Origin of the sequence: Catenuloplanes niger (genome assembly GCF_031458255.1) — a bacterium.
GTDB classification, from domain to species: domain Bacteria; phylum Actinomycetota; class Actinomycetes; order Mycobacteriales; family Micromonosporaceae; genus Catenuloplanes; species Catenuloplanes niger.
The window spans coordinates 1-922746 of sequence record NZ_JAVDYC010000001.1 but is presented as its reverse complement, the minus strand read 5'-3'; the positions used below and the strand labels follow the sequence as shown (position 1 = coordinate 922746).

Here is a 922746-nt window from a genome sequence, read left to right as displayed (position 1 = left end):
CGGGATCGCGCAGACGGCCGCCCCACGTACCGCGGTGGCGGTGACGCCGTTGAGGGACCCGGCCCCCCACGCGGAGGCGAACATCGCGGTCTCCAGCTCCACCTGCAGCAGCAGCCAGGTGTTGACGGAGGACAGCAGCGCGGAGACGCCGATCCCGACGATGATCAGGCGGAAGCCGGTGATGCCCTGCCGGTGGGCGAGCAGCCAGATCAGCGCCGCCGCCGTGGTGCCGCCGAGGACGGCGCCGAGGGTCAGCAGCGTCCAGTCACCGGTGCCGGTCGCCACGACCAGCAGCATCCCGGTGAACGCGCCGTTGCCGAGGCCGAGCACGTCCGGGCTGGCCAGCGGGTTGCGGGTGACGGTCTGGAACAGCGCGCCGGCGACGCCGAGCACCGCGCCGAGCAGGACCGCGGCGAGTGTGCGCGGCAGCCGCCACTGGATCACCACGGTACGGTCGAGCGCGCCACCGTGGCCGGTCAGCGCCAGGACCACCTGACGCGGGGACAGCGTGTACGTGCCGAGGCCGAGCGACACCACGGCGAGGACGGCGATGACGGCGGCCAGCAGCGCCCCGACGATCAGGCTCCGCCGCCGGACCGGCACCGAGACCGCGCCGATCCGCAGCAGCAGACGGTGGTATCCGACGTCCATCATGGTCCACCCGACCGGCGGCGGCGGGCGAGCACGATCAGCAGCGGCGCGCCGACGAACGCGGTCACGATCCCGACCGGCATCTCGGCGGGCGCGATGAGGACCCGTCCGAGGACGTCGGCGAGCAGGATCAGGGTGGGCGCGAGCAGCACCGACACGGCGAGGATCGCGCGGTGGTCGACGCCGAACAGCCACCGGGCGACGTGCGGCACCATCAGGCCGACGAACGAGATCGGGCCGGCCAGCGCGGTGGCCGTGCCGGCCAGCAGGGTGACGGCGACGATCACTCCGGCGCGGATCAGGCGGACGTTCGCGCCCTGGGCGCGGGCGACGTCGTCACCGAGGGCGAGGGCGTTGAGCCCCGGTGCGAGCAGAAAGGCGATCACGGTGCCGGCCGCCAGGAACGGGGTGACCGGCAGGAGCACGTCGAGGTCGCGGCCCAGCAGGGAGCCGGCGTTCCAACTGCGCATGGTGTCGAACGCGTCCGGGTCGCTGAGCGCCATGCCGGTGGTGATGCCGGAGAACACCGCGCCGAGTGCCACACCGGCGAGCGTGAGCCGGATCGGGTCGGCGGCCCCGCGGCCGGACGAGCCGATCACGTACACGGCGAGCGTGACCGTCAGGGCGCCGAGGAAGGCCAGCCACACCAGGGCGGAGATGTCGCGCAGGCCGAGGAACGTGACGCCGGCCGCGACGGCGAAGGCCGCGCCCGCGTTGACACCGAGGATGCCGGGGTCGGCCAGCGGGTTGCGGGTGAACGCCTGGATGAGCGTGCCGGCGAGGCCGAGCGCGGCACCGGCGGCGATGCCGGTGACGGTACGGGGGATGCGCAGGTCGGCGACGACGTACCGGGACTGGGCGTCGCCGCCGCCGCGCAGCACGTCGAGCACGGCCGTGGGGGAGAGCGGGTTCGCGCCCACGGCGAGGGACAGCACGAGGGCGCCGGCCAGCGCGGCGAGGACGACGGCGGCGCCGGCGGTGAAGCGCCGGCGCGCCACCAGGTCACTCATCGGGTGGTGGTGAGGAACTGTTCGATGTCGTCGAGGACCTTCTGCGCACCCTTCGGGCCGACGCCGGACACCCAGTAGGACGTGTCGACCAGCGTGACCGACGGGAACTCGCGCTGGTTGTCGCGGATCGCGGCCGGGATCGTGGTGGTGTCGGTGACGTCCTTGGTGGTGACGAAGACGTGGTCGGCCTTGGCCTTGAGGATGTTCTCCGGGGAGATGTCGGCCTGCAGCCCGTCGGCCCAGTCCTGCGGGGGGATGGAGAAGCCGACGCATTCCAGCGTGCTGCCGGCGAACGACACCGGCCCGTACAGGCTCAGCGTCGTCTCGTCGCGCGGCCGGATCAGCTGTGCGGTCTTCCCGCCCACGGCGTAGGTGTCCTTGATGGAGGCGCACCGCCGCTGGTAGTCGTCGAGGAGGGTGCGGACCTGGTCGGCCCGGTTGAGCGCGTCGCCGATCAGCAGCGCGTTGTCCTGCCACGGGTCGGCCTGCGTCTTGATGAAGACGGTCGGGGCGACCGAGGCGAGCTGGTCGTAGAGCTTCGCGTGCCGCGCGTCGGTACCGAGGATCAGGTCGGGCTTGAGCGAGGCGATCGCCTCCAGGTCCGGTTCCGGCACCGTGCCGACCGGCGTGATGCCGTCGACGCCGAGGTACGACGGGATGCCGGCGACGTTGCTGGCGACGGCGGCGCCGACCGGGGTGATGCCGAGCGCGACGGCGGTGTCGAGCTCCAGCGGCTCGAGGACGACAACCCGCTGCGGGGCGTCGGGGACCTGCGTGGTGCCGCGGACGTGCGTGATGGCACGCGTGCCGGACCCCCCTGCCGCGTTCGCGTCCGGTTCGGTCGCGCAGCCGGCGAGGGTGACGGCGGCGGCCAGCGCCGCTGCCGCGATTGTCGTGAGACGCATGGGAGGGGACCTTTCGGCACGAGGATCACAAGATCATATTAGGTTAGCCTAAGCTACGCCACCGCCGCTCTTCCCGGCCGCCGGGTCCCGTGGGCGCTCCGTCTGCCGCACCGGCTGCGCCTACGCTGGGTCGATGACCGGGTACGGCCGGGCGGTGGAACATCTGGGGCCGGACGTGGCACGCGAGGTCGGCAACCGCGCGTTGCGGGTCCTCGCCGACCTGCTGGAGGACACCGATCACATCTGTACCTTCACGCCGGCGGACGCCCCGATCGGCGACGGCGGCGTGCAGGCGGCGGTGAACACGCTGATCGCGGACCCGTTCCACGCCGAGACGCTGACCCCGGCCGTCGACTGGCCGCACATCGTCCGTGAGGCGTTGCCGGCCCGGTTCATCGCCTCCTGGCGCCGGCCGCAGACCTGGGCCGACGGCACCGGGCCCCGCCGGCTGGCGGATGGCCTCACCGACTGGATCGTGGCCCACCTGGCGCACCTGTGGCCTGCCGACGCCGACTGCTGGACCGTCCGGGTCAACGAGTCGAAGGTCTACGAGAACATCTACCTCGACCTGGCGGTACGGGTGGGAGATCGCCTCTGGCTGCTGCACCTCGGTGTCTGCGACTGACGGGGCGGCATGTCAACCGGCCCGCATCGCCAGCCGAAGCGGCCCCCACGAACAGCGCGGACGGTCCGGTCCCGTACCGCCGCCATGGGCCTGCTGGGCCGGGCCGTTCGGCTCCACCGGACCGATGATCGGAGGTGGTCCGCAGCGCATGATCGGTGCGCGTGCCCGCCGGGTCGGTGCGAGGGACGGGCATGGGTGGCGGTGAGGTGTGCCCGCGGAGGCGAGGCGGTGGGAAGGCCACTCGGGACATTCTTCCTGCGAACCCATCCACCCTGGAGGAACCCATGAAGAGGCAGCTCACCGCCGCCTGTGCCGCGGCCGTGCTGAGCGGGGCGCTCCTGGGCGCGGTGCCCGCCGCGGCCGATGTACCGCAGCCGCTCCAACTCGCTCCGCGGTTCTCTCAGCGCACTGCTGCGGACCTCGACCAGGAGCTGCACGACTGCGACAGCATTCCGGAAGGGGCGATCGCGGACTTCAACGGCTGGACGTTCAGCCAGCCGGTGGACGGTGAGGCCGCGCTGGCCTACGTCATCGGTTTCGCCCACGGCCGGCCGGCCACACCGGCGATCATCGCGGTGACCGCGGGCGGTGTCATGCAGCTCTCCGCGGAGGCCGACCCCACCAAGCCGCCGGTGCAGGTGCCGCTGCACGAGGGTGTGGCCGGCGGACTGCTCGCCACCGGCGCGGACGCCGCCTGGATTCGGGTGCCGGACGACTGGTGGCTGGCATCCGGTGCACTCTCCGTCGCCACGGTGCCGGCCGGCGCGCCGACCACGTTCGAGGTATCCGGGGTGTGTCCGTCGCCGGTGACCGCGACACCCACGCCGACTACCACCGCCTCTCCGTCCGCCTCCCCGTCCGTGTCGCCCACGGCATCGCCCACGGCGTCGCCGACTGCAACGGCCGCCGTGACGGAGTCGCCCGGAGCCGTACCGACCGGTTCAGGCGGTGGCGGCGCCGGTCTGCCGATCACCGGCCCGCGCACAGGTTGGATCGTCTCGGCCGGTGTCGTGCTGACGCTGGCCGGCCTGATCCTGGCCGTGCTGGCGCGCCGGCGCACCCGCGCGACCTTCATCCCCTGATCCGCGACAGGAGCCGATGATGACAGCCATCCGTCGTGGCACGGCCGTGATCGCCGCCGCGATCCTGCTCGGTGCCTGTGTCGCCGAACCGCCACCGCCGTCCGGATCCGAGAACCCGCCGGCCGTCGGCCCGGCCTCGGCTCCGGGACCGTCACCCACCGGCGCGGCCGCCTCCTTCGGCGCCGGCACCGGCCCGGCCCCGACCGCCGCCGGTACGCCCACGGGCGGCGGCAACGTCCCCACACCGGGCGTCGAGGACGAACCACCGTCCGGCGGCGACACGACGAAACCGGCTGCGCCAGGTGCGCGGACGAAACCGGCCGCGCCCGCGCCCTCGTCGGAGACACTGCGCGGCGCCCTGCTCACCGGCGGCGACCTGGACGGCTTCACGGTCACCGGAGAGCCCGGCCAGTCCAGTGACATGGCCGGGTGCACGGCACTGGACAGCGACTTCTCCGCCGGTGCCCAGTCGGCCGCGGAAGTGCTGCTCAGCAACGGTCCGACGGGTCCGTTCGTACGGGAGCGGCTGCGTCGGCTCACGACGCCCGCCGCTCAGGCAGCGGTCCGGCGGGTCCGCAGCGCCGCGTCCGGGTGCGCGACCTACACCGCGACCGACGCACAGCTCGGTGCCGTCACGTTCACCGTGCGGACACTGGGCGGCGTGCCCGGCCTCGGCGCGGAGACCGCGGCGGTACGGATCACCATGGCGCCGGCCCGGGTAGCGGTGAAGGTCTACCAGGATTTGGTGATCACCCGTCGAGGCGACGTCATTCTGATGGTCTCCGCCACGATGGTCGGCACGCCCGACGACGCGCTGATCCGCACCGCGGCCCGGGTGGCGTACGACAAGATGCTTCGCCGATGGTGAGGTTCCTGCCGTCGGATCTGGTGATCCGGTTCCTGGTGCTGACCGCGCTGCTCACCGCGACCACCGCGTCCGTCTACGGCCACCTGTGGATCGTCACCCATCCGGCGGCCGAGCGCGCGGTCGCGGACTGTGTGTCCCTCGACGACCTGGAGCGGATGGCGGACGTGTCACCGGCGACCGCGGCCCAGGTCGAGGGCATGACCGTGGTGACCCTCGCCTGCGTCACGCCGAACGCGACCGGCATGCTCGGCTGGGCGGTCGCCGGGACCGTTCTGTTGCTGGTCACGGCGTATCTGCTGTACCGCTTGCTGCCCGTGTGGATCATCCGGTTCCGCGGTGGCGGGCTGAGGGAACTGGAGACCGGGCATCCGGCGATCGCGGCGGCGGTGCGCGGGCACGCGGTCGAGATCGGACTGCCCCGGATGCCTCGGCTGTGGTACTCGACGGCCTGGGGCGACTCGGCCGCGTTCGGCACCGGGCGGCGACCGCACGTGCGGCTGGGGGAGCGCACCATCCGGGAGTGCACGGTCGCGCGCGACGCCTTCACCGCCACGGTGCTGCACGAGCTGGCGCACGTGAAGAACCGGGACATCCGGCAGACGTACCTGACGATCGGGTTCCGCAGGGCGTTCTACGCACTCACCGTCGTGCCGTTCCTGCTCACCCTCGGGTACGAGACGCTCGTGCCGCGCGCATCGACCGTCGAGGCACAGCAGCCGGTCGCGATCGTCCTGCTCGGTGCGCTGACACTGCTGACCGCGCGCTCCGTGCTGCGCGCCCGCGAGCTGGCGGCGGACACGACCGCAGCGAGCGCGTCCGGCGGCGCGGTCGTGGCCGGTTGGCTCGGCGGCGGCACCCCCACCGGTGACGGACGGCGGCCCGAGTTCCTGCGAGATCATCCGCGCCGGGCCGGCCGGTGCCGCAACCTCGCGGAACCGTGGCGCAGACTCCGCTCTTCCCCCGCGCAGTTCTTCGCCAGCGGTGTGGCGATCTCCGTGCTGAGCGCGACCGTAACGCCGCTCGCCTGGCAACTCCTGCTCGCCTCCCGGATCGGGGGCGCGTTGCCGCCGATCCCGTTGGTGGTGTTGCTGGTGGCGCTGAGCACGGTGCTGTCCACGATCGCGCTCGCCTGGCTCGTCTCGGTGATCGCGTGGCGAGGCGTCACGGCCGCCCGTGACGGCTCGCGGGTTCCGGGCGTGGCCCGGGACGCCGCGGCGGTCGCCGGACTCGGGCTCGGCGTGGTCGTCGGCGAGCCGGCCTCGGCCGTCTACGCCAACGCGGGTGTGCTCGGCGTGCTGGACGGCGTCGGTTTCGCCGGGATCGCGGGCGCGGCGGTCTCGGTCGCCGCCCTGACGGTGTCGCTCGCCGCACTCCACCGGTGGGCTCGGGAGAACGCGCAGGCCTGGCCGTCCGCGCGCGGTGGCCTGTTCGCCACGGGTGTCACCGCCGGTACGGTCGCGTTCCTGCCGGTCTACACGACCTGGTGGATGATGCACGACCAGGCGGCGATGGCCGCGATCTATCCGTGGGCGCCCGGCACCGCGGAGATGATGAACAGCGCCTACTGGCCCGGCCCCGGCTCGGCGTGGTTGCAGGCCGTCTACCTGCCGCTCGACTTCCTCTCCGTGTTCCCCGGCACGGCCCTGATCCTGATGGTCCCGCTGCTGCTCACCGGCGTGGGACTCGCCCGGTCCCGCACCCGTGCGCCTCACCGGTGGCGCCCGTTCGGCGTGGCAGCGCTCTTGCTGATCACTCTGCCCGTGCTCGCGCTGATGGTCCGCGCCGCGGTCGGTGCCGACCCGATCGCCGACGCCGATCCGGCCGGTTCGCTGCTCTACCTCATGGACCTCACCGTCGCGGTGTCCGCCGCGTTCGCGGCCGTGACCGGGCTGGTCATCGCGCTACGCGGGGACCGCTTCGCCGCGGTGACCGCGCTCGCCACCGGCAGCGCGCTCAGCTGCCTCGCCGCACTGCTCTGCCCGCTCGCCGCACTCACCGCGATCTGCGGCCCCCGTCGCGCACTCACCTGTACCGGCGCCAGTTTCGGTGAGTTCTATCAAGTCCTCTTCGGATACGCCGGTACCGAGGGCGCGGTCAAGGCGATCGCAGCCGGCTGGGCCGGCCTCGCCGTCGGCGCGCTGCTGCGCCGGTTCGCCCGCGCGGCCCCCGCGCCGGATCGGCCGCACGGCAGCCGGCGGCTGCTCGCCGGGCTGGTGCTCACCTGCGGGGTCACGACCACCGCCACGGCATGTGTCCTGCTGGGCCTGGTATCCGCCTGAGCGCCGCGCTATCGCGGTGGGTCGCCGCCGGTGCGGCGGCTCAGCTCGGTGAGGAACGCGTCCGCGATGGCGGCGGACCGTTCGGGGTCCACACCTTTCGACGCGGCGGACGCGATCGCGATGTCGCGCAGTTCGCTGCGCCGGGCCTCGTCGAGCGGACCGACACCGGCCAGTGACGACACCTCCCGGCGGCGGCCCCACACGCGGCCCACCCAGCCGCCGGTCGCGGCGAAGGCCTGACCGAGCAGATACTCCAGCAACTGATTACCGACGAAGAGGACGATCAGGCCGAACACGGCCTCAACCGACTCGATGCCACTGCTGAGCGGGTCGCGCCGGGCGCGCCGCGCGGAGGTGAACTCGCCCGCGTCGGCCGGGAAGTACGGCAGGTTCTTCGGCGCGACCCGGGCCACGACCTCTGCGCTGACGTCCACGACGAGCTGCGGAGCCGGCCTGACAATCATGGACCCTCCCTGTCGGATGCGCAGCCACGATACCGCCGGGTGCCGGCCGCCCGATTCGGCCGCGTGGCCCGGCGATTCCCCTGTCCGGATCCTCTTCGGCGGATGATCGGCGACGGCCGCGTCGACCCGCTATGGCTGGCCGGCATCGCTCCACTACTACGCGCCGCACGTACGCACCGGATCGCCCGCGGCGCGGCGATCACCGATGATGAAGGCGCGGACGAGGGCGCCGGCAAGCGGGATGAAGCTGTCGAGGACTGACGCCGAACCCGACGCGGACGCGCTGCCGGCGTCACGCCGCTCGGCCGCATGATGAACGCTGAGCCCGCAACCACCGGCCGGCCGGTCGGCCCGCGCCGGGCGAGCCGCACCCGTCACGTGTCTGACAGAGGACTGTATGCAGCGACATGAACAACCGCCGGGGACGCCACCACCCGCACCGGTCACCGACTGGAGTGCCGCGGAGCGGAACGCCGTCGGTTGGTTGAGGTGGTTGGGTCATCGTGACGCCACACTCACCCGAGGGGGCGCGGACGGCGGCATCGACGTGATCGGCGCTCGGGTCGCTGCTCAGGTCAAATGGTACGGGAAGCCGGTTGGTGTAGGACCTGTCCGCGAGCTGGTCGGTGCGGCGGTCGGTACCCACGTGACGACCTACTTCTTCTGCAACGCGGGCTTCAGTCGTAGCGCCGTCGCCTATGCGGACCGGGCTGGTGTCGCACTGTTTCAATACTCTCCCGCGGATGGCTCCCTCCGCGCCGTCAACGTCCACGCCGAGCGGGCATACGCGACCGCGGTCCGGCATCGCACTCGGTCCGAGGCCGACATGGGGTTGAAAGCGCCGCTGCGGACCGCCTACCGATCAGTGGTCGAGGACGCTCCACCGCCGGACACGGCCGGACCTGTCAGCCGCATCGCCGTGGCGGTGGCGCTCGCACCGATCGGTATGTGTGTCGCCGGAGTGCTCGCCGTCATCGTGGTGAGAGGAATGGACTCCCCTCCGCCCCGGTGGATCGGTCAGGCCTGGGCGATCTGGATGAGCGTCGCGTGCCTTGGCGTCCTTCCGTTCGTTCTCGTCGCCAAACTCCTGCAGGACTCGAGGACCCGAACGTGGCGCCGCCACTCACGAGGCGAAGGTGAACCAACGGGCTCGGGGTAGCGGCTCCCCCGGTGCGAGCTATCTGGCACTACCGCATAGCGGTATCCGGTGCTACGTTGTAGCGGTACCCGGTAATACCGAATACCGGGACGGGAGGCGGCGATGGAAGATCTGACGGAGATGCTGAAGGGCACGCTCGAAGGGTGTGTGCTGGAGATCATCGGCCGCGAGGAGACCTACGGGTACGCGATCACCCGCCGGCTGAACGAGCTTGGCTTCGCCGACGTCATCGACGGCACGGTGTACACGATTCTGTTGCGGCTGGAACGCAACGGGCTGGTCCAGGTGACGAAACGGCCGTCGGATGTCGGGCCGCCGCGCAAGTTCTACGCGCTCAACGACGCGGGGCGCGCGGAGCTGGCGACGTTCTGGGCGAAGTGGGAGTACGTCTCGGCACGCATCGACACGCTCAGGGAGGGCGGCAGATGAGCTTCTGGGAGACCGTCACCGGCAGTGATCTCACCCGTGAATGGAACGACTTCGACGCCCGCGCGGCGGCGCTGCCGGCCGGCCACCGGGCGGCGTGGGAGCAGATCAAGACGCACCTGTTCCCGTACGGGAACTTCACCGGCCGCAACCTGTCGCCGATCGCCGATGCCGCCCTCGGGCTGCTCGAGGAGGCCGCGGCGGACGGGCGCGGCGCCGACGAGGTGCTCGGCGACGACATCCCCGGGTTCTGCGCGGCGCTGGCCGGTGGCGAGGGTGCCCGCACCTACCGCGATCGGTGGCGCGCGCAGTTGAACCGCAACGTGGCACGCCGACTGGGCCGGCTGGGAGGCTGAGATGGGCATCCAGGACATCATCGAGGGCAAGAGGCAGTGGCGGGCGCACGTGGCGCGGGTGAGGGCGCTGCCGCCGGACTACCGGATCGTCTACGCGGAGATGCAGCGGTACCTGTTCAAGGTCGGGCCGGTGGGTCTGGCCGACGGCCCGCTGCTGCCCGGGATCGTCGACTTCTTCGAGGAGGGCGTCGCGGCCGGCCGGGGAGTCCTCGAACTCACCGGCACCGACGTCGCCGCCTTCACCGACGGCCTGATCGCGGACTTGCCCACCTACGCCGACGCGGTCCAGGACTCCCTCGGTGGAAAGGCCGGGTGACACCCGCCGGCCGGTCAGTGCCCGGTGAGCCGGTCGGCGCGCCGGTGCAGGTAGTGCTGTTCCGGCAGGCTGACGGTCAGGCGGGCGGCCCGGCGGTACGCCTCCAGGGCTCCCGCCGGGTCGCCGGCCATCTCCAGCAGGTGCGCGCGGACCGCGTACAGCCGATGGTGGTTGGCGAGGCGGTCGTCGTCGTGCAGCGGTGCGAGCAGGCGCAGGCCCGCGTCCGGGCCGTGCGTCATGGCGACGGCGACGGCGTGGCCGAGGGTGACCATCGGGTTCGGGCCGAAGCGCTCCAGCAGCCGGTAGAGGTGGACGATCTGCGGCCAGTCGGTGTCCGCCGCGCTCGCCGCCTCGCTGTGCACGGCCGCGATCGCCGCCTGCAGCTGGTACGGGCCGAGCGGCGCGCGGGACAGCGTACGGGTGATCAGCGCGCGTCCCTCGTCCAGTGACGGCCGGTGCCACCTGGTGCGGTCCTGCTCGGCCAGCGGGACCAGGCCCTCGCCGGGGCGGGCCCGGGCCGGCCGGCGGGCGTCGGTGAGCAGCATCAGGGCCAGCAGGCCGGCGAGCTCACCCTCGTCCGGCCGGGCGGCGTGCGCGATGCGGGTGAGCCGGATCGCCTCCGCGGTCAGCTCCACGCGGTGCAGATCCGGGCCCGAGCTGGCGGCGTACCCCTCGTTGAAGATCAGGTAGAGCACCTGCAGCACCGTACGGATGCGCTCCGGCAGCTGGTCCTCGGACGGCATGCGGAAGACCGCGCCGGCGGCCCGGACGCGCTGCCGGGCGCGGCTGATCCGCTGGGCCATCGTGGACTCGGGCACCAGGAACGCGCGGGCGATCTCCGCGGTGGTCAGCCCGCCGACCGCGCGCAGCGTGAGCGCGACCTGCGACGGCGGGGTCAGGCTGGGGTGGCAGCAGAGCAGCAGCAGGATCAGCGTGTCGTCGGCGTCCGGCGGGGTGTCGGCCGCGGGGGAGAAGCCCGGGCGTTGCGCCGCGTCCCGCTCCTCCCGTTGCCGTGCGGCGTTCGCACTGCGCAGCTGGTCGGTCAGCCGCCGCGACGCCACGGTGATCAGCCAGCCGGCGGGGCTGGTGGGCACGCCGTCGGCCGGCCACTGCGTCGCGGCGGCCAGCAGCGCCTCCTGCAGCGCGTCCTCGGCCGTGTCGACGTGGCCGTACCGGCGGACCAGCGCGGCGAGGACCTGCGGCGCGTGCCGGCGCAGCAGGTCCTCCACACCGTCGGAGCTCACATCTCCTGACCGGACAGGGCCATGATCGGATGGACCTCCACGGCGGCGAACCGCGCGTCCGGGATCCGGGCGGCGATCTCGGCGGCCCGCTCCGGACCGTCGCAGTCGAGGAGCAGGTAACCGGCCAGGTGCTCCTTGACCTCCGGGTACGGCCCGTCCGTGACGGTCGGCGATCCGTCGCGGACCCGGACCGTGCGGGTGGTCAGCGGGTCGGCGAGCGCGGCCCCGGCCAGCAGCTCACCGGACTCGCGGATCTCCCGGTGCAAGTCCTCGGACTCGTGCGCGAGCGCCGCACGCTCGGACGCCGGCATCGCCAGGAACTCCGGGTGGCGCAGGAACACGGGGTGTTCCCAGTTCTCCGGGTTGCTGTAGATCAGGAGCAGGTACTTCATTGCAATCCCCTCGAACGGTAGCATTCCGGACACGTGGTCGGGCGGATCACGCGCTGGGGCCGGCCACCCCGATCACGTTGCCCTCCGGATCGGCGAAGTGCCCCACGGCGAAGTCACCGCTCCCCGGCTCCGGGCCCATCAGCCGCCGCCCGCCCAGCGCCTCCGCCTTGCGCAGCGCCTCCTCGACGTCCGGAACGCCCACATAGAACGTTACCCGCGGCGTGAATCCCGCACCGCCACCGATGCCGCCGTTGATGCCCCGGGTGCCGTCCCCGGTCGTACTGCCGTCCCCGGTCGTACTGCCGTCCATGAAGTGGTAGTCGCCGGGCGAGGACACCTTCTCGCTGGCCGCGTCCCCGGTGGTGAACCGCCACTGGAACAGCGAACCGTAGTAGTCCCGCAACCGGGTGGGTACGGCGCCGATGACCTCGAAGTGCACGACGGGCAAACCCATGATCGTTCCCTCCTGACCGGACGCCGACGGCCGGCGCCCAGCACAGAGGTCGGAGCGGCCGGCCCGGTTCTCGACATCCGCGGACCGGATCTTTTCGCGCGCCCTACGGCGTCTGCGGCGGTCACGGCTTGACTGTGCCGTTACGGCATGGCCTTCAATGATCGGTGTCGGCGGACAGCGATGAGAGGGGGCGGCGTTGGGGTGGAGTACCCGTGAGTTGGCCGAGCTCACCGGCACGACGCTGCGCACCATCCGGCACTACCACGACGTCGGGGTGCTCGCGGAGCCTGCGCGGGCGTCCAACGGCTACAAGAGCTACGGCGCGGTGCACCTGGTGCGGGTGCTGCGGATCAAGCGGCTGACCGACCTCGGGCTGTCGCTGAGTCAGGTCGCCGCGCTGGACGAGGCGGATGAGGACCTGACGCAGTCGCTGGCGCGGCTCGACGCGGAGCTGTCCGCGACGGTCCGCCGGTTGCAGCGGGTCCGCCGGGAGCTCAGGCTCATCCTGCGTGAGCAGGTGCCGGCCGACCTGCCTGCCGAGGTCGCGCAGGCCGTCGCGGAGGCGGACGCCGACGACGACCTGACGCCGACCGCCCGCATGATCGCGGTCGTGCTGGCGCGGGTGGTGCCGGCGGCGGACCTGAAGGCCCTGGCCGGAACGCTGCGGGAGTACTCACGGGACCCCGCGGTGATCGAGTTCGACGCTCTTCCCGCGGACGCGGACGCCCGGACCCGGCAGGACCTGGCCGACCGGCTGCGCGCCGCACCGATCATCCAGCGGCAGCAGGCCATGTTCCCGCAGCCGTGGGGCCTGTACTCCGGCGCGCCGCTGGGGCCGGACGCCGCCCTCGACGTGGTCGGCCAGGCGATCACCGAGTTCTACAACCCCGCGCAGATCGACGTCCTCGTCCGGATGACCCCCTAGCACCTTCCACCACCCCCCGACGCCGGACCGCAGGACGGGCATCCGGCGCGCTGCGGCGTGCCCACAGCAGAGAGGTAGCACATGCGAAAGGCCTTAGCCATGATCGTCACCGCGGTGGCGGCGCTCGCCGTCACCGGGGTGGCCCACGCGGAGTCCCGCGACGCCGCACCCGGCGCGGTGAGCTGGGAACAGTGCCCGGACATCCCCGGCGCGGAGTGCGGGGCGCTGCGGGTGCCGCTGGACTACCGGAATCCGGACGGCCGGACCATCGAGATCGCGATCTCACGGATCAGGAGCACGGCCCCGGAGAAGCGCCGCGGCGTGCTGTTCACCAACCCGGGCGGGCCGGGCGTGGCGGGCCGTGACTTCCCGGCGGCGCTGGTGGCCGAGGGCCTGCCGCGGAGCGTGCGGGACGCCTACGACCTGATCGGCATCGACCCGCGTGGCGTCGGCCGCAGCACGCCGGTCACCTGCGACCTGACCCCCGAGCAGATCATCAGGGGCAACATCCCGCCGTACGCGGTGACGCCGGACGACGTGACCGCGTGGGCGCGGCAGGCGCACCGCATCGCCGGGCAGTGCGCGGCGTCCACGTCGGCGTGGATGCTGCCGCACGTCTCCACCGCCAACGCGGCCCGTGACCTGGACCGGGTACGGGTCGCGCTCGGCGAGCGGACGGCGTCGTTCCTCGGCTACTCGTACGGCACCTACCTGGGCGCGGTCTACACCACGCTGTTCCCGCACACCACCGACCGAGTCGTGTTGGACAGCAGCCTGCACGAGAAGGGCTGGGACGTCGACGGCGGCCGCGCGTACGGGCGCGGCTTCGAGGAACGGTTCCCGGACTTCGCGGCGTGGGCGGCGGCCCGCCCCGAGTACCGGCTCGGCCGCACCCCGGCACAGGTCCGGGCGACCTACCTCGACCTCGCCGGCCGGCTCGACCGCGCGCCCGTGCAGGGCGTGGACGGCGCGTCCTTCCGGCTGTTCTCGTTCATCTACAGCTACGACGACCGGCGGTTCCCGCTGATGGCCGCCTCATGGAAGGCCCTGGCCGAGAACCAGCCGCTACCGGTCGTCGACGCGGCCCCGGCACCGGCACCGGATCCGGAGAACGCGATCGCCGCGCGTCTCCACACCGTCTGCGCCGACTCGCGCTGGCCGACGGCGGTCGGCGTCTACCGGGCCAACGTCGCGGCCGACCGGATCCGCTACCCGCTGTTCGGCGCGGCGGCGGCCAACATCCAGCCGTGCGCGTTCTGGCGCGACCCGGTGGAGCCGCCGGTCCGCATCGGCGACCGGGGGCCGGCCACCGTCCTGATCGCGCAGAACGACCGGGACCCGGGCACGCCGCTGTCCGGCGCACGCAGCATGCGGCGGGCGCTCGGCGACCGCGCCGTCATGGTGCACGCCGACCAGGGCGGTCACGGCGCGTTCGTCTTCACGCCGAACCGCTGCCTGAACACGGCGGTGGAGTCGTTCCTCGTCACCGGCGAGCGCCCGGCGCACGACCGGTGGTGCCGGGCCGAGGCGCGTTGATCCGTCGCCGCGCCCGGGCCTGCGGGTCCGGGCGCGGCCTCACGCGTAGTAGCGGTAGACGGCCTCGGCGGCCACGGCGGGTTTCGTGGCACCCTCGCGGTGCACGGTCATCGCCACGGTCAGCTCCACCCCGTCGCCGGCCACCTCCCGGGCGTGCAGCACGGCGGCGTGCAGCCGCACCTTCGACCCGGCGGGGACCGGGGAGGGGAACCGGACCCGGTTGAGGCCGTAGTTCACCGCCATCGCCACGTCCTCGACGACCAGCAGTGACGTCCAGAGCGGAATGACCAGCGCCAGGGTCAGGTAGCCGTGCGCGATGGTGCCGCCGAACGGGCCGGCCGCCGCCCGTACCGGGTCGACGTGGATCCACTGGTGGTCGCCGGTGGCGTCGGCGAAGGTGTCGACGCGCTGCTGGGTGACCTCGATCCAGTCGCTGTGGCCGAGGTCGAGTCCGGCGGTCCCGGCGAGCTCGCCGAGCCCGCGCACGGTGGTGGTCATGGGTTCCTCCGATCGGGGACGGGCGCCCGCAGCCGCGCCTTGACGACCTTGCCCGAGGCGGTACGCGGCAGCGTCTCGGCGAACACGACGGACTTCGGGATCTTGTAGCGGGCGATCCGGCCGTCGAGGAAGGCGAGCAGCTCGGCGGCCTCCACCGCGGCGGCGGGCACCACGAACGCGCGGCCGACCTCGCCCCAGCGCGCGTCGGGCACCCCGACCACGGCACACTCGGCGACCGCGGGGTGGGCCAGCAGCGCGGCCTCCACCTCGGCCGGGTAGACGTTCTCCCCACCCGAGATGATCATGTCTTTGACCCGGTCGCGGACGTAGACGAAGCCGTCGGTGTCGGTGACCGCCAGGTCGCCGGTGCGCAGCCAGCCGTCGTCGCCCAGCACCGCGCGCGTCTCGGCGGGCGCCCCCCAGTAACCGGCCATCACCGTCGGCCCCCGCACCAGAATCTCCCCGGTCTCGCCGGGCCCGGCGTCGCCGCCGTCCGGGGTGGTCACCCGCACGTCGCCGAAGAACACCGGCGTGCCCGCCGACCCGGCCTTGCGCACGCTCTCCGGCGCGCGCAGGAACAGCGCGCCGGGGGAGCACTCCGTCATCCCGTACCCCTGCAGGAACGTCAGCCCGCGCCGCTGGTAGGCGGCGATCAGCGGTTCCGGGACCGGCGCGCCGCCGCAGAGCAGCGACCGCACCGAGCCGAGGTCGGCGGTGCCGAACCGCGGTGACCGGGCGATCGCGGCGAACATCGCGGGCACGCCGAACAGGCAGGTGACCCGGTACGCGGCGATCAGGTCGAGCGTCGCCTCCGGGTCGAAGCCGCCGGTCAGCACGCAGGTGCCGCCCTTGAGGAAGGTGGGCAGCACGGTCTGGTTGAGCGCGGCGACGTGGAACATCGGTGCGCTGACCAGGGTGACCTCGTCGCTGGCGAGGTCGACGTCGATGAGCAGGTTCACGCAGTTCCAAGCGATGTTGGCGTGGGTGAGCATCGCGCCCTTGGGCCGCCCGGTGGTCCCCGACGTGTACATGATCATGCAGGTCTCGGCGTCGGTGACGTCCACGTCCACCGGCCCGCCGGCCGCGCCGCCGGCCGCGCCGCCGGCCGCGCCGCCGGCCGTGCCGCCGGTCGTGCCGCCGGTCGTGCCGCCGTCCGTGCCACCGGCCTCGCCGAGCGGTACGGCCCGCGCGTCCGCGCGCAGCCGCGCCACCGTCGCCTCGCAGCCGGGTGTCCACAGCAGCACCCGCGCGCCGCAGTCGCCGATGATGTAGTCCAGCTCCGGCGCGGCCAGCCGGGTGTTCAGCGGCACGAACACGGCGCCGAGCAGGCCGGTGGCGAACAGCGCGTCCAGGAACCCGGGCTGGTTCGGCCCGAGGTGGGCGACCCGGTCGCCGCGGCGCACGCCGAGCCCGGCCAGCCGGTGCGCCAGCGCGTTCGCCCGGGCGGCCACCTCGCCGTAGGTGTGTTGCCGTCCCTCGTGGATCAGCGCGACCCGGTCCGGGGCCATCCGGGCCCGGCGGGCCGCCCACGACCCGACGCCCTGGTTACGCATCGGCGCGCTCCCCGGGTGCGGTCAGCCCGAGCAGCCGGGCCGCGTTGCCGTGCAGGATCTTCGGCCGTACCTCCGGTCTGATGTCCAGCGCGGCGAAGTCGGCCAGCCAGCGGTCCGGGGTCAGCACCGGGAAGTCGGAGCCGAACAGCACCCGGTCGGCCAGCAGCGTGTTGGCGTAGCGGACCAGTTGCGGCGGGAAGTACTTCGGTGACCAGCCGGACAGGTCGATGTGGACGTTCGGCTTGTGGGTGGCCACCGCCAGCGCCTCGTCCTGCCACGGGAACGACGGGTGCGCGATGACGATCCGCAGGTCCGGGAAGTCCGCGGCCACGTCGTCGAGGTCGAGCGGATTGGCGTACCGCAGCCGGATGCCCGACCCGCCCGGCGTGCCGGCCCCGATCCCGGTCTGCCCACTGTGGAACAGCGCGATGGCACCCGACGCCTCGAGCTGTTCGTACAGCGGGTACGCCATCCGGTCGTTGACGGAGAAGGCCTGCAGACTCGGATGGAACTTGAAGCCGCGCACCCCGTGCCGCTCGACCAGCCGGCGGGCCTGCCGCACCGCCGCCCGTCCCCGCCACGGGTCGACGCTGCCGAACGGGATCAGCGTGCCCGGGTGCCCGGCGCAGGCGTCGGCGATCTCCTCGCTGGCGATCGGCGGATGCCCGGTCGCCGTCTCCGCGTCGACGGTGAAGACCACCGCGGCCATCCGGCGCTCGCGGTAGTAGGCGGCGATCTCGTCCACCCCGGGCTGCCGCGCGTCGCCGGCCACCTTGAAGTAGGCCGCCGAGGCGGCCATCAGGTGCGCCGGCAGCGACGGGTGCCCGTCCGCCGACACCTCGACGTGCACGTGCATGTCGATCGCGGCGTACCCGGTCATGGCCGTGGCTCCCGCGGGGCCGGGATCCCGACCGGTTGCACCGCCGCGCCGAACACCGGCTCCCACACGCCGGCGACACCGTCGGCGTCCCAGCCGCCGTCCCGGTGCGCGGCCACCGCCTCGGCCGGGTGCGTCCACAGCGTCAGCCGGTCACCGCCGACCCCGATCGCCTGCCCGGTGATCCCGGCCGACGCCGCGGAGGCGAGGAAGACGACCAGCCCGGCCGCGTCCTCCACGGTGCCGAACCCCTCCCCGGCGCGCAGCCAGTCCGGCAACGGCACGCCCCGCTCCCGCCAGGCCGCCACGTGCGGGGCGAAGGCCGGGATGGTCGCGGTCATCGCGGTCGCGGCGACCGGCACGACCGCGTTGACGGTGATCCGGTCACGGGCGCACTCCAGCGCCCAGGTACGCGTCATGCCGACGACCGCGGCCTTGGCCGCCGCGTAGTTGGTCTGGCCCGGGTTGCCGCGCTGCCCGGCCGGGGAGCCGACCGTGATGACCCGGCCACCTTCGCTCTGGGCCCGCATCCGCCGCACGGCGGCCCGCACACAGGTGAACGTGCCGCGCAGGTGCACGGCGACGACCTCGTCGAACTCCTCGTCGGTCATCTTCCACAGGATCCGGTCGCGCAGCACACCCGCGTTGGTCACCAGCACGTCCAGCCGGCCGAACGTGGCCACCGCCCGCTCGGTGAGCGCCTCGGCGACGTCGCTCGGCCCCACCGCGCCGGGCGCGGCCACCGCCCGCCCGCCGGCCGCCTCGATCCCGGCGGCCGCCGCGGCCGCGCCCGCCTCGTCCGCGTCGTTGACCACGACCGCGGCGCCGGCCGCGCCGAGCGCCCGCGCGTAGGCCAGGCCGAGCCCGCGCGCGGCGCCGGTCACGATGGCCACCCTGCCGGTCAGATTCACGACTTCCCCCTCGGGATCCGCAGTGCGCTGTGGACGGACGGGACGATGCCGCGCGGCAGGTAGAGCACCGCGACGACGAGGACGAGACCGTAGACGGCGTAGGAGAGCACGGCCGGCGCGTACCCGGGCATGCCGGGCTGGGTGCCGAGCAGGGTCAGCGCCTGCACCAGCACCGTGATCACGCCGGCGCCGACCAGCGGGCCGGCGACGGTGCCCAGCCCGCCGACGGCCGCCATCACCACGAACTCGATGGACAGCAGCACCGGGAACGAACCCGGTGACAGGTAACCGAGGTAGAACGCGTACACGCCACCGGCCAGCCCGGCGAACGCGGCGGAGAGCGCGAAGACCGCCAGCCGGTAACGGCCGACCGGCACCCCGCAGGCGGCCGCGGCGGCCTCCCCGGTGGCGGCGGCCCGCAGCGCCCGGCCGACCCGGGAGACGACCACGTTGCGGTAGACCAGCATCACCACGGCCAGCACCGCCAGCGCGAGATAGGCGTAGCCGAGGTCGTCGCGCAGCTGCACGCCGCCGGCCGAGAACCGCGGGATGCCCTGCAGGCCGATCGCGCCGCCGGCCCACTCGCCCCGGCTGAGCAGCCCGAGCAGGATCAGCTGCACGGCCAGCGTCGCGAACGCCAGGTGGTGCCCGCGCAGGCGCAGCAGCGGCGCGCCGACCAGCAGCGCGGCCGCGGCGGCGACCAGCGGCGCGGCCAGCAGCCCGAGCAGCGGCGGCAGCCCGTGCGTGGCCAGCAGCCCGGCGGCGTACGCGCCGATCGCGTAGAACGACGCCTGGCCGAGCGACACCTGCCCGGCGTACCCCATCAGCATCGACACGCCGACCGTGACCGTGGCGGTCAGGGCCAGCAGCACGTAGACCGCGAGATGCCGCTCGGGCAGCAGCACCGGCACGGCCAGCGCCAGCAGACCCGCGGCGATCCAGGCCGCCCTCATGCGGCCGCCTCCTGGGCCGGCGGGGTGCGCACCGCATGCGCGATCATCACGGCCAACAGCACCACCAGGGCCACCTCCAGCCGGTACGCGCCGCCGCCGTAGCCGGCCACCACGGTCTGCGCCACCCCGAGCAGCAGCCCACCGGCCAGCGCCACACCCGGCCGGGTGAGCCCGCCGAGCACCGCCGCGGCGAACCCGTTGACGATCAGCGCCACGTCGCTGTCGAACGTCACCTGCTGCACCGGCGTGGTCAGCACCCCGGCCAGCCCGCCCAGCGCGCCGCCGAGCGCGAACGACAGCAGCCCCATCCGGCGCACGTCGATGCCGACGACCCGGGCCGCGTACGGGTTCGACGCGCACGCCGACAGCGCCTTGCCGAGGTCGGTGCGGGCGAAGAACAGCGCCAGGCAGCCGAACACCGGGACCGTGACCGCGACGATCAGCAGGTAGTGCACCTGCACCCGGGCGCCGGCCAGCTCGACCGCGCCACCGAGCCCGGGGAACGACCGCGGCTGGTCGCCCCAGACCAGGATCTCCACCGCGTAGGCCAGCAGGCCCAGCCCGAGCGTGACGATCAGCGACGCACCCGGCGCGGTCCCCGGCCGGCCGATCGCCACCACCCCGACCAGCAGCCCGGCGGCCGCCCCGGCCAGCACCCCCAGCGTCTCCGCCACCCCGTGCGGCAACCCGGCGGACAGCAGCGACGCGGTCAGCATCGCGGCCAGCACGGCCAGCGCGCCCTGCGCGAAGTTGACCACCCGGGTCACCCGGTAGATCACCACCAGGCCGCTGCCGACCAGCGCGAACCCCGCGCCGATGCCGAGCCCGGTGACCAGGTAACCGACCAGGCCGGTCACGGGGTCACCGCCACGTGCCCGCCCAGATAGGCGGCGGCGACCCGGGGGTCGGCGGCCAGCCCGGCCGCGTCCCCGGCCAGCGCGACCCGGCCCGACTCCAGCACGTAGCCACGCGCGCACAGGTCCAGGGCGAGGCGGGCGTTCTGCTCGATCAGCAGCAGCGCCACGCTCAGCGCGCGCAGGTGACCGGTGATCTCCTCGACCGCGAGCGGGGCCAGGCCGAGACTGAGCTCGTCGATGACCAGCACGTCGGGGCGGGCCATCAGCGCCCGGCCGATCGCCACCATCTGCTGCTGGCCGCCGGAGAGCGTGCCGGCACGCCGCCGCCGCAGCCCGGCCAGGGCCGGGAACAGCGCGTAGACCGCCGTGGTGTCCCGGCCCCGGCGGCCGTTGCGCCAGCCGCCGAGCCGCAGGTTGTCCTCGACCGTGAGATCACCGAAGACCTCCCGGCCCTCCGGCACCTGCGCACACCGGCCGCGCACGGTCACCGTCCCGGCCGCGGGGCGCACCAGCCCGCAGACCGCGCGGACCAGCGTGGTCTTGCCGGCGCCGTTCGCCCCGATCAGCGCGACCCGCTCCCCGGCGGACACGGTCAGGGACACGCCGTCGAGCGCGATGGCACCCGCGTAGCGCACGCTGAGGTCCCGGACCTCCAGGACGGCGCTCATGCCGCGGCCCGCCGGTCCAGGGTGGAACCGAGGTAGGCGGCGATCACCGCCGGGTCGGCGCGCACCCGTGCCGGCGGGCCGTCGGCGATGACCCGGCCCAGGTCCAGCACCGTGATCCGGTCGGCCAACCGCATCACGAACGTCACGTCGTGCTCGACCAGCAGGATGGTCAGCCCCTCGGCCCGCAGCGAGGCGATCAGCTCGGCCAGCCGGTCCCGCTCGGCCGCCCGCAGCCCGGAGGCGGGCTCGTCGAGCAGCAGCAGCCGTGGCCGCCCGCACAGGGCGCGGGCCAGCTGCAGCGCGCGCTGCTGGCCCAGCGGCAGCTCACCGGCGGGCCGGTCGGCCCACTCGGTGAGGCCGGTGCGGGCCAGGCACTGCGCGGCCCGGTCCCGGATCAGCCGCTCCTGCCGGTGGTGGGCGGGCAGCCGCAGCGCCGCCGCCACGAACCCGGCGCTGGTGGTGGCGTGCGCGCCGACCATCACGTTCTCCCGCGCGGTCAGGCCGGCGAAGACCCGGGCGGCCTGGAACACCACGGCCACGCCGCGGCCGGCGCGGCGGTGCGGCGGCAGCCGGTCGATGCGCCGCCCGTCGAGGCGCACCGTACCGGCGTCCGCGGCGAGCTGGCCGCCGATCAGCGCGAACAGCGTGGTCTTGCCCGCCCCGTTCGGGCCGATGACGGCGCGCAACTCGCCCGGCGCGACGGTCAGGCCGGCCTCGCGCACGGCGTGGACACCGCCGAACGCGCGGGTCAGGCCGGTGACCTCCAGGGCGGCGCCGGCCGCCATCACCGGCCACCGATCGTGGCCAGCCGGGCCGCGGAGAACTCGGTGGGCACGAAGGCGCCCCCTCGGACCGTGCTGATCGCGATGAACTCGGTGGTCAGCCCACTGTGGTCGGTGGCGGAGTAGCGGTAGGTGCCGTTCGGGGTGGTGAGGGTCAGGCCCTCCAGCGCGTCGCGGACCCGCGTGCGGTCGGTGCCGCCGGCCTTCTCGATCGCGGCCGCGAGGAGCTTGACGCCGCTCCAGCCGTCCTGGGCGAACTGCGGCGGCGGGTAGCCGTGCGCCGCGGTGAAGGCGGTGGTCAGCTCGTCGACCGCGGTGCGCTGCGCGCCGGCCGGCAGGGCGGCGCCGGTCACGCCGATCGAGTGCGCGATCGTGACGCCCTCCGCGGCCGGGCCGGCCGGGTCGAGGAAGAGCTTGCTGGCCTGGGCGCCGGTGAGCACCAGCGGGACGTCCAGGCCGGCGGTCGCGTACTGCTTGGTCAGGGCGACGGCCGGTGGCCCGGTGGCCCAGACCATCAGCGCCTGCGCGTCGGAGGAGCGCACGTGCGTGAAGACCGCGCCGAACTCGGTGGCGCCGGTCTGGAACTCCTCCGTGGGGGCGAGGCGCACACCGTACCCCCCGGATCTGGTCTGCAGGCCCTTGAACCCGGCCGCCGCGTAGCTGCTGCGGCCGTCGTAGGCGACCGCGAGCCGGCTGACGCCGGTGGCCTGGAAGTACTCCAGCGCCGCCTGGGCGTAGGTGGCGCTGGTGGCGGGCACGACGAAGACGTACGGCCGGACCGGGTCGACCTGTTCGTCGGCGGGGGTCAGCGAGATGTAGGGGATCTCCTCGCGGTCGACGAGCGGGAGGACGGCGAGGGCGGAGTTGGAGAACGGCGAGCCGATGATCGCGTCGGACTCGCCCTTGAGCTCGTTGAACGCGAGCACCGCCTGGTCGGGGGCGCTCTTGTCGTCGCGGACGGTGAGCGTGATCCGGCGCCCGCCGATGCCGCCGGCGGCGTTGATCCGGTCGACGGCGAGCGCGACCGACTTCTGGTTCTCGCTGCCCAGCGGCGAGTAGTTGCCGGTCAGCGAGACGATCTGACCGATCCGGATGGGCCCGTCGCCGCCGCCGTCGTCGGTGGCGCCGCAGCCGGCGACGGCGACGGTGAGGGTCAGGGTGGCGAGGAGCGGCACGGTGCTGCGCACGGGTTCCTCCCAGGTGCTCGTTTCGGGAGCGTTTCATCGACGCTAGGCTCTTTGCTGACGGCCGTCAATATTCTGCCCAACATCGGAGGCGTCCGCGTTGACCGCACCGCAGCTTCGCCCGCAGAACCTGCTGCTCATGCTGCTCGGCGACTTCGTCCTGGACCGGGAGGTGTGCGTCTTCTCCGGCAGCGTGATCGACGCCCTCGACCGGCTCGGCGTCTCCGAGCACGCCGCCCGCTCCACCCTGACCCGGATGGCCGCCCGCGACCTGCTGCACCGCCGCCGGCACGGCCGCCGGATGTACTTCGGACTCACCGGCCGGTCCACCGCCGTGCTGCGCGACGGCCGGACCCGCATCTGGCGCACCGGCGCGGTCAACGACGACTGGGACGGCACCTGGACGCTGCTGTGCTTCTCGCTGCCCGAGTCGTGGCAGCGGCAACGGCACGACCTGCGCTCCCAGCTCGCCTGGGCCGGCTTCGGGCCGCTGCAAGGTGGACTGTGGATCGCGCCGGGGCACGCCGCCACGGCGGAGATCGTGGCGGGGCTGGGCCTGGCGGCGCACGTGCGGGTCTTCCGGGCCCGGGCCGACGAGCTGACCGACGTGGCCGCCATGATCGGTGACGCGTACGACCTGCCCGGGCTGGCCGCCCGCTACGAGGCGTTCCTGGCCGAATGGGACGGCGACATCCCGGCGGACCCGTTCGCCGCGCGGCTGCGGCTGATCGCCGAGTGGCACGACGCGATCCGGTACGACCCGCGGCTGCCGGTCGAGCACCTTCCCCCGGACTGGCCGGGGATCCGCGCCCAGAAGCTGTTCCGCGAGCTGGAGGCGGCCCTCGAGGCGCCGGCCCGGGCGGTCGCCGCTGGCCTGCTGGACCTGCGGCCGGACACCCCGGCCGGCCCGGACGCGGCCGTGCGCGAATCGGCGCCGTGACCCGACGGCGCGCCGCCGCCGTGGCCGGGTGCGGGCCGCCGTCCGCCGGGCCCTGAACGTGCCGCACCGGGACCGCGCGACCCGGCCGGGTCAGCGGCGCTCGGGCAGCTCGTCACCGGGCCGGACCAGGCGGTGCCGGTAGGCGAGGACCACCAGCTGGGCCCGGTCGCGGACGTCCAGCTTCGCCATCGTGCGGTTGATGTGCGTCTTGACCGTCAACCGGGACAGGTACAGCCGTTCGGCGATGGCGTCGTTGGACAGCCCGTGCGCGACCAGCAACAGGATCTCCGTCTCCCGGTCGGTGAGCAGCGCCAGCTCCGGCAGCTGCCGTACCGGCGGGAGGACGTGGTCGATCAGGCGGCTGACCAGGGCGCCGGTGGCCCGCGGCGACAGCAGCGCCTCCCCGGCCGCGACCACCCGGACGGCGTTGACCAGGTCGCCGGGGGCCACGTTCTTGCCCAGGAAACCGCTCGCCCCGGCCTGCAGCGCGTGGATGACGTTGTCGTCGTCGTCGAACGTGGTGAGCACCAGCACCCGCACGCCGGCGAGACGCTCGTCGGCACCGATCCGGCGGGTCGCCTCGATGCCGTCCACCCGCGGCATGCGGATGTCCATCAGGACCACGTCGACCCGGCCACCGCGGCACCGCTCGACGGCCTCGGCACCGTCGGCCGCCTCACCGACCACCTCCAGGTCCGGCTCCGCATCGATGATCATGCGGAAGCCGGCGCGGATGAGCGCCTGGTCGTCGGCGAGCAGAACGCGGATGCTCACGTCACCGTCCCGTGCCGGGGGTGGACGCGCGCAGGCGGTGGGCCGCCCGGTCGTCGGTGGGCAACACGGCACGCACCCGGAACAGGCCGCCGGGGACCGGCCCCGCCTCGATCGTGCCGTGCGCGGCCGCGGCCCGCTCCCGCATGCCGATCAGGCCGAACCCGGACCCGGCCCGGGCACCGCCGCTCGCGGCCACCCGGTTGGTGACGTCGAGGCGCACCGTGTCGGCGGTGTACGCGAGTTCGACGGTGGCGTCGCCGGCGCCGTGCCGGTGCGCGTTGGTCAGCGCCTCCTGCACGATGCGGTACGCCGCCAGGTCCACCACCGCCGGCAGCGGCCGGGGCTCGCCACGGTGCCGGTGCCGCACGGTGAAACCCGTGGCGTGCAGCCCGGCCAGCAGGTCCGGCAGGCGGGCCACACCGGGCGCCGGCTCGGTGCTGCCGGCGTCGTCCGGGTCGCGCAGCACACCGACCACCGACTTCATCTCGCTCAGCACGGTGTCCGCGGCGGTGCGGATGTGCCCGAGCACGGGCCACACCTTCTCCGGGTCGTCGCGCAGCACGTGGCCGGCCGCGCCGGCGTGCACGCTGATCACCGCGACGTGGTGGGCGACCACGTCGTGCAGTTCCCGGGCGATGCGCAGCCGCTCGTCCGTCACCCGGCGGCGGGCCTCCGCGTCCCGGGTCTCCTCCGCCTGCCTGGCCCGCTCGGTCACCTCCGCGAGGTACGCCCGGCGCAGCCGGACCGAGTCGCCCCACACCGCGCCGCCGGCGATCAGCGCGAACGTGGCGAACTGCTCGGTGTTCCACCAGTCCGTGGAGTACGTCAGGGAGCCGGCCAGCATGATCGAGCTCCACAGCAGCAACGCGAAGAACCAGGGCCGGCGGCGCGGGCTGTACAGCGCGGTGGAGTAGGCCAGCATGCCGGCCACGACGAACAGCCCGTCCGGCGGGCGGTGCACGGCGACGGCGGCCATGCCGAGCGCGGCGGCGGCCAGCAGCGCCGGCACCGGACACCGCCGGCCGGCCAGCAGCAGGACGGCGCACAGCACCGAGAGCAGCATGGTCACCCGAGGCACCGCGGTGTAGCCGACGAACAGCACGAACAGGACCCCGATGGTCGCCAGCACCACATCGCTGAGCGGGCCCCGGTAACGGTCGAGGCCCCGCGGCCACCACTGACTGCTCACCGCCTGCACGCTCACGACGGTAGTGCCGGACGCGCGCCGCGGCACTACCGCGTCCGCGGTAGATCGGAGCCTGCGCCCGGACGACGCGTCGCCCCGGCGGCCGGCCGTAGCGTCGACCGCGTCCCCCTTCTCGGCAGCTCGACACATGGATAGGCGGAAATGATGGCTGGTCCCACCCGTCGTGGGTTCATCGCCGGCACAGCGGCGCTGGGAGGTGCGGCCCTGATCGGAAGCCCGGCCGCGGCCAACGTGACGACGGCGGGCGGGGTGCGCGACTCGCCCCTGATCCGGCCGGGTGACGCACGCTACGAGGACCTGGTGCTGCGCCGGACGAGCGAGCGGTTCTTCCCGCGGCCCGAGTCCTTCCGCCTGCCCACCACGACCGAGCAGGTCGTGCGCGCGGTGGACGGCGCGGTCCGCGCGGGCAAGCGGATCACCGTCCGCAGTGGCGGGCACTGCTACGAGAACTTCGTCGGTGACGGCGCCGAGGTGATCATCGACATGTCCGCGATGCGGCAGGTCACGTTCGACCGGCAGCGCAACGCCTTCATGATCGAGTCGGGCGCCACGCTGTGGACCGTGTTCGAGCGGCTCTACCTCGGCTGGGGCGTCACCATTCCCGGCGGCCAGTGCGGCAGCGTGGCCGCGGGCGGACACATCCAGGGCGGCGGGTACGGCGCGCTGTCCCGCCTGTTCGGTTCCGTGGTCGACTACCTGTACGCGGTCGAGGTCGTCGTGGTCGACGCGGCCGGGCGGACCCGCGCGGTCGTGGCGACCCGCGAACCGGACGACGAGAACCGCGACCTGTGGTGGGCGCACACCGGCGGCGGGGGCGGGAACTTCGGTGTGGTCACCCGGTACTGGATGCGCACGCCCGGCGCCACCGGCAACGACCCCACCCGCCTGCTGCCCAGGCCACCCGCGGTGACGCTGGAGACGACGGTGGCCTGGAGCTGGCACGACGTCACCGAGGAGTCGTTCCACCGGCTGCTGCGCAACTACGGCGAATGGCACGAGCGCAACAGCGCGCCCGGCTCCCGCTACGCCAGTCTGTTCAGCCTGCTGCCGATCAACCGCCGCAACACCGGTGCCGACCCCGGCGCGTTCGCGATGGTGACCGCGCTGGACGGCACCCTGCCGGACGCGGACCGGCTGCTGAGCGACTACATCGCCGAGGTCACCGACGGCGTCCCGGGGACGATCACGGTGCAACCACCCCGCCGGCTGCCGTGGCTGGCCGGGGTGAGGTCCGGGTCGCTGAGCGAGGACGAGCAGGCCGGGACGTTCAAGGTGAAGGCGTCCTACCTGCGCAAACGGTTCACCGACGCGCAGATCGCCACCGCCTACACGTACCTGACCGGCACCGACCACCACGACGAGAGCGCGATACTGCTGCTGGTGTCCTACGGCGGCCAGGTCAACGCCGTGGCGCCGGACGCGACCGCGATGCCGCAGCGGGACAGCATCATGAAGGCGGTCTACTACGTCATCTGGACCGATCCGGACGGCGAGCAGGCGAACCTGGACTGGATCCGGCGCTGGTACGGCGCGATGCACCGGGACACCGGCGGCGTGCCGGTCCCGAACGGCGTCACCGACGGCTCCTACATCAACTACCCGGACACCGACACCACCGACCCGGCCTGGAACACGTCCGGGGTCCCGTGGCACACCCTCTACTACAAGGGCAACTACCCGCGGCTGCAACGCGTCAAGGCCCGCTGGGACCCGCGCGACCTGTTCCACCACGCCATGTCGATCCGGCTGCCCGCCTGACGCGCGACGGCTCCGCGGCCCGTACGAGAGCGGCGGCCACCGGTGCGGTTGCACCGGTGGCCGCCGGGACTCACGTCCGTACCGCTGGGTGGGTCAGGTCAGGGGTAGGCCACGACCTGGCGCGGGGTGGTGTTGCCGGCCGGGTTCGGCACGGCGCCGCCGGTGTCGTTGACGACGTTGGCGATGGTGCCGACGTCGCCGAGGGAGACGGTGAGGATGCTGCGCAGCCGCACGCCGGGGCGGTTCGGCACCTCGAAGGCCCGGTCGACCCGGACGCTGGGGTTGACGTTGAAGTAGGCGTAGGAGCCACCGCCCCACAGCTCGTGGTCGGTGACGGTGTCGGCGACCTTGTAGGCGGCGTAACCGTTGCCGCGCGGCCCGATCCAGGCCGCCTGGTTCGGCACGTCGTACGGCTTCTCGTTCTGGAAGAAGATCGTCTTCCCCCGGTTGCCGTTCCAGATCACCTCGTACTTCTGGTAGTGCTCGACGAACAGGCCGGTGGCGAGCACGTCGTCACCGTTGACGATCAGGCCGGTGTCGCCGGTGTTGACCGTCCAGCCGGTGGGTGCGCCGCCGTGGTCGGCACGCCAGGCCCAGATGTGGTCGATGATCGTGTCGTCGCTGTGCACGGCGAGCGTGGTGGTGGCCTTGCCCTGGACGCTGCTGCCGATGCGGAAGAAGACGTCCTGGATGCTGATCGGGTTCGCGGCGTGGTCGGTGTGCGCGCCGGCCTGGCCGACGCTCATCAGCGTCGGGCTGTTCGTCGTGCCGGCGTCGAAGGTCAGGCCGCTGACCTTGACCCCGTCGACGTCGGCGACGTTGAGGGCCTCGACCCCGTTGCTCGGGATCAGCGTCGGGTAGCCGATGCCGGTGACCACGGTGTTCGGGCGGGTGACCCGGAGGGTCTGGTCGATGGTGTAGGTGCCGGGCGTGAAGAACAGGTTCAGGCCCTGCGCCAGCGCGGAGTTGATCCGGGCGGCGCTGTCACCGGGCTTGGCGACGTAGAACTCGCGCATCGGGATCGAGGTGCCGGGCGTGTTCGGCCAGGTGGCACCGGCGGAGTTGCGCCGCAGCGCGGGCACGAAGACGCGGTAGAGACCGGCGTTGTCGACGTAGAGGTACGGCTTCTCCCGGGTGACCGGCGTGGTCGCCAGCGTGGTGTGCGGCGGGTTCGGGAACGCGTTGGCCGGGGCGCCCTGCACACCGGAGTAGACCATGTTCCACACGCCGCCGTCCCAGCGGCCGATCCGGCTGTCGCGGGTGTACCACTGCTGCTGGGAGCCGGAGGAGACGACGCCGTCGACGACCGAGTCGGCCAGGTAGCCGCCGCTGGAGTAGCCCTGCCCGACGTCCTGGTTGGAGGGTGCGAGCGTCAGGTTGCCCTTGATGTGCACCCGGCGCATCGGGGCCGCCTGGGAGACCGCCCACCGGTTGGTGCCGCCCTCGGGCACGATCGACAGGTTCTCCATGCTGCGCCAGAAGTTCTGCGTCGCGTTGGCCTCGTCGCCGTAGTTCCACCCGGAGTCGACGTTGACCGCGCCGTTGATCGTCACGTCGTCGGGGTTGAGACCGAGACCGGCGATCGTGGTGTAGAAACCGACGTTCGCCCAGACCCGGCCGTACGTGCCGGGCTTGAACAGGAAGACGTGGCGCTGGGCGCCGAACTGCGCGGTCGGGCTGCGCAGCTGCGCGTTGAACGCCTGGTCCACCGCGGTCTGGATGGTCGCGGCCGACGTGGACGGGTCGAAGATCCGCACGTTCTGGCCGAGGTCCGGGGTGTCGGAGGTGGGCAGGCTCGTCGTGGGCGGCGGCGTCGTCGGGTTCGCGCCGGTGCCGAACACCTGGAACTCCCAGAGCGAGTAGCCGTACGGCGTGGCCCGGGTGGTGCCGTTCATCCGCACGTACCGGCCGCTGCCGTTGACGTCGAGCGTCTGCACGCCGGCCGTACCGCTGGTCACCGGGGTGATGTTCGTCCAGGTGGAACCGTTCGGCGAGGTCTGGATGGTGAACGCCGAGGCGTACGCCGCCTCCCAGTTCAGCACGACCCGCCTGATCGACTGGGTGCTGCCCAGGTCGACCTGCAGCCACTGCGGGTCGGCGAACGCGCTGGACCAGCGGGTGCCGGTGTTGCCGTCGACCGCGGCGGACGCGGTGAAGCCGGCCTCGACGGACGAGGCGGTGGCCGGCTTGCCCTGCGACAGCGGGGTCTCCGCGGCGTTGGCGTTGAGGGTGACCGAGGCGACGCTGATGCCGAGGACCGCGGACAGGGCGGCGCTGAGCACGACCAGACCGCGGCGTCGGCGTGGGGGCGTCGGTGGGGGAGTCAATGTCGGGGCTGTCATGTCCCTGCCTGTTCAGACGGGTTGCCGCGTGTCCGTGGACCGACGTGCGGCGGATCGGGGGTCGGGCACCATCGATGAGAGAGCGCTCTCCGAGGATTGTTACCTCGATGACGCGGCCCGTCAATATGTCGGCAACACGACCTGGCACGGGCGGTCCCGCCGGGACCGTCCGCGGGGTGACGGCGGCGGTCTTGTCCGCGTCCCGTCCGGCCGACTAGGGTCCGGTTCCATAGAAGACCGTTGCGCCCGATAATCGAACAGGGCGGGATCGAGCAGGCAGTAGGGGGCCCGCAGGCATGATCTTCGACCGGTTCTTCGACGACGCGGCGCTGTTCCCGCCGGGGCAGGCGCCGATGTCCGCCGCGGTCCCGGCGCACCGGGCGCGCCGGTCCCGGCTCGTCGGGCCGTTCGTGGTCCGCGCGGCGGCGCTGCCCGCCGTGCTCACGGAGGCCGGGAAGCAGCACGGACCACCACTGGACCTGGCCCTGATCGCCGCGCCGGACGACCTGCCGGACAGCATCGACCACATCCGGCGGACCCCGGCAGTACGGCTGACCGCGGTGGAGACACCGGTCGCGGCCGACGCCACCGCGACCCGGGCGGCGGTCCGGGCGATGCGCGACCACCTGCCGGCGGACGTCGTCGTGGCCGTCGAACTGCCCCGCACCGGCCGGCGTGACGAGGTCCTCGACACGCTCACCGGCACCGGCTACCGCGCCAAGATCCGCACCGGCGGCGTCCGGGCCGAGCTGTTCCCGCCGGTGGACGAACTGGCCGCCACCATCCGCGCCTGCACCGAGCGCGGCATCGCGTTCAAGTGCACCGCCGGACTGCACCACGCGATCCGGCACACCGACCCGGAAACCGGGTTCGCACACCACGGATTCCTCAACGTGCTGCTCGCCGCCGCGCACCCCGGCACGGCCGCGACTCAGCTGCGGCGCACCGGCACCACCGACATCGTCGCCGACGTGCGCGCCTGCGACCCGGCGCGGCTGCCCTTCACGTCCTTCGGCACGTGCGACGTCACCGAGCCGGTGGACGACCTCATCGGACTAGGGCTGCTGCCCGCGACGGAGCGGATCACCGCATGACCTGGCTCGACCTGCCCGACGGCACCGGCTTCGGCATCACCAACCTGCCCTACGGCATCTTCTCCACGCCCGGCACCGCACGCCGTACCGCGGTGGCGATCGGCGACCGCGTGCTCGACCTCGCGGCCGCCACCGGCGACCCGGTCCACGCCACCGGCACGCTCAACGCCTTCATGGCCCGGGGCCCGGCCGCCTGGGGCGCACTGCGCCGGCAGCTCACCGCGTGGCTCACCGACCCGGCACACCGGGCGGCCATCGAGCCGCTGCTGTCACCGCGGGCGGACGTGACGATGCACCTGCCGATCGAGGTCGCCGACTACGTCGACTTCTACAGCTCCCGGCACCACGCCGAGAACCTCGGCCGGATGTTCCGGCCCGGCACGCCGCCGCTGACGCCGAACTGGACGCACCTGCCGATCGCATACCACGGCCGCGCCGGGACCGTGCGGGTCTCCGGCACCCCGGTGATCCGGCCCGCCGGGCAGCTCGGCGCCGCGCGCTTCGGACCGTCGGAACGGCTCGACATCGAGGCCGAGGTCGGCTTCGTCGTCGGCATGCCCTCCACCCCCGGCGAACCGGTGCCCGTCGACGCGTTCACCGCGCACGTCTTCGGCGTGTGCCTGGTCAACGACTGGTCCGCCCGCGACCTGCAGGCCTGGGAGTACGTGCCGCTCGGTCCGTTCCTCGGCAAGTCCTTCCTGACGTCCGTGTCGGCCTGGGTGGTGCCGCTCGCCGCGCTGGAGGCCGCCCGGGTCGCACCACCGGCCCGCGACGTCGAGCTCCTGCCCTACCTCGACGACAGCGCCGCACCCTGGGGACTCGACCTGACCCTCGAGGTCCGCCTCAACGGCGAGCTGATCAGCCGGCCACCGTTCAAGCAGCTCTACTGGACCGCACCGCAGCAGCTGGCGCACCTGACCGTCAACGGCGCGAGCCTGCGCACCGGCGACCTGTTCGCCTCCGGCACGGTCAGCGGCCCGGCCGGCGACCAGTACGGCTCACTGATCGAGCTGTCCTGGAACGGCACCGCGCCCCTGACGCTGGCCGGCGGGGCGCGCTCCTTCCTCGAGGACGGCGACGTCGTCACGATCACCGCGACCGCGCCCGGCCCCGGCGGCACCCGGATCGGCTTCGGCGAGGTCACCGGCACCGTCACCCCGGCACCACGGCGTGCACCGGCATGACGGTGACGACGGCCCCGCAGTCGCAGACGCTGGACCGGGGACTGCGGATCCTGGAGCACCTGGCCGCCGCCGGCACCCCGCAGCCGATCACCGACGTCTGCCGCGACCTGGGCGTGCACCGGTCCGTCGCGTACCGGCTGCTGCGTACCCTCGAGGACCATCGCCTGGTCGAACGTGACTCCGCCGGCCGCTACCGGCTCGGGCTCGGCATCGCCGGCCTGGCCCGCGGCGTGCGCGGTGACCTCCAGTCGGCGGCCGCGCCCCGGCTGCACGCCCTCGTCGCCGACCTGGGCATGACCGCGTTCCTGGTCGTCCGGGCCGGCGACGAGGCGGTGACCGTCGCCAGCGTCGAACCCCACGACACGGCCGCGCACGTCTCCTACCGCCCCGGCACCCGCCACGCGATCGACCACGGCGCACCCGGCCTGGCCCTGCTGATGCCGGAACCGCCCGCCCCGCACGACCGGGACGCCCTCACCCGGGCCCGGCGGACCGGCTGGGCGGTCTCGCACGGCGAGGTCGTCCGCGGTCTCCGGTCGGTCGCCGCACCCGTCATCGGCCCGGACGGCACCGCCCGGGCCGCCCTCGCGGTCGTCCACGTCGACGCGGACGCCGACACCGCCGCGATCGGCCGGGCCGTCGCCGAGGCCGCCGCCACGGTGTCGGCCGCCCTGCGCTGACCCGCCACGACGGACGGCCACGGGCCGGTGCGCCGCCACGGTGCGCCGCCCGGGCGGACCGCGGGGTGGCGGGCGTCCGGCATGATGGCCGCCATGCGACTGACGATCTTGGCCGCGACCGGCGGCGTCGGCCGGCACCTGCTGCGCCAGGCCGTCGACGCCGGACACGAGGTGACGGCCGTGGTGCGTGACCCGGGCCGGCTGGCCGTCGCGCCCGCGCACGTCGTCACCGCCGACCTCGCCACCACGGTGGACCTCCGGCCGGCGGTCGACGGCGCGGACGCGGTGATGTCCGGCCTCGGCGCCCGCACCGGCGCGCAGGCGGGCGTCGCGTCGCGCGGCACCCGCTCGGTCGTGGAGGCGATGCGCGCGATCGGGGTACGGCGGATCGTCGTGGTCAGCGCCGCGTCGGTCGGCACCGTGGCGTCGCCCGGCCGGCCGAACCCGCCACGGCACAACCCCGGCGACGGACTCCTCATGCGGCACATCGCCGCGCCGCTGGCCAAGGCCGCGTTCCGCCGCCACTACGCCGACCTGGCGCTGATGGAGGACGTGCTGCGCGACAGCGGACTCGACTGGACCGTCTCCCGGCCACCCCGGCTGATCGAGGTACGGCTGCGGCGGCGGTACCGCACGGCGGTCGGGCGCAACGTGCGCGGCGGCGCGTTCATCGCCCGCGCCGACGTGGCCCGGCACATGATCGACGTGCTGCACCGGCCGGAGACGTTCGGGCGGGACATCGGCATCGCCTACTGAACACCACGACTGGGACGTGGCGGGGGCACGCAGCTGCCCCGGCGCGTCGGCTTCCCGTTCACCCCGCCGCTGCCCGCCACGGTCGGCGCACTCGGCCCGGTCGCCGCCTCGGAAACCCTCCGGGAGGCGTTCCGGCTGATCTGAGCCGCTGGCCGGCGGAGGGCTCCGGGGAGCTGCGCGGGCCCCGTACGGTCCGGCCGTGGTGCGGTAGGTTGGCCGCGACACGGGAGGGGAAGCCGGTGGCTGACGGGCGAAGCGTCGTCGACGGCGCGTTCCGGGTGCTGCGGGCGCTGCCCGCGACCGGGCCGGAGCGGCAGCTGGCCGGGCTGGCGCGGCTGACCAGCCTGCCGCGGCCGACGGTGCACCGGCTGCTCGGCCAGCTCGCCGAGGTCGGGGCCGTCGAGTGGCGGGACGGGCGGTGGGTGCTCGCCGCCGGGCTGCTCGGCCTCGCCCAGCGGGTGGAACCGCTGGCCGGGCTGCGCGAGTCCGCCGCGGTCGTGATCCAGGCGCTGCACGACGAGACCGGGGCCGCGGTGTCGCTGGTGGTGCCCGGCGGCGACGCGTACGTCGCGCTGGAGATGGTTCCGGGCCGGGACCCGTTGCCGATCGACGCGCGGGCCGGCGCCGCCATGCCCGCCGGCACCGCGGCCGGGGTCGTGCTGAGCGGGACCCCGGGGCCGCGACGACGACGGTTCGGCGCGGCCGTCGACGACCAGCACGTGTACCCGGGGATGACCTGCTACGCGGTGCCCGTCCGGCTGCCCGGCGGGCACCGGGCCGCGCTGCAGATCGCCACCGGCGCCGGCTACCCGGCGGAGCGGGCCGCCGCACCGGTCCACCGTGCCGCCGCCGCGCTGGAGCGGCGGTTCGCCGCATGACCGTCCGCTGAACGGACACTTCGCCCCACCGGCAGGCGACCACGGCGATCGTGGCGGGCATGGCACAGCAGAAGATCGCGCTGATCACCGGCGCGGGACGCGGACTCGGCGAAGGCATGGCACGGCACCTCACGGCATCCGGCGTGACCGTGCTCGGCACCCACCGCGGCGGCGCGCACCCCGGCTTCCTCCACCTGGACGTGGCACGGTTCGACACGTACCCGGACTTCGTGGCCGCGGTGCGCGACCGGCTCGACGGCGCCGGCATCGACTATCTGATCAACAACGCCGGGATCGGCGTGTACGCACCGTACGCGGAGACGACGGCCGCGCAGTTCGACGCGCTCGTCGACGTCAACCTCAAGGCGCCGTACTTCCTGACCCAGCACCTGCTTCCACTGATCAACGACGGCGGGCGGGTGCTGAACGTGACGACCGCGGTCACCCGCGGCGTCGTACCGGGGATGTCCGCCTATGCCGCCGTGAAGGCCGCGGTCGAGGTGCTGACCCGGTATCAGGCGGCGGAGCTGGCGGCGCGGTCCATCCGGGTGAACGCGATCATGGGCGGTGCGGTCGAGACCGACTTCGCGGACGGCATCATGCGCGCCGACTTCGTCAAGGACCTCGCGGCGCACACGATCATCCAGGGCCGCATCGCCACCGTCGACGACATCACCGCCGCGGTGCCGGCGATCCTCTCCGACGCCTTCCAGTGGGCCACCGGCGGCATCATCGACGTCTCCGGCGGTCAGAGCCTGTGACCTCGGCCCGGTATGCAGTGGCGCAGGTCACGTCGGGCGGGCCAACCCGATGGGCGGTCGCGCGTCTTTCGGGGTGACGCGACTGCCGGACGGCGCGACCGTGACCCAGCCGACGATCATGGTGATCGCCGAGAACACGGACGTCCGGGTCCTGCCGGACGGCGCGTACCTGATCCCGCCGAACGTGCCGGTCGAGCCGCTGCCGGACGGCGGCGTCCGGATCGGCGCGTTCTCCTGACCGCCTCATGATCATTGCGATCCGTACCCCCTGGCCGCTGCCGCGCCTGCTGCGGTCGTCGGCGTCCGGTGCGCACGCCTCCCGCGGCGGCTCGCCGCGGGAGGCGCCACCGGCGATCAACGCGCTCTACCACGCGCGCCGGCTCGGCCTGGTCCGGCCGTCCTCATGGTCGACGACCTGCCGACCGCGGAGGACGTCGTGCAGGACGTGTTCGCCGCGCTCTACCGCCGGCACGGCGCGGACCTGCGCGGGCTCGCCGAACCGGACGCCTACCTGCGCACCGCGGTGATGAACGCGGCCCGCTCCGTGCTGCGCCGGCGCCGGCACGCCCGCGCCTACGTGCCGCCCACCGCGGCGCCCAGCCCGGCCGCGGAGGACGAGGCGCTGCTGCGCGAGCGCGACGACGAGGTGCTCACCGCGCCACCGGCCCTGACGGCGACCCGCCGCCGGGTGCCCGCGTTCGCGGTCCCCGTGCTGCTGGCCGTCGCCGCGGTGGCGCTCGTGGCGGTCGTGCTGCTACCCGGCCGGCCCGGGCCGCAGCGGCCCGCGGCGCCGACGCCGTGCCCGGCCGCCACCGCGACGTCCGGGTGGACACCCGCGCCGCCGTCGGCGACATCGTGCCCGGAGCCGGTGACGGTGCACCTCCCGTGGTACGGCCGGCCGTGGCCGTGGAACTGAGGCTCCGGGCCGGGCGATGGCGCCGGTGAGCCGCCTGCCGCCGGGACCGCTCCGGGGGTTTTCCCTACCTCCGATCCGGCGGCCTGCTCTATCGATCTTCGGCGTGCCGCCCCATAGCGTCGGTGACGCGAACGACGACGAGGGGAACACCATGCGGCAGCGGGACCGGCTCACCGACGATCCACGGGCGCCGAGGGCGGCCGCGCCCGGCCCGAACGCCGGGCGCCGCGGTCCGGCCCGCGCCGAGGGGAGCCGGCGACCGTGAACATCGAGAGCCTGTGGCAGACCGACCTGATCGCCCTGATCAGCCCGGTGATGACCTCGCCGCTGCTGTACCCGCTGCTGGTGGCGCTCGGCGGCCTGGACGGCATCGTGCCGATCATTCCGTCCGAGGCCGCGCTGATCACCGCCGGCCTGTTCTCCCGCACCGGTACGCCGGTGCTGCTGCTCGTCGTGCTGGCGTCCGCGGCCGGCGTGGTCGTCGGTGACCATCTCGTGTACGCGCTGAGCCGCAGCGCGTTCGGCCCGCGGCTGCTCGGCCGGTTCCCCCGGATCGGCGCCGCGGTCGACGCCGGCGGGCGGCAACTCGCCCGCCGGGCCGGCCGGGTGATCGTGATCTCCCGGTTCGTGCCGGGCGGCCGGGTGACGACGAACATCGCGTGCGGTACGACCAGGCTGCCGCTGTCCCGGTTCAGCCCGGCATCGGCGATCGCGGGGCTGGCCTGGGCGGCCTACCACGGCGGCCTGGGCGTACTCGGCGGTGCGGCCTTCATCCGGAACCCGCTGCTCGGCCTGGTGCTGTGCCTGGCCGTGTCCTCGCTGGCCGGTGCCGTCGTGACGCTGGCCCAGCGCCTGCACAGCCGCCGTGCCGCCCGGGCCCCGCGGGAGGGCCGCGGGACGGCTTTCGCGCCGGCGCCGTCCCGGGACAGCTGCACGCCCGTACGGCCGCGTCCCGCCGGGGCCGTACGGGTGGGGCTCGCGCCTAGGGTGCGTCCGGCCTCGTACCAGGACGGGTCGCGGATCAGGCCGTGTCCGGCGAGGCCGTCGCCCTGGCCCGGCACCGTGCGGCCGGCCGACGACAGGTGCGCTCAGGCGATGAAGGGCCGCGACGACCTGGCGCATCAGCGGCGACCACTCGCCGAACGCGCGGCGCGTCGCGTGGACGATGAGGCGGACCAGCTCGGGCCCGTCCTGGGCGGTCTCGAATGTGCGCCAGGATCCGCTTGACGCCGGCCGTGATCAGCGGCCGCGGGCGCCCGTGTCCGCCGCGCCGACCGCGGCTGCTACGTTGATCAGAGCCGACTCTACCGAGTGGGGTCTACTATGACGGAGGAGATCCCATGCGGGCGATCTGGTTGCGAGAGTTCGGGGCGGCGTCGGCGCTGCGAGCCGAGGACACCCCGGAGCCGGAGCCGGCGCCGGGTCAGGTGCTCGTCGCCGTGGAGTTCGCCGGCATCACCTGGATCGAGACGATGTTCCGGGCGTCCGGCTTCGGGCCGTTCCCGGCGCCGCCGATGATCCCCGGCAACGGGGTGGCGGGCACGATCGTGGCCGCCGGGTCCTCCGACGACCGGCACCTGGTCGGCAAGCGGGTGGTCACCGGCACGGGCGGATCCGGTGGGTACGCCGAGCGGGTCGCCGTCGACGCCGGCCAGGTGATCGAGGTGCCGGACGGGGTGGCGACGGACGACGCCGCGGCGTTGCTGGCCGACGGCCGTACCGCGCTCATGATCATGGAGGCGGCCGGTGTGCGGCCGGGCGACCGCGTTCTGGTCGAGGCGGCGGCCGGCGGCGTCGGCACACTCCTGGTGCAGCTGGCGCGCGCGGCGGACGCCCGGGTCGTGGCGGTGGCCGGCGCGGCCCGCAAGCTGGCGGTGGCGCGCGAGCTCGGCGCGCACCACGCGATCGACTACACCGACGCCGGCTGGGCCGAGGCGGTGCGCACGGCGGCCGGCGGCGTCGACGTCGTACTGGACGGGGTCGGCGGCGCCGTCGCCGAGACCGCGTTCGGCCTCCTCGGCGACGGCGGCCGGATGATCAGCTTCGGGTTCAGCTCGGCGACCGGCTGGCCCGGCATCTCCGACGAGGCCGCCGAGCGGCGCGGCGTCCGGGTGCGGCGCGGCGTGTTCGGGCCGCCGGACGAGCAGACCCGGCGCACCACCGAGGCGCTGGCGCTCGCGGCGGCGGGCCGGCTGCGGCCGGTCATCGGCCAGCGGTTCCCGCTGGAGCGGGCCGCCGACGCCCACGCCGCGATGGAGGCCCGCACGGCCGTCGGAAAGACGCTCCTGGCCGTCTGACCTGCCCCGCACCCGCCGCCACGGCGACCCGCCACCGTCGCGCCGGCCGGCGACGGCGCCGGCCGGAGACAGCGTCGGCGTGCGGTGCTGTCGGCATGCGGGTTGCTGTCGGCGTGCGCGTCGGCGTCCGCATGGCGGATCGCATGGCGGCGACGGGCGGCCGGCGGCTCGTCGCCGTACCTATCGGGATTATTCGTCCGGTCGCGGCGGGAGCGTTTCCTGGTGCGGCTCGGCCATCGACACGCGCAGCGCGCGCAGTGCGTAGTAGAGGCGGGACTTGACCGTACCGAGCGGCACACCGAGCCGGTCCGCGGTCTCCTGCATGGGCCGGTCCAGCAGGTACACCTCGATCAGCACGGCCCGCAGCCGGTCCGGCAGCTGCCGGACCGCGTCGCGGACCTGCCAACTGGTCATCATGCGCTCGATCGCGTCGTGCTGAGCCGGCTGCGCGTTGCCGACGTCACCGGCCGCCGTGTTGGCGCGCTGCCGGGCGCGGATGTGGTCGAAGGCGAGGTTGCGGGCCACGGTGTAGAGCCACTGCGGTCGCCAGGCGCCGTCCGGGCCCCGGGCCTCCGGATGCCGCCAGGCGCGCATCGCGGTCTCCTGCAACACGTCCTCCACCAGGTGTCGGTCGCCGTTGAGCAGCCGCATCAGCCGCCGGTACAGCCGAGGCCGGTGTTCCTCGTAGAGGGAGCGCAACGGCGTGTCCCCGTACGCCGGGTCATCGGGGGTGGAGGTCAGATGGTCGTCGTGCATCAGGAAGTCCGTACCTAGGGGAGCCGTGTCCGCCATCGTCCGCCGGCCCCGTGGCGGCCCGCCTCGGCAACTGGTGCCTAAACACCATGTGTGCAGATGGCGACTACCCCGAGTTGAGGTTGGCGACCAGGGAGAAGGCTGCCTCCGACCCTCGTGAGTGGACGGCCGCCCGGAGTGAACGGCCGCGCGCTTCCGTTGCCGTCGCCGCGGTGCGCGACCGGTTCGTCCAGCGAGGCGGTACGCCGCCGGACGAACCGGTCCTGCCCGCGCTGCGCGACGTGCGCCGGCCGGCCGATCGGCTGCCCGCCGCACTTCCGCTCGCGCGGGGCACGGCGCCGCTCAGGTCGCCGGGCGCAGCAGGTCGTCGAAGCCGAGGGTGCGGTAGAAGTCGCGGCGGATGCGGTCGCCGACCCGGAAGACCTCCTCGGCGCCGTCCTGCGCCGGGTCGATGTAGACCCGGAACGGGCGCTGCCCCTTGGGCAGGTCCACCAGCGCGGCCACCTGCCGCGCCACCTCACCCGGGTCCGCGTCCGCCGGTGCCAGGCCGGCCTGCCGGGCCAGCAGGTCGTCCATGTCGCCGTACAGCGCGTCGTACTCCTTGGCGGTCGTCTCGTCCGCCGGGTGGCCGGCGTGGGCGTAGTGGTTGGTGCCGGTGGTGAACGAGCCCGGCACCACGATCGTCGAGTCGATGCCGAACCGTGCGACCTCCGCGGCGATGCTGACCGCGAGCGAGTCCTCGGCCGCCTTCGCGGCGAAGTACGGGCCGAGCCACGGGGGAGTGCCGCCACGGGCGCTGGTCGAGCCGATCCAGACGAGCAGGCCGTCGCGCTGCCGGCGCATGTGCGGCAGGACGGCGCGGTTGACCCGCTGGGTCGACAGGACGTTGGTGTCGTAGACGGCGGCGATCTGCTCGACGGTGAACGCCTCGACCGGGCCGAGCGTCATGTGGCCGGCGTTGTGCACGACGACGTCGACACCGCCGCGGTCCGCGACGACCCGCGCGACCGCGGCGTCCACGGAGGCCTGGTCGGACACGTCGAGCTCGACCGCCTGCGCCGACCGGTCGTGCCGGCCGGACCAGTCGGCGAGTTCGGCGACCGCCTGGGCGTTACGGCCGGTGGTGTCGCGCATGCCGGCGTAGACGACGTGGCCCGCGCCGGCCAGCGACCGGCTGATCATCGCGCCGAAGCCGCTCGACGCGCCGGTGACGAGGACGGTGCGGCTCATCAGATCACTCCTCCGTTGACGAAGACGGTCTGGCCGTTGACCCAGCGGGCCGGTCCGGCGAGGAACGCGACGACCTCGGCCGCGTCGCCGGGCTCACCCAGCCGTTCCAGCGGCGCGGACTTGGCCATCTGGTCGATGACCTCCTGGGTCTTGCCCCGGAAGAAGAACGGGGTGGCGGTCGGCCCGGGCGCGACCGCGTTGACCGTGACGTCGCGGCCGCGCAGTTCCTTGGCCAGGATCGGGGTCAGCGCCTCGATCGCGGCCTTGCTCGCCGCGTACGCCGCGTAGGTCGGCAGTGCCAGCTTGCGTACCGTCGTCGCGATGTTGATCAGTGCGCCGCCCGGGCGCAGCCGCCGGGCCGCCTGCTGGCTGACCAGAAAGGCGCCGCGCACGTTGACGCGCTGCATCCGGTCGAGGTCGTCGACGTCCAGCTCGGCCACCGGCTTGAGGATCATGATCCCGGCGGTGTTGACCACCACGTCGATGCCGCCGAACTGCTGCTCGACCGTGTCGAACAGGTCCCGTACCGGCTGCGGTTCGGTGATGTCGGCCTGGACCGTCACGGCCGAGCCGCCCGCGTCGGCGATCTCCTTGGCGACCTCCTCGGCCGGCGCCGGGTTCCCGGCGTAGTGCACCACGACGGTCATGCCGTCCGCGGCGAGCCGGGTGGCCACCACCCGGCCGATGGCGCCGGACCCTCCGGTGACCAGGGCGATACGGGTCTTGCCGCTCATCCGGTTCCTCCTGTGCGAAGAGCGACAGCCGTGCGGCTGTCCCGGACCGGTTATGCCCGGCCCCGTACCGCGAACCGCGCCAGATCTTGCGGCGAGATCCTCACCGATTGCGCAAAGCGCGGGACCGGGCCGTGGTGTGGGCGATCCAGGGCTGAACGCCGGGTGCCGTGCGCCGCGGTACGGTCCTTGCCACGCCGTCGAGGGTCCGGAGCGGCGTGCCGTCCCGGGCTCCGAGGTCATCCGCGAGCCGGTGGAGGCGCTCGCCTGACCCGTTCGGCGATCGCCCGCGCCTCGGCCGTGAGCGCGGACCGCACCGCCGCGCCGGCCGGGGTGAGCGCGCCGATCCGGGCGAGCGACAGCGTGCGGCCGGTCCAGGACGGGTCGTCGACCTCGACGCCGACGACGTCGGCGGGGAGGATGCCGGCCGCGAGGCTGGGCACCGTCATGATGCCGAGCCCGGCCGCGACGAAGCCGAGCCGCGCGGACCAGCCGCTGAGCTCCGCGACGACCCGGGCGCCGGTCAGCGTCGGCCACGGGCCGAACTGCGGTTCCGACCGGCCGCCCCGCCCGGCGATCCAGTTCTCGCCGGCCAGGTCGTCGACGGTGACCCGCTCCGCGCGGGCGAGCCGGTGCCGGCGGCCGACCGCGACCAGGAGCCGGCCGGCCGGCAGCCGGTCGAGTTCGACGCCGGTCAGGTCGTACTCGGGCAGCCCTTCCCCGACGGCGATCAGGGCGAGGTCCAGGCGGCCGGCCCGCAGCCGCCGGATCTGCACCAGCGTCGAGGACTCCAGGAAGTCGATCTCGATCGACGGGTGTTCGGCGCGCAGCCGGGCGATCGTGCGCGGCACCAGTTCCATGGCGGTGGCGGGGAACCCGCCGAGCGCGAGCCGGCCGCCGAGCGGCGCGGAGACGTCGTCCAGCTCCCGTCGTGCCGCGCCGAGCTGATCCAGGATCGTCGCGGCCCGCGCGGCCAGCCGGGTGCCGGCCTCGGTCGGCTCCACCCCGCGTGGGCCGCGCCGGATCAGTGGCGTGCCCGCCGCGGTCTCCAGCGCGGCGATCTGCTTCGACAGCGCGGACTGGGTGAAACCGAGGCGTTCGGCGGCCGCGGTCAGCGAGCCGGTGTCGAGCACGGCCCGTAGCGCCTGCAGCAGCTGCGGATGCACGTTGAGGTATTCCACCTGGGAATATCTACCATGCCGGACATTCGCTGGTGGCATGGGCCGTCGGTCGGCAGACTCGACGTATGAGCAAAATCTGGTTCATCACCGGTTCGTCCAACGGCCTCGGCCGCATCTGGGCCGAGGCCGCCCTCGACCGCGGTGACCGCGTCGTCGCCACCGCCCGGGACACCACGCGCCTGGACGATCTCGTCGCGCGGTTCGGCGACGCGGTCCTGCCGCTGGAGCTCGACGTCACCGACCGGGAGGCCGTCTTCGCCGCCGTCGGGCACGCGGTCCAGCGCTTCGGCCGGCTCGACGTCGTCGTCAACGGCGCGGGCTACGGCCACGTCGGCATGGTCGAGGAGGTGACCGAGCGCGAGCTGCGGCAGCAGATGGAGACGAACTTCTTCGGCGCGGTCTGGGTGACCCAGGCGGTCCTGCCCGTCCTGCGCCGCCAGCGTGGCGGCCACCTGCTGCAGGTCACCAGCGAGGGCGGCGTCCGGGCGTACCCGGCCTTCGGCGCCTACCACGCCTCGAAGTGGGCGGTCGAGGGCCTCACCGAGGCGCTGGTGCAGGAGACCGCGAGCTTCGGCTTCCACGTCACGATGGTCGAGCCCGGCCCGTACGCGACCGGGTTCGCCGGCGCGCTGCGGTCCAGCGCCGCGCTGCCGGACTACGCGCAGGCACACATCGACACCGCGACCGACTTCCGCCTGGGCGACCCGGCCGCCACCGTACCGGCGATCCGGGCGCTGGTCGACGCGCCGAACCCGCCGCGCCGGCTGGTGATGGGCGACGTGCTGCCGGAGGTCGAGGCGATCTACGCGGAGCGCCTGAAGACCTGGCAGGAGTGGAGCGACGTCTCCCACGACGCGTTCGGCACCCGCGTACCGCAGTGAGCGGCAGGCCGGCCGCGCCGGGTACGGCGCGGCCGGGTCCGGGATCAGACCGCGCAGCCGAGCGCGCGCGGTGGCGCGTAGTACTCGGTCTGGTGCAGCACACCGTTCTCGTCGACGCCGAAGATCAGTGCGTAGCCGTCGTACGTCGCGCCGGCCTGGAAGCACGGGGCCTCCGAGTAGCAGAACAGCGCCGCCGAGTTGTTCTCCACGCACGTCTCGTCGGAGCCCGGCTCGACGACGTAGCCACCGTTGTTCGGCAGGTACCGGGCGATGTTCTGGTTCACGAACAGCTGCCTCGGCACACCGCCGACGCAGTCGATGCCGATGACGAAGGAGACGATGAAGCCGTTCGACACCGGTCCGCTGCCGTAGACGTAGCAGGTGATGACGGTGTCGGCGCCGAACCCGTCCCCGCCGGGCAGCACCAGGGGCTTGCTGAGACCGGGCTTCATCGTGCCGCGGGCCGGCGCGGACTCCTCGACGGCGACCGCGCCGTCCGGGGAGACCGACACCCGGTACGAGACGCCCGGTGCCGCACCGGCCGGTCCGGCGATCCCGGCGACGGATGCCGCCGAGAAGACCACCAGCGCCGCCAGGGCCCTCCACAGTGACCGTAGATTCATGATCCCACCCTCTCCGACAGGTCCGCTGAGGACGGCGGGATCGGGACGGCCCCGCCAGCGACACGGTGGCGCCGGCCACTGGACACCGGTTGGATCGGGGCTGGAGGGCCGGACGCGCGGGCCCCGGTCCGTCAACGGGCCGGATCGTCGGCCCGCGCGGCCAGCCAGGCGAACGCCTCCGGGGCGGCCGTGACGACCGGGTTGGTCAGCGTGCCCACGCTCTCCACGCCGATCTCCACCACGTCGCCCTCGCGCAGCGTGAAGTCCATCGGCGGCACCAGACCCGTACCGGTGGACAGGATCGCGCCCTCCGGGAAGTGCGTGCAGCGGAACAGGTGCTCGACCAGGTCGTCGAGCGCGCGGTGCAGCAGCGACGTCGAGGTGGCGCCCTCGAACGCGACCTCGCCGCCGCGCCGCACCACGAGCGTGATCCCGAGCGCGGTCGCGTCCGGCACCTCCCACGCGGGCCGGATGCCGGGGCCGATCGCGCACGCACCCGCGTACACCTTGGCCTGCGGCAGGTAGAGCGGGTTCTCGCCCTCGATCGACCGGGACGAGACGTCGTCGCAGACCGTGTAGCCGACGATCTCGCCGCCGGCGTTGAGCACCAGCGCCAGCTCCGGCTCCGGCACGTCCACGGCCGAGTCCGGCCGCACGCCGATCGGCTCGCCGTCCCCGGACACCCGCCACGCCGCGCTCTTGAAGAACAGCTCCGGCCGGTCCGCGTCGTAGACCAGCGAGTACACGTCCGCGGCCCGGCTCTCCTCGCGGCGCGCCTCACGCGACCGGACGTACGTCACCCCGCTGGCCCACACCTCGGTCCGGCCGTCCACCGGCGGCAGCCGTTCCGGCACACCGTCCTCGACCGGCCCGCCGCGCTCCACCAGCGACCTGATCTCATCGAGCGGAAGAGCCAGCAGCAAACCCAGCGACGGTACGCCGAGGCGCCGCACCGTACCGTCGTCCCCGGCGACACCGACGCGGGTGTCACCGCCCGTCCCGTACCGGATGATCTGCATTTCAGGCTCCTTCGAACGTGACATGCGGCCGGCTCCATTGTGGTACCGGTGGCCCGGTCGCGCCGGGTCACCGGCCGGGCCGGCGCACCGCCCAGCCGAGCAGCGGGCCGGCGTCGCCGGTGCCGGACGCGACGCGGCCGAGGCCGGTCACGACCGGCGTGATCAGGTCCCGGACCGGCGCGGGCGCGGCCGCGAGCCGGTCGTGGAACCCGGCGATCGCGTCCCGCGGGTCGCCGGCGCCGGGCACGGACAGGAAGAAGACCGCCTGCCGCCACGCGTACGCGATGTCCTTGCGGGTGCGCGGCGCGGGCGGTCGCGCGGCGAGTCGCAGCACGGTCTCGAACGCGCCGGCCGCCGCACCGTGCCAACCGTCCTCCGGTGCGGCACCGGCCGCGTACGCCAGCGTGGCCAGATTGTGCGTGGTCACGATCTGCCCCTGCTCGATGACCGCGCCGTTCCCGGTGACCGAACCGCGCGGCGACCCGGCCCGCTTCCGGCAGTACCGGGCGAAGCCGTCACCGGCCCGCGCGTAGTCGATGCCGTAGTAGCGCTGGTAGAGGCTGCCGTCGAGCAGTTCCCCGGCGAGCGTGGCGGCCCGGCCGAACTTCGGCGTGAAGCCGTCCATGAAGATGTCCGCGGCCAGCTCCTCCACCCACGGGAACTCGGGGGTGAGCGAGGACAGCTCGGTGACCAGCGGGTTCGGCGTGATCGTGCCGGGGAAGCCGGTGAGGTAGTGGTCGCCGAGCCGACGCGCGGTCTCCGCCCGCCCGGCCGGCCGGGACGTCCGCAGCGCGGCGACCCACGGCAGCTCGTCGATGCGCACCTGGTGCGCGAAGTGGAGCAGCAGCAGCGACCGGCGGGTGCGGAACGCGCGGTGCACGGCCGCCATCAGCGCCGGATGCGCGTACCCGGACGCCACCACGAGCGACGTGACCTGCGGCGTCAGCCGGGCCAGGACCTCGGCGGACGGCACCACCCCGGCGCGGATCAGCTCCGGGATCGTCCCGGCGGTGGCGCGGCGGACCACCCGGCGGACCGGCTCCGGCACCGGCACGCCGCCGACCGGCGCGCACACCGCGTCGGCGTCGGCGACACCGGACCGCGGGTCGACGTGTTCCAGCCGCGCGGCGACCGCGTGCGCCAGCTCGTGATGTCCGGGCAGTGCCGCCTGCCGGGCCTGCGCGGCCCGCAGCGCCGTGTGGCCGGCTGAGCCGGGACGGCCGCGCTTGGCCGTCATCGACGCGATCGCGACCCGAAGCAGCCCGGCGTGCCGTGGCGTGAGTTCCCGGCCGGCGACCGCGTGCTCGGCCGCGGTCCGCAGGATGTAGAGGTTCTCCTTGCGGCGCAGATGCTTGCGGCTGTGCGGGTGCTTCGCCGCCAGCTCACGGTAGCGGGCCAGCAGCTCCCGCGCCCGGCCGGCGTCGAAGTCCAGCCAGAGCGCGAGGAACGCGTCGGCCAGCGGGTTCCACACGGTCAGCGTCTCCCGCTGTGCCGCGATCCGCGGGTTCTCGGTCCGCGCGGCCAGCTGCGCGGCGACCTCGCCGGCGCCGGTGCGCCACACCACGCCCGGCGCGCGCAGCACCGGCCGGTCCGGCACCGGCGTGAAGCACAGCCGGTCCGCGAACGGGCCGATCGCGTCCAGCACGTCCAGCGCGGCCGCGCGGTCACCGGCGCGCAGCAGCACCGCGACGGCGAGCAGCGCGCCCTGCTCCGGCAGGTCGATCCGGTAGTCGCCGCTGTCCAGCAGCGCGTACAGCTCGGCCAGCCCCGCGTCCGTCAGGTAGTGGGCGAACGCGGCGGCCCGGGTGCCGAAGCGCGTCTCGTGTGGCCGCAGCGGCCCGCCCGCGGACGGTTCCCCGGTGGCGAACCCGCCGCGCACCACGTCCAGCGTGACCCAGGCGGGAAGACCTTTCACCGGGGTACGGGAACCGTGCGTGTGGCCGCCGGACAGCACCAGCGACCACCGCCGGACGCGTTCCTCCGCCCGCCGCCGGGTCGCCGCGTCCTCGTGCGTGACGGCGGTGACGAACGCCGACGCCAGCTGGCCGGTCGCGTACCCGGCCGGTGTCTGATCCATGCCGGCGTGGCGGGCCCCGCCCCCGCGCCCTCCGGGAAGCAGCCCGGTGCTCTGTCTCGCTGAGCTACACGCCGTCGCTGCCAAGACCCTAGGGCAAGCGGTACGCCCGGCGCCGCACATTTTTCTGACATCGATTGTTATCGTCGCGTATGGAGAATCTCGATGTCGCCGCGCTGCGGGCCGACACCCCGGGTTGCGCGCGGGTGGTCCACCTCAACAACGCGGGCAGCAGCCTGCCGCCGGCGCCGGTGCTGGACGCGATGACCGGGCACCTGCGGCTCGAGGCGGAGATCGGCGGCTACGAGGCGGCGGACGCGCGCGCGGAGCAGATCCAGGACTTCTACACCGAGGCGGCGGCACTGCTCGGCGCGCAGCCGGCGGAGATCGCGTTCGCGAACAACAGCACGCACGCGTACGCGACCGCACTGTCCGCGATCGACTTCGCGCCCGGCGACGTCGTGCTGACCACCCGGGACGACTACATCTCCAACCAGATCGCGTTCCTGTCCCTGGCCCGGCGGCGCGGTGTGCGGGTGGTGCACGCGCCGGACGCGCCCGGCGGCGGCGTGGACGTGGACGCGATGGCCGCGCTGATGCGCGCGCACCGGCCCCGGCTGGTCGCGGTCACCCACGTGCCGACCAGCTCCGGCCTGATCGCACCGGTCGCCGCGATCGGCCGGCACTGCCGCGAGCTGGACCTGCTCTACCTGGTCGACGCGTGCCAGTCGATCGGGCAGGTGCCGCTGGACGTGACGGAGATCGGCGCGGACCTGCTCACCGCGACCGGCCGCAAGTTCCTGCGCGGCCCGCGCGGCACCGGCCTGCTGTACGTCTCCGCACGCGTGCTCGCGGCCGGCTACGAGCCGCTGTTCATCGACATGCGCGGCGCGCACTGGACCGAGCCGGGCGCCTACCGGCCGGTGGCGACCGCGGCCCGGTTCGAGGACTGGGAGTTCCCGTACGCCGGGCTGCTCGGCCTGTCCGCCGCGATCCGCTACGCCCGCCGGATCGGCGTCCCGGCACTGTCCCGGCGCGCGGTCGGCCTGGCCGCGTCGCTGCGGGACCGGTTGCGCGAGATCGACGGCGTCACGGTCCTGGACCGCGGCCCCGCGCTCGGTGCGATCGTCACCTGCGCGGTCGACGGCGCGGCACCGGCACCGCTGAAGGCGACGCTGACCGGGCACGGGATCAACAGCTCGGTGACGCTGCGCGAGCACGCCCGCTTCGACTTCGCCGACAAGGGCATCGAATGGTGCCTGCGCCTGTCCCCGCACTACTTCAACACCGAGGGCGAGATCGACCGGGTCGTCGACGTGCTGACGGACTGTTGATCCAGACCCGTACGATCCGGGCGTGACACCGTTCGAGGACCTGTTCAGCCGCCACGTCGCCACCGCGCTCGCCCGTCAGCTCGCGCTCGCCGATCACCTCGGCGACCGCGACTGGCAGCTCGACCTGACCGAGGGGACCGCCACGTTCGGCGGCGATCTGCGCTACCGGGTGCAACTGCTCGGCACCGAGAGCCACCACGACGGCACCTGGCTGTGGGCCTGGGCGAACGAGGCCAGCAACCTCCCGCCGGCGCTGCTCGGCCTGGCCATGTGGATGCGCGAGTACGGTGCGAACAACGGGATCCCGGAGCTGACCGAGGCGTCGTTCCCGCTCGACCGGGCGCAGGGCGGGCAGCTGGCGCTGGTCGCGTCCGCGCTGAGCGGCCGCTGCTACTACCGCGGGCCGTACGACGGCGGGGCGCTCTTCTTCCACCTCGAAGGGCTTCCCGCCGAGATCGTCGCACCGGCCCGCCCGGAGCGCGTCCTCACGGTCGTCGGCCAGGTCCTGCAGGGCTTCCCGGTCGACCACCGGTTGATGGTCACCTCGTTCCTGGCCCAGCAGGGCTGGCAGGTCGAGGACACCCCGGCCGAGGTGACCGGCCGGCACCCGGGCGGCACCGACGTGCGGGTCGCCTTCGACGAGCTCGGCCGGGTCACCGGGCTGACCGGCTCGATCCAGCCCGGCTGACGTCCGGGCCGGCTACCCCGCGCTCCGCCAGTAGTCGTTCGCGGCGGCCACGGTCCGGAAGTTCGTGGCCACGACGTGCGAGATGGCGATCAGGGCGCCGAAGTCCTCGTCGTAGGACTGCCGCAACCGGGCGCGTACCTCGCCGTCGGGCTGGGTCTTCCGGACCGCGACCCGGGACAGCGTGACGGCCAGGTCGTACCCCTCCTCGGGGCTCGCGGTGATCAGTGTGGGCAGCCAGGTGGCGGTCATGGTCTCTCTCCTCTTCATCGGCGGTGTCGTTCGGTGGACTCGCGACACGGCGCGGTGGGCGCACCACGGCCGGCCGCGCCGGGCTCACTTCTCGAACCGGCCCGGCAGGGACAGGTCACCGGAGGCGACGTCGAAGACGTTCTCCACCCGCAGCAGCGGGTCGTGCAGGTCGGCGCTGACCTTCAGGGCCGCCGTGACGCCGTCGTAGGAGAACGACTCCGGCGCGCCGAGGACCTGCATCGGTACGTCGATCCGGACCACCTGCCCGGTCAGCTCGGTCGGGTAGGACGGGCTGTCGATGTAGATCGGCGCGCCCGGCCACGTCGACGGCAGCGCGGGCGCCTCGCCGGGCGCGATGTCCCGGACCTTGAGCGCGCCGTCCGGCCGGGTGGTGTCCGGCACGAGAACGACCCAGTGCGCGTGCCAGAGGCCGCCGTCGTCGTCCTTGCGGCCGTTGCCGTTCTCGTCGACCAGCGGCGTGTCGTCGAAGTCCGGGTGGCTGGTCGCGGCGAGCGCGAGCGTCCCGCTGTCCGCGGTGAAGCCGACCGTGGACGCGTTCAGCGAGACCGGCCAGACGTAGCTGAGCACCGAGCTGCCACCGAACCGTGCCGACCGGTTCGGGGGTCGTCGCACCGGCCCGGCCACGCACCTTCTCGGTGAACACGACCGTGTCGCCGTCGCGCCGCACCGACGTCTCCACCAGGTCGAACGGGGCCGGTTCGGCGTCGCCGCCCGCGGACGTGAGGTGCGGGCCGTGCTCGTGGGCGGCCGCGGGCGCGGCGGGCGGGGTCTCGTCGCCCCGCGCGCCGGCGATCACGGCCGTGGCCGTGGCGGCCAGGACGGCCGCGGCGACCGCGGGGACGGCGATCCGGCGGGGGAGTGGGGAGCGGCTCATGGTGTGCCTCCTCAGTTCTTTTGGCACTGCCAACTATCGACCCGGTGCCCGGCCGCGGCAAGGTGCGCATGACCACACGCGATCCGGGAATGCGCAGCTACTTGACGCCAGCTGTCAAGTAGTTGGTAGGCTGCCGCCACGATGAGTGGACATCTAAGCGCCGGGCGCGTGGCCGCACCGAGCGCCGGGCGCGTGGCCGCGGGATCCGGGAACGCCACGACCGCGGCGCACGTGGCGATCGTCCGCCAGCTCACGCGGGACGCGGCGGCGCGCCTGTTCGACCCGCTGGACCGGTTGCTCGGCCCGGACGGTGCCGGCCCACCCGCCTCGGCGTCGCTGCGCGGCCGACTCGAGATCGCCGCTGAGGTGTGGGCGGCGCAGGTGCTCGGGCCGGACGAGCGGCTCGCCGCCGAGACCGCGTTCCGCCTCGTCGCCGAGATCTACCGGACCGATGACGTGTTCGCGCCACCGCACGATTGGTGGCGCACACCGTTCGGCGCGCTCGTCGTGCGCCGGTTCGGCCACCCGGCCGCCGAGGCGGTCTCGCTGGCGGTGGCGAGCGCGATGCTCGGCATCACCCGGCAGGGCGTGCACGACCTCGTCAAGCGCGGCAAGCTGCGGCGTGCCGAGTCCGGCGGCGGGGTGCTGGTCAGCTCGGTCCGGGAGCGCCTGGCGCACCTGTCGCCACCGGACTGACCGGCGCGACGATGACGACCCCGGGTGTTCGGCCGGAGCCGGCGGACGCGGACTGGGCCCGGCGCGCCGCGGGGCTGCTGGCTGCCGACCGGGCGGCGGAGGCGGCGACACCGCTGGTCCGCCTTTCCCTCCCCGGCGTGCCGGCGGTGCCCGTGTACGTCAAGGACGAGTCGGCGCGTACCACCGGGAGCGTCAAGTACCGGTTCGCCCGCAGCCTCGTTCTCGCCGCCGTCGTGCGCGGCGCCGTCCGGCGCGGCACCCGGCTGGTGGAGGCGACCGGCGGGAACCTGGCGGTCGCGGAGGCGCACGTCGCCCGGATGCTCGGGTTGCCGTTCACCGCCGTGGTCCCCGCCCGGTCCGCGCCGGACCGCCTGGCCCGGATCGTCGAGCGGGGCGGCGCCGTGCACCGGGTCGACCCACCGCCGGCCGTCTACGACCACGCGGAACGGCTGGCGCGACGGGTGGGCGGGCACTACCTGGACTGCCTGTCCACGCTCGGCCCGGCCATCGACGCGGACCTGGACAACGGGGTGCCCGGACTGGCCGACGAGATCCTGCACGACCTCGCGGCGCGGGGGCGGCCGGCGCCCGCCTGGATCGTGACCGGTGTCGGCACCGGGGCCACCTCGCGGGCGATCGGCCGATACCTGCGGCGGTACGGGCACGCCACCCGCCTCGCGGTCGTCGACGCGGAGAACTCGGCGTACTTTCCCGGCTGGGTCACCGGCACCCGTGACTACGGGACCGGGATGCCGTCCCGCATCGAGGGCATCGGCCGGCCGCGGATGGAACCGGCCTTCGACCCCGACGTGGTGGACCTGGTCATCCCGGTGCCGGACGCGTCCGGTGTGGCCGCCATGCGGGTCCTCGCCCGCGTCCTCGGCGTGCCGGCCGGGCCGTCGACCGGCGCCTGCCTGTGGGGCGCCTGCCACCTGGCGCACCGGATGATCCGGGCGGGCGAGTCCGGTGCCGTGGTCCTCGTGGCGGCCGACGGCCCCGGGCCGTACCGCCGGACCTTCTACGACGACGACTGGCTGGCCGGCAAGGGGTGGGATCTCGCCGCGGCGACCCGGCGGCTGGAGCGATTCGTGACCACCGGTGACTGGGGCGTCTGACGCCGTGCGCGCCGCCCGGGCACCCGGCCCGGAAACGCGCGTCCCGGTGCTCGTCCGGGCCGGTCGGGCACGCGCGTGAAGCTGTGCTGCGGACCGGGTTAAGAAATCCTCGATAGACCGGTGGGGAGGCGATGGTGAACATTGACGTGCGAATCGCACCACTTCCGGCCGATGAGGAGCCGACGCGTTGAAGGCACTGGTCAAGGAGAGAGCCGAGCCCGGCCTGTGGCTGACGGACGTGCCCGAGCCGGCCGTCGGCGCGGACGACGTGCTGGTCCGGGTGCGGCGCACCGGCATCTGCGGCACCGACCTGCACATCCGGGCCTGGGACGGCTGGGCGCAGCAGTCGATCCGCACGCCGCTGATCGTCGGCCACGAGTTCGCCGGTGAGGTCGTCGAGATCGGCCGGAACGTCACCGACGTCACGGTCGGCGACCTGGTCAGCGGCGAAGGCCACCTGGTGTGCGGCAAGTGCCGCAACTGCCTGGCCGGGCGCCGCCACATGTGCCGGGCCACGATCGGGCTCGGCGTCGGCCGGGACGGCGCGTTCGCCGAGTACGTCGTGCTGCCCGCCACGAACATCTGGGTGCACCGGGTGCCGGTCGAGCCGGACGTGGCCGCGATCTTCGACCCGTTCGGCAACGCCGTGCACACCGCGCTGTCGTTCCCGCTGGTCGGCGAGGACGTGCTGATCACCGGCGCCGGCCCGATCGGGCTGATGGCCGCGGCCGTGGCCACGCACGCCGGCGCCCGGCACGTGATGATCACGGATGTCAGCGAGGACCGCCTCGACCTGGCCCGCAAGGTCGGTGTCAGCCTCGCGCTGAACGTCGCCGAGGCCACGATCGCGGACGGTCAGCGGCAGCTCGGCCTGCGCGAGGGCTTCGACGTCGGCCTGGAGATGTCCGGTCACCCGTCCGCGATGCGCGACATGATCGCGAACATGACGCACGGCGGGAAGATCGCGATGCTCGGCCTGCCGGCACAGGAGTTCCCGATCGACTGGGCCCGCCTGGTCACCTCGATGATCACCATCAAGGGCGTCTACGGCCGGGAGATCTTCGAGACCTGGTACTCCATGTCCGTACTGCTGGAGGGCGGTCTTGATCTGTCGCCCGTGATCACCGGACGGTACGGCTTCCGTGACTTCGAGGCCGCGTTCGCCGACGCCGCGAGCGGTCGCAGTGGCAAGATCATCCTGGACTGGAGCAACTGACCGTGTTCACTTCCGTGCGCGACGACCTGCGCGCCACCCTCGACGAGATCAAGGCCGCCGGCCTGCACAAGTCCGAGCGGGTGATCACCACCCCGCAGTCGGCGAACGTCACCGTCACCACCGGTGACGCGGTGCTGAACTTCTGCGCCAACAACTACCTGGGCCTGGCCGACGACCCGCGCGTGGTCGCGTCCGCGCACGCCGCGCTGGACCGCTGGGGCTACGGCATGGCGTCGGTGCGCTTCATCTGCGGCACCCAGGAGGTGCACAAGGAGCTGGAGGCGCGGCTGTCGGCGTTCCTCGGCCAGGAGGACACGATCCTCTACTCCTCCTGCTTCGACGCCAACGGCGGCGTGTTCGAGACGCTGCTCGGCGCGGAGGACGCGGTCATCTCCGACGCGCTCAACCACGCCTCGATCATCGACGGCATCCGGCTGTCCAAGGCGCGCCGCTTCCGGTACGCCAACCGGGACATGGCCGACCTGGAGAAGCAGCTCGTCGCCGCGGTCGAGGGCGGCGCCCGGCGCCTGCTGATCGTCACGGACGGCGTCTTCTCGATGGACGGCTACGTCGCGCCGCTCCGCGAGATCTGCGACCTGGCCGACCGGTACGGCGCGATGGTCATGGTCGACGACTCGCACGCGGTCGGCTTCGTCGGCGAGCACGGCCGCGGCACCCCGGAACTGCACGGCGTGCTGGACCGGATCGACATCGTCACCGGCACGCTCGGCAAGGCGCTCGGCGGCGCGTCCGGCGGCTACGTCGCGGCCCGCGCCGAGATCGTCGCGCTGCTGCGCCAGCGCTCCCGGCCGTACCTCTTCTCGAACACGCTCGCGCCGGTGATCGCGGCCGCGTCGCTGACCGTGCTCGACCTGATCGAGGGCGCCGGTGAGCTGCGCGCGCGGCTGACCGCGAACACCGAGCTGTTCCGCCGCCGGATGGTCGAGGAGGGCTTCGACATCCTGCCCGGCGACCACCCGATCGCGCCCGTCATGATCGGCGACGCGGCGAAGGCGGACCGGCTCGCGCAGCTGCTGCTCGAGCGCGGCGTGTACGTGATCGGCTTCTCCTACCCGGTCGTGCCGCAGGACAAGGCCCGGATCCGGGTGCAGCTGTCCGCCGCGCACTCGGCCGAGGACGTGGAGCGCGCCGTCACAGCGTTCGTGTCCGCCCGCGCGGCGCTGGAGGGCTGAGCGACAATCGTCCGGACATGATCGACGTCCGGCGACTGCACATCCTGCGGGCGGTGGCCGATCACCGTACGGTGACGGCCGCCGCCGCCGCGCTGTTTCTCACCCCGTCCGCGGTGTCGCAGCAGCTCACCGCGCTGGAACAGGAGACCGGCCACCGGCTGGTCGACCGTGGCGCCAAGGGCGTGCGCCTGACCCCGGCCGGCGAGATCCTGCTCGCCCACACCAACACCGTGCTGGCCCAGCTGGAACGCGCGGAGGCCGAACTGGCCGCGTTCGACACCGGCGCGGCCGGGACGGTCAGCATCGCGTCGTTCGCCACCGCGATCGTCCGGGTCGTCGCGCCCGCGATCGCCGGCCTCGCCGCCACCGCACCCGGCATCCGGATCCGGGTGCAGGACGCCGAGGGCGACGTGGCGCTGCCGCTGGTGCTGGACCGGCAGGTCGACGTCGCCATCGCGGTCGAGTACCGGGGCGCGCCGGCCGCCGACGACCCCCGGCTCACCCACGTGCCGCTCTACGCCGAGCCGTTCGACGCGGTGCTGCCGGCCGGCCACCCGCTCGCCGCGCCGGACGCGGTGCCGCTGGCCGGCCTGGCCAAGGAGCCGTGGATCAGCCCGTACCCCGGCAACCCCTGCCACGACGTGGTGGTCCTGGCCTGCGAGGTGGCCGGGTTCCAGCCGATGATCGCGCACTCCTCCGACGACTTCCGGGCCGTGGTCGCCCTGGCCGCCGCCGGCGCCGGCGTGGCCCTGGTCCCGCGCTCCGCGCTGCGCGGCATGGACGCCAGCGGCCTCGCGGTCCGCCCGGTCGACGGCGTCGCCCCCACCCGCCGCGTCTTCGCCGCCGTCCGCCGCGGCGCCGAGGAACACCCGCTCATCCACCCGGTCCTCACCGCCCTCACCGACGCCGCCGCCAGCTGACCCACCGCCGAACCATTCGGCGGGTACGGGGGCCGCGTGCGGACGGCCGCGGCGAACCGCCGGCGGATTCCGGCTGTAGGTTGCTCGCCGCGGTGAGCAATGCGGGCGACCAAAAGCGGCGGTCGAGGATCGACCGCGTGCGGGGAGGCAGCACGAGTCGGTGTTTGCGTGGCCCAAGCGTTCTCTGCTCCTCGGCAGGCGGAATACCCGAAACAACATTGAGAATGTCATGTTCGTATCGAGGACGCGGGCTACACCGGACTGCGGGGTTGCAGATAGCGGCCGTGCAGGAGGGAATGGTGCACGGAATATTCATTCACGCCTGCTCGTCAGGAGCGTCTTGCGGGGTCGTGGTTTGCTGTACGTGGGTGGGTGCGGCTGGTTCTGTCCCGGGGGTGGGAAGTCCGTGGCTAATTCATTGTCGATGGTGGTTTCGTATGCCGACTGGAAGACCTTGAGCGACATCGGTCAGGCGTTCGGAACGTTAAGTGCGCTGATATCAGCGCTGGCATTGCTCGGCGTGGCCCGGTCGCTCGGCCTGGAGAAGCGGCAAACGCGTGTGGCAGAACTGGACCTGGTGCGTGGCATGCGCCTGGAACTGCTGCTGTTTGCTCTCCAGAACCCACGACTGCTTCCACTGTGGGGATATCCCACGTCGCTTTCGGAGAACGCGATGATCGATCGCGCCTACGTCAGCTCGATCTTCGTTTATTACGACGTGGCCCTGGCTTCGGGATACCTGGAGGAGCTGGAACTGCGGGGGGCCTTCTCGCGCCTGTTCGAGCGGGACGACTGCCGCGATTTCTGGCGTGAGGCGCGCGTGGTCTATGTCGAGGGCCGAAGTGCGGACTCGCGCCGGTTCGCGGCTATCGCGGACGAGTACTTCTTCCTCGCGGACGAGACAGCGTGGCTCGACAGTCTTGTGGTTGACGACAGGCGGCCCGCCGCTCATGTGGAACCCGTCCGGCAACTGGACAGTACTCCTGACCGGCGGGCCGACTCCAGGCTGGCCGCGTCGCTCTTGTGTCTGCAGCTTCTAAGTCGCCTGGTGTGGTGCTCGGCGGGTTTTGCGGTTAACGTCCGTCATTCTTCAGGCGGTCGACGAAATGCGTCCATGCCTCGGCGGTGAAATTCAGTGTGGGCGATTCAGGGTACTGCTTCGTATCGCGGACGGCGGCGCCGTCGCCGCTGTTCAGGCTTACTTCGACGCAGTCGGCGGCCTTGCAGCGCGTGGATCGTTTCCATTGCGTGTGATCGTTCTTCACTTTTCCCTCGACTTCGTCCATGGTTCCCGTAAGTCAGGCAGGTGAGCGTGTTGATCTCCAGCTTGACACGAGTGATCTTCGTCAACGGGTGAATTGTCGGAGTTGGCGATCTCGAGTGCCGCGACCCGTGGTAAGCGCTGCGCATTGCGTCACGGCCGTGGTGCGGCCCGGCGCGTGCGTGCAGAGCCGGCCCGCCTCGCAGGTTCGCTCGTTCGGCGTGCCTCTCGGTGGCGTGGGTCACAGTGAGCAGCAAGCCGGTGGATCCGGGGCGTTCGGGACTCAGGCGCGGTCCACGCGTCGGCAGGCGGGCCGTCCCAGCATGTGACGCGCGCCTGCCACGGCACAGAAAGGCACCCGCATGCCCTCGACACTCCGCTGGATCGGTGGTGGGCTCGCGCTCGCGCTGACCGCCGGTCTCGGCGTCGTCCTGGCCGCGACCGCGAACGCGTCGATCACCGAGGCCTCGGCCACCAGCACCGCCACGGACGTGACCTACCGGTTCGCGTACTCCGGGACGCCGGAGTTCACCCGGGCGTACCTCGACACCGACCGGGACGCGGCCACCGGGTTCGCGCAGGGTGCGGTCGGCGCGGAGTTCCTGCTGGAGAACGCGACGCTCTACCGGCACGGCGGGGCCGGCTGGAACTGGACGCCGGTCACCCCGGTCCCGCACACGCACGCGGACGGCGTCGCGACCTGGACGCTGCCGCGCGCCGCGATCGGTGAGACGGCCACGCCGGGCGACACCGACCTGGTCTTCCAGGCCGAGGCGCCGGAGCAGACCTCCGAGAAGATCACCCAGCGGCACGGGGACGCGCCGGCCTCACCGGCTCCGTCGGACCCGCCCGCGTCGCCGGTTCCGGGCGGCACCGTCACCTACGCCGCGTCCGACGAGATCATCGCGAACCCGGAACGGGGCCTGTACCGGCACGCCGGTGAGTGCGACTCGGCCGCGTTCGGCGAGGCGGCGCTGCGCTCGTACCGTACCGACGCGAAGATCTCCCTGGTCATGTGCGTGTTCTACCTGCGCGAGTTCCGCACCGGGCCGATCGACGCGGCGACGCTGGCCCATCTGCAGAAGCAGTTCGACACCGTACGCGCGGCGGGTCTGAAGATGGTGTTGCGGTTCGCCTACACCGACTCCGCGGACGGCGCCGACGCCCCGAAGGACCGCGTCCTAGCCCACCTCGACCAGCTCGCGCCGTACCTGAGCCGCAACGCCGACGTCATCGAGGTCATGCAGTCCGGCTTCGTCGGTGCCTGGGGCGAGGGCTACTACACGCAGAACTTCGGCAACAACGGCGTCGTCACGGCGGCCGACCGGGCCGCCCGCAAGGCGGTCCACGACAAGATTCTCCAGGTGCTGCCGGCCACCCGGATGGTGCAGCTGCGCACGCCGAACTTCAAGCGCACCATGTACGGCACCGCGGCGCTCACGGACGCGCAGGCCCACGACGGCTCCGCGGCCGCCCGCACCGGTCACCACAACGATTGCTTCCTGGCCGACGCGACCGACCAGGGCACGTACACCGACACCGCGGCCGAGTACCCGTACCTGGCGGCCGAGACCCGGTACACCGCGATGGGCGGCGAGACGTGCGCCGTGCACGAGACCCGCACCCGGTGCCCGGTCGCGACCGCGGAGATGGCCCGGTTCCACTGGACGTACCTCAACCACGACTACCACCCGGGCGTGATCGACGGCTTCCGCGCCGGTGGCTGCCTGACGACCGTGGAACGGCAGCTCGGCTACCGGTTCACGCTGGTCGACGGCACGTACCCGGAGAAGGCCACGGCCGGTGGCGCGCTGCCGGTCCGGCTGACCGTGCGCAACGACGGCTGGGCCGCGCCGATCAACCCGCGCGGCGCCGAGCTGATCCTGCGCGCCACGTCCACCGGGGCGGTCACCCGGTTGCCGCTCACCGCGGACCCGCGCCGCTGGGCGGCCGGCACCACCACGACCGTCACCGAGACGCTCACGCTGCCCGGCACGCTCGCGCCCGGCAGCTACCAGCTGCTGCTCAACCTGCCGGATCCGCTGCTGCCCGACCGGCCGGAGTACGCGATCCGCACCGCGAACACCGGCACCTGGGAGGCGGTGACCGGCTTCAACCAGCTGGGCGCGACCGTGACGGTCGGCTGAGCCCGGCCGCGCCGCGACATCGATGCCCGGCAGATGTTGACGTGGCCCGCCACAATCGTTCACAGTCGATTCCTCTCCGGAGGATGAGGTGACGTTGCGCGCGGTCGGCGAGAACGAGACACGCCTGGTCGTCGCGGCGCGGGCCGGGGACGCCCGGGCCCTGGACGAGTTGATCACCGCGCACCTTCCGCTGGTCTACACGATCGTGCGCCGTGGGCTGGACGGGCGGCCGGACGTCGACGACGTGGTCCAGGACGTGATGGTCCGGGCGCTGCGCCGCCTTCCGTCGCTGCGCGAGCCGGAGAGCTTCCGGCTGTGGCTGGTGTCGATCGCAGTCCGCCGCGTCGGCACGCACCTGGAGCGCTCCGCGCGGGCCGCCGAGCGGACGACCGTGCTGGACGACGCCGCCGACCTGCCGGACGCCGCGTTCGAGGCCGGTGCGATGGCCCGCGCGGAGCTGTTCGCGCAGCGCCGGACGGTGCGGCGGGCCGGCCGGTGGCTCGACCCGGACGACCGGGTGCTGCTGACGCTGTGGTGGCTGGAGAGCGCGCGCGAGATGGACCGCGCGGAGCTGGCGGCCGCGCTCGGCGTCGGCGTCGCCCACGCGGGCGTGCGGATCCAGCGGATGCGGGAGCGCCTCGAGACCAGCCGCGCGGTCGTGCGCGCGCTGGAGGCCCGGCCCCGGTGCGCGCGACTCGCGGCCGCGATGCAGCGGTGGGACGGCGTGCCGGGACCGCTGTGGCGCAAGCGCGCGGCCCGGCACGTGCGCGGCTGCCCGGTGTGCGGCGCGGCCGCCCGCGGTCTGCTCCCGGTGGAGCGGCTGTTCCCGGCGCTGACGCTGCTGCCGGTCCCGGCCGGCCTGGCGGCCGCGGTCCTGGCCGAGACGACGGTCGGCAAGGCGGCGGCCGGCACCGCGCTGGCCGCCGGGACGACCGCCGCCGGCACCGCGGGCGGTGGCGCCGTCGCGGGCGCCGCACCGGTCGCGGCCGGTGGCGCGGGTGCGGCCGGCGTGCTGGCCCAGGCGCTCGCGGCGCATCCGATCGTGGCGGCGATGCTGGCGGGCGTGCTGGCCACCGGCGTCACCGTCGGCGCGGTCGAGGTCGCGGCGCCCGGCCCGGTGGCCGCTCCGGCACCGGGCGGCACCGCACCGGCCGCCACCGGCACGGTGCCGCCCGGTGCGGTGGCGCCCGGCGTGGTGCGGCCCGGCCCGGTGTCGCTGGAGTCCGTGAACGCGCCCGGCACCTACCTCGCGGTCGCCCGCAGCGTCGGCGTGCTGACCCCGGCCGGTCCCGCCGGTGCCGAGGCGGTCCGCACCCAGGCGACGTTCGAGGCGCTCGAGGGCTTGGCCGACCCGGCCTGTGTAACGTTCCGGTTCTCCGACGGGCGGTATCTGCGGCACGCGTCCTGGCGGCTGGTGCTGAACATCCGCGACCGCACCGAACTGTTCCGCGGTGACGCCACGTTCTGCCCGCGGCCCGGTGCCGGGCCGGGCGCGGTGACGCTGGAGTCGAAGAACTACCCCGGCTACTTCCTGCGTCACCGCGGCGGCGAACTGTGGGTGGACCGGTCCGACGGCACCGACGCGTTCCGCGCGGACAGCTCGTTCCTGGTCCGCGCGCCGCTGGCGGAGTGACGCCGGAGGGGCGGCGTGCCCCTCCGGCGCCGGATGCGCGTACGGTCAGCCGGGCTGGCAGGTCGGCGTGCCCGCCGGTGCGGTGCCGGTGCCCTGGAAGCCGAACTCGGTGGCGGCGCCGGCGGCGAGCGTGCCGTTGTAGTCGACGTTGCGGAACGCCACGGCGCCGGTGGTGGCGGAACCGGTCGCGCTCCACACGCCGGTGATCGCGCCACCGGACGGGACGGTCACGCCGACGGTCCAGCCGCTGATCGGCGACGATCCGGCGGTCACCCGGACGGTGGCGACGTATCCGCCGGTCCAGGCGTTCAGCGACACGCTCGCGGCGCAGCCGCCGGTCCCGCCGGGCGGCGGCGACGAGGGCCCGCCGGTCGGCACCGTCGAGCCGCCGCCGTTGAGCGCGTTCAGCACCGCCGTGTACGCGGCCTTCTTGCCGCCGTTGCCGTCGAACAGCAGCGGGTTCTGGCCGGTGCGCCACGAGTCGGTGTCCCGGATGCCCCACACCGTGATGCCGGTGCACCGGGCGACCGCCAGGCACGCGCGCGTCACCGCGCCGTACGCGGTGGCCTGGCCGGCGCCGGAGATGTCCAGCTCGGTGATCTGCACGTCCACGCCCAGGTCCGCGAAGCGCTGCAGGTTCGCCTGGTAGTCGGCCGGCGCCGAGTTCGTCAGGTGCGACTGGAAGCCCACGCAGTCGATGGGCACGCCCCGGGCCTTGAAGTCACGCACCATGTTGTAGATGCCGGTCGACTTCGCGTTGATCCCGTCCGTGTTGTAGTCGTTGTAGCAGAGTTTCGCGCCCGGGTCGGCGGCCCGCGCGGCCCGGAACGCGGCCTCGATCCAGTCGTTGCCGGTGCGCTGCAGGTTCGAGTCGCGGCGCCCGCCGCCACCGCCGTCGGCGAATGCCTCGTTCACCACGTCCCAGGAGTGGATCTTGCCGCGGTAGTAGGTGGCGACCTGGGTGACGTGGTTGATCGCGGCGTTGCGCAGCGCGCTGCCCGACAGGCTCTGTGCCCAGCCCGGCTGCTGCTGGTGCCAGAGCAGCGCGTGCCCGCGGACGAGCATGCCGCGCGACCGGGCGTGGTTGACGATCCGGTCGGCATTGGCGTAACTGAAACGCCCCTGGGACGGCTCGGTCGCGTCCCACTTCATCTCGTTCTCCGCCGTGACGGAATTGAACTCCCGATTCAGGATACCGGTGTAGACGGAGTCGCCGAGCTTCCCGGCCGCGATCGCGGCGCCGTAGTAACGGCCCTTCTCCGCCGCGGAGGCGCCTAGCGTGGTGCCGGCCTCGGCGACCCCGCCGATCACGACGCCGGCGGCCACCGCCGCCACGGCGAACACGGACATGACGGTACGTCTCATCACGGATTCCTTCCGGCGCAATAGATAGACAATCTCAAATGTGTCTATGTGAGCGCCAACATAACCGCCGCGAAATGCTTCGGCAAGCGTTTCGACATGGTGACCCGCGGACCGATTCCCGCATAACCGGAAACGCGCGCGCGAATTCCAGAACGTGCCGGAATTCGTATCGGGAAAAGTGTTACCGCCGACGCTGCGGTCCGGTCGGATGGCGAACGGCGGAGCGCCGGCCGGCCCGCGCACCGGCCCACCGGCCGCGTGGCCCGGTGCGGAACCACCGTCCCGGCGACCGGGCCCGGGTTACTAAGCTGCGATTATGCGAGTCTTGTCCATCCAGTCGGCGGTTGCCCACGGTCATGTCGGCAACTCCGCGGCGGTGTTCCCGTTGCAGCGCATCGGCGTCGAGGTCGTCCCGGTGCCGACGGTGAACTTCTCCAACCACACCGGTTACGGCGCCTGGCGCGGGCCGCTCATCGCACCGGCCGACGTGGCCGAGATCATCCTCGGCGTGGAGGAGCGCGGGGTGTTCCCGCGCATCGACGCGGTGCTCTCCGGCTACCAGGGTGGCGTCGGCATCGGTGACGTCATCGTCGACGCCGTGCGCCGGGTGAAGGCCGCGAACCCGGCCGCGCTCTACGCCTGCGATCCGGTCATGGGCAACGCCAAGTCCGGGTGCTTCGTCGCACCCGAGATCCCCGCCCTGCTGCGCGACCGGGTCGTGCCGGTGGCCGACATCATCACGCCGAACCAGTTCGAGCTCGGCTTCCTGACCGGCACCGAACCGGCGAGCATCGAGTCGACGCTCGCCTCCGCCGACCTGGCCCGTGCCATGGGCCCGGCCACCGTGCTGGTCACCAGCGTGGAACGCCCCGACCGGGCCGAGGGCACGATCGAGATGCTCGTCGTGGACGACACCGGCGCCTGGCTGGTGACCACCCCGCACCTGCCGTTCAAGGCCAACGGTTCCGGTGACGTCACGGCCGCGCTGTTCACCGCGCACTACGTCGCCACCCGGGACGCGGCGGTGTCGCTGGAGCGCACGGCGTCCAGCGTCTTCGACCTGATCGAGACCACCTACCGGTCCGGCGAACGCGAACTCCAGCTGATCGAGGCCCAGGACTTCTACGCCACGCCACGCATGCAGTTCACCGCCCGCCGGGTGCGCTGAGGACGGTCACGTCGAAGGGGGCGGCGGCGGTCGGCGATCGTCGACGGCGTGGAGGACGCCAGCGGCAGGAGGATCTGGCCGGCCCGGTTCATGGTCCTCGGCGTCCTCGTCCCGATCCCCGCCCGCCGCGACCGCGACGCCGCCGGCTGACCGGCTCCGCCCCGGCACGCTCCAGCGCATGCCGCACGTCACGCCCGGCGTCCATCGCCGAACCCGCGAACCCGCACACCGATTTTCCCGCTTCCGGCGTGGTGCGGCCCGCATGCTCCCGCGGGCCAACCGCGCCGAGGGCTCCGACTCCGCCGGCGCTCCGCTACGCCCGCGGCGGCGGAGCCGGTCGGTGGGCGGCCGGGTCAGATCCGCGGCTCCCGTCCAGCACCGATCCACATCGCGCGTCGCGTCCGGCCCGGTCGCTTGTCGCGCGCTCGGTCGCGCGGCTCGGTCGCGCGGCCCGGTCACCCGGCCTGTTGTCCGGCTGGTTCGTCTGGCCGGTTGCCCGGCCGGGCGCCTGGCGTGTCAGCCGGTCGGGACGGCGATGCGGTGGAAGCCGTCGGGCGTGGTGACCAGGACCGATGACGGGTCGACGGCGTGGACGGAGGTGACGTTCCGCGGCCACCAGGGGCGGGCGTGCACGACCGCGCCGGTGTCCGCGTCCAGGATCAGCAGGCCACCGGTCAGGCCGGCCACCACGCGGCGGCCGTCGGGGGTGAAGCAGACGGACAGCGGCTTGACCGTCTCGTGCCAGCTCTGCAGGTGCTGCTTGACCCGGCGGTCGACGGTGAGTTCCCACACCGGCCGGCGGGTGACGGCGTCGAAGACCACGATCATGCCGGGCTCGGCGGTCGAGGTGCGCACGTCGGACGGCGCGGCGCCGCAGACCGCGAGCCGCCGGCCGTCGGGGGCGAAGGACAGCGCCTCGACCCGGCAGGCGATGCCCTCGAAGGTGACGTCGCCGGGGTCGTCCGGGTCCGGATCGACGAGCGCGAGCTCACCGGCGCCGTCGCCCAGCCAGGAGACCACCAGTCGGCCGTCCGGCGCGAAGGCGAGGCCCTCGACGCCGTGCGCGTGCGCGTCGACGTAGGACACCCGCCGGCCGGCCGGCGTGATCACGGCGAGTCCGTGACCGCCGCCGGGTGACCACCAGCCGGCCGCGATCAGCCGGCCGTCCGGCGAGAACGACACCGACTCGCAGGACGGCAGCTCCTCGACGACGGCGACGACCTCGTCCAGCCGGTCCCAGCGGCGGATCTCCAGCGGCTGGTTCTCGCCACCGGCCAGCGCCAGCAGCGTGCCGTCCGGGGAGACGGCGAGCGCGGCGAACGGCGGCCGGTCGGTGCCGGTGACCTCGGTGGGCCGTGGCGCGGCACCCTCCAGCGACCAGCGGACCAGGATGCCGTCCGGCCCGGCCGTGACCGCCTCGGCGCCGCCGGGATGCACGACCGCGCAGCGCTGCGGCAGCCCGATCGCCCGGTCCGCCGCGACCCGGCGGACCAGCCCGGCGTGCACGGCCGGCTCGGCCACCGCCAGCTGCCGCCGCCGGATCGCGGCCCGCGCGGCGGACTCGGGCAGCGTGCTCGACCACCGCCGCAGCCGGTGGATCGGCGCGATCCCGTCGGCGTTCCGGCGGGTGACGTCCGCGCCGGCGTCGATCAGGAGCCGGATGGCGCGCACCGAGTCCGCGGAGTGGCCGCCCGCCAGGTACGCCAGCGGCGTCCAGCCCCGGCCGTCGCGCACGTCGGCCGGCACGCCCGCCTCGAGCAGGACCTCGATCACGTCCGGCGCGGTCGCGGTGTGCAGCGGCGTGCGACCCCGGGGGTCGGTCGCGTGCGGGTCGGCACCGGCGGCCAGCAGCGCCCGCGCGATCCCCGCGTCCGGCGCCCCGTGCAGCGGTGTGAGCCCGTCCCGGTCGATCGCGTGCGGTGAGGCACCGGCGGCCACCAGCATCCGCACCATGCCGGCGGTACGGGCGTGATGCAGCGCGGACCGTCCGTGCGAGTCGCGCGTGTGCGGGTCCGCGCCACCCTCGAGCAGCACCGCCACGACCTCGTCCCGGCCGGCCGTGACGTGGCCCTGCATCCCGGCCATGACGCGGCCGTGCGGCCCGGCCGTGACGCGGCCGTGCATCCCGGCCGTGACGTGGCCGTGCGGTCCGGCCGTGGCGCGGCCGTGCGGTTCGGTCGTGGCGTGGCCGTGCGGTCCGGCCGTGGCGCGGCCGTGCGGTTCGGCCGATCCGGTGGCGGCGAGCAACAGCCGGGCGACACCGGCGGTCGCCGCGTGGTCGAGCGGGACGTGGCGCTGGTTGTCCCGGGCGGCCGGGTCCGCGCCGGCCGCCAGCAGCAGCTCCAGCACGTCCGCGTGCCCGCCCCGCGCGGCGGCGGCCAACGGGGTGCGGCCCCAGGAACCGCGCTCCTCCAGCGCCGCGCCCTCGCGGATCAGGCGCCGGACCGTATCGAGGTCTCCGGCATGGGCGGCGGCGAACAGCGGCGGGTCGGTCACCGGCCGGACCGTACCAACCGGGCGCGATCGGCCGGCACCGGGCGCGGGAACCCGCCGCCGGCCGGGGCGCCCGTCGGGCCCGAACGACCCGCCGGAAGCGGGAAGGCGGTTCTGGCATCCGGCTCGCCGGCGGTGCTCCGGCCCCCGCCTACAGCAGCGTGGTCAGCACGCCGCCGTCGACGCGTACCGCGGAGCCGTTGATCGCGGACGCGAGCGGGCTGGTCACGAACGTGACCGCGTTCGCGATCTCGTCCGGTGTGATGAAGCGGCCCAGCAGCGTGGTCTGGTTCGTGCCGATGATCGCCGCCTTCATCGCCTCCTCCGGGACGGCCTGCGCCTCGGCCAGTCCCCGGACCGTGGCGGCGACGCCGTCGGAGTAGGTGGGGCCGCCGAGCACCGAGTTGACGGTCACGGCGGTGCCCTTGGTGAGCTTCGCGAGGCCGTTGCCGACCGAGAGCATCGCGGTCTTGGTCGTGCCGTAGTGGATCATGTTGGCGGGGATGTCGACGCCGGACTCGCTGCTGACGAAGACGACCCGGCCCCAGCCGCGCTCCAGCATCGCCGGCAGCAGCCGCCGGGACAGCCGGACCCCGCTGAGCACGTTGACCTCGAAGTACGTCCGCCAGTCCGCGTCCGTGACCAGCGCGAACTCCTTGATCTCGAAGAGCCCGACGTTGTTGATCAGGATGTCGACGTCCGGGATCTCGGCGCACAGCCGTTCCACCTGGCCGGGGTCGGTGAAGTCGGCCGCCAGGCCGGTGACGGACACGCCGGGCACGTCGTGCCGGAGCGCCTCGACCGCCGCGTCGAGCCGCACCGGGTCGCGGCCGTTCAGGATGACGTCGACACCCTCGCCGGCCAGCGCCCGCGCGATCGCGTATCCGATGCCTTGAGTCGAGCCGCTGACGAACGCGGACTTCCCGGTGAGCTGCAGGTCCATCTGTTCTTCCCCTCGTCCGCGGGCCGGTTGCACCCGCGCGCCGTGCCGGTCCGTCCGGCAGGCTCGTATGCAGCCTGCGGTGCGCCGATGAGCAACCGATCAGTGTTCGACAAGTGAGCCGAGCCGGGGTCCCGGGGCGAGCGGAGTGTGGCTAGGGTGGTGCCGTGTCCGGGTTCCCGATCGCCGACCTCCGCAGCGAACGGCTGGTCCTCGGGCCGGTCGAGGAGCGCGACGCCGCCGAGGTGCACGCGGTGTGGCAGGACGAGTCGCTCGTCCGGTGGTCGCCGCTGGGCTACGCGTTCGCGCGCGCCGATCTGCCGACCGCGATCGAGTGGTGCACGACCGGCGCGGTAGCCCGCCGGAGGGACCCGAGCCGGGCCGAGTTCGCGCTGCGGCCGCACGGCACGGACCGGATGGCCGGCCTGGTCGGCCTGTTCGACGCCGACTGGGACAACCGGACCGCCGAGATCCACTACTGGACCGCGGCATGGGCGCGCGGCAACGGGTACGCCGGCGAGGGCGCCCGCGCGGTGGCGGAATGGGCGCTGCGCGACGCCGGCCTGGAACGGATCGTGCTGCGGGCGGCCGCCGGTAACGCGCCGTCGCGGCGGGTCGCGGAGTCGGCCGGTTTCCGGCTCGAGGGACTGCTGCGCAGCGCCGCCGTCCTGCGCGACGGCGGCCGCACGGATCACGCCGTCCACGGCCTGATCCGCGCCGACCTCGGCCTGTAACGACCGGCACGACGGCCACGCCCGACCGGATGCGACGGGAGTCGCGCGCGGCCCGGGCCCGCGAGACGGCCCGGCGTGCCCGGCGGCACGGTGACACCGCGGTACGGCGGCGGCACCGGGCGGCCGGCCCTTCGCCGCCGCCGTACCGCGGTGCACGGCCGGCCGCGCCCCGGCGCCGGCCTCCACCGCTGACGTCGCCGCCCGCGACGGTTCCGGTCCCGCGCGGACCGGAACCGTCGTCGCGGCCGGGTCCCCTACGCTTGGCTCGTGCAGAGCGCCCCGCTGTCCGTCGACCGGCTCGGCGCGCTGCTGCCCGGCGTCGACCGCGCGGTCGTGCACGCGATCTGGCTGGTCACCGGCGGCCGCCCGGGGCCGGCGCGGGAGCTGGCGGCCACCGTCGGCGACGGCACCGGTGACCCGGTGGCGGAGCTGGCGTTGCGGGTGCCGTCGCGGACCGGGTTCCTGATCCCGGACGTCGCGCTGATCCGGCTGCTGGAGACCGCCGCCGCCCGGCCGCTGCCCGCCGCCGACCGGGCCCGGGTGCTCATCCGGCTGGCCCGCGAGCTGCTCGGCGACCCCAGCAGCACCGGCCGTCGCGAGGCGCTGGTGGACGAGGCCGTGGCGCTGGCCCGCGGTCACGGCGACGAACGCGCGCTGGCGCGGGCACTCGACGGGCGGCTGCACGCGCTGTGGGATCCGGCCGCGGCCGAGGACCGGCTGGCGTCCGCGGCGGAGATCGTCACGCTGGCTCGCGCGGCCGGGGACGCGGAGATCGAGCTGCGCGGGCTGCTGTGGCGGTTCACGGCGCTGGCCGAGCTGGGCGACCTGGACGCGGCGGAGGCGGCGCTGGTCACCTACGGCCGGACCGGTGAGCTGCTCGGCGACGCGGCGGCCGCGGCGGTCGTGCTGTCCCGGCAGGCCGTGTTCGCGCTGGCCCGGGGCGAGCTGGCGCTCGCCGCGCGGCTCACCGGCGAGGTGGAGGTGGCCGGCCGCCGGGCGGGCCTGGCCGACACCGACCGGCTGACCGCGTCGCTGCGCGGCCAGCTGGCGATGCTGCGCGGGCGGCCCGAGCCGGAGATCGCGCCGCTGCGCGAGCTGGCCCGGCAGCTGCCCGGCCACTTCTTCGGCGCCACGGTCGCGCGGGCGCTGGTCGCGGCCGGCCGCGACGACGAGGCCCTGCTGGAACTGGAGCGGCTGCTGCCCGCGGTGCTGGCCGGGACCGGGCCGCGCTGGCTCGGCGCGGTCGCGGACCTGGCGTTCACGGCGGCGCGCGGCGGGCCGGCGGAGGCGGTGCGGGCACTCTACGAGGCGCTGCTGCCCTACCGGGGGCGGCTGGTCGTCTGGGGGTGCGCGAACACGATCACCGGGCCGGTCGACGACCTGCTCGGGCGTCTCGCCCGGCGGCTCGGGCGGGTGGCCGAGGCCCTCGACCACTTCGACCGGGCGGTGGCGCAGGAGACGAGGCTGGGTGCGCTGGCCTGGCTCGCCGTCACGCTGCACGCCCGGCAGCGCCCCGGCGACCGGGACCGGGCCCGATCCGTCGCGGCCCGCCTCGGCATGACACTCGACGAGCGGCCGGAACCCGCGACGGCGACCGAACCCCGCACAGGCCCGGAGCCGCCACGGTACGCGAACCCCGCACCGGCGCCCGGTCCGGCGACGACGGAGGAACCGGCCGCGACGGAGGAACCGGCCGCGACGGAGGAACCGGCCGCGACGGAAGAACCCGCCGCGGTGGAAGCGCCCACCGCGGCGGAGGAGCTAGCAGCGGGGGAGAGACGGGTGAGGCCGCCGGAGCCCGCGCCGGACGGTGCGGAGTGGCGGCTGTACCGCGACGGCGACGACTGGATCCTCGCGGCCGGTGCGGACCCCGTCCGGCTCCGTGACGTGCGTGGCCTGCACTATCTGCGCGCGCTCCTCGCCGTACCCGGGCAGGAGATCGAGGCTCTTGACCTGGTCGCCGGTGGTGCCGGGCTGCGTGCCGCGCCGGCCGGCCCGCTGCTGGACGCGGCCGCGCGTGCCGCCTACCGGCGCCGGCTCGCGGAGCTGGACGCCCGGCTGGACGCGGCCGACCGCACCGGCGACGTGGCCGGGGGCGCGGACCTGACGCGCGAGCGGACCGCGCTGTTGGCGCACCTGCGTGCCGCGACCGGTGCCGGCGGCCGGCCCCGGCGGCACGGCGCGGAGGCCGAACGCGCCCGGATCAACGCCACCCGGGCGCTGTCCACCGTGCTCACCCGCCTGGACGCCGCCGCGCCGCTCGTCGCGCTGCACCTGCGCGCCTCGCTGCGGACCGGCGCCCGGCTGCGTTACCAGCCGGGACCGGGCGGCCCGGCGCGCTGGCGGGTGTGACCGGCGCGACGAACGATTCGTTCCACCCGGGGGAACGCGTTCCGGTACGTGACCGATCTGCTGCTGCTGCACGGCCTGACCTACGACCACCGCACCTGGGACCCGGTACGCGCCGAGCTCGCGCCGGGCCACCGCGTCCTCGCACCGGACCTGCCCGGCCACGGCACCGCGCCACGCCGGGCGTCGTACTCGCTGAGCGAGGTCGTCGAGGTGATCCACGCGCGGGCCGAGGCGGCCGGGCTGGTGCGGCCGGTGGTCGCCGGGCACTCGCTCGGCGCGGTCGTCGCGACCGCGTACGCCGCCGTCCACCCGGTGTCCCGCGTCGTCAACGTCGACCAGGTGCTGCTGGTCGGCCCGTTCGGCACGGCGGTCCGGGAGGCCGTGCCGGTGCTGCGCGGCCCGCACTGGCGGACGGTCTGGGACCGGATGCTGGCCGGCATGGGCATCGAGTCGCTGCCGGACGCGGCCCGCACGCTGGTCGAAACGGCCACCGATCCGCGCCCGGACCTGCTGCTCGGCTACTGGTCCGAGATCATCGAACGGCCGGCGGAGGAGATCGAGGCGGAGGCGGCCGCGCGGCTGCGCACGATCACGGCCCGCGGGGCCGGATACCACTGGGTGACCGGCCGTGAGCCGTCCGAGCGCTACCTGTCCTGGCTGCGCGCGCACGCACCGGGCGCGGCGGTCACGGTCGTGCCGGGCGGCCACTTCCCGCACCTCGCCGACCCGGCCCGGGTCGCTCGGATCATCGCGGGATGACCCGGCCGCGAGGGATCGCGCAATGACACGGCCGGGAGGACCGAACAGGTCCTCCCGGCCGCGTGCCGCCGCCCGGTGTGGTGGGTCAGCCGGTGCGGCAGGTAATGGTCGGCCAGTTCCAGTTGCCGTTGGCCATGATCGTCACACCGAAGTTGTTGCCGTTGCCGTTGGGCCGGGCGGTGACGGTGCCGGTGGTGCCGGTGACCGCGGCGTTCCAGCTGTTCTGGATGCTCTGCCCGCCGTTGAGGGCGAGCGTGACGGTCCAGTCGCTGGCGTTGCTGACCGCGACGTTGAGGTTGAACCGGTCACCGAACTGGTCGCCGGCCGAGAGCGTCGCGGTGCAGTTGCCGCCGCCGCCCGGGTTGCCGGTGGTCGGTCCGGCGGTGGGGTTGCCGCCACCGCTGCCCTCGCGGACCGTGATGTCGGAGCTGCCCTGGCTCTGGTAACCCTCGGTCGCCATGATCTGGTAGCTGTGGTTCGTCCCCAGGGTCAGGCCGGCGCGGGCCCAGGCGTCGAAGTGGTTCGCCGTGGTGATCGTGCCGCTGCTGCGCTTCTGCTGGCGGACGCTCCAGAACTGGTAGAACGTGCAGCGGTCGCCGTCGATGCAGGGCTGGTTGACCCGCTGGCTGCGCAGGATGTCGTACGTGCCGCCGTCGGTGGTGACGGTGCCGAACCGGGTCGCGCCGCTGCTCGGGTTGAAGCTGCCGAAGTTCTCCACCACGTAGTACTCGATGAGCGGGTTGCGCGTCCATCCGTACAGTGCGAGGTAGGTGTTGTTGTTCCCCGGGTTGTAGGTGCCCGAGTAGGTGACCGTCCGGCGGCTGCCGGTGGCCCAGCCCTTGCCGCCGACCCAGTTGTTGGTGCTGCGGTCCCAGCTGCTGGAGTACCGCCCGTCGGCGCGCAACGTCATGCTGGCGTTGCCGCTGTCCTTCCAGAACGAGAAGAAGTAGCCGTTGTGCGTGCCGGTCTGGTTCGAGCTGACCGTCCGGTCGGCCTCGGCGTGCGCGGTGCCCGCCAGGGTCAGGCCGGAGATCGCGACCACCGCGGCGCAGGCGGCGCCGAGAAACATCCGGATGCGGCCACGGCGACCCCTCGGTGCGGGGGAGCTGTCGTTCATGTCCCTTCATCCTCCTCATCGACGGACGTTTATGTCCATCGACGGCAATCGTAGGATCACACTCGTAACCTTGGCAAGAATTTTCGGTAATACTCCGGAAGCAATGTGCATGATTCCCATGGCCGGGGCGATTGTGTTGGTCTGCTCGCCGGAACCATTGATCATTGAAGACCGAAACTTTCGAAGGCTTTCGGCAGCGCGAACATCGAGGCGGGTACGCTGTTGCGCCGCGCCGGGCGGGTGGCGATACGGTGATCGGGTTGTCGTGACGTGCGAACCGCGGAAGAGGTCGATGAGTTGAGTGCCCCGGTGTCGGTCACCTCGCGTGAGGTCGTGCGGGAGGCGGCCCGGCGCAGGACGTTCGCCGTCATCTCCCATCCGGACGCCGGCAAGTCGACGCTGACCGAGGCGCTGGCGCTGCACGCGCGGGTGATCGGGCAGGCCGGCGCCGTGCACGGCAAGGGCGAGCGGCGCGGCACGGTGTCGGACTGGATGGCGATGGAGCGCGACCGCGGCATCTCGATCACCTCCGCGGCCCTGCAGTTCGCCTACCGCGACGTGGTGGTGAACCTGCTGGACACGCCCGGCCACGCCGACTTCTCCGAGGACACCTACCGGGTGCTGACCGCGGTCGACTGCGCGGTCATGCTGCTCGACGCGGCCAAGGGCCTGGAGCCGCAGACGCTCAAGCTGTTCGAGGTCTGCCGGCAGCGGCAGATCCCGGTGATCACGTTCATCAACAAGTGGGACCGGCCCGGCCACGACGCGCTCGCGCTGCTCGACGAGATCGAGAGCCGCATCCAGCTCACGCCGACGCCGCTGAACTGGCCGGTCGGTGTGGCCGGGCACTTCCACGGGCTGGTCGACCGCGACGCCGGCGGCATGATCCGGTTCGAGCGTGCCCCGGGCGGCGCCGGGATCGCCCTCGAGGAACACCTCGACGCGGACGAGGCGTCGCGACGGTACGGTGCGGACTGGGCCGGCGCGATCGAGGAGCTGGAGCTGCTCACGCTCTCCGGCGCCGAGCACGACGAGGAGAGCTTCCAGGCCGCGCGCAGCACGCCGGTGCTGTTCGGTGCCGCGGTGACCAACATCGGCGTGCGGCAGTTGCTGGACGTCCTGGTCGAGCTGGCCCCGGCGCCGGCCGCCCGGCCCACCACGGACGGCGGCAGCCGGCCGCTGGACTCCGACTTCTCCGGCTTCGTCTTCAAGATCCAGGCGAACATGGACCCGTCGCACCGCGACCAGGTGGCGTTCGTGCGGGTCTGCTCCGGCCGGTTCACCCGCGGCATGATCGTCACGCACGGCACCACCGGCCGGCCGTTCACCACGAAGTACGCGCAGCAGATCTTCGGCCGGGACCGGGACACGCTCGACGAGGCGTACCCGGGCGACGTGATCGGCCTGGTCAACGCGACCGCGCTCGGCATCGGCGACACGCTGCACACCGGTCCGAAGGTGCGCTTCCCCGCGCTGCCGGCGTTCCCGCCGGAGCACTTCGCCGTGGTGCGCGCGGTCGACTCCTCCACGTTCAAGCGCTTCCGCCGCGGCATCGAGCAGCTCGACGCCGAGGGTGTGGTCCAGGTGCTGCGCTCCGAGCTGCGCGGCGAGCAGGCCCCGGTGCTGGCCGCGGTCGGCACGATGCAGTTCGAGGTGGCCACGCACCGGCTCGCCGCCGAGTTCGGCGTCCGCACCACGCTCGACCGGCTGCCGTACGAGTTCGCCGTGCGCACCACGCTGGAGGGCCGCGACGAGCTGCAGTCCGAGGCCGGCGTCGAGGTGCTCCGCCGCACCCAGGACGACGCGCTGCTGGCGCTGTTCCCGAATCAGTACCGGCTGCGCTCGGTCGCCGCCCGCCACCCCGGCGTACCGCTGGAGCCGCTGACCGAGAGCAGGTAGCCGCCCCCGCCCTAGAACGGCGGGAACACCCGCAGCACGGTGTCGGCCAAGCGCTGCAGGTCGTCGCGGCCGGTGCCGCCGGCGGCCTGCACGGCGATGCCGTTGGCCAGCGTGACGAGGTAGCCGGCCAGCGTGTCCGGGTCGGTGCCGGCCGGCAGGTCGCCGTCGTCGGCCGCGCGCCGGAAGCGGTCGCGCAGGCGGGCGCGGTTCTCGTCCTGCCAGGCGAACAGGGCGGCGCGGGCGCCGGCGCCGAGGTGGCCGGCCGCGAGGAAGCCCTGCACGCCGAGGCATCCCGCGGGACAGTCCGGCTGGGTGGAGGCCCGCACCGCGCCGGTGAGGTACGCGTGGGCGACGTCCCGCGCGGTCGGTGCGGTCAGCGCGCGGGCCGCGTACGAGGCCGGGCCCTCGGCGTAGCGTTCCAGGGCCCGCCGGAACAGGTCCTCCTTGCCGCCGAACGCGGCGTACAGGCTGGTCTTGGTGATGCCCATGGCCCGGGCGAGCTCGCTGAGGCTCACCCCGTCGTAGCCCTCCCGCCAGAAGACCACCATCGCCCGCTCCAGCGCGGCGTCCGCGTCGAACCCGCGAGGCCGGCCGATCGGTGCCTTCCGCATGTCGTCCACCCGGTGATGGTAGCCCTTCTGTTCCACTCGGCACGGAAGTGCTACCTTCTGTTCCGTACCGAACGGAACTAAAATTTCCGCACGTGGAGGCGTTTATGACCGTACTGGTCACCGGTGCCACCGGCTTTCTGGCCGGGCACCTCATCGAGGACCTGCTCCGGCACGGGTACGCCGTGCGGGGCACGGTCCGGGACCTCGCGCAGACCGGGAAGGTCGCCCACCTGACCGCGCTGGCCACCGCGCTCGGCGGGCGCCTCGAGTTCGTGGCCGCGGAGCTCGACCGCGACGAGGGCTGGCCGGAGGCGGTCGCCGGCTGCACCGCCGTGCTGCACACCGCCTCACCGAACCCGCCCACCGTGCCGCGCGACGAGAACGACCTGATCCGCCCCGCGGTCGACGGCACCCTGCGCGTGCTGCGCGCCGCGGCCGCGAGCGGTACCGTCCGCCGGGTGGTCCTGACCGGATCGTCGCTGTCGGTCACCGGGGGGCACACCGGGCCGGTGTCCCGGCCGTACACCGAGGACGACTGGGCGATCGTCGAGCGGACCGCGCCGTACGGCCGCAGCAAGGCCCTCGCCGAGCTCGCCGCCTGGGAGTTCCACGCCGGGCTGCCCGCGCAGCGCCGGTTCGAGCTGGTCGTGCTGATCCCCGGCCTGATCGTCGGGCCGCTGCAGCGACCCGTCGTCACCACCTCGGTCGAGAGCGTGCAACGGCTGCTCACCCACGCCATGCCGGCCGTTCCCCGGCTCAGCTGGAGCCTCGTCGACGTCCGGGACGTCGCCACCGGGCACCGGCTGGCCATGGAGCGCCCGGAGGCGCCGGGCAACCGTTACATCCTGGCCGGCCCGGAGGTCTGGATGGAGGAGATGGCCGGCATGCTGGCCGCCGAGTTCGGCCCGCGCGGATTCCGGGTCCCGACCCGCCGCCTGCCGTACTGGCTGATGTGGCTCATCGCCCGCGTCGACCCGACGGTCCGCCTGGCCCTCGGTTTCGTCGGCCGCACCGAGCCGCTGTCCAGCGCGCGGGCGATCGGCGAGCTGGGCTGGACCATGCGCCCGCCCGCGGAGATGCTGCGCGACACCGCCCAGAGCCTGATCGACCTCGGCCTGGCCCGCCCGGCGTCTCGCTGAACGTCCGGCGCGGCCTGCCGGGTCCCGGATGAGCATGCGGGCGGAACGGACAGATCGGTCACACGCGCGAACCCGGGACGGCCGCGGTCCGTCTGGTCGTCATGGAAACAATCTCGGATTTCAGCGGTACGGCGCAGAGCGCGCAGCTTCGGGACTACCTCTCCGCCGCGGCCGGATCGTCCGCCATCCGGCGGGTGCGGGCGACCGGCCTGGCGATGTGGGCGGTCGGCGGCGGCCGCCTGCTCGACGTCGGCTGCGGCAACGGCGAGGTGGCCCGGGAGCTGTCCGGGCTGCTGCCGGACGCCGAGGTGACCGCGGTGGACCACTCGGCGGACGCGATCGCCGCGGCCGCCGGGCTGCACGACGGCAGCCGGGTGACGTACGAGGTGGGCGACGTGTACGACCTGCCGTACCCGGACGGGCACTTCGACGGGGTGCGCAGCGAGCGGGTGCTGCAGCATCTCACCGACCCGGACCGGGCGGTGGCCGGGATGGCCCGGGTGCTGCGGCCCGGCGGCCGGCTGTGCCTGATCGACACCGACTGGCAGTCGCTGCAGTTCGACGGCTCCCCGGAGCGCTTCCACGACAACGGCCTGGAGCTGTTCGCGGACTTGCAGGCGCGGGCCCGTTCGGTCGACAGCCCGCCGTCCGGCCGCACGCTGCGGCGCCGGCTCATCACGGCCGGCCTGACCGAGGTCCGCACCGAGGCGGTGACGCTGGTCTTCACGGACTTGGACGAGGCCCGGACGATCATGCCGTTCGGCCCGGAGATATTCGAGGTCGTGGGCATGGCCGACCGCGCCGCCGGCTGGCTGGCCGACCTGGACCGCGCGGCCGCGGACGGCACGTTCCTGGTCACGCTCACCATCTGGGTCGCGGCCGGCACCCGCTGACCCGCCGCGGCCGGGCCCGGTGCCGGATCGCACGGCCGCTCCGGCCGTGCGACACCGGTCCCCTAGGGCCGGTCCTGGTCGCGCAGCAACGCCTCCACGCCGAGCAGGAACGTCTCGCCGACCGCGGCCGGTTCGGTCAGGCAGCCGGAGGCCATCGCGCCGTCGCGGAGCAGCACGAACCGGCTGGCCGCGGGCTCGGCGAGCAGCTCCGCGACGGTGTCCGCGAACCACCGGCGGTGTGCCATGACGACCCGGTGCACCGGGTGTGCCGGGTCGGGATACTCCGTGGCGGCGTTGAGGAACGCGCAGCCGCGGAAGCCGGGCGAGCGGATGTCGTCCGCGATGCCGCGCGCGATCGCCCGCGCCGCCTCCACCGGTGGCAGCCCGGCCGCGGCCACCTTGTCCACCTGCGCCCGGATGGCCTGGTCGACCTCGGTCAGGTAGGCGACGACGAGGTCCTCCTTGCCGGGGAAGTGCCGGTAGAGCGTGGCGCGGGTGATCTGCGCCTCCGCCACGATCCGGTCGATGCCGACCGAGTGGATGCCCTCGGCGTAGAAGATCCGGGTCGCGGTCGCGAGTAGGCGGTTGCGCGCTTCGGATGTCCTCGGTTCCCTCATGCCCGCCATCGTAGCGGATAGAACGTTCGGTCTTGCATTTTCCCGGCCGCGGTGCCACAGTTCTGCGAGACCGAACGTTCTACCTCTTTGGGGATGAGTCGCGTGACGCTACGACAGCTCTACTTCGTCCGATTCGGGTTCGCACTGGCCTGGGCCGCGCTGCTGTTCGGCACCGGCGCCGACCTCAACCCGGTCAGCATCGCGCTGCTGGTGAGCTACCCGCTGTTCGACGTCGCCGCCGCGATCGTCGACCTCCGCGCGAACGGCCCGACGCCGACGCTCTGGGCGAACGTCGCGGTCAGCACGCTCACCGCCGCGGGCCTCGCCGTCGCGGTCACCTCCGGCATCCCGGCCGTGCTCGGCGTGTGGGGCGCGTGGGCCGTCGCGGCCGGCGCCATCCAGCTCGTCGTCGCCCTCGGCCGGCGCGCGCTCGGCGGTCAGTGGCCCATGATCATCAGTGGCGGCCAGTCCGTCCTGGTCGGCATCACGTTCCTGCTGCAGCTCGGCGCCGAGAACCCGACGCTCGTCACGCTCTCCGGTTACGCGCTGCTCGGCGGCGTGTACTTCCTCATCTCCGCGTTCCGCCTGCGAAAGTCCTGACATGAACACCTTTACGTACGACGTGGTCGTGATCGGCGCCGGGCCCGCCGGCGAGAACGTGGCCGACCGGGCGGTCAAGGGCGGCCTGACCGCCGCGATCATCGAACGCGAGCTGGTCGGCGGCGAATGCTCCTACTGGGCGTGCATGCCCACCAAGGCACTGCTGCGCGGCGCGGCGGTGCGCCGCGCCGCGCTGGGCGTGCCCGGGGTGCCGGTCGGTGAGCTCGACCCGGCCGCGGTGCTGCGCCGCCGGGACGAGTTCGCCGCGCACTGGAAGGACGACGGCCAGGTCTCCTGGCTGGAGCAGGCCGGGATCGCGCTGCACCGGGGCGACGGGCGGATCGTCGCCGACCGGGTCGTCGAGACCGGCACCGCCCGCCTCACCGCCCGGCACGCCGTCGTCGTCGCCACCGGCACCCGCGCGTTCGTCCCGGACATCCCCGGGCTGCGGGACGTCTCGCCGTGGACCAGCCGGGAGGCGGCCGCCGCCACCTCGGTGCCCGGCCGGCTGGCGATCATCGGCGGCGGCGTGGTGGCGACCGAGATGGCCACCGCGTTCGCGGCGCTGGGCAGTTCCGTGACGCTGCTGGCCCGCTCCGGGGTGCTCGGCACGTTCGAGCCGTTCGCCGGTGAGCGCGTCGTGGAGTCACTGCGCGAGTCCGGCGTGACCGTGCGGCTCGGTGCCGCCGTCACCGCCGCGAGCCGGGACACCGACGGCACCGTGCGGCTCACGCTCGCCGACGACACCGTGGTCGCGGCGGACGAGGTGCTGGTCGCCACCGGCCGCACGCCGAACACCGAGGACGGCGAGTTCCTGACCGTCGACGACACGATGCGGGTCAACGAGTGGCTCTACGCGGTCGGCGACGTCAACGGGCGCGCGCTGCTCACCCACCAGGGCAAGTACCAGGCGCGGCTGGCCGGCGACGCGATCGTCGCCCGCGCGCACGGCAAGCCGGTCACCCACGTCGACTCCGGCGTCGTACCGCAGGTGGTCTTCACCGACCCGGAGATCGCCTCGGTCGGCCTGACCGCGGCCGCGGCGGCCGAGGCCGGGCTGCGAACCCGGGTCGTCGACTACGACCTCGGCGCGGTCGCGGGCGCGACGCTGCACGCGGACGGCTACCGCGGGCACGCGCGCATGGTCGTCGACGAGGACCGGTCCGTCATCGTGGGCTTCACGCTCGCCGGCCCGGACGTCGCGGAACTGCTGCACGCCGCCACGATCGCGATCGTCGGCGAGGTCCCGCTGCACCGGCTCTGGCACGCCGTCCCCGCGTACCCGACGGTCAGCGAGGTCTGGCTGCGGCTGCTCGAGAACTATCCCCTCTGACCAAAGGAGATCACCGTGTCCGGGACGCTCCGCACCGCGATCGGTGACGGCCGCGCCGGCGGCCGGCCCCGTACGAACGACGGCCTGCTCGACGGCACCCTGGAGGCGACGGTCGCCTGACTCCACCCCCGGCCGGGGCGTCCCGCCCCGGCCGGTGCCTCGTGCCGGACGGCCTGGAGAAGGTGTCGTGCACCGCTCCGCACGACGCGGAAATGCTGGAGCACAACGGCTGGGAGCCCGCGCACTACCCGGACGAGTACCCCACCGCGCAGGAACTCACCGACGAGGGCTCCGGTTGCTCGTCCACGCTGTACCGACAGGTCTTCGACACGATGACGCTGCCGGTCAACGCGGAGATCCGCTGGTACGTGCCGACCGAGCGGCAGTGGGCGGACGGGCAGCGCGGCATCTACTGCTGGTTCGCGTCCGACGGTGACCTGCCGACCCGCACGGTGGACGTCGTCCCGTCTGTCGTCACCGAGGACCAGCAGCGTTTTCTGTTCGTGGTGGAGAAGGCGCGGCTCGCGGCGGCGCGGGCGTTCGACGAGCGGGTCTCGTTCAGGCCCCGGCGACAGGCCGCCCGGGAGGTTGCCGCGAGCTATCTCTCCCGGACGACGCCGATCGTCCGTAACGGATTCGACACCGTGCGACCGCAGGTCGAGGCGATGGCCGCCGAGGACGCGCGGCTGGCGGAGACGTGGACGCCGGCCACGACAGCGGCCACCGAGGCCGAGTTCGAGGCGGCGCTGGCCGCGATCGGCGGCTGGGCCCCGACCGCCGGCGAGCTCGCGCTCCGCGAGGCGATCGGCCTGCCGACCGCACAGGGCGAACTGTTCGGCCGCTGACCGACGCCGGGCCCGTGAGCCGCGGTTCCGCCCGGAACCGCGGGTCACGTGGCACCGCCCCGCCGGGAGGCGGGTTCTCGGTTCAGCCCGTCAGGAACTTGTCGGCCAGGCCGCGTTCCCGGAAGTCCGCCGGGAGATCGTCGATGACCAGCTCCGCGTCGGCGCGCGTGGCGTGCAGCCGCCAGTAGGCGTCGGCGATCGTGGCCGGGTCCGACGCCGGACCGCCCTGGCCGATGAACGCGGCGATCGCCACGTGCGCGGCGTACACGCCGGTGCCGGCCAGGTCGGCGTGCAGGTTGAGGATCCAGTTGCGCAGCCCGCCGGTGGCGATCTGGACGCTGGCCGCGTACGGCGCGATCAGCGGCCCCGAGCCCGCGCCGCTGCTGACCAGGACCGTGCCGGTGCCGCGCGCCAGCATGCCGGGCAGCACGTGCGTGACCGCGGCCACGCCGCCGAGCAGATAGAGGTCCAGCTGGGCGGCCAGCACCCCGTCCACGGCGACCTCGCGCGCCCGCACCAGCGGCGCGCGCCGCAGGTCGGCCGGGGTCGGCGCGGGGGAGTACTCGAGCACGTCGATCGGGCCCAGCCGCTGCTCGGCCGCGGTCAGCGCGTCGCGCAGCGCGTCCCGGTCGGTGACGTCGGCCGGGAAGACCTCCGCCCGGCGGCCTCCGCCGGTCAGGTCGCCGGCGATCGTCTCCAGCGTCGACCGCGTCCGCGCGATCAACGCGACGTCGAATCCCTCCGCCGCGAAGCGCCGCCCGATCGCGCGGCCCAGCTGCGGGCCCGCACCCACGATGGCTATCGTGCTCACGTCTGTCACCTCGTTCATCAGCCTGTGCTCGGGCCACGATGGCAGGAACGGTGTGCCGGGCACTCGGATCCGCGCGCCAACCCGGAACGGAGATTCGCGACAGCGATGCACGAGTCGATCGTGGTGAGAACGGCCGGCGTAACCGCGTTCCGCGACTTCGCGGACGAGTGGCAGGCCCGGATGGGACGGTCGTTCCGGCTGGCACCGTTCAGCCCGGAGACGGTCGCCGGGTTCCGGGCGCGCACACAGGGGTTCCGGCTCAAGGACGTGATGTACAACGACTTCCAGACCGATGCCGCGGTACGGACGGCCGGCGGCCACGCGGGGCGGGACGACTGCGTACGCCTGTGGATGGTCAGTCGCGGCACGTGGCGCGTCGGCGAGCCACGTGGCACCGAGCACACTGTCCCGGCCGGCCGGCTGCTCGTGCAGACCGGCCGGCTGACCCACTTCGCCGCGACGGCCGGCGCCCGCATCCGGATCCTGGTGCTGCCCGCCGGGTCGCTGCCCCGCCCGTCCCGGCGTCCGTCCGCAGGCCCGGCCGGCACCGCGGAGGTGCGGCTGCTGACCACGTACGCCGGAATGGTCGGCCGGGTGCTCGGCGACCTCGGCCCGGACGGCGCCGGCGCGGCCCGCACCGCCCTGGTCGAGCTGGCCCGCGCCGCGGTCACCGGCCGCTTCGACGACGCCGAGTCCCGCTCGGCCCCGCTGCTCGCCCAGGCGGCCCGCGAGCTGGCCGACCGGCGCCTCACCGAGCCCGACCTGGGCGCGCCCATGCTGGCCGGGGAACTCAACGTCTCAGTGCGCACGCTGCAGCGCGCGTTCGCCGCCGACGGCCAGGCGATCGGTGCCTACATCCGCGACCGCCGCCTGGACGCCGCCCGGCGGGCCCTGACCGCCCCGGACCGCCGCATGACCATCAGCGAGATCGCCGCCCGCTGGCAGTTCGCCGACAGCGGCCACTTCGCCCGGGCCTTCCGACGCCGCTACGGCCACCGCCCCAGCGACGACGGCCCGGCGCCGCGGTGACGTTCCACCGTGCGGTCAGTCGCAGGCGAGGCGGGCGGCGGCCCAGTCGGCGTGGTCCATGCCGTTGCCGTTGCCGGCGTCGGTGACGCGCAGGTCGAGCTGCCGGGCGCCGGTGACGTCGACGTCGAGGCGGACGGCGTTGCCCGCACCGGTGACGGTGCCGCTGCGGGCGCGGAGCGTGCCGTCGGCCCAGACCTCGAACTCGACCGAGCCGGACGCCTCGTCGTCGACGCCGACATCGGCGCGGAACCGGGTGCAGGTGCCGCCGACGTCGACGAGCACGCTGGAGTAGGCGTGCACGCCGAGGCCCTTCGCGTACCGGACGCCGCCGATGCTCATCGGGTTGCCGTCGGCCGGGCCCTGCTCACCGTTGCTGCGGTCCTTCTCGACCGGTCCCCAGCCGTTGGCCTGCTGCACCCACGGCCGGTCGCTGAGCCACTGGTAACCGGCGGGCAGCGGCGCCTCCGTCGCGGTGACCGCGGTGACCGCGGTGCGGTAGCCGGCCGCGTTGCCGGACGTCACCGTGGCGGTCAGCTCGTACCGGCCGAGGTCCGTGCCCGGCGGCGCGGTGACCGTGAACGCGGCCGTCTCCGGGCTGCCGGCCGCGACCGTGCCGAGGTCGGCCTGTGCCGGCGTGACCGTCCAGCCGTCGGGTGCGGCGAGCGCGGCCGTGGCCGTGCGCAGGCCGTCCGCGCACCGGGCGGCCACGGTGACCTCGACCCGTTCCGGCGTGCCGGGCTCGATCGCGCCGTCGGTGGCGGCCGTGACGTCCGGCGCGCACGGTGCCGCGACGTCGGAGTCCGGGACACCGCCGGCCCGCACCTCGGCGCGGGTCAGCGGGCGCAGCACCAGCTCGTGCGAGTACGGCCGGGACGGTGACAACCGGAACGGGTCGAGCACCGAGTTCGGCGTCTCGCCCATGCCGGTCTCGCCGGCCAGCGCGTGCAGCGTCACCCAGCCCCGGTTGCGGACCAGCGGGAGCTGGTGGTCGTACTCGGCGCGGTCCAGGTCGTCGAACGGTGTCACGCTCACGTCCCGGGCGCCGCCGACGAGCAGTCCGGCCCGGCCGTCGTGCAGCGTCGCCCAACGCGTGTCGGTGTGGTTGCCGTAGGCCTGCGGCCGGGAGTAGCGCACGTACTCCTGCTCGACGGTGCTGCGGTAGACGCCGAGCCGCGCGGCGCTGCGCCGGTCGTTGTACGACTCGTGCGGCCCGCGCCCGTAGAAGGCGAACCGCTGCATCTCGTCCGGCAGCCGCAGTGCGATCCCGACCCGGGGCAGGTACGGCAGCGTGGTCACCCCGCTGCCGGTCGCGGCCACGTCCTGGGTGAGCGTCACCGTTCCGCCGCGGTCGATCCGGTAGCGCAGCGTCTGCGCGAACGAGATGCCGGTCCCGTCGACCGTGCTGCGCACCTCGACCACCACCGCGTCCGCCTCGGTGCGGGTCTGCACGCCGGTGACCGTGGTCCGCAACCGGTCCAGGCCGAGGTCGTGCCAGATCCGCCGGTCGTCGGTGCCCCAGTCGTAGGTCTCGTTGCTGGTCGGCGGCCGGTACACGTCCAGTGTGGGCGGTCCGGCCAGCAGTTCCCGTCCGTCCGCGCGCATCGAGGTGAGCGCGCCGGCGTCGAATCGGTAGGCGAAGCCGGTCCCGGACACCGTGATCGCGTCGCCGCGGGTGGTCACGGCCGGTGCGCCGCGGACCGGCGCGGGCAGGATGCCCGGCACCGCCCGGCCGCCGGCGGAGAACTGGTCGTAGCCGATCGTCCAGCCCCGCCCGGCCCAGGCGACGTCGCGGGTGGTGACCGCGGTCAGGTTCAGCATCCGCTCCCGGTCGTCCGGGTTCGCCGGTGCCGCGCCCAGGTCCAGCGCGACGGTCTCGCCGGGCGCCAGGCGCAGCGTGCGGCTGCCGGACCGCAGCGTCCGGGCCTGCTCGGTCAGGCTCCAGTCGAGCCGCAGCTCGTACGCGCCGGCCTGCTGTTCGTTGTGGACGGTCACCCGGCCGCGGACCGGATCCGCGGCGGTGAAACGGATCGGGGCCTGCGCCCACGCCAGCTCCGCGGTCTCCGGCTGCAGGTAGCGGTCGGAGCCGACCAGGCCGTCCGTGCCGGACAGGCTGATGCCGAGGCTGAGGAAGTCACCCCGGCGCTGGTACGTGTCGAAGTTCAGCGCGAGCACGGCCTGCCCGGCCGGGTCACCGGCCAGCTCCGCCGGGGTCAGCGCGCGGCCGTAGATCCGGGCGTCGTCGACCAGGCCGCGGCCGAGCCGGATGCTCCACAGGTCGTTGTCCTGCTGGGTGTCGGCGTTACGGCCGACGTTCACCTCGAACAGGCCGGGGTCGACCGGGCCGGTGCGCGGCACGCTGCCCGCCTCGACGCCGTCGATGTAGAGCCGCAGCGCCGCGCCGTCGTAGACGCCGGTGACCCGGTGCCAGGCGCCGTACCAGTCGTCCGGCACGGCCGCGCTCACGGCCGCCCAGCCGCCCGCGTCGACGCCGAACTCGAGCGTGCCGGCGTCGCGCATCTGCAGGGCGTAGCCCTGCCCCTTGGTCAGGATCGGGAAGCTGCCGGTCCACTCGCCCGGTTTCACCCACGCGTCCAGCGTGAGCGGGCCGGTCAGATCCAGCCGCCGGTCCCGGAACACGTCCACGAAGTCGTCCAGGCCGGACAGCGACACCGCCTGGCCGCGCCGGCCGGGCGCCGGTTCCGGTTTGCCGACGCCGAACGCCTGGATCCGGTTCGGTGACGAGTCCGGCGTGAGGATCAGCGGCTGTCGCAGGTTCTGGTCGGCCCAGTCCCAGATGAAGCCGCCCTGCATCTGCGGGTAACGCCTGGCCAGCGCCCAGAACTGGTCGAAGTTGCCGAGGCCGTTGCCCATCGCGTGCGCGTACTCGCCCATCACGACCGGCTTGGTGGAGGAGTTGACCCGGTTCTCCAGCCGGGCCGGCGTGGGGTAGCGCGGGCCGTCCACGTCGGCGAACGGCGCGTCCCCGTCCGGGTTGTTCGACTGGTGGTAGAGCAGCCTGGTCGGCTCGTTCGCGTCCGCCCACGCGGCCATCGCGTGGTGCGCGGCGCCGAGCCCGGCCTCGTTGCCGGTGTCCCAGAAGATGACGCTCGGATGGTTCTTGTCCCGGGCCACCATCGCCTGGAACCGGTCGGCGAACGCGGCCTGCCACTCCGGCCGGTCGGCCAGGCAGTTGGACGGGCAGGTCTCGTGCGAGTGGGTCTCGATGTCGACCTCGTCGTCCACCCACAGTCCGTGCCGGTCGGCCAGCCGGTACAGGTACGGGTCGGACGGGTAGTGCGAGGTGCGGACCGCGTTGAGGTGCAGCCGTTTCATCAGGAACACGTCGTCGCGCTGGCGCTGCGGCGTGTTGTAGCGGCCGGTGTCCGGATCCGTCTCGGCCCGGTTCGTCCCCTTGATCAGGATGCGTTTCCCGTTGACCAGGATCTGCCGGTCGCGCACCTCGATCTCGCGGAAGCCGACCGGCTGCGCCGTGGTGTGCAGCGCGGTGCCGTCCGGGGCGAGCAGTTCGAGCACCAGCGCGTACAGGTTCGGTTCCTCCGCGCTCCACTTCGCCGGATCGGTCACCGGCATGGTCAGCGCGGTGCCGGCCGGCACGTCGGCGGTGGCCACCGTCCGGTTCCGCGGGTCCCGCAGCGTGGCTCGGACGGTGTGCCCGGCCGCCGGGCCGGCCACGTCGACGCGGGCGTGCAGCGTGGCGTCGCGGTAGTCCGCGTCCAGGTCCGTGGTGAGGTACGCGTCCTGCAGGCGGGTCTGCGCGGTCCGGTACAGCCACACGTCCCGGAAGATGCCGCTGAAGCGCCACTGGTCGACGTCCTCCAGGTAGGAGCCGGAGCTCCAGCGGTGCACCTGCACCGCGATCTGGTTGCGGCCCGGGCGCAGCCGGTCGGTGACGTCGAACTCGGCCGGCGTGTAGCCGCCCTGGTCGTACCCGACGTAGCCGCCGTTGACCCAGATCAGGTACGCGCTGGTGACGCCCTCGAACCGGAGGAACACCCGGTCGCCGTCCCAGTCCGCGGGCAGGTCGACGGTGCGCACGTACGCGCCGGTGGGGTTGACGTCGCGGGGCACGCGTGGCGGATCGTCCGGGAACTCCTCCGGGATGTTGCGGAACATCGGGTGGTCGATGAAGTCCGACTGCCAGGTGTGCGGCACCGTCGCGGCCGGCCACCCGGACGCGTCGAAGCCGTCCGTGCGGAACGCGGCGGGCACGTCCGCCGGCCGGTCGTGGATCTTCAACCGCCACTGCCCGTTGAGCGGGAGCACGTGCGGGTTCCGGGCGCGGCGGTCGGTCAGGTCCGCTACCGCGGCGCGTGCGTCCGGGTACGGCCGCAGGTCCGAGTGCTGCGGCTGCTGCCCCTCACCGACCAGCCCGGGATCCTCGAGGTAGCGGTACAGCTCCTCGGTCGTCCTCGGCCCGCCCGCCGGGTCCACCGGCGTGGTCGCCGCGGTCGCGGCCCGTGCGGCGGCGCCGGCCGCGGCCACCTCGGCCGCCGGCGCGGGCTCCGGGCGGGCGGCGGCTCCCGGGGGAGCGGCGGCCCCCGCCCCGGGAGTCAGCACGACGACGAGCGCTGCTGCGAACGCGATGGCACGGCCGGGCGTACGACGCATCGGGACGCTCCTGTGTGGTCGGCGGTGAAGCTCATCGATCACCCTGCATGTTTCTCCGCGAGCGCGCCGTCGTCAATATGCATCGATTTCCGCTGATGTTAGGCTCGGCCGGCGACACCGTGCACCGGCCGGGGCCCGCGCGAGCGTGGCGGCCACCGGTGCCGGCGCCCTCTCCGCGCGGCCGCGACGCCGGCCGCCCGTCACGAACGGGGACCATCATGAAGCGCCTCCTGCTCGCCGCCACCGCCGCGATCGCCACCGCCGTGGTCGCGCTGCCCGGCACGGCGTCGGCCGCCACCTCCGCGGCCGCCGCACCGTCCTGCGAGTTCACCCGGACCGTCTGCCTGTGGGACGCGGCCGACTACGCCGGCAACCGGTTCACCGTGTCGTCGCTCAACCCGGACGTCGCGGCCTGCGTCGACCTCGCCTGGCACGGCTGGGGCAACGGTCGCGCGAAGTCCGGCACGAACACCGGCACCCGCCCCGCCAAGCTGTACACCGGCACCGACTGCACCGGCACGTCCTACCAGCTGTCCCCGCAGGGGCAGTACCCGAGCATCTCGTTCGCGGCGAACAGCATCCTCGTCTACTGAGCGCGCCGGAGCAGCACCGGCCGCGCCGGTGCTGCTCCACGCGGCGTCAGCCCCGGTGCCACTTCTGGTTCGCGGTGCCGGCGCAGTCCCACAGCTGGAGGCGGGCACCGTCGGCGGCGTTCCACTCGCTGATGTCGACGCACCGGTTCGCGGCCACGTTGACCAGATCGCCGGTGGCGGAGAGGACGAACCGCTGCGCGCCGGTGCCGTTGCAGGCGTAGAGCTGGATCGGGGCGCCGTTGCCGGTCGCGCCGGAGGCCACGTCCATGCACCGGTCGCCGGCCCGGACCGTGTCGCCGGTGAACGTCCACCGCTGGGCGGCGGAACCGTTGCAGGTCCACATCCGCAGCGGCGCGCCGTCCACGAACGAGCCGTTCGGCACGTCGACGCACTTGCCGTTCCAGTCGCTGACCAGCGGTGCGCCGACCGGGGGCGGCGTGCCACCGCCGGCGCCGAACGGGGTCAGGACGATCGAGGCGGCGCGCGGGTCGCCGTCGTGCACCAGTGACTCGAACGCGCCGACGTCGTCGAACGCGAACGCGTACGCCCTGCCGTCGACCATGTGCTGGTGGATGATCCGCGCGTAGTGGTTCGGCGTGGCGTTCCGGTAGAACCGGGACGGGTCCGTCGACGGCTGGGTGTCGATCGTGCCCAGCGTGCCCCGGTTCAGCGCGGCGCACAGCGTCCGGGCGATCGGGCCGACCACCTGGTCGTTCGGGGCGAACAGGTCGCGGTCGCAGCCCCACACCGACGCCGAGGACGGCTTGTTGAACGAGGCCACCACCGCACCGGCGCCGTCGGTGAACCGCATGACGGTGCCGGTGGTGCGCCCGAAGTACCGGACCGCCGGCCGGTCCGCGAACGGCACGACGGTCAGCGTCCTCGCGGTGTACGCGTTCCACGCGGACGTGATGTACGAGTCCAGGTAGCCGGCGTCCAGCAGTCCCGCCTCCGCGGCCTTGCCCGGGGCGAGCGCGCGCAGCACCGTACCGTCGGAGCGGGTCTTGATCGTGTTGGCCCATCCGGGCTGGGACCGGATCGCGTCGAAGACCGCGTTGCGTCCGTTGGCCACCAGGTCGCCGGTGCGTCTCGTGGCACCGTTCGCGCCGGTGACGGTGACCGCGTGCGGCACCGAGAGCATGTCCACCTGCGTGCTGTTCAGCCACAGTCCCGCGTCGTTGTAGGTGAACTCGCTCCAGTCGAACAGGATGTTGTGGTTGGCGTCCCCGCTGTTCCACGGCGCCGGCTGGACGAACCCGTCCGGGGTGAGGAAGAGCCTGAGCTTCTCGCCGAACGAGAAGTAGGCGCGGCCGGAGAAGCCGCGCGGGAACCGGATGGTGGCCGAACCGCCGGGGCCCGGCCCGTTGATCGCGACGTCCGGCGCGGGGGAGGGTGGGATCGACCCGGCCGGCCACGGCGCGAACGTGCCGGCCGCGTTGACGTAGCCGAGCCGGCCGGTGTTCAGGTCGGTGCCGATGACGTAGAGGTGGACGGCGTCACCGCGGCCGGTGTCGTTGATGACGGTGACGGGGAGCAGGGCCGGGCCGGCCGCCTCGGCGGGGCGGGCGGCGGTGGCGGTGACCGGAATGCTCACGGCGAGCGCGGCGAGCAGATGCACGAGCCTTGTCCTGGTACGCACGGGGACTCCCTCGGGGCGGGCCGACGAACCTTGGCTCACCGCCGCCGAGCAGCGGAGAGCGCTCTCAGCTTGAAACTGTTAAGAAGGTGTGTCAATAGGCGGTCATCACTTCAACGATGAACCCCGCCGGTGGATGCAACTACTTTCGGTGATCGTGTCCCGGGCCCGGAAATGCGCCGTGAACTTTCTCGGCATGACGTAGAAGTATGTCGGCAAAAACCGTTACGAGCGCATGCCCCGCCGAGTCGTGCCATTGTCGACCGGTCGCTATGAAAGCCTGCTGGCTGCGACGATGCGTATCGGTGCCATTCCTCGCGATAGCCATCCTTGATTGTGTCGAAATGAGCTGGCAATATTGGCGATCAGAGATGTTAGCGCTCTCATGGGCGTCGCGAGCTGGACGCTCGAGTCGGCATCACCGTCACTGTCTGTTCCCGGCCGCGGATGCTCCACCCGCGGCCCGTACCCGAAAGGAACCGATTCGCATGACAAGCCCTCACCGGCGACGGATGCCGGCGGTGTTCGCCCGCACCGCCGCCTCCATGAAGCACCGGAGCAGACGGCGGCTCGCGCTGACGGTCGCGCTGGTCGCCACGCTCGTCGGCAGCGTGACCGCGGTGGTGACCGCGACCGCGGCGTCGGCCGCGACGATCGACACCGGCGCGTGGTACGTGCTGGTCAACCGCAACAGCGGCAAGGCCCTGGACGTCTACAACCTGGCCACCACGGACGGCGCCCGGATCACCCAGTGGGCCCGCAACGACGGCACCCAGCAGCAGTGGCAGTTCGTCGATTCCGGCGGCGGCTACTACCGGCTCAAGTCACGGCTGTCCGGAAAGGTGCTGGACGTCTACAACTGGTCGACCGCGGACGGTGGATCGGTCGTGCAGTGGACCGACAGCAACGCGGCCAACCAGCAGTTCAGCGTGCAGGACGTCGACGGCCACATCCAGCTGATCAACCGCAACAGCGGCAAGGCGCTGGAGGTGCAGGGCGCGTCCACCGCGGACGGCGGCAACATCGTGCAGTACGGCGACTGGAACGGCGTCAACCAGCAGTGGCAGCTGGTCCGGCTCGGCTCCGGCACGCCCACCACGCCACCGCCCGGCGGTGCGTGCGGGCTGCCGTCGACGTACCGCTGGAGCTCGTCCGGCCCGCTGGCGCAGCCGCGCTCGGGCTGGGTGTCGCTGAAGGACTTCACGGTGGCGCCGTACAACGGCCGGCAGCTGGTCTACGCCACCACGCACGACTTCGGCACCAGCTGGGGCTCGATGAACTTCAGCCTGTTCACGAACTACTCGGAGATGGCCTCGGCGAGCCAGAACGCGATGTCGTCCGGGACTGTGGCGCCGTCACTGTTCTACTTCGCGCCGCGCAACATCTGGGTGCTCGCCTACCAGTGGGGCGGTCCGGCGTTCTCCTACCGGACGTCCAGCGACCCGACGAACCCGAACGGCTGGTCGGCGCCGCAGACGCTGTTCTCCGGCAGCATCACCGGCTCCGGGACCGGGCCGATCGACCAGGCGGTGATCGGTGACGGCACGAACATGTACCTGTTCTTCGCCGGGGACAACGGCAAGATCTACCGGGCCAGCATGCCGATCGGGAACTTCCCGGGCAGCTTCGGTTCCTCCTCGACGATCGTCATGAGCGACACCACCAACAACCTGTTCGAGGCCGTGCAGGTGTACAAGGTGCAGGGCCAGAACCAGTACCTGATGATCGTCGAGGCGATCGGCGCGAACGGCCGCTACTTCCGGTCGTTCACCGCCTCCAGCCTCGGCGGCTCGTGGACACCGCAGGCCGCCACCGAGAGCAACCCGTTCGCCGGGAAGGCGAACAGCGGCGCCACCTGGACGAACGACATCAGCCACGGTGAGCTGCTGCGGGTCAGCGCGGACCAGACCATGACGATCGACCCGTGCAACCTGCGACTGCTCTACCAGGGCCGCAACCCCAGCTCCGGCGGCGACTACGGCCTGCTGCCGTACCGCCCGGGGCTGCTGACCCTGCAACGCTGACCCTGCAACGCTGAACCGGCGGACGCTGAACCGGCGGACGCCGGCGACGACGGTGACAGGCCCGGCCGTGCGCCGGGCCTGTCACCGTGTGTGGTCGTAGGCCTCCTGTGCGGCCGTCACGTCGCCGAGGTGCTCGATCGACCAGCGCTGCAACGCGCGGAGTGGCTCCAGCAGCGTCCGGCCGGCGTCGGTGAGCGCGTACTCGACGCGGACCGGCACCTCCGGGTGGACCGTGCGGCGGACCAGGCCGTCGCGCTCCAGGCCGCGCAGTGTCTGGGTGAGCATCTTCTGCGACACGCCCTCGACGCGCCGGCGCAGCTCGGAGAAGCGGGCGTCGCCGTCGCCCAGCACACCGATGATCAGCACGGTCCACCGGTCGCCGATCCGGTCGAGGATGCGCCGGGTCGGACAGTCCGCGACGTACGGGTCGCCCATGAACGTGGTTACCACGAAGTGCCTTCTTCCCCATGGAGATCTGCTCTCCTACGGTAACCGTTGTGGCCCGGTCGTGGGCTGCGCGAACCCTGCGGAGAAAGGCACCACCATGTCCCGGATCAGCGTCATCGGCGGCACCGGATACGCCGGATCGGCCATCGTCGCGGAGGCCGCCGCGCGCGGTCACCAGGTCACCGCGTTCAGCCGCTCGCTCCCGGCCGAGCCGGTGGCCGGCGTGACCTACGTCCAGGGCGACGCCGCGGACGAGGCCGCGCTGGCGAAGGCCGTCTCCGGCGCCGACGTCGTGGTGGGCGCGCTCGCGCCGCGCGGCGCGCTGGCCGGCGTGCTGCGCGACGTCTACCGCACCGTCGCCCGCCTCGCCGACGCCGGGAACGCGCCGCTCTTCGTGGTCGGCGGCTACTCGTCGCTGCGCCCGGCGGCCGGCGCGCCACGGTTCGCGACCGACCTCAGCCACGCGCCCGCCGAGATCCACAACGAGCTGCTCACCATGACCGCGGTGGTCGACGAGGACCTCCCGGCCACGCCGGAGACGCTCGACTGGGTGTTCGTCAGCCCGGCCGGGACGTTCGGCTCGTTCGCGCCCGGCGAGCGGCGCGACACCTACCGCGTCGGTGACGACGTCGCCCTCCGGCCCGGCGGCGGCGAGATCTCCGGCCCGGACTACGCGATCGGCTTCGTCGACCTCATCGAGCGGCGCGAGCACCACCGCGCACACCTCAACCTGGCGTACTGAGCGGCGGCGGCACCCGTACCCGCGCACCGACGTGGCCGCCGGTCCGGACTGGCGGGTGCGGGGTCGTACGCGGCAGACTCGGCAGATCATGAGCGACACGACGGCCGGGGCGTTCGCCTTCGACGGGGCGCGCGCACCCGTGTCCGACCTCGGCGACGACTGGCTGCGTCACGTCGGCGACCGGTTCGCGTTCCCGCACTTCAGCGCGGGTACGCTCGCCGACTTCCGGTTCCGGATGCGGGTCGCCCGGGTCCGCGACACGGTCTCGCTGCGGCTGCGCGGGGCCACCCCGGCGCGCACCGCCGGGCCGCCCTGCCGGGACGAGGAGTTCGTCCGCCTGTGGATCGTGCGCAGCGGCGCGGTCGTGCTCGGCGGCGCCCGGGAGGACAGCCTGCACACCGTGCCCGCGGGCGGGTTCCTGATCCGGCACGCGGAGCCGCTGGCGCACTTCCGGTTCCCGCCCGGCACCACGGCCGACGTCGTCATCCTGCCCGCCGACGCGCTGCTGCCGCTGCTCGGCGGCCGCGCGGTGACCGGCTCCGCCCGCACCGCCGAACTGCGCCTGCTGGCCACGCACGCCGAGATGGTCCGGCGCACGCTGCCCGAGCTGACCCCGGCCGGCGTGGACACCGCCGCCACCGTGCTGATCGAGCTGGCCCGCACCGTCGTCCGCGGCGCCGCCGACCCGGCCGACCCGCGACTGGAGCCGACGCTCGTGCGGACCGCGAAGGACCTCGCGCGCCGCCGCCTGACCGATCCGGGCCTCACCCCGGCCGCACTGGCGGGTGACCTCAACGTCTCGCTGCGCACGCTGCAGCGCGCGTTCGCCGCGACCGGTGAGTCGATCATGGGATACGTCCGTGACCAGCGACTCGCCGAGGCCCGCGCCGCCCTGACCGCCGCCACCGGCCGCCTCGGCGTCGCGGAGGCCGCCGCCCGCTACCAGTTCGCCGACGGCAGCCACTTCACCCGCGCGTTCAAACGCCGCTACGGCCGCACCCCCGGCGACGACGCCCGGCAACCGTCCGAATAGGACCGTCCATCGTGCTCCGTCCCAAGGGCCGAAGCCGTTGTGCCCGCTTCCGGCGTGGTGCGACCCGCACGCTCCCGCGGGCACCGGTCGGCCGCGGGCGGCCTCCCTGCACGTCCCGCCGCCGGTCACCACGAACCCCACCCCGCGCACCGTCCGGTAACCGTCCGCGTTCACCGGCCGGTAGCCGTCCGCGTCCACCGTCCGGCCACCGTCCGGCCACCGTCCGGCCGCCGTCCGCGTCCACCGGCCGGCCACCGTTCGGTTCCACCGGCCGGCAGCCGGCCGGCGACACGGCGCCCGCCACACCGCGTTGTGGCCCCGCGGACCGGATCGGCGGTGCGCTGCCACGGCGCGGACGACCGGCCGTCCTACTCGGCGTTCCGGCCGTAGTGGTACGGGTTGTGGACCAGTTCGACGTCCGGCCGGTCCGGCCGCAGTCCGGCGTTCCAGGCCGCCTCGTCCATGCCGTCGCGCAACCGGCCGACGCTGTCCGCGACCAGCCGGCGCGCCTCGGCCAGCCGGGCGCCGAGCAGCAGGACACCGTCCTTCTTGACCAGGCGCCCGTCGACCAGGACCGTGTGCACGTCGCCGGTGCCGGCCTGCTGTACCACGTGGCCGGCCGGATGGATGATCGGGAACATGGCCGGGTTCCGGTCGTTCTTGATCAGCACCAGGTCGGCGCGCTTGCCCACGGTGATGCTGCCGATCCGGTCGTCCAGGCCGATCGCCTCCGCGCCGCCGAGCGTGGCGTAGCGGATCACGTCGGAGGCACGCAGCTCGTTGTCGGTGACGGTCCCGCCGGCCGCGTGCGCCTCCAGGTGGCCGAGCGCGCGGTCGGCGCCGAGCGCGGCGCGCATCGCGTGGAACATGTCGCCGCTGACCAGCACGCTGCTGTCGGTGGACAGCGAGGTGCGGATGCCGTGCCGGCGCAGCCGCCGGGTCGGCGAGTAGCCCTGCCCGGCCGCGGACTCGCTCTCGGTGGCGACGGAGACGTGCCCGCCGGTCGCCGCGATCCGCTGGTACGAGTCCTCGGACAGCGACCCGGTGTGCACGTAGGTGATCCGGTCGTCGAGCACGCCGTGGTCGGCCATCCGGCGCAGCCCGGCGTCGTCGGAGCCGCCCCACACGCCGGCGTGCGTGGTGATCCGCAGGCCCAGGTCGCGTGCCACGTCGAACACGGCCCGCTCCGGGAACGCCGGGTCGGCGCTCATGTCGAACGCGAGCTGCAGCGTGCGCAGCCCGGTGGTCCCGCGGCGGTCGGCGAAGTCGCGGAACTCCCCGGTCGTGGACCACTCCCACGGCGCCTGCGCGTGGTTTCCGTAGGCGAGCACGAACCGGCCCGGCACCCGGTCCAGCGCGTCGGCGGCCGCGTCCGCGTGCGCGGTGGTACGCAGCCCGTGCGACCAGTCCACGGTGGTGGTGACGCCGGCGTTCATCGACTCCAGCGCGGCGAGCAGGTTCCCGGCGTAGACGTCCTCCGGCCGGAACGCGTGCACGTGGTTGATGTAGTAGAAGTAGAAGTAGTTGGTCAGCGTCCAGTCGGAGCCGTATCCGCGCTGCGCGGTCTGCCACATGTGCCGGTGCGTGTCGATCATGCCGGGCATCAGGATGCCGCCGGCCGCGTCGATCTCCAGGGCCGTGGCCGGCGCCTCGAGGCCGGTGCCGACGGCCGTGATCCGGCCGTCCTCGACCAGCACGTCGGTGTCGTACAGCTCCGCTCGCCCCGGCTCCATGGTGAGCACGATGCCGCGCCGGAAGATGATCGTGGTGGGGTGATTCTCGGTTGTCACGTCGATGAAGCCTAGGCAGATCCCGGGACCCGGACGTGAACCTGCGCGCCAGGCCGTCGGTACCTGCGCGCCACCCCGGACCGCTCGGCGGCCCGGCCGGGGTCACCGCGGGCGCCCGGAACCCCGCGAAGGGGCCGGTCCTCGCGACGGGGGCGTGCCGCGAGGACCGGCGGGGTGGGTCAGGAGACCTTGATCAGGCCCCAGACCCGGTCGGCGAGGCCACCGGAGGAGTCACCGCCCTGGTAGGGCTGCTGCGTGACGTTCGCCCCGGCGGCACCGGTGAGCAGCGACGCGGCCTGGCCGGTCGCCACGTTGATGAACCCGTAGCGGGTGTCGGCGTACCGGCGGATCGTCCAGTTCTGCTCGTTGCCGGTGCCGCAGGTGACCTGTTGCAGGCGCAGGCCGGCGGTCGTCGCGGTGGTCTCCGGCCGCAGGCACAGGCCGGTGGCGGCGTTGACGATCCGGAAGCGGCCGGCCGCGTTGCCGGCCTGCAGCGTCCACCGCTGGATGGTCGCGGTGCCGATCGCGGTGTGCGTGACGAACGCGCCGACCGTGGCGTTCGGCACCGACATGTGCGTGCCGTGCCGGCTGGTGAACGTGTACGTGTTGCCGGCGGCCGGTGCGGACTCGGCCACCGGGGTGAGCGTGAACTGCTGCGTGACGTCACCGGTGTACGGGTACTGGGCCAGCTTCGCCGGGTGCGCGCCCTGGCTGGTCAGCGCGTACCCGGTCAGGTAATTGATCATCGCGTACCGGCCGTTGCCGACCGGCTGCAGCGCCCAGGCCATGCCGTTGGACTGCTCGCAGTAGTACTGCAGCGACGTGGTCCCCGGCGCGGTCTGGCTGTAGTAGTCGTCCAGGCACAGCTGACTGGCCACGTTGACCAGCCGCCAGCCGGTCGCGTAGTTGAGCAGCCAGCGCTGCGTCTGCGCGCCGGAGACCGGCCGCTGACTGATCTCGGTCAGTGGCGCGGTGCTGCCGTTCAGCGGCTCCAGCGCGTGCCCGGTGGCGGCATTGGTGATCACGTAAGACCTGCCGCCGCGCAGGTGTCCGTCGTCGTTGTCCGGCGTGCTGCCCTTGATCAGGAACTCGCTGTTCGCCGAGTTCCAGTGCGTGGCCAGGTAGCTGCCGGCCGGCGGGTTGGTGTGGAAGTAGTCGTCGTTGCCGCAGTCGAGCAGCCGGTCGTGGTCCTTCTCTCCGCAGGTGTACGCGCTGACGGCGGAGCCGTAGCACATCAGGTCCCACTCCTCGACGCAGTGCCCGGCACCGTCCGCGTGCGGTGCGGAGTCGCGCACGGCGCCGAACAGGTGCCCGAGCTCGTGGGCGGCCGCGTTCGCGCCCCAGCAGCCGGGGCCGACCTCCAGGTAGCGGGGGCCGAGGTTCCACCGGCTCGACGGGCCGGGCGTCTCGTCGTTGTCCGGGTCGGCGCCGCCGCAGACCGCGCTGTTCTCGTCGAAGACCATGTACTTGCGGTCGGTGCGGTTGTAGCCCTGCGCCGCCACGGCCGCCTTGATGGTGGCCCAGTTGTTGCCGGTGAACGTGCCGTTGGGCACCGTGACGTTGCGGACCACGACCTGGCAGCCGGTGCCGGCCGCCTCGGTCACGAAGCGCACGTGCCGGCTGCCGCCGGTCTTCGCGGCGCTGTCGTTGAACGCGTCGTCGACGTTCGCCATCCAGGTGCGGATCGTCGGCGCGTAGAGCGCGTAGCGGCTGGCCTGGGCGGCCTCGCGGACGTAGAGCACCTCGACCCGCTTACCGGTGACGCCGTCGCCCTCGCAGCGGACCGCGTTCGCGGCCATCTCGGCCCGGGTCACGGCGGTGGGCAGCGGCGCGGGCGCGGTGCCGTCGAAGCCGGGTGGCAGCGGTTCCCGGACGACGTCGGCCGACGCGGCCGCGGCTGCTGGTGCGGGTGGTGCGGGTGCGGGTGGTGCGGCGTGCGCCGGACCGGTGAGAGCGGCGCCGGTGGCCGCCATCAGCACGGTGAACGCGGCGAGAACGCGTCGCGACAACGACACAGAAATCCCCCGATTTCCTGGACCGGTCCACGGTGGACCGGCCGCGATCCTACGGCTATATCGGCACGGATGTCGATACGTGGATGTGTCGGACGCGGTGATCAGGGCATGCGAGGGTGATGATCAATGGCGATATGATCGTCCAATGTCTCCTAAGCGGCCGACCCTCGCGGACGTCGCCGCCGGTGCGGGCGTGTCCAAGGCCGCCGTCTCGCGGGTGATCAACGACGCCCCCGGCGTCGCCGAGCAGACCCGGGCGCGGGTCCAAGAGGTGATCACCCGGCTCGGGTACCGACCGGACCCGGTCGCCCGCGCGCTGGCCGTCGGGCGCGGCGAGGTCGTCGAACTGGTCGTGGTCGAGGACGCGGCGGCCTTCGGCGTGAGCCCCTATTACGGCCGGGTGACCGCCGGGATGCTCCAGGAGCTGGCCGGCAGCAACCTCCAGCTGCAGGTGCACCTGGTGGACCGGTCCGGCGTGGCCGCGCTCCTCGACGCCGTCGCCGGCACGGTGAGCGTGGGCGTGGTGCTGCTCAACGTGCCGGCGGAGATCGCGGGCGAGTTCTACACCCGGTGCGACCGGGTGGTCTCGATGGGGGTGCGCGCCCCCGCGGTGCCGTTCGTCGGGGTGGACAACGCCGGTGGGGCGTACGCGGCGGTCCGGCACCTGTTCGACACCGGTCGTCGCCGCATCGCCGCGCTGCACGGCCCGGCCGGCCACACCGACGCGGACGGGCGGCGGGAGGGGTACCGGCGGGCGGTGCACGAGCTCGGGCTGCCGGACCTGGCCGCGACCGGCGAGTTCCACCGTGACTCCGGGTACGACCTGACCGGCCGGCTGCTGCACCGGGAGCCGGCGCTGGACGCGATCTTCGCCGGCAGTGACGCGGTGGCGGCCGGCGCGATGCAGGCGCTGGCCGACGCGGGCCGGCGGGTGCCGGACGACGTGGCGATCGTGGGCTTCGACGACAGCGTGATCGCGCTGTGCACCACCCCGCCGATGTCCTCGGTCCGGCAGCCCGTCGAGGAGATGGCGGCCGCCGCGGTCCGCGCGCTGGTGAAGCGGCAACTCGCGGCGCACTGGCGCGGTGAGTTCCCCGCGGTGCTGCGGGTGCGCCGGAGTTCCGGCCCCGCCTGACCCGGCGAGCGCATCCGCGCTCCCGGGGTTCCCGTGCCGCCTGACGCGGCGAGCGCATCCGCGCTCCCGGTGATCCCGTGCCGCCGGAGCGGCCGCGTCGCCGGACGTGTCGGTATCACCCGGGATCAGGCGCCGCCGGGGAATCCGGTGCCCGCGGCGCCGCGGACATCGCGGTTCCGCCGGGCGCCGGCGGAGCGGGAAACGCGTGGTTCGCTTCGGGTCCGGGTCACCGCGGAACCCGTTCGTCCGGGCCACGGCGGCACCGGCTCCGATCGGTGCTCCGAAGCGGAGCGCGGGCGCAGTCTTCGGAGCACCGGAGGTTGGCCCGCGGGAGCATGCGGGCCGCACCACGCCGGAAGCGGGAACATTGCCTCGCTCGGGTTCTAAGGCAAAGCCTCCCGACGCGGGGCGACGCCGGCGCCGGTACGCGGTGCGCCGGATGCGAGGTCCCGGCGCCCCGCCCAGAACCGCGCTGGATGCCGGGGGAATCCTGCCCGGCACCGTGGCGACACCGGCGCCGGGTGCCGGGATCGCCGGCCGTGGGGCGGTGCGGCCGCGAGTGACGGCGTGACCGGCGGCCGGCCGGCGACCCGCCCGTGGTGTGCCGTCAGGCGGTTCGCTGGGCGAGCCAGGCGCCGAGTGCGCGGGAGCAGTCGGCCACCGACTCCCGCCAGGTGCGGTCCGCGCCCGCGCCGGCCTCGTCGCTGACGTGCTTGACCAGGCGGACCGGTACGCCCGCGGCGTGCGCGGCGGCCGCGATCGCGTAACCCTCCATGTCGACCAGTGCGGCGTGTTCGGCGAGGCGGGCGCGGACCGTGTCGTCCGCGATGAACGAGTCGCCGGTGGCGAGCGTGACCGCGTCCTCGGGGCCGACGGTCAGCGGCGGGCTGCTGAGCACGCCGGTCAGCCGGAACAGCGTCTCCTCGTCGAAGTCGTGCTGGACGACGGTGCCGACCACGTGCGTGCCGGACAGTCCGCCGCGGAGCGCGCCCGCCGTGCCCAGGTTGATGATCTCGCTGGGCCGGGGTCCGGCGGACAGTGCGGCGGCGACCGCGACGGCCGCGTTGACCTTGCCCATCCCGGTGAAGAGGATCGGCAGATCGGTGCCGAGGTGCTCGGCCTCCAGATCGATCGCCATGACCAGGAGTGGGCGGTCTGCGCTGATGGGTGCACTGATCTTCACAGGCCGGAAGTGTACGCCGCGCGCCCACCCGGCGGCCGGACCCGGACCACCCGGGCGGCACGGTGTTCCGCGGTGTCGTAGCCCGGTCCGCCGGACGTCGCCGCCGGTGGGCGAGGGGCGTTCAGCCATCCTGACGGACTGCTCAGACGGTCCGGCTGCGTGCCGGTGGCTCCGGCCGGTCGCCGCGTTGCCGGCCGGTGTGGGGACCGTGCCCGCACCGGCCGGGAACGGCACCGCGACACGCAGGGGCGGCACCGGGCCGGTGCCACCCCTGCGTGCGGTCAGGCGCAGGCGGAGCCGTTCAGCGCGTACGCGGCTGGCGCGCCGCTGTCGCCGGTGTGCGTGGCCTGGAAACCGAACGTGACGGACGCGCCCGGTGCCAGCTGCGCGTTGTGCCCGACGTTGGTGGCCGTGACCCGGCCGGACGTGGGCGTGTACGTGGCGTTCCAGCCGTTGGTGACGGTCTGGCCGGCCGGCAGGGTGAAGGCGAGGTTCCAGCCGTTCAGCGCGGTGCGGCCGGTGTTGGTGACCGTGACGTTCGCGGTCAGCCCGGTGTTCCACGCGTTCACGGTCGCGCTCGCGCGGCACGCCGGGTCGCCGGCCGGCGGCGTGGTCGGCGGCGGGCCGGTCGGTGTCGTGGGCGGCGGGCCGGTCGGTGTCGTCGGCGGGGGAGTGGTCGGCGGTGTCACGCTGGCGAACTGGCTGAAGAACCGCCACACCTCGGCACCCACCCAGGACGTACCGGCGTTGCGGTCGGTCGGCAGCGGCACGTGGTCGCCGTCGTGTGCCGCCCACTGCACCGGATATCCGGGTCGGCAGCCCGCGTACGCGGTGGTGATGTGGGTGCCGCTGTTCTGCGCCGGCTCCGGCGGGTTCTGCGCGGTGCAGCCGTTCGCGCGGACGAACACGTCCCGGATCGACCGGCCCGACGAGATGTTCAGGACGCTGTCCCGGGTGCCGTGGATGCCGAAGTAGGCGACCGGCTGCGACGCCGTCGAGCATCCGCCGCTGAGGTTCGCGCCGGCGATCGGCGCCACCGCCCGGAACACGGCCGGCCGGGCGCAGGCCAGCGCGAAGCTCATCGCGCCGCCGTAGCTGAACCCGAGCGCGAACCGCTGCGACGTGTCGACGCACAGGTCGTTCTCGATCGTGCGCAGGATGTCGTCGACGAGCGTGACGTCCCGGCCGCCGGTGTTCGCCCAGCCGGCGTCGAGGCCCTGCGGTGCCACGAAGATCGCGCTGCCGCCCGCCTGCGCCTGCAGGCCGTAGAACCCGTTGCCGACCACGTCGCTCGCGCTGCCGTTGAGCCAGTGCAGCCCGACCACCAGCCGGTACGCCCGGTTGTTGTCGTAGTTGCCGGGCAGCCGCAGCTGGTACGTCCGCGCGCGTCCGCCGCTCTGGATCGTGTAGGTCCCGTCGCGCAGCGTCGGGTTCTTGCCGCACCCGGCGGTGGCGGCGAGCGTGCCGGTCTGCCCGGCCGCGGCCGTCCCGCCGGTCAGCGCGGCCGCTCCGGCCACGGCCAGCAGCGCGGCCGCGACGGCCGTGCCGAGTATGCGATGTCTCCGTGCGGGTTGTCCGGTCATCGGTGCTCACTCCTGCGGTGGGGCGCCCGGCCGGGCCGGGCGCGGTGCTGACGGGGAACCGTGGTTCAGGCGGTGGTGCAGACGGCGCCGTTCAGGCTGAACGACGACGGTGCGGACGTGTTGCCGGTGTGGGTGGCCTGGAAGCCGAGGGAGACGGAGGCGCCGGGCGCGATCGCCGCGTTGTGGCCGGCGTTGCGCGCGGTGACCTGGCCGGTGGACGGCGCGTACGACGCGTTCCACCCGGACGTGATGGTCTGGCCGGCGGGCAGCGTGAACGACAGCGTCCAGCCGTCGACGCGGGCGGTGCCGGTGTTGGTGACGGTGATGGCCGACGTCAGCCCGGTGTTCCACGCGTTGATCGCGTCGGTGACCCGGCACGTCCCGGTCACCGGCGGCGTGGGCGTGGACGGCGGTGTCGGGGTGGGCGTGGACGGCGGTGTGGGCGTGGACGGCGGCGTGGTGAGGCCGAAGAACGCGACGGCCGCCGCGGCCATGCCACCGCTCGGCAGCGTGTGCCCGGCGCCCTGGATCGCGTACGCCTCGACCCGGACGTCACCGGTGGCGTCCGCGAACCGGCGGCGGTTCCAGCCGGCCTGCGGGGTGTCGGTGGACGTCGGGGTCTGGCTGAGCCCGGCCACGTCGGTCCACTGCTCCACCGACTCCTGGAGCAGCGAGTACGGCACCAGCGTGTCGTTGGTGCCGTGCCACAGTTGCACGCGGGGCCGCGGCCCGGTGTATCCCGGGTAGGCCTGGCGGACCGCGTCACCCCACTGGCGTGGTGTGCGGTTCATCGCGCCGCCGGTGCACCGGCTGGCGCCGGGCGGGTAGTCGGCCGCGTTCGCGAAGCAGTCGAACGGCACGCCCATGAACGACGCGCCGGCCCGGAACAGGTCGGGATAGAGGGCGAGCAGGTGCTGGGTCATCATGCCACCGGAGGAGCTGCCGGTCGCGTAGACCCGGTTCTGGTCGCCGCCGTACTGCCGGCCGGCGTAGGCGACCATCGACGCGATCGAGACCGGGTCGCTGCCGCCACCGCGCCGTTTCGCCGCGGCCGACCAGGTGTCGAAGCATCTGCCGAAGCCGGCCTCCTGCATCGCGGACGGGTAGATCACGATGAACCCGTGCCGGTCGGCCAGCGCGGCGAACTCGCTGCCGGCGTAGAAGCCGGGACCGGAGCCGCCGCAGCCGTGCATGGCCACCACGATCGGTGGGTTCGTGGGGCGGGTGTCCGGGACGTAGACGTGCATGCGCATGCCGCCCGGGTTGCCGCCGAAGTCGGTGACCTCGGTCAGCGACGCGGCGAACGCGGGCCGGCTCGCCGGCACGGCCAGGCCGGCGACGATCGTCAGGGCGGCCGTGGACAGCAGCAGGGTCTGTCTGAACTTCATGGTGGCAACTCCTCGAGGGAGGCGGGGTGCCGCACGGGGCGGGCGAGAGGCGGCGGCGATCCGCCGACGTGTCGGGCACGGGAGTCGGTGAGCGCCCGGCCCTGGTCGGCTCGCGCGGCCCGGCGCGGAGCGACGTGTGACACTTAGATTGCTCCGCGACCGCCCAACTGTCAATCGACGCTCCTCGATTGATGTCGGGTGTGGCGGTCTACAGTCGAGATCGACCGTCCTCAGCAGCCCGCCGGAGCGTCGCGTGACCAGCCCGTACGACATCGAGGAGATCTTCCCGGAGGACGCGGCGGGCGCGGTGCGGCTGCCGCGGCGCCAGGCCGGCAACTCGCCGCAGGGCCTGACCGTGACGTTGCTGGCCGACTACACGCTGCGGACCCGGGCCTGGCTGCCGTCGGCCGCGGTCGTCGCGCTGCTCGGCGAGGCCGGGGTGAGCCCGGCCGGGGCCCGCACCGCGATCAGCCGGCTCGCCCGTCGCGGCGTCCTGGAGGGCAGCCGGCGCGGGCGGCAGAGCTCCTACCGGCTCACCGCCGCCGCGGCCGGCTTCCTGGCCGTGGGCGGCAGCGCGATCGTCTCGCCGGCCGGTGCCGAACCGTGGGACGAGTGCTGGACGCTGATCGCGTTCTCGCTGCCGCAGGCCGAGACCGCTCGCCGGCGCGGGCTGCGCACGCAGCTGCGGTGGATGGGGTACGCCCCGCTGTACGACGGGCTGTGGGTCTCGCCGCGTGCGCTCGGCGACCCGGCGCGCGCGGAGCTGGACCGGCTCGCGCCCGGCGCGCTGACCGTGTTCCGGGCCCGGCACGTCGACGTCGGCGCGGCGGCCGGGCGCGCCCCGATCGACGCCTGGGACCTCGCCGCGATCGGGGCGGAGTACGCCGCGTTCATCCGGCGCTGGCGCGCGACGCCGGCCCGGATGTCCGCCGGGTCGATCACCGGTGCCGGCGCGGTGCGGGTCCGGACCGAGGTGATGGACGACTACCGGCGGCTGCCGGTCCTCGATCCCGCGCTGCCGGCCCGGCTGCTCCCGGCGGACTGGCCGCGCGAGGCCGCCCGGAACCTGTTCGCCGCCGTCTACGACGGGCTCGCGCGGACCGCCGAGGCGCACGTGCGTGACGTGGCGGAGCGCGTCGCCGGATCGCCCCCGTCCGGCGTCCGCGCGCACACCGTGGCCGACCTCGCCGCCGGGCTCGGGCCCCGGCACGGGCTCTGATTCCGGCCCGGAAATCCAAAACTTTCGGTTTACGTACGGATTTGTTCGGCTGCGCGATTCGTGCACGGCGACTCCGGAGCGCTTCGCCGAATAAGTGTTATGACCGGCAAGATCCGCAGGTCGCACGCCGTTGGGCAGGACGATTCCTCCCCTTGACCCATCGATCACCGTCTCGTACCGTGCGATTGCAGCTTCGCAAATTCCGGTCGATGAGCGAAAGTTTCGGTGATCGCGAAACCGGCCGTTCCGATACACCCTTTCGGAAAGGGGTCCCTGGTGATGCGAATCAGTCGCAGGTCGTTGCTGGGCCTGGCCGGTGCCGGAGCCGCCGGGCTGGCGCTCGGCGGATGCGGTGCCGGTGACGGTGGGAGCGCGAGCGGGGGCGGGACGATCCGGTGGTGGCACATCGCCAACACCGATCCGATGCTCTCCGCGTGGGCGGACATGGCCCGCCGGTTCGAGGCCGCGAACCCCGGCGTGACCATCGAGATCACCGCGCTGGAGAACGAGGCGTTCAAGACCAAGCTGACCACGAACATCCAGGCCGGTGACCCGCCGGACATCTTCCACAGCTGGGGCGGTGGCGTCCTCGCCCAGCAGGTCGAGGCCGGCATGGTCAAGGACCTCACGGGCGACGTCGGCGGCTGGCGCGACCAGCTGATCCCGTCCGCGCTCGACGCCTACACCGTCGACGGCGCGGTGTACGCGTCCGCGGTGGACACCGGCATGGTCGGCTTCTGGTACAACAAGGAGCTCTTCGCCAGGGCCGGCGTCACGACGCCGCCGGTCACCTGGGCCGGTCTGCTGGACGCGGTCCGCAGGCTGAAGGGCACGGACGTCACGCCGATCGCGTTGGCCGGCAAGGAGAAGTGGCCGGGCCACTACTACTGGGCCTACCTGGCGCTGCGGATCGGCGGGCTGGACCTGATGCGACAGGCCGCGGCCGACAAGAGCTTCGCCGCGCCGGACTTCGTCACCGCCGGCACCCGGCTCGCGGAGCTGGTCGCGCTGCAGCCGTTCCAGACCGGCTTCCTCGCCGCGGGCTACTCCACCGCGGACGGGCAGGCCGCGACGATGGGCAACGGCAAGGCGGCGATGGAACTGATGGGTCAGTGGGCGCCGACCGTGCAGAAGGACTCCTCGGCCGGCAAGGCCGGGCTCGGCGACAAGCTCGGCTTCTTCCCGTTCCCCGCGGTCGACGGCGGCAAGGGGCGGATCACCGACGCGTTCGGCGGCGGCGGCGGGTTCGCGGTCGGCCGGAACGCGCCGGACACGGCGATCGAGTTCCTGCGGTTCATCGCCCAGCCGGACAACGCGCGCATCGAGGCGAGGACCGCCGGGGTGCTGCCGGTGGTGAAGGCCGCCCAGGACGCGGTCACCGACCCGAACCTGAAGAGCGTGGCGGACACGCTCGCCTCCTCGACCGGGTTCCAGCTCTACCTCGACCAGGCGTTCGCGCCCGCGGTCGGCCAGCAGGTCAACGACAGCGTGGCCGAGCTGCTGGCCGGCCAGGCCAGCCCGGAGGACGTGGCCGCGGCCATCACCACCGCGGCGAAGCAGGGCTGACGAACGGTGGTCATCATCGAACGGCGGCCGGCCGCACCGGCCCGGCCGCCGGTCCGTTCCCGGTCCCGGCGCCGTCGTCCCTGGCCGACCATCGTGCTGTTCCTCGCGCCCGCGCTGCTGCTGTTCGGGCTGCTCGTGCTCGCGCCGATCGTGGTCGCCGGGTACGCGAGCCTGTTCACCTGGAACGGCTTCGGCGTACCCACCCAGTTCGTGGGTCTGGAGAACTTCCGGCGGCTGCTCACCGACGAGATCTTCGCCGGCGACCTGCGGCGCACGCTGCTGCTGGTGACCCTGTCGATCGGCATCCAGCTGCCGTTCTCGCTGGTGCTGGCGATGCTGCTCAACCAGCCGCTGCGCGGGCGGCGGGCGTACCGGCTGGTGTTCTTCGCGCCGTACGTGCTGTCCGAAGTGGTCACCGCGGTGCTGTTCACCATGATCTTCTCGCCGAACCAGGGTTTGGCCAACCACATCACCCGGCTGATCGGTCTCGGCGACCTCGGCGCGACCTGGCTCGCCGACCCGGACACCGTGATGTACTCGCTGTTCCTGGTCATCTCGTGGAAGTACTTCGGCTTCCACACGCTGCTCTACCTGGCCGCCCGGCAGAGCATCCCGCCGGAACTGCACGACGCGGCCGCGACCGACGGCGCGGGCCCGTGGCGCGCGTTCCGCCACATCACGCTGCCGCTGCTCGGGCCAACCATCCGGATCAGCGTGTTCCTGTCCGTGCTCGGCACGGTCCAGCTCTTCGACATGGTCTGGGTGCTCACCGGCGGCGGGCCGATCCGCTCCTCGGAGACGCTCGCGGTGACCATGTTCCAGGAGGGGTTCAAGCGGTTCCACGTCGGCTACGCGAGCGCGATCAGCATGGCCATCTTCCTGATCAGTCTCTTCTTCGGCCTGCTCTACCAGCGTTTCGTCCTGCGCCGCGACCTCGAGGGCGCGGTCACCACGATGGGAGACCGGCGATGAGCGCACGCGCGGCCCGGCACGGCGCGCTGCACCTGGCCAGCATCCTGGTGGGCGCGGCCATCGTGGTGCCGATCGTGTTCGGCGTGCTGGGTGGCTTCAAGGACAACGGCCAGCTGTTCACGAACCCGTTCGGCCTGCCCGATCCGTGGATCCCCGGCAACTACACCGACATCCTCGGCTCCGGCGCGTTCTGGCGGCAGGCCGGCAACAGCGTCGGCATCGCGATCGCCACCACCGTGGGCGTGGTCGGGATCGGCGCGATGGCCGCGTACATCTTCGCGCGGTACGCGTTCCCCGGCCGGGAGACGCTGTTCACCGTCTTCGCGATCGGCCTGATGTTCCCGTTCGCGGTGGCGATCCTGCCGCTGTTCGTGCTGCTGCGCGAGATGGGCCTGCTCGGCAATCCGCTCGGCGTGGTGCTGCCGCAGATCGCGTTCGGCCTGCCGGTCACCATCGTGGTCCTGCGCGGCTTCTTCCGCGGCATCCCGCCCGAGGTCGAGGAGTCCGCGGTGCTCGACGGCGCCGGCCCGGTCCGGTTCTTCTGGCGCATCCTGCTGCCGATGTCCCGTCCGGCGCTCGGCACGGTCTCGGTCCTCGCGGTCGTCGGCAGCTGGAACAACTACCTGCTGCCACTGATCGTCTTCAACGACTCACGCTGGTGGACGCTGCCGCTCGGCGTCCAGCAGTTCCAGTCCCAGTACTCGGCCGACACCGCCCGCATCCTCGCCTACGTCACGCTCGCGATGATCCCGGCCCTGCTCTGCTACGCCTTCGCGGAACGTCAGCTGGTCGGCGGCCTCACCAGCGGCATCGGCAAGGGGTGACCCTTCCTTTTCGCGACAGTCTGTCGTAATCTTTTGCGACAGACTGTCGCATAAACGGAGGACCGCATGGACGATCGCGCCGCGCTCATCGAGCTGATGGGCCGATACGCCGACATCGCCGACCTGAAGGAGTTCACCGACCTGCCCGGCCGCGTCCTCACCGACCCGGTCGCGGTCGACTTCGAGTCCGTCGCCGGGATCCCGCCGATGACCGTGCCGCTCGACGACTACACCGGCGTCCTGCGGTCCTCGTTCGCCGCGTTCGCCGCGACCCACCACGTCATCACCGGCCACGTCGTCGAGATCGACGGCGACCGGGCGACCATTCACGCACACGTGCGCGCCGAGCACTGGCTGCCGGCCGGGACCGCCGGCGACGGGCCGGACCGATGGCTGGTGGCCGGGTTCTACGACAACGAGGCGATCCGCACGGCCGGTGGCTGGCGCCTGAGCCGGGTTCGCCTGACCGCCACCCACCAGGAGAACGCGCACCTCTCGCGCGCCGCCGTCCGGACCGGCTGACACCGGCGCGGCGCCGCGAGGGGCACTGCGGCCCAGGATCTTCTGTGTTCTGATCCTCGGGGGCCGCGGCCGGGCCGCGGGACGCCGGTGGGGGAGGATGGCCGGATGCCGCGGATCAGGGGAGCCAGCATCGGGGAGCACCACGAGATGGTGTGGGCCGGGCTGGCCGAGGCGACGCGGGAGCTGCTGCGCGAACGCGACTACGACTCGATCACCATGGGCCACATCGGGGCCCGGGCCGGGCTCGCCCGCAACACGCTCTACAACTACGCCCGGGACCGGAGCGCGCTGATCGTGGCGCTGACCGAGCGGATCGCCCGGCCCACGGCGGAGCGGGTGGCCGGCATCGCCGCCCGGTCGGCGGATCCGGCGGCCGAACGGCTGCGGGAGATCGTCGAGGTGGTGCTGGCGGCGTTGACGGACCCGGTGCTGCAGCTGATGTTCCGGCCGGTGGGGACGGTCGTGCCGAAGGGGCCGGACAGCCCGTTCCAGGCGATCGTGACCGAGGTGGAGCGGGTCGTGCGGGACGGGATCGCGCGGGGCGAGTTCCGCGACGTCGGCGACGTGCCGCTCACGGTGGAGCTGCTGTCCGGCGTGCTGCGGGCCGGTGCCGAGCGGGCCGGCCGGGAGCCGTCCGCCGTCCCGGACGTCAGCCGCGCCGCCTCGGACGTCATCCTCGCGTCGCTGACCTGACGGCGGGCCGCCGGGGGCACGGTGTACCCCCGGCGGCCCGCGGCCGGTTCTAGAATCCGGCGCTGACCTTGGTGAAGGCCCAGTCGGACTGCGCGATGCCGCTGCAGTCGGAGACGACGCCGCCGCCGGGGCAGCCGCGGTCGCGGTTGACGGCCCAGAACGTGAAGCGGGCGAAGTTGTTGGCGCGGGCGTAGTCGCGGATCCGGGTCCAGCTCTCGACCGTGGTCAGCTCCTGCTGGTCGGAGAGGCCGTTCATGCCGGAGATGCCCATGTGCGTGTACGCCTGCGCGTCGGTCCAGCCGAACGTGGCCGTGAGCTGCTTCTTCAGGCCCTCGGACGCGCCGACCGTGCTGGCGTACATGTCCGCGCCGCCGCCGAAGTCGAACGGCATCTGGGTGAAGACGTCGATGTTCGCGCCGAGCGCCTTGGCCTGGTTGATCAGGCGGATGCCGTGCGCGTTCGGGCCGGCCGGCGTGGTGCCGAAGGTCAGGATCGTCGTCACGCCCGGGTTGTTCCGCTTGATGATCTTCAGGGCGCCGAGGATGCGGTCCTGGACCACGTAGTTCTCGAACTCGTCGGTGTTCTCGATGTCGATGTCGATGGCCTTCAGGCCGAAGGCGTTGATGACCTTCTGGTACGCGCCGGCGAGCGCCTCCGGCGTGGCGCAGTTCGGGCCGAGCTTGTTGCCGCTCCAGCCGCCGATCGACGGGACGACGCTGCCGCCGGCCGCCTGGATCGCCGCGATCGTGCTCGCGTGCACGCCGCCGGTCAGCCCGCTCTCCCCGTCCCAGACCGGGTTGCAGCCGTTGGCCAGCACGAACGCGATGGTGAACGCCTTGATCCCGGTCGCGTTCATCACGGTCGCCGGCGCCGGCGGGTTGCCCCAGCCGGGGTAGATGTACGGCGCGGACGCCATCTTGGTGCCGGTCGCCGGCGGCGGCGTGCCCGGACCGGTCGGCGGTGGCGTGGTCGGCGGGGCGACGGTGCCGCACGCGCCGCCGTCGGCCCAGACGCCCCACTGGCCGCCGGCGCCCGGGATCTCGTTCTGGGTCCACCACCTCGCGGTGTAGTTGCGCGACGCGTGGGAGACCGTGTTGTCCTTGACGTAGACGGCGGACGCGCTCCAGGCGGGGGCGCAGGCCACCGCGGCGGAGGCGCCCGGGGCGAGCGTGACCGACGCCGCGATCGCGGTACCGGCCAGGGCGGTGGCGATCGCGGCGACGAACGAACGGCGGAGTGACATGGCGGACCATCCAGTGGAGCCGGAGGTATTGGGGTTCGCCAATTATTAGGACTGTTAACAGATCCGGTCCAGGGGGCGCCGCCCTAAACTTATTTAGGGTTCAGGCGACGGCCGGCGCGGCCGTGCATGCGAGCTCTCATCGCGGCGAGTGGTCAGGAACCTGTTAGCGGGCGACAACGATCGGCACGGCGAAATCGGCGGCGCGATCTGCCTATAGTGCGCGGCGTGTGTGCATATGTGCTGGTCGCCGAGGACGACGAGCGTCAGGCCGAGGTGCTGCGCCAATACCTGGAGGCCGACGGCCACCGGGTGGGTGTGGTGCACGACGGGCGGGCCGCGCTCGACCGGGCGCTGCGGACCGGCCCCGACCTGATCGTGCTGGACGTGATGCTGCCGCTGGTCAGCGGTTTGCAGGTGTGCCGGCGGCTGCGGCAGGAGTCGTCCGTGCCGGTGCTGATGCTGACCGCCCGCACCGAGGAGGAGGACCAGCTGGTCGGCCTGGAGCTCGGCGCGGACGACTATCTGGCGAAGCCGTACAGCCCGCGCGTGCTGATGGCCCGCGTCCGCGGCCTGCTGCGCCGCTCGGCGGCCACCCCGAACCCGGCCGGACCGCGCCGGATCGGGCCGCTGGTCGTCGATCCCGGGCGTCACGAGGTGTCCCGGGACGGCCGGCGGATCGAGTGCACGCGCGCCGAGTTCGCGATCCTCGAGGCGATGAGCGAGCAGCCGGAGCGCGTCTTCACCCGCAACCAGCTGCTGGCCGTGGCGAACGGGCTGGACCGGAACGCCACCCGGCGGGCGATCGACGTGCACGTCCTCAACCTGCGTCGCAAGATCGAGGTCGACTCACGGCGGCCGGAGCTGCTGGTCACCGTGTACGGCGTCGGCTACAAGCTCACCGGCGGCACCTGATGGGCGTGCCGCTGCACCGCAGCATCCTGGTCCGGCTGCTGGCCACGTCGACGCTGGTGGCGGTGTGCGCGGTGGTCGGCACCGCCTGGCTCGCGGTGCAGACCACCACCCGGGCCATCCAGCAGCAGCAGGGCCGGTCGCTCGCCGAGGACCAGGCCGTCTACGGCGAGGTGCTGGGCTTCGCGGCCACGCACCGCTCCTGGGACGGCGTCGACGCGCTGCTGCGCCGGCTGGCCGAGCGGACCGGGCACCGGATCGCCCTCCACACCGAGGACCGGCAGCCGATCGCCGAGTCGGCGCCGGGACCCGCGCCGGCCGCCGGCCCGCCGACCGCCACGGTGGACCCGCTCCGGGTGAACGGCGCCCGGGAGATCGACCCGCGGGCCACCGGCCCCTACCGGCTGCCGGACGACGAACGCCAGCGGCTGCGCGAGCAGGCGCAGGCGATCGCCGACTGCGTCGCCGAGCTCGGCGTGCCGGTGCGGACCTCCGAACGGCCGACCGGCCGCACCGACCTGGTGGTGCCCGCCGACGCGGTCCACCGGTTGCCCGACCGCTGTGCACCGGCGGAGCTCGAACCGCCCACCCCGACCGAGAAGGCCGCGCTCGGCGAGCTGGCCACGCGCGTGCTCGGCTGCCTCGGCGACGACCCGGCCCGGCCGGAGATCGACCTGTACATCTCGGTGGACTTCACCACCGACTACCGCACGGCCACCGGGCGGACCGTCGCCGAGCGGGACATCGCGGACTGCGTGGCGCAGGGGCGCGAGGAGCAGTTGCGCCCGCACACGGCGCCGCCCGCGCTGCTGTTCATCACCGATCCGGCCGCCGGCACCCGGCCCGAGGTCTTCAGCCTCTCCCGCGACAACCTGGTGCGGATCACGCTGGTCACCGGCGCGGTGCTGGCGGTGACCGTGGCGGTCACGGTGCTGGCCGGGCTGCGCCTGGTCCGGCCGCTGCGGGCGCTCACCGAGGCGGCCGGCGCGCCGCTGTCCGCCCGGCCGATGCCGGTCACCGGCCGCGACGAGATCGGCAGGCTGGCCACCGTGCTCAACGATCTGGCCGACCGCCGGGAGCGCGCGGAACGGCAGCGGAAAGAGATGATCAACGACATCGCGCACGAGCTGCGCAACCCGATGACGAACATCCGCAGCTGGCTGGAGGCGGCCGAGGACGGCGTCACGCCCGCGGACGCGCGCCTGCTCGCGCTGCTGCTGGACGAGACGTCACAGCTGTCCCGGATCCTCGACGACCTGCGCGACCTGGCCGCCGCGGACGCCGGCACGCTGCGCATCCACCCGGAGCCGATCCGGCTCGGCGACGTGCTCGGCCCGGCCGCGGACGCCCATCGCGGCGCGGCGGAGAACGGCGGCGTGCGGCTGCGTACCGGCTTCGACCCGGAGATGACGATCGTCGCCGACCCGGTGCGGATGCGCCAGGTGACCGGCAACCTGCTCTCCAACGCGATCCGGCACACGCCACCCGGCGGTACGGTCGCGCTCCGGGCCGGCCCGGTCGGCACCGATCTGGTCGTCATGGTCACCGACACCGGCACCGGCATCGCGCCGGCGGACCTGCCGCACGTGTTCGACCGGTTCTGGCGGGCCGACCCCTCCCGCCGGCGGGGCACCGGCGGGAGCGGCCTCGGCCTGGCCATCGTCCGCGACCTGGTCGGCGCGCATCACGGCAGTGTGGACGCGGTCAGCGCGCTCGGCAGCGGCACCACCGTGACGGTGCGGATCCCTATTCGTACAGCTTGATCCGGTCGGCGAACACCTGCCGCCGGCACTCCTCCTCGACCTCGTACGCGGCGTTCGCCGAGTCGTTGCCGCCGTAGGCGATGTACCAGGTGGTCTCCTGCTTCAGCTCCGCGTGCGGATGCCCGTTCCGCTGGACGCAGGCGACCACCTCCCGCATCAGGTCCGGATACTCCGGGTTGGTCCGCTCCTCGACGACGGTCCAGTGCTCCGGCTCCAGGTGCGCGCACGCCTCCGACGCGGCGGTCAGCACCGCGTCGTCGACCGGCGCGATCGACTGCCGGTCGCCGGCCGTCGCACCCTGCCGGTTCGGGACGCCGTGCTCGGCCATGCACGCCCACATTGCGTCGTCCTGCCGCCAGATCTCCTCGACGGTCATGTCCGGCCGGATGATCGGGCGGTTCCCGGCCGTCGGCGACGCCGCCGCACCGGGGGTCCGCAGCGTCACCACGCCGTCCCCGGCCGGGCCCGGCTCCGGCTGACCACCGCACGCGGACACGGCCAGCACCGCGGCCGCCGCCACGCACACGCTTCTCATTCGCATGCGGACAACCGTGGCGGTGGCTTGTCAGCGACCGGTTAGCGTTCCCCAACGGCTGCGGCTCGTCGACCTGACCACCGGGGAGATCCGCGCGGACGTGCCGCTGGACCCCGGGTACGCCACCCTGGCCGTCGCGCCGGTGTTCCTCACCCACCGCGGCCGGCCCGTGGTCGCGGTCGCCGGCACCGACGTCCCGGGCCCGATCGTGCTGTTCGACGCCGCCACCGGCGAACGGCAGGACACCACGTTCAGCCTCGACTCCGGCACCGCGTCCGTGCTGGCCACCGGCCGGATCGAGGGCCGCGAGGTGCTGGCCGCCGGCGGCGACTTCGACGGCGTGCGGATCTGGGACGCGGACACCGGCGCGCAACTGCTCAACCTCACCCCGGAGGGCTTCCGCGTCCGGGCGATCGCGCTCGGCGAGCGCCACGGCCGCCCGGTCGTCGCGACCGCCACCGAGCAGTACGGCCGGGTGCAGGTCTTCGACGCGATCAACGGGCAGCCGGTCGGCCGGGCCGTGGACATCGGCCGCCGCTGGCCGCCGCTGGTCGTCACGTCGCTGCGGGTCACCCGGTTCCGCGACGACACGGCGGTGCTGGCCGCGCCGCCTCGTCTATGGATCGTCTAGGGCCTTGTAAGGATCCTGCAAGTGCGGCGCGGCACGCTGGCCGCATGAACGACACTGCTCCCACCCCCGGCCGGCCGTACGTCATCCGCGGCGGCACCGTCATGTCGATGGACCCGGCCGTCGGCGACTTCGAGAGCGCCGACGTGCTGGTCGACGGCGGGCGGATCGTCGCGGTCGGGCCCGGCGTCGACGCACCGGACGCGGACGTGATCGACGCGCGCGGCCGGGTCGTCATGCCCGGCTTCGTCGACACCCACCATCACCTGTTCGAGACGGCGCTGCGCTCGTACCTGCCGAACGGCCTGCTGATCAACGACGGGTCCGGCTCGCCGAGCGCGGACCCGTCCTACATGGAGCACATCATCGGCCGGTTCGCCCCGGTGTACCGGCCGCAGGACGTCTACATCAGCATGCTGTACGGGCGGCTGTCCCAGCTCGACGCGGGCGTCACCACCGTGCTCGACACCTCGCAGATCCACCACACGCCCGAGCACAGCGACGCCGCGGTCGCGGCGCTGACCGACGCGGGTGCCCGGTCCGTGGCCGGCTACTGGGCCGGTGACGGCCGTCCCGGCTCGCGGTTCCCGGAGGACGCCCGCCGGCTGCGGGATGCGTACTTCACCGGCGACGGGCTGCTGACCATGGCGATGGGTGGCGAGATCATGGGCGGCATCGACGCGTACGCCCCGGTCTGGACGCTCGCGCGCGAGCTGGACGTGCCGATCGCCGCGCACGCGCTCGGCTTCATGATGGAGCCGATCATGCAGGGCCTGGCCCGCGGTGACCGGGGCGTCGGGCTCGGCCCGGACGTGCTGTTCATCCACATGGTCGAGGTCTCCGACGCGGTGTGGCAGTCGGTCCGCGACGCCGGTGTGCGGGTCTCGCTCGCGGTGCCGATCGAGATGTCCATGCGGCACGGCACCCCGCCGCTGCTCACCGCGCAGGCGCTCGGCATGGAACCGTCGCTGAGCTCCGACGTCGAGACCACGATGGCCGCGGACCCGTTCACGCTGATGCGCGCCACGCTGACGCTGCAGCGCATGCAGGTCCACGAGCGGGTCTTCGCGCAGCCGGGCCGTACGGCGGAGAACTTCTGGCCCACCCCGGCGCCGGGCACGCCGGAGCTGCTGCTCGACCGGGACGTGCTGCGCTTCGCCACCGTCAACGGCGCCGAGCACCTCGGGCTCGGCCACCGGACCGGCTCGCTGAGCCCGGGCAAGGAGGCGGACATCGTCATCCTGGACGCGACCGCGCTCAACGTGGCACCGATGAACAGCGCGCCCGGCGCCGTGGTGACGCTGATGGACCGGACGAACGTGGAGACCGTGATCGTCGGCGGCACGGTCCGGAAGTGGCGGGGCCGGCTGCTCGACGCGGACCTCGACCGGCTCCGCGGCGAACTGGAGGACTCCCGCGACCACCTGTTCACCGCCGCCGGCATCACGCGGAACCTGTTCGCCTGAGGTGATCGTGGGTATCCGGTCGTCATGACCTGGGGAGTGGACGGCGTCTTCGGCGGGCTCGCGCGACTGCGCGGCGGCAAACCCATACACACCACCGGCCGGGTGTACGAGGCCCGCCTGATCCGCCGCGGCGGCGGCCGGTGGGGCGTGCCGTGGCTGGACGAGCCGGGCGAGGACACCGGGGTGGTCCGCGTCTCCCGCGGCGCCGGACTGCCCCGGCCGCTGCCGGACGTGCTCGGCCTCGCGTTCGGCTTCACCACGCCGGACGGCGCCCGGCACGACCTGCTGCTGTCCACCGGCGGCACCGGCCGGGTGACCCGACACCTGCTGACCGTGCGGCGGGACCCGTTCCGTGGCGGGTACACGACCGTGTTCCCGTACCGGGCCGGGCGCCGCCGGGTGACGATCACGGCCCGGCCGCGCCCGGTCCGGCGCGGCGGGCCGCTGTTGCTGCTCTCCGCGGCCGGGCCGGGCGGCCGGGCCTGCGAGCTCGGGCTGCTGGTGCTGGGCGCGCCCGGCCCGGACGAGCCGATCACGTTCGACCCGGTGCTGCACCCGCTGCCCGGCCTGGTCCTGCCCGGCCCGATCGCGGCGCTGCGCGCGGACGCCTACCGGGGCGCCCGCGCCGGCCGCCGGTCCGGCGCCCGGCTCACGGCCGTGAGCTGACGGCTGACCGGCCGCGCGCACGGCTCACGTCCGTGGGTGCGGCCGGTCGTGGGTCACTCGGTCGGCGCGCCGCCGGTCTCGTCCGGCGTTTCCGCGTCGCGGGTGCGGGCGCGCATCTTCTCGACGAGGCTCTGCCGGCGCTGGGCCGCCTCGCTCTGGTTCGCGACGCGGCCGGCGAGCGTCGCCGAGTCCTTGCCGCGGCCGGACCGGCGCCCGAGAGAGTCACTGGGTTGTCTCACCATGTTCGTTGTCCTTTCCTCACCCCTCATTCTGCCGGTGCGCACCGGCGCGGTGTCCACGAACGTCCCCCGCGACGAAGCCGTGTCCCGCACGCAGCCACGACCGGTCCGTGCCCACCGGCGCGAGGATGAGGCGGGGCGGGGCCGCGTGATTGACTGTCGCGTATGACGTCCGCCGGGCCCGCCGCCGCCACCCGGCCGCACAACCGCAGGCAGCTCATCGTCGACGCGGCCGGCGCGGTGTTCAGCGAGCGCGGGTACCACGCGGCGTCGATGGAGGAGATCGCCGGTGGCGTCGGGATCAGCGCGGCCGCGCTCTACCGGCACTTCCCGAACAAGTACGCGCTGTTCGCCGCGTGCGCCGACGTCATGGTCGACGGCCTGGTCGCGGCGCTGGACACGGTGCCGCCGGACGCTTCCCTGCGGGACCTGCTGGCCGCGCTGGTCCGGGTCACGGTCGCGCACCGCGCGTCCGGCGGCCTATACCGGTGGGAGGCCCGCTACCTCGCCCGGGACGACCGGCGGCGCCTGCGCGCGAAGTTCGCGCACGTCGTGGACCGGGTGACCGAGGCGGTACACCGGGCCGCCCCGCTGCCGGAGCCGCGCCTGCGGGCCGTGGCCGCGCTCGGCGCGATCGGCTCGGTCACCATGCACCACACCTCGATCGCGCCGCGCCGGATCGAGGAGCTGGTGCTGGCGTCCGCGACGCGCGTGGCCACCACCGATCCGGCGTCGGCCGCCGGCAGCGCGGCCCGGGTCGAGCTGCCCGGCCGGCCGGTGCCGCGCACCCGGCGCGCCGAGATCCTGGCCGCGGCCGTGCCGCTGTTCGCCCGGGACGGGTTCGCGAACGTCACGAACGGCCAGATCGCCCAGGCGGTCGGCCTGGCCCCGTCCGCGATCTACCGGCACTACCCCGGCAAGGTCGACATCCTGGTCGCCGCCTGCCTGCAGGCGGCCGGCCTGCTCGCCCAGGCGGTCGACCGCGGCCCGCGCTCGCCGGCCGGCCCGCGCTCGCCGGCCGGCCCGCGCTCGCCGGCCGGCCCGCACACGGCGGCCGGCCCGCACACGGCGGTCGGCCCGCACACGGCGCTGGTCGCGGCCTACGTCGCCTACAGCTTCGAGCACAACGCCCTCAACAGCGTGGCCGAGGCCGAGGTCCGCGGCCTGCCGGATGCCCTGCGCCGCCCGCTGATCATCGCTCAGCGCGAGCACATCGCGGTCTGGGAACACCAGATCCGCGCCGCCCGTCCCGGCCTGGACGCCCGCGCGGCCCGCGTGCTCACCCACGCGGCGTTCGGCGTCGTCGTCGAGGCCGGCCGCGCGCTGCGCTGGCACGACACCCCCGCCAACCGCGACACCGTCACCGCGCTCGCCGCCGGCGCGCTGAGCTGACCCGCACACCACGAAACCCCACCCCGCACACCACGAAACCCCGTTTCCCGCTTCCGGCGTGGTCGCGTCCCGAGTGCTCCCGCGGGCACCGGTCGTCGCCCAGGGGCTCCTCCCTGCCGGTCGGGCGGTCGGCCAACCCCGCACCCGCACGCGACGGAACGCCGCGGGCGCCGGGCCCGATCGGCCGCTCGGCCGGCTTCGACGCCGCGGTCGGTGCGGCGGCACGGTCGATGCGGCGGCGTGGTCCACCCCGCGAGCGTCCACGCACGACGGTGTCCGGCGCCGCGCACGTCGTGGTCGGGCCCGACGTACGCCCGTTTTCGGCGGTTCGGCGTAGTTCGGTAGCCGGTTGGCAACGCCGCGCGCCGTTACTGGAAACAAACTTTTAGATAATCGTGCGGAAGTTATGGACGCGTGAGCAAAAGGGGTCTAGCGTCCCGAGGCATCGATTTATGTCGAGGTCTGGGGTGGTCCGATGAAGACACGGATAGTGCTGCTCGCCGCCGCCACGCTCGCGGGACTGCTGCCCGCCTTACCGGCCGTCGCGGCCGACGTGCCACCGCAGGAGCCGGGAGTCACGCTGCGGACGTTCGATCTGCAGACGTCCCGTGACTCGCTCTGCACGCTCAAGCCCGGTCAGACGCCGAACGTGGACAAGCTGATGCCGACGATCAACTGGTCGGCCGCGGCGGATTTCGGCGTCGACAACTTCTTCCAGTCCGAGGTCATCGGAAACATCAACATCACCGCCGCGGGTACGTACGGTTTCCGGCTGACCAGCGACGACGGCTCGCGGCTGCTGATCGACGGCACGACCGTGATCAACAACGACGGCGCGCACGGGCCGACGCCGGTGGAGGGCACGGTCGCGCTGACCGCCGGCTACCACTCGCTGCACATCGACTACTTCGAGCGGGACGGTGGCCAGCAGCTCACGCTGGACTGGCGGCCGCCGGGCGCGACCGCGTTCGCCCCGGTGCCGACCGCGGCGCTGAGCACCGACTCGGGCGTGGTGCGGGTGACCGCGCCGGGCCGCAAGGAGTGCGAGAGCGCCGGCGACTCTCCCGGTGACGGGTTGCCGCTGACCGGCGTGCACCCCGGCTACACGCTGGCGAACCTGCGCCCGGCCGGGTTCCAGCCGCAGGTGAGCGCGATGGACTGGTTCCCGGACGGGCGGCTGGCGATCGCGACCTGGGGCGGCAGCGAGACGACGGCCGGCGAGGTCTACGTGCTCAGCGGTGTGACCGGCGCGAACCCGCAGGTCACCTACCGGCGGATCGCCACCGGGCTGCGCGAGCCGATGGGGCTGAAGATCGTCGACGGAAAGATCTACGTGTCGCAGAAGCACGAGTTGACCGAGCTGAACGACACGAACGGCGACGGCACGATCGACCAGTACCGGCGCGTGGCGACCTGGCCGTTCGACGGCAACTTCCACGAGTTCGCGTTCGGGCTGCTCTACCAGGACGGGTTCTTCTACCTGAACCTGTCCGTGTCGATCAACCTGGGCGGCGCGACCACGGACCCGCAGGGCTCGCCGAACCGGGGCACCACCGTGAAGATCAACCGCTCGACGGGCGCGGTGCAGTACATCGCGGGCGGGCTGCGTACCCCCAACGGCCTGAACTTGGGCCCGGAGGGCGACATCTTCGTGCTGGACAACCAGGGCGGCTGGCTGCCGTCGTCGAAGCTGGTGCAGGTCAAGCCGGACCGGTTCTTCGGCCACTACACCAACCCGGACGGGCCGTTCGACCTGCAGCCGGTCACCCAGCCGGTGCTGTGGCTGCCGCAGAACGAGATCGCCAATTCGCCGAGCACCCCGATCGTGGTCAACGGCGGGCCGTACGCGGGACAGATGCTCTTCGGTGACGTCACCTACGGCGGCATCCAGCGCGGGTTCCTGGAGAAGGTCGGCGGCCAGTACCAGGGCGCGGTGTTCCGGATGACGCAGGGCCTGGAGATGGGCGTGCTGCGGCTGAGCCAGGGCCCGGACGGCGCGCTCTACGTCGGCGGGCTCGGCGCGGGCGGCAACTGGGGGCAGGAGGGCAAACTCACCTACGGCCTGCAGAAGCTCATCCCGAACAACACCGGCGTCTTCGACATCAAGTCGATGAAGGCGATCGCGGACGGCTTCGAGCTGGAGTACACCCAGCCGGTCTCGGACGCGACCGCGGCGCAGCTGGCCGCGCGCTACCGGGCGAAGCAGTGGCGGTACGTGCCGACGCCGGCCTACGGCGGGCCGAAGGTGGACGAGGAGACGCTGCCCGTCACGTCCGCCACGCTGTCCGCGGACCGGCTGAAGGTGACGCTCAAGCTGGCCGGGCTCAAGCCGGGCCGGGTCGTGCACCTGCGCTCGCCGCGCCCGTTCACCTCCACGTCCAACCAGTCACTGTGGAGCACCGAGGCCTGGTACACGCTGAACAGCCTGGCCGACGGCACCACGCTGAAGTCCGGCCTGGTCGAGGCGGAGTGGTCCGGCCTGACCGGCAGCACGTCGGTCGCCACCGACCATCCCGGCTACACCGGCAGCGGTTTCGCCGCCGGGCACGGCGCGGCCGGATCCGCGACCACGTTCACCGTGAACGTGCAGACGGCCGGCGCGTACCCGGTCTCGCTGCGCTACAGCAACGGGCCGAACCCGTCCCAGGCGACCAAGACCATGAGTCTGTACGTGAACGGCGCGCGGGTCAGACAGGTCAGCCTGCCCAGCACCGCGAACTGGGACACCTGGGCGACGCTGGCCGACTCCGTGACGCTGCGGGCCGGTGCCAACACGGTCTCCTACCGCGTCGACACCGCGGACACCGGGCACGTCAACCTGGACAGCCTGACCGTCGGCGGCGCCACGGCCGCGGTGGCCGGCACCGGGACGATCACCGGGCTCGGCGGCAAGTGCCTGGACGTGGACAACGCGAGCATCGCGGACGGCGCCAAGGTGCAGCTCTACACGTGCAACAACTCGTCCGCGCAGAGCTGGACGCGGGAGGGCGACTCGTTGCGGGCGCTCGGAAAGTGCCTGGACGTGTCGAACTCCGGCACCGCGGACGGGACCCGGGTGCAGCTGTGGACCTGCAACAACAGCGCCGCGCAGGCGTGGCGGGCGCGGTCCGACGGCGCGCTGGTCAACCCGCAGTCCGGCAAGGTGCTCGACGTGGCCGGCGGCGCGACCGCGGACGGCACGCCGGTGCAGCTGTGGACGTGGTCGAACGTGGCGCAACAGCGCTGGACGCACAACGGGCCGAGCCGGGTCACGCTGTTCGACGGCGGCAACCTGGGCGCGTTCCGCAACGCGGACGGCAGCGCGGTGACCTGGCCGGTGTCCGGTGGTTCGGCCGAGGTGCTCGGCGGTGACATCCGGACCAAGCAGACGTACGGCGACTTCAAGCTGCACGTCGAGTTCTGGCTGCCGAACCTGCCGGCGAACGTGACCGGGCAGGCGCGCGCGAACAGCGGCATCTACCTGCAGGACCGGTACGAGTTGCAGGTGCTCGACTCGTACGGCAAGGCGGTGCCGGCCGCGGACGACGCCGGCGCGATCTACCTCAAGCGGGCGCCGTCGTCGAACGCCGCGACCGCGCCGGAGACGTGGCAGACGTACGACGTCACGTTCCGCGCGGCCCGCTGGAACGGGACCACGAAGACCGAGAACGCGCGGGTCACCGTGGTCTGGAACGGCGTGACCGTGCACAACGACGTGGCGATCGACGGGCCGACCGGCGCGGGCGCGGCGGAGAGCCCGGCCGCGCTGCCGGTCCGCCTCCAGGACCACGGCGATCCGGGCGCGAACGTCCGCTACCGCAACATCTGGATCGAACCGGCCTGACCGTCCACCGTCCACCGTCCGCTCGTCCTCCCGCCACCGGGAGGACGAGCGGACATTCGTGCTTGCCGATGATCTTAGGCGCCGCTATGTTAATTGAAAATCACATGACGGTGTCCGTGGTGACATGCGCGTCGCACCCTCGAAGACCGTTGTTCAACGGCGACATCCGGTCACTCAGGGAAGCAGGTAAGCGAATGGAGAATCTCAACCGTCGACGAATCCTCACCCTCGGCGCCGCGCTCGGCCTGGCCGGCGTGGCCGCCCCCTCGACCGCGTGGGCCTGGTCCTCCGCCGGCTCGATCACCGGGACGGACGCGGTCGACGACCCGTGGGGCGTCTGGGACGACGCCACCGATCCGCTGGTCGCGTCGCTGCTCACCCGCGGCGAGATCCCGGCCGTCAACGCCGCGATGGAGTCGTGGGTGCGCAACGGCGACCCGCTGCCCGCCGCGTTCCCGCCCGACCTCACCGCCTACCTCCAGCAGCACAACCGGCTGCCGGCCTGGGCCGACCCGGCGATCCTGCGCCGCGCCGCGCGGTTCAACGAGCGGATGGGGCTGTACCTGTTCCTGCTGTACGGGCTGGGCAGCGGCATCATGAGCACGGTCATCCCGCGGGAGGCGCGCAACGTCTACTGGTCCGAGGGCGGCGCCGACATGCAGGCGCGCGCGGCCAAGACGTTCACGTACGGCTACGACCTGAGCGCGACCGACGCGTTCACGCCGTCCGGGCACTTCGTGGTCACGTCCAACAAGACGCGGCTCACCCACGCGGCCGTGCGGCACCTGCTGCCGCAGTCGGCGCCGTGGCGGGCGGTCACCGACGACCAGGACTTCATCCCGATCAGCAACGGCGACATCCTGATCACGTTCCACAGTCTCGGCACGTTCGTCCACGGCAAGCTCAAGAGCTGGGGCATCCGGATGTCGGCCGCGGAGGAAGCGGCGTACCTGCACCAGTGGCAGGTCGCGCTGCACCTGCTCGGCGTGCGCGACGACTTCATCCCGGCGACCTGGGCCGCCGCGCACCAGCAGTCGCAGTACGCGTTGACGCCACTGCTCGCGCCGACCCCGGAGGGCGTCGACCTGGCCGAGATCCTGCTCGGGCTGACCGCGCAGATCGACCTCGGCGTCACCCGCGGCTTCCTCAACGAGTTCGTCCGCTACGTGCTCAGCGACCGGATCGGCGACTGGCTGGGCCTGCGGCGCGACCTGGTGGCCCGCGGCCTGATCCAGGTCGGCTGGCCGGCGTACGTGGCGTTCCGTGAGGGCCTGTCGCCGATCGTGCCGGAGGGCTTCGCCACCTTCGACCGGTTCGTGCGCGCGCTGGCGATGCTGTTCCTCAACAACGGCACCTCCCCGACGTACACCCCGATCACCATCCCCACCGGCAACCGGCCCGGCACCTGAGCGCAGCCCGGGATCGACGTCGCCCGCCTCCGGCACGGTACGGCCCACCTGCGCGACGCGGGCCGTACCGTGCCGATGTCGTCAGCCCGCGCCGCCGCTCGCCCGGTCCCGGTGCCGGAAACGCCCCGGCGCGATGCCGTAGTGCCGCCGGAAAGCGGCCGAGAAGCTGAACTCCGTGGCGTACCCGACGTGCTCCGCCACGGCGGCCAGCGGCAACTCGGTGTGGCGCAACAGGTGCGCGCCCTGCTCCAGCCGCCGGCGGGTGAGGTAGGCACCGGGACTCTCGTGCACCACGGCGGTGAACCGGCGGGTGAACGCGGCGCGCGACATCCGCGCCAGGTCGCTCAGCTCCCGCACGGTCCACGTCCGGTACGGCTCGTCCCGGACCACCTCGAGCACCCGTGCGATCTGCGGGTCGGGCGTCCGCCGCCAGGTCTCCTCGTCCCGCAGTCCCCGCCAGGCGCGCAGCAGGTGCACCAGCAGCAGGTCGACCACGGCCGCCAGCCCGATGTCGTCGCCCGGGCCGGCTCCGTCCGCGTGCGCGCCCAGGAGATCCGCCAGGACCGGCAGCTGGGGGTGGCGCCGCCCGTCGACGGTCAGCGTGATCACCTCCGGCAGGCCGGCCAGCGACTCGTGCACCCGCCCGCGGTCGAGGTGATAACAGCAGGAGACGAACTCGACCTCGAACGGGTCTCCGCCCGGCACCCACGTCCCGGTCTCGGACAGCGTGGGGAACGGGGCCGGGACGTGGCTGAAACCGTGCGGCGGCCCGTGCGGCACGAACACCGCGTCGCCGGCGCGCAGGAACACCGGCTCGCTCTCCCGGGGGATCAGCCAGAGCGAGCCCTGCCGGATCACGTGCAGACCGGAGCCGTTCACGGCCGGGAAGCGGGTGGCCCAGGCGCCGGCGTACCGGCTGCGGCGGGCCACGGCCCGGCCGGCCCGGGCACTGGCCACCACCTCGTTGATCAGGTCCATCGGGACGACCCTAGCCAACGCGGGTGGCAGAAATCGTATGCGGCCCGGCGCATCACGACATGGTCCCCGGCCGCCCGCCGAGATCCAATGAACGCATGTCAGCCAACGACACCGGCTCCGGTACGGGACCGCTCGCGCCGGGCACGCACGAACTCGGCATCGAGGGAGTACGGCAGGTCTACCACGTCGCCGGCCGCGGCCCGGTGTGTGTGGCCCACCCGGGCGGGCCCGGCCTGGACTGGGCCTACCTGCGTTCGCCGGAGCTCGAGGCACACTTCACGGTGGTGTACCCGGAGCCGGTCGGCACCGGCCGTTCCGGCCGGCCGCCCCGCCTCGGCCTGGACGTCCACGTGCGTTTCCTGGCCGCGCTGATCGCGCGTCTCGGCCGGCCGGTCCACCTCCTCGGCCATTCGTACGGCGGTTTCGTGACCCAGAGCTACGCGCTGGCGCATCCGGAGGCCCTGTCCGGGCTGGTGTTGTACTCCACGTCACCGCAGGCCGGGCCGGAGTTCTGGGCGGAGGGGACGGCCGCGCTGGACGCCCATCCACGACGTCATCCGGACGTGCCGGAGGCCGCGGACGTGCCGGAGGCGTTCCGGCGGGCGGTGACCGCCCCCGACGACGACAGCATGACCCGGGAGTTCGCGGCCGCGTTGCCGGCCTACTTCGCCGACTTCTATGCGAGGCGGCCCGACTTCGCCTCCTTCCGGGCCGCGATCCGGATGTCCAGGCAGGCCGCGAGCGCGCCGGATCCGGTGCCGTTCGACGTGACCGACCGGCTGAGCGAGATCACCGTACCCACGGTGGTGATCGTCGGGGAGCGGGACTTCCTGTGCGGTCCGCGCTGGGGCTCCCTGCTGGCCGACGGCATCCCCCGGGCCCGCCTGCACCTGCTGCGCGACAGCGGCCACTTCGCACACGTCGAACAGCCCGCCCCGTTCGCCGCCGCCGCGGCGTCCGTCCTGCGGGCCGCACCCGCACCGCCCCCGGCCGGCCGCGGTCCCAGCACGCGGAACCGGGTGTGCGGCGGTGCTTAGGCCCTGTATCGAAGTGGATGGCCGGACTGCGGCGCGGTCCAGGCGCCGCCCGGCCGCACGTCACAAAAGCCCACATACAACACCGGTATGAGGGCTTCCGCGCCGCGCACCCGGACAACACCTGGACCGCGCCTCGCTCCGACCCCAGTTCGTACAGGGCCTAGGCGCGGTTCTCCCAGCGCACGCTGCGGTAGTCGTAGGCCCGGGCGAAGCCCAGCCGCTCCAGGTTGCGCAGCGAGGTGTGCCGTTCGCCCGGCTCGGGCACGCTGGTCTCCGAGACCACCCACTCGCAGCCGGCCGCCCGGGCCGCCGTGACCCGGGCCGCGATCAGCGCGGACTGCGCGCCGCACCCGCGGTGGGAGGCGCGCGTGACGCCGCTCTTCAGCACGCCGGCCGGGCCGTGCGTGAACAACTGCGCGGCCGCGACCATCTCGTCGCCGTCCCAGGCCGCGAACCGGGAGCCGCGCGGGTCCCGGCCGGGGCCGGGCATCAGCTCGGCGAGGTGCGGCACCGGGTCCAGCGCGGACATGACGAGGTCGATCCAGTCCCGCTCCTCGGCCGCGGGCAGCGGGCCGACGCGCAGCGCGGTGCGGATCGGCGGCGGGACCGCGGTCGACCGGGTCACCTTGACCGAGTCCGGCAGCGGCACCAGGCCGCGCGCGGCGCACAGCTCCGCCCAGTCGGCCGGCAGCAGTGGCGGCGGGAGTTTCAGCACGGCGGCCGGCACCCCGGCCGCGCGGTAGACGTCGAGGATCCGGTCCAGCAGCCCGGCGGTGACCGGCGCCCCGAACCCCACCGCCCGGTTGAACATCGGAATGCCCGCGCGCACGGTCAGCACGGTGACGCCGTCGACCCGGGTCACGCCCAGGCCGAGCGTCTCGCGCAGTGCGACCGGCGCGTTCTCCGCGATCGCGGCGAGGAACGCGCCCTCCACCGCCTCACCGGCCGCCATCGGATCCATGATCCGGATGATGGCCGGTGCGACTGCTCACCGTCCAGCCCACCGGATGATCACCGCGCGGGCCGGGGCGGGAGGGCGGCCACGCCGGCAGCCGGTGCGACCGCCCTCCCGGCGACGGTCACCGCAGGCCGAACGCCCGGGTGATGGTCTGCTCCACCGCGTTGCCGTGCGCGTCCCGGGCACCGGCCCGGATCGTGACGGCCTCGGCGCCGGCGGGCGCGCGCAGCTCGGTGGTCCAGCCGGCCGCGGTGCGCCGCACCCGCTGCTCGGTCCAGGTGCGGCCGTCGTCGTAGGAGACCGCGACGGTCACCGACCCGATCGACGACGTGGCCGGGCCGCCGGGCAGGTGCGACGGCGTGACGGTCAGCGTCGTGTTCCGCGCCGCGCGCCGGTCGAGCCCGGTGTCCACCGCGTAGTCGAGCTGGATCAGCGGCAGCTGGTGCCGCGTGTCCGCCGCGCCGGAGACGAAGTCCCAGGCCGTGCGCGTGGTCACGGAGTACGGGTCGGCGGCCGGGTCACGCTCGGTGGCGACCACCATCCGGTACGGCAGGCGCGCCGGGCTCAGCTCCGCGCCGGTGTCGAGGTAACCGCCCGGCGTGCCGTCGACCACCGTGCCGCCCTGGTACACCGTGGTGGACCAGTCGACGACGCCGGGCACGTACAGGCCGGAGTGGGCGGCGCCGGAATCGCCCCAGCCGATGATCTCCGCCCGGAGCCGGTTGCCGGTGCGGTGCGGCATCCGCACGAAGTCGGTGATCCGCGGCCGGACGATCGCGCCGAACCACTGCTCACCCACGGTCGTACCGGCGCGGTAGGCCGTGCTGGCACCCCACTGGCCGGACGAGCGGTTGTTCACCTCGGAGATCCATCGCACGCCGTCCTGCACCGTGACCCAGTCGGTGCGGAACCGGCCGGACCGCACCGGCGGCGCCGCGAAGCCCACGCCGGTGGTCAGGTGCGGGTTCAGGTCGTACCGGTACTCGTACGCCTGGTCGTCCGGCGCGTTGCGGAAGTCGGAGTCGACCCGGGCCAGTTCCCGCTCGGCCGGCCGGTACGTCACCGACGCCGGCACCGTGGTGTCCCAGTGCCGCACCAGGTCGTACGTGTAGTCGGTGACCGGGTCGGAGACGACCCGGAGGCTGCCGGCCGCCCGGCCGAGCGCGGCGATCAGCCGCTCACCGGCGTCCCTGGTCACCGACGCCACCGCGACCGGCGTGCGGCTGGTGCCGTCGAAGTACCGGCCGGGCTCGTCGTTGACGATCAGCAGCATGGCCGCGCCGGCCGCCTCCGCGGCCTCCACCTGGGCGTCGATGTCACCGCGGCGAACCACCGCGATCTTCCGCCGGGCGTCGACCGCCGCGAACCCGGCCGCGTCGCCGGAGCCGGCGAAGACCGCGTTCAGGTGCCGTGAGCCGGCCGGCGGCAGCGCCGAACCGGGCAGCACGTGCAGGTCGTCGAACCAGTCGCCGTCGTGCGCGATCCGCAGCACCGGCTCGGTCTTCCGCCAGCGCGCGGTCACCGACATCTCACCGTCCGGCACGGTCTCGCCCGGCGTGACCCACATGCTGTCGTAGAAGTTGTCGATCACGAACGCGTCCGTGACCGCGTTGGCGTCGCCGATCTTCCGGTGGTAGTCCAGGCGCAGCACCGCGTCCGCGCTGGTCCGCGGCGTGATCGCGTCGACCCGCTGAGTGCGGGACGCGTCCAGCGTGATCGCGGTGTTCCCGGTGACGACCACGTCCGGCGCGGTCACCAGCGCCACGCCGCGCGAGTGCGGCCCGTTCACGCCCTCGACCTCGCCCCACATCCACACCGAGTAGCGGCCCTCCGGCACCAGCACGTCCAGCGTGCCACCGGTCAGGTAGGCGAGGTAGTGGCCGGCCGGGTCGCCCTCGCGCAGCAGCGTGATCTCGCCGGCCATCGGTTCGCCGTCCCGGCCGGTCGACGTGATCACCAGGTGCCGGGGCTGCTCCTCGGTGCTGACGCCGATCACCGTGTCGGCGAGTCCGCCCGCCGCGACCCGCGCGGTCCACGACCCCTTCGCCGTGGTCCGGGAGAGGTCGGCCGTGACCGTGACCGTGGCGGTCCCGCCGGCCGGCACCGTCACCGACGGCGCGGACAGCGACAGCAGCCCCTCGGGTACGCCCGGCGCGTCCAGCGTCAGGCCCAGCGTGACGTCCGTGGTGCCGAGGTTGGTGTACGTGACCGGGCGCTCGGCCCGGCCGCCGCGCGGGTGGATGCCGAGGTACGCGGTGCCCGTGGCGAACACGGTCGCGGCCGTGGTCCGGGCGATGTCCACCCGGCCGCTGCCGCCCTCGTACGGCGGGATCCCCGGCGTCTCCGCCGCGGTGCTGACCAGCGCGTCCTTGAGCTGCCCACCGGTCCAGCCGGTGTGTTCCGCGGCGAGCAGCGCGGCCGCGCCGGCCACGTGCGGCGTCGCCATCGACGTGCCGTTCATCGCCCGGTACGCGCCCGTGCCCCCGTTGTCGAACTGCGAGCGGGCCGCCAGCACGCCGACACCGGGCGCGGTGATCTCCGGCTTGAGCGCGCGGTCGGCCAGGCGCGGCCCGCGACTGGAGAAGTCCGCGATCGCGTCGGCCGCGTCGACCGCGCCGACCGTCAGGGCCGCGTCCGCGGCGCCGGGCGTGCCGACCGTGGTCTGCCACGGGCCGTCGTTGCCGGCCGCGATCACGAACAGCGCGCCGGTCTCCGCGCTGAGCCGGTTGACCGCGGCGCTCATCGGGTCGGTGCCGTCCGTCGGTGACCCGCCCAGGCTCATGCTGATCACCTTCGCCCCGCGGTCCAGGGCGGCCCACTCCATGCCGGCCACGGCCCATGACTCCTGGCCACCGCCGCCGTTGTTGAGGACCTTGCCGACCTGCAGGTCCGCGCCGGGCGCGACGCCGCGCTCCCGGCCGTCCGAGGCGGCGCCGGTGCCGGCGATCGTGGACGCGACGTGCGTGCCGTGACCGTTGCGGTCGGTGACGTCCTCGCCGGGCACGAAGCTGACGCTGGACTCGATCTGCCCGGCCAGGTCCGGGTGGTCCGCGTCGACGCCGGTGTCCAGCACGGCCACGTCGACGCCCTCCGCGGTGTTCCCGCCGGCCCAGACGCCGGGCGCGCCGATCTGCGCGGTGGTGTCCGCCAGCGCGGCCCGGATCCGGCCGTCGAGCCAGACCTTCTCGACGCCGTGCGCGAGTTGCCGGGCACCGGGTGCGCGTTCCGGCGTCGTGGTGCGGGCCGCCGCACCGCCCTCGGTCAGCGACGCCCAGAGGTCGCCGGCGCGATCCGCGTCCGTGGTGACGGCGCTGCCGCGGACGCTGGGCAGCGCACGCACCTCCGTGCTGCCGTCCAGCGGCGACCCGGAGCGCCGGGCCGCGGGCGCGTCCCGGTAGGCGACGATCAGCGGGAGCTGGTCGCGGTAGCCGTCGCGCAGCAGCAGGGAGACGTTGAAGAGCCGCCGGTCCAGCACGCCGGCCGCGAGATACGGCGCGGCCCGGTCCGGCACGACGAACGTGTCACCGCCGGCGGTGGTGACCCGCGCGCCGACCGGCTCACCGTCCGGGCCGGCCACCGTGGTGGCGGCGGGCGTGACCGTCACCCGGTCACCGGTGATCAGCGTGATGACCTCACCGGCACCCGGGCCGGCGGGACGCGCGAACGGCGAGCCGGCGCCCGCGGGGGACGGGACGGAGCTTGCGGGCGGTGGGGCGGGACGGGCGAGTGCGGCGGCCGGCGGGGTTGCCGCCAGCAGGGTCGCGGTCGCGACGATGAGCGACACCGACCTGCCGTGGAACGAGAGCGTCACCGAATATTCCCTCGGTTCGATCCGATGTGGACCCGCGCACGCTACAACGGAATTGATCAATACCGGTTAACGGCGAATTTCGTCCGTGCCATCGACGCCGGGTGGCCGTGCCGGGCGCCGGGCGACGTACCCTAAGCGGCAATGAAAGTCATCTTCTATAGTCGGTTACCGCTCGAGATCGGGGAGGCACCGGCATGACCGACGGCGACCGGCCACGGCGGCGCACCCGCCATCGCGCCGCGATAGACGCGCTGCTGCGCGAGACCACCGAGTTCCTCAGCGCGCAGCGGATCCACGCCGGCCTGCGCGACCGGGGCATCCACATCGGACTGACGACGGTCTACCGGGCGATGCAGGCGATGGCCGAGGAGGGCGCCGTCGACGCCACCCGCACCCCGGCGGGCGAGCTGGTCTACCGGCACTGCAGCCCGCGCCACCATCACCACCTGATGTGCCGCTCCTGCGCCCGCGTCATCGAGGTCGAGGGCCCCGCCATCGAGCGCTGGACCACCGCCGTCGCGGAACGCCACGGCTTCCGCGACCTCAACCACAACGTCGAGATCTTCGGCACCTGCCCCTCCTGCGCCGCCTCCCCGCCGCCGGCTTCCCCGCCGGCCGGCTGACCGGCGCGAAGAACCGGACCAGACAACCTTTCTTCCCGCTTCCGGCGTGGTCGCCTCCCGGTGCTCCCGCGGGCACCGATCGGCCGCGGGCGGCCTCCCTGCCGGTTCCGCCGTGGACGGGCTCCCCGCCGGTTCCGCCGTGGACGGCCCGGCACCGCCACGGACGGCAGCGCCCGCGGGCCTCGGAAGGACGTCGCGGGCGCGGTTCCGGTCAGCGGTGGGCGGTGCGGACGACGGTGGGCTGACGGGCGGTGGACAGGGACCGCACGGCGTGCCGGGCGGCGACCCCGACGGCCAGCGCGGTGGCGGCGGCTCCGGCGGCGGTGGCGACGACCGGGAACGCGACGACGGCTCCGAGGATGACGAGTTGGCGATGCATGACGTGCCTCCTCTCCGTACCGACGGTAGTGACCGGGGCGATCCCGGGGTCAGGGGCGAAGGTCCCGGGAGCGGGGGACCACCGTGGCGCCGTGCGAGTCCTCCCTCTCCCGCCGGCGGAGCTCGAACGCCACGGTCCGTCACCTCCGGCGGTGCTGCTGGTGTTCGTGCCGGCGGCCGTCGTGCTGCGGCGGCACGGGGCGGACGAGCCGCCGACGGAGCGGCTCCGGCCCGGATCGCCCGGCCGACGGCACGCCGGCGCCGCAGACGCCGCTGCCGCCGCGCGAACGGGAGGTGCCGTCGCTGATCGCGAACGGCCACTCCGACGCGGAGATCGCCGCGGCGCGTGATCGGCCCGGAGCCGGTGAAGACGTTCGTCTCCCGGTTCCTCACCACGCCCGGCCTCCGGGACCGCGTGCGGGCCGTCGTGTACGCCCACCGCAACGGCTTGGTCACCTGACGTTCGCGCGATACGCCCAGAGCTGAAGTGAGACCCAGATCAACGGCTCCGGCGCACCACCCGCAGTACGGTGGCGGTGTGCCGATGAAAGCTGACTTGACCAGCGACGACCTTCTCCAGATCCGGCAGTCCGCGCTGGGCGCCCCCGACCCGCTCGGCGTGGCCGCCGAGCTGGCGGACGCGGTGGACGCCGGGCGGCTCGCGGACGCGAAAGACGCAGGGCTCGCGCTGACGCTCGCCGCGGAGATCGCCGAGAGCCGGAACAAGATCGACGCCGCGCTGCGGTACGCGGAGCGGGGCCTCGACGCGTACGGGACGCGCGACGACGAGAAGGTCGCCGCGGCCCGCGCGCTGCGGGCGCGGATCCTGTTCCGGGCCGGGCGCGCCGACGAGGCGGAGGCCGCGCTCGAGCCGCTGCGCCCGCTGCTGACCCGATACACCGACGCGCCGGCGTACGTGAGCGCCGCGCTCGCCGTGGGCGGCCGCGCCAAGATCGCCGAGCAGTGGCTGACCGAGGCCGTGAGGTCCGCGCTCGCCGAGCGCGGCGGGTCCGCGGACCCGGGCAGCGCCGAGGAGGCGGGCCAGCTGTTCTTCCTGCTGCAGCAGCGGCACCGGCTGCGGCACGCGCTCGGCCTGCCGCACGACGGGCACGACAACCTGGCCGACCGGCTGGAGACCAAGCTGGCGAACGCCGGCGCCGCCGCGACCGCCGACGCGGCCGAGGCCGAGCTGCTGTTCTGGCCGCAGGCCGAGTTCGACCGGCTGGTGACGGAGTGGCCGGCGCTCGGCGAGGCGTACGGCGCGACCTGGGACGAGCACCGCGCCCGCCTGGAGAAGGAGCTGGTCCGGCTGGCCGCGGCCGGCGGTGTCGGCCTGACGCTCGGCGTCGGCTCGGTGGACGCGCTGGTGCGCACGGCCGGTACGGACGGTGACCCGGCCGACCCGAGGACCCGCGCCGGTTACGCGCGCACCCAGGCGACCCGGTCGACCGCGATCTCCTGGCCGGTCGAGCGCAACGGCCCGTGCTGGTGCGGTTCCGGCCAGAAGTACAAGAAGTGCTGCCTGCCGCGCTCGCGCGGCTGACGGTCGGCGGACGACACGGGAACGGCCGGGCGGGTGCCCGGCCGTTTCCCGTCGGTGTCTCAGTACCAGGCCTGGTTGGCGTTGCCGTGGCAGGTCCAGGTGATCAGCCGGGCACCGCGGGCGTAACTGCCGCCCTCGATGTCCAGGCAGAGGTTGTTGAGACTGCTGCGGATCGTGTCGCCGTACCAGTACCAGCTCTGGTTCGCGTTGCCGTGACACGGCCACATGATGATCCCCGCGCCGCGGGCGTAGTCGCCGCCCGCGATGTCCAGGCACAGGTTGTTGAGCCGGCTGCGGATCGAGTCACCGTCCCAGTACCAGCGCTGGTTCGCGTTGCCGTGACAGGTCCAGGTGATGACCCGGGCACCGGCGGCGTAGCTGCCGCCCTCGATGTCCACACACAGGTTGTTCAGCTCGCTGCGGATGGTTCCGGGCGGTGCCGCGCTCGCGGCCGCGGGTGCGGTCAGCAACGCCGCGACCGTGGTCACCACCAGGAAGAACAGGCGAGCCTTGAGAGAGCCTTTCATGACCAGTCCTTGCGTCGATCGTGCTCGTGAATGTGACGTGCCAGGCCCGGCAGACCCACCATAGGCGGCCGCCGGGCCGGCCGGAGCCGATCGGCGAAAGGCCCGGGAGCGAGCGCTTTGCCCGGGAACTGCCGCTCTGCGGCGATCACCCGCCCGGCCCGGTCACCGCCCGGCTCAGCGCACCGGTCGGGGGACGCCGGAGAGCGTGCGGACGCGGTCGGTGACGGCGGCGACCGCGGGGTGGCGCAGCTCGGTGAGGATCTCCCGGGCGCGGTCCCAGGCGGCGCGGGCCGCGTGGTCGTCGCCGTCGTCGCGGTGACAGTCGCCGAGGTGGATCAGCGTGTCCGCCTCGTGGTAGCGGTCGCCGGCCTCGCGGTAGAGCGCGACCGCCCGCCGGTACGCGGTGCCGGCCGCCGCGTACCGGCCCAGCCGGTGCTGGGCGAAGCCGAGACTGTCCAGCGTGGACGGCGACTCCTGGCCGAGCGCGGCCTGCTCGTCCACGGCGCGGCGGCAGCAGGCGAGCGCGGAGCCGTACTCGCCGAGCAGCGCGTGGCACCAGCCGACCACGCCCAGCGCGGTCGCGTGCCCGGCACGGTCCCCGGCCGCGTCGAACAGTTCCGCGGCCCGGCGGCCGTGCTCCAGCGCGGCCCGGTGCTGCCCGGACAGCTCCAGCGTGAGCGAGAGATTGAGGTGACAGCGGGCCTCGTCCGCGCGCAGGCCGGAGCCGTGGCAGAGCGCGATCGCGGCGGTGAGGTGGGTGCGGGCGTCGTCGTACCGGCCGAGGCGGTTGAGCGCGCGGGCCAGCAGCCGGTGCGCGGAGATGCGGCCGGGATCGTCGTCCGCGGCCGCGAGCGCGACCCGCTGGATCTCGGCCAGCTCGTGCCAGTCACCGCGCCAGTCCAGGAACGAGGTGAGCGCGCGGGCCAGCTGCCAGGCGTGGCGCGGGAAGCCGTGCTGTGCGGCGTGGCTGACGGCACCGACCAGCACCCGGTGCTCGCGCTCCAGCCAGCGCCGGGCCTCGTCACGGCCGGCGGGCAGCTCCGGGGTGACGCCGGGCGCGGGTGCGGGCGGCACCGGCGTCCGGTCGTCCGGGTGCAGCAGTGTGGCGGCGGCGTGCGCGCTGTGCAGACAGTGGTCGAGGACGCGGCGCACGGCGGCCCGCCGCCGGGCCGGGCCGTCGGTGAGCCGGGACTGTTCCAGCGCGTACGCCCGGAGCAGGTCGTGCACCACGTACCGGCCGGGCTGGTGTTCCTGGACGAGGTGCGCGCGGAGCAGTTCGGCGAGTGCGGGACGGACCGCGTCGGCCGCGGTGCCGGTGAGCCCGGCCGCCGCCGCCACGCTCAGGTCCGGGCCCGGATGCGCGCCGATCCAGCGGAACAGCCGGGCCGCGGGCGGGCTCAGCAGCCGGTACGACCCGGCGAACGCGACGCGCGGGTCCGCGGCCGGATCGTCGCCGGTGAACCCCTCGAGCGTGCCCTGTGCGGCCCGCAGCTCGCGGGCGAGCCGGTCCAGCGTGGCGTCCGGCCGGAGCGTGCCGCGCGCCGCGACCACGGCCAGCGCGAGCGGGAGCCGGGCGCAGCGGTGGATCAGCTCGGCGACCGGGCCCGGCTCCGCGGCCACCCGCTCCGGGCCGAGTCGCGCGGCCAGCAGCGCGCGGGCCTCGCCGGGCGGCAGCACGCCGAGCGGCAGCGGATGCGCGCCCTCCACCACGGTCAGGCCGGTGAGCCGGTTCCGGCTGGTGATCACGGTCAGGCAGCCGGCGGCGCCGGGGAGCAGCGGCCGGGCCTGCTCGGCGTCGCGCGCGTCGTCCAGCACCACGAGCATGCGGCGGCCGGCCAGCAGGCTGCGATAGAGGTTGACGCGCGCGGTCACGCCGGGCGGGATCGCGGCCGGCGCCGCGCCCAGCGCCTCCAGCAGGTCGCGGACCACCTCGGCGGGCGCGGCCGGCGGGCGCCCGGGGACGAAGCCGCGCAGGCCCACGAAGAGCTGCCCGTCCGGGAACCGGCCGGCCCGGTCGTGTCCCCAGTGGACCGCGAGCGCGGTCTTGCCGACGCCGGCGCCACCGGTGATCGTGACGATCCCGCCCGGCGGTGCCGCGTCCAGCTCGGCGAGCTCGTGGGCGCGGCCGGCGAACGGCGCGCAGACCGCCGGCAGCAGCCAGGGCGGCGGAGCCTCCGGCGGGCCGTCCCCGCGGCCCTCGTGGGCACGGGCACGGCGGCCCTCGTGGGTGTCGGCACGGCGGCTCTCGTGGGTGTGGGCGCGGCGGCTCTCGTGGGCGAGGTCGCGGGCGGTGGCGAGCGGGCCGCGCTCGGCCTGGGTGGCGCCGAGCAGCGTGACGAGGATGTCGAAGCGGTCGGTCGGCGGCAGGATGCGTCCGGCGAAGTAGCCGGAGATCGCGCCGATCGACCAGCCGGTCCGCGCGGAGAGCTCGCGGTAGGTGGTCTCCGGGGCGCCGCGCCGCCGCGCCTGACGCCGGCGCAGCTGCCGGAGCAGGTGGGCGAGTCGTTCGACGGGCGTGCCGGAGTCCGGGAGCTCGAGTCCCGGGATGGATGCCGGTTCGGACGTCACGTTCGATCACTATATGCAATCTTCTCGATACTGGGAGTCCGAGTCCCACGGTTCAGTGGTGTTCAGCCCCGTTCAGGATCGGGGGTGCGCGGGCGCCCGGATCGCCATCATCTCTGGCGTCCCTCGTCATTCCCGGAAGGGGAACCTGTGCGTACCGTCAATCGCGGGGCGCTCGTCGCCCTGCTCGGCGTGGCCCTGGTGGCCGCGTTCCCGGTGCTGCCCGCACACGCGGCCACCGCCCCGCCCACCTCGGTGCCGCCCGTCCCGCTCATCGACCGAGAGCTCCACAACCGGATGCTGGGCGTGCTCAACCCGGCGATCGAGGTGGCGATCGACACCCAGATGCGGGTGCTGGTCCGCAACGCCGTCGCCCGGCAGTTCGACGGCGACACCAACGCGCTGTGGACGACCGTCATCCAGGAGGCGGAGGAGGCCGGCGTCGCCGACCCGAACGCGCCGGGCTGGTACCAGCTCAAGTCCGCGGTCGCGAGCTTCCAGAACGTGCTCGGGTACGACTACGCGCCGCAGATCTACATCCCGAACTGGGGCGAGGGCGTCTACGCCGGCTCGGCCGTGACCGTGACCGTCGCCCCGGCCGCCGAGACCGCCACCGCCGCCGTCGGTCACCGCGTCGACCAGTACGGCAACGTCTCCCAGGTCACCGTGAACGAGGCGTACGCGGAGACCAACGAGGTGTGGGTGCTGTCCGTCAACGAGCGGATCACGCTCGGCGGCGGGATCGAGCACGCGCTCCCGGACGCGCCGGCCGCCAGGTCCGGCCCGGAGGCTCCGGCCGCCGGCGCCGGGATGGGCGCGAACGCGGTCTGCAACCCGACCGGCCTGCGCAACCCGAAGGGTGCCGAGTACCTGCGGCGCTGGAAGGTCACGAACGACAACTTCGGCGAGCTCTTCGAGGGCAAGCGGGAGATGCGCCTGGTCATCATCACCAGCACCGGGTTCGTGCTGCGCAACCACTACTTCGCCAAGGTGAAGAAGAAGCACGTCAAGAACTGGCAGGACACCGAAACGTTCGTCACCACCTGGGACCAGGCCGTCTACGGCACCGTGATGGCGTACACGTGGTACGAGGTCGACGGCGGCGAGACGATCAGCGGCACGATCAGCACGCCGTTGCAGGGCGGCGGGTCGATCAGCACCACCATCTCCAAGCAGGAGCGGGACGACGAGGCCGGCACGGCCGTCGTCTACTTCGCCGAGTCGACCTACCTGACGTACGACACGTCCCGGGTGGCGTTCGAGGTGTGCAGCCAGGGCGGCGAGGGCGGCAGCGGCGATGAGCAGAACGTCGCCTGCGGCGCGCTCGCGTCCGCCTCCTCCACGTACCCGTACGAGGGCTACGCGCCGTCCCGGGTCACCGACTGCAACCGGGACACCCGGCTCGGCGGCGCCTACAGCTGGTCGAACGCGGCCACCGTCTACCCGCCGAGCAACCCGCAGTGGGTGCAGGCCGACTTCGGGGTGGAGCGGACGATCCGGCGGGTGGTCGTGCACACCAGCCAGGGATACCCGATCCGGGACTACGACGTGCAGGTGTGGAACGGCCTGAACTACCTGACCGTCGCGGAGGTACGCGGCAACACCGCGCTGCAGGTCACGTCCACGTTCTCGCTCCGCAACACGCGGCTGGTCCGGATCCTCGGCCGCAGCGGCCCGGCACACCAGCAACTCCACGTCCGCGTCAACGAGCTCGAGGCGTACGCGAACTGATCAGCACCGGTCACCCAGGCTCACCGGCGGCGGTGCGGGATCCCGCCGCCGGTGCGGACCACGTGCGGCGGCGCGCCAGGACCACCACGATCAGGACGATCGACAGCAGCGGCATCGGGTGACCGAGGACCAGGCCGAGGCCGAGATCGAGGGCCCCGCCCAGCACGGCGGCGACGAAGACCCAGGCCGGGCCGGTGCCCCCGCGCCGCCGGCGGCCGACCGGGCCCCACGGCTTCGCGATCGACAGCCAGGCCTGGAACGCGATCGCCGAGGCCATCAGCGCGGTCGCCACCACCTGCACCGGCACCGGCCCGGTGGCGGCCGACGCCTGCAGCTGCGGCGAGAGCAGGAAGATGCCGGCGTAGAGCTGGACGATCGTGACGGCGAACTTGACCAGGACCCACCAGTGCCGGAAGAAGCCCCACGGCGTCGCGGCCGCCAGCATGATCCCGGTGAACGCGGAGACGTCGGCCATCGGCCCGAGCAGCCGCCCGTCCGTGGCCAGCGACATGGTGGTGGCCGCCGTGCGCACGGCCGGATCGTCGGTCACCAGCCCGGTGGTCAGCATGACGCACAGCGCCATCGCCTGCGCCATCCACCCGGCCGAGCTCAGTACGTGCAGCCAGACGGTCAGCTGGCGCCAGCTTCTTCGATGTCCCACGCCGCCCATCGTGGCCGTGCGCCGAGCCGATGACATCCGGAATGACATGTAGTCTTCCTACGGGTTTTCCCGGGGCGGCGGGCTGTCCACGAACGGTCACCGGCTACCGGTTCCGCGGCCGCCAGGCGTCCAGTGGCTCGGGGCGCCTCGTCGTCGGGCAGCGGCCGGGCGAGGGACTCCCGCAGCACCGGCTCGATCACCCGCCCACGCCGGCCGGTCCGGCTCCGCCGGCTGCGCGACGGCGTGAGATCGCCGCGGAGCCGCTTTATCTCCCGCAGGTGGGCAGCAACCCGGAGCGGCGCCAGAACGGCAGGCCCGGGCCGGAGATCAGATCGAGATCGTCGAGATAGGACACCACCCGCTCGCCCGCCCACCGGATCGTCTCGCGGAACCGCGGATTGGCCCGGGCGGCGCGGCGGCCGACGGCCGGGTCGAGGCCGACCGCGCGGTAGACGTCCGGATGGATCAGGTGGGTGCCGCACAGGTGGGCGGCACGCCCGATCACCAGGCGGTCGAACGCGAGCCGGTGGCGGCCGGCCGCGCGGACCTGCCGGGCCAGCTCCTCCCGGGCGTAGCGGACGTGCCGGGCCTCCTCGACCACGTGGATCCGGGACACCGCGCGGACCAGTGGCTGCACCCGCTCGTCCGCCATCGCCTCGCGTTGCAGCGCGTCGAGGATCTCCTCGCAGATCAGGATGGCGGCGAACATCCGCGGCCCGGTGCCGGTCGCGCCGATCCACGCGCCGAGCGCCGCGTTCACGCCCGTGGGCCGGTAGACCGGCGTGCCCAGCTTCTCGATCATCTTGCCGAACATGATCGAGTGCCGGCACTCGTCCGCGATCTCGGTCAGCGCGTACTGCGCGTGGCCGGTGGTCGGGTCCTGGCGGTGGTACGCGCGGACCAGCAGCTGCATCAGGATCGTCTCGAACCAGATGCCGAGCCCGGCGATGCTGGCCGCCTCGTGCCGGGTGAGCGTGATCCGCTGTGCGTCGTCGAGCCGCTCCCAGAACGGCGTGCCGTAGAGGCTGGACCGGTGCGGCGGCACGTAGAACAGGCCCGGCGCGGCCGGCGCCGCCCAGTCGATCTCCACCTCCGGGTCGTACGAGTGCGCGGCCGAGGAGCGCAGCAACCGCGCGGCGGTGCGCTCGCGATCCGGCGTCATGGCGTACCCCCTCTTGACGTTACGTGAGGTAACGGTTACTTCTAGTACCATGCCCGTTGATGAGACACCGGTCAATACCGACGGCCGGCGCGGACGCTGGGCCGGCCACCGTGAGCAGCGACGATCCGAGCTGACCGAGGCCGCGATCGCGGCGATCCGGGCACTCGGGCCGGAGGTGGGGATGGACGCGATCGCGACGCACGCCGGGGTGAGCAAACCAGTGCTCTACCGGTACTTCGCGGACAAGTCCGAGCTGTGGCTCGCGGTCGGGCAGCGCGCGGCCGAACTGGTGCTGGCCGCGATCGTCCCGGCGGTCGCGGCGGTCCGCGAGGAACGGGCCGCGATCAACGCGGCGATCGACGCGTATCTGGCGCACATCGCGGCCGACCCGCACCTCTACCGGTTCGTGGTGCACCAACCGGAGATAACCCGGCGCCGTGACGTGGTCGCCGACGTGGTCGACACGGTCGCCAGCGGGCTCGCCCGCATCTTCGGCGACCGGCTGCGCGCGCTCGGCCTCGACTCCGGCGCCGCGCTGCCCTGGTCGTACGGCGTCGTCGGTTACGTCCAGGCGGCCGGCGACTGGTGGCTGCGCCAGCGACAGCCGATCAGCCGGGAGGCGCTGGCCGACTACCTGACCACGTTCCTCTGGGGCGGCGTCGCCGGGATCCGGCAGGCCGCCGACGTCCCGGGCGGACTGGCCGCGGTGCGAGGAGAGGGAGAGCGGACATGACCGACGAGGAGTACCGCGGGCCGGCCGTGGTGCAGGCGGGCGGCACCGCGTACCCGGTGGAGATCCGGTTGTCGGCCCGGTTCGAGCCGGTCGAGGGCCGGTTCCGCTGGGCCGGCCGGACCGCACCGCACACCGCACTGCGCGCGCGGCTCGGCGAGGCCCGGCTGGTCCTCCCCGGAGCGCCGGCGGTGCCGGTCCGGCTGAGCGAGCCGGACCCGTGGGGCGCCGTGCGGCTCACCGGCACCGGCCGGCCGCCCTGGCGGGTGGCGTCGTGACCGGCCACTACGACGTGCTGATCATCGGCGCCGGGCTCTCCGGCATCGGCGCGGCCTGGCGGCTGCGGGCGGCGCTGCCGCACCGGACGTACGCGATCCTCGAGGCGCGGGACGCGATCGGCGGCACCTGGGACCTGTTCCGGTACCCGGGCGTGCGGTCCGACTCCGACATGGTCACGTTCAGCTATCCGTTCCGGCCGTGGCGCGGCCCGGAGGCGCTGGTGTCCGGCGACCGGATCCGCGCCTACGTCCAGGACCTGGCGGACGAGGGCGGCATCACCCCGCACATCCGGTTCGGTGCGCGCGTGGTCGCGGCGGACTGGTCCTCCCCGGACGCGCGGTGGACCGTCCGGCTGGCCGACGGCACGGAGCTGACCTGCGGTTTCCTCTATGCCTGCGCGGGCTACTACGACTACGACGCCGGGCACCGGCCCGACTTCGGCGGCGACTTCGGCGGGCGGCTGGTGCACCCGCAGTTCTGGCCGGCGGACCTGGACCACGCCGGCAAGCGAGTGGTGGTGATCGGCAGCGGCGCGACCGCGGTGACGCTGGTGCCGGCCATGGCCCGCGACGCCGCGCACGTCACCATGGTGCAGCGGTCACCCGGGTACCTGATCCCGCTGCCCCGCCGGGACCCGATCGGCCGGCCGGTCCGGCGGCTGCTGCCCGCCCGCGCCGCCGACGCGGTCATCCGCACCACCTGGGCCGCGCTGACCCAGGGCCTCTACCGGGTCTCCCGGCGGCACCCCCACCTGGTCCGGGCCGCGCTGCGCCGGGCCGCGCTCGCCTACCTGCGCGACCCCGCCGCCGTCGACGCGCACTTCACGCCCGCCTACCAGCCGTGGGACCAGCGGCTCTGCGTGATCCCCGGCGGCGACCTCTACCGGGAGATCCGGGCCGGGCGGGTCTCCGTGCGGACCGGGCACGTCGACCGGCTGGTGCCGGACGGTGTCCGGCTGCGCGACGGCCGGGTGATCCAGGCGGACGTCGTGGTGTCCGCGACCGGGCTGCGCCTGCGGCCGCTCGGCGGCGTGCGGCTGCGCGTCGACGGCACGCCCGTGACGATCGGGGAGCGGGCCGCGTACCGCGGACTGATGCTCAGCGGCGTGCCGAACCTGGCGTACTGCATCGGCTACGTCAACGCGTCCTGGACGCTGCGCGCCGACCTGTGCCACCGGTACGTGTGCCGGCTGCTCCGCCACCTGGACCGGCACGGCCTGCGCACGGCCACGCCCGCCGAACCCGGTGTCCGCGGCCGCCCGCTGCTCGACCTCAGCTCCGGGTACGTACGGCGCTCGCTCGACCTCTTCCCCCGGCAGGGCGACCGCGACCCGTGGCTGGTCCGGCAGGACTACCTGCGCGACCGGCTCACGCTGCCGTACGCCGACGTCACCGCGGACATGCGTTTCGAAGGGAGACGACCGATGACCCGCCTTCGGCACTACCGGTTCGCCGGCCGCACCGCCGTGGTCACCGGCGCGGCCGGCGGCATCGGCGCGCACCTCGCGCACGGCCTCGCCGCGCGCGGCAGCCACCTGGTACTGGTCGACGTGGACGCCGCCCGGCTCGCCGCGCTGGCCGCCCGCCTCCGCGCCGCCCGCCCCGGCCTGACCGTGGCGGCGATCGTCGCCGACCTCGCGGACCGGGACGAGGTGCGGCGCGTCGCGGCCGAGGTGCTGGCCGCGCACCCGGCGATCGGGCTGCTGGTCAACAACGCCGGCGTCGCGCTCGGCGGCCGGTTCGACCAGGTCACCGTGGAACAGTTCGAGACCGTGATGAACGTGAACTTCCGCGCGCCGATGCTGCTCACCCACGCGCTGCTGCCCGCGCTCACCGCGGAGCCGGGCGGCCACCTGGTCAACGTGTCCAGCCTGTTCGGGCTGATCGCCCCGGCCGGGCACAGCGCGTACACGGCCAGCAAGTTCGCGCTGCGCGGGCTCAGCCAGGTGCTGCACAGCGAACTGGCGGACCGCGGCGTCGGCGTGACCACGGTGCACCCCGGCGGCGTGCGGACCGGCATCGCGGCGCGCGCGCTGACCGGCGCCGACGTGCCGGCGGCGGAGGTGGAGCCGAACCGGCGACTGTTCGCCGCGCTGCTGCGCCACCCGCCGGAACGGGCCGCCGCCCGGATCCTGGACGCGGTCGCCCGGCGCCGGGCCCGGCTGCTGATCGGCGCGGACGCGGCCGTGCCGGACCTGCTGGCCCGGCTGCTGCCGAACGGCCACGCGCGCCTCATGCACGCGATCACCTCGGCCGCCGCGGCGTACGGCCGGCGGGCGGCCGCGGGAGCACCCCGATGAGCTGGATCGACGTGCGCGGCAGCCGGATCCGCTACCACGCGACCGGTGCGCCGGACGCGCCGCCGGTCGTGCTGCTGCACGGCATCGGCCGCAGCCTGGAGGACTGGTCGCCGCAGCATCCGCTGCTCGACGACGCGTACCGGGTGATCAGCGTGGACCTGCCCGGCTTCGGGCTGTCCCGGCGACTGCGCGAGCCGGTCACGCTGGCATCGCTGGCCGGCGGCGTCTGGGCGACGCTGGACGCGCTCGGCGAGACCCGGCCGGTCCACCTGATCGGCAACTCGCTGGGCGGGGCCGTGTCGATGCGGATGCTGACCGGGGACCCCGCCCGGGTACGCACGCTGACGCTGGTCAACAGCGCCGGCTTCGGCCGGGAGGTCACGTTCGCGATGCGGCTGCTGGCGGTGCCCGGTCTGGGCCGGCCGCTGCTCGGCCGGGTCCGCCCGCGGATCGCCCGGCGCGCGGAGGCGTCGATCTTCGCGGACCGGTCGCTGGTCACCGAGGAACGCGTCGCCACCGCGATCCGGCTCGCCCGGCAGCCCGACTTCGCCGCGGTCTACCTGGAGATCGCACGGGAACTGGGCGGCTTCCGGGGTATCGCCGGGCCGTGGCGGTCGGAGCTGCTGGCGCGGGTGTCCCGTACCCCGAGACCGACCTTGATCGTCTGGGGTGAACGGGACCTGATCCTGCCGGCCGCGCACCTGGCGGCCGCCCGCGCGGCCCTGCCGCACGCCCGCTGGCACCTGTTCCCGCGCACCGGCCACATGCCCCAGCTGGAACGCCCGGCCGAGTTCGCCACGCTGGCCCGCGCACACCTCGCGCCCCCGGCCGAGGAACACCGGCAGGTCACGGGCCCGCCCGGCGAGCGGGGCGAGGCCGCGGGCCCGGCCGGCGAGCGCGCGGCCGGATAAACCGGAAGACCGGGGCGGAACGGGTACGGAAAGATGCGTGAATGGACACGCGCGGACCGTGGCGATACCTGTGGTGGCTGACCCGGCGTCTGAAACGGCGCGTCGCGCTCGGCGCGTTCTTCGGGTCGGCGTGGTTCCTGAGCCTGGCCGCCACGCCGTGGCTGATCGCGCAGGCGATCGACCGTGGCCTCGCACCACGCCGGCCGTCCGCGCTGGCCGCCTGGGCCGTGATCCTGCTGGCCGTCGGCGTGCTCAGCGCCGGGCTCGGCATCATGCGGCACCGCACCATGACCAAGATGCGGCTGGCCGCGGCGCTGGAGACCGCGGACCTGGTGCTGCGGCACGCGACCCGGCTCGGTGCCGCGCTGCCCCGCCGGATCACCGCGGGCGAGGTGGTCACGATCGGCATCTCCGACGTGTGGACGATCGGCCGCGCGCTGAACGTCGCCGGTGTCGGCGTCGCCTCCGGTGTGGCCTGTCTCGCGGTCGCGCTGCTGCTCCGGGACATCTCGCCGCTGCTCGCCGCGGTGGTGCTGGTCGGCGTGCCGGTGCTGGCACTGCTGATCGTGCCGCTGCTGGCCCGCACCCGCGACGCCGGCGGCCGCTACCGCGAACGGCAGGGCGCGCTGAACACCCGGCTCACCGACATCGTCGGCGGCCTGCGGATCCTCAACGGGCTCGGCGGCAAGGACAGCCACCAGCGACGGTACGAGCGGGAGTCCGCGCTGCTCCGCGAGCAGGGCTACCGGGTGGGCCGGCCGTCCAGCTGGATCGGCGCGCTCGGCGGTGGCCTGCCGATCGTCTTCCTCGCGGTGGTCATCTGGCTGGCCGCCCGGCTCGCCGTCGCCGGTGACCTGACGCCGGGCCAGTTGGTCGCGGTCTACGGCTACACGGCGATGCTGGTCATCCCGGTCGACGTGCTGATCCTCTGCGGCCGGGACCTGGCGCACGGCGTGGTCGCGGCCCGCCGCGTGGTGACGTTCCTCGGTGTACCGGTGGAGGACCCGGCCGGGGTGCCCGGCCCGGACCGCCCGGCCGCGCTGCACGACCCGGAGTCCGGGGTGACCGCCGCCCCCGGTCGGCTGACCGCGCTCGCCGGGTCCCGGCCCGCGGACGCGCGCGAGATCATCGACCGGCTCGGCCGGTACGCGCCGTCCGCGGCCACCTGGAACGGCACGCCGCTGTCCACGGTGGACCGCGACGAGGTCCGGCGGCGGATCCTGGTCGCGGACAACGACGCCGCGCTCTTCGCCGGGTCGCTGGGCGAGGTGGTCGCCGGGCGGCACGACGGTGACGTGCGGGCCGCGCTGGACACCGCGGTCGCGCACGACGTCGGCGACGACCTGAGCCGGCCGGTCGACTGGGGTGGCCGGAATCTCTCCGGCGGGCAGCGCCAGCGGGTCCGGCTGGCCCGTGCGGTGCACGCCGACCCGGAGATGCTGCTGGCCGTCGAGCCGACCTCCGCGGTGGACGCGCACACCGAGGCCGCGATCGCGGAGCGGCTGAGCACGGCCCGCGCCGGTCGCGGCACGGTCGTCGCGACCACCTCACCGGTCCTGCTGGACCGCGCCGACACGGTGTTCTACCTGGTCGACGGCCGGGTGGCGGCGACCGGCACGCATCGCGAGCTGCTGGCCGAGTCGGCCGGCTACCGCGCCCTCGTCACCCGGGCCTTCGGGGAGGACTCATGACCGTCCCCGGCGCCCGGGAGGATCGCATGATCGCGGATCAGCGGCAGGTGGCCCGGGCCGCCGCCCGCCTGGTCGGCGCGGACCGCCGTACCGTCGCGGTGATGCTGGCGCTGAGTTCGCTGGCCGCGCTCGCCGGACTGGGCGCGCCCTACCTGCTCGGCCGGGTGATCGACACGGTCGCGGCCGGCGGCGGCGTCCGTGACGTCGACCGGCTCGCGCTCGCGGTCGTCGGCTGCGCCGTCGCACAGACCCTGCTCAACCGGTACGCGCTGGGCGCCGCCTACCGCTTCGGCGAGCGCACGGCGGCCCGGATCCGGGAGACGTTCCTGCGCCGGGTGCTCGCGCTGCCCGCGTCCGTCGCCGAACGCGTGCCCACCGGCGACCTGGTCGCCCGCGGCACCACCGACGTCGACGTGGTCGCCACCACGCTGCGCGACGTGCTGCCCGGCGTCTTCCTGAGCCTGGTGCAGATGATCTTCCTGGTCGCCGCCGTGGTCGTCCTCGACCCGGTGCTCGGCGTCAGCGGCGTCCTCGGCCTGTCCGGCATCTGGTTCGTCACCCGCTACTACCTGCGCCGCGCCCGCGACGTCTACCTCGCCGAGGGCCGGGCCAACTCGCGGCTGGCCGAGGAGCTGTCCGCGACCACGGCCGGCGCGCGCACCGTCGAGGCACTCGGCCTGCACCGGCGCCGGCTCGACGCGGGACAGGCCGCGATCGCGGAGACCCGCCGCACCCGGCTGCGGTCACTGGCGTTGCGCAGCGTGTTCTTCCCGGCCGCGGAGAGCATCTACGCCGTACCCGCGGTGCTGGTCCTGCTGCTCGGCGGCGTGCTCTACGGGGCCGGCCAGGTCACGCTCGGCACGGTCGCCGCCGCCGTGCTCTACCTGCGACAGCTGGTCAATCCGCTGGACACCGTCCTGATCTACGTGGAGCAGGTGCAGAGCAGCGGCGCCGCGTTCGCCCGGATCGAGGGCGTGGCCACCATCCCGGCGCCGCCCGCGGTGACCGCCGCGACGCCGGACGGCGACCGGATCGAGGTGATCGGCGTCCGCTACGCCTACGGCACCGGCCCCGACGTGCTGCACGACGTCGACCTGACGGTACGGCCGGGGGAGCGCCTCGCCGTGGTCGGCCTGTCCGGCGCCGGGAAGTCCACGCTCGGCCGCCTCCTCGCCGGCGTCGACCGGCCCACCGCCGGCTCCGTGCTGGCCGGTGGCGTGCCGATCGCGGACCTGCCACCGGACCTGCTGCGCCGCCAGGTCGTGCTGGTCACCCAGGAGCACCACGTCTTCCGGGACACGCTGCGCGCCAACCTGATGAGCGCCGCGCCGGACGCGGAGCTGCACCGCGCGCTGCGTACGGTCGGCGCGGACTGGGCCGACGACCTCGACCGTGACCTCGGCGCGGCGCCGCTCGACGGCGCCCAGGCCCAGCAGCTCGCGCTGGCCCGGGTGCTGCTGGCCGACCCGCACACCGTCATCCTGGACGAGGCCACCGCGCTGCTCGACCCGACCGCGGCCCGCACGGCCGAACGCGCGCTCGCCGCCGTCCTGCACGAGCGCACGGTCATCGCGATCGCCCACCGCCTGCAGACCGCACACGACGCGGACCGGGTCGCGGTCATGCACGCCGGCCGGATCATCGAGATCGGCCCGCACGACGCCCTGCTGGCCGCCGGCGGCCCCTACGCCGACCTCTGGCGTTCGTGGCACGGCGACGAATCCAGCGTGTCCTCCTGACCACGCCGTCGCGGGCGGGGGCCACCGGCGTGGATCTTCAGCAGCCTCGCCCGGCACCGCCGCTCGCCGTGGTGCGCGGTGTGCGCCCGCCGGCGGCGTGACTACCGGCGGGCGGCGCGGCGGGTCCGGCGCACGAGGAGGCGCCAGACGGTCAGGCCGAAGATCAGTGCGGCGGCGAGCGTGAGGCCGGTGACCATGCCCCTGGGGAGGACGCGGCCGAGCTGGCTCAGGGCCGTGGCGCCGCCCAGGAGCACGGCGGCCGTGGTGAGCAGGAAGGCGGGGCCGTAGCCGTGTCTCGTCATCGAGGCGGCGGCCGTCCAGCCGCGGAACCGGCCGCCGGCCACGACGGCCAGCGCGATCAGGGCGACCGGCGTGGCCAGGACGATGCCGCAGGCCACGATCCAGGTCTGCGCCGCCGGCACGAACGGCACGCCCGCGCCGGTGACGACGTAGAAGACCATCGCGGGTACGAAGAGGAGGCCGCACAGCCAGCTCAGCGCCGCGACCATGCCGAGTCGCGGGCCGAGCCCGGGCGCCTCGGCCCCCGTCGACCGCGGGCGGCCCCGGTGAACGGCGTCCGGGTCCTTCTCCGGCGCGGGTGACACGAACGTCGCACCCGTCACGGCGAGCAGCGAGAACCCGAAGAGCACGAGCGCGAGGAACGCGGGGTACGAGGCGGCGGGGTCGTCGCCGGCGTACTCGGGATCCCAGTCCGGCCAGTAGGTGGCGACCGGGACCGCCAGCAGCGCGATGAGCAGGTGATATCCGAGCACCGCCGCCAGGCCGAGCAGGCCGGGCGCGAGCGGCGCCCGCCGCAGCACCGCGACCGGCGTCTGCAGCAGCGCGCCGGCCAGCACCCAGATTGTGCTGACCATGACGACCAGGTATCCGTCGTCGCGCAGCGCGTCCCGGATCGACGCGAACGGCTCGAACGCGTCCGCGAGCGGGCCGAGGCGGAACGCGGCCACGCCGCCGGCCACGATCCCGGCGATCGACGCGGTCAGCCGCAGCGCGCCGACGACGGGCGGCACCCGGCGGGCCGGCGGCGTCTGCGGCACGGCCGACGGCTGCGGCACGGCCGACGTCTCCGGCACGGCCGAGGGCCTCCGGCGGGACGGCGACCGCTCCCGCGGCGCGACCGGCGCGGCCGGTGCGTCCGGCGCGTACCGCCGGACGCGCGGAGCCGGGCGATCATCGGGTGCGCTCATGGTGATCAAGGGTAACGACCGGTCGCGGAGATCACTCGTGCCAACCGTGGTGCGCTGGGTAAGGACAATGCATACCGGAGCGTCGAGAGGGTGCGGATGTCTGAGATCGGGGCGGCGGAGCCGTGGGCGGTACGCGAGACCGGCGTGCCGGACGACGACCGGCTGCGCCAGCGGGAATCCGTGTTCGCGCTGGCCAACGGCCACATCGGCTTGCGTGGCAACCTGGACGAGCCGGAGATCTGCGGCATGCCGGGCACCTACCTGAACTCGCTGTTCGAGGAGCGGGACCTCAGCTACCCCGAGGAGGGGTACGCGTTCCCGAAGCGCACCGAGACGATCGTGGACGCGCCGAACGCCAAACCGATCACGCTGACCGTCGGCGGTGAGCGCTTCGACGTGCGGACCGGCACCGTCACCCGGCACGAGCGGGTGCTCGACCTGCGGCGCGGCACGCTGGTCCGGGAGGTCGAGTGGGTCTCGCCGAACGGCGTGCGCCTGAGCCTGCGCACCGAGCGGCTGGTCTCGTTCACCCGGCCGTCGATCGCGGCGATCCGGTACGTGGCGCGCGCCGACGCGCCGCTGCGGGCCGAGTCGGACCTGCGGGTCAACGAGGAGCCGCCGGAGCAGCGGGACGATCCGCGGGCCAGCGAGATCATCCCGCGGCCGTTCGAGTCGGTGTCGCACGACCGGGACGCGCTGGTGCACCACACCCGCCGCTCGAAGATCACGGTGGCGGTCGCGGCCACGCACGTCGGCGCGGACGGAACCGCCACGTCGGAGCCCGACCTGCTGCGGTGGACCGCCGAGGGCCACGGTGAGCTGCGCTTCGACAAGATAGTGGCGTACCGGTGGGGTGGCGACGAGGACGTGCGCGCGGCCGCGCTGCAGGAGCGGGACGCGGCCGCCGAGGCCGGGTTCGACGTGCTCGCCGACGAGCAGTGCCGGCACCTGGAGGCGTTCTGGGCGGACGCGGACGTGGAGATCGACGGTGACCCGGAGGTGCAGCAGGCGGTCCGGTTCGGGCTGTTCCACGTGCTGCAGGCCGGCGCGCTGTCCGTGCCCGGCCCGGTCCCGGCCAAGGGCCTGACCGGCAACGGGTACGACGGCCACACGCTCTGGGACACCGAGATCTACGTGCTCCCGGTGCTCACCTACACCCACCCGGAGTACGCCGAGCGCGCGCTCCGCTGGCGGCACCACACGCTCGGCCACGCCCGGGACCGGGCCCGTGAGCTGGGTCTGTCCGGCGCCGCGTTCGCCTGGCGGACGATCTCCGGCCCGGAGTGCTCCGGCTACTGGCCGGCCGGCACCGCGGGCCTGCACGTCAACGCGGACATCGCCGGTGCGGTGCTGCGCTACCACGCGGCCACCGGCGACGAGACGTTCATGCGCGAGGCCGGCCGGGAGCTGATCGACGAGACCGCGCGGCTGTGGGTGAGCGTGTCGCACCTGGACGCGGACGGCGTCGCGCACATCGTGGGCGTGACCGGGCCGGACGAGTACAGCGCGCTGATGGACGACAACGTCTACACGAACCTGATGGCGCAGCAGAACCTGCGCGCGGCCGCGCTCGACGAGCACTCGCTGGAGATCGCGGACCGGATCGCGATCCCGTACGACGAGCGGCACGACGTGCACGACCAGTCGGCCGGGTTCACCCGCCTGGAGGAGTGGAACTTCCCCGGCGACCGGTTCCCGCTGATGCTGCACCACCCGTACCTCAACCTCTACCGCCGTCAGGTGGTCAAGCAGGCGGACCTGGTGCTGGCGATGCTGATGCGCGGTGACGTGTTCACGCCGGAGCAGAAGCGGCGGAACTTCGACTACTACGAGGCCCGCACGGTACGGGACTCCTCGCTCTCCGCGCCGGTCCAGGCCGTGCTCGCGGCCGAGACCGGGTACCTGTCGCTGGCCCACGCGTACCTGGCCGAGGCCGCGCTCCTCGATCTGCGCGGCGACGGCGAGTCCGGCGGCGACGGCCTGCACATCGCCGCGTGCGCGGGCGCGTGGATGGCGCTGGTGATGGGCTTCGGCGGGCTGCGCGACTGCGGCGGGCGGCTGTCCTTCGCGCCCCGGCTGGCTCCGGGCCTGTCCCGGCTGCGCTTCCGGGTCCGCTGGCGGCGGGCGCGGCTGACCGTGACCGTCACGCCGGGTGAGGTCACCTACACCGCGCGCGGCGACGCCGTGACGTTCGACCACGAGGGTACGGAGGTGACGGTCGCGGACGGGGACACCGCCACGTTCCCCCTGGCGCCGGTCGAGGACCGGCCCGCGCCGCCGTCACCCCGGCCGCCGGCGCCGCGCTGACCGGCGGATTCACCCGGATTCACTCGATTCTGACCGGGCGCTCACCGGCGTACCCACGATGGTTGTCATGGATGTGGTGACGATCCGCGTCGGGGTCGCCGGCATGCGGCCGGTGGTTGCCGAGGGTGTGCGGTCCTGGCTGCGGCAGGATCCGCGGCTGGTGGTGGCCGAGGCCGACGACGCCGACGTGCTGGTGTGCGACTCCGGCGCGCGCGTTCTCGGCCTGCACCACCGCCCGGTCGTGGTGTTCACCGTGGACCGGGACCGGCGCGAGCTGATCGCCGAGATCCTGGAGGCCGTGCCACACGGGCGGGGCACGGCTCCCAGGACCGTTCCGCAGCTGTCCGCGCGCGAGCACGCGGCGCTGTGCTGGTGGCTCGGTTCGCTGACCAAGGCGTCGGTGGCCCGCCGGATGGGCATCTCCCCGCACACCGTGGAGATGTACATCAAACGGATCCGGCAGAAGTACGCGGAGCTGGGCCACCACCTGCCGACGAAGGCGGACCTGCTGGTGCGGGCGGTGGCCGACGGGCTCTACACCACGGAGGGGCTCGCCGGCCACCGGTCTCACAGCGAGTAGACCCGCGCCCAGTCCACCTCGAAGATCGCGGTCTGCAGGCCGGTGCCGTGGAAGTTGTCCAGCTGGATCGTCTGGAACATCGGGCCCGGCGCGCACTGGATGCAGTCCGCGCTGAACACGAACCACTGCTGACCGTCGATGAAGCCCTTGACGTGCTGCGGCGTCCACTCGAACCCGAAGTTGTGCCACTGGGTCAGGTCCACGGTGCACTTCTGCGCGTGCTCCTGCACCTTGGGCTGGTGGTTCGGGTAGTGCATGAACGCCTCCGCGCACTGCTCACCGGGTGCGCCGTTCTCCAGGTAGTCGTACTCCGCGCCGGCCGGCCACTGCTCGTTGTCCGGCCAGAGCAGCAGCACCGGGTGGTACTGCTTGCCGTTGTTCGCGGACGTGGCCTGCGAACGGGCCCGCACCTCCCACCGGCCGTACTTCTGGGCGAACGTGCTGCCCAGTAGCCCGGTGTCGCCGCCGGCCTCGCCGGTCATCCGCATGATGCCGCCGAGCACGCGGCTGTTCTCCTCGCAGCGGCGGCCGTTGCCGTTGTGCCCCTCCCAGCAGCCGCTCGCCTCGCTGCCGGCCAGCGTCCACTTCGTCGCGTCCGGCTTCGCGGGCGCGGCCGTGCTGCCGTAGTTGAACTCGTCGGACGCGGGTAGCGCGGTGCCCCAGTTGAACCGCTGCGCCGCGGTGTCCGCGCCGGTGGGCGGCGGCGTGGTCGGGGGCGGCGTGGTCGGGTCCGGTCCGGGCAGCGATATCGGCTGGTAGTCGCAGGCGGTCGCGGACCAGGTCATGCCGGCCGGCCCGGTCAGCCGCGCGGTCACGTTCGCCCGGGTGGCGCCGCCCGGCGCGGTGAACTCGCCGGCGACCCGCGTCCATGTCTCCGCCGCGTTCGGTTCGACGCCGACCTCGGTGCCGTTCGAGTGCCCGAGGTAGACGCTCCCCGCGCCGTACCAGTCCACCTGCATCCGCGCGGTCACGGCCGCGGTGGTGCCGCTGACCCAGGTGTCCATCGCGAACAGCCACCGCTCGGCCTCGGTGACGTCCTTCTGCGGCAGGTACATCTCCGGGTTGACGCCGTTCGTGGACGGCTGCCGGTAGGCGTGGTCGGCCGCGACGTGCGCGCCGACCGCGACCCGCGAGCCGGTCGCGCCGGTGCCGTGCCGGCCCCAGCCGGTGATGTCCCGGTCGACGACCGGATTCGCGCACGTGTTGATCAGCGACCCGGTGCGCACGCCGCCGTCGGCCGCGGGTGCCGCCTGGGCGACGGTGATCCCGGTTCCGGTGATCACCACGAGCCCGGCGGCCGCGGCCGCCAGATAAGTCCGCATGATCCCTCCCTCTGTTAGCTGTGAAGCTCGGCGCAGGTCACGCTAGGGACGCACGCGGCCGGGCGTCATGACCCGGGAACAGGGGACACCCGCGGGCCGTCCACTGTGCCCGCGCTCCGGTCAGGTCGCGGTGAGCAAATGGTGAAACCGCAGTTCAGAACGCGTACGGACGGGTGACGCAGGCGGCACCTCTTGTCCTAGGCTGTGACGGTCGATATCGATTTCCAGGAGTGTGTGTTGCCTCATCCCGTGGAGCCGTTGTTCGCCGTGCTGGGCCCGCTCGCCGTGACCGGCACGGACGGAACCGTCGTGCCGCTGCCGCCGGGCCGCCGCCGCACGCTGCTCGCCGCGCTGCTGCGCGGGCGCAACCGCTGGGTCGACAACGACACGCTGGCCGCGGCGCTCTGGGAGCGCACCGACTATCCCAGCTCGATCAGCGGCAGCATCAAGACCTACATCCACCAACTGCGCAAGATCCTTCCACCGGGTACGGACGGGGAGGCGCGCCTGGCCGGCCGTGGTGGCGCCTACCGGCTCACGGTCGCGGACGGTGAGCTGGACGCGGACGTGTTCACCGCGCTGGCCGAGGCCGGCGTGGCCGCGCTCGGCCGGGGTGACCCGGCCGAGGCCGCGCTGCTGGAGCAGCGCGCGCTGGCGCTGTGGCGCGGCGACCCGGAGGAGGACGCGCTCGACACGGTCACCGTCCGGCACCTGGACGAGCTGCGCTGGACCGCGCGGTACGCGCTGGCCGACGCGCTGATCGCAACCGGCGAGCCGGCCGAGGCGATCGCGCTGGCCCGCGCCATGCTCACCGAGGACCGGCTGCGCGAGCCGGCCTGGGAGCGGCTGGTCGTCGCGCAGCGGGCGGCCGGCTGGCAGGTGGACGCGCTGGCCAGCTACGAGGCGGCGCGCGTGCTGCTGCTCGACACGTTCGGTGCGGAACCGGGCAGCCGGCTGCGCGAGGCGTACCGTGCCCTGCTCGCCGAGACGGCCGACCGGCCGGTCCCGGCGTCCGGCCCGCGGTCCGCGGTCGCGGTGGCGGACGCCCCGGTGCGGGCCCACCCGGCGCCGGCACCGCACGCCGCCGGCCCGTCCGGGTCCCGGCCTTCCGGTCCGGGCGTGCCGGCGTCCAACGGTTCCGGTTCGGGCGCGCCGGTGTCGCGCGTGCCCGGTCCGGGTGCGCCGGCCGTGCCGTCGCCGGTCCCGGCCGCGCCCCGCCGGCGGCCGGCGGGGACGGACGGCCGGCGGGTGCCGGCCGCGCTGCTCGCGCTGGTGGTGGCCGGGGTGCTGGTGCTGGCCGGCGGCTCGGCCACGGTGGCCGGCCGCGGTCTCCCGCAGACCGGTGGCGTCGCGGGCGGCGCGGCGGCCGCGCCGAAGATCCTCTTCGGGCTCGGGCCGGACCCGGTGCGGGCCCGCAAGTCACCGCTGATGCAGTCCGGTGTCGGCATGGTCACCACGTGGTACCACAAGCAGGGCGACCTGGACCGCTTCGAGGGCTGGCGGGCGGACGTGATCCCGCAGACGTACGCGTCCGGGCTCGCGATGCACGTGATCGTCGGGACCTGGGAGGACGGCGAGTCGGTGGACACCCGGTTCGGGCACGCGTGCGGCCAGCCCTACCCGCTGTCCGACGAGTTCGTGCCGGACATGCGGCGGCTGGCGGCGGCGTTCGCGGGCCCGGCGGACGGCCCGCCGCTCTACGTGTCGATGTTCTCCGGCCTGCAGCACCTCACGTGCGCGGACAACGGCTATCTCGACGATCCGGCGACCACGAACTACTACCTGGCGCTGAAGGAGCGGTACACCGAGCTGATGCGCGTGATGCGGGCCGCCGCGCCGAACCTGCGGATCGCGCTGAACTGGGACGGCTGGAACGCCTCGCACGACGACCCGGAGAACGGCGCGGGTCGGTCGATGTTCCAGTACTTCGTGGAGGTCATGCGCGCGTCCGACTTCCAGAGCTTCGGCGCGTTCACCGAGGACGGCAACGCGGAGCACATCGCGCAGATGGTCGGCGTGCTCGGCGAGCACGGCCCGGTGATGGTCTCCCACTACGGCCCGCACGAGGACTCGCTCGCGGTCTACCGGGACGACCTGCACCGCACGTTCCCGCCGGACGTGCTGGCCCGGCTGGTCGCGGACGGGCTGTTCGCGTTCAGTTTCAAGGACCCGGACCTGCAACGCGAGTCGCCCGAGCTGATGACGCTGACGTCCGGCATCGTGCAGGACTACGGTCAGTTCCCGCCCGTCCGCTGAGGCGTCAGCGGACGGGCGGGACCCCCCTGGGGAAAGGCTCGCTACTCCGGGTCGGAGCGGGTCAGCAGCTGCACGCCGGTGCCGAGGCGGAGCAGGTCCGCGTCGGAGACGGTGAGGTCGCCGGTGACGGTGATCTCCAGCGTGGCGTCCCAGTCGCGCACGTCGACGGTGAGCCGGGCCCCTGCGTCGTCCCGGGTCAGCGCCGCGGCGTACCCGTTGACGGTCCGGTCGGCGCCGGTCAGCTGCTGCCGCTTCCGCAGGATCAGGCTGACGTCACCGGGACCCGTGAAGATCATCCGAGACTTGGTGACCGTCGTGGTGGTCAGGCCGGCCGGGGACAGGCCGAGCCGGAACGGCGGCTGCACCTCGATCGACGCCTCGACCAGCGCGCCGGCCCACTCGACCACCTCGTCCGGCGTGTACGTGTCGTCGGTGGTCAGCGTGACCCACCGGTTCGGCGACTCCTGCCAGTAGAGCGTGAGCTGCCGGGCCGGCTGCACGTCGACGGTCCGCAGCGTGCCGGCCCGGCCGCGCACCTGCCGCGTGGTCTCCGTGCCGGGCGTGCCGAACGACGGCCGCGCACCGGACACCGTGACCGTGATGTCCGCCTCCCGCTCCGGGTCGGTGGTCTCGAAGAACCCGATCAGGTCGCCGCCGCTCATCGTGGCCACCGGCGCGCGCCGGTCGTCCGCGGCCGGCAGCGCGTACGGGAACACCGGCGCGGTCCACCCCTCGGTCAGCGTCACCGCGGTGGCGGCCGGCGCCTCGCTCTCCGGCGGCGGCGCGACCGACGACGGCGGGCTGCTCGACGGCGGCGCGGCCGACGGCGACGGGGACGTGGTGGCCGCGGCGGTGGGGGAGGGCGGCACGGCCGGTGCGGTGGCGGCCGGCGGCACCACCGGCTCCGGGCGGACGGCCAGCACGGCCACGACCGGCACGCCGACCGCGACCACGGCCACCACCGCGGACACGCCGGTGGTGATCGTGCGGCGCCGGCGGATCACCCGGGAGCGCGCGTGCACGCCGCGCAGCAGGTTGTCGTCGGAGGGGGCGCGGCCGGCCGCGTCGTGCATCGTCTCCGCCAGCAACCGGTCCAGTTCATCCATCGCCGCCCACTCCTCTCTCACTCAACATGGTCCGCATCTTGGCCAGCGCGCGGGCCGCCTGGGACCGGACCGTGGACTGCCCGCAGCCCAGCAGCGCGGCGATCTCGTCGTCCGGCAGGTCCTCGTAGAAGCGCAGCACCAGCACCGCGCGCTGGGAGCGCGGCAGCCCGGCCATCAGCTGCCACATCTGGTCGCGGGCGGCCACCCGCGCCTGCGGTTCGTCGAAGCCGGCCGGCTCCGGCACGTCCGCGAGGATCGCCTCCCGGGCGGAGAAGCGCCGCCGCCAGGAGACGAACTGGCGCACGATCGCGGTACGCACGTACGCCTCCGGGCTGTCCATCGCGGTGACCTTGGGCCAGCGCCGGTGCATGCGCGCCAGCACCTCCTGGACCAGGTCCTCCGCGAGGTGCGCGTCACCGGACAACACGTACGCGAACCGCAGCAGTGCCCGCCCGCGGCCGTGCACGAAGTCGTCGAAGTCCTCCGCACGGCCGGTGACGGCCGTCGTCGACTCGTTGGTGGTCATCGTGGCCTGTTCGCCTCGACGCCGGAGATCTCCGGGCCCGCGAGGGGCACCGGAGATCTCGAGGGCGTAGCGGAATAGGGAAACCAGCTCAGCAACCCTTGAATACGTACGAACGAGACCCTGGGGCCGTCACGTCGACGTCGCGCAGGACGATGGAGAGCTTGCTGCCGAACCCGTTGCACGCCTTCGTGAAGCCGCTCTGAGTGTATTCGATCACGACGACGTTGTTACCGTACGTGGCGGTGTAGCGGTCGCACTCGTTCCAGGCCCCGCACTCCTCCGCGACCGCGAAGTCGAAACCGGCCTTCCGCGCGTTCGCGGTGGACAGCTCGGCCAGGTTCTTCTGCCCGACGGCCAGGCCCTTGCCGTGTGCGTAGGCGGACAGCGCCGCCGCGTACTCCACCGCCTGCGCCTGGGTCAGCAGGCCGTTGGACCGCGTGTACGAGTCGAGGTTGTCCGGCTCGATGGCCTGGAAGCCCTTCGCCTTGCACCGGTCGATCCACTCGGCCGCGACCTTGGTCAGCGCGGTGCGCTTGGCCGCGGTGGAGAAGTCGAGCATCGCCTCGTCCCAGTCCTCGTCGATCACGAGGTTGCCGCCCTTGTCGCGCAGCAGCAGGTCGTTGTGGTTCTTCTCCCACCACGACTGCGCGCCGGGCTGCACCTGGAACGCGTTGATGTAGCAGATGTTGTAGATGCCCGCGGCCGGGCTGGCCTCACTGTCCCGGCTGACCACGGTCACGCCGGCCGGCGGCGGGTAGACCCCGCCGATCTGGTAGTCGAAGCCCGCGTTCGCCGGCGGCGGCGTCCAGGTGCCGGTGGGTGCGCCGGTCGTCGGGGCGGCCGCCGGCGTGCCGGCCGGCTTCGACGCGGACGGCGTCGTGCCGGGCGTGCTCCGCGACGGCGACACGCTCGGCGCGGGCGCGGTCGTGGTGGCCGCGGCGGACGGCGTGGGCGTCGGCGTCGCGGGCGCGGTCGCGACCGGCTTGGGCCGCGGCTTCCAGCGGTCCCACCAGGGGCGGGTGCCCGCGTTCGCGGTGCCGATGCCGACCCCGAGGAGCACTGCCACGGTCGCGGTGACCGTCACTCCCACTGTGATCCGCCTGCGCTTGGATGCCATCGGTGTTGTTCTCCTCGGGCCTCGCCGGTTGTTCTCCACCCCCTGAACGCGGTCACCCGGCGCCGCTGCTGCCACGGATTCGAGAATTTTTTGGGTAGTTTTGTGGTGACTTTGCGTGTCGAGCCGGCCGGTGGCACCCCGCTCACCGTTTCCGGCCGCGCGGCACCGCGGTGCCGGCGCCCCCACCGCACCGCCCGGGCATGGAGCGCCCTCGGGATCGGGGCGGCCGGCAACGCGCCGCAGAACGGCGTGAGGAGCGCGGCGTCGACGGCATACCACCGGTGCGGCCGGTACGCGACCTCGCCGGCCCGCTGCACCTCGACGCGGCTGCCCGTGGCGAACTCGCCGGCGTCGGCGATCACCACCCCGCGGCTACCTCCGGCGGCTCAGCGCGACCGCCGCGGCGGCGAGGGCGGCGGTTCCGCCCAGGCAGAGCAGCAGCAGGAGCAGGTGCCAGGGGCGCACGGCAATCATGAGCTGGGACGATACGCGATCGGCGGCGCCGGGGTCGCCCGGTGAGCGGTCCACGGCCGGCCGGGCGCGGGCCACGGCGGTCCCCGCGCCGGGACGGCCGCGGTTCGCGGCGCGTCCGGGTGGAGCGTGACCTGGGCGCGAACCGCCGGACCGGGGTGGCGGGCCGTTGCGGCGATCAGGAACCATGTCCGGGTGCACTCGTATTCTGAAGCCCGGCAGCAGGCCCAGCGGATCGCGGACGGCGGGGACCCGGCCGCGGCCCGGGCCCTGCTGGAGAACGTCGTCGACCGGGGCCGGCCCGGGCTCGCCACGGGTGACCCGGAGCTGCTTACCACCATGCGCCAGCTCGCGGGGCTGTACGCGCAGGCCGGCGACCACACCGGCGCGCGCCGGCTGCTGGAGGAGGCGTACGCGGCCGGTCAGCAGCGGATCCAGCCGGTCGACCCGGTGATGGTGCTGTTGGCGTACGACCTGGCCGTGGTCGCGGACGAGCTGGCCAACCGGCTGGTGGCGAAGAAGAACTTCGCGCTGGTCGCGGAGCACGGCCCGGCCGCGCTCGGCGACGGGCACCCGGCGGTGACGCACGCCCGCGACTACGTGGCGGCGGGCACCCCGGCCGCGACCGAGGACGGTTTCCCGACCACCCGGATGTCGCCGGTTCCGGCGGAGACGCCCACGGCCCCGCCGGCGCCGTTCGCGACGCCGGTCGCCGGGCCGGGTTACGGGCAGCCGGTCTCCGGCGTGCCGGGCCGGGCCGTCTCCGGCGTCCCCGGCTACGGCCAGCCGGTGTCCGGCGTGCCGGGTCAGCCGGTATCGGGTGCGGCGGGCTATGGCCAGCCGGTGTCGGGTGCGGCGGGCTACGGCCAGCCGGTGTCGGGTGCGGCGGGCTACGGCCAGCCGGTGTCCGGTGTGCCGGGTCAGCCCGTCTCCGGTGGGCCCGGCTACGGGCCGCCGGTGTCGGGATCGCCGATGTTCGGGGTGCCGGTCTCCGGCACGCCGGTGTCGTCGTCGCCGTTCGGGGCGCCGGGCGAGGGGCGGAAGCCGCACCGTACGCCCTGGGTGATCGCCGCGGCCGCCACCGTCTTCGCCGTGCTCATGCTGGTTGTCGTGCTGGTCCGGCCCGGTGCCGATCCGGCGACGCCGGTGGCCGGCCCGACGGGCGAGCCGGCCACCACGGCGGGGACCTCCGGCACCGGTGACGCCGCGCTCGGCGCGCTGCCGTCGCCGGCGCCCTCCGCCTCGCCTGCCCCGGCCGGCACCACGGCCGCGCCACCCCCGCCGGCACCGGCGGCGACGACGGCCGCGCCGGCCAACCCGCCGGCCACCACCACCCAGATCGTCTCGCCGAGGAACGGCGCCGGCGTCTCCCGCGACTTCACGGTCTCGTTCGCGGTCTCCGGCGCGGACGCGGCCGCCACCGGCACGAAGCTCGCGCTGACCGTCTGCGTCAAGGAGTGGTGCTTCCTCGACGGCCCGATCACGATCAAGAACGGTGTCGCGGAGGACTACACGGTCACGCTCGGCCCCAAGGACGGCGAGGGCATCGGTGAGAAGTGGACCGTGCGCGTCGACCGGCTGTCCCAGGCCGACTACACGTTCCTGGCCGACCACAAGCGGAAGGCGACCGAGGAGGGCACGTGGGGCGCCGGGGTCACCACCCCGATCGACCGGCTCAACAAGACGCCGGTCAGCTCCGTCGTGGTGACCAAGACCAGCTGATCCGCTCAGCGCGCGTTCAGGCGGGCGCTGGCGGCGACGGTCTCCTCGGTCTCGGCGCGGCGCCGCAGCTCGTAGGCGGCGAACGCGGCCGGGAGGTCGTCGCCGTGCGCGGTGAGCGCGGCGGCCAGCGCGACCGCGTCCGCGAGCGCCATCGACGCGCCCTGGGCCGCCGCCGGCGAGGCCGCGTGGGCCGCGTCGCCGGTCAGCACCATCCGGCCGTCGTGCCAGCGGGGTGTGGTCGGGATGTCGTAGGAGTCGCCGCCGACCACCTCGGCGCCGGTCGCCGCGATGATCGCGGCCGCCGGCGTGGCGTCGTCACGGAACGCGGCCAGTGCCAGTTCCCGCCACCCGGCCGGGGTGGCGCCACCGCCGCCGGGCGCACCGGGGATCCGGGCGAACCACCAGGTGCGGCCGTCGCCGGGCGCGGTGCAGCCGAAGGACGCCCGACCGCCGCTGATCATGTGGTACGTGTCCGGCGGCACGTCGCCGGGGTTGCCGTCGGCATAGCCGTAGACCACGTGCCGGCCGGTGAAGCGCGGGCGCGGCGCGTCCGGGTCGATCAGGCCGCGGACGCGGGAGTGGATGCCGTCCGCGCCGACCAGGAACGTGCCCTCGGCCGCGCCGCCGTCCTCGAAACCGGCCCGGACCCCCGCGGCCGTGCCGCCGTCGGTGGCACGAGCGTCGAGGCCCGCGGTCGCGCCGGTCAGCCGCCGGCCGTGGTGGATCGGGATGCCGTGCGCCGCCACCTGTTCCTGCAGCACGCGGTAGAGCGCGGCGCGGCGCATCGTGCGGGCCGGCCCCTCGATCGGGCGTTCCCCGAGGCGGCGGCCGGCCGCGTCGAACAGGGCCACGGCCCGCGCCGGGTGGGACGCCTCGATCACGGCCTGCGCCGCGCCGATCGAGTCGAGCGCGGCCATGCCGTTCGCCATCACGGTGAGGAACGCGCCGGCGTCGTCGCCACCGGACCGGTGCGCCTCGAAGACCGCGGACGCGATGCCGGCCCGGTGCAGCGCGAGCGCGGTGGCGGCGCCGGCGACGCCGCCACCGATGATCAGTGCCTGGGTCCGCTCCATGCGGGCCAGCTTAGGGCTCAGCGAACCACTGTGTTGCTCGCCCAGATCGCCTTGCCGGTGGCGTTGCGGTAGAGCACCAGGTTGCCGTCGTCCTGCAGGCGCAGCGTGCTCGCCCCGGCCGTCCAGGTCTTCGTGTCCCAGACCGCGACCGGGCCGTCCGGGTTCTTGTAGAGGACCAGGTTGCCGTCCGGCTGGTTGAGCAGCCGCCGCCCGCCGGTGTTCGTGACGCTCCACAGTGCCCGGCCGTTCGACGAGTCGTAGAGCACCAGGTTCCCGTCGGCCTGCATCCACAGGTAGAAGCGCCCGTTCGGCGACCGCATGGCGGACAGCTTCCGGATGCTCTGCCCGGTGGTCAGGCCGGCCGGCATGTGGTTGGCCACCTTGTTCACCAGCTCGCTGTAGCGCGGTTCCTTCGGCGTGCCGTCGCGGTGGACGATGCCGTAGTGGCACTCCGGGTCCTGGTTCGCGTCCGTGCACGCGGCCCAGTCCCGGTACTGGTAGAGGAACAGCGGCCCGGCGTAGTCCAGTTCGCGCCACATGTGCACGCCCTCGACGTCGAAGTCGCGGATCAGCTCCAGCGACGGGTGGTTCGTGCCGAGGCCGGACGCGGTGGGGTAGCCCCACTCGGTGCCCCAGATCTTCTTGCCCGCGTCACCGTTGTCGACCAGCACCTTGCGCAGCGCGGCCAGCTGCCCGCACGGCGCCGCCCCGGGCTGGTAGCGCGGCCCGAACAGCACCCGGTCCGGGCGTGCGCAGTCCGACTGCGCCGGGCCCTGGCGCTGATGCCAGATGGGGTACGGGTGGTGCGCCACCGCGTCGAAGTCGTCGCCGAACCCGTTCGCGTACGCCCAGGTCAGCCACGCCGCGGGGGAGTTCGGGTTGGGCACGGTGGCCGGCACGGCGGGCTGGTTGGCGGGCCGGGTGCCGGCCGCGGAACCGCCGGCGAGCACGGTGCAGTCCGCGCACTCCGCCTTGATCCGCGCGTTGCTGAGCCGGACCACCTCCCAGTAGCGGGTCCGGCGGGCGAGGTCGGAGCCGTCGCCGTAGTTGCCGAACGCGGCGTGGTTCGGCTCGTTCCAGATCTCGTAGGCGTAGACCTTCCCCGCGTACCGCCGGGTCAGGGCCGTGACGAACGCGGCCCACTCGTCGTCCCACTCGGGCAGCGGGAACCAGTGGTCCAGACCGTCCGCCGCGCCGTGCCCGCCGCTCGCCCACGGCGGCGAGTAGGTGACCAGCAGCAGGATCTTCATGCCGGCCGCGTGCGCGCGTTCGATCGCCGGGTCGTAGCGCGCGAAATCGTAGGCCAGCTCCGGCCGGTCCTGCACGCCCCACCAGGACACCTCGATCCGGATCGGCTTGCCCGCCGGGTCCGGGATCTGGTCCGGGCCGCCCAGCCCGACGTCCTGGTTGGAGAAGACCGGTGCCGCGGCCACCGCCGGTGCCGCGGTCAGGCTCGGTGTCACCGTGACGAGCACGGCGACGGCGAGCGCGATGAGGCGTCTCACCCCGTGTTACCCCCGTGATTCAACAATGGACATATCCACATGCGGCCATTTACTGTTCGGCCGTCCGGTGGCAGCGTAGCGGCATGAGACGGAGAGCAGCGCTAGTCACGGCGCTTATCGCGGCGATGATCGGGGCGTCGGCGACACCGGCGAGCGCCGCGGCGCCGGCACCGAGGTTCACCCATCTGGTGCCCGGCGGCCAGCCGAACCTCGTGGAGAAGGTGCCGGTCAACGTGGTGTTCCTCGGGTTCGACCGGACCGAGGTGGACCAGGCGGCGTTCACGTCCGGCCTGGCCCGGACGTACGAGCCGGAGGTGACCTCCCGCCGGTGGTACGGCGAGCAGGAGAAGCTCGGCATCAGGTACATCTACGACTACAAGGTCTCCTACACCGACCGCGGGTACGAGGACCGCTTCTTCCGGAAGCTGTCCAGCCTCGCCACCCCGGCGCCGCTGACCGAGTACCAGGAGACGTACAACGCGCAGGAGCGCAACGTCCTGGACGTCACGGACAACCACTACATCGACGCGCCCACGGTGGAGAAGTACCTGGCGTTCAACCCGCCGCACGGTGTCGACACCCGGCGCAACACGGTCTTCCTGATCAACTGGTACGGGCGGGCGGACTTCAAGTTCCACGTCTACACCAAGACCGGTGAGCCGGACCCGGACACCGGCTTCGACTTCGGCGCGAACCGGGACAGCCGCAAGCTGATGGCCTGGGGCGGCACCACGGCCGACGACGAGGAGACCGGGCTGGGCGCCACCCGCCGGGTCTGGTTCGCCGACCTGTCCGCCGGCCCGGACGCGAACATGACCAACTTCATCGTCGACGAGCAGGACGTGGACGGCGACGGCGAGCCGGACTACCGGCTGCCGACCTCCTGGGAGTACGCCGACGGCGGCTTCCGGGCGCCCGGCGCGCTCGCCGGTGACCTGGCCAAGCTCACCCGGTTCGTGGCGCTGGACCTGCTGATGACCACGTCGCCGATCTACCCGGTCGAGCTGCCCGCCCGGTTGCCGAAGTCGATCAACCTGGACAGCAACACGTACGAGGGCTGGCCGGGCGTGGACGGCTCCTCGTACATCTCGGCGGACCTGCTGGTGGACGAGCTGTCCGAGCTGCGCTGGCGCAACCGGCTGGACTTCGACGACCAGGACCTGCCGTTCGACGACCGGAACCGGGCCTGCTACACCGGCCAGTACGTGACCGGTGAACCGTGCTACCCCGGTCAGACGCTGCCGCCGGCCGCGAACCTGTACCTCTACAACCTGGAGAACCTGGAGCGGACCCAGGACGACGCCGGCCGGGTCGACTACGAGCTGCCGCTGTTCAACTACGTGACCGAGGCGAACGCCAGCGGGCTGCTCGGCTACGCGGACGACAACTGGGTGGACGGCACCGCCAGCTACGTCTACTCGTTCCTCAACCCGCAGGTCGTGGCCGCCGGCTACGGGCTGACCACCACGCAGATCCACGAGGTCGGTCACCACCTCGGCATGCACCACCCGCACGACGGGTGGGACAGCGAGTCGGCGACCGAGATCAACCCGACCGGTGACCACTACTTCGCCTGGGTCGGCGACGAATCCAACTCGATGATGAGCTACATCGACGTGAACTGGGACTTCAGCCAGTTCGACCGGGACAACAGCGACCGGTTCCTCACCGCGGCGTACGTGGAGGCGGCCAACCGGCTCGCCGCGGACGTGCTGGCCGACCCGGACGCCCGGAAGGCGACCGCGGACCTGCACGCCGCGGACGTGACGATCGGGCTGGCGAAGAAGGCGTTCGCCGCGCACGACTACCGGCTCGCCTACACGCTGGCCGAGGCGGCGTACGACCGCGTGGTGCGGGCGGCCGGCCGGGCCGGCGTCGACCCGGCGAGCGCGGCCCGGGCGATGCACGCCGAGGCGGAGGCCATGCGGGTGTCCGCGAAGGCGGAGAACCCGCACGAGTTCATCGACACGCTGGAGCCGGGCAGCGGCCCGCGTTCCAGGCCGTAGCACCACCGTGGCGGCCGGGGTCGGTGTGACCCCGGCCGCTAATCTATCCGGCGTGCCACGATCGTCGTTGACTGCCGTTGTCCGACAAGCCACCGATGCCGACGTCGCCGAGATCGCCCGGATCTGCAGCACGGCGTACCGGGATACCTACCGTGAGCTGCTGCCGGCGGGGTACATCGAGCGCAGCGTCGTCGCGTTCTACGACCAGCGACGGGTGGCCAGGGAGATCGCCCCGGCCTCGTCCCAGTGGTTCGGCTATCAGGTCGTCGAGGAGCACGGCCGGGTGCTCGGCGCGGCCGGCGGCGGCATGATCAGCGCACGCGCCGGTGAGCTGTCGCTGGTCTACCTGGAGGCGACCGCGCGCGGCCGTGGCCTGGGCACCCTGCTGCTGGACCGGGTCGTCACGCAGATCCGCGAGGCCGGCGGCCGGGAGGTGTGGGTGTCGGTGTTCCTCGGCGACAGCCCGGGCATCGCCTTCTACCGGGCGCGTGGCTTCCAGCCGGTGAGCACGGTGCAGGCGGCGCTGTCCCGGGTCGACGACCACATCGTCAGCCTGCGGATGCGCCGGATGCTGGACTGACGAGCGGCCCACTACAATCGCTGCATCCCCAGGACACGGCAGCGTGAAAGTGTGAGCCCTTGATCGCCAGCATGACTGTCAGCCGGCAGTCCGACGTGCCGGTCTACCGTCAGATCGTCTCCCAGGTGACGCTCATGATCGAGATGGGTCTGCTGGGCGACGGCGAACGGCTGCCGGGCTCGCGGCTGCTGGCCAGCAACCTCGGCATCAACCGCAACACCGTCGCCCACGCCTACGGTGAGCTGCGCGAACTCGGGCTGATCGAGCCACGCGGCCGCAACGGCATGGTGGTCGTCGGCGGCGGCCGGGCCCGCACCACGTCCGAGGCCCGCAACCGGGCGCGCGAGATCCTTTCCGCCGCGGCCCGCGAGTGCCTCGAGCTCGGGCTCACCGCCGCCGAGATCCGCGACCTGATCGCCGGCCTGGCCGCGTGGGAGGTCGACCGGACGCTCGCGGTCTCGTTCGTGGAGTGCAACGACGAGCGCGCGCGATACTTCGCGACCGAGCTCGGCACGCGGCTCGGCGTCACGGTCAAGCCGCTGGTGCTCGGCGCGTTCGACGCCGCGGCGGAGCGGCCTGACCTGGTGCTGACCACGTTCTTCCACCTGTCCGAGGTCCGCACGCTGCTGCGGCGGCCGGAGACCGAGGTGGTCGCGATCGTGGCGGCACCGCACATCCAGACGCTGGTGCAGATCGCCCAGGTGCCGAAGGACCGCACGGTCGGGCTGCTCTACTCCACCGAGGACCAGGCGGTCAGCATCCGCGACTCGCTGACCCAGGCCGGCGTGACCAACATCGAGGTGCTGACCGGCACCACGGACGAGGACCTGCGCGACGTCGATCTGGTGGTGGTCCCGAGCGAGAGCCCCGACCTGGCCCGCCGCCTGGCCGGCCGGGCCCGGGTGATCGAGTTCGGCAACGTGCTGGACGCGGCCTCGGTCCGGATGGCCGGCGAGGTGATGCGCGACCTCCAGCTCACGAAGACCCAGGCCCGTTAGGCCCGGTGCTGTGTGTGGGCTTTTGTGACGTGCGGCCGGGCGGCGCCCGGACCGCGCCGCAGCCCGGCCATCCACGTCGAACACCGGGCCTGATCAGAAGGCGAAGCGGTTCTTGCCGGCGGTCTTCGCCGTGTACATCGCGGTGTCCGCGTCGCGGATGATGTCGTCGACGTCGGCTCCGGGCCGGTTGACGGCGATCCCGACGCTGGCCGACACCGTCGCGACGGTGCCGTCCTCCAGCGTGATCGGCGCCTGCACCGCCGTGACCACCCGTTCGGCCGCGACCCGGGCGTCGGCCGGGCCGGCGAGGGACTCGAGGATGATGGCGTACTCGTCGCCGCCGAACCGCGCGACCGTGTCCGCCGCCCGCAGCCCGGTCCGCAGCCGGTCCGCGACCGTGCGCAGCACCGTGTCGCCCGCCTGGTGACCGTGCCGGTCGTTGATCTCCTTGAAGCCGTCCAGGTCGATGAACAGCACCGCGAACGCCCGCCCCTCCCGCGCGTGGGTGTGCCACGCGTGGGTCAGCCGGTCGTAGAACAGCAGCCGGTTCGCCAGCCCGGTCAGCGGATCGTGGAACGCGAGGTGCTGCAGCTCCTGCTCCCGCTCGCGCAGCTGCGCCTCGACCTGCTCGCGCCGCGCGATGTCGAGGCGCAGCGCGGTGGTGGCCCGGTCGACCTGGTCCAGCGCGCGCCCCCGGCTGCCGGCCAGGATGCCGGTCATCGCGGCGAGCATCACGGTCAGCGCGGCCCCGGACGCGAGCGTGAGTTCGCTCAGGCCGCCCTCCGCGTCCGAGACCAGGCGCGTGGTCGGCGCCATCGAGACCCGCCACCGCCGCCCGCCGACCGTCAGTTCGTGCCGGCGGTCCAGCGTGGTGCCGGCCGCGCGCCGGCCGGGCGCGACCGAGGCCAGTTCGATGCCGGCGTCCGGGTCGACGACCGTGGCCTGCACCGCGTTCTCGCCGCGGTCGAGCAGCGTCTGGGCCAGGAAGTCCTGGGTGCGCAGCTTCATCACGGCCCAGCCGCGGAACGCGTCCGCGCTGTCCGCGAACGACAGGACCGGCGCCGCGAGCAGCACGAACGTGCGCCGGGACCCGGTCGCGGTCTCGTTGTCCAGGACGGGCTGGAACGCCGGGCTGATCGCCAGCGCGCGCCGGCTGCGGGCCTGCCGCAGCACCTCGGCCGCGGCCGGGTTCCCGGCCAGGTCGACGCCCTGCTGGTCCGGGTACCCGTCGAAGACCTTGTCGTAGATCACGAACGAGTGGTTGTCCGCGCCGTCCGCCGGGCGCAACGTCAGCCCGTCCGCGCCGTACCCGCGCCAGCGCCGCTGCAGGTCCGGGATCTGCGCGGTGGTGGCGGGCACGACGAAGCCGATCCGGGTGGCGCCGTGCAGCCGGACGTTGGTCAGCCCGGCCGTGATCCGGACGAAGTCGTCGCGGTACAGGTCGGTCTGCGAGGCCAGCGAGTAGGCCAGATCGGTCAGCACGCTGCCGTAGTCGGTGGCCGCGTGCGTGACCGCGGCGGTCACGTCCCCGGCGCTGGCGTCCATGGCCGCGGCGGTGTACCGGGCGTCGCCGGCCCGGACCACCGAGTGCGCGGCCACGGTCATCACCAGACCGCCGGCCAGCACGAGCGCGACGAGCAGGACGCTGGTCCAGCGCCTCCGCGACGTACCCACCCGGTGCTCATCGGCCGGTGCGGCCCGAACCTGAGGATCATTGACTTTCGTCGCTCGGTGATGGCAACGTGATCACACATCGGTGACGGGAGTGTCGATGATTCGCAATGTGCTGGTGGCCGCGCTGTTGCTCGTTCCGGAGGCGCCGGTGGCCGCACCGCCCGAGCCCGTCGATCTGGTCCGGCCGTTCGTCGGCACGCAGAACTTCGGCAACACGTTCCCCGGCGCCGCCGCGCCGTTCGGCATGGTGCAGGTCAGCCCGGACACCGGCGGTCAGGGCGGCTACGACTACCTCGCCGACTCGATCTACGGCTTCAGTCAGACGCACCTGTCCGGCGTCGGCTGCGGCGTCGCCGGTGAGCTGCCGATCATGCCGACCACCGGCGCGGTCGGCAGTACCGACCACACCGCGTACCGGTCCGCGTTCTCGCACGACGACGAGGAGGCGAGCCCGGGCTACTACCGGGTCGGGCTGAGCCGCTACGGCATCGACGCGGAACTGACCGCGACCGCGCGCACCGGCTGGCAGCGCTATTCGTTCCCGGCCACCGAGCAGGCGAACGTGCTGTTCAACACCGGCAAGGCGAACCAGAACGTGTTCGGCTCGGAGATCCACGTGGTCGGCGACCGGACGCTGACCGGCCGGGTGAACGCGGGCAACTTCTGCGCCGGCAAGGACGACCACACCGTGTGGTTCACGGCCGAGTTCGACCGGCCGTTCACCGCGTTCGGCACCTGGCGCGGCGCGGACCTGACGGCCGGCAGCCGGGACGCGGCCGGCGCGGGCGGTAACGGCGCCTACGTCACGTTCGACACCCGTACCGACCGGGACGTAGTGGTCAAGGTCGGGCTGTCCTACACCGGCGCGGACGGAGCGCGGAAGAACCTGACCGCGGAGACCGGCGACGGCTTCGACTTCGACGCGGTCCGCGACGCGCTGCGCGCCGAGTGGGCCGACGCCCTGCGCAGGATCACGATCGACGGCGGTACGGAGGAGCGCCGCGCGGTCTTCTACACCGCGCTCTACCACTCGCTGCTGCACCCGAACGTGGCCGGCGACGTGGACGGCCGCTACGTCGGCTTCGACCGGCGGGTGCACACCGCGGACGGGTACACGCCGTACCAGAACTTCTCGCTGTGGGACACGTACCGCCCGCAGAACCAGCTGCTCGAGCTGATCGCACCGGACGTGGCCCGCGACGTCGCGCTCTCCGTGCTGGCGATCGGCCGGGACGGCGGCTGGCTGCCCCGGTGGGCGCTGGCGAACAGCGAGACCAACATCATGACCGGCGACCCGGTCACCCCGTTCCTCGTCGAGAACTGGTCGAAGGGCCTGCTCGAGGGGCACGAGGAGGAGGCCTATGCGCTGCTCCGGGCGAACGCCACCAGCCAGCCGCCGGCCGACTCGCCGTACAACGGGCGCACCGGGCAGGACTTCTACGCCGACCGCGGCTACATCCCGTCCGGGCTGCGGCTCGGCACCGACTGCGTGCACAAGGGCGGCGACAACGACTGCGTCCACCCGGCGTCCGCCACGCTCGAGTACTCCGCCGCCGACGCCGCGCTCGCGCTGATGGCCCAGGGGCTCGGCAAGACCCAGGACGCGCGGATGTTCGCGGCCCGCGGCCAGTGGTACCGCAACCTGTGGGACTCCGCGACCCGGCAGTTCCGCCCGCGCACGGTCGACGGCACCTGGCTCACGCCGTACGACCCGGTCGCGGCGTCGCACCAGTTCCACGAGGGCGGCGCCCACCAGTACCAGTGGCTGGTGCCGCAGGACCCGGCCGGGCTGGTCTCGCTGATGGGCGGCCGGCGCGCCGCCGAGCAACGGCTGGACGAGTTCTTCGTGCACGACAAGCTGCTCACCGACCCGGCCGGCACCGCGCGCACCGACTGGATCGCCGCGCCGTACGACTACTACGCCAAGCCGACCTACAACCCGAACAACGAGCCGGACCTGCTCGCGCCGTACATGTACCACTGGGCCGGCGCGCCCGCGAAGGCCGCGACCGTGGTCCGGGCCGCGATGACGCTGTTCACCACCGGGCCGGACGGCATGACCGGCAACGACGACCTCGGCACGATGAGCGCCTGGTACGTCTTCTCCGCGCTGGGCCTCTACCCGACGATGAGCGGCGCGGACTTCCTCACGGTGTCCAGCCCGGTCTTCCCGGGCGCGACCGTGCGGACCGGCACCGGCACGCTGCGCATCACCGCGCCGGGCGTCTCCGACACCGCGCGCTACGTGCAGGACGTCCGGCTGGACGGCGGCCGGCTCACCCGGAACTGGGTGACGTGGGACGCGGTGGCGGACGGCGGCACGCTCGCCCACGCGGTCGGCAGCCGCCCGTCCCGCTGGGGCACCGCGCCGCAGGCGGAGCCGCCGTCGGTGAACCGGGCGCCGCAGGACGGCCGCCGCCACGTCGACGCGTCGCTGCGGCCCGCGTCGGCCGCGCTGCCGGCCGGCGGCACCACCACGTTCACCGTCGACGTGGTGGCCCAGTCGCCGACCACGCTGCGGCCCACGATCACCGCGACCGGCCCGGCCGGCTGGACCGTCGCGGTCAGCCCCACGCGGTTGCCGGCGCTGCGGTCGTCGCATCTGCCGGTCGCGACGACCGCCACCGTCACGGTCACCGCACCGGCCGGGGTCGCCGACGGGACGTACCCGGTGCAGGTCACCGTGGGCGGGGCGAACACGGTCACCCGGACCGCCTCGGTCGCGGTCCGACCCGCGCTGACCTGCGCGCCCGGCACGTCCTGCGCCGTCGACCTGACCCCGGAACTGACCCGGGACGGCACCGCCACCGTCGCGGCGACCACGGAGGGCAACTTCGACACCGTCGGCTGGAGCTACGACGCCGCGCTGCTCCCGCCGGCCGGCCCGGTCACCTGGAACGGCGTCACCTACCAGGCACCGGACCCGGCCGGCACCGCACCCAACCTCGTCACCGCGACCGGCCAGTCGCTGGTGCTGCCGCAGGGCGCGCACAACGCCCTGGAACTGGTCGCGACCAGCCACAACGGCCCGGTGACCGGCGCGTTCACCATCGGCTACGCGGACGGCGGCACCGACACCCGCGCGGTCACGGTCGCGGACTGGTGCGGCGCACCCGCGGCCGGCTCCACCACCGCGCTCGCCATGCCGCACCGGATCAAGGCCGGCCAGGGCGTCGACGGCCCACCGGTCAGCCTGTTCGCGATCAGCGTGCCGCTCACCCCGGGCAAACAGATCCGCTCGCTCACACTCCCGGACGACAACCGCATCCAGGTGTACGCGATCACCCTCCGCTGACGCCCCGGCCGCACGCTCCGACCGGCGCCGGGAAGATCGGGGACGCGGTTCCCGGTCTTCCCGCTTCGGGAGCCCACGTCCCGGCCGGTGAGGGTGCCAATCCTTGCTTTCCCGCTTCCGGCGTGGTGCGGCCCGCATGCTCCCGCGGGCCAACCTCGCCGGCCGGCAAGACTCCGCCGGCGCTCCGCTTGCCGGCCGGCTTCGGAGCCGGTGCCGCGCGGTGCCGGGAAACACCCACGCCACCACCGCCGCACCGCGGCACCCACGCCGCGGCGTGAGATCCGCGGTGGCCCGGTGGCCCGGTGCGGCCCGCGGTGCTGTTTCCGGCCGCGCGGACCGACGGTGATCGTGCTGGTGCGTGCGTCAGGCCAGCGCGGCCAGGTGGACGGCGGCGACCGTGATCATGCCGGCGCCGAACGCGGTGATGCCGCCGGCGGCCAGCATCGGGGTGAAGCGGGTGGCCAGGCGCAGCGTGGCGTGGGTGCGGGCGTTGCGGGTGACCAGCGCGCTGCCGGCGACCGCGAGTACGCCGATGCCGAAGAGGACCACGGCCATGCCGGCGCCGAACGTGAGCACCAGCAGCAGCGCGAAGCCGGCCCGGCCGAGGAACAGGCCGGTGGCCAGCACCAGGAACGCGGCGGGGGAGGGGGTCAGGCCGCCGGAGATGCCGAGCAGGAGCAGACCCGGCCGCTTCCCGTCGCCGTGCTGATGCGGATGCCCGTGGTCGTGGGCGTGATCGTGGTCGTGGGCGCCGGACGGCCCGTGATCATGGGAGTGCGAGTGGCCGTGATCGTGCGGGTGCGAGTGGCCGTGGCCGCCGCGCAGGTGGCGGCGCAGCATCCAGAGGCCGGTGCCCAGCACCAGGACGCCGGCCGCGATCTGCAGCCAGGTGGTCAGCTCCTCCATCCGGATCAGGTCGGAGAGCGCGAAGAACGTCCACGCCACGCCGATGACCAGCACCGACACGGTGTGCATGGCCGCGACCGACCCGCCCAGCCAGGCCGCGTCGCGGATCCGGCCGCGCGAGCACGCCAGGTACGCGGCGGCCAGCGTCTTGCCGTGGCCGGGCGCGAGCGCGTGCCCGGCACCGGCGAGGAACGCGAACACGAACGCGAGCGGCGCCACCCCGGGCGCGTGGATCAGGTCCTGGAGGCGGTCGGAGAGCGCGCCGAGGTTCATCGGGTCACCCGGCGCTTCACCGCGAGCCCGGCGGCGGCGACCAGCAGCAGCGCGCCGAGGACGGCCGCGATCTGCACCAGCGCGCTGCGCCCGAGCCCGGCGCCGGACCCGGTCAGCGACCACGTGTGGGTGTCGTCCGCGCCCTCGTACACCGCGCGCTGCCCGCCCGGCCCGGTGGCCATCGTCCGGTACGCCGGGTGCAGGTCGGTCAGCGTGCGCACGGCCACGGTCACCGAGGTGACCGGCCCGGGGCAGGTGAACCCGGCGGTCGCGCCCTTCAACGCGAGCGCCGCGATCGGCTCGACCGCGCCGGTGCACGGACGGCCGCCGCCGGTGACCGTGATCCGGTCGAGCAGGTAGCCGGTGAACGCGGGCGACGCGCCGACCACGCCCGGGTCGTTGTACCGGTAGTCGACGGTCCCGTCCGCGCGGACCCGGTCCGCGGGCAGCAGCCCGAGCGAGACGCCGAGCACGGTGAGGTCGTCCGGGCCGCCGACCCGCCACTTCACGTACACCACGTCGGGTCGTTGCCCGTCGGGCGTGATGACCACGGTCTGCGGGTCGCCGAACGGATGGGCCGCCGCCGGCCGTGGCGTGAACACGGCGGTCCCGGCCGCGACGCCGATGACGGCCAGCGCCACCAGCGTGCGGGTACTCATGGAGCTCACGGGGGGATCGTCTTCCTGGGTGGTGCGGTGGTACGGAACGGCGCCCAGTCTGGCGATGTCCGCGCGACCGCACAGGCCACAGAAGATGATCTTCACCGGTCGGGTGCGTGAACAAAACGGGCTGGTTACCCGGGTCACACCTGGGTACGCGGTGCGGGACAGCGAAGTTCCCACCCTGGAGGGCATTGTGAGCAGCACCGGAACCGGCCGGGACGTCGTCGACGTGCTGACGGCCGACCACCGTGACGTGACCGCGCTGATCGGCGAGATCCGTACCGTCGCCGACCCGATGATCCGCCGGGACCTCACCGACACCGCGATCAGCGAGCTGGTGCGGCACGCCGTGGCCGAGGAGATGTACGTCTACCCGGCCATGCGCAAGTACCTCGACGACGGCGACAAGGCGGTCGCCCACGACGTCGAGGAACACGAGGAACTCGAGCAGGCGATGAAGCGGCTCGAGGACCTGGACGTCTCCGACCCGCGCTTCGAGGAGGAGCTCGGCCGGCTGGAGGCGATCCTCGCCGACCACGTCACGGACGAGGAGACCGAACAGTTCCCCGAGCTGCGCCGCCGCGTCCCCCGCGAGGAGCTGGTGGAGCTCGCGGGCAAGGTGGAGACCGCGAAGAAGCTGGCACCGACCCGGCCGCACCCGGCCGCGCCGAACAGCGAGCTGTTCCACAAGACCGTCGGCCCCGGCGTCGGACTGGTCGACCGCCTCCGCGACAAACTGACCGGCCGCGCCACGAAGTGACGCCCCGGCTCAGACCGCCCGGCGCACGGCCCGCCACTCCCGCGGGCTCAGCCCGTACGCGGCCCGGAACGCCTTGCTGTAGTGCGCCGCGTCCGTGAGCCCCCAGCGCCGGGCGACCGCCGCGACCGCTGCCGGGCCGGGTGATCGCCGCCGCGCCGGTTTCGCCGCGCGCGGACATCCCACGAACGAGCAGGTGATCACGACGTCGAAGCGGGTACCCGCGGCCGCATGGAGGATTCCCGCATCGGCGTCGTGGTGGTCACCCATCAGCGGCGGCCCGAAGTGCTGGACGCGGTCGCGCGTCTGGTGAGCCTGCCGGAACGGCCCGCGGTCGTGGTGGTCGACAACGGCTCGACCGACGGTACGGCGGAGTCGCTCCGGGCGCGATTCCCGCAGGTCGCGGTGCTCGCGCTCCGGGAGAACCGGGGTGCCGCCGGCCGCAACGCCGGCGTGGCCCGGCTGCACACGCCGTACGTGGCGTTCTGCGACGACGACACCTGGTGGGAGCCGGGCAGCCTGCGCGCCGCCGCGGACGCGCTGGACGCCTGTCCGGGCGTCGCGGTGGTCAACGCGCGGATCGTCGTCGAGCCGGGCGGGCACGACGACCCGATCGTAGCCGAGCTGCGCGACTCGCCGGTGCCCGGCCCGGACTGGCTGCCCGGGCCCGCGCTCGGCAGCTTCCTGGCCGGCGCGTCCGTGGTCCGCCGGGACGCGTTCCTGGCCGCCGGTGGGTTCAGCCCGCGGCTGTGGCTCGGCGGCGAGGAGGAGCTGCTGGCCACCGACCTGATCACCGCGGGCTGGGAGATCTGCTACCTGGACCACCTGGTGGTGCACCACCACGCGTCGGTGGTGCGCGACTCGGTCCTGCGGCGCCGGGTCGGCCTGCGCAACACGCTGTGGTTCACCTGGCTGCGCCGGCCGGTGCTGCCCGCGCTGCGCCGCACCGCGTTCCTGGCCGGCACCGTGCCGCGCGACAGCGTCTCCGCGCTGGCCTGCTGGGACGCGGTGCGCGGCCTGCCCTGGGTGCTGGCCCGCCGGCGCACCCGCCCGCACCACGTGGAGGCCCGGCTGGCCCCGCTGGACGCCGCCCAGCGCGCGTCCACCGCCCGGCGCTACGTGTGAGGCGCGCCTCGGCTCCGGCGCGCATGGCCGCCGGGGGAGCGGGTACGCGGTGTCGTCCGTGAAGGAGGCGAACCGATGAAACGCATCACCGTCTGGCGGGCCGCCTCGGTGCCGGTGGTCCGATCCCGGTCCTGGTCCGGCCGCGGCGGCGTGTCACGCCCGCGGGTATTCCTGAGCCGGCGCCCGGCCGCACGTGTGACCACGGCCGGCCCGGGTAGCCGATACGCAGAGCACGAGGATTAGGAGCCGGAACATGAGCGACTTCCTGAAGAAGGCGGACGACTTCGCCGACAAGCACGACGAGCAGGTCGACCAGGGTCTGGAGAAGGCCGGTGACGCGGTCGACCAGCGCACCGGCGGCAAGCACGCCGACCAGATCGACCGCGGCGTCGACGAGGCGCAGAAGCGCACCGGCGCCGGCGACACGAACGGGTAGTCGGCGGCCGGGGGCACCGGTGCGGTGTCCCCGGCTCAGCCCACCCCGCAGACGTCGAGGACGGTCCGCGCGGCCGGCTGGACCCGCGCGACGCTGATCCGGACGCCCCGCGTCCGGGCCGCCGCGAGGACGTCCCGAAGCGCCCGGGCGCCGGCCGCGTCCAGCAGCGGCACGCCGGCCAGGTCCAGCGTCATCGCCGGCGGGTTCCCGCCGAGCGCGTCGAGCAGCCGGTGCCGCAGTTCCGGTGCGTTGTCGCGGTCGATCTCGCCGGTCACCCGCACGCGCACCTCGCCGGAGCGGAGCACCCGGGAGGTGATCCCGGGCCGGGCGGCGTCCGGCCGGGCCGGTGCGGGCGCGGCCAGCACGCCCCGGCGCAGCGAGCCGAACGTCCGGGCGAGCGCGCGGGACACGTACGCCGGGGGGACGTGCAGCCGTCCGGCGATCTCCGCCTCGGTCAGGTCCGCCCGGCAGCGCAGCGCGAGCAGCCGCCGCTCCTGCGCCGGCAGCCGCCGGACCAGCGCGGAGACCTGGGCGGCGGTGACGGGGGTACGGGTGTCCGCGGGCATGAGGCATCCTCACGAGGTCGGTCCGCGGACACAGGGCGGAAACGGTCGGTACCACGTAATGTCACCGATGGTGCAGGTTTCAAACATGTCCGGTTTCCGTCGCCCCCGATCAGGGGAATGGCATCGCCGTCCGTTTCCGTTGCGGCGAGGATGGCGGCGTGCCGAACATAGACTCCGAACGACTCACTGACAGCCTGCGCAGCCTCGGCGGGAGTGCCGGCACCGACGTCGCCACCGCGGTCGGCGAGACCGTCGACGCGGTCGTGGGCCTGTTCCGGGTGTCCGGCAGCGGTCTGATGATCGCCGACGAGGAGCACACGCTGCACTACGTCGCGGCCAGCAACGCGGCCAGCCAGGCGATGGAGGAGATCCAGAGCAAGACCGGCGAGGGGCCGTGCGTGTCCGCGTTCGTGGACAACCAGGTGATCCGGGCGGCCGACATGCGGACGGATCCGCGCTTTCCCGGCGTCCGCGAGGACTTCCTGCACCACGACGTCGTCTCGGTGCTCGGCGTCCCGGTCCGGCTGGACCGCACGCCGGTCGGCACGCTGGACGTGTTCTTCACCGGCCCGCACGAGTGGGACGACTCGGAGGTCGCGGCGCTGTCCCGCTACGCGGACGTCATCGGTGCCACGCTGGCCGCCGCGCTCGCCGCGCAGCGGGCCGGTGACCTGGCCGGGCAGCTGCAGTACGCGCTCGACTACCGGATCGTGATCGAGCGTGCGATCGGGTACCTGATGGCGCAGCGCCGCCTCGGCCCGGCTGCCGCGTTCGAACTGCTGCGCCGGACCGCCCGGGGCCGCCGCCGCAAGGTCGCCGAGGTCGCCCGCTTCCTGCTCGACACCGGCGCGCTGCCGTCGCCACGGGTGTAGTCCGCCGGATTCCGGGGAAAGCTCCGTGGAGTGCGGATCGTGGTGACGGGTGCGAGTGGCAACATCGGGTCCGCGGTGGTGGAGTGGCTCTCCGGCCGGCCGGAGATCCGTGACGTGACCGGCATCGCCCGGCGCGTCCCGGCGGACCGGCGCGGCATCGACTGGCGCGCGGTGGACGTGGGCGCGCCCGGCGCGGCCGACGCGCTGACCGAGGCGTTCGCCGGCGCGGACGCGGTCGTCCACCTCGCCTGGCACATCGTGGCCGGGCACGACCGGGCGGCCCAGGCCCGCACGAACCTGACCGGGTCGCGGGCGGTGCTCACCGCGCTGCACCGCGCCCGGGTCCCGCACCTGGTCCACCTGTCGTCCGCCGCGGTCTACTCGCGCGGCGACGACGACACCCGGGTCGCCGAGGACTGGCCTCGGCGCGGCGTGCCCGGCTCCACGTACAGCCAGGACAAGGTCGCGGTCGAGGATCTGCTGGACCGCCTCGAACGGGACCGGCCGCGCCTGCGCGTGGCCCGCATCCGGCCGCTCGCGGTCATCCAGCCCGGCGCGGCGCGCGACCTGGCCCGCCTCGCGCTGGGCCGGTCCGCCCCGCTGGCCCCGCTGATCGGCCGGCTCCCGGTCCTGCCGCTGCCGTCCGCGACGATCACCCAGGTGGTGGCCGCCCAGGACGTCGCGGACCTGGTCGGGCGGGTGCTGCTGGCGCGCGCCACCGGCGCGTTCAACGTGACCGACGAGCCGGCGATGCGCGCCGCCGTACTGGCCCGGCTGATGGGCGGCCGGCACGTCCCGATCCCGCGTTCGGCACTGCGGCGGCTGCTCGACGTGGCCTGGCGCCTGCGCCTGCAACCGCTCGACCCGTCCTGGGCCGACCTGCTGATCGACAGCCCGCTGCTGGACTGCACGCGTGCCCGCACCGAGCTCGGCTGGCGCCCCGGCCACGACGGCCGCCTCACGCTCCTCGCCACCCGTCGCGCCGTGCGGACCGCGACGCCGCGTTCCGCCGGTTACCAAAAGGTTCCTTGAGCTGGAAAAAGTGCCTTCTTCCAGTCCCGGCGGCGATCTCTTACGGTTTCCCGGTAACCGAAAGAGAGTGAGCTTTCCGATGACCGTCACCCTGATCAACCCGGCCGGCCTGCCGGAGATCCCCGTCTACCACCAGGTCTCCGTGGCGACCGGCTCCCGCTTCGTCCACGTCGCCGGCCAGGTCTCCTGGGACGCCGAGGGCACGAACATCGCGGTCGGTGACCTGGCCGGCCAGGTCGAGCAGGCCTACCTCAACGTCGCGACCGCGCTCGCCGCGGCCGGCGCCACCTTCGACGACGTCGTCAAGCTCGTCGTGCACGTCGTCGACTGGACCCCGGACAAGATGCCGCTGCTGCTCGACGGCATCGCCCGGGCCACCGCCCGCCTCGGCGTCACCGCCACCCCACCGGCGTCGCTGTTCGGCATCACCACGCTCGACGTCCCCGAACACCTGGTCGAGGTCGAGGCCACCGCCATCACCGGCTGACCCGGAGGGGCTCGGCGGAGGCGGCCAGCCGGCGGTAGTACGCGTCGCGGCGCAGCAGCTCCGCGTGGGTGCCGTCGGCGACCACCCGGCCGCCGTCGAGGACCACGACCCGGTCGGCGCCGCGGACGGTGGAGAAGCGGTGCGCGATGACGATCAGCGCGCAGACCCGGGAGACGTCGCGGATCGTGTCGGCCAGTGCGCGCTCACTGTCCGGGTCCAGGTGGGCGGTGGGTTCGTCGAGCAGGATGAGGCGCGGACGGCTCAGCAGGCAGCGGGCGATCGCGACCCGCTGCCGCTGTCCACCGGAGAGCAGCCGGCCGTGCTCGCCGACGTCGGTGTCCAGTCCCCGGGGCAGCGCGGCGACCACGCCGGTCAGGCTGGTCAGTGCCAGCATGCGGTGCAGCTCGTCGTCGCCGACCGGGCCGCTGCCGTAGAGCAGGTTGTCGCGCAGCGTGCCGTGCAGCAACGGGCAGTCCTGCTCGACCAGGCCGACCGTGGCGCGCAGCCGCCCGTACGGGACGGACGCGACGCTCTGCCCGTGCAGCAGCACCGTGCCGCGGTCCGGGTCGTAGAAGCGCTCCACCAGCGCGAAGATCGTGGACTTGCCGGCACCGGACGGGCCGACCAGCGCGAGGTGCCCGCGAGCCGGCACCACCAGGTCGACGCCGCGCAGCACCGGCCGGTCCGGGTGGTAGCCGAACCAGACGTCGCGCAACTCCAGCACCGGCCCGGCCGGGGTGTGCGGCCGGGCCGGCACCGGATCGGTCTCCCGGGGCAGCGCCAGCACCTCGTTGATCCGGTGCAGCGCACCCGAGCCCTGCTGGATCGCGGTCACCGCCAGGAAGATCTCCCCGATCGGCGCGGCCAGGTACGTCATGGCCAGCGTGAACGCCACGAGCTGGCCGAGGCTGGTCTGCCCGGCCGCGACCCGGGTGGCGCCGATCAGCAGCACCACCAGGAACGCGCCGCTGACCGCCAGGTCGTTGGCGGGCCCGCTGACCGCGGCGAGGCGGGCCATCCGCACGTTCGCGTCCCGGACCCGGCGCGCGACCCCGGCCGCCCGCGCGCTCTCGCACGCCTCGGCGCGGCCGGCGCGGACCGTGCGGATCGCGCCGAGCGCCCGCTCCAGGTCCGCGACCAGCGCTCCCTCCGCCTCCTGCGCGCCACGCGAGGCCGTCCGCAGCCGCCGCACGATCGCCAGCAGCGCCGCCACCGCGATCGCGAACATCACGCTGACCGCGATCAGCAGCCACGGATCCAGCCAGGCCAGCAGCGCCACGGTCCCGGCCAGGCCCGCGACGCCGGCGATGCCGGAGCCGAGGCTCTGCGCGATGAGCGTGCGCACCACGGCCGTGTCGCCGCCGGCGCGGGCGATCAGGTCACCGACCCGGTGCCGGTCCAGGTCCCGGATCCGGACCCGCAGCAGGTGGTCGATCAGGGCGCGGCGCAGCCGCAGCATCATGGTCTCGCCGGTGCGCGCCTGCACGTAACGGGCGAGCGCCATCGTGCCGGCCTGCGCCGTGAACAGCAGCACCAGCGCGCCGAGCACCGGCCACGGCACGGTACCGGCCGCGGCCGTGTCGACCGCGTCGCGCGCCAGGATCGGCTGCGCCAGGGCCAGCGCGGAACCGGCCAGGCTGAGTGTGGCCGCGACCGCGATCGCGCGCCGGTGTCCCACGGTCAGCCGCCGTACGTCGCGCCAGCGAGCCAGGTCGGCACGCATCCGGCGTCATCCGACCGAGTAGAACAGCCGGAAGTAGTCGGCGGGGAACTCCTCGCCGACCGGCTCGCCGTCCACCTGCACCCAGGCGTGCGCGGCGAACGGCGGCAGCCGCCGCACACCCACGCACCAGGTCGGCCAGCTGCCGCGCGCGCGGCAGAGCAGCGCGACCGCGATCGACCGGGGCAGGCAGCCCTCCCGTCCCGCGCAGTACAGGCTCGCCGCGGTCACCGCCCGGTACGCGGCCAGTGCCTGGGCGGCGCCGGCCGGGCGGGTGCCGCGGTGCAGCACGCCCATCACCCGCCGGACCCGGTCCGGGCGGCGGCGGGCCAGCAACCGGGCCGCCGTCACGGCGACGCGCGCGGCCCATCGGGTGGTGAAGGGCAACGACGCCGGGTTGTACGGGATGGTCTCCGGCATGCTCATCGGCGCAGCAGCCCCGCCGTGCGCAGCGAACCGACCAGCTCGGCCACGTCCGTGCCCGCGGTCCCCGGGTCCGCGCCGAACTGGGCGACCAGCGCCGCGGCGGCGGCCTCGTCGTCGCCGCCGGAGTCCAGCGTGCGCACCACGAGCGCGGCCGTCGGGTTGAGTGTGTAGTAGGCGCCGGTGTGCTCGTCCAGCAGCACGACGCCGTACTCGGTCTCGGTCATCAGGATGCCGTTGCGCAACATGGTGGTCATCTCGGTCCTCCTCCGGCGGGAACGGTGGTCTCCTCCAGCGCGCGCAGCCAGACCTCGCAGGCGAGGGTCTGGTGCAGCACGCCGATCTGCAGGTCACTGGCGGGTGGCCGGGCACACGCCGCCCGGAACGCGACCGCGTCGATCAGCCCGAGCCGGGCCAGCCGGGAGTAGTCGCAGAGCGTCAGCAGGTCGGCGCGGTGCCGGCGCAGGCCGTTCTCCTCCTCCACCATCGCGTTCGCCTTGGTGGCGCGTTCGCGGCTGGCCTCCGGGACCACGCCGCGCATCGCCTCGACGATCAGCGGCTTGTACCGCCAGGGCGTGATCCGGTCCGCCGGATCGGTGCGCAGCGCGGCCTCGACCACCCGGTCGTCGTAGTACGGTGCCGCGTAGTCCAGGCCCAGCGGCGCGGCCATCTGGCGCAGTTGCCGGGTGGTGCGGGACAGCGACCGGATCGCCTCCAGCTCCCGGTGCCGGCCCCGGGACGGCGCGAGCGGCTCCGCGTGCGCGGCCGTCGCGTGCAGCAGTGCCCGGACGGCCGCGACCGTATCCGGCGTGGTCCACGGCGGCAGCCGCGGCGGGCTGCCCCAGTCGAGCAGCGGCTCACGCAGCGAGGGCGGTGGCGCGGTCAGCTCGTCCCCGGCCCGGGCCAGCCACGCCCGGTACGGCCGCCGGTCCGCCAGCTGACGCAGCGTCTCGCCGCGGGACCAGCGGTACTTCGCCTCGAAGCCGCGCAGCGCGCGCCAGGCCGGCCGTGGCCGCCGGCGCAGCAGCGTGTGCAGGTGGGCGACGGAGCCGTAGAGCAGTTCGTCGCCGCCGATCCCGGTCAGGTGCAGCGTGGAGCCGCGGTCCACGGCCATCCGCATGAGCGTCTTCCAGCGGTTGCGGTCCACCGTGGTCAGGCACGGCTCGTCCCAGCTCTCGCCCGGGCCGGTGAGCCCGTCGTAGGTCATCGGCATGCGCTCGGCGGGCACCAGGTGATGTTCGATCCCGAGCGCCGCGACGGTGTGCGCGGCCCACCGCACGTCGTCGCCGAGCGGGTCGTGCACGTCCACCGTGTACGCCGCGACCGTGGTCCCGCCGCGGGTGGCGGCGACGCTGCACACCGCGGTCGAGTCGAGGCCGCCCAGGTCGGTGGTGACCAGCGGGCGCCCGGCGGTCCGTACCCGCACCGCGTCGGTCAGCGCGTCGCGCAGCCCGGCCGCGGCCTCCGCCATCGGGGTGACCGGCTCCGGCGGGCGCCACCAGGGCCGGAACGCGACGCGGCCGGTGGCGTCGATCCGCGCCCATGATCCGGCCGGGACCGCGTCGATCCCGGCCCAGACCGGCGTCCCGGCCAGCGGATGGAGTGTCTGCGGGTCGAGCAGGTGCAGGGCCAGCCGGGTGGGGTCGAGACCGGCGTCGTGGACCGCGGCGAGCACGTCGGCGCGGTCCGCGGCGAGCGGTGCCGGGCCGGTGCGGGTCACGAACGCGCGACGCACCTCGGTGGCGCCGCCGCGGACGTACGTCCCGGACGGGGTCCGCACGACCACGTGATAGCTGCCCGGGGCGTCGAGCACCGCGCCGTCGACCCGCCCGGCCGACCGGACGCGCTCGGCGGCCTCGCGCGCGGCCTCGACCGGGACGACGTGGGTGCCGGAGACCGCGACGGTGACGTCACCGGCCGTGCCGACGGTGAGCCGCTCGACGGTCCACCGTCCGAGCAGCCAGGGCCGCCCACCGGGATGTCCGACGGCCCGGCCGGCGAACGGCCGCAACCGCTCGGCGGCGGCGGTGGCGGCCGGGTCGTCCGGGAGCACGAGGAACCAGTCGGACAGTCCGGCGAGGTGTGAGGGGCGGGTCATGGCGCTGGTCCTTCCTCCGCAGGGGCCGGGCGGCGGCGTGCTGCCGCCGCCCGGTGTGCACCGTGATCAGAGGAGCTGCTTGCCGCCCAGCAGGTCCTTCGGGCCCTTGTTCCCGATGCCGGTCTCGGTGCGGAAGTCGCCCTGCGGGGTCAGCGTGGGCTTCTCGTAGGAGGTCATGAGGCCACCTTTCGGTAATCGGCTTTCGCCGTGGACATGACTAATCGCATCGGCCGATGCATTTTTAATTCGGTGCCACCGGGCGCGCCGGCGACTCCGAGCTCGTCGGATTATCAGCGGGGCCACCGTTTCCGACGGCGAGAACGTTATCGACGATTAATGAGCGCGGGCAATGGGGCCGGCTCGTGTTCATCCCATGGTGGGCGCGCATGGAATTTGCGTCACGAAGTCGACCAAAACACCCGAGAAGACAATTGACGGTTATTCGAAAGAATGCTCAGGCGTCGTAATCGGTACGCGACGCCTCGATGTGCGGCAGGAAGCGCTGCGTCCAGTCGCACATGCCGTCGACGACGGCACGGAGGGCGTCGCCGGCGTCGGTGAGCGTGTAGTCGACGCGGGGCGGGATGGTGGGGTGCACGGTCCGGGTCACCAGGCCGTTGCGTTCCAGCGTGCGCAGGTTCTGGGTGAGCATCTTGTGGCTGATGCCGCCGATCTCGTCGCGCAGCTCGCCGAACCGCATGGTGCCGCGCAGGCCGAGGAACTCGATGATCAGCAGCGCCCATTTGTTCGCGATGTCGGAGAAGATCTCGCGGGCCAGTGAGTCGGCGCGGGCCAGGTCGGACTCGGGCGGCAGGGCGGCGATCTCGTGACGGTTTCCCACCTGCTTACTCTCCATCAGCTCCCAGGTAACGGCAAGTGACCGCTGGACAGGACGTTTACCTGCGTCGATGCTGGGGCACGCGGGGCCGCGCCCCCACGCCATTAGGAGTGATCCCGTGACGACCCTCGTGCCGAAGCCCACGACGATCCAGGCCCGGCCGGCGCCGGTCCGCCCGGCCGTGCGTGGGTCGGCGCTGGCCCGGTTGCTGCGCACCACGGACGCGAAGCAGATCGGGATCATGTACCTGGTCACGTCGTTCGTGTTCTTCATGCTCGGCGGCCTGATGGCGCTGGTCATGCGCGCCGAGCTGGCCCGGCCGGAGATGCAGTTCCTCAGCCCGGAGCAGTACAACCAGCTGTTCACCATGCACGGCACGATCATGCTGCTGTTCTTCGCGACGCCGGTGGTGTTCGCGTTCGCCAACTACGTGGTGCCGATCCAGATCGGTGCGCCGGACGTGGCGTTCCCGCGGCTGAACTCGTTCGCGTACTGGCTGTACCTGTTCGGCGGCGTCATCGTGATGGGCGGCTTCATCTCACCCGGCGGCGCGGCCGACTTCGGCTGGACGGCGTACACGCCGCTGTCCGACGGCGCGCACTCGCCGGGCATCGGCGGGAACCTGTGGATCACCGGGCTGGTGCTGTCCGGCCTCGGCACGATCCTCGGCGGCGTCAACATGATCACCACGATCCTGACGTTGCGCGCGCCCGGCATGACCATGTTCCGCATGCCGATCTTCACGTGGAACATCCTGGTCACCAGCCTGCTGGTGGTGCTGGTCTTCCCGTTCCTGGCGGCGGCGCTGCTCGCGCTCGCGGCGGACCGCACGCTCGGCGCGCACGTCTACGACGCGGCGACGAACGGGCCGATGCTGTGGCAGCACCTGTTCTGGTTCTTCGGGCACCCCGAGGTCTACATCATCGCGCTGCCGTTCTTCGGCATCATCACCGAGGTCATCCCGGTGTTCAGCCGCAAGCCGGTGTTCGGCTACAAGACGCTGGTCGCGGCCACGCTGGTGATCGCGGCGCTGTCGATGAGCGTGTGGGCGCACCACATGTTCGCCACCGGACAGGTGTTGCTGCCGTTCTTCAGCTTCCTCAGCTACCTGATCGCCGTACCGACCGGGCTGAAGTTCTTCACCTGGATCGGCACGATGTGGCGCGGCCAGCTCACGTTCGAGTCGCCGATGCTGTTCGCGCTCGGCTTCATGGTGACGTTCCTGTTCGGCGGGCTGTCCGGCGTGCTGCTCGCCAGCCCGCCGGTGGACTTCCACACGCACGACACGTATTTCGTGGTCGCGCACTTCCACTATGTACTGTTCGGCACGATCGTGTTCGCGGTGTTCTCCGGCATCTATTTCTGGTTCCCGAAGATGTTCGGCCGGATGCTCGACGAGCGGCTCGGCAAGCTGCACTTCTGGCTGACGTTCCTCGGCTTCCACGCCACCTTCCTGGTGCACCACTGGCTCGGCAACGAGGGCATGCCCCGGCGGTACGCGGACTACCAGGCGCAGGACGGCTTCACGGCGCTGAACACGTTCTCCACCGTCGGGTCGTTCGTGCTCGGCCTGTCCACGCTGCCGTTCCTCTACAACTGCTGGCACTCCTACCGGGCCGGCCGGCTCGCCACCGTGGACGACCCGTGGGGGCACGGCAACAGCCTCGAGTGGGCGACCAGCAGCCCGCCGCCGCTGCGCAACTTCGACCGCATGCCGCGCATCCGCTCCGAGCGGCCGGCGTTCGACGCGAAGTTCCCGGAGCTGGCGGCCGGCTCCCAGTCGATCGCCGGGCCGCCGGAGGGCGGCGCGACGCCCGCGACACCGGAGTCGGATGACGGCGCCACCTACCGCGACCACTGAGGAGGCGGGTGGTGCCCGGTGACGATCACCGGGCACACCACGACGGGGTCAGCGCCCGAGCCGGCCCCAGAACGAGGCCAGCGTGGCCGCGCCGGCGACCAGCACGTCGACCGAGGCACGCTCGTCGCCGTCGTGCCACCGGTCCTCCGGCAGCCCGGTGCCGAAGAACAGCACCGGCGCGCCGGTGGCCGTGGACAGCAGGTCGGCCGGGCCGCCGCCGGCGTTGCCCATCCGCCCGACGGCGGACGTGCCGAACCCGTCGCGCATCGCCGCCTCCAGCACGGCCACGGCGGGGAGGTCGTCCGGCGTCCGGTACGGCTCCTGCGCCAGCTCCTCCGCGACGGTCAGCTCGTACGCCACGCCCTCGTCGATCGTGTCCCGCACCCAGCGGCGCAGCTGATCGGCGACCTCGGCGCACACCTGACCCGGTGCGGTGCGCATGGTGATGCTCGCGGTCGCCACGGCCGGGACCGCGCCCCGGGCCGGGCCGTCCGGGTCGCCGGCGACCACGGTCAGCACCTCCACGGCCGGCCGCGCCCACAGCCGCTCCAGCACCGTGAACCCCTCCTCACCGCCGATGCTGCGCGTCTCCGTGCGGGCCAGCCAGTCCTCGTCCGAGTACGGCAGCGCCGCGAACGCGGCCCGGGTGCGCTCGCCCGGCCCGGTCACCGTGTCGTAGAAGCCGGGCAGCGTCACCCGGCCCTTGTCGTCGTGCAGGCGGCCGATCAGCCGGGCCAGCGCCACCAGCGGGTTCGGCGCCGGCCCGGAGACCGCGCCGCTGTGCACGTCGCGCAGCGGCCCGTACACCTCGATCCGCGCGTTCAGTCCACCGCGCATGCTCATGCAGATCGCCGGGTGGTCGCGGTGCCACAGCAGCGTGTCCGAGTAGACGACCAGGTCGGCCTCGATGCCGTGCTCCGCCAGCAGCCCGGCCAGGTGCGCCGAGCCGGTCTCCTCCTCACCCTCGACGAGCCAGATCAGATTCACCGCCGGTACGGACCGCCCGGTCGCCGCCAGGTGGGCGCGCACGCCCCACAGGTGCGCCACGATCTGCCCCTTCGCGTCCGAGGCGCCCCGGCCGTAGACGTATCCGTCGCGCAGCACCGGCCGGTACGCCGGCGTCTCCGCCCACGTCTCCTCCTTGGCGGCCCGCACGTCGTGGTGGCTGTAGACCAGCACGGTCGGCGCTCCCGGCGCGGCGCACCAGCGGGCGATCACGGCCGGTGCGCCGCCCGGGTCGGCGACCTCCACCTCCGGGAAGCCGGTCTCCCGCAGCGCACCGGCCAGCCAGCGCGCGGAGCGTTCCAGGTCGATCGCGTTCTCCGGCACGCCGTGCACGGACGGCAGCCGGATCCAGTCCATCAGGTCCGCGACGAGCGCGTCCCGGTCCACGTGCGCGTGCATGGCGTTCCTCATCCGTTCACGGTCAGGCGGGCCAGCGCGGTCAGCGCCTCCGGCAGGCTGCCGGAGGCCCGCAGCAGACGGCGCTGCCGGGCGGCGCCGGTGCCGAAGCGCCGCAGCCCGGACAGCGCGGTCAGCACCGGCTGCAGGTCGCCGTGCCGGGTCAGCGCCGGCGTCACGGCGGTCACCAGGTCGTCGACGAGGTCCCAGGCCGGGCGGGCGCGGCCGGTGCGTACGTCGAAGAGGTCGCCGTCCAGGCCCTCCCGGGCGGCCCGCCAGTGCGCCGCGTGCAACACGCTGTCCGGGACGTCCGGCACGTCGTCGTCCGGGCGCTCCGTGATCGCGGCGACCAGCGCCCGCAGCAGCGCGGCGACCAGCACGGTGTCCCGCGCGGTCGCGCAGACGTCGCCGACCCGGATCTCCACCGTGGGGTACCGGTCGGAGAGCCGGGCGTACCAGAAGACCATCCCGCGGTCGATCATCGCGCCGGACTCGACCAGGCTCGCCACGGTCGCGTCGTACTCGGCGGCCGAGCCGAACACCGGGGACGGCCCGATCGTCGGCCAGCGCTGGATCCGCACGCCCCGCCAGCTCGCATGCCCGGTGTCCGCGCCGTCGAAGAACGGTGAGTTCGCGGTCATCGCCTGGATCAGCGGCATCCAGACGCGCAGGTGCGCGCAGACCCGCACGGCCAGCTCCCGGTCCGGCACGCCGACGTGGACGTGCAGGCCGCACAGCGCCGGTTCGCGGGCGATCGCGCCGAACCGTTCCGCCATGGTCCGGTAGCGCTCGCCGTCCGGGACCGAGAGATCCGGTTCGCGGACCGGCGTGGCACCTATCGCGACCAGGCGCGCCCCGAGCCCGCGTGCGGCCAGCGCGGCCGCGCGCCGGTGCCGGCGCAGGTGGTAGGAGAGCTCCGGGAGCTGGGTGCAGACCGGCGTGACCATCTCCACCATGCTGCGCCGGAACTCCGGCCGGCCGAACTCGCGCACCGCGTCCGGCAGCGCGTCCCGCACCCGGTCGGCGACCGGCGCGTTCTCGCCGGTGCGCGGGTCGAGCACCAGGAACTCCTCCTCGACGCCCAGCGTGGGCACGACCGGGTCCGCGGTCAGCACGCCGGGACCGGCGTCCGGCAGCGCGTCGTGCATCAGGCGCCCGCCTCGGTGCGCAGCGGCAGCGTGACCGTGTCGCCGCGCCCGATCGGCTGCACCCCGGCCAGCCCCCGGTCCCGGGCCGCCGCGAAGTAGTCGCCGACCGGCGACGTGAAGACCGCGAAGTCCTCGTGGTGGATCGGCAGCGTCAACCGGGGCCGGATCACCTCGGTCAGGTCCGCGCCCTGCCGCGCGTCCATGGTCAGCAGCATGCCGAGCAGCCGGGTGCCGCCCAGGTGGATCAGCATCGCGTCGATGTCACCGCACCGCCGCGGCACCTCGGCCAGCATCGGCCGGTGCAGCGTGTCCCCGGTGACGTAGAGGCGCAGCCGGCACACCTCGTCCTCGAACAGCTCGACCACCGAGCCCATCACGTCCGGCAGCAGCCGGTCGACCACGCCGGGACCGTGCCGGCCGGGCACCGCGGTCACCCGCAGCCGCTGCCGGCCGCGCGACATGTCACGGTTCTCCCAGGTCGGCAGCCCGTGCGCGGCGGAGAACCGCTTGCGGCGCAGCTTCCGGCCGGCCTGTGGCGTGGTGAGGATCGGCAGGTCCGGCGCGAGGCCGCGGCCGGCCGCGCTGTCGAAGTGGTCGGAGTGCAGGTGCGACAGCAGCACGGCGTCCAGCGGTGGCAGGTCGCCGAGCCCGACGGCCGGGTCCAGCACGCGCTTGGTCCAGGCGCCGTAGCCGAGGTGGTAGCGGCTGCCGGCCGGCCGGAACGCCGGGTCGGTCAGCAGCGTGAAGCCGCCGAGGCGCAGCAGCGTCGTGGCGTTGCCGATGTACGTCACGCTCGCCTGAATCGTCATGGTCAGGACCACTCCGAGCGGGAGGCGGTCAGCACGACCACGGCGAGCCGCTCCGCGTGCCGGTACGCGTCGCCGTCCAGTTCCTCGTCGTACACGTCCGGGTCGACCTCCCGGTAGGACCAGGTCAGGTCCGTGCCGGCCAGGCGGTCCGCGGCGGCGGCCCGCAGCGGGTCCTCGCCGTCGACGATGCCGGCGCCGCTGAACAGCACCAGCGAGCCGCCCGGGTCGAGGCGTTCCACGGCCGCGTCGATGATCGACAGGGAGAGGTCGTGGCCGCCGGAGCCGCCGCCGTCGCGGTACGCCCGCCCGGCTGGGTCGATCATGAACGGCGGGTTCGAGACGATCAGGTCGAACGTACCGTCGACGTCCTTGAGCAGGTTGCTGTGGCAGGCCCGCACGCTGCGTACGTCGGCGAGCGCGGTGTTGACCCGGGTGAACTCGAGCGCGGTGTCGTTGATGTCGACCGCGAACACCTCCGCGGCCGGCGCCCGCTTCGCCACCGTGATCGCGCCGGCGCCGGTGCCGCAGCCGATGTCCACGGCCCGGCGGACCGGCCGGCGCCGGTGCATGACGTGCGCGGCCGCGGCCTCCGCCATCCGGTACGTGTCCGGACCGAAGAAGACCGCGTCCGCGTCCGTGGTCGGGAACGCGGAGTGTACGAACAACTCCCCGTCGAACGTGGAGAACCGCACCAGGCTGCGCCACACGTCGCCGTCCCGGTCCAGTACCTCCGCCGCGTCCATCAGGTCCACGATCTCGTCCGGCAGCACGCCCGGACCGAACGGCCGGCTCCAGCCGAAGACGCCACGCAGGTCCGTGGCCCGCGCGTTCTCCGGGCGGCGGTTGACCCGCTCGTGCGTGGCGGGCGTGACGGTGGTGAACGCGTATCCGGCCGCCTTGAGCGCGGCACCGAGACTCAGCAGGTGTTCGGGCTTGGTCATCGGCCCGGGATGCCCCGTCGTGCCCCGTTCAATCGTGCCCGTTCCGCGCCCTCGGGCACGTGTAGAACACCCAGCGGTGGGAATCCTCGTCCGGTCATGAGGAGATCCGTTCTGCTGATCCCGGCGCTCGCGCTCGCCGGGTGCGCCACCGCGACGGACCGGGCCGGCGCGGCCTCGGACGTGGCGACGCGGTTCCTGGCCGCGGCCGCGACCGACCCGGCCGCGGCGTGCGCGCTGCTGGCCCCGGAGACCGCGGCGTCACTGGACGGCGCCTGCGCGGACGCGCTCGCGGCCGAGGACCTGCCCGCGCCCGGGGCGGTCCGGCGGTCCCGCGTCTACGTCGACCAGGCGCAGGTCGTGCTGGACACCGACACCGTGTTCCTGGCCGAGTTCGCCGGCGGCTGGCGGGTCGTCGCCGCCGGGCTCGCGCTGGTCTTCACCGTCGCGGCGCTGCACCGATGAGGGAGCGGCTGCGCCGGAACGGCCTGAGTCTGTGCTTCGCGCTGCTGTTCCTGCTGGCGCTGGCCGGCCAGGCGCAGTCCGCGGCCGGCGTCGTCGCGTTCAACGCGGAGCAGCTGCGCGCCCGCCAGGAGCCGGTGACGTGGGGCGAGTACCTGCTCACCCCCGACTTCTGGAACCGCACGTTCCAGAACTGGCAGTCCGAGCTGCTGGCCGTCTTCTCGATGGTGGTGCTCCCCATCTACCTGCGGGAACGTGGCTCGCCGGAGTCCAAGCCGGTCGGCTCCGCACACACCGCGACCGGCGTCGAGGGCTGATCGTCGCCGGGCCGGTTTGCCGCCGGCCGGCGCGGGCATCCGGTCCCGCATGGACTTCGCTGGGACGAGCGCGCGTGCCCTGGCGGCCGCCGCGACGGTGCTGACGCTGCTGAGCGGCTGTGTGGTGGTCACCTCCGGTGGGTTCGAGGACCCGCCGCGGCTGCCGGGCAACCCCGGCGACGGGTTCGGCGCGACCGGCGCACCGGTCTCCCCGGAGGAGGCGAACCGCACCGCCGAGAGCGCGCTGACCGACGTCGAGCGCTTCTGGAGCACCGCGTACCCGCGGCTCGCCGACGGTGCCGCGTTCCAGCCGGTGCGCGGCGGCCATCACCCGTACACCCGCAACGACCCGCCGCCGGCCTGCGGGGACGCGCCGGGGGAGTACCAGCCGAACGCGTTCTACTGCCCGGCCGGTGACTTCATCGCGTGGGACGCCGAGGTGTTGCTGCCCCAGCTCCACCAGGACTTCGGCGCGCTGCTGACCGGCGTGGTGCTGGCCCACGAGTACGGCCACGGCGTCCAGGCCCGGCTCGGCGTCACCGACCAGCCGACCGTGGTCCTCGAGCAGCAGGCCGACTGCTACGCCGGTGCCTGGGTGGCGGACGTGATCGCCGGGCGGTCCACCGGCTTCGCCGCACCGTCCGCGCAGCAGCTGGACGACACGGTCGCCGGGATTCTGCAGCTGCGCGACGAGCCGGGCACGTCCGCGACGAACCCGCAGGCGCACGGCAATGCGTTCGACCGGATCCGCGCGTTCCAGGACGGCGTCGAGCGGGGCGCCGGCCGGTGCGCGGAGTACGACGCGCAGAACCTGCCGATCACCGAGGTGCCGTTCACCAGCGCGCAGGAGGCGGCGACCGGCGGCGACCTGCCGTACGCGCAGACCGTCGAACTGCTCGGCACGGACGTGCAGGAGTACTGGGCGCGCGCGTACCCGCGGATCGCCGGCGGGGCGGCCTGGGCACCGCTGCGCATCGTGCCGTTCGACGGTGCGGCGCCGGACTGCGCCGGCCGGACCGCGCCGGACGGTGCCGGCAGCCTCGACGGCCAGGCGTTCTACTGCGCGTCCGGCGGGTTCGTGGCGTTCGACGACACCCGGCTCGGGCCGGCGCTGCACCAGCGGATCGGCGACAACGCGCTCGGCATGCTGCTCGGCGGCCTGTTCGCGCAGGCCGCGCAGGAGCGCCGCGGCGGCTCCAGCACCGACCGGGACGGCCGGCTGACCACCGACTGCCTCGCCGGGACCTGGACGAACGACCTGCTGCGGCGCGGCCCGGACAGCGACGTCCGGCTCTCCCCGGGCGACCTGGACGAGGCGGTCACCGCGCTGCTCACGCTCGGCCGGTCGGCGCAGAACGCGAGCGCGGGCGCGTTCGACCGGATCGCCGAGTTCCGCGACGGCACACTGGAGGGCCTGCCCGCCTGCGTTTCGTGAGATTCGGTGAAAACTGACCCGGTTGGGAGCGCTGATCGGGGGAAGCCAGGCTGTCCCCCGTTCATGATCCCACTCGGAGGACTGCCGTGAGCAGCACCGTAACCGTGGAAGACCTCGCCGTCGACGAGGACACCCGGGCCACCCAGGCCCTCGCCGCCTTCACCGCGCTGGAGGACGGCGACCGGCGGCGCCCGCAGGCCCGGCAGCGGGCGATCGAGGCGTGGCTGCCGATGGCGAACCGGCTGGCCCGGCGCTTCACCGGCCGGGGCGCGGCCGACGAGGACCTGCGCCAGGTCGCGGCCGTCGGCCTGATCAAGGCGATCGACCGGTACGACCCGGCGGCCGGCGAGTTCGTCGGCTTCGCGGTCCCGACCGTGCTCGGCGAGCTGCGCCGCTACTTCCGGGACCGCACCTGGTCGGTCCGGGTGCCGCGCCGCGTGCAGGAGATGCGGCTGGCCATCATCGACGCGGCCACCACGCTCACCCAGTCGCTCGGCCGCAGCCCGACCGTGCCGGAGCTCGCCGCCCACCTGCGGGTCACCGAGGAGCAGGTGATCGAGGGCATCGAGGGCGCGCAGGCGTACTCCGCGGTCTCGCTCTCCCGCCCGGTCGCCGACGACGGCGACAGCAAGGAGCTCGGCGACCTGCTCGGCGGCGACGACCCGGGCTTCGACCTGACCGAGTCGCTGCTCGACCTCGGGCCGGCGCTGCGCGCGCTCAGCCCGCGGGAACGCGAGATCATCTCACTGCGCTTCTACCAGGAGTGGACGCAGGCCCGGATCGGCGAGCACCTGGGCATCTCCCAGATGCACGTGTCCCGGCTGCTCCAGCGCGCACTCACCACGCTGCGGACCCGGATGCAGGCGACCTGAGCCCCGCCGGCAGCCCGCCGGGCCGGCGCGTGACCCCGGGTCACGCACCGGCCGGGCCGGTCACGGCTCGAAGACCGCGCGCACGCAGCCGTCCTCCTTGTCCTTGAACATCCGGTAGCCCTCCGGGCCGCGGTCCAGCGGCATCACGTGCGTGGCCAGGTGCTCGGTCACCAGCTCGCCGCGCGCCATCCGCTCCAGCAGCATCGGGATGTAGCGCTGGCCGTGCATCTGCGCGCCGCGGACGGTCAGGCCCTTGTTCATCATCGCGCCGAGCGGGAACTTGTCGACGAACCCGGCGTAGACGCCGAGCACGAACACGCTGCCGCCCTTGCGGGCCTGGTAGATCGCGTCGCGGACCGCGGCCGGGCGGTCGGTCTGCAACCGCAGCTGCTGCTTGACCTTGTCGTACGCCTGCTGGGGGCCGGGGGTGTGCGCCTCCATGCCGACCGCCTCGATGCACACGTCCGGGCCGCGGCCGCCGGTCGCCTCCAGCAGCGCGGACCCGGTGTCGTCCCGCAGGTAGTTCAGCGGCTCCGCGCCGGCGAACTTCGCGGCCTGGTCGAGCCGGTTGTCGTACCGGTCGATGATCAGCACGCGTTCCGCGCCGAGCAGCACGGACGCGCGCGCGGCCATCTGCCCGACCGCGCCGGCGCCCCAGATCGCCACCACGTCGCCCGGCCGCACACCTCCGAGGTCCGCGCCCATCCAGCCGGTCGCGGCGGAGTCGGAGGCGAACAGGGCGCGCAGATCGTCGACCTCGTCCGGGATGGTGAACGCGCCGACGTCGCCGTACGGCACCCGGATGTACTCGGCGTGGCTGCCGGCGAAGCCGCCCATCGCGTGCGAGTAGCCGAAGCAGCCGCCGGGGGAGAAGCCCCACAGCGCCTCCGTGATCGCCGGGTTCGTGTTGCCGTTGTCGCACAGCGAGTAGAGCTGCTGGGAGCAGTACCAGCACTTCCCGCAGGAGATGAACGAGCTGACCACCACCCGGTCGCCGACCTTGTGCTTGCGGACCTGCGCGCCGACCTCGACGACCTCGCCGACGAACTCGTGGCCGAGCACGTCACCGCGGCTCATGAATGGGATGTAGCCGCCGATCAGGTGCAGGTCCGAGCCGCACGTGACGGTCTTGCGCACCTTCACCACGATGTCCTGCTCGTTGCGCAGCCGCGGGTCGGGCACGTCCCGGACCGCGAGCTTGTTCACGCCTTCCCAGCACAGTGCCTTCACAGCCGTCCCTCCTGCCGTCCGTGCCGTGTCGCGTACGCCAGCGGCGCGCCCAGCGGGGTGCGGCGGGTGGTCGGCGGCGCGTCCGGCAGCAGCACCTCGCCGGTCTCCACCAGCGTCCGCGTCTCGCGCAGCGCGCGGCGCAGCGCGCGCACCCCGTCCGGGCCGGCGTCCACGCAGCGTGCGGCGATCTCGGTGCCGCGTCCGCCGGGCGCCGGGCGGACCCGGACCTGGATCGCCTCGCCCAGGTCGTGCAGTGGCTGCGGCTGCGGCCCGACCTCCTCCGGCTCCCGGTTGACCGTGATGCTGTGCCAGCGGTCATCGCCGGCCCGGGCCTGACGCAGCCGCCGGGTGGCCGCGACCGCGGCCATCCCGGCCGCACCACCCACCGCGATCGTGACAACCGCGCGTCTCATGTGCTGTCTCCTCTCGACGCCGAGGAGGAGCGCGTGCCCCGGGGAGTCCACTTCAAACGACGCGGTTCGACGGCATCCACGTGGGTACGCGCCGTCGCATGCAGACACGAGTGCGCGCACTGGGACACCCGGTGCACCAGATGGTCATCGTCTTCCCGCTCGGTCTATTGGTGACCGGTGCGATCTTCGACCTGGTCCGGCTGGTCACCGGCAACGAGATCTTCGGCCAGGTCGGCTTCTGGAACATCACCGCCGGACTGGTCGGCGCGATCGTCGCGGCCGTCACCGGCTGGCTGGACTGGACCAGCATCCCGGCCGGCACCCGGGCCAAGCGGATCGGGCTGCTGCACGGCACGCTCAACGGCCTGGTGCTGGTGCTCTTCGGGATCGCCTGGCTGCTGCGCCTCGACGGGACGCACCAGCCGGGCGCGCTGCCGTTCACGCTCGAGGTGCTCGCGCTGGTCGCGGGCAGCATCGCGGCCTGGTTCGGCGGCGAGCTGGTCGACCGGCTCGGCATCGGCGTGCACGAGGACGCGCACCCGGACGCCGCCAGCTCACTGTCCCGATGACCCGGCGGTGGGCGCGGCCGGGTGCCGCGCCCACCCTTCTCAGTCCGTCCGCGCGGCCGTCGACTCGGCGTCGAACTCGGGGTGCTGGGCCAGGAACGCGGCGAGCGTGCCGTCCTTCGCGGCCTGCAGCATGTCCATCGAGGTCGGGTCGAGCACCTCGAAGTACGTACCGTTGATGATCTGGGTGTTGGTCTTCCCGGCGTTGGTCCGCAGCAGCACCATGTCGTCGGCGCGTAGGCCGCGGAGCGTGAAGACGTAGTCCGCGATCGCGGCGTCGCCGGTGTCCAGCACGAACGCGTCACCGGCCGCGGCGACCAGGTCGTTGAGCCGGCTCAGGTCGGTGAGCACGCCGCGGGTGGTCGCCTTCGCCACGATCGCCTTGATCAGCTGCTGCTGGTGCTGCTGCCTGTCGTAGTCGCCGTTCGGCAGGCTCTTGCGGATGCGCGAGTAGTCGAGCGCCTCGGTCGAGCTCATCGTGCGGCAGCCGGCCCGGTGCACGTACGGCTGGATGCCGTACGGGAGCTGGATACCGTACGCCTCCGAGTACCAGCCCTGCACCAGCTTGCCCTCGGCGTCCACGCCGAGGTGCGCGGACTCGGCCGGCTCGGCGACGCACATGTCCACGCCGCCGAGCGCGTGGATCACGCTGGCGAACCCGTTGAAGTCGATGATCGCGGCACCGTTGAACCGGATGCCGGTCGCCTTGTTGAGCGTGGTCGCCAGCAGCTCCATGCCCCGGCCGAGCTTGGTCAGCCGGTCGCCCTCACCCGCGTACCCGGCCGAGAACGCGGTGTTGACCTTGTCGCTGATCCCGGCGAAGTTGTTCTTCGAGTACGCCGGGATGTCGACCAGCCAGTCCCGCGGGACGGAGATCAGGTACGCCTTGTCGTGCGTCTCCGGGATGTGCAGGATGATGATCGTGTCGGAGCGGACCGAGTCGCCGTCGCTGCCGCCACCGTCCGCCCGCGCGTCGATGCCGACCAGCAGCAGGTTGATCGCGCCGTCGATGGCCTCGCCCGGCTCGCGTTTCGGCGCCCGCGCGTCCCCCTCGATCAGCGTGGTCTGCGGAATCGACTCGGTCGCCTGATTGATCAGCATCCGTGCGCCGATCACCGTTCCGGCGCTCGCCACGACGAGTACCGCGCCGAGGATGAGAACGATTCGCGCCCAGAACGGAATTTTTCGCCCGAATGCCATCCTCGGTGCTCCCCCCGTCAGTGTGATGTTCCTGTTCCCTGTTGACATCTCGGGAAGTCGTCAGGAGCCTAATTCGATCCGCAAAGCGACGCACGTCACACCCTTGCCATCGGCGGTCATAAATGACTAGCGTTGCGGCTTCCGGCTTTTCGGGGGATGAGGTGTGCACATGGCTCGCACGGACCCGCTGTGGGCGCGGCTGCTCCTCATATTCGGCGCGGTGCTGGTCGTCCTGAGCGGTGGCACGCTGGTCGCGGCGCACACGGTGATCAACCGGGTGACCGGCTCGCTCACGCCCGGCTCGCTGCTGGAGGGCGCGGCGGACGCGCAGGACGGCGCGGCCGGCAACAACATCGATGGTGCCGTGAACCTGCTGCTCGTCGGCATCGACGCCCGGCCGGAGGGCTCCTCGGAGACCGCCGTGCTGTCCGACACGATCATCATCCTGCACATCCCGGAGACGCACGACCAGGCATACCTGATCTCCATCCCGCGCGACTGGCTGGTGGAGATCCCGCCGTACCCGAAGGCCGATTTCGCGGGTGGCTCGTACAAAGTCAATTCCGCCTTCTCGTACGGACACCAGATCGAAGGGACGGAACCGGAGAAACGCGCCAGCGGCATGACGCTGCTCTCCACGACGATCAACAAGGCCACCGGCATCCGGTTCAACGGCGCCGCGATCATCGACTTCGGCGGCTTCGCCAGCGTGATCCACGCGCTCGGCGGCGTCGACATGTGCGTCGACGAGGAGGCCGAGTCCGCGCACCTCGGCGTGGACGCGGCCGGCAAACTCGTGCAGGGCTGGTACTCCGAGGACTACGGCATCCAGCTGCCGCCCGGCGTCACGCCGCTGGTGCACCGGAAGGGCTGCCGGACGATGAACGCCACCGAGGCGCTCGACTACGCCCGCATCCGCAAGAGCCTCAGCGACGGCGACTACGGCCGCCAGCGCCACCAGCAGCAGCTCATCAAGGCCATCGTCAAGCAGGCCACCTCGCGCGGCGTCCTCACCGACCTCGGCAAGCTCGACAACCTGGTCGGCGCGGCCGGTGACGCGTTCGTGCTGGACACCGGCGGCATCCCGCCCGCGGACTTCCTCTTCACGCTCAAGGGCGTCGCCGCCAACGATCTCACGCTGATCAAGACGAATGCCGGAAACGTCAACACGGTGCTGGTCGACGGCATCGCCTACGAGGACCTCGACGCCAAATCCCTGCAGATGCTGGCCGCGGCGAAATCGGGCACGCTCGGCACGTTCCTGATCGAGAATCCCCAATTCATCGCACGCTCCTGAAGCGGCGCCTACCGGGAATGTCCGGCGGCGAGCGGAATCGTTGTTCCGCGGGCCGGATGACGGCCTTTCCGCACCGTGATCGGCGGGGCCGAATCGCTACCGATCGGCGGTGGGTGATGCCGTGCGAAGCGCCGGCCGGACGGTGATCCGGGAACGACAACGGGTGGCCGGCGATGATCGCCGGCCACCCGTGAGCGTCGGGGGGACGTCAGGACTTGAAGGCGTCCTTGACGTGCTCGACGGCCTGCTTGACGTGGGAGCTGCTCTGATCGGCCTTGCCCTCCGCCTCGAGGTCGCGGTCGTCGGTAGCGCGGCCCACGTGCTCCTTGACCTTGCCGCCGGCTTCCTCGACCTTGTTGTCGATCTTGTCATCGGTGCCCATGACGACCTCCGTGTGGTGCAGGCCCGAATCGGTTCCGAGCCGTTCGCCTATCCGGCTACCCGGCGTGGCGACCGGGGAAACCACCCGGCCGCGGTGGACCCGGTCAGTCCGGGCGGCCGTGCGGCGATTCCATGCCGGACCAGCCGGCCGGCGACTCCGGTTCGGTCGCGTCGTCCGTGCCGGCGGTGATGTCCTTGCCGACCGCGGTGTCCTCGTGCTCGCCGGCGAAGTCCGGGTCCCGGTCGGGGGAGTCGTCGCCGGCGGGCCGGCCGAGCGGTGGCAGCTTCTCGGGTGGGGTCATGGGTCCCGGCTTCCCGGGTGGCGGGGCGGCAAACAATCGCATGATGCGCGCGGCGCCGGGTACGGGGAAGGGGAACACGATGCGACGAGGAGGTACGTCATGCCCGCCCGTGAGGACATGCCGAGCACGCTGAAGCGGTCGCCGAAGAAGGCCCAGGACACGTACGCGAAGACGCACGACTCGGCGGTGGAGCAGTACGGGGAGGGCGAGCGGGCGCACCGGACCGCGTTCTCCGCGGTCAAGCACTCGTTCGAGAAGGTGGGCGACCACTGGGAGCCGAAGGAGAAGAAGGGGCCGAGCGACGCGAAGGCGGCCGGCGGGCGGAACACGCGCGCGAAGACGGCCGGCGGGGTGGACGCGAACGCCAGCAAGGAGCACCTGATGGACGTGGCGAAGCGGCTGGAGATCCGTGGGCGGTCCCGGATGACGAAGCCCGAGCTGGTCGACGCGATCCAGAAGGCGAACGACTCGAGCACCAGGAAGGCGCGCGGCGGGCGGTAGCACCGTCACCGTACCGTCATGATCCCGGGCATGGTTCGTCAATCCGGCGGCGCAGTGTGGCCGGCATGGGAGATGCGCCTCTCTCCGGCGACGAGCGCCGCCGGTTCGACGAGATCGTGGCCGGGCTGACCGAGGACCCGCGGCCGGGCCCGCAGGTGATCAGGGTGTACGCGCTGGCCGCGCTGCTGGTCGTGGTGGCCTGGGCGCTGCTGCTGACCGCGGTGCTGCGGGTCGGGCTGGGCACGGCCGCGTTCGCCGGCGGCCTGCTGCTCCTGGCGCCGCTGACCGTGCGGCACCTCACCCGCCGCCTGAACCGCCGCCGCTGACGGCGGCGACCTCCCGTCCGCCGTCGGCAGCCGCGACCGGCCGACGGTGGATGTTCGTTCGTGCCATCTCGTGCACGGTTATGTTTCGTTCTGTTGACATCTGGAATAAAGATCAGTCAATGTGGATCGGCAACGTCGTCGCCCGTGATGGGAGTACCGATGCCGCGTCCGCCTCTGAGGCCATTTCTGCTGGCAGCACTGCTGATCCTATCGATCTTCGTGGTTCCGCCCGGCGCCGCGTCCGCCGCACCGGCCACTGTGCACGGTCTGAAGGGCGAGTACTTCCGGATGTCCGCGCCCGGCGCGCGGGACTTCGCCGAGCCGGGCGGCGTGCTGCTCGACCCGAACATCGACCTGCCCGGCCTGGCCGGGACGTTCGAGTCGCTGACCGGGCGGACCGAGCACACCACGGCCCGCTGGACCGGCCGGCTCACCGCGCCGGCCACCGGTGACTACACGTTCTACCTGACCGGCGACAACGGCTTCCGGTTCTTCCTGGACGGGCAGCCGGTGATCGACCACTGGGTCGGCGACTGGGACGTGGAGCAGACCAGCGCGCCGGTGCGGCTGACCGCGGGCGAGACGCACGACGTGCGGATCGAGATGTTCCAGGACATCGGCGGCGCGAACCTGTACCTGCGCTGGTCGGGCGCCGGGCTCTCGAAGCAGATCGTTCCGGAGAGCGCTTTCACGCCGCCGGACGGGTTCCAGGTCTTCCCGGTGACGTTCGCCGTCGCGAAGGACGGCCGCACGCTGACGGCCGACTTCGAGAAGCGGGTCGAGAGCGCTCCGTCGGCGGCCAGCCTCAAGGTTGAAGTCGACACCGTACCCATGCCGGTCAGCGCGGTATCGGCACGCGGAAACCGCCTCACCGTCACGCTGGCCGAGAAGGTGCTCAAGGACCAGCGCGTCCGGGTCACCTACGACGGCAAGGGCGGCCTGGTCGTGGGCGGCGAGACCGTACCGCTGGTGATCCGTTCTTCGGCCAACGCCTCCACGCAGCGCCTGACCACGCCGTGGGGCGACAAGGTCGACCGGAACAAGCCGCTGCCGGAGTACCCGCGCCCGCAGCTGATCCGCAAGGACTGGCTGAACCTGAACGGGCCGTGGGAGTTCGCGGACGCGGAGGCCGGTGAGGCACCGGTGTTCGGCAAGCGGCTGGACGAGCGGATCATCGTGCCGTACCCGGTGGAGTCGCTGCTGTCCGGCATCGAGCGGCGCGAGGACCACATGTTCTACCGCAAGCTCGTCACCGTCCCGCGCGACTGGTCCGGCAAGCGGATCAAGCTGAACTTCGGCGCGGTCGACTACCAGGCCCGGGTCTGGGTGAACGGCACGCCGGTCGCCGAGCACACCGGCGGCTACACCGCGTTCACCGCGGACATCACGGACGCGCTGCGCGGCCGCGGCCCGCAAGAGATCATCGTCGGCGTCACCGACACCACCGGCAACGACCAGCCCAAGGGCAAGCAGTCGCTGAACCCGGGCGGCATCGTCTACACACCGTCGTCCGGCATCTGGCAGACGGTCTGGATGGAACCGGTCGCCACCACCGCGATCTCCGACCTGGTCACCACGCCGGACGTGGCGAACTCGGCGCTCACCGTCACGGTCGTCGCGAGCACCAACGCCCCGGTCACCGCGACCGCGCTGGACAAGCAGGGCCGCCGCGTCGGTACGGTCACCGGCACCGCCAACACGCCGCTCACCCTGAAGATCAGTAACCCGCGGCTGTGGAGCCCGGACGACCCGTACCTGTACGACCTCGACGTCACGCTCACCCAGGGGCGCGGCACCGACCGGGTCCGCGGCTACTTCGGCATGCGGCAGATCGAGGTCAGCACGGTCGGCGGCTTCCCGAAGCTGGTCCTCAACGGCAAGCCGGTCTTCTCACTGGCCACACTGGACCAGGGCTTCTTCCCGGACGGCCTCTACACCGCGCCGACCGACGAGGCGCTGCGCTTCGACCTGGAGGAGACCAAGCGGCTCGGCTTCAACGCGGTCCGCAAACACATCAAGGTCGAACCGGCCCGCTGGTACCGGCACGCCGACGAGCTCGGCCTGCTGGTCTGGCAGGACTTCGTCTCCGCGACCATCCGCACCACGGCCGGCCAGGAGGCGTTCCTCCACCAGGGCCGCGAGATGATGAGCCAGTTCCACAACTTCCCGTCGATCATCGGCTGGGTGGTCTTCAACGAGGGCTGGGGCGAGTGGGACCGCACCGCCACCGGGCAGATCGCCGACCAGGTCAAGGCCGCCGACCCGTCCCGGATCGTGAACGCGCACTCCGGCGTGAACTGCTGCGACTCCAAGGGCGACTCCGGCCGCGGCGACGTCATCGACCACCACGACTACAACAACACCGACCCGGCGTTCCCGGACGCGACCCGCGTCGCGATGGACGGCGAGCACGGCGGCTTCACGCTCCGCACGCCCGGTCACATGTGGCCCGGCGCGCCGACCGTGATCTACAGCGGCGTCGCGGACAAGGCCGCGCTCACCGCCAAGTACGTCGACAACACCGACCGCTTCTACCTCGAGGCCGCGGGCGCGGAACTGTCCGGATCGGTCTACACCCAGATCACCGACCTGGAGAACGAGCTCAACGGCCTCTGGACGTACGACCGGCGGGACCTCAAGGTGGACGCGGCCGCGGTGCGGGCGATCAACCAGAAGGTGATCGCGGCCGGCGCCGGCGCGGGCGAGGACGCCACGTTCCCCGGCCGCGGTGACTGGACGCTGGACGAGAACACCGGCACCACGGCCCGGGACAGCAGCGGCGGCACGGCCGACCTGACGCTGACCGGTGACACGCGGTGGGTGCCCGGCGTGTCCGGCTCCGGGCTCGCGTTCGACGGCGACGGCGACGCGGCCGAGACCGCCGGCCCGGTCCTGGACACCTCCGGGTCGTACACGGTGGCGGCCTGGGTGTCCCTGGACGAACTGCCCGGCAACTACGCCTCGGCGATCAGCCAGGACGGGCGGCGCACCGAAAGCCCGTTCTACCTGCAGTACGGCCAGGGCGCGTTCGCCTTCAGCACGCCCGGCGGCAACCGCGCCCGGCACGTCGTCACGCCCGACATCGACCGCTGGTACCACCTGGCCGGCGTGCGCGACGGCAACCAGATCCACCTGTACGTCGACGGCGTCCGGGTCGCCGGCACCACGGCCGGCCCGGTCGTGGTCAGCACCGGCTCGCTGGCGCTCGGCCGCGCCAAGTACGCCGGCAACGAGACCGACTGGTGGTCCGGCGCGATCGACGACGTCCACGCCTACGACCGCGCCCTCACCGACGCCGAGGTGGCCGCCCTGGTCACCACCGCCCGCCGCTGATCCGCAGCGTGCCCGGCCGGCTCCCCGGCCGGGCACGCCCCACCCCTCCTTGCGCTGCCCACTCCCGGCGTGATCCCGTCCCGCATGCTCCCGCGTGACCGGTTGTCGCCGGCACCCCCTCCCCGCACATCCCGCCGCTCTCGCTCGCGCCGCACCCGCGGAACCGGGCCCTTCCGCGCCCGAATCTCGACACGAGTAGGCGCGGCATGGCACCTCCCAGCCCGTCGCTGTTCGCGTGCTGTCGCACCCGCCGCTTCTGTCCGGGCTGCGGGTGGGCGCCGGTCCCGGGCCCGTGACCGAATCTCGATACGGGTCCGCCGCCGTTCGTGTCCCACTGCACCCGCCGCCCTGTGACCGCATGGCGGCGTGGCGTGCAGGCCGGTCGAAACTCAGCAGCTCATGCCCGAAATTTCGTGATAAGCCGCCGATTCGGCGTGGTGTCTCGCCGAACCAACTCGGCCGCGCAGCGGTGCATTGTCTGCCGGACGACCGTGGCCGCGCCGCTCTGCGCCGCCTGCCCGCAGGACGACCTTGGCCCGCGTTGCGTTGCCTGCGCCCTGGATGGCCTTGGCCCGCGTCGCGTTGTCTGTGCGTTGGATGGCCTTGGCTTGCGTTGCGTTGTCTGTGCGCTGGATGACCTTGGCTCGCGTTGCGTCGTCTGCCCGCAGGGCGGCCTTGGCTCGCGCTGCTGGGCGCCGGCTTCGGCGAGGCGCTCGGTGCTGGCTCGCCGACCTGTGGCGGACTCGGGCACTTCGTGCCCGAAATTTCGGTATAAAGCGTCCAGGCGTGCTCTCTCGCCGCCTCAGTCGATTTCGGGACCGCGGCTTCGGCGCCTGAGTGATCAATCAGGTGGGCAAAAGGTAGGTCAAATATCGCAGTCGATCACCTTTTTGCTCACCTGATTGATCACTCAGGGTGCGGGGCGGTGGCGTTCTGCGGTCAGGCGGCGATCGCCGTGCAGCAATATCGTGGCATGAGGCTATCTCGTGATATTTCGGGTAGAACGTATTTCGCTGTTCGCGAGGGCTGTTGTCATGTCGTTGCCGGTTGCTGCTCGAGGCGTGCTCGGATCACCGCGGGGACACGGGACTCCCGTCCTCCGATGCCCGGGCTATAACGGTATTTCGACATTCGGCCGTGCTGCGCTGCGCCTGGATCGACGTGGGTGGCGTTCAGCGACTGGGCCCTGAAAGTTCCCTCCGATAAGACCCATGCGTTGCTCGTCGCTGGCCAACTGTCCGGCGATGAACGCCGACTTCGTCCGCCATTCCGTCGCGTGTTCCCGCCGCGCCCGGCCGCGCCCTGCGGCCCCGCGCCCTGCGGCGTGCCGGACCCGCGGCGTGCCGGACCCGCGGCATGCCGGACCTCGCGTCGTGCTGAATCCCGCGTCGTGCCGGACACGTGCCGGGCCTGCCGGGCGGGGCGCGCAGAGCCGGTCTGGGAGGTGCCATGCCGCGCCGCGCCGCGCCGTGCCGTGCCGCGTGCCGCGCCGTGCCGTGCCGCGTGCCGTGCCGTGCCGCGTGCCGCGTGGGCCGGGTTGCTCGGGCTTGTGTGGACCCGCGCGGCCCGGTATGCGGTGTGGCGTGTTGCGGGTGTGGTGCGGTGTGGCGGGTGTGTGCTGCGCGGGGTGGGGGCCGGCGGGGGCCTGGGTGGGGAGTGGTGGGGTGGAGAAAGGGGGGTGCCCGCCGCTGGAAGCGGCGGGCACCCCGGGGTTTGCTCAGCCACCCTCGGATCCCGCAGGGAGGAGCGCCAGCGACGACCGGTGCCCGCGGGAGCGTGCGGAAGGTGGGCCCGCCGGAAGCGGGAATGGGAACAAGGGTCAGGGGGTGGTGGTGGCCGGCGTGGTGTGGCCGGTGTTCTCCGGGGTTTCGTGCGGGGCGGTGGGGTGGCGGCGTTCCAGGGCGGCGCCCTCGACGTCGACGTTGGGCAGGAGGCGGTCGAGCCAGCGCGGGATCCACCAGGCGGACCGGCCGAGCAGGTGCATGACGGCCGGGATGAGCAGCATGCGGACCAGGAACGCGTCGGCGAGGACGCCGAAGGCGAGGCCGAAGCCGATCGAGCGGATCATCGTGGTGTGGCTGAAGATGAAGCCGCCGAAGACGGAGATCATGATGATCGCGGCGGCGGTGACGACGACGCGGCCGGCGTGTACGCCCTGGCGGACGGCGAGCCGGGCCGGGGCGCCGTGTGCGTAGGCCTCGCGCATGCCGGAGACCAGGAACAGTTGGTAGTCCATGGCGAGGCCGAACAGGATGCCGATCAGGATCGTGGGCAGGAAGCTCAGGATCGGTCCCGGGTCGTGCACGTCGAAGATCGCGCCGAGCCAGCCCCACTGGAAGATCGCGGTGATGCCGCCGAACGTGGCGAACAGCGACAGGACGAAGCCCAGGGTGGCGGTCAGCGGGACCAGGATCGAGCGGAACACGAAGATCAGGATGATCAGCGAGAGGCCGACGACGACCGCGAGGTAGAGCGGGAGCGCGTCGGAGAGCTGCTCGGAGACGTCGATGTTGCCGCTGGCGCTGCCGGCCACGCCGAGCGTCACGTCGCCCTCGATCGGGGACATCGCGCGCAGGTCGCGGACGAGCTGGCCGGTGGAGACGCTGTTCGGGCCCTCGGCCGGGATGACCTGGAACGCGAGCAGCTGCCGGTCGTCGGAGAGGCCGATCGGTGCGACCGCGGTGACGTCCGCGTGGCCGAGCAGCAGGTTGCCGATCCGGACCTGTTCGGGGCGGGCGGCCTCCTCGTTCGCGACCGGGGCCGGCAGTTCCGCCACGACCAGCAGCGGGCCGTTGACGCCGGCGCCGAACGCGCGCTCGGTGATGGTGTACGCCTGGTATTGCGTGGAGTCCTCGGACTCGGACGAGCCGTCCGGCAGCCCGAGCCGCATGGACAGCGCCGGGATCGCGACCACGACGAGCACGGCCAGCGTGGCGATCACGGTGAGGACCGCGCGCCCGGTGCCCATCGGCGCGGTCGGGGTGGTGTCGTGGTGCGGCTGCCCGATCGTGGCGCGGGCCTTCCTGGTCAGCACGCGCAGGCCGAGCAGGCCGAGCAGCGCCGGGGTGAGCGTGACCGCGATGATCACCGCGACCGCGACGCAGATCGCGCCGACCGTGCCCATCAGGCCGAGGAAGCCGATGCCGGTGACGTTCAGCGCGAGCAGCGCGACGAGCACGGTCGAGCCGGCGAACACGACCGCGTTGCCGGACGTGCCGTTGGCCAGGCCGATCGACTCGTGCACGTCCATGCCGGCCAGCAGCTGGCGGCGGTGCCGGTTGAGGATGAACAGGCTGTAGTCGATGCCGACCGCGAGGCCGAGCATCACGCCGAGCACCGGCGTGATCGAGAGCATGTCGATGACGCCGGACATGGCCAGCGACACGGTGACGCCGACGCCCACGCCGACCAGCGCGCCGATCAGCGGCAGCGCGGCCGCGATCAGCGTGCCGAGCATGACGATCAGCGTGATCGCGGCGACCACCAGGCCGACCGCCTCGCCGACGCCGAAGACCTGCGGGACGGTCTGGGTGATCTCGTTGGAGAAGTCCGCCTCGACGCCGGCCGGGACACCGTCGGTGACGTGGTCGACCACGCGCTCCTTGGTCTCCGGCGTGACGTCCATCTGCGCCTCGGTGAACACGACCGCGCCGACCGCGGTGGTGTTGTCCTCGGAGACGGTGCGGATGCCGGACGACATCTCGAGCAGCTGGCGGCCGACGTCGAGCTTGGCGGCCTCCGCGTCGAGCTGGGTGCGGCCCGCGTCCAGCTGGGCCTGCTGCTCGGCGAGCTGCGCCTCCTGCGCGGCGAACTGGGCCGCGGCGGCCGGCGGTGCCTGCGCCTTCGCGGACTCCAGCTGCTGGCGGCCCGCGTCCAGCTGCGCCTGGCCGGCGTCGAGCTTGGCGCGCTCGGCGTCGATCTGCTGCTGGCCCGCGGTGAGCTGCTCCGTCTGCGCGGCGATCTGCTGCGCGGTGGCGAACGGGTCGCGGGTGGCGGAGACGCCGTCCAGCTCACCGGTGGAGGTCAGCAGCGCACCGAGCGCGGCCTGCTGTTCCGCGGTGAACGGCGTGCCGTCCGCGGTGTGGAAGACGATCGTGCCGGTGCCGCCGCTGGCCACCGGGAACCGCTGTGCGAGCTGGTCGGTGACCTTCGCGGTCTCCGTGCCCGGGATGGTCACCTGCGACGACAGCGCGCCGCCCGCGACGAAGTAGGCGGTGACGGACAGGCCCAGGATCACCAGCCAGGTGATCAGGACTGCCCACGCTCGCCGGGCGCTGAAGCGTCCCAGGCGATACAACATCTCTGCCATGGTCCCTTTGCTTTCCGATCGTACGGTCAGTAGCCGGTGCGGATGTTGTCGATGAGCCGGTCGAGGAGCCGGCCCCAGAGCGCGAGCGCGGCGTCGTCGGTCGCGGCGCCGGTCTCGGCGATCCAGTGGTGCGCGATCACCTCGACGCCGTGCATGAGCGAGCTGACCAGCAGTTCCGCGTCGAGCGAGTCCTCGGCCGCGTTGCGTTCGGCCAGTTCACGAGCCAGTTCGTCGGTGGTACGGGAGAACGTGGCCTGAAAGATCTGGTGTGGTCGCGGGTCGCCGGGGCCGAACCCGCCGAGCGCCTGCCAGATGAACGCGATGACGCTCGGCACGTCGGTGGCCCGCAGCGCGGCGGTGACGGCCGCGAACATCGACGCGCGGTTGCCGGGCTCGATCGGGCTGGCGCTGAAGACCGCGCGGAAGTTCTCGACCACGACGCCGAGCACGTCGGTGCACGCGGTCGTGACGATGTCGTCGATCGAGGCGAAGTGGTTGAAGACCGTGCGCCGGGAGACGTCCGCCCGCGCGGCCAGCTGGTCCACGCTGAACCGGGCCGCACCGCTCTCCGAGATGAGCGCGGTGGCCGCGTCGATGATCGCGCGGCGGTGACGCGCCTTGAGCGCGGCTCGGCGGTCGGTGGGCAACACGGTTCTTACACTAAGTGCACCGTTGCACTGGGTGCAACTTCATGTGACGTACCCCCTGTCAGGTCATTGTCGCTGCTCACGCGCGAAACAGGCGGGAAACCGATTCGTAAGCAAATGTGAATCGGTGTTGAAATCCACTTCGGAAAACGACGGCGGTCGCATTGACATATGGATCTTCAAGCCACTAGAAGATTCATGTCGAGCCCTGTACCCCAGGGCCCCGTTCACGGAGGACCTTCGTGAGTCACCTCTCCAGCAGGGGTCGGCGGAGTCTCGCCACACTCCTGGCGTCCGGCCTCGCGGTCGGCGCCGTCATGCTCCCGGGCGCGAGCCCGGCGAGCGCGGATCCGATAGAGACCGAGATACCCAAGGCCTCACCGGCCGAGGCGCTCGGCGCCGAGGACGCGAAGCTGCTCGCCGAGGCCGAGGCCAGCGGCAAGCCGACGGTGACCGTCCTGGTCGCCACCGACACCGGCCGGGCCGGCGCGGTCGCCGGTGAGCTGCGGGCGCTCGGCGCCACCGTCTCGCGCAGCGTCGACAAGCTCGGCTACGTGCTGGCCAAGGTCCCCACCGGCGCGGTCGTGCGCGCGGCGCAGCTGCCGAGCGTCGACGCGCTCGACCTGGACCGGACGCTTCGTCTTCCCGACCCGGCCGAGGGGCTCTCCGCCGGGGCGGCCGCGAAGGCGGCGGCCGGCCCGGGCGCCGGCACGCCGGCCAAGAACCCGTACATGCCGACCGACGACACCGGGTCGGTGGACTTCAAGAAGAAGAACCCGGCGTACGACGGGCGGGGCATCACCATCGGCGTGATGGACTCCGGCGTCGACCTGGACCACCCGGCGCTGCAGACCACGTCCACCGGCGAGCGCAAGATCGTCGACTGGTTCACCGCGACCGACCCGCTGGAGGACGCGACCTGGCGCCCGATGGTGCAGCCGGTCGCCGGGCCGAGCGTCGCCTACCTCGGCGTCACCTGGACGCTGCCGGCCGGGAACCACTACATCAACGTGTTCCGCGAGTCGGTCACCGCCGGTAGCGAGCCGGGCGGCGACGTCAACCGCGACGGCGACACCGCGGACGCGTTCGGCGTGCTCTACGACCCGGTGACGCACGACGTCCGGGTCGACACGGACCTCGACCGCAGCTTCACCGACGAGACCGTGATGCGGCCGTACAAGGAGAAGTTCCAGGTCGGCCACTTCGGTACGGACAACCCGGCCACCGCGATCGCCGAGCACATGCCGTTCGTCGTGGAGTACCGCGAGGACTACCAGGGCTACGACTGGGTGAACGTCGGCATCGTGGAGAGCGCGCACGGCACGCACGTCGCCGGCATCGCCGCGGGCAGCAACATGTTCGGCAACGAGGCCTTCGACGGCCAGGCGCCGGGCGCGAAGGTCGTCTCCGGCCGGGCCTGCAACTGGGGTGGTGGCTGCACCTACGCCGCGCTCACCGACGGCATGGTCGACATGGTGGTCAACCGCCGGGTCGACGTGATCAACATGTCGATCGGCGGCCTCTCCGGCCTGAACGACGGCCGCAACGCGTGGACCATGCTCTACAACCGGCTGATCAACGACTACGGCGTGCAGATGTTCATCTCCGCGGGCAACTCCGGCCCCGGCCTGAACACGCTCGGCGACCCGTCGACCGCGGCCGACGTGGTCTCGGTCGGCTCCAGCATCAGCAAGGAGACCTGGCTGGCGAACTACGGCTCGGTGGTGAACACGGCGTACGGCATGCACCCGTACTCCTCGCGCGGCCCGCGTGAGGACGGCGGCTTCAAGCCGAACATCGTGGCGCCGGGCTCCGCGATCTCCTCGGTGCCGACCTGGCAGCCGGGTCAGCCGGGTGCGCAGGCCGGATACGCGCTGCCGCCGGGCTACGCCATGTTCAACGGTACGTCGATGGCGTCCCCGCAGGCCGCCGGCGCGGCCGCGCTGCTGCTCTCCGCGGCCCGCGCGAACGACCGCGGTCTCACCCCGGCGCAGCTGCGCCGCGGCATCTACACCTCGGCCCGCTTCATCAAGGACGTCACGGCGTACGAGCAGGGCTACGGCCTGTTCGACGTGCAGGCGGCCTGGAAGCTGCTGAGGTCCGACCTGGAGACGCGGACCTACACGTCCACGGCGCCGGTCTGCACGCCGCTGTCCGGCCTGATCGGCATCGACGACGAGCCGACGCCGCACCAGGGACCGGGCATCTACAACCGGTGCGCGGCGTCCGAGGGCGGGCACAAGCCGGGCCAGGCCAAGACCTACCAGATCAAGATCACCCGTACGTCCGGCCCGGACCGCGCGATCACCCACAAGCTCAGCTGGGTCGGCAACGACGGCACGTTCAACGCGCCGACGTTCGTCTCCGTGCCGCTGAACAAGACGATCACGGTGTCGGTCACGGCGAAGCCGTCGGCCGGCGCGCACGCGGCGCTGCTGAAGGTCGACGACCCGGCCACCCCGGTCGTCGACTACGAGGTGATGACGACCGTCGTCGCGGCGGCCGAGCTGCCGAAGCCGGCGTACTCGTTCTCCGCCTCCGGCAAGGTCGACCGGAACGACACCCGGTCGTACTTCGTCAACGTGCCGGCCGGTGCCGGTGCGCTGCAGGTCAACCTGTCCGGTCTCGCGGCCGGCTCGCAGACCCGGTTCATCGCGATCGACCCGTCCGGCATCCCGCGGGACTCCACCTCGACGGTCGACTGCTACCCGAACTACGAGCCGGTCTCGCCGTGCAAGGGCATCGAGCGTGACTACCGGAACCCGGCGCCGGGCATCTGGGAGATCGAGGTCGAGTCGCGGCGCACGTCGCCGATGCTGTCGAACCCGTACACCATCACGGCCGCGGCGCAGGGCGTCACGCTGACGCCGGCGCTCACCGAGCTCGCCTCGGTCAAGGCCGGCGTCGCCACGCCGCTGACCTGGACCGCGAAGAACGCGTTCGGGCCGATCAAGGCGAGCGGTCAGGGCGGTGCGCTGGGCAGCGTCCTGCAGACCCGGCCGACCATCGCGAACGGCGAGACGCTGGAGTACACGATCGAGGTCCCGGCCGGCACCACCCGCCTGGACGTGGCGATCGGCGGCACCAGCGACCCGATCGCGGACCTCGACCTGTTCCTCTACCTGGGCAGCTCCACCTCGTACATCGCCCGCAGCGCGGACGGTGACTCGGAGGAGTCGGTGTCGCTGGCGAACCCGCCGGCCGGCACGTACCGGGTGGAGATCGACGGGTACGCGGTCCCGGCCGGGACGACCACGTTCGAGTACCGGGACGCGTACTACTCGCCCGCGCTCGGCTCGCTCGCGGCGCCGCAGGCGTTCACGACGCTGGCCAACGGCGCGACGCTGACGGTGAACGGCACCATCACGGCGGCCACCGTGCCGCCGGCGGGCCGCTCGCTGACCGGCGAGATGCAGGTGGTCACGGACCAGGGCGCGGTCGTCGGCACCGCGGTGGTGGCCGTGGCGTCGGTGCAGTAACGGGATTTCCTCCGGTGGTCGGGCCCGTCACGGATCTGTCTCCGTGACGGGCCCGACCGTCTTGTGCGGACTGCGTGGCGGCATGATCTTCGATGCGTCTGGTGTTCCACCGCCGGATCGTCGTCCGGCCGGAGCGCCCGCTAGGCTCGGCCGGGTGCGAATCCTGGTGTACAGCCGGACGACGGGCTTCCGGCACGACTCGATCCCGGCCGGGGTGGCGGCGCTGACCGCGCTCGGCCGCGACCACGGGTTCGAGGTCGTGGCGACCGAGGACCCGGCGGTGCTGACCCCGGCCGAGCTGGCCGGGTTCGCCGCCGTCACGTTCCTCAGCACCAGCGGCAGCCTCTCCGACGACCCCGCCGCGCGTGACGCCCTGGAGGGCTACGTGCGCGGCGGCGGTGGTGTCGTCGGCATCCACGCGGCCGCCACCACCGAGTACGACTGGCCGTTCTTCGGCACGCTGGTCGGCGCCCGGTTCGACACCCACCCCGAGGTGCAGCCGGCCCGTGTCCTGGTCGAGGACCGCACCCACCCGGCCACCGCGCACCTGCCGGAGACGTGGTCGCGGACCGACGAGTGGTACGACTTCCGCACCAACCCGCGTGACGCCGTGCACGTGCTGCTGCGCGCCGACGAGACGTCCTACACCGGCGGCAAGATGGGCGCGGACCACCCGCTCGCCTGGTGCCACGACTCGCTGGGCGGCCGGTCCTTCTACACCGCGCTCGGCCACACCGACGCCTCCTACACCGAGCCCGCCATGCTCGCCCACCTGCTCGGCGGCATCCGCTACGCCACCGGCCGCGCCGCCTGACACCGGCCGCGCGGCTCGCCCGTTCCGGGGCTCCGGGGCGGCGGCGGGAACCGTGCCGGCGTAGGATCGGGCGCAGCGTCGCGTGCCGGTGGCAGACCGTGCCAGGCATGGAGGCGCCGGATCGAGGGGAGCACGACGATGATGATCGTCGTCCCTTCGCCCGTCACCCGTGGGTGAGGGCGAGCACGCCAGGCTGATCGCCTGGAGCCGGGAGTTGCGCGGCGTTCACGAGCGCCTGCGCGACGCACTGGCCGTCACCCGGCAGGCCGTGGCCGCCGGCGAGCCCGCCGAGCCGGCCACCCGGGACCTGCTGCTGTTCTGCCACGGGTTCTGCGCCGCGCTGACGGCCCACCACGAGGGTGAGGACCGCCTGCTGTTCCCGGCGATCGCGGAGCGGCACCCGGGGCTGCGCGACACGCTGCGGGCCCTGAAACAGGACCACTCCATGATCGCCTACCTGCTGGGCGGGCTCCAGGCCGCCGTGGACCGGGCCGCCCCGCCCGCGGAACTGGACCGGCACCTGGAGGGCGTGGCCGCGATCATGGAGTCGCACTTCAGGTTCGAGGAACGGCAGCTGCTGACGGTCCTGGAGACGCTGGCGCTGGACGCCGCCCCGCGGTCGGTGCTGGGTCCGCTGTGAGGTGGTGGGCGTACGCGTAGGTGGTGAGGAACTCCGGCAGGTGCTCGCCGAGCGCGGCGTGCCGGAACACGTCCGCGGCCGCCCGCGCCCGGTCGGCGGACAGCGACGTCAGTTCCTCCGCGAGGATCGACTCGACCAGTCCGGGGGTGACCGTGCCGCCGTCCGCCAGTGGTGTGCGGTGGTGCAGCCACTGCCACACCTGGCAGCGGGCGATCTCCGCGGTCGCGGCGTCCTCCATCAGGTGCGACAGCGCCACCGCGCCGGTGCCGCCGAGCCACGCGTCGAGGTAGCGCAGCGCCACGGACACGTTCGCGCGCAGGCCGGCCGCGGTGACCCGGCCGGGTGTCTTGTCGACGGCGAGCAGGTCCGCCTCGGTGACGTCCACGTCGTCCCGGGCGCGGTCGAGCTGGTTCACCCGGTCGCCGAACGCGGCACGGCACACGTCGACCAGGCCGGGGTGCGCGACCCAGGAGCCGTCGAAGCCGTCGCCGGCCTCGCGCTGTTTGTCCGCGCGGACCCGGTCGAGCGCGTCGGGCACGGCCGGGCTGGGGATGAACGCGGACATGCCGCCGATCGCGTACGCGCCGCGCCGGTGGCAGGTGCGCACCAGCAGTTCCGTGTAGGCGCGCATGAACGGCACCGTCATGGTGACCGCGGACCGGTCCGGGAGCACGAACTCCTGTCGCTGCCCGAAGTTCTTGATGACGCTGAAGATGTAGTCCCACCGGCCCGCGTTCAGCCCGGCCGCGTGCTCGCGCAGCTCGTACAGGATCTCGTCCATCTCGAACGCCGCGGTGATCGTCTCGATGAGCACGGTGGCCCGGATCGTCCCGGCGGGCAGCCCGAGGCGGCGCTGGGCGAAGCGGAACACGTCGTTCCACAGCCGTGCCTCGTGGTGGTCCTCGAGTTTCGGCAGGTAGAAGTAGTGGCTGCCGTGGAACAGCGCGAGCCCGAAGTCGAACAGGCTCGCCGAGATCGGCCGCCCGTCGACCACCACGTGCTTCTCCGCGAGATGCCAGCCGCGCGGCCGCACCACGGTCGTCGCGGTGCGGTCGCCGAGCGCGTACCGCTTGCCGCGCGCGTCGGTGAAGTCGAGGCGGCGGTCCCTCGCGTCGATCAGCGTCAGCTGCCCGGAGATCAGGTTGTCCCAGGTCGGGGACGTGGCGTCCTCGAAGTCGGCCATCCACACGTTCGCGCCGGAGTTGAGCGCGTTCACCGCCATCCTCGGCTCCGGCGGGCCGGTGATCTCGACCCGCCGGTCGCGCAGCCCGGGTGCCGCCGGCGCCACCCGCCACGCGCCGGCCCGGATGTGCGCGGTCTCCGGCCGGAAGCCGGGCACCTGACCGCGGGCCCAGCGGGTGCGGCGCACCCGGCGCGCGTTCAGCAGCACGGTCCGGCGGCCGGCGAACCGGCCGTCCAGCGCGACCAGGAAGTCCAGCGCCGCGGGCGTGAGCACCTCGTCGTAGCGCCCGGTCAGGCCGCCCTTGATCCGGTATCTCATGCGAACTGCTCCGCCTCGGTCGAGCCGTGCAGCGCGGTGGTCTCCGCGGCCGGGTTGAGCACGGTGCTGATCAGGTCGAAGTAGCCGGTGCCGACCTCCCGCTGGTGCTTGACCGCGGTGTAGCCGCGCGCCTCCGCGGCGAACTCGCGCTCCTGCAGCCGCACGTACGCGGGCATGCCGTCGCTGGCGTACCCGTGCGCGAGGTCGAACATCGAGTAGTTGAGCGCGTGGAAGCCGGCCAGCGTGATGAACTGGAACCGGTAGCCCATGTGGCCGAGTTCCCGCTGGAACTTCGCGATCGTGGTCTCGTCCAGGTGCCGGCGCCAGTTGAACGACGGCGAGCAGTTGTAGGCCAGCAGCTGGTCCGGGTACCGCTCCTTGATCGCGGTGGCGAACCGCCGGGCGACCTCCAGGTCCGGCGTGCTGGTCTCCATCCACAGCAGATCCGCGTGCGGTGCGTAGGCGAGGCCCCGGGCGACGCACGCGTCGATGCCGTTGCGGAACCGGTAAAACCCTTCGGCGGTACGGTCGCCGGTGACGAACGGCGCGTCCCGCTCGTCCACGTCCGTGGTCAGCAGCGTGGCGGCCTGGGCGTCGGTCCGCGCGATGATCAGGGACGGCACACCGGCGACGTCCGCGGCGAGCCGGGCCGCCTCCAGCGTCCGCACGTGCTGACCGGTCGGGACCAGGACCTTGCCGCCCAGATGCCCGCACTTCTTCTCGGCGGCGAGCTGGTCCTCCCAGTGCACGCCGGCGGCGCCTGCCACGATCAGGGCGTTCATCAGCTCGTACGCGTTGAGCACGCCACCGAAGCCGGCCTCCGCGTCCGCCACGATAGGGGCGAGCCAGTCGACGCCGTCGCCGCCCTCCGCGGTGGCGATCTGCCCGGCCCGCAGCAGCGCGTTGTTGATCCGGCGGACCACCGCGGGCACCGAGTTGGCCGGGTAGAGGCTCTGGTCGGGGTAGGTGTGGCCGGCGAGGTTGGCGTCCGCCGCGACCTGCCAGCCGGACAGGTAGATCGCCTTCAGCCCGGCGCGGACCATCTGCACGGCCTGGTTGCCGGTCAGCGCGCCGAGCGCGGGCACGTAGTCCTCGTCGTGCAGCAGCTGCCAGAGCCGCTGCGCGCCGCGCCGGGCGAGGGTGTGTTCCTCCCGCACGACGCCGCGCAGCCGGATGACGTCCTCGGGGGTGTACGAGCGTGCGATGCCGTTCCATCGCGGGTCGGTGTCCCATTCGCGCCGCAGTTCGTCCGCCGTCATCGCCCACTCCTTCGTCCGTGGCTGGAAACCCACGGTCACACGGGGGCGGAAAGGGCGTCGAGGCACGCAAGAAGCCAATTACTGCGAAGTTTCGGCGGTGGCTTGCCAACCTGTTAACCGGCATATTTGCAGTACTGCCAACGGAGGTGGTCGATGACGAAGATCTTCGCCGGGGCGCGGCTGCGCCGGCTGCGCGAGGACCGTGGGCTGAACCAGACCGAGCTGGCCCGGCACCTCGGCATCTCGCCCAGCTACCTCAACCAGATCGAGCACGACGTGCGGCCGCTGACCGCGCCGGTGCTGATCCGCGCGACGGAGCTGTTCGGCGTCGACCCCGGCGTGTTCTCCCCGCACGCCACGCCGCAGCTGGCCGCCGCGCTGCGCGAGGCACTGGACGGCGCCGGTGGCGTCGCGGCGCTGACCGAGTTCGCCGGCCGGCTGCCGGACGTCGCCGAGGCCGTCATCGACCTGCACCGGCGGTACCGGCAGGTCGCCGACCAGCTCACCGAACTGGTCGGCGACCGGGAGCAGCTCGGCCGTACCCCGCACGACCAGGTGACCGAGTTCTTCTACCGGCGGCAGAACTACGTGCCGGACCTGGACGAGGCGGCCGAGCGGCTGGCCGGCGCGATGGGGCTGCGCCGCGGCGAGGTCCGGGCCCGGCTGCGCACGCACCTGGCGGAGCGGCACGGCATCGGCATCGCGCACGACGACGCCGCCGCGCTCGGCGGTGACCTGCACCGCTACCGGCCGCAGACGCGCACGCTGCACCTCTCCACGTCGCTGCGGGCCGGGCAGGAGGCGATGCGGATGGCGGCGCAGCTGGCGCTGCTGGAGTACGCCGACGTGATCGACGAGATCGTCGAGGAGGAACGCTTCGACGACGTGCAGACGCAGATCCTCACCCGGGTCGGGCTGGCCAACTACTTCGCGGCCGCGCTGATCCTGCCGTACGGGCGGTTCCTGGAGGCGGCCGAGCAGCGCCGGTACGACATCGAGCTGCTCACCGAGCACTTCGGGATGGGCTGGGAGAGCATCTGCCACCGGCTCAGCACGCTGCAGCGGCCGCGGGCCCGGGGCGTGCCGTTCTCGTTCGTGCGCGTCGACCGGGCCGGCAACCTGTCCAAACGGCAGTCCGCGACCGGCTTCCCGTTCTCCCGTACCGGCGGCACGTGCCCACTGTGGAACGTCTACGAGGCGTTCGGCGCGCCCGGCCGGGTGGTCACCCAGGTGGCCGCGATGCCGGACGGGCAGCGTTACCTGTGGATCGCCCGGACGATCACCCGGCACCACGGCGGGTACGGCCAGCCCGGCAAGGTCTACGCGATCGGACTGGGCTGCGAGATCCGGCACGCGGGCCGGCTGGTCTACTCGGCCGGGACGGACCTGCACGACGTGGCCGCGGCGACGCCGATCGGGCCCGGCTGCAAGACGTGCGAGCGGTCGAACTGCCCGCAGCGCGCGGCGGCCCCGATCAACGGCCTGCTCGACCTCGACGAGAACCGCAGCACGTTCATTCCGTACCCGCTGCGCTGAGGCCGGTGGCCGGCGCGGTCGCGGCGACGGAGGCGAGGAGGCGCAGCGTGTCCGCGGACGGGGTGCCCGGGTCGGCGTGGTAGACGACCAGTTCCTGGCCGGGGGCGGCGCGGACGTCGAACGTGTGCATGCGGAGCGTGGCGTCGCCGACCTCGGGGTGGTGGAACGACTTGACCTCGAGGGACTTGCCGCGGGCGCGGTGGTCGGCCCAGAGCGTGCGGAACTCCGGGCTGTGCTCGGTCAGCGTGGTCAGCACGGCGCGGATGCGCGGGTGGTGCGGGGCGGCCCCGAAGGCGAGCCGGAAGCCGGCGACGGAGTTGGCGGCGACGGTCGGCCAGTCGCGGTAGAGCGCGCGGGCGGCCGGGTCGAGGAAGACGGTCAGCATCAGGTTGCGGGAGAACGGGAAGCCGTTGAACAGCGCCTCGGCCAGCGGGTTCGCGGCGAGCACGTCGTAGGCGCGGCCGTAGAGCAGCGCCGGGTTGTCCGGCCAGGCGTCCATCAGCGCGAGCAGCGCCGGGTCGGCGCGCTCCGGGCCGGTGTCGACGCCGCCGCGCGGGGCCAGGCCGGCCAGCCGGAACAGGTGCATGCGGGCGTCCTCGTCGAGCAGCAGCGCGCCGCTGAGCGCGTCGAGCATCTGGGCGGACGGCGTGCGCTCGCGGCCCTGCTCCAGGCGTACGTAGTAGTCGACGCTGACGCCGGCCAGCATCGCGACCTCCTCGCGGCGCAGCCCGGCGACCCGGCGCGTGCCGGTGCTGGAGATGCCGACGTCGGCGGGGGAGACCTTGTCCCGGCTGCGCCGCAGGAAGTCGCCGAGCGGTGAGGAAGCCATGCGGCCCACTGTAGGCCGGATCATGCGGGCGAGCCTGGGTGCAGCGCACCCACCGTTGACGAAGTAGTGACATATCTGAAACATTGAATGTCCCGCGCCGCAAGAAGTCGGCAAAAGGCCGGAATTTCTGCTGCGTCGCCCGGAAAAGCAGGACGCTCATGAAGCTGACGCACCTTCTCCTGGCGGCGGTCACGGTCGCCGCAGCCACCCTCGTCCCCACGCCCGCCCGGGCGGCCGCCGCCGACCTCGCGCCCGGCAAGCCGGTCGAGGCGTCCTCGACGGTCTTCTCGTTCGTCGCGCCGAACGCCACCGACGGCAACGTCGGCAGCTACTGGGAGTCGAACGGCTTCCCGGCCACGCTGACCGTCAAGCTCGGCGCGGACGCCGACGTCACCGCCCTCGTGATCAAGCTGAACCCGGACCCGATCTGGGCCGCCCGTACGCAGCAGCTGCAGGTCAACGGCCGGGCCGCGGCCGCCACCGGGTTCACCCCGCTGCGGGCCCGCACCGACCACCGGTTCGACCCGGCCGCGAACCGCAACACCGTCACCATCCCGGTCACCGGCCGCGCCGCGGACGTCCAGCTGCAGTTCTTCGCGAACACCGGCGCGCCCGGCGCCCAGATCGGCGAGCTGCAGGTGATCGGCGACTGGACGCCGGCGCCGGTCGGCCCGGACCTGCAGGTCACCGGCGTCACCACGACGCCGGCGAACCCGGCCGCCGGCGCCGCGGTGTCGTTCTCGGTCACCGTGCAGAACCGCGGCAACGCCACGGCGGCCGCGTCCACCACGCGGGTCACCGTCGGCGGCACCACGCTGACCGGTGCGACACCGTCCGTCGCGGCCGGTGCGACCGCCACCGTCGCGATCGCCGGCACCTGGACCGCGGTGAACGGCGGCGCGACCGTGACCGCCACCGCGGACGCGACCGGCGCGGTCCCGGAGACGAACGAGACGAACAACGCGCTGTCCCGGCCGATCGCGGTCGGCCGCGGCGCCGCGCTGCCCTACACGGAGTACGAGGCCGAGGCCGCGCGGCACAACGGCACGCTGCTGGAGGCGGACCCGCTGCGCACGTTCGGGCACACCAACTTCGGTTCCGAGTCGTCCGGCCGGAAGTCGGTGCGGCTGACCGGCACCGGCCAGTTCGTCGAGTTCACGTCCACCGTCCCGGCGAACTCGATCGTGGTCCGCAACTCCGTGCCGGACGCGCCGAACGGCGGCGGCCAGGACCACACCATCAGCCTGTACGTCAACGACCAGTTCCACCGCAAGCTGACGCTGTCGTCGCGGAACAGCTGGCTCTACGGCACCACGGACGACACCGAGAGTTTGTCGAACACGCCGTCCGCGGACGCCCGCCGGCTCTTCGACGAGACCAGCGCGCTGCTCGGCACGTCCTACCCGGCCGGCACCCGGTTCCGGCTGCAGCGCGACGCCGGTGACACCGCGGCGTTCCACGTCATCGACCTCATCGACCTGGAGCAGGTCGCGCCGCCCGCGTCCGCGCCGGCCGGGTGCACGTCGGTCACCACCTACGGCGCGGTGCCGAACGACGGGCTGGACGACACCGCGGCGATCCAGCGCGCGGTCACCGACGACGAGAACGGCGTGATCCCCTGCGTCTGGATCCCGGCCGGCCGCTGGCGTCAGGAAGCCAAGATCCTCTCCCCGGACCCGAACCGCGGCCAGTACAACCAGCGCGGCCTGCGCAACGTGGTGATCCGCGGCGCCGGCATGTGGCACACCGTGCTCTACTCCGACACCCAGCCGCACCAGGCGGTCGGCGGCATCAACCACCCGCACGAGGGCAACGTCGGGTTCGACATCGACGACAACACGCAGATCTCCGACCTGGCGATCTTCGGCAACACGCAGAACCGGGCCAACCGCGGGCACGGCCTCAACGGACGGTTCGGCCGGGACACGCGGATCAGCAACGTGTGGATCGAGCACGTCAACGTGGGCGCCTGGGTCGGCCGCGACTACTCGGACACGCCCGCGTACTGGAACCCGGGCAACAACCTCGAGTTCTCCGGCATGCGCATCCGGAACACGTTCGCGGACGGCATCAACTTCAGCAACGGTACGAAGAACTCGCGCGTGGTCAACTCGTCGTTCCGGACCACGGGCGACGACTCGCTCGCGGTGTGGGCCAACCCGTACGTGCGCGACCAGTCCGTGGACATCGCGTCCGGTAACCGGTTCCTGAACAACACGGTGCAGTTGCCGTGGCGGGCGAACGGGATCGCGATCTACGGCGGCGCGAACAACTCGATCGAGGGCAACCTGGTGTCCGACACGGCCAACTACCCCGGGATCATGCTGGCCACCGACCACAGCCCGCTGCCGTTCGGCGGGACCACGCTGATCGCGAACAACGGCCTGTACCGTACCGGCGGCGCGTTCTGGAACGAGGACCAGGAGTTCGGCGCGATCACGCTCTTCCCGCAGGGGCGCGACATCACCGGCGTGGTCATCCGGGACACCGAGATCGTCGACTCCACCTACGACGGCATCCAGTTCAAGACCGGCGGCGGGAACATGCCGAACGTGGCGATCACGAACGTGCGCATCGACCGGTCGAACAACGGCGCGGGCATCCTCGCGATGAGCGGCGCGCGCGGCAACGCGGTGCTGACGAACGTGACCATCACGAACTCGGCGGACGGCGACATCGTCATCCAGCCCGGCTCACAGTTCACCATCACCCGCTGAACGGCACCGTCACGCGCTGAACGGCACCGTCACGCGCTGAACGCGGTGCGGCCCCCGGCCGGAGCCGGGGGCCGCACCGTCGCGTCAGTCGTCGTCATCGCCGCCGTCGTCATCGTCGCTGTCGTCCTGCTCGCCGCCGGGGCAGCCGGTCAGCCCCAGCAGCGTGACCGCGGCGCCCGCGGCCAGCAGCGTGGTCCGGCCGAAGAGCGCGCGCCGGCCGATCTTCTCCTCAGAGTCGCCCATGCCCGCATTCTCGCAGAGTCCGGCCGCGTCCGCGGGTCACTGCGCGCTCGCCGGCCCGGCGGCCGGTGCGGGGGTCACCCTCCCGCACCGGCCGGCCCGGCTACCGGTCCTCGGTCTTGGTGAGGACCTTGAAGGCCGCGTCCAGGTCCACGTCCCACTCGGCGCCGGCGCTGTCGCGCACGTCGGCCTCGTAGGCGACGCCGGCGTCGTCGCCGGTGCCGTCGCTCGCCTCGAGCGAGAGGATCGTGCTGCCGGCGCCGACCGCGGCGATCGCGGCCTGCTCGGCCGAGGTGCGCTCCGCGTCGGTCAGGGCGCGGTCGCCGGCCTCGGTGCCGCCGGTCTCGCCGTCCTCGGTCTCGCCGTCCTCGGTCTCGGCCGCTTCGGGCTCCTGGGTGACGACCGCGAAGTTCTCGTCCAGCGTGACGTCCACCTCGGTGCCGTCGTCCTTGCGGATCTCGACCTCGTAGGCCTCGCCGTCGTCGTCGCCGGCCTCGACGTCGACGACTGTGCCGCCGCCGACCGCCTGCACCGCGGCGGTGCCGGCCCGGTCGCGCTCGCCGCTGCCGACGTCGGCGCCGGCCGCGGTGGCCCACACGCCGCCACCGATGCCGAGGGCCGCGACCACCGCGACGGTGGAGACGATCACGCGCTTGCTGCGGAGCCTGGCGATGTTCATGTGATGTGCCCTTCCGGTGAGGTTACGGGCACAGCCTGCGCCGGCCTTCCTGAAATCAGCCTGAAGACGGGAGCCGGACCGTGAACCGGGCGCCGCCCAGCGGTGACTCCGCGGCGGTGACGCTCCCGCCGTACCCGTTGATGATCTCTTTGACGATCGCCAGGCCGAGACCGCTGCCGCCGTCGTCGCGGGCCCGCGCCTCGTCCAGGCGGACGAACCGGTCGAAGACGCGTTCGCGCTGGTCGGCGGCGATGCCGTGGCCGTCGTCGTCGACCGTCAGCTCGACGCCGTCCGCGGTCCGGCGCAGCGCGACCGCGACGCGCGCGGTGGCGTGCCGGGCCGCGTTGTCGGCCAGGTTCCGGACCACCTGGCCCATCGCGACCCGGTCCGCGCGCACCCGCCCCGCGGCCACCCCGGTGGTGTCGACGGTGAGCCCGGCCCGGCGCACGCGCGCGGCCTCGGCCAGGAGCAGATCATCAAGATCGACATCCGCGTGGGTACGGGTGACCGCCCCCTCCCCGGCCCGGGTCAGCACCAGCAGCTGGTCGACCAGCCGGGACATCCGGGCCGACTCCTCCAGCACGGTCTCCGCCAGGTAGCCGGCCGGCAGCGCGTCCGCCACCTCCGCGGCCTGCCGGATGCTGGTCAGCGGCGACCGCAGCTCGTGCGAGGCGTCCGCGACGAACCGCTGCTGCCGCTCGCGCGAGGCCTGCAGACGGGCCAGCATGCGGTTCATCGTGCGGGCCATCCGATGCACCTCGTCGCGGGACGCGGGCTCGGGCACGCGGCGGTCCAAGCGGTCGCCGGTGATCTCCTCGGCCTCGCGGCGGATCCGTTCGATCGGCGCGAGCGCCCGCGCGACCACGATCCAGGTGACGGCCGCGCAGACCAGCAGGAGCAGTGGAATACCGGTCAGCAGCGGCGTGACCAGCGCTTCGGTGCCGTTGTCGACGTCCTCCAGCGAGACGCCGACCGCGATCGTCCACCCGCCGGCCCGATCGGTGCGCACCAGGTACGGATGGTCGGCGCCGGGCAGCGTGAACCGGGCGGTGTCCTCGGCCGGCAGCGCCCGGGGCAGCGACCGGGACGCGCCGGCCACGGCGCCGCTCGCGTCGATCACCTGCCATACGAGGTCCTCGGGCTCCTCGTCGTCGTCCTCATCCGCCGTCCGCGGCGCGGTCCCGTCGGGTGCCGGTGCCGGATCCGGGCCCGGCGTCCCGGGTCGCGCCGCGCCGAGCTGCGTGGCCAGCGTGGCGATCTGCTGTTCCGCCTGGGCCTCCAGGCCGTCGCGCAGCGATTCCCGGACCATCACGACCAGCGCGACCGCGCCGGCGATCAGCGCGATCGCCACCACCAGCACCGCACCGGCGGTCGCCCGCACCTTCACGGACGCCGAGGCCCGCCCCGACGCCCGCCCGGCCGCCGAGGCCTGCCCTGATGCCGACGGCCCTGATGCCGACGCCGAAACCCGCTCCGACGCCGACGCCGAAGCCCGCTCCGACGCCGAAGCCCGGTCCGGCCGGTCGTCAGGCACCGTCGGTCCCGAGGCGATAGCCCGCACCACGTACCGTCTGGATCGTCTCCCGGCCGAAGGGCCGGTCGATCTTGTTCCTGAGGTGGCGGACGTAGACCTCGACGATGTTCGGGTCGCCGTCGAAGTCGAAACCCCACACCGTGTCCAGGATGTCCCGCTTGGACACCACGTCCCCCTTGTGCCGGGCCAAGTGACTGAGCAGCGCGAACTCCCGCGCGGTCAGCTCCACCTCCGCGTCGCCGCGCCACACCCGCCGCGCCGCCGGGTCGAGCCGCACGTCACCGGCCTCGATCAGCACCGGTCGTTCCCGGGGCCCGCGCCGGGTCACCGCGCGCAGCCGCGCGACCAGCACCGGGAACGAGAACGGCTTGGTCAGGTAGTCGTCCGCGCCGGTGTCCAGACCCTCGACCTGATCCCACTCGCCGTCCTTCGCGGTCAGCATCAGGATCGGCGTCCAGTTCCGCTCCGCCCGCAGCGTGGCGCACACCCGGTAGCCGTTCAGTTTCGGCAGCATCAGGTCGAGCACGATCGCGTCGTACGTGTTCTCCCGCGCCAGCCACAGCCCGTCCACGCCGTCGTGGGCCACGTCGACCGCGAAGCCCGCGGCCTCCAGCCCGGCCCGCAGCGTCCGGGTGAACCGCACCTCATCGTCGACGACCAGCACACGCACGTCCGCCATTGTCCCGCGCGGATGCTGAAACGGCGCTGAACGGCCCGCTACACGGCCGGGATCGTGTTCGTCGCGACCAGCGCGAGGACGACCACGCCGAGCACGACCCGGTAGACGATGAACACCGTGTACGTGTGCCGGGCGACGAACCTCAGCAACCAGGTCACCGACGCGTACGCCACGGCGAAGCTGACCACGGTGGCGACCAGCGTCGGCACCCAGCCGATCCCGGCCGCGATCGTGTCGTACCGGGTGACGCCCTGGAGGATGCCGGCCGCGGTCAGCGCCGGGACCGACAGGAAGAACGACAGCCGGGTCACGGTCACCCGGTCCAGGTCACGCAGCAGCCCGGCGGACATGGTGGCGCCGGACCGGGACACGCCCGGGATCAGCGCGAGGCACTGCGCGGCACCGATGATCAGGGTGTCCTTCCAGGTCACGTCCGTCTCGTGCCGGCGCTGGGTGGCGGCCCGGTCGGCGAACCACAGCACGCCGCTCCACACGATCAGCGCACCGCCGACGAACCACAGGCTGCGCAGCGTCGTCTCGATCCGGTCCTTGAACAGCGGCCCGACGATCGCGATCGGCACCGACCCGAGGATCACCGCCCACCCGAACCGGTAGTCGGCACCTCGGTGCGCGGCGTCGAACAGCCCGCGGCACCAGGCCGGTACGATCCGCGCGATGTCCGCCCGCAGATAGATCACCGTGGCCAGCACCGCGCCGAGCTGGATGATCGCGGTGAACGCGGTCACGTCCGGCGCGTCGATCCGGTAGCCGAGCAGCTTCTCCAGGATCGTCAGATGCCCGGTACTCGACACGGGCAGGAACTCGGTGAAGCCTTCGACGGCACCGAGCAGGATCGCTTCGAGGATGTTCACGGGCGTTGACGGTACGAGCCGCACCGGCCCGCCCGGATGCGACTTTGGTAAGGGATCGTCCCGCCGATCGGCAGACCCGGTCCTCCGGCGCGCCGCACGGCGCCGCCGGAGGACCGGGCCACCGCGTCAGCCGGTGGCGAGGGTGCGCACCCAGCCGTCGGTGCCCACACCGTGGAAGACGCGGACGTCGTCGAGCGCGCCGTACCACTGCCCGGTCCAGGCGCCGCCGTCCCGGCCGGCACCGAGCGTCAGCGGTCCGTTGGCCGGCCACCGGCCCTGCCACGGGCCGTCGGCGACCAGGTCGCCGTTCACGTACAGGCGTGCCGTCCCGGTCGAAGCGTCGAACGCGGCCGTGACGTGCGTCCAGGTCGAGCCCAGGCCGGCCTCGTCGACGACGCCGCCGGAGACCTCACTGACCGGTGCGGCGGCCGAGTCGGAGCCGGCGGAGACGATCGCCCACCGGCGCTGGGCGACACCGTCGACGGTGTACGTGCGGATGCCGATCTCCACGGCGGAGCGGACGTCGCCGGCGATCGAGACGGCCGGGTGCGTGCCGGCCGGCAGCGCGTCCGGTCGCAGCCACGCGGAGACGGTGAAGGACTGGTCGGTGCGGACGATCGGACTGTGGACCCAGGTCTCCTCCTGCCCCGCCGGTGCGGTGTTCCACTGGGCGTACGCGCGCTCGACGGTGGACTCGCCGTGGTGCGGGTCCGACGGGTCGTCGGTGAAGTGGGTGCCGTTCAGTTCGAGCGCGTTGCCGCCGTCGCGGTCGGTGGCGACGGACGCGCCGGTGGTCGTGGAGAGCCGCCGGTTGAACGGGGACGAGTCCGGCGCCTGGCAGACCCAGTCCCACGACTGGTAGTTGCCCTCCTCGTAGCACCATCCCGCGAGTCCGAAGCTCCAGTCGGCGACCTGCACCGGGTGCAGCAGGCCGATCCGGGTGAGGCCACCCGAGCCGGGATCCGAGGCGACCGTGCCGGTGAGGTCGGCGGCGGTGAGCACCCGGTCGAAGAACCGGGCGTCGGCGAGACCGCCGCGCAGCTGCTCCGCGGCGCCACCGGCGTTCGTGGCCCGGCCCAGCAGGAACGGCGCGCCGGTGGTCAGCGGGGTCGTGAACGGCACGGCCGTCGGCACGCCGTCCACCCAGATCCGGATGGTGCCCTCGGTGGCGTCCCACGACCCCGCCACGTGCGTCCACCGGCCCGCGACCGGCGCGGTGGGGGAGCAGGCGCTGACCGCGGTGCCGTCGTCGAGGCGGGCGTTGAGCGTCATGCACCAGCGGTCGTCGTCGCCGCGGAACTGGAGCCGGAACGGGCTCCACCCGCCGGGGCCGCCGTCGGTGGCCGCGATCGTCTGGGTGCCGTCGAGGTCGTCGAGCCGGACCCAGGCCGCGACCGAGAACGACGCGGTGGTGTCCGGCGTCAGGCCGGGCGCCTCGGCCCGTGCCGTGGGATCGCCGAACGTCAGCGTGCGTACGTTGCGCAGCCGGGCGTGCTCGGTCCAGACCGTGCCCGTCGTGGTCAGCGGCGTATCACCGCCCCACGCCGGCTGCTGGTCGGCGAGTGCGGCGCTCTCGTTCGTGCCCGGGTAGGTCTCCAGGCCGAAGTGCGCGATCGCCGCACGCGGTGCGGGGACGATGAAGTCCGCGCTCCTGCCGAGCACGCCGTCGTTGCGCGCGGCGTCGACGCCGTAGGCGTACAGGTTGATCAGGCCGTACGTCGGCGCGCTGAGCCGGACCGTGGCGGTCCGCAGCGCACCGGACGTGGTCGCGGCGACCTCGCTCAGCGGTGTCTGCGACCAGCCGTACCGGAACGTCGTGACGTCCGCGTCCGGGCTGGTGATCCGGTACTCCACCGGGGTGCCCGGACCGGTCGGCGCGGTCACCATGGTGATCGTGGGCTGCGCCGGCCGGGTCACGTCCGGGTGGAACTCGCACCACGCCGACCACGGTCCGGTGGCCGGACGCGGGGCCGCGTCGGTGGAGCGGGCCCGGAACGCGTACGCCGTCCCCTCGGTCAGCGGGACGGGCTCGGCACGCGCGACGCCGCCGCTGGACGCGGTCGTCGCGGCCGGTGCGGGCAGCGGCCGGTAGGTGCCGGTGGCGTCCACCTCGGCCCACTGCCACTCCACCGACTGGCTGCCGCCGTCGGGGTCGTGCGGGACCGCCTGGAAGGTGGCGGTCAGCGTGCCGACGGCGCCGCACGTGGAGCCGTTCCCGGCGGGCTGCAGACCGGTCGGCGCGGTGGGTGGGGTGTTGCGTCCGGCGATGCCCGCCGGCGTTCCCGGGGCCGCGACGGCGGTGCCCGGTAACAGCGGCAGCGACCCGGCCGCGACGGAGAGAACGATCAGTGACGCTGTGCCAGGACGTGACCGGAACCGATTCCGGGCAGGTCGTGGCCGAGACGGTGAGAGCACCGGTACCCCCGGATCGTGACTTGTGGACGCTGCACTGTAGAAAGCCCGCCGTCCAGGAGTAAAGGAATAATCGCCGAGTGTGATCAGGTGGGCGGAGCGGCGATCGGCGAAGCGCCGGGTTGATACCGTTATCGCCTGCTCGACCCGTGGAGGAGCGACTGTGGTGACCGACCGACCCCGGACGCTGCTGGCCGCCGTGCGGCCGGAGGTGCAGCGGGACATCTACGGGTTCTACGACCGCCTCCGCGACGCCGACCCCTGCTACTGGGACCGCGCCCTCAGCGCCTGGGTGGTGACCGGCCACGAGCTGGTCAGCGCCGCCGCGAACGACGCCCGTCTGTCCTCCGTCCGGTTTCCGGATCCGGGGGACGTCATGGGCGACCTTCGTGAGTTCGCCACCGTGATCTCCCGGACCATGCTCTACCGGGACGCGCTGGAGCACACCCGGCTGCGGAAGGCGGCCGGCCGCACCTTCACGGCCCGGTCCGTCGAGGCGCTGCGGCCGATGATCACGCAGGCGGTCCACGAGATCATCGACGATGTGCTTCCGCGCGGGCGGATGGACATGGTGGCCGACCTCGCGGTGCCGTTGCCGTTCAACGCGATCTGCGCGCTCGTCGCCGTACCCGCGGGGGATCGTGAGCAGTTGCTCGCCTGGTCGAACGACGTGGCGGTCGCGTTCGGCAACGCGCGGCTGACGCCGGCGGAGAAGGCGGCCACGGATCGGGGGATCCGTGGCATGGCCGAGTACTTCGACACGTTGATCGACCGGCCGGAGGCGCTGCTGCGCGCCGGTGACCTGGACCGGGACGAGGCGGTCGCGAACACGATCCTGCTGCTGCTCGCCGGCCACGAGACCACCACGCACTTCCTCGGCAACGCGCTCCTCGCGCTGCTGCGGAACCCGGGCCAGATCCCGGCGCTCACCGAGGACCCGGCGACCGCGCTCGAGGAGCTGCTGCGCTACGACAGCCCGCTGCCGATGATCCTTCGCCGCGCCACCGAGGACCTGGAGCTCGGCGGCAAGCGGATCGAGACGGGACAGCCGATCCTGCTCGTCTGCGGCGCCGCGAACCGGGACCCGGCCGCGTTCCCGGACCCGCACACGCTCGACCTCAAGCGCACCGGCCAGGCCCGGCACCTCGCGTTCGGGCACGGCCGGCACTTCTGCATCGGCTCCGGCCTCGCCCGGCTGGAGGGTGACATCGTGCTCCGCGCGCTGCTGGACCGCCTGCCCGGCCTGCGCCTCGCCGAGGACGACGCGGAACCGGCCTGGCGGCCGAGCCTCAACTTCCGCGGCCTGGACCGGCTGATCGTCGAGTGGGACGTCCCCCAGATCTGATTCCACATCGTTCTCCCGCTTCCGGCGTGGCCGGGTCCCGGTGCTCCCGCGGGCACCGGTCGGCCGCGGGCGGCCTCCCTGCCGGTGGGGTGGGTGGTCGCGGAAAACCCTGTTGTGCCCGGCCGTGGGTAGGCGGCATCGTGGCGGGATGGCGGAACAGCGTGCGGTGGGGTTCGGTGGGATGTTCCTGAAGCCGGAGGAGGACCCGCGCACCTCGGGAAACCCGGTCGGTGAGCTGGCCACGATCCGGGAGTACCTGACGAACTACCGGCTCACGCTGGAGCTCAAGTGCCGTGACCTGACGCCGGAGCAGCTGGCCGCCCGGTCGGTGCCGCCGTCCACGATGAGCCTGCTCGGGCTGGTGCGGCACATGGCGCGGGTCGAGCACAACTGGTTCCACCGGGTGCTGCGCGGCCGTCTCGACGTGCCGCGCATCTACTGGCGGCCGGACGACGAGGATCTCGACTTCGCCGAGGCGGCCGGCACGCCGGAGGCGGTCGCGGACGCGTTCGCGTCCTGGCGCGCGCAGGTCGCCGACGCGGATGCCTGGCTGGACTCGATCACGGAGGCGGACCTCGGCACCGTGCGGACCACCGCGCGCGGCGAGCCGACCGCGGTCCGCGACGTGCTGGTCCACATGATCGAGGAGTACGCCCGGCACTGCGGCCACGCCGACCTGCTGCGCGAGTGCATCGACGGCCGCACCGGGCAGTGAGTCACACCGCGATCGAGGGTTCCGCGGCGGCGGGCGCGGCGAGCAGCGTGTCGAGCGTGTCGAGCAGGTCGCGCATCGCGATCGGCTTGGTGAGGTAGGCGGCGACGCCGCACGCGTGCAGCGCGTCGATGTGGTGCTGGGTGGCGTCCGCGCTGAGCACCACGACCGGGATGTCGCGGGTGACCGGGTCCGCGCGCAACAGTTCCAGCAGTGCCTCGCCGGGCATGTCCGGCAGGTGCAGGTCCAGCAGGATCAGGTCGGGGTGGTGCGCGCGGGCCAGGTCCAGGCCGGTGACCGCGAGCATCGCGCCGATCAGCGTGACCGAGGGGCGGCGGGCCAGCATCTGTTCGACCAGCCGCAGGTTCTCCGCGACGTCCTCGACGTAGAGCACGGTGCGCGGTGCGGCGTACGTGCGCGGTTCCAGGCTCGCCGCGTTCACCACCTGGGCCTCGCGCGCCGATCCGGTGGTGACCGGCAGATCGATCCGGAACGTGCTGCCGCGCCCGGGGATGCTGGACACCTCGAGCGTGCCGCCCATGCCGAGGGTCAGGTGGCGGGACAGCGCGAGGCCGAGCCCGGTGCCCTCGAAGCCGGCCCGCGCCGCGTCCAGCCGCTCGAACGGGGTGAACAGCCGGCCGACCGCCTCCGGTGGGATGCCGCGGCCGGTGTCCACCACCCGGATGCGCAGGATGCCGTCGGGTCGCCGGCCCACGGAGACGCTCGCCGTACCGGTGGGATGGTTGTACTTGACGGCGTTGGACAGCAGGTTGATCAGCACCTGGCGGAGCCGGTGCCGGTCCGCGCTGACGCACAGGTCGGCGGGCAGCCGCGGTGGCGGTGTCAGGTGCACCCCGGCCGCGTCCGCGATCGGCCGGATCAGGGCGAGCGCCTCGTCGATCAGCGGCCCGACCGGCACCGCCTCGGCCTCCAGGGTGAGGTGGCCGCCCTCGATGCGGGAGATGTCGAGCACGTCGTCGAGCAGCACCAGCAGGTGCCGGCCCGCCTTCAGGATCATGGTGGACCAGTCGTGGTGTTCCGGTTCCGGCACGCTGAGGCTGAGCAGTTCGCTGAAACCCAGGATCGCGTTCAACGGGGTACGCAGTTCGTGGCTGACCCGGGACAGGAAGTCGTTCTTCGCGTCGTTCGCCGCGCGCAGCAGCCGGTTCGCCTCGTGCAGTTCCTGGGAGCGGCGCAGGATCACCGCCTGCATCTGTCCGGCCCACTCCTCCAGTTCCGCGGTGTGCCGCACGCCCTGGCGTTGCAGCAGGACGAACTCGGTGACGTCCTCGACGTGGTGGACGAGGTACGCGAGCCGGCCCTGCGCGTCGGTGATCGGCACGTTGCGCGGGCTCCAGTAGCGTTCCTCGAAGCCGCCGCCGTCCGGGCGGGCCACGTCGTACTTCTGCACGGCCATGCTGTCCGGCCGGCGGGTGCGCGCGGCCCGCTCCAGCGAGGCGCGCAGGTTCGCCACACCGGTCGCCGCGGGATCGTCGGGGTTGTCCGGGAACACGGCGAAGATGTCGCGGCCGACGATCTCCGCCCGCCGGGTCATGGTGGCGTCCAGGTAGGCGTCGTTCACCGCGACGATCCGGAACTCCGGGTCCAGGACGAGGAACAGCGCCGGCAACGCACCGAACAGCGCCTCGAAGTCGATCTCCGGCCGGATCTGTTCCGACAAATCCGACATGTAGCGAATCTAGCAGTACGCCGGAGGCCGGCGACCTAGATCGGGAAGGTGCCGCGGCGCCACTGCCAGTGCCGGCCGGAGCGCAGGTGGTCGACGATCGCGCGCTGCAGCACGCTGTCCCGGGGCAGCCGGTCGAGCGGCGTGGTCAGCGTGCGGAACACGAAGCGGCGCACCTCGAGGTCGGCGTCCAGACCCTCCGGCTCCTCGTACGGGTCGAGCGTGAACCGGTCCTGGAACCGGATGATGTTGGAGTCCGCCGGCAGGTACTCGCGCAGCTGCGGGTCGAGCAGCCAGGAACCGCAGGAGAACGCAGTGTAGGTCTCGTCCGGGAAGTGCCGCGGGAAGAACGCGCGGGCCTCGTCGAGCGACGCCGTGATCGCCGCCGGGGTGAGCGGCCCCGAGTCCGGGATGTGCAGGCCGATGGTGCCGTCGCCGCGGTGGGCCTGGAGCCGGCCCAGCTCGTAGAGGCCGCCGCGCACGTGCAGCGTCAGCCAGGCCTGCATGACCGGCCAGCCCTCGCGGTTCATCCGCCGGTCGATCGCGAGGTTGCGGCCCAGGTCGGCCAGCGTCGCCCAGGACACGGCCTCGGGGATGTCATGCTCGCGGTGGTAGCCGAGCGCGACGCCGGTCAGCGCCAGGTACGCGTACACGTAGAGGTGCCGCCAGGCCGGGCCCCGGTCACGCGGCAGCTCCGGGCCGGGTGCCAGCCAGTCGTAGCCGCCGAGGTCCGCGCGGACCAGCGCGATCGACCGGTCGAGCAGCCAGCGCAGCTCCGGCGGCCACGACTCCGAGGGCCAGCCCGCCATGATCTCCGCGGCGTCGTCCGGCCGCACCGCGAGCCGCTCCAGCAGCGCGGGCGCGTCGGCACGGTCGGGCAGCGGCGCGGACGGCCGGTCACCGGCGAGCCGGTCCACCCGGGCGATCTCCTCGACCGGCACACCGAGCCGGCCCGCGATGTCGTCGAAATCCATGCGGAGCACCGTATCGGCCGCCGACCACCGCCGCGTGCGGGCCGGCGGTCAACCGAACGTCACGCGCGGTTCGTGCCCGTGCGGTTCGTGCCCGTGCGGTTCGTGCCTGCGCGGTTCGTGCCTGCGCGGTTCGTGCCCGCGCGGTCCGTGTCCGCGGTCCGTGTCCGTGCGGTCTGCGCTTGTGGTCGTGCCCGTGCGGTCCGTGCCGGCAGTTGTGCTCGTGCGGTCTGTGCCCGCGGTGGTGCCCGCGCGGCGACGGTCGGCGCCATGCGCGGTATCCGGAGCGCGCATGCCGTGGCGGGCGGGTCCGGAGCCGCGGTGCGGACGCCCCGGCGCGGGCGGTCAGGCGTTGGCGAGCACCTCGCGCAGCCGCGCCGCGAACTCCGGCGGCTTGCCCGCGTAGCCGAATTCGCCGCCGAGGAAACCGCCGTGGTGGCTCGGGAACACGGTCGCGCCCTGGCCGAGCAGCGCCGCGGTGGCGAGCGCGGTCCGGCCGGTGTAGGTGTTGCCGGTCTCCTCGCCGACCGCGATCACCACCCGGGTCGGCGCGGCCGTCAGCGCGGCCACGTCCGGCCGGTAGTCGGAGACCGCCCACGAGGCCGCGGACAGCAGCGGGTCCTCCCGCGTGCCGTCGTCGTCGGCCGGCATCCCGAACGCGGCCGGGTCCGGTGCGGGCTGTGCGAAGTACTCGTCGGTGAACTCGCCCTGCCAGGACGTCATCACCATGAACGCGGCCATCCCGGCGCCCCAGCCGCTCTTCTGGTACGCGTCGTGGAACCCGGCCCGGGCCCGCTCGGCCGCGGCCGCGTCCGGCAGCACCGAGTTGAGCGGCGGCTCGTGCGCCACCAGCGTGCGCACGTCGCCCGGGTGGCGTGCCACCAGCTCCAGCCCGGTCACCGCGCCGCCGCTGCTGGCGAAGATCTCGACCGGCCCGGCGCCCAGCGCCTCGATCAGCAGGTGCAGATCCGCCGCCTGCCGCTGCGGCGTGTGCGTCACCTCGCCATCGGTGCGCACGCTCCGGCCCAGCCCGCGGGGGTCGTACGTGACCACGGTCCGGTCCGTGAAGTGGCCGGCGAGCGCCTCGAAGCCGTCCGCCGTCATCGGCTGGCCGATCATCAGGAGCACCGGGCGGCCGTCCGTGGTGGGCAGCGGCCCGCGCACGTCGTAGGCCAGCTCCGCGCCGGGCACGGCGAGCGTCCGCGTCTGCGTCGTCATGCCGCCGAGCCTACGTCCGCCCGGGTGCGGGCGGGGGGCCGTACACGCGGAAGGGGGTAGGCTCTTCGGGTGCCGAACCCGTCTCCGCTGCTGCTCGTGCTGGACGGGAACAGTCTGATCCACCGCACCTATCACGCGGGCGCGGCCGACCCGGGCGATCTGGAGGCGTGGGCGCTGCGGGGCTTCGCCCGGTACGCGGCACGGGCCGTCTCCCGGCTGCGGCCGGACGCGATCGTGGTCGGGTTCGACTGCCCGGTCTCGTCGGAACGCCGCGCCGACTACCCGGCCTACAAGGCGCAGCGCCCGGACAAACCCGGTGATCTGGTCGCCCAGCTGGCCGCCGCGCCGGAGCTGCTCGCGGCCGCCGGGCTGTGCACCGTGATCCCGGCCGGTTTCGAGGCCGACGACGTGCTGGCCAGCTCCGCCGCGCACGCCCGCCGGGCCGGGTGGCGGGCGATCCTGATGACCAGCGACCGGGACGCGTTCGCGCTGATCGACGAGACCACCTCGGTGCTGCGGCTGCGCAACGGCGGCTTCGACGAGGCCGTGCTGATCGACGCGGCCGGCCTGCACGAGCTGTGCGGCGTGCACCCGCACCAGTACCTCGACTACGCGGCGCTGCGCGGCGACCCGTCCGACAACCTGCCCGGCGTGCGCGGTTTCGGTGCCGCGATCTCCGCCCGGCTGCTCGCCGCGCTCGGCACGGTCGACGCGGCCTGGGCCGACCTGGACACCGCCGGTGGCCACGCGGTCCGCGCGGCCGTGGGCGACGTGGCGGCCGGCCGGCTCGCCGCGCCCGAGTCCCGCGACGTCGTCGCCCGCAACCGCCGCCTGATGCGCATGCGCGCCGACCTGCCCATCCCGCACCTGGACGGCGCGCGCCTCCCGCTGGACACCGGGCGGGTCCGCGCCGCGCTCGGCATCGGCGGCGGGCTCACGCTCGGCCCGGCGCTCTGGTCGCTGACCGCGCGCCGCACGCCGACGCCCCGCGTGGCCGAGCCGCACCCGCCGGTCTTCCGCCGCCCGGTGCGCCACCGCCGCGAGCCGACCCCGGGTCAGCTGTCGCTGTTCTGATCACCCGGTCACGGCGCTTCCCGGTCGATGAGCCGGGCGCCCGTGCCGGTCTCCAGCAGTGCCGTCACCTGCTCGGCCGGGGACGGGCGGCCGAAGTGCCAGCCCTGGCCCCGGTCGCAGCCGAGCGCGACCAGCACGGCGGCCTGCTCCGCGGTCTCCACGCCCTCGGTGACCGTCACCAGACCGAGGCTGTGCGCCAGGTCGACGACCGCGCGGATCATGGGTTCCGAGGCCGGGCCGGGACGCAGGAACGAGCGGTCGATCTTCAGGATGTCGATCGGCAGGTCACGCAGGTAGGCCAGCGACGAGTAGCCGGTGCCGAAGTCGTCGACCGCGACCCGGACGCCGTCCTGGCGCAGCTCGTTCAGGTGCGCGGTGGTGAGCGCGGAGCCGACCAGCACACCCTCGGTGATCTCCAGGATCAGCGCGGTCGCGGGCAGGCCGGAGTCGAGCAGCGCGCGCCGGACCGTGACCGCGAAGTCCGGCTCGCGCAGCTGACGCGGTGAGACGTTCACGGTGACGGACGTGCCGTGCCGGGCGTGCCACGGCGCGGCCGCGCGGCAGGCGGCCCGCAGCACCTGCTCGCCGAGCGGCACGATCAGCCCGCTGTCCTCGGCCGCCGGGATGAACGCGTCCGGCGGCAGCGCCTGCCAGCGCACCAGCGCCTCCACCGCGTCGACGCGGCCGGTCCGCAGCGTCACGATCGGCTGGTAGTGCACCGTGATCTCGTCGGTGAGCAGCGCGGTGCGCAGCCGCTCCACGATCGCGAGCCGCCGCAGCCGGGTCTCCCGCAGCGCGGCCTCGTACACCACCGCGCGGTCCTTGCCGGCCGCCTTCGCCGCGTAGAGCGCGAGGTCGGCGTCGCCGAGCGCGCCGGGGCTGTGGTCCAGCCGCCGCACCCCGATGCTGACCGTCAGGTGCAGCCGGTGCCCGGCCACGTCGACCGGCTCACGCAGCGCGGCGCGGACCCGGTCGGCCAGCGCGGTCACCGGCGCGTCGGCCCGGCCGCCTCCGGCCGCATCGACCGCGCCGTCCCCGACCGGGCCGTTCCCTGCCGCGTGGCCGCCGACCGGGCCGTTTCCGGTCGTACGGCCGCCGACCCGGCCGTTCTCGGCCGCGCGGCCGCGGACCGGGCGGCGCCGAGGTGGGTCGCTCGCCGCCGGGCCGCCCCCGGCGGGGCGGTCCGCCGGGTCGGCCAGGATCGCGAACTCGTCGCCGCCGAGTCGGGCCAGCTGGCCGTGGCCGTGCACCACCGCGCGCAGCCGGCCGGCCACGGTGACCAGCAGTGCGTCGCCGGCCGTGTGGCCGAGGCTGTCGTTGACGTGCTTGAAGTCGTCGAGGTCGAGCACCAGCAGACTGCCGCGCCGGGCACGGGCCAGCCACAGCTCCAGCTGCACACGGTTCGGCAGCCCGGTCAGCTCGTCGCGCAGCGCCAGCCGCGCCAACCGCTGCTGGGTGTGGTTCAGGCGGAGCACCAGCAGCATGCCGACGACGGACGTGATGGTCATCGGCAGCATCACGTCGATCGGCGCGAACTCGCGCTCGCTGAGGTCCAGCAGGAACGCGACCGCGGTGACGGCCGGGTTGATCACCACGAGCGTCACGTAGAGCGCGGCCACGCCGCGGCTCGGCACGATCCGGCCCTGCCCGGTGTCCGGCGGCGACGGGTAACCCGCGGCCGCGCTCAGCATCAGGTGGAACAGCGACCAGCCGGCCGCGCTGATGGCCGGCCCGTGCCACCCTTCACCGCGGAACACCGAGGTGAAGTACGAGACGTCCGCGACCGTCACGGAGGCGACCGCGAGCAGCAGGAACACGTGTTTGACGGTGAGCCGGCCGACGACCGCGACCAGCCGCACGACGGCGAACACCAGGAAGAGGTCCAGCAGCGGGTACACCATGGCCCCGGTCATGCCGTGCCAGGTGCCGGCCTCGTGGATGAGCGGGTCGTACAGCGCGAACCAGCCGAGCAGCATCGCGGTGCACACCACCACGCCCGCCTCGACCACGCCGGCCAGCCGTGGGCCACGCCCGGCGGCCAACATCAGCAGCGCCGTGCCCACCAGCAGGTACATCCCGACATAGGCGGCGTCGATCACGGAGAAGCCGGCCGGCGGTGTGCCGGCCGCGAACGCGAGCGCCCAGGCCGCGCTGCACACCGCGCCGGTCGCGGTGGCCGCGCCGAGCAGCCACCACGCGGCCGGGCGGGCCGGGTCGCGGCGGGCCCGGCGCACCGCGGTGACGGACGCGGCCGAGGCGAGCACCGCGAACGCCACCTGCTGCCCGGCCGCGGGCAGCAGGGGCGCGACGGCGACCAGGAGCAGCCCCGCGAGCAGGGCCCACCGCGCGTTGCTCACCCGGTCGATTGTCGGTCGTCCGGGTTGCCGGCACCGGGGAATCCGACTTACAACCCGAATGCCAGCAATACGTGCCCATGCGGGCTGGCGTACGTCGGGTAGTAGCCGACCTGCACGTAGACCATGCCGTTCGACACCACGGCACCGCCGTTGCCGGAGACGCCGCCGCCGAAGCCGGTCAGCCCGTTCACCCCGGCGAACTCGCGGACCGTGTCGAACTGCCACCGCACCTCGCCGGTCCGGGCCGAGTAGATCCGCATCTTGCCGTCCTGGCTGCCCTCGTACACCAGGCCCGGGCTGGTCGTCACGGCCGGCGTGTGGGCGAGCGCGCACACGTCCGGGAACGCGGCCGAGCCACCGGTGGTGCAGCCGTCCGCCGGGTTCGGCGTCTGCCACAGCAGCGCGCCGTCCGCCGGGTTCAGCGCGAACAGCGTGCCCGGATCCGCGAACCAGGTGGCCACGTACAGCCGCTGCCCGTCGTAGCTGCTGCCCCACTGGATGCCGGAGATGCCGCCGCTCGGGAACGGCTCGGACAGCTGCCGCCGCCAGGACACCGCGCCGGTCGCCGCGTCGAACACGTGGTAGACGCCGCTCTTCTGGCCGACGCCGACCATGGTGCGCCCGCCGGCCCGGAACAGGTTCGGCGTCGCGCCGATGTCGTAGTCCAGCGCGGTGCCGTCGGCCAGCCCCGGGCAGTACCCGGCAGCGTCCGGTTCGTTGCACAGCGCCCGCCAGGTGTCCGCGTCCGTCACCTGCTGCTTCCACCGCGCCGCACCGGTCCGCGCGTCCAGCGCCAACAGCGAGTCGAAGTCGCCCGCGCTGCCGGTGTAGTTCTGGCCCGTACCGACGTACAGCGTGCCGGTCCTGGGGTCGATGACCGGGGAACTCCAGACGCCGGCGCCGGACGGCTCGAACCGGGCCGCGCCGCTCGGCCAGGTGCCCACCCGCCGCGGCTCCGGCACCGTGTAGTAGCGCCAGACCACCGCGCCGGTCCGCGCGTCCAGCGCGTCGATGTGCCCGCGGAACGTGCAGCACGGATAGTCGGCGCCACCGGTGTTCTCCCCGCTGGACGCGCCGATGTAGATCTTGCCGTCGTAGTGGAGCGGCGAACTGGTGTGGATGCCGGCCGGGTGCGTCTCCGTGTCGCGCGCCCACCGGACCCGCCCGGTCCGCGCGTCGAGCGCGTAGACGTAGCCGCGGCTGTCACCGAAGAAGACCCGGCCGTCCACCACCGTGGGCCCGTCCAGCACGAACCCGACGCCGGCCGCCGGGTCGACCGAGCTCGTCGCGAACGTCCACCGGGTCGCGCCGGTCCGCGCGTCCAGCGCGTAGAACACGCCGTCCGGCCCGCCGACGTAGACGACGCCGTCCACGACCGCGGGCTGGCTCTTCGCCGGCATCTCGCTGTCCGGGTACGCGAACGCCCACTTCAGCTTCAGCGAGCCCACGGTGGCCGGGGTGATCCGCCGCTCATCCGGATTGTGCCGGGAGCCGCGCAGGTCACCCTGCCAGGTCGGCCAGTCACCGGAGCCCCGCGGCACCGCGGCGGCCGGGTCCGCGGTGACCGCGAGCAGTGGCACCAAGGCCGCGATCGCGGCGAAACGGTGCAGGTATCGCATGTCCATCACCCCCGTGCGGCGGTGTGGCGTGCGCCACAAGGGACCGCCTCGCACAGGCTAAATGACGATCATGTTCGATGTCTGCACCCTCAGAGTGCCACGTAGACCAGCTTCACCTTCTCCTTGTCCACGCCGGGCGCGCCGGACGTGCCGAAGACCTCCAGCCGGACCGTCCAGGTCGTCGACGTGACGTCGCCGTACAGCATGCCGAGCTCCGCGGTGAAGCTCGCGCAGTTGCGGTAGATGGCGATCTTGTCGTCGATCGGCCCCCGCTGCGGCACCGAACTACCGGTGCACAGCACCTTCTTCACGCCGCCGGTGCCGTACGCGGTCCACCGGTACCGCGTGCCCGACACCGTCTTCCCGGCCTGCACACCCTTGCCCGCGAACGCGATCGGCACCGGCTCGCCGTGCAGCGACGGTTTCGTCAGCGGCCCGGCCGGCTTGGTGATCGTCGCGGTCGGCACCGGCAGCGGCCCCGCCAACGCCGCCGTCGCGCTCAGCGTCCCCGCCAGCACCCCCGCCGCGATTGCCGCGATGGCCTTCATCTCGTCCCCCTGTCACCGATGATCGCCGGACCCGCCGGCCCGGCCCCCACAGCTCAGCCCCGCCACCCGGCGCGCCACCGGCGAACCCGCGGAAACTGGCCGTACGGCGGATGTCCGGCGGTCCGGACGGTTCGAAAGCGTCCCGCGTGAGCGGCCGGCCACGCGGCGGCACCCGCGTTCACCGAACCGGTCGTCACCGCCCCGGTCCCGGCGGCTCATCCGTCAAGCGCCGCGGTCGGCGTCCGCCCGCCTTTCGCTCTCCGCCCGCCTTTCGCTCTCCGCGCGCGCCTCGTCGCGCGTGCGGGCCGCTTCCCCCGCCGGGACCCGGTCCTTCGCGGCCGCCTCTCCGGCGCGGGCCGCTTCGCCGGCGTGGCCCTTCTCGTCCGCGGCCGCTTCCCCCTCGCGGGCCGCATCGCCCGCGTGGGTCGCTGTTCCCGCATCAGCTGCTGTTCCCGCGAGGGCCGGTTCACCCGCATCGGTTGCTGCTCCCTCGTGGGCCGGTTCGCCCGCGTCGGTTGCTGCTCCCGCGTGGGTCGCTGTTCCCGCGTGGGTCGCTGTTCCCGCGTGGGTCGCTGTTCCCGCGTGGGTTGCCGTTCCCGCGTGGGTTGCCGCTCCCGAGCGGGTCGCGTCGTCCCGGCCGGTCGCGTTGCCGGTGCGGGTCCGGCCACCGCTGGTGACGGCGAGCGCCAGTGTGCCGAGGGCGATCAGCGCCAGGCCGGTCACCAGCGGCACCGTCACCCGCCCGCCGGTGCCCGCCAGGCCCTCGCCGGTGCCCGCCGGGCCACCGCCGCCACCGGGGTTCCCGGGCACCGTCGCGGTCAGCGTGCGCGGCTCCCCGGCCGGATCGGCCCCGTGCGCGAGCATCGTGACCACCCCGTCCGGCGGCCTCACCACCGCGGTCAGCCGCCCGTCCGCGTCCGCCGCCGGCATCGGCGCCGCCGCCCACCTCGCCCGCCAACCGTCCGCGCGATAACCGGCCAGCGCCACCGACGAGTGCGGCAGGAATCCGTCCGCACCGACCTCGGTCCGCCCACCGTCCCGCCGCACTTCAAGATCCAAAGCCGCCGCCGGTACGCGACCCGGAGCTCGCGGCGCGCGCGGAGTCACCCGGCCCGGCGCGTAGGCGGGCGCACTCGTCCCGTTCGACCGCGCACCGACCCGATAGGACGCCCCGGCCCGCACGCCGAGCACGCACCCGAACGTCCGCCAGTCCAGCGTGCCGCACGTCCCACCACCCGGCTCCGCCCGCGCCACATAGTGCGACACCCCGGTCTCGACCGGCGGGTTCTGCCAGCTCACCCGGATCGACGCCACACCCGCCACCGCCACCACGTCCACCGGCGGATCCGGCACCCGCCCACCCGTCATCCCCGCCACCTGCGCGGCCGGCGGTCCCGCCGCGGCGGGCGTGTCGGTCGTGCTCGCCACCGGCTCCACGACGACGGCACGTGCCGTGGCGGTGGGCGGTTTCACGGCCGCGTCGGCGGATGCGCTGGGCTGTGGTGCTGTCGCGCTCGCGGTGGCGGCGGCAAAGCCCGCCACCAGCGCAAATCTCAGGATCATGCCCGACAAAATATGCCAGATCAGACGAGTTTTGAGTCGGCCGCGCCGCCCGGCACATGCGCAGTGACGGTGGCTGTCCTCGTCCGCGTCGCCACGATTCGCCGCCCCCGGCCGAGCCTGAGTCAAGAGTCGAAGGCGGATGCGCGAAGAGGTAAGGCGGAAATCCCGCAAATGGAATTTCCGTCCTCGTCTACATCATTGTGATGATGTCCGACGTCAATGGCGCTGGTTGATCTCGTTGATATCGGATACCGGACAGGGGTGATGCGGCGACGCGAGGTGGGTGGCTTCCCACGTGCCCTGGAAACCGCCAAGATGCTCCTTAACGGCGCGACGGCGTCGTGTTCCCAACCCGGAGACTGCGCCATGACAGCTGCCCTCGGTACGTCGGCCCGCCAGGCCCTGCTTGCACTGATGGTGTCGGTGACGAAGACATCCAATCCAGATCTCAGAGCGGGCTACCGCGTGGAAATCGACAGAGCTACCCGAACCGAGTTGGCGAACGAAAAGCTGATCACGTGGGAGAAGGGGGTCCGCGGCCGCATCTTCATCGAGCTCACGGACAAGGGCTGGGCCCGTGCTCGGGAGGAGTTCACGTCTCCGCCGCCGGAGAACCTGAATGGGGCGTGGCGGCTGCACTACGCGACTCTTCGTCATGTTGCACTCCTGTTGGAACGCACCGGCGCCAAGATCGCGGACCTGTACGTGGACGCCGATCCCGGGCCGGACGGCACGCAGCCGGCTCCGCCGCCGATCGAGGAGCAGGTGCGGGCCGCCTACCGGGATCTCGCCGACCCTCCCGGCAGCGTGGTCCGGCTTCCGCTGCTGCGTGACCGGTTGGCTGACGTGCCCCGCACCGAGCTCGACGAGGTGCTGGTCGAGATGGACCGACGGCGTGAGATCCAGCTCGACCCGGATCCCAACCGTGCGGGCCTCACCCAGGACGCACGCAGCGCGGCGATCTCCATCGGCGGAGAGGACAAGCATCTCATCTCGATCGGCCCGTCGTGATCGACCAGCGGCAACGTCGTGCCCTCAGCGAGTTGCGGCGGCTGGACTGGGCACCGACTCCCGAAGACGTCTGGACGGCGCTCGACATCCACCTGGACGGTCTCAACGGAGAGGCCGGGGCGGCTCTGCTGCGTGCGTTCGAGAACGCCGACGGCAGCACCGGGGGGAGCCCGGTCGGCTTGGTGATCGAGGGGCAACACGGTGCGGGAAAGACTCATCTCCTCCGCTGGGCGCGGGAACGCGTGCAGAAGCGGGGCGGCTACTTCTTTCTGATGGGAATCGCCGAAGGTCGATCGTTCTGGACCAGCACCGTGCACACCTTCCTGCGCGGACTGCGCCGTTCCGGCTCGTATCGGTACTCGCAACTCTCGATCCTGCTCGACCGGCTCGGTGACCGCGCGGGTGTGCCCATCGCGGTTCGGCATGCGGTGCGCGGAGAGGGTCTCCTGACGCCGGAGGTGCTCGACACGTTCGTCGCTGCCGTGCGTGCGAAGGACCCCGATCTCGGGCAGGAGTGTCGACGTGTCATCCGCGCGCTCGTGCTGCTGGCGTCGTCCGATGACACCATCAGCGACCTCGGAGAGGCGTGGCTGCTGTCGCTCCCCGACATCGAGAGGGAAGAGCTTCGTCCCTGGGGGCTTCCCGGCCGGGTGGACGAGCCGGCCGAGGTCGGCGCAGGCATCTCCCGGCTGCTGGCCTGGACCGGCCCGACGATGCTGGCAGTCGACCAGATCGATCCCATCTTCGCGCATGTGCGATCCGAGACCGGGGCGGCGGCCGATTCCGGTGCCTCGCCGGAGCTCGTCACGCTCGCCGAAGACATCGGCTACGGCCTGATGGACCTGCGCGAGAAACTACGTCGTACGGTCATCGTGGTCGCCTGCCTGCCCAGTTCATGGGGTCTGATCAACGAATACGCACCTCCGTCGGTGCCGGGCCGGTTCAGGCACGAGACGCGGTTGAGCCGGCTCCCGTCCAAGGAGATCGCGAAGCAGCTGATCGAGGTCCGCTTCGCGCCGCTGTTCGGCACGGCCGAGTTTTCTCCTCCGTATCCGACCTGGCCGATCCCGGATCATGCGTTCGACGTGGCCGGTAGCCTCACACCCCGTCAGCTGATGGAACGCGCCGACGATTTCGTCCGGCGCTGTCTGGCCCGTGGCGAGATCCTTTCCGATATCGACCTGACGAAGCCGCCCCAGGCCTACGCGGAGCCCCGCCAACCGGTATCGGGGGAGAGGCTGGCGCGGTTCGACGCCAGGTTCGCGGAACTGCGCGATGCCGCCCAGGTCGACGGGGCACTCGCCGCGAAGACCGAGGACCGCGAGATGTCCCGGCTCCTCGAAGCCGGGCTGCAGGCATGGAAGGTCGAGCAGGGTGATCGTCAGGCCCGCTACCGGGTGCTTCCGGGCGGTGAAGGCAACCCGTCGGTGCACTCCTGGCTCAGGGAGACGCTGAACGAGGAGACCGAGGACCAGACGATCTGGTCGTTCCGCGCTCTGTCCCATACCAACGCACGCGCGGTGCAGGCACGCGTGGCAAGGCTGGTGGGTTTCGCCGGGTTGAACCCGTCGGTCGACCGTCGGCGCGCTTACCTGATCCGGAACGAGGCCTGGCCGAGAGGACCGGTCAGCCAGCGGGTGAGGCAGCAGTTCCTGGACCTCGGCGGGGTGATCACGAAGATCAGGGAGGAAGATCTTCGTACTTTTGCGGCCCTCGCCGAGCTGTTGAGCGAGGACGATCCGGAACTACCCGACTTCCTGCTGGCCCGTCGCCCTGCCGGACGGACCGCATTGTTCCGGATGGTCTTCGGCCCGCCACCCGGCGGCGACGTCTCGCACCCGGATCCTCCGTCCCCCTCGGGTGGTCCGGCACGGGTTTCCACCGGGTCGTCCCCATCCGCGGCGCCCTCGGTTCCCCGGCAGGAGACCCCGGTAGATCACATCCCTGACCTGCTTCTCGGCACGGAGGAACAGACGGGGGCGAGCGTGCGGGTGCCATTGGAGTCGCTCCGAAAGCATGCGGTCATCTTCGCGGGCTCCGGCTCGGGGAAGACCGTGCTGATCCGCCGGCTGGTGGAGGAGTGCGCGCTGCACGGGGTCTCGGTCATCGCATTGGATCCGAACAATGACCTGGCCCGTCTCGGTGATCCGTGGCCCGATCCGCCCGACACGTGGCGGGAGGGCGATCCCGCCCGGGCCCGGGACTACCTCGCGAACACGGACGTGGTGATCTGGACCCCCCGCCGAGGTGCCGGCCGTCCGCTGAGCCTGCAACCGTTGCCCGACTTCGCGGCGGTACGCGACGAACCGGACGAGTTTGCGCTTGCACTGGACGCGGGGGTCGCCGCGCTCGCGCCCCGAGCCCGGATGGCGGCGAACACCGCGAAGGCAGACCGCGGCAGAGCCGTGCTGCGCCAGGCGCTCGACTACTTCGGGCATCGGACGGACCACGGCACTCTGAGCGACTTCGTCGACCTGATGTCCGATCTTCCGGACGACGTGACGTCGCTCGGTAAGGCGGGTGAACTGGCTGCGGACATGGCGGAGACGCTTCGCGCGGCCATGGTCAACGATCCGTTGTTCGGCGGCGACGGCACCCCGCTCGATCCGGGCGTGTTGTTGACGCCACCGCCCGGCAAGCGAGCCAGGGTGTCGGTGATCAGCCTGATCGGCCTTCCGACGGACGAGATGCGACAGAGTTTCGTCAACCAGTTGCAGATGGCGCTGTTCGCCTGGATCAAGCAGCATCCGGCGGGTGACCGGCCGCTCGGCGGCCTTTTCGTGATGGACGAGGCGCAGACGTTCGCACCGTCGGGCGTGGTGACCGCCTGTACCGAGAGCACGCTGGCGCTGGCGAGTCAGGCGCGCAAGTACGGACTGGGGCTGATGTTCGCCACCCAGGCTCCGAAGGGCATCCATAACCGGATCGTCGGCAACGCGGCCACGCAGTTCTTCGGCTTCCTGAACAGTCCGACACAGATCGCCGCTGCGCGGGAGGTGGCCTCGGCCAAGGGCAGCGCCGTTCTCGACATCTCACGCCTGCGCTCCGGCCAGTTCTACGCGGTCACCGAGGGAGCACCGTTCCGCAAGGTCTCCACCGCAATGTGCCTCTCGTACCACCCGAGAAGTGCGCTGACCGCGGAGGAAGTTCTCGTGCGCGCCAAGGCGGAAGCCGGCGCAGTCTAGGAGACAGTAGATGGACATCGTCATCGAGAGCTTGGTCAAGCGTCTCCAGGAAGATCACGGGCTGCAGTCGCTGCCACCTGACGAGGCGTTCGAGGCATTCGCCGGATACTGCGTGCTGAGTACCTTCCACGAGGACGACTTCAGCCCGGACGTCTTCCGGATGGGTGGCGGCAACGACCTCGGCATCGACGTGTTCGGCATCAAGATCAACGGCGCCCTGTACCGGGACGAGGCCGACGTCCGTACCGCGGTCGAACAGGCCGGCAGTCTGGATGTGCGAATCGTTCTGGTGCAGGCGAAGACCAGCCCGAAGTTCGAGTCGAAAGTGATTGCTGATCTGGCGGACAATCTTGTCCACATCGTTGACAAGAAACCGTTGCCGTACCCGGCCTCGTCCGACATCGACAATCTGCGCGGCTGTCTCGCCGCGGTCTACGACAACATCGCCAAGTTCGACGGCGGCCGGCCCCGTTTGCACGTCTTCTACGCGACCACCGGCACGCAGGTTGCCGAGATGCTTCGGCGCAAGGCGACCTCAGCTGAGCGGGCTCTGCTCGGGTCGGGGCTTTTCGACGCTGTCGACGTGCGGTGTGTCACCCGTGACGAGCTTCGCGAGATGTACCAGCGGGCGACCCAGGCGGTGGCCGCCACGATCGAGATGCCGAAAAAGCTTCCGCTGCTCAAGATGCCCGGGGTCGAGGAGTCGTTACTCGGCATGATCTCCGCCCGTGAACTCGTCGACAAGGTACTGACCGACCCGACCGGTAACATCCGGAAGGCGCTCTTCCATGAGAACGTGCGGGATTTCCAGGGCTACAACGGTGTCAACGCCCAGATCCGGGACACCATTCGCCATGCGGATGGCCATCGCCGGTTCGCGGTGCTCAACAACGGCATCACCATCGTCACACGCAAACTGCGTGTCGTCGGTGACGAGGTGCACATCCGTGACTTCCAGGTGGTCAACGGTTGTCAGACCTGCCACGTGCTCTTCGACGAGCGGGACCGGCTGACCGATGACGTGCAGTTGAGTATCCGGGTGGTGCACAGCGAGGACGAGGCCGTCATCGCCGGCATCATTGCGGCCACCAACCGGCAGACCGCGGTCAGCGAGGAGGATCTCTCGGCTCGTGAGGACTTCCACATGAAGCTCGAGGACTGGTTCGGTGCGCAACCGCCGGACAGAAAGCTGTACTACGAACGCCGCTCGAAGCAGTACGCCTCCCGGACGGACGTGGAGAAGACTCGTGTCATCAGCAGGAGTCAGCTGACCAAGGCGTACGCGGCCATGTTCCTCGGCGAGCCCGCTGCCGTCGGGCACTACCGGGATCTCACGGAACGACGGCGCGACGAACTCTTCCAGGAGGGCCAGCTCCCGGACCCGTACTATGTCGCGGCGTCGGCGCACTACCGCATCGAGTGGCTGTTGCGTACTCGCCGGATCCGGACGCAGCTTCGGCCCGCACGTTTTCATCTGCTCGCCGCACTGCGGTGGCACGTCCTCGGGGACGCTCGGCTGGCCAGCGCGCCCAAACAGGCCGCGGAACAGTGCAGGCGCTTGCTCGATCCACTCTGGGACGCGAGTGCCGCGGAACGTGCCTTCGCGTCGCTCGTACCCGTGATCGACAACATCATCGCAGTGGAACGGGCCGCCGGGGTCCCCTTGGGGGAGATGGTTCGTAACCGCCGCTTCGCCGACGCGGTACGCGACGCCGTACTGCGCTGAACGGCGTCGCGAGCCGGGTCGGTGCAGCGGGCGGCAGAGGCGGGCGGCCGCGGCGGTCGTGCACAGTGCGCTGGAGACGGCCACGTCCGCGTCCGCGACCGGCCGCGCGTCGCGGAGCATCTCGTTCGAGAACGGCAGCCGTATGGTGCTCAGCCCGGCTCCGCGAGGCTCGCCAGGATCTCGCCGATCGGCGCTCGTTCAGCCTCATCGGGATCCCGGGGCACGTATGGCCGGATCGTCGGCGGTCGTGCGAGCGTGGCGGTCAGCCGCCGGCACCGCCCGCGCCGGCCGCGGCGGCGGTCTGTTCGGCGTTCCACATCGAGATGACGACGCCGAGGACGAAGACCTGGACCGGTGGTGGCAGGCCGGGGAGGTCGGCGACGACGCCGGTGCGCCAGAAGCCGGTGCGGCGGATCGAGCCCCGCCGGCCGGTGTCGTCGTGCAGCTCCTGGTCGCCGCTCCAGAACGAGGCGCGGCGGAAGTGGTACGTGTGTCCGCCGGCCGTGACGGTCCAGCGCTTACGGCCGACGCGGCCGGCCTCGGCGAGCGGCTCGCCGCCGTCCTCGGTCATCGTGAACGTGCGGCCCATGATGGAGCCGCGCACCCGGTAGGACCGGCCGTCCAGGGTGAAGTCGCCGCCCTGTCGCCAGAACGAGTTGCTCCAGGTGGTCAGCACCCGGCCGTCCGCGCCGATCTCGTACTGGTCCCGCCAGAGGCTCGTCTTCCTGGCCGTCAGCATGCCCCGATGCTAACGGCGCCACGCACGGCCCACGCCGAAGGGTGCGGGCCGCCCGCCCCGCGCGGCAGGGAGCGCGCAGCCGCGCGGCAGGAAGCGCGCAGCCGCGCGGACCGGTGACCGCGGACGGGCCCCGGGTCAGAAGACCGCGATCGGGTTGACCGGCAGGCCGGTCGTGCCGGCGATCCGGGGCGCGCCGACGACCAGCATGAACGTGTAGCGGTCCAGTTCGGCGCAGACCGCGGCGAGCGCCTCCGCGTTGACGCCGTCGAGCAGCGGGATGGCCAGCCGGGTCAGGGCCAGGCGGTGCAGCGCGCCGGGGACGTCGCCGGCGATGGGCGGGCGGGCGTCGCCGATGTCGCCGCCGTACAGCGAGATCTCGTGGTCGTGCATCCAGCGCACCGCGCCGGACGTCATGCCGGGCAGGTCCCGGTCGCCGGCGGTCGCCCGCTCCCAGCCGCCGCGGACGATCAGCGCGTCGCCGGACCGCACCTCGACCCCACCGCGCCTCGCGGCCGCGTCCAGGTCGTCCGCGGTCACCGCGTGGTGCTCCGGCAGCGCGCCGCCGGGCGCGAGGTCGAGCAGCACGCCCCGGGTGAGGATGCCGTCGCCGAACGCGTCGGCCGCACCGTGCCGCACGCCGGCCGGGCCGGAGCTCGCCGACCGGGCGATCCCCGGGTACACCTGACCGTCGACGACCATGTGCGACAGCCCGTCCAGGTGGGTGATCTCCGGGTGGTGCGGCGTCATGATCATGACCTCGGCCATCGCCATCGGCGCGTCCCCGGTGAACATCATGACGGTCTGCACGCCCGTCGATCCCGCCGTCATCGACGCCGTCGGCCCGCCGGTCAGCGGCGCGATCGCCGACACCCGCGCCAGCGACACCGTGCGTCCGGTCCGCGCCTCGGCCGCGGCCCGCGCCCGCACCTCGCCGGTGATGAGATTGACGGCACCGAGCTGGTCGTCCGCGCCCCAGCGCCCCCAGTTCGTGGGAAACGTCTCCATGTCCGGTGACGCTACCCCGGCCACCCGAAAGCGCCGTTTCCCGGCAGATCGCCCCGGCCACCCCGGCGTTCCGTGCCGGCTACGGGACTCCGGTGGTCAGAGCCAGTCGTGTTCCCGCGCGTAGCGGGCCGCCTCGTGGCGCGTCTGTGTCTGGGTCTTCTGCATCGCGCTGGACAGGTAGTTGCGGACCGTGCCCGGCGCCAGGTGCAGCCGCGCCGCGATCTCCACCACCGACCAGCCACCGCCCGTCTCGCGCAGCACGTCCAGTTCGCGGTCGGTGAGCGGGCAGTCGTCGATCACCGCGATCGCGGACACGTCCGGGTCGATCCAGCGCCGGCCGGCGTGCAGGGTGGTGATCACCGAGGTGATGTGTGCCGGCTCCGCGGCCTTGCTGACGAACCCCTGCACGCCCAGCTTCAGCGCCTTGCGCAGCACGCCCGGCCGCGCGTGCCGGGTCAGCATCAGGATCACCTGGTCCGGCCGGGAACGGCGGATCTCCGCGACCGCGCCGAGCCCGTCCACCCCCGGCATCTCCAGGTCGATGACCAGCACGTCCGGCCGGTGCCGCAGCGTCTCCTCGATCGCGGACGCGCCGTCGGACGCCTCCGCGAGCACGGTGATGTCGCCCTCCATCGGCAGCAGCGCGGCCAGCGCCTTGCGCAGCAACGCCTCGTCGTCGGCCAGCACCACGGTCGTCATCGCGGGTCCTCCCAGGTGGCGGCGGTGGTGAAGACACCGTCCCGGTGCTCCGCGAGCAGCACGCCGCCGTCCGACGCCACCCGCTGCCGCAGCGCGGCGAGCCCGCGCGGTTCCGCCACCGGACCGCGGACGCCGTCGTTCACGATCGTGATGCCGGCGCCGGTGAGCGTGATCCGTACCGTGGTGGCCTGCGCGTGCCGGAGGATGTTGGTGGTGGTCTCGCGGAGCACCTGGCCGAGCAGCGGGCGGGCGTCCGCCGCGACCGCGCCGTCCACGGTCACCGCGATCCCGGCCGCCTCGAACAGGTTCGTCGCGTTCGCCAGCTCGACGGTCAGGTTCAGCCGGCGTTTCGCGTACACCAGTTCCCTGGTCTGGGTGATGGTGTCACTGACCAGCGCGTGGATCTCGCGCAGTTCCTCCTCGGCCCGCGCCGGGTCGGACCGGATCAGCTTGCGCGCCAGCGCGGTCTTCAGCTTCACCACGTGCAGCGTGTGCCCCTGGATGTCGTGCAGGTCGCCGGCGAAGCGCACCCGTTCGCGCGCCACGGCCAGCTCCGCCTCCCGCTCACGCGACTCCTCCAGTTCCTCCACCACGTCGTAGAACCGCTTGTTCGGGAACATGAACCCGGCCACCACCGAGGTCACCACGGTCGGCAGCAGCACGTAGCGCACCAGCGTGCCGGGCATCTCGCCGCCGTGGAGGAGCGGATGCAGCGCGCCGACCACGCCGATGTAGAGCGGCAGCGCGATCGCGGCCGCGCGGCGGAACCGGGGCAGCCGCGGCACCAGGTGCGAGCCCACGATGCACAGGCCGAAGTACGCGCTCGGGCTCGCCAGCCACAGCGCGCCGGCCGGCCACACCACCACGGTCACCACCAGACACGGCACCGCCACCCGGAACAGGTCGTTCGCGGTCCACCGCTCGAACGCCACCACCGCCGCGATCAGGCCGGTCGACAGGATCAGCACCTGCCACCAGGACGTGGCGTCCAGCGCCAGGGTCAGCGTCCCGGCCCCGACGATCGGCGGCAGGCCGGTGACCAGGTTGAGCGTGCGCAGCTGACCCCGGGTCGCGGTCGCGCGATCGAACGTCATGCGCATGCGGCTTCCCTCGGTCCGGTGGCGGAGTCACCGCTCAGTATCGGCGCCGCCCGCGGCCCCGGGCAGTGACACCACGTCATGTCCCGGTGGTGACGCGAGCGCACTGCCCGTGGCGCCGCCGCACCGGTGAGATGGACGGCATGGTCATCGACGTGCAGCACCTGAACCTCCGCTACGGCGACTTCCACGCCGTCCGGGACCTGTCCTTCCACGTGGAGCGGGGTGAGCTCTACGCGCTGCTCGGCACGAACGGCGCCGGCAAGACCTCGACGCTGGAGATCGTCGAGGGTCACCGGGCGCCCACGTCGGGCACGGTCACGGTCTTCGGCGCCAGCCCGCGCGACCGTGCCGCCGTCCGCCCCCGGATCGGCATCATGCTGCAGGAGAGCGGCTTCACGCCGGACCTGACCGTACGCGAGTCGGTGCGCCTGATCGGCGGGCTCACCGGGCGGGAGGACACCGTCGACCGGGTGCTCGCGATCGTCGACCTCACCGCCAAGGCCGGGACGCTGGTGTCCCAGCTGTCCGGCGGCGAGAAACGCCGGCTCGACTTCGCCACCGCGGTCTGGGGCGCCCCCGAGCTGATCTTCCTGGACGAGCCGACCACCGGCCTGGACATCCAGTCCCGCGACGCGCTGTGGGCCGCGGTCGACCGGCTCCGCGAGGACGGCTCCACCATCGTGCTCACCACCCACTACCTCCCGGCCAGCCCGCCGCTGCTCGTCGTCGCCGTCCTCTCCACCGTGGTCATGATGGTCGCGCTCAGCCTGGCCACCGCCGGCCTGACCAACTCGCCGGAGCACGCCCAGGTCACCACGCTCCCGGTCAGCCTCGGCGTGATCGCGGTCAGCAGCTGGGTCGGCATCACCGGCACCGCCGACCTGACCCTGCTCAAGCGCCTCCTCCCCGGCGGCGCCGCCACCGAACTCGTGCTCGACGCCTGGAACGGCGGCGCCCCGCTCACCGACTCGCTGATCCTGCTGGCGCCGACGCTGAGCTGGGTGGTCATCGCGATCTCGCTGGCCGCCCGGATGTTCCGCTGGGAACCCCGCCGCTGACGGCGGACAACCCCGTTCTGCCCGCTTCCGGCGTGGTCGCGCCGGGCGTGCTCCCGCGGGCACCGGTCGGCCGCGGGCGGCCTCCCTGCACGTCCCGCGTCACTCACCACGAACCCGGCCACCTCCATGAACCCGGCCACCTCCCGCGAGCCGCGGCTCGCGGGAGGTGGCCGGAGAGGTCGGACGGTGGGCGCCGGCGGGGGTGTCAGACCGTGGCGCGAATGGCGTCGGCCAGCCAGAGGTAGGGAAACCCGGGCTGGGGCTCGCTGATCGCCGAGACCAGCGTCAGGTAGCGGTCGAACGGGCCGTCGCCGTCCGGGCCGGTGTCCAGCTCGTCGGCGAGGACCATGTTGTCCGCGCACTGGCGGCGGAAGTCGGCGTCGACGGGAACCTGGATCAGCGCGGCCAGCCAGCCCACCCAGCTGTCCGCGATCGCGCGGGCGCCGGCGGAGTCCGGTGGGACGGCGTCGCGGACGGCGTCCATGGCGGCCTGGCCGATCGGCGCGGCCTCCTCGAACGCGGCCAGCATCGGGGAGGCCGTCATCATCGGGCCGGCGCCGGTGGTGCAGATCTCGTGGAGCTGCCGGCGGACGGCGACCCGGATGGCCGGGTCGCGGACCAGTTCGGCCAGTTCGATCCACGCCTCCAGCTGGGCCGTCGTGGGCTGGTCCGGCAGTTGCGGGCGGGCCGAACGCCACCAGCCCATCAGCGTCTCCGGCACCTCCAGGCCGGTGCTGACCTCGGCCCAGAAGTCGTCCAGCAGCCGGTCGCGGTCCTCGTCGGACATGCCGGCCAGCTTGTGCATCAGCGTCACCTGTTCGCCGGTGGAGCCCTGCCGCAGGATGGTGCGGAGCACGGCGCGGCGGCTGCGGAGCCGCGCCTCCTGCCGGGAGATCAGCTCCAGGTGGGTGGTGGCCAGGTCGCGCAGTGTCTTCTCGCCGGCCAGGACGTGCCGGATCTCGTCCAGCCCGGCGTCGAGTTCGCGCAGCGTCCGGACCAGCTCCAGCCGGGCGATGCCGTCGATGTCGTACATCCGGTGTCCGGCGCCGTTGCTGCCGGCCGGGAGCACGATGCCCTCGTCCGCGTAGAAGCGGATGGCGCTGACGCTCAGGCCGGTCCGCCGGGCGACGTCGCCGATCGCATACCGCTCGTTCATGTCGCCACTATGCGAGCTCAAGTCGCTTGAGGCGCAAGCCCGAGAACGGTACGGGCGGCGGGGACACCGGTCCAGACGTGCGCCTGCCAGCCGCGGTCGCGGGCCGCGGCCACGTTCGGCGGGCGGTCGTCGAAGAAGATCAGGTGGTGGGTGCCGAGCGTCCGCTCCACCTCGGCGTAGATCTCCGGCTCCGGTTTGATCACGCCGAGGTCGCAGGAGAAGAACCGGTGGTCGAAACCGGCCGACCAGCGGCTCTCCCGGGCGACCCGGGCCATCGAGGCCGGCGCGTTGGACAGCAGCGCGGTGCGGACGCCGGCCGACTGCAGCGTGTGGATCAGCTCCAGCCGGCCCGGGGCCGGCTCGGACCAGCGGCGCGCGTCGAACTCGTCGATCCGGGCGATCTCCTCGGCCGGCCAGGTGACGCCGAGGTCCGCCGCGACCTTCCGCCAGTAGTCCTCGGCCGGCTGACCGCGGTCGTACTCCGCCCGGTGCCGCCAGTACGGCTCGGCGAACCGGTCACGCGGGATGCCGAGCAGGCCGGAGAGCGGGGTCACGCCGCCCTCGGCCGTGGTGAGCACCCCGCCGATGTCGAAGACCACCGGCGGCAGATCGAGTTCCACACGGCGCACGATACCCGCCGGGAGGACCCGAACCGCAGGTCATGGCCGGGTACGGTCGGAGAGCGCGTAGCGCAGCAGGACCGCGTCGCCGATCGGCGTGACGTCCGCGAGCCGGGCGCGGTGCGCCGCGTTCCACGGGAACGCGCCGTCGCCGACGAACCGGGGCGCCCGCGAGTCGCCGACGAAGAACGGCGCGACCACCAGCTGCAGCTCGTCCACCAGCCCGGCGGTCAGGAACCAGGTGTGCATGGCCGACCCGCCCTCGACCATCAGCGTCCGGATCCCGCGCCCGGCGAGGTCCGCCAGCAGGGTCTCCAGGTCGTCCGCGGGGATCACGGTGGCGTGCGCGCCCACGGCCCGGCGGGTCCTCTCCACCACCGGCGTGGCCGCGTAGACGAGCACCTCGCCGGTGGCGAAGAACCGGGCCGCCGGGTCGAGGTCGCCGCTCCGGGTCACGGTCACCTTCACCGGCGTCGGCGGCAGGCCGCGGGCCACCCGGGCGTCGCGGCGGGCGGCCGACCGTACCAGCAGGCGGGGATCGTCGTTCCGGATCGTCGTGGGCCCGGCCAGGATCGCGTCGCAGCGGGCCCGTTCGTCGTCGACCCGGTCGAAGTCGGCGTCGTCGGACAGCAGCAGCCGCTCCGGGCTCGCGTCGTCGATGTAGCCGTCGATCGACGCGGCGCAGCTCAGCAGGACGTACGGGCGTTCGGTCACGGCACCATCCTGCCCGAGGCCGGAGCGGCGCTCGGCGACCGCGTCACCGGCGACGGTGGCCATCTCCGCGCATCGATGCGACGATCGGCGGTGATACCGGCCGGTGACGCCGGTCACCTTACTCAATGTCACTGAAACCGCAGGTTGTTGCGAGCCGGTTACGGGCGATCCGGAGGATTAAAGGCCTGGTAACCGCGCCCGGTAGCGCTCCCATACCGCTGCGTGCTCCCGTGACGTACGGTCCGGTAATCCCCGATATCCGCGATGAGCTGCGGCGATGAGGTCGTGCGCGGAGCGCGCTTTTCCATAAGGGACCTTTACTTTTGTCGATCCGGTGCCTAGGTTTGTCGGCGTCTGACAAAAGTCATGAGATTCGATGGGCCGGCTGTGCGGTGACGCTCCGCGACCGGCTTCCGAGGTCTGCCGCCGTCCCGACACGAACGGAGACGCATGGACAACGCTGACAGGGACGCTGGGAGGGGCCGGAGGTGGGCCTTCTCGCGGCGGTCGATCTTCGGGATCGGGGCGCTCGGGCTGGCCGTGCCCACGCTCACCGCCGCGGTCACGTCGAACGGGACGCCCGCGCGGGCCGCCGGCGCGGTCCGGAAGATCACGATCTACGCCGAGTCGCTGGGCAACAACCAGTACGGCTACGGCCTCGAGCGCGGTAGGGCCACCATCCCCGGGCCGATCCTGGAGATGTACGAGGGCGACACGCTGGAGATCACGCTGGTCAACACGACGGACCAGCGGCTGTCGATCCACCCGCACGGCGTCGACTACGACACGACCTCGGACGGCTCACCGTTCAACGGGTCGTTCAACGCGCCGGGGGAGACCCGGACGTACACCTGGCGGTCGCACGAGATGACCGCGGCCGCGGGGCGGCGGTTCCTGCCGGGCAGCGCGGGCTACTGGCACTACCACGACCACGCGATGGGCACCGACCACGGCACCGCGGGCGTGCTGCGCGGGCTCTACGGCGCGCTGATCGTGCGGCGCCGCGGGGACATCCTGCCGGACAAGCAGTTCGTGGCCGTGCTGCACGACACCACGATCAACAACCGGATCGCGCCGGACACGCCGATCTTCGAGGCGAACCTCGGCCAGCGCGTCGAGTGGGTCGCGATCGGCCACGGCAACCTCTACCACACGTTCCACCTGCACTCGCACCGCTGGGCGGACAACCGGACCGGCTACCTCGAGGGGCCGTCCGACCCGTCCGCCTCGATCGACAACAAGGATCTCGGGCCGGGCAGCTCGTTCGGGTTCCAGGTGCTGGCCGGTGACGGTGGCGGGCCGGGGGCCTGGATGTACCACTGCCACGTGCAGAGCCACTCCGACACCGGCATGTCCGGTGTCTTCCTGGTGCGCAACGCGGACGGCAGCATGCCGCCCGGCGCGCAGGAGGCGATCGACCGCTTCAAGGGACACAGGCACATCCAGTCCGACCACGGAGGTCACACCGGATGAAACGGAAGGTAAGAGCCACCCTGGCCCTGGCCCTGATCCTCGGACCAGTCCCACTCGCCGCGCAGCCGGCCGCGGCCGCGGCGGCACCGCAGGAGGACCGGGTCCTGGTCTTCCACGGGCCCGCGGCCCAGCAGGAGGACCCGGTCGTCAAGGCCACCCAGACGATCAAGGAGATCGCCGGGGTGGACGTCACGGAGAGCACCGACCCGGCCGTCTTCAGCAGGGCCGAGCTGGCCAAGTACCGCGCGGTCGTGTTCCTGTCCGCGGCCGGCGCCGCGCTGAACGGTGACCAGGAAGCGGCGCTGCGCACGTACGTCAAGGCCGGCAACGGTTTCCTCGGCATCGGCGACGCGGCCAAGGCGCAGGTGGACTCGTCCTGGTTCACCGGCCTGATCGGCACCCGGCCGGCGGGCGCGGGCGCGGAGGCGGTCTCGAAGGTCACCGCGAGCGGGGAGAACCCGCCGAGCGAGACCGCGGCCAAGCTCGCCGACGGCGACTCGGCGACGAAGTGGCTGGTCCGCACGCCGACGGCTACGGTCACCTACGAGCTGGCCGCGGCGCGGACCATCCAGTCGTACGCGCTGATCTCGGCCAACGACTTCGAGGGCCGTGACCCGCGGGACTGGACGCTGCAGGGCTCCGCGGACGGTCAGGCGTGGACCGACGTGGACCGCCGCACGAACGAGGACTTCGCCGGCCGCTTCCTGCCGAAGCGCTACGAGCTGGCCACGCCCGCGTCGTACCGGTTCTGGCGGCTGAACATCACGGCGAACAGCGGTGAGCCGCTCACCCAGCTGGCCGACTGGAAGCTGTTCTCCAGCGCGTCCGCGTTCCCGCCCGCGCCGGCCGTGGCCGAGTCCGTGATCAACATCCTGGACCGGGACCACCCGTCGACGAAGGGCCTGCCGCTGACCGTGAAGCGGTCGGACCGCTGGTACAACTGGGAGCCGAACCCGCTGGGCACCGTGCACACGGTCGCGCAGGTCGAGGAGCGGCACTACAACCCGGGTGCGAACCCGAACGGGCCGTTCCACCCGATCTCCTGGTGCCGCGACTACGACGGTGGGCGCTCCTTCTACACCGGCATGGGGCACACCGAGGGCAGCTACGGCGAGGACGTGTTCCGCAAGCACCTCACCGGCGCGCTGAACTGGACGTCCGGCCGGGTGCGCGGCGACTGCCAGGCGACGATCGCGTCGAACTACAGGATCGAGCGGATCACGCCGCCGAACCAGCCCGGCCAGCTCGACCAGATCGGCGAGCCGCACGGCCTGACCGTGGCGCCGGACGGCACGATCTTCTACGTCGGCAAGGCGGCGTGCCCGAGCGGCCCGATCGTGGACTGGGCGAACCCGAACGTGGGTCTCGGCTGCGGCACGATCCACACGTACACGCCGTCGACGAAGGCGGTGAAGCTGGTGACCACGCTGCCGGTGATGGGCAACCGGGGCAGCGGCGACGAGCTGGTCAAGAACGAGGAAGGCCTGCTCGGCATCGTCACCGACCCGAAGTTCAGCGAGAACGGCTGGGTCTACGTCTACTGGATGCCGCACGCGTCGATCGACCGGGAGAAGCGGACCGGTGAGCGCACGATCAGCCGGTTCACCTTCAGGAACGGCACGTGGGACATGGCCTCCCGCAAGGACCTGCTGAAGTTCACCGTGCAGATCCACAGCTGCTGCCACGCGGGCGGCGGCATGGCGTTCGACGCGCAGGGCAACCTCTACATCGGTTCCGGTGACAGCAACTCGTCCGGCGGCTCCGGCGGCTACTCCGGCAACAACTGGACGCAGGAGTACGCGGGCATCTCGTTCCAGGACGCGCGCCGCACCTCCGGTAACACCAACGACCTGGCCGGGAAGATCATCCGCATCCACCCGGAGGCGGACGGGACGTACACGATCCCGCCGGGCAACCTGTTCCCGCCCGGCACCCCGAAGACGCTGCCCGAGATCTACGTGATGGGCGTGCGCAACATCTCCCGGCTGCAGATCGACGAGGAACGGCAGTGGCTGACCGCGGGCTGGGTCGGGCCGGACGCGTCCGCGCCGAGCCCGGAACTGGGCCCGGCGAAGTACGAGACGGCCACCATCCTCACCTCCGCGGGCAACCAGGGCTGGCCGTACTGCATGGGCAACAAGCAGCCGTACCGGGATCGCAGCAACACCGACGCGACCCAGCTGGCCGGCTGGTACGACTGCGACAACCTGAAGAACACGTCGCCGCGCAACACCGGTCTGGTCGACATCCCGCCGGCCCGGAACAACATGATCTGGTACTCGCCGGACGGCGGCGGCCCGGTCTTCCCGGCGCACGACAACGGCGTACCGTCCTATGTGGCGGCTCAGGCGACGTACACCCAGCCGTACCTGAAGGGCGGCGGCCAGGCGGTCATGTCCGGGCCGACCTACCACCACGACCGGGTGAACGCGAACAGCGGCGTGGCGTGGCCGAAGTACTGGGACGACAAGTGGTTCCTCGGTGACCAGTCCAACGGGGCCAACCGGATCGCGGTGACCGTGGACCCGGCGGGCGTGCCGTCGCAGTCACCGCCGCCGTTCGCGGAGACGCTGCGCGCGATCCTGCCGACCGGTGCCGGCGACAACCAGCTCTACTCCTGGATGGACGCGAAGTTCGGCCAGGACGGCGCGCTCTACATGCTCGACTACGGCACCGGTTTCTTCAGCCTCAGCCCGGTGCAGAAGCTGATCAAGGTGTCGTACACCGGCGGTCCGGCCACCCCGGTCCCGGCGGCGTCGTCGGTCGCGATCCAGAACAAGGCGCTGGCGTACGCGTTCGACGGCTCCCGCTCCGGCGGCGTCGGACACCGCTGGGACTTCGGTGACGGCACGTCCTCCACCGAGATCAACCCGCGGCACACGTACGCGAGGGCCGGCACCTACACGGTCAGGCACACCGTCACGTACGCGGACGGTGAGGTGGTCACCGCGCAGTCGGCCGTGACCGTGGACTGCGCCGCACCGGACACCCGCGCGAACGTGGTCATCGGCGACACGGACACCGGCGTGCCGAACAAGAAGGCCACCGGCGCCTGCACGATCAACGACCTGATCGACGACGAGGGCGTCTGGCCGGACCACGACACGTTCGTCCGGGACGTCACCACGATCACGAACCGGCTGGTCAAGGACGGCACGATCACCAGCCGGCAGGCGGGCGCGCTGACCCGCGCGGCCGCGTCGTCGACGGTCGGCCTGCCCGGCCGGACCGGATACGAGCCGCTGTTCGACGGCACGCCGGAGTCGCTGGCCGGCTGGGAGATGGCGCCGTCGGGCGAGTTCACCATCCAGCCGGACGGCAACCTGCGCTCCGCCGGTGGCCTGGGCATGCTCTGGCACACCAAGGAACTGGGCGACTTCTCGCTCCGGTTGCAGTTCCGCGACCTGGGCACCGGCGAGACCCGCGCGAACAGCGGCGTCTTCGCCCGGTTCCCGGACCCGCGCACGCCGGTCGCGCAACGGCCGGAGTGCGGCCGGACCGGGTCGGCGGCCACGTCACCGGCCTGGGTGGCGATCTACTGCGGCCACGAGATCCAGATCTACGACGGTACGACCGGGGAGCCGCAGAAGACCGGGTCGATCTACAACTTCGACCCGCAGCCGCTGGCCAACGCCGGTGTCACGCCGAAGAACGTCTGGAACGACTACGAGGTCAAGGTGGTCGGCCAGCACTACACCATCATCCGCAACGGCGTGGTGATCAACGAGTTCGAGAACGCGCCGGGCATCCAGTCGTCGCGGGCCGGTGACCCACCGACCGACCTGCGGCAGTTCCTCACCGGACACATCGGCCTGCAGAACCACGGCAACGCCGACGTGATCGAGTTCCGCAACATCCGGGTGCGGTCGCTCTAACCGGACGCGGGGCCGGCCGTCCGGCCGGTCCCGCGCTCACCCAGGAAGGTGCCATGTCCGTACGGAAGATGCTCCGGCGTGCCGGGGTGGGGCTGGCGGCGCTGCTGCTGGTGCTGGCCCCCGGCCTCGCCCCGCCCGCCTACGCTGTCGCAGCCGCCCAGACGCTCACCTGGACCGCGGACGGCGACGTCACGCGGTACAAGACCGCACCGGCGACCGCGGTCGCCGGCGAGACCACGATCGTCTTCGAGAACAGCACGGCGACCGGCAACAACGTCGGGATGCCGCACACGCTGACGTTCGACACCAGCACGCCCGGCTACAACCACGACGTCAACCTCAACATCCTGGCCAACCCGTTCGACGCGACCGGCGGCCTGCACACCGCGACCGTGACGCTGACCCCCGGTAAATACCGCTACTTCTGCACGATCCCGGGGCACGGCACGATGACCGGCGAGTTCACCGTGACGGACGGGCCGGGCGACCCGGACACCACGCCGCCCACGGTCACCGGCGCGCTGTCCGGCACCCAGAACCCGGCCGGCGCCTACGTCGGCAGCGCCACCGTCACCGTCACCGCGGCCGACGACCGGGGCGTCGCCGGCATCGAGTACCAGGTCGACGACACCAGCTGGACGCCGTACACCGCGCCGGTCACCGTGACCGCGCCCGGCGACCACTCGGTGCAGTTCCGCGCCACCGACACGTCCGGCAACGTCTCCACGACCGGGTCGGTGCAGTTCACCGTCGTGGCGCCGGAGCCGGACGAGGACGTCACCCCGCCGGTCGCCACGATCGCGCTGGCCGGGGACCGGGACGACGCCGGCAACTACACCGGCCCGGTCACCGCCACGATCAGCGCGACCGACGACGACTCCGGCGTGGCGACGATCGAGTACCAGCTCGACGGCGGCACCTGGACGATCTACACCGCACCGGTCGTGGTCTCGGCCCCCGGCACGCACATGCTGCACTACCGGGCCGTCGACAACGCCGGGAACGTCGCCGCCGAGCAGATGTCGCACTTCACCGTGGTCGAGCCGGACGAGCCGGACACCACGCCGCCGGCCGTGACCGCCGCGGTCACCGGCACGCGGAACCCGGACGGCGCCTACGTCGGCGTCGCCACCGTCACGGTCACCGCGACCGACGACGGGGGCGTGGCGACGATCGAGACCCAGCTCGACGGCGGCGGCTGGACCCCGTACACCGCACCGCTGCGCATCACCGCGCCCGGCGTGCACGCGGTCGGCTTCCGGGCCACCGACACGTCCGGGAACACCGCGGCCGCGCAGAGCACCGCCTTCACCGTGGTCGCGGACGGCACCGACGACTGCGCCGACTCCGACCTGCGGGACACCGTGATCATCGACGGGGACGACACCGAGGTCCCGAACGCCGACACCGGCAACGGCTGCACGATCAACGACCGGATCGCCGAACGCGCCGGATACCCCACCCACGCCGCGTTCGTCCGCCACGTCGAGAACGTGACCCGCGGGCTCGTCGCGGCCGGCACCCTGACCGACCGACAGGCCGGGACGATCGTGCGCGCCGCCGCGCGGTCCTCCATCGGCGCATAGACAGGAGACCGACGATGAGACGAACCGTCACCCTGGCCGCCGCCACCGCAGCGGCCGTCACCGCGGCCGTGCTCGGCGCCGCGCCGAGCGCCAGCGCCGGCCTGACCACCTACTGCGTCGGCACCGGCGGCGCCGTCACCGTGCCCAACGACCTCTACGTACCGCCGGGCGAGTCCTGCGCGCTCACCGGCACGATCATCACCGGCAACGTGGCCGTCGCGGCCGGCGCGAACCTGGTCGTCGACGGCGGCCGGGTCGACGGGCTGGTCGAGGTCGCGTCCGACGGCTACCTGGACGCCCGGAACAGCACGGTCCGCGGCGACGTGGTGGTCGCGTCCGGCGGCTACGGCGTCTACCTGCAGGACTCGGACAGCGGCTCGGTCACGGTCCGCGCCAAGGGCTCCTCGACGATCAACACGTTCCTGTTCGCGGACGCCTCGACCATCACCGGCTCGGTCAACGCCGCCGCCGGCGACGTCCGCCTGGACCGGGGCACCACGGTCACCGGTTCGCTCAGCACGAACGGCAGCTACTACACCGACCTGCACGACTCGTTCGTCGACGGCGCGCTGTCCGTGCTCAACAGCGGCGCCGGCAGCGTCGTCTGCGGCAGCGCGGTCGCGGGCCGCAGCACGTTCTCCGGCAACGTCGGCGGTGTCCAGGTCGGCCCGAACGGCACGCTGGACAGCTGCGCGTCCGGCGGCTACTTCGGCGCCGACGTCAGCGTCACCAACACCACCGGCGGCGTCACGATCGAGGACAACATCATCAACGGCGCGCTGACCGTGCAGCGCAACACGCCCACGGCCCAGGTCGCGGCGAACAACCGGATCCGCGGCGGCGTGGTCGGCGACCCGGCCGCCCCGTCCGCCCAGCGCCGGGCCGCCGCGGCCGCCGCCGACCGGGACGCCAAGGCCCAGGACCGCGCGGACCGGCGGCACACCGCCGCGGTCGACGAGGCCGAGGCCGCCGGCGCCGCCCGCCTCTGACGGGCCCGTCCGTGACCGGGCGTCCGCCGTGCCGTCGGAGCGGCAGGGCGGACGCCCGCGGTCACCGGTGCCGCGGGGCGGCGGGGGTCACCGGCGCCGCGGGGCGGCCGTGCCGGGCCAGCCCGTGGCGACCTCCAGGTCGTCGTAGAAGATCTCGCTGTCGGTGCGGGGCGCGAACGTGGCGTCCCCGCCGCCGGCGAACGACGAGAAGTACGCCGAGTCCACCTGGTCGCCGTTGCTGACGAACCGCAGCCCGGTCACCCGCGCGGCCCGCACCCCGTCCACCCAGACCTCGATCTCGCCGTCCGCGTTGCCGGCCGTGTTCACCCGGAGCCGCTGGACCACGTTCATCCACCGGTCGGACGGCCAGAACACCTGTTCACCGTCGGTCACCAGGTCGGCCGCGTCACCGTACTGCCCGGCGTGGCCCATCGAGTAGTAGTAGATCGCGGCCCGGCCGTCCCGGCCCCAGATCAGCCGCGAGCTGAACCCGTTCGTCCCGTCGCAGGCCTGCCCGCCGGAGCACGCGGCGCCGCCGGCCAGCCCGAGCCCCACCTTGCCGGCGAAGTTCGTCGTCCCGAAGCTGAACCCGGCGCCGAACCGGACCCACTGCGACACGTGGTACTCCGGCCGCGGCGGCAACTCGAACGGCGCCTGCGCCCCCGACTCCTCCGGCCCGATCCGCCCGGCCGGATATCGCACCCGCAGCGACCTCCGGCCCGAGTGCGCCACCGCGTCGTCGGCCGTGGCCCGGCCGCTCATCCCCAGCTCCCACGGCGTCGCCCAGCCGTCGCCGCGCCACTGTCCCGTGCCGTAGGCGGTCCCGGCCGGGACCCGCTCGAAGTCGGTGACCCGGACGGTCTCGCCGTTCGCGGTCGCCGGGGCGGCGGCCGGCGACGACGGGGCCGGCGCCGGTGCCGTGGCTGACGCGGACGGGCCGTCGCCGAGCCCGGCCCGGAAGCCCGGCGCCGCGGAGGGGGTGTGACTCGGCGGGCCGGCCGTGGCGGCGTCGCCACCGTCCGGCGTCCGCGCGCACGCGCCCGGGCCGGCGAGCAGGGCGGCGGCCAGCGCGGCCAGCGCGGCACGGCGCATGCGACGGTCTCCGATCCTCGACGACGGGATCACGGTACTCACGACCGGGCGCCGCGCCGAACGTGCGGAACGCCGCGCCGCCGGACGTACCGGGGCAGAGGCCGCGCTCGTCGGATGGTCAGGACCCGGCCTCTGCGGAGTCCGGCGGCCCCGCCGTGTCGCGGGCCGAACTGGGAAAACGGACCCGGAGAGCCTTGACCAGCGCGGCCGAGGCGGCGAACGCCGGGTCGGCCCAGTAGTTGGAGTGGCCGCGGACGACCGGGTCGACCGTGTCGCCGGCCACCCGGGTGAACGCCGGGTCGACCAGCGCACGGTCGACGTCCGGGTCCGGTCCGAGGACCGCACCGCCGATCGGGTCGCTGCGCCGGTACAGGTTGCGCCACGGCCACTCCGCCCGCGGGCGGTGGTCGCCGCCCGGGCCGAGGAGCAGCGATCCGGTGCGGTCCAGCGCGGCCGGACTGAAGTACGCCGGGAAGAACCGGCCGTACAGACGGTGCAGCGGGCTGCCGTAGGTGAGCAGCCCGACCGCGCCGCTCACCGGGTAGGTCAGCTGCGCGATCACCGCGGCGCCGAGCACCGAGCCCTGCGAGTGGCAGGAGAGCAGCACCAGACCGCCGTCCCGCGCGTCGCCGAGGTAACTGATCCGGGTCAGCAGGTCGGGCACCGCGCGTTCGGCGTAACACGGCGGGGCCAGCGGATGCACCGCGCGCGGCCAGAACGTCCCGACGTCCCAGAGCATGCCGACCGTACGGCGGAAGTTCGGATTCTGGTATGCCCGCCGCCCCGCCCAGAGCAGCAGCACGACGAAACCACCGGCCAGCACCGTGCCGGCGTCGACCAGCCCGGGCGCGTGCCGGAGCAGCCATCGCGGGTCGCGCAGGAAGAGGGCGAAGCCGCCGGTGACCACCAGCGCGGTGATCGCCAGGAACCAGCCGAGCAGCAGTTGCAGCTGATCGCCGACGGCGGCACGGGCCCAGGTCCGGGCGATCAGCCGGCGCCGCCGGCCCGCCGGGTCCGCGGCCAGGTCGGCGTCGGCGTAGTGGCGGGGGAGTTCGGCGTCGACCCGGCCGGCCGCGCGGTGCACCCGCCACGCACCGGCGGCCGCCAGCAGCAGCGCGACCGCGGCGAGCACCGAGGTCGCCGCCCCCGCGGAGAAGTAGCCGGCCGGCACCACGACGGCGTGCGCGCCGGTCGCGCCGGCCGTCGGGTCACCCAGCATGTCCGCCACCCGGATCCCGGCGCCGGCGGCGGACGCGGCCACGAACCCCAGCGACGCGAGCATCAGCGCGGCGGCGCCCAGACCCCGCCACGCGGCACCGGGCGCCCGGCCGTACAGCAGGACCGCCACCGCGAACAGCACCAGCAGCTGCCCGGCGACCAGGCCCTGGGCCGCCTCGGCGATCATCGGCAGTGACCGGTCCGGGCGCGCGGCGTCCCGGTCCGCGGCCGCGGCCACCAGCACGGCCGCCGCGACGGCGAGCCCGGCGGCGGCCGGCAGCAGACGGTACCGGCCGTCCGCGTCCGGCGGCGGTGCCGACCCGGGCGGCGGGACCGGCCGGCTGCCGATCGACGGCAGGCAGACCAGGACCGCCGCCGCGCCCAGCAGCACCAGCAGCGCGGTCAGCACCGCCCGGGCGGGCGCCGACGTCAGCGGCGCGGTCAGGAACACGCCGGTCACCGCGAGCGCCGCGCCGACGTGCACGTCGCGCAGCCGCCGCACCGGTGCCCGGCCGTTCCACAGCCGGCGGTTCTCCAGCGGCGTCCGGAACGCCTCGACCGGCACCGCCCCGGGCACCTCGGTCGTCTCCAGCCGCGACCAGGTCGACCGGCCGAGCCACCAGAGCAGCGCGACCACCGCGAGCGGCACCAGCGCCGTCACCGCCAGCCGGCGTCCCGGCGTGTCCAGCCAGTCCCAGGTCAGGAAGCGCAGCGCGCAGTCCCGCCCGGCCCGCGCGCACTGCCAGCCCACCAGGTCCATCGCCACCTGCACCGGCACCAGCACGAACGTCACCGTGATCGACAGCGCGAACAGCCGCAGGAGCGCCTCCACGATCCTGCGCACCGCGCCGGACAGCGGCGGCAGCGCGAAGAACGCGACGTTGACCAGCATGAACGGGGTCAGCAGCAGCCACAGTGCCCGCTGGCCGGCCCCGGCGGTCAGCCCACCCCAGAAGTACGCCTCGGCCCGCTCGCCGTCCGTGTCCGCCGCGGCGTCCCGCGACTCCCACCGCCGCCGGTGGAACGCGGCGTTCTCGTCCCCGGCCACCACCGCCACCTGCGCGTGCTGCAGCATCCGGTCCGGCGGGGTGCCGGAGACCCCGTGCACCCGCAGTTCCGTCCACCCCGCACGGCCGTCGTTGACGTATCCGGTCACCGGTCACCCCCGTACCCACCGGTCGTACGCCACCCATGCTGTTCCGGCTGTCCCAGCCACGACAGATCCCACGCCGGGCAAGGACACGCGAATCACGCTTCCGGGGCGCCCCGGGGCCGCGACGGGCCCGCGCCGACGGTCCTTTTAGGACATATGTTCGTGTTGATCGAGAATGTCGTTTCGTGCTCCGGCGTGCGTCGGCCGGCCCGGTCGCCGGGCAGGTCACGTCGCGTCTCGCGGGCGTGCGGGCAGCGTACGCGGGCCTCGCCTGAAGATGATGTCTGTGGAAACATGCTTCCGCCCCGCGCACCGTGTGCGGGCGGACGGGGGAGCTGTGCGACGTTCTACAACGGTGTTCGCCGCCGCGGCCGTGCTGGCCGCCGTGTTGTCGGTGCCGGCCGGGGCGGTCGTCGCGCCGGCGGCGACGGCCGCACCGGCCGGCACCGCCGCGTGCGAGGCGCTCGCGGTGAGCGACTTCGGTGATCCGGAGGCCACGGCCGGGGCGGGTGACGCCGGGACCTGTCACGCGCTGACGCTGACGCCAGGTCGCTATGCCGTCAGCGTCGCCGACGATCAGTTCTTCACCTGGGCGATCACCGACGCGGCGGACGCCACCGTCTGCACCGGATACATCCCGAACCGGGGCTGCGTGATCCCGGCCGCCGGCGACTACACGCTGCGGCTGACGTACAACGGCTGGGGCGGATCGTCCGCGTACCGGGTCGCGGTCGTGGATCTCGGGAGCGCCGGCGGGTGTGCGCCGAGCCGCGCCATCGGCTGGGACCTGCCCGCCCGCACCGGCGTACTGACGTCGCCGTTGCAGCTCGACTGCCTGCCGTTCGACGCGCGGACCGGTGACGTGGTCTTCAGTGCCGCGCAGCCGGACACCTACCTGTTCGACTTCTACCACTGGATCGTGGACGCGACGGGCGCGGACGCGTGCGACCCCGGCTATCCGGGCGACGGCTGCCGGCTCGCCGGTGCCGCCCCGTACCGGCAGATCGTCACGCCGCGTGGGTGGCCGGCCGGCGACGTGCCGCAGGTGCCCTACCGCACGCAGGCCGCCCGCCTGTTCGACCCGGCCGGCTGCCCGGTCGTGACGCCGGGTGCCTACGGTGGCGCGCCGGGCGGTGCGGTCGCGGGCGTCCGGTGCCGGGCCATCACCGTGCCGGCCGCGGGGGACTACCGGTTCCGGATGGTGACCGAGCGCAACAGCGGCGCGTACGCCACGGTCTACGACCTGGCCGGTAACCGGGTCTGCGGCGGGGAGATCTGCACGTTCCCGGCCGCCGGCACCTATGTCGCGGTCCGGGATCCGCTGATCACCGGCGTGGTGATCGACGTGGACGTCCGGTACGCGGCCACGTTCCTGCCGAAGGCGCCCACGAGCGGCTGCGTGACCGTCGCGGACCGCGGCGCGTACCGGGACCGGCTCGACGCCGTCGGCGCGTGGGACTGCCTCCGGCTGACCGCTCCGGCCGGTGCCCGGATCGCCGCCGCGTGGCCGGACGACGCGCCCACCGCCGCGCTGGCCGAGATGCAGGTGGTCGACGCGGCCGGTGCGTGGGTCTGCGACACCGGCCAGCTGGTCAACGAGTCCTGCCTGCTCACCGGCGTCGCGCCGTTCGCGCTGTTGACCAGCGCCCGCTCCGGCACCGCCGGTGGCGACTACGGCCTGACCGTCACCCGGGTCGACCCGGCGGCCGGCTGCACCACGCTGCCGGCCGGCGGCTCCGGCGTCACGGTTGCGACCGGCCCGGACGGCTACCTCGCGTGCCTGACCGTCCCGGCCGGGCACGCCGACTCCGAACAGATCACCTGGACGCGGGTGGCCGGCTCCGGCGACGCCCGGGTCCGCACCTTCAGTCCGGAGGGCTTCCGCCGCTGCCGCACCGTCTCCTTCGCCACCTACACCGTGACCTGCACGCTGCCGGCCGGCGTCAACACGCTGCTGCTCCAGGCGGACGCGCTGCCCGCGGAGTACACGGTCAGCCGCCGGCCGGTCTCCTGACCGGCGATCGACCGGCGATCGACCGGCGATCCGGGTGGGCGTGGCCGGGGACCGGGCCCACCCGGATCTCAACCGGACCAGGAGACGCGGACCGGGAGGCGCAGGGTGTCCGGGGCGGCTGAGGTGAGCAGGTCCATGGCGGCGTGGCCGAGGGCCTCGCCGTCGACGTCGATGGCCGGGATGCCGGGCGCGCCGAGCGCGTCGACGACCGTGGTCTCCGCGCTGACCACGACGTCCTCCGGCACGTGGATGCCGCGGCCGCGCAGCGCGAGCATCAGGCCGAGCGCGAGTGCGGTCGCGTACGGTACGACCGCGGTGGCGCCGGTGCCGAGCACGTCCTCGGCACTGGCGACGCCGGCCGCGAACGTGGCCGGGAACGGGCCGTGCACGCTCAGCTCGACCCCGGCGGCCGCGGCGGCCTCGCGCGCGGACGCGGACCGGCCGGGGTCCTGCCAGGAGCCGGCCGGGCCGCCGAGGTAGGCGATGCGCCGGTGGCCGCGTTCCGCCAGGCCGGCCACCACGGTGCCGATCGCGGTGGCGGTGTCCGCGACCACGGACGGCAGCCCCGGGATCTCGCGGTCGACCAGGACGACCGGCTTGGCCGCGCCGATCGCGCGCACGTGCGTGTCGTCGCCGCGCGGCGCGGCCAGGATCAGGCCGTCGACCTGGGAGGCGAGGCGGGTGAGCGCGGCCACCTGGGCCGCGGTCTCCAGCGGCGCGACCGTCACCGTGAGGTGAAGGTCGGAGGCGGCGGCGCGGGCCTGGGCACCGCCGATGATCGGGGCGAAGAACGCGTTCTCCAGCGTCGGTACGACGAACGCGGCGAGGCCGGTGCGGCCCCGGGCGAGCTGGCTGGCGGTCCGGTTGAGCACGTATCCGAGCTGGTCGGCCGCGGTCAGGATGCGGGTCAGCGTCTCCGGGGCGACCATCTCGGGACGGGTCAGCGCGCGCGAGACCGTCGACTTGTTGTAACCGGCCAGTGCCGCTACGTCGGCCAGGGTCGCCACGATGGGGAGCCTCCAGGTTCGTTACACGCTGTTTACCGGAGCTGGTGCCGCTACATCATCCTCGGCGTCGTAGTCTGCGTGCAACCGGTTGTGCAACCGGTTGCATCAGGCGCTAGACGAAGAAATGGAAGAATGTCCAGAAAAACCGCCATGCTCGTGCTGCCGGGGCTCGCGTTCCTCGCCGCGGGGTTCCTGGTGCCCGCGGTGGCGATGCTGGTCGCGCCGCCGGGCGAGGAGCCCACGGCGGTCCTCGGCCGGTTCGGGGAGATGCTCACCGACCCGTACCAGTTGCGGATCATCGGCCGGACCGTCACGCTCGGCCTGATCGTGACCGGGCTCTGCGTCGGACTCGGCTTCCCGATCGCGTACCTGCTGGCGCGCAGCCGGAGCCGCTGGGGTGGCGTCCTGCTCGCGCTCGCTATCTTCCCGCTGCTGCTCAGCAACGTGGTCCGCACGTTCGGCTGGCTGGTGCTGCTCGGCGCGAACGGCGCGATCGGCAGGCTGCTCACCGCGACCGGGCTGACCGACGACCCGCCGCAGATGCTCTACACGCCGCTGGCGATCGTGCTCGGCCTGACCCAGCTGTTCCTGCCGCTCGCGATCATCTCCTGCTACTCCGCGGTGGCGCAGGTCGACCCGGGGCTGGACGACGCGGCGCGCGGGCTCGGCGCGAGCCGCACCCGGACGTTCTGGAGCGTGGTGGTGCCGCTGTCCGGGCCCGGCATCGTGGTCGCGGCCACGCTGGTCTTCGCCGGCTCGGTCACCGCGTACACCACGCCGTACCTGCTCGGCGGCTCCGGTCAGCGCATGCTCGCCACCCAGCTGTTCAGCTACGCGTCCGTCTCCGTCGACTGGGCCGCGGCCAGCGCCACCGCGCTGATCATGACGATCCTGGTCTTCGCGGTCTCCGGCATCTCCTCGCTGGCCGGCCGCCGGGGAGCGACGTCGTGAGGCGCCCGGTCGCCGCCTCGCTCGCGGTCCTCGGCTACCTCATCATGATCGTCCCGATCCTGTTCGTGGTCGCGACCGCGTTCAGCGCCGGCCGCACCCTCCGGTTCCCGCCCGAGGGGCTCTCGCTGCGCTGGTTCGAGGCCGCGGTCACCTACGACCCGTTCATGGAGTCGCTGGTCTCCAGCCTGTGGCTGGCGCTCGGCGCGACCACGCTGGCGCTGCTGCTCGGCGTGCCGGCCACGATCGCCGTCCACCGCGGGCGGATCCCGGGCCGGGGCCTGCTGGAAGGGCTGTTCCTGAGCCCGCTGATCGTGCCGGAGCTGGTCGTCGGGCTCGCGCTCTACCAGCAGCTGATGATCGGGCTCGGCCTGGACAACCTGACCACGCTGCTGCTCGGCCACACCGCGCTGCTGTTGCCGTACGCGGTCCGGGTCACCGGCGCGTCGCTCGCGCTCGCCGACCCGGCCGTCGAGGAGGCGGCCCGAGGGCTCGGCGCCGGCCCGGTCCGCGCGTTCGTCACGGTCACGCTGCCGCTGCTGCGGCCCGGCATCTTCTCGGCCGCGCTGCTCGGCTTCGTCACCTCGTTCAACAACGTGCCGCTGTCGTTGCTGCTGCAGGACCGCGAGTTCCGCACGCTGCCGGTGACGATGCTCGACTACGTCCAGCAGAGCTACAACCCGCGGATCGCCGCGATGGCCACGCTGATCCTGGCCGCGACCGTCGTGGTCGCCGTCGTCGCGGAGCGCACCGTCGGCTTCGCCAAGATCTTCGGAGGAATCAACCGATGAGCAACGACCTTCCGGCGGTACGGACGGCCGGCGCCACCGACGCGGCCGGCATCGCCGCCGAGTTCATCGGGGTGACCCAGCGGTTCGGCACCTTCACCGCGGTCGACGACATCGACCTGCGGATCCCCGAGGGGAAGCTGACCACGCTGCTCGGGCCGTCCGGCTGCGGCAAGACCACCTCGCTGCGCATGCTCGCCGGCTACACCCGGCCGACGTCCGGCACGATCAGGATCCACGGCGTGGACAGCACCACGCTGCCACCGGAGAAACGCGGCCTGGGCATGGTCTTCCAGTCCTACGCGCTCTTCCCGCACCTGACCGTGGCCGAGAACGTCGGTTACGGGCTCAAGCTGCGGAAGATGTCCACGAAGGACATCCAGCGGCGGGTGACCGAGACGCTGGACCTCGTCGGCCTCGCCCACCTGGGCGCGAGCAAGCCGAAGAAGCTCTCCGGCGGCCAGCAGCAGCGCGTCGCGCTGGCCCGCGCGATCGCGATCCGGCCCCGGCTGCTGCTGCTAGACGAGCCGCTGTCCAACCTGGACGCCCGGCTGCGCGTGCAGATGCGCGCCGAGCTGCGCCGCATCCAGGCCGAGACCGGCCTGACCGTCGTCCTGGTCACCCACGACCAGGACGAGGCGCTGGAGATGTCCGACCTGATGGTGCTGATGCGCGGCGGGAAGATCATGCAGACCGGGGCGCCGCGCGAGGTCTTCGCCCGTCCCGCCAACCGTTTCGTGGCCGACTTCCTCGGCTACGAGAACTTCCTGACCGATCAGTCGAAGACCTTCGTCACGGTACGGCCGGAGCACCTGGCCGTCGGCGCGGACGACACCGGCGATGCGCTCCGGCTGGACGCCACCGTGGTCTCGACCGCGTTCCGCGGCGTGGACCTGCTCGTCACGCTCGACGCGGTCGACGGCGCGGGCGAGACGGTCCGGCTGCTCGCCGACGTCCGGGCCGGCGACGGCGCCGTCCTCACCCCCGGCACGCGCACCACGGTCTCGGCCGGCGGGGCCCACCTCGTACCCCTGCATGATTCTGGAAAGGAATAACTGATGCGCTCGATTCGCCACGCCCTGATCGCGGCCGCCACCGCCGCGGCCGCCACCGCCGCGGTCGTCGCGGCCGCGGCCGGCTGTTCCGGAGGCGGCGACGACTCCACCGACGCCGGCACGCTGGTCCTCAGCACGTTCCCGTTCGGCGTGGAGGAGTTCACCGAGGCGGTCATCGACCCGTTCACGAAGGCGACCGGCATCCAGGTCGAGGTGGAGACCGGGTCCAACGCGGACCGGCTCTCGCAGCTGCAGGCCGCGGGCGGCAAGGCCGGCGCGGACGTCATGCTGATCTCCGACTACTACGCGGCGCTCGGCCAGCAGGACAAGCTGTTCCAGGCCGTGCCGGCCGACCGGGTGCCGAACCTCGAGGACGTCGCCGAGTTCGCGACGGAGGCCGCCTACCAGGGCCCGGCCTACAGCTACCAGCTCAACGGCATCGTCTACAGCACCGAGGCGATGAACGCGGACGCGGCCGCGAACTGGGACGTCTTCGCGGGCGCGCACAAGGGCAAGGTCGCGCTGCCGGACATCTCCGTCACCGCCGGCCAGCTGATGATCTCCGGCGTGGCGGCCAGCTACGGCTCCGGCCCGTACGACGTGGACACGGCCTACCGGAAGCTCGCCGAGTGGAAGCCGGGCGTGCTGCAGTTCTACAGCTCGTCGACCGAGGTGACGAACCTGCTCACGCAGGGCGAGATCGTGGCGGCGGACGCGCTCAACGGGTTCGCCACCAACCTGATCGCGGACGGCGAGCGGGTCGCCTGGGTGCCGCCGGCCAAGGGCCGCTACATGGCCACCAACCGGGCGATGATCCCGGCGACCGCGGCGAACACCGAGAACGCATACAAGTTCATCGACTACCTGCTCTCCGCCGAGGCGCAGACGTCCTCCGCCGAGCTGGTCGGTGACCTGCCGGTCAACCTGGGCGCGACCGTGCCGCAGACGCTCAGCGTGGTCGTCGGCGGCATCGCCACCGACCCGGTCGCGGCCGGCTACGCCACGCTCGACCCGGCCCAGCTCGTCCCGACCCGCAAGGACTGGGTCGACCGCTTCGCCCGCGAAGTCACCGGCGCCTGACCGACCCCCGATGGCCGGGCCCGCTCACGGACGGGCCCGGCCGTTCCATGGAGAACCATGTCTGACATCGCATACCTGCGGTCGATACCCAAGGTGGAGCTGCACTGCCACCTGATCGGCACGGTCCGCGCGAGCACGTTCGCCGAGCTGGCCCGCCGCGCGCGGCTCGACCTGCCGGACACGCCGGAACGCGTCTACGCGGCCATCAACTCGCTGCCGCCGGACCCCGCGCTCTACCGCGACACCCGCATCCCGGTGCCGCAGGGCCGGTCCGCGGACGAGCCCGAGGTCTCCTACTCGCTGTTCCGGGTGTCCGCGTGGGTGATCGAGGCGCTGCGCGACGCCGACGACCTGACCCGCATCGTGTTCGAGGCGTTCGAGGACGCCCACCACAACGGCGTACGGCACCTGGAGATGTCCTTCGACGAGGTGCCGCCGCACCTGGCCGGGCTGGGCTACCGCGGCTCGGTCGAGGCGTACGCCGAGGGCATCCGGATGGCCGAGCGCGCGTTCGGCATGACCGGCCGCCTGCTCGCCGCGATCGACCGCAGCCGTTCCGGCGACGAGGCCGTGGCCCGGGTCCGGACCGTCGTGGACAACCCGCACGAGTACGTCGCCGGCATCGGCCTGGACAACCTGGAGACCGCCGGCCCGCCGGAACGGTTCGTCGACGCCTACCGGCTGGCCGGGGACGCCGGGCTGCGCCGCACCGCGCACTCCTCCGAGCACGCGCCGCTCGCCGCGAACACCGTCACCTGCCTCGACGTCCTCGGTTGCGACCGCATCGACCACGGCTACTTCGTCCTCGAGGACGACGCCGTCGTGGCCCGCCTGCGCGAGCGGCAGACCCCGTTCCTGGTCGCCTCCACCACGTCCCGCCGCTCCTGGCGCCCGTGGCGCCGCGCCTCCATCGCCGCCATGCTCGACGCCGGGCTCAACGTCATCCCGTGCGCCGACGACCCCGGCATGTTTCCCACCAGCCTCACCGAGGAGTACCGCATCCTGCACGAGGACCTGGCCGTACCGCGCGACCGGCTGCACGCCATGGCACTGTCCGGTGTGGACGCCTGCTGGCTGCCGGACGCGGAGAAGGCCGCGCTGCGCAGCCGTTTCGAGCACGAACTCGCGGCGCTCCCCGCCTGACGGACCCCGGATCGCGGCACGGCCGCCGCGGTCGTGTGACCGGCCGCCCACGGCATCGCGGGCGGCCGGTCACACGACGCCACCCCACGCGTGGCGGACGGGTCAGCGGAGGGCTTCGAACCGCGGCACCAGTTCCGCCGGTGCCGGCTGCCGCTCGTTCTCCGCGCGGATCTCCGCCACCGCGCCGCGCAGCGACGCGTCCCGCAACAGGCGGTCGAGCATCGCAGCGTCGATCTCCGCGGTGGAGCCGGCGGTCAGGCCGATGCCGGCACGCGTGACGACGTCGGCGTTGTGGTACTGGTCGCCGTGATGCGGCACGATCAGCTGCGGCGTCCCGGTGGTGACCGCGGCCATCAGCGTGCCGGCGCCGCCGTGGTGGATGATCGCGTCGCAGTGCCGCAGCACCTCGGTGACCGGCACCCACGGCAGTGGCCGCACGTTCGCCGGCAGCGGCCCGGCGTCCCGCGCGGCCGGCATCAGGATGTCCGCGTCGGTGCGTTCCAGCAGCGGCAGCAGCGCGCCGAGCCGGCGCTCGCGTTCCTCCGCGCCCACGATCGTGCCGAACGTGACCAGGACCCGCGGCCGGTCGCCGGCCCGCAGCAGGTCGGCCGGGAGCGTCGACGCGCCGTGCATCGGCAGGTAGCGGATCTGCCAGCCCGCCGGCCCCGGTGCGCGCAGGCTCGGCGGCATGATCTCGATGCTGGGCGCCTGGACCGGCTCCAGACCGCGGTACTCGTCCGACAGTTCCGCGGCGAGGAGCGCGCTGAGGACCCGGCCGTCGATCGGGCCGAACTGGTGCTCGACCGCGGGCAGCCCGGCCTCCGCGGCCACCAGTGGCATCGCGCCCTGGAACGGGTCGTAGAGCAGCACGTCCGGCCGCCAGGCCGCGACCAGGTCACGCAGCGGCTGGAGCATGGTGCGGGCCAGGATCGCGTTCGCCGCGGCCGGGCGGCGCAGGACGCCCTCGACGGTCATCTCCGCGGGCCGCTCGAACCGGTTGCCGGACGGCAGCGAGAGGTAGGCCGCGTCGACCGTCAGATCGCCACCGACGTCGACCTGCGGGAGGCCGGCCACGGCGTAGCCGTCCGGGTTCGCCCCGTAACCGGCGAGCAGGATCTCGTGACCGGCCCCTCGCAGTGCGTTGATCATCGGCAGCGCGGGCAGCAGGTGCCCGGCCTGGGGTGGTGCGGAGTACAGGATGCGCATGGTCGGAAGACGAGCCGGACCGGGTCCGGGTTCACCCGCCGCCGGGCGGATCCACCGGGGCGCCGGTGACCACCTCGTTCTCCTTCACGCAGATCTCCACCACGGCCCCGCCGTCCTGGTTGGTGAGCACGACGCCGACCCAGCCGGTGTCCGGGTAGACGGTCCAGTTGCCGCCGATGCCGGGACCGCCGCCGCCGCGCCCGTACGTCCACTGCCCGTTGATCACATGGGTCGGCATCGTGTACGCGTGGAAGGAGCCGGGCCGCGACCCGGGCAGCTTGGCGCCGGCGAAGATCCCGGCGTGCGGTCGGTCCAGCAGCGTGCCGTCGTGCACCGCCCGGGCGAACCGGACCAGGTCCGGCGCGGTCGCGAACGCGTCACCGGACGCGTGGCCGATGAACGCGCGCCCCGGGTTCCGGTCGCGCGTCTGCTCGTTGACGCCGCCCCGGTCCAGGTGCCGCACCGCGTCGACGAGGGTGCCGTCGGCCTGCAGCATGTACGGGTGCGCGACGCGCGCGTCGGTGAGCCATTGGTCGCGGGTGTAGTACCCGGAGCCGCGCATGCCGGCGCGCGCGAAGACGTGCTCGTGCACGTAGTCCCAGAACGTCATGCCGGACGCCGCTTCGACGATCCGCGCGGCCATGGCGAGCCCGACGCCGGAGCCGGGCAGGTGCCCGTTGGACGCGGAGCCGGGCGGGTGCACCAGCGTGGCCCGCGCGATCCACCGCTCGATGTCCGCGTGCACCTCCGCCCGGCTGTGGAAGACGCGACGCCAGTCGGGCATCGGCGCGTCCATCCCGGACATGCCGGTGAGCAGGTGGTGGACGGTCACCCGGGCGCCGATCTCCGGCTGCACGCCGGTCAGGAACCGGCCCACCGGGTCGGACAGCACCACCCGGCCCTGCTGCACCAGCTGCAGGATCGCCACGGACAGGAACGGCTGGCTGGCCGAGGAGAGGTTGAACGCGATGTTCTCGTGGTGCGGTACGCCCCGTTCCCGGTCGGCCATGCCGTAGGCGCGGGACAGCACGGTCCGGCCGTGGTGCGCGAGCAGGACCACGCCGGAGAACCTGCCCTCGGCGGCCAGCCGGGCCACGAGGCGGTCGTAGGCGCCGCCGGGCCGGGCGTCGGGTGGGATCCGGCCGGGTGCGGCGTGGGCGGTGCCGGTGCCGGTCAGCGGTGCGGCCGCGGCCGCGAGCCCGCCCGCCGCGATCAGCCGCCGCCGGTCGATGCCGCGTGTCGTCTCCGATGTCATGCGTTCACTCAAGACGCCCGCCGGTTGCCAGGGTGTATCCGAAATCGCATACACCGGCGACAGCCGAATCAATCCAGCCTCCTAGGAAGCAGTACGGGACGTGGCGGGCACGCTCTACCGTGGACGGCTCATCCGTGGTGGAGGTGGGCGATGGCCGGGTTCGTGCGGTCACTCCTGTCACCCGACGTCGCGCTGCGCGTCGCGGCCGTCCTGCTGGCCGCGCTGATCGTGGTGCGGTCGCTGTTCGACGGCGTCAGCGGCATCGGCGCGATCGTTCTGGTGCTGGCCTCGGCCGGGCTGTTCTGGGCCCTGGTCCGGCTGGCCACCCGGCTGCGCGCGCTGCTGGCCGAGTCCAGCCCGGAGGCCTCCCGCCTGACGTCGAGGCTGGTCAGCCGCGCCCGGGCCCGGCTGGCCGCCGTGCTGGCGATCCTGGTGCTGGTCGTGCACACCGCGATCACCGGTTACCTGAGCGTGTGGACGATCCTGATCGCCCTGGCGCTGGCCGCGGTCGCCACGCTGCTGAGCCCGGACCTGAAGCTGGTCGCGGTGCTCGGCGGCACCGCCGTGGTGTTCGGCGCCGCGACCGTGTTCCTGGCCGACATCTTCCAGGGCAGCACGGAGGCGCGAGCGCTCGCGGTCTCGCTGGCCGCGATCGTCCTGCCGGTGCTGGTCTCGGACCGGATCGTCGCGACGGTCCGGCAACCCGCGCTGACCACCACGCACCACGCGATCCTGGCCGTGCTGACGCTGCTGATCGGCTTCCTCGGCTGGACCCGGTCGGAGTGGCTGCCGGGCGTGACGCACGGCTGCTACACGCTGCCCACCTGGACCTGGTCGCTGCCCGTCTCGACCGGCATCACGACACTCCGCGCCACCCCGGACGGCCGGCGCTGCTACGGCCTGCTGGACACGCCGGAGCCGGGCGTGTTCGCGGCCCGCGCGTTCGGCCGCGACCCGGACACGATCGCGTTGCAGCGGCGGATCCTCGAGCTGAACGAGCCGCTGAAGGACGGCGACCTGACCGTGGTCTGGCTCGGCGCGCTGTCCTGCGACCCGCTGCCGGCCGACCCGGCGCGCTGCGCGGACGGCCGTGACTACCCGTCCGAGCGCGACCAGCTGCGCGCGCTGATGTTCGCCCAGACGCACTTCGTCGCGACCGAGGCGCGCAAACGCCTGCACGTGGTGATCGCGGACGCGACGCAGGACGTGGCGCACGCGGACGACGTCGCCGAGATGATCATCGCGCGGCGGGATGTGCTGGGGGAGCGGCTGGTGGTGATCGGCGGCGGCGACTCCCGGGACGTGACGCAGCGGGCGATCAACCGGCTGCTGGACGCGCAGATCCCGTTCATCGCGCCGAACCTGCTGGCCGACCTGGGCGAGCCGGACGCGCCGTTCGTCAACCGGCCCGGCTATCTCCAGCTCGCCGACGCGAACCGGGCGTACGCGACGGACGTGGTGGACCGGCTGTCCTTCCCGGACGGCTACCGCCTCGACGTCTACGCGGTGCCGAACCCCACGGACCAGTACACGACATCCCTGGTCAACGACCTGCTGGCGGTCGTCGGCGAGCGGAACGACCCGGCGACGACCGCCCGGCACGTGACCGCGCTCGACCGGATCGACGCGTCGGTCTGCCGGGACGGCGACCGGCCGACCGTGTTGTACTTCGCGGACCGCTGGACCCGGTTCGCCGAGTTCGTCCAGCGGGTCAACGAGGTCTGCGGCCACTCCAGGCCCCGGCTGGTGATCGCGGACGTGTCGGTGAGCCGCTTCATGGCCAACAACCAGCTGCGCGCGGTCAGCAACGCGGACTGGCCGGTCGACTACCACGTGGGCGGGCCGTCCTGCGCCCAGCTGACGGAGGAGACCCTGCGGCTCATCACCGCCCAGGTGTACGCGTCCCGCGACTGGGCCGGGCTGGCGGAGAACGAGCCGTTCGCCTGCGCGGACCGGGACCCGGCGGTGCGGGAGACCGGCGAGCTGCTGGACGCGTGCCCGCTGGACGCGGCCGTGAAGCTGGACTGCCGCGCGAACGACCTCGGCACCTACCTGATCCCGGCCTGGGACGCGGTGTTCTTGGCCGACGCGATGCTGCCCGCCGCCCGGGGCCCGCTGACCGACCTGCGGGTGACCGCGCTGCCGCTCTCCACGGACGACGACGGGGACGGCCGCGCCGACGAGGCGAGCGTGGAGCGGGGCCGGTTGCTGGCGCCGACCATCGACATCCGGATGTGGCACGCGGATCCGCTCAACGACCCGCGCCGGGTCTACGAGCGGCCGAGCGACGCGCTGCTCACGAAGTGAGACGCGCGGCTCACGGGGTGAACAGCAGGATCGTGACGGCCAGCAGCACGACGCCGAACACGGCGTAGACGGCCGGCAGCAGCACGCCGGTCACCCGGCCGGTGCCGAGCGCGGACCGCCGGGACAGCGCGACGACCAGCGGCAACCCCACCAGATAGCAGGCCTCCAGGGCCCAGGCCACGCCGGTACGGACGGCGGCCCCCGCACCGAACGCGCCGGCCACCCAGCCGCCCAGCAGGTACGGCCAGCCCAGCGCGAGCACACCGAGGCAGAGCGCGGCCACCGCGGTCCCGGCCCATCGCAGATTCGTCATCGTACCCACCGTCAGCTGTAGAGGTCGCGGCCGTAGCGAGCGGCCAGGTCGCGGTAAGCGGCGGCGAACCCGGTGTCCAGGCTCGCCGGGGTGGACGGTGCGGGCGCGCCGAGGTCGTCCAGGGCCGCGCGGGTGCGGCGGGCCGCGTCACCGAGCTCCATCTCCCGGATCAGCCCGGCGCCGGTCTCGGCCGCCACGCGCAGCGCCGTGAGGTGCCGCCGGACCTGACCGTCCAGATCGGACCAGAGCGCGTCGGCGCGTTCGCCCTGGGCGCGCGCGGCGAGCACGGCCGGGCTGTCCGCCGGCAGGTTCGCGTCGCTGTGCCGGTCCAGGCCGGCCCAGATCTCGCGCAGCCGCTGCCGCTGCACGAGCAGCGCGGCCAGCTCCTCGATCGCGCGGCCGAGCGCCCGTGCGCTGTCGCCGGCCGGCAGTGCCACCCGGTGCGCCCAGACGCGCTCGGCCAGCCGGACCGCGGTGTGCAGGTCGTCGCGGTCCTCGTCCGCGGTGAGCACGTGCGCCGGGCCGGGCGCGCGCACCAGCCGGGCCAGCCGGTTGGTGCGCCGGTAGGCGACGCCGAGCCAGGCGAACGCGCCGAGCAGCGCAACGCAGCTCACCCGGGCCGCGTCCGGCAGGTCCAGCACCGTGAACACGGCGCAGAGCAGCCCCAGCCCGAGCCCGGTGATCACGCGCCCGGCCAGCGCGTCACCGTGCCGGCCGAGCCGGGCGCCGGCCGGCAGCCGCACCTCGGTGATCCAGCCGCGTCGCACGCGCTTGCCGCCCGGCACCGCCACCGGGCGTGCGCAGACGACCGTACGATCCGGGTCGGTGAGCAGGTAGGTCTGTGACGCCATCGGAACCTCCCGCCGCGGTCGTCGAACATGGGTTCCGGTCCATCGGCGTCCACGCCGTACCCGCGAGGGGTTGTGCAACCCCCCACAGAATTGCCTGGAAACCTCAGGAGGGACCGGGCCTGGTCGGCACGCGGCCGGCCGCGGAGGACCTGATCGGCGTGCCCGAGCTGCGGGACGGGCGCAGCCGGTTCGCGCCGCCGGAGACGATCGCCCGCGACGAGCCGTACTGCCTGTTCCTGGACGAGCTGCACGCGTCGTCGCCGGACGTGCGGAAGGCGTTCTACTCGCTGATCCTGGACCGGCGGATCGGGGCGTACGAGCTGCCGAAGGGTTCGATCGTGATCGGCGCCGGCAACCGGTCGACGGACGGCGCGCTGGCCCGGCCGATGGCGAGCGCGCTGGTCAACCGGCTGCCGCACGTGCACCTGCGGGCGGGCGTGGACGACTGGCCGGCCCGGGCCGCGACCGTCGGCATCCACCCGCGCCTCCCTGACCGAGGCCGGTGGGGGAGCGCGGAAGCCGTGGGCGCGCGGTCCGGGTGCGGCGGGAGCACGCGTTCCGCACGCCGGCCGCGTCCCGGCTGCCGTTCACCCCGCGGGGTCCGGTGTTCGAGGTGCGCTGACCGCGCCGGCGACCGTGGCCAGCCGCAGGCGGGTCTCGTCCTCGCTGCCCGGCATCGCGGTCAGCATGACGATCTTCAGCTCCGCGTCGCCGTCGGTGAGCACGTCGCAGTCGACCGTGATCGGGCCGGCCACCGGATGCTCGATGATCTTGTGTTCCTCGCGGTGCGCGCCGACCGCACCCTCGGCCCAGAGCGCGGCGAACCGCGCGTTGCCCGCGGTCAGCGTGCGGATCAGGTCGTGCAGCCGCCGGCTCCCCGGGAACCGCCCGGTGGCCCGCCGCAGGTCCGCCACGATCGCGGGCTGCACCGAGCCGCCGGTCAGCGAGACCACCGGCCAGTGCGCCAGGCGCGGCGCGGCGCCGTCCGGCGGGAAGACGTCGCGGGCGAAGTTGCGCAGCTCCGGCCGGACCGGTGCCGGGTCGCCGACCAGCGCGGCCCACGGCCGGTTCCACCGGATCAGCCGCCAGTCCGCGGCGAACACCGCGACCGCGCCGTGGCCCATCCGGTGCACCAGGCGGTGCAGGCCGGGCGGGATGTGGTCGGACACCTCCGCGTCCGGTGGCGGCACCAGCCGGGCGAGCCGGTGCAGGTGGTCACGCTCGTCGCGGGTGAGTTGCAGCGCGCGGGCCAGCGCCGCGACGACCTGCGCGGACGGTGTGACGAACCGGCCCTGCTCCAGCCGGACCACGTAGTCGACGGAGATCCCGGCGAGCTCGGCCAGCTCCTCCCGGCGCAGGCCGCGGGCGCGGCGCGCGTGCCCGGTGGGCAGCCCGGCGGCGGCCGGCGAGAGCCGGTCGCGCCACTGCCGCAGGGTCGTGCCGAGCCCGGATGTCATCCACCGATTGTGCCGCGCCGCCGCGTACCCGAGGTGGTAAGGATCTTCCCTGGTAGGCGCCGTGGGCCGGGCGTTCGATGAGCGCATGACGATCACCTTCATCACCGGGGCCAACAAGGGCCTCGGACGCGAGACCGCCCGCCGCCTGATCGAGGCGGGCCACACCGTGCTCCTCGGCGCGCGCGACGCCACGGCCGGCGCGGCCGCCGCCGCGGACCTCGGCGCCCGGTTCGTCCGGATCGACGTCACCGACGAGGCGTCCGTCGCGGCCGCGGCGGACGACGTGGCGCGGCACGAGGGGCACGTCGACGTGCTGATCAACAACGCGGGCGTGCACGGCCCGTTCGGCGACCCGAGCGGCCTGACCGGCGCGGCGGTGCTGGCCGTGCTGGACGTCAACGTCGCCGGCCCGGTGCGGGTGACCACCGCGTTCCTGCCGCTGCTCGGCCGGTCGGCGGACCCGGTGGTGATCAACGTGAGCAGCGCGATGGGCGACCTGGTGGCCACGCACGACCCGGCGCGGCCGGAGTCCGGCGCGCTGGTACCCACCTACGCCGCGTCCAAGGCCGCGCTGACGATGCTGACCACGCAGTACGCGCGGGCGCTGCCCGGCGTCCGGATCAACGCGGCCGACCCGGGTTACACCGCGACCGACCTCAACGGGCACACCGGCCACCAGACCGTCACCGAGGGCACGGACGCGGTCGTCGCGCTCGCGACCGAGGGACCGGGCCACGGCTCCGGGCGGCTGGTGTCCCGGCACGGGGAGATCACCTGGTGAGACAGTGCTGCTCGGAAAACCATCCGAACGGCGTCAAATCACCTTCGTCGCGGTGATTTTCTGGATCTTGTGATCCGCGCGGGGCCGCGCTGCGTACCTCCTGCCGACGGCCTCTCCGCTGGGGGCCCGGCAGGGGGTAGAGAGAACAGTGGCGCAGGGACCGCCGACGACCTCGTGGGTACGGTACGACGACGCCGGAGGCGGCGCACGTCGTGGCTCCCACGAGGCATATGACGACCAGCCCGGCTACGACCCGGCCGCCGAACGGGGCGGCTACGGGGAGCGGGCCGGCTACGAGGAGCGGGGCGGCTACGACGAGAACGGCCGCTTCGAGGCCCGCCGGTACGACCAGCCGGCCGCCGCCTGGGAGGCCGGCTCCGGCGCGTACGCGCAGACCGGCACGCAGCAGCCGTGGCGGCGCCAGCCGCAGGACCTCCACGACGAGCCCGCACCGGCGCGGTCCCGCCCCCGCGCGGTGGCCACCGGCGACGGCGACGAACCGGACAACCCCTTCACCGGTAACCGTCTCTTCACGGTCCTGCTGTTCCTCGGCGGCCTCGGCACCAGCGTCTCGCTCTGGGTCTTCGACACCCAGCCGGGCGCGGTCAACGACCTGCCCACGCTGATGCTCGCGATCGGCCGCGTCACCGGCCTGATCGGCGGCTACCTGCTCTTCATCCAGCTGCTGATGATGAGCCGGGTCTCCTGGCTGGAGGACTGGGTCGGCTCCCGCGACCTGCTGCGCTGGCACCGCGGGCTGGGCACGTCGCTGTGCGTCTTCGTGATCGCGCACATCGTCTTCATCGTGTACGGGTACGCGCTGCTCGCCGAGACCGACGTGATCACCCAGACCTTCACGATCATCACCACGCTGCCGAAGATGGTCGAGGCGCTCGCCGCCACCGTCATCATGATCTTCATCGCGCTGATCTCGATCCGCGGCCTGCGCCGGCTGCTCTCCTACGAGCTCTGGAAGGGCCTGCACCTCAGCGCGTACCTGGTGCTGCTGCTCGGCTACGGCCACCAGGTCGCGGTCGGCGCGGACCTCAGCGGCCGGTTCGCCTCGGTCTTCTGGCCCGGCCTGACCGCGCTGGTCATCTCCGCCGTGGTCTGGGGCCGGATCGTCGAGCCGCTCTGGATGAACCTGCGCCACCGCTTCGAGGTCGTCGAGGTGGTCAACGAGGGCCGGAACAGCTTCTCCGTCTACGTCGACGGGCGCGGCCTGGACCGGCTCGGCGCGCGCGGCGGGCAGTTCATGCGCTGGCGGTTCCTGACCGGCGGCGCCTGGTGGCAGTCGCACCCGTTCTCGCTGTCCGCCGCGCCGAACGCGCAGTGGCTGCGGCTCACCGTCACCGCGGTCGGCAAGTACACCGAGCGCCTCGCCGAGCTGGAACCGGGCACCCGGGTGTGGCTGCAGGGACCGTACGGCACGTTCACGGCGGAACGGCGCACCCAGCGGAACGCGCTGCTCATCGCGGGCGGCAGCGGCATCGCGCCGATCCGCGCGCTGCTGGAGGAGATGCCGTCCGGCACCACCGTCATCTACCGGGCCAGCCGCCAGGACGAGGTGGTCTTCCGCGACGAACTGGAGGAGCTGGCGGTCCGGCGCGGCGCCCAGGTCTTCTTCGTCGTCGGCGGCCGCAACGAACCCGGCCCACGCCGGCTGTTCACCACGAGCGGCATGCGGGAGCTGGTGCCGGACGTGTCCCAGCGCGACGTCTACCTGTGCGGGCCGCCCGGGCTGGTCGACGCCGCGGTCGACCTGCTCCGCGAGCTCGAGGTGCCGAACGCGCAGATCCACCTCGACCCGTTCGAGTTCTGAACCGTCCGCACGCGCTTCGCGTACCCCCTGATGACCGTGATTGTTGATGTGAAGGAGATCCTCGGTGCGACGCAGTACGGCAGCAGTCTTCGGCACTCTGGCCGGCGTTGGCATGATCTTCGGCGTCCGGATGGCGGCCCCCACACAGATCGTCCCGGTCGCCGAGGACGCGGCCGCTGAGGCCCCCGCGGACGCGCCCGCTGAGCCGGACCAGGACGATGCCGGTGGCGCCCAGCCGGACGACGAGGGCGACGCCCCGGCGGACGGCGACGCCCCCGCGGACGGCGGCGGTGCCGGCGGGCTCACCGACGGCGAGTTCCGCGGCACCGGGTCCAAGTACGCGTACGGCACGATCCAGGTCACCATCACGGTCGAGGACGGCAAGGTCTCCGCGGCCGACGCCACGTACCCGACCGGCGGCGACAGCGCCACGATCAACCCGCCGGCGATCGAGAAGCTCAACGAGTCCGCGCTGACCGCGGAGAGCGGCGACGACGTGGACGCGGTCTCCGGCGCGACGCTCACCACCGAGGCGTACCGCAAGTCGCTGCAGGCCGCGCTGGACAAGGCCGCGGGCTGAGACCGTGCGCCACGTCGAGATGGTGATGGGCACCGCGGTCAGCATCGAGCTGGCCGCGGACCGCCCCGCACCCGAGCTGCGCGCGCTGATCGGGGACGTGTGCGGGTGGCTGCACGAGGTGGACGCGCGGTTCAGCACGTACAAACAGGACAGTGAGGTCAGCCGCATGCGCCGCGGCGAGCTGACCTCCACCGGCTGCCACCCGGACCTGCGCCACGTGCTCGGCGCGTGCGCGGACCTGTGGCGCGCCACCGACGGCTACTTCGACGCGTACTACGGCGGCGTGCTCGATCCCTCCGGTTACGTGAAGGGCTGGGCGGTCGCGGAGGCGTCCCAGCGGCTGGTGGACGCCGGCTGCCCCACCCACTTCATCAGCGCGGGCGGCGACATCGCGGCCCGCGGCGACCGCGTCTGGCGGGTCGGCGTCCGGCATCCGTGGGACGAGACCAAGGTGGCGTGGAAACTCGCGGTGCGCGACGCGGCGGTGGCCACGTCCGGTACGTACGAGCGCGGCGGTCATGTGATCAACCCGCGGACCGGCAAACCGGCGCGTTTCCTGCGCTCGGTGACCGTGACCGGGCCGGATCTGACGCTCGCGGACGCGTACGCCACGGCCGCGCTGGCGATGGACCGCGACGGCCTGCGCTACCTGGAGAAGCTGGCCACCGACGGGTACGAGTCCGCGGCCGTCACCGAGGACGGCCGCGCGTTCACCACCCCCGGCCTGCCGGTCGCCACGTAGCCGCCGGCCGATCTTGCGGGTTTTCCGCGGCGCCAGGCGGGAAACCTGATCGGCATGCAGCCTTCACACACACCCGCCGACTTCCCGACCGCCCCGCCGCGCTACACGCCGCCGCACGACACGCCGCCGGCCACCACGGTGCAGGGCGGCGCGCCCCTGGACGGCGCGCCCGTGGGCGAGGCGCCGATCGGGACGGCCTCCGCCGGCTATCCGGCCGCCGAGGCCTCCGCCGCCGGCTTCGCGCCGGTCGACGACGCGCCCGTGGAGGCGCTGCCGATCGCGCGGGTCAACGTCGGGATGAGCGTCGTCGACTCGCTCGGCGACGCCGTCGGCACGGTCACCGCGGTCCAGATGCCCGGCACCGACGTGCGCCCCGACGTGGCCGCCGGCATCGCCGAGAACCTGGTCAGCACCGGCTACCTGCGCATCGACGCCGAGGGCCTGTTCACCACGGACGTCTACGCCTCCGGCGACCAGATCGCCACCTCCACCGAGGGCGAGCCCGGCGTCGTCACGCTGAACGCCTCCCACGACGACCTGCACCGCGCGGCCTGACGCTGACTCACCGGTATCCCCGACCGGCTCCCGGCGGCCGGATGCCACCGGGGCCGGCGGCCCGTGATCCGGACCGCCGGCCGGCGAGCGTCACCCTCATAACCCGACCGCATGGACCCCCGCGTAGTCACGCTTGACGATGTCAGCCGCCTCCGGCTGCACACGACAAGTCTGGGCAGCGCTCACCTCGGACGGCGTCCTGAGGACCCACGAGGTCCCGTACAACTTCTGGAGCCGTTCCGGCGACTGGATCAGACGATGTGGCACTGCGACGCGAGCAGCCAACCACCACCGTGGGCCCGGCTTCGCCGGCCAGGCTTCAGCATCCTCCCAGGGCTTGTGAACCGGCTTCGACCCTTCGCCGTTGGGTCGATAGTGCAACTCACGATGTCGAATGGATGCGGCACACAATACGGGCCGGCCACCGCCGATTCGCCCGTCGACAGTTGCCGGCATCCCGAAGGAGGTAGGTCGTGCCAGGAGATCTCGAGTCGGGTTGGACCGACGAACCAACTCGGATGGAGAGGTTTACGAACACCGCGCAGAACCTCGGCAGCTTCATCCTGAGGGCGGTGAAGGAGAACCCGGAGAGGTCTGCCCAATTGGTGTCGTCGGCAGCCACTTTCGCTTCCACGATGGCCAACCGATACGACAAGGGGAGGATTGCCGAGCCGACTGCAGATGTCGCTAACGTCGCCGCGTCCCTCGGTGTCTCCGCGAGCCACGGTGTGCAACGCCGTCGCGAAGGCGTGTTGGAACACCCGGTCTACGTTTCGGCCAGTCTGCTGAGTGCGACCCTGTCGGTCACCCGTGCATGCATAAACTTCGCCGGGGAGACAAACGCGGTGAAGGACGCCAAGTTTGCGATCGACATGGCACAGTTCGCCACTCAGATGGTCAAGTGGGCCTCTGAACCGAAAAACAGGGAGAAAGCTGATCCGCCTACCGAAGAGCAGGCTCGGCACGCTGAGCAACTCAATGAAAGAGCGGTTCGGATGACCCCGCCGACCGGGACTGTCGGCCTTCCGATTCCGGAAGCGGCCATGACGCGTAGCGTAGGGGCGAGTTCCTGGTCCGCCGCATCCGCGCTCGAGGAGGGCACCGCGTCTCGGATTCGTCACCCGTATGCGGATCCGCTTGCGAACCCCCGCGGCAACGGGCAGCGGATGTGAGGTAGAGGATCCGGCCAGACTCGATAGAGTGCTGGCGAGGTCCAGTTCAAACGGTTATCACGGTGTTGAAGGACCGCAGCTCTTCGGTGGTCTCTCGGGCGCAGAGCTCGGATGACCGAACTGAAGAGCTGCGGGCTTTTTGGCCTACGAACGCGGATGCGGGCGGTTGGCTGACCGCATCCAGTTCTCAGTCCGGCGACCGCGTCAGCACTCCAGGCGGTCGCCGGGGGTGACGCCGAGGATGCGGGTGTAGTCGCGGTAGGAATTGACGCGGTTGGCGATGGCGGCGGGCTGGCCGCCGTGGCATTCGAGGACTCCGTTGATGCTGCGGATCGTCTCGCCGAAACCGGAGCCGTTGGTCATCGCGGCATGCGGCGTCATCGTGCCCGCGCCGGATTGCGTCATCCAGAACCACAGCGCGGTCTGCCACGCCACCGACGCGTTCGTCATCACCAGGTCCGGATTGTTCAGCAGGTCGAGGTTCAGCGCCTGGCCGGCCGCGTGATAATTGGTGTTCCAGGACAGCTGGATCGGCCCGCGACCGTGATACGCGCGCTGACCGGCGGGGCAGCCGTACGGCGCGCCGGCGTTGCAGTAGTTGCCCCAGGCGGACTGGTTGATCTCCTCGACGTAGCGCAGGCCGCCACTCTCCTGGTTGACGTTGGCCAGGAACGCGGCGATCTCGCGTTTGCGGGTGGTCTCGTCGCCGGTCTGGCCGAACGCCGGGTACTTCGCCATCGCGGTCATCAGGCCGGCGTACGTGTAGAACGGGATCCGGCCCGGGAAGATCTGGTTGAACGCGGCCTCGTCCAGCTTGCCGGAACTGCCCGGCGGCGGCACGTCCTTGCCGGGTGCCTCCGGCTCGCCGGTCATGAAGTGCGGGAAGAGCATGCGCACCCGGTAGGGGTAGCTGGTGATGTCCGGGACCGGCATCCCGCCGCGGGACTCGACCTCGGCCAGCCCGATCTCGTAGGCCAGCAGCGCCAGCGTGAGCCGGTCGCCGGAAGCCTTGCCGTCGTCGATCAGCTGCTGCACCGCGTCGCCGAGCTCACACAGGTACCGGGCCTGGGCGAAGATCGAGTCGACCGGGTCGCGGGCGGAGGTCTCGCCGTTGTCGTCGTCGTCCTCGCCGAGCCGGTCGAAGACGTCCGGCGGCAGCTGGGAGATGCCGATCTCGCCGTCCGGGCCGGTCGTGGCCGGGTCGAAGCCGGACTCCTCCATGATCTGGGCAGCGAGGATCACCGCACTGATCATCGGGCACTGGCGGCCGGCCTCGCGCAGTGGTTCCACCAGCGCCGGGTCCGGGATGCTCTCCACCGCCAGTTCACTGTGCGGGTCGCCGCCGAGCAGCACGTCGGCGACGAATGGGCCGTTGCTGGCCGAGGGATCCGCGGGCGCGGCCAGGCCGCCCACGCCGATGATCAGGCCGAGCGCGAGTAGGCAGATCAGCGCGAGCACCACGACCGGGAGCAGGCCCAGCACGGCGACGGCGATGCCGATGGCCTGCGTGGCGTCGACGGGTTTGCGCTCGCCCGGACCGGCGCCCTCGGCAGCGGCCCGCGCCGCACGTCGCACGCCCTTTGTGGACATCAGCTCGCCACTTCCCCTCGCCTCGGCCGACAGGGACCCAACGCGGCGCCCGGCGAGCCGGTTCACGGCGCCCGGCGAATCGATCTCGGAACGCAGTGAACCGATGTGAACGGATCCCCGTTGGGTCTGCGTCGCAGGACCGCCGGATGCGGTCACGGCCGCATTCCCGGTCGCTGGAGTCGACAAAGGACAGTCAGGAGGGGAGGACCGGTGCGTGCTGATTCGAATCGGCTCGGCGTCGTACTGACGTCGTCTCTGGTGCTCGTGATCGCATTTCTGGCGATTCCGTCACCGAGTGGTGCGACAGCGTCCCGGGCGGCTGCGCGAGCGGAGCAGTCGGTCCGCATCAAGAACAGTGCCGCGTACTCGGTGAAGGTCTGTATCCGCAGCAAGAACGACCCGCCGGAAACCGATGCCAAGGACTGTGTGGACCACCTGACGTCGCCGCGGTCCAGCACGCTGACCATCGACGACAAGGGCGCCGGTCTGGCCCTCGACTTCTACATCAAGGCAGGTCCGTCCCACAAGGGATACGACGCGACCGGGCGGTCCTGGTGCACGCTGTCCGGGACGGTGCAGGGCGCGAAGATGCAATGCGAGTCGATCGATCGGCCGCCGCCGACCCAGCCGGTGCCGTCGATCGCGGCATTCGACCCGTCCGCGGTGCGGGACGGTGACGATCGGCGCGTCGACATCAATTTGCTCAATCTCCTGGCCTGGAGCGTGTCCGCTTCCGGCGTGGTCGGAATTCTCATCGTCGGGCTGAACATGACGCTGCAGATGCGTCGCGGCGACATGGGATTCGGGCCGGACCAATGGCGGCAGCTGACGATCGTCGGGATCTCCTGCATCATCGCGGTCGCGGTGGCGCCGATCCTCACGTTCCTCGACATAAAACTCCCCTGATCAACACCTGCGAAAAGAGGAAACCGTGTTCTCGATCCACCGCGCTCTCGCCACGTTCGGTGCTTTCCCCGAGGTCGAGGTGCCGTCGCCGGACCGGGGTGGTGCCGCGCCGGCCGACCTGGCGGCCATGGTGACCACCGCGATGAACCTGATCGCCTGGGCCGGCACCGCGGCCGGTGTCGTCGGCGTGCTGATCACCGGCACGATGATGGCCATCTCGCACCAGCGCGGCGAGAGTTCCGAGCACATGAGCCGGCTCGGCCTGGTGCTCGGCGGCTGCATCCTGGTCGCGACCGCCGGCCCGATCGTGGGCTTCTTCTTCAACGCGCCGGGGGCCTAGATGGGCAGCCGGTTCGAGACCGACCCGCCGCCGTACTGGCGGCAACGCAGCTGGCTGGTGCCGGCGGTGTTCTTCGCGGTGCTGCTGATCGCCGGTGCCGGTTTCCTGGTGCTGCGCGACGACCCCGGGCCGGCGCCGCAACCGGCCGGCACGGTGCTGGTCGACGGGCGGCCGGACGGCTGCCGGACCGACGACTCGCAGCAGGACGCGCCGGCCGGGCCGCCCGCGGACCTGACCTGGCGCGAGCTGAACGGCGCCCGGGTGCCGCTGTCCGCGTCGTCCGGCCCGGTCCGTACCGATGGATCGATCCTGTGGTGTTTCGCGCACACGCCGACCGGCGCGGTGATGGCCGCGCACGTCATACCGCGGCAGCTGAGCGGCGGCGACTGGCGCGCGGTGGTGGAACGGCAGGTGGAGCCGGGGCCGGGGCGCGAGGTCTTCATCGCGATGCGGTCGTCCGTCGACGACGCGCCGGCCGCGCGCACCGCGGTGTCGATCGCCGGTTTCGCGCTGGTCGTCTACACGGCGGAGCGCGCGACCGTACGCATGCTGGTCCGGCTCGCCGGGTTCGGCGACGCGGCCGCGGACTACCGGCTCACCTGGTCGGACGGTGACTGGAAGGTGGTGCCGTCCGGCGCCGGCGAGCTGTACACGCCGCTCACCCCGGTCCGCACGTCCGCCGGCTTCATCCTGTGGGAGGCGTGAGATGCCGGACTGCACCAATGGGGACATCGTCTACGTCGGCGCGTTCTCCGGCCTGACCGAACTGTTCGACCAGGGCATCGACGGGCTCCTGCGCAAGATCGCCAGCGCGATCATGAACGCGGCCGCGAGCCTCTTCGGCGAGCTGGCGCTCCGGATCCCGACGCTGTCCCAGGACCCGGAGATCAACCACAAGATCGGCCTGCAGACCAACTGGCTGGTGGTCACGATCGCGGTCGCGTCGCTGCTGTTCGCGGCCGCCCGGATGGCGCTGGAACGACGGGGCCAGCCCGGTGTGGTCGCGATCAAGGGCGTGCTGCGCCTGATCCTGGTCGCCGGCGCCGGGTCGTTCGTGCTCATCCAGCTCGCGCTGCTCTCCGACCGGTACACCGAGCACCTGTTCGAGGCCGGCGTGAAGGAGCAGCTGAAGACGATCGCGTCGTGCGACAACGCGGACATCTCCACGTTCCTGATCATCATCATCGGGCTGCTGCTGCTGATCGCCGGGCTGGTGCACATCGTGCTGCTCTACATCCGGCTCGGCGTGATGGTGCTGCTGGTCGGCACGCTGCCGCTGGCCGCGGTCGCGTCGATGACCGAGTGGGGCTCGTCCTGGTGGCGCAAGCACATCGCCTGGATGACCGCGTGGCTGATCTACAAGCCGGCGGTCGGGCTGATCTTCTACGTCGGCGCCACGATGATCTCCTTCGAGGGCCAGAACGCGGTACAGCAGAAGATCGCCGGCTGCGGCGTGCTGCTGATGGCCGCGGTCGCGCTGCCCGGCCTGCTCCGGCTGGTCGTGCCGGCCACGATGGCGCTCGGCAACTCCGACGGCGCGTCCTCCGCGGTCGCGTCCGGCGCCGGTGCCGCGGCCCAGGCGACCGGCGCGATCGGCTCGGCCGGCATGCGGTACGCGCGCGGCGGCGGCAAGGGCGGCGGCAAGTCCGGCGGCCGGGGAGCGACCGGCGCGGCCGGAGCAACCGGCGGCGGTGGCGGCGGAACCGGCGGCGGGGGCGGCGGCGCGGGTGGCGGCCGCAGCACCGGCCGGGCGATCGCCTCCGGTGCCGGGCGCGTCGCGGCCGGCGCGATCGGCGGTGCCGCGCTGGTGGCCGCGAAGGCATCCACCACCGCCGTCAAGCACGGCACCAATCTGGCCCAGGGCGCGGTGTCCGGCAATCCCGACTGACCGCGACCCGCGACCGACCGCAATCCCAGACTGACAGGGAAGGTGCACATGACCACGGAGGCCGTTGTCCGCCGTACGTACGGCAACTGGCGTCGCCCACGACGGTCCGGGCTCGGGCCGCTCGGCCTGATCGGCACCATCGCCGCGTTCGGCGGCATCGTCGTGGTGCTGCTCGCGTCGCTGATCTCGCTGTCCGCCGCGATGGTGGTGTTCGTGCCGCTGGCCGCCGCGATCGCGCCGCTGGCCGTGCGGACCGAGGACGGCCGCAACGTCTACCAGATGGCCGCGACCCGGATCAGCTGGCGGCAGCGCCGGTCCCGCGGCGAGCACCTCTACGTCTCCGGCCCGCTGTCCCGCCGCGCCGGCGGCCGCTACCAACCCCCGGGCCTGCTCAGCCAGGTACGGATGGGCGAGGGCCGGGACGCGTTCGACCGCCCGTTCGGCGTGCTGCACCACCGCGGCCGCAACCGGTTCACCGTCGTGCTGGAGTGCGTGCCGGACGGCGGCGGGCTGGTCGACCAGGAGCAGGTCGACGTGTGGGTGGCGCTGTGGGGCGAGTGGCTGGCCCGGCTGTCGCACGAGCCGAACCTGAAGGGCGCGTCGGTGATCGTGGAGACCGCGCCGGACTCCGGCCGGACGCTCGCGGCCGAGGTGCTGCCCCGGCTGTCCCCGGACGCGCCGGACATCGCCCGCGCGGTGATGGAGGAGATCGTCGAGCAGTACCCGGCCGCGTCGTCGGAGATGCACACGTACGTGACGCTCACCTACGCGGCGCCGGGCGGCAACAAACGCGACCTGGACGACGTGATCACCGACTTGGCGGTCCGGATCCCCGGCCTGTGCGGCGGCCTGATCGGCGCGGGCGGCGGTTCCGCGGAGCCGCTGTCCGCCGAGCGGATCGCCGAGGTGGTCCGGGTGGCGTACGACCCGGCATCGGTCACCGACGTGATGGAGGCCCGCGCCGAGCACGGCGGCACCGGCCTGGAGTGGGACGACGCCGGCCCGGCCGCGTGCGTGGAGTCCGTCGACTCCTACAGCCACGACTCCGGCGTCTCGCGCACCTGGATGCTGACCATGGCGCCGCGCGGCACGGTCGGCTCCGGCGTGCTGCGCGACATCCTGGAGGCCGCGCCCGGCACCCGCCGCAAGCGCGTCACGCTGCTCTACCGGCCGATCGACCCGGCCACCTCCGCCAAGATCGTCGAGTCGGACCGGCGCAGCGCCCAGTTCATGGCCAGCTCCGGCCGCGGCCTGGTGCAGGCGCGCGCGTCCGCGGAGATCGCCGCGGCCGAGCAGACCGCGGCGGAGGAGGCGTCCGGCGCCGGGCTGGTCGAGTTCTCGCTGCTGCTGACCGTGACCGTGGACGCGCACGAGGACCTGGTCGACGCGAACGTGACGGTCCGCAACCTGATCGCCGGGTCGCGGCTGTCGATGCGCCCGGCCGACCGCATGCAGGCGGCCGCGTTCACCTGCTCGCTGCCCGCGGGCGTCCTGCCGTGGGAGTACACGCTGATCCCGCACGAGCTCCAGGAGGCGCTGTGAGAACGTCGTACCTGGGTACCGGCTGGCGCCGGGGCGCGTCCGGCGCCCGCAACGCGCTGCCGGTCCTGGAGATGCCGGACCCCGGCGAGACGGTCGCGAGGCCGAGACGCAGCAGCGGCGCGGTGCCCACCCATGGCTGGCCCGGCTCCGGCGGCGGCCGCGTCGGCTACGTCGACCCGCCCACCATGTGGCGCGCCACCACGGTCCAGGCCTGCGGGCTGTGGCCGTTCTCCGCCGGGTCCGGCGCGCCGATGAGCGGCGTGCCGCTGGGCCAGCACCTGGCCACCGGCGCGACCGTGTGCGGCGACCCGCTGTCCTGGTTCATGCGTGCCCGGTACATCTCCAACCCGTCGCTGTTCATGCTCGGCATGCCGGGCCTGGGCAAGTCCACACTGGTCAACCGGATCCTGATCGGGCTGGCCGCGCAGGGCGTGACGCCGCTGGTGCTCGGCGACCTCAAACCCGACTACGCCGACACGGTACGGGCCCTGGGCGGCCAGGTGATCTCGATCGGCCGCGGCGTCGGCGGCCTGAACGTGCTCGACCCGGGCGCGATGGGCGCGGCGGCCCGGCGGATCGGCGGTGCGGCCGGTGAGGCGCTCGCGGCCGAGGCGGACGGCCGGATCCTCAACATGGTCGCGGCGCTGCTCACCATCGTGCGCGGCCAGGCCGTCGGCGACCACGAGCAGGCCGTGCTCGCGGCCTGCCTGCGGCACCTGCGGGAACGCGCGGCCGGGCGGGCGTACCTGCTGCCGGACCTGCTCACGGTGCTGACCGAGGGCCCGGAGCCGGTCCGCGCGGTCACGCTCGACCGCGGCCAGGAGACCAGGTATCGCGACGCCGTCGACCCGCTGCACCGGTCGCTGCTCGGCATCCTGGACGGGCCGCTCGGCGGCACGTTCTCCGCCAGCACGTCCACCCACATCGACCCGGACGCGCCCGCGGTCTGCATCGACATCTCCCGGATCGGCGAGTCGGACACCCAGCTGACCGCGGCCGCGATGCTCGCCGCCTGGTCCGACGGGCTGGGCACGGTCGCGGCCGCGCACGCGCTCGCGGACGCCGGGCTGGCACCGCGGCGCTGGTTCTTCACCGTGCTCGACGAGCTGTGGCGCCCGCTGCGCGCCGCGTCCGGCATCGTCGACCGGATCGACGCGCTGACCCGCCTGAACCGGTCGCTCGGCCTCGGCGACGCGAAGATCACCCACACGCTGAAGGACGCCGAGTCCGTCGGTACGGACGCGGACCGGGCCAAGGCGCGCGGCTTCGTCGAACGCGCCGGCATGGTGGTCTGCGCCGGGCTGCCCAAGTCCGAGATGGAGGACCTCGGCCGTACCGTCGGACTGTCCCGCCGGGAGATCGAGCTGGTCTCGTCCTGGTCGTCGCCGCCCGGCTGGGCCGCCACCGGCGTCAACGACGAGCCGCCCGGCCGCGGCCGCTTCCTGATCAAGGTGGGTGGGCGGCCGGGCATCCCGATCCGGATGACCATCACCGACGCGGAACGGCTGCTGCACGACACGAACACGCGCTGGGTGAAGAACGGTGAGGCGGACCGCCGGGCCGAGGCCGCGGCGGCGGTCCGATGAGGGGCGCACGGCCCGGCAACGAGACCGGTGTCGCGGTGATGGCGGTCGTGGCGGCCGGGCTCGGCGGCTACGGCCTGGTCGCGGCCGGTGGCACGCTCGGCGTCGCCGCGGCCGGCGGTGGCTGGCGCCCGCCGCCGTTCTCCGCGGACGCGCTGGTCACCCTGACGCAGCGGGGCCCGGCCGCGCTCTGGCCCGGCGCACCCGGCTGGGCCGTCTACGGCGGCATCCTGCTGATGCTGGCCGTGACCGCCGCGGTCGGATTCGAGGTGATCACCCGGCTGCGCCCGCGGGAGAAGAAGGGCGGCGGGCTGGCCACCGCGCGGGACCTGGCCGCGTTCCTGCCGAAGGCGGTCACCGAGCGCGCCCGCGGGCTCCGCCCGTCCCTCAGGGGCGTCAAGGACCCGCGGCCGGACCAGACCGGCAACCTGCTCGGCGACCTGCACCCGGCCGGACCGGAACTGCGCTCCTCGTTCGAGGACGTGGAGCTGGACCTGATGGCGCCGCGGGCCGGCAAGTCCACCGGCATCGCGATCCCGCGGGTGCTGCGCGCCCAGGGCCCGGTGCTGCTCACCTCGAACAAGTCCGACGTCTACGCCGTGACACGGGCACAGCGCGAGGCCGTGGGTACGGTGTGGACGTTCGACCCGCAGGGCATCGCGCACACCCGGCGCGCCATGTGGTGGAACATGCTCTCCGTCTGCGTCACGATCGAGGGCGCGCGCCGGCTCGCCGGTCACTTCGTCGCCTCGATCAACGACGACACCGCGAAGAAGGACTTCTGGATCTCCGCGGCGCAGAACACGCTCACCGCGCTGTTCCTCGCGGCCGGCCGCAGCGGCGCGTCCGTCACCGATCTGCTCGGCTGGCTGGCCGACCCCGCCGACCGTACCCCCGTGGATCTGTTGCGGGACGCCGGCCTGCCGGCCATGGCAGATCAACTGCAGGGCACGGTACGCGGCGCGGTGGAGACCCGGGACGGCATCTACGAGACCGCCCGGCAGTGCGTCTCCTGCCTGCTCGACCCGGAGATCCTGGCCTGGGTGACGCCGGACCCGTTCACGCCGGAGTTCCGGCCCGACGCGCACGTGCTCCACAAGGACACGCTCTACCTGCTGTCCAAGGACGGCGGTGGCTCGGCCGCCGGGGTCATCGCCGGGCTCGCCGACTCGACCATGCGCGCCGGGGTGCAGGCCGCGGAACGGATGGGTGGCCGGCTCGACCCGCCGATGACCGCGGTGCTGGACGAGGCCGCGAACGTCTGCCGCATCTCCGACCTGCCCGACCTCTACAGCCACCTCGGCTCGCGCGGCATCAACGTGGTCACGCTGCTGCAGAGCTACCGGCAGGGCGCGCGGGTCTGGGGCGACGCCGGGATGGACGCGCTGTGGAGCGCCGCCACCATCAAGCTGCTCGGCGCCGGCCTGGACGACGCGGACTTCGTCGACAAGGTCGCCCGGCTGGTCGGCCAGCACGACGTCAAGACGCTCAGCACGTCGCACGGCCGCGACGGGAAATCCCGGTCGACATCGTACCGGCAGGAGCAGATCCTCCCGGCCGACCGGATCCGCGCGCTGCCGAAGGGAACCGCGCTGCTGCTCGCGACCGGGGTCCGCCCCGCGCTGATCCGGCTGCGGCCCTGGTTCAAGGAACCGGACGCCGGGCCGATCTCCGCCGCCGCCAAGGCCGAGGAACGCGCGATCACCGACCGCGCGACCGGCGTCACCAGCCCGATCGAGGAAGGACCGTTCCGATGACCGCCGAGGCACCGCCGGAGTCCCCGTTCATCCTGTTCATGGCGGAGCCGATGTTCTCCGAGGAGCTCAGCCGGCTCAAGACCTGGGTGCACGGACTGCTGCTCCCGGTGTACGGCCGGGAGGTGAGCACCGCGCTGCCCTGGTGTCCACAGTGGTGGGAACACCTGGAGGCGGTGGCCCGGCTGCACGCGCTGTGGCTCGCCTGGCAGGACGCGAACGCGCCCGGCGCCGCGCTGCAGTCGCTCTCCGCCTGGCACCGCGACCACCTCAATCTCACGCTGCCGGTGCTGCGCGACCCGTCCGGCCCGTTCGCCGGCTGCAAGCGCGGCAGCCACCGGCTCAAGGACGTCCCGTACACCGACGGCGTCCAGGCCTGACCGGTCCCGTGCGGCCGTCCGTGAAAGGAGGAGGTGTGCCGTGCTGATCGACCATCCCGTCGCCGAACTGCTCGGCGTCTATTACCTGGACGCGCTCCCGGACGCGCAGGACGGCGAGATCGAGGCGCACCTCGCGGTCTGTGCCGCATGCCGCGGCACCGCGGACGAGATCGTCGAGCTGGTCGCCGCGCTGGCCCTGGTCCGCGACGAGCACCGGGCCGGGCTGCTCGACGCGTTCGGCGTGCTGCACCGCGACCGGGACGCGCCGCCGCCGTCCGCGTTCGCGCGGTTCGCGCCGATGCCGGTGGCGACGCCCGCGGACGACCTGATCGAGGACCTCGCGGCCACGCCGGACGTCGGGCCGCTCGTCCGGGCCGGCCGGCTCCGGCGCCGGCCGCGGGACCGCGGCCGGGCCCGCGCGCTCGCGGCCACCGGCACGCTGTTCTGCGCCGCGCTGCTGGTCGCCGGCCTCGCCGTGACGTCACTGGCCCGCGCCGGGGACACCCCCGGCGCGGCGGGCCCGTACGTCACCGCGGCCGCCACCGGACGGGCCGGCGGCGTGTCGCTGTCCGTCGTGGTCAGCGAGCCGGTCGCCGGCGAGTCGCTGGTCGCGGCGACGGTCAGCGGCCTCGACCCGGACGAGCCGTACCAGTTGCACGCGACGACCGCGGACGGCCGGACCGCACTCGTGTCCACCTGGGTGGACACCGGCCGGGTGCGGGACGTGACCGGCCGGCTGGACGCGGTTCTCACGGACGTCGTCGCGGTCACCGTCACCGAGCCGGACGGCGGCACCGTGGTGACGGTCGAGCTCGGCGGGACGAACCGATGAGCCTGCGAGGCACGGTCTCGACGCGGGAGACGCCGGAGGCGGCGCTCGAACACTTCCAGCACGTGCATCGGCCGGTCCTGCTGGCGTACGTCAAGCGGCTGGTCAAGGGCGACGTCCACTGGGCCGAGGACGTGGTCCAGGAGACGATGCTGCGCGCCTGGCGGAACCCGGACGCGCGGATGGCGGACGGCCGGTGGAGCCGGGGCTGGCTGTGCACGGTGGCCCGGCGGATCGTGATCGACCAGGTCCGGGCGGCCCGGTCCCGGCCGCCGGAGGCACTGGACGACTCGGTGCCGGACATGCCCGCGGCCGAGATCGACGTGGACGGACGACTGGACGACCGGGAGATCCGGGCCGCCGTCGCGGCCCTGCCGGAACGGCTCCGCACCGTGCTCGTGGAGATCTACTACCAGGAGCGCACGGTCGCGGAGACGGCCGAGGTGCTCGACGTACCGGCGGGCACGGTCAAGTCCCGCACCTTCTACGCGCTGCGCGCGTTGCGCGGCGCACTCGACGAGCGGGGCTATACCCGCCAGGCACGGTAGCGAGAGGCTGACACATGGCACCCCGAATCGACGTGTCGCCGCCGTCGCACGCGGCGCTGCGGGCCGCGACCTCGGCGCTGCGGGCCGACCTGTACCCGCTGCGCGAGACGAATCCGGATCACCGCCTGTCCACGTGGGACGAAGGGCTGAAGGGCATGCGGCCCTCATGGCTGGCGCGGGCCTGGCGCTGGGCGGCCGGCCTCTTCCGAGGCGGCCCGGGCGGTGGCGAGGGGACCGCCGGTCCCGCCGAACCCGCTGGTCCCACGCCGGCCGAGATCAGGTCCGCGATCGCCTATGTGCTGCGGGATCCGCGTCTCAAGGGGCTCAAGGAGTACATCGGGCAGCACCCGGAACGGTTCGGGGAGACCACCCTGCTGATCAACGAGAACGCCTCGCCCGTGCCCGGCCTGCTCGCGGCCGGCGACGATCACCGGCCCGGTGCCGTGCCCGGTGCGGAGAACGGCCGGGCCGTCCGTGCCGGGTCCGATGTGGAGGACGACCGCACCGCCGGTGCCGAGCCCTCCGCGGAGGACGACCGGGCCGTCCGCACCGAGCGCGGTGCGGAGGACGACCGAGCCGTCCGTGCCGAGCGTGACCGGGCGGTCCGTGCCGCGCCCGCGGTCCGGGAGCGGCGCCGGTCGGGGACCGACGCGGCCACGGCCCGGCAGCGGGTGACGGCCGCGGCCGGGCTGCGATCGGTGGCCGGCGGCGACGGCGGCACGCGGCGGCCGGAGCCGCCGCCGAGCCCATCGCACCTCTCCTCCACCGCGCCGGCCATCCCGCTCCACCGGTCCCGGTCGATCCCATGACGCGCCCGAATCGATCCCGAAGGTTGTTCCAGATGACGACGTGGACGACGGTCCGCCGGGCAAGACCGGTGCTGGCCGTGCTGATCGTGTTGGCCGTGATCGCGGCGCCGGTGCCGGCGCTGGCCGTGGGCGCGCAGAGCTACACGAAGTACTACGAGGTGCGGGCCGCGTTCGAGGGCCGGCCGGAGACGCTCTACGACATCGCCACCCGGCTGCTCGACGACACCACCCGCTACACCGAGATCCTGCACCTGAACACCGGGCGGAAGCAGCCGGACGGTGGCGTGCTGACCGACCCGGCGAAACTCGGCGCCGGCTGGCTGCTGGCCCTGCCGTGGGACGCCTACGGCGACGGCGTGCGGTACGGCCTCCTGGAGGCGGCAGCGGCGCCCGACCCGCAACCCTCGCAGCCGGGCTCCTCGAAGCCGCCCGCGAGCCCGGCACCGAAGCCGCCGGCCGGCGCACAGAATCCGCCGGCCGCGCAGAACCCGCCGGCCGGTGCGGCCCAGCCGCGGCCCGGGGCGCAGAACCCGCCGGCCGGCGCGCCGGACCCGGCCACGAAGCCCGGCGGCGGCATCCCGTCGGTCCCGTCGTCCGGGCTGAAGCCGTCACCCGGCGGCTGCACCACCGGCGTGACCCGCGCGAAGCCGGACTGGGCCGCCCTGCGGGTCGCCGCGAACAAGGCCTGGCCGCGCAGCCGTGGCGAGGGCCAGACCGTGGCCGTCGTCGACTCCGGTGTGGACGGTCTGCACCCGCAGCTGTCCAGCCGCGTCCGCGCCGGCGTGAACGTCACCGACCCGAAGAGCCCGGCGGACGTCGACTGCCTCGGCACCGGCACGGCCATCGCCGCGATCGTCGCGGCCCGCGCCACCGGGGACGGCGACTTCACCGGCGTGGCCCCGGACGCGATGGTGCTGCCGGTCCGGATCCTCAGCACGACGCCGACCGCCACGCCGTACCTCCAGACCACCGGCATCACGAAGGCCGTCGCCGCGGGCGCGACCGTCCTCGCGCTCGGCACCGCCGTGGACCCCACGCGGAAGGACGTCGCCGAGGCGATCCGGCGCGCGGTCGAGGCCGGCGCGGTCGTGGTGGTCTCCGCCCCGGCCGGAACCGGGACCGCGCCGGCGGACGGGTCCGCGAGCGGCGTGATCCGGGTCGCCGGGGTCGGCGCGGCCGGTCAGTCCGTGGCCGACTACCGGAAGGGCACGGTGGACGTGGCCGCGCCCGGCGTGAACGTCACCAGCCTCGGCGGCACCGGCGGCGCGGGCAGCAGCGGCAACTACGCGGTCGGGTACGTGGCCGGCGTGGCCGCGCTGGTCCGCGCGGCCTACCCGGACCTGTCCGCGGAGCAGGTGCGCCAGCGGATCCTCGCCACCGCGGACGGGATGAGCGACGTCCGCCGCCCCGACCCGCTCTACGGCTGGGGGATGGTCGACCCGGGCGCCGCGGTCAGCCGGGAGCTGCCGGCCGAGGCGAACGGTGCCTCGCCGGACCCGCTGACCGTCGACCCGCCGCCGGGAGCGGACCAGCCGGACGGCGCCGAGCCGGCCGGGCAGCGCCGCAACCCGGTCGCGCTGGTCCTGGTCACGCTGCTGGCGCTCGGCCTAGCGGTCTTTCTCGGCCTGCGCTTCCGGCGGATCTGGCGGTCCGGTGGAAGCGCGGACACCGGCCGCGCGCCGCGTGGCCTCGCGATGCCGACGCTCTTCCGGCGCCGGCCGCGCGCCGACCGGGACCCCGGCGTGGACCGCACGCTCGTGCGGGTGTCCCGCCCGCTCGCGCCGGCCGGTTCGCACGGTGACGACCGATGGGGCGAGTTCGACGACGTGCCCCTCGAGTACGCGGAGACGACCGACAACGAGGTGAGGGACCGATGATGATCAACGGAAGCGCCGTGGCCACCGAGCGCCCGCCCGGCCTGTCCACGGCCGGGGTCAGCTGGGTCGCGGCCCACGGTGGTGCGGGCGCGAGCACGCTGGCGGCCGCGCTCGGCGGCGTCGACGTCGGCGCCCGGTGGCCGTCCGAGTCGCGTGCGGACCCGGCGCGCGTGCTGCTCGTCGCGCGCACGCACAGCGGCGGGCTGCGCGCGACCGCCCGCGCGCTTGCGGCGATGCGCGAGGGCCGGCACCCGCCCGGCATGGAGCTGCTCGGGCTGGTCCTGGTCGCGGACGCGCCGGGCCGGCTGCCGTGGCCGCTGTTCCGCCGCACGCGCGTGCTGCGGTCGGTCGCCCCCGTCTGGCGGGTGCCCTGGATCGAGCAGTGGCGGCTCGGCGCCGAGCTGCGCAAGGCCCCGAAGGTGCTGCTCAGCCTCGCGGATCTGGTCGACGACCTGCACCGCGGCGCGTACTGACCCCCCTTTTTTTTTCCGTCGACCCGGAGGTATGCCCGAATGGATCGAATACGCATCAACGGCAGGCTCGGCCGTTCGCTGACGGCGCTCGTCGTGATCGGCGCCGGTCTCGGCGTCGGTTTCCACCTCGCCGGCGGTGAGCCCGGCGCGTCCGCGGCCAGCACGCTGGTCTGGTCCGACGAGTTCGACGGCGCGGCCGGCACCGGCCCGGACGCCGCCAAGTGGAAGCACGACACCGGCGGCCACGGCTGGGGCAACGACGAACTGCAGAACTACACGGACAGCACGCGCAACGCGGCGCTGGACGGTGACGGCAACCTGGTGATCACGGCGCGCCGGGAGAGTTCCGGCGGCCGCGAGTACTCGTCCGCGCGGCTGCTGACCGCGGGAACGTTCAGCCGTGCGTACGGCCGGTTCGAGGCGCGGATCAAGCTGCCGGCCGGCCAGGGGATCTGGCCCGCGTTCTGGATGCTGGGCGACGGCCCGAGCGGGTGGCCGGACCGAGGCGAGATCGACATCATGGAGAACGTCGGCAAGGACCCGAACCGCGTGCACGGCACGATCCACGGGCCGGGCTACTCCGGCGGCGGTGCCAGCGGCGGTTCGGTGCTGCACGACGCGCCGCTCGCCGACGCGTTCCACACGTACGCGATCGACTGGTCCCCGGACCTGATCGTCTGGTACCTGGACGGCGTGGAGTTCAGCCGGAAGACGCCGGCCGACGTCGGCGGCAACCGGTGGGTCTTCGACCGCCCGTTCTTCATGATCCTCAACGTGGCGGTCGGCGGTCGCTGGCCGGGCAGCCCGGACGGTTCCACCCGGTTCCCGCAGACCATGGTGGTCGACTACGTCCGGGTCCACGAGAGCGGCGGCGACGACGGCGACGCGGCCGACCCGCCGGCCGAGGAGTCCCCGACCGCGAGCCCGGAGAACCCGGGCACCTCGCCGAGCCCGGACCCCTCACCGAGCCCGGACACCTCGGACGCACCCGACAATCCGGACACCCCGGACACCCCCGGCAACCCGGCCCCGCCCGCCGCGCAGGGTGTCGCGCTGACCGGGATGCAGTCCGGCCGGTGCGTCGACGTGCCCGGCGGCCAGTCCCGCGACGGCCTGCCGCTGCAGATCTGGGACTGTCTCCGCACCGACGCGCAGCGCTGGACGTTCACCGCGGACGGCACCGTGACCGCGCTCGGCAAGTGCCTGGACGTGGCCGGCGGCAACCCGGCCAACGGCACCACCATCCAGCTCGCGCACTGCAACGGCACCGGCTGGCAGCAGTTCGTGCTGACCGACGCCGGTGACCTGGTCAACCGCGCCGCGAACCGGTGCGTCGACGTGCGTGATCTCCACACCACCGCGGGCACGAAACTGCAACTCTGGGACTGCGCCGGCACCCCGAACCAGAAGTGGGTCGTCCGCTGACCGCCGCCGGCCCGCTCCGCCACCGGTGGAGCGGGCCGGCCCGCCGGTTTGAGTACCACTACTCACGCCCTGAGCTGCGGTTTCGAGCAGGCTGTGGTCCAGCGACGGCACCGGGCCGGCCGCACCGCACCCACGGAGATCCCCATGACGAACCCCGCCAAGCCCACCCCGGCCTTCATCGGCGCGTCCTGGGCCGCGCTGCTGCTCGGCATCGTCTGCTTCGCGATCGGACTGTGGAACGCGGGCATGACCCGCAGTGAGAAGGGCTTCTACGCCGCGGTCCTGATCATGGGGGTGTTCGCCGCGGTCTCCGTGCAGAAGTCGGTCCGCGACCGCGCCGAGGGCGTGCCGGTCTCCGCGCTCTACCTGGGCCTGTCCTGGCTGGTGATGGGCGCCGGCGTGGTGATGCTGGTGGCCGGCCTGTGGAACAGCGGCATGGCGCTCAGCGAGAAGGGCTTCTACGGCCTGGCGTTCGGCCTGACGCTGTTCGCCGCCGTGGCCGTGCAGAAGAACGTCCGGGACGGTCTCGCCGCCAAGGCCGCGGAGGCGCCGCCGGCCTACGTCATGCCGGAGGCACCGCAGGCGTACTACCCGCCGGCTCAGTGACCCGGCGCCGGCTGCGGGTCGCCTCGACCGGGTCGACCGCGCCGGCCGACCACTCCGCGGCCAGCGCCATGCTCTCCGCCCGCCCGGACGCCACGTGCGCGAACGCGAGCGCGGCCGCGCGCTCCGCCGCACCGGCCGCGATCGCCTCGTACAGTCCCCGGTGTTCGTCGCACTGCCGCACCGGATCCCGGCGCCGGGTCAGGTTGAACAACCACTGCGTGCGCGCGTCCAACGACCGCATCATCGCCGAGAGCAGCGGGTTTGCGGCCAGCGCGACCAGCTCACGATGAAACCGCGCGTTCGCCGCCGCGATCCCGGGGTCGTCGCCGACGGCGAGCGCGGCCCGGGCCGCGGCCATCGACGCGCGCAGCCCGGCCAGGCCGGCCGCGTCCGCCCGGTCCGCCGCCAGCCGGGCCGCCAGCGACTCCAGGCTCTCCCGCACGTCGAACAGGTCGCGGACGTCCCCGGCCGTGAAGTGCGCGACCACCACCCCCTGCCGGGGGACGCACACGACGAGCCCGTCGGTGCGCAACTGCTGCAGCGCCTCCCGCAGCGGGATGCGCGACACGGACAGCTCGGTCGCGAGATCGCGCTCGAAGAGCCGCTGCCCCGGCGGATACACCAGATCGACTATCCGCCGCCGCAGCTCGGCATACGCGCAGTCACGCAACGAGGTCATGACGACACGGTAGACGGTGAGACGGCGTCAACATATCGGCAACCGCCGATTAATAATCCGGACATGAACCCCACGGACCAGCGCCGGGTACGCCGATCGGCGCGCATCGGCGAGCCCGGTGCGCGCCGATCCGGTGGTGGCGTCGGGTGTGGCGATCGTCCGGGTGACCGGAAGCCGATCGCGGACACCCGGGGAGACCGGTCATCCTTGACGGATGACCGCCGCCATCCGCATCAGTGCACTGGGACCGCTACGCGTCTGGCGGGACGGGGTGCCGCAGTCGGTCGGGTCGCCGCAGCAGCAGGCCCTGCTGGCCGCGCTGCTGATCCGGGACGGGCGGGCCGCGTCGCTGGACGACCTGGTCGCGGCCGTCTGGGGCGAGGAGCTGCCGGACACCGCGACCGCGACCGCGCGCACCTACGTCTACCGGCTGCGGCGCCTCTTCGACGGCACCGTCGTCTCGATCCAGAGCCTGGGCCGGGGGTACGCGCTGGACGTCGCGGCGGCGTCGGTGGACGTGACCGCGTTCCACGCCGGCGTGGCCGCGGCGCACGAGCGGATGCGTGCCGGCGACGCGCCCGGCGCGGCCGAGCTGCTGACCGGCGCGCTGGCGCTGTGGGAGGGCGAGGCGCTGGCGGGGGTGCCGGGGCGGGCGGCGGAGGCGGCCCGGGTGCGGCTGGAGGACACCCGGGTCGCGGCGGAGGAACTGCTGTTCACGGCGCGGCTGGAGACGTCCGGTGCGAGCGCGGAGGAGCTGACCCGGCTGACCGAGCTGGTCGAGGCGTACCCGCTGCGCGAGGGTTTCCGGGCGCTGCTGATGCTCGCGCTCTACCGTCGCGGCCGGCAGGCGGAGGCGCTGGAGCTCTACCGGCGTGGGCAGGCGCTGCTGCGCGACGAACTGGCGCTCGATCCCGGGCCGGCGCTGCGCGACATGCAGCGGCGCATCCTGCGGGGCGACCCGGATCTGCTGACCGCCGGCGCCGGCGCCGGTCCGACGTACCTTCCGGCCGATCTTCCCGATTTCACCGGCCGGGTCGCGGAGCTGGCCGTGCTCACCGGTGCGCTGGTGCCGGGCGCGACCGTCGGGATCACCGCGCTGCCCGGGTTCGGGCGGACCAGCACGGCGGTGCACGCGGCGCACCTGCTGGCGGCCGAGTTCCCGGACGGCCGCCTCTACGCGGACCTGGCCGCGCCGGACGCGCTGGCCGAGACGCTGCTGACCTGGTCCAGGCTGTTCGGCGTGACCGGCGGCGAGCTGCCCGCGACCGTGACCGGGCGCGCCACGCTGCTGCGTACCGCGGCCGGTGACCGCCGCCCGCTGATCGTGCTCGACGACGTCGAGGACCCGGCGGACGTGACCGTGCTCCGGTCCGCGCTGCCGCGGGCGGCCGTGCTGCTCACGTCGCGGCGGCGGCACCACCGGCTGCCGGCCACCACCTGGTTGACGCTCGGCGGGCTGGCCGCCGACGAGGCGATGCGGTTGTTCGAGCGGGTCGCGGGCGCGGGCCGGGCCGCGTCCGACCCCGGCTGGGTGCGGCGGGCGATCGCGGCCATCGACGGCGCGCCGCTCTCGGTCCGGCTGACCGCGGAGCGGGTCGCGCGCCGGCCGCACCGGACCGTGCGGTCGCTCGTCGAGGAGCTCACGTCCGAGCTGCACGACCCGTACGCACCGCTGCACGACGACTGCATCATCGCGGAGGCGCCGATGGTCCGCGCGTACCGGCTGCTGCGCCCGCAGGTCGCGCGCACGCTGCGGTTCCTGACCGCGACCGCGGCCTGCGCCGCGACCGTGCCGGAGGCGGCCGCGATGCTCGGCACCACCGAGAACAACGCGCTGACCGCGCTCGACTCGCTGGTCGACCTGCACCTGGTGGTGGACGGTGCGGACGGGCGGTACCGGATCGTCGACCCGATGGTGCAGTCGGTGGCGCGGCGCATGCTGCACGAGACCGACGGCCGGGCCGAGATCGAGGCCGCGGTGCGGCGGGCGTTCAACCCACCACCACTGGAGATCATTCCCGCGCCGATCCGAGTGTGAACAGTGCGGTAAACCGGCCTTTCCGCACTCTGATCATCCGTACGGCGGCATAGTCTGCCGGGGTGACCACCGTTGACTTCTACTTCGATCCGGCCTGCCCGTTCGCCTGGATCACGTCCCGCTGGATCCTCGAGGTGCAGAAGCAGCGCGAGATCGACCTCCGCTGGCACGTGATGAGCCTGTACGTGCTGAACGAGGGCCGCGACCTCGACCCCGACTACCGGGAGACCGTGAACCGGTCGCTGGGCACCGTCCGCGTCGTCACCGCCGCCTGGCAGCGGCACGGCGACGCGGTGCTCGGCCCGCTCTACACCGCGCTCGGCACCCGCATCCACAACCAGGGCCGCAAGCGCGAGCTGGACACGGTCATCCCGGAGGCGCTCGCCGAGGTGGGCCTGCCCGCCGAGCTGGCCGCGGCCGCGGCCGGCGACGAGTGGGACGCCGCGCTCCGCAAGAGCCACCACGAGGGCATGGACCCGGTCGGCGACGACGTCGGCACGCCGACCATCCACATCAACGGCGTCGCGTTCTTCGGCCCGGTCCTGAACAGCATCCCGCGCGGCGCGGACGCCCTGCGGGTCTTCGACGGCGCGGTCGCGCTCGCCGGCTTCCCGAACTTCTTCGAGCTCAAGCGCACCCGCACCGGCGAACTCGACTTCGGCTGAGCCCGGGCGCCCGACACCCGCGGCCCGCGGCGGGATCCGGTCAGTTTTCGAGAAGTCCGGTTCCCGCCGCGCTGCCTAGCATGAAGGGGCAGGAGCTGCGGAAAGGAGCTGACCATGGCAGCGAAGAAGGACGACGGGTTCTCCGCCGAGGAGCGCGCGGCGATGAAGGAGCGCGCGGCCGAGCTGAAGCGGCAGAAGAACAGCGCGACCGCGGAGGCCGACCTGCTCGCGAAGATCGCCGAGCTGGACGACGTGGACCGCGCGCTCGCCGAGCGGGTGCACGCGCTGGTCAAGGAGCACGCACCGCACCTGACCGCGAAGACCTACTACGGCATGCCGGGCTGGGCCAAGGACGGCAAGGTGCTGGTGTTCCTGCAGCCGGCCGGCAAGTTCAAGACCCGCTACGCCACGCTCGGCTTCCAGGACGACGCCGCGCTGGACGACGGCGGCATGTGGCCCACCGCGTACGCGCTCACCACGCTCACCCCCGAGCACGAGACCGTGATCGCCGGGCTGCTCAAGCGGGCGGCGGCCTGAGCATCGCGTTGATCCGCTGCAGCACGTCGATCTGCGCCGGGTTGTACAGCTCGGCGATGCTGCGCAGCATGACCGGTGAGGTGAGCGGTCCGCCGTCGTCGCCGAGCGCGGCCAGCTCCGGGTGCGTCTCCCAGCCGAGCCGGATCTCCGGGGCGAACCGCTCGGCCAGGCTCTGCCGGGTCGCCTCGTCCGCGTCCGCGGGCAGCGTGTCGAACTCCACCGTCTCCGCGGAGCGGGGCTCCACGGGCAGGTCCCGCAGCAGGTTCATCGCCTCGGGGTCGAGGACCTGCGCGCTGATCATGAACAGTGCCCGGTCCGTGTCGGGCAGGCCCTCGGGGAACTCACCGAAACCGGCCGGCAGGTCCGCGAGGTGCGGCCGGCGCAGCGCCTCGGCCAGCTCCGCCCGCATCCGCTGCTGCCGTTCGATGCTCGCGGCCAGCTCCGCGTCGAGGGCGCGGAGCACCTGCTCCGCGCCCTCGACCGACTTCTCCATCGCGTCCATGTCGGCGAGCGAGACGCCGATGTCGATCAGGCGCCGGATCCGCAGCAGCCGGGTCAGGTGCGCCACCCGGTACCGCTTGTACCCGTTGGCCGCCCGCTCCGGTTCCGGCAGCAGCCCGATCCGGTGGTAGTACCGGACGGCCTTGACCGTCGTGCCGGCGATCTCGGCCAGTTCCCGGGTGCTCCAGCCGCCGCTGTTCCGCATTCCCGTATTCGACACCCTGTCCCAGGGACACGGTCAAGGATCAGCGTCCCGGGGACACGGTCGAGGATCAGCAGACGGTGTCCCGGGCCGGGAGGCGGCCGTCGGTCAGGTACGCGGTGGTGACGTTCAGCGCGCACGCGTCGCCGCCGAGCACGTAGACGCCGTGCCCGCTGCCGTTCACGGTCAGCAGCCGGGAGCCGGCGCCGAACGCGGACCGCAGCAGCCGGCCGCCGGCCAGCGGGGTGACCGGGTCGTGCCGGTTCTGCACGATCAGCACGTCGTTCGGGACGATCTCGACCGGTGCCTCGGACGGCTCCCACGGCCAGTAGGCGCAGGGCAGCACGTTGGCCGCGGCCGCGCCGTAGAGCGGGTACCGCTTGCGGTCCTCCGCCACGCCGCGCCGGTACGTGTCCAGGTCCTCCGGCCACTCCGTGTCGTTGCAGGAGACGCTGAGGAACACGGAGAGCGCGACGTCGAGCGGGTGCGGGCCCGGCGGCGTCTCCGGCGCGGGGGGCACCGAGCCGGGGATCAGGTACGTCTGCAGGATGATCGCGGTCCGCCCGTACGCGGCCTCGGAGAAGAGCCCGGCGAACACGACCGCGCGGAGCATCGCGCCGGTGGTCCCGTCCGGTGCCGGGGTCCGGTCCAGCCGCTCGACGAGCGCCAGGTAGGTCCGGCGCACCTGCTCCGGCGTGCGGCCCATCCCGTACGCGTCGTGCCGGTCCGCCAGCCACCGCGCGAAGTCCGGGAACGTCTCCTCGAAGCCGAGCGCGTACCGGCGCAGGCCCTCGCGGTTGAGGTGGCTGTCGCCGACGTTGCTGTCCAGCACGACGCGGTCGGCGGTGTCCGGGAACAGCGACGCGTACGCGGCACCCAGCGCCGAGCCGTACGAGAAGCCGAGGAAGCTGGCCTTCTCCTCGCCGAGCGCGATCCGCACCCGGTCCAGGTCACGGGCCGTGTTCGCGGTGGTCAGGTGGCGCAGTCGCGGGTTGGCCGCGCACCGGGCCGCGACCTTCTTCGCGATCTCCGCCTGAGCGACGACGGCCGCGTCGTCCGGCGCGTACGGCGGTATGTTGCCCTGGTACCCGTCGTCGGTGGTCAGTCCGCAGCCCATCGGCGTGGAGTGGCCGACGCCGCGGGTGTCCATGCCGATCAGGTCGTACGCGTTCGACACGCTGACCGGCAGCCCCTTGCCGACCAGGTCCGACGGGAGCCCGAGCCCGGAGCCGCCCGGACCGCCCGGGTTGGTCAGCAGGATGCCGCGCCGCTTCGCCGGGTTCGGGCCGGCCACCCGGGAGATCATGATCTCGATCTGCTCGCCGTCCGGATCGCCGTAGTCCAGCGGCACCGGCAGGGTCGCGCACTGCGCCGTCACCAACGGGTTGATCACCACGTCCACCGGGCACGCGGCCCAGGTCAGCGCCGGTGCGGCCGGGTCCGCCGCCGCCGGTGGCATCGCGATCAGCGCGCCGGCCGTGCCGAGCAGTGCCGCCAGCGCGGCCACCCGCCTTCGGTTCATTCCGATCCTCCTCTTTCGATCAGTTCGTCCCATCCGACACCGTGTCCTCGGGGCCGGGTCAAGCGACGGGCGTCGACGTGACCGCGCAGGCTACGTTTGCTCGGTGATCTTGTGGAGCGCTCCCGACCCCTCGCCCGCGCCACCGCCGTGGACACCGGCGCCGCAACCGGTGGAGCGGCGCGGTCGCGTCCTGGTCACGCCGTGGCTGCGCAGCGTGCTGCATCCGCGCCGGGGCGGGATCGAGGTCCCGGTACGCCCGCTCGCCGGGGTGGACGAGGCCTGGGCCGGGCTGCGCCACCACGTCTGGTCCGTCGACCGCATGCTGACCACGGAGAAGTCCGAGACGTCCCGGGTGTGGGACTACGTCACCTCGACCGCCGGCGAGGACCGCCGGCTCGGCGAGCGGCTGCTCGACCCGGTCGCCCGGACCGGCACCGCGGACGACGACCACGCGCTGGTCCGGGCCGTCCGGAACCGGTTCACCTGGCACGGCGGGCCGGTGGACGACTGGCTCGCCGACTTCCTCACCGCGGCGCACGGCCTGCCCGAGGCGGCCCGGCGGATCATCGGCGGCTTCGACAGCGACCTGCCGTACAGCGGGGTCGGCGTGTTCGGCCGGCTGCGCCAGCTGCTGGTCCTCGCGGATCACGCCGGGTACGCCGCCGCCCGCGACGCGATCCTGGACGCCCGCGACCGCCGGGCGCGCCACCTCGACGGCAGCCGGCTCGCGGACCTGTTCTGGGCCGTCACGTTCCTGCTGCCGATCGGCCCGGAGTCCGGCCCGGACGAGCGGGCCGCGCACGACGCCGCGCTGCGCGCCGTGGGCGAGTTCGGCAACGTCGACGTGCACGCGTCCGGGCTGGCCGCCGGCGACGTGGACACGGTCGAACGGTTCCTGGCGGCGAACCCGCGGGTCCGGCACGAGTTCTTCAGCCAGTCCGGCGGACGGCTCTACCTGGCGAGCCTGCTGGAGATCGCGGGGGAGGCGGCCGGGCCGATCCTGAGCCGCATGCGCCCGGCCTGGCCGTTCCACGACCACGAGCACTACAACGCGGTGTGGACCAGCCTGCTCACGCACGTCGACCACGACAGCACGCACGAGGTGCTGGGCGCGGACCGGAGCCTCCGCTTCGCACCGGTGACCGAGGACGGGGACGAGGCCGTACCGCCGGGGGTGCCGTTCGCCTATCGGCCGCCGCCGGCGGCGCACCCGGTGCTGCGCGAGCCGTTCGTGCCGGTCGAGCCGGAACTCGACTGGCGCGAGCACGAGCGGTCCGCGGCCGAGAACCTGAGCGTGTACGCGGACGCGGCACGGTGGGACGGCGTGCCGATCGGCGACTGCGACACCGCGCAGGTCACCGCGTGGCTGGAGCATCACGAGCACTGGGCGATCCCGACGCCGTTCACCGCGCTCGCGCTCGCGCCGCGCTGGACGCACGACCGGCTGATGGCGCTCGGCTTCGCCCAGCACTCCTACTGGGTGCGCTGGGCCCTGCCGCTGGTGCTGCTCCGGCACGGCGCGAGTCACGTGCCGGCGCTGGTGGCCGCGTTCGACGACCGGTCCGCCGTCGAGGCCGCGCTGGAAGCGGCGCAGCCGATCGGGCACACCGCGCTGGCCGGCCCGGTCGCCCGCGCGTTCGCCGGGCGCAAGCATCGCCGGCCGGCCCGCGCCTGGCTGCTGCGCCACCCCCGGCACGCCGCCGCCGGCCTGGTCGCGGCGTGGACGGCCGAACCGTCCGACCCGGCGCTCGGCCGCGCGCTGCGCTGGCTCGACGCGCAGGGCCACCGGGCGTTGCTGCTCGCGCAGGCGTCCTCGGCGGCGGACGACCTGCTCGCGCTGCTGGAGCTGGACCCGCTGGCCGCGCCCCGGGCCAGGCAACCGTCCATCCCCGGCTACCTGACCAGGACGCCGCTGCCCGGCATCCCACGCCCGGAGCAGAAGCTGCTGCTGGTGCACCTGGCCGCCTGCGACGCCGACCAGGTGCACCCGGGCGTGCTCGCCGCCCGGGGGCGCTTCCCCGCCGAGGACCGCGCCGCGTTCACCGACGCGCTGCTCGACCGCTGGCTGGCGGCCGGCACGCCACCCGCCGAGGCCTGGTGCCTGCACGCGACCGGCCTGCTCGGCGACGACACCGGCGCCCGCCGGCTCGCCACGCTCGCCCGGCAGTGGGCCGGCACCAGCGCGGCCGCCCGCGCGCAGACCGCGCTGGACGCGATCCGGCACCGGGGCACCGACGCCGCGCTGATCGAGCTGAGCCTGCTGGCCGAGCGCTCCCGTTTCCCCCGCTTCGCGGCCGTGGCCCGCGGTCACATCGAGGAGATCGCGGCGCTGCGCGGGCTCACCCCGGACGAGCTGGCGGACCGGATGGTGCCGGCCCTCGGCGCGGACACCGACCTGGGTGCGTACCGGCTCGCGTTCGACCACCGGGGGCTGCCGGTCGTCCGTGACCCGTCCGGGCGGGTGCTGGCGGACCTGCCCCGGAAGGCCGAGCTCGCCGAGGCCCGCGCGCGGCTGGCCGCGATCCGCCGGATCGCCCGGGCGTCCGCGTCGCTGCACGTCGCCCGCCTGGAACGGGCCATGCGCACCGGCCGCCGCATCCCGGTCGCGATCTTCCTGGACCGGTTCGCCACCCATCCGTGGATGACGCACCTGGCCCAGCGCCTGGTCTGGGGCGTGTTCGACGGCGACACGCTGACCGCCACCGTGCGGGTCGCCGAGGACGGCACGCTCGCCACCGTCGACGACGCACCGTTCGTGCCGGCGGCCTCGTCCGAGGTCACCGTCCTGCATCCGGTGTGGTTCGACCCGCGGCGGTGGACCGAGGTCTTCGCCGACTACGCGCTGCTGCAGCCGTTCCCGCAGCTCGACCGCCCGCGCCATCTCGACGCCGCCGCACCGGACCGGTTCGTCGGCCGGACCGTGAGCTACCCGGTGCTGCGCGGCCTGGAACGGTACGGCTGGACCCGGTGGTACGACGCGTCCACGGTCCGGATGGCGAAGCCGCTGCCCGGCGGCGGATGGGCGGTGCTGGACACCGACCCGGGCTGGCACGCGTCGGACACGGCCGGCTCCGCACCCGAGCAGACCGTGCGCGGGCTCGTGTTCTCCGGTGATGTCACGTTCGCCGGCCTGCCCCCGGTGGTCCGCTCCGAGCTGATCCACGATCTGCGCGTGCTGGACTGACGGCTATCGTCGAAGCCGATGGGCACGACGGTCGTGGTGGGCGCGGGCGCGGCCGGCCTCGCCACCGCGGTCCGGCTGCGCCGCCACGACCCGGTCGTGCTCGACGCCGGTGCCCGGGTCGGTGACAGCTGGCGGCACCGCTACGCCGGGCTGCGGCTGTTCACGCCGGCCCGCTTCTGCGCGCTGCCCGGCGTGCCGCTGCCCGGCGACCCGGGCGCGCACCCGGCCAAGGACGACTACGCCGACTACCTGGAGGCGTACGCGGACCGGCAGCGGATCGGCGTGCGGCTCGGCACCACCGTGCGGGCGCACCGATTCCGGGACGGCCGGCACCACCTGACGCTCGGCGACGGCGGGAGCCTGGTCGCGGACCGGCTGGTGTGGGCGGCCGGCGCGCACGCGGTCCCGGTGGTGCCGCCGTTCGCCGCCGCGCTGGACCCGGCGATCCACCAGGTCCACTCGGCCGCGTTCCGGGACGGCGCCGGGATCGGGGACGGCCCGGTGCTGGTGGTCGGGGCCGGGCAGTCCGGCGCCGACCTCGCGTCGCTGCTCGCGGCCACGCACCGCACCTGCCTGGCCGGGCCGCGCACCGGCACCGTGCCGCTCGCGGTGGCCCGCAGCCGGGCCGTGCGCGCGCTCTACCGGCTGCCGGTGCCGGGCGAGCGGGCCCGGCGGTTCCTGCGGCGGCGGGCCGGCCCGCTGGTGTGGCACACCGCGCGGTCGCTCGCCGCGGCCGGGGTCGTCCGGGTGCCCCGGGTGACCGGGGTGCGGGACGGGCTGCCGGTGCTCGCGGACGGGCGCGTGCTGCCGGTCGCCACCGTGGTCTGGTGCACCGGCCTGCGTCCCCGCCTCGACTGGCTGGACCCGCGCGCGGACGGCGTACCCTCGCTGGGTTTCGTGGGTCTGCCCTTCCAGCACACGCTCAGCTCCGGCACGCTCGGTGGCATGGCCCCGGACGCCGCCCGCGTGGCCCGGCGCCTGGGCCCGCACTGACCGGCCGGCCGATCACCCGGCCGTCCGTCACCGGCCGCAGTCGGCCGTCGGGCCCGGATCGGCCACCGGCGCGGCGGCGAAGGTCATCGGGTATCGCAGGGGGAACTCGTACGTGCGGCTCAGGCCGAGCGTGCGCACGCGCAGCGGCAGCGTGGTGATGTCCAGGTGGGCGTTGGTCAGCACCGGCCGGCACGCCAGGTCCAGCGACCAGTTCACGATCGCCTCGCCGCCCGGCGCCACCTCGATCCGGTCCACCGGCGGCGTCTCCGGCGCCACCCCGGCCGGCCCGGGCTGGAACGTGACCCGCTGGCCCGCCGTCCACGGCAGCTGCCCGCTCGTGTCCAGGCCGGTCAGCGTGACCGGAACCCGGCCCTCGTTGCGCACCGTGAACCGCGCCGACGCCACCGGCACCGGGCGCCCCCGGAGCAGCATGCGGGTGTCCTCGACGCCGTCGTTCGCCCAGGTGAACCCGGCCCCGGGGGACAGCATCGACCCCTCGGCCAGTCGCGGGCGTGCCAGCCAGGCGAACCCGGCAGCGCCCGCGGCCAGCGCCACCACCAGTGCCACCACGACCCGTCGCCTCATCACGTGATAATCGCGGACCGGCGCAATAGACTTCGCGGAATGGCTGGGCAAGCGCTTTCCGGATCCCCGATGGTCGTCGACGGCCAGCACCCGGTGCAGTCCGTCCTCCGCCTGTTGCGCCGCCGGCCCGGTCGGCTCACGCTCGCGCTCGGCGCGTTCATGCTGAAGGAGATCCCGCTCTGGTTCCTGCCGGTGATCACCGCGAAGATCATCGACATCGTCGCGCGCGGCGGGCCGGCCGGCGCGGTGCTCGTCTGGTTCGCCGTCGCCACCGTGCTGCTGGCGCAGAACTACCCGAACCACCTGCTCTACACCCACCACTTCATGCGCGTGGTGCGCGACACCGGCGCCGGGCTGCGCAACGCGCTCGCCGCCCGCCTGCAGAGCCTGTCGATAGGGTTCCACACCCGGGCCAGCTCCTCGATCGTTCAGAACAAGGTGGTCCGCGACATCGAGAACATCGAGCTGATGCTCCAGCAGGTCACCCACCCGCTGCTCTCCGCGGTCATGGTGCTGACCGGCGCGACCGCGATGACCGCGCTCATGGTCCCCGAGTTCCTGCCGGTCTACCTGCTCACCGTGCCGCTTGCGCTGCTCGTCCGGCACACCGTGGCCCGCCGCGCCCGGGTCCGCAACGAGCGCTTCCGCCGCGAGATGGAGGGCTTCGCGGCCCGGGTCGGCGAGATGGCCTCGCTCATCCCGGTCACCCGCGCGCACGGCCTGGAGCAGACCGCGGTCACCCGGGTCGCCGACGGCGCCGAGGGCGTCCGCCGGGAAGCGCTCCGCCTCGACATGCTCAACGGCCACACCGCGTCCATGTCCTGGGTCACCATGCAGTTCCTCGGCGTCGCCTGCCTGATGCTCGCCGCGGTCTTCTCGCTCACCGGCACGCTCCCGATCACGCCCGGCGAGGTGGTGCTGCTCTCCAGCTACTTCGCGCTGCTCACCCAGGGCCTGATCCAGCTGCTCGGCCTGCTCCCGGTCGCCGCCCGCGGCGTCGAGTCGGTCCGCTCGATCGCCGAGGTGCTCCAGGAACCCGACCTCGAACAGAACGAGGGCAAGCGCGTCGTCCGCTCGGTCACCGGCCGGATCACGCTGTCCGGGGTGTCCTACCGCCACCCCGGCGCCACCACGGACTCGCTGCACGACATCGACCTGGACATCCGGCCGGGGGAGACCGTCGCGTTCGTCGGCCCGTCCGGCGCCGGCAAGTCCACCGTGCTGAACCTGGTGCTCGGCTTCCTGCGCCCGACCGGTGGCCGGATCCTGCTCGACGGCACCGACATGCAGGACCTCGACCTGCGTACCGCGCGGCGCTTCGTCTCCGTCGTACCCCAGGAGTCGGTGCTCTTCGAGGGCACCATCCGGGACAACGTCACCTACGGCCTCGACCGGGTCTCCGACGACCGCCTCCGGCAGGCCCTCCGGGACGCCCACGCGCTCGACATCGTCGACGGCCGGCCCGACGGCTGGGACACCGTCGTCGGCGAACGCGGCGCCCGCCTGTCCGGCGGCCAGCGCCAGCGCATCGCCATCGCCCGCGCGCTCGTCCGCGACCCGCGCGTGCTCCTGCTCGACGAGGCCACCAGCGCGCTCGACCCCGAATCCGAGGCCCGGGTCAAAGCCGCGCTGTCCCGCCTGATGAGCGGCCGCACCACGCTCGTGGTCGCGCACCGCCTCTCCACCATCCGCCGCGCCGACCGGATCGTGGTGCTCGACGAGGGCCGCGTCGCCGAGATCGGCACCCACGCCGAGCTGCTCTCCCGCCGCGGCCGCTACGCCGCCCTGTACGCCGCGCAGGCCGGCTGAAACCCCTACGGACAGCGACATTCCCGCTTCCGGCGTGGTCACCTACCCAGTGCTCCCGCGGGCACCGGTCGGCCGCGGGCAGCCTCCCTGCACGATCCGTCGCGGGTCACCGAAACCCCCGTGCGCGCCGCCGGCCGGGCCGTGAACCGGCCGGTGGCGCGTGCCGGGCTCAGCGGACCAGCGTCACCACGCCGGTGTCCAGGTCGTAGCGGGCGCCGACCACCGCGGTCTCACCGGACTCGACGCGCTCGCGGATGATGTCGCTCCGCTCGAGGATCGCGGCGGCCTGGGCGCGGATGTTCGCCTGCACCGCCTGCTCCACGCCGTCCGGCGCGGACGCGTACGGCGCGACGATCGGCCGCAGCGCCTCCACGATGGACGCTATGTGCCCGGGCGCGGAGCCACCGGTGTTGACGGCGTTGATGGTGGCGCTGATCGCGCCGCACCGCTCGTGGCCGAGGACCAGGATCAGCGGCGGGGCGAACTCCTCCACCGCGTACTCCATGCTGCCGAGCAGCAGGTCGTCGACGATGTTGCCGGCCACCCGGTCGTCGAACAGGTCGCCGATGCCCTCGTCGAAGAGCAGCTCCGGCGAGACCCGGGAGTCGGCGCAGCCGAGCAGGACGGCCCACGGGTGCTGGCCGGCCGCCACCTCGTGCAGCCGGGCGATCGTCTGGTGCGGGTGCCGGGCCCGCCCGGTGGTGAAGCGCCGGTTGCCGGCGAGCAGCCGGCGCACGGCCGCGGTCGGCGTGGTGGGCGCCGGATCCGCGGGCGGGGCGGCGGAGGCGGCGGCCGGAATCGCGAGCGCGCCGGCCGCGACGCCGCCCGCGGTGAGCAGGGTGCGGCGGCGCAAGGTGGTGTGCGACATCCAGGAACTCCTGTACCGACAGACTGTAGGACACAGGCATTCTTCGCTCTGATGCCGGTGGATGTCAGTCCCTGGCGCTGCGACGCGCCCCACATCCGCGCGCCGTGTGCGGGCGCTGACCGACGGCGACCGGCGGTGCGAACGTCAGGAGCGGCGCGTCATCACGAACGTCCAGACCGCCACCGCGATCACCACCCCGGCGACGAACTCGCCGATCAGGAACAGCCCGCTGACCAGCCAGTGACGATCCAGGTTCCCCACCAGCACCTCGACCACCGTGACGGTCACGAACACGCTGCCGATCAGCAGGATCAGCGGTACCGGACGTTGCGGCTGGCCATCGGCGGACATCCGCCCACGATAACGCCCACCGCGCCGCGGAACCCGTGCGCCCCGGGCCGTCGGTCGGCACCCCGACACCACGGCCGCCGAAAGGCGCATATCGTCAACGGCATGCTCGTGACCGCGCTGAACCTCCTGCTCACGGCCGCGGCGCTGGTCGGGTTCCTGGCACTGCGCCGCCGCTGGAAGGCCGCCGACCGCGCCATCGCCGAGGCCGAGGCCGGTCACGCCCGCCTCGACCGGCAGCGCTACCGCCGGCGCCTCCGCGACCCGCACGGCAACTGACCGGCCGCGGGTGGCGTCTACGACGCGCCCAGCGGCTTCGCGGGCATGGCGCCGCCGACCAGCTGGTTCGCGGGGTCGGCGAGGTCGGGTTCGCCGCACCGGCGCGCCCAGCGTTCCGCGTCGTCGTGCGGGTAGTAGCCGATGGCGAGGCCGCCGGTGGTGGACCACCAGCGGCGGGTGTTGGCGGAGACACCCCAGACGAGGCGCCAGCCGGTCGCGGTCAGCGCGGCCTCGACCAGGCGGGCGGCGTCGTCGGGGGAGAGCCAGGTGGACAGGTCCCGGGGTGCGGCCGGGCGGTCGCAGCAGGTGCCGATGCGCAGGCAGATGACGTGCAGGCCGTGGCGGTCGTGGTAGAGCCGGCCGAGGTGCTCCATCGCGGCCTTGCTCCAGCCGTAGTACGAGTCCGGGCGGGCCGGTACGTCGTCGGCCAGGCCGCCCGGCCCCGCGTCGGCGCGCGAGTAGAGGCCGGCGGCGTGATTGCTGGAGGCGAGGACGACGCGGGGGACGCCGGTGCGCACGGCGGCGGCCAGGACCCGTTCGGTGCCGCGGACGTTGACCGCGAGCACGTCCTCGAACGGGCCCTCGCCCGCGATGCCGCCCAGGTGCAGGATCGCGTCGGCGCCGGCGCAGGCCTTCTCGACCGCGGCCGCGTCCGTCACGTCGAGCTCGTCGATGCCGTCGCCGGCCCGTACGTCGGTCAGCCGCAGCTCGTGGTGGGCCAGCCGGGGCCGCAGCATGTGCCCGATCGCCCCGGCCGCGCCGGTCATCAGAATGGTCGCCATACCGACCGGATGCCCAGCCAGCCGCCGCCGAACCGTCACCCGGCCGCGGACCACCCGGCCGCGGGCCGCTTTGTCGCGGGCCGCTTGGTCGCGGCCGGCCCGGTCGGCGGGCCGGCGCCCCGGCGCGGGCTGCCCGGGGCGTGGGCCGCCGGTGTGCCGGGTCCGGTCAGCCGGCGCCGAACCAGCGGGTCAGCGAGTCGCGCAGGCCGGGCTGGTCGTCGCCGGCCCAGGCGACGTGGCCGTCCGGCCGCAGGAGCACCGCGGGCGCGGGCAGGTCGGCGGCCGCGTCGACGACGTGGTCCACCCGGTCGGTCCACCCGGTCACGGACAGCGTCCCGGTCCGGTCGACCAGCAGCCCGCGGCCGCCGCGCAACCGCTCGTACAGCCGCCCCTCGGACATCGGCGTGTCCGGCAGGTGCCGGCCGACCAGCGGCGCCGCCGAACCGAAGTCGTACCGCACCCCGATCGCGGTGATCTTCTCGAGCAGGAAGCGGTTCACCTCCTCGAAGTCCATCAGCTCGGTGACCAGCCGGCGTACCGCCAGCGGCCCGGGTTCCAGCGACATCAGCGTCATCTGCGCGCGCGTGTTGTCCAGCACGTCCGCCGCGACCGGCCGCCGCTCGGCCTGGTAGCTGTCCAGCAGCTCGTCCGGCGCCCATCCGTGGATCGTGGCCGCGAGTTTCCAGCCCAGGTTGTGCGCGTCCTGCAGGCCCAGGTTGAGGCCCTGCCCACCGGCCGGCGGGTGGACGTGCGCGGCGTCGCCGGCCAGCAGCACCCGCCCGGTGCGGTACCGTTCCGCCAGCCGGGTCGCGTCGCCGAAACGGGACAGCCAGCGCGGCGAGTGCGCGCCGAAGTCCGTACCCGCGACCGCCCGCAGTTGCTCCGTGAACTCCTCGAAGGACGGAGCGGACGCGGAGACGCCGGCGGCCGGTACGCCCACCCGGTAGCCGCCATCGGCCAGCGGCATCAGCCCGAACCGCAGCTGCGTCCGGCGCACCTCCTCGTTCGCGGCCGCGATCGTCTCCGCCGACGCGGTGACCTCCATCTCGCCGATGAGCGTGTCGATCCGGCTCGGCTCGCCCGGGAAGCCGACACCGAGCAGCTTGCGCACGGTGCTGCGGCCACCGTCGCAGCCGGCCACGAACCGTGCCCGCAACCGCTCACCGGTGGCCAGTTCCACGTCCACCCCGGAGTCGTCCTGCGCGAGCCCGCGTACCTCGCACCCGCGCCGGATCTGCGCGCCGAGCGAGGCGGCCCACTCGGTCAGCAGCCGGTCGGTGATCGGCTGCGGGATGCCGAGCACGTACGCGTGCGCGCTGTCCAGCCGTTCCGGCGCCGGCTTGCGGATGCCGGCGAAGAACCCGCCGAGCGGGTGCCGGGTGCCGTGCGCGAGGAACCGGTCCAGGATCCCGCGTTGGTCCAGGATCTCGATGCTGCGCGCGTGCAGCCCGAGCGACCGCACGATCGGCGACGGCTCCGCGTCCCGCTCCAGTACCACCACGTTCACGCCGTGCAGCCGCAGCTCCGCCGCCAGCATCATGCCGGTCGGCCCACCCCCGGCAACGATCACATCGATCATGACAAACCCCCAGTTCAGGAGCCATTCTGGGGGACGCCCCGGGGCTTGCGGCAAGACCGGGGGTGCGATATACGTTGAGAGTGGCGGGGAGGTCGTGCCGTCACACAGTCGCCGTCACACAGTCGCCGTCGCGCCGATCGCACCCGTGCCGATCGCTGTCGCGCCGATCGTTGTCGCGCCGATCGCCGCCAGCAGGTCCAGTTTGCCGCGCGCGTCCGTGCCCGGCTGTGGCGTGCAGACCACCACGTGCAGGTTCGAGCCGCCGATCGCCAGCACATGCGACCGCACCGCGATCTCGCCGACGTCCGGGTGCTCCACCACCTTCGACGCGGACTGATGCTCCGCCACCGACTGCGACTCCCACAGCACCCGGAACCGCGGCACCCGCCGCAGCCGGTCGACCAGCGCGGCCACCGCTGGATCGTGCGGATACCGGCTCGTCGTCGCGCGCAGGTCCGCGACCAGCGACCCCTCGAACGCGACCCGTTCCGCCGGGGTCTGCCGCACCCGCGTCGGCACGTCGCAGAACTGCATCACCAGCGCGTTGCGGTCCGCGGCCGGCAGCACGCTGAGGTCGCCGAACACGGCCGCGTGCAACGGATTCCAGTGCAGCAGCTGCCAGCACGCGTCGTAGATCGCGACCGGGTCGTGGGCCAGTTCGTCCAGCACCCGGTGCAGGCTCTCCGGGATCAGCCGCGGCACCCGGTCCGGGTCGGCCGCGTGCCCGGCCAGGCGCAGCAGGTGCGCCTGCTCGTCGTCGCCGAGCTGCAGCGCGCGGGCCAGTGCCGCGCAGACCTGCGCGGACGGCGTGGCGGCGCGGCCCTGTTCGAGCCGGACCACGTACTCGACCGAGATCCCGGCCAGCACGGCCAGTTCCTCGCGGCGCAGCCCGGCGACCTGACGGGGTGAGGTGCGCGGCAGGCCGGCCGCGGCCGGGTCGAGCCGGTCCCGCCAGGCGCGCAGCGCGGTACCGAGATCGTTCATGCCTACCATGCTGCCGCAGCGGCGGCGTACCGGCCTGGTATCAGCTGTACCAGGACGATCCGTAGCTCCCGTGATCCGGCCCGCGGCAGCAGCATCGACGCCGTGAACGACAGCCTTGAACTTGCGAAAGACCTTGTCCTGACCCGGATCGGCTACGGCGCGATGCAGCTGGCCGGGCCGAACGCGTTCGGCCCGCCACGGGACCGTGCGGAGGCGGTGCGGGTGCTGCGCACCGCGGTCGAGCTCGGCGTCACGCACCTGGACACCAGCGACTTCTACGGCCCGGCGGTGACCAACGAGATCATCCGCGAGGCGCTGCACCCGTACCCGGGGAGTCTGCGGATCGTCACGAAGGTCGGCTTCCGCCGCGGCCCGGACGGCAGCTGGGACCCGTGGCCGCACGACCTGCGCGCCCAGGTGCACGCCAACCTGGAGCACCTGGGCGTGGACACGCTCGACGCGGTCAACCTCCGGGTGGCCGGTCCCGGCTCGCTCGCCGAACCGTTCGGCGAGCTGGCCGCCATGCGTGACGAGGGCCTGATCCGGCACCTCGGCGTGTCCAACGTGACCGCCGGCCAGGTGGCCGAGGCCCGCGCGATCGCCCCGGTCGTGTTCGTCCAGAACCTCTACAACCTGGCGGTACGCCACGACGACGCGCTGATCGACGCGCTCGCCGCGGACGGCATCGGTTTCGTGTCCTTCTTCCCGCTCGGCGGCTTCAGCCCGTTGCAGTCCGCCGTGCTCGACGAGGTGGCCGCGTCGCTCGGCGCGACCCCGCAGCAGACCGCGCTCGCCTGGCTCCTCCAGCGCTCGCCCAACATCCTGGTCATCCCGGGTACGTCGTCGGTCGCCCACCTGCGGGAGAACATCGCCGCCGCCGGCCTGACCCTGCCCGCCGACGCCGTCGCGCGGCTCGGCGGGCAGACCCCTCCTCAGTAGTGGCGCGGCTGCGCGCCCTGCCCCCGGTGCCGTGGGCGAACAGGACGTCGATCCGGCTGCCGCCGGGCGTGGTGTGACCGCCGCGCAGGCAGGTGCACGCCGTGGTGCCGGTCAGGTCGCAGGCACGGCACATCTGCCGTACGCCGGCGATGCGGTGTTGCTCCTGGTGCGGGAGCCACCGCGTGCACGTTCGTCCGTTGTGGACGTAACTCGAAGCGCGGAGCGCCGAGTCGCGACGGAAGGTGCGGTCACCGCCGGTTCTTGACCGATCGGTCCACCATCATTATTGTGGACCCGACGGTCAATAACGGTATGCGTCTACGTCGGGGAGATCTCGTGGGTCAGCTGAATGGAAGAACCGCCCTGGTCACGGGTGGCAGCACGGGCATCGGGCTGGCCACCGCGCGGCGCTTCGTCGCGGAGGGGGCCCGGGTCTGGGTGACCGGCCGCCGCCAGGCCGAGCTCGACGCCGCGGCCACGCTGCTCGGCGACCGGGCGACGACCGTCCGCAGCGACATCTCCGACCTCGACGACCTCGACCGGTTGTTCGCCCGCATCGGCGCGGACGGCAACGGTCTGGACATCCTGTTCGCCAACGCCGGCGGGGGCAGCGCGCTCGCGACCATCGACGCGCTCACCCCGGAGAATTTCGATCGGACCTTCGGCACCAATGTGCGCGGCACCGTCTTCACGGTGCAGAAGGCGCTCCCGTTGCTGGCCGACGGCGGCAGCATCGTGATCACCGGGTCCAGCAGCGCCAGCCGGGGCAACCCCGGGTTCGGCGACTACTCGGCCTCCAAGGCCGCCGTTCGCCAGTTCGTGCGGGTCTGGGCGACGGAACTGGCGCCCCGGCGGATCCGCGTGAACGTGGTCGTCCCCGGCCCGACCAACACCCCGGGACTGCGCGGCATCGCCCAGGAGCCCGCGCACGTCCAGCCCCTGCTGGACGCGATGGCCGGCACCGTGCCGCTCGGCCGGGTCGCCGACCCCGCCGAGATCGCTGCCGCCGTCCTCTTCCTGGCGTCCGATGAGTCGAGCTACGTGACGGGGAGCGAGCTGTTCGCCGACGGCGGCGAGGTGCAGACGTTCACGGCGGCCTGACCCGGCCGCTGTGGACCGAATGGTCAAGAACTGGCTAGAGTGCTCGGATGGCACGACCACGGCAGTTCGACGAGCAGACGGTGCTGGCCGCGGTCCGCGACCAGTTCTGGGCCACCGGTTACGCGGCGACCTCGCTGGACGATCTCCTTCGCGTCACCGGTCTCGGCAAAGGCAGCCTCTATGCCGCGTTCGGCGACAAGCACCGGCTGTACATGCGGGTGCTCGGCGACTACGTCGAAGCCACGCACGGCGCGCTGCGGGCCATGCTGGCCGGCAGCCCGCGGGCGATCGACGGTCTCCGTCGCTATCTGACCGCTCCCGCGGAGGATCCCAGCGGTGCCGGCGCACGCCGGGGGTGCTTCCTGGCCAACAGCACCAGCGAGATGGCCGCCGCCGACGCCGACGTGCTGGCGGCGTCCGGTGGCGCCTTCGAGGAGCGGACCGGCATCCTCGCCGAGGCCGTGGCGCGGGCGCAACGGGAGGGCGACTTCCCTGCCGGCGCCGACCCGCGGGAGGCCGCCCGCGTCATCGTGGCCGCGCAGCAGGGCATCGTCTTCATGGGCCGGACCGGCGTCGACGTCGACACATTGCGTGCGACCGCCGAGGTCCTCGCCGACCGGATCCTGCCCGGGGTGGATCCCTCGCCCGGTGCGGGGGCGAGGCGGCGGCGGGCGTAGTGAGTTCGTGCCCGGTGCCGGCGTCGGTGGGTTGACCGGCGCGAACGACGGGCGGCCCGGCGGTCGTCGCCGGGCCGCGCGTGTGCGACGGTCAGGAAGGCATCCGGCTGGACGGGATCGACCACTCGGAGCGGTTGCGGCCGAGGAAGCTGATCACCCAGCGGAACATCGCCGTGGTCCGGTTGCGCGCGCCGGCCAGGTAGAAGACGTGCACGCCCAGCCAGAGCAGCCAGCCGACGGGGCCGCCGAGGTTCAGCGGGCCGATGCCGGCGACCGCGTTCCACCGGGACACCACGGCCATGTTGCCCTTGTCGAAGTAGGAGAACGGCTTGCCCTCGGGCTTGCCGGCGAGGCGGCGCGCGATGGCCCGGCCGGCGTACGTGCCGCCCTGCATCGCCACCTGCGCCACGCCGGGCAGCCGGTTGAGCGTGCCGGACTCGCCGACCACGAAGATCTCCGGGTGGCCGGGCACGGTCAGGTCCGGCGCGACCAGGATGCGGCCGCCGCGGTCGGTCTCCGCGCCGGTGGCCTCCGCGAGCCGGCGGCCGAGCGCGGTACCGGCCACGCCGGCGGCCCAGATCTTGACGGCCGCGTCGATGCGCTCCGCGCCGTCCGTGGTCTCGATCTTCACGCCGTCCGCGTCCACGTCGACGACCTTGGTGCCGAGCCGCACCTCGACGCCGATCTTCCGCAGCCGCTTGGCCGCCTTGGCCGACAGCGGCTCGCGGAACGTGGGCAGCACCCGGTCGACCGCGTCCAGCAGCACCACCCGGGCCGAGGCCGGGTCGATGTTGCGGTACCGGCCGCGCAGCGTGCGGGTGGCTATCTCGGAGATCGAGCCGGCCAGCTCCACGCCGGTCGGGCCGCCGCCGACGATCACGAAGGTGAGCAGCCGCGCCCGCTCCTCCGGGTCGGTGGCCACCTCCGCGGCCTCGAACGCGCCGAAGACGCGGCCGCGCAGGTCCAGCGCGTCGTCCAGCGTCTTCATGCCGGGCGCGTGCTCGGCGAAGCCGTCGTTGCCGAAGTACGACTGGGTGGCACCGGCCGCGACGATGAGCGTGTCGTAACCGACCGTGTACGCACCGCCGGGGCCGGTCGCGGTGACGGTCTTCGCGTCCGGGTCGACGTCGGTGACCCAGCCGAGCCGCACCTCGGTGTTCTTCTGCTTGCCGAGCAGTTCACGGACCGGCGTGGCGACCTCACCGGGGGAGAGGACACCGGTCGCGACCTGGTAGATCAGCGGCTCGAACACGTGGTGGTTGGTGCCGTTGATGACGGTGACCTTGACCGGGGCCTTGCGCAGCGCCCGTGCCGCGTAGATTCCACCGAAACCGGCGCCGACGATGACGACCCTGTGTTCCGCGTTCTGTGTCATTCTCCACGCTCCCGTTCCATCCTGATCAACGGACAGTCGTGGGTGTGGAGTCCCGTTTCCGGCGGTGGCGATGCTCACCGAAAGATCTTGTCCAGGGACGTCACGAACGAGACCTCTGTACCGTCACACGGGTTACGCACAGCCCGTTGTCACGGATATGCCGCGTCGGACACTAGCTGATCGAGGACTCAGCCTCGGAGGCGGGCTCATGTTTGAGCACGGTGGCCGGGGTTCGGGGCGCCGGCGTCCCCACTCCGCGGCCCGGCCGTGCCGGACGCGCGGCGGCGCCTGGCCCACCCGGCCGCGACGGCCGCGATCAGCGCGGCCGACGCCAGGCCCTGACCGGGGGAGAGGCTCCACGCGGCGCCGGTCGCGGCGGCGGGCGCGACCACGACCGCACCCTCGTCGCCGACGACCACCGGCGGTGCCGGCGTGACGTCGACGCGCGCCTGGATCCGTACCCGGGAGAAGGTGGCGACCCGGACGGTGAAGCGGTGACTCTGGCCGGGCAGCAGCTCCGGCACCGGCTCGTGCGCGCGCCCGCCCGGCACCCGGGGGAACGGCCCGGTCACCGTGACCGCGGCGGCCGCGCGCAGCCGCACGTTGCCCTCGTTGCGGACGACCGCCTCCACCGTCACGTCCGGCCGCCCGAACGGGTTCCAGCCGCCCGGATGCGCCACGCTCACCAGCGACGCGGTCAGCCGGGGCCGCAGCGCGCCGGCGACCCGCAGGTGGATCCGGCTGCCCACACGGCGTTCCACGGCCACGCCGGCCGCACCACCGGCCGGGCCCGGCGCGCGCCACGCGGCCACGATGCCGGCCGCGTGGTCGCCCGGCGTCGCGTCCGCCGGCACCGTGACCGTGAACGGCACCACCACGCGCCCGCCGCCGGGCACGGTCACGTCCGTGCGGTCCAGGCGCACCCACGTGCCGGCGCCGGTCGACGGGACGCCGGCCGGCAGCAGGTCGAAGCCGCGCGCCACGCCCACGTCCGCGTCCGCGGCGTAGACCGTGAGCCGCAACGGCTCCGGCGCCGGATTGCTGATCGCGACGTGGTCCCGCAGCACGGTGCCCGGGTCGAGCCGGTGTGCGAACGCGGCGCGCCCGTCCGGCCCGGCCGCGGACGACGGGGCGACACCCCAGGTCAGGGGCGCATCAGCGGGTACGGCGGGCAGCAGCAGCAACAGCACGAGAACGGCGTGCGTGGCCATGGTGGATCTCTTTCGGGCAGGCGGTCGCGGCGGCATCGAGGGCCGCCGCGACCGGACTTCTAGATGACGGACAGGGTCAGCAGCGACGTGTAGGTGCCGGGCGGCAGCTCGACCGGCGCCCGCAGGGTCAGGCCCGCGTCCAGCACCGCCCGTCCCCGCCCGGCCGTGTCGGCGGAACCGAGCACCCGCGGCCCGTTCAGCCCGGTGACGGCCGCGCCCGGCGACACGGTCATGCCGTCGCCCTGCTCCACCACGCGCGGCGTCCAGCCGAGCCCGGCGCTGTCGAACCGGGTGCCGTCCGGCGCCACGAAGTCACTGGCCCGCGCGGAGACGTTCCAGCCCGCCCCGCCGGTACGGGTGTCGGTGACGCTGACCGCGCCCAGTTCGCCGGCCGCGACCAGGCCGGTCGCGGTCTCGTCCAGCGTCAGGTCGCTCAGCACCACGTCCCGGTCCTCCGGCGCGACGCTGAGGAACAGCCCGCCGGCGTCCTCACCCAGCGTGGTGGTGATGGACTTGGTGCCGGCCGGCCCCTGCCCGTGGTCGTCGACGTGGATCGTGACCGGCGCCGACTCCAGCGCCGGCGTGGCCGAGCGCACCGTGACCTGCATCCCGTCGTGGTTCGGGCCGACCACGAACGCGTAGTGCGCGGTGGTCGCGCCGGCCACCGCCGTCCAGTCCGCGTCCGCTGAGTCGCGGATCAGCCACTGCACGCCGGTCAGCTCCGCCGCCGGCACCGCGGCCGCGGTCAGCTGCGCGGTGCCGCCGGTGTGGTAGTGCCCGGCCACGCCGAGCACGTGCAGGCCCTCCTGCTCCGGCAGCGCCGGCGTCACCCGGATCTCGCGCGGCTCCGACTGCGCGAGCACCCGGCCGTCCGCGTCGAGCAGGCTGACCCGCAGCTGCCCGCCGTCCCACATGTCCCAGGCCGCGAAATCGTAGGTGGGCACCGGATGGTCGCCGCCCCAGTCCAGCCACATCCACTTCAGCACGCCGTCCAGATCGACGGCCTGGATGTAGTACGACCACCGGTACGTGACCACCCGCGGGTCCGGGGTGTGGTGCGCGGTCAGCGGGTACGTCCCGTCCTCGGTGAACGTGTCCCGCCAGCCGCCGATCGTCACCTCCCCCGCGCCCGGCTCGTCCGGCAGCGTCTCGCCGACGAAGAACGTGTAGGTCGCGGGCGGCGCCGTGACCGTGGACCCGTCCGCCAGCGTGGCGGTCGCGCCCACGGTCAGCGTGTACTCCCCGGGCGCGGAGAAGCCCCAGTTCGCGTGGTCGTGCGTGTACGTGGCGGCGGTGTCGAACGCGTCCGGCAGCCCGTCACCGGAGTTCACCTTGACGGCCGGCCCGGTCAGCCCGTTCTGCCACAGCGCGAACCGGCCCGGCCCGTCCACCCGGCTGACCTCGAAGCGCACCCGGCTGCCGGGCCCCAGCACGTCCCGGGCGATCCGCTCGGTCGCCCAGCCCGCGAAGAGCTGGCCGGAGATTTGTGTCTGCGGCATCACCCAGACGTCCTGCCCCGCGGTGGCGAAGCCGGGCAGCGCCGCCTCCAGCCCGTCCGGTGCGGTCGTCCGCCCGGCGTCCCGGACGTGCAGGACCACGTCGGCGGGGGAGCGGTCGACGGCCGCGCCCGCGCCGGTGCCGTCGTGCACCACCAGGCGAAGGCCGTCGTCGAACCGGGCGTCGAAGACGTCGACGTGCCCGTCCGCGAGAACCGTCCTCCCGGGGTACGGCCCCGCGTGGGCCGGTGCGGCGAACACCGCACCGGCCGGTACGGCGAGCGCGACGGCGGCGCACAGCACCGCTCGCCGCGTTCTGGTTCTGAACATGCGTGTCTCTCCTCCGGACCGCGGATGAGCCCACAGCCTAGAGCGAAACGATTTCTGTTTTCATTAAGGGGTCGGTCGGCGCCCGGGTCAGCGTCGCGCGGCCCAGGTGGCGTAGTCGATCGCGCCGAGCCGGGCCGTGCCCGGCGCCGGGACGAGGCCGTCGTCCGGCAGCGCCGCGCCGAAGTAGCCGGCCGCCGGGTCGGCCACCACCGTGCGCGGGTCACCCTCGAGCGCGCGGGCCACGATCTCCGGGAACTCGAACACCTCCGGGCCGGCCACCTGCACGGTGCCGTTCGCGGCCGGGCCCGTCGCCACCTCCGCGACCAGCGCCGCCACGTCGTCCGCCGCGACCGGCTGGAACTTCGCCGGTGCGATGCGCACCTCGGTGCCGGTCGTGGAGCTCGCCGCGATTCCCGCGATGAACTCGAAGAACTGGGTGGCCCGCACGATCGTGTACGGCACGCCGGACTCCTTGACCAGCTGCTCCTGCGCGACCTTCGCCCGCAGGTAACCGGAGCCGGGCAGCCGGTCCGCGCCGACGATCGACACCACCACGTGCTGGCGTACGCCCGCCTTCCGCGCCGCGGCCAGCAGATTCCCGGTCGACGTGGTGAAGAAGCGCAGCACCTCCCCGTCGCCCCAGGCCGGCGCGTTCGTCACGTCCACCACCGCGTCCGCGCCGGCCAGCGCGGCGTCCAGGCCCTGGCCGGTGACGCTGTCCACGCCGTTGCCCGGCGACGCCGCGATCGCCTCGTGCCCCTCCGCCCCGAGCCGTGCCACGACCTTCGCGCCGATCAGGCCGGTACCGCCGATGACTACGATCCGCATGTGCTGTTCCCTCCGATGAGAGTCGTCATCGGCAAGGACCGGGCCCGCCCGGGTTTTGTGACGGCCCGGGTGAACCTGCGGCTCCGGAGCTCGTTGTAGACGTCAACGGAATCTGGAGGTGCGGTGAACGACGAGATCGACCGTGGCGGCGTCCTGGTGCACCTGATCGAGTACCGTGAGCGGCGCCGGCGTGCCACGCCGGCCGGGCCCACCTGCCCGGCCGCCGCCCGCTGCCGGATGAGCCCGCTCTGCCGCAGCTGGAACCAGTGCCTGCCGCGCAGCCCCGTGCTGTCGCCCCGTACCGCCTGAGTTCTAGGATCCGTGGATGCCGTCGTCGGACCCGCCACCCCCGGATTCCTCAGTGGACGGCCACGGTGGCAGTGCGGGACTCGCCGCGTTCCTCGGCACGCGCGACCGGCTGTTCGGCATCGGCTACCGCATGCTCGGCAGCGTGGCCGAGGCCGAGGACCTGGTCCAGGAGACGTGGCTGCGCTGGCAGCGCACCGATCACGCGACGGTACGGGACCCGGCCGCCTACCTGGTCACCACGATCACCCGGCTGGCCATCAACGAGGTCACCTCCGCCCGCGCGCGCCGCGAGACCTACCCCGGACCGTGGCTGCCGGAACCGATCGCGACCGGCCCGGACCCCGCGCTCGGCGCCGAACGCGCGGAGGCCCTCGACCTCGCCGTGCTGATGCTGCTGGAACGGCTCGGCGCCCGGGAACGCGCCGCCTACGTGCTCCGCGAGGCCTTCGACTACCCGTACCGCCGGATCGCCGAGATCCTCGAGGTGACCGAGCCGAACGCGCGGCAGCTCGTCACCCGCGCCCGCGCCCACCTGGCCGGGCACCGCCGCGCACCCGCCGACCCGGCCGACCACCGGCGGCTGCTGGAGGCGTTCCTGGCCGCGGCGCGCGACGGTGACGTGCGCCGGCTGGAGACCGTGCTCACCGCGGACGCGGTCTACACCGCGGACGGCGGCGGCGTGGTCAGTGCCACGCTGCGCCCGGTCAGCAAGCGGGTCCCCGAGTTCGTGGCCGGCATCGCCGCGAAGCTGACCGCGGTCCCCGGCGCGGCCTGGTCGGTCGTGACCGCGAACGGCGGCCCGGCGCTGCTGGTCACCGCGCCGTCCGGGCCACTCGTGCTGATGACCGTGGAGGTCACGGACGGACGGATTCACCGAGTTCTCGCGATGCGGAACCCGGCGAAACTTCGCGCGTTCGCCTGATCTCCAGGATCACGGCCGCCAGCCCCACGGCGACCAGCACCGTCCCGGCCACGGCCAGGTACCCGCCGTACGCCTCCGGGCGCGGCGCCACCCACTGCCCGGCGACCCACCAGCTCACGTGGAACCCGCCGTGCACCGCCACGGCCGGCCAGACCGACCCGGTCCGCAGCCGGAACGCGGTCGCCAGCAACGCGAACCCGATCGGCAGCAGCAGGAACAGCAGCTGCTCGCCGACGGTGCGGGCACCGGACCGGGAAATCAGGTGCGGTACGCCGAAGACCAGCACGGACAGCGCGGTCACGCCCCACAGGGGCAGCCGGCCCAGCGCGGACTGCACCAGATAGCCGCGGAACAGCACCTCCTCCGGGACGCCCTGCAACAGGAACGACTGGGTGAGCATGATCAGCACACCGGTCAGCAGCGTCCACCGCGGCACGTCCGGCAGCGCCGGCGCCGGCGTGGTCAGTCCGAACGCGACGGCCAGCCCGGTACCGGCCGCGGTGCACGCGGCGATCACGGCCAGCGCGGCCACGCTCGCCCGCAGCGCCGGCCGGCCCAGCCCGAGCGCGGACACCGGACGCCGGTCCACGCCGCGGACCAGCGCGACCGCCAGCCCGATCCCGGTCACGGTGGCGCACAGGTGGGACGTCACGGTCTGCCCGGTGCCGGCCGGGAGGAGCAGCGCCACGAGGCCGGAGACGATGGCCACCAGCATCGCGATCAGCGTGAGCACCGCCCGGACCGGCAGCGGAACGCGTATCTTCGTCGTCGTCATGCCCCGGAACGCTATGGATCCGCGCGGAAGCGCACATCGCGCCGCGGTCATGACCACTACCATGACCGAGGTCATGGTCGCGCCTCCTCCGCACGCCGGACGACCGCCGGTGCAACCGGTCCTACGCTGAGCGGATGAACCGGGATCGACCGCGCCTGATCGGCGTGCTCTTCTGGGGCTGCGCCGGGTCGTCCGCGGTGCTGCAGGCCCTGATGTGGCAGGTGCCCGTGCCCGCCCGCCTGGCGTCGGCCGCGACGCTGGTGCTGCTGGCGCTGCTCTGGCCCGCGCTGCGGTGGCGGCGCGGCACCGGACGCTGGCCGGTCACGACCGTGTTCCTGCTGCTCAGCGTGCTCGGCGGCAGCGTCGACGGCTCCAACGTCAGCCTGTTCCTGCTGCTGATCGCGCTCACCAACGTCACGCTCGCGTTCGGCCCGCGGGCCGGCGCGCTCACCACGGCCGCGCTCGTCGTCGCGCAGTTCGCCGGCCAGCTCTGGCTCGGGCACCGGACGCCGCTCTGGGCCGCGTACGAGACGTTCGCCATCGCGCTCTACGGCGTCTTCGTGATGACGCTGGCCACCGCCGTGAACGAGGCCCGCGCCGCGCGCGACCGCGCCGACCGACTCCACGACGAGCTGGCCGAGGCCCATCGAGATCTGCGCGGGTACGCCGAGCGCGCGCACGAGCTGGCGGTCGCGGAGGAACGCGTGCGGATGGCCCGGGAACTGCACGACTCCGTCGGCCACCACCTCACCGTGGTCAAGGTCGGCCTGGAGAACGCGGAACGCTGGCGCGACCGCGAACCGGACGCCGCCTGGCAGGACGTCCACCAGGCCAAGACGCTCACCGGCGACGCGCTCCAGGAGATCCGCCGCGTGGTCCGCGCGCTCCGCCCGTCCCAGCTGGACGGCCGCCGCGGCAGCGACGCGCTGCGCGACCTGGCCGGCTCGTTCCGCGGCACCGGCCTGGACGTGGAGATCACGGTCGACGGCGCGGAGCGCCCGCTCGGGCCGGTGCGCGAGACCGTCCTGTTCCGGGCGCTTCAGGAGTCGCTGACCAACGCGCTGCGCCACTCCGGCGGCACCCGGATCGAGGTCCGCCTCGGCTTCGCCCCGGACGCGGCGCGGCTCACCGTGACCGACGACGGCCACGGCGCCGCGGGTGCCCCGCACGGCTTCGGCCTGACCTCGCTGGCCGCCCGCGTCCACGACGCCGGCGGCACGCTGACCACCACCGACCCGGCCTCCGGCGGATTCCGCGTACGCATCGACCTGCCCGACCCGCCACCGCACCGCAGCGCCGCCCTGCCGCGACCGGTGCCCGGCGCCGCGGTGCCGCCCGGCGCGGGTGACGCCGTGCCACGGCGGGGGCTCGGCACCGCGACGAGGCTCGGCGCGGGTGACGCCGTGCCTCGACGCGGCGCCTGCGACGAGGCGACGCCGGCGTGAGCGGCGAGCCGATCCGGGTGGTGCTGGTCGACGATCAGGATCTGATGCGCCGCGGGCTGCACCGGCTGCTGGAGCTGGAGCCGGACATCGAGGTCACCGGCGAGGCCGCGTCCGGCCCGGCGGCGCTCGCGCTCCCGACCCTGGCCGACGCGCACGTGGCGCTGGTCGACGCGCGCATGCCGGGCATGACCGGCGTCGAGCTGATCGCCCGGCTCACCGCCGAGCGTCCCGAGGTGCACGCGTTGCTGCTGACCACGTTCGACGAGGACGAGTTCGTGTTCGGCAGCCTCCGCGCCGGTGCCCGCGGCTTCCTGCTCAAGGACGCCTCGCCGGAGACGCTGGTCGCCGCCATCCGCTCCGCCGCCCGCGGCGACACCGTCATCGACGGCCAGGTCGCGTCCCGGGTCATCGCCCGCCTCGACGACCCGCCACCGCAGGGGCCGCCGGTCCAGCTGTCCGCGCGCGAGGACGAGGTGGCCCGGCTCGTCGCCACCGGCGCGTCCAACCAGGAGATCGCCCGGACCCTGTTCCTGACCGAGGGCACCGTCAAGAACCACGTCTCCGCCGCCCTCCGCAAACTCGGTCTCCGCGACCGCACCCAGCTCGCCCTCGCCTACGCGCGCCGCGGATAGCCCTCGACGGCCACGTCCCGCGGACGCCCCGGTGGCCGTGTTTCGTGGCTGCCCGCGGGACCGCGTCCCGTGGGGCATCGATGGCCGCGTCCCGTGGGCCCCGAGAGCCGCGCGGCGCGGACGGCCATCGACGGCCGTGCGGCGCGTGGCGCGGGTGCCGGAGGCGGCGGGCGCGCCGTCTATCCGCCGCCTATCTCGCGTTCATGATTCGCCGATCACCACGAGGTCTCATCGGATACGGGCCCGGCACGCCGCCGGGCCGCCGTGACGAGGAGACGACGATGAACACCGACATCCTGGCCGCACAGGTCACCGGACCGGTCCTGACGCCGGGCGACGCCGGGTACGAGGAGGAGACCGCGACCTGGAACCTGGCGATGACCGGCCGCCCGGTGGCGGCGGTCGGCGCCACCTCCGCCGCGGACGTGCGGGCCGCGGTCCGCTTCGCCGCCGCGAACGACCTGCCGATCGCGGTCAGCGCGACCGGTCACGGCCAGGCCCGGCCGGCCGACGGCGCGCTGCTGATCAACCTGCGCCGGATGAACGACATCGTGATCGACGCGGCCGCCGGTACCGCCACGGTCGGCGCCGCCGTCGAGATGCAGGACCTGGTCGACGCGGCCGCGAAGGCCGGCCTGGCGCCGCTGGCCGGTTCGTCGCTGAACGTCGGCACGGTCGGCTACGTGCTCGGCGGCGGGCTCAGCTCGACGCTCGGCCGCACCTACGGCTGGGCCGCCGACCACGTGCGCGCGGCCGAGATGGTGACCGCGGACGGCGAGCTGCGCACCGTGGACGCCGCCACCGCACCGGACCTGTTCTGGGCGATCCGCGGCGGCAAGGGCAACTTCGGCGTGATCACGTCGCTCACCGTCGGCCTGGTCCCGGTCACCCGGCTCTACGGCGGCGGCATCTTCTTCGACGGCGCGGACGCCCGCCCGGTGCTGGACGCGTTCCGCCGCCTGGTCGCGGACGCGCCGGACGCGCTCACCGCGTCCGTGGCGTTCCTGCGCCTGCCGCCGCTGCCGTTCGTGCCGGAGCCGCTGCGCGGCCGGCTGACCGTGCACCTCCGGGTCGCGTACCTGGGCGACGCCGCGGAGGGCGAGCGCCTGGTCGCGGACGTGCGCGCGGCCGCCACGCCGCTCATCGACGCGGTCGGGGAGATGCCGTACACCGCGTTCGCCACGATCCACGCCGACCCGGTCGACCCGATCCCCACGTACGAGTCCTCCGCGCTGCTGCGCGACTTCCCGGCCGAGGCCGCGGACGCGCTGATCGCCGCGGCCGGCCCGGGCGTGGACACGCCGGTGCTGATGATCGAGGTGCGGCAGCTCGGCGGCGCGCTGGCCCGCGACCCGGAGGTCCCGTCCGCGACCGGCAACCGGACCGCGCCGTTCCAGCTGTTCCTGGGCGCGGCCGGCGCGCCCGGCATGGACGAGGCGCTGCGCGAGCCGCTGTTCGCGCCGATCCGTGCGCTCGAGCCGTGGGCCTCCGGACGCCGCCAGGTCAACTTCCTCGGCGGGTACGACCAGGACGCCGTGGACGTCAGCGCGGCCTACGAGCCGGAGGCGTGGGAGCGCCTGCGCGCCGTCAAGGCGGCCGTCGACCCGCGCAACCTGTTCCGGGTCAACCACAACATCCCGCCGCGGGACTGAACCGGTCCGGGAGGTTGTCGCGGCGGCGATAACCTCCCCGGGAGTCCCCTTTCAATATGCAGAATTCACGTGTTCGGTGTTCTCCCGGCCGGTGACGACGGGCTAGAAATGCGGCACCCCCTCAGTCCGCAGGCACGTTCGTCACAGGCAGGGAGCACAACCATGAACCGCACCCTCCGCCACGCCACGGCCGCCGGCGCCGCGGCCACCGTCCCGCGACGGCTGCCGGCCGTCGTGCGCCTCAGCGCCGCGTTGGTGATCGCCGCCGCCGGCCTGCTCACCGTCGTCGTCGCGTCCCCCGCACAGGCCGCGGCCGTGTCCCAGCCGCTGCGCACGATGGTGGCGAACCTGCCGGTCGCCACCGAGGTCCGCACCGGCTACGACCGCGACCTGTTCAACCACTGGATCGACGCGGACGGCGACGGCTGCAACACCCGCTACGAGGTGCTCATCGCCGAGGCCACCACCGCGCCGTCGGTCGGCTCCGGCTGCGCGCTCAGCGGCGGCCGCTGGACGTCCTACTTCGACGGTGCCGGCTGGACCGACCCGGCCGACCTCGACATCGACCACCTCGTCCCGCTCGCCGAGGCGTGGGACTCCGGCGCGCGCACCTGGTCGTCGTCGCAACGCCAGTCGTTCGCCAACGACATCGGTGACGCCCGTTCGCTCGCCGCCGTCACCGACAACGTGAACCAGTCCAAGGGCGACCAGGACCCGGCCGAGTGGCTGCCGTCCGTGACGGGTGTCCACTGCCGCTACCTCACCGAGTGGACCGCCGTGAAGACCCGCTGGGGCCTGACCGTCGACACCACCGAGAAGAGCCGGCTCACGTCCATCGCCGCCGGCTGCACCAACAGCACGGTCACGGTCGACGTGGTGATCGGCGCCGGCCCGACCACCACCGCCACCCGGACCGCCACCGCGTCCCCGACCGGCGGCGCGGCCACGTGCACCGGGACGAACGCCACCGACGTCACCGTCCCGGACGCCGGTTCGCCGGTGACCAGCACGATCACCATCTCCGGTTGCTCCCGGCCGGCGGCGTCCAGCGGCTCCACGGTCTACGTCAACGTGGTCCACCCGTTCCGCGGCGACGTCTCCGTCTACCTCTACGCGCCGGACAACTCCTACTACGTGCTCAAGGCGGCGTCCTCGTCGGACGGTGCGGCGAACGTCAACGCGACCTACACCGTCAACTTGTCCGCGGAGACCGCGAACGGCGCCTGGCGCCTCTCCGTCAAGGACAACGCCGCCGGCGACACCGGCTACCTCAACACCTGGACCCTGACGGTCTGAAACACCTGGACCCTGACGGTCCGACCGCTCCCGGTGCGGTCACGCGTCACGCGTGGCCGCATACCGGCGGCGTCGCGCCACCGGGTTGTCCGGGACCACCCGCTGACGTGCAGGGAGGCCGCCCGCGGCCGACCGGTGCCCGCGGGAGCACTGGGAAGGTGACCACGCCGGGAGCGGGAAAGCCGGCTCGGAAAGGCCTTTCCGCCTCGGCGGGCGCGTCAGCCGCGGACGGCGGCCGTGCTCATCAGGGCGTCGAGGTCGCCGGCCGGCATCGGGCGGGCGAAGAGGTAGCCCTGACCGTGGGTGCAGCCGAGCAGCTGGAGCTCGGCGGCCTGGGCCGGGGTCTCGATGCCCTCGGCGACGGTGCGGAGGCCGAGGACCTGGCTGAGGCGGATGACGGCCTCGACGACGGCGGCGCCGGCGGGGGTGCTGTCCAGCTGCGAGACGAAGCTGCGGTCGATCTTGAGCACGTCGACCGGGAGGCGGGTCAGGTACTGCAGCGAGGAGTAGCCGGTGCCGAAGTCGTCGACGGCGATGCGGACGCCGTGCGTGCGGAGCAGGGCGAGGGCCGGGACGGCGGCGTGCTCGTCGACGATGGCCGACTCGGTGATCTCCAGGACCAGGTCGGTGGCGGCGAGACCGGTGCGGGCGAGGACCGCGAGCACGTCCGCGACCAGCGTGGGTTCCTGCAACTGGCGCGGCGAGATGTTGACGCTGGCGTAGATGCCGCTGCCCGGGCTGCGCAGCTGCCACGCGCGGACCTGGCGGCAGGCCTCCTCCAGCACCCACAGGCCGAGCGCGGTGATCACGCCGGTGCGTTCCGCGACCGGGATGAACTCCACCGGTGAGACCGGGCCGAGTTGCCGGTGCCGCCAGCGGACCAGCGCCTCCGCGCCGACCGGCCGCCCGGCCGCGAGGTCGACCAGCGGCTGGTAGAGCACCTGCAGCTCGCCGGCGTGCAGCGCGTCCTCGAGCGCGTCGGCCAGTACGCCGTCCCGGGCACGCCGGTCGACCATCGACGGCTCGTAGAGCTTCCACAGGTGCTTGCCGGAGCGTTTCGCCTCGTACATCGCGAGGTCCGCGCGGTGTTGCAGCTCCTGCGGGGTCTCGTCCCCGTCCATGACCGCCACGCCGATGCTGGCCCGCACCGGGATGCTGTCCGCGCCGGCCCGCACCGGCGCGGTCGCGAACGCGGCCAGGATCCGCGCGGCCACGCCGGTCGCCTCCGCGCGGTCCACGACGCCGGTCAGCAGCACCACGAACTCGTCCCCGCCGACCCGCGCCGCGGTGTCCGCGGACCGGATGTGCGCGCGCAGCGTCCGCGCCACCTCGATCAGCACCATGTTGCCGGTGTCGTGCCCGTAGCGGTCGTTGACCGGCTTGAAGTCGTCCAGGTCCACGACCAGCATCGCGATCCGCTCGTGCCGGGCCGTCGCGCGCTCCAGTCCGGCGCGCAGGCCGGCCAGGTTCGCCAGACCGGTGAGCGTGTCGGTGACCGCGAGTTCCCGCGAGTCCCGCAGCGAGATCACCTGCCGCACCAGCAGCGCCCCGATGATCGCGCTCTGGGCCAGCACCAGCCCGCCCCAGAGCGTGAAATGCTCCTCGATGATGGTGCCGCCGAGCAGCACCGCGTTCCCGGCCGCGACGCTGGCGAACGGCAGGTACGCCGACCAGGACGGCGACTGCACGGGCGTGCTCGGCCGCCGGCCGGCCACCGCGCCCGCCGCGTCCGCCCGCATCGCCGCGACCGTCAGCACCAGCGACGCCAGGCTCAGGCTGACCACGACCACCGCGGATTCCGCGGCCTGCTCGCCGCGCGCGCCGACCGAGGCGTGCAGCGTGTCCGCTATCGCGTACAGCAGGACACCGCCGAGCAGCGTGGTGATCGGGTCGCCGAGCCGGGTGACGCCACCGCGCAGCAGCACCGCGCAGACCGCGACCACGAGCAGCAGGTTGCCCAGCGGATAGCCGATCGCCATCACCCAGGCGATGTTCGGGGCGCCGTGCAGGGTGGGGTGCAGCGCGACGAACCAGATCACCATGAAGGCGCCGTTGAAGACCGCGTAGGTCTCGGCCGCGAACGCCCAGCGCTGCCGCCCCTCCATCCGGCGCACCGAGATGCTGAGCACGGACGCGGCCAGGCAGCCGAACATGCCGAGCCCGCAGAGCACCCCGGCCCACCAGAACGCGGCGGAGCCGATGACCGCGTCGACGCCGAAGGCGAGCGTGGTCAGCAGCGAGAGCGCCCGTCCCGCGGCCGCGAGACGCCAGATGACCCGTCCCCGGTGCCGGGCGGCGCGCAGCGAATAGACGACGCCGAGGGCATCCAGGGTCAGCAGCGACAGACCGAAGATCGCACTGCGTGCGTCCGGCACCGTCAACGCGACGACCTGCGCGACGACCACGAGCCCCGACAGCACGACCGGCGCCGCACCGCTCCGTCGTCCCACCGTCATCCCCTTCGCGCGTTCGGTGTTCGACCTCTCGCATCGGCGGGATCACGCGAAAATCAAGCAATACTCGCTTTAAGGACATTCGCCACGGTACGGAACGCGCGCATTCGGTGAACTCGCCGTCACGATAAGGTAGCCGAACGTAACGTAGGTCCGGCATCATGGACGGTCGGCAGTCAATGTCGTCGAACGGATGGTGCCCTCGTGAAGCGTCGCGTCCTCGTGTTCGCCGCCGTCGTGGCCGGGTTGCTGGCCGGGTTGCCCGGCGTCGCGCCGGCGGCACCGCGGCCGTCGCGGGCCCCGGCCGGCTTCGTCAACCTGACCGACGTGGATCCGACGATCCTGCGTGACATCCGCTACCGGGGCTTCCACAACTTCGTGGGGCGGCCGGTCGACGGGTATCGCGAGCCGCTGTGCGTCCTCACCCGGCCGGCGGCGGAGGCGCTGTCCCGGGTGCAGGCGGGCCTGCGCGCGAGGGGCTACACGCTCAAGGTGTACGACTGCTACCGCCCGCAGCGCGCGGTCGACCACTTCGCGGCGTGGGCGGCGGACCTGGACGACGAGCTGACGAAGCGTGAGTTCTACCCGGAGGTCGAGAAGACCCGGCTCTTCGAGGACGGCTACCTCGCCCGCCGGTCGGGGCACAGCCGGGGCAGCACGGTGGACCTGACGATCGTGCGGCTGCCGGCGCGGCCGCAGCCGCCGTACGTCCCGGGGCAGCCGCTGGTCCCGTGTTTCGCGCCGGTGTGGCAGCGTTTCCCGGACAACACCGTCGACATGGGTACCGGTTACGACTGCTTCGACCCGCGCTCGAACACGCTGGACCCGCGGATCTCCGGCCGGGCGCTGGCCAACCGGCTGATGCTGCGCGACGCGATGGCCGCGGCCGGGTTCAACGACTACGACCTGGAGTGGTGGCACTTCACGCTGGCGGGTGAGCCGTACCCGGACACGTACTTCGACTTCCCGGTCGCCCGCCGCGCGCTGCCCTGACCGGTGCCGTGCTGTCCTGGCCCGGTGCCCGACGGTCCGGTGTGACCCACGTCACCCGCTGAACGCAATCTCCGCCGTGTCGCGGCGACGACCTACCGGGCGTGAACCACAGTGCGGGAGTGACCGGACTCGACGAGGAGGCGTTGCTGCGCCGCGTCGGGCGTGGTGATCGGGCCGCGTTCGACGAGTTCTACCGCCGCACCGCACCGTGGCTCGCGGTCCGCCTGCGCCGGCGCTGCCGGGACGACGACCTGGTGGCCGAGGTGATGCAGGACGCGTACGTCGCGGTCTGGCGGGCCGCGGCCGGTTACGTGGGTGATCCGATGGGTGGGAGCGCGGCCGGCTGGCTGTGGACGATCGCCGCCCGGCGGCTGGTGGACGCGTTCCGGCGCGCGGCCCGGCACGACGAGGTGCCGCTGGCCGGCGAACCGCCGCGGGCCACCACGCCGGCGGCCGAGGACGAGGTGCTGGACGGGATCCCGGACGCCGCGCTCGCGGCCGCGCTCGGCCGGCTGGCACCGGAACTGCGCGCGGTCCTGCGCGCGATGGTCCTGGACGGGCTGACCGCGCGCGAGACGGCCGCGCTGCTCGGCGTGCCGGAGGGGACCGTGAAGACCCGGGTGCGCCGCGCCCGCATCGAGCTGCGGAGGGCGCTGTCATGAGCGATGCCTGTGTTCCGGCGGACCTGCTCGGCCGGTACGCCACCGGAGACGACCTGCCGGAGGAGACGCTGTGGGTGCTGGAGGCGCACCTCGAGCGCTGCCCGGCCTGCCGGGCGGCGCTCGCCGGCGCGATCGAGGCCGACCCGGTGCTCCCGGCGCTGGTCGAGTCCGTGCGCGTGGCGGTCGCGCCGCGGCTCGGACCCGGCCGCGGCCGGCTGTGGGGTCTGCGGCACCGGGCGCGCCGGGCGCAGGCCCGGTGGGCGGTCCCGGCCGTGCTGCCCTGGCTGGCCATGACGGTCGCGGTGCCGCTGGCCGCGACGCTGCTCGAGGCGGCCGGGCCCGGTGACATGCCGCCGCTGCTGTTGCTGATCGCGCCGCTGGTGCCGGTGCTCGGCGTCGCCGTCTCCTGGAACCGGTGGACGGATCCGGCGCACGCGCTGGTCGCGGTCACGCCGCGGGCCGGGCTGACGCTGGTGCTGCGCCGCACGCTGGTGGCGCTGCTGGTCACGCTGCCGCCGGTGGTGCTGGCCGGTCTCGCGGTCGGCACGTCCCCGGCGCGCTGGCTGTTGCCCGGGCTCGCGTTCACCACCGTGGTGCTGGCCGCCGGTGCGCTGGTCGGTGTGGGTCGCGCCGCGGCCGGCGTGACCGCGCTGTGGTCGCTGGCCGTGGTCGTACCCACGCTGGCCGACGCCGGGGACCCGGTGGTCCTGGACGCGGCGGCGGCCCCGGGCTGGCTCGTGGTCGCGCTCGCCGCGGCCGCGGTACTGACCCACTTCCGCGACCGATACCGGCTCGACCGGTCGTGAACCGGGCCGTGAACCGGGCCGGCCGCGGCGAGGCCCGGCGGCGCTGCCGGCCGGAACGCGGATCAACGGCCCGGCCGCGCGCGGGCGGGCGCTCCATCCGGGACCGGCGTCCTGCCGGCGATCCCGGAACGACAGGAACGGACAGGAGAAGAATGCGTGCGATAGGGGACGACCGGCCGGTCGCCTGGCCGGTCCGGGCGGAGGGACTGTCGGTCCGCGCCGGCCGCCGGCTCGCGGTCGACGGAGTCGACCTGGACCTGGGGCCGGGAGTGCACGGCGTGCTCGGCCCGAACGGCGCCGGCAAGACCACGCTGCTGCGCGCGCTGGCCACCGTGACCCCGCCGGCCGCCGGCACGCTCGACCTGGCCGGCCAGCCGGTCCACGGCGGCGGTGACCTGCGCGAGGTCCGCCGCCGGCTCGGCTACCTGCCGCAGTCCTTCGGCTGCTACAAGCGTTTCACCGTACGGGAGTTCGTCGAGTACCTGGCCTGGCTCAAGGAGCTGCCGGCGCACGAGATCCCGGCCGAGGCGCAGCGCGTGATCGACCGGTGCGGACTGACCGAGCGCGCGGACGAGAAGCTGCGCACGCTCTCCGGCGGCATGATCCGCCGGGTCGGGCTGGCGCAGGCGCTGGTCGGCGACCCCGGGCTGCTGATCCTGGACGAGCCCACCGCCGGCGTCGACCCCGGCAACCGCCAGGAGTTGCGCGCACTGCTGCGCGGCCTCGGCCGGACCGCGTGCGTGGTGCTCGCCACCCACGTGATCGAGGACGTGGCCGCGGCCTGCACCGACCTGATCGTGCTGCGCGAGGGCCGGATCGTGTTCCGCGGCACCCCCGCGGAGCTGGCCGGCCGTGCCGATACCGGCGGCGATCCCGGCGACGACGTGACGAGCAGGTACGAGCGAGGGTACGCGGAGGTGCTCCGATGACGATCCGCCCGGCACTGCTGGAACTGCGCCGTACCCTGCTGCCCTGGCTGGTCGCCGCGATGCTGTTCGCGTCCTGGGCGATGACCTCGGACGGCATGGATCCGCGCTGGCCCGGCCTGGTGAACGCGACCGTGCTCGGCCACCGCGCCGCGCTGGTACTGCTCTGGCCGCTCGCGCTGACCGCCGGGGTGTGGATCGGCCGCCGGGACGGTGCGGCCGGCACCACCGAGCTGATCGGCGTCACGTCCCGCGGTCCCCGGTCCCGGCTCGCGCCGCGGGCGGCACTGCTCGGCGCCGGTCTGGCCGCCGTCTACCTGGCCGCGCTCGCCGAGACGCTCGGCCGGGCGGTGCTGGACGCGGAGACGTACTGGCCGGCCGGCTGGCCCTGGTCGCTGCTGACCGGTGCGCTCGGCGTCGCCGCGGCCGGCCTGCTCGGTCTCGCGCTCGGCCGGCTGCTGCCGTCACTGTGGACGGTCCCGGCGGCGCTGGTGCTCTCCACCGGGTCGCTGGTCACGCTGGAGGTCCTGGCCCAGGACCGGTCGAGCCGCGCGTTCGCGCTGCTGCCGTCGTATCTGCCGGACGACGGCACCGCCGGCGAGTTCGTCCGGTTCAGCGCCGCCACCGTGGCCGGCCAGACGATCTGGTTCGGGGCGCTCGGCGCGGCCGGTTTCCTGTTCTACGCGCTGCCGTCGCGGCCCCGCCCGGCCGCCCTGCTGCCGGGCACCGCGGTGCTGGCGGCCGGTCTGGCCGGCGCACTGCTCGTGCTTCCGCCGGCCGGGCGGGCGACGGCCGTCGACGCGGGTGCCACCGCCCAGGTCTGCGCGGACGGTACGCCGCGGGTGTGCGTGACCCGGGCCTACGCGCGGACGCTGCCGGAACTGACCGGCCCGGCCCGCGAGGCGCTGACCGCGCTGAGCCGCCTGCCGAACGCGCCGGTCGCGCTGGTCCAGGACGAGCATGCGTTCGGCGTGCGCACCGCGCAGGACCCGTCGACGGTACGGGTACGCCTCACCGTCGACGGCACCGGCGCGCTCGTCACCGGCGGCACCACGCTGGTCGAGGACCTGCTCGACGGCGCGGGCACGCTCCGCTGCGAGGACTACACCACGTCCGGTGCCGACGTCCGCCAGCGCGCCGCCCGCGCGGTCGCCGCGTTCTGGCTGCTCGGCCGGCCGGCACCGCCGACGTCCTACACGGACGCCGAACGCGTCGCGACCGCCCGGGCCTGGGATGCGCTGCACGGGCTGCCGCCGGCCGAGCAGGTGTCCCGCGTCGCCGCGCTGCGCGAGGCCGGTCTGCGGTGCCGCGGCGACCTCTTCGAGATCCTGACCGGCGCGGCCTGACCCGCGGCGCACCGAAGGGCCGCCGTCCTCGCCGGTGCCGAGCGCGGCCGACCCTGATGCGGCCGGGGTACGGCGTAACTCGCGTGGGGTAGCGGGGATGGCTCCGCCGCCGGACGACGGGGGCGGCGGCCCGTCCATAGCGTGACCGCGATGAACATCGACGCCCGGCGCGGTACGCGCCGCACGCTGACCCTGCTCCTGGTGCTGGCGGCCTCGGCCGTGGCACTGCTCGCCCCGGCCACCGCGGCCCGCGCGGACGGTGTGGCCGGTGCCGACGTCCAGGTCGCGCAGACGCTCGGCGAGCGCGAGCTGACCGTGATCCTGCGCCGGGTGGCGGGCATCCCGGGCCCGCTGCACGTGGACGTGCTGACGCACACCGGCTCGCCGCCGGGCGAGTTGCGGCTCGCGGTCGCACCGGCCGGCGCCGCGTCCGATGTGGACGTCGGCGCCCGGGTCGGTGTGCCGGGCGCCGCGACCACGGTGCGGCTGGGCGCGGCGGCCGGCAGCCACCCGGCCGTGCTGACCGTGGACCGGGCCGGGCCGTGGGAACTGTGGCTGGACGACGGCACGCGGCGGGCCCGGATCCCGTTCGAGGTGCCGCGGCTCGTGTCGTCGCCCGCCGAACGTACCGTCTATCTGGGTTTCGTGGCCGCGGGTGTGCTGTTGGCCGTGACGCTGGCGGTCGCGGTCCGGGCGCGCAACGGTGGCTGGGTGTTCCTGCCGGCCGGCGGGATCGTCGCGGCGTGCGCGGCCGCGGTCACGGCCGCGCTGCTGTCCGCGTCGATGCCGGAGCCGGTCGCGCACGCGGACCCGACCGTGGACGGCGCGAACGATCCGTACGCGGTCCTGCGCGCCGACTCGGCGCACGAGTCCCGCCCGCCGGTGCAGCTGACGATGTCGGGCACGCCGGCGCGGTCCGGTGAGCCGGTCACCGTCCGGTTCGGACTGACCGACGGCGGGACCGGGTTGCCGGCCGACGACGTGCTCGTGCACGACGCCGCGCTGATGCACCTGCTCGTGGTGGGCCCGGCCGGGCGGCTGTGGCACCTGCACCCGGTGATGACCGGGCCGGGCGCGTTCGAGGTGCTCTTCACCGCGCCGTACGCGGGCCACTACGCGGTCTCCGCCGAGCTGTCCCGGCGCGGCGGCGGGCTGCAGCTGATCCGGTCGCCGCGCGGCTTCACGGTCGACGGCACACCGCCGCCGGCCGGCCCCGCCGCGCCCGGTGACGCCGGCTCCCCGGTCGTGGCGTCCGGGAGCCGGGTGGCCGGGGCCGCGGGCGCGGTCCCGGTGCGGCTGAGCACGCCGGACCGGCTGGTGGCCGGCGCGCCGGCACTGCTCACGGCGCGGGTCGGCGACACCGCCACGCTGCAGCCGTGGCTGGGCATGGTCGGCCACATGATCGTCGTCGGGCCGCTGGACGCGGACCGGCCGGACACCGGCGCCGCCACCCAGGAGGCGGAGGTCTGGGCGCACAGCCACTCGATGGGCGCGATGAGCCACGACTCGCACGCGCGGACCATGAGCGGCCTGATGCCGCGCGCCGGGGACAGCCCCGCGGACGAGACCGTCGCCGCGTACGGCCCGGACGTGTCGTTCGTCTACGCGTTCCCGTCGCCCGGCACCTACCGCGTCTGGATCCAGGCCGAACGCGACTTCACCGTCCTCACCGCCGGCTACCTGCTGACCGTGACCGGGGACGGCCGATGAGCGCCTGGACGCTGCACCCCGGCCGCCGCGGCACCGCGACCCCGTGGATCGTGGCGCTCTTCGCCGCGCTGCTGGTCTGCGCCGCGGTCGCGGCCGGCACCCGCCCACGCCCGCCGGTCGCGTTCACCTCCGGCAACGACCGGTACGTGGTGACCGTGACGCTGCCGGACGACCGGGCCGGCACCGTACCGGTGGCGCTGACCGTGACCCGCCGCGACGGCGGACCGGGCGTGGTCCCGCCGGTCTCCGTGCAGGCGGTCGAGCCGGCGATGGGCCACGCGACGCCGCCGGTCCTGGCCGAGGCCGTGGACGCGTCCGCGTTCACGGTGCACGGCGTGCACCTGATGAGCCCCGGCCACTGGCGACTCCTCGTCACCGTGGCCGGTTCCGCACCGATCGTGTTCCCCCTCGCCGTCACCGGATGACGGCGGAGAACGGAGAGAGAACCCCCATGAGTTCCGCATCCGCCACGTTGGCGCGCGACCGCATCGATCCGGCGTTCGCCGGCGCGGTCGCCGTGCTGATCGGCCCGCTGCTGTCGCTGTTCGGCGGCAGCTGGGACATCCAGTGGCACCACGACGTCGGCCCGGACACGTTCTTCACGCTGCCGCACCTGTTCATCTACGCGGGTACCGCGATCGCCGGCGTCGTCAGCCTGGTCATGGTGCTGCGCGCCACCTGGGTGCAGCGCACCGGGCGCGCGGCCGAGCCGGCGACCGGCGGCCCGGCGGTCCGCGTGTTCGGCGGCGTCTTCACCGCGCCGCTGGGCTACCTGCTGTCCGGGGTGTCCGCGGCCGCGTTCCTGTTCTACGGCCTGATGGACCTGTGGTGGCACGGCGTCTACGGCTTCGACGCCTCCACCAGCTCGCCGCCGCACGTCGCGCTGTTCCTGACCATCTCGCTGACCATGGCCGGCACCGTGATCGTCTGCGCGGCCGCGCTGCCGGCTCGCTGGGCCCGGGTGGCGCTGGTCGTCGCGCTGTCGCTGCTGACGGTGTTCAGCCCGTTCATCACCACCGCGTTCGAGCCGCTGCCGACACCGTTCGACGCGGCGCTGATCGCGAAGGCGTTCTTCAGCGTGCTGCTGTTCGTGGTCGGCGCGCTGCTGCTGCGCACGCCGGCCGCGCCGGTCGCGATCGGCGGGCTGATCGCGGCGATGCAGGCGGTACTCTGGTTCGTCTCGCCGTGGGCCGCCCACGCGTACGCGGACTCAGTCGGCCTGCCACTCCGCGACGGCGTGGCCGGGGACGCACCGTCGTTCCCCGCGCGGCTGCCGGTGCTGATGGTGGTCGCGGCCGTCGTGGTCGCGGCGCTGCTGTGGCGGCTCGCCGGGCACCGCCGGCGGGCGCAGCTCGCGGGCGCGGCCGGCGGGCTGATCGTCAGCGCCAGCCAGCTGACCCAGGAGTCGCTGCTCGGCGAGCTGGGCCCGGCGCACGTCCCACCGATCGGGCTGCTCACGGTGGTGGCGCTGTGCGGCGCGGTGGCGGGCGCGCTCGCCGGTCACCTCGCGCTCCGGCTGGCCGCGCTGCTGACCGCACCGACGCCGGCGGCCGGCAACCCGGCGGCGGGTGCGCGAGCGTCCCGCACCCGGCCGGTCCTCGTCCCCCAGGAAGGTGTCTGACATGCGGATCGGGTTCGCGGCGCGACTGATCGCCGCCGTCACCGTCGTGCTGGTCGCGGCGCCCGCACCGGCGTACGCCTACGAACCGGTCGAGGTGGTGCACACCGAACGGGTGCAGGCCGGCCCGTACGCCATCACGGTCGGTTTCTCCCGCTGGCCGGTCCGGGCCATGCAGTCCCTGGACTTCAGCTTCATCCCGGACGGCGGCCTGACCGGCAAGTCAGGAACGCTGGAGCAGATCGGTCCCGGCATCGAGGACGACGACGTCGTCACGCCGCTGGCCCGGCACCCCCGCAAGCGGGACGTCTGGGGCCTGGACATCGCCGCGCTGCCCGCCGAGTCGGCCTACACGTTCCGGTTCACCGTCGACGGCCCGGCCGGCCGGGGCGTGGGCGAGCTGCGTGACATCCCGGTCGTCGCGCAGCCCGGCCCGCCGCTCGGGCTGAGCTGGGCGGTCGCGGTGCTGCCGCTGCTCGCGTTCCTCGGGTTCATGACGGTGGCCTGGCGCCGGGTGCGCCCGTCGCGGCACCTGACCCTGCTGGACTAGCGGACGGTCCCCGGGCGGCTCACCGCCGCCCGGGGACGACCAGCCCGTTCTCGTAGCCGAACACGACCGCGTGCACCCGGTCCCGCAGGCCCAGCTTGTTCAGGATCCGGCTGACGTGCGTTTTCGTGGTCTGCTCCGCGATGAACAACTCGGCCGCGATCTCCGCGTTCGACATGCCGGTCGCCATGTGCCGCAGCACCTCCCGCTCCCGGTCGGTGAGCGCATTCAGCGCCGGGGACGGCTTGCGCGGCTGCGCGCCGACGAAGTTCTCGATCAGCCGCCGGGTGACGCTGGGCGACAGCAGTGCCTCGCTGTTCGCCACCACGCGCACCGCCCGTACCAGTTCGTCCGGTTCGCTGTCCTTGAGCAGGAAGCCGCTGGCACCGGACCGCAGCGCCTCGTACACGTAGTCGTCGACGTCGAACGTGGTGAGCATCAGCACCCGCGGGGCCGGCGATCCGGAGAGCAGCTCGCGCGTGGCGGCCAGCCCGTCCAGCTCCGGCATGCGCACGTCCATCAGCACCACGTCCGGGCGCAGCGACCGGCCGAGCCGCACGCCGGCCCGGCCGTCCTCGGCCTCGCCGATCACGGTCAGGTCCGGCTGGGCGTCCAGGATCGCGCGGATGCCGGCGCGGATCATCGGCTGATCGTCCACGACCAGGACGCTGATCATGACTCGTTCTCCTCGCTGTTCAGGGGCAGGCACGCGGCCACCCGGTAACCGCCCTCGGGACGCGGGCCGGTCTCCAGCGTGCCACCGGCCTGCCGGGCCCGTTCCCGCATGCCGATCAGGCCGTGCCCGGCCCGGCCCGGGTCCTCGATCGCCCGGCGGGCCCGGCGGGCTCGGTCGTTGACCACCTCGACGGTGAGCGCCCGCTCGGTCACGCCGACCCGCACCCGGGTGTCCGCGCCGGGTGCGTGCCGCACCACGTTGCTCAGCGACTCCTGCACGATCCGGAACGCGGCCACGCCGACGGTCTCCGGGACGGCCAGGTCGCGTACCTCGTCCGGCACGGTCAGCGCGACCGCGATGCCGCCGCGCCGCGCGGAGACGGCCAGCTCGTCGAGGTCGCGCAGGCCCGGCGCCGGCCGCAGCGGCCGCTCACCCTCCTCGTCGCGCAGCAGCGACAGCAGCTGGCGCATCTCCCGCAGCGCGGTGCGGGTGCCGGCCGCGATCCGGCCGAACTCGGCGCGCGACTCCTCGTCGACGTGCTGCAGCCGGTACGCCGCCGACGTGGCCTGCATGTGGATGACCGACATGCTGTGCGCGACCACGTCGTGCAGCTCCCGGGCGATCCGGGTGCGCTCCTCCACCACGGCCCGCTGCGCCTGTTCCAGTGCCACGTCGCGGCGGGCGTCGGCGAGCTGCCGGCGGATCAGCGCGCGCTGCCGCCACAGGATCGCGCCGAACAGCACCAGCACCGAGTTCGTCGCGTAGACGACCAGCGTCTCGTCGGCCGCGTCGAAGTCGCGCCCGCGCGGGTCGAACGTGGCCAGCAGGATCAGGATCAGGCCGGAGGCCCACCAGGTCGCGACCGCCTCGCCCCACGGCCGGCACAGCCCGACCAGGCCGACGTAGAGGATCAGCACCAGCATCACGGGCACGGCCAGCGGCCACGCGCCCTCGTCGATCGGCTGCGTCCAGGCGAACACCACGACGGCGGCGAGCTGCAAAGCCGCGGCCAGCCGGGGGCGCACCGGCACCAGCGGCAGCGCGACGCAGCCCGCGGTCGCGGCGCCGAACGCGACCAGCACCGGCAGGTCGTAGAGGTCCGCGACCAGCGTGGCCGTGACGACCAGCAGCAGTCCGGTGACCGAACCCAGCACGACCCACCACAGCGTGCGTACCGGCCGGCCGTCCGTCACGTCGTTCACCCGTTCCTCGTCCCGCGCGTACGCTCGCCACGCTACCGACGAGGAACGGGCCGCGCGTCGTGCCGGCGGGGGAGCCCACCCCGTACCGGAGAGGTATGCGCCCCGGTCAGGCGGCCTCGATCCGCAGCGTGCCGAGGCCCGCGGACGCGTCGAGGTCCAACCGGTCGGTGGCGTCCTGCCAGTCGCGGGACTGGAAGACCTCGCCCTTCGCGATGCCGTTCTTCGACGCGCCGTCGATCTCCACGGTGCCGGCGCCCTGCCGGATCGCGACCCGGGCCGGGGCGCGCGCGGGGGTCCGTACCGTGAGCTGGTTGGCGCCCTTGGTCAGCGAGATCGGCAGCGTGCCGTCCGGCGCGGGCAGGCTCAGGTCGATGCTGGTGGCGCCGCCGGCCAGCGTCACCTCGGAGACCGGGGCCGCGCTCAGGTCGACCGCGCCGGAGTCGACCCCGGCCAGCAGCCGCACCGACCAGCGCACCTCGTCGCTGAGCAGCACCTCCACCTCCGCGGTGGCGTCCTCGTTCGCGCTCGGCGTGAGGAACAGCCGCACCTCGCCGTCCTCGGTGACCGTGTTCGGCCGCACCCCGCTCCGCTCCGGGGCGGTGATCCGGAACAGGTCCCCGTCCAGCGACGTGGTCCGTACCGCGAGGATCGTCACGTCGGTCAGCAGCGCGAACGTGGCCTCGTCCCGACCGTCCAGCGGCGCGGACTCGGTGCGTTCGTCGTCGGCCGGGGGCGGTTCGGCGGCGTCCGGGCCGGGAGCGGCGTCGTCCTCGTCCGGTGCCGGGCCGTCCGGTGCCGCGTTCTCCGGTGCCGCGTTCTCCGGGGCGGCCGCGTCCGGCGCGGCGGGCCCGGCGGTCGTGCCCTGGTCCGTGGCGCCGTCCGGCAGCTGCACCACGATCAGCGCGGTCAGGCCGACCAGCAGCAGCAGCGCCGTCGCGACGCCGGCCAGCACCCGGCCGCCGCGCCGCACCGCCGGCACCGCCGCGGTCTCCCCGTTCCAGTGCAGGTCGTCATCCGCCGCGGCCGGATGGACGAAGTCCTCGGCCAGCACGAGCTCCTCGAACGGGTCCCGCACGTCGGTGTCGTCCGGGGCGGTCACCGGCGCGACCGCGTTCGGCGGCACCGCCGCGGGCGGCGCCGGGTCGTCCAGGTGGTAGACGTCCGCCTCCGGGCCGATCCGGTGCGGTGCGTCCGGCCAGTAATCGGCGACCGACGGCCACCCGGCGGGCGGCTTCCCCGGCTCGTCGGCGGGATCCGCGGCCGGCGGTTGCGCCGCCGTCGTGACCTCCCCGGACGTCTGCTCCGATGCCCCGCCGCCCTGCGCCACAGTGACTCCCATCCGCCGGCATGTTGTCGCCCACCACATGGCACGCACGGAACGCCGCCATGGATCAACATCACGTGTGCGAAATCGTGTTCTCGCATGATCGACGCGGTGCCCGGCGCGCGGCCGGCGAGCCGGGTGGCGGCCGCGGGCGTACGCTGACCTGCGTGGATCATGAAGAGCGCATCGCCCTGTTCCTCGACTACGAGAACCTGGCGATCGGTGCCCGCGAGCACCTGGGCGGCCTGCCGTTCGCCCTGAAGCCGGTCGCGGACGCGCTGGCCGAGCGCGGCCGGGTGGTGGTGCGGAAGGCGTACGCGGACTGGTCGTACTTCGACGACGACCGCCGGATGCTCACCCGGTCCCACGTCGAGCTGATCGACATCCCGCAGCGGATGGGCGCGTCCCGCAAGAACGCCGCGGACATCAAGATGGTGGTGGACGCGCTGGAGCTGGCGTTCGAGCGGCCGTACATCTCCACGTTCGTGCTGTGCACCGGCGACAGCGACTTCACCCCGTTGGTGCACAAGCTGCGCGAGCTGAACAAGCGGGTGATCGGCGTCGGGGTGCAGAAGTCCACGTCCGCGCTGCTGCCGCCGGCCTGCGACGAGTTCCTCTACTACGACCGGCTGGAGGGGGTGGAGGTGCCGCCGGCCCGGCCGAGGCGGAGCCGCCCGGCCACCGCGCCGGTCGCCCCGCCGGAGCCGGAGGTGGCCGCCCCGGAGCCGGTCGAGGTGGTGGTGGCGGTGGAACCGGCCGCCGACGCCGAACCGTCCGCGCGGGACGCCGACGCGCTCGCCGCGCTGGTCGCGCAGAGCGTCACCGGTCTGCAGCAGAGCTCGAACGGCGCGGTGACCGCGTCCACGCTCAAGCGCACGCTGCTGCGCAAGGACCCGACGTTCAGCGAGGCCGACTACGGGTTCCGCGCGTTCGGCGAGCTGCTGCGCCACCTGCGCGAGCAGAACGTGATCGAGCTGAGCGACGGCTCGGCCAAGGGGGACCCGGAGGTCAGCCTGCCGGAGCACGGCGACCGGGAGGCCGCGTTCGGGGTGCTGCGCACGGTCGTCCAGGAGCTGGCCGCCGGCAACGGCGCGGTCGCGCTGTCCGGGCTGAAGAACCGGGTCCGCAAGGTCGCGCCCGGGTTCAGCGAGAAGAAGCTGGGGTACCGCTCGTTCCTGCAGTTCTGCAAGGCGGCCGCGACCAGCGGCGCGGTCGCGCTGGAGTGGAGCGCGGACGCGGACGACTACCTGCTGACGCCGCCCGGGGCGTGAGCCGGCCCCGGCGCGCCGGTCCGCCCGAATCGGGTGCGCCGGCGCGCCGGCCGGGCGCCGTGACGGCGTCAGTTCAGGTCGACCGTGACCGTCACGGTGACCCGCTTGCCGTCCACGGTGACCGCCGCGGGCTGGGCGGGGGTGAACGACCGCGGCGGCTGCGCCGGCGCGGTGCCCTGCGGCGACGCGAAGACCGGTGCGTCCGGGCGGAGCAGCACCTCGTACGCGTGGACGGTGTGCTCCTCGTTGCCGTAGCCGATGTTCGCCGCCCCGAACTCCCGGCGCACCTTGCCGAGCTGCAGGTTGTTGCCGTCGATCGACGCGCGCGCCACGTGCAGCGGGACGCCGTGGTGCTCGTGTCCGGCCTCGTACGCGTCGTCCGGCACGTGCCCGCCGACCGCGACGCCCCAGATGCCGCGGTCCATCAGCACCTCGTACTCGCCCGGCACGCCGATCTCGTCGCCACCCCAGGCGACGCCGGCCAGGCCGAGCCCGGGCCGGACCTTGCCGGGGTGCAGCCCGCCGTGCAGGCGCACCCGGCACACCCAGAGCGGCGAGCCGTCGTCGTCGTACCCGTGCGGGATCGCGCCCTCCGGGATGCGCCCGTCCGACGCCGTCTCCCACCGATAGTCCTTCATCTCACTCCTCGCGCAGACCGGACTCGTCGATGAGCCCGCGGCAGCAGGATAACGATGATGATCAGCGCGGCATCGCCGGTGTCGTCAACGACCGGAGAGGCGCAGATGGCGGTGCGCGGCCATCCGGACCGGCGCGTTCGCCTCGCCGCACGCGTCGTAGCCGCCGCGCCGCTCGACGATCTCGAAGAACACCCGGCCGCCGTGCACCGGCGTGTAGAAGTGCAGCAGTTCGCCGCCGTGCGCGTCCCGGTCGTAGAGGATGCCGTGGCGCCGCAACGGCTCGACCACGTCGCCGGGCAGGCCGAACCGGGCCGCCAGATCCGCGTAGTAGTTGTCCGGGATCGCCAGCCGCCGCGGCACCCGCGCCGCCGACGCCAGGATGTCCGGGGTGGAGAACGCGACGTGCTGCGGCTCGGGGACGCCGGGCGCCCACTCACCGCGGCGCAGCAGCGCGACGGTCAGCGCGAGGCGCACCTCGCGCCCGGCGGTGGCCAGCGCGCGCGAGCGCATCAGCCCGAACGGCGCGGCGAACTCCTCCGTCGCGAGCCGGTCCAGCCCGAGGACCGAGTGGTAGAACAGTCCGGCCTCGTCGAAGTGGTCGAACGGCTGCGTCAGTCCGATGTGGTCGGTGGCGATCAGCCCGCCGGCCGATTCGCCGGCCGCCGGTTCGCCGGTCGGCAGGAAGTCCGCGCGCCAGTCCGGGGACGGGCCGGTGAGGAACACGTCCGTGCCGTCCGGGGCGGTGATGGACGCGAGCGAGACCTCCCGTGGGCCGTGCGCGCTGACGTGCACCGGTGCCCGCAGCGCCTCCGCCCGGCGCAGCGCGGCCGCCGGGTCGTCCGTGCTGACCGCGATCGCGCTGATCGCGGCGCCCGGCCGGGTCACCGCGCTGTTCAGCACGACCCGGCAGGCTGACTGTTCCCACAGTTCGACGGGCTTGGTGCGGTGCTGGCCGGTGTGCGCGAAACCGAGGCCGCGCAACGCCTCGCGCAGCTGCGGGCCGGTGCCGCCGTCCACCGCGAACTCGGTGAACGCGTGACCGCGCAGCGCGGGCGCGGGCGGCAGCGGGCGCAGGCCGGCCCGGTCCTCCAGCGCGATCAGCGAGCGCATCGCGTCGACCGCGGTGCGCGCCGGGTCCGACTGCCGGAAGACGTCGTTGAACACCTCCAGGGACAGCGGTCCGTCGTACCCGGCGGCGTGAATGGTGGTGATCAGGCCGGGCAGGTCGAACGCGCCCTGGCCGGGGAAGAGCCGGTGGTGGCGGCTCCACTGCAGCACGTCCATCCGCAGGTGCGGCGCGTCGGCCAGCTGCACGAAGAAGATCTTGCCGGGCGTGACGGCCGCGATGCCGTCCGGGCTGACGTCGCGGGACAGGATGTGGAACGAGTCCAGGCACAGCCCGAGCGCGGGGTGGTCGGCCGCGCGCACGATCCGCCACGCGTGGTCCCAGGTGGACACGTGGCGGCCCCAGGCGAGCGCCTCGTAGGCGATCCTGATCCCGCGGTCGGCCGCCCGATCGGCCAGCCGGGAGAGCTGTTCCGCGGCCAGGCCGTCGTCGTCGCGGGCGTCCGGCGACACCGACGAGCAGACCAGCATGGTGTCCGTGCCGAGCGCCGCCATCACGTCGAACTTGTGGGCGGCCCGGCGCAGGTTGGCCTCCAGCCGCGCGGGCGGCACCGCCTCGAAGTCGCGGAACGGCTGGTAGAGGTCGATCGACAGGCCGAGGTCGGCGCACCGGGCCCGGATCTCGGCCGGCGACCACGGCGACACCACGAGGTCGTTCTCGAACAGCTCGATGCCGTCGAAGCCGGCCGCCGCCGCGGCGGTCAGCTTGTCGTCCAGCGTCCCGGAGACGCACACCGTCGCAATCGACCGCCGCATTCCGTACCCCTAAATCCGTAGATATCCGGTCAACAGGTCGCCGAGCATGGTGCGGTAGTGCTCCCGGCGCGCCGGGTCGAGCAGGTCGCGGTCGAAGAGCGCGCCGAACGTGTGCCGGTTCGCGACCCGGAAGAAGCAGAACGAGCTGATCATCAGGTGTACGTCGAGTGCGTCCACGTCCGTGCGGAACACGCCGTCCGCCTGGCCGCGCTCCAGCACGCCGTGCAGCAGATCCACGGCCGAGCTGTTCAGGTCGGCCATCCGCGCGACGTGCGCGACGTGCCGGGCCTGCTGCGCGTTCTCCACGCCGACCAGCCGGATGAACGCGGGGTGCGCCTCGTGGTGGTCGAACGTGACCTCGGCCAGCCGCCGCACCGCCGTGACCGGGTCCAGATGTTCCACGTCCACGGCCCGCTCGGCGGCCCGGATCTCGGAGTACGCCCGCTCCAGCACCGCGCGGTAGAGCTGCTCCTTGCCGCCGAAGTAGTAGTAGATCATCCGCTTCGTGGTGCGGGTGCGGGCCGCGATCTCGTCCACCCGCGCGCCGGCGTAACCGCGGGTCGCGAACTCGTCCGTTGCCACGTCGAGGATCTCGGCCCGGGTGCGCGCGGCGTCCCGGCGACGTTCCACCGGTGCGGCCACGGTCATCTTCTCCATCCCCCCAGTCTGCCCGCGGGACTTGACACCACTCGATGTGACCCGGATAACTAACGTACCAGTTCGTACATTCAAAGGAGTCTAAGGATGCGGTGTGGACTGATCGGCGCCGGGATCGACGCGTCGTTCTCGCCCGCGCTGCACGAGACCGAGGCCCGCCGGCAGGGCCTCGACCTGCGCTATGAGCTGATCGACGTGGACCGGGCGGGCACCCCGGCCACGCTCGGCCGGCTGCTCGACGACGCCGAACGCGACGGCTTCGCCGGGCTCAACATCACCCATCCGTTCAAACAGCACGTCGTCGGGCTGCTCGACCGGCTGTCGCCCGCGGCGAGGGCGATCGGCGCGGTCAACACCGTCGTGTTCCGCGACGGTGAGCGGCACGGGCACAACACCGACGCCTACGGCTTCACCGAATCCTTCCGCACCGGACTGCCCGATGTGGACACCGCCCGGGTCGTGCAGCTCGGCGCGGGCGGCGCCGGCGCCGCCTGCGCGCACGCGCTGCTCGGCCTGGGCGTCGGGCACCTCACCGTGGTCGACCCCGACCTGGACCGGCGCGGGCTGCTCGCCGAGACACTCAGCCTGCACGCGGACGCCGACCGGATCGCGGTGGCGGCTCCATCCGAGCTGCCCACCGCGATCGCGCCGGCCACCGGACTGGTCAACGCCAGCCCGGTCGGCATGCACCGGCACCCCGGCCTGCCGCTCCCGGCGGAGCTGCTGCATTCCGGCCTGTGGGTCGCCGACATCGTCTACATGCCGGTCCACACGCCGCTGCTGCGCACCGCCCGCGCGGCCGGCCTCCGCACGCTCGGCGGCACGGCGATGTGCGCCTACCAGGCCGCCGCCGCGTTCGAGCTCTTCACCGGGCGCACCGCGGACATCTCGCGGATGCTGCGCCACCTTGACGTTCTGCTCTCCTAGGAGTGCGACATGACTGACCTGCCCGCTCCCGTACCGCTGCGGCGGATGATCGGCCCCGGCGTCGTCGCGGTCGGCATCGGCATGGCCGCCGGCGAAATCATCCTCTGGCCCTACCTCACCGTCCTCGGCGGGCTCGGCCTGCTCTGGCTCGCGATCAGCACGCTCGTCGTGCAGTTCGTCATCAACATGGAGATCGAGCGCTACACGCTGGCCACCGGGCAGACCGTGGTCGCAGGCTTCTCCCGCTGGTGGACGGGCTGGGGCGTGCTGATCTGCCTCGGCGGCGCGTTCCAGTACGTCTGGCCCGGCTGGGCGACCAGCGGCTCCACCGTCTTCACGTACCTGATCGGCGGCGGCGACCCGGTCTGGATCACCGTGCTGGTTCTGGTGACCATCGGAGTGCTGCTGTCCGTGTCCCGCGTCGTCTACACCACGGTCGAGCGCGTCGAGACGGTGAAGGTGCTGCTCACGCTGTTCTTCCTGCTGGTCGTGGTCATCTTCGTCATCTCGCTGTCCACCTGGGGCGCCGGCGCCCGGGCCGCGGTCGTCGAGTTCGGCCGCATCCCGCCGGAGATCACATTCGTGATGCTGCTCAGCGCGATCGGCGCGGCCGGCGCCGGGGGAGTGCACAACCTGGTGCTCAGCAACTGGATCCGGGACAAGGGGTACGGGATGGGCGCGCACGTGCCGCGCCTGATCTCGCCGATCACCGGGCGTTCGGAACCGGCCGGCGCGGACCGTTTCGATCTCGCGGTGGACGAGGGCAACCTCGAGCGCTGGCGGGTCTGGTGGCGCCGTGCGAACGTGGAGCACCTGGTCACGTTCGTGGTCGTCTGCCTGCTCACCATCACGATCATGAGCCTGCTGGCGTACGAGACGCTGGCCGGCCGCGGCGACCTCAAGAACGATCCGTCGTTCCTGCGCGTCGAGGGTGACGTGCTGGCCGACCGCGTCGGTGTCTGGCTCAAGCTGCTCTTCTTCGCGATCGCCGCGGTCTCGCTCTGGGCCGCCGCGATGGGCCTGCTCGACGTGATCGGCCGGCTCACCGCGGACTTCGTGCACCGCGTCTACACGCCCGGGTCCACCCGGTGGACCGAGCCCCGCCTCTACCTGCTGGTCGTCTGGACCGAGATCGTGCTCGGCTCGACCATCCTGCTGGCCGGCTTCAGCCAGCCGCTCGGCCTGCTCATCGTCTCCACCTGTGCCGCCTCGGTGGTCACGCTGGTCTACTCGATCCTCCTGGTCCGCCTCAACACCAAGAATCTGCCCGCACCGGTACGGCTGAGAGGCTGGCGGCTCGGCGGCATGCTGATCGCGATCGCGTTCTACGGCTTCTTCGCCATCGCGATGATCGTGACCCAGCTCCAGCGCCTGTGACCCTTCAGTCCAGCCTCCTGGGATGACCCTGGGTGGTGTGCCGTGCGCCGCCGACGCGATCCGCGGTCCTTGTAACCTGCTGCGCATGGTGCGCGAGCCGGTCCGGACATCGTTGGTCGTCGTCGGCGGCGCCGGCGCGGTCGTGCTGGCCGGCGTGGCCGTCGGCGAGACGCTCGGCTACGCCGGGTTCGCGACCGCCTGGACCGTGCACTTCACGCTGATGGCCTGGATGTCCGCCGTGCTCACCGCCGCCGACCCGGGACTGTCCGGCGCCTGGTTCCGCGTCCGCGCCTGGGAGCGGGCCTCTACCGCCGGCTCGGCGCCTGGTCGTTCATGCGCCTGCTCCGCCGGATCGGCTGGGAACGCGCCATGCGGGCGTCCCGCGCCTTCGACGGCACCCGCGCCACGCTGCCGGCCTTCGACCGCGACACCCGCCGCTCCGAACTCGCCCACACCGTCCTGGCCGGGGCCGGCCTCCTGCTGGCCGTCGTGGCCGCGATCGCCGGGGCGTGGACCGCGGTCGCCTGGCACGCCGCCCTGACCACGGTGCTGCACGTCTACCCGACCATGCTGCAACGCGCCATGCGGGCCCGGCTGGCCCGCCTCCGGCCGGCACCTGACGACGTCGCCGCGCCACCGCCGGCCTGACCCGCCGTGGTGCGGTGCCGCGGACCGGTGCGGTGCCGCGCATCGGCGCCGTGCCGCGGACCGTTGGGGGTGCTGCGGACCGTGGGGGCGCTGCGGATCGTGCGCGGGGTTGCGGACCGTGGGGGTGCTGCGGATCGTGCGCGGGGCTTGCGGACCGTGGGGGTGCTGCGGACCGGTGCGGGTGTGGTGCGGTCCGGGCGCAGGGCTTCGGCGACGGGACGCCCGGCCGATCGGTGCGGGGACGTTCGGACTCCGGGTGAGGCGGGATCGATGGGAATGCGGCGAATCGCGGTCCGTGGGGCGGCGGTGGCGGTCGGCGCCTGCCTGCTGGTGCCGGCCGGGCAGGCGGCGCCGGCGATGGCGGACACGTCCACGGCACAGGCGCAGGCGGTCTCGCTGACGCTGCTCGGCGGGCCGGCGGCGACGCCGGTCAGCGCGGTGAACAACACCGGCGAGCAGCAGACGCAGACGTCCGGTGCGGCACCGGGACTCGGGCTGCTCGGGGAGCAGACGCTGATCTCGGCGGGGGCACTGGTGCAGCGGGCCATCGCGTACCCGGACGGCACCTCCGTCGCGTGCGCCGGCCTGGCCGGGACCGGCGGGACGATCACGGTCGGCGCCGACGGCTCGTGCGCGGTCTCCGGCGGCGACGGTATCGAGATCAACCTTCTCGGGCTCGCCACCATCAGGGCCGACGCCGTCATCGCGTCCTGCCGCGCCGTCGCCGGTGCGGCGCCGGTCGCCCAGGTCTCGCTGGCCGACGCGTCCGTGCTGCTGCTCGGACTGCCGCTGTCCGGCCTGTCGCCCTCCGCCGGGCCGAACACCGGCGTCGACGTCCCCGGCGTGGCCACGCTGCTGCTGGACGCCCGCGATGTCCCGTCCGGCACCGGCAGCGTCCGCGCCACCGCGCTCCGGATCAGCCTGCTCGGCAGCACCGTCGCGGCCGACATCGGCATCGTCACCTGCGGCCGCAACGCCGTCGTCAAGCCGGTTCCCGCGCTACCGGCCCACACGCTGCCGTTCGTCGGCGCGGCCCTCGGCGCCGCCCTCTGGCTCGGCCGCCACCGCCTCCGCGCCCTCACCGCGGCCCTCCGCACGACCCGCTGAACCGCGACGCCTCGACCACCGCGCCGGCCGTCCGGCCGCCGCCCACTCCGCGTCAGTGCGCCGAAATCTGTCCCGCGGCACCGCGTCGGCGTCCGCTCCGTGGCAGTGCGCCGGAATCTGTTCCGCGGCACCGCTCCGCGGCAGCACGCGGCGTTTGCCCCGCGTCGCGTCCGGCCTGCGGCAGCGCGCCGCGTCTACTCCGCAGCACCGCGCCGGCGTGTGCTCCGGCGCGCCGCGCCGGCGTGTGCTCCGCGGCGCCGAGCCGGCGTCCGGCCCGCGGCGCCGCGGGCGAATCTGCCGCGTGCGGATCGCCCGGTCCGGTCGGCCGTCGTGCCGCCCCGTGCGGGCGGGACGGCACGACGGACGCCTAGACCGCCGGCCGGCGGCGGCGGGACAGCCAGAACGCGACCGCGCCGCCGGCGACGACCACGGCCGCGATCGCGATCGCGATCGCGATCAGCGCCGTCGGCCCGGTCGGTGCGGATCCCGTGGTGGCCGGGGGAGCGGCGGCGGCCGCGGTGGTCGGCGCGGCCGCGGGTGCGCCGGCGCCGACCGTGAACGCGTACGAGCCCTGCACCGGATGCCCGTCCTTGGACACCACCCGGTACGCGACCGTGTAGACGTTGTCGCCGGGCGTACCGGTGACGGTGATTCGTGCCCGGGCGCCGTCGACCTCCGGTGCGGACACCGCGACCCGGGTCTTCGCCGCGTCCGTCACGATCAGCTGCGTGTACGTCGGGTTCAGCGCCTCCGCGAACTCGAGGACGATCTCCGTGGGTACGGCGTCCAGGCGCGCGCCCTCGGCCGGCACCGACGAGGTGAGCCGGTTGTGCGCGGCCGCGGGCGCGGCCGGGACCAGCACCGCGAGCGTCAGCGCCAGCACCGCGACCGCGAGCCGGCGGATCATGCCAGCACCTGCTGCCCGATCCAGCCGCCGGCCGGCACGCCGGGCGGGACGGCGAACACGGCCGAGCCGATCGGCGTGATCCACTCGTTCATCAGGTCCTTCTCCGCCAGCCGCGTCTGGATCGGGATGTACTGCCGGACGACGTCCGCCTGGTAGGCGGCGAAGATCAGTCCGCAGTCCGCGGTCCCGTCCGGCGCCGGCGCGTCGTCGTAGTTGTACGGCCGGCGCACGATCTTCAGCCGGTCGTCGGTCTGCCGGGCGCGGGTGACGTGCGCGAAGTCCGGCATGACCGGGAACCCGGTCGCGTCCAGCTTCGCGAAGTCCGGCTCGTCCAGTTCGGTCGTGCCGGTCAGCGGCGCGCCGGTGTCGAGCCGGCGGCCGACCGCGTGTTCCTTGTCGGTGCGGCCGAGCAGGTCCCACTCCTCCAGTTCGGCGCGGATCCGGCGGACCACCAGCTGGGTGGAGCCGTCCTCCCGCCAGACCGCGGTGCCGAACGACGGCGTGCCGGACGCCGGGTTCGCGGTGCCGTCCAGCTGGCCGAGCAGGTTGCGCTGGGTGCGGCCGATGGCCTCCGTGCCGGCGCTGCGACGGAACCCGCGCTGCACCCACCGTACGGTCGCGAACGGCCGGCTGTCCTTGATCAGCATGCGTTGCGCGTGGGTGACCGTGATCGGGTCGTCCGCGCAGATCTGGATCAGCAGGTCGCCGCCGCTCCAGCGGTCCTCCAGCCGGTCGATCTGCGGGAACGCGGGCAGCTGCGCGACCGGGGAGGGCAGGCCGGCGGCCGCGTACAGGCCGGGCCCGAACCCGAACGTGACGGTCAGCCGGGCCGGGACCACGGCCAGTTCCGCCTCGGTGTCGGCCAGCGGCGCCTCACCCCGGGTGAGTCGGGCCGCGTCGTCGGTGAGCAGACGCATCATCCGGCGCAGCGCGTCGCGGTCCGTGCCGGGCAGCAGCGTGAACGCGACGAACGCGCCGTGCGCCTGGGGGATCGTCTCGACGCCGGACTGGCGGGCACCGTAGAACGGCTCGATCGCCTGGCCGTGGTCGACGAGGACCGGTGCCGCCGGTGCGGGTGTCTGTTGTGGACGGGCCGCGACCACCGCACCGCCCGCGACGGCGCCGCCGAGTGCGGCGGCACCGCCGGTGAACAGCCCGCGTCGGCTGATCGGGCGTGCGGTCACGAATGGGCCCCGGCCGACATCGACGGCATGGCACCGCCGTGCGCGCCCGGCGCGTACGACTCCTGGGCGCCGGTGAACGGCTTGCCGACCGCGGTGAACCGGACGGTCGAGCCGTCGCCGAGCGTCAGCGTCAGCGTGATCTCGTCGCCGGCCTTCACCGGTGTGGTCAGGCCCATCATCATGATGTGGTCGCCGCCCGGCTGGAGGGCGTGCTCGCCACCGGCCGGGATCGTGAAGCCGCCCTGCTTCGGCTGCATCTGCATGGCGCCGTTGACCATGGTCGTCTCGTGCAGCTCCATCATCGGCGACACGTCGGTCGCCGCGGAGACGACGGTGACGTCCGTGGTGCCGCCGTTGACGAGCGTGCCGAACGCGGCGGTCATGCCCTCGTCCGCCGCCTTGATCCACGGGTCCTTCATGGTCAGCCCGGACGTTGCCGCGGGCGCGCTCGCCGCGGTGCTGGTGGCGCTCGGCGCGGGTGCGGCTGCCGTGCTGTCGTTCGCACACGCGGTGAGCCCGCCCAGCGCCAGTGCCAGCGCCAGTCCGGCACCGAAACGCGAGGTCCTACCCATCAGTTCAGTCCTCCTCGATGATCGTTCGGTGCGTTGGTCGGCGGCGGTACGCGAACAGTTCCCGCGATCTCGTGGCGTTGCCGTGGCGGGGGCGCGGACCTTCGGGCCACCGTGGTCCGCGCGACTGCGTCCGCTCGCGTGCCGGCGTACCCGCGTGGGTTGCCGATTTTGATCTTCTGGATCGCGGAAAGCGCATAAAGTGGTCAAGATCGGACTTACCAGACATGGGGGCTTGCATGGCGCTTTCGCGCACTCATAGAAGGCGATGGCTCACGGCAGCCGCGTCGGCCGCGACCGGGGTGGGGATGCTGACCGCGTTCGCGGCCGCACCGCCGACGGCCGGGGCGGCGCTGCCGATGCCGTCGGCGGAGCCGGGAATGACGGTGTCGTTCGTGGCCGGCAACCAGCACCAGGGCCCGCCGACGCCGGGCCCGGCGACCTCGTCGCACCTGTTCCAGCCGGCGGACATCGCGTTCGACCCGGCCGGCAACCTCTACGTGGCCGACCCGGAGAACTGCGTGGTGGAGAAGGTCACGCCGGCCGGGCAGCTGTCCGTCTTCGTCGGCTCCACCGCCGGTTGCACGCCCCGCAACGGCGTCGACAAGTACGGCAGCCTGACCTGGTGGGAGGGCAACCTCTACATCGGCGGCTCGCTCGGCTACATCTACCGGGCGGACGCGAACGGCAACCTGACGGTGGTGGCCGGCAGCGGGGGGCAGGGCGTGCCGGGCACCGGGCCCGCGCTGTCGCAGCAGTTCACCCTGCCGATGCAGATGACGTCGTACGCCGGTGGGATCTACTTCGGCGACAAGGGCGCCTCCAAGGTCGTCAAACTGGACCCCGTCGCCGGCCAGGTGACCGTGATCGGCGGTGACGGCGGCACCGGCACCCAGGCGCAGGTGGGCCTGCCGGCGACGCAGGTGTCGATCGTCAACCCGGCCGACGTCGCGATCGGCAAGGACGGCTCGGTGTTCGTCGCCGACAACGACACCGGCACGATCCTGCGGATCGGGACGGACGGCCTCATCAAGGACACGTTCTTCCACCCGATGCCGTTCGGCCTCGGGTTCGACCCGACCGGCAGCACGCTGTACGCGGCCTCCGGCTACGGGACGATCTCCCGGGTCGACACCACGACCGGTGCGTTCACGGTCGTGGCCGGCATGCCGTTGCCGAAGTCCGCCCGCGAGCAGGCCGGGCTGGCCCGCCAGCCGCTCACGATCGAGGTGAAGGCCGGGCCCGCGCTGGAGACCATGCTGGGCTTCCCGTTCGGCCTGGAGGTCGCGGCCAACGGCGAGATCTACTCGTCGCTCGCGATGAGCGCGCTCGTGATCAAGCTGACGAAGGCCGCGGTGCCGCCGCCGCCGTTCACCGGGCCGGACACACCGGTGGTCACCGCGGCGCCGTCCGTCTCACCGTCCGTCGCTCCGTCCGTCTCACCGTCCGCGGTGCCGACCTCCGCGGCCCCGTCCGTGGTGCCGTCGGTGGTGCCGACGACGCCGGGGCCGGTGGTCACGTCGCCGGCGCCGGACCCGGCGAATCCGCCGCAGATCAACCTGAACCTGCAGCTGGCGGTGGACGCGCCGTTGACGGGCGCGAGGGCCACGGTCAGCGGTGGCGGCCTGCAGCCGTCCTCGCCGTACACGTTGACGATGTACTCCACGCCGGTGGAGGTCGCTCGCGGCACGACGAACGCGGCCGGCGCGTTCAACGCGGTGATCACCATGCCGGCCAAGGCCTGTGTCCGGGGCGGCGCGCACCGGCTGGTGCTGACCGGCACCGCGCCGGGCGGGGCGAAGCTGGAGGACTCCAGCTACGTCGTGCTCGACGACACCTGCAAGGCGAAGAGCATCAACAATGTGACCGCGCCGGTGAACAACACCGTGACGCTGCAGTCCTTCACGTTCCCGCGCCTGTCCGCGAAGCTCCGCCCGAAGGCCCAGCGCACGCTGCGTGACCTCCGGGGCGCCCTGACCAGCGCCAAGGCCATCACGATCACCGGCTACACGGAGACCGACAGCAAGGGCAAGGCCGCCACCAGGGCCAACAAGCGGCTGGCGCTCAAGCGCGCCGACGCGGTCCGCGCCCACCTGCGGAAGATGGGCATCACCGTGCCGATCTCCACGGTCGGCGCCGGCGGCGTCAACGGCCTGGGCCAGGGCCAGAAGTTCAACCGCCGGGTGGTGATCGTCGTCCGGTACTAGGGCCGGTATCGAAGGAGACCGGGGCGGCCGTGGTCACAGCAGTCCGCGCGACATCGCGGTGGTGACTGCGGCCGTCCGGTCGGAGACGTCCAGCTTCGCGAACGCGCGCAGCAGGTGCGTCTTCACGGTCGCCTCGCTGATGTGCAGGTGGCGGCCGATCTCCGCGTTCGTGTGCCCCCGCGCGACCAGCCGCAGCACCTCCAGCTCGCGCGCGGACAGGCCCGGCGCGGCCGGCTGCCGCACCTGCCGGACCAGCCGGCCCGCGACGGCCGGGGCCAGCACGGTCTCGCCGCGCCCGGCCGCCCGGATCGCGCCGGTCAGCTCCGCGCGGCTGGCGTCCTTGAGCAGGTAACCGGACGCGCCCGCCTCGACCGCGCGCAGGATGTCCGCGTCCGTGTCGTACGTGGTGAGCACGACCACCCGGGTGGCGGGCAGCTCGGCCAGGATCAGGCCGGTCGCGGTCGCGCCGTCCACACCCGGCATGCGCAGGTCCATCAGCACCACGTCCGGGCGCAGCGCGCGGGCCGCGGTCACCGCCTCCGCGCCGGAGCCGGCCTCGCCGACCACGTCCAGATCGGGTTCCGCGCCGAGCATGCCGCGCAGTCCGTCCCGGACCACCGGGTGGTCGTCCACCAGCAAAATCTTGATCATGAGGGTACGTCCAACTCGATCGTGGTTCCGGCTCCGGGCGCGGAGGTGACGGTGAGACGGGCGCCGATCTGCGCGGCCCGGGCCCGCATGCCGCGCAGCCCGTACCCGCCGTGGTCCGGCTCCTGGTCGAAGCCGATGCCGTCGTCGCTGACGGTCAGGCGGCCGCCGACCAGGTCCACGGTGACGGTGGTCGCCCGCGCATGCCGGCGGACGTTCGCCAGCGCCTCCTGCACGGTCCGCACGATCACCACCTCGACCGCGGTCGGGAAGTCGCCGCTCTCCACGTGACACTGCGCGCCGTGCGAGGCGGCCAGCCGGTGCAGCACCTCGGCCAGCGGCCGGCCGTGCAGGTCCGCCGGCGCCAGCACGGTCACCATGGCCCGCGCCTCGGCCAGGTTCTCCCGCGCGGTCCGCAGCACCAGCGCCAGGTGCCGGTCCGCCGCGGCCCGGTCCGTGTCCAGCTCGGACTCGATCGCCTGGGCCAGCGTGACGATACTGGTGAAGCCCTGCGCGAGCGTGTCGTGGATCTCCGCGGCCAGCCGGGCCCGTTCCGCCGTCACGCCCGCGTCGTGCGACAGCGCCGCCACCCGGGCGCGGCTCGCCTCCAGTTCCTCGATCAGCCGGGCCCGTTCCCGGCTCTCCCGGGAGATCCGGTCGATGGTGGTGCCGAGCAGCGCGGAGAACGCCAGCCCGAGCAGCGCGATCCCACCGTCGATCCGCAGCTCCTCCCACCCGGCGCGGTGCAGCACGTCGACCGGCAGCGGCGTCAGGTTCAGCGCCGCGGCCGTGACCAGCGCGGCGCGGGACGGCATGCACAGGAACGGCATCGGCGCGATCCCGAACAGCGCGAACGTGCTCATCTCCGACGCCGACACCGCGATCCCGAACAGCGCGACCAGCACGACGCCGAACCAGACGCTGCCGTGCGCGGTGTCGTCGTCCTCGTGCGGCGCGATCCGCCGGCCCCAGAACAGCCAGGCGGCCGCGATCAGCGCGAGCGCGGCCACCGACACCGCGCGGGCGGCCGGGGACGTCTCCGCGTTCCGGGCGACGGACACCGCCACCACGACCAGCGCGGTGCCGCCGAAGGCGTCCCACGGCCACAGCCAGCGCTTCATCGCGTGCGGCGGTCCGTCCAGCGGAACGTCGCCAGGCACAGCGCCAGGCCCACCAGGCACCACGCGGTCAGCACCAGCGCGATCCTGCCGTGCTCCCACGAGCCCGCCACCTCCTGCGCGGCCACCGCGTCCGGCAGGAAGACCGACCGGAAGCCCTGACCCATCCACTTCACCGGGAACCACGACGCCACGGTCAGCATCCCATCCGGCAGCGTGGTGACGTGCACGAAGATGCCGGAGGTGAACTGCAGCGCCAGCACCGGCAGGTTCATCACCGCGGGTGCGCTGCGCGTGGACCGGGCCAGCGTGCTGGCGGCGATGCCCAGCAGCGTGCAGGCGACCACCGACAGCGCCATCAACCAGGTGAACGTGATCCAGCGCCCCGTGTCGCCGGGCAGTTCAAGGTCGAAGAGCAGCACCGCGACGGCCAGCATCAGTGCGACGGACGCGGCCGTGGTCACCGCCACCAGCACGATCTTCCCGATCAGGTACGCACCGGCCGTGACCGGCGTGCCGCGCAGGCGCTTCAGCGTGCCGTCCTCGCGGTCGGCGACGATGCCCATCCCGATGCTGATGAACGCGGTCGACAGGATGCCGTAGGCGACCATCCCGGCCGCGAACACCTGGCTGACCGTCACGTCCGGGACGCCGTCCAGCGGCTCGTCGAATATCATTCCGAGCAGGATCAGGATCACCGTGGGCAGCGCGAACGTGAACACCACGGCGTCCCGCTCGCGGAAGTAGGCGCGCACCTCGGCCGCGCCCCGGGCCAGGCCGGTCCGCAGCGTGGAGGGCAGCGGCAGGGTCTCGGTCGTCATCGGTTCTCCCCGATCAGCTCCAGGTAGACGTCCTCGAGGCTGCGCGGCTGCACGCGCAGCCCGGTCACCGGCGTCGCGCGGCCGGCCAGCGTGGACAGCAGCGGCAGCGGCGCGTCCGTCACCACCCGGTGCGGGCCGTCCCCGTCCTGCCAGCTGACGACCGACTCCGCGGTCCGGCCGCCGATCACGTCCGGCGTGCCCTCGGCCACGACCCGGCCGCCGGCCAGCACCGCCAGCCGGGTCGCGAGCGCCTCCACCTCGTCCAGGTAGTGGCTGGTCAGCACGATCGTGGTGCCGTCCGCGGCGAGGTCGCGGATCAGCGACCAGAACGCCCGGCGGGCCTCCGGGTCGAAGCCGGTGGTCGGCTCGTCCAGGAAGAGCAGCTCCGGGTCGCCGACGATGCCGAGCGCCACGTCCACCCGCCGGCGCTGACCGCCGGAGAGCGTGCGCAGTCTCGCGCCGGCCTTCGTGTCCAGGCCGCAGCGTTCGATCACGGTGTCCGGGTCACGTGGCCGGGGATAGAAGCCGGCCACGTGCCGGACGTACTCGCGCACGGTCAGCTCACCGCCGTCCTGCGCGCCCTGCGGCACGATCCCGAGCCGGGACCGCCAGCGGCGCCCGGCGTGGCCCGGGTCCTCGCCGAGCACCCGCACCGCGCCGCCGTCGCGCCGGCGGTAGCCCTCCAGGATCTCGACCGTGGTGGTCTTGCCGGCGCCGTTCGGGCCGAGCAGCCCGAACACCTCGCCGCGGGCGACCGTCAGCGTGACGCCGTCGACGGCCGTGTGCGGGCCGTACCGTTTTCTGAGGTCCTCGACCTCGATGACTGCCATGCACTCGATTCTTCGGGCGCACGACGGCCCGCGGGACGACCGGTGGACGGAATCCGGTTGTCCACCGGTTGGTGGACACGCGCGTCAGGCGGCCGGCTTGACCAGGCTCATCCAGCGCGCGGCCTCGGCGGACGGCAGCTGCTCCGCGGTCACCGACGGCACCATCAGCGGGTACGGCCGGCCGGTGTTCCAGCTGCGCCGGTACGGCGGCGGGTCCAGCACCACGACGCGCGCGCCCTCGTAGACCGGGATGTCCGCCGGCCGGCCCTCGTTCCAGATCCAGGTGCCCTCGCCGTCGACCAGGTTCACCCGGCCGATCATGCCGCCCTCCGGCTCCAGCTCGGGCCCGTCGGTCGCGGCCGCGATCTCCGCCTCGGACGGGCGGTCGTCGCCGTCCAGCAGCGCGGCCGCCAGCAGCGTGTGCAGCTGGAAGTTGTCACCGATCCCGCTGATCGTGACCTCGAACGCGCGCCCGGTCGCCCGGTGCAGCACGATCAGCGGCTCGTCGTCGAGGACCAGCAGCAGCCCGTGCAGCCAGCCGGCCGTGCCGATCCACTCGCGGGTCGCCTCGACCGCCGCGACCAACCGCTCGCGCTGCGGCAGCGCCACCCGCACGTCGCGGCGCTGCGCCAGGTAGAGCACCGGCTGCACCCAGACGTCGGCGGTGAACCACGCCTCGATCAGCGTCTGTCCCTCTACCTCGGACAGTCCGTGTGTCGCCGCGCCCTCGGCGAACCGCTCGATGGCGAGCCCGATCGCCTCGTGGTCGTCCGGGCTCGGGGTCTCGCCGTACGCCTTCTCGTGCAGCGCGTGGAACCGGGCCGCCGCCTCCAGCACCTCGCAGGCGCGCTCGACCAGCACCGGCAGCACCAGGTCCGGCGTGCCACCGAAGTCGACCATGCTGCCGGCCAGCTGCGCGAGGTGTCCGCCCACACCGATCGGCAGCCCCGCCAGCACCGGCGCGAGCCGGGTCAACGCGGCCGCGACCTCGTCCGGCCGGGACCGCGGCGTGGCCTGCGCCAGGTCCTGCATCGCCTCGCCGAACGCCTCCCGGTCCAGCGCCTCCAGCGCGGCGATGACGGCGTCGACGGATGTCTCGAGTACCCGATCCTGCATGGCGGAGATCGTACGCTGGGCCCCATGACCGATCTCCGCGACCGCTTCCGCGCACTGCACACCGACGGCACGTTCGTCATGCCGAACCCGTGGGACACCGGCTCCGCGCGGCTGCTGGAGAGTCTCGGCTCCGCCGCGCTCGCCACGACCTCCTCCGGCCTGGCCGCGGCGCTCGGCAGACTCGACCAGCGGGTGACGCTGGCCGAGCTGTGCGCGCACGTGGCCGCGCTCACCGCCGCGGTCGGCGTGCCGCTCAACGTGGACGCGGAACGCTGCTTCGACGACGTCGCCGCGACCGTGGACGCGCTCGCGGACGCCGGAGCGGCCGGGATCTCCATCGAGGACTACGACCCGGCCACCGGTGCGGTCACGCCGGCCGGGGACGCCGCCGCGCGGGTCGCGGCCGCCGCGGAGGCCTGCGCCCGGCACGGCATCGTGCTCACCGCCCGCGCCGAGAACCACCTCTACGGCCACGACGACCTGGACGACACGATCGCCCGGTTGCGCGCCTACCGGGCGGCCGGCGCGGACGTGCTCTACGCCCCCGGCCTGCGCACGCCGGACGACATCGCCCGGGTGGTCGCCGCGGCCGGCGCGCCGGTCAACGTGCTCGCGGTGGCCGGCGCCCCGAGCGTCCCGGAGCTGGCCGCGCTCGGCGTCCGCCGGGTCTCCACCGGCGGCGCTCTCGCCTGGGCCGCCTACGGCGCGGCCCGCACCGCCGCGCTGGAGCTGCTCGGCCCCGGCACCACCACGTTCCGCGCGAACTCGCTGACCGAGGAGGAGATCGGCCGCGCCTTCGGCAGCGAACGTGAGTGACCATCGCGTACGGTCGGGGGGTCGTGGTCTGAAAGGGGAGCGTCGATGCGAACCGCCTTCACGGAACTGACCGGGGTACGGCATCCGATCGTGGGTTTCAACCGGTCGCCGGCCGTGGTGGCGGCGGTGACCAACGCGGGCGGGTTCGGCGTGCTGGCCGCGTCCGCGTACGCGCCGGACGAGCTGGACGCGCAGCTGACCTGGATCGAGGAGCAGGTGCGCGGCCGGCCGTACGGCGTGGACCTGCTCGTGCCGGAGAGGTTCGCCGCCGGCGACCCGGACGATCTGATCGCCAGCCTGCGCGCGCAGATCCCGGCCGCGCACTTCGCGTTCGTCGACGACCTGCTCGACCGCTACGGCATCCCGCCGACCACCACCCGGGACGTCGCGGCCGAGTTCGCGGCCGGGGTCAGCCCGGCCGGCGTGACCGCGCTGCTCGACGTCGCGTTCCAGCACCGGATCTCACTGATCGCGAACGCGCTCGGCACGCCACCGCCGGACCTGGTCGCGCGCGGCAAGGCGGCCGGCGTGATCGTGGCCGCGCTGGTCGGCGCGCCGAAGCACGCGGCACGCCAGCTCGCGGCCGGCGTCGACCTGCTGATCGCGCAGGGCACCGAGGCCGGCGGGCACACCGGCACGATCGCCACCATGGTCCTCACCCCGGAGATCGTCGACCGGGCCGGGGACACGCCGGTGCTCGCCGCCGGCGGGATCGCGGACGGGCGGCAGATGGCGGCCGCGCTCGCGCTCGGCGCGGCCGGCGTGTGGTGCGGCTCGGTCTGGCTGTCCAGCCACGAGGACGTGGCGAACGCCGCGATCAAGGCGAAGTTCGTGGACGTGACCAGCGCGGACACCGTGCGTTCGCCGACCCGCACCGGCAAGCCGGCCCGGCAGCTGCGCAGCGCCTGGCACGACGAGTGGGAGCGCCCGGGCAGCCCGGCGCCGCTGCCGTTGCCGTTGCAGCCGCTGCTGACCGGCGAGGCCTGGCAGCGCATCGACGACGCGGCCGCGGCCGGGCACGAGGGCGCGCTGCGGCTCGAGTCGTTCTTCGTCGGGCAGGTGGTCGGCTCGTTCACCGGCCTGCGCCCGGCCGCGGAGATCACCCGGACGATGGCGGAGGAGTGCGCGGCCCGGATCGCCGAGCTGGGCCGGGCGCTGTGAGCGCGGACCGCACGCCGGTGATCGTCGGGGTGGGGGAGGTGTCCGAGCGGCTGACCGACCCGGACTACCGGCGGCGCTCCGCGGTGGACCTCGCGGCCGAGGCCGCAGCGCAGGCGCTGCACGGCGTCCCGGTCGACATCATCGCGGCGGTCCGCCAGTTCGAGATCTCCACGCCCTGGTCGCACGCGCCGCTGGGCCGCGCCGACAACGTGCCGCGCGCGATCGCGGCCCGGCTCGGCCGGACCCCGAAGCGGGCGATCCTCGAGGTCACCGGCGGCCAGGCACCGCAGCGCCTGGTCACCGAGCTGGCCGGGGAGATCGCGGCCGGGCGCGCGGACACCGCGCTGATCTGCGGCGCCGAGGCGATGTCCACGGTCGCGCACTGGGCCGGCGCCGACGACCGCCCCGACTTCACCGAGCACGCCGAGGGCCGGATCGAGGACCGGGGGTACGGGCTGGACGGTCTCGCGCCGCCCCGGCTCGCCGCGCACGGCCTGCTCGACCCGCCCGGCCAGTACGCGCTGTTCGAACACGCCCGGCGCGCCCGCCTCGGCCTGTCCCACGCGGACTACACGGCCGCGATGGGCGCGCTGTTCGCACCGTTCACCCGGGTCGCGGCCGCGCACCCGCACGCGGCCGTGCGCACCGTGCGTACCGCCGCGGAGCTGGTCACGGTGACGCCGTCGAACCGGCTGGTCGCCGACCCGTACCCGCGGTACCTGGTCTCCCGGGACAAGGTCAACCAGGGCGCGGCCGTGCTGCTGACCTCGGTGGACGTCGCGCGACGCCGGCGGATTCCGCGGGACCGGTGGGTGTTCCTGCACGGCCACGCCGACCTGCGCGAACGGGACGTGCTCGACCGCCCGGACCTGTCCGCCTACCCGGCCGCGACCGCCGCGGTCCGGCACGCGCTGGACGTCGCCGGCATCGGCCTGGACGACCTGACCACGATCGACCTGTACAGCTGCTTCCCGATCGCGGTGTTCGCGGTCTGCGACGGGCTCGGGCTGCCGGCCGACGATCCGCGCGGGCTGACCGTCACCGGCGGCCTGCCGTTCTTCGGTGGGCCGGGCAACAACTACGCGCTGCACGCGATCGTGGAGACGGTCCGCCGGGCCCGCCGGGCACCCGGCACGTTCGGGCTGGTCGGGGCGAACGGCGGGTTCCTCAGCAAGTACTCGGCCGGGATCTACTCCACCGCGCCGGCCCGGTGGCGCGCGAACGACAGTGCGACGATCCAGGCCGGGCTGGACGCGGTGCCGGCGGTGGACGTGACCGACGACCCGGCCGGCCCGGTGACCGTCGAGACGTACACCCGCAAGCCCGGGCAGCACGCCGTCGTGATCGGCCGCACGGCGGACGGCCGCCGCTTCGTGACCGCCACGCCCGAGGAGGGCGACCTGCTGGCACATTTCCGGGATTCGCCGCGCCCGCCCGCCGCCTAATGTCGTTGTCACACAGCAAGCACCACACGACAGGAGCACGGCGATGAGCGAGATCTACGAGTTCATGATGGACGCGGACGGCAACGGCACGGACGACCACGTGATCGCGGAGGAGTACGCGGACGGCAGCATCCTCACCGTCGCGGACCTCGACAACGACGGGCTCGCGGACGTCGCCACCTACGACGTGGACGGCGACGGCATCGCGGAGGAGACCTACGAGGTGCCGGGCGGCTACACCTCGCTGGCCGCCGAGGAGGTCAGCGTCACGTACACCGAGACGGTCACCTACACGAGCTACTGATCCTCCATTCTGGATCGATGACGGTCGAACGTGCCGGTGGAAGAGCTTCAATATCACCCATTGGTACGGCACGATGACAGCACGGACTGCGGCGATCCCGTTACTCACGTAGAGTCCCTCTGCACGCCCTAGGCTGCCGCGGCCCGCAGCACCCGTGCCCCGAGGAGGACCGTGCCCGCCGTGGTCGACGTTGAGGATCTGCTGTCCGCCGGACTCGACGCTCTCTCCAGCCACCAGCGCCGCGCGGCTCGGATCATCTCGCTGGTCCCGACCGAGAACGCCGGGTCCCGGCTGGCCAGAGCCGCGTACGGCACGGACGCGGCCGCCCGTGCGTTCTTCAACATTGATGGTGAGCCCGGCGGTTGGACGCTGCCCTCCCGCCGGCACGCCGCCCGCATCGAGACCGACGTGACGCTGCCGCTGCTGCACGACGCGACCGGTGCCTCCTACGTCTCCGCCCGGCCGCTCTCCGGCACCCAGTCGACCACGCTCGTGCTCGCCTCGCTGGACGCGCCGCCGGGCTCGACCGTGCTGATCGTGCACGCGGCGCACGAGGGCGTCTGCCGCACCGCGCGGCTGGTCCGCCGCATGCGCTACGCGGACGTGCATCTCACGCACGCGGACCCGTACCGGCCGGATCCCGCCGCGCTGGCGGCCGCGACCGCGGCGCACCGCCCGGCGCTGGTCATCTTCGAGGACGGCGGCCTGTTCCCGCTGCCGCTGCCGGAGCTGCTGGCCGCGACCGGCGCCGCCCGCACGCACGTGGACATCTCCGCCACCATGCCGCTGATCTTCGGCGGCCTGCTGGCCAACCCGCTGCACCTCGGCGCGGACAGCATCGGCGGGTCCACCCACACCGCGTTCCCCGGGCCGCAGCACGGGCTGCTCGCCATGCGCACCGCGGCGGTCGCCGAGGCGGTCTTCGCGGCCGAGCGCGACCTGATCGCCTCCCACCACCTGGCCGCGGTCTGCGCGCTCGGCCTGGCCCTGGCCGAGTTCCAGTCCCGGGCCGGGCTGCCCTACGCGCGCGCGATCGTCCGCACGGCCCGCGCGCTCGGCGACGCGCTGGCGGCCGCCGGCCTCCCGCCGCAGGCCGCGGAGCACGGCTACACCGGCGGCCACCAGCTCTGGGTCGACACCCGCGCGGCCGGGGTCGACGCCGCCCGCGCCGGTGAACGGCTCGCCGCCGGTGGCATCGACGCCGAGATCCGCCACGACCTGCCCGGCCTCGGCGGCGCGCCCGCGCTCAGCCTCGGCGTCGCCGAAGCGGTCCACACCGGCCTCACCGAGGGCCACGCGCCACGCCTCGCCGCGCTGATGTCGCTGGCCATCCGCGACCCGGACGCGCGCGACCGGGTCGCCTTCGACGTCCGCGCGCTCCGCCAGCACCTGCACAGCCCGTACGTGCTGCCCAGCCAGCCCGCCCGCTGACACCGCCGCGCCGCGTACGGTGCGCCCAGCGGCGTTAGATTTTCGAACGCTGTTAAATAAGGGGCGTGCCGGAGAAGACGTCAACGAGCGGCGCGGTGCGGCGGCGGGAGCGGGAGCGGTCGAACGTCCGCGACCGGATCGTGGCGGCGGCGCTGGAGATCCTGGAGTCGGAGGGCGCGGCCGCGCTGACCGTGCGCCGGGTCGCGGCCGAGGTGGAGTACACGCCGCCGATCGTCTACCAGCACTTCGACGGCAAGGACGGGCTGCTGCTGGCGCTGGTCGAACACGGGTACCACGAACTGCACCGGGAGATGAGCGCGGCGATGCCGGCCACCGGGGACCGGTTGCTGCACGGTGCCGAGGCCTACCTCCGCTACGCGGGCGCGCATCCGCACCTCTACCAGGCGATGAACAACACGCTGCTGGACGCCGCGGCGCGGAGACGGGCCGCCGGGCCGCTGATCGCGCTCGCCTACCGGGCACTGGCCGACTGGTCCGCCACGCACGCGGTCCCGCTGGAGACGGAGGAGGCCTGCGAGATCGTCTGGGGCACCCTGCACGGGATGGCGTCGCTCGGCCAACTCGGCACGATCGGCCCGGACCGCGCGGTGCGTCTCGGCCGGCAGGCGGTCGAGGCGGTCCTGCGCGGCTGGCGCGCGTCGGTCTAGCCGCTGATCTCCCGGGCCCAGGGCAGCAGCAGCCGCTCGATCAGCGCCACGCCGTAGAACAGCGCCACCGAGATGACCGCGAGCAACGCGATCGCGGCGAACGCGGCCGGTGTGTCGAAGTTCGAGGTGCTGCGGCTGATCACGGTGCCGAGACCGCGCTCCGGGTTCGACAGCTCGGCCACCACCGCGCCGATCACGGCCAGGTTGATCGCGGTCTTCAGGCCGAGGAAGATCTGCGGCAGCGCGTAGTGGAAGCGGATCTTCAGGAATGTCTGCCACCGGCTCGCGCACAGCGACGCGGCCAGCTCCAGCGACTCGGTCGGCGCGGACGTCAGCCCCTGCTTGACCGCGAGCAGGATCGGGAAGAAGCACATGATCGCGACCAGCGTGATCTTCGGCGGGAACCCGAAGCCGAGCCAGAAGAGCAACAGCGGTGCCAGGGCCACCTTCGGTACGGCGTTCAGCGCCACGAAGACCGGCAGCGTGATCCGGTCGGCGGTGGACGACGCGGCCAGCCCCACGCCGATCGCGAGCCCGGCCACGGTCGCGATCGCGAACCCGGCCAGCGTCTCGATCAGCGTGACGCCCGCCTCGCCGAGCAGGTACTCCGGCTTCTGCAGGAACGCGTCGAAGATCTGCGGCGGCGACGGCAGGAAGAACTCGGGCACGCCGCCGAGCACGGTGAACGACCACCAGGCCAGCACGACGCCGATGACCCCGGCGGTCGGCAGGAAGGTCGCGCGCAGAGACACCCGGAACACTCCTCACATACACGGTGTGGCTCGGTCCACTTCGGAGGTGCCGGGCGTGCGCGGGCACACCGGGAAGATGGCGGTCCCGGTGTGCGCGGGCACGCCCGGCACGTCTCTCAGGCGCGCTGGCCGACGACCGAGAACACCTCGTGGCCGTGGATCAGCGTCGCGGGATGGGCCATGATGTCCGGCACCCGGTCCAGCCGGTCCTTGGCCATGCCGGCGGCGAGCATCTTGTCGTACGTCTGCGCGTGGATCGCGGTCAGGAAGCGCGCGCCCGCGTTCCCGCCACCCCAGTACGAGCTGAACGTCTTCGTCTCCACATCGGTCAGCCCGAGGTCCGTCAGGACGCCGTGGATGCTCGGCGCCCAGCCCGGATCCGTACCGTGCGCGTCGAAGACCTTCTCGCCCACGGTCCGCTGGAACTCCTCGACGATCTCGGCGCCCGCACCGGCCACCGCGATGTTCACCCGCCGCGCCCGGAAGTCCTCCAGGCACAGCCAGCCACCGGGGGTCAGCCGCTCGGCGAGGCGCGCCGTGATCTCCCTGCGCGGTGGCAGGTGGCCGAGCGTCAGCCGCGCGTGGATCAGGTGGAACGGCCCCTCGGGCAGTGGATCGCCGGAGAGCAGGTCGAGCTGCACCACCTCGAGGTTGCCGTCCGGCGCGATCGCCGGGTGCAGGTCCAGCGCGACCACCCGGCCCGAGTCACCGACCAGGTAGCGCATCTTCTGCGCCACGCTGCCGGCTCCGGCGCCGACCTCGAGCATGCTCGCGCCGGCCCAGGTGCCGGACGCCAGCCCGGTCGCCGGGAAGCTCTCCCGGTCGATCAGGCTCGTGATCCGGTACATGGTGTCGTCGTCGAGCAGGTCGCTGAGCGCGTCGTGGTGCGCGGTGGACGCCGCGTGCAAATTGCTGAGCGGGTAGGGCCGGATGTCCGTCACGCGCGCCTCACTTCGCCGCCGCGGACGCCGCCACGGGCGTACCGCCGGGAACGAAGTTGAAGTCGATCATGTCGCCGACGTCGATCGGCGGCAGCTGCAGCACGCCCTCGAGGATGGCCGCGCCCTTCGCCGCCCGCGCCACGTCGATGAAGCCGACCGGCTTCGTGGTGTCCTGCGGGTAGACGTAGTTCTTCATGATGACCAGTTCCGCGGCCGCCACCTCCGGGTCGGTCTCCGGCACCTGCTCGGCCAGGATCTTCGCCGCCTCCTCCGGGTTGTTGACCGCGTAGTCCAGGCCCTTCATCAGCGCGTTCGTGAAGTCCCGGACCAGCTGCGGCTGCTCCTGGATGAGCTGGGTGCGCGCGGTCAGCACGTTGCCCATCAGGTCGGTCAGGCCGTCGCTGTACGGCAGCACCACCAGGTCCTGCTCCTTGGTGATCAGGCCCTTGCCGATCGCGGCCTTGCGCACGCCCGGCGTACCCGCGACGAACAGGCCGATCGCGTCCACCTTGCCCGCGATGAGCAGCCCCGCGACCTGATCCGGCGCGACCTCCTGCCACTGCACGGTCTTCAGCTCGGCCGGCTCGATGTTGAACGCCGACGCGTACGCCGGGAAGACGGACTTCGGCGCCGCGCCGGCACCCACGCCGATCTTCTTGCCGATCAGCTGTCGCGCGCTGGAGATGCCGGTGCTGGGCAGCGTCACCATGGAGATCAGCGTCTGCGAGTGGATCGCGGCCACGATCTTCACGGCCTTGCCGCCCTTGGCGTACCGCGGGACCGCGCCGGACCAGTCCACCGCGCCGAAGTCGACCTGCCCGGACTCCATCGCGGCGTAGTTCTTCTCGCCGGCCGCGCCCGCGAGGATCTCCACGTCCAGGCCGGCCTCGGTGAAGAAGCCCTTGCCCTTCGCCACCGCACCGGCCGCCTCGCGACCCGGCAGACCGAACGCGGTCATGTACGTGGTCTTGCGCAGCTCGCCACTCGGCGCCGCGGTCTCCGGGCCCTGGTCCGACGTGCAACCGGCGGCCAGCCCGGTGAGGCCGACGCCGGCCGCGGCGCTGCCTGCCAGCAGCGTCCGGCGGCTGAGCGGCCGGTTCAGCAGTGATGCCACTGCAACATCCCTTCGTGGAATTCTATGCATTCCAAGTTGCCGGGGAGCGGCCGCGGGGCGCGGCGAGGGGATCTCCGGCGGCAACACGGCGTCCGGGTGGCCGTTTCGCGGGCCGGCCCGTTCGGGGGCGAGGGCCCGCCATCGTCACCCAAAGTTGCTGACCAAGAGCAGAACGGGCGGACCCTCGGGTCGAAAACCTAGAATGCTTCTCATTCCAAGTCAACTATGGATACTGAGGATTCTTGGGATGCTTGTTATCCGAGGTCGAGCGTGATGTCATGGCAGGCGCTGACCAAGGGAGCCCCTCACCATGCCCGCCACCCCCATCTACCAGCAGATCATGGCTGACATCCGCACCAAGATCTCGAACGGTGACCTGAAGCCCGGCGACAAACTGCCCTCCATCGCCGAACTCACCGTCGCCTACAAATGCAGCGCCGAGCCGGTCAAGATGGCCATCCGCATGCTCAACACCCTCGGTGAACTCCAGGGCCACCAGGGCCGTGGCGTCTATGTCGCCGCCGACTCCACGACGCAGTCGAGGCCACAGGCCATTTAGGACTTTCCCGCTCCCCGGGGGGTTGTGTTCCGCATGCTCCCGCGGGCAAACCTCGCGGTCCGCTCAACTCCGCCGGCGCTCCGTTCGCTCCCCGCGTCGGAGCCGGCCACGTCGTGCCACGACCACAGTGGTCACTCTCCGCACATCTGTTGCGCCGACACGGTGAGCGGTCACGCTGCGTACTGCACCCGTTCGAGTGATGGTCATCGCTCCGCCGGGTGGGCGGCCTCCAGGGCGTCCCTGATCTCGGCGATTCCCCGTTCCACGCGGGGGCGGACGTGCGCCGCCGCACCGTGTGGCAGCACGTCGGTCACCCAGAGAAGCCGGCACGTGCCGGCGTCCTCCGGGACGACCTGAAAGAACGCGTGATGGTAGGTGATCGGCAACCGCTGTCCACCCACGACGGTGTAGGCCATCCGGCGCGCCTCGTGGTCGATCCCCACGATCAGCTCGCGGACCTCGTGCCCGTCCGGCATCGTCAGAATCCTGGTGTCGCCGTCGATCCGTGCGTCCCGCACCCGTCCCGGCAGCATGCGCCGATGCACCGCCCCGACATCCGCCACCGCCTCCCACGCCGGCTCCGCCGGCACCCCCACCGAGACCTCGGCACGCACCGTCGCCATCGCCCCGTCCTCCGCTCCCGTGGAACCCGCCGATCGTGATGCTGCCACGTTCCGCGGTCGCCCGGTCCCCGGCCTGCTCCGCGGCGACGCCCGTCCCGGCGGCCGCGCCACCGGGTGACACGGCCGCCGGCCGGTGGCGCGACCGCCGGCCGGTGACGCGGCCGGCCACCTCGGACGGTGCCGGGGCGGGAGTCAGTCGTCCCAGGCGAGGCGGGGACGACCGCCGGCCAGCGAGACGACGCGCGCGAGGAGCAGTTTGTCGTCGATGGCCAGCACGACGCGCTCGCCGCGGTGAACCGTGAGGCCGTCGCCGCTGATGGCGCCGCCGAGGGCGGTGGCGGCGAACGTGACCCGGGCGGAGCCGGCGGAGCCCCAGAGCCAGGCCGGGCCGCTGGGCACGGCGGCGCCGTCGGCACCGGTGGTCCAGGTGATGGCGGCGACCATGTCGCGGTCGGTCGGGCGCAGGTGGGTGAACGCGAAGCGGGCTTTGCCGAGGCGCCCGTCGACGGTGGCGGCGATGCACGTCATCGGGGACTCGCCGAGGAAGATGCGGGCGGCGACGGTGACGCCGGCCGGGACCTCGCGGTCGAGCCGGGCGGAGAAGCCGCCGACCGACATGTCGGTGGTGTTGCCGGTGGCGGGCTCGTCCGCGCCGGGCCACCAGACCGTGATGGTGGAGGCGACCGGCTGCCGGGCGTAGCGGCGGCGGTCCGCGCCGGTGGGGCGGGGGACGCCGAGGTGCAGGTCGGCGCCGTCGATCTCGCGGACCGCGGCCCACCAGCGGCCGAGCGGCGTGACGCGGACCAGCGAGACCGTGTCGAACGGCTCCAGGCCGGTCCAGGTGCCGGCGTCCCGTCGCAGGTGCAGCGACCGGTCGCCGGCGGCCATCACGACCGCCTCACCGCCGGGCTCGACCCGGACCGGCACGTTCACCCATCCCTGAAGATCCGCCATGTCACAAACGTACCGATAAAAGGGTTTAGAACGGGCTAATCGCAGTAGGGTGGGAATTGCAGAGGAGGTCCGTGCCGTGTCGCTGTCCCGTCGGCAAGTCCTGCGTGTCGCGACGGGACTGGTGGCCTCGCCGGCGATGGGCGCCTGCGGCGCGGACGGATCCGGCGCCGCGGACAAAACCGGCGAAACCGTGCTCTGGTACTGGCCCGGCGGGCTGAGCGACACGGTCCTGGCCGACGCGGTGCGCCACTTCGCGCCGCGGACCGCGCTCAAGCCGACCCTGATCGAGGGCGACTTCCGGGCGCGGCTGACCGAGGCGCTGGCCGGGCCGGCCGAGGGGGTGCCGTCGATCGCCGGGATCAAGGGCGAGGAGATCGCCTCGTTCCTGCCCCGCGCGGACCTCTTCACGGACCTGCACCGGGTCGGCGCGGACGAGGTGGCCGGCCTGTATCTGCCGTGGAAGTGGCAGCAGGCCAGCGCGCCGGACAACCGGCTGATCGGCTTCCCGATCGACATCGGCCCGACCGCCATGTTCTACCGCGCGGACGTGTTCGAGCGGGCCGGCCTGCCGGTCGAGCCGGGCGAGGTGACGGCGCAACTCGGCAGCTGGAACGACTACTTCGAGGCGGGCATCGCGATCGCGCGGGCGCTGCCCGGCGTGAAACTGCTCCGCAACGCGCCGGAACTGTTCACGATCGTCATCTGCCAGGGTACGAAGCGGTTCATCGACGAGTCGAACCACTTCGTCGGCGACGGCGCGCACGTGCGCGCGGCCTGGGACACGGCGGCGCGGCTGGTCGGGACCGGTGTGAGCGCGGGCATCCCGGTCGAGGACGACGCGGCCTGGAAGGCCGGGCTGCGGAACGGGACGCTGGCGACCGAGCTGGGCGCGGCCTGGCTCGGCTACGACATCAAGACCGCGGCGCCGGACGCGGCCGGGGACTGGCGGGTGGCGTCCGGGCCGGCGGCCGGCGCGAACTACGGCGGGTCGTTCCTGTCGCTGCCGGTCAACGGGCGGGACCCGGCGCTGGCGTACGAGATCGTGGCCTGGCTCCTGTCGCCGGCGAACCAGGCCCGCGCGTTCACGGACGCCGCGCTGTTCCCGGCCGCGCCCGCCACCTACACGATGCCGGCGCTGCGCGAACCGGACGCGTACTTCGGCGGCCAGGTCACGGTCGAGGTGTTCGGCGACTCGGCCCAGCGCGCGCACCGCGTGTACGAGGCGCCGGCCGACGCGGACGTGCAGCGGGTCTACATCCGGCAGCTCGGCGCGTTCGAGCGCGGCGACAAGACCGAGACCGAGGCCTGGCGGGACGCGGTCGCCGAGGGCCGCCGCCTCGCCGCCAGCCTCGGCGTCAACTGACCCGTGTCAACCGACCCGTCCGCTCCGGTCGGAGCGGGCGCGCCGGGGTCGTGGTGACCCACCGCGGGACGTGCAGGGAGGCCGCCCGCGGCCGATCGGTGCCCGCGGGAGCACGCCCGGAGCGGCCACGCCGGAAGCGGGAAACGCATGACGGCTCTCGGCCTCTCACACCGCGTCGGCGAGCGGGCGGAGGAACTGTTCCGGCGAGTGCACGATGGTGCCGGCCGTCTCGCGGAACCACTCGCGGCGGCGCTGCTCGGAGAACTGCCGGCCGATGACCGCGGCCGCGTTGCCGGAGTCGATGAGCAGGCCGGGCGTCTGGATCCAGCCGATCGGCAACGGCCGGCCGGTCTTCGCGGTCAGCGCCTGGAGGCGGCCGGCGACCTCGCCCTGCAGGTAGGTCTCGGCGGAGACCAGCACCATGCGGTCCTTCTTCGCCAGCGTCAGCGCCTTGTCGTCGAAGCCGATCGCGGCGGCGACCCACGGATCGCGACCGGACTCGCGCAGCGAGGCGATCGAGCTGACGTCGCGGCCGCTGATGCCGATGAACGCGAGCGCGTCCGGGTTCGCGTTGCGCAGCGTCTGCCAGGCGCGCAGGTTCGCCTCGGGCTCCTGCTTGGTGTCGAACGGGCCGACCACGACCGCGGTGGGCAGCCGCCGGTGGAGCGCCTCGCGCACGCCGGCCACCCGGCGGTCGAGCGACGGGATGCCGGGCGAGACCGAGCCGATCACGATGACGCCGCCGGTCGAGGACGGCAGCCGGGCCGCGACCGCCTCGCCGAGCATCGCGCCGAGCTGGTAGTTGTCGTTGCCGACGAACAGCCGGATGCCGGAGCCCGGCGACGGCGGCGAGTGCACCGCGATCACCGGCGTGCCGCGCGCGACCGTGCTGCCGAGCGAGTCGGCGAACAGCTCCGGGCTCAGTGTGAAGATCGACAGACCGGCCGGCGACGTCTGCTCCACCTCGGCGAACTCCCGGAGCTCCGCGGTGTTGTCCGCCACGCCCGGGCCCGACTCGAGGTGCGCCACGCCGCCGACCTCGTCGACGCCGTGCGCGAAGCCCAGCGTCATCTCCTGCACGAAGCCGAACTGGCGGCTCGCGACCAGGAACGCCACCGTCCCGGTCCGCCGGTCGCCGGAGCCGGAGCAGCCGGCGGTGACGGTGAGCGTGAGCAGCGCGGCGAGGACCCGGCGGGACACGTCCATGCCGGTCCCATCGGCACCGTTCCGGATTAGCTCAGGGAAACCCGGCCCCGGTCGATGGGCGAGGCGGAAGGAGGTGCGGCCGCATGCGCCACTGGTTGCAGCGTCGCGCGGTCGCCCGCAGCGCGATCGTGGCGCTCATGATCGGCCTGATGCTGCTCGCCGGTCTCGCGTTCGTCAGCGCCCGCAGCGCCGCACAGGCCTCCGCGTCCGTCGCCGCCCGGCAACAGGTCAGTCAGCAGTGGAACGAGATCTACCTCAAAATCAACATTGAGTACGAGCTGCTGGTGGACTTCCTGGACCAGCAGAGCGCGCAGGGACGCTCGGTGCTGACCGGCTCGATCGGCTCGGCCGAGGAGAACCTGCGCTGGCTCAACGCGCACGGCGGCCCGGACGACAGCGCGCAGGCCCGGTCGCTGCAGAACACCTACGGCGGGTACAGCTACACGCTGCGGAACCTGGTCGACGCGACCCGCGGCGACGACGCGGAGCTGGTGCGCCAGCAGGCCCGGCAGGCCGCACTGAGCGCCGCCGCGCTGCGCAAGCAGGCCTCGAACAACATCGCGCGGAACAACCTGGAGATCGGCGACCGGCTCCGGGAGGCACAGCGGGAGAGCGACCGGATCAAGCTGGCGGTGGGCGTGATCTCCGTGGCCGACCTGGCGCTGGTCGTCTTCTGCTCCGTCGTGCTGCTGGTCTACCAGCGCAGCACCGAGCGCCAGGCCGCGGAGAGCCGGTACCGGGCCAGCCACGACGCGCTCACCGGCGTCGCCAACCGCGACCTGCTCACCGAGGGCATCGAGAAGGCCATCGCGCGTACGGTACCGGGCGGGTCCGGCGTCGGCCTGCTGCTGATCGACCTGAACCGGTTCAAGGAGGTCAACGACACGCTCGGCCACCACGCCGGCGACCTGCTGCTGCAGGAGGTCGCCCGGCGGCTGACCGGCGCGTCCCGCGGCACGGACGTGGTCGCGCGGCTCGGCGGTGACGAGTTCGCGGTGCTGCTGTCCGCGGTCGACTCCGCCGACGAGGTGATGGAGATCGGCCGGCGCATGCTCGCCGGGCTGTGCGGGCCGGCCGAGCTGGAGGGCCTCACGCTGGACATCAGCGGCAGCATCGGCGTCGCGTACTACCCGGAGCCCAGCACCGGCGCGGCCGAACTGCTCCAGCACGCGGACGTCGCCATGTACGCGGCGAAACGCGGGCACAACGGCATCAGCATGTACGACCCGGAGGCTGACTCGAACAGCTTCGAGCAGCTCACCCTGCTCGGCGAGCTGCGCCGGGCGATCGAGAACGGCGAGCTGGAACTGCACTACCAGCCGAAGGTGCGGGTCGGCACCCGCGCGCTGTGCGGCGCCGAGGCGCTGGTCCGGTGGCGGCACCCGGCGCGCGGACTGCTCGGCCCGCACCTGTTCATCCCGACCGCGGAGCAGAGCGACCTGATGCGCCCGCTCACCGAGGCGGTGCTGGAGGCCGCGCTCGCCCAGCACCAGCGCTGGCGGCACGAGGGCCTGCTGACACCGGTGTCGGTGAACGTCGGTGCGTCCAACCTGCTCGACCCCGGCTTCCCGGCGCGGGTGGCCGCGCTGATGGACCGCTACGGCACCGCCGCCGGACAGCTGACCATCGAGATCACCGAGAGCGCGCTGGTCGACGACCCGGTCCGGGCCACCGCCGCGCTGCGCGACATGCGCGACCGCGGCGTGCTGCTCTCGATCGACGACTTCGGCACCGGCTACTCGTCGATGAGCTACCTCCAGGTGATGCCGCTGGACGAGTTGAAGATCGACCGCCAGTTCACCACGGAGATCCTCTCCACGCCCCGGGGCCGCCCGATCGTGACCGCGATGGTCGAGCTGGCCCACGCGCTCGGCCTGCAGGTCGTGGTGGAGGGCGTGGAGGACGAACGCACCCACCGCGCGCTCGGCGAGATGGGCTGCGAGATCGGCCAGGGCTACCTGTTCTGCCGCCCGCTGCCGCCCGACGAGTTCGCCGCGTGGGCGGCGGAGTGGTCCCACCGGGCGGCACCCGCGCTGTCATGAGGTCTCGTGGAACCGCTGCCGCAGCGGCCCGCACGCGAGCACGGTCTGATAACCGCTTCCCATGAGCGCGCACTGTAGACAGTGGGTACGACAGTCGGCGGGTCGCGGCGGTCAGCGGCGTTCCGGGGTCCGCGCGAGGATCACCGCGGACGTGGCGGCGAGCACGGCCGCGAGGACGAAGACCAGCCCCGGCCGGCCGTACGCCAGCGACCAGCCGAACACCGCGCCCGCGGTCACCGGCACGACGGTCTCCGCGGTCGCACCGACCCCGGACAGCGCGCCCTGCACGGTGCCCTGCTCGCCGTCGCCGATCTCCCGGGAGATCCAGGACATCGTGGCCGCGACCGCGAGCACGCCGAGCACGCCCACGCCCTGCGCCAGGTAGAGCATCCACGGCGCGGTCGCGAGACCCGTACCCAGGAACGACACCGCGACGACCACGCTCCCCGCCACGGCCGCCCGCCGGTCGCCGAGGCGCCGCGCGAGCGGGCCGACCGCGCGCGTCTGCACGACCGCGACGGTGACCGCGTTGACGGCCATCACGACGCCGATGTGCGCGGTGCTCCAGGCGAACTGGTACGCCACGAAGAACGTCCAGACCGACTGGTGCGTCATCCGGGCGGCGTCGGCGCAGAACCGCGCGCGGGCGAGCCGGCCGAGCACCGGGCGGCGCAGCACGGCGACGATCGCCACGACCGGGTTCGCGCCGCGCGGCGTCAGCGGGGTGCCGCGGTCCCCGGGGCGGGATTCGGGCAGCACGAACCAGCCGTACGCGACGTTCGCGAACGACAGCACGGCCGCGGCCAGGAACGGCAGGCGCACGTCGACGGTGCCGAGCAGCCCACCGACCACCGGCCCGGCCGTGAAGCCGAGCCCGAACGCGGCGCCGACCAGGCCGTACGCCCGGGCCCGGCCCGCCGGTGGGGTGACGTCCGCGAGGTAGGCGTTGACCACGGTGTTCGTGCCCGCGCAGGCGCCGGCGAGCGCGTGGAACACGAGCAGCGTCCACGGGCCGTCCGCGAGCGCGTGCGCCAGCCAGTCGAGGCCGAGCAGGACCAGTGAGGCGAGCAGCACCGGCCGCCGCCCGTACCGGTCGGCGAGCTGACCGAGCAGCGGCGACACGGCGAACTGCAGCAGGCCGTAGACCGACCCGAGCACGCCCGACCAGAGCGCGGCCGAGGCCGCGTCCATGGTCACGGCCGCCATCAGGGCCGGCATGATCGGCACGATCAGGCCGAGCCCGAGCATGTCGAGGAAAACGGTGACGAGCAGGAACGAGAGGGCTGGTGCCCGGCGCATGTGCGACTCCGAGGTCGTGGAGGGACAGGGCCCCTCCCGACGTCGCGGCCGACCGCGCACACGGAGGATCAGAATATCGGCGTCGTCAACCGATTTTTCGCATGCGCCATCCGGCCGGGCCGGTGGGCTCTCAGGGAACCGGCAGGCGAGGCACAGGATGCGGTGGAGCGTGTCGGTTACCGTGGGTGGCAGAGCTGGTGAGGAGATGGGGTGCGGTGAGCGGTTTCGTCAAGCGGTTCCTGCTGTCGATGGTGGCCTCGAAGCTGCAGCGGAAGGCGCACCGGGGCAACCCGGTCGCGGGCGGACTGCTGGGTGAGATCAATCGCCGGCTGTACGGGCACGGCCACGGGCGCGGTGGATACGGTCACGGGCACCACCCGTACGGGCCGCCGCCCGGCTATCACCACGGTGGCGGCTACCACGGGCACGCGCGCTACCACGGGCACGCGCGCTACAAGGGGCACTACCGGCACAAGGGGCACTACCGCCGCAAGTTCTGGTGAGCCGGCGAGGGCCGACGGCCGTCGATCCCGGACCGTGCGCGATCCGCCAGGTCGGCGGGGGCGCCGGGGCTCCGCGCAATCCGGGTCACGTCCGCCGCGGCGCGTCCGGCCAGTCCCGGGTCCGGGTCGTCGATCAGCGCGAGCCCGGCACGCAGCAGCGCCTCCGTGCCGCGCGCCCGGGACAGCCGGTGACCGGCCCGGCGCAGCTCCACCCGCGGGTCCGTCAGCAACTCGCCGATCAGCGACTCGGGAACCGCGCGCGGCAACGGCAGCAGCGCGGTCGCGGCCTCCCGGACGACCGCCGCGGCCGGATCGCGCAGCAACGGAAGCAGAAGCGCCACCGGGGGTACGCCCAGGCGCCGTGACCCGCTGACCGCGGCGGCCCGGATCCGCGCGTCGGCGTGCCCGAACAACCCGTGCAGCAGCGCCGCGTCCCGGTCCGTGCCCGTCTCCGCGAGCCCGGCGATCGCGCCGGTCGCCGGCCGGGCCGCGGACAGTGCCGCGCGGTAGTGCCCGGCGGCGTCGAGGCCGGCCCGCCGCGCCGAGTCCCGGGCGATCGCCCGGACCAGCACGCCGGGATCGTCGAGGTGGCCGGCCACGGTCTCGTGCCGGCCGAGCCGGGCCAGGCCGGTCAGCGCGAGCGCGCGCACCTGGGCGTAGCGCGACCCGGCCAGCGCGAGCAGCCGGTCGTCCTGCCCGGTCCAGAGCGCGTCCCGGCAGACCGCCTCGGCCGCGCCGCCGCGCACGAGCCGGTCCCGGTCGCGGCGCGCGAGCCGCAGCATGCGCTCCGGCGACCACCAGCCGAGCCCCTGACCGAGCGCGAACACGAACCGCCGCCGGTACGGCGGGCCGGACATCAGCAGCTCCGTGCGGGCTCCCTCGTGCGCGGTGACCGCGACGGCCACGGCCTGCGCGTGCGAGAACCCGCCGCGGTGCCGCACCCGCATCGACAGCGCCATGTCCAGCGCCAGGCCCAGGTGCGGCGCGTCGGCCGTGGCCAGCGTCTCGGTCACGGCGGTACGCGCGCGGTCGCGGACCTGCCGCACCCAGTCGCCGGACCGCAGCACCAGGAACGGCGTCCACATCGGACTGCGCGACGACGCCATCCGGGCCAGCGCGTCCTCCCGGACCCACCCGTCGCGGTGCATGCTCGCCAGCGCGATCGACACCGGTCCCGCGGTGCCGTTCGTGAGCCGGCGCGCGGCCGTGTCCGTGAACGGGTCCGGTCCGGCGCCGAACTCCGGGCTCGCCGGGGCGCGGACCGACCAGCCGGGCCGGCGGGCGCGGTCGTCGAGCCGGATGATCAGTCGCGTCTCCGCGCTCAGCGCCACCAGCGTCTCGGCGGTGTCCGCGTCCAGCAGCAGTCGGGCCGCCGCGTCCAGCGTCTCCCGGTCGCCGCCCGCCGCCCGCCGCGTCGCCGCGAGCGCGGCCCGGCCCTGGTCGGGCCCGCGCGCGACGTCGGTGTGCGGCTGCGGCGCCGGCCGCCTCGTCCAGAACATCGGGCCATCATGTCCCGAGGACGCCGGCTCCGCGCGGGAATTCCCCCGTACCGGCGGTTCTCCGGCAGGCCGCCGGGGGACGGCCCCGGTCACGTGCCCGCGGTACGGGCGAAGCGGCGGGCCAGGTGGGCGAACGCGTCGGTCAGCGCGGGCGGGCCGACCACCTCGATGTCCGCGTCGTACCGGGCGACGGCGGCCGCGAGCGCGGTCCAGGACCAGGAGCCGAGCGTGAGGCGGCAGCGGTCCGGGCCGAGCTCCTCGACCACGCCGTCCCGGGTGTAGAGCGCCACGGTCGCGGCCGGCAGCGCGAGGATCACCGTGCCCCGGCAGGGCGTGCCGCCCTGGAAACGACCCGCGACGAACGCGGCCACGTCGCCGCCGGGCAGCTCGCGGCGGGTGAAGCGGGGACCGTTCGGCGTCCACGGCGTGATCCGGTCCACCCGGAACGTGCGCCAGTCGTTGCGGTCCAGGTCCCACGCCACCAGGTACCAGCGCCCGTCCCAGGTCACCACCGCATGCGGCTCGGCCCGGCGGGGCGGCCGGCCGGTGGCGTCGTGCGTCCCGTAGTCGAAGCGCAGCGTCTCCCGGGCGCGTACCGCGGCGCTGAGGGTCAGCAGCACGTCGCCGTCGACCGGGGCCGGTGGCCGGGTGGTGGGCCGTTCGACCGCGGTGACGTCGAGCGCGCCGATGCGCTGCCGCAGCCGGGCCGGCAGCACCTGCCGGATCGTGTGCAGCGCGCGGGCCGCGGCCTCGCCCGTACCGTTGCCGGGTGTGGTCGCCGCGACCTGCAGCGCGACGGTGAGCGCCACCGCCTGCTCGTCGTCGAACAGCAACGGTGGCAGGTCGGTGCCGGCGCCGAGCCGGTAACCGCCGTCCGGCCCCTTCGCGGCCGCGATCGGATAGCCCAGTTCGCGCAGGCGGTCCACGTCGCGGCGCACGGTCCGCAGGCTGATGCCCAGCCGGTCGGCGAGCAGCGTCCCGGGCCAGTCGCGGCGGGCCTGCAGCAGCGACAGCAGCGCGAGCAGGCGCGCGGAGGTCTTCGGCATGACGCCCATCATGCCGGCAGAAGGTGACACACCCTGGCACCTACCGCTGTCAGAGTTCATCTCGCAACCAGGACGGACACTCGATGGGAGTCATCATGAGCATCACCACCACCACGCACCTCAACTTCCGCGGCGACGCCCGCGCGGCCCTGGAGTTCTACCGGTCCGTGTTCGGCGGCGAGATCACGATCGCCACCCACCGGCAGGGGTACGGCACCACGGACCCGGCCGAGGCCGACCTGGTCGCCTGGGGTCAGGTGCTGTCGGCGAACGGCTTCCACGTGATGGCGTTCGACGTGCCCGCGAGCCAGTCGTACGACGCCGGTGACAAGCCGGTCTACGTCTCGGTCCGCGGCACCGACCAGGACGAGCTCACCGCCTGCTGGAAGGGCCTCTCGGACGGCGCCACCGTCATCCAGGACCTCGGCCCGTCCGGCTGGACGCCGCTCTACGGGATGCTCAAGGACCGCTTCGGCGTCACCTGGGTCATCGACGTCGCGGTCGCCTACTGACCCGCCACCCGGTGCCCGGCGTCCGTGCGGGCGCCGGGCTGCCAAGTATTGACAGTAACAAATGTAACGCCTAGGTTAACGGCCTGGGTAACCGCTTTCCGCCTCCACCGGGAAGCGCATCGCACGGCCGTGGTCCGCCACGCCCGCAGCCGGTGCCGGCCACCGACCGGCATCGGCTGACCCCCCTCGCGGACCGCGACCCCGAGGGCAGGGGAATGTCCGCTCATGAAACGTATCAAGAAGCGGTCCGCCGCACTCGCCGCCACCACGCTGCTGCTCACCGGCGGCGGTGTCGCGGTGGCGCACGCGGCGGAGACGCCCACGCCGGCCGCCGCGCCGGCCGCCGGCAACACCGAGCGCCTCGACCGCGGGCTGGTCAGCATCCGCACCGACCGCGGCAACTTCCTGTCCTGGCGGCTGCTCGCGTCGGATCCGGCCGGCGTCGCGTTCGCCGTGTACCGCGACGGCGTCCGGGTCAGCACCGCGCCGGTCACCAACTTCACGGACGCGGGCGCGCCGGCGAGCGCGACCTACGCGGTCCGGCCGGTCACCGGCGGCGCCGAGACGCTCGGGACGCCCGCGGAGGAGCCGGTGCGGACGCTCGCGGCCAGCCAGGACGTGCCGATCCAGGTGCCGCCCGGTGGTACCACGCCGGACGGTGTCGCCTACACCTACTCGGCGAACGACGCGTCCGTGGGCGACCTGGACGGCGACGGCGCGTACGAGATCGTGCTGAAGTGGGACCCGTCGAACGCGAAGGACAACTCGCAGTCCGGCTACACCGGGAACGTGTTCGTCGACGCGTACCGGCTGAACGGGACCCGGTTGTGGCGCATCGACCTCGGGCGCAACATCCGGGCCGGCGCGCACTACACGCAGTTCCAGGTCTTCGACTACGACGGCGACGGCCGGGCCGAGGTCGCGATGAAGACCGCGGACGGCACCCGGGACGGCGGCGGCACGGTCATCGGCAACGCGAGCGCGGACCACCGGAACAGTTCCGGATACATCCTCACGGGGCCGGAGTACCTCACCGTCTTCAACGGGCAGACCGGGCGGGCCGCGGCCACCGTGGACTACGTGCCGCCGCGCGGGACGGTCAGCAGCTGGGGTGACAACTACGGCAACCGGGTGGACCGGTTCCTGGCCGGGACCGCGTACCTCAACGGGTCGTACCCGAGCATCATCATGGCGCGCGGCTACTACACCCGTACCGTGGTGGCGGCCTGGGACTTCCGCAACGGCGCGCTGACCCGGAAGTGGACGTTCGACAGCAACTCCTCCACGAACGGGTCGGCCTGGGCCGGGCAGGGCAACCACAACCTGTCCGTCGCGGACGTGGACGCGGACGGCCGGGACGAGATCATCTACGGCGCGATCGCGATCGACGACAACGGCGCCGGGCTGTGGCGCACCAATCAGGGGCACGGCGACGCGCTGCACGTCGGCGACCTGATCCCGAGCCGCGGCGGCCTCGAGGTGTTCAAGGTCGACGAGGACGGCAGCAAGTACGCGCACTACATGGCGGACGCGCGTACCGGCGCGATCATCTGGAACGCGCCGTCGTGCGGCTGCGACAACGGCCGTGGCGTCTCCGCCGACATCTGGGCCGGCAGCCCGGGCGCGGAGTCCTGGTCGAACGCGGTGGACGGGTTGCGCAACACGTCCGGCGCGAACGTCGGCCGCAAGCCGTCGTCCGCGAACTTCGTAATCTGGTGGGACGGCGACGGCCAGCGCGAGCTGCTGGACGGCACCACCATCAAGAAGTACGGCACGTCGTCGGACACCACGCTGCTGACCGCGAGCGGCGTGCACTCCAACAACGGCACCAAGGCGACGCCGTCGCTGCAGGCCGACATCCTCGGTGACTGGCGCGAGGAGGTGATCTGGCCGACCACGAACAACACGGCGCTGCGGATCTACCAGACCACCGATCCGACCGGCATCTCGCGCGTGTCGCTGATGCAGGACCGGATGTACCGCGAGGCGGTGGCCTGGCAGAACACGGCCTACAACCAGCCGCCGCACCCGAGCTTCCAGATCAGCTGAGGCGGGTGCCGCTCACCGGGCGAGGAGCGTCCCGACGACCTCGTCCGGTGCCGGCATCGCGGCGATCTCCGCCGCGATCGCCCGCGCGGCCGCTCGATGGTCGCCGCCCCGGTCGGCCAGCAGCAGCCGGGCCGCGGCGGCGATCGCGTCCGCGGTGACCACCGCCGGGGGCAGGCTCGTCGCGGCGCCGGCCGCGGACAGCGCCGCCGCGTTCGCGAACTGGTCCGCACCCTGCGGAAGAACCAGCTGCGGTACGCCGTGGGCGAGCGCGCCGAGCATGGTGCCGCTGCCGCCGTGGTGCACGACGAGGTCCGCGACCGGGAACAGCCCGGCCTGCGCCACCCACGGCCGCACCAGGGCGTTGTCCGGGACGTCGGCGTCGACGGTGGTTCCGCCGGTCGAGGCGACCACGGTCGCGTCCAGGCCCGCCAGCCCGCGCAGCGCGGTACGCAGGGCCTCCGGCGTGTTGAACGCGGTACCCATGGTGAGGAAGACCAGCGGCCGGGGGCCGCGCCGCGCGGTCGGCTGTGGACCCGGCGCGGCGTAGGGGACCGGCCGCAGCGGGATCGCCGGTCCGGTCGGTTCGGGGGACCGCAACGACGGCGGGCAGATGTCCAGCACCGGCAGCTCCACCGACGGCCGGGCGAGACCGATGCCCTCCGGGAAGAGCCGCCCGAACCCGTGCCACAGGCTCCGGATCCCCTTCCGCCGCGCGGCCTCCGCGACGCCGGGCAGACCCCAGCCGTGGATGACCAGATCCGGCCGGAGGCGCTCCAGCTCGGGCAGCAGGTCGTCCGCGTAGATCTCGTAGAACGCGTCGGCCGGCCGGAACGGCCGCAACCCGTGCGCGGTCAGCGCCGCGTGCACGTGGTCACCGGCCGCGAACCACACCTCGTGACCGGCCTCCCGCGCCGCGACCGCGAGCGGCACCATCGGGAAGGTGTGACCGGGCGACGCGAGCCCGGCGAAGAGCACGCGGGTCAATGGGTCTCCTCGACGGCGGGGTGATGACGTAATCGCATTCGGGTGAATACCGAAAGTGACTCATACTTTCGGCTATCTTTGTTGCCCGCCGTTCGGCTAAGGTCATGGAGCCGAACGGGCATCCGGGCTGGCGGTAACAAGCGAAGGAACGCTCATGACGATAACCACCGCCCCCGCCGCGACCGCGCAGGACGTCGCCGAGCGTGACACGCTGACCGATGCCCGCTCCGCGGACGCGGCCACCGGCCTGATCGCCGCGCTCACCGCGATGCCCGCCGACCACCCGGGCCGTCCGGCGCTGCGCGACCGGGCCATCGAAGCCTGGCTGCCGCTGGCCCGCCACCTCGCCAAGCGATACTCCGGCCGCGGTGAGCTCACCGACGACCTCGTGCAGACCGCCACGGTCGGCCTGATCAAGGCGGTCGACCGGTTCGACGCGTCGCGCGGCGTCGACTTCGCCGGATACGCCATCCCGACCATCGTCGGTGAGGTCAAGCGGCACTTCCGCGACCGCACCTGGTCGATCCGGGTGCCTCGCCGGCTCCAGGAGATGCGGCTCGCGATCAGCGAGGCCAACAACACGCTCACCCACAAGCTGGGCCGTTCGCCGCTCGTCGCGGACATCGCCGCCTACCTCGGTGTCACCGAGGAAGAGGTGCTGGAGGGTCTCGAGGGCGCCCGCGCCTACAGCGCCACGAGCCTGTCCACCCCGATCGGGCCGGACGGCGGCACCGAGCTGGGCGACACGATCAGCGACGAGAACAACGACTACGACGAGGTCGACCTCCGCGCCAGCATCGGCCCGGCGCTGGCGATGCTCGACGCGCGCGAGCAGCGGATCATCTCGCTCCGCTTCTACGGCAACCTGACCCAGTCGCAGATCGCGGACCAGCTCGGCATCTCCCAGATGCACGTCTCGCGGCTGCTCACCAAGGCCCTCACCAAGCTGCGCGGTCACATGGACGTCGCCGCGTTCAGCTGACCCGATCACGTTCGTGATGGCGGTGCTCCGGACGGAGCACCGCCATCACTGCGTCCGCACTGCGAGGCGTGACCGGAACATGTCGTACCCGTGGAGTAGAAAGAAGATCGTCACGAGGACCTGAGGAAACGAGTGCCCTATGCCCACGACCGCCGACAACGAGATCGCACCCGTCGTCGACGCGGCGCACGCCGCGCCGTTCGAGACCGCCGACGACTACCGGGAGGCGATCACGCGGATGCGGGAGGCCGCCTCGGCGTACTACGCGGGCGAGGACATCGTCATGGACGACGCCACCTACGACGCGTTGTTCGCCCGGGTGTCCGCGAGCGAGGCGGCGCACCCGGAGTGGGCGGTGGCGGACTCGCCGACCGAGGTGGTCGCGGCCGGCGGTGGCGTGGTCGGTGACGTCGTGCACAGCACGCCGATGCTCAGCCTGGCCAACGTGTTCGACGCCGACGAGCTGCGACAGTGGGCGGCCCGCCTGGAGAAGGTGATCGGCCGGCCGGTCGCCGGCTTCACGGTCGAGCCGAAGATCGACGGCATGGCGATCGCGGCGCGCTACGTCGACGGCACGCTGGTGCAGGTCGCGACGCGCGGCGACGGCACCGCGGGGGAGGACGTGACCGCGCAGGCCCGCGCGGTCGCCGGGCTGCCGGGCGAGCTGACCCGGCCGGTCACGGTGGAGGTGCGCGGCGAGGTCTTCATGACCGACGACGACTTCGCCAAGGCCAACGAGCTGCGGGTCGCGCACGGCGGCGCACCGTTCGCGAACCCGCGCAACGCCGCGGCCGGCACGCTCCGCGCGCAGGACCGGGCCTACCTGGCGCCGCTGTCCTTCCTGGCGTACGCGGTGCACGACCTGCCGGGTGGCGAAGGGCTCACGCACAGCGCCGCGATGGCCGCGATCGCGGACCTCGGCGTCACCACCACCGCGGGCTCACCGGCCGGCATGCCCCGGTGCGCCACCGCGGACGAGTTGGTCGACGCGGTCACCGCGCTCGGCGCGCTGCGCGGCAAGCTCGGCTTCGACATCGACGGCGCGGTGATCAAGGCGGACGCGCCGGCCGACCGGGACGCGGCCGGGTCGTCCAGCCGCGCACCACGCTGGGCGACCGCGTTCAAGTTCCCGGCCGACACCCGGACCAGCACGCTGACCAAGATCGAGGTGCAGGTCGGTCGCACCGGCGTGATCACCCCGGTCGCGGTGATCGCACCGGTCCAGGTCGGCGGCGTCGTGGTCACCTCGGCCACGCTGCACAACTTCGGCGACCTCGTCCGGCGGGACGTGCGGGTCGGCGACACCGTGTTCGTCCGCCGGGCCGGCGAGGTCATCCCGGAGATCACCGGGGCGAAGCTGGACGAGCGCCCGGCCGACGCGGTCGCGTTCACGCCACCGGAGTTCTGCCCGCGCTGCGGCGGCGACATCGACCGCTCGCAGAAGCGCTGGCGGTGCACGCAGGGGCGGGCCTGCGGCGCGACCGAGTCGCTGGCCTACTTCGCGGCGCGCGACTCGATGGACATCGAGGGCCTCGGCGACAAGGTGATCCGCGCGCTGGTCGCGGCCGGCATGGTGACCGACCCGGCCGACCTCTACGAGCTGGACGTGGACGCGGTCGCCGCGCTGGAGCGGATGGGCACGACGTCCGCCACGAAGCTGCTGGCGAACATCGAGGGTTCCAAGACCCAGCCGATGTCCCGGGTGCTGACCGGGCTCGGCGTGCGGATGACCGGGCGGTCGATGTCGCGCCGGCTGGCCAAGCACTTCGGCACCATGGACGAGCTGACCGGCGCCACCGTCGAGCAGTTGCAGGACGTCGAGGGCGTCGGCCCGGAGCGCGCGGCCACGATCGCGGCCGAGCTGGTCGAGCTGGCTCCGATCATCGCGAAGCTGGCGGCGCACGGCGTCAACATGGTCGAGCCGGGCGTGGTGCCGGCGTCCGAGCGGGCCGCGGCCGAGGCCGAGGCCGTCCCGGACGGCCCGCGGCTGCCGCTGCAGAACGCGGACGGTTCGCCGATGACGGTCGTGGTCACCGGCTCGGTCCCCGGCCTGACCCGCAACGAGGGCAACGAGGCGGTCGAGCGGCTGGGCGGCAAGTCGTCCGGCTCGGTCTCGAAGAAGACGCAGCTGGTCGTGGTCGGCGACGGCGCCGGCTCCAAGGCCGCCAAGGCGGAGGAGCTGGGCCTGCGGATCATGCCGTCCGACCGGTTCGCCGCGCTGCTGGCCGCGCACGACGCGGGCGAGGAGCCGGCGCTGGACGACTTCTGACGCACCGCCGGCTCAAGCCGCTCCCGCCGGGCCAAGCCGCTCCCGCCGGCTCAAGCCGCTCCCGCCGGCTCAAGCCGCTCCCGCCGGGCCAAGCCGCTCCCACCGGGCGGAACAGAGCAGGCTCCCGCCGGACCAGGAACAGGGCAGGTCATGTCCCGCTTCCGGCGCGGGCGCCTTTCGGTGCTCCCGCGGGCACCGGTCGGCCGCGGGCGGCCTCCCTGCCGGTCCCGCGCCGGGTCGGTTCCGAAGACGACCGGATCGCGCCGGTGGGACCGGATCGGGCCGGTGGGACCGGGCCTGGGCGCGGCCGAGCGGCGGTGATGCGTACCGTCGGGGCATGGGCATCGAACTGCGTCCCGCCGTGCCCGCCGACGTCGAGGCGATCGCGCGGCTCTGGCACCGCGGATGGCACGACGGGCACGTGGGAAGCGTGCCGGAGGCGCTCGTCGCGGTGCGCACGCCGGAGTCGTTCCCGCCGCGCGTGACCGACCGGCTGGCGCACATCACGGTCGCGGTCGACGGCGACGAGCCGGCCGGGTTCATCATGGTGGCCGGCGACGAGGTCGAGCAGGTCTACGTGGCGGCCGCGCACCGGGGCACCGGCGTCGCCGGCATGCTGCTGGCCGAGGCGGAACGGCAGGTCGCGGCGGCCGGCCACGACACCGCCCGGCTGGCGGTCGCGCCCGGCAACGCGCGGGCCCGGCGGTTCTACGAGCGACAGGGCTGGCGCGACGGCGGTGGGTTCGACTTCCGGGCCGAGGTCGGCGACACGATCCTGCTGGTGCCGGTCCGCCGCTACCTGAAGCACGCCCCTGCGCACCGGCCCGATCGGCACGCCGGGAGAATGTCCGGGTGACACAACCGATTGGCCGCGGCACCGCGGCGCGCGAGGGAGGCAGGGGCGCCAGTCTGGTGCGACGCGTGTCCCACCAGGAACGACGGCGGCGGCTCGAGGTGCTCCGGGTGGAGACGCTGAGCCCCACCATGCGCCGGATCGTGCTCGGCGGGCCGGAGCTGGAGGCCGAGTTCCCGTGGCTGCCGCTGGCCTCGGCCGACCACGTCCGGGTGGTCGTGCCGGACGAGGCGACCGGCGAGCTGACGCTGCCCGCCCCCGGCCGCCGGGACGCGACCGCGATCCGCGACTACACGCCGCGCCGTTTCGACCCGGTGGCTCGCGAGCTGACCATCGACTTCGTGCTGCACGCGCACGGCCCGGCCGGCCGCTGGGCCGCGACCGCCGCGCCCGGCTCCGCGCTCGGCGTGATCGGCCCGCGCGTCGGCCAGGTCTTCCCGGCCGACTGCGACGACTACCTGCTGATCGCGGACGAGACCGGCCTGCCGGCCGCCGAACGCTTCCTGGAGGAGCTGCCGGCGGAGGCGATCATCCGGGTGCTGGTGCTGGTCGACGGCCCGCGGCGCGAGCTGGGCGGCGGCCGGGCGGCGGACGTCCGCTGGCTCGGCGCGGTCCCGGAGGCCGTCGTGCTCGAGGCCGTGGCCGCGGTGCCGATCGGGCCGGGCTCGTTCGTGTGGGGCGCCGGCGAGGCCGCCGTGATGCGCACGCTCCGCACCCACCTGCGGCACGACCGTGGTCTACCCGCCGAGCGGGTGGCGGTCCGCGGTTACTGGCGCGAGGGTGCGGTCGGCGGCTCCGGCGACTGATCGAGCCCACGGCGCCGGTCCGGGCCCGTCCGCCGCTTCCGGGCCGGCCGATGCCCGGTGCCGGCCGATGCCCGGTGCCGGCCGGGGACCGGTGCCGGCCGGGGACCGGTGCCGGCCGGGGACCGGTGCCGGCCGGGGACCGGTGCCGGCCGGGGACCGGTGCCGGCCGGGGACCGGTGCCGGCCGGGGACCGGTGCCGGCCGGGGACCGGTCGCTCACCAGGGTGCCCAGGCCTCCAGGAGCGCGGCGGCCACTCCGACGCCGAGCGCGGTGACCGTGACTATCGCGGCGTAGCCGGGGCCGGAGGTGGCGCGCTCCACGAACCGCCTGCGCGTTTCCACAGCGTTTCCCCTTCCGTGGCCGGTCGTCATCCGCAGTGGACACAACCTACGGTGGTGTGGCGGGACGCTCTCATGTGGGTGGTCGGGCTGAGCGCGCTGATCCCCGTGTGGTGGCGGCGGTGGACCGGCGGTGGTTCGTCGCGGCGGCCGAGGTGTCGTGGCCGGTCGGTTGCGCCGCGCCGTGGTTCGGCTGGGTCGTGCCCGGCCGGATGCGCCCGGAGGTGCTGTGGCTCGTCCGGCCGGCCCAGATCGGGTGGTGGGTGTTCCGGGCGCTGGATCGCCGGACCCGCGCCGGCACGGCGCCCGGCTCGACGGAGCCGGACGCCGGGGAGGTCACACCGTGACGGCGGTGGAGCGCAGGACGCGGCGGCCGGGGATCTCGATGCTGAGGAACGCGATCAGACCGACCACCGCGACCACCGCGGGACCGAGCCACCACGGGCCGGCCGGCCACGGGCGGCCGAGGAAGCCCAGCGAGAGAAGCATCAGCGGGAGGACCGCGAGCCCGGCCCCGCCGGCGGTGGCGAAGACCCAGATCAGCACGGCCTCGCGACGCAGCATGGCCCGGACCTGGGCGGGGGTGGCACCGGTCAGCCGCAGCAGCGTCAGCTCGTCCCGGCGCGCGCTGGTGGCCGCGACCAGCTTGTTCGCTATGCCGAGCAGCAGGTAGCCGAGCAGCACCCCGAGCACCGCAATGTTGAGCCACAGCTCGGACGGCACGGCCACCGGGTCCGGCGCGGCCGAGTCCAGCGCGACGCCGGGCCGCGACGCGACCAGCTCCGCCACCCGGTCCCGGGCGGACGCGCTGCCGTCCGTGCGGACCAGCAGCCGCTGGTCCAGGCCGGAGCTGTGCCCGGCGGCCAGGTCGCGGGCGAGCACCACCGGGCCGAAGCCGAGGCCACGTTCGTAGACCGCGGCGACGCGGGCGGTGACCGACGTGCCGTCGCCGAGGACCAGCGTGACCTCGCTGCCCACGCCGGCGCGGCGGGCGGAGGCGGTGGTCGCGTCGATCGCCACCGTGGCGCCGGTCAGCCCGGCCAGGTCGCCGTCGCGCACGCCCAGGTCCAGCACGGCCGCGGCCTCCGGGGTGAGCACGGCGGCCTCGGACGGCTCGACGATCTCGTCACCGAACATCCGGGACGTCCACAGCACGGTCGTGCCGCCCACCATGGCCGCGCCGGTCACGCCGGGGACGGCGGCGACCGCGCCGGTCAGCTCGGACGGCACCCGGCCCAGTTCCGGCGCCGTCACCGCGAGCTGCGCGACCGTGCCGTCGGCCTGGTCGCGGGTGGCGCCGGCGAGCACGGTGGTGTGGCTGAACGCGTAGGTGAGCGTGAACACCACCGCGACCGCGAGCGTGCTGACGGCGGCGGCGGTGCGCACCGCGTACCCCCGGGTGTTGGCGATCGCGAGCCACGTCGGGGCCGAGGCCCGCGCCGGGAGCCGCCGGGCCATCACCCGGCCGGCGCGGGAGAGCAGGCCGGGACCGGCCATGGCCAGGCCGATCGCGGCGAGGATGCCGGCCATCGCGGTCGTGGCGGCGCCGATCTCGGTGCGGGAGATCAGTGGTGTCACCGCGAGCGCGTTCGCGCCGGCCAGCACGACCAGGCCCGCGGAGAAACGCCGGACCGAGGGGGTACGGGGTTCCGTGCGCGATCCGGCGACCGCCTCGGTCGCGGGCATCGTGGCGATTCCGGAGACCGCGGCCAGGGCCGCGATCCAGGCGGTCAGCACCATCAGCAGCACGCCGGCCACGCCCGGGAGCGGGCTCCACTGCAGCGGCAGCGCGGCCGGCGCCAGCCCGACTGCGACCAGCAGCTCCCGGAAGCGCGCGGCCACCAGGTAGCCGAGTGCCGCGCCCGGCACCGAGGCCGCGACCGTGACGATCAGCGCCTGGCGGGTGGCGAGCCGGCGGATCTGCCGGGGCGTCGCGCCGACCGCGCGGAGCAGGGCCAGCTCGCGGCGCTGGCCGGTGAGCGAGACCGCGAGCGCGCCGCCGACGATGATGCCGATGATCATCAGCGTCACGCCGGAGAGCGACCCGGCCATGATCGGCAGCATGCTCCGGCCGGCCGCGGTCTCCGGGTCGGCGATGTCGCCACGCGCGGTCCCGGTCGTCACGGTCAGGCCGGCGTCGAGCGCGCGGGCCGCGTCCGCGACCTCGTCCGCGCGGCCGGGCTCGGTGCGCAGCGCGACCAGGTCGACCCGGTCCTCGGTGCGGCCGGTCAGCGCGATCGCGGTGGCGTCGTCGAAGAACACGCCCGGGCCGCCGGCGTCGAGCACGGCCGTGACCCGGTAGTCACCGGTCCGGCCGTCGGCGGAGAGCCGCACAGTGCCGCCGGTGCCGACGCCGGCCGCGGCGGCGGTGGCGGCGTCCAGTGCGATCTCGGAGTCACCCGACGGTGCGGCGAGCCCGTCCGGGATCCCGGTCGGCCGCCCGCCGCCCTCGGTGCCGGGCGAGGTGCCCGGCGAGGTACCCGGCGAGGCGCTGGGCGCGGGAGAGGGGGCGGTGAGGGAGAGCGAGGTCCAGTTGTGGCCGTCGACCGGGGTCACCCGGCCGTCCGCGCCGATCAGCGCGGCCGGCACCGTCACGTCGCCGATCGCCGCGGTCACGCCGGGCAGCGAAGCCAGCCGGGCGACGAGCGCGGACGGCACCCCGGCCCGGTCCGGCAGCGTGATCGGCAGATCCTCCGGGACGGCGTAGGTCTGCGGTGCGGAGACCACCACGTCCGCCGACGCGAGCCGGCCGGGGGACGGGTGCCCGCGCAGTCCGGACTCCGCGATCACGCCGACCGCGGAGACCAGCGCGGCACCGCCGAGCGTGGCGCAGGCGACCGCGATCAGCCCGGCGACGCGATGCCGGGCCATGCGTGCGGCGAGGTAGAACATGGTGTCTTACTCCGTTTCCAGCTCGGTGAGGCGGCGGGCCAGCTGTGCCGCGGTGGGGGACGGGACGGTGTCGGCGATCCGGCCGTCCGCCATCACCAGTGCCAGGTCGGCGCGGGCGGCCGCTGCCGGGTCGTGGGTGACCATGACGACGGTCTGGCCCAGCTCGTCGACGAGCGCGCGGAGAAGATCGAGGACCTCCCGCGCGGTACGGAGATCGAGCGCACCGGTCGGCTCGTCCGCGAAGACCACGGCCGGCCGGGTGACCAGCGCCCGGGCGACCGCGACGCGCTGCTGCTGCCCGCCGGACAGCTCGGCCGGCCGGTGGTGCAGCCGGTCGGCCAGGCCGACGCGCTCGACCAGCGTGCGCACCCACTCCCGGTCCGGCGCGGTCCCGGCCAGGCGCAGCGGCAGCGTGATGTTGTCCGCGACGCTGAGCGAGGGCAGCAGGTTGTACTGCTGGAAGATGAAGCCGACCCGGGACCGGCGGAGCACCGTGCGCTTCGTCTCGTCGAGGCGGCTGATCTCCGTACCCTCGATGAAGGTGCGTCCGCTGCTCGGGGTGTCGAGCCCGGCCGCGCAGTGCATCAGCGTGCTCTTGCCGGAACCGGACGGCCCCATCACGGCCAGGAACGTGCCGGCCGCCACGGTCAGCGACACGCCGTCCAGCGCGCGGACACCGCCGGAGTACGTCTTCACGACGTCCTCCAGCGTGACCGCGGTGCGGGTCAGGACGGCCGTCATCCGCGCCGGCCCTTGCGGTAGTGGACGACCAGTGCCACCGCGGTGGCGAGCACGATCACGCCGACCGCGGAGCCGGCCCACACGTTCACGGTCGACAGCGCGGCGTTGATGCCGGCGCTGACCACCAGCACCACCCAGAGCAGCAGCCGGGTCCGGTCGGTGGGCGGGTCCTCCCGGCGGGGCGGCTCGGGTGTCTGATCGGTCAGTCGGTACGGGTCGGTGGCCATCTCGTTCACTCCCTCGAAGACGGGCGTTTCTCGATGTCTACGACGCTATGACCGGCGGCCCGCCGCAACGATCCCGTGCGCTGCCCAGCCGTGGTACAGCAGGCTGTACTTTCCGGCCGTGCCCCTTGCCGCGGCACCGGTGCCGTGCCCTACGGTCGCCGGGAAGCCTGTCTAAGGAGGCACCCACCATGTCCGTCGTCGAGGCCGTCCGCCGGCGTCTGCGGATCGGCATCACCGCCGTGGAACGCATCGCGGTCGGCTGGGGCACCGCGTTCCTGGCCGGCCTGGTGTTCTGGCCGCTGGCCGTGGCCGTGCTCGCCCGCCGCGGCGCGCCGTTCGCGCTCGGCCGGATGCGCGCGGTCGCGGACATCGAACGCCGCCGCCTCGGCCTGCCCGCCGGGCTGCCACCGCAGACCTCGCTGCGCGCGGTCGTCACCGACCGGGCGACCGGGCGGGAGCTGCGCTGGCTCGCGCTGCACGCCACGTCCGGGTTCCTGCTCGGCATGTTCGGGCTGACCATCGCGGTCGACATCCTGCGCGACGGCCTGTTCCCGCTCTACTGGCGGCTGACCCCGCCGGAGGAGGCGGTCCCGGCGATCGGCTGGCCGCTGATCCGTACCCAGGGCGGGGCGTGGCTGGTGGGTCTGTTCGGCGTCTTCTGGCTGTTCATGACGCTGTACGTGGTGCCGCTGATGGTCCGGCTGCAGGAGCTCCCCGGCCGGCGGCTGCTGCGGCCCGGCCCGGGCGAGGACATGGCGATGCGGATCGCGGAGCTGACCGCGACGCGCGCGGCCGCGCTGGACGCGCACGCGGTCGAGCTCCGCCGGATCGAACGCGCGCTGCACGACGGCACGCAGAACCGGCTGGTGGCGGTGAGCGTGCTGCTCGGCGCGGCCCGGCGCGCGGTGCAGCGCGACCCGGCCACCGCGGACGAGATCCTGGAACGGGCGCAGACCGCGTCCGAGCTGGCCCTCGCGGAGCTGCGCGCGGTGGTGCGCAGTATCCTGCCGCCGGTGCTGTCCGATCGAAGTCTCTCCGACGCGCTCGCCTCGCTGGCCGCGACCTGCCCGGTCCCGGTCACCGTCGACGCGAACGTGCCGGGCCGGTGCGCGGCGTCCGTGGAGGCGACCGCGTACTTCGTGGCGGCCGAGGCGCTGACCAACGTCGCGAAGCACAGCGGCGCGTCCCGGGCCACGGTCACGCTCACCCGGGAGGCGGACACGCTGCGGCTGGTCGTCACGGACGACGGGCGCGGCGGCGCGGACTCCGGCGGTGGGACCGGCCTGACCGGCATCCGCCGCCGGGCCGAGGCGCACGACGGCACCGTGACACTGACCAGCCCGGTGGGCGGTCCGACCACTGTGGAGGTACAGCTGCCGTGCGGATTGTGATGGCGGAGGACGACGCGCTGCTGCGCGAGGGCCTGGCGATGCTGCTGCGCGCGGAGGGCCTGGACGTGGTGGAGACCACGGACAACCCGGTCACGTTCCTGGCCGCGGTGGACAAGCACACGCCGGACGTGGCGATCGTGGACGTGCGCATGCCGCCCACGCACACGGACGAGGGCATCAAGGCCGCGGTCGAGGCCCGCGGCCGGCAGCCGGGCCTCGCCGTGCTGGTCCTCTCCGCGTACGTCGAGCAGGCCTTCGCCACCGACCTGTTCACGCTGGGCGGCGGCGGCCTCGGCTACATGCTGAAGGAGCGCGTCGGCCGGGTCGAGGAGTTCATGACCGCGCTGCACCGGGTGGCCGGCGGCGGCACCGCGATCGACCCGGAGGTGGTGGCGCAGCTGCTCACCCGCACCCGCCCGGACTCGAAGCTGGAACGCCTCAGCCCGCGCGAACGGGACGTGCTCGCGCTGATGGCCGAGGGCCTGGGCAACGCCGCCATCGCCGAGAAGCTCTTCGTCACCGACGGTGCCGTCCACAAACACATTCGCAGCATCTTCTCGAAGCTCGAGCTCTCCCCGGACGACCAGACCGACCGCCGCGTCGCCGCCGTCCTGCACTACCTCCGCGACGAGGCCAGACGCTGAGCCCTCGCGGTCCCGGCCCGGACCGCGGCGGGGTCAGCAGTTGCGGATCGACCAGGCGGGGGTCCAGTCGTACGGGTGGATGGTGGGGTAGTCGGGGTGAACGTGTGCAGCACGCCGCCGGACTGGTTGTAGACGGACGAGACCGCGCTGCCGGTCTGGTGGTTGAGGTAGAGGCCGGGGCCGTCCCAGTAGGAGAAGTGGTAGCGGTTGCAGGTGTAGAGGTCGAAGACCTTCCAGTTGCTGACCGTCGGATCCCAGACTCGGCCGTGTCGACCGCCCGCCGGCACGCCGGAACGGGGCATATCCTCTGGGTCGTGGATATTTCGCTGGCCGAAGCGCTCGTCCTGCTCGCCTACCGCGACGAGGACGGCACCACGGAGGCCGGCGTCCGCGGCCTGAACCACGGGGTCGCCGCCGCGTCGCTGCTGGAACTGATGCTCGAGGGGCGGATCGCGATCGACGGCGGCACGGTCGCCGTGTCGGACGCGACGCCGACCGGCCGGGCCGTGCCGGACGCGGTGCTGGCCCGGATCGCGGGTGCCGGGACGTCACTGACGCCGCGTGACTGGCTGTGGACGCTGGCCCGCGAGGACGGCCACCGGGTCGTGCTGGACCGGCTGGTCGACGGCGGGGTGCTGGAGCGGCGGGACGGCCGGGTGCTGCTGGTGTTCCCGGCGAGGCGCTATCCGGCGCCGGGCGGTGTGACGCCGCCGGCGGAGGCCGACGTGCGGGCGCGCATGCGGGCCGCGGTCGACGGCGCCGGGCCGGTGGACGCGCGCGTGGCCGTGCTGTGCACGCTGGTCGGCGCGCTCGGCTGGGACCGGCTCGTCTTTCCGGACGTGCCCGCGGCCCACCTCCAGCGGCGGCTGGCGGAGCTGCGGGACGCGCCGCCGGTGGCCGGCGTCGTGGCCGACGTCGAGGCGGTGGTGATGGTCGCGGCCGTGCTGCCGGCCGCGACCACCTGAGCCGCCGCCCGGCCTCAGACCAGGCTGAGCACGTGCGTCAGCCCGCGTGGGCCGGCCGGGGACGGCTTGGGCAGCAGGAACGCGAACATGCCGGCGGTGACCGCACCCGAGTCGGTGAGCGGGTTGTCGCCGACCATCAGCGTCCGCTCCGGCGCGACACCCAGTCGTTCCGCGGCCGTGGTGAAGCAGGTGACCGCGGGCTTGCAGGCGCCGTGCTCGAAGGACATGACGATCGTGTCGAGGTACGGCGTGAGGCCCAGCCGGTCGAGCGCCGGCCGCAGGTCGAAGCCGGTGTCGCTGACCACGCCGATGCGCAGGCCGCGGGCGCGCAGCCCGCGCAGCGTGGGCAGGCTGTCCTCGAACGCCTCCCACGACTCGGCGGCCACGGTCAGCGCGTAGAGGTCGTCGCTGAGCCCGGGCAGCAGCTTGTCGCAGCCGGCCTCGGCGTAGAGCGCGGTCCACACCTGCCGGTGCCGCTCCGGGTCGAGGTCGCGGCCCTTCGCCATCTCCTCGGCCGTGCTGCTGCGGTCCAGCACGCGCTGCCAGGCCGCACCGACCTCGTCCGGGTCGAGCGGCCCGGCGCCCCGGTCGGCCGCGGCCCGGTGCAGCAGCGTCTCGCCGCTGCCGGAGAGGCGGATGAGCGTGTCGCCCGCGTCGAACAGGACCGCCTCGAACCGGGTCACGGCTGCGCCTCCCTGACTCTCTCCGCGGCCAGCGCGCGGAGCTCGGTGAAGAGCATGCGGGACGTGTCGTCCCAGGTGGGGAACGTGTCGGCCTTCCGTCGCGCGGCCGCCGCCATCTTCGCGCGGTACGCGTCGTCGGTGGCCAGGCGCAGCAGCGCGCCGGTCAGCGCGACCCGGTCGCCGGGCGGCACCGCCAGGCCCTCGACGCCGTGCGCCGCGAGGTGCGGGAGGTTGCCGGCGTTCCAGCCGACGACCGGAAGGCCGGCCGCCATCGCCTCGCCGTAGACGGTGCCGTACGGCTCGCGCGTGCTGGCCAGCGCGAAGATGTCGGCCTTGCGGTAGAAGCCGGCGACCTCCGCGGGAGTGACGACGCCGTGCGTGACGACACGATCGCGCAGGTCCGGGCGCGCGATGCGGGCGCGGACCCGGGACGCGTAGTCCGGCTCGACGTTCTCGTCGCCGACCAGGTGCAGCGTGGCCGCGTTCGGCGGCAGGTTCGAGAAGGCGTCCAGCAGGTCGAGCAGGCCCTTGCGCGCCATCCAGTTGCCGACCGACAGGATCGCGACCTGCCGGTCCTGGCGCAGGTCGCCGGGCGGGTCGACGGGTTCGGCGGCCGCGTCCCGGCCGGGCGGGACCACCGCCAGCAGTTCCGGGTCGAAGCCCTGCTCGCGCAGCGTGTTCGCCAGGTCCTCGGACGCGATGATCATCCGCTGGGCGCGTTTGTAGAGCGCGCGGTCCAGCGAGGCCTGGGTGCGCTGCCGGCCGGACGCGTGGTCGATGCCGCCGGGCGGCTGGTGCAGGATCGCCGCGATCGGCGGCAGCCCGCGCGCCGCGCCCAGCCACGGCCCGGCCAGGCCGGCCACGATGCTGTCCACCAGCAGCACGTCCGGCTTCTGCGCGTGGATCTTGCGGATCATGGTCGCGCCGGCCAGCGCGGGCAGCGGGAACCGCCACTTCGGCAGCGACACGAAGTCGACCCGCGCGCCGTGCTGAGGGGCTCGGTCGGCGACCCGCCGGTGGTAGAGGTACCCACCGGTCATCGTCGCCGGGTCGCCGAGCGTGAGCAGGGTGACCGCGAGTTCAGCCACCGAGCGGGCCCTCGTATCCGCCGTACATCCGCGGGTCCTCCCAGACGCGGACGTGCAGCGAGGCGCCCGGCACCGGGCCGACCGCGTCGGTGAGCACCGCGTGCAGCCACTGGGAGAAGACCTCGACGGTGACCGCGTCCTTGGTGGTCTCCGCGCCGACGATCTCGTCCAGGTCGGCCTCGTGCAGCCGGTCGGTCACGCCGCGCAGCGCGTCGTTGAGCACGTCGAGGTCGACGACCATGTCCCGCTCGTCCAGCCGCGGGCGGGTGACGCGGATGTCCAGGCGGTAGTCGTGGGAGTGCCGCTCGCCCTCCGGTGGGGGCATTCCGGGCATCGTGTGGTAAGCACGGACTTCTCGGGAGGTGCCGACTTCGTACATGCTCTTATTCATAGCGCAGCGCCGCGTGCAGGACTCCGGCCACGCCCCGGTCCAGGGCCTCGTACGCGGCCGGGGCGTCCTCGAACGCGAACTCGGTGGTGGCGAGCCGGTCCAGCGGCAGCGTGGGCATGAGGGCCAGGGCGGTGGCCCGGCGGCGGTCGCGGGTCCAGCGGTCCTGCTGCGCGGCGGGGATCGTGGACACCTGGCTGGAGCGGATGGTGAGGCGGCGGCGGTGGAAGTCGGCGCCGAGCGGGAGCGGGACCGGCTTGGTGCCGTACCAGGAGCCGACCAGGGCGGTGCCCTCGTGGTGCAGCCGGCCGAGTCCGTCCGCGAGCGCGCGCGGGGCGCCGGAGGTCTCGACCAGGAGGGCCGCGCGCGTGTCCGACTCGGCCGGGCTGATGGCCCGGATCCCCACCGAGGCCGCCAGTTCGCGGCGCCAGGCGACCGGCTCCAGCGCGGTGACCTCCGCGCCGGCGCGCGTCAGCAGCAGCGACGTGAGCAATCCGACCGCGCCCAGGCCGGTCACCAGCACCGGCTCGCCGAGCACCGGGCCCGCGTCGAGGCTCAGCTGCAACGCGGTCTCCACCAACGGGAACATGGTCGCCAGCCGCGGGTCCAGCCCGTCCGGCAGCGTCAGCACGTCGGCGGCGGGTGCGGTGAAGACGTCCTGGTGCGGATGGAACGCGAAGACCGCGGTCCCGTCAAGGGTTCTGCCGACCGCGCTGTATCCGTACCCGAACGGGTAATTGAAGCCACCCTCGAACGCGCCGAGCGTCTCGTCCAGCGGCGTCGCCGCGTCCAGCTCACCGCGGTACGCGAGCAGCTCCGTGCCCGCACTGATTCCTGAGTAGACGGTGCGTACCAGCAGCTCGTCGCCGGTCGGGTCGTCGAGGTGCACGTTCTCGACCGCGACCGAGCGCGGTGCGAGGAACCGGACGGCGCGCGCTTTCACGGACATCCCCCAAAGATCTCTTAAATGGACATATAGCCATATAGGCCCGGTGGGGCATTTATCGGTCGAGCGGTGGGCAGCGGCTGATCCACGTGGTAGCAAAGGTGCCATGATTCTTACGCCACAGCGAACGGGCGACCCGGCGCCCGCGCCGGTCGAGGTCTGTTCCGTGGTGATCCCCACGCCGTACGGGGAGTTCACGACGCGCGTCTTCGAGACCGCCGCGGGGCACACGCTGCTCGCGCTCATCCGCGGCGACGTCACCGGCGCCGAGCCGGTCCTCACCCGCCTGCACTCCGAGTGCCTGACCGGCGACGCGCTCGGCTCGCTGCGCTGCGACTGCGGCGTGCAGCTGCGCACCGCGATGCGCACGGTCGCGGCGGCCGGCCGCGGCGTGGTGCTCTACATCACCGGGCACGAGGGTCGCGGCATCGGCCTGGTCAACAAGCTCCGGGCGTACGTCGAGCAGGACAAGGGCGCGGACACGCTGGACGCGAACCTGCGCCTCGGCCTGCCCGCGGACGCCCGCACGTACGGCGAGTCCGCGGCCGTGCTCCGGGCGATCGGCGTCGAGTCGGTCAACCTGATGTCGAACAACCCGGACAAGGTCGCGGGCCTGCGCGCCGGCGGTCTGGCCGTGCAGACCATGGTCGGCCTGCAGACCGCCGCGCACGCGCGCAACGCCGCCTACCTGACCACCAAGGCGGACCGGATGGGCCACGTCGCGCCGATCGGCGCGGAACCGATCACGGTGCCCGAGGCCGGCATCGACGTCCGCGGCCTGATCGGCGAGATACGCCCGCGCGCGGACCGGCCGTACGTGATGGTGCGCGTCACCCAGACGCTCGACGGCCGCATCCAGCGCGAGCCCGGCATCCCCACGGCCGAGGAGCACGCGCTGCGCGCCGCCACCGACGCCGTGCTGGTCGGCGCCGGCACGGTCCGCCGCACCGACCCGTCGCTCACGGTCGAGCTGGTCCCCGGCGCCCACCCGCTGCGCGTCGTGCTGGACAGCGAGCTCAACCTGCCGCTCACCGCGCGTGTCTTCGGCGGCGAGGCCGCCACCACGGTCTTCACCACCAAGGAGGCCGACGCGACCCGTGCCGACGAGATCCAGGCGGCCGGCGTCGGCCTGCGCGAGGTCTCGGCCGGCCCGGACGGCGCCGACCTGCCCGCGGTCCTCGCCGAACTGCGGCGCGGCGGCGTCCAGTCGTTGCTGGTCGAGGGCGGGACGCGGCTGATCGCCACGCTCCTCGCGGCGGGTCTGGCCGACCGGCTGATCGTGGCCATCTCCGCGACCACGGAGGCGCCCGGTGACACGCGTCTGCCCACCGGGCTCACGCTGACCAACCGCACCGCCTACACCGCGGGCGACGCGCTGCTGCTCGGCTGGGACGTCACGGCCTGACCGGTCCGCACCGTCACCGTCCGGCCGAACAGTCGGTGATGGTGCAGCTCTGCACGAGGACGTTGTCGAGCACCGGGCCGTACGCGCCGGGCGTGGTGCTGGTCAGCTCCAGCGACGTCGCCGCGCGCGTGGCCCGGAACGTGAACGACATCTCCACGTACCCCATGGCGGTCCTGCTGGTCCGGGTCGCGTCGAAGGCGAAGTCCTGCCGCGGCCGGCCGTCGACGCCGGCCACGCCGGTCTTGACCTCCGGCGGGCCGGCCGGGTTCCCGGACAGGCGGTAGCTGACCCGGTAGTCCGCGGCCAGCGTGGTGCCGAACGTCGCCCGGATCGCGCCGGCCCGCGCGCCGTTCAGGTCCAGCGACTGCGCCTCGTTCTGGGCCGCCCAGTAGCCGCCGCCGATCAGGTCCACGTCACCGCCGATCACGGCCCACGGGCCGAAGACCTGACCCGCACGGTACGTGGTGAAGCTCCCGGTCGGCGCCCACGGCTCCTCGAAGCTGTCCCAGAACGCGCCCGCGGTGGCGTGCGCGGGCGCGGCGGCCAGGACCGACAGCACGCCCGCGATGACGGCGGTGGCACGACGTGGCATCATTTCTCCCCCTCCGGGTGCACGACGCCCCACGGCGGCCGAGAGAGAGCGCCTGCCTGGATCGTACGGTCCCGGCCGGGGTCACGCGGGCGTAATCAGGAGCCCGCCGTGGCGGCGACGGCGATCGTGACCGTGGTCATCATGATCGCGGCCTGCAGGTCCTTGATCAGGCGGCCCACCGCGCTGCCGGCCCAGTGCGACTCGCCCAGCTCCTTCAGGCGCTTCTTGGTCTCCTTCCGGGGCAGGTCCGGGAAGACCCGCTTCTCCCAGTCGAGCGCGGCGATCAGCGTGCACAGCACCAGCGTCCGGGTGTCCGGCGCGGTGTCCGAACCGTCGATCGCGGCCCGCAGCAGCGCGCGGCGCTCCGTCTCCGCCACCGGCTCGACACCGTGCGGTGCCGGGTAGCGGGTGACCGGGAAGATGCGCATCACCCGGTCCGCGCGCCGCTCCAGGATGCCGGCCCCCACCAGCTCGTCCAGCACCGGCTGCCGGGCCTTCTTCGACAGCCGGTAGATCCAGTCGTCCGGCTTGCGCCGCTTCGCGTCCGCCGCGATCGTGGCCAGCGCCGCGTCCGCCCGCGGCGAGCCGGTCGGCGTCGCGTCGACCACGTCGACCCGGCCGTCGGTCAGCGCGATCCGTTCCGCCAGCGCGAGCTCCACCAGGTGCGCGCCGGCGATGCCGTAGTCCAGCCAGGTGCTGGTGCCGGACGCGGCACCCTCGTCGTCGTAGGCGAGCAGAACCAGTTCCTCAGCCAGCGAGATCGTCATGCCCCCAAGCGTATTAACGCTGTTCACGCCGCACATCCGTCACGAGCCGGATCTTCGGGGTCCACCTCGCGACGGTCAGTTCTGTCGTACCCGTCGATCACAATGGCGCGCATGGATATCACCACCGGCGACGGACGCACGCTGCACGCCTACGACCGGGGCACGGGCACGCGGGTCGTCATGTGGCATCACGGGACGCCGAACATCGGCACGCCACCCCGGCCGCTGTTCGAGGCCGCGGATCGGCTCGGTGTCCGCCTGATCGGCTACGACCGGCCCGGTTACGGCGGGTCCACGGCGCTGCCGGGCCGCGACGTCGCGTCCGCCGCGCGGGACGCGGCCGCGGTCGCGGACGCGCTGGGCGTGGCGGAGTTCGCCGTGCTCGGGCACTCCGGCGGCGGGCCGCACGCGCTCGCCTGCGCCGCGCTGCTGCCCGGCCGGGTGACCGCGGCCGCGACCGTCGCCGGGCTGGCGCCGCGCCGCGACGAGACGTGGTTCGACGGCATGGGCCCGGCCGGTGTCGCCGGACTGCGCGCCGCGATCGCCGGCCGCGCGGCCAAGGAGGCCCACGCGGCCGGCGACTCCATGCCCGACTTCACGCCCGCGGACTGGGCCGCGCTGGAGGGGGAGTGGGGCTGGTTCGGCGAGGTGGTCGAGCCCGCGGTCGCGGCCGGTCCCGGCCCGCTGATCGACGACGACCTCGCGTACGTGCAGCCGTGGGGTTTCGACCCGGCCACGATCGAGGTCCCGGTGCTGCTGGTGCACGGCGCGGACGACCGGGTGGTGCCGGCCGCGCACGCCCGCGGCCTGGTCCCCGGCGCGGAGTCGTGGATCGTCCCCGGTGCCGGCCACATCTCGGTGCTGCCGGAGACCGCGGTGCGCGCGCTCGACTGGCTCGCGGCGCGGTGAGGCGGCGGGTCAGGACAGGAACATGAGCCGGGCCATGATCGGCAGGTGATCACTGCCGGTGCGGTCCATCGCCCACACCGTCCGTACCGCGATCGACCGCGCCATGATCTGGTCGATCCGGGCCACCGGTGTGCGCGCCGGCCAGGAGAACGCGAACCGGTCGCCCGCGGTGCTCACCCGGTCGGTGATCGGACGCAGCCCGCGGTCCTCGACGGTGCCGTTCAGATCCCCGATCAGCACGACCCGCTCCAGCGGCTCGGCGGCCAGCGCGTCGCCGAGCCGCACCGCGGACTCGTCGCGCCGGTCACTGCCGAACCCACCGGGCCCGAGTCGCAGCGAGGGCAGGTGCACGACGTAGACCGCCACGTCGCCCTGGAGCGTGGCGACGACCGCGCGCAGCCCCCGGTTCCAGTTGCCGTCGTCCAGGCTCGCCGGCCGGATGTCCACCAACCGGGACTCCACGATCGGGTAGCGCGACCACAGCCCGACCGTGCCGTGCACCGCGTGATGCGGGTACGCCGTGGCCAGCACCGCGTCGTAGGCGGCCACGTTCTCCGGCAGCAGCTCCTGCACGCCGATCAGCTCCGCGTCCGCGGTGAGCAGCGTGCGCGCGGTCCCGGCCGGATCCGGGTTCTCGTCGCTGAGGTTGTGCTGCACCACCGTGATGTCGGCCGGGGTCCCCGAGGTCTGCGCCAGCTTCCCGCCGCAGACCACCAGCCAGGCGACCATCGGCAGGACCGCGGCGGCCGCCGCGAGCCGTGACCTCCGGACCAGCGCGACTCCGAACAGCACCGGGACGCCGAGCCCCAGCCACGGCAGGAACGTCTCGAGCAGGCTCCCGAGGCGCGGCCCCACGTTCGGCACCAACCCGGGAAAACCGATCAGAACCGCCAACACCACCGCCGGTACGACCACGACCGTCTTCCGCATCCGGCGATCATTACAGGCCCGCGCTCGCGAGCTGGCACCTGCCGTAGCGGCATGTGGTCTCGTTGAGGGACCCCAGCACGAAAGAGGTTCCCGCTGTCATGTTCTCCGCCGTCATGCCGCCGCGCCAGGTCAAGATCGGTGACGCCGCCGCCTTCGCCGGGACGACGCCGCGCGCCATCCGCCACTACCACGAGATCGGCCTGCTGCCGGAGCCGGAGCGGGGCGTGGACGGCCGGCGCCGCTACGGCTACGACGACATGATCCGCCTGCTGTGGATCCGCAAGATGGCGGACGCCGGTATCAGCCTCGACGACATGCGGGCCGCGTTCGACGGGACCCGGGACATCGACGACGTGCTGGCCCGGCTGGAGCGGACCCTGGCCGAGCAGGAGGCCGGCATCGCCCGCCGGCGCGCGGCCGTCCGGCGCCTGCGGGCCGTGGGCAGCCCGCTCGGACTGCTCTCGGAGGCGGTCACCGGCCGGCTCGACCACCTGCCGCCGGGCGCGCTGCGCCCCGACGACGTGGACGCGCTGCTGGTCACGGAACGCATCTTCGGCTCGCTCGGCGCCGCGATCCAGGCCAGCGTGTTCATCGTGCTGGCCACCGACCCCGGCCTGCGGGCGGAGCAGGACCGCCTGGACGCGGCCGAGGCGGCGCTGGACGACGGCGTGCGGCCCGACGACCCGCGCGTGGAGGAACTCGCCGTGCGTCGATGCGCCCAGCTCATGGCCCTGGACCGGGCCGCCGTGAAGGCCGGGCTGCACGTGGCGGAGGAGAAGCTCCTCGAGACCGTCGACGACACCGAACCGGCGGACACCCGGATGAGCGCCGGCGCGGCGGTCACCAAGATGCCGTACGACTGGTCACCCGCCCGGACACGCTGTGCGGAACGCGCGGGGCAGCTCTTCGCCGAGGCCATCTCCGCCTCGGAGCGGTACCGCGACGGTCAGGCCACGTCGGCCGATGCACCGTAGGTGCGGTGCAGGTAGGCGATGTCCCGCCCGAAGGACCACACCAGCGCCGCCAGGGCCCCCGCCACCAGGAGCCCGGCGGCCACGCCCGGCAGCACGCCCGACGCGGCCGCGACCAGCACGACGCCCTGGATCGCGGCGACCGTCTTGCGGGAGTAGCGCACCGGCAGGTCGTTCCGCAGCCAGGTGAGGTGCCAGCCGGCGGCCACGAACGCGTACCGGAACGCGCCGATCGCCAGCACCCACCAGCCCAGGTGGAACGCCACGAAGACGCTCAGCACCAGGATCAGGAACGCGTCCACCTCGCCGTCGAAGCGGGCCCCGAACGGTGAGCTGCTGCCGGTGCGGCGGGCCACGATCCCGTCCACGCCGTCCAGGACCAGCGCCACCGACGCGAGCACCACCAGGACCGCGACCGGCGTGCGCTGGACGTCCGCGACCAGTGCCGTGACGCCGCCGATCAGCGTGGCGCGAGCCAGCGTGACCGCGTTCGCCGGGCCGAAGACCCGCATCCCGGCGCGGTGCATGGCGCCGGTCAGCAGGGTGCCGAGCGCGAGCGCGTAGACCGTGCCGGCGATCCAGCCGGTGGCGCCGAGACCGACCGCGGCGGTGAGGCCACCGAGCACCGCGAACTGGGCGAGCAGCCCGGCCGCGGGGCCGCGAAGGGGACTGACGGTGCCGGTCCATACGCCTGCTGTCACTGTGCTGCCTCCATGCCGGGACCGCGGCGGGTCACCGCCGGTCGCGTTCTGTCAACACGGAAACTTCCGGCGGACGGTTCACCGGATCTTCGAACCGGATCCGCGAAACGTCCGTACCTCCAGGTGACGCGAACCGCCGGAGATCTTGACCGGCCGGTGCGCGGGACCGGGATCGTTACCGTCAGTGGAGGCCGGGATGAGTGTCGCGGAAGCGCCGAGGTACGCCTCGACGTGGCTGGACCTGCGTGAGCCGGCGGACGCCGCGGCCCGGGCGACGGAGCTGGCCGACGAGCTTCGCGGCCGGCTGGCGGACGTGCCGGACCCGGTGATCCTCGACCTCGGCTGCGGCACCGGTTCGATGGCCCGGTGGCTCGCGCCGCGGCTCGACGGCCGCCAGCACTGGATCCTGCAGGATCGCGACCCGGACCTGCTCGGCGTGGCCGCGGCCAGCATGATCGGCAGCGGCGGCGCGATCACGGTGGAGACCCGGCAGGGTGACATCACCGAGTTGTCCGCGGCCGACCTGGAGGGCGTGTCGCTGGTCACCGCGTCCGCGCTGCTGGACCTGCTGGACGCGGACGACGCCGCCCGGCTCGCGGGGGCCTGTGCCGAGTCGGGCACGCCCGCGCTGCTCACGCTCTCGGTCAGCGGGCTCGCGGAGCTGAGCCCGGCCGAGCCGCTGGACGGGCCGCTGAACAGCGCGTTCAACGAGCATCTGCGGCAGCACGTGGCCGGCCGCACGCTGCTCGGTGCGGAGGCCGTCGAGGTGATCAGCGCGGCGTTCGAGGAGCGTGGGGCGACGGTGCACGCGCGGCCCAGCCGGTGGCACCTCGGTCCGGACCGCCGGGAGCTGATCGCGGAGTGGCTGCGCGGCTGGGTCACGGCCGCGTCCACCCGGCTCGGCCGTGCGGCGAGCGTCGAGCACGAGATCGACGAGTACCTGCGGCGCCGGCTCGCGCAGGCCGCGGCCGGTGAGCTGACCGTCGTCGTGCATCACACCGACCTGCTGGCGCTGCCCGGAGAGGCCTCCTGATGCTGCAGAAGATCCTTTCCTGGGCGAAGCCGGTCGCCGGCGCCGCGATCATCGCGCTGCTGTTCTGGCGGCTCGGATCGGTCGCGTTCCTGGACAGCCTGCGCGTGCTGACCTGGCCGACGTTGCTCGCGGCCGCCGGGATCGGGCTGCTGACCACGGTCTTCAGCGCCTGGCGCTGGTGCCTGACCGCGCGGGGCCTCGGCATCCGGCTGCCGTTGCGCGGTGCGATCGCGGACTACTACCAGGCGCTGTTCCTCAACGCCACGCTTCCCGGCGGCCTGCTCGGCGACGTCGACCGGGCGGTCCGCAACGGCCGCGACACCGGCGACGTGGGCCGCGGCGTGCGCGCGGTGGTGCTGGAACGTACCGCCGGGCAGATCATGCTGTTCGCGGTCGGCGCCGCGGTGCTGATCGCGCATCCGGGTCTCGCGGTCGCGGTCGCGGACATGGTGTCGGTCTCCCCGGCCCTGCTCGCCGTGCTCGCCGTCGGTGCCGTGCCGGCCGCCGGCGTCGTGGCGGTCAGGCTGCGCCGCAACCCCGGCCGTGTGCGGCGGGCCTGGCGCACCGCGACCGGCGACGTCCGGCGGGGCCTGCTCGCCCGCCGCACCTGGCCGGGCATCCTGCTGGCGTCCGCGGTCGTGCTCGGCGGTCACCTGGCCACGTTCCTGCTGGCGGCGCGCGCGGCCGGGTCCGTCGCTCCGCTGGGCACGCTGCTCCCGCTGCTGGTCACCGCGCTGCTGGTGATGGTGCTGCCCGTCAGCATCGGCGGCTTCGGCCCGCGTGAGGGTTTCCTGGCGTGGGCGTTCGCCACGACCGGCCTCGGCGCCGCGCAGGGCCTCACGGTGGCGGTCGTCTACGGGCTGTTCGCCCTGGTGGCGAGCCTGCCGGGGGTTGCGGTCCTGGCCGTCCGCCTGGTCGCCCGCCATCGGGCCGCGGAGGCACCGGAAGTGCCGCACCCGGCTCCGGTGCCGGCGCCCGCACCGGCCCCGGTGGAGCAGCTGATCGTCACGGACGTGGTGCCGCCACGGACGCTCAAGGCCCTGGAGCCCGCGGCCGCCTAGGTTCGTTCCCGCGGCCTCCGTCGCCGCCCGCACCGCGCGCCCGTGACGCCGCCCGCCGGTGTCCCGGGCGCGGTGTCGTGTCCGGGCGTGGTGTCGCGTCACGGGCGTGGTGTCGCGTCCGGGCGTGCGCAGAGGGGGATCGGTGGGCCGTGGTTCGCGATCCGCGCCGCCGGTAGAAACGAGACGTCCCGACCGGTGAGTACGGCGGGAGCGGTGCCGGAGCGCCGCTCGCCGCTCGTCGTCACGGACCTCGATGACGCTACCGACGAGAGGACGACGATGAGCAGGACACCGGTGCCCCGGGGGGCCGCGCTGCTGGGTCTGGCGAGTTCGATGTTCCTGGTCGTCCTGGACGCCGCGATGACGAACCTGGCCGGACCGGACATCCGCGCGGGTCTGGGGCTGACGGCGGCCGAGCTGACGCTGGTGGCGAGCAGCTATCTGGTGCCGCTCGCCGGTCTGCTGCTGCTCGGCGGCCGGCTCGCGGACGTGGTCGGCGGCCGGCGGATCTACGTCGTCGGCATGGTCGTCTACCTGGTCGCGACCGCGTTCTGCGCGTTCGCCGTGAACGGCCCGATGCTGATCGCCGGCCGGGTCGGGCAGGGCATCGGCGGCGCGATCGTGATCCCGTCCGCGCTGGCGCTCGCGCTCGCCATCTCGGTGACGCCGGCGGAACGCACCCGTACCGTCGGGATCTGGGGTGCCGTCTCCGGCGCCGGTGGCCTGCTCGGCTTCCTGCTCGGCGGCGTGCTCACCCAGGCGTTCGGCTGGTCGGCGGTGTTCTGGGCACCGGTGCCGGTCGGCCTGCTCAGCATGGTGCTGGTGCTGCGCTCGGTGCCCCCGGTGCGTGGGCGCCCGGGCCGGATCGACGTGCCCGGCGCGATCACCATCACCGGCGGCATCTCCGCGATCGCGTACGGCGTGGTGTCCGCCTCGGAGTCGCGGTGGAGCGAGCCGGGCTCGTTCGTCGCGATCGCGGCCGGCCTGGTGTTCCTGGCCGCGTTCGTCGCCGTCGAGCGCCGCGCCGCGAATCCGCTGGTGCCGCTGGAGTTGTTCGGCCGCGGCCCGGTCATCCGGGCGAGCGCGGTTGTGATGGCGCTCGGCGGCGTGTTCGGCAGCATGTTCTTCCTGCTCCCGCAGTACCTGCAGCAGGTGCAGGGCCTGGACGCGCAGTCGGCCGGGCTCGGCCAGGCGCCGCTGCCCCTCATGATCATCGTCGGCAGCGCGCTGGCCCCCGTGGTGGCCCGGCCGTTCGGGCCGGCCCGCGCCTGCACGGCCGGGCTGGTCCTGCTGCTCGCCGGGTTCACCTGGCTGATCCTGAACCCGGCGGACGACGGTTATTCCGCGCACACCGTCGGCGCGTTCGTGCTGCTCGGCGCGGGGGCCGGCATCGGCCTGGTGAACGCGATCGCGATCGCGGTCCGGGATGCCACCGAGGGCGAGTCGGGCCTGCTCAGCGGCCTGGTGAGCGCGGCACAGCAGGTGGGCGCGGCGGCCGGGGTGGCGATCCTGGGCGGGATCGCGATCGGCGCGGCCGGTGCCGACGGCGAGCTGGACTTCACCACGGCGTTCGTCAGCCAGACCGTCCTGGTCCTGATCGCGTTCGGCCTGTCGCTCATCCCGCCGGGCAGCCGGGTGGGACCGGCCCCGGCCGTCGAGCGTCTCGAGCGCGTCTAAGCCCCGTACCGACGTGAATGGCCGGGCCGCCGGCGACGGTGGTGTTCGGCAGACGAGGAGGCACACATGAGGACGGGTCACCTGATCCGATGGCTGCGCGCCGGGACGGCACACAGCGTCTGGAACGCGCCCGCGTTCCAGGCGCCGGAGACGATCGGCGTGAGCAGCTCCGACTTCGCCGACGGCGGTCCGATCCCGGACGCGCACGTGAGCCGGCGGGCCGGCGGCGAGAACGTGTCGCCGGAGCTGACCTGGACCGCGCCGCCGTACGGCACCGCGCAACTGCTGCTGATCCTGGAGGACGCGGACGTGCCGTTCCCGCGCCCGCTGATCCACACGGTCGCGTTACTGCCCGCGGAGACGCGTACGCTCGCCCGCGGCGGTCTGCGGCCGGGGAACCCGTCGGTGCGGTCGCTGCGGGCGAGCCTGGGCGCGACCGGCTACGCCGGGCCGATGCCGCCGCCCGGCCACGGACCGCACCACTACGAGTTCACGCTGTACGCGCTGGAGCGGCCGGTGCCCGCCGGGGTGCGTTCGATCGGTGCGGTCCGGCGGACGGTCGACGGGCACGTGCTGGCCCGCGGCCGGCTCACCGGCACCTACGAGCGTTGAGCCGCGGGTGCGTCGCGTAGCGACAGCCGGTGCAGCTTCTCGTAGCTCTCCGTGCCGGGTTCGGCCGTGTAGACCAGCAGGCGGTGGGACTGGGCCTCGTCGACCAGCGTCTGGCAGTGCAGCACCAGCGGGCCGACCCGGGGATGGAGCAGGTTCTTCACCTCGTCCGGCCGCGCCCCGATCTGGTGCTCGGCCCACAGCTCGCGGAACTCCGCGCTCTCGGCGAGCAGGAGGTCGGCGAAGTACGCCGCCTCGGAGTCCGGTCCGCGCAGCGTGACCAGGCGGCGCAGCCCGGCCACGTACGTCCAGGACAGCGTCGCGTGATCCTGCGGCAGGTAGATCAGCCGGCTGTCCGGGTCGGCGAACCACCGGTACCCGCGGCTGCGCATCGGCCCGGTGTACGCGGTCGCGTCGCCGAAGACCGCGACGCCGAGCGCGGTCTGCCGCAGCGTCTGCCCGAGCTCGGTGACGATCTCCGCGGGCGTGTCGTCGAGCCGGTCCAGTACCCGGTGCAGACCGGGGCCGACGTGCTCGCCGGTCACGCCGCGGACCGGTGGCTGGTGCCCGGCGAGCCGGAACAGGTGGTCGCGCTCGGCCGGCGTGAGGTGCAGGCCCTGCGCCATCGACGCGACCATCTGGGGGGACGGCCGCGGCCCGCGCTCACGTTCCAGCCGCTCGTAGTAGTCGATCGACATGTGGCACAGCGCGGCCACCTCCTCGCGCCGGAGCCCGGCGGTCCGGCGGCCGGACCCGCGTGGCAGGCCGACGTCCTCGGGTTGCAGCGCCGCCCGGCGACGCCGCAGGAACTCGGCCAGTCCGGCCCGATCGATCAGCATGGCCTCCTGTGTACCGTCCCGGTGCGGACCCCATCCAGGGCTCGCCGATCCCCCCTTCGCGCACCGGCGGGCCGGCGGCCGGGCGCGGCCGGGCGTGCTCAGGCCGGACGGTCCTCCGCGACGGCCTCGAAGAGCGCGGAGCACCAGCGGGTGTACGGCTCGGCGGTGCCCTCCCGGGTGGGGTGGACGCGGTTGGCGAGGACGAGGACGCCGAGGCCGCGGGCCGGGGAGAGCCAGAGCCGGTTGCCGACATATCCGGTGTGCCCGAAGCCGGGGAGCCGGGCCGAACCCAGGCCGGGGCGCGGCGTGACCATCCAGCCCAGGCCGAACCGGGCGCCCGGGGCCGACGGCGTGCGGACCGCGTCGTCCGGATCCCGGAGCCAGGTCTGGGCCGCGGCCGTGACCAGCGACAGCGTGCCGAACGCGCCGGCCTGCCCGGCCACGCCGCCCATCGCGGCCGCGTTCTCGTCGTGCACCTCGCCGACGATCAGCCGGCCGCGCCACGGGTCCAGCTCGGTCGCGACGGACTCGTGCGGTGGCGCGCCGAAGCGCAGGCCGGTGCGGTCGCGTGCCAGCTCGGACAGGGAACGCCCGGTCAGGTCCTCGACCATCCGCCCGAGCAGCAGGAAACCGAGGTCACTGTAGACCTCCGCGGGCGGTCCGAGCGGCGTGGCGAGCACGGCTGCCAGGATCGCGTCGCGCCCGGTGACGGTGCGGAAGAACGGGACCGACGCGGGCAGGCCGGCCGTGTGCGTGAGCAGCGCGCGGATCGTCGCGCGGCCCACGCCGTACCCCCGGCTCGGTGCCCACAGCTCGGCCAGCGGCAGGTCCAGGGACGGGACCGCGGCGAGCACCTCCGGCAGTGTGACCAGCACTTTCGTGAGGCTGGCCAGGTCCCACCAGTGGTCTGCGGTGACCGGGCGGCCGGTGGACAGGTCCGCGGTGCCGTGCACCACCCGGACGTCCACCCGGTCCGGGCCGAACACGGCGACCGCGGTGGCCGGTGCGGGCGACCGCGTCACGACGTCGAGCAGAGAAGACCCCACGCGGACAGGTATAGCGGACGCACTATTTTGGTCCGGTGACGCACCTCTGCATCGACTTCGGCACGTCCAGCACGGTGGCGGTGCTGGCCGGCCGCCAGGGGGTTCGCCCCGTGCTGTTCGACGGCCGGCCGTCGCTGCCGTCCGGCGTCTGCGCGGACCCGGCCGGACGACCGGTGGCCGGCCCGGACGTGCTGTTCGCGGCCGCGACCGCGCCGGAGCGGTACGAGCCGTACCCGAAACAGCGCATCGACGAGAAGTCCGTGCTGCTCGGCGGCGTGGAGGTCGCGGTCGCGGACCTGATCGCGGCCGTGCTGCGCCGGGTGGTCGGGCAGCTGCCGGCGCCGCCGCAGCGGGTGACGCTCACCCACCCGGCGGCCTGGGGTGCGCAGCGCCGCGAGGTGCTGTGGGAGGCGGCCGCGCGCGCCGGGCTGAACTCGGTGCGCCTGGTCAGCGAGCCGGTCGCGGCCGCGGCCCACTTCGCCGCGACCGCGGGCGACGCGCTGCCGGTCGGCGGTGCCGCGCTGATCTGCGACGTGGGCGCCGGAACGGTCGACGTGTCCGTGGTCCGGCGCAGGCCGACCGGGTTCGAGGTGCTGACCACGGCCGGCCTGACGGACGGCGGTGGACTCGATCTGGACGCCGCGATCGTCGCGCACCTCGGCACGGTCTACGCGTCCCGGCACGGCGGCGCCTGGTCGCGGCTGATCGCGCCGTCCGCGCCCGGCGACCAGGCCGCGTCCCGCGCGTTCTGGACCGGCGTGCGGGTCGGCAAGGAGACGCTGTCCCGGTCGCCGGGCACGCACATCCACCTGCCGATCATCGAGCAGGAGGTGCCGCTCGGCCGCGAGCAGTTCGAGACGCTGGCCCGCCCGGTGCTGGACCGGACCGTGGACGCGACGCGCGCGGTGCTGCGGGAGGCGCGGGTGGACCCGTCCGCGCTGTTCGGCGTGTTCCTGGTCGGCGGCGGCAGCCGGGTGCCGCTGCTGGCGACGCTGCTGCACCGCGCGCTGGGCGTGGCGCCGACCGCGGTCGAGTCGCCGGAGCTGGCGGTCGCGTCCGGCGCGGTGACGGCCGAGGACGCGAGCGGCCCGGACGCGGAGCTGACCGTGAAGGCGGCCCGGCCGCTGGAACGCACCAAGATCTACGGTGCGGCGCAGATCCCGGTCGGCAAGCCGGCCAAGCGGGTCCGGCGCCGGCGTCGGCGGACCGTGTTCCTGGTCGCGGCCGCGCTGGTGATCGCGGCGGCCGGCGGGGCGGCGGCCGCGGCGTGGCCGTCCGGCGACGAGGAGCGCGTGCCGAACGGCGACGCGGTGATCACGGAGAGCGGCTGGAACGGCGAGTTCTTCATGCAGATCGACAGCGCCAGCCGGGACCAGGCCAGCGGCCGGCTGCTGCTGCGGGTGCGCGAGGCCACGCTGGGCGAGGACCGCCGGACGATCGACGGCACCGGGCGGTGGGTGAACGTGCGCGTCGACCCGGACGCCGAGGTGTGGCGTGCCGACCGGACGCCGAGCGACGTCGACGAGCTGTTCTCCGATCTGGGCGCGCGCGAGGACCGCGGGCGCGGTTTCACGCTCACGTTCAACCCGCGGGGCGAGGTCACCACGGTGCAGTGGCTGTGACCGGTGGCGGATCACCCGGTCGTGGCGGCCGCGCGCTCCAGCGTCTGACGGAACGCGCGGGCGGCCGGTGAGGCCGCGCCCGCGATCCGCTGCGCCGTGAAGATCGTGCGGCGCGGTGCCGAGGGCAGCTCGATCAGCCGGCACGACGTGGACCGTCCGGCCCAGACCAGGTCCGGGATGAGCGCGACCGCGTTGCCGGACTCGACCAGCCGGATCTGTGACTGCAGGTCCGCGGTCTCGTAGCGGACGTCCGGCTCGAAGCCGGCGACCCGGCACGTCTGCAGCGCGAAGTGCCGGGACGCGGTGCCGTGCGGTTCCATCACCCAGGGCATCTCCGCGGCCTCCCGCAGGTTCGTCACCGGCCTCAGGGACTCGGCGACCGGTGGCAGCGCGAGCCGGATCGCGTCCGTGGTCAGGTCGCGCCGGTCCAGGCCGGGGTGGTGCGGCGCCGCGTGCGCGGGGTACTGCTCCGCGACCACCATGTCGAAGTCGCGTGCCCACGTCTCCCGCAGCGCCTCCTCCGGCTCGCGTTGCACCATCTCCACCCGTACGTCCGGATGCTGCCGCGCCATGGTCTTGAGCGCGACCGGCATCAGCGCGAGCGCGGCGGACTGGAAGACCGCGACGCGCACCCGGCCGCTCACCCGGGTCAGCGAGGCCTGGAGCGCCGCCTCGGCGCGTTCCAGCGTGTCCAGCACCTCGCCGGCGGACGCGACCAGCACCTCGGCCTGCGGGGTGAGCCGCAGCCGACGCCCGGCCTTGCGCAGCAGCACCATGCCGGTCTCCTTCTCCAGCTGGCTGAGCTGCTGGGAGACGGCGGACGGGGAGAAGTTGAGCGCCTCCGCGACGGCCGCGATCGTGCCCCGGATGGCGAGCTCCCGCAGCAGCACGAGACGGCGAATCTCCAGCACAACGCCCACTCCCTGAGAGACGGTTAACCAAAACCGAAGAGTACCCGTCACAAACGATCGCTTTTCCTAATGCAAGGGCGGACCGAAACTGGGCATCTCAGATGAGCGCTTTTCAACCCGCCTGAGACGTCCTCGCCCGGCACGGCTCGACGGCCCGGGGCCGCCGGGTTGAAAAAAGCTCAGTCATGGAAGGAAACCAGTCAGATGAACGCCACCGACCCCCAGCTGAGCGCCGAGGCCGTCACCCTGGTCCGGCGCTGGTTGCGCGAGGCCGAGACGTACCCCGTCTCCGGCTCCGCCGCGCAGCTGGCCGGCGTGCTGCGCGACCCCAAGGGCCTGTCGTTCGCGGTCGGCTTCGTCGACGGCGTCGTCCGGCCGGAGGATCTCCAGGTCAGTGCCCGCGCGCTCAGCCGCCTCGCCCGCGACGTGCCGTCGTTCCTGCCCGCGCCGCTGCGCGCGGCCGTGAAGGCCGGTGGCGCGCTCGCCCCCACGATGCCCGGCGTGGTGGTGCCGATCGCCCGCCGCGTGCTGCGCGAGATGGTCGGCCACCTGATCGTCGACGCCACCGACGCCCGCCTCGGCAAGGCCATCCAGAAGATCAAGGGCCAGGGGGTACGGCTCAACGTCAACCTCCTCGGCGAGGCCGTGCTGGGCCGGGGCGAGGCGTCGCACCGGCTGACCGAGACCGAGCGGCTGCTCGCCCGCCCGGACGTCGACTACGTCTCGATCAAGGTCTCGGCCACGGTCGCGCCGCACAACCCGTGGGCGTTCGACGAGGCGGTCGCGCACATCGAGACGCAGCTGACACCGCTGTTCACCCGCGCCCGGGACGAGCACAAGTTCATCAACCTCGACATGGAGGAGTACAAGGACCTCGACCTGACCCTCGAGGTCTTCACCCGCCTGCTCGACCGGCCGGAGTTCCTGTCGCTCGAGGCCGGCATCGTGCTCCAGGCGTACCTGCCGGACGCGCTCAGCGCCATGATCCGGCTGCAGGAGTGGTCCGCGGCCCGGCGCGCCCGGGGCGGCGCCGGCATCAAGGTGCGCCTGGTCAAGGGCGCGAACCTGCCGATGGAGCAGGTCGAGGCGTCGCTGCACGGCTGGCCGCTGGCCACCTGGGGCAGCAAGCAGGAGTCGGACACGCACTACAAGCGGGTGCTGGACTACGCGCTGCACCCGGACCGGATCGGCAACGTCCGGCTCGGCGTGGCCGGTCACAACCTGTTCGACGTGGCGTACGCGTGGCTGCTCGCCGGCGAGCGCGGCGTCCGGGACGGCATCGAGTTCGAGATGCTGCTCGGCATGGCGCAGGGGCAGGCGGAGGCGGTCCGGCGCGAGGTGGGCGGCCTGCTGCTCTACACCCCGGTGGTCGAGCCGGCCCAGTTCGATGTCGCGATCGCATACCTGATCCGCCGCCTGGAGGAGGGTGCGAGCAGCGAGAACTTCATGTCCGCGGTGTTCGAGCTGAACTCCTCGGAGGAGCTGTTCGACCGGGAGCAGAAGCGGTTCGAGGCCTCGCTGGCCGCGCTGGACACCGACGTGCCGCCGCCGCACCGGGTCGCGGACCGGCACGCCGTGGTCCCGGTCTCCACGATCGGCCACTTCCACAACACGCCGGACACGGACCCGTCGGTGCGCACCAACCGCGACTGGATGCGGGCCGCCGTGATCAAAGCCGAAAAATCCGACATCGGTACGGCGGGGATCGACGCGGCCCGGATCGACAGCCCGGCCGCGCTCAACGACCTGCTGGAGAAGGCCGGCGCCACCACCTGGGGCACCGTCTCCGGCGAGGACCGGGCCAAGGTCCTGCACCGGATCGGCGACCGGATCGAGGCACACCGCGCCGCGCTGATCGAGGTGATGGCCGCGGAGGCCGGCAAGACCGCGGACCAGGCCGACCCGGAGGTCTCCGAGGCCGTCGACTTCGCCCACTACTACGCGGAGCTGGCCCGCGAGCTCGACTCGGTGGACGGCGCCGCGTTCACCCCGGCCGGCATCACGCTGGTCACGCCGCCGTGGAACTTCCCGGTCGCGATCCCGGCCGGTGGCGTGCTCGCCGCGCTGGCCGCCGGGTCCACCGCCGTGCTCAAGCCGGCCGGCCCGGCCGAACGCTGCGGCGCCGTGCTCGCGCAGGCGATTTGGGAGGCGCTGGACGACGCCGGCGTCGCCCGCGACGTGCTCACGCTGGTCCAGGTCGACGAGGGCACGCTCGGCGCGCAGCTGATCGCGCACCCACGCATCGACCGGACCATCCTGACCGGCGCGTACGAGACCGCGGAGCTGTTCCGTTCGTTCCGCCCCGACCTGCCGCTGCTCGCCGAGACCAGCGGCAAGAACGCGATCATCGTGACGCCCAGCGCGGACCTGGACCTCGCGGTGAAGGACGTGGTCCACTCCGCGTTCGGGCACGCCGGCCAGAAGTGTTCGGCCGCGTCGCTGGTCGTGCTGGTCGGCTCGGTCGCCAGGTCGAAGCGGTTCCGCACCCAGCTGATGGACGCGGTCTCCTCGCTCACCGTCGGCTACCCGTGGGACCCGTCGTCGCAGGTCGGCCCGGTCATCGAGCCGCCGTCCGGCAAGCTGCTCGACGGCCTCACCACGCTCGGCGAGGGCGAGTCCTGGCTGATCGAACCGCGTGCGCTGGACTCCTCGAGGAAGCTGTGGAGCCCGGGCGTGCGGGACGGCGTGCGGCGCGGCTCGGCGTACCACCACACGGAGTACTTCGGCCCGATCCTCGGCATCATGACCGCGGACACGCTGAGCGAGGCCATCGACATCGTCAACGAGGTCGAGTACGGCCTGACCTCCGGCATCCACTCGCTCGACGTCGCCGAGCTGCGCACCTGGCTGAACCGCATCCAGGCAGGCAACCTGTACGTCAACCGCGGCACCACCGGCGCGATCGTCCAGCGGCAGCCGTTCGGCGGCTGGAAGCGCTCGTCGGTCGGCCCCGGCACCAAGGCCGGTGGCCCGAACTACCTGGTCGGGCTCGGCTCCTGGGACTCCCGCCCGGCCACCGCGGTCGACGAGCCGTCCACCCGCGTGCGCCACCTGATCGGCCGGGCCAAGGGCGTGCTCACCGGCGACGAGGCCGCCTACCTGGAGCGCGCCGCCCGCAGCGACGCCAACGCCTGGGCCACGCACTTCGCGCCGTCCGACGTCTCCGCGCTGGCCGCGGAGCGCAACGTGCTGCGCTACCTGCCGGTTCCGGTAGACCTCCGCCTGGAGGCCGGTGGCTCGGTCGCCGAGCTGGTCCGGCTGGTCGCGGCCGGCACGCTGTCCGGCGCCGACCTGACCGTGTCGTCCGCGACGCCGCTGCCGGAGGCGCTCGGCATCGCGCACACGGTGGAACCGGCCGACGCGTGGACCGCGCGTCTCGGTCCCGGCCGGGCCCGCCTGGTCGGCGGTTCCGCCGCCGACGTGGTCACCGCCACCGGCGGCCGGCCCGACCTGGCCGTCTACGGCGGCCCGGTCACCGAGTCCGGCCGGATCGAACTGCTGCCGTTCCTGCGCGAGCAGGCGATCAGCATCACCGCCCACCGGTTCGGCAACCCGGACGGCGTCGCGGCCGCGGCGCTCTAGAAGAGCAGAATCCAGCGGGGGTACGCGTACCCCCGCTGGATCGTCCGGCTCAGACCACCTTGACCGCGCCGGCGTCCACGTTCCAGTTCTGGCCGATCGCGCTCGGCATGGCCGGGGAGGCGAGCAACAGCACCGCGCGGGCGATCTCGTCCGGCTCGGCCAGCCGCCCGGTCAGCATGCCGCCCTGCGCCGGCAGGCCGGCGAGCAGCGTGGCGTGATCCATGCCCAGATGCGCCGCGAGCGTGGCCACGTAACCGTCCGGGCCCTCCTGGGTGTAGGAGCGCACGCCGGCCGGCGACACCGTGTTGATCCGTACGCCCGAGCCGGCCAGCCGTTCCGCGAGCACCCGGGACGACAGGTTGAGCGCGGCCTTCGCGGCGGCGTACGGCAGCGGGCCCCCACCGGCCAGCCGGGCGGTGTTCGAGCTGATGTTGACCACGGCACCGCGCGCCTCGGTCAGCGCGGGCAACGCGGCCCGGATCACGCGCAGCGCCGCGAACAGGTTCAGCGCGAGGATCTCCGTCCAGACGTCGTCGTCGCCCTCGAGCAGGTCACCGAAGGCCGCGCCGGGCAGGTTGCCGCCGCCGGCGTTGTTGACGACCACGTCGAGGCCGGGGGTCGGCCTCGAGCGCGGTCTCCACCGCGCGCCGCGGGCCGTCCGGCCGGGTCAGGTCCGCCGCCACGAACGTGGCGCCGGTCGCGTCCAGCTCCGGGGTGCTGCGCCGGGCGACCGCGACCACCTTGGCGCCCTCGTCGGTGAAGGCCCGCACGAGCCCGAGCCCGAGCCCCTTGCTGGCGCCGGTGACCAGGACGCGCTTGCCGGCCAGTTGCAGATCCATGTGTTGCTCCCATCGGGTCTTCTCTCCGGGATCGATCCTGCGGCCGTACCGGGCGTGACCTCCAATACCGATCGGGCGGCGACCGATGCCGCGCGGTTATCGTTTCGTTCATGGAGACCCGGGAGCTGCGTTACTTCGTCGCCGTCGCCGAGGAGTCGCACTTCGGGCGCGCGGCGGAGCGGCTCGGCATCGCGCAGCCGGCGCTGTCCCGCGCGGTCCAGAAGATGGAGCGCCGCCTCGGTACGCCGCTGTTCGTCCGCGCCGGCCGCACGGTCAGTCTCACCGCGGCCGGCACGGTCCTGCTGGACGAGGGGCGCAACGCGCTGGAGGCGGTCGAGGCGGCCGACCGGCGCACCCGCCGCGCCGCACCGGGCGGGCGTCCCGGCATCGTGCTGGTGGCGAAGGCCGGCGTGTCCGTGGAACTGCTGGCCACGCTGCTCGACGCCTACGCCGCGGAGCCGGACGCGGCCGCGGTCGAGGTGGTCCTCGCGGACCTGACGCCGGGTGAGCCGGAGCGGATGCTGCGCGACGGCCGGGCCGACGTGGCCCTCCTCTTCGCGGACGGGCACGGCTTCGGCGGCCTCGATCACGAGGACATCGCCACCGAGGGGCAGGTGGTGGTGCTGCCGGCCGGGCACCCGCTCGCCGCCCGTGGCGCGATGACCGCTGACGAACTGCCGGACCTGCCGCAGCCGTGCTGGCCCGGCGCCGAGCTGGACGTCCGCGACGGCACGCAGTTGCTCCAGCTGATCGCGCTCGGCCGGGCGTTCTCCGTCCTGCCCGAGTCGTCCCGGCCGTCCCTGCCCGGCGGCGTCGTGGCGGTTCCGCTCGACGGCGCGCCACCGGTCACCACCCGCATCGCCTGGCCGGCGCACAGCCGGTCGCTGACCGTGGCCGCGCTCGTCCGGGTGGCCACCCGGCTCCGAAACACCGCGGCCACCGGCCGCTGACCCGCGGTGACACCGCGGAACCCGGCGTCCGAGCGTGCGGGCCGGTCGTGTGCGGGCCGGTTGGGTGCGGGGCGGTCGTGTGCGGGCCGGTTGTGTGCGGGGCGGGGTGCGGCCGGTTGTCCCTGGTCAGCCGTCGATCAGGGTCAGCCGTCGATCAGGGCGCGGAGGGCCGCGACGTGGCGGGCGTAGGCGGCCTTGCCGTCGGCCGTCAGGCTGACCCAGGTCTTGACGCGGCCCCGCCCGGTCGGCTTCGCGATGGTGACGTAACCCGCCTCCTGCAACACCTTCAGATGCTTGCTGACCACGGAGTCGGCCACGCCGAGCATCTCCCGCAGCGCGCCGAACTCCGCGCTGCTGGTCGCGTCGAGGAACGCGCAGATCCGCAGCCGGTGCGGCGCGTGGATCGTCTCGTCGAACGGCTCGGTCACGCGCCCGCCCGCAACTGGGCGCGCAGCGCGGCGTCGAACCGGCGGCCGACCACGACGATCACGGCGAACGCGAGCGCGGCGATGCACCAGATCAGCCAGTCCAGGTCGGTGTAGCTGCCGATCGACCAGGACGAGATCGCGGCGATGCCGATCAGCGCGCCCGTCGCCTTCGCCCAGCGGCTGGCCCGGCCCGCGTCCAGGCCGGAGACCCAGACGCCGGTCAGGCGCTTGTAGACCTGCGCCAGCCCGATGCAGACCAGGATGAACGCCGCGGCGGAGGCGAACCGGACAACCGTGTTGCCGAAGCCGTAGCCGACGACGAAGCCGGCGACGGCGAGACCGAAGACCGGGTGGTACCACCACGGGGTCACCAGCCGGTCGGCCAGCGTCGAGCGGGCCTCGGAGATCGCGGCGAGCTGGGCCGCCGGGTCGTTTTCCATGACGGAAAGTCAATCACATTCCGTCTTGGAAAGTCAATGGTCCTATCCTGGTCGCCGGAGGTGGAACGCGATGCGTGGAGACGTCGACGGACTGCACCACGTCGGCCTGGTCGTGCCGAATTTGGCCGCGGCGATCGAGACGTACCGGCGGCTCGGCTTCACGGTGGCGCCGCCGGCCTACCCGATGCTGCCGGACGCGCCCGGCGCGGCGGCCCGCCCGATCGGCGCCGCCAACAGCCACGTCTACCTGGACCGATCGTTCGTGGAGCTGGTGACCGCCGTCGACGATCACCAGCCGATCCCGGACGACGCGGAACCGCGGCCGATCGCGGTACCGGACGACCGCCTCCCCGCCCTGCTCGCCGCCGCCCGCGCGGCCGCGGCGCGGCTGACCGCATGGCTCGACCACGGCCCGGGGCTGCGCATCCTGATGCTCGGCGCACCGGACGTGCACGCCGCGGCGACCCGCCTGGACGAGGCCGGTCTCGGGCACGGCGGCGTCCACCCGATCCAGCGCCGCGTCCCCGGCGGCATGGCCGCCGGCCACTTCCTCGAACTCGACGACGACCGCAGCGCCGCCGATCCCGGCGCCGCTGATCGCCGCGGTTCCGGCGGAGAGCACGATGGCCGCGTTGGCCGCGTTGGCCGCGTTGACCGCGTTGACCGCGATGGCCGCGATGGCCGCGATGGCCGCGTTGACCGCGATGGCCGCGATGGCCGCGATGGCCGCGATGGCCGCGATGGCCGCGATGGCCGCGATGGCCGCGATGGCCGCGATGGCCGCGATGGCCGCGATGGCCGCGGTGACCGCGGTGACCACGATGGCCGCGGTGACCACGATGGCCGCGACGGCTGCGGCGACCGCTGCGACCGCGACGATCACGGCGCAGAGGGTAGGGAACGCGCCGGCGGTGCCGGTCGCACCGGCGATCACGGCGGCGGTGAAGGCCGGATCGGCATCGCGGAGAGCATCGCGGCCGGTGAGCACCCGGTCGGCCACCCGAACGGCGCGACGGCGTTGACCGGCTGCATGCTCCGCGTGCCACGTGCGGCGTTCCCCGGCGTGGTGTCGCGCTACGAGCGCCTCGTCGGGCGGCGGGCCGAGCGCGCCGACGGCGTCGCGTGGCTCCGCGCCGGTGATGCCGTCATCACGCTGCTGACCGGCCATTCGCTGGTCTTCTCGGCCTTCACGGTCGCCGTCGCCGACCTCCGGCAGACCGAACGGCACCTCGCCTCCGCGAACGTCCCGCACACGGCGCCCCGGCCCGGCGAGATCGTCGTGCCGGCCGCGGCCGCGCTGGGCGCCGCGATCGTCTTCCGTGCGCCCGAAGCGCTGGCGCACCCGGACCCCGCCGCGCCGGAGACCCGGCCGGCGCATGATTCACTGAGGCGTGCTGGATGATCAACCGGTGTCCACAGTGCTCGCCGCCCGCACCCGGACCACACGCCCCGCGCCGCCGCTGACCCGCACCTCCCACTCCCGCGTGGCGCCGGCCTCCCGCGTGGCGCCGGCCTCCCGCGTGGCGCCGGCCTCCCGCGTGGCGCCGGCCTCCCGCGCGGCGCCGGCCTCCCGCGTGGCGCCGGCCTCCCGCGTGGCGCCGGCCTCCCGTGCTGTCGCGGCGGCTGCCGGCCGGGGCCCGCGGTGAGCCGGGAGGACCTGGTGGTCGGGTGGGGCCGGGGCTGGGCGCGGTCGCGGCGGATCCCGGCCGTGGTCACCATCCCGGGCGGCCTGCTCTTCGACGTCGGCCGGCCCGGCCACCGCCTGCGCTACCTGCTGCACACCTGGGACCCCGCCTACCTTCGCGAACTCGGCGAGGAGGTCACCACGCCCGGTGCCTGGATCAAGCTGGACGGCAGCGCGCACGACCTGCGCGCGGCGCTGCCGGCGCACTGGGAGATGTTCGAGTCGAACCCGCTGATGACCGCGTCGCTGACCACCGGCGCGGTCCGGGCGCCACGGCCGTTCGAGGTCACGGTCCAGGCCGATCACGCGGGCGTGCTCACCGCCGAGGTCCGCCACGACCGGACCGGCGACCTGGCCGCCTCCGGCCGGCTCGCCCCCGGCGGCGGCTGGGGCGTCATCGACCAGGTCGAGACCGTCCCCGAGTACCGCCGCCGTGGCCTCGGCACCGTCGTCATCCGCGCGCTGAGCGACCACGCGGCCCGCCGCGGCATCCGGACCGGCGTGCTCGCCGCCACCGCGGACGGCCACGCCCTCTACCGCAGCCTCGGCTGGACCGTCGCCACCGAGCTCGCGGCCGCGTTCATCCCGGAGCCCTGACCGCCCGGCCGGTCAGGGCTCCCGGGTGTCCGTGCCGGTGGGGCCCGGACACCCAGGAGCGACCACATCACCGGTACGGGCAGGGCGGGATTCGCGGCGGCGGACGCGGCCACACCGGCATCCGGGTCGTCGAGCGGCGCGATGATCCGGTCCACCGGCGGGGCCGGGCCGGCCGCGGCGGCCCGGCGCACGGCGGGCTCCGGGTCGTCGAGGAGCCGCGCGAGGCGGTCACGATCGCCCGTCCGGCGCGGCACAGCAGGGACGCGACGAGAGTCCTCCGTGTCGATGGACGCGGTGACGCTACGAAGCTCACCGATGCCGTCGCAAGGCGCCTGCGCAAAATTGTCGTCATCTCGTCGAATTCTTGCGGAGCGGAACCCGCATTCCGACAACCGGCACGGTGCGCCGGCCGCGCGGATGCCGGCCGCGGCGGGACGGCCGCCGGGGCGGTGGCGGCGGGCACTTACGATGTCCGCGGCGAAACGCGGACCGGTGAGGGGAGGCGCATGGAGACCGGAGCTCTGGGCGGGGGCGGGATTCTGGATCCCGAGGGCGCCATGGATCGGATGCGTGCCTGGAAGGGCCGGATCGACAAGCTCGCGGCGGACACCAGGGTGATGAGCGAGCGGCTCGACGCGCTCCGGGTGACGGTCGCCGACGAGCACAACCTGTGCGAGGTCACGGTGGACAACACCGGTGCGCTGCTGGACCTGACGCTGCACCGCGGCATCCAGCGGGTCGCGCCGGACGTGGTCGCCCGCACGATCATGGAGACGATCCGGACCGCGAAGGGCCAGGTCGCGGACCGCTCCCAGGAGATCATCGCGGAGACGGTCGGCACCGAGTCCGCGGCCGCGCGCGCGATCGCCGAACGCGTCGACCGCAAGCTGCGCCCGGAGCCGGACCCGGACGAGTGGGGGCCGGGCGCCGGATACGACGGTCACGGCTGGCGGGGGTAACGGATGGCATCCGGTCAGGGCTGGGTGGCGGACGCGGACCAGATCCGCGCGCACGCCGGCAGCATCGACAAGGTTCGCGAGGGCTTCGGCCCGGTCAACGGCGCCAGCGCGAACATCGCACAGAACGACGCGGCGTACGGGCTGCTCTGCGGCTGGATCTCCGGCATCCTCGAGGCGCGGCACGTCCGGCAGGACGAGATCGTCGCGTACGTCGAGGAGAACCTGCGGATCGCGGCCGACCTGCTGCGCCGCACCGCGGACGCGTACGAGGCCGCGGAGGCCGACGCCGAGTCCTCGATGCGGGGGCTCGAGGGCAGGCTCACCCGATGAGCGACGACTCCCTGGTCGCCCCGGTCGAGTCCAGCCGCACCGGCTACACCGGGATCTCCCTGGCCGAGGGCTTCGCCGACCTGGACGCCGCGATCCGCAGCGAGGGCTGGGTCGACGACCTGCTGGCCGGCGCCGCGTTCGGGCTGGACGCGGTCTCCACCGTGCTTGACCCGTTCAGCGCGCTGCTGGCCAGCGGCGTCAGCTGGGCGATGGAGTACTTCGAGCCGCTGCGCGAGATGCTGGACGCGCTCACCGGCATGCCCGACGTGATCACCGCACACGCGGCGACCTGGGACAACATGGCCGCCGCGCTCACCCAGATGTCGGTCGACCTGCAGTCGCACCTGGCCGGTGACGTGCCGGACTGGGCCGGGCACGCGGCGGAGGCGTACCAGTCGCTGATGGGGCACAACGTGGCCGCGATCGCCGGGCTCGGCGGCGTGTCGGTCGCGATGGCGTCCGCCACCACGGCCGCGGGCAACCTGGTGCGGTTCGTCCGCGAGGTCGTCCGGGACCTGATCGCGGACCTGGTCGCGCGCGTGATCGTCTGGGCCGTCGAGGCGATCTTCGTGGTCACCATCCCGGTGATCGCGGTGCAGATCGTGGCCGCGGTGGCGAAGTGGGCCGGCCGCATCCTGGAGTACACGACCGCGCTGGTCACCAGCTACACGAACCTGTCCAAGCTGATCAACGGCTGAGATTGTCGGACCCCTGTGCCACGATGACGCGATGCGCCACGTGACCGACGGTGAACGCCGTGCCCGCCTGGCCGTGCGGCATGCGCTGGCCCCCGGCTCCCGGGCCGCGACCGTGGCCGACGCGACCCGTGCGGTGACCGTGCTGCACGCGACCGAGCCGCCCACGGTCTACCTGTCCTGCTGGGCGCGGGTCGACGGGTTCCGGCCCGCCGATCTCGCCGCGGCCCTGCACACCGAGCGCAGCTTGGTCAAACAGCTGGCGATGCGGCGCACGCTCTTCGTCTTCCCGCGTGACCTGCTGCCCGCGGCGTGGGCGTCCGCGTCCGCGCGGGTCGCCACGGCCGAGCGCGGCCGGCTGGTGAAGGATCTGGCCGCCGACGGGCTCACGGCCGACGGCGGCGAGTGGCTGGACCGGGCGCGGGCCGAGGTGCTGGCCGTGCTCGCCACCGCGCCGGAGGGGCGCACCGCGCAGGAGATCCGGCTCGCCGTGCCGACGATCGACGTCCGGGCCGGCGGGCTCGCCGCCTCGTCCCGGGTGCTCAACCACCTCGGCCTGACCGGCGACATCGTCCGCGGGACGAACACCGGCGGCTGGCACGTGTCCCGCCCCCGGTGGACGCTGATGCGGGACTGGCTCGGCGAGACACCGGAGTGGCCGGGCGCGGCCGAGGGTTACCGCGAGATCGTGCGCCGCTGGCTGTGGTCGTTCGGCCCGGGCACGGAGGACGATCTGGTCTGGTGGCTCGGCGCGACGAAGTCGGCGGTCCGGGCCGCGCTCGCCGCGGTCGGCGCGGTCCAGGTGTCGATGGACGGCGGCCGCACCGGTTGGCTGCTGCCGGACGATCTCGGCGAGGTGGCCGATCCGGGTCCGTGGGCCGCGCTGCTGCCGGTGCTCGACCCGACCGTGATGGGCTGGCAGGGCCGCGACTTCTACCTCGGCCCGCACAAGGAGCTGATCTTCGACACGCGCGGCAACGCCGGCACGACCGCGTGGGTGAACGGGCGGGTCGTCGGCGCCTGGGTGCAGGACCGGGCCGGTGTGGTGCGGGTGTGCCCGGTCGAGCCGGTGTCCACCGTGGAGGACGAGTTGTTGCGTGCGGAGGCCGCGCGCCTGACCGACTGGCTCGGTGGTTTCCGCGTCTCCTCGGTCTACTCGTCCCCGGTGATGAAGGCGGCCGCCTGACCGGGTGCCCGCCGCGGTGCTCCGGCGGCCCGGTCACGGCAGGGCCGGGGCGGCAGCGGCGACCCCCGCGAACCGGTCGGAGCCGAACACCTCGCAGCGGATGCGCTCGGCCGGCACCCCGCGGGCCAGCAGCGCGGCGCGGACCACGCGCATGAACAGGACCGGCCCGCACAGGTACGCCTCGGTGTCCGGCGCGACCGGCAACCGCGCCGGGTCCAGCGCGCCGTGCTCGGTGGCGTACCAGACCAGGTGATCGAAGTTCGTGAGCCGCGCGCCGTGCGCGTCCACCCGGTCGCGCAGCGCGTGCCGGTCCGGCGTGCGCTCCGCGTGCGCGAGCGTGACCGGGCGGTCCGGCTGCCCGGCCGCCACCTGCGCCACGATCGAGGCCATCGGCGTGATCCCGACGCCCGCGCTGGCCAGCAGCAGCGGGTGGTCGCCCGGCCGCAGCGTGAAACTGCCGTACGGCGGGCTGACGGTCAGCGTGTCGCCCGCCCGCACGGTCGCGTGCAGCCAGCCGGAGACCGCGCCGCCCGGCACCCGCCGGACCGTGATGCACAGCGGCTCGCCGGGCGCGCCGGACAGCGAGTACTGCCGGATCTGGCGGGTGCCGTCCGGCAGGTCCGCGACCACGCTGATGTACTGCCCGGCCCGGAACGGGACGTCGCCGGCGAGCGTGAACGACACCGTGTCCGTCGCGGCCCGCTCCCGGGCCAGCACGGTCACCGGCCGGAACGGCTCCCGGTCGGTGACACCGGCGCCCTGGTAGAGGCGGGCCTCCCGGCCGATCAGCCGGACCGCGAAGAGCCAGTAGACCTCGTCCCAGGCGGCCGCGACCGCGGGCGTGACCGCGTCGCCGAGCACCGTGCCGACGGCGCCGAGCAGGTACCTGCCGATCAGCGTGTACTGCTCCGGCCGGATGCCGAGCGCGGCGTGCCGCACCGCGATCCGCTCCACGACCGCGTCCACCGCCCCCGTCCGGCGGATCGCCGAGCCCGGCCAGGTGCGCGCCGTACGCCGCGACCGCGGCCGCCAGCGCGGACCGCTGCTCGCCGGTCGCCTGCGCGCTGCGGTTGAACGTGTTCCGCAGCTCCGGATGCTCGGCCAGCATGGTGGCGTAGAACGTGCCGGTGATCGCCTCCAGGTGCGCACCGACCACGGGCAGCGTGGCCCGGATGACGGGCAGGTTCGCCTCGGACAGCATGATTCCTCCAATGTGGCCGGTGACCCGGCCTCCGCGGGACCGGGCCGCCGGTGCGCCGGACGGCGAAACCGGGCGCGACGTCGAGGCTCACGTGGCCCCGCGACCCGCGCGATCCCGGCGCGCCGCGCGCGGACGGCACTCGCCCAGTGGGTGGACACGGCGGCAAGTACCCCCTCGGGCTCGTCCTGACCGTACGACGCCGACGATCGTGGTGTCCGCGGCTTGCCTGCGGCCGGCCGGCGAGCCGCGGTGGGGACGCCATGGGGGACGCCGTGGCGCGCCGACCGTCGGCACGGCTCGGCCCGGCCGGTGGTCCGCCGGCCATGAATGCAACGTGCCGGTAACCTTCGCTTTCCGCCGAATCTATTCCGCGAGTGACAATGCTCTCCTCCCGGCGTCGTCCGATGTGGTGAAAACAGCGGGAACACCGGCCCCAGGCGTCACTGCAAAACCGCCGTGACCAGCGGCCAAAACCGGCTCGAAACAAAGCTCCGCGCAGCTCACGACCGTACCAACGAATGGTTTGAATGGTTTTCGTCCGCCCCCGGCGGCGGTGCGCGATGATTAGGCTTGGGCCCGAATTTTCGGTTACCCGGGGGAGTCGATGAACAGTCAATCAGCGCCAGTGACATCGCAGAAACTCGACGGTGCGGTCCTGAAGGTCGCCGGCGTCGTCGTGCTCGGCGCCATCATGTCGATCCTGGACGTGACCGTGGTCAGCGTGGCGCTGCCGACGTTCCAGGAGGAGTTCGGCGCCACCTACGCGCGCGTCGCCTGGACCATGACGGGATACACGCTGGCGCTCGCCACCGTCATCCCGCTGACCGGCTGGGCCGCGGACCGGTTCGGCACCAAACGGCTCTACATGGCCGCGGTCGCGCTCTTCACGATCGGGTCCGTGCTCTGCGCGATGGCCGACTCGATCACCATGCTGATCGCGTTCCGGGTGCTGCAGGGCCTGGGCGGCGGCATGCTGATGCCGCTCGGTATGACGATCATGACGCGGGCGGCCGGCCCGGAGCGGATCGGCCGGCTGATGGCCGTGCTCGGCATCCCGATGCTGCTCGGCCCGATCATGGGCCCGATCCTCGGCGGCTGGCTGATCGACGTGGCCACCTGGCACTGGATCTTCCTGATCAACCTGCCGATCGGCATCATCGCGCTGGTCTACGCCTACCTCGTGCTGCCCAGGGACGCGCCGGAGCCGTCCGAGTCGTTCGACTTCGTCGGCATGCTGATGCTGTCGCCGGGCCTGGCCGCGCTGCTGTTCGGCCTGTCGTCGCTGCCCGAGGAGGGCAGCATCACCGCGACCCGGGTGTGGGCGCCGATGGTCGCCGGCGGGCTGCTGGTGATCGGGTTCGTGCTCTACTCGTTCCGGCCGGCGCACCCGCTGCTCGACCTGCGCCTGTTCCGCAACCGCAACCTGGCGGTCGCCTCCATCACGATCACCGTCTTCATCGTCGCGTTCATGGGCGCCGGCCTGCTCTTCCCGAGCTACTTCCTCCAGATCCGTGGTGAGTCGACGCTGCACGCGGGTCTGCTGATGGCGCCGCAGGGCCTCGGCGCGATGGTGACCATGCCGATCGCCGGCACGCTCGCGGACCGGGTGCCGGTCGGCCGTACCGTCCCGTTCGCGCTGCTGTTCATCGCACTCGGGCTGTTCACGTTCACCCAGCTGGACGCGGACACGTCGTACTGGCTGCTCTGCGGCTCGCTGTTCGTGATGGGCCTAGGCATGGGCGGCACCATGATGCCGATCATGACGTCCGCGCTGAAGACGCTGACCAGCCACGAGGTCGCACGCGGCTCCACGCTGGTCAACATCCTGCAGCAGATCGGCGGCTCGGTCGGCACCGCGATCATGTCGGTGCTGCTGACCAGTCACCTCAACGACTCCACACCGGTGCCGCTGCCGGACGGCGGCACGGTCACCGAGGCGCAGATCGCGATTGGCGCGCAGCTGAACCCCGCGTCCGCGCAGGGCACCGACCCCGCGCTGATCCAGCGTGGACTGGACTTCGCGGCGGACGCGTTCGCCAGCACGTTCTGGGTCGCGTTCGCGCTGGTCGTGTTCACGCTGGTGCCGGCACTGTTCCTGCCGCGCCGACGCGAGGTCTCGCACCTCGGCGACGACCAGCCCACGGCCGCACCGATCATGGTGCATTGACCGGTTCCCGTCGCCACATGAGATCGTCCGGCGGTCCCCGGAGAACAGTCCCGGGGACCGCCCACGTTATCCTCCGGCCCCATGGACGTCGGTCAGTTCTACGCCGCGGTCGCCGGCATCAACTTCACGCTCCTCGGCCTCTGGTGGGTGGCGGTCACCGAACGCCGCCAGCTCCGCGAGGGCGGCCCGCGCGTGCGCCGGATGGCCTACACGGTCTCGCTGCAGTTCCTCATCCCCGGCGCGCTGTCGCTGCTCGCCCAGGTCGCACCGAACGTGCCGGCCTTCTGGCGCACCGCGTTCGCGCTGGCCGGCCTCCTCGGCGCCGTCTCCGTGCTGATGCTCTCCCCGGCCGTCGCCCGCGAGAACGAGATGACCCGCCGCGGCGCCCGCCTGCTGCGCTTCCTCAGCCTCCCGGTGTATCTGCTGATCGCGGTCGTCGCGCTGCTGCCGTTCGAGGGCCTGCCGCTCACCCCGCTGCAGATCGAGGGCGTCATGCTCGCCGTCCTGGTCCTCCTCGGCGCCCAGACCGCGTGGACCGTCGGCCTGGCCGCCCCCGCCGAACCCGAACCCGCCACCACCGCGGCCGACGACCACCGCGTCACCCAGTCCGTCCACTGAGGACCGGGCGGCAGAGCGCACAGGCTTTCTCTGCCCGCTTCCGGCGCGGTCACCTTCCCGGTGCTCCCGCGGGCAACGGTCGTCGCCAGGGCTCCTCCCTGCACGTTCCGCGGTCGGCCGGGAAAGACCGCGGGCACTCACCGCCCCGGCCCGGCACCACGGTGCCGGGCCGACCGATGCGCGCCGGCGCTTGGATGCCCGGTCAGGTCCGGTTCAGCCAGGACGCGGGGTCACGCCGCACGTCCTCCACCGAGGTGAGCGCGGCACCGATCACGGCGGCGTCCGGGCCGAGCTGGGCCGGGCGGACCTCGATCGGCGCCCACCGGCTGCTCAGCGCGCGCCGGCGCAGCTCCGTCTCGATCGGCGCGGTCAGCCAGGACGCGAGCACCGCGTAGGAGCCGCCGAGCAGGACCGTGCCCACGTCGACCAGGTTGACCAGGCCGGCCAGCGCGATGCCGAGCGCGGTGCCGGCGGTCTCCAGCGCCGCGGTCATCTCCGGTGTGCCGGCGTCCGCGGCGGTCAGCAGGTCGCGGTGCCCGGCCGCGGCGCGCAGCACCTCGAGCCCGGCACAGGTCTGCAGGCAGCCGCGCGCACCGCAGGCGCACTCCCGGCCGTCCGGATCGACGGTGACGTGGCCGAGCTCGCCGCTCCACCCGCGGGCACCACGCAGCAGGCGCCCGCCGAGCACGATGCCGGCGCCGAGGTCGAGCGCGCCGGAGACGTAGACGAAGTCCGCGCTCTCCCCCGAGTACAGCTCCGCCAGCGCCGCGAGGTTCGCCTCGTTCTCCACCCCGGCCGGCACCCCGGCCGCCGCTCCCCGGTACCCGCCGACCGGATCAGCGGCCGGGTCCGCGGTCGTCGGCCGGGCGGTGGCTGCCGCGAGTTGTGCCCGCAGCAGCGTGCCCGCGTCGACGTCCCGCCAGCCCAGCGGGGGCGCGAAGCGCACCAGTGTGCCCGCCGAGACCGCGCCCGGCACCGCCAGCGTCGCCCGGACGACCTCCAGCCCGGACGTACCGGCCTGCGTCATGACCTCGGCCGCCAGGCCGCCGAGCGCGCGGAGCAGCTCCGGGGCGGGCCCGTCCACCCGCGGCACCGGCCGGAACACCAGGTGCCGCACGGTTCCGGTCAGGTCGACCAGGCAGGCGGCGAGGCGGTCCGCGCGGATGTCCAGCCCGAGGCCCGCGGGCCCGCGGGCGGAGAGCGTCAGCCCGACCCGGGGCCGTCCCGCGCTCTGCGACCGGGCCGGCCCCGACTCGGTGATCAACTGTCCGGCCAGCAGTTCCTCCACGATCCGGGTGATCGTCGGCCGGGTCAGCCCGGTCCGGTCGGCCAGTTCGACGCGGGAGATCGGCCGCTCCGCGGACATGATGTGCCGGAACGCCAGCGCCAGGTTGTGCGCCCGCAGACTGCGCTGTCGCGCCGGCGCGTCGGCGGACGGCATGGCCGCCGCGAGCCGGCCTCCGCGGGCGTCGTCCGGCATCCCGGCCGTGCCGAGGTCATCGGACGGCACGGGCCCGCGGAACGTGTTCCATCCCGCACCGGCCTCGACGCGCAACGCGGCCTGCGCCGTCAGATCACCGGCTGCCGCGGGTCCGGGCGCGGTGGGTCCGGCGTGCGCTACCGGCTCGGTTTCCGCTGTGGTTCCGGCCTGCGTTACCGGCTCGGTCTCCGTCGCGGACCCGGGCTGCGGTGCGGGCTCGGACCGTACCGTCGATTCGGTCTGTGCCGGCCCACCGGGCTGTCCCGCCGGATCGTGGGTGGGTGACCCGGTGCCACCGTCCCCGCGATCGGGTCCCGGCCCGTCGGGGTGCTCCGGCGGGCAATCGTTTCGGGCCGGCCGTGTCATGCGGCTCCGGACAGCGTGGCCGCCTCGCCGGGTGACAGTTCACCGTCCGCGACCACCACCGTGAACCGCCGGGCCGCCGTCGCAGCCGGGGCGAGCGTCAGCGGTGCCCGCCAGGCCAGCGCGGACCCGACGCCCGCGTAGTCCCGCACCCGCACGAACCACGGGTCGGCCCGGGTGACCGCGTCCGCGCCGGCGAACACGAGTGTCCACGCCGGACCGGCGAGCGCCAGCCACGGCGCCGGGGTGCCGTGCAGTTCCGTGATCCGGTCACCGGCCGGCCCGAACGCCCGGGCCGGGGCCGGCGCGCGCCAGAACAGCCCACCGTAACCGGCGCCGTCGCGCCCGAGCACCGCCGGGCTGCGCAGCGTCACGGTCCGGCCGGCCGCGTTGGTCAGTGCGAACGCCACGTCCAGCGCCCACGCCGAGGCGGTCAGCGGGCGCGCGGCGATCCGCCGCCGCTCGGTCAGCAGCGCGGTTCCGTCCGTACCGACCCAGCTGAGCGAGTGGGCGAACGCGTCCGGCTCCACCGCGAGCCAGTCCGTGTGCAGCTGGGTGCCGTGGTTGTCCAGCCACACCGGGCCGTGACCGGGGACGAACGTGCGGCCACCCCAGAAGTTCGCGCCGTCCACCTCCGGCACCGCGATCCCGGCGCCGAGGTGGTGCCGGTGCGAGGGCGGCATCAGCTCGGTGACCACGGTGCCGCCGCGCGTGCGGACCGGGTGCAGGTAGGGCCGGGGCGCCACGCCGGCCGGCAGCGACGTGCCCACGTGGTACTCCGCGACCGGCGGGGCGCCGCGCTCGATCGTGAGTGACGCGTCGACGGACGGAATCGCCTGCACCACGACCACCTCTTCACCTCGCCGAGATCTGCAGCGCGGCCGTCGAGAGCTCCGCCGCCTCGGCCACGCCGAGCGTGCCGTCGGCGACGACCGTGATGATACGACGGGACAGCGTCTCTCCGGCGGGTACGACCAGCGGCCGTTCCCAGGCCAGGCAGGAGCCGACGCCCGCGTAGTCGCCGGTGCGCACGAACCACGGGTCCGCCCGGGTGCGTTCGTCGGCCGGCACGAACAGCAGTGACCAGCGGGTACGCCCGGCGCCGTGCCCGCAGAGCGCGAGCCAGTCCGCGGTCCGGCCGTGCAGCCACCGCACACCCCGCCGGTCCGGCCCGAACGCGCTGGCCACCGTGGTGCCGGTGCCGGTGCCGGTGCCGGTGCCGGTGTTGATGGACGGCGCCCGCCAGAAGAACCCGCCGTAGCCGGCACCCGGCCGCCCGTTGACGGCCGGGCTGGCGAACGACAGCGGCTCCGCGGTCACGTTCTCCAGCGTGAACGCGACGTCCAGCGCCCAGCAGCCCCAGGCGGGCAGTGGCAGCACCGCGATCCGCCGCCGTTCCCGCACCAGCGACCCGCCGTCCGCGCCGTGCCAGACGAGCCGCGCCTCGACCGCGTCCGCCGTTCGTGCGTCCCACCGGTCGTGCCGCTGCACGCCGTGGTTGTCCAGCGGTCGCGGCCCGGCCGTGCGGACGAACGTGCGCCCGCCCCAGAAGTTGTGGCCGGCCAGGTCCGGCACCGCGATGCTGACCCCGAGGTGGTGCAGGTGATCGCCCGGCATCACGTCGGTCACCCGCACGCCGGACAGCGTGCGGACCGGGTGCAGGAACGGGCGTGGCGACACGGTGCGGGGCAGCTCCGCCGGATCCCACACGTACTCGGCCACGTCGGTGTCCCCGCTGGCCAGCCGCACCGAAGCGGTCACGGCGACTCCACCCGCACCGGTCCGAAGTCCGCGTGCCCGCCCGCACCGGCGGCGAACAGCCCGACGGTCGCACCGGTCCAGAACCCGGGCACCGGCGGGTACGGGATCTCCGCGTCGCCGAACCGGCAGACCGTGTCCGGTCCGATCCGGACGGTCAGCGTGACCCGGTCGGAATGCCACCGGACCGGCGGGGCCAGGTCGCGTTCGGGCACCGGTGGCGCGGACGCGTCGAAGCCGCCGACGCCACCGGCCGCGTCCGCCTCGGTGCCGCGGCAGACCAGCCAGGAGCCCTCCGCCGTCCGTTCCAGCCCCAGCCACGCGTACCCCCGGCCCAGGATCGTGATGCCGGCCCGGGCCGACCCGTCCTCGCTGAGCCGCAGCTCGGTGGTGACGACGGACGGGGCGATCAGCCGCTGCCCGAGGATCGCGGGCAGTCGCCGGAGATCGCCCGGGTCCTCGTGCAGGAACAGCCGCAGTCCCGGACGCAGCATCTCGTGCCAGCTCGGCTCCGGGTTGCCCTGCCAGGTCCACTGCGGCCCGAAGCGGTCGCCGTCGAACGCGTCGCTGGTCGCGGGTGCCCGGTGCGGGAGGCCCGGCACCGGTACGGCGTGCGTGCGCACCGGTTCGCCGTCCGCGCCCAGCACCGGCCAGCCGTCGTCGCCCCACCGCATCGGCTGCAGGTGCACCACCCGCCCGCGCGCGCCGCGGTCCTGGAAGTGCACGAACCAGTCGCTCGCGTCCGGTGCCGTGACCCACGCTCCCTGGTGCGGCCCGTTCACGTCCGTGCGACCCTGTGCCAGCACGGTGCGCGACTCGTACGGCCCGAAGAAGTCCTTGGCGCGGAACGCCATCTGCCAGCCGGCCGGCACGCCACCGGCCGGCGCCAGGATCCAGAACTCGCCGTCCCGCTGGTAGATCTTCGGCCCCTCCAGGCCGTAGCAGCCGTCCACCGTGTCGCCGTCGACGACGACCGTGCCGTCGTCGAGCAGCTCGCGCGCGTCCGGCCGCATGCGGTGCCCGGTGAGCCGGTTGTTGACGCCGGACCGGCTCTTCGCCCACGCGTGCACCAGGTACGCGCTGCCGTCGGCCGCCCACAGTGGACACGGGTCGATCAGGCCGCGGCCGGGCTTGAGGCAGAACGGCTCGCTCCACGGCCCGCGCGGGTCCTCCGCGGTGACCACGAAGATGCCGTGGTCCGGGTCGGGGTAGACGATCCGGAAGAGGCCGTCGTGGTGCCGGATCGCCGGTGCCCAGACGCCGCCGCCGAGCGGGACGGGGTGCGGCATCCGGTCCAGCGCGTGGCCGGCGACGGTCCAGCCGACCAGGTCGCGGGAGTGCAGGACCGGCAGCCCGGGCACGCGGTGGAAGCTGGACGCGGTCATCCAGAAGTCGTCGCCGACCCGGATCACGTCGGGATCGGACCAGTCGGCGTCGAGGATTGGGTTGCGGTAGACGGATGCGCTCACGCCTGCCACGCTAAATCGACATTTATCATTAAGTCAACCCATGCAACTAACCACTTAGGCTGGAGTATTGACAAAGTTTCCGCACGAAACCTAGGGTCCCATCGATCAATGCCGACGTTCACACGGAGGTGGGCGGGATGATGGATCGTCGTGCTGCGCTGCGGGCCGCGGCCCTGACGGCGGCCGGCCTGGGTGCGCTGTCCGCCTGCGGCCGCGGGTTCGGCGGCGGCGGGGACGACACGCCGGACGGTGCCGTGGTGCTCACCATGGTCTGGTGGGGCGACAACACGCGGGCCCGGAAGACACAGGCCGCGCTGGACGTCTTCCAGCGCAAGAACCCCGGCATCACGGTCCGCACCGAATACCAGGACAGCGCGCCCTACAAGGACAAGCTCGCCACCCGGTTCGCGGCCGGCGACCCGCCGGACCTGATGGCGATGCGGATGGACAGCCTCCGGGAGTACGCGGACCGCGGCGCGCTGCTGGAACTGGCCGGGCTGGACCTGTCCGGGCTCGGCGAGAGCGCCCGCACGCTCGCGGCCGTGGGCGACCGGACGTACGGCGTACCGTCCGGGCTGAACAGCATCGGGTTCGTCGTCAACCGCACGCTCACCGACCGGTTCGGGGTGCGGATCCCGGACGGTGACACGTGGGGCTGGGACGACCTCGGCACGTTCGCCCGCGCGGTGACCGAGGCCGGCGACGGCACGGTCTACGGCACCGGGTTCGACCTGTTCACGCTCGCGAACCTGTTCGTCTTCACCCGGCAGCGCGGCGAGGACTTCTTCACCGAGCGGGGCACGCTCGGCATCACGGCCGGGACCGTGCAGGCCTGGTTCGAGATGGCGCAGCGGATGCGGGACGAGCGCGCGCTGCCACCGGCCGGGTTCATGGACGAGGCCGGGTCGTCCGCGGCCCAGTCCTACATCGCGTCCGGCAAGCTCGCCTCGCAGATCATCCCGACCAACAACTTCCTGTCCTACAACGAGGCCGCCGGCGGCAACCTGGCGCTGCTGCGCATGCCGGGCGAGACCCAGGGGGTACGCCGCGGGCAGTCCATCGACACGCCCGCGCTGTGGTCGATCGCGGCCCGGTCGAAGCACCCGCGCGAGGCGCTGGCGCTGCTCGACTTCCTGATCAACGACCCGGAGGCGTCGCAGGCGACCGGCACCACCCGCGGCGTACCGCCGAACCAGCGGGTCGCGGCCGCGATCAGGCCGGGCCTGGCGAAGGACGACCAGGTCGCCACGGACTACCTGATCGGCCTGCAGGGCGAGACGCTGCCGCGCTCGTTCACGTACCCGCCGGGCGGCAGCAGCATCGCGGCGAGCCTGGAGACGATCGCGACCGAGGTCGAGTTCAAGCGTCAGACCCCGGCGGACGGCGCGGCCGCGTTCATCGCGGAGGCGACGAAGGCGCTGCGGACGTGAGCGTGCTGCAGCAGACCCCTGTTGCCGTGCCGGCCCCCGCGCCGCGGAAACGCTACCGGCGGCAGGACCGCTCCGGATACCTCTTCCTGCTGCCGTGGTTCGCCGGCATGCTGTTCACGATCATTCCGTTCTTCGCGTCGCTGTACCTGGCCTTCACGGACTACAACCTGCTCAACCCGCCGGAGTGGATCGGCCTGGCGAACTTCCGGGAGATGCTGGCCGACGAGCGGCTGATGCGGTCGCTGCGGGTGACGGTGATCTACACGGTGGTCTCGGTGCCGCTCTCGCTGGCCGCCGCGCTCGGCGTCGCCATGGTGCTCCAGCAGGGCATCCGCGGGCTCCCGGTCTACCGGGCGATCTTCTACCTGCCGTCGCTGCTCGGCTCCAGCGTGGCCGTGGTGATCCTCTGGCGGTACCTGTTCGGCGTGGACGGTGTGATCAACAAAGGGCTGGCGTGGTTCGGGATCACCGGACCGGCCTGGACCACGGACCCGTCGCACGCGCTCACCACGCTGATCATCCTGCACGTCTGGACGTTCGGTTCACCCATGGTGATCTTCCTGGCCGGGCTGCGGCAGATCCCGGCCGCGTACTACGAGGCCGCGGCCGTGGACGGGGCCGGACCGTGGCGGCGGTTCCGCTCGGTCACGCTGCCGCTGCTCAGCCCGATCATCTTCTTCAACCTCGTACAGTCGCTGATCGCGTCGCTGCAGACGTTCACCCAGGGATTCGTGATGAGCGGCGGCACCGGCGGGCCGGCCGACTCGACGCTGTTCTACAACCTGTACCTCTACCTGCGCGGCTTCACGCAGTTCGACATGGGCTACGCGTCCGCGATGGCGTGGGTGCTGTTCGTCCTGATCGCGCTGCTGACCGCGGTCAACTTCCTCGCGGCGCGCTGGTGGGTGTTCTATGACGACTAGGCCGTGGGCCCGGCACGTCGTGCTCTGCCTGGTCGGGGCGCTCATGATGTACCCGCTGCTGTGGCTGCTGTCCAGCTCGGTCAAGCCCGGCGCGACCGTCTTCACCCAGCCGGGACTGTGGCCGGAGTCCTGGGACCTCACGAACTATCCCGCCGGCTGGGTCGCCCTGGAACACCCGTTCTCGCTGTACCTGGCGAACTCGCTGGTGATCGTGGTGCTCAGCATCGTCGGCAACCTGATCTCCTGCTCGCTGGCCGCGTACGGCTTCGCGCGGCTGCGGTTCACCGGGCGTCGGCTGTTCTTCACGCTGATGCTGGGCACCATGATGCTCCCCGGCCACGTGCTGCTCGTCCCGCAGTACGTGGTGTTCGCGAAGCTGGGCTGGCTCAACACGTACTATCCGCTGCTGGTCCCGAACTTCCTGGCCACCAACGCGTTCTACATCTTCCTGATGGTCCAGTTCATGCGCGCGCTCCCCACCGAACTCGACGACGCCGCGCGCATCGACGGCTGCGGCCCGTTCCGCACGTTCTGGAAGATCATCATGCCGCTCAGCCTGCCCGCGTTCGCCACCACCGCGATCTTCACGTTCATCTCGGTCTGGAACGAGTTCTTCGGCCCGCTGCTCTACCTGACCGACTCCGAGCTCTACACCGTGCCGCTCGCGCTGCGCCAGTTCGTCGACTCCGAGGGCCAGAGCGCCTGGGGCCAGATGTTCGCGATGTCGTTCGTCTCCCTGGCCCCGGTGATCGGCTTCTTCATCGCCGGCCAGAAGTATCTGGTCAAGGGCATCGCCACCACCGGCCTCAAGTAGCCCTCACCGCCCGCCCGCCCGGCCGTGGGGCCGGTTCGTGGCGCGGGTGACCGCCGCGGTGCGGATCGCGGCGTGCGGGAACGGTTCCGGCGCCGGCGTGGTGCCGCGCCCGTGCGCCCGCACGATCGCCGGCCGCTGGTGACCTTCGGCGAGCGTCCGTCGGTGGTCTCGGATGAGCGCGCCGGTCGGTGGCCTTACGCGAGCGCGACCTTCGCGGCCGGATGCAGGCGGTACCCGAAGCCGCGCAGCGTCGAGACCAGCGGCGCGTTGCCGGCCTTCAGCCGGAGCCGGCGCACGTGCACGTCCACGGTCCGGCCGCCGATCTGCTCGCCCGGCCAGAGGTTCTCCAGCAACTCACGCCGGCTGAACGCCCGCTTCGGATGGCGGGCGAGGAAGTGCAGCAACTCGAATTCCAGCCGGGTCAACGGCAGCTCCCGCCCGTCCCGCATCGCCAGCCGTGCCATCGGATCAAGAACCAGAACCCCGTCACCACCGGCGGGTACGTCATGCGCCGCAATACTCTGCAACAGCCGGATCACCCGCTCCGCCTCCGGCGTCAGCCCCGCGTCGCCCAGCCGCACCCGCACCGACACCACCAGCTCCGACGCCCCGGCCGCACCCGGCTCGACCGCCACGTCCATCGTCTTCATCCCACCATAATGACAACGATTTTCAGAAAGGTCGAGCCGGGGTCGTCCGCCCCACACCGGCCACCCAGCGCACACGATGCCGCCCTTGCCACGCGCCGCGCCGATCGCGGGCGTCGCCCCGCTCCGCACTGATCATCGCCGCGCCGCCGCGCCGCACTCAGTCCTGCCGGCTCAGCGCGTCGTGTGGCGTTCGGCCGCGCCGCTCTCAGTCTTGCCGGCTCAGTGCGTCGTGTGGCGTTCGGCCGCGCCGGTCTCAGTCTTGCCGGCACAGTCCCTCGTGTTGTTGTGGCGTTCGGCCGCGCCGGTTGCTGCTTGCCGCGCTGGTTCGTGCCGCGCCGCGGTCGTGCCGCGCCGCGGTCGTGCCGGGGCCGTGTCGTGCAGGTCCGTGTCGTGTCCTGTCGGGACGGGTTGCGTGGCGGGACAGCGTGCCGGTGGCGCGGGTGACCGGCGCGTGGTGATCGGTCAGTCCAGTGGCTTGTAGGCCCGGGTGATCCGGGTGGTCGGGTCGGCGTCGTGGCGGTGCAGGACCTCGCGGATCAGGGCGACGCCGGCGTCCAGGTCGTCGAGGACGCCGATCTCGAGCGTTTCCTCGGTCGTGCCGCGGCCGGGGGTCGTGGTGGAGCCGGCGGGTTCGGCCCAGCCGCGGCCGGCGTCGCGGAGCGTGCGGTCGAGGTCCTCGCGGAGCGCGACGGACCAGGAGCGACGGCGGCCCTCGACGGGCAGCCGCACGCCGAGCAGGAACCGGCGCGAGCCGTGGAGCGGGCTGGGGCCGAAGCGGGCGGCGATCAGTGAGCCGCGCGGCGCGCCGGTGCGGGTCTCCTCGGTCCAGGCCTCCTCGACGGGCGTCCGCGGTGCGGGCGGGGTGCCGTCGCGCAGCGTGGACTCGGCGGCGGTGAGCAGCGCGCGCCACTCGGCGGACGGGAAGGCGCCACCGGGCTGCCGCGCGCTGTAGAGCGTGAAGTCGGTGCCGTCGCCGTCCTGGGTGACCATCCAGTCACCGGCGTCGTCCCGCTGCCAGGTGACGCCGTCCCGGCGGCCGTCCACGCGGTGCAGCCAGTCGCGGGCGCCCGGCCACCGCTGCGCGCCGGGCGGGGGAGGGCCGAAGGCGGCGTCGACCAGCGGCGTGATCCGGCCGAGGTCGTCGCGGTGGTCGAGCACCACGAAGCGGGACGCGAGCGCGACGACCGGGCCGGGGTGCCGCACCGTGTGGTCGTGCACGGCGGCGGCGCGGGCGATCAGGTCCAGCTCGTCCCAGCGGAGCGCGTGCGGATGCCAGTGTGCGTCGTCGTCCCAACCGAGCTGCAGCGTGTCGGCCTGCGCCGGCGACCGCATCTCCAGGGTGACCATGCGCAGCTCGACGTCGATGTCCAGCACCAGCGCGAAGCCACCGCCGACCGGGAACTCGACGCCCATCACGTCGTCGCCGTCCTCGGCCGTCAGCACGGCCTCGCCGTCGTCCCCTGGATCGTCGTCCCCTGGATCGTCGTCATCCTCAAGGGCGTCGGCGTCGAAGAAGTAGGCACGCCAGAAAACCGGATCGCTCAGGCGGGCCTGCAGATCGGCGGGCAGCGGCATATCGGGCAGCGTAGCCGCCGGACGCGCCGCCCGCCTGCCCTGCCGGTCACGTGAACCGGCCGAACCCACGCTCGCGTCAGCCCGCGCTCGCGTCAGCCCGGTGGTTCTTCGCCCTGGCCCGCCGGGACTGGCAGGGAGGCCGCCCGCGGCCGACCGGTCTCCGGCGGGAGCGGCGGACGGTGATGTGACGCTGACCGGGTCATGGGTCATGGGTCATGGGGTCAAGGAAAGCTTTCAGGTCTTCGCGGTCGCCGCCAGTCTTTCCTTGAGCTCGTCGTGCGCGAGCGGTGGGCACAGCGCGAAGCCCTGCGCCCGGTCGCAGCCCATCGCGCGCAGCGTGGCCACCTGCTCCTCGTGCTCGGCGGCCTCCGCGACCACGGTCAGGCCGATCGCGTGGCCGGCGGCGACGAGCGCGGCGGTCAGGTCGTGCGCGGCCGGATCGGTGTGTACGCCGGCGGTGAGCGAGCCGTGCAGCTTGACCGTGCTGACCGGCATGTGGCGCAGCACGTTGAGCGCGGCGTGCCCGACGCCGAAGTCGTCGACCGCGAGCGTGATGCCGAGTGCCCGCAGGCCGTCCAGCCGGGTGCGCAGGTGCTGGTCGGCGGGGAGCAGCGCGGCCTCGGCGAGTTCGAGCGTGAGGCGGGAGCCGGGCAGGCCGGTCTGGTTGAGCACCCGGGCGACGGACGCGACCAGGTCGGGCTGGGCGAGCTGGCGGGCGGAGACGTTGACCGCGACCCGGCACGGGAAGTGCAGCGCCTCCTGGCACGCGGTCCGCAGCACCCACTCGCCGAGCTGGGCGATCGCGCCGGTCTCGTCCGCGAGGTCGATGAAGTCCTCCGGCATCAGCAGCCCGTGCGTGGGGTGGTCCCAGCGGACCAGCGCCTCGATCGCGGTCATCCGCCCGTCCGTGAGCGTGAACTCCGGCTGGTAGTGCAGCACCATCCGGCCGGTCTCGATCGCGCGGCGCAGGCCGGCGTCGCGCGCGCTGCCGTCCAGTTCCGGCGCGTAGACCGCGTACCGGCCGCGCCCGGCGCGCTTCGCGCTGTACATGGCCACGTCCGCCTGGTGCAGCAGTCCGTCGCCGTCCACCTTCGTGGTGTTCCGGAACGCGAGGCCGACGCTGGCCTCCACGCTGAGCAGGTGGTCGCCGAAGACGACCGGCAGCCGGAGCGCGTCCAGGATGCGTTGCGCGGTGGCCTCGGCCGCCTCCTGGTCGGGCAGGTCCTCGAGGATGACCGCGAACTCGTCGCCGCCGAGCCGGCCGACCGTGTCCTTGCGGCGCACGCTGGACAGCAGCGCGCTGCCGACCGCGACCAGGATCGCGTCGCCGGCCTCGTGCCCGTACGCGTCGTTGACCGGCTTGAAGCGGTCGAGGTCGATGAGCAGCACGGCGGTGCGCTTGTGCGCGCGGATCGGCTGCGACGTGACCGTGGCGAGCCGCTCGTTGACCAGCGCGCGGTTGGCCAGCCCGGTGAGCGGATCGGTGACGGCCAGTTCCTCGTTCGCCTTGAGCGCGTAGACCTGCCGCAGCAGCACCAGCGCGGTCAGCGCGATCGAGCCGACCACCATGCCGCCGAACGGGTACGCGCCCTCCGCGCCCGCGACCACGCCGAGCAGCCCGTAGGCGATGACGATCGCGCCGTACGGCAGCCAGGCCGCACCGGCCACCCGGCGTTCGACGCGGACCTCCCGGTGCTCCGCCCAGCGGTACTGCCGGTCCGCGGCCAGCACCAGCAGCAGGCACCCGGCCAGCCAGAACAGGTCCGGCCACGCGCCGCCGGTGAAACCGCCGCGCAGCTGGATGTAGATGTAGCTGACGTCCGCGACGACGAACGCGCAGATCGCGGCCGCCAGCACCGAGGCCGGTCCCTGCACCGCGCGAGTGGTGCGGCGCAGCACCACCGTGCTCACCGCCAGCACCAGCACCAGGTCGCCGACCGGCAACGCCACCGTGAGCAGCTTGGTGATCAGGTCCGACCGCTGGGTCGCGAAGATCGGGCCGAGCACCAGGTACCAGAAGACCATGAACGCGCTCGCGCCGACCGTGAGCACGTCCAGCGCCAGCCGGATCCGGTCGCGGTACCGCCGGTTCGCGCCCGGCAGCAGCAGCAACCCGGCGAACATCACGGGCACGAACGCGAGGAACCAGTAGTCGGCCCAGGACGGGTAGACGTGCCGGTGCAGCACCACCTCGTCGATCAGCCACAGCGTGTGCGCGACCAGCTGGCAGCCGAACCCGGCGGAGATGACCCACCAGGCGCGCCGTACCGCGGCGTCCAGCCGCCGGTAGCACGCGGCCCGGACCGCCAGCGCCGTGAAGCTCAGCGACAGCGGCACGTAGACGACGTCGGTGACCACGGTCCGGGTCCACGCGTCCCCCCAGCCGGCCGCATACCAGACCAGGTAGGCCCCCAGCAGCACGATCGAGGCGTTCGTGACCACCGACCCCCAGTCACGTGCGCCCCGCCCCTCGACCCGGGCAGCCCCCACACATCACCCATCGGCGGCCGTATCGCCCGCTTTAGCCGTAGCGGTGCGGTCCGGGTCAGGTCAGGCCGATCGGGAAGTCCGCCGGTGCGGGTGGCCGCTGCCAGGTGACCGGCGTCAGGCCGTGTTTGAGGGCCGCGGGCGCGAGCCGCAGCACGCCGTACCGGAAGGTGGCCGGGACCTCGACGTAGAGGCCGTGCGGGGTGATGCCGCTGCCGGGCGAGACCGGGATGCGGTCGGTGTCGGCCGGGAGCGTGGTGCCGTCCGGGGTGAGGATCGAGACGGCCAGCGCGGGGTCGAGCGTGAGCTCCGCGGCGGGGGTGCCGCCGGACATCCGGAAGCGGGTGACGGCGAGCCAGGCGTGGCCGTCGCGGGCCCAGCCGAGGCCGGGCGCCCACGGTTCCAGCGCGAAGCCGTCCGCGAAGGCCTGGAAGCGGACCGGGGTGCCGTCGATCGTGCCGTTGCCGGCGTAGCGGAAGCCGTCCTCCTGCACCGGGCGGGGGTAGAGCCCGCGGGCGTCGTCGACCCGGCGGCCGGAGCGGACGTCGATGCTCTGGGTGACGCCGTCGTCGGTCAGCTGGAGCAGCACCGGTGCGCCGGCCGGCACGCTGACCAGGACCGCGTCCGCGTAGGCGGCGGGGTCGGCGGAGGCGGTCAGCGGCACGGTGATCGTGGTGCGCACGCCGCCGGCGAGCACCGCGACCCGGGCCCACTCCACGTCCCGGTCGCTGTTGCGCCAGGAGCGGCCGCCGAGCGAGAGCGACGCCCAGACCAGTTCGTCGCCGTCGTCCGCGCGGACCGGTTCGGGCAGGCCCCAGCGGCGTGCGGTGGGCTCGTCCAGGTGCGTCACGACGCCGGTCTCCTGGACGTGCAGCAGCGCGTGGCCGCCGACCAGGCCGGCCGCGCCGGCTTCCCGGCCGGCGGGGAGGTGGGCGAGCGAGGCGGAGTGGAGCACCCGCACGGTGCCGGCGGGCAGCGCGGTGGCCGGGTCCCGGTCCAGCACCCCGCAGGCGGAGGTGGTCAGGACGAGCAGCGGTATCAGGGCGGTGAGCGGCGATCGACCCATGTCGTCACTGTCCTATATGGAAGCGGCCGGGCGATACGCCGTGCCGGATGGCGCGGATCAATGTCATCGCCAGCACGCTATAGGCTGCCGGCGTGCGCCTACGGACATTCGGCGCAGACACCGCGAAGATCACCCGCGCGGGCGAGCCGGCCGGTCCCGACCAGGTGATCTTCGTGGTCGGCGGGGCGGTGAGCCGCCGGAGCGGGCGGCCGGTGGTTGCGCGATTCATGACAATCACCAAAACCCGTCAAGAGCGGATATTTCCGCGTACGGCGTGGGGGTGACCGCACGGCGCCGTGGGCCACGGGTCGCGGGGTGGCCAACCCCGCCGACTGATGATATCTATGTTCATCGCTACTCGAACGTGACAGATATCCGCCGTCCGGGGTGATTCACGTTCATTCCTCGCGCAATTATCCCGGTTATGGGAATTGCAGCGGAATGGAATTCTATTCGCGTTCGGCGCGCCGAAGGCCCCCGGCCTCGGTCCACCACTCGACGACCAGCATCGTCGCCTTCTCGTCGAGATGCGTGTGCGTGACGGACTCGATCTCCGCGCGGAACGCCTCACCCCCCGGCCCCTCGGTGGGTGGCCCCACGGCCACGGCCCGGCCGGAGATCTTGGCTTCGCCCGGCCACGTCGCCTCCGCGCCCTCGACCGGATCGACCGTGGCGCTGTGCAGCGCGAAACGCGGGTCGCGGTGCAGATCCGCTCCCTTGCGGGCGCCCGCCATCGACCCGAACGTGAGCTCCCCGTCCGCGAACACGGCCTCGATGCCGGAGATCCGCGGTGCCCCGTCGGCCCGGAGCGTGGCGATCGTCTTGTGCTTGTGCGCGTCGAACAGCGCCCGCACCCGCGCCGCGAACTCCGGTTCCGCCCGCTCCACGTCCCGCCACGCCGTCATGCGGCCCATGCTGTCACGCGGGACGACGGCGTGCGGTACCCCGGCCCGGGACCGCGCCCGACGGAACCCGACAGTATCGGCGGCGTGATCGCGCGGCTCCTCCAGGAAAGGAAGGAGCATTCATGACCACCGAGACCTACGAGGGGCCGGACGAGGCCCAGCTGCGTGAGTTCCACGACGCGCCGGCGCCGAGCACCAGCCGGCTGATCGACTTCGACGGCGCGTCCGTCATCATGCTCAAGACCGACCCGCCGCAGTTCGTCCTGCGGGTCAACGGCGTCAAGCCGTGGTCGAACATGAGGGTCGACCTGGTACCGCTGGTCTACGTGCGCCGGCCGGAGTACTGGGGTGTCGAGGTCGTCGGCACGCTCTCCGGGACCGGCCTGCCGGTCGAGGCGCCGTACGAGGTGTCGCTCAACGTGACCGGTACGCTCGGGACGAAGGGCGTCGAGGTGGTCGGCGCCACGAAACGGGAGCGGATCGACGTGGTCGCAGGCACCGGTCCGGCCGAGGGTGAGTGGACGGCGTACGTCAACCGTCAGCCGCCCGGGCCGTTCACGCTGACCGTCACCGGGCGGCTGCAGATGCCGACGCCCGGCTACAAGGTCGCGCTCACCAAAACCGACCCGCAGGGCATCAACCCGCGTGACCTGCTGCTCGACCTGACGGTCACGCCGCCGTCCGGGCCGGTCATCCAGGTGGTCACCGAGGTCGAGGTCGTCTACCGGGAGCGGACCGACGCGGGCTACGACACCGTGACGATCCAGCCGGACGGTCCCACCGTCAAGGTCGAAGAGGTCAGCTGACCCCGCGGGCCGTCCCGCGCCGAGCCCGGCGCGGGACGGCCCCTCAGCCCGCGTGCGGCACCATCGCGGGCGCCCGTCGCCACCAGCGCTGCCCGGCCACCGCGATCAGCGCGGCCAGCAGCAGCGCCACCGACCCGCCGGCGAACGCGGCCGCCGGGCCGCTGCCGTCGATCAGCGGCCCGGCGATCGCCATGCCGACAGCGTTGCCGGCCGTGATGCCGGTGGACAGCCAGCCCTGCGCCTCGCTGCGGCGGTCCTCCGGCGTGTTCGAGTCGACCAGCGCCTGCTGGATGATCAGGCTCGGCGCGATGGTCAGGCCGGTCAGCGTGAGCAGCGGCAGCAGCACCAGCAGCGGCGGCTGCCCGGTCGCCGCGATCAGCAGCGCGATCAGGCCGGTGCCGGCACCGTACGCCGCGATGGTCAGCGGCAGCCGGCGGCGCGCCTCACCGGCCCAGGTCCGCGCGCCGTAGACCAGGCCGCCGGCCGCGCTGCCACCGGCGACGAACGCGAACAGCACGCCGAGCATGCCGGTCGACTCGAAGATCCGTTCCGCGGTCGCGGTCAGGCCCACGTCGAAGTGCCCGAACCCGATCGACACCCCGGCGCCGGTCACCACGGCCAGCACCACGCCGGGGGAGCGCAGCGGCGACCGGCCGCGCGTGGCCGTGCCCACCGGCGCGGCCCGCCACGTCCGCGCCGCGTAGGTGCGCGCGTAGCCGATCGCGCCGAGCGACATCAGGCCGGCCGTGACCAGCAGCGGAAGCGCGGGCGGCCCGGTCAGCAACGCGGTCAGCGCGAGCGGGCCGGCCACGAAGATCGTCTCGACCGCCGCGGCGTCCATCGCCCAGGCCGACTCGCGCCGCGCCCGGTCCGGGACCACGGCCGACCAGGCCACCCGCATCGCCGGGTTCATCGGCGGGAACGTGAGGCCGACCAGCGCGGCCATCACGACCAGCACCGCGTCCGGCGCGCCGTTGACGGCCAGCAGCGTGAGCAGCACCAGGAACGCGGACGAGGCCAGCGCGGTCGGGGCGACCACGCGCGGCTGGCCGGCGCGGTCCAGCAGCATCGCCCACACCGGCGTGCCCGCGGCGGTGGCCAGCGCGAACGCGCCGGTGACCAGGCCGGCGCTGGCGTACTGCCCGCGGATCTCCTCGATCAGCACCACGATCCCGAGCGGCACCATCGCGAACGGGAGCCGCGCCACCGTGGCGAGGACGAACGGGGTCAGGACGCGCGGGTCGCGCAGGAGGTCTCTATAGGGTCCGAGCACCCGGACACGCTACCCACACACGCCGGAAACATGGGATGAGTTTTCGCACACCCGCCAGGGGGAAGGCGTGCCGGGGAACCGATGGTTGACCTGAACACCGACTAACGAAAGAGGTCGCATGTCCGAGACCCTGCTCTCCGCGAAGCCGTCCGGCACCTACGCGATCGGCGGCGACCTGCCGGTCGTCCGGCTCGGCTACGGAACGATGCAGCTGACCGGCCCCGGCGTCTGGGGTGACCCGGCCGACCCGGAGGAGGCGCTGCGCGTGCTGCGCCGCACCGCCGACCTGGGCATCACGCTCATCGACACCGCCGACGCCTACGGGCCGTACACCGCGGACCTGCTGCTCAAGAAGGCGCTGCACCCGTACCGGAAGGACCTGGTCATCGCGACCAAGGTCGGCCACACCCGCCAGGGGCCGAACATCTGGACGCCGCTCGGCCGCCCGGAGTACCTGCGCCAGCAGACCGAACTGAACCTGCGCCACCTCGGCCTGGAGCGCATCCCGCTGCTGCAGCTGCACCGCGTCGACCCGGCGGTGCCGCTCGAGGACCAGATCGGCGAGCTGGACGCGCTCCGCAAGGAGGGCAAGGTCCAGCACATCGGTCTGTCCGAGGTGTCCGTCGCCCAGCTCGAGGCGGCCCGCGCGATCACGTCGATCGTCGCCGTGCAGAACCGCTACAACGTGGCCGACCGCGCGTCCGAGGACGTCCTCGAGTACGCCGAGGCCAACGACATCGCGTTCATCCCGTGGCACCCGCTGGCCACCGGCCGCCTCGCCCAGCCCGGCGGCCCGCTCGACGAGCCGTCCCGGCGCCTCGGCGTCACCCCGTCCCAGCTCGCGCTGGCCTGGCTGCTGCGCCGCTCCCCGGTGATGCTGCCGATCCCGGGCACGTCCTCCGTCGGCCACCTCGAGCAGAACGTGGCCGCCGCCCAGATCACCCTCTCCGACGAGGACTTCGAGGCGCTCTCCAAGGCCTGACGGCCCGTCGCCGGAGCGGGAAGATCAAGATCCGGAGATCCCTCTTCCCGCTTCCGGCGTGGTCGCCTTCCGCATGCTCCCGCGGGCACCGGTCGTCGCTGGCGCTCCTCCCTGCACGATCCGCGGGCGGTCCCGAAAAGAACCCCGCGCTCCCGGCCGCCACGCCGGCACGGCCCGTGGTGATCGCCCGCCGGCACCCGGCCGGTGCCACGGCGGGGGAGCCCGCCACGCCGGGAGCGGTCCCGCGCCGGCGTATCTGCGCTTGGTTCTCGCGCCGGCGTTGAGCGCCTTTAATCCCGAGCGGGCGTTGAGCGCCTTTGGTTCCGCGCCGGCGTTGAGCGTTCTCGGTCTCGCGCCGGCGTTGAGCGCCTCGGTCCCGTGCCGGCGTTTTCCGTCCTTGGGCTCGCGTCGGTGTTATTCGCCCTTGGTGAGGGTGGCCAGGACCGCGCGGGCGGTGTCCGCGCTGGACTGCGGGTTCTGGCCGGTGATCAGGTTGCCGTCCGTGACGACGGTGCTGGACCACGCCGGCCCGGCGGCGATGACCGCGCCGAGGTCACGCAGGCGGGACTCGACCCACCACGGGGTGCCGTCGCCGGTGCCGCCCTGGCGCTCCTCCTCGTCGGTGAAGACGGTGAGACGGCGGCCGGCGAAGAGGAAGGTGCCGTCCGGCGCGGTGGCGGAGACCAGCCCGGCCGGGCCGTGGCAGAGCGCGGCGATCGTCAGGCTGCGCGCGTCCGCCTCGGCCAGCAGGCGGGCCAGGTCCGGGTCGGTGGCGAGGTCGGTCATCGGGCCGTGGCCGCCGGGCAGGAAGATCGCGTCGTAGTCGCCGGCCGACGCGTCGGCCAGCGGCAGCGGCGCGCTCAGCTCGTCCGCGATCGTGTCCAGGTAGGCGCGGAACTCCGCGGCCTCGGCCTCGCCGACGCCGCCGCGGGAGTCGAGGCTGACCGGGTCGACCGGGGCGGGACGGCCGCCGGGGGTGGCGATGCGCATGTCGACGCCGCCCTCGCGGAGGATGCGGTGGGACGCGGCGACCTCCTCGGCCCAGAAGCCGGTCCGGTGGGCGCTGCCGTCCGCGAGCGTGAGCGTGTCGGCGGCCGTGACGACCATGAGCACCGAGGGCATGACTGATCTCCATTCAACGGGGACGTTCAAAGCAAACCTATCGCTCGTCGCGACGGCACTTATAAGATTCCTTATACCGTGGACCTTGACCTGCTCGGCACGTTCCTGGACGTGTACCGCACCGGATCGCTCTCCGCCGCCGCGACCGCCGGCGGCGTGAGCCAGCCCGCCGTGTCCGGGCGGCTGGCCCGGCTGGAGGCGCGGGTCGGCGAGCCGCTCTTCGACCGTACGCCGCGCGGCGTGACCCCGACCGCCCGCGCGGACGACCTGGCCCGCCGCGTCGCACCACACCTGGACGCGTTGCGCGGCGCGGTGCAGGCCGGCGGCCCGGCGGCACCGGAACCACTCGGCACGGTGCGCCTGGCCGGCCCGGCCGAACTGCTGAGCCTGCGGGTGCTGCCCGCGCTCGGCCCGCTGATCGCGGCCGGGCTCACGGTGCGGGCCTCGTTCGGCCTGGCCGAGGACCTGCTCACCGCGCTGGTGCGGGACGCGTACGACCTGGTGGTCTCCGCGGTCCGCCCGACCGCCCGCTCGCTGCGCGCCACGCCGCTGATCGACGAGCAGTTCGTGCTGGTCGCGACGCCCGCGCTGGCCCGGACCGTGGAGGCGGCGCTGATCACCATCGACCCGGTGACCGCGTTCGCGCACCTGCCGCTGGTGGCGTACGCGGAGGAACTGCCGATCATCCGGCGCTACTGGCGCTCCGAGTTCGGCCGCCGGCCGCCGAACCCGGTCGCGCTCACCGTGCCGGATCTGCGCGCCGTGCTCGCGGCCGTGGTCGCGGGGGTGGGCGCGTCCGTCCTGCCCCGCTACCTGGCCGAGCCGGCGATGGCGTCCGGCTCGGTGATCCAGCTGCACCGATCCATGATCGAGCCGCTGAACACGATCTACCTGGTCACGAAACTCGGCTCCACCACCCCGTCGGCCGAACGCGTGCACGCCCACCTCCTCGAGCACGCGGCACAGTGGGGTTCGCTCTAGCGCCTCCGGCATCCCCGCAGGAAGCAGTCCCGCGCCTCGCCGCGAGCCGGCGCGATCTGCCGGCGTGCCGCACCATGGGCCGGCTGCGAAATCTGCCGGCGTGCCGCACCGCAGGCCGGCTGCGAGATCTGGCAGATGGGCCGCGCGGGCCGGTGGGACCTGCCGGCGTGCCCGGCCGCCTAGCCCTTCCGGAACGGCCACCACCAGCGGCGCCTGTGGTCGTCCGGGCGTCGTGGTGCGGTCGGCAGCGCCGACCGCGAGGCCCGCTTTGTCGCTTCCACGCTCAGTATCAGGGCAGCAAGATCCATCACGAACTCCTCCGTTAACGTTCCCGTGAGCGATCACGTTAACGTTAACGGGACGCGGCGCGATGGTCCAGTGAGCGGGCGCGACCGGGCGGATACGATGCGACGATCGTGAGCGAACAACAGCGGCCGCCCCGGCGCGTCACCCTGAAGGACGTGGCCAAACGGGCCGGCGTCTCCCACCAGACCGTGTCCCGAGCGATCAACGACAAGGGCGAGATCGACCCGGAGACCCGGCGCCGTGTGCTGGAGGCGGCCCGCCAGCTCAACTACCGGCCGTCCCGGTTCGCCCGCGGCCTGGTCAGCCCGGGCGCCACCACGCTCGGCCTGGTCGTCTCGGACGTGGAGAACCCGTTCTTCCCGGAGTTGATCGCCGGCGTGATCGAGGCCGCGGAGGAACGCGGCTGGCAGGTGCTGATCAGCAGCACGCAGAACCACTCCGGCCGCGAGCCCGACGTGATCCGCACGCTGGCCGCCCAGGCCGACGTGGTGATCGGCTACCTCAGCGCACCCGACGACACGCTCGCCGCCGCGGCCGGCGGCCTGCCGCTGGTGGTGATGGGCCGTGCGGTGGGGGAGCCCGCGTTCGGCGCGGTGGAGGTCGACACGGACGCCGGCGTGCGCGCCGCCGTCGCGTACCTGGTCGCCCGCGGCCACCGCGCGATCGGCATGATCGACTGTGGCGACGACGGCCAGCCGGACCGCCGCCCGGCGTTCGTCGCCGCGATGGCCGCCCACGACCTGACCGTCACCGACGACCTGATCGCCGAGGCCGAGCTCACCGTCGAGGGCGGCGCGGCCGCGTTCACCCACCTGCGTACGACCCGCCCGGACGTCACCGCGGTGTTCACCTTCAACGACATGCTGGCGCTCGGCGTCTACCGCGCCGCCCGCCGCCTCGACGTCCGGATCCCGGACGACTGCGCCGTGATCGGCTTCGACGGCCTCCCGCTCGGCGAACTGATCGACCCCCCGCTGAGCAGCGTCGCGCTGGACAAGCGCCGGATGGGCGCCATCGCCGTCGCCGAGGCCGCCCGGCTCCTCGCCGGCGAGCCCGCCGGCCGCGCCGTACTCCCGGTGGAACTCGTGATCCGCGGCAGCGCGTAGCGGGATCGCCGCCGCGTACCACCGCGACCGGATGTCAGCTGCCGTTAACCATTTTCGGCCGATCTGCGGACCTTGTGGGGGTTAGCCTCGCGGGGAGGAACGGTCGATCACGGGGGTGTCGAAGGTGCCGGTTCGTGGATGGATGCTGCCCGCCCTGACCGCGGTGGCGCTCGGCGCCGGCGGCGTCGGGGTGGCGGCCGGGCCGACCGATCCGGCGGTGCAGCAACTGGAGCTGGCCGTCGCGCGCGACGGCGGGACGGTGACGCTGCCGCCGCGTACCGTGCGGCCGTTCAGCCTGGTCGGGGTGACCTGGCCGGACCCGGCGCAGTCGATCGCCGGCACCGCCGAGGTGCGCACCCGCACCCGGAGCACGTGGAGCGGCTGGCGGGCGCTCGACGTGGACCAGCACTTCGGCGCGGACGCGGACCAACCCGAGGCCGAGGGGGTACGCGGCGGCACCGACCCGCTGTGGGTCGGCGAGGCGGACGGCGTCGAGCTGCGCATCCGCGCGCTGGGCCGCGCACCGCTCCCGGCGGGCCTGCGCCTGGAGCTGGTGAACCCCGGCCCGGCCACCGGATCCGGGCCGGCGAGCGACGGTGCCGGTCCGAGGATGGCCACGCCGCCCGGACCCACGCCGCCCGGACCCACGCCGCCCGCAGCCGCACCGCAGCGTCCGGCGGGTGCACCGCGGGCCGCGGCGGCGGTCGCCACGGTGCCGGTGCCACTGGTCGGGGCGCCCGCGATGGTCGACCGGGCCGCCTGGAAGGCCGACGAGAGGATCAACCGGGGCGCGATCCTCTACACCGGGCCGCCGCAGGTGATGTTCGTGCACCACACGGCCGGGACGAACGACTACACGTGCGCGCAGTCGCCCGCGCTGGTCCGGGCCATCCACGCCTATCACGTGAAGAGCCGCAAGTGGGGCGACATCGGCTACAACTTCGTGGTCGACAAGTGCGGCACCGTCTTCGAGGGACGGCGCGGCGGTGCCGAGCTGAGCGTGCTGGGCGCGCACACGTACGGCTTCAACACCGACTCGTTCGGCGTGGTGGTCCTCGGCACGTACTCCACGAGGGCCGCGTCCGCCGCCGCGCTGCGCTCACTGGCCCACCTGGCGGCCTGGAAGCTCGGCGCGGAGGCGGCCGACACCGGCGCGCAGGTGCTGCTGGAGTCCCGCGCCGACAACCGCTACCGGGTCGGCAACCAGGTCATCTTCCACCGGGTCTCGGCCCACCGCGACGGCGTGCTGACCGAGTGCCCGGGCAACGCGCTCTACCGGCAGATCCCGGAGGTCCGCCGGCAGGCCGCGGAGCTGGTCCGAAAGGCACTGAAGTAGCCGGAAAATGCCGGGTTCGAGACGAAATCCGGTGCGGCCTACGCTCCATCCATGGCTATAGCACTGTCCGCTCTGGAACTCGCGACCGCCGAAGAGGGGCGGTCCGGCGCCCACGCGCTGGAGACCGCGGCGTACGCGGTGCAGCGCGTCGAGGAACTCGGTTACCGGCGCGTCTGGTTCGCCGAGCACCACGGTTCGCCGTTCGCGGCCAGCGTGGTCCCGGCCGTCCTGATCGCCCACTTCGCGGCACGGACCAGCCGGATCCGGCTCGGCTCCGGCGGTGTCCTGGCACCGAACCACGCGCCGCTGGCGCTGGCGGAACAGTTCGCGACGCTGGCCACGCTGTACCCGGGCCGGATCGACATGGGCGTGGGCCGCGGACCGGGGACGTTCGACCGGACGATCGTGCGGGCCCTGCGGCGCGGCGCGGAGCCGACCACGGACGCGGAGTACCAGGAGGACGTGACCGCGCTGCTGCGCTACCTGGCCGGTGACGGCGGCGTGCGGCTGATCGGTGGCTGGTCGCCGGACGAGAACGGTGTCGCGCCGTTCCTGCTGTCGTCCAGCACCGCCGGTGCGGAGCTGGCCGCGCGGCTGGGCGTCCCGATCGCGCTCGCGCACCAGATCCGCCCGGAGAACACGGTGGCGGCCGCGCGGCGCTACCGGGAGCTGTTCACGCCGTCCCGCTGGGCCGACCGGCCGTACGTGATGGTGGCGGTCGAGACGATCGTGGCCGAGACCGAGGAGGAGGCCGCGTTCCTCGCGCACCCGATCGACCTGATGCGCGCCCGGATGTTCCAGGGGCTCGGCGAGACCGCGCTGCTGCCGCCGGAGGTCGCGGCCACCCGGGCGGTCCCGGCGGAGGTCCGGGACGCGGTGCGGGCCAGCGGCGCGGCACAGGCCCGCGGCACGGTCGAGTCCGTGCGGGAGCGATTCGCCGAGCTCGTCGCGCAGACCGGCGCGGACGAGCTGATGCTGGGCGTCCTGGTCTACGACGCGGAGAAGCGCGCCCGCTGCTACGAGCTGGCCGCGAAGGCCGCTCGCTGACCCGCGGGCAGCGAAGAGCCCCTGGGATCGAGGATCCCAGGGGCCCGTCGGGGGAGAGCGGACTTACTTGGTCAGCGCGGACAGCGTCGGGTCGTTGGCGTACGCCTCGGCCGCGTTGTCCTTGGTGACGATGATCGGCGGGAGCAGGTAGGCCGGGACGACCTTGGCACCGTTGTTGTACGAGGTGGTGTCGTTGACCTGCGGGGCCGCACCGGACTGGAGCGCCTTGACCATGTCGATCGAGGCCTTGACCAGGTTACGGGTGTCCTTGTTGATGGTGGAGTACTGCTCGCCCGCCATGATGGACTTGACCGACTCGACCTCGGAGTCCTGGCCGGTCACGACCGGGATCGGCTTGCCCGCGCCCTTGACGGACGTGATGATCGCCCGCGCGAGGGTGTCGTTCGGGGAGAGCACGCCGTCCAGCGTCTTGCTGCCGTAGGTCGAGGTGAGCAGCGCGTCCATGCGGCGCTGCGCGTTCTCGGCCTTCCAGCCCTCGGTCGCGGTCTGGGTGACCTGGGTCTGGCCGGAGCCGACGACCACGGTGCCCTTGTCGATCTCCGGCTGGAGCACGCTCATCGCGCCGTCGAAGAACACGCCGGCGTTGTTGTCGTCCGGGGAGCCGGAGAACAGCTCGATGGTGTACGGGCCGTTCGGCTTCTTCTTCTTCATGCCCTCCAGCAGCGCCTGGCCCTGGAGCTCACCGACCTTGAAGTTGTCGAACGCGACGTAGTAGTCGACGTTCGCGGTGCCCTTGATCAGGCGGTCGTACGCGATGACCTTGATGCCCGCGTCGTGCGCCTGGTCGACCTGCGCGGACAGCTGCGCGGCGTCGGTGGCGCCGATGATGATGACCTTCGCGCCCGTGGTGATCATGGACGAGATCTGGTTCTGCTGGTCGGCCACGGTGGTGGACGCGCCGGCGTACTGCACGTTCGCCTCGAAGCCGGCCTCCTTCAGGCCGTTGGTGAACAGGTCGCCGGCGAGAACCCAGTTCTCCGAGGTCTTCGCCGGCAGCGCCACGCCGATCAGCGAGTTGGCCGCGAAGCCGCCGGTGCCGCCGCTGGCGCCGCCGGCCGGCGTCTCGCCGCCCTCACGCTCGGAGGCACAGGCGGACAGGGCCAGCACAGCGGCCGCGCTGATCGCGACGCTTCTGGCGAGGTACTTACGCATGGTGGAAGGTGCCCTTCTGCAATGGTTGGTACGGGGCGGACGGAGCTGCCCGCCCCGCGTACGGGCGGTCGGCGTCAGCCGGCCACCGAGGTCTTGACCTTCTGCGCCGGCGTGGTGTCCGACGGCGTCGAGGAACCGCCTCCGCGGAACCCCTTGGTGATCGAGCCGATGATGGAGAACCGGCCCTGTCGCTTGTTGTAGACGTCCAGCGCGACCGCGAGCAGCAGCACCAGACCCTTGATCATCTGAACGCTGTCCGCGCCGATGCCCTTGAGGATCAGGCCGTTGTTGAGGACGGCCATCACCAGACCACCGACGATCGAGCCGGAGACCGTGCCGAGACCACCGGAGACCGCGGCACCACCGATGAACACGGCGGCGATCGCGTCGAGCTCCCAGCTGAGGCCGTCCTGCGGGCCGGAGGCGCGGGAACGGGCCACGAAGATCATGCCGGCCAGCGCGGCCAGCACGCCCATGTTCATCATGACGAAGAAGTTGACGCGCTGGAGCTTCACGCCGGACAGCTCCGCGGCGCGGGAGTTGCCGCCGACCGCGTAGATGTGCCGGCCGGCCGCGGTGTTCCGGGTGTAGAACGAGTACACCAGGATCAGCACGCCGAGGATGATGCCGGAGACCGGGAAGCTGGTGCCGACCCGGCCGCCCGCGAACCGCAGCGTGGCGAAGATGATGACGGCCACCAGCACCGCGACGCGCACGAAGGAGACCCAGATCGGGCCGACGTCGGCCTGCATCTCGTGGCGGGTGCGGCGCAGCTGCCACTCGCGGTAGATCACGGCGGCGCAGAGCGCGGCGCCGAGCAGCAGCGTCAGGTTGTTGTAGTTGGTGGCCGGCCCGACCTCGGGCAGGTAGCCGCCGCCGATGGTCTGGAAGCCCTCCGGCACCGAGACGGTCTGCGACTCTCCGACGTACTGGTTGGCGCCGCGGAAGATCAGCATGCCGGCCAGCGTGACGATGAACGCGGGCACGCCGACGTAGGCGACCCAGAAGCCCTGCCAGGCACCGATCAGCGCACCGACGCCGAGACCGATCAGCAGGGCCAGGAACCAGTGGATCTCCTGGTCCGCCATCAGCTTCGCGACCACGATGCCGACGAACGCGGCGACCGAGCCGACCGAGAGGTCGATGTGGCCGGCCACGATCACCATCAGCATGCCGATGGCCAGGATCAGGATGTACGAGTACTGGCTGACGAGCGCGATCATGTTGCCGGAGCTGAGCGTCAGGCCGTTCGTCCAGATCTGGAAGAACAGCACGATCGCGACCAGGGCGAAGATCATGCCGAACTGGCGCGAGTTGCTGGTCGTACCCCCGAAGAGGTTCTTTTGAAGGTCCTTGATTCGGCTCATCGCGTCTGCATCTTCTTGTTGGAGGTCATTTGCTTCATGAGGTTTTCCTGGGTCGCGTCGGCCTTGTCGATGACGCCGGTGATCGCGCCCTCGAAGACGGTGTAGATGCGGTCGCAGAGACCGAGCAGCTCGGGCAGTTCCGAGGAGATGACGATGACGCCCTTACCCTGGTCCGCGAGCTGCTGGATGATGCCGTAGATCTCGTACTTCGCGCCCACGTCGATGCCGCGCGTGGGCTCGTCCAGGATCAGCAGGTCCGGGTCGGTGAACATCCACTTCGCCAGGACGACCTTCTGCTGGTTGCCGCCGGAGAGCTTGTTGACGCCCTCGTCCACGGTCGGTGTCTTGATCCGCAGGCTCTTCCGGTAGCCCTCGGCCGCCTTGTACTCCGCGACCTCGTCCAGCTTCAGGAACTTGCGAATCTTGGACAGCTTCGCCGCGACCGTCGAGGTCTTGATGTCGTCGAGCAGGTTGAGCCCGACGGCCTTGCGGTCCTCGCTGACGTAGGCCAGACCGTGGTGGATCGCGTCCGAGACCGTCTTGATCTCGATCCGCTTCCCGTCCTTCCAGATCTCGCCGCCCTCGTACACCCCGTACGACCGGCCGAAGATGCTCATCGCCAGCTCGGTGCGCCCGGCGCCCATCAGCCCGGCGAACCCGACGATCTCGCCGCGCCGCACCGTGAAGCTGGAGCCCTTGGCGACCAGCCGGTCCGAGGAGATCGGGTGCCGCACGGTCCAGTCGCGGACCTCGAAGAAGACCTCGCCGATCTTCGGCGTGTGGTCCGGGTAGCGGTTGGTCAGCTCGCGGCCGACCATGCCGCGCACGATCCGGTCCTCGTCGACGCCGTCCGCCTTCACGTCCAGCGTCTCGACGGTCTGACCGTCCCGGATGATCGTGATGGAGTCCGCGATCGCCTCGATCTCGTTCAGCTTGTGCGAGATGATGATCGAGGTGATGCCGCGCTCCCGGAAGCCGCGCAGCAGGTCCAGCAGGTGCTGCGAGTCGTTCTCGTTCAGCGCCGCGGTCGGTTCGTCCAGGATCAGCAGCTTCACGTTCTTGGCGAACGCCTTGGCGATCTCGATGAGCTGCTGCTTGCCCACGCCGATGTCCTTGACCAGCGTGTCCGGGTCCTCGTTCAGCCCGACCCGGGCCAGCAGCTCCTTGGCCTTGAGCTGCGCCGCGGTCCAGTCGATGGCGCCGTTCTTGCGCGGCTCGTTGCCGAGGAACAGGTTCTCCGTGATCGACATGAGCGGGATCAGCGCCAGCTCCTGGTGGATGATCACGATGCCGGCGTTCTCGCTGGCCCGGATGTCACCGAACCGGACCTCGGAGCCCTGGTAGATGATCTGCCCGTCGTACGTACCGTACGGGTAGACGCCGCTGAGCACCTTCATCAGCGTCGACTTGCCGGCGCCGTTCTCACCGCAGATGGCATGGATCTCGCCCGCCCGCACGCGCAGCGAGACGTCGGAGAGCGCTTTCACACCAGGGAACTCCTTGGTGATGCCGCGCATCTCAAGCAGGACCGGGGCACTGCTCATGGCCTCACGACCGTCATGGTTGCCTCCGGGAGGTCTTCATCAGCTGATGTGCATTTGTTGCGGGGAGGAACTTATTTCACGGCGAACACGTTTCGCAAGATCCCGCACGATCGCCGCTTGTAACAATTCGGTAGTCGGCGTGTGCTATAGCCCTTCGCTCCACCCGCTAAAACCCCAAAAATCAAGATATAACGGTACGAAACCGCGCAGGTGAACTCACGCAAAGTGATCAAGTCGAGCTCATAACGTGATCAACATCCTCTGCGCGCCCCACGATCCGGGAGTCCGAGCCCGGAATCACGCCCCCTTTCCCCGCCCGGATCCGCCGCAAACCACCCCACGTTTGTTGCCTCGGCCACCCAAACCCCACCACCCTCGCTCCCGCAGGCGGGGGATGCGGACGCCCGCCCAGCTCGCTCCCGTAAGCGGGGATGCGGACGCCCGCCCAGCTCGCTCCCGTAAGCGGGGATGCGGACGCCCGCCCAGCTCGCTCTCGTAGGTGGCGGATACGGACCTCGCCCAGATCCCTCCCGCGGGTGGATGCGGTCCACCTGCCGCCGCTACTGCGCCACCGGGCCGGCATCGACAGCTCGCCGCGGGCCGGTACCGCGGGTTCCCGGTTCGATTTGCAGCGTCTCCCCCTGCGGCAAAGTCAGCAGCACCACCGCGACACGGGCAGCCCATAGGCGCTTGATCCGCAAGTCGGTCGGTGTGGCGCGGGCGCGGGTGGGCGTGCCGCTACCTCGTTGCCACCAGTTTCTGAGGACTGGCCGCCTCGGCCGGTTGTTGTGTTCCCGGGCGGTTGCTGGGCCCCGGCCGGTTGTTGCGCTCCCGGGCGGTTGCTAGGCCGCGGCCGGTTGTTGCGCTCCCGGGCGGTTGCTGGCCGCCTCGGCCGGTTGTTGCGCTCCCGAGTGGTTGCTGCGCCCGGCCGATTGTTGTCTCTTGGCCGATCGTTGCGCGCGCTGGTCGGTTGTCGCCTCTTGGCTTGTTGCGCCCTGGCCGGTGTTCCGTCCCGGTCGTTGTCCCGCGCAGATCGTTTTCCGGCTCGGCGAGTTCCTGCTCGGGGCGTACCGGCCCGACTGCTTTTTCGCGGTGGTTTGGGCAGATCTCGATGACCGATGGACTCGGGCTGCCGCGCCGGCCTTCGGCCGTCCGCCGAGATCAGCTGAGCGAGAGCCGCCGGCGTCGGTCGCACCGTGGGCGCCGGACAGGACACTGTCAGCTCCACGGACCGCAACGCATTGCGGCGAGGTGGCGGCCCATCTCGATGGTCGGCATCCCCACCCGGCCGCGCGTTGTGTGCGAGCGAGTGTGGTCCGATGTGGTCTTGGTGAAAGCCGCTGTACTCGACATCCAAGATCACTGAATAATGCCGCCATGACCGCGCCTGGGCCCTCACCCGCACCGTTCGAACCGTCAGCGGAGGCCGTCTCCGCACCCGGGGACCGCAATACCGAGGCGCCTGTCCCGGCCGGCGCCACCACGCCGCCGGTTGTGGCACGGGATGCCCCTCGCAGCGGCCCGGTGATGGTGCCGGCAGGTCCCGCGACCGTGCCGCCGATGTCGGCGGATGCACCGGCCTCGTCGGTCGCTGCCGAAGCTTCTGCAGCCGCTCCCGCTCCGACGGCCCCGCCTGGTATCGCCGCGACGGCTCCGGCCGATGTGGTCGGGGGCGAAAGCGATATCCCGCCGGCCGTGGTGGAGACGCCGCGGTCCGTCTGGGCTCGACCCGTCACGCCGCCGCCCCCGGCGACCGGCGACGCTGCCGTTGCGCCCTCCGGCGGTGTGCCGTCGAGTCCCGCGTCGCCCGGATCGCAGCCCGGCGCGGCGTCGGATGCCGCCTTGGCCGGTCCGGTGCCGCATACGCCGTCGTCCGGGGAGGCGCTGCGGTCCGGTGTCGCGCCGGACACGGCGCCGCCTGGCGTTGCCCCGCACCCGGCGCCGCCTGGCGTGGCCTCCCATGCGCCGTCGGCCGGTGCCGCGTCGGATACGTCGTCCGGTGTGGTGTCGGACATGCCGCCGTCTGGTGCGGCCGCGCATGCGCCGTCGTCCGGCGTGGTGCCGCACACGCCGCCGTCTGGCGTGGCCCCGCATGCGCCGTCGTCCGGGGTTGCGCCGTATGTGCCGCCGCCGGGAGCGCCCGCGTTCGGGGCGCCGGGTGGGCCGATGGCGCCGCCGGAGGTGCCGCGGGGCTATTTCGTGCCGACCAATCCCGGTCAGCCGAGGCCCAGTCCGTGGCGGAATCCGTGGGTGGTCGTCGCCGTGGCGGTGGGTCTCGTGATCAATGTCGCGGCGGGCGTGTTCGTGCTCTTCGCGGACGAGAAGGCCGCGGACGGCTGTGTGGAGGTCAAGGAGATCGCCGAGTCCGGGCGGCCGAATCTCACCCCGCTCCGTACGGTGATCATCGCGGAGGATCTGGCCGCCGCGAACAACGCCGTCCTCGCCGCCGTCGGGCGGGACTATCTGGTCGCGGTCGAGGTCGCCTACGGCGGGACGGACCCGCTCAGCATCGTGACGGGGCCGGTCGACGCCGACGCCGCGGCTCAGGTCCAGGGGCCGGCCGCGGCTCGGGCGCTCATCGAGGCGACGTACCGGGCCTGCGGCGACACCTGGGTCTGGGTTTCGTTCGACCCTCCTCGGTAGAGGGACGGGAGGACCGGCGAGCGGCCCGCGGTGATGGAGATCAAAACACGCTGTACGACCGCTCCAAGATCACTGAATAATGCGTCGACCGAGGAGAGACGCATGCCCCCGGTTGACCCGCCCACCCCCGAGCCCGCACCGCCCGCCGTCCGGCGTGCCTGGTGGCGGGCGTCGACATGACGACATCGAACTGAGGAGCGCGGTCATCACCACACCCAGCGAACCTGTCCCGACCGTCGCCGAACCGGCCGCGTCCCGGCGACGGCGGCCCGTCGTCGTCGCGGCGGTGGTGGCCGTGACCGTGGCGGTCCTGGCCGCCGCCGGCACCGCCGGGTACGTCGCCACCCGCGAGGATCCCGGCGTGCTGGCCTGTCACCGGATCGACGAGTTCATCACGGAGTTCGTGGCCGGCGGCCGGCCCGAGGTCTCCGAGGCCGAGGCGCGGGAACTGGCGGACCAGCTGGCCGCCTCCGGCCACGAGAGCCTCGCCCGGATCGGCGAGGTGTTCCAGCTCGGCTACCGGAAGGAGGATCCGGCGCGGCCGATCGACGGGATGCGCGGCGCGGTCCTGCTGACGGGTGCGGAGAACGCCTGCCGGGCGGCCGGCGTCCCGATGACGCGGATGCGGCCGCCACGCTGACCCTGCGAAGGGCCCGGCGAACCGCCGGGCCCTTCGCAGGAGAGCAGAACCGAACCGCCGGGCCTCGCAGAGAACCCGATCCGCGGGAGACCGCTACGCGGTAGAGAACCGATCCGCGGGAGCGGTAGCGAACCGATCCGCGGGAGCGGTAGAGAACCGATCCGACGGTCCCCGCGGAGGGGATCTCAGTCCATCGCCAGCGCCGCGGTCGGTGCGACGCGGGAGGCGCGGCGGGCCGGGAGGACGCCGGAGGCCGCGGTCAGCACGCCCAGGACCAGGACGACCAGCGCCAGCTGGCCCCAGGGCAGCGCGACCGGTCCGTCCAGTCCGATGCCGCCGAGCATCAGCGACGCGAACGGTACGGCCAGCGCCAGGCCGAGCAGCGAGCCGACCACGCCGTACAGCGATGCCTCGATCAGCAGGGTGGCGCGCAGCCGGCCGCGGGACATGCCCACGGCGCGGAGCAGGCCGGCCTCGCGGAGCCGTTCCACCACGGACAGCGCGGTGGTGGTGCCGACGCCGACGACCGCGACCGAGACGGTCATGCCGACCAGGCCGAGTGCCGCGGCGGTGATCACCAGCAGCTGTTCCTCGTAGTCGTCGCGCTGGTCGGCGAGCACGCCCACGCCGCCGCCGGGGACGAGCGTCTGGGCGGCCTGGTATGCCGCGGTCCGGTCGTCGGCCGCGTCGGCCAGCAGGCCGGTCGGTGCCGGTGCGAGGCCGAGCGTGGTCATGTCGGCCGGGTCGAGCACCGCCCACGCGTCCATCGGGAGTCCGGCCACGGTGGCGACGACGGTGCCGGTGACACTCTTGCCCTCGCGGGTGATCGTGGCGGTCTCGCCGATGCCGAGCGCGGTGAAGTCCCCGAGGTAGTCCAGCGCGATGATCTTGCCGGGGCCGATCGCGTCCAGCGTACCCTCGGTGACCCGGATGTCCTCGCTGGTGCGCAGCGCGGTCAGGGACAGGTCGAGCACCGGGTGGCGCGCGGTCGGGTCGTCCCGGTCCTCGCCCTCGACCGGGATGTCGGCCTCGGTGAGCCGGTACGGGACGACGTTGCGCAGTTCCGGGTGGGCGCGCGCCGCCTCCACCGCGCCGGGCGGCATCGCCTGGCCGGCCTCCGCGGAGATCTGCAGGTCGGCCGGGGCCATCAGGGCCAGTTCCTGGTCCATGGCGGCGCGGGCGGTGGAGAGCGCGACCAGCGCACCGGCGATCATCGTGACCGCGAGCGCCACGACCACGCTGACCGCGGCGGCCCGCTTGGGTGCGCCGCCGACGCCGCCGATCGCGAGCCGGCCGGTCGGGCCGAGCGCGCGCAGTGGCTGGCCGACCAGCCACAGCACCGGGCGGAGGATCGCCGGCCCGAGCACGATCAGCGCGAAGAAGCCGAGCGTGCCGCCGGCGACGGTGGCGAGCATGACGGTCTCGCCGGACTCGTTCGGCATGTTCGGCTCGGGGAGGCTGGACACGGCGAGCCCGACCAGCGCGAGCGACGCGGCGGTGAGCAGCAGTCCGAAGATCCAGCGGACGACGCCGAGCCGTGCGCTGGCGCCGGTGACGGCCGCGGAGCGCAGCGCCTCCAGCGGCGAGACGCGCGCCGCGGTGACCGCGGGGGAGAGGACCGCGATGATCGCGACGACCGTGGTGCCGGCGACGACCAGGAGCGCGGGCACGATCGGCAGGCCCGGCGCGGCGAGCGGGGTGTCCAGGAAGACGCGGGCGGCCGGGCCGGCGGCGAGGCCGAGCGCGTACGCGACGAGGACGCCGGTGACGCCCGCGACCGCGCCGGTGAGCGCGCCCTCGACGATCAGCGCCCGGGTCAGCGCCCCGCGTCCGGCACCGACCGCGCGGAGCAGTGCGAGCTGCTTCATCCGCTGCGCGAACACGATCCGGAACGTGGACGTGGCGACCAGCGCGGCCGCGGCGGCGGCGATCGCGACGAAGATGCCGACCAGGAAGAACAGCTCGTTCATCGAGGAGGCCGCGGCGAGCGCCTCCTCCTCGCGCAGCGCGGCGCCGTTCCGGACGTCGAGCGGCCTCTTGGCGACGCCGTCCCCCCGCGGGTCGACGACCTCCGGCAGCGTGCGGGTCAGGTCCTGGGTGACCGCCTCCGGGGTGGCGCCGGCCGCGAGGTGCACCTCGATGCGGCCGATGCCGGACTCCTCGTAGGTCGGCGCGTCGGCCGTGCTCATCGCGCTGACCAGAGTGTCGGTGGTGAACGCGGTGCCGGAGAAGCCCTCACCGCGCAGCGGTGACACGAGACCGGTGACGGTGAGCGTGCGCTCCGGCTCGTCCGGGCCGAGCCGGACGATCACGGTCCGGCCGACCGTGAGACCCATCCGCTCGGCGGTGCGCGTGGTGACCGCGATCTGGTTCTCCGCCGACGGGTACGTCCCGGACGTCAGCGTCACCTCGGACAGCGGCCCGGTCCCCGGGTCGCCGGTGACCACCAGGTAGCCGCCGGGCACCGACGGAACGGTGTAGTAGGCGCTGTTGCGGGCGGTCGCCGATTCGACGCCCGCGGTCCGCCGGACGATCGCCAGTGCCTCCGAGGTGGCCGAGGCGTCGTTGCCGACGACCAGGTCCGCGGCGGCGGACGTGCCGCTGAAGGTGTCCAGGATGGTGTGGTGGGTGATGCGTTGGGCTAGGACGGTGCCGAAGACGACGGTGGCGGCGACGATCAGTGCGAGGCCGGTGAGGAGGAGGCGGGCGGGGCGGCGGGTGAGGCCGGCGAGTTGGGTGCGCAGGACGGTCATCGGGCGCCGGCCAGGTGGTGGAGGGCGTCGGTGACGGATTCGCGGGTGGGGTGCAGGATCTCGCCGGAGATGCGGCCGTCGGCGAGCATGACGACGCGGTCGGCGTAGGAGGCGGCGATGGGGTCGTGGGTGACCATGACGACGGTTTGGCCGTATTCGCGGACGGCGTTGCGGAGGAAGGAGAGGACTTCGGTGCCGGTGCGGGAGTCGAGGTTGCCGGTGGGTTCGTCGGCGAAGACGGCTTCGGGGCGGGAGACGAGGGCGCGGGCGAGTGCGACGCGTTGTTGCTGGCCGCCGGAGAGTTCGCTGGGGCGGTGGCGGAGGCGGTCGCGGAGGCCGAGGACGTCGACGAGGCGGCCGAACAGTGCCGGGTCGGGTGTGGTGCCGGACAGGTCGAGGGGGAGGGTGATGTTCTGGGCGGCGGTGAGTTGGGGGAGCAGGTTGAAGGCTTGGAAGACGAATCCGATCCGTTCCCGGCGTACCTTGGTGAGGATCTTGTCGGGTTGGCGGGTGAGGTCCACGTCGCCGAGCATCACGGCGCCGCTGGTGGCCCGGTCGAGGCCGGCCAGGCAGTGCATCAGCGTCGACTTCCCGGAACCGGACGGGCCCATGATCGCGGTGAACTCGGCGCGGGGGAACCCCACCGTCACCCCGTCCAGCGCACGCACCGCGGTGTCGCCGCGGCCGTAGACCTTCACCAGGTCACGTGCCTCGCAGGCGAGCATCATCGTCGAAGTCCCTTCGGTCGGAAACGAGAGCTGACACAGACTGCCGGGACCGCCCGGCCGGTCACATCCACCCGCCGACCGGAGATCAACCGGCGTGCCTCCGCCGAAAGTCAGATGGCCGGCCCCGTCGTTCGGCAGAACCGGGCCGCACCGCACCGCGACTACGCTGGGGAGACGATGATGATCTCTGGACGGAAGCGTGGGCGCCTGGGCTACCGGCGCGGCGTACTGCTCGCGGGTTTCGGGCTGACGGTCCTGCTCGACCTGTTCATCGCCACGGCCCAGGCGGACGGCACCTATCTGGTGATACTGCTGCCGTCGCTGGTGGTGGCCGGCGCCGGCGGGCTGATCTGGGGCCGGCGCTACCGCCAGGGCGGTCAGCTGGTGCCGGTGCTCGCGATCGGCCTGTCGATTGCGTCGGTGGTGGCGACGATCGGCACGCTGGCCCTGGTCGGTGGTGGCGACACCAGCGGCACGTGGGGACTCGCCGAGTCCGTGTCGCTGCTGCTGGTGCTCTACGTGGTGGCGCGCTACGGCCGCCCGGTGGTCGCCTGGCCCGCGGGCATGGCGGTGCTGTTCGCGCTGCTGTTGGAGCCGCAGCGGATCGGCTTCGGCATCGAGATGGTCGTCTTCGGCATGCTGCTGGTGATGATCGGTGGCGGCGTGGCCGCGGTCGGCGTCTGGACCCGGTTCACCGCCGGGCAACGGGAACGGCAGATCGCGACGGTACGGGCGGAGCAGCGCGCCGAGTTCGCCCGGGACCTGCACGACTTCATCGCCCATCACGTGACCGGCATCGTGGTGCAGGCGCAGGGCGCGCGGTTCATCGCGGAGCAGGACCCGCAGCGGGTGATCACCGCGCTGGACCAGATCGAGAAGGCCGGCGCGGAGACGATGTCCGCGATGCGGCGGATGGTCGGCGTGCTGCGCGGCGCGGACGCGGCCGCCCCGCTCGCCCCGCTGGCCGGCGTCGGGGACCTGCATCCGCTGCTGGAGCAGTTCTCCGCGGCCGGCGGCGCGCAGGCCCGGCTCTACGTCGAGGGTCCGCTGGACGGGTTGCCGGTGGACGTGAGCACGTCCGCGTACCGGGTGGTGATGGAGGCGCTGACCAACGTCCGCCGGCACGCGATCGCGCCGACCCGGGCCGATGTGCGGCTGCGGCGTACCCCCGACTGGTTGTTCGTCCGGGTGACCAACGACGGCACCGCGGCGCCGCGCGCGACCGACCGCCGGGGCTACGGCCTGGACGGTCTGGGGGAGCGGGTCGCGTCCGTCGGCGGGTGGTTGCGCGCCGGGCCGGGGATCAACGGAGGATGGGTGGTCGACGCGGCACTTCCGATCGCGGCGGGTGAGGAGCGACAGTGACGATCAGGGTGCTGGTCGCGGACGATCAGGCGATGGTCCGTACCGGATTCGGCATGATCATCGGCGCGCAGCCGGACATGGAGCTGGTCGGCGAGGCCGCGGACGGTCTCCAGGCGGTCGAGCTGGCGACGCGGCTGCGGCCGGACGTGGCGCTGATGGACATCCGCATGCCGAAGATGGACGGCCTGGAGGCGCTGCGCCGGCTGGCCGGGCCGGGCGTCGCGGACCCGGTGAACGTGGTCGTGGTGACCACGTTCGACCTGGACGAGTACGTGCACGCGGCGCTGCGCAACGGCGCCTGCGGCTTCCTGCTCAAGGACTCCGGTCCGGCGCTGCTGGTCGAGGCGGTGCGCGCGGCCGCGTCCGGCGACGCGCTGATCAGCCCGTCGATCACGGTCCGGCTGCTGGAGCACCTGACGCCGCCCGCGCCGGCCCGCCAGGACCTGGGCGACCTGTCACCGCGCGAGCTGGACGTGGTGCGGCTGACCGCGCAGGGCCGCACGAACGCGGAGATCGCGGCCGAGCTGTTCATCTCGATCGGCACGGTCAAGACGCACCTGAGCAGCGTGCAGGCGAAGCTCGGCGCACGCAACCGGGTGGAGATCGCGGCGTGGGCGTGGGAACGGCGCCTGGTGCCCCCGGGACCACGATAGTACGTTTGACGGCATATGCCGGTGACGGTAGTGTCCCGGCATGGCATCCATGCAGGAACCCACGTTCCTGATCCTCACCGCGCTCGCGTCCGGGCCGTTGCACGGCTACGGCGTGATGCAGGAGGTCAGCACGCTCTCCCAGGGCAGCGTCACGCTACGGACCGGCACGCTCTACGGCGCACTCGACCGGCTCACCGAGCAGGGGCTGATCGAGGTCGACCGGGAGGAGGCGGTCGACGGCCGGCTGCGCCGCTACTACCGGCTGGCGGCCCCGGGCGCGTCCGCGCTCGCCACCGAGGCGGCCCGGCTCCGGCGGCACGCGGACGCCGCCGTCACCAGGCTCGGCACCCGGCCGGCCGTCGCATGACCGCACTCGAGACCCGCTACCGGGCACTGCTCCGGGCGTACCCGCGGGACTACCGCCGTCGCCACGGCCTGGAACTCATCACGACGTTGATGGACGCGGCCCGGCCGGGCCAGGAGCGCCCGGACCGCGCGGAGGTGCTCGACCTCGTCCGCGGCGGACTGCGGCAGCGCTTCCGGCTGCCGGCCGGCCGCGCGATGCTGGCGGTCGCGGTCGTGGCCGCGCTCCTCGCCGGCGGGATCGGTGCGGCCGGCGGTGCGTGGGCCGGCTGGCAGGCCGGCCGGCCCACGACGCCGGACGACGCGGAGGTCCTGCGGCTCGCCGGTCGCGCGTTCGGCACGGCACTCCCGGCCGGGACGAGCGTGTCGAACGGCGACTACCGCGGCGTGCGGGAGTCCTACCCGATCGTCGACGAGGCCACCCGGGCACTGATCTCGGTGGACGCGCGGGCCGCCGCCACCCGGGTCGCGGCCGAGGGCTGGGACGTCGGCCCGATCCGGACCGGACGGTACGGCCCCGGCCGCGACACGCACCGGACCGCGTTCGTCGCGGAACGCGACGGCGTGCTGCTGCACTACGCCGTGGACCGGCCGGACGAGTCCGGAATCCCGTACGCCGGGGTGTCGATCCGGCCCGCCTGGCCGTGGACCGTGCACGCCGGCGGCGCGGCCGGTGCCCTGCTCGCGGCCGTCGCGGTCTGGCTGTTCGCCGCCTGGACGGGCTACCGGTTGCGCCGCGCCGATCCCGCCTGGCGGGTGGCCGGCACGCTGTGCGCCACCACGACCCTGGTCGCGACGGCGCTCCCCGCGGCCACGGTCTGGGTCGACGGCGTCCGGTTCGCGCTCCCGGACCCGGTACTGCTGCACGAGCCGCGCCCGCTGTGGGGCACGTTCGACCCGTTCGACGGGTTCCAGCTGGTGATCGCCGCCGCTTTCCTGCTGGTCACGGCCGTGATCACGGCCGCGGCCCGGCGGGACCGGCCGCTCGCGGTCACACCACCCGCCTGATCGAGCCGGCACCCGGGCGCGGCACCGCGTCCGGGTGCAGGATCGCCGCGATCGCCTCCACGCCGTCGACCAGCCGCGGTCCGGGCCGCACCACCAGGCCGTCGCCGTCGATCGCCCACACCCGCGCGTCCGGGAAGTGCGGCGCCACCCGGGCGGCCTGCTCCGCCGCGCCGTGCAGGTGGAAACCGCACGGCGTGACCAGCACGACCTCCGGGCCGGGCGCGGCCAGCTCCGCCCACGAGGTCTGCACCGACCGTTCGCCGCCCCGGGCCGCGACCGGCTCGCCGCCGGCCGCCCGGATCAGGTCCGGCACCCAGTGCCCCGCACCGAACGGCGGATCCACCCACTCGACGACCGTCACACGCGGTCGTGGCCGCCCGGCGGTGCGCGCCGCCACCGCGGCCAGCCGCCGCTCGCACGCCGCCACCAGCGCCGCCGCCCGCTCGGGCACGCCCGCCCGCGCACCCACGGCCAGGAACGTCTCCAGCACCTCGTCCAGCGTGTACGGATCCAGCGACAGCACGTCGGCCCGGCAGCCCAGGTGATCCAGCGCGTCCTCGACGTGCCCGGAGGGCAGCGCGCACACCCGGCACAGGTCCTGCGTGAGGATCAGATCCGGGGCCAGCCCGGCCAGCGCGTCCGCATGCAGCGTGTAGAGGTCGTCGCCGGCGGCGATCCGGCCCTTGACGTACCGGTCGATCTCGGCGGGCGTCATGCCCCGGGTGTCCCGGCCGCCCACCACCACGGTCTTCTCGGCCCGTGCGGCCGGCGGCTCGTCACACTCGAACGTGACGCCCACCAGCGCGTCACCCAGCCCGAGCGCGTAGACGATCTCGGTGGCCGAGGGCAGCAGCGACACGATTCGCATCGCCCCATCATGCCCCGGCACGATCGGGGGCATGACCCGGCACGCTGGATCATCGCGGCTGCCGGGCCACCCCCTCCGCGCGCTCGCCTCTCCCGTGGCTCACGCCTGAGGTCATCATGCAGCAAATGCAAAAGGTGTGCAATAAGCCGTCCCCGGACGGTGGTCCCGCTATCGGGTGGCGGGCGCCGGGGCGGCCGGCTCCGTGGTGACGTGGCGGCGGCGGACCGGCGCCGGCAGGGTGGGGTGGGCGACGCTCCAGGCCGCGCCCGCGCAGACGAACTCCTTCACGCGTGCGGCCGGGGCGCCGAGCAGCACCGTCGGGGTGGCCCGGTCGTGCGCGTCGACGAACTGGATGATGCCGTCACGGCGGCCCAGGCTGATGCACTGCGCGTAGAACCGGATCGGGCGCTGCACCACCCGGGTGCCGGTCAGTCGCGCCGCGATCGCGTCCGCGGCCTGCCAGGCCATCGGGATGCCGGCGGCGCACGCCATCCGCAGCGGTACGCCGTCCGCGCCGCCCGCGATCGCGGCGTCACCGACCGCGTAGACGGCCGGGTGCGAGACCGACCGCATGGTGCCGTCCACGACGATCCGGCCGTCGGTGACCTCCAGTGTGGACGCGGCCGCGATCGGGTGCGCCGCGAAACCGGCCGTCCACACCGTCACCGCGGCCGGCAGGTGGCCGGCACCGGTGTGCACACCGTCCGCGCCGACCCGGGTCACCGCGGTGTGCTCGTGCACGGTCACGCCGAGCCGGGCGAGCGCGCGGTGCAGGTGGGCCCGCGCGCGGTCGCCGAGCCGGTCGCCGGCCCGGCCGCGCGCCACGAGCGCGACCCGCAGGTCCGGCCAGGACTCGGCGATCTCGGTGACCGCCTCGATGCCGGTCAGGCCGCCGCCGACGACCAGCACGGCCGCCCCCGGGCCGAGCGTGCGCAGCCGGTCCCGCAGCCGGAGCGCGGCGGGCCGGCCGGCGACCCCGAACGCGTGCTCGGCCACGCCCGGCACGCCGCCGTCGCCGCCGGTGCTGCCCAGCGCGTACACCAGCGTGTCGAAGCGCAGGTCGTGGTGCCCGGCGAGGGTCACGGTGCCGGCGTCCGGGTCGATCGCGGTGACCCGCGCGGTCACCGGCGTCACACGCGTGCCCGCGAGGACGTCCCGCAGCGGCCGGCCGCGCAGCCGCTGACCGGCCGCGAGCTGGTGCAGGCGGACCCGCTCGACGAAGTCCTCCGCGTCGTTGACCAGCGTGATGGAGAGGTCGTCCGGGTGCAGGCGGCGGGCGAGACGGCCGGCGGCGTGGACGCCGGCGTATCCGGCACCGAGGACCACGATGCGGTGTTTCATGATGCGGCTCCCGTCTGGAGGTGGTGTGCGCTCGCCTCCTGAACCGGACGGCCACCCGATCCCTGACAGGAACCGGCTGTGGCCCCGCTCACTCCCGCGCGAGCCACCACCGGGTGAACCGCTCCAGCTTGTCCGGGCTCGCCTGGACGTGGATCGCGGCGATGCCGTCCACCGTCACGTCCAGCGCGGCCACGCCGATCACCCGGTCACCGGCCACCGCGACCACCGCCGGTCCACCGTGGACGACCGCGGGGTGCAGCGCGTACTCCGTGCCGACCAGGCGTCGCCCGGCCCCCGGCCGGAACGCGGACCGCAGGAACCGGGCGATCGCGAGCGCACCCACGATCGGCGTGCTGCGGGCCGGCACGTGGCCGCCGCCGTCCGCGACGTTCACCGCGTCGTCGGTCAGCAACCGGACCAGCGGCTCGATCTCGCCGCTGACCGCGGCCCGCAGGAAGTTCTCGGCGATCCGCTCGGCGGCGGCCGCGTCGACCGTGATCCGGGCCGGGCCGGAGGCGACGTGCCGGCGGGCGCGGTGGTGGATCTGCTGGCAGTTCGCCTCGGTCAGCCCGAGCATCCCGGCGATCTCCGCGTGCGGGTAGCCGAACGCCTCCCGCAGCACGTAGACCGCGCGTTCGTTCGGCGAGAGCCGTTCCAGCAGCGTGAGCACCGCGATCGACACGGACTCCCGCTGCTCCGCGGTCTCGGCCGGGCCGAGCATCCGGTCGCCGGCCGGCACCGGCTCCGGCAGCCACTGCCCGACGTAGGTCTCGCGCCGCGCCCGCGCCGAGGTGAGCTGGTTGAGGCACACGTTCGTGAGCACCTTCGTCAGCCACGCCTCCGGCGTCGCGATGTGCTGCCGGTCCGCCGCCTGCCAGCGCAGGAACGTGTCCTGCACCGCGTCCTCGGCGTCCCCGGCCGAGCCCAGCATCCGGTACGCGATCGCCTCCAGGCGCCCCCGGAGACGCGCGAACAGCTCCACCTCGCCGGCTCCGAGCGTCATCGCGAGTCAGCGTACGGCGTCGGCTCCCGCACGGCGATCGCCGCCCTCGGCCGGCCACGCGTCCTGCGGCGTGCCCGGAGAGCGTGGCCGGGCGAACGGGTGCGTGTCGCGGCCCACAGTGCCGGGCAACGGACGGTGGGTACGCGGATAGTTGGCATCTGAAACTGATCGGCTGAGGAGTGGCGATGAAGGCAGCGGTGTACTACCAGAACGGCGGCCCGGAGGTCCTGCGGTACGAGGACGTGCCGGATCCGGTGGCCGGCGCCGGCGAGGTGCTGCTGCGGGTCGAGGCCGTCGGCGTGCAGGGCGGTGACGTCCTGTTCCGGCAGTTCGCGCCGGTGCAGGCCGCGCCGCACATCGTCGGCTACCAGGCGGCCGGCACGATCGCCACGCTCGGCGAGGGCGTCACCGGGCTGCGCGAGGGGCAGCGGGTGGTCGCGTTCATGGCCGCCGGCTCGCACGCGGAGCTGGCCGTGGTGAAGGACTACAACGTCTACCCGGTGCCGGACGACATGGACCCGCGGGTCGCGGCCGGCATCCTGGTCGAGTTCGCCACCGCGGACGAGTGCCTGTTCGAGTTCGGCCGGCTCCGGGCCGGGGAGACCGTGCTGGTGCAGGCCGCGGCGAGTGGCGTCGGCGTCGCGGCGGTGCAGCTGGCCAAGGCCGCCGGTGCCACCGTGATCGGCACCGCGTCCAGCGACGAGAAGCTGGCCCGGCTGACCGAGCTCGGCCTGGACCACGCGATCAACTACCGGGACACGGACGTGGTGGCGCGGGTCAAGGAGATCACCGACGGCCGCGGCGTCGACGTGGTGATCGACCCGGTCGGCGGGCGCACGCTGGAGGGCAGCATCGAGGCGCTCGCGTACCGGGGGCGGATCACCTGGATCGGCGAGGCCGGCCGGGACGGGCACACGCCGCAGATCCGGCCGCTGATGGGGAAGAACGCGTCCCTGCACGGCGTCTACCTGGCGGGCGGCATGCAGCGCGACCGGGCCCGGATCCGCGCGGTCATCGAGAAGCTGATCGCGCGCGTCGCCGCGGGCGAGCTGACGGTCGTGATCGACCGCGAGTTCCCGCTCGCCGACGCGGCCGAGGCGCACCGCTACATCGAGAGCCGCGCCGCCTTCGGCCGCGTCCTGCTCGTCCCCTGAGCCCCGCGCACCCGCTCGTCGCCTGAGGCCCGCGCACCCGCCGCGATCGAGGCGGTGCCGGACCGCGCCGGTGGCTCACGGCCGCGCGGGGATCTCCAGTTCGAAGTGGACGGTGCCGGGGCCGTGCGGCGTGGGCCGCTCGTCGTGGACCAGGCGGGCGTGCGCGGTCCAGAACGCCTCGGCACCCGGCGAGATCGGGTCGGTGTGCAGGTAGGCGGCGGTGTAGCCGCCGTCGGCCGCGATGAACGCGAGCATCCGGTCCACCATCGCCCGGGCCAGGCCCCGGCGGCGGTGGGCCGGGTCGACGTAGATCCGGCAGAGCTGCGCGGTGATCCCGGCCGGGTACCGCTCGGCCAGCCGGTCCGGTGCGGACGGGCCGTGCGAGCGGACGCCGCCGGTCGCCACCACCTCGCCGTCCGGCGCGGTCGCCACCAGCAGCGTGTGCCGCGGCGGTGCCAGGTAGGCGCCGGAGATGTCGATGACGTCGCCGTGCCAGCGCGGCACGTAACCGCTGCGCATGTCGCGGTAGAGCGTGTCGAGCATGACGCGGCGTGCGCCGGGCACGTCCGCGGTCTCCGCGGTGCGCAGCGTGTACGTGGCGAGCATGATCGCTATTCTTGGCTACTTGCAAAGTTGTGGCAACAAGGGTGAGGCCGTGCTCGACCGCTTCCTGATCCTCACCGAGCTCGCCCGGCTGCCGGCCGTACCGCGCCTACTGGTGTTCACCCAGCTCGCCTTCAACGTCGGCTTCTACCTGGTGCTGCCGTTCCTCGCCGACCACCTCGGCGCCGGCCTCGGCCTGGCCGCGGCGGTCGTCGGACTGGTCCTCGGCCTGCGCACGTTCAGCCAGCAGGGCCTGTTCCCGCTCGGCGGTGTGCTCGCCGACCGGTACGGCGCCCGCCCGGTGGTGCTGGCCGGCTGCACGGTCCGGATCGCGGGTTTCCTCGTCCTCGCGCTCGCCCACGACCTCGCCACCGTGCTGGCCGGCACGGTGCTGGTCGGTGTGGCTGCCGCGCTGTTCTCCCCGGCCGTGGAGTCCGCGCTCGCCCGCGAGGGCGCGCGCCTCGAGGCGGCCGGCACGCTGCGGCGCACCGAGCTGTTCGCGATGTTCTCCGCCGCCGGCGAGGTCGGCGCGGTCACCGGCCCGCTGCTCGGCGTGCTGCTGCTCCCGGCCGGCTTCCCCGCGGTCTGCCTGGCCGCCGCGGCCGTGTTCGCGCTGATCCTGGCCGTGCACGTGCGGCTGCTGCCGGCCGAACCCGGGGCGCACGCGGACGAGCCGGTCCCGGCCGGGCTGCGCGAGGTGGCCGGCAACCGCCGGTTCCTGGCGTTCGCGGCCGCGAACAGCGCCGGACTGTTCGCCTACCACCAGCTCTACCTGGCACTGCCGCTGGAACTGCGGGCCGAGGGCGCGGCCTGGGCGCTGGGCTGGCTGTTCGCGCTCGCCTCGGTACTGATGATCGCCGGGCAGCTGACCGTGGCCCGCCACGCCCGCCGCCTGCTCGGCCCCCGTGCCGCGCTCGCCTCCGGCTTCGCGCTGATGGCGGTCGCGTTCGCGGTGGTGCCGGTGCTGCCGGGCGCGTGGTCCGCGCTCGCCATGGTGGTGCTGCTCACGGCCGGTCAGATGCTGGCGTCCCCGGTCGCCCGGGACACCGCGGCCCGGCTGGCCGGCGAGCGGCGCCTCGGCGCCCACCTCGGCGTGCTCTCCGCCGCGGGCGGCCTCGCGGTGCTGGCCGGCAGCACGGTGACCGGCGCGCTGCTGGACTCGGCCGGCCCGGTCGTCCCCTGGCTGGTGCTGGCCACCGTACCGCTGGTCGGCGCCCTGCTGCTCCTGATCGTCGTTCCCGCGATTCGTCCGCCGGCGCGGGTCTCCGGGCCGCGCGCCGCGCTCGCCGCGGGATCCGAGGGTGGGCACCACGAACCCGGGCCGGGCGGCACCGCACCGAAGCCGGACCGGGCGGCACCGGGAGCACGACCGTGCTGACCGGTCTCGGCGCCGGCGTAGAGGTCCGTCATCGGCGCTGACGGCAGGCGACCGGGCCGGCGTCGGTGCGGTGGTCGTTCGTGAGGGTTTACCCGGTGACGTGCGGAAGGGCGGCGCCGGTGGCGCGCCGGTCATGTTAAAGATCATCCATGCGCCACGTCCGCGTCATCGCGCTCTGCACGATCGTCGTTCTCGCCGCGTCGTTCGCCGCGCACAGCGCGGCCGCCGAGCTGTTCCCCCGCACCGTCGCGGCCGAGCCGGCGCTGTCCGGCGTGCCGGTGCGGCCCGCGGCGCCGGCCGCCCCGGATCCGTCGCTGACCGCGCACGCGCTGACCGCGGCGCCGAGCCCGCTGGACAATCCGCTCAAGGGCTTCGCCCGGTTCTACGTGCCCGGCGAGGACCAGAACACCGGCTATCCGCGGTCGCTGTCGTGGAGCTACTTCGGACTGTCCGAGGTGATGACCGGCGCGAACGACTGTGCCGCGTACGACTGGTCGGTGGTCGACCGGGCGCTGACCGAGATGGCGTCGTACGGCAACCAGGCCGCGATCCGGTTCTACATGGAGTACCCGGGCGGCACCGGCAGCCACCCGGCGAACGCGATCCCGCGCTGCTTCGACGGGCACGTCGCCTACCGGGACAACACCCGGTGGGGCACGGTCTCGCCGGACTACGACAGCCCGTACCTGCTGGACGCGGTCACCGCCTTCGTCGCCGCGTTCGGTGCCCGGTACGACGGCGACCCGCGGATCGGCTTCATCAACCTGGGCCTGGTCGGGCTCTGGGGTGAGTGGCACACCTGGCCGTTCGACGCGGACACCGCCGACGGACACCCGGACCTGATGCCGTCGGACGCCAGCGGCGCGCGGATCGTGGCCGCGTTCGACGACGCCTTCGACGTCACCAAGCTGGAGATCCGCTACCCGGAGTCGGCCGGTGGCGCTGCGGACGGCCGGGACGTCGGCTACCACGACGACTCGTTCTGCTACCGCGAGGGTTCACCGGCCGCGGGCGTCACGCTGCCCCGGTCGATGGGCGGCAGCGACTACGCGCAGTTGCAGCGCGCGCTGGACCGCGGTGTGGAGAACAAGTGGATCAGCAGTTCGATGGGTGGTGAGGTGCGGCCGGAGATCCAGGGCAGCGCGTTCGACGCCTGGCCCGGCGGCGCCGGTCAGGTCGACGACATGCGGGCCTGCATCGAGCTGGAGCACACCACCTGGAAGATCAACCAGGGCAGCCAGGGGTACGCCGCGTCGGATCCGAAGGTGGCGGCGGCGGTCCGGCTGATGGGGTACGACCTGACGGCCACGCACGCGTACCTCCCGGACGACGCCGCCGGCACGGCCACGGTCGGTGTCACGATCTCCAACCGCGGCGTGGCACCGTTCTACTATCCGTGGACGGTCACGCTCGGCCTGAAGAACGCGGCCGGCGGTGTCGTCAAGACCTGGGACACGTCCTGGGACCTGCGCACGGTCATGCCGCTGAAGGTCCGCGCGTTCCCGGACTGGAACGCGGGCGCGGACTACCTCGACTACGGCCACCCGCAGTACTTCCAGCACGGCATCGACCTCGGCGGCGTACCGGCCGGGGACTATCAGCTGGTCATGCGGGTGCGTAACCCGCTGGAGGCGATCAGCCCGGCGGCGAAGAAGCTCCGCTTCGGCAACGCCACCCAGGGCGGCGACGGCTGGCTCGGCCTCGGCGACCTCGGCGTCGGCGCGAGCACCGGAGGCGGCGGCACCCCCACACCCCCGGCCCAGACCACGCCCCCGGCTCCGACGCCCCCGGCCCAGACCCCGCCGTCCGCGCCGCCGGCGCCCGGCATGCCGTCCGCACCGGCCGGTGCGGTGACGCTGGACGACTTCGACGGCGCACCCGCCTACCCCGCGGACGCCCGGAACGACCTCGGCGGGTGGACCGGTGGCAACTGCTTCCGCAACGGTGGCGGCGCCGGCGTGGTCACCGGCGGTGCGCTCGCGCTGAGCTACGACAACTGCGGCTGGTTCGGCAGCGACATCGACCAGGACCTGACGGGAAAGACCCACCTGGTGGTACGGATCAGGGGCGCGCAGGGCGGCGAGCAGTCGCACTTCCACCTGAGCCTCGGCGGCGCCACCCGGGTCTTCGGCGACTTCGTCCTGGACGGCGGCGGCCGTCCCGAGATCACCACGGAGTACCGGGACATCCGGATCCCGATGGCCGCGAACGGCATCGACCGAGCCCGCCCGCAGCAGCTCGCGATGGGCTTCTGGTACGGCGGCCGCGGCACCGTCACGATCGACGCCGTGCGTGCCGAGTGATCTCCACCGGGCGGTTGTGTTCCTGGCCTCGTCGGCCGCGAACCGGGCGGCCCCGCCGTAGGCTGGGCCGGTGAACAATCGCCCGCTGACCCTGATGACCGTCCACGCGCACCCGGACGACGAGGTGACGAGCACCGGTGGTGTGCTCGCCCGGTACGCGGCCGAGGGCGTGACCACGATCGTCGTGACCTGCACCGACGGCCGCTGCGGCGACGGGCCCGGCGGTGCCAAGCCGGGCGGGGCCGGGCACGACCCCGAGCAGGTCGTCGCGATCCGCCGCGGTGAGCTGGAGGCCAGCTGCGGCATCCTCAAGGTCACCCACCTGGAGACGCTCGGCTACCACGACTCCGGCATGATGGGCTGGCCGAGCAACGACGCGCCCGGCGCGTTCTGGTCCACGCCGGTGGACGAGGCGGCCGCCCGGCTGGCCGAGCTGATCCGGCGGTACCGGCCGGACGTCGTGGTCACCTACGACGAGAACGGTGGCTACGGTCACCCGGACCACATCCAGGCGCACCGGGTGACGATGGCCGCGGTCGCGCTGGCCGGTGACGTCACGAAGGTCTACTGGAGCGTCACGCCCCGGTCCGCCATGGACGACATGGCCGAGCGGATGATCGCGGCCGGTCTCTTCACGCCGGAGGACTTCCCGGCCGACGCGCCCCCGATGGGCGTGCCGGACGAGGACATCACCACCCGGGTGGACACGACGGAGGTCGCCGCGCAGAAGTTCGACGCGCTGTCCGCCCACGCCAGCCAGGGCGACGGCGCGTTCTTCATCGGCCTGGGCCGGGAGACGTTCGGCGAGATGATGGGCACCGAGTCGTTCATCCGCGTCCAGGACTCCACCGGCGCCCCGCTGCCGGAGACCGACCTCTTCGCCGGCCTGCGGTAGGCCGGTGGCCGCACGGTGCCGGCCTCACCACGGGCCGGTGGCCGTGCGGTGCCACCGGCCCGCTCCGGGCCGGTGGCATCGCGCCGCGAGGCGTTCGGCGAACGGGCGGACGAGGTCGTCACCGGTGGCCGGCACGCGGCGGATCAACGCGGCCGCCTCGGCCGTCTCACCGCGACCGAGCAGCACCGAGGCGAGCAGCGCGCGGCAGCGGTTCTCCGGGACGGCGGCGCGCGCACGTCATCCGATCCGACCGCGGCCTCCAGCACCTCGGTCAGCCCTGCCGCGTCAGCCGCGGAGGGCGCCGGACATGAAGCCGCGGACGTAGCTGCGTTGCAGGAGGACGAAGAGCAGCAGGCAGGGGAGCGCCATCAGGGTGACGCCGGCCTCCAGCGCGGCGTAGTCGATGGCGCCGAACGTGGCGGTGCGCATGTTGACGACCGCGAGCGTGAGCGTGAAACGGTCGGTGGAGTTGAGCAGGATCAGCGGGGCGAAGAACTCCGACCACGACGACAGGAACGCGAACAGCGCGACCGTGACCAGGCCGGGCCGGACCGCGGGCAGCAGCACCCGGGTCAGCACGCCGACGCTGGACGCGCCGTCGACCTGGGCGGACTCCTCCAGTTCGGGTGGGATCGCGGCGAACGAGTTGCGCATCATGAAGATCGCGAACGGCAGCTGGAACATGATCAGGACGAGGCTCAGCCCGACCAGCGAGTCCTCCAGGCCGATCCAGCCGAGCAGCACGTAGAGCGCGATCAGGACGGTGGCGTACGGGACCATCAGGATCGCCAGCGTGACCAGGAACAGCGCGTCCCGGCCGGGGAAGCTGAACCGGCCGAACGCGTACCCGCCGAGCGTGGCCACCAGCAGCGTGCCGCCGACCGTCAGCAGCGCCACGGTCAGGCTGTTCACCACGTGGTAGAGCCGGATCCCGCTGTCGTCGGTGAACAGCCGGGCATAGTTCTCCAACCCGAAACCGTCGGCGGTACGGACGGAGGCGTACCCGCTCCACAGCAGCGGGAACAGGAAGAGGATGGCGAGCGCGCCGCCGGTCACGGGATGCAGAAGCTTCACGGGGCACTCCGGGTGCGAAGGACGGCCAGCTGCGCGAGCGACACGACGACGAGCACGGCGAGCAGCGCCACCGAGACGGCCGCGGCCGAGCCCAGGTCCAGCTCGATGAACGCCTTGCGGTAGACGACCATCACCAGCGACGTGGTGGAGTTGTCCGGCCCGCCGCGGGTGAGGATCCAGAACTGGTCGAACGCGAGCAGCGAGCCGGTCACGATCAGCGTCAGGACCAGTGCGATCGTCGACCGCATCAGCGGCAGCGTGATCGAGGTGAACGTCTGCCACCGGTTCGCGCCGTCGAGCCGCGCGGCCTCGTACACCTCGGTGGGCACGGCCTGCAGCCCGGTGAGCAGGATGAGCATGTTGAACCCGGCGAACCGCCACAGCACCAGCAGGATCGCGGCGCCGAGCGCGGTGCCGCCGCTGTCGCTGACGCTGATCACGCCGCCGAACGGGCCGATCTCCGCGCTGAGCAGGCCGAGGAACAGCAGCGACGCGCTGGCGAAGCCGACCGCGGCCGGCAGGAAGAACACGGTCCGGAGGAAGCCGGTGCCGCGCCGCCGCCGCTGCACCAGCAGCGCCATGCCCAGCGAGGACGCGAACAGCAGCACCGTGATGATCACGGTGTACGTGAGCGTGAACCCGGCGGCGTCGCGCAGCAGCCGGTCGTCGGCGAGGCCGGTGTAGTTCGCCGGGGCGTTGAGCGTGGGCAGGCCGAGCAGCGGCCAGCGGTGCAGGGACATGTAGGCGACGAGCCCGAGCGGTACGACGAAGAACGCGCCGACCATGAACGCGGTGGGCGCCGCGTACAGCATGCCGGTCAGCGCGTGCCGGCGGCGGCGTGGATTGCGCCGCCCGGCCGCGGTGGGACGCACCACCGCGGCCGGGCGGGACAGCACCGACGTCACTTGGCGAGCGACGCGGTCAGGGCGGCCGCGCCGTCGGTCAGCGCGGTGCTCGCGTCGCCGAACAACGCGCCGCGGAACGTGGCGATCCACGGGCTCTGCGGGTCGTTGTAGGTCGCGTTGAAGTTCTTCGCGTACGGCGTCCGCCCGTTCGCCAGCAGCGAGTTGATGGTGACCACGCGCGGGTCGGCCGCGGCGTACCGGTTGGCGGCCAGGTCGGTGCGGACCGGCACGCCCTTGCCCTTCGCCACCACCTCGACCTGTGCCTCGTCGCCGAGCGTCCAGGACAGGAAGTCCCACGCCGCGTCCGCCTTCGCCGAGGTGGCGCCGATGCCGATCGCGTCGCCGCCGACGAACGTGGACTCACCGCCGTCCAGCCCGCTGATCGGCGCCACGCCCAGCTCGAAGTCGGTCTTCTCCTCGATGATGCCGAGCCACACGCTGGGCGCCGGCGCGATGCCGATCGTGCCGCTCTGCAGCGCGCCGAGCCAGGTCGGGCCGGCCTCGTCCTTGGACGCGGGCGCGGCCACGCCCTCCTCGTACAGTTGCCGGTAGAGCGCGAACACGCCGGCCATCGCCGGGTCGTCGATCGTGCTGGCCGTACCGTCGTCATTCATGATGTCGCCGCCGGCGGCCCAGACGGACGGCCACAGCGTGAAGACGTTGCAGCCGCCGCAGTTGCCGCCGAAGTAGGTGCCGTTGACGTCGCCGCCGAGCTTGTCGATCGTGCGCGCGTGCGCGGCGAACTCGGTCAGCGACGTCGGCGGCTTCTCCGGATCGAGGCCCGCCTGCCGGTAGAGGTTCTTGTTGTAGAGCAGCACGGACATGTCGATCGTGTGCGGGACCGCGTAGTTGCGGCCCTCCCAGGTGCCGTTCCGGACGTGCGCGGGCGCGACCTCGCCGGCCACCGGGAGGGCGGTGAACTTCTCGGTGATGTCGAGCCAGAGACCCTGGGCCGCGTACTGCGGTGCGAACACCACGTCCGCCGCGAAGAGGTCGGGCAGCGCCCGCGCGCCGGCCGCGGAGGCGAGCTTCGCCGGGTACTCCTCGTTCGGGTACGCGGTGACCTCGACCGTGTCCTCGTGCGTGGCGTTGTACGCGGCCGCGTACGCCTTGGACACGGTCTCGGTCGCGGCGCGCGTCCACAGCGTGACGGTCACCGGGCCGTCCGCGACCGCCGCGCCACCGCCGCAGCCCGCCAGGCCGGCGGTCAGCACCGCGCCCAGCCATCTCCTCATCGACATCACCGAGTTCTCCTAAGGGGTATAAGCCTGCAACTCCGTTATTCCGGTCCTGAAGCCGGGCGCGTGCGTCACCTGGATCCGGAACCGCTGCGCGGTCACCGCGCCGAACCGGACCACGTTGTAGTTCGCCCGGGGGGACGCCTGCGAGGCCACGGTCACCCACGCCGAGCCGTTCCAGTACTGGACGGTGTACGACGCCGGCGGCCGGTACCGGTTGGCGGCCCGGTCGTCGCGGAAGTAGACGCGCACCTCGTCGACGGCCCGCGCGCTGCCGAGGCCGGCCTCCAGCCAGTCCGTGGCGTTCGGTGACCCGTACGTGCCCCAGAGCGGCTCGTTGATCGGATAGCCGTCGACCGCGGCGCCGGTGCCGGTGCCGGACGCGGTGTAGGACGCGCCGGTGGTGGCGTTGCGGAGGATGTTGGCCTCGGACAGGTTCGTCCCGGACTTCGCGAAGACGTCCACCATCCGTGGGCTGTCCTGGGTGACCTGCGCCGGCGCCTGCACGCCCGGGACCGCGGCGCGGTACGTGACCGCCCCGCCGTTCGGCAGCGACACCGCGCCGGTCGCCGGGTCGTAGACCACCCGGGTCAGCCGGTCCACCGTGAACGCGCGCGTGCCGTTGAGGTAGACGGAGTAGCCCTCCGGGAAGCCGGCGTAGCGCGTCACGCCGTCGGCCGGGTCGTCCCAGACGATCGACAGGTCCGCGTTGCGGTAGCGCAGGTGGTTGGCCGCGAAGTGCGACCAGCCGATGCCGATCGGGGACAGCTCGACCTGCGCGTCGTTGCGCGGCCGCAGCCCCATCACGTCCTCGATCATCGTCCAGTTGCTGCTGCCGAGGATGTTGTGGTGGATCCAGGACCGGTAGTCGATCGTGCGGGTCGACGCGTTCCAGTTCGCCCAGAACTCGTTCGCGTCCGGCCAGGCCGTGTTGCCGCCGATGTACTGCGCCCAGGCGTTCCAGTAGAGCAGCTTCTTGTAGTCCTCGGCCGTCATCCACTGGTTCGGGTAGTTGCGCAGCACCGAGGAGTAGAGCCGGAACTGCACGGTCGAGTTGATCGTGGAGAAGTTGTTGCTGCCCGGCTGCCCGGCCGCCGCCGCTGCCGCCTTGTCCCGCTGGTTCGCGGTGAAGAACGGGAAGATCGGGTACTCGGCCGGGTCCGCGTAGAGGCGCAGGGCCTGCTTGTACGCGTCGGTGTTCGGCATCGCGCCGACCGCGAACGGGTAGTAGTTGTTGATTTCCTTCCACGGCACGTGCGCGTTCGTGGCCACGTGCCGGTGCTCGATCAGCTGCCGGGACGGGTTCCACAGCACGCTCACGATCGCGGTCCGCACCCGGTCCGCGATCGCCTGCATCTCGGCGGCCTTCGCGGTGTCGCCCGCGGTGCGATAGGCCTGCGCGGCCGCGAGCGCGTTGCTGTAGACGTACGCGGACTCCGCCCGGTCGAGCCACCCGTCCCGCCAGTGGAACGACACCGCGTCCGCGTCGTTGCCGGTCAGCGCGCCCCAGTCGTACTCGATCAGGCCGTTGCCGTCGTGGTCGTAGAACGACAGCTGCCCCTTCACGTCACCCTCGGCGTAGCGGGCCAGCTGCGCCGCGATCGCCGGCTGTCCACCGTGGATCTGGTACGCCCGCCAGGCCGCCTCGGAGATGTACTGCGTGTACGAGTTCGACCAGTTCTCCGGGTCGCCCGGGTTGTCCACGAACCGGCCGCCCTTCGACACCTGGCCCACCGACACCCACGGACCGTACGAGTGGACCGGATCGCGCAGGTACTTCAGGTCGTCGATGTGCATGGGCTGGGTGAGCACGATCGCGTTGTTGTAGCCGAGCGCGCCCTCCACCGACACCGGGAACTGGAAGTCCTGCCCCGGGATGTCCGCGTCCAGGTGGTTGAAGCGCATCAACCACCAGCGGTAGTACAGGTTCTTCTTGATCGCCGGCTCGGGCACGTCCAGGTACGGGATGTTCTGCGCCCACCAGCGGTTGTACGCGCGCACGTGCGTGCCGAAGGCCACCTCCGGGGCGTACCCGCGATAGGCCTGGTACTCGGTCGACGACTCCGGGATCTCGGTCGTGACGAAGCCCATCACCACCTTGGTCGTCACCGTCGCCCCGGCCGCGACCGTGACGCCGCGGTTCAGCCCGCCGCCGGAGACCGTGAACCCGTCCGCGGACAGCCGCGGGTAGAGCGTGGTCAGGTTGTTCCGCACGGCCCGCTGACCGGTCAGTTCGCTGCCGGAACCGGTCGTCGCGTAGGGCGACGTGACGCGCAGGCTCACCGTCGCGGGAGCGGTCCCGCCGTTCGTGATCGCCAGGTTCGCCACCGCCACGTTCTGCTGCGTGATGAACTTCGTCTGCTGGATCCGCACGGTCCCGGCGGTGTGGACGGACCTCCAGTGACTCGGCGCCTGCCAGCGCTGCGCGACCTGCTCGGTGAACGTCCCCGGGCTCGCGGTCACCGTGAACGCGGGCTGGTCGCTGATGCTCTCCCAGTACGCCACCTGCCCGCCGAAGCCGAGCGTTCCCGGCGTGTGCGTCTTCATGAACAGCGCCCGCCCGCGGCTCATCAGCCACGTGCCGGCCGGGTCGTTGCCGGACCGGGACAGCAGCCGGTCCATCCAGAAGTCGGTGCCGCCGGCCTCCGCGTCATAGATCGCCTGCATGGTGCTGCCGGTGCTCAGCGCGGCCGGCGCCGCCGGGACCGGGCCACCGGAGAACGTCGGGTAGCCGATGGTCTGTGCTGCTCGGGCCGGCGGGGCCGGCAGGGTGAGGAGTGCGAGGACGAGTACGGCGCTCAACGCTTTCCGCATCGCGTCATCTCCGGGGGGTCAGGGAGTGAGGACGGGCAGCCAGACGCGCATCGTGGCGGGACCACGACGGGCCCAGCGGTGGTACGGCACGAGCGGCACGACGGTGGGGGATCCGATCGCGGAATCGGTGCCGGTGCGGTGGTACGGCCAGCGCGCGCCGGTGGACTGCGCGAACCGGCCCTTCACGGCGGTGGCCTCCGGGGCCACCGCCGTGTCGACCATGAGGTGATCCAGGTTCTCCTGCGCGTCGAGCGACTCCACGCACATGACCAGCGGCCCGGCCTCGACCGCCACGCACCCGCGCACCGCGTCGATCCGCGGGTCCGGCCAGGTCCAGCGCGGCGTGAGCGGCAACCGCAGCACGACGGTGTCGCCGGCCGCGAAGTCACGCCGGATCCGGACCGCGGTCCCGGCCTCCACCGGCCGCCCGTCCAGCGTGGCGCCCTCGGCCCAGCCCGGCACGCGCAGGCTCAGCACGCGCTCGCCCTGGTCGGCGCGGCGCACCGTGATCACGATGTCGCCGTGGTCCGGGTATCGGGTGCGCACGTCCAGCTCCAGCCCGCCGGCCCGCACGTCCATGTCCGCGTACTGGTGCAGCTGCACGCCCTCCGCGGTGGACGTGACCAGGTAGCCGGGCAGGCTGGCGAGCAGCCGGGCCACGTTCGGCAGGCAGCAGGAGACCTCGAAGAACGGCGCGCGCGGCCCGCCACCGAAGCGCAGCTGCGCGCGGTCCGCCGGCACGAACTCGGTCGGCGTGCGCTGGTGCAGCGTGTGCGCGTAGAAGAACGCGCGCCCGTCGTCCGCGATCGCGGTGGCGACCACGTTGTAGAGCACCCGCTCGACGATGTCGCCGTAGCGCATGTCGCCGGTGGCCAGCAGCAGCCGGTGCGCCAGCATCACCGTGGCGACGCCCGCGCAGGTCTCCGAGTAGGCCCGGTCCGGCGGCAGCACGAAGTCGTCGCCGAACGACTCGTCCTGGTGCCGCGACCCCATGCCGCCGGTCAGGTAGGTGCGCCGCGCGAGCGTGTGGTCGAACTGCCGGACGACGGCCGCCAGCAGCTCCGTGTCGCCGGTCTCCACCGCCACGTCCACCGCGCCGGCCGCCAGGTAGAGCGCGCGGACCGCGTGCCCGCGCAGACTGTGCGCCTCCCGGACCGGCGTGTCGTCCAGGAAGTAGGCCCAGCCGAACTCGTGCTCCGGCAGCGTGCGGTGCCCGCGCCGGTTCACGAACGCGGCCGCGGTCTCCAGGTAACGGGCCTCGCCGGTCACCCGGTACAGCTCGACCAGCGCGGTCTCGATCTCCGGATGTCCGCAGATCGCGGGATCGGCGCCGGCCACGTGGTCGGCCGCCCGGCGGGCGACCGAGACCAGAGCGGGGGATCTTCCGGTACGGGCGGCGGCCACCCCGGCCTGGATCAGGTGACCGAGGCAGTACAGCTCGTGCCCGAAGTGCGGGTCGGACCAGCGGGCCGGCTGGCCGGGGCGGCCGTGCGCCGTACCGACGTAGCCATCCCTCTCCTGGGCCCGGGCCACCAGCGCGGTGAGCTCGTCGATCTCGGCGAGGTGGTCCGCGTCGTCCCAGCAGTAGGCCTCGAGCAGCTTGTAGATCTCCGAGTCGGTGAACTCCCGGCCGACGTGCCGCTCGGGCTCCCGGAAGTTGCGGATCCAGCCCATCCGGTCCAGCCAGGCGTGCGCGTGCGGCAGGACGCCGGACGTGTTGACCGCACGCCGGTCCGCCCAGAACCCGCCGTCGCGCAACCGCACCGCCTCCGGCGACACCGGCCGGAACGCGCCCGAGGACGGCACGACGGGCCCGCGTTCGACTGCAGTCACACCGGCTCCCTACGCTGTCGAAAACCTTTTCGGAATCCTGGCACCGTCGTTACTCCACTGTCAACGGTCTATTTCGTCGCCATTGCCGAAACCGTCCGGATCGACCCGGCGGCTATGCTGATCCGAAAGCTTTTCGACCATGGGGGTACGCGTGGCGAGGCAGCGGATGCAGGCCGTCACCCTGACCGACGTGGCGCGGCTGGCCGGCGTCTCCGTCGCCACCGCCTCCAAGGCGCTGAACGCGCGCGGTGAGGTCGCCCCGGCCACCCGGCAGCGCGTGCAGGCCGCGGCGGACGAGCTGAAGTTCTCGCCGAACATCCTGGCCCGCGGCCTCATCTCGGGCAACACGCGGACGATCGGCCTGCTCACCGACGAGCTGTCCGCGGCCCGGTTCACCATCCCGGTGCTGCTCGGCGCGGAGAACGCGCTCGGCGACGAGCAGATGAGCGTGCTGCTCTGCGACGCGCGCGGCGACGCGATCCGCCGCCGGCACTACATCCGCACGCTGCTGGCCCGGCAGGTCGACGGGTTCATCATCCTCGGCGACGCCAACGAGGTCCGGCCGTCGCTGACCCGGGACATCCCGGTGCCGGTCGTCTACGTCTACTGCGAGTCCGACGACCCGGACGACGTGTCGCTGGTCGCGGACGACGCCGGTGGCGCCCGGCTCGCGGCCCGCCACCTGGTCTCGCTCGGCCGCCGCCGGATCGCGCACATCACCGGTGACCATGCCTACCGGGCCGCTCGTGATCGCGCGTCGGCGTTCGCCGCGGAGATGGCCGCCTCCGGGCTCGAGCCGGTGGGGGACCCGCTCTTCGGCCAGTGGTCGCAGCGATGGGGCCGGCATGCCGCGTCGATGCTGCTCTCCGCGTACCCGGACGTGGACGCGATCTTCTGCGGCAGCGACCAGATCGCGTACGGCGTCACGGAGACGCTGCGCGACCTCGGCCGGGCCGTACCCGACGACGTGGCCGTCGTCGGGTACGACAACTGGGAGGTGATCGCCGCCGAGTGCCGCCCGCCGTTGACCACGGTCGACCTCAACCTGGAGCAGCTGGGTGCGGCCGCGGTCAAGGCACTGTTCGCGGCGCTCGACGGCAATCCGTCCTCCGGGGTGGTGCGCATGCCGACCCGGCTCATCGTGCGCGAGTCCACCGGGGTGGCACGCCGGTCATAGCCCGTACCGGCTCTTCAGGTGACGCCACCAGTCGCGCGCCATCCACCGGTCGAACTCGGTGATCTGCGTGGCGCTGCCCGCCTTCATCAGGAAGCCGCCGACGCCCGGGTCCCAGTCGTAGAAGTCGTCCAGGCCGAGGCCGTGCCCGATCTCGTGCAGCAGGATGTGCTGGTTCTCCTGGTTCAGTGAGTTCACGAAGTACTCGCTGCCCATCCGCTGGCCCCAGTCGCCGCCCGCGCCACCGCCCATGCCGGCGGTCAACCAGAGCGACATGTCGTAGTGGTGCGCGTACCCACCGGGGCAGTTGGGGTACTGGCCGTTCTGGTTGAAGAAGCGGCCGCACGGCTCCGCGCACTGCGGCGCGTTCTCCCGGATGTTGTTCACGTAGATGTCGACCGAGTTGTCCGTCCACTGCAGCGTGTTGCGGTCCCGGACGGCCCAGCCGACCACGTTGACCGGCACGTACGTGTACGGGAAGCCGTCGAACCCGGCCATCGCCGCGATCCACTTGTTGAACTGCTGGCCGAGCTTGACCTCGATCTGGTCGCGCAGCGCGGCGGACACGGGGGCGGACGAGTCCCAGCGCACGCAGTAGTTGATGCTGCCCTGCGCCGCGATCAGCTGGTCCCAGATGTAGTTGCGGAACCCGTACAGGTTGCCGTAGGTCTCCTCCTGATGCCGCCAGACCGCGTCCAGTGCGGAGCTGAGGTTGGCCGGCGGGTTCCAGGTGCTCGGCGCCGGCGTGCTCGGTCCCGGGGTGCTCGGCCCCGGCGTGGTCGGGCGCGGGGCCGGGGTCTGCGTCGTCGGGTTCGGGCCCGGCGTCGTCGGTGCCGCGCTGCCGGTGCAGGCAACGCCGTTCAGCGCGAACGTGGCCGGTGCCGGGTTGGCGCCGGTGACCGTGCCGTTGAAGCCGAACGACGCGGTCGCGTTCGTGGCGATCCCGCCGTTCCAGGCCGCGTTGGTGACCGTGACCGCGCTGCCCGATTGCGTGTACGACCCGTTCCACAACTGGGTGATCTGCTGGGCGCCCGGGAACGAGAACGTCAGCCGCCACCCGTCGACCGGGTCGCCCAGGTTCGTCACCGCGACCGTGCCGCTGAACCCGCCGTTCCACTGACTCGGCACCGAGTAGGCCACCCGGCACCCGGTCGCCGCGGCCTGCGCGGTCGCCACCGTCGTCCCGGTCGCCGCGGTGGCCAGCGCGATCACGGCCGCGACCAGCGCCGGCCTTCGCATCCTTCTCATGATTCGCACCCTTCGTGCGCCGAAAAGCTTTTCGCGACCCTAGGCATCGATGTGTGCCGATGTCAAATGTGCCCGCTGTCCGCCCACCACGAACGCACGCCGAAAGCACGCGGCCGGCCGCGTGCTTTCGGCGTGCGTCATCAATTTCGGCGACCCGGTGCCCGGTGTCGCGTCGGCCGGAGCCCGCGTCGCATCCGGTCCGGGAGCCGGCGGTGCGTCTCGCCGGCCGGCACGCGGGATGCGTGAACTCGCCCGGAACCATCCGCCGGCCCGATCCGACATCAACCGCGAACGCTTCGTCGCCGGATGTCCCCGGTGATCGAGGCATCTCCATGTCGTTTCGGCGGTCCGGGGACGCCTCGATCGCTCGGGTCCGGTGAAGGTTCCGGGCACCCGTCCGTGACCGCCCGTCCGTGATCGCCCGATCGCGGTTGCCCGTCCCGCGATGCGAATCGCATGACCGAAGGAGCACGTTCTGACACTCGAGACCGAGACCGAGACCGAGACCGAGACCGCGTCGCCGTCGTCCGCGTCGCCGTCGGTGCCGGAGCCGCCGCCCCGGCGGGGAGGGTGGGCGGCGCTGCGGCCGCTGATCCACCGGCTGCACTTCTACGCCGGCGTGCTGATCGGCCCGTTTCTGCTGGTGGCGGCGCTGAGCGGTGGGCTCTACGCGCTCAGCCCGCAGCTGGAGAAGGTGATGTACGCGGACCTGCTGACCGGCGGGCCGGCCACGGTTCCGCTCGCCCGGCAGGTCGCGGCCGCGCAGGCGGTGACCGAGGTCCCGGGCTTCGTGGCGGTCCGTCCGGCACCGGCCGGCGGCACCACCCGGGTGATCTTCGACGACGGCTCGTTCCCCGAGTCGTACCGTCATGCGGTCTTCGTCGATCCGGCCGACGGCAGCGTGCGCGGCCAGGCCACGGTCTACGGCACCACCGGCGCGCTGCCGGTGCGGTCCTGGATCGACGAGCTGCACCGGTCGCTGCACCTCGGCGAGGCCGGCCGGCTCTACAGCGAGCTGGCCGCGTCCTGGTTGTGGGTGGTCGCGCTCGGCGGCCTCGCGCTCTGGCTCGGCCGGGCCCGCCGCCGCGTCCTCGTGGTCGACCGCCGGGCGCGCGGCCGGGCCCGCAGCCGCTCCTGGCACGCGGTGACCGGCGTCTGGCTGTTGCTGGGCTTCCTCGCGCTGTCCGCGACCGGGCTGACCTGGTCGCAGTACGCCGGCGCGAACGTGACCACGCTGCGCGCGCAGCTCGGCTGGTCCACGCCGGCGCTGAACACCGCGGTCGACCCGGCCGCCGCGCCGTCCACCGGCGGTGACCACGCCGGGCACGGCGGTCACGCCGCCCCGGCGCCCGGCACGGTCGACGTGTCGCGGGTCGACGCGGTCCTGGCCGCCGCCCGCGCCGCCCGGGTGGACTCCGACCAGGTGGAGATCGGCGTGCCGGCCGGCGAGGGCCGGGCGTGGACCGTCACCGAGGTGCACCGGGCCTACCCGACCAGCGTGGACTCCGCCGCGGTCGACCCGGCCACGCTCGCGGTCACCGACGTGGTGCGGTTCGCGGACTACCCGTTCATGGCGAAGATGGCCCGCTGGGGCGTCGACCTCCACATGGGTACGCTGTTCGGCCTGCCCAATCAGGTCGCGCTCGCCCTGCTCGCGGCCGGTCTGGTGGCCGTGGTCGTCCTCGGTTACCGGATGTGGTGGCAGCGCCGCCCGACCGGCGCGGACCGGTGGCGCCCCGGCCCGGTCCTGCCGCCCGGCGGCCTTCGCGCGCTGCCCTGGCCGGCTCTGCCGCCGATCGCCGTCGTGACGGTCGCGGTCGGCTGGTTCCTGCCGCTGCTCGGCCTCGGCCTCGCGACCTTCCTCCTGGCCGATGTGCTGCTCGCCGCGGTCCGGCGGCACCGGGCGGCCTGACCGGGGACGCCGGCGGCACCTGCTGACGTGCCGCCGGCGTCGAGGTCAGTCCTCCAGGCCGGAGCCGGTGTACGAGGGCACGCCGGAGAGCATCGCGAGGATCTCCGGATTGTCCTCGTTGCGACGCCGGTGCAGCTCCTGGATCTTCGCGTTCAGCTCCGGGTCGTCGTCGTCACTGACGTCGAAGATCTCGAGCCGCTCGGCCAGGTGCAGCCCCAGCTGGTCGGTCCGGTACGTGGTCGGGTGCGTCAGGTAGGCGTACAGCCCGTCGAGGTCCTCGACGACGAACACCGCGCTGTACGAGTAGTCGCCGCCGAGGTCGCGGCCCACGATGAAGGACTTGATCGCGGGGTTCGACCGGCCCTGCTCGCGCCAGCTCTCCAGCGCCGCCTCGATCTGCTCCGGCGTCGCGGTCGCCTTCAGGGTGGCGCGATTGATGTGGTAGATCATCCGATCCTCGTCTCTAACGCCGTTAGAAAATCTAACTGCGTTAACTCTGCGGCGCCTCACCGCGGTCGTCAAGGTCGATGCCCGGTGTCGGAGGACACCACCGAACCGCCGCGGCACCGGGGTGTCAATGCGCGACGGTCGCGGCGACGGCGTCGATACTGGACTGTTCCGGCAGGTGCAGGACGGCCGTGGACTCCTCGGCGAGCGCGGTCAGCCGGGCGACCTCCCCGTCGGTCAGTTCCCCGGCCAGCCGGCCCGCGGCCACGTTGGCGCGCAGGTGGTCCGGGTCCGTCGTGCCGGGGATGGCGACCACGGCCGGGCTGCGGCGCAGCAACCAGGCCAGCGCGATCTGGGCCGGCGTCGCACCGAGGCGCTCCGCGGGGGCGGCCAGCTCGGCGTAGCCGGTCAGCCGCCCGGCCGCCAGCGGGAAGTAGGGCACGAAGAGGATGCCCTGGGCCTCGCAGTCGGCGAGCACCTGGACGCCGCTGCGGTCGAGCAGGTTGAAACGGTTCTGCACGGCCGCGATCGGCGTCACCCGCTGCGCGCGGGCAAGGTCCGCCGGGGATGCCCCGGACAGGCCGATCCGGCGGATCAGGCCCCGCTCGCGCAGGTCGGCGAGCACGCCGAGCCGCTCCTCCAGGTCCTCCTCCGCCGACACCGCGCCCAGGTCGCCGCCGAGCCGCAGATAGGTCAGCTCGCTCACGTCCGTACCCAGGTCGGCCAGGGCCTCGTGCACCTGCGCCCGGATCTCGGCCAGGTCCCGGATCGTGGTCCAGGTGCGGCCCGGGCCGCGGCCGGCGCCGACCTTGTTGCCCACGATCACGCCGTCCGGGAACGGGCGCAGAGCCTCGCCGATCAGCTGGTTGACGGTCCGCGGACCGTAGGCGTTCGCGGTGTCGAAGAACGTGACGCCCTCCTCGACGGCGAGACGCAGCACGCGCCGCGCCGCCGCCGGGTCGTCCGGTGGGCCCCACACGTGCGTCCCGGCGAGCCGCATGGCGCCGTACCCGATGCGATTCATTGTCTTCTCCTCGGTGTATCAGTGCCTCACCATTATGCGTAGCACTGCTCGAAACAGTGTTACGCCGAATGCCGTAGCATTGCAACCGTGGATGACGACAAGCGGCGACGGATCCTCGACGTGACGGCCGGGATCCTGGAGAGCGGTGGTGCGCAGGCGGTCTCGACCCGGTCGGTGGCCGCGGCGGCCGGGATCCGGGCGGCCTCGCTCTACCAGCTGTTCGGTGACATGGACGGCCTGCTCACGGCGCTGGCCCGGCACGTCTTCGACCTGTACCTGGCCGAGAAACGGACCCTGACCGCGACCGACGACCCGGTCGACGACCTGCGGCGCGGCTGGGACATGCATGTCAGCTTCGGCCTCCGGCACCCCGCGTTCTACCTGTTGATGTTCGGCCCGCCCCGGCCCGGCCGCCGCCCACCCGCCGTCGACCAGGCCTACGAGCTGCTGCTGCGGTACATGGAACGGGTCGCCGCGACCGGCCGACTGCGCGTGCCGACCACGGTCGCGGCCGACCTGGCCCTGGCCGGCGGCATCGGCGCCACGCTCACGCTGATCGGCGGGCGCGGGGACGGGGCGGCCCCGGGTGCCGCGCCGATTGCCGACGTCACGGGCCTGTCCGAGCGGATGCGGGACAGCCTGCTCGGCGCGGTCCTCACCGGCGCGCCCGCCACCGCGTCGCCCGGACTGGCCCCGCTCGCGGTCGCGCTGGACACCGCCCTCGCCGCCGAGCCGCCGGAGACGCTGCGGCCCACCGAGACCGCGCTGCTGCGCGACTGGCTGGGCCGCCTCGCCGGCTGACGGTCGGGCACACTGGGCCGGTGGCGTACGTACTGGACACCGTGGATCTGCCACCGGGGGAGCGGGCGGAGGCGGTGCGGACCGCGATGATGTACGCGTCCGCGCCCTGCCACGTCATTCACGAGGAGCCGGACGGGCCGGTGCACGCGCGGATGGAGGTCTGGGACCTCGGCGACGCGAACGTCTTCACGCACCGGTCGTCCGGGATCCGGCTGCTGCGCACGGACCGGCTGGCCCGGCAGGACGCGATGCCGGTGGTCGCGCTCTCCGTCCAGCTGCGGGCCGACGGCCGGATCGCGCAGGCGGGGCGGCAGGCCGTGGTGCCGGCCGGGGAGCTGCTGGCGGTGGACCTGTCGGCCGCCTACGACTATTCGTGGTCCGGGCACGGCGCGGCCGGGGCGATCCAGGTCCCGTTCGACCGGCTCGGGCTGCCGGTCGACCTGGTGCGGCGGGCCGTGCCGGAGATCCGGTCGAGCCCGTACCACCGGATGCTCATCGACCACGTCGGGCACCTGGCACGCGATCCGGCGCGGCTGACCGGGAACGCCGCGGTCGCGACCGCGAGCGTGGAGCTGGTGCGGGCGCTGCTGGCGACCGCGGTCCCGCCGGGCCGGGACACCCGGCGGGTGCTCGCGGAGACGCTGCTGACCCGGGTGCTGGCGTTCGCGCGGGCGCACCTGGCCGACCCCGACCTGAGCCCGGCGGCGATCGCGTCCGCGCACCACGTGTCGCTGCGGCACCTCTACCAGGTCTGCGCGGAGGCGAACCTGAGCCTCGAACAGTGGATCATCGGTGAGCGGCTCCGGCACGCCCGGCAGGACCTGCTGCGCCCGGAGAACCGACACCGTCCGGTGGCCGCGATCGCCCACCGCTGGGGCTTCCGCGACCCGACCCACTTCACCCGCCGCTTCAAGGCCCGCTACGGCGTCCTCCCCAGCCGGCTCCGCCGGTCGTCCGAGACCGACCGCGGCTGACGGCACCGCGTGATCCGCGGCCGGCCGGGCCGCGGATCGTGCACTGTGGGCCGACGGGCGTGCGGCGAGGGCCGATCCGGCGCGGTGCGGCGCCGATAGCGTCGTCCGGTGCGGGAGGAACTCGGGGAACGGCTTCGTGAGCTGCGGATACGGGCCGGTCTGACGATCGAGGGGCTGGCCGGGGCGTCGGGGGTGAGCGTGCGGGCGATCAGTGACACCGAGCGCGGCCGCAGCCGGATGCCGCGTCCCCGGACCGTCGTGGCGCTCGCGGCGGCGCTCGGGCTGGACGGAGCCGACGCCGACGCGCTCGCGGAGCTGGCGCGCTCCGCCCGGGGCACCGTGGTGGCGGGCCGGCCACGCGCGGGTGAGCTGCCGAGGCGTGCCGGCGTGTTCGTCGGCCGGCGCGCCGCGCTGACCGAGATCGGCGGGTGGGTCTCGGCGTCGCGTCCGGACGGGCCGGCGCTGGTCGTGGTGCTGCACGGACTGCCGGGCGTGGGCAAGACCGCGCTCGCGCTCCGCCTCGCCGAACGGCACCGGGACCGGTTCCCGGGCGGCGCGCTCTACGCCGATCTGCGCGGCGGCGCCGGTGCGGAGGCGGAAACCGTGCTGCTGCGCGCGCTGGGCGTGGGTGCCCGGCGGATCGCGGCGGCCGGCGACGAGCGGGCCGGGCAACTGCGGGAACTCCTCGGCCGGCGCCGGTGCCTGCTGGTCCTGGACGGCGCGGACCGCGAGGCGCGGGTCCGCGCGCTGCTGCCGGGCGCCGGCTGCGTGCTGGTCACCAGCCGCCGGGCGCTCGCCGGCCTGGAGGCGGTGCGCCGCTACGCACTCGCGCCGCTGTCACCCGGCGAGTCGGCGGCGCTGTGGCGTGCGATCGGCGGCGAGTCCGGCACACCGGAACAGATCGACGCGGTGGCGCGGCTCTGCGGCCACCTCCCGCAGGCCCTCCACCTCGCCGCCGCCCGCCTGACCGGCACCGGCCCGGTTCGCACCGGCCCGGTGGCCCATGCGACCGGCACCGGCCCGGCCGCTCGTGCGACCGGCACCGGTCCGGCGGCCCATACGACCGGCACCGGTCCGGCACCGCATGCGACCGGCACCACTCCGGCACCGCACGCGACCGGCGTCGATCCGGCCGCTCGGGTGACCGGCGCCGGTCACCGCCGCCGTGTGGGCGAACCATGGCCGATGGCGCGCCTGCTCGCGGAACTGTCCGACATGGACCGTGGACCGGCCGCGCTGACCGGAGCAGGCATCGGTGCCCCGGCCGCGTTCCCCGAGCTCGGCTCCGACGCCCGGGCCGTGCTCCGAGGCCTCCTCCGGGCGCCCACGCCGTTCGTCCGCACCGCGGACGCCGCGGCCGCGGCCGGATGCGACCCGGTCACGGCCGAAACGCTGCTGGAGGAGCTGCTGGACCTGGGACTGCTGCGGTCCGTGGGCGCCGACCGCTACCGGCTGCACGACGCGGCCCGGCTGTTCGCCGGCCCGGAGCCGGCCGCACCGGATTCTGCCTAATGTTCCGCATGGTTCGCCGGTCGGCCCGCTGATTGCATGTGGCAACAACCTGATCACTGATCCGGAGGAACACATGAGCGAAGTACCCCGGCGTACGGTGCTGGCCGGCTCCGCGGCCGTCGTGGCCGCGGGCGTCCTCACCGCGGCGACCGCCGGTCCGGCCACGGCGGGCGGTTCCGGCAAGGCGACGAAGCCCACCGTCGTCCTGGTCCACGGCGCGTTCGCGGACGCGTCCGGCTGGACCGAGGTGATCCGCCGGCTGACCCGCGACGGCTATCCGGTGCTGGCACCGCCGAACCCGTTGCGCGGCGTCGCGTCCGACTCCGCCTACCTCGCGAGCTTCCTGGCGAGCGTGCCCGGCCCGATCGTCCTGGCCGGACACTCGTACGGCGGCTTCGTGCTGACGAACGCGGCGGCCGGCAACGCGAACGTGCGGGCGCTGGTCTACGTGGCGGCGTTCGCGCCGGACGCGGGCGAGACCGTGCAGGGCCTGCAGGTGCTGTTTCCCGGCACCGAGCTCGGCGAGGCGCAGCTGGACTTCCGGCAGCACCCCGGCGGGTACGACGGGTACGTCAAGGCCGCGGTGTTCCGTGAGGTCTTCGCCGGCGATCTGCCGCGGTCGACCACGGACCTGATGTGGGCGACCCAGCGCCCCGGCGACACGCACACGCTCGGCGAGCCGTCCGGCGCGCCCGCCTGGCGGGACATCCCGTCGTGGTACCTGGTGGCCCGCGACGACCAGCTCATCCCGGCCGCGGCGCAACGGTTCATGGCGGCCCGGGCCGGCGCCCGCGTCGTCGAGGTCCGCGCGTCGCACGTCGCCATGATCTCCCAGCCGAAGGCGACCGCGGATCTGATCGCGCTCGCCGCACGTACCGTTGCGAAGGGTTTCTGATCATGCCGGTTGTCTCCGTCGCCGACGGCGCGCAGATCTTCTACAAGGACTGGGGGAGCGGCCGCCCGGTCGTGCTGTCGCACGGCTGGCCGCTGAACTCGGACAGCTGGGAGGCGCAGGCGCTGTTCCTGGCCTCGCACGGGTACCGGGTGATCGCGCACGACCGCCGCGGGCACGGCCGTTCCACGCAGTCGTGGGACGGCAACGAGATGGACACCTACGCGGACGACCTCGCCACGCTGCTGGACACGCTGGACCTGCGCGACGCGACGCTGGTCGGCTTCTCCACCGGCGGCGGCGAGGTGGCGCGGTACATCGGGCGGCACGGCACCGGCCGGGTCGCGCAGGCCGTGCTGGTGTCCGCGGTCCCGCCGTTCATGCTGCGCACGCCGGACAACCCGGAGGGCGTGCCGATCACGGTGTTCGACGGCATCCGGGCCGGTTCGCTGGCCGACCGGTCACAGACCTACCGGGACCTGGCGGCCGGGCCGTTCTTCGGCGGCGCGGCGTCGCAGGGCGTGCGGGACGCGTTCTGGCTGCAGTCGATGGCGTCCGGGCACCGCAACGCCTACGAGTGCATCGCCGCGTTCTCCGCCACCGACTTCCGCGACGACCTCGCACGGTTCGACGTGCCGACGCTGGTCATCCACGGTGACGCGGACCAGGTGGTGCCGTTCGACGTCGGCGGCAAGCGCTCCGCCGCCCTGATCAAGGACGCCGAACTGATCGTCTACGCCGGTGCGCCGCACGGCATCACCGACACCCACAAGGAGCAGCTCGGCGCCGACCTGCTCGCGTTCCTGAAGGAGTTCCCCGCATGAGCACCATCGTTCTGGTTCACGGGCTCTGGGTGACGCCGCGCAGCTGGGAGGGGTGGGTCCGGCACTACGAGAGCAAGGGCCACACCGTCGTCACGCCGGCCTATCCCGGGTTCGAGGTGGAGGTGGAGGCGCTGCGGGCCGACCCGACGCCGATCGCCGGGCTGACCGTGCCGGAGACCGTCGCCCACCTCGAAAAAGTGATCACCGAGCTGCCCGAGAAGCCGATCATCATGGGCCATTCCTTCGGGGGTACGCTGACGCAGCTGCTCCTGGACCGCGGTCACGGCGCCGCCGGCGTGGTGATCAACTCCGCGCCGCCGGAGGGCATCCGGGTCACGCCGCCGTCCCAGATCCGGTCGCTGTTCCCGATCCTGAGCAACCCGGCCAAGCGCCACCAGGCCGCCGGCTTCACCGCGGAGCAGTGGCGGTACGCGTTCACCAACACACTGTCCGAAGAGGACTCCCGGGCCGCCTACGACCGGTACGCGATCGCCGCGCCGGGCAGCTGGGTCTGGTCGTACGGCCTGATCGCGAACTTCAAGCCCGGCAAGCAGGAGACGTGGGTGGACTTCCGCAACCCGGACCGCGCCCCGCTGCTGTTCATCGCGGGCGGCGCCGACCACATCATGCCGCCGTCGGTGAACCGCTCCAACGCCCACCACTACCGGGCCGAGGGCACGGTCACCGACTACGTCGAGTTCCCCGGCCGCTCGCACTGGACGTGCGCGGAGCCCGGCTGGGAGCAGATCGCGGACACCGCGCTCGACTGGGCGCTGCGGCACTCCCGCTGAGCCCCGGCAGCGGGCCGCGCGGGCACCGCTCGCGCGGCCCGTCGCCTCGCCGCCAGCCGTTGTCCGCCGCGCGGTGGCGTCACCGCTGTGCCGTGCCGTCGAGGATCTCGGCCAGCTGCGCGCGGCGGGCGATGCCGAGCTTGGGATAGATGCGGTAGAGGTGCGAACCGACCGTGCGGTGCGACAGGAAGAGGCGCTCCGCGATCTCCCGGTTGGTCAGACCGCGCGCGGCCAGCGTCGCGATCTGCAGCTCCTGCGGCGAGAGCTGCTCGCGGGCCGCGGAGACGCGCCGGCGGCTCTGCTCGCCGGTGGCGCGCAGCTCCGCGCGGGCCGCCTCCGACCACGGGCCGGCGCCGAGCGCGTCGAACGTGTCACGGGCCGCGCGGAGCAGGTCCCGGGCCGGCTGGGTGCGGTGCCGGCGGCGCGCCGACCGGCCCAGGTGCAGCTGCAGCCGGGCCCGGTAGAGCGGCCACCCGCCCAGCTCACCGGTGTCCGGCATGGACTCCGCCGCGCCGGTGATGACGGCCGCGTACTCCGCGGCGACCAGCAGGATCGGTGCCCGCACCCGGCCGGCCAGCTCGTCCAGGCCGGCGATCAGCGCGCGGGCGTCGTCGAGGCGGCCCGCTGCCACGGCGGCGTCGAGCAGGTCCGGCACCAGCCACCAGCGCATGTACCGGTGGTAGCTCGGGTCGGCCGGGTCGAACGTGCCGGCCAGCGTCGCGTACGCCTGCTGCGCCTCGCCCCGGAACAGGTGCACCAGCCCGCGCGCCTGCGCCACCGCGACCTGGATGTAGCGCATCCCGGCCGCCAGCGGGCTGTCCGCGACCTCGTCCAGCAGCGCGGTTGCGTGCCCGAGATCGCCGCGCATCGCGGTGATCGCGGCGATGCTGGTCTGCGCCGCGACCGCGTAGAACGCCTCGCCGGTCTCCCGCGCCAGCGCGTGCGCCTCGGTCAGTTCCGCGTGCGCGGTGTCCCACCGGCCCAGCCACAGCCGTCCCCAGTTGCTGCCGCCGAGCAGCCGCGGCAGGACACCGAGCCGGCCCTGGGCGCGCGCGTCCGCGACCGCGACGTCGGTCCAGTCGCAGCTGCGCGCGAAGTCGCCGAGGACCAGCGCGGCACTGCCCAGGAACCGCCGCGCGTCCGGGCCGTCCGCGGTCGCGTGCCGCAACCGGTCCAGCACCTCGGCGCCCCGCTCCTCCGGGACCGTGTAGGCGAGCACGGCCAGCGCCTGCGGGTCGTCCGGACGCGGGGCGGCGACGTCGACCAGCGCGGCGATCGCGGCGCGGGCCGAGGCGGTCTCCGGCCCGGTCGCCTGGAAGAAACAACGCGACGCGGCGCGCCAGAGCAACTGCATGCTCAGCTCGGGCCGGCCCGCCCGGTGCGCCGCGACCGCGATGTCGGTCAGCTCCCGCACCCGCTGCAACGCGTCCCGGTAGCGCCCGTAGCGCACCACCTCGGTCACGTTCGTCAGCCGGGCCGCCTCGACCGGCCCGAGCCCGGTCAGGTCTCCGCCGGCCAGTAACTGCTCCACCTCGTGCCGGGCGCCGACCTCACTGGCCAGTTCGGCCGCCCGGAGCAACAGCGATCTGGCGGTACGCGGTGCGTCCGTCAACTCACCGGCCCGGCGCAGCGCGGCGACCGCGGACATGGTCGCGCCCCGGGCGCGCGCCCGCTCGGCGTAGCGGGCCAGGTCCGCGGCGAGCGCCTCGTCGGTGCCGATCGCGGCCGCGGCCAGGTGCCACAGGCGGCGGTCCGGGGCCGCGGCGAGCTGCCCGGCGAGCGCGCGATGCGCGTCCAGCCGGTCCGCGACCGGTGCGCGCTGGTAGACGGCCGAGCGCATCAGCGGATGCCGGAACCGCAGCGACGCGCCGGCCGTCTCGATCAGGCCGGCGTCGATCGCCTCCTGCGCGTCCCGCAGCCCGGTCTCCTCGCCGCACGTCTCGGACGCGGCGGCCAGCAGCCGGCGCAGGTCGACGGTGGTGTCCGCGGCCAGCACCAGCAGCAGCGCGGTGGCCCGGCGGCCGAGCCCGGCCGCGCGTGCGGCGAACGCGGCCTCGAGCCGGTGGTTCAGCGGCAGCGCACCACCGGTCAGCGGCCCGGGCGGCTCGGCCGGCGTTCCCGGCGGCTCCGTCGGCGTCGCCGGCAGCGCGGCCAGCGTGGCCGGCAGTTCGACCAGCGCGAGCGGGTTGCCGGCCGCCTCGGCGAGCAGGCGCTGACGGACCACCCGAGGGAGCCGGGGCGCCCGCGAGTCCAGCAGCGCGGCCGCGTCCGCGCCGCCGAGCCGGCTCAGCTCGGTCTCCGGCAGGCCGGCGCGCCGCTGCGGGTCGTCCAGCGCCACGGTCCGCGCCGCGCCGACCGCCAGCACCGGTTCGGACGACACCCGGCGGGCCACGAAACCGAGCACGTCCAGGCTGGCCCGGTCCAGCCAGTGCAGGTCGTCGAGGAGCAGCGCGACCGGCTGGGCCGCGGCCACGTCGGTGACCAGCTCGAGCAGCGCGCGGGCGACCGCGTACACGTCCGGTTCGCCCTCGGCCAGCCCGATCGCGGTCCGCAGCGCGTCCCGGTGCGCCGCCGGCAGGGTGCCGACCCGGGCCGACAGCGGATGGACGAGCTGGTGGATCGCCGCGTACGGCAGGCGCGACTCGCTCTCCGTCCCGGCCGCGCGCAGCACCCGCAGGCCGTGCCGCACCGCGGTCTGCTCCAGCGCGTCGAGCAGCGCCGTCTTGCCGATCCCGGGCTCACCGCGGATGACCAGCGCCCCGCCCCGGCCCGCGGCCGCCGCCGCGGTCATCCGCTCCAGCAACGCGATCTCGTCGGACCGTCCGAACAGGAGCGGGACGGCGGTGGGCACGGCATCATTCTGCCATCGTGGAAACCGGTGCAGTCGTCGTACTCAAGCGCGTACCGGTACCGCGCCGGAAGGCTGGCGGAGACCGCCGACTCCTCGAGGAACCGATGTGACCGTGCCGCCCTTCGCCACCCTGATCCGCGCCCACCGCCGCGCGGCCCGGATGACCCTGCACGAGCTCGCGGCCGCGTCCGGCGTCAGCGTCCGCGCGATCGGCGACATGGAACGCGGCCGCAGCACCGCCCAGCCCCGCACGCTCGCCGCGCTCGCCGCCGCGCTGCGCCTCGGCCCGGCCGACCGGGCCGCGCTGACCGCGGCTGCCGTCGTCGCCCGGTCCGCACCGCCCGGGGCGTTCGCGTTGCCTCGCGACGTCCCGGACCTCACCGGCCGGGCCGCCCTGACCGGCCGGCTGATCGCGGCCGTCGCGGCGCCGGCCCCGGTGATCGTGCACGGCCTGCCCGGCGCCGGGAAGACCGCACTCGCCGTCCGCGCGGCCACTCGCGCGGCCGGGCACTTCCCCGGCGGCACTCACTTCCTCGACTGCCACGGCACCACCCCGTCCCGCCCCACCGGCACCGCCCACCCGGCCCACCACGGAGACCCGACCCCACACCGGCCACCCGGCCCCGGCGGCACTGCCGGTCCTCGCGCGTCTGCCGGCCCGGCCGGTCTTGCCGGTTCCGCTGACTCTGCCGGTTCCGCTGATTTCGCTGATTTCGCTGGTTCTGGCGGTTCCGCCGGTTCCGGCGGGTCGGCTCCGTCCGGCGCGTCACGGCGATCAGCCGCCGGTTCCGGTGGTCGGGCCGGTGCGGGGGAACCGGCGGGTTCCGGCGGTGCGGACGGGCCGGCCCGGCGGCTGTGGCGGATGATCGGCGGGCCGGCGTCCGGGCGAGGCCTGGTGGTGCTCGACGACGTCGCCGACGAACGGCACCTGGCTCGGTTGCTGTCGCCGGCCCGTGCCGCCGCCGTGGTGGTCACCAGCCGGTCGCCGCTGCCCGGCGTCGACGGGGCGGTGCGGATCGAGGTGCCGCCGTTGCCCGCCGGCGAGTCGGCCGCGCTGCTGGCCGCGATCACCGGAAGCCCGGCCGGCCCGGCCGCGGCCGCCGTCGCGGAACACTGTGGACACCTGCCGCTCGCGTTGCGCATCGCCGGGAACCGCCTGACCGGCCGGCCCGGCTGGACGATGACGGATCTCGCGGCCCGGCTGGCCGACGAGGACCGCCGTCTCGCGGTGCTCTCCGCCGGTGACCTGTCCGTCGAGGCGTCGTTCGCGCCGTCGTTCGCCGGTCTCTCCGCCTGCACCCGCACGCTGCTCCACCGGGTGGCACACACGCCGGTCCGCGACGTCGGCACCGAGACCCTGATCGCGGCCACCGGTGCCGACGCCGCGTCGGCGCAGGCCGCCGTCGACGAACTGGTCGCCGCCGGTCTGCTCACCTCCACCGGCGTTCCGGGGCGCCACCATCTTCACGCCCTGGTCCGCCTCTTCGCCCGCCGGCCACCCACGCTTCCCGCGTAGCGGTCCACGCTTTCCCCGGTGATCGGCAGTGCTCCCGGCGACGTCGATGACGTCCCGGTCCCGCGGCAACCGGCGAAGGAATCCACCGGCCACCCGGGTGACCGGGCCGCTCCCTGCGACCTGCTGGCCCACGGCACCGGACCGGCCCGCGTGTCCGGCTGGCGCGCGTGTCCGGCTGGCGCGCGTGTCCGGCTGGCGCGCGTGTCCGGCTGGCGCGCGCGACCGGCTGGCGCGCGCGACCGGCTGGCGCGCGCGACCGGCCGGTGGTGGACGGCTCGCTCAGAGGCGTCCGTCGGCGCGCAGCCGGAGTGCGCCGATCACGGCGGTGCCCAACTGTTCCGCGTTGTCGCGGTCGAGGGCGTGCCGGGTCATCGCGGCCTCGACCAGCGTCTCGTGGACCGATGCCTCCTCGGACGGGTCCAGGGCGCCGGCGCCGGGGTGCCGGTTGAGCAGCGTCGCGATGCGGCGGCGGCCCGGCTCGGCCAGTGAGCCGGCCGGGCCGGACGCGCCGGACGACCCGGCGCCGACCGCGGCCGCGAGTGCCTGCAGCACGCCGATCAGGGCCGGTGATATCGAGTCGGCGGGCGCGTCCGGCTCGGCCGGCGGGCGGGTCCGCCGGGCGGACGGCACCCGTCCGCGCCGCAGCTCACATGCCACATCGTCGAAGACGACGAGTTCGGACGGGTACGCGCACGCGATCACCTCCCGCCCGAGGATCACCACCTCGTCGTGTTCACCCTTCGTTCGTTGCCCGCCACGTCGCCACAGCCCCACGTCTGCCACACTCCACCGTCGTCCCGGAGGTCCCTCGCCCGCCCAACGGACCCACCCGGACCCGGTGACGCCCGGTCGCCCGCCCAGGGTCGCCCATCCGGCCCATCCGTTCCGCCGGACCATCGAGCATCCGGCACCCCGACCGGATCACGGTGGCGCCAGGTCACGACGAGCCGGCCGCGGGGCCGCGCCCGGAACCGCGGCGGCACCCGCCGTCCTTCGCGCGGCGGCCGGCAGGCAGTCGTCGTCCGGGTGTGCGGTCGCGCGGGTGGGGCGATGGTTCGGGCGCCGACCACGTCGGTGGCCGGCGCCCGAGGGTGGTGCCGGGTCAGCGGGAGGCCTTGCGGACGCCGGGGAGTTCGCCGCGGAGCGCCATCTCGCGGAAGCGGATGCGGGACAGGCCGAAACGGGTGAGGACGCCGCGCGGGCGGCCGTCGATCTGGTCGCGGGAACGGGCCCGGACCGCAGATGCGTCCCGTGGCAGCGCAGCGAGGCGTCGGACGGCAGCCGACCGTACCGCTGGATCGGGGTCCTTGATCTGGGTCTTGAGGGTTGCGCGCAGCGGCGCGTAGTGGGCGATCAGCGCGGCGCGGCGGTGTTCGCGGGTGCGGAGGCTGCGGCGGGCCATCAGCGTTCCTCCCGGAAGTCGACGTGGCGGCGGACGAGCGGGTCGTATTTGCGCAGTACCAGGCGGTCCGGGTCGTTGCGCCGGTTCTTGCGGGTGACGTAGGTGTAGCCGGTGCCGGCGGTGCTGCGCAGCTTGATCACCGGGCGGACGTCGGTCTGGCGGGCCATCAGAGCGTCACCCCGGACGCGCGCAGGCGGGCCACGACGCGTTCGATGCCGTCGCGGTCGACGGTGCGCATCGCCTTGGTGGTGAGGGTGAGCGTGATCCAGCGGCGTTCGGACGGCAGCCAGTAGCGGTGGCGCTGGAGGTTGGGCTCCCAGCGGCGGCGGGTGCGCCGGTGGGAGTGGGAGACGGCGTTGCCGTAGCCGGGCTTCGCGCCGGTGACGTCGCATCGACGGGACAAGACGGGGTCCACCTTCCTGGAGCGGATTCGTGCCCACACTATAATGACAATCGTTTCCAACAAGGAAGGAAGGTCATGTCCTCGTCTCCGGTGGCCCCGCGTTCCGTGCCGGCCCGGGCGTCCGACGCCCGGCCGTCGCTCACCGTGCTCTCCGGCTTCTGGCCGGAAGCGGTCCGGGAGGTCGCCGGCACGTTGCTCGCCCGCGACCCGGCACTGCTGGTCGTGCGGCACGAGATCCACGACGACCACGTGCGGCGCACGGTACGGTCCGGGGCCGGCGTGCTGGAGGACGTCCGCGTCGAGCTGGTGCACACGTGCGTGACCTGCACGCTGCGCGAGGACGTGCTGCCGACGGTGGCGCGGCTCGCGGCGGCGCACCCCGACCGCGACCTGGTGGTGCACCTGCCGGAGCTGGCGGAGCCGGAGATGCTGGCGGACGCCTGGCCGGAGAGCGTGCGCGTCGACTCCTACGTGACCGTGGTCGACGGGGAACACGTGCTGGACGCGCTCGGCACGGACGAGGACCTGGCCGCGCTGGGCCTGGCCGGTGACGACGAGCGGACGCTCGCGGAGCTGGTGGTGCGGCAGATCGAGTACGCGGACACGCTGGTCGTCCACGGCGACGCGGACGGGCGGGTCCGGGCGCTGCTGCACCGGCTCGCGCCGTGGGCGGCCCGGGCCGGCGCGGGCGAGCTGCGGCGGCACACGCACCGGCACCGGCCGGAGACGCCCGCGGTGCTGGCCCGCGGCCTCGAGGGATTCGCGCTCGGCGTGCACGAGCCCGCGCCGGAGAACGACGTGGTCTCCGCGGTCTTCCGGGCCCGCCGCCCGTTCCACCCGGGGCGGTTGCACGACGCGCTCGACGAGATCAACGAGTCCGTGCTGCGCTCACGCGGCCACTTCTGGCTGGCCGGCCAGCCGGAGACGGTGATCGCCTGGGAGTTCGCCGGCGGTTCGCTCGGGCTCCGTTCGCTCGGCCGGTGGCTGACCGCGGTCCCGGACGCGGAGTGGGATCTCGCCTCGGACCAGCGCCGGCTCGCGGCCGCGATGGACTGGGACCCCTACTACGGCGACCGCCACCACCACCTGGTCTTCATCGGCCTGGAGCTGGACGCGGCCGCGCTGCACCGGCGGCTGACCGGCTGCCTGCTCACGGACGCGGAGCTGGCCGAGGGGGAGGCGGGGTGGCGGCGACTGCCGGATCCGATGGCCGGAGCGTTCGGTACGCCGTGACCAGCAGCAGCACGCTGAGCACGCCGAGCCCGGTGACGCCGAGCAGCGGCACGGTGGTGCCCAGCGCGCCCGCGCTCGCGGCCAACAGCGTGGGCGTGAGGAACCCGGTGTACGCGAGCGCGTAGAACACGCCGGTCAGCTCGGCCAGGTCGCGCGGCCCGGCGATGCGCTGCACCTCCATGATCGCGGAGACCATGCCGACGCCGATCCCGCAGCCCATCACCGCGGCCGTGACCAGGCCGGCCACCCAGGACTGGAGGTGGTCCGCGGTCGCGGCCAGCGCCACGCCCACGGTGATCAGCCCGATCGCGGTGATCAGGCCGAGCGTGCTGTCGAACCGTGTCCGGCGCTTGACCAGCGGCTGGACCAGCGCGGACACGCCGAGCGCGAGCACGGTGAGCAGCGTGGCGTAGGCGATGCCGACGTCGCCCGTGGTCTCCTCCAGCAGCACCGGCAGGTATCCGTAGGTCACGGACGGCGCGACGAACAGCCACGGTGCCGCGACCGCCACGACGCGCCGGAAGCGACGGTCGCGGACCGCCGGCACGGCCGGGGCCGGGCCGCGCCGGCCGAGAGCGGTCTCCGGCGCCCGCAGCACCAGCCAGGCGAACGGCAGCGTGAGCACCACGTGGATGACGAACGGCAGCTGCAGCGGCCACGGCCCCCACTGCGCGAACAGTCCGGCGATCATCGCGCCGGTGGCGGAGCCGAGCGCGAACGACGTGGTCGCGCGCCGGGCCCCGGCGCCGGCGTCGGCCCGCGGGTCGAAGGGGCCCTGGGACAGCTCCTTCAGCCAGGACGTGCCGACGCAGGTGGCGGTGCCGACCGCGATCCCGGCGAGGAACCGGCCCACGCAGATCATCAGTGGGCCGGTCTCGCCGAATGCGAGCGCGGTGCTGGCGGCGAGCGCGGCCAGCACGCCGCCGAACATGACCGGGCGCCGGCCGTACCGGTCGGAGAGCGCGCCGCTGAGCAGGAACGCCGGGACCAGGCCGAGCACGTAGACGCCGAGGAACCCGTTGACCGCGACCGCGGAGTAGTTCTCCCGCTGCTTGTAGAGCAGCAGCAGCGGGCTGAACTGGTTGCCGGCCCAGGTGGAGAAGAACATGACGGCGTAGACGGAGATCCACGGCCGGCTCGTCTTCACCAGGGTCGCCGGGGGAGCGGTGAGCGTCGCCGTCATGCGCTCGACGCTACGTCCTTGTATGCATCGTTGCGTACAAGAAGTGGTTCAGCTCTCGGTGCGGACCGGGTCGCCGCGGACCAGGTCGTCGTGCACCTCCCAGTGTTGCGTCTTCAGCCGCTCCCCGGCCGCCACGTCGCCGGCCCGCAGCCGCTCCCGCAGCCGGCGCAGCGCCAGCGCGCGGTTCAGCCCGAACTTCCGCTCGGTGTCCGCGACCACGACCAGGCCGGTCGGCCGGTGCGTGGCCCGCACGGACGAGCTCACCTTGTTGCGGTGCTGGCCGCCGGGCCCGCCGGTGCGGACCGGCACGATCTCCACGTCCGCCTCGTCGAAGACGGTCTCCGCGACGTCGACCGTGACCGGCGCGGCGATCACGTACCAGTTCTTGCGCCGGGTGGACCGGAACGGGGACGGCGCCTGCCAGCACAGCGTGCCGGTCCAGGTCGCCGCGAACGCCGGGTCGCCGATCGACAGCAGCACCGACCGGTACGTGCCCGGCCGGTCGCCCGCGACCTCCTCGACCCGGGTCACGGTCACGCCGCGCCGCGCGGCCTCCGACTCCAGTCGGCGGGCCAGCCGGGCCAGCGCCCACGTGCACTCCACCGGGCCGCGCCCGGCCGAGATCAGCAGGTTCATCGGCGCACCCGGTCGGCCGTCTTGTAGGTGACCACCGGGTGGGTGCTGACCACCGGCGTGGCCAGCTCGAAGTCGACCAGGTCGTCGATCACCCGCTCGATCTTCTTGTACGCGGTCGGCGCCTCCTCGAACAGCAGCTGCCGGTCGCCGCACACCACGTACGAGCCGACCGGCGTGCGCCGCAGCTCCTCCACGGTGTGCTTCGCCTTCCCGCGGCGCAGCGCGTCGGCCCGGGACATCTTGCGGCCCGCGCCGTGCGCCACCGAGTAGTTCGCGTCCGCGCCCGCGTGCGCCGCCACCAGGAACGACGGCGTGCCGCGGGTGCCGGCGACCAGCACGTCCCGGCCGTCACCGTTCGCCGCGCCCTTCCGGTGCAGGTAGGCGCCGTCCACGACGGACACGGAGTTGTGGCACTCGTCCACGATCGGGTCCTCCGCGGCCACGCCCAGCGCGTCCGCGACGCGCGCGGCCATCAGCCGCCGGTTCAGCGAACCCCAGCGCACCGCCTCGTCGTGCGCGGCCAGGTAGGCGCCGGCGTCCGCGGCCGGTCCGGCGCCGTGCACCTCGGTGTGCGCGCGCAGGATCCGCTCGCCCAGGCCGCGCGACCCGCTGTGCACGATCAGCACCAGGTCGTTGCGGTCCAGGCCGAGCCGGGCCGCGTGCGCCTCGTCGTGCACCGCGTGCACCCGGGCCAGCTCCACGAAGTGGTTGCCGCGGCCGACGGTGCCGAGCTGCTCCGCGTACCCCGCGGGGATCTCGGCCGGCACCGAATCCGGATCGACCGGCCGGTCCAGGTCCGGGAACCGCGCGGCCAGCCGTTCCGCGACCGGCCGCTTGATCCGGATCGGGAACACCGCGATCCCGCACCCGATGTCCGAGCCGACCAGGAACGGGTAGAGCACGCGCGACGACATCGCCGCGCCGATCGGGGCCCCCTTGCCGGGATGCAGGTCCGGCATGGCGGCGACATGGATCATCCCGTCGAGCGCGGCCACCTGGTGGCACTGATCGAGCGCATCCGACTCGATCCAACTCGACGGGGACGCAAAAACGGACACACTGGCGTGCTGAGACAAGGAATTCCTACTTCATGAAAGATCTGAAGACACGCGGACAGGGGGCCTCGCCCGGGCGCTGTGCCACGGGGGCCGTCACAGGGTCGGTCCGTCAGTACGTCATGCCCACGATCATCACGAACCCTCGCTCGCGGCCGCAACCGGTTTTCGCCTCAGTGCGGGAACGGCCTCCGGGGGCGGGGTTCGATGTCGTCGCGGAACCGGTCGATCTCGTGGCTGACCTGGAGCATGTCGTCGGTGCGCCGGATCCGGCCGAGGTAGAGCGACTGCGCGGCCAGGCCGGGCAGGTCGACCGTGACGTACATGGCCATCAGCGGGTTCACGAAGAGCGGGCCGGCCACCTCCGGCAGCGGGACGTCGCCGGACTCGCCGGAGAGCGCGGCCGCGATCTGCGCGTGCACGATGCTGGCCCGGCCCGGCGTCGCGGCCCGCGCGTGTGCGACCGCGGCGCGGTAGAGCGCGGCCTCCCGGGAGTGCGACGGGACGGAGAACGCGCCGAGGTAGGCGCCGGCCCGGTCCAGCGCGGCGATGTTCTCCAGCACCTGCACGTGGTTGACGCCGTGGTACGCGTCGATGCCGAAGCCGATCGACGCGACCAGCCGCGTCGGCACCGGCGTGCCCAGCACCGCGGCCAGGCTGGTCGCGTCCTCGACCGGGGTGCCGAGCGCGGCCTCGTCGCCGCGCAGCAGGATGTCGGTGCCGCCGTCGACCAGCACGATCGCGTCCAGGCGCAGCGTCCTCGCCAGGCGGCGGTAGGCGGCGCGCAGTGGGCGGACGCCGGTGCGCGGGAACGCGTACACGCTGATGGCCGCAAGGTTCTCGGATGCCAGCCAGGTGGCGAGCGTGCGCTCCGGGAAGTAGCCGGAGGGGCCCTCGGACGTGGGCGTGATGCGGGCGAAGCCGTCGCCGAGCCCGTACACGTTCACCAGGGAGAGGCTGCCGAGGTGCACCTCGCGGCCGTCCGCGTGCAGCGCGAGCGCGAGCGGCAGGCCGCCGTAGACGTCGAATCCGCCGCCGGCGCCCGCGATCAGGATCCGGCGCGCGTCCCGCAGCCGGTCGAAGAACGGGATGCGATTCATCGAGGAGAGGGTAGCCCCATAGTCAGATAATCTTTATATTGGGCGGGTGACGTGGAACCGGCTGCTGCTGCTCGCCTACCCCAGGGGCCCGCGCCGGGCCGAGGTGCTGGACACGCTGACCATGGCCGCCGAGGCCGGGCGGTCCGGAACCGGAAGCCTCAACCTGCTGCGGTACGGGCTGCGCGCCCGCCTCGGGCACCCGCGCAGCCGTACCGTGGTGGTGCTGAGCCTGCTCCTGGCGTTCGCCGGCGGTTTCCTCACCGCGTCCGCGACGCACCGGCTGGCCTGGGAGGCCGGCCCGGCGCTGCCGGGTGCGGCGGAGGCGGCCGCGATCTCCGCGCTGGTCGACCCCGGCCTGCGGCTGGCGGCCCACGGCGACGGCCCGTTCCACTACCCGCCCGGCGAGGAGATCTCCGCCCGCGAGCTGTCCGCGCAGATGCCCGGCACGCCCGCCACCCGGGACGTCGCGACCTACATGTCCGGTCTGCGGCAGCGGCTCGGCGCGGCCGGCTGGGAGATCACCGGCGAGGGCGGCCTGGGCGGCGACTCGCAGTACCTGGTCGCGCGCCACGACGGCCTGGTCCTGCACGTGGGCGACAACCATCGCGCGGACGCCGACCTGCTCATCGCGTTCGTGCGCCCGGTCGAGCCGGCCTGGATCTCCGCGGTGACCGTCGCCGGTGGCCTGCTCGGTGCCGCGCTCACCTGGCTGCTGGCCGGCTGGGCGAGCCGGCGGACCGACGGCCGGCCCGGCGCGGCCGTGCCGGCCGGCATCGCGGCCTGGGCCGGGTTGCTGGCGTTCTGGCCGGTCGTGCACGGTGCGCGGGACTACCTGCCCGAGGTGTTCGCCGGCGGATACGACCCCGGTTACCCGTTCTGGGCGGGCCTGACCCAGGCCGGCGAGTACGGCATCTTCGCGGTGCTGGCCGGTCTGCTGCTCGGCGCCGCGTTCGCGATCACGCTTCCGCCCGGCCGGCGGGCGGCGCCGGACCCGACCGCGGCCGCCGGGTAATCCTTGACCCGATGACGGCCCGGCCGATGGGAACGCTGCCGACCGTGTCGCGCCCATCCGGGAGGGAACCGCCGTGAGACGTGCCGTCGCCGTCCCGATCCTGCTCGTGGTCGTCGTCGCCGTCGGTCAGATCGCCTCGTTCGCCGACCCGGACCTCCGCGTACCGATCTTCGGCGCGTCCCTGCTGCTGCTGGACGCGCTCGGGATCGGCTACAGCCTCCGCGCGGCCCGCTACGGCGCGCCGCTCACCTGGCGCATCACCGCGGCCGGCCGCGCGCTGTCGCTGTCCATGTCCGTCTGCTTCGCGGTCGACAGCGTGCAACCCTCGCTCGCCTGGTGGTGGGCCGGCGCGCTGAGCGGCCTGACCATGTTCGCGACGCTCACCGCGGCCGCGCTCTCCGCGTCGGTCCGGCGGTTGCGCGGCCGGGAGCGGATCGCGTTCGCGGCCGAGCTGCTCACCGTGTTCAGCTGCGCGTTCATCCTGGTCTGGCAGTTGGTGCTGGCGCCGGCGTTCCTCACCCCGGCCGGCTACCGGTGGGTCTTCGAGATCGGCTTCGGGCTCGGCAACCTGCTGCTCAGCGTGGTCATCGGCACGCTGCTGCTGCGCGGCGCGGGCCGTGGGCTGGGCGAGCCGATCACGCTGCTGCTCTGGGGCATGATGTCGTGGGCCGTCGCGGACATCGTCTTCTCGTCGATCCGGATCAACGGCGGCGACCCGTCCGAGTCGCCGGGTGCGGTCCTGGCGCTCACCTCGGCCAGCCTGCTGATGACGGTCGCGGCGATGCGGACCGATTCGGCCGCGCGGGCGGACGCGGGCGTCACCTGGAGCACGCCGCCGATCTGGTCGCTGCACCTGCCGTACATCGGGGTGGCGCTCGGCAGCGTGGTGCTGGTCGCGATCACGATCGAGGATCAGGCGTTCGCGACCTGGGGCGGCCTGATCCTGGCGCAGAGCGCGATGACCATCGCGGTGATGCTGCGCCAGCTGGTGTCGCTGCGGAACAGTCGCGACGCCGGCAGCACCGACCCGCTCACCGGCCTGGCGAACCTGGCCGGGCTGCGGGCCGGGCTGCGCCGCGCGACCGGCCGGTTCGGCATCCTGCTCATCGACCTCGACGACTTCAAGCCGGTCAACGACCGGTACGGGCACGAGACCGGAAACCTGCTGCTCACGCACGTGGCGGACACGCTGCGCGGCACGGTCCGGTCCACCGACATCGCGGCCCGGGTCGGCGGTGACGAGTTCGTCATCGTGCTGTTCGACCTGGACGGCTCGTCGGCCCTGGCCGAGGCCTCGGCGGTGGCCGAGCGGGTGCTGGCCGCGTTCGCCGCCACCCCGATCGAGGTGGGCGAGCACCGGATCTTCGCGCACGCCAGCATCGGCGTGGCCGTCTCCACCGGCGACGAGGACCCGAAGGCCGTGCAGCACCGCGCGGACCTGGCCATGTACGAGGCGAAGCGCAACGACAAGCACGGCTGGCGCGCCTACGACCCGTCGATGACCGACCAGCGCACCCGGGAGAGCATCCTCGCCGACCTGCTGGAGCACGCGGTCGAGGCCGGCCAGCTGGGCGTGCACTACCAGCCGATCGTGGACCTGGCCACCGGCCGTACCGTCGGCGTCGAGGCGCTCGCCCGGTGGCAGCACCCGGACTTCGGGTTCTTGCCACCGAGCGAGTTCGTGCCGATCGCGGAACGGTCGAACCTGATCCACGCGATCGGCATGCACGTGCTGGCCGAGGCGGCCGGGCAGGTCCGCGCGTGGCAGGCCCGGCAGCACACCGACCCGCTGCAGCTGAGCGTGAACCTGTCCCCACGCCAGCTGCTCAAGCACGACATCGTCACCGACGTCGTCGCCGTGCTGGAACGGACCGGCCTGTCCCCGGCGCACCTCACACTGGAGATCACCGAGACCGCGATCGTGGACACCGAGCGCGCCGCGCCCATCCTGGCGCGGTTCCGCGCGCTCGGCGTCCGGATCGCGATCGACGACTTCGGTACCGGCTACTCCTCGTTGCAGTACCTGCTGGGCCTGCCGATCGACGGCCTGAAGATCGACCGTGCGTTCGTCACCCAGCTGGACAGCACCACGCGTGGCGCCGCGGTGGCCGAGGCCGTGGTCCGGCTCGGCCAGATCCTCGGTCTGGACACGGTCGCGGAGGGCATCGAGTCGCCCGCCCAGGTCGCGGAGCTGCAACTGCTCGGCTGCACCAGCGGTCAGGGCTACCTGTTCAGCCCGCCCCGGCCGGCCGCGGAGATCGAGGACAGCCTCAACCTCATCCCGCCGCAGACGGTTGGGTGATCGGGAAACTGGCCCAGACGTGTTTCGACATGTCCGTGGTGTACCAGCCGACGTCGAGCGACAGCCGTTGCGCGATGTGCAGGCCGCGCCCGCCCGAGGCGAAGTCGCCCACGTCGGTCGGCTCCGGCGGTGAGGCCGGATCGTGATCGATCACGTCCAGCACGAACTGGTCGTCGGTACGCAGCAGTCGTACCTCGGTCGGCGGCTGCCCGTGCCGGATCGCGTTGGTCGCGAGCTCGCTGGCGACGAGCACCATCCGTTCGGGTACGTCCGCCAACTCGTCCCCACCGGCGATGATCTCGCCCAGTCCGGCTCGTAGTCTGCGCAGCTCTTCCGGGGTGTGCAGAGTCCACACCCGTACCTCGGTCGCATCCGGCGGCGGTAGCGACGTGCTCAAGTTCCCCACCGCCGTCTTCTACCCGCAACCGGCCGGATCAACGCGCGTACGGATCGGATTCTCGATATCGCCACTCACTGGAATGTCATTCTGTTGACCAGAACGCTATTCTGACGAACATGCGAGTTCTGTTCAGCTGTGTCCCCGCGATCGGGCACACGTTCCCGCTCCTGCCCCTCGCCCGCGCGTTCGCCCGCCGCGGCGACCACGTCGCGTTCCTCACCTCGGCCGGCATGGGGCCGCTGCTCGACGGCCAGGGCTTCGACCTGGTGCCGGCCGGCCCGATGCCGGACGTGCTGTTCGCCGAGGCCGCCGCGCGCACCGGCCAGGACCCGGCGGCCGCGCCCACCCCGCAGAGCGTGTCCGCGTTCTTCGGCGAGATCCGCCTGGACACCACCGCGGACGAGGCGATCCCGGCCGCGCGGGACTGGGCACCGGACCTGATCGTCGGCGAGCTGACCGACACGGTCGGCCCGCTGGTCGCGGCCGTGCTCGGCACGCCACTGGCCACGCTGTCGTTCGGCCCCGGCATCCCGGCCGAGTTCCGCGACGCGATCGCGGCGAACGCCGCACCCCACTTCACGGCCCGCGGCCTCGACGCACCCGCCACGCTGCCGGCCGGCCGGTGGCTGCTCGACCTGTGCCCCGACGTCCTCGGCCCGGTCGCCGTCCCGGACGGCGTGACCCGCCTGCCGCTGCGCCCCGAGGCGCACCGCGGCCCGGACGGCGACGTCACGCCCGCGCTCCCGCCCGCCCCGGCCGGCCGCCCCCGGGTGCTGGTCACGTTCGGCTCGCACTTCGGCGACCCGGAGATCGTCCTCGACCTGCTGACCGCGCTGCGGGACGGCGTCGACGCGGACTTCGTCGGCACCGCACTGCCCGGCGGGCCCCCGTCCGACCTGCTGGTGCCGTTCCAGCCGATGGCGAAGCTGCTGGCCGGGGCGACCGCGGTGGTCACCCACGGCGGTGCCGGCACGGTCCTCGGCGCGCTGTCGCACGGCCTGCCGCTCGTGATCGTCCCGCAGGGCGCGGACCAGTTCGTCCAGGCCGCCGCCGTCTCCGCGGTCGGCTGCGGCGTGGTCACCACCCCGGGCCGGCCGGACGCGGAGCAGCTCCGCGCGGCCGTGCGCACCGTCCTCACCGACCCGGCGATCACCGCCGCGGCCGCCGACGTGCGCAAGCAGATCGACGACATGCCGTCCCCGGACGAGGTCGCGGCCACACTCGGCGCCGCGCTCTAGACGTGCCGGCCGGGCCTCGCCGCGGCCCGGCCGTCCACGTCAGAGCCTATGATCAGGGACTCCACCCGAGCGAAGGCGGAGCACAGATGGCCGCGAACCCGACCAGCCGGCGCGTACAGGCCGCGGAACAGACCCGGGAGCTGATCCTGCGGGCCGCGCTGGAGCGGTTCACCGCCGACGGGTACGCGAAGGCCACCGTCAACGACATCGCGAAGGCCGCCGGCGTGGTGGTGGCGACCGTCTACACCAGCGTCGGCGGCAAGCCCGTGCTGCTCGAACACCTGGTCCGGCAGGGCGTTCAGGACGCCGACGTGACCGAGACGCTGCGGAAGGTCGCGGTCGCCACCACCGGCCGCGAGGTGATCGACCTGATCGCGGCCGGCACCGGCAGTACCTACCGGCGGCACCGGGCCGTGATCGAGCTGCTGCTCGACACGGCCGCCTCCGAGCCGTCCGCCCGCCGCCTCCTGGCCGCCGCGAACAGCTCATACCGGGCCGCGATCGGCACGGTCGCGGCCCGCATCGCCACCCTCGGCGCCCTCGCCGACGGCGTCGACGAGGCCCGGGCCACGGACGTCCTCTGGTACCTCTTCGGCATCTGGTCCTGGCCCCGCCTGCTGCGCGACGCCACCTGGACCGCGGACGAGGCCGAATCCTGGCTGCGCGAGACCGCGGCCCGCACGCTGCTGCGCCCCTGACTCAGGCCGCCCGCCGCCGCAGATACGGCGCCGCGAGGAGGTACCACCCCGAGATCAGGAGCAGCAGCGCCGGTACGACCGGAAGCGCGTAAACCCACCCGGCCGGCTCCCCGGCAACGACGATCGCGCCCGTGACCACGACGACCGAGACCGTGAATGCCATCGAGAGCCAGCGGTGCACCTGGCGAATCAGCTTGTTCATGCGGCTCACGCTAGGTGCCCACGGCCGCCTCCCACTTCTCGATTCCTGACGTCCCTGGAACATCCCGTCGCTTACCCGCGGGTCCGGGAGCCTGTCGCCGTTGGTGTCCGGCACGCCGGCCACGGCACCGGCCGGCACCGCGGCCTCGGCGGATCCGGCGCCCGCCGAGACATCAGCCACAGCACGTCGATTGCCCACCCGTGCCGGGAGAAAAGGCCTCTGCGATCATCCGAGGATGACACGTCTTCTCCGGGCCCTGCTGACCCTGCTCGGCCTGGTACCTGTCGTCACCGGCCTGCTGGGCGTGATCGGTGGCGTCACCTTCGATCCGACCGATAACGCATCGAGCCACTACTTCGACAGTGAGTACCGTTTCCTCAATGGTGTGTGGATCTGCGTGGGAGTTGCGCTCTGGTGGTCACTGCGCAGGCCGGGTCCGAGAGCGGCCGTCACCCGATTCCTGTTGGTCGCCATGGTGGCGGGCGGACTGGCCCGCGCCGTCTCCGTGGTGACGCTCGGCTGGCCCAGCCCCGTGTTCACGGCCGCCCTGGGCGTCGAACTTCTCCTCATCCCGGCCCTTGTCGCCTGGCACGCCAAGGCGTATCCCATCCCTGCCTCGACGGCCTGAACGCTCCTGACACGATCTCTGCGCCGGTCGGGCGTTCCCGGCGGACGGCCAGGCGGCGGACCTGGTGGAGCAGGGCGATGCCCTGCCGTGGCCGCCCCAAGCCATTGATGTGTCGTCATCCACCAACTGTCCGGACGAAAACGCGGAAATGCGAATCTGTTGCCCGGGATCGTCGTGAGCGCCTGCGTTCTCTTCTCGCCTCATCCGGAGGAATGGCGGAGGGTGACTCCCGGAGTCTGATCTCGTGTCGAGTTGATTGTCGGAGTGGTCGCGTTGGGGATGGTCTCGAGTTGATCGCCGGGGCAAGAACATGATCGCGGCGGGTCACTCCGCGCGCAGGTGCAGGCGGGATCGGTGTTGGTGATGGCCGATTTTCTGGACTTCGATCCCCGGGATGCAAGCCCCTTCGTTCTGGGGATGGTGGTGGAGCGGCGCACGGGCGTGACGTACGGAGATCAATGTGGTGGTCTGCTCTGCCTCTGGCGGACGGTCGAGGACGGTCGTGACGCTGCGAACGAGACCTTCCGCGTGATTGATCTTGCTGCTACGTTGTTGCAAAAGTTTGGCAACAACGTAGGGAGAGCGGCCGGTGTCCTCCGACCCGCTGGGCGTGGGTGCGCGCCGGCGTAGCACCGTTCTCTGGCTGGTCGGGCTGACCGTCGCGTTGATCGTGACCGGCCTGGTCGCGGTCGGGACCGGCGCGATCGCGATCGACCCGGCCACCGTCGCGCGGATCATCGGGCACAAGACGCTGGCGATGACCGCGGGGGACTGGACGCCGCCGCAGGAGGCGATCGTCTGGCAGGTGCGGCTGCCCCGGGTGCTGCTCGGCATGACGGTCGGCGCCGGCCTCGCGATCTGCGGCGTCGCGCTGCAGGCCATGGTCCGCAACGTGCTCGCGGACCCGTACCTGCTCGGCATCAACTCCGGCGCGTCCAGCGGCGCGGCCGCGGCGCTGCTGTTCGGCGCCGGGGCCGGCTTCGGTCAGTACGCGCTGTCCGGCAGCGCGTTCGCCGGTGCGCTCGCCGCCTCGCTGCTGGTCTTCCTGATCGCCCGCAGCGGCGGCCGGGTGACCAGCATCCGGCTGCTGCTGGCCGGTGTCGCGGTCGGCTACGCGCTCTACGCCGCCACCAGCTTCCTCATCTTCGCGTCCGGCTCGGCCGAGGGGTCCCGGTCGGTGATGTTCTGGCTGCTCGGCTCGCTCGGGCTGGCCCGCTGGGACGGGCTGCTCGCGGTGACCGCGGTGATCGTCGTCGGCACCATGGCCTACCTGACGGTCGTGGGCCGGCGGCTGGACGTGCTCGCGGTCGGCGACGAGACCGCGCACACGCTGGGCGTCAGCCCGGACCGGTTCCGGATGCGGCTGCTGGTCATCGTGTCGCTCGCGATCGGCGTGCTGGTCTCCGCAAGCGGCAGCATCGGCTTCGTCGGGCTGGTCGTGCCGCACCTGGCCCGCCGCATCGTGGGTGCCGCGCACGTGCGGGTGGTGCCGGTCGCGGCGCTGCTCGGCGCGATCCTGCTGGTCTGGGCGGACGTGGTGGCCCGCGTGCTGCTCGCCCCGCAGGAGATCCCGATCGGCATCATCACGTCGCTGCTCGGCGCGCCGTTCCTGCTCGTCCTGATCCGCCGGCTGCACGCCACCAACGCCTAGGAGAAACCCCCGACATGAAGGCACGCCTGGCCACGATCCTCGCCGCGACGCTGCTGATATCCGCGTGCGGCGAAGGACCCGACAACGCGACCGCCGAGGGTACGCAGGCGGGCTTCCCGCTGACCGTGCGGAACTGCGGCGTGGACGTCACGTTCGACAAGGCGCCGGAGCGCGTCGTGCTGCTGAAGAGCGCGGCCGTGCCGTACCTCCATTCCTTGGGTGTGCTGGACCGCGTCACCGCGCGCGCCGGTCAGTACCCGAAGGAGTACTACGACGCGGCCACGCTCGCCGAGCTGGAGAAGATCCCGCTGCTCACCGACAAGACGGACACCAGCGGCCACCTGCAGATCTCCAAGGAGGTGGTGATCTCGCAGCAGCCCGACCTGGTGCTCGGCGAGGTCGACAACCTGTCCCGGGACACGCTTTCCGCGGTGGACATCCCGCTGCTCGAGGAGCCGGTGCTCTGCCCGGACAACACCGCGGCGCCCACGTTCGACAGCATCTACGCGCAGCTGGAGTCGTACGGCCGGCTGTTCGGTAGGCAGGCCGAGGCGCAGACCGCGGTCGCGGCGCTCAGGGACCGGATGGCGAAGATCGAGAAGGTGGAGAGCCGCACCGCCGCGGTGCTCTACCCGACGGTCGGCGGCGGCGTCACCTACGCCTACGGCAGCACCAGCATGGCGCACCCGCAGCTGGAGGCGGCCGGGCTCACCAACGTGTTCGGCGACTCCACCGAGCGCGTCTTCGAGGTCACGCTGGAGGAGCTGCTCGGCCGGAACCCCGACGTGATCATCATGCTGTACGGCGACGGTGACCCGAAGGCGGTCGAGACCGCGGTCACCGGGCTGCCCGGCGCGGAGAAGCTCACGGCGGTGCAGAACGGCGACCTGCTGGTCCAGTTGTTCAACTTCACCGAGCCGGCGTCCCCGCTCAGCGTCGACGGCCTGGAGAAGATCGTCGAGCGGTTCCGGGCCGGATCGTGATCGAGGCGGCCGGGGTGTCCTGGCACTACGGCACGAACCCGGTCATCGACGGCGTCAGCGTCACCGCGCGCCCGGGCCGGGTGCTGGGGCTGATCGGCCCGAACGGCAGCGGCAAGACCACGCTGCTGCGGCTGCTCTACGGCGCGTTGCGCACCGCCACCGGCACGGTCGTGGTCGACGGGGATCCGCTCGGCGGCCTGGGCAGCCGGGAGGCGGCCCGGCGGCTGGCCGTGGTGGTGCAGGAGACCGGCGGCGAGACCGCGCTGACCGTCGGCGAGATGGTGCTGCTCGGCCGCGGGCCGCACCTCGGCACGTTCCAGCGCACCGGCGCGCCCGACCACGAGATCGCGGCCCGCTGCCTGGAGCGGGTCGGCGCGGCGCACCTGGGCGCGCGGGCGTTCGCCGGGCTGTCCGGCGGCGAGCGGCAGCGGGTGCTGATCGCCCGCGCGCTCGCCCAGCAGGCCACCCACCTGCTGCTCGACGAGCCCACGAACCACCTGGACATCCGCTACCAGCACGAGATCCTCCGGCTGGTCCGCGGGCTCGGGACCTGCGCGATCGTGGTGCTGCACGACCTCAACCTGGCGGCCCGCTACTGCGACGACCTGGTGCTGCTCGGCGACGGCGGCGTGGTCGCGGCCGGCACCGTGGACGAGGTGCTGGAGCCGAAGATCCTCGAGCCGGTCTACGGCATCGGCATCCGTCGCCTGGAGCTCGAGGGCGAACTGCACCTGCTCTTCCACCCGATCGAGGAGATGGCATGACCACCGCACCGCAGGACCGGATCAACGCGTACTGGACGCGGCGGGCGCCGAGCTACGACGAGTACGTGCAGCGTCCGGAGCGGTTCGCCCGCGACCAGGAGGTCTGGGCCGGCATCTGGCGGGACGCGCTGGGCGCCGGCGCGCGCGACGTGCTCGACGTCGGCACCGGCAGCGGCCAGGTCGCGATGGTGCTGGCCGGGCTCGGCCACCGGGTGACCGGCATCGACCTGTCCGAGGGCATGCTGGAGCACGCGCGCCGGCACGCGGCCGCGATGACGGACGGCCCGGTCATCCTGGCCGATGACGCGGTCGCGCCGGACTTCCCGCCGGCCTCGTTCGACGCCGTGACCAGCCGGTACCTGATGTGGACGCTGCGCCACCCGGACGTCGCGGTGGCGAACTGGGCGCGGCTGCTGCGCCCCGGCGGCACGGTCGCGGTGGTGGACAGCACCTGGTTCCCGCACGGTCTGGACGCCGCGCCGGAGAACCTCAACGGCCACTACGACCAGGGGGTACGGGAGGTGCTGCCGCTCGCGACCGCCACCTCGATCGACGCGACCGCCGCGGTGCTGGAGCGGGCCGGCCTGCGCGACGTGACCGTCACGCCGCTGACCGCGATCTTCGAGCTGGACCGCGAGTTCGGCGTGGCCCCGGACCACGAGCACCAGCTGCAGTACCTGGTCACCGGCCGGGCCTGACGGACACCCGAACGTGCTGCTGTCCGGCATTTCGGCGGCGGACGACGGACAATGAGATCGTGCCGCCTCTCTCAACCGAGGTCGACCAGATCGGGACCAGGACCCTGGTTCGTCTGCGCGGCGACCTGACCCTGTCCAGTGCCCCGCAGGTGCGACTGGCGCTGTCGAGATGCCTGGTCGACGTGCCGGACGCGCTGATCGTGGATCTGGCCGGGCTGCGGGTGCGCGAGCCGGTGGCACTGTCCGTGTTCCGCACCGTGGCCTGGCAGGCGGCGATGTGGCCGGGCGTCCCGCTGCTGCTCTGCGCGCCCGGCCCGGAGACCGCGCAGCTGCTGGCGGCGCAGCGGCTGGACCGGCTGACGGTCTTCCCGACCGCGTCGGCCGCGCTGACCGCCCGCGCGGCCCGCCGCATGCCGACGGCCGGCGACACCGTGCTGCCCACGGCCGGTGCCAGCCGCCGCGCCCGGGAGCTGACCGAGCAGGCGTGCCACCGGTGGAACGTGCCCGTGCTCGCCGTTCCGGCCGCGATGATCGCGGGGGAGCTGGTCACGAACGCGATCGTGCACGCGCGGACCATGGCCGACCTGCGGGTGTCGCTGGGCCGCCGGTTTCTGCTGATCATGGTGCGGGACGGCTCGCTCGCCCCGCCGCACCTGGACACCGGCCCGCCGGACGCCCCGGAGACCGGCCGCGGCCTGCGGCTGGTCGAGGCGATCGCCCGGCGCTGGGGATCTCTGCCGGCGCCGGGCGGAAAGGTCGTCTGGGCGGGCCTGCCGGTCGACCGGTGACCCGCCCGCCGGGTCACCGGCGCTGCTGGAGCGCGGTCACCTGATCGGCTATGTCGGCCAGGCCGACGACGCGCAGTGCGTGCCCGGCCGTCTCGTCGTGGACGTTGACGATCCGGTACGGGCGATCGCACCGCTCGGCGGCCTCGCGTCCCTCCAGCAGGGCGCGGATGCCGGCCGCGGTCAGCGCGGACACTCGGTCCAGGTCGACCACGATCGGGCCCGCGCCGGGCTGGTCCGCTGCGTTGGCGATGATGTCGGTGAGTGCCGGGGCGACGTCGTTGTCGACGTCACCACTGATCGACAGGCGGATTGTGCCCTCGCCGTCCTCGGACTTCACCACTGAGAAGGAACCGGTCACACTTCTGCTCCGATCAGAAAGCGGTGCGCCGAGCCTACGCCAGAGTTGCGACAGTCCTGTGACAGGACGCTGACTGTCAGCTCACCGGCTTACCGCCGGTGACGCCGAGTACCTCTCCGGTGGTGTAGCTGGACTCCTGACTGGCGAAGTACACATAGGCCGGCGCCAGCTCCGCGGGCTGCCCGGCGCGCTTGAGCGGGGTGTCCGCGCCGAAGCTGTCCACCTTGCCGTCCGGCATGGTGGCCGGGATCAGCGGCGTCCAGATCGGCCCGGGCGCGACCGCGTTGACGCGAATGCCCTTCTCCGCCAGGTCCTCGGCGAGCGCCTTGGTGAACGCGACGATGCCGCCCTTGGTGGTGGCGTAGTCGAGCAGCGGCGCGGACGACTGGTACGCCTGGATCGACGCGGTGTTGATGATGACCGAACCGGCCGGCATGTGCGGGACCGCGGCGCGGGAGATCCAGAACATCGCGTACAGGTTGGTCTTCATGACCTTGTCGAACTGTTCGGTGGTGATGTCGACGATCCCGCCGGGCTGCGCCATCTGGAACGCCGCGTTGTTGACCAGGATGTCGACGCCGCCGAGCTCGCTCACCGCCCGGTCGACGATCGCGGCGCAGTGCGCCTCGTCGCGGATGTCACCGGGCACCCGGACCGCCTTGCGCCCGGCCTTCTCGATCAGCGCGGCGGTGTCCGCGGCGTCCTCCTCCTCTTCGGGGAGGTAGGAGATCAGCACGTCGGCGCCCTCGCGGGCGAAGGCGATCGCCACCGCGCGGCCGATGCCGGAGTCGCCTCCGGTGATCACCGCGCGCCGCCCGGTCAGCCGGCCGCTGCCCTGGTAGGTCTCCTCGCCGTGGTCCGGCTTGTCCGGCATCTCGCCGGTCGTGCCGGGCTCGCCCTGGTCGCCGCCGGTGAGCTGGTCCGGCGTCGGGTACTGGCTGCGTGGATCACGGATCTCGTACTGGTTCATGGGAACCGCTTTCCCCGGATTCGCCATGTCATTCCGGGGTTTCGGGGCGGCCGCCGGACGCGGCTGGGCGGGGCCCGGGGGACACGGCCGGCCGGTGCCTCGGCCGCCCGGGGCGCACCACGACGCGCCACATGCCCGAAACGGACTAAATACCACTAAAAGCCAACATCTGGGACTACGGTGGGTTATCTACCGGCGCCGGGGGGAGTGGATGGAGCGCACCGCGACGTCGCGGCGAGGATGGCTGCGACGCCTCGGACTCCTGCTCGCTGCCGTACTGGTCGTCATCTGGGCCGCCCACCACCTCGGCGAGGCCGGCGCGTCCTGGACCGCGGCCTGGGCGACGATCAGCGAGGTCGGCTGGCGGTGGCTGCTCCTGCTCGGCACGGTCTGGCTGCTCGGCCTCTGGGTGCACACGTTCGTGCTGGACGCGTCCCTGCCCGGCCTCACCCACCTGCGCGCACTCACGCTCAACCTGTCCGGCAGCGCGGTCGCGAACATGCTCCCGCTCGGCGGCGTCGCCGGCACCGTCCTCAACCTCACCATGGTCCGCGGCTGGGGCCACACCAACCGCGACTTCGCCCGCTTCGTGGTGGTGTCGAAGGTCTGGGACGTCGCCGCCCGCCTGCTGCTGCCGATCGTCGCGGTCCTGCTTCTCCTCGCCGCCGGCCGGCTGCACCCATGGCTGCCCTGGATCGGCGTCACCGGCCCGGCCGCGCTCGCCGGCGGCCTGCTGGTCGCCGCCTCCCTCGGCCGGTCCCGCCCGCTGCTGCGCCTGGTCGCCCTCGCTTCGCTCGCCGTCCGGAACATCCCGTGGGTACGCGGTGCGACCTGGACGGACGCGGCCGGCTCGCTGCTCGACGGCGTCGACCGGCTGGTCCGGCGGCGCTGGCGGCCGCTCACCGCCGGGATGGCCGGCTACTGCGTGTCCGAGGGCGTGCTGCTCTGGCTCTGCCTCACCGCGGTGGGCCTGACCGTGCCGGTCCCGGTGCTGCTCGCCGGGCTCGCCGCCGCCCGCGCGCTCACCCTCGCCGCGGTCACCCCCGGCGGCACCGGCCTGGTCGAGACCGGCGCGGTCGCGGTGCTGATCGGCCTCGGCACGGACGCCACCGGCGCGCTCGCCGGCGTGCTGCTGTTCCGCGGCTTCGTCTTCGCCGCCGAGATCCCGGTCGGCGGGATCGCGGTGCTGCTGTGGCTCGCCACCCGCCGCCGCAGCATCCGCCCCACACCGGCGTGACCTGGAGAAACATGCGCATCGCCCACGTGACCGACGTCTACCTGCCCCGCCTCGGCGGCGTGGAGCTGCAGGTCCGCGACCTCGCCACCCGGCAGGCGTCGGCCGGCCACACCACCTTTGTGGTCACCGCGACGCCGGGACCGGACCCCGACGACCCGCCGGTCCCGGTCGTACGGCTCGGCGCGCCCGGCGTCGGCCCCTACCGCGCGGTCCGCGACCACGAACTGTGCCGGGTGCTGCGCGAACACCGCGCCGAGGCGATGCACGTGCACGTCTCCGCGTTCTCGCCGCTCGCCTGGAGCGCGGCCCGGCTGGCCGGCCTGCACGGCGTACCCACGGTGGTCTCGGTCCATTCGATGTGGCACGACGTCATCCCGGTCATGCGCTGGTACGCGCGCCGCCGCGGCGCCGCCCGCTGGCCGGTCGACTGGGCCGCGGTCAGCACGGCCGCGGCCGCCGCGGTCCGGGACGCGCTCGACGGGACGCCGGTCGCGGTGCTGCCCAACGGCATCGACCCGGCCGCCTGGCTGGCCCCGCCGGTCCCGCGCGACGGCCCGCCGACCGTGGTCAGCGTGATGCGCATGGTCCGGCGCAAACGCCCCCGGCCGCTGCTGCACGCGCTGTTCGCGCTGCACCACGCGCATCCGGGGCGGGTCCGCGCGGTCCTGGTCGGCGACGGCCCGCTGCTGCCCCGGCTGCGCGCCGACATCGCCGCGGCCGGGCTCACCGCCGGGGTACGGCTGACCGGTGCGCTTCCCCGCCACGAGATCCGCGCGCTGCTGGCCGCCGCGGACCTCTACGTCGCGCCCGCGCACCGCGAGTCGTTCGGCATCGCGGCGCTCGAGGCCCGCTGCGCCGGCCTGCCCGTGGTCGCCCGCCGGGGCAGCGGCGTCGCCGACTTCATCGAGCACGGCGTCGACGGCTGGCTGGTCGGCTCCGACGCCGAGCTGGTCTCCACGGTCTCCGGGCTGCTCGCCTCGCCCGGTCTGCTGGCGGACGTGGCCGGGCACAACCGCGCGGTCGTGCCGCACCTGCACTGGGACGCGGTCCTGGCCGCCGCCGAGACGCGCTACGCGGCCGCCGCCCGCCTCCAGGACGCGCTGGTGCGGGCATGACGGCGCCACGCACCGCCGGGGTCCCGGCCGCCGGGGTCGCGGCGGCTGAGGTCGCGGCCGCCGGCGGTGTCGGGCCGGCACGTCGCGGCGGGTTCACGATCGTGGCGTTCCACGCGCACCCGGACGACGAGACGCTGCTGACCGGCGGCACGCTGGCCCGCGCCGCCGCCGAGGGACACCGGGTGGTCCTGGTGACGGCGACCCTCGGCGAAGCCGGCCTGGCCGGCGATCCCGCACCGGCCACGGACGCCGTCCCGGGTGGACGGTCCGCGCCGGACAGCGCCGCCGCCCGTCGTGCTTCCGCGCCGGCCGGCGGCGCCGCCCCGCGCGGGTCCGGGCCCGACGACGGTGAGGCCCTGCGCGGTTCCGCGTCGGACGGCGGCGCCGCCCCGCGCGGGTCCGGGCCCGACGACGGTGAGGCCCTGCGCGGTTCCGCGTCGGACGGCGGCGCCGCCCAGCGGGGTTCCGGGACCGACGGCGGTAACGCCCAGCGCGGTTCCGCGCCGGACGGCGGTGACGCCCGCCGTGGGTCCGGGCCGGGCAGCGGCTACGCACCCGACGGCTCCGGGCCGGGCCGTGGTTCCGGCGGCGGCCCGGGCGGCGGCCGGCTCGGTGGCCGGCGGCATGCGGAACTGCTCGCGGCCGCGGCCGCGCTGGGGTGCGCGCGGGTGGAGGTGCTCGGCTACCGGGACTCCGGCCTGCACGCCGGTGCCGGCGGCTGCTTCGCGGACGCGCCGGTCGAGGAGGTCGCGGAGCGGCTGGCCGCGATCCTGCGCGCGGAGCGCGCCGACGTCCTGATCGGCTACGACGCGCGCGGTGGCTACGGCCACCCGGACCATCTCCAGGTGCACCGCGTCGCCCCGGTCGCGGCGCGGCTCGCCGGCACGGCGCTGCTCCTGGAGGCGACCGTGGACCGGCGCGCGCTGCGGCCGCTGCTGGCGGTGCTCACGCTCGCCGGCCGCCTACTGCCCCGGCTGCCGCTCGGCGGCGCGGCCACCGCGTTCACGCCGCACGACCGGCTGACCCACGCGGTCGACGTGCGCGGCTACCTGCGGCAGAAGCGGGCCGCGCTGCGCGCCCACGCGAGCCAGGCCACCGGCGGACCCGGCCTGCGCACGGTCGCCGCCCTGGCCGCGCTGCCCGGCCCGGTCTTCGCGGCCGTCGCCGGCCGCGAGTGGTTCGTCGAGCCGGGCCGTCCCGCGGGTGCCCCGCTGCTCGGCGACATCCTCGCCTCGCTCCGCGACCGGCCCGCGCCGCCGGGGAGATGACCCGGGCGTCGCCGGCATCGCCCACGTGGTGGCCGTGTCTGCGGACGGGCTGCCGCTCCGGGCCGGCGGGCCACCGGCGGCCGCGCCGCTCGCGGCCGATGACGTCCCGGCCACCGGCCGGCACCGGACCCGGGCGGTGGGAGATCCGCTTCCGGGCGGCGCCGGGGAGCTGGCCGGGCCGCCGGCATGGTCCGGACCGGCACGGCGTGGAGGCGTGCCGGTCAGCGGACGTCGACGATCGCGGTCAGGATCAGCCCGCCGGAGGCGAGCCAGCGGCCGCTGAACGCGCTGACCGGCCCGTCGATCAGGATCTCGGCGTGGAACGTACCGTCCGGGGTGGCGGTGAGGCGGGCCTCCTCGAAGCCGAGCCAGCGGCGGGCGAGCGGGAACCACGCCTTGTAGACCGACTCCTTCGCGCTGAACAGCAGCCGGTCCCAGTGCGGGCCGCGGCCGGCCGACTCCGTCCAGAGGCGTTCCTCGGGCAGGCTGACCAGCTCCAGTACGCCGGCCGGGAGCGGCTCGTCGGGTTCCGCGTCGATGCCCAGCGACCGGATCTCACCGGTGCGGGCGGCGACCGCGGCCCGGTAGCCGGCGCAGTGGGTGATCGCGCCGACGACGCCCGGGGGCCAGCCGGGCGCGCCGCGCTCGCCGGGGACGATCGGGGACTCGGGCAGCCCCAGCGTGGCCAGCGCGCGGCGGGCGCACCAGCGGCCGGTGACGAACTCGCGGCGGCGCTTCTCCACCGCGCGCGCCACCACGGCCTCCTCGGCCGGGAACAGCGGGCAGTCCTCGTCACCGAACGTCTCGGCCCAGGCCACGCCGGGCGGCAGCAGCTGCTCGATCATGCGGTGAGGACCCGGCGGATCGGGGACGGCAGTCCGGGGCCGCGGCCGCGCCACTCGCGGGGGTAGCCGAGCGAGACCTCCTCGAAGCGGACGCCGTCGTACCAGGTGGTGCGGGGGATGTGCAGGTGGCCGTAGACCATGACGGTGGCGCGGAACCGGATGTGCCAGTCGGCGGTACGGTCGGTGCCGCACCACTGGGCGAACTCGGGCTTCCACAGGATGTCGGTCGGCTCGCGGACCAGCGGGTAGTGGTTGACCAGCACGGTGGGCACGTCCGGCGGGATCGCGGACAGCCGGGCCTCGGTGATCGTGGCCCGCTCCGCGCACCAGGCGTCGCGGGACGGGTGCGGGTCGGGGTGCAGCAGGAACTCGTCGGTGCAGACGACGCCGGCCGCCTCCGCGTGACGCAGCGACTCCTCCTTCGTGGACATCCCGGCCACCCGCCAGGAGTAGTCGTATCCGACGAACAGCGGCGCGATCGCGGTGCCGTGCCACCTCGGGTACGGGTCCTCGGGCGTGTGGACGCCCAGGTCGCGGGCGACCTCGACCAGGTGGCGGTAGCGTTTCTCGCCGCGCAGCTGGACGGCGTCGTCGCGGACCGTCCACAGCTCGTGGTTGCCGGGCGCCCAGATCACGGTCGCCCACCGGCCGGCCAGCAGCGCCAGCGTCCGTTCGATGTCGGTGACCTGCTCGGCGACGTCACCGGCCACGATCAGCCAGTCGTCCGGCGTGACCGGGTGCAGCGACTCGGCGATCGCGCGGTTCTCGGGGTAGGTGACGTGGAGGTCGCTGACCGCGTACAACCCTGGCGTACTCATCGTCATCCATCGTAATCATGGGGTGGCGGCGGGTGCGCGGAGCTGGGACCGTAGTGGGATGTCACGGACCGAGCACGAGTGGCGGGCGGAACCGTACCGCGCGGCGAACGGGGTTCAGGTCCGCGCCGCGCTGAAGGCGCTGGCCGGGGCCGGGCTGCCGCGCGACGGCCGGTTCGCGGACGTCGGCTGCGGATCCGGCGAGGTCGCGGAGGCGATGGCGCGGCGCGGGCTCACGGTCGACGCCTGCGACATCAGCGAGTCGATGGTGGACGCGGCCCGGGCCCGGTGCGCGGCGCTGCCGGTCACGGTGGAGCGGCAGGACGCGCGGCGGCTGTCGCTGCGGCCCGGGGCGTACGACGTGGTCCACTCGTCGTGGATGCTGCACTGGCTGGCGGAGGCCGATCACGCGGTACGGACGATGGCGCGCGCGGTCGCGCCGGGCGGCACGCTGGTCCTGCAGTACAGCGCGGGCCAGCCGCGCGCGGACGGGTTCGCGCTGCGGGACACGCTGCGCGCGGTCGCGGACCGGCCGGCCTGGCGGGACCGGCTGACGGACGCGCCGATCGTGTTCTATCAGCACCCGGCGGACGAGGTGTCGCTGCTGCTGGCCGCGGAGGGCCTGGCCGTGTCACCGGTCGAGCCGGTCGCGCAGGACCTGGGCGCCGGTGACCTGGACCGGTTGCGGGCGGCGCTGCGGGCGGCCACGTTCGCGGCCCAGGCCGAGGTGCTGGGCGACGACACGGACGCGTTCATCGACGAGTGCCTGGCCGCGCTGGCCGCCGCCGGCGCGCTCGACCCGCACAACGTGTGCATCGTCGCCCGGCGGCCGCCGCTGACCCGGGTGTGATCGAGGCGGCCGCACCGGCCGCCTCGACCGTCGAGGGTCAGCAGCCGCGGAGGAAGGCCTCGAGACCGGCCAGGTCGTCGGTGTTGATGTGGTCGACGCCGGCGCGGCGCAGCTCGGTCCAGATCGCGTCGCGGGCCGGGCCGGGCGTGTCCGGGGTGGCCCAGAACCGCACCCGGCGGCCGTCCGCGTGCGCGGTCGTCACGATCTCGCGGAGCCGGGCGCGCTGGTCGGCGGGCATCGGGCCGACGCCCAGCCAGGTGAACACGGTCGTCCAGTTGTCGCTGATCAGCGGGATCAGCGACGCGGGCGCACCGGCGGTGAGGTCGGCCATTCGGCCGTCGTAGAACGCGTACCGCACGGTCTGCGACTCCATCAGCGCGCGCGGCCGGTCGCCGCTGACCACCGCGGTGACCGCGCCGGCGGTGACCCGGCCGTGCGCGTACCGGGTCAGCACGGTGCGGTACTCGCGCAGCGCGGCGTCGAGCGCGGTGTACGTCTCAGCGCCGGTGTTCTTGATGTCGATCAGCAGCTGCAGCGAGATCGGGCTGCCGCGGTGGACCCGGCCCCGGTTCGCGCGCACGCGCTCGGCCAGCGGTGCCAGATACAGCGCTTCGAGGGTACGGCCGGGCCGCAGGTCCTCCGGGTCGTGCGCGACCAGCAGCTCGCCGTCGACCAGGTAGATGTCCGCCTCGACGCTGGTGAAGCCGTGGTCCAGCGCGTCCAGCAGCGGACGCTCGTGCTCGTAGTCGTTGTGCGCGTGGGCCTGGGGGAGCGGCCGGGTCTTCGCCGGGGCGGCCTGGGCCGCCGGTGCGAGGGTGGTGATCAGCGCGGCCGTGACGGCCAGCACGATCGACGTGCGACGCAGCAAGGGGGCACTCCTTTGCTCGGGCGATTCGCACCGAACGATACGAGTGTCCGGGAACGGCGGCCGGAAACCCCCGATGAACACTTCCCGGCCGCCGTCCCCGTGCCCGCGGGGTCAGCGCGCCAGGTAGCCGCCGTCCACGTACGGCTCGGAGCCGGTGACGAAGGACGCGTCGCCGCCGGCCGGGAACGCGACCGCGGCCGCGATCTCGTCCGGGCGGCCCGGGCGGCTCCGTTCTCCGCCGCCGGGTTCGGCCGGGCCGTGGGCCGGCTCCGGCATGGGGGTGGGGCCGGGTGGGAAAGCTGCGGTGATGAGAATCCTGGTGACGGGTGCGAGCGTGGCGGGGCCGGCGGCGGCGTACTGGCTGGCCCGGACCGGGCACGACGTGACGGTCGTCGAGGCCGCGCCGGAACTGCGCGAGGGCGGGCAGAACGTCGACGTGCGCGGGACCGGGCGCGAGGTCATCCGGCTGATGGGGCTCGAGGACGCGGTGCGCGGCCGCAACACCGGCGAGGTCGGCACCCGGTTCGTCGACGGGCGCGGCGCGGCCGTCGCGGAGTTCCCGGTCGACGGCCGCGAGGGCACCGACGGCCCGACCGCGGAGCTGGAGATCCTGCGCGGCGCCCTGGCCCGCCTGCTCGTCGACGCCTGCCCGGCCGCGGTCACCTGGCGGTTCGGCGACCGGATCGCCGGGCTGACGCAGGACGGCGACGGCGTCGACGTGGAGTTCGCCGGCGGCACCCGGGAGCGCTTCGCGCTGGTCGTGGTCGCGGAGGGCGTCGGATCCCGGACCCGCGACCTGGTCTTCGGTTCCGCCCCGCGCGAGCGGGCGCTCGGCATGTACTCCGCCTACGGAACGATCCCGCGGACCGCGGCCGACGACGACTGGTGGCGCGTCCTCGTCGCCCCCGGCGCACGCCAGGTGATGCTGCGCCCGGACGACGTCGGCAGCACCCGGGCCACGCTCAACTTCCGCACCCCCACCCCGGAACTGGACGGCCTCGACGACGCCGGGGTGCGCGCCGCGCTGCGGGACCGGTTCGCCGGCGTCGGCTGGGTGGCGCCGCGCGTCCTGGACGGCTTCGACACCGCCGACGACCTCTACGTCGACTGGCTCCGCCAGATCGACTGCCCCACCTGGCACCACGGCCGGGTCTGCCTCCTCGGCGACGCCGCCTGGTGCGTCACCCCGATCGGCGGCGGTGGCACCTCCCTCGCCATCACCGGCGCGTACGTGCTGGCCGCCTACCTGTCCCGGGCGGCGTCCCCGGCGGAGGCCCTCACCCGCTACGAGCGGTGGATGCGCCCGCTGACCACCGCGGCCCAGAAACTCCCGCCCGGCGTACCCCGGATCGCGGCGCCGCGGTCCCGCGCCGGCGTCCGCCTGCTCCGCCTCGGCGCCCGGGCGGCCGCGCTGCCGCTGTTGCGGTCCCTGGCCGCCCGGCTGACCAGCGGCCCCGAGGCGACCCGCGAACTGCCCGCGCTGATGGCCTGAGACGCGCTGATGGCCGGAACCGTTGTTTCGACCACGGGTCCGCCGTGCGTGGTGGCGCCCGGCACGTGTCCCGGGCGCCCACCCGTCGGTGGGGCGATCGGCGCGACGACCGGCCTGAGCCGTAGCTCACCCTAGAAACTGCACCGACTGGTCGGTAAAGTTTCGGGCGTGAACATCTCTGTGACCTCGGCGCCGGTGCTGTCGGCGCGGCGGCGGTGGGCGGCGCTGGCCGTGCTGGCCGCGGCGGTGCTGCTGCTCGCGATCGACGGCACCGTGCTGGCGCTGGCGGTGCCGGCGCTGTCGGCGAGCCTGGCACCGAGCGCGGAGCAGATCCTGTGGATCGGTGACGTCTACTCGCTGGCGCTGGCCGGGCTGCTGGTGCTGGCCGGCAACCTGGCCGACCGGTTCGGGCGCAAGCGGGTGCTGCTGCTCGGGTCCGTGGCGTTCGGCGCGGCGTCGCTGCTGGCCGCGTTCTCACCGAGCGCGGAGGCGCTGATCGGCGCGCGGCTGCTGCTCGGTGTGGCCGGTGCGACGCTGATGCCGTCCACGCTGTCGCTGATCCGGAACATCTTCCCGGACGACGCCGAGCGCACCCGGGCGATCGCGATCTGGTCCACCGCGTTCGGTGCGGGGTCCGCGATCGGGCCGCTCGCCGGCGGGTTCCTGCTCGAGCACTTCTGGTGGGGCTCGGTGTTCCTGATCAACGTACCGGTGATGGTCCTGGTGTTGATCTCGGGTTGGCTGCTGCTGCCGGAGTCGCGCGACCCGGATCCGGGCCGCTTCGACGTGCTCTCCGCGGCGCTGTCGATGGCCGCGATCGTGCCGTTCGTCTACGCGGTCAAGCATCTGGCCGGGTCCGGCCTCGACGCCGTGACCGTGGGCTGCCTGACCGCCGGCCTGCTCGGCGGCGTGCTGTTCGTCCGGCGGCAGCGGCGGCTGGCGGCGCCGATGCTGGACGTGGAGCTGTTCCGCAGTCCCGCGTTCTCCGGCGCGGTCGCGGCGAACATGATCTCGATCTTCGCGCTGACCGGGCTGCTGTTCTTCTTCTCGCAGTACCTGCAGTTCGCGCGCGGCCACGGACCGCTCCAGGCCGGCCTGGCGGAGCTGCCCGCGACGCTCGCGTCGATCGCCGTGGTGGCCGTGGTCGGCGTGGCCGCGACCCGGCTCGGCCGCGGCCGGGCGATCGCGCTCGGGCTGGTGCTGGCCGCCGCCGGGCTGGCCGGGGTCGCGGCCGCGGCGCACGGGCCGTACGCGTGGCTGGGCCTCGCGCTCGTCCCGATCGGCCTGGGCATCGGCCTGGCGATGACGCTGACCGGCGACGCGATCGTGTCCGCCGCGCCGCCGCGCAAGGCCGGCTCGGTCTCCGCGATCACCGAGACCGCGAACGAGCTGGGCGTGGTCCTCGGCATCGCGGTGCTCGGCTCGCTGGTCACGGCCGTCTACCGGTCCGGCGTCGGCCCGGGCGCGCCCGCGGAGGTGCGTGACTCGCTCGGCTCGGCGCTGCGGGTGCTCGCGCCCGGCTCGGACGCGGCGGCCGCGGCCCGGGACGCGTTCATCACGGCGATGCAGACGACGTCGCTGGTCGCGGCCGGCCTGACGCTCGGGGCCGCGGTGCTGGCGTGGGCGCTGATCCCGTCCCGGCGGGCGTAGCGGCCACAGGCCGAACGCGCGGGACCGCATCGAGGACCGAGGACCCGCGCTGGGTACGGTGACGGGCGTGGGACGCACGGCGGGCCGGTCACCGGAGGACACGCGACGCGCGCTGCTGGCCGCCGCGGGGTCGGCGATCCGGGCGCGTGGCATCCACGCGTCGCTGGACGAGATCGCGCGGTTCGCCGGCGTCTCCAAGGGCGGGCTGATCTACCACTTCGCCAGCAAGGAACGGCTGATCCTGGAGGTGGCCCGGGACCAGCTCGCCGCGTTCCAGGCCAGCATGGACGCGGCGCTCGACCCGCACGACACCGCGCCGGGCCGGCTCACCCGCGCCTACCTGCGGTCGGTGCTGGCCGACGACGAGGTCGCGGTGCGTGACTCGCTGGCACTGATCGCCCAGCTGATGATCGTGCCGGCCGTGGCCGAACTGGCCGTCGCGGACGCCCGCCGGATCGAGGCCGACCTGGCCGCGGACGGTCTGCCGGAGGACGTGGTCGCGCTGGTCGTGGCCGCGGCCGACGGTCTGAGCGCCACCCCGATGTGGGGCGGCACCGCGCACACCGCCGCCCACCGCCGCCTGATCGAGCGCCTGGTCCACCTCACCCGCCACCCGGAGCTGTGGAACGACCTCGGCTGGCCCGGCGAGACCCGGTGAGCGGGCCGGCCCGGGTCACCGCCCGGGCGTGCGCGCGAGCGTGAGGATGTCGCGGAGGACGGCGGCGGCGGACGGCACCGCGTCGGGTTCCCGGGTGGTGGCGGACAGCCGGCCGGCGACGTCGGTGTGGACGACGACGCCCATCTCCTCCGCGTCCATCCGGGCCAGCGGGTGGTCGCCGGGCAGCTCGACGGGCGCGACCGTCAGGCGCCAGCCGTCGGCGCCGGGGACCGCGGTGCCGAGCGGGACGACGCGCCGGCCGGCGGCCCGGGCCCGCAGCAGGTCGTCGCGGGTGACGCCGGTGATGCCGGTGCGGTCCACGTCGGACAGCCGGGCCCGGGTGCCGAGCGTGGCGTTCGCGAGGATGACCAGCTTGCAGGCGGCGTCCCAGCCGTCCAGGTCGAACGACGGGTCCGGCTCGGCGATGCCGGTGGCCTGGGCACGGGCGACCGCGTCGGCGGGGGAGAGGCCGTCCTCGATCAGGCTGAGCACGTAGACGCTGGTGCCGTTCAGCGCGGCCTCGACCCGGGTCGCGCGCGCGGAGGTGAGCGTGGCCCGGACCAGCGTCACGGTCGGCAGCGCGCCACCGACGCACGCGCTGTATCCGACCGCCGGCCCGGGACCGGTCAGCTCGTCCCAGGCGAGCACCAGCGGGGCCTTCGCGGCCAGCGCGACCGGGATGCCGGCCGCGCGGGCGGCACGGACCGCGGCCAGGCCGGCGCCGCCGGTCTCCAGGTCGCCGGGGCCGGCCTCGACCAGCATGTCGATCCCGGTGCCGGTGGCGAGCACGTCCGCCACCGTGGTTCCGGCCACGGTCGCGCCGGGCAGGTCGACGGCGCGCCCACCCGCGGCCTTGTGCGCGGCGAGCGCGACCGGGTCGATGCCGCCGGCGTCGACGATCGCGCCGGAGGAGTCGACCGCGGCCACCACGCGCAGGTCGAGACCGTGGGTGCGGCGCCGGTCCGCGTCGTCGGCGGCGATCAGGCGGAGCAGCGAACCGCCGATCGCGCCGAGGCCGCTCACCGCGATCCGTACCGGGCGCGGGGTCATCGGTTCGTCTCCGTCAGGACCAGCGGGACCCCGTCGTGCAGCCGGCGGTCCGGCCCCGCGAGGATCCACGCCCGCGCGGCCGGGCCGATCCGGTATCCGCGGCCGGCGCGGCCGTCGGTGGTCGCCACGTCCGGGGACGTGACCGCCTGCAGCGCGGTCCAGGCCGCGTCGGCCAGCGTGGTGAAGTCCCGCCGGACCGGGTCGGCGTGCTCGTCCGGGAACCATGTCCAGGCCAGCCGCCCGGGCCGCATCGCCGTCGCCCCGCCCGCGGTCGTCGACCGCTGGTACTGGATCAGCGGCCCGCCGTCCCCGCCGCGCAGCCGCAGGAACGCCTGCGATCCGTGGTGGCGCATCGCGTCCGGCAGTGAGGGGTGCGGTGTGCTGGCCCGCGCCCGCCGGTCGTGCGTCTCCCACCCGCCCAGCTCCGCGACCACCGGTGCGAGCCGTTCCCCGAACGCGGCCTCGTCCTCGGCCAGCATGAACGTACCGACCCGGCGCGACCGCGCCCCCACCTGGAACATCGGGCAATCATGACAGCCCCGCGCCGAACGACTCGCCCCGGAGTACGGTGTCCGGATCATGAGCGATTTCGCGGAGCGCATCCGGGCCACGTTCCGGCGTGGCGACAGCGACGGCGTGGTACGGCTCGCGGAGGCCGAGGTGGCGCGGGCCCGGGCGGCCGGCGACCCGGCCGGCGAGGTGGAGGCGCTGTACGCGCTGGCCCGCGTCGCGGCGCGCGGCGGTGACCTGGTGGAGTCCCGGCGGCTGGCCTCGGCCGCGCTGGACGTGGCGGTCCGCAGCGGCGACCGGCGGCTGGAGGAGCGCCCCCGGCACGTGCTGGCCGCGGTGACGCGGATGTCCGGCGACCTGGTCACGGCGCGCGGACTCTACGAGGCCAGCATCGCGCTGAACGAGGAACTGGGCCGGCCGGAGACCGTCGTCTCGGAGCTGCACAACCTGGCGTTCACGGAGCTGCACCTCGGCGACGTGGCCCGGGCACGGGAGCTGTTCGCCCGCAGCCGGGAGGCGGTCTTCGCGCGCGGCTACGACGCGTTCGTGCCCTACGTCTGCGTGGCCGCGGCGGCGCTGGCGGACGCCGAGGGCGACCACGCGCGGGCCGCGCGCATGCTCGGGCTGACGGACCGCGCGTTCGCCGCGCTCGGGCAGGTGCCGGACCCGGACGACGCCGCGGAACTGCGCCGGGTGACGGACGCGTCGGTGGCCGCGCTCGGCGCCGGCGGTTACCGGGTCGAGTACGACGCCGGCACCGCGCTCGACCCGCTCAGTCTGCGAGGTCCCGCAGCGCCGTGAGCGCCTCGGAGAGCGAGACCGGGTCCACGTCGCCGGGCGGGACCGGGCCGGTGGCCCGCCACGGGTCGCGGTCGCGGCCGCCCGTGCGAAGCGGCTGCGGCTCGGCCACGACCGGACCAGCGGGGCCAGCCGGCCGACGGTCTCGTCGTCCGCGAGGCGGGCCTGCGCGAGCAGCGCCCAGGCGTGCGCGGCCGGCATCCAGTCGCCCAGCCACGCCTCCATCAGCGCCCAGCCGAACTCCGCCGTGCTCCGCGGGTCGCCGTCGCGGACCCGCGCGGGTACGTCCGACGTGACCAGCGGCTGGGCGGTCGCGGACGACTCGACGGCGTCGATCGGGTGGTAGGAGCCGGGCGGCGGCTCCGGCGGGTCGGCGAGCCGGGCTGTGGCCAGCGCCGTGATCAGCTCGGCTACCTCGTCGGCGGGCAGCGTGCCGCCGTCGCGCAACCGGATCTCCGGCAGCGCCGCGGGCCGCGCCCAGCCGGGCAGCCGCACCGGCCGTACCGTGGCGGGCCTTTTCAGCAGGGCCTCGAGCGCGGCGGCGGCCGGTGCTCCGTACCCGCGCGCGATGTCGGTCAGCACGGCGGTGTGCCCGGAACCGGCCAGGAAGCGGAGCGCGTCCTCGGCGTTCTGCCGGGCGCGTCCCGCCCGGCCGGCCGCGGCCGGGATCAGCGCACGCGCGGCCGCGGTGGCGTGCCGGTGCAGCCACCGCCGGGACCACAGCCGGCCCGACCCGAGGTGGCGTAGCCAGCCGGCGGCGAGCGCGGCCGGTTCGGGTCCGGCGAACGGCATCAGCAGCAGGCCCGTCCGGTCCGGCTCGGCCCCGGCCGCCGCGAGCCCCAGCGGCAGCGCGTCCGCGCCGAACCGCGCGATCGTCGCCATCGCCAGGTCCCGGCGGCCCACGTGCCGGGTGGGCACCCAGTGCGCGAGCTGCGGGATCGCGAGCTCTTCCGGGCCGCGCAGGAACAGCCAGACCGTCTGCCACGGGGTCAGCGAGGTGCCGGTGGTGGCGCCGGCGGCCGGCTCCGGCCAGTCCGGCGCGAAGCGGCCGTGGTCGGCGACGGCCGCGCGGGCGGCCCAGCGCTCGCGCTCGCCCGCCGCCCAGCGCGGCTCGGTCGGTCGGTGCAGGCGAGGTCGAGGGCGGCGGGCACGGCCGCAGAGGCCGTCTCAGGCGTGCCGGACCGCGTCCAGGGCCTCGTCGAAGAGCGCCACGACGTCGCCGCTGCCGCCGCGGCGCGCCCAGATCTCGGTGGCGCTGTCCAGGCAGGCCAGCGCGGCGGAGACGATCGCGTGCGCGGCCGGGTCGGGCAGGTCGCCGGGTGCCCGGCCGAGCCGGCGGGTGACCTCCGGGACCAGCAGGTCCAGCCAGGCGAGCCGCTTCTCCAGGCGGCGGGCGCGCAGCGACGGTGTCCTCAGGAACATCTCGGCGAGCGCGAGCGCGCGGTCCGGCGGGTTGTCCTCGAGCACGTGCAGCGCGGCGCGCAGCGCCTCCCACGCGGTCTCGCCGGCCGGCCGGGCGCGCAGCGCGGCCAGCACGGATTCGCCGGCGGCGAGCATGTCGCGGAGGACGATGTCCTCCTTGGACCCGACGTAGCGGAACAGCGAGCGTGGCGAGACGCCGGCCTCGCGCGCGATCTGGTCGGTGGTGGTGGCGTCGAAGCCCTGCGCCACGAAGAGCCGCATGGCGGCGTCGTCGATCTCCCGCTCCACCGCGCGCCGATTGCGTTCCCGGATGCCCATCCGCCGATCGTATCAGCAGATGCCATATTGGCAGAGGCTGTCAAAATGGCGTACGGTGCCATTCATGCGAGAACTGGAACACCACCTGCAGACCGTCCTGATCACCGGCGCCAGTTCCGGGATCGGCGCGGAGTTCGCCCGCCGGCTCGCCGCGCGGGGATCGGGCCTGGTCCTGGTCGCCCGCCGGGCGGACCGGCTGGAGTCGCTCGCGGCCGAGCTGAGGGCGGCGCACGGCGTACCCGTGACGGCACTGCCCTTCGACCTGAGCGGCATCGCGCCGGGCGCCGCGCTCGCGGCGGAGCTGGACCGGCGCGGCATCGCGGTCACCGCGGTGATCAACAACGCCGGGCACGGCAGCTGGGGACGGTTCCACGACGACGATCCGGCCTGGCTGCGGCACATGATCGCGGTGAACGTGACCGCGGTGGCGGACATCAGCCGCGCGTTCATCAACCGCCTGCGCGCACACGGCCGCGGCTACCTGCTGAACGTGACCAGCGTGGCCGCGTACGCGCCGGTGCCGAACCAGGCCGCGTACTCCGCGTCCAAGGCGTTCGTGCTCAGCCTGACCGAGTCGCTGTGGGCGGAGTCGCGCGGCACCGGGTTGCGGGTGCTCGCGTTCGCGCCGGGCGTCACCAGCAGCGAGTACTTCGACGTGGTCGGGACGGCGGACGCGGCCGGCGGCTCCCGCTACCGGACGCCCGCGCAGGTGGTCGGCGCCGCGCTGCGCGTGCTCGACCGGCGGGACCCGCCGCCGAGCGCGGTGGCCGGGCGGCTCAACCACGCGCTGACGCTGGCCGCCCGCCTGGTCACGCGCCGGCGCGGCGTCGCGCTGGCGGCGGCCAACACGCTGCGATGACGGATATTGCCTAAATCAACCCTAATTAATGTCCTTTCGTGGGGAACCGGAGGGATGATGTGCGTCAGTCGCGCGTGGGAGGCGGACACATGAGACGCATGATCATCGGGTCGGTCGCGCTGGTGGTGGCGGCCGCGGGCGGGCTGATCGCCCAGACCTCGGTCAGCTCGGCGGAGGTCGTCGCGGCCGCGGCGATCTGCAACATCCACTGCGACGGGCGGGACGCCGGGCAGGCCGGTGGCGACCGGGCGCCGGTCAGCGCCGCGGTCCACGGCCGCACCGTGCGCGTGCACGTCAGCGACCCGGACACGATGATCTGGGGAACCGTGGAGAACGGCTCGCCCGGCGACGAGGTGTGGCTGGACCGGTCGTTCGACGGCGGCCGCGGCTGGGCGTCCGGCGGCCGGCTCGGTCTCACCACGGTGGCGGGCGGGCAGCGCGCCGCCCGTAGCCCGATGTTCAACGTGGACGACTGGGCCACCCGCGGCGTCGGCGTGCTCCGCGCCTGCGCGAAGGCGGCCGACCGGCCGGAGATCGCCTGCACGCCGTGGGCGCGCAGCACCTGGAACGCCGGTGACCGTGGGCGCGCGGCCGCGACCGCGTTGATGATGCGCTACGACCGGGCCACCGGCCTGTTCGACGGCAACGCGTGGTGGACCAGCGCGAACGCGATGTCCGCGCTGATCGAGAACATCCGGGTCTCCGGCATGGGCAGCTACACCTACGCGATCGCGAACACCTACGACCGGCAGATCAACGCGGCGCAGGGGCAGTTCCGCAACGAGTACATCGACGACACCGGCTGGTGGGGCCTGGCCTGGCTGGCCGCGTACGACCTGACCGGCGACGTCCGCTACCTGAACACCGCGCGCGCCGACGCGGAGCACATGCACGGCTTCTGGGACGGCGTGTGCGGCGGCGGCGTGTGGTGGCGCAACGACCGGCAGTACAAGAACGCGATCTCGAACAGCCTCTACATCCAGCTCAACGCGGAGATCGCGCAGCGCACCGGCAGCGCGGTCCACCGGCAACGCGCGGAGGCCGGCTGGGCGTGGTTCCGCGGCACCGGCATGATCAACGGGGACAACCTGGTCATCGACGGCATCAGCCTGCAGACCTGCCGGGGCGTCAGCGGCCCGCTCACGTACAACCAGGGTGTGCTGATCAACGCGCTGACCGGCCTGTACCGGCTGACCGGCAACGCGGAGCAGCTCGCCACCGCGCGCCGCCTCGCGGACGCGGTCACGGTCTCCGGCCGCCTCACCCAGAACGGCATCCTGCGCGAGCCCGGCGAGCAGGACAACTGCGCCGGCGACCAGCCGTCCTGGAAGGGCGCGTTCGCCCGCGGCCTCGGCGTCCTGAACCGCGCGACCGGCGGCGCCTACACACCCTGGCTGCGCCGTAACGCAGACACGATCTACGCCGGCAACCGCAACACCTTCGACGCGTACGGTTCGCACTGGTCCGGCCCGTACATCGACACCAACCACGGCTGCCAGCACAGCGCGCTGGACCTGCTCAACACGGTCTGACCGGGTCCCCCGCCCGGCGCCGGCTCAGCCGCCGAGGTCCTCGCGGCAATCGGCCCGGGTGACGCACTGGAAGAGCACCTCGTCCACGCCGGCCCTCTCGGACAGCGTGGTCGCGGTGCCGGCGTCGCGCAGCGCCTGGTACGCGTCCAGGTCGGTGGTCCGGACGGTGAACTTCTCCGACAGGTTGTTCCGGTCGATCGGCACCGCGCTCGGCTGGTTCTTCAGGAACTCGGTGAGGTCCTGGTAGGCCTGTTCCTTCGTGATCAGTGCGACCTCGGTGACGCCGGGCAGTGCGCGCAACGCCTGTTCGACGTCGGCCCGCTGCTCGGGCGTGATGTCCGGCTCCAGGAAGACGATCATCTCCGGGTTCTCGCGGATGACCTCGCCGGCGTTGTCCAGGGAGACGCAGGCGGAGAGCAGCAGGACGGCGAGCGCCGCGGTGATGATCGAAAGGATACGCACCCGCCGAGGGTAGCCGTCACGGATCGGTGGTGGTCGCGCAGTGCGGGCGCGGCCCGCCGTGGAGCGGTACCGTGATCGTCGGGCCACCGCCGGAATTGCGGTATATAAGGGCTTGTGTCGGTTTGCCGGCCATATCGGGGGATGCCGTCGGCAGTCGGTGAGCAGTGGCGGGCTGGTGAGTGAGCAGTTCCCGCCGCGACCGTTGGGGCATGGACGATATGCGCGACCTTGCGGTGATGCGGCGGGCCGTGGCGTCCGATCTCGACGCTGTGAACGACATGCACGCGCGCTGCTCGGCCGAGACGCGGCGGGCCCGCTACCACGGGCAGCGGGATCGGATCAGGGCGGCGGAGTGGGCGGCGCTGTGCGAGCCGAGCTACGGGTTCAGCGCGCTGGTCACCGTGGAGGGCCGCACGGTGGGGCTGGTGAACGTGATCGGCACCGGCGCGGAGACGATGTGGGAGGCCGGGCTGCTGATCGAGGACGCCTGGCAGGGCCGTGGGCTCGGCACCCGGGCCGCGGCCTACCTGGTGTGGGAGGCCCGGGCGTCCGGCGCCTGCGGGATCGAGGCGCTGGTCGAGTCGGACAACGCGCGCGGCAAGCGGCTCTTCGCCCGGCTCGGTGCGGAGTGGTTCCGCGAGGAGCCGGGCGTGCTCACCGCGCGCATCCGGTTCAGCGTTCCGGTGGCGGCGGGTTCAGGTCGATCGCCGTCCCGTCCGCCCATGGGCGCCTGTCGGTGAGGAACACGCTCTCCCCGTCCGGCCGCCGCATCTCCAGCCAGCGGCGCAGCGCCGACCGGGTGGCCGGGCTGGGTACGCCGGCGATCTGCGACACGCCCTCACCGGTCAGCGTGGCCCGCGCGGTCGCCTGGTAGGCCCGGTTGATCAGCCGTTTCTGCCGCCCGACCTGGACCCGGGGGCGGCGCGCGTAGCGTTCGGCGAGCCGCTGCGCCTCCGCCGTCGCGTCGCCCGGGCAGACCCGGTCGATCAGTCCCAGGTCGAGCGCCTCGGCCGCGGTGTACGGCTCGCCGTCCAGCAGCATGCGCAGCGCGCGAGCCGGCCCGACCAGGTGCGTCAGCCGCTGGGCGCCGAGCGTGGTGGTCAGCCCGATGGTCAGTTCCGGCACCACGAACGACGCGCGCGCGGACGCGATCCGCTGGTCGAAGAAGACCGACATCTCCAGCCCGCCCCCGCCGCACGGGCCGTCGATCGCCGCGATCCAGACGGCCGGCGACCGCATGATCCGCAGCACCAGGTCGTGCCAGCGGGCGATGCCGTGGACGCCGGCCAGCTTCGACCTCGCCAGGAGCGGGCCCGCACCGGCCGCGGTCAGCGCGCGGACCGCGCCGAGCAGCAGGCGGGCGCCGGCCGGGGGCAGCCGGGGCGCGGACTCCGCGGTCGCGGACAGGTCCGCGATGTCCCAGTGCGTGATGTACCGCCCCGGCACCGCGCTGCCGATCACCACCGCGCCGATCCCCGGGTCCCGTTCCACCTGGCGTGCCACCGCCTGCAGTGCCTCGATCAGCGGCCGGGTCAGGTAGTTGTGCGGTGGCGCGTCGATCAGCACGGTGAGCACGCGGCCGTCCCGCGCGGTTCTGATGGTCACCGGCCGGATGATGCACGCCCGGCGTCGACGGCCGATTGACGTGGCGCGGACACACCCGCTTCCGGCGGACCGCCGTCCGCATGCGCGCCGGCGTTGCCCTCGCACGATCCGTGGGCACTCACCGTCGCCGCCCGGGGTTGCTCGCGGCATTCACAATGCTGATCATGACTCCGCGTGTGGCGTTGACCGCAATGGGTGGCGCGTTGTTCGTGCTGGCGCCGTTGCTGTTGATCCTGACCGGTAACACCGAGATCGTGACCTCGTCGGACGAGGGCGCGGGCGGGCGGCCACTGTGGACCGCGATCGTGCCGGTGCTGGCCGGGCTGGCGCTGATCCGGCTGATGCCGCCGTCGCTCCCGCGGGTGCCGGAGGCGGACGGTGCGGCACGGCGGCCGATCGTGCGGCAGGTCCGGTGGCTGGTCGGGATCGCGATCGCGTTTCCCGTGCTGGTCGCGGTCATCGGTGCGCAGACGCTGGCGTACCCGCTGGTCAAGGTGTCGCTGTTGCTCGGCGGCGCGCTGCTGGCCGTCCGGCTGATCCGGGCCGAGGTGCCCCGGGCCGTACCGGCGCGCTGGTTCTGGGTCGTTCCGGCGGTCGCCGGCTGGGGGCTGCTGGCGTTCTGGGTGCCGACCGATCTCACGCCTTATGCGGAGATGGACCGGGTCTACCTGGTGGCGGCGATGACGGTGACGTTCCTGACCGCGAGCGTGCTGGAGGAGTACTTCTACCGCGTGACGCTGCAGACCCGCCTCGAGGCGGTCGCCGGGCGCCGGCCGGCGATCGTGGCGACGTCGCTGCTGTTCGCGGCGATGCACGTGCCGAGTCACCTGGACGGTGATCACGTCTGGGTGTCGCTGGCCGCGCTGGTCGCGTTCCAGGGGTTCTTCGGTCTCTTCACCGGCTACCTGTGGTCGCGCTACCGGCGTTTCGGCGCGCTGGTGGTGGTGCACGGCGCCGTCAACGCGCTGCCGATGCTGCCGCTGTTCGTGGGCTGAGGGTTGAGAAGATGTCTTTGCAAAGATATCTTCTCAATCATGGCCGACACCCGCACGCTCTCCGACATCGATACGCTCAAGGCGCTCGCTCACCCGCTCCGACAGCGCATGCTGACCCGGTTGCAACGGCACGGCGCCGCCACCTCGGCGGACCTGGCCGCGGAGTTCGCGGTGGACCGGGGCGCGGCCAGTTATCACCTGCGGCAGCTGGAACGCTTCGGCTTCATCGAGGAGGACACCGACCGGTCGGCCGGGCGCCGGCGATTCTGGCGGGCCGTGCGGCAGGACGTGCGGCTGCCCAGGGGCGCGGCCGATCCCGAGGTCGCGGCCGCCGCGTCCGCGGTCCGGCAGCAGTGGCACGAGCGCGCGACCGCCGAGCTGGCGGCCTATCTGGCGGACCGGGAGTCGTACGGCGAGTTCGCGGACGCGGCTCACCACTCGTTCGGCGGCACCTCGCTGACCGCGGCGGAGCTGGCCGAGTTCGGCGAGGAGTACATCGCGTTCCTCACGCGCTGGTATCGCGAGCCCGGCCCCGGCCGCCGGCACGTCTCCGTGCTGTTCCACGCGTTCCCGACGCCGTGACCGCGCCGATGGCCCCGGCGAGCCGGGCCGAGACGCCGCTGTGGCGCAACCGGGACTTCGCGCTGCTCTGGAGCGGTCAGGTGGTCTCCACGCTCGGCGCCCGGATCAGCGCGACCGCGATGCCGCTGCTGGTGCTCGCGCTGACCGGGTCGCCGGCGGACGCCGGGCTGGTCGGCGCCGCGGCCACGCTGCCGTACCTGATCGGTCACCTGCCGGCCGGGCCGCTCGTCGACCGGTGGGACCGCCGCCGGATCCTGCTGGTCAGCGAGGCGGCCGCCGCGCTCACGCTGGCCACCGTGCCGATCGCGCTGTGGCTGGGCGTGCTCACGGTCGCGCACCTCGCGGTGGCCGCGTTCGTGCACGGGCTGTGCTTCGTGTTCTTCGGCCTGGCCGAGGCGGCCGCGCTGCCGGTGATCGTGCCGGCCGGGCAGCTGCACACCGCGATCGCCCGCAACGAGGTGCGTACCCGCGGCGCGGCCCTGGCCGGTGGCCCGCTCGGCGGCCTGCTCTTCGGGCTCGACCGGGCGCTGCCGTTCGTGGTCGAGGTGCTGTCCTACGCGGCCGCGTCCGTCGCCCTGCTCTTCCTGCGCCGCGACCTGCGGGCCGGCACGCCGGAGCCGCCCGAGCCGCTGTGGCGGGCCGCGCTGACCGGGTTGCGGTGGATCTGGCGGCACCCGCTGATCCGGGCCGCGGTCCTGCTGATCGCGGTGAGCAACCTGGTCTTCCAGGCGATCATCCTGGTCCTGGTGGTCCGCGCCCGGGACGGCGGCGCGAGCGCGGCGGAGACCGGCCTGATGCTCGGGCTCTACTCCGGCGGCGGGATGCTCGGCGCGTTCGCGGCGGAGTGGCTGCACCGGTACGTCACGCCCCGGGCCACGATCATCGGGGTCAACTGGGTGTGGGCCGCGCTGCTGCCGCTCTACCTGGTCACGGACGCGCCGCTGTGGCTGGGCGCGATCGGGGCGGCGACCGCTTTCGCCGGTCCGCTGTGGAACGTGGTGATCGTCGGCTACTTCGCGCTGCTGGTGCCGAACCATCTGCAGGGCCGGGTCACCAGCGCGTCGAAGACGCTCTCCTGGGGCGCGATGCCGCTCGGGTCGCTGGCCGGGGGAGTCCTGCTGAGCGCGGTCGGCGCCGGCGGCGCGATCGTGGCGCTCGCCGGGGTCATGCTGGTCACCGCGGTCGCGGCGACGGCCAGCCCGGCCGTGCGCGGCGGTGCCGGCGCCACGACCGGGTAGCGCCGGACCGGAGGGTCAGCAGCGGCGCAGCTCGCAGATGGTGCGGGAGAAGTCGTCGCCGGTGCTCGGCGGATTGGCGTGGATCCAGAGCAGCGTGAGCACCACCAGCGGCACGATCACGACCAGGGCCGTCAGACGCTTGATCATGGGAGGCTCCTTCCGCCGGAGGCCCGGTGCTTTACCGCACGATCGGCGGCCGGCCCGGCCTGCTGAGGGTTTCCCGCCGGCATCGTGCCCCGCGGGTCCCGGCCGGTCGTGAGAGGCTGTGCCGTCCCCGATGAACCGAAGTTCGTCGTTCCCGTTGTGTTCGTAGACGACGGCCGCCGACCGGCCGTCGCTGCCGTAAACCGTGGGGAGTGATCGTGAACGTCCAGGCACTCGTCGAGGCGGCCCAGCGCCCGGTGATCCGCCGCGTCCTCGGCCTGACGGCCGTGCTGGCTCTGATCGGCGCCGGTGCGGTGACCGGCTCGATCGCCGGCACCGCGACGGCCGGGCCGGCCCGGGTGGGCGTGCCGGTCCCGTCCGACCAGGTGCCGATGATCGCGCAGGCCGCGCTCTCCTGTCCGTCGCTGACCCCGGCGCGGCTCGCCGGGCAGCTGATGGCGGAGTCCGGGTTCGTGCCGGACGCGACGAACGAGCGTGGCGGCTCCGGCCTGGCCGGACTCACCGACGAGGTCTGGGAGCAGTGGAAGCCGTGGGTCGACGCCCAGCGGCTGGACCCGGAGGCGAACGTGTTCGCGCTCGCCCACCACATGTGCGACACGGTCGGCCGGATCCGGCACGAGAAGGTCGGCGGCGCGCTGTGGGAGCTGGCGCTCGGCGCGCACCGTTCCGGGGTGGACACGGTGCTGGCGCGCGCGGCCGTGCCGGACGACTCCGCCGCCTACGTCAACGAGGTCGCGTCGTACGCGGCCTGGTACGCGGCCCGTCCCGACTTCGCCACCGGCGGCCCCGCCGACCCGCCCGCGCAGGACCCGGACGTGGCGCCGATCCCGGTCCCGGACGAGTACGTGCAGCTGGTCCGGACCGCGGGCGAGGAGTGCGCCGTGGTCTCCGGCCCGAAGATCGCGGCGCAGCTGATGGCCGCGTCCGCGTTCAACCGCAACCGGGTCGGCCCGGGCGGCGCGCAGGGCATCGCCCAGTTCCTGCCGGCGGTGTGGAACCGCTACGGGCAGGCCGGGGAGTCGCCGTGGGACCCGGCGGTCGCCGTCCTCACGCTCGGCCGCACCATGTGCGCGCTCTCCGCGGAGCTGTCCGGGCTGGCCGACGACCCGTACCCGGTGGCGCTGGCCGCGTTCCAGTGGGGACCGACCGCGGTCCGGCAGGCCGAGGGCGTGCCGGACGCGCCGGCCGTACGGGACTTCGCGCAGCGGGTGCTGGGCTACACCGCCTACTACGCCCGGGACACCCGCCTCGGCACGCCCGCGGCACCGCAGCCGCCGGCCGCCGGCCCGACCGCCAGTGCCGCCGCGACCACCTCGCCGAGCCCGGTGACCACCCGGTCGCCGGCGGGGAACGTCGCCGCACCGTCGCCGGAGCAGCCGGACGACGCGCCGGCCGCACCGCCGCCGGCGAACCCGCCGGCCGACCCGCCCGCGAACACCGGACCGACCCAGTACCAGATCAAGGGGTACGCGAACAAGTGCATCGACGCGCCGAAGGGTGCGGACGGCGTGGCGTTGCAGCTGTGGACGTGCACCGGCGGCGCGTCGCAGAAGTTCACGTTCGAGAACGGCACGATCCGGCACAAGGGTTTCTGCATGGACCTGGCCTGGGGCGAGTCCGCCGACGGCACCCGCATCCAGTTGGCGAAGTGCAACGGCGGCTGGGCGCAGCGCTTCAAGGTGAACGGCTCGCAGGACCTGGTGAACACGGAGCTGGGCAAGTGCGTCGACGTGGTCGACTGGAACGACGCGAACGGCGCCGCGCTGCAGCTGTGGACCTGCAAGGGCGAGACCAATCAGAAGTGGTGGGCCAGCTGAGTCCGGGGCCGGAATGGGCGCGCTCCCACGTACCGTCCAATGGGGTAGAGTCCGTTTTTGGAAAGGGCCTGACCGCCTATTCCAAAGACTTTTCTAAGCGCAATTTAATGCGCCCCTGAAGACATTTTAATGCTAGGACGGAAACGTACATGACTGACGTCCCGCCGCCGGCCCACCGGCATCGCGCGAGGCTGACGAGGGGACGCCGGATCGCGGTCGTCGCCGCCGCCGCGCTCGCGGTCGTGACCACGGTCGCGACCGCGGCCGCGCTGACGCTGACCGGCCCGCCGGAGGCCGATCCGGCCGCCGCGACCGCGCCGGTCGCGCCGGTCGCCGACGTGGCCGCCACGTCCTCCGCCGCGCCGTCGCCCAGCGAGTCCGCGTCGCCGTCCCCGGCACCGTCCGCCTCGCCCTCGCCGTCGAGGACCGCGCCGGCCACGTCCGGTGACTGCGCGCGGCCGGTCGGCGCCGGCCCGGTCGTCACGCTCACCCAGGTGACGCTGCCCGCCGCGGTCGCCGGTTACGGCAACGAGGGCGACACCGACCCGCTGCCGATGGCGATCGCGGCCACCCCGTCCGGCGAGTCCTGGCTGGCCTGGCTCGGCACCGGCGGCCGGGTGCACCTGGGCCGGCTCGGCTGCGACGACCGGCTGATCGGCACGCCCACCAGCTTCACCGGCGTCGACCTGCAGGATGTGCAGGCGGACGCGAACGGCGGCGTGCTGCTGGTGACCCGGGCCGGCGAGTGCGGTGACACGCCGCTGTGCGGCGGTGAGTCCAGCCCGTGCCGCACCATGGTCATGATCCGCTTCGACAACGCCGGCCAGCAGGTGTGGGAGCGCCAGGTCACCAACCTCACCGACAGCCGCGCCGGTTACGACGACGGCGCGCGCTTCATCTGGTGGTACCAGCACCACGGCCGGCTCGCGTCCGACGGCGTGCACACCGCGGCCTATTTCGGCGTCGCGATCACCGTGCGGAACGGCACCTGCGTCGACGTCCACGAGGGCGACCGGATGCAGGTGGTGGACTCGTCCGGCGCGCTGGTCACCGGGCACCGGGACGCGTTCGAGGTGGGCTGCAGCCACGCGTGGACCTCGCGGATCGTGTACGACCCGCGGGCGAAGAGGTTCGTCACGGTGTGCGCCACCGACAACGGTTGCCGGATAGCGCAGCCGAACCCGTACCGGACCGTCGCCGCCGGCACGTGCGACGGCACACTCTTCGGCGGCGACCTGGTGCTGGCGAAGTCCACCGGGTACTGGACCGCGTGGAGCCAGGGCAACCGGGTCCGGCTGGAGCACTTCACCACCGGCGCGTCCGACACCACGATCACCACGGCCGCGGCGTCGCAGCACCCGCACCTGGTCGGCTACGGGCCCGGCCGCATGCTGCTCACCTGGGCGGCCGGTTCCGGCATGGCCGCGCAGGTCCACGACTCCGGCACCGGCGCCGCGGTCGGCGAGCAGTTCACCATCGGCGCGAAGGACCACAACTACCAGGCCTTCAAGGCGTACGCGGACGGCAGCGCCGCCTATCCGGCCGCGGGCAACGGCGCCACCGGCGTCACGATCGCCCGCGTGCAGCCGATGGGCTGAGTCCGCCGTCACGGACCGGCCGGGAACCGGGGCCCCGGCCGGGACGACTACCACCGGTGACCTCGATCAGATTCGCGGCGGCCGGCGTCGCGGTGACGGTGCTCGTGCTGGCGTTGTGGCTGGGCGGCGGCGCGGACCCGACGGAGATCGCCGGGCTGGCCCAGCCCGGCACGGTCACGGTGTGGGGCCTGCCGGTGCTGCGGCTGCTGTCCGACGTGCTCGCCACCGTGACCGTGGGCCTGACCGTGACCGCCGCGTTCCTGCTGCCCGGCGACGGGCGCACGATGTCCGCGACCGCGTTCCGGATGCTGCGCCGCGCCCGCTGGGCCGCCGCACTGTGGAGCCTGACCGCGCTCGCGCTGATCGTGTTCACGCTCTCCGACGTGCTCGGCGCGCCGGTCGCGCGGTTGCCGCTGCCGGCCGTGGCCAGCTTCGCCTGGTCGATCTCGCAGGGCCAGGCGCTGCTGGCGCAGGCGGTGCTGGCCGCGGCCGTCGCGCTGCTGGGCCAGGTCGCGCTGTCCCGCTACACGGCCGGCTGGGCCGCGGTGATCGCCGCGGTCGCGGCGCTGCCCCCCGCGTTCACCGGCCACGCGGCCGGGGCCGGCAACCACCGGATCGCCACCACCAGTCTGGCGATGCACGTGCTCGGCGCGGTGCTGTGGGCCGGCGGGCTGCTCGCGCTGCTGACGATCCGCCGGGCCACGGCGCTGCCGGCGGCGCTGGCCCGGTACAGCGTGCTCGCGCTGGCCTGCTTCGTCGCGGTCGCGGTCAGCGGCGTGATCAACGGGGCGGTGCGGCTGGGCGGCGACTACCTGACGGTCTACGGCGGACTGCTCGCGCTGAAGGTCGCGGCGTTGCTCGGCCTCGGCGCACTCGGCGCGCTGCACCGCCGGAACGCGCTGGAACGGCACGCGTTCGCCCGGCTGGCCGCGGGCGAGTTCGTGCTGTTCGGCGCCGCGTTCGGGCTGGCCGCCGCGCTGTCGCGCAGCCCGGCACCGATCCCGGACGACACGATCAGCGACGACCCGATCGTGGAGACGATCGGCTTCCCGATGCCGGCGCCGCTCAGCGCCGCGAACCTGCTCGGTGACCCGCTGCCGGACCTGCTGTTCCTCACGGTCGCGGCGGCCGGGATCGGCTGCTACCTCGCCGGGGCGCGACGGCTGGGCGGCCGCTGGCCGGTCATCCGCACGATCAGCTGGACCGCGGGCATGCTGCTGCTCGCGGCCGTGACCAGCCTCGGGATCAGCCGCTACGCGTACGTGCTGTTCAGCGTGCACATGGTCCAGCACATGCTGCTGTCGATGGCCGTACCGATCCTGCTGGTCCTCGGCGCGCCGGTCACGCTGGCACTCCGCACGCTCGGCCCGGCCACCCGGGAATGGCTGCTGATCCTGCTGCACAGCCGGGTCAGCCGCGCGCTCACCCACCCGCTGGCCGCGCTCGCCGTCTACGGCGTCAGCCTGTACGGCCTGTACTTCGGCGGGCTGCTCGGCTGGCTGATGCGGCACCACGTCGGGCACCTGGCGATGCTGGCCCACTTCGTACTCGCTGGGTATCTGCTCTTCTGGGTGCTGATCGGCGTCGATCCCGGCCGCCGCCGGGTCGCGCCGCCGATCCTGGTGCTGGTGCACTTCGCGTCGATGGTGCTGCACGCGTTCTTCGGCCTGACGGTGCTGCAGAGCACCACGCTGATCGCGCCGGAGTGGTACCTGGCCGTGCACCCGCCGTGGGCCGCGCCGCTGCTGGACGACCAGCGGCTCGGCGCGGCGATCGCCTGGGCGTTCGGTGAGATCCCGGCCGCGCTGGTGATGATCGTGCTGGTCCGCCAGTGGATCCGCGCCGACGAACGCGACCAGCGCCGCGCCGACCGCAACGGCGACGCCGCCCACCGGGCCTACAACGAGTTCCTCGCGAGCGCGGCTACAGAGCGTCGATGAGGGCGCGCACCGCCGCCGCCTCGCCCCAGGACAGCGTGAACCCGGAGCCGCCGTGGCCGTAGGCGGCGATCACCGGCGCCGGGTACCCACCGAGGGTCTCCAGGCGCACGGAGGTGCGGGCCGGGCGCAGACCGACCGCGCGGGACACGATCGGGGCGCCGGCCAGCGCCGGGACCAGTGCGACCGCCCGCGCGAGGATGGCCCGCTCGACGTCCGGGTCGACGGTCTCGTCCCAGGAGCCGGCGTCGCCGGTGCCGCCGCAGACCACGTCGTCGTCGCGCGGCACCACATAGGTGAGCCCGGCCGGGTTGTCGTCGTCGAGCAGCCAGCGGGTCAGACCCGGGTTGGCGAGCCGGACCACCTGGCCGCGGATCGGGAAGACCTGGTCGTCACCGCCGAGCAGCGCGCCGGACCGCAGGCCGGCCGCGACCACCACCGCGTCGAAGCCGGGCCCGACGTCGTCGACGGATCGCAGGACGGCGTGCCGGACGTCGACGCCCCGCGCGATCACGTCGGCCCGCAGCCATGCCAGGTAGCGGCCGGTGACCGCGACCGGCAGCTCGCAGGTCACGCCGGCGGCACCCGGGGGCAGCTCGTCCGGGGTCGCGGGCCGGTGGGCCGGCACGGCTGCGGTCCAGGACAGATCCGGGTCCGGGTGCCGGGTGACGACCGTGCCGGTGCGCACCCGCACGCCGGTCTCCGGGCGGGCGGCCAGCGACGTCAGCCGGTCCCGGGTCAGGTGGGCCGACTCCAGCACGCGCGGCACCGCGTCGACCGCGTGCGGGAACCAGATCGCGGCCGCGACCGACGAGACCGCGCCGGTGTGGTCCCGGTCGGCCAGCACGGTCACGTCGTGCCCGGCCCCGGCCAGTTCGTGCGCGGCCGACAGCCCGATCACGCCGGCGCCGATCACCGCTATGCGTCCCACGAATCGATCATAGTGCCGGGTGCGAGCCCGCTCGGCGGACTCGCACCCGGGATCGCTCACCGGGCGAGCCGGTGCCCGGCCGGGCGGCTGGTGAACGTCGCCCGGCCGCTGGTGCGGCTGCGCAGCGCGGTCGCGTAGCCGAACAGCGCCGCGAGCGGCACCACGGCCGTGACCGTGTGCGCGGTCGTGCCGGTCACCTGGCCGCGCCGGGCCGCCAGGTCGCCGAGCACGCCGCCGATCGTGTCGCCGGGCGCGGTCACCGTGACCTCGGCGACCGGTTCCAGCAGCGCGGTCTCGCACGCGGTCAGCGCGGCGCGCAGCCCGAGCCGGCCGGCGGTGCGGAACGCGGTCTCGGACGAGTCCTTGACGTGCGTGGCACCGTCGGTCAGCGTGACCGCGAGCCCGGTGAGCGGGTGTTCGCCGGCCACGAGCGCGTCCCGGACGCCGGCCTCGACCGCCCGGACGAACTCCGCCGGCACCCGTCCGCCGGTCACCGTGGACGCGAAGCTGAACCCCTCGGCGAGCGGCGCGACCGACAGCACGACGTGGGCGAACTGGCCCGCGCCACCGTCCTGTTTGACGTGCCGGAACACGAAGTCCGTCACGCCGCGCAGCACGGTCTCGCGGTAGGCGACCCGCGGCCGGCCGGTCCGCACGGACAGGCCGCTGCCCTGGCGCAGCTTCTCCACGGCCACCTCCAGGTGCAGTTCGCCGAGGCCGGACAGCAGCGTCTGCCCGGTCTGCGGGTCGGTGCGCAGACGCAGCGACGGGTCCTCGCCGACCAGCGTCGCGAGCGCGGCCGGCAGCCGTTGCGCCTCGGCCCGGGTGCCGGCCTCGACCGCGACCGAGACCAGCGGTTCCGCGGTCCGCGGCGCCTCCAGCACGACCGGGTGCGCGCGGGTGGACAGCGTGGCGCCGGTGCGGGCCGCCTTGATCCCGGCCAGGCCGACGATGTCACCGGCCGTCGCGACGTCCAGGTCGGTGTGCCGGTCCGCCCGCAGGCGCAGGATCCGGGCAACCCGTTCGGGCTGCCGCGCGGTGGCGTCCCAGACCACGTCCCCCTTCCGGAGTGTGCCCTGATATATCCGGGCACAGGTGATCCGGCCGGTCCGTTTGAAGACCAGCGCGGCGAGGTGCCCGTCCGGGTCGCCGCCGGGCGCGGGCAGGTAGTCGACCACGGCGTCCAGCAGCGGCTCGATCCCCCGGTCACGGTAGGCGGCGCCGCACAGCACCGGCACCGCCTCGCCCGCGATCGTCAGGTCCCGCACCGCGGCCCGCAACGTCGTGTCGGACATGTCGCCCAGCTCCTCGAGGGCGCCGGCGTGCCGCTCCGCGACCGCCTCCTCCAGTGCCCGCCGCGCGGCCCGCACCTCCGGACCGTCCGCGGGCACGCTGTGCGGCACACCCGACGGCCAGGTCAGGCGCCGCATGCCGACCAGGTCGACCACGCCCTCGAAGCCGTCCTCCCGGCCGATCGGCAGCTGCACCACCAGCGGCACCGCGCCGAGCCGGTCCCGGACGGCCGCCACCACGTGGCCGAGCGACGCGCCCGCCCGGTCCAGCTTGTTGACGAACGCGAGGCGCGGCACGCGATAGCGGTCCGCCGTCCGCCACACGGCCTCGGTCTGCGGCTCCACCCCGGCCACGCCGTCGAACACGACCACCGCGCCGTCCAGCACCCGCAGCGACCGCTCGACCTCGTCGGAGAAGTCGACGTGGCCGGGAGTGTCGATCAGGTTGAGGCGGTGGCCGTTCCAGTCGGCGCTGACCGCGGCCGCGAAGATGGTGATGCCACGGCTGCGCTCCTGCGGATCGCTGTCGGTCACGGTCGTACCGTCGTGCACCTCGCCCTGTTTCCAGGTGGCGCCGGTGGTGAACAGCACGCGTTCGGTGAGCGTGGTCTTGCCCGCGTCGACGTGGGCGAGGATGCCGATGTTCCGTACCCGCATGATGATGTCGTCTTTCGAAGTGATCTCGGTCGGTGGACGGCGCCCAGCCGGCCGCGCCGCGGAATCCGCGGGCGGTCAGGCACGTCCAGCCCCGGTGGCGCAGCCGGAGCTGGGCACACGGGACACGAGGATCAACTCGAAGCGGCAGACGGGGACGACGACCGCGGTCCGATAGCGCACGGCGTCCTCCCCTCCGAACCCACAGATCAAATCCGACGACCACGAGGGTACGGTCGGCCGGCGCGCCGGTCGACCGGTTATCCGCCGCGCCCGTGGCCGTGGCCCGCGGTCACCGCGGCGGCTGCCGTCCCGCCGTCGTCACGGGTCAGTGCGGGCTGACCCGCACCTGTCGCTCGTCCCACCAGCCGGCCGCGCGGAGCGTGGCGACCAGGCGGGCCTGGCGGGCGCTGTCCTGCCGGTCGAGGAACAGGATGCCGTCGAGGTGGTCGGTCTCGTGCTGGATGCAGCGCGCCAGCAGGCCGGAGCCGACCACCTGCACCGGGTCGCCGAGTTTCGTGTAGCCCTTCGCGGCCACGTTCATCCGGCGCTTCGTGTCCAGGTAGACGCCCGGGATGGACAGGCAGCCCTCCGGACCGTCCTGCTCCTCCTCGTCCGGGAACTCCAGCACCGGGTTGACCAGGTGGTCGAGCCGCAGGTCGTTGCCGGGCAGGTCCGGGTTGATCGCGAAGACCCGCAGGCTCACGCCCAGCTGCGGCGCGGCCAGCCCGGCGCCCCGGGCGCTCTGCAGCGTCTCGCCCAGGTCGCGGACCAGCCGGTCCAGCTCGGCGTCGAAGTCGGTCACCGGATCCGCGACCCGGCGCAGCACCGGGTCGTCGACGGTGCGGATGGAAAGCACGGTCATGCGGGACGTCTCCTGCCGGTTCGTACCGTGGAACGGTTCTCGCTCCACGGTTCTCGCTCCACGGTACTCAGTGGAGCGCGCCGCCGGTCAGCGGTTGGTGACGGCGACGTCGTCGAAGGAGGCGCTGGTGTCGAAGACGCGGACGCCGGACCGGCCGGCGGCGAACGTGGTGTCGGTGACGGTGATCCGCGGCGTGGTCAGGTCGTCGACGAAGACCCGGAGCGTGGCGCCGACGGCCTCGACCCGGAGGTGGTGCCGCCGGCCCGGGGTGATCGTCAGCGGGGCGGCGCCGAGCCGGGTCCAGCTGTTGTCGGCCCGGCCGAGCAGCACCTCGCCGCGCGGCGTGATGCCGGCGTAGTAGCCGCGGTAGGCGTCGGTGCCGACGGCCGCGGCGGTGGCGCGGAAGACCAGGCCGGCGTCCCCGGGACCGGAGCCGATCGTGACGTCCACGTCGTAGACCGCGTTCGTGTGGTTGTCGGCCAGCAGCGCCTTGCCGCCGTACGAGTGCGCGGCCCGGTACTGCCCGCCGGTCGTGGTCCAGGTGCCGCCGTAGGTCTTCCAGCCGTACGCGTTGCCGTCCGCGAAGTTGTCCTTGACCAGCATGGTGACGCGCTGGATCGTGCCGTCCGGGTTGAAGTGCATGCGGTCGTACGCCAGCTCGCGGGAGTTGCCGTCGGTCTCGCTGAGCGGCCGCCGGTGGTAGACGATGTACCAGGTGTCGGTGCCGGGGACGTTGATCACCGAGTTGTGTCCGGCACCGCGCGCCACGGCCGGGTCCTGCGCGAGCACCCGGTCCAGGCGGGTGAACGGCCCGGTGGGGGAGCCGGACATGGCGTAGGCGACGGAGTAGTTCGGGCCGGTCCAGCCGCCCTCGGACCACATCAGGTAGTAGACGCCGTTGCGCGTGAACATCTGCGGGCCCTCGACGTACCCGCTGGGGGTGATCTCCTTGAACGTGCTGCCGTCCGGCAGGGTGCCGAGGCTGATCATGTCGCTGTTGAGCCGCGCGACGTTGGCGTGCCCCCAGCCGCCGTAGTAGATGTAGGCCTGGCCGTCGGCGTCGATGAACACGTCCTGGTCGATCGGCTGCGCGCCGTTGACGAACTGCGCGATGAGCGGTTTGCCGATCGCGTCCCGGTACGGTCCCTCCGGCCGGTCCGCGACGGCCACGCCGATGCCGCCCAGCTCCGCGTTGTTCTGGATGTCGTTCGCCGCGAAGTAGAGGTAGTACTTCCCGTTCCGGGCGATCGGCGCGGGCGCCCACACCGCCCGGCGCGCCCAGGAGACGTCCGCGGTGGTCAGCACGTTCGGGTGCTTCGTCCAGGTGACCAGGTCGGGCGATGAGAAGGCATCGAGGAAGGTCTGCTGGTCGTACGGCCGGGAGGCGGTCGGGAACACGTAGTACCGGTCGCCGTAGATCGCCACGTCCGGGTCGGCGTACCACCCGGAGACGAACGGATTGCCGGCCTCGGCGGTGGTCTGGTCCGGCGGCGGGGCGGCCGACGCGGGCGCACCGGCCACGGTGGTGGCGATGATCCCGGCGACGGCGGCGAACTTTCGCGCAGCAGAAATCGACATCTCACGATGCTTCCCGCTGAGCCGCCACTCCGTCAAGGGGGCTTCAGCCGAGCAGGCCGTGCTGGAGCGCGCGGAGGACCGCGCTGGTGCGGTCCCGGACGCCGAGCTTGCACAGGACGCTGGAGACGTGGTTCTTCACCGTGCCCTCGGCCAGGAACAGCGCGGCGGCGATCTCCCGGTTCGCGTACCCGCCGGCCAGCAGGCGCAGCACGTCGCGCTCCCGGTCGGTCAGCTCGGGCATTCCCGGCGCCGGCTCGGGCGGGGCGCCGGCCCGGACCGCGCGCAGCAGACGCTCGGTGATCGCGGGCTGGACGAGCGTGCCACCGGCGGCGAGCGTGCGGACCGCGCCCACCAGCTGGTCCAGCGTCACGTCCTTGAGCAGGTATCCGGCGGCGCCGGCGCGGACGGCCTGCAGCACCAGCTCGTCGTCGTCGAACGTGGTCAGCACCAGGACCGGCACCTCGATGCCGCGTTCCCGGAGCGTGCGCAGCACCCAGATGCCGTCCCGGCCGGGCATGCGCAGGTCGAGCAGGACCACGTCGGGGCGGTCCGCCTCGATCGCGGCGACCGCGGCGGCACCGTCGGCGGCCTCGGCGATCACCTCGACCGCACCGGTGACGCCGAGCAGCCCGCTGATGCCCTGCCGCACCAGCGTCTGATCGTCGACGAGGCAGACCCGCAACACGTCTCCCGGCACGTCGGCGGCGGCACCCCGGTCGGCGGCGGTCACGGCGCCGGCACCTCCGCGGTGACCCGGAACCCGGTGCGGCCGTCGAACCGGGCGTGGCCGCCCAGCTCGCGTACCCGTTCCGCGATGCCGGTCAGGCCGTTGCCCATCACCACGCGCGGGGTGCCCGGCCCGTCGTCGTACGCCTCGAACCGGATCCCGCCGTCGTCGTCGCGGATGTCGATCCACAGTTCGGTCGCGTGCGCGTGCCGGATCGCGTTCGTCACCACCTCCTGCACGCAGCGGATCAGCGTGGCCGTGCGCGTCTCGTCGGCCCGCACGTCCGCGCCGATGCTCAGGTGCACGACCGGGGACGGCAGGTCGGCGACGATCCTCTCCAGCGTGGCGCGCAGCTCCGGCGCGCGCTGCCGCAGCTCGCCCACGGTCGACCGGACGTCCGCGAGCAGCGCGCGGGCCACCCGGTTCGCGCGGGCCACGTGCTCGGTCGGGTCGGCCTTGTGCGTGGCCGTCTCCAGTTCCAGCGTCAGCACGGTCAGCTGGTGGCCGAGCAGGTCGTGCAGCTCGCGGGCGATCCGCAGCCGCTCGTCCGCGCGGGACGACTCGGCCAGCAGCACCCCGGCCGCGCGCAGCTCGGTGTGCGCGACGGACAGCCGCCGGTTGCTCTCCTCGGCGCGCAGCTGACCCAGCACGCCGAACGTGGAGGCGACCTGGAGCAGCAGGTAGAGCACGCCGGTCACGGCCACGGCCGGGCCGGGCTGGCCGGCCAGCCCGGCCGCGGTCATCGACACCACGGTGTTCAGCCCGATCACGGCGAGCGTGAGCGACCAGGGCACCAGGTAGGCGCCGAGCGCGGCCGTGTAGATCAGCAGGATGGACGTCCAGCCGGCCCGCGGCGCGGTCAGCGCGAGCGCGGCGCCGAGCACCACCTGGGCGGCGAAGAACCCGCGGACCGCCGGCCGGGTGAACCGGTGATCGAGCCAGGTGCAGAGCGTCTGGGTCAGCACGTACCCGGCGAACATCAGCCACCACGCCGCCTCCGGGATCGTGACCACCTCGCCACCGCGCACGCCGACCACCAGCACCGGCAGGCCGACCGCCACGCAGATCATCGTGCCGTAGACCGCGCTCCACAACTCCGGGTCGAGACGCCTCATCGGCCCAGCATAGGAACCGCGCGGCGGCCCGCGCCCGTGCCGATCGTCATGGGTACCGGAGGTGACCGCCCGCACGCGCGCCGGGCCGGCCACCGTCCCTAGCGTCGGGGTCATGACGGCGATCGAGGTCAAGGACCTGCATCAACGGTACGGCCGGAAGCCGGCGCTGGACGGCGTGGACCTCACGGTCGAGGACGGCGAGATCGTCGGTCTCCTCGGCCGCAACGGCGCCGGCAAGTCCACCACGGTCGGCGTGATCGCCGGCCTGCTCCGCCCGGACCGGGGCACCGTACGCGTGTGCGGCCTCGACCCGGTCGCGGACCGGCGCCGCGTCCGCCGGCTGCTCGGCGTGCAACCGCAGGACGCGGCGCTGCATCCGTCGCTGACCGTCCGCGAGCTGGTCCGCCTGCACCGCGGCTTCCACACCGGTGGCGGCGCCGACCCGGACGAGCTGATCGAGCTGCTCGGCCTGACGGCGGTCCGCGACACCCGCTTCGAGAGCCTCTCCGGCGGCGAGGCGCAGCGCACCTCGATCGCGGTCGCGCTGGTCGGCCGCCCGCGCGTGGCGCTGCTCGACGAGCTGACCACCGGCCTGGACCCGCAGGCCCGCCGGCACCTCCGGCAGGTGATCACCGACCGGCGCGCCGACGGCATGACCGTGCTGCTGGTCAGCCACGCGATGGAGGAGGTGGAGCGGCTCTGCGACCGGGTGGTGCTGCTCGACACCGGCCGGGTGCTGGCCACCGGCACGCCGGCCGCGCTGGTCGCCCGGACCGGGCGGGCCACGCTCGACGAGGCGTTCCTGGCACTGACCGGCGGTGCCCGGTGAGGGCATGGCGCCTGCTGATCGTCGCGGAGCTGACGTCGGTCGCCCGGGACACGGCCGGCCTGATGATCCCGATCGCGCTGCCGATGCTGATCCTGGTCGGCAACGCGCTGCACGTGCCCGCGGACGCGCTGGCGCGATACGTGCTGCCGATCGTGTTCGCGACCGTGATCGGCACGGTCGGCATCGTGAACATGCCCAGCTTCCTGGCCGTCTACCGGACGACCGGCGTGCTGCGGCGGCTCGCCGTGACGCCGGTGCACCCGTCCGCGGTGCTCGGCGCGCAGCTGGCCGCCGGCGCGCTCCAGGTGCTGGCAGGTGTGCTGCTCGCCGCGCTGGTCGCGGTGGCCGGGTTCGGCGCCGCCGCCCCGGCCGCCCCGCTGCTGACCGTGGCCGTGCTGCTGCTGGTCACGGCCGCCATGTTCGCCACCGGGCTGGTGGTCGCCGCGGTCGCGCCGAGCGCGAACTCCGCGGTCGCGATCGGCCTCGCCCTGTTCTTCGGCATCGGCACGGTCGGCGGCATGTTCGGCCCGGTGACCCGCCTGCCGGAGCCGGTCGCCCGGGCCGGTGAGGCGCTGCCGTTCGGCGCCGCGGTGCGCGTGCTCGGCGACGCCTGGGCCGGCGCGGGCCCGCACCCGGCCGGTCTGCTCAGCCTCGCGGTCTGCACGGTGGTCTGCGGGCTGCTCGCGGTGCGCCTGTTCCGGTGGAGCTGACCCGTCCGGCCGCGACGCAACGGGGGCGGCCGGGCGGGTCAGGCCGGAAAGGTGACGTGGGTGAGCTTCTCGGAGACCTCCCAGACGCGAACGGCCTCGTCCACGCTGCGCAGCGGCGGCCACGGCTGCTGCTCGCCGGGGCCGCCGCCCACGTTGCCCGGGCCCTGCGGGCCGTAGAACCGACCCGGCTTCGCGTCCGGGGACACGGCCGCGTACAGCGCGGGCAGCATCGCGGTCTCCGGCGTGCCGGTCAGGCCGACGCGGCTGAGCGCGCCGATGATCCGCCGACCCATGTGGTGCTGCGTGCGGCCGACCTCGGGACGCGCCGCCAGCAGGTTGGTCGGTGCGAGGCCGGGGTGCGAGATGTTGCTGGTGATGCCCCAGTTGCCGGCCGCGCTGCGCCGCTGCAGCTCCTGCGCCCAGAGGCCGAACGCGATCTTCGACTGGGCGTACGCGCGCATGGTGTCGTACTCCCGATCCCAGTTCAGGTCGTCCCAGTTGATGCCGCCCTGCCGGGCCGCGACGCTCAGCTGCGACGTCACCCGGGCCCGGCCCGCGCGCAGCAGCGGCATCAGGTGGCCGGTCAGCGCGACGTGCGCCAGGTGGTTCGTGCCCCACTGCAGCTCGAACCCGTCCGCCGTGGTCAGGTGCGTCGGCGGCCGCATCACCCCGGCGTTGTTGATCAGGAAGTGGATCGGGCGGCCCTCGTCGTGCAGCGCGGCACCGAACGCGGCGACCGAGTCCAGCGACGCCAGATCCAGGTCGCGCAGCGACACGACGGCGCGGGGGTGCCGTTCCCGGATCGTGGCGAGCGCGGCCTCGCCCTTGCCGCGGTTGCGGACCGGCAGGATGAGCTCCGCACCGGCGCCGGCGAGCCGGGTCGCCAGGTGCAGGCCCATGCCGTCGCTCGCGCCGGTGACGACGGCGACCTTCCCGGTCAGGTCGGGAACGGTGACGTCCAGTGTCGTACGTGCCATGGTGACGCTCCAGGTGATCGAATCGGTTGGTGTGCTGTCACCAGGCTGGGCCCGGACCGTGCCGGCTTCCAGGGCCCGCCGATCCACCCCTGTCAAGGGGGGATCGGCGATCCGTGGTTGCCGGCCGGCGCGGACTGGTACAACGGTTCGGACACGTCGACGCCCGAGGAGGCACTTGTGATCGACCGGGCCGGACTAGCCGACTTCCTTCGCCGCCGGCGGGAGTCCCTGCAGCCGGAGGACGTCGGTCTGCCCCGCGGGCAGCGCCGCCGCACGGCCGGGCTGCGCCGCGAGGAGGTGGCCTCGATCTGCCACATCTCCGCCGACTACTACAGCCGCCTGGAGCGCGAACGCGGCCCGCACCCGTCCGAACAGATGATCGCGTCCATCGCCCAGGGCCTGCACCTGTCCCTGGACGAACGCGACCACCTGTTCCGGCTGGCCGGCCACAACCCGCCACCGAGGGGTACGGCCAGCGAACACATCAGCCCGGGCCTGCTGCGCATCTTCGACCGGCTCACCGACACCCCGGCCGAGATCGTCACCGAGATGGGCGAGACGCTCCGGCAGACCCCGCTCGGCGTCGCGCTCACCGGCGACCTGACGCGCCTCACCGGGCCGTCCCGCAGCATCGGCTACCGCTGGTTCACCGACCCGGCCACCCGCGCGCGCTACCACCCGGACGACCACGACCACCACTCCCGGGTCTTCGCGTCCGGGCTGCGCGCGCTGGTCACCATGCGCGGGCCCGGCTCGCGACCGGCCCGGCTCGCGGAACTGCTCCTCGCCCGCAACGACGAGTTCCGCAGGTACTGGGAGGCGCACGAGATCAGCATCGGCTTCGACGAGGGCAAGCGGTTCATCCACCCGGAGGTCGGCCAGATCGACCTCAACTGCCAGTCGCTGGTCGACCCGGCCCAGTCGCACCGCATCCTCGTCTACACGGCCGTGCCCGGCACCGTCAGCTACGAACGCCTCCAGCTGCTCTCCGTCGTCGGGGTGGGCGCCGCGGTCTGACTATGGTGGATCCCATGTTCACCGAACGAGACCGCACGCTGCTCGCCCGGCCGCTCTACGCCTTCCTCACCATCGCGCCCCGCGACGGCCGCTGGCCGTCGCCGCGCCCGGTGTGGTTCGAGGCGAGCGACGACGGCACGCTGCAGATGTTCTCCGAACCCGACGGCAAGATCGCCCGCATCCGTACGCAGCCCCGCGCCTCCGTCGTGGTCGCCGCCCCGGTCGGCGAGCCCGAACACTGGGTCGCCGCCGAGGGCACCATCACGCTGCACGACGACGGCGCCTACGACCTGGCCGCCCGCCTCGGCGACCGCTACTGGCCGGCCATCGGGCCCGAGCAGCGCAAACTCCTCGACGACTGGCGCAACTCCGGCATCGTCCGCCTCGTCCTCACCCCGGAGAAGGTCCACCGCTTCGCGGTCTGACCACGCGCGCGGTGTCCGGCCGCGCAGCCACCGGAAACTCGCGCGACAGCGCGCGGCCCGTGCCGCCAGAATGATCGACCGTGGCGTACGGCATCGCGGATCCCGACCGGCTCGGCAGCACCCCGATCCCCGGCGGACGACGGCTCGGCTGGGCCGAATGGGGACCGCCGGACGGCGTACCGGTGCTGTTCTGCCCGGGCGCGGCGACCGGCCGGACGCTCGGCTTCGGCGCCGGGCTGCTCGGCCCGGCCCGGCTGATCTCGGTGGACCGGCCCGGCCTCGGCGCCTCCGACCCGGCACCCGGCCGCACCCTCGCCGACGCCGCCACCGACCTGGCCGCGCTCTGCGACGCGCGCGGGCTCACCGGCGTGCGGGTGGCCGGCTTCTCGCAGGGCGGTCCGTTCGCGCTGGCGTGCGCGGCCGCGGGCTGGCCGGTCGCGGTCGCGCTGGTCGCGGCCACGGATGAGCTGGCCACGGCCGCCGGTCTGGCGCCCGGCGTCGCGGCGATGGTCGAGGCGGTCCGCGCCGACCCGGACGCGGCCGAACGTCACTTCGCGGGCTGGGGCGACCCGGACGGGATGTGGCAGCGGATCGTCGCCATGTCCGGCGCCCGGGACCGGGCCGTCTACACCGATCCGGCCTTCGCCCGCGCGTACCGGGCCGCGATGGCGCACGCGTTCACCCAGGGACCGGCCGGGTACGCGCGGGACACCGTGCTCGCCTCGGCGCGCTGGCCGTTCGATCCGGCCACGATCCGGATGCCGGTCGACGTCTGGTACGGCGCGGACGACACCAGCCCGGTGCACTCCCCGGACCTCGGCGCGACGCTGGCGGCCCGCATCCCGGGCGCCCGCCGGCACGTGGTCCCGGACGCGGGCGGCGCACTGCTGTGGACGCACGCCGGCCCGATCCTGGACACGCTGCTGGCCCGGTGACCGTCCGGTGGAGGACCGATCAGCCCGTGCCGCTACCCGCTCCACCCGGCGGCGCGGAAGAGCCGGGCGGCGGCTGGTACCCCGGCACCGGCGGATATCCGGGCGGCGGCGGAGAACCGGGCACCGGCTGGTAGCCGGGTGGCGGCTGGTAGCCGGACGGCGGCGGGTACCCCGCGACCGGCGGATGTCCGAACGGCCGGCCCGGGCCCGGCGGGGTCGCCGGCCACGGCTCCGCCGCCGGGGTGGTGCGGATCGACAGCCGGTCCAGGTAGAGCACCTGCAGCGCGGCCAGCACCAGCGCGAACAGCACCACCGCCGCGACCGGCAGCGCCAGCGACGCCGCACCGCCGAACGCGCCCGCGTTCCCGGCCGCGATCGCCGCGGCCGGCAACGGCATCCGCTCCGGTTCGAACACCGTGATGGTCTGCCAGTACGCGTCCTGTGTCTGCGTCACATAGGTGATCCCGCCGACCACCGCCACCATCGGCAGCGCGGGCAGCAGCGTCCGGGCCGGGTTGCCCGGCCGCGCCTCGGCCAGGCCGCGGAACAGCAGCGTGAACACCACCAGCGCCGGGATGCTCAGGTGGGCGGGCGGCAGCAGCGCCGGCATCGTACCGATCAGGTCCAGGTCGTTCAGGGTCTGGAAGTGCACCATGCTGAACGGTCCGGTGCCGACGAACAGCCAGGGCGCGAACACGAACAGCAGCAGCTCGCTGCGGTCACCGAACGGGCGCAGCGCACCGATCCCGAACCCGGCGAACGCGGCCAGCACGACGCCGTCCACGGTGGTGACCAGCGGCGGCACCCAGGTGTTGAACGCGCTGCCCACGCCCTCGAGCGGCGCCGGGCCGGCCCCGTCCCACTCCGGGAACAGCCACGGCCACAGCGCGTAGCCGGCGACCGCGAGCACGACCGCGAGCAGCACGAGCGCGCCGGCCAGCGGCAGCGGCGCGGTCGGCCGCACCCCGGTCCGCGGGCCGACCACGTCGACCCGGGCCCGGCCGGCCACCAGCACCGCGACCGCGGCCAGCCCGAGCAGGCCGAGCAGCAGCGCGAGCACGGTGCCGCCGGCCGCGCCGACGCCGAGGTCCAGGCGCCGGAAGCCGGCGTCGTAGACGGTCTGCATCGGCGTGATCGTCGCCTCGTCCGGCCCGCCGCCGGTGAGCACGGCCGGGTAGGTCCAGGCCTGCATCGTGTACGCGACCACCGCGAGCCCGGTGACCAGCCCGGTCACGGCGACCGCGCGAACCGGCCGGCCGGTGCCGCCGCGGCGCAGCGCGGCCAGGAACAGGGTCACGCCCACGCCGACCAGCAGGCCGAACAGCGTCAGCCAGACCACCAGGCCGACGAAGAGCTGCGCGGACAGCGGTTCGGTGAGCGCGCCGCCGCGGGTCGACGCCCGCCAGGCCAGCGCGAGACCGGCCGGCGTGACGATCACCATCGGCAGCACCAGGCCGAGCCGGACCGCGAGCCGGCCCGGCGTTCCAGCGCGGTGCGCCAGCCAGGCGAGGGCCGGCGCGAGCACGCACGCGGCCAGCACCGGCAGCACCGCGATGGCCAGCGCGAACCCGAGGCCGCGGAAGAAACCCAGCTCGGCGACGCGGGAGTAGTTGTCGAAGCCGGTGAACTCGTCGCCGTCCCGGAGCACGGAGACGCGCTGGAAACTGGTCCACAGCGTCCGCGCACCGGGCACGACGTACCCGGCGAGCAGCGCCAGCAGCGCGGGCACGACGAGCACCAGGCCGATCGGCCGGGCGGTGCGGACGGGTGGAGTGGTCACTCCGGTCACCTCGATCTTCCGGGTCTCGGACGCCGCGATGGTAGCCGTACCGGACAACCCCATTGGGGGGAGTGGTACGGCCTGATCAGGGGTAGTCACCGGCGACCCACCCGCGACGCCACTGGAGGAACACGGATGCTGAACACCGGGCGGACCGCCCTCGCGCGAGTCGCCGTTCAGTACGCCCCGCACGAGCACCGACCGCTGCAGGGCTACGCGACCGCGCTGGCCGCGTTCGGCGGTCTCGCGGCCACACTCACCGCCGCGGCCCGGCTCTCCGGCCGGCCGGTGCCGGAACGGCCGGCGCTCGCCGACGTCGCGCTGATCTCGATCGCCACGCACAAGCTCAGCCGGCTGCTGGCGAAGGGCGCGGTGACGAGCCCGCTGCGTGCGCCGCTCACCCGCTACACCGGGCCGGCCGGTGCCGCGGAGCTCAACGAGGAGGTACGCGACGAGGGCAGCACCGTCCGGCACAGCCTCGGCGAGCTGATCACCTGCCCGTTCTGCCTGGGCGTCTGGGTGGCCACCGGCCTGACCGGCGGCCTGGTGCTGGCGCCCCGGCTGACCCGGTTCGCCGCGACCGCGCTCACCGCGACCGCGGTCTCCGACTTCCTGCAGCTCGCCTACGACGCGGTCAAGAAGGCACCGGACGCGGCCGGGTGAGCACCGGATCAGGGCCGGCCGAGGTACGTGTCGAGTGCGCGGACCGCTTCCCGGCCGGCCCGGTTCGCCCCCACGGTGGACTGTGACGGGCCGAACCCGATCAGGTGTACGCGCGGTTCGCCGGCCACCTGGGTGCCGGCCAGCCTGATACCGCCCGCCGCGGTGCGCAACCCGAGCGGTTCCAGGTGGGCGAGCGCGGCCTTGAACCCGGTCGCCCACAGGATCACGTCGACCGGGGTGACCGTGCCGTCCGCCTCGCGGACGCCGTCCGGCTCGATCGCGGTGAACATCGGCCGCCGTTCCAGCGCGCCGCGCGCCTTCGCGGCCAGCGCGTACGGCGTCCAGATCAGGTCCGTGTAGGAGACGACGCTGCCGGTCGGCCGCCCGGCAGCCACGTCCGCGACCACCTTCGCGATCACCTCGCGCCCGGCCACCTCCGGCGTGAAGTCGCCGTCCCGGAAGACCGGTTCCCGGCGGGTGTACCAGAACGTGACCGACGCCCGGGAGATCTCCTCGAGCAGCTGCACCGCCGAGATCCCGCCACCGACGACCGCGACCCGCCGCCCGGCGAATCGCGCCGCGTCCACGTACTCGTGCGTGTGCAGTTGAACGCCCGTGAACGTCTCCTGCCCCGGGTAGCGCGGCCGGACCGGGTTCGTCCACGTACCGGTGGCGTTGATGATCGCCCGGGCCCGCCAGTGCCCCCGGTCCGTCTCCACCGTGAACTCGTCGCCCGGCAGCACCCGCGACACCGTGACCGGCCGCAGGATCGGCAGCCCCGCCCGCTCCTCGAACGCCGCGAAGTACCGCGGGACCGCGGTGCGGCTCGGCTCGTCCGGATCGATCGGTGGCTTCGCGAACCCCGGCAGATCGAAGATCCCGTTCACCGTCGCCATCCGCAGCGACTCCCACCGGTGCCGCCACGCCCCACCCGCCGCCGGCTCCGCGTCCAGCACCACGAACGTCCGCGCCGCCCCCGGTTCCTCCACCGCGCTGACGAACCCACGCCGTTTCAGGTGATACCCGGCCGACAGCCCCGCCTGCCCACCCCCGATGACGACGACGGTCGCATACTCAGGCATGGCTTCCTCACCGGCTCAAACGATCAACAACCCCTCGATGGTACGTACGTGAGCACTCCCCACCGAGTCGTGTGATCAACAGCGTCGCACGCCGGTTCGTACGTCACTCTTAGTAGCTATGTGTGCCACTATATCCGTTCTGTGAATACAGTTCGTGTTTCCTGTTTACTTCCTGAGTGTTGAGGCTCTACAGTCCGTCCGGCTCATCGTGATCACCGGGGGAGACTGTCGTGTCACGTGGCGTCATGCCGCACCGTTTTCGTTCGTCGTCGCGACGCAGACTCGCCCTTCTTCTGTCCGGTGTGACCGGTCTGTCGCTGATCCCGTTGTTCGCACAGCCCTCGGCGGCGGCACGACCGCAGTCCGAAGTGGAGCAGGCGGTGGAGTCCGGCCGCCGGGTCGAGGTGCTGTCCGAGCGCACCGAGTACTCACAGGTGTTCGCGGAACCATCCGGCCGCCTGGTGCTGGAGTCGACCGTCGTCCCGAAACGCGTCCGTCAGGCCGACGGCTCCTGGTCCGAGACCGACCTGAACCTCGCCGTGCACACCGACGGCACGGTGCGCCCGGGCGCGTCGATCGCGGACGTCAGCTTCTCCGGTGGCGGTGACGGGCCGATGGTGACGCTGACCGAGGCCGGAAAGACGCTGGAGCTCACCTGGCCGGGCGACCTGCCCGAGCCGTCGGTGAGCGGGGACTCCGCGACCTATCCCGGCGTGCTGCCCGATGTGGACCTGGTGCTGCGCGCGACGTGGACCGGTTTCACGCACGTGCTGGTGGTCAGGACGCCGGAGGCGGCGGAGTCGCTGCGCACGGTCACGATCGGGATCGGCGGCGACGCGTCCGTGCAGGAGCTGCCCGGCGGCGGTCTCCAGGCGGTCGCCGGCCGGACCGTGCTCGCGACCGCGGCCGCGCCGACGATGTGGGACTCGTCCGCCCCGGCCGCCGGCGCACGGGCGCGCACGGCGGCGCAGACCACGGACCAGTCGACGCCGGCCGGCCCGGGCGCCGCGGCGAACACCGCGACCGTGCAGACCGAGCTGACCGGCGAGGGCGACCTGCGCCTGATCCCGGACACCGGCCTCCTGGAGTCGCCCGAACCACGCTTCCCGCTTTACATCGACCCCGCCTGGGACAGGAAGCCGGCGAAGTGGGCGTACGCGACCAGCAACAACGGTGACAACCACCACGACCGGGCGCGGGTCGGCTACAACCCCGGATCCGGTTTCCTGCACCGGTCGTTCTTCAAGTTCCCGATGACCGGCCTGGGCGGGAAGTACATCCACACGGCCCGGGTGCAGATGAACCTGGACCACTCCTGGTCGTGTGACTTCACGCCGACGTCGATGTGGTTCGCGGACGCGATCGGCACCGGGAACAGCGGCGGCCGGGTCGCCTGGAACACGAGACTGCGCACCCACCTGGTGTCGGCGTCGTCGCACGCGAACAACGCGAACGGATGCGGCCAGAACCGTCCCGACATGATCGTGCAGTTCGACAACGGCGCGGTGCGCAACCAGGTGCAGTCCGGCGCGAACAGCGGCTGGCAGGACGTCACGTTCGGGTTCTGCGCCTGCGAGCCGAGTGGCGCGATGGAGGGCTACGCGATCCGCTGGAAGACGTTCTTCGCCGCGGACGCCACGCTGGTGGTGGAGTACGACAGCATCCCGGGCACGCCGGAGCGGCTGATGGTCGAGCCGAACACCGACTGCGGCGCGCCGATCTCGACCGGCACGCTGACGCCGCGCCTGTACGCCCGCCTGCTGGACGCGGACGGCACGCAGAAGCTCACCGGAACGTTCCAGTGGAAGGAGATCCCGGGTCCCGGCCGCGTCGACGACACCACGTTCCCGGTCTCCACCGCGACCGTGTCGGACCAATCCGCGGGCGCGCTGTCGACCCCGGTCACGATCACGATCCAGAACGCCAAGCGGTACGCGTTCCGGGTACAGACCCGTGACCCCGCACCGTACAACCAGTCCAGCCCGTGGTCGCGATGGTGCGAGTTCTACGCGGACACCGCGGTCCCGCAGGAACCGACGGTCACCCGGACGTCAGCCGTGCCCGAACCGGGCGGCGAGGCCGCGTTCACGATCAGCACGCCCGAACTCGACGTGACGAAGTTCCGGTACGGGTGGAAGAACCCGCCGGAGAAGGAGATAACCCCGACGCTGACGACCGCGGCGGACGGCACGAAGTCGATGACCGCGCAGGTGAAGCTGACCACGGTCCAGTACGGCGAGAACATCTTCACCGCGCACGCGATCGACGGCACCGGCAACCTCGGCCGGTCCACCAGCATCAGCCTGATCGTGAACCGCCCGTCCGGGCCGATCGCCCGCTACGGACTCCAGGCGTACCCCGGCGTGGGCCGGGACCTCGCGGTGCAGGACGACCTTCACCCCGGCACCGCGAACACGCTCAGCACCACGGACCTCACCTGGACCGACGACGTACGGGTGATCGGCGGGCAGACCGCGACGTTCACCGGCACCGCCGGGCAGGGCGCGGTGACGATCGGCACGATGCTGGACACGACGAAGTCGTACTCCGTCGCCGCCTGGGTTCGGCTGACCGACCTGAGCACGCCGCAGACGCTCATCGCCAAGGGCGCCGCGGCCGGGCAGTCGAACCCGTTCCGGGTCCGGGCCCGTCCGCTGAGCACCGGCGGCAACGCCTGGTGCCTGCTGATGCAGTCCGGCGCCGAGGTGTGTTCCGGCACGCTGAACACCGCCGGGCAGTGGACCCACGTGGCCGCCGGGTTCGACAGCGTCGACCGGCGCATCACGATCTGGGTCGGTGGCGCCGCCACCTCGGCCGCGTTCGACGCACCCACCACCAACTCGAACCTGAACGTGATCGGCCGCGGGCAGGACGCCGCCGGTGCCGTCTCGGTCGAGCGGCTCCGCGGCAACGTCGCCGACGTGCAGATCTTCAACCGTCCGCTGGTCACCGAGGACTTCACCGGCGTGATCGCGGTCCGCACCGAGGACGGCGAGGTCGACGAGGCCGGCATCCTCGACCCGATCCGGGTCGGTCAGTGGACGTTCAACTCCGGCATCCCGTGCTTCGACGAATCGATCGCGGACACCTGTGAGGTCCCCGCGGACGACATGTTCCAGCGGCGGCTGGCCACCACGCTCGGCTCCGTGGTCGACGCGGGACGCGACGGCGCCAGCCTCTTCCTGGACACCGCGCTCGCGGACGGCACCGACGGGCCCACGCCGACCCGGGAGTACGGGCGGTCCCAGCGCCGGGGCGGCGACGGGGCCTGGCAGGACGCGCCGGTGCTGCGGACCGACCAGTCCTTCACCGTGTCCGCATGGGCCGATCCGCTGGACATCGACACCGGCGCGCACACCGTCGTGTCGCAGGACGGCCCGGACCGCACGCCGTTCGCGCTGTCCCTGCGGCCGTGGACGGTCAAGGGCGTCACGTCGAACCACTGGACGTTCTCGATGATGCCGCCGTCCGGCGAGGGTGGCGACGTGGTGGCGTCGAAGACGCCGGTCAGCTACGACGACACCGCGGGCTGGACGCACGTCGTCGCGGTCTACGACGCCCCGCGCAAGCAGCTCCGGCTGTACGTCAACGGCGTGCTTCAGGGCACGACGACCAACCACATGGCGGTGTGGCAGGCCGCCGGTCCGCTGATCGTCGGCGGCGCGCTGTTCAACGGACAGCGGACCGACCGCTGGTACGGCGGCATCGACGACGTGCAGACCTACCAGGGCGCGCTCACCGACGCCCGGGTCAAGGACCTGTTCGACACCCAGCGCACCGGAGTGGCATGAGCGCGATGATGCTCCGGCGGCCCGGCCGGGCGCCGGCGTCGGTACTCGGCGTCGTCCTGGTGGGCACGCTGCTCGCGGTGCCCCCGGCGCCGGCCGTGGCGGCCGCACCGGAGCCGTTGAGAGGTCAGGTGGAGCACGTCGACGCGGACGGCGGCGAGGTACGCGGTACCGCGCCGGCCGGCGCCGAGGCCCGTGCGGCCGACCTGCCCGACCCGGTGTGGCCGGGCGCGTCGTCCGCCCGTGTGGTGCTGCGCGACTCGGGCGTGGCCAGGGCCGGCGGTGCGCCGGTGACGGTCGCCCGGGCGAGCGCGAGCCTGCCGTCCGACCTCACGGTCGAGGTGCTGGACCGGTCCCGGGTGCCGGCGGCCTGGCGGGACGGCGTGGTGCTGCGGGTCGGTGGCGCACGCGGCGCGACGGCCTCCGGGGCCGCCACGGTCTCCGTCGACTACCGCGGCTTCCGGCACGCGTACGGTGGTGGCTGGTCCGATCGCCTGCGTCTGTGGCAGCTGCCGCAGTGTGCGCTGACCACGCCGGGCGAGCCCCGGTGCGCGCCGCGCGAGCTGCCGAGCGTGAACGACCCGGCCGTCGGTACGGTCACCGCCGACGCCACGATCGTGCCGATCGGCGGGACCGGCGCCGCGACCACGCGGGCCGAGCTGGCCGGTGACGTGGCCGTGACCACCACGGCGGGTACGCTGTTCGCGGTGGCTGCCGTCGCGTCCGGCCCGTCCGGTGACTTCGGGGCCACGTCGCTGGCACCGTCGTCGATCTGGAGCGCCGGCGGCAACTCCGGCGCGTTCACCTGGGCGTACGACATCGCCACGCCGCCGGTGCACGCGGGTGGCTCGCCGGCCCTGTCGGTCACCTACAACTCCTCGTCGGTGGACGGCCGGTCCAGCGCCACGAACAACCAGCCGTCCTGGCTCGGAGAGGGTTTCGAGCTCGGCATCGGCTACGTCGAGCGCCGCTACGTCGGCTGCGCGGACGACACGGACGGTGGCGCGAACAACGGCGAGTCCACCCGGACGGGCGATCTGTGCTGGCGCAACGACAACGCGGTGCTCAACCTCAACGGCGCCACCACCGAGCTGATCTACGAGGCCGGCCGGGGCTGGCACGGTCGCGCCGAGAACGGCTCGACGATCGAGAAGACCGGCGAGTACTGGAAGGTGACCGGCACCGACGGCACCGAGTACTACTTCGGCCGCAACACGCTGCCCGGGCACGCCGGCACCACGGAGTCGGCCTGGACCGTGCCGGTCTACGGCAACCATGCCGGCGAGCCGTGCCATCGGGCCGCGTTCGCCGACTCGATGTGCGACCAGGTCTACCGCTGGAACCTCGACTACGTGGTGGACGTACGCGGCAACACCCGCTCCTACTGGTACGCCAAGGAGCTCAACCAGTACGCCACCCGGGCGACCGCGACCACGCCGGTCGACTACGTGCGCGGCGGCACGCTCACCCGCATCGACTACGGCACCTGGGACCGGGGCGCGGCCGACCGGTCGGTGACGCCGGTGGCCCGGGTCGTCCTGGACAGCGCCGACCGGTGTGTGACCGCGTCGTGCGGCACGCACGACGCGCAGAACTGGCCGGACGTACCGTGGGATCAGGAATGCGCCGTCTCCGCCGCGACCTGCCCGGACGTGAACCAGCCGACGTTCTGGTCCACCAAGCGCCTGTCGAAGATCACCACCCGGCTCTGGGACACCACGAAGGCGACGCCGGGCTGGCAGGACGTCGCGTCGTGGACGTTCACGCACAGTTTCCCGTCGCCGGGCGACGGCGGCAGCGCGGGCCTGTGGCTGTCCTCGATCGTCAGGACCGGGCTGGTCGGTACCGCGATCGAGATGCCGCCGGTGACGTTCCTGCATGAGCCACTGCCGAACCGGGTGTTGACCGCGCACAACACCACGAACAGCTGGCAACGTCTGTCCAAGGTGGTCAGTGAGACGGGCGCCACCACGCATGTGCGCTACTCGCTGCCGCAGTGCACCGCGTCGAACCTGCCGGCGTCCGCGGCGGGTAACGGCATGCGCTGCTACCCGGTGATCGGCCCGGACCCGTCCGCCCCGACCCGGGACATCACCGAGTGGTGGCACAAGTACGTGGTCGAGTCCGTCACCGAGACCGACGTGCAGCTGACCGGTGGCGTGCAGTCACCGCAGAAGGTCACCACCTATACCTACGAGGGCGCACCGGCCTGGCACTACGCCGACGACGACGGCCTGATCCAGGCGAAACGCAAGACCTGGAGCCAGTACCGGGGGTACGCGGCCGTCACCACCCGGGTCGGTGCGGGCGACGCAAGGACGCTCAGCCGCACCACGTACCTGCGCGGCATGCACGGCGACCGGGCGTCGGCCTCCGGTGGCACGCGTACGGTCACGGTGGGCGCGTCGCTCGGCGACGAGACCGTCCACGACGAGGACGCGTTCGCCGGCATGACGCGCGAGAGCGTCGTGTACAACGGCACGCTGGACCGGCCGGTGTCCAAGACCGTCTCCGTGCCCTGGCAGTCCCCGCCGACCGCGTCCCGGACCATCAACGGCGACACGGTCAGCGCACGCCACGTGAAGACGCAGACCACGTACACCGGAGTGGCACTGGGCGTCGCCGGGGAGCGCGGCTGGCGCACCGGCCGCGACCACACCACGTTCGACGACGTCTACGGGCTGGTGACGTCCGCGCAGTCCGACGGCGACCTCGGGGTCACCGGCGACGAGGACTGCACGACCTACACCTACAGCCGCAACACCGCCAAGAACCTGGTCGGACTGTACAAGCGGGTGACCCGGACCGCGCTGAGTTGCGGCACCGCGCCGGCCACGATCGACGACGTCATCTCCGACACCCGTACCTACTACGACGGCGCCGCCGGCGTCGACGCCGTGCCCGCCTACGGCTCCGCGACGAGGACCGAGGTCCTGAAGAACTGGACCAAGGCCGGCGGTACGGAGTGGGAGGACGCCGGGCAGACCGGCTACGACGCGTTCGGCCGCACGGTCCGCACCACCGACGTGCGGGGCGGCGTCACCACGACCGCGTACACCCCGGCGTCCGGCGGACCGGTCACGAAGGTCACCACCACGAACCCGCTCGGCTGGACCACCACGATCGACACCGCGCCGTACTGGGGCGTGCCCGCCGTCACCACCGACCCGAACAACCGGGTCGAGACGCGTGAGTACGACGCGCTCGGCCGGGTCGCGCGCACCTGGGACGCCGGGTGGACGAAGGCGGCACAGCCGAACAGCCCGCAGGTGCGCTACACCTACGTGTACGCCCCGAACCGCGACGCCTACCCCTACGTCAAGACCGAGCGGCTGCACGCGGGCCGGGCCTACACCGCCACGTTCGAGATCCTCGACGGCTTTCTCCGCACCCGGCAGACGCAGACCGCCGCGCGGGACGGCAGCGGCAACCGGGTGCTCACCGACACCCACTACGACGAGTACGGCCGGGTGAGCACGACCTACCAGCAGCACGTCGAACCCGGCACCGCGTCCGGCGTCTACTGGTACGAGCCGCAGTGGTCGGTGCCGGCGGTCAACCGGACCGTCTACGACCTCGCGGGCCGCACCACCGACACGATCCTGCTGGCCGGTGACGGCGTGACCAACCTGGTCGAGAAGTGGCGCACGCACGTCACGGACGAGGGCGACCGCACGCTGACCACGCCACCGGCCGGTGGCACCCCGACCACGGCGCTGCGCGACCTGCGGGACCGGACGACGGAGTTGCGGCAGCACACCACGGCCGCCGGGGTCGCCGGCGACTACCGGGCCACGTCGTACGCGTACGACCGCCGGGACCTGCTGGTCAGGGTCACCGATGCGGGCGGCAACGAGTGGACCTACACGTACGACGCCAAGGGACGCGAACTGTCCCGCCGGGACCCGGACTCGGGCACGTCGCTGACCACGTACAACGCGTTCGGCGACGTCGAGACGACCACGAACGGCGCCGGCGAGACGCTCTGGCGCGGGTACGACTCGCTGGGCCGGCAGACGCAGCTGCGCGACGACTCGGCCACCGGTGCTCTCCGGGCCGGGTGGACGTTCGACACGCTCTACAGCGGCCAGGTCGTGCGGGGCCAGCTGACCCAGACGGTCCGCTACGACAACAGCAGGGACCCCGCCACGACCGCCGAGTACAGGTGGCAGGTCCGCGTGTTCGACCTGCGCTACAACGTGACCAGCGCGAACTACGTCATCCCGGCGGTGGAGACCGGTCTGGCCGGCACCTGGGTCGTCGGCGTCGGCTACTCGCCGTACGACGGCAGCCGGGTCAGCACGTCCTATCCGCCCGCGGGCGGCATGACCACGGAGCTGGTGGAGACCGAGTTCCACGCGGGCAACGGCCTGCCGAACGCGCTCAGGACGAACCTGATCGACGTCGACTCCTACGTGGTCAACCAGCAGTACACCGCGTACGGCGAGCCGACCTTCCACCGCCGCAAGACGAAGTACGGCGCCTACGTCGAGGACAACACGCTCTACGACACCGCCACCCGCCGGGTCACCGGCACCACCGTGCGGCCGGAGAGCGCGGCCGGCACCGTCGCGAACACCTCCTACGGATACGACCCGGCCGGCAACATCGTGTCCGTCGCGGACGCCCCCGCCGTCGGCACGGCCGACACCCAGTGCTTCGGCTATGACACGATGCGGCAGCTCACCTCCGCCTGGACGCCGGGGAGCGGGACCGGGTGCGAGACCGCGCCGAGCGTCGCGAACCTCGGGGGTGCCGCGCCGTACTGGACGGACTGGACGATCGACGCGATCGGCAACCGCACGAAGGAGGTCGGTCACACCGCGGCCGGGGACGTGAGCACGACCTACGCGGTTCCCGCCGCCGGTGCCACGGCGGTACGCCCGCACGCGGTGACCGGTACGACCAGGACCGCGCCCGGTGCGTCCCCGGTCACCCAGGCGTACGCGTACGACGGCGCCGGCAACACCGTGACCCGGCCGGGGCAGACGCTCACCTGGGACGCGGAGGGCCGGCTGGTCAAGACGGTGGAGGGCACGGCCACGCACACCGACGTGTACGACGCCGGAGGCGTCCGGTTGATCCGCCGCGATCCCACCGGGGCCACGCTCTACCTGCCCGGCATGGAGGTCCGCCGGGCGACCGGCGCGACCAGCAGCACCGCGACCCGGTACTACGAATTCGCCGGAAAGATCGTCGCCTCGCGTACCGGGTCGAACACGAACGGCAGCCTCACCTGGCTGTACAGCGACCACCAGGGCACCCAGAACCTGACGGTCGCCGCGGCCGGGCAGGCGGTCACCAGCCGGCGGCAGACGCCGTACGGCACGGCCCGGGGCGCAGCGGTCGCCTGGCCGAACCAGAAGGGCTTCGTCGGCGGCGACGGTGACCCGACCGGGCTCGTGCACATCGGCGCGCGCGACTACGACGCGGTCCTCGGCCGGTTCCTCTCCGCGGACCCGGTGATGGACCTACGGGATCCGCAGCAGTGGAACGCGTACGCGTACGCGCACAACAGCCCGGTGACGTTCAGCGACCCGAGCGGCCTGCGCGACTGCGACTACGCCGACTGCGACGGCCACGGCAACAGCAAGAACCTCGACGACAACCACGACGGTACGCCGGACCCACCGAAGCCCGGCGGCGGCAAGCCCGGCGGCGGGCGGAAGACCAACGACGGCCGCGGCGGCGGCGACCGTCAGCGTCCGCCCGCGCCCGACTACTCGCTCACCTGCACCAAGGACGCCTGCACCCAGTCCCAGGACGAGGAGGAGCTGTACTCCTGGCTGGTCGCGGAGTCGTACCGGTATCAGGAGGGCATGCCGCCGAACGTGCGGGCGCAGCTCGCCGACGTCTGCCTGCAGATCAACTGCTCCACGCTCGGCAAGGCGCAGCTGGCCTGGTGCTACCGCAACCACGAGGTGTGCGCGAACGCGATGCTCGCCGCGGTCGCCACCCAGGGAGCCGCACAACAGCTGACCGCGGGCGCGAGCGATCACGGCACGATGTCCCTCGGCCAGACCAACGCGATCCGGCACGCCTCCTGGATGGCGCTGGTGGTGACCGACTACGGGTTGACCGAGGAACAGGCGCTGACCCTCGGCGTCGCCCACGAGATGGACGGTACCGGCGAGAACGCGTGGGGCTCCGGCGAGAGCAAGATCGACCTGCACAACAACCTGGTCGGGGTGAAGCTCGGCCAGAACATCAGGAACTCCGAGTACTACCAGGAACGCGCGAACCAGGCCCTGGTCATCGACCAGCTGATCATCGCGGCTCGGAGCGACGGGTGCGGCCAGTGCCTCTACGTCTACAAGTAGGCTGACTGTTCCCGCGGGCCGGCGGTGTGCCGTCGGCCCGCCTCCCGTCGCTCGGAGGTTCTGGTGAGGCGAAGCCGCGCGCTGGCGGCCACGGTGGCCGTCGTGGTCGCGTTGAGCGGGTGCGGTGCGCTCGGCGGCGACACCGGCGACGAGGCACCGGCCGTGCTGCAGGTGGCGTGGGCGCCGGACGGCACCGTCTACGCGATCACCTACGAGGGGTCCGCGTCGGCCGGCTTGGCCCGGATCACCGACGACGGCCGCCTGAGCCCGATCACCGTGCCCACGGTGCCGGACTGCCCGTTCCCGCCCACGCCCGCCGGTTTCGCCGGCGCCGTCGCCGACGTCGGCCTCACCGCCACCTGCGACGTCACCAAGACGCTGCTGCTCGCGATCTCGGGCGCCGGCATCACGCCGGTCACCGCGGTCGCCGGCCGCGCCACCTCGATGGCCTGGCTCCCCGGGCGGAATTACGCGGTCGTCCCGCAGAGCGAGGGCACCTGCGACTACCTGACCACCACCGGCCCCGGGGACCCGCTCGCCGCGATCACCGAGGCCGGCCTTCGCAACTTCCGGCCCGGCCAGGGGGAGTGCGGCCCCGACCACGACCGCCTGGACACCCCGGTCTCCGCCGGCCCGGACGCGTTCGTCTTCTTCGCCGCACCGCCCGACGGCGACCGGTCCCGCGACGACCAGGAGGGCGCGCTCCACCTCGCCACGGCGTCCGGCGTGCGTCCGGTCGTCCGCCAGGTCAGCGACGTCGACGCGCTGACCGCCGCACCGACCACCACGGCCGTGCTGCTCCGCGCCCGCGTCGCCGGCACCCACGCCACCCACCTGATCACGCTCCCCGACGGCGCCGCCTGCCTCACCACCGTCGACACCCCCGCCGCGTTCTCCCCCGACGGCACCCGGATCGCCGCCCTCGACCCCGGCGCCTACGGCACCCCGGACTACGTCCGCCGCATCCCGCTGGCCGACCTCTGCGCCTGAGGCGGGGATCCGGCTCGCACTCGACGGTGCCGGATAGTCCGGGCATCCGTGCGTCACGGGCGCCCGGACATCGACATATGTTGTCATGATGGGGTCATGTGGCGGCGGCTGTCCTATGTGTACGTGCTGGTCGGTGCGGGGCTGGTGCTCGGTGCCGTGGTGACGTTGTGGCCGATCCGGGACACGCCGGGGCTGGGGACGCAGCTGCGCATCAACATCGGGTCGAACCTGATCGACCTGGTGCTGGCCGTGCTGGTGCTGCAGCCGGCGGTGCTGGCGCTGAACCGGAACGCGGTCCGGCGGCGCAACAGCCTCGACTACCGGGACGTGATCCGGCGGATCGAGCGGGCGCAGTACCGGGTGGACATCTGGAAGTTCTGGACCGGGCTGCTGGAGCCGCGGTACGAGCGGGCGTTCACGGCTGCGGTGCACGGCGCGCTGGACCGGGACGTGCGGTTCCGGATCATGCTGACGGACCCGGCGTCGGCGGACGCGGCCGCGCGTGGCCGGCAGACCGCGCCGACGGACGCGGTCGCGCTGATCCGGCAGAACATCGAACGGCTGGACGCGCTGATCGCCGCGCTGCCGGAGAAGCGCCGGGAGCTGTTCGCGGTCGGGATCAGCCCGGTCGGGCCGGCACACGCGATCTACCGCGTCGACGACTGGCTGTCCTACGGCCGGTTCGGCGCCCGACGGGTCAGCGAGAACCAGCAGCGCGAGGTGCAGGTGCACGGCGACGTGGGCGCGCTGGCCCTGGAGGCGTTCGACGGCCGGTGGAACGCGGCGCGGCCGATCGCGGAGCACTACCGGCTGCGCGTCCGGTTCGTGGCCGGTGCCGAGACCGTCGAGCGCGACGTGCCGTACGTGGTCTGCGATGACGAGCCGTGGGTGGACCTGGGCGGCGACCGCCCACGCGGTGACGTCACCGCCGGTGGGGTGCGCTACCGGGCGGTGGAGCCGGGACCGGAGGGCGGTGCGCGGGCGGGCGTGCTGTTCCGGGCCAAGTACGGCCGGGACGACGTGCTGCTGCTGCGGTTGACCGCCCGGTCGCGCGGCGCACGCCGTACCGTCGAAGGCCGTTGATCCCGGGTCGTAGGGCCCTCCGGCACCTGTGGTGCGGCAGGTGACCGGCGCATTCTGGTGTCGCGGCGGGCCGCCGTGCGAACGGGCGGGCCGGCCGGGAAGTGGCAGAGCGACGCTGAGGAGCGGGTCATGGCTGAGAAGAACGAGGGCGTCGTGGCGACGGAGCGTTCCGCGGCCGGCGGGGGAGCGGTGCGGCTGCTCGGGCTGCTGACCATGCTGGGCGGTGCGGTGCTGCTGATCGCGGGCGCGGCGGTGTGGTTCACGGTGCAGAGCCAGCTCGCCGACGAGCGGATCACCGTCTCGGCCGACGCGGAATGGTTCGCCGGCGAGAAGATCGACGGCCCGCTGACCGCGTACGCGGAGGCGCAGGTGATCGAGAAGCACGCGCTCGAGGCCAGCGGCGGCAAGACGTACGCTGAACTCGACCGCACGGACCCGACCCGCGAGACCGTGATGACCGGGTCGTTCCTGCGCTCGTCGCTGTTCACGTCCGTGGTGTCGTTCGGCATCGCGGCCATGGCGATGGGGCTGGGGCTGCTGTTCGCGATGATCGGCTGGAGCCTCACCACGATCGGCCGCCGCCTCACCCCGGCCCCCTGACCCGACGATCGAACTCACGCGGACCGGCGCGAACCGCGCCGGTCCGCGTGTGTGGAGAGTGCCCCCGCCCGGTTGCGGTAGATGGGTGACGTCGACGGTCGCACAGCGTCATGATCAACTGGATTTGCCCGTTCTGTGAACACCCTTTGTAATTGCTGTTTACTTCCTGAGTATCGATGCTCTAGAGTCCCTCGGGCCAATCTTGATCACCGGGGGAGACCACTGTGTCACGTGGTGTCATGCCGCGCGCGTTCCGTTCGTCGTCGCGGCGTAGGCTCGCGCTCATTCTGTCCGGTGTGGTGGGTCTGACACTGCATCCCGTGCTGCCGCAGGCCGCCGAGGCGGCGCGACCGCTGTCCGAAGCAGAGCGGGCGGCGGACACCGGCGAACGGGTCGAGGTGCTGTCCGAGCGGACCGAGTATTCGCAGGTGTTCGCGGAGCCGTCGGGTCGGTTCGTGATGGAGTCGACGGTGGTGCCGAAGCATGTGCGGCACGCGGACGGGTCGTGGTCGGAGACGGATCTGGATCTGTCGGTGCGGCCGGACGGGACGGTGCGTCCGGGTGCGTCCATCGCGGACGTGCGGTTCTCCGGTGGTGGTGACGCGCCGATGGTGACGCTGGTCGACGCGGGGAAGACGTTGACGTTGTCGTGGCCGGGGGATCTGCCGGTGCCGGAGGTGAGTGGGGATTCCGCGACGTACCGTGGCGTGCTCGATGGTGTTGATCTGGTGTTGCGGGCGACGTGGACGGGGTTCACGCATGTGCTGGTGGTGAACACGCCGGAGGCGGTGGAGTCGGTTCGGTCGGTGACGATCGATGTCGGTGGTGACGCGTCGGTGTCGGCGTTGCCGGATGGTGGGTTGCGGGCGGTGGCGGGTCGTACGGTGCTGGCGACCGCGGACGCGCCGACGATGTGGGATTCGGCGGCGCCGCCGTTGGGGTTGATGGCGCGGATGGCGACCTCGGGTGTGCCGTCGTCGCCGGCCGGGCCGGGAGATGCGTCGAACACGGCGGCGGTGCGGACCGAGGTGACCGGGCAGGGGGATCTGCGGCTGATCCCGGACGCGGGCATGCTCGGTGCGCCGGAGCAGCATTTCCCGCTGTTCATCGACCCGGCGTGGGACAAGAAGGCAGCGCGGTGGGCGTACGCGACGAACAATCAGGCCGACAACTACAGTGACCGGGCTCGGGTCGGCTGGAACCCGGGATCGGAGAAGCTGCACCGGTCGTTCTTCAAGTTCATGACGACGGACCTGGCCGGGAAGTACGTGCACTCGGCACGGGTGCAGATGAATCTGGACCACTCGTGGTCGTGTGATTTCACGCCGACGTCGATGTGGGTGTCGGATGCGATCAACGGCGCGCAGAAGAACGGCGACCGGGTGACGTGGTGGACGATTCTGCGGACCGGGCTGGTCGCGGCGTCTTCGCACGCGAACGACGCCGGTGGCTGTGGGCAGAACCGGCACGACATGATCGTGCAGTTCGACAACGCCGCGGTGAAGAACCAGGTGCAGTCGTTCGCGTCGGCGCGGAAGACGGACATCACGTTCGGATTCTGTGCGTGTGACCTCAGCGGCGCGATGGAGGGTTACGCGGTTCGCTGGAAGACGTTCATCGCCGATGACGCGAGGTTGATCGTCGAGTACGACAGCATTCCGGGTACGCCGGAGCGGCTGATGGTCGAGCCGAACACCGACTGCAGTGTGCCGATCTCGACCGGGACGCTGACCCCGCGGTTGTACGCGCGGCTGCCGGACGCGGACACGACGCAGAAACTGACGGCGACGTTCCAGTGGAAGCAGATCCCGGCCGCGGGCCAGGTCAACGACGGCACATTCCCGGTGTCGACGTCGACGGTGTCGAACCAGTCCGCGAACGCGCAGTCCTCACCGGTGCAGGTGACGATCCAGAACGGCAAGCGGTACGCGTTCCGGGTGCAGACGAAGGATCCGGCGCCGTACAACCAGTCGAGTCCGTGGTCGGGGTGGTGTGAGTTCTATCCGGACACGAGCGTGCCGGCCGAGCCGTCGGTGACGCGGACGTCGGGGGTGCCGGGGCCGGGTGGTGAGGCGGCGTTCACGATCAGCACGCCGTCTCTGGACGTGACGAAGTTCCGGTACGGGTGGAAGAACCCGCCGGACAAGGAGATCACGGCGACGCTGACGACGGCCGCGGACGGCAGCAAGTCGATGACGGCGTCGGTGAAGCTGTCGACGGTTAAGTACGGCGAGAACATCTTCACCGCGTACGGCATCGACAACACGCTGAACAACGGGCGGGCTACCAGCGTCAGCCTGATCGTCAACGCCCCGCGGGGCCCGATCGCCGACTTCGGCCTCCAGGCCTACCCGGGCGTCGACCAAGCCACGGCGCTGCAGAACAGCGCGGCAGCGGGCGGAGGTGCGCTCGCCACGACGGATCTGACCTGGACCGACGATGTGCGGATCCTGGGCGGGAAGACCGCCACGTTCACCGGCACCGCCACCCAGGGCGCGGTCGCTACCGGAGTGGCACTGGACACGACGAAGTCATACTCGGTGGCGGCGTGGGTGCGGCTGACCGACCTGACCGTGACGTCGACGGCCATCGCGAAGGAGGCCCCGGCCGGGGTGTCCAGCCCGTTCCGGCTGCGGGCCCGCCCGCTGACCGCCGGCAACTCCTGGTGCCTGCTGATCCCGTCCACTACGACCACCGTCGGCACCGAAGTGTGCTCGAACAGGCTCAACACGGTCAACCAGTGGACGCACGTCGCGGCCGGCTACGACAGCGCGGACAAGCGGATCAAGGTCTGGGTGGACGGCGTGGAGACGTCGGCCGGGTTCAGCGCGCCGACGACCAACACCAACCCGATCGTCATCGGCCGCGGCCAGGATGCAGCCAGCACCGGCTTCGTCGAGCGATTCCGCGGCAACATCGCCGACGTCCAGATCTTCGACCGTCTCCTCGTGCCGGACGACTTCACCGGCGCGACCGCGGTCCGCACCGACGACGGCGAGGTGGACGAGCCCGGCATCCTCGACCCGGTCGAGGTTGGCCTATGGAGATTCGACCGCGGTGTGCCGTGCGGCGACGAGTCGAACGCGCGGCTGTGCAACGTTCCGGCGGATGACGACTTCCAGCGCGAGCTGCGGACCACCCTCGGCACGATGATCGACTACGGGCGGGACGGCAGCAGCATGTTCCTCGACGCCACGCTGGTCGACGGCAGCACCCCGAACCCGAAGCGCGAGTACGGTCAAAGCCGGCAGAGCACCGGCACCGCGGCCGAATACACGCCGGTGCTGCGTACCGATCAGTCTTTCACGGTGTCGGCCTGGGCCGACCCGGACGCGCTCGGCACCGGCGTACGTACCGTCGTCTCCCAGGACGGCCCGGACCGTACCCCGTTCGTCCTCTCGCTCCGGACCGAGACGGTCAACGGCGTCGCCGTCGATCGCTGGGCGTTCTCGAGATTGCCGTCATCCGGTGACGGCGCGGACGCGGTGCGATCGACCGCGGCGGTCACCGCCGAGGACACGGCCGGATGGACGCACTTGGTCGGTGTCTACGACGCGGAGCGCAAGCAGGTCCGGCTGTACGTCAACGGTGTGCTCCAGGGGAGCACCACCGCGAACATGCCCGCCTGGCAGGCATCCGGGCCGCTGACCGTCGGCGGCGCCCTGTTCAACGGCCAGCGCACCGACGCCTGGCACGGCGGCATCGACGATGTGCATACCTACCAGGGCGCGCTCAACGACGCCCACGTCCGCGCGCTGTTCCTGCGCGAGCAGACGACCCCGGTGGACTGACCAAATGACTTCTGGACGCAACGCCGACGTGAAACGGATGGGGAACAGCGTGGGCAGGTCGACGATGGGCACGGCCGGACGGCTGCTGGCAGCGACGCTCGGCGCCGTCATGGCGGGCACCCTGCTCGCCGTACCGCCGGCACTGGCGGTGCAGACGCCCCCGGAACCGCTGCGTGGACAGGTGGACGCGGTCGACGCGCACGGCGGCGAGGTGACCGGCACCGCTCCCGTACCGCAGGATGATCCCCTGCCCGACCTGCCGGACCCGGTGTGGCCGACCGCGGGCTCGGCGCGCGCGGTGCTGAAGTCGTCCGAGTCGGCGAAAGCCGCTGGGACACCGGTGTCCGTGGCGCGCGCGGGCGGTGAGGCCGGCAAGCGGCTGCCGTCCGAACTGACCGTCGAAGTGATCGACCGCGGGCAGGTGCCCGGTCAGTGGCGCGACGGCGTGGTCCTGCGCGTCGGCGGCGCGCGCGGTGCGACGACGTCGGGCACCGCGTCGGTGTCCGTCGACTACAGCGGCTTCCGGCACGCCTACGGAGCCGGATGGTCCTCGCGGCTGCAGCTGTGGCAGCTGCCGCAGTGCGCGCTGACCGCCACCGACCAGTCGCGGTGCTCGCCCCGGCGGCTGCCGAGCGTGAACGACACCGCGACCAGCACGGTCACGGCGGACGCGACGATCGAGCCGATCGGCGGCACCGGTGCTGCGACCAGCCGTGCGCAGCTCGCCGGCGACGCTGCGGTGGCGTCTCCGGCCGGCACGCTGATCGCGCTGGCCGCGGCCCCGTCCGGCCCTTCGGGCGACTTCACCGCCACGTCCCTGTCGCCGACCTCGAACTGGAGCGTCGGCGGGAACTCGGGATCGTTCAACTGGTCGTACGGCATCACCTCCCCGCCCGCGCATGCCGGCAAGGCGCCCGGTGTGGCGGTGTCGTACTCGTCGTCATCGGTCGACGGACGGTCGAACGCCAGCAACAGCCAGCCGTCCTGGATCGGTGAAGGCTTCGACCTGGGTGTCGGCTCAATCGAGCGCCGCTACGTCTCCTGCGCTGAGGACACGAAGGACGGTGCGAACAACACCGACACGACGCTGACCGGTGACCTGTGCTGGCGGACCGACAACGCGGTGATGAGCCTCAACGGCAACTCCACCGAGCTGGTCTGGGACAAGGACAAGGCGACCTGGCGCAGCCGAAACGAGGACGGCTCGAAGATCGAGCAGGTCAACAAGTGGACCGGCAGCGAGTACTGGAAGGTCACCGGCACCGACGGGACCGAGTACTACTTCGGCCGTGAGTCGCTGCCCGGCCACACGAGCACGACCGACTCGGCGTGGAAGGTGCCGGTATACGGCAACCACAAGAACGAGCCGTGCAACAAGCCCGCGTTCGCGGAATCGGAATGCTCCCTGATCTACCGGTGGAACCTCGACTACGTCGTCGACGTGTACGGCAACACGCAGTCGTACTGGTACGCCAAGGAGAACAACTTCTACGGCACCCGCGTCACGGCGACCGCGAAGCGCGAGTACACGCGCGGCGGCACGCTCAAGCGCATCGACTACGGCACCTGGGACCGTGCCGACGGCCGCTCGACCACCGCGGTCGCGCAGGTCGTCTTCGACACCGGCGACCGCTGCCTGGCCGATTGCGGTGTCGAGGCCAACTGGTACGACACTCCCTTGGACCAGGAATGTCTCCAGGCCGCGACCGAGTGCAAGGACAACTTCTCACCGACGTTCTGGTCCAAGAAGCGCCTGACCAGGATCACAACGAAGGTCTGGGACACCACGCGCACCACGCCCGGCTGGCAGGACGTCACCCGCTGGGACTTCTCCCACAGCTTCCCCTCGCCCGGCGACGGTGGCGATCCGGGTCTGTGGCTGAAGTCGATCGTCAAAACCGGTCTGGTCGGCGGCGAGATCACGATGCCGCCGGTGACGTTCGAGCACGAGCCGCTGCCGAACCGGGTACTGACCAAGAACAACACCACGAACAGCTGGCAGCGCCTGTCGAAGATCGTCTCCGAGACCGGCGCGTCCACCCACATCCGCTACACGCTGCCGGAATGCACCGCCACGAACGTGCCCGAGCGGGCGCCGGCCAACAACATGCGCTGCTACCCGGTGCTCGGCCCCGACCCGGCCAACCCCCAGGTGGACATGGTCGAGTGGTGGCACAAGTACATGGTCGAATCGATCACGGAAAACGACGTGCCGCTCAGCAACGGCGCCCAGTCTCCGCCGATGGTCACCCGGTACACGTACGACCCGAAGGGCCCGGCCTGGCACTTCGCCGACGACGACGGCATGAGCAAGAGCAACCGCAAGACCTGGAGCCAGTTCCGCGGGTACGAGTGGGTGACCACCGAGGTGGGCGCGGGAGCGGCCAAGACGCTCACCAAGACCCGGTACCTGCGCGGCATGCACGGCGACCGCGCGTCCTACACCGGCGGCACCCGTACCGTCATCGTGGACGCGTCCCTCGGCAACGAGACCGTCTACGACGAGGACCAGTTCGCCGGCATGGTTCGCGAGACGATCGTCTACAACGGCACGGTGAACCTGCCGGTGTCGAAGACCGTCCACGTGCCCTGGCGATCTCCCGCGACTGCGTCCCGCACCATCAACGGTGACCTCGTTGAGGCGCGCTACCTGCGCAACCAGACCACCTACACCGCCGTCGCCATCGGCAGGGACGGCGCCCGTGGCTGGCGCAGCGGGCGCACGCACACCACCTATGACGACACGTACGGCACGGTCAAGTCCGAGCACTCCGACGGTGACCTCGCGGTGACCGGCGACGAGAGCTGCACGACGTTCGAATACAACCGCAACATCGCCAAGAACCTGCTGCACGTGGTGAAGCGGACCACGTCCGTCGCGCTGCCCTGCGGCACCGCACCCACCAGCAGCGACCACATCGTCGCGGACGCCCGGTCGTACTACGACGGCGCCACCAGCGTCGACACCGCACCGACGCGTGGCATGGTCACCAAGGCCGAGAACCTCAAGAACTGGACCCCGGCCGGCGGTACGGAGTGGGAGAACGGCGGCCAGACCACCTACGACAAGTTCGGCCGAGTCTCCGTGGTGACCGACATCAAGGGCGGGCAGACCACGACCGCGTACACCCCGGCGGAGGGTGGCCCGACCACCAAGATCACCTCCACCAACCCGCTCAAGTGGGTCTCCACGATCGAGTTCGCCCCGTACTGGGGCAGCCCGACGGTCAGCACCAACCCGAACAAACGAGTCACCAGGCGCGAGTACGACGCGCTGGGCCGGTTCGTCCGCGGCTGGGACGCGGGCTGGGTGAAGAACGCCACGACAGCCGAATTCCCCACCGTCCGCAACACGTACGTCTTCGCGCCCGACCGCAACGCCTACCCGTACATCAAGACCGAGACCCTGCACGCGGGTGTCGACTACCGGGTGGGATACACGATCCTCGACGGTCTGCTGCGCGCACGCCAGACGCAGAGCGCGGCGCTCGACGGCACGAACCGGCGTGTCATCACCGACTCCAACTACGACGAGTACGGGCGCGTCGCCACCACCTACCAGGCGCACGTCGAACCCGACGCGCCCTCCGGGACCTACTGGTACGAGCCCGAGTGGTCCGTTCCGGCGGTAACGAAGATCACCTATGACTTGGCCGGCCGTACGCGGGAGACCGCGCTCTGGGCCAGTGAGAACGACACCAACCTGGTCAAGCAGTGGGGCACGGTCACCGTCCCCGAGGGCGACCGCACGCTGACGATTCCGCCGGAGGGTGGGACCGCCGCCACTGTCTACACCGACTACCAGGGACGCACCACCGAGGTGCGGGCGCACAACACCGCCGCGGGCGTCGACGGGCCGTACCTCACGACCAGCTACACGTACAACCGGAAGGGCCAGCTCACCAAGGTCACCGACCCGGGCAAGAACGAGTGGCTGTTCACCTACGACATCAAGGGCCGTGAAACGTCGCGGAAGGACCCGGACGCCGGGACCTCCAGCACCGTGTACAACGCCTTCGGCGAGGTCGAGACGAGTACCAACGGCGCCGGGAAGATGCTGCACAACACCTACGACCTTCTCGGCCGCCGGACCGCCCTGCGTGACGACTCAGCCACCGGCAAGCTGCGCGCGCAGTGGAAGTACGACACCCTGTGGACCGGTGTGTCCGCGAAAGGCCTCCTCGTCGAAGCGACCCGCTACGACGACAACAATCCCGGCCGGGTGAACGCCCCCTACACGTGGCAGGCGACCAACTACACCCTCCGCGACCAGGTCTCGACCTCCGAATACATCATTCCGGATGTGGAAGGCCCCGGATTGGCCGGCATCTGGGAGTCCCATGTCGGATATGCCCAGCAGGACGGCACGCCGGACTCCGTCTTCTACCCGGAAGTCGCCGGTCTGGTACAGGAGACCGTCACCACCGAATTTCACAAGAGCAACGGTCTGCCCAACGCGCTGAAGACCACCATGAGTACCGTCGGTTCGTACGTCGTCAACCAGATGTATACCGCATACGGCGAACCAACGATGGCTCGCCGGAAGAGCGCACAGCGCGACCACTACGTCGAGAACAGCATCCTGTACGACGCCGCCACCCGCCGTGTCACCGACGTCGGCATCCGGCCGGAGACCGGCCCGACCGTCACGAACATCCACTACGACTACGACGACGCCGGCAACATCCTCTCCATCAACGACCGGCCCGGCACCGGCGACGCGGAGAACCAGTGCTTCGGCTACGACGCGCTACGGCGGCTCACCTCCGCCTGGACGCCGGCGAACGATCCCGAGTGCAAGGCAGCGCCCAGCGTCGCGGGTCTCGGTGGCCCGGCCCCGTACTGGACCGACTGGACCATCGACGACATCGGCAACCGCACCAAGGAGACGCACCACACCGCGTCCGGTGACACCACCACGACCTACCAGATCCCGGCGTCCGGCCCGAACTCCGTCCGGCCGCACTCTGTCACCAGCGCCACCACCACGGCACCGGTCGCCGCACCGGCCACCCGTAGCTTCACCTACGACAATGCGGGCAACACCGTCACCCGGCCTGGTGGCGCCGCCGGCCAGGCCCTGACCTGGAACGCCGAGGGCAAGCTGACCAGTACCGTCGAGGGCGACAAGACCTTCACCAACGTCTACGACGCCAACGGCAGCCGCCTGATCCGTCGCGACGCGACCGGCACCACGCTCTACCTGCCCGGCATGGAGGTCCGCAAGGCCGCCTCGGACGGCGCCATCACCGCCACCCGGTACTACAGCTTCGCCGGCAGCGCGGTCGCCTCCCGTAACGGTCCCAACCTCGACGGCCTCTCCTGGATCTACGGCGACCACCAGGGCACCCAGAACCTCAGCATCAACGCCGGCAGCTACGCCGTCTCGATCCGGCGGCAGACGCCGTACGGCGAGCAGCGCGGTGCCGCGGTCGCGTGGCCGAACCAGAAGAGCTTCGTCGGCGGCGATAACGACCCGAACGGCCTGATCCACATCGGCGCCCGCGAGTACGACGCCGACCTCGGCCGGTTCATCTCCGTCGACCCGGTCATGGACCTGGCCGACCCACAACAGTGGAACGCCTACTCCTACGCCTACAACAGCCCCATCACCAACTCCGACCCCACCGGCCTGCGCCCCTGCGACTTCCTCGACTGCGGCATCGGCGGCAAGAACAAATTCGACTACTCCCACACGCACGCGGGCACCAAGGGCGGCGGCACCCCCGGCGGCACCACCTCCGGAGGCGGCAGCACCCCGTCCGGCTCCGGCGGCGGGGGCAACTCAGGCGGCGGCAGCTCTGGTGGTGGCGGAGGCGTCTGGAACCAGATAGGTAGTGGGATCTGGAACGCCGGAAAGAATTTTGTCAAGGACAGCATCGCCCCAGTCGTAACCGTCTACAACGACTTCAAAAACAAAGGTGCGGGTGCTGGCCTAGCGTCGCTGGGTAAATTTGCTGTTGACAATTTGCAGAGTGTTACCTGCCAGCTCTGCACAATGTACAACCAGGGAATGGCGGACCTTGGTCGGGCAGCAGACTTCATCGACGCTGCGCGGGCCGGTGATGTCGCAGGAATGACCGAGGTGGTTGCCGGTAAGGGCATCGAAATCGGTGTCGCTGTCCTCTCGGTTGTCGGCCTGCGCCTCCCAGTCAAGGCGCCGAGGGCTACACCAAGGCCTGCCAGAGACCCGTCACCGGCCGCCGCGACCGAGGATGCTCCTTCGTCACGCCCGACGACGTGTGAGGACAGCTTCTCCGGCGCGACCCTCGTCCTCATGGCCGATGGCTCCGCCAAGCCCATTCAAGACGTCGTAGTCGGGGACGAGGTTCTTGCCGAAGACCCGACAACCGGAGAAAAGGGTCCGCAGCTCGTAACTCACATCTGGCCACATCGCGACGACTTGGTCACCTTAGAAGTTGACGGTGGCCTGATCGAGACGACGGAAGACCACCTGTTCTGGAACCACACCGACCGGCAGTGGCAGCGAGTGGACGCCTTGGATGCGGGTGACACTCTCTTGACCGCAGAGGGCGAACGCGCGACGATCGGCTCGCTTACGTCGTGGCATGCGTTCGATGCGGCGGCGTACAACCTCACCGTGGATCGCCTCCACACGTACTATGTGCTCGCCGGCAACGAGCCGGTGCTGGTGCACAACTGCGGTGGCTCGCCCGCGTTCAAGAACGATCCGTATCATCCGGATGAGGTGCAAAAGCGGATCGACGCTGGACGTCAGGCATGGGCAACAATTCCTAGGGAGGTTCACAGCACTGTTAACGGTATCGAATCGGGTGCAGTAACTCAGCGGGTTACTAGTGCAGGGCCTGACTGGTATAGGGCTAACGGAAATACTGGAAGTCCGTGGCGTGGCGCGACCATCTTCACCGGAGTGGGCTCCGCTACGACTCAAACTCGCGTGCTTGTGCGTAGTGATGGAGTTGTTGGATTTGTGACTGGCCACAACTACAACAAGATAACGGAATATGGCTACGCCAAACTTCCCCAACGTTATGTCGCGCCGCCGCAGGGCTGGAGTTAGCAAAATGGACTTTGATGAATCGCTTAACGCGGCGGGTATCTCTTTCCTGGGTGACTGTAGCGGCTGGGACAGATTGATCCCCCCAGTTGTTGCTGGTCAGGCCCCTAGTTGTCCTATTGAAGAACGTTGGACCGAGATGAACTCGGACACCAACGATCCAGAGATACTGCACACAATGAACCAGGGATGGTATCGACAGTCGATCGATTCTGGGCTTTTCGCTGATGGTGACAGACGGTTTCTTTTGGCCCAATCCCTAGGTGATGACGGGCCCTCACGGTGGATTCGCGTAAGGCTGCAAGGCCAGTGGGATATCCTCGGCGATGGAGCGTCGGGGGCGCTCGGAAGCGGGTGGTGTAGACCGGAATTCCGCATGCTTTCGTTGGATGGTTCCGTGCTCTGCTGCGGGACAACAGGTGAGTCTGCAGTCAGCATCTTTGTGATTAAGGAGCCGAGCCGATCGATTACTCTCCGAAGGTTTGCGGAATGGATTGTGACGACTGATATATATCACCCAGCGGATGCTGCGGCGGTTAACCGCTGGCTTGCGCTCTCAGGTCGCGGCTCGTCGTAGTTGGTGACGCAGCGTAGCGGATGGTTGCACTCGTTCGCGGTGGGTGCTCCGCGTTGCCGTCATCGTTGCCGTCAGCCGATTCGACGAATTCCTCCCTGTCGATCAATTTCGTCGCGTCTTTGCAGCCTGCGCGGCGCATCCGCCTTCGGGGGATATCAGGAGGGCTCGTTGGTGGGGGGCGTGCGCGCGGGGCCGTAGGCTTTGAGTGCGTGCGCGCGGCCCGGCTTCGGCCGGGCCGCTTCTCTTGATTACGTGAAGCAGTTTTGGACCAGCGTCACCCGTGGTCAGGTTGTCGGCTTGCGGGGGCGACGGGTTTTCTTGGCGGCCGGCGGCTCCGCGGTCGGCTCCTCCGTCGCGTTGCTAGTACTCCAGCAGGAGATCCGTTCCGAGCTGCGGTGATGGTGCGGTTTTGTCCGTGGACAGCGAGCAGCCACCGCTGAGTCTCGAAGGTTGTGTGGACCCAAGATTCGGCGGTGGCTGCCGCCTACAGAGTAGACGCCCGACGATGGTCTGAGTTGTTCGAGACGTTGATGGACACGATCGGGGCACGCTTCGGCCGGCCAGAACCACGGCGTCGGGTGCGCGACTTCATCGCCGGGTTGCTGGCGCCGTTACCGGTCAAGAACTGTTGGACGATCGCCGAACACGCCGGTGACGACGGGCCGGGCGGGATGCAGGACCTGATCGGCCGAGCCAGTTGGGACGACGCCGGAGTCCGCGCTGACGTGCGTGACTTCGTGGCCGCCCGACTCGGACACCCGGACGGGGTGTTGCTGGTCGACGAAGCCGGCGATCTGAAAAAGGGAACCCGCACCGTCGGAGTCCAACGGCAGTACTCCGGCACCGCCGGAAAGATCGAAAACTGCCAGCTCGCCGTGCACCTTTCCTATGCCTCCCCACTCGGCCACACCCTGCTCGACGTCGCTCTCTACCTGCCGAAATCCTGGACGGAAGACCCCGAGCGACGCGCCGAGGCAGGAGTGCCCAACACCATCGGCTTTGCCACCAAACCGCAGCTGGCCCGCCGGCTGATCGAGACCGCTCTGGCCGGTGGTCTGCCGTGTCGGTGGGTCGCCGGCGACGAAGCCTACGGCGGCGATCCACGCCTGGCCGCGGCACTTCGCGGCCACCGGCTCGGCTACGTCCTCGCGGTCGCGTGCTCGCACCACGTCCCGACCGGCCTCGGCATCTTCCGGGCTGACCGGCTCGCAGCCGGCCTGCCGAAACGGGCCTGGCAACGACTCTCCGCCGGAGTCGGCGCGAAAGGATTGCGTTACTACGACTGGGCATTCATCGCCCTGCCGCATGCCGTCGATCAGCATCAAGGCCATCACTGGCTGCTGATCCGCCGCAACCGCGGCACTGGCGAGCTTGCCTTTTACCGCTGCTGGTCACCCGAACTTGTCGCCCTGCGCCAACTCGTCGCGGTCGCCGGACGGCGGTGGAGCATCGAGGAATCGTTCCAGGCCACCAAAACCGGCCTCGGCCTGGATCAGCACCAGCACCGCCGCTGGAAAGCCTGGCACCGCTGGACCACCCTGGTCATCGCCGCTCACGCCTTCCTCGCCGCCGCCACGGCAATCAGCACCAGCAGCCCAGACGGCCTGATCGACATCACCGTCAACGAACTACGCCGGCTCTTCCACGCCCTGATACTCGAGCCGGCACGACCCGCCGCCGACGTCATCGCCTGGTCCATCTTCCGCCGCCGCCACCAAGACGCCGCCAAGATCAGCCACTACGCCCGGCAAGCACTCACCGAGCCATAGAACGGATCTCCTGCTGGAGTACTAGGGGCGTCGACGCGGATCAGGTGCGCGGGCTGCTTGGCGTAGTTGCCGTGGTCGGCGTGGTATTTGATCGCGTCGTCGATGGGGTCTGTCAAGAAAACGGCTCTGGCGCAGAAACGGTGGTCGGCCTATGCGAGCAGGACGCGGTGCCGGAGCAGGTCGAAACCGGCGCGGCCGTACATCTGCCGTTTTAGGTATTTGACCTTGGTGTTGGCGCCCTCGATTGGGCCGTTGCTGTAGGGCAGGGTCAGGCCTGCCACGACGGCGGGCAAGTCTCTGCGCAGGCCATGGACGAATCCGTGCAGGGCGGGCAGGTCGTCGGCGTCGGCGCAGGTCATCCAGGCGTCGAGGTCTTCGCCGCGGCGGCCGGTAAGCAGGTCTGCGAACTGCTGCACGCGCTCGGCAAGGACGCACAGATGTGCGCAGGACGCGAGGAGGTCGGCCAGCTGTTGCTGGTGCGCAGCGGGTAGGTCGGCGGGCCTGCTCATGAGCCACGAGACCAGTCTGCGTGGCGAAGGCGGTGTGCGAAGCGCGTCCGCACGGCCCTGGTTCAGGTAGCGGACCAGCAGGTTGGCGCTGCCGGTGTAGCCGAGCTCGCGGATCTCGGCCAGTAGCTTGGTCACTGCCACGCCGGGTTCCTCGGCGCGGCGCCGCCGCAGATGTTCCCGGAACGGGTCGACCAAGGTCTCCCGGTAGCGCGGTGGGCGTTTCAGTTCCTCCGCTGAGGTCGCGCGGGCGTAACGCTTCACGGTGTTCAGCGCCCAGCCGAGACGGCGGGCGCATTCCAGCAGGCCGTGGCCTTGATCGAGGAGCGTGTGCACGGCCCGGTGACGGTCGCGGGTGCGTTCGTCACCGGCCCGGTCCGGGCGGACCGGGCCGTCACGCCAGCAGCCGGAGTGGGCGATCACGGTCTTCTCGACGGCCTTGGCCAGGTTCGCCCACAGATGCCAGCGGTCGCTGACCTGCACTGCCTGGGGAGCCCCGGTGCGGATCGCCTCGGCATAGGCTGCCGAGCCGTCACGGCACACGACCTGCACGCCAGGATGGTCGCGCAGCCACCCGGCGAGCGTGTCCGCTTTGCGGTCGGGCAGCACATCGACACGGCGATGGGTGACCGCGTCGATCAGCAACGTCGCATAGCGGCGGCCCCGGCGCAGCGCGAAGTCATCCACGCTCAGCACGGCCGGCACCGCACGGTCAGGGATCGGCTGGGCCATCAGCACCCGCAGCACCGTGCTACGCGAGACCCGGGCGCCGACCCGGGCCAGCACCGCCGCGCCGGCCCGGCCCGCGGTGACAACGGCCAGGTCAGCGACCAGAGCGGTCAACTGCCGAGTCCGCCGCGCCCACCGCTGGGTCACCGCAGGCACCTGCTCCCGAAAGGTCCGCCGCGAGCAGGACCGCGCCGCACAGACCAGGCGCCGGACACGCAGGTGCACCACAACGGCACGACCACCGACCGGTAGATCAGCCAGGCGTCGCTGGTGATAGGCGTGCACCCGGTCGCTGAGCTGCCCGCAGTCCGGGCAGGCCGAAACCGCAGCCGGTGTTCGAGCAACGACACCCACGGTCACCCCCAGATCGATGACCTGCTCAATAACCAGCGAAGACAACTGCGGGAAGACGGTCTCGAACACATCGCGCGGGCATCATGATCGCTTACCTCGGCGACCACAGAGGACGACGGTCGACCGACCACCGTTTCTGCGCCAGAGCCGTTGTTCTTACAGTCCCTCGCCGGCAACGAGCCGGTGCTGGTGCACAACTGCAACCTCGACAATGCCACTGCTGATGAGCTGTTGAGCGTTGCTACTGCGGGTGGCTCTCACCGGAAAGCGCATCGAGCGGGCGAGTCTGTGCAGAAGCACTCTGCCGACACGCGGAGTGCGGCTCAGCGGGGGGAGTGTCAAGTTAACGGCTGATCTTGGTTGTTGAGGTGGTCAGTTGTCGGCCGGGGTGAGCCGGCCTTCGAAGGCGATCTGGAAGGCGTTCAGGGGTGCCTTCCAGCGCATGGTCCAGCGCCTTCGGCCCGCGCCGGTGGGGTCGAGGCTCATCAAGGCCATGTAGACGCACTTGAGCGCGGCCTGCTCATTCGGGAAGTGGCCGCGAGCTCGCACGGCCTTGCGGATACGGGCGTTGACCGACTCGATCGCGTTCGTGGAGCAGATGACCTTGCGGATCTCGGCGTCGAAGGCGAGGAACGGCACGAACTCGGCCCAGGCGTTTTCCCACAGCTTCACGATCGCCGGATACTTACGGCCCCACGCCTCGGCGAACTCGAGGAACCGCTCGGCCGCGGCGTCCTCGGTCGGTGCGGTGTAGACCGGCCGCAGCGCCTTGGCGATCTTGTCCCAGTCCTGGCGCGCGGCGTAGCGGAACGAGTTGCGCAGCAGGTGCACCACACACGTCTGCACGATCGTGCGAGGCCAGACGGTCTCGACCGCCTCCGGCAGGCCCTTGAGCCCGTCGCAGACGAGCATCAGCACGTCGGCGACGCCGCGGTTCTTCAGCTCGGTCAGCACGTGCAGCCAGTGCTTGGCGCCCTCACCGCCGTCACCGGCCCAGATGCCAAGGATGTCGCGGTGCCCGTCGACGGTGACCGCCATGGCGAGGTAGATCGGCCGGTTCGCGACCTGCCCATCGCGGATCTTGACGTTGATGGCATCGATGAACACGACCGGGTAGACCCGGTCCAGAGGCCGGTTCTGCCACTCCGCCATGCCGTCCATGACCTTGTCGGTGATGGTGGAGATGGTCTGCTTGGACACCTCAGCGCCGTAGACCTCGGCCAGGTGCGCGGCGATCTCGCCGTGGGTCAACCCCTTGGCCGACAACGACAACACCATGTCGTCGACGCCGGTCAGCCGCCGCTGCCGCTTACGCACGATCTGCGGCTCGAACGTGCCCGCGGCATCGCGTGGGACTCGCACCTCGACCGGCCCGACGTCGGTGAGCACGGTCTTGGTTCGGCTGCCGTTACGGGTGTTCCCGCTGCCACGACCTGCCGGGTCGTGCTTGTCGTAGCCGACGTGGTCGGTGATCTCACCGTCCAGCGCTGACTCCAGCACCCGCTTGGTCAGCTGCTGCAGCAGCCCACCCTCACCGGTCAGCTTCAGCCCGTCACCACGAGCCCGATCGACCAGCATCGCGATCAACTGCTCATCCGTGACCGCATCCGCCGGCCTGGCGGCCGGCTCCTGCCCCGAGGTGATCTCGGTCGTCATCTGGCGTCTCTCCCTTGATCGGTCGATCAGCCGTTATTTGTACAGTCCCCGATCTCGTTGTCCAGCCGGACCCTGAACCACCTCGCCGACCCCATCCGCGATCACCGCCAGCAGCGCAAGTCCCGGTGGAGACGATTGACCCCGGGCCGCCAGGCCCTGCTCGCGCTGGCTCACCTTCGCAACGGTGACACCTACTCCCGCCTCGCCGCCGGGTTCGAGATCGTGATCGCGACCGTTTGGCGCTACGTCCAGGAAGCAATTCTCCTGCTCAGCACGGCCGCCGACGGCCTAGAGGCCGCGATGCGGCGCATCCGGTTGCTGACCTACGTCATCCTGGACGGCACCCTGGTCCTGATCGACCGGGTCGCGGACCAGAAGCCCTACTACTGGCGGAAAACACTAACGTCATGGGATGAACGTGCAGGTCGTCGCCGACGCGGCCGAGCGTCTGGTGTGGGCGTCGGCTGTGCTGCCCGGCGCCGTTCTTGACCTGACCGCCGCCCGCACCACGGCATCATCAAGGCGCTGAACAGCGCGAACGTGATGACCTTCGCCGACCAGGGCGCCGGTGGCGCCATCCGGACGCCGTTCAAACGCCACCACCGCCGGCCGAAGCTGTCACGCCGGCAGAAGGTTGTCAACCGCGCCCACGCGAAGATCCGCGCCGGCGGCGAACGCGCAATCGCCACCCTCAAACCTGGAAGATCCTGGCCAAACTGCGCTGCTGCCCACCCCCGCGCGACCGCGATAGTGCAGGCCATCCTCGCCCTGCACCACGTCGAGGCAAACCGCTACGCAGGATGAAAAAGCCTCGTTGGTCCCAGTCGCTATCAGGACCTGCCCGCTTCGGTTACGAGCCGCAGCGGGCAGCCGTATACGGCGCTGTGGCACCGTCAGAAGACGGTGCCACAGCGCCGTGTTACTTACGTCAGTAGTGGAATCCCGCCACCAGAGCGTTCAGCTCGCTGGACATGCGGGCCAGTTCGCCGGTCGCCTGGCGGGTTTCGGCCACGCCGCGGCTCGTGGTCTCCGCTGCCTGGGCGACCATGGTGATGTTCGCGGCGATCTCGTTCGTGCCGCCGGACGCCTCGCTGACGCTGCGGTTCATCTCCGCCGTCGTCGCCGTCTGCTCCTCCACCGCCGACGCGATCGTCGTCTGGAAGTCGCTGATCCGGGCGATCACCGCGGAGATCTGCGCGATCGCCTCCACCGCCCCGGTCGTGTCCGCCTGGATCGCCTCGACCCGCTTGCCGATGTCCTCGGTCGCCCGCGCCGTTTCCTGCGCCAGGTCCTTGACCTCGGACGCCACCACCGCGAATCCCTTGCCGGCGTCCCCGGCCCGCGCCGCCTCGATGGTCGCGTTCAGCGCGAGCAGGTTCGTCTGCGCCGCGATCGACGTGATCACCTTGATGACGTTGCCGATCTCCGCCGACGACTCGCCCAGCTTGTTCATCGTCTCCGACGTGACCGCGGTGATGCTGACCGCCTCCGCCGCCACCCGCGCGGCTTCGGCCGCGTTCTGCGAGATCTCCCGGATGGACGCGCCCATCTCCTCGCCGCCGGCCGACACCGTCTCGACGCTGCGGGACACCTCCTCGGCCGCGGCCGACACGGCCTTGGCCTGCACCGACGCCTCGGTGGCGGAGTCCTCGATCTGCGCGGCCGTGCTGGTCATCTGTTCGGCTGCGCCGGCCAGCGACGTCGCGGAACCGTCGATGGTCTCGACCGTGCGGCGCAGGTTGCCGACGGCGGTGTCCAGGGCGGCGGCCATCGCGCCGGTCTCGTCGCGGGAGGTGACGCCGGTGGAGCGGGTCAGGTCGCCGATGGCGAGGCCCTCGGCGACGGATTTCACGCTGACCAGCGCGCGCACGATCCGGCGGGAGACGAGCACGCCGAGGCCGAGCGCGATCACGGCGCCGACGATCATCACGATGATCGAGGTCAGGCGGCCGGATTCGTAGCCGGCGGTGGCGGCCTCGGCCTTGGCGGCGGCGTCGGCGGTCTCGGCGGCGTCCAGTTCGGCCAGGTTCGAGTCGACCTCCTTCATCAGCGGGCTGACGTTGGCGTCGCGGACGGCGGCCCAGGTGGCCACGTCGCCGCGGGTGGCGGCGGGCAGCAGATCCTTCTCGGCCACGGTCAGGTACTGGGTCCAGGCGGCGTCGAGGTCGTCGATCGTGTCGGGGCTGCCGGCCGGGTCGCCGTCGCGGTAGCCGGCCATCGCGGCGGCGTACGCGTCCACGTGCTCCTGGAACTCGGCGGCGTACTTCTCGCGGTCGGCGGGGGTCTGCGAGATCGCCTCGTTCGCGGCGGCCAGCCGGGCCTTGTAGATCTCCGACTTGATCTCGCTGACCGACTTGATGTTGGCGACGCTGCTCTGGTAGATCAGCTCGGCGGACTGCGCGGCCTCGTGCAGCTTCAGCAGGCCGACGCCGCCGACCACGCCGGCGGCCACGACGCCGGCGACGGCCGCGGTCAGGATCTTCTTGTTCAGGCTCATATCGTCGAACCGGTTGCGCCGGGACGAATCCATGTCAATGCCTCCAGGGCATGTAAGGCCGACGTGCAGGGGGATGCTGACGGCCTATCGCCCCGGACACCGCGGATCCGAGCAGAAGCCACGGAGACCCCCAACACACCCGAACTGCCGAAAACGCCCGCGCGCCCCTTTCGATCGCCAACGGCCGAAAACGGCCGCGCGCCCTCGCCGATCGCCGAACTGCCGAAAACGGCCGCCCGCCCCTTCCCGGTCGCCGGCGTCGGGAGGGGGCGGGCGGTGCGCTACTCGCCGTGGGTGAGCGTCTCCCACGCCACGAACAGGTTGTTGCTGCCGGCCGGCCGGCCGCGCGTGACGAGAGAGGCGGTGTGCGGCATCTCGGCACCGGGGGCGGTTCGCAGCGCCGCGTACCCCACCTCCGCGACCGGCCCGAGCCCGAGCGTCAGTTCCCCGCCGCAGAGGCTGTCCGGGACGTCCGCGCCGAGTTGGTACGACGCGTGGAACTCCAGCGCCGCCCGCACCCGCCCCCCGTACCGTGGCCACAGGTTCTGGCCCTGGATGCGTGCGGTCTCGAGGACGTGGGTGATCGCGGAGATCCCGTAACCGGTGTGCGTGAGGTCGCGGCACGTCTCCTGGGACAGGCCGTCGACGTACGTCCGCTGCCCGTGCCAGTCGCGGTCCCCGCAGCGCGCGACCGCGGCCGGCGTGGGCCCGTCCGACGTGAGGTACAGGTACGCCGGTACGCGTTCCGCGAACATCGCCATCGCCCGCTCGAAGTTGAACCTGTCCTCCAGGAACACCGAGATGCCGGCCGCGGCCTCGATCATGCTCAGTTCCCAGTTGCCGTTGCTGCACGAGCCTTTGATCACGGTCGGCAGGTAGACGTCACGCAGCATGGTCGCGAACCGGTCCGCCGCCGGCCACTCCGCGCCACCGTACCGGATGATCTCCGCGGCGCGCGGCCAGACCGATCCGGCCCAGCCGGCCTGCAGCGGCGCGTTGCTGTTGCCGTGGCCGGACAGCACCGCCGACCACGCGTCCATGATCTCGATGGCCTTGGCCGCGTACCGGTCGTCGCGGGTGGCGTACCAGGCCAGCGCGAGCGTGTACGCCGCGATCGCGTCCTCCCGCTCGTCCGTGCACCCGTGGTTCGGCCGCGAGTGCGACCCGCACTCCACGGTCGCGCGCGGCTTCGGCGTCCGGTCCAGCGACGCGTACCGGCTGGACATCATCTCCTCGAAGGCCGGCGTGCCCACCCGCGCGCGCACGGCGTCCAGCCGGTCCGCGTCCACCAGCACGCCCGGGTGGACGAACGCGCCGTCGGAGGCCGCCGGGCCGAACGCGGTGATCTCGAACGGCGTCCCGTACACCTCCCACCGCAGCGGCGGCTCCAGATCCAGGTTGCCGTCCCGCAGGAACACCCGTTGCGCCGTGTCGACCCGGCTGGTGTCGTGATGCGCCGCCTCGGTCCGCATCGCCGCGGCCCGCGCGTCCAGGAACGCCTCCAGGTACGCGGTCTCGTCCCCGCCCCGCGACGGCGGTTCCGCCACCTCCAGCGCCGACGCCCGGATGTCCCCGAGCCCGGCGCCCGGCCCGTGCATCACGATCGCGTCGTAGTACGCGAACTGCCCCAGTGCCCGCAGCCCGTCCTCCTTCGCCTGCGCGACCGCGGGCCCGAAGTACGTCTCGTCCCGTGCCGCGTCCTGCGCCGCCCGGAACACCGGATCCGCGGCCGCCGCCCGCCACGCCGCGGTGAATCCCGGGTCGAGCCCGTCGTGCGAGTCGGTGCCGTTCACCGCGCGCAGCGCCGGCAGGTACGCCGCGAGCGCGTTGTCCGGCGCGGCCTCGGTGTACCGCTCGACCACGTCCAGCATGTCGCCGGTCCCCGAGCAGAACCCGATGATCCCGGCCGTGTACCCGCGCCCGTCCCCGATGTCCTCGATGTAGCCGTACTGTTCCGTCCACTCCAGCGACGAGTTCTCCGCGCTGGACACCAGCCGCATCGCGACGTCCTTCAGCGCGGGATCGTCCAGGTCCGCGACCGCCGCGACCGCACCGTCCCGGGTGATCATCACGAGTCCGGCCGGTCCCAGCACGAGCGCCACGGCCAGCGCGGCGAGCAGTGCCTTCCTCCGAAAAGTATTCACACCCGTGACCAACGGAATGATCCCGGACCCGGCTCACGACACATCGACTCACGTCCAATAAAGCGGATTTCCCGCTTCCGGCGTGGTCGCCGTCCGCACGCTCCCGCGGGCACCGGTCGGCCGCGGGCGGCCTCCCTGTCTGCCGCGTGGTGGTCACCACCACCCCCGGCCGTGCTCGGCGTCGGGCCGGCTCGCCGCCGGTTGGCCGGGTTGACCTGCGCGAACGCGGGTACTCGCGGCGCGGCGGCGTGGTCGGCACGCCGCCCGTACAACGGGGGAACACATCATGCGAATCACCGCCACGACGACCGCCGCGCTGCTGGCCGGTGCCGTGCTGACCGCCGGCGCACCCGCGGCCGCCGCGTCCGCCGAGCCCGCGGGCACGCCCGGGAAGGTCTGCGCCGAGGACGCGAAGTACCTGGTCCGCGCGCACCGCGGCAACCTGGCCGAGCAGGCCGCCGGCCGGGCCGCGCTGGCCGAGTCGGACTCCGAGGAGGTCCGGCACATCGCGGCCATGCTGATCCCGGACCACGCGCGCCTCGACCGCGCGGTCCGGCACCTGGCCCGGGACCACGGGGTGGCGCTGCCGCCGAAGCCGAACCAGAAGCAGCGCGACGAGCTGGCCGCGGTCGTGGCCCAGGACGGCGCCGCGTTCGACGCGGCCTGGCTCGCCGCGCAGGAGAAGGCGCACCTGCAGTCGCTCGACTTCATCGCGCGCGAACTGGACGGCGGCTGCGCCCCGGAGGTCCGCGAGGCCGCCGCCACCGCCGCCCCGAAGGTCGCGGCGCACCTCGCGATGGTCCGCGCCGCCCTCGACCCGCGCGCCTGACGCCGCCCGCCTCTCCGGCGATCGGGCGATCCGGGCGTCGGCCACGTCGGCCACGTCATCCATGGTCACCGGACCGACGCGCACGACGCCCGGCCGGCCACCGTGCGGGCCGCTCGGCCCGCACGGTGGCGTGACGTGGCCCCGGGCGGCCGACCCCACCGGCACCACGGTCGGCGGCGGCGTGGCGACCGCGGTGTGGCGACCGGATACCGCAGGAACGCGGTTTTCGCCCATCGAGGGTGACCGTCACCCGTGCGGGGTATGCGGGCGGTATGACGCAGCAGACGGAGCAGCGGCGCGGCTTCTTCGGGCAGCCGGGTGCGCTGGCGAACCTGTTCGGGGTGGAGCTGTGGGAACGGTTCTCGTTCTACGGTATGCAGGGCATCCTGCTGATCTACCTGTACTACTCCGCGGCCGAGGGTGGACTCGGCATCGACCAGGACACCGCGACCGGCATCGTCGGCGCGTACGGCGGCTCGGTCTATCTCTCCACGATCCTCGGCGCGTGGCTGGCCGACCGGGTGCTCGGCGCGGAACGCACGCTGTTCGCCAGCGCGGTCGTGGTGATGGCCGGCCACGTCGCGCTCGCGGTGCTGCCCGGCCTGGCCGGCGTCGCGACCGGCCTGATCCTGGTCGCGATCGGCAGCGGCGGCGTCAAGGCCACGGCCACGTCACTGGTCGGCACGCTCTACGCGGAGGGCGACGAACGCCGCGACGCCGGGTTCTCGCTGTTCTACCTCGGCATCAACGTGGGCGCGCTGATCGGCCCGCTGGCCACCGGCCTGCTGCAGCAGCGCGCCGGGTTCCACTGGGGCTTCGGCCTGGCCGCGGTCGGCATGGCGGCCGGCCTGGTCCAGTACTGGTTCGGCCGCCGCCGGCTCCCGGCCGCCTCCCGCGAGGTGCCGAACCCGCTGCCGGCCCGCGCCCGCCCGCTCGTGGTGGTCGCCGGCGTCGTGGTGGCCGCGCTGGTCGCGGCAGTGATCGTGCTGTTCACCGACCGGCTCTCCGACGTGGTGGTCGCGGCCAGCGTGCTCGCCGCGGTCGCGTACTTCGTGGTGATCCTGACCGCGCGCACGGTCACGCCGGTCGAGCGGCGCCGGGTGCTCGCGTTCATCCCGCTGTTCGTCGCGAGCGCCGCGTTCTGGTCGCTCTACCAGCAGCAGTTCACGGTCGTCACGATCTACGCGGACCAGCGCCTGGACCGGAACCTGTTCGGCTGGGAGATGCCGGTCTCCTGGGTCCAGTCGATCAACCCGGTGTTCATCATCCTGCTCTCCGGCGTGTTCGCCGCGCTGTGGAGCCGGCTCGGCGACCGCCAGCCGGGCACGCCGGTCAAGTTCGCGGCCGGCACCGCGATCATGGGTGTGGCGTTCCTGCTGTTCCTGCCGCTGGCCGGTGGCGGGCCGGCGAGCGCGCCGCTGCTCGCGTTGACCGGCATCCTGTTCGTCTTCACGATCGCGGAGCTGCTGCTGTCCCCGGTCGGCCTGTCCGTGGCCACGAAGCTCGCGCCGCACGCGTTCCACACCCAGATGGTCGCGTTGTTCTTCCTGTCCGTGGCGCTCGGCACCGCGCTGTCCGGCACGCTCGCCGGCTACTACGACCCGGACCGCGAGACCGCGTACTTCGGCATCCTGGGCGCGGTCGCGATCGTGCTCGGCCTGGCGCTGGCCGCGCTCGCCCCGATGCTCCGGCGCCTGATGAGCGGCGTCCGCTGACCGGCACGGACGACGTCCGCGAGAGGGCCGGTCCCGACCGACCGCATGGCACGGCGACCGCCCGGCTCAGGCGACGCGGCACGGACCCGGCCCCGGACCCGGGCGCTGGGCCGCCCGGCTCGCGCCCGCCGTCGGCACGGGCCGGGCGGTGAAGATCGGGTGTGAAGCCGGATCGGTGGGGAAGCTCGTGGGGTGACGAACGGGCACGCCGGGAGGGCGACGATGACGACGCTGGTACGCGAGACATACGGATTCAACGCCCCGGCGGAGGTGGTGTTCGGGGTGCTCACCGACCCGGATCGGTTGACGCGGTGGCTGCCGGTGGGCGTGACGGCCGAGTCCGTGCCCGGCGGCCGGGTGCGGGTGCGCACCGGGCACGCCGAGACCGAGTACGACGTGGAGATCGACCCCGAGCGGATGGAGCTGCGCTGCCGCGCCGCGGGCGACACCGGGCCACAGGCCTCCGCGCGGGTCGGTGACGCGCCGGCCGGTGGCAGCGAGCTGCGTGCCGAGGTGACCGCGCCGGTGAGCGAGAAACGGCTGCGCACGCTGCTCGAGGAGACCATCACGCACCTGCGCCGCGACGTCAGCGACAATTTCACCGCCGGCTGACCGGCCCACGCCCACCGGACCGGCGTGCACCGGTCTCACCGGTGGGGACCGGTGGGACCGGCGTGTGCCGGCCGGTGCGGGCATCAGAGCTGGTTCAGGCGTGCACGGGTGGCCGGGGCAGGCGTGCGGTCAGGAGGCCGGCGACCGTCACCGCGATGTCGTCGCGGCCGTGCGCGGCCACCACCTGCAGGCCCACCGGCAGGCCCGCGGCCAGGCCGGCCGGGACGCTGACCGCCGGGTTGCCGGTCACGTTGAGATGCCAGCACGGATCGCCCACGAAGTCACCCGCGGGCGGGCCCGCGAAGCCGTGCGCGACCGTGAGCGTGGCCGGCGTGACCAGCGCGTCCACGGTCTCGAAGAGGTCGGCGAGCGCGGTCGCGTTGTGGTTGCGCACCTCGATGGCGGCCCGCAGGGCCGGGCCGGTCGCCGCGCCCCGGCCGTGGTCGGCCGCGTACAACGCCTCCCACGCCCGCGCGACCGGCAGCAGATCCGGCGACACGTCGGCCACGTCGATCCCCGGCACCACCAGACGCGACCGCACCACCGCGTCGACCTCCGGCGTCGCGTGCACACCACCGAGGCCGGGCAGGTAGGCGACCCGCCGGCCGGGCGCACCGCCGTCCGCGGGTGGCGCGGTCCACCGGGGAAGCGCGGTCGGGTCGAGGCGGTGCGGGCCGGAGGCGATCACGGTCGCGGTGACCACGTCGGCGAGGTCCGCGCCGATGATGCCGGGCGTGAGCAGGCCGCTCAGGCCGGGCCGGGAGCGGGGGATGCGGCCCGCGGTGCCCTTGAGGCCGGTCACGCCGCAGAACGCGGCCGGGATCCGCAGCGATCCGCCGCTGTCGCCGCCGGTGGCGATCGGGACCACGCCCGCGGCGACGGCCGCGGCGGCACCGGCGGACGAGCCGCCGGAGGAGCGGGTCACGTCCCAGGGGTTGCGGGTGTGGTCGGTGCCGTTCCAGCCGTGCGTCTGCGCCGCGGAGCCCGGGCGGGAGCGGGTGGACTCGCCGATCGGGATCGCACCGGCCGCGACCAGCCGCGCCACGATCGGCGCGTCCCGTGGCGTACCCGATTTGATCAGGAAGGGCACGCCGGCCAGCGGTCCGGTGGGGACCAGCCGGGCCGCGGCGGCGCGGGCACCGGCCGCGTCGAGCGACGCGAGGAAGTGCAGCACCGGATCCAGCCGCGCCGCGGCGTCCAGCGCCTCCTCGACGACCTCCGCGGCGGTACGGATGCCCGCGCGGACCTGCGCGCCGAGTGCGACGGCCGGGCCGGTCACCCCGCCGCGCCCGGACACCGGACGGCCTCTGTTCCATCTGTCACCATGTGCGCGTCCACCACCCTACGACGTCTCCGCCACGGCCGGCGGACGCACTGACTTCTGCCGATGTGGTGGGTACCCCGGGGCGGCGGCTATTGTCGGATTTCCATACAGTGGCCGGATGGAGAGCGACGCGGTGCGGGTACGGCTCCGGGTGCAGGGCGACGACCCCGACGAGGTACGGAATCTTCGATCGTGGCTGCAGCAGGAGCGTGACGTGCGCGCGCACGGCGACCTGCGGTACGCGGAGACGGTCGGCGGCAACGAGATGGGCGTGGGCGTCGAGATGCTCAGCCTGATCGTCGGCAGTGGACTGACGCTGGTCCAGCTCGGCCTGGCCGTCGCCCAGTGGCGGGACACCCGGCGCCCGGCCCCGGTCGTCACGATCACGCGCGAGACCGAGGACGGCCGCACGGTCACCCTGGAGACGTCCGACCCGGACGCGATCGCCACGGCGATGCGCGAGCTCGGCAGTTCATGAGCGGGTCATCAACTCGGCGCCGGCCGCGGCGTGACCGCAGGCGAGCCGGACGTCCGGCATGACCCGGTCGGACCTGGCCGATCCGGGGGCCTCGCAGGTGGTGTTGATCGGGGCCACTACGTACGCGCGGCTGCCACCGCTGCCGGCCGTCGCCGGGAACGTGGCCGCGCTGGCCGAGGTGCTGCGGGACGAGGCACTGTGGGGTGTCCCCGCGGAGAACTGCCACGTGGTGCTGGACGAGGCGAGTCCGCGCGAGGTCGGCCGGGTGATCCGGACCGCCGCGGCCTCGGTCGCGGAGGGCGGGCTGCTGCTGGTCTACTACGCCGGGCACGGGCTGATCGACCCGCTCAACGGCCAGCTGGTCCTGGCGCTGGCCGAGTGCGAGCCGGAGGTGCCGGACGAGGCCGGCCTGCCGTACGACTGGATCGGCCGGGCCCTGGCCGGCAGCCCGGCCGGCCGGCGCGCGGTCATCCTGGACTGCTGCTACGCCGGCCGTGCCGGGAACCTGATGTCGGCCGAGGCCCCGGCCGGCACCGACGAGGTCGCGGACGTCGCCGAGCTGGACCGGACCTGCCTGTTCGTGTCCGCGCCGTCGAACCGGCGGGCCGCCGCACCGGAGGGCGAGCCGTACACCGCGTTCACCGGTGAGCTGCTGCACGTGCTGCGCGACGGCATCCCGGGCGGCGAGCCGGTGCTGACCATGGCCGCGATCTGGCGCAAGGTCCGCACCGCGCTCACCGCGCGCGGCTTCGAACGCCCGGAGCTGCGGGAACGCAATGCCGGTGGCAGCCTCGGCCTGGTCCGCAACGCGGCGCTGAGCAAGGAGAACCTGGCCGGCCGGGTGCTGCGCGGCGGTCCCGGCGTCGCGGACCGCGACCTGGCCGGCGGCCGGATCCTGGTGCTGGCGCATGACGAGTCCGGTGCGATCGGCGTCGACCTCTACGGGCGGCGTGCGCCGCTGCCGGACGAGTTCGGGCCGGCGTGGCGGGACCTGATGGCCGACCAGTCCGTGCGGTACGGCGGCCCGGTCGCCCGGGACGGCTACATCGCGCTGGCCCAGGTGCGCCCGCAGGCGACGCCGCCGCCGCGGTTCACGCCGATCCGGGACCGGCTCGGCGTGCTGTCGCTGGCCGCGCCGCCGGACGACCTGCGGCACACGTTCGCCTGGATCCGCGTGTTCAGCGGCTACCTCGGCTGGGCGCCCGGTGAGCTGGAGTCCTACCTCGACAGCGGGGCCCTCGTCCGTACCCAGGAAAGACCACCGGCGTGAGCGGAGAGCTGTGATGTCCGAGCAGATCCTCGCGGACCGGCTGTACGAATCGTTCCGCCGGGAGGAGCAGATCACGCTGATCCTCGGCTCCGGTATCGGCGCGGACGCCACCCCCGGTGTCGCGGACGTGCTGCGGCTGGCCGAGCAGTACGCGGTGGGCCGCAGCGACGGTGGCGACCTGACCCGCATGCTGGCGCTGGCCCGGGCCCGGCGCGGCGACGGCGCCCCGACGGAGCTGTACACGGAGTACCGGCGGATCTTCGCGAACTGGGTCGGCGGTGACGGCTTCGACGTGATCGCGCAGCAGGCCGTGCTGGAGAAGTACCGGCCGCCGGACCGGCTGGCCGGCCCGCTGGCCACGCACGGGCTGTGGCAGCGCGTCACCGCGGAGCTCGGCGAGGACCTGGAGAACGACCTGGGTTCGTGGACGCTGTCGCCCGCGGTCGAGGCGCTCGGCGCGGTGCTGGCCGGGCTGCCCGGCGCGTTCGACAACCGGGTGCTGACCACGAACTTCGACCCGCAGCTGGAGGTCGCGATCCGCACCGCCAGCGGCCGGGCGATCACCACGCCGCTGGACGTGGACGGCCGCTGGGACCGCAACAACGCCTACGACGGCGCGGTGCGCGTGTTCCACCTGCACGGCTTCTGGCGCCCGGTGGTGACCGGCGACCGCACGCCGCTGGTGCACGACCCGGCCCGGTTCGCCCGCAAGCCCACGATCGGCCCGGTCGCGGACCTGATCACCGGCGACACCGTGTGCGTGATCGGCAGCAGCGACTGGGCCGGCACGATCACGTCCGCGCTGGCCGAGGTGGCCCGGCACCGGCCGGTCACGGTGCTGTGGGCGCTGCACCCGGACGACCCGGAGGGCGCGGTGCGCCGTGCCGAGCAGCTGCGCGGCGAGGGCATCACCCAGGTCGAGTGCTTCGCCGGCGTGGACGCGGAACGGCTGCTGTCCGGGCTGGCCGCGCGCGTCGGCGTGACCGTGGTGCCGCGCACGTCCGGTCCGCGGCACCGGCACCGGCACCCGATCTGGGAGCGGGAGTTCGTCTCGCATCCGGCCGCGACGCCGCCGGACGACTTCCTCGGCCTGATCCGGCAGCTGGAACGCCGGTTCGGCTGGCAGTTCGCCCCGGCGGACACCGGCACCCCGTCACTGATCTTCTGGCCGGTACGGCTTCGCGCCCGTACCTCCGTGATCCACATGGCACAGGCGCTGGTCGCGGGCGCGCTCGCCACCCGGGGCGCGAGCCTGCTGGTCTGCCTGGACGACTTCGGCATCCGCGACCCGCGGGTGACCGGCGCCGGGTTCGAGGCCGACCTGCGCCGCTGGATCGGCGCGACCGCCCCGGACCTGGACGTGGAGTTCGTGTCGCTGTCCGAGTTCATCCTGCAGCAGCGCGAGTCACCCGGCGTGGAGCAGCTGCTCCGGCCGGTCGACCCGTGGACCGTGGCGCGCGACTTCTACGGCGAGCACAACCCGTCGCTGTACAGCGTGCTGTCCGCGATCAAGGCGGTGCCGAACGTGGCCGCGCACGAGCTGGAGCCGCGCGCCTGGGAGATCGTCCAGGCGTTGCTGCGCCGCAACACGAACCGGCTGCTCACGCCGATGACGATGTGGGCGTACCTGCATCATCTGCTCCTGGATCGCCCCGCTCACTCGATCATGACGCTGGGCACCCGGGACGACGCGCTGTTCTGGCAGCAGTGGCGGGAGATGTACCGGTTCGGGATCGCGCAGCTGTACAACCCGCACATCTCCAGCCTCACCCACAAGTCGGAGATGCTCCGCTGGGACGACGCCGAGTCGCTGCGCGAGCACCTGGCCGAGACGTGCGCGGTCCCCGGCTGGGACGCCGACGGCCGGTACGTGTCCTGGCTGCTGCAGAACGCGGTGCTGCTGCCGAACTACCTGACCGGGACCGCGCCCCCGGAGACCGGCGGCTACGTGCTGGACTCGTGGGCGGACTTCATGGCCGCGCTGGACGGCGGCGCACCCGCGCTCGCGGTCCTCGCCGACCAGGCCACTCTCTGGTACCGCGGCGATCCGGGACCTTCGGCCGTTTCGTGAGCGGGTATCGATGGGTACCCTCGGTGGCATGGTCCTTCACGCCACGATCGAGCTGCCCGTCCTCGCCGGCCGGTGTGCGGCCGCGCTGGGGGAGGAGCTGACCGCCTACCTCGCCGGTGCCGACACGGTCGCCGAGCTGGACGCCTGGCGGGCCGGTGCCCCCGCGCCCGACCCCGCCCGCACGGTCGTCCGGCTCGCCGCCGGCACCGAGCTGATCCGCATCTTCGCGGCGGAGAACCTGCTGTCCCACCTGCGGCACTGGCTGCGCGAGATGACCGACACCGAGGCCGGCCCGCTGGTCCCGGCCCGCGCCATCCGCACGGCCGGCACCGACATCCAGCCGATCAAGACCGTCCTCCAGGCCGCCCACTTCTGGGTGACCGAGCGCAGCCTCGCCCGCCCGCTCGCGGCCTGACCACCCGGCCCGGCCCGACCACCCGGCCCGGTTGCCGGCGGGCGTCACTCGCCGGCGGCCTCGATCAGGCGGATGAGCTGGCCGCGGAAGTGGTCGTAGTCGTCGACGGCGCCGAAGAAGCGGTCGGAGCGGCGTTCCTCGTCGCGGGCGGCGGCGAGCGCGTCCGCGCCGAGCGGGGTGATCGCGACCAGGGTCCGGCGGCGGTCCGACGCGTCCGTGGTGCGCGCGATGTGACCGGTCCGGGCCAGACGGTCGACGGTGCGGCTGATGGTCTGGTCCGTGACCCGGGACCGTCGGGCCAGGTCGCGCTGGGTGAGCGGCCCGCCGGCCAGGTGGTGCAGCGTGATCAGGCCGGCGTGGGTGAGGTCGAGCCCGGTCAGGAAGTCGTCGAAACGCGCCTCGACCATGCGGGCGGCCACGGACAGCAGCCGGCCGGTCGGCCAGGAGTCGACGTCCGCACGCATTCGATCATTCTCCCACGGGGTACGCGGCCGGAGTGCGCCGCTTTACCCGGCGGCCCGGCGGGGCAACCATGGAGGGATGTGGATGTCGTCCGCGCCGCCGGCCGACTACGTGGCGTTCGTCGACCGGCGACTGCCGGCGTTGCGCGCCCACGTCGCGCGGGAGGTCCCGGCGCCGGGAGCCCCGCGGGCGGAGGTGCTCACCGAGGTGCTGTCCGGCCTGGCCGGCCGCTGGGCGGTGCTGCGCGCCGCGGCGGTCCTGCGCGGACGCGCGACCCTCACCGACCGCTACCTCGACCGTGCCGTGCACCGCGCGGCCCGCGGCTGGCGGGAGCGGCAGATCTACCCGGTGGACCTGGTCGTCTGGGACACCTCCGAGCCGGCCACCCGGACGACCTGGTCCGCCGAGCCCGCCGGAACCGCCGAGCCCGCCGGGATCACCGAAACCGCGCGGGCCGTCGAGCCGATCGGGGTCGTGCCGCCCGCCCGTGACCGGCGGGTCAGCGTCGCGCTGCGCCGGGCGGCGGTTCTGGACTCGACGGTACGCCCGGGGTCCGCCGCCCTCGCCGAGGCGTCGATCGCGTGGTGGCACGCCTACGAGTCCCGCCGCCGCATCAGCCGCATCATCCGCCTCACCCTCGCCGTCCTGCCGTTCCTGCTGTACCTGACCGCCCGGGGCTGAGCCGCGTCAGCCCACCGGCACCCCGTACGGCATGCCGGTGACCGGCGCGCCGTCCACGGCCAGCGCGGACGCGATCGCGGCCGCGGCCGGCGGGTAGGCCAGCTCACCGAGACCGCCGATCGGCGCCTCGGACGGCACCAGCACCACGTCGATCTCCGGGCAGTCGCCGATCCGCGCCCACGTGTAGTCCCGGAACGACGACTGCACCACCGCGCCGTCGCGCACCGTGATCTGGGCGCCGAGCACGGTGGAGAGCGCGTCCAGGATGCCGCCCTCGACCTGCGCGCGCACGCCGGACGGGTGGATCGGGATGCCGACGTCGACGGCCGCGGTGACCCGCCGTACGCGCCGGGTGGCCGGGTCCGCGGTGACCAGGACCGCGATCGCGGACCCGTAGTCGAGGTGGCAGGCGACGCCGCGGCCGGGCCCGTCGGTCCAGCCGTCGCGGGCGGCGGCCGCGTCCAGCACCCGGTGCAGCCGCGAGTCCGCCGGGAGCAGCCGGCGGCGCAGCGCGACCTGGTCGTGGCCGCCGCGCCGGGCGATCTCGCTGAGGAAGCACTCCTCCGCGTAGCCGAACTGTCCCGCGTAGACCGCGCGCCAGAACCCGGTCCGCAGCGGCGCGGGCCGCAGCGTCACCGTCACCTCACCGGGCACCGCGTAGGGGAAGTGGTCGCCGCTGGCCTTCACGAACGCGGGGGTGCCGAACACCGGCAACACGGTCAACGGCCAGGTCACGACCGCGTGGGTACGGGAGACGGGCAGCCCGTCCGGGTCCAGCTCGGCGGTGAGCCGGTGCACGGACATCGGGCGGTACGAGTCGTGCCGGGTGTCGTCGTCGCGCGTCCAGCGCACGGTCACCGGCGCGCCGGCCGCGCGCGAGCAGGCGATCGCCTCCAGGACGGGGTCCGGTTCGATGCGCCGCCCGAACGCGCCCCCGGTCAGCGTCGGGGTCACCTCGACGGCCGCGTCGGCCAGCCCGAACTGGCGGGCCAGCTGGGTGCGCAGCGAGCCGGGATCCTGGACCGGCGCCCACACCCGCAGCCGGTCGGCCGTGACGTGCGCGGTCGCGTTCGCCGGCTCCATCGGCGCGTGCGCCAGCAACGGCAGCCGGTACACCCGCTCCAGCGACACTCCCGCCCCCACCCCCGCCCCGGCCCGCGGCGCGGCGGAGGCCGCCGGGGGCGTGGGTGGGAGGGCCGCCTCCAGGTCGGACAGCCACGCGCGGCTGTCCGCGTCCGGGGTGCCGCCGGTCCAGGTGACCCGCAGCGCCTCACGTCCGCGCAGTGCCGCGGCGGTGGACCGGGCCACGACCGCGACCCCGCCCTGCCCGTCGCCCGGCGCGGTCAGCCGGACCACGGTGACCACGCCGTCGACCGCCCGGGCGGCCGCGTCGTCCACCGTGGACACGGTCGCGCCGATCCACGGCGGCCGGGCGACCACCGCGACCAGGCGGCCGGCCGGTGCGGACTCCGTGCCGTAGCGGGCCCGGCCGGTGACGATGTCGCGCGCGTCGGCGCGGCCGGCGCCGGTGCGGCCGATCAGCCGCCACGCCGCCGGTGGGGTCAGCGTGACCGGGACCGTGGCCGGGTCGAGCGCGGCCGCGTCCGGGACCAGCGCGCGGTAGGGCAGCGCGCCGCGGCGGGGGTGCTCGACGCGGCCACGGCGGGCCGTGCACTCCGTGGCGGGGACCCGCCAGCGCGCGGCGGCGGCCGCGACGAGCAGGCAGCGGGCGGTCGCGGCCGCGGTGCGCAGCGGCTCGGCGAGCTGGCGGCTGGAGGCCGAGTTCGCCACGCCCTGCGGGCCGTAGGCGGCGGTGTCGCCGGGCGCCTGTTCCAGCGTGACGTCCGCGACCTCGACCGCGAGCTCCTCGGCGACCAGGATCGCGGCCATGGTGCGTACCCCCTGGCCGCTGTCCGGTTTGGGAACGGTGGCCACGACGCGCCCGTCCGGCTCGACGCGCACGAACACCGTGGGTTTCAGCGTCGACCCGGTGGACGGCAGCGGCGCGGCGACCACCAGCGCGGCGCCGAGCAGGGTGCGGCGGGTGACCATCATGCCTCCCGGGCGAGTTCGGCGGCGCGGCGCACGGCCGCCCGGATGCGCGGGTACGTACCGCAGCGGCAGACGTTGTCCCGCAGCGCGGCGTCCACCTGGGCGTCGGTCGGGTCGGGCACGCTCGCGAGCAGTGCGACCACGGTCATGATCTGGCCGGGCTGGCAGTAGCCGCACTGCGCGACGTCCAGCTCCAGCCAGGCCCGCTGCACCGGGTGGTCGCCGCGCTCGGACAACCCCTCGATCGTGGTGATCGCCGCGTGCTGCGACTCGGCGACCGTGCGCACGCAGGGCCGGGCGGCGGCGCCGTCGATCAGCGACGTGCAGGCGCCGCACGCGCCGACGCCGCAGCCGTAGCGAGGGCCGGTGACGCCCAGCTCGTCACGCAGCGCCCAGAGCAGCGGCGTGTCGCCGGGGACGTCCACGGTCCTGCGTCTGCCGTTGACCCGCAACCGGTACCGGCCCATGATGGCTCCCATCGAACGGCGTCCATTGTTCAGCTTACTGAATATCCGGCATACTCCCTCCCGTGGTCAACGACTCGGCGCTACGAAGTGAGCGCGCGCTGCTGATCGGTGTCCCGGCCGTGGCACTGCTGACCGGGCTGGTCTGGCTGGCCGGGCAGGGGCTGCGCCCGATCGCGTTCCTGCCGGACACCGGCGCGAGCTGGTACTACTGGCAGCTGCCCGAGCCGACCGCGTGGACCCGGCTGTCCGCCTGGCTCGGCTACGCCGCGCACCAGATCGTGTCCTGGGGGCTGATCCGGTGGGCGCAGACCCGGGTGCGGCGGTACAGCCGGGGCCTCACCCGGTTCAACGTGCTCGCGCTCGCGGCCAACCTCGGTTTCGTCGCGCTGCACCTGGTGCAGACACACCTGTTCTACGACGGGCTCGCGCAGGACGTGTCGATCTTCAGCTCGCAGGGCTCGGTCGTACTGCTGCTGGTCGTGGTGCTGCTGATGGAGAACCGTCGTCGCGGGCTGGTCGCCGGCCGGCGCGCCCCGATCCCGGCCACCGTGGTCGACTTCGCCCGCCGCTACCACGGTTACCTGTTCAGCTGGGCGGTCGTCTACACGTTCTGGTACCACCCGATGGAGGTCACCAGCGGCCACCTGATCGGCTTCTTCTACGTGTTCCTGCTGCTGCTCCAGAGCAGCCTGATCTTCACCACCGCGCACGCGAACCGCTGGTGGACGGTCAGCCTGGAGCTGCTGGTCGCGGTGCACGGCACGCTGGTCGCGGTGATGAACTCCGGCCCCGGCGGCGCGTGGCCGATGTTCCTGTTCGGCTTCCTCGCCGTCTTCGTCATCACCCAGATGCACGGGCTGGGGCTGGGCTCCGGCACCCGCTGGGGGATCCTCGGGGTCTACGCGGCCGCCGCGATCGCGGTCTACTCGTGGCGCGGCCTCGGCGAGATCCACGAGATCACCCGGATCCCGATGGTCGAGTACCTGCTGATCATCCCGCTCGTCCTGATCATTTGGCCGGTCGCGCTGCTCATCGGCAACCGCGTCCGTGCGGAAGGCGGTTACCGTCGGAGCGGATCATGACCGGCCGGCCGGGGAGCGGCGATGCGACTGCTGACGTTCAACACGCTGATCAGGGGTGACGTGACCGCGCGGCTGACCGCGCTCGGCTCGCTGCTGGAACGCTCCACGTACGACGTGGTGTGTCTGCAGGAGGTCATGTTCCGCCGGCACGCGACGCTGCTGCGCCGCGGTTTCCGCCACGTGTTCCACACCGGACCGGTGCTGCTCCGCGGCGGGCTGGTGCTGCTGTCCCGCCGGCCGGTCACGGCGCCCCGGTTCGTGCCCTACCCGACGACCGGCCCGGCGCGGGCGGAGTGGCTGATGCGGAAGGGTTTCCAGGCCGCCACGGTCGACGGCGTGCTCGTGGTCAACACACACCTGTCCGCGAACCGGGACGGCGACTGGTCCGCCGGCAACCGATACACCGCCGTGCACCGAGCCGAACTGGACCGGCTGGCGTCCTGGCTGGCCGCCGAGGCAGGCCCGGACCGCCCGGTGATCGTGACCGGTGACCTGAACGTGCCACGCGGCAAGCCCGCGTTGCGCGACTTCCTGTCCGCCACCGGCCTGCACGACGTCCTGGCCGGCGACCCGCGCCCCACCTACCGGCCCACCCCACGGTGGCCGACACCGCCCGCATTCGACCACGTGCTGGTCCGCGGCCTGCACGGCCACGCCGACCTGGTCCTCCAGGAGGCGGTCCCGCTGTCCCACGGCCGCTCCGGATTCCTGTCCGACCACTACGGCGTGACCGCGGAACTCGCCTAGCTTCCGCCCGGGTCCGTACCGCGATCGGAGGGTCGCGTGGTTGTTCTCCGGCGCCGGGCGGAACCGGCTCCGATATCGTCGCGGGGCTGAGCAGGTGTCAGGAAGAGGCGGCCCGGCGGCGGCGGTAGGCGGCGACCTTGGTGCGGTTGCCGCAGATGCCCATGGCGCACCAGGTGGCGGTGCGGCTGCGGGAGTGGTCGTAGAAGACCCAGCGGCAGTCGTCGTGGTGGCAGACCTTGAGCCGGGACCAGGTGCCGTCGCGCTGTGCCTGGTAGGCGATGGCGAGCAGCGTGGCGAGGATGCCGCGGTGGCCGTCCTCGGCCGGGGCCAGGCGGATCGTGCCGTCCGGTGCCGGGGCGAAGCGCAGTGGGGCGTGGTCGGCGAGGCGGGCCAGCAGGTCGTCGTCGGGGGTGCCGTCGCCGCAGCGGGCCCGCAGTTCCCGGCGCAGCGCGCGCAGCCGGTCCAGCGCCCGCGGGCCGGGGACCGGCAGGTCGTCGCCGGGCAGCCAGTCGTACGCGGTGGCGGACGCGTCGAGCAGGTCGGTGCCCCGCTCGACGTGCAGCGTGTTCAGGAAGTCCTGGACCGTCCCGAGCCGGCCGGGTGCGGCGGCGGGGGCGGTGCGGCCGGTACTCACCCCGCCAGTTAACCACCATCGTTCGTAGGATGGTTACGTAACTGTCATCGGGGCAATGAGGGTTACATGACGATCTGGCGGAATCGGGACTTCCGGTGGTTCTGGGCCGGGCAGTCGGTCTCCATGGTCGGCAGTCAGGTGACCACGTTCGCGGTGCCGGTGCTGGCCATCACCGCGCTCGGCGCGGACCCGGCGCGGCTCGGCCTGCTGCGGGCCGTGGAGTTCCTGCCGTTCCTGGTCCTCACGCTGCCGGCCGGGCTGTGGGTCGACCGGCACCCGCCCCGGCCCGCCATGATCGCCGCGAACCTGCTGCGCGCCGCGCTCGTCGCGGCCGTCGCGCTCGCCGGGATCGCCGGCGTGCTGCACCTGACCGGGCTGGCCGTCGCCCTGCTGCTGATCGGCGCGGCCACGGTGGTGTTCGACGTCGCCTACCTGTCCTACCTGCCGGTGATCGCCGGCCGGGACCAGCTCGTCGACGGCAACAGCCGGCTCTCGGTCAGCGCCTCGGTCGCGGACGTCGCCGGCCCGGGCCTGGCCGGCGGGCTGGTCCAGGTGCTGACCGCGCCGGTCACGCTGCTGCTCGACGCGGCCTCCTACCTGATCTCCGCCGGCACACTGCTGGCGATCCGCACGCCGGACACCCCGCCGCCCGGCACGACACCGCGGGCCGGCACGGCGGCGCCGCACGGCACGGCGGTGCCGCGGCGGGCGGTGGTCTCGCCGGCCCGGCAGGTGCGCGACGGTGTCGCGGTGGTGGCGCGGGACCCGTACCTGCGGACGATCTGTTTGGAGTCGTTCACCTACAACTTCTTCGTCCAGTTCGGTGAGACGCTGGTCGCGCTCTACGCGCTCACCGTGCTCGGCCTGACCGCCGGCACGCTCGGCCTCTGCATCGGCGCGGGTAGCCTCGGCGGCCTGGCCGGGGCCGTGCTCGCGCCGCGCGCGGTGCGCCGGTTCGGGTTCGGGCCCACGTTCACCGGCGGCACCGCGCTCGGCTGCGCCGCGCCCGTCCTGGTCCCGCTCGCCGGCGCCGGCGCCGGCGCCTCGCCGCTCGCGGCCGGTGCGCTGATCGCGGCGGCATACCTGATCACCGGCTTCGGCGTGACGATCTCCGTGATCGGATCGGTCACGCTGCGGCAGGGCGTGGCGCCGCCGCACCTGCTCGGCCGGGTCAACGCGGTGATGCGGCTGGCGAGCTACGCCGCGATCCCGCTCGGCGCGGCCGTGACCGGCGTCGTCGCGACCGCGTTCGGCGTGCGCACCGGCCTGTTCGTCGGCGCGGCCGGGCTGCTGCTGCCCACGGTGATCCTGCTGCTCTCGCCCGTACCGCGGCTGAAAGGTCTTTTGGGTGTTGTCCCGTCTCCTGCGAGCGGGGTCGAAGACGATCATAAACGTCGATACGATTCGGGGTCGTGACTACGGACAGTGTGGTGCGGACCCCGATCGTGCGCGGCCTACCCGTGGTGGGCAATCTGCTGCCGATGAGCAAGGATCCGGCGCGGTTCTTCGTGGAGCGCTACCGCGAGCACGGGCCGGTCTTCCGGGTGCGGATCCTCGGCCGGGAGCACGCGGTGCTCGCCGGGCCGGAGGCGGCCGAGTTCATGGGCACCAAGGAGGGGCGGGAGTGCCTGCGCTCGCGGGAGTTCTGGCACGGGCTCGTCGAGGAGTACGGTGCGACCCGCACGCTGTCCGGTGAGGACGGTGACGCGCACAAGGAGTTGCGCGACATCATGCGCCGCGGCTACTCCCGCGAGGCGATCGCGAGCCGGCTGGACGAGGTCGTCGCGATCACCGACCGCAACATCGACCGCACCTGGCGCCCGGGTGCGACCGTGCCGGTGCTGCGCTCGATGCAGGCGCTCGTCACGGACCAGCTCGGCGAGCTGATGACCGGCGCGTCCCGCCCGGAGTTCGTCGACGACGTCCGGCGCGTCACCATGTACATCCTGAACGTGCTGGTCACCCGGCAGCGCCCGCGCCTGCTGCTGCGCGACCCGCGCTACCGGCGGGCGAAGGCCCGCGTCGCCGAGCTGAGCCGCGTCATGATCGAGGATCGGTCGCGGCCCGGCGCGGACGCGAAACCGGCGATCCTGCTCGACGACCTGCTCCGCGCGAACCGGGAGAACCCGCGCGCGATGCCGGACTCCGACCTCATGATCAGCGTCACCGGCCCCTACGTCGCCGGCCTGGACACGGTGGCGAACACCATCGGCGCGTTCGTCTACGCCGTGCTCAAGCACCCCGACGTGCATCAGCGGGTACGGGCGGAGGCCGACGAGCTGTTCGCGAAGCCGACGCTGACCGAGCGTGACCTGCGGGGCATCCCGGCGATCCGCGGCGCGCTGATGGAGACGATGCGGCTCTACCCGACCGCGGTCGTGCAGATGCGCACGGCCACCCGCGACTTCACGTTCCAGGGGCACCGGATCGCGGCGGGCGAGACGCTCTACATCGGCACCACCGTGCCGCACTTCCTCGAGGAGTTCTACCCCGACCCGTACCGGTTCGACATCGACCGGTACGAGAAGCCCCGCGCCGAGCACCTGCAGGCCGGGGCGTACTCGCCGTACGGTCGTGGTCAGCACGTCTGCCTCGGCAAGACGCTGGCCGACGTGCAGATGCTGGTCACCATGGCCCGGATGTTCCACCGCCTGGACATGCGCCTGGAGTCGCCGGACTACGAACTGGCCACCAAGGTCACCCCGACCCCTGGTCCCGCGCTGTCGTTCCGGGTCAGGGTCGACGGCCACCGCGCGCCCGCGTGACGGTCGCGGCCCCCGGCCGGGCCGGGTCCGCCGGGTGGGCGTGATCCAACGTCGCGCGTCGCCGGACCGCCGGCCGGCGGTACGATCGTGCCGGCCGGGTCCGTCGGCTCGACCGGGTGCCGGGAGCGGTGCACGGTGCACCCGGCCTCGACGGCCGTGCCGAGGAGGTGCCGGGCGTGACCGCACAGTGGTCCGCGGACGATCTGCGGCGCATCGACGCGGCGGTGGAGCTGGAGATCGCGGTCCGGCGCCGGTCCGACGACGATCCGCGGCGGTGGGTGCCGATCTGGGTCGTGTGCGCGGGCGGCCAGGTGTTCGTGCGGACCTGGTATCGGCGGGACACCGGCTGGTACGGCCAGGTCCTGCGCTCGCGGCGGGCCCGGGTCCGCGTGCCCGGCCTGGAGGCGGACGTCACCGTCGACGACGTCGGAGGCGGGCCGGGCGCGGACGTCGACGCGGCGTACGTGGCCAAGTACGGCCGGGGCGCCGATTCCATGGTGACCGGCACGGCGGCGGCGACCACGCTGCGGATCGATCCCGCGTAGGGCACGGCCGTGGCGTTGACACTTCGGTAAATAACCCTTAATGATTACTGGACGTCGATCCGTTGGAGGACGTCCATGCGCCGCTCAGGCCTTCTGGCGACACTCGTCGCCGCCGCAGTCGTTGCTGCCGGCATGACCCTCGCCGACGGCACCGCATCCGCGGCCACCGCGCCGACCGCCACCTTCGCCAAGGTCTCCGACTGGGGGACCGGGTTCGAGGGCAGGTACACGATCACCAACGGTGGGACGGCCGCGCTCACGTCCTGGCGCGTCGAGTTCGACCTGCCGGCCGGGACCGGCGTCGGATCGTACTGGGACGGGCTGCTGACCACCGCAGGGCAGCACGTCGTGGTCACGAACCGCGGCCACAACGGCACGATCGCCCCCGGTGCGTCCGCCACGTTCGGCTTCATCGGCACCGGCCCGGGCACGCCGGCCGGCTGCACGCTCAACGGCGCCCCCTGCGCCGGCGGCACCCCCACCGTCCCGCCGCCGACAACTGTGCCGCCGACGACCGTGCCGCCGGCCGCCACCCCGGTCGCGCGCAACGGCCGGCTCTCCGTCTGCGGCCGGCAGCTGTGCAACGGCCGGGGCAAGCCGATCCAGCTGCGCGGCATGAGCACGCACGGCATCCAGTGGTACGCCCAGTGCGTCACCGACGCGTCGCTCGACGTGCTCGCGACCGAGTGGAACGCCGACGTCCTGCGCATCTCCATGTACATCCAGGAGGACGGCTACGAGACCGACCCGGCCGGCTTCACCGCCAGGGTCGACGACTTCATCGAGAAGGCGACCGCGCGCGGCCTCTACGCCGTCGTCGACTGGCACATGCTCACGCCCGGCGACCCGATGTACAACCTGGACCGTGCCAGGACGTTCTTCCGGCATGTCGCGGCGCGCCACGGGACCAAGAACAACATCATCTACGAGATCGCGAACGAGCCGAACGGCGTCCACTGGGACACCATCAAGTCCTACGCCGACCAGGTCATCCCGGTCATCCGCGCGCAGGACCCGGACGGCGTCGTGCTGGTCGGCACGGAGGACTGGTCCTCGCTCGGCGCGTCCGGCGACGGCCGGGGCGTCGACCGCATCCTCGCCAACCCGGTCACCGCCCCGAACGTCATGTACACGTTCCACTTCTACGCGGCCTCGCATGACGACTACTACCTGACCACGTTCCGCGACGCGGCCGCGCGCCTGCCGCTGTTCGTCACCGAGTTCGGCACCCAGGAATCCTCAGGCGACGGCCCGAACGACTTCGGCCGTGCCCAGCGGTACCTCGACCTGATGGCCCAGCAGAAGATCAGCTGGGTGAACTGGAACTACTCCGACGACATGCGTTCCGGTGCCGTGTTCACCCCGGGCACCTGCGCGTCCGGCGCCTTCTCCGGCACGTCCCGCCTCAAGCCGGCCGGCGCCTGGATCCGCGACCGCATCCGTACCCCGGACGACTTCTGAGCACCGCGACCGGTGATCGACGCACATGGAATCCGTGAGTGTCGATATGCTCCCGGTCGGGAGGTCTGTCGTGGCAGCGGACGGAGCGAAGAGGACGGCCGCCGGCGCCGGCGTGATGCGGGCGCTGGAGCAGCACGCCGAACGGCCGCTGTTCGACGATCCGCTCGCCGGGCGGCTGCTCACCGGATGGACCGCGGTCATGGTGGCGAACCGGGTGCTGCGCGGGGCGTTCCTGCGCGCGCTGGACCGGGCCGGTCCCGGCTTCTACGGCGCGGTCGTGTGCCGGACCCGGGCGATCGACGACGCCTGCCGGGACGCGCTGGCCGGTGGCGTCCGGCAGGTGGTGATCGTCGGTGCGGGGATGGACACCCGGCCGTACCGGATGCCGGAGATGTCCGCAGCCCGCGTGTGGGAACTCGACCTGCCCGCGGTGCAGGCCGGGAAGCGGGCGGCGCTGGCGCGGGTGCTTACCGAGCCACCCGGCCACGTCCGGTACGCGCCGGTCGACCTGACCACGGACCGGCTGGACGACGTGCTGGCACGGGCCGGCGCCGGCCGTACGCTGCCGACGCTGGTGCTCTGCGAGGCGGTCCTGATGTACCTGCCGGCCGCCGCGACCGACAACCTGCTCCGGTACGCGGGTGGCCTGCCGCCCGGCAGCCGGCTCGTGCTGACCTACCTGCCGCGTGACGTCCGCGACGACCCGCGCCACGCCGGCTGGTCCCGGCGGCTGGCCTGGCGCACCGCCCTCGACCCGCCGGAGATCGCCCGGCACCTCGCCGGCCACGGCCTGCGCGTGCGCGCCGACCTCGGCGCCGACGAACACCAGCGGCTGATCCTGCGCCCGGCCGGCCGGCACCTCACGGTCTTCGCCGGCGAGCGCACCGCGATCGCCGACACCTGACGGCTCCGGCACGGCGGCTCCGGCACGGCGGGCCCGGGACCGGTGGAGCGCCCGGTGCCGGCGTCGCGTCGGCCCGGCCGCCGGTCGCCTAGGCGACAACTCCGTGCGGTCGCGCGGACTACTGTCGGTGTTTCGCCCCCTGTCGCAGCGGAGTCACCGGATGTCAGCTCACGAGCCGAATCCCGACGCGATCCAGGACCGCCGTTCCTTCGGCCGCGAGCTGACCGCACTGCGGCTGCGCAAGCCGCTCACCGTGCGCGAGGTGGCCGACCGGGCGCAGGCGTTCGGTTCGCACAGCACGGTGGGCGACTGGTTCGCCGGCCGCGGGCTGCCGTCACCGTCGTCACTGGACCTGTTCGTCAGGGTGCTGGCCGCCTGCGGTGTCGAGGGCGACGCGCAGTCGGGCCCGTGGCTGGCCGGCTGGCGGCGGGCCCGCGCGAGCGGCCGGCGGGCGACCGGGCCGGAACCGTACCGGGGACTGAGCGCCTACCAGTCCGAGGACGCCGCCTGGTACTTCGGCCGGGAAGCCCTGATCGAGACGCTGCTGGGCAGGCTGGCCGCGATGGCCGGCACCGGCGGCGTGGAACTGGTCGTCGGCGTGTCCGGCGCCGGGAAGTCGTCGTTGCTGCGCGCCGGTGTCTCGCCGCGGGTGGAGTCCGGCGGCCTCGGTGGCGAGCCGGACTGGGAGATCGTGCTGGGCACGCCGGGCGCCGACCCGATGTCGCTGCTGGCCGCGGCCCGCGCCGCGCCGCCCGGCCGCCGGCTGCTGGTCGTCGTCGACCAGTTCGAGGAGTTGTTCGCCGACAGCCTCGGCGAGGACGTCCGGCAGCGGTTCGTCGACCGGCTGCTCGCCCTGGCCGAGGGGCCGCGGCGCGCGGTGGTCGTCATCGGGTTGCGCGCCGACTTCTACGCGCAGGCGCTGCGCTTCCCGGCGTTGCTGGCGGCCGCCGGTGGCCATCAGCTGACGGTCGGTCCGATGACGCCCGCCGAGCTCCGTGAGGTGATCACGGCGCCGGCGCGCCGGGCCGGCGCCCACGTCGACGAGGGGCTCGTCGAGGTGCTGCTGCGCGACCTCAGCCCGGGCTCCAACTCGCTGCCGCTGCTGTCGCACGCGCTGCTGGCGACCTGGCAGCGCAGCGGCGGCCGGATGAGCGTCGAGGTCTACCGGCAGATCGGCGGCATCTCCGGTGCGGTGACCGAGACCGCGGAGTCGATCTACGAGTCGTTGACGGCGGCGCAGCGGGTGCTGGCGCGACGCCTGTTCCTGCGTCTGGTGCACGTCTCGCCCGGCACGGCCGACACCCGGCAGCGCATCACCTGGGCGGAACTGACGGAGCTCGGCCGCGGCACCGGCGTGGAGATCATGACGGTGCTCGACCGGTACGTCGCGCAACGACTGATCACCACCGGCGCGGACACGATCGAGCTCAGCCACGAGGCGCTGGTCACGGCGTGGTCGCGGCTGCGCGGCTGGCTCGACAGCGACCGGGCCGGGCTGCTGGTCGCCCGGCAGCTGCACCTGGCCGCGGCGGCGTGGAAGGACGACGGCCACGACCGGGCGCTGCTCTACGGAGGCACCAGGCTGGCCGCGGCCCAGGCGTGGGCGGCGTCCGCCGACGGTGATCTCACCGCGCAGGCGGCCGAGTTCCTCCAGGCGAGCGTGCGGCACTCCCGCCGTCGCGCGCGGCGCGTGACGCAGCTCGTCGCCGTGCTCACCGCCCTGGTGGTGCTGACCGTGACGCTGGCCGGCGCCGCGCTGCAACTGCGCGCCGAGGCCGACGGGCAGCGGCGGGTGGCGCTCCGCGAGCGCAACGAGGCGGTCTCCCGGCTGATCGCGGGCCGGGCCGACAAGCTCCGCGACACCGACGTGTCGCTGGCGATGCAGCTGAGCCTGGCCGCCTACCGGATCGCGCCGACCCTGGAGGCACGCTCCAGCCTGCTCGACTCGTCGAACCTGGTGCCGTCCACCCGGCTGGCCCCGCTGGACGGTGCCGTGCAGGCGGTCGCCTTCAGCGCGGACGGCGGGCTGCTGGCCGCGGCCGGGACCGGCAACACCGTCCGGCTCTGGCCGCTCGGCCGGCCCGCCCCGGTCCTGGACGGCACACCGCTGCCCGGCGTCGACCAGGACATCTTCGGACTGGCGTTCAACGCCGGCGGGCGGCTGCTGGCGGCCGCCGGCGCGAGCGGGCGGATCCTGCTGTGGGACGTGCGCGACCCGCGTCGGCCGGTCGCGCTCCCGCCGCTGACCGGGCCGGCCGGCACCGTCTACGCGCTGGCGTTCGACCGCCACGGCGTGCTCGCCGCCGCCGGCATCGACGGCCGGATCCGGCGGTGGGACACCACGGTCACCGGCCCGCCGGCCGCCCTGCCGGAGATCGCGGCCGGCTCAGCGACGCACTCGCTCGCGTTCGCGCCGGACGGCTCGCTGCTGGCCGCCGGCGGGGCGAACGGTGCGGTGCGACTGTGGGACACCCGCGATCCGCGGCGGCCGGCCGCGCTGCCCACGGCCGTCGAGGGCGTCGACGGCAAGATGTTCGCGGTCGCGTTCAGCCCGGACGGCACCACGCTGGCCGCCGGGAACGCGGACAAGACGGTCCGGCTGGCCGACGTCTCCGACCCCCGGCGGCCACGGGTGCGCGGCGCTCCGCTGACCGGGCCGGCGAGCTGGATCAACGCGGTCACGTTCAGCCGGGACGGGCGGACGGTGATCGGTGGCAGCTCGGACAACACGGTCACCACCTGGGACGCCGGCACCGGTCAGGTCACGGCCGTGCTGCCGCAGCCGGCACCGGTCACCGGCGTGGCCCTCAGCCCGGACGGCGGCAGCCTCGCCACCAGCAGCACCGACGGCACGGTACGCGTCTGGGCGGCGCACCCCGGCCCGCTGCTCGCCGGCCCGACCGACGCGGTGTTCAACGCCGTGTACAGCGCGGACGGTCGCACGCTCGCGGTGGCCAGCCGCGACGAGACGGTCCGGTTCTGGGACATGAGCCGGCCGAGCCCGGTGCCGCTGGGCGCGCCGCTGCGCTCACCGACCGGTGACCGGTTCAGCGGGACCCTGGCCTTCGCCCCGGACGGCCGGACCATCGCGATCGGCACCCGGACCGGGCGGATCCAGTTCTGGGACCTGCGGCGTCCGGACCGTCCGGCCCTCGGGCGCACCGTCACCGCCGGCTCGGCGCTGGTGCAGTCGGTGGCGTTCAGCCCGGACGGCCGCCTGTTCGCGGCGGGCGGCGACGACCACCGGCTGTCGCTGTGGGACACCACCGGCCGCCTCCTCGGCAGCCGGGACCTGGGCACCACCATCGTGCTGACGGTCGCGTTCAGCCCCGACAGCACCACCCTGGCGTCGACCGGCACCGACAACGTCGCACGGCTGTGGCGGGTCACGGCGGGCGGCGGGCCCGCACCGATCGGCACGCTGACCGGGTTCGCCGGATACACCTACGGTGTGGCGTTCCGCCCGGACGGCAGGTTCCTGGCCGTGTCCAGTGCGGACAGCACGGTCCGGTTGTTCGACGTCACCGTCCCGGCCGCTCCCGTCCCGGCCGGGCCGCCGCTGTCCGGCCCGTCCAGTTACGCCTACTTCGTGGCCTTCCACCCGGACGGCGGCCGGCTCGCCGTCGCCGCGACCGACGGCACCGTGTGGCTGTGGGACCTCGCCGACCACGCGGCACCGGCACCGGTCGCCGTGCTGTCCCGGTCCGCCAACGCCGTCTACGCGGTCGCGTTCAGCCCGGACGGCCGGGTCCTCGCCGGCGCCGGCAGCGACCGGCTGACCCGGCTGTGGGACATCGACCCGGCACGGGTCGCGGACCGGGTCTGCGCGACCGCCGGGCACCCGATCAGCGAGGACGAGTGGACCCGCTACGCACCCGGCGTCGCCTACCAGCCGCCATGCCGCTGACCTGTGGGTACGGCCGGGCGCGGCTGTACGGGATCCGTACGGATGCGGGCCGGGCCCCTTCCCGGTGACGGCCGCGTCGGTTTGGCTCGTCCCATCCGGGCAACCCGGCGTCGTACCGCGAAAGGGGTCCAGGTGAGCCTTCGGAGATCACCGGTCGAGCCGGCACGGGCCGGCGACGCGTCACGCACGACGGCGGCCGTCATCGGGGCACTGCTGACGGCCGCGTTCCGCGCACTCGGGCGCGGCCGCGCCGGCCCGCACGCCGGCCGTGCCGCGTACCCGCCCGCACCGGTCCGGCCCGTCCGCCGGACACGGCGGGCACGCACGCCGATGAGCAGCATGTTCACGTGTGCCACCGACCCGGAGACCTGACCCGGTCCCGGCACCGTGCCGGGCCGGCCCACCGGCCGGCACCCGACGTCGTCCACTCCTCGCCGCGTCGCGGTCACCGGCCGGCCGCGGCCCGCGACCGGCATCGTGGTGCCCCGGCCCGGGGGGAGCCGGGGCACCACACCATCGACCGCGGCGCGGCGGGCGCGGGTCGTAGGGTGGCGCGGTGGAGGCGGAGAGTGCGTTGCGGCGGCTGATGGCGGCGCGGGGGATCGGACCGGAGGTGTTCGCGGACCGTGCCGGCGGGCCGGTGGGCGAGACCGTGGACGCGCCGGATCCGGCGGTGCTGCGGCGGCTCGCGCCGGTGCTCGGGTTGCACCGCAGTGACCTGTTCATCATCGCCGGTCGGCCGGTGCCGGACGACCTCGCGCCGCTGGATCCGGGCGCGGCCGGGCACGTCGGCGGGCTCGCGTGGACGCTGACGTACCTGCCGGACGCCGTCCCGGAGTAGCGTGCGTTCGTCCGGGCGCTGCCGCAGCGGCCGCGGCCGCCGGATCCGCGGCCGACGCCGGTGTACCACCGGTATCCGGACGGCGCCGGCGGCCTGGTAGTGCGTCTGCTGCACAACCGGAACCTGGACTGGTCCGGCGCGACCAGGTGCCTCTACGGCCTGGGCGGCGCCGGACCGCTGTCGGCGGCCACGATCGGCGTGATCGGCCGTGGCCGGAAGGCGCTGACGCCGGACCTGGTGGCCGGGTTCGCCGCGGTCCTGGGGATGGCGGCCGCGGACCTCGGCGTGCTGACCGGCGTCGACGTGACCGGCGCCGGCCGGCGGGTCCATCCGGGTGCGGCCGAGGCGGCCGCGCTGCTGTGGGAGGCCCGCCGGCTGACCGCCGCGCAGGTGAGCCGCGTGCAGGGACGGGCGGCCCTGATCCGGCTCCGGCGCGGTGGCGGGCCCGGCCTCGGCCGGCGGTGGTGATCAGGGCTCCGCTACGTCCACCGTGACCGGGGACAGCGGGCAGCTCCGGCACGCCAGCACGTACCCCGGGCGGGTCAGGTCGTTCGGGTCGGTCGTGGTGACCTCGCCGGTGCGGAGGCGGACCAGGCAGTCGCCGCAGGTGCCGATCGTGCACGAGTAGGGCATCGGCAGGCCGGCGGCGAGCCCGGCGTCGAGCAGCGTCTGCCCGGGTTCGACCACCGCCGTACCGATCGGGTGCCCGTGCTCCCACACGGTCATCCGCTGTGGGACGGACGAGCCGGTGGCGGCGTCCGGGGCGCTGGTGTAGCGCTCCTGGTGCACGTGCGTCGCCGGGACCCCGAGTCCGGACAGGACGCTCCGGACGGTGTCCATCAGCGCGTCCGGCCCGCAGACGAAGTAGTGCGCGTCCGGGGACACGGACCGGCCGGAGACCCACCGGTGTACGCCGTGCGCGTCGAGCCGCCCGTCCCGGCCGGTCAGGACGTGCGTGACGGACACGTGGCCGGCCGCGGACAGCTCCGCCCCGAAGATGATCTCCTCCTCGGTGCGGCTGCTGTAGAGCAGCGAGACCCGGCCACGGTACGCCCGGATCATGCTCATCATCGGCGTCACCCCGCTGCCGGCCGCGATCAGCACGATCTCCTCCGGCGGCGGGTCGGGCAGGTGGAACGTGCCGGACGGGCCGAGCACCGAGATCCGGTCCCCGGCGCGCAGGCCGCGGTGCGCGTGCCCGGAGAACCGGCCGCCGTCGACGTGCTTGACCGTGACCTCCAGCCGGGACGAGCCGGGCGCGGACGAGGCCGAGTAGGCGCGTCGCACCGGCCGCCCGCCGACGTCGGCGACCAGCGTGAAGAACTGACCGGGCCGGAACTCGAACGTGCCGCCGGGATCCTCCAGCACCAGCGTGACCGCGCTCGGCGTCTCCCGGCGGATCTCGGCGATCCGCACCTCCCGCAGCGGGTCCGTGACCGGTGCGCCGGTGACCGAGGCGGTGGTGACGTCCGCGTACCCCTCGTTGCGCAGCCCGGACCGGTAGGCGCGGTTCACCAGCGGCCGCAGCAGCCGGCCGATGCCCGGGATCGCGCCGACCGCGCGCAGCAGGAATCCGCCGCGGGTGTTCGCCGCGAGGTGCCGGCCGGCCAGGACCATCAGGTCCGGCGCCGCGTCCCGACCGAGGTGGGTGCCGGCGTGCCACATCCGGGACCGGGTGACCGCGTCGTTGCCGCGCACCTCGGCGTGCTCGACGTCGATCAGCAGCGCCGCGTGCGGGGGCGTGCCGCGCAGCGCCATCGTCTCCAGCAGCGCCGGGTCGTCCGTGATCGTGCCCCGGCCGCTGACGTGCAGCACACCGGTGCGGCCCGGCACCAGCGCGGCGAACGCCAGCCGGTCGTCGCGCAGCAGGTTGTGCAGCGTGTCCGCGCGCCGGTTGCCCTTCCGGTCCGGGATCGCCAGCGTGCGCCCGTCGAGGATCCGCGCGACCGTCTCCCGGTCGCCGCGCGGGCTGGTGTCGCTGCCGCCGGCACCGTCCCAGGTGGACAGCGCGAGGAACGGTGCCGCGGCCAGGAACTCGGCGACGCCCGGCCGATGCAGCGGTCCGTCGTCCGGACCCGGAACCGGGTCGGCCGGCGGTGCGGGGGCGGGCGGCTGCCACAGCCGGGACCGCAGCACGGCCTGCGCGCAGTGGACGTAGGCCTCGTCGACCCGGACCGCACGGCCGGACATCGTGCCGTTGACGCGCAGCACCTCGCCGACGCCCGGCAGCAGGAAGAACAACGACACCGGGCCCGGGGGTACGTCCGGCGCGGCGAACGAGATGCGCGTGGGGGAGTGCACGCGGGCGAACCCGGGCGTACCCCCGACGAACGTGGTCCGGCCGACGCCGTCGGCGTCGCGGTAGCCGAACGCCGCGACCGGGCTGCGGGCCAGGACGGTCCGGCAGCCCTCGTCGAGCGCGCCGATCTGCTTCAGCATGATCACGGCCGGGGCGCGGCCGACGGCGGACTCGACCTCGTCCACGGTCGTCAGCCGGCGGAAATGAGTCTGTCGCACGAGAGTTCCTCTCAGCCGGGAGCGGACCGGCCCAGACGCCAGTAGCCGACGAACGAGATGTCCTGCTTGGGTACGCCGCGGTCGTTCACCAGATGCCGCCGCACCGACGTGGCCAGCTGGGATTCGCCGGCGACCCAGGTGTAGAACCGGCCGGCCGGCAGCTCGGCCCGCCGGAGCGCGTCCAGCACCAGCTCGCCGGGGCGCAGGCCCGGGTCGTCGCGGCTGCACCAGTGCGCGCCGACGTCCCGCACGTCGTCCCGGGACGGCACCTCGAGGAACACCTCGGTCGGCAGCCCGGGCGGTGTGCCGTCCAGGATGGACAGGATCGCCGGCAGCGCGGTCTCGTCGCCGACCAGCAACTGTGCCGCCGTGTGCGCCGGCCGGTGATACACGGTGCCGATGTCGAAGATCCCGGCCGGGCTGCCCGGCCCGGCGCGGCGCACCCAGTCCGACATCGGCGAGTCGCCGTGCACCGCGAACTCGATGTCGACCTCGTCGTCCGCCGGCCGTACCCGGCGGATCGTCAGGTTCCGCACCCAGGGCCGCACCGATTTCGGCATCAGCAGCACCTGGGCCATCCACGCCTCGCTCGACAGCGTCGGCATGCGCAGGCCGGTCTGCCCGGCCCGCGGGAAGAACAGCCGGACGGCCTGGTCGTTGCCGGCCGGCACCAGGTCCCGCACGTCCGGGCCGCCGAGCGTGACGCTCGCGAAACTCGGCGAGAGGAACTCCCGGCGGCGCACCTCCAGTGTGATCATCTTCCGGGCCCCGGGGGTGTGCACCTTGGGCATCATGTCTTGTTTTCCCAGCTCACCGCACTATTGTGAACAATAGCTCAGGTCTCTGGCTACTCGCTTTTGCCGCCTCGGAAGGACACCCGGATGCCGCCCGCCGCCCGCCGTCTTCAGCCACGTCGCGAGCCCCGGCAGGTGCGCGCGGAGCTCACCCGCGAGCGCATCCTGACCGCGGCTGCTCACGTTTTCACCGAGTACGGCTACGCCGCCGGCACCACGAACCGGATCGCCGAGCGCGCCCGTATCTCGATCGGCTCGCTGTACCAGTACTTCCCGAACAAGGACGCGATCCTGGCCCAGCTGCTGGTCCGGCACATCGACCGCGGCACCTGGACCCAGGCGGACCGGGTCGACCTGGCGCCGGGCAGCCTGCGCGCGATGGTGCACGCGATGGTCCGGGACGCGATCGACAACCACAGCGACGACCCGCAGCTGCTCCGCATCATGATCGAGCAGGCGCCGTTCTCGCCGGACCTGCTCGACGCGATCAACCGGCACGGCGAGACCCGCACCGCCCAGATCCGCGACCTGCTCGGCCGCCACCCGGACGTCGGGGTGCGCGACCTCACCACCGCCGCCGAGCTGATCCTGTTCACCGTCGAGATGAACACCCACAAGCTGATGGCCGACCCCCGCGGCATCCCGGTCGACACCGTCGAGACCGAACTCGTCGACATGATCACCCGCTACCTCCGCGGCGACCGGTAGCCGGACCGTCCCGTGGGGCCGCGCCGCGTGCCGGGTCAGCGGTGGGCGGTGAGGAGGTGTGCGGCGGCGGGCAGGCGATAGCCGCCGGCGGCCGTGCGGTACGGACGGACTTCCTCCGCCGTCGCGGCCCGGGCGTCGGCCGTGTCGACGGCGGCGAACAGGGGCGCGAGCGGGCCGAACTCGGCGACGAACGCCCACCACGCGTCGAAGTCGGGATACTCGGTGTCCCAGTGGAACCGGGTCGCCGCCACGTCCCGGAACCCGGCGGCGGTCAGGTGGCCCTCGAGCGCCCCGGGCCGGCCGGCCTCGGCGAACGGTGCGGCGAAGTTCGGCACCGGCCGGAAGCGGCGCAGGACCGCGGTGCCGAACCGGGTGTACGGGCTGTCGTCCGGCCCGGGCCAGGCCGCCGCGCTCAGGACGCCGCCGCGACGCAGGACGCGCGCGGCCTCCCGGGCCGCCGCGCCGAACGGTGCCGTGCCGGGCAGGAACAGCCCCATCCGGGAGATGATCGCGTCCGCGCTGCCGTCGTCGAGCGCGAGCGCGGCCATCGACATCTCGCGGAAGTCGACGGTCAGCCCCAGGCGCGCCGCGTCCGCCCGGCCGGTGGTGAGCGCGACCGGGTCGATGTCGATCGCGGTGATCCGCAGGTCGGGCCGGCGCTGCGCGAGGGCGAGGGCGAGCCCGCCGGTGCCGCAGGCGAGCTGCACGACGTGCGCGCCGGCCGGAAGGTCGCCGAGCGGGTCGAGCAGCGGGTCGACCAGGCCGTTCAGGAGTCGCATGAGATTGTTCCGCACACCGTCGAGTACATCCGCGCGCCGGGCACGTCACCATGGCCGGTTGAACCTCCCGCATACGCGTACGTCCCGGCCGGCGGCGCGGGCGCGGTGGCCGCCCCGGCGTTCGGCGGCGGCCGGCCCCCGACCCCCTGGCCAATAGCGGTATCCATAGCTAGAGTTGTTGTATCCAATTCGAGGGATATTGGGTCCGCGTGAAGGGGGAGCCGGTGACGCTGGTCGACCATCCGCTGGAGGACGCCGGTCCACCGGGCCGGCGCGAGCCCGCGGTGCGCGAACTCACGGTGCGCGGCCTGGTCCTCGAGGCGGAGGACGTGCTGACGGTCGAGCTCACCGGCGCCGGGCTGCCCGCCTGGACACCCGGCGCCCACGTCGACCTGATCATCAACGACGGTACGGTCCGGCAGTACTCGCTGTGCGGCACGCCGGACGCCACGTCGCTGACCGTGGCGGTGCGCCACGAACCCGGCGGCCGCGGCGGGTCCGACTGGGTGCACCGCGCGCTGCGGCCGGGCGACCGGGTCACGATCCGCGGCGTCAAGAACCACTTCGAGCTCGAGCGGGCCGACGGGTACGTGCTGATCGCCGGCGGCGTCGGCATCACCCCGCTGCTGCCGATGGCCGAACGGCTGGCGGCCGAGGGCCGGGCCTGGCGCCTCGCCTACATCGGACGGACCGCCGCCCGGATGCCGTTCCTGGAACGGATCCGGGCGCTCGGTCCGCGCGCGACCGTCCACGAGACGGCCGTCTCCGGCCGGCCGCCGATCGACGGGCTCCTGGACGGCCCGGGCCTGGTCTACGTCTGCGGCCCCGGCACGCTGATCGAGGCCGTCCGGGACGCGCTCGACGCCCGGGGCCAGGGCGAGCGGCTGCGCGCCGAGTACTTCCGGGCCCCGGACGACGCGGACGCGGCCGAGCCCGGCGCGTTCACGCTGCGGCTGGAACGCTCCGGGCTCGACCTGGCCGTGCCCGCCGGCCGCAGCGCGCTCGACGTCGTCACCGAGGCCGGCGTCGACGTGCTCCGCGACTGCGAGGAGGGCATCTGCGGCAGCTGCGAGACGACGGTCCTGGCCGGCGAGGTCGACCACCGCGACCACGTGCTGACCGCCCGGGAGAGGGCCGCGAACGCCTGCATGATGCTGTGCGTCTCGCGCGCGGCCGGCCCCCGCCTGGTGCTAGACCTCTGACCGGTAGCCGAGCGAGCCGAGGATCCGGGCCGACCGGTTGCCCGGATGCGCGGCCAGCCGGTCGAGCAGCACGCCGGTGTCCGTCGGGAAGTCCGGCCCCGGCTTGATGAGCACGCTCACCGGCACCTCGTCCGGCCGGTCGTCCGGCGCCACCGACCGTACCCGCTGATGATCTATGCCCTGGGCGAGCAGGGCGTCCCCGCCGGCGCGTTTGTCCCTGCCGAGCACGCCCAGATGCGGGTACGCCAGCACCACCTCGTGCGTGGCCAGCAGCGCCCGCAGCAGGTCGTCGGTCCGGGTCGTCCGGCCCTGCTCTCGGGCGCGCTCGTCCGCCTCCAGCCGGGCCCAGAAGACCGGCTCGTCCGCGTGGTTGACCTGCCGGGCCAGCACCGAGAGCAGCAGCCTGTCGCGCAGGCCACGACCCCGGTAGCGGACCCGGCCGAGCAGCGCGTCGCGGGCCGGCCGCAGCTCCGGCACCAGCCGGTCCGGGCGTGCCGGCGCCGCACCGGCCAGCGCGGCCGCGCGCACCTGCGCCGGGTCCTCGCCGCAGTCGCGGATCACCGCCGACGCCTCCGAGTCCGGGTTCGCCAGCATCGCGGCCAGCAGCAGCACGCGCGAGTCCGCGACCTCGCCGCGCAACGCCTCGGCCGCGGCGACGGAGACGGACATGACCAGGTCGGTCGTCTCGTCCCGGACGGCCGGCACGCCCTCGAACGGTCCCGTGCGCGGCTCCGCGTCCGGATCCCACATCGCGCCGGTGTCCGGCTCCCGCCACACCCGGCCGGGCGTGCGCATCACCGCGAAGACGACGCGCGCGGAGATGTCGAACGCGTCCAGCAGCGGCGCGACCTCCCGGTCGTCCGCGATCGACCACAGCAGCGCACCGGTGCCGACCGGACCGTTCGCCATGCCGCGCACCTTGTGCAGCGAGCTCGTCAGCCGCTTCCCGACCGTGAACTGCTCCGTCATCACCGCTCCTCGCCCCGTGTTCGCCGACATCGAAGATCACGGTACGGGCGGCGGGGCGCCGGTTTCGTCGGCCGGAATGCGGAAAAGCTCCTCTACCGAGCGGTATAGCCGGTCGGTCAGTCCTCCGTGGTCGCCGCGGACGGCACGCCACCGGCGCAGGTCACGGCCATGGTCACGTACCGGTTGCCGTGCCGGAAGACGATCTCCGCCGGTACGGCCGGACCGGCGTCGACGCTGTCCACCTTGTACGGCTTGGCCGCGGCGTAGGTGACCAGCCGGGCCTGGTCCGTGGTGGTGCAGGTCGCCTCCACGGTCCCGCCGGTCGAGCTGAACGTGCGCTGCTGCGGTACCGGTGCCGGCTCCTCCGCGGTCGGGGGCGGCGGCGCGCCGGTGGTGGTGACGGCGCCCGGCGGCGCGGCCCGGCTCGGCACGACGACCGTGCCGGAGGACTGCGAGAGCCCGGCCGGTGGCTGCGCCGAGCCGGTCCGGACCGCACCCGGCCCGGCCTGCGCGGGGCCGGGAGTGCCGCCGGTCACGGAGCCGGAGCCGGTGCCGGGCGGTGGTGCGCCGCCGGCGGTGCCGGGCGGGGCGGTCATGCCGGGCGGGATCGAGGGGCCGGGCTGCGTGACGTCGGTGCCGTCGTCGCGGGCGCCGATCGTCGCGGCGGTCAGGCCACCGGCGGCGAGCAGGGCGAGGGCGCCGGCGGCGATCGCGAGCGTGCGGCGGTGGGCCGGTGTGCGGCGACCCGGCGGGCCGCCCGGCACCGCGCCGGGACCCGCGCGGTCATCCGCCGGCGCGCCCGTCGGGCGTGACCGGACCGGCACGCCGGACGTGGTCGACTCGTCCGGCGGAACCGGCTGATCCGGCGCGGCGGACATGCCCGGCACCGGCGGTGCACCCGACACGTCGAACGCGCGGTGCTGTTCTGGCGCGCCGGGTGGACTCGACGCATCGTGCCGGCCCGGCACGGCCGACGGACCGAACGCGTCCGATCGGTCCGACGAGGCGGAGAGCCCGGACGCGCCCGCCTGTCCCGACGCGCCTGCCTGTCCCGACGCGGCCGACAGGCCCGACGCGGCCGACGAGCCCGGCTGGGCGGATGCGGCCGACGGGTCCCACGCACCGTGCCGGCCCAGCGCGCCCGACGGACCGGACGCGTCATCCGAGTCACCTTGCCGACCTGCCGCGGCCGACAGACCCGACACGGCCGACGAGGCCGACGCGGCTGACAGGCCCGACGCGGCTGACAGACCCGAGGCGGCTGACAGACCCGAGGCGGCTGACAGACCCGACGCGGCCGACGGGTCCGGCACGGACGGCAGGTCCAGCGCAGGCCGAGGCCTCAGCGACACGGACGGTTCGTCCACCAGGGCCGGTCCCGGGCCGCCGGTCACGATCCGCACGCCCGCCGCCTCCGCCAGCGCCACCGCCGCCTCGCGCGCGGTCGGCCGTACCGCCGGATCCTTTCGCAGGCAGCGCTCGCAGAGCGCGATCACCGCGGGCGGCACGTGCGGCAGCGGTGGCAGGGGGTCCGGTTCCGTGTAGACGTGCGCGTCGAGCATCTCCGTGATGCTCTCCGCCGTCCACGGCGCCCGGCCCGCGATCAGCAGGTAGAGCAGCACGCCCAGCGCGTACACGTCGGTGGCCGGGTAGACGCCGTCGCCGGTCAGGCGCTCCGGCGCGATGTAGCCCGGCGTCCCGACCGGCACCTCGACCGGCCCGCCGCCGCTGCCGGGCGTGGCCGCGGCCGCGATGCCGAAGTCGACGACCTTGGCGCCCTGCCGGGTGAGCATCACGTTCGCCGGCTTGATGTCGCGGTGGACCAGCCCTTCCTCGTGGGCCGCGGTCAGCGCGGCCGCGATCTCCGCGCAGCAGCGCAGCGCCTCGTCGAGCGACAGCGGCTCGGCGCGCAGCCGGGCGGCCAGCGTCACGCCGCTGACCAGTTCCATCACCACGAACGGGAGGACCTCGTCGCCGTCGGTGACCTCGCCGAAGTCGTGCACCTGCGCGATGTTCGGATGCGACAGCCGGGCCGCCGCACGCGCTTCCTCGCGGATGCGCACCCGCGCCTGTGGATCGCTCGCATACGGCCCGGCCAGCACCTTCACGGCCACGGGCCGGCCGAGCACCTCGTCGTAGGCCCGCCAGACCGCGGCCATGCCGCCGCGCCCGACCTCACCGTCGAGCCGGTATCGCCCACCGAGCACCTGGTACTCCCGCACCGCGACAGTCTTCCCGCATCGACATCCGCCGACAAGTCGGAGCCGGTGGACTTCGGTGCAGGTGGGGCCGTCGGGGTCACCCGGACGGTGTACATCAACGACCGAAAAGCCGCGTCGACGGTACGAACGGCTAGGACCTGTATCGACGTGGGGTCGGAGCGCGCCGCAGCCCGGCCATCCACGTCGATACAGGGCCTAGCGTTGCGGTCGCAACAGCGGCGGGTGCAGCAGCGTGGCCGGTCCGCGGCGGAACAGCTGGGCCGGGCGGCCACGGTCGCGCTCGGCGGTGCCGCCGGTCGGTTCGACGAAGCCCTCCGCGCCGGTCACCTTGCGGTGGAAGTTGCGGGCGTCGATCGTGGTGCGCCACACCGTCTCGTACACGCCGCGCAGGTCCGCGATCGTGAACTCCGGCGGGCAGAACGCGGTCGCCAGCGGCGTGTACTCCAGCTTGGACCGGGCCCGTTCGATGCCGTCGGCCAGGATCCGGTCGTGGTCGAACGCGAGCCCGCCGCCGGCCACCTCGTCGTACGGCCGCCACGCCGCGCCGGCCGCGTCACTGCCCGCGACCGGGGACGGCAGGTCGGGCAGCAGCGCCAGGTAGGCGACCGTGACCACCCGCCCGCGCGGGTCGCGGCCCGGCGTGCCGTAGGTGGCGAGCTGCTCCAGGTGCCGCGGTTCCAGCCCGGTCTCCTCGCGCAGCTCGCGCAGCGCCGCGTCGGCCAGATCCTCGTCGTCGAGCACGAAACCGCCGGGCAGGGCCCACCTCCCCCGGTACGGCGGGATGCCGCGCCGGACCAGCAGCACCTGCAGCACGCCGTCGCGGATCGTGAGCAGCACCAGGTCCACCGTAATCGTCATGTTGACGATAATAGCGCCCGGGGTTTATCGTCATGGTGACGAAAACATCGGGGAGGACCACCATGGCCGACGTGACACGCCGCTTCCACCTGCGGCACCTGCGCTCCGCACCGACCAGCTGGGTCAGCCACACCGTGGGCGGCCGTGTCCGGCGCGCCGGCACCGGGCTGTCGTTCTGGTACCGGCCGCTCACCGCCGCGCTGTCCGAGGTGCCGGTCGACGACCGCGAGCTGCCGCTGCTGTTCCACGCCCGCACCGAGGACTTCGCGGACGTGACCGTGCAGGCCACGGTCACCTACCGGGTGAGCGATCCGGCCGCGGCGGCCGCGCGCCTCGACTTCTCCATCGACCCCTACCGGGGCACCTGGCGCGGTCAGCCGCTCGACCAGGTCGCCGGCATGCTCGCCGAGCTGGCCCAGCAGCCCGCGCTCGACCTGCTCGCCCGGGTGCCGCTGGCGGACGCGCTGACCACCGGCATCGCCACGATCCGGGCCGCGGTCGCGACCGCGCTCGCGGACGACCCGCGGCTGACCGAGACCGGCGTCTCCGTGGTCAGCGCGCGCGTCGTCGCGCTGCGCCCGGAGCCGGAGATGGAACGCGCGCTGCAGACCCCGACCCGCGAGCAGGTGCAGCAGGACGCGGACCGGGCCACGTACGCCCGGCGCGCGCACGCGGTCCAGCAGGAGCAGTCGATCGCGGAGAACGAGCTGCAGAGCAGGATCGAGCTGGCCCGGCGGGAGCAGCAGCTGGTCGAGCAGCGCGGCGCGAACACCCGGCGCGAGGCGGAACTCGAGGCCGAGCGTCAGGGCGTGGCCGGCGGTGCCGAGGCGGATCGCCTGCGGCAGAAGGCAACGGCGGAGGCGGATTCGGCACGGGTACGGGACGAGGCGCGCGCGGCCGGCGCCCGGCTCGTCGGCCTGGCCGAGGCGGAGGCGGAGGCCGCGCGCCTGGCCGCGTACCGTGACCTGCCCCCGGGCGTGCTGCAGGCGCTCGCGATCAAGGAACTGGCCGGCCAGCTGCCCGCGATCAACGAGCTGACCGTCACGCCGGACCTGCTCAGCAAGGTCCTCGGGCGGCTGTCGTGAGCACGCTCAACCCCCGGGTGGTGATCGTGTCGCGGCGCAGCGAGCTCGACGAGCTGCTCGCCCGGCACGGCACCCGCGGCGCGGCCGCGTTCTTCCTCCGTGAACGCGGCCGCACGCTCGACGACGTCACCGCCCGCCACGCCGCGCTGACCGCGGCCCTCACCGCGGTCAGCGCCGGCGTCCCGGCCGACTGGCGGCGCGGCCACGTGGAGCGCGCCGACCTGCCCCGCTTCCTGTTCGCCCCGGAAGACGTGATCATCGCGGTCGGGCCGGACGGCCTGGTCGCGAACGTGGCGAAGTACCTCGACGGCCAGCCCGTCATCGGCGTCGACCCGGAACCCGGCCGCAACGCCGGCGTCCTGGTCCGGCACGCCCCCGCCGCGGTCCCCGGCCTGCTCGCCGGCCTGCACCGCGACGCCGGTGGCGGCGCGCGCCGGACCATGGTCACCGCACGCCTCGACGACGGTCAGGAACTGCACGGCCTCAACGAGATCTACCTCGGGCAGCCCGGCCACCAGTCCGCCCGCTACGTCCTCACCACGCCCGGCGGGCACCGCGAACGGCAGTCCTCGTCCGGCGTGATCGTCGGCACCGGCACCGGCGCGACCGGCTGGTGCGCCTCGATCGCCCGTGAGCGGGCCACCGCGCCGCCGATGCCCGGCCCGGCCGACCCGCACCTCTGCTGGTACGTCCGGGAGGCCTGGCCGTCCCCGTCCACCGGCGTCACCGAGTCCGCCGGCCTGCTGCACCCCGGCGAGTCCCTGGAACTGGCGAGCGAGTCCGAGCGCCTGGTCGCGTTCGCCGACGGCCTCGAGACCGACGCGCTCCAGCTGACCTGGGGCCAGCGCGTCACCGTCACCGTCGCCACCCGTCACCTGCGACTGATCTGACCGGGCCGCGGGATCACGTGCCGTCGCGGGCGGCCCGGCGCAGCTTGGCGAACAGGTCCTCGAACATGAACCGGGCGTCGATGGTGCGGTAGACCCGGATCGGGCGGTACGCGGTGCGGGTGTCGTACTCGGCGTCCCAGGTGAAGCCGTACGCGGGGCGGGATTCGTACTGCCCGGCGGTGGGGTTGATGATGACCGCCACGGCGGGGGAGTCGCCGAGGCAGCGGTACTCCATGACCGTGTCGGCGTGTGCGGCGTTCCACTCGACGAGCTGGTCGACGAGGTAGCGGCCGAGCGGACCGCAGGGGGCGACCCGATCCTCCAGTTCCGCGTATCCGACGGCGGTCTGTGTGAAGACCGACCGGGGGATCTGCCAGACCGTGAGGGCGGAACGGAACACCACGTTCGCCGCGACGACGTCGTTGGCGAGGTTGAACTCCGGCCGGCCGGGGGACGGGTCGAGCCCGTCGTAGCCGGGGCCGCCGATCCAGACCACGACGAGGTCGCGCTCGGCGATGCGCGGCTCGATGAGCAGTGCCGAGGCCATGTCGGTGAGCGGCCCGAGGAACGCGGCGTACAGCGGGCCGTCCGCGCGCATCGCCTCCGCGACGATCAGGTCGGCGCCGGCCGACGGGACCGGGGTGTGCGCGTCCGGCATCGCGAACGCGGCACCGTTCTCGGCCCGGACGGTGTCGCGCATGCCGAGGTGGCCGAGCAGCAGATCGATCTCGGCCCGGCTGTCCGGCATGCCCCGCTCGCCCCGGCCCGGCCGGATGCCGAAGTGCGCCGCGATCACGCCGCGCACGTCCACACTGGGCGAGAGCAGCGCATGCACGACGGCGAACTGATCATCCGCCTCGTTCTTGGCGTCGGTATCGATGATCACCCGTCGCCGGGGTGGAGCGTCGTGTGCCGGCACGAAATCCTCCTCGAAACATCGACGCACATCATATCCTTGAATGGCGATTCCGCTTTGGAGATCACACTTTGCGCCGTCGGTCAAGGCGGTGTTCGCATTCGACAGATGCGATCGGAACGCATTTCGCAAGCGGGTGAGATTACTGTCTCCCGGCGCTGATCAGGGCGGTTGTGTGTCGTTAGCATTCCCGGCCGGGACAGCCGGGAGGTTCGTATGCTCAGCACTGATTCGGAATCCACTCGCGACGGCGCCGCACTCGCGATCGCGGAGGAACAGCGGTTCCTGGACGCCGCGGTCGCACGGCGGGACCGGCTCGCGGCGCGCCTGACGGCGGAACTGGCGGTGCCGGCCGAGGACGCCACCGGCCGGGCCCGGCAGCGCGGCCTGCGGGCGCAACTCGAGGAACTGCGCCGGGCGTCGGGCGGGCTGATCTTCGGCCGGCTCGACGGCGTGGACGGCACGGTGCGGCACATCGGCCGGACCGGGATCCGCGACGACGACGAGACCGCCGACCCGATCGTGGTCGACTGGCGGGCACCGGCCGCGCGGCCGTTCTACACCGCGACCCCGGTCGACCCGCAGGGCCAGGCCCGGCGCCGGCACGTCCGCACGGACGGGCCGGTCGTGGCCGGGGTCGACGACGAGCCGCTGGACGGTGCCGACGGCGGTGCGCTGGTCGGCGAGGGCGCGCTGCTGGCGGCACTGAACGAGCGACGGACCGGCCGGATGTCGACCGCGATCGCCACGTTGCAGCGCGAACAGGACGCCGTCATCCGGGCCGAGGCGACCGGGCCGCTGATCGTCCAGGGCGGACCCGGCACCGGCAAGACCGTGGTCGCGCTGCACCGGGTGGCGTACCTGCTGTTCACGTACCGGCAGATGGCCGAGCGGGCGGTGCTGGTGCTCGGCCCGTCGACGCGGTTCCTGGACTACATCGCGCAGGTGCTGCCCGCGCTCGGCGAGACCGCGGTCGTCGCCGCGACCTGCGACACGCTGCTCCCCGGCGTGGCCGTGACCCGCGCCGAGTCGCGGCGGATCGCCGAGCTCAAGGGCCGGGCGCTCTGGCAGGGCGCGCTGGAGCGGTACGTACGGTCGCTGCTGCCGCGGGCGCGCGAGCTGAAACTGCGCTGGGACGGCGAGTTCCACCTGATCGGGGCGGACGCGGTCGGGCACCTGCTCGCCTCCGCGGTCCAGGGCCGCTCCCACCACCGGGCCCGGGCCGTCTTCGCCGAGCACCTGCACCACGTCCTGGCCGAGGCCGTGGCCGAGCAGCGGGCCGCGCTGCTGGACCGGATGGACGAGGGCTACGAGGACATCCTCGCCCGGTTCCGTCCCGAGCCCGGCGACGACGGCCGGTCCGGTTCCGACGTCGACGGCCTGATGTCCGACGAGGAGATCGACGAACTGCGGGACCGGATCGCCGCCGACGCCACGATCGCCCGTTTCGTCGACAGCGTGTGGCCGGCCCGGGACCCGCGGACCGTGCTGCGGAACCTGCTGACCGACGCCGCACTGCTGGCCCGGTACGCACCGGACCTGACACCGGAGGAGGCCGGGCTGGTCGCGGCGGACGCCGGCGCGGACGGGTGGGCGCCGAGCGACGTCCCGCTGCTCGACGCGGTCGCGGACCTGCTCGGTGACCTCGACGGCCCGGCACCGGCCGCCGGGTCCGTCGCCGAGCGGGCCCGGCGGCAGCGCGGCTGGGTCTACGGTCACGTCGTGATCGACGAGGCGCAGGAGCTGTCCGAGATGCAGTGGCACATGGTGCTGCGCCGCTGCCCGTCCCGGTCGATCACCGCGGTCGGCGACATCGACCAGGCCGAGGCCGCGCACCGGCACACCGGCTGGGCGGAGGCGGTGCGGTCCACGCTCGGCGACCGGTGGACCGCCGCGGAGCTGACCATCTGCTACCGCACCCCACGCGAGGTGATGGAGCTGACCACGCCGGTACTGCGCGCCGCCGGCAGCCGCAACGCGCCGCCCCGCGCCGTCCGCTCGTCCGGCATCGCCCCGCGGACCGTCGAGACCACCGCGGACCGGTTGCCGGCCGCCGCGGCCGAGGCGGTCGCCACGCTCCGGCACCGCTGGACCGGCGGCACCGTCGGCGTGATCGCCCCCACCGCCCTGATCGCCGCGCTGACCGCGGCGGTCCACGACACCCCCGTGCTGACCGCCACCCAGTCCAAGGGCCTCGAGTTCGACGCCACCGTGCTGGTCGACCCGGCCCGCATCGCGGCCGAACCCCGCGGCCACAACGCGCTCTACGTGGCCCTGACCCGCTGCACCCAGGAACTGGTGACGTTGTCGCCGATCGCCTGAGAGCGCCCGGCGCCGGTTGGCACGGACCCGCCTGCCATGGAGAGTGGCTGCATGACGTGCATCGTGGGGATCACGGACGGGCGGACCGTCACCATCGGAGGGGACTCGGCCGGAAGCGACGGATGGCACGTCGCGGTGCGGTCGGATTCCAAGGTGTTCCAGGTGGGCCCCTATCTGATGGGTTTCACGACCAGCTATCGGATGGGTCAGCTGCTGCGCTACTCCCTGACCGTCGGCGAGCCCGACACCTGGGACGTCGACCGGTTCATGGTCACCACGTTCATCGAGGCCGTCCGCGGGTGCCTCTCCGCGGGCGGCTACGCCCGGATCGAGAACGGGCAGGAACAGGGCGGGCAGTTCCTCGTCGGCATTCACGGACGCCTCTACGTCGTCGGCGAGGACTACCAGATCGGGCACACGATCTCCGGTTACGCCGCGGTCGGTTCCGGCTATCTGGTCGCGCTGGGATCGCTGCACTCCACGGCCAGGTCACCGGTCGGCAGCCGCCGGCGCGCGGAGATGGCACTCGACGCCGCGGCCGAGCTCACCGAGGGCGTACGGCCACCGTTCACCGTGGTCCAGTCGGAGTGAGAACGCGGCACCCCGAGCGGCCCCCGCCCGGCCGGTTCAGTCGGCCGGGATCACGGAGGCGTCGAGGCGCCAGTCCGGGACGTGCACGCACACCGGCCGCTCCGCCGGGTCGGTGGCCGCCTCGTAGGCGCCGGTCACCTCCCGCGCGGCGCGGCCGTGCGGCGGCAACAGCCGCATGATGATCCGGTACGCGGGCCCGTCACCACGCTCCGCCGCCCGTCGCAGCAGCGCGAACGCCTCCGCGTCGGCGCCCCGCCGGTGCAGGAGCGCCGCCAGGTTCACCGGCGCGTCGGAGTCTCCCGCCGCGACCGCCGCCCGCAGCGAGACCTCGGCCTCGTCCAGCAGGCCGTCGTCCCAGAGCGTCAGGCCGAGCATGTTCCGGGCACCCGGGACATCCGCTGCCACCGCCTCGCCGAGCAACCGCATCGCCTCCGCGTGGGACCGTGTGCCGGCCCCGGAATACTGCAGGGTCAGGAACGAGGCCAGCCGCACCCGCGCGGGCCCGTGCCCCGCGGCCGCCGCGGCGCGCAGCAGCGCCAGCGCCTCGGCCTCGGCCGGCCCGCCCGCGTCGGCAAGCTCACTGCCGTGCCGGAACCAGAGCTCCACGTCATCCACCCCGGCATGAAAGCACAGCCACGCACCGCTGCGGGCACGTCACGACAACCGGGGGCCGCGGTCATTCCGGCCGCCGCACCCGGGAACCGGAGCGGGTCAGGGCTCGAAGAGGGTCTCGCGCTGCGGTGGATCGAGAACCGTGCGCAGGCCGGAGACGGTGCGGCGCCATTCGGGCCCCCGGGAGCTCGCGTTCCAGGCCTCCGCGAGCCATGTCGGTGTGGTGATCACGCGGTCCAGGGCCTCGATCGCGAGGTCCCGGAAGGAGGCAGGGAACGGCGGCATCGTGCTGTCCGGCCCGTGGACGGGGTCGACGGGTCTGCCGCCCGGGTACTGGGCCGCGACCAGGGCAGCGGCCGCGACGGCTCGTGGGGCGTCCCAGGGCGAGAAGTCGTCGGCGCCGCGTTCGAGCGCGGCGCCGACCATGTCGATGCGGGCGCGCGGCGGCGCGTCGTCCAGCTCACCGGCGAAGTCCGCCGCGTCGTCGTTGTCGAACGGCCCGACGTCCCAGGTCCCCACGATGCCCCGGCCTCCCGTTCCTCCCGCAGTGTTCGCCGCATGACAGGTCAGTGGTCCGACGCCGTGGCGAGGCCGCCGCGTGCGGAGGCGAGGTTCCCGCGGGTGACCGGTATACCGCGCGCGGGAGGGCCGCGGTCACCGGGTGCGACGAGGCGCGGCGGTCATGGCAGCATCCTCAGTGGAACCGGGCGGGTCGCGTACCGTCAGGGATCTTTCCGGCATTTCGGGGTATCCCTGCGTCAGGAGCGGCGCGGTGCCGAGCACGGCGCGGCCGCAGCGTGAAGGGAAGCCCGGCATGAGTGACATCAACCCCGAGCAGTACTCCGAGTACACGACGCAGGACGGGCCCGGTTCCGCGGACAGCGACCCGATGGCGGCGGTGCCGGATCCGGACGGTATCGGTGAGGACGTCGACCCGCGGTTCGGTGACCACCGTAAGCCGGAGCCGGACCGCGCCCAGGGTGCGCACTGAGCGTCTGATCAGTCGGGGAGGATCGGCGCGGCCGCGTGCAGGTCGCGGCCGAGCCGGTCCGCCCGGGTGACCGAGCCGGCGCCGAACCGGTCGCGGATCGCGTCCAGCGCGGAGTCCAGGCCCTCGTCGTGCGGGTCGTCGAACGGCAGCTCCGGCTGGACCGCGCCGCCGCCGTCCAGGTTGCCGACCGCCACGCCGACCAGCGTGATCCCGCGCTCGGTGAGCAGCGGCCGGGCCGCGGACAGCAGCTCGCGCGCGGTCTCCAGGACCACCCGGGTGCTCAGCGTCGCCATGACCAGGCTGCGTGACCGCGTGGCGCGCGTGTAGTCGCCGAACCGCAGCCGCAACGTCACGGTCCGGCCCGGCCGGCCCGCCGCGCGCATCCGCCGGGCCACCCGGTCGACCAGCACGGCCAGCACCGCGTCGACCTCGGTGAACGGGTGCGGGCCGCGGCCGAGCGCGCACTGTGCGCCGATCGAGCCGCGGCGCACCCCCACCCGTACCGGCCGGGGGTCGTGGTTGTGGGCGAGCGCGTGCAGGTGGCGGCCGGCGCCCGCGCCCAGCATCGCGACCAGCGCCGCCTCGCCGACGCGGGCCACGTGGCCGACCGTGTGGATCTGCCGATCCCGTAGTTTCGCGGCGGTGACCGGGCCGACGCCCCACAGCCGCTCGACCGGCAGCGGATGCAGGAAGTCCAGTTCGCCGTCGACCGGTACGACCAGCAGGCCGTCCGGCTTGCCGACGCCGCTGGCCACCTTGGCCAGGAACTTCGTGCGCGCGACGCCGACCGTGATCGGCAGCCCGGTCCGGTCGCGGACGTCCGCCCGCAGCGTCGCCGCGATCTCCGCCGGGGTGCCACGGATCTTCCGCAGACCGCTCACGTCCAGGAACGCCTCGTCGATCGAGATGCCCTCGACCAGTGGCGTCGTGTCCCGGAAGATCTCGAACACGCGCTTGCTGGCCGCGGAGTAGGCGCTCATCCGCGGCGGCACCACGATCGCGTCCGGGCAGAGCGCCCGCGCCTGCGCCAGGCCCATCGGGGTGCGCACGCCGCGCGCCTTCGCCTCGTAGCTGGCGGCCAGCACCACCCCGCCGCCGACCAGGACCGGGCGCCCGCGCAGTCGCGGGTCGTCGCGTTGCTCCACGGACGCGTAGAACGAGTCCAGGTCGGCGTGCAGGATGGTCACCGCGCCATCATAGAACACATGTTCTAATTCAGGGGAGGAGCAGCAGCTTGCCCGTGGTCGTGCGGGACTCGATCGCGGCGTGCGCCCGCGCCGCGTCCGCCAGCGGGTACCGGCCGGTGATCCGTACGGTCAGCTCACCCCTCTCCACCAGGCCGAACAGCTCCGACGTGTGCGCCCGCAGCTTCTCCGGCGTGTCGACGTGGTCCTCCGGCGTGGGGTAGGTGATGCTGATGCTGCGCGGCAGCTCACTCAGCCGCACGGTCGGCGGCTCGCCGATCAGCGGACCGTAGAACACGAACGTGCCGTGCCGCCGCAGCAGCGACATCGACGCGTCGAACGTGGTCGCGCCCGCACCGTCGAAGACCGCGTGCACGCCCTCGCCGCCGGTCAGCTCGCGCACCCGGTCCGGGAACGCGTCCCCGGTGCTGACCAGGACATGGTCGGCGCCCGCCGCGGTGGCGACCGGGACCTTCTCCGGCCGCGACACCAGCCCGATCACGGTGCCGCCGCGCGCCTTGATCAGCTGGGTGAGCATCAGGCCCACGCCGCCGGCCGCCGCGTGCACGAGCGTGACGTCGCCGGGCCGCACCGGGTGGGACACGGTCGCGAAGTGGTGCGCGGTCAGGCCGTGCACCAGCAGCGCCGCCGCGGTCTCGTCGTCGATGGCGTCGGGCACCCGCACGACACCGTCCGCGGGCAGCGCGATCTGCTCGGCGTAGCTGCCGAAGCCCATGTGCAGCCAGGCGACGCGGTCGCCCGGGGCGAGGTCGCGCACGCCCTCGCCGATCTCGGTCACCACGCCGGCGCCCTCCACGCCCGGCACCTCGGCCTGCGCCAGCCGGCGGATCGCGGTATCGAAGAAGTTCACGCCCGCCACCCGGACGTCGATCAGGACCTCGCCCGGGCCGGGCCGCGGCGCCGGGCGCTCACACAGCTGCAACACGTCCGGGCCACCGGCCTCGGTGATCACTATTGCCTTCATGGCGGCCACGCTATTTTTCGAAAAATGTACCTGCAAGTACAGTCTGGGGGTGACCACCAGGAAGGGCGCCGCGACCCGGCGGCGCATCGTCGAGGCCGCCGCGGCCGAGATCCGCGAACGCGGCATCAACGCCGTCACGCTCGACGACGTGTGCCGGCGCAGCCGGACCGGCAAGAGCCAGATGTTCCACTACTTCCCGCAGGGCCGGGAGCAGCTGCTGCTGGCCGTGACCGAGTTCGAGGCCGCGAACGTCTTCGACGACCAGCGGCCCTACCTGGAGGAACTCACCTCCCGCGCGGCCTGGCAGGCGTGGCGCGACCTGATCATCGGCAACTACCGCGACCGCGGCATCCACTGCCCGCTCGGCGTGCTGATCGCGGACGTGGGCCGGCACAGCCCCGCCGCGCGAGCGGTCACGGCGCAGCTGATCCGGCGCTGGCAGGAATGCGTCCGGCTCGGCGTCGAGGCCACCCAGGCCAACGGCGAGGCGAACCCGGCGCTCGACCCGGAACGCACCGCCGCCGCCGTGATCGCCGCGATCCAGGGCGGCGTCAGCGTCCTCATCTCCACCGGCTCCGCCGACCACCTCGAGGCCGGCCTCGACCTCTGCCTCGACCACCTGCTGCTGCCGGCCTCCTGACCACTTCTCCTTTCCCGCTTCCGGCGTGGTGGCGTCCCCCGTGCTCCCGCGGGCACCGGTCGTCGCCGGCGCTCCTCCCTGCCGGTCCCGCCGTGGTCACGGCAAACCCCACCGGCCCGACCCGCCACGGCGTCCCCGATGGCATGGTCTCCCGGCCGGCGGTGCCGGCCGGATGTCCTGACCCCGCCACGGCGCAGCCGCCGGTGCGGTCGCCCGGCCGACGGTGCCGGCCCCCGGCGGTAATGGTCAGCCGTCCTGACCGGCACGGCGCGGTCGCCCGGGGGCGGTGACGTCAGCGATCTGACCGGTCGCGGCGGCGTCGCGCGGCCGGCGTTTTGGTGGCGCCGCGCGGCCGGCGTGGTGGCGGTGGCGTCGCGCGCCGGCGTGGTGGCGCCGGGCGGCCGGCGTGGTGGGGTCAGGCGGCCTGGTGGCGGTCGTCGCGGAGCAGCGGGCGGTGTGCCGCGCGCAGATTGTCGACCGCGGGGTCGCGGCCGGGTGGACTGCGCCGGTCCAGCTCGGACCAGGCGTCCGCCAGCGCCCGCACGAGCTCGTCGGTCTCCGCCGCGTGCCGTGCCAGCAGTTGCGCGCGCAGCTTCTCCAGGCGTGCGGACCAGCCGGCCGCGCTCTTCTCCGCGCGGCGGGCGGCCGCCGCGGCCTCCGCGGCGCTCTGCGCGGCCGGGACCGGGACGAGCGCGGCGAGCGGCCGGTCCCCGTCCGCGATCACGGTGACGATGTCGGCGGGACCGGTGCGGGCGAGGAGGTGTGCGAGACGCGTGCGCGCGTCCCGCTGGGAGATCACCTGCCGTGGGCGGGGCTCTTCGGCAGGGATCGGAGTCAGATGTGCCATGCCGCGCACGATGCCACGGGGGTACGACATTTTTCAGCGCGCCGCCCATTCCGCCCGGTCGAGCGCGTATTCCACGTCGCCGTGCTCGGCACCCGGAATGGTCTCCGGCCACTCGCCGAAGAACGTCCGCACGTACCGCAGGCCGGCCTTCTCCAGCACCCGCCGCGACCGCGCGTTGACCGTCATCGTGTCCGCCACGATCCGCTCCACGCCCAGCTCACGGAACGCCTTGTCGACCAGCGCCCGCGCGCCTTCGGTCGCGATTCCGCGCCCCCACGTCGCCTTGTGCAGCCGATAACCGAGATCCACCACGGTCCGGTCCGCGCTCGCCACCGGTGACAGCGCGAACCACCCGGCGAATGCCCCGGACTCCTTATCGAACGCGGCCCACGCACCCCGATCCGGATAGTCCCGGATGAATGCCGGGAGCGTCCGCTCCACGACGGCTGATTGCGTCTGCGGCCTCCCGCCGGTGAGGAACTCCATCACCTCGGGATCCGAGTGCAGCGCCACCACCAGGTCCACGTCGTCCGTGGTGAACTCCCGCAGCACGAGCCGCTCGGTCCGCAGAAACGTCTCCACGGCCCGATCCTTACCGGTGACGGACGTGGCGGCCAGCGATTAACCGGTCGACCCACCCTCGCGGGTCGGCGCGGTCGTCACCCCGCCGGCGGAGCGCGCGTTCGGCGATCCCACCGGCCCCGGATCTGGCCCGGTCGAGCGTCTCCGCCCCGAGGTTCCGGACGGCGTCGGCGCCGTCCGGGCCGGGTTGACAAGACCTTGGTGTCGACCGTGTCCAGGCGGGCCATCAGGCGCTCCGGGACACGCGCTCGAGCCGGTTCTGCCGCGCGGCCCGGAGCGCGAGGCGCGCACACCGGCGTGGGACGCCCGGCCCGGCGATGTGGTGCCTCGATCGCCGTGCCGGGCGGTGGACCGGTCAGGGGCGCAGGCCGGCGATGAGCAGCAGCACCAGGCGGCGGGCGTCGTAGCGGGAGTTCCGGCCGGCGCCGGCGCAGATGCCCCCGACGGCCCACATCAGTTCGGCGGCGTCCTGGCCGGGGCGGATCTCGCCGGACTCGGCCGCGGCCGTGAGCAGCCGGGCGCAGACCGGTTCGAGGCGCTCCAGGAAGTAGGAGTGCAGCGGGTCGTAGCAGGGGTCGTCGGACTGCAGCACCGCGGCCAGGCCGAGCTTGGTGATGACGAAGTCGACGAACGTCTCGAACCACTGCCGCAGCGCCGCGTACGGGCCGGGGGCCGAGGACAGCAGCTCCGGGCCGGCCGCGGCGAGCGCCTCCACCTGGTGCCGGTAGACCGCGATGATCAGGTCGGCGCGGGTGGGGAAGTGCCGGTAGATCGTGGCGGTGCCGACGCCGGCCTCGGCCGCGATGTCGCGGATCGGTGCCTCCACGCCGGACCGGACGAACACCGCGGCGGCGGCGTCGAGCAGCGCCTTCTGATTGCGCCGCGCGTCCGCCCGCCTCGGCCGCGCCACCGCCCCACCGGAACCGTCCACCGCCGCACCGGAACCGTCCACCGCCGCACCGTCCACCGCATCGGCCCCCGCCGCACCGATCCCGGCCGCCACCGGGTCACCCGTCGGCACTGTGTCGTGCATCGCCCACACCCCCGTTCCGTAAACGGGACAGTGTCCCGTATCGTCGAAACGGGACGTCGTCCCGCTTTGTTCGTCATCCTAGCCGGGAGGCAGTCACCCCATGAGCACCTACCTGCTGGTTCACGGCGCCTGGCACAGCGGCGAGGTCTGGGACCGGGTCGTGCCGCTGCTGACCGCCGCCGGGCATCGCGTTCTCGCGCCCTCGCTGACCGGCCACGGCGACACCGCGCACCTGCTCACCCCGGACGTCGGCCTGGACACCTACGTCGACGACGTCACCGGCGTGATCCTCGCGGCCGACCTCACCGACGTGATCCTGGTCGGGCACAGCTTCGCCGGCCTGGTCGTCTCGTCCGTCGCGAACCGGGTGCCGGACCGGATCGGCCACCTGGTCTACCTCGACGCGATGGTCCCGGTCGACGGCGAGACCGCGGTCGACGTCATGCCGATCACCGCGACGCTGATCGAGGCCGCGGCCGCGTCCGGCACGCCGTGGCGGATCCCGCCGCTGCCGGAGCTGCCGGCGCCGCACGGCCTGTTCGGCGTGACCGACCCGGACGACCGGGCCTGGGTGCGCGGCATGCTGGTGGACGAGCCGGTCCGCGCCTACCGGCAGCCGGTCCGGCTGGACGACCCGGCCGCCGCCGCGATCCCGCGGACCCATATCCACTGCGTGGGCCTCGAGGTCGACGGCATCACCCGCCGCCCGGTGCCGGCGACCCAGCCGAACGGCACCCCGGCGCAGGTTCGGGAGCTGCGCAGCGGCCACGACTGCATGGTGACCGTCCCGGATGAGCTGGCCGCGTTGCTGCGCACGCTCGGCTGAGCAATATTCTCGTCCGATGAGGACGATCGAGGCCACGCTCGCGGACAGTTTCACCCGGGTCGTCGGCGAGCGGCTGCTGCCGGACGGGCTGACCGGCGCGGCGGCCGCCACCTGGCTGTACGAGGCGCCGTTCGGCCTGCTCGCCCAGGACGACGCGGCCGACCCGCGGTTCGTCTACGCGAACCGCACGGCGCAGCGGCTGTTCGGCTACGACCGGGACGAGTTCGTCGGCCTGCCGTCCCGGTTGTCCGCCGCCGCGCAGGACCGGGCCGCGCGGGCCGCGTTCCTGGAGTCGGTGCGCAGCCAGGGTTTCGTGCGCGGTTACCGCGGGCTGCGGGTCGGTCGCGACGGTCGTCCATTCTGGATAGCGGACGTCACGGTGTGGAACCTCGAGGCCGGTCAGGCCGCGCTGATACCCCGCTGGGCGGACGCCTGAGACGGCGTTGACAGCGGGGCGGCGGCGATCCCAGAATCGCCTGGGAGGCCCGCATTGACGAATGTCACCGTTCACCCGGCGTGGTTGCCGGCCGGGGTGTGGCGCCCGATCGGCAGCCGCCGGGTCCGCGTCGACGTGCCCGGCACGGTCCGCGACGAGGTCGAGGCCGCCGTCGCCGCGCACGGCGGCGAGCTGGTCACCTCCGGCGACGCCGACCTGATCCTCACGCTGGCCGGGCCGGCCCACCATGGCTACGCCATCGTCCGCGAGCAGCGCGCGACCACGGTCACGGCCGCGACGCACGCCGGGCTGCTGCACGGGCTGTTCGCCACGGTACGGATGGGGGAGTCCGCGTTCACCCCCGGCCCGCGCGTCGACAGCGCTCCGGCGTTCCCGCGCCGCATGCTCGACCACTGGGACAACGTCGACGTCCACCCCGTGATGGGCCAGGTCGAGCGCGGTTACGCCGGCGGCTCGCTGTTCTGGTCGGCCGGTGCGCTGCGCACCGCCGACCTGCCGCGGATCCGCGACTACGCCCGGCTGCTGGCCGGCGTCGGGATCAACGCGGTCGCGCTCAACAACGTCAACGTGCACGCGACCGAGGCGCGGCTGCTCACCGACCGGCTCGCCGAGATCGTGCTGCTGGCGGAGCAGTTCCGGCCGTACGGCATCCGCGTGCACCTCGCCGTCACGTTCGCCGCGCCGATGCTGCTCGGCGGCCTGGACACCGCGGACCCGCTCGACCCGGCCGTGCGCTCCTGGTGGGCGCTCACCCTCGCCGGTGTCTGCGAGCGGATCCCGGACTTCGGCGGCGTACTGGTCAAGGCCGACTCCGAGGGGCAGCCGGGCCCGTTCGCCTACGGCCGCACGCACGCGGACGGCGCGAACATGCTGGCCGAGGCGCTCGCGCCGTACGGTGCGACGGTGCACTGGCGCGCGTTCGTCTACGACCACCGGCAGGACTGGCGGGACCGTTCCACCGACCGGGCCCGCGCCGCCTTCGACCACTTCACGCCGCTCGACGGCGCGTTCGCCGACTCCGTGATCGTGCAGGTCAAGCACGGCCCGATGGACTTCCAGCCGCGCGAGCCGGTGTCGCCGGTGCTGGCCGCGATGCCGCGCACCCGGCTGGCGCTCGAGTTGCAGGCCACCCAGGAGTACACCGGCCAGCAGAAGCACGTCTGCTACCTGGCGCCGATGTGGTCGGGCATCCTCGGGTTCCGGCCGCGCGGCGACGACGGGCCGCCGATCGCCGGCACGGTCGCGGAGGTGGTCGCGGTCGCGAACACCGGCGACGACCCGTTCTGGACCGGGCACCCGCTCGCGCAGGCGAATCTCTACGCGTTCGGCCGGCTGGCCTGGGACCCGACGCTGACGCCGGGCGAGATCCTGGACGAGTGGATCACGCTGACGTTCGGCGCGGACGACGGTACGCGGGCGGCGCTCCACGCGATCATGGACGACTCGTGGCGCACGTACGAGAGCTACACCGCGCCGCTCGGCGTCGGGTTCATGGTCCGGCCCGGTCATCACTACGGCCCGGACGTGGACGGGTACGAGTACACGCCCTGGGGCACCTACCACTTCGCGGACCGGGACGGCGTCGGCGTGGACCGCACGGTGGCGACCGGCACCGGGTTCGCCGGGCTCTATCCGTACCCGTGGAGCGAGGTCTTCGAGTCCCTGGCCGACTGCCCCGACGAGCTGCTGCTGTTCCTGCACCACGTGTCCTACACGCACGTGCTGCGGTCCGGCCGGACCGTGATCCAGCACATCTACGACACCCACTTCGACGGGGTGGCGCGGGTGGCGGCCGCGCGGGAGCGCTGGCGGCGGCTGAGGATCGACCCGGACGTGCACGCCCGGGTGGCCGCGCTGCTCGACGAGCAGTTGCGGTCCGCGATCGAGTGGCGCGATCAGATCAACACATATTTCTTCCGCAAGTCCGGGATCGGGGACGCGTACGGCCGGATGATCTATTAGGCTCTGTCAATGCGTAGTCGTCTGCTGACGGTCCTCGTCCTCGTGCTGGCCCTGATCGCACCGGCCGTTCCGGCGTCCGCGGCGGCTCCGGCGTCCGCGGCCGACGATCTCCTCGACCGGCTGTCCGCGATCCCCGGGCTGACCGTGGTGTCCGAGAGCGCGCCCATCGGCTACCGGTTCTTCGTGCTCACCTACCGGCAGCCGGCCGACCACCGGCACCCCGGGCGCGGCACCTACGAGCAGCGGCTGACGTTGCTGCACCGCTCGTCCGACGCGCCGGTCGTGCTCGCCACCAGCGGTTACGGGCTGCCCGCCACGCCCACCGCGTCGCGCACCGAGCCGACCCGGCTGCTCGACGCGAACCAGGTGTCCGTCGAGCACCGGTTCTTCACGCCGTCCCGGCCGTCCCCGGCCGACTGGTCCGACCTGACCATCTGGCAGGAGGCGACGGACGAGCACCGCATCGTCACCGCGCTGAAGTCGGTCTACTCCGGCAAGTGGATCCAGACCGGCGCCAGCAAGGGCGGCATGACCTCGGTCTACCACCGCCGGTTCTACCCCGGCGACGTGGACGGCGTGGTCGCCTACGTCGCGCCGAACGACGTGCTCAACAACCTTGACGGCGCCTACGACCGGTTCTTCGCCACCGTGGGCGACGTGGCCTGCCGGCGCGCGCTCGACGACATGCAGCGCGAGGCGCTGAAGCGGCGCGACCGGCTGGTGCCCCGGCTGGCGGCGGCCGCGACCGCGGCCGGCTGGACGTTCTCCCGCACGCTCGGCACCGCCGACCGCGCGTTCGAGATGACCGTGCTGGACACGGTGTGGGCGTTCTGGCAGTACCGCACGGCCGCGGACTGCGCGACCGTGCCGCCGGTGACCGCGACCGACGACGAGATCTACGCCTGGTTCGACGCGGTCGCGGGCTGGTCGTTCTACACCGACCAGACGCTGGAGTACTACTGGCCGTACTACTACCAGGCCGCGACCCAGCTCGGCTGGCCCAGCCTGCGCTTCGACCACCTGCGCGGCCTCACCCGGTACCCCGGCCTCTACAGCGCGCTGTCCGCGCTGCCCCGTGAGCTGCGCGCACCGCACAACCCGATCCCGATGCTGGACGTCGACCTGTGGGTGCGCACGGCCGCGCCGCGCATGCTGTTCGTCTACGGCGAGAACGACCCGTGGGGCGCGGAGGCGTTCACGCCCAGCCGCCGCGACTCGTACCGGTTCGTGGCGCCCGGCGCGAACCACGGTGCGAACATCTCCCGGCTGGCCGCCGACGACGCGGCCGCGGCCACGGCCACGCTGCGCCGCTGGGCGAACGTGACCGGGGCCATGGACTCCGCGCGGGTGGCACCGCTGCCGTTCGACGACATGCTGCCACCGGCGCGCGGGGTCAGCGGGGCGCGAGCCGTCGGATGATCAGGTACGTCCGGCAGCCGAGGCAGAAGCCGAACGCCGCGTTGAGGAACGCGGCGAACAGCGCGAAGCCGGTGAAGATCATGCCGATCAGCGGCGCGCCGGAGAGGTAACCGATCGTCGCGATCACCGTGAAGATCATGCCGACCAGCTGGGCGAACCGCGGCGGCTCCGGCGCCTCCAGCTCGGCGGGCGGGGCCAGTCGCGGCGCGACCAGCGTGCGGTAGATCAGGCCGTACGGGCCGTGGCGCAGGCTGACCGCGCCGATCGCGAAGACCACTGTCTGCGCGAGCGCGAGCCAGCCGGAGCCGGTGACCAGCACGATCGCCAGGACGACGGAGGTGATCGCGGCGCCGAATCGCGGGCCGCGCGGGTCTATACCGTTGTTCACTGTTCTTCTTTCTGAAGGGCCGCGATCGCCGCGAGCACCTGGGGACGGGTCGGCACGCCGCCGGCCCGGCCGACGATCCGGGAGTCCCGGTCGATGACGAGCGTGGTCGGTGTCGCCCATATGTTCAGGGCGCGCACCGCGTCCAGATGGCTCTCCGCGTCCACCTCGACGTGCCGGACCCCCGGCACGTCCCGGCCGACGCCGGCCAGCACCGCGCGGGTCGCCCGGCACGGCTGGCAGAACGCGGTGGAGAACTGCAGCAGCGTCACCTCGCCCGGCGGCACGCCGAGCGCGTCACGCAACACGGGATCGAGGCGGTGCTCGTCCACCGCGGCCTCCGCTCTGATCCGGCCGTCCCGGGCGCGCCACCACAGACCGAACACCGTCGCCGTGAGCAGCACGATACCGAGCGCAACCGCTCCCTCGTACACGCGCAAAGCCTGACACCCCAGGTAGGAAATAGCCACGTAACGGGCATCACCCGGTCGCTTGTGGACCATCCGATCGTGAGCGCTATCGTGCAGGCGTGGACGACACGAGCGCGGCCGCCGCCGCCCCAGGAATCGACCCGTCCGTGGCGCACCCGGCCCGGCGCTACAACTACTGGCTGGGCGGCAAGGACCACTTCGCCGCGGACCGCGCCTCCGGCGACGAGCTGGAGAAACACTTCCCGAAGGTGCGGGACGGCGCGATCGCCAACCGGGCGCTGCTGCAGCGCGCCACCCGGTTCCTCGCGGCCGAGGCCGGCATCCGGCAGTTCCTCGACATCGGCACCGGCCTGCCGACCGCGGACAACACGCACGAGGTCGCGCAGCGGCACGCGCCGGAGAGCCGCATCGTCTACGTCGACAACGACCCGCTGGTGATGGTGCACGCCCGCGCGCTGCTCAACAGCAGCCCCGAGGGCCGGACCGCGTACATCGAGGCGGACCTGAACGACCCGGAGTCGATCCTCACCGACCCGATCCTGGGCGAGACGCTGGACCTGACCCAGCCGGTCGGCCTGATGCTGATCGCGGTCCTGCACTTCATCCACGGCGACGGCGCCGCGAAGCCGGTGGTGGGCCGCCTGCTGGACGCGTTGCCGTCCGGCAGCTACCTGGTCGCCACGCACGCCACCTCCGACTTCGGCACGCCCGAGCAGCAGGCGCTCTACCGTCAGCTGGTCGAGGCCGGCCGGTCCGACGTGTGGACCCGACCGCGGGACGAGTTCGCCGCGCTCTTCGACGGCCTCGAGCTGATCGAGCCGGGCGTCGTCCCGGCCAGCGAGTGGCGCCCGGACCCGGGCACGGCCATCCCGGCCCGCTCCGACATCAACGTGTGGACCGCGGTCGGCCGCAAGCCCTGAGTCCACGCCGCGGCGCCCGGCTGCGGCCGGGCACCGGCGTCCAGGTGCCCGCCGCGCCGGCGCCTGCGTCACCCGCCCGCCGCCGGCGTCACCCGCCCGGCGGCGCGTCACGCGGCCGGCACGGCGCCACGCTGATCGGATCTCCGGCGGCCCCGGCGGCCTCGAAGCGCCGCCCAGGCGAGGACGGCGACAAGGTCGCGGCGGGGGGTCAGGCCGTGACCGACTCCGCGAGGGCGCGGTGGTCGCCGGCCAGGCCGCGAGTGTCGCGCAGACCGGCGTCGTCCGGGCTGACCAGGTCGCCGTGCCGCACCCACACGTCGGTCGGGCGGATCAGGTAGTTGGTGGTCAGGACGGTGGCGCGGTGGGCCAGCAGGAACTCGAGGATGCCGTGCAGGCGCCGGCTGTCCCGGGACCAGTGACCGAGCGCCGGCACGTGCAGCACCGCGTCCCCGGTGGCAGCCCGGCGCAGGCGGTCGAGCAGGCCGTCGTCGGTCAGCGGGGGAAGGCCGGGGACCGGCGCGGTCGGCAGCGTCAGCGTGCGCTGCCCGCCCGCGGCGAACCCGTCGGTGAGCGCCTCCAGGCACGTCCACGCGCGCGGATAACGCCCGGCCAGACCCATGAACGGATGTATCCCGGCCAGCCCGACCGGTTCCCGCAGCCGCGCGCCGAGCAGGTGGGACAGCGGCGCGGCCGCGTAGCGCAGCACGGCCGCCACGCCGTAGCTCGGCGCGCCGGCCCGGACCGCCTCGTCGAGCAGGCTGTTGCGGACCACCAGCGCGACCTTGGCCTTCAGGTCGAGTGGCGCGTCGGCCGGTTCCTGCGCGAACGCCTCCTCGACGAACGGCGCGATCAGCACGTCCTGCTCGCGGGTGGGCAGGCTGGCCAACGCCTCGGCGCGGCGCAGCACGTCGACGGCGATGCGGTGTGCGAGCTCCACGGGGACCTCGCACACGTCGATCAGCATGCCGGGCAGCGTCTGCTCGCAGTACGCGACCATGAACCCCGGGTCGGGAACCGTCATCGTCCCCGAGAATATGGTCGGCGACGACCGTAACGCCGGACAATCCGCAGATCAGGCGCCGGCCGGGGGCTTGACCGCGAGCACCGAGCAGTGCGCCTCCAGCAGGATGCGCTGGGCGAGGTCGCCGACCAGCATCTTGCCGATCGGTGACCGGCGGCGCATGCCGACCGCGACCAGCACCACGTCGTCCTCGTAGGAGGCGTCGATCACCCGGGAGGGCAGGTCGCGGGTCTCGCCGTCCGCGATCGTCTCCGTGCTGACCGGAACATCGCCGGCCTCGGCCGACAGCCGGGACAGCACCTGCTCCGGCACGTCGCCGAAGACGGACAGCCGCGCGCCGCGCAACCGTGCCTCCTCCGCACCGCGCAGCAGCGCGGCCCATCCCTCGGCCCCGCGCGTCCAGGCCACGACGACGACGCTCATACCGGCGTCACCAGCGTTCCGTCGGCCAGGAACCGGTCGAGGTTCGCCAGGACCAGGTCGGCCATCGCCTGCCGGGTCTCGACGGTGCCGCTGCCCAGGTGCGGGGTGAGCACCACCCGGTCAAGACCGAACAGCGCCGGGGGTACGTGTGGCTCGTCCGCGAACGTGTCCAGTCCGGCGCCGGCGAGCCGCCCGTCGACGAGCGCGGCGACCAGCGCGTCCTCGTCGACGACCGACCCGCGGGAGACGTTGACCAGGAAGCCGTCCGGGCCGAGCGCGGCCAGCACGTCCGCGGAGACCAGGTGCCGGGTGTGCGCGCCGCCGGACACGGTCACGATCAGCACGTCCACCGCGCCGGCCAGCTCGGTCACCGACCCGGCGTAGCGGTACGGGACGTCGGAGCGTTCCGTCCGGTTGTGGTACGAGATGTCGCAGCCGAAGCCGGTCAGCCGGGTGGCGACGGCCAGCCCGATCCGGCCGAGGCCGAGGATGCCGACCCGGGCGCCGCTGACCTTCCGGGCGAGCGGCGGGTTGCCGTGGGCGGGCCAGTCGCCGCGGCGCACGTGGCGGTCGGCGGCGGACAGCCCGCGCATCACGTCGATGGTCAGCCCGACCGCGGTGTCCGCCACGCAGTCGTCGAGCACGTCCGGCGTGTTCGACACGGCGATCCCGCGGCGGCCGGCCTCGGCGACGTCGGTGGTGTCGTACCCGACGCCGAAGTTGATGATCGCGCGCAGCGCCGGGAGCCGTTTCATCAGCGCGGCGTCGACGCCGGTCCGCCCGGACGTGACGGCCACGGTCACGTCGTCGAACTCGTCGTCGGTGAACGCGTCCGGCAGTTCGCGCGCGTCGTACCGGGCGGCGAGCGCGGTGGACAAGGCGGGCATCAACGGCCCGACCTGCAGCACGGTCATGAGCAAATCTCCGATCGAGGGAAGTCAGCGCACCAGCGCGGGCCGTTTCGGGTCGAACGTCCAGCCGGGGATCAGGTACTGCATGGCGACCGCGTCGTCCCGGCCGCCGAGCCCGTGCGACAGGTAGAGCTCGTGCGCGGCCGCCAGCCGGTCCTCGTCCAGCTCGACGCCGAGCCCCGGCGTGGCCGGCACCGTCACGTACCCCTGCCGGATCGTGAGGGGGTTGGTGGTGAGCCGTTGCCCGTCCTGCCAGATCCAGTGCGTGTCGATCGCGGTGATGTCGCCCGGTGCCGCGGCCGCGACGTGCGTGAACATGGCGAGCGAGATGTCGAAGTGGTTGTTGGAGTGCGATCCCCAGGTCAGCCCCCACGCGTCGCACAGCTGCGCGACGCGCACGGACGCGGCCATGCCCCAGAAGTGCGGGTCGGCCAGCGGGATGTCGACCGCGCCGGCCCGGATCGCGTGCCCGAGCTGCCGCCAGTCGGTCGCGATCATGTTGGTCGCGGTCGGCAGCCCGGTCGCGCGCCTGAACTCGGCCATCACCTCCCGCCCGGAGTAGCCGTCCTCGGCGCCGCACGGGTCCTCGGCGTAGGCGACCACGTCGCGCATGGCGTGCCCGAACCGGATCGCGTCGGCGAGCGGCCAGCCGCCGTTCGGGTCGAGCGTGATCCGCGCGTCCGGGAAGCGTTCCTTCAGCGCGGTGACGGCCGCGACCTCGTCGGCGCCGGGGAGCACGCCGCCCTTGAGCTTGAAGTCGGCGAACCCGTACCGCCGGTGGGCGGCCTCGGCCAGCGCCACGATCGCGTCCGGCGTGAGCGCCGGCTCGTCGCGCAGCCGGAGCCAGTCGTCGGAGTCGGTGTGCGCAGCGGCGCGGTAGGCCAGATCGGTGCGGGCGCGGTCGCCGACGAAGAACAGATAGCCGAGGGTACGGACCCGGTCGCGCTGCCGCCCCTCGCCGAGCAGATCGCACACGGGCACGCCGAGGTGCTTGCCGAGCAGGTCCAGCAGCGCCGCCTCGAGCGCGGTCGCGACGTGCACGGTGATCCGCAGGTCGAACGTCTGGGCGCCGCGCCCGCCGGAGTCGCGGCCGGCGAAGCGCGCCCGGACCGCGCGCGGCACGGACGACCACGCCGCCACGGACGCGCCGACCACCAGGTCCCGGGACTCCTCGAGGGTACGGACGATGGCCTCGCCGCCGGGCACCTCGCCGACGCCGACGCTGCCGTCCGAGGCGGTCAGCACGACGACGGTGCGGGTGAAGAACGGGCCGTGCGCGCCGCTGAGGTTGAGCAGCATGCTGTCCTGCCCGGCGACCGGCACCACCCGCATCCCGGTCACGGTGGGCGTGTTCACTCCGGCGTGGGGATGGGTGGCTCGGGTGTCACCGGCCATCGGTCCTCCTCGGCACTCCCAGCGTGTTCGCGTCGTCCAGCCCGGCCGGCAGCAGCTCCGCGGGCAGGTTCTGGTAGGCGACCGGGCGCAGGAACCGCTCGATCGCGGCCGTGCCGACCGACGTGGTGCGCGCATCCGACGTGGCCGGGAACGGCCCGCCGTGCACCATCGCATGCCCCACCTCGACGCCGGTCGGCCAGCCGTTGACGATTATCCGCCCGGCCTTGCGTTCCAGCAGCGGCAGCAGCGCCCGCGCCAGGTCCAGGTCCTCGGCGTCCGCGTGCACGGTGACGGTGAGCTGGCCCTCCAGGTCCCGGACGATCTCGTGCAGCTCGGCGACGGAGGCGGCGGTGACGATCAGCGAGCTGGCGCCGAACACCTCCTCGGTGAGCAGCGGGTTCGCGTCCAGCTGCGCCTTGGTGGTCCGGAACAGGACGGCGCGCCCACCGGCGGCGAGGGCCGGGTCGTCCTGCCCCTGCGCGACCAGGGTGACGCCGGGCGCGTCCCGCAGCCGGCCGACGCCGTCGGTGAACGCGCGCTGGATGCCGGGGGAGAGCATCGGCGCGGCCGGGACCGGGCGCAGTGCCGCCCCGGCCGCGTCGCCGAGCGCGTCGACGCCGGGGCCGTCGAGCGTGATGACCAGGCCGGGGCTGGTGCAGAGCTGACCCTGGCCGACCGTCATCGAGCCGACCAGCCCGCGGCCGATCTCCGCGCCGCGGTTGCGCAGCGCGCCGGGCAGCACCAGGACCGGGTTGATGCTGGACATCTCCGCGTAGACCGGGATCGGCTCGGGCCGGGCCGCCGCGGCCGCGACCAGGGCGAGCCCGCCGCTGCGGGAGCCGGTGAAGCCGACCGCGCGGATCCGCGGGTCGGTGACGAGCGCGATGCCGACCTCGCGGCCGGAGCCGAACAGCATGGAGAAGACGCCCTCGGGCAGCCCGTGCTTCGCGACCGCGGCCTGGACGACGCGGCCGACCAGCTCCGACGTGCCCGGGTGCGAGCTGTGCGCCTTGACGACCACCGGTGCGCCGGCGGCGAGCGCGGCCGCGGTGTCGCCACCGGCGACGGAGAACGCGAGCGGGAAGTTGCTGGCCGCGAAGACCGCGACCGGGCCGAGCGGTACGAGCCGGCGGCGGATGTCCGGCCGGGGGAGCGGGGCGCGGTCCGGCAGCGCCGGGTCGACGCGCACGCCGAGGAAGTCGCCGTCGCGGACCACGCTCGCGAACAGCCGCAACTGGTACGTGGTGCGGGCCAGCTCGCCGGTGGCACGGGCGGCCGGGATGCCGGTCTCCACGCCGACCCGGGCGACGATCTGCTCGCCGATCTCGTCGAGCCCGTCCGCGATGGTGTCCAGCAGCGCGGCCCGGGTCTCCAGCGGCGTCTCCCGGTAGACGTCGAACGCGGCCTCGGCCAGCTCGGCCGCGCGGGCCACGTCCTCGACGCCGCCCAGGCCGTACGCCGGCTCCAGCTTCTCGCCGGTCCGCGGGTCGATCGCGAAGAACTCGCCGTGCGTGCCGCGGTACGCGGCGGCGCCGATCAGCAGCATCAGGCCACCCGCTCGATCGACGGGGTCGCGGCGATCAGCGCGCTCAGCTCGGTCAGCTCGGACTCGGTCAGGTCGGACAGCGGCGGCCGGACCGGCCCGGCGGAGCGCCCGACCGCGGTCATCCCGGCCTTGACGATCGACACCGAATATCCCGCGCGCCGGTTCCGGATCGCCAGGTACGGCAGCACGAAGTCGCGGATCCGCGCGTACACGTCGTCGCGGTCCCGCTTGATCACCGACTGGTAGAAGTCGCTGGCCCACTGCGGCGCGAAGTTGAAGATGGCGCTGGAGTAGGTGGTGGCGCCGAGTTCGAGGTACGGCAGCGCGTACGTCTCCGCGGTCGGCAGCCCGCCCACGTAGACCAGCCGCGGGCCGAGCATCGCGTAGAGGTGCGCGACCACGTCGATGTCGCCGATGCCGTCCTTGAACCCGATCAGATTCGGCAGCTCCTCGGTCAGCTCGATGAACGTCTGCGGCGAGAACCGCGCGTTCGCCCGGTGGTAGACGATCACGCCCAGTTCGGTGGCCCGGCAGACCGCGCGCACGTGTTCCTTGAGCCCGTCCGCGTCCAGCTCGGTGAGGTAGGGCGGGAGCAGGAAGATGCCGTCCGCGCCGGCCGCCTCGCCGTCGCGGGCCATCTCGACCGCCTGCGCGGTGCCGTACCCGGCCGGGGCGATCACCGGGACGCCCGCCTTGGCCTCGGCGACGGTGGCGCGCACGATCCGGCCGACCTCGGCCGGCGTGTGGCAGAAGAACTCGCCGGTGCCGCCGGACGCGAACACGCCGCGCGCGTCGTAGCCGGACAGCCACTGCAGGTGGGCACGGAACGCGGACTCGTCGAAGGTCAGCTCCGAGGTCATGTGCGTGACCGGGAAGCAGAGCAGACCGGACCCGAGTGTGTCGCGCAGTGCGGTGGGCGAGAACGAGGTCATGGAGGCTCCCGAACCGAGGCGATGGGTACGCCGACGGTAGGCAGATCTCGCGATACCTGTCCAAGACGGAAGATGCATGATGTGATACCGGAAAGGTATAGGAGGGGCGCGCATGTTCAGTCTCGATCAGCTGCGAGGTTTCGTCGCGGTTGCGGAGGAGGGCAACTTCGGCCGGGCCGCCGAGCGCCTGCGGATGACCCAGCCGCCGCTGAGCCGGCAGGTGCAGAAGCTGGAGCGCGCGGTCGGCGTGGACCTGCTGGTCCGCACGCCCCGCCTGGTCGAGCTCACGCCGGCCGGCCGGGTCTTCCTGGACGAGGCCCGGCGCCTGCTCAGCCTGGCCGCGGCCGCGCCGCTGCTGGCCCAGCGCGCGGCGCACGGCTCGCGCGGCACGCTGCGCGTCGGGTTCACCGCCACGGCCGCGCTCAGCGTGCTCGGCGAGTGGGTGAAGTTCCTGGACGATCGGCTGCCCGAGGTGCACCGGGTGCTCCGCGAGATGATCACCGACCGGCAGATCGAGGCGCTGGCCGCCGAGGAGATCGACATCGGGTTGCTGCGCGGCGTGCCGCGCGGCGCCGAGCTGGAACAGCTGCTGGTGCATGCGGAGTCGCTGCTGCTGGCCGTGCCGCGCGGGCACCCGCTGACCCGGCTCGGGCGGGCCCCGTCGCTGGCCGACGTGGCCGAGTCGAGCGTGGTGACGTACTCGCCGGTCGAGGCCCGGTACTTCCACGACCTGGTCGTCTCCACGTTCCGGGCGGCCGGTGTGCAGCCGTCCTACGGCCAGCACGTGACCCAGGTGAACAGCGTGCTCGCGCTGGTCGACGCCGGCCTCGGGGTCGCGCTGGTGCCCGCCTCCGCCTCCGTCATCACGCTCCGCAATCTGCGGTTCCTGCAGGTCGAGGAGGTCCCGGACGACTGTGTCGAGGTCTACGCCGCCTGGCGTGGCGACAACGACAGTCCGACGCTCGCGGTGCTGCTGGAGCACGTCCGGGCGTTACGGCGAAGTTTCCCGGGGCCTTGACGGAGTGATGTGGCCGAAATTACGGTGGCGTTCACCAACGAGGATCGCGTCTTCATATGTAGACAACGCTTGTGATGAAGGCTCAGATTCCCCCTGCCGGCTCGTGGAAAGGCCAGCGGAATATGAACGTCAATCTCCCCCGTACGACCGGGGCCGTCGCGCTGATCGCTGCGCTGACGATGACCGGTTGCTCCGTCGCCAACTCCGGCAACTCGGGGGGCGGTGCGGCCGGCGGCACGCTGCGCATCGTCCTGCCCCAGGAGCCGCCCACGCTCGAGCCGTGCGAGGCCTCACTGACCGCCACCGGCGTCGTGACCCGCTCCAACATCACCGAGCCGCTGCTGGAGCGGAACCCGACCAGCGGCGAGCTCGAACCCAAGCTCGCCACCGCCTGGACCCAGACCGAGCCCACGCTGTGGACCTTCACGCTGCGCCCCGGCGTGACGTTCTCCGACGGCGCGCAGTTCACCAGCGCGGACGCGGTCGCCGCGATCGAGCGCACCGCGAACAACACCACGCTCGCCTGCAACGTGCAGGGCTACGTGTTCGGCCAGACCGGCAAGCTCACGCTGGCCGCGCCGGACGCCACCACGGTCACGGTCCGGACCGAGGCGCCGGACCCGCTGCTGCCGCTGCGCGTGTCGTTCATCGAGATGACCAAGCGGGACATCAGCACCACGGAGAAGGTCCGCGAGCCGATCGGCACCGGGCCTTACAAGATCGCCTCCTGGGCGGCCGGGCAGAAGCTCACGCTGACCGCCTGGGACGGCTACTGGGGCACCAAGCCGGCCTACCCCACCGCCGAGTACCAGTGGCGGGAGGAGGGCACGGTCCGGGCCGCGATGGTGGTCAACGGCGAGGCCGACCTGGCCACGAACCTCGGCGCGGACGACGGCGCCGGCGACACCGCGGTGCAGTACCCGAACAACGAGACCACCGCGCTGCGCTTCACCACCGACCAGGCGCCGCTCAACGACATCCGGGTCCGCCAGGCGATCGACATGCTGATCGACCGCGAGGGCATCATCACCTCGCTGTTCGGCGGGCTCGGCAAGCCGGCCAGCCAGCTGATCGGCCCCGGCGTGGTCGGCTACAACGAGTCCATGACGCCGACGACGTACGACCCGGCGGCCGCGAAGGCGCTGGTTGACGCCGCGAAGGCGGACGGCGTACCGGTGGGCACGCAGTTCCGGATCATCGGCCGCACCGCGCAGTTCCCGAAGATCGCGGAGAGCATCGAGCTGATGCAGAGCGCGTTCGCGCAGGCCGGCCTGAACGCGAAGATCGAGATGATGGACACCTCGGCCCAGCTGAAGTACCAGCTGCGCCCGTTCGTCCCGGACGCCGGACCGGTCGCGCTGATGGTCATGCACGGCAACCAGGCCGGTGACGCCGCATTCACCGTCGGGCAGTACTTCGCCACCGACGGCGCGCAGAGCACCGGCGGCAACGCCGAGCTGGACGCGAAGATCAAGGCGGCGGCGCCGCTGACCGGCGACGAGCGCCAGGCCGCCTACGCGGACGTGTTCAAGACCCAGACCGACGCGGTACGCGGCTTCGCCTACCTGGCGAACATGGAGGCGGTGCTCGCGCTCAGCAAGTCGGTCGACTACCGGCCGGACGCGGCCACCGGCGACGAGATGCGCCTCGGCGACATGAAGCCGAAGGCCTGACACATATGCTGACGTTCCTGCGCCGACGCGCACTGACCAGCCTTGTTCCCCTGCTGGCCGTGGTGCTGGGTGTCTTCGTGCTCGCCCGGCTCACCGGCAACCCGGCCTCGCTCTACCTGCCGGAGAACGCCACCGCCGAGGCGCGGGAACAGTTCAGCGCGGCCAACGGCTTCGACAAGCCGATCTGGTCGCAGCTGCTCGACTACCTCGCCGGTGTGACGCGACTCGACTTCGGGACGTCGCTGCGCACCGGCGAGGACGCCGCGACCATGGCACTGCGGGCGTTCCCCGCCACGCTCCAACTCGCGGTCGTCACCATGATCCTGGCCTGCGCGGTCGCGGTCGGGGTCGGCTGCTGGGCCGCGCTGAAGCCGAACGGCCTCGGGGACCGGATCTCCGGCATGCTCAGCATGACCGCGGCCAGCGTGCCGGATTTCTGGCTCGCCATCCTCGGCATCTGGGTGTTCGCCATCATGCTCGGCGTGCTGCCCACGTCCGGCGTCGACGCCGGCGGCGCCAGCTGGGTGCTGCCCATCGCGGTGCTGATGGTCCGCCCGGCCGGCGTGCTCACCCAGGTCGTCCGCGGCGCGATGATCTCCGCGCTCGGTTCGCCGTACGTAAAGGTCGCCCGCGCCAAGGGTGCGGGGGAGGGCCGGGTGGTCGCCCGGCACGCGCTGAAGAACGCGGCGCCGCCCGCGCTCACCGTCGCCGGCGACCTCGCGGTCGGCCTGATCAACGGCGCGGTCGTGGTCGAGACGATCTTCGGCTGGCCGGGCATCGGCAAGTTGATGATCGACGCGATCCTGCAGCGCGACTTCGCGGTGCTGCAGGCCGCGGTCGCGCTCACCGCGATCAGCATCTTCGTGCTCAACATCGCCATCGACATCGGGTACGCGCTGCTCGACGCCCGGGTCCGGAACAAGTCAGGAGCGACGGCATGAACCCGCGTCGCCACCACGGCACCGAAGGGAGCCCGGCATGAGCGCCACCACGGCTCCGCCGGCGGCCGGCCCGGACGAGGCCGCCGCGACCAAGCCCAACTACGTCCGGATGCTGCTGGCCGACCCGCTGGCGTGCGTCGCCGCGATCGTGCTGCTGGTCGTCGCGTTCATCGCGGTCTTCGGCCGGCAGTTGGCCGGGCCCAGCGCCGTCAACGGCGACCTGGCCCTGTCCCGGCTCGCGCCGTTCGGCACGGAACACGGCTGGCAGTACTTCCTCGGCGGTGACCTGCTCGGCCGCAGCCTGCTCGGCCGGCTGATGGTCGCCACCGGCACCACGATGAGCGTGTCCGTGCCCGTCGTGCTCATCTCGCTGGTGATCGGCGCGTCCGTCGGCATGTGGGCCGGCTACCACCGCGGCTGGCGGGAGACCGTCGCGATGCGGATCGCGGACGTGGTGCTCAGCTTCCCGTCCCTGCTGATGGCCGTGGTCGTGCTCTACATCTTCTCGCCCAGCATCGCCAGCATCATCGCGATCCTCGCCATCACCCGCATCCCGGTCTACCTGCGCACCGCCCGCGCCGAGTCGGCCGAACTGCAGTCGCGGATCTTCGTGGACGCGGCCCGCACGTTCGGCACCCCGAGCGGCGCGATCATCCGCCGGCACATCTTCCCGATCGTGCTGCCCACCCTGCTCACCGTCGCCACGCTCGACTTCTGCTACGTGATGCTGGCCGAGTCGTCGCTGAGCTTCCTCGGCATCGGCGTGCAGCCGCCGGACGTCAGCTGGGGACTGATGGTCGCGCAGGGCCGCGACCAGCTGCGTACCGAATGGTGGTTGTCGGTCCTCCCGGGCCTGGCCATCGTCATCACCACGGTCTCGGCGAACCTCCTGGCCTCCTGGGTACGCCTGGCGACCGACCCGGGCCAGCGCTGGCGCCTGACCACGCCCCGTCGCAAGCGCCGTCGCGCGGCGCCCGTCCCCGGTCCGGAGGGAGCATGAGCGAGCGTGCCAGCGAACCGGCCGGCCCGGTGCCGGCCACCACGATCCAGCAGCGTGAAGGGGAGTCCGGCAGGATGAGCACGCACACCGCGGACGCGCCGCCCGGAACCGGTCGCGGCGACACGGTCGGCATGCGGGTCGACGGGCTCACCGTCGACCTGCACACCCCGCGCGGCACCGTGCGCGCGGTCGACGGCGTCAGCTTCACCGCGCACCGCGGGCGGACGCTGGCGCTGCTCGGCGAGTCCGGCTGCGGCAAGAGCATGACCGCGCAGGCCGTGGTCGGGCTGCTCGAACCGATCGCGGAGGTCACCGGCGGCACGATCGACATCGACGGCGAGGACCTGCTGACGGTGAGCCGCAAACGCCGCCGCCAGCTCGCCGGCCCGGCGCTGTCCATCGTCTTCCAGGACGCGCTCACCGCGCTCAACCCGGTCGTCAAGGTCGGCGTCCAGCTCGCCGAGCCGTACCGGATCCACCGGAAGATGTCAGCCAGGGCCGCACGCGCGGAGGCGATCGAGCTGATGCGGCACGTCGGCATCCCGGAGCCGGAGTCGCGCGCCGACTCGTACCCGCACCAGTTCTCCGGCGGCATGCGGCAGCGCCTGCTGATCGCGATGGCGGTCGCGCTGTCCCCCAAGGTGCTGATCGCGGACGAGCCGACCACCGCGCTCGACGTGACCGTGCAGGCGCAGATCCTGGCGCTGCTCGCCCGGCTGCGCCGCGAGCACGACATGGCCGTCATCCTGATCACCCACGACCTGTCCGTGGTCGCGGAGGAGGCGGACACGGTCGCGGTCATGTACTCCGGCCGGATCGTCGAGACCGGGCCGGTCACCGACGTCTTCGAGGACCCGCGCCACCCGTACACCCGCGGTCTGCTCGAATCCGTGCCGGTCGACGCGGAACGCGGCGCCGACCTGCGCTCGATCCCCGGCTCGCCACCGGACCTGTTCTCCGTCCCGCCGGGCTGCCCGTACCAGGCGCGCTGCCCGCTCGTCATGGACGTCTGCCGGACCGACCGGCCGGCGCTGACCGATCACGGCGGCCGAGCCGTCGCCTGCCACGCCGCCGAGGGGGCACGATGACTCTGCTGGACGTTCAGGGGATCACCAAGACGTTCCAGGTGCCCAAGGGCCGGCTGCGGGCGCTCGACGGCATCGACCTGCGGCTGGCGAAGGGCGAGACGCTCGGACTGGTCGGTGAGTCCGGCTGCGGCAAGTCCACGCTGGCCCGCACGCTGATGCTGCTGGAACGCCCGGACTCCGGCACGGTCCGGTTCGGCGGCGTCGACCCGTTCGCGCTGCGCAAGGCCGACCTGCTGCGTCACCGGCGGCGGGTGCAGATGGTGTTCCAGGACCCGTACGCCTCGCTCAACCCCCGGCTCACCGCGGCCGACATCATCGCGGAGCCGTGGCGTACCCACAAGGATCTGTACTCCTCCGCGCGGGAGCGCGCCGCCCGCGTCGCCGAACTGCTCCATCTGGTCGGCCTGCGCCCCAGCGACGCCAACCGGTACCCGCAGGAGTTCTCCGGCGGCCAGCGGCAGCGGCTCGGCATCGCCCGCGCGCTCGCGCTCGGCCCGGACGTGGTCATCTGCGACGAGCCGGTGTCCGCCCTGGACCTGTCCGTGCAGGCGCAGGTGCTGAACCTGCTCAACCGGCTCCAGCGGCAGCTCGGCGTGTCGTACCTGTTCATCTCGCACGACCTGTCCGTGGTCCGGCACGTCGCGGACCGGGTCGCGGTCATGTACCTCGGCCGGATCGTCGAGACCGGCACCACCGCCGAGGTCTTCGGCAACCCGCGCCACCCGTACACCAAGGCGCTGCTCTCCGCCGCGCCCACGCTGCGCCGCACCGACCGGGAGAAGAAGGAGCGGATCCTGCTCACCGGCGAGCTGCCGTCGCCGATCGACCCGCCGTCCGGCTGCCGCTTCCGCACCCGCTGCTGGCAGGCCACCGACGTCTGCGCGCGCACGCCGCCGCCGGTGTCCGTCGTGGACGGTCACGCCGCCGAGTGCCACTTCCCGCTGACGCTCGCCGACGCGGCACGGTGAGCGGCTGGGCCTACGCGCTGCTGTCCGTCACCGTCGTCCTGGCCGGCTGCCTGCAGGGCTCGATCGGCTTCGGCATGGGCATGGTCGCCGCCCCGGTCGTCGCCATCGTCGATCCCACGTTGCTGCCCGGCATGCTGATCATGCTGGCCGCCGTCCTCACGCTGATCGTGACGATCCGCGAGCGCGACTCGATCAATCTCGCCGGCGCCGGCTGGGCCCTCGCCGGCCGGGTCCCCGGCACCGCCGCCGGCGTGGCGCTGGTCGCGCTGCTGCCGCGCACCTGGCTGTCGCTGCTGCTCGGCGCCGTCATCATCTTCGGCGTCGTCTCCGCCATCGGCGGCTGGTCCCCGGAACCCACCCGCCGCACCACCGCGCTGGCCGGCGCCGCCTCCGGCATGCTCGGCACCGCCACCTCCATCGGCGGCCCACCCATGGCCCTGGTGTGGCAGCGCTCCACCGGCGCCGGCCTGCGCGGCACCATGTCCACGTTCTTCCTGGCCGGCTCGCTGATGTCGCTGGCCGGCCTGCTCGCCGCCGGCCAGATCGGCCCGGCCACGCTGCGCACCACGCTGTGGTTCCTGCCCGCGACCCTGGCCGGCTATCTGCTGTCCCGATACGTCAACCGGTTCATGAGCCGCGCCCGGCTGCGCGCCACCGCGATCGTCACCTCGCTGGCCGGCGCCACCGCGCTGATCGTCAACCAGCTCGTCTAATTAGTGGGCTGTCCACGGGCGTTCGCCGGATTAGGGACACGCCAGGCGGCTTGCGCCGTTCGGCGATACTCGCTTGGCCCGCGCCGGATACGACGGACAGGCACCACGCGATCGCTGCGACTGTGCAGCCGGAACGAGCCGACCACAAAGACGTCGTGCCCGCCGGCTGCTGTCTCATGTCCGGGACTCGCTCGTTTCGCCCCTCATGGAGGACGAGCCTCGGACCACGAATCCCCCTTCGGGACGAGATATTCGTTGGCGACCCGGGCGGAGCCGAGGAACCTGAGGAGGGTGAACACCATCGTCAACCTTCCTGGGCCACCGACGTCCTGGACAGCATGATGCGTTACACGCTTGACGTGACCTCGGGCCTGGCGATGGGCCACGACCTCAATTCACTGGAGAGCACCGGTGAAGGCCTGCACCGCCGGCTCCCGATGCTCTTTCCCACGTTCGCCCGGCGGATCAACTCGCCGTTTCCCTACTGGCGCCGCTTCAAGCTGCCACAGGATCACCGGCTGGACGCGACCGTCGATGAGATCAAGGCCCTGGTCAAGGAACACTTCGCGCACGCAAGGACACGGGTGGCAGCAGGCGAGCCACCGGCCAACTTCCTCGAAGCGCTGGTGAAACCATTGGAGAACGAGTCGGGCATCACGGACGAGGAGGTTTTCGGCAACGTCCTGACGATGCTGCTGGCGGGTGAGGACACCACCTCGTCGACCGCCGCGTGGGCGCTGCACTTCCTGGCCGAGCACCCGGACATCGCTGCGAAGGTCCGGGCCGAGGCCGACGAGGTGCTCGGCGATCAGCGGGTGCCCGGCGACCCGGCGACAATCGGCCGTTTGAGGTATGCCGAGGCGGTCGTCCACGAGGTCCTGCGGCTCCAGCCGGTCGCACCCATGGCAGGTCTGCAGAACCTCCGGGACATGACCGTTGCCCTGAGCGACGGGCACGAGTTGTTCCTGCCCGCGAACACGCCGATTGTCGTGCTCATGTCCTACGGTGCTCGCCGCGACACGACCCGGTTCCCCGACGCCGACGTGTTCCGTCCCGAACGTTGGCTGGACGGCAGGCTGCCCGCCGAGGCGCTCCCGTTCGCGCCGTTCGGCAGCGGACCGCGATTCTGTCCCGGTCGTAACCTGGCCCTGATCGAGGCGGCCATGGTCACCTCGGTCCTGGGCCGCCATTTCGACCTCGCCGGAGACCGCACAGCTGGCATGGTCCGCGAACGAATGTCGTTCTCGGCCTACCCGGTCAACCTGCGTCTGCATGTCCAGGCCCGACGTGCCGCCTGGAACAGCGCGAACCCGGGCTCAGCGGTCCGGTAAGGCGGAAAACAGCCGGGCGGGCCAAGATCTGGGCTCTGTTCTCCGCTGACGAGCGTGTCCCCGGACCACCGCCGCCCGGCGTGTCTCCAACCCGGCGAACGTTCATGGACGGCCAATTAGCTGAACCGACAAATTACCATCGGTAAGTTACCCGTGGTAAGTTATTGGCATGAGCGACGCACCACCGCGCCGGCGGCTGTCGAAAGTAGACCGGCACGCGCAACTACTGGACGTGGCGCGGGAGCTGATCCGCGACGCCGGGACGGACGAGCTCACCCTCGGGCGGCTCGCCGAGCGTGCCGGCGTGACCAAACCGCTGGTGTACGACCACTTCGGTGACCGGGCGGGACTGCTCGCCGAGCTGTACCGCGCCTTCGACGCCCGGCAGCGGGAGACGCTCGAGGCGGCCATCGAGCGGGTCGAGCGCACCCTGCCCGCGGTGGCCGGCGTGGTCGCGGCCGCGTACATCGACTGCTGCGTCGCGGAGGGCCAGGAGATGGCCGACGTCGTCGCGGCACTCGCCGGCTCGTCGACCCTCAGCCGGGTCCGTCAGGAGGCCGAGGAGGCCTACGTCGCCATGTGCCGCGCGGCGCTGGAACCCCTCGCCGGCCCGCTCGACGCGGCCGGGCTGCACGCGTTCGTCGGCGCCGCCGACGCGCTGGCCCGCACCGTGCTCGCCGGCCGGATCGGCGCCGCCCGGGCGCGCGCCGTGCTCACCCGCGTCCTCATCGCCATCGCTCTCGACCCGACAGAGGTGACGTCATGACGATCACGCACCCGCCGAAGCCCGGCGCCGCCCACTGGATCTACGCGCACCCGCGCCGCGGATCCTTCAACGACCGCCTCTTCCGGGCGGGGATCGAGGAGCTGTCCACCCGGTACGACGTGGCGACGTCCGACCTGAACGCCCAGCGCTTCGACCCCGTGCTGGGCGAGCGCGACCTCGGTGACCTCGCCGCGAAGCCCGGGAACATCGCGGAACTGGCCGGCGAGGCCTACGCCGCGGGCCGGCTGCCCGACGACGTCCGCGCGGAACAGGCCAAGCTCGCCGCGGCGGAACTTGTCGTGGTGCAGTTCCCGCTGTGGTGGTACGGGCCGCCGGCCATCCTCAAAGGCTGGTTCGACCGCGTCCTGACCAGCGGCTTCGCCTACGGCGACCACGACACCGAGCGGAACGTGCCACGACGGTACGGCGACGGCGGCCTCACCGGCCGGCGGGCCCTCGTCGTGGTGACCGCGGGCGACGACGCCGGCACCCTGGGCCCCCGCGGCATCAGCGGCGACCTGGAGTCCCTGCTCTTCCCGCTCACCCACGGCATCCTCTGGTACGTCGGCATCGAGCCCCTCGACCTGCACGTCGTGCACGACGCCGACACGCTCGACGCCGACGCGGTCGACCACGAGATCGACCGCCTCCGGGAACGACTCCGCACCGTCGGCACGGAGACGCCGATCCGGTTCCGCCGCCTGCGCGACGGCGACTACCGCGAGTCCCGAGCCCTCCGCGCGGATCTCTTCCCCGGCCGCACCGACCTCGGCATCCACATCAACCCCGCGCCCGCCCGGCCGGCCCCCGCCCCGCGCGACCGCGACCCGGCAGCGGTGGCGCCACCGGCCGCGCGGTAGCGCCACCGGCCGGCGCGACCGGAGACCCGACCCGCCTTCACGGGCGCGCCCAAGATCTATAAGGTGTGCTCTCCCGGGTGCGTGACCTGGGCGAACGGGGTGGTGTGGTGATGAACGAGACCGCGGTGGTGTCGCGTGGCCGGTCGGCGATCCGGTGGTTCCTCGGCGCGTCCGCCGTGGCGATCGCCGCCGTCCCCGTGAAGGTGGCCGTGCTCGCGCTGGTCCTCGGCCCCGCCTACGTCGACCCCAGTTATGTGACCGATTCGATCGTTTTCGGGGCGATCGTCGAGGCGATGTTCTACCTGCCGCCGACCCTGGTCATTCTCGGGATCGCGGCTCCGTTCGTGTCCCGCCTCGGCGCGGCCACCTGGTTCCAGACCACGTGCGCCGTCGCGCTGGCCGCCGTCGCGGTCCTGTCGTTGGTGCTCCTGCTCCGGCCCGAGTACTGGCTGATCGTCGCGCTCGGGCAGGTCGCGGTGGCCGCCTGCGCACTCGCGTGGATGCCCGGCGCCCGTCCGCACCGATCAGGCGGGCCTGCCCGTCCGGCCGCCGCCTGACGAAGACGGTGACCGTGGCGTCTAGGCTGTGCCGCGCGGCCGATACCTGATCCGCTGGTCTGCCCACAGTCGACAGACCGGCGCATCCGGTGGCCGCGCCGGATCCGTTGCCGTACCGAGGAGAGTGCCGTGTCGGACGTCGAGCGCGCGACGGTCATCCGCGCCATCGAGGCCATGGAGAAGCACACCGCGACCGTGCCGGGATATCGGCGGGCGCACCCGCGTGGTGTCCTCTTCCACGCCACGTTCACCCCTGCGCCGGATGTCGCGACGCTGACCACGGCCGAGCATCTGGCCGGCCCGCCGGTCACCGCGCTGGTCCGGCTGTCCGCCGCACCGGGCAACCCGCACGCGCCGGAGCGCAAGCCGGACGGCCGGGGCACCACGCTCGGGCTGGGCATCCGCTTCGACCTGCCGGCCGGCGGGCACGCCACCTGGGCCGCGGCCAGCATCCCCGCGTTCCCGGCCCGGACGCCGGAGGAGTTCATCAAGGTCACGAAGCTGCAGAACCCGGCGACCGGCAAGCCGAGCCCGTGGATCCTGGCGCACGCCGCCACCCACCGGCACATCGTGCCCGGCCTCCGGGCGATCGCCGGCATGCCGGTCATGGCCAGCTTCGCGACCACCCGCTACCACGGGCTGCACGCGTACTTCCTGGTCGCGCCGGACGGTTCGCGGCGCGCGTTCCGGTACAGCTGGCTGCCGGACGCGGGCGAGGTGACGCTCACCGACGAGGAGCGCCCACCGCACTACCTGGTCGACGAGATCCTGCGGCGCGGTACGGCGTCCTGGAGCCTGACGTTCACCCTGGCGGAGCCGGGTGATCCGACCGACGACGTGACCGCCCGGTGGCCGGACTCCCGCGAGACGGTGCGGGCGGGCACCCTGCGCCTCGACGCCGCGGTCGAGGACCAGGCCGGGCTGGACGCGACCGTGTTCGACCCGACCGGCGTCGTCCCCGGCATCGAACTGTCCGACGACCCGATCCTGCACTTCCGGTCCCAGGTGTACGGCGAGTCCTTCACCCGCCGCACCCACGAGGACCGCGGCTGAGCGGCCGGCTACTGGTACAGCACCGCCTGGATCTCCGGGGTGTCGATGTTCGTCCGGTCGTACCAGAAGTAGCCGGTGTCGATGGTCTTCTCCAGCGGCTCGCCGCGGATCGCCGTGAGGGCGGCCGTGATGAGCGCGGCGCCCATGCCGACCGGGTTCTGGGTGATCGCGCCGGCCATCAGGCCGGATCGGATCGCGTCCAGCTGGGCCTTGCCGGAGTCGAAACCGACGATCGTCACGCCGGTACGGCCGGATTCCTGGACGCCGCGGACCACGCCGATGGCGGAGCCCTCGTTGGCGCCGTAGATGCCGGTGACGTCCGGGTTCGCGCTCAGGATCGACTTGGTGATGTCGGCGGAGCGGGCCTGGTCGCCGTCGCCGTACTGGACCGGCAGCAGCCGTACGCCCGGCGCGTTCTCGGCCATCCAGCGGGTGAAGCCGTCGCGTCGCTGCTGCCCGGTCAGGCTGGTCTGGTCGTGCACGACCAGCGCCACCGTGCCGGTGCCGCCGATCAGCTCGGACATGTGCGTGGCGGCCTCGGCGGCGGCCGCGAGGTTGTCGGTGGCGGCGGTGGTCAGCGGCACCTGCGAGTCGACGCCGGAGTCGAACGCGATCACCGGGATGTTCTGCGCCTTCGCCTGCTGGAGCAGGCCCTCGGCGGCCTTGGAGTCGAGCGCGGCGAAGCCGATCGCGTCCGGGCGTTTGGCGATCGCGTTGGTGAGCATGGTGATCTGGGCCTCGACCTCCTTCTCGGTGGCCGGTCCCTCGAACGTGATGGTCGCGCCGGCGCGGGCCGCCTCCCGCTCCGCGCCCGACTTGACCGCCTGCCAGAACTGGTGCTGGAAGCCCTTGGCGACGATCGCGACGTACGGTCCGTCGCCGGCGGCGCCGGAGTCGCGGTTGCAGGCCGCGAGCCCGGCCACGGCCAGACCGCCGATCAGCAGCTGACGTCTGCGCATGCGAGACACTCCTTAGTGGACGACGACCGCCCGGCGCCGTGCCATGTCGGCGTAGACGGCGATGAGGATGACGACCCCGAGGACCACGTTCTGCCACTCCTGCGGGATGGACAGCAGCTGGAGGCCGTTGTTGAGCACCGAGATGATCAGCGCGCCGATCACCGTGCCGGCGATCGAACCGCGGCCGCCGGACAGCGAGGTGCCGCCGATCACCACGGCGGCGATCGCCTGCAGTTCGTAGCCGGCGCCGGTGGCCGGCTGCGCGGAGCCGAGCCGCGCCGAGATCATCACGCCGGCCAGGCCGGTGAACAGCCCGGCCAGCGTGTAGACGGCGATCTTCCAGCGGGTCACGTCGATGCCGGACAGCGCGGTGGCCTCCTCGTTGCTGCCCATCGCGAACGCGTACCGGCCGAGCACGCCGCGGCGCAGCAGCACGGCCGCCACCGCGGTCGCGGCGATCAGCACCAGCACCGCGTTCGGGAACTCCGGGATGAGCGTGCCGGTGGACAGCAGCAGGTAGCCGGGGGAGTCGTTGAAGTAGATCGGGGTGCTCTCCGAGACGACCAGCGCCAGCCCCTGCGCGACCAGCATGGTGGCGAGCGTGGCGATGAACGGCGGCAGCCCGAACCGTGCCGTGCTGACGCCGTTGACCAGCCCGATCAGGCCGCCGAACAGCACCGCGAGCAGCACCCCGAGCGGCCACGGCAGGCCCCAGGTGACGACGAACGTGCCGGACATGACCGCGCACAGCGCCATGCCGGTGCCGATCGACAGGTCGATGCCGCCGGTCACGATCACGAACGTGGTGCCCAGTGCCAGCAGCCCGATCACCACGGTGGAGAACAGGATGTTGACCACGTTGCCGTAGGTGCCGAACGAGGGCGTGGCCACCGCGAAGAACGCCGCGATGACGATCAGGCCGGCGAACGCGAGCAGTTGCTGGAGCCGGGCGATCACTCATGCCTCCCGCTGCGTGGCCAGGTGCATGATGCGTTCCTGGGTGGCCTCGGCCGCGGACAGCTCGCCGGTGAGCCGGCCACCGCTCATCACCAGCACCCGGTGCGCCATCCGCAGGATCTCCGGCAGCTCCGAGCTGATCATGACGATCGCGCGGCCCTGCCCGGCCAGCTCGTTGAGCAGCTGGTAGATCTCCTCCTTGGCGCCCACGTCGATGCCGCGGGTCGGCTCGTCGACGATCAACACGTCGCAGTCCTTGGCCAGCCACCGGGCGATGACCACCTTCTGCTGGTTGCCGCCGGAGAGGTGGCGCACCTCCTGGCGTACCCCCGGTGTCTTGATCTTCAGGGAGTCGACGTACCGCTCGGCCGTGGCGCGCACCCGGCCGTCGTCGACCAGGCCGCCCCGGGACAGCGGACGGCCGAGCGAACCGATCGTGATGTTCGCCGCCACGGACTGGTCCAGCAGCAGGCCGAAGCGCTTGCGGTCCTCGGAGAGGTAGCCGACGCCCGCCGCGGCGGCCTGTGCCGGATTCTTGATCCGCACGGTACGGCCGCGGACGCCGATCGTGCCGGCCGAGATCGGGTCGGCGCCGACGATCGCGCGCCCGAGCTCGGTGCGGCCCGCGCCCATCAGGCCCGCGACGCCGAGGATCTCACCCTCGCGTACCTCGAACGAGATGTCCCTCAGCAACCGTTTCGTGGCGAGCCCGCGGACGGTCAGCACCGGTGCGCGGTCCTCGCGGACGCCCGCCGGAGTCGCGCCCAGGTCCAGTTCCCGGCCCACCATCATGGCGATGACCTGGGGGAGCCGGGCGTCCGCGGTGCGCACCGTGCCGATGTAGCCGCCGTCGCGGATCACCGTGATCCGGTCGGAGATCCGGGTCAGCTCGTCCATCCGGTGCGAGATGTAGACGACGCCGGTGCGCGGGCCGGTGAACCGGCGGATCAGCCCGTGCAGCACCGCCACCTCGGCGTCGTTGAGCGCGGCCGTGGGCTCATCCATGATCAGCACGCGGGCGTCGTGGGACAGCGCCTTCGCGATCTCGACCATCTGCTGGTGCGCCACGGTCAGGTCGCCGACCCGCGCCCGCGGGTCCAGCGGCAGGCCCAGCCGGTCCAGCAGCTCCCCGGTGCGCGCGTTGAGCCGGCGCTCGTCGACGAACATCCCGAGGGTACGTGGCTCGCGTCCGATCAGGACGTTCTGCGCCACGGTCAGGTCCGGCATCAGGTTGAACTCCTGATGGATGATGCTGATCCCGCGCGCCTCCGCCCGCCGTGGATCGAGCGGCTCGCCGTCCAGCCGGAACGTGCCGGCGTCCGGCCGAAGCGCGCCGGTCAGCACCTTCATCAGCGTGGACTTGCCCGCGCCGTTCTCCCCGACCAGCGCCAGCACCTCGTTGTGCCGCAACTCCAGGTGCATGTCACGCAGCGCCCGTACGCCGGGAAAGTCCTTGCGCACGCCGGTCGCCTCGAGGAGAGGCGTCATGTCGCGACCGCCGTCGGTCTCATCGACGTCCCCCAATCGCTGATCGACTCATCAGACATCGCGGGTTCGAGGTATGTCAATGGGTGCGCCGCCGCGGCGTGCGCCGGTGGCCACCTCACCGACCGGGTGGGGCGCGGCGGGAACGGGGATGCGCACGGCCTGGAGGTGGTCGTCGCCACCGCCGAGTCCGCGCTGCGTGAGCCGGCCGGCTCCACCGCGGCGGTGCGCGCCGCCCGCGGACCGTCAGTCGCCGCGCCGTCGCAGGGACCGGTACAGCTTCCACAGCCCCAGTGCGGCCGGGGAGAGAACCGCGGCGAACAGGATCCCGGCGAACACTCCGTAGCCGTGCGGGTCGAACAGCAGCCCGGTGCCGCTGAGCACGGCCTGGCCGGCGAAGACCCCGATCAGGGCGGTGACGGCGACCGCCACGGCGAACACGACGCGCCGCACCACGGTCCGCAGCGTTGCGCCGCGAGGGGTGCTGCCCGGCGTGTCGATGGTCGGCTCCGCGGATCGGACGGACTCCCCGGCGGCTGCCGGAAAGGGGTGCGGCCGGCCGGTGCGGTCCGGGGCGGCCGCGACCAGTTTGTCAGGCCCCTCGACGCGGCGGGGGCACGTGGTGCGTCCGGACCCGCGGCGGTGTGCGCCTGGCGGGGCGCTCGGCACGCTCGCCGGGCGTGACGTCGACGCCCGGGGTGACGGGCCCGGTGCGACGGGCGTTGTGTGGCGGGCCCTCAGTCGGTGCGGCCCGCACCGTACCCGTGGCGCATCCGGAATTTCATCGGCTCGGTCCCGGTGCTGCTGACGTGAGCGATCAGCGCGCCGCGCAACGGTTCCGGCATCGGCGCGCGCTGCCACTTCAGCGACGTCACCAGTTCCGCCGTGCCGTCGAGCTGCGCCGCCGTCAGCGGCTCCGACAGCAGCGCCGCGATCAGCTCGTCCCGCTCCTCGGCCAGCAACATGCGTTGCGGGGCGAGCTCGTGCCACGGCGTGCCGTCGCCGTCCTCGGCCGGCCGGCGCACCGAAAAACCAGCCCAGGCCACGAGGGTACGGATACGCGTCCGAGCCACCGGGAACACTTCCACGGCGAGCGCCGCCATCCGTTCCTCCGCGCCGTCCTCGCGCTGCGACACCGCCTCCGCGACGGTGGCGAGCGGCGCGGGCGCGGCACGCACCCACGCGGCCCGGCGCTCCGCCCACCGGATCCGGTCCCGGGCGACCGCCTCCTGGGCCTCCCGCGAGCCGGTCAGCCCGTGGTCGGCCAGCCAGTCGGTGAGCGCCTCACCGTCCCGCAGTTCGGCGTCGCAGCTGCCCGGCCCGCGCAGCCACTGCTGATGGTGCAGCGACCAGCGCGCGAGCTCGGCGCCGTCCGCGCCGCTGACGATGATCGTCGGCCAGCCCGGGCACAGGCAGACGTCACCCGTGCCGCCGTCGACGATCGCCAGCATCCGGGCCAATTCCGCGATCCGCGCGCCGCGCAGGGTGAGCCGCGCGGCGCCGTCGGCGGCCTCCAGCCCCCACGGATCGGCCTCGATGACGCACACCTCGGCCGCATCCGCCAGCACGCTCTCGATCGCCGCGTTCGTCGGCGGATCGGCCCGCATCAGCGCGTCGAACATCGCCGTCTCGTCGCTCATCGCCGTCTCGTCGGACGACGCGCCGGATTTCGCGGTCTCGTCGCTCATCGCGGAGAAGGATAGCGCCGGAGCGGCGGCCGGACCGGCCCGCCACCAGCGCCACTACCGCCCCACCGCCGGGTCCACCGCCGGTCTGCTGCCGCGCTCCACCGCCAATCCACCGCCAATCCATCGCAGGTCCGCCGCTGGTCCGTCGCCGGGTGATCGCCGGTCCGCCGCTGGTCCATCGCCGGTCCGCCGCTGGTCCATCGCCGGTCCGCCGCTGGTCCATCGCTGGTCCGCCGCTGGTCCGTTGCCGGTTTGATCGCTGGTCCGCCGCGGGTGCGCCGCTGGCCTGGCATCCCGGCCCGCCGCCGGCCCGCCGTCGCCATTCGCTGCCGGGTGCAACTGCCGGGGTGCCGGATGCCCGGCTGCGGTCCGGGCCCGTGCGCGATGCCGGTGCCGGTGAGCGTCCGGGGTGTTCAGGCGGGGAAGGAGACGCCGGCGAGCTTCGCGGAGAGGTCCCACATGCGTGCGGCGTCCTCCTCGCTGCGCAGGTTGGAGTAGAGCTTCTGTTCGCCGGGGCGGCCGGACATGTTGGCCACGCTCTGCGGGCCGTAGAAGCGGCCGGGCCGCGCGTCCGGGTGGGTGGCGGCGTAGAGCGCGGGAAGCATCGCGGTCTGCGGTGTGCCCAGGAGTCCGACGCGGGACAACACCCGGATCAGCCGTACGCTCATGGTGTCGCGGGTCCGGCCGACCTCGGGACGTGCGGCGAGCAGGTTGGTCGGTGCGATGCCGGGCTGAGTGATGTTGCTGGTGATGCCCCAGTTCCCGGCTTCGCTGCGCCGCTGCAGCTCCAGCCCGAAGAGACCGAATGCGATCTTGGAGTGGCTGTAGGCGCGCCCCGCGTTGTACGGCCCCTGCCAGGTCGGGTCGTCCCAGTTGATCTCGTTCGAGTTCGCCGCGACGCTGGTCTGGGACGTGACCCGCGCACGACCCGCGCGCAGCAGCGGCATCAGGTGCGCGACGAGGGCGACGTGCGCGAGGTGGTTCGTGCCGAACTGCAGCTCGATCCCTTCGGCCGTGTACTGGTGGGTCGGTGGCGTCATCACCCCGGCGTTGTTGATCATGAGGTGGATCGGGCGGCCCTCGTCGCGCAGCGCGGCGCCGAGGGTGGCGACCGAGCGCAGTGACGCCAGGTCGAGGTCGCGCAGCGACACCGCGGCGCCCGGATGCCACTCACGGATCGTCGCGATCGCGGTCTCGCCCTTGCGGCGGTTGCGGACCGGCATGATCACCTCGGCGCCCGCGGCGGCGAGGCGGCCGGCCAGGAACAGGCCCATGCCGTCACTGGCGCCGGTGACGACGGCGAGCTTCCCGGTCAGGTCGGGGACGGTGATGTCGGCTGTGGTGCGTGCCATGTGGTTGCTGCTCCTGCTGAGGCCCGTCGGATGGTGACCCCAGCCTGGACCCGCCGCCGAAGCCCAGCCAGGGCCCGCCGATCCCAGGCTGCCGAGCCGGCCCGGCCCGGCCCTCCGGCGGCACCGGCGCGGAACGCGCTGGCCGTGCGCGGAGGCGATGGCCGTGCGCGGAGGCGATGGCCGTGCGCGGAACGCGGTGGCCGTGCGCAACGCGATGGCCGTGCGCGGCACCCAAAAGCGTAACCGATGGGTTACGCTTCCCCGGTGGACGAGGTGGCCGGGGCGATAGCCGATCCGGTGCGGCGGGAGATCCTGCTGATGCTGCGGGCGGAGCCGCTGTCGGCGGGCCAGGTCGCGGGCCGGTTCGAGATCAGCCGGCCGGCGGTCAGCCGGCACCTGCGGGTGCTGCGCGAGGCCGGGCTGGTGCGGGACGCGGTCGACGGCCGCCGCCGGGTCTACACGCTGGTCACCGAGCCGTTCGAGGAGCTGGCCGGCTGGCTGGCGCGGTTGACGGCGCCGGGTGGCTGGGAGCGCCGGCTGGACGCGCTGGAGACCGAGGTCTACCGGACCCGCCGCGAACGGCGGCACCTACCTCGCGAGGAGAGCGCATGAGCCCGACACCGACCGGCCGGCTGTTCGGCAACGACCTGGTGCTCACCCGGACGTTCCGGGCCTGCATCGACGACGTGTGGGCCAGCCTGACGGAGTCCGACCGTACCGCGCGGTGGTTCGGCCCCTGGCGGGGTGAAGCCGGGCCGGGTCGCCGGATCGAGGTGCGGATGGTGCAGGAGGAGGGCGGTCCGTGGACGACGATGACGATCGAGGCGTGTGAGCCGCCGGCGCGGCTGGCCGTGTCCTCGGTGGACGACAGCGGCAGCTGGCATCTGGAGCTGCTGCTCAGCGAGCGTGACGGGGTGACGGAGCTGCGGTTCGTCCAGCACCTGACCGGCACCGAGGGCGTCGGTGAGGTCGGCCCGGGCTGGGAGTTCTACCTCGACGCGCTGGTCGCGTCGCGGGACGGCGGGCCGGCGCCGGTCTTCGACGACTACTACCCGTCGATGAAGGAGCATTTCGAGTCGCAGCGGTCCTGACGCCGGCCTCCCCCTCGACGTTCGGCTGCCCGTACCGTGGCAGGTTGTCGTCCCGATGATCGTCTGATCCGCACATACTGGACGATAAGGGATTCCGGACTACCATCAGGATGATGTCGGTCGATTTACGCGATTTCCTGGCTCTGTCGTCTCGATTGACGGGTTTCACACCCGCCGAACTGCTCGCCACCGGGTTCGCCGAGCACTGTCACGCCGTCGTGCTGGAGCGCGCCGGGGCGTCCCGGCTCGGCGCGCTGAGCGCGGTGACCGTGCCGCCCGATCCGGACGCGCTGGACCTCGCCCGCGCGATCGCCCGGGTCTGGTACACCGGCGTCTGGTCGGCCGGTGACGAGGCGCCGTTCGTGGTGTCCCGCCGGGCGTACGCGGAGGGCCTGGTCTGGAAGACGTTCGGCGGCGCGCCGCCGGGGACCGTCGGTCCCGGGTTCGGCAGCTGGGCGGCGGCGCCGCGCGTCCGGGCGGCGGCCGCGTGACCACACCGGCGCGGTACGACGTCGTGGTGGTGGGCGGGGGATTCGCCGGTTCGCTGGTGGCGAGGGCGCTCGGCGACGGCGGCTGGCGGGTGCTGGTCCTGGAGGCCGGCACCGACGGCGCAGAGGACGCGACGCACACGTTCCAGACCACGGTCGCGAAGACGCCGACGTCGGCGCTCCGAGCGAACGCGCTGGTGCCGTCGCCCGACGTCCTCGACCTGGCCGGCGGCCCCGGCGGCTACACCGCCACCGGCTACCTGCGGCAGACCGGCCCGTTGCCGTACTCCAGTCCCTATCTGCGGGTCAACGGCGGCAGTGGCACGGCCTGGACCGGGCTGGTGCCACGGATGCATCCCGACGACTTCGGCTACCACGGCGTCGGGCGCCGCTGGCCGCTGGGCTACGACGACCTGGAGCCGTACTACCGGGCCGCCGAACGCGAGATCGGCGTGGCGGCCGACGTCGACGAGCAGCGCGAGGGCGTGGGCCTGCCGTTCCCGGACGGCTACGTGTTCCCCATGCACGGGCTGCCGCGCACCTATCTGGACGACGTGCTGGCCGAGGCACTCGACGACCGGGAGGTCAGCGATCCCTACCTGGGCGGGCCGACGAGCCTGCGGGTGGTCGGCACGCCGCAGGCCCGCAACGCGCCGCCGAACCGGGCGTACGACGGCGGCCGTGGCTTCCGGCCGGCCGGTCACCGGTGCGCGGGGTACGCCAGCTGCATGCCGGTCTGCCCGGAGGGCGCGAAGTACACGCCCCGCCGGACCCAGGCCCGCTGGCCGTCGACCGTCACGCTCCGGACCCGGGCCGTCGTGCACCGGGTGGCCCGCGACGAGCACGGCCGGGTCACCGGCGTGGCCTTCCGGTCCTACGAGCCGGGGAGCGCCGGCCGGCACACCGTGGAGGAGGTCACGGCGGACCTGGTCGTCCTGGCCGCGCACGCCGTGGAGAACGCCCGGCTGCTGCTGATGTCCGGCCTCGCCGACGGCAGCGGCCAGGTCGGGCGCAACCTCATGGACCATCCGGCGCTGCTCACCTGGGGGCTCACGGCCGCGCCGACCGGCCCGTACCGGGGGCCCGGGTCGACCACGGGCATCGAGGGGTTCCGGTTCGGGCCGGGCCGGCGGGTCCGGGCGCCGTTCCGGATCGAGATCGGGAACTGGGGCTGGGTGTGGGCGTTGGGCCCGCCGGACCGGGACGTCGACGAGCTGCTGGCACAGAACGTCTTCGGCACGGACCTGCGCCGGCGGCTGGGCGAGCGGGTCGGGCGGCAGTTCGCGCTGCAGTTCGAGATCGAGCAGGAGGCCGACCCGGCGAACCGGGTCACCCTCGACCCGGACCGGCGCGACGCGTTCGGCGATCCGCGGCCGGTGCTGCACTACGACCTGTCCGACTACGTGAAGCGTGGCATGGCCGCGGCCAAGCGGGTGTCCGACCAGATCTTCGCGCTGCTCGGCGCGGAGGACCACACCGCGTACCGCCCGGAGCCCGGCATGCCGGGGTACTTCGAGTTCGACGGCACGCCGTACGCCTACCGGGGCGCCGGGCACGGTGCGGGCACCCACCTGATGGGCGCCTCGGCCGCCGACTCCGTCGTGGACGCGTGGCAGCGCAGCTGGGACCACCCCAACCTCTATCTCGTCGGGTGCGGGAGCATGCCGTCGCTCGGCACCTCCAACCCGTCGCTCACGATGGCCGCGCTCGCCCTGCGCAGCGCGGAGCACATGGATCGCGAGCTGCGCGCGGCGCGCCGGCTCACCGTCACCGACGTCAAGGAGAACGCACCCTCATGACCCTGCCACCCGTGGCCGAACCGTTCCTGCTGCCCTTCCACTACGGCGCGCTGCACCAGGTGGGCATCGACTACCTGGTCGACCCGGAGCCGGCCCGCGCGGTGCTGGCCAAGAGGCACCCCGGCCTGGACGTCGCCGAGTTCGACGGACGGGCCTGCGTGTCCGTCAACTTCCAGCTGTACTTCGCGCAGTACCAGAACGGCGGCGGCATCACCCAGGAGATCGAGGTCAACCTGGTGGCCGTGCCGCGCGGCGCGCAGGACCGGGTGTCCTCGCTGACGTATCCGGACTACGCGAGCGGCGTGGACACCTCGGGCCTGCTCGGCATCGGCCGGCTGCACGTGCTGTGCGACAACGACATCGCGATCCGGGCCGGTACGCTGCTGTTCGCCGAGCCGAAGTACCCGGCCCGCTTCGAGGTCTCGATGCCCTCGCTCAACGGCCCGGCGACCTCGACCTGGTCCGTCGACTGCCTCGGGCACTTCGCGTTCACGGCGCGGCTCGACGGCCTGCCGGCCACCCCGGTGCACAGCGCGCCGATCACCGGGTACGGCACGACGGAGGAGGGCCGGCTGCTGGCCGGGCCGATGAACGTGTACCAGCCCTGCCAGCTGTACCACCTGGACGACCCGGACCGGATCACCCTGACCGTCACCGACCCGTCCACCGAGGTCTGCACCGACCTCACCACCATGATCGGTACGGCGCCGGCGGTGGCGGCGTGGACCTTCCAGTCCACTCCGGTCGCGGCCCACAACCGCCCGTACTACCAGCCGTTCGCCTGACCACCGGCGATACGTGGCGGGGCCGGCGGTCAACCACCGGCCCCGCTCCGGTGTCATCGCGTACGTGGAGATCACCACCTCGGCCGGCCGCTGCCACGGCGCGGCCGGCCGGTTCCGCGGGTGCGGCGGTCTGCCACCATGATCCCGTGAGTTCGCGGGAGACGGCCCACCGGATCGCGTGGGGTCTGATCGCCCTCAACGTCATCCTGGGCCTCACGCACGCCTACGAGGGTCTGCGGGAGTGGCGGTTCCGCGCGGTGGCGGTGCACACCGAGGGGCGGGTCGGCGCGGTCTGGGCGGGACCGGAGTGGCTGGTGGAGTTCCATGTCGACGGTGAGCTCCACACCGCCCGAACCGACCGGCTGACCGGCAGGCCGAGGGTGGGCGACCGGATCGAGGTGCTGGTGGACCCGGCGGACACGGCGGTCGCGGTGTCGCCGGGCATGACCGTGCAGGACTGGTCGGAGCTGCCCGGGTTGCTCGCGATGCACGCGTTCCTCGTCCTGGTGCCGGTCCTCGTCCTCCGGTTCGTCCACCTCGACAGGGAACCACCCGCCGAACCGCCCCGGCCGCGCCGTCGAGGCCGGGCGATGCGCGGCGGAAGCAACCGCGCGACACGACGCGGGCGCTAGCCGCCATGGCCGCCCGGCGGCGCACCTCGATGTGATATCCGCCGCCTGGCGTGCGGGTCGCGGTCAGGACGCGGCGCCGATCGCGTCGACGACCGCGCCGGGGGCGTCGGACGGGATCTCGTGGCCGCTGCCCTCGGCCACCCGCAGCGTGCCGCGGGTGGAGAGCGCGGCGAGGCGCTGCTGGGCGGCGATCCAGGCGTCCGTGGCCTTCTCGCCGCGGTGCAGCACCACCAGCGGCAGGGCGGTGAACGCGCCGGGCCGCGCGACCGCGTCGCCCGCCTGCGTCTGCACCCGGTCCAGCGCCAGTCGCTCGCCGGCCGCGGGCACGTCCGCCCACGAGTCCGCGCCCAGCGCGGGGAGCAGCCCGAACCGCGGTTCGACGCCGTCGACCAGGACCAGGCCGGCCACCCGGTCGCGGTGCGCGGCCGTGTAGATCAGCGCCGGGTAGCTGCCGAACGAGTGGCCGACCAGCACCACCGGCGCGCCGGCCTCGGTGACCACCGTGTCGAGTTCGGCCGTCAGGTCGTCGCCGTCCCGGTCGCCCGCGCGCGGTTCCGGGCTGTCGCCGGCGCCCGGCCGGTCGTAGCGGCACACCCGCCGGTCGCCGGGCAGCCGGTCCAGCACGCCGTCCCAGGACGCGGAGCCGGCCCGGTCGCCGATGCCGTGCACCAGCACCAGGGCCGGGCCGGTGGTCCCGCGGCACTCCACCCGCTGCCGTTCGCCCGCGGCCTCGGTCACCGTCCCCCAGGAGGGCTCACCCGCGCAGGCGCCCAGTGCGGCGACGGCCAGCACCAGACCCGCCAGTCGACGAACCACCACGTCTCTCCTCCCGTTCGTGTCGACCCAGCGTGGCAGCGAACGGATCGACGTGCATCAGGGTTGCCCCCGGGCGTACCCCGGAAAGTTCTTTTGACCTTTGCGGTCGACCTCCCTATGGTTGACAAAAATCAACTGTTGCGCGATGAAACGATGTTGCACGATGAAACGAGTTCCCGTGTCCGACGCACCACCCGCCCCCATGACGCACCGGCAGATACTCGAGGCCCTGTCCGGCCTGCTGCTGGCCATGTTCGTCGCGATGATCTCCAGCACGGTGGTGACGAACGCGCTGCCGCGGATCGTCACCGACCTCGAGGGCAGCCAGACCGGGTACACCTGGGTGGTGGTCGCCACGCTGCTGGCGATGACCGCCACCACGCCGGTCTGGGGCAAGCTCGCCGACCTGTTCAGCAAGAAGCTGCTGGTCCAGCTGGCGCTGCTGATCTACCTGGCCGGTTCGCTGGTCGCGGCGCTCGCGCCGAACATGGAGACGCTGATCGGCGCGCGCGTGCTGCAGGGCCTCGGCGTCGGCGGGCTGACCGCGCTGGTCCAGATCGTCATCGCGAGCATGGTCAGCCCGCGCGATCTGGGTCGCTACTCCGGATACATGGGTGCGGTCTTCGCCGCCGCCACGGTCACCGGCCCGCTGATCGGCGGCGTGGTCGCGGACAGCCCGCTCGGCTGGCGCGGCTGCTTCTTCATCGGCCTGCCGTTCGGTATCGTCGCGTTCATCCTGCTGCAGAAGACGCTCCACCTGCCGGTGGTCAAGCGCGAGGTGCACATCGACTACCTCGGCGCGACCCTGATCATGGCCGGCGTGTCGCTGCTGCTGGTCTGGGTCTCGCTCGCCGGCGACTCCTACGCCTGGGGTTCGGTCACCAGCGCGCTGCTGCTCGGCGGCGGCCTGCTGCTTCTCGCCGCCGCGGTCTACGTCGAGGCCCGCGTCGCGCGCGAACCGGTCGTACCGCTGCGGCTCTTCCGCGATCGCACGATCTCGCTCGCCACGCTGGCGTCGGTCTTCGTCGGCGTCTCGATGTTCGCCTCCACCGTCTACCTCAGCCAGTACTTCCAGCTCGCCCGCGGCATGTCGCCGACCGAGGCCGGCCTGATGTCGATCGCGATGGTCGGCGGCCTGCTCGTCTCCAGCATCGTCAGCGGCCGGATGATCAGCGCCACCGGCCGGTGGAAGACCTGGCTGGTCGTCAGCATGGTGCTGGTGCTGGCCGGCTGCATCCTGCTCGGCACGATCGACGAGCGCACCGACCTGGTGCTGGTCGGCGTCTACATGGCCGTGCTCGGCACCGGCCTCGGCGCCGCCATGCAGAACCTCGTCCTCCCGGTGCAGAACGTCGCCGCCCCCGCGGATCTCGGCGCGGCCAGCTCCGTCGTCGCGTTCTTCCGCTCGCTCGGCGGCACGATCGGCGTGTCCGCGCTCGGCGCGCTGCTCACCCCGCAGGTCGCGGACAAGGTCACCGACGGGCTGGCCGCGCTCGGCATCCCGGCCGCGGGCGCGCGGAGCTCCGGCATCCCGGACCTGAGCACGCTGCCGGAGCCGGTCCGCGCGGTCTTCGAGCACGCGTTCGGCGCGTCGATCGCCGAACTGTTCCTGGTGTCCGCGCCGTTCGCCGCGCTCGGGCTGGTCTGCGTGCTGTTCATCAAGGAGATCCCGCTGCGGACGGCCGTGCACTCGATCGACGAGGTCCCGGGCGACGTGCCGGTGGCGGGCTGACGGTGGAGCGGGCCGACGCGCTGCGCCGCCTCGAGGGCGAACTCGGCGTGCTGTCGCGCCGGCTCAAGTGCGTCCACGACGCCCAGGCCCGGGTGGTCCACCCGGGCCTGCAGCCCAACGCGTACCTCGTCCTGACCTGGATCGGTGAGCACGGCCCGGCCCGGCCCAGCGCGATCGTCGACGAGTTCGCGCTGGACAAGGGCGCGGTCAGCCGCCTGCTCAGCCACCTCGACGAGCTCGGCCTGATCGTCCGCGTCCCGGACCCGTCCGACCGCCGCGCCACGCTCGTCTCCGCCACCGCCGAGGCCGTCGCGCGGATGGCCGCCGCCACCGCGTCCGTCCGCCGGCACCGGGGCGACCGCCTCACCGACTGGACCGACACCCAGCTCGCCGACTTCGTCGCCGCACTGACCCACTACAACCAGACCCTCGGCCGTACGCCGGGGGAGTGACCACGCCGGTCAGGTCGCCGTGCGGAACGGGGCCGGCGTGGCGCGGATCGTGCCGGCGGCGCCCCGGTCGGCGTCGAACTGCGCCAGCCCGCGCCAGCCGCTCGACCAGAAGTGCGTCCGGGGCATCGGCCGGGCCTCCCGCTACCGCTCGGGCTCCACGGCCGGGTCCGCGGTGCCGCGCTCGTTCATCCATACCAGCGCGACCATGGCGACGTTGACCACCGCGAGGATCAGCAGGGAGGCGTCGCCGGTGTCGGAGGACCGGTCGATCGTGTAGCCCTCGCCACCCGCCATCAGCGAGTTGACCACCGAGAACAGCACGTTGTTCGCGACGTGGAACGCGATCGGCGCCTCGAGACCGCGGCTGCGCGCGGCCATCACGCCGGTGCAGACCCCGAGAAACGTGTAGTAGCCGAACAGCCAGGGGTCGCCCGAGCCGTGGATCAGCGCGAACCCGGCGCCGGACACCACGATCCCCAGGACCAGCGCCGGGCGTACGGCCCGCAGCCAGGACGCGGCCGCGGGCAGCACCGCACCGCGGAACATCAGCTCCTCGCCCGCCGACTGCAGCGGCGTGCTGAGCAGCGTCACCGCGACCATGCCGAGCGACGTGCCGGTCACGGCGAATCCGGTCCACCCCGGGGCCTCGGGCGCGACCAGCGCCACGACCGCGATGCCGGCGCCGACCAGCACGGCCGCGCCCAGCAGGTAGCGGGCCAGCCGCCGCCGGTCGAACCCGCGGGGATGGCTGAGCAGGCGGCGCCACGGCGTCCTCGTCAGCCGGGCCAGCAGCAGCACCGCGAGCACGCCGGCGGCGACGATGCTGAGGTTTACGGCCAGCAGCTTCAGCGGGGTGAACGTGGGAGCCAGCGGGTCGTCGCCGCCCTCGACGACGCCGACGGCCAGGTAGAGCACGACCTGCAGGATCACCATCACCAGTGGCGGTACGGCGATCACGACGAGCGCCTTCCACCAGCTCATGCGCAGGTGCGCGCCGAACGGCCGGGCGGGATCGAGCGCCGGCGATCGCGGTGTCACGGCGGGGGTGGACGGGTGCACGGGAGGTCCTCCGGTCGGGTCGCGGTGGGCGCCCGCCAGCAGACACCGTGGCCCCGGGACACACTCAAGCCCGCGCCGGCCCACTCATGCGTACGATCGTACGCATGAGTGATGATCGTTCGATGCGCGAGCGCATGCTGGCCGGCGACCCGTACATCGCGGACGACCCGGAGCTGGCCCGGCTGATGCTGCGCGCCGCCGAACTGCAGCAGGCCTACAACGCCGCCCCGGCCGGGGACGCGGCCGGCCGCACGCGACTGCTGGCCGAGTTGCTCGGCGAGGTGGGGGAGGAGGTGTGGATCCGGCCGCCGCTGTACGTCGACTACGGCGCGAACATCCGGATCGGCCCACGCACGTTCGCCAACTACGGCCTGGTCGCGCTGGACGTCGCGGCGATCACGATCGGCGCGGACGTGCAGATCGGCACGAACGTGCAGCTGCTCACACCCACCCACCCGGTGGCCCCGGGGCCGCGGCGGGCCAAGTGGGAGGCGGCGAAACCGATCGTGATCGGCGACAACGTGTGGCTGGGCAGCGGCGCGATCGTGCTGCCGGGCGTCACGATCGGCGAGAACACGGTGGTCGGCGCCGGCGCGGTGGTGACCCGCGACCTGCCGCCGAACGTGGTCGCGGTCGGCAACCCCGCGCGGGTCGTGCGGGAACTCAGCGACGAGTGATCCGGGCGATCGCGTCCACCACGTCGGCCGCGTCGGCCGGCTCGGTGTCCAGCGCGCGGTGGATCGTCAGGCCCTCGATGAGCGCGTCCACCAGCCGGGCGGTGACCGGATCGAAGTGCCGCTCCAGCGCGGCCCGGCTGCGCCGCATCCACCGGTTGGTCAGCGTCCGGTACGCCGGCTCGCGCGCGGCCAGCGTGTACAGCTCGTGCGTGAGGACCAGCTCGCGCCGGCTGGTGAACAGGTCGCGGGTGACGAGGCTGGCCACCGCGGCGCGCGCGGAGTCGAGGTCGGTCGCGGTCGCCATCCGCCGCTCGAACACGTCGCTGAAGCCGCTGGTGAAGCGATCGAACGCCGCGTGCAGCAGCTCGTCCATGCCGGTGAAGTGGTAGGTCATCGAGCCCAGCGGCACCCCGGCGGCGGCCGCGACCCGGCGGTGCGACGCGCCGGCCACGCCCGACTCCGCGATGACGTCGAGGGCCGCGTCGATGATCCGGTCCCGGCGCTCCGGGTCGTACCGTCGCGTGGCTTTTCGCACATCCTCGGTCATGCGTACGATCGTACACGCGCGATGTGTACGATCGTACGCATGAACGTCGCAGACCGTCGCGCACGGATAGCCGTGGCCGCCCTGTTCTTCACGAACGGGGCGCTCTTCGCGAACCTCATCCCGCGCTACCCGGAGATCAAGGCCGAGCTCGGCCTCAGCAACGCGCTCTACGGCCTGTCCGTCGCCGCGTTCCCGACCGGCGCGATCGTCGCCGGTCTCGCCGCCGGCGTGCTCGTGCGCCGCTTCGGCTCCGCCACCGTCGCCGCCGCCGGCACGCTCCTCACCGCGGCCGGCGTCCTCGCCGCCGGCCTCGCCCCCGCGGTCGCGGTCTTCGCCGGCGTGCTCTTCCTGGCCGGCGCCATGGACGCGATCACCGACGTCGCCCAGAACGCGCACGGCCTGCGCGTCCAGCGCCGCTACGGCCGCTCGATCATCAACTCGCTGCACGCGATCTGGTCGATCGGCGCGGTCACCGGCGGCGCGATGGCCGCCGGCGCGATCGCGCTCGGCCTGTCCCGCGGCGTGCACCTCGGCATCTCCGGCGCGACGTTCACCGTGATCGCGCTGATCGCCTGGCGGTTCCGCCTGCCCGGCCCGGACACCGCACCCGACACCACGACCACCACCACGCCGCGGTACGGGACCCGGCCCGCACCACGCGTCTGGCTGATCGTCGCGGCGCTGGTGCTGATCGCGATCGGCGGCACGATCGTCGAGGACGCCGGCAACTCGTGGGCCGCGGTCTACCTCTCCGGCTCGCTGCGCGCCGCCGCCGAGATCGCCGCGTGGGGCTACATCGCGCTGGTCGGCGCCCAGTTCGTCGGCCGCATGATCGGCGACCGGCTGGTCGACCGCTTCGGCCAGCGCACGGTCGCCCGCGCCGGCGGCCTGATCGTCGCGGCCGGCATGGGCCTCGCACTCGCCGTACCGTCGGTACCCGGCACCGTCCTCGGCTTCGCGGCCGCCGGCTTCGGCGTCGCCACGCTCGTCCCGGCCGCGCTGCACGAGGCCGACGAACTGCCCGGCCTCGCCCCGGGTACCGGCCTGACCGTGGTCTCCTGGCTGATGCGCCTCGGCTTCCTGCTCTCCCCGCCGATCGTCGGCGCGGTCGCCGACGCCACCAGCCTCCGCACCGGCCTCCTGATCGTCCCGATCGCCGGCCTCCTCGTCGTCCTCCTGGCCGGTGTCCTCGCCGGCCGCCGCCGCCCGGCCCACCACGACCGGCCCGCCGAGCCGGTGACCGCGCCGGCTGGCTGACGCCCCCGCCCACCGCCGCCGACGGCACCGGCTGCCGTTCGCGGCCGAGCGGCGGCGCGGAGCGCGGGACGCGGTCGCCGCGTGCGGCCGGGCGTGGCACGGGTGCGTCGGCGGCTTCCGGTTGAGCCGCCGGCGCACGGCCCGGCGCCGAACCCGGCCAGGGGCGTTGTCCTGACGGCCATGAGACGCATAAGGTCACGACTGACATCGATTTCCGTCAGTGGAGGTCTCGTGCATTCGCTGCTGACCGCTGCCCTGGTTCTCTCCCTGCTCCCCGGTGCCCCGGCCGACCGCGCGGGTCTGGAGTGGACGGTCACCGCTCCGGACGGCGCGGTGGCCGCACGCGTCGGCCTGGACGCGGGACGGCTGTCGTTCGGCGTCGACGGGGTGCTGCCCGCCGCGCCGATCGGCATCCGCACCGCGACCGCGGACCTCGGCGCCGGCCTCACGTTCCTGTCGCGCGGCAGTCGCACGATCCGCGAGCGGTACACGATGACCAGCGGGAAGCGGCTCGCCCGGGACACCGCGCTGCGCGAGTCGACGTTCTCGTTCGCCGGTGCCGGCGGTGCCCGGCTCGACCTGGTGGTGCGGGTCTCCGCCGAGGGCGCCGCCTACCGGTACGTGCTGCCGGGCGACGGGCCGGTCACCGTCACCGGCGAGACGTCGTCCTTCGCGATCCCGGCGGACGCCCCGGCCTGGCTGCTGCCGTACTCGCCGAACTACGAGGAGACCTGGAGCGCGACCACCGCGGGTGCCGCGCCCGCGGGTCAGTACGGGTTTCCCGCGCTGTTCCGCGTCGGTGACACCTACGCAATGCTCGCCGAGTCCGACGTGGACGGGCGGTACGCGGGCGGTCGCCTGACCCACGCCGGCGGTGGCACCTACACGGTCGGCCCGGCCGGCGCCGCGGTCGGCGCCGCCGGGCCGCTGAGCACGCCGTGGCGGGTCGCGATCGTCGGTGACCTCGCCACCGTCACCGAGAGCACGCTCACCGACGACCTGGCGCCCGCCTCGAGGATCAAGGACACCTCGTGGGTACGGCCCGGCGTCGTCGCCTGGTCGTGGCTGTCCGAGCACGCGAGCCCGGCCGATCCGGTCCGCCAGCGGCAGTACGTCGACTTCGCCGCGCGCAACCGCTGGCCGTACGTGCTGATCGACGAGGGCTGGAACGCGTCCTGGGTGCCGGAGACGGTGCGTTACGCCCGGGCCCGCGGTGTGGACGTCCTGCTGTGGCTGCACTGGACCGCGCTGGACACGCCGGAGGAGCGCGACACCGTGTTGCCGCGGCTGAAGTCGTGGGGCGTCGCCGGGCTGAAGATCGACTTCATGGACTCGGACAGCCAGGACCGGTTCCGCTGGTACGACGAGATCCTGCCGGCCACCGCGGCGCTGCAACTGATGGTCAACTTCCACGGCGCCACCACGCCGCGCGGCATGCAGCGCACCTGGCCGCACGTGCTCACCCAGGAGGCGGTGCGCGGCGCCGAGCAGTTCCGCACCCGCGCCGCGACCAACACGATCTTCCCGTTCACCCGCAACGTCACCGGCGGCATGGACTACACGCCGGTCACCTGGGCCGTGACGGACCGGGACACCACCGACGCGCACGAGGTCGCGCTGTCCGTGGTCTACGAGTCCGGCTGGCAGCACCTGGCGGACCGGTTCGAGAACTACGAGACGCGCCCGGAGGCGTTGCGCACCCTGGACCAGATCCCGGTCGTCTGGGACGACACCCGGCTGCTGTCCGGCGAGCCGGGCCGGTCCGCGGTGCTCGCCCGGCGTGCCGGCGACCGCTGGTGGGCGGCCGGCATCAGCGCCGAGGCCGCCGGGGACACGTCCGTCGGCCTCGGGTTCCTGCCGTCCGGGCGGTGGCTGGCCGAGACGCTGCGCGACGGCGACCACGGCCTGGTCCGGGAGAGCCGGATCGTCCGCCGCGGTGACACGCTGACCGTGCCGACCGCGGCCAACGGCGGGTTCGTCACCGCGCTGTGCCCGTACACCGGCGCCGCGACGTGTGACCGGCCGGTCGTACCGGTGCCGCGAACGGTGCTGTCCGTGACCCCGCCGGCCGTCGAGGGCACGGCCGTCGACGTCACCGCGACGTTCACGCTGCCGGCCGGCGGCCCGATCACCGACGTGCGGCTCGCGCCCGCGGCCGGTGGTGCCGCCGTGACCGCGGCCCGGCTGCGCGGCGGCGAGTCCGTGTCCGGATCGTGGCGGCTGACCGTGCCCGGCGGTGCGGTCGGCGACATCGACCTGCCGATCGTGGCGACCTACCGCTGGCAGGGCGAGACGGTGCACGTCGAGCAGGCCGTGCGGGTCTTCGTGCCACCGCCCGCACCGACGGCCGACACGTGGGTCAGCGACCTGCCGTTCCTGAGCGAGTCCAACGGGTACGGCCCGGTCGAACGCGACCGGTCCAACGGCGAGCAGTCCGCCGCTGACGGCAATCCGCTCACGCTGCGCGGCACCGTCCACCCGAAGGGCCTGGGCGTGCACGCGCCCGCCGAGGTGACGGTGTGGCTCGGCGCCGCGTGCACGTCGTTCACCGCGCTCACCGGCATCGACGACGAGGTGACCTCGCCCGGCTCGGTCACCTTCGAGGTGCTCGGCGACGGCCGCCCGCTGGCCGCCACCGGTGTGCTGCGCGGCACCGACCCGGCGCACCCGGTTGCCGCCGACGTGACCGGCGTCCGCCGCCTCACGCTCCGGGTCACGGACGCGGCCGACGGGAAGAACTTCGACCACGCGGACTGGGCCGCCGCCCGTCTCACCTGCGGCTGACCCGAACCGGCAATCCGCTTCCGCCGGTTTCGCGGAAGATGCGCACCACCAATGTGGACGACACCCGGTTCGTGCTTTGCGGCGGTGCGCAAGGGAGAGGATGCTCACAGCGAAAGGGTCGCGCAAAGTATTGCCCCTGATGGATATCAGTGGGTGCGCGGCCCTGCCGTGATTTGCCTATTGTCAGGCGATAACCGTGCGCGCGATGATCTCCTGCGGATCGAGCCGGAACCGTCCGGAGCGGTCGGAAGGGATGCGCTCGTGAAGCGGAAGAACGATGGTCCCGCGCTGCCCGGCGAGGGCGACACCGACTACGCGCGTTACATGCGCACCGATGCGCTGCTCGGACTGCAGCGAGATCCCGCCGAGGTCGTGCACCGGGACGAACTGCTCTTCCAGGTGACCCATCAGTCCGCTGAGCTGTGGCTCAAGCTGGCGGTGGCGGAGCTGTCCGGGGCGGCCGACCGGGTCGATGCCGGTGACCCGGCCGCGGCCGAGTTGCTGCTCGTCCGCGCGACGCTCGCGGTGCGGCTCGTCACCGACCAGCTCGACATGCTGGCCCACCTGCGGCCGGCCGACTTCCAGGCGATGCAGCCGGCGCTCGGCAACGGATCCGGCGCGGAATCGCCGGGCTGGCGGCAGGCCCAGGCCGCGGCCCGCCGGCTCGGCCAGTCCTTCACCGCGTTCCTCGCCGGCCGGGGGCTCGACCCGGTGACGCTCTGCGCCGGCGATCAGTCCGACCCGGCCTACCGGCTCGCCGAGGCCATGGTGGAGTTCGACGACCGGGTCTCGGCGTGGCGGGTGCGGCACTACAAGATCGCGATTCGGGTCGGCAGCCACGGCGTCGCCGGCACGCCGGGCAGCCCGGCCGGCTGGCTCGCCAAACTGATCGACTACCGATTCTTCCCCGAACTGTGGCAGGCCCGCGCGGACTGTGCGATGAGCGGCACGGTGGGCTCCTGATGGCCGATTCGATCCGCGACCAGTTCCCATTACTGGGGACCTGCGTCTACCTCAACAACAATTCCACCGGTGCCGTACCGAAAGGCGTCGAAAGCGTCCTCAGCGACTATTGGGAAACGTTGCGCACCTGGCGGGACGGCGTCTGGGAGGGCTGGCACGACGGCCTCGACGAATACCTCGGCGCATTGGCCGCGTTCATCGGCGCCCCGCCCGGCAGCGTGGCCGTCGACGCGAATCTCAGCACGCTGCTGGCGCGGATCGCGTCCTGTTTCGACTACCGGGCGCCGCGGAACCGGGTGGTGACCACCGACCTGGAGTTCCCGACCGTACCGTTCATCTGGAAGGCTTTCCGCCGGTACGGCGCGGAGGTCGACGTGGTCGGCACCGGCGGCCCGCACCTCGACGAGGACGAACTGCTGCGCCGCGTCGACGAGCGCACGCTGATCGTGTCGGTGCCGCACGCCAGCTTCTCCTCCGGCGCCACCGTCGACCTGGAGCGGCTGGTGGAACACGCGCACAGCGTCGGCGCGCTGGTGGTCGTCGACGCGTTCCAGACCGTCGGCGTCATGCCGCTCGACGTCACCGCGCTCGGCGTCGACTTCGTGCTCGGCGGCGCGCACAAGTGGATGTGCGGCGTCGGCACCGCCTTCCTGTACGTGCGCCCCGGCCTGCTGCCCGGGCTCGAACCCGCGGCGACCGGCTGGCAGGCCGGCGACCGCGCGCTGACGTTCCAGCCGTCGGCCGGTTACGCCGCCGACGCGCGCCGGTTCACCGGCGGGACACCGTTCCCGCTCACCGCGCTCATCTCCCGGGTCGGCCTGGAACTGCTGAGCGGCGTCGGCATCGAGGCGATCCGCGCGCACTCACTCGTCTGCACCGAGCGGATCATCGCGCACGCCACCGAGGCCGGCATCCCGGTGGTCAGCCCGGTCGAGCCGCACCGCCGCGGCGGCGTGGTCTGCCTGGACGTCCCGGACGGCGAGGCGGTCAAGTACCGGCTGGCCGCACGCGACATGATCTGCAGCTGGCGCACCTACCTGCGGATCGGCCCGCACGTCTACAACACGCTCGACGAGATCGACGAGTTCATGGCCGCGCTGGTGGCGGTGACCCGGTGACGCTCTCGCCCCGTGCGCTGCTGAGCCTGCTCGTCAACGGGTCCAAGGCCGTCGACGTGGTGACGACCGCGCTCGACACCGGGCTGCTCGACGCGCTCGAGCCCGGGCCGGTCTCCCTCGGCGAGCTGGCCGGCCGGTTCGGGATGCAGCCGCCGCGGCTCTACAAGTTCCTCGACTGCCTGGAGAGCCTCGGTTTCGTCGTCCGGGACGAGTCGAGCGACGACATCACCGAGACGACGTACCGGGCCGTCCCCGGGCTCCGCGAGGCGGCCGTGGCCGCGGTCGGCCCGGACTCGATCGAGCGCGACCGGGACACGTACCCGTGGCGGCGGTTGCACGGGCGGTTGACCGAGACGCTGCGCGGTGAGCTGAGCCTCAGCGACGACGACTTCTCCTGGCCACCGAGGACGGCCGCGCAGACGGAGTCGTTCGAGCGCAGCATGACCGCCGGCCTCGGGCCGGTCCTGGACACCGTCGACCGGCACGCGGACCGGCTGTGGCCCGGACGCCGCCGTTTCCTCGACGTCGGCGGCGGCGCCGGCACGCTCGCCGCGCACGTCCTCGGCTCCGCACCCCACCTGCGCGCCGACGTCTACAACCTGCCGGCCGTCGCGCCGCTGGTCGCACGGACCCGCGCCGGCTGCGGCCACCCGGACCGGCTCGGCTTCGTCGGTGGCGACTTCTTCGCGGAACCACTGCCCACCGGGTACGACGTGCTCGGTTTCGTCCGGGTCCTGCACGACTGGCCGGCGGCGGTCGCCCGCCGGCTGGTCGAGAAGGCGTACGCGGCCCTGCCGCCGGGCGGGATGCTGCTGATCTGCGAGGAGTTCCGCACGCCGGACCGCCTGGCCGTGCAGTTCTTCTGGTCCTACTTCCTGATCGGCGCGGACAGTGCCGTCAGCCGGCTGCGCGAGGTCGAGTTCTACACCGCCCTGCTGGCCGACACCGGCTTCATCGGCATCGAGGTCCTGCCCGGAGCCTGGGAGCTGGTCGTCGCGCACAAACCCGGCTGACGCCGCACCGGGGCGGGTCGTGCCGGCCGCGACCCGCCGTCCGGCTCAGGTCCCGGCGGCGGTCCTGATCGCGCGGATCGACTCGGCGACGCCACCGGACCACGGCGCGCCGTGGCCGGGCAGGACCCAGGACGCCGCAACGCTCTCGAGGTGGTGCAGCGACGCGAGCGCCTGCTGCGGATCGTCGGTGAAGGGGGCGGGTTGCGGGCCGCGCTGCCCGGTCAGCACGTGCCGGGTGGTCAGCGCGTCACCGACGAACAGCGCGTCCGCGACGGGCACGTGGACGGCGATGCTTCCCGGCGAGTGTCCCGGCACGCCGATGATGCGTGGCGCGCCCGGCAGGTCGAGCACCTGGCCGTCGCGCACGACGACGACCTCGGCGACGTGGGTGGTGCGAAGACCACCCTTGCGTATCGCGTACCAGAAGAAGCCGGCCGTGGGGCCGAGCCTCATGTGTCCCCACGCGTTGTCGGCGCTGACCTCGCCGCGCGCGCGGGCGGCGTCCGCCTCGTGCACGTGAACCGGCACGCCGTGGTCGCGCCGGAGCCGCTCGGCGAACCCGAGGTGGTCGCCGTCGCCGTGGGTGAGGACGACGCCCCGGATGTCGTCGACGGACCGGCCCATGACGGAGAGCTCCGCCAGCAGGTCGTGCCAGTGCCCGGCCATGCCGGCGTCGATGACGGTCACTCCCTCGTCCGTGACCACGAGGTAGGCGGCCACGATGTCGTTGCCGATGCGGTGCAGGTGCGGGCCGAGTTTCATCGGGACGTCCGCGCAGGGGTTGTTACCATCATCATGATGGCTATCGTACGTAGCTATCATGGCTATGGTCAATAGCCATCACGGCCGGGGTCGCCGGCCGTGCACGTGTCCCTGTGCGCGAGCGGGAGGTGGGCTGGCATGCCGACGCCGGATCGGACCTCGCTCGAAGCGATCGTCCAGGCCGGACGCGACATCCTGGAGTCGGCGGGTGTCGCGGGGCTGACCATGCAGGCCGTGGCCGACCGGGTCGGCGTGCGCGCACCGTCGCTGTACAAGCGGGTTCGCGACCGTGCCGACCTCCTGCGCCTCATCACCGACGCCACCGTCCACGACCTCGGCGAACGGCTCGCGGCGGTCGGGGCCGGCACCGATCCGCGCCGCGACCTCGCCGATCTGGCCCGGGCGCTCCGCGCGTTCGCGCACGACCGGCCGAAGGGCTACCAACTGGTCTTCACGCCGAGCTCCGACCCCGGCGGACTCAGCGCCGAAACGCTCGGCCGCGCCGTCGCACCGGTGATGCGGGTCGCCGCGGAGCTCGCCGGCGAACACCACGCGCTCGATGCCGCGCGCACGATCACGGCCTGGGCGAACGGGTTCATCAGCATGGAACTGGCCGGCGCCTTCCAGCTCGGTGGCGACATCGACGAGGCGTACGAGTTCGGGATCGTCCGCATCACCGAGGCGCTCAGCGGCCGGCCGCGGAACTGAACGCACGGGCGGCCACGCGGGCGGCCGCCGCGGCTCCCGGGCGCGGCGGTGTGACACGCGGACGGCTCCGGACCGGGCGACCGGCGGCGGAGCGAACCGGGTCACTGCGGCCGCGGCGGCCGGCGCGCTCCCGCGGGGGATCGCATACGCTCGCCCGCATGATCGAGTCCTCGCGGGTCTGCCGCTGCGTCATCTGCCACGACTACGGCGACCGCGGAGACTACGACGACGCCGACCGTGGCGTGGTCGACAACGTGTCGGCGTACGGGTGGAGCGTCACCGGGGTGCCGGCGGACGAGCAGGGGCCGGGCTGGGCGTACACGATCGGCCGCTGGCACAGCCGCGGTGAGCCGGAGCTGGCCATGTTCGGGCTCGACCTGCGCGTCATGCAGTCCTGCCTGAACATCCTCGGGCAGCGCGACGGTCTCGCGGACGGCCAGGCCCACGACGACGTGGTCAACGGCTACCCGCTGCGCCTGCGGGCCGTCGAGCCGGACTGGTTCCGGGCCTTCTTCGGCCAGGGCATGTGGTTCTACCGGCACCCGCCGATCCCGTTCCTGGAGGTCGTCTGGCCGGACCGGGACGGCGCGTTCCCGTGGGACACCGGCAGCCTCACCCAGCCGCACCTGTGGCTGGCACCCGCGGACCACCCGCGGGGCGTCTGGACCCAGGACGTCTGACCGGCCCCCGCCGGGTGCCGGCTCAGACGTACAGCACGCTGTCGCCCGGGCGCGCGGCCCGGGCCCGCCCGGCGAATCCGGCGTAGAAGAACGGCACGTCGTCCGCCTCGTCGCCGGCCAGCCGGCCCTTCATCTTGTCCCAGGTCAGCAGCGAGACGCGGTACGCCGGTGCGCCGACCACCAGGACCGGCGCCCTCCGCTCCGGGTGCCACACGTAGTCACCGCCGAACTCCCGCCGCCCCACCTCCAGCACGTAGCACCCGAACTGCTCCGCGACGCTGTCGAACGCGCCGGGCGGCATCTCGTCCCGGAACTGCGCCGCCTCCGCCAGCATCGCGTCGACCCGGTCCAGGCTCCGCGCCGAGTAGTCCAGCTCCGGCACCGACTCCACCAGCGCCGCCGCGACCCGCCGTACCTCGTGCTCCAGCTCATCCGTCACCCGCCAGACGATGCCACGCCCGGTCCACCCGTACCGTCAGCGACAGCCCGGGTCCATGGCGTACACGTCGCCGTACCCGTACGTGGCGTCGCCGACCAGGTCACGCGACGACGAGACGAACGTGACGTACCGAGGCCGTCCGCCCCCGACTCGAACGCGACGAACCGCCCGTCGTCGCTGATCGACGGCTCCCCGCTGCCCCGATCGGTCCACGGTAGGCAATCTCACCCGTGGTGATTGTCGCCTTGCTGACGGTCGATGTCGGTCGCGGTTCGCGGTGGGTCCGCGCGCGACCGGTCAGCGGCGCACCCGGTAGCGCAGGTGCAGCACCCGGTTGCCCCGGACCACCGCGTCCGGGTCCGCCAGCAGGTGCTGCGCGTGGACAGACCCGAAGTAACGCTTGCCGGACCCGAACACGACCGGCACGACGTCCATCCGCACCTCGTCGACCAGGCCCGCGGCGAGCACCTGACCACCGACGTCGCCGGCGGCGACCTCGACGACACGGTCACCCGCGAGCTCCCGCGCCCGGGCCATGGCCGTCTCGACGTCGCCGACGAAGTGGAACGGTGCCGCGGGGTCCCAGCCCTCGGGCGCCGGCCGGTGCGTCACGACGACCACGTGGTCCACGCCGCCCGGGGGTTTCCCGTCCCAGCCGTCCGTCAGGTCGAAGACGTGCCGGCCGACGATCGTCACCCCGATCCGGTCCCAGTACGGTCGGGTGTAGTCGTAGGACGTCTGCGACACCGTCAGCGCGCCGCTGTCGTCCAGCGGGACGTCGCCGCCGGACAGCCACTCGAACAGCGGCCCGGGCTGGTCGCTCTCGTCCGCGATGAAGCCGTCCACCGACACCGAGCCGTACATGACCACCGTGCCCACGTGCTTCTCCTCTGCTTCGGGAAGCCCCAAACTAGCGGGCCGTGGGCGGTCGCTCTTGTACGAAATCAATCCACCGGCAACGGCCAGCCGTCCAGCGCGTGGCCGGGGTGTTCACGCAGGAACCGCCGGCGGACCTCGACGTACCGCGTCGGGGTGAGCCCGGTGAACGCCCGGAATTCGTGACCGAAGTGGGCCTGGTCGAAGTAGCCCGCGTCACCGGCGACGCCGGCCCAGTCGACCGGCGCGGCCGGGTCGAGCGTGAGCACGGCAGCGGCGAAGCGGTAGGTGCGGGCCAGCCGCTTCGGCGTGACGCCGACGAACTCCTTGAATTTCTTGGCCAGGTGCGTGTCACTGACCCCGGCCGCCGCGCTCAGGCCGCCGATCGTCACCGCACCGCCGGCCGCCGCGATCACACCGCTGGCCCGGCCGACCAGCCCCAGGCCCGCGGTCTCGCGCAGCCGCCGCATCAGCTCGTCCTCGAGGAGCGTCAGCATCTCGTCCGGCCCGGCGGCCGCGGCCAGCCGCTCCCGCAGCTCGGCGACGGCGGCCCGGCCCCACACCTGCTCCACCGTCACCGGCCGGTCGCACAGCTCGGCCGCGGGCATCCGCAGGAACGGCGCCAGCCCCCACGGCTTGACGTGCACGCCGACGGACCGGGTCCGGCGCGGATAGCCGAACTCCAGCGCGCGGGTCGGCGTGGTGACCACGCACCCGTCCGCGTACTCGGCCGGCCCGATGTCGGTGCCCGCCCGAATGCGGAACGGCTCGCCGAGGTTGACGATGAGCAACGCCGCCGGCATCGGCGGCAACATCAGCCGGGCGTACGGCGACGTACCCGCCAGGTAGTAAAGGTCGTCGATCAGCCCGTCCAGCGGCGGTCGCGGCACTCTGGACACGTACTCCACCCGCACAGCATCGCCGACGCCCCACCCGTACCCCGCCCCGGGATGCCTCCCGGCAGCGGCCACGATCCCATCGGCGCCCGAACGGGCTCGGGTGCGTACCCCCTCACCATCGCCCCGTGGACCTACGAACCACCCTGTCCCTCGCCGTCGGCGATCGACGCACCATGCCTGCGGGGCGTTCCGATGCGCACACTCCCGAGCCTGTCGATATTCGAGCGGATCATCGTCTCCATCGGCGGTGATGTGCCAGGTCAGTCGTACGATGCGGTTCTTTGGGCGCGGCACGAGCCGAATGCATCGTCATTCCTGTGGGGTGCACTACATTGAGGTACGGTGTTGTCCGGACAGGATGGAGAAACCCTTGCATCCGGCGCGTTCCGCAGTGCTGCGGCGATGGTTTTTTGTCGTGCTCGCGCTCGCGGCTGCGGTGATTCTTCTCGTTCGCTTCCTCGCATTTCCGACATCTACCGATTCGCCGGCCTGGGCCAACACTGTCGGCGCGGTTCTCGATAATCTGTTGGCTGCGGTGGTCACTTCCATCGCGATTGGCCTGTCATACGTTCTCTTGTTGCCCTCGCCCGAGGCGGAGCGGGTGGAGATCCTTCCGGCGAAATCGATCTCTGGCGCGCTGGAATCAGCCGCTCGCGGATGCACTCGCTGGTCCGTCAGGGCCAGAACAGCAAGCTATTTTGCGCGCAAGATTCTCCCTGTGTTGAAAGACAACGCACTTCACAGCGGCGGCAGTATTCAGATCAGGATCCAATTGCTCGATCCGGAGAACGACGCGGCAGTCAAGGCCTATGCCCAGTATCGGAGCAATAAGCCCGGTGCTTCGGCGGCGTGGAGTGAGCAGCGGGTCAGAACGGAGATCTACTCCACCATCCTGGCTGTGGCCGTGTGCCGGAACGAGGCGCCGAGGCTCGACATCGAGGTTGGTTTCAGCCCGGACTTCTGGGTTCTAAGTCTCGACCTCTCGGATGACTCGGCCTTCATTACCGGGCAGAACAAGGGGGATCCCTGTCTGGTGGTTCGTCAGGAATCGGATTTCTTCAACGGCTGGCGTGATGATTTCGACGCGGGCTTTTTGATGTGCCGAGTTGTCAAGCCATCGATGCCAAGCATGCGCATGTCAGACTTCAAGCGTCCGAGTGCGGCGACATTAAACGAGATCCGCTCATTGTTCGCGTCGGTTGGCCTGACTGCGGTCGGTGACCTCGAATTGAGGGAGATTGCGGCTTATATGCGACGGGATCACAATTATGCATGAAGCCGACGTAGCCGATTGGCTGTCGAGCTGCACAGTGCGGGATGCCCGGGCGCTTCTCGAGGGGGCGGAGCGATCATACCGGCATCCGTACGGGTTCATCGTTCACCGGTCGGCTCTTCTCGAACTGGCTCCTTGGAACCTTCGCGTTCACGTCTGGCCTTCACCTCTGGACTGCTACGAGATGCTCAGGCGGAATGGAACCGAGCCGCAACTGATTCATGCGCATGGCTGGGACCTGCTGTCGGTAGTGATGGACGGCGAGCTCGAGGAGCGTGCGTATGAGCTTCGAATCGACCATGATGGCGATTACGTGCGCTACTCGACGAGTGCCAAGCCGGGTCAAAAAGCCAGCCTGCTGCATCTCTCGGGTGAGAAGCTCGTCATGGATGCCGTCGAGAAAAGGGTGCGGCGGTACGACATGGGCGCCTACTCGATTCCGGCCGGAACCTACCACTCAACGCTGCCGGCGGCGCAAAGTATATCTTTGGTTGCCACGCGGCAGTTTCCTGGGCAGGTCTCTGAGGTTGCCGCGTTTCGGACGGTGCGTGACCATATCGAGAATCCTTCGCCGTCGCCTTCCGTCGATATTTCTTTGCTGGAGGGGGAGGGCGACCACGTCTGGTCTTCCTTTGTTTTCTTCGTCGATGCGGGGCGGGCTCTGCTTCTTCGGACCACCGCGCGGCCGCACCAGTGGCATCCCGTAGGCGGCCGGCGGGCCGCAGGTGACGCCAGCCCCGTCGACACGCTGATGCGGGAAGTGTACGAAGAAGTGGGCGCCAGGCTTGATCCGACCATGGTCAAGTGGATGGGCGCAAGGCGTGCCGATGAAGGCGATGGTGTCGTGTGTTTTTGGAAGGCCGAAGGGGACATCTTGAGTCAATCCCTGGAGTTCCCGCGCGATGAGATCGAGGAGACCCGCTGGTGGGATCTTGCCGAGGTGGCGTCTTTGCCGATGTATGGAGCCAGTGTCGATGCACTGCAAGGGTTGCTCAACAGCTCCGGCCCGTCCCGGAGTGAGCGATAGCGCCTGGATGCGATTGCCCTGCCGTGTCGCGGGAACCGAAGCGCCCTCGTACCGGTCATGCGGGCCAGTTGTGACCGCTGCTGGACCATGGCCGGATCGCTAGGTTCTGTAGTCATCATCGCATGTTCGGATCCGCCGCCGACCGGGCGTGAAGTTCGGCGCGACGTAACCCTCTGTGTCGCCAGCCGGGTGGCTTCTTGCGCGAATCTGTCGATGAGTGATCATTTTTTGCCGGAGTCGGCGTCGAGCGGTTCGCCCGATCAGGATTTCGCGCGGAACCTGGGTAGGGCATGATTCAGTCATGACCGTCGACGTGTACGACCTGCAGCGTGCTTTCGATGAGGCCGAGTTGCGTGGTGACGCGGAGTCGCTGGACGGGATGTTGGCCGATGACTTCCGGTCGATCGGGGAGCAGGGCTTCGTGCTCGACAAGGCGCAGTGGCTCGGCAAGTTCGCCGAGTTCGCGTACACGAGCCTGGAGAGCGGCGACGTGGAGGTCAGCTTCTACGGTCACGCGGCGATCGTGCGGTGCGTCCAGCGCAGTCGCTCGATCTGGCGCGGGCAGGAGATGGCGTTGACCGTCCGCGTCGGCCAGACCTGGGTGGAACTGCCCGGCGGCTGGCGGCTCGCGGGCATCCAGTTCAGTTCGCTCGGCGACGCCTGACCGTGGTCGCGGGTGCGCGGGCTCCAGCCGTCGGGCGGGTAGCGGAAGCGCACGTAGTCGTCGAGGACCGGTTCCGCCGGCGGCCGGCCGGCCCGGATCGACGCGACTCCCGGGACCCGGAGCGCGCCGTGCTCCGTCATGTCAGGCTCTCGTCCCGGACGAGTGTCTCGAAGTCCGGCGCGACCGGCCGGTGGTCATCGGGGTCCCATCCGAGGCTGCCGGCGTGCGACCACACGACCGGCTGCCGTCCGTCGTTGTGGCCGGCGCGCGCGTCCAGCAGGTAGAGGCCACCGCCGCCGTCGAACGCGAGCGGTACCGCGGCCGGCATGTAGTCGGCGATCTCGTAGCCGCGGGCGATGTCGGCCATCTCGTGGCCGCACCAGCCGAACTCGGTGTGCCGGTCAGCCGCGGTGCGCGAGCACCAGATCACTCCGGCGCTCAGCATCTCGGTGAGCAGTGGTGGCAGGACGAACGGCTCGGTGAACCCCAGCCCGCTGCCGAGTTCCGCTCGTGCCCGCGCGACGCCGGCCGCGTCGTACGCGGCCGTGTCGGTCCGGACGGACGTGAAGCGCGCCCGCCACCAGGGATCCGGGTCGACGCCCATCCGCTCACCGTATCCGTCGTGGCCGTGTGCGTCGCCGCGGCCCGCCGGCGGAGGAGCCGCCGGCCGGCCGGTTGACGAAGCGGAACCTTGTTCCGTATGGTTACGGAACAAGGTTCCACTTCTTGCGGGAGGCGTCGCGTCATGACTGTTCTGGTCACCGGAGGGCTGGGTTTCATCGGGTCGCACACCGTGCAGGCGCTGCTCGACCTGGGAGAGGAGTGCGTGCTGGTGCAGCGCCGGACCGCCGCGCCCGCGTTCAACGGCGGCACGGTCACGGTGGAGCAGGCCGACATCCGGGATCTGGCGTCGCTGCGCGCCGTCGGCGAACGGCACCGGATCACCGGCATCGTGCACCTCGCCGGCTCGATGCCGTGGCCGCCGAGCGCGGACGAGCCGGTCGAGGACGCGCGCCGGGCGCTCGGCGGCCTCTTCAACATCATGCAGGTCGCGCAGGAGTGGGGCGTGCGGCGCGTCGGCGTCGCCAGCACCATCGGCGTCTACGTGTCGAGCGGCCTGACCGAGGGTGCGCTGACCGAGGACATGCTGCTGTCGCTGGGCGCCGCGCACCCGATCCCGACGTTCAAGAAGATCGGTGAGCTGCTCGGCGGCTACCTCGGGGCCGCCACCGGCGTCGAGGTCGTCAACTACCGCATCTCCGGCACGTGGGGGCCGCGCGGGCACAGCGACCCGTTCTTCGCCGCGCCCGCGCTGGTGCACGCGGCCGCTCGGGGTGTCGCGCCGGACTTCTCCGGCCTGATGGCCGCGCCGCACGCGGAGGACGCGCTCGACCTCTGCTACGTCAAGGACACCGGGCGCGCGATCGCGCTGCTCCAACTCGCGGACGAGCTACGCCACGCCACCTACAACGTCGCCTCCGGGCGGGCCACGTCCAACGCCGAGGTCATCGCGGCCATCCGGGACGCCGTGCCGGACGCGGCGGTCGACCTGCCGAGCGCCGCGGTCGCCGCGCCCCGGGCCTGGCTCGACATCACCCGCCTGCGCGACGACACCGGCTTCACGCCGGAGTACGACACCACCCGCGCGGCCGCCGACTACATCGCCTGGCTGCGCGCCGGCAACGAAGCCTGACCCAAGGCTCAACACCCGCCGCCGGTACGGGTCCGCGCCCCGGACGGGCCCGCCCGGCTGGGTTACCGTGCCCTATGCGGCGCGCGATGATTCCCCGGCTGGCGACGGCCCCGCTGACGTACCGGGAGGCCGGTGCCACCCGGGACGAGCCGATGCCCGGCGGCTACCACCTGGTGTCCCGGGACGTCAGCGTGGGCAGCGGCCCGGCCGCCTTCGCGCGGGCGGCCACCTCGGTGCTGACCTGGCGCATGCACGAGGCCGCCGGACTGACCGTGGTCCACTCGGACGGCCCGGCCGCGCCCGGGGTCGTCGTCGTGCTGCGGGTGGGCTGGGGCCCGGCGGGCGTCCTGATCCCGTGCCGGGTCGTCTACACCGTCGACGAGGCCGGCCGTCGTGGGTTCGGCTACGGCACGCTGCCCGGTCACCCGGAGAGCGGCGAGGAGGCGTTCGTCGTCGTGCTGACCGAGACCGGCGACGTGCGGCTCCGGATCCGCGCGTTCAGCCGTCCCGGGACGCTGTTGACGAGGGCCGCCGGCCCGGTCAACCGCCTGGCCCAGCGGTACGCGACGGACCGTTACGTCGCCGCCGTCCGCCGTCTCGCCCGCGCGTAGACCCGGGGAGGTGCCGGTGTCCTGGCGCGCCAGGACACCGGCACCTCGCGGTCACCCGGCGACCAGCCGCCAGCGGTTGTCCGCGCTGCCGTTGTCGGGACGCTGGACCGCCTGCGTGCCCCAGGTCGAGGAACCGCCGAGGACGCCGAGCAGTTTGCCGCTGTGCGCGTTGCGGATGCGTACCGTGCCGTCGCCGTTGTCGATCAGGGTCCAGCGGTGATCGGCGGTGCCGGTGTCGGACCACTGGAGCACGGGGGCGTCGTCCGCGGTGGACATGTTCTCCACGCCGAGCACCTTGCCGCTGTTGACGTTGCGGAACCGGACGTGGGTGCCGTCGGCGACGCGTTCCCACCGGTGGTCGGCGGTGCCGGTGTCACCCCAGACGACCGCGAGCCCACCGTCGGCCGTGGACATGTCCCGGACGCCGAGGACCAGCCCGGAAACGGCGTTGACCAGCTTGTACGTGGTCGTGGCCGCGGTGTTCCAGTAGACGGTGTAGTTGAAGCCGTGCGCGTCGTGGAACGGCCCGAGGGTGACCGGCTGCCCGTTCGCGGTCGCGGTGAACGCGAGACCGCCGGTGCCGGTCCGGGTGATCGACGCGACGGTCAGCGCGGGCAGCGCGTTCAGCGTGGTGTTGCCGTAATTGCCGCAGAGCACGGCCGGCCCGTACGTGACGGCCTGCACCGCCGGGTTGTCGTTGGCCGCCTTCATGATCACGCGCATCGGCAGGCGTACCGTGACCGTGTCCCCGGCCGCCCACGTGCGGGTCACGGTGGCGTAGCTGCCGGGCGTGACCGCGACGTTCTGCACGGTGCCGTTGACGGCGATCGTCGCGCCGGACGTCCACGCCGGGATCCGCACGCGCAGGCTCCAGGAGCCGCTCATCGTGCCGGACAGCGTCAGTGTGCTGGTGTCGCTGACCGGGTACGTGGTGGTCTGGGTGACCGTGATGCCGCGCTGGGTCCAGGTGAGCACGGACGGCACGAACAGGTTCACGGTCAGCGTGGTGCCGTTGTAGAAGTAGATCGAGTCCATCAGCTTGGTGTTGGTCTCCAGCCCGGTGCCCTGGCAGCACCAGAAGCTGTCGTAGTCGGTGCTCCACGTCCCGCCGCCCCAGGCCGGCCCGACACCGCGCCGCCCACCGGGGCGCAACGGCGTGAAGTAGGTGACGTGCCCGTTGGCGCTGGCCGGGTTCTGCGCCCCGATCAGGTGGTTGAGCAGCGCGGACTCGTAGTAGTCGAAGTACGCGGCCCGGTTCGGGTCGAGCAGCCACAGCTCACGCGTCAGATCCAGCATGTTGTACGTGTTGCACTGCTCGCAGGTGTCGTTCGTCAGGTAACCCGCGATCGCGTTCGGCGGCCGGAAGTGCTCGGCCTGGCTGTTGCCACCGATCACGTACGTGTGCGCGCCGACCGTGATGTTCCAGGCGTTGGCGGCGATGTCGCGGTACCGGGTGGCCCCGGTGGCCTTGAACTCGCGCGCCGCGCCGATCCACTTCGGCACCTGCGTGTTCGCGTGCAACCCGTTGAGCTGGTCCTGCCCGGCCGCGAGCGGGTTGAACACGGCCTGGTGGTCGAAGCGCTGCGCGACCGTGAGCCAGCGCTGGTCGCCGGTCTGCTGGTACAGGTCGGCCAGCACCGCGTTCATCCCACCGAACTCGGTGCCGAGCATGGCCTGCATCTGACCGGCGCTCAGCCGCGCGGTGCGGGTGTCGACCCAGGCGGCGAGCGCGAGCAGCACGGTACGGGCCTGGTCGGTGCCGATGTAGCGCCACACGTCCAGCAGGCCGGCCATCGTCTTGTGGATGCAGTAGTACGGGACGTTGCCGTTGGTCAGCGTACGGTTCTCGACCGCCGTGATGTCCGACTCCGGGAACCCGGACAGGTAGCCGGCGGTGAACCCGGCCGCCGCGTTGTTCGCCTGACACTTCGCCAGCTCGGCGACCAGATGGTTCGCCTTGTCCCGGCAGGTGGTGTCGCCGAGCACCGCCCACGCCTGCGCCCAGGCCGTGAGGAAGTGACCCTGCATGTGCGACCGGAACGGGAAGGTGGGCGCGTCCCAGCCGCCGTTCGCCGCCGCGCCGCCGGTGGAGAGCCGGTGGTTGGCGCGGAAGACGTAGAGCAGCCGATCGGTGTTGACCGCGCGCAGGTAGTTCAGCGTCCGGTTCTGGTTGTCCAGGAACCGGCCGGCGGTCAGCCGGACCTGGCCGAGCGGGAACGGGTACGCGCCCACCCCGAGGTCCGGCCGGACCGGCGGAATCTCGGCGGCGGACGCGGGCGCGGCCCCGGCCAGGCCCGCGGTGGCCGAGGCGATCGTGCCGGCACCGGCCAGCTGCAGGACATGGCGGCGACGCAGTGGTGCGGATGTCATGGGACGCTCCGATGCGGGGACATTATCGCAATTGTTGGACAGCCTTATTCACCGCCGCACCCACATCCGGTGTTAGCGCTCACATGCGACGCGACGGCCCGACTCCTGCACGATTGACATTCAGAGTTGGCTATATTGCCACAGTGTTACGCGGAGTGCAAGAGCTTGCCGCCTGGCGCGAGTTAAGCCTGATCAGCGCGTGATCAACTGGATCGTGCGACGTGGTGGCGCCTTGTGGGGGACATGATCAGTGCATTTCTCCGATCTATATTATGGTGTGAAATCGAGGCGTGATGGCGTTGGATAATCGTGCTGTTACGAAATGTCTCAGGTCCTATGGAGTGTCGGTTCGCAGGCTGCTTTTTGTGGGTTGGCGACATTCGCGGGAAGCTGTATCGCCGCGTCGCCAGCTGGGTGACATCAGTCGCCTGGCCGTGGTGGCCGACTTGGACGTCGGTTCGGAACGGCTGCCGATCGGTTCGCTCCCGGTCGGTGATCAGGGTGGTGGCGCGCCGCCGCTAACCGGCAGCAAACGGGGCCGGGTAATCCTGGGACCGTCATCGGGCGGCTCGGCCGCGCCGATCGGCGCGGCCGCCGGCGTTGAGGTCCCGCTCGGTGACTGCGGTGGCAGTGGTCACCGCGGCCGGGACCAAGGTGGGTGACCCGACGCTGCGCGGGACGCCCGAGCGCTCCTGGTCGGTCGCCCATGACCGCATCCCGTCGGACCCGTGCGGCGCCCGCGGAAAATCGCACGTCGTGGCCATTGCCGAGCCGGTGCTGCTGAATCGACTACGGTTTCGACCCTCTGAAAGGGCGGCTCGATGATCATCGGCGGTGCCGGTGCGCCGTCACCATCGGTGGCGTCATGTCGGAATCCGTGGAACGGGTCGTGATCCTTATGAAAGACCTGTCCGAGTGACCCTCGTTGGGGTTAATCATCACTCGTCCGTGGGTCGTCCGTACACGATCGGTTTCGAAGTGTTGAGGGGGGCATTCGTCGAAGCTATCATGGGATGCTCCGCCGGATTAGGCGGACGACGGGGTCGCAGCGTACACGTTCCTTCCTCGTCGAAAATTCTTTATGGACGGGTCGCCTCCCCTTCCCGTCCGCCGTCGAAAGGACGGAAACAGTGGTTTCTGTGTCCGACAGGGGTGTCGGTAAGACCCTCGACATGACCGTCGAAAACACCGGATTCATGGTCGATCGACTCGGCCAGGACTGCGCACCGCTGCAGTTCCTGCGTGAATTGACCCAAAACTCCATCGAGGCCGTGAAAGCCACCCCGGAAGGCATCGGAGAGATCGTTTGGGACGTCGACTGGCTGACTCACTCCATCCAGGGCATCTATAAGCTGTGTATCACCGACAACGGCATCGGGATGACCGGGCAGGAGATGGCCCGCTACATCAATGCTCTGTCGTCCTCCGTACACCAGCAGGCCCACGACGGCAACTTCGGCGTCGGCGCGAAGATCGCCGCCGCGACCCGCAATCACGAGGGTCTGATCTACGTTTCCTGGCAAAACGGCGTCGGCGAGCGGATCCGGTTGTGGCGTGATCCGGACACGAACAACTATGGCCTCGCCTCGGCCGTCGTCAACGGTAAGAACAGGTACTGGAGCAAGGTCAGCGATCAGGTCAAGCCCTCTCTGATCAAGACCCGAGGCACACAGGTCACCCTGTTGGGTAACCATGCCGACGAGAACACGATGGCCGCGCCCGAGAACGTGAAGTCCGCGTCCCGATGGATCTCCTACTACCTCAATACTCGGTACTTTCGCTTCCCGGCCGGCATCACGGTCAAGGCCCGCGAAGGGTGGGAGCGCCCCCGCGAGGACACCAAGAGCAATGTGCTGCGGGTCATCCACGGTCAGGAGCATTATCTGAACCGACATGCCGAGTCCAGTGGCGCCGTGGATCTGACGACCGCGACCGCTCACTGGTGGATTCTGCGCGATGAGAAGGCGCTCAACTCCAACTCGGGAAGCAATGCCTCCAGCGGCCACGTTGCCGCCCTCTACCGGGACGAGCTCTACGAGATGGTCACCGGGCGCGCGGGTACCGCCCGGCTGCAGCACTTCGGCGTCATCTTCGGCACCAATCGTGTGGTGATCTATGTCGAGCCGCATCACAGTGACACCGGCCGGATCACCTCCAATACCGCCCGGACCCAGCTGCTGCTCAACAACGAGCCGCTGCCTTGGTCCGACTGGATGGCCGACTTCCGGGCCGGGCTGCCGGTGGAGATCCGGGAGTTGATGGAGGCGGTATCGGCCGGTTCAGGCAGCTCCAATCACCAGAAGAGCATCAAGGAACGGCTGAGGGAGATCCGTGACCTGTTTCGTCTCTCCCGATATCGCCCCCACCTGAACGGGGCGGCGAACGTCTCCACGGACAATGTCACGCCGGGTGGCGCCCGGGAACAGAGCGGAACCTCGAATGCCGGCAGAGGCCGCGGCGGCGGTAGCGGTGGCCGTGGCAGCCGAGGTGGCGACGTTTACGCCTTGTTCCTGGTCGACGAGGACGGTACCCCCGCCGACCAGGTCGGAGGCGACGCTGATCCGGAGGTTATCTGGATCGGTAGGCAGGAGGGCACCCGAGAATCGGGTCTGCTCGAGGACAGGGCTGCCCAGTACCTGCAGGAGCAGAACCTGCTCCAGATCAACAGTGACTTCCGCGGTTTCACTGACATGATCGAGCGGTGGTGCGCTGAGTACGCGGACACGCCAGGCGCTCGGAGCCAGATCACCGAGGTGGTACAAGAATGGTTCGAGCAAGCGCTGGTAGAGACGATTCTGGGTGTCCTGTCACTGTGTGACAGCCCGGAGTGGACGCCGGACGAGCTGGCCCGCTGCTGGTCCCCGGAGTCGTTGACCGCGGCCGTCATGCAGCGCTATCACGTCGACCTGGCCATCAAGCGATCGCTGGGTTCCAAGCTCGGCAGCACCCGGGACAAGCGGCAGGCGGCAGCCTGAGCCCGGTCCCCGTGACCGGCGGCGTTCGTACAACGGCCGGAGTGCCGGTCCGGATCGGCCGCGGGACCGGCGCCGGTCAGGTCGTGGGGCCGGTTACGTACCGGGCGAGGTTGTCGAGGGCCATCCGGGTGCCGGTCTCGTTGTCCTCCGGCGAGACGGCGTCCGGGATGCCCTCGTGCAGGATCGTCACCTCGGTGCCGCCGGCGGTCGCGGTCAGCGTGGTGGTCATCGTCATCACGCCCCGCATCGCCGGGTCCGAGGTCTCGAACTCCATGGTCTCGACGACCTGCTCGTCCGGGACGAGCCGCAGAAAACGCCCGTGGTACGTGTCGGTCCGCGCGGTGGACTTGCCGGTCCCACCGGGCACCTCGTAGGTGAGCGACACCCGGAACCGGCCGCCCTCGCGCGCCTCGAACTCGTGCACCTGCCCGCGCATGCCCACCGGCACCCGCCACGCCGCGATCGCGTCCGCGTCCGTCAGTGCCCGGTAGACCACCGCCGGTGCCGCGTCGACGTGCCCGGAAATCCGCGTCGAGTACATGCCGGTCAGCTTAGAACTCCCGACGCGACTGCCGTCGAGCACGCATCACCGAGACCCTTGAGCGGGCACTGCGGACGCATCTTCCGGCCATCGAGTGATGGAGCTCTCGGTGCCGAGCCCAGCCCGGCGCCGTCTACGAGAGACTCTCCCCATCGGCTGCACCGACATCCCGGTCATCAAGCTCACGTGCTAGGCGGGGTCTAATGGATCATCACCTTCGGTGGCGATCCATCGTTGTCGTTGTGTGGCTGGTGATCTCACGGACGAGGATTGGCGGAAGCTCGCGCCGCTGTCACCGGATACCGATCCGCAGCGTGGTGGGCGGTGGCGTGATCACCGTCAGGTGATCACCGGGATCCTGTGGCGGACGGAGAACGGCGCGGATACCGTACCGTTTCGGGCCCTGGGAAACCTGCTACAGCCGGTTCGATTCCGCACACCATTCCGGAGCGCAAGAACCGCATCGCTGACCGTGCACGGCGCGGCAGGCCCGGACAAAGGAGTCGCCGGTGAGAAGCTCACTGTGGCGTTCTTGCGCGGAACGCTTCCTCAAGCCACAGCTCGGAGATGACTGGCGCACCTCGAAGACGCTTCTGTACCACCAGCCGAATGACTGGTTCATCTGCGCGCTGTGGCCGCGGCAACCGAAGACGGCAACCTGGTTTCAAGTGGTACGCCTGGTGCAATTTCTACCCATTCCAGCCTCCAAGCCCGGAGGCATCGATTCCATGCCGCTTTCCCACCGCGGCGATTACCCGACGGCGCCGACCACCATCAGCGAGGCGGGCCCCGTCATGGAACGCGTGCTGGCGGACATCAGGGACGAGGCGCTGCCGCACTTCAGGAAGAGGGGCAACGTCAGCGGATACTTCGACATTGTCGAACCAAGAAGCAGACGCGCTCCCGACAACATGTACCGACAGGAGGAGTTGCTCTACCTCACACTCCTTCAAGGTGATCTCCAAAAAGCGCAGCGAATCGAATCATACGCATCCGTCCGCGCCCGCGAGATCGGCGAGCCATTCGCGATCGAGATCGCGGAAAGGATTGACCACGTCATGGGTTTGACGAGAATCGGCCTCCCCGACGCGCTTGACCAATTACGAACACAGGCGAGCGAAACTCTGGCCGCAATTACATAGGAGCCGGCCGCGATCAACCTTCGGAGCCCGTCCGCGTCGCCCTCAGTCAGCGCTCCAGTCAAGACGGCGGCGGCGTACCGGTTCCCGGATTGCGCGACCGGCCACAGCCCGTCGGTGTGGCCAGATTGTCCTAGGTTTTCGATCGCGTCGTCGTGGCCGAGGGCGGTGAGATGGCAGATCTGACGTTCCAGCTCATGGCCGGCTCCGGGTTCCGGACTGTTGCCGGGTGCCACCGGTAGAAGGCGGCTGTCGGTGTCGGGTTCGGTGCCCATGCGCGTTGTCGCGAGTGTTGGCTGACGCCGCCTGCCGCGGCGATCGCTTCAGCGCTGTTTGCGTGGCGGCCGGCTACGTTCGGGAGGATTCCATTCCTGCTTGGGTTGCGTCGGTTCCCCAGCTGGCCAGCAGGCGCAGACCGGCTGCCGAGGGCGATTGTGGTGCGGCGTGGTAGGTCAGCAGCGTCTGGTCGGGGTCGCCGGTGACGAAGGTGTCGATGTGCAGGTCGAGTTCCCCGACGAGGGGGTGACGTAGGCGCTGGCGGCCGTGGCACTTGCCTCTGACGTCGTGGGTGGCCCACAGTTGCCGGAACTCTTCGCTCTTGACGGACAGTTCACCGACGAGGGCGGCCAGCAGGGGGTCGTTCGGGTGGGCGCCGGCGTCCATGCGCAGTTGGCTGACGGTGTCTACGGCCTTCTTGTGCCAGTCGATGAACAGGTCACGGTAGTCGGGCTGCAGGAAGAGGATCCGCGCCCAGTTGCGTTCCTGCTCCGGCAGGTGTGACCTGTCACCGAACAGCGCCGCGGCCATCCGGTTCCAGGCCAGGATGTCCGAGCGCCGGCCCGTGACCATCGCGGGGATGCCGTCCATGGCGTCCAGCAGGGTGCGTACCGTGCCGCGTACCTGCTGTCGGCGGGCCGCCGGCCGCCGGTCTTTCGGCTTGGCGAGGTGGGTGAGGTGGGCGTGTTCGGCGTCGTCGAGGCGCAGTGCGCGGGCGATGGCGTCGAGGACCTCGGCGGAGACGTTGCGCCCGTCACCCTGTTCCAGGCGGGTGTAGTAGGCCACCGATACCCCGGCCAGCTGCGCCAGTTCCTCGCGGCGCAGCCCGGGTACCCGGCGGTGCCGCCCGAAATCCGGCAGCCCGACGTCCTGCGGCTGTAGCCGGGCCCGCCGGGAACGCAGGAACTCGCTGAGCTCGGCGCGCGGGCTCGAAGCGGCCGTGCCGGGGGCGGGCACCGGTTCGGGGCGTGCGTCCATCACCCGAGTATCCCCGGACGTGGGCAGCTCAGCCTGATCCTGCCAGTAGTAGGACCAGCAGACGTACGCAAGTCCGTGGCCTGGGTGAATGCCGTGGCGCCCGGCACGCTGGAACTCGCCGGACCGAAGGCGGCCGCGATCGAGGTCCTCTGCCGCCCGGCCCGCCCCGTCGGTGGTTCAGCCGGCAGATCGATTCCACGCATCTTGGAGTTCTCTCATGTCACGACTGGCAGGCAAGCGCGCTCTCATCACCGGTGGCACCAGCGGTATCGGGTTGGAGACCGCCAAGCAGTTCCTGGCCGAGGGTGCGCAGGTGATCGTCACCGGGGTCACCCCGGCGAACATCGACAAGGCCCGCGTCGAACTCGGCGACCAGGCCCTGGTGCTGCATGCCGACGCGGCCGACATGGCCGCGCAGCGCGACCTCGCCCGCACGGTGCGGGACCGGTTCGGGGACCTGGACATCGCGTTCCTCAACGCCGGGGTGTCTGACTGGCGGCCGATGGAAGCGCACGACGAGGCCAGCTTCGACCGGCTGTTCGACGTCAACGTCAAGAGTGTCTTCTTCCTGATGCAGGCCCTGATCCCGGTGTTGAACAACCCGGCCTCGGTGGTGCTGAACTCCAGTGCCAGCGCCCACACCGCGGCCGCCGCCGCCAACGCCTACGCCGCGACCAAGGGCGCGGTGTCCGCGCTGATGCGCTCCTGGAACGCCGACTTGCTCAAGTCGCACGGTGTCCGGGTCAACGCGATCAGCCCCGGCCCGATCGCCACTCCCTTCTACGACAACATTCCCGCCGACCACTACCGGAGCGTCATGGAGAGCATCCGTGCCGGCATCCCCCTCGGACGCCTGGGCGAGGCCGAGGAGGTCGCCAAGGCCGTCGTGTACCTGGCCTCCGACGAGTCCCGCTTCACCGTCGGCGCCGACCTGCTCGTCGACGGGGGACTGTGCCACGAGGGGTGTTTCCGGCCCGACACGCCGGGCTGAAGTCCTGGCGGGATGGGCACCGTGAGTGATGACATCGAACGTTGTGAGTCCACGGAAGAAGATCGAGGGTGACGGGCGGCAGCTGTCGCCGGAGCAGGCCGCTGCGGCGGCGATGGTGGCCGAGGCGAAGGCGCGCGGGCTGGAACTGACCGGTCCGAACGGCTTGTTGAAGCTGTTCACCAAGAATGTCCTCGAGACCGCGTTGAACGAGGAGATGACTGAACACCTCGGTCATGCGAAGAACCAGGCATCGCCGGAGCGTGAGTCGACAAATGTGCGCAACGGCAGCCGCGGCAAGACGGTGATCTCGGATGCGGCCGGTGAGGTGCGTATCGACGTGCCGCGAGATCGGGAAGGGACGTTCGAGCCGCAGATCGTGAAGAAACGGCAACGGCGCCTGACCGAGGTCGACGAGATCGTGTTGTCGTTGTATGCGAAGGGAATGACGACCGGGGAGATCTCCGCGCATTTTGCGGAGATCTACGGTGCGTCGGTGTCGAAAGAGACGATCTCGCGGATCACCGATAAAGTCGTGGCGGAGATGACGGAATGGTCGACCCGGCCACTCGATGCCGTTTACGTGGCCGTGTTCATCGACGCCATCGTCGTCAAGGTCCGTGACGGCCAGGTCGCCAACCGGCCGGTCTACGCGGCCATCGGGGTCACCGTGGACGGCCACAAAGACGTCCTGGGGTTGTGGTCCGGCTCCGGTGGCGAGGGCGCCAAGTTCTGGATGAGTGTCCTGGTGGATCTGAAGAACCGTGGCGTGCGGGATGTGTTCTTCGTCGTCTGCGACGGGCTGAAAGGGCTGCCGGACACCGTCGAGGCGGTGTGGCCGCAAGCGATCGTCCAGACCTGCATCATTCATCTGATCCGGAACACTTTTCGTCTGACCTCCCGGGCGGATGCCGACGCGATCAAACGCGACATCAAACCGATTTACACGGCGGTCAACGCCGACGCCGCGCTCGCCGCTCTGGACGACCTCGAGGAGAAATGGGGGAGTAAATACCGGGCGATGATCCGGTTGTGGCGTAACGCGTGGGATGAGTTCATCCCGTTCCTCGATTACGACGTCGAGATCAGGAAGGTGATCTGTTCGACGAACGCGATCGAATCATTGAACGCCCGCTACCGTCGTGCTGTTCGCGCACGCGGGCATTTCCCCAGCGAGCAGGCCGCGTTGAAATGCCTGTATCTTGTGACCCGCAGCCTGGACCCGACCGGGGCCGGCCGCGCACGATGGACGATCCGCTGGAAGCCCGTGCTGAACGCCTTCGCCATCACCTTCGGTGACCGCTGGCCGGCCGCCGAAACCTACTGACCGAAGAGCCGGAAACACCGATCTTGGTACGGACCCGTCGACGGCGGAGTAACCATCTTCTGACCACGCCTGGCAGATCACCGAAGAGGCGCAACCGGCGGCCTTGATGCGGCGTTCGGGGCGTCGACATCGGGTGCGGCGGCTATGGCCCGGTCGGTTTCGGCTCTGATCGTGGTGACCAGGTTGTTGTAGAGGTAACGCTCGGTCAGTTCGGCGTGCGTCGCGGGCCTTTCAGGTGGACGTCTGCCCGGTCTCGGTCAACATCGGGTCGGTGAGCAGGCCGTCGAGGACGGTGGTGGCGATGGCGGCGAACTGGTCCAGCTCCTCGGCGGTGAGCCGGTCGACGAACAGGCGGCGTACCTGCTCGGCATGACCGGGGATCGCCTGCTTCAGGGCGGACCGGCCCCGGTCGGTGATCACCGCCTCCATGCCCCGCGAACCGCAGCGCTCCCGGGTGACCAGTCCCCGGCTGTTCATCCGGGTGAGCTGGTGGTGCAGGCGGCTCTTCTCCCAGCCCGCCACCCGGCACAGCTCGTACGGACGCATCCGGCCGCCGGGCGCCTCGGACAGCAGCGCGAGAACCGTGTAGTCGGCGTTCGACAGTCCGCTGTCGGCCTGCAACTGCTGCTCGATGCGGTTACGCAACATCTCCAGCATCTGGAACGACACCCGCCACGCCGCGAGCTCGCGGTTCGTCAATCCCTGCAGAGCCATGTGATCCACCATACCTCAGTTGACACGTCACCTCGCCGGCGTAGCATCGAGGTGACACATCAACTCGCTTGGTGAGGAGCACGGTCATGGCCGGCGACAACACATTCCGTACAGGACGACGGGCAGTACTCAAGGCGGCGACGGCCGGCACCGCGATAGGGGCCGGGCTGCTCGCCGCGGCGCCCGCCCGGGCCGCGGACCGCGACGCGGCACCCGGCGGCACGGGACGCCCCGGCCGGCGCTACGTCATCCGCCGCGGCATCGTGATGTCGATGGATCCGAAGGTGGGCAACTTCGAGACCGCCGACGTACTGGTGGAGGGCAAGAAGATCGTGGCGGTCGGGCCGGCCGTCCGGGCCGACGGCGCCGACGTCATCGACGCCCGAGGCCGCATCGTCATGCCCGGCTTCGTCGACACCCACCATCATCAGTTCGAGACAGCACTACGGTCGTTCCTGTCGAATGGGCTGCTGACCGACGACGGCTCCGGTTCCCCCAGCGCGAACCCGTCGTACACCGATCACGTCCTGCAGCGCTTCGCCCGGGTCTACCGGCCCCAGGACGTCTACATCAACTCCCTGTTCGCGGGCCTGTCCCAATTGGACGCGGGAGTCACCTCCGTGCTCGACGTGTCTCAGATCCACCACTCGCCCGAGCACAGCGACGCCGCCGTCCAGGCGCTGATCGACGCCGGCCGGCGCGCGGCCTTCGGCTACTTCGAAGGGGACGGCCGGCCGTCCGCCCGCTACCCGCAGGATGCCCGCCGCCTGCGTAACCAATGGTTCTCCTCCGACAACCAGCTGGTCACCATGGTCATGGGCGGCGAGGTCTACCTCAGCGAGGAGATGTACACCCAGTCCTGGCGAATCGCCCGCGAACTGGGCCTGCCGATCGCCGCCCACGCCGTCTCCGGCGCCGGCATGCGCCCCATCCTCGACGACATCGCCCGCGGCACCGGCGGCACCGGCAATGACATCGGCTTCGGCCCGGACGTCCTGCTCATCCACATGACCGGCATGTCCGACCTGGCCTGGCGCCGGGCCCGCGACGCCGGGGTCCGGGTTTCCGTCGCCGTTCCCATCGAGATGACCATGCGCCACGGTACGCCGCCACTGCTCACGTTGCAGGAGATGGGCATGGAGCCCTCCCTGAGCTCCGACGTCGAGACCACCATGGCCGCCGACGCGTTCACCCTCATGCGTTCCGCGCTGACCATGCAACGCATGCTCGTCAACCAGAGAGTCCTCGACCAGGGCGACTACACGCCACCCACCCACTGGCCCACCCCGGCCCCCGGCACACCACCGCTGCTGAACGTCCGCGACGTCTTGCGCTTCGCCACCCTCAACGGCGCCCGCGACCTGCACCTCGAGCACCGCACCGGATCGCTCACCCCCGGCAAGGAGGCCGACATCATCTTGCTGGACACCACCGCCCTGAACGTCACCCCGCTCAACAGCGCGCCCGGCGCCGTCGTGTCACTCATGGACCGTACGAATGTCGAGACCGTCATCGTCGCCGGCAAGGTCCGCAAGTGGCGCGGCACGCTGCTCGACACCGACATCAACCGCCTGCGAACCGAGCTCGAGAAATCGCGCGACCACCTGTTCCGGGCGGCAGGCATCCGCCGGGACCTCTTCGCCTACAGCTGACAGCCCCCTCGGCGGCGCGCAGGATGCCGACGCCTGCCGCGCCACTTGCGCCTTCGAGCGCCAGTTGACCGGCCTTTCCCGAACTGCCACGTCGTAGCCGCTCGCCACCTACGGCAAGCGTAGGTCGAGTCGGGTGCGGTTTCCGGTCGCTCCGAGAGGTGAAGCATCGGCCGCGCCGCCGCGCCGCCGCGCCGCCGCGCCGCCGCGCCGCCGCGCCGCCGCGCCGCCGCGCCGCCGCGCCGCCGCGCCGCCGCGCCGCCGCGCCGCCGCGCCGCCGCGCCGCCGCACCGCCGGGCTGCCGCGCGGTCCGGGGCCGGGAAAAGTCGATTAGGCTTGGGCCGGTGAGCCTGCCCGCGGACAGTCATGTGCACAGCGAGTTCTCCTGGGACGCGGCGCGGCGTGGGGGTGCGTCGATGGAGCGCACCTGTGCGCGGGCGGTGGAGATCGGGCTGCCGGCGCTGGCGTTCACCGAGCATCTGGACTACACGGCCTGGCTGGACTACACCGCGCCGCCGCTGGACGTGGACGGCTACCTGGAGTCCGTCGAGCGGTGCCGGGACATGTTCCCGGGGCTGCGGATCCTGACCGGCCTGGAGATCGGGGAGCCGCACTGGCATCCGGAGCGGGTCGCGACGCTGCTGGCCGGTGGGCGGTTCGAGCGGGTCCTCGGCTCGCTGCACTCGCTGCGGGTGCCGGCCGGCGTCGCGGAGGCCAACTCGGTCTACCTGCTCCGGCCGGCCGCGGAGGTGGTGCGCGACTACCTGACCGAGCTGCCGAACGTGATCGCGGGCTCGGACGTGTTCGAGGCGCTGACCCACATCGACTACCCGGCCCGGCACTGGCCGGCCGACGAGGGGCCGTTCGACCCGTACGCGTTCGAGGAGGAGTTCCGGGTCGCGCTGCGCGCGCTGGCCGGGAGCGGCCGCGCCCTGGAGATCAACACCCGGCTGCCGCTGGACCCGGTCGTGGTCCGCTGGTGGCACCAGGAGGGCGGCGACTCGGTCACGTTCGGCAGCGACGCCCACCAGCCGGACGCGCTGGCCCGCGGTTTCGCGGACGCGGCCGCGATGGCGGAGGCACACGGTTTCCGGCCCGGCCCGCGCCCGTACGACCGGTGGTCCCGGGCCTGATCCTCGGGCGGCCGGCACGCGCGGCCGGGGGCCGTAGGTGAACCAGCGGCCCGGCCGGTCCCGGCACCGGCCCAACCCGTGGCGTCGGCCGCATGGACGCCGCTACGGGTGGGCCGGCGCCGCCCGCAGCGGCCGGGAGTCGACGTGTCCGCGACGTACGTCGTCATCTGACCAGGTTGCGCAGCGGCCGGCCGGCGGCGAGGTCGTCGACGGCGGCGGCGATGTCGCGGGCGCGGCCGCGGAACGTGTCGTCGGTGTGGCCGGCCGCGTGCGGGGTGAGCAGCACGTTCGGCAGGGCGGCGAAGTCGTGCGAGGCCGGCGGTGTGCCCTCGCGCGGGTGGCCCCACCACACGTCCAGCGCGGCGCCGGCGATGGTGCCGGCGGCGAGCGCGGCGTACGTGTCGGCCTCGTCGAGCACCGGGCCGCGGGCCACGTTGATCAGCAGGGCGCCGGGGCGCATGTGCCGGTAGCGGGCGGCGCCGAGCAGGCCGCGGGTGGCGTCGGACAGCGGCACGGTGACCACCACGACGTCGGACGCGGCGAGCAGTTCGTCGAGGTCGTCGATGCCGCCGATCCAGTCGAGCGGGACGCCCGGCGGTGGGGGAGCGGACGGCCGGGCCCGGACCGCGCGGACCCGGGCGCCGAGCGCGGTGAACAGCCGGGCGGTCTCGGTGCCGGTCTCGCCGAGACCGATCAGCCCGACGGTACGGCCGGGGAGCGTCAGCCCGGGCTCGACGGCCGGGTCGGTGAGCACGGACCGCCACTCGCCGGCCCGGAACGCGGACTCGGCGCGCGGCACCCGCCGGGCCAGCATGATCGTGGCGGCCAGGACGTACTCGGCGATGGACCGGCCGTGGTGGAACGTGTTCGCCACCCGCACGTCCGGGCCGAGAACGTCGAGGGGGATCCGGTCGTAGCCGGCGCCGGTCACGTGCACCAGCCGCAGCCGGGTCGCGTGCCGGGCGAGCGCGGCGGGCAGCGCGGCCGCGACGATGACGTCCGCGTCGCGTACCGCCGCGATCTGCTCGTCCGGCGTGCGGCCGGAGACGAACGTCCAGTGGTGGGTGCCGGCCGCGGTGAGCACGTCGCGGTAGCGGTCCATGATCCGGTCGGTCTGCACGATTCGCAGCGGGGTCACCATCGCGGCGACACCGCGGTGTAGGACGGGTCGATCGACCGCATGTAGCCGGTGTCGTCCCGGCTGCGCAGGCCGCAGGACAGGTACTGCTCGTGCAGCCGGCCGAGCGCATCGCGGTCCAGTTCGACGCCGAGGCCGGGTCCGGTCGGCACCGCGACCGCGCCGTCGGTGAACGCCAGCACGCCCGGCTTGATCACGTCCTCGTCCGCGCGTTTCCACGGCCAGTGCGTGTCGCAGGCGTAGTCCAGGTTCGGCGTGGCGGCCGCGAGGTGCGTCATCGCGGCCAGGCTGATGCCGAGGTGCGAGTTCGAGTGCATGGACAGGCCCAGGCCGAAGGTACGGCAGAGCCCGCCGAGCAGCTGGGAGCGGCGCAGCCCACCCCAGAAGTGATGGTCGGAGAGGATCACCGCGACCGACCCGGCGCGTACGGCCGGTGGCACGTCGTCGAACGCGACCACGCACATGTTCGTCGCCAGCGGCATCGGCACCCGGCGGGCGACCTCGGCCATGCCGTCGATGCCGGGCGTCGGGTCCTCGAGGTACTCCAGCACGCCGGCCAGCGCCTCGCCGACCATGACGGACGTCGGTACGGTCCAGGCCGCGTTCGGGTCGAGTCGCAGCGGCAGGCCGGGGAACTCCGCGCGGAGCGCCCGGATCGCGGCGATCTCCTCCGCCGGCGGGAAGACGCCGCCCTTGAGCTTGAGCGCGCCGAACCCGTACCCGTCGATGAGGCGGTGTGCCTGGCGCACGATGCCGTCCGGGTCGAGTGCGGCTCCCCAGTCGTCGTCCGGCTGCCCGGGGTGCCCGGCCCACTTGTAGAACAGGTATCCGCTGTATGCCACGCGGTCGCGGACCGCGCCGCCGAGCAGGTCGACGACGGGCCGGCCGACGGTCCGGCCCTGGATGTCGAGCAGCGCGACCTCGAACGGCGACAGCACCCGGTCGGCGGTGCTGGAGCCGGTCACCATGCCGCTCATGCCGTGCCCGCCGGTGCCGGTGTCCGTCGCGAGCGCGCGGGTGACGCGGGCGGCGGCCTCGTTCACGTCGAAGACGCCGGTGCCGATCAGGGCGTCACCGGCCGCGTGCAGCCGGGCGAGGTGGGCCTCGTCGCCGTAGGTCTCGCCGAGCCCGAGCAGGCCGTCCGCGGTCTCCACCTCGACGATCGCGCGCAGCGCGAACGGCTCGTGGACGCCGACCGTGTTGAGCAGCGGCAGGTCGTGGAAGGCCACGGGGGTGATCGTGATGCGGGTGATCTGGTCCTCAGCCATGTTCAGCATGGTGGCATACGTCTACATGCTCGAACAAGAAGCTCAACTTGTCTACATACGTAGACACTGCTATCATCCGGAGTCGTGACGGAGCCTCTCGACGATGCCGCCGGTGTGCGGGAAGTGAAATCGGCCGCTCGGACGGTCGAGCTGCTCGAACTGCTCGCCGCGCGGCGCAACCGCCCGGCCCGGCTGCGCGAGCTCTCCGAGGCGCTCGGCGTGCCGCGCAGCAGCCTGCACGCGCTGCTGCGCACGCTGGTCAAGTACGGCTGGGTGCGCGTCGACTCGTCCGGCAGCCTCTACGGCATCGGCATCCGGGCACTGCTGGCCGGCACCAGCTACCTCGACACCGACCCGTTCCTGCCGCTGGTCCTGCCGTTCCTGGAGGAGCTGCGGGAGAAGGTCGACGAGACGTTCCACTTCGGGCGGCTCGACGGCGCGGACGTGGTCTACCTGGCCACCCGCGAGTCCAGTCAGTACCTGCGGCCGTACAGCCGGATCGGCCGGCGGCTGCCCGCCTACAGCACCGCGCTGGGCAAGTCGCTGCTGGCCGAGCGGGCCGGCGCGCTGGACGAGCACCTGCCGGAGACGATGGCGCCGCTGACCGAGCACACCATCACCACCCGGCCCGCGCTGGCGGCCGAGCTGGAGCGCACCCGCAAGCGCGGCTACGCGATCGACGAGCAGGAGAACAGCATCGGGCTGCGGTGCTACGCGGTCGCGTTGCCCTACGTGGACCCGCCGGTCGACGCGATCAGCGTCTCCATCCCGCTGGCCCGGCTGTCCACCCGGCGCGAGCTCGAGGTGGTCGACCTGATGCGGCAGATGCGCGACCGGATCCTCCGCGTGGTGAACCCGATGGGCCTGGGTGCCTACTGACTGAACAGCAGTTGAACGTCCAAAGCCGACGGCGGGCCGGGGATCCAGCGCCTGCTATGAATGATCTCCGTGAGATCACTTGTACGTGCGGTTACCGCCGCACTGCTGGCCAGCGGGTTCGTCATGGTGGCGGAGGGGCGGGCCGCGGCCGCGGTCACCCCGGCCGCCCGGCTGCTGGCCAACCCCGGCTTCGAGTCGGGACTGTCGTCCTGGACCACCGACAACGCGGGCGCCACCGCGGTCGTCACCTCCCCGGTGCACGGCGGCACGAGCGCGGTCCGCATCACCGACACCTCCACCGACAGCGGCGTGAGCGTGCGCAGCGCGCACCTGGCCGTGCTCCCCGGCGAGGAGATCACCGCCTCCATCTGGGCGCAGCAGACGGCCGCGGGGGCCGCCGGCTCGCTCTACCTCGAGTTCTGGAACGCGAACGGCAGCCGCACCACGCCGGTCGTGTCCACCGCGGCGTCGGCCGCCTCCTGGCAGCGGCTGACCGCGGTCGCGACCGTGCCGGAGGACGCGGTCACCATGACCGTGCTCGCCTACACCTCCTGGGCCGAGACCGGCACCACGTACTGGGACGACGCGGCGGTCGTCGCGCTGCCGCCGCCGCTGCGCAAGGTGCCGAACGCCGGCTTCGAGGAGCGGCGCAACACCGAGGTCCCGACCCAGTGGACCTCCACCGGACAGAACTGCACCGGCCCGTCCTGCCCGGTCCAGCTGCTGCGCGGCACGGTCGCGCACGGCGGCACCGGCTACGTGCTGATCAACGACACGTCCGGCGCCGAGGCGATCTCGGTGCTCGGTGACGCGGTGCCGGTCAGCGTCGGCGAGACGATCACCGCATCCGCGTGGGCGCACCGGCTCAGCGGTGACGGCGCCCGCATCTACCTGGAGTTCCGCGACGCGACCGGCGCCCGGATCGGGGTGCACGACACGATCGTGCCGGCCGGCTCCGGCTGGCAGAAGGTCAGGGTCACCGGCACCGCACCGGCCGGGACCACCACGCTCACCGTCCGCCTCTACGGCGACCTGGAGGGCGTCGGCCAGACCCGCTGGGACGACGTCGAGCTGCGCTCCAGCGCGGACGTGGCGGACGGCACCACGCTCGCGGCCGGCGCCCCGGTGCTGTTCGTCGGGGACCAGCGCGTCGAGTCGTACGCCGGCGTCGAACGGGTGGTGCACCCGGGCACCAAGGGCGCGAACGACGGCCGGGTGCTGACCGGCACCGGCGCCGGCACCTGGGACGCGAACCCGCGGATGGGCGGCACCGTGCTGCCCGGCATCTTCCCCGGCGAGCCCGCGTTCACCATGTGGTACCAGACCAGCACCGGCACCGGCCGCGCGATCAGCAACGACGGCATCACCTGGAGCCGCGACGGCCGCACCTCGGCCGTCTACACCGGCGGCCCGCAGGGCGTCGTCCGGAATCCGGCCTGGGTGCCCGGTGCCGCCGGGCCGAAGTTCTTCATGCTGGCGAACGAGAACACCACGTACATCGGCAAGCAGTCGAACGACGGGATCGCCTGGACCACCGTTCCCGGCGCCCGCGGCATCCCGGGCTTCGACGTCGCGACGGCCACCTACGACCCGGTGACCCGGCGGTTCGTCGCCATGATCAAGAACCAGCTGACCTCGCCGTTCGGGCCGCGCACGACCTGGGTGTCGTACAGCGCCGACTTCCGGACGTGGACCACGCCGAGCCCGTCGTTCGCGGCCGACCCGGTCGACGACGCGCGCATCCCGGCCGGTGCCGGGCGCCTCGGCACCACGGCGTGGAGCGAGATCTACGGCATGCCGGCGATCCGTTACGGTGACCAGTACCTCGGCGTGCCGTGGATCTTCGACATCGTCTACAGCCCGAACCCGTTCGGCAACCCCGGCACGGACAAGGGCCGCAGCCACCTCGGCGTCGCCGCGTCCCGTGACCTGGTCAACTGGAGCCGGCCGAGCCGCGGCGACCTGGTCGCGCCGGGCCCGCTCGGCAGCTGGGACCACGGCTTCAACCTCTCCAGCAACGGCTTCGTCACGGTCACGGCGCCGGACGGCACCTCGCAGACGCGCCTCTACTACGGCGCGTTCTCCGGCGAGCACATGTGCGACGACGCGGCCAAGCGGGCGGGCCAGTGCACGGTGAACTACGGCCCGTCCAACGTCGGCATGGTGTCCTGGCCGACCGACCGGTTCGCGTCGTTCCACGCGGACGGCACCGGCGTGGTCACCACCCGGCCGCTGACCGCGGCCGGCTCCGGGCTGAGCGTCAACTACCGGCCGGCCGCGGCCGGTGACTCGCTGCGGGTCGAGGTCCTCGACGTCAACGGCAACCCCGTCCCCGGGTACGCCGCGGCCGACTCGATCCCGGTGACCACCGACGCGCTCGCCCCCGGCGTGCGCGTGGCCTGGACCGGCGGCGACACGCTGCCGTCCGGCGCGGTCCGGCTCCGCTTCCACCTCGACGGCGGCGACCTGTACTCCTTCGCCGCCGACTGAGGCACCGCGGCCCGCCCTCCCGCGGGGAGGGCGGGCCGCTGTTTTCGGCCTCACCATCGCAGACGGACAAAACGGCGGTCCGGTGGCGCGCCCGCGTTGCTAGGGTCCGGGCCTGATGAGCCAGCGACTCGACTTCGTCGGCCGGGCGGCCGAGAGCGAGACCCTGCGCCGGGCCTGGCGTGCGGCACGGGACGGCGGTGCCCGGCTGGCCGCGGTGCACGGGCCGGCCGGCATCGGCAAGACCGCACTGGTCCGCGGCGCGCTGACCACGGTGGACGGTGCGCCGCGAGTGGTCCGGGTGAGCGCGGACCGCGCCGGTTTCGTCCAGCCCTGGGCCGTGCTCGGCGCGATCCTGCGCGAGTTCGAGGCCGGCCCGCCGGCCGAGACCGCCGACCCGTACCTGGTGGCGATGACCGTCGCCGGACTGCTCGACCGCACCGGCGGCCTCATCCTGTTCGTCGACGACGCGCACCGCATCGACGCGCCGTCGCTCACCGCGCTGCGCCACGCGGCCGGCCGGGTCGCCCGGCACCCGCTGCTGGTCGTGCTGGCGTACCAGGCCGGCACCGACCCGACCTGGCGGCTGGCCGGCCCGGACGCGGACCCGGACCGGCCGCAGACCTGGGTGGACGAGGCCGACCCCGGCCGGGTCGACGAGATCACGCTCGGCGGGCTCACCGTCGAGGAGCTGATGCACCTCGCGCACGCGCGCGGGAAGCCGCTGCCCACGGCCGCGGCGGTGCGCCTGCACGAGCTCACCGGCGGTCACCCGGTGCACGCCGCCCACCTGATCGACCGGTACGACCCGGCCACGCTCACCGCCGCGATCGGCCCGCTGGACGCGCCGCCGGACGTGGCCCGCGCGGTCGCCGCCGGCCTGGCCGAGCTGCCGCCCGAGGTCCGCGACGTGATCATGACGGCGGCCGTGCTCGGCCGGCGGTTCCGCGCCGCGGACGTGCGCGAACTCCACGGCGCGGACGTCCGGGTCGCGCTCGCGGCCGGGATCGAGGCCGGCCTGCTCGACGAGGAGCCGGGCAGCGCCGGCCGCCGCCTGCGGTTCGTCACCACGCTGGTCCGCGACGCCGCGTACGCCCGGCTGGCCCCGGACCGGCGCGGTGAGCTGCACCGGGCCGCCGCGCGGCTCGACGACCGGGACACGGTGTGGCACCGGGTCGCCGCCAGTGACGGCCCGGACGAGAACCTCGCCGAGGCGGTCACCCGGGTGGCCGGGATCGCGCTGCGCGAGGGCCGCCCGCAGCGCGCCGCGCAGTACCTCACGCAGGCGCTGGAGCTCACCCCGCGGGACAGCCCGCACCGCGCGGCCCGGCTGCTGGAGGCCGTCGAGCTGCTGCTGGTCTCCGGCGAGATCGCCACCGCGGTCCGCTACCTGGACGCGCTGGACGCGCTGCCGCCCAGCCCGTGGCGGGCCTACGTGCGCAGCTACCTGCTGATGATCTCCGGTGACCTGGCCGCGGTCCGCACCGGCTTCCAGGCCGCGCTGGCCGAGATGGACGACGTCCGCGCCGGCCGGCGACCCGGCAGCGCCGCACCGGCCGACCTGGAGGCCCGCGTCTGCGGCCAGATCGCCGTCCTCGGCATCGTGGAGCTGCACCACGACGAGACCGTGTCGTACGCCGACCGGGCGCTCGCGCTGCACCCGCGCGACCCGTCCGTGCTCACGTTCGCCTGGTTCGCCCGCAGCGTCGGCCTGGCCATGACCGGCCGCGGCGCGGCGGCGCTCGCGGCGCTGGCCAGCTCGACCGCGCTGGTCCGCGCGTCCGGCCTGGACGCGCTGGTCGCCCGCGGCATGATCCACCTCTGGACGGACGACCTGGACGCGGCCCGGCGCGACCTGACCGACGCGGTGCAGCGCGCCACCCGCGGCGAGTCGCTGCGGATCGGGCAGGCGCTGGCCTACCTGGCCGAGACCGAGTTCCGGCGCGGCGACCTGGACGCGGCCGTGCACCTGGCGCGGTGGGCCGCGGACGACGCCGAGGCCAACGGCCGGTTCTGGGACTTCGCGCTGGTCCGGGCGGTGCGGGCGTACCCGCACGCGGCCCGCGGCGACTGGGACGTCGCGGAGGAGCTGGTCCGCGCGTCCGGGAACACGGCGGTGACCCGGATCGGCCGCGCCTACTTCGCCGGTGGCCTGGCCGCGCTCGCCCAGGCCCGCGACGACCCGGACGCGCTGCTGACCGCGGCCGACGAGCTCGCCGCGGTGCTCGACGTCGGCGAGCCCGGCACCCACCTGTACGGCCCGCTGCGCGCGGACGCGCTCAGCCGCCTCGGCCGGCTCGACGAGGCCACCGCCGACCTGGCCGCGTTCCGGGCCCGCTACGACCACCTGGGCCGGGTGTCGGCCCGGACGGCCGCGGACCGGGTGGCGGCGCAGATCGCGCTCGCGGCCGGTGACCCGGCACGCGCGCGGGACCTGATCTTCGACGCGCTGCGCGGCGCCGAAGGGGTCGGCCTGCCGATCGAGGCCGGCCGGGTCCGGCTGGTCGCGGCGCGCGTGCTGACCGCGCTCGGCCGCCGCCGCGCCGCGGAGCGCTTCCTCGACCGGGCACTGCGCGCGTTCCGCGCCGCCGGTGCCGGCGCCTACACGGCCCAGGCGGCCGCGCTCGCGGACGCGCTCGGCCTGCCGGTCGGGCGCCCGGCCGGGCACGGGCTCGGCGTGCCCGAGCGGCAGGCGATCCGGCTGCACCTGGACGGCGCGACGCACGCGGCGATCGGCGCCGCCATGCACTACCGGCCGAAGAGCATCGAGAACATGATGCGCGCGATCCGGCACGTCAAACTCGAGATCCAGCCGGTCGAGGACGAGGACGCGGTGCTGGCCGAGGCGATCACCGAGGGGGTGCCGGCCACGGATCGAGGGGATGCGCCCGGCCGGCGTCCCCGATAGACCTGAAGGCATGCGACGTTCCCTGCGTACCGCGGTCTTCCTGGGGAAACGCGGCGCCGGCAAGGGGTCGACGCTGAACCGGCTGTTCGCGCTCGGCATGGACACCGACCCGGTGCGCGAATGCACCACCGGCCCGTCCGCGCACCGGCTGCGGGTCGCCGGCGGCCGCCCGTGGCTGATCGTCGACCTGCCGGCCGCCGATCTCGGTGAGCACGCCTGCCACCGCCGCTGGCTGCCGTACGCCGACGTGGTCGTCTGGATCACCCGGGCGAACACCCGCGCGTACCGGCTGGACCAGCGGTTCTGGCGCGACCACGCCCGGTTCGTGGCCATGGGCACCCGGCTGGTGCTCGCGGTCGGCGCGTTCGACACCCGGCTGCCCGGCCTGCCCGGCACCGCGGACGACCCGCGCGCCGCGGACCTGGTCGGCCGGGCCCTGGCCGACGCCGGCTCCGGCATCATCCCGTTCACCTGGACCACCGTGGACCGCACCCGGGTCGTCCCGTACTCCGTCGAGGCCGGCTGGAATCTCGACCGGCTGCACCGCGAGATCTTCGAGGAGAGCTGATGGACCTGCCCGCCGACCCCGCCCTGTGCCTGGCCCGGGCCCGCCCGCGCCGCCGGCTGCCCGCGCTCCGCACACCCGCCGTCCGCGCCGGCTGCTGCCGGGAACCCGACCTGGTCCTGCTGATCAGCCGCGCCCGCCGGGCCGGGCACCGGTGAGCGACGTGGACGACCGGGACCGCCGGGAGATCGTCGACGCGCTCCACCGGGAGAGCCCCACCGCCCGGCAGCGCATCCTGGCCACGCTGGACGCGTTCCGCGACTGGCTGCGCCAGACCCTCTACCTCATCTTCCTCAAGACCCGCGACGACCTCGAACCACTCTGGGCCTGGCTCCGCCTCGCGTACGCCTAGTAGTGCTTTGTCATGATCCTCGGCGGCGAGCGTCAGGTGTTCAGGTCGTAGACGACCGTGGGCACGTCCTGTGCGCACAGGGTCTCGCGGATCAGCGGTTCGACCTCGGCCCAGGTGCCGCCGGCGAGGCCGCAGCCGATGCGTGGCATGTGCACCGACGCTCGCTCGGTGCGGGCGTGAGTCGCCAGCGTGCCCAGGCACTCCCGGATCGCCTCGTAGCGGACCGGCGGCCCGGCATCGACCGCATAGCCGGCGTCCGTGCGCAGGCCGCGACGGGTGGTGATGCCGTGCTGGCCGACCATGTTGGCCACCCAGAGGTGCGGGGCCACCGGCACCAGCTGCACGGCGCCGAGCCGGAACGTGGGCTCGCCGTGCCAGCGGCGGAACTCCCGCTCCGGCTCCGGCCAGCGTCGGGAGATGGCCCGGACGATTCCTTTGCCCCAGGCGCCGATGTCGTTGCAGACGTGCGCGATGATCCGTGGACCGTCGCCGATCGGATCGGTGGCGTCGCCCTCGACGTAGTTCGGTTCCCGCACGCGACGATCTTCGCACGGCGCGTCGACCATCGTCGCGAACGACCTCGTCCGGGCACCCGGGCCTCCGCAGGGTGACCGCGGGTCCCGCGCGACGGGCGTGGGCGTGGAGTTCGAGGCGGCCGGTGCGCTGTCGCCTGGGATGATGGCGGAGCGTCACCGGCCGGGGCGGGAAGTTCGTCTGTCCAACCACGACCGGTTGCGAGTAGATTGCTGGGCGTGCCGCCGCTTGAGCTGAACACGGATGTTGCCCACTCCGCCCGGATCTATGACTTCCTGCTGGGCGGGAAGGACAACTTCGAGGCCGACCGCCGGGCGGCCGAGGCGATCATGAAGTCGTCGCCGAGCCTGCCGATCTCGATGCGGGCGAACCGCAACTACATGGTGCGCGTCGCCCGGCACCTGGCGCGTGAGCACGGCATCCGGCAGTTCCTGGACATCGGGACCGGGCTGCCGACCTCGCCGAACCTGCACGAGGTGGTGCAGGAGATCGCACCGGAGTCGCGGATCGTCTACGTGGACAACGACCCGCTGGTGCTCGCGCACGCCCGCGCGCTGCTGACCTCGCACGACGACGGCGCCACCGCCTACATCGACGCGGACCTGCGGGACGTGCCGGCGATCCTCGGGTCGGCGCAGCTGCGCGACACGCTGGACCTGACGCGGCCGGTCGCGATCAGCCTGATCGCGGTGCTGCAGTTCGTCACGGACGAGGCGGAGGCGCACGCGATCCTCGACGAGCTGCTCGCCGCGGTCCCGGCCGGCAGCGCGCTGGCGATCTCCACGGTCACGGCGAACAGTCTGCAGGCGGTCGGCGCGGCGGCGAGCTACAAGGCGCGTGGCATCCCGGCGAAGCCGCGCACCGACGACGAGGTGCGCGCGCTGTTCCGCGGGCTGGAGCTGGCCGAGCCGGGCGTGGTGCCGGTGCACCGCTGGCGTCCGGAGCCGGGCACCGACCCGGCCGCCGACGACGTCCACGTGCAGATGACCGGCGGCCTGGCGATCAAGCGCTGACCCGGATCACCGGAGGATCAGCACGTCGCGGGCGGCCAGGCGGAGCGTCGCGCCGCAGCTGACCGGCGTCCCGGTCAGCAGGTCCGTGGCGTCCCGGTCGGCGACGATCTCCACCGGTTCGTCGCGGTGGTTGAGGACGAACAGCAGGGGTACGCCACCCGCGGTCACCCGCACGGCCGTCTCCACCTCGGGCACGTCCGCGTACGGGCCGAGCAGCCCGTGCCGGTCGAGTACGCGCCGCACCACCCGGTCGACGCCCGCCCGGTCCAGCACGGTGCCGACGTACCAGGCCGCGCCGCCGCCGTAGTCGTTGCGGGTGACCGCGGCCGTCCCGGCGTAGAAGTCCGCGCCGTAGGTGCCCTCCACCGACGCGGTCAGCGGCGTGATCAGGTCGAAGTGCAGCCGCGCGGCCGTGACCGTGCCGTCGGTCAGCGTCACCGGGTTGACCACCGCGGGCTCGCGGGCGTCCCATTCGTCCACCCGCACGCCCAGCAGCGAGGTCAACGGCGGATCGCCGAGGTACGCCCGGGCGTGCGCGTCGACCAGCCCGGACAGGAACGTGGTGAGCACGGTCCCGCCGCGCGCCGCGACCCCGGCCAGCCGCTCCGCCAGGTCGTCCTTGAGCATGTGCAGCGCGGGCGCGAGCACCACGTCGTACCCGTCCAGGTCCGCGGTGACCGGCAGCGCGTCGAGGTCCGCGCCGGCCGCCCAGACCGCCCGGTGGTACGCCAGCACGATCTCCTGGTAGCGCAGGTGCCGGTTCAGCCCGTCGGTCATCTCCAGTGCCCACCAGCTGTCCCAGTCGAACAGCAGCGCGACCCGGGCCGGCGTCCGCGCGCCGATCGTGAGGTCGCCGAGGTCGCGCAGTTCCGCGCCGAGCGCCGCGACCTCCCGGAACACGCGGGTGTCCGCGCGCCCGGAGTGCCCGATGACGGCACCGTGGTACTTCTCGCACGCGCCCCGGCCGGCCCGCATCTGGAAGAACAGCACCGCGTCCGCGCCGTGCGCGACCGCCTGCCAGCTCCACGACCGCAGCACGCCGGGCCGCTTGACCGGGTTGACCGCGCGGGACGCGGTGGTCGACGGCGTCTGCTCCATCAGCCAGAACGGATCGCCGCCCTTGAGCCCGCGCATCAGGTCGTGGGTGAACGCCATCCGCGCGTGCGCGAACTCGTCCGGCGGGTAGTTGTCCCAGGACACGAAGTCCAGGTCGGCGGCCCACCGGTGGTAGTCGACCGGCTGGTACATGCCCATCAGGTTGGTGGTCACCGGCGCGTCGGAGAAGCGGCGCAGCGCCGCCTTCTCGTCGCGGAAGTTCGCCAGCATCGCGTCGGACATGAACCGCCGGTAGTCGAGCGTGATCCCCTGGAACGCGGTGTGGTCCGGCCCGCGCCAGTGCTCGGTCAGCGCGTTCGGCGGTTCGATCTCGTCCCAGTCCCCGAACGTGTGCGACCAGAACCGGGTGTACCAGGCGTCGTTCAGCGCGGCCAGGCTGCCGTGCCGTTGCCGGAGCCAGTCCCGGAACCCGGCCGCGCACCGCGCGCAGTAGCAGGCGCCGCCGTACTCGTTGCCGACGTGCCAGGCGGTCACCACGTCCCGGTAGCGCTGGGCGATCCGCCCGGCGACGGCCGCGGAGAAGCGGCGGAACGCCGGGGCGGACGGACACGAGTTGTGCCGGGCGCCGAACGCGTGCTTGCGGCCCTCGAAGTCGACCCGGGTGACCTCCGGGTAGGCGCGGGCCATCCAGGCCGGGTGCGCGCCGGTGCCGGTGGCGAGGCAGATCGTGCGGCGCTGCGCGACCGCGCGCGAGACCACGGCGTCGAGCACGGAGAAGTCGTAGACGTCCTCGGCCGGCTGGGTCAGCCCCCAGGTGAACACGCCCAGCGTGACCGTGTTGATCGCCGCGAGGTCGAACAGCCGGTAGTCGTCGTCCCAGACCTCCGCCGGCCACTGCTCCGGGTTGTAGTCGCCGCCGAACAGGATCCGCACCGGATCACCACCTTCCGACCGTACGGACCAGCGTGTGCAGCAGCGGTGGCGCGGCGATCAGCAGCGCGGCCTCGGTGCCGGCCAGCGTGACCGCGGCGGCCACGACGAGCAGCGCGGCGACGGCCAGCGTCACGCCGGGCCGGGTCGCCAGCGTGTGCGCCGCCCGCCGCGCCGCGTCCCGGTGACCGAGGGCGAGCAGCGCGAGCGCGACCGCGATCCACAGGCACGCGGCCACGGTGATCAGCGTGAGCGGCACCGCCCACCAGCCCGGCACGCCGGCCACGTCCAGGTGGGTCAGGTTGATGGCCAGGACGGTGAGCAGCGCCAGGAACGGCGCCCACAGCCGCAGCGACGCCGCGCACGTGCGCCGGTAGCCGCGCCGGAAGTCCGCGGACGGGTGCAGGTCGGCGAGGTCGGGCCGGTGGGCGGCGAGCGCGTGCAGTGCGGCCGCGATCGCCGGGCCGGCCGGGAGCGCGGCCACGGCCAGCAGCGGGAGGTTGGTGACGTCGCCGCCGAGCGCGAGCCCGGCGGCGACGGTGGGGGAGCAGGCCACGGCCGTCCACACGCCGACCACGAGCAGCCGGTGCACGAGTGCGGCGGCGCGGGCGAGCGGGGAGTCGAGGACCGGTGCTCCCGGACGTACCCTCATGGTGGTCTATTCGTTCTTGTCCGTGTAGCGGGTCCGGGCCTTGTTCACCAGGTCGATGTAGGCCTGCCCGTTCTTGGTGTTCAGCTCCGCCACGTAGGCGTCCCATTCGGCGAGGTCCCGCTGGCCGAGGATGAACCGCAGCGTCTGCTGGGTGACGTAGTCCTTCAGCGGTGTCTCCCAGAGCGTGGCCTGCTCGCGTTCCTCGTCCGTCAGTGGCGCGGGCGGCGGCACCGGGATCGGCTGCTTCGCCGCCATCGTGGCCTGGAACGCCTTCTCCTCCTCGGAGAACATGGAGTTGAGCAGCTCGGTGGTGCCGCCGTAGGCGAAGTTGCCGCCGGAGAAGCCGAAGTCCTTCTGCAGGTGCTTGGGCGCGCCCTTGTTGAGCCCGACGAAGTCGACGTCCGGGGCGAGCACCCGCTTGCCGGACGCGTCCCGGGTGAACGTGACGCCCTCGACGCCCCACTTCGCGAACTCCTGGCCGGCGTCGGAGTAGAACAACCAGTCGATGAACTGCATCAGCGCCACGAAGTTCTTCGACTCGCGCGCCTCGGCCGAGATCATGATGCCGCTCTCCCGGCGGATCCAGTTCTTGATCTCACCGGTCGGCCCGGCCAGGAACGGGATCTTCGCCATCGTGGCGCCGTTCCTCAGCAGCGGCCGGTAGTCGTTGATCAGGTTCTGCGCGTTGGTGCTGATCACCAGCGCCTTGCCGGTGGCGACCTTCTGTTTGGCCTGGTCGTCGGTCTGGGTGAAGCTCTCCGGGTCGAGCAGTCCTTCGGCCACCAGCTTGTGCAGGTAGGTGAGCATGTCCCGGTACTGCGGCATGGCGCCGGTGAGCACGTACTTCTGCCCGTCCCAGGTGCCGGTGTTGTATCCCCAGCCGCCCTGGGTGCCGTAGGCGAGCGCCAGCATGTTGAGCAGGTTGCCGCCCGGGTCCGGGATCGCGAACCGGTCGGAGAACGGGTAGGAGTCCGGATACCGCGCCTTCATCGCCTTGAGCGTGGTGTACAGCTCGTCCCAGGTCTTCGGCGGTTGCAGGCCCAGCTCCTGGAGCACGTCGGTGCGCATCGCGAGGGTGTAGTCCTGCCAGACGTTCTCGTGCAGGCCCGGCAGCACGTAGAACTTGCCGTCCTCCAGCCGCAGGTTGTCGATCTGCGGCTCCAGCTTCCACTTCGCGACCTTGTCCTTGAAGTTCGGCATCAGGTCGAGGTAGTCGCTGACCGGCAGGACCGCGCCGGACGCCACGAACGGCTGCTCCTGCGGCGGGTAGACCTTCGGGATGATGAACGGCGCGTCGCCGGCGGAGACCACCAGGCCGCGTTTCTGGTTGTAGTCGCTGGCCGGCACCACCGACGGCGTGATGGTGATGTTGGTGCGGGCGGCCAGTTCCCGCCAGAGCAGCCAGTCGTTCTTGATCGGGTAGTTCGGGTGGTCGCTGTAGAGCATGTCGAACGTGATCGGCTCGGTGGCCTTGAACTGGGTGCCGAGCGCGTAGTCGGCCATCGCGCCGGCGCGGTTGGCGTCGAGGTTCGTGGCCTCGGGTGACGACCCGCAGGCGGCCAGCAGGGTGAGTGTTGCCAGGGACGCTATCGCACGTTTCATCGAAGATGACCTTTCAGCCCTTGACGGCGCCGAGCATGACCCCGGAGACGAAGTAGCGCTGGACGAAGGGGTAGACCGTCAGGATCGGCACGACCGTCAGCACCATGGTCACGGCCTTGATGTTCGCCGCGACCTGCGCCACGTCCGTGTCGACGCTGCCGGTGGAGGTGGCGTCCGTCGCGCCCGCGATCAGGTTCCGCAGGTAGACGGTGACCGGGAACAGCTCGGCCCGGTCCAGGTAGAGGAACGCGGTGAACCACGAGTTCCAGTAGGCGACCGCGTAGAACAGCAGCATGGTGGCGACGATCGCCTTCGACAGCGGCAGCACGATCCGCAGCAGGATGCCGTACGTGCCGAGCCCGTCGACCGCGGCCTGCTCCTCCAGCTCGACCGGCAGGCTCTCGAAGAACGCCTTCATCACCAGCAGGTTGAACACGTTGATCGCGTTCGGCAGCACCACGGCCCAGATCGTGTTCCGCAGGCCGAGCCCGGAGACGAGCACGTAGTTCGGGATCAGCCCGCCGGAGAAGAACATGGTGAAGACCGCGATCCCGACCAGCACGCCGCGCCCGCGCAGGTGCTGTTTGGACAGCACGTAGGCGTAGCAGGTGGTCAGCACGATCGAGATGGTCGTGGCGACCACGGTGTAGATGACCGTGTTGCGGTAGTTGGTCCAGAACAGCGAATCGGACATCACCAGGCGGTACGTGGTGAGGTCGAACCCGCGCGGCAGCAGCGTCACCCGCCCGGCGATGATCTCCTGCTCGCTGGACAGCGACCGCGCCACGATGTTGACGAACGGGTAGAGCGTCACCACGACGACACCGGTCAGGATGATCGCGTTGATGACGTTGAAGACCCGCCGGCCGGTCGAGGTCACCACAGGCTCGTCCCGACCGTGCGGCGCGAGACGCTGTTCGCCGTGAAGACCAGGATCAGCCCGATGACCGCCTCGAACAGGCCGATCGCGGCACCGTAGGAGAAGTTTCCGCTGACCACGCCGAGCCGGTAGAGATAGGTGGGTATCACGTCGGCGGTCGGGTAGGTCAGCGGGTTGTACAACAGCAGGATCTTCTCGAAGCCGACCGCCATGAACGCGCCGATGTTCAGGATCAGCAGCGTCATCATCGTCGGACGGATGCCGGGCAGCGTCACGTGCCAGGTCTGCCGCAGCCGGCCGGCGCCGTCGATCCTCGCGGCGTCGTAGAGCTCCTCGTCCAGCGTGGTCAGCGCCGCCAGGTAGAGGATCGTGCCCCAGCCGACGGTCTGCCACACCTCCGACGACACGTAGATCGTCCGGAACCACTCCGGGCGCTGCAGGAACGGGATCTCCGTCCCGGCCAGCGTGTTGACCGTGCCGTCCACGGAGAGCAGCTGGCCGACCATGCCGGCCACGATCACCACGGAGAGGAAGTGCGGCAGGTACGACACCGACTGCACGAACCGCTTGAGATGCTTGATCCGCACTTCGTTGAGCAGCAGCGCGAGCACGATCGGCAGCGGGAAGCAGATGATCAGCGTGAGCGTGCCGATGATCAGCGTGTTCGTGAAGACCTGCCAGAACGTCGGGTCGGCCAGGAACATCCGCACGTAGCGCAGCCCGACCCAGTCGTCGCCGAACGGGCTGCCGCCCGGCCGGAACCGGCGGAACGCGATCACGTTGCCGACCATCGGCGCGTACCGGAAGACCGCGAAGAACAGCAGCGGCAGTACGGCCAGCGAGTACAGCTGCCAGTCCCTGATCAGCGGCCTTCTCGCCCGTTTCGGCGGCGTGGCCGGGGCCGTCGGCGGCGCCTTCGTCAGCGTGACCATCCGCTCCTCCGAAACTTTCGGCGCCACCACCGGTACATCTGCCCGGAATTTAGGCGTGACATCTACACATGTCAAGGTCTCGATATCGTGGCGTTCCGGGTGTAGACAGGCTTTACCCGTACCGTCGATGGCTCTTGGGGTTGATCATGGCTTTTGACCGTCGCCGAAACTTCCGGTTCGGGTTTCGATGACTCAACCGACCATCGCGTTCATCGCGGAAGAGGTCGGCGTCTCCGTCACCACCGTGTCCAAGGTGCTCAACGGCCACGCCGACGTGGCCGCGGCCACCCGGGAACGCGTCGAGGACAGCCTGCGCCGCCACCGGTACCAGCGCCGCACCGCGCGCCGCGCCGCCGGCCACATCGACCTGGTCTTCCACGAGCTGGACTCGGTCTGGGCGATGGAGATCCTGCGCGGCGTCAGCGCGGTCGCCGGCCCGGACGGCACCCCGGTCGTCGTCTCGCACCTCGACGGCCGGCACCGCCCCGACCGCGCCGGGATCGACCGGCTGCTGTCCCGCCGGCCGCTCGGCATCATCATGGTGCTCTGCGCGGTCGCCGACGCCCAGCACCGCCAGCTCGCCCGCCGCGGCATCCCGCTGGTCATCGTGGACAACGACAGCGCGACCTCGGCCCGGGTGCCCACGGTCGGCGCGAACAACTGGAACGGCGGCCTGCTCGCCACCCGCCACCTGATCGAGCTCGGCCACCGCCGGATCGCGGTCGTCACCGGCCCGCGCGACGTGCTGTGCAGCCAGGCCCGCGTCGCCGGCTACCGCTTCGCCCACGAGACCGTCGACCTGCCGGTCGATCCCGCGCTGGTGCGCTACGGCGACTTCACCGCGGAGGCCGGGCTCGCGCACGGCCTCCGGCTGCTGGACCGCCCCGACCGGCCGTCCGCCGTCTTCGCCGGGTCGGACATGCAGGCGATGGGCGTGCTCCGCGCGGCCGAGCGCCTCGGTCTGTCCGTGCCGCGCGACCTCTCCGTGATCGGCTACGACGACCTGCCGATGGCCGCCTGGACCGGGCCCGCGCTCACCACCGTCAACCAGCCGCTGCGCGAGATGGCCGGCGCCGCCACCCGCATGCTGCTCGACCTGGCCCGCGGCGTCCCGGTCCCGGCCGACCGCATCGACTTCGTCACCGGCCTGGTGCTGCGCGAGACCACGGCCCCGCCCGCGTGAACGTGGAGAACTACACCGCGGACGTGCCGGAGCCGCCGGACTTCGACCGGTTCTGGGCGACCTCGCTGCGCCGGCCGGGCCCGGTGCTGCTCTCCGTCGAGCCGGTGCCGACCCGGCTGCGGCTGATCTCGACGTTCGACGTGTCGTTCGCCGGGTTCGGCGGGCACCCGATCCGCGCCTGGTACTCCCGCCCGTCGTTCGTCGAGGACGTGGTGCTGCCCGCGGTCGTCGAGTTCCCCGGCTACGGCCGCGGACGCGGGTTCCCGCACGAGCGGCTGACCTGGGTCTCGGCCGGGTACGCGCACCTGCTGATGGACGTGCGCGGCGCGGGCGGGCGCTACGGCAACGGCGGGGACACCCCCGACCCGGGCGCGGTGCCGGACGCGCCGTGGCCGGTGACCTGGGGGATCGGGTCGCCGGACACCTACTACTACCGGCGCCTGATCACCGACGCGGTACGGGCGGTGCTCGCGGTGCGCGCGCTGCCCGGGGTGGACGCATCCCGGGTGGCCGCGGTCGGCAACAGCCAGGGCGGGGGACTGGCGCTGGCCGTCGCCGGCCTGCTGCCGGACCTGGCCGCGCTGCTGGTCACCGCGCCGTTCCTGTGCGACATCCACCACTGTCTGTCGACGGTCGACACGTCACCCTACGCCGAAATATCGTCCTATCTCGCGGTGCGGCGGGACCTGACGCCCGCGGCCTACGACACGCTGTCCTACATGGACGGCGTCACGTTCGCCCGGCAGGCCACGGCCCCGGCCTGCTTCGGCACCGGGCTGCGCGACAACGTCTGCCCACCCACCAGCACGTACGCTGCGTTCAACGCCTACGGCGGTCCCCGCACCGACAAGGAGATCCACTCCTACCCCTTCAACGGTCACGAGGGCGGCGACGCGTTCCACGTCGCCCACCAACTGGAGTGGCTCACCACCCGCATGCCCCCGGAACCGGCCGGCTGACCACCGCCGCGCCGCCCTCAGCAGGTCGAGTGGATCAGCGCGCCGACCGGGGTGCCGCCGCCGGACAACTCGGTGTAGAGCGCCACGGCCGCGCGGGTCTCCAGCACGTGGACCACCACGCCGCGCTGCCGCAACGAGTCGGCCGTGGCGTCCGGCACCTGGAGCACCCCGTCCATGCCGGTGGACAGGATGACCGTGGTGGCGCCGTGCTCCAGCAGCTCCTCGGCGTCCGCCGGCTGCACGCCGGGACGGTGCCGGGTGCCGGTCTCCGACCAGTCCCACTCGCGCGCGCCGCCCGGCCACAGCTTGGCGTCCTTGAACTCGCCGGTGCCGGGCACCCGCACGATGCCCCACTCGACCGTGATCGCCGTCATCGGGTTGCACACTCCTCGCCGTCCGTGCCGCGGACGACATCGTCGGTCCTACTCGGTGAACTCGCAGAACAGCATCGCGCGGTCCGGGCGGCCGGCGGCGAGGTCGTCGTGGCGGACCAGGAACCGGGCGACGTGGACGTCGTCCGCGTGGAACTGCAGGAGTGGCACCCACTCGCTCATCACCCGGTGCAGTTCCTCCTCCTCGTTGCCGCGGACGTCGTCGACGCCGCGGGCCTCGAGGTTCTCGATCGCCATGGTGAGTTCGGCCGTGTCGTACAGGTGCGGGGAGTACAGCCCGCCGATGTGCCCGGTGTACCCGCCGAGATCGTAGTGGGAACCGTACTCCACGGCCGGCCACAGCTCGGCGAGCAGCGCGCGGAGCCGGTCCCGGTGCGGCACGGTGTCCGCCAGCCGCTGCTGGAAGTCGGACAGGCCGCGCGAGGTGTCCCGTGCCAGCCAGTGCGGCAGTTCCGGCCGGACGGTGGCGCGCAGCCGGTACTCGGGCGCGACGAACGGCCGCTCCGAGTCCGCGAACACCCACTCGCCGTGCTCCGGCTCGCTCGCCGGCACGGTCTCGGTGCCGGCTGGCACGTGCACGATCCGCGCGTACGCCTGCTGGCCGGTGATCGAGTAGGTCTCGTAGGCGTCCTCGTGGTGCAGGAAGACGAGCAGTGAGCCGTCCGCCGGCAGCGCCAGACCGTCGATCGTGGGCAGCGCCGCGCAGTCGAACTCCACCACGTACGGCAGCGGCCCCTCCGGCGATTCCGGCCAGGCCGTGCCGGCCGGCAGCCGGGGCAGCCCGCCGCTGCGCCCGACGGGCACACCCTTGTAGTACGGGCTCGTCCAGATCGAGAACCTGATGAACTCGGCGAACGCGGCCGCTTCCGTCGCCGGGATGCCCGACTCCACCGCCGCCCGGCGGAACTCGTCCCGATAATCCATGGCGGGCATGATCCCAGAACCCGGACCCCGCCGTGGGTACGGTGCGCGCCCGGCCGCCGCACCGATCATCCGCCGCCGTGCGGGCGCCCCCGGGTGTTCCGGCACCACCGGTGAACCGGCAGAGAGGCCGCCCGCGGCCGAACGGTGCCCGCGGGAGCATGCCCGGCGCGACCACGCCGGGAGCGGGAGACGGATCGTCAGCTTTTTCGCTCGGTCCGCGGCGGCGTGGTCAGGCGGCCCACCGCGGTCTCGATCGCGGTGCGGTGGGTGGCCGGGTCGGGGGAGTCCAGGCCGGTGCGGGTGAGTTCGAGGATCAGCGTGAGCAGCGTGGCGGGCGGCAGCGTGTCGTCGACGAGGCCGCGGCGCTGCGCGTCGGCGATCGCCTCGGTCTTGTCGGCGGTGGCCTTGCGGACGACGTCCGCGGTCATGCCGGCCCCGCCGCGTTCGAGGCGGTCCCAGTGGGCGACGCGCAGCAGTTCGGGGCGGTGGCGCTGCCAGTCCCACATGCGGATGGCGTAGCCGGGGAGGTCGTCACCGGTGATCGGCACGTCGTCCATGGTCTGCACCACGATGGCGTCGAAGACCGCGTCGAAGAGCTGGTCCTTGCTGCCGAAGTACTTGTAGATCATCGCCTTGTTCGCGCCGGAGGCGGCGGCGATGCGGTCGACGCGGGCACCGGCGATGCCGTACGCGGCGAACTCGGCCGTCGCGGCGTCGAGGATGCGGCGGCGGGTGCTGGCGGCGTCTCCGGGCATGACGACGAGTGTAGTAGGTAACTGGTTAGTTGCCACGGGCGCGGTCGCGTGACTATGGTGGCCAACTAGTTGGTTACCAAGGAGGACGCATGCCTGTCACCGTCAACGCCTTCGCGGCGCTGGAACGCGACGCACAGATCACGCCGTGGCGCTACGAGCAGCGCGACGCCCGGCCGCACGACGTGCGCGTCGACGTGTTGTACTGCGGGATCTGCCACACCGACCTGCACCACATCGGGCCGTGGGGCCGGCACTTCCCGGTCGTGCCGGGCCACGAGATGGTCGGCCGGGTGATCGAGACCGGCCCGGCGGTCACCGCCCACGCGGTGGGCGACCTGGTCGCGATCGGCCCGGTCGTCGACTCGTGCCGCACGTGCCCGCCGTGCCTGGCCGGCGACGAGACGCTGTGCCTGACCGTCGCGACCTCGACCTACGGCGCGGAGGACCGGCACGGCGACGGCATCACCCGCGGCGGGTACGCGGACCGGGTCGTCGCGGACGAGCGCTTTGTCTACCGGCTGCCGGACGGCCTCGACCCCGCGGCGGCCGCGCCGCTGCTCTGCGCCGGCAGCACCGTCTTCGCACCGCTGCGGCACTGGGCCGCCGGCCCGGGCACGACCGTCGGCATCGTCGGCATCGGCGGGCTCGGGCACCTCGGCGTGAAGTTCGCCCGCGCGCTCGGCGCGCACGTGGTCGCGTTCACCACCTCGGCCGCGAAGGCGGAGGACGCGCGGCGGCTGGGCGCGCACGAGGTGGTGCTGGCCGGCGACGCCGCCCAGCCGGTGAACCGTCTCGACCTGATCATCGACACCGTGCCCGCGGTGCACCCGATGACGCCGCTGGTGCAGGCGCTGCGAACGGACGGCACGCTGGTCACCGTGGGCCTGCCGGCCACGCTCGACGTGGCGCCGTTCGCGCTCGCGGTCGGCCGGAAGTCGATCGCCGGTGCGGGCGCGGGCGGCACCCGGGACACGCGCGAGATGCTGGAGTTCGCGGCCGCGCACGGCATCACCGCGGACATCGAGCTGCTCGGGACGGCCGACATCGACACCGGGCTGCGGCGCCTGGCGGCGAACGACGTGAAGTACCGCTTCGTGATCGACCTCAAGCGCTGACGATTCGCGCGCGGGCCCGGACCGTGGCCGCTCCCACCGATCGGCGGGAGCGGCCACGGCGCGCCGGCCCCCCTGCGCGGCGCCGGCCCCCTCAGCGGCCGCGGCGCGCCGGGATCTCAGTGGTCGCGGATGGCCGCCACGTCGCCGGCGAACAGCCCGGCCGGGTCCACGTCGTGGCGGATCCGCTCCACCCGGGCGCGGGTCCGCTCGTCGTAGGTGCGCTGCGGCTGCGTGAAGTGGTCGGCGAACGTCGGCGCGGTCAACCCGGTGGCGTACGGCGCGAGCGCGGCCCGCACCGCCGCCAGGTCCGCCTCGGTCCGCTCACCGGGCAGCCCGCAGGCCCAGTACAGCAGCGGCGCCTCGACCCGCTGGAACGCGCCGCCGTCCGGCGCGGGCTCCGCGAACGCGCCGCCGAGCTGCCGCAGCTCCACCGCGAGCAGCTCGGTCCGCCCGGCGGCGTCGAGCAGCGCCGCCCACCCGGCCTCGGGCAGCGACCGCAGCAGCAGCGTGTCGGACCGGAACGGGATCGGCTCCACCGGGTCCATGTGGGTCATCGGCAACGTCTCCGGCCCGGCCGGTGCCCACGTGCTGAACTCCGGCGCCGGCAGCGCCGCCAGCATCTCCGCCGCGACCTTCTCCGCGCGCTCCAGCTCCGCCGGGGACTCCGCGGCGACCGCGCCGTCCAGCACCAGGATGCGTCGCCCGGCCAGCGCCGGCGGCACCGTCGGCAGCGGCGGCACGTTCAGCAGCCGCAGCGACGAGGTCACCTCCCGCGGTGCGGTCTCCGCCCAGCGCTGCCACGCCGGCCCGGCCGTCGCCGCACCGGCCGCGTCCCACACGGCCATGCCGGTGACCACCCGGTGCATCGGTACGAGCGCCACCTCCACCTCGACGACCACGCCGAAGCCGCCGCCACCGCCGCGCAGCGCCCAGAACAGCTCCGGGTGCGCGGCGGCACTCGTCACCACGACCTCGCCCGCGGCCGTGACCAGCGTGATCGACCGGACCAGGTTCGCCGCGACGCCGAACCGGCGCCCGTAGAAGCTGATCCCGCCGTTGAGCAGGTAACCGACCGCGCCGACCGTGGCCGACGAGCCGTGCGCCGCGGTCAGCCCGTGCGCGACCGCCTCCGGCAGCACGTCACTCCAGCGCTTCCCGGCCGGGATGCGGGCCGTGCGGGTCGCCGGGTCGACCCGGACCGGCGCGTCGATCAGCGGGCGGAGCAGCAGCGCGCCGGTCACCGGCGCCGACCGGCCCATCGCGTGCCCGGTCGTGTGCACCCGCAGCGGCAGTCCGGCCCGGCGTGCGGTGGTGACCGCCCGGACGACGTCGCCGACCGAGCGGGCGGTGAACGCACCGGCCGGGTCGACCGGGGCAGCGAGCTGGAAGGCGGCGCACGCGGCCGCGTACTCGTCGGTTCCGGGCGGGCTGAACGGTGCCAGATCAGTCGAATCCATGCCCGGTACCGTCCCGCGGCGCCCCTACAGCCGGCTTGCAATCGGCATACCGCACCGACCTACAAATTACGTGCGATGGTTCGCGGTGCTCGGCCGTCCGGTACCCCCGACATCGAGCGGTTCCGGTGGCCGGCCGGGTGCTCGCGGCGGCGGACCGCCCGGCTCAGGCCCGGGAGGGAGGCGACCGCGGCGCCGGCGTCAGAGTGAGGCGAGCACGACCGGATCGGTGCAGCCCCTCGCGTACCCGCTGATGCGCTTCTCGATGTCCCTGGTCAGCAACCAGACGCCGATCCGGTCGGCGATCGGGCGGAGCCAGGCCGGGCGGCAGCGGAAGCTGTACCGCCACGTCGCCACGGTGTGGCCGGGCTCGCCCGGCGCCGGCGCGAACCGCCAGCCGCCCGCGAACATCTCGAAGAACCACGGCCCGCGCACCATCTTCATGCCCACGTTCGTCGGCGGCGCGAACGACACGTACTCGCTCACCATGCTCAGCCCGTGCCGGGACCGGGTGAACGTGCGCACGCCCTTGCCCGGCCGGGCCGCGCCGTCCATCAGGTACTGCCGGCGCACGAACGGATCCCAGCGGTAGCGCACCGGCGCGACCGTCTGCGACACCGCGAAGGCCACGTCCGGCGGTACGGGGACGGTGATGCTCGACTCGACCACGGGCATCCGCCCATTATCCGGTTCACCCGGCCGTTCCCGCCCGGTTCGTGACGCGGCAGGCGTCGTGCGCGCCGCGACCGTCGTCACCGTCGTGGTCTAGGGTCGCGACATGCCGGAGCTGATCCCGCCCACGACCGCGCTGCACGCGGAATGGCTGGCCGCGCACCGGGAGTGGGGACCGGGCGCGCACGAGGACGGCTTCGGGCTGCTGCCGGTCGACCGGCCGGAGACGCCCGCCGGGTTCGCTGCCTGGATCGCCCGGCTGGAGAACGCGCCGGACAGCACGTACCGGTGGATCGTCGACGGGGCCGAGATCGTGGGCGGCATCGCGCTGCGTCACGCGCTGTCCGGTTCCGCCGCGTCGATGGGCCACATCGGGTACGGGATCCGGCCGTCCGCGCGCCGGCGCGGGCTCGGCGGCTGGGCGCTGCGGCGGATGCTGGCGCACGCCCGCGAGGTCGGCCTCGACCGGGTGCTGCTGGTCTGCCTGGTGGACAACGAGGCGTCCGCGCGCCTGATCGAACGGCACGGCGGCGTGCTCGACGGCGCACCCGACGTGGTCCGGCGGTACTGGATCAGGTTGTCCGCATGATCGTTGAGGGTGAGCGGTGGGAGACGGCCGAGCAGATCGGCGCGGCGCGGCGGCGGTTCGAGGAGGCGATCCCGGGCTACCGGCCGCCGATGGCGCACGCGATCATGCTGCCCGGCGGCGACTTCGCGCGGATCAACGTCGGTGACGGTCTGCTGCCCGCGGTCATCCTGGCGACGCTGCTCGGCCACCGCGGCGGCGACGCGTCCTACCCGCTGGACGCCGCCACGCTCGACCGCGCGCTGGCCCTGCTGGCCCCGGCCGAGGCGTGCACCGCGCTGCGGCACCCGAACCTCGGCGTCTGGCGCTGGCTGCGCGGCGCCGACGGCCTGACCGCGGTCTTCGTCGCGTCGCTGGACGAGTCGGCCGACCCGGCGGTCAGCGCGCTGGTCGGCCGCCTGCTGGCCGGCCGGGTCGAGAACCCGGACGGCACCACCACGCTCTGGCGCCCGGTCGGCCCGGCCGAACTCGACCTGATCGCGCGGTCCGGCTATGCCGCGTTCCCGCCGCGGCTGCCGGACCAGCCCATCTTCTACCCGGTCCTGAACGAGGCCTACGCCGCGCGGATCGCCGCGGAGTGGAACGTGGAGGCCTCCGGCGCCGGCCACGTCACCCGGTTCCGGGTGGCCACCGACTTCGCCCGCCGCTACCCGAGCCGCCAGGCCGGCGGCCGGGAGATCGCCGAGCTGTGGATCCCGGCCGAGGACGTTCCCGAGCTGAACGCCCACCTGGTGGGCCCGATCGAGGTGGTCTCCTCGTCCGAGGACCGGGCGGTCTCACCGGGACCGTTCGGCGAGGTTCCGGAGAGTGAGTAGCTGGCGCCGGGCCATCACCAGGTCGCCGAGGCAGACGGCACAGCAGTCGCGTGCTGCCGTCTGGTTCCGGGACCAGCACGTAGGAGAGGACCGCACCCATGATCGTGCCGGTCAGCCGGCGCCCGGGGTCGATCGACACGATCCGGCCCCGGGGCCGGCCGAACGCGGTGGTGAACGGTTCACCGACCCGGGGGTCCGGCAGGTGCAGCAGCCGCCGGGGTGAGCGGCGGCCCAGGTTGTCGATCCAGTCGTAGGAGTACGGCGCGGCGCGGATCTGTGCGACCCACGGCCAGACCGCGTCGGCGGGCGCCCGTATGCGGATCCCGCGCCACGCCTCCAGCGCCGGTGCGGTGACGAAGTCGTCGCACGGGTAGCGGCGTGACACGTCCGCGCCGGTGACACCCCAGCGGTCGCCGATCACCGGCCGCGCCGGATCGTCGTGAACCGGTCGTCCATGGCGGCAGCGTGCCACCCGCACGCAAGTCAGGAGCCGCCGGCACGACTTCCGGCCGGCGCCGTGGCCGGGACCGGCGCGGATGCCCGCGGTGACCGGGCCGGTGCCGTCCCGCCGGAGATCATCGGCGGTGCACGGGCGGGACACAGGTCGCTCAAAGGGTCCGGGCGCTGAATGAACGGGTCATGAATCCGAACTTAAGGATCGACCCGTGCAACAGCTGATCGTCATCGCGGTCGACCTGGTCGCCATCGGCGTCCTGGTCTTCGCCGTCTACTTCCCCCGCCACCACCGCCGGGACCTCGTCGCCGCGTTCCTCGGGGTCAACATCGGCGTGCTGGCCGTCTCCCTGGTGCTCGCCTCGTCCACGGTCGGCGTCGGGCTCGGCCTCGGGCTCTTCGGGGTGCTGTCGATCATCCGGCTGCGGTCGGACGAGATCGCCCAGCACGAGGTCGCCTACTACTTCGCGGCGCTGGCGCTGGGCCTGCTGGCCGGGCTGAGCGGCACCGTCACGCCGCTGACCGCCGCGCTGATGGCGCTGGTCGTGGCCGCGCTGGTGGCCGGCGACCACCCGGCGCTGTTCCGCCGGCACCGCGCCCGGACACTGCGGCTGGACACCGCGCACACGGACGAGGCCGCGCTCACCGCACACCTGGAGGTGCTGCTCGGCGCGCGCGTGCTGCACGTGTCGATCAAGAGCGTGGACCTGGTCAACGACACCACGCTCGCGGAGGTCCGCTACCTGGCGCCGCCGCGCCGCGCCCGGGTCGCCGACCGCGGGCCGGCGCTGGAGCGGATCGAGGCCGGGCGGTGACGCCGATCGCGCTGGACGAGCTGGTGGCGCGCGCCGCGCTGCTGCACCGGGTGGACCGCAAGTACGTGCTCTCCGGCGCGGAGCTGAGCGCGTTCCTCGACCGGCTCGGCGACGACACCCGCGTCCTGGAGATCGACGGCCGTCGCACGTTCCGCTACCGCTCCGACTACCTGGACACGCCGGCGCTGACCAGCTACCTCGGCGCGGCCCACCGCCGGCGGCGCAGGTTCAAGATCAGATTCCGGCGGTACGAGGAGAGCGGCGCCCGGTTCATCGAGGTGAAGACGCGCGGGAACCGTGGTGGCACGGTCAAGGAGCGGATCCCGCACGACGCCGCCACGCTCACCCCGGACGGGCTCGCCTACGTCACGGCGGTGCTCGGTGCGGCCGGGATCCCCGCCGCCGGGCTGCGCCTGTCCCCGGCGCTGACCACCCGCTACCGCCGCACCACGCTCTTCCTGCCCGGCAGCGGTTCGCGGGTGACCGTCGACGAGGAGCTCGGCTGGGAGCTGCCGGACGGTACCGCGCGCCGGGTGCCGGACCGGTTCGTGGTCGAGACCAAGTCGGCGGGCGGCGCCTCCGCGGCCGACCGCGTGCTCTGGTCGCTCGGCCGCCGCCCGTGCCCGGTCTCGAAGTACGCCACCGGCCTGGCCGCGCTCCGGCCCGGCCTGCCCGCCAACCGCTGGCTGCCGGTCCTGCGCCGGCTCGCCCCCGTTCCCACCGCACACCACCTGACCGCACCGCTGAAAGGCAGCCGAGCATGAAGTCCTCCCGTAAGAAGATCGTCGCCGCCGTGACGTCGCTGGTTCTGGCCGGTGCGATGCTGACCGGCTGCTCGACGGCCGCCTCGTCCACCGCCGCGGCGGACACGGCCGCGGCCACCGCGTACGTCGACGGCGCGCAGACCGCGGAGTCCGTGCTCGCGGCGAACACGGCGGTGCACACCGCGGACGCGGCCTACGACGCGTCCACCGCGGTCGGGATCGCACTGACCGGTTCGTCCGCGACCGTGGACGGCGACGGCGTGACCGTCGACGGCGGCACGGTCACGATCACCGCGGCCGGGACGTACCGGATCAGCGGCACGCTCACCGACGGCCAGATCGTGGTCGCCGCGGACGGCGCCACGGTCACGCTGGTGCTGGCCGGCGCCACCGTCTCCAGCAGCAGCACGGCCGCGATCGCGGTCACCGCCGCCGAGCGCGTCGTGGTGATCCTGGCCGACGGCACCACCAGCACGCTCTCCGACACCTCCGGTTACGCGGCCGACGCGGACGTGAACGCGGCGCTGTTCAGCGCCGCGGACCTGACCGTCGCCGGCGACGGCGCGCTGGTCGTGCACGGCAACGGCAACGACGGCATCGCGAGCAAGGACGGCCTGCTGATCACCGCCGGCACGATCACGGTCGAGGCGGCGGACGACGGCATCCGCGGCAAGGACTACCTGTCGGTGACCGGCGGCGCGATCACGGTCACCGCCGGCGGCGACGGGCTCAAGGCGGACAACGACACCGACGCGGACGCGGGCTTCGTCGTGGTCGGCGGCGGCACGGTCACGGTCACCGCGGGCGGCGACGGTGTCGACGCGGTCACCGACGTGGTGGTCACCGGCGGCACGGTCACGGTCGCGGCCGGTGGCGGGCACGGCGCGGCGGCCGGCGACGACACCTCGATGAAGGGCGTCAAGTCCGGCGTGGTCACGGTGCTGGCGGGCGGCACGATCGCGGCCGACGCCTCCGACGACGCGGTGCACAGCGACGGCTCCGTGCACCTGTCCGGGGCCACGGTGACGCTGGCGGCCGGCGACGACGCCGTACACGCGGAGAACGCCCTGGTCGTGGACGGCGGTGCGGTCGAGGTCAGCACGTCCGGCGAAGGGCTGGAGGCGGCGGACATCACGGTCGCGGCCGGCAGCGTGCACGTGGTCTCCACCGACGACGGCCTGAACGCGTCCGGCGGTACGTCCACCGGCGGCGGCGGGGGCCCCGGCGGTGAGATGGCGGCCGGCGACTTCTCCGTCACGGTCACCGGCGGCACGCTGGTCGTCGACGCGAACGGCGACGGCCTCGACTCCAACGGCACGGCCACGATCAGCGGCGGCACCGTGGTGGTCAACGGCCCGGCCGGCCAGGGCAACGGCGCGCTGGACGTGAACGGCACGCTCACCGTCACCGGCGGCGTGCTGGTCGCGGCCGGCAGCTCCGGCATGGCCGTGGCACCGTCGGCCGACTCCGCCCAGGGCTGGGTCTCCGTCACGTTCGACTCCACGATCGCGGCCGGCACGACACTGCAGCTGGCCGACGCGGACGGCACCGTGATCGCCACGTTCACCACCTCGAAGGAACTGCAGAACCTGGTCTTCTCCGCCGCCGATATCACCAGCGGCGAGGAGTACACGGTCTACCGCGGCGGGTCCGCGTCCGGTGGCAGCACCGGCGGGCTGGCCGGCGCCGGCGAGCTCGGCTCCGCGACCCGGATCGCCACGGCCACCGCGGGTGAGGCGCCGGCCGGCGGCTTCGGCCCGGGCGGCGGCAACCGCGGAGGGCAGCGCGGATGACCCGGCGACTGTCCCGCAGGGCGGTGCTGGCCGGCGGGCTGGGCGCGTTCGTCGCGGCCGCCGGCGGCACCGGCGCCTGGGCGCTCGACCGGTACGTCGTCGACCACGTCGAGGTGGCGAACGCGTCCGCGCTCACCGACCTGGCCGACGTGTCCGGCACCGGCACCGCGACCGCGACCGGCTACACCAGCGACACCGCGGCGATCACGATCGAGACGGTGGACACCGGCTCCGTGCGGTACTTCGTCGCGGACGTCACGGTCACGGACGCGACCATCGTCCGGGCCGCGTTCGCGAACGACCAGTTCGGCGAGAACATCATCGCGAACCCGTCCGAGATCGCGGCCGGGGCCGGCGCGATCCTGGCGATCAACGGTGACTACTACGGGTTCCGGGACACCGGGATCGTGATCCGCAACGGCGTCGCGTTCCGCGACCGGGGCGCCCGGCAGGGACTGGCGATCCACACCGACGGCAGCGCGCGGCTCTACGACGAGACCGCCACCACCGCGGACGCGCTGCTCGCCGACGGGGTCTGGCACACGCTGTCGTTCGGTCCCGGTCTGGTGGAGAACGGCGCGGTGCTGGCCGGCATCGACTCCGTCGAGATCGACACCAACGTCGGCAACCACTCGGTGCAGGGCAACCAGCCGCGTACCGGCATCGGGCTGGTCGACGCGAACCACTGGCTGTTCGTGGTCGTCGACGGTCGCAGCGACGCCAGCGCGGGCCTGACCATGAGCGGTTTCGCCCGGGTCTTCGCGGACCGGGGCGCGTCCGTGGCGTACAACCTGGACGGCGGCGGCTCCACCGCGATGATCTTCGATGGTGGCCTGGTGAACGACCCGCTCGGCCGCGGTCAGGAACGCGGCACCAGCGACATCCTGTACGTGGCCGGCTGATGTCCGCGGTCATCCTGATCCCCGCGTACGAGCCGGACGGGAAGCTCACCGACCTTCTCGTCCGGCTCGCCGGGCACGACGTCGTGGTGGTCGACGACGGCAGCGGGCGCCGCTACGCCGACGTCTTCGCCCGGGCCCGCGCGCTCGGCGCCGAGGTGGTCACGCACGACCGCAACCGCGGCAAGGGCGCGGCGCTGAAGACCGGGTTCGCGCACGTCCGGGCGTACCATCCGGGCCGGGACGTGGTCTGCGCGGACAGCGACGGCCAGCACCGTCCCGGCGACATCGAGGCGGTCGCCGCCCGGCTGGCGTCCGGCGGCGCCGACCTGGTGCTCGGCGCCCGCCGGTTCACCGGCCCGGTCCCGGCACGCAGCCGGTTCGGCAACGCCTGCACCCGCGCGGTGTTCCGGCTCGCCACCGGCCGCGGCCTCGCCGACACGCAGACCGGCCTCCGCGGCTACCCGGCCCGGCACCTGCCGTGGCTGTGCGCGGTCCCCGGCGCGCGCTTCGAGTACGAGCAGCGCCTGCTGCTGCGCGCGGTCCGCGACCGGTGGACGATCGCGGAGGTGCCGATCGCCACCGTCTACCTGGCCGGGAACGCGTCCTCGCACTTCCGGCCGCTGCGGGACTCCACCCGGGTGTACGGGCCGCTGCTCGCCTACGGCGCCTCGTCGCTGCTGGCGTTCGCGCTGGACACCGGGCTGTTCCTGGCCCTGGCCGCGCTCACCGGCGGCGTCGCCGGCCCGGCCGTGCTCGCCCGGCTGGCCAGCGCCACGCTCAACTTCACGGTCAACCACCGGTGCGTCTTCCGCGGCGCCGCGCCACCGGCCCGGGCCGCGCGCGACTACGCGCTGCTCGCCGCCGTGCTCCTGGCGGCCAACGTGGTGCTGCTGACCGTGCTCACCACGGCGACCGGCTCCACCCTGGCCGCCAAGATTCTGACCGAGGGCGTGCTGCTGGCCGCGAGCTTCCTGGCGCAGCGGCACGTGGTGTTCGCCCGTCGCCGCGTCCTCGCCGACCGCCGCCCGCCCGGCCCGGTCCCGGACGGCACGCCGGCCCGTCCGACGGTCGGGGCCGGCGACCGCGGGTAGCGGGTTCCGCCGCATCCACAAGGAACTCGGCTGACACCGCCGCCGGGCGGCGCAACTTCCGATGGCGGCGGCGCAACCCGGGCCGCCGAGCGCTGCTCGCACTGAGCAGCGCCTTCGCCGACAGGGGCTACCGAGGCGCCCACGACGGCGGCTTCTCCGAATCGGCCGGAGCCGCTGCCGCGGCCCTGCAGAGGGTCCATCGGGACAGGGGTATCGCCGCCGATACTGGCCGGTTCTCCCGCCGATCGTCTCCCGGCCGCGGCCACGGCCATCAGAGGAGGTCCTGAGCGATGAAGTCGGCGCCCTGCATACCGATGACCACGCTGGGGGCCATCGTGTTCGCCACTGGCACGTGCGGCAGTACCGAGGCGTCCACCACCCGCAAGCCGCTGACTCCCCGCACCCGTAACCGGGAGTCGACCACCGCGTCCTCGCCCTGGCCCATGGCTGCCGTGCCGCTCTGGTGCCAGAAGGTCTGCGTACCGCGGCGCAGGTAGTCGATGACGGCCTCGCGATCGGCGTCCCGGGGCGGGAACACCCGCTCGGACAGGTATCCGGCCAGCTCCGGTGAGTCCGCGATCGCGCTGACCCGCTCGACCGCATCCAGCAGCGCGGGGATGTCGGCGGGATCGTTCAGCCAGCCTGTCCGGATCAGCGGCGGCTGCGAGGCGTCCCCGGCGGACAGCCGGACCTCGCCCCGGCTGTGCAGACGCACACCGGTCAGGAACGTGACCCCTTGTTCGGGTACGCCGCCGTCGGCGGCGATGACGGGCGAGACGCTGATTGAGGCCTCCACGTAGACCACCACTGCCGGCCCCTCCGGATCGGTCAGGTTCCACAGGATGCCGGTGACGGCCTGCAACGGGGAGGGCAGATCGGCGCCGTCCCGCACACCCCAGACCAGGGGCACGTTGACGTGATCGTGCAGGTTGCGTCCGACGCCGGGTAGGTGCCGGCGCACCAGGATGCCGTTCTGCTCCAAGTGCTCCCGGTCGCCCACGCCCGAACGCATGAGCACCACAGGCGTGTTGATCGCGCCGAGGGACAACACCACCTCCCGTTCGGCGTGCAGTTCCCTGCCGTCGAGGAGTGTGACCCCGGCGGCGCGGCCGCCCTCGAAGATGACCCGGTCGACCACGGCGCCGGTGAGCACGGTGAGGTTTGCGCGCCCCTGCTGCGGGACGACGAAGGAACGGTAGGGGGACTGCCGGTGTCCGTCGTGAATGTTGGCATCGCGCCGCGCCGTTCCGGCCTGCTGCTCCATCAGCGCGCCGTTCAGGCTGTCACCCCGCGGGATGCCGTTGCCTTCGGCGGCTTTCTGAACAGCGTCGAAGAAGCCGTGGTCGTCGGGGAACTGCTGGATCCGCATCGGCCCGGACCGGCCCCGGCGCGGGTCCTGTCCATCGGGGTCGCCCCGGTAGGACTCCACCCGGCGATAGATGTCCAGGACGTGCTCGTAGTCCCACACGTCGTCACCGGCGACGCGCGCGTAGGAGTCCCAGTCGGCCTGGTGCCCCCGCGCCCACACGCACGCGTTCACGCTGCCGCCGCCGCCCAGACCGCGTCCCATCGGGAAATACGCCGGCTGCCCACTCAGCTGCGGCTCGGGCTCGGTAAGAAAGTTCCACACCCCCTCCGTGCCTAAGTTCGTCGGCCACAGCGAAGGATTCCGCACGTTCTCGCGCTCGTCGTCACCGCCGGCCTCCAGCAGCAGGACGCTCAGGCCGGTCTCGGCCGCCAGCCGTCCCGCCACCGTGGAACCGGCTGACCCGGCACCGCAGACGATGACGTCGAACCGGGCGTCCAGGGCCAGCTCATCGTTGTTCACGTCCGCACTGCTCATGCTCTCTCACCTTTCGTTGCACCGGTGCACGCACCTCAACCTATGAGCTCGACCGCGCCGTAGGCAGGGCCTGCCAGGCCCCCTCTCACCGGGGAATCTCAGCATCGGCACGGCTTCGGGTGAGACGAAAAGGACGGCCGGTCAGCGACCGTCGCCCTACAAGAGGGATCGCCCGGCCTGGGATCGACCGGCCGTGGTAACGCATGTTCGTCGACGTGCACTCTGCCCTCAGGAGCTCGGAGGGATGTAGAACAATGACGGATCTGACGGGTAAGGTCGCTGTCGTAACCGGATCGTCGCGCGGCATCGGCAAGGCGATCGCTCAGCGATACGCGAGCCTGGGTGCGAGCGTGGTCGTCAACTACGCCAACGATCAGGACAATGCACTTCGTACGGTGAAGGAGATCGAAGAGGCCGGTGGCCGCGCGATCGCGGTCCGTGCTGATGTATCGCGGCTGCCGGATATCGACGTGCTGTTCCGGGCGGCGGTGGATACGTTCGGCTCCCTCGACATCGTGGTGGCCAATGCCGGCATCGAGATCATTCTTCAACCGGTGGCCGAGGTGACCGAGGAGGAGTTCGACCGGCTGTTCGCCATCAACACCAAAGGCGCTTTCTTCACTCTGCAGAAAGCGGCGGAGCTGCTGTCCGACGGTGGCCGGCTGATCAACATCGGATCGACCACGACGGTGAGCCCGTATCCGGGAATGGGTCTGTACGCGTCCAGCAAGGCCGCGGCGCTGAAACTGGTCGAGATCATGGCGCTGGAGCTGGGGCCGCGCGACATCACCGTCAACACCGTCCTGCCCAGTGCGATCACCGGGGCCGGTGTCTTCACCGATGTGACCGTGGGGGACACCTTCCACCAGATGAATGAGACGCGGCCGCTCGGCGGCCGTCCGGGCACGGTGGCCGACGTGGCCGACGCGGCCGAGTACTTCGCCGGTGACCTGGCCGCCTGGGTCAGCGGACAGACGCTGGTGGTGGCCGGCGGGGCCGTGCAGTGATCAGGGGGTACGCCGGGCAGCGGCCGCTCCCCGGCGTACCGGCCGGTGGTGGCGCGGACCCGGGGCCCGCGCCACGCCCGTCAGCGCCGCAGGGTCAGCAGTCCCGGCCGGTACGGCAGGAGGCCGTAGTCCCCGCCGGAGTTGGGGGAGCGGCCCTGGTAGAGGAGCTGGAGGTTGCAGGGGTCGATGGTCATGGTCTGGTCGGCGTTGGTGCGGAGCAGTTCGCCGTGGCTGATGTCGTTGGTCCAGGTGGCGCCGCTGTTGGCCTTGCCGGCGAACGGGTTGCTCTCGGAGGTGGCCTGGGGCGTCCAGGATCCGCCGAGGTTGTTGGTGGTGAAGGAGCGGAAGTAGCGTCCGTTCGCGCCGATCGCCTCGACGATCATGAGGTACTGGTTCTGTCCGGCGACCTTGTAGACCTGGACGGCTTCGAAGAGGTTGTTGGTGGTGTCGCTCATGACGACGGTGGAGTTCGCGCCGAAGCTGCCGGGGAAGTTCCCGATCGGCATGCCGGCGCGGTAGATCTTGCCGTTGTCGCCGGCGAAGAACAGGTACATGGTCGTGCCGTCACCGATGATCGCTTGGTCGATGGGGCCGGTGCCGGAGCCGGTGATGCTGCCGGAGAACAGTGTCTGGGGTGCGGACCAGCCGTTGGGGTTGGTCGGGTCGGTGGAGGTGCGGTAGGAGAACGCCGGTCCGCCCCACTGGTAGGCGAGGACCCACAGGTTGCGTGGGGCGAAGTAGAACAGCGACGGCGCGACCGTGGCCGAGGACATCGCGTTCTGGCTCGCGGAGGCCATCTCCGACCAGTTCGTGAACAGGCTGAAGTTCATCGAGCCCCACCGCGTACCGGTGTCGTGGGTGGTGGCGTAGACGAGCTGCCTGCCGTTGTACGGCGCGACGGTGAAGTCCTTCAGCGACACCCACCCGGACCGCGGCGTGGCCAGCACGCCGGTCGAGCTCCACCGGTACGTCGACGGCAGCGCGCAGCCGCCGGTCGGCGGCGGGGTGGTCGGCGCGGGAGTGGTCGGTGCCGGGGTGGTCGGTGCCGGAGTCGTCGGTGTGGTGCCTCCGTTGCAGGCCACGCCGTTGACCGCGAAGTCCGCCGGCGCCGGGTTGCCGCCGGTCGTCGACCCGTTGAAACCGAACGACACGGTGCCGTTCGTCGGCACCGACCCGTTGTAGCTCACGTTGCGGGCGGTAACCGCCGATCCGTTCTGGGTCAGCGTCGTGTTCCATGCTTGGACGACCGTCTGGCCCGCACCGTACGACCAGCTCAGGGTCCACCCGGTCAGCGCGTCACCGAGGTTCGTGATCGTCACGCTCGCGCCGAAGCCACCCTGCCACTCCGACGTCACCGCGTAGTTCACCGCGCAGCCCGCGGCCGCCGCCCGGGCCGGCAGGGTCACCCCGACCGCGGCGGACGCCAGCAACGCCACGCTCGCCGCGGTCACCGCTCTGGACATTCTCATGGGCGCGCACTCTCCTTCACGTCGACGCAATAGATCTAACATCGTCGATGTTAGGTCGCCCGCGATTTCCGGCAGTGGCGGGCCGAACGAGCATCGAGCCAGCTCACGGCCGCAGCTCAGTCGCCGTAACACTTTCCCGCACGGCGTTTCTGACGCATCAAGGCAAAAGCCGCCCGACGTCCCGGCTCCGGTGCCGCGTACCGCAACCCGAGGCCGGCGCCGAGATCGTGCGCCGGCCGCCGGGGCTCACTCGCCGAGGGTCACCTTCAGGACGCGTTCGGCGCTGTTGCCGGGGACGCTGTCCTTGTCGCCGCGCGTGCTGGTCGTCAGCCACAGGTTGCCGTCGATCGACGGTTCGACGGTCCGCAGCCGGCCGTAGGTGCCGACGAAGTACTGCTGCACGTCGGTCAGCGTGTCCCCGCTGATCACCGCCCGGTAGACCCGCGTGCCGCGCAGGCAGGCGATGTAGAGCACGTCGCGGACGACGGCGATGCCGCTGCACGAGGCCGCCGCGACCGGGTAGGTGCGCACCGGCGCGATCAGCCCGGGCCCGGCACAGTCACCGGCGGTGCCCTCGCAGGCCGGCCAGCCGTAGTTGCCGCCCCTCACCACCAGGTTGGTCTCGTCCATGACGTTGTTGCCGAACTCCTGCTCCCACAGCCGGCCCCGCGAGTCGAACGCCAGACCCTGCGGGTTGCGGTGCCCGTAACTCCAGACGTAGCTGCCGGCGAACGGGTTGTCGGCCGGCACGCTGCCGTCCGGGTGCAGCCGCAGCACCTTGCCACCGAGGCTGGCCAGGTCCTGCGCCTGGTCGGGATCCTGGCCGTCGCCGGCCGCGGCGTACAGCATGCCGTCCGGGCCGAACCGGAGCCGGCCACCGTTGTGGTACTTGTTGCGTGGAATCCCGGTGAGGAGCACCTCGCGCGTCTCGGTCCGGAGCGTCCCGTCGTAGCGGATCCGGACGATCCGGTTGTCCGTGGCGCTGGTGTGATAGACGTACAGCCATCCGTCGGTCGCGAAGTCCGGCGAGATCGCCAGGCCCAGCACGCCGCCCTCGCCGTTGGTGCCCGCCACGTCCGGTACGGTGCCGACGCTGCGCTTGCCGCTGCCGTCGGGGTTCATGACCATGATGTCGAAGACGTCCCGGCGGCCGTAGAGCACCGACCCGTCGGGCAACTGCACCAGCCCCCACGGCAGGTCGGACTCGGCGGTCACCTCGGCGACACCGCACACCGGGCCGGCACAGCCGGCCCCGGTCGTGACGTCGACCGGTTCGCTCCGCGCGGAGGCATTGCCCTGCGCGTCCCGGGCCAGCACCGTGTACCGGTAGCCGGTCCGCGGGCGCAGCCCGCTGTCGGTGAACGAGGTCGCGGGCGGGTTGGCGGCCGAGCCGGTGACGGTGCCGACCGGTTCGCCGTCGCGGTGGACGACGTACGCGGTGACCGCCACGTCGTCCGTGGCGGCCGCCCAGGAGAGGGCGACCGTGGTGCCGGTGGCGGTGGCGGACAGCCCACCCGGCGTGGTCGGCGCCTCCCGGTCCGCTTCACAGAACGGCGGGGTGACGGTCACGGTGGGACCCGCCTGCGAGACGTTGCCGGCCGCGTCCCGCGCGTTGACGTACCAGCCCCAGGTGGCGCCGCCGACGACCGGCAGCGTCGCCGATGTCGTGTCCCCCGGCACGGACCGCACCAGCTGCCCGTCGTGGTAGACGTCGTAGGCGGCGACCCCGACGTCATCGGTGGCCGCCGACCAGGTCAGCACCGCCGATTCGCAGGTGACCGCGTCGACGCGCAGTTCGGCCGGGGCGGTCGGCGGGGTGGTGTCGCCCGCGGCGGCACCGGGTGCGAGCAGTGCGGGGATCAACAGAATCGCCGCGAGGGTACGCATGAGGAACACCTTTCGGAGCGGCCGGGCGATCAGTACGGGTAACCGGGTACGCCGAGCGCGATGGCATGGATCCCGTAGTCGCCCGTGCTGCCGGCGGTGATGTAGAGGGTGCGCCGGTCGGGGCCGCCGAACGCCGCGTTGGTGGCCTGCCGGCCGGTCGAGATCGTGCCGAGCTGGGCTCCGGCCGGGGAGAACACGTACACCCGGCCCGCGTGGTGCGATACCCAGTAGACGTTCCCGGCGCAGTCCACGGTCACCCCGTCGGGGCTCGCGACGGTGGCGAAGACGGTCCGGCCCGCCGTGCTGCCGTCCGGGCGCACGGCGTACGCGTAGATCCGGTTCTCGCCGAAGGCGCCGACGTAGAGCGTGCTCCCGTCCGGGGACAGGGCGATGCCGTTCGGTTGCCGCACGGTGTCGTCGACCAGGCTGACCTGCCCGTCGAGCACCCGGAACACCCCGGTCCGGCCGCCCATCGCGTCTGGCCGGCGGCCCCGCTGGAAGTCCGGGTCGGTGAAGTAGACGACGCCGTCGGAGCGCACCGCCACGTCGTTCGGGGAGTTGAACGCCCGGCCCTGGTAGTCGGCGGCGATCACGGTGCGGGCCCGGTCGCTCAGCCGGAACGCGGACACACCGCGGTTGTCGTGGGTGGCGGCGATGATCTGCTGCCCGTCCGGGCTCAGCGCCAGCCCGTTGCTGCCGGAGGCGGTGACGAACGGCTCGGCCGCGGCCGGCGGGGCCAGCCGCCGGATCGCCGAGGGCTGCACCTGCTCCGGCCCGGCGGCGGCGCCGAGGTCGGAGACCAGCAGGTGGCCGGTCTCGGCGATCCACACCGGACCCTCCAGGAACGCGAAGCCACCCTGGAGCCGGGTGGCGGAGCTCGCGGGACCGGGCAGGGGCGGCTCGGTGGGGATGCCGGCCGGGCAGACTCCCGGCGGCGCCCCCGCGGGACCCTCCCGGGCGGCGGCCGGCGCGGCAGGCACCGCGACGAGCAGAAGGCACACGGCCGCGGCACGTGCCACGGCCCGCCCGGGCGCGGCAATGGAATCGACGTTCATGAATGAACTGTAACCGGTACCGGACGGCGGCGCCCGCGAGACGTCACCCGGAGCCGGATCCGGTCGCTCGCGCGATCACCGCCGGTCGCGAGTCATCGGCCCCACGAACTCGGCCACCGGCGACCAGAGGTTTCCACCGGGGCTCGTCGACCATGGTCCGATGCCCGTGAGGGCTGCTCCGGTCGGCGGTCCTGGGTCGAGCGAGCCGAGCTCGACGCCGGGCGGCGACACCGACGGCCAGCACGACCACCCGGCTGACCGTCGCCGCGACCGAGCCGGGCGCACCTCGCCGCCGGTGACGCACCGCGGCGCCGAGCGGTTCAGGCGGTGCCGACGGTACGGAGGACGGCCAGGATCAGGGCGCGGGTGACCGTCACGACGTCGGTCAGCCGCACCTGCTCCTGCGGGCTGTGGGCGTGCCGGACGTCGCCGGGGCCGTACTGCAGCGTGGGAATGCCGGCACCGGCGTACAACCGCAGGTCACTGCCGTACGGTGCGCCCCGCTCGGCGGGCCGGGGCCTGCCGGTGACGTCGGCGTGCGCGTCGCCGACCACGGCCGCGAGCGGGTGCCCGGCCGGCAGCCGACCGCTGGCGAACTGCCCGCCCGGCCAGGTCACCGTGGCCGGGTGCTCGCGCAGCCACGGGTCGCCGGCGCACGCCTCGGCGACGCACTCCTCCAGGTCGGCCCGGGCACGGGCCGGGTCCTCGTCCAGGCGTACCCCGAGCCGTCCCTCCGCGACCAGCAGGTCCGGCACGCTGCTCGCCCAGTCACCGGCCCGCACCGTGCCGACCGACAGCGGGTACGGGATGGGGTACTCCGCCATCAGCGGGCCGGGGTCGGCGTTGCGGCGCGCCTCGAGTCGGGCGAGCGCCGCGTGGATCGGCAGGTAGGCGTCGATCGCGCTGATCCCGGCGTAGCGGGTGCTGCCGTGCGTCGCCCGGCCCGGGACCGCGATGCGGAACGTCAGCGCCCCCGCGTTCGCGATCATGATGGCGCCGCTCGTCGGCTCGGTGATGATGCACGCGTCACCGGTGTGCCCGCGCCGCAGGGTGGCGAACGCGCCGAGCCCGCCGTCCTCCTCGCTGACGACGAAGTGGGTCGCCACCCGCCCGCGCAACCGGACGCCCGACCGCTGGATCGCCTCCAGCGCCGCGAGGATCGCCACCACGCCGGCCTTCATGTCACACGCGCCCCGGCCGTGCACCACGTCCCCGGCCACCCGGGCCCGGAACGGGTCACCGGCCCACTGCGCCGGATCACCCGGCGGCACGACGTCGACGTGCCCCTGAAGGACGAGCGTCGGCCCGTCGTCGCGGCCGCGTTCGCTGCCGACCAGGCCCCAGCCCTCGGTACGCGGCGCCTCACCGCCCGGGAAGTCCGGGTCGGCCTGCAGCGCGGACAGGTCCAGCGACCACAGATCGACGTCCAGGTCCATCAGCTCCAGGCGGCGCGCGAGCCGGTGCTGCAACTCGGACTCCGCCGGGCTGCCGGTCACGCTGGGAACGGCAAGCAGGTCCAGCACCGCGCGCGCAACAGCGGTCTCGTCCACGGCTGCCAGCGCGGACGCTTCCACGCTGCTGATCGTCGACGGCATCGCGACACTCCCCGCGGCAGATGACATCCCGGCAGGCCGGAAGCCTACGTCCGCCCGACCCCGCGAGCAATCACCGCGACGCCCTCCCCCCGGTCCTCCGGGCCACTATTACGCGTCCGCGGCACGCCGCCGCCCCGCCGATGCCGCTGAACCCACCGGCCGTTCACGCGCCACAATCGGCCACCTGGGCGTTTCGATCCGACGGGCCAGAGCGCCTCAGGCCGACCGCCCCCGCCGGTTCGACCGGCCGGCGTCCCGCCGCTGTCACGATCCGGACGGCACCACCACCGCAACCGCACCTGTCCGACCGGAAGCGCCGGCGAGGGCACGCTCTACCTCTGTGCGAGGAACGTCGGCTACTCGATCGATTGGCAGATGAAAGCGTCGTTGGCGGTCGCGGCGTTGCGTCACGCGGTGAGGTTGCGGGCGCCGGCCGGCACGACCGTGCATCCGGACAGGGGCAGCCAATTTCGATCCCGGAAGTTCGTCAAAGCACTGCACCGCAACGGTTCAGTCGGTTCGATGGGCCGGGTCGGTGCGTGTGGCGACAATGCCGAGATGGCGTCGTTCCTCGCTCTGCTGGAAAGAACGTCCTCGATCGGCAGCGGTGGCAGACCCACCAGGGGCTACATCTGGCGATCGTGACCTAGATCGAGCGGGCCTGCCACCGCCGGCGCCGCCAGGCCCGCCTCGGCAGGCTCACCCCGATCGAGTTCGAGACAATCAACAGGCACACAACCGCGGCCTGAACCACTCAAGCCCGCGAATCAACTGAACCCGGGGCAATCCCGGTAGATCTTTGCGGAGGCCGTGGACGAAGCTGTGCAGGGCGGGAAGGTCGTCGGCGTTGACGGTGGCCATCCACTGCGGTGATGCGCAGACGACGATACGTGACCAGGTGTCCCGTCCGGCGGAAAATGGCACCGGTGTGACCACCTGAGCTGCGGCGGTGCCACGTTCGTGCGGACGGGACCAAGGTGGTTGTCCGGAGCTGTCTGGCGCCCTCCATGTCCGGATCGCCGCCGGCCGCCAACACTGCTCAACCTCGAAGAGCCACAATGGTTGACCGTTCGCGACGACCGACGGTCTTCCGGGGGACACCGAGAAAGGACCGCGCAGGTGGACGATCCGCGACTGATGCCGTTCCTCGAGCACGTCGAGGTCCTACGTCGGCTTGACCGGGGTCGCGACGTCTTCGGAGCGAAGCGCCACCACTGGCAGGTCCAGCCGCCGCTGGGCGAGGAGCCGGTCGCAACCCTGGAACAGGACCTCGGCTACGCCCTTCCGGCGGGTTACCGCACCTACCTCACCGCGTACGGCAACGGCGGCGCCGGTCCGCTGTTCGGCATAAGGACCTTTCCGGCGCACCTGTCCGCCACCGAACGCGCCAGTCTGCGCCGCCCTTTTCCCGGCATGGCCGCGGTGCACCGTCAGGTGGCCGCAGGAGGGGTCGACGTCGATGCCGACGGCTACTTCGAGGTGGACGACGATGCACTGCTGGAGAGGCTACTGAACGGCACCTGGCGGATCGCCGACGACGGGTGCGGCCATCACGCGCGTATCGTGCTGCACGGCGCGGAACCGGGGACGATCCTCACGGTCGCCCTCGAAGGCGGCATCCGCGACACCGGACAGGACTTCCTCGACTGGTCATTGTCCTGGGTGGCGCGACACCGGGAATGCTACGAAGCCGTCTGGGAACGCATGCTCCGGGCGGAGCCGCCAGATGACCTGGTGACTGTCAACAACGCGGCGCTGGTAGCCGCGCTGTGCGGGACCAGCCTAGGGCTGAACGGATCCGGCAACGGACGGCGCGATACGGCACGCGAGTTGTATCGGCGCTTCCTGGCCGAACGCGGACAGGATCCATGCTGATCGTCCGGATCCACGCCGTCGGCCGGTGACGTTGACGGGTCACGATATAAACGAAGGGCGATCTCAGGGGAGGAGCGCTCGATGCCGCACGCCGTCATTCTCGCGGTCAGCTCGGATCAGCCGTCCGCCGACGGGCGGCGCGACCTTGCCCGCTGGCTGAAGCGGGAGCCCGAGTTCCGGGGCCGTGTCGGTGCCGGGGGAGTGCCGGATCCGGGCACCATGGGCACCGCAGCCGAGGTGCTCCTGGTCGCGCTGGGCAGCGGCGGCGCGGTCGCGGTCCTGATCCAGTCGGTGGCGGGGTGGCTGAATGCACGCCGGCCGGACGTGACGGTCCGCATCGAGGTGACCGATCGCTGGTCGATCGAGCTGGACGTGGCCCGCGCGCGCGACGAACGGCAGATCGCCGCGATCATCAACGCCGCGGTGGACCGGCTCGACGAGCCGCGCAGCCGGCCGGCCGAGCTCGGTGGATCCGATCAGCCCCGGCGGTTGGACGGGCCCGGCCGGGTGGACGAGCCGCGGTGAGCCGGCCGGATCCGGATCGGTCCGTCGCGGTTCTCATCGGCACGGTCGGGCATCGCTCACCACAGCTGCCGCCGTTGGGCTCGGTCACCAACAACCTGGTCGAGTTGGCGCGCGTGCTCTCCGGCCCACCGGTCGGGCTGGTCGCCCCGGACGGCATCACCGAGCTGCTCGACGCGGCCAGCCAGCAAGAGGTCGCGATCACGCTGCTCGACCGCGCCGAGGAGGCGGAGGACCTGCTGCTCGTCTATTTCGCCGGGCACGGGCTGCTGGACGACAACGGCGAGTTGTACCTCGCACTGCACGGCACCGACCCGCGGCCCGAGCGGCTGAGCGTCTCCGCGTTGCCGTTCGCCCTGGTCAGCCGCGCGATCCGGGAGAGCCCGGCACGGATCCGGGTGCTGATCCTGGACTGCTGCTTCTCCGGCGTGGCGATCTCCGCGATGTCGAACGCGGAGATCGAGTCGCTGGTCGCGGACAGCACCCGGGTCGAGGGCACCTACACGCTGACCGCGACCTCGGGCAACGCGCTCGCGCTCGCCCCGCCCGGCGACGACTACACCGCGTTCACCGGCGAGCTGATCAGGATGCTGCGCGAGCCGGCGACCGGCGACGATCTGACGCTCACCGGGGCGTACCGGCACCTGGCCGCGGTGCTGCCCGGCCGTGGCTGGCCGCGTCCGCAGCAGCGCACCACCAACGGCGCCGGCGATCTCGTGCTGCGCCCGGCCGATTCCACCGCGCCGCCGCACACGGTGGAGCCCCGGGCGGCGGCTACGGCGGTGCTTCCCACGCCGGTGGAGCCGCCGCGGGTGTTGCGCCGGCCGCGGAACCCGCTGCATCCCCTGCACTTCCGGCGGTATGCCCCCGACTGGTGGTCGCTGGCCGCGCCGGTCCTGGGCGCGCTGATCGTCTGGACGGTGGTCTCCGTCGCCGGGAACGCGTACGTCGGCGGCGACGCGTACGTCGCCGTGTACCTGGCCGCGGTGCCCGCGCTGTTGCTGATCTTCCTGGTGGTCGGCGCGATCGGGATGGTGAGCGACTCGGGGTTGACCTGGACCCGGCGCGCGATCCTCCTGATCGCGATCGCCGGGCTGATCGTGTCCTGCAATCCGAGGGTCAAGAACGGCTCCGTCCTCGGCCTGTGGAGCGTGCGCGAGCCGGACGACGCGTTCCTTCCCGGCTATCCGCTGCTGCTCATCCTTCTGGTGGTCGCGGCCCGCGCCGCGGGAAGGCTGGTCGTCCGGTACGCCGCGGAGGTGCTGCGCCGGTACGAGATCCGCCTGGATCGCAACGGATTCCGGGTGGTCGACGGACGGGACGAGTACTACCTGCTCTGGCAGCAACTGGAACGGGTATGGGTGTCCCAGGACCACCTTTGCGTGTCCTTCAAGCCCGGCTACTCCGAGATCCGCACGCCCGAAGAGATCAACTACTCCTCCCGGTACGGCGGCTACGTGATCGCCGACCTGCGTGTCTTCACGACGCCGCGCGACCAGACCGACCTGGCACTCGCCCACTTCGCCGGCCCGGCCTTCCGCCGCGGCCCGGACCGCGCGCCCGGCCCGACCTGACCTGACCGGCCGCCGCAGTTTCGGCTCCCTGACCGATCAGGTCGGCCGGCGGTGGCAACGTCACTGATCGCCGGCGGCCGGCGGCCGGTGCGGCCGTCGGGCATGGTGCGCCCGGCGAGCCGGCACGGTGCGCGTACATCCGCTGGAGCCTCTGGTCGGTGATGATGCCGACCGCCACCCTCGATTTCGCCCTCCTTCCCGCTCAGTTTCATCCCGGCCCGCTCCGTAGATGACCTGGGCGTCGAAGTCGATGCCCAGGCCCATATCACCTGTGCGACATTGCGCGGCGCACGAGCGGCGCGAGTCGACGGGATCGCCGATCGGGAACAGCAGGAAAGCGGTCAGATGGATGTGGCCGCACTCGTCGCTCTCGCCGCCGTCCGGCGAGCGGTTCGCAGCAGAAGGCGACGAATCCTTCCGCGGGGTCCGGCAGAAAGCGGGCACGGCGGGAAGTCACGACTCGTCCAGCCGATGAGCGGGGCTTGAACCGTTGCAGCCCTCGATGCGCTGCCAGCCACCGGCTACGTTGCCCGATCGAAGGACACGTGCACCGGATCCACTGAGCGTGGCCAAGGCCGTGTGGCCACCCGGGATCTCATCGACCGTCTGTTGGTACCGGACGATCCGGGTCAGCACCAGGTCGATCAGGTCCGCCGAGTCGGCGACTCGGCGGAATCTGGCCCCGCGAAAACCGTGCCACCTAGGTTTCGCACAGCAACCGTCGCTTCACCCCGTCGCGAGTTCAGAACCTCATGGATTTGCAGTTCTACGGAACTCCGGGCGCCGCTCACCCGTCGATAGTCGCCGACACCGTCCCCCGGAATCAATTTCAGCGGGTAGAAAAGTGTGTGAGTACGGTGCGGAAGGCGCCTGGCCGCGGACTGCAACTATCCGTCACCAATCATCGCGCTGGTCTAGGCGCCTCGGTGGCGCTGTGTGAGGCCGTTCGGAAGCTGCTAGAACTCAGCGAAAGATGATCGCCACCGGCGCGGCCGTCACCAGTAGGAGTCGTCGTTCCAGGACTCGAACGTGGCGAACTCCACCGGGTCGTCGTCGCGGTCGAGTGGGACCAGGCCGTCGGTGCCGTATCGGCCGCGCAGCCAGGCCAGGAGCGTGTCGATCAGCCCGGCGGGCAGCGGCGGGCCCTGGTCCGCGTGCCGGGGATAGACGATCAACGGCCAGGTGTCCGGGTCACCCTCGGTGAGCCAGCCGAGCTCGTCACCGTCGATCGAGCAGGCGAACGGCAGGAAGCCGCCCGGCTCGGGCCAGGCCGGCAGCGGATGCTCCTTCGGCCAGTCCGCGCGGCTCTGGCGGTAGACGTCCAGGACCTCGGTGACGTCCGCCAGGAAGCGGTCGCGCACCGGCGTCCTGAAGCGCAGCCACTCAGCCCAGATGCCGCTGCCGTAGCGGTCCATCAGCGCTACGTACTCGGCCGGGAGCCGGGTGCCGAGCAGGTCGAACAGCGAGTCCCAGTCGCCGCCGCCGAGGTACGGCCGGTCCGGCGGCGGGACCAGCGCGGTAAGCGCGGGTAGGCCGGAGCCCTCGGTCACCGCGGCCCGCCGCTCCTGCGTGATCCTCACCGGCGGTGGCGGCTGCCACGGGCGCGCGTCGGGCAGGAACGCGGTCGGGGCCGCCGTCGCCGCGAGCGGGCCGAGCCGGCCGCCACCGGGCAGCGGGAGCCCGTCGCCGACGAACGCGGCCAGCGTCTCCGGCAGCGGTGTCTCGTACCGCTGCCAGGGGTTGATCTTCTGGCGGGCCGCGTCGCGGTGGAAGACGACGACCGGCCATCGGTCCGGATCCGGCCCGGAGGTGTCCCAGAACAGCTCGTCCGAGCGGCGCGTGGTACCCCAGGCAAGCAGGCCGCCGGGCGCCGGGTGGAACGCCGGTGGCTCGTGCGGCGGCGCGTCCCGCGAGGCGATGCGCGTGCTCCGGTGTGTGTCGGTGAGCCACCGGCCCCAGTCGAAGTGTCCGAAGTCGCCGTCCTGGACGCACGGGACGTGCAACCAGACGTACTCACCGAGGTCGAGCGGGCCGTAGGCCGACGCGATCGCCTTGTACGACGCCGGGAGCGTCAGCCCGAGCCACCCCTCCACCGCCGCCCAGTCGACAGGCACGGTCCGGGACGGCGGAGGTCCGAACGTTTGAGCGAAGTCCACGCCCGGGATTGTGCCAGCGGGGTCGGACATTCTCGGGGTAGTACGGTTCGTGAGCCGGCGGCGCCGCTGCACCTCAGTGGCTCGCCGGGCGTTGACCTTTGCGGTACGCGGCAGGAAACCCGTTCACGTTCCGCGACCGTACGGGCCGGAGCCGCCCCACGGGATGTCCACCTGAGCCGATGCGAGTGACGTACGGGGAAGGGTCACCGCTCCGACGAGGAGCCGGGGAGATAGGCGGTCGAGTTGTTCCGGCGGGCGTGCAGAGCCGCTGTGGCGCGGTGGTGTTCCGTGGCGGGTAGCCGTTCGGTGGCTTCGTCCGCGGTGAAGAACGCCCACACGCTGAGTTCGCTCTGCTGTAGACGGATCGGCGCGTCCCGCGGAAGGTCGCCGCAGTCGAAGAGCAGGCTGATCAGCGCGCGCCGGCGATGTTCGGCGGGAGGTGCGAAGTCGACCAGGAGCAGCCGGCCGGGCGTGATCCTGAGTCCGAGTTCTTCCTCGAGTCCACGGGCGCATCCGTCATGCGGGTACTCGCCGGCGTGAAGGTAGCCGCCGGGCCACGCCCACACGTCCTTGTAGACGGGCTTGACGAGCAGGATCTTGCCCGTGCCGGATTCGGTGATCAGCGCCGCGGTCGTGGCGTGGAACGTGGCCAGCTGGGCGTAGAACACGTCGGGCTCGGACCAGGCGCTCATCGGCAGGACGGTAGCCGATCCGAGGCGGATCATGTAGCAGCCAGCCCGCCTATCCCGCTTCCGTCACTCTGACGTGAGCGCCCGGAGCAGCGTTGCGCCCTGCCGCGGACGTTGGTTGACGAGCAGGTCCCCGAACGCCGCCAGGTCAGCTTGCCCGTGGAGTAGGAGGTGGAGTTCTCGTGAATCGTCTGAAATGGCGTTTCTGAGGGGGTGCGGATTACCGACTCCGGAGGCGTACGATCCGCTGAAGCGCTCTTGAAATTGCCGGACCTCCGGGATGTTCGCCTTAGAGGTTCGCAGATCAGGGGCGCGAGCGCTGAAGCTCGGCAAGTACTGTCGCGTCGGGTGAGAGTGGTCGGGCCTGACGAAGAGGGCAAAGGCGGCTGCGGGGTCGGGTACTGTGCGCCGGAGTCGCGGCAGGCCAGGCAGATGGAGAACGCTCGGCGCGGGTGCTGCACGACCGGCAGCGCAGGATCCACGTCCCGGTCACGCGGCGTGTGTCCGATCTCCGTCCCCGTGCGGTGCATCCGCGCGCCTTTATCGGGCAGTGACAGCCACCCGTTCATCGACATGGTGGCGACGCTGCGCGACCGGCCGCGGTCCCGCAGGCATTCATCCATTTTTGTCATGGTATGCACGAGGTGCATCGCTCGCCGCCGCTCGTCGTCCGTCGGCTCGGCGGCGATCTCGGCACGCAGCGCTTCAGCGCCGCGGGCCGCGGGGCGAGCCCGGCGCCGCAGCAGCGCGGCGCCGAGCGGAAGAAACGCGCCGACGCCGCCGATCGGCAGCGCGGCGGTGGTCACGATCGGGTGGCTCCGGGGATGCTCGCCCAGAAGTCGCGCAGGATCTCGGCGCCCTTGGCGGGCTGCTGCAGCATCCAGTAGTGGCTCAGTCCTTCGACCTTCACGAGTTTCGCGCCGAGCCGCCGGGCCATGTCCTCGTCCTGCTCGACGCCGCTGAGCATGTCGCCGGTCGGGGCCAGCAGCAGCCCGGGGGTGGTGAGCGGACCGGTGATGGCCTGTCCCCAGTCGGCGTGGAAGTTGGGCCAGGCCGAGCGGTAGAGCGTGAGGATGGCCGCGCTCATCGTCTCGTCGTGGACGGCGTCGACCTCCTTGGCGATGTCCGGGGTCATGCCGCGGCCTTGCAGGATGTCGCCGAAGGTGCCGCCGCTGCCCGGCGTCGCTGTACGCAGCCCCGTCAGTGATTCCTCACCCGCGGGGCTGCCCTGCCACAGAGTGGCGGCGTCGTGCCAGCGGTAGTCGGGGTGCCAGCCGTGGGCGACGTCGGACACCCAGCTGCGGACCGGCACGTCGTCGAAGGCCGTCACCACGCGCATGGCCAGGTGCCCGCCCCAGTCGTGGCCGACCAGGTCGATGGGGCCGCCGATGGCCCGCAGCTCGCCGGCGAGCCAGTCGGCGTAGGCGTCCTTGCCGGTCAGGTGCTCCGGGCGGGCCGATCCGAACCCGGGCAGACGCAGCGCGATGCTGTCGCCGGGAATGTGCTGGCGCACGCCGTCCCAGATCGCCGGGGTCTCGGGCACGCCGTGCAGGAATACAACGGTCACGGTGGACCTCCACAGAAGTTGATAGGCTATCGACTTGACCGTAACGGTAAACCGATAACCTATCAACTTAGATGCAGGGGTGAGGGCCGACACATGCGAGCGGACGCGGTACGGAACCGGCAGCGCATCTTCGACGAGGCACGCGACGCGGTCGCGGCCGGCGAGATCGACCTGACCCTCAACGAACTCGCCCGCCGCGCCGGCGTTGGTGTCGGCACCGTCTACCGCTGGTTCCCCACCCAGCGGGCGATGCTCGAAGGTGTCGTGCAGGACGGCGTCCGCAGTCTCACCAGCCGCGCACACCGGGCCCTGGAACAACCCGACGGCGACGAGGCGTTCGCTGCCTTCCTGCGCGACGCGCTGACCATGGCCCAGGAGCGTCCGGGCCTGTTCACCGTCCTGATCTCCGGGACCGACGAGACCGAGCAGACCCTGCAGGCCAAGGCCGAACTCGCCGACGCGGTCGCGCGGCTGCTCGACCGGGTCGACCCCGAGCCGCGTCCGGCGCCCACGATGACCGCCGAGTACCTGCTCAAACTGCTGTGCGGACTGATGCACGCGCTCAGCGAACTACCGCCGGACAGCCGTGCTGACGCCACCGGCGTCTACGTCGGCATGGTGATGCGGGGCATTCAGCCACAACGACGGTGAACGGCGCTCACCGCACTTCATGCGCGCCTCGTCCTCGTACCGGCCCCGGTAGGTGACGTCGGCAAGCCCGGCCGCCGATCCCGTCCACGCGTCCAGTCCTACGGCGTCGTCGGGGCCGCCGGGCGTCACCGGCGGGCCGGTCAGCCGAGCGTGAGCCGTTCGATGAGGCCGACCGCGTCGTGGTCGGCGTAGACCTTGGCGAGGCGGCTGACGTTGTCCCGGATGTCGTCGTCGGCGAGCACGGTGGTCACGGCCGACGCCACGGCCGACGCCGACGGGGTCGCGGTGCCGAGCGTGGCGCCCAACCGGTGGTGCGCGATGCGGGCCGCGTTGGCCGGCTTGTCCTCGGTGGTGCCGGCCACGATGACCGGCACGCCGGCCGCGAGCGCCTGGTGCACCCCGCCCGCCCCACCGTTGGTGATGAACACGTCCGCCAGCGGCAGCAGCCGGTCGAACGGGAGGTAGCGCGAGACGTGCGCGTTCGCCGGCACCGGGACGGACAGCGCGGCCGGGTCCCGGCCGCCCAGCGCCACCACCACCGTCACGTCGAGCGCGGCCAGCCCGGTGAGGGCCGGTTCGACCAGTTGCGACAGGTCGCTGTTCATCAGCGTCCCCTGCGTCACCGCGACCACCGGGCGCCGGCCGTCCAGTTCGGGCCACCACGCGGGCGGGGTCCAGCCCTCGCTGTCGACGGCCGGCAGCGCGCCCACCAGGTGCACCGATGACGGCAGGTCCGGGCGGTCGAACTCGAACCCCGGCACGGTCAGGACCGCGGTGGCCTCCGGCCCGAGGATCGCGGCGTCGAGCAGCGGCGCGACCTCGCCGACCGCGCCGAGCCCGTGCAACAGCTCACCGAACCGGTCCCGCACCGCGCCCAGCGCCGCCGCGAACACCGCGTCCGCGGCCGCCTGGTCCTCGCCCGGCCCGGCCGGCACCATGCCCATCGGCCCGGGGTTCGGACCGTGGACGAGCGGCATCACGCTCACCCCCACCCACCGCAGCGGTCGCGGTCCGGGCGCGCCCATCGCCGCCGGGAACGCGCCCAGGAACAGCACGTTCGCGATCAGGTACTGCTCCGGGTCGTCGGCGAGCAGGCCCTGCAACGACCGGTGCTGGTCCGGCACCGACTCGACGAACAGGTGCGTCCAGTCGAACGCGATCGACGCCGGCCCGGCAGGCAGCGCCCGCCGCTCCCGCTCCGCCATGATCTCGGCGACGTCGTAGTCCGCTGTCCCGCCCAGCGCCACGAACCGCATCCCGGCCCGCTCCACCGCATCCCGGTACCCGCTGCCCGCGAGCACGGTCACCTGGTGCCCGCGCGCCGCCAGCAGCCGCGCCAGCCGCAGCATGGGCAGCGTCTCGCCCGGAATCGGCGGCGTCGCCACAATGATCTTCGACATCCTCAGCCCATCTCCCACCCGGCCAACGGGCGTCCACTGTAGACAAAAACCTTCCCGGGGGTACGGCGGAAGCCGCGCCATGCCGGGCGGAACCGCCGCCGAGGCAGCCGAACCTGGAAGGCGGAAGCAGCCAGGCCGGCCGTCAATGTGCTGTGGGGTGGCCCCGCTGCGCCTCGGCGACCCAGCTGAGGAGCATCTGCAGCGCGTCCGCCGTCACTGTGCCGGGACGCGGAAGGTACACCAGCAGGGAGCGATCGGGCCGAGCCGGCACGGTGAGCACCTGGTAGTCGAACTCCAGCGGACCGGCGACATGATGGTTCAGGTGGACGACGCCGATCCGCTTCTCCCGTACGTCACCCCTGGCCCAGAGCCGGCGGAACTCGTTGCTGCGGATGGCGAGCTCGCCGATGAGCGACGTCAACCGCGCGTCGTCCGGCCATCGACCGGCCAGAAGCTGAAGGTGTGCGACGATCTCGGCGGCCGCGGCTTGCCAGTTCCCGTAGCGCGTCCTGGCGTCCGGGGTGAGGAACAGCTGCCGGGCCGAGTTGGGTGGTTGCGTCATGCCCGAGACCTCGAACACGGCCTCGGCGGCCGCATTGGCCGCCAGGATGTCCATGCGTGTGTCGACGAGCAGCACCGGCACGTCGCCCATCGCGTCCAGGAGCCTGGCCAGCGGCTCGTCCGTGGCAGCCGCCGACCGTAGAGCGTGGGACGAGGTCGCATCCGCCGGCCGGACGAGGTTACGCAGGTGTTCGGTCTCCACGTCCGACAGCGAAAGCGCACGCGCGACCGCGCAGAGCACCTGGTCGGAGACGCCGGCTGTGCGGCCCTGCTCGAGCCGCACATAGTAGTCGGGACTCACGCCCGCCAGCAGAGCTACCTCTTCACGCCGGAGACCGGGCAGGCGGCGGCGCGTGCCACCGACGGGCAATCCGACCTGGTCAGGTGTGATCCGGTCGCGACGCGTACGCAGGAACGCCCCGATGTTGGTCTCCACGCGCCAACTCTAGGCACGACTGCGACGGTGAAGGGGTGGCCCTGCTGGAACCAGGTAACCGGAGGCCTGGCTCGCGGCTGTCACCGCGTTTCGCCAGGTGTCTTATGCGCGAGCTGTACGTGCCGCGTCCATCTCGATGACGACCTTCCCGAAGGACTCCCGGGAGGAATGCCGTGAGTAGGCAGCCGGGGCGTCGAAGAAATCCACCACCCCATCGATTACCGGCCGCACGCGCAACCGGTCAACGGTGGCCACCAGGTCGTCCTGGGCGGCGGAACTGCCCACGGCGACACCGCGGATGCTCGCGGCTTTGACCATCAGCCCGAGCAGGTCCGGAGGAGTGCCGGCGAAGTCGAACAGCCCCACGTACGCGACGTCGCCACCGAACGCGACAGCGGCGATGGACTGATCCATCGAGCGGCCACCGGCCGAGTTCACCACGATCCGCGCGCCACCCGTGGCCGCGAAGACATGCTCACCCCAGGACTCCACCTCGGTGTAATCGACAACACCGGCGATCCCCAGCGCCACCAGCCGGTCGTGTTTGCTCCGGTCGCTGGTCGTCACCCAGACCTGAGCGCCGGCGGCACGGGCGAGCTGCGCGGCGAACAAGGACACACCGCCGGTGCCGAGAACCAGCACCGTGTCGTCGACGCCGAGCGGCCGGACGCTGTAAGGCCGGTTCCCGCGCAGCGCCGTCCACGCCGTCAGACCCGAGCACGGCAGGGTCGCCGCCTCCGTCAGGCTCAGGGTGCGGGGAGCGGCGGTAACGCGGTCCGCCGCCAGGATCGCGTACTCCGCGAGCATGCCGTTCTCGGTACCGGAGCCCAGACCGAGTCCCATGTCGGGGCCCGGCGCGCCGTCCGCCCATCCCCGGAGGTAGACGCTGATGACCCGGTCACCCGTCTGCCACGACTCGACACCCGCTCCGACCGCATCGACGACACCGGCACCATCGCTGAGCGGAACGAGCTCGGGTGCGGCAGCCACGCCGTATCGCCCGTCGAGGACAAGGAGATCCCGAAAGTTGATCGCTGCCGCATGCACCTTGACCCGGACCTGTCCCGGGCCGGGCTGCGGGATCGGAACCACCTGCAGCGTCAGCTCCTGTCCGCCACCCTCCGCCGGCACCAGAGCCCATCTGTTCATCGTGTCGGACTGCATCCGGCAATCTCCCGTTCCGTGCGGTCGACGCCCGGCAAGGGCGTCGGCGGAGGCGATCCCTGCCGCTCGAGTGACGTTGCCGCACGTGACCTGTCGCCGGGAGGGCTCGCTGTTACCTGGGTGTGCCGGAACCACCTTGAAAGTCGGCGGTGAGCTTCCCCCGCTCTGATGGAACGGTGGTTACCTGCCGCCCGGCGGGGTGTCCGCGATGGGTTTCGTCAAGCCTCAGGGGCGGTTTCCGCGACAGGTACGGGTTTTTGGTGCGGAGCATGGCGCGAAGGACGTCGGTGCGGCGGCAGGCGAGGCGGATGATCGCGGCGTTGGGTTTCCTGCCTCGGCGCGCTCGCGGTCGTAGGCCCTGGATGGTGGGTGGGGCAGCGTTGCGAACGCGGCGAGGGAGAAAGAGCGTGCGCGCTGCCGGGTGCCGGGTGCCGGGCTCGCCGGTGGCGGTGTCGGCAGCCGTGTAGGTAGCGGATGCCGACGTGGGTGCGGGGGATGGGTGCCTAGTCTTTAACACAACGGCCGTTAGCTTACGGCCGTTTTGTTATCGGTCATCGAGGACAGGGGACCCACCATGAACGTCAACCGCATCGTCGCCGGAGTCGCCACGGTCGTCGCGCTGGGCGCCGTCGTCCCGGTGGCGGCAGTCTCCGCCGCCTCAGCGGCCACACCCGTCGCGCAGGGCGTGCAGGTCGCGCACGATCACGGGCACGGCCAGCACACGCCGCGCATCGTCAAGGACTGGCTGAAGGCATGGAACGCCGGCGACGGCAAGCGGCTCGGCTCGCTGTTCACCAAGGACGGCCGCTACACCGACCACGCGTTCGGCCCGGTCTTCGTCGGACCCGCGGGCGTCGAGCAGTGGGTGGCCAACACCTACGGCGGCATCGACGGTGTGCACGGCGAGCTGCGCTGGGCGGAGCGGCACGGCGACGAGATCGTCTTCGGCTGGACGTTCAGCGGGCACATCAAGGGTGCGCCGAGCGCCTTCGAGGTGCCCGCGGTCACCGTGCTGAAGGTCCGCGGCTCGAAGATCGCCAGCAACGACGACTACTACAGCTTCGCCGAGGTCGCCGAGCAGTCCGGTCTCCCGGCCGACTGGAACCCCGGCGCCTGAGCCCACACGCTCACCGGCCCGGTCACGGCCGTGGGTGAACGCCGGGACGGTGCGGTACCCGTATCGCCACCGTCACCGCGATCGAGCCCGGCTCGTTCCGAACCGACTGGGCCGGACGTTCGATGGCCCGGGCACCGCGGACCGTCGCGGACCACGACGACCTCTTCGACCCGATCCGCGCCGCCGGCGGCCGGCAGCTCGGCGACCCGGCCCGCGCCGCGGCCGCCGTCCTGCACATCCTGGACGTACCCGCGCCGCCCCGCCATTTGATCCTCGGATCGGACGCGTTGAAGGCGGTCCGGGCCGGCCGGGAAGCCGTCGACCACGACATCGCCGCCTGGGAGCGGCTGTCCCGCTCGACCGACTTCCCGGCCGACGCCGGCCGGGGCCCGTCCCGGTGATCCGTGGGACAGCCCTCGGCGCCGGACGGCCGGGGTGGTCCGCCGTTCAGCAGTTCGACAGTGCGTAGGTGATCGTGTCGATGATCTCGGCGCGGTACCGCTCCACCGGGTCCGGGTGGGCGCGCAGGCGGTCGCGCAGCGCGTCCAGCCGGCCCACCCAGGCGGTCCGGTCGACCGGGTCGAGGCAGTCCTGCGGCAGGGCGCCCCGCTCGGTGCTCGCCACCCCGCGCGCCCGGCTCTCGAACTCGCGCGCCCACGCGGACACGTCCGCCTCGGTGCGCAGATCGCCGGGGGACAGCGCGCGTACCGCCGCGACCATCTCCAGGACCGTGCGGTTCGCCCGGTCCAGCCGGTTCGCCGCGGCGGCCCCGGCCAGCGCCAGCGCCTCGTCGCCGGGCAGCTGCCCGGCGAGCATCAGCTGGAGGAGCACGCCGTCCATGGCGAACCGGTCGCCGCGGCTCCGGCCCGCGCCCGCCAGGTAGTCGTAGACGAACGTGGCGGGCACCGGGCCGCGCAGGGCCGCGTCGTAGGCCGGCTCGACGGCGAGGAAGGAGGTTGCGTACGGCGTGAGCCGGGTCTCGCCGACCCCGCCGAACCGCTCGGCCACCCGCAGCGCGGACCGCAGCCCGGACAGTCGCACGTCGTCCGGGTTCTCCGTGATCACGCGGTCCAGCTCGGCCGCGACGGCCGGCGTGTGCAGCGCGGCGGCGTGCCGGCGGTGGTACGCCTCCGCGGCGGCCCAGTCCGGCGTGTCGATCCATGCGGCGAGCTCCGGGGTCAGCGTGCCCGACGGGGCCGCGACGAGCGTGCCCGCGGTGCGGAAGAGCTCCACGGTCGGCGTCTCCGCCGCGGTCACCACCGATTCCGAGCCCGGCGCGATCAGCTGCCACTCCTGCCCGAACTGCCGTGGGGTCGGCCGCTGCTGCACGGTGACCGGCCGGCGCGCCTGGCGCACGAGCGCGAACGCGTCCTCGGACACCCGCGTGCCCATCGTCGCAGCCACGATCGGCACGGTGCCGCGCCAGGCGGCGTTGCGCAGCGTCCGGTCGAGTCGGCGGACCGCCTCGAGCGCGGTCTCCGCCGACCCCGACAGATCGATGAGTATCACCGGCGGGCCGTCGACGCCGCGCGCCGCGCCGGTGACCGTCTCCAGCGCCCGCAGCGCGTGCCGGCTGGCGAACGCGCCGAGCGTCCGGATCTCCCGGTCCGGCGCGACGAGCGGCGGTGGCGCCTGCGGTGCCGCGGCCGCGGGCCGGTCCCGCGGGCCGGTCAGGTCGGCGACCGGTCCGCGGCCGATGCCGGAGAGGTCACCGAACAGCTTCTCCTTCAGCGGCGGCGGGTCCGCGAACAAACCGTCGCCGAGACCGGTGCCGCCGGTGGACGGTGTGCGCGTCGCCGGTTGGTGGAGCCGGCCGGCGGCACGGCGGCCGACCTGCTCGCCGGGATCCGCGCCGCCCAGCGCCCGGGGTGGCAGCGCCTCGGCCAGGTCGACGGTCCGGCCGCTCTCGTCCAGCAGCAGCACGTCGGTGCCGGGCTGGCGGAACAGTCGCGCGTGCCGGCCGGTGATCTCCCCGCGCAGGCTCTGCCGCATCGTGCCGATCGTGGCCGGCGCGTCCGAGGCACCGTGCCGCTGCCCGTCCAGCCAGCGCATCTCGCCGCCGCCGACCGACATCGCCCAGAACAGGTGGGACATGCCGGCCGACTCCGCGGGGGACCGTACGGCCAGCATGCTGCCGGGGCGGTTGGCCACGTACTTCCACAGCGTGTCCGCGTCGCCCACCGGCACGAACCGGCCGCCCAGCGACCGGGCCAGGTCGTCGGCGCCGCGGACGCCGGCTCCCTCGAGGTCCGTGACGGCGTTCGCGGTACGGCGGTGGACCGCCACGAACGCGCCGAACGCGCGCACCACGCAGTCCTCCGGCAGCATGGTCGGCTCCGCGGCGCCGGCCGGCGTCGGTGCCACCTGGGTCGCGGCGGTGAACGCGCGCACGCGCTCCACCGCCGCCTCCAGCTCCTCCGGTCGCAGCAGGTTGGGCGCGGCCGTGGCGGGCCGCTCGGCGAGCTGCCCGGCCAGGAACCGGCGGCCGCCGACCGGCGTGGCGACGTCGCCGAGCGCCACGGTCAGCGCATGGTCGACGATGTCCAGGCTCTCGGTGCCCGGCCGGAAGATCTCGGCCGCCTTCGCGCTGGGGACGCGGGCGAGCAGGCCGAACGGGATGTCGCTGCGCACCCATGACCGGCCGTTCCGGGACGTGCCGATCAGTGTCAGGTCGAACCGGAAGTAGTCGTAGTCGCTGGCGTGCTTGTCCACGTCGATGGAGAGGCCGGTGTAGGCGCTCGCGCCGCCCTGCGCGGCCGCCGCGCCGAGCGCCGGGTTGGTGGACCCGACCAGTTTGGCGTCACCCTCCCGGGGGCCCATGTCGATCTCCACCGGGCGGACGCCCGCCGCGCGCCGGGTCTCCCGTTGCCGTACCCGGTCGGCCACGGTGAGCGGCACGTTCGTCTTGACGTAGCCGCCCCGGTCCAGCCAGCGCCCGTTGCGCAGCACCGCACGGACGGTGAACTCGTCGCCGGAGTGACCCTTGATGACGTACTCCCCGGTCATCAGCCGGTGCATGTTCGGCGCCACGTTCTCGCTGTGCAGCGCGGTCTGCACCGCCGTCGACGCGGTGGACAGGTGCCCGTAGCCGGGGACGTGCGGCATCGGCCGGCCGGTGTCGTACCGTTCGGCACCGGGCTGCCGGGCGGCCGGCAGCCACTCCGCGAACTTCCCGACGTTGAAGACCTCGAGCCCTTGCAGGTCGGCGGCGAGCCGCCGGGTGAGGTCCAGGTCGGGCCGCAGGGCCGCCAGTGCCGCGCCGAGCGTCTCGCCGTCGAGGACCCGGACGGTGGGCTCGGGCAGGTCGGCGATCGTCTCGGGCACGGTCTCGACGCCGGCGAGCGGCGATGTGCCGGGTGCCGCCCGGTCCTTGGTGACGTGGGTCGGCGGGAGCAGGTGCACCTGGCCGGTCAGCTCGCTCGTCCGGACCGGGGGCTTGGCGGCGGGGAACATCCCCTGGAACACCGTACGCAGCCGGCCGTCCGACACCGAGTCCATGACCTTGCCCAGCCACGCGCCACCGTCGGCGAAGGACGACAGCACCTGCGGCTGGTCGGACGCCTCGAAGAACTCGAGCCTGAACCGTGCCCGGGCGGAGAACTCCTGGCTGTCGAGGTCCGCGGGCGACACCCGCTGGACGAACAGGTCGGTGTCGTTGGCGGCGTCGACGTTCTTCCGGCCCACCTCGGCGTCCGCACCGGTGCCGACGCCCATGCGCAGCGTGCCGGCGTTGAACTTCGCGTCACCGGCCACGCCGATCTTGGCGCTGTAGCCCAGCGCCTCGGTCCGGCTCCGCTGTCCGATGGAGATGCCGCTGATGGTGCCCTTGACGTCCGGGCGGGGCCGCACGTACTCCAGGGGGCCCTCGACCGCGGTGAGCCGGACGCCGATCCGCCGGACACCGCCCAGCGCCCGGTTGATGGTGATCATCAGATGGAGACCGTCGCGGCGTACGGCCCGGTAGTGGTTGCGCACCGACGAGGTGCGGAACGTGTGCTCCAGCGCGTTCATGATGTCCGGGTCGTCCACGTTGACCTTCATGGCCCGGAGGTTGTCCCGGACCGTCGCGAGGACGTCCTTGCGCACCGTCCGGCTCTCGCCACCCACCGTCTCCTGCCGGGTGACGTAGGCGGTCACCTTCTCCACCGGCGCGGCGGCGAAGGCCAGCTCCCGGTCCACCGGGACCAGCACGGACGTCGCCGGGGGCATGTCCCGCTCATCCCTCGCCGGGATCGGCAGGCCCAGCGACTTCGCCAGCACGTGCGGCGTGGACATCTCCAGGCCGTGCGCCAGCTTGAGGTCGAACCGGGAACGCTGCATCGTGCCGCCGGAGAAGCGCTCGTAGGAGACCACGAGGATCGCGTCGGCCGAGTGGCTGTAGGAGCGGCCCTTGTACAGGGCCCGGCTGGCCTCCCGGCCACCGACCCGGGTACCCGTCACCGTGCTCCTCTGCCGGGCCCCGGTCACGTCGACCGCGACGTTGACGTGGTCGGCGCCACGGCTCGCCGCCGGCACCGGCTGCTCGGCCGCCGCACCGGTCTGCGGGGCGTAGTTGGATCCCTGTGCGGAGTCGGCGCCGGGTGCCGCGCCGGAGCCGGAGCCGAACTGGAAGATGCCACCGGGCCCGGCCGTGGCCTGGAGCGTGTACCCGCGCATCGCTGTCGCGCCGGCCTCGCCACCGACCTCGCCGTAGTCACGCTGGCTCGCGGTGTCCGTGGGCTGGGTGAAACGTGGATTCGCCGGCACCAGGTGCAGGCGCAACTGCCGGACGGCACCGTCCCGGCGCCCGAGCGGCACCACGAACCCGGTGCGGGTCATCAGCTTGTCCGCGTGCGGCTCCAGGAAGTCCGGCGTGATGCCCTCCGCGATGCCGGACTCCAGGCCGATCCGGCTCGCGCCCGGCGCCAGGTCGCGCAGCATCGTGTCCAGCTCGGTCGGGGCCGGGGTGCGCCCGCCGTCCACGCCGTCGACGAACCGCTGCATCGCCTCGGCCAGCATCCCGACCCGGTTCAGCCACACGTACATGCCGGCGGTTCCCTCGTCCACACCGGACACCAGGCTCGCCGGGCTCTCCCCGGCCAGCCACCGCTGCACCGCGTCCGCCTCCGTCGCGGTCAGCCGGGTCAGCGCCTCGTTCTTGGGGATGAGGTCCGCCTGGCGGTGCGGGCTGCCCGGCGCCGGTGCGAGGTCCTCCGCGCCCACCCGCACCGGCGCCCAGAAGTCCTTGCCGCTGTACGACCGCGAGCTCACCGGCTTGACCAGATTGCCCTTCCGGTCCGTCACGGCCACGGTGAGCTGGTAGTTCACGCCGTAGCCGAACTCGGTGGCATCACCGTTGACCTTGCGGCGGCGGCTGGCGGCCTGAGCCAGCGCGACGGCGTTCGCGTTCTCCCGCTCCCACATCACCTGGAGGTCCGCCAGCTTGACCCGGATGCCGAAGAAGTCCTTGACGCTCAACCGGCCGGCGAAGTCCACCCGGGTGCCGAATCGGCGGGCCAGCGCCTCACGGATCGCGTCGGTGGACCGGCCCACGCCGCGGGTGTCGACCAGGAAGTCCGGTACGGTCCGGGAGCTGCGGAGCTCGTCGAAGACGGCGGTCAGATTGACGTGGAAGGTGTACTTGCCGACCGTGTAGACGTCCGTGATGCCGCCGTCGAAGAGCGTCCGCTGCTTCGCGCGCATGCCGGGCACGCCGAACTTCAGCGCCAGCTCGAAGAAGCGCGCCTGCCGGGCGCCCTTCCTCAGCTTCCGGCCCACCGCCTTCATCTGCTGCGAGACCAGCAGCAGCACGTCCGGGAAGATCAGCTCCGCGCCGGGCATCTCCCGCATGGTGCCGGGGCCGAGACCACCCCTGGCGGCGAGCGCCCACGGCTCCCGCGTCGGGCCGGACAGCGGCTCGAGGTCACCGGTCACCCACCCGTCCGCGGCGACCACGTGCCGGCGCACGCCGGCCGGGATCGGCGGGATCGTGCCGTCCGCCGCGGCCACCGGAGCCGACGGCGGCAGCGTCTGACCCGGCAGCCGGTTGCCGGTCCGGTCGATGAGCTCGACCGCCGGATCGTGCTCCAGCAGCGTCCGGATCGCGGCGGGGACGCCCTCGGCGAGCTGCATCTGCGCGTAGGAGTGGTTGCTCAGCCTGTCCAGGAACGCCTGGACGGAGGCGAGCGCGCGGTCCTCGGGCACCTGCCGGGTGGGCGGCGTGGGCAGGTGCAGGGCCGGGTTGGGCACCGGCCGTCCGGTCGCGCCGTCCGCCCCGACCGGGATCGCGGCGGTCACCATGCCACGGTCGTTGATCAGATAACGGTACGTGGCCGGGCTGGCCGGACCGGTCTGGCCGTCGCCACGCAGGTGGATGTCCGCGTGCAACAGCGCGAGGAGCCGCAGCGACCGCGGCAGCTCGGCCACCGATCCCAGCGGGGCGGCGCGCCCCTCCACGGCCAGTTCGATCGGGCCCTTCTTCACCAGCATGAACAGGTCCGTGGCGTCCCGCACCCCGCGCGCGTCCCACGGCTCCGCGGCCGCCGTCCGGCCGTTCGGCGCGGTCGTGGCCGTGGGCCGGTACGCCGGGTTCCGCACGTACTCGGCCGACACCACCTCCGGCCGCCCGTTCGCGTCGCCCGCGGCGAACACCGTGCCCTTGGTGAACACCGTGGCGCCGATGACCGGTGCCGGCGCGGCCGGGTCCACGGTGTACCGGACGTCCGGTACGTCCTCGACGCCCGCGTAGTTGTCGCCCGGCGCGCTGAAGCGTACGTTCCGGTGGTTCTCCGCCCAGGCCCAGCGCCCGTCCCGGACGTAGCCCTCCGGCAGCACGAACTCCAGCACCCGGTCCTCGGCCAGGGCCCGCAGGTCGTACGGGGTGGCCGCGCCCTTGCGGGGGAACGCCCTCGCCGCCGGGGTGCCCGCCGGGCGGACGACCGAGTCCTTCGGCAGGCTGAACGCCTCCCGCAGCACCGGCGTCGCCATGATCCGTTCCTCGAACGCGGCCACGTGCGACTCGGGCACGGCCAGCTCGATGAGCGTGTTGCGCCGCACGCTCACCTGACCGAGGTTGGAGTCCAGCGTCAGGTCGGCGGCGACCGTCGCGACGTACCGGACCAGCTTGTCCTTGCGGGTGTAGGTGTTGCGGGCCAGTGACTCCACCGTGGACGTACGGTCGACCTCGCGGCTGGTGGTCAGGAACCCGACGTCCCAGCGCGGCAGCACCAGGTGGTCACCGAAGCTCAGCGGCCACTCGAAGCCGACCCGGCGACCCGCCTGCGAGCTGGCGCCCTTCCCGGACATCTGAATGGTGGTACCGACCATGTCGTTACGGATCATCGCGTCCGCGGTGGTGGTCAGCCGGCGCAGGTCGATCAGCTGCCCGCCGGCGCGCAGGTGACCGTCGATGTGCCGGCCGCGGCCCGCGCTCATCGAGACGTGCGGGGACACCCAGCTGTTCGACGACCACCACTGGTTCTGTTCCTTGGCGCGCCGCGGGTTGAGCATCTGTTCCCGGAACCGGTCGACGAGACGCGCGGCCCGGGCCGCGTCGAGCTCGAACCCGGGCTCGGTACGCAGCTTGTCCCGCAGCGCGATGAGCGGGTCCTCGAAGTCGACCGCGTTCACCGTGTGGTCGACCTCGTGCAGGGCGGCCGGGTTCCGCACCGGCGTCGGCTCGCCGACCGTGGTCGGGTCCACGGCGTCGCGTTCGCTGGAGAACAGCTCCGACACCAGGACCACCAGGTGGTCGTTCAAATCATGGGTCGCCACCGTGACGCCGTCGACCTCCACGACCACCCGGGCGTCCGCGCCGTACCGGAGCATCCCCCAGTCGCTGGCGAACCCGAAGTTGTCCGCGCCGACCCGGGTGCTCGTCGCCTGCGCCCAGCGCCGGGCACCGCCCATGAAGAACCGCGTGATCGGGCCGATCAGTGCCTGCATGGTCTCGTTGGCCACGCTCATCACGAACGTCAGACCGAGCGGCAGGTTCCAGGAGCGGGCACCGCCGACCGACCGGGTGAAACCCTGCTCGGCCAGCCGCAGCTGCAACTCGAGGAAGCCCTCGGCCGGCTTGTCGGTGCGCTGCTGGTACCGCTCGTTCCGGGTCTGGACGAAGATGCGTACGTGCCGGCCGTTGAAGTCCTCCGACACGCCGGCGTCGATCAGGCGCTCCCAGTGCGCCGCGCTACGTGGGGTCAGGTGGTCGCGCAGCCACGACTCCAGCCGCGTGCCGGTGGAACGCCAGGGCAGCGGCGACTCGCCGACATGCGGCTCGATCTTGGTGCGCAGCGCCTGGATCTCGGCCGGGGGAGTGGCCGCGACCTCCCGGACGTGACTGTCACCGAGGACGTTGCGGTCGCGCAGGGACCACGACGCGGGCGGCGCGGTGGCCAGCTCGATCCGGGCCCTGAGCGTCTCGACCTCGCCGGCCGTACGTCCCAGGTCGGCGCGCAGCGCCCGGGCCGGGGCGGAGTCGCCGTGCCACAGCAGGCCCGCCAGGCGATCGCCGACGTTCATCGCCCGCGCCGCCACGCCGGACAGGTCGGGCACCTCACCGGCCCCGGCCGCGCGGGCCACCTCGTCATCGGCCAGCCGCAGCGCGTCGGCACGGGCCTGGTCCGCCCCGGCCTGCACCTCGTCGAAGCGGGCGGCGAGCGCGTTCCACAGGTCCAGGTCGGCGCGCCGCGCGGCCAGGGCGCCGGGCTCGTCGTCCGGCACCGGAGAGGCCAGGTAACCGGAGAGGCGGCTCACGTGCCGGGCGTAGCCGTCGCGCAGCTTCGACGCCCCGGTCTCGTGCGTGTTCTCCGTGTCGCGGCGGTACCCGTCCAGGTACGCCAGGTAGGCCAGCCGGGCGACCTGGCCGGGGGTGAGGGTGGCCGCACCGTCGAAGATCTCGCCCACGGCGGTGACCGCGTCGTCGTACGCCCGTCGCACGGCGGAATCGTCCGCGTCGGTCGCGTCCATCCGGCCGATCAGGCGCCGCAGGTCGTCGATCTCCAGCGTCGCCCAGTCGGCGGCCTGTGCGCGGAACCGGGTCAGGTGGGCGTCGACCACGTCCCGGTCGGCGGCGGCCCTCGACCGGTCGGCGGCGGCGGTGTCCCGCCGCTGGACGTCCAGGTCCCGCAGACCCGGGATGCGGTGCTGCTCCGCGGTGAGCGCGGCCAGCTCGTCGCGCAGCCCGGCCGCGTGCGCGACGGCGTCCTGCTCGGCGGTGCTCAGCTCCGGCAGCCGCTCCTCCAGCGACTCGATCTCGTCGGTGATGTCGTCCACGATCCGGGCCGCCGCCGCGGCCGCCCGGGCGTGCTGGCCGTGACCCGCCGGTGCGCTGCCGGGAGCGGCCCGCTGCGCGGCCTCACGGGCGGCTCGCTGCGCGGCACCGCGGGTCGCGATCGCCTGGGGCAACCGGGTACGCAGGGTCCCCAGCCTCTGTCGGGCCTGCGCGTGCGCGTCGGTGGCGGCGGTGGCCCGCCGGCCGGCCTCCTCGACCCGGGCCTGGAGCACCGGAACACGCCGGTCGAGCTCGGCCGTACGGCTGTCGTGCGCGCCGATGGCGGCGTCGGCGGCCCGCACGGCGGCGTCGGCGGCGTCCCACGCGTCCTGGAAACGCTTCCGGATCGGCGGCAGCCGGTTGCCCAGCAGGTCGTCGATCACGTCGAAGTGCTGCTCCGGCGTGGTGGTCGCCGACCCGGTGGCGACCGCCTGGAGTTGGGCGCGGATCAGCTCCTCGGGTCCCGACGCGCCGGAGGTGACCGACCCCTCCGGTGCCGGGGCGGGGGCGGGCCGGGTCGGCAGCATGCCCGCGGCGCGCCGGCCGAGCGGCGCGTCGATGAGCGCGTCCACCAGGCTCGTCGGCCGGTCGAAGAAGGAGTCCGGGGCCGGCGGCGCGGCCGGCGGTGGCGGCGCGATCACGTGCACGGTGGTGGTGCCACCGGTGACCATCGCGGCGTGGCCGGGGTCGTCCGGGTCGAACGGGGTCAGCGCGTCCGCCGGGTCGCCGGCCAGGTCCACCGCCCACAACCGGCCGTCGTGGGACACCAGCCACCGCAGCTGCGCCGGCCGGCCCGCCGCGTCCGGCGTGTGCACCAGCGCGAGGCCGCCCGGCGTGGTCAGCAGCGTCGAGGCGAGCGCGGCCGGGTCCGTCACCCGCTCGCCGGGCGCGCGGCCGAACAGCCGCATCATGTCTGCCACCGGCATCGGCTGGGCCGCCTCGGCCAGGGCGGCGGGGTCCCTCGTGACCGGCGCACCGAGCACCAGCCCGGCGGCGAGCTGATATCCGGCCCGCCACAGTTCCGTACCGGCGGCCGAGCCCGGGACGCGCAGTTCCTCGCGCGCCTCGGCGACCCGCTCGACCAGGCGTTCCAGCCGGGTCCAGGCGGGGGTCGCGCCGTCCGCCGCCAGCTCTGCCGCGGTGCCCAGCACGGCCCGCATCGCGGCGAGCCCTTTCGGCAGCACGCGCAGCGTGTCGCCGACGGCCAGCACCCGCGCCGACGTCTCCAGCGGCGGCGCGCCCAGCACGCTGACCGGCACGCCCGTCATGTCCGCGACGCGCAACCACGTCGCCATGGCCTCCGCCGCGCGGGGCGGTGCGACCGTGGTGATCCGCGCACCGGTACCGAGCCCGTCCAGCAGGTCGCGGAGCACGCGCTGGATCGTCCCCAGCGCCGCCACGTCCTCCAGCGCCTCGTGCTCCATGAAGAACGCCGGCCCGTCCGCGTCCCGGCCCGCGTTCATGGCGTGCTGGAGCGCGATGCCGTTGACCGGCGTGCCCATCGGGTACGGATGGAAGAACACGCCGTTGTGGAGCGGGATCAGGCGCCCGTCCGGGCACAGCGACGTGAACGGGTCCAGCGTGCCGGTACCGGCCATGTTCGGCTCCCCACCATGCTGCGAGGCGTACTGACACCGCATGACGTGCGCGAGGGCCGGTTGGTTCACATAGGTTTTACACGAACTTCACGCCCGCGCGTTCTGCGCCGACTGTCCACGGCCGGGAGCCGCCCGCGCGAGGGCGGCGGCGCCGCGGTCCACACGTGCACACCGCAGCATCCGATCAGCGGCTCGGTGCGATCGACCGGGTGTCAGACGAGTCGACCCGTGGCCGCGGCACGGACCTCAGCCGTCTCCATGGGGTCGTCGCGCAGGTATCGCAGCCGTTGGCGGATCCGATCGTCCAGCGGCGTTCGCTGCACGGCCAGTAGCCGGACGTCGGCCTCGCAGTCCCCACAGCCCTTCGATGATCTTGCGCTGCGCGCCGGCCGGGTCGAGCGTGGCCGGCGCGCGTAGACAGGAGGCCCGTTCGTAGGAGTGCGGGCTGAACCACAGGCGGTGCAGGCGCTGTAGCGTCGTCGCGGCTGAGGGGCCGCCGATGCGGGCCAAGCCGCCGGCCAGTTCGTCGTAACCGCACCGGTCGTCCGGGCGGGCGTCCAGCCAATCCAAGCCGGCGACCAGAGCCGGAACGTCCGTGGCGTCGCCGTGGGCGGCCATTAGCCGCAGGCCCGTCCAGGTCAGTGGGTGACCGGCCGTGCCGGCCCAGCGGCGGGCAGCCGGAAGAGCGAGTGCACCCAGCTTTGTGATGACGCCGTGCACGTGCCCCGCGGTGCTCCTGTCGGCGAGGTCTTCGGCCAGGTCGAGGAACTCGGGCGCGGGCGGGCGTCGGCGTAGCTCACGGGCGCCGTGGCGGACGTAGCGGCGGACGCCCTCGACTGCCTCATCGACGTCGGCTCGGCCCAGTGCCTCGAGTACCCCGAGGGCGACCGTGAACGCGTTCTCGTCGTCGGAGTCGCGCGGCGGGGCTTCGTACAGTCGGGTAATGACGGGTGCGATCGGCATCCGCAGGTCGCGGACGAGTCGTGCCAGGTAGACATCGCGCTCATCGACCTGCCGGTCCCAGCGGTAGTCACGTCGTAGACAGGCCGTGACCAGGTCTGACGCGTCCGAGGTCGACGCGACCTGATGGGCGCCGCGGCCGAGTCCCCGCTGTAGCGCCCCGGGCACGGTGTTCGGGTTCGCGTAGTGCCATCCGCCGGTATCGCCACTCATCGCGGACAGTGTGGTGGCTCCGCCTGGCGACAGCGACTGCTTTCTCAACAGTCCTGCCCGCGGGTGGTCAAGGGCCGGACGGCGCGGTGGGCACGCAGCTCGCCGGTGTCGTGCGTGCACGCGGGAGCGACCGGCCTGGCTTCGTCACAGCAGGGGGCGCAGCAGGGCGGCGAACCCCTCGGGATCCCTCAGGAAGGGAAAATGCCCGGACGCGACGTGGTGCACGGTGTCCGCCCGGTGAGCCAGCATCTCCTGCGCCTGCGGAGGGAAGGAGCGGTCATCGCTGCACACGACATAACTGCTGGGCACCTCTCGCCAGGCGGCCCGGGTCACCGGCTGCTCCAGTGACGACCGCGACTGCAGCCGGAGCCCGGCCAGCGCGGTCGCGGTCCGCTCGGGAGTCAGGTCGTCGTAGAAGATCTGTTCGGCCGTCTCGACGGTGACGTATCCGTCGTGTTCCCGCCAGTACGGCGGCACCTGTCCACCGGTCAGGCCGAGCAGGGATTCCCCGGCGTCGAGCTGCAACGCGCTGACGTAGACGATGTGCTCGACGCCGCTGCCGGCTTCCACGGCTTGGGTGACGGGCGCGCCGCCGTAGGAGTGCGCCACCACGATCGAGGGTCCGTCGATGCCGGCGAGCACCCGCGTGATCTCGGCGGCGTCCTCGGCCAGCCCGCCCAGCGCCGCGGGGTCGGTACCGGAACTGGGCAGATCCACGGTCCGGACGTCAACACCGGCAAGGGCGTCCACCAGCGGTTGCCAGCAGGACGGGCCGTGCCAAGCCCCGTGCACGAGCACGACAGCCTTGCTCACGAGAGAACCTCCACGCATAGGTTGATCTACGCTGGAGATGCTATGAACCCCGCGGCCGGATGCGCTTGTAACGGCACGTCACGACGGATTGAAGATACGCGACACCATGACCGGCACGATTCACCTCGATGTGCACGGCTCGAACGCTCACCGGGACTTCGTCCGGGAGTGGAGGTCCCGACTCGGGAGCCGGTTCCCGGTGACGCCGTTCAGCCGGGCGACGGTGGCTGACTTTCGCGTCCGCTCGCGCGGGTTCAGCGTCCGCGACGTCCTGTTCAACACCCTGGAGAGCTCCACGGCCCTGCGGACGACGGGCCGTTCCGTCGCCGTCGACGACCACGTCCGGCTGTGGATCGTGCGCAGGGGCGAGTGGCGGCTCGGGCTCAGGAACGGCGCGGAGCAGGTGGTACGGGGCGGCAGGTTCACGGTGCAGGCCGGCCGGTTGTCGCACTTCGCCGCGGCGCCGGGCTCGGTCGGTCAAGTGCTCGTGGTCCCGTCCTCGGCCCTCGGGGCGATGACGCGGGGCCAGCCGGCGGACGGACCGGCCGACACGGCCGAGGTGCGGCTGCTGACGGCGCACGCCACCCTGGTCCAGCGGACCGTCGCGGGGTTGGGGCCGGCGGGGATCGACGCCGCCCGCGAGACCCTCGTCGAGTTGGCCCGTGCGGCGTGCCTCGGCGGCCTGGACGAGACGGAACCCCGGCTGGGCGCCGCGCTCGCCGACGCGGCGCGCCGGCTCGCCGACAGGCGCCTCACCGATCCCGATCTGACCCCGATGACCCTGGCCGGTGAGCTGAACGTCTCCGTCCGCACGCTTCAGCGGGCCTTCGCCGCGGAGGGCCGATCGGCGAGTGCCTACATCCGTGATCAACGACTGGAGCAGGTCCACCGGGCGCTCGCCTCGCCCGGCCGGCGCCTCGCGCTCTCGACGATCGCCGCACGGTGGCGGTTCGCCGACCACGCACATCTCACCCGCGCGTTCCGGCAGCGTTTCGGGTACACCCCCAGCGACTACGCGGCATCGTTCGGTGCCCCGTCGACACCCGCGGTTGACGATCTCGGCAAGACCGGCAGTCGACCTGACCATTGAGCCATCGTCATCGTGACGGTGCGGGTCACGGCGGGACCGGCGGCCCGAGGCCGACATGGGACGACGCTCCCGGCAGGCGGCAGGCGGCCAGGATCCGATCCGTCGCGGCGGCGTGGCCGGGTCACCGGCGCGGCCCAGGGCGAGCGGCGCAGCTTCGACAGGCATTGACAGATGTGCATGGTTGTGGGACTTGCCCATATGGCGCTATAGTCCCGAAAACGTTTGCAATCGACAAAAGTCGATGCGCCACGAACCGGCGGTGATCCAGGCCGAAGCACTGACCATGCCTTCCATCGGCTGATCCACCGCCTTCCGAAAACGGTTTTGGAAGCGACTGCTCTCGCTCGCTCATCCGGTGCGGCACGGGCGTGTTCCGTCACCCGATCCAGGTGCGGGAGAGCCCGTCCACCCACCGTGCCGATCAACCTCGGAGGTCGAAGTGCACATCAAGAAACTGCTCGTGACGATCGCGGCCGGTGTGATCACCGCGTCCGCCCTCGGAGTGCCCGGAACGGCCGCCCCGGCCGCTGCCGTCGTCGCTGACCAGGGCCGGGCCGGGCCCGCTCCGGACGCGCACGATCACTCGTCCGCGGACCTGGACCGCTGTCGACGTGGTGCCGAGTTCACCCCCGACCGCCGCCTGGGCGACCGCGTGTGCGCGATGGGCGACGGGCAGTTCAAGCTGCGCACGCCGTACGGTGACCGGATCGCGCACCTCGACGCCCCGACCGCAGCGGACAGGGGCACCCGTGACTCGCTCACGGTAGCCGCGAAGGAGCCGGCCGCGCTCGCCGCGCGGGCGCACCACTGCGCTACCGACTCGTACCGCATCCAGCTCGTCTACATGATCCCCGCGGGCGGCCGCGACGCGTCGGCGACGATGGTCCCGCTCATGCGGCAGCACTTCCTCGAGTCCAACGCCATGGTGTCCAACCGCGCCGCGGAGTACGGCGGGGACCTGTCGCTGCGGGTCGTGTGCGACAACACCGGCCAGCCCGCGGTCCGCGTGGTGCGCAGCAGCACCAACGACGGCAACATCGGTGCCATCGACCAGGAGATCGCGCGGCAGGGCCTGCGGGCCACCGGTCAGGACAACGTCGTCTACTGGGGCGACGGGGGCTGCGGTGGCGGTGTCGCCTTCGGTTCCGGGGACGCGCGCCCCGGCGTCGAGAACAGCGTGAACAACGCGCCGGGCGTCGCGGTGGTCACCGGCCGGTGCCCGTTCACGTACATGTTGCACGAGCAGGGGCACTCGATGGGCGCGGTACTCCCGGGCACACCCAACGGCTCCGGTGCCGGCCACTGCAACGACGACGCGGACGTCATGTGCTACAAGGACGGCGGTCCCCGCTCGGACGGCTACCGCAGCAACGTGTGCCCGTCTCCGAACGGCAACCTCGACTACTACTGGGACTGCAACGTCAACGACTATTTCCACCCCAACCCGCCGGCCGGCTCGTACCTCGCGACCAACTGGAACCTCGCGAGCTGTTCCAACCGGATGATCTACCGACCTGCCTGTGGCACCGCGTCACTGCCTCGCAACGCCGGCCGCTGACGGCCCGGGCGCCGCGGATCGGCCCGTGACCCCGCCCAGGGCCGGTGTCAGGAGCCAGTTCGCCATCCGGTCGAGGCTGCGGAGCGCGCCCGGGTTGTCCGGTTCGTTGAGGTGGCCGTGGCGGACGCCGGGCTCACGGATCACCAGGACGTCGACGCCGGCGTCGACGAGTTCGGCGCCGAACCGCTGCCCGGACGCGCGCAGCGGATCGATGTCGGAGTTGAGGATGAACGTCGGGGGCATGCCGGTGAGGTCGTGGCCGCCGGGGAACGCGTACGGCTGCTCCAGACCGGCGGGATCCCGTACGTAGTTGAGGTTCATCCGGCTGATCGTCTCCGGGCCCACCGCGTGCGGGTCCGGCAGCGTCATGAACTTCGCGGTCAGCTCGGCGGACATCGCCGGCAGCGTCGCGTGCAGCACCGGGTAGACCAGCAGCGTGGCCCGGGGCATCGGCCGGCCGGTGTCGCGCAGTCGCAGTGTGGCGCCGGCGGCGAGGTTCGCGCCGGCGCTGGCACCGCCGAGGGCCCAGCCCGGCACGCGCAGCGGTGCTGTCGTCGCCCAGGTGAACGCCGCGGTGACCTCCTCGGACGCGACCGGGTAATGGAAGCGTGCGGCGTCCGCGTCACCGCTGCCGGTCATCGCGGGCAGGACCGGTGCGAGGCGGTAGTCCACGCTCACGACCGTGATTCCCCGCTCGGCGAGTCTCCGGGCGACCCAGTCGCTTTCCGGCATGTCGATGTCGCCGCCGAAGAAGGCGCCGCCGTGCGCCCAGACGAGGCCGGCGCCGGCCTCGCCGCCGGGCCGGTAGACACGTACGGGGATCTCGCCGTGCGGGCCGTCGATCCGCCGGTTCTCGGTAATGATGCTCACTGCGCCGCCTCGACGGCCGCGGTGGTGCGCCGGACGACCAGCGTGGGTGACAGCGTCACCTGGGCCGTGCGGCGTTGCCGGTCGGTGATCCGGTCGACGAGCAGGCGGGCTGCGTCGACGCCCATCTGCCGGCCGTCCTGGTCGACGCTGGTCAGCGAGATCGGCCCGAACGAGGCGAGGGCACTGTTGTCGTAGCTGGCGACCGAGATGTCGCCGGGCACCGTCAGCCCGGCCTCGGCGACCGCCTCGAGGGCGCCGAGGGCGACGACGTCGGCACCCGCGAAGATCGCGGTCGGGCGGCGCGGCCGGTCGAGCAGCTGCCGGGCGCCGAGGTGTCCGCCGTCATGGGTGTAGCTGGTGGAGGCGATGTCGATCTCGTCCTCGAGGCCATGGGCGATCATCGCGTCGCGGTAGCCGCGGGCACGCTGGGCGTTGGGCATCTCGGCGAGGCGGACCCGGTCGGTCTCGTGGTGTTCGATGTGCGCGATGCGGCGGTGGCCGAGGCTGACGAGGTGGTCGACGACCAGGGCGGCGCCGGCGATGTCGTCGTCGGTGACGGTGTCGTAGGCGGGGGAGGAGCCGTGCCGGCCGACGACCACGGTCGGTACGGTGCGGGCCACCTCGTTCAGGCGGCTCCGGGCCGAGACCGGGGCGATGAGGACGAGGCCGTCCATGCTGCGGTCGATCATCGCGTCGATGACCCGGGCCTCGGCCTTCTCGCCGTTGCAGCCGGGCGCGAGCAGTACCTGGTAGTCGGTGTCGCCGAGCTGGGCGGTGATCCCGTCGAGGATGTCGGCGAAGAACAGGTTGCGCAGCTCGGGGAGCATCACGCCGATGGTGTACGTCTGCCCGCGCAGCCCGCGTGCGGCGGCGTGCGGCCGGTAGCCGAGCTCCGTCATCGCCTGCTGCACCTTGGCGCGCATGGCCGGGCTGGCGCCGTAGGCGTTGCGCAGCACCTTGGACACGGCGGTGGTGGACACCTGGGCGTGGCGCGCGACGTCGACGATGGTGACGCGTCGGGGCGCGGGCTTGACCACCTGGTCTCCTCTACGGTTCGGCGTTGGGCACAGCGTACTGATCAGCGCGGTGGGGCTGTCATGCCCGCGGGACCGCGGTGGGGGAGAGCTTCACCCGCGCGCTCGCCCGGGCCGGCTCGGCGATGCGCGAGCAGCGGCTCTGCCGCGGTGACACCGATGCGGTGCCCGTCCTGGTCCACGGTCGTCGGGGAGATCGCGCGGAACGCGGCCAGGGCGATGTTGTCGTATCCGGCGACGGAGACGTCGCCGGGCACGGACACGTCGCCGGGCACGGACACGTCGCCGGGCACGGACCGGCCGGCCTCGGTGAGGGCGTCGAGGACGCCCGGGGCGACGACGTCCGCGCCCGCGAAGACGGCGGTGGGCGGGTGTTGCCGCGCGAGCAGCGTCCGCGACACCGCGGTGGTCGACACGCCCGCCCGGCAGGCCACGTCGACGATCGTCACCCGTCGGGCGACGGCGGGTCCTTCGGGCATGCGCGCTCCCTGCTTAGTGAAACGTTATCCACCATAGAGATCATCGAATCCCGGCCCGGAGCGGGGGTGGGCACCGGGTCCGGTGGCGGCGCCCACGCCGAGATTCGAGACCGCGAACCTCTTGACGCTGTTTGGCACGCGCTCGTAAGGTCGGCGAAACATTCGGAAAACGTTACCCACGTCACCCCGGCGGCCGGACGGCACTGGCGGGCCGGCCGGGTCCCGTGGTGCTCCGACCGATCCTGAAACGATTCAGCAAGGCGGTTTCCCGTGACAACCGATGGGCACGACCGACGATCGGATCGCACTGCGGTGATGTTTCGATCCCGTCGGGGTCAGGCCGCACCACCCTGGTGGTTCGCCGTCCCGGCAATGCTGCTGTTCGCCTTCGTGGTGCTGGTCCCCAGCGCCCGGGGGGTCTACTACGCCTTCACCGACTGGGACGGCCTCGACCCGGACTTCGCGGTCATCGGGCTGGACAACTTCACCGCCATGGCCGACGACCCGGACGCGCTGCAGGCCGTCTGGCACACGCTGGTCATCGCCGTTGCGATCACCGTCATCCAGAACGGCATCGGGCTGCTGCTGGCGCTCGGCGTCAACACGATGATCAAGAGCCGTAACGTGCTGCGGGCCCTGCTGTTCGCCCCGGCCGTGATCACCCCCATCGTCACCGCCTACCTCTGGCGCAACCTGCTTGGCCCGGACGGCGCGGTCAACAGCCTGCTCGGCGCCGTCGGCCTGGGCGCCTGGCGGCAGAACTGGCTCGGCGACCCGGAACTCGCGCTCTGGATGATCGTCCTGGTCGTGGTCTGGCAGTTCGCCGGCTACTCCATGGTGATCTTCCTGGCCGGGCTGCAGTCGGTGCCGAAGGAGATCTACGAGGCGGCCGCGATCGACGGCAGCGGGCCGGTCCGCCGCTTCTGGTCGATCATCCGCCCGCTGCTGGCACCGGCCATCACGATCAACCTGATGCTGTCGATCATCGGCGGGATCAAACTCTTCGACCAGGTGTACGCGCTCACCGGCGGCGGACCCGGGCATGCCACCGACACCATCTCCACGCTGATCTACAAGGACGCGTTCACGCTCGGCGAGTTCGGTTACAGCATCGCGCTCGCCGTGGTCCTCACCGCGATCGTCGCCGTCGCCTCCGCCGGCCAGTACGCCGTCCTCAACCGCAACGAGAAGGCGGCGTCATGAACCGCTACTCACGCCGTACCCTCGTGCTCGAAATGGTCATGATCTTCGTGGCCCTGATCTTCGCCTTCCCGGTCTACGTGCTGGTCAACCTCGCGGTCCGGGACCCCTCGGACACCTCGTCGCCGGTCAGCCCGACCACCTCACCGACGCTCGACAACTTCACCCAGGCCTGGCAGGAGGGCGGCCTCGGCGGTGCCCTGATCAACAGCGTCGTGGTGACCGCGGTGAGCGTCGTGATCATCCTCGCGGTGTCGTCGCTGGCCGCCTACCCGCTCGCCCGGTCCACCGCGCGCTGGTCCCGCGGCACGTTCCTGCTGATCATGCTCGGCCTGATCCTGCCGTTCCAGCTCGCCGCCCTGCCGCTCTACCAGACGGTTCGCGACCTCGGACTGCTCGGCTCGATCTGGTCGCTGGTGCTGTTCTACGCCGGCCTGCAGGTGCCGTTCACGACGTTCCTCTACGTCGGCTTCCTGCGTGCGCTGCCGCGCGACTTCGAGGAGGCCGCCACCCTCGACGGCTGCGGGCCGCTGAGCGCCTTCCGGTACGTCGTCCTGCCGATGCTCAAGCCGATCACCGTGACCGCGCTCGTGCTCAACACCGTCAGCGTGTGGAACGACTTCTTCACCCCGCTGCTGTACCTGTCCGGCAGCACCCAGCAGACCATGCCGGTCGCGGTGGCCGGCTTCGTCGGGCAGTTCGTCTCCGACTGGAACCTCATCTTCGCCGCCCTGCTGATCAGCATCGTCCCGGTCCTCGCGGTCTACCTGGCCCTGCAGCGCAGCATCATCAACGGATTCGCCGGAGGACTCAAAGGATGATCGTTTACGGCCTGCAGACGGAACAGCGCACCGAGCCCCTCGGCCTCGGCGAGACCAGCCCCCGGCTGTCCTGGAAGCTGCGCGACGCACGGCGCGGCGCGGCACAGAGCGCCTACCGGATCACCGCGGCCGCACGCGCCGACGACCTGGACACGCCCGCGCGCCTGCTGTGGGACAGCGGTCGCCGGGCCGGCGGCGAGACGCTGCTGATCGACTGGGACGGACCGGCGCTGCGCTCGGCCACCCGCTACCACTGGCGCGTCGAGGTCTGGGACGACACCGGCGCGCCCGCCGCGACCGCGCAGACCTGGTTCGAGACCGGCCTGCTGCACCGCGAGGACTGGACCGCGGTGTGGATCGGCCGCGACCCCGTCGCGCTGCCACCGGTGGACCCGCCGACCGACGACGACCTGATCTCGCCCGGCCCGGCGGAGGCGGCACTGTACCTCCGGCACGAGTTCCGGCTGGCACGGCGACCGGTGCGGGCCCGGCTCCACGCCACCGCCCGGGGCGTCTACGAGCCGTACCTCAACGGCGAGCGCGTCGGCGACCGGGAACTCGCCCCGGGCTGGACCGAGTACCACCACCGCATCCAGTACCAGACCTACGACGTGACAGAGCAGTTGCGCACCGGCGACAACACCATCACCGCCGTCGTCGCCGACGGCTGGTGGAGCGGTTACGTCGGCTTCGACCCGCGCCGCCCGGCCCGCCACTACGGTGCCGCGCCCGGCCTGCTCGCCCAGCTGGTACTGGACTTCGCGGACGGCTCGCAGCGGGTCATCGCCACCGGCGGCGACTGGACCGAGAGCGACGGCCCGGTCCGGTCCGCCGACCTGATGATGGGCCAGTACGTCGACGCCCGCCGCGGCGTGACGGGCAACCGCCCGGTCGCGGTGCTCGACACCGCACCCGGCCCGCTGGTCGCCGAACCGGACGCGCCGATCCGGGTCGTCACACAGCTGCCGGCCGTATCGGTGGACCGGCGCGAGCCGGGCCGGTTCGTCGTCGACTTCGGGCAGAACCTCGTCGGCCGGATCCGGTTGCGCGTCCACGGCGGCACCGCCGGCCGGCGGATCGTGGTGCGGCACGCCGAGGTGCTCGCCGACGGCGAGCCGTACACGCTGAACCTGCGCCGGGCCGCCGCCACCGACACCTACGTCAGCGCCGGCGGCGACGGCGAGGTGTTCGAGCCGCAGTTCACCGTCCACGGCTTCCGGTACGCCGAGATCAGCGGGTACCCCGGCGAGCTGGCACCGGGCGACGTGACCGCGCGGGTCCTGCACAGCGACACCCCCTGGACCGGAACCTTCGACTGCGACGACCCGGCCGTCATGCGGTTGCACGCCAACATCGGCTGGGGGCAGCGCGGCAACTTCGTCGCGGTCCCCACCGACTGCCCGCAACGCGACGAGCGGCTCGGCTGGCTCGCCGACGCGCAGGTGTTCGCACCGACCGCGACCCGCAACGCCGACGTGTCCGCGTTCTTCGCCCGCTGGCTGCGCGACGTCGTCGACGGCCAGGACGACGACGGCGCGTTCCGTGACGTGGCCCCGATCATCGCCTTCGAGCGGGAGGGCGCACCCGCCTGGGGCGACGGCGGGGTGATCATCCCGTGGCTGCTGTGGCGCACCTACGGCGACCGGCGCACCCTGGAACGCTGCTTCGACGCGATGACCGCCTGGATCGACCACATCCACCGGCACAACCCCGGCCTGCTCTGGCAGCACCGCACCGGCAACTCCTACGGTGACTGGCTGCAGATCGACGCCGACACACCTCGCGACGTGCTGGCGACCGCGTACTTCGCGCGCAGCACGCAGATCGTGGCCGAGGCGGCCGACGTGCTCGGCAGACCGTCGGCACGGTGGCGGCAGCTGCACGCCGCGATCACCCGGGCGTTCCAGGACGCGTTCGTCGGTGACGACGGCAGCGTCAAGGGTGGCACCCAGACCGCGTACCTGCTGGCGATCGGGTTCGGCCTGCTCCCGCCGGCCCTGGTCGGCGACGCCGTCGCGCACCTGGCCGCCGACATCGAGAACCGCGGCAACCGGCTGACCACCGGCTTCGTCGGCGTGCCGCTGCTGTGCCCGGTGCTGACCGACCACGGCCGCGCCGACCTCGCCTACGCCCTGCTGCACCAGCGGGAGTACCCGTCGTGGGGGTACTCGATCCGGCACGGCGCCACCACGATCTGGGAGCGCTGGGACGGCTGGACCGACCACGGCGGCTTCCAGTCCGCGGCGATGAACTCGTTCAACCACTACAGCCTGGGCAGCGTCGGTGACTGGCTCTACGGCCGCGTCGCCGGCATCGACCAGACGGCCGGTTCGGTCGCCTACTCCGAGCTGCTGCTGCGTCCCACCCCGGGCGGGCACCTCACCCGCGCGCACGCCGAGCAGGAGACCGCGCGCGGCCTCGTGGCCTGCGGCTGGTCCCGCGAGGACGACCGGCTCACCGTGACCGTCACGGTACCGCCGGGATGCACCGCCGAACTGCACATCCCCACCTCCGACCCCGGCGGCGTGCACGAGGGCACGGTGCCCGCCGCCGAGGCGGACGGGGTGCTCCGGGCCGAACCGGAAGCCACGGGCCTCGCCCTGCGGCTGACGTCCGGCCGTTACACCTTCACCGCCTGAAACCATCTCCACGAGGGAGAACCATGCGCACACGTCTACTCACGGCGGCCGCCGCCGTGGCCCTGCTGGCCGGCTGTTCCGGCGGCACCAACGCCGGCGCCGGTGACGGCACCACCCTGACCATCGCGTCGGTCGACCAGGGATCGATCGAGAAGGTCGTCGACGCGTTCAAGGCCGCCAACCCCGGCGTCACCGTCAACCTCACCACCAGCGGCGCCGACCAGTACCAGCAGCAGATCCGCACCCAGCTGTCCTCCGGCACCGCACCGGACGTGATGACCGTCTGGCCCGGCAACGGCAACCCCGGCGCCACCTACGTCATCGCCGAGCCCGGCTACCTGCTCGACCTGTCCGACCAGCCGTGGGCCGGGCAGCTGCCGGAGTCGTTCCAGAAGGTCGCCCGGTACGAGGGCAAGACCTACAACGCGGTGTTCGGGCTCAACGGCATCGGCGCCGTCTACAACGACCAGGCACTCGCGCAGTCCGGACTGACGGCGCCGGGCACCTGGACCGAACTGCTCACCTTCTGCCGGGACGCCGCGGGCAAGGGCACCCCGGCGTTCGCGCTCGGCATCCAGGACAACTGGGTCACCCAGATCGCCCTCTACGCGCTGACCGCCACCACCGTCTACGGCGCCGACCGGGACTTCGACACCAAGCTCGCCGCCGGCCGGACCAGCTTCGCCGGCTCGCCGTGGACGACCGCGATGGCGAAGTACCAGGAGATGAACACCGCCGGCTGCTTCCAGAGGGACCCGCTCGGCACCAGCTACGAAGCCAGCCAGACCTTGGCCGCGACCGGGAAGACGCTCGGCATCATCCAGGGCAACTGGATCATCGGCCTGCTCAAGCAGAAGAACCCGGCCGGCACGTTCACCATGAAGGCGCTCCCGGCCACCGACAACCCGGCCGAGTTCGTCATGCCGGCCGCCGCCGGTGCCGGCTACGGCATCAACGCCAAGGCCAAGAACAGGGACCTCGCGCTGAAGTTCGTCACCTTCGTCATGTCGCCGGCGGGCATGAAGATCTTCAACGAGGCGCAGGGCAGCCTGCCGACCCTCCCCGGCGCCGGCACCGCCGTCGACCCCGGGCTCGCCGAACTCACCACCTACGTCGCGGACAACCGCACCGTGCCCTTCATGGACCAGCTGTGGCCCAACGCGAAGGTCCAGCAGACCATGCTCAGCGGCCTGCAGGAGGTCTTCAGCGGCCAGGCCACGGCCGACGAGGTGCTCAAGGACATGGACACCGACTACAAGGCGGGATCATGAGACGGCGTACCGCACTCGGACTCTCCCTGGCGATCCCCTCCGCGAGCGTGCTGACCGGCGGTCCCGCCTCCGCCGGTGACACCGGTCCCGGCCCGCGCGTCGTCGGCCTGCGCGTCGACGGCCGCGCCGGCTCACCCCTCGGTCTCGACACCGTCAACCCGGTACTGAGCTGGCGCTTCGCCGAGACCGGCTCGCCGGCGGCAGACCGGCAGACCGCCTACCAGATCCGGGTGTACGGCGACCGGCTGCTCTGGGATTCCGGCAGGGTGGACTCCGACGTCCAGTCCGGGGTCCGTTACGGCGGCCCGGCCCTCACCTCCCGGCAGCGGCTCTCCTGGCACGTCCGCGCCTGGGACGCCCACCGGCGCGCCACCGACTGGAGCGCGCGGTCCACCTGGGAGATGGGCCTGCTGCACCAGTCCGACTGGGGTCCGGCCCGCTGGATCGAGTACCCCGGCCGGGCCGAGACGCAGCCGATGCCGATCTTCGCCCGGCGGTTCAGCACGGACCCGCGCCGCACCATCGGGCGGGCGCGGCTCTACCTCTCCGGCGTCGGCATGCACCTGGCCACGCTCAACGGGCGTTCGCTGACCGATGAGGTGCTCGCCCCGGGCTACGCCAACTACCAGCTCTCCAGCGAGTACCGCGTCTACGACGTCACCCGGCACCTGCGCAGGGGCGACAACACCGTGGGGGTACGGCTGGGCAACGGTCCCGCCTACGTGCGGCGCAGCGTCGTCAACCCGGCCGTCGGGCGCACCGCGCCGTACTCCTGGTGGCAGAGCCAGCTCAAGGGCAACGGCACGCTCACCGCGGACGCCCCGGCCGGCGCCACCACCGTCACGCTGAGCAGCGTCGCCGGCTACCACGTCGGCGGCACCATCAACGTGGACACCGGCGACGGCGGCGACCGGCTCGAATCCCGGGTGATCACCGCGATCGGCACGGACACGGTCAGCTTCACCCCCGGCCTGTCCACGCCTCATCCGGCCGCCGCGGCGGTGACCGGATCCGGCAACAACATCGCCGCCGGCGACGCCAGCGCGGGCGCGGCCGTCACACCCCGGTTCATCGCACGCCTCGAGATCACCTACACGGACGGCCGGGAGACCGTGATCGTCTCGGACCGGCAGTGGCGCACCGCGCTCGGCCCGCTGACCACCGACGCCTGGTACTCCGGCAGCGACCACGATGCCCGCCGCGAGCAGCCCGGCTGGGACCGGCCCGGCGCGGACCTGTCCGCGACGGCGAAACGGCGCGACGGCACCCCGGCCGGCTGGATCGCCGCCGGGATCGCCCCACCGCCCAACCTGGCGACGAAACTGGTCGGCCGGACCGCGCCGCCGATCGTGATCGCCGACCGCCTCACCCCGGTGTCGATCACCAATCCGGCGCCCGGCACCTGGGTGTTCGACCTCGGCCAGAACATCGCCGGCCTGCCCGAGCTGCGCGTGAAGGGGGTACCGGCCGGCACGGTGATCCGCATGTCGCCGGCCGAGTCACTGGCCGCGGACGGCACCGTGGACCAGGCGTCCCTGAAGGGCGGCGGCGGCAGCCGCGGCACCGACCTGTTCAACACCTACACCACCGCGGGGGTACGCGGCGGGGAAACCTGGCGGCCGGATTTCAACTACTTCGGCATGCAGTGGGTGCAGGTCACCGGCCTGCCCGAGGGGTACGTGCCGACGAAGGAGACGATCACCGGCCTGCGGGTGCAGGCGGACACCCCGATCGCGGGCGCGGTCAGCACGTCGAACGCCCGGGTCGACCGGATCCACCGAATGGCCTGGTACTCGTTCGCCAGCAACATGATGAGCGTGTTCACCGACTGCCCCGGCCGGGAGAAACTGTCCTACCCGGCCGACTACACGATGCCGATGGGCGCGATCCACCGTGACTTCGACCTGTCCGCCTACCTGCGCACCCATCAGCGGCATCTGGTCGAGGGCCAGTCGGTGGCGGACACCCCGATGGCGGGCAACGTCGCGCTGAAGACCCCGGTCTACGACTGGGGCTACAGCGGCCGCTTCGGCGACGAGATCAACTGGGGCAACGCGATCATTCTGGTGCCCGGCTTCCTGCGGCAGCTCTACGGCGACACCGAGACGGCGGCCCGGTACTACGCGCCGATGGTGCGGTTCGCCGACTACATCGCGCGGCAGAAGGCGGTCGGGCACATCGTCGACGCGGCCCTGGCCGACTGGGTGTCCGCCGAGCCGGTCTCCGGGCGGATCACCGGCACCTGGGGCTACTACATGATGATCAAGGAGTTGGCCGTGCTGGCCCGGCTGACCGGCCACCAGGCCGACGCCGACCGGTACGCAGCCCTCGCCACCGACATCAAGGCCGCGTTCCACCAGGCCTTCTACAACACGACGACGCGCCGCTACACCGCCGACGGCAACGCCGGCACCACGGGCGCCAGCCAGACCGCGCAGGCGCTCGCGCTCGACGCGGGCCTGGTCCCCGACTCCGAGCGGCAGGCGGTCCTCGACGCGCTGGTCGAGCTGATCTACGCGTTCCACCCGGCCGGGGACGGTCCGCACTTCAGCGGCGGCACCATCGGCATGGCCCCGACCGTGCGGGCACTGTCGACCGGCGGCCGCGACGACGTGCTGTGGGACCTCATCCAGCGCGACGAGCAGCCCAGCTACGGCTACTTCATGGAGCCGACCGTCGCCAACCCCGGCGGCATGACCACCATCGGCGAACGCTGGAACCGCGGCGACTCCAAGAACCACATGATCCTCGCCCAGATCGAGGAGTGGTTCCACGCCGGCCTGGCCGGCATCCGGGCCGCGGACGGCACCACCGCGTACCGCGACCTGGTCATCGCACCGAAGGTCGTCGGTGACCTGACGTTCGTCAAGGGCCACTACACCACCCCGCAGGGCACCGCCCGCACGGAGTGGAGACGCGACGGCAACCGGCTGCGCCTGACCGTGACCGTTCCGCCGAACACCACCGCGGTCGTGCACGTGCCGACGCTGGGCGGCCGGGTCACCGGCACCCCGCCCCGCGCGACGCTCCTGCGCGATGCCGTCTACCGGGTGCCGTCCGGCACCTACACCTTCACCACCCGATGAACACGCGGGCGCGGCCCGCCACCCGCGGGCCGCGCCCCTGGAGGAGGCGGCAGTGCGATTCCCCGACGGGTTCCTCTGGGGCTCGGCCACCTCGGCCACCAGGTCGAAGGCGGCAACACCAACAACGACTGGTGGGACTTCGAACACGACCCGGCATCCCTGGCGCGGGCGTCGTCCGGCGACGGCATCGACCACTATCACCGGTACGCCGAGGACTTCGCGCTGCTGGCATCGCTGGGACACAACACTCACCGGCTGTCGCTGGAGTGGTCACGCATCGAGCCCGCGCCCGGCGAGTACAGCAGCGCCGCCATCGGCCACTACCGGCGGGTGCTGACCGCCCTGCGCGACAGCGGCATGACCGCCTTCGTCACCCTCCATCACTTCACGTTGCCACGCTGGTTCGCCGCCCGCGGCGGCTGGCTCGCCCCGGACGCCACCGGCGTCTTCGCCCGGTACTGCCGGCACGTGAGCGCCGAACTCGGCACGCTGATGCCGTTCGTCTGCACGATCAACGAACCGCAGATGGTGGCCCTGCACGGCTACCTCGAGGGCTACCACCCGCCGGGCGTCACCAACGTGATGAAGTGGAAACGCGTCGGGGGAGTCCTGCTCGAGGCACATCGGGCCGCCGTGGCCGCGGTCCGTGACCAGGCCGGCTCCCGGGTGGGGCTGGCGGTGCAGCTGCCGTTGCTGGCCCCGGTCGATGCGGAGACCCCCGCGTTCCTCGACATCCGTCACGAGATCGTCGACCGGTACCTCGAGGACCCCGGCGGTGACTGGCTCGGCGTGCAGTACTACCGCAAACAGTGGGTCGACCCGGCCGCCCCGGCCCTGTTCGCCCCGCCACCGGCCGGGACCGCGCTGACCCAGATGGGATGGGCCGTGCATCCCGACGGCCTGCGCGAGATGCTGCACCGCGCCGCGGAACCGGGTTGCCGCTCTACGTGACCGAGAACGGCATCGCCACGACCGACGACACCGAACGCCTCGACTACCTCCACACCCACCTGGCCGCGCTCGCCCGGGCCGTCGCGGAGGGCGTCGACGTCCGCGGATACCTGCACTGGTCGGCCTTCGACAACTTCGAGTGGAGCGAGGGCTACCGGCCACGCTTCGGCCTCGTCGCCGTCGGCGACGACTTCACCCGGACGCCCAAGCCCAGCGCGTACGCGTTCGCGCGCGTCGCCCGCACCGGCCGCCTCGGCGCCCTGCACGAGACCTCCGAGCAGACCTCACGATGAACCCGGCCGGCCACGCCGGATCGGCGAGTGGTGGCTCAGGGCGGCGTACGCCCGACCGCGCACCGGGTTCCGCCGTCGCCGGGGCCGACCGGCCGCGGCGACGGCGGGACCGTCACGCGGCCGGTACCAGTGGGCAGCTGCTGCGGTACTGCCGGATGCCGGACGAGTCGGCCAGCGGGCACAGGAACTGGCTGTAGCGGGTGTCGTCGTCGACGAAGATCTTCAGCCAGGGGATCATGGTGCGCGCGAGTGTGGTGCTCGGCTGGCCGATGTAGTTGTGGCCGGCACCGGTGATCTCGGCATAGGCGCGCTCGGTCGTGGCGGGGACGCTGTTGTACAGGTTGACGAGCTGCGACGGCGGGACCAGGGTGTCGTTCTGCATCGCGTAGATCAGGGTCGGCACCCGCGTGGCGGACAGGTTGTTCGAGGGCAGGTAGGGCGCGTTGCCGATGGCGGCCTTGAGCGACGGGCGGCGCAGGGCGGCGTCGAGCGCACCGCCACCGCCCATGGAGTGCCCGGCCACGGCCAATCTGCCCGGGTCGAGCCGATCGCGGACCGTGCTGCGCTGGGCGAGGTAGTCGAGGGCGGCGAGCAGCTGCGTACCGCGGCTGGTGGGGTTGTCGTTGAGGTTGTTCGTCTCGATGCCGAAGACGATGAAGCCCTGACCGGCCAGGCGCGGTCCGAGCCAGGCGATGCCGGGCCAGGTGCCGTTGAGGCCGGGGGAGATGGCGATCCCGCCGAACGTGCCCTGGCTGCGGTCGGTCGGGTAGTAGATGACGCCGCCGCCGAAGCCGTTGCCGCGCGGCACGCTCAGCGACGCGGTCGCGAACGGGCCGGTCACGGCCGCCACGCCGGCGGCGGTCGGAGCCGGCCCGCGCTCGTACGGGTTGGCCGCGGCGAACGCGGGCTGTGGCGACGCGGTGCCGACCAGGCCGGCCGTGACGGCGATCGCGGTCAGCACTCGTCGGGCGAGACGGTGCGACAGCCGTCGGGGCGGGGATGGGACACGGTCCTGCGCTGGCATCGTGATCCTCCTTGCTGTGGCGGGCGATGAGCGGTTCCGGCCTGCCGGCCGTACAACAATTGATGATGCTGAATGAATAACGTTACCCGCGTCAAGGTATGGGCCGGAGAATCTCCGGCGACGTCCGGATGGGGGTGGGTGCCGTGGAATCGATAGCTCCTGGATAGATCGCTCTTGACTGATGCCGGCGCCGACGGCTACGTTCGCCGTAACGTGTGAGAAACGTTGCCCGTATTGCCGGGCTGCGATTGGATGACGGACGACATGCGCGTCACCGGGGCGTTCCTCGTCGGCGCCCGCCGCGCGGTATGTGAAACGTTTCATGTGCCGGGACGGCGGGTTGACGGCATGCGAGGGCACGCCACCGCCGGCGCTGCGGTGGACCGCGTTCGCGCCTCCAGAAGGCGCCCGGGCGCGCCCGTACGACGGAAGAGGTCTGATCGTGGATGTGCGGATGACTCGCAGAGCACTGATCGCAGGGTCGTTGTCCGCGGCGGCCACCGTGAGCCTGCCGGCGACGGCCCGGGCGCACGGCCGCACCGGTCGCGACGAGGCGACCACCCGGTACGGCAGAGTGCGTGGCCGGCGCCGGGACGGCACCATCGCGTTCCTCGGCGTTCCGTACGCGACACCGCCGCTCGGCCGCCTCCGGTTCCGGGCGCCACAGCCACCGCGGCCGTGGTCCGGCCTGCGCGACACCGTGGACTTCCCCAACCCCGCCTACCAGGTGCCCGGCGGCGAGATGGGGCCGAACGGCAACGGCCGGATGCCGGCACCGTCCGAGGACTGCCTCTACCTGAACATCTGGACGCCGGCCGCCGACGGGAAACGCCGCCCGGTGATGTTCTACCACCACGGCGGCGGCTACATGATCGGCTCGGGTTCCGCGACCGGCCAGGACGGCACCCGCCTGGCCAAGCTCCACGACGTGGTGGTGGTGCAGTCCAACCACCGGCTCGGCCTGCTCGGCTACCTGTTCCTGGGCGACCTCGCCCACGGCGACTACGCCGCCAACCAGGGAATGCTCGACATCCTCGCCGCACTGCGCTGGACCGCCGACAACATCGACCACTTCGGCGGCGACCCGGACAACATCATGGTCTGGGGCGAGAGCGGCGGCGGCGCGAAGACCGCGGCCGTCTACACCATGCCGGCCGCCGCGCAACTCTTCCACAAGGCGTCGATCGAAAGCGCCGCGCCGCTGCGGTTCCCCACCCGCGACGGCGCCACCGCCCGCGCCGAACGCACCCTGCACCTGCTGGGCCTCACCCGCGCCGACATCGCGCGACTGCACGACATCCCCGCCGCCCGGCTGCTGGAGATCCAGCAGGCCGAAGCCGCGAACGGGGTCGCCCCGTGGGGCGACCCGGATCCGGTGCGGCCCGGCTTCGGCGCGTTCGTCGACGGCCGCATCATCCCCCGGCACCCCGTCGCCGACGGCGCCCCGCCGTGGTCGGCCGGCAAGCCGCTGATGGTCGGCACCACCCGCGACGAGACGGTGTTCTTCAGCCTCTTCGGCCCACCGGACATCTTCCGCATCGACGAAGCCGGACTGCGCCGGGAACTGAGCCGCACCTATCAGGGCGCCGAACTCGACCGGATCATCGCCACGTTCCGCGCGTCACGGCCCGCGGCCACCCCGGCACAGCTCTACTTCGCGATCACCACCTCGCCGATCTGGCGCGACGCCATCAGGATCGCCGAGGCCAAGGCGGCGCAGCACCAGGCCCCGGTGTACATGTACCAACTCGCCTACCAGGACCCGACCGTGGTGCCGGGCACCGACTTCCCGCTCGGCTCACCCCACGCCTCGGACATCCCGCTGAAGTTCGCCAACACCCCTGGCGACCGGCCCGCCGGGGAACGGGCGACCGCACGGCACATGAGCGCGTTGTGGGCGGGATTCGCCCGCGACAGCCGCCCGAACGCGCCGCACGTGCCACGCTGGCCCGCCTACACGCCCACGCGCCGTGCCACCATGTGGATCGACGCCCGATGCAGGATCGTCGACGACCCGGACCGGGCGGAACGACTCTACTGGGAGAGCCGGGAGCCGAGAGGCTCCTGATACCGCGCTCGCCGTCCCCGGCGGTCCGTCCATTTCCGGCCGTGACCGGGCCGGCGCCGGCCGGGAGGGACTCGGGCAGCATCGGCATCCCCGGAGTGGGCAACGAAGTGTCGTGTCCGGGTCGGCCGGCGCCGGTGAAGGATGCCCTGCCGGTACACCCATCATCAAGGAGTTCTCCGTTCCGCGGCGGGCACGTTGACTGGGTGCCGTGGGCCCTACGGGGCCGTCCCGATCCGAGCGAACGGATGCCATGCCCACCTCACACATCACCGCCCGCGTGACGCTGTCGGCGATCCTCGGCCTGACCCTTGCCGGCTGCGGCGGCAGCGGCCGGGCCGACGCCACCGGCGACGGAACCTCCGTGACGTCGTCCGGCAGCGCCGGCGGAGCGACGGCACCACCGAGCGACCCGGCCGAGCCACGGGAAGAACAGATGAAGATCCAGATCACCATCGGCGACCAGCGCCTGCAGGCCACGATCTTCGACAGCCCCGCTGGCCGTGACCTGCTCGACCAGCTGCCGCTGACCGTCGAGATGACCGACCACGGCGCGGTGGAAAAGACCGGCCCGCTGCCGGCACCACTGTCACTGGACGGGCAGCCGGACGGTGCTGACCCCGAGGTCGGTGATGTCGGGTACTACGCCCCCGGCAACGACCTCGTCCTCTACTACGGCGACCAGTCCTACCACCCCGGCATCGTGATCATCGGTCGCCTCGACGGCGACGCCGCCAGCCGCGTCGCCGACATGGACGGCACCGTCACCGCGACCGTCGAGACCCGCACCGCCTGAACCCACCACCAGCGGCGCCCCGACATGCCGACGGACGCCGGCTCCCGCCCGACGCCGTCAAGGACGTGACATGACCAGCCCTCTCCCCACCCGCGAACAGACGTTCACCGGCAAGGTCGCCTTCGTCACCGGCGCCGCGGGCGGTATCGGCGAGGCCACCGCACGGGCCTTCGCCGCCGCCGGCGCGACGGTGGCGCTGGCCGACCTCGACCAGGCCGGCGCGCACGCCGTCGCCGCCCAGATCCAGGCTGACGGAGGCACCGCCATGGCGTTCGGCCTCGACGTCACCGACAGCGACGCGGTCAAGGCGGCCCTCGACCAGGTCGTCGCCGTCCACGGCCGCCTCGACCTCGCCTTCAACAACGCCGGCATCGAGCAGAGCCACACCACCACCGCCGACACGGCCGAGGCCGACTTCGACAAGCTGATGACGGTCAACGTACGCAGCGTGTTCGTCTGTCTCAAACACCAGATCCCGCTCATGCTCGCCGGCGGAGGCGGCACGATCGTCAACACCTCCTCCGGCGCCGGAGTCATGGGCATCGCCCAGCAAGCCGCCTACGCCGCGACCAAGCACGCCGTCATCGGCCTCACCAAGTCCGCCGCGCTCGAGTACGCCGCCCACGGCGTGCGCATCAACGCCATCTGCCCCGGCATCATCGACACCAAGATGATCGAACGCGTCAGCGGCGGAACGGACGAGGGCTACGCCCGGATGATCGCCCAAGAGCCCATCGGCCGCCTCGGACGGCCGGAGGAGATCGCCTCCGCCGTGCTCTGGCTGTGCTCACCCACCGCCGCCTTCACCATCGGACACGCCCTGATCGTCGACGGCGGCCAAACCGTCTGAGCCGAGCGGCCGCCGTCCCACTTTCACAGCCGGCACCAACCGTGACCTGCCGCGGTTCGTCCCCGGCGTTCGGAACGGCATCACCGGATCCGCGCCCCGGCAGCACCGCCCAGGGCACCTCGGACCGCCACTGCCGGCTTCCTGCGGCGCACCGCAAGCCCTTCGGCATGACCGTGGGGCCCCGCTGCACCGGGACGGTACCGCTCCCGCCACCGCGCACCGGCAGCAAGCCGCGAATCGAACGTGGATGTCGTGACCCCGGGGCGCTCCCGCCGGCGGGGTGGGTCGCTCGTGCGTGCACCGCTTCGGCTGTGCGCACCGAGCAGATAGGCATCGGACATGTGTCCCAGTCGGCTAGCGGACTGCACGTCCGAGCCGGAACGCAGGAGCCTGGAGCGACCGAGTCGAAACGGGGGTTCACGAGATGGGCACGGAACAACATGGAATGACCAGACGGCGGCTGATGACGACGGCGGGGGCGGCCACGGTGGGCGTTGTCGCGGCCGGACTCCCGGCCGGGCCGGCAGCCGCGGCGCCCAACGACACGCATCTGCTGATCGGCACGCCGACGTCGCCGGCGAAGCTCTTGCACAAGCTGCGCCAGCCGAACGAACTGTGGATCCCGTCACCGGAGTGGGGTGACGTCTATGCGGTGGCCAAGAGCCCGTACCCGTCGGGGATCGTCGACGTGGCCGGCGCGATGGTCGGAAACCAGATGCACACGGTCTCGGCGCAGCACAGCCAGATCGCCCATGCGGTCCGCACCGAGGGCGGCGGCTGGACCGTGTTCAACAACATCAGCGGGTTCGGCGCCGGCAACCCGGCCGAGAACCGGAGGGTGTGCGCTGCGGGAGCGGCGGGAAATCTGCACCTCGCGGTTCTGGCCTGGGACGGCGGTGTCTTCCACACCATACGAAAGTCCGCCGACTGGCTGTGGACGCCGCTGACCCGGGTGCCGGGCTGGGGCTCGACGAACTTCACCGACATCGCGGCAGGGGGCGGGTCAGACGGATACTTCCACCTGTTCGCTCTGCAGGGCACCCAGGTCCTCCATCGGGTAAGGGATCCGCACACCGGCATCTGGTCGACGCCGGGCTCACCCGGGTCCGCCACGGGTTCCTCCGGGACGGCCATCGCCGCGGGTCGGGCCGGGAACGAGGTGCATGCCGCGGTGGTGACGGACGCCGGGCTCAGTCACGTGGTCCGCTATCTGAGCGGCTCGTGGAGCGACGTCAACCTGCTGCAGCGCATACCCGACATCGACGACGTGGGTGCGGCGGGAACGCCGAACGGTGAGTTCCACGTCACCATCGTCGGCACCGAGAGTGGGGTGAGCGGAATCCAGTACTGGGTGAAGCACCGCGTGCGCCGGGCCGACCAGAGTTGGACGGGATTCGCGACCCTTGACTTTCTTCGGGCCACCCGGGCGGCGATGGCGGGCTGACGGTCCACCGAACCGGATTTCCCGGCACGGCCATGCAGCGATCGTCCGGCAGGAGACAGCCGCACTCCTGCCGGACCTGGCCCGCACACGTCCGCACCTTCGGTCACTCCGCGTACCGATCAATCGCCCCAGAGCCAAGGCGACGTGACGATCTGCCGCTTCATTCCGCCGACCGACCGACCACCCACAGCACCTGTAGCCTCGGCCTGCAACGCACACCCTGATAACCGGCCGGCTGCACGTCTGCCGTCGACCCGCCGAAAAGCGGAGCAAGTCATCGGCAGGGCCGCCACCAACGCGCCGCCGGTGAACCGCAAGATACAAGCGAAACTCGTAGCAGCAGGCAAGCCGCGCCGAACCGCCCAAGCCGACCCCGGACTCCGGAGAATCGCACTATCCGGCGTCGAAATGGTGTAGCGGACTTCCCGATCGACCCGCTTACCGTCCATAGGTCCCGCATAGCGCGTGCCAGCTGACGGTGGCAGGAAAATGGCGATAAGACCGCAGTTTACTCACATGCCGCGATCCGTGCGACGCCCGATGGCAACGCGAGCCAATCAGCGCTCCATAGCCTTGTGCCCCACTGATAGGGGCGAGCCCTTCCTCCCGGTAACCGGATCTGCCGTGCTCGTGTGGCCGGCAGTGACCGGGCATCGCACTCTGTGGTCAATCTTCTCGCGTTTCACGCGTCCGCTCACTGCATTGAATCTGTCGAAGGCCGTCCCCTCCAACCTCGCTGCCGGTGCCTGCTCCGCGCAGCAGCAACATCAGCGCACCCCGTTCGCCGTCGTCGCGGAGCCGGGTCGCCTCGGTCATCAGCTCCTCGATGCGGTCGTGCTTCGCCAGGAGGTATCCGAGCCCGTTGTAGGCGGCCCGGTCCCGATTCGCGATCGCGTCGCGGACGACGGCTAGAGCCTCGCCGGTGCGGCCCAAGTGTTCCAATGCGCGCGCCAGCCGGCCGCGGAGGTGGCCGTGGCCGGCGGCGACCGCCCGCGTGTAGACCTCGATGGCCTCGTCCGTGCGCCCCAGCTTTTCCAGCAGTTCCCCGAGCGGCCACGGAGCGACACCCGCAGTGCCGACGGCGATCTGGTAGGCGGCTACGGCCTCCTCGTGGCGGCCTCGCTCGGACAGGAATCTGCCGAGCTCACTGCCCGCCGCGTTGTGGCCGGCAGCGATCGCCGCGCGGTATACGGCCTCCGCATCGTCCGTACGATCAGCGTCCTTCAGCAGATCCGCCAGTCGTGACCACGCCCGTGGTTCGTCCGCCGCAACGGCCGAAGTGCACGCGGTGATCGCGTCGTCGGTGTGCCCCGCCGCGTCGTACAGATCAGCCAGAGCGCGATGCGGTGCCGGGTGGCCGGCCGTCACCGCTGTCCGCCACGCGGCATGAGCCTCATCGGCTCGTCCCCACCGTGCCAGGCTCTCCGCCAGCGCTGCCAGGTCCTCCCAATCACCGTCGTCGGTCAGCTCTCGCCGCAACGCGACAGCCTCATCCACCCGTCCACTGCTGGCCAGCCAGTCGGCACGGTCGTAGGGATCTTGAGGGCCATCGCTCATGGCGGTCACCATAGGATCCCTACGCGCGTGACGGAACCCTAGTAGCTTCCGGCTCGGCGTTCTCCTTCGGCCGATCGGTGAAGTAAGAACCTTCCATACTGTCAGTCAATCCCGCGGATGCGTCGGCTGCCAGCGCCAGGGCATGCCGTTTTCCGTTGCGGTCAGAGCAGGTCCCGGCACAGGTCCACCAGGCGCAGCGCGAGCTCGAAACCGCGCAACACCAACACGAGATCGACACGGAAGCGGCGGCGGGTTCGGCGCGTACGCCGGCGGCTGTTCTTCATCGGCGAGTTCCCCTCTGGCTGGTGCCGCGGGTGCGACGAGGTGCCTTTCGGGGAACCGGGTGCCGCTCTGATCGCGGCACCGAACTGCAACCGGCGGGCACCGCAGGTGCGCGGCGATCCTGCCGATGGTCGGCGCTACGCGGCCGGCCTTCGTGGCCGGCCGCCCTTGCCGGTTTCGGTGGAGTGCCGGGCCGGCGGCGACCGCGCGTAGGGTCGATCCGAGTCGCTCGGAGGTCGCGGGACAGACCTTCGGCGGGCATGTCAACGGTTCCGATATCCTGCTGTGCCAGCAGACGTCGTCGCGCATCTTGAGGCGTTGTTCCCGCCCGGTACGGCCCCCGGCCGACCTGCCCCGCCCGGCCGCTCAGACGGTGTCGATGAGGCGACGGTTGTTGCGGCGACATCGAACCCGTCGGGTGCCGCATTGGCCGGCGCGACTACTCGCTGACCGGCTGAGCGGGGCGGGATGCCGATCAGCCTCGCCGAAGGGACCCGGATCTGGCGGGCCCGGCGACCGCAGCCGCATCGCGTGGAGACGTTCGAGGGGCCTGCTGGCTTGTGTCGCTGTGCGGGCGGTCGTTTGCGTGCTGCGTCGTTGCCCTGCCGGCTTGCGGTCACGTGGTTGACCCCGAGCCGGGCCGAGCCGGCTCGCGCTGCGGCCGGCGCGCCGGGGTGGACGGCGCCTGTGCCGGGCGGTGTCGCGTGGGCTTGGCGCAAGGCCGCCGCCGGAAGTCGCGTGGGAGCTTGGCGCAAGGCCTCCGCCGGAGAAGTCGCGTGGGAGCTCGGCGCAAGGCTGCCGCCGGGAGTCGCGTGATGCGCGGTCGGTGGCGTGCCCGGGTTGGTGCACGGAGGCGGGGGAGAGGGGTGCCGGTCTGCGTTCGATGCCGTTTTGCGGCCGTGGTGGCGGTGGCGCGGTGGGTGGGCGGCATGACAGGCTCGGGCGGAAGATGCGGCTGGTGATCTGGGCGTAACGAGATCTTGACGCGTTCGACCCGGGTGAGCAGACTGCGGAATACGTTTCCAGGCGGCGCGGACCGGAGGGCACCCCGGCCCGCGTCCGGCGGGCGGAGGAGGCGCGCCGATGCGCGTGGCAACTGCCGGAAAAGTCCGGAATGGGCAAGCGCTTTCCCGTAGGTCGGGCCGGCCGCGACCGGACCCGTTGAATGGTTTAAAGAAACACGTCGATCGTCGCTGAGGTGAGCGCGGTGAAGCGGCGCTGAAACGATCCATTGTCATCGCCCCGAAACACTTGACGTGCGTCACAGCATCGATGCAGACTGCGGAAAGCGCTTTCCCCCTTCGATGCTTTCCACCCGAAACATCCCCCTTGCCGGAGGCACCCCGGTTCGGGGGGATCGCGCGCCACAAGTGACTGCTCATGTGAAGGAGGGTCGTGTGAGTGCTCTCGGCGAGCTCCAACGGCTCGGCACCTCCAAGGGCGGCCCGCCTCCGCGAAAGCGGGACAACAAGGCCGCCTTCCTGTTCCTGCTGCCGTGGTTCGCGGGTCTCCTGCTGATCACGGCCGGGCCGATCGTGGCCTCGCTGGGGCTCAGCTTCACCGACTACAACCTGATCCAGCCGCCGGAGTTCAACGGCGTCGAGAACATCGCCCGCATGTTCGGCGACGAGCGCCTGCACCGGTCGCTCGGCGTCACCTTCGTCTACGTGTTCGTCTCGGTGCCGCTGCAGCTGCTCGCGGCGCTCGGGCTGGCGATCCTGCTCGACCGCGGGCTGCGCGGCCTGCCGTTCTACCGGTCCGCGTTCTACCTGCCGTCGCTGCTCGGCTCCAGCGTCGCGATCGCGGTGCTGTGGAAGCAGATCTTCGGGGCCGAGGGGCTGCTCAACCAGGTGCTCGGCATCTTCGGCATCACGGGCCGCGGCTGGATCTCCGACCCGGACACCGCGCTCGGCACGCTGATCATCCTGAACGTCTGGACGTTCGGCGCGCCGATGGTGATCTTCCTGGCCGGCCTGCGGCAGATCCCGGTGATGTACTACGAGGCCGCGTCCGTGGACGGCGCGAGCAAGTGGACGCAGTTCAAGAAGATCACCGTGCCGCTGCTGTCGCCGATCATCTTCTTCAACCTGGTGCTGCAGATCATCCACGCGTTCCAGTCGTTCACCCAGGCGTTCGTCGTCTCGGGCGGCACCGGCGGGCCGTCGGACTCGACGCTGTTCTACACGCTCTTCCTCTACGAGCGCGGCTTCGCCAGATTCGACATGGGGTACGCCTCGGCGCTCGCCTGGCTGCTCCTGATCATCATCGCCGGGTTCACCGCGATCAACTTCTGGGCCGCCAAGCGATGGGTGTTCTACGATGACTGACCTCAAGGAGCGCCCCGTCCCGGTCGCCACCCACGACGACCCGCCGCCGCCGAAATTCGTGCTGCCGGGCTGGGTCAAGTCGACGCTCAAGCACGCCGCGCTGATCGCGTTCGCGATCGTGATGCTCTACCCGGTCATCTGGATGGTGGTCAGCTCACTGCGGCCGAACAACGAGATCTTCCGCTCGCCCGGCCTGGTGCTGGACAGCTTCGAGGTCTCCAACTACAGCGACGGGTGGAACGCGCTCGCCTCGCCGTTCGGCCACTACATGCTGAACTCGGCGATCGTGGTGCTCGGCTGCATCATCGGCAACCTGGTCTCCTGCTCGATGGCGGCGTACGCGTTCGCCCGCCTGGAGTTCACCGGGAAGAAGTGGTGGTTCGCCATCATGCTGATGACGATCATGCTGCCGATCCACGTGCTGATCGTCCCGCAGTACATCATCTTCTCGAACCTCGGCTGGGTGAACACGTTCCTGCCGTTGGTCGTGCCGAAGCTGCTGGCCACGGACGCGTTCTTCGTGTTCCTGATGGTCCAGTTCATCCGCGGCCTGCCGCGCGAGCTGGACGAGGCCGCACGCATCGACGGCGCCGGCCACCCGCGCATCTTCCTGCAGGTCATCCTGCCGCTGATGCTGCCGGCGCTGGCCACCACCACGATCTTCACGTTCATCTGGACGTGGAACGACTTCTTCTCGCAGCTGATCTACCTGACCGACCCGGAGATGTACACGGTGCCGGTCGCGCTGCGCTCGTTCGTGGACGCCACGGTCGCCACGTCATGGGGCTCCATGTTCGCGATGAGCGTGGTCTCCCTGCTGCCGATCTTCCTCGCCTTCCTGATCGGCCAGCGATACCTGATCAAGGGCATCGCCACCACCGGTATCAAGTAGTCCCCTCCCGGATTGACATACATCGAAAGGGCACATTCGATGAGCAACGGCATATCCCGGCGTACGGTTCTCTCCCTCGCGGGCGCGGTCGGCGCGTCCACCGCGCTCGCGGCCTGCGGTGGCGGCGGGGGTGACGCGGGCGGTGAGCTGTCCAAGGACCCGGTCACGCTCCGCTTCACCTGGTGGGGCTCGGACGCGCGGCACAAGCGCACCCAGCAGGCGATCGACCTGTTCAAGGTCAAGTACCCGAACATCACCGTCAAGGGCGAGTTCAAGGACTGGAACGGCTACTGGGACAGCCTGGCCACCACGGTCGCGGCGAACGACGCGCCGGACATCATCCAGATGGACGAGCTCTACCTCGCCTCGTACGCCGAGCGTGGCGCGCTGCTCGACCTGGGCACCGCGTCCAACCACCTGAAGACAGCGGACATCGAGGCGGCCGCGCTGGACACCGGCAAGGTCGACGGCAAGCAGTACGCGATCCCGACCGGCCTCACCGCGTACTCGTTCATCGTCAACGACGACCTGCTCAAGCAGTACAACGTCACGCTGCCGGACACCGCGACGTGGTCCTGGGAGGACCTGCGCACGGTCGGCGACAAGATTTCCAAGGCCAGCGGCGGCAAGGTCAACGGCGTCCAGCTCTGGGGCTTCGACACCGGTTCGGTCAACATCTGGCTCCGCCAGCAGGGCGCGTCGCTGTACGACGAGGCCGGCAAGGTCTCCGCGCCGCCGGCCGTGCTCGCCCAGTACTGGCAGTACCTGCTGGACCTGTCGAAGACCGGCATCGGCCCGGCCGCGTCGGTCACCATCGAGCGGGCCGGTGCCGCGCTGGACCAGTCCGGCATGGCCACGAACGCGACCGCGATCGGCACGTCGTGGAACACCCAGCTGACGTCGTTCGCGGCGGCCAGCGGCCAGAACCTGCGGCTGGTCCAGATCCCGGGCGAGTCCCAGGTGGGTACGCCGGGCGCCTACTACAAGCCGTCCATGTACTGGGCGATCTCCGCCCGGTCGAAGCAGCCGGCCGAGGCCGCCGCGTTCGTCGACTTCCTGCTCAACACCCAGGAGGCCGCGGACGTGCTGCTCACCGACCGCGGCGTGCCCGGCAACCGGACGATCCGGGCCGCGCTCGCGCCGAAGCTCACCGCCACCGACAAGGCCGCCGCTGAGTACCTCGACACGGTCAAGGTCGGCCCGGCGCCGCGCGTCACCCCGAACGGCGCCAGCGGCATCGAGGCGATCCTCAAGCGGCACACCGAGGAGGTCCTGTTCGAGCGCAAGACGCCGCAGGCCGCCGCGGAGTCGTTCATCAAGGAGCTGCAGACCGAGATCGACGCCGCCTGACCCACCAGCGCAGCGGGCCGGTGCCGTCCGGCACCGGCCCGTGTCCCGAGGAGCGTGGCATGACCCAGACCCCCTACCGCGCGGCGATCATCGGCACCGGAGGCATCGCCACCGCCCACGCCCGGGCGTTGCGCGCACACCCGGACCGGGTCGCGCTGACCGCGGTCGTCGACGTCGACGCGGACCGGGCCCGCACGTTCGCGGCCGAGTGGGACACCCCGGTGGTCGCCCCCGGCCTGACCGAGCTGCTGGCGGCGCACCGGGTCGACCTCGTCCACCTGTGCACGCCGCCGGCCACCCACGCGCCGCTCGCGATCGAGGCGCTGCGGGCCGGTGCGCACGTGCTCGTGGAGAAGCCGCCGACGCTGTCTCTGTCCGAACTGGACGCGATCGCCACCGTGTCCAAGGAGACCGGCCGGCACGTCGCCACCGTGTTCCAGCACCGCTTCGGCACGGGCGCGGCCCGGCTGCGCCGCCTCGCCGCGGACGGCCACCTCGGCCGGTCGCTGCTGGCCACCTGCGACACGCTCTGGTTCCGCGACGACGCCTACTTCGCCGCGCCGTGGCGCGGGAGGTGGGAGACCGAGGGCGGTGGCCCGACCATGGGCCACGGCATCCACCAGTTCGACCTGCTGCTGTCCGTCCTCGGGCCGTGGGAGCGGGTCACCGCGGTGGCCGGCCGGCGGGCCCGGCACCAGGTGCACACCGAGGACGTGTCGATGGCGCTGGTCACGTTCGCCGACGGCACGCTCGCGTCCGTGGTCAACTCCGTGGTCTCGCCGCGCCAGACGTCCGCGCTGCGGTTCGACTTCGAGCGCGCCACGGTCGAGCTGACCCACCTGTACGGATACACCGACGACCACTGGACCGTCACGCCCGCGCCCGGCTCCGGTGACGTCAAACGGCGCTGGTACGCGGACTGGGACGACGTCGAGTCCGGCCACGCCGGGCAGCTGGCGGCCGTGCTGGACGCACTCGACGCCGGGACCGAGCCACCGGTCACGCTCGCCGACACCCGCCGGACCATGGAGTTCGTCGCCGCGCTCTACCGGTCCGCGTTCACCGGCGTGCCGGTGCGGGCCGGCGAGATCGGCCCGGACGACCCGTTCGCCGCCCGGATGAACGGCGTCGACGCACCCTGGACGGCGCCGGCCGCAACGGAAGGGCACCGCACCGCATGAGCCTGCAGGTCGACCACACGCTCGGCAGAGAGGTCACGGTCACGGCCGGGGACGTGCCGATCGTCACCTACGTCTACGTGCCGGACACGGTGCAGCTGGAGTCGCCGAAGCCGTACCTGCACCCGATCCGTACGCTCGCCGGGGATCTGGTCTCGCTGTTCCGCCCGCACGACCACGTCTGGCACAAGGGCATCGCCTGGTCGCTGCCGCACCTGGGGGAGCACAACTTCTGGGGCGGCCCGACCTACGTGCACGGCCGGTTCTACGTGCAGCAGGACAACAACGGCACGGCCGCGCACCGGGAGATGACGCGGCTGACCGTGGACGGCGACACGGCCGCGCTCACCCACACGCTGGACTGGACGTCGCAGCGGGGCACGCCGGTCGTCGACGAGACCCGCGCGCTGACCGTGTCGCTGCTGGACGACGTGAGCTGGGTGCTGACCTTCGAGACCGCGATGACGAACGTCTCCGGCGAGACCCTTCGGATCGGGTCGCCGACCACCAAGGGCCGGGAGAACGCCGGGTACGGCGGGCTGTTCTGGCGCGGGCCACGCAGTTTCACGAACGGCACCGCGCAGTCACCCCACGGCGTCGGCGCGGACGACCTGCGCGGCACCCGCGCGGAGTGGTTCGCCTACCGCGGCAAGCACGACGAGACCGGCCGCGCGTCCACGATCGTGATGGTCGACGACACCCGCAACCCGCAGCATCCGCCGCAGTGGTTCACCCGCAGCGAGGAGTTCGCCTGCCTCTGCCCGGCACCGTTCTTCAGCGAGGAACTGCCGTTCGAGGCGGGCGGCACGCTGACGTTCCGCTACGCGGTGGTCGTCGCCACCGGCGACCACGGCGACGAGGGTACGCACCGGCTGGCCGCCGCGGGCCGCACCGTGCTGGCGTCATGACGTTCCCCGGTGGCACCTCGGTCAGCCGGCTGACCGTTTACTCAGGGGAGTGCGCGGACGGGCTGGCCGGCGGCACGCCGCACCTGCACACCGCGTCCACCGAGGCGTACGTGGTCACCGGTGGCACCGGCGCGCTGCAGACGCTGGACGCGTCCGGCTTCCGGGAGACACCGCTGCGGGCCGGCTCGCTGATCTGGTTCACGCCCGGCGTCATCCACCGCGCGGTCAACCACGGCGATCTCCAGGTGCTGGTCGTCATGTCGAACGCCGGCTTGCCCGAGGCCGGCGACGCGGTGATGACGTTCCCGCCGGACGTCCTGGAGACGCCGGAGTCCTACGCCGCGGCCGCGGTGCTGGCGACCGCGGACGAGGCGGCGGTCGCCCACCGCCGCGACCTGGCGGTGGCGGGGTTCCGCCGGCTGCGGGACGCGGCCGCGGCCGGCGACCCGGCACCGCTGCACGCGTTCTACGACGACGCCGTGCGGCTGGTGCGGCACCGGGTCCCGCGCTGGCGGGAGATCTGGCAGGAGACGGTCGCCGCGCAGACCGCCCGGACCGCCGATATATTGAAGAATCTCGACGCCGGTGACGCCGCGCACCTCCGCGACGGCGGCGTGCGCGCCGCGCCGCCGAGCGAGACCGCGGGCTGGGGCATGTGCGGCCGGCTCCGCACCCACGACGTCCGTCATCCCGACACACCCGGAGGTTCGCAGTGACCCGCCGATACGCCATCATCGGACTCGGGCACCGCGCCCAGATGTACGTGGACGCGCTGCTCGGGGACTGGAGCGACACCGGCAGGATCGTCGCGTTCCTGGACACCAACCAGACCCGGATGGACTACCACAACGCGCGACTGCCCGCACCCGTACCCACGTATGGTCCCGAGGGTCTGCGCGACGTCCTGCGGGACGCCGACGCGGTCATCGTGACCAGTGTGGACGCCACCCACGCGGACTACGTGGTCGCCGCGCTCGACGCCGGGCTGGACGTGGTCTGCGAGAAGCCGCTGACCACGGACGAGGAGGGCTGCGCGCGCATCGCCGCGGCGGCCGAACGCTCCGGCGGTAACCTGGTCGTCACGTTCAACTACCGCTACTCGCCGCGCAACTCCGCGGTGCGTGAGCTGATCGCCTCCGGCCGGATCGGCGACATCACCGCGGTGCACTTCGAGTGGGCGCTGGACACCGCGCACGGCGCCGACTACTTCCGGCGCTGGCACCGCGACCGGGACAGCTCCGGCGGGCTGCTGGTGCACAAGTCCACGCACCACTTCGACCTGGTCAACTGGTGGCTGGCCAGCCACCCGGAGCTGGTCTTCGCGCAGACCGCGCTCCGCTTCTACGGTGCCGGCGGCGCCGGGGGCGGTGGCGACCGTCCGGCCCGGGCGAAGGGCGCGCCCGGGCTCGGCACCGACCCGTTCCTGCTGGACGCGTCCGCCGACCCGCGGCTCAAGGCGCTGTACCTGGACGCGGAGCACGAGGACGGTTACGTCCGGGACCAGGACGTCTTCGCGCCCGGCGTGACCATCGACGACACCATGTCCGTGCTCATCCGGTACGCCAGCCGCGCGCTGCTCACCTACTCGCTCACCGCGTACAGCCCGTTCGAGGGCTACCGCGTGGCGTTCACCGGTACCCGCGGCCGGGTCGAGCTGGAGGTCGGCGAGCGGGCCTGGACGCCGGTGAACGCGGCCATCGACCCGAGCGCCGGCCTGCACGCGGCCGACTCCTCGTGGGAGCGGCTCACCGTGCAGGAGCAGTGGGGCAAGCCCGAGGAGGTGCCGATCATCCGCGGTGAGGGCGGGCACGGCGGCGGCGACCGGCTGCTGCTCGACGACGTGTTCCGCGGCCCGTCCGGCGACCCGCTGGCCCGGCAGGCCGGTTACCGCGACGGCATCCGCAGCGTGCTCACCGGCGTCGCCGCGAACCGGTCCGCCGCGTCCGGCACGCCGGTGACGCTCACGCACGAGGGCACCCGTCTGGCCTGAGCGCGGGACCGCGCACCGGCCGGCTTGCCGCCGATGCCGGGTTCGAGGCCGCCACCCGGCCTCGAGCCCGGCATCGTCCGTGGTGCCGCCCCCACGCCGACCGGCGCGGCGGCGATCCGGCAAGTACCAGGTCCGACCCTATGTAGAAAATCTTGCGAGGGTCGGCTAGGGTGGCCGCATGCCACAACCGCTACGCGTCACCGCGGCCGTCTCCAAGGTGCTGGCCGCGTTCCTCGAAGACCCCGATTCCGATCGGTACGGCCTGGACCTGATGCGGACGAGCGGACACCCGAGCGGCACGCTCTACCCGATCCTGCTGCGCCTGCAGAACGCCGGCTGGGTCGAGACGCACTGGGAGGACGTCGACCCGGTCGTCGCCGGCCGCCCGGCCCGTCGCTACTACCGGCTCACCCCGGACGGCGTGACCTGGGCCCGCACCGAGCTCGCCGCGCTGCAGGCGCAGCTCGGCCGCGGTCTGGGCGGTGCGGCGAACCCGCGCACGGCCTGATCTCCCCGGGCGCCGACCGGCGCACCCGTGTACGACTCTATGTAGAAAACCGGTAATGGGGGTCTTCATCGTGAACCCGATACGGGTCACCCCGGCCGTCGCGGACGTGCTCGCCGTGTTCCTCCGGGACCCGGCGGCCGCGCGGTACGGTCTCGACCTGATCCGCGCCAGCGGCCACTCCAGCGGCACCGTCTACCCGATCCTGGTCCGGCTCCGCGCCGGCGGCTGGGCCGAGGCCGGCTGGGCGGACGCGGGCGAGCGCCCGGCCCGCCGCCGCTACCGGCTGACCCGGGACGGCATCCGGACCGCGGCGAAGGAGATGGCATGAACGTCGACGTGCTCGCGCGGAGATGCCTGCGCGCGGCGGCCCGCCGCTGGCCGGCCGAGATCCGCGACGAGATGGAACGGGAGTGGCTCGCGGAGCTGTCCGCCATGGAGGCGGAGCGGGCCGCGGCGCACCGGCGGCTCGGGTTCGCGCTGAGCCTGCTGACGTCCCCGCCGGCCAGGGACACCACCGGAGTGCCGCGCGGCTGGGCGGAGACTCTGTCCGCGTTCGGCCCGGGCGCGGCGGTGATGCTGCTCGGCCTCGCCACCTACACGGCCGGCCGGGCCGTCGACGAGATCCTCACGACCGTGCTCTCGACCACCTCGATCGAGTACGTCATCTACTTCCCGTCCTGGGCCGGGCTGCTGCCCGCGCCCTTCCTGATCGCCTGGGGCGTGGCGACCGGCCGGTGGCTGGGCCGGCGGCAGCCGATGTCGCACGACGGCCGGTTCGGCGCCGCCACCTCGGCCGTGCTCGCCCCGCTCGGGCTCGTACCGGCGCTGCTGCTCGGCGCCTGGATGCTCTCCGAGCCCTACGTCGTGTACGGCGTACTGCTCGGCGTGGCGATCTGGGTGCCCGGCACCGCGCTGACCGGCATCGCGGTCGCCCGCGCGGCCCGGCGCGGGCGTGCGGCCCTGATCGCCTGCCTGGGTGCGCCGGTCACGGCCGCGCTCGCCGCGGTCGCGGCCACGGTGCCGATGGTGCTGACCAGCCCGGCCGGCGTGCCCGTCGGGCTGAGCGCGGCCTGGGCGTCGCTGACCTTCGGCATGCCGCCGGACGCGTTCATGGCGATCCCGGAGGGTGCGGCGTCCGGCATGATGTTCTACTCGTTCGGCACGTGGGCCGTCGCGCTGCTGGGGTACGCCGCGGTCGCGCTGTCCTACGGCCGGGCCGCCGCGCGTCCGCACGCCGGCGCGGTCCCGGCGTTCGCCGTCGCGGACCGGCCGGAGCCCGGGTTCGGTCACGACCCGGCCGAGCGTGGCATGCGGCCCGCCGGCGCCGAACCGGGCGCCGACGGCGCGGGATCCGAGGCCGTCCCGGCCGGTGGCGGCCAGGCGGGTGCGGCCACGGGCGGTGGTGGAGCGGGCGCCGTCCCGGCCGGTCCGGGCCCGGGACGGGATGAGGTGCCGCCCGGAAGCCCGGCGGGGGAGCGGGGCCGGCTGCCCGGTTTCGCCGCGGGCGCGGGTGCGGCCGCGGCGGTCGCGGGCGTGCTGGCCTGGGCCTGGACGCAGGCCGTGCTGACACCGGACATGGACCGGGTCGCCGAGACCGCGCCCACGCCCGGCGGGCCGTCCGAGCTGTACATGTGGGTGGCGGAGCTGCGCTGGGCCGCGATCCTGCTGGCCACGCTCGGCATGCTGGTCGCCGTGGCCGAGCGCCGGTACGGCGTGCGCGCGGCCCTGGTGTTCGGCGCGCTGCTGCTGGCCGCGAACGCCGGTCTGCAGATCGCCGGCCTGCACCACCCGCAGCTCGCGCTGCTGGCCGGCGGCGTCGCGGTGCTCGCGGCGCGGGCGGTCGCCGGGACCGCGCCGGCCCGGCAGGCGGGGACGGTCCGCCGCCGGGTCGCGGTCGCCGCGGTCACGGCCGCGGCCTGCGGGCCGATGATCCTGTTCCAGAGCACGCCGTTCGAGAACCACCCGTTCCTGCCGCTCATGCTCCCGGTCACCACCGGTGGCGTGGCCGTGGTGTCCGCGCTGCTGGCCGTGGCCGGTGCGCTGGCGATCAGCCCGCGCCGGACGCCGCCCGTGCTCGCGGCGGCGCTGCTCCTGCTGCCCGCCGGGACGCTGGCCGTGGCCGGCCTCTACCTCGGCAACGGCGCCACGGAACCCGTCGCGGCCGCCGGGACGCTGGTGGCCGGGCCGCTTGCCGTGCTGGTCGTGGCGCTGGCCCGCCGGCACCGCCCGCGGCGCCGCGCGGTCACCGCCGTGCTGTGGGGGACGGCCGCGCTGGTCATGGCGCCGATCCCGCCGGTGCTGGCGTTCCTGTCGGTGTTCGTGCTGCACGTGGTGCCGGACGTGCTGTTCATGCTGGAGAACAGCGGCTGGGCCGCGGACGGCTTCTCCGTGCTGCCCAGCCTGCTGGTCCTGGTGCTGCCCGCGGCGGCGCTGTTCACCCGGGGGCTCGACGGCCGCCCGGCGCCGGCCGGACCGCTGATCCTGCCGCGGCCGACCGAGGCCTGACCCCGCGACACCGGTCGCGCCGGAGTGCGACTTCACGCACCCGGTGCGACCGGCACGGCGGCGGATCCGCACGGCCGTCATGGCCGGCACGGCGGCCGGACCGAAACGTCGGCGAGACCGTCGACGGCCGGCGCGGCGACGCGACCGGCGTCGCGGGGGACGAGCCGGTGGGCGTCAGGAGCGGGCGACGACCGAGCCGCCGGCGACGGCGACGAACGCGGTCGGGCGGATCGTCATGATCACCCGGACGTTCGCGTCGGGGATCGGGTAGACGTTGCCGTAGCGCTGCTGCAGCGACGCGTAGAACGACGCCTCGGCGTCGTCGTCCTCGATCGTCTCGACCGTGCCGCGCACCTCGAGGAAGCGGTACTCGTCCTGCGGGTCCGAGATCGAGAGCGCGACCCGGGGCTCCTTCTCCAGGTTGCGGAACTTCTGCCGGGTCTTCGTGTGGGTCATCCGGATCACCTCGCCGTCCCACGCGAACCACATGACGCTGGACTGCGGCGATCCGTCCGGCCGGATCGTGGCGAGGTGCGCGAACACCGGACGGTCGAGCAGATCCGCGTGACTTTCGGGAACAGTAGCCATGCGTACGATCCTGCCATGAAATACTTGCACGCGCATCATATCGGCGTGCGCGTGTTGTGGTTCGCCGTGCCCGCGCCGGAACCGGAAGGACGGCCGGCCACGGCCGGCCGTGGCCGGCCGTGGCCCGCGGGAGCATGCGGAAAGCGGCCACGCCGGAAGCGGGAACAGCGAGTTCTTGATGTGTACCGTGAAAGGTGAAGGTTCCGCGGGCGGGATCGTCACGGAACTGACACATGTTGGCCGGGGCTCCGTCAAAAGTCCCCGGCAGCCTGATCGAAGTGGAGTCGTGGCGACCGGGAGGCCGGGATGCAGGTGGGGCAGGCCGTCCTGATCGAGCTGACGATCACGCACGAGCTGGTGCGGCACCGCCTTCCCGCGGTGCAGCTGCTGCTGGACCAGGCTCTGGCGCGCCGCCCGTCCCGGCTCGTCCTGGATCTGACCGACTGCCCGACGATCGACGCCGCCGGGATCGACCTGCTGCTCAGTACGCATCGACGCCTCTGGGGCAGCGAAGGACGGCTGGCGTTGCGCCGGCCCACGGCACGGGTGCTGCGCCTGTTGGAGATCGCTCACGCGACGAAGGTGCTGCAGATCGACGCCGGCTGACGATGGGTGGTGGGTGATGACCGCGGTGCCCGGGCAGGTCGCCAACATGATCGACCTGATCTGCGATCGATGCGGGGACGTTCTGAGCTGCCGCGCCGACCACCTGCGCGACCTCGAGGTGGTCTGGCCGCTGCTCACCGACCAGGGCTGGGCCGGCTCGCCGTTCGCCACCGGCCAGCACGCCTGTCCCGGCTGCGCGGTCGGGCAGCTGCGCGAGCCGTCGACGGCCGCGGCCGCGACCTGGCCGGTGCGCAAGCACATCCCCCGTGACGTCGCGCTGCGCCAGGACCCGCACGCCGCGATCGTCGAGGTCACCGGCGACATCGACCGGCTGCTGGTGTCCACGATCCAGGCCGCGCTCGGCCGGGCGGCGGCGCTGCACCGCAACATCGCGCTGGACCTGTCCGCGGTGGAGCTGGTCGACCCGATAGGGCTCAGCGTGCTGGTGCGCGGGCACATGCGGGCCCGCAAGCGCGGCGGCCACCTGTGCCTGGCCGCGCCCAGCCGGTTCGTGCTGACCGTGCTGCACACCATGCGGCTGGACGACGCGCTGCCGGTCTTCGACGACCTGCGGTCCGCGCTGACCTGGCTGGCCGCGCACCCACCGGCGCCGCGCCAGCGATCGTCCTGAAGTCACCCGCGGTCGTCCGGGCCCGCGCTCGTCCGGAACCGCCCGCGGTCGTCATGAAACCGTCACACGTCCGGGAAGCCGTTGCCATGAACCCCCCGAAAGATGATCATCCCGCCGGTGTCGCGGCTCGACTCCTCCCCCCAGACGGGAGTCTCGTCACCGGCGGGCCGGCCGCACCCGCGAGCGGGCGTCCTGGTTCAGGGCCCGCCCGCGGGTGTCACCCGGGCGGCCGCGCCGGGGTCCGGGCATGATGGGGAGCATGTCGGGCGTACTGGTGATCGAGGACGACGACCGCATCCGGTTGTCACTGGTGATGGCGCTGGAGGACGAGGGCTACACGGCCCGGGGTGCCGCGACCGCGGAGGAGGGGCTCGCCGCGCAGCGCGCCCAGGCCGCGGACACCGTGCTCGTCGACCTGATGCTCCCCGGCATCGACGGCTTCGAGTGCATCCGGCAGCTGCGGCGCGTCGACGACGTGCCGATCGTGGTGGTCAGCGCGCGGGACGACACGCACGACATCGTGGCCGCGCTGGAGGCGGGCGCGGACGACTACGTGGTCAAGCCGGTCGCGATCAAGGAACTGTCCGCGCGGCTGCGGGCGCTGCGGCGCCGGGCCCGGCCGGTCACGATCGATCCCGTACCGGTGCTGTCGTTCGGTGATCTGCAGATCCTGCCGGAGGCGGGGGAGGTGCGGGTCGGCGGCGAGACCGTGTCCGTGACGCGCACCGAGTTCCAGCTGCTCTGCGAGCTGGCCGAGCACGCCGGCCGGGTGCTGTCCCGGCAGCAGCTGCTGCAGCGCGTCTGGGGCTACGACGGCGGCGACGAGCGGCTGGTCGACGTGCACATCGGCCGGCTGCGCGCCAAGATCGAGAAAGACTCGGGGGCGCCCCGCCACCTGGTCACCGTGCGCGGCCTCGGATACAAGCTGCTCGTGTCATGACCGGCCCGGCGGCTCCGCGCGTGCGCCGGCGACACCGGACCGGGCCGGCATGAACGTCGTGGGGCGGGCCGGGCTGCGGGCGCGGGTCACCACCGGGTTCGCGGCCGGCGCGCTCGTGCTGTCGCTGGCCATGGCGGTCGTCTCCTACCAGCTCGTGCGCCGGTCACTGATCGCGGAACGGGAGGACACGGCGGTCCGGGCCGCCTACTACGACGCCGCGATCGTGGAGGCGGGCGTCAACAACAACCCCGCACCCGACATCGGTACGGTGCTGCGCTCCCTGGACACCGGCGACAGCCGCCGCGCGGTCCTCCAGCTCGGCCCCGGCCAGTGGCACGCGCGCAGCGCCGACGTCGGGCTCACCGACGCGATCCCTCCCGAGCTGCAGGAACACGCGTCCACCGGCCGGGTCGGCGTTCAGATGGTCGACGCCGGCGACGGTCCCGCGCTGGTCGTCGCCGTGCCGCTCGGTGACGGCGTGGTGTTCTACGAGGTCGACTCGATGGACGAGCTGGACCACACGCTCCGCGTGCTCGCGCTGGTGCTGACGCTGGTCGCGCTGGGCACCGCCGGCGCGGGCGCGCTGGTCGGCTGGAACGCCACCCGCTACGTGCTGCGCCCGCTCACCCGGGTCGCCGCCGCGGCCCAGGAGATCACCGCCGGCCGGCACATGGCCCGCCTCGACCCGGCCGCCGAGCCGGACCTGGCCCGGCTGACCACCTCGTTCAACCACATGGTCGACCAGCTGTCCGCGCGCATGGAGCGCGACCGCCGGTTCGCCGCGGACGTCAGCCACGAGCTGCGCTCCCCGCTGCAGACGCTCGCGGCCGCGGCCAGCGTGCTCGACCGGCGCCGGGACACGCTCGACGAACGCACCGCGCTCGCGGCCGGCCTGGTCGTCGACGAGGTGGACCGGTTCCAGCGCCTGGTCAACGACCTGCTCGAGCTCGCCCGGACCGACCAGCCCGCGGACCGGCAGGAGGTCGACGTGGCGGAGCTGGCCCGGCAGGCCTGCCGCGACCACGGCCTCGACCCCGGCATCGTCACCGTCCTCGGCGGCCCGGTCGTCTGGTCGGTCGACCGGCGCCGGATCCGGCAGCTCTTCGACAACCTGCTCGACAACGCGGCCGGCTACGGCGGCGGGGCCACCGAGGTGCGGCTGACCGCGGACGCGGAGCGCTGCCGGATCGAGGTGGACGACGAGGGCCCCGGCGTCAGCCCGGAGGACAAGCCGCTGATCTGGAACCGGTTCGTCCGCGGCCGGTCGCAGAGCTCCTCGCGCGCGGACGGCGGCGGCACCGGGCTCGGCCTGGCGCTCGTCGCCCAGCACGCGGCCGCCCACGACGGCACCGCCGAGGTGCTCGACCGGCCCGGCGGCGGCGCCCGCTTCCGCATCGACCTGCCCGACTGCCTGTGAGAGGCGCTGCGGTGAGACGACCCGTGCCAGTGACACCCGTGCGAGCGAGCCGCCCGGCGCCGGTGGGCCGTCCGGTGCCGCGGGTGCTGCCGCTGGTGTGCGCGCTCGTGCTCGCCGGCTGCGGCATCCCGCTGGACGACGTGCCACGGGAGCCGGACAACCCGCGCCCGTACCGGTCCGGGACCGCCACCGCGCCCGGTGTCGGCTCCGCCGTCGAACGGCTCTGCCTGGTCAAGGACGACCGGATCACGCGCGTGCAGCGGCGGCTGCCGACCGCCCGGACCGCGCCCGAGCAGCTCGCCGACCTGTTCGGCGGCCCGAACGCGGCGGAGCAGGCGGACGGCTACACCAGCGCGCTGACCGGCGCGCTGCCCGCGCCCCGGCTCACGCTGGACGGTGCCGCCGCGGTCGTCGAGATCGGGGACTGGACCGCGCACGGCATCCGCAGCGACGAGGTGCTCGCGTTCGGCCAGATCGTCTGCACGCTGACCAGCCGGCCCGAGATCGGCACCGTCGAGTTCACCAGCGGCGGCCGGCCGCTCACCGTGCCGCGCGCGGACCTGTCACTGTCCGACGGGCCGCTGACGCTCGTCGACTACGACGAGCTGATCACCTGACCGCGCGCGGAGATCTGCTGCACGGCCCAGGAGTTGCCGTCCGGGTCGCTGAAGAAGACGAAGCCGACGTTGTCCAGCGGGTCCGGGACCGGGTGCGGGTTCTCGCCGACCACCTGGACGTCACCGCAGTCGACACCGCGGGCGCGCAGCTCGGCGTGGGCCGCGCGGATGTCCGGCACGACCAGCTGCAGGCCCTTCAGCGAGCCGGGCGGCATCTCCGGCACCGCACCCCGGCCGATCACGACGGAGCAGCCGGAGCCGGGCGGGGTCAACTGGATGATCCGCCCGACGCCGAAGTCGGTGTCGTGGTCGACGTGGAAGCCGAGCTTCTCGGCGTAGAACTCCTTCGCCCGGTCCAGATCGGACACGGGCACGACGACCACTTCCAGGGTCCAGTTCACGAAGGCCTCCTCGGGTACGTGCGGTCCTGGAGCACACGTGACCGGGGTGCCGGCTGTCAACGCGCCGCGCCGACACCTCAATTATCTCATGCCGTCGATGCGTGCCGTCGGGTGGTGGCCCATCTGCGCAGCTCAGGGATGGGCTAGCGTCTGCGGCCATGATTCGACTGTGGAGTGAGGAGCGCGGTGCCGGCGCGCCGACGTTGCTCGTCATGGGTACCGCCACGCAGTCCGTCGGCTGGCCGGAACCGCTGGTGGACCGGCTGGTCGAGGGCGGACGCCGGGTGATCCGGTTCGACCACCGGGACACCGGGCTGTCCGAGTGCCGGGACTTCGCCACGCACCCGTACGACCTGGACGACCTCGCGCTGGACGCGCTCGCGGTGCTGGACGCGCACGACGTACCGGCCGCGCACGTCGTGGGTGCGTCGCTCGGCGGAGCGATCGGCCAGTGGCTGGCCGTGCACCGCCCGGACCGGGTGCTGTCCCTGACCGCGATCATGACGTCGCCGATGGGCAACGACCCGGGCCCGGCCTGGGCACGCGCGCTCGCCGGCCGGCCGCCCGCCGACGGCGAACTGCCGCCGCCGAGCCCGGCGTTCCTGAGGCTCGTCACCGCGCCCGGGTCCCCGCTGGACACGCTGCGGACCCTGCACGGCGACGGCCTGCCGTTCGACGAGGAGGCCGCCCGCGACTACCTGCGCCGCGCGGCCGAGCGGGCCGCGGACCCGGCGGCGGCCGCGAACCACGACCTGGCCGGCCGACGCTGGACGGACGCCCGCCGCGCGCCGCTCACCACGATCACCGCACCCACGCTGGTGATCCACGGCAGCGCCGACCCGCTCTTCCCGCCCGGGCACGGTGCCGCGCTGGCCGCGCTGATCCCCGGCGCGCGGCTGAGCGTGGTCGACGGCATGGGCCACGGCTTCTACGCACCCGGCCTGCCGGAACGCGTCGCGGACCTGATCCTGGAGAACCCGCGCCGATGATCAGGGGCCTGCTGCTCGACTTCTACGGGACCGTGGTCGAGGACGACGACGAGGTGATGGCCGCGATCGCGGCCCGGGTCGCCGCCGGCGCCACCCGGCCGGTCACCCCGGAGCAGGTGCTGGGTGCCTGGTCGCGCGCCTATCAGGCGGCGGCGGACCGGGTGCCGTTCCGCCCGCTGCGGGACTGCGCCCGGGACGGCCTGGCCGCGGCGATGACCGAGGCCGGTTGCGCCGGGGACGCGACGGAACTGTGCGCGCCGCAGTTCGCGTTCTGGCGGGCGCCACCGCTGCGGCCGGGCACCCGCGAGTTCCTGGCCGCGCTCACCGTGCCGGTCTGCGTGGTGTCGGACGCGGACCGGTCCGATCTGGACGCCGCGATCCGCAGGCACGGCCTCGAGGTCGCGGCCGTGGTGTGCAGCGAGGAGGTCGGCGCGTACAAACCGGACCGGGCGATGTTCGCGGCCGGGCTGGCCGCGCTGGGACTGACCGCGGACCAGGTGTGGCACGTGGGTGACTCGCCGGCCACGGACGTGGCCGGCGCGGTCGCGGCCGGCATCCCGGTCGCCTGGGTCAACCGGCACGGCCGGACCGCGCCGGCCGGCACCCCGCCGGCGGCCGAGGTCACCGGCCTCGCCGGACTGATCGGCCGCCTGCCGCAGGCACCGCGTCCCCGCTGGCGCGGGCTTGCGGCCCGGCTCCAGAACTCGCACAACAGCTCGACGGTGCCGTCGGGGTCCTGGTGCATCCAGTAGTGCGACCTGCCGGGCAGCACGGCCAGCCGGGCGCAGAGCCGCTCGGCTGTCTCCCGGCTCAGCCGGACGTCGTTGTACGGGTCGGCGTCCGGCGCGACCACCAGGCCGGGGACGTCCGCGGTCCGGTCGAACCCGGGACCCCAGCCGCGGTACCGGTACAGGTTCGGCGTCGCGTCGCGGTACGGGTCGTACGCGGTGTCGGTCATGGTCTCGTCGGCCGCCTCGTCGATCACGGCCATCGTCGTGGCGTTGATGCCCCGCGGAAGGAGGAACCGGCCGAGGGATCCGTGCGGTGCGCGGAGACCGGCGAGGAACTCGGCGCCGCGCGGTGACCGGATCACCTGAGCGCCGTCGTACCACACGTACGCCGGGTGGACGGCCGATGAACATGACGTCCCGGGTGGCTCGGACCGAACTTCGATGAACCTATCATTGATTAACTAGTGGAGAAAATGAATCTTATGCCGGGATGTCGGCCGTGACCCGGCGCGCCGCGCCCATGCGAAGACGTGCCGCCCGCGAGTTCCGGCGGAGCTCGACGCCGGGTCCTCGGCCCGGTGGTGGTCGCCGAGGATCAGGTGCGCCGCGTGGACGAGTCGTCGCCACGCCACCCGAGCGGACTCCACGAACCCGTCGTCGCCGCGGGTCGGCGGGGAGGTCCTCGCGCGGCTGATACGGATGAGCGGCGCGAAAGGTCGCCGGAGATCGCCGACATTCTCGCGTCCGCCGGCCGTCACGGGCGCGCGCGGCGCCGGCAACTGGACAGCGGGTGGCAAACCGTACCGGGCGCCGTGCCTTTGCTTGGTATTCCGCTTCCCGCGGCTAAAGCGGCATTTAGCCTGAATCGGTGTACGGACTGTCGCTGATCTTCCGCGCCGGCACGGTGCTGTGCGCGCTGCCGCTCGGCGACATCGTGGAGCTCATGCGGCCCCTGCCGATCCAGCCGCTCGCCGGCAGCGCGCACTACGTGCGTGGCGTCAGCGTGGTGCGCGGCGTGGCCGTGCCGGTGCTCGACCTCGGCCGGCTGCTCGGCGACTTCGACACCGCGGCGGAACGGTTCGTCACCACGAAGGCCGGCGGCGTACTGGCGATCGGCGCGGTACTCGGCGTGCGCGACGTGCACCCGGAGACCGGGCGGGAGGCGCCGTCGATGGGCGGCGTGGTCGCGGCGGTCGGCGTGCTGGACGCGGAACCGCTGATGTTCCTCGACCCGGACGGCGTGACCCGGATGGTGGCGGCATATGCGGCCTGACCTGCACCGGCTGCGCGCGCTGCTGGCCGAGCGGCTCGGCATGACGTTCGACGAGAAGCGCGACGACCTGCTCACCGAGGTGCTGCGCACCCGCGCGGAACGGCACCGGATGAGCGAGCGCGACTACCTCGACCGGCTGACCGCGGACCCGGAACGGGCCGAGCTGCGCGCGCTCGCCGAAGCCCTCACGATCAACGAGACGTACTTCTTCCGCAACATCGAGCAGTTCCACGCGCTGGCCGAGGAGGCGATCCCGGAGCGGCTCAAGGCGCGCGCGTCGGTCCGCGCACTGCGGCTGCTGAGCGTCGGCTGCTCGTCCGGCGAGGAGCCGTACACGCTCGCGGCCGTGACCGCGGAACGGGTGCCACCGGACTGGCACGTCTCCATCGTCGGCCTGGACATCAACCGGGCGGTGCTGCGCCGCGCGGCCACCGGCCGTTACGGCAGCTGGTCGCTGCGCGAGACGCCGGCCAGCATCCGGCAGCGCTGGTTCCACCCGCGCGACGGCGGCGTCGAGGTCGACGAGCGGCTGCGCGCCCGCGTGCACTTCGTCGAGCACAACGTGGTCAACGACGACCCGGTGCTGTGGGCGCACCAGAGCTACGACGTGATCTTCTGCCGGAACATGCTGATGTACCTCACGGACGAGGTCCGGCGCGGCACGATCGCCCGCATCACCCGCGCGCTCGCGCCCGGCGGATACCTCTTCCTCGGCCACACCGACTCGCTCGGCAGCCGCCCGGAGGGGCTGGAGGTCCGGCACACGCACGGCACGTTCTACTACCGCCGGACCGCGCCCGCCGCCGCGCCGCAACCGGCCGGCACCGCGCCGGCGCCGGTCACCCGCGCACAGCCGGCACCACCACCCACGACCTCACCCATGCGGGAGTACGAGCGGGCGCTCCTGCTGCTCCGCGACGAACGGTTCCAGGAAGCGCTCACGGCCGTCGAGTCGATCACCGAGCCGGAGTCCCGCCTGCCCCGGGTGCGGGTGCTGCGCGGCGCGCTGCTCGCCCACGCCGGTGACACCGGCCGGGCCGCGGCGCTGTGCGAACGGCTGGTCGCGGAGGACGGGCTGAACGCGGACGCGCACTACGTGATCGGAGTCTGCCACGAGGGCGACGCGTCCCCGGCCACCGCGGGCCGGCACCACCAGCTCGCCGCGTACCTCGACCCGGGTTTCGCGATGCCCCGCATGCGGCTGGGCATGCTCGCCAAGCAGACCGGTGACCGGCAGACGGCGGCGCGTGAGCTGGACCGGGCCGTTACGCTGCTGCGCGGCGAGACCGACGAACGGATCCTGCTGTTCGGCGGCGGATTCGGCCGGCAGTCGCTGATCGCGCTCTGCCGCAGCGAACTCCAGGCGGTCGGGGCGGTGTCATGACCGACGCCTGGACGCCACCGGCCGACACCTGGGGCACGCCGCCACCGGCCGACACCTGGGGCACCTTGCCGGCCGGCGAGGCCTGGGCCGGCCCGCCGGCGGGGGAGGCCTGGGCCGGCCCGCCGGCTGGAGATGCCTGGGCCGGCCCGCCGGTGGAGGAGACCTGGGGTGGCTCGCCGCCGGGGGACGCATGGGGCGGCCCGCCCGCGGACGAGATGGCCGACCTCGCCGCCCGCAACCGTGCGATCGAGGAGGCCCGCGACGCCGGGGCCGGCCGCACCACCGGACCGTCCACCATGGACAACGCGGTCGCGCGGCAGATGCGGGAGCGGCTCGGGCAGTTGCGCGCCTCGTTCGACCGGTCGTTCGCGGACCCGCCCCGGGAACAGGTCGTCCAGTTCCACGACCTGCTGGCGATCACGGTCGCCGGGCGCCGCTACGCGCTGCGCCTGGCCCAGTCCGCCGGTCTCTTCCCGAACCGGCGCGTCACACCGCTGCCCGGCCCGATCGCCGCGCTGCTCGGCGTGGCCGGGTTCCGCGGCTCGATCGTGCCGGTCTACAGCCTGGCGGCCGTGCTCGGCCAGCCGCCGCAGCCCGAGTCGCGCTGGCTGGTGCTGGCCTCCGGCGAACCCGCGGTCGCGCTCGCGTTCGAGGCACTCGACGGCCACCTGCGCATCCCGGCCGCCGAGGTCATCGAGGAGCAGATCGGGCACGGCCCCCGCGGCTGCCTGCGCGGCATCGTGCAACGGCCGGAGGGCGCCCGGCCGATCGTCGATGTCGCCGCGGTCCGCGCCGCCATCCAAGCCCTGACGCACGGTTGAGGAGACTGCGATGAGACGAGAGTGGACGTTCGGCCAGAAGCTCGGTGCCGGCTTCGCGGTCACGATCGCGCTGACGTTGCTCACCGGCCTGGTCGGGATCGGCGCGCTGACGACGGTCGTGGACGAGAAGGACCGGGTCATCACGCTCGGCATCACCGGCCTGGTCGAGGCGCAGGCGCTGCGCGCGTCCGCGGAGGCGAAGGCGAGCGCGTCCCGTGGGTACCTGCTCACCGGCGACGAGCGGTTCCTCACCACGATGAACGACGCCCGCGCCGAGTTCACGGCCGGGATCGGTCAGCTGAGCGGGAACACGAGCACCGCGGAGGAGCGCACGCTGCTCGACCGGGTCAGCGCGGCCGAGCAGGAGCACCAGACCGCGCTGGACGCGGTCATCGCGGCCCGGCGGGCGAACACGCCGATGACGGACGTGGCCGCCCGGTGGGACCAGACGGTCACCCCGAAGCGCGAGGCGCTCGACCAGGACATCGCCGCGCTCACGGCGATGATGCGCCGGGACCTCACCGCCGGGCAGGAGGCCGCGACCGCGCAGGCGGGCACCGCGATCGTCGTGGTCATCGTGATCGCGCTGGTCGCCATGGTGTTCGGCGTGGTCACCGCGGTGGTCCTCAACCGCGCGCTGAAGCGGCAGGTGGCCGGCGCGGTCGGCCACATCCAGAGCTCGTCCGCGCAGCTGGAGGCCGCGGCCGCGCAGCAGGCGTCCGGCAGCCGGGACCAGGCGACCGCGATGAACGAGATCACCACCACGATCGAGGAACTGCTGATCACGTCGCGGCAGATCTCCGAGGGCGCGCAGCGGGTCGCGAAGATCGCCGAGGACACCGCGACCGCGGCCGCGTCCGGCGACTCCACGATCGAGCAGGCCCGCTCGTCGATCACCGCGATCCGGCAGCAGGTGGACCTGATCGTGCAGCACATGCTGGAACTCGGCCAGCGCTCGCAGCAGATCGGCGGCGTCGTCGACCTGGTGTCGGAACTGGCCGAGCAGACCAACATCCTGGCCATCAACGCGACCATCGAGGCGTCCGGCGCGGGCGAGTGGGGACGGCGGTTCGCGGTGGTGGCGGACGAGATCCGCAAGCTGGCGGACCGGACCGCGGCGTCGGCGAAGGAGATCCGGGCGCTGATCGACGACGTGCGTGGCGCGGTGAACACGACCGTGATGGCGACCGAGACCGGCGCGAAGGCGGTGGACGCCGGCACCCGGCAGTTCGGCGAGGTGACCGCGTCGTTCCAGCAGATCGTGTCGCTGGTCGGCAACACCACGGAGTCGGCGCGCGAGATCGAGCTGTCCACGAAGCAGCAGACGACCGCGGTGGAACAGGTCAACGCCGCGGTCGCGGACACCGCGCGGGTCACCCGGGAGACGGAGACCAGCGCGTCCCAGACCCGGCAGACCGCGGCGCACCTGAGCACGCTGTCCGGGTCGCTGCTGAAGATGGTGACCACGGGAGCCGCGAAGTGACCCGAGTCCTCCCGGGGGCGGGGCGTTGAGCTCCAAGGACCCGCTGCGGTACTTCCGGGTGGAGGCCCGGGAGCTGGTCGACGTGCTCAGCCAGGGGGTGCTCGACCTGACCCAGGCGGGCGGCGCGGAGCCGGTGGCACGACTGCTGCGGGCCGCGCACACGCTCAAGGGCGCAGCGCGGGTGGTGAAGCAGCCGGAGATCGCGGACGACGCGCACGCGCTGGAAGAGATCCTGATGCCGTACCGGGACGGCACGACGCCGGTGCCGGCCGGCGACATCTCGCGGTTGCTGGCGCTGTCCGACTCGATGACCGCGCGGGTCGACGGACTGAGCGCTCAGCCGGCACCGGCCGCGCCGGCACCGTCTCCGCCACCACCGCCACCGCCCGCGCCGGAGACGGCGGCGGCAGCGGAGGCGGCGGTGGCCGCGGAGCCGGTGGGCCCGGCCGTGGGGATCGGCGCGCCGGCGTGGCCCGCCGCGATGCCGCCGGGTGCGGCGGAGCAGCCGCCGGCCGTGACGCCCGGTCCGGCGCCCGCCCCGGCACCCTCGGTGGCCCCGGCGGAGCAGCACGTCACCGTACCGCCGGAAGGGGTTTCCGCTCCGGCGCAGCCGGTGCGCGGCGAGACGTCCGATGTGGACGAGCTGCTGGAGGCCGTGGACGAGGCGCACGCGCGGTTCGGGCCGATCCGGCGGCAGCTGGCCGTCGTGCAGCGCGCGCACCGGGCCGCGGCCGCGCTCGCCGACCAGCTGCGGGTCGGCCGGACCGGTGCGGTGACGCACATCGACCCGGTGACCGGGCTCGGGCAGGGCGGTGGCGAGCCGCGCTACACCGATCAGGCCGGCGCGATGGCGTCCCGGCTGACCGCGGAGCTGGGCACGCTCGGCCGGCAGCTCACCGAGACCGTGGAACAGGTCGAGCGCGAGCTCGACGACGTGCGCGGCCGGGCCGAACGGCTGCGCCTGGTGCCGGTCGCGTCCGTGCTCACCACGCTGCACCGGGCCGTGCACGACGCGGCCACCGTGCACGGCAGGCGGGTGGCGTTCGAGGGGCACGGCGGCGAGCTGCGCCTGGACCCGCAGGTGCTGAGCCAGACCTCGGGAGCGCTGCAACACGTGGTACGCAACGCGGTCGCGCACGGCATCGAGCCGGCGGAGGAGCGGATCGCGGCCGGCAAGCCCGCGGACGGGCACGTGACCGTCACGGTCACGCACCGTGGCAAGTTCGCGGCGTTCGAGTGCCGCGACGACGGGCGGGGCTTCGACCTGGCCGCGGTCCGGCGCACCGCGGAGTCGCGCGGGCTGTTGGTGCCGGGCGAGCCGGCCGACTCCGGCACGTTGATGGCGATGCTGATGCGGGGCGGGATCAGCACGGCCGCGTCCGTCACCGGCGTGTCCGGGCGCGGCATCGGCCTGGACGCGGTGCGGGACGTGGCCGAGCAGCTCGGCGGCGACGTCAGCATCGACACCGCACCGGGCGAGGGCACCCGGCTGGAGCTGGTGGTGCCGCTGTCGCTGGTGTCGCTGCACGGCCTGATCGTGGAGGCGGGCGGTCTGCTGGCGTCCGTGCCGCTGGACGCGGTCGAGACCTGCCTGCGGATGACCGGCGAGGAGGTCGCCGCCGCGGCCTCGGCCGAGGTGATCACGCACGACGGCCGGGTCATCCCGTTCCTGCCGTTGACCCGCGCGCTCGGCGGCCCGGCACCGGCCGCGAAGACCGCGGCCGTCGCGGTCGTCGTCAAGGCCGGCGCGGACATCGTCGCGGTCTGCGTCGACCGGCTGCTCGGCACGTCCGTGCTGATCGTGCGCCCGCTGCCCGAGCTGGCCCCGGCCGGTCCGGTGATCAGCGGGCTGTCGATGGACGCCGAGGGCAACCCGCGCCTGGTGCTGGACCCGCACGGCCTGGTCGCGGCCGGCGGGCGGGCCACCGGCACACACAGCGGCGAGCCGACCCCGCTGGCCGCCGCCGAGGACGGTGCCGCGGAAGGCCGCCCGATCCTGGTGGTCGACGACTCGCTCACCACCCGGATGCTGGAGCAGTCCATCCTGGAGTCCGCCGGATACCAGGTCGACCTGGCCGCCTCCGGGGAGGAGGGTCTGGAACGGGCGAGGTACCGGTCGTACGCGCTGTTCCTGGTCGACGTGGACATGCCGGGCATCGACGGGTTCACGTTCGTCGAGCTGACCCGCGCCGACCCGGTGCTGCGCGAGACCCCGGCGATCCTGGTCACCTCGCGGTCGTCGCCGGAGGACCGCCGGCGCGGCTTCGACGTGGGCGCCAGCGCGTACGTGGTGAAGAGCGAGTTCGACCAGGAGGAGCTGCTCGACTACATCAAGGGCCTGGTGGGTGCCGCATGATCCGGGTGCTGGTGGTGGAGGACTCGCTGACCGTGCGCGCGGCGCTGCGGGAGGCGCTGACCCTGGACCCGGGCGTGCAGATCGCCGGCGAGGCGGTGACCGGCGCGGAGGCGGTGGACATGTGCCGCCGGCTGCGCCCTGACGTCATCACCATGGACGTGATGCTGCCGGTGATGAGCGGGCTGCAGGCGACCGAGCAGATCATGCAGGACTGCCCGACCCCGATCCTGGTGGTGTCGTCCGCGGCCCGGCGGGAGGCGCTCGGCACCTACGACGTGCTCGCGGCCGGCGCGGTCGACGTGCTGGAGAAGCCGCGCGGCGACGCCTCCGACGCCACCTGGGGGGCGCGGCTGCGGACCGCGGTCCGGGTGGTGTCCCGGATCAAGGTGGTGACCCGGCGGCGCGCCACCCCGGTGCCGGAGCCCGCGCCGGTGCCGCCGGCCGGCCGGCCCAAGGGGACGCAGCTGGTGGTGATCGGTGCGTCCACCGGCGGGCCGGGTGCGATCAACCAGATTCTCAGCCGCCTGCCGCCCGCGTTCCCGCTGCCGATCCTCTACGTCCAGCACCTCTCCGCGAACGAGGTCTTCGCGACCGCGTTCACCGACTGGCTCGCCGCTCAGGTGCAGCGGCCGGTCGTGTACGCCACCGGTGGTGTCCCGGTCTCGGCCGGCGCCGGTCGGGTGACGGTCGCGCCACCCGACCGGCACCTGCTCATCCGCGGCGGCATGCTGCAGCTCAGCAACGGCCCGGAACGCCACTCCTGCCGGCCGAGCGTCGACACGCTGTTCGAGAGCGTCGCGGACGCGTACGGCCCGTCCGCGGTCGGCGTGCTGCTGACCGGCATGGGCCGGGACGGCGCCGCCGGGCTGCTCGCGATGCGCCGCGCCGGGGCCCGCACGTACGCACAGGACGAGGCGACCAGCGTGGTCTACGGGATGCCCCGCGAGGCCGTGCTGCTCGGTGCGGCCACCGAGTCGCTGCCGCTGACCGCGATCGGCGAGCGGCTGGCGGCGCTGGCATGACCCGGGTGGACACCGTGCTGATCGTCGACGACAGCCTCACCGTGCGGATGGACCTCGACGAGGTCTTCGAGGAGGCCGGCTTCCACACCGTGCTGGCCGCGACCGGTGCCGAGGCCCGCGCGGCCTTCCAGCGGGAACGCTTCGACGTGATCATCCTGGACGTGCTGCTGCCCGACGCGGACGGCGTGGACCTGCTGCGCGACGTCGGCGAGATCCCGCTGCAGGCCGGCGCGGTCCGGATCCTGCTGTCCAGCGAGGCCGAGGTCAAGGACCGGGTGCGCGGGCTCGCCACCGGCGCGGACGAGTACGTGGGCAAACCCTACGACGGCCACTTCGTGGTCGCGCGCAGCCGGGAGCTGCTGCGCGCCCGTGGATCCCCCGCCTCGCACGCGCGCACCGTGCTCGTCATCGACGACAGCCCCACGTTCCGCGCGGTCGTCACCGAGGCGCTGGAGGAGGCCGGGTACGCGGTGCTGACCGCCGGGACCGGGGAGGAGGGCCTGCGCGTCGCGGCGGACCGCCGGCCCAGCGCGGTCGTCGTCGACGGCATGCTGCCCGGCATCGACGGCGCCACCGTGATCCGCCGCATCCGCCTGGACGCCGCCCTGCGCAACCTGCCCTGCCTGCTGCTCACCGCCTCCGACGACTACGCCACCGAACTGCAGATCCTGGACGCGGGCGCGGACGCGTTCGTCCGCAAGCAGGACGACTTCGCGGTGCTGCTGGCCAAGCTCGCGGCCGTGCTCCGGCAGACCGCGGCCGCGCTGCCGATCGACGCGCCACGCGGCATGCACGGCCCGAAGAAGGTGCTCATGATCGGAGCGGACCCGGGCTACCTCACGCAGGCCCAGGCCGCGCTGCGCGAGGACGGCTACGAGGTGGTGGTCGCCCGGCACGCGGACGACGCGATGGCCATGCTCGCCGCCCAGCCGGCGGACTGCGTGGTGCTCGGCGCGATGCCCGCGTTCGGCGTGCAGGCGTCCGCGCAGGCGATCGCGGAGGCCCGGCAGACCTGCGAACGGATCAAGGACGTACCCGGGCTGCGGGACATTCCGCTGATCATGGTGGGGCTGGAGGACGGCGAGGTGATGCTCAGCTCGCTGTCCGCCGGCGCGGACGACTACGTCCGGACCGTCGACGGGCCGGGCACGCTGCGCGCCCACGTCCGCGCGCACCTGCGGCGCAAGCACCTGCAGGACGAGTCCCGCCGGATCCGGGAGGAGCTGCTCACCCGGGAGATCATGGCGGCCGAGGAGCGCGCGGCCCGGGACGCGGCCGAGACGCGGGCCCGGATGGTCGACGAGCTGGAGTGGCGCAACCGGGAGCTGGAGGCGTTCAGCGGCAGCGTGTCGCACGACCTGCGCGCGCCGCTGCAGACCATCCTCGGGTTCACCGAACAGATCCTCGACGACCCGGACACCACGGACCGCGCCCGGCAGGACCTGAACCGCATCCACGGCGCGGCCTGGCGGATGGCCGCGCTGATCGAGTCGCTGCTGCTGCTCGCCCGCGCCAGCCGCGGCGACATCCGCCGGGACACGGTGGACGTCACCGCGATCGCCACCGAGGTGGTCGACGACTTCCGGCAGCGGTTCCCGGACCGCGCGGTGACCACGGTCGTCACGCCCGGCATGACCGCGTCCGGCGACGTGGAGCTGGTGCGGGTGGTGCTGGTCAACCTGTTCGGCAACGCCTGGAAGTTCACCGGCCGCACCCCGCACGCCCGGATCGAGATCGGCTGCGCGGACGGCGTGTTCCACGTCCGCGACAACGGCGCCGGATTCCCGGCCGAGAAGGCCGACCAGCTCTTCCGCCCGTTCGGGCGGCTGCACACCAACGACGAGTTCCCGGGCACCGGGATCGGGCTCACGACGGTCTGGCGGATCATCGACCGGCACGGCGGCCGGATCTGGGCCGCCGGCAACCCGGGGGAGGGCGCGTCGTTCAACTTCACGCTGCCACCGGCGGAGCGGTAGCGCGTCCGGCGCCGCCGGTTCACGGCACCACAGCCGCTTTTCCCGCTTCCGGCGTGGCCGCGACCCGCATGCTCCCGCGGGCACCGGTCGTCGCCGGGGCTCCTCCCTGTCCGGTCCGCGGGTGGTCCCGCAGTACCGGCACCCCCACCGGGTGGCGCTCCCGGTCTATCGTGGAATGTCGATAGCGTCGGTGTGATGCCGTGGCGTGCCGCGGCGGAGGGAGCCCGCGTCGGATGCCGCCACCACGCAAGGCCCTCGCGCCGCCGACGGCGTCCGTCCGGGCGCCCGCACCGGCGACCGCGGGTCCTGCGGCGCGACGGCGACCGGGCCCGGACGGCATCGCCCGGGCGCAGGCGACGATGGGCAACGCGGCGGTCACCGCCGCACTGACCGCGGGCGTGCCGGTGCCCGGCGTGCCCCCGACCCGCGACGGCGCGCCCGGCACGCGGTCGCGGGCCGGGAACGCGCTCGTCACGGCCCGGCTGACGGCGCGGACCGCCCCGGGGCCGGTGCGGCGCTCCCCGGCGACGGATCCGGCGTTCGCGGCGCTGGTGCGGGACGTCGACGCGAAGAAGACCGCCGTCGCACGCAGCCATCCACCGGCGCCGGCCGAGGCGACCGCGGCCCAGGCGGCGGCGGTGCCGCCGGCGGACGACCGCGAGGCGCGCGGCAAGGCCGCACACGCCGAGGAGATGGCGGCGGCGGAGCCGAGGGAGTTCGACCGGGCGCGCTTCATCGCCGCGGTGGAGGCGGCGATCGCGGCCAAGGCCCCGAAGAACCTCGACGAGGCCGAATCGTTCGGCGACTCCGGCCGGGCCGAGGAGGTCAGGGCCGAGGTCCAGGGCGAGGTCGGCGCGGGCAAGGACGCGTCCGCGGAGCAGATCGCCACCAGCACGGCCCGGACCCCGGCACCGGCGCGGGACGGCAAACCGGTGACGCCGCTGACCCCGGACCGGCTCCCGGCGCGCCCCGGTGCGCCGGACCCCCGGCAGGCCGCGCCGGACCGCCTGCCGCCGTCGGCCACCGACCTGTCGGCCGGGCCGGAGCGCATCCGGCGGGACCTGGCCGCGGCGAAGGTCACCCGGCGGCAGCTGTCCTTCGAGAACTCGCGCGAGCCGTCGTTCGACCGGGCGGTCACCGAGACCGAGACGCTGGAGACGCACGCGCGATCCGCGCCCGCGCGCCTGCGCGCCACCGAGAACCGGGAGATCGGGCAGGTCACGCACGCGGCCGGCCGGGACGGCACGGCCGCGATGGCCGCGATCCACGGTGTCCGGGCGGAGACCGGCCGGACGGTCGGTGCGGGCAAGGCCGGGGCGCGCGGCCGGGACGAGCGGCGGCGGGCCGCGGTCACCGCGCGACTCCAGGACGTGTTCGACCGTACCAAGGCGGACGTCGAGCGGATCCTGTCCGACCTGGACACCGCGGTGGACCGGCAGTTCACCGCCGGTGAGAGACGCGCCCGGGACCGCTTCACCGACGACCACGAGCGCGGCATGCGGCGGTACAAGCGGGAGCGGTACTCCGGGTGGAACGGCGCGTGGCTGTGGGCCAAGGACAGGTTCCTGCCGCTGCCGGACGAGGCCAACCGGATCTACCAGGACGCGAAGACCACCTACCTGGCCTCGATGCGCGACGTGATCATCGGAATCGCCGGCACGGTCGAGTCGCACCTGCGCCGCGCCAAGGACCGGATCGCGGCCGGCCGGACCGAGCTGCGGGCGGCGGTCCGCGCGCTGCCCGGGGACCTGCGCGCGATCGGGCAGCGGGCGGCGGCCGAGTTCGCGGGCCGGTTCGACGAGCTGCGGGACACCGTGACCGACAAGGGCACCGAGCTGGTCGACACGCTCGCCACCCGCTACACGGAGGCGGTGTCGTCGGTCGACGCGGAGATCGCGGCCGAGAGGGAGAAGAACCGGGGCCTGGTCGCGAAGGCGGCCGACGCCGTCGGCGGGGCGCTCGCCACGATCCGGGACCTGACGAACCTGCTGCTCGGCGTGCTGCGCAAGGCGGCCCAGGCGATCGGCGCGATCCTGCGGGACCCGGTCGGGTTCCTCGGCAACCTGGTGTCCGCGGTCGGCGGCGGCCTGCGCCTGTTCCTGCGCAACCTCGGCGGCCACCTCCGGCAGGGCGTGCTCGGCTGGCTGCTCGGCACCGCGTCCGCGGCGGGCCTGACGATCCCACGCACGTTCGACGTACGCGGCATCGCCCTGATGATCACCGGGCTGCTCGGCCTGACCTGGGGCGGGATCCGGGCGCGGCTCGTGCGCCGGGCACCCGAGCCGGCCGTCACCGCGGCCGAGACCGCGGTCCCGCAGGTCGCCCGGGCGAAGCGGGAGGGCGCCGCAGGGCTGTGGACCGAGATGCGGGCACACCTGGGTGACCTGCGCGCGGACCTGATCGGCCGGGTCGTCGCGTACGTCACGCCGACCGTCGTGGTCGCGGGGATCACCTGGATCCTGTCGCTGCTCAACCCGGCCTCGGCGTTCGTCCGGGCGTGCAAGCTGATCATCGACGTCCTCCGGTTCGTGGTCACCCAGGCCCGGCAGATCATCGACTTCGTCAACGCGGTGCTCGACGCCGTGCTCGCGATCGCGCGGGGCGGCGCGGGCGGCGTACCCGCGCTGGTCGAACGCGCCCTGGCCCGGTCGATCCCGGTGCTGATCGGCGCGCTGGCCGCCATCCTCGGCGTGGGCGGCGTCGCGGCGCGGGTCAGGCGGATCGTGCAGTCGCTCTCCCGGCCGGTCGACCGCGCCGTCGACGCGGCCGTCGACCGGATCGCCCGCCTGGTCACCCGCTTCTGGGCCACGGTGCGCGCGGCGCCGGCCCGCCGCGGCCGGCCGGCCGGCGACGCACCGGACCGAGGCGGGCAGCGGGCCGGCGCCGCGGCGAAGCGGAGCGGGCCGCGGGACGGCGCCGCCGCGGACCGGCGTGGGCAGCGAACCGGTGGCGTCCCGGACCGCGGGCGCGGACCGGGCCGGCGGGCGGGTCGACCGCACCGGGCCGGCCGGCCCCGCCACGTGTCCCGGCCGGGCACGGCGACCCGGCCCGACCGGTCCGGCCGCAAGCAGCCGGCCCGGCCCGCGCGGGACGCCGACCGGGTGCTGAGCGCCGCGCTGCGCGAGGCCCGCGCGCTGATCCGGGCCGGCCTCACCGCGGCCGAGATCGGCGAGCGGCTGCCCGGCATCCGCCGTCGCCACGGACTGACCCGGCTCGACCTGGTCATCGGCCCGGTGCGGGGCACCCGGCAGATCGTCCACTTCGTCGCGGTGGTCAACCCGGCCATGGAGAGCCCGCGCGAGGGCACACCGCTGGACAGCCGGACGATCGAGGCGGACTACGGCATCCTGGTGACGAACCAGGACGAGTTCCAGCGGATGGCCGACCGGCGCAACCTGGTCATCGACGTCCGGCCCACCAACCCGGACTCGGTACGACACCTGCAACGCGGCGCCTTCTACAAGCCGGTGGACATCAAGGCCAAGACGATCAACAGCGCCGACCTGCTGCTCACCGTCAAACCGGAACACCAGGGAAAGGTCGGCTTCTTCGTCAACCGGCCACCGGACCCGAAGCGCCGCGGGCTGTCCGAGGCGGACCGGGCCCGGGGCCGCGACCGGTGGCGGATGCGGGTCGAGGAGCGGCGCCGGTACGGCAGGAAGATGCGCAAGCTGGCCCGCAAACCCAAGGGACCCGGCCGGTTCGAGGTGGTCGAGTACGTCGTGCACGGCTACGACGCGGCGGGCCGGCGCCGGCCCGTCGCCGGCGACCACGACCTGTACGACATCCGCCGCCCCGACGGCTCCGCGCTGCCCCTGGACGAGTACGAGCAGCTCATCGTGGACATGCAGAACCGGGAGTTCGGGGTCATGCACGGCGCGGTGGTGTACTGGAGCCCGACCGACCCGGCCGAGCGGGCGATGCGCGACAAGCTGGTCGCCCAGCACCGCCGCGGCGGCTCGGAGGGACTGGTGCGGTTCACGCCGCACGCGCCGCCCACGTTCGCCTACGGGCGGCCCCCGCTGTGAGGAGGCTCGGATGACGCCGGACGACACCGCCGGGGAACGGCGGCGGGTGATGTCCGAGAGCCACCGCCTGCGCGCGGAGGCACGGGCGCTGCGGGCCGGCGGCCGGGCCAGGGACGCGTTCCCGCTCTGGGACCGCATCGAGGAGCTCACCCACCGGTACCGGGACCTGCTGCCCGACGTGCCGGTCGCCCGCTGCCCGCACACCGGCGAGCTGGTGCGCTGGCCGATCGACACGGCCGGCCTGGACACCTGGTTCTGGGACTACCTGAACGCGGTCCGCCGCACGCCGCAGCCGCTGCCGCCGTCCTGGATCGCGATGACCGGCGCGATGCGGCTGACCGAGCCGGTGGAGACGCCGCCGTTCGCCGTCGTCCCCGGGCCCGGCGTGCCGTTCGTCGTACCGCGGATCCTCGGCGCGCCCGGCGTCCGCGCGGTCCTCGCCGAGGTACCGGTCGGCGCGCACACCGGCTGGGCCGTCACCTATTTCGGGCCGCGCCCACCGGACGTCCGCCTGGTCAACCTGTGGGGCACGAACACGTACCAGGTCTTCGACGACGGCGTCTGGCGCGGCTGGGACCGGCACCGGCCGCGGATCTCGGAGTACGACTTCGCGCTGACCGGCTGGCTCGAGTCCGGCGCCCTGCGGTGGATCGCGCCCGGCGACGACACCGCGACGCTGCGGACCGGCGCCGCCGACTGCCCGTTCGTCGACCTGCCCGGCTCCCGGCGGATCGCGGTCCTGGCCAACGGCACGGTCCAGCACCTGGCCGCGTTCGCCGGCGACGGCGCGGGCTGAGCCCCGGTGAACCCGGCCGGCGCCGTGCCGCCCACCCCGAACGGCCGGTGATCGCGGCGGACGAACCGGCGTCCCAGGGTGGTGGTCTATCTTCCAGGGCGTGGACGAGGTGACCGGTGCCGAGGCGTATCTGGAGGCGCTGGCGGCGCGGAAGCTGCCGCCGTTGCGCGGCGGGCGGCACGAGACACGTGACTTCCGCGCCGGTGTGATGAGCCGTGACCTGGGGCCGCTGCGGCTGACCGAGCTGGTCACGCCGGCCGGGGAGTGTTTCCGGGACGCGCGGACCGTCCGGGACTCCGACGTCACGATGTGGCAGGTCGACGTGATGGCGCGGGGTTCCGTGCGGGTCGAGCACGGCGGCGGCGACACGGTGCTCGGGCCGGCCGACCTGATGCTGATCGACCCGGTGCGGCCGGTCCGGTTCGCCAGCACGGAGAGCCGGCACGTGACCATGATGGTGCCGCGGAGCGCGCTGCGGCTCGGCGCCGGCGTGGCCGACCGGCTGGCCGGCGTGCGGATCCCCGGCGACAGCGGCCCGGGCGCGCTGGTGTCCGCGCTGGCCCGGGACATGACGCGCGCGCTCGGCGGCGGGCTCCGCGCCGACCAGGAGGCCCGCTCCGCGGCCGCGGTGATCGAACTGATCTCGGTGGCGCTGTCCGCGCGGCTCGGCGACGTGCGCCCGGCGCCGGACGAGACGCTGCGCGACCGGATCACCGGCTACATCGAGGCGCGGCTGGCCGACCCGCGGCTGAGCCCGGCGGTGGTGGCGGCGGCCCACCACATGTCGGTGCGGCGGCTGCACCGGCTGTTCGAGGACGAGCCGCTGACCGTGGCCGCGCTGATCCGCACGCGCCGGCTGGCACGCTGCCACGCGGAGCTGGCCGGCTCCGGCCGTACCGTCGCCGCGGTCGCGGCCCGGTGGGGTTTCCCGGACCCGGCGCACTTCAGCCGCTTGTTCAAGGCGACCTACGGCTACACGGCGGCGGCACTGATGTCCAGCGACCGGGCACGCGTGGTCAAGGCGGCCGGCGCCGGCCGCGGAGAGGATGGGGACGCACGCACAGAGAGGTGATATCCACATGGAACAGTCTGTCGAGGCGCTGCGCGCCATTCCGGCGCGGATGTGCGCGGCGTGGGACCGCGGTGACGCCACCGGGTTCTACGCCGACTTCGCGGAGGACGCCGAACTCGTCGAGTTCGAGGGTTCGATCCTCCGCGGCCGCGCGGCGCTGGTCGCCGCCAACCAGCAGGTCTTCGACACCGTGATGAAGGGCTCCCGGCTGGTACGCGGTGTGGTGCCGTTCGCCCGCGTGGTGGCACCGGGGTTCGGCGTGGTGCACCACCGCGCGGGCATCCTGCTGCCCGGCGAGACGGAGCCGCTGTCCAGCCGGTACGTGATGCAGCTGCTGGCAGCCGTGTGGCAGCACGGCCGCTGGGAGGTCGTCACGCTGCAGAACGCCCGCGTCGTGTCGTTCGAGGCGATGACGGTCCTGGACGACCTGGCCGCCGCGGCCTGACCGCTCCCGGCGCCGCCGGTCCACGCCGGGCCGGCGGCCCGCGTGTCTTCGTCACCCGGTGCCGGCCCGCGGGCGTTTCGTCACCCGGTGCCGGTCCGCGGGCGGCCGAGCTCGGCCCGGTGGAACAGGGCCCAGCAGCCCGCGAGCGCGGCGCCGAACAGCGGCAGCCAGACCAGGCGCGCCGCGAGCCAGGCCGGTGAGTCCGGCGTCGTGTGCAGGCCGGGGAGCGGGCCGGCGGCGCGCAGGGCCAGGCCGGTGACCGCCAGCATCGCGGTCTGGTGCCACAGGAAGACGGTCATCGCGGACAGGTTCGCCACCGCCACCACGGCCCAGGCGCGCGGCGCCCGCAGCAGCCGCCGCAGCGGGCCGTGCAGGAGCAGCGCGGCACCGCACTGGGCCAGGCCGAACGTGACCGCGGCGAGCGTGGGCGGGTTCAGGTTGGAGAACTCGCCCGGCACGCCGACCATCGCGGCCGGATAGCCGGCCCACCGCACCAGCGCGACCGTGGCCACCGCGCCGCCGATCAGCAGCGCCCATCCGTACCGTCGATGAAAGAAACGGGCGCCCAGCGTGAACGGGACCAGCCAGCCCGCCACGACGTTGAGCCAGCCGAGCGCCGCGGGCCCGTCGAGGCCGATCCGGGCCACGTCGACGACCGCCACGGTCAGCAGCGGCCACGCCGGGTGCAGGCGCGTCGCGAGCGGCGTCAACGCGGTCAGGCCCGCGAAGACCAGCAGGAACCACAGCGGCGACAGGACCAGCGTGAGTACGGTGTGGACGGTCCTCGGCCCGGCACCGGCTGCCAGGAGCGCCGCGATGACCACGGTCCAGACCGCGAGCAGCGCCACCACCGGCCGGAACAGCCGCCGCAGCCGCCGGGCCAGCCACGCCCGGTACGGCCGCCGGTAGCCGAGCACCGCGGCCCGGCCGCCGACCAGGAAGAACACGGCCAACGTCTGCAGCACCCAGGACGCCCAGGTCAGCCCGCCGAGGTGCGCGAGCGGGCTCGCCACCGACACGCCGTCGCCGGTCACCACCGTCGCGGTCACCAGCCAGTGCCCCAGCACCACCCCGAGGATCGCCGCCGCCCGCAGCCCGTCCACCGCCCGGTCGCGCCCACCGGCCGTCCCCGCCTCGATCCGCCGCACCAGCCCCGTGTCCACCATGCGGGCACGCTAGGCGGGCGTCTCCCACCCCGGCATCCACCCACGGTGCTCACCACGGCGTACCCCCACGGTGCCACCCGCGGGTCTCAAACGCGGGGGAGGGGCTGTACTTCGGGGCTCCCAGCTGATTGGGTATTCAGTGATCTCAATCTGATCGGGTGGTGATGGGTGTGCGCCTGCTGCGGGTCGGGCCGGTCGGTGCGGAGCGTCCGGCCGTGCTGGACGGTGCCGGTGTTCTGCGTGATCTCTCCGGCGTGGTGCCGGACATAGACCCGGCGTTCCTGGCCGGTGGCTGGCCGGCGGAGATCCCGGACGGGCTGCCGGTGCTCGACCCGGGCGGGCTGCGGATCGGGCCGCCGGTCGCCCGGATCGGGAAGATCGTGTGCATCGGGCTGAACTACCACGACCACGCGGCGGAGACCGGGGCGGCGGCGCCGGGCGAGCCGGTGGTGTTCATGAAGGCGGCGGACACCGTGGTCGGCCCGTACGACGACGTGCTCGTCCCGCGCGGCAGCGAGAAGACCGACTGGGAGGTCGAGCTGGCCGTGGTGATCGGGCGGACCGCGGCCTACCTGGAGTCGGCGGACCAGGCGGCACACCACATCGCGGGGTACGCGGTGGCGCACGACGTCTCCGAGCGGGCGTTCCAGCTGGAGCGCGGCGGGCAGTGGGACAAGGGCAAGAACTGCGCCACCTTCAACCCGCTCGGCCCGTGGCTGGTCACCGCGGACGAGGTGCCCGACCCGCAGAACCTGGGCCTGCGGCTGCGCGTCAACGGCGAGGTGCGACAGGCCGGGTCCACCAAAGACATGATCTTCGGGGTGTACGAGATCGTCCGTTATCTGTCGCAGTTCATGACGCTCCACCCGGGCGACGTGATCAACACGGGTACGCCGGCCGGCGTCGCGCTCGGGCAGCCGGAGCCGAAACCGTACCTGCGGCCCGGCGACGTCGTCGAGCTGGAGATCGACGGGCTCGGCCGGCAGCGGCAGACGTTCCGGGCGGCCTGAGATGGACGAGTTCTCCGGACTGGCTGCGCTGGTCACCGGCGGCGCGTCCGGCATCGGGCTGGCCACCGCCCGCTGGCTGTCCGCGCGCGGCGCGCACGTCGCCGTGCTCGACCGGGACACCGAGGGACTGCCGGACCCGCTGGCCGGGTTCGTCGCGGACGTCACGGACGACGCGGCCGTGCGCGCCGCGGTCGAGGCCGCGGCGGACCGGCTCGGCGGGCTGGACATCCTGGTCAACAACGCGGGCGTGGGCGCGGTCGGCACGGTCGAGGACAACGACGACGCCGAGTGGGCGCACGTCCTCGACGTGAACGTGACCGGCATCGTCCGGGTCAGCCGCGCCGCGCTGCCGCACCTGCGCGAGTCGGCGAACGCCGCGATCGTGAACACCTGCTCGATCGCCGGGCACGTGGGCCTGCCGCAGCGCGCGCTCTACAGCGCGACGAAGGGCGCGGTGCAGGCGCTGACTCTGGCCATGGCCGCGGACCACGTGCACGAGGGCGTCCGGGTCAACTGCGTCAACCCGGGTACGGCGGACACGCCCTGGGTGCGCCGGCTGCTGGCCCGCGCCGACGACCCGGACGCGACGCTCGCCGCGCTGGCGGCCCGCCAGCCGCACGGCCGCCTGGTCTCCGCGGACGAGATCGCGGCCGCCATCGCCTACCTGGCCGGCCCGCACGCCGGCTCGACCACGGGCACGGTGCTCGCGGTCGACGGCGGCATGCACGGCCTGCGGCTGCCGGCCCGCGGTTAGTGCGCCGGCCTTGAAGGACTGCCGGTGCGCGACCCGCCGCGCCGGCCCGTGAGGTTCGGGGCGTGCGTCGAGGCAGGGATGCCGGAAGCGTTCACCCGGACCGGCGAGGCGTGGCTCTTGACGTGGTTCCGACGCCGGGGCCGGCATCGCGGTTACAGATTACATATCTTGCTGATCGATACCGGGGATTTTTACGACAACGGCCACCACGAGTCGTTGATTCGCCGGGCCCTGCGTCCCGGGGACCGCGACCGCGTCGTGATCAGTGGCAAATTCGGTGTTCTTCGTGACCCGGCCGGCCGTTTTGTCGGCGTCGACGCGCGTCCTGCGTATCTCAAGAGCGCGCTCGCGTACTCTCTGCAGCGGCTCGGCACCGATTACGTCGATCTCTACCGTCCCGCTCGGCTCGATCCGGAGGTGCCGATCGAGGACACGGTCGGCGCGCTGGCGGAGATGGTCCAGGCCGGTCGGGTGCGCCACGTCGGCCTGTCCGAGGTCGGCGCCGACACGATTCGCCGGGCTCATGCCGTGCACCCGATCACTGACGTGCAGATCGAGTACTCGTTGTTCAGCCGCGGCGTGGAGCGCTCGATCCTGGCCACCTGCCGGGAACTCGGCATCGGTGTCACCGCCTACGGCGTGCTCTCGCACGGGCTGCTCACCGGCGCGTACGACGGCGGCAGCGGCGGGCATCTGCCGCGCTTCCAGGGTGGCAACCTCGCCGCCAACCTGGCGCTGGTCGAGCGCCTGCGGCCGATCGCCGACGAGCGAGGGGTGACGGTCGCGCAGCTGGCGATCGCGTGGGTGCTGGCGAGGGGAGACGACATCGTGGCGCTGGTGGGCGCCGGCCGTCCAGGGCGGATCGCCGCCGCGGTCGCCGCGGCCGACCTCGCGTTGAGCGACGCCGACCTGGCCGCCATCGACGAGGCCGTGCCGGCCGGTGCCGTGGCCGGAGACCGCTATCCGGCACCGCAGATGGCCACGCTCGACAGTGAGCGCTGAGCTCGCCGGTCAGCGTTAGGGTTACCACGATGCCTACCTTGGACGCCGATACGATCATGCTCGCCACGGAGGACGTGCTGCGGCGCCACGGCCTCGCGAAGGCAACCGTGGTGGACGTGGCCCGGGAGCTGGGAGTCAGCCACGCCGCGGTGTATCGGCACTTCCCGTCGAAGGCGGCGCTGCGTGAAGCGGTCACCCGGCGCTGGCTGAAGCACCACTTCGACGAACTCACCCGGCCGGCGGCTGACTCCCGGCGGCCGGCACCGGAACGACTGCGGGCCTGGCTGCTCGCGCTGTACCGGGCGAAACGGAACGCGGCCACCACCGACCCGGAACTCTTCGCCGTCTACAGCGTGCTCGTCAAGGAAAACAGCGCGGTCGCCGCCGAGCACGTCGCGGCGCTGCTCGATCAGTTACGAGCGATCGTCGTTGACGGTCTCGCCGTCGGCGACTTCACCGTCGACGACCCGGCCACCACAGCCCATGCCCTGTTCGAGGCGACCACGGCCTTCCACCACCCGGCCCACCTCGACGAATGGCAGCACCCCGACCGCGAACAGCTCCTCGCCGAGGTCTGCACGCTGCTCGTGAACGGACTGCGGGCCACCCGGTAGATCGAGCGCGGCGAGCGCTGTGCCGCCATCGCGATCAACGAATACCGCTGCAAACCGACTGTTCCCTGCCTCAGGGTGGCTTCTCCGCATACCCATGGACCAGCCGATGCGGACACCGATCCAGCAACTCGCGCGGACCGGGACCCAGGCCGGTTCCCGGTGGCGGTAGTCATCATCGAGACAGGCGGCCAGCTCGCGGTTGTTCCGGTGCGGGACCGGCCACCCGGTTGCGGAGCCGGAGGCTGATCAGCGCGGTGAGCACGAACGCGGCGACCTGATACAGCATGGCGTGCCGGAACGCGGCGCCCGCGTCGGCGGCGGGAGCGTAGTAGGCGAGTCCGGCCGCGGTCACGCCGATGGACCCGCCGAGCTGCTGCGCCGTGGGCAGCAGCCCGGAGACCGAACCGGCGGCGGGACCGTGCACCTCGGCCAGGACCAGCGCGAACACCGACGCGGTGAACGCACCGAACGCGGCCCCGCCGACAGCCAGCACCGGCAGCGCCGCCTGGCGACCCGCCGCCGAACCGGCGAGCGGCGCCAGCGCCAGGCACATCCCGGCCAGCACCAGCGACGCGACGGTGAGCACCGCCGTACCGTGCCGGCGGGTGAGCGCGGGCGCTGCCCTGCTGCCGGCCGCGGCGGCCGCGGCGAACGGCGCCGACGTCAGCGCGGCCGACAGCGCCGAGTACCCGACGGCGGACTGCAGGTGGAGGAAGAGCAGGTAGGTGAAGGACGGCACGCCCATGTTGAACACGAACACCAGCAGCGTGCCGGTCCGTGCCGGCCGGTCGTGCAGCACCGCGGGATGGACCAGCGGGTCGGGGCGGTGCGGGAGGCTCCAGGCGAAGGAGCCGAGCGCGGCGACGGCCACGGCGAAACCGGCCCACGTCCACCAGGGCCAGCCCGCTTCCCGCCCCAGCGCCAGCGGCAGGACCAGCGCGCCGGCTCCCACGGTGACCAGCAGCGCGCCCAGCCTGTCGACCCGGATTCCGCCCGCACCCCGCAGGCGGGGCAGCGCGGTCGCCCCGGCCAGCGAGGCGAGCGCCACCGGCACGGTGAGGAGCATCAACGGCCGCCAGCCGAGGCCCAGGAGGTCGGCACCGAGGACGAGACCGCCGATCAGCGGCCCGGCCAGTGACGCGACGGCCATGGTGGCGCCGTACAGGCCGAGCGCACGCGGCCGCCGCGTCGCCGGGATGGTGGCCCGGATGAGCGACAGCACCTGCGGCGCGACCAGTCCGCTGCCGGCGCCCTGCACCAGCCGGGCCGTGATCAGCGACGCGACGTCGGGAGCGCAGGCGGCGGCCACCGAGCCCGCGGTGAAGACCACCGTGCCGATCACGAACAGCCGCCGGTAGCCGTACCGGTCGCCCAGCCGCGCGGCCGGGATGAGCAGGCACGCGTACGTCAGCGTGTACCCGGCGAGCACCAGCTGCACGGCGCTCGGGCCGGCACCCAGGCCGGCCTGGATCGCGGGCGCGGCCACCTGGGCGACGGTGACGTTGAGCAGCTGCACGAACGTGGCGCTGAGTACCACCGGCAGCACGAGTCGTCCGCCGCTCACGACAGCAGAGCCGCGGCGAGTTCGCGGGGCCGGGCGGCGAACGGGCTGTGGCTGCCCGGCAGGTTGCGCACGGTGAACGGGTTACCGGGCACGGCCCGGTCGGCCTCCGCGATCATCAGGTCCTGCACGGCTGTCGGCAGCGCCCGATCGTCCGCGCAGCGCACGAAGGTCCGGGGAACGCGTCCCCATCGTTGCGGAGTCACGATGACCGGGGTGGTGGGGATCGCCAGTGGCAGATCGGGGCTCAGCGCGGCGCGCCAGCGGTCGAACCGGTGCGCGGGCGTGTCGTGGTAGTGGGTCTGCCGCAGCTCCTCGACGTATTCGGGGTCCGGCGACAGCGGGTTGATCCGCACGGCGCCCAGTTCCGCGGCGTCACCGAGGTTGAGGCTGCCGCCCCGCGCCGTAGCGTTCTCGGGGGCGCCGAGGTAGTCGAAGAACCGGGCCCGGCCGGCCGGCACGAAGGCGGAGAGGTAGACGATCTCGTCGACGAGCTCGGGTGCGAGTTCGGCGGCCAGCGACGCCGGGCCGCCGCCCGCGCTGTGCGCGACGAGCACGACACGACGGTATCGGCGGGCCTGGCGCAGCACGTCCAGCACCGCCGCCGCGCAGTCATCCGTCGTCACGCCGGCCAGCGCGGACCTCTCGGTCGACAGCCCCGGTTGCCCCACGTGGAGATATCCGCTGGGCAGCGGCGCGTCGAGGCCGTGCCCCGGCATGTCGACGGCCACGGACGCGGCACCGGCCGCGGCGAGCGCGCGCTGCGTCGCCGCCCACTGCCCGGAGCCGTGCCAGGCCCCGTGCACGAGGACGAACACGGTGTCCGGAGAAGAGAGTTCGGTCATGACCGAATCACACGCGACCGGGGCCCCGATCATCCACTGAAAGATCTGACAAGCTTGTCGGCGATACACCGAAGATATCGCCGGGAGGCCCACATGGAAGCGCGGCACCTGCGATACGCGCTCGCGCTCGCCGAGCACGCCCACTTCGGCCGGGCGGCCGCCGCGCTGGGCATCGCCCAGCCTCCGCTGTCCAAGCAGATCGCCGACCTCGAACGCGAGGTGGGCGCCCGCTTGTTCGACCGCACCCGCCGAGGCGTGTTCCCGACCGCCGCGGGCGCCGCCTTCCTGTCCCGGGCGCGCCGCGCGCTCGACGAGATCACCGCCGCCTCGACCGACGCCGCCCGGGCCGCGCGCGGCGAGACCGGACGGCTGCGCCTGGGCTTCATCGCCTCAGCGCTGCTCGCACCGCTGCCCGACATCCTTCACCGGTTCGGCCGCGAACGCCCCGACGTGCGACTGGAACTGCACGAGATGGCCACCCGGCGCAGCACGGCAGCGCTCGTCGCCGGCGAACTGGACGTGGCGGTCGGCCTCGGCCACCCGACGGGTATCGGCGCCGAGCGTTTGCTGTCGGTCCCGATCGCCCACGACCACCTGGTCGCCGTCGTGAGCAACACCCATCCCTACGCGGGCCAACCCTCGATGGACGTGGACCGGCTGCGACACCAGTCCCTGATCGTGGCTCCCGAGGACGACGAGCCCGCCATCGCCACCGCCCTGCGCAACCTGCTGGGCACGAACTCCCCGCCCCTGACCACCGCCACCGTCGCCAGGGACATCCACACCATCATCGGCCTGGCCGCGTGCGGACTCGGCGTGGGCCTGGGCCCGTCCCGCATGCTCGCGGCGCCACGACCCGGCACCTGGTTCTGCGAGATAACCCCCCGCACCCCGCTGCCCGACCTGGTCCTCTCCTTCGACACGCACAACCGGTCGCCCGCGCTGCACGCCTTCCTCGACATCACCCGCGGCACCCGCCCCACGGCCGCCCCCGCGCTCGAGCGCCACCTCAGCCCACCCGGTGCTACGGCGTGATCTGCCAGACCTGCAGCGGCTGCGGCTCGGGCCACTCCGGGCGCGGCCGGTCGTTGTTCGCGCCGAGGCTCTCCCAGCGCAGCACGTAACCGCCGCTGACGGCGAGGTTGGCCATCCGGCCGTCGCTCGCGCCGGTGATCGCGGCCGGTAGCCGGGGCGTCGCCACGTCCGCGACCACGTGGAGATCGGCCGAGTCGACGATCAGCGACCGGCGGGCGGTACGGCACGCGTAGTCGATGCGCAGCGTGCCGTCGCCGAGGTCGGTGGCGCCGCTCAGCAGCCGCAGCGGCATGTCGGCCAGCGACCCGGTGCCGGCGACGCTCCAGTGCCCGGTCCAGTCGGTCAGCTTGGTGCTGGTCCAGCCGCCGGCGCCGTCCGGGCGGGCCGCGTAGAGCTGGTTGACCAGGTTCGCGTCGTACTTCGAGTAGGTGATCAGGACCTGGCCGGCCGCGTCCCAGCCGGTCTTGACGTTGCCGTTCAGCACGCCGCCGAAGATCGGCACCGGGTCGATCACGTCCGCCGACGCGTACGTGGCGGGCAGCGCGATCGGCTGATCCGCGATGTCCTCCCAGGTGACCAGGTCGGCGCTGCGCATGAACGACGGCCGGCTGGAGGTGGCCGCGTCGATGGTGTCCCGCCAGACCAGGGTGAGGTACCAGTACCCGTCCGGCCCGCGCACCGGGCCCTCCTCGTACGCGCTGCGCAGCCCCTGCCCGTCCGTGAGCGCGGTGCTCAGCAGCGGCGTCCAGGTACGCGTGGCCGGGTCGTACCGGTTGTAATGGGTCACGCCCTCGCCGCTGCGGCCGTCCCGGTAGCTGAACAGCAGCGTCCCGTCCGCCGTGGTCCGGAACCGGGGATAGGTGACCTCCCGTTCCCGGCCGGTGTCGACCATCTCGTCCACCTTCACGAGCGTCCGGACATCGCCCGCGGTGGTGGTCCGGAAGTACTCCAGCGGATCCGCGTGCATGTTGCCGGAGACGTGCAGCTGCCCGGCCGGGTCCAGCGCCATGGTCACGTAGTTGTGACTGTCCCATTCCAGCGTGGATTCCAGCGGCTGGTACGTCCAGGTGCTGGAGCCGAGCGTCCGCGCGGCCACGGTCATCCGCCGGTTCGCGTCGTAGTAGGCCACGTACTGCCGGTCGCCGCTGGTGATGATCGACTGCTCGACCGAGTGCCCGGCCCAGGTCCGGTCGACCGTCACCGGCTCACCCTGGACGGTGCCGGCGGGCGGCAGCGGATAGGTCCCCTTCGGGGCGAGGCAGTTCAGCGGTGGTGGCACCCCGGCGCTCCGCCCGGTCGTCTCCACCACGAAGTCGTCCAGACCGGTCGCGCCCTCGAACGAGTAGAGACCGGCCTTGCCGCCGTAGAGCGTGGCCGCGGCCGGGAACGACGCGAAGTCGGCGACCGGTGGGACGGCCGTGCCGTCCGGATTCCGCCCGGCGATCCCGATCTCGACGGCGGCGCCGAGGTGCCGGGCGGTGACGGTCAGCCGCAGCGTGCTGCCCGGCGCGGCCTCGAACGCGCGGTCGAGCAGCGGCGTGCCGTTGACCGCGCCGTCGGTCAGCCGGAGCAGCTGATAGCGGGCCGCGGTGTCGGTGCTCTGCCGCCCGGCCCGCAGCACGTAGTGGTCGGCGTCGGTGCCGGAGTGCGTGAGGTTGAACGCGATCCCGGACCAGAAGCGCCGCTTCGCGTCCGCCGCGGGCAGGGTAACGGTGGCGCCGACGGTGAACACGCCGCTCAGCGTGACCGTGCGCGGGTAGATCACCAGGTCCCGGGTGTGCGGTGGCGTGGTCTCCGGGATCGCCGTCGCCCGGCCCGCGGTGACGGTCCAGGTGCCCCGCGCCGCCGTCCAGCCGCGCGCGTCGAGTGTCGCGGTGCCGGCGAAGTCGTCCGCGAACCGCCACGGCGCCGGCTCGGTCGTGGTCGTCGACGTGAAGTCGTCGATCGGCGTGGTGCCGTTCTGCGAGTACAGGCCCGCGAAGCCGCCGGCCAGCCGGTCGTGCTGCCGCAGCGGCACGGTCGTGCGCGCCCCGGCGACCGACACCTCCAGCGTCGTGCTGTTGCGCGCGGAGGTCAGCCCGAGCGGGACCCGGGTGCCGAAGTCCGCGGTCACCTCGCCGCGCCCGAGCACCGACTCCTCGGTCGCCTGCCCGGACTCGTGGATGCGCACCAGCTGCCAGTGGGCCGGCTCGCCCGGGCGTTTGCCGACCCGGAGCGCGTAGTAGGACTGCTTCCCGTCGGCCACCGGCGTGACGTTCGTGGCGAGCCCGGCCCAGCCGCGGTCGCCGGCGTCCGGGGTCTGGCGCGTGAGCGTCACCGCGGCCGAGACCGCGAACGTGGCGCCGAGCGGCTCGGCATGCGCCAGCACGCGCTCCGTGGCGCCGGTCGCCACGACCGCGCCGCCGCTGATCGCCCAGTCGCCGCGCAGCTCGCTCCACCCCGAGCCGAGGTCGCTGCCCGCGCCCCGGTCGAACGCGTCGGCGAACGGCCGGTCCGTCCACTCGCTCGCACCGGCCGCCGGCGCCTGGGCGCCCGCCGTGGCCAGCAGCGCGACGGTCAGCACCGCCGCGCCGGCACGCGTCGGCCACCGCATCGCACACCCCCGTGTAATGGTCTTCCGATCGTCGATCCATCAGCAGTGTACGGAAGGCACGGCGGACGGTGGGGCGAGAGATTTTCCGGTTTCCCCGCCTCGCGTACCCCCGAAATGGTCTTCTAGGTCTCATGATCCGGAGATGGGCGGCGGGCCTGGTGCTCGTGCTGGGACTGGCCGGGTGCGGTGGCGACGCGGCCGAGGTCGCGGCGCCGGACCGCGGGCTGGTCGGCATCGCGATGCCGACCAAGCAGTCGCAGCGCTGGATCGCCGACGGCGAGAACATGGTGGCGCAGTTCGCACTGCTCGGCTACGACACGACGCTGCAGTACGCGGACGACGACACGGCGCTGCAGGTGACGCAGATCCAGCAGATGATCGACGACGGCGCGGAGGCGCTGGTGGTCGGCGCGATCGACGGGACCAAGCTCAAGGACGTGCTCGCCGCGGCCGCGGGCGCGGAAATCCCGGTGATCTCCTACGACCGGCTGATCCGCGGTACGGACGACATCGACTACTACGCCACGTTCGACAACTTCAAGGTCGGCGTGCAGCAGGCCGGCTACATCGTGCAGGCGCTCGGGCTCTCGCGCGGTGGCGGGCCGTACACCCTGGAGCTGTTCGCGGGGTCGTCGGACGACAACAACGCCACGTTCTTCTTCAACGGCGCGATGAGCGTGCTGCAGCCGTACATCAACGACGGGATCCTCGAGGTCGCCAGCGGTGAGACGAGCTTCGCGGCGGTGGCCACCCAGCGCTGGGACGGGAAGGTCGCGAAGGAGCGGATGGCCCGGCTGCTCGACGGCACGTACGCGAACGAGCGGGTCGACGCGGTGCTGTCCCCGTACGACGGGATCACCCGCGGCATCATCGAGGCGCTGCTCGAGGGCGGGTACGCCGCGACCGCGCTGCCCGTGCTGACCGGCCAGGACGCGGAGCTGGAGTCGGTCAAGCTGATCGCGGCCGGCCAGCAGGGCCAGACCGTCTACAAGGACACGCGGGAGCTCGCCAAGGTCGCGGTGCAGATGGTCAACGCGCTGGTCACCGGCGGCGAGCCGATGGTCAACGACACCGAGCAGTACAACAACGGCGTCAAGGACGTGCCGACGTTCCTGCTCCAGCCGGTGACCGTGACCAGGGACAACTACCAGCGGGTCCTGGTCGAGGGCGGCTACTACACCGCCGCCGAGATCGGAGCCTGAGGTGCGCAGATTCCTGGACCTGTCCGTACGGACCAAGCTGGCGATGCTCGTCGCCGCGTCGCTGGTCGCGCTCGCCACCTGTATGACCGTGACGATCATCAGCGACCATCAGGCGGACGAGGCCAGCGACCGGCTGGCGAACGTCAACGAGGCCAGCGCGCTGGTGCTGCGCCTCGACCAGCTGGCCAGCGAGATGAAGGTCAACGGTCTGCAGTCCGTCGTCCGCGCCACCCCGGCCGAGCAGACCGACCTGCTCGCCGCGGCCGTCGCCGAGGCCGAGGACCTGCTGGCCCAGCTCGACGCCGTGGTGCTGCCGACCGGCCTGGAGTCCGCGGTCGACCGGATCGAGGCGGTCTACGCCGACTACACCCAGGTGATCACGCGGTTCGTGGCCAGCGCGGTCGCGGAGCAGGCGCAGGCCCGGCTGTCCTGGGAGCAGAACGACGTCGACAACTACCTGACCAGCGCCGTGCTGGACAACGAGCGGGCCCTGTTCGCCGAGACCATCGAACGGGAGGACGCGGCCCGCGCCGCCGCCAGCAACCGTGCGCTCGTGATCATGTGGGTGACCGTGGTCGTCGCGGCCGTGGTGCTGGCCGCGTTCGCCTACCTGGTCGTGCAGTCCGTGGTCCCGCCGCTGTCCCGGGTCCGCGCCGCGCTCGCCGCGATGGCCGCCGGCGACCTGACCGTGGCCGCGAACGTGCGCTCCCGCGACGAGGTCGGCCAGATGGCCAAGGCGCTCGAGGAGGCGCAGGAGGACATCCGGACCGTGGTCGCGGCCGTCACCGAGGCCGCGCACTCGGTCGCCTCGTCCGCCGACCGGATCTCCACCACGTCGACCACCATGTCGCAGTCCGCGTCGGACGCCTCCGACCAGGCGCACGGCGTCGCCGAGGCCGCGGCCCGGGTGTCCAGCAACGTCGACGCGGTCGCGAACGGCACCCAGGAGATGGGCACCGCGATCCGCGAGATCGCGCACAACGCGACCGAGGCCGCCCGCTTCGCCGGCCAGGCCGTGCAGGTCGCGGAGACCACCACCGCGCAGGTCGGCAAGCTCGGCGAGTCCTCCGAGCAGATCGCCAACGTGATCAAGGTGATCACCGCGATCGCCAGCCAGACGAACCTGCTGGCGCTGAACGCCACCATCGAGGCCGCCCGCGCCGGCGAGTCCGGCAAGGGCTTCGCCGTGGTCGCCGGCGAGGTCAAGGAACTGGCCCAGGAGACCGCCCGCGCCACCGAGGACATCGCCCGTCAGGTCGAGGCGATCCAGAACGACACGTCCGGCGCGGTCGCCGCGATCGAGGAGATCAGCCACGTGATCGCGCAGATCAGCTCGTTCCAGACCACGATCGCCGGCGCGGTCGAGGAACAGACCGCGACCACCACGGAGATGAACCGCAGCATCGCCGCGGCGGCCGAGGGCGCGGCCGGCATCGCCGCCAACATCTCCGGCCTGGCCACCGCGACCGAGGTCACCACGTCCGGCGTCGGCGAGTCGCAGAGCGCGGTCACCGACCTCGGCACGATGGCGCACCGCCTGGAGAACCTGGTCTCCCACTTCCGCTACTGAAAAAGCCCTTTCTCAACCTGTTTTCCCGCTTCCGGCGTGGCCGGGTCCCCAGTGCTCCCGCGGGCACCGGTCCCGCGGTGGCCGGGTCCGGCGACACCGGGCCGTCTCCGACGGCCGATCCACCCGCCCGGGCGGCGTGCGCCTCCGCGGGGTCCGTTCGGTGCCTACGGACCCGGTAGGGACCGTCGGGCCAGCAGCGCCTCCGCGATCACCAGGTCCTGCCAGGACATGCCGGAGCCCGTGAAGAGGACCGGGCGGTCGCCGGGGATCGGGGTCCGGCCCAGGATCACGTCGCGCATCGGCACCAGGCGGTCCGGGGAGAGCGTGCCCTCGGCGATCGCCGTGATCACGGCGGTCACCGCGTCACCGGGGCTGAGCAGCCGGAACACCTCGGAGGCCGGGAAGTACGGGATCATCGCAGCACGAACCCGGGCGTCATCGGGTCGTCCGGGTCGATCACGAACTCGTGCGTACCGGTCGGGTAGGCCATGCCGGTGATCACCGGGAGTACCGCGTCACCGTCCGTGGCGTACCGTGCGGTGAACCGTGACCCGACGATCGACTCGTGCAGCAGGTCCGCACCCGGTTCGAGCTGCCCGGACGCGGCCAGCGTCGCCACCCGCGCCGCGGTCCCGGAGCCGCACGGCGACCGGTCGACCTCACCGTCCGCGAAGATCGTCACGTTCCGCTGATGCCGCGGCCCCGCCACCTCCTCGTGGAAGATCACGCCGTAGATCCCGCTCAGCCGCGCGTCCGACGGGTGCCGTGCGGCCGGGTGATCCGCCAGCGCCGCCTTGATCTCCCGTCCGATCCCGATCAGCGTGGTCAGGTCCGCCGGCCGCACCGCGAGACCCACCGACGACGCCGGTAACTGCGCGTACAGCGCGCCGCCGTAGCTGACCGCGACCGGCACCGGCCCGCGCGACGTCGGCACCGTCACCGACGGCGCCACCACGAACGACGGCACGCTCACGAAGTCGACGGCCCGCACCTGGCCGGCCGACGTGTGCACGCGCGCGGTGACCCGCCCGGACGGCACGTCGATCACCACGTCCGTCACGCCGTCCGCCGGTGCCTCGACCCGCCCGGTCCGCACCGCCCAGGCACCCAGCGCGATCGTCCCGTGACCACACGCGGTGGAGAACCCGTCCTTGTGGAAGAAGAGCACGCCCAGTCGCGCGCCCGGGTCGTCCGGCGGCACGAGAAGGCCGCCGTACATGTCCGCGTGCCCGCGTGGTTCGTGGCACAGCATCCGCCGCAGCCGGTCCACGGCCGGGTCGCCGATCGCGAACACGCGCCGCTCCGCCACGGTGTCGCCGTCGATCCGTACCGGTGGATCCGCCACGATCCGGAACGGCTCACCGCCCGTGTGGTAATCCTCCGTCAGCACCCGCTCACCGATCATCGCCTCATCCGATCACGCCCGGAAGATCGATTTCAAAGCCGTCCCACGGTACGTGTCGTCACGCTGCGTGCGGTGCTGGCCACGTGCCGCGCGCGATAGGCGTAATACCTGAGAGTAGCTCCGATGCAAGATCACGATCGGGTGACGAGTTCGTGAAGGGCGGGACGGTACCAGGACGGTTCAACCCGCTCTGACCTGCGGTTTTGCCCGTCCAGTCCGGTGTGGACGAATTGCGGCGCGACCTTACGCTGCGCAGCATGTTCAACGGGGACACCCTTGTCAGCTGGCGGCGCCGCGCAACGGCCGGCGCGCTCAGCTTCGCGGCGGCCGGACTGCTGGCCGCCGGCTGCACGCCGGTCGGCGAGCCCGCGACGGCCGCCTCGGGTGCGTCCGGTGCGCCGGTCGCGGCACCGGTGTTCGACGGCGATCCGCTGCCGTTCGGCCCGGACGGCTTCGGCCGGATAACCGTCGGCATGAAGGAGGAGGAGGCGCTGCTCACCGGCGACCTCCAGGCCGCGCCGATCTCCACCGTGCTGGGGCGGAACGTGTACTCGTTCGTCGGCGGCCCGCAGCCGGACCCGAGCCGGATGGCCTCGGACGAGGAGCTGGAGGACAAGGTCTCGAAGGCGGACGACCCGTCGGCGGCCAAGGACTCCGGCAACGTCGCCCAGCTCTACGCGGACTCGACGAAGCGGACGCTGGAGCGCATGCACGCGTACCTGGAGGCCGGTGGCGCGTCGTTCCGCGGCGGATACCTCGACAACATCGCCGCTCCGAAGGACGCGGTCACGGCCGAGGGCATCAAGCGCGGGTCGTCGCGGGCCGACCTGGAGGCGGCCTACGAGAACCTCGGGCTGGCCAAGGGCGGCGACGGTCACTACAAGATGCCGGCCGGCCGCGACTGGCAGCTGATCTTCGAGATGGACCGCGACAAGGTCAAGTACATGTCGCTGGCCCGGCGCCTCTGATCCGTACCCGCCGCACCCGGTGTGGCCGACAACGATCAGGGCGTCCCGCACGCCGCCGCGGCGGTGCGCGCGGACGCCCTGATCGTCGGCCGGGCGGTCAGACCTCGGCGAGCGCGGCCTCCGGCGCCCCGGCCGGCAGGTCCGCGGCGGTGTGCTGCGGTCGCACCACCGGGACCAGCAGGGACAGCGCGACGGCGGTGGTCGCGAGCCCGGTCATCACCCAGAACGCGGTGGTGTAGCCGGACTCGTACGGCAGCCCGTTCGGCTGCATGTGGCTGGTCACGATCGAGGCGACCACGGCCGTGCCGATGGACGCGCCGATCGTGCGGATGTTGGTGTTCATGCCGCTCGCGACGCCGGTCTGGGACGCCGGCACCGCGTGCACGATCAGGTTGATCATCGCGGCGAACGAGACGCCCAGGCCCAGGCCGAAGACCGCGCCGGCCGTGGCGACCTGCCAGGGCGCGTCGTGGAACGTCGCGATCGAGGCGCACGCCAGCGCGACCAGTGCCGCGCCGATCACCAGCTGAGCCTTGCCCGGCATCCGGGTGGCGAGCGGGCCGCTCAGCGAACCGGCCGCGGCCATCGCGACCAGCATCGGCAACATCAGCAGGCCGGTGGTGGTCAGGCTGGCGCCGAAGCCGTACCCCGCCGCGACCGGTGTCTGGATCAGCTGCGGCAGGAACGCGTAGGCGCCGAACATGCCGGCGCCGAAGAGCAGCCCGACCAGGTTCGTCGTCCACACGGCCGGGCGCCGCATCATGCGCATGTCGATCAGCGGGTTGGACGACCGGAACTCGACCACGATCCACGTGGTGAACAGCACCACGGCCGCGGTCAGCAGCCCGATCACCGTCGTCGAACCCCACCCCCAAGCCGAGGCCTTGGACAGCGGCAGCAGCAGCGCGACCAGCCAGGACGACATCAGCGCGGCGGCCGGCCAGTTGATCCTTCCCGGGGTGCGGACCGGCGACTCCGGCACCACCCGCACGGCGAACGCCGCCACCACGAGCGCGGCCACCAGCGGCAGCCAGAACAGCCAGCGCCAGTCGAGCGCGGCGACCACCGGCCCGGCGAGCACGATGCCGACGCCACCGCCGGCCGCGATGACCACGGACATGCCGCCGACCGCGGACGCGACGCGCGACGGCGGGAACTCGTCCCGGATGATGCCGAACGCCAGCGGGAAGACCGCGCCGCCGAGGCCCTGCAGCACCCGGCCGGCGATGAGCACCGCGATGGTCGGCGCGAGCGCCGCGACCAGGCAGCCGGCCGCGAGCGCGACCAGTGCGGCGACCAGCACGCGGCGCTTGCCGATCATGTCACCGACCCGGCCGAGCAACGGCGTGGCGACCGCGGCCGCCAGCAGCCAGGACGTGAAGACCCAGGTGGCGGTCGCGGCGTCGGTGTGCAGGTCGCGCTGGATGGTGGGCAGCACCGGGGTGATCAGGGACTGCATGAGGGAGACGGTGCCCGCGGCGGACGCGAGGACCGCGAACACGCGGGTGGTGCTGGTGCTTGCCATGAGGCCCTTCGAAGGCTGAGTGGTGAGCCGGCGCCGGTTCGTCGTCCTGCGGGGGCGCTCGGGGCCGGCGGGTGGTGCGGGGCCGCCTGTTAAAGTGGAGGCACTCCTCCACCTTAGTGGAGGTGAGCCTCCGGTTTCAACCGGCCGGTCGAGAGGGGTGACGTGACGGAGCGGACAGCCGTGCTCCGGCGGCCGCAGCGGGCGGACGCCCGGCGCAACTACGACGCGCTGCTGGCCGCGGCGCGCGAGGTCTTCGCGGAGAAGGGGACCGAGGCGTCGCTGGAGGAGATCGCCCGCCGGGCCGGGGTCGGCATCGGCACGCTCTACCGCAACTTCCCGGCGCGTCAGGACCTGTTCGAGGCCGTCTACGTCGGCGAGGTCGAGCGGCTGTGCGAGGTCGCGGACGAGGTCGCGGACCTGCCGCCGTGGGACGCGCTGGAGGCCTTCCTGCGCCGGTTCGTGAACTTCGCCGCGACCAAGCGCGCGATCAAGGAGGCGCTGACCGCGGAGTCCGCGATGTTCGTCGGCTGCCGTGCGGACATGTACGCGGCCGGCCGCCCACTCCTCGAGCGCGCCCAGGCGGCCGGCGTGGCGCGCGCGGACGCGACCTTCGACGACGTGCTGCGTATGGTCAGCGGCATCACGGCCGGCGCCTACGTCGACGACGCCCAGCGCGAGCGCGTCCTGGCGATGGCGCTCGACGGCGTGCGCCGCACCTGAACGGCCGCGTCGTCGGTGCGGGTCGCGGCCGTCACGATCGGCGCGCGGGGTTCCCGCGCGGCCGATCCGGTTGCAGAATGCGGAGATGACGGTCGATGCGCACGTGCACTTCTGGAACCCGGAGACGCTGCACTACGCGTGGTTGACCGGGACGCCGCTGGACCGTCCGTACCGTCCGGTGGATCTCGCCGCCGAGCTCGGTGACCTGCCCGACCTCGTGATGGTGCAGGCGGACTGCGCGCCGCACCAGGCGCGGGCCGAGGTGGAGTGGGTGCGCGCGGCCGCGGACGTCTACCCGCGCATCCGCGGCATGGTCGCCTACGCGCCGCTGGAGACCGGCCCGGCCGCGACCGGCCTGATCGAGGAGTACGCGGCCGACCCGTTCGTCGTCGGCGTGCGCCGCAACATCCAGGACGAGAAGCCCGGCTTCGCCGTGACGGGCCATTTCCGGTACGGCGTCCGTGCGCTCGGCGCCGCCGGCCTGACGTTCGACGCGTGCGTCCGGCACCACCAACTGCCCGACCTGGTCGCGCTGGCCCGCGACTGCCCCGGCACCACGATCGTGCTCGACCACCTCGGCAAGCCCCCGGTCGCCACCGGTGAGGGCCGCGACGCCTGGCGCGCCGCGCTCGCCGACCTGGCCGCGCTCCCGAACGTCCGGTGCAAGCTCTCCGGGCTGGTCACCGAGGCGAGTCACGACACCTGGACGCCGGACCAGCTGTACCCCTACCTCGACGCGGCGCTGGAGCTGTTCGGGCCGGCGCGCTGCCTGTTCGGCAGCGACTGGCCGGTGGTGACGCTCGCCGCCGACTACCGACTCTGGTACGGCACGGTCCGCAATCTCCTGGCGCCCGCGGAACGGGACGCGGTGCTGTCCGGGAATGCGCTCACCGTCTACGGCCTTTCGCGCTGACCGTCCCGTTCCTCGGCGCCTGTCGCATTTGGCGCCGGACACCCGTTTCCGCGGGTCCGCGCGCTTTCCGATCTGTCTGATCAACCGCTCAGTCAGCCGGTTCGTGGTGTTAAATCAACGTTGAGCTAGGTGCTGACTATGAGTGTCGACGGAGGCCACTCTTCGTAGTCGCTACCAACTCGGGGTCCGAAGCGCAACCACCCGTTCCGCTCCGCTCCGGGCCATTCGGGCGATCTTCGCCTTACCTGGTCAGGCATAACTCCAATCGCGTTTTCGATTCAGACTGGATTCATGCAAAGCTTCACTGGTCGCTCATGATCCAACCACCATCCGTATTCGCCGTACGGCGATTCGGACCGTCGCAACTACCGGAGGAAAAGTGGCTAACATCGATACCGCGCTGAAGGATGCGATGTCGATCGACGGAGCCATCGCGGTCGCGCTCGTCGACTACACCAGTGGGCTCACGCTCGGCGTGCTGGGCGGCGGACCGGGCATGGACGTGACGATCGCGGCCGCCGGCAACACCGACGTGGTCCGCGCCAAGCTGCGCACGCTGGAGATGCTCGGCCTGCCGGACGGCATCGAGGACATCCTGATCACGCTGGACACCCAGTACCACCTGATCCGGCTGCTCCAGCCGCGCCGCCAGGGCGAGGCGCTGTTCATGTACCTGGCGCTCAGCAAGAGCCGGGCCAACCTCGGCATGGCCCGCCACCAGCTCAAGCGCATCGAGGCCGAACTCGAGGTCTGAGCCGTACCGCAAGCACGGTCCGGCCCGGTCGGCCCGGGTCCACGGCGACCCAGCGGCAGACCGCGGGGGATGACACCGCGGTGGCACACCGCGGTGCGGAGAAAAGGAACGCAGTGGCAGAACGAAGCCTGTCCCAGGTCCTCACCGACACGGTCCGGGACTTCCGGAACCAGGTGCCCGAATGCATCGCCTCGGGCTGGGTCGACATGTCGACCGGCATGCTCCTGGTGGCGGACACGCTCGACGACCACCCGACGGAGGTCCTCGACCTCCTCGCGGCCGCGACGTTCGACCTGTTCCAGGGCCGCAACGTCACGATGATCGAGGACATCTGGAAGCAGCGGCGCGGCACGCCGGGCGACGACCGTCACTACTTCCAGGAGATCGTGGTCAACAGCGACAACCTCGTCCACCTGTTCATGCGCAGCGGGTCGAACCAGGACCTGGTCGCGGTCATCGTCTGCCGCCGGCAGGTGAACATCGGCATGCTCTTCGCGCAGGCCCGCATGGTGATGAAGCAGGTCGAAACCGGCTTCGCCGCCGTCTGACCCGGTCCCGGCCGGCCCACGGGCCGGCCGGAGCGGGAATTCCTTTCACACACCCCGGGGTTCGCGACGGTACGCGGGCCCCGGCGTTCGACTGTGCGCCGGCGGGGCGCACGCGGGGGAACGACGTGCCGGTCACGGCGATGACAATGTGTTTCACGGACGCGGGACGGCGATGGCGATGATGGACCCGGCGGACGCGGGCGGAACGGGCGACCACCCGATACGTGCGCTCGCCGAGGCCCTGCGGATCCCCGGGGCGCGGCGGGTGGCGCTGGTCGCGGAGGGCGCGAGCGTGCCGGCCTGGTCGTCCACGCCCGGCGGGCCGGACGAACCGGTCGACGGTACGGCCACGGTCGCGGTCGTCATGGTGCAGGCGGCCCGCGAACTGCTCCGGCTGACCGCCGGCGGCGACGTCGACGACCTGCTGCTGACCAGCGGCGAGTACTTCCACGTGCTGCGCCTGATCGAGCGGCCCGGCCGCGGCGCCGAGGTCGTGCACCTCACGCTGCAGCGCTCCGCCGCGAACCTGGCGATGGCCCGCCGCGAGTTCCGTCGCGCCGCCGCGATCTACCGCGACGGCCCCTACGCCATCGGTGCCACGCCCGGCCTCCCCGTGCCCCCGCTCGCCCCGGCGTCCCCGCCGCTGCTCCCGGCCGCGCCGCCGGCTCCGGTCCCGCCGGACGGCGAGCCCGCGCCGGTTCCGTCGGCGGCCACGCCGATCGTGGTACTGCCCGACGCGGAGATCTTCGCGCCCGAGCCCGGCCCGGTGCCGGTCACGGCGTCGCCGGAAGCCGAGTCGTTCGCCCCGGCGCCGGAGCCGTTCCCGGCGCGGCCGGAAACAGAGCCGCTCGAGACGGCACCGGAGTCGTTCGAGGTGCTGCCGGAGACCGGGATTCCCGCCTGGCCGGGCTCGTTTTCCGCGCCTGAGGGCGAGGCCGACGTTTCGGCTGAACCGGAGTCGTTTGTGGTACCGGAGGTCGGGATTCCCGCCAGGCCGGAGTCGTTCTCCCCGCCGAAGGCCGAGGTTGTGGCTGGGCCGGAGTCGTTCGTGGCGCTGGAGGTCGGGATTCCCGCCGGGGCGGAGTCGTTCTCCGTGCCGGAGACCGAGGCTCCTGCCGAGCCGGAGTCATTCGAGGTGCTGCCGGAAGCGGGGCTTCCCACCACCGGGCCGGCGTCGTTCGAGGTGCTCCCGGAAGCGGGGCTTCTCGCCGGGTCGGCATCGTTCGAGCTGCTGCCGGAAGCGGCGATGTCCGAGGCGGACCCGGAAGCCGCCATGCTCATGGCGGACCCGGAAGCCACCGCGTTGGTGGCGGAGCCGGAGGCAATCGCGTTCGAGGCGGAGCCGGCCGGGGCGCCCTCGGACGCGGAGCCGGCCGGAGTGTTCCCGGAGTGGGAGCCCGAGCAGTCGGCGATCATCCTTGAGCCCGGTCCGGCGGAGGCCGCGCCGGACCGGCCCGTGACGGTCCCGCCGGTTATGGAGACGATGCCGGACGGCCCGGCGATCGACCTGGCCTTCGAGCCCGGCAGACCGGCCGATCCGGAAGCCGGGAGGGGCGGGCACGGGCCGGCCATCGGCATCGCGACGGTGGTCCCGACGGCGGACGCCGGTGCCGAATGGGCACCGCCGCCCGCGCACGTCTTCCCCGACTTCCAGGTGCCGCCGCCCGCCGATGTCTCGTGGTCGCCCGCCGCGGAGGCGGCGGACCCCGTCGACCCGGAGGACTTCACGGCGGAGCCGCTCGACCGGGACGCGTTCCCACCCGCGCCACCCGGCTTCGAGCCGCTGGCGCAGCCGGCGTCACCTGGCTCTGATCCGCCGCCGGAGACGGCGCACGCCGGTGTCGAGTCGCTGCCGGGGCCGGGGCCGGGGCCGGCTGGTGCCGAGCCGATGGCGCCGCCTGCGCCGCCCGGCTTTGAGCCGCTGCCGGTGCCATCTGGCCTGGAGCCGCTCCCGGAATCGGAGCCGGCTGGTGTCGAGCCGTTCGCGCAGCCTCAGCCGCCCGGTCCCGAGTCGTTGTCGGAGTCGGCTTCCGTTGGTGTCGAGTCGGTGGTGCAGCCTGCGCCGCCTGGTTTCGAGCCTTTGTCGGAGTCGGCTTCGGCTGGTGTCGAGTCGGTGGTGCAGCCTGCGCCGCCTGGTTTCGAGCCTTTGTCGGAGTCGGCTTCGGCTGGTGTCGAGCCGACGGCGCAGCCTGCACCACCTGGGTTCGAGCCGCTGCCGGAGCCCGCGCCGGCCGACGTCGAGCCGTTCACGGAGCCCTCGCCGGCCGGTGTCGAGCCGATGGCGCAGCCTGCGCCGCCCGGCCTCGAGCCGCTCCCGGAGCCGCAGCCACGCGAGCCGGAGCCGCTTCCGCGGCCGGAGCCGCAGCCACGCGAGCCGGAGCCGCTTCCGCGGCCGGAGCCGGAGTCGCCGGGGCAGGAGCTGACCCCCTACGGTCAGCGGCGCCGCCCCGGCGCGTTCCTCGAGGCGCAGGCCGCCGAGGACGCCGCCGCCCGGGCCACCCGGGAGGCCGCCGCCCACGCGGTCGAGGACGCGGCCGCGCGCGCCCTGCTGGAGGCCGATTACGCCGGTGGTCACCAGGAGTCGGACGCGGCCGCGCGGGCCGTGCTGGAGGCCGGCTACCAGGACCCGGCCGTGGCCGCGCACGCGGTGCCGGAGGCCGGTCACCCGGGTGGTCACCGGGAGTCGGACGCGGCCGCCGGGGCCGTGCCGGAGGCCGGTTACCAGAACCCGGGCGTGGCCGCGCACGCGGTGCCGGAGGCCGGTCACCCGGGTGGTCACCGGGAGCCGGACGCGACCGCGCCGGAGACCGGTTACGTGGCGGGCTACCGGGAGCCGGACGCGGCCTGGCCCGGTCATGTGCCGCCGGGCGTGGACTTCCCGGTCAGTTGTCCGCCGCCGTACCCGCAGATCGCGGATCTTCGGTCGGATGCGCCCTGGCCTGGGGAGACGATGCCCACGTCCGCCCCCACGGGCCCGCTGCCCGGGGATACGCTCGATTTTGCCGACCCGGTCGGCGTGGATGACGCGGTGGAGCTGCTGCCGCGACGCACCGCCCGGGACGGGCCGGTGCCGGAGCCCGATCCGGGTCCGGAGCTGCCGGCCGTGGCCCTGGAGGGCGCGGCGCCGTCGCTGTTCAGCCTGCTGAACCAGCCGTTCACGAACGACTCGCCGACCCTGGGTCGCATCATGTCCGCGCTGCGCGACCTGTAGCGCGCGTCATCCCCCGTCCGACACGACACCCACCCGCCGCCCGGAGAGAAACCGTGACGACCATGACCGCACCGCACGACCCGTACCACGCCGCCCGGTCCGAGCTCGCCTCGCTGCGCACGCAGGTCACCGGCGTGAAGGGCAGCATCATCTCCGGCGTGGACGGGCTGCTGGTGCTGCACGACCTGCTGACCCAGGCGGAACCGCACGACCTGGCCGCGCTCGCCGCCGCCGCGTACGGCATCGGGCGCACCTGCGGCGCCGCGCTGAACCAGGGCAACTTCAGCGAGTGCACGGTCCGCAGCCAGGGTGGTTACTTCGCGGTCTACGCGATCGGCGACCTCGCGCTGCTGGCGGTGCTCGGCGACGACGGGCTGAACGTGGCCCGGCTGCACATCGAGGCGCGTGCGGTCGCCGCCCGGTTGTCCACGCAGCTCAGCGCGCAGGCGATGCAGCAGAACCTGCTCTGAGGCGACCCGGGTTTTCATGCGCTTGTGCGCATAACGTAACGAACTCTTGACGTAGCGTGTCTGGCCCGATTGCATCGAGATGGCTCTGTGCGATGCGGCACGGAACCGTCGGGAGGTGCTTAGTGGTCAACCTGATTCTGGGGAACTGTCCCGGTTCGTGGGGAGTGCGGTGGGCGGGGCCGGAGCCGCGTCCGCCGTGGCGCCGCTTCCTGGACGAGCTGGCCGACGCCGGCTACGGCTGGCTGGAGCTGGGTCCGTACGGCTATCTGCCGACCGACCCCGGGTGTCTCAACGACGAGCTGGCCCGCCGCGGTCTGCGGGTCTGCGCCGGTACCGTGCACGGCTGCGGCGGTCTGCACCGGCCGGACGAGTTCGGTGATCTCCTGGCCCGCACCCGGCGCGCGGCCGAGCTGGCCGCCGCGACCGGTGCGCACCACCTCGTGCTGGTGCCGGTCCCCGGCTACCGGGACGAGTTCACCGGTGCGTGGGCCGAACCGGACAAGCTCGACGACGACGGCTGGCGGGTGCTGGTCCGCGCCGCGAACGAGCTGGGCAAGCACGTGCTGGGGGAGTACGGGCTGACGCTGTGCTTCCAGCCGCACGCGGACACCTACGTGGAGACCGGCGGACAGATCGGCCGGTTCCTGGCCGAGACGGATCCGGCGTACGTGTCGCTGTGCCTGGACACCGGCCATCACGCCTACGCCGGCGGCGACCCGGCCGGGCTGATCGCGGAGGTGCCGGACCGGGTCGGCTGTGTGCACGTCAAGCAGATCGATCCACGGCTGGCGATCCGCGCGCAGCGGGAGTCGCTCGCCTTCGGCCAGGCGGTCATGCTCGGCGCGGCCTGCGAACCGCCGCACGGCCTGCCGGACCTGCCCCCGGTGATGGACGCGTTGCGCCGGCGCGGCCGGGACGTGTTCGTGGTGGTGGCGCACGAGCCGCCGCCCGGCACCGAGGCCCCGGCCGACGTCGCCGCCCGCACCCGCGAGTACCTGCTCACCTGCTAGTGCCCGTCTCGGAGGGGCCGGGGGCGTCCGCACCGGGCGGGACGCCTCCGGTCACGGGTGGACGGCGGGCAGGGAGATGTACTGGCCGTCGGCCGGGACCTTGATCCGCTCACGGATCCGGGTGCCGGTCACCATCAGGGTGGCCGTCAGGCCGGGTGTGCGCACGTCGAGCCGCGCGGGCATCCCGGCCGCGGTCAGCGTCAGGTCGAACGCGGTGTGCGGTGAGTCGGTGACCAGTTCGGCCCGGCGCAGCGCGGCGGTCAGCTCCGGTCCGGGCGTCCAGCCGGCCAGCCGGAGCCGGACACCGCCGTCCATGGTCCGCGCCACGACCGCCACTCGCGCGCCGGTCACGTCCAGCCAGACGAACGGATCGATCTCCGGCACCGGTACGGCCGCACCGCCCCGCCAGTAGTAGGTGTTGCGGTCGTCGCCGTCCAGCGCCACCCACTCGTACCCGCGGAAGGTCTTGGTCATCGAGTCGAGGTAGCGGACGCCGCCCGCGTCGACCACGCTGAGCGCGTCGATGATCCGGCCCTGGTCGCTGGCGGTGCCGTCCATCGACCAGATCGCGTCGACGCCGCCGAGCGTGCGCATCGTGCCGGTCCAGCGCACGGTCCGCTCCGGCAGTGCCACGTCGAACGACGCGCGGTACGACCCGTCGCGCAGCAGCTCGGCCGTGCGGTGGAACTCCGAGATCACCTGGGCCACGGTCGGGCCGGGCACGCGCGGCCCGGCACACCCGGCGAGCACGATCGCGCTCAGCAGGATCGCCGAGAACCACCGGAGCCGCACCCGCCGAGCGTAGCTCCCGTCACCCGCGGGGGCGATTGTGTCGGTTTCCGGGGCTCCTGACCTGCCCAAACAACGCAACGTGGCGCACACTCAACACGTGGTGAACTCTCGCCGCCCGGCCGTGCGCGCGGGCGTGCTCCTCCTGATCAGTTTGGGCCTCTGGGCCTGCGCGGGCTGTACCTCGACCGGCCCGGCCGACAAGAGCGAGGCCGAGGTGCCGGCCCGCCCGCACTGCACGCCGCTCTCCGGCGACCCGCTGCCGTCCATGTGCGCGCCGCACGGCCGCACCACCGGCACCGCCTCCGGCCGCGCCGCCGTGCCCGATCGGGCGGCCGCACCCGCGGCACCGCGCGAGGGCCGGGCCACGCGCGACGCCGGCCCGCCGCCGCCCTCGGACGCCACCCGGGACACCGGCGGGACCGTGCCGGCCACGGCGGACGAGCCGGTCTCGCCGGAACTGATGCCGGAGGCGCCGTTCTCCGCCTGGGGCGTGCCGGTCCCGTGGCAGCCGGAGGCGGAGGAGCCGGCCGGCTTCCCGCCGGTGGTGCTGGAACACGCGGCGGAGACCGTCCCGCCGGCCACCGAGGAACCGGCCGGCCGGTACGAGGAGACCGCGCCGCCCGGCCCGGCACCCACGCCGGCCGGCACCGCGCCGGGGACCGCCCTGGATGCCTGATCCGGTGCTGCCGACGCAGGCGACCGGACCCGCGGACGCCGGGCCACCGCCCGTCGCGGACCGGGCGACGGCCGCGGGAACGCCGGGTGCCGGCGGGCCACCGGCTGACGCGACGACGCGAGCCGGTGCGACGACGCGAGCCGGTGGGGGAATGCCGGCCGAGGCGGGAATGCCGGCCGGCGCGCCGGCACCGGCGGGGGAGAGCGTGCGGGCCGGTCTGCTGTGGGGCAGCGCGATGTGGCGGGTGGCCGGCACGGTCGCCACCCAGACCGCGCTGATCAGCTCGGTCCTCTACTACTTCGGCACGATCCGGTTGCGCGCCACGTTCGACTACTTCGGCGTGGACGCGACCGCGCTCGGCTTCTCCGTCGCCGACTACCTGATCCACAGCGTGAACGCCGCGTTCCAGCCGCTGATCTTCGCCGGGCTGGCCGCGCTGCCCGCGCTCACGCTGCACCGGCGGATCGTGGTGCCGGTGCTGCGCGGCACCGCGACGCCCCGGCGCGTGCGCTGGATCCGGCGCGTGGCGCGCGGCTGCCGTACCGCCGGGATCGTCGGTGGTGCGCTCGTCGTCGCCGGCCTGCTGGACCGGGGCCGCGTCGGCCAGCCACTCGGCATCGCCATGCCGCTGGTCCTGGCCGCGTCCGTCGCGCTGCTGGCCTACGGCCACGTGCTGCTGGACGACCCGGACCAGCCGGCGGAGGCGGCGATCCCGGTCCGGCTGCGCAGCCTGGCCCTGGTCGTGCTGGCCGTCACCGGACTGCTCTGGGCCACCGGCCTGTACGCGCAGCGGATCGGCCACGACTACGCCCGTTACCTGGCGGCGAACCTGGACTCGCGCCCCCGGGTGGTGCTCTACGCGCGGGAGCGGCTGGCGATCGCGGGGGACGGCGTCGCCTCGCAGGACCTCGGCGAGCAGGCCGGCCGGTACCGGATCCGCTACTGGAACCTGCGGCTGCTCGCCCAGCGCAACGACCTGCTCCTGCTGCTGCCCGACTCGTGGAGCCCGGGCGGCGGGCCGGTCTACGTGGTGCCGGCCGCGGACACCCGCCTCGACCTGACGGTGCCGCCCCGATAGGCTCCCCGACTCGTGACCTCTCGTACCAGTCTGCGGCTCGCCGCCGTCCTCATCGCACTCGTCCCGGCCGTGGCCGCCTGCGCCACCGGCCCCGAAGGAGCGGCCCCGGCGCCCTCCGCGTCCTCCGCGCCACCCGCCGCCCCGGCCGGCGCGGCCGAGGCGGCCCGCGTGGGTGCCGCGGACAGCGGATGCACGCTGCCCGTCTCGTTCGGCATCGCGGCGTCGTGGACGCCGAAGGCGGTGGACACCGCCGCGCTCGGCCCGGACCTGGCCGCGGCGCTCGGCAAGGGCGGCATGGTCCCGGTGTGCGAGATCGACGCCAAGCCGGCCGGTAACATCGGTTTCATCCGCGTCTACACCGGCGAGCACGGTGACCTGCGCGCCACGTTGACGTCCTTCGCGGGCCCGGGTGCGCAGGCGCCCGCGTTCACCGACCTGCAGATCGGCGGCAAGCCGGCCGTGGAGATCACCTACACCGTGAAGAGCGAGCTCGACGGTACGGTCGAGCAGGAGACCGCGTTCGCGGTGCCGACCTCGAGGGGCGTCGTCGCGGTCGCGCTGGAGGCGTTCGACGACGAGGAGCACGCGGCCATGCTCCCCGCGTACCAGCTGGCCAAGTCGAGCCTGACCGTCACCGGCTGATCAGCAGCGCCCCGTTCCCCAGGCGACGCACGCGTCGCGCGCCTGGGAACGGCTGCGCAGCTCCGCCGTACCCCCGCGGCTGCTCATGATCTTTCCGGTCTTGTTCCAGTGCCGGGAGAGCCCGTCGGAGGTGCCGGCCGGCGGGTGCAGATCGAGCGACGCGCCGGGGGCCAGCACCGCCGCCGAGGTGATCGGGTAGACGTGCGGGCCGGTCGAGACGGTGTGGCCGAACAGGTTGACCGCGTCCGTGCCGGTGTTCGTCACCCGGATCAGTTCCGGATCGGTGGCCCGGGCGGACAGCGCGACCGTGCCGGCCAGCGTGCGGCAGCCGACCACGCACGGGTAGAGGTCCTGCGCGCGCAGGTCACCCTGCGGATCGAACAGGTAGGCGCCGTCCCCGATCGCGTCCGCGTCCCACGACGGGTTCTCGAAGATCGGCTCGGACAGGCCCCAGTACTTGTGCGTGGCGGTGGAGACGCCGTGGCCGGTGTGCACGAAGATCGCGCCGCCGGACGGCACGTAGGTGCCGGGCCGGAACGTGTAGCGGCGCAGCCCGGAGTCGCGTACCCACCAGCCGGCGAGCGGGATGGCCGAACCGGAGTTGTTGCCGATCCGGATCCATTCGCCGTTGATGTTCTCCGAGTCCGCGCCGTCCGCGTCCGGGTTAACCCACACGTCCAGCGCCGCGGTCGGGTACGGTCCGGCGCCGCACCGGTCCCGGTCGTAGAGGTTCCGCGGGTCCCCCGCCGCGAGCTGCGCCGCCTGCCGGTACGACGCGTTCCACGCCATCTCGCCGCCGCTGCTCAGCATCCACATCGCGTGTCCCTCGCGGATCAGGATCTGTCCCGCGTCCCGCCACACGCCGTCGATCCGGACGGACATCGACCGCAGCGCCCGGCCGCGGGACTGGCTGCCCGGGTGCTGCGCGGTCAGCCGGACCAGGCCGCCGCTCCACCGGATCAGTTCCTCGAGCCGGGCGGTCGCGGCCAGCGCGTGACACTCGCCGCGCCGCTTCGCCGTGACGCTGGAGTAGACGTGCTGCTCCATGGCCTGCACGCCGATCAGCCGGATCGGCAGTGGCGTGCTCGTCCCGTCGCCGAACACGTCGACCGCGACGGTGTCGCCGTCCGACACGTGGTCGACCCGGCCCGCCCAGATCCGGCAGACCGGCCCGCCGCCGTCCGGGCGGCACGCTCCGGAGGCCGCGGTCGCGAGCTCGGCGAAGGCCGAGGTCGAGGCCGCAGCCTGGGCGGGAGCGGCGGGTGGTGCCACGAGCGCGGCGAGGAGCGCGATGGCGAGGAGTCTGCGTGGCATGGCGGCACCTTCGGCGCGCGGGCCGCCACGCTGATGGCGGTGCGGGAGCGGTCCGGTTGCGAGTCGCTAAGCTCAAGATCGTTTCGGTCCGCTGACAAGGAGCTCGGCTCATGGCGCGCGCGCGACTCACCCTCGACCCGGCGTTCACGATCGGTGCCGTCCGCCGGCGGCTGTTCGGCGGCTTCGTCGAGCACCTGGGCCGGCACATCTACGACGGCATCCACGAGCCGGGTCACCCGTCCGCCGGCCCGGACGGCTTCCGCCGCGACGTGGTCGAGCTGGTCAAGGAGCTGGGGGTGACCGCCATCCGGTACCCGGGCGGCAACTTCGTCTCCGGCTACAACTGGGAGGACGGCGTCGGCCCGGTCGCGGACCGCCCCCGTCGCCTCGACCTCGCCTGGCACTCCACCGAGACGAACCAGGTCGGCCTGCACGAGTTCCAGACCTGGCTCGACCTGGTCGGCTCCGAACTGATGCTGGCCGTCAACCTCGGCACCCGTGGTGCCAAGGAGGCGATCGAGCTGCTGGAGTACGCGAACCTCGCGACCGGCACCGCCCGTACCGACGCGCGGCGGGCCAACGGCCGCGCGGAGCCGTTCGGCATCCGGATGTGGTGCCTCGGCAACGAGATGGACGGGCCCTGGCAGCTCGGCCGGCGCGACGCCGAGGACTACGGCAAGCTCGCCTCTATGACCGCGAACGCGATGCGCCAGATCGACCCGGGTCTCGAACTGGTGGTCTGCGGCTCCTCCGCCCGCACCATGCCGACGTTCGGCTCCTGGGAGCGGACCGTCCTCGAGCACACGTACGACGAGGTCGACTACATCTCCTGCCACGCCTACTACGAGCCGGTCGACGGCGACTACGCGAGTTTCCTGGCGTCCGGCGCGGACATGGACGCGTTCATCGACGCGGTGGTGGCGACCGCGGACCACGTGCGCGCGGTCAAGCGCAGCGACAAGCGGATCGACATCTCGTTCGACGAGTGGAACGTATGGTACGCCTCCCGGTGGAACGCGATCGAGGACAACCTCCCGGTCGACCACTGGCCGGTCGCGCCGCGGCTGCTGGAGGACGTCTACTCGGTGGTCGACGCGGTCACCGTCGGCGGGCTGCTCATCTCGCTGCTCAACCACGCGGACCGGGTGACCTCGGCCAGCCTCGCGCAGCTCGTCAACGTCATCGGCCCGATCATGACCGAGCCCGGCGGCCCGGCCTGGCGGCAGACCACGTTCTTCCCGTTCTCGCTGACCTCCCGGCTGGCCCGGGGGGACGCGCTGCGCGTGCTGGTCGACGCGGACACCGTCACCACGGCCCGGCACGGCGACGTCCCGGTGGTGTCCGCCGCCGCCACGGCCGCCGGCGCCGGCATCTCCCTCTTCCTGCAGAACCGTCACCTCACCGAGCCGACGACGGTCACGGTCGACCTGCGCGGCTCCTCGGTCGCCACGGTCACCGCGCAGGGGATCTGGGACGACGACATCCACGCGGTCAACTCGCCGGCCGACCCGGACCGCGTGGGCCTGCGCACCAACGACTCGGCACAGCTGTCGGACGGCACGCTCACCGTCACGCTGCCGCCGGTCTCCTGGACCGCGGTCTCGCTCGCCTGACCCCGGCCCGGCCGGCACCGGGGCATCGGCCACCGGCCCGGCCGGGACCCCGTGGCGCCGGCCGCCGGCCGGCACCACGGCCGTGGTCAGCCGGGCAGTGGCACGGCGGCGCCGGTCACCGAGATGCCGACGGACGCGTCCCGCGGGATGTGCACGGTGAGCATGCTGGGGCGGCCCATGTCGTACCCCTGGTGGATCGTGATGGTGTCCGGGGCCGGCCCGAGCGATCGCAGGTAGCCGCCGAACGCGGCCGCGGCCGCGCCGGTGGCCGGGTCCTCGACGATGCCGCCGGGCGGGAACGGGTTGCGGGCGTGGAAGACGGTGTCCGACTCGCGGTGGACCAGCGTGATCGTGGTCCAGTCGTGGGCGGCCATCAGCGCGGCCAGTGTCCCCAGGTCGTAGTCGAGCTTCGCCAGCCGCGCCCGGGTGCGGGCGGCCAGCACCGGGTGCCACGCCCCGGCGAACGCGACGCGCGGCGGCAGCGCCGGATCGAGGTCGTCGCGGGACCAGCCGAGGATGTCCAGCAGCGTGTCCGGGTCCGCCAGGTCCGCGGTGCGCGGCGGGACGCTGACCAGCGTCGCGGTCCGGCCGGTGGTGGAGACCGGGACCAGCCCGGCGCGCGTGTGCAGGCGCAGCTGCCCGGCGCCGTGCCGGTCGGCGTGCGCGACCGCGGTGGCGATCGTCGCGTGGCCGCAGAACGGCACCTCGGCGAGCGGGCTGAAGTACCGCACGTCGTGCTCGCCGTCCGGGCGGGGGATCAGGAACGCGGTCTCGGAGTAACCGACCTCCGCGGCCACGGCCAGCATCTGTGCCTCGGTGGCCCCGGTGGCGTCGAGGACCACGCCGGCCGGGTTGCCACCGTGCGGGTCGTCGCTGAACGCGGTGTAACGAAGGATCTGCATGCCGCCGACGCTATGGCCGCCGGGAATCGCGGGTCGAGGTCCAATCCGCGGGTCGCGGCCCGTGGCCTACCGCTTCGGCGGGGGAGCGGTGCTGGAGCGTTCGACCAGCCGGGTCGGCACCAGCGTGGTGCCGGGGGCGGTGCCCTCGTGGCGGATCTGGCGCAGCACCATCTGCACGCACCGCCGTCCCATCTCCGCGAAGTCCTGGTGCACCGTGGTCAGCGGCGGCAGGAAGTTGCGGGACTCCGGGATGTCGTCGAAGCCGACCACGCTGATCTCGCCGGGCACCGACCGCCCGCGCTCGTGGAAGGCGCGCAGCAGGCCCAGCGCCATCTGGTCGTTGGAGGCGAACACCGCGGTGCAGTCCGGGTCGTCCGCCAGCAGCAGCCCGGCCGCGTAACCGGAGTCCGCCGACCAGTCGCCGATCAGCGGTGCCGGGACCGGCGCGCCCGCCTCGGTCAGCACGGACCGCCAGGCCGCGGCCCGCCGCTCGCTGGAGAACGACGACGACGGCCCGGTCACGTGGTGGACCGTGGAGTGGCCGAGCGCGAGCAGGTGACGCACGGCCGCGCGGGCGCCGTCGGCCTGGTCGGTGTCGACCACGGTGTAGGTGTCGCCGGCGTCGGAGTCGACCACCACCACCTGGACGCCCGGCGGGAGCGTGATCCGGGTCGTGTCCAGCAGGTGCACCTCCATGATCACGATGGCGCCGTCGACGGCCAGCTCGCCGAGCCGGGTGAACGCGCCGAGCACGCCGTCCTGGGTCGGCGCCGCGACCGGGATGATGGTGATCGCGTAGCCCTCCCGGGCCGCGTGGTTCGCGATCGCCTCGACCGTGCGGCTGTTGCCGGTGGTGGCCAGCGTGAACAGGATGACGCCGATGGTGCGGAACTCGCCGCGCTTGAGCGCCCGGGCCGCGCTGTTCGGCCGGTAGCCGAGCTCCTTCATGGCGGCGAGCACCTGGGCGCGGGTCGAGCCGACCACGCCGGGGTGGCCCGTCGAGACGCGCGAGACGGTCTGCGCCGACACGCCCGCCAGCCGGGCGACGTCGGCCATCGAGACCCCTCGTCTGCGCCGCTTGGGCGAGGTGCTCTCAGCATTCTCCGGGGTGAACAACCCTCACGCCTTCTCTTGACGAGCCGTAGACGTGGTGAAACTATCACCGCACGATGTTTACGTAAACATTGCGCTCCAGTGACGCCCGTTATCGGATCGAAACACCCGACCCCCGGTTGCGTGAGCACGGCTGAGCTGTATGTTTGCGCAAACATAGCAGTGTTGCTAGGGGGTACATGGGATGACTACGGCGCAAGCGGCGCTTCCGAAGCCGCGCCGTCGGCGATCGTGGACCGGGTGGCAGTTCGTGGGGCCGTTCATGGCCGTCTTCGCGCTGGTCTTCCTCGCTCCGATCGCATACTCGATCTACATCAGCCTGTTCAAGACCCGGCTGATCGGCGGTACCTCGTTCGTCGGCCTGGAGAACTACCAGCAGGCGCTGGCCGACCCGAACTTCTGGGACGGCCTGTTCCGGGTCGGGCTCTTCCTGGTCGTCCAGGTGCCGATCATGCTGGGCCTGGCGCTGCTGGCCGCGCTGGCCATCGACAGCGGGCGGCTGCACGGCGCGGGCTTCTTCCGCATCACGATCTTCCTGCCCTACGCGGTGCCGGCCGTGGTCGCCGCGATCATGTGGGGCTTCATGTACGGCAACCAGTTCGGCCTGGTCGGCAACATCAACGAGGCCTTCGGGGTCAACATCCCGGCGCCGCTGGGGCCGGACTGGATCCTCGCCAGCATCGGCAACATCGTGACCTGGGAGTTCGTCGGCTACAACATGCTGATCTTCTACAGCGCGCTGCGGGTCATCCCGGCCTCGCTGTACGAGGCGGCGGAGATCGACGGTGCCGGCCAGTTCCGGATCATCCGCTCTATCAAGCTGCCGGCCATCCGGGGCGCGCTGGTCATCGCCACGATCTTCTCCATCATCGGCAGCTTCCAGCTCTTCACCGAGCCGTCGATCCTGCAGAAGCTCGCGCCGAACGCGATCACCACGTTCTTCACGCCGAACTACTACGCGTACTCGCTGTCGTTCAACGGCCAGCAGTACAACTACTCGGCGACCATCGCGATCATCATGGGCCTGGTCACCATGATCATCGCCTACGTGATCCAGCTGCGCGGCATGCGGAAGGGGAGCTGAGCGATGACGACGCTCCAGGACGCACCGGCCACCACGCCGGCCGCGCCGAAGAAGGTCAAGAGGTACAGCACCAAGCCGCGCAAGAGCATCACGCTGACGCTGGCCACCGGCGTCATCCTGCTGTACAGCGTGGTGCCGCTGCTCTGGCTGGTCATCAACGCCACCAAGAGCCGCGAGGGGCTGACCGACTCGTTCGGCCTGTGGTTCGCGGACGGTGAGTTCCTGCTCTGGGACAACATCGTCAGCACGCTCACGTACGACGACGGGATCTTCGGTCGCTGGTTCCTCAACACGCTGCTGTACGTGCTGGCCGGCGCCGGTGGCGCCACGTTCCTGGCCGTGCTCGGCGGCTACGGCCTGGCGAAGTTCAACTTCCCCGGACGGGGTGGCGTCTTCGCGGTCGTGATCGGTGCGGTCGCGGTGCCCGGCACGGCGCTCGCGGTCCCCACGTTCCTGATGTTCAGTCAGATGGGCTTGACGGACACCCCCTGGGCGATCATCATCCCGTCACTGATCTCGCCGTTCGGGCTGTACCTGATGTGGACGTTCGCGAACGACGCGATCCCCACCGAGCTGCTCGAGGCGGCGCGGGTGGACGGGTCGGGCGAGTTCCGGACGTTCTTCCAGGTCGGCATCCCCCTGCTGGCCCCCGGCATCGTCACGGTTCTGCTCTTCACCACGGTCGCGACCTGGAACAATTACTTCCTGCCGTTGATCATGCTGAAGGACCCGGACTGGTACCCGCTGACGCTCGGTCTGAACGCGTGGAACGCGCAGGCGACGACGAACGGCGGCGAGGTCATCTTCCACCTGGTGATCACCGGATCCCTCCTGATGATCATCCCGCTGATCGCGGCGTTCCTGCTCCTCCAGCGCTACTGGCAGTCGGGTCTGGCCGCCGGCAGCGTCAAGGAATGACCGGCTCTCCACCGGTCGACTGACTTATCGGGCACCCAGTAGAAATTTTCCGGAAGGAACACCCAGAATGATGTACACCTCTCGGCGCAACCTCCTGCGCCTGGCCGGCGCGGTCGGCGTGGCGTCCGTGCTCGCGGCCTGCGGCGGCGGTGGCGACGACTCCGGCACCGGTGGCGAGACCGTCTCGGCGGACGACGTCACCAAGGCGCTCCAGGACGGCGGCGAGCTGCTGATCTGGTCGTGGGACACCACGATCAAGCCGACCGCGGACGCGTTCATGGCCAAGTACCCCAAGGTCAAGATCAACGTCGTCAACGCGGGTACGAACGCGGACCAGTACGTGGCGCTGCAGAACGCGCTGCAGGCCGGTAAGGGCGTGCCGGACCTCGCGCACATCGAGTACTACGCGCTGTCCCAGTTCGCGCTGCAGAAGCAGGTCGCGGACCTGACCGGCTTCGGCGCCCCGGCGCTGAAGGACAAGTTCGCGCCCGGCCCGTGGAACGGCGTCACGCCGAACGGCGGCGTGTTCGGCCTGCCGCTCGACTCCGGCCCGATGGTCCTCTACTACAACGAAGAGGTCTTCAAGAAGCACAACGTCGCGGTGCCGGCCACCTGGGACGAGTACTACGAGGCCGCGAAGAAGCTGCACGCCGCCGACCCGAAGGTGTTCATCGCCGCGGACAGCGGTGACGCCGGCACCACCACCTCGATGATCTGGCAGGCCGGTGGCAAGCCGTACACGGTCGACGGTGAGAACGTCACGATCAACTTCGCGGACGCCGGTGCGCAGAAGTACACCGCGCTCTGGCAGAAGATGATCGACGAGAAGCTGCTCTCGAGCATCTCCGGCTGGACCGACGAGTGGTTCCAGGCGCTCGGCAACGGCACCCTGGCGACCCTGGTCGTCGGCGCCTGGATGCCGAGCAACCTGGTCTCCGGCGCGCCGAACGGCGCCGGCAAGTGGCGCGTCGCGCCGATGCCGCAGTGGGAGGCGGGCGGCACCGCCACCGCCGAGAACGGCGGCTCCGCGATGTCGGTCATGGAGGCCTCCACCCGCAAGGCGCTCGCCTACGGCTTCCTGGAGTACCTGACCAACGGCGAGGGCGTGAAGACCCGCCTGGACAACGGCGCGTTCCCGGCCACCACGGCCGACCTGAACTCGCCGGAGTTCCAGGCCAAGGAGTTCGAGTACTTCGGCGGCCAGAAGATCAACGAGCTGTTCGCCCAGTCCTCCGCGAACGTGGTGCCGGGCTGGCAGTACCTGCCGTTCCAGGTCTACGCGAACTCGATCTTCAAGGACACGGCCGGCCAGGCGTACATCACGCCCACCAAGCTGGCCGACGGCCTGAAGGCGTGGCAGGACGCGTCCATCAAGTACGGCAACGAGCAGGGCTTCACCGTCAAGTAGGTCCCCTCGTGTCACCCGCGCCGGGTCCGCCGACGGGCCCGGCGCGGCCATGAACTCCACCCACCACAAGGGAGCAACACACGTGGAACACCGGTGGCTTCGCTGGCCCTCTCCGGAGGCCGGGCCGCGGATGGCGTTCGGCGCCGACTACAACCCCGACCAGTGGCCGCGCGAGGTCTGGGATGAAGACGTCGCCGCCATGCGCGAGGCCGGCGTCAACATCGTCTCGATCGCGATCTTCTCCTGGGCGCGGATCCAGCCGAACGCGGAGACGTTCGACTGGGCGTGGCTCGACGACGCGATGGACCTGCTGCACGCCAACGGCATCGCGGTCGACCTGGCCACCGCGACCGCGTCCCCGCCGCCGTGGCTGACCACGTCGCACCCGGACATCCTCCCGGTGGACAACGCCGGCAACACGGTCTGGCCGGGTGCCCGCCAGCACTGGCGGCCCACCTCGCCGGTCTTCCGCGAGTACGCGCTGAAGCTGGTCCGCGAGCTGGCCACCCGCTACGCGCACCACCCCGCGCTGACCGCCTGGCACGTCAGCAACGAGCTGGGCTGCCACAACGTCTACGACTACTCCGACGACGCGGCGCGCGCGTTCCGGGCCTGGCTCAAGGCCCGGTACGGCACGATCGAGGCGCTGAACGACGCGTGGGCCACCGCGTTCTGGTCGCAGCGGTACAGCGCGTGGGGCCAGATCCTCCCGCCGCGGCAGGCCGCCAGCTACCCGAACCCGACGCAGCAGCTGGACTTCAAGCGGTTCAGCTCGGACGCGCTCAAGGACTACCTGATCGCCGAGCGGGAGATCCTGCGCGAGCTCACCCCGGACGTGCCGGTCACCACGAACTTCATGGTGATGGGCGAGACCAAGGGCATGAACTACGCCGACTGGGCGTCCGAGGTGGATTTTGTCTCCAACGACCACTACTTCTGGCCCGGTCCGCAGGGCCTGGACGAGCTGTCCTTCTCCGCGAACCTGACCGGTCACATCGCGGCCGGCCGCCCGTGGTTCCTGATGGAGCACTCCACCAGCGCGGTCAACTGGCAGCCGATCAACCTGGCCAAGCGGCCCGGTGACATGAGCCGCGACTCACTGATCCACGTGGCGCACGGCGCGGACGCGGTCTGCTTCTTCCAGTGGCGCCAGTCCAAGGGCGGCGCGGAGAAGTACCACTCCGCGATGCTGCCGCACGCGGGCACGGACAGCGCGGTCTTCCGCGCGGTCGCCCAGCTGGGTCAGGACCTCAGGACCATCCAGCCCGTCGCGGGTACGGACCAGGCGCCGGCGCGGGCCGCGATCCTGTTCGACTGGGACTCGTGGTGGGCCAGCGAGCTCGACTCGCACCCGACCGAGAAGCTGCGCTACCGGGCCGAGGCGCTCGACTGGTACACCGCGTTCCTCGCCAACGGCGTGCCGGTCGACGTGCTCCCCGCGTCGTCCGCGCTGGACGGCTACGACCTGGTCGTGGCGCCGATCCTGCACGTGGTCCCGGCCGAGCTCGCGCAGCGCCTCGAGGCGTACGTGACCGGCGGCGGTCACCTGGTCACCACGTACTTCTCCGGCATCGTGGACCAGAACGACCACATCTACCTGGGCGGTTACCCGGGTGCGCTGCGCGACCTGCTCGGCATCCGGATCGAGGAGTTCGGCCCGCTGTACGAGGGCGACAGCGTCACGCTCGACAACGGCTCGGACGGCACGCTCTGGACCGACCGGATCGACGTGGTCGGCTCCGACGTCGAGGTGCTGGCCTGGTACAAGACCGGCGAGCACGCGGGCCGGGCGGCGATCACCCGGCGTACCGTGTCGGCCGGCTCGTCCGACGGCGAGCCCGGTGGCGACGGCGTTCCGGCCGGCACCGCGACCTACGTCTCCACCCGGCTCGGCCCGGACGGGCTCACGCCGCTGCTGGCCGACCTGCTGCGCGCCGCGGGCATCGCCAGCCCGCTGCCGGAGGAGGCCCGCGGGCAGGTGGAACTGGCCGTGCGTACCGGCGGGACCGAGGACTTCTGGTTCCTGATCAACCGGACGGACGTGCCGGTCGAACTGCCGGGCGTCGACGGCGAGGCGCTGCTCGGCAGCATCACGCCGCTGGCCCCGCGCGCGGTCGCGGTCCTCCGCCGCGCCCGCTGACCCCCGGGTTCCGGTGATCCGGGCGGTACCGGCCGCCCGGATCCGGTCGGGGAACGGACCCCGTGCGGGCGGGACCGGTTCCAGCCCGGACTCGCTCGCGCGGACCTGCGTACGGCCCGGTCACCGCCTCTGCACGGGCGGTGACCGGGCCGTGAGTGGTTTCCCTGAGGTTGTGGCGCGCGACTTGTGAGAGCGCTCTCCGGCGTCCTAGAGTTCCGACCGGAACAACCGCGCGGGGACCCTGGGTCCGCACCGCGCGACGCCCACACCTTATACGGCCCGGAGGCCTTTCCACCATGCAGAACGACCCCTCGGCTGCGCCGGATAAAGCGGGAAAAAAGAGTAAAAAGCGGTGGTTCTTGCTGGCGATCCCGGTCGTGGCCGCGGTCGCCGGCAGCGGCGTGCTGGTCGCCACCGCCAACGCGGGCAGCGACCAGACGCCGATCCCGGGCGTGCTCGAGGCCGAGTCCTACGCGGCTCACCACGGCGCGCAGACCGAGGGCACCAGCGACGCCGGCGGCGGCCGCAACGTCGGCTGGCTCAGCAACGGCGACTGGATGCGCTACGACAACGTCGACCTCGGCGCGGCCGGCGGCCGGCTCACCGTCGAGGCCCGGGTGGCGTCCGCGAACACCGACGGCGGCAGCGTCGAGGTGCGCGCCGGCAGCCAGACCGGCGAGCTGCTCGCCGCGTTCCCGATCACCAAGACCGGCAACTGGCAGAGCTGGGTGACCGGCACCGCGAACAGCCCGACCACGCTCAGCGGCAAGCAGACCGTGTTCGTCAACCTGGTCAGCAAGAGCCGCAGCGACTTCGTCAACGTCAACTGGCTGCGCTTCACCCGGGTCGACGGCGGCACCGGCACGCCCGCGTCGACGCCGTCCGGCACCGTGTCCGCCTCGGCGCCCGCGCCCGGGCCGGCCTCGCCGAGCGCGGCGCCGTCGGTCAGCGTGTCGCCCACGCCGGCCGGCACCACGCCGCAGACCGGCACCGGCTGGGTCGTGATGGACCGGGCCAAGTGGGCGCAGGAGCTCGCCGCGTTCCGCGCGATCACGCCCAGGACGCCGAAGGAGCGGATGGTCCCGGAGTTCCACGCCTCCTGCAAGATCAGCCACACCAGGCCGGACGACCCGATCGTCTTCCCCGGCATGGCCGGCGCGTCGCACGACCACACGTTCTGGGGCAACAAGAGCACCGCCGCCGCGTCGACCGCGGAGTCGCTGTTCGCCAACAAGGCCACCACGTGCGAGCCGTCCACCCAGGACTTCTCCGCGTACTGGGTGCCGACGCTGCTGAAGGACAACAAGCCGGTCATGCCGAAGGAGGTCACGGTCTACTACGGCTCGCGCCTGAAGGACTACGCCGCGACCGTGCCGTTCCCGTCCGGCTTCCGCATGATCGCCGGTGACGCGAAGCAGCAGACCAGCACCGGGCAGAACAACCAGTTCTGGTGCGCCGGCAACGGCGGCGAGACCGGCCGGACCTCCGACGGCGAGTGGCCGGTCTGCGCGCCGACCGCGGAGCTGATCCGCCAGCTGACCTTCCCGGATTGCTGGGACGGCGTGCACCTGGACAGCCCGGACCACAAGTCGCACGTCGGCCCGGCCGACAACACCGGCAAGTGCTCCGGCAAGTACCCGGTCGCGATCCCGTCGATCTCGTTCATGCTGCCGTACCCGCTGAACACGGACACCGAGGGCGTCAAGCTCTCGTCCGGCACCGGGTACTCCATGCACGGCGACTTCTTCAACGCGTGGGAGCCGCAGGCGCTGGCCGAGCGCGTGCGCAACTGCATCAACCAGCACGCGAAGTGCAACGCCCAGGGCAACTTCTGACCCATCGGGTACGGCGAACGGGCTCCCCGCACCGGGGAGCCCGTTCCCGGCTGTCCGGCTCAGGCCGCGAGCGCGACCGGGACGCGGGCGGAGCGGTCCCCGCCGATCGCGTATAGCTGCTCGAACGCGGCCACGGTGCGCTCCTCGTCGTGCTGCTCGGCCACGGCCCGGGCCCGGCGGCCCAGCGCGGCCGCGCGGTCCGGGTCCTGCAACAGCGTGACCAGATGACCGGCAAGCGCGCGGGCGTCACCCGGCGGGAACAGGAAACCGGTCTCGTCGTCGATCACCAGGTGCGGCAGCGCGGCCGCGTCCGCGCCCAGCACCGGGCGGCCGCACGCCATCGCCTCCAGCGTCACCAGGCTCTGCAACTCCGCGGTGCCCGGGTTGACGAACACGGTCGACGCCGCGTACGCGGACGGCAGCTCCTCGTCCGGCACGAAACCGGCGAACCGCACCGAGTCCGCCACGCCCAGCTCGGCCGCGAGCGCGCGCAGCGCCCGGTCCTCCGCGCCGGTGCCGACCAGCAGCAGCTGCGACCGGACCCGGCGGCGGACCGTGGCGAACGCGCGGATCAGCACGTCCAGGTTCTTCTCCGAGTCCAGCCGGCCGACGAACGCGACCGTGGGGACGTCCTCGAGGCCGTACCGGTGGCGGAAACCGGCCGCGTCGCCGCCGGACCGGAACCGGGACAGGTCGATGCCGCACGAGATCGGCAGCACCGGGCCCGGGATGCCGGCCACCGTGGCCAGCGCGGCCGCGTACGGTGTCGGCGCGGTGACCACGTCCGCGCGGGCGAACACCCGCGCCGCGTCCCGCCACGCCCACGCGTGCACCTGATCCCGGCCGAGCGGCAGGTAGTGCGTCAGGTTCTCCGGCATGAAGTGGTTGGTGGCGACCACGAAGATGCCGCGTTCGTGAGCGGCCGCGACCAGCGCCCGGCAGACCGGGAAGTGGCTCTGCACGTGCACCACGTCCGGGCGCACCTCGTCCAGGATCCGCCCGGCCACCCGGCGCAGCGCGATCGGCAGCGAGAACCGGAAGTCCCGGCGCTGCCAGATCGGCAGCGACCGCACCCGGTGCTCGACGATCCCGCCGGCGGTGACCCGTCTCTCGCTGACGTACCCGGTCGCGGGGCTGACCACGTGCACCTCGTGGCGCTCGGTCAGCGCGGCGGCGAGACGCTGGGCGAAGTAGGAAGCGCCGTTGACGTGCGGGGCGTAGGTGTCGGCGCCGATGAGGATGCGCATGGGGTCTTCGTCTCCCTGATCGTGGTGAGGCGGCGGAAGAGCCGGTTGAGAAGCAGATGGACGAGCAGTACCGGGCCGGCCACGGCCGCGGTGAGCAGCAGGAAACCGCCGGGCAGCTCCAGCAGGCCGGTGAGCCTGGTGCCGAGCAGCGCGCCCGCGCCGAGCAGCACGGCGGCCCGCACCGCGGAACCGGCCGTCACCCAGGCCGCGAACCGGCGGTACGGGATGCGCGCGACGCCGGCCGCGACGAACGCGGGCATGGCCAGCACGTCGACGAGCTTCGCGGTCATCACCAGCCGCGGCAGCGAGCGGGTGACGCCGGCGGCGCGCCGCGACGTGAACCCGATCCGGGCCAGCAGCGACGACACCCGGGGGTGCCGGGACCACCGGCCGGCCAGGTAGAGCAGGCTGTCGCCGGCCACGTCCGCGAGCACGACGATCACCCAGACCGGCCAGAACCGGGCGAGACCGGCGCCGACCATGGAGCCGGCGGTGACGGTCGCGGCCGGCCCCTCGACCAGCACCAACGGGCCGATCCAGGTGTACGTGTCCATGGCGTCCACTCTCGGTCCCGAGGCTTCTCGGGTGCGTCCGCCCGGGGAGCCACAACGCCCGTAGGGGTTCGCATCGGACCACGGGGTGATGCTCGGGGGGATTCCGCTAGGTAGCGTTCGGAACGTGAGCGGGGGTCCGAGGCAACAGACACGGGCATTGCGGCAGCCAGCGGTGGCCGGGCAGCCAGCGGTGTCGGGGCAACCGGCGGTGGCCGGGCGGCCGGCGGTGTCCGGGCGGCCGGCGGTGTCCGGGCGGCCGGCGGTGCCGAGGCAGTGGTGGCTGGTCGTCGGGGCGCTGGCCGGCATGCTGCTGGTCGGGACCGCGACCGTGATGACCGATGTGTACGGTGTGGCGCTGCTGATCTCCTGGGCCGCCGCGACCGCGCAGTGCGGCGCGCTGGCGCTCACCCTGACCCGGCCGCGGATCGCCACGGTGCTGCAGCTCGCGGCCGTGGCGGTGTTCGCGTTCGCGCAGCAGGGCTCGGCCGGCATCTGGCCGTTCCAGCCGCCGGTGATGCTGACCATGGTGGTGCACGTCGCGCTGATCGGGCTGCGCTGGCCGTGGCGCGAGGCCGTGGTGATCTGGTGGATCAGCGCGCTCTTCGGCATCCTGCTGGCGACCGTCGACCCGCGCGGCCGCACCCTCGAGGTCGGCGACACCGCGCTGATCACCTACGCGACGAACTCGGTGATGGTGCTGTTCGGCACGATCGCGTGGCGGCAGCGCGGCGCGGTCCGCCGGGAGCTGGCCCAGGCCCGCCGCGACGTCGAGCTGGAGCAGGCGCAGCGGGCACTGGTCGAGGAGCGCAACCGGATCGCGCGGGAGCTGCACGACGTGGTCGCGCACAGCATGTCGGTGATCCACATGCAGGCCACGTCCGCGGTGTACCGGTTTCCGGACATCGACCCGGAGCCGCGCGCGGAGTTCGGCCGGATCGCGGCCGGCACCCGGGCCACGCTGCGGGAGATGCGCGCGCTGCTGGCGCTGCTGCGCGACGAGAGCGCGGACACCGAGGCCCGGCCGCAGCCGGACCTGCGCGATCTGGGCGAGCTGGCCGAGTCCGCGCGCCGCGGGGGCGTGCCGGTGACGCTGGACGTGACCGGCGATGCCGGCGACGGGACCGTGGGCCTGGCCGCGTACCGGATCGTGCAGGAGTCGCTGAGCAACGTGATCCGGCACGCGCCGGGCGCGGACACCCGGGTCCGGGTCGCGGTCGAGCGCGGCGAGCTGCTGGTCGAGGTGGTGAACGGTCCGCCGGCCGCGGTGCCCCGGCTGATCGAGGAGCCGGCCCGGGCCGGGCACGGGCTGGTCGGCATGCGCGAGCGGGCCCGGCTCGCCGGTGGCCACGTGCGGACCGGCGCCCAGCCGGACGGCGGCTACCGGGTCACCGCGCGGCTGCCGCTGTCCGGGGACCCGCTCGTCCCGTCCGCCGGGCCGGCGGCTCACCCGGCCGTCGAGGAGGGTGCCGCATGATCCGGATTCTGATCGCCGACGACCAGCCGATGATCCGGTCCGGCGTGCGGGTGATCCTCGAGTCGCAGCCGGATCTGACCGTGGTCGGCGTCGCGGAGAACGGGCGGGAGGCGATCGAGCGCAGCCGCGCCCTGCGCCCGGACGTGGTACTGATGGACGTACGCATGCCGGAGCTGGACGGGCTGGCCGCCACCCGGGAGCTGCTCGCCGCCGGTGAGCCGGCCCCGCGCGTGCTGATGCTGACCACGTTCGACATCGACGACTACGTGTACGAGGCGTTGCGCGCGGGCGCGAGCGGGTTCCTGCTCAAGGACAGCGAGCCGGAGGAGCTGATGCGCGCGGTCCGGGTGGTGGCGCGCAGCGAGTCGCTGCTGGCGCCGACGATCACCCGCCGCCTGATCGAGAACTTCATCGACTCCCGGCCGCCGGAGCCCGCGGTCAACCCGGCGCTGGACGCGCTGACCGACCGGGAACGCGAGGTGCTGCGGCACATGGCGATGGGCATGTCGAACGCGGAGATCGCCAAGGCGCTGTTCATCGCGGAGCAGACCACGAAGACGCACGTCAGCCGGATCCTGAACAAGCTCGGCCTGCGGGACCGGGTGCACGCGGTGGTCTTCGGCTACGAGCACGGCCTGGTGACGCCGGGCCGGAACACGTCGCCGCCCGCGTGAACGGTGCGCGGCGTGCCGGATGACCCGCGGATCGCGCGGGACCCGAACACCACCGTCGGTGACCACGCCGGAAGTGGGCACCTCACGCATCTGCTCCTGGATTTTGGGTTTGCCACGCGGATGCGCTAGGAAGATCGGATGGAGAAACTCCTGCTCTTCCCCGGTCGGCACCACCTGCTGACGCGCTTCCAGGCGGAATTCCTGCGGCGGGCGGCCGGGGACGCGACCGTGGTGTGGGCGGTGACGTCGGCGAACCACGAGAACACGAAGCGTAACCCGATCCCGTACCACCGGCGCGAGGCCGCGATCGAGCGGCTCAGCGCGCAGGAAGGGCTGCGGTCGCTGGTGGTGCCGGTGTTCGACACCGCGCCGACGGATCGGTTCGCCGCGGTGACGGTGAAGAACATCGAGGTGGCGACCGGGCTGGTGGTGACGCCGGAGAACACGGTGGTGGCCTGCTCCACGCCGGCGGTCACGGCGCTCTACACCGCGCTGGGCTTCACGGTGGTGCCGGTCGAGGACGATCCGGCGCTGGCCGCGGACCCGCCGGAGCGCCCGTGGGACGTGCTGATGCGGCTGGCCGGCGGCGACGAGACGTGGCGCGAGCTGGCACACCCGGCGTCGGTGGACGTGTTCGGGCGGTACCGGCTGGTGGAGGCGGTGCGCGCGGTGGTCAACGACCCGGTGGTGGGCGACGAGGGCGGGCTGACCGCGACCCGCGACTACCGGACGTACGTGGAGGCGTTCGCCGCGGGTGCGGAGCGCAAGTGGGGCCTGGTCCGCGAGCACGTGCGGCCGGGCCGGATCGTGGACATCGGGTGCGGCGCGGGCGCGGTGCTGGAGATGGCCGATCGCGAGCCCGCGCTCCGGGAGAGCGACCTGATCGGCGTCGAGGTGGCGCGGCACCTGTTCGAGGAGTGCGTGCACAAGAAGGCGCAGGGCGCGTTCACGAACCCGAATGTGTTCTTCTACCACCGCAACGTGCTCGGCGGTGCGGTGTTCGCGCCGCGGTCGATCGACACGACCATGACGTTCGCGCTGACCCACGAGATCTGGTCGTACGGCGCGCGGATGGAGTCGCTGCGGCGGTTCGTGGCGGCGATCTACGAACACACCGTGCCGGGCGGCGTGTGGATCAACAGTGACGTGTGCGGGCCGGACGGCAAGGACCAGCTCGTCCACCTGCGGCTGTCCACGTCGGACGGCGCGAACCCGGGTGCGCCGGTCGACCTCGCCGGCGACGTCGCCGCCTACGTGAGCGGGCTGTCCACCCGGGCCCGGCTCGACCAGTTCGCGAAGGACTTCCGGTTCCCGTTCGGCTTCCGCCCGGTGTCGGACGACGTGGTCGAGCTGACGCTCGGGGACGCGATGGACTTCCTCACCCGCAAGGACTACCCGGACAACTGGCTGTCCGAGACGCAGGAGCAGTTCTGCGGACTGGAGATGGCGGACTGGAAGGGGCTGCTGACCGACGTCGGCTTCGAGGTCGACGCCGCGTCGCACGCCACCCGCAACGACTGGATCGTCCGGAACCGGCTGGACCCGGTCGCGTCGCTGCACCGGCCGGACGGCAGCCCGCTGGACTGGCCGGTCACCCACACGCTGCTGATCGCCCGGCGCCCGCTCAACACCTGATCGGGGCGAAACGCCGGGATTCACGGTACGTGCGCAAAGGAACACGAGCCGTCAAGGATCCGCCCTGGCAGGATCCTCGGCGTGTCCGTGTTCGTCAGCAGAGTCGCCGCCTGGATCGCGCTGGTCGGCGGCACCGTGGCCCTCTTCTGGGGCCTGCTGTCCGTGTTCGGCACGCCCACCCCGCGCTGCGGCGGCTGGCGCATGCAGGCCGGTGACGTCTGCGGCGCGCGGGGCTACGAGGAACAGCTCGCCTACGAGGCCACCCGCATGCAGGTGGAGGCGGTCGTCGCGCTCGGCGGCGGCCTGCTCCTCACGCTCGCCGGCCTGCTGCTGCTGGCGCGCGCGACCCGGACCTTCGCCGACGACGCCGGCCCGGACACCGGCCGCCGCAAGCTCCTCGCCCAGCGGGAGGGATGGCGGTACCGGGCGGTCGACCCGGACGTCGCCGCACGCTACCCGAACGTGGGGCTGAGCCGGAACGCGGCGGACAACGACTACTCCCGCGTGCTCAGCGGCGACCTGGACGGCGTGCCGTTCGACGTGTTCAACCACGCGTACACGTTCGGCGTCGGCGTCGGCGCCATCCGGCACGAGGAGACCGTGTTCCTGCTCCGGCTGCCGCCGTGCGCGGCGTCGTTCAGCGTGGAGGACGCCGGCCGGGTGATGCCGGCCGAGCTCGGTCCGCTGGTGCTCACGGACGAGCTGCGGCGGGCGTGCGTGCGGACCCGGGTGCGTGACTGGGCCGTGGTCGGCTCCACCCTGGTGTACGCGGAGGCCGTCATCCCGGACTCGCGGGTGGCGCGCATCCCGGCCCGGCTGGCGGACCTCCGGGTGGTCGCGGACGCGATGCCGTCCATTGTGTTCAGCGCCCCTCACATCGATTGACGTCATGCTAGGTTCGGCGGCATGAGGCGTTTCTGTGCCGTCGCCGTCGCGCTCGCCGTCGTGCTGCTCCCGTCGGCCGCGATCGCGGCACCGCCGGCGTCCGGGTCGCCATCGCCGTTCCAGGGGCCGTCGCCGTTCCAGGGGCCGTCGCCGTTCCAAGGGCCGTCGCCGTTCCAAGGGCTTTCGCCGTCCTGGTCGCTGTCGCCGACCGGGAGCACGGCGCGGTTGCGCGGGCTGTCCGTGGTGTCGGCCCGGGTGGTGTGGGCCGGCGGCAGCGGCGGGACGGTGCTGCGGACCGTGGACGGTGGCCGGCACTGGGCCTCGGTCGGCCCGGCCGGCGCGGAGGCGCTGCAGTTCCGCGACATCGAGGCGTTCGACGCGCGGCGTGCCGTGGTGCTGTCGATCGGCCCCGGCGCGGACTCACGCGTCTACCGGACCGTCGACGGCGGCCGGACCTGGGCGGAGACGTTCCGCAACCCGGACGCCGCCGCGTTCTACGACTGCCTGGCCTTCACCGACGCGCGGCACGGGCTGGCGTTGTCCGACCCGGTCGACGGCGCGTTCCGTGTGCTGTCCACCTCGGACGGCGGGCAGACCTGGGCGGTGCGGTCGCGGGTGCGGATGCCGGCGGCACTGACCGGCGAATTCGCGTTCGCGGCCAGCGGCACCTGCCTGGTCGCCGGCGCCGACGGCCGATACTGGTTCGCCACCGGCGGCGGCGCGACCGCCCGGGTGTTCACCACCACGGACCACGGCCGCAGCTGGCGGGTCACGTCGACCCCGGTCCCGTCCGGCCCTTCCGCGGGCATCTACTCGCTCGCGTTCCGCTCTCCGTCCCAGGGCGTCGCGGTCGGCGGCGACTACGCGGCCCCGTCGTCCGCCCCGTCCGGCGCGGCCGTCCTCCGCGACGGCCGCTGGACCACGTCCGCGGTCCCACCCGGCGAGTACCGTTCCGGCGCCGCGTGGATCCCCGGCCGGCGCGCGTCCGTGCTGGCGGTCGGCCCGACCGGCAGCTCCCTCAGCCACGACGGCGGCCACACCTGGACCGAGTTCGACGGCGGCAGCTTCGACACGGCCGACTGCGTCACGAGCCGGAACGCACCCGTCTGCTGGGCGTCGGGCGAGACCGGCCGGCTGGCGATCCTGAACGGACGGTTCTGATTCCCCGGCCCCTGCGCGAAGACACGTACCGTCCGGACGACGCATTCCACCGGCATTTCGGGAGGCTCTTCGCATCCGGTCCGCCTCCGCGCCGTTCTCACCCGTGCCGAGGACGTTGACGCTCCGCTGACAATGACGGCAGGGGCCGAGGGCGGGAGGCGGTATGCGTGTCGCGGAGACTCCCTACGAGACGATTCGCGTCAACGGACGTGAGCTGACGGTGACTGCGGAACTGCGGTCAACCAAGCAGGACCAGCACCTGCTGCAGGTCACGTCGGGGCAGGGCGATGTGCTGCTCGCCCGCTGCCTGTGGCCGGTCAATCCCGAGGACATCGAGGCCGCACATCGGGTGGCCGCGGGCGTCCAGCACGAGATCGGGGCTCTTCGGGACAACGAGCGACCGGAGCTGCCCCGGGTGCATCCGGAGCTGTGCGGTCCCGCGGTGCTCACCTACGGTGCTCGACAGCAGAACGTCACGGTGGTCGTCCGTGACTTCATCGCCGGCAAGCCCATCGACGATCTGTTACGCGGCATCGACGCCAAGGTCGATCAGGTGCGAGTGATCATCAGATGCTTGGAGAGCGTGTTGCGTGGCCTGATCGCGCTGCACGAGCGGAGGGTCGGTCACTTCGACGTTCGCGCGTCGAACGTGATCCAGCCCGATCGGCAGGGCTCCCCGGCGGTTCTCATCGATCTGAACGCGAGCCAGGTCCTCCGGGCCAATCGCGAGGCGCGTGCCACCATTCTCTACGTCGACCCGAGGCTGGCGCCGGAGGAGTGGTTCGGTGGGCTGGCCGACGAGCACTCCCGGATCGATCTCGCGCAACTGGCGGACGGCGATGACCTGGTGTGGCTCGACTGGTATCAGTTCGGGCTGCTGATCCGCGAGTTGCTCGGTGCCGCCAGCGGCCTCAGCTCGACCAACCGGAGGTACCTGGACGAGGTCGCGAATCACCTGACCAGCTATCCGTCGTGCAAGCGGGTGACCGCCTCGGAGATCCATCACCTGCTGGAACGGGCGAAACCCGAGTTCCTGCATCCGTACGGTGTGCCGGAACTGGTACGCAACGCGCCCAACGACGACGTGGAGAGTTTTCCCGACGGTCAGGTACTCACCAAGACGGGGGTGATCGCGGACATCATCCGGCATCCCGCGTTCACCCGGCTGTTCGCGGTCAAACAGCTGACTCTGTTGCGGTACGTGTTCGTCGGAGCGGAACACACCCGCGCCATGCACATGATGCACTGCGCGAGCCTCGCCGCGGACCTCATGCAGCACATGTTCTCCGATCCGCGGTTCCGTCGCACGTTCGAGAGCCGCGACGTCCGCTTCGCCATCGTGGCGGCGTTGCTGCACGACATCAACCATTTCCCGTTCCTGCACACGTTCCAGGAGTCGGCCGGTGGTGTGTTCACCAACCGGGCGCTCTTCGACGAGGTGATGAACTCCGACTTCGCGCATTTCGCCGGGCGGGCGCACGAGCCGCTCGGCGACCTGCTCCGAGCCGACGGCATCGAGCCGGAGCGTCTGTGGCGTGTCTGTTACGAGGACCGTTCCCGTCAGCTGCCGGACTCACCGGTCGAGCAGTTCGTCAACTCGATCCTCGACTCCGGGGTCGACCTCGACAAGCTGTCCTATCTGAGGCTCGACGCGCTGTTCACCGGTGTGCCGATCGGTGGCGGCATTGACCAGGCACGCCTCATGCGTTCCGCGATCATGACGCCTGACTCGTACAACATGGAGTTTCTGGCCTTTGACATGAAGGCGCTGCCGGCCGTTGAGTCGGTTATCCACGCCCGGCTCGCCAATTTCCGTTCGATCTACTGGCATCCCCGCAATCGGGCATTGATGGCAATGTTCCTGCACGTCGCGGACAGCATCGCCATGCAGCCGTCGTTCCGGACCGAGTTTCTCGTCATGTCCGAGGAGGAAGTCGTCAAGCGAATGAACGGGCTGTACGAGGAGCGGACGGGCCGGCCCTCGCCGATGAGGTCCTTCGTGCCGCTGCGCGGGGCCGGGCTCTACCAGGAACTGTACGAGGTGCCGTTCGCGGAGGACACCAAGCACGGCGAGGTGTCACGAGCGCTCAACAATCTCCCGGTCGAACAGCGCAGCGCGAGTCAGCTGCTGGAGTTGCGGCGAGCGGTGGGTGCCGAGCTCACCCGCAGATATCCGCGGATCGGTGAGGTCGACGAGTCGGAGGTGCTCATCGACATTCCCTCCCGCCCGATGGACGGCCGGATCCGGTCACTTCTGAGCGACGGCCGGGGACGGGCTCAGACCATCAGTCAACTGTCGAGCACCGCCCGGGCCGCGGAGCAGGACTTCCAGCAGCTCGCGAAGAGCATCCGCGTCTTCGTGGCACCCCGGCTCGCCGAAGCGGTCCGGGCGGGAACCGGTGACACGGAAGCCAGCTGGCTCGGTGATCTACTGTTCGAGCAGGTCAGTACGTTGCGGCACCGGCAGCTACTGACATGACGCCGCTGATCGCGTGGCTGGCGGTGCACCTGTCCCCGACCGTGCCCCGATGGGACAGCCCGGACTGGCTCAACGTGTCGTTCATGGCGGCCGCGTTCGTCGGATTCGTGACGCAATGGGGATTCTCGTTCGTCGCGGCCCGGCAGAGCCGCCGGCTCAACGCGCGTACCGAAGCGGGATTGCGAAAGGTCCAGGACCTGCTGCATACGGTACGGGCGACGCTGGTGAGCACGAACGCCGAGTCGCTGCGGTTGCGGGACCAAATGGTGGAGTTCGCCCACGCCGGGCTCGAGCCCGACGTCGGCGCCGTCGATCGTGGTGAGCCGATCGTCCCCGACGCGCCCGACGCGCTGCGCGATCGGGTGCTCGCGGTTCTGGAGGCCAACGGGGACGTCCTGCCGGTACGCGCGATCTACAACATCGCGCGACCGCCGGCGCTGGAACAGCTTCTCTACGTTCTCTACCAGCTCCGCGATCAGGAGGCGGTCCGGTGGGACGACAGCCGGATCACCTGGGAGACGCGGGTGCGATCGAGCCGGGCCTGACCCCGTCAGTCACGGCGCGGCGGTGGGGTGGTGGTGGCGCTGCAGGAACTGGCGCCGGTCGTGGTCACCGGCGTGTGCGGGGTCAGGGCGGACGTGCCGGACCAGCGGCGGCAGCGGGCGCAGAGGCGGACCGAGCGGGCGGGCCGGCGACCGGACGGGCGGGACAGCGCCGCCACCGAACAACCGCACGTCATGCCGTAACCCCCTGCACAGTTCTGCACGCCCGGGTGTGAGTGTGCGCCGGGACGGTGCTCACGCGGGAGCCCATCGGCTGCTCACGCGTTCCTGTCGTACCCGAGGTCTAGCCTGTCGTGGAGAAGACGCATTCGGTTGCCGCGGAGGTTGTAGGACATGAGCACGCTCACTGATCGGCCGGAGACGGCGCTGGTCGTCATCGACGTCCAGCGGCAGGTGGTCGCGGCCGCGTGGGAGCGCGACGCGGTGGTGAAGAACATCGCGACGCTGGTCGAGCGGGCGCGGGAGACCGGCACCGCGGTCGTGTGGGTGCAGCACAACGACGCCGACCTGCCGCGGGGTGGCGACGGCTGGCAGATCGTCCCGGAGCTGCCGGTCCGTGACGGTGAGCCGGTCGTGCACAAGAACTGGGGTGACGCGTTCGAGGCGACCGAGCTGGAGGACGTGCTGGCCGCGCGCCGGGTCGGGCATCTCGTGGTGGCCGGCGCGCAGACCGACGCGTGCATCCGGTCCACGCTGCACGGTGCGATCGCCCGGGGCTACGACGCGACGCTCGTGTCGGACGCGCACACCACGGACGACAACGGCGAGTGGGGTGCGCCGCCGCCGGAGCAGGTCATCGCGCACACCAACCTCTACTGGCGGTTCCACCGCGCGCCGGGCCGCAGCGGGGGCACGGCCGGCACGGCGGAGGTGACGTTCACGCGACCGGCACCGTGACCACCCTGCCGGTGTGCCGGGCCTCCTCGGCGGCGAAGACGGCCAGGTGCGCGGCGAGCGACTCGGCCGGGCCGGAGCGGATGTGCGCCGGGTCGCCGGTCGCGACCGCGGTGACGAACGCGTTCATCACACCCGCGTCGCCGCCGCCGTGGCCGCCGCCCGCGGTCGGGTCACCGGTCGCGGGTGCGTCGCCGGTCGAGTCCAGCACCGTGACCGTGTCCGTGCGGAAGTCGTGCAGGCGCACCCGGACGCCGTCGCCGGTCAGCATGCCGTGCGTACCGAAGAGGCGGGTCTGCCGGTGGGTCAGCGGGGTGAACGCGGTGACCGTGAACGACGCGGTGACGCCGCCGGACAGTTCCATCGCGACCACCTGGTGGTCGGCCACGTCGTTGTCGCCGCGGTAGACGCACCGGCCGTACGGGCCGTCGCGCAGCGCCGTGAGCACCGCGGCCTCGTCCGGCCCGTCGGTGATCACGTTGACCGGCCAGCGCAGGCCGCGGTCCCGGAACCGGGGGAGGTAGATCTTCGGCGCGGAGTACGGGCAGTCCGGCTCGGCCGGGCAGTCCAGGCACCGTTCCGCGGCACCGGGCGGCGCGTTCTCCGGGCGGAAGTGCCGCAGCCCGCCGAAGCTCGACACCCGCTCGATCCGGCGGCCGGTCACGTAGGCGAGCCAGTCCAGGTCGTGGCACGACTTCGTCATCAGCATCGGCGCGGACCGGTCCGCCCGGCGCCAGTTGCCGCGCACGTAGGAGTGCGCGAAGTGCCACCAGCCGACCGGCTCCAGGTGCTCCACGCTGACCAGCTCGCCGATCGAGCCGGCGTCGAGCACGCGTTTCACCAGGTCGGTGTAGGGCGTGTAGCGCAGCACGTGGCAGACGGCCAGCAGCACCCCGGCGTCCTCGACGGTGGCGACGATGCGGCGGCACTCGTCCGCGGCCGGCGCCAGCGGCTTCTCCAGCAGCACGTGGTAGCCGGCGCGGGCGAACGCCTCGGCCGGACCGAGATGATCACGGTCCTGCGTCGCGATGATCACCGCGTCCGCGACGCGGCCCTCCACGATCAGATCCTCCCAGCGGGGGTACGGGGTGCCGCCCACCCGCTCGCGCCGGTGCGGCAGCGGATCGGCGACCGCGACCAGGCGCGCCCGGTCCGGGTGCGCGGCGACCCACTCGGCGTACTTCTGCCCGCGGCTGCCCGCACCGACCAGCGCGATCGTCACCGGACTCATGCTTTCGGCACCTCCCGATCCTCATCCTGCCTACAGTGGTGTCACCTGGGGTTACCGATCGGGGGAAGCCATGGACACCGCCACCGTGGTCGTCTCACGGACCGACCTGTCACATCTGCATCTTCCGCCCCGCTCGATCTTCGACGGGGAGTACGCGGGCGGGACCGCGGAGGTGTCGTGCCTGCCGCTGTGGCGCAGCGCGGGCCGGGCGTCCTTCGCGCTGCCGGTCACCGAGTCCGAGGCGCAGATCCTGCACCGCAGTTACGCGCTCGAACGGTTCCGCAGCCGCCTGGTCGTACCGGCGATGATCGTCGTCGGGGTCAGCGCGGCCGGCTGGATCACCTACTCGCTGCTCACCCGGCCCGCCCGGACCGACCTGGTCGGGGCCGGCGCGCTCCTCGTCGTGGTGCTGCTGCTCCTGGTCAACCTGCTGATCGGCGAGTACCTGATCCCCAAGCAGTACCCCCGCCTGGTCCGCGGCGACCGGATCCGCATCGCCTCGGTGCCGAACGAGGTGGTGCGCGAGTGGGAGCACCTGAACCCGGGCGTCACCCTCCGCGAACGTCTCTGACCACCGGACTCGCCGGCGGCCGTGGTCGTTGCCCGCCGGCCGGCGCGGTGCGATCGTGAACCGGTGCGGTTGCGTATCGTCGGCGTCGACCTGCCGGGCCGGACCGCGGACACCGATCCGGCCGGGCCGCCGTACCGGGACGTCCACGTCGGCGTGCAACGCCGGGACGAGGTGGTCGACCTGGTCCCCGGCGACGCCGCGTCCGCGGTGTGGGACCTCGAGGTGACCGCGAAGCCGGAACCGGTGGACTTCGGCGGCCCGTTCGTCCACGGCCGGCGTGGCGCCCGCTTCGTCTATCTGGCCTGGGGCAGCGTGGCGGCCGGGGGTGGCTTTCACACGTTCCGCCGGGCGAAGATCCACCCGGCGGACGCCGGCGCCGGGCTAGTCACCGAGGCCGCCGCCGGCCGGGGCGTGCTCGTCGCCCGCCTCGGTCTCACCGACGCCAGGGGCGGGCCGGTCTGTGCCACGGTCCGGCCGCCGCTCGTCCGGTGGGAGCTGGTCCCGGAGTGACCGGGCGCGCGCCACGAGATCGGGCCGCGTGCTCGCGTACCGGTCGATGATCAGCTCCACCAGCTCGCGCAGGCGCGGATGCGGCACCAGGCGGAGCTCGCCGGCGCGGAGGAACGCGTCCGCGCGTTCCGGCGTGTCGGCCCCGACTTCGATCAAGGATCCCAGCCTCAGGGCGAGCGCGGCATCCGCCTGCGGATGCCGGCCGAGGTGTGCCGCGACGCACCGGGCGTAGCCATCCGCGGAGATGCCCGACAGGTGCTCCAGCACCCAGACGACGGTCATCGGGGAGACGTGCGGGTCGGCCGCGAGCCGGGTGAGCAGCAGATCGGCCGACCGGTCACTCGCCGCCGTCCTCGCCCAGAGACGATATGCCTGGTCGCGCCGCTGCGCCGGCACGTCGACGGCGAAGAGCAGACGGAACATCGCGCCGAGCGTCGTCGCCATCTCGCCGCCCAGGAGAACCAGCACGCTGCTCTCCACGTTGAGGCCCGCCTCGATCAGCGGATCGTTCAGGTGCTGCTGCAGGTCGTCATCGTCGTGGCAGGTGAAGTGCGCCTCCCGGCGCAGGTGGGTCATGGTGTCCGCGCGGGCCGGCACGTCGTGCAGGGTCCACCGCAGGTCCACCGCCGCCGGAGCCGGCACCGGCGTACCCGTGAGGCGCAGCGCGATCTCCCGTTGCCCGTCGGCGGTCCAGGTCCGCTCCAGCGCCACCAGGTCGAGCAGCCCGCTGAAGCCGCTCGCGGCGGGCTGGGACCGCCACAGCCGGCTGTCCTGCCGCCAGGCCCGGACCACGGAGTCGCGGCCCCGGGCGGGATCGTCGCCGACCAGGCGGGAGGCCACCACCGGCCCGGCGCACAGGATCAGCAAGAGCAGATTCGACGTGTACGCCGCGACGCGCGCGGGCACAGTGAGCAGCTCCGGGGCGTACCCGTCGAAGGCCCGTGCCGGCCTGGGCAACTGGGCGGCACGGTACACCCCGATCAGGACGTCGAGCCATTCCTCGCGGGCCGCCGCGTCCAGCGTGGACGCGAGATCGCGCAGGAAGAGCACGACCTGGCGGCGGTCCGCGAGCGGGGCGAAGGAGAGCAGCGCGTGCAGCAGGTCGTCGTCGACGGCGGTGCCGGTGTGGAACGTGGTGACCCGCTCCCGGGCGACCAGTTCGGCCACGATGCCGTGGATCAGGCGCGCCGCCAGGTACTCGCCGAACGTGGCGTGCAGGAACTCGTAGGTCTCGAGTGCGCCCCGCTCCCGGGTCGCGCGGGCGCGGTGGACGAAGAAGAACGAGCTGAGCGCCAGCTCCGCCGCCCGCAGCGGCGCCCGCAGGTCGGCCGGGGTGGTAGGCGCCTGCACGGCGCCGCTGAGCGCGGGCAGCGCCAGCAGGTCGGACTGGAGCTGCTCCTCGGTCACCCACTGCGCGCCGCGGTTGAGCATGGCGAACGCGACCACGCTCAGCCGCCGCATCTCGCTCTCCACCCGGCGGCGCACGTCCCGCGGCGGCAGGCCGGTGCCGAGCTTCTCGACCTCGCGCAGCGCGAACCGGGTGAGCAGCCGTTCGTAGAGCTCGTCCGGCCGCAGCGCGCCGGCCGAGTGCAGCGCGTTCCCCTCCGCGTCGTAGAGCGCGAGCATCAGCAGCAGCAGCGGCTGGGACGCGAGCTCCGGGTAGCGCAGCACGGTCTCCAGCGAGATCGGGTGCACGCCGTCGGTGAACCGGGCCGCGTTCGCCCGGTTCCAGACGTCCAGCCAGGCCGCGACGCGTGGCACGTCGAACGGTTCCAGCCGGAGCGCGATCGTGTCCTCCGGTGGCTGCGCGCGGTCGGCGACGCTCGTCCTGCTGGTCACGACCACCGCGACCGGCCGGCCCTGGTCGGCCTCCCGCCGCTGGAACCGGGCCACTCGCCGCAGGTAGTCGGACTGGCTCACGCCGGTGGCCTGGAGCAGCTCGTCGAAGCCGTCCAGGATGATCAGTGGCAGCGCGCCGCCGGCGGACCGGGACAGCGCCGGCCACTCGACCCGGTCACCGGTCGCGTCCCGGACCGCGTACTCGATCTGGTCCTGCAGGTCGGCGTCGGCCGGGACCGCGCGCAACGCGACCAGCACCGGCAGGAAGTCGGCCGGCGGCAGTTGCGCGGCGAGCACGCGGGTGAGCACGGACTTGCCGGACCCGGGCTGGCCGAGGATCAGCAGCGGCCCGGCCGCCGCGGCCGGTGAGGTCAGGTGCCAGGTCAGGAACGCCAGCAGGTCGTCCCGCACCGGCCGCTGCTCCCACCAGTCCTCGCTGCTCAGCGCGGCCTGCCCGGTGACGGCCGACGCGCGGAACAGCTGCGGCAGAAAAGCCTCGGCCAGCGTGGGTACGCGCAGGCCCGCCGGAACCTCGCCGGACGGCGCGATCGGGAGGCGCATCGCGGCCTGGTACGCCCGGGCCAGCCCGTGGCGGCGGTCGTCGGGTGCCCGGCCGGTGCTGATCGCGTCCAGCGTGGCGTGCAGCGCGTCCAGGCCGGTGGCGAGGTCGCGCAGCCGTTCGTGGGTGGCAGCGTGCTCGCGCAGACCCGCCCAGAACGCGACCTCGGGGAAGTCGGCGGCGAGCCGGCCCAGCAGGCTCTGGTAGCGGTCGAGCGCGGGTGACGTCACCGCCGCGATGCTCTCGAGCGCGTGCCGCCGCGCGGTCTCGTCGAGCCGTTCGAACGCGGCCAGCCCGGACACGAAGCCGGCGACCGCGGCCGCGCGCTCGGTGTAGTAGGTGGTGAGGTGGCCGAGGAAGGCCTGGTGCGGCTGCGCGGGCCCCGGGATCGGTGCCGGCCAGCCGCCCACCGGTGGACGCGTCGTGGTGCCGCCGGCCAGCGACCGCTGTTCGCCGGCGGTCAGCTCGAGGTCGCGGTGCCCCAGCGGGGACGCGGACTCGGCCAGCGCCTCGAAGAACGCGGTCACCACGATCACCGCGTGCGCCGCCTCCAGCCGCCGGGTCCGCTCCTGGCGGGACAGGCCGGAGCGGTGCTCGGCCAGCCGGGTGACGAGCGTGGTGGTGACGCGGCTGAGCTCGGCCTTGGCGTCGAACCAGCCGAGGACGTCCCGGAACGGGCCGACCAGCGCCAGCATGCCGGCGCCGAGCAGCGTGTCGACCAGCTTCACGATCCCGGCGTGGTCGCCGCCGAGGATCCGGACGGCGTCGTCATAGCTGATGTCCCGGGCCACGCTCGCAGTATCCCCTATGGACACCACCCGCCGCGGTGGCCGACCGCGTCGTCCTCGTTGATCCGTCGATGTGACGTATCGGACGCGGGAATGCGCGGGATGTGAAAGAATGCGGAACCCCGCGGGGGCGGCGCATTCCCGGATCCGGCTGAAACAATGACGTCCATGAGACAGCTGCAGCTTTTCGGCCCGGCGGAATTGGCGCGGATGCGGGATCGGGCCACGTCGCGCCGGCACAGTTCCGCACACGAGGAATTCCGTCGCGCGCACCGGCGCCGCCGGGAGTGGGGCCTTCGGCAACGCCATGATCGTCGCCTTCGTGACCTGCGCGATCGCTCCGGCGGCGAGCAGGCGATGCTGCGGTGGCCGGCCGGCGCCGGGCCCGGCGCCGGCGACGCGCACGGCGGCGTCCGGTGGCTGTTCCCCGCCGACGTGGCCCGGCGGATCGTCGCGATGAAAGGCGGGGAATGATCCGCGATCGATGCGTTTCCGGCGGGGCGAAAGGCGTGCCGCCGGCCGCGTGCGGCGGCATTGTCGGCGCCGTTCCGGTGCCGGTTCTCAGGCGGTGCGGCCGAGCGCTTTCATGCCGGGCCGGCAGGCGGCCTCGAGCGCGGCCAGTTCGCCCGGAGGGAGGGCGCGGGACCGGCCGATGGCGGCCGGTGTGACGCGGGCGCGGGCGCGGGCCAGCCAGTCACCGTCCACGGAGGTGTGGAGTGTGGCCGCGAGGCGGGTCAGCGTGGTCTCGGGGGAGCGGAGCAGATCCTCGTAGCGGAGCGCGGAGGTCAGCGCCGACGGCAGCACGTCCAGCGCGGCGACCCCGTCGACGATCATCGACGACCAGAGCGCGCCGAAGACCGCGAGCGGGATCGGGTCCGGGGCGACCGCACCCGCGTCGTTCGGCGGGACGACCCGGCCGAGCGCTCCCGGCGGAATCGTCTCCCGGCGAGCGGCGGCCGGCACCGACGCGGCAGAGGCGGCATCGCCGGCCCGGACGGCCGGCATCCGCCGCGTGTGCGGGGCGTCGCCGGGCCGGCTCGGGCGCGCCGGCCGGGTAAGCGGGGCGGCCGGCGTCGCTGGGGTGAGTGGGCCGTTCTCGGGCTCGGCGGCTGGTGTCGGCGTCGTGGATGCGGCGTCGCCGACCTTGGCTGTTGGTGTTGGTGGCGTGAGTGCGGCGTCGCCGGGTCGGGCGGCCGGCGTCGCTGGCGTGAGCAGGCCGTCCTCGGCCTTGGCGGTTGGTGCCGGCGGTGTGAGCGCGGGGTCGTCGGCCGTGGCGGTTGGTGTCGGCGGCGTAACCGCCGCGTCGCCGGGTGGGACGGCCGGCGTCGGCGGGGTGTCGCCGGGACCGGCGGCGGGGGACAGCGGTGTCGGCGCCGGGAGGGCGGTGTCGCCGGGCCGGGAGGCGTGGCGGGTGAGCGCGGCCGCGCGGAACCAGGCGTGGCGGCTCATCGAGAGCGCGCAGTCGGGGCCGTCGCGGTACATGTGGACGAGGTGGGCGTCCGGGACGGCCGCGTGCAGCGTGGCGACGAGGTGCAATGAGGCGGTGGAGTGGTCGACGATCGTGGTCCGGCCGGACCGGGCGGCGAGGTGGTGCAGCAGCGCGCGGTAGTGCGCGGCGGCGGGACGCGCCGGCCAGCCGCGGACGACCGGTGCGAGATCGTCGAGGAGCCCGTCGGGGACGTGGGCGGCGGGTGCGTCGCCGGGCGCGGTGAGCAGGGACCAGACCGCCGCGCCGTCGATCTCGGCGGGCGGTGCGCCCGGCCGGCGGGCGACGAGCGCGGTGCCGACCTCGCGAACGCTGAGCACGTCGGGATGGTCGCGGAGGATTCGGGACAGCAGCGTGGAGCCGCAGCGGCCGCTGCCGACGACGAGCGTCAGGTGCATGCGTACCTTCCGCGTCGGGTGCCGGAACAGCGCGGCGAAGCCGGGCGAGAAGCGTTGATCCGTGGCGGGTCCGGCTTCGTATCACGGGGTGCGGACCGCGCCGGCCGGGTGACGATCATCATCCGGTGGCATCCGGGACCGTGCGGCCCCGGTCGCCTGTTTTCGCACCTCGCTGAAAGGATAGCCTTGCCCGCTGGACATGCTCTCGCTCGTTTGCTGGTCCTGACGCTCGCCGGAGCCGGGCTCGCGGCCTGCACCGCCACGCCCCAGGACCGCACCGGCGAGGTGATCTCGATCGATCCGAAGGTCTGCGTCAACGCGACCACGGGGGCGGACTACTGCTTCGAGCAGAACCCGGTGGAGCGGAAGGTGCCGGGGCTCGAGGTGGGCGACTGCGTCGAGTTCGCGCACACGCCACCGAAGAAGCCGGGCGGCCTGTTCCACCTGGAGCGGATGAACCGCTGCGGCGAGGAGCCGGAGGAGCCCCGGACCGCCGAGAACTCCCGCGACGACCCGGCCGGCGAGGCACCGCCCGCCGGCGGCGACGACCCGGCGGGCGAGGACCCGGCGGGCGAGGACCCGGCAGCGGCCGGCGGGGACGCTGCCGCGGAGGACGGGGCCGGGGCCGCGGGTGAGCAGGACCCGGCCGCCGGCGACGCGGACCCGGCCGCCGGTGATCAGGAGCAGGGCGGTGATCCGGACGCGGATCAGCAAGCGGATCAGGGCGGCGCGGCGCAGGGGGAGAACGGGGAGAACCAATAGCCTGGAGTCCATGAGCGACTTCGACGAGGCGCAGGTGGCGGTCGAGGCGGCGTTGGCCGCCGGAGCCCGCTACGCGGACGCGCGGGTGATGCATCGGCGGTACGAGTCGATGCACGCTCGCAACGGGGAGATCCAGGAGCTGACCCAGCGCGAGGACGCCGGCCTCGGCGTACGCGCGCTGGTCGGCGACTCCTGGGGCTTCTACGCCATATCCGACCTGACGGACATAGCCGCCCGAAAGGCGGGACGCTCCGCCGCCGAGATCGCCGAGGCCTCCGCGACCGTCGCCGGGCGCCCGGTCGAGTTCACCCCGGCCGCGGCCACGATCGACTCCTGGGCCAGCGGCTGCGAGATCGACCCGCTCGCGGTGCCGCTCTCCGACAAGGGCGACCTGCTGGCCGGCGCGACCAAGACCGCGCACGCGGCCGGCGCCGACCTGGCCGAGGGCGTCTACCAGGCCTGGGACACCCGCAAGTGGTTCGTCTCGTCCGAGGGGCACCGCATCGACCAGCACATCCGTGAGTGCGGCGGCGGCATCTGGGCCACCGCGATCGGCGACGGCGAGACCCAGCGGCGGTCCTACCCGTCGCACCGCGGCCAGTACGGCACCCGCGGCTGGGAGCTGGTCACCGAGCTGGACCTGGCCGCGCACGCGGAACGGATCGCGGACGAGTCCCGCGCGCTGCTCTCCGCGCCGCTCTGCCCGGCCGGCGAGACCACGCTGATCCTCGGCGGCGAGCAGCTCGCACTGCAGATCCACGAGTCGATCGGGCACGCGATCGAACTGGACCGGATCCTCGGCTGGGAGGCCGCGTTCGCCGGCACCAGCTGGCTCGACCTGACCGAACTCGGCGCGCTCCGCTACGGCTCGGACCTGCTCAACGTGGTGATCGACCCGACCCTCCCGGGCGCGCTCGGCTCGTTCGGCTACGACGACGAGGGCTCGCCCGCGGTGCGGCGGGACGCGGTCCGGAACGGCATCTGGACCGGCGTGCTGGCCGGCCGGGACTCCGCGGCCGTGGCCGGACTGCCGTACGGCGGCAGCGTGCGCGCGGACGGCTGGCAGTCGCTGCCGATGGTCCGGATGACGAACGTCGGCCTGGAACCCGGCCCGCACACGCTCGACGAGATCATCGAGGCGACCGACGACGGCATCCTGATGGAGACCAACCGCTCCTGGTCGATCGACGACAAGCGGCTCAACTTCCAGTTCGGCACGGAGGTCGGCTACGAGGTCAAACGCGGCCGGCTCGGCCGGCTGCTGCGCAACCCCACGTACACCGGGATCGGCCCGGTCTTCTGGGGGTCGATGGACATGCTCTCCTCCGAGATCGTCGCCTACGGCACGCCGAACTGCGGCAAGGGGCAGCCGGCGCAGATCGGGCACACCGGCCACCCGGCGGCGCCGGCCCGGTTCCAGAACGTGCGGGTGGGGGTGCGCGGATGATCGAGCAGGTGCGGAACGCGCTGCCGGGCGCCGAGGCCGAGATCTTCACCGAGCGTGTGGCGCGCGGCCTGACCCGGTTCGCGAACTCCGCGATCCACCAGAACATCACGACCGAGACCACCAGCGTACGGCTGCGCGTGCACCGCGACGGCCGTACCGTCGCGCTGACCGGCCGGGACCCGGAGACGTTGATCGCCCGGGCCCGCGCCGCGCTGGAGGCCGCGCCCGCCGACCGCGCCTGGCCGGGCCTGACAGCGCCGGCCGCGCTGCCCGGCGAGGGCAACCTCGACGAGGAGACCGCCACCGCCACACCCGCGGACCGGGCCGCCCGGGTCCGGGACTTCGTGCGCGCGGCCGGCGGGCTGGAGACCGCCGGGTACGTCTCCACCACCGTGCACCGGGCCACCTACGAGAACACGCTCGGGCAGGTCGCGGCCGGCGGCACGACCGAGGCCGCGCTCGACGGCATCGCGCGGACCGGCACGTCCGACGGGGTGTCCCGGCTCGCGTCCGTGCGTCTCGCCGACCTCGACGGTGCCCGGCTCGGCGCCCGGGCCGCCGTCAAGGCCCGCGCGTCCGCGCACCCGGAGGCGCTGCCGCCGGGCCGCTACGAGGTGGTGCTCGAACCGACCGCGGTCGCGGACGTGCTCAACTGCCTGGCGATCTTCGGCTTCAACGGCCGGATGGTCGCGGAGGGCATGTCGTTCGCCACGCCCGGCGCGGACCAGCTCGACCCGGCGATCACGCTGCTCGACGACCCGGCCGGGCCGGGTGGCATCGGACTGCCGTTCGACGCCGAGGGTACGCCGCGGGACACGCTGACGCTGGTGGACCGCGGCACGATCCGCGGGGTGCTGCACGACCGGCGGACCGCGGCGCTGGCCGGCGCCGTCTCCACCGGCCACTACAGCGACGCCGGGTTCGGCGCGCTCGGGTCGTGCCTGCACCTGCTCGGGTCCGGTGCCGGACCGGCCGACGAGGTCGACGGACCGGAGGCGGACTCGCACGTGTCCGCGCTGGTCCGCGACGTCGAGCGGGGCCTGCTGGTCACCGACAACTGGTACACCCGGGTGCTCGACCCGAAGACGCTGGTGATGACCGGGTTGACCCGCAACGGGCTGTGGCTGATCGAGGACGGGCAGGTCACCCGGCCGGTGCAGAACCTGCGCTTCACCCAGTCCTACCCGCGCGCGCTCGCGCCGGGCGCGGTGCTCGGCGTGGGCGCGACCGCGGTCGGGCAGCCCGCGACGCGCCTGGATCTCGGCTTCCGCGCCCCGGCCCTGCGCCTCGCCTCCTGGAACTACACCGGCAACGCGGCCGGCTGACCCGGCGAGCGCCGACCCCGGCGAGCCGGCCGGCTCGCCGGGGTCGGGGCCGAGAGGCGGGTCGGCCCCCGCGCTGCCGGTGGGGCCGCGCTGCCGGTCGGCCCGCGAGCGGGCGCGGCTCCGAACCAGGACGGTCGGCCGGCGCGGCCCCGGTCAGGTGCGGAACGTGAGCTCGGTCAGCGGGATGTCGCGGAACGCGGCGAGCCGCTCGGCCTGCTCCTCGACCGCCTTGCGCCGGCCGGGCGGCACCGGCGCCCACAGGTCCACGTCCAGCCGGAACTTCTTGCCCTGCTTCCGGGGCCGCCATGTGCCGAGCAGGTCGCCGTCGACCAGCACCACGCCCGGCCGGCCGAGCACCGGCCAGATCGCCTTGGCCCGGGCCGGGTCGTCGACCAGCAGCTCCCGGTCCTTCGCCTGGACGAACAGGTCGTACGGCCCGAGCAGGCGGGTGACGTCCGCGGCCGGGCCCGCGGTCAGCGCGTCCAGGTCGGCGGTCAGGATCGAGCGCTTCTGCGCGGCCACCACCACCTCGGTCACGTCCGCCGGCCAGCGCGCGGTCACGGCCTTGACCGGCGCGTCCAGGAACGCGGCGACCTGCTTCGGCGTGGCCGGCCCGAGCAGCCGCAGGTAGGTCCGGATCACGTCGAACCGGGGCGGGACCGTCCTGCTCACCCGGAACCCGGGGATGCGCCGCAGCACCGGCGGCGACGTGCCCGGCTCCAGCTCCAGACCGGCCCGGATCGCGGCCAGCCGGAACGGCATCTCCCACGCGTGCGTCACGCCGCACGGCTTGCAGAACCGCAGGTGCGGCGGGTCCAGCACCGCGGCCAGCCGGCCGGAGACGTCACCCTTCACGGTCGGCTTCGACACGATCTTCCGCATCTGCGCGGCCACCTGGTCGAGCGCCTCCAGGTTGCCGATCCCGGCCTGGCGCAACGGTTTCGACGCGTCGTAGATGCGCTTGCCCGCGTCGTCGTCGTCGAACGGCGCGACCGCGGCGGCGACCTGCGCGAGGTCCGCCCGCCGGTACAGGTGCGGGCCGCCGCGCAGCGTCCACAGCATGCTCAGCGCGTCGTCCGGCACGCTCGCGGTGTCCACGCCACGCGTCTGCAGTGCCCAGAGCGCGCCGTCCGGCCCGGTGTCCTGCGCGCCGTAGTCCAGCAGCGCGGTGTCCTCGACCGAGCCGGTGCCCGCCGCCCGGTCGAGTTGTTGCGCCCGGATCCGGAACCCCAGCACCTGCTCCCGCGTGACCTCCACAGTGTCCACTCCTGATCTATCGTCGGGCGATGAAGAAAGCGCGCCTCGCCACCGCACTCCTCTTTCTGCTCTACGGCACGCTGATCGGTGTCTGGACCGCCCGCATCCCCGCGATCAAGGAGCGGCTCGGCCTGACCGACGGCCTGCTCAGCCTCGCACTCCTCGCGCTGGCCGCGGGCGCGATCACCGGCATGCAGGCGGGCGGCCCGCTGGTCGACCGGTTCGGCACGCGCCGGGTGCTGACACCGGTCGCGGTGGCCGACGGTTTCCTGCTGATCCCGGTGGCGCTCGCGCCGAGCCTGGCCACGCTCGCGGCGGCACTCTTCGCGTTCGGCGTGGTGCACGGCACGCTGAACATCGCGATGAACGCGCGCGGAGTCGAGATCGAACGGTCCTGGGGCTCGCCGATCATGTCCTCCTTCCACGCCGCCTACAGCGTCGGCGGCTTCCTGGGCGCGGCGGCCGGTGGCGCGTTCGCCGCGGCCGGGGCGGGGGCGGCCGTCACGTTCGCCTCGGTCGCGGTGGTGCTGGCCGCGGTCGCGCTCGTCGCCGTGTCGGTGCGGGCCAGGACACACCCTGCCACAGCGGTACGACAGAATCCGGGCCGGCTGCACGGCGTACTGCTGCTGGGTGGTCTTGCCTTCTGCGCGCTGATCGGCGAGGGCGCCGCCGCGGACTGGAGCACCGTCTACGTCCGCGACAACCTCGGCGGTTCCCCGGCGCTGGCGGCCGGTGCCTATGCCGCGTTCTTCGCCGCGATGACGGCCGGCCGGCTCGCCGGGGATCCGCTCACCGCCCGGTTCGGCCCGGTCGCGGTGGTGCGCGCCGGTGGTTTGCTCGCGGCCGGCGGGCTCGGCGCCGCGCTGGTCATCGGTCACCCGGTCGCCGGTGTGATCGGTTTCGGCTGTCTGGGCGCCGGCCTGTCCACGATCGCACCGCAGGTCTTCTCCGCCGCGGGTGCGCGCAACCCGGACCGGCCGGCCCGCGCGATCGCCCGCGCGGCCAGCATCGGCTGGCTCGGCTTCTTCGCCGGTCCGGTGCTGATCGGCGGCGGTGCCACGCTGACCGGGCTGCCGGTCGCGCTGGCGATCCCGGTGGTGCTGGCCGTCGTGATCGTGCTCGCGGCCCGCGCCGTCGCCGTGACGCCGACCGGCGAGCAGGTCACCGCGGCGCGATGAGGTCGGCTGAAACTTCCGGACCGCCGAGAACCGCCGCGACCCCGGGATACGTGCGTCGATAACACATTTACAGACTTGGATGTTACGGAAAAGTTTCGTAACCTGGTGGCGTTGCCGGTGCACTCACCCCGTCCCGCCCGGCGCAGAAGGGAAGGACCACGTGACTGTCTCGACACCACGGCGCGCGGTACTGATCGCGGCCGTCGCCGCGCTCGCGGCGAGCCTCGCGGTCGGCGTCACCACCGCGGCCCAGGCCGCCACCACGCTGGGCGCGTCCGCGGCCGAGAAGGGCCGGTACTTCGGCACCGCCGTCGCGGCGAACAGGCTGGGCGACTCCGCGTACACGACGATCCTGAACCGCGAGTTCAACCAGATCACGCCCGAGAACGAGATGAAGACCGACGCCACCGAGCCGAACCAGAACCAGTTCAGCTACGGCAACGCGGACCGGATCGTCGCGCACGCCCGCGCCAACGGCATGCAGGTCCGCGGGCACACGCTGGCCTGGCACGCGCAGCAGCCCAGATGGATGGAGAGCCTGTCCGGCACCGCGCTGCGTAACGCCATGCTCAACCACGTCACCCAGGTCGCCACCCACTTCCGCGGTCAGATCGCCTGGTGGGACGTGGTGAACGAGGCGTTCGCGGACGGGTCCAGCGGCGCCCGGCGCGACTCCAACCTGCAGCGCACCGGCAACGACTGGATCGAGGCCGCGTTCCGCGCCGCGCGGGCCGCCGACCCGAACGCGCAGCTCTGCTACAACGACTACAACACCGACAACTGGACGGACGCGAAGACGCAGGGCGTCTACCGGATGGTGCAGGACTTCAAGCAGCGCGGCGTCCCGATCGACTGCGTCGGCTTCCAGTCGCACTTCACCGGCGGGTCGAACTATCCGTCGAACTACCGGACCACGCTGTCCAGCTTCGCCGCGCTCGGCGTGGACGTGCACATCACCGAGCTGGACATCCGCAACGCGCCGGCCGACGCGTACCGCAACGTGACCAACGACTGCCTCGCGGTTCCGCGCTGCAAGGGCATCACCGTGTGGGGCATCCGCGACTCCGACTCGTGGCGCTCCGGCGAGAGCCCGCTGCTGTTCAACGGCAGCGGCCAGAAGAAGGCGGCCTACGACGCGGTGCTCGCGGCGCTCAACAGCGGCACCACGCCGCCCACGTCGCCGCCGCCGGGCACCACCCCGCCGCCCGCCGGTAACTGCACCGCCTCGGCGACGCCCGGTCAGGTGTGGGGCGACCGGTACAACACGTCCGTCACGGTCAGCGGTGGCTCCAACTGGTCGGTCGTGGTCACGCTCACCTCACCGCAGCGCGTCTCCACCACCTGGAACGGCACGCCGAGCTGGGACTCCAGCGGCACCGTGATGACCATGCGCGCGAACGGCAGCGGCAACACGTTCGGCTTCACCACCATGACGAACGGCAACAGCTCCGCCCGCCCGCAGATCACCTCCTGCACGGCGAGCTGAGTTCACCGAGATCCGCCCCCGGGGGCGGCGGCGCCGCGCCGCCGCCCCGGTCCCGCGTGGAGACTTTCGCGCCGCTCACCGGCGGACATAGCGCGTAACCTTCCACCGGCCGTTCAACGGTACGGTGGAAGGGGTGGATGACCGAACCTCACCGATCACGCTCAGTACGGCCGAGCTCCGCGCGGTCGCCGCGTTCGCCGTGGCGTGCGCGGAACCGGCCCTGCCGATCGTCGAGCGCGCCCGGCCCGGCGACCGGCGTCCGCACGCCGCGATCGAGGCGGCACGCACCTTCGCCACCGGCGGCCGGCGGGTGGCGGCGATCCGCGACGCGGCCTGGGCCGCCCACCGCGCCTACCGGGAAGCCCGCGACGCCGGTGCGCTCGCGGCCGCCGAGGCCGCCCGCGCCGCGGTCGCGGCCGCGAGCGCACCGTTCCTGCACCCGCTGGCCAAGGCCACTCAGGTGCTGCACATCCTCGGTGCGGCCGGCCACGCCGCGTACGCCCACGAACTCGACGGCGGCACCGCCTCCATCGAGGCGGCCCGCGTACTGGCCGGGCCGGTCGTGATCAGCGTCCTGACCCGCTACCCGCCCGCGCCACCCGGCCGCGGCCGGGCCGGCGAGATCGTCCGCTCCCTCGACACCGCGCTCCGCCGGCCGTAGACCGGCACGCGCCGCCCGGCTCGGCCGGCGGGCGCGCGGTCGCCCCGCGGTGCGGCGCCGGCCAGGTCGGGCGCCCGATCTCATGCCGTGGGTGAGGCGTGGAGCGTCGCGCCGACGAAGGCGAACGCGGGCGCCAGGATCGTGCTCCAGTAGCCGAAATGGTGCCGTCCGGCGCCGTAACCGCCGGCCATCGGCGGGGTGGGCAGGGCGTCGTGGAGCGCGCGGACGTTCGGGTGCAGCGGATCGCCGGTGCCGCACCAGAGCCCGACCGGGGTGTCACCCAGCCGGGTGATGCCGCCGAAGACCGCGTCGCCCGGCGTGACCGCGGGGGAGAACGCGGCGACCGCGCGCAGCAGGCCCGGCCGGGCCTCGGCCAGCAGCAGCGCCCCGAAGCCGCCCATCGACCAGCCCCAGGCGGCGAGCCGGGCCGGGTCGAAGCCGCGGGCCGCGCACCAGGCCGGGATCTCCTCGGCGGCCATCCGCTGCGGATCGTCCGCTGCGGACGGCCGCCAGGCGAGCCGGTCGCCGGTGGCACCGGCCAGCACGAACGGTGGCGTGCCGCGCCGGACCGCGTCGGTGAGGAACCCGCCCAGGCCGAGCGCGGCGAAGTCCGGCGGACGCTTCGCGCCGCCGTGCAGCACCAGGCAGACCGGCAGGCCGTGACCGTCACCGTGCCCGTGCGGCACCGCGGTGTAGAAGTCCACCTCGCGCCCGCGGGCCGCCGACCACACCCGCTCCAGCCGTTCCACTCCGGCCGGTGCCGGCGGCCGCACCGGTTCCGGCCCGTCCCACGCCCGCCACAGCCCGGCCGCGGCGACCGCCGCCGATCCACCCGCGATCCCCGCCAGCAGAACCCGTCGTCGCACACCGGTCCAACGACGACCCGACCGCCCGGGGACGGGCGCGTCAGTTTTGTGGTGGGCGCAGGGTCTGCACGGTGCCGGTCCGGGGAAATGGGAGGTGAGTCAGTGCTGGGCATTGCCGCCCAACGAGGACGGGCAGGCCGTAACGTGAGCATCGGGGTCTTCGGGGGAAAGGGAGAGCCATGAGCGAGCAACATCGAGTTGTCGTCGTGGGTGCCGGGTTCGGAGGACTCTTCGCCACGAAGGCGCTGAAACGTGCGGACGTGCACGTGACAATGATCAATGGGACGACCCACCACCTGTTCCAGCCGTTGCTGTACCAGGTCGCGACCGGGATTCTGTCCGAGGGCGAGATCGCGCCGCCGGTGCGGGAGATCCTGCGGCGGCAGCAGAACGTGGAGGTGCTGCTCGGCTGGGCCACCGACGTGGACGTCGCGCAGCGGATAGTGACCGCGAACGCGCCGACCGGCATCGAGTACCAGGTGCCCTACGACACGCTGATCGTGGCCGCCGGCGCGTCCCAGTCGTACTTCGGCAACGACCAGTTCGCGGAGAACGCGCCCGGCATGAAGAGCATCGACGACGCGCTGGAGCTGCGCGGGCGGATCTTCGGCGCGTTCGAGATGGCCGAGCTGGAGACCGACCAGGAGGCGATCGACCGCTGGCTCACGTTCGTGGTCGTCGGCGCCGGACCGACCGGTGTGGAGATGGCGGGCCAGATCGCCGAGCTCGCCCACCGCACCCTTCCGGGGCAGTACCGGCGGATCGATCCGAAGCGCGCGCGGGTGATACTGGTCGACGCGGTCGACGCGGTGCTGCCCAGCTTCGGTGACCACCTGTCCACCCAGGCCCTCCGGCAGCTGCACAAGATCGGCGTCGAGGTCGAGCTGGGCACGAAGGTGGTCGGCGTCGACGAGGGCGGCATCGACGTGGAGACCGCCCGCGGCAAGCAGCGGATCGAGGCGGCCACCAAGATCTGGGCGGCCGGGGTGGCGGCGCCGCCGCTGGCCCGCAAGATCGCGGCCGCGGCCGGTGCCGAGACCGACCGCGCCGGCCGGATCATGGTCGATCCGGACTGCACGGTTCCGGGCCACCCGGAGATCTTCGCGGTCGGCGACATGATGTCGCTCAACCGGCTGCCCGGCGTCGCCCAGGTCGCGATCCAGAGCGGGCGGTACGCGGCCGAGACGATCAAGCGACGGCTGGCCGGCAAGCCTGCGCCCGAGCCGTTCAAGTACCACGACAAGGGCAGCATGGCCACGATCTCGCGGTTCTCGGCCGTGGCCAGCACCGGAAAGCTGCACTTCACCGGCTTCATCGGCTGGTTCATGTGGCTCGCCGTCCACCTGCTCTACCTGGTCGGCTTCAAGAACCGCATCTCCACCATCGGCCACTGGTTCGTCTCGTTCGTCGGCACCGGCCGTTCCGAACGTGTCACCACCACCCAGCAGGTCGTCGCCCGCGGCGCGATCCGCCGGCTCGGGCTGCTCGACACGACCGTGCCGGCCCACGACGGCGTCCCGGCACCGGTCTCCGTCTCCAAGCTCGGGTCGCCGGTGCCACGACCCTGACCGCGACGGTACGGACGGGTGGGCGGGCTCCCGGGCCCGCCCACTACCGTGGTGGCATGGCGGACGATCTTCACGTCTCCGACCGGCTGGTCATCCCGGCGTCGGAGCTGCGCTGGCGTTTCTCCCGGTCCAGCGGTCCGGGTGGGCAGGGTGTGAACACGGCGGACAGCCGCGTCGAGCTGAGCTGGTCGGTGACCGAGTCGCCGGTGCTGCCTCCGGTGCTGCGCGACCGGGTGCTGGAACGGCTGGGCAACCGCCTGGTGGACGGCGTGATCACGATCGTCGCGTCGGAGTTCCGCTCACAACTGCGCAACCGGGACGCGGCCCGGGCCCGGCTGGCCGCGCTGATCGCCCGCGCGGTGGCCGCCCCGCCACGGCAGCGCCGGGCCACGAAGCCGACCCGTGGGTCCGTGGAGCGCCGGATCTCCGCCAAGAAGCAGCGCGGCGCGATCAAACGGGGCCGGCGCGGCGAAGCGGACTGACCGTCCGCGGCGGCGCCGATATCCTGCGCACATGACCTTCTCCGTCTGCATCCCGATCGCGGACCGTCGCGTGGCGTACGACTTCTACACCGGCGGGCTCGGGTTCGCGCCGGCCGGCGAGGTCGCGGCGGACGGGATCCCCGAGCCGCTGCAGTTCGACGTGGGCGGCGGCGTGCGGATCATGATGGTGCCGCACGGCGGGTTCGAGTGGGCGATCGGCGAACGCCGGATGACCGACGGCACGACGGTCGGCTGCCTGCTGACGCTGGACGTGCCCGGCCCCGCCGACGTGACCGAGGTCTTCGAGCGCGCGGTCGCGGCGGGAGCGGCGCCGATCGTCACGCCGCAGACGCAGCCGTGGGGGACGGTGACGGCGACGTTCGCGGACCCGGACGGCAACCTCTGGGAGGTGACCTCGCCGGCGGCCGCGTCCGGCTGAACGGTCAGTGGACCGGGCGGCCGTCCACCTCGGCGTCCGGGTTGCCGCGGGCCGGTGCGGGCCGCGCGGTCGCGTAGACGACGACGTTGTCGACGAACGTCCGCGCCACCGGGTCGTAGGCGCCGCCGCAGGTGACGAGCCGCAGCGTCGGGGCGTCGGTGGGACCGTAGACGCGCGCGGTGGGGAACGCGGACTTGGCGTAGCGCTCCAGGCCGGTGACGGTGAAGACCGCGGTGCCGCCGTCCTGGCGGGTCACCCGGATCTCGGCACCGCGGGCGAGGTCGGTCAGGCGGTAGAAGACACCGCGGCCGGTCTGCATCGAGTCGACGTGTCCGAGCAGGACGGACGGTCCGGTCTCGCCGGGTGTCACGGAGTGGCGGTACCAGCCCGCGGGCGCGTTGCCGGTCAGCGGCGGGACCTCGACCGTGCCGTCCCGGTGCAGGCCGAGCGGGATCAGCGCCGAGTGGACGCCGATCGACGGGATGTCCAGCGTCCGCGGGAGGCTGCGCGGCAGCACCGTCCACCGTGGATCGTCGCCGAGCCGGCGGGTGGCGGGCGCCGCCGGGAACGACGGGCCGGCCGGGGTCGTCGGCGCCGGGATCGCGGTGTCGGCCCGCCCGGCCGCACCGGGAGAGCGGACCGCACCGGCCTCCTCGGGGAAGCCGGTCGCCTGGGCGCGGGCGGTCTCGGCCGCGTCCGCCGCCGCCTCCTCGCGGGCACCCCGCACGGTCAGGACCGTGCCGGCGAGCGCGAGCACGACCGCGACCACCGCGACGCGGGGCCGCAGCCGTGCCCGTACCTCGTCGAACACGCGGATCAGCGGGACGGGCGGCGCCGGACCGCGGCGACCGTCGCGGCGCAGGCGGCGACCAACAGTGCCAGGCCGGCCAGCAGCGTGCCGTTCATGCCGCCACCACCGGCGCCGACGCCGGTGTCCGGTCCGCCGCTCGGGTACGGCGCACCCGTGGTGCCACCACCCGGTCCCGGCGTGGTCGGCCCACCCGTCGGCCCACCCGTCGGCTCGCCGGTCGGTCCACCGGTTGGCTCGCCGGTCGGTGCGCCGGTGGTCGGTCCGCCGGTCGGTCCGCCGGTGGTCGGGTAGGCCGTGGGCGTGACCGACGGGTCCGCGGAGGTGGTCGGGTAGCCGCCCGGCACCGTCGACGACGGGCCGGGGCTGCCGGTGGTCGGCGGCGCGGACGTCGGACCGGTGGTGACGCCGGTGCCCGGCGTCGGCGAGCCGGTCGGGTAGGCGACCGGATCGTTGCCGCCGTCGCGGCAGAACGCGAGCAGGAGCAGCAGCAACAGCAGCAGCAGGAGCACGCCCACCACGGTGATCCAGGTGGCCCGGCGACGGCCGCCACCGCCACCGGCGCCACCACCGGCGCCGTAGGCCGGCGGCGGGTTACCGGGCGGTGGGTTGCCGGGTGGCGGCGGGTCGGACGGTGGCGGGTTCGACGGCGGAGGGGTCTGCGGTGGTCTGTAGTCGGACATGGCCGATGCCTCTTCGCAAAGTCGGCGGTGAGGGACAGATCTCTTGTGGAACCGCGTAATGGTGCCAGCAGTCCGTCGCGCATGGTGTCCAGGAACCGACACGAATCAGGCAGGTATCCCATCGGACACGAATTCACCGAATTCTACGTCCTCAACTCCGCCGCCGGGCTGCCGAAGGGTCCGGCGTGGACGACGAGCACGAGCGGCTGGCGACGCTGCACGAGTACGGTCTGCTCGACGCGCCCGCCGACGACGAGCTGGGGGCGGTCGTCCGGGTCGCCGCGCTGGTCGCCGGCGTACCCACGGCGACGTTGAACCTGATCGACGAGAACCGGCAGTGTCAGCTGACCACGACCGGGTTCCAGGGCGGTGAGTCCGCGCGTGAGGACTCGATGTGCGCGATCCGGCTGCTCGAGAAGCGGACGATCGTGGTGCCGGACGCGAGCCAGGACCCGGTCTACCGGGACAACCCGTGGGTGACCGGGCGGCTGGCCGCCGTGCGGTTCTACGTCTCCGTCCCGCTGGTCACGCCGTCCGGGCACGCGCTCGGCACGCTCTGCGTCTTCGACGAGGTGCCCGGCCGTGCCGACGAACGGCAGGTCGCCCGCCTGGAGGACCTCGCCCGGGTGATCCTGGCGCTGTTCGAACGCCGCCGGGAGGCACGCGCCCGCGCCGAGCTGGCCGCGGTGGCGCAGCGGGCGCTGCACGAGGCGGAGACCCGCCAGCAGCTGCTGGACGCGGTGCTGGACAGCGTGGACGTGGCGATCGTGGCCGCGGACCCGTTCGGCCGGCTGTCGCTGTTCAACCGGGCGGCCGCGGAGTGGCACGGCCTGGACGCGGACGCCACGGTCGACCCGGGCGACCTGTCCGACACGTACGCGCTGTTCGAGACGGACGGCGTGACCCCGCTGGGACCGGACCGGATCCCGCTGCTGCGCGCGCTGCGGGACGGCGCGGTCGACCACGCGGAGATCATGATCCGGCCGCCGGCCCGCGAGGCCCGCTGGGTCAGCGCGACCGGCCGCCGGCTGACGGCGACGGACGGCATCCCGCTCGGCGCGGTGGTCGCGATGACCGACGTCTCCGCGGACCGGGCGCACCGGATCGAGATGGAGGCCGCGCACGCCGCGCTGAACGCGACCGTCGCGGAGCTGGAACGGTCGAACGCGGAGCTGACCAACTTCGCCGCGGTCGCCGGGCACGACCTGGCGTCCCCGCTGGCGGTCGTCTCCGGATACCTCGAGCTGCTGGCCGACCTGCACGGCGCCCAGCTGGACGAGCAGGCCCGCGGCTGGGTGCTCACGGCCGCCCGGTCGGTGGCCCGGATGCAGGGGCTGATCCAGGCGCTGCTCACCTACGCCCGCGCCGGCAACGCGCCCACGGTCTGCCGGCCCACGGACCTCGCCGAGGTGCTCGGCCACGCCATGGTGGACCTGCGCACCGCGATCAGGGACAACCAGGCCACGGTACGGACACCGGCCCCGCTGCCGGCCGCGAGCTGCGACCCGACGCTGGTCCGTCAGCTGCTGCAGAACCTGATCGGCAACTCGATCAAGTACCGGCGCCCGGACCGGCCACCGACGATCACCGTCACCGCCGAGGTCACGGACGACCGGGTGCTGGTCCGGGTCGCGGACGACGGCATCGGCATCCCGCCCGCGCACCGGGAACGCGTGTTCGACATGTTCGCCATGGTCGATCCGGCCGCGCGGACCGGACACGGCATCGGGCTCTCCACCTGCCTGCGCATCGTGCAGCGGCACGGCGGCTGGATCCGGGCGGAGGAGACGCCGGGCGGCGGCACGACCATCGTGTTCACGCTGCCGCGTACCCTCTGATGGTTTTTGCCCTCTGATGGTTTTTGGTCAGGTGTTCCCGGGTCGTGCCGATGGGGGAGACGTGCTGACAGCTTGGCTGCGGGCCGTCGGGTCCGTGCTGCCGCAGGGGCGGCCGCTGCCCGGCGAGGCCTGGGCGCGGCGGCACCGCGCGATTCTCTGGGTGCTCGGCCTGCACGCGGCCGGGCTGTACGCGTTCGCCCTGTTCCGCGGGCACTCCCCGGCGGACGCGCTGGTCGTGGTGTTCCCGCTGGTCGTCGCGGTGGCGCTGGGCGCGTACCGGGGGCTGTCCCGCCGCTGGCGGGCGTCGATCACCACGCTCGGCCTGATGGGCTCGTCCGCGGTGATGGTCGGGCTGGCGGACGGGCAGACCGAGGCGCACTTCCACTTCTTCGTCATGCTCTTCGTGATCGTCCTCTACCAGGAGTGGATCACGTTCCTGCTCGCGACCGTGTTCGTACTGGCCGAGCACGCGGTCGTCGGCGTCTTCGCGCCGCACGACGTCTACGCGCACACCGCGGCCACGGACGAACCGATCAAGTGGGCCGCGATCCACGCGGCGTTCATCGGCGGCGCCGCGATCGCCGCGATCGCGAACTGGCGGCTGACCGAGACCGCACAGGACCGGGGCCAGGCGGCCGCGGACGAGCTCGCGCACGCGGCCACCCACGACGCGCTCACCGGGCTGCTGAACCGCACCGGTTTCGACCGGCGGATGCTGGACGCGATCGGCGCGTCCGCGTCGACGCCGCAGACGCTGTGCCTGGTCAACCTGGACCGGTTCCGGCTGATCAGCGAGGCCGGCCGGCACACCCAGGGCGACGAGATGCTGTGCCGGGTGGCCGAGCTGATCGAGGACCTGGCCGGCGACGACGTGGTCGTGGCCCGCGTCCGGGGCGACCGGTTCGCGCTGCTGCTGCCGGTCGCGGCCGAGGACGGCGTCGCGGTCGCGGAACGCGTGCGGGCCGGGGTCGCGAACCTCGCGTTCCAGGTCGAGGGCCAGGCCGTCGCGCTGACCGCCAGCATCGGCGTGGTCCCGGTGTCGCCGCTGGCCGTCGGCCCGGAAGAGCTGATCATCGCGGCCGAGGCGGCCTGCTACACCGCGAAGGAACGCGGCCGGGACCGGGTCGAGCTGTACCGGGCCGACAACGAGGCGCTGGCCAAGCACCAGCAGGAGATGGACTGGGCCGGCCGGCTCGTCACCGCGCTGCGCGACGACCGGTTCGAGTTGTTCTACCAGCCGATCGCGCGGGTGCCGGGGGCGCGCGTGCCGGACGGCGACTTCCAGTTCGGCGAGCTGCTGCTGCGCATGCGCGGCGAGGACGGCCGGGTCGTCCCGCCGGGCCTGTTCCTGCCCGCGGCGGAGCGCTACGACCTGCTGCCCGCGGTCGACCGTTGGGTGGTCGCGCACGCGTTCCAGGTGCTCGCCGCGCACTACCAGGGCTACGGCGCGACCGGCCCGGACGGCAAGATCGGCGACCACTGGGCGATCAACCTGTCCGGACCGTCGATCGGCGACGCGGAGTTCATCGACTACGTGCAGGCGCAGCTGGCGTTGTCCGGCATCCCGGCCGAGCTGATCTGCTTCGAGATCACCGAGTCGGTCGCGATCAACGACCTGAAGAAGGCCGCGGAGTTCATCTCCGAGCTGCGCAACCTCGGCTTCCGGTTCGCGCTGGACGACTTCGGCACCGGCCTGTCGTCGTTCACGTACCTCAAGCACCTGCCGGTCGACTTCCTCAAGATCGACGGTGCGTTCATCAAGAACCTGGAACGCGACGAACTCGACC

Annotated in this window: 809 protein-coding genes and 6 pseudogenes (1 of these 815 only partly in view); 471 read left to right on the top strand and 344 right to left on the bottom strand. The window is 73.1% G+C overall.

The genetic code is table 11. The features are described 5' to 3' along the window. The 3 genes in view from J2S44_RS04075 to J2S44_RS04065 are tightly spaced (each overlapping or abutting the next) and all read right to left on the bottom strand, a layout consistent with a single transcriptional unit that may run on beyond the window. On the bottom strand, positions 1-654 hold the 5' portion of the coding sequence (locus J2S44_RS04075; protein WP_310409122.1) for a FecCD family ABC transporter permease. The gene continues 387 nt to the left of window position 1, outside the view; the window shows 654 of its 1041 coding nt (coding positions 1-654); it begins with the start codon at positions 652-654; its stop codon lies beyond the left edge, outside the window. After that, the gene (locus tag J2S44_RS04070; RefSeq protein ID WP_310409121.1) at positions 651-1661 is read right to left on the bottom strand and encodes a FecCD family ABC transporter permease; all 1011 of its coding nucleotides are present in this window, start codon (positions 1659-1661) and stop codon (positions 651-653) included. The genes J2S44_RS04075 and J2S44_RS04070 overlap by 4 nt, the downstream gene beginning before the upstream one ends. Then, positions 1658-2566 carry an ABC transporter substrate-binding protein gene (locus J2S44_RS04065; RefSeq protein ID WP_310409119.1) on the bottom strand — a complete coding sequence of 303 codons (909 nt, stop codon included), beginning with the start codon at positions 2564-2566 and terminating at the stop codon, positions 1658-1660. Before J2S44_RS04065 ends, J2S44_RS04070 begins: the two co-directional genes overlap by 4 nt. A 133-nt stretch (positions 2567-2699) precedes the next feature. Here J2S44_RS04065 and J2S44_RS04060 point away from each other — a divergent pair, with 133 nt between their 5' ends. The 4 genes from J2S44_RS04060 to J2S44_RS04045 all read left to right on the top strand — a co-directional run bounded on the left by J2S44_RS04060 (position 2700) and on the right by J2S44_RS04045 (position 7420). Beyond that, complete coding sequence (locus J2S44_RS04060) at positions 2700-3191, top strand: hypothetical protein (protein ID WP_310409118.1); 492 nt, start codon at positions 2700-2702, stop codon at positions 3189-3191. 284 nt (positions 3192-3475) lie between these two features. Continuing rightward, complete coding sequence (locus tag J2S44_RS04055) at positions 3476-4273, top strand: hypothetical protein (protein ID WP_310409116.1); 798 nt, start codon at positions 3476-3478, stop codon at positions 4271-4273. A 19-nt stretch (positions 4274-4292) separates the two neighbouring features. Next, positions 4293-5141 carry a hypothetical protein gene (locus tag J2S44_RS04050; protein ID WP_310409114.1) on the top strand — a complete coding sequence of 283 codons (849 nt, stop codon included), beginning with the start codon at positions 4293-4295 and terminating at the stop codon, positions 5139-5141. After that, positions 5135-7420, top strand: coding sequence for a M48 family metalloprotease (locus J2S44_RS04045; protein WP_310409111.1), 2286 nt, complete (start codon positions 5135-5137; stop codon positions 7418-7420). The genes J2S44_RS04050 and J2S44_RS04045 overlap by 7 nt, the downstream gene beginning before the upstream one ends. A gap of 8 nt (positions 7421-7428) precedes the next feature. On the opposite strand, the gene J2S44_RS04040 is transcribed toward J2S44_RS04045, so the two are convergent. Next, positions 7429-7884 carry a hypothetical protein gene (locus J2S44_RS04040; RefSeq protein WP_310409109.1) on the bottom strand — a complete coding sequence of 152 codons (456 nt, stop codon included), beginning with the start codon at positions 7882-7884 and terminating at the stop codon, positions 7429-7431. 102 nt (positions 7885-7986) lie between these two features. On the opposite strand from J2S44_RS04040, the gene J2S44_RS04035 reads away from it, so the two are divergent. The 5 genes from J2S44_RS04035 to J2S44_RS04015 all read left to right on the top strand — a co-directional run bounded on the left by J2S44_RS04035 (position 7987) and on the right by J2S44_RS04015 (position 10141). Then, on the top strand, positions 7987-8145 hold the full coding sequence (locus J2S44_RS04035; RefSeq protein WP_310409108.1) for a hypothetical protein: 159 nt from the start codon (positions 7987-7989) through the stop codon (positions 8143-8145). Positions 8146-8281: 136 nt separating this feature from the next. Further along, positions 8282-9043 (top strand): restriction endonuclease, encoded by a 762-nt coding sequence (locus J2S44_RS04030; RefSeq protein WP_310409107.1) that lies wholly within the window; start codon positions 8282-8284, stop codon positions 9041-9043. Positions 9044-9145: 102 nt separating this feature from the next. Further along, positions 9146-9472 carry a PadR family transcriptional regulator gene (locus J2S44_RS04025; RefSeq protein ID WP_310409105.1) on the top strand — a complete coding sequence of 109 codons (327 nt, stop codon included), beginning with the start codon at positions 9146-9148 and terminating at the stop codon, positions 9470-9472. Beyond that, positions 9469-9825, top strand: coding sequence for a DUF1048 domain-containing protein (locus tag J2S44_RS04020; protein ID WP_310409103.1), 357 nt, complete (start codon positions 9469-9471; stop codon positions 9823-9825). Before J2S44_RS04025 ends, J2S44_RS04020 begins: the two co-directional genes overlap by 4 nt. Before the next feature lies 1 nt (position 9826). Further along, a complete protein-coding gene (locus J2S44_RS04015; RefSeq protein ID WP_310409101.1) occupies positions 9827-10141 on the top strand; it encodes a DUF1048 domain-containing protein in 315 nt (104 codons plus the stop codon). Positions 10142-10155: 14 nt separating this feature from the next. On the opposite strand, the gene J2S44_RS04010 is transcribed toward J2S44_RS04015, so the two are convergent. From J2S44_RS04010 to J2S44_RS04000, 3 genes are read right to left on the bottom strand one after another with little or no spacing between them, the layout of a single operon-like run. Beyond that, positions 10156-11385, bottom strand: coding sequence for an RNA polymerase sigma factor (locus J2S44_RS04010; RefSeq protein ID WP_310409100.1), 1230 nt, complete (start codon positions 11383-11385; stop codon positions 10156-10158). Next, positions 11382-11777, bottom strand: coding sequence for a YciI family protein (locus J2S44_RS04005; protein ID WP_310409099.1), 396 nt, complete (start codon positions 11775-11777; stop codon positions 11382-11384). The genes J2S44_RS04010 and J2S44_RS04005 overlap by 4 nt, the downstream gene beginning before the upstream one ends. Positions 11778-11823: 46 nt before the next feature. Next, positions 11824-12231, bottom strand: a complete 408-nt coding sequence (locus J2S44_RS04000; protein ID WP_310409098.1) for a VOC family protein — start codon at positions 12229-12231, stop codon at positions 11824-11826. Positions 12232-12448: 217 nt separating this feature from the next. Between J2S44_RS04000 and J2S44_RS03995 the strand changes: the two genes are divergently transcribed. Further along, positions 12449-13156 (top strand): helix-turn-helix domain-containing protein, encoded by a 708-nt coding sequence (locus J2S44_RS03995; RefSeq protein WP_310409097.1) that lies wholly within the window; start codon positions 12449-12451, stop codon positions 13154-13156. Between the two features lie 81 nt (positions 13157-13237). After that, entirely contained in the window at positions 13238-14692 is a 1455-nt protein-coding gene (locus tag J2S44_RS03990) for an alpha/beta hydrolase (protein ID WP_310409095.1), read from the top strand. Between the two features lie 39 nt (positions 14693-14731). Here the strand turns inward: J2S44_RS03990 and J2S44_RS03985 are convergent, their stop codons facing one another. Genes J2S44_RS03985 through J2S44_RS03945 form a run of 9 tightly spaced genes read right to left on the bottom strand, consistent with a single transcriptional unit; the run spans position 14732 to position 22978 of the window. Further along, the gene (locus tag J2S44_RS03985) at positions 14732-15190 is read right to left on the bottom strand and encodes a MaoC family dehydratase (protein ID WP_310409093.1); all 459 of its coding nucleotides are present in this window, start codon (positions 15188-15190) and stop codon (positions 14732-14734) included. Continuing rightward, positions 15187-16743, bottom strand: a complete 1557-nt coding sequence (locus J2S44_RS03980) for an acyl-CoA synthetase (RefSeq protein WP_310409092.1) — start codon at positions 16741-16743, stop codon at positions 15187-15189. The genes J2S44_RS03985 and J2S44_RS03980 overlap by 4 nt, the downstream gene beginning before the upstream one ends. Continuing rightward, positions 16736-17623, bottom strand: a complete 888-nt coding sequence (locus J2S44_RS03975; RefSeq protein ID WP_310409091.1) for an amidohydrolase family protein — start codon at positions 17621-17623, stop codon at positions 16736-16738. Before J2S44_RS03975 ends, J2S44_RS03980 begins: the two co-directional genes overlap by 8 nt. After that, positions 17620-18504 (bottom strand): SDR family oxidoreductase, encoded by an 885-nt coding sequence (locus tag J2S44_RS03970; protein WP_445343955.1) that lies wholly within the window; start codon positions 18502-18504, stop codon positions 17620-17622. The genes J2S44_RS03975 and J2S44_RS03970 overlap by 4 nt, the downstream gene beginning before the upstream one ends. Before the next feature lie 23 nt (positions 18505-18527). Continuing rightward, positions 18528-19484 (bottom strand): branched-chain amino acid ABC transporter permease, encoded by a 957-nt coding sequence (locus tag J2S44_RS03965; protein ID WP_310409089.1) that lies wholly within the window; start codon positions 19482-19484, stop codon positions 18528-18530. Then, on the bottom strand, positions 19481-20341 hold the full coding sequence (locus tag J2S44_RS03960) for a branched-chain amino acid ABC transporter permease (RefSeq protein ID WP_310409088.1): 861 nt from the start codon (positions 20339-20341) through the stop codon (positions 19481-19483). The genes J2S44_RS03965 and J2S44_RS03960 overlap by 4 nt, the downstream gene beginning before the upstream one ends. Then, on the bottom strand, positions 20338-21009 hold the full coding sequence (locus J2S44_RS03955; RefSeq protein ID WP_310409086.1) for an ABC transporter ATP-binding protein: 672 nt from the start codon (positions 21007-21009) through the stop codon (positions 20338-20340). The genes J2S44_RS03960 and J2S44_RS03955 overlap by 4 nt, the downstream gene beginning before the upstream one ends. Then, entirely contained in the window at positions 21006-21794 is a 789-nt protein-coding gene (locus J2S44_RS03950) for an ABC transporter ATP-binding protein (RefSeq protein ID WP_310409085.1), read from the bottom strand. The genes J2S44_RS03955 and J2S44_RS03950 overlap by 4 nt, the downstream gene beginning before the upstream one ends. Next, positions 21794-22978, bottom strand: coding sequence for an ABC transporter substrate-binding protein (locus J2S44_RS03945; RefSeq protein WP_310409084.1), 1185 nt, complete (start codon positions 22976-22978; stop codon positions 21794-21796). The genes J2S44_RS03950 and J2S44_RS03945 overlap by 1 nt, the downstream gene beginning before the upstream one ends. Before the next feature lie 97 nt (positions 22979-23075). Here J2S44_RS03945 and J2S44_RS03940 point away from each other — a divergent pair, with 97 nt between their 5' ends. Next, complete coding sequence (locus tag J2S44_RS03940; RefSeq protein ID WP_310409083.1) at positions 23076-23915, top strand: PaaX family transcriptional regulator; 840 nt, start codon at positions 23076-23078, stop codon at positions 23913-23915. A gap of 90 nt (positions 23916-24005) precedes the next feature. Here the strand turns inward: J2S44_RS03940 and J2S44_RS03935 are convergent, their stop codons facing one another. Both J2S44_RS03935 and J2S44_RS03930 read right to left on the bottom strand, forming a co-directional pair. Further along, entirely contained in the window at positions 24006-24689 is a 684-nt protein-coding gene (locus J2S44_RS03935; protein ID WP_310409082.1) for a response regulator, read from the bottom strand. A 1-nt stretch (position 24690) separates the two neighbouring features. Beyond that, positions 24691-25878 (bottom strand): sensor histidine kinase, encoded by a 1188-nt coding sequence (locus tag J2S44_RS03930; protein ID WP_310409081.1) that lies wholly within the window; start codon positions 25876-25878, stop codon positions 24691-24693. Between the two features lie 159 nt (positions 25879-26037). Here J2S44_RS03930 and J2S44_RS03925 point away from each other — a divergent pair, with 159 nt between their 5' ends. Further along, the gene (locus J2S44_RS03925) at positions 26038-27654 is read left to right on the top strand and encodes an FAD-binding oxidoreductase (protein WP_374727800.1); all 1617 of its coding nucleotides are present in this window, start codon (positions 26038-26040) and stop codon (positions 27652-27654) included. 98 nt (positions 27655-27752) lie between these two features. Here J2S44_RS03925 and J2S44_RS03920 read toward each other — a convergent pair whose 3' ends face one another. After that, positions 27753-29936, bottom strand: a complete 2184-nt coding sequence (locus tag J2S44_RS03920; RefSeq protein WP_445343954.1) for a pectate lyase-like domain-containing protein — start codon at positions 29934-29936, stop codon at positions 27753-27755. A 356-nt stretch (positions 29937-30292) separates the two neighbouring features. Here J2S44_RS03920 and J2S44_RS03915 point away from each other — a divergent pair, with 356 nt between their 5' ends. The 10 genes from J2S44_RS03915 to J2S44_RS03870 all read left to right on the top strand — a co-directional run bounded on the left by J2S44_RS03915 (position 30293) and on the right by J2S44_RS03870 (position 38562). Further along, positions 30293-31090 carry a hypothetical protein gene (locus J2S44_RS03915; protein ID WP_310409078.1) on the top strand — a complete coding sequence of 266 codons (798 nt, stop codon included), beginning with the start codon at positions 30293-30295 and terminating at the stop codon, positions 31088-31090. Continuing rightward, a complete protein-coding gene (fahA, locus tag J2S44_RS03910) occupies positions 31087-32274 on the top strand; it encodes a fumarylacetoacetase (protein WP_310409077.1) in 1188 nt (395 codons plus the stop codon). Before J2S44_RS03915 ends, fahA begins: the two co-directional genes overlap by 4 nt. Continuing rightward, complete coding sequence (locus J2S44_RS03905; RefSeq protein ID WP_310409076.1) at positions 32271-32954, top strand: IclR family transcriptional regulator; 684 nt, start codon at positions 32271-32273, stop codon at positions 32952-32954. The genes fahA and J2S44_RS03905 overlap by 4 nt, the downstream gene beginning before the upstream one ends. 93 nt (positions 32955-33047) lie before the next feature. Continuing rightward, positions 33048-33710, top strand: a complete 663-nt coding sequence (locus J2S44_RS03900) for an NAD(P)-dependent oxidoreductase (protein ID WP_310409075.1) — start codon at positions 33048-33050, stop codon at positions 33708-33710. A 239-nt stretch (positions 33711-33949) separates the two neighbouring features. Beyond that, on the top strand, positions 33950-34588 hold the full coding sequence (locus tag J2S44_RS03895; protein ID WP_310409074.1) for a helix-turn-helix domain-containing protein: 639 nt from the start codon (positions 33950-33952) through the stop codon (positions 34586-34588). 59 nt (positions 34589-34647) lie between these two features. Further along, positions 34648-35349, top strand: a complete 702-nt coding sequence (locus J2S44_RS03890) for an SDR family NAD(P)-dependent oxidoreductase (RefSeq protein ID WP_310409073.1) — start codon at positions 34648-34650, stop codon at positions 35347-35349. 73 nt (positions 35350-35422) lie between these two features. Further along, the gene (locus J2S44_RS03885) at positions 35423-35587 is read left to right on the top strand and encodes a hypothetical protein (RefSeq protein WP_310409072.1); all 165 of its coding nucleotides are present in this window, start codon (positions 35423-35425) and stop codon (positions 35585-35587) included. 165 nt (positions 35588-35752) lie between these two features. Beyond that, positions 35753-36265, top strand: a complete 513-nt coding sequence (locus tag J2S44_RS03880; RefSeq protein WP_310409071.1) for an RNA polymerase sigma factor — start codon at positions 35753-35755, stop codon at positions 36263-36265. 261 nt (positions 36266-36526) lie between these two features. Then, positions 36527-37492, top strand: a complete 966-nt coding sequence (locus J2S44_RS03875; protein WP_310409070.1) for a DedA family protein — start codon at positions 36527-36529, stop codon at positions 37490-37492. Positions 37493-37605: 113 nt separating this feature from the next. Beyond that, positions 37606-38562: a zinc-binding dehydrogenase gene (locus J2S44_RS03870; protein WP_310409068.1), complete on the top strand. Its 957-nt coding sequence runs from the start codon at positions 37606-37608 to the stop codon at positions 38560-38562. 189 nt (positions 38563-38751) lie between these two features. On the opposite strand, the gene J2S44_RS03865 is transcribed toward J2S44_RS03870, so the two are convergent. From J2S44_RS03865 to J2S44_RS03850, 4 genes are all read right to left on the bottom strand, one after another. After that, positions 38752-39318, bottom strand: coding sequence for a sigma-70 family RNA polymerase sigma factor (locus J2S44_RS03865; protein WP_310409067.1), 567 nt, complete (start codon positions 39316-39318; stop codon positions 38752-38754). Between the two features lie 339 nt (positions 39319-39657). Continuing rightward, on the bottom strand, positions 39658-40545 hold the full coding sequence (locus J2S44_RS03860) for an SDR family oxidoreductase (protein ID WP_310409066.1): 888 nt from the start codon (positions 40543-40545) through the stop codon (positions 39658-39660). Continuing rightward, positions 40545-41279 carry an SDR family oxidoreductase gene (locus J2S44_RS03855; protein ID WP_310409065.1) on the bottom strand — a complete coding sequence of 245 codons (735 nt, stop codon included), beginning with the start codon at positions 41277-41279 and terminating at the stop codon, positions 40545-40547. Before J2S44_RS03855 ends, J2S44_RS03860 begins: the two co-directional genes overlap by 1 nt. Positions 41280-41515: 236 nt before the next feature. After that, entirely contained in the window at positions 41516-42457 is a 942-nt protein-coding gene (locus J2S44_RS03850; RefSeq protein ID WP_310409064.1) for a LysR family transcriptional regulator, read from the bottom strand. 65 nt (positions 42458-42522) lie between these two features. Here J2S44_RS03850 and J2S44_RS03845 point away from each other — a divergent pair, with 65 nt between their 5' ends. Beyond that, positions 42523-43338 carry an SDR family NAD(P)-dependent oxidoreductase gene (locus J2S44_RS03845; protein WP_310409063.1) on the top strand — a complete coding sequence of 272 codons (816 nt, stop codon included), beginning with the start codon at positions 42523-42525 and terminating at the stop codon, positions 43336-43338. A gap of 44 nt (positions 43339-43382) precedes the next feature. Here the strand turns inward: J2S44_RS03845 and J2S44_RS03840 are convergent, their stop codons facing one another. The 3 genes from J2S44_RS03840 to J2S44_RS03830 all read right to left on the bottom strand — a co-directional run bounded on the left by J2S44_RS03840 (position 43383) and on the right by J2S44_RS03830 (position 47057). Beyond that, complete coding sequence (locus tag J2S44_RS03840; RefSeq protein ID WP_310409062.1) at positions 43383-43961, bottom strand: hypothetical protein; 579 nt, start codon at positions 43959-43961, stop codon at positions 43383-43385. A gap of 131 nt (positions 43962-44092) precedes the next feature. Continuing rightward, positions 44093-44980, bottom strand: coding sequence for a fumarylacetoacetate hydrolase family protein (locus J2S44_RS03835; RefSeq protein WP_310409060.1), 888 nt, complete (start codon positions 44978-44980; stop codon positions 44093-44095). 67 nt (positions 44981-45047) lie between these two features. After that, positions 45048-47057, bottom strand: coding sequence for a hypothetical protein (locus J2S44_RS03830; protein WP_310409059.1), 2010 nt, complete (start codon positions 47055-47057; stop codon positions 45048-45050). A gap of 149 nt (positions 47058-47206) precedes the next feature. Between J2S44_RS03830 and J2S44_RS03825 the strand changes: the two genes are divergently transcribed. Beyond that, entirely contained in the window at positions 47207-48388 is a 1182-nt protein-coding gene (locus tag J2S44_RS03825; protein WP_310409058.1) for an aminotransferase class V-fold PLP-dependent enzyme, read from the top strand. Positions 48389-48410: 22 nt separating this feature from the next. Continuing rightward, on the top strand, positions 48411-49076 hold the full coding sequence (locus J2S44_RS03820; protein WP_310409056.1) for a DUF6882 domain-containing protein: 666 nt from the start codon (positions 48411-48413) through the stop codon (positions 49074-49076). 12 nt (positions 49077-49088) lie between these two features. Here J2S44_RS03820 and J2S44_RS03815 read toward each other — a convergent pair whose 3' ends face one another. Together J2S44_RS03815 and J2S44_RS03810 are read right to left on the bottom strand one after the other, a co-directional pair. Further along, positions 49089-49325, bottom strand: coding sequence for a hexameric tyrosine-coordinated heme protein (locus J2S44_RS03815; protein ID WP_310409054.1), 237 nt, complete (start codon positions 49323-49325; stop codon positions 49089-49091). Positions 49326-49409: 84 nt separating this feature from the next. Beyond that, positions 49410-49958 (bottom strand): hypothetical protein, encoded by a 549-nt coding sequence (locus J2S44_RS03810; protein WP_310409052.1) that lies wholly within the window; start codon positions 49956-49958, stop codon positions 49410-49412. Between the two features lie 403 nt (positions 49959-50361). Here J2S44_RS03810 and J2S44_RS03805 point away from each other — a divergent pair, with 403 nt between their 5' ends. The 6 genes from J2S44_RS03805 (at position 50362) to J2S44_RS03780 (ending at position 56489) form a co-directional block, all read left to right on the top strand. Next, positions 50362-50916 carry a hypothetical protein gene (locus J2S44_RS03805; protein WP_310409051.1) on the top strand — a complete coding sequence of 185 codons (555 nt, stop codon included), beginning with the start codon at positions 50362-50364 and terminating at the stop codon, positions 50914-50916. An 11-nt stretch (positions 50917-50927) separates the two neighbouring features. Then, positions 50928-52031 carry a PLP-dependent cysteine synthase family protein gene (locus tag J2S44_RS03800; protein WP_310409049.1) on the top strand — a complete coding sequence of 368 codons (1104 nt, stop codon included), beginning with the start codon at positions 50928-50930 and terminating at the stop codon, positions 52029-52031. Between the two features lie 187 nt (positions 52032-52218). Then, positions 52219-53247 (top strand): L-threonine 3-dehydrogenase, encoded by a 1029-nt coding sequence (gene tdh, locus J2S44_RS03795; protein WP_310409047.1) that lies wholly within the window; start codon positions 52219-52221, stop codon positions 53245-53247. 2 nt (positions 53248-53249) lie between these two features. Next, positions 53250-54440 (top strand): glycine C-acetyltransferase, encoded by a 1191-nt coding sequence (locus J2S44_RS03790; protein ID WP_310409045.1) that lies wholly within the window; start codon positions 53250-53252, stop codon positions 54438-54440. A 17-nt stretch (positions 54441-54457) separates the two neighbouring features. Beyond that, positions 54458-55360: a LysR family transcriptional regulator gene (locus J2S44_RS03785; protein ID WP_310409043.1), complete on the top strand. Its 903-nt coding sequence runs from the start codon at positions 54458-54460 to the stop codon at positions 55358-55360. A gap of 424 nt (positions 55361-55784) precedes the next feature. Further along, positions 55785-56489, top strand: coding sequence for a DUF6082 family protein (locus J2S44_RS03780; protein ID WP_310409042.1), 705 nt, complete (start codon positions 55785-55787; stop codon positions 56487-56489). Here J2S44_RS03780 and J2S44_RS03775 read toward each other — a convergent pair. Then, positions 56434-56646, bottom strand: a complete 213-nt coding sequence (locus J2S44_RS03775) for a DUF397 domain-containing protein (RefSeq protein WP_310409041.1) — start codon at positions 56644-56646, stop codon at positions 56434-56436. The genes J2S44_RS03780 and J2S44_RS03775 overlap by 56 nt on opposite strands. A 337-nt stretch (positions 56647-56983) precedes the next feature. Here J2S44_RS03775 and J2S44_RS03770 point away from each other — a divergent pair, with 337 nt between their 5' ends. Both J2S44_RS03770 and J2S44_RS03765 read left to right on the top strand, forming a co-directional pair. Beyond that, positions 56984-58768 carry a DUF4832 domain-containing protein gene (locus tag J2S44_RS03770; protein WP_310409039.1) on the top strand — a complete coding sequence of 595 codons (1785 nt, stop codon included), beginning with the start codon at positions 56984-56986 and terminating at the stop codon, positions 58766-58768. Positions 58769-58856: 88 nt separating this feature from the next. Continuing rightward, positions 58857-60401: a sigma-70 family RNA polymerase sigma factor gene (locus J2S44_RS03765; RefSeq protein ID WP_310409038.1), complete on the top strand. Its 1545-nt coding sequence runs from the start codon at positions 58857-58859 to the stop codon at positions 60399-60401. Between the two features lie 45 nt (positions 60402-60446). Here J2S44_RS03765 and J2S44_RS03760 read toward each other — a convergent pair whose 3' ends face one another. Next, complete coding sequence (locus tag J2S44_RS03760; protein WP_310409037.1) at positions 60447-61766, bottom strand: glycoside hydrolase family 10 protein; 1320 nt, start codon at positions 61764-61766, stop codon at positions 60447-60449. Positions 61767-62082: 316 nt separating this feature from the next. Between J2S44_RS03760 and pdxY the strand changes: the two genes are divergently transcribed. After that, positions 62083-62934 carry a pyridoxal kinase PdxY gene (gene pdxY, locus J2S44_RS03755; protein ID WP_310409036.1) on the top strand — a complete coding sequence of 284 codons (852 nt, stop codon included), beginning with the start codon at positions 62083-62085 and terminating at the stop codon, positions 62932-62934. Between the two features lie 516 nt (positions 62935-63450). On the opposite strand, the gene J2S44_RS03750 is transcribed toward pdxY, so the two are convergent. Beyond that, on the bottom strand, positions 63451-65430 hold the full coding sequence (locus tag J2S44_RS03750) for an ankyrin repeat domain-containing protein (protein WP_310409034.1): 1980 nt from the start codon (positions 65428-65430) through the stop codon (positions 63451-63453). A gap of 148 nt (positions 65431-65578) precedes the next feature. Next, positions 65579-66370, bottom strand: coding sequence for an SDR family NAD(P)-dependent oxidoreductase (locus J2S44_RS03745; protein ID WP_310409032.1), 792 nt, complete (start codon positions 66368-66370; stop codon positions 65579-65581). A gap of 164 nt (positions 66371-66534) precedes the next feature. Between J2S44_RS03745 and J2S44_RS03740 the strand changes: the two genes are divergently transcribed. From J2S44_RS03740 to J2S44_RS03730, 3 genes are all read left to right on the top strand, one after another. Next, positions 66535-67101, top strand: a complete 567-nt coding sequence (locus J2S44_RS03740; protein ID WP_310409030.1) for a GNAT family N-acetyltransferase — start codon at positions 66535-66537, stop codon at positions 67099-67101. A gap of 267 nt (positions 67102-67368) precedes the next feature. Beyond that, complete coding sequence (locus J2S44_RS03735; protein WP_310409029.1) at positions 67369-69453, top strand: hypothetical protein; 2085 nt, start codon at positions 67369-67371, stop codon at positions 69451-69453. Between the two features lie 48 nt (positions 69454-69501). Beyond that, the gene (locus tag J2S44_RS03730; protein WP_310409027.1) at positions 69502-70212 is read left to right on the top strand and encodes an alpha/beta fold hydrolase; all 711 of its coding nucleotides are present in this window, start codon (positions 69502-69504) and stop codon (positions 70210-70212) included. 85 nt (positions 70213-70297) lie between these two features. On the opposite strand, the gene J2S44_RS03725 is transcribed toward J2S44_RS03730, so the two are convergent. Next, on the bottom strand, positions 70298-71329 hold the full coding sequence (locus J2S44_RS03725; protein WP_310409025.1) for a glycoside hydrolase family 11 protein: 1032 nt from the start codon (positions 71327-71329) through the stop codon (positions 70298-70300). Positions 71330-71638: 309 nt separating this feature from the next. Here J2S44_RS03725 and J2S44_RS03720 point away from each other — a divergent pair, with 309 nt between their 5' ends. Further along, on the top strand, positions 71639-73228 hold the full coding sequence (locus tag J2S44_RS03720; protein ID WP_310409023.1) for a peptide chain release factor 3: 1590 nt from the start codon (positions 71639-71641) through the stop codon (positions 73226-73228). Between the two features lie 11 nt (positions 73229-73239). Here the strand turns inward: J2S44_RS03720 and J2S44_RS03715 are convergent, their stop codons facing one another. After that, positions 73240-73839, bottom strand: a complete 600-nt coding sequence (locus J2S44_RS03715; protein ID WP_310429469.1) for a TetR/AcrR family transcriptional regulator — start codon at positions 73837-73839, stop codon at positions 73240-73242. A gap of 104 nt (positions 73840-73943) precedes the next feature. Between J2S44_RS03715 and J2S44_RS03710 the strand changes: the two genes are divergently transcribed. Together J2S44_RS03710 and J2S44_RS03705 are read left to right on the top strand one after the other, a co-directional pair. Further along, complete coding sequence (locus J2S44_RS03710) at positions 73944-74978, top strand: NAD-dependent epimerase/dehydratase family protein (protein ID WP_310409022.1); 1035 nt, start codon at positions 73944-73946, stop codon at positions 74976-74978. A 101-nt stretch (positions 74979-75079) separates the two neighbouring features. Further along, complete coding sequence (locus tag J2S44_RS03705) at positions 75080-75871, top strand: methyltransferase domain-containing protein (RefSeq protein WP_310409020.1); 792 nt, start codon at positions 75080-75082, stop codon at positions 75869-75871. Positions 75872-75933: 62 nt separating this feature from the next. Here the strand turns inward: J2S44_RS03705 and J2S44_RS03700 are convergent, their stop codons facing one another. Continuing rightward, entirely contained in the window at positions 75934-76488 is a 555-nt protein-coding gene (locus J2S44_RS03700; RefSeq protein ID WP_310409018.1) for a TetR/AcrR family transcriptional regulator, read from the bottom strand. Positions 76489-76581: 93 nt separating this feature from the next. On the opposite strand from J2S44_RS03700, the gene J2S44_RS03695 reads away from it, so the two are divergent. From J2S44_RS03695 to J2S44_RS03685, 3 genes are all read left to right on the top strand, one after another. Then, positions 76582-77088 (top strand): hypothetical protein, encoded by a 507-nt coding sequence (locus tag J2S44_RS03695; RefSeq protein ID WP_310409016.1) that lies wholly within the window; start codon positions 76582-76584, stop codon positions 77086-77088. Position 77089: 1 nt separating this feature from the next. After that, positions 77090-78421 carry a dihydrolipoyl dehydrogenase family protein gene (locus J2S44_RS03690; RefSeq protein ID WP_310409014.1) on the top strand — a complete coding sequence of 444 codons (1332 nt, stop codon included), beginning with the start codon at positions 77090-77092 and terminating at the stop codon, positions 78419-78421. 161 nt (positions 78422-78582) lie between these two features. Further along, positions 78583-79266, top strand: coding sequence for a hypothetical protein (locus J2S44_RS03685; RefSeq protein WP_310409013.1), 684 nt, complete (start codon positions 78583-78585; stop codon positions 79264-79266). Between the two features lie 82 nt (positions 79267-79348). On the opposite strand, the gene J2S44_RS03680 is transcribed toward J2S44_RS03685, so the two are convergent. Next, complete coding sequence (locus tag J2S44_RS03680) at positions 79349-80077, bottom strand: SDR family NAD(P)-dependent oxidoreductase (protein WP_310409012.1); 729 nt, start codon at positions 80075-80077, stop codon at positions 79349-79351. Between the two features lie 105 nt (positions 80078-80182). Between J2S44_RS03680 and J2S44_RS03675 the strand changes: the two genes are divergently transcribed. Beyond that, on the top strand, positions 80183-81106 hold the full coding sequence (locus J2S44_RS03675; RefSeq protein WP_310409010.1) for a helix-turn-helix domain-containing protein: 924 nt from the start codon (positions 80183-80185) through the stop codon (positions 81104-81106). A 15-nt stretch (positions 81107-81121) separates the two neighbouring features. Here the strand turns inward: J2S44_RS03675 and J2S44_RS03670 are convergent, their stop codons facing one another. Then, complete coding sequence (locus J2S44_RS03670; protein ID WP_310409009.1) at positions 81122-85735, bottom strand: glycoside hydrolase family 2 TIM barrel-domain containing protein; 4614 nt, start codon at positions 85733-85735, stop codon at positions 81122-81124. 218 nt (positions 85736-85953) lie between these two features. Between J2S44_RS03670 and J2S44_RS03665 the strand changes: the two genes are divergently transcribed. Further along, positions 85954-86328, top strand: a complete 375-nt coding sequence (locus J2S44_RS03665; RefSeq protein ID WP_310409008.1) for a peptidase inhibitor family I36 protein — start codon at positions 85954-85956, stop codon at positions 86326-86328. Positions 86329-86374: 46 nt separating this feature from the next. Here J2S44_RS03665 and J2S44_RS03660 read toward each other — a convergent pair whose 3' ends face one another. Next, entirely contained in the window at positions 86375-87967 is a 1593-nt protein-coding gene (locus tag J2S44_RS03660; RefSeq protein ID WP_310409006.1) for a glycoside hydrolase family 64 protein, read from the bottom strand. A 542-nt stretch (positions 87968-88509) separates the two neighbouring features. Between J2S44_RS03660 and J2S44_RS03655 the strand changes: the two genes are divergently transcribed. After that, positions 88510-89988, top strand: coding sequence for a non-reducing end alpha-L-arabinofuranosidase family hydrolase (locus tag J2S44_RS03655; protein ID WP_310429466.1), 1479 nt, complete (start codon positions 88510-88512; stop codon positions 89986-89988). Between the two features lie 81 nt (positions 89989-90069). Here the strand turns inward: J2S44_RS03655 and J2S44_RS03650 are convergent, their stop codons facing one another. Further along, positions 90070-90438, bottom strand: a complete 369-nt coding sequence (locus J2S44_RS03650) for a winged helix-turn-helix transcriptional regulator (RefSeq protein ID WP_310409004.1) — start codon at positions 90436-90438, stop codon at positions 90070-90072. Positions 90439-90532: 94 nt separating this feature from the next. Between J2S44_RS03650 and J2S44_RS03645 the strand changes: the two genes are divergently transcribed. Together J2S44_RS03645 and J2S44_RS03640 are read left to right on the top strand one after the other, a co-directional pair. After that, on the top strand, positions 90533-91177 hold the full coding sequence (locus tag J2S44_RS03645) for an NAD(P)-dependent oxidoreductase (RefSeq protein ID WP_310409003.1): 645 nt from the start codon (positions 90533-90535) through the stop codon (positions 91175-91177). An 88-nt stretch (positions 91178-91265) separates the two neighbouring features. Then, positions 91266-92210 (top strand): helix-turn-helix domain-containing protein, encoded by a 945-nt coding sequence (locus tag J2S44_RS03640; protein ID WP_310409001.1) that lies wholly within the window; start codon positions 91266-91268, stop codon positions 92208-92210. Positions 92211-92578: 368 nt separating this feature from the next. Here J2S44_RS03640 and J2S44_RS03635 read toward each other — a convergent pair whose 3' ends face one another. Both J2S44_RS03635 and J2S44_RS03630 read right to left on the bottom strand, forming a co-directional pair. Continuing rightward, positions 92579-94000 carry an amidohydrolase family protein gene (locus J2S44_RS03635; RefSeq protein ID WP_310408999.1) on the bottom strand — a complete coding sequence of 474 codons (1422 nt, stop codon included), beginning with the start codon at positions 93998-94000 and terminating at the stop codon, positions 92579-92581. 179 nt (positions 94001-94179) lie between these two features. Continuing rightward, the gene (locus J2S44_RS03630; RefSeq protein WP_310408998.1) at positions 94180-96009 is read right to left on the bottom strand and encodes an RICIN domain-containing protein; all 1830 of its coding nucleotides are present in this window, start codon (positions 96007-96009) and stop codon (positions 94180-94182) included. Between the two features lie 151 nt (positions 96010-96160). Here J2S44_RS03630 and J2S44_RS03625 point away from each other — a divergent pair, with 151 nt between their 5' ends. Further along, entirely contained in the window at positions 96161-97150 is a 990-nt protein-coding gene (locus tag J2S44_RS03625; protein ID WP_310408996.1) for a LacI family DNA-binding transcriptional regulator, read from the top strand. Between the two features lie 607 nt (positions 97151-97757). On the opposite strand, the gene J2S44_RS03620 is transcribed toward J2S44_RS03625, so the two are convergent. The 3 genes from J2S44_RS03620 to J2S44_RS03610 form a co-directional block, all read right to left on the bottom strand. Further along, positions 97758-98333: a nucleosidase gene (locus J2S44_RS03620; RefSeq protein WP_310408995.1), complete on the bottom strand. Its 576-nt coding sequence runs from the start codon at positions 98331-98333 to the stop codon at positions 97758-97760. 281 nt (positions 98334-98614) lie between these two features. Beyond that, positions 98615-99916, bottom strand: coding sequence for a CE1 family esterase (locus J2S44_RS03615; RefSeq protein ID WP_310408993.1), 1302 nt, complete (start codon positions 99914-99916; stop codon positions 98615-98617). 65 nt (positions 99917-99981) lie between these two features. After that, entirely contained in the window at positions 99982-101304 is a 1323-nt protein-coding gene (locus J2S44_RS03610) for an extracellular catalytic domain type 1 short-chain-length polyhydroxyalkanoate depolymerase (RefSeq protein WP_310408991.1), read from the bottom strand. Positions 101305-101557: 253 nt separating this feature from the next. Here J2S44_RS03610 and J2S44_RS03605 point away from each other — a divergent pair, with 253 nt between their 5' ends. The 6 genes from J2S44_RS03605 (at position 101558) to J2S44_RS03580 (ending at position 107100) form a co-directional block, all read left to right on the top strand. Then, the gene (locus J2S44_RS03605) at positions 101558-102523 is read left to right on the top strand and encodes a PaaX family transcriptional regulator (RefSeq protein ID WP_310408989.1); all 966 of its coding nucleotides are present in this window, start codon (positions 101558-101560) and stop codon (positions 102521-102523) included. Positions 102524-102802: 279 nt separating this feature from the next. Next, positions 102803-104089, top strand: coding sequence for an extracellular solute-binding protein (locus J2S44_RS03600; protein ID WP_310429464.1), 1287 nt, complete (start codon positions 102803-102805; stop codon positions 104087-104089). 6 nt (positions 104090-104095) lie between these two features. Next, positions 104096-105061: a carbohydrate ABC transporter permease gene (locus J2S44_RS03595; RefSeq protein WP_310408988.1), complete on the top strand. Its 966-nt coding sequence runs from the start codon at positions 104096-104098 to the stop codon at positions 105059-105061. Continuing rightward, on the top strand, positions 105058-105885 hold the full coding sequence (locus tag J2S44_RS03590; protein WP_310408987.1) for a carbohydrate ABC transporter permease: 828 nt from the start codon (positions 105058-105060) through the stop codon (positions 105883-105885). The genes J2S44_RS03595 and J2S44_RS03590 overlap by 4 nt, the downstream gene beginning before the upstream one ends. 66 nt (positions 105886-105951) lie before the next feature. Then, positions 105952-106407 carry a nuclear transport factor 2 family protein gene (locus J2S44_RS03585; RefSeq protein WP_310408985.1) on the top strand — a complete coding sequence of 152 codons (456 nt, stop codon included), beginning with the start codon at positions 105952-105954 and terminating at the stop codon, positions 106405-106407. Between the two features lie 105 nt (positions 106408-106512). After that, entirely contained in the window at positions 106513-107100 is a 588-nt protein-coding gene (locus J2S44_RS03580) for a TetR/AcrR family transcriptional regulator (RefSeq protein ID WP_310408984.1), read from the top strand. A gap of 49 nt (positions 107101-107149) precedes the next feature. Here J2S44_RS03580 and J2S44_RS03575 read toward each other — a convergent pair whose 3' ends face one another. Then, on the bottom strand, positions 107150-108343 hold the full coding sequence (locus tag J2S44_RS03575) for a glycosyl hydrolase family 18 protein (protein WP_310408982.1): 1194 nt from the start codon (positions 108341-108343) through the stop codon (positions 107150-107152). 225 nt (positions 108344-108568) lie between these two features. On the opposite strand from J2S44_RS03575, the gene J2S44_RS03570 reads away from it, so the two are divergent. Next, the gene (locus J2S44_RS03570; protein WP_310408981.1) at positions 108569-109255 is read left to right on the top strand and encodes a response regulator transcription factor; all 687 of its coding nucleotides are present in this window, start codon (positions 108569-108571) and stop codon (positions 109253-109255) included. Next, the gene (locus tag J2S44_RS03565) at positions 109255-111015 is read left to right on the top strand and encodes a sensor histidine kinase (RefSeq protein ID WP_310408980.1); all 1761 of its coding nucleotides are present in this window, start codon (positions 109255-109257) and stop codon (positions 111013-111015) included. Before J2S44_RS03570 ends, J2S44_RS03565 begins: the two co-directional genes overlap by 1 nt. On the opposite strand, the gene J2S44_RS03560 is transcribed toward J2S44_RS03565, so the two are convergent. Then, positions 110999-111556, bottom strand: coding sequence for a hypothetical protein (locus J2S44_RS03560; RefSeq protein ID WP_310408979.1), 558 nt, complete (start codon positions 111554-111556; stop codon positions 110999-111001). The two genes, J2S44_RS03565 and J2S44_RS03560, sit on opposite strands and share 17 nt — an antisense overlap. A 16-nt stretch (positions 111557-111572) precedes the next feature. Here J2S44_RS03560 and J2S44_RS03555 point away from each other — a divergent pair, with 16 nt between their 5' ends. From J2S44_RS03555 to J2S44_RS03545, 3 genes are read left to right on the top strand one after another with little or no spacing between them, the layout of a single operon-like run. Continuing rightward, on the top strand, positions 111573-112181 hold the full coding sequence (locus J2S44_RS03555) for a WD40 repeat domain-containing protein (RefSeq protein WP_310408977.1): 609 nt from the start codon (positions 111573-111575) through the stop codon (positions 112179-112181). A gap of 44 nt (positions 112182-112225) precedes the next feature. Then, on the top strand, positions 112226-113644 hold the full coding sequence (locus tag J2S44_RS03550; RefSeq protein WP_310408976.1) for an amidohydrolase family protein: 1419 nt from the start codon (positions 112226-112228) through the stop codon (positions 113642-113644). A gap of 24 nt (positions 113645-113668) precedes the next feature. Beyond that, entirely contained in the window at positions 113669-114310 is a 642-nt protein-coding gene (locus J2S44_RS03545; RefSeq protein ID WP_310408974.1) for a hypothetical protein, read from the top strand. A gap of 53 nt (positions 114311-114363) precedes the next feature. Here J2S44_RS03545 and J2S44_RS03540 read toward each other — a convergent pair whose 3' ends face one another. Continuing rightward, positions 114364-114552, bottom strand: a complete 189-nt coding sequence (locus tag J2S44_RS03540) for a hypothetical protein (protein WP_310408972.1) — start codon at positions 114550-114552, stop codon at positions 114364-114366. A 162-nt stretch (positions 114553-114714) separates the two neighbouring features. Between J2S44_RS03540 and J2S44_RS03535 the strand changes: the two genes are divergently transcribed. The 3 genes from J2S44_RS03535 to J2S44_RS03525 all read left to right on the top strand — a co-directional run bounded on the left by J2S44_RS03535 (position 114715) and on the right by J2S44_RS03525 (position 121173). Beyond that, positions 114715-115941, top strand: coding sequence for a TetR/AcrR family transcriptional regulator (locus J2S44_RS03535; RefSeq protein WP_310408970.1), 1227 nt, complete (start codon positions 114715-114717; stop codon positions 115939-115941). A gap of 475 nt (positions 115942-116416) precedes the next feature. Continuing rightward, positions 116417-119764 (top strand): 3-keto-alpha-glucoside-1,2-lyase-like domain-containing protein, encoded by a 3348-nt coding sequence (locus tag J2S44_RS03530; RefSeq protein WP_310408968.1) that lies wholly within the window; start codon positions 116417-116419, stop codon positions 119762-119764. Between the two features lie 194 nt (positions 119765-119958). Continuing rightward, the gene (locus J2S44_RS03525) at positions 119959-121173 is read left to right on the top strand and encodes an oxygenase MpaB family protein (RefSeq protein ID WP_310408967.1); all 1215 of its coding nucleotides are present in this window, start codon (positions 119959-119961) and stop codon (positions 121171-121173) included. A gap of 81 nt (positions 121174-121254) precedes the next feature. Here the strand turns inward: J2S44_RS03525 and J2S44_RS03520 are convergent, their stop codons facing one another. Further along, on the bottom strand, positions 121255-122151 hold the full coding sequence (locus tag J2S44_RS03520; RefSeq protein WP_310408965.1) for a helix-turn-helix transcriptional regulator: 897 nt from the start codon (positions 122149-122151) through the stop codon (positions 121255-121257). A 95-nt stretch (positions 122152-122246) separates the two neighbouring features. Here J2S44_RS03520 and J2S44_RS03515 point away from each other — a divergent pair, with 95 nt between their 5' ends. Further along, positions 122247-123188 (top strand): alpha/beta fold hydrolase, encoded by a 942-nt coding sequence (locus J2S44_RS03515; RefSeq protein ID WP_310408963.1) that lies wholly within the window; start codon positions 122247-122249, stop codon positions 123186-123188. Between the two features lie 160 nt (positions 123189-123348). On the opposite strand, the gene J2S44_RS03510 is transcribed toward J2S44_RS03515, so the two are convergent. Together J2S44_RS03510 and J2S44_RS03505 are read right to left on the bottom strand one after the other, a co-directional pair. Continuing rightward, positions 123349-124149 (bottom strand): hypothetical protein, encoded by an 801-nt coding sequence (locus J2S44_RS03510; protein ID WP_310408962.1) that lies wholly within the window; start codon positions 124147-124149, stop codon positions 123349-123351. 118 nt (positions 124150-124267) lie between these two features. Continuing rightward, a complete protein-coding gene (locus J2S44_RS03505) occupies positions 124268-127957 on the bottom strand; it encodes a S8 family serine peptidase (protein ID WP_310408961.1) in 3690 nt (1229 codons plus the stop codon). A gap of 194 nt (positions 127958-128151) precedes the next feature. Here J2S44_RS03505 and J2S44_RS03500 point away from each other — a divergent pair, with 194 nt between their 5' ends. After that, positions 128152-128580 carry a Fur family transcriptional regulator gene (locus J2S44_RS03500; protein WP_310408960.1) on the top strand — a complete coding sequence of 143 codons (429 nt, stop codon included), beginning with the start codon at positions 128152-128154 and terminating at the stop codon, positions 128578-128580. Between the two features lie 211 nt (positions 128581-128791). Here the strand turns inward: J2S44_RS03500 and J2S44_RS03495 are convergent, their stop codons facing one another. Further along, complete coding sequence (locus J2S44_RS03495) at positions 128792-128959, bottom strand: hypothetical protein (protein WP_310408959.1); 168 nt, start codon at positions 128957-128959, stop codon at positions 128792-128794. 236 nt (positions 128960-129195) lie between these two features. On the opposite strand from J2S44_RS03495, the pseudogene J2S44_RS03490 reads away from it, so the two are divergent. Together J2S44_RS03490 and J2S44_RS03485 are read left to right on the top strand one after the other, a co-directional pair. Beyond that, positions 129196-129418, top strand: a pseudogene (locus tag J2S44_RS03490) (LuxR C-terminal-related transcriptional regulator); the annotation flags it as partial. An 84-nt stretch (positions 129419-129502) separates the two neighbouring features. Then, positions 129503-130501: an SEC-C domain-containing protein gene (locus J2S44_RS03485; protein ID WP_310408958.1), complete on the top strand. Its 999-nt coding sequence runs from the start codon at positions 129503-129505 to the stop codon at positions 130499-130501. 59 nt (positions 130502-130560) lie between these two features. Here the strand turns inward: J2S44_RS03485 and J2S44_RS03480 are convergent, their stop codons facing one another. Together J2S44_RS03480 and J2S44_RS03475 are read right to left on the bottom strand one after the other, a co-directional pair. After that, the gene (locus J2S44_RS03480) at positions 130561-131028 is read right to left on the bottom strand and encodes an RICIN domain-containing protein (protein WP_310408957.1); all 468 of its coding nucleotides are present in this window, start codon (positions 131026-131028) and stop codon (positions 130561-130563) included. Positions 131029-131202: 174 nt separating this feature from the next. After that, a complete protein-coding gene (locus J2S44_RS03475) occupies positions 131203-133596 on the bottom strand; it encodes an ATP-binding protein (RefSeq protein WP_310408955.1) in 2394 nt (797 codons plus the stop codon). Between the two features lie 147 nt (positions 133597-133743). Between J2S44_RS03475 and J2S44_RS03470 the strand changes: the two genes are divergently transcribed. Continuing rightward, positions 133744-135324, top strand: coding sequence for a discoidin domain-containing protein (locus tag J2S44_RS03470; protein WP_310408953.1), 1581 nt, complete (start codon positions 133744-133746; stop codon positions 135322-135324). 10 nt (positions 135325-135334) lie between these two features. On the opposite strand, the gene J2S44_RS03465 is transcribed toward J2S44_RS03470, so the two are convergent. Both J2S44_RS03465 and J2S44_RS03460 read right to left on the bottom strand, forming a co-directional pair. Further along, entirely contained in the window at positions 135335-135985 is a 651-nt protein-coding gene (locus tag J2S44_RS03465) for a hypothetical protein (RefSeq protein WP_310408952.1), read from the bottom strand. Positions 135986-136250: 265 nt separating this feature from the next. Further along, complete coding sequence (locus J2S44_RS03460; protein WP_310408951.1) at positions 136251-137147, bottom strand: AurF N-oxygenase family protein; 897 nt, start codon at positions 137145-137147, stop codon at positions 136251-136253. Positions 137148-137196: 49 nt separating this feature from the next. Between J2S44_RS03460 and J2S44_RS03455 the strand changes: the two genes are divergently transcribed. From J2S44_RS03455 to J2S44_RS03425, 7 genes and pseudogenes are all read left to right on the top strand, one after another. Then, positions 137197-137880, top strand: coding sequence for a TetR family transcriptional regulator (locus tag J2S44_RS03455; RefSeq protein ID WP_310408950.1), 684 nt, complete (start codon positions 137197-137199; stop codon positions 137878-137880). Continuing rightward, positions 137877-138155: a DUF4873 domain-containing protein gene (locus J2S44_RS03450; RefSeq protein WP_310408949.1), complete on the top strand. Its 279-nt coding sequence runs from the start codon at positions 137877-137879 to the stop codon at positions 138153-138155. Before J2S44_RS03455 ends, J2S44_RS03450 begins: the two co-directional genes overlap by 4 nt. After that, positions 138152-139564 (top strand): annotated as a pseudogene (locus J2S44_RS03445) (flavin-containing monooxygenase); the annotation flags it as partial. The gene J2S44_RS03450 and the pseudogene J2S44_RS03445, both read left to right, overlap by 4 nt. Then, positions 139556-140455, top strand: a complete 900-nt coding sequence (locus J2S44_RS03440) for an SDR family NAD(P)-dependent oxidoreductase (RefSeq protein ID WP_310429462.1) — start codon at positions 139556-139558, stop codon at positions 140453-140455. The pseudogene J2S44_RS03445 and the gene J2S44_RS03440, both read left to right, overlap by 9 nt. Beyond that, entirely contained in the window at positions 140452-141366 is a 915-nt protein-coding gene (locus tag J2S44_RS03435; protein ID WP_310408947.1) for an alpha/beta fold hydrolase, read from the top strand. Before J2S44_RS03440 ends, J2S44_RS03435 begins: the two co-directional genes overlap by 4 nt. Before the next feature lie 41 nt (positions 141367-141407). Further along, positions 141408-143057: an ABC transporter ATP-binding protein gene (locus J2S44_RS03430; RefSeq protein WP_310408946.1), complete on the top strand. Its 1650-nt coding sequence runs from the start codon at positions 141408-141410 to the stop codon at positions 143055-143057. Further along, positions 143054-144796, top strand: a complete 1743-nt coding sequence (locus tag J2S44_RS03425; protein WP_310408945.1) for an ABC transporter ATP-binding protein — start codon at positions 143054-143056, stop codon at positions 144794-144796. Before J2S44_RS03430 ends, J2S44_RS03425 begins: the two co-directional genes overlap by 4 nt. 101 nt (positions 144797-144897) lie before the next feature. Here the strand turns inward: J2S44_RS03425 and J2S44_RS03420 are convergent, their stop codons facing one another. Next, on the bottom strand, positions 144898-146004 hold the full coding sequence (locus J2S44_RS03420; protein ID WP_310408943.1) for a hypothetical protein: 1107 nt from the start codon (positions 146002-146004) through the stop codon (positions 144898-144900). A gap of 96 nt (positions 146005-146100) precedes the next feature. Here J2S44_RS03420 and J2S44_RS03415 point away from each other — a divergent pair, with 96 nt between their 5' ends. Together J2S44_RS03415 and J2S44_RS03410 are read left to right on the top strand one after the other, a co-directional pair. Continuing rightward, a complete protein-coding gene (locus J2S44_RS03415; RefSeq protein WP_310408942.1) occupies positions 146101-148311 on the top strand; it encodes a glycoside hydrolase family 65 protein in 2211 nt (736 codons plus the stop codon). Between the two features lie 67 nt (positions 148312-148378). Then, positions 148379-148891 (top strand): response regulator transcription factor, encoded by a 513-nt coding sequence (locus J2S44_RS03410; RefSeq protein ID WP_310408941.1) that lies wholly within the window; start codon positions 148379-148381, stop codon positions 148889-148891. On the opposite strand, the gene J2S44_RS03405 is transcribed toward J2S44_RS03410, so the two are convergent. Next, the gene (locus J2S44_RS03405) at positions 148879-150213 is read right to left on the bottom strand and encodes a glycoside hydrolase family 16 protein (protein ID WP_310408939.1); all 1335 of its coding nucleotides are present in this window, start codon (positions 150211-150213) and stop codon (positions 148879-148881) included. The genes J2S44_RS03410 and J2S44_RS03405 overlap by 13 nt on opposite strands. A 249-nt stretch (positions 150214-150462) precedes the next feature. Between J2S44_RS03405 and J2S44_RS03400 the strand changes: the two genes are divergently transcribed. Next, on the top strand, positions 150463-152469 hold the full coding sequence (locus J2S44_RS03400) for a BTAD domain-containing putative transcriptional regulator (protein WP_310408938.1): 2007 nt from the start codon (positions 150463-150465) through the stop codon (positions 152467-152469). 41 nt (positions 152470-152510) lie between these two features. Here the strand turns inward: J2S44_RS03400 and J2S44_RS03395 are convergent, their stop codons facing one another. The 4 genes from J2S44_RS03395 to J2S44_RS03380 all read right to left on the bottom strand — a co-directional run bounded on the left by J2S44_RS03395 (position 152511) and on the right by J2S44_RS03380 (position 155583). Then, positions 152511-153575 (bottom strand): hypothetical protein, encoded by a 1065-nt coding sequence (locus tag J2S44_RS03395; RefSeq protein WP_310408936.1) that lies wholly within the window; start codon positions 153573-153575, stop codon positions 152511-152513. Then, complete coding sequence (locus J2S44_RS03390) at positions 153568-154101, bottom strand: SigE family RNA polymerase sigma factor (protein WP_310408935.1); 534 nt, start codon at positions 154099-154101, stop codon at positions 153568-153570. The genes J2S44_RS03395 and J2S44_RS03390 overlap by 8 nt, the downstream gene beginning before the upstream one ends. An 88-nt stretch (positions 154102-154189) precedes the next feature. After that, complete coding sequence (locus J2S44_RS03385) at positions 154190-155167, bottom strand: endo alpha-1,4 polygalactosaminidase (protein WP_310408934.1); 978 nt, start codon at positions 155165-155167, stop codon at positions 154190-154192. Positions 155168-155181: 14 nt separating this feature from the next. After that, the gene (locus J2S44_RS03380) at positions 155182-155583 is read right to left on the bottom strand and encodes a hypothetical protein (RefSeq protein ID WP_310408932.1); all 402 of its coding nucleotides are present in this window, start codon (positions 155581-155583) and stop codon (positions 155182-155184) included. Between the two features lie 301 nt (positions 155584-155884). Here J2S44_RS03380 and J2S44_RS03375 point away from each other — a divergent pair, with 301 nt between their 5' ends. Continuing rightward, positions 155885-157411 (top strand): hypothetical protein, encoded by a 1527-nt coding sequence (locus J2S44_RS03375; RefSeq protein WP_310408931.1) that lies wholly within the window; start codon positions 155885-155887, stop codon positions 157409-157411. A gap of 5 nt (positions 157412-157416) precedes the next feature. Here J2S44_RS03375 and J2S44_RS03370 read toward each other — a convergent pair whose 3' ends face one another. Next, positions 157417-158484 carry an FAD-dependent monooxygenase gene (locus J2S44_RS03370; protein WP_310408929.1) on the bottom strand — a complete coding sequence of 356 codons (1068 nt, stop codon included), beginning with the start codon at positions 158482-158484 and terminating at the stop codon, positions 157417-157419. Positions 158485-158501: 17 nt separating this feature from the next. After that, entirely contained in the window at positions 158502-159989 is a 1488-nt protein-coding gene (locus tag J2S44_RS03365) for a hypothetical protein (RefSeq protein ID WP_310408927.1), read from the bottom strand. A gap of 125 nt (positions 159990-160114) precedes the next feature. Here J2S44_RS03365 and J2S44_RS03360 point away from each other — a divergent pair, with 125 nt between their 5' ends. From J2S44_RS03360 to J2S44_RS03350, 3 genes are all read left to right on the top strand, one after another. After that, positions 160115-161995: a zinc metalloprotease gene (locus tag J2S44_RS03360; RefSeq protein WP_310408926.1), complete on the top strand. Its 1881-nt coding sequence runs from the start codon at positions 160115-160117 to the stop codon at positions 161993-161995. A gap of 67 nt (positions 161996-162062) precedes the next feature. Continuing rightward, positions 162063-162575, top strand: a complete 513-nt coding sequence (locus J2S44_RS03355) for a GNAT family N-acetyltransferase (RefSeq protein WP_310408925.1) — start codon at positions 162063-162065, stop codon at positions 162573-162575. A gap of 71 nt (positions 162576-162646) precedes the next feature. Then, the gene (locus J2S44_RS03350) at positions 162647-163573 is read left to right on the top strand and encodes a GntR family transcriptional regulator (protein WP_310408924.1); all 927 of its coding nucleotides are present in this window, start codon (positions 162647-162649) and stop codon (positions 163571-163573) included. 93 nt (positions 163574-163666) lie between these two features. Here J2S44_RS03350 and J2S44_RS03345 read toward each other — a convergent pair whose 3' ends face one another. After that, positions 163667-165247, bottom strand: coding sequence for a diguanylate cyclase domain-containing protein (locus J2S44_RS03345; RefSeq protein WP_310408923.1), 1581 nt, complete (start codon positions 165245-165247; stop codon positions 163667-163669). Between the two features lie 97 nt (positions 165248-165344). Between J2S44_RS03345 and J2S44_RS03340 the strand changes: the two genes are divergently transcribed. Beyond that, positions 165345-168542 (top strand): GH92 family glycosyl hydrolase, encoded by a 3198-nt coding sequence (locus J2S44_RS03340; RefSeq protein WP_310408922.1) that lies wholly within the window; start codon positions 165345-165347, stop codon positions 168540-168542. 363 nt (positions 168543-168905) lie between these two features. Here the strand turns inward: J2S44_RS03340 and J2S44_RS03335 are convergent, their stop codons facing one another. Together J2S44_RS03335 and J2S44_RS03330 are read right to left on the bottom strand one after the other, a co-directional pair. Next, positions 168906-169721: a cobalt transporter gene (locus J2S44_RS03335; protein WP_310408921.1), complete on the bottom strand. Its 816-nt coding sequence runs from the start codon at positions 169719-169721 to the stop codon at positions 168906-168908. After that, the gene (locus J2S44_RS03330; RefSeq protein ID WP_310408920.1) at positions 169718-170389 is read right to left on the bottom strand and encodes a hypothetical protein; all 672 of its coding nucleotides are present in this window, start codon (positions 170387-170389) and stop codon (positions 169718-169720) included. The genes J2S44_RS03335 and J2S44_RS03330 overlap by 4 nt, the downstream gene beginning before the upstream one ends. Positions 170390-170576: 187 nt before the next feature. Here J2S44_RS03330 and J2S44_RS03325 point away from each other — a divergent pair, with 187 nt between their 5' ends. Then, on the top strand, positions 170577-171143 hold the full coding sequence (locus tag J2S44_RS03325) for a hemerythrin domain-containing protein (RefSeq protein WP_310408919.1): 567 nt from the start codon (positions 170577-170579) through the stop codon (positions 171141-171143). 9 nt (positions 171144-171152) lie between these two features. Here the strand turns inward: J2S44_RS03325 and J2S44_RS03320 are convergent, their stop codons facing one another. Further along, on the bottom strand, positions 171153-171326 hold the full coding sequence (locus tag J2S44_RS03320) for an AraC family transcriptional regulator (protein ID WP_310408918.1): 174 nt from the start codon (positions 171324-171326) through the stop codon (positions 171153-171155). A 45-nt stretch (positions 171327-171371) separates the two neighbouring features. Here J2S44_RS03320 and J2S44_RS03315 point away from each other — a divergent pair, with 45 nt between their 5' ends. Further along, the gene (locus J2S44_RS03315; protein WP_310408916.1) at positions 171372-172265 is read left to right on the top strand and encodes a glycosyltransferase family 2 protein; all 894 of its coding nucleotides are present in this window, start codon (positions 171372-171374) and stop codon (positions 172263-172265) included. A gap of 253 nt (positions 172266-172518) precedes the next feature. Further along, on the top strand, positions 172519-172701 hold the full coding sequence (locus J2S44_RS03310) for an antitoxin (protein ID WP_310408914.1): 183 nt from the start codon (positions 172519-172521) through the stop codon (positions 172699-172701). A gap of 35 nt (positions 172702-172736) precedes the next feature. Here the strand turns inward: J2S44_RS03310 and J2S44_RS03305 are convergent, their stop codons facing one another. Next, positions 172737-173267 carry an STAS domain-containing protein gene (locus J2S44_RS03305; protein WP_310408913.1) on the bottom strand — a complete coding sequence of 177 codons (531 nt, stop codon included), beginning with the start codon at positions 173265-173267 and terminating at the stop codon, positions 172737-172739. Between the two features lie 158 nt (positions 173268-173425). On the opposite strand from J2S44_RS03305, the gene J2S44_RS03300 reads away from it, so the two are divergent. The 3 genes from J2S44_RS03300 (at position 173426) to J2S44_RS03290 (ending at position 175658) form a co-directional block, all read left to right on the top strand. Continuing rightward, entirely contained in the window at positions 173426-174139 is a 714-nt protein-coding gene (locus tag J2S44_RS03300; protein ID WP_310408911.1) for a GAF and ANTAR domain-containing protein, read from the top strand. Between the two features lie 42 nt (positions 174140-174181). Continuing rightward, positions 174182-175171: an NAD-dependent epimerase/dehydratase family protein gene (locus tag J2S44_RS03295; RefSeq protein ID WP_310408909.1), complete on the top strand. Its 990-nt coding sequence runs from the start codon at positions 174182-174184 to the stop codon at positions 175169-175171. A gap of 79 nt (positions 175172-175250) precedes the next feature. Further along, positions 175251-175658 (top strand): Rid family hydrolase, encoded by a 408-nt coding sequence (locus J2S44_RS03290; RefSeq protein ID WP_310408908.1) that lies wholly within the window; start codon positions 175251-175253, stop codon positions 175656-175658. Here J2S44_RS03290 and J2S44_RS03285 read toward each other — a convergent pair. The 6 genes from J2S44_RS03285 to J2S44_RS03260 form a co-directional block, all read right to left on the bottom strand. Next, positions 175648-177381, bottom strand: a complete 1734-nt coding sequence (locus J2S44_RS03285) for an ABC transporter ATP-binding protein (RefSeq protein ID WP_310408906.1) — start codon at positions 177379-177381, stop codon at positions 175648-175650. The genes J2S44_RS03290 and J2S44_RS03285 overlap by 11 nt on opposite strands. Before the next feature lie 6 nt (positions 177382-177387). After that, positions 177388-177804, bottom strand: coding sequence for a lasso peptide biosynthesis B2 protein (locus J2S44_RS03280; RefSeq protein WP_310408905.1), 417 nt, complete (start codon positions 177802-177804; stop codon positions 177388-177390). Further along, positions 177801-178058, bottom strand: a complete 258-nt coding sequence (locus J2S44_RS03275; RefSeq protein ID WP_310408904.1) for a lasso peptide biosynthesis PqqD family chaperone — start codon at positions 178056-178058, stop codon at positions 177801-177803. The genes J2S44_RS03280 and J2S44_RS03275 overlap by 4 nt, the downstream gene beginning before the upstream one ends. Then, on the bottom strand, positions 178055-179899 hold the full coding sequence (locus J2S44_RS03270; protein ID WP_310408903.1) for an asparagine synthase-related protein: 1845 nt from the start codon (positions 179897-179899) through the stop codon (positions 178055-178057). Before J2S44_RS03270 ends, J2S44_RS03275 begins: the two co-directional genes overlap by 4 nt. Before the next feature lie 66 nt (positions 179900-179965). Next, a complete protein-coding gene (locus J2S44_RS03265) occupies positions 179966-180076 on the bottom strand; it encodes a keywimysin-related RiPP (protein ID WP_310408901.1) in 111 nt (36 codons plus the stop codon). Between the two features lie 277 nt (positions 180077-180353). Further along, positions 180354-180740 (bottom strand): winged helix-turn-helix transcriptional regulator, encoded by a 387-nt coding sequence (locus J2S44_RS03260; protein WP_310408900.1) that lies wholly within the window; start codon positions 180738-180740, stop codon positions 180354-180356. 115 nt (positions 180741-180855) lie between these two features. On the opposite strand from J2S44_RS03260, the gene ctaD reads away from it, so the two are divergent. Then, the gene (ctaD, locus tag J2S44_RS03255; RefSeq protein ID WP_310408899.1) at positions 180856-182598 is read left to right on the top strand and encodes an aa3-type cytochrome oxidase subunit I; all 1743 of its coding nucleotides are present in this window, start codon (positions 180856-180858) and stop codon (positions 182596-182598) included. A gap of 48 nt (positions 182599-182646) precedes the next feature. Here ctaD and J2S44_RS03250 read toward each other — a convergent pair whose 3' ends face one another. Genes J2S44_RS03250 through J2S44_RS03235 form a run of 4 tightly spaced genes read right to left on the bottom strand, consistent with a single transcriptional unit; the run spans position 182647 to position 186897 of the window. Further along, the gene (locus J2S44_RS03250) at positions 182647-184014 is read right to left on the bottom strand and encodes a M20/M25/M40 family metallo-hydrolase (RefSeq protein ID WP_310408897.1); all 1368 of its coding nucleotides are present in this window, start codon (positions 184012-184014) and stop codon (positions 182647-182649) included. After that, on the bottom strand, positions 184011-185147 hold the full coding sequence (locus J2S44_RS03245) for a carboxylate-amine ligase (protein ID WP_310408895.1): 1137 nt from the start codon (positions 185145-185147) through the stop codon (positions 184011-184013). The genes J2S44_RS03250 and J2S44_RS03245 overlap by 4 nt, the downstream gene beginning before the upstream one ends. Next, a complete protein-coding gene (locus tag J2S44_RS03240; RefSeq protein ID WP_310408893.1) occupies positions 185147-185956 on the bottom strand; it encodes an MBL fold metallo-hydrolase in 810 nt (269 codons plus the stop codon). The genes J2S44_RS03245 and J2S44_RS03240 overlap by 1 nt, the downstream gene beginning before the upstream one ends. Positions 185957-185958: 2 nt before the next feature. Beyond that, complete coding sequence (locus tag J2S44_RS03235; protein ID WP_310408892.1) at positions 185959-186897, bottom strand: methyltransferase; 939 nt, start codon at positions 186895-186897, stop codon at positions 185959-185961. 96 nt (positions 186898-186993) lie between these two features. Here J2S44_RS03235 and J2S44_RS03230 point away from each other — a divergent pair, with 96 nt between their 5' ends. The 4 genes from J2S44_RS03230 (at position 186994) to J2S44_RS03215 (ending at position 189980) form a co-directional block, all read left to right on the top strand. Further along, positions 186994-187359: a hypothetical protein gene (locus J2S44_RS03230; RefSeq protein WP_310408890.1), complete on the top strand. Its 366-nt coding sequence runs from the start codon at positions 186994-186996 to the stop codon at positions 187357-187359. Next, a complete protein-coding gene (locus tag J2S44_RS03225; protein ID WP_310408889.1) occupies positions 187356-187673 on the top strand; it encodes a DUF6766 family protein in 318 nt (105 codons plus the stop codon). The genes J2S44_RS03230 and J2S44_RS03225 overlap by 4 nt, the downstream gene beginning before the upstream one ends. Positions 187674-187722: 49 nt before the next feature. After that, positions 187723-189108: a neutral zinc metallopeptidase gene (locus tag J2S44_RS03220; RefSeq protein WP_310408887.1), complete on the top strand. Its 1386-nt coding sequence runs from the start codon at positions 187723-187725 to the stop codon at positions 189106-189108. A gap of 86 nt (positions 189109-189194) precedes the next feature. Further along, a complete protein-coding gene (locus J2S44_RS03215; protein ID WP_310408885.1) occupies positions 189195-189980 on the top strand; it encodes a SigB/SigF/SigG family RNA polymerase sigma factor in 786 nt (261 codons plus the stop codon). A 60-nt stretch (positions 189981-190040) separates the two neighbouring features. On the opposite strand, the gene J2S44_RS03210 is transcribed toward J2S44_RS03215, so the two are convergent. Next, positions 190041-191210, bottom strand: a complete 1170-nt coding sequence (locus J2S44_RS03210) for a zinc-dependent alcohol dehydrogenase (RefSeq protein ID WP_310408883.1) — start codon at positions 191208-191210, stop codon at positions 190041-190043. Continuing rightward, on the bottom strand, positions 191207-191623 hold the full coding sequence (locus J2S44_RS03205) for a hypothetical protein (protein WP_310408882.1): 417 nt from the start codon (positions 191621-191623) through the stop codon (positions 191207-191209). Before J2S44_RS03205 ends, J2S44_RS03210 begins: the two co-directional genes overlap by 4 nt. Positions 191624-191721: 98 nt before the next feature. On the opposite strand from J2S44_RS03205, the gene J2S44_RS03200 reads away from it, so the two are divergent. After that, positions 191722-192192, top strand: coding sequence for a DUF2231 domain-containing protein (locus J2S44_RS03200; protein WP_310408880.1), 471 nt, complete (start codon positions 191722-191724; stop codon positions 192190-192192). A 39-nt stretch (positions 192193-192231) separates the two neighbouring features. On the opposite strand, the gene J2S44_RS03195 is transcribed toward J2S44_RS03200, so the two are convergent. After that, the gene (locus J2S44_RS03195) at positions 192232-193389 is read right to left on the bottom strand and encodes an LCP family protein (RefSeq protein WP_310408878.1); all 1158 of its coding nucleotides are present in this window, start codon (positions 193387-193389) and stop codon (positions 192232-192234) included. A 169-nt stretch (positions 193390-193558) separates the two neighbouring features. Here J2S44_RS03195 and J2S44_RS03190 point away from each other — a divergent pair, with 169 nt between their 5' ends. Continuing rightward, positions 193559-194686 carry an LCP family protein gene (locus tag J2S44_RS03190; protein WP_310408877.1) on the top strand — a complete coding sequence of 376 codons (1128 nt, stop codon included), beginning with the start codon at positions 193559-193561 and terminating at the stop codon, positions 194684-194686. A 208-nt stretch (positions 194687-194894) separates the two neighbouring features. Here J2S44_RS03190 and J2S44_RS03185 read toward each other — a convergent pair whose 3' ends face one another. Beyond that, a complete protein-coding gene (locus tag J2S44_RS03185; protein ID WP_307236520.1) occupies positions 194895-195068 on the bottom strand; it encodes a CsbD family protein in 174 nt (57 codons plus the stop codon). 103 nt (positions 195069-195171) lie between these two features. Continuing rightward, positions 195172-195369 (bottom strand): hypothetical protein, encoded by a 198-nt coding sequence (locus J2S44_RS03180; protein ID WP_310408875.1) that lies wholly within the window; start codon positions 195367-195369, stop codon positions 195172-195174. Between the two features lie 99 nt (positions 195370-195468). Between J2S44_RS03180 and J2S44_RS03175 the strand changes: the two genes are divergently transcribed. From J2S44_RS03175 to J2S44_RS03165, 3 genes are all read left to right on the top strand, one after another. Beyond that, the gene (locus tag J2S44_RS03175; protein WP_310408873.1) at positions 195469-195870 is read left to right on the top strand and encodes a ChaB family protein; all 402 of its coding nucleotides are present in this window, start codon (positions 195469-195471) and stop codon (positions 195868-195870) included. A 65-nt stretch (positions 195871-195935) separates the two neighbouring features. Further along, positions 195936-196196, top strand: coding sequence for a hypothetical protein (locus J2S44_RS03170; protein ID WP_310408871.1), 261 nt, complete (start codon positions 195936-195938; stop codon positions 196194-196196). Positions 196197-196355: 159 nt separating this feature from the next. Further along, positions 196356-199529: a LamG-like jellyroll fold domain-containing protein gene (locus J2S44_RS03165; RefSeq protein WP_310408870.1), complete on the top strand. Its 3174-nt coding sequence runs from the start codon at positions 196356-196358 to the stop codon at positions 199527-199529. Positions 199530-201348: 1819 nt separating this feature from the next. Here the strand turns inward: J2S44_RS03165 and J2S44_RS03160 are convergent. Both J2S44_RS03160 and J2S44_RS03155 read right to left on the bottom strand, forming a co-directional pair. Beyond that, positions 201349-203829, bottom strand: coding sequence for an MMPL family transporter (locus J2S44_RS03160; RefSeq protein WP_310408869.1), 2481 nt, complete (start codon positions 203827-203829; stop codon positions 201349-201351). Between the two features lie 35 nt (positions 203830-203864). Continuing rightward, positions 203865-204488: a TetR/AcrR family transcriptional regulator gene (locus J2S44_RS03155; RefSeq protein WP_310408868.1), complete on the bottom strand. Its 624-nt coding sequence runs from the start codon at positions 204486-204488 to the stop codon at positions 203865-203867. A gap of 239 nt (positions 204489-204727) precedes the next feature. Between J2S44_RS03155 and J2S44_RS03150 the strand changes: the two genes are divergently transcribed. From J2S44_RS03150 to J2S44_RS03140, 3 genes are all read left to right on the top strand, one after another. After that, the gene (locus tag J2S44_RS03150) at positions 204728-207964 is read left to right on the top strand and encodes a S8 family serine peptidase (RefSeq protein ID WP_310408866.1); all 3237 of its coding nucleotides are present in this window, start codon (positions 204728-204730) and stop codon (positions 207962-207964) included. A gap of 154 nt (positions 207965-208118) precedes the next feature. Then, positions 208119-208778, top strand: coding sequence for a ThuA domain-containing protein (locus tag J2S44_RS03145; RefSeq protein WP_310408865.1), 660 nt, complete (start codon positions 208119-208121; stop codon positions 208776-208778). Between the two features lie 169 nt (positions 208779-208947). Then, positions 208948-209418 carry a hemerythrin domain-containing protein gene (locus tag J2S44_RS03140; protein WP_310408864.1) on the top strand — a complete coding sequence of 157 codons (471 nt, stop codon included), beginning with the start codon at positions 208948-208950 and terminating at the stop codon, positions 209416-209418. On the opposite strand, the gene aceB is transcribed toward J2S44_RS03140, so the two are convergent. Then, positions 209333-210919: a malate synthase A gene (gene aceB / locus J2S44_RS03135; RefSeq protein ID WP_310408863.1), complete on the bottom strand. Its 1587-nt coding sequence runs from the start codon at positions 210917-210919 to the stop codon at positions 209333-209335. The two genes, J2S44_RS03140 and aceB, sit on opposite strands and share 86 nt — an antisense overlap. Continuing rightward, complete coding sequence (gene aceA / locus J2S44_RS03130; protein WP_310408861.1) at positions 210916-212178, bottom strand: isocitrate lyase; 1263 nt, start codon at positions 212176-212178, stop codon at positions 210916-210918. The genes aceB and aceA overlap by 4 nt, the downstream gene beginning before the upstream one ends. A 153-nt stretch (positions 212179-212331) precedes the next feature. Between aceA and J2S44_RS03125 the strand changes: the two genes are divergently transcribed. Beyond that, a complete protein-coding gene (locus J2S44_RS03125) occupies positions 212332-213714 on the top strand; it encodes a short-chain fatty acyl-CoA regulator family protein (protein ID WP_310408859.1) in 1383 nt (460 codons plus the stop codon). Here the strand turns inward: J2S44_RS03125 and J2S44_RS03120 are convergent. Then, complete coding sequence (locus J2S44_RS03120; protein WP_310408858.1) at positions 213692-214543, bottom strand: helix-turn-helix domain-containing protein; 852 nt, start codon at positions 214541-214543, stop codon at positions 213692-213694. The two genes, J2S44_RS03125 and J2S44_RS03120, sit on opposite strands and share 23 nt — an antisense overlap. Positions 214544-214701: 158 nt before the next feature. On the opposite strand from J2S44_RS03120, the gene J2S44_RS03115 reads away from it, so the two are divergent. Next, entirely contained in the window at positions 214702-217260 is a 2559-nt protein-coding gene (locus J2S44_RS03115) for a CARDB domain-containing protein (RefSeq protein WP_310408856.1), read from the top strand. Positions 217261-217344: 84 nt separating this feature from the next. On the opposite strand, the gene J2S44_RS03110 is transcribed toward J2S44_RS03115, so the two are convergent. From J2S44_RS03110 to J2S44_RS03085, 6 genes are all read right to left on the bottom strand, one after another. Then, on the bottom strand, positions 217345-217503 hold the full coding sequence (locus J2S44_RS03110) for a hypothetical protein (RefSeq protein WP_310408855.1): 159 nt from the start codon (positions 217501-217503) through the stop codon (positions 217345-217347). 100 nt (positions 217504-217603) lie between these two features. Next, positions 217604-218179, bottom strand: coding sequence for a PepSY domain-containing protein (locus J2S44_RS03105; protein ID WP_310408854.1), 576 nt, complete (start codon positions 218177-218179; stop codon positions 217604-217606). 55 nt (positions 218180-218234) lie between these two features. Beyond that, entirely contained in the window at positions 218235-219566 is a 1332-nt protein-coding gene (locus J2S44_RS03100) for a sensor histidine kinase (RefSeq protein WP_310408853.1), read from the bottom strand. Positions 219567-219705: 139 nt separating this feature from the next. Continuing rightward, a complete protein-coding gene (locus J2S44_RS03095; protein ID WP_310429460.1) occupies positions 219706-220383 on the bottom strand; it encodes a response regulator transcription factor in 678 nt (225 codons plus the stop codon). A gap of 47 nt (positions 220384-220430) precedes the next feature. Beyond that, positions 220431-221264: an undecaprenyl-diphosphate phosphatase gene (locus J2S44_RS03090; RefSeq protein ID WP_310408852.1), complete on the bottom strand. Its 834-nt coding sequence runs from the start codon at positions 221262-221264 to the stop codon at positions 220431-220433. A gap of 126 nt (positions 221265-221390) precedes the next feature. Beyond that, entirely contained in the window at positions 221391-223679 is a 2289-nt protein-coding gene (locus tag J2S44_RS03085; protein WP_310408850.1) for a LamG-like jellyroll fold domain-containing protein, read from the bottom strand. A 163-nt stretch (positions 223680-223842) separates the two neighbouring features. On the opposite strand from J2S44_RS03085, the gene J2S44_RS03080 reads away from it, so the two are divergent. Together J2S44_RS03080 and J2S44_RS03075 are read left to right on the top strand one after the other, a co-directional pair. Continuing rightward, positions 223843-225021, top strand: coding sequence for a cytochrome P450 (locus tag J2S44_RS03080; RefSeq protein WP_310408849.1), 1179 nt, complete (start codon positions 223843-223845; stop codon positions 225019-225021). Between the two features lie 148 nt (positions 225022-225169). Beyond that, the gene (locus tag J2S44_RS03075; protein WP_310408848.1) at positions 225170-225736 is read left to right on the top strand and encodes a DinB family protein; all 567 of its coding nucleotides are present in this window, start codon (positions 225170-225172) and stop codon (positions 225734-225736) included. A gap of 1 nt (position 225737) precedes the next feature. Here the strand turns inward: J2S44_RS03075 and J2S44_RS03070 are convergent, their stop codons facing one another. The 3 genes from J2S44_RS03070 to J2S44_RS03060 all read right to left on the bottom strand — a co-directional run bounded on the left by J2S44_RS03070 (position 225738) and on the right by J2S44_RS03060 (position 229609). Next, complete coding sequence (locus tag J2S44_RS03070) at positions 225738-227423, bottom strand: hybrid sensor histidine kinase/response regulator (RefSeq protein ID WP_310408847.1); 1686 nt, start codon at positions 227421-227423, stop codon at positions 225738-225740. Positions 227424-227458: 35 nt separating this feature from the next. After that, positions 227459-228394, bottom strand: coding sequence for an acyltransferase domain-containing protein (locus J2S44_RS03065; protein ID WP_310408846.1), 936 nt, complete (start codon positions 228392-228394; stop codon positions 227459-227461). 342 nt (positions 228395-228736) lie between these two features. After that, positions 228737-229609 carry an alpha/beta fold hydrolase gene (locus J2S44_RS03060; protein WP_310408845.1) on the bottom strand — a complete coding sequence of 291 codons (873 nt, stop codon included), beginning with the start codon at positions 229607-229609 and terminating at the stop codon, positions 228737-228739. A gap of 69 nt (positions 229610-229678) precedes the next feature. On the opposite strand from J2S44_RS03060, the gene J2S44_RS03055 reads away from it, so the two are divergent. After that, a complete protein-coding gene (locus J2S44_RS03055) occupies positions 229679-230683 on the top strand; it encodes a 5'-3' exonuclease (RefSeq protein ID WP_310408843.1) in 1005 nt (334 codons plus the stop codon). Between the two features lie 8 nt (positions 230684-230691). Here the strand turns inward: J2S44_RS03055 and J2S44_RS03050 are convergent, their stop codons facing one another. The 4 genes from J2S44_RS03050 to J2S44_RS03035 all read right to left on the bottom strand — a co-directional run bounded on the left by J2S44_RS03050 (position 230692) and on the right by J2S44_RS03035 (position 236896). After that, complete coding sequence (locus J2S44_RS03050; protein WP_310408841.1) at positions 230692-233040, bottom strand: putative bifunctional diguanylate cyclase/phosphodiesterase; 2349 nt, start codon at positions 233038-233040, stop codon at positions 230692-230694. Between the two features lie 47 nt (positions 233041-233087). Beyond that, a complete protein-coding gene (locus J2S44_RS03045; RefSeq protein WP_310408840.1) occupies positions 233088-234659 on the bottom strand; it encodes an outer membrane protein assembly factor BamB family protein in 1572 nt (523 codons plus the stop codon). 89 nt (positions 234660-234748) lie between these two features. Continuing rightward, positions 234749-235207, bottom strand: coding sequence for a hypothetical protein (locus J2S44_RS03040; protein WP_310408837.1), 459 nt, complete (start codon positions 235205-235207; stop codon positions 234749-234751). A gap of 222 nt (positions 235208-235429) precedes the next feature. After that, entirely contained in the window at positions 235430-236896 is a 1467-nt protein-coding gene (locus J2S44_RS03035) for a hypothetical protein (protein WP_310408835.1), read from the bottom strand. Positions 236897-236989: 93 nt separating this feature from the next. Here J2S44_RS03035 and J2S44_RS03030 point away from each other — a divergent pair, with 93 nt between their 5' ends. The 3 genes from J2S44_RS03030 to J2S44_RS03020 are packed head-to-tail and all read left to right on the top strand — an operon-like array spanning position 236990 to position 242692. Next, on the top strand, positions 236990-237781 hold the full coding sequence (locus J2S44_RS03030) for a hypothetical protein (RefSeq protein ID WP_310408834.1): 792 nt from the start codon (positions 236990-236992) through the stop codon (positions 237779-237781). Beyond that, positions 237778-240966 carry a helicase HerA domain-containing protein gene (locus J2S44_RS03025; protein WP_310408832.1) on the top strand — a complete coding sequence of 1063 codons (3189 nt, stop codon included), beginning with the start codon at positions 237778-237780 and terminating at the stop codon, positions 240964-240966. Before J2S44_RS03030 ends, J2S44_RS03025 begins: the two co-directional genes overlap by 4 nt. A gap of 10 nt (positions 240967-240976) precedes the next feature. Then, positions 240977-242692, top strand: a complete 1716-nt coding sequence (locus J2S44_RS03020) for an AIPR family protein (RefSeq protein ID WP_310408830.1) — start codon at positions 240977-240979, stop codon at positions 242690-242692. 262 nt (positions 242693-242954) lie between these two features. Here the strand turns inward: J2S44_RS03020 and J2S44_RS03015 are convergent, their stop codons facing one another. The 4 genes from J2S44_RS03015 to J2S44_RS03000 all read right to left on the bottom strand — a co-directional run bounded on the left by J2S44_RS03015 (position 242955) and on the right by J2S44_RS03000 (position 246229). Beyond that, the gene (locus J2S44_RS03015; RefSeq protein ID WP_310408829.1) at positions 242955-243431 is read right to left on the bottom strand and encodes an LURP-one-related/scramblase family protein; all 477 of its coding nucleotides are present in this window, start codon (positions 243429-243431) and stop codon (positions 242955-242957) included. A 135-nt stretch (positions 243432-243566) separates the two neighbouring features. Then, entirely contained in the window at positions 243567-244436 is an 870-nt protein-coding gene (locus tag J2S44_RS03010) for a cyclase family protein (RefSeq protein ID WP_310408828.1), read from the bottom strand. A gap of 96 nt (positions 244437-244532) precedes the next feature. After that, positions 244533-245135, bottom strand: a complete 603-nt coding sequence (locus J2S44_RS03005) for a response regulator (protein ID WP_310408826.1) — start codon at positions 245133-245135, stop codon at positions 244533-244535. Next, positions 245132-246229 carry a sensor histidine kinase gene (locus tag J2S44_RS03000; protein ID WP_310408825.1) on the bottom strand — a complete coding sequence of 366 codons (1098 nt, stop codon included), beginning with the start codon at positions 246227-246229 and terminating at the stop codon, positions 245132-245134. The genes J2S44_RS03005 and J2S44_RS03000 overlap by 4 nt, the downstream gene beginning before the upstream one ends. Before the next feature lie 92 nt (positions 246230-246321). On the opposite strand from J2S44_RS03000, the gene J2S44_RS02995 reads away from it, so the two are divergent. Then, positions 246322-247293 carry an ATP-binding cassette domain-containing protein gene (locus J2S44_RS02995; RefSeq protein WP_310408824.1) on the top strand — a complete coding sequence of 324 codons (972 nt, stop codon included), beginning with the start codon at positions 246322-246324 and terminating at the stop codon, positions 247291-247293. A gap of 205 nt (positions 247294-247498) precedes the next feature. Here the strand turns inward: J2S44_RS02995 and J2S44_RS02990 are convergent, their stop codons facing one another. The 3 genes from J2S44_RS02990 to J2S44_RS02980 are packed head-to-tail and all read right to left on the bottom strand — an operon-like array spanning position 247499 to position 249783. Further along, positions 247499-248449 (bottom strand): MerR family transcriptional regulator, encoded by a 951-nt coding sequence (locus J2S44_RS02990; RefSeq protein ID WP_310408822.1) that lies wholly within the window; start codon positions 248447-248449, stop codon positions 247499-247501. A 17-nt stretch (positions 248450-248466) separates the two neighbouring features. Then, a complete protein-coding gene (locus J2S44_RS02985) occupies positions 248467-249069 on the bottom strand; it encodes an HAD family hydrolase (protein WP_310408820.1) in 603 nt (200 codons plus the stop codon). Positions 249070-249108: 39 nt separating this feature from the next. Continuing rightward, on the bottom strand, positions 249109-249783 hold the full coding sequence (locus J2S44_RS02980) for a RibD family protein (RefSeq protein WP_310429458.1): 675 nt from the start codon (positions 249781-249783) through the stop codon (positions 249109-249111). Between the two features lie 450 nt (positions 249784-250233). On the opposite strand from J2S44_RS02980, the gene J2S44_RS02975 reads away from it, so the two are divergent. The 4 genes from J2S44_RS02975 to J2S44_RS02960 are packed head-to-tail and all read left to right on the top strand — an operon-like array spanning position 250234 to position 257706. After that, entirely contained in the window at positions 250234-251256 is a 1023-nt protein-coding gene (locus J2S44_RS02975) for a multicopper oxidase domain-containing protein (RefSeq protein ID WP_310408819.1), read from the top strand. Further along, on the top strand, positions 251253-255131 hold the full coding sequence (locus J2S44_RS02970; protein ID WP_310408818.1) for a ThuA domain-containing protein: 3879 nt from the start codon (positions 251253-251255) through the stop codon (positions 255129-255131). Before J2S44_RS02975 ends, J2S44_RS02970 begins: the two co-directional genes overlap by 4 nt. A 53-nt stretch (positions 255132-255184) precedes the next feature. Continuing rightward, on the top strand, positions 255185-256717 hold the full coding sequence (locus tag J2S44_RS02965) for an OmpL47-type beta-barrel domain-containing protein (RefSeq protein WP_310408817.1): 1533 nt from the start codon (positions 255185-255187) through the stop codon (positions 256715-256717). Positions 256718-256731: 14 nt separating this feature from the next. Beyond that, positions 256732-257706, top strand: a complete 975-nt coding sequence (locus J2S44_RS02960; RefSeq protein WP_310408816.1) for a hypothetical protein — start codon at positions 256732-256734, stop codon at positions 257704-257706. An 87-nt stretch (positions 257707-257793) separates the two neighbouring features. On the opposite strand, the gene J2S44_RS02955 is transcribed toward J2S44_RS02960, so the two are convergent. Then, positions 257794-258798 (bottom strand): polysaccharide lyase, encoded by a 1005-nt coding sequence (locus tag J2S44_RS02955; RefSeq protein ID WP_310408815.1) that lies wholly within the window; start codon positions 258796-258798, stop codon positions 257794-257796. A 118-nt stretch (positions 258799-258916) separates the two neighbouring features. Then, positions 258917-261172 (bottom strand): hypothetical protein, encoded by a 2256-nt coding sequence (locus J2S44_RS02950; protein WP_310408813.1) that lies wholly within the window; start codon positions 261170-261172, stop codon positions 258917-258919. A gap of 334 nt (positions 261173-261506) precedes the next feature. Between J2S44_RS02950 and J2S44_RS02945 the strand changes: the two genes are divergently transcribed. After that, positions 261507-263183 (top strand): hypothetical protein, encoded by a 1677-nt coding sequence (locus tag J2S44_RS02945; protein WP_310408811.1) that lies wholly within the window; start codon positions 261507-261509, stop codon positions 263181-263183. Between the two features lie 68 nt (positions 263184-263251). Here J2S44_RS02945 and J2S44_RS02940 read toward each other — a convergent pair whose 3' ends face one another. Further along, complete coding sequence (locus tag J2S44_RS02940; protein WP_310408809.1) at positions 263252-264190, bottom strand: LacI family DNA-binding transcriptional regulator; 939 nt, start codon at positions 264188-264190, stop codon at positions 263252-263254. Between the two features lie 132 nt (positions 264191-264322). Here J2S44_RS02940 and J2S44_RS02935 point away from each other — a divergent pair, with 132 nt between their 5' ends. From J2S44_RS02935 to J2S44_RS02915, 5 genes are read left to right on the top strand one after another with little or no spacing between them, the layout of a single operon-like run. Further along, a complete protein-coding gene (locus tag J2S44_RS02935) occupies positions 264323-265141 on the top strand; it encodes an ABC transporter permease (protein WP_310408807.1) in 819 nt (272 codons plus the stop codon). Then, the gene (locus J2S44_RS02930; RefSeq protein WP_310408806.1) at positions 265138-265929 is read left to right on the top strand and encodes an ABC transporter permease; all 792 of its coding nucleotides are present in this window, start codon (positions 265138-265140) and stop codon (positions 265927-265929) included. Before J2S44_RS02935 ends, J2S44_RS02930 begins: the two co-directional genes overlap by 4 nt. Further along, positions 265926-266981: an ABC transporter ATP-binding protein gene (locus tag J2S44_RS02925; RefSeq protein WP_310408805.1), complete on the top strand. Its 1056-nt coding sequence runs from the start codon at positions 265926-265928 to the stop codon at positions 266979-266981. The genes J2S44_RS02930 and J2S44_RS02925 overlap by 4 nt, the downstream gene beginning before the upstream one ends. Before the next feature lie 3 nt (positions 266982-266984). Then, positions 266985-268061 (top strand): extracellular solute-binding protein, encoded by a 1077-nt coding sequence (locus J2S44_RS02920; RefSeq protein ID WP_310408804.1) that lies wholly within the window; start codon positions 266985-266987, stop codon positions 268059-268061. Positions 268062-268118: 57 nt separating this feature from the next. After that, positions 268119-269204, top strand: coding sequence for an adenosine deaminase family protein (locus J2S44_RS02915; RefSeq protein ID WP_310408802.1), 1086 nt, complete (start codon positions 268119-268121; stop codon positions 269202-269204). Positions 269205-269306: 102 nt separating this feature from the next. Here the strand turns inward: J2S44_RS02915 and J2S44_RS02910 are convergent, their stop codons facing one another. Both J2S44_RS02910 and J2S44_RS02905 read right to left on the bottom strand, forming a co-directional pair. Beyond that, complete coding sequence (locus tag J2S44_RS02910; RefSeq protein WP_310408800.1) at positions 269307-270410, bottom strand: glycosyltransferase; 1104 nt, start codon at positions 270408-270410, stop codon at positions 269307-269309. Between the two features lie 31 nt (positions 270411-270441). After that, positions 270442-271665, bottom strand: coding sequence for a serine hydrolase domain-containing protein (locus J2S44_RS02905; protein ID WP_310408798.1), 1224 nt, complete (start codon positions 271663-271665; stop codon positions 270442-270444). A gap of 150 nt (positions 271666-271815) precedes the next feature. Between J2S44_RS02905 and J2S44_RS02900 the strand changes: the two genes are divergently transcribed. Beyond that, a complete protein-coding gene (locus J2S44_RS02900) occupies positions 271816-273972 on the top strand; it encodes a hypothetical protein (protein ID WP_310408796.1) in 2157 nt (718 codons plus the stop codon). 10 nt (positions 273973-273982) lie between these two features. On the opposite strand, the gene J2S44_RS02895 is transcribed toward J2S44_RS02900, so the two are convergent. After that, positions 273983-274285, bottom strand: coding sequence for a hypothetical protein (locus J2S44_RS02895; RefSeq protein WP_310408794.1), 303 nt, complete (start codon positions 274283-274285; stop codon positions 273983-273985). A gap of 11 nt (positions 274286-274296) precedes the next feature. Then, positions 274297-275136: a hypothetical protein gene (locus J2S44_RS02890; RefSeq protein ID WP_310408792.1), complete on the bottom strand. Its 840-nt coding sequence runs from the start codon at positions 275134-275136 to the stop codon at positions 274297-274299. A gap of 119 nt (positions 275137-275255) precedes the next feature. Between J2S44_RS02890 and J2S44_RS02885 the strand changes: the two are divergent. Continuing rightward, positions 275256-275615 (top strand): annotated as a pseudogene (locus tag J2S44_RS02885) (P-loop NTPase family protein); the annotation flags it as partial. A 108-nt stretch (positions 275616-275723) separates the two neighbouring features. Here J2S44_RS02885 and J2S44_RS02880 read toward each other — a convergent pair. Beyond that, entirely contained in the window at positions 275724-276593 is an 870-nt protein-coding gene (locus J2S44_RS02880) for a helix-turn-helix transcriptional regulator (protein WP_310408790.1), read from the bottom strand. A gap of 85 nt (positions 276594-276678) precedes the next feature. Here J2S44_RS02880 and J2S44_RS02875 point away from each other — a divergent pair, with 85 nt between their 5' ends. The 6 genes from J2S44_RS02875 (at position 276679) to J2S44_RS02850 (ending at position 282245) form a co-directional block, all read left to right on the top strand. Beyond that, on the top strand, positions 276679-277374 hold the full coding sequence (locus tag J2S44_RS02875; protein ID WP_310408789.1) for an SDR family NAD(P)-dependent oxidoreductase: 696 nt from the start codon (positions 276679-276681) through the stop codon (positions 277372-277374). Between the two features lie 148 nt (positions 277375-277522). Next, positions 277523-279196 (top strand): ferredoxin reductase family protein, encoded by a 1674-nt coding sequence (locus J2S44_RS02870; RefSeq protein WP_310408787.1) that lies wholly within the window; start codon positions 277523-277525, stop codon positions 279194-279196. Between the two features lie 64 nt (positions 279197-279260). Further along, on the top strand, positions 279261-279776 hold the full coding sequence (locus J2S44_RS02865) for an FMN-binding protein (RefSeq protein WP_310408786.1): 516 nt from the start codon (positions 279261-279263) through the stop codon (positions 279774-279776). Positions 279777-279801: 25 nt separating this feature from the next. After that, positions 279802-280518 carry an FAD:protein FMN transferase gene (locus J2S44_RS02860; RefSeq protein ID WP_310429456.1) on the top strand — a complete coding sequence of 239 codons (717 nt, stop codon included), beginning with the start codon at positions 279802-279804 and terminating at the stop codon, positions 280516-280518. 54 nt (positions 280519-280572) lie between these two features. Next, positions 280573-281073, top strand: a complete 501-nt coding sequence (locus J2S44_RS02855; RefSeq protein ID WP_310408784.1) for a hypothetical protein — start codon at positions 280573-280575, stop codon at positions 281071-281073. A gap of 473 nt (positions 281074-281546) precedes the next feature. Beyond that, positions 281547-282245, top strand: a complete 699-nt coding sequence (locus J2S44_RS02850; RefSeq protein WP_310408783.1) for a hypothetical protein — start codon at positions 281547-281549, stop codon at positions 282243-282245. Between the two features lie 204 nt (positions 282246-282449). Here J2S44_RS02850 and J2S44_RS02845 read toward each other — a convergent pair whose 3' ends face one another. After that, positions 282450-283835, bottom strand: a complete 1386-nt coding sequence (locus J2S44_RS02845; RefSeq protein WP_310408782.1) for a glycoside hydrolase family 19 protein — start codon at positions 283833-283835, stop codon at positions 282450-282452. Positions 283836-284045: 210 nt separating this feature from the next. On the opposite strand from J2S44_RS02845, the gene J2S44_RS02840 reads away from it, so the two are divergent. From J2S44_RS02840 to yiaA, 15 genes are all read left to right on the top strand, one after another. Beyond that, positions 284046-284741: a hypothetical protein gene (locus J2S44_RS02840; protein ID WP_310408781.1), complete on the top strand. Its 696-nt coding sequence runs from the start codon at positions 284046-284048 to the stop codon at positions 284739-284741. 25 nt (positions 284742-284766) lie between these two features. After that, positions 284767-285081 carry a hypothetical protein gene (locus J2S44_RS02835; protein WP_310408779.1) on the top strand — a complete coding sequence of 105 codons (315 nt, stop codon included), beginning with the start codon at positions 284767-284769 and terminating at the stop codon, positions 285079-285081. Then, a complete protein-coding gene (locus J2S44_RS02830) occupies positions 285082-285786 on the top strand; it encodes a DUF8175 domain-containg protein (protein ID WP_310408778.1) in 705 nt (234 codons plus the stop codon). A gap of 1 nt (position 285787) precedes the next feature. Beyond that, positions 285788-286969 (top strand): hypothetical protein, encoded by a 1182-nt coding sequence (locus J2S44_RS02825; RefSeq protein ID WP_310408776.1) that lies wholly within the window; start codon positions 285788-285790, stop codon positions 286967-286969. A 48-nt stretch (positions 286970-287017) separates the two neighbouring features. Next, a complete protein-coding gene (locus tag J2S44_RS02820; protein WP_307236358.1) occupies positions 287018-288511 on the top strand; it encodes an SCO6880 family protein in 1494 nt (497 codons plus the stop codon). Beyond that, the gene (locus J2S44_RS02815; RefSeq protein WP_307236357.1) at positions 288508-290097 is read left to right on the top strand and encodes a putative type IV secretion/conjugal transfer ATPase; all 1590 of its coding nucleotides are present in this window, start codon (positions 288508-288510) and stop codon (positions 290095-290097) included. Before J2S44_RS02820 ends, J2S44_RS02815 begins: the two co-directional genes overlap by 4 nt. Next, positions 290094-291851: a type IV secretory system conjugative DNA transfer family protein gene (locus tag J2S44_RS02810; RefSeq protein WP_310408775.1), complete on the top strand. Its 1758-nt coding sequence runs from the start codon at positions 290094-290096 to the stop codon at positions 291849-291851. Before J2S44_RS02815 ends, J2S44_RS02810 begins: the two co-directional genes overlap by 4 nt. After that, a complete protein-coding gene (locus tag J2S44_RS02805) occupies positions 291848-292228 on the top strand; it encodes a DUF4913 domain-containing protein (RefSeq protein WP_310408774.1) in 381 nt (126 codons plus the stop codon). Before J2S44_RS02810 ends, J2S44_RS02805 begins: the two co-directional genes overlap by 4 nt. Positions 292229-292268: 40 nt before the next feature. Further along, positions 292269-293060, top strand: coding sequence for a zf-HC2 domain-containing protein (locus J2S44_RS02800; protein ID WP_310408771.1), 792 nt, complete (start codon positions 292269-292271; stop codon positions 293058-293060). Beyond that, on the top strand, positions 293057-293605 hold the full coding sequence (locus J2S44_RS02795; protein WP_310408769.1) for a sigma-70 family RNA polymerase sigma factor: 549 nt from the start codon (positions 293057-293059) through the stop codon (positions 293603-293605). The genes J2S44_RS02800 and J2S44_RS02795 overlap by 4 nt, the downstream gene beginning before the upstream one ends. Before the next feature lie 14 nt (positions 293606-293619). Next, positions 293620-294414, top strand: a complete 795-nt coding sequence (locus J2S44_RS02790) for a hypothetical protein (protein WP_310408767.1) — start codon at positions 293620-293622, stop codon at positions 294412-294414. Between the two features lie 32 nt (positions 294415-294446). Next, positions 294447-296291 carry a S8 family serine peptidase gene (locus J2S44_RS02785; RefSeq protein WP_310408766.1) on the top strand — a complete coding sequence of 615 codons (1845 nt, stop codon included), beginning with the start codon at positions 294447-294449 and terminating at the stop codon, positions 296289-296291. After that, complete coding sequence (locus J2S44_RS02780) at positions 296288-296764, top strand: DUF6668 family protein (RefSeq protein WP_310408764.1); 477 nt, start codon at positions 296288-296290, stop codon at positions 296762-296764. Before J2S44_RS02785 ends, J2S44_RS02780 begins: the two co-directional genes overlap by 4 nt. A gap of 39 nt (positions 296765-296803) precedes the next feature. Then, positions 296804-298189 carry a family 16 glycosylhydrolase gene (locus J2S44_RS02775; RefSeq protein ID WP_310408762.1) on the top strand — a complete coding sequence of 462 codons (1386 nt, stop codon included), beginning with the start codon at positions 296804-296806 and terminating at the stop codon, positions 298187-298189. Between the two features lie 144 nt (positions 298190-298333). Next, on the top strand, positions 298334-298795 hold the full coding sequence (gene yiaA, locus J2S44_RS02770) for an inner membrane protein YiaA (RefSeq protein ID WP_310408760.1): 462 nt from the start codon (positions 298334-298336) through the stop codon (positions 298793-298795). Here the strand turns inward: yiaA and J2S44_RS02765 are convergent. Beyond that, a complete protein-coding gene (locus J2S44_RS02765) occupies positions 298752-299474 on the bottom strand; it encodes a GntR family transcriptional regulator (protein WP_310408758.1) in 723 nt (240 codons plus the stop codon). The genes yiaA and J2S44_RS02765 overlap by 44 nt on opposite strands. Positions 299475-299688: 214 nt before the next feature. On the opposite strand from J2S44_RS02765, the gene J2S44_RS02760 reads away from it, so the two are divergent. From J2S44_RS02760 to J2S44_RS02750, 3 genes are all read left to right on the top strand, one after another. Beyond that, on the top strand, positions 299689-301512 hold the full coding sequence (locus J2S44_RS02760; protein WP_310408756.1) for an AfsR/SARP family transcriptional regulator: 1824 nt from the start codon (positions 299689-299691) through the stop codon (positions 301510-301512). Positions 301513-301574: 62 nt separating this feature from the next. Then, entirely contained in the window at positions 301575-302177 is a 603-nt protein-coding gene (locus tag J2S44_RS02755) for a mycothiol-dependent nitroreductase Rv2466c family protein (RefSeq protein ID WP_310408754.1), read from the top strand. 114 nt (positions 302178-302291) lie between these two features. Further along, complete coding sequence (locus tag J2S44_RS02750; protein WP_310408753.1) at positions 302292-302714, top strand: iron chaperone; 423 nt, start codon at positions 302292-302294, stop codon at positions 302712-302714. Here the strand turns inward: J2S44_RS02750 and J2S44_RS02745 are convergent. Further along, positions 302695-303420 (bottom strand): helix-turn-helix domain-containing protein, encoded by a 726-nt coding sequence (locus J2S44_RS02745; protein ID WP_310408752.1) that lies wholly within the window; start codon positions 303418-303420, stop codon positions 302695-302697. The two genes, J2S44_RS02750 and J2S44_RS02745, sit on opposite strands and share 20 nt — an antisense overlap. 67 nt (positions 303421-303487) lie before the next feature. After that, entirely contained in the window at positions 303488-304939 is a 1452-nt protein-coding gene (locus J2S44_RS02740; protein ID WP_310408749.1) for an alpha/beta hydrolase, read from the bottom strand. 103 nt (positions 304940-305042) lie between these two features. Between J2S44_RS02740 and J2S44_RS02735 the strand changes: the two genes are divergently transcribed. Beyond that, a complete protein-coding gene (locus tag J2S44_RS02735; protein ID WP_310408747.1) occupies positions 305043-308123 on the top strand; it encodes a DUF4132 domain-containing protein in 3081 nt (1026 codons plus the stop codon). 18 nt (positions 308124-308141) lie between these two features. Continuing rightward, a complete protein-coding gene (locus J2S44_RS02730; RefSeq protein WP_310408745.1) occupies positions 308142-309116 on the top strand; it encodes a flavin-containing monooxygenase in 975 nt (324 codons plus the stop codon). 27 nt (positions 309117-309143) lie between these two features. On the opposite strand, the gene J2S44_RS02725 is transcribed toward J2S44_RS02730, so the two are convergent. Beyond that, on the bottom strand, positions 309144-309701 hold the full coding sequence (locus J2S44_RS02725; protein WP_310408743.1) for a hypothetical protein: 558 nt from the start codon (positions 309699-309701) through the stop codon (positions 309144-309146). Positions 309702-309740: 39 nt separating this feature from the next. Here J2S44_RS02725 and J2S44_RS02720 point away from each other — a divergent pair, with 39 nt between their 5' ends. Further along, entirely contained in the window at positions 309741-311510 is a 1770-nt protein-coding gene (locus tag J2S44_RS02720; protein ID WP_310408741.1) for an ABC transporter ATP-binding protein, read from the top strand. Positions 311511-311679: 169 nt separating this feature from the next. On the opposite strand, the gene J2S44_RS02715 is transcribed toward J2S44_RS02720, so the two are convergent. After that, positions 311680-312378 (bottom strand): carbonic anhydrase, encoded by a 699-nt coding sequence (locus tag J2S44_RS02715; protein WP_310408739.1) that lies wholly within the window; start codon positions 312376-312378, stop codon positions 311680-311682. A gap of 144 nt (positions 312379-312522) precedes the next feature. After that, positions 312523-312729 (bottom strand): hypothetical protein, encoded by a 207-nt coding sequence (locus J2S44_RS02710; RefSeq protein ID WP_310408737.1) that lies wholly within the window; start codon positions 312727-312729, stop codon positions 312523-312525. A 102-nt stretch (positions 312730-312831) separates the two neighbouring features. On the opposite strand from J2S44_RS02710, the gene J2S44_RS02705 reads away from it, so the two are divergent. After that, complete coding sequence (locus J2S44_RS02705) at positions 312832-313005, top strand: hypothetical protein (protein ID WP_310408736.1); 174 nt, start codon at positions 312832-312834, stop codon at positions 313003-313005. 17 nt (positions 313006-313022) lie between these two features. Here the strand turns inward: J2S44_RS02705 and J2S44_RS02700 are convergent, their stop codons facing one another. From J2S44_RS02700 to J2S44_RS02690, 3 genes are all read right to left on the bottom strand, one after another. Continuing rightward, on the bottom strand, positions 313023-313787 hold the full coding sequence (locus J2S44_RS02700) for an NAD-dependent epimerase/dehydratase family protein (protein ID WP_310408734.1): 765 nt from the start codon (positions 313785-313787) through the stop codon (positions 313023-313025). A 166-nt stretch (positions 313788-313953) separates the two neighbouring features. Next, positions 313954-315366, bottom strand: coding sequence for a rifampin monooxygenase (gene rox, locus J2S44_RS02695; protein WP_310408732.1), 1413 nt, complete (start codon positions 315364-315366; stop codon positions 313954-313956). A 114-nt stretch (positions 315367-315480) separates the two neighbouring features. After that, positions 315481-316350, bottom strand: coding sequence for a helix-turn-helix domain-containing protein (locus J2S44_RS02690; RefSeq protein ID WP_310408730.1), 870 nt, complete (start codon positions 316348-316350; stop codon positions 315481-315483). 102 nt (positions 316351-316452) lie between these two features. Between J2S44_RS02690 and J2S44_RS02685 the strand changes: the two genes are divergently transcribed. The 3 genes from J2S44_RS02685 (at position 316453) to J2S44_RS02675 (ending at position 319067) form a co-directional block, all read left to right on the top strand. Further along, complete coding sequence (locus J2S44_RS02685; RefSeq protein ID WP_310408728.1) at positions 316453-317289, top strand: oxidoreductase; 837 nt, start codon at positions 316453-316455, stop codon at positions 317287-317289. A 336-nt stretch (positions 317290-317625) separates the two neighbouring features. Next, positions 317626-318390, top strand: coding sequence for an SDR family NAD(P)-dependent oxidoreductase (locus tag J2S44_RS02680; RefSeq protein ID WP_310408726.1), 765 nt, complete (start codon positions 317626-317628; stop codon positions 318388-318390). Positions 318391-318437: 47 nt separating this feature from the next. Further along, a complete protein-coding gene (locus J2S44_RS02675; RefSeq protein WP_310408725.1) occupies positions 318438-319067 on the top strand; it encodes a TetR/AcrR family transcriptional regulator in 630 nt (209 codons plus the stop codon). A 91-nt stretch (positions 319068-319158) separates the two neighbouring features. Here J2S44_RS02675 and J2S44_RS02670 read toward each other — a convergent pair whose 3' ends face one another. From J2S44_RS02670 to J2S44_RS02655, 4 genes are all read right to left on the bottom strand, one after another. After that, on the bottom strand, positions 319159-320442 hold the full coding sequence (locus tag J2S44_RS02670) for an NAD(P)/FAD-dependent oxidoreductase (RefSeq protein ID WP_310408724.1): 1284 nt from the start codon (positions 320440-320442) through the stop codon (positions 319159-319161). 206 nt (positions 320443-320648) lie between these two features. Continuing rightward, positions 320649-321653 carry a DUF916 domain-containing protein gene (locus tag J2S44_RS02665; protein ID WP_310408722.1) on the bottom strand — a complete coding sequence of 335 codons (1005 nt, stop codon included), beginning with the start codon at positions 321651-321653 and terminating at the stop codon, positions 320649-320651. Between the two features lie 59 nt (positions 321654-321712). Then, complete coding sequence (locus tag J2S44_RS02660) at positions 321713-323479, bottom strand: choice-of-anchor M domain-containing protein (RefSeq protein ID WP_310408720.1); 1767 nt, start codon at positions 323477-323479, stop codon at positions 321713-321715. Between the two features lie 87 nt (positions 323480-323566). Continuing rightward, positions 323567-324307 (bottom strand): SDR family oxidoreductase, encoded by a 741-nt coding sequence (locus J2S44_RS02655; RefSeq protein ID WP_310408718.1) that lies wholly within the window; start codon positions 324305-324307, stop codon positions 323567-323569. Positions 324308-324430: 123 nt separating this feature from the next. Between J2S44_RS02655 and J2S44_RS02650 the strand changes: the two genes are divergently transcribed. Next, positions 324431-324616, top strand: coding sequence for a hypothetical protein (locus J2S44_RS02650; RefSeq protein ID WP_310408716.1), 186 nt, complete (start codon positions 324431-324433; stop codon positions 324614-324616). 16 nt (positions 324617-324632) lie between these two features. After that, complete coding sequence (gene sigJ, locus J2S44_RS02645) at positions 324633-325538, top strand: RNA polymerase sigma factor SigJ (RefSeq protein ID WP_310408714.1); 906 nt, start codon at positions 324633-324635, stop codon at positions 325536-325538. On the opposite strand, the gene J2S44_RS02640 is transcribed toward sigJ (J2S44_RS02645), so the two are convergent. Further along, positions 325471-326313, bottom strand: coding sequence for a CPBP family intramembrane glutamic endopeptidase (locus tag J2S44_RS02640; protein ID WP_310408712.1), 843 nt, complete (start codon positions 326311-326313; stop codon positions 325471-325473). The two genes, sigJ (J2S44_RS02645) and J2S44_RS02640, sit on opposite strands and share 68 nt — an antisense overlap. 134 nt (positions 326314-326447) lie before the next feature. Here J2S44_RS02640 and J2S44_RS02635 point away from each other — a divergent pair, with 134 nt between their 5' ends. From J2S44_RS02635 to J2S44_RS02620, 4 genes are all read left to right on the top strand, one after another. Next, entirely contained in the window at positions 326448-327758 is a 1311-nt protein-coding gene (locus J2S44_RS02635; RefSeq protein WP_310408710.1) for a sensor histidine kinase, read from the top strand. Continuing rightward, positions 327755-328390 (top strand): response regulator, encoded by a 636-nt coding sequence (locus J2S44_RS02630; protein ID WP_310408708.1) that lies wholly within the window; start codon positions 327755-327757, stop codon positions 328388-328390. Before J2S44_RS02635 ends, J2S44_RS02630 begins: the two co-directional genes overlap by 4 nt. Before the next feature lie 281 nt (positions 328391-328671). Beyond that, positions 328672-330042, top strand: a complete 1371-nt coding sequence (locus tag J2S44_RS02625) for an FAD-binding oxidoreductase (protein ID WP_310408706.1) — start codon at positions 328672-328674, stop codon at positions 330040-330042. A gap of 162 nt (positions 330043-330204) precedes the next feature. Beyond that, a complete protein-coding gene (locus J2S44_RS02620) occupies positions 330205-331338 on the top strand; it encodes a proprotein convertase P-domain-containing protein (protein ID WP_310408704.1) in 1134 nt (377 codons plus the stop codon). Positions 331339-331556: 218 nt separating this feature from the next. Here the strand turns inward: J2S44_RS02620 and J2S44_RS02615 are convergent, their stop codons facing one another. Continuing rightward, the gene (locus J2S44_RS02615; RefSeq protein WP_310408702.1) at positions 331557-333788 is read right to left on the bottom strand and encodes a putative bifunctional diguanylate cyclase/phosphodiesterase; all 2232 of its coding nucleotides are present in this window, start codon (positions 333786-333788) and stop codon (positions 331557-331559) included. Positions 333789-333995: 207 nt separating this feature from the next. On the opposite strand from J2S44_RS02615, the gene J2S44_RS02610 reads away from it, so the two are divergent. The 9 genes from J2S44_RS02610 to J2S44_RS02570 all read left to right on the top strand — a co-directional run bounded on the left by J2S44_RS02610 (position 333996) and on the right by J2S44_RS02570 (position 342402). Continuing rightward, entirely contained in the window at positions 333996-334784 is a 789-nt protein-coding gene (locus tag J2S44_RS02610; RefSeq protein ID WP_310408701.1) for a M15 family metallopeptidase, read from the top strand. Positions 334785-334903: 119 nt separating this feature from the next. Continuing rightward, positions 334904-335446: an RNA polymerase sigma factor gene (locus J2S44_RS02605; protein WP_310408700.1), complete on the top strand. Its 543-nt coding sequence runs from the start codon at positions 334904-334906 to the stop codon at positions 335444-335446. Then, positions 335443-336252: a zf-HC2 domain-containing protein gene (locus J2S44_RS02600; RefSeq protein ID WP_310408699.1), complete on the top strand. Its 810-nt coding sequence runs from the start codon at positions 335443-335445 to the stop codon at positions 336250-336252. The genes J2S44_RS02605 and J2S44_RS02600 overlap by 4 nt, the downstream gene beginning before the upstream one ends. A gap of 152 nt (positions 336253-336404) precedes the next feature. Further along, on the top strand, positions 336405-337181 hold the full coding sequence (locus J2S44_RS02595) for an ATP-binding cassette domain-containing protein (protein WP_310408697.1): 777 nt from the start codon (positions 336405-336407) through the stop codon (positions 337179-337181). Beyond that, positions 337178-338524 (top strand): hypothetical protein, encoded by a 1347-nt coding sequence (locus J2S44_RS02590; RefSeq protein ID WP_310408696.1) that lies wholly within the window; start codon positions 337178-337180, stop codon positions 338522-338524. Before J2S44_RS02595 ends, J2S44_RS02590 begins: the two co-directional genes overlap by 4 nt. Before the next feature lie 150 nt (positions 338525-338674). Further along, positions 338675-340234, top strand: a complete 1560-nt coding sequence (locus J2S44_RS02585; RefSeq protein ID WP_310408695.1) for a hypothetical protein — start codon at positions 338675-338677, stop codon at positions 340232-340234. Next, positions 340231-340659: a hypothetical protein gene (locus tag J2S44_RS02580; protein WP_310408693.1), complete on the top strand. Its 429-nt coding sequence runs from the start codon at positions 340231-340233 to the stop codon at positions 340657-340659. The genes J2S44_RS02585 and J2S44_RS02580 overlap by 4 nt, the downstream gene beginning before the upstream one ends. Before the next feature lie 26 nt (positions 340660-340685). Further along, complete coding sequence (locus tag J2S44_RS02575; protein WP_310408691.1) at positions 340686-341855, top strand: hypothetical protein; 1170 nt, start codon at positions 340686-340688, stop codon at positions 341853-341855. A 1-nt stretch (position 341856) separates the two neighbouring features. Then, positions 341857-342402 (top strand): hypothetical protein, encoded by a 546-nt coding sequence (locus J2S44_RS02570; RefSeq protein WP_310408689.1) that lies wholly within the window; start codon positions 341857-341859, stop codon positions 342400-342402. A gap of 19 nt (positions 342403-342421) precedes the next feature. Here the strand turns inward: J2S44_RS02570 and J2S44_RS02565 are convergent, their stop codons facing one another. The 3 genes from J2S44_RS02565 to J2S44_RS02555 all read right to left on the bottom strand — a co-directional run bounded on the left by J2S44_RS02565 (position 342422) and on the right by J2S44_RS02555 (position 345616). After that, a complete protein-coding gene (locus J2S44_RS02565; protein ID WP_310408688.1) occupies positions 342422-343075 on the bottom strand; it encodes a response regulator in 654 nt (217 codons plus the stop codon). Further along, positions 343072-344277, bottom strand: a complete 1206-nt coding sequence (locus tag J2S44_RS02560) for a sensor histidine kinase (protein ID WP_310408687.1) — start codon at positions 344275-344277, stop codon at positions 343072-343074. The genes J2S44_RS02565 and J2S44_RS02560 overlap by 4 nt, the downstream gene beginning before the upstream one ends. Before the next feature lie 106 nt (positions 344278-344383). Next, positions 344384-345616, bottom strand: a complete 1233-nt coding sequence (locus J2S44_RS02555) for a hypothetical protein (RefSeq protein WP_310408686.1) — start codon at positions 345614-345616, stop codon at positions 344384-344386. Positions 345617-345768: 152 nt separating this feature from the next. Between J2S44_RS02555 and J2S44_RS02550 the strand changes: the two genes are divergently transcribed. After that, entirely contained in the window at positions 345769-346872 is a 1104-nt protein-coding gene (locus J2S44_RS02550; RefSeq protein WP_310408685.1) for an NYN domain-containing protein, read from the top strand. A gap of 68 nt (positions 346873-346940) precedes the next feature. On the opposite strand, the gene J2S44_RS02545 is transcribed toward J2S44_RS02550, so the two are convergent. From J2S44_RS02545 to J2S44_RS02535, 3 genes are all read right to left on the bottom strand, one after another. After that, on the bottom strand, positions 346941-347510 hold the full coding sequence (locus J2S44_RS02545) for a DUF3421 domain-containing protein (protein WP_310408684.1): 570 nt from the start codon (positions 347508-347510) through the stop codon (positions 346941-346943). A gap of 84 nt (positions 347511-347594) precedes the next feature. Continuing rightward, the gene (locus tag J2S44_RS02540; RefSeq protein WP_310408682.1) at positions 347595-349391 is read right to left on the bottom strand and encodes a sugar phosphate isomerase/epimerase and 4-hydroxyphenylpyruvate domain-containing protein; all 1797 of its coding nucleotides are present in this window, start codon (positions 349389-349391) and stop codon (positions 347595-347597) included. A gap of 9 nt (positions 349392-349400) precedes the next feature. After that, positions 349401-350048 (bottom strand): TetR/AcrR family transcriptional regulator, encoded by a 648-nt coding sequence (locus J2S44_RS02535; protein WP_310408679.1) that lies wholly within the window; start codon positions 350046-350048, stop codon positions 349401-349403. Positions 350049-350135: 87 nt separating this feature from the next. Between J2S44_RS02535 and J2S44_RS02530 the strand changes: the two genes are divergently transcribed. The 4 genes from J2S44_RS02530 (at position 350136) to J2S44_RS02515 (ending at position 354107) form a co-directional block, all read left to right on the top strand. Further along, entirely contained in the window at positions 350136-350975 is an 840-nt protein-coding gene (locus tag J2S44_RS02530) for a shikimate dehydrogenase (protein WP_310408677.1), read from the top strand. A 9-nt stretch (positions 350976-350984) separates the two neighbouring features. Beyond that, the gene (locus J2S44_RS02525; RefSeq protein WP_310408675.1) at positions 350985-352352 is read left to right on the top strand and encodes an Nramp family divalent metal transporter; all 1368 of its coding nucleotides are present in this window, start codon (positions 350985-350987) and stop codon (positions 352350-352352) included. 108 nt (positions 352353-352460) lie between these two features. After that, positions 352461-353000: a glycosyl-4,4'-diaponeurosporenoate acyltransferase CrtO family protein gene (locus J2S44_RS02520; RefSeq protein WP_310429454.1), complete on the top strand. Its 540-nt coding sequence runs from the start codon at positions 352461-352463 to the stop codon at positions 352998-353000. A gap of 270 nt (positions 353001-353270) precedes the next feature. After that, positions 353271-354107, top strand: coding sequence for a hypothetical protein (locus J2S44_RS02515; protein ID WP_310408673.1), 837 nt, complete (start codon positions 353271-353273; stop codon positions 354105-354107). 367 nt (positions 354108-354474) lie between these two features. Here the strand turns inward: J2S44_RS02515 and J2S44_RS02510 are convergent, their stop codons facing one another. The 3 genes from J2S44_RS02510 to J2S44_RS02500 are packed head-to-tail and all read right to left on the bottom strand — an operon-like array spanning position 354475 to position 356770. After that, positions 354475-355014 carry a copper resistance CopC family protein gene (locus tag J2S44_RS02510; protein WP_310408672.1) on the bottom strand — a complete coding sequence of 180 codons (540 nt, stop codon included), beginning with the start codon at positions 355012-355014 and terminating at the stop codon, positions 354475-354477. Next, positions 355011-356183 carry a Dyp-type peroxidase gene (locus J2S44_RS02505; protein WP_310429451.1) on the bottom strand — a complete coding sequence of 391 codons (1173 nt, stop codon included), beginning with the start codon at positions 356181-356183 and terminating at the stop codon, positions 355011-355013. Before J2S44_RS02505 ends, J2S44_RS02510 begins: the two co-directional genes overlap by 4 nt. Positions 356184-356194: 11 nt before the next feature. Then, a complete protein-coding gene (locus tag J2S44_RS02500; RefSeq protein WP_310408670.1) occupies positions 356195-356770 on the bottom strand; it encodes a copper chaperone PCu(A)C in 576 nt (191 codons plus the stop codon). 305 nt (positions 356771-357075) lie between these two features. Between J2S44_RS02500 and J2S44_RS02495 the strand changes: the two genes are divergently transcribed. After that, complete coding sequence (locus J2S44_RS02495) at positions 357076-358974, top strand: OmpA family protein (RefSeq protein ID WP_310408669.1); 1899 nt, start codon at positions 357076-357078, stop codon at positions 358972-358974. Between the two features lie 33 nt (positions 358975-359007). Here J2S44_RS02495 and J2S44_RS02490 read toward each other — a convergent pair whose 3' ends face one another. The 5 genes from J2S44_RS02490 to J2S44_RS02470 form a co-directional block, all read right to left on the bottom strand. After that, positions 359008-359625, bottom strand: coding sequence for a response regulator (locus tag J2S44_RS02490; protein ID WP_310408668.1), 618 nt, complete (start codon positions 359623-359625; stop codon positions 359008-359010). Next, positions 359622-360782: a sensor histidine kinase gene (locus tag J2S44_RS02485; RefSeq protein WP_310408666.1), complete on the bottom strand. Its 1161-nt coding sequence runs from the start codon at positions 360780-360782 to the stop codon at positions 359622-359624. The genes J2S44_RS02490 and J2S44_RS02485 overlap by 4 nt, the downstream gene beginning before the upstream one ends. After that, positions 360740-361561: an ABC transporter permease gene (locus J2S44_RS02480; RefSeq protein WP_310408665.1), complete on the bottom strand. Its 822-nt coding sequence runs from the start codon at positions 361559-361561 to the stop codon at positions 360740-360742. The genes J2S44_RS02485 and J2S44_RS02480 overlap by 43 nt, the downstream gene beginning before the upstream one ends. Then, positions 361558-362391 (bottom strand): ABC transporter ATP-binding protein, encoded by an 834-nt coding sequence (locus J2S44_RS02475; protein WP_310408664.1) that lies wholly within the window; start codon positions 362389-362391, stop codon positions 361558-361560. Before J2S44_RS02475 ends, J2S44_RS02480 begins: the two co-directional genes overlap by 4 nt. 84 nt (positions 362392-362475) lie before the next feature. Then, positions 362476-363507, bottom strand: a complete 1032-nt coding sequence (locus tag J2S44_RS02470; RefSeq protein ID WP_310408662.1) for a hypothetical protein — start codon at positions 363505-363507, stop codon at positions 362476-362478. A 24-nt stretch (positions 363508-363531) separates the two neighbouring features. Here J2S44_RS02470 and J2S44_RS02465 point away from each other — a divergent pair, with 24 nt between their 5' ends. The 6 genes from J2S44_RS02465 to J2S44_RS02440 all read left to right on the top strand — a co-directional run bounded on the left by J2S44_RS02465 (position 363532) and on the right by J2S44_RS02440 (position 369332). Beyond that, positions 363532-364323 carry an isocitrate lyase/PEP mutase family protein gene (locus tag J2S44_RS02465; RefSeq protein WP_310408661.1) on the top strand — a complete coding sequence of 264 codons (792 nt, stop codon included), beginning with the start codon at positions 363532-363534 and terminating at the stop codon, positions 364321-364323. A 45-nt stretch (positions 364324-364368) separates the two neighbouring features. Beyond that, on the top strand, positions 364369-365484 hold the full coding sequence (locus tag J2S44_RS02460; RefSeq protein ID WP_310408659.1) for an NAD(P)H-dependent flavin oxidoreductase: 1116 nt from the start codon (positions 364369-364371) through the stop codon (positions 365482-365484). Positions 365485-365522: 38 nt separating this feature from the next. After that, positions 365523-366929 (top strand): acetyl-CoA acetyltransferase, encoded by a 1407-nt coding sequence (locus J2S44_RS02455; protein WP_310408657.1) that lies wholly within the window; start codon positions 365523-365525, stop codon positions 366927-366929. Positions 366930-366972: 43 nt separating this feature from the next. Further along, complete coding sequence (locus J2S44_RS02450) at positions 366973-367233, top strand: hypothetical protein (RefSeq protein ID WP_310408655.1); 261 nt, start codon at positions 366973-366975, stop codon at positions 367231-367233. A gap of 180 nt (positions 367234-367413) precedes the next feature. After that, a complete protein-coding gene (locus J2S44_RS02445; RefSeq protein ID WP_310408654.1) occupies positions 367414-368664 on the top strand; it encodes a PLP-dependent aminotransferase family protein in 1251 nt (416 codons plus the stop codon). Positions 368665-368729: 65 nt separating this feature from the next. Then, a complete protein-coding gene (locus J2S44_RS02440; protein ID WP_310408653.1) occupies positions 368730-369332 on the top strand; it encodes a TetR/AcrR family transcriptional regulator in 603 nt (200 codons plus the stop codon). On the opposite strand, the gene J2S44_RS02435 is transcribed toward J2S44_RS02440, so the two are convergent. The 3 genes from J2S44_RS02435 to J2S44_RS02425 form a co-directional block, all read right to left on the bottom strand. Then, entirely contained in the window at positions 369329-370084 is a 756-nt protein-coding gene (locus J2S44_RS02435; RefSeq protein WP_310408652.1) for an ABC transporter permease, read from the bottom strand. The two genes, J2S44_RS02440 and J2S44_RS02435, sit on opposite strands and share 4 nt — an antisense overlap. Before the next feature lie 116 nt (positions 370085-370200). Further along, positions 370201-371025 carry a class I SAM-dependent methyltransferase gene (locus tag J2S44_RS02430; protein ID WP_310408650.1) on the bottom strand — a complete coding sequence of 275 codons (825 nt, stop codon included), beginning with the start codon at positions 371023-371025 and terminating at the stop codon, positions 370201-370203. A gap of 7 nt (positions 371026-371032) precedes the next feature. Continuing rightward, the gene (locus tag J2S44_RS02425; protein WP_310408648.1) at positions 371033-372139 is read right to left on the bottom strand and encodes an ABC transporter substrate-binding protein; all 1107 of its coding nucleotides are present in this window, start codon (positions 372137-372139) and stop codon (positions 371033-371035) included. 310 nt (positions 372140-372449) lie between these two features. Between J2S44_RS02425 and J2S44_RS02420 the strand changes: the two genes are divergently transcribed. After that, positions 372450-372698 carry a winged helix-turn-helix domain-containing protein gene (locus J2S44_RS02420; RefSeq protein WP_310408646.1) on the top strand — a complete coding sequence of 83 codons (249 nt, stop codon included), beginning with the start codon at positions 372450-372452 and terminating at the stop codon, positions 372696-372698. A gap of 203 nt (positions 372699-372901) precedes the next feature. Here J2S44_RS02420 and J2S44_RS02415 read toward each other — a convergent pair whose 3' ends face one another. Together J2S44_RS02415 and J2S44_RS02410 are read right to left on the bottom strand one after the other, a co-directional pair. Continuing rightward, on the bottom strand, positions 372902-373321 hold the full coding sequence (locus J2S44_RS02415) for an SRPBCC family protein (protein WP_310408644.1): 420 nt from the start codon (positions 373319-373321) through the stop codon (positions 372902-372904). 192 nt (positions 373322-373513) lie between these two features. Next, a complete protein-coding gene (locus J2S44_RS02410) occupies positions 373514-374275 on the bottom strand; it encodes a PilZ domain-containing protein (protein ID WP_310408642.1) in 762 nt (253 codons plus the stop codon). A gap of 76 nt (positions 374276-374351) precedes the next feature. Between J2S44_RS02410 and J2S44_RS02405 the strand changes: the two genes are divergently transcribed. Beyond that, entirely contained in the window at positions 374352-375638 is a 1287-nt protein-coding gene (locus J2S44_RS02405) for an ABC transporter substrate-binding protein (protein ID WP_310408641.1), read from the top strand. A gap of 165 nt (positions 375639-375803) precedes the next feature. On the opposite strand, the gene J2S44_RS02400 is transcribed toward J2S44_RS02405, so the two are convergent. Continuing rightward, a complete protein-coding gene (locus J2S44_RS02400; RefSeq protein WP_310408638.1) occupies positions 375804-376844 on the bottom strand; it encodes a sugar ABC transporter substrate-binding protein in 1041 nt (346 codons plus the stop codon). A gap of 83 nt (positions 376845-376927) precedes the next feature. Here J2S44_RS02400 and J2S44_RS02395 point away from each other — a divergent pair, with 83 nt between their 5' ends. Then, on the top strand, positions 376928-378886 hold the full coding sequence (locus tag J2S44_RS02395) for a putative bifunctional diguanylate cyclase/phosphodiesterase (RefSeq protein WP_310408635.1): 1959 nt from the start codon (positions 376928-376930) through the stop codon (positions 378884-378886). Between the two features lie 111 nt (positions 378887-378997). Here J2S44_RS02395 and J2S44_RS02390 read toward each other — a convergent pair whose 3' ends face one another. Beyond that, complete coding sequence (locus tag J2S44_RS02390) at positions 378998-380245, bottom strand: MFS transporter (protein ID WP_310408632.1); 1248 nt, start codon at positions 380243-380245, stop codon at positions 378998-379000. A gap of 155 nt (positions 380246-380400) precedes the next feature. On the opposite strand from J2S44_RS02390, the gene J2S44_RS02385 reads away from it, so the two are divergent. Beyond that, complete coding sequence (locus J2S44_RS02385; protein ID WP_310408629.1) at positions 380401-380688, top strand: hypothetical protein; 288 nt, start codon at positions 380401-380403, stop codon at positions 380686-380688. Here J2S44_RS02385 and J2S44_RS02380 read toward each other — a convergent pair. Both J2S44_RS02380 and J2S44_RS02375 read right to left on the bottom strand, forming a co-directional pair. Beyond that, positions 380667-382187: a hypothetical protein gene (locus J2S44_RS02380; RefSeq protein ID WP_310408626.1), complete on the bottom strand. Its 1521-nt coding sequence runs from the start codon at positions 382185-382187 to the stop codon at positions 380667-380669. The two genes, J2S44_RS02385 and J2S44_RS02380, sit on opposite strands and share 22 nt — an antisense overlap. An 89-nt stretch (positions 382188-382276) precedes the next feature. Next, entirely contained in the window at positions 382277-383233 is a 957-nt protein-coding gene (locus J2S44_RS02375; protein ID WP_310408623.1) for a helix-turn-helix transcriptional regulator, read from the bottom strand. A gap of 95 nt (positions 383234-383328) precedes the next feature. Between J2S44_RS02375 and J2S44_RS02370 the strand changes: the two genes are divergently transcribed. Continuing rightward, entirely contained in the window at positions 383329-383745 is a 417-nt protein-coding gene (locus J2S44_RS02370; RefSeq protein WP_310408621.1) for a VOC family protein, read from the top strand. Between the two features lie 225 nt (positions 383746-383970). Then, positions 383971-385794 carry a rhamnogalacturonan lyase gene (locus J2S44_RS02365; protein WP_310408618.1) on the top strand — a complete coding sequence of 608 codons (1824 nt, stop codon included), beginning with the start codon at positions 383971-383973 and terminating at the stop codon, positions 385792-385794. A 12-nt stretch (positions 385795-385806) separates the two neighbouring features. Here the strand turns inward: J2S44_RS02365 and J2S44_RS02360 are convergent, their stop codons facing one another. Further along, entirely contained in the window at positions 385807-386769 is a 963-nt protein-coding gene (locus J2S44_RS02360) for a glycosyltransferase (RefSeq protein WP_310429449.1), read from the bottom strand. A 163-nt stretch (positions 386770-386932) separates the two neighbouring features. Here J2S44_RS02360 and J2S44_RS02355 point away from each other — a divergent pair, with 163 nt between their 5' ends. The 4 genes from J2S44_RS02355 (at position 386933) to J2S44_RS02340 (ending at position 391688) form a co-directional block, all read left to right on the top strand. After that, complete coding sequence (locus J2S44_RS02355) at positions 386933-387760, top strand: SigB/SigF/SigG family RNA polymerase sigma factor (protein ID WP_310408615.1); 828 nt, start codon at positions 386933-386935, stop codon at positions 387758-387760. Between the two features lie 139 nt (positions 387761-387899). Further along, positions 387900-390029: an NAD-dependent DNA ligase LigA gene (gene ligA, locus J2S44_RS02350; RefSeq protein ID WP_310408613.1), complete on the top strand. Its 2130-nt coding sequence runs from the start codon at positions 387900-387902 to the stop codon at positions 390027-390029. Positions 390030-390366: 337 nt separating this feature from the next. Next, positions 390367-390885, top strand: coding sequence for a GNAT family N-acetyltransferase (locus J2S44_RS02345; protein WP_310408609.1), 519 nt, complete (start codon positions 390367-390369; stop codon positions 390883-390885). Positions 390886-390950: 65 nt separating this feature from the next. Then, on the top strand, positions 390951-391688 hold the full coding sequence (locus J2S44_RS02340) for a siderophore-interacting protein (RefSeq protein WP_310408607.1): 738 nt from the start codon (positions 390951-390953) through the stop codon (positions 391686-391688). A gap of 215 nt (positions 391689-391903) precedes the next feature. Here the strand turns inward: J2S44_RS02340 and J2S44_RS02335 are convergent, their stop codons facing one another. Further along, positions 391904-392029, bottom strand: a complete 126-nt coding sequence (locus tag J2S44_RS02335; RefSeq protein ID WP_310408605.1) for a hypothetical protein — start codon at positions 392027-392029, stop codon at positions 391904-391906. Between the two features lie 119 nt (positions 392030-392148). Here J2S44_RS02335 and J2S44_RS02330 point away from each other — a divergent pair, with 119 nt between their 5' ends. Beyond that, positions 392149-392373: a hypothetical protein gene (locus J2S44_RS02330; protein WP_310408602.1), complete on the top strand. Its 225-nt coding sequence runs from the start codon at positions 392149-392151 to the stop codon at positions 392371-392373. Here J2S44_RS02330 and J2S44_RS02325 read toward each other — a convergent pair. From J2S44_RS02325 to J2S44_RS02315, 3 genes are read right to left on the bottom strand one after another with little or no spacing between them, the layout of a single operon-like run. After that, positions 392363-394918 (bottom strand): FtsX-like permease family protein, encoded by a 2556-nt coding sequence (locus J2S44_RS02325; RefSeq protein WP_310408599.1) that lies wholly within the window; start codon positions 394916-394918, stop codon positions 392363-392365. The genes J2S44_RS02330 and J2S44_RS02325 overlap by 11 nt on opposite strands. Positions 394919-394924: 6 nt before the next feature. Then, positions 394925-395659 carry an ABC transporter ATP-binding protein gene (locus J2S44_RS02320; RefSeq protein ID WP_310408597.1) on the bottom strand — a complete coding sequence of 245 codons (735 nt, stop codon included), beginning with the start codon at positions 395657-395659 and terminating at the stop codon, positions 394925-394927. After that, positions 395656-395886, bottom strand: a complete 231-nt coding sequence (locus tag J2S44_RS02315) for a hypothetical protein (RefSeq protein WP_310408594.1) — start codon at positions 395884-395886, stop codon at positions 395656-395658. Before J2S44_RS02315 ends, J2S44_RS02320 begins: the two co-directional genes overlap by 4 nt. A 188-nt stretch (positions 395887-396074) precedes the next feature. Between J2S44_RS02315 and J2S44_RS02310 the strand changes: the two genes are divergently transcribed. Both J2S44_RS02310 and J2S44_RS02305 read left to right on the top strand, forming a co-directional pair. Further along, positions 396075-397277 (top strand): sensor histidine kinase, encoded by a 1203-nt coding sequence (locus tag J2S44_RS02310; protein ID WP_310408592.1) that lies wholly within the window; start codon positions 396075-396077, stop codon positions 397275-397277. Then, on the top strand, positions 397265-397921 hold the full coding sequence (locus J2S44_RS02305) for a response regulator transcription factor (RefSeq protein ID WP_310408589.1): 657 nt from the start codon (positions 397265-397267) through the stop codon (positions 397919-397921). The genes J2S44_RS02310 and J2S44_RS02305 overlap by 13 nt, the downstream gene beginning before the upstream one ends. Here the strand turns inward: J2S44_RS02305 and J2S44_RS02300 are convergent. Beyond that, positions 397894-398223 carry a hypothetical protein gene (locus J2S44_RS02300; protein WP_310408586.1) on the bottom strand — a complete coding sequence of 110 codons (330 nt, stop codon included), beginning with the start codon at positions 398221-398223 and terminating at the stop codon, positions 397894-397896. The genes J2S44_RS02305 and J2S44_RS02300 overlap by 28 nt on opposite strands. A 12-nt stretch (positions 398224-398235) precedes the next feature. Here J2S44_RS02300 and J2S44_RS02295 point away from each other — a divergent pair, with 12 nt between their 5' ends. Beyond that, positions 398236-398886 carry a GOLPH3/VPS74 family protein gene (locus J2S44_RS02295; RefSeq protein ID WP_310408583.1) on the top strand — a complete coding sequence of 217 codons (651 nt, stop codon included), beginning with the start codon at positions 398236-398238 and terminating at the stop codon, positions 398884-398886. 14 nt (positions 398887-398900) lie between these two features. Here the strand turns inward: J2S44_RS02295 and J2S44_RS02290 are convergent, their stop codons facing one another. From J2S44_RS02290 to J2S44_RS02275, 4 genes are read right to left on the bottom strand one after another with little or no spacing between them, the layout of a single operon-like run. Continuing rightward, positions 398901-399569: an HAD family hydrolase gene (locus tag J2S44_RS02290; RefSeq protein WP_310408580.1), complete on the bottom strand. Its 669-nt coding sequence runs from the start codon at positions 399567-399569 to the stop codon at positions 398901-398903. After that, positions 399566-400657 carry a glycosyltransferase family 4 protein gene (locus J2S44_RS02285; RefSeq protein ID WP_310408578.1) on the bottom strand — a complete coding sequence of 364 codons (1092 nt, stop codon included), beginning with the start codon at positions 400655-400657 and terminating at the stop codon, positions 399566-399568. The genes J2S44_RS02290 and J2S44_RS02285 overlap by 4 nt, the downstream gene beginning before the upstream one ends. Next, positions 400650-401036, bottom strand: coding sequence for a 6-pyruvoyl trahydropterin synthase family protein (locus tag J2S44_RS02280; RefSeq protein WP_310408576.1), 387 nt, complete (start codon positions 401034-401036; stop codon positions 400650-400652). Before J2S44_RS02280 ends, J2S44_RS02285 begins: the two co-directional genes overlap by 8 nt. A 4-nt stretch (positions 401037-401040) precedes the next feature. Then, positions 401041-401994, bottom strand: a complete 954-nt coding sequence (locus tag J2S44_RS02275; RefSeq protein ID WP_310408575.1) for a zinc-dependent alcohol dehydrogenase — start codon at positions 401992-401994, stop codon at positions 401041-401043. Positions 401995-402097: 103 nt separating this feature from the next. On the opposite strand from J2S44_RS02275, the gene ribA reads away from it, so the two are divergent. Next, positions 402098-403396, top strand: coding sequence for a GTP cyclohydrolase II RibA (ribA, locus tag J2S44_RS42825; protein WP_374727799.1), 1299 nt, complete (start codon positions 402098-402100; stop codon positions 403394-403396). Between the two features lie 13 nt (positions 403397-403409). Here the strand turns inward: ribA and J2S44_RS02260 are convergent, their stop codons facing one another. Continuing rightward, the gene (locus tag J2S44_RS02260) at positions 403410-403991 is read right to left on the bottom strand and encodes a choice-of-anchor C family protein (RefSeq protein ID WP_310408573.1); all 582 of its coding nucleotides are present in this window, start codon (positions 403989-403991) and stop codon (positions 403410-403412) included. Between the two features lie 92 nt (positions 403992-404083). Continuing rightward, positions 404084-404755 carry a GOLPH3/VPS74 family protein gene (locus tag J2S44_RS02255; protein WP_310408571.1) on the bottom strand — a complete coding sequence of 224 codons (672 nt, stop codon included), beginning with the start codon at positions 404753-404755 and terminating at the stop codon, positions 404084-404086. 111 nt (positions 404756-404866) lie between these two features. Here J2S44_RS02255 and J2S44_RS02250 point away from each other — a divergent pair, with 111 nt between their 5' ends. Beyond that, complete coding sequence (locus J2S44_RS02250) at positions 404867-405664, top strand: alpha/beta fold hydrolase (RefSeq protein ID WP_310408567.1); 798 nt, start codon at positions 404867-404869, stop codon at positions 405662-405664. Between the two features lie 9 nt (positions 405665-405673). On the opposite strand, the gene J2S44_RS02245 is transcribed toward J2S44_RS02250, so the two are convergent. Beyond that, on the bottom strand, positions 405674-406594 hold the full coding sequence (locus J2S44_RS02245) for an endonuclease/exonuclease/phosphatase family protein (protein ID WP_310408566.1): 921 nt from the start codon (positions 406592-406594) through the stop codon (positions 405674-405676). Positions 406595-406692: 98 nt separating this feature from the next. On the opposite strand from J2S44_RS02245, the gene J2S44_RS02240 reads away from it, so the two are divergent. After that, on the top strand, positions 406693-407568 hold the full coding sequence (locus tag J2S44_RS02240; protein ID WP_310408562.1) for a MerR family transcriptional regulator: 876 nt from the start codon (positions 406693-406695) through the stop codon (positions 407566-407568). On the opposite strand, the gene J2S44_RS02235 is transcribed toward J2S44_RS02240, so the two are convergent. After that, positions 407541-408266 carry a CDP-alcohol phosphatidyltransferase family protein gene (locus J2S44_RS02235; RefSeq protein WP_310408560.1) on the bottom strand — a complete coding sequence of 242 codons (726 nt, stop codon included), beginning with the start codon at positions 408264-408266 and terminating at the stop codon, positions 407541-407543. The genes J2S44_RS02240 and J2S44_RS02235 overlap by 28 nt on opposite strands. 196 nt (positions 408267-408462) lie before the next feature. Between J2S44_RS02235 and J2S44_RS02230 the strand changes: the two genes are divergently transcribed. From J2S44_RS02230 to J2S44_RS02215, 4 genes are all read left to right on the top strand, one after another. Continuing rightward, positions 408463-409299 carry a class I SAM-dependent methyltransferase gene (locus tag J2S44_RS02230; RefSeq protein ID WP_310408559.1) on the top strand — a complete coding sequence of 279 codons (837 nt, stop codon included), beginning with the start codon at positions 408463-408465 and terminating at the stop codon, positions 409297-409299. Beyond that, complete coding sequence (locus J2S44_RS02225) at positions 409299-410360, top strand: lysylphosphatidylglycerol synthase transmembrane domain-containing protein (RefSeq protein ID WP_310408556.1); 1062 nt, start codon at positions 409299-409301, stop codon at positions 410358-410360. The genes J2S44_RS02230 and J2S44_RS02225 overlap by 1 nt, the downstream gene beginning before the upstream one ends. Before the next feature lie 279 nt (positions 410361-410639). After that, positions 410640-412037 carry an MFS transporter gene (locus J2S44_RS02220; protein ID WP_310408552.1) on the top strand — a complete coding sequence of 466 codons (1398 nt, stop codon included), beginning with the start codon at positions 410640-410642 and terminating at the stop codon, positions 412035-412037. 66 nt (positions 412038-412103) lie between these two features. Next, on the top strand, positions 412104-412649 hold the full coding sequence (locus J2S44_RS02215; RefSeq protein WP_310408549.1) for a YbhB/YbcL family Raf kinase inhibitor-like protein: 546 nt from the start codon (positions 412104-412106) through the stop codon (positions 412647-412649). Here the strand turns inward: J2S44_RS02215 and J2S44_RS02210 are convergent. Beyond that, positions 412637-413485: a helix-turn-helix transcriptional regulator gene (locus tag J2S44_RS02210; protein WP_310408546.1), complete on the bottom strand. Its 849-nt coding sequence runs from the start codon at positions 413483-413485 to the stop codon at positions 412637-412639. The genes J2S44_RS02215 and J2S44_RS02210 overlap by 13 nt on opposite strands. A gap of 98 nt (positions 413486-413583) precedes the next feature. Continuing rightward, positions 413584-414531 carry a serine hydrolase domain-containing protein gene (locus J2S44_RS02205; protein ID WP_310408543.1) on the bottom strand — a complete coding sequence of 316 codons (948 nt, stop codon included), beginning with the start codon at positions 414529-414531 and terminating at the stop codon, positions 413584-413586. A 35-nt stretch (positions 414532-414566) separates the two neighbouring features. On the opposite strand from J2S44_RS02205, the gene J2S44_RS02200 reads away from it, so the two are divergent. Next, entirely contained in the window at positions 414567-416153 is a 1587-nt protein-coding gene (locus tag J2S44_RS02200; protein WP_310408540.1) for an Hsp70 family protein, read from the top strand. An 11-nt stretch (positions 416154-416164) separates the two neighbouring features. Here the strand turns inward: J2S44_RS02200 and J2S44_RS02195 are convergent, their stop codons facing one another. Further along, the gene (locus J2S44_RS02195; protein ID WP_310408537.1) at positions 416165-417064 is read right to left on the bottom strand and encodes a LysR substrate-binding domain-containing protein; all 900 of its coding nucleotides are present in this window, start codon (positions 417062-417064) and stop codon (positions 416165-416167) included. A gap of 204 nt (positions 417065-417268) precedes the next feature. Between J2S44_RS02195 and J2S44_RS02190 the strand changes: the two genes are divergently transcribed. Continuing rightward, complete coding sequence (locus J2S44_RS02190; protein WP_310408534.1) at positions 417269-420646, top strand: bifunctional proline dehydrogenase/L-glutamate gamma-semialdehyde dehydrogenase; 3378 nt, start codon at positions 417269-417271, stop codon at positions 420644-420646. A gap of 49 nt (positions 420647-420695) precedes the next feature. Here the strand turns inward: J2S44_RS02190 and J2S44_RS02185 are convergent, their stop codons facing one another. Further along, the gene (locus J2S44_RS02185) at positions 420696-421250 is read right to left on the bottom strand and encodes an SDR family oxidoreductase (protein ID WP_310408531.1); all 555 of its coding nucleotides are present in this window, start codon (positions 421248-421250) and stop codon (positions 420696-420698) included. Continuing rightward, a complete protein-coding gene (locus J2S44_RS02180) occupies positions 421198-421485 on the bottom strand; it encodes an SDR family NAD(P)-dependent oxidoreductase (RefSeq protein ID WP_310408528.1) in 288 nt (95 codons plus the stop codon). The genes J2S44_RS02185 and J2S44_RS02180 overlap by 53 nt, the downstream gene beginning before the upstream one ends. A gap of 110 nt (positions 421486-421595) precedes the next feature. Here J2S44_RS02180 and J2S44_RS02175 point away from each other — a divergent pair, with 110 nt between their 5' ends. After that, on the top strand, positions 421596-422435 hold the full coding sequence (locus J2S44_RS02175; RefSeq protein WP_310408525.1) for a LysR family transcriptional regulator: 840 nt from the start codon (positions 421596-421598) through the stop codon (positions 422433-422435). A gap of 143 nt (positions 422436-422578) precedes the next feature. Here the strand turns inward: J2S44_RS02175 and J2S44_RS02170 are convergent, their stop codons facing one another. Continuing rightward, positions 422579-422863, bottom strand: coding sequence for a transcriptional regulator (locus tag J2S44_RS02170; RefSeq protein WP_310408524.1), 285 nt, complete (start codon positions 422861-422863; stop codon positions 422579-422581). Beyond that, positions 422860-423303 carry a hypothetical protein gene (locus J2S44_RS02165; RefSeq protein WP_310408522.1) on the bottom strand — a complete coding sequence of 148 codons (444 nt, stop codon included), beginning with the start codon at positions 423301-423303 and terminating at the stop codon, positions 422860-422862. The genes J2S44_RS02170 and J2S44_RS02165 overlap by 4 nt, the downstream gene beginning before the upstream one ends. Positions 423304-423373: 70 nt before the next feature. Here J2S44_RS02165 and J2S44_RS02160 point away from each other — a divergent pair, with 70 nt between their 5' ends. The 6 genes from J2S44_RS02160 (at position 423374) to J2S44_RS02135 (ending at position 428754) form a co-directional block, all read left to right on the top strand. Then, positions 423374-424705, top strand: a complete 1332-nt coding sequence (locus J2S44_RS02160; RefSeq protein ID WP_310408521.1) for a VOC family protein — start codon at positions 423374-423376, stop codon at positions 424703-424705. 240 nt (positions 424706-424945) lie between these two features. Beyond that, complete coding sequence (locus J2S44_RS02155; protein WP_310408519.1) at positions 424946-425584, top strand: GNAT family N-acetyltransferase; 639 nt, start codon at positions 424946-424948, stop codon at positions 425582-425584. A 506-nt stretch (positions 425585-426090) separates the two neighbouring features. Beyond that, entirely contained in the window at positions 426091-426543 is a 453-nt protein-coding gene (locus J2S44_RS02150) for a YbaB/EbfC family nucleoid-associated protein (RefSeq protein ID WP_310408517.1), read from the top strand. 3 nt (positions 426544-426546) lie between these two features. Continuing rightward, entirely contained in the window at positions 426547-426873 is a 327-nt protein-coding gene (locus J2S44_RS02145; protein ID WP_310408514.1) for a hypothetical protein, read from the top strand. Then, complete coding sequence (locus tag J2S44_RS02140) at positions 426870-427571, top strand: WXG100 family type VII secretion target (RefSeq protein ID WP_310408511.1); 702 nt, start codon at positions 426870-426872, stop codon at positions 427569-427571. The genes J2S44_RS02145 and J2S44_RS02140 overlap by 4 nt, the downstream gene beginning before the upstream one ends. 31 nt (positions 427572-427602) lie before the next feature. After that, complete coding sequence (locus J2S44_RS02135; RefSeq protein ID WP_310408508.1) at positions 427603-428754, top strand: winged helix DNA-binding domain-containing protein; 1152 nt, start codon at positions 427603-427605, stop codon at positions 428752-428754. Between the two features lie 33 nt (positions 428755-428787). Here the strand turns inward: J2S44_RS02135 and J2S44_RS02130 are convergent, their stop codons facing one another. After that, a complete protein-coding gene (locus tag J2S44_RS02130; protein WP_374727798.1) occupies positions 428788-429720 on the bottom strand; it encodes a globin domain-containing protein in 933 nt (310 codons plus the stop codon). Positions 429721-430559: 839 nt separating this feature from the next. On the opposite strand from J2S44_RS02130, the gene J2S44_RS02125 reads away from it, so the two are divergent. After that, entirely contained in the window at positions 430560-432122 is a 1563-nt protein-coding gene (locus J2S44_RS02125; protein ID WP_310408505.1) for a DHA2 family efflux MFS transporter permease subunit, read from the top strand. A gap of 81 nt (positions 432123-432203) precedes the next feature. Further along, on the top strand, positions 432204-432740 hold the full coding sequence (locus J2S44_RS02120; RefSeq protein ID WP_310408502.1) for a hypothetical protein: 537 nt from the start codon (positions 432204-432206) through the stop codon (positions 432738-432740). 202 nt (positions 432741-432942) lie between these two features. Here the strand turns inward: J2S44_RS02120 and J2S44_RS02115 are convergent, their stop codons facing one another. The 4 genes from J2S44_RS02115 to J2S44_RS02100 all read right to left on the bottom strand — a co-directional run bounded on the left by J2S44_RS02115 (position 432943) and on the right by J2S44_RS02100 (position 437810). Beyond that, positions 432943-434250, bottom strand: a complete 1308-nt coding sequence (locus J2S44_RS02115; RefSeq protein ID WP_310408500.1) for an ROK family protein — start codon at positions 434248-434250, stop codon at positions 432943-432945. Between the two features lie 332 nt (positions 434251-434582). Next, on the bottom strand, positions 434583-435434 hold the full coding sequence (locus tag J2S44_RS02110; protein ID WP_310408497.1) for a DUF6807 domain-containing protein: 852 nt from the start codon (positions 435432-435434) through the stop codon (positions 434583-434585). Between the two features lie 4 nt (positions 435435-435438). Further along, complete coding sequence (locus J2S44_RS02105; RefSeq protein ID WP_310408495.1) at positions 435439-436344, bottom strand: DUF6807 domain-containing protein; 906 nt, start codon at positions 436342-436344, stop codon at positions 435439-435441. Continuing rightward, the gene (locus tag J2S44_RS02100; protein ID WP_310408493.1) at positions 436341-437810 is read right to left on the bottom strand and encodes a glycoside hydrolase family 43 protein; all 1470 of its coding nucleotides are present in this window, start codon (positions 437808-437810) and stop codon (positions 436341-436343) included. The genes J2S44_RS02105 and J2S44_RS02100 overlap by 4 nt, the downstream gene beginning before the upstream one ends. A gap of 137 nt (positions 437811-437947) precedes the next feature. On the opposite strand from J2S44_RS02100, the gene J2S44_RS02095 reads away from it, so the two are divergent. Genes J2S44_RS02095 through J2S44_RS02085 form a run of 3 tightly spaced genes read left to right on the top strand, consistent with a single transcriptional unit; the run spans position 437948 to position 440977 of the window. After that, a complete protein-coding gene (locus J2S44_RS02095) occupies positions 437948-439240 on the top strand; it encodes an ABC transporter substrate-binding protein (protein WP_310408490.1) in 1293 nt (430 codons plus the stop codon). Then, positions 439237-440163 carry a carbohydrate ABC transporter permease gene (locus J2S44_RS02090; RefSeq protein ID WP_310408488.1) on the top strand — a complete coding sequence of 309 codons (927 nt, stop codon included), beginning with the start codon at positions 439237-439239 and terminating at the stop codon, positions 440161-440163. The genes J2S44_RS02095 and J2S44_RS02090 overlap by 4 nt, the downstream gene beginning before the upstream one ends. Continuing rightward, positions 440153-440977, top strand: coding sequence for a carbohydrate ABC transporter permease (locus J2S44_RS02085; protein ID WP_310408486.1), 825 nt, complete (start codon positions 440153-440155; stop codon positions 440975-440977). The genes J2S44_RS02090 and J2S44_RS02085 overlap by 11 nt, the downstream gene beginning before the upstream one ends. Before the next feature lie 194 nt (positions 440978-441171). On the opposite strand, the gene J2S44_RS02080 is transcribed toward J2S44_RS02085, so the two are convergent. From J2S44_RS02080 to J2S44_RS02055, 6 genes are all read right to left on the bottom strand, one after another. Continuing rightward, positions 441172-441627: a winged helix-turn-helix domain-containing protein gene (locus J2S44_RS02080; RefSeq protein WP_310408484.1), complete on the bottom strand. Its 456-nt coding sequence runs from the start codon at positions 441625-441627 to the stop codon at positions 441172-441174. 462 nt (positions 441628-442089) lie between these two features. Next, complete coding sequence (locus tag J2S44_RS02075) at positions 442090-443202, bottom strand: hypothetical protein (RefSeq protein WP_310408482.1); 1113 nt, start codon at positions 443200-443202, stop codon at positions 442090-442092. Positions 443203-443436: 234 nt separating this feature from the next. Further along, complete coding sequence (locus J2S44_RS02070) at positions 443437-445644, bottom strand: putative bifunctional diguanylate cyclase/phosphodiesterase (protein ID WP_310408481.1); 2208 nt, start codon at positions 445642-445644, stop codon at positions 443437-443439. A 103-nt stretch (positions 445645-445747) separates the two neighbouring features. Further along, positions 445748-446755, bottom strand: coding sequence for a hypothetical protein (locus J2S44_RS02065; RefSeq protein WP_310408479.1), 1008 nt, complete (start codon positions 446753-446755; stop codon positions 445748-445750). A 4-nt stretch (positions 446756-446759) separates the two neighbouring features. Next, positions 446760-446984 (bottom strand): hypothetical protein, encoded by a 225-nt coding sequence (locus J2S44_RS02060; RefSeq protein WP_310408477.1) that lies wholly within the window; start codon positions 446982-446984, stop codon positions 446760-446762. Between the two features lie 220 nt (positions 446985-447204). Next, on the bottom strand, positions 447205-447660 hold the full coding sequence (locus tag J2S44_RS02055) for a pyridoxamine 5'-phosphate oxidase family protein (RefSeq protein ID WP_310408474.1): 456 nt from the start codon (positions 447658-447660) through the stop codon (positions 447205-447207). A 122-nt stretch (positions 447661-447782) separates the two neighbouring features. Between J2S44_RS02055 and J2S44_RS02050 the strand changes: the two genes are divergently transcribed. After that, positions 447783-448466, top strand: coding sequence for a hypothetical protein (locus J2S44_RS02050; RefSeq protein WP_310408471.1), 684 nt, complete (start codon positions 447783-447785; stop codon positions 448464-448466). Between the two features lie 43 nt (positions 448467-448509). On the opposite strand, the gene J2S44_RS02045 is transcribed toward J2S44_RS02050, so the two are convergent. Next, the gene (locus J2S44_RS02045; RefSeq protein ID WP_310408469.1) at positions 448510-449739 is read right to left on the bottom strand and encodes an MFS transporter; all 1230 of its coding nucleotides are present in this window, start codon (positions 449737-449739) and stop codon (positions 448510-448512) included. Between the two features lie 118 nt (positions 449740-449857). Here J2S44_RS02045 and J2S44_RS02040 point away from each other — a divergent pair, with 118 nt between their 5' ends. Next, a complete protein-coding gene (locus J2S44_RS02040; protein WP_310408466.1) occupies positions 449858-450721 on the top strand; it encodes an aldo/keto reductase in 864 nt (287 codons plus the stop codon). Between the two features lie 414 nt (positions 450722-451135). On the opposite strand, the gene J2S44_RS02035 is transcribed toward J2S44_RS02040, so the two are convergent. After that, on the bottom strand, positions 451136-451843 hold the full coding sequence (locus tag J2S44_RS02035) for a type 1 glutamine amidotransferase domain-containing protein (RefSeq protein ID WP_310408464.1): 708 nt from the start codon (positions 451841-451843) through the stop codon (positions 451136-451138). 78 nt (positions 451844-451921) lie between these two features. Between J2S44_RS02035 and J2S44_RS02030 the strand changes: the two genes are divergently transcribed. The 4 genes from J2S44_RS02030 (at position 451922) to J2S44_RS02015 (ending at position 456619) form a co-directional block, all read left to right on the top strand. Next, entirely contained in the window at positions 451922-452824 is a 903-nt protein-coding gene (locus J2S44_RS02030; protein WP_310408462.1) for a LysR family transcriptional regulator, read from the top strand. 416 nt (positions 452825-453240) lie between these two features. Next, entirely contained in the window at positions 453241-454236 is a 996-nt protein-coding gene (locus tag J2S44_RS02025) for a LacI family DNA-binding transcriptional regulator (protein ID WP_310408460.1), read from the top strand. Positions 454237-454360: 124 nt separating this feature from the next. Beyond that, positions 454361-455572, top strand: a complete 1212-nt coding sequence (locus J2S44_RS02020) for an N-acetylmuramoyl-L-alanine amidase (RefSeq protein ID WP_310408457.1) — start codon at positions 454361-454363, stop codon at positions 455570-455572. A gap of 51 nt (positions 455573-455623) precedes the next feature. Continuing rightward, positions 455624-456619, top strand: coding sequence for an MsnO8 family LLM class oxidoreductase (locus J2S44_RS02015; RefSeq protein WP_310408456.1), 996 nt, complete (start codon positions 455624-455626; stop codon positions 456617-456619). A gap of 63 nt (positions 456620-456682) precedes the next feature. On the opposite strand, the gene J2S44_RS02010 is transcribed toward J2S44_RS02015, so the two are convergent. The 3 genes from J2S44_RS02010 to mmsA all read right to left on the bottom strand — a co-directional run bounded on the left by J2S44_RS02010 (position 456683) and on the right by mmsA (position 460703). Beyond that, positions 456683-457792, bottom strand: coding sequence for a substrate-binding domain-containing protein (locus tag J2S44_RS02010; protein ID WP_310408453.1), 1110 nt, complete (start codon positions 457790-457792; stop codon positions 456683-456685). Between the two features lie 74 nt (positions 457793-457866). Then, positions 457867-459159 (bottom strand): multiple monosaccharide ABC transporter permease, encoded by a 1293-nt coding sequence (gene mmsB, locus J2S44_RS02005; RefSeq protein WP_310408450.1) that lies wholly within the window; start codon positions 459157-459159, stop codon positions 457867-457869. Then, positions 459156-460703, bottom strand: coding sequence for a multiple monosaccharide ABC transporter ATP-binding protein (gene mmsA, locus J2S44_RS02000; protein ID WP_310408447.1), 1548 nt, complete (start codon positions 460701-460703; stop codon positions 459156-459158). Before mmsA ends, mmsB begins: the two co-directional genes overlap by 4 nt. A 2277-nt stretch (positions 460704-462980) precedes the next feature. Here mmsA and J2S44_RS01995 point away from each other — a divergent pair. After that, positions 462981-463346, top strand: a complete 366-nt coding sequence (locus tag J2S44_RS01995) for a hypothetical protein (protein ID WP_310408445.1) — start codon at positions 462981-462983, stop codon at positions 463344-463346. A gap of 295 nt (positions 463347-463641) precedes the next feature. Further along, positions 463642-463986, top strand: a complete 345-nt coding sequence (locus tag J2S44_RS01990; RefSeq protein WP_310408444.1) for a hypothetical protein — start codon at positions 463642-463644, stop codon at positions 463984-463986. A 185-nt stretch (positions 463987-464171) separates the two neighbouring features. On the opposite strand, the gene J2S44_RS01985 is transcribed toward J2S44_RS01990, so the two are convergent. Both J2S44_RS01985 and J2S44_RS01980 read right to left on the bottom strand, forming a co-directional pair. Beyond that, positions 464172-466739: an FtsX-like permease family protein gene (locus J2S44_RS01985; protein ID WP_310408441.1), complete on the bottom strand. Its 2568-nt coding sequence runs from the start codon at positions 466737-466739 to the stop codon at positions 464172-464174. Further along, positions 466736-467467, bottom strand: a complete 732-nt coding sequence (locus tag J2S44_RS01980; protein ID WP_310429446.1) for an ABC transporter ATP-binding protein — start codon at positions 467465-467467, stop codon at positions 466736-466738. Before J2S44_RS01980 ends, J2S44_RS01985 begins: the two co-directional genes overlap by 4 nt. Positions 467468-467647: 180 nt before the next feature. Between J2S44_RS01980 and J2S44_RS01975 the strand changes: the two genes are divergently transcribed. Genes J2S44_RS01975 through J2S44_RS01960 form a run of 4 tightly spaced genes read left to right on the top strand, consistent with a single transcriptional unit; the run spans position 467648 to position 470856 of the window. Continuing rightward, positions 467648-468832 (top strand): sensor histidine kinase, encoded by a 1185-nt coding sequence (locus J2S44_RS01975; RefSeq protein WP_310408438.1) that lies wholly within the window; start codon positions 467648-467650, stop codon positions 468830-468832. After that, positions 468829-469485 carry a response regulator gene (locus J2S44_RS01970; protein WP_310408435.1) on the top strand — a complete coding sequence of 219 codons (657 nt, stop codon included), beginning with the start codon at positions 468829-468831 and terminating at the stop codon, positions 469483-469485. The genes J2S44_RS01975 and J2S44_RS01970 overlap by 4 nt, the downstream gene beginning before the upstream one ends. 49 nt (positions 469486-469534) lie before the next feature. Beyond that, positions 469535-469852 (top strand): PadR family transcriptional regulator, encoded by a 318-nt coding sequence (locus J2S44_RS01965; protein WP_310429444.1) that lies wholly within the window; start codon positions 469535-469537, stop codon positions 469850-469852. Next, on the top strand, positions 469849-470856 hold the full coding sequence (locus J2S44_RS01960) for a hypothetical protein (protein ID WP_310408434.1): 1008 nt from the start codon (positions 469849-469851) through the stop codon (positions 470854-470856). Before J2S44_RS01965 ends, J2S44_RS01960 begins: the two co-directional genes overlap by 4 nt. Here the strand turns inward: J2S44_RS01960 and J2S44_RS01955 are convergent. The 3 genes from J2S44_RS01955 to sigJ (J2S44_RS01945) form a co-directional block, all read right to left on the bottom strand. Further along, complete coding sequence (locus J2S44_RS01955; protein ID WP_310408431.1) at positions 470840-471724, bottom strand: cobalamin-binding protein; 885 nt, start codon at positions 471722-471724, stop codon at positions 470840-470842. The two genes, J2S44_RS01960 and J2S44_RS01955, sit on opposite strands and share 17 nt — an antisense overlap. 168 nt (positions 471725-471892) lie before the next feature. Next, on the bottom strand, positions 471893-473065 hold the full coding sequence (locus tag J2S44_RS01950) for an NAD(P)/FAD-dependent oxidoreductase (protein WP_310408430.1): 1173 nt from the start codon (positions 473063-473065) through the stop codon (positions 471893-471895). 88 nt (positions 473066-473153) lie between these two features. Beyond that, the gene (sigJ, locus tag J2S44_RS01945) at positions 473154-474068 is read right to left on the bottom strand and encodes an RNA polymerase sigma factor SigJ (RefSeq protein ID WP_310408427.1); all 915 of its coding nucleotides are present in this window, start codon (positions 474066-474068) and stop codon (positions 473154-473156) included. A 185-nt stretch (positions 474069-474253) separates the two neighbouring features. Between sigJ (J2S44_RS01945) and J2S44_RS01940 the strand changes: the two genes are divergently transcribed. Beyond that, positions 474254-475222: a quinone oxidoreductase family protein gene (locus J2S44_RS01940; RefSeq protein WP_310408424.1), complete on the top strand. Its 969-nt coding sequence runs from the start codon at positions 474254-474256 to the stop codon at positions 475220-475222. 75 nt (positions 475223-475297) lie between these two features. Here the strand turns inward: J2S44_RS01940 and J2S44_RS01935 are convergent, their stop codons facing one another. Then, positions 475298-475828: a GNAT family N-acetyltransferase gene (locus J2S44_RS01935; RefSeq protein ID WP_310408423.1), complete on the bottom strand. Its 531-nt coding sequence runs from the start codon at positions 475826-475828 to the stop codon at positions 475298-475300. Between the two features lie 19 nt (positions 475829-475847). On the opposite strand from J2S44_RS01935, the gene J2S44_RS01930 reads away from it, so the two are divergent. From J2S44_RS01930 to J2S44_RS01920, 3 genes are all read left to right on the top strand, one after another. Beyond that, on the top strand, positions 475848-477203 hold the full coding sequence (locus tag J2S44_RS01930) for an MFS transporter (RefSeq protein ID WP_310408420.1): 1356 nt from the start codon (positions 475848-475850) through the stop codon (positions 477201-477203). A 149-nt stretch (positions 477204-477352) separates the two neighbouring features. Beyond that, positions 477353-479506: a carbohydrate-binding protein gene (locus J2S44_RS01925; RefSeq protein ID WP_310408418.1), complete on the top strand. Its 2154-nt coding sequence runs from the start codon at positions 477353-477355 to the stop codon at positions 479504-479506. A gap of 70 nt (positions 479507-479576) precedes the next feature. Then, a complete protein-coding gene (locus J2S44_RS01920; RefSeq protein ID WP_310408417.1) occupies positions 479577-480401 on the top strand; it encodes a PIG-L family deacetylase in 825 nt (274 codons plus the stop codon). A gap of 285 nt (positions 480402-480686) precedes the next feature. Here J2S44_RS01920 and J2S44_RS01915 read toward each other — a convergent pair whose 3' ends face one another. The 5 genes from J2S44_RS01915 to J2S44_RS01895 are packed head-to-tail and all read right to left on the bottom strand — an operon-like array spanning position 480687 to position 488265. After that, entirely contained in the window at positions 480687-481475 is a 789-nt protein-coding gene (locus J2S44_RS01915; RefSeq protein WP_310408414.1) for a carbohydrate ABC transporter permease, read from the bottom strand. Next, a complete protein-coding gene (locus J2S44_RS01910) occupies positions 481472-482380 on the bottom strand; it encodes a carbohydrate ABC transporter permease (RefSeq protein ID WP_310408412.1) in 909 nt (302 codons plus the stop codon). The genes J2S44_RS01915 and J2S44_RS01910 overlap by 4 nt, the downstream gene beginning before the upstream one ends. After that, positions 482377-483615 carry an ABC transporter substrate-binding protein gene (locus tag J2S44_RS01905; protein WP_310408409.1) on the bottom strand — a complete coding sequence of 413 codons (1239 nt, stop codon included), beginning with the start codon at positions 483613-483615 and terminating at the stop codon, positions 482377-482379. The genes J2S44_RS01910 and J2S44_RS01905 overlap by 4 nt, the downstream gene beginning before the upstream one ends. Before the next feature lie 18 nt (positions 483616-483633). Beyond that, positions 483634-486432, bottom strand: coding sequence for an MGH1-like glycoside hydrolase domain-containing protein (locus J2S44_RS01900; RefSeq protein ID WP_310408406.1), 2799 nt, complete (start codon positions 486430-486432; stop codon positions 483634-483636). Positions 486433-486450: 18 nt separating this feature from the next. Beyond that, a complete protein-coding gene (locus tag J2S44_RS01895) occupies positions 486451-488265 on the bottom strand; it encodes a glycoside hydrolase family 127 protein (protein ID WP_310408403.1) in 1815 nt (604 codons plus the stop codon). 139 nt (positions 488266-488404) lie between these two features. Between J2S44_RS01895 and J2S44_RS01890 the strand changes: the two genes are divergently transcribed. Continuing rightward, the gene (locus J2S44_RS01890) at positions 488405-489442 is read left to right on the top strand and encodes a LacI family DNA-binding transcriptional regulator (protein WP_310408400.1); all 1038 of its coding nucleotides are present in this window, start codon (positions 488405-488407) and stop codon (positions 489440-489442) included. On the opposite strand, the gene J2S44_RS01885 is transcribed toward J2S44_RS01890, so the two are convergent. Beyond that, positions 489437-490687: a cellulose-binding domain-containing protein gene (locus J2S44_RS01885; RefSeq protein ID WP_310408398.1), complete on the bottom strand. Its 1251-nt coding sequence runs from the start codon at positions 490685-490687 to the stop codon at positions 489437-489439. The genes J2S44_RS01890 and J2S44_RS01885 overlap by 6 nt on opposite strands. A 541-nt stretch (positions 490688-491228) precedes the next feature. Between J2S44_RS01885 and J2S44_RS01880 the strand changes: the two genes are divergently transcribed. Beyond that, positions 491229-492599 carry a PepSY-associated TM helix domain-containing protein gene (locus J2S44_RS01880; protein WP_310408395.1) on the top strand — a complete coding sequence of 457 codons (1371 nt, stop codon included), beginning with the start codon at positions 491229-491231 and terminating at the stop codon, positions 492597-492599. 45 nt (positions 492600-492644) lie between these two features. Here the strand turns inward: J2S44_RS01880 and J2S44_RS01875 are convergent, their stop codons facing one another. After that, positions 492645-493049 (bottom strand): Dabb family protein, encoded by a 405-nt coding sequence (locus tag J2S44_RS01875; RefSeq protein ID WP_310408393.1) that lies wholly within the window; start codon positions 493047-493049, stop codon positions 492645-492647. Between the two features lie 124 nt (positions 493050-493173). Then, positions 493174-494070: an aldo/keto reductase gene (locus J2S44_RS01870; RefSeq protein WP_310408390.1), complete on the bottom strand. Its 897-nt coding sequence runs from the start codon at positions 494068-494070 to the stop codon at positions 493174-493176. 87 nt (positions 494071-494157) lie between these two features. Between J2S44_RS01870 and J2S44_RS01865 the strand changes: the two genes are divergently transcribed. From J2S44_RS01865 to J2S44_RS01840, 6 genes are all read left to right on the top strand, one after another. Beyond that, on the top strand, positions 494158-494871 hold the full coding sequence (locus J2S44_RS01865) for a TetR/AcrR family transcriptional regulator (protein WP_310408388.1): 714 nt from the start codon (positions 494158-494160) through the stop codon (positions 494869-494871). A 20-nt stretch (positions 494872-494891) separates the two neighbouring features. After that, positions 494892-495845 carry a helix-turn-helix domain-containing protein gene (locus J2S44_RS01860; protein ID WP_310408386.1) on the top strand — a complete coding sequence of 318 codons (954 nt, stop codon included), beginning with the start codon at positions 494892-494894 and terminating at the stop codon, positions 495843-495845. Positions 495846-495953: 108 nt separating this feature from the next. Next, positions 495954-497357: a helix-turn-helix domain-containing protein gene (locus J2S44_RS01855; RefSeq protein ID WP_310408383.1), complete on the top strand. Its 1404-nt coding sequence runs from the start codon at positions 495954-495956 to the stop codon at positions 497355-497357. A gap of 73 nt (positions 497358-497430) precedes the next feature. Next, positions 497431-498252, top strand: coding sequence for an alpha/beta fold hydrolase (locus tag J2S44_RS01850; RefSeq protein WP_310408381.1), 822 nt, complete (start codon positions 497431-497433; stop codon positions 498250-498252). Between the two features lie 2 nt (positions 498253-498254). Continuing rightward, positions 498255-499073 carry an alpha/beta fold hydrolase gene (locus tag J2S44_RS01845; protein WP_310408378.1) on the top strand — a complete coding sequence of 273 codons (819 nt, stop codon included), beginning with the start codon at positions 498255-498257 and terminating at the stop codon, positions 499071-499073. Then, positions 499070-499864 (top strand): alpha/beta hydrolase, encoded by a 795-nt coding sequence (locus J2S44_RS01840; RefSeq protein WP_310408375.1) that lies wholly within the window; start codon positions 499070-499072, stop codon positions 499862-499864. The genes J2S44_RS01845 and J2S44_RS01840 overlap by 4 nt, the downstream gene beginning before the upstream one ends. Before the next feature lie 79 nt (positions 499865-499943). Here the strand turns inward: J2S44_RS01840 and J2S44_RS01835 are convergent, their stop codons facing one another. Then, positions 499944-502715: an AAA family ATPase gene (locus J2S44_RS01835; protein ID WP_310408371.1), complete on the bottom strand. Its 2772-nt coding sequence runs from the start codon at positions 502713-502715 to the stop codon at positions 499944-499946. Positions 502716-502821: 106 nt separating this feature from the next. Between J2S44_RS01835 and J2S44_RS01830 the strand changes: the two genes are divergently transcribed. Continuing rightward, a complete protein-coding gene (locus J2S44_RS01830; RefSeq protein ID WP_310408368.1) occupies positions 502822-504231 on the top strand; it encodes a helix-turn-helix domain-containing protein in 1410 nt (469 codons plus the stop codon). A 279-nt stretch (positions 504232-504510) separates the two neighbouring features. Here the strand turns inward: J2S44_RS01830 and J2S44_RS01825 are convergent, their stop codons facing one another. The 4 genes from J2S44_RS01825 to rpmB form a co-directional block, all read right to left on the bottom strand. Beyond that, positions 504511-505005, bottom strand: coding sequence for a hypothetical protein (locus J2S44_RS01825; RefSeq protein ID WP_310408365.1), 495 nt, complete (start codon positions 505003-505005; stop codon positions 504511-504513). Between the two features lie 328 nt (positions 505006-505333). Next, positions 505334-505633 (bottom strand): 30S ribosomal protein S14, encoded by a 300-nt coding sequence (rpsN, locus tag J2S44_RS01820; RefSeq protein WP_310408362.1) that lies wholly within the window; start codon positions 505631-505633, stop codon positions 505334-505336. Further along, positions 505633-505800, bottom strand: a complete 168-nt coding sequence (gene rpmG, locus J2S44_RS01815; RefSeq protein ID WP_307236038.1) for a 50S ribosomal protein L33 — start codon at positions 505798-505800, stop codon at positions 505633-505635. Before rpmG ends, rpsN begins: the two co-directional genes overlap by 1 nt. Continuing rightward, a complete protein-coding gene (gene rpmB, locus J2S44_RS01810; RefSeq protein WP_310408358.1) occupies positions 505800-506036 on the bottom strand; it encodes a 50S ribosomal protein L28 in 237 nt (78 codons plus the stop codon). Before rpmB ends, rpmG begins: the two co-directional genes overlap by 1 nt. A 75-nt stretch (positions 506037-506111) precedes the next feature. On the opposite strand from rpmB, the gene J2S44_RS01805 reads away from it, so the two are divergent. Then, on the top strand, positions 506112-507269 hold the full coding sequence (locus J2S44_RS01805; protein ID WP_310408356.1) for a CobW family GTP-binding protein: 1158 nt from the start codon (positions 506112-506114) through the stop codon (positions 507267-507269). Here the strand turns inward: J2S44_RS01805 and J2S44_RS01800 are convergent. From J2S44_RS01800 to J2S44_RS01785, 4 genes are all read right to left on the bottom strand, one after another. After that, a complete protein-coding gene (locus tag J2S44_RS01800) occupies positions 507187-508452 on the bottom strand; it encodes an MFS transporter (RefSeq protein ID WP_310408354.1) in 1266 nt (421 codons plus the stop codon). The genes J2S44_RS01805 and J2S44_RS01800 overlap by 83 nt on opposite strands. Positions 508453-508500: 48 nt before the next feature. Next, on the bottom strand, positions 508501-509088 hold the full coding sequence (locus J2S44_RS01795) for a peptide chain release factor-like protein (RefSeq protein ID WP_310408352.1): 588 nt from the start codon (positions 509086-509088) through the stop codon (positions 508501-508503). Continuing rightward, positions 509085-510164 carry an RNA ligase RtcB family protein gene (locus tag J2S44_RS01790; protein ID WP_310408349.1) on the bottom strand — a complete coding sequence of 360 codons (1080 nt, stop codon included), beginning with the start codon at positions 510162-510164 and terminating at the stop codon, positions 509085-509087. Before J2S44_RS01790 ends, J2S44_RS01795 begins: the two co-directional genes overlap by 4 nt. Positions 510165-510316: 152 nt before the next feature. Then, positions 510317-511243 carry a DUF1152 domain-containing protein gene (locus J2S44_RS01785; protein WP_310408346.1) on the bottom strand — a complete coding sequence of 309 codons (927 nt, stop codon included), beginning with the start codon at positions 511241-511243 and terminating at the stop codon, positions 510317-510319. Between the two features lie 46 nt (positions 511244-511289). Between J2S44_RS01785 and J2S44_RS01780 the strand changes: the two genes are divergently transcribed. Further along, a complete protein-coding gene (locus tag J2S44_RS01780; protein WP_310408343.1) occupies positions 511290-512255 on the top strand; it encodes a hypothetical protein in 966 nt (321 codons plus the stop codon). Positions 512256-512328: 73 nt separating this feature from the next. After that, entirely contained in the window at positions 512329-514557 is a 2229-nt protein-coding gene (locus J2S44_RS01775; protein WP_310408341.1) for a putative bifunctional diguanylate cyclase/phosphodiesterase, read from the top strand. Here J2S44_RS01775 and J2S44_RS01770 read toward each other — a convergent pair. Further along, positions 514532-514963, bottom strand: a complete 432-nt coding sequence (locus J2S44_RS01770; RefSeq protein WP_310408339.1) for an ATP-binding protein — start codon at positions 514961-514963, stop codon at positions 514532-514534. The genes J2S44_RS01775 and J2S44_RS01770 overlap by 26 nt on opposite strands. A gap of 110 nt (positions 514964-515073) precedes the next feature. Here J2S44_RS01770 and J2S44_RS01765 point away from each other — a divergent pair, with 110 nt between their 5' ends. Beyond that, positions 515074-516195, top strand: coding sequence for a glycosyltransferase (locus tag J2S44_RS01765; protein ID WP_310408336.1), 1122 nt, complete (start codon positions 515074-515076; stop codon positions 516193-516195). An 86-nt stretch (positions 516196-516281) separates the two neighbouring features. Then, complete coding sequence (locus J2S44_RS01760; RefSeq protein ID WP_310408334.1) at positions 516282-516893, top strand: TetR/AcrR family transcriptional regulator; 612 nt, start codon at positions 516282-516284, stop codon at positions 516891-516893. A gap of 1 nt (position 516894) precedes the next feature. Here J2S44_RS01760 and J2S44_RS01755 read toward each other — a convergent pair whose 3' ends face one another. Beyond that, a complete protein-coding gene (locus J2S44_RS01755; RefSeq protein ID WP_310408332.1) occupies positions 516895-517095 on the bottom strand; it encodes a hypothetical protein in 201 nt (66 codons plus the stop codon). Positions 517096-517330: 235 nt separating this feature from the next. On the opposite strand from J2S44_RS01755, the gene J2S44_RS01750 reads away from it, so the two are divergent. From J2S44_RS01750 to J2S44_RS01725, 6 genes are all read left to right on the top strand, one after another. After that, on the top strand, positions 517331-517723 hold the full coding sequence (locus tag J2S44_RS01750) for a DUF4345 domain-containing protein (protein ID WP_310408329.1): 393 nt from the start codon (positions 517331-517333) through the stop codon (positions 517721-517723). A gap of 589 nt (positions 517724-518312) precedes the next feature. Further along, positions 518313-519374, top strand: a complete 1062-nt coding sequence (locus J2S44_RS01745) for a FecCD family ABC transporter permease (protein WP_310408326.1) — start codon at positions 518313-518315, stop codon at positions 519372-519374. A 14-nt stretch (positions 519375-519388) separates the two neighbouring features. Continuing rightward, a complete protein-coding gene (locus J2S44_RS01740) occupies positions 519389-520357 on the top strand; it encodes an ABC transporter substrate-binding protein (RefSeq protein WP_310408323.1) in 969 nt (322 codons plus the stop codon). Further along, entirely contained in the window at positions 520354-521121 is a 768-nt protein-coding gene (locus tag J2S44_RS01735; RefSeq protein ID WP_310408320.1) for an ABC transporter ATP-binding protein, read from the top strand. Before J2S44_RS01740 ends, J2S44_RS01735 begins: the two co-directional genes overlap by 4 nt. Continuing rightward, a complete protein-coding gene (locus J2S44_RS01730; protein WP_310408318.1) occupies positions 521118-521819 on the top strand; it encodes a class I SAM-dependent methyltransferase in 702 nt (233 codons plus the stop codon). Before J2S44_RS01735 ends, J2S44_RS01730 begins: the two co-directional genes overlap by 4 nt. Positions 521820-521878: 59 nt before the next feature. After that, positions 521879-522607: an STAS domain-containing protein gene (locus tag J2S44_RS01725; RefSeq protein ID WP_310408315.1), complete on the top strand. Its 729-nt coding sequence runs from the start codon at positions 521879-521881 to the stop codon at positions 522605-522607. Positions 522608-522620: 13 nt separating this feature from the next. Here J2S44_RS01725 and J2S44_RS01720 read toward each other — a convergent pair whose 3' ends face one another. Together J2S44_RS01720 and J2S44_RS01715 are read right to left on the bottom strand one after the other, a co-directional pair. Next, the gene (locus tag J2S44_RS01720; RefSeq protein WP_310408312.1) at positions 522621-522944 is read right to left on the bottom strand and encodes an STAS domain-containing protein; all 324 of its coding nucleotides are present in this window, start codon (positions 522942-522944) and stop codon (positions 522621-522623) included. 97 nt (positions 522945-523041) lie between these two features. Then, positions 523042-523935 (bottom strand): glucose 1-dehydrogenase, encoded by an 894-nt coding sequence (locus J2S44_RS01715; RefSeq protein ID WP_310408310.1) that lies wholly within the window; start codon positions 523933-523935, stop codon positions 523042-523044. A 211-nt stretch (positions 523936-524146) separates the two neighbouring features. On the opposite strand from J2S44_RS01715, the gene J2S44_RS01710 reads away from it, so the two are divergent. Genes J2S44_RS01710 through J2S44_RS01700 form a run of 3 tightly spaced genes read left to right on the top strand, consistent with a single transcriptional unit; the run spans position 524147 to position 527555 of the window. Continuing rightward, a complete protein-coding gene (locus J2S44_RS01710; protein WP_310408308.1) occupies positions 524147-525172 on the top strand; it encodes a lysylphosphatidylglycerol synthase domain-containing protein in 1026 nt (341 codons plus the stop codon). 11 nt (positions 525173-525183) lie between these two features. Continuing rightward, positions 525184-526287 (top strand): glycosyltransferase, encoded by a 1104-nt coding sequence (locus J2S44_RS01705; RefSeq protein ID WP_310408304.1) that lies wholly within the window; start codon positions 525184-525186, stop codon positions 526285-526287. Further along, positions 526284-527555 carry a PIG-L family deacetylase gene (locus tag J2S44_RS01700; RefSeq protein ID WP_310408301.1) on the top strand — a complete coding sequence of 424 codons (1272 nt, stop codon included), beginning with the start codon at positions 526284-526286 and terminating at the stop codon, positions 527553-527555. The genes J2S44_RS01705 and J2S44_RS01700 overlap by 4 nt, the downstream gene beginning before the upstream one ends. Positions 527556-527776: 221 nt before the next feature. Here the strand turns inward: J2S44_RS01700 and J2S44_RS01695 are convergent, their stop codons facing one another. Together J2S44_RS01695 and J2S44_RS01690 are read right to left on the bottom strand one after the other, a co-directional pair. Then, positions 527777-528400, bottom strand: coding sequence for a 4'-phosphopantetheinyl transferase family protein (locus J2S44_RS01695; RefSeq protein WP_310408299.1), 624 nt, complete (start codon positions 528398-528400; stop codon positions 527777-527779). Then, on the bottom strand, positions 528397-529218 hold the full coding sequence (locus J2S44_RS01690) for a metallophosphoesterase family protein (RefSeq protein ID WP_374727797.1): 822 nt from the start codon (positions 529216-529218) through the stop codon (positions 528397-528399). Before J2S44_RS01690 ends, J2S44_RS01695 begins: the two co-directional genes overlap by 4 nt. A 58-nt stretch (positions 529219-529276) precedes the next feature. Here J2S44_RS01690 and J2S44_RS01685 point away from each other — a divergent pair, with 58 nt between their 5' ends. Next, positions 529277-530065, top strand: a complete 789-nt coding sequence (locus J2S44_RS01685; protein ID WP_310408294.1) for a class I SAM-dependent methyltransferase — start codon at positions 529277-529279, stop codon at positions 530063-530065. 37 nt (positions 530066-530102) lie between these two features. Here the strand turns inward: J2S44_RS01685 and J2S44_RS01680 are convergent, their stop codons facing one another. After that, positions 530103-530933: a phosphatidylinositol-specific phospholipase C/glycerophosphodiester phosphodiesterase family protein gene (locus J2S44_RS01680; protein WP_310408291.1), complete on the bottom strand. Its 831-nt coding sequence runs from the start codon at positions 530931-530933 to the stop codon at positions 530103-530105. A gap of 111 nt (positions 530934-531044) precedes the next feature. Continuing rightward, positions 531045-531209, bottom strand: coding sequence for an SDR family oxidoreductase (locus J2S44_RS01675; protein ID WP_310408288.1), 165 nt, complete (start codon positions 531207-531209; stop codon positions 531045-531047). Between the two features lie 31 nt (positions 531210-531240). Here J2S44_RS01675 and J2S44_RS01670 point away from each other — a divergent pair, with 31 nt between their 5' ends. The 3 genes from J2S44_RS01670 to J2S44_RS01660 all read left to right on the top strand — a co-directional run bounded on the left by J2S44_RS01670 (position 531241) and on the right by J2S44_RS01660 (position 534733). Beyond that, positions 531241-532425 (top strand): FAD-dependent monooxygenase, encoded by a 1185-nt coding sequence (locus tag J2S44_RS01670; RefSeq protein WP_310408285.1) that lies wholly within the window; start codon positions 531241-531243, stop codon positions 532423-532425. Positions 532426-532593: 168 nt separating this feature from the next. Further along, the gene (locus tag J2S44_RS01665) at positions 532594-534075 is read left to right on the top strand and encodes an MFS transporter (RefSeq protein ID WP_310408282.1); all 1482 of its coding nucleotides are present in this window, start codon (positions 532594-532596) and stop codon (positions 534073-534075) included. A gap of 67 nt (positions 534076-534142) precedes the next feature. After that, positions 534143-534733 (top strand): TetR/AcrR family transcriptional regulator, encoded by a 591-nt coding sequence (locus J2S44_RS01660; RefSeq protein WP_310408279.1) that lies wholly within the window; start codon positions 534143-534145, stop codon positions 534731-534733. Positions 534734-534748: 15 nt separating this feature from the next. Here J2S44_RS01660 and J2S44_RS01655 read toward each other — a convergent pair whose 3' ends face one another. Beyond that, positions 534749-535783, bottom strand: a complete 1035-nt coding sequence (locus tag J2S44_RS01655; RefSeq protein WP_310408276.1) for a homoserine dehydrogenase — start codon at positions 535781-535783, stop codon at positions 534749-534751. Beyond that, positions 535780-536304 carry a hypothetical protein gene (locus J2S44_RS01650; protein ID WP_310408273.1) on the bottom strand — a complete coding sequence of 175 codons (525 nt, stop codon included), beginning with the start codon at positions 536302-536304 and terminating at the stop codon, positions 535780-535782. The genes J2S44_RS01655 and J2S44_RS01650 overlap by 4 nt, the downstream gene beginning before the upstream one ends. 58 nt (positions 536305-536362) lie before the next feature. Here J2S44_RS01650 and J2S44_RS01645 point away from each other — a divergent pair, with 58 nt between their 5' ends. Next, on the top strand, positions 536363-537094 hold the full coding sequence (locus J2S44_RS01645) for a tetratricopeptide repeat protein (RefSeq protein ID WP_310408271.1): 732 nt from the start codon (positions 536363-536365) through the stop codon (positions 537092-537094). Here J2S44_RS01645 and J2S44_RS01640 read toward each other — a convergent pair. Then, positions 537066-537203, bottom strand: coding sequence for a hypothetical protein (locus J2S44_RS01640; protein WP_310408268.1), 138 nt, complete (start codon positions 537201-537203; stop codon positions 537066-537068). The genes J2S44_RS01645 and J2S44_RS01640 overlap by 29 nt on opposite strands. Before the next feature lie 1055 nt (positions 537204-538258). After that, positions 538259-538831: a TetR family transcriptional regulator gene (locus J2S44_RS01635; protein WP_310408265.1), complete on the bottom strand. Its 573-nt coding sequence runs from the start codon at positions 538829-538831 to the stop codon at positions 538259-538261. Between the two features lie 64 nt (positions 538832-538895). Here J2S44_RS01635 and J2S44_RS01630 point away from each other — a divergent pair, with 64 nt between their 5' ends. Beyond that, entirely contained in the window at positions 538896-539690 is a 795-nt protein-coding gene (locus J2S44_RS01630) for an SDR family NAD(P)-dependent oxidoreductase (protein ID WP_310408263.1), read from the top strand. An 89-nt stretch (positions 539691-539779) separates the two neighbouring features. After that, complete coding sequence (locus tag J2S44_RS01625) at positions 539780-541222, top strand: glycoside hydrolase family 76 protein (protein ID WP_310408260.1); 1443 nt, start codon at positions 539780-539782, stop codon at positions 541220-541222. Between the two features lie 24 nt (positions 541223-541246). Here J2S44_RS01625 and J2S44_RS01620 read toward each other — a convergent pair whose 3' ends face one another. Further along, on the bottom strand, positions 541247-541684 hold the full coding sequence (locus tag J2S44_RS01620; protein WP_310408257.1) for a permease-like cell division protein FtsX: 438 nt from the start codon (positions 541682-541684) through the stop codon (positions 541247-541249). A gap of 209 nt (positions 541685-541893) precedes the next feature. Between J2S44_RS01620 and J2S44_RS01615 the strand changes: the two genes are divergently transcribed. After that, positions 541894-542424, top strand: coding sequence for a GNAT family N-acetyltransferase (locus tag J2S44_RS01615; RefSeq protein ID WP_310408254.1), 531 nt, complete (start codon positions 541894-541896; stop codon positions 542422-542424). Here the strand turns inward: J2S44_RS01615 and J2S44_RS01610 are convergent. Continuing rightward, complete coding sequence (locus tag J2S44_RS01610; protein WP_310408251.1) at positions 542357-543289, bottom strand: enoyl-CoA hydratase/isomerase family protein; 933 nt, start codon at positions 543287-543289, stop codon at positions 542357-542359. The two genes, J2S44_RS01615 and J2S44_RS01610, sit on opposite strands and share 68 nt — an antisense overlap. Before the next feature lie 164 nt (positions 543290-543453). Here J2S44_RS01610 and J2S44_RS01605 point away from each other — a divergent pair, with 164 nt between their 5' ends. From J2S44_RS01605 to J2S44_RS01595, 3 genes are read left to right on the top strand one after another with little or no spacing between them, the layout of a single operon-like run. Beyond that, positions 543454-544284, top strand: coding sequence for a CPBP family intramembrane glutamic endopeptidase (locus J2S44_RS01605; protein WP_310408249.1), 831 nt, complete (start codon positions 543454-543456; stop codon positions 544282-544284). Positions 544285-544323: 39 nt separating this feature from the next. Beyond that, on the top strand, positions 544324-544866 hold the full coding sequence (locus J2S44_RS01600; protein WP_310408247.1) for an ArsR/SmtB family transcription factor: 543 nt from the start codon (positions 544324-544326) through the stop codon (positions 544864-544866). Beyond that, positions 544863-546104, top strand: a complete 1242-nt coding sequence (locus J2S44_RS01595; protein ID WP_310408244.1) for an MFS transporter — start codon at positions 544863-544865, stop codon at positions 546102-546104. Before J2S44_RS01600 ends, J2S44_RS01595 begins: the two co-directional genes overlap by 4 nt. A gap of 15 nt (positions 546105-546119) precedes the next feature. On the opposite strand, the gene J2S44_RS01590 is transcribed toward J2S44_RS01595, so the two are convergent. Next, positions 546120-546251 carry a hypothetical protein gene (locus tag J2S44_RS01590; protein WP_310408242.1) on the bottom strand — a complete coding sequence of 44 codons (132 nt, stop codon included), beginning with the start codon at positions 546249-546251 and terminating at the stop codon, positions 546120-546122. A 215-nt stretch (positions 546252-546466) separates the two neighbouring features. On the opposite strand from J2S44_RS01590, the gene J2S44_RS01585 reads away from it, so the two are divergent. The 3 genes from J2S44_RS01585 to J2S44_RS01575 all read left to right on the top strand — a co-directional run bounded on the left by J2S44_RS01585 (position 546467) and on the right by J2S44_RS01575 (position 551624). Next, entirely contained in the window at positions 546467-548086 is a 1620-nt protein-coding gene (locus J2S44_RS01585; protein WP_310408240.1) for a ricin-type beta-trefoil lectin domain protein, read from the top strand. A 149-nt stretch (positions 548087-548235) separates the two neighbouring features. Beyond that, positions 548236-549684 (top strand): hypothetical protein, encoded by a 1449-nt coding sequence (locus J2S44_RS01580; RefSeq protein WP_310408238.1) that lies wholly within the window; start codon positions 548236-548238, stop codon positions 549682-549684. Positions 549685-549740: 56 nt separating this feature from the next. Next, positions 549741-551624 (top strand): cytochrome c oxidase assembly protein, encoded by a 1884-nt coding sequence (locus J2S44_RS01575; RefSeq protein WP_310408236.1) that lies wholly within the window; start codon positions 549741-549743, stop codon positions 551622-551624. On the opposite strand, the gene J2S44_RS01570 is transcribed toward J2S44_RS01575, so the two are convergent. From J2S44_RS01570 to J2S44_RS01545, 6 genes are all read right to left on the bottom strand, one after another. After that, positions 551608-552612, bottom strand: a complete 1005-nt coding sequence (locus J2S44_RS01570) for an NAD(P)/FAD-dependent oxidoreductase (RefSeq protein WP_374727796.1) — start codon at positions 552610-552612, stop codon at positions 551608-551610. The genes J2S44_RS01575 and J2S44_RS01570 overlap by 17 nt on opposite strands. Further along, positions 552609-554501, bottom strand: a complete 1893-nt coding sequence (locus J2S44_RS01565; protein WP_310408231.1) for an elongation factor G — start codon at positions 554499-554501, stop codon at positions 552609-552611. Before J2S44_RS01565 ends, J2S44_RS01570 begins: the two co-directional genes overlap by 4 nt. A 325-nt stretch (positions 554502-554826) precedes the next feature. Next, the gene (def, locus tag J2S44_RS01560) at positions 554827-555363 is read right to left on the bottom strand and encodes a peptide deformylase (protein ID WP_310408228.1); all 537 of its coding nucleotides are present in this window, start codon (positions 555361-555363) and stop codon (positions 554827-554829) included. An 87-nt stretch (positions 555364-555450) separates the two neighbouring features. After that, positions 555451-556941: a glycoside hydrolase family 43 protein gene (locus tag J2S44_RS01555; RefSeq protein WP_310408226.1), complete on the bottom strand. Its 1491-nt coding sequence runs from the start codon at positions 556939-556941 to the stop codon at positions 555451-555453. A 43-nt stretch (positions 556942-556984) separates the two neighbouring features. Beyond that, positions 556985-557671, bottom strand: a complete 687-nt coding sequence (locus tag J2S44_RS01550) for a response regulator (RefSeq protein WP_310408223.1) — start codon at positions 557669-557671, stop codon at positions 556985-556987. Continuing rightward, entirely contained in the window at positions 557668-558783 is a 1116-nt protein-coding gene (locus J2S44_RS01545; RefSeq protein ID WP_310408220.1) for a sensor histidine kinase, read from the bottom strand. The genes J2S44_RS01550 and J2S44_RS01545 overlap by 4 nt, the downstream gene beginning before the upstream one ends. Positions 558784-558895: 112 nt before the next feature. Here J2S44_RS01545 and J2S44_RS01540 point away from each other — a divergent pair, with 112 nt between their 5' ends. Both J2S44_RS01540 and J2S44_RS01535 read left to right on the top strand, forming a co-directional pair. After that, on the top strand, positions 558896-559612 hold the full coding sequence (locus tag J2S44_RS01540; RefSeq protein ID WP_310408217.1) for an ABC transporter ATP-binding protein: 717 nt from the start codon (positions 558896-558898) through the stop codon (positions 559610-559612). Then, the gene (locus tag J2S44_RS01535) at positions 559609-560322 is read left to right on the top strand and encodes an ABC transporter permease (RefSeq protein WP_310408214.1); all 714 of its coding nucleotides are present in this window, start codon (positions 559609-559611) and stop codon (positions 560320-560322) included. The genes J2S44_RS01540 and J2S44_RS01535 overlap by 4 nt, the downstream gene beginning before the upstream one ends. Before the next feature lie 38 nt (positions 560323-560360). On the opposite strand, the gene J2S44_RS01530 is transcribed toward J2S44_RS01535, so the two are convergent. Continuing rightward, entirely contained in the window at positions 560361-561299 is a 939-nt protein-coding gene (locus J2S44_RS01530; protein ID WP_310408211.1) for an SDR family oxidoreductase, read from the bottom strand. Positions 561300-561476: 177 nt separating this feature from the next. On the opposite strand from J2S44_RS01530, the gene J2S44_RS01525 reads away from it, so the two are divergent. The 3 genes from J2S44_RS01525 to J2S44_RS01515 all read left to right on the top strand — a co-directional run bounded on the left by J2S44_RS01525 (position 561477) and on the right by J2S44_RS01515 (position 563676). Further along, entirely contained in the window at positions 561477-562316 is an 840-nt protein-coding gene (locus J2S44_RS01525; protein ID WP_310408209.1) for a helix-turn-helix transcriptional regulator, read from the top strand. A 14-nt stretch (positions 562317-562330) separates the two neighbouring features. Next, positions 562331-562741, top strand: coding sequence for a pyridoxamine 5'-phosphate oxidase family protein (locus J2S44_RS01520; protein ID WP_310408206.1), 411 nt, complete (start codon positions 562331-562333; stop codon positions 562739-562741). A gap of 182 nt (positions 562742-562923) precedes the next feature. Further along, positions 562924-563676, top strand: coding sequence for an alpha/beta fold hydrolase (locus tag J2S44_RS01515; protein WP_310429442.1), 753 nt, complete (start codon positions 562924-562926; stop codon positions 563674-563676). 19 nt (positions 563677-563695) lie between these two features. Here J2S44_RS01515 and J2S44_RS01510 read toward each other — a convergent pair whose 3' ends face one another. Continuing rightward, entirely contained in the window at positions 563696-565456 is a 1761-nt protein-coding gene (locus J2S44_RS01510) for a carbohydrate ABC transporter permease (protein ID WP_310408202.1), read from the bottom strand. A gap of 135 nt (positions 565457-565591) precedes the next feature. Between J2S44_RS01510 and J2S44_RS01505 the strand changes: the two genes are divergently transcribed. Continuing rightward, entirely contained in the window at positions 565592-566119 is a 528-nt protein-coding gene (locus tag J2S44_RS01505; RefSeq protein ID WP_310408199.1) for a DUF1360 domain-containing protein, read from the top strand. An 8-nt stretch (positions 566120-566127) separates the two neighbouring features. Here J2S44_RS01505 and J2S44_RS01500 read toward each other — a convergent pair whose 3' ends face one another. Further along, positions 566128-567201: an NAD(P)-binding domain-containing protein gene (locus J2S44_RS01500; RefSeq protein ID WP_310408197.1), complete on the bottom strand. Its 1074-nt coding sequence runs from the start codon at positions 567199-567201 to the stop codon at positions 566128-566130. A 302-nt stretch (positions 567202-567503) separates the two neighbouring features. Here J2S44_RS01500 and J2S44_RS01495 point away from each other — a divergent pair, with 302 nt between their 5' ends. From J2S44_RS01495 to J2S44_RS01460, 8 genes are all read left to right on the top strand, one after another. Beyond that, on the top strand, positions 567504-570992 hold the full coding sequence (locus tag J2S44_RS01495; RefSeq protein ID WP_310408193.1) for a LamG domain-containing protein: 3489 nt from the start codon (positions 567504-567506) through the stop codon (positions 570990-570992). Continuing rightward, a complete protein-coding gene (locus tag J2S44_RS01490; RefSeq protein WP_310408190.1) occupies positions 570989-577309 on the top strand; it encodes an RHS repeat domain-containing protein in 6321 nt (2106 codons plus the stop codon). The genes J2S44_RS01495 and J2S44_RS01490 overlap by 4 nt, the downstream gene beginning before the upstream one ends. Positions 577310-577372: 63 nt before the next feature. Continuing rightward, positions 577373-578299, top strand: a complete 927-nt coding sequence (locus J2S44_RS01485; protein ID WP_310408187.1) for a hypothetical protein — start codon at positions 577373-577375, stop codon at positions 578297-578299. Positions 578300-578395: 96 nt separating this feature from the next. Beyond that, positions 578396-579382 carry a hypothetical protein gene (locus J2S44_RS01480; RefSeq protein WP_310408184.1) on the top strand — a complete coding sequence of 329 codons (987 nt, stop codon included), beginning with the start codon at positions 578396-578398 and terminating at the stop codon, positions 579380-579382. A 129-nt stretch (positions 579383-579511) separates the two neighbouring features. Further along, positions 579512-579982 (top strand): aromatic ring-opening dioxygenase LigA, encoded by a 471-nt coding sequence (locus tag J2S44_RS01475; RefSeq protein ID WP_310408181.1) that lies wholly within the window; start codon positions 579512-579514, stop codon positions 579980-579982. A 296-nt stretch (positions 579983-580278) separates the two neighbouring features. Next, a complete protein-coding gene (locus J2S44_RS01470) occupies positions 580279-583773 on the top strand; it encodes a LamG-like jellyroll fold domain-containing protein (RefSeq protein ID WP_310408178.1) in 3495 nt (1164 codons plus the stop codon). Between the two features lie 4 nt (positions 583774-583777). Further along, positions 583778-590815: an RHS repeat-associated core domain-containing protein gene (locus tag J2S44_RS01465; protein WP_310408175.1), complete on the top strand. Its 7038-nt coding sequence runs from the start codon at positions 583778-583780 to the stop codon at positions 590813-590815. Between the two features lie 1104 nt (positions 590816-591919). Further along, positions 591920-593158, top strand: a complete 1239-nt coding sequence (locus J2S44_RS01460; RefSeq protein WP_310429440.1) for an IS701 family transposase — start codon at positions 591920-591922, stop codon at positions 593156-593158. A gap of 149 nt (positions 593159-593307) precedes the next feature. Here J2S44_RS01460 and J2S44_RS01455 read toward each other — a convergent pair whose 3' ends face one another. Together J2S44_RS01455 and J2S44_RS01450 are read right to left on the bottom strand one after the other, a co-directional pair. Further along, complete coding sequence (locus tag J2S44_RS01455; RefSeq protein WP_310408171.1) at positions 593308-594816, bottom strand: ISL3 family transposase; 1509 nt, start codon at positions 594814-594816, stop codon at positions 593308-593310. A gap of 303 nt (positions 594817-595119) precedes the next feature. Next, a complete protein-coding gene (locus J2S44_RS01450; RefSeq protein ID WP_374727795.1) occupies positions 595120-596403 on the bottom strand; it encodes an IS256 family transposase in 1284 nt (427 codons plus the stop codon). A 57-nt stretch (positions 596404-596460) separates the two neighbouring features. Here J2S44_RS01450 and J2S44_RS42820 point away from each other — a divergent pair, with 57 nt between their 5' ends. Further along, complete coding sequence (locus J2S44_RS42820) at positions 596461-596892, top strand: transposase family protein (protein WP_374727794.1); 432 nt, start codon at positions 596461-596463, stop codon at positions 596890-596892. 24 nt (positions 596893-596916) lie between these two features. After that, positions 596917-597207, top strand: a complete 291-nt coding sequence (locus J2S44_RS42815) for a hypothetical protein (protein WP_374727956.1) — start codon at positions 596917-596919, stop codon at positions 597205-597207. 124 nt (positions 597208-597331) lie between these two features. Here J2S44_RS42815 and J2S44_RS01440 read toward each other — a convergent pair whose 3' ends face one another. After that, a complete protein-coding gene (locus J2S44_RS01440; RefSeq protein ID WP_310408168.1) occupies positions 597332-598933 on the bottom strand; it encodes a methyl-accepting chemotaxis protein in 1602 nt (533 codons plus the stop codon). Between the two features lie 248 nt (positions 598934-599181). After that, the gene (locus J2S44_RS01435; RefSeq protein WP_310408165.1) at positions 599182-601044 is read right to left on the bottom strand and encodes a chitosanase; all 1863 of its coding nucleotides are present in this window, start codon (positions 601042-601044) and stop codon (positions 599182-599184) included. Between the two features lie 286 nt (positions 601045-601330). Here J2S44_RS01435 and J2S44_RS01430 point away from each other — a divergent pair, with 286 nt between their 5' ends. The 3 genes from J2S44_RS01430 (at position 601331) to J2S44_RS01420 (ending at position 604200) form a co-directional block, all read left to right on the top strand. Next, the gene (locus J2S44_RS01430; protein ID WP_310408162.1) at positions 601331-601873 is read left to right on the top strand and encodes a DUF4142 domain-containing protein; all 543 of its coding nucleotides are present in this window, start codon (positions 601331-601333) and stop codon (positions 601871-601873) included. Between the two features lie 272 nt (positions 601874-602145). After that, positions 602146-603588, top strand: coding sequence for a peptide MFS transporter (locus J2S44_RS01425; RefSeq protein ID WP_310408159.1), 1443 nt, complete (start codon positions 602146-602148; stop codon positions 603586-603588). A 222-nt stretch (positions 603589-603810) separates the two neighbouring features. Then, complete coding sequence (locus J2S44_RS01420) at positions 603811-604200, top strand: SRPBCC family protein (protein ID WP_310408156.1); 390 nt, start codon at positions 603811-603813, stop codon at positions 604198-604200. A gap of 94 nt (positions 604201-604294) precedes the next feature. On the opposite strand, the gene J2S44_RS01415 is transcribed toward J2S44_RS01420, so the two are convergent. Then, complete coding sequence (locus J2S44_RS01415; protein ID WP_310408153.1) at positions 604295-605497, bottom strand: amidase family protein; 1203 nt, start codon at positions 605495-605497, stop codon at positions 604295-604297. Between the two features lie 145 nt (positions 605498-605642). Here J2S44_RS01415 and J2S44_RS01410 point away from each other — a divergent pair, with 145 nt between their 5' ends. The 4 genes from J2S44_RS01410 to J2S44_RS01395 are packed head-to-tail and all read left to right on the top strand — an operon-like array spanning position 605643 to position 609758. Then, complete coding sequence (locus J2S44_RS01410) at positions 605643-606002, top strand: effector-associated constant component EACC1 (protein WP_310408151.1); 360 nt, start codon at positions 605643-605645, stop codon at positions 606000-606002. A gap of 58 nt (positions 606003-606060) precedes the next feature. Then, positions 606061-607272 (top strand): YqgE/AlgH family protein, encoded by a 1212-nt coding sequence (locus J2S44_RS01405; RefSeq protein WP_310408149.1) that lies wholly within the window; start codon positions 606061-606063, stop codon positions 607270-607272. A 13-nt stretch (positions 607273-607285) separates the two neighbouring features. Continuing rightward, positions 607286-609343, top strand: a complete 2058-nt coding sequence (locus J2S44_RS01400) for an SIR2 family protein (RefSeq protein WP_310408146.1) — start codon at positions 607286-607288, stop codon at positions 609341-609343. Between the two features lie 28 nt (positions 609344-609371). Beyond that, positions 609372-609758, top strand: a complete 387-nt coding sequence (locus J2S44_RS01395) for a hypothetical protein (RefSeq protein WP_310408143.1) — start codon at positions 609372-609374, stop codon at positions 609756-609758. 44 nt (positions 609759-609802) lie between these two features. On the opposite strand, the gene J2S44_RS01390 is transcribed toward J2S44_RS01395, so the two are convergent. Next, positions 609803-610222 (bottom strand): MarR family winged helix-turn-helix transcriptional regulator, encoded by a 420-nt coding sequence (locus tag J2S44_RS01390; protein ID WP_310408141.1) that lies wholly within the window; start codon positions 610220-610222, stop codon positions 609803-609805. Between the two features lie 82 nt (positions 610223-610304). Between J2S44_RS01390 and J2S44_RS01385 the strand changes: the two genes are divergently transcribed. Further along, complete coding sequence (locus tag J2S44_RS01385; protein WP_310408138.1) at positions 610305-610901, top strand: hypothetical protein; 597 nt, start codon at positions 610305-610307, stop codon at positions 610899-610901. Between the two features lie 6 nt (positions 610902-610907). On the opposite strand, the gene J2S44_RS01380 is transcribed toward J2S44_RS01385, so the two are convergent. Further along, positions 610908-612956, bottom strand: coding sequence for a xanthine dehydrogenase family protein molybdopterin-binding subunit (locus J2S44_RS01380; RefSeq protein ID WP_310408136.1), 2049 nt, complete (start codon positions 612954-612956; stop codon positions 610908-610910). Next, on the bottom strand, positions 612953-613432 hold the full coding sequence (locus J2S44_RS01375; protein ID WP_310408134.1) for a (2Fe-2S)-binding protein: 480 nt from the start codon (positions 613430-613432) through the stop codon (positions 612953-612955). The genes J2S44_RS01380 and J2S44_RS01375 overlap by 4 nt, the downstream gene beginning before the upstream one ends. Positions 613433-613482: 50 nt before the next feature. Between J2S44_RS01375 and J2S44_RS01370 the strand changes: the two genes are divergently transcribed. Together J2S44_RS01370 and J2S44_RS01365 are read left to right on the top strand one after the other, a co-directional pair. Beyond that, positions 613483-614502: a hypothetical protein gene (locus J2S44_RS01370; RefSeq protein WP_310408132.1), complete on the top strand. Its 1020-nt coding sequence runs from the start codon at positions 613483-613485 to the stop codon at positions 614500-614502. A 21-nt stretch (positions 614503-614523) separates the two neighbouring features. Then, positions 614524-615249, top strand: a complete 726-nt coding sequence (locus tag J2S44_RS01365; RefSeq protein ID WP_310408129.1) for an endonuclease/exonuclease/phosphatase family protein — start codon at positions 614524-614526, stop codon at positions 615247-615249. Positions 615250-615346: 97 nt separating this feature from the next. Here J2S44_RS01365 and J2S44_RS01360 read toward each other — a convergent pair whose 3' ends face one another. Then, the gene (locus tag J2S44_RS01360; protein WP_310408127.1) at positions 615347-615883 is read right to left on the bottom strand and encodes a CGNR zinc finger domain-containing protein; all 537 of its coding nucleotides are present in this window, start codon (positions 615881-615883) and stop codon (positions 615347-615349) included. 66 nt (positions 615884-615949) lie between these two features. On the opposite strand from J2S44_RS01360, the gene J2S44_RS01355 reads away from it, so the two are divergent. The 9 genes from J2S44_RS01355 to J2S44_RS01315 all read left to right on the top strand — a co-directional run bounded on the left by J2S44_RS01355 (position 615950) and on the right by J2S44_RS01315 (position 626774). Next, entirely contained in the window at positions 615950-617299 is a 1350-nt protein-coding gene (locus J2S44_RS01355) for an MFS transporter (RefSeq protein WP_310408125.1), read from the top strand. Next, a complete protein-coding gene (locus J2S44_RS01350) occupies positions 617296-618648 on the top strand; it encodes a cytochrome P450 (RefSeq protein WP_310408123.1) in 1353 nt (450 codons plus the stop codon). The genes J2S44_RS01355 and J2S44_RS01350 overlap by 4 nt, the downstream gene beginning before the upstream one ends. Positions 618649-618824: 176 nt before the next feature. Then, positions 618825-619193 carry a DUF2255 family protein gene (locus J2S44_RS01345; RefSeq protein WP_310408120.1) on the top strand — a complete coding sequence of 123 codons (369 nt, stop codon included), beginning with the start codon at positions 618825-618827 and terminating at the stop codon, positions 619191-619193. A 75-nt stretch (positions 619194-619268) separates the two neighbouring features. Continuing rightward, on the top strand, positions 619269-620654 hold the full coding sequence (locus J2S44_RS01340) for a cellulase family glycosylhydrolase (RefSeq protein WP_310408118.1): 1386 nt from the start codon (positions 619269-619271) through the stop codon (positions 620652-620654). Between the two features lie 70 nt (positions 620655-620724). Further along, positions 620725-621558 (top strand): class I SAM-dependent methyltransferase, encoded by an 834-nt coding sequence (locus tag J2S44_RS01335; protein WP_310408116.1) that lies wholly within the window; start codon positions 620725-620727, stop codon positions 621556-621558. Between the two features lie 160 nt (positions 621559-621718). Then, positions 621719-625465 (top strand): nSTAND1 domain-containing NTPase, encoded by a 3747-nt coding sequence (locus tag J2S44_RS01330; protein ID WP_310408114.1) that lies wholly within the window; start codon positions 621719-621721, stop codon positions 625463-625465. A gap of 132 nt (positions 625466-625597) precedes the next feature. Beyond that, complete coding sequence (locus J2S44_RS01325; RefSeq protein ID WP_310408111.1) at positions 625598-625837, top strand: hypothetical protein; 240 nt, start codon at positions 625598-625600, stop codon at positions 625835-625837. Positions 625838-626021: 184 nt separating this feature from the next. Beyond that, the gene (locus J2S44_RS01320; protein WP_310408110.1) at positions 626022-626306 is read left to right on the top strand and encodes a hypothetical protein; all 285 of its coding nucleotides are present in this window, start codon (positions 626022-626024) and stop codon (positions 626304-626306) included. A 99-nt stretch (positions 626307-626405) separates the two neighbouring features. Then, entirely contained in the window at positions 626406-626774 is a 369-nt protein-coding gene (locus tag J2S44_RS01315; RefSeq protein WP_310408108.1) for a hypothetical protein, read from the top strand. On the opposite strand, the gene J2S44_RS01310 is transcribed toward J2S44_RS01315, so the two are convergent. Then, positions 626775-628823, bottom strand: a complete 2049-nt coding sequence (locus J2S44_RS01310) for a 2Fe-2S iron-sulfur cluster-binding protein (protein ID WP_310408106.1) — start codon at positions 628821-628823, stop codon at positions 626775-626777. An 11-nt stretch (positions 628824-628834) separates the two neighbouring features. Then, on the bottom strand, positions 628835-629605 hold the full coding sequence (locus tag J2S44_RS01305; protein ID WP_445343953.1) for a siderophore-interacting protein: 771 nt from the start codon (positions 629603-629605) through the stop codon (positions 628835-628837). A 99-nt stretch (positions 629606-629704) separates the two neighbouring features. On the opposite strand from J2S44_RS01305, the gene J2S44_RS01300 reads away from it, so the two are divergent. Next, positions 629705-630325, top strand: coding sequence for a TetR/AcrR family transcriptional regulator (locus J2S44_RS01300; RefSeq protein ID WP_310408103.1), 621 nt, complete (start codon positions 629705-629707; stop codon positions 630323-630325). A 35-nt stretch (positions 630326-630360) separates the two neighbouring features. Here the strand turns inward: J2S44_RS01300 and J2S44_RS01295 are convergent, their stop codons facing one another. After that, a complete protein-coding gene (locus J2S44_RS01295; protein WP_310408101.1) occupies positions 630361-631104 on the bottom strand; it encodes a class I SAM-dependent methyltransferase in 744 nt (247 codons plus the stop codon). A gap of 209 nt (positions 631105-631313) precedes the next feature. Here J2S44_RS01295 and J2S44_RS01290 point away from each other — a divergent pair, with 209 nt between their 5' ends. Continuing rightward, positions 631314-632306 (top strand): PDR/VanB family oxidoreductase, encoded by a 993-nt coding sequence (locus tag J2S44_RS01290; RefSeq protein ID WP_310408099.1) that lies wholly within the window; start codon positions 631314-631316, stop codon positions 632304-632306. Here the strand turns inward: J2S44_RS01290 and J2S44_RS01285 are convergent. The 3 genes from J2S44_RS01285 to J2S44_RS01275 form a co-directional block, all read right to left on the bottom strand. Next, on the bottom strand, positions 632295-633275 hold the full coding sequence (locus J2S44_RS01285) for a Clp protease N-terminal domain-containing protein (RefSeq protein ID WP_310408097.1): 981 nt from the start codon (positions 633273-633275) through the stop codon (positions 632295-632297). The two genes, J2S44_RS01290 and J2S44_RS01285, sit on opposite strands and share 12 nt — an antisense overlap. Before the next feature lie 116 nt (positions 633276-633391). Further along, on the bottom strand, positions 633392-635497 hold the full coding sequence (locus J2S44_RS01280) for a serine/threonine-protein kinase (RefSeq protein WP_374727793.1): 2106 nt from the start codon (positions 635495-635497) through the stop codon (positions 633392-633394). 195 nt (positions 635498-635692) lie between these two features. Beyond that, a complete protein-coding gene (locus tag J2S44_RS01275; protein WP_310408095.1) occupies positions 635693-636355 on the bottom strand; it encodes an NUDIX hydrolase in 663 nt (220 codons plus the stop codon). Positions 636356-636417: 62 nt separating this feature from the next. Between J2S44_RS01275 and J2S44_RS01270 the strand changes: the two genes are divergently transcribed. Beyond that, positions 636418-637440, top strand: a complete 1023-nt coding sequence (locus J2S44_RS01270; RefSeq protein ID WP_310408093.1) for an SPFH domain-containing protein — start codon at positions 636418-636420, stop codon at positions 637438-637440. Further along, complete coding sequence (locus J2S44_RS01265; protein ID WP_310408091.1) at positions 637437-638330, top strand: NAD(+)/NADH kinase; 894 nt, start codon at positions 637437-637439, stop codon at positions 638328-638330. The genes J2S44_RS01270 and J2S44_RS01265 overlap by 4 nt, the downstream gene beginning before the upstream one ends. A 13-nt stretch (positions 638331-638343) precedes the next feature. On the opposite strand, the gene J2S44_RS01260 is transcribed toward J2S44_RS01265, so the two are convergent. Next, positions 638344-639216, bottom strand: a complete 873-nt coding sequence (locus J2S44_RS01260) for a nucleoside hydrolase (RefSeq protein WP_310408089.1) — start codon at positions 639214-639216, stop codon at positions 638344-638346. 246 nt (positions 639217-639462) lie between these two features. Here J2S44_RS01260 and J2S44_RS01255 point away from each other — a divergent pair, with 246 nt between their 5' ends. Together J2S44_RS01255 and J2S44_RS01250 are read left to right on the top strand one after the other, a co-directional pair. After that, positions 639463-641568, top strand: a complete 2106-nt coding sequence (locus tag J2S44_RS01255) for a HelD family protein (protein ID WP_310408086.1) — start codon at positions 639463-639465, stop codon at positions 641566-641568. A gap of 51 nt (positions 641569-641619) precedes the next feature. Continuing rightward, positions 641620-642159, top strand: coding sequence for a hypothetical protein (locus tag J2S44_RS01250; RefSeq protein ID WP_310408084.1), 540 nt, complete (start codon positions 641620-641622; stop codon positions 642157-642159). Positions 642160-642195: 36 nt separating this feature from the next. Here the strand turns inward: J2S44_RS01250 and J2S44_RS01245 are convergent, their stop codons facing one another. Together J2S44_RS01245 and J2S44_RS01240 are read right to left on the bottom strand one after the other, a co-directional pair. Continuing rightward, on the bottom strand, positions 642196-642774 hold the full coding sequence (locus J2S44_RS01245; RefSeq protein ID WP_310408081.1) for a hypothetical protein: 579 nt from the start codon (positions 642772-642774) through the stop codon (positions 642196-642198). 96 nt (positions 642775-642870) lie between these two features. Continuing rightward, positions 642871-643290 (bottom strand): DUF4259 domain-containing protein, encoded by a 420-nt coding sequence (locus J2S44_RS01240; RefSeq protein ID WP_310408078.1) that lies wholly within the window; start codon positions 643288-643290, stop codon positions 642871-642873. Between the two features lie 295 nt (positions 643291-643585). Here J2S44_RS01240 and J2S44_RS01235 point away from each other — a divergent pair, with 295 nt between their 5' ends. After that, positions 643586-643762, top strand: coding sequence for a hypothetical protein (locus tag J2S44_RS01235; RefSeq protein ID WP_307247634.1), 177 nt, complete (start codon positions 643586-643588; stop codon positions 643760-643762). A gap of 8 nt (positions 643763-643770) precedes the next feature. Here the strand turns inward: J2S44_RS01235 and dinB are convergent, their stop codons facing one another. Next, positions 643771-644949 carry a DNA polymerase IV gene (gene dinB, locus J2S44_RS01230; RefSeq protein WP_310408075.1) on the bottom strand — a complete coding sequence of 393 codons (1179 nt, stop codon included), beginning with the start codon at positions 644947-644949 and terminating at the stop codon, positions 643771-643773. 28 nt (positions 644950-644977) lie between these two features. Continuing rightward, positions 644978-645931, bottom strand: a complete 954-nt coding sequence (locus J2S44_RS01225) for a quinone oxidoreductase family protein (protein ID WP_310408072.1) — start codon at positions 645929-645931, stop codon at positions 644978-644980. Between the two features lie 49 nt (positions 645932-645980). Here J2S44_RS01225 and J2S44_RS01220 point away from each other — a divergent pair, with 49 nt between their 5' ends. Next, positions 645981-646571 carry a TetR/AcrR family transcriptional regulator gene (locus J2S44_RS01220; protein WP_310408070.1) on the top strand — a complete coding sequence of 197 codons (591 nt, stop codon included), beginning with the start codon at positions 645981-645983 and terminating at the stop codon, positions 646569-646571. 415 nt (positions 646572-646986) lie between these two features. Here J2S44_RS01220 and J2S44_RS01215 read toward each other — a convergent pair whose 3' ends face one another. The 3 genes from J2S44_RS01215 to J2S44_RS01205 all read right to left on the bottom strand — a co-directional run bounded on the left by J2S44_RS01215 (position 646987) and on the right by J2S44_RS01205 (position 649033). Then, positions 646987-647418 (bottom strand): type II toxin-antitoxin system Phd/YefM family antitoxin, encoded by a 432-nt coding sequence (locus J2S44_RS01215; protein WP_310408068.1) that lies wholly within the window; start codon positions 647416-647418, stop codon positions 646987-646989. 33 nt (positions 647419-647451) lie between these two features. Further along, positions 647452-648000 carry a GNAT family N-acetyltransferase gene (locus J2S44_RS01210; RefSeq protein ID WP_310408065.1) on the bottom strand — a complete coding sequence of 183 codons (549 nt, stop codon included), beginning with the start codon at positions 647998-648000 and terminating at the stop codon, positions 647452-647454. A gap of 355 nt (positions 648001-648355) precedes the next feature. After that, complete coding sequence (locus tag J2S44_RS01205) at positions 648356-649033, bottom strand: TetR/AcrR family transcriptional regulator (protein ID WP_310408063.1); 678 nt, start codon at positions 649031-649033, stop codon at positions 648356-648358. Positions 649034-649133: 100 nt separating this feature from the next. Between J2S44_RS01205 and J2S44_RS01200 the strand changes: the two genes are divergently transcribed. The 4 genes from J2S44_RS01200 to J2S44_RS01185 are packed head-to-tail and all read left to right on the top strand — an operon-like array spanning position 649134 to position 653697. Next, positions 649134-649859: an alpha/beta fold hydrolase gene (locus J2S44_RS01200; RefSeq protein WP_310408060.1), complete on the top strand. Its 726-nt coding sequence runs from the start codon at positions 649134-649136 to the stop codon at positions 649857-649859. A 16-nt stretch (positions 649860-649875) separates the two neighbouring features. Next, on the top strand, positions 649876-650295 hold the full coding sequence (locus tag J2S44_RS01195; RefSeq protein ID WP_310408057.1) for an MEKHLA domain-containing protein: 420 nt from the start codon (positions 649876-649878) through the stop codon (positions 650293-650295). A gap of 54 nt (positions 650296-650349) precedes the next feature. Then, the gene (locus J2S44_RS01190) at positions 650350-652278 is read left to right on the top strand and encodes an alpha-glucuronidase (protein WP_310408054.1); all 1929 of its coding nucleotides are present in this window, start codon (positions 650350-650352) and stop codon (positions 652276-652278) included. A 9-nt stretch (positions 652279-652287) separates the two neighbouring features. Then, positions 652288-653697: a S28 family serine protease gene (locus J2S44_RS01185; protein ID WP_310408051.1), complete on the top strand. Its 1410-nt coding sequence runs from the start codon at positions 652288-652290 to the stop codon at positions 653695-653697. Here J2S44_RS01185 and J2S44_RS01180 read toward each other — a convergent pair. Beyond that, positions 653672-654085, bottom strand: coding sequence for a DUF4395 domain-containing protein (locus tag J2S44_RS01180; protein WP_310408049.1), 414 nt, complete (start codon positions 654083-654085; stop codon positions 653672-653674). The two genes, J2S44_RS01185 and J2S44_RS01180, sit on opposite strands and share 26 nt — an antisense overlap. Further along, positions 654082-654516, bottom strand: a complete 435-nt coding sequence (locus tag J2S44_RS01175) for a TlpA family protein disulfide reductase (RefSeq protein ID WP_310408046.1) — start codon at positions 654514-654516, stop codon at positions 654082-654084. The genes J2S44_RS01180 and J2S44_RS01175 overlap by 4 nt, the downstream gene beginning before the upstream one ends. A 95-nt stretch (positions 654517-654611) precedes the next feature. Between J2S44_RS01175 and J2S44_RS01170 the strand changes: the two genes are divergently transcribed. After that, positions 654612-655433 (top strand): SAM-dependent methyltransferase, encoded by an 822-nt coding sequence (locus J2S44_RS01170; protein WP_310408044.1) that lies wholly within the window; start codon positions 654612-654614, stop codon positions 655431-655433. A 208-nt stretch (positions 655434-655641) separates the two neighbouring features. On the opposite strand, the gene J2S44_RS01165 is transcribed toward J2S44_RS01170, so the two are convergent. The 6 genes from J2S44_RS01165 to kdgD are packed head-to-tail and all read right to left on the bottom strand — an operon-like array spanning position 655642 to position 661661. Continuing rightward, entirely contained in the window at positions 655642-656454 is an 813-nt protein-coding gene (locus J2S44_RS01165; protein ID WP_310408042.1) for a hypothetical protein, read from the bottom strand. Between the two features lie 51 nt (positions 656455-656505). Then, positions 656506-656877, bottom strand: coding sequence for a universal stress protein (locus J2S44_RS01160; protein ID WP_310408039.1), 372 nt, complete (start codon positions 656875-656877; stop codon positions 656506-656508). Further along, positions 656874-657791 carry a 2-hydroxyacid dehydrogenase gene (locus tag J2S44_RS01155; protein WP_310408038.1) on the bottom strand — a complete coding sequence of 306 codons (918 nt, stop codon included), beginning with the start codon at positions 657789-657791 and terminating at the stop codon, positions 656874-656876. Before J2S44_RS01155 ends, J2S44_RS01160 begins: the two co-directional genes overlap by 4 nt. A gap of 24 nt (positions 657792-657815) precedes the next feature. Further along, positions 657816-659183: an enolase C-terminal domain-like protein gene (locus J2S44_RS01150; RefSeq protein WP_310408034.1), complete on the bottom strand. Its 1368-nt coding sequence runs from the start codon at positions 659181-659183 to the stop codon at positions 657816-657818. Continuing rightward, on the bottom strand, positions 659173-660729 hold the full coding sequence (locus J2S44_RS01145; protein ID WP_310408032.1) for an aldehyde dehydrogenase (NADP(+)): 1557 nt from the start codon (positions 660727-660729) through the stop codon (positions 659173-659175). The genes J2S44_RS01150 and J2S44_RS01145 overlap by 11 nt, the downstream gene beginning before the upstream one ends. After that, entirely contained in the window at positions 660729-661661 is a 933-nt protein-coding gene (gene kdgD / locus J2S44_RS01140) for a 5-dehydro-4-deoxyglucarate dehydratase (protein ID WP_310408029.1), read from the bottom strand. The genes J2S44_RS01145 and kdgD overlap by 1 nt, the downstream gene beginning before the upstream one ends. Positions 661662-661773: 112 nt before the next feature. Here kdgD and J2S44_RS01135 point away from each other — a divergent pair, with 112 nt between their 5' ends. The 12 genes from J2S44_RS01135 (at position 661774) to J2S44_RS01080 (ending at position 673629) form a co-directional block, all read left to right on the top strand. Then, positions 661774-662679: a LysR family transcriptional regulator gene (locus J2S44_RS01135; RefSeq protein ID WP_310408028.1), complete on the top strand. Its 906-nt coding sequence runs from the start codon at positions 661774-661776 to the stop codon at positions 662677-662679. 122 nt (positions 662680-662801) lie between these two features. Next, on the top strand, positions 662802-664352 hold the full coding sequence (locus J2S44_RS01130; RefSeq protein ID WP_310408027.1) for an ABC transporter substrate-binding protein: 1551 nt from the start codon (positions 662802-662804) through the stop codon (positions 664350-664352). Positions 664353-664357: 5 nt separating this feature from the next. Continuing rightward, positions 664358-665293: an ABC transporter permease gene (locus J2S44_RS01125; RefSeq protein ID WP_310408024.1), complete on the top strand. Its 936-nt coding sequence runs from the start codon at positions 664358-664360 to the stop codon at positions 665291-665293. Positions 665294-665330: 37 nt separating this feature from the next. Next, positions 665331-666293, top strand: coding sequence for an ABC transporter permease (locus J2S44_RS01120; protein WP_310408022.1), 963 nt, complete (start codon positions 665331-665333; stop codon positions 666291-666293). 74 nt (positions 666294-666367) lie between these two features. Continuing rightward, the gene (locus tag J2S44_RS01115) at positions 666368-667381 is read left to right on the top strand and encodes an ABC transporter ATP-binding protein (protein WP_374727955.1); all 1014 of its coding nucleotides are present in this window, start codon (positions 666368-666370) and stop codon (positions 667379-667381) included. Continuing rightward, positions 667378-668349 (top strand): ABC transporter ATP-binding protein, encoded by a 972-nt coding sequence (locus J2S44_RS01110; RefSeq protein ID WP_310408020.1) that lies wholly within the window; start codon positions 667378-667380, stop codon positions 668347-668349. The genes J2S44_RS01115 and J2S44_RS01110 overlap by 4 nt, the downstream gene beginning before the upstream one ends. Next, positions 668346-669062: a sulfite exporter TauE/SafE family protein gene (locus tag J2S44_RS01105; protein WP_310408018.1), complete on the top strand. Its 717-nt coding sequence runs from the start codon at positions 668346-668348 to the stop codon at positions 669060-669062. Before J2S44_RS01110 ends, J2S44_RS01105 begins: the two co-directional genes overlap by 4 nt. A gap of 176 nt (positions 669063-669238) precedes the next feature. After that, a complete protein-coding gene (locus J2S44_RS01100; protein WP_310408016.1) occupies positions 669239-670393 on the top strand; it encodes a cytochrome P450 in 1155 nt (384 codons plus the stop codon). Positions 670394-670562: 169 nt separating this feature from the next. Then, positions 670563-671159 carry a TetR/AcrR family transcriptional regulator gene (locus J2S44_RS01095; protein WP_310408014.1) on the top strand — a complete coding sequence of 199 codons (597 nt, stop codon included), beginning with the start codon at positions 670563-670565 and terminating at the stop codon, positions 671157-671159. Then, complete coding sequence (locus J2S44_RS01090) at positions 671156-672019, top strand: NAD(P)H-dependent oxidoreductase (protein WP_310408011.1); 864 nt, start codon at positions 671156-671158, stop codon at positions 672017-672019. Before J2S44_RS01095 ends, J2S44_RS01090 begins: the two co-directional genes overlap by 4 nt. Before the next feature lie 77 nt (positions 672020-672096). Continuing rightward, positions 672097-672576, top strand: coding sequence for a hypothetical protein (locus J2S44_RS01085; protein WP_310408009.1), 480 nt, complete (start codon positions 672097-672099; stop codon positions 672574-672576). A gap of 129 nt (positions 672577-672705) precedes the next feature. Continuing rightward, positions 672706-673629 (top strand): catalase, encoded by a 924-nt coding sequence (locus J2S44_RS01080; RefSeq protein ID WP_310408008.1) that lies wholly within the window; start codon positions 672706-672708, stop codon positions 673627-673629. 8 nt (positions 673630-673637) lie between these two features. On the opposite strand, the gene J2S44_RS01075 is transcribed toward J2S44_RS01080, so the two are convergent. The 6 genes from J2S44_RS01075 to J2S44_RS01050 form a co-directional block, all read right to left on the bottom strand. Continuing rightward, positions 673638-674588: an ABC transporter substrate-binding protein gene (locus tag J2S44_RS01075; protein ID WP_310408006.1), complete on the bottom strand. Its 951-nt coding sequence runs from the start codon at positions 674586-674588 to the stop codon at positions 673638-673640. A gap of 12 nt (positions 674589-674600) precedes the next feature. Then, entirely contained in the window at positions 674601-675545 is a 945-nt protein-coding gene (locus J2S44_RS01070; RefSeq protein WP_310408004.1) for an ABC transporter permease, read from the bottom strand. Continuing rightward, positions 675546-677033 carry a sugar ABC transporter ATP-binding protein gene (locus J2S44_RS01065; RefSeq protein ID WP_310408002.1) on the bottom strand — a complete coding sequence of 496 codons (1488 nt, stop codon included), beginning with the start codon at positions 677031-677033 and terminating at the stop codon, positions 675546-675548. Positions 677034-677276: 243 nt separating this feature from the next. Further along, on the bottom strand, positions 677277-677486 hold the full coding sequence (locus tag J2S44_RS01060) for a hypothetical protein (RefSeq protein ID WP_310407999.1): 210 nt from the start codon (positions 677484-677486) through the stop codon (positions 677277-677279). A 281-nt stretch (positions 677487-677767) separates the two neighbouring features. Further along, positions 677768-678718 carry a hypothetical protein gene (locus tag J2S44_RS01055; protein WP_310407997.1) on the bottom strand — a complete coding sequence of 317 codons (951 nt, stop codon included), beginning with the start codon at positions 678716-678718 and terminating at the stop codon, positions 677768-677770. 413 nt (positions 678719-679131) lie between these two features. Next, positions 679132-680070, bottom strand: a complete 939-nt coding sequence (locus J2S44_RS01050) for an SDR family oxidoreductase (protein ID WP_310407995.1) — start codon at positions 680068-680070, stop codon at positions 679132-679134. Positions 680071-680334: 264 nt separating this feature from the next. Between J2S44_RS01050 and J2S44_RS01045 the strand changes: the two genes are divergently transcribed. The 6 genes from J2S44_RS01045 to J2S44_RS01020 all read left to right on the top strand — a co-directional run bounded on the left by J2S44_RS01045 (position 680335) and on the right by J2S44_RS01020 (position 684865). Further along, a complete protein-coding gene (locus J2S44_RS01045) occupies positions 680335-680682 on the top strand; it encodes a metalloregulator ArsR/SmtB family transcription factor (protein WP_310407993.1) in 348 nt (115 codons plus the stop codon). Continuing rightward, the gene (locus J2S44_RS01040) at positions 680679-681161 is read left to right on the top strand and encodes an SRPBCC family protein (protein ID WP_310407991.1); all 483 of its coding nucleotides are present in this window, start codon (positions 680679-680681) and stop codon (positions 681159-681161) included. The genes J2S44_RS01045 and J2S44_RS01040 overlap by 4 nt, the downstream gene beginning before the upstream one ends. Before the next feature lie 155 nt (positions 681162-681316). Further along, positions 681317-681652, top strand: coding sequence for a hypothetical protein (locus J2S44_RS01035; protein WP_310407989.1), 336 nt, complete (start codon positions 681317-681319; stop codon positions 681650-681652). Beyond that, entirely contained in the window at positions 681649-683448 is a 1800-nt protein-coding gene (locus tag J2S44_RS01030; protein WP_310407986.1) for a GMC family oxidoreductase, read from the top strand. Before J2S44_RS01035 ends, J2S44_RS01030 begins: the two co-directional genes overlap by 4 nt. After that, positions 683445-684233 carry a hypothetical protein gene (locus J2S44_RS01025; RefSeq protein ID WP_310407983.1) on the top strand — a complete coding sequence of 263 codons (789 nt, stop codon included), beginning with the start codon at positions 683445-683447 and terminating at the stop codon, positions 684231-684233. Before J2S44_RS01030 ends, J2S44_RS01025 begins: the two co-directional genes overlap by 4 nt. Positions 684234-684379: 146 nt before the next feature. Then, positions 684380-684865, top strand: a complete 486-nt coding sequence (locus tag J2S44_RS01020; RefSeq protein ID WP_310407981.1) for a hypothetical protein — start codon at positions 684380-684382, stop codon at positions 684863-684865. 63 nt (positions 684866-684928) lie between these two features. On the opposite strand, the gene J2S44_RS01015 is transcribed toward J2S44_RS01020, so the two are convergent. Beyond that, on the bottom strand, positions 684929-685681 hold the full coding sequence (locus J2S44_RS01015) for an alpha/beta fold hydrolase (RefSeq protein ID WP_310407979.1): 753 nt from the start codon (positions 685679-685681) through the stop codon (positions 684929-684931). Between the two features lie 178 nt (positions 685682-685859). Here J2S44_RS01015 and J2S44_RS01010 point away from each other — a divergent pair, with 178 nt between their 5' ends. Both J2S44_RS01010 and J2S44_RS01005 read left to right on the top strand, forming a co-directional pair. Beyond that, a complete protein-coding gene (locus tag J2S44_RS01010; RefSeq protein WP_310407977.1) occupies positions 685860-687413 on the top strand; it encodes an MDR family MFS transporter in 1554 nt (517 codons plus the stop codon). A 2-nt stretch (positions 687414-687415) separates the two neighbouring features. Continuing rightward, positions 687416-687865, top strand: a complete 450-nt coding sequence (locus J2S44_RS01005) for a MarR family winged helix-turn-helix transcriptional regulator (RefSeq protein WP_310407975.1) — start codon at positions 687416-687418, stop codon at positions 687863-687865. Between the two features lie 141 nt (positions 687866-688006). On the opposite strand, the gene J2S44_RS01000 is transcribed toward J2S44_RS01005, so the two are convergent. Continuing rightward, positions 688007-688903 (bottom strand): CPBP family intramembrane glutamic endopeptidase, encoded by an 897-nt coding sequence (locus J2S44_RS01000; RefSeq protein ID WP_310407973.1) that lies wholly within the window; start codon positions 688901-688903, stop codon positions 688007-688009. A 125-nt stretch (positions 688904-689028) separates the two neighbouring features. On the opposite strand from J2S44_RS01000, the gene J2S44_RS00995 reads away from it, so the two are divergent. Further along, complete coding sequence (locus J2S44_RS00995; protein ID WP_310407972.1) at positions 689029-689601, top strand: sugar O-acetyltransferase; 573 nt, start codon at positions 689029-689031, stop codon at positions 689599-689601. Here the strand turns inward: J2S44_RS00995 and J2S44_RS00990 are convergent. Continuing rightward, complete coding sequence (locus tag J2S44_RS00990; protein ID WP_310407970.1) at positions 689588-690148, bottom strand: TetR/AcrR family transcriptional regulator; 561 nt, start codon at positions 690146-690148, stop codon at positions 689588-689590. The two genes, J2S44_RS00995 and J2S44_RS00990, sit on opposite strands and share 14 nt — an antisense overlap. A 39-nt stretch (positions 690149-690187) precedes the next feature. Here J2S44_RS00990 and J2S44_RS00985 point away from each other — a divergent pair, with 39 nt between their 5' ends. From J2S44_RS00985 to J2S44_RS00965, 5 genes are all read left to right on the top strand, one after another. Beyond that, positions 690188-691405, top strand: a complete 1218-nt coding sequence (locus J2S44_RS00985; RefSeq protein WP_310407968.1) for an MFS transporter — start codon at positions 690188-690190, stop codon at positions 691403-691405. A 231-nt stretch (positions 691406-691636) separates the two neighbouring features. Continuing rightward, on the top strand, positions 691637-694189 hold the full coding sequence (locus tag J2S44_RS00980) for an NPCBM/NEW2 domain-containing protein (RefSeq protein ID WP_310407965.1): 2553 nt from the start codon (positions 691637-691639) through the stop codon (positions 694187-694189). 324 nt (positions 694190-694513) lie between these two features. Continuing rightward, complete coding sequence (locus J2S44_RS00975) at positions 694514-695152, top strand: tryptophan 2,3-dioxygenase family protein (RefSeq protein WP_374727954.1); 639 nt, start codon at positions 694514-694516, stop codon at positions 695150-695152. Next, positions 695152-696270, top strand: coding sequence for an aminotransferase class V-fold PLP-dependent enzyme (locus tag J2S44_RS00970; protein WP_310407960.1), 1119 nt, complete (start codon positions 695152-695154; stop codon positions 696268-696270). The genes J2S44_RS00975 and J2S44_RS00970 overlap by 1 nt, the downstream gene beginning before the upstream one ends. Beyond that, complete coding sequence (locus J2S44_RS00965; RefSeq protein ID WP_310407958.1) at positions 696267-697283, top strand: methyltransferase; 1017 nt, start codon at positions 696267-696269, stop codon at positions 697281-697283. Before J2S44_RS00970 ends, J2S44_RS00965 begins: the two co-directional genes overlap by 4 nt. Positions 697284-697328: 45 nt before the next feature. Here the strand turns inward: J2S44_RS00965 and J2S44_RS00960 are convergent, their stop codons facing one another. Next, positions 697329-698045, bottom strand: a complete 717-nt coding sequence (locus J2S44_RS00960; RefSeq protein WP_310407957.1) for an MBL fold metallo-hydrolase — start codon at positions 698043-698045, stop codon at positions 697329-697331. Between the two features lie 138 nt (positions 698046-698183). On the opposite strand from J2S44_RS00960, the gene J2S44_RS00955 reads away from it, so the two are divergent. Both J2S44_RS00955 and J2S44_RS00950 read left to right on the top strand, forming a co-directional pair. Beyond that, the gene (locus tag J2S44_RS00955) at positions 698184-698753 is read left to right on the top strand and encodes a TetR/AcrR family transcriptional regulator (RefSeq protein WP_310407953.1); all 570 of its coding nucleotides are present in this window, start codon (positions 698184-698186) and stop codon (positions 698751-698753) included. A 158-nt stretch (positions 698754-698911) separates the two neighbouring features. Beyond that, positions 698912-699433, top strand: a complete 522-nt coding sequence (locus tag J2S44_RS00950) for a DUF4262 domain-containing protein (protein ID WP_310407950.1) — start codon at positions 698912-698914, stop codon at positions 699431-699433. Positions 699434-699455: 22 nt separating this feature from the next. Here the strand turns inward: J2S44_RS00950 and J2S44_RS00945 are convergent, their stop codons facing one another. From J2S44_RS00945 to J2S44_RS00935, 3 genes are all read right to left on the bottom strand, one after another. After that, entirely contained in the window at positions 699456-699872 is a 417-nt protein-coding gene (locus J2S44_RS00945) for a hypothetical protein (RefSeq protein WP_310407947.1), read from the bottom strand. Positions 699873-700169: 297 nt separating this feature from the next. After that, positions 700170-700751, bottom strand: coding sequence for a dihydrofolate reductase family protein (locus J2S44_RS00940; protein ID WP_310407944.1), 582 nt, complete (start codon positions 700749-700751; stop codon positions 700170-700172). A 65-nt stretch (positions 700752-700816) separates the two neighbouring features. Next, on the bottom strand, positions 700817-701647 hold the full coding sequence (locus J2S44_RS00935) for a helix-turn-helix domain-containing protein (protein WP_310407941.1): 831 nt from the start codon (positions 701645-701647) through the stop codon (positions 700817-700819). Between the two features lie 358 nt (positions 701648-702005). On the opposite strand from J2S44_RS00935, the gene J2S44_RS00930 reads away from it, so the two are divergent. The 3 genes from J2S44_RS00930 (at position 702006) to J2S44_RS00920 (ending at position 704611) form a co-directional block, all read left to right on the top strand. Next, on the top strand, positions 702006-702923 hold the full coding sequence (locus J2S44_RS00930) for a hypothetical protein (protein WP_310407939.1): 918 nt from the start codon (positions 702006-702008) through the stop codon (positions 702921-702923). Between the two features lie 181 nt (positions 702924-703104). Continuing rightward, positions 703105-703947 carry an NUDIX domain-containing protein gene (locus J2S44_RS00925; RefSeq protein WP_310407936.1) on the top strand — a complete coding sequence of 281 codons (843 nt, stop codon included), beginning with the start codon at positions 703105-703107 and terminating at the stop codon, positions 703945-703947. Positions 703948-704248: 301 nt separating this feature from the next. Further along, positions 704249-704611 (top strand): nuclear transport factor 2 family protein, encoded by a 363-nt coding sequence (locus J2S44_RS00920; RefSeq protein WP_310407934.1) that lies wholly within the window; start codon positions 704249-704251, stop codon positions 704609-704611. Positions 704612-704747: 136 nt separating this feature from the next. Here the strand turns inward: J2S44_RS00920 and J2S44_RS00915 are convergent, their stop codons facing one another. Beyond that, positions 704748-705215, bottom strand: coding sequence for an SMI1/KNR4 family protein (locus tag J2S44_RS00915; RefSeq protein WP_310407932.1), 468 nt, complete (start codon positions 705213-705215; stop codon positions 704748-704750). A gap of 141 nt (positions 705216-705356) precedes the next feature. Between J2S44_RS00915 and J2S44_RS00910 the strand changes: the two genes are divergently transcribed. Both J2S44_RS00910 and J2S44_RS00905 read left to right on the top strand, forming a co-directional pair. Continuing rightward, a complete protein-coding gene (locus tag J2S44_RS00910; protein WP_310407929.1) occupies positions 705357-706304 on the top strand; it encodes an NAD-dependent epimerase/dehydratase family protein in 948 nt (315 codons plus the stop codon). Positions 706305-706390: 86 nt separating this feature from the next. Next, the gene (locus J2S44_RS00905; protein ID WP_310407926.1) at positions 706391-706915 is read left to right on the top strand and encodes a DUF1990 domain-containing protein; all 525 of its coding nucleotides are present in this window, start codon (positions 706391-706393) and stop codon (positions 706913-706915) included. A gap of 51 nt (positions 706916-706966) precedes the next feature. Here J2S44_RS00905 and J2S44_RS00900 read toward each other — a convergent pair whose 3' ends face one another. After that, positions 706967-709285: a beta-L-arabinofuranosidase domain-containing protein gene (locus tag J2S44_RS00900; RefSeq protein WP_310407924.1), complete on the bottom strand. Its 2319-nt coding sequence runs from the start codon at positions 709283-709285 to the stop codon at positions 706967-706969. Positions 709286-710457: 1172 nt separating this feature from the next. Here J2S44_RS00900 and J2S44_RS00895 point away from each other — a divergent pair. Continuing rightward, a complete protein-coding gene (locus J2S44_RS00895; protein ID WP_310407921.1) occupies positions 710458-712260 on the top strand; it encodes an ATP-binding protein in 1803 nt (600 codons plus the stop codon). 76 nt (positions 712261-712336) lie between these two features. Here the strand turns inward: J2S44_RS00895 and J2S44_RS00890 are convergent, their stop codons facing one another. Further along, complete coding sequence (locus J2S44_RS00890; RefSeq protein ID WP_310407919.1) at positions 712337-712801, bottom strand: SRPBCC domain-containing protein; 465 nt, start codon at positions 712799-712801, stop codon at positions 712337-712339. Between the two features lie 244 nt (positions 712802-713045). On the opposite strand from J2S44_RS00890, the pseudogene J2S44_RS00885 reads away from it, so the two are divergent. Together J2S44_RS00885 and J2S44_RS00880 are read left to right on the top strand one after the other, a co-directional pair. Then, positions 713046-713226: pseudogene (locus J2S44_RS00885) on the top strand (transposase); the annotation flags it as partial. A gap of 84 nt (positions 713227-713310) precedes the next feature. Then, a complete protein-coding gene (locus tag J2S44_RS00880; RefSeq protein ID WP_310407917.1) occupies positions 713311-713943 on the top strand; it encodes a hypothetical protein in 633 nt (210 codons plus the stop codon). 345 nt (positions 713944-714288) lie between these two features. Here J2S44_RS00880 and J2S44_RS00875 read toward each other — a convergent pair whose 3' ends face one another. Further along, positions 714289-715194 (bottom strand): MmyB family transcriptional regulator, encoded by a 906-nt coding sequence (locus J2S44_RS00875; protein ID WP_310407916.1) that lies wholly within the window; start codon positions 715192-715194, stop codon positions 714289-714291. A 217-nt stretch (positions 715195-715411) separates the two neighbouring features. Here J2S44_RS00875 and J2S44_RS00870 point away from each other — a divergent pair, with 217 nt between their 5' ends. Both J2S44_RS00870 and J2S44_RS00865 read left to right on the top strand, forming a co-directional pair. Then, positions 715412-716185: an SDR family oxidoreductase gene (locus tag J2S44_RS00870; protein WP_310407913.1), complete on the top strand. Its 774-nt coding sequence runs from the start codon at positions 715412-715414 to the stop codon at positions 716183-716185. A 43-nt stretch (positions 716186-716228) separates the two neighbouring features. Further along, on the top strand, positions 716229-717509 hold the full coding sequence (locus tag J2S44_RS00865) for an IS256 family transposase (protein WP_310407910.1): 1281 nt from the start codon (positions 716229-716231) through the stop codon (positions 717507-717509). A gap of 231 nt (positions 717510-717740) precedes the next feature. On the opposite strand, the gene J2S44_RS00860 is transcribed toward J2S44_RS00865, so the two are convergent. Then, positions 717741-718223 (bottom strand): MarR family winged helix-turn-helix transcriptional regulator, encoded by a 483-nt coding sequence (locus tag J2S44_RS00860; RefSeq protein WP_310407908.1) that lies wholly within the window; start codon positions 718221-718223, stop codon positions 717741-717743. Between the two features lie 86 nt (positions 718224-718309). Here J2S44_RS00860 and J2S44_RS00855 point away from each other — a divergent pair, with 86 nt between their 5' ends. Further along, entirely contained in the window at positions 718310-719875 is a 1566-nt protein-coding gene (locus J2S44_RS00855) for an amidohydrolase family protein (RefSeq protein ID WP_310407906.1), read from the top strand. A 341-nt stretch (positions 719876-720216) separates the two neighbouring features. After that, positions 720217-721005, top strand: coding sequence for a PHP domain-containing protein (locus tag J2S44_RS00850; RefSeq protein WP_310407904.1), 789 nt, complete (start codon positions 720217-720219; stop codon positions 721003-721005). Positions 721006-721168: 163 nt separating this feature from the next. On the opposite strand, the gene J2S44_RS00845 is transcribed toward J2S44_RS00850, so the two are convergent. Both J2S44_RS00845 and J2S44_RS00840 read right to left on the bottom strand, forming a co-directional pair. Further along, entirely contained in the window at positions 721169-722146 is a 978-nt protein-coding gene (locus J2S44_RS00845; protein ID WP_310407901.1) for a 2-hydroxyacid dehydrogenase, read from the bottom strand. Beyond that, on the bottom strand, positions 722140-723411 hold the full coding sequence (locus J2S44_RS00840) for a glucarate dehydratase family protein (RefSeq protein WP_310407898.1): 1272 nt from the start codon (positions 723409-723411) through the stop codon (positions 722140-722142). The genes J2S44_RS00845 and J2S44_RS00840 overlap by 7 nt, the downstream gene beginning before the upstream one ends. 84 nt (positions 723412-723495) lie before the next feature. On the opposite strand from J2S44_RS00840, the gene J2S44_RS00835 reads away from it, so the two are divergent. From J2S44_RS00835 to J2S44_RS00810, 6 genes are all read left to right on the top strand, one after another. Continuing rightward, positions 723496-724290, top strand: coding sequence for an IclR family transcriptional regulator (locus J2S44_RS00835; RefSeq protein ID WP_310407896.1), 795 nt, complete (start codon positions 723496-723498; stop codon positions 724288-724290). A gap of 60 nt (positions 724291-724350) precedes the next feature. Beyond that, positions 724351-726780 (top strand): carbohydrate binding domain-containing protein, encoded by a 2430-nt coding sequence (locus tag J2S44_RS00830; protein WP_310407895.1) that lies wholly within the window; start codon positions 724351-724353, stop codon positions 726778-726780. Between the two features lie 115 nt (positions 726781-726895). Further along, positions 726896-729685 carry an AAA family ATPase gene (locus tag J2S44_RS00825; RefSeq protein ID WP_310407894.1) on the top strand — a complete coding sequence of 930 codons (2790 nt, stop codon included), beginning with the start codon at positions 726896-726898 and terminating at the stop codon, positions 729683-729685. Positions 729686-729695: 10 nt separating this feature from the next. Then, positions 729696-730253, top strand: a complete 558-nt coding sequence (locus tag J2S44_RS00820; protein WP_310407892.1) for a P-loop NTPase family protein — start codon at positions 729696-729698, stop codon at positions 730251-730253. Continuing rightward, on the top strand, positions 730253-730408 hold the full coding sequence (locus tag J2S44_RS00815) for a hypothetical protein (protein WP_310407890.1): 156 nt from the start codon (positions 730253-730255) through the stop codon (positions 730406-730408). Before J2S44_RS00820 ends, J2S44_RS00815 begins: the two co-directional genes overlap by 1 nt. A gap of 5 nt (positions 730409-730413) precedes the next feature. After that, positions 730414-730602: a hypothetical protein gene (locus J2S44_RS00810; RefSeq protein WP_310407887.1), complete on the top strand. Its 189-nt coding sequence runs from the start codon at positions 730414-730416 to the stop codon at positions 730600-730602. Positions 730603-730634: 32 nt separating this feature from the next. On the opposite strand, the gene J2S44_RS00805 is transcribed toward J2S44_RS00810, so the two are convergent. Then, entirely contained in the window at positions 730635-731138 is a 504-nt protein-coding gene (locus J2S44_RS00805; RefSeq protein WP_310407884.1) for a macro domain-containing protein, read from the bottom strand. Between the two features lie 216 nt (positions 731139-731354). On the opposite strand from J2S44_RS00805, the gene J2S44_RS00800 reads away from it, so the two are divergent. Then, complete coding sequence (locus J2S44_RS00800) at positions 731355-732149, top strand: SAM-dependent methyltransferase (protein ID WP_310407882.1); 795 nt, start codon at positions 731355-731357, stop codon at positions 732147-732149. Positions 732150-732155: 6 nt separating this feature from the next. On the opposite strand, the gene J2S44_RS00795 is transcribed toward J2S44_RS00800, so the two are convergent. Genes J2S44_RS00795 through J2S44_RS00775 form a run of 5 tightly spaced genes read right to left on the bottom strand, consistent with a single transcriptional unit; the run spans position 732156 to position 738201 of the window. Then, a complete protein-coding gene (locus J2S44_RS00795) occupies positions 732156-734138 on the bottom strand; it encodes a beta-galactosidase (RefSeq protein WP_310407880.1) in 1983 nt (660 codons plus the stop codon). A 4-nt stretch (positions 734139-734142) separates the two neighbouring features. Beyond that, a complete protein-coding gene (locus tag J2S44_RS00790; protein ID WP_310407878.1) occupies positions 734143-734787 on the bottom strand; it encodes a hypothetical protein in 645 nt (214 codons plus the stop codon). A 6-nt stretch (positions 734788-734793) separates the two neighbouring features. Then, on the bottom strand, positions 734794-736389 hold the full coding sequence (locus J2S44_RS00785; RefSeq protein WP_310407875.1) for an ABC transporter substrate-binding protein: 1596 nt from the start codon (positions 736387-736389) through the stop codon (positions 734794-734796). Positions 736390-736402: 13 nt separating this feature from the next. After that, on the bottom strand, positions 736403-737269 hold the full coding sequence (locus tag J2S44_RS00780) for a carbohydrate ABC transporter permease (RefSeq protein WP_310407874.1): 867 nt from the start codon (positions 737267-737269) through the stop codon (positions 736403-736405). Beyond that, complete coding sequence (locus J2S44_RS00775; RefSeq protein WP_310407871.1) at positions 737266-738201, bottom strand: ABC transporter permease; 936 nt, start codon at positions 738199-738201, stop codon at positions 737266-737268. Before J2S44_RS00775 ends, J2S44_RS00780 begins: the two co-directional genes overlap by 4 nt. A gap of 187 nt (positions 738202-738388) precedes the next feature. Between J2S44_RS00775 and J2S44_RS00770 the strand changes: the two genes are divergently transcribed. Both J2S44_RS00770 and J2S44_RS00765 read left to right on the top strand, forming a co-directional pair. Continuing rightward, a complete protein-coding gene (locus J2S44_RS00770) occupies positions 738389-739384 on the top strand; it encodes a LacI family DNA-binding transcriptional regulator (protein WP_310407870.1) in 996 nt (331 codons plus the stop codon). Further along, complete coding sequence (locus tag J2S44_RS00765) at positions 739381-740343, top strand: acetylxylan esterase (RefSeq protein WP_310407868.1); 963 nt, start codon at positions 739381-739383, stop codon at positions 740341-740343. Before J2S44_RS00770 ends, J2S44_RS00765 begins: the two co-directional genes overlap by 4 nt. A 17-nt stretch (positions 740344-740360) precedes the next feature. Here J2S44_RS00765 and J2S44_RS00760 read toward each other — a convergent pair whose 3' ends face one another. The 3 genes from J2S44_RS00760 to J2S44_RS00750 all read right to left on the bottom strand — a co-directional run bounded on the left by J2S44_RS00760 (position 740361) and on the right by J2S44_RS00750 (position 742414). Then, positions 740361-740717: an Mth938-like domain-containing protein gene (locus tag J2S44_RS00760; protein ID WP_310407865.1), complete on the bottom strand. Its 357-nt coding sequence runs from the start codon at positions 740715-740717 to the stop codon at positions 740361-740363. A 48-nt stretch (positions 740718-740765) separates the two neighbouring features. Beyond that, positions 740766-741659, bottom strand: coding sequence for a DUF1963 domain-containing protein (locus J2S44_RS00755; protein WP_310407862.1), 894 nt, complete (start codon positions 741657-741659; stop codon positions 740766-740768). Between the two features lie 197 nt (positions 741660-741856). Beyond that, complete coding sequence (locus tag J2S44_RS00750) at positions 741857-742414, bottom strand: TetR/AcrR family transcriptional regulator (RefSeq protein WP_310407852.1); 558 nt, start codon at positions 742412-742414, stop codon at positions 741857-741859. An 89-nt stretch (positions 742415-742503) separates the two neighbouring features. Here J2S44_RS00750 and J2S44_RS00745 point away from each other — a divergent pair, with 89 nt between their 5' ends. Continuing rightward, complete coding sequence (locus J2S44_RS00745; RefSeq protein ID WP_310407850.1) at positions 742504-743529, top strand: NAD(P)-dependent alcohol dehydrogenase; 1026 nt, start codon at positions 742504-742506, stop codon at positions 743527-743529. 116 nt (positions 743530-743645) lie between these two features. On the opposite strand, the gene J2S44_RS00740 is transcribed toward J2S44_RS00745, so the two are convergent. Both J2S44_RS00740 and J2S44_RS00735 read right to left on the bottom strand, forming a co-directional pair. Further along, positions 743646-744986, bottom strand: coding sequence for an FAD-binding oxidoreductase (locus tag J2S44_RS00740; RefSeq protein ID WP_310407847.1), 1341 nt, complete (start codon positions 744984-744986; stop codon positions 743646-743648). A gap of 198 nt (positions 744987-745184) precedes the next feature. Then, positions 745185-745658, bottom strand: a complete 474-nt coding sequence (locus J2S44_RS00735) for an SRPBCC family protein (RefSeq protein ID WP_310407845.1) — start codon at positions 745656-745658, stop codon at positions 745185-745187. Positions 745659-745761: 103 nt separating this feature from the next. On the opposite strand from J2S44_RS00735, the gene J2S44_RS00730 reads away from it, so the two are divergent. The 7 genes from J2S44_RS00730 (at position 745762) to J2S44_RS00700 (ending at position 752874) form a co-directional block, all read left to right on the top strand. Then, positions 745762-746244: a GNAT family N-acetyltransferase gene (locus J2S44_RS00730; RefSeq protein ID WP_310407842.1), complete on the top strand. Its 483-nt coding sequence runs from the start codon at positions 745762-745764 to the stop codon at positions 746242-746244. Positions 746245-746642: 398 nt separating this feature from the next. Further along, complete coding sequence (locus J2S44_RS00725) at positions 746643-747056, top strand: ADP-ribosylation/crystallin J1 (protein ID WP_310429432.1); 414 nt, start codon at positions 746643-746645, stop codon at positions 747054-747056. Positions 747057-747721: 665 nt separating this feature from the next. Further along, positions 747722-748324 carry a DUF4956 domain-containing protein gene (locus tag J2S44_RS00720; RefSeq protein WP_310407841.1) on the top strand — a complete coding sequence of 201 codons (603 nt, stop codon included), beginning with the start codon at positions 747722-747724 and terminating at the stop codon, positions 748322-748324. Further along, positions 748321-749088 carry a VTC domain-containing protein gene (locus J2S44_RS00715; protein WP_310407838.1) on the top strand — a complete coding sequence of 256 codons (768 nt, stop codon included), beginning with the start codon at positions 748321-748323 and terminating at the stop codon, positions 749086-749088. The genes J2S44_RS00720 and J2S44_RS00715 overlap by 4 nt, the downstream gene beginning before the upstream one ends. Further along, positions 749085-750881, top strand: coding sequence for a carbohydrate-binding domain-containing protein (locus tag J2S44_RS00710; RefSeq protein ID WP_310407835.1), 1797 nt, complete (start codon positions 749085-749087; stop codon positions 750879-750881). The genes J2S44_RS00715 and J2S44_RS00710 overlap by 4 nt, the downstream gene beginning before the upstream one ends. Then, positions 750878-751783: a phosphodiester glycosidase family protein gene (locus J2S44_RS00705; protein ID WP_310407831.1), complete on the top strand. Its 906-nt coding sequence runs from the start codon at positions 750878-750880 to the stop codon at positions 751781-751783. The genes J2S44_RS00710 and J2S44_RS00705 overlap by 4 nt, the downstream gene beginning before the upstream one ends. After that, the gene (locus tag J2S44_RS00700) at positions 751783-752874 is read left to right on the top strand and encodes a glycosyltransferase (RefSeq protein ID WP_310407830.1); all 1092 of its coding nucleotides are present in this window, start codon (positions 751783-751785) and stop codon (positions 752872-752874) included. The genes J2S44_RS00705 and J2S44_RS00700 overlap by 1 nt, the downstream gene beginning before the upstream one ends. 271 nt (positions 752875-753145) lie before the next feature. Here J2S44_RS00700 and J2S44_RS00695 read toward each other — a convergent pair whose 3' ends face one another. Next, entirely contained in the window at positions 753146-754717 is a 1572-nt protein-coding gene (locus tag J2S44_RS00695) for a GMC family oxidoreductase (RefSeq protein ID WP_310407828.1), read from the bottom strand. 254 nt (positions 754718-754971) lie between these two features. On the opposite strand from J2S44_RS00695, the gene J2S44_RS00690 reads away from it, so the two are divergent. Next, on the top strand, positions 754972-755724 hold the full coding sequence (locus J2S44_RS00690; protein WP_310407825.1) for a glucose 1-dehydrogenase: 753 nt from the start codon (positions 754972-754974) through the stop codon (positions 755722-755724). A gap of 80 nt (positions 755725-755804) precedes the next feature. Here J2S44_RS00690 and J2S44_RS00685 read toward each other — a convergent pair whose 3' ends face one another. From J2S44_RS00685 to J2S44_RS00670, 4 genes are all read right to left on the bottom strand, one after another. Further along, positions 755805-757193: a glycoside hydrolase family 62 protein gene (locus J2S44_RS00685; RefSeq protein ID WP_310407822.1), complete on the bottom strand. Its 1389-nt coding sequence runs from the start codon at positions 757191-757193 to the stop codon at positions 755805-755807. Between the two features lie 246 nt (positions 757194-757439). Further along, a complete protein-coding gene (locus J2S44_RS00680) occupies positions 757440-759080 on the bottom strand; it encodes a PQQ-dependent sugar dehydrogenase (protein WP_310407821.1) in 1641 nt (546 codons plus the stop codon). A 29-nt stretch (positions 759081-759109) separates the two neighbouring features. Further along, a complete protein-coding gene (locus J2S44_RS00675; RefSeq protein ID WP_310407819.1) occupies positions 759110-760135 on the bottom strand; it encodes an SMP-30/gluconolactonase/LRE family protein in 1026 nt (341 codons plus the stop codon). A gap of 320 nt (positions 760136-760455) precedes the next feature. Further along, positions 760456-761730: an ArgE/DapE family deacylase gene (locus J2S44_RS00670; protein WP_310407816.1), complete on the bottom strand. Its 1275-nt coding sequence runs from the start codon at positions 761728-761730 to the stop codon at positions 760456-760458. Between the two features lie 321 nt (positions 761731-762051). Between J2S44_RS00670 and J2S44_RS00665 the strand changes: the two are divergent. The 4 genes and pseudogenes from J2S44_RS00665 to J2S44_RS00650 form a co-directional block, all read left to right on the top strand. After that, positions 762052-762479, top strand: a pseudogene (locus J2S44_RS00665) (DDE-type integrase/transposase/recombinase); the annotation flags it as partial. A 370-nt stretch (positions 762480-762849) separates the two neighbouring features. After that, positions 762850-763605, top strand: a complete 756-nt coding sequence (locus J2S44_RS00660) for a hypothetical protein (protein ID WP_310407814.1) — start codon at positions 762850-762852, stop codon at positions 763603-763605. An 81-nt stretch (positions 763606-763686) separates the two neighbouring features. Then, positions 763687-764130 carry an effector-associated constant component EACC1 gene (locus J2S44_RS00655; RefSeq protein ID WP_310407812.1) on the top strand — a complete coding sequence of 148 codons (444 nt, stop codon included), beginning with the start codon at positions 763687-763689 and terminating at the stop codon, positions 764128-764130. After that, positions 764127-765701, top strand: a complete 1575-nt coding sequence (locus J2S44_RS00650) for a caspase family protein (protein ID WP_310407810.1) — start codon at positions 764127-764129, stop codon at positions 765699-765701. The genes J2S44_RS00655 and J2S44_RS00650 overlap by 4 nt, the downstream gene beginning before the upstream one ends. A 995-nt stretch (positions 765702-766696) precedes the next feature. Here the strand turns inward: J2S44_RS00650 and J2S44_RS00645 are convergent. From J2S44_RS00645 to J2S44_RS00630, 4 genes are all read right to left on the bottom strand, one after another. Next, on the bottom strand, positions 766697-767857 hold the full coding sequence (locus tag J2S44_RS00645) for an SMI1/KNR4 family protein (RefSeq protein ID WP_310407807.1): 1161 nt from the start codon (positions 767855-767857) through the stop codon (positions 766697-766699). Positions 767858-768060: 203 nt separating this feature from the next. Beyond that, positions 768061-768549: an NUDIX domain-containing protein gene (locus J2S44_RS00640; protein WP_310407802.1), complete on the bottom strand. Its 489-nt coding sequence runs from the start codon at positions 768547-768549 to the stop codon at positions 768061-768063. A 29-nt stretch (positions 768550-768578) separates the two neighbouring features. Further along, positions 768579-769352, bottom strand: coding sequence for a hypothetical protein (locus tag J2S44_RS00635; RefSeq protein WP_310407799.1), 774 nt, complete (start codon positions 769350-769352; stop codon positions 768579-768581). After that, positions 769349-770113, bottom strand: a complete 765-nt coding sequence (locus J2S44_RS00630) for an alpha/beta fold hydrolase (protein WP_310407796.1) — start codon at positions 770111-770113, stop codon at positions 769349-769351. The genes J2S44_RS00635 and J2S44_RS00630 overlap by 4 nt, the downstream gene beginning before the upstream one ends. A gap of 93 nt (positions 770114-770206) precedes the next feature. Between J2S44_RS00630 and J2S44_RS00625 the strand changes: the two genes are divergently transcribed. Further along, positions 770207-770764 carry a TetR/AcrR family transcriptional regulator gene (locus J2S44_RS00625; RefSeq protein WP_310407794.1) on the top strand — a complete coding sequence of 186 codons (558 nt, stop codon included), beginning with the start codon at positions 770207-770209 and terminating at the stop codon, positions 770762-770764. Positions 770765-770904: 140 nt separating this feature from the next. On the opposite strand, the gene J2S44_RS00620 is transcribed toward J2S44_RS00625, so the two are convergent. The 3 genes from J2S44_RS00620 to J2S44_RS00610 all read right to left on the bottom strand — a co-directional run bounded on the left by J2S44_RS00620 (position 770905) and on the right by J2S44_RS00610 (position 774325). Beyond that, the gene (locus tag J2S44_RS00620; protein WP_310407791.1) at positions 770905-772164 is read right to left on the bottom strand and encodes a nucleotide disphospho-sugar-binding domain-containing protein; all 1260 of its coding nucleotides are present in this window, start codon (positions 772162-772164) and stop codon (positions 770905-770907) included. Between the two features lie 142 nt (positions 772165-772306). Then, complete coding sequence (locus tag J2S44_RS00615) at positions 772307-773161, bottom strand: helix-turn-helix domain-containing protein (protein WP_310407789.1); 855 nt, start codon at positions 773159-773161, stop codon at positions 772307-772309. Positions 773162-773263: 102 nt separating this feature from the next. After that, the gene (locus tag J2S44_RS00610) at positions 773264-774325 is read right to left on the bottom strand and encodes a zinc-dependent alcohol dehydrogenase family protein (RefSeq protein ID WP_310407787.1); all 1062 of its coding nucleotides are present in this window, start codon (positions 774323-774325) and stop codon (positions 773264-773266) included. A 574-nt stretch (positions 774326-774899) separates the two neighbouring features. On the opposite strand from J2S44_RS00610, the gene J2S44_RS00600 reads away from it, so the two are divergent. Together J2S44_RS00600 and J2S44_RS00595 are read left to right on the top strand one after the other, a co-directional pair. After that, positions 774900-775442, top strand: a complete 543-nt coding sequence (locus J2S44_RS00600; protein WP_310407785.1) for a nuclear transport factor 2 family protein — start codon at positions 774900-774902, stop codon at positions 775440-775442. A 122-nt stretch (positions 775443-775564) separates the two neighbouring features. Further along, positions 775565-775843 carry a Rossmann-fold NAD(P)-binding domain-containing protein gene (locus tag J2S44_RS00595; RefSeq protein WP_310407781.1) on the top strand — a complete coding sequence of 93 codons (279 nt, stop codon included), beginning with the start codon at positions 775565-775567 and terminating at the stop codon, positions 775841-775843. A 46-nt stretch (positions 775844-775889) separates the two neighbouring features. Here J2S44_RS00595 and J2S44_RS00590 read toward each other — a convergent pair whose 3' ends face one another. The 3 genes from J2S44_RS00590 to J2S44_RS00580 form a co-directional block, all read right to left on the bottom strand. Continuing rightward, entirely contained in the window at positions 775890-786290 is a 10401-nt protein-coding gene (locus J2S44_RS00590; protein WP_310407780.1) for a hypothetical protein, read from the bottom strand. Positions 786291-786536: 246 nt separating this feature from the next. Next, positions 786537-787463: a hypothetical protein gene (locus J2S44_RS00585; RefSeq protein ID WP_310407777.1), complete on the bottom strand. Its 927-nt coding sequence runs from the start codon at positions 787461-787463 to the stop codon at positions 786537-786539. Positions 787464-787607: 144 nt separating this feature from the next. Further along, complete coding sequence (locus J2S44_RS00580) at positions 787608-788276, bottom strand: alpha/beta hydrolase (protein ID WP_310407774.1); 669 nt, start codon at positions 788274-788276, stop codon at positions 787608-787610. Positions 788277-788499: 223 nt separating this feature from the next. Here J2S44_RS00580 and J2S44_RS00575 point away from each other — a divergent pair, with 223 nt between their 5' ends. Continuing rightward, positions 788500-789366 (top strand): helix-turn-helix domain-containing protein, encoded by an 867-nt coding sequence (locus J2S44_RS00575; RefSeq protein WP_310407771.1) that lies wholly within the window; start codon positions 788500-788502, stop codon positions 789364-789366. A 439-nt stretch (positions 789367-789805) separates the two neighbouring features. Then, entirely contained in the window at positions 789806-790924 is a 1119-nt protein-coding gene (locus tag J2S44_RS00570) for a hypothetical protein (protein ID WP_310407768.1), read from the top strand. On the opposite strand, the gene J2S44_RS00565 is transcribed toward J2S44_RS00570, so the two are convergent. Genes J2S44_RS00565 through J2S44_RS00555 form a run of 3 tightly spaced genes read right to left on the bottom strand, consistent with a single transcriptional unit; the run spans position 790898 to position 793307 of the window. Further along, a complete protein-coding gene (locus tag J2S44_RS00565) occupies positions 790898-791794 on the bottom strand; it encodes an alpha/beta hydrolase fold domain-containing protein (protein ID WP_310407767.1) in 897 nt (298 codons plus the stop codon). The genes J2S44_RS00570 and J2S44_RS00565 overlap by 27 nt on opposite strands. Beyond that, complete coding sequence (locus J2S44_RS00560) at positions 791791-792831, bottom strand: LacI family DNA-binding transcriptional regulator (RefSeq protein WP_310407766.1); 1041 nt, start codon at positions 792829-792831, stop codon at positions 791791-791793. The genes J2S44_RS00565 and J2S44_RS00560 overlap by 4 nt, the downstream gene beginning before the upstream one ends. A gap of 41 nt (positions 792832-792872) precedes the next feature. Beyond that, positions 792873-793307, bottom strand: a complete 435-nt coding sequence (locus J2S44_RS00555; RefSeq protein ID WP_310407763.1) for a substrate-binding domain-containing protein — start codon at positions 793305-793307, stop codon at positions 792873-792875. A 372-nt stretch (positions 793308-793679) separates the two neighbouring features. Between J2S44_RS00555 and J2S44_RS00550 the strand changes: the two genes are divergently transcribed. The 7 genes from J2S44_RS00550 to J2S44_RS00520 are packed head-to-tail and all read left to right on the top strand — an operon-like array spanning position 793680 to position 803568. After that, positions 793680-794510, top strand: coding sequence for a carbohydrate ABC transporter permease (locus tag J2S44_RS00550; protein ID WP_310407762.1), 831 nt, complete (start codon positions 793680-793682; stop codon positions 794508-794510). Continuing rightward, positions 794507-795328, top strand: a complete 822-nt coding sequence (locus J2S44_RS00545) for a carbohydrate ABC transporter permease (RefSeq protein ID WP_310407760.1) — start codon at positions 794507-794509, stop codon at positions 795326-795328. Before J2S44_RS00550 ends, J2S44_RS00545 begins: the two co-directional genes overlap by 4 nt. Beyond that, on the top strand, positions 795325-797967 hold the full coding sequence (locus J2S44_RS00540; RefSeq protein WP_310407758.1) for an alpha-L-rhamnosidase: 2643 nt from the start codon (positions 795325-795327) through the stop codon (positions 797965-797967). The genes J2S44_RS00545 and J2S44_RS00540 overlap by 4 nt, the downstream gene beginning before the upstream one ends. Before the next feature lie 23 nt (positions 797968-797990). Beyond that, complete coding sequence (locus tag J2S44_RS00535) at positions 797991-799238, top strand: ABC transporter substrate-binding protein (protein WP_310407755.1); 1248 nt, start codon at positions 797991-797993, stop codon at positions 799236-799238. Beyond that, entirely contained in the window at positions 799235-802324 is a 3090-nt protein-coding gene (locus tag J2S44_RS00530; RefSeq protein WP_310407753.1) for a family 78 glycoside hydrolase catalytic domain, read from the top strand. The genes J2S44_RS00535 and J2S44_RS00530 overlap by 4 nt, the downstream gene beginning before the upstream one ends. Before the next feature lie 57 nt (positions 802325-802381). Further along, complete coding sequence (locus tag J2S44_RS00525) at positions 802382-803275, top strand: family 1 glycosylhydrolase (RefSeq protein ID WP_310429430.1); 894 nt, start codon at positions 802382-802384, stop codon at positions 803273-803275. Next, positions 803260-803568, top strand: coding sequence for a family 1 glycosylhydrolase (locus tag J2S44_RS00520; RefSeq protein ID WP_310407752.1), 309 nt, complete (start codon positions 803260-803262; stop codon positions 803566-803568). The genes J2S44_RS00525 and J2S44_RS00520 overlap by 16 nt, the downstream gene beginning before the upstream one ends. 112 nt (positions 803569-803680) lie before the next feature. Here J2S44_RS00520 and J2S44_RS00515 read toward each other — a convergent pair whose 3' ends face one another. Next, positions 803681-804592 (bottom strand): dienelactone hydrolase family protein, encoded by a 912-nt coding sequence (locus tag J2S44_RS00515; protein WP_310407750.1) that lies wholly within the window; start codon positions 804590-804592, stop codon positions 803681-803683. Between the two features lie 454 nt (positions 804593-805046). On the opposite strand from J2S44_RS00515, the gene J2S44_RS00510 reads away from it, so the two are divergent. The 4 genes from J2S44_RS00510 (at position 805047) to J2S44_RS00495 (ending at position 809747) form a co-directional block, all read left to right on the top strand. Then, a complete protein-coding gene (locus tag J2S44_RS00510) occupies positions 805047-806660 on the top strand; it encodes a carboxylesterase/lipase family protein (RefSeq protein ID WP_310407748.1) in 1614 nt (537 codons plus the stop codon). A 250-nt stretch (positions 806661-806910) separates the two neighbouring features. Beyond that, complete coding sequence (locus tag J2S44_RS00505) at positions 806911-807453, top strand: cyclophilin-like fold protein (protein WP_310407746.1); 543 nt, start codon at positions 806911-806913, stop codon at positions 807451-807453. A 70-nt stretch (positions 807454-807523) separates the two neighbouring features. Beyond that, positions 807524-808303 carry a glucose 1-dehydrogenase gene (locus J2S44_RS00500; protein ID WP_310407745.1) on the top strand — a complete coding sequence of 260 codons (780 nt, stop codon included), beginning with the start codon at positions 807524-807526 and terminating at the stop codon, positions 808301-808303. Between the two features lie 424 nt (positions 808304-808727). After that, a complete protein-coding gene (locus J2S44_RS00495) occupies positions 808728-809747 on the top strand; it encodes a hypothetical protein (protein WP_310407742.1) in 1020 nt (339 codons plus the stop codon). 666 nt (positions 809748-810413) lie between these two features. On the opposite strand, the gene J2S44_RS00490 is transcribed toward J2S44_RS00495, so the two are convergent. Both J2S44_RS00490 and J2S44_RS00485 read right to left on the bottom strand, forming a co-directional pair. Next, complete coding sequence (locus J2S44_RS00490; protein WP_310407740.1) at positions 810414-811304, bottom strand: tetratricopeptide repeat protein; 891 nt, start codon at positions 811302-811304, stop codon at positions 810414-810416. Positions 811305-811465: 161 nt separating this feature from the next. Continuing rightward, positions 811466-811588: a hypothetical protein gene (locus tag J2S44_RS00485; RefSeq protein WP_310407738.1), complete on the bottom strand. Its 123-nt coding sequence runs from the start codon at positions 811586-811588 to the stop codon at positions 811466-811468. 1395 nt (positions 811589-812983) lie between these two features. Here J2S44_RS00485 and J2S44_RS00480 point away from each other — a divergent pair. From J2S44_RS00480 to J2S44_RS00435, 10 genes are all read left to right on the top strand, one after another. Next, positions 812984-813913: a carbohydrate ABC transporter permease gene (locus J2S44_RS00480; protein ID WP_310407736.1), complete on the top strand. Its 930-nt coding sequence runs from the start codon at positions 812984-812986 to the stop codon at positions 813911-813913. Then, on the top strand, positions 813906-814805 hold the full coding sequence (locus J2S44_RS00475; RefSeq protein ID WP_310407734.1) for a carbohydrate ABC transporter permease: 900 nt from the start codon (positions 813906-813908) through the stop codon (positions 814803-814805). Before J2S44_RS00480 ends, J2S44_RS00475 begins: the two co-directional genes overlap by 8 nt. A 39-nt stretch (positions 814806-814844) precedes the next feature. After that, positions 814845-816155, top strand: coding sequence for an ABC transporter substrate-binding protein (locus J2S44_RS00470; RefSeq protein WP_310407732.1), 1311 nt, complete (start codon positions 814845-814847; stop codon positions 816153-816155). A gap of 59 nt (positions 816156-816214) precedes the next feature. Further along, on the top strand, positions 816215-817336 hold the full coding sequence (locus J2S44_RS00465) for a Gfo/Idh/MocA family protein (RefSeq protein WP_310407730.1): 1122 nt from the start codon (positions 816215-816217) through the stop codon (positions 817334-817336). Next, complete coding sequence (locus J2S44_RS00460; protein WP_310407728.1) at positions 817333-818241, top strand: DUF6807 domain-containing protein; 909 nt, start codon at positions 817333-817335, stop codon at positions 818239-818241. The genes J2S44_RS00465 and J2S44_RS00460 overlap by 4 nt, the downstream gene beginning before the upstream one ends. Continuing rightward, positions 818238-818957, top strand: coding sequence for a cupin domain-containing protein (locus J2S44_RS00455; RefSeq protein ID WP_310407727.1), 720 nt, complete (start codon positions 818238-818240; stop codon positions 818955-818957). The genes J2S44_RS00460 and J2S44_RS00455 overlap by 4 nt, the downstream gene beginning before the upstream one ends. Next, positions 818954-820231 carry a Gfo/Idh/MocA family protein gene (locus J2S44_RS00450; protein ID WP_310407725.1) on the top strand — a complete coding sequence of 426 codons (1278 nt, stop codon included), beginning with the start codon at positions 818954-818956 and terminating at the stop codon, positions 820229-820231. The genes J2S44_RS00455 and J2S44_RS00450 overlap by 4 nt, the downstream gene beginning before the upstream one ends. Before the next feature lie 178 nt (positions 820232-820409). Then, on the top strand, positions 820410-820739 hold the full coding sequence (locus tag J2S44_RS00445) for a PadR family transcriptional regulator (protein ID WP_310407723.1): 330 nt from the start codon (positions 820410-820412) through the stop codon (positions 820737-820739). Positions 820740-820794: 55 nt separating this feature from the next. Then, entirely contained in the window at positions 820795-821067 is a 273-nt protein-coding gene (locus J2S44_RS00440; protein ID WP_310407721.1) for a PadR family transcriptional regulator, read from the top strand. After that, positions 821064-823244, top strand: a complete 2181-nt coding sequence (locus tag J2S44_RS00435) for a hypothetical protein (protein ID WP_310407719.1) — start codon at positions 821064-821066, stop codon at positions 823242-823244. The genes J2S44_RS00440 and J2S44_RS00435 overlap by 4 nt, the downstream gene beginning before the upstream one ends. Before the next feature lie 174 nt (positions 823245-823418). Here the strand turns inward: J2S44_RS00435 and J2S44_RS00430 are convergent, their stop codons facing one another. Beyond that, positions 823419-823832 carry a PPOX class F420-dependent oxidoreductase gene (locus J2S44_RS00430; RefSeq protein ID WP_310407717.1) on the bottom strand — a complete coding sequence of 138 codons (414 nt, stop codon included), beginning with the start codon at positions 823830-823832 and terminating at the stop codon, positions 823419-823421. A 306-nt stretch (positions 823833-824138) separates the two neighbouring features. On the opposite strand from J2S44_RS00430, the gene J2S44_RS00425 reads away from it, so the two are divergent. The 5 genes from J2S44_RS00425 (at position 824139) to J2S44_RS00405 (ending at position 828043) form a co-directional block, all read left to right on the top strand. Beyond that, positions 824139-824438, top strand: a complete 300-nt coding sequence (locus J2S44_RS00425) for an STAS domain-containing protein (RefSeq protein ID WP_310407714.1) — start codon at positions 824139-824141, stop codon at positions 824436-824438. Between the two features lie 16 nt (positions 824439-824454). After that, a complete protein-coding gene (locus J2S44_RS00420; protein WP_310407713.1) occupies positions 824455-825069 on the top strand; it encodes an STAS domain-containing protein in 615 nt (204 codons plus the stop codon). A 259-nt stretch (positions 825070-825328) separates the two neighbouring features. Beyond that, on the top strand, positions 825329-826009 hold the full coding sequence (locus tag J2S44_RS00415; RefSeq protein WP_310407711.1) for a response regulator transcription factor: 681 nt from the start codon (positions 825329-825331) through the stop codon (positions 826007-826009). A 58-nt stretch (positions 826010-826067) separates the two neighbouring features. Next, positions 826068-827426 (top strand): sensor histidine kinase, encoded by a 1359-nt coding sequence (locus J2S44_RS00410; protein ID WP_310429428.1) that lies wholly within the window; start codon positions 826068-826070, stop codon positions 827424-827426. Between the two features lie 83 nt (positions 827427-827509). Continuing rightward, positions 827510-828043, top strand: coding sequence for a GerMN domain-containing protein (locus J2S44_RS00405; RefSeq protein WP_310407709.1), 534 nt, complete (start codon positions 827510-827512; stop codon positions 828041-828043). On the opposite strand, the gene J2S44_RS00400 is transcribed toward J2S44_RS00405, so the two are convergent. Next, a complete protein-coding gene (locus J2S44_RS00400; protein WP_310407705.1) occupies positions 828022-828444 on the bottom strand; it encodes a VOC family protein in 423 nt (140 codons plus the stop codon). The genes J2S44_RS00405 and J2S44_RS00400 overlap by 22 nt on opposite strands. Before the next feature lie 158 nt (positions 828445-828602). On the opposite strand from J2S44_RS00400, the gene J2S44_RS00395 reads away from it, so the two are divergent. From J2S44_RS00395 to J2S44_RS00335, 13 genes are all read left to right on the top strand, one after another. Next, on the top strand, positions 828603-829433 hold the full coding sequence (locus tag J2S44_RS00395) for an alpha/beta fold hydrolase (protein WP_310407702.1): 831 nt from the start codon (positions 828603-828605) through the stop codon (positions 829431-829433). Beyond that, the gene (locus J2S44_RS00390) at positions 829430-830185 is read left to right on the top strand and encodes an HAD family hydrolase (protein WP_310407700.1); all 756 of its coding nucleotides are present in this window, start codon (positions 829430-829432) and stop codon (positions 830183-830185) included. The genes J2S44_RS00395 and J2S44_RS00390 overlap by 4 nt, the downstream gene beginning before the upstream one ends. An 847-nt stretch (positions 830186-831032) precedes the next feature. Continuing rightward, positions 831033-831437, top strand: coding sequence for a chemotaxis protein CheW (locus J2S44_RS00385; protein WP_310407698.1), 405 nt, complete (start codon positions 831033-831035; stop codon positions 831435-831437). After that, complete coding sequence (locus J2S44_RS00380) at positions 831427-832821, top strand: CheR family methyltransferase (RefSeq protein ID WP_310407695.1); 1395 nt, start codon at positions 831427-831429, stop codon at positions 832819-832821. The genes J2S44_RS00385 and J2S44_RS00380 overlap by 11 nt, the downstream gene beginning before the upstream one ends. Further along, on the top strand, positions 832818-833642 hold the full coding sequence (locus tag J2S44_RS00375; protein ID WP_310407692.1) for a chemotaxis protein CheW: 825 nt from the start codon (positions 832818-832820) through the stop codon (positions 833640-833642). The genes J2S44_RS00380 and J2S44_RS00375 overlap by 4 nt, the downstream gene beginning before the upstream one ends. 10 nt (positions 833643-833652) lie before the next feature. After that, positions 833653-835125 carry a HAMP domain-containing methyl-accepting chemotaxis protein gene (locus J2S44_RS00370; RefSeq protein ID WP_310407690.1) on the top strand — a complete coding sequence of 491 codons (1473 nt, stop codon included), beginning with the start codon at positions 833653-833655 and terminating at the stop codon, positions 835123-835125. A gap of 25 nt (positions 835126-835150) precedes the next feature. Continuing rightward, complete coding sequence (locus J2S44_RS00365) at positions 835151-837481, top strand: hybrid sensor histidine kinase/response regulator (RefSeq protein ID WP_310407687.1); 2331 nt, start codon at positions 835151-835153, stop codon at positions 837479-837481. Continuing rightward, positions 837478-838503, top strand: coding sequence for a chemotaxis-specific protein-glutamate methyltransferase CheB (cheB, locus tag J2S44_RS00360; protein ID WP_310407684.1), 1026 nt, complete (start codon positions 837478-837480; stop codon positions 838501-838503). The genes J2S44_RS00365 and cheB overlap by 4 nt, the downstream gene beginning before the upstream one ends. Further along, complete coding sequence (locus tag J2S44_RS00355) at positions 838500-840479, top strand: response regulator (RefSeq protein WP_310407683.1); 1980 nt, start codon at positions 838500-838502, stop codon at positions 840477-840479. Before cheB ends, J2S44_RS00355 begins: the two co-directional genes overlap by 4 nt. 233 nt (positions 840480-840712) lie before the next feature. Then, a complete protein-coding gene (locus tag J2S44_RS00350; RefSeq protein WP_310407681.1) occupies positions 840713-844507 on the top strand; it encodes a hypothetical protein in 3795 nt (1264 codons plus the stop codon). Positions 844508-844517: 10 nt separating this feature from the next. Further along, a complete protein-coding gene (locus tag J2S44_RS00345; protein ID WP_310407679.1) occupies positions 844518-845303 on the top strand; it encodes a hypothetical protein in 786 nt (261 codons plus the stop codon). Between the two features lie 100 nt (positions 845304-845403). Then, positions 845404-846375 (top strand): helix-turn-helix domain-containing protein, encoded by a 972-nt coding sequence (locus J2S44_RS00340; RefSeq protein WP_310407677.1) that lies wholly within the window; start codon positions 845404-845406, stop codon positions 846373-846375. A 7-nt stretch (positions 846376-846382) separates the two neighbouring features. Then, positions 846383-846820, top strand: a complete 438-nt coding sequence (locus tag J2S44_RS00335; RefSeq protein ID WP_310407675.1) for an SgcJ/EcaC family oxidoreductase — start codon at positions 846383-846385, stop codon at positions 846818-846820. Between the two features lie 80 nt (positions 846821-846900). Here the strand turns inward: J2S44_RS00335 and J2S44_RS00330 are convergent, their stop codons facing one another. Beyond that, a complete protein-coding gene (locus tag J2S44_RS00330) occupies positions 846901-847986 on the bottom strand; it encodes an acyltransferase family protein (protein WP_310407672.1) in 1086 nt (361 codons plus the stop codon). Between the two features lie 164 nt (positions 847987-848150). Here J2S44_RS00330 and J2S44_RS00325 point away from each other — a divergent pair, with 164 nt between their 5' ends. The 4 genes from J2S44_RS00325 (at position 848151) to J2S44_RS00310 (ending at position 851366) form a co-directional block, all read left to right on the top strand. Then, positions 848151-848996 (top strand): fumarylacetoacetate hydrolase family protein, encoded by an 846-nt coding sequence (locus tag J2S44_RS00325; protein WP_445343968.1) that lies wholly within the window; start codon positions 848151-848153, stop codon positions 848994-848996. A 1-nt stretch (position 848997) separates the two neighbouring features. Next, positions 848998-849750, top strand: coding sequence for an SDR family NAD(P)-dependent oxidoreductase (locus J2S44_RS00320; RefSeq protein WP_310407669.1), 753 nt, complete (start codon positions 848998-849000; stop codon positions 849748-849750). Between the two features lie 117 nt (positions 849751-849867). Next, positions 849868-850752: an aldo/keto reductase gene (locus J2S44_RS00315; protein WP_488193090.1), complete on the top strand. Its 885-nt coding sequence runs from the start codon at positions 849868-849870 to the stop codon at positions 850750-850752. 29 nt (positions 850753-850781) lie between these two features. Continuing rightward, entirely contained in the window at positions 850782-851366 is a 585-nt protein-coding gene (locus tag J2S44_RS00310; RefSeq protein WP_310407665.1) for a TetR/AcrR family transcriptional regulator, read from the top strand. A gap of 172 nt (positions 851367-851538) precedes the next feature. Here J2S44_RS00310 and J2S44_RS00305 read toward each other — a convergent pair whose 3' ends face one another. Further along, the gene (locus J2S44_RS00305; protein WP_310407663.1) at positions 851539-852930 is read right to left on the bottom strand and encodes an MFS transporter; all 1392 of its coding nucleotides are present in this window, start codon (positions 852928-852930) and stop codon (positions 851539-851541) included. Next, entirely contained in the window at positions 852927-853772 is an 846-nt protein-coding gene (locus J2S44_RS00300) for an alpha/beta fold hydrolase (protein WP_310407661.1), read from the bottom strand. The genes J2S44_RS00305 and J2S44_RS00300 overlap by 4 nt, the downstream gene beginning before the upstream one ends. 93 nt (positions 853773-853865) lie before the next feature. Between J2S44_RS00300 and J2S44_RS00295 the strand changes: the two genes are divergently transcribed. Then, positions 853866-854807, top strand: a complete 942-nt coding sequence (locus J2S44_RS00295) for a LysR family transcriptional regulator (protein ID WP_310407659.1) — start codon at positions 853866-853868, stop codon at positions 854805-854807. Here the strand turns inward: J2S44_RS00295 and J2S44_RS00290 are convergent. Further along, on the bottom strand, positions 854797-857400 hold the full coding sequence (locus tag J2S44_RS00290) for a BNR repeat-containing protein (RefSeq protein ID WP_310407657.1): 2604 nt from the start codon (positions 857398-857400) through the stop codon (positions 854797-854799). The two genes, J2S44_RS00295 and J2S44_RS00290, sit on opposite strands and share 11 nt — an antisense overlap. 131 nt (positions 857401-857531) lie before the next feature. Between J2S44_RS00290 and chvE the strand changes: the two genes are divergently transcribed. Both chvE and J2S44_RS00280 read left to right on the top strand, forming a co-directional pair. After that, positions 857532-858602, top strand: coding sequence for a multiple monosaccharide ABC transporter substrate-binding protein (gene chvE / locus J2S44_RS00285; protein WP_310407654.1), 1071 nt, complete (start codon positions 857532-857534; stop codon positions 858600-858602). A 1-nt stretch (position 858603) separates the two neighbouring features. Then, the gene (locus tag J2S44_RS00280; protein ID WP_310407652.1) at positions 858604-860172 is read left to right on the top strand and encodes a methyl-accepting chemotaxis protein; all 1569 of its coding nucleotides are present in this window, start codon (positions 858604-858606) and stop codon (positions 860170-860172) included. Positions 860173-860336: 164 nt separating this feature from the next. On the opposite strand, the gene J2S44_RS00275 is transcribed toward J2S44_RS00280, so the two are convergent. Further along, positions 860337-860588: a hypothetical protein gene (locus J2S44_RS00275; RefSeq protein ID WP_310407650.1), complete on the bottom strand. Its 252-nt coding sequence runs from the start codon at positions 860586-860588 to the stop codon at positions 860337-860339. Continuing rightward, positions 860585-861577: a proline racemase family protein gene (locus tag J2S44_RS00270; RefSeq protein ID WP_310407648.1), complete on the bottom strand. Its 993-nt coding sequence runs from the start codon at positions 861575-861577 to the stop codon at positions 860585-860587. Before J2S44_RS00270 ends, J2S44_RS00275 begins: the two co-directional genes overlap by 4 nt. A 257-nt stretch (positions 861578-861834) precedes the next feature. Here J2S44_RS00270 and J2S44_RS00265 point away from each other — a divergent pair, with 257 nt between their 5' ends. After that, the gene (locus J2S44_RS00265; RefSeq protein ID WP_310407646.1) at positions 861835-862545 is read left to right on the top strand and encodes a hypothetical protein; all 711 of its coding nucleotides are present in this window, start codon (positions 861835-861837) and stop codon (positions 862543-862545) included. A gap of 97 nt (positions 862546-862642) precedes the next feature. Here the strand turns inward: J2S44_RS00265 and J2S44_RS00260 are convergent, their stop codons facing one another. Then, positions 862643-864070 (bottom strand): MFS transporter, encoded by a 1428-nt coding sequence (locus J2S44_RS00260; protein WP_310407644.1) that lies wholly within the window; start codon positions 864068-864070, stop codon positions 862643-862645. 162 nt (positions 864071-864232) lie between these two features. On the opposite strand from J2S44_RS00260, the gene J2S44_RS00255 reads away from it, so the two are divergent. The 7 genes from J2S44_RS00255 to J2S44_RS00225 all read left to right on the top strand — a co-directional run bounded on the left by J2S44_RS00255 (position 864233) and on the right by J2S44_RS00225 (position 871696). Beyond that, positions 864233-864790 (top strand): TetR/AcrR family transcriptional regulator, encoded by a 558-nt coding sequence (locus J2S44_RS00255; protein WP_310407643.1) that lies wholly within the window; start codon positions 864233-864235, stop codon positions 864788-864790. Positions 864791-864875: 85 nt separating this feature from the next. After that, entirely contained in the window at positions 864876-865703 is an 828-nt protein-coding gene (locus tag J2S44_RS00250) for an amidohydrolase family protein (protein ID WP_310407640.1), read from the top strand. 379 nt (positions 865704-866082) lie between these two features. Then, positions 866083-866457, top strand: coding sequence for a hypothetical protein (locus J2S44_RS00245; protein ID WP_310407638.1), 375 nt, complete (start codon positions 866083-866085; stop codon positions 866455-866457). A 113-nt stretch (positions 866458-866570) separates the two neighbouring features. Then, positions 866571-867005, top strand: a complete 435-nt coding sequence (locus J2S44_RS00240) for a hypothetical protein (RefSeq protein WP_310407635.1) — start codon at positions 866571-866573, stop codon at positions 867003-867005. Positions 867006-867177: 172 nt separating this feature from the next. Then, the gene (locus J2S44_RS00235; protein ID WP_310407633.1) at positions 867178-870216 is read left to right on the top strand and encodes a hypothetical protein; all 3039 of its coding nucleotides are present in this window, start codon (positions 867178-867180) and stop codon (positions 870214-870216) included. A 62-nt stretch (positions 870217-870278) separates the two neighbouring features. Continuing rightward, positions 870279-870686: a roadblock/LC7 domain-containing protein gene (locus J2S44_RS00230; protein WP_307247936.1), complete on the top strand. Its 408-nt coding sequence runs from the start codon at positions 870279-870281 to the stop codon at positions 870684-870686. A 122-nt stretch (positions 870687-870808) separates the two neighbouring features. Then, on the top strand, positions 870809-871696 hold the full coding sequence (locus J2S44_RS00225; protein WP_310407630.1) for a sugar phosphate isomerase/epimerase family protein: 888 nt from the start codon (positions 870809-870811) through the stop codon (positions 871694-871696). Positions 871697-871747: 51 nt separating this feature from the next. Here the strand turns inward: J2S44_RS00225 and J2S44_RS00220 are convergent, their stop codons facing one another. After that, on the bottom strand, positions 871748-872488 hold the full coding sequence (locus J2S44_RS00220) for a hypothetical protein (RefSeq protein WP_310407628.1): 741 nt from the start codon (positions 872486-872488) through the stop codon (positions 871748-871750). Positions 872489-872585: 97 nt separating this feature from the next. On the opposite strand from J2S44_RS00220, the gene J2S44_RS00215 reads away from it, so the two are divergent. From J2S44_RS00215 to J2S44_RS00205, 3 genes are all read left to right on the top strand, one after another. Continuing rightward, entirely contained in the window at positions 872586-873164 is a 579-nt protein-coding gene (locus J2S44_RS00215; protein WP_310407626.1) for a hypothetical protein, read from the top strand. Positions 873165-873315: 151 nt separating this feature from the next. After that, on the top strand, positions 873316-874242 hold the full coding sequence (locus J2S44_RS00210) for a hypothetical protein (protein WP_310407625.1): 927 nt from the start codon (positions 873316-873318) through the stop codon (positions 874240-874242). Between the two features lie 12 nt (positions 874243-874254). Continuing rightward, positions 874255-874884: a lipoprotein gene (locus tag J2S44_RS00205; RefSeq protein WP_310407623.1), complete on the top strand. Its 630-nt coding sequence runs from the start codon at positions 874255-874257 to the stop codon at positions 874882-874884. Here J2S44_RS00205 and J2S44_RS00200 read toward each other — a convergent pair whose 3' ends face one another. After that, entirely contained in the window at positions 874885-876198 is a 1314-nt protein-coding gene (locus J2S44_RS00200) for a lamin tail domain-containing protein (RefSeq protein WP_310407621.1), read from the bottom strand. A gap of 110 nt (positions 876199-876308) precedes the next feature. Here J2S44_RS00200 and arfA point away from each other — a divergent pair, with 110 nt between their 5' ends. Beyond that, positions 876309-877811: an arabinosylfuranosidase ArfA gene (gene arfA, locus J2S44_RS00195; protein WP_310407620.1), complete on the top strand. Its 1503-nt coding sequence runs from the start codon at positions 876309-876311 to the stop codon at positions 877809-877811. 86 nt (positions 877812-877897) lie between these two features. Here arfA and J2S44_RS00190 read toward each other — a convergent pair whose 3' ends face one another. Continuing rightward, complete coding sequence (locus J2S44_RS00190; RefSeq protein ID WP_310407618.1) at positions 877898-878713, bottom strand: PhzF family protein; 816 nt, start codon at positions 878711-878713, stop codon at positions 877898-877900. A 66-nt stretch (positions 878714-878779) separates the two neighbouring features. Beyond that, entirely contained in the window at positions 878780-879769 is a 990-nt protein-coding gene (locus J2S44_RS00185) for a LacI family DNA-binding transcriptional regulator (RefSeq protein ID WP_310407616.1), read from the bottom strand. A gap of 319 nt (positions 879770-880088) precedes the next feature. Here J2S44_RS00185 and J2S44_RS00180 point away from each other — a divergent pair, with 319 nt between their 5' ends. The 5 genes from J2S44_RS00180 (at position 880089) to J2S44_RS00160 (ending at position 887211) form a co-directional block, all read left to right on the top strand. After that, positions 880089-880910: a carbohydrate ABC transporter permease gene (locus J2S44_RS00180; RefSeq protein WP_310407614.1), complete on the top strand. Its 822-nt coding sequence runs from the start codon at positions 880089-880091 to the stop codon at positions 880908-880910. Positions 880911-880913: 3 nt separating this feature from the next. Next, complete coding sequence (locus tag J2S44_RS00175) at positions 880914-881828, top strand: carbohydrate ABC transporter permease (RefSeq protein WP_310407613.1); 915 nt, start codon at positions 880914-880916, stop codon at positions 881826-881828. A 67-nt stretch (positions 881829-881895) separates the two neighbouring features. Beyond that, on the top strand, positions 881896-883236 hold the full coding sequence (locus J2S44_RS00170) for an ABC transporter substrate-binding protein (RefSeq protein WP_310407611.1): 1341 nt from the start codon (positions 881896-881898) through the stop codon (positions 883234-883236). Positions 883237-883318: 82 nt separating this feature from the next. Beyond that, positions 883319-885376, top strand: a complete 2058-nt coding sequence (locus tag J2S44_RS00165) for a beta-galactosidase (RefSeq protein ID WP_310407609.1) — start codon at positions 883319-883321, stop codon at positions 885374-885376. Positions 885377-885735: 359 nt separating this feature from the next. Next, a complete protein-coding gene (locus tag J2S44_RS00160; RefSeq protein WP_310407607.1) occupies positions 885736-887211 on the top strand; it encodes a DUF1996 domain-containing protein in 1476 nt (491 codons plus the stop codon). A gap of 59 nt (positions 887212-887270) precedes the next feature. On the opposite strand, the gene J2S44_RS00155 is transcribed toward J2S44_RS00160, so the two are convergent. After that, the gene (locus tag J2S44_RS00155; protein ID WP_310407595.1) at positions 887271-888458 is read right to left on the bottom strand and encodes a glycosyltransferase; all 1188 of its coding nucleotides are present in this window, start codon (positions 888456-888458) and stop codon (positions 887271-887273) included. Next, positions 888374-889012: a DedA family protein gene (locus tag J2S44_RS00150; protein WP_310407594.1), complete on the bottom strand. Its 639-nt coding sequence runs from the start codon at positions 889010-889012 to the stop codon at positions 888374-888376. Before J2S44_RS00150 ends, J2S44_RS00155 begins: the two co-directional genes overlap by 85 nt. A 262-nt stretch (positions 889013-889274) precedes the next feature. Here J2S44_RS00150 and J2S44_RS00145 point away from each other — a divergent pair, with 262 nt between their 5' ends. From J2S44_RS00145 to J2S44_RS00105, 9 genes are all read left to right on the top strand, one after another. Further along, positions 889275-890486 (top strand): sensor histidine kinase, encoded by a 1212-nt coding sequence (locus J2S44_RS00145; protein WP_310407593.1) that lies wholly within the window; start codon positions 889275-889277, stop codon positions 890484-890486. Next, positions 890483-891160, top strand: coding sequence for a response regulator (locus J2S44_RS00140; protein ID WP_310407592.1), 678 nt, complete (start codon positions 890483-890485; stop codon positions 891158-891160). The genes J2S44_RS00145 and J2S44_RS00140 overlap by 4 nt, the downstream gene beginning before the upstream one ends. A 138-nt stretch (positions 891161-891298) precedes the next feature. Further along, positions 891299-892795, top strand: coding sequence for a class I SAM-dependent methyltransferase (locus tag J2S44_RS00135; RefSeq protein ID WP_310407591.1), 1497 nt, complete (start codon positions 891299-891301; stop codon positions 892793-892795). An 81-nt stretch (positions 892796-892876) separates the two neighbouring features. Further along, the gene (locus J2S44_RS00130) at positions 892877-893680 is read left to right on the top strand and encodes a hypothetical protein (RefSeq protein ID WP_310407590.1); all 804 of its coding nucleotides are present in this window, start codon (positions 892877-892879) and stop codon (positions 893678-893680) included. A 21-nt stretch (positions 893681-893701) separates the two neighbouring features. Next, positions 893702-894841 (top strand): WD40/YVTN/BNR-like repeat-containing protein, encoded by a 1140-nt coding sequence (locus tag J2S44_RS00125; protein WP_310407589.1) that lies wholly within the window; start codon positions 893702-893704, stop codon positions 894839-894841. Positions 894842-895004: 163 nt separating this feature from the next. Next, the gene (locus J2S44_RS00120) at positions 895005-897320 is read left to right on the top strand and encodes a hypothetical protein (RefSeq protein ID WP_310407588.1); all 2316 of its coding nucleotides are present in this window, start codon (positions 895005-895007) and stop codon (positions 897318-897320) included. Next, on the top strand, positions 897317-897865 hold the full coding sequence (locus J2S44_RS00115) for a hypothetical protein (RefSeq protein WP_310407587.1): 549 nt from the start codon (positions 897317-897319) through the stop codon (positions 897863-897865). The genes J2S44_RS00120 and J2S44_RS00115 overlap by 4 nt, the downstream gene beginning before the upstream one ends. A gap of 30 nt (positions 897866-897895) precedes the next feature. After that, positions 897896-898066 carry a hypothetical protein gene (locus J2S44_RS00110; protein ID WP_310407586.1) on the top strand — a complete coding sequence of 57 codons (171 nt, stop codon included), beginning with the start codon at positions 897896-897898 and terminating at the stop codon, positions 898064-898066. 150 nt (positions 898067-898216) lie between these two features. Further along, the gene (locus J2S44_RS00105; RefSeq protein WP_310407585.1) at positions 898217-898780 is read left to right on the top strand and encodes an isochorismatase family protein; all 564 of its coding nucleotides are present in this window, start codon (positions 898217-898219) and stop codon (positions 898778-898780) included. Here J2S44_RS00105 and J2S44_RS00100 read toward each other — a convergent pair. Next, positions 898761-900008 (bottom strand): Gfo/Idh/MocA family protein, encoded by a 1248-nt coding sequence (locus tag J2S44_RS00100; protein WP_310407584.1) that lies wholly within the window; start codon positions 900006-900008, stop codon positions 898761-898763. The genes J2S44_RS00105 and J2S44_RS00100 overlap by 20 nt on opposite strands. A gap of 70 nt (positions 900009-900078) precedes the next feature. Between J2S44_RS00100 and J2S44_RS00095 the strand changes: the two genes are divergently transcribed. Both J2S44_RS00095 and J2S44_RS00090 read left to right on the top strand, forming a co-directional pair. Beyond that, complete coding sequence (locus J2S44_RS00095) at positions 900079-900579, top strand: hypothetical protein (RefSeq protein ID WP_310407583.1); 501 nt, start codon at positions 900079-900081, stop codon at positions 900577-900579. A 63-nt stretch (positions 900580-900642) separates the two neighbouring features. Continuing rightward, positions 900643-901089: a DUF5990 family protein gene (locus tag J2S44_RS00090; protein WP_310407581.1), complete on the top strand. Its 447-nt coding sequence runs from the start codon at positions 900643-900645 to the stop codon at positions 901087-901089. Positions 901090-903636: 2547 nt separating this feature from the next. Here J2S44_RS00090 and J2S44_RS42810 read toward each other — a convergent pair. Continuing rightward, a pseudogene (locus J2S44_RS42810) lies at positions 903637-904278 on the bottom strand (NACHT N-terminal helical domain 7-containing protein); the annotation flags it as partial. A 165-nt stretch (positions 904279-904443) separates the two neighbouring features. On the opposite strand from J2S44_RS42810, the gene J2S44_RS00085 reads away from it, so the two are divergent. After that, positions 904444-904749 (top strand): hypothetical protein, encoded by a 306-nt coding sequence (locus J2S44_RS00085; protein ID WP_310407580.1) that lies wholly within the window; start codon positions 904444-904446, stop codon positions 904747-904749. Positions 904750-904836: 87 nt separating this feature from the next. On the opposite strand, the gene J2S44_RS00080 is transcribed toward J2S44_RS00085, so the two are convergent. Continuing rightward, positions 904837-906159, bottom strand: a complete 1323-nt coding sequence (locus J2S44_RS00080; RefSeq protein ID WP_310407579.1) for a sulfotransferase — start codon at positions 906157-906159, stop codon at positions 904837-904839. 213 nt (positions 906160-906372) lie between these two features. On the opposite strand from J2S44_RS00080, the gene J2S44_RS00075 reads away from it, so the two are divergent. From J2S44_RS00075 to J2S44_RS00065, 3 genes are read left to right on the top strand one after another with little or no spacing between them, the layout of a single operon-like run. Continuing rightward, positions 906373-906921, top strand: a complete 549-nt coding sequence (locus J2S44_RS00075; RefSeq protein ID WP_310407578.1) for a hypothetical protein — start codon at positions 906373-906375, stop codon at positions 906919-906921. 10 nt (positions 906922-906931) lie between these two features. Then, the gene (locus J2S44_RS00070; protein WP_310407577.1) at positions 906932-908368 is read left to right on the top strand and encodes a TldD/PmbA family protein; all 1437 of its coding nucleotides are present in this window, start codon (positions 906932-906934) and stop codon (positions 908366-908368) included. Continuing rightward, positions 908365-909693 (top strand): TldD/PmbA family protein, encoded by a 1329-nt coding sequence (locus tag J2S44_RS00065; RefSeq protein WP_310407576.1) that lies wholly within the window; start codon positions 908365-908367, stop codon positions 909691-909693. The genes J2S44_RS00070 and J2S44_RS00065 overlap by 4 nt, the downstream gene beginning before the upstream one ends. Positions 909694-909846: 153 nt before the next feature. On the opposite strand, the gene J2S44_RS00060 is transcribed toward J2S44_RS00065, so the two are convergent. Further along, positions 909847-910950, bottom strand: coding sequence for a winged helix DNA-binding domain-containing protein (locus tag J2S44_RS00060; RefSeq protein WP_310407575.1), 1104 nt, complete (start codon positions 910948-910950; stop codon positions 909847-909849). Positions 910951-910979: 29 nt separating this feature from the next. On the opposite strand from J2S44_RS00060, the gene J2S44_RS00055 reads away from it, so the two are divergent. The 3 genes from J2S44_RS00055 to J2S44_RS00045 all read left to right on the top strand — a co-directional run bounded on the left by J2S44_RS00055 (position 910980) and on the right by J2S44_RS00045 (position 914275). Next, complete coding sequence (locus J2S44_RS00055; protein ID WP_310407574.1) at positions 910980-912128, top strand: MFS transporter; 1149 nt, start codon at positions 910980-910982, stop codon at positions 912126-912128. Positions 912129-912288: 160 nt separating this feature from the next. Beyond that, a complete protein-coding gene (locus tag J2S44_RS00050; protein ID WP_374727792.1) occupies positions 912289-913614 on the top strand; it encodes a glycoside hydrolase family 10 protein in 1326 nt (441 codons plus the stop codon). 133 nt (positions 913615-913747) lie between these two features. Further along, entirely contained in the window at positions 913748-914275 is a 528-nt protein-coding gene (locus J2S44_RS00045; protein WP_310407573.1) for a putative immunity protein, read from the top strand. 80 nt (positions 914276-914355) lie between these two features. Here J2S44_RS00045 and J2S44_RS00040 read toward each other — a convergent pair whose 3' ends face one another. Further along, entirely contained in the window at positions 914356-915141 is a 786-nt protein-coding gene (locus J2S44_RS00040) for an alpha/beta hydrolase (RefSeq protein WP_310407571.1), read from the bottom strand. 179 nt (positions 915142-915320) lie between these two features. Between J2S44_RS00040 and J2S44_RS00035 the strand changes: the two genes are divergently transcribed. The 3 genes from J2S44_RS00035 to J2S44_RS00025 are packed head-to-tail and all read left to right on the top strand — an operon-like array spanning position 915321 to position 917630. Then, on the top strand, positions 915321-916709 hold the full coding sequence (locus tag J2S44_RS00035) for an NAD(P)/FAD-dependent oxidoreductase (RefSeq protein ID WP_310407570.1): 1389 nt from the start codon (positions 915321-915323) through the stop codon (positions 916707-916709). A gap of 56 nt (positions 916710-916765) precedes the next feature. Beyond that, positions 916766-917191: an alternative ribosome rescue aminoacyl-tRNA hydrolase ArfB gene (arfB, locus tag J2S44_RS00030; protein ID WP_310407568.1), complete on the top strand. Its 426-nt coding sequence runs from the start codon at positions 916766-916768 to the stop codon at positions 917189-917191. Between the two features lie 31 nt (positions 917192-917222). Beyond that, positions 917223-917630: a VOC family protein gene (locus J2S44_RS00025; protein ID WP_310407566.1), complete on the top strand. Its 408-nt coding sequence runs from the start codon at positions 917223-917225 to the stop codon at positions 917628-917630. Between the two features lie 4 nt (positions 917631-917634). On the opposite strand, the gene J2S44_RS00020 is transcribed toward J2S44_RS00025, so the two are convergent. Both J2S44_RS00020 and J2S44_RS00015 read right to left on the bottom strand, forming a co-directional pair. Then, positions 917635-918441 carry a class F sortase gene (locus tag J2S44_RS00020; protein WP_310407563.1) on the bottom strand — a complete coding sequence of 269 codons (807 nt, stop codon included), beginning with the start codon at positions 918439-918441 and terminating at the stop codon, positions 917635-917637. A gap of 5 nt (positions 918442-918446) precedes the next feature. After that, on the bottom strand, positions 918447-919121 hold the full coding sequence (locus tag J2S44_RS00015) for a hypothetical protein (RefSeq protein WP_310407560.1): 675 nt from the start codon (positions 919119-919121) through the stop codon (positions 918447-918449). Positions 919122-919306: 185 nt separating this feature from the next. Here J2S44_RS00015 and J2S44_RS00010 point away from each other — a divergent pair, with 185 nt between their 5' ends. Further along, the gene (locus tag J2S44_RS00010; RefSeq protein WP_310407559.1) at positions 919307-920959 is read left to right on the top strand and encodes a GAF domain-containing sensor histidine kinase; all 1653 of its coding nucleotides are present in this window, start codon (positions 919307-919309) and stop codon (positions 920957-920959) included. A gap of 61 nt (positions 920960-921020) precedes the next feature. Further along, a partial coding sequence (locus J2S44_RS00005) for an EAL domain-containing protein (protein WP_310407558.1) occupies positions 921021-922746 on the top strand: 1726 nt, incomplete at its 3' end.

Bases quoted from the DNA above. Each gene is read 5' to 3' on its own strand.
- J2S44_RS04070 (WP_310409121.1), bottom strand. From the start codon at position 1,661: ATGAGTGACCTGGTGGCGCGCCGGCGCTTCACCGCCGGCGCCGCCGTC.
- J2S44_RS04065 (WP_310409119.1), bottom strand. From the start codon at position 2,566: ATGCGTCTCACGACAATCGCGGCAGCGGCGCTGGCCGCCGCCGTCACC.
- J2S44_RS04060 (WP_310409118.1), top strand. From the start codon at position 2,700: ATGACCGGGTACGGCCGGGCGGTGGAACATCTGGGGCCGGACGTGGCA.
- J2S44_RS04055 (WP_310409116.1), top strand. From the start codon at position 3,476: ATGAAGAGGCAGCTCACCGCCGCCTGTGCCGCGGCCGTGCTGAGCGGG.
- J2S44_RS04050 (WP_310409114.1), top strand. From the start codon at position 4,293: ATGACAGCCATCCGTCGTGGCACGGCCGTGATCGCCGCCGCGATCCTG.
- J2S44_RS04045 (WP_310409111.1), top strand. From the start codon at position 5,135: ATGGTGAGGTTCCTGCCGTCGGATCTGGTGATCCGGTTCCTGGTGCTG.
- J2S44_RS04040 (WP_310409109.1), bottom strand. From the start codon at position 7,884: ATGATTGTCAGGCCGGCTCCGCAGCTCGTCGTGGACGTCAGCGCAGAG.
- J2S44_RS04035 (WP_310409108.1), top strand. From the start codon at position 7,987: ATGATCGGCGACGGCCGCGTCGACCCGCTATGGCTGGCCGGCATCGCT.
- J2S44_RS04030 (WP_310409107.1), top strand. From the start codon at position 8,282: ATGCAGCGACATGAACAACCGCCGGGGACGCCACCACCCGCACCGGTC.
- J2S44_RS04025 (WP_310409105.1), top strand. From the start codon at position 9,146: ATGGAAGATCTGACGGAGATGCTGAAGGGCACGCTCGAAGGGTGTGTG.
- J2S44_RS04020 (WP_310409103.1), top strand. From the start codon at position 9,469: ATGAGCTTCTGGGAGACCGTCACCGGCAGTGATCTCACCCGTGAATGG.
- J2S44_RS04015 (WP_310409101.1), top strand. From the start codon at position 9,827: ATGGGCATCCAGGACATCATCGAGGGCAAGAGGCAGTGGCGGGCGCAC.
- J2S44_RS04005 (WP_310409099.1), bottom strand. From the start codon at position 11,777: ATGAAGTACCTGCTCCTGATCTACAGCAACCCGGAGAACTGGGAACAC.
- J2S44_RS04000 (WP_310409098.1), bottom strand. From the start codon at position 12,231: ATGGGTTTGCCCGTCGTGCACTTCGAGGTCATCGGCGCCGTACCCACC.
- J2S44_RS03990 (WP_310409095.1), top strand. From the start codon at position 13,238: ATGCGAAAGGCCTTAGCCATGATCGTCACCGCGGTGGCGGCGCTCGCC.
- J2S44_RS03985 (WP_310409093.1), bottom strand. From the start codon at position 15,190: ATGACCACCACCGTGCGCGGGCTCGGCGAGCTCGCCGGGACCGCCGGA.
- J2S44_RS03980 (WP_310409092.1), bottom strand. From the start codon at position 16,743: ATGCGTAACCAGGGCGTCGGGTCGTGGGCGGCCCGCCGGGCCCGGATG.
- J2S44_RS03975 (WP_310409091.1), bottom strand. From the start codon at position 17,623: ATGACCGGGTACGCCGCGATCGACATGCACGTGCACGTCGAGGTGTCG.
- J2S44_RS03965 (WP_310409089.1), bottom strand. From the start codon at position 19,484: ATGAGGGCGGCCTGGATCGCCGCGGGTCTGCTGGCGCTGGCCGTGCCG.
- J2S44_RS03955 (WP_310409086.1), bottom strand. From the start codon at position 21,009: ATGAGCGCCGTCCTGGAGGTCCGGGACCTCAGCGTGCGCTACGCGGGT.
- J2S44_RS03950 (WP_310409085.1), bottom strand. From the start codon at position 21,794: ATGGCGGCCGGCGCCGCCCTGGAGGTCACCGGCCTGACCCGCGCGTTC.
- J2S44_RS03925 (WP_374727800.1), top strand. From the start codon at position 26,038: ATGATGGCTGGTCCCACCCGTCGTGGGTTCATCGCCGGCACAGCGGCG.
- J2S44_RS03915 (WP_310409078.1), top strand. From the start codon at position 30,293: ATGATCTTCGACCGGTTCTTCGACGACGCGGCGCTGTTCCCGCCGGGG.
- fahA (WP_310409077.1), top strand. From the start codon at position 31,087: ATGACCTGGCTCGACCTGCCCGACGGCACCGGCTTCGGCATCACCAAC.
- J2S44_RS03905 (WP_310409076.1), top strand. From the start codon at position 32,271: ATGACGGTGACGACGGCCCCGCAGTCGCAGACGCTGGACCGGGGACTG.
- J2S44_RS03900 (WP_310409075.1), top strand. From the start codon at position 33,048: ATGCGACTGACGATCTTGGCCGCGACCGGCGGCGTCGGCCGGCACCTG.
- J2S44_RS03890 (WP_310409073.1), top strand. From the start codon at position 34,648: ATGGCACAGCAGAAGATCGCGCTGATCACCGGCGCGGGACGCGGACTC.
- J2S44_RS03880 (WP_310409071.1), top strand. From the start codon at position 35,753: ATGGTCGACGACCTGCCGACCGCGGAGGACGTCGTGCAGGACGTGTTC.
- J2S44_RS03870 (WP_310409068.1), top strand. From the start codon at position 37,606: ATGCGGGCGATCTGGTTGCGAGAGTTCGGGGCGGCGTCGGCGCTGCGA.
- J2S44_RS03865 (WP_310409067.1), bottom strand. From the start codon at position 39,318: ATGCACGACGACCATCTGACCTCCACCCCCGATGACCCGGCGTACGGG.
- J2S44_RS03860 (WP_310409066.1), bottom strand. From the start codon at position 40,545: ATGAGCCGCACCGTCCTCGTCACCGGCGCGTCGAGCGGCTTCGGCGCG.
- J2S44_RS03855 (WP_310409065.1), bottom strand. From the start codon at position 41,279: ATGAGCGGCAAGACCCGTATCGCCCTGGTCACCGGAGGGTCCGGCGCC.
- J2S44_RS03845 (WP_310409063.1), top strand. From the start codon at position 42,523: ATGAGCAAAATCTGGTTCATCACCGGTTCGTCCAACGGCCTCGGCCGC.
- J2S44_RS03840 (WP_310409062.1), bottom strand. From the start codon at position 43,961: ATGAATCTACGGTCACTGTGGAGGGCCCTGGCGGCGCTGGTGGTCTTC.
- J2S44_RS03835 (WP_310409060.1), bottom strand. From the start codon at position 44,980: ATGCAGATCATCCGGTACGGGACGGGCGGTGACACCCGCGTCGGTGTC.
- J2S44_RS03830 (WP_310409059.1), bottom strand. From the start codon at position 47,057: ATGGATCAGACACCGGCCGGGTACGCGACCGGCCAGCTGGCGTCGGCG.
- J2S44_RS03825 (WP_310409058.1), top strand. From the start codon at position 47,207: ATGGAGAATCTCGATGTCGCCGCGCTGCGGGCCGACACCCCGGGTTGC.
- J2S44_RS03815 (WP_310409054.1), bottom strand. From the start codon at position 49,325: ATGACCGCCACCTGGCTGCCCACACTGATCACCGCGAGCCCCGAGGAG.
- J2S44_RS03805 (WP_310409051.1), top strand. From the start codon at position 50,362: ATGAGTGGACATCTAAGCGCCGGGCGCGTGGCCGCACCGAGCGCCGGG.
- J2S44_RS03800 (WP_310409049.1), top strand. From the start codon at position 50,928: ATGACGACCCCGGGTGTTCGGCCGGAGCCGGCGGACGCGGACTGGGCC.
- J2S44_RS03785 (WP_310409043.1), top strand. From the start codon at position 54,458: ATGATCGACGTCCGGCGACTGCACATCCTGCGGGCGGTGGCCGATCAC.
- J2S44_RS03780 (WP_310409042.1), top strand. From the start codon at position 55,785: ATGGTGGTTTCGTATGCCGACTGGAAGACCTTGAGCGACATCGGTCAG.
- J2S44_RS03775 (WP_310409041.1), bottom strand. From the start codon at position 56,646: ATGGACGAAGTCGAGGGAAAAGTGAAGAACGATCACACGCAATGGAAA.
- J2S44_RS03770 (WP_310409039.1), top strand. From the start codon at position 56,984: ATGCCCTCGACACTCCGCTGGATCGGTGGTGGGCTCGCGCTCGCGCTG.
- J2S44_RS03760 (WP_310409037.1), bottom strand. From the start codon at position 61,766: ATGAGACGTACCGTCATGTCCGTGTTCGCCGTGGCGGCGGTGGCCGCC.
- pdxY (WP_310409036.1), top strand. From the start codon at position 62,083: ATGCGAGTCTTGTCCATCCAGTCGGCGGTTGCCCACGGTCATGTCGGC.
- J2S44_RS03745 (WP_310409032.1), bottom strand. From the start codon at position 66,370: ATGGACCTGCAGCTCACCGGGAAGTCCGCGTTCGTCAGCGGCTCGACT.
- J2S44_RS03725 (WP_310409025.1), bottom strand. From the start codon at position 71,329: ATGAACGACAGCTCCCCCGCACCGAGGGGTCGCCGTGGCCGCATCCGG.
- J2S44_RS03715 (WP_310429469.1), bottom strand. From the start codon at position 73,839: ATGCGGAAGGCACCGATCGGCCGGCCTCGCGGGTTCGACGCGGACGCC.
- J2S44_RS03710 (WP_310409022.1), top strand. From the start codon at position 73,944: ATGACCGTACTGGTCACCGGTGCCACCGGCTTTCTGGCCGGGCACCTC.
- J2S44_RS03705 (WP_310409020.1), top strand. From the start codon at position 75,080: ATGGAAACAATCTCGGATTTCAGCGGTACGGCGCAGAGCGCGCAGCTT.
- J2S44_RS03700 (WP_310409018.1), bottom strand. From the start codon at position 76,488: ATGAGGGAACCGAGGACATCCGAAGCGCGCAACCGCCTACTCGCGACC.
- J2S44_RS03695 (WP_310409016.1), top strand. From the start codon at position 76,582: ATGAGTCGCGTGACGCTACGACAGCTCTACTTCGTCCGATTCGGGTTC.
- J2S44_RS03690 (WP_310409014.1), top strand. From the start codon at position 77,090: ATGAACACCTTTACGTACGACGTGGTCGTGATCGGCGCCGGGCCCGCC.
- J2S44_RS03675 (WP_310409010.1), top strand. From the start codon at position 80,183: ATGCACGAGTCGATCGTGGTGAGAACGGCCGGCGTAACCGCGTTCCGC.
- J2S44_RS03670 (WP_310409009.1), bottom strand. From the start codon at position 85,735: ATGCGTCGTACGCCCGGCCGTGCCATCGCGTTCGCAGCAGCGCTCGTC.
- J2S44_RS03665 (WP_310409008.1), top strand. From the start codon at position 85,954: ATGAAGCGCCTCCTGCTCGCCGCCACCGCCGCGATCGCCACCGCCGTG.
- J2S44_RS03655 (WP_310429466.1), top strand. From the start codon at position 88,510: ATGAAGCACCGGAGCAGACGGCGGCTCGCGCTGACGGTCGCGCTGGTC.
- J2S44_RS03645 (WP_310409003.1), top strand. From the start codon at position 90,533: ATGTCCCGGATCAGCGTCATCGGCGGCACCGGATACGCCGGATCGGCC.
- J2S44_RS03640 (WP_310409001.1), top strand. From the start codon at position 91,266: ATGAGCGACACGACGGCCGGGGCGTTCGCCTTCGACGGGGCGCGCGCA.
- J2S44_RS03625 (WP_310408996.1), top strand. From the start codon at position 96,161: ATGTCTCCTAAGCGGCCGACCCTCGCGGACGTCGCCGCCGGTGCGGGC.
- J2S44_RS03615 (WP_310408993.1), bottom strand. From the start codon at position 99,916: ATGACCGGACAACCCGCACGGAGACATCGCATACTCGGCACGGCCGTC.
- J2S44_RS03610 (WP_310408991.1), bottom strand. From the start codon at position 101,304: ATGAAGTTCAGACAGACCCTGCTGCTGTCCACGGCCGCCCTGACGATC.
- J2S44_RS03600 (WP_310429464.1), top strand. From the start codon at position 102,803: ATGCGAATCAGTCGCAGGTCGTTGCTGGGCCTGGCCGGTGCCGGAGCC.
- J2S44_RS03590 (WP_310408987.1), top strand. From the start codon at position 105,058: ATGAGCGCACGCGCGGCCCGGCACGGCGCGCTGCACCTGGCCAGCATC.
- J2S44_RS03585 (WP_310408985.1), top strand. From the start codon at position 105,952: ATGGACGATCGCGCCGCGCTCATCGAGCTGATGGGCCGATACGCCGAC.
- J2S44_RS03580 (WP_310408984.1), top strand. From the start codon at position 106,513: ATGCCGCGGATCAGGGGAGCCAGCATCGGGGAGCACCACGAGATGGTG.
- J2S44_RS03575 (WP_310408982.1), bottom strand. From the start codon at position 108,343: ATGTCACTCCGCCGTTCGTTCGTCGCCGCGATCGCCACCGCCCTGGCC.
- J2S44_RS03565 (WP_310408980.1), top strand. From the start codon at position 109,255: ATGGGCGTGCCGCTGCACCGCAGCATCCTGGTCCGGCTGCTGGCCACG.
- J2S44_RS03560 (WP_310408979.1), bottom strand. From the start codon at position 111,556: ATGCGAATGAGAAGCGTGTGCGTGGCGGCGGCCGCGGTGCTGGCCGTG.
- J2S44_RS03550 (WP_310408976.1), top strand. From the start codon at position 112,226: ATGAACGACACTGCTCCCACCCCCGGCCGGCCGTACGTCATCCGCGGC.
- J2S44_RS03545 (WP_310408974.1), top strand. From the start codon at position 113,669: ATGACCTGGGGAGTGGACGGCGTCTTCGGCGGGCTCGCGCGACTGCGC.
- J2S44_RS03540 (WP_310408972.1), bottom strand. From the start codon at position 114,552: ATGGTGAGACAACCCAGTGACTCTCTCGGGCGCCGGTCCGGCCGCGGC.
- J2S44_RS03535 (WP_310408970.1), top strand. From the start codon at position 114,715: ATGACGTCCGCCGGGCCCGCCGCCGCCACCCGGCCGCACAACCGCAGG.
- J2S44_RS03530 (WP_310408968.1), top strand. From the start codon at position 116,417: ATGAAGACACGGATAGTGCTGCTCGCCGCCGCCACGCTCGCGGGACTG.
- J2S44_RS03525 (WP_310408967.1), top strand. From the start codon at position 119,959: ATGGAGAATCTCAACCGTCGACGAATCCTCACCCTCGGCGCCGCGCTC.
- J2S44_RS03520 (WP_310408965.1), bottom strand. From the start codon at position 122,151: ATGGACCTGATCAACGAGGTGGTGGCCAGTGCCCGGGCCGGCCGGGCC.
- J2S44_RS03515 (WP_310408963.1), top strand. From the start codon at position 122,247: ATGTCAGCCAACGACACCGGCTCCGGTACGGGACCGCTCGCGCCGGGC.
- J2S44_RS03510 (WP_310408962.1), bottom strand. From the start codon at position 124,149: ATGGATCCGATGGCGGCCGGTGAGGCGGTGGAGGGCGCGTTCCTCGCC.
- J2S44_RS03500 (WP_310408960.1), top strand. From the start codon at position 128,152: ATGACCGACGGCGACCGGCCACGGCGGCGCACCCGCCATCGCGCCGCG.
- J2S44_RS03495 (WP_310408959.1), bottom strand. From the start codon at position 128,959: ATGCATCGCCAACTCGTCATCCTCGGAGCCGTCGTCGCGTTCCCGGTC.
- J2S44_RS03485 (WP_310408958.1), top strand. From the start codon at position 129,503: ATGAAAGCTGACTTGACCAGCGACGACCTTCTCCAGATCCGGCAGTCC.
- J2S44_RS03480 (WP_310408957.1), bottom strand. From the start codon at position 131,028: ATGAAAGGCTCTCTCAAGGCTCGCCTGTTCTTCCTGGTGGTGACCACG.
- J2S44_RS03460 (WP_310408951.1), bottom strand. From the start codon at position 137,147: ATGACGCCGGATCGCGAGCGCACCGCCGCGCGGTTGCTGCGCTCCTCG.
- J2S44_RS03455 (WP_310408950.1), top strand. From the start codon at position 137,197: ATGCCCGTTGATGAGACACCGGTCAATACCGACGGCCGGCGCGGACGC.
- J2S44_RS03450 (WP_310408949.1), top strand. From the start codon at position 137,877: ATGACCGACGAGGAGTACCGCGGGCCGGCCGTGGTGCAGGCGGGCGGC.
- J2S44_RS03440 (WP_310429462.1), top strand. From the start codon at position 139,556: ATGCGTTTCGAAGGGAGACGACCGATGACCCGCCTTCGGCACTACCGG.
- J2S44_RS03435 (WP_310408947.1), top strand. From the start codon at position 140,452: ATGAGCTGGATCGACGTGCGCGGCAGCCGGATCCGCTACCACGCGACC.
- J2S44_RS03430 (WP_310408946.1), top strand. From the start codon at position 141,408: ATGGACACGCGCGGACCGTGGCGATACCTGTGGTGGCTGACCCGGCGT.
- J2S44_RS03425 (WP_310408945.1), top strand. From the start codon at position 143,054: ATGACCGTCCCCGGCGCCCGGGAGGATCGCATGATCGCGGATCAGCGG.
- J2S44_RS03420 (WP_310408943.1), bottom strand. From the start codon at position 146,004: ATGAGCGCACCCGATGATCGCCCGGCTCCGCGCGTCCGGCGGTACGCG.
- J2S44_RS03415 (WP_310408942.1), top strand. From the start codon at position 146,101: ATGTCTGAGATCGGGGCGGCGGAGCCGTGGGCGGTACGCGAGACCGGC.
- J2S44_RS03410 (WP_310408941.1), top strand. From the start codon at position 148,379: ATGGATGTGGTGACGATCCGCGTCGGGGTCGCCGGCATGCGGCCGGTG.
- J2S44_RS03405 (WP_310408939.1), bottom strand. From the start codon at position 150,213: ATGCGGACTTATCTGGCGGCCGCGGCCGCCGGGCTCGTGGTGATCACC.
- J2S44_RS03395 (WP_310408936.1), bottom strand. From the start codon at position 153,575: ATGGATGAACTGGACCGGTTGCTGGCGGAGACGATGCACGACGCGGCC.
- J2S44_RS03390 (WP_310408935.1), bottom strand. From the start codon at position 154,101: ATGACCACCAACGAGTCGACGACGGCCGTCACCGGCCGTGCGGAGGAC.
- J2S44_RS03370 (WP_310408929.1), bottom strand. From the start codon at position 158,484: ATGGAGCGGACCCAGGCACTGATCATCGGTGGCGGCGTCGCCGGCGCC.
- J2S44_RS03360 (WP_310408926.1), top strand. From the start codon at position 160,115: ATGATCGGGGCGTCGGCGACACCGGCGAGCGCCGCGGCGCCGGCACCG.
- J2S44_RS03350 (WP_310408924.1), top strand. From the start codon at position 162,647: ATGACTGTCAGCCGGCAGTCCGACGTGCCGGTCTACCGTCAGATCGTC.
- J2S44_RS03340 (WP_310408922.1), top strand. From the start codon at position 165,345: ATGATTCGCAATGTGCTGGTGGCCGCGCTGTTGCTCGTTCCGGAGGCG.
- J2S44_RS03335 (WP_310408921.1), bottom strand. From the start codon at position 169,721: ATGAACCTCGGCGCGCTCTCCGACCGCCTCCAGGACCTGATCCACGCG.
- J2S44_RS03315 (WP_310408916.1), top strand. From the start codon at position 171,372: ATGGAGGATTCCCGCATCGGCGTCGTGGTGGTCACCCATCAGCGGCGG.
- J2S44_RS03310 (WP_310408914.1), top strand. From the start codon at position 172,519: ATGAGCGACTTCCTGAAGAAGGCGGACGACTTCGCCGACAAGCACGAC.
- J2S44_RS03305 (WP_310408913.1), bottom strand. From the start codon at position 173,267: ATGCCCGCGGACACCCGTACCCCCGTCACCGCCGCCCAGGTCTCCGCG.
- J2S44_RS03290 (WP_310408908.1), top strand. From the start codon at position 175,251: ATGACCGTCACCCTGATCAACCCGGCCGGCCTGCCGGAGATCCCCGTC.
- J2S44_RS03285 (WP_310408906.1), bottom strand. From the start codon at position 177,381: ATGCGTGCCGACCTGGCTCGCTGGCGCGACGTACGGCGGCTGACCGTG.
- J2S44_RS03280 (WP_310408905.1), bottom strand. From the start codon at position 177,804: ATGAGCATGCCGGAGACCATCCCGTACAACCCGGCGTCGTTGCCCTTC.
- J2S44_RS03275 (WP_310408904.1), bottom strand. From the start codon at position 178,058: ATGACCACCATGTTGCGCAACGGCATCCTGATGACCGAGACCGAGTAC.
- J2S44_RS03270 (WP_310408903.1), bottom strand. From the start codon at position 179,899: ATGACCCGCCCCTCACACCTCGCCGGACTGTCCGACTGGTTCCTCGTG.
- J2S44_RS03265 (WP_310408901.1), bottom strand. From the start codon at position 180,076: ATGACCTCCTACGAGAAGCCCACGCTGACCCCGCAGGGCGACTTCCGC.
- J2S44_RS03250 (WP_310408897.1), bottom strand. From the start codon at position 184,014: ATGAGGAACGCCATGCACGCGCACGTGGACCGGGACGCGCTCGTCGCG.
- J2S44_RS03245 (WP_310408895.1), bottom strand. From the start codon at position 185,147: ATGCACGACGCGCTGCCGGACGCCGGTCCCGGCGTGCTGACCGCGGAC.
- J2S44_RS03240 (WP_310408893.1), bottom strand. From the start codon at position 185,956: ATGACGATTCAGGCGAGCGTGACGTACATCGGCAACGCCACGACGCTG.
- J2S44_RS03235 (WP_310408892.1), bottom strand. From the start codon at position 186,897: ATGACCAAGCCCGAACACCTGCTGAGTCTCGGTGCCGCGCTCAAGGCG.
- J2S44_RS03230 (WP_310408890.1), top strand. From the start codon at position 186,994: ATGAGGAGATCCGTTCTGCTGATCCCGGCGCTCGCGCTCGCCGGGTGC.
- J2S44_RS03225 (WP_310408889.1), top strand. From the start codon at position 187,356: ATGAGGGAGCGGCTGCGCCGGAACGGCCTGAGTCTGTGCTTCGCGCTG.
- J2S44_RS03220 (WP_310408887.1), top strand. From the start codon at position 187,723: ATGGACTTCGCTGGGACGAGCGCGCGTGCCCTGGCGGCCGCCGCGACG.
- J2S44_RS03205 (WP_310408882.1), bottom strand. From the start codon at position 191,623: ATGAGACGCGCGGTTGTCACGATCGCGGTGGGTGGTGCGGCCGGGATG.
- J2S44_RS03200 (WP_310408880.1), top strand. From the start codon at position 191,722: ATGCAGACACGAGTGCGCGCACTGGGACACCCGGTGCACCAGATGGTC.
- J2S44_RS03195 (WP_310408878.1), bottom strand. From the start codon at position 193,389: ATGGCATTCGGGCGAAAAATTCCGTTCTGGGCGCGAATCGTTCTCATC.
- J2S44_RS03190 (WP_310408877.1), top strand. From the start codon at position 193,559: ATGGCTCGCACGGACCCGCTGTGGGCGCGGCTGCTCCTCATATTCGGC.
- J2S44_RS03185 (WP_307236520.1), bottom strand. From the start codon at position 195,068: ATGGGCACCGATGACAAGATCGACAACAAGGTCGAGGAAGCCGGCGGC.
- J2S44_RS03180 (WP_310408875.1), bottom strand. From the start codon at position 195,369: ATGACCCCACCCGAGAAGCTGCCACCGCTCGGCCGGCCCGCCGGCGAC.
- J2S44_RS03175 (WP_310408873.1), top strand. From the start codon at position 195,469: ATGCCCGCCCGTGAGGACATGCCGAGCACGCTGAAGCGGTCGCCGAAG.
- J2S44_RS03170 (WP_310408871.1), top strand. From the start codon at position 195,936: ATGGGAGATGCGCCTCTCTCCGGCGACGAGCGCCGCCGGTTCGACGAG.
- J2S44_RS03165 (WP_310408870.1), top strand. From the start codon at position 196,356: ATGCCGCGTCCGCCTCTGAGGCCATTTCTGCTGGCAGCACTGCTGATC.
- J2S44_RS03160 (WP_310408869.1), bottom strand. From the start codon at position 203,829: ATGTTGTATCGCCTGGGACGCTTCAGCGCCCGGCGAGCGTGGGCAGTC.
- aceB (WP_310408863.1), bottom strand. From the start codon at position 210,919: ATGAGATACCGGATCAAGGGCGGCCTGACCGGGCGCTACGACGAGGTG.
- aceA (WP_310408861.1), bottom strand. From the start codon at position 212,178: ATGACGGCGGACGAACTGCGGCGCGAATGGGACACCGACCCGCGATGG.
- J2S44_RS03125 (WP_310408859.1), top strand. From the start codon at position 212,332: ATGACGAAGATCTTCGCCGGGGCGCGGCTGCGCCGGCTGCGCGAGGAC.
- J2S44_RS03120 (WP_310408858.1), bottom strand. From the start codon at position 214,543: ATGGCTTCCTCACCGCTCGGCGACTTCCTGCGGCGCAGCCGGGACAAG.
- J2S44_RS03115 (WP_310408856.1), top strand. From the start codon at position 214,702: ATGAAGCTGACGCACCTTCTCCTGGCGGCGGTCACGGTCGCCGCAGCC.
- J2S44_RS03110 (WP_310408855.1), bottom strand. From the start codon at position 217,503: ATGGGCGACTCTGAGGAGAAGATCGGCCGGCGCGCGCTCTTCGGCCGG.
- J2S44_RS03105 (WP_310408854.1), bottom strand. From the start codon at position 218,179: ATGAACATCGCCAGGCTCCGCAGCAAGCGCGTGATCGTCTCCACCGTC.
- J2S44_RS03075 (WP_310408848.1), top strand. From the start codon at position 225,170: ATGGCGGAACAGCGTGCGGTGGGGTTCGGTGGGATGTTCCTGAAGCCG.
- J2S44_RS03070 (WP_310408847.1), bottom strand. From the start codon at position 227,423: ATGTCGGATTTGTCGGAACAGATCCGGCCGGAGATCGACTTCGAGGCG.
- J2S44_RS03065 (WP_310408846.1), bottom strand. From the start codon at position 228,394: ATGGATTTCGACGACATCGCGGGCCGGCTCGGTGTGCCGGTCGAGGAG.
- J2S44_RS03060 (WP_310408845.1), bottom strand. From the start codon at position 229,609: ATGACGACGCAGACGCGGACGCTCGCCGTGCCCGGCGCGGAGCTGGCC.
- J2S44_RS03045 (WP_310408840.1), bottom strand. From the start codon at position 234,659: ATGCGATACCTGCACCGTTTCGCCGCGATCGCGGCCTTGGTGCCACTG.
- J2S44_RS03040 (WP_310408837.1), bottom strand. From the start codon at position 235,207: ATGAAGGCCATCGCGGCAATCGCGGCGGGGGTGCTGGCGGGGACGCTG.
- J2S44_RS03030 (WP_310408834.1), top strand. From the start codon at position 236,990: ATGGCGCTGGTTGATCTCGTTGATATCGGATACCGGACAGGGGTGATG.
- J2S44_RS03020 (WP_310408830.1), top strand. From the start codon at position 240,977: ATGGACATCGTCATCGAGAGCTTGGTCAAGCGTCTCCAGGAAGATCAC.
- J2S44_RS03015 (WP_310408829.1), bottom strand. From the start codon at position 243,431: ATGCTGACGGCCAGGAAGACGAGCCTCTGGCGGGACCAGTACGAGATC.
- J2S44_RS03010 (WP_310408828.1), bottom strand. From the start codon at position 244,436: ATGGAGACGTTTCCCACGAACTGGGGGCGCTGGGGCGCGGACGACCAG.
- J2S44_RS03005 (WP_310408826.1), bottom strand. From the start codon at position 245,135: ATGACGACCGTGGTGCTGGCCGACGACGAGGCGTTGCTGCGCAAGGCG.
- J2S44_RS03000 (WP_310408825.1), bottom strand. From the start codon at position 246,229: ATGACGTTCGATCGCGCGACCGCGACCCGGGGTCAGCTGCGCACGCTC.
- J2S44_RS02990 (WP_310408822.1), bottom strand. From the start codon at position 248,449: ATGAACGAGCGGTATGCGATCGGCGACGTCGCCCGGCGGACCGGCCTG.
- J2S44_RS02975 (WP_310408819.1), top strand. From the start codon at position 250,234: ATGGACAACGCTGACAGGGACGCTGGGAGGGGCCGGAGGTGGGCCTTC.
- J2S44_RS02970 (WP_310408818.1), top strand. From the start codon at position 251,253: ATGAAACGGAAGGTAAGAGCCACCCTGGCCCTGGCCCTGATCCTCGGA.
- J2S44_RS02965 (WP_310408817.1), top strand. From the start codon at position 255,185: ATGTCCGTACGGAAGATGCTCCGGCGTGCCGGGGTGGGGCTGGCGGCG.
- J2S44_RS02960 (WP_310408816.1), top strand. From the start codon at position 256,732: ATGAGACGAACCGTCACCCTGGCCGCCGCCACCGCAGCGGCCGTCACC.
- J2S44_RS02955 (WP_310408815.1), bottom strand. From the start codon at position 258,798: ATGCGCCGTGCCGCGCTGGCCGCGCTGGCCGCCGCCCTGCTCGCCGGC.
- J2S44_RS02935 (WP_310408807.1), top strand. From the start codon at position 264,323: ATGTCCAGAAAAACCGCCATGCTCGTGCTGCCGGGGCTCGCGTTCCTC.
- J2S44_RS02925 (WP_310408805.1), top strand. From the start codon at position 265,926: ATGAGCAACGACCTTCCGGCGGTACGGACGGCCGGCGCCACCGACGCG.
- J2S44_RS02920 (WP_310408804.1), top strand. From the start codon at position 266,985: ATGCGCTCGATTCGCCACGCCCTGATCGCGGCCGCCACCGCCGCGGCC.
- J2S44_RS02915 (WP_310408802.1), top strand. From the start codon at position 268,119: ATGTCTGACATCGCATACCTGCGGTCGATACCCAAGGTGGAGCTGCAC.
- J2S44_RS02910 (WP_310408800.1), bottom strand. From the start codon at position 270,410: ATGCGCATCCTGTACTCCGCACCACCCCAGGCCGGGCACCTGCTGCCC.
- J2S44_RS02905 (WP_310408798.1), bottom strand. From the start codon at position 271,665: ATGACATCGGAGACGACACGCGGCATCGACCGGCGGCGGCTGATCGCG.
- J2S44_RS02900 (WP_310408796.1), top strand. From the start codon at position 271,816: ATGGCCGGGTTCGTGCGGTCACTCCTGTCACCCGACGTCGCGCTGCGC.
- J2S44_RS02895 (WP_310408794.1), bottom strand. From the start codon at position 274,285: ATGACGAATCTGCGATGGGCCGGGACCGCGGTGGCCGCGCTCTGCCTC.
- J2S44_RS02890 (WP_310408792.1), bottom strand. From the start codon at position 275,136: ATGGCGTCACAGACCTACCTGCTCACCGACCCGGATCGTACGGTCGTC.
- J2S44_RS02880 (WP_310408790.1), bottom strand. From the start codon at position 276,593: ATGACATCCGGGCTCGGCACGACCCTGCGGCAGTGGCGCGACCGGCTC.
- J2S44_RS02875 (WP_310408789.1), top strand. From the start codon at position 276,679: ATGACGATCACCTTCATCACCGGGGCCAACAAGGGCCTCGGACGCGAG.
- J2S44_RS02860 (WP_310429456.1), top strand. From the start codon at position 279,802: ATGGGCACCGCGGTCAGCATCGAGCTGGCCGCGGACCGCCCCGCACCC.
- J2S44_RS02855 (WP_310408784.1), top strand. From the start codon at position 280,573: ATGCAGCCTTCACACACACCCGCCGACTTCCCGACCGCCCCGCCGCGC.
- J2S44_RS02845 (WP_310408782.1), bottom strand. From the start codon at position 283,835: ATGTCCACAAAGGGCGTGCGACGTGCGGCGCGGGCCGCTGCCGAGGGC.
- J2S44_RS02830 (WP_310408778.1), top strand. From the start codon at position 285,082: ATGGGCAGCCGGTTCGAGACCGACCCGCCGCCGTACTGGCGGCAACGC.
- J2S44_RS02825 (WP_310408776.1), top strand. From the start codon at position 285,788: ATGCCGGACTGCACCAATGGGGACATCGTCTACGTCGGCGCGTTCTCC.
- J2S44_RS02820 (WP_307236358.1), top strand. From the start codon at position 287,018: ATGACCACGGAGGCCGTTGTCCGCCGTACGTACGGCAACTGGCGTCGC.
- J2S44_RS02810 (WP_310408775.1), top strand. From the start codon at position 290,094: ATGAGGGGCGCACGGCCCGGCAACGAGACCGGTGTCGCGGTGATGGCG.
- J2S44_RS02805 (WP_310408774.1), top strand. From the start codon at position 291,848: ATGACCGCCGAGGCACCGCCGGAGTCCCCGTTCATCCTGTTCATGGCG.
- J2S44_RS02795 (WP_310408769.1), top strand. From the start codon at position 293,057: ATGAGCCTGCGAGGCACGGTCTCGACGCGGGAGACGCCGGAGGCGGCG.
- J2S44_RS02790 (WP_310408767.1), top strand. From the start codon at position 293,620: ATGGCACCCCGAATCGACGTGTCGCCGCCGTCGCACGCGGCGCTGCGG.
- J2S44_RS02785 (WP_310408766.1), top strand. From the start codon at position 294,447: ATGACGACGTGGACGACGGTCCGCCGGGCAAGACCGGTGCTGGCCGTG.
- J2S44_RS02780 (WP_310408764.1), top strand. From the start codon at position 296,288: ATGATGATCAACGGAAGCGCCGTGGCCACCGAGCGCCCGCCCGGCCTG.
- J2S44_RS02775 (WP_310408762.1), top strand. From the start codon at position 296,804: ATGGATCGAATACGCATCAACGGCAGGCTCGGCCGTTCGCTGACGGCG.
- yiaA (WP_310408760.1), top strand. From the start codon at position 298,334: ATGACGAACCCCGCCAAGCCCACCCCGGCCTTCATCGGCGCGTCCTGG.
- J2S44_RS02765 (WP_310408758.1), bottom strand. From the start codon at position 299,474: ATGACCTCGTTGCGTGACTGCGCGTATGCCGAGCTGCGGCGGCGGATA.
- J2S44_RS02760 (WP_310408756.1), top strand. From the start codon at position 299,689: ATGACCGCCGCCATCCGCATCAGTGCACTGGGACCGCTACGCGTCTGG.
- J2S44_RS02750 (WP_310408753.1), top strand. From the start codon at position 302,292: ATGGCAGCGAAGAAGGACGACGGGTTCTCCGCCGAGGAGCGCGCGGCG.
- J2S44_RS02745 (WP_310408752.1), bottom strand. From the start codon at position 303,420: ATGCGGAACAGCGGCGGCTGGAGCACCCGGGAACTGGCCGAGATCGCC.
- J2S44_RS02740 (WP_310408749.1), bottom strand. From the start codon at position 304,939: ATGAACCGAAGGCGGGTGGCCGCGCTGGCGGCACTGCTCGGCACGGCC.
- J2S44_RS02730 (WP_310408745.1), top strand. From the start codon at position 308,142: ATGGGCACGACGGTCGTGGTGGGCGCGGGCGCGGCCGGCCTCGCCACC.
- J2S44_RS02725 (WP_310408743.1), bottom strand. From the start codon at position 309,701: ATGAGGCGACGGGTCGTGGTGGCACTGGTGGTGGCGCTGGCCGCGGGC.
- J2S44_RS02720 (WP_310408741.1), top strand. From the start codon at position 309,741: ATGGCTGGGCAAGCGCTTTCCGGATCCCCGATGGTCGTCGACGGCCAG.
- J2S44_RS02715 (WP_310408739.1), bottom strand. From the start codon at position 312,378: ATGTCGCACACCACCTTGCGCCGCCGCACCCTGCTCACCGCGGGCGGC.
- J2S44_RS02710 (WP_310408737.1), bottom strand. From the start codon at position 312,729: ATGTCCGCCGATGGCCAGCCGCAACGTCCGGTACCGCTGATCCTGCTG.
- J2S44_RS02705 (WP_310408736.1), top strand. From the start codon at position 312,832: ATGCTCGTGACCGCGCTGAACCTCCTGCTCACGGCCGCGGCGCTGGTC.
- J2S44_RS02700 (WP_310408734.1), bottom strand. From the start codon at position 313,787: ATGGCGACCATTCTGATGACCGGCGCGGCCGGGGCGATCGGGCACATG.
- rox (WP_310408732.1), bottom strand. From the start codon at position 315,366: ATGATCGATGTGATCGTTGCCGGGGGTGGGCCGACCGGCATGATGCTG.
- J2S44_RS02690 (WP_310408730.1), bottom strand. From the start codon at position 316,350: ATGAACGATCTCGGTACCGCGCTGCGCGCCTGGCGGGACCGGCTCGAC.
- J2S44_RS02675 (WP_310408725.1), top strand. From the start codon at position 318,438: ATGGCACGACCACGGCAGTTCGACGAGCAGACGGTGCTGGCCGCGGTC.
- J2S44_RS02670 (WP_310408724.1), bottom strand. From the start codon at position 320,442: ATGACACAGAACGCGGAACACAGGGTCGTCATCGTCGGCGCCGGTTTC.
- J2S44_RS02665 (WP_310408722.1), bottom strand. From the start codon at position 321,653: ATGGCCACGCACGCCGTTCTCGTGCTGTTGCTGCTGCTGCCCGCCGTA.
- J2S44_RS02660 (WP_310408720.1), bottom strand. From the start codon at position 323,479: ATGTTCAGAACCAGAACGCGGCGAGCGGTGCTGTGCGCCGCCGTCGCG.
- J2S44_RS02655 (WP_310408718.1), bottom strand. From the start codon at position 324,307: ATGCGGATCGTAGTCATCGGCGGTACCGGCCTGATCGGCGCGAAGGTC.
- sigJ (WP_310408714.1), top strand. From the start codon at position 324,633: ATGCCGTCGTCGGACCCGCCACCCCCGGATTCCTCAGTGGACGGCCAC.
- J2S44_RS02640 (WP_310408712.1), bottom strand. From the start codon at position 326,313: ATGACGACGACGAAGATACGCGTTCCGCTGCCGGTCCGGGCGGTGCTC.
- J2S44_RS02635 (WP_310408710.1), top strand. From the start codon at position 326,448: ATGAACCGGGATCGACCGCGCCTGATCGGCGTGCTCTTCTGGGGCTGC.
- J2S44_RS02625 (WP_310408706.1), top strand. From the start codon at position 328,672: ATGAACACCGACATCCTGGCCGCACAGGTCACCGGACCGGTCCTGACG.
- J2S44_RS02620 (WP_310408704.1), top strand. From the start codon at position 330,205: ATGAACCGCACCCTCCGCCACGCCACGGCCGCCGGCGCCGCGGCCACC.
- J2S44_RS02600 (WP_310408699.1), top strand. From the start codon at position 335,443: ATGAGCGATGCCTGTGTTCCGGCGGACCTGCTCGGCCGGTACGCCACC.
- J2S44_RS02595 (WP_310408697.1), top strand. From the start codon at position 336,405: ATGCGTGCGATAGGGGACGACCGGCCGGTCGCCTGGCCGGTCCGGGCG.
- J2S44_RS02590 (WP_310408696.1), top strand. From the start codon at position 337,178: ATGACGATCCGCCCGGCACTGCTGGAACTGCGCCGTACCCTGCTGCCC.
- J2S44_RS02585 (WP_310408695.1), top strand. From the start codon at position 338,675: ATGAACATCGACGCCCGGCGCGGTACGCGCCGCACGCTGACCCTGCTC.
- J2S44_RS02580 (WP_310408693.1), top strand. From the start codon at position 340,231: ATGAGCGCCTGGACGCTGCACCCCGGCCGCCGCGGCACCGCGACCCCG.
- J2S44_RS02575 (WP_310408691.1), top strand. From the start codon at position 340,686: ATGAGTTCCGCATCCGCCACGTTGGCGCGCGACCGCATCGATCCGGCG.
- J2S44_RS02570 (WP_310408689.1), top strand. From the start codon at position 341,857: ATGCGGATCGGGTTCGCGGCGCGACTGATCGCCGCCGTCACCGTCGTG.
- J2S44_RS02565 (WP_310408688.1), bottom strand. From the start codon at position 343,075: ATGATCAGCGTCCTGGTCGTGGACGATCAGCCGATGATCCGCGCCGGC.
- J2S44_RS02555 (WP_310408686.1), bottom strand. From the start codon at position 345,616: ATGGGAGTCACTGTGGCGCAGGGCGGCGGGGCATCGGAGCAGACGTCC.
- J2S44_RS02545 (WP_310408684.1), bottom strand. From the start codon at position 347,510: ATGAAGGACTATCGGTGGGAGACGGCGTCGGACGGGCGCATCCCGGAG.
- J2S44_RS02540 (WP_310408682.1), bottom strand. From the start codon at position 349,391: ATGCGGCGGTCGATTGCGACGGTGTGCGTCTCCGGGACGCTGGACGAC.
- J2S44_RS02535 (WP_310408679.1), bottom strand. From the start codon at position 350,048: ATGGAGAAGATGACCGTGGCCGCACCGGTGGAACGTCGCCGGGACGCC.
- J2S44_RS02530 (WP_310408677.1), top strand. From the start codon at position 350,136: ATGCGGTGTGGACTGATCGGCGCCGGGATCGACGCGTCGTTCTCGCCC.
- J2S44_RS02525 (WP_310408675.1), top strand. From the start codon at position 350,985: ATGACTGACCTGCCCGCTCCCGTACCGCTGCGGCGGATGATCGGCCCC.
- J2S44_RS02515 (WP_310408673.1), top strand. From the start codon at position 353,271: ATGGGAATGCGGCGAATCGCGGTCCGTGGGGCGGCGGTGGCGGTCGGC.
- J2S44_RS02510 (WP_310408672.1), bottom strand. From the start codon at position 355,014: ATGATCCGCCGGCTCGCGGTCGCGGTGCTGGCGCTGACGCTCGCGGTG.
- J2S44_RS02500 (WP_310408670.1), bottom strand. From the start codon at position 356,770: ATGGGTAGGACCTCGCGTTTCGGTGCCGGACTGGCGCTGGCACTGGCG.
- J2S44_RS02495 (WP_310408669.1), top strand. From the start codon at position 357,076: ATGCTGACCGCGTTCGCGGCCGCACCGCCGACGGCCGGGGCGGCGCTG.
- J2S44_RS02490 (WP_310408668.1), bottom strand. From the start codon at position 359,625: ATGATCAAGATTTTGCTGGTGGACGACCACCCGGTGGTCCGGGACGGA.
- J2S44_RS02480 (WP_310408665.1), bottom strand. From the start codon at position 361,561: ATGACGACCGAGACCCTGCCGCTGCCCTCCACGCTGCGGACCGGCCTG.
- J2S44_RS02475 (WP_310408664.1), bottom strand. From the start codon at position 362,391: ATGGCAGTCATCGAGGTCGAGGACCTCAGAAAACGGTACGGCCCGCAC.
- J2S44_RS02470 (WP_310408662.1), bottom strand. From the start codon at position 363,507: ATGCAGGATCGGGTACTCGAGACATCCGTCGACGCCGTCATCGCCGCG.
- J2S44_RS02465 (WP_310408661.1), top strand. From the start codon at position 363,532: ATGACCGATCTCCGCGACCGCTTCCGCGCACTGCACACCGACGGCACG.
- J2S44_RS02460 (WP_310408659.1), top strand. From the start codon at position 364,369: ATGCGAACCGCCTTCACGGAACTGACCGGGGTACGGCATCCGATCGTG.
- J2S44_RS02450 (WP_310408655.1), top strand. From the start codon at position 366,973: ATGAGCGAGATCTACGAGTTCATGATGGACGCGGACGGCAACGGCACG.
- J2S44_RS02420 (WP_310408646.1), top strand. From the start codon at position 372,450: ATGCCCGCCACCCCCATCTACCAGCAGATCATGGCTGACATCCGCACC.
- J2S44_RS02415 (WP_310408644.1), bottom strand. From the start codon at position 373,321: ATGGCGACGGTGCGTGCCGAGGTCTCGGTGGGGGTGCCGGCGGAGCCG.
- J2S44_RS02410 (WP_310408642.1), bottom strand. From the start codon at position 374,275: ATGGCGGATCTTCAGGGATGGGTGAACGTGCCGGTCCGGGTCGAGCCC.
- J2S44_RS02400 (WP_310408638.1), bottom strand. From the start codon at position 376,844: ATGGACGTGTCCCGCCGGGTCCTCGCCGCGCTGCTCACGCTCACCGTC.
- J2S44_RS02395 (WP_310408635.1), top strand. From the start codon at position 376,928: ATGCGCCACTGGTTGCAGCGTCGCGCGGTCGCCCGCAGCGCGATCGTG.
- J2S44_RS02380 (WP_310408626.1), bottom strand. From the start codon at position 382,187: ATGTTCTGGACGAGGCGGCCGGCGCCGCAGCCGCACACCGACGTCGCG.
- J2S44_RS02375 (WP_310408623.1), bottom strand. From the start codon at position 383,233: ATGCCGAAGACCTCCGCGCGCCTGCTCGCGCTGCTGTCGCTGCTGCAG.
- J2S44_RS02370 (WP_310408621.1), top strand. From the start codon at position 383,329: ATGAGCATCACCACCACCACGCACCTCAACTTCCGCGGCGACGCCCGC.
- J2S44_RS02365 (WP_310408618.1), top strand. From the start codon at position 383,971: ATGAAACGTATCAAGAAGCGGTCCGCCGCACTCGCCGCCACCACGCTG.
- J2S44_RS02355 (WP_310408615.1), top strand. From the start codon at position 386,933: ATGACGATAACCACCGCCCCCGCCGCGACCGCGCAGGACGTCGCCGAG.
- ligA (WP_310408613.1), top strand. From the start codon at position 387,900: ATGCCCACGACCGCCGACAACGAGATCGCACCCGTCGTCGACGCGGCG.
- J2S44_RS02345 (WP_310408609.1), top strand. From the start codon at position 390,367: ATGGGCATCGAACTGCGTCCCGCCGTGCCCGCCGACGTCGAGGCGATC.
- J2S44_RS02325 (WP_310408599.1), bottom strand. From the start codon at position 394,918: ATGTTCTACCTCGCCGCACGCATGGCCCGGCATCGCGTCGCCGGGCTG.
- J2S44_RS02320 (WP_310408597.1), bottom strand. From the start codon at position 395,659: ATGACGGCCGTCCTGACCCGCACCGCGGTCACGCTGGAGGACGTCGTG.
- J2S44_RS02315 (WP_310408594.1), bottom strand. From the start codon at position 395,886: ATGGCCACCGACCCGTACCGACTGACCGATCAGACACCCGAGCCGCCC.
- J2S44_RS02310 (WP_310408592.1), top strand. From the start codon at position 396,075: ATGTCCGTCGTCGAGGCCGTCCGCCGGCGTCTGCGGATCGGCATCACC.
- J2S44_RS02300 (WP_310408586.1), bottom strand. From the start codon at position 398,223: ATGCCCCGTTCCGGCGTGCCGGCGGGCGGTCGACACGGCCGAGTCTGG.
- J2S44_RS02280 (WP_310408576.1), bottom strand. From the start codon at position 401,036: ATGTACGAAGTCGGCACCTCCCGAGAAGTCCGTGCTTACCACACGATG.
- J2S44_RS02275 (WP_310408575.1), bottom strand. From the start codon at position 401,994: ATGTCCGTGAAAGCGCGCGCCGTCCGGTTCCTCGCACCGCGCTCGGTC.
- ribA (WP_374727799.1), top strand. From the start codon at position 402,098: ATGATTCTTACGCCACAGCGAACGGGCGACCCGGCGCCCGCGCCGGTC.
- J2S44_RS02260 (WP_310408573.1), bottom strand. From the start codon at position 403,991: ATGATGCCACGTCGTGCCACCGCCGTCATCGCGGGCGTGCTGTCGGTC.
- J2S44_RS02255 (WP_310408571.1), bottom strand. From the start codon at position 404,755: ATGACGATCTCGCTGGCTGAGGAACTGGTTCTGCTCGCCTACGACGAC.
- J2S44_RS02250 (WP_310408567.1), top strand. From the start codon at position 404,867: ATGGATATCACCACCGGCGACGGACGCACGCTGCACGCCTACGACCGG.
- J2S44_RS02245 (WP_310408566.1), bottom strand. From the start codon at position 406,594: ATGCGGAAGACGGTCGTGGTCGTACCGGCGGTGGTGTTGGCGGTTCTG.
- J2S44_RS02240 (WP_310408562.1), top strand. From the start codon at position 406,693: ATGTTCTCCGCCGTCATGCCGCCGCGCCAGGTCAAGATCGGTGACGCC.
- J2S44_RS02230 (WP_310408559.1), top strand. From the start codon at position 408,463: ATGAGTGTCGCGGAAGCGCCGAGGTACGCCTCGACGTGGCTGGACCTG.
- J2S44_RS02225 (WP_310408556.1), top strand. From the start codon at position 409,299: ATGCTGCAGAAGATCCTTTCCTGGGCGAAGCCGGTCGCCGGCGCCGCG.
- J2S44_RS02220 (WP_310408552.1), top strand. From the start codon at position 410,640: ATGAGCAGGACACCGGTGCCCCGGGGGGCCGCGCTGCTGGGTCTGGCG.
- J2S44_RS02215 (WP_310408549.1), top strand. From the start codon at position 412,104: ATGAGGACGGGTCACCTGATCCGATGGCTGCGCGCCGGGACGGCACAC.
- J2S44_RS02210 (WP_310408546.1), bottom strand. From the start codon at position 413,485: ATGCTGATCGATCGGGCCGGACTGGCCGAGTTCCTGCGGCGTCGCCGG.
- J2S44_RS02190 (WP_310408534.1), top strand. From the start codon at position 417,269: ATGAACGCCACCGACCCCCAGCTGAGCGCCGAGGCCGTCACCCTGGTC.
- J2S44_RS02180 (WP_310408528.1), bottom strand. From the start codon at position 421,485: ATGGATCTGCAACTGGCCGGCAAGCGCGTCCTGGTCACCGGCGCCAGC.
- J2S44_RS02175 (WP_310408525.1), top strand. From the start codon at position 421,596: ATGGAGACCCGGGAGCTGCGTTACTTCGTCGCCGTCGCCGAGGAGTCG.
- J2S44_RS02165 (WP_310408522.1), bottom strand. From the start codon at position 423,303: ATGGAAAACGACCCGGCGGCCCAGCTCGCCGCGATCTCCGAGGCCCGC.
- J2S44_RS02160 (WP_310408521.1), top strand. From the start codon at position 423,374: ATGCGTGGAGACGTCGACGGACTGCACCACGTCGGCCTGGTCGTGCCG.
- J2S44_RS02150 (WP_310408517.1), top strand. From the start codon at position 426,091: ATGGAGACCGGAGCTCTGGGCGGGGGCGGGATTCTGGATCCCGAGGGC.
- J2S44_RS02145 (WP_310408514.1), top strand. From the start codon at position 426,547: ATGGCATCCGGTCAGGGCTGGGTGGCGGACGCGGACCAGATCCGCGCG.
- J2S44_RS02140 (WP_310408511.1), top strand. From the start codon at position 426,870: ATGAGCGACGACTCCCTGGTCGCCCCGGTCGAGTCCAGCCGCACCGGC.
- J2S44_RS02135 (WP_310408508.1), top strand. From the start codon at position 427,603: ATGCGCCACGTGACCGACGGTGAACGCCGTGCCCGCCTGGCCGTGCGG.
- J2S44_RS02125 (WP_310408505.1), top strand. From the start codon at position 430,560: ATGAACAGTCAATCAGCGCCAGTGACATCGCAGAAACTCGACGGTGCG.
- J2S44_RS02120 (WP_310408502.1), top strand. From the start codon at position 432,204: ATGGACGTCGGTCAGTTCTACGCCGCGGTCGCCGGCATCAACTTCACG.
- J2S44_RS02095 (WP_310408490.1), top strand. From the start codon at position 437,948: ATGATGGATCGTCGTGCTGCGCTGCGGGCCGCGGCCCTGACGGCGGCC.
- J2S44_RS02085 (WP_310408486.1), top strand. From the start codon at position 440,153: ATGACGACTAGGCCGTGGGCCCGGCACGTCGTGCTCTGCCTGGTCGGG.
- J2S44_RS02080 (WP_310408484.1), bottom strand. From the start codon at position 441,627: ATGAAGACGATGGACGTGGCGGTCGAGCCGGGTGCGGCCGGGGCGTCG.
- J2S44_RS02075 (WP_310408482.1), bottom strand. From the start codon at position 443,202: ATGCCGCTGCCCGCCGATCTGCAGGCCCGCCTGAGCGATCCGGTTTTC.
- J2S44_RS02065 (WP_310408479.1), bottom strand. From the start codon at position 446,755: ATGGGTCGATCGCCGCTCACCGCCCTGATACCGCTGCTCGTCCTGACC.
- J2S44_RS02060 (WP_310408477.1), bottom strand. From the start codon at position 446,984: ATGAATCGCGCAACCACCGGCCGCCCGCTCCGGCGGCTCACCGCCCCG.
- J2S44_RS02055 (WP_310408474.1), bottom strand. From the start codon at position 447,660: ATGACGGCGTGGCGGGACGTGGAGCGGGCGGAACCGGAGTTCGCGGCG.
- J2S44_RS02050 (WP_310408471.1), top strand. From the start codon at position 447,783: ATGACCACCGAGACCTACGAGGGGCCGGACGAGGCCCAGCTGCGTGAG.
- J2S44_RS02040 (WP_310408466.1), top strand. From the start codon at position 449,858: ATGTCCGAGACCCTGCTCTCCGCGAAGCCGTCCGGCACCTACGCGATC.
- J2S44_RS02035 (WP_310408464.1), bottom strand. From the start codon at position 451,843: ATGCCCTCGGTGCTCATGGTCGTCACGGCCGCCGACACGCTCACGCTC.
- J2S44_RS02015 (WP_310408456.1), top strand. From the start codon at position 455,624: ATGGCTATAGCACTGTCCGCTCTGGAACTCGCGACCGCCGAAGAGGGG.
- J2S44_RS02010 (WP_310408453.1), bottom strand. From the start codon at position 457,792: ATGCGTAAGTACCTCGCCAGAAGCGTCGCGATCAGCGCGGCCGCTGTG.
- mmsB (WP_310408450.1), bottom strand. From the start codon at position 459,159: ATGAGCCGAATCAAGGACCTTCAAAAGAACCTCTTCGGGGGTACGACC.
- mmsA (WP_310408447.1), bottom strand. From the start codon at position 460,703: ATGAGCAGTGCCCCGGTCCTGCTTGAGATGCGCGGCATCACCAAGGAG.
- J2S44_RS01985 (WP_310408441.1), bottom strand. From the start codon at position 466,739: ATGACCGTCCTGCGCACCCAACTCGCCGGCCTCACCCGCCGCCCCGCC.
- J2S44_RS01980 (WP_310429446.1), bottom strand. From the start codon at position 467,467: ATGATGCTCGCCTGCGAGGCACGTGACCTGGTGAAGGTCTACGGCCGC.
- J2S44_RS01975 (WP_310408438.1), top strand. From the start codon at position 467,648: ATGATCTCTGGACGGAAGCGTGGGCGCCTGGGCTACCGGCGCGGCGTA.
- J2S44_RS01965 (WP_310429444.1), top strand. From the start codon at position 469,535: ATGCAGGAACCCACGTTCCTGATCCTCACCGCGCTCGCGTCCGGGCCG.
- J2S44_RS01960 (WP_310408434.1), top strand. From the start codon at position 469,849: ATGACCGCACTCGAGACCCGCTACCGGGCACTGCTCCGGGCGTACCCG.
- J2S44_RS01955 (WP_310408431.1), bottom strand. From the start codon at position 471,724: ATGCGAATCGTGTCGCTGCTGCCCTCGGCCACCGAGATCGTCTACGCG.
- J2S44_RS01950 (WP_310408430.1), bottom strand. From the start codon at position 473,065: ATGAAACACCGCATCGTGGTCCTCGGTGCCGGATACGCCGGCGTCCAC.
- sigJ (WP_310408427.1), bottom strand. From the start codon at position 474,068: ATGACGCTCGGAGCCGGCGAGGTGGAGCTGTTCGCGCGTCTCCGGGGG.
- J2S44_RS01940 (WP_310408424.1), top strand. From the start codon at position 474,254: ATGAAGGCAGCGGTGTACTACCAGAACGGCGGCCCGGAGGTCCTGCGG.
- J2S44_RS01935 (WP_310408423.1), bottom strand. From the start codon at position 475,828: ATGCTCGCCACGTACACGCTGCGCACCGCGGAGACCGCGGACGTGCCC.
- J2S44_RS01925 (WP_310408418.1), top strand. From the start codon at position 477,353: ATGCGCCACGTCCGCGTCATCGCGCTCTGCACGATCGTCGTTCTCGCC.
- J2S44_RS01905 (WP_310408409.1), bottom strand. From the start codon at position 483,615: ATGAGGAGATGGCTGGGCGCGGTGCTGACCGCCGGCCTGGCGGGCTGC.
- J2S44_RS01900 (WP_310408406.1), bottom strand. From the start codon at position 486,432: ATGCGGAAAGCGTTGAGCGCCGTACTCGTCCTCGCACTCCTCACCCTG.
- J2S44_RS01890 (WP_310408400.1), top strand. From the start codon at position 488,405: ATGGGGGTACGCGTGGCGAGGCAGCGGATGCAGGCCGTCACCCTGACC.
- J2S44_RS01885 (WP_310408398.1), bottom strand. From the start codon at position 490,687: ATGAGAAGGATGCGAAGGCCGGCGCTGGTCGCGGCCGTGATCGCGCTG.
- J2S44_RS01875 (WP_310408393.1), bottom strand. From the start codon at position 493,049: ATGATCTACCACATCAATCGCGCCACCCTGAAGGCGACCGCGACGCCG.
- J2S44_RS01870 (WP_310408390.1), bottom strand. From the start codon at position 494,070: ATGAATCGCATCGGGTACGGCGCCATGCGGCTCGCCGGGACGCACGTG.
- J2S44_RS01850 (WP_310408381.1), top strand. From the start codon at position 497,431: ATGAGCGAAGTACCCCGGCGTACGGTGCTGGCCGGCTCCGCGGCCGTC.
- J2S44_RS01845 (WP_310408378.1), top strand. From the start codon at position 498,255: ATGCCGGTTGTCTCCGTCGCCGACGGCGCGCAGATCTTCTACAAGGAC.
- J2S44_RS01840 (WP_310408375.1), top strand. From the start codon at position 499,070: ATGAGCACCATCGTTCTGGTTCACGGGCTCTGGGTGACGCCGCGCAGC.
- rpsN (WP_310408362.1), bottom strand. From the start codon at position 505,633: ATGGCCCGCCGCAGCCTCCGCACCCGCGAACACCGCCGCGCCGCGCTG.
- rpmG (WP_307236038.1), bottom strand. From the start codon at position 505,800: ATGGCCCGCCAGACCGACGTCCGCCCGGTGATCAAGCTGCGCAGCACC.
- J2S44_RS01805 (WP_310408356.1), top strand. From the start codon at position 506,112: ATGTCCTCGTCTCCGGTGGCCCCGCGTTCCGTGCCGGCCCGGGCGTCC.
- J2S44_RS01800 (WP_310408354.1), bottom strand. From the start codon at position 508,452: ATGACGGCGACGCTCACCGCTCCCCCGGCGACCCTGGTGAAGACGAGC.
- J2S44_RS01795 (WP_310408352.1), bottom strand. From the start codon at position 509,088: ATGAACCTGCTGATCTCGGCCGGGCGCGGCCCGGTGGAGTGCACGTGG.
- J2S44_RS01785 (WP_310408346.1), bottom strand. From the start codon at position 511,243: ATGAATCGCATCCCGTTCTTCGACCGGCTGCGGGACGCGCGCCGGATC.
- J2S44_RS01765 (WP_310408336.1), top strand. From the start codon at position 515,074: ATGCGAGTTCTGTTCAGCTGTGTCCCCGCGATCGGGCACACGTTCCCG.
- J2S44_RS01760 (WP_310408334.1), top strand. From the start codon at position 516,282: ATGGCCGCGAACCCGACCAGCCGGCGCGTACAGGCCGCGGAACAGACC.
- J2S44_RS01755 (WP_310408332.1), bottom strand. From the start codon at position 517,095: ATGAACAAGCTGATTCGCCAGGTGCACCGCTGGCTCTCGATGGCATTC.
- J2S44_RS01750 (WP_310408329.1), top strand. From the start codon at position 517,331: ATGACACGTCTTCTCCGGGCCCTGCTGACCCTGCTCGGCCTGGTACCT.
- J2S44_RS01740 (WP_310408323.1), top strand. From the start codon at position 519,389: ATGAAGGCACGCCTGGCCACGATCCTCGCCGCGACGCTGCTGATATCC.
- J2S44_RS01730 (WP_310408318.1), top strand. From the start codon at position 521,118: ATGACCACCGCACCGCAGGACCGGATCAACGCGTACTGGACGCGGCGG.
- J2S44_RS01715 (WP_310408310.1), bottom strand. From the start codon at position 523,935: ATGAACCAGTACGAGATCCGTGATCCACGCAGCCAGTACCCGACGCCG.
- J2S44_RS01710 (WP_310408308.1), top strand. From the start codon at position 524,147: ATGGAGCGCACCGCGACGTCGCGGCGAGGATGGCTGCGACGCCTCGGA.
- J2S44_RS01705 (WP_310408304.1), top strand. From the start codon at position 525,184: ATGCGCATCGCCCACGTGACCGACGTCTACCTGCCCCGCCTCGGCGGC.
- J2S44_RS01700 (WP_310408301.1), top strand. From the start codon at position 526,284: ATGACGGCGCCACGCACCGCCGGGGTCCCGGCCGCCGGGGTCGCGGCG.
- J2S44_RS01695 (WP_310408299.1), bottom strand. From the start codon at position 528,400: ATGATCGAGCAGCTGCTGCCGCCCGGCGTGGCCTGGGCCGAGACGTTC.
- J2S44_RS01690 (WP_374727797.1), bottom strand. From the start codon at position 529,218: ATGAGTACGCCAGGGTTGTACGCGGTCAGCGACCTCCACGTCACCTAC.
- J2S44_RS01685 (WP_310408294.1), top strand. From the start codon at position 529,277: ATGTCACGGACCGAGCACGAGTGGCGGGCGGAACCGTACCGCGCGGCG.
- J2S44_RS01675 (WP_310408288.1), bottom strand. From the start codon at position 531,209: ATGCCGGAGCCGGCCCACGGCCCGGCCGAACCCGGCGGCGGAGAACGG.
- J2S44_RS01670 (WP_310408285.1), top strand. From the start codon at position 531,241: ATGAGAATCCTGGTGACGGGTGCGAGCGTGGCGGGGCCGGCGGCGGCG.
- J2S44_RS01655 (WP_310408276.1), bottom strand. From the start codon at position 535,783: ATGACCCCGCGCCCGGTACGGATCGCGGTGAGCGGCCTCGGCGCGATC.
- J2S44_RS01650 (WP_310408273.1), bottom strand. From the start codon at position 536,304: ATGTTCCAGGTGGGGGCGCGGTCGCGCCGGGTCGGTACGTTCATGCTG.
- J2S44_RS01645 (WP_310408271.1), top strand. From the start codon at position 536,363: ATGAGCGATTTCGCGGAGCGCATCCGGGCCACGTTCCGGCGTGGCGAC.
- J2S44_RS01635 (WP_310408265.1), bottom strand. From the start codon at position 538,831: ATGGGCATCCGGGAACGCAATCGGCGCGCGGTGGAGCGGGAGATCGAC.
- J2S44_RS01630 (WP_310408263.1), top strand. From the start codon at position 538,896: ATGCGAGAACTGGAACACCACCTGCAGACCGTCCTGATCACCGGCGCC.
- J2S44_RS01625 (WP_310408260.1), top strand. From the start codon at position 539,780: ATGAGACGCATGATCATCGGGTCGGTCGCGCTGGTGGTGGCGGCCGCG.
- J2S44_RS01615 (WP_310408254.1), top strand. From the start codon at position 541,894: ATGGACGATATGCGCGACCTTGCGGTGATGCGGCGGGCCGTGGCGTCC.
- J2S44_RS01605 (WP_310408249.1), top strand. From the start codon at position 543,454: ATGACTCCGCGTGTGGCGTTGACCGCAATGGGTGGCGCGTTGTTCGTG.
- J2S44_RS01600 (WP_310408247.1), top strand. From the start codon at position 544,324: ATGGCCGACACCCGCACGCTCTCCGACATCGATACGCTCAAGGCGCTC.
- J2S44_RS01590 (WP_310408242.1), bottom strand. From the start codon at position 546,251: ATGATCAAGCGTCTGACGGCCCTGGTCGTGATCGTGCCGCTGGTGGTG.
- J2S44_RS01580 (WP_310408238.1), top strand. From the start codon at position 548,236: ATGACTGACGTCCCGCCGCCGGCCCACCGGCATCGCGCGAGGCTGACG.
- J2S44_RS01565 (WP_310408231.1), bottom strand. From the start codon at position 554,501: ATGCGGGTACGGAACATCGGCATCCTCGCCCACGTCGACGCGGGCAAG.
- def (WP_310408228.1), bottom strand. From the start codon at position 555,363: ATGACCGTGCTTTCCATCCGCACCGTCGACGACCCGGTGCTGCGCCGG.
- J2S44_RS01555 (WP_310408226.1), bottom strand. From the start codon at position 556,941: ATGTCGATTTCTGCTGCGCGAAAGTTCGCCGCCGTCGCCGGGATCATC.
- J2S44_RS01545 (WP_310408220.1), bottom strand. From the start codon at position 558,783: ATGAGGCGTCTCGACCCGGAGTTGTGGAGCGCGGTCTACGGCACGATG.
- J2S44_RS01540 (WP_310408217.1), top strand. From the start codon at position 558,896: ATGACGGCGATCGAGGTCAAGGACCTGCATCAACGGTACGGCCGGAAG.
- J2S44_RS01530 (WP_310408211.1), bottom strand. From the start codon at position 561,299: ATGGCACGTACGACACTGGACGTCACCGTTCCCGACCTGACCGGGAAG.
- J2S44_RS01520 (WP_310408206.1), top strand. From the start codon at position 562,331: ATGTTCACCGAACGAGACCGCACGCTGCTCGCCCGGCCGCTCTACGCC.
- J2S44_RS01505 (WP_310408199.1), top strand. From the start codon at position 565,592: ATGCTGAACACCGGGCGGACCGCCCTCGCGCGAGTCGCCGTTCAGTAC.
- J2S44_RS01500 (WP_310408197.1), bottom strand. From the start codon at position 567,201: ATGCCTGAGTATGCGACCGTCGTCGTCATCGGGGGTGGGCAGGCGGGG.
- J2S44_RS01490 (WP_310408190.1), top strand. From the start codon at position 570,989: ATGAGCGCGATGATGCTCCGGCGGCCCGGCCGGGCGCCGGCGTCGGTA.
- J2S44_RS01480 (WP_310408184.1), top strand. From the start codon at position 578,396: ATGTGGCGGCGGCTGTCCTATGTGTACGTGCTGGTCGGTGCGGGGCTG.
- J2S44_RS01475 (WP_310408181.1), top strand. From the start codon at position 579,512: ATGGCTGAGAAGAACGAGGGCGTCGTGGCGACGGAGCGTTCCGCGGCC.
- J2S44_RS01465 (WP_310408175.1), top strand. From the start codon at position 583,778: ATGACTTCTGGACGCAACGCCGACGTGAAACGGATGGGGAACAGCGTG.
- J2S44_RS01460 (WP_310429440.1), top strand. From the start codon at position 591,920: ATGGACACGATCGGGGCACGCTTCGGCCGGCCAGAACCACGGCGTCGG.
- J2S44_RS01450 (WP_374727795.1), bottom strand. From the start codon at position 596,403: ATGACGACCGAGATCACCTCGGGGCAGGAGCCGGCCGCCAGGCCGGCG.
- J2S44_RS01440 (WP_310408168.1), bottom strand. From the start codon at position 598,933: ATGGATTCGTCCCGGCGCAACCGGTTCGACGATATGAGCCTGAACAAG.
- J2S44_RS01430 (WP_310408162.1), top strand. From the start codon at position 601,331: ATGCGAATCACCGCCACGACGACCGCCGCGCTGCTGGCCGGTGCCGTG.
- J2S44_RS01425 (WP_310408159.1), top strand. From the start codon at position 602,146: ATGACGCAGCAGACGGAGCAGCGGCGCGGCTTCTTCGGGCAGCCGGGT.
- J2S44_RS01420 (WP_310408156.1), top strand. From the start codon at position 603,811: ATGACGACGCTGGTACGCGAGACATACGGATTCAACGCCCCGGCGGAG.
- J2S44_RS01410 (WP_310408151.1), top strand. From the start codon at position 605,643: ATGGAGAGCGACGCGGTGCGGGTACGGCTCCGGGTGCAGGGCGACGAC.
- J2S44_RS01405 (WP_310408149.1), top strand. From the start codon at position 606,061: ATGACCCGGTCGGACCTGGCCGATCCGGGGGCCTCGCAGGTGGTGTTG.
- J2S44_RS01400 (WP_310408146.1), top strand. From the start codon at position 607,286: ATGTCCGAGCAGATCCTCGCGGACCGGCTGTACGAATCGTTCCGCCGG.
- J2S44_RS01395 (WP_310408143.1), top strand. From the start codon at position 609,372: ATGGTCCTTCACGCCACGATCGAGCTGCCCGTCCTCGCCGGCCGGTGT.
- J2S44_RS01390 (WP_310408141.1), bottom strand. From the start codon at position 610,222: ATGCGTGCGGACGTCGACTCCTGGCCGACCGGCCGGCTGCTGTCCGTG.
- J2S44_RS01385 (WP_310408138.1), top strand. From the start codon at position 610,305: ATGTCGTCCGCGCCGCCGGCCGACTACGTGGCGTTCGTCGACCGGCGA.
- J2S44_RS01380 (WP_310408136.1), bottom strand. From the start codon at position 612,956: ATGATGGTCACCCGCCGCACCCTGCTCGGCGCCGCGCTGGTGGTCGCC.
- J2S44_RS01375 (WP_310408134.1), bottom strand. From the start codon at position 613,432: ATGGGAGCCATCATGGGCCGGTACCGGTTGCGGGTCAACGGCAGACGC.
- J2S44_RS01365 (WP_310408129.1), top strand. From the start codon at position 614,524: ATGCGACTGCTGACGTTCAACACGCTGATCAGGGGTGACGTGACCGCG.
- J2S44_RS01355 (WP_310408125.1), top strand. From the start codon at position 615,950: ATGACGATCTGGCGGAATCGGGACTTCCGGTGGTTCTGGGCCGGGCAG.
- J2S44_RS01340 (WP_310408118.1), top strand. From the start codon at position 619,269: ATGCGCCGCTCAGGCCTTCTGGCGACACTCGTCGCCGCCGCAGTCGTT.
- J2S44_RS01330 (WP_310408114.1), top strand. From the start codon at position 621,719: ATGTCAGCTCACGAGCCGAATCCCGACGCGATCCAGGACCGCCGTTCC.
- J2S44_RS01300 (WP_310408103.1), top strand. From the start codon at position 629,705: ATGCCGCCCGCCGCCCGCCGTCTTCAGCCACGTCGCGAGCCCCGGCAG.
- J2S44_RS01295 (WP_310408101.1), bottom strand. From the start codon at position 631,104: ATGCGACTCCTGAACGGCCTGGTCGACCCGCTGCTCGACCCGCTCGGC.
- J2S44_RS01285 (WP_310408097.1), bottom strand. From the start codon at position 633,275: ATGACGGAGCAGTTCACGGTCGGGAAGCGGCTGACGAGCTCGCTGCAC.
- J2S44_RS01275 (WP_310408095.1), bottom strand. From the start codon at position 636,355: ATGACGATTACGGTGGACCTGGTGCTGCTCACGATCCGCGACGGCGTG.
- J2S44_RS01270 (WP_310408093.1), top strand. From the start codon at position 636,418: ATGGCCGACGTGACACGCCGCTTCCACCTGCGGCACCTGCGCTCCGCA.
- J2S44_RS01255 (WP_310408086.1), top strand. From the start codon at position 639,463: ATGCTCAGCACTGATTCGGAATCCACTCGCGACGGCGCCGCACTCGCG.
- J2S44_RS01250 (WP_310408084.1), top strand. From the start codon at position 641,620: ATGACGTGCATCGTGGGGATCACGGACGGGCGGACCGTCACCATCGGA.
- J2S44_RS01235 (WP_307247634.1), top strand. From the start codon at position 643,586: ATGAGTGACATCAACCCCGAGCAGTACTCCGAGTACACGACGCAGGAC.
- J2S44_RS01225 (WP_310408072.1), bottom strand. From the start codon at position 645,931: ATGAAGGCAATAGTGATCACCGAGGCCGGTGGCCCGGACGTGTTGCAG.
- J2S44_RS01215 (WP_310408068.1), bottom strand. From the start codon at position 647,418: ATGGCACATCTGACTCCGATCCCTGCCGAAGAGCCCCGCCCACGGCAG.
- J2S44_RS01205 (WP_310408063.1), bottom strand. From the start codon at position 649,033: ATGCACGACACAGTGCCGACGGGTGACCCGGTGGCGGCCGGGATCGGT.
- J2S44_RS01200 (WP_310408060.1), top strand. From the start codon at position 649,134: ATGAGCACCTACCTGCTGGTTCACGGCGCCTGGCACAGCGGCGAGGTC.
- J2S44_RS01195 (WP_310408057.1), top strand. From the start codon at position 649,876: ATGAGGACGATCGAGGCCACGCTCGCGGACAGTTTCACCCGGGTCGTC.
- J2S44_RS01185 (WP_310408051.1), top strand. From the start codon at position 652,288: ATGCGTAGTCGTCTGCTGACGGTCCTCGTCCTCGTGCTGGCCCTGATC.
- J2S44_RS01165 (WP_310408042.1), bottom strand. From the start codon at position 656,454: ATGACGGTTCCCGACCCGGGGTTCATGGTCGCGTACTGCGAGCAGACG.
- J2S44_RS01160 (WP_310408039.1), bottom strand. From the start codon at position 656,877: ATGAGCGTCGTCGTCGTGGCCTGGACGCGCGGGGCCGAGGGATGGGCC.
- J2S44_RS01155 (WP_310408038.1), bottom strand. From the start codon at position 657,791: ATGACCGTGCTGCAGGTCGGGCCGTTGATGCCCGCCTTGTCCACCGCG.
- J2S44_RS01150 (WP_310408034.1), bottom strand. From the start codon at position 659,183: ATGGCCGGTGACACCCGAGCCACCCATCCCCACGCCGGAGTGAACACG.
- J2S44_RS01145 (WP_310408032.1), bottom strand. From the start codon at position 660,729: ATGCTGCTGATCGGCGCCGCCGCGTACCGCGGCACGCACGGCGAGTTC.
- kdgD (WP_310408029.1), bottom strand. From the start codon at position 661,661: ATGACCTCGTTCTCGCCCACCGCACTGCGCGACACACTCGGGTCCGGT.
- J2S44_RS01135 (WP_310408028.1), top strand. From the start codon at position 661,774: ATGTTCAGTCTCGATCAGCTGCGAGGTTTCGTCGCGGTTGCGGAGGAG.
- J2S44_RS01130 (WP_310408027.1), top strand. From the start codon at position 662,802: ATGAACGTCAATCTCCCCCGTACGACCGGGGCCGTCGCGCTGATCGCT.
- J2S44_RS01125 (WP_310408024.1), top strand. From the start codon at position 664,358: ATGCTGACGTTCCTGCGCCGACGCGCACTGACCAGCCTTGTTCCCCTG.
- J2S44_RS01120 (WP_310408022.1), top strand. From the start codon at position 665,331: ATGAGCGCCACCACGGCTCCGCCGGCGGCCGGCCCGGACGAGGCCGCC.
- J2S44_RS01115 (WP_374727955.1), top strand. From the start codon at position 666,368: ATGAGCACGCACACCGCGGACGCGCCGCCCGGAACCGGTCGCGGCGAC.
- J2S44_RS01110 (WP_310408020.1), top strand. From the start codon at position 667,378: ATGACTCTGCTGGACGTTCAGGGGATCACCAAGACGTTCCAGGTGCCC.
- J2S44_RS01100 (WP_310408016.1), top strand. From the start codon at position 669,239: ATGTCCGGGACTCGCTCGTTTCGCCCCTCATGGAGGACGAGCCTCGGA.
- J2S44_RS01095 (WP_310408014.1), top strand. From the start codon at position 670,563: ATGAGCGACGCACCACCGCGCCGGCGGCTGTCGAAAGTAGACCGGCAC.
- J2S44_RS01090 (WP_310408011.1), top strand. From the start codon at position 671,156: ATGACGATCACGCACCCGCCGAAGCCCGGCGCCGCCCACTGGATCTAC.
- J2S44_RS01075 (WP_310408006.1), bottom strand. From the start codon at position 674,588: ATGCGCAGACGTCAGCTGCTGATCGGCGGTCTGGCCGTGGCCGGGCTC.
- J2S44_RS01065 (WP_310408002.1), bottom strand. From the start codon at position 677,033: ATGACGCCTCTCCTCGAGGCGACCGGCGTGCGCAAGGACTTTCCCGGC.
- J2S44_RS01055 (WP_310407997.1), bottom strand. From the start codon at position 678,718: ATGAGCGACGAGACCGCGAAATCCGGCGCGTCGTCCGACGAGACGGCG.
- J2S44_RS01050 (WP_310407995.1), bottom strand. From the start codon at position 680,070: ATGGCACGCACCACAGCCGACATCACCGTCCCCGACCTGACCGGGAAG.
- J2S44_RS01040 (WP_310407991.1), top strand. From the start codon at position 680,679: ATGAGCCCGACACCGACCGGCCGGCTGTTCGGCAACGACCTGGTGCTC.
- J2S44_RS01025 (WP_310407983.1), top strand. From the start codon at position 683,445: ATGACCCTGCCACCCGTGGCCGAACCGTTCCTGCTGCCCTTCCACTAC.
- J2S44_RS00995 (WP_310407972.1), top strand. From the start codon at position 689,029: ATGAGTGATGATCGTTCGATGCGCGAGCGCATGCTGGCCGGCGACCCG.
- J2S44_RS00990 (WP_310407970.1), bottom strand. From the start codon at position 690,148: ATGACCGAGGATGTGCGAAAAGCCACGCGACGGTACGACCCGGAGCGC.
- J2S44_RS00985 (WP_310407968.1), top strand. From the start codon at position 690,188: ATGAACGTCGCAGACCGTCGCGCACGGATAGCCGTGGCCGCCCTGTTC.
- J2S44_RS00975 (WP_374727954.1), top strand. From the start codon at position 694,514: ATGCGCACCGATGCGCTGCTCGGACTGCAGCGAGATCCCGCCGAGGTC.
- J2S44_RS00970 (WP_310407960.1), top strand. From the start codon at position 695,152: ATGGCCGATTCGATCCGCGACCAGTTCCCATTACTGGGGACCTGCGTC.
- J2S44_RS00960 (WP_310407957.1), bottom strand. From the start codon at position 698,045: ATGAAACTCGGCCCGCACCTGCACCGCATCGGCAACGACATCGTGGCC.
- J2S44_RS00955 (WP_310407953.1), top strand. From the start codon at position 698,184: ATGCCGACGCCGGATCGGACCTCGCTCGAAGCGATCGTCCAGGCCGGA.
- J2S44_RS00950 (WP_310407950.1), top strand. From the start codon at position 698,912: ATGATCGAGTCCTCGCGGGTCTGCCGCTGCGTCATCTGCCACGACTAC.
- J2S44_RS00930 (WP_310407939.1), top strand. From the start codon at position 702,006: ATGGAGAAACCCTTGCATCCGGCGCGTTCCGCAGTGCTGCGGCGATGG.
- J2S44_RS00925 (WP_310407936.1), top strand. From the start codon at position 703,105: ATGCTCAGGCGGAATGGAACCGAGCCGCAACTGATTCATGCGCATGGC.
- J2S44_RS00920 (WP_310407934.1), top strand. From the start codon at position 704,249: ATGACCGTCGACGTGTACGACCTGCAGCGTGCTTTCGATGAGGCCGAG.
- J2S44_RS00915 (WP_310407932.1), bottom strand. From the start codon at position 705,215: ATGGGCGTCGACCCGGATCCCTGGTGGCGGGCGCGCTTCACGTCCGTC.
- J2S44_RS00910 (WP_310407929.1), top strand. From the start codon at position 705,357: ATGACTGTTCTGGTCACCGGAGGGCTGGGTTTCATCGGGTCGCACACC.
- J2S44_RS00905 (WP_310407926.1), top strand. From the start codon at position 706,391: ATGATTCCCCGGCTGGCGACGGCCCCGCTGACGTACCGGGAGGCCGGT.
- J2S44_RS00900 (WP_310407924.1), bottom strand. From the start codon at position 709,285: ATGACATCCGCACCACTGCGTCGCCGCCATGTCCTGCAGCTGGCCGGT.
- J2S44_RS00895 (WP_310407921.1), top strand. From the start codon at position 710,458: ATGACCGTCGAAAACACCGGATTCATGGTCGATCGACTCGGCCAGGAC.
- J2S44_RS00890 (WP_310407919.1), bottom strand. From the start codon at position 712,801: ATGTACTCGACGCGGATTTCCGGGCACGTCGACGCGGCACCGGCGGTG.
- J2S44_RS00875 (WP_310407916.1), bottom strand. From the start codon at position 715,194: ATGGACGCACGCCCCGAACCGGTGCCCGCCCCCGGCACGGCCGCTTCG.
- J2S44_RS00870 (WP_310407913.1), top strand. From the start codon at position 715,412: ATGTCACGACTGGCAGGCAAGCGCGCTCTCATCACCGGTGGCACCAGC.
- J2S44_RS00860 (WP_310407908.1), bottom strand. From the start codon at position 718,223: ATGGCTCTGCAGGGATTGACGAACCGCGAGCTCGCGGCGTGGCGGGTG.
- J2S44_RS00855 (WP_310407906.1), top strand. From the start codon at position 718,310: ATGGCCGGCGACAACACATTCCGTACAGGACGACGGGCAGTACTCAAG.
- J2S44_RS00845 (WP_310407901.1), bottom strand. From the start codon at position 722,146: ATGGTGACCCCGCTGCGAATCGTGCAGACCGACCGGATCATGGACCGC.
- J2S44_RS00840 (WP_310407898.1), bottom strand. From the start codon at position 723,411: ATGGCTGAGGACCAGATCACCCGCATCACGATCACCCCCGTGGCCTTC.
- J2S44_RS00830 (WP_310407895.1), top strand. From the start codon at position 724,351: ATGATCTCCGTGAGATCACTTGTACGTGCGGTTACCGCCGCACTGCTG.
- J2S44_RS00825 (WP_310407894.1), top strand. From the start codon at position 726,896: ATGAGCCAGCGACTCGACTTCGTCGGCCGGGCGGCCGAGAGCGAGACC.
- J2S44_RS00820 (WP_310407892.1), top strand. From the start codon at position 729,696: ATGCGACGTTCCCTGCGTACCGCGGTCTTCCTGGGGAAACGCGGCGCC.
- J2S44_RS00815 (WP_310407890.1), top strand. From the start codon at position 730,253: ATGGACCTGCCCGCCGACCCCGCCCTGTGCCTGGCCCGGGCCCGCCCG.
- J2S44_RS00790 (WP_310407878.1), bottom strand. From the start codon at position 734,787: ATGAGGGTACGTCCGGGAGCACCGGTCCTCGACTCCCCGCTCGCCCGC.
- J2S44_RS00785 (WP_310407875.1), bottom strand. From the start codon at position 736,389: ATGAAACGTGCGATAGCGTCCCTGGCAACACTCACCCTGCTGGCCGCC.
- J2S44_RS00775 (WP_310407871.1), bottom strand. From the start codon at position 738,201: ATGGTCACGCTGACGAAGGCGCCGCCGACGGCCCCGGCCACGCCGCCG.
- J2S44_RS00770 (WP_310407870.1), top strand. From the start codon at position 738,389: ATGACTCAACCGACCATCGCGTTCATCGCGGAAGAGGTCGGCGTCTCC.
- J2S44_RS00760 (WP_310407865.1), bottom strand. From the start codon at position 740,717: ATGACGGCGATCACGGTCGAGTGGGGCATCGTGCGGGTGCCCGGCACC.
- J2S44_RS00755 (WP_310407862.1), bottom strand. From the start codon at position 741,659: ATGGATTATCGGGACGAGTTCCGCCGGGCGGCGGTGGAGTCGGGCATC.
- J2S44_RS00750 (WP_310407852.1), bottom strand. From the start codon at position 742,414: ATGCCCGGAGACGCCGCCAGCACCCGCCGCCGCATCCTCGACGCCGCG.
- J2S44_RS00745 (WP_310407850.1), top strand. From the start codon at position 742,504: ATGCCTGTCACCGTCAACGCCTTCGCGGCGCTGGAACGCGACGCACAG.
- J2S44_RS00740 (WP_310407847.1), bottom strand. From the start codon at position 744,986: ATGGATTCGACTGATCTGGCACCGTTCAGCCCGCCCGGAACCGACGAG.
- J2S44_RS00735 (WP_310407845.1), bottom strand. From the start codon at position 745,658: ATGCCCGTGGTCGAGTCGAGCATCACCGTCCCCGTACCGCCGGACGTG.
- J2S44_RS00730 (WP_310407842.1), top strand. From the start codon at position 745,762: ATGCCGGAGCTGATCCCGCCCACGACCGCGCTGCACGCGGAATGGCTG.
- J2S44_RS00710 (WP_310407835.1), top strand. From the start codon at position 749,085: ATGAAGTCCTCCCGTAAGAAGATCGTCGCCGCCGTGACGTCGCTGGTT.
- J2S44_RS00705 (WP_310407831.1), top strand. From the start codon at position 750,878: ATGACCCGGCGACTGTCCCGCAGGGCGGTGCTGGCCGGCGGGCTGGGC.
- J2S44_RS00700 (WP_310407830.1), top strand. From the start codon at position 751,783: ATGTCCGCGGTCATCCTGATCCCCGCGTACGAGCCGGACGGGAAGCTC.
- J2S44_RS00695 (WP_310407828.1), bottom strand. From the start codon at position 754,717: ATGAGCAGTGCGGACGTGAACAACGATGAGCTGGCCCTGGACGCCCGG.
- J2S44_RS00690 (WP_310407825.1), top strand. From the start codon at position 754,972: ATGACGGATCTGACGGGTAAGGTCGCTGTCGTAACCGGATCGTCGCGC.
- J2S44_RS00685 (WP_310407822.1), bottom strand. From the start codon at position 757,193: ATGAGAATGTCCAGAGCGGTGACCGCGGCGAGCGTGGCGTTGCTGGCG.
- J2S44_RS00680 (WP_310407821.1), bottom strand. From the start codon at position 759,080: ATGCGTACCCTCGCGGCGATTCTGTTGATCCCCGCACTGCTCGCACCC.
- J2S44_RS00675 (WP_310407819.1), bottom strand. From the start codon at position 760,135: ATGAACGTCGATTCCATTGCCGCGCCCGGGCGGGCCGTGGCACGTGCC.
- J2S44_RS00670 (WP_310407816.1), bottom strand. From the start codon at position 761,730: ATGCCGTCGACGATCAGCAGCGTGGAAGCGTCCGCGCTGGCAGCCGTG.
- J2S44_RS00655 (WP_310407812.1), top strand. From the start codon at position 763,687: ATGCCGCACGCCGTCATTCTCGCGGTCAGCTCGGATCAGCCGTCCGCC.
- J2S44_RS00640 (WP_310407802.1), bottom strand. From the start codon at position 768,549: ATGAGCGCCTGGTCCGAGCCCGACGTGTTCTACGCCCAGCTGGCCACG.
- J2S44_RS00625 (WP_310407794.1), top strand. From the start codon at position 770,207: ATGCGAGCGGACGCGGTACGGAACCGGCAGCGCATCTTCGACGAGGCA.
- J2S44_RS00620 (WP_310407791.1), bottom strand. From the start codon at position 772,164: ATGTCGAAGATCATTGTGGCGACGCCGCCGATTCCGGGCGAGACGCTG.
- J2S44_RS00610 (WP_310407787.1), bottom strand. From the start codon at position 774,325: ATGCAGTCCGACACGATGAACAGATGGGCTCTGGTGCCGGCGGAGGGT.
- J2S44_RS00600 (WP_310407785.1), top strand. From the start codon at position 774,900: ATGAACGTCAACCGCATCGTCGCCGGAGTCGCCACGGTCGTCGCGCTG.
- J2S44_RS00595 (WP_310407781.1), top strand. From the start codon at position 775,565: ATGGCCCGGGCACCGCGGACCGTCGCGGACCACGACGACCTCTTCGAC.
- J2S44_RS00590 (WP_310407780.1), bottom strand. From the start codon at position 786,290: ATGGCCGGTACCGGCACGCTGGACCCGTTCACGTCGCTGTGCCCGGAC.
- J2S44_RS00585 (WP_310407777.1), bottom strand. From the start codon at position 787,463: ATGAGTGGCGATACCGGCGGATGGCACTACGCGAACCCGAACACCGTG.
- J2S44_RS00555 (WP_310407763.1), bottom strand. From the start codon at position 793,307: ATGCCCGAAGGACCCGCCGTCGCCCGACGGGTGACGATCGTCGACGTG.
- J2S44_RS00550 (WP_310407762.1), top strand. From the start codon at position 793,680: ATGCTGCTGTTCGCCTTCGTGGTGCTGGTCCCCAGCGCCCGGGGGGTC.
- J2S44_RS00545 (WP_310407760.1), top strand. From the start codon at position 794,507: ATGAACCGCTACTCACGCCGTACCCTCGTGCTCGAAATGGTCATGATC.
- J2S44_RS00540 (WP_310407758.1), top strand. From the start codon at position 795,325: ATGATCGTTTACGGCCTGCAGACGGAACAGCGCACCGAGCCCCTCGGC.
- J2S44_RS00535 (WP_310407755.1), top strand. From the start codon at position 797,991: ATGCGCACACGTCTACTCACGGCGGCCGCCGCCGTGGCCCTGCTGGCC.
- J2S44_RS00530 (WP_310407753.1), top strand. From the start codon at position 799,235: ATGAGACGGCGTACCGCACTCGGACTCTCCCTGGCGATCCCCTCCGCG.
- J2S44_RS00515 (WP_310407750.1), bottom strand. From the start codon at position 804,592: ATGCCAGCGCAGGACCGTGTCCCATCCCCGCCCCGACGGCTGTCGCAC.
- J2S44_RS00510 (WP_310407748.1), top strand. From the start codon at position 805,047: ATGACTCGCAGAGCACTGATCGCAGGGTCGTTGTCCGCGGCGGCCACC.
- J2S44_RS00505 (WP_310407746.1), top strand. From the start codon at position 806,911: ATGCCCACCTCACACATCACCGCCCGCGTGACGCTGTCGGCGATCCTC.
- J2S44_RS00500 (WP_310407745.1), top strand. From the start codon at position 807,524: ATGACCAGCCCTCTCCCCACCCGCGAACAGACGTTCACCGGCAAGGTC.
- J2S44_RS00495 (WP_310407742.1), top strand. From the start codon at position 808,728: ATGGGCACGGAACAACATGGAATGACCAGACGGCGGCTGATGACGACG.
- J2S44_RS00490 (WP_310407740.1), bottom strand. From the start codon at position 811,304: ATGAGCGATGGCCCTCAAGATCCCTACGACCGTGCCGACTGGCTGGCC.
- J2S44_RS00485 (WP_310407738.1), bottom strand. From the start codon at position 811,588: ATGAAGAACAGCCGCCGGCGTACGCGCCGAACCCGCCGCCGCTTCCGT.
- J2S44_RS00475 (WP_310407734.1), top strand. From the start codon at position 813,906: ATGACTGACCTCAAGGAGCGCCCCGTCCCGGTCGCCACCCACGACGAC.
- J2S44_RS00470 (WP_310407732.1), top strand. From the start codon at position 814,845: ATGAGCAACGGCATATCCCGGCGTACGGTTCTCTCCCTCGCGGGCGCG.
- J2S44_RS00465 (WP_310407730.1), top strand. From the start codon at position 816,215: ATGACCCAGACCCCCTACCGCGCGGCGATCATCGGCACCGGAGGCATC.
- J2S44_RS00460 (WP_310407728.1), top strand. From the start codon at position 817,333: ATGAGCCTGCAGGTCGACCACACGCTCGGCAGAGAGGTCACGGTCACG.
- J2S44_RS00455 (WP_310407727.1), top strand. From the start codon at position 818,238: ATGACGTTCCCCGGTGGCACCTCGGTCAGCCGGCTGACCGTTTACTCA.
- J2S44_RS00445 (WP_310407723.1), top strand. From the start codon at position 820,410: ATGCCACAACCGCTACGCGTCACCGCGGCCGTCTCCAAGGTGCTGGCC.
- J2S44_RS00440 (WP_310407721.1), top strand. From the start codon at position 820,795: ATGGGGGTCTTCATCGTGAACCCGATACGGGTCACCCCGGCCGTCGCG.
- J2S44_RS00435 (WP_310407719.1), top strand. From the start codon at position 821,064: ATGAACGTCGACGTGCTCGCGCGGAGATGCCTGCGCGCGGCGGCCCGC.
- J2S44_RS00430 (WP_310407717.1), bottom strand. From the start codon at position 823,832: ATGGCTACTGTTCCCGAAAGTCACGCGGATCTGCTCGACCGTCCGGTG.
- J2S44_RS00425 (WP_310407714.1), top strand. From the start codon at position 824,139: ATGCAGGTGGGGCAGGCCGTCCTGATCGAGCTGACGATCACGCACGAG.
- J2S44_RS00420 (WP_310407713.1), top strand. From the start codon at position 824,455: ATGACCGCGGTGCCCGGGCAGGTCGCCAACATGATCGACCTGATCTGC.
- J2S44_RS00415 (WP_310407711.1), top strand. From the start codon at position 825,329: ATGTCGGGCGTACTGGTGATCGAGGACGACGACCGCATCCGGTTGTCA.
- J2S44_RS00395 (WP_310407702.1), top strand. From the start codon at position 828,603: ATGATTCGACTGTGGAGTGAGGAGCGCGGTGCCGGCGCGCCGACGTTG.
- J2S44_RS00390 (WP_310407700.1), top strand. From the start codon at position 829,430: ATGATCAGGGGCCTGCTGCTCGACTTCTACGGGACCGTGGTCGAGGAC.
- J2S44_RS00380 (WP_310407695.1), top strand. From the start codon at position 831,427: ATGCGGCCTGACCTGCACCGGCTGCGCGCGCTGCTGGCCGAGCGGCTC.
- J2S44_RS00375 (WP_310407692.1), top strand. From the start codon at position 832,818: ATGACCGACGCCTGGACGCCACCGGCCGACACCTGGGGCACGCCGCCA.
- J2S44_RS00370 (WP_310407690.1), top strand. From the start codon at position 833,653: ATGAGACGAGAGTGGACGTTCGGCCAGAAGCTCGGTGCCGGCTTCGCG.
- cheB (WP_310407684.1), top strand. From the start codon at position 837,478: ATGATCCGGGTGCTGGTGGTGGAGGACTCGCTGACCGTGCGCGCGGCG.
- J2S44_RS00355 (WP_310407683.1), top strand. From the start codon at position 838,500: ATGACCCGGGTGGACACCGTGCTGATCGTCGACGACAGCCTCACCGTG.
- J2S44_RS00350 (WP_310407681.1), top strand. From the start codon at position 840,713: ATGCCGCCACCACGCAAGGCCCTCGCGCCGCCGACGGCGTCCGTCCGG.
- J2S44_RS00345 (WP_310407679.1), top strand. From the start codon at position 844,518: ATGACGCCGGACGACACCGCCGGGGAACGGCGGCGGGTGATGTCCGAG.
- J2S44_RS00335 (WP_310407675.1), top strand. From the start codon at position 846,383: ATGGAACAGTCTGTCGAGGCGCTGCGCGCCATTCCGGCGCGGATGTGC.
- J2S44_RS00330 (WP_310407672.1), bottom strand. From the start codon at position 847,986: ATGGTGGACACGGGGCTGGTGCGGCGGATCGAGGCGGGGACGGCCGGT.
- J2S44_RS00325 (WP_445343968.1), top strand. From the start codon at position 848,151: ATGGGTGTGCGCCTGCTGCGGGTCGGGCCGGTCGGTGCGGAGCGTCCG.
- J2S44_RS00320 (WP_310407669.1), top strand. From the start codon at position 848,998: ATGGACGAGTTCTCCGGACTGGCTGCGCTGGTCACCGGCGGCGCGTCC.
- J2S44_RS00310 (WP_310407665.1), top strand. From the start codon at position 850,782: ATGCCTACCTTGGACGCCGATACGATCATGCTCGCCACGGAGGACGTG.
- J2S44_RS00300 (WP_310407661.1), bottom strand. From the start codon at position 853,772: ATGACCGAACTCTCTTCTCCGGACACCGTGTTCGTCCTCGTGCACGGG.
- J2S44_RS00295 (WP_310407659.1), top strand. From the start codon at position 853,866: ATGGAAGCGCGGCACCTGCGATACGCGCTCGCGCTCGCCGAGCACGCC.
- J2S44_RS00290 (WP_310407657.1), bottom strand. From the start codon at position 857,400: ATGCGGTGGCCGACGCGTGCCGGCGCGGCGGTGCTGACCGTCGCGCTG.
- chvE (WP_310407654.1), top strand. From the start codon at position 857,532: ATGATCCGGAGATGGGCGGCGGGCCTGGTGCTCGTGCTGGGACTGGCC.
- J2S44_RS00275 (WP_310407650.1), bottom strand. From the start codon at position 860,588: ATGATCCCGTACTTCCCGGCCTCCGAGGTGTTCCGGCTGCTCAGCCCC.
- J2S44_RS00270 (WP_310407648.1), bottom strand. From the start codon at position 861,577: ATGATCGGTGAGCGGGTGCTGACGGAGGATTACCACACGGGCGGTGAG.
- J2S44_RS00265 (WP_310407646.1), top strand. From the start codon at position 861,835: ATGTTCAACGGGGACACCCTTGTCAGCTGGCGGCGCCGCGCAACGGCC.
- J2S44_RS00260 (WP_310407644.1), bottom strand. From the start codon at position 864,070: ATGGCAAGCACCAGCACCACCCGCGTGTTCGCGGTCCTCGCGTCCGCC.
- J2S44_RS00250 (WP_310407640.1), top strand. From the start codon at position 864,876: ATGACGGTCGATGCGCACGTGCACTTCTGGAACCCGGAGACGCTGCAC.
- J2S44_RS00235 (WP_310407633.1), top strand. From the start codon at position 867,178: ATGGCGATGATGGACCCGGCGGACGCGGGCGGAACGGGCGACCACCCG.
- J2S44_RS00230 (WP_307247936.1), top strand. From the start codon at position 870,279: ATGACCGCACCGCACGACCCGTACCACGCCGCCCGGTCCGAGCTCGCC.
- J2S44_RS00210 (WP_310407625.1), top strand. From the start codon at position 873,316: ATGCCGGCCGAGGCGGGAATGCCGGCCGGCGCGCCGGCACCGGCGGGG.
- J2S44_RS00200 (WP_310407621.1), bottom strand. From the start codon at position 876,198: ATGCCACGCAGACTCCTCGCCATCGCGCTCCTCGCCGCGCTCGTGGCA.
- arfA (WP_310407620.1), top strand. From the start codon at position 876,309: ATGGCGCGCGCGCGACTCACCCTCGACCCGGCGTTCACGATCGGTGCC.
- J2S44_RS00190 (WP_310407618.1), bottom strand. From the start codon at position 878,713: ATGCAGATCCTTCGTTACACCGCGTTCAGCGACGACCCGCACGGTGGC.
- J2S44_RS00185 (WP_310407616.1), bottom strand. From the start codon at position 879,769: ATGGCCGACGTCGCCCGGCTGGCGGGCGTGTCGGCGCAGACCGTCTCG.
- J2S44_RS00180 (WP_310407614.1), top strand. From the start codon at position 880,089: ATGGCCGTCTTCGCGCTGGTCTTCCTCGCTCCGATCGCATACTCGATC.
- J2S44_RS00175 (WP_310407613.1), top strand. From the start codon at position 880,914: ATGACGACGCTCCAGGACGCACCGGCCACCACGCCGGCCGCGCCGAAG.
- J2S44_RS00170 (WP_310407611.1), top strand. From the start codon at position 881,896: ATGATGTACACCTCTCGGCGCAACCTCCTGCGCCTGGCCGGCGCGGTC.
- J2S44_RS00155 (WP_310407595.1), bottom strand. From the start codon at position 888,458: ATGCGCATCCTCATCGGCGCCGACACCTACGCCCCGCACGTCAACGGC.
- J2S44_RS00150 (WP_310407594.1), bottom strand. From the start codon at position 889,012: ATGGACACGTACACCTGGATCGGCCCGTTGGTGCTGGTCGAGGGGCCG.
- J2S44_RS00140 (WP_310407592.1), top strand. From the start codon at position 890,483: ATGATCCGGATTCTGATCGCCGACGACCAGCCGATGATCCGGTCCGGC.
- J2S44_RS00135 (WP_310407591.1), top strand. From the start codon at position 891,299: ATGGAGAAACTCCTGCTCTTCCCCGGTCGGCACCACCTGCTGACGCGC.
- J2S44_RS00125 (WP_310407589.1), top strand. From the start codon at position 893,702: ATGAGGCGTTTCTGTGCCGTCGCCGTCGCGCTCGCCGTCGTGCTGCTC.
- J2S44_RS00120 (WP_310407588.1), top strand. From the start codon at position 895,005: ATGCGTGTCGCGGAGACTCCCTACGAGACGATTCGCGTCAACGGACGT.
- J2S44_RS00115 (WP_310407587.1), top strand. From the start codon at position 897,317: ATGACGCCGCTGATCGCGTGGCTGGCGGTGCACCTGTCCCCGACCGTG.
- J2S44_RS00105 (WP_310407585.1), top strand. From the start codon at position 898,217: ATGAGCACGCTCACTGATCGGCCGGAGACGGCGCTGGTCGTCATCGAC.
- J2S44_RS00100 (WP_310407584.1), bottom strand. From the start codon at position 900,008: ATGAGTCCGGTGACGATCGCGCTGGTCGGTGCGGGCAGCCGCGGGCAG.
- J2S44_RS00095 (WP_310407583.1), top strand. From the start codon at position 900,079: ATGGACACCGCCACCGTGGTCGTCTCACGGACCGACCTGTCACATCTG.
- J2S44_RS00085 (WP_310407580.1), top strand. From the start codon at position 904,444: ATGAGACAGCTGCAGCTTTTCGGCCCGGCGGAATTGGCGCGGATGCGG.
- J2S44_RS00080 (WP_310407579.1), bottom strand. From the start codon at position 906,159: ATGCACCTGACGCTCGTCGTCGGCAGCGGCCGCTGCGGCTCCACGCTG.
- J2S44_RS00070 (WP_310407577.1), top strand. From the start codon at position 906,932: ATGAGCGACTTCGACGAGGCGCAGGTGGCGGTCGAGGCGGCGTTGGCC.
- J2S44_RS00065 (WP_310407576.1), top strand. From the start codon at position 908,365: ATGATCGAGCAGGTGCGGAACGCGCTGCCGGGCGCCGAGGCCGAGATC.
- J2S44_RS00055 (WP_310407574.1), top strand. From the start codon at position 910,980: ATGAAGAAAGCGCGCCTCGCCACCGCACTCCTCTTTCTGCTCTACGGC.
- J2S44_RS00035 (WP_310407570.1), top strand. From the start codon at position 915,321: ATGAGCGAGCAACATCGAGTTGTCGTCGTGGGTGCCGGGTTCGGAGGA.
- arfB (WP_310407568.1), top strand. From the start codon at position 916,766: ATGGCGGACGATCTTCACGTCTCCGACCGGCTGGTCATCCCGGCGTCG.
- J2S44_RS00025 (WP_310407566.1), top strand. From the start codon at position 917,223: ATGACCTTCTCCGTCTGCATCCCGATCGCGGACCGTCGCGTGGCGTAC.
- J2S44_RS00015 (WP_310407560.1), bottom strand. From the start codon at position 919,121: ATGTCCGACTACAGACCACCGCAGACCCCTCCGCCGTCGAACCCGCCA.